856 protein-coding genes, 15 tRNA genes, 3 rRNA genes, 1 other RNA gene, 22 pseudogenes and 4 riboswitches (2 of these 901 running past the window's edge) are annotated in these 922,746 nt (G+C 59.3%); of the genes and pseudogenes, 520 read left to right on the forward strand and 377 right to left on the reverse strand.

Features of this window, described 5'->3' with window-relative positions; genetic code table 11:
• Positions 1-453: the 3' portion of a copper homeostasis protein CutC gene (locus CPA42_RS02560; RefSeq protein WP_002516642.1), read on the forward strand. The gene continues 234 nt to the left of window position 1, outside the view; the window shows 453 of its 687 coding nt (coding positions 235-687); the start codon falls outside the window, past its left edge; the stop codon is at positions 451-453.
• 13 nt (positions 454-466) lie between these two features.
• Here CPA42_RS02560 and CPA42_RS02565 read toward each other — a convergent pair whose 3' ends face one another.
• Complete coding sequence (locus CPA42_RS02565; RefSeq protein ID WP_002518777.1) at positions 467-1,300, reverse strand: serine hydrolase; 834 nt, start codon at positions 1,298-1,300, stop codon at positions 467-469.
• Between the two features lie 214 nt (positions 1,301-1,514).
• Positions 1,515-3,173, reverse strand: a complete 1,659-nt coding sequence (locus CPA42_RS02570; RefSeq protein ID WP_002518778.1) for a DNA repair helicase XPB — start codon at positions 3,171-3,173, stop codon at positions 1,515-1,517.
• A 424-nt stretch (positions 3,174-3,597) separates the two neighbouring features.
• On the opposite strand from CPA42_RS02570, the gene CPA42_RS02575 reads away from it, so the two are divergent.
• The gene (locus CPA42_RS02575; RefSeq protein WP_002516720.1) at positions 3,598-3,753 is read left to right on the forward strand and encodes a hypothetical protein; all 156 of its coding nucleotides are present in this window, start codon (positions 3,598-3,600) and stop codon (positions 3,751-3,753) included.
• Positions 3,754-3,804: 51 nt separating this feature from the next.
• Here CPA42_RS02575 and CPA42_RS02580 read toward each other — a convergent pair whose 3' ends face one another.
• Both CPA42_RS02580 and CPA42_RS13670 read right to left on the reverse strand, forming a co-directional pair.
• A complete protein-coding gene (locus tag CPA42_RS02580; RefSeq protein WP_002516710.1) occupies positions 3,805-5,934 on the reverse strand; it encodes a helicase-associated domain-containing protein in 2,130 nt (709 codons plus the stop codon).
• Positions 5,931-6,686 carry a hypothetical protein gene (locus tag CPA42_RS13670; protein WP_002516679.1) on the reverse strand — a complete coding sequence of 252 codons (756 nt, stop codon included), beginning with the start codon at positions 6,684-6,686 and terminating at the stop codon, positions 5,931-5,933. The genes CPA42_RS02580 and CPA42_RS13670 overlap by 4 nt, the downstream gene beginning before the upstream one ends.
• Positions 6,687-6,859: 173 nt before the next feature.
• Between CPA42_RS13670 and nagB the strand changes: the two genes are divergently transcribed.
• The 3 genes from nagB to CPA42_RS02605 all read left to right on the forward strand — a co-directional run bounded on the left by nagB (position 6,860) and on the right by CPA42_RS02605 (position 8,975).
• Positions 6,860-7,645, forward strand: coding sequence for a glucosamine-6-phosphate deaminase (gene nagB / locus CPA42_RS02595; protein ID WP_002513215.1), 786 nt, complete (start codon positions 6,860-6,862; stop codon positions 7,643-7,645).
• Between the two features lie 146 nt (positions 7,646-7,791).
• Entirely contained in the window at positions 7,792-8,175 is a 384-nt protein-coding gene (locus CPA42_RS02600; RefSeq protein WP_002516674.1) for a cold-shock protein, read from the forward strand.
• A complete protein-coding gene (locus CPA42_RS02605) occupies positions 8,175-8,975 on the forward strand; it encodes a DUF3027 domain-containing protein (RefSeq protein WP_002516686.1) in 801 nt (266 codons plus the stop codon). Before CPA42_RS02600 ends, CPA42_RS02605 begins: the two co-directional genes overlap by 1 nt.
• Positions 8,976-9,012: 37 nt before the next feature.
• On the opposite strand, the gene CPA42_RS02610 is transcribed toward CPA42_RS02605, so the two are convergent.
• On the reverse strand, positions 9,013-9,285 hold the full coding sequence (locus CPA42_RS02610; protein ID WP_002516640.1) for a DUF2530 domain-containing protein: 273 nt from the start codon (positions 9,283-9,285) through the stop codon (positions 9,013-9,015).
• 15 nt (positions 9,286-9,300) lie between these two features.
• Between CPA42_RS02610 and CPA42_RS02615 the strand changes: the two genes are divergently transcribed.
• On the forward strand, positions 9,301-10,812 hold the full coding sequence (locus CPA42_RS02615) for an NCS2 family permease (protein WP_002516671.1): 1,512 nt from the start codon (positions 9,301-9,303) through the stop codon (positions 10,810-10,812).
• Here the strand turns inward: CPA42_RS02615 and CPA42_RS02620 are convergent.
• Complete coding sequence (locus CPA42_RS02620; RefSeq protein ID WP_002516678.1) at positions 10,787-11,497, reverse strand: hypothetical protein; 711 nt, start codon at positions 11,495-11,497, stop codon at positions 10,787-10,789. The genes CPA42_RS02615 and CPA42_RS02620 overlap by 26 nt on opposite strands.
• Positions 11,498-11,807: 310 nt before the next feature.
• On the opposite strand from CPA42_RS02620, the gene CPA42_RS02630 reads away from it, so the two are divergent.
• Positions 11,808-12,644 carry a hypothetical protein gene (locus tag CPA42_RS02630; protein WP_002518784.1) on the forward strand — a complete coding sequence of 279 codons (837 nt, stop codon included), beginning with the start codon at positions 11,808-11,810 and terminating at the stop codon, positions 12,642-12,644.
• Here the strand turns inward: CPA42_RS02630 and serC are convergent.
• Positions 12,641-13,804, reverse strand: coding sequence for a phosphoserine transaminase (serC, locus tag CPA42_RS02635; RefSeq protein WP_002518785.1), 1,164 nt, complete (start codon positions 13,802-13,804; stop codon positions 12,641-12,643). The two genes, CPA42_RS02630 and serC, sit on opposite strands and share 4 nt — an antisense overlap.
• A 47-nt stretch (positions 13,805-13,851) precedes the next feature.
• Here serC and CPA42_RS02640 point away from each other — a divergent pair, with 47 nt between their 5' ends.
• The 5 genes from CPA42_RS02640 to CPA42_RS02660 all read left to right on the forward strand — a co-directional run bounded on the left by CPA42_RS02640 (position 13,852) and on the right by CPA42_RS02660 (position 19,209).
• Positions 13,852-14,982 carry an N-acetylglucosamine-6-phosphate deacetylase gene (locus tag CPA42_RS02640; protein ID WP_002516723.1) on the forward strand — a complete coding sequence of 377 codons (1,131 nt, stop codon included), beginning with the start codon at positions 13,852-13,854 and terminating at the stop codon, positions 14,980-14,982.
• Positions 14,983-15,111: 129 nt separating this feature from the next.
• Positions 15,112-15,834, forward strand: coding sequence for a metal-dependent transcriptional regulator (locus tag CPA42_RS02645; RefSeq protein WP_002518786.1), 723 nt, complete (start codon positions 15,112-15,114; stop codon positions 15,832-15,834).
• Positions 15,835-15,854: 20 nt separating this feature from the next.
• Positions 15,855-16,934: a hypothetical protein gene (locus CPA42_RS02650; RefSeq protein ID WP_002518787.1), complete on the forward strand. Its 1,080-nt coding sequence runs from the start codon at positions 15,855-15,857 to the stop codon at positions 16,932-16,934.
• A 49-nt stretch (positions 16,935-16,983) separates the two neighbouring features.
• A complete protein-coding gene (trxA, locus tag CPA42_RS02655; protein WP_002518788.1) occupies positions 16,984-17,421 on the forward strand; it encodes a thioredoxin in 438 nt (145 codons plus the stop codon).
• Between the two features lie 171 nt (positions 17,422-17,592).
• Positions 17,593-19,209: an MFS transporter gene (locus CPA42_RS02660; RefSeq protein ID WP_002516632.1), complete on the forward strand. Its 1,617-nt coding sequence runs from the start codon at positions 17,593-17,595 to the stop codon at positions 19,207-19,209.
• A 79-nt stretch (positions 19,210-19,288) separates the two neighbouring features.
• Here CPA42_RS02660 and CPA42_RS02665 read toward each other — a convergent pair.
• Positions 19,289-19,361 (reverse strand) — tRNA-Arg (locus tag CPA42_RS02665).
• Between the two features lie 341 nt (positions 19,362-19,702).
• Between CPA42_RS02665 and CPA42_RS02670 the strand changes: the two genes are divergently transcribed.
• Positions 19,703-21,100: a UTP--glucose-1-phosphate uridylyltransferase gene (locus CPA42_RS02670; RefSeq protein ID WP_002516708.1), complete on the forward strand. Its 1,398-nt coding sequence runs from the start codon at positions 19,703-19,705 to the stop codon at positions 21,098-21,100.
• Positions 21,097-21,468 (forward strand): hypothetical protein, encoded by a 372-nt coding sequence (locus tag CPA42_RS02675; protein WP_002518790.1) that lies wholly within the window; start codon positions 21,097-21,099, stop codon positions 21,466-21,468. Before CPA42_RS02670 ends, CPA42_RS02675 begins: the two co-directional genes overlap by 4 nt.
• A gap of 22 nt (positions 21,469-21,490) precedes the next feature.
• On the opposite strand, the gene mscL is transcribed toward CPA42_RS02675, so the two are convergent.
• From mscL to CPA42_RS02695, 4 genes are all read right to left on the reverse strand, one after another.
• Positions 21,491-21,859, reverse strand: a complete 369-nt coding sequence (gene mscL, locus CPA42_RS02680) for a large conductance mechanosensitive channel protein MscL (RefSeq protein ID WP_002516650.1) — start codon at positions 21,857-21,859, stop codon at positions 21,491-21,493.
• A 100-nt stretch (positions 21,860-21,959) separates the two neighbouring features.
• On the reverse strand, positions 21,960-22,535 hold the full coding sequence (locus CPA42_RS02685) for an SAF domain-containing protein (protein ID WP_008599056.1): 576 nt from the start codon (positions 22,533-22,535) through the stop codon (positions 21,960-21,962).
• A gap of 160 nt (positions 22,536-22,695) precedes the next feature.
• Positions 22,696-22,998, reverse strand: a complete 303-nt coding sequence (locus CPA42_RS02690) for an FmdB family zinc ribbon protein (RefSeq protein ID WP_002522255.1) — start codon at positions 22,996-22,998, stop codon at positions 22,696-22,698.
• Positions 22,999-23,075: 77 nt separating this feature from the next.
• Positions 23,076-23,663 (reverse strand): 5-formyltetrahydrofolate cyclo-ligase, encoded by a 588-nt coding sequence (locus CPA42_RS02695; protein WP_002516638.1) that lies wholly within the window; start codon positions 23,661-23,663, stop codon positions 23,076-23,078.
• A gap of 109 nt (positions 23,664-23,772) precedes the next feature.
• Between CPA42_RS02695 and CPA42_RS02700 the strand changes: the two genes are divergently transcribed.
• From CPA42_RS02700 to CPA42_RS02715, 4 genes are all read left to right on the forward strand, one after another.
• Positions 23,773-25,080 (forward strand): MoeA family protein, encoded by a 1,308-nt coding sequence (locus CPA42_RS02700; RefSeq protein ID WP_002516639.1) that lies wholly within the window; start codon positions 23,773-23,775, stop codon positions 25,078-25,080.
• 67 nt (positions 25,081-25,147) lie between these two features.
• On the forward strand, positions 25,148-25,792 hold the full coding sequence (locus tag CPA42_RS02705) for a GNAT family N-acetyltransferase (protein WP_002525190.1): 645 nt from the start codon (positions 25,148-25,150) through the stop codon (positions 25,790-25,792).
• Positions 25,793-25,873: 81 nt separating this feature from the next.
• Complete coding sequence (locus CPA42_RS02710) at positions 25,874-26,668, forward strand: hypothetical protein (RefSeq protein ID WP_002516709.1); 795 nt, start codon at positions 25,874-25,876, stop codon at positions 26,666-26,668.
• Between the two features lie 215 nt (positions 26,669-26,883).
• A tRNA-Ala gene (locus CPA42_RS02715) sits at positions 26,884-26,956 on the forward strand.
• Between the two features lie 450 nt (positions 26,957-27,406).
• Here the strand turns inward: CPA42_RS02715 and CPA42_RS02720 are convergent.
• The 6 genes from CPA42_RS02720 to moaA are packed head-to-tail and all read right to left on the reverse strand — an operon-like array spanning position 27,407 to position 31,607.
• A complete protein-coding gene (locus CPA42_RS02720) occupies positions 27,407-28,084 on the reverse strand; it encodes a TorD/DmsD family molecular chaperone (protein ID WP_002516721.1) in 678 nt (225 codons plus the stop codon).
• Positions 28,081-28,518, reverse strand: coding sequence for a cyclic pyranopterin monophosphate synthase MoaC (gene moaC / locus CPA42_RS02725; protein WP_002518796.1), 438 nt, complete (start codon positions 28,516-28,518; stop codon positions 28,081-28,083). Before moaC ends, CPA42_RS02720 begins: the two co-directional genes overlap by 4 nt.
• 13 nt (positions 28,519-28,531) lie before the next feature.
• Positions 28,532-29,893: a molybdopterin molybdotransferase MoeA gene (locus CPA42_RS02730; RefSeq protein WP_002518797.1), complete on the reverse strand. Its 1,362-nt coding sequence runs from the start codon at positions 29,891-29,893 to the stop codon at positions 28,532-28,534.
• A complete protein-coding gene (locus CPA42_RS02735) occupies positions 29,863-30,285 on the reverse strand; it encodes a molybdenum cofactor biosynthesis protein MoaE (protein WP_002516732.1) in 423 nt (140 codons plus the stop codon). Before CPA42_RS02735 ends, CPA42_RS02730 begins: the two co-directional genes overlap by 31 nt.
• Complete coding sequence (locus CPA42_RS02740) at positions 30,286-30,525, reverse strand: MoaD/ThiS family protein (RefSeq protein WP_002516690.1); 240 nt, start codon at positions 30,523-30,525, stop codon at positions 30,286-30,288.
• Between the two features lie 2 nt (positions 30,526-30,527).
• Complete coding sequence (gene moaA / locus CPA42_RS02745; RefSeq protein WP_002516682.1) at positions 30,528-31,607, reverse strand: GTP 3',8-cyclase MoaA; 1,080 nt, start codon at positions 31,605-31,607, stop codon at positions 30,528-30,530.
• 203 nt (positions 31,608-31,810) lie between these two features.
• Here moaA and CPA42_RS02750 point away from each other — a divergent pair, with 203 nt between their 5' ends.
• The 3 genes from CPA42_RS02750 to CPA42_RS02760 all read left to right on the forward strand — a co-directional run bounded on the left by CPA42_RS02750 (position 31,811) and on the right by CPA42_RS02760 (position 34,953).
• Positions 31,811-32,239, forward strand: coding sequence for a TOBE domain-containing protein (locus CPA42_RS02750; protein WP_002518798.1), 429 nt, complete (start codon positions 31,811-31,813; stop codon positions 32,237-32,239).
• A complete protein-coding gene (gene modA, locus CPA42_RS02755; RefSeq protein WP_002516669.1) occupies positions 32,236-33,015 on the forward strand; it encodes a molybdate ABC transporter substrate-binding protein in 780 nt (259 codons plus the stop codon). The genes CPA42_RS02750 and modA overlap by 4 nt, the downstream gene beginning before the upstream one ends.
• A 159-nt stretch (positions 33,016-33,174) precedes the next feature.
• The gene (locus tag CPA42_RS02760) at positions 33,175-34,953 is read left to right on the forward strand and encodes an ABC transporter permease (RefSeq protein WP_002516717.1); all 1,779 of its coding nucleotides are present in this window, start codon (positions 33,175-33,177) and stop codon (positions 34,951-34,953) included.
• On the opposite strand, the gene CPA42_RS02765 is transcribed toward CPA42_RS02760, so the two are convergent.
• The 6 genes from CPA42_RS02765 to CPA42_RS02790 all read right to left on the reverse strand — a co-directional run bounded on the left by CPA42_RS02765 (position 34,887) and on the right by CPA42_RS02790 (position 43,679).
• Positions 34,887-35,507, reverse strand: a complete 621-nt coding sequence (locus tag CPA42_RS02765; RefSeq protein ID WP_002518799.1) for a helix-turn-helix transcriptional regulator — start codon at positions 35,505-35,507, stop codon at positions 34,887-34,889. The genes CPA42_RS02760 and CPA42_RS02765 overlap by 67 nt on opposite strands.
• 100 nt (positions 35,508-35,607) lie before the next feature.
• Positions 35,608-36,321 (reverse strand): respiratory nitrate reductase subunit gamma, encoded by a 714-nt coding sequence (narI, locus tag CPA42_RS02770; RefSeq protein ID WP_002516742.1) that lies wholly within the window; start codon positions 36,319-36,321, stop codon positions 35,608-35,610.
• Positions 36,318-36,908 (reverse strand): nitrate reductase molybdenum cofactor assembly chaperone, encoded by a 591-nt coding sequence (gene narJ, locus CPA42_RS02775; protein ID WP_002518800.1) that lies wholly within the window; start codon positions 36,906-36,908, stop codon positions 36,318-36,320. The genes narI and narJ overlap by 4 nt, the downstream gene beginning before the upstream one ends.
• An 82-nt stretch (positions 36,909-36,990) precedes the next feature.
• The gene (narH, locus tag CPA42_RS02780; protein WP_002516689.1) at positions 36,991-38,514 is read right to left on the reverse strand and encodes a nitrate reductase subunit beta; all 1,524 of its coding nucleotides are present in this window, start codon (positions 38,512-38,514) and stop codon (positions 36,991-36,993) included.
• Positions 38,514-42,251 carry a nitrate reductase subunit alpha gene (locus tag CPA42_RS02785; RefSeq protein WP_024513542.1) on the reverse strand — a complete coding sequence of 1,246 codons (3,738 nt, stop codon included), beginning with the start codon at positions 42,249-42,251 and terminating at the stop codon, positions 38,514-38,516. Before CPA42_RS02785 ends, narH begins: the two co-directional genes overlap by 1 nt.
• A gap of 57 nt (positions 42,252-42,308) precedes the next feature.
• Positions 42,309-43,679 carry a nitrate/nitrite transporter gene (locus CPA42_RS02790; protein WP_002518801.1) on the reverse strand — a complete coding sequence of 457 codons (1,371 nt, stop codon included), beginning with the start codon at positions 43,677-43,679 and terminating at the stop codon, positions 42,309-42,311.
• A gap of 168 nt (positions 43,680-43,847) precedes the next feature.
• Between CPA42_RS02790 and CPA42_RS02800 the strand changes: the two genes are divergently transcribed.
• The 3 genes from CPA42_RS02800 (at position 43,848) to CPA42_RS02810 (ending at position 45,728) form a co-directional block, all read left to right on the forward strand.
• Complete coding sequence (locus CPA42_RS02800; RefSeq protein ID WP_002518802.1) at positions 43,848-44,486, forward strand: molybdenum cofactor guanylyltransferase; 639 nt, start codon at positions 43,848-43,850, stop codon at positions 44,484-44,486.
• Between the two features lie 296 nt (positions 44,487-44,782).
• Complete coding sequence (locus tag CPA42_RS02805; RefSeq protein ID WP_002516695.1) at positions 44,783-45,283, forward strand: MogA/MoaB family molybdenum cofactor biosynthesis protein; 501 nt, start codon at positions 44,783-44,785, stop codon at positions 45,281-45,283.
• A gap of 139 nt (positions 45,284-45,422) precedes the next feature.
• Positions 45,423-45,728 (forward strand): DUF6457 domain-containing protein, encoded by a 306-nt coding sequence (locus CPA42_RS02810; protein WP_002518803.1) that lies wholly within the window; start codon positions 45,423-45,425, stop codon positions 45,726-45,728.
• Between the two features lie 63 nt (positions 45,729-45,791).
• Here the strand turns inward: CPA42_RS02810 and CPA42_RS02815 are convergent, their stop codons facing one another.
• The 8 genes from CPA42_RS02815 to CPA42_RS02850 form a co-directional block, all read right to left on the reverse strand.
• Positions 45,792-46,802, reverse strand: a complete 1,011-nt coding sequence (locus CPA42_RS02815) for a dimethyl sulfoxide reductase anchor subunit family protein (RefSeq protein WP_002516647.1) — start codon at positions 46,800-46,802, stop codon at positions 45,792-45,794.
• Positions 46,802-47,443, reverse strand: coding sequence for a DMSO/selenate family reductase complex B subunit (locus tag CPA42_RS02820; RefSeq protein ID WP_002516727.1), 642 nt, complete (start codon positions 47,441-47,443; stop codon positions 46,802-46,804). Before CPA42_RS02820 ends, CPA42_RS02815 begins: the two co-directional genes overlap by 1 nt.
• Positions 47,444-47,609: 166 nt before the next feature.
• Positions 47,610-50,189, reverse strand: coding sequence for a DMSO/selenate family reductase complex A subunit (locus CPA42_RS02825; RefSeq protein WP_002516743.1), 2,580 nt, complete (start codon positions 50,187-50,189; stop codon positions 47,610-47,612).
• A 435-nt stretch (positions 50,190-50,624) separates the two neighbouring features.
• Complete coding sequence (locus tag CPA42_RS02830; RefSeq protein ID WP_002516699.1) at positions 50,625-51,452, reverse strand: HesA/MoeB/ThiF family protein; 828 nt, start codon at positions 51,450-51,452, stop codon at positions 50,625-50,627.
• Positions 51,453-51,466: 14 nt separating this feature from the next.
• Positions 51,467-52,345, reverse strand: a complete 879-nt coding sequence (locus CPA42_RS02835) for a thiazole synthase (protein ID WP_002518806.1) — start codon at positions 52,343-52,345, stop codon at positions 51,467-51,469.
• Positions 52,342-52,611: a sulfur carrier protein ThiS gene (gene thiS, locus CPA42_RS02840; protein ID WP_002516628.1), complete on the reverse strand. Its 270-nt coding sequence runs from the start codon at positions 52,609-52,611 to the stop codon at positions 52,342-52,344. The genes CPA42_RS02835 and thiS overlap by 4 nt, the downstream gene beginning before the upstream one ends.
• Before the next feature lie 6 nt (positions 52,612-52,617).
• The gene (gene thiO / locus CPA42_RS02845; RefSeq protein ID WP_002518807.1) at positions 52,618-53,898 is read right to left on the reverse strand and encodes a glycine oxidase ThiO; all 1,281 of its coding nucleotides are present in this window, start codon (positions 53,896-53,898) and stop codon (positions 52,618-52,620) included.
• Positions 53,858-53,969: riboswitch (TPP riboswitch) on the reverse strand. (Overlaps the previous gene by 41 nt.)
• A gap of 277 nt (positions 53,970-54,246) precedes the next feature.
• Entirely contained in the window at positions 54,247-54,561 is a 315-nt protein-coding gene (locus CPA42_RS02850; protein WP_002516654.1) for a CorA family divalent cation transporter, read from the reverse strand.
• Between the two features lie 70 nt (positions 54,562-54,631).
• Here CPA42_RS02850 and CPA42_RS02855 point away from each other — a divergent pair, with 70 nt between their 5' ends.
• Entirely contained in the window at positions 54,632-54,814 is a 183-nt protein-coding gene (locus tag CPA42_RS02855; protein ID WP_002522259.1) for a hypothetical protein, read from the forward strand.
• A gap of 6 nt (positions 54,815-54,820) precedes the next feature.
• Here the strand turns inward: CPA42_RS02855 and CPA42_RS02860 are convergent, their stop codons facing one another.
• A complete protein-coding gene (locus CPA42_RS02860; RefSeq protein WP_002516688.1) occupies positions 54,821-56,266 on the reverse strand; it encodes a uracil-xanthine permease family protein in 1,446 nt (481 codons plus the stop codon).
• 82 nt (positions 56,267-56,348) lie between these two features.
• Complete coding sequence (locus CPA42_RS02865) at positions 56,349-57,878, reverse strand: dolichyl-phosphate-mannose--protein mannosyltransferase (protein WP_002518809.1); 1,530 nt, start codon at positions 57,876-57,878, stop codon at positions 56,349-56,351.
• 114 nt (positions 57,879-57,992) lie between these two features.
• On the opposite strand from CPA42_RS02865, the gene rsmI reads away from it, so the two are divergent.
• Genes rsmI through CPA42_RS02890 form a run of 5 tightly spaced genes read left to right on the forward strand, consistent with a single transcriptional unit; the run spans position 57,993 to position 62,182 of the window.
• Positions 57,993-58,853: a 16S rRNA (cytidine(1402)-2'-O)-methyltransferase gene (gene rsmI / locus CPA42_RS02870; RefSeq protein ID WP_002516667.1), complete on the forward strand. Its 861-nt coding sequence runs from the start codon at positions 57,993-57,995 to the stop codon at positions 58,851-58,853.
• Positions 58,850-59,758 (forward strand): TatD family hydrolase, encoded by a 909-nt coding sequence (locus CPA42_RS02875; RefSeq protein ID WP_002516665.1) that lies wholly within the window; start codon positions 58,850-58,852, stop codon positions 59,756-59,758. Before rsmI ends, CPA42_RS02875 begins: the two co-directional genes overlap by 4 nt.
• The gene (gene rsmA / locus CPA42_RS02880; RefSeq protein ID WP_002516707.1) at positions 59,755-60,651 is read left to right on the forward strand and encodes a 16S rRNA (adenine(1518)-N(6)/adenine(1519)-N(6))-dimethyltransferase RsmA; all 897 of its coding nucleotides are present in this window, start codon (positions 59,755-59,757) and stop codon (positions 60,649-60,651) included. The genes CPA42_RS02875 and rsmA overlap by 4 nt, the downstream gene beginning before the upstream one ends.
• A 23-nt stretch (positions 60,652-60,674) precedes the next feature.
• A complete protein-coding gene (locus CPA42_RS02885) occupies positions 60,675-61,646 on the forward strand; it encodes a 4-(cytidine 5'-diphospho)-2-C-methyl-D-erythritol kinase (RefSeq protein WP_002516739.1) in 972 nt (323 codons plus the stop codon).
• Positions 61,643-62,182: a MarR family winged helix-turn-helix transcriptional regulator gene (locus CPA42_RS02890; RefSeq protein ID WP_002516637.1), complete on the forward strand. Its 540-nt coding sequence runs from the start codon at positions 61,643-61,645 to the stop codon at positions 62,180-62,182. Before CPA42_RS02885 ends, CPA42_RS02890 begins: the two co-directional genes overlap by 4 nt.
• On the opposite strand, the gene CPA42_RS02895 is transcribed toward CPA42_RS02890, so the two are convergent.
• Positions 62,164-62,796: a TetR/AcrR family transcriptional regulator gene (locus CPA42_RS02895; RefSeq protein WP_002517279.1), complete on the reverse strand. Its 633-nt coding sequence runs from the start codon at positions 62,794-62,796 to the stop codon at positions 62,164-62,166. The genes CPA42_RS02890 and CPA42_RS02895 overlap by 19 nt on opposite strands.
• 133 nt (positions 62,797-62,929) lie before the next feature.
• Between CPA42_RS02895 and CPA42_RS02900 the strand changes: the two genes are divergently transcribed.
• From CPA42_RS02900 to pth, 8 genes are all read left to right on the forward strand, one after another.
• A tRNA-Gln gene (locus tag CPA42_RS02900) sits at positions 62,930-63,008 on the forward strand.
• Positions 63,009-63,096: 88 nt separating this feature from the next.
• The gene (gene glmU / locus CPA42_RS02905) at positions 63,097-64,395 is read left to right on the forward strand and encodes a bifunctional UDP-N-acetylglucosamine diphosphorylase/glucosamine-1-phosphate N-acetyltransferase GlmU (RefSeq protein WP_002516661.1); all 1,299 of its coding nucleotides are present in this window, start codon (positions 63,097-63,099) and stop codon (positions 64,393-64,395) included.
• Positions 64,392-65,360: a ribose-phosphate diphosphokinase gene (locus CPA42_RS02910; RefSeq protein ID WP_002513271.1), complete on the forward strand. Its 969-nt coding sequence runs from the start codon at positions 64,392-64,394 to the stop codon at positions 65,358-65,360. Before glmU ends, CPA42_RS02910 begins: the two co-directional genes overlap by 4 nt.
• Before the next feature lie 148 nt (positions 65,361-65,508).
• A complete protein-coding gene (locus CPA42_RS02915; RefSeq protein WP_002517376.1) occupies positions 65,509-66,786 on the forward strand; it encodes a hypothetical protein in 1,278 nt (425 codons plus the stop codon).
• A 35-nt stretch (positions 66,787-66,821) separates the two neighbouring features.
• Positions 66,822-67,391 carry a hypothetical protein gene (locus CPA42_RS02920; protein WP_002516701.1) on the forward strand — a complete coding sequence of 190 codons (570 nt, stop codon included), beginning with the start codon at positions 66,822-66,824 and terminating at the stop codon, positions 67,389-67,391.
• Between the two features lies 1 nt (position 67,392).
• Complete coding sequence (locus CPA42_RS02925) at positions 67,393-68,007, forward strand: hypothetical protein (protein WP_002518812.1); 615 nt, start codon at positions 67,393-67,395, stop codon at positions 68,005-68,007.
• Positions 68,008-68,185: 178 nt separating this feature from the next.
• Positions 68,186-68,803 carry a 50S ribosomal protein L25/general stress protein Ctc gene (locus CPA42_RS02930; protein WP_002516656.1) on the forward strand — a complete coding sequence of 206 codons (618 nt, stop codon included), beginning with the start codon at positions 68,186-68,188 and terminating at the stop codon, positions 68,801-68,803.
• Positions 68,800-69,402, forward strand: a complete 603-nt coding sequence (gene pth, locus CPA42_RS02935) for an aminoacyl-tRNA hydrolase (protein ID WP_002516655.1) — start codon at positions 68,800-68,802, stop codon at positions 69,400-69,402. The genes CPA42_RS02930 and pth overlap by 4 nt, the downstream gene beginning before the upstream one ends.
• 39 nt (positions 69,403-69,441) lie before the next feature.
• Here the strand turns inward: pth and CPA42_RS13060 are convergent.
• The 4 genes and pseudogenes from CPA42_RS13060 to CPA42_RS02965 form a co-directional block, all read right to left on the reverse strand.
• A pseudogene (locus CPA42_RS13060) lies at positions 69,442-69,933 on the reverse strand (NAD(P)-dependent oxidoreductase).
• Between the two features lie 24 nt (positions 69,934-69,957).
• Entirely contained in the window at positions 69,958-70,089 is a 132-nt protein-coding gene (locus CPA42_RS02950) for a hypothetical protein (protein ID WP_002518815.1), read from the reverse strand.
• Positions 70,090-70,438: 349 nt separating this feature from the next.
• On the reverse strand, positions 70,439-71,494 hold the full coding sequence (locus tag CPA42_RS02960; RefSeq protein ID WP_002516672.1) for a zinc-dependent alcohol dehydrogenase family protein: 1,056 nt from the start codon (positions 71,492-71,494) through the stop codon (positions 70,439-70,441).
• 374 nt (positions 71,495-71,868) lie between these two features.
• Positions 71,869-73,008 (reverse strand): PrsW family intramembrane metalloprotease, encoded by a 1,140-nt coding sequence (locus tag CPA42_RS02965; RefSeq protein ID WP_002516643.1) that lies wholly within the window; start codon positions 73,006-73,008, stop codon positions 71,869-71,871.
• A gap of 63 nt (positions 73,009-73,071) precedes the next feature.
• Between CPA42_RS02965 and mfd the strand changes: the two genes are divergently transcribed.
• The 10 genes from mfd to CPA42_RS03015 all read left to right on the forward strand — a co-directional run bounded on the left by mfd (position 73,072) and on the right by CPA42_RS03015 (position 83,220).
• Positions 73,072-76,698, forward strand: coding sequence for a transcription-repair coupling factor (mfd, locus tag CPA42_RS02970; RefSeq protein WP_002518816.1), 3,627 nt, complete (start codon positions 73,072-73,074; stop codon positions 76,696-76,698).
• Between the two features lie 61 nt (positions 76,699-76,759).
• The gene (locus tag CPA42_RS02975; RefSeq protein ID WP_002516660.1) at positions 76,760-77,275 is read left to right on the forward strand and encodes a hypothetical protein; all 516 of its coding nucleotides are present in this window, start codon (positions 76,760-76,762) and stop codon (positions 77,273-77,275) included.
• 8 nt (positions 77,276-77,283) lie between these two features.
• The gene (locus tag CPA42_RS02980; RefSeq protein ID WP_002516694.1) at positions 77,284-77,922 is read left to right on the forward strand and encodes a nucleoside triphosphate pyrophosphohydrolase; all 639 of its coding nucleotides are present in this window, start codon (positions 77,284-77,286) and stop codon (positions 77,920-77,922) included.
• A gap of 115 nt (positions 77,923-78,037) precedes the next feature.
• Positions 78,038-78,568 carry a hypothetical protein gene (locus CPA42_RS02985; protein ID WP_002516683.1) on the forward strand — a complete coding sequence of 177 codons (531 nt, stop codon included), beginning with the start codon at positions 78,038-78,040 and terminating at the stop codon, positions 78,566-78,568.
• A gap of 87 nt (positions 78,569-78,655) precedes the next feature.
• A complete protein-coding gene (gene eno / locus CPA42_RS02990; protein ID WP_002516702.1) occupies positions 78,656-79,936 on the forward strand; it encodes a phosphopyruvate hydratase in 1,281 nt (426 codons plus the stop codon).
• Positions 79,937-80,235: 299 nt separating this feature from the next.
• Entirely contained in the window at positions 80,236-80,676 is a 441-nt protein-coding gene (locus tag CPA42_RS02995) for an FtsB family cell division protein (protein WP_002518817.1), read from the forward strand.
• 7 nt (positions 80,677-80,683) lie between these two features.
• The gene (locus tag CPA42_RS03000; protein WP_002516630.1) at positions 80,684-81,226 is read left to right on the forward strand and encodes a DUF501 domain-containing protein; all 543 of its coding nucleotides are present in this window, start codon (positions 80,684-80,686) and stop codon (positions 81,224-81,226) included.
• A complete protein-coding gene (locus CPA42_RS03005) occupies positions 81,223-82,155 on the forward strand; it encodes a Ppx/GppA phosphatase family protein (RefSeq protein WP_002516725.1) in 933 nt (310 codons plus the stop codon). Before CPA42_RS03000 ends, CPA42_RS03005 begins: the two co-directional genes overlap by 4 nt.
• A gap of 10 nt (positions 82,156-82,165) precedes the next feature.
• Positions 82,166-82,239 (forward strand) — tRNA-Leu (locus tag CPA42_RS03010).
• 147 nt (positions 82,240-82,386) lie between these two features.
• Entirely contained in the window at positions 82,387-83,220 is an 834-nt protein-coding gene (locus tag CPA42_RS03015; protein ID WP_002517278.1) for a Bax inhibitor-1/YccA family protein, read from the forward strand.
• A gap of 71 nt (positions 83,221-83,291) precedes the next feature.
• Here the strand turns inward: CPA42_RS03015 and CPA42_RS03020 are convergent, their stop codons facing one another.
• Positions 83,292-83,921 carry an NUDIX hydrolase gene (locus tag CPA42_RS03020; RefSeq protein ID WP_002518819.1) on the reverse strand — a complete coding sequence of 210 codons (630 nt, stop codon included), beginning with the start codon at positions 83,919-83,921 and terminating at the stop codon, positions 83,292-83,294.
• A 142-nt stretch (positions 83,922-84,063) separates the two neighbouring features.
• On the reverse strand, positions 84,064-84,903 hold the full coding sequence (locus CPA42_RS03025) for a hypothetical protein (protein ID WP_002516731.1): 840 nt from the start codon (positions 84,901-84,903) through the stop codon (positions 84,064-84,066).
• Between the two features lie 199 nt (positions 84,904-85,102).
• Here CPA42_RS03025 and CPA42_RS12670 point away from each other — a divergent pair, with 199 nt between their 5' ends.
• From CPA42_RS12670 to rrf, 4 genes are all read left to right on the forward strand, one after another.
• Positions 85,103-85,351 (forward strand): hypothetical protein, encoded by a 249-nt coding sequence (locus tag CPA42_RS12670; RefSeq protein WP_007401027.1) that lies wholly within the window; start codon positions 85,103-85,105, stop codon positions 85,349-85,351.
• A 283-nt stretch (positions 85,352-85,634) separates the two neighbouring features.
• Positions 85,635-87,159: ribosomal RNA gene (locus CPA42_RS03030) — 16S ribosomal RNA — on the forward strand.
• Positions 87,160-87,374: 215 nt separating this feature from the next.
• Positions 87,375-90,457: ribosomal RNA gene (locus tag CPA42_RS03035) — 23S ribosomal RNA — on the forward strand.
• A 108-nt stretch (positions 90,458-90,565) separates the two neighbouring features.
• Positions 90,566-90,682, forward strand: a 5S ribosomal RNA gene (rrf, locus tag CPA42_RS03040).
• Together the 16S, 23S and 5S rRNA genes form the textbook arrangement of a ribosomal RNA operon.
• Positions 90,683-91,042: 360 nt before the next feature.
• On the opposite strand, the gene CPA42_RS03045 is transcribed toward rrf, so the two are convergent.
• Positions 91,043-91,540 carry a GNAT family N-acetyltransferase gene (locus CPA42_RS03045; protein ID WP_014598442.1) on the reverse strand — a complete coding sequence of 166 codons (498 nt, stop codon included), beginning with the start codon at positions 91,538-91,540 and terminating at the stop codon, positions 91,043-91,045.
• A 135-nt stretch (positions 91,541-91,675) separates the two neighbouring features.
• On the opposite strand from CPA42_RS03045, the gene CPA42_RS03050 reads away from it, so the two are divergent.
• Positions 91,676-92,107 carry a GtrA family protein gene (locus tag CPA42_RS03050; RefSeq protein WP_002518136.1) on the forward strand — a complete coding sequence of 144 codons (432 nt, stop codon included), beginning with the start codon at positions 91,676-91,678 and terminating at the stop codon, positions 92,105-92,107.
• A 134-nt stretch (positions 92,108-92,241) separates the two neighbouring features.
• On the forward strand, positions 92,242-94,170 hold the full coding sequence (locus tag CPA42_RS03055) for an OPT family oligopeptide transporter (protein ID WP_002519228.1): 1,929 nt from the start codon (positions 92,242-92,244) through the stop codon (positions 94,168-94,170).
• A 42-nt stretch (positions 94,171-94,212) separates the two neighbouring features.
• Here CPA42_RS03055 and CPA42_RS03060 read toward each other — a convergent pair whose 3' ends face one another.
• The gene (locus CPA42_RS03060; RefSeq protein ID WP_002515128.1) at positions 94,213-95,076 is read right to left on the reverse strand and encodes an aldo/keto reductase; all 864 of its coding nucleotides are present in this window, start codon (positions 95,074-95,076) and stop codon (positions 94,213-94,215) included.
• Positions 95,077-95,191: 115 nt separating this feature from the next.
• Complete coding sequence (msrA, locus tag CPA42_RS03065) at positions 95,192-95,824, reverse strand: peptide-methionine (S)-S-oxide reductase MsrA (protein WP_002515122.1); 633 nt, start codon at positions 95,822-95,824, stop codon at positions 95,192-95,194.
• 156 nt (positions 95,825-95,980) lie between these two features.
• On the opposite strand from msrA, the gene CPA42_RS03070 reads away from it, so the two are divergent.
• Together CPA42_RS03070 and CPA42_RS03075 are read left to right on the forward strand one after the other, a co-directional pair.
• The gene (locus CPA42_RS03070) at positions 95,981-97,600 is read left to right on the forward strand and encodes a sodium-dependent transporter (protein ID WP_002515113.1); all 1,620 of its coding nucleotides are present in this window, start codon (positions 95,981-95,983) and stop codon (positions 97,598-97,600) included.
• Positions 97,597-97,701, forward strand: coding sequence for a methionine/alanine import family NSS transporter small subunit (locus CPA42_RS03075; RefSeq protein ID WP_002551003.1), 105 nt, complete (start codon positions 97,597-97,599; stop codon positions 97,699-97,701). Before CPA42_RS03070 ends, CPA42_RS03075 begins: the two co-directional genes overlap by 4 nt.
• Before the next feature lie 27 nt (positions 97,702-97,728).
• Here CPA42_RS03075 and CPA42_RS03080 read toward each other — a convergent pair whose 3' ends face one another.
• Positions 97,729-98,445, reverse strand: coding sequence for a uracil-DNA glycosylase (locus CPA42_RS03080; RefSeq protein ID WP_002519227.1), 717 nt, complete (start codon positions 98,443-98,445; stop codon positions 97,729-97,731).
• Between the two features lie 134 nt (positions 98,446-98,579).
• Between CPA42_RS03080 and CPA42_RS03085 the strand changes: the two genes are divergently transcribed.
• Positions 98,580-99,740, forward strand: coding sequence for an AI-2E family transporter (locus tag CPA42_RS03085; RefSeq protein ID WP_024513543.1), 1,161 nt, complete (start codon positions 98,580-98,582; stop codon positions 99,738-99,740).
• 3 nt (positions 99,741-99,743) lie between these two features.
• Here the strand turns inward: CPA42_RS03085 and CPA42_RS12835 are convergent, their stop codons facing one another.
• The gene (locus CPA42_RS12835) at positions 99,744-100,133 is read right to left on the reverse strand and encodes a hypothetical protein (protein WP_002525109.1); all 390 of its coding nucleotides are present in this window, start codon (positions 100,131-100,133) and stop codon (positions 99,744-99,746) included.
• Between CPA42_RS12835 and CPA42_RS12840 the strand changes: the two genes are divergently transcribed.
• Positions 100,132-100,761 carry a DUF4097 family beta strand repeat-containing protein gene (locus CPA42_RS12840; protein WP_172037275.1) on the forward strand — a complete coding sequence of 210 codons (630 nt, stop codon included), beginning with the start codon at positions 100,132-100,134 and terminating at the stop codon, positions 100,759-100,761. The genes CPA42_RS12835 and CPA42_RS12840 overlap by 2 nt on opposite strands.
• A gap of 104 nt (positions 100,762-100,865) precedes the next feature.
• Here the strand turns inward: CPA42_RS12840 and greA are convergent, their stop codons facing one another.
• Complete coding sequence (gene greA, locus CPA42_RS03095) at positions 100,866-101,372, reverse strand: transcription elongation factor GreA (RefSeq protein ID WP_002515205.1); 507 nt, start codon at positions 101,370-101,372, stop codon at positions 100,866-100,868.
• Positions 101,373-101,393: 21 nt separating this feature from the next.
• Complete coding sequence (locus CPA42_RS03100; protein ID WP_002515144.1) at positions 101,394-101,819, reverse strand: DUF4307 domain-containing protein; 426 nt, start codon at positions 101,817-101,819, stop codon at positions 101,394-101,396.
• A gap of 26 nt (positions 101,820-101,845) precedes the next feature.
• Between CPA42_RS03100 and CPA42_RS03105 the strand changes: the two genes are divergently transcribed.
• Both CPA42_RS03105 and CPA42_RS03110 read left to right on the forward strand, forming a co-directional pair.
• Complete coding sequence (locus CPA42_RS03105; protein ID WP_002518097.1) at positions 101,846-102,037, forward strand: hypothetical protein; 192 nt, start codon at positions 101,846-101,848, stop codon at positions 102,035-102,037.
• A gap of 77 nt (positions 102,038-102,114) precedes the next feature.
• A complete protein-coding gene (locus CPA42_RS03110) occupies positions 102,115-104,130 on the forward strand; it encodes a thioredoxin domain-containing protein (protein WP_002519224.1) in 2,016 nt (671 codons plus the stop codon).
• 21 nt (positions 104,131-104,151) lie between these two features.
• Here the strand turns inward: CPA42_RS03110 and uppS are convergent, their stop codons facing one another.
• A complete protein-coding gene (gene uppS / locus CPA42_RS03115) occupies positions 104,152-104,973 on the reverse strand; it encodes a polyprenyl diphosphate synthase (RefSeq protein WP_002515120.1) in 822 nt (273 codons plus the stop codon).
• Between the two features lie 144 nt (positions 104,974-105,117).
• On the opposite strand from uppS, the gene trhA reads away from it, so the two are divergent.
• From trhA to CPA42_RS03130, 3 genes are all read left to right on the forward strand, one after another.
• The gene (trhA, locus tag CPA42_RS03120) at positions 105,118-105,789 is read left to right on the forward strand and encodes a PAQR family membrane homeostasis protein TrhA (RefSeq protein ID WP_002515115.1); all 672 of its coding nucleotides are present in this window, start codon (positions 105,118-105,120) and stop codon (positions 105,787-105,789) included.
• A 116-nt stretch (positions 105,790-105,905) separates the two neighbouring features.
• A complete protein-coding gene (locus CPA42_RS03125) occupies positions 105,906-107,285 on the forward strand; it encodes a PhoH family protein (protein WP_002519222.1) in 1,380 nt (459 codons plus the stop codon).
• Positions 107,286-107,364: 79 nt separating this feature from the next.
• Complete coding sequence (locus CPA42_RS03130; protein WP_002519221.1) at positions 107,365-107,880, forward strand: DUF4245 domain-containing protein; 516 nt, start codon at positions 107,365-107,367, stop codon at positions 107,878-107,880.
• Positions 107,881-107,906: 26 nt separating this feature from the next.
• Here the strand turns inward: CPA42_RS03130 and CPA42_RS03135 are convergent, their stop codons facing one another.
• The 3 genes from CPA42_RS03135 to CPA42_RS03145 all read right to left on the reverse strand — a co-directional run bounded on the left by CPA42_RS03135 (position 107,907) and on the right by CPA42_RS03145 (position 112,245).
• A complete protein-coding gene (locus CPA42_RS03135) occupies positions 107,907-108,143 on the reverse strand; it encodes an exodeoxyribonuclease VII small subunit (protein ID WP_002514130.1) in 237 nt (78 codons plus the stop codon).
• Positions 108,140-109,387 carry an exodeoxyribonuclease VII large subunit gene (gene xseA / locus CPA42_RS03140; RefSeq protein ID WP_002515196.1) on the reverse strand — a complete coding sequence of 416 codons (1,248 nt, stop codon included), beginning with the start codon at positions 109,385-109,387 and terminating at the stop codon, positions 108,140-108,142. Before xseA ends, CPA42_RS03135 begins: the two co-directional genes overlap by 4 nt.
• A gap of 80 nt (positions 109,388-109,467) precedes the next feature.
• Positions 109,468-112,245 (reverse strand): alkaline phosphatase family protein, encoded by a 2,778-nt coding sequence (locus CPA42_RS03145; RefSeq protein ID WP_272868361.1) that lies wholly within the window; start codon positions 112,243-112,245, stop codon positions 109,468-109,470.
• A 149-nt stretch (positions 112,246-112,394) separates the two neighbouring features.
• On the opposite strand from CPA42_RS03145, the gene CPA42_RS03150 reads away from it, so the two are divergent.
• The gene (locus CPA42_RS03150; RefSeq protein ID WP_002515204.1) at positions 112,395-113,366 is read left to right on the forward strand and encodes a 4-hydroxy-3-methylbut-2-enyl diphosphate reductase; all 972 of its coding nucleotides are present in this window, start codon (positions 112,395-112,397) and stop codon (positions 113,364-113,366) included.
• Positions 113,367-113,369: 3 nt separating this feature from the next.
• On the opposite strand, the gene CPA42_RS03155 is transcribed toward CPA42_RS03150, so the two are convergent.
• Positions 113,370-114,590, reverse strand: coding sequence for a DNA recombination protein RmuC (locus CPA42_RS03155; RefSeq protein ID WP_002518096.1), 1,221 nt, complete (start codon positions 114,588-114,590; stop codon positions 113,370-113,372).
• A 78-nt stretch (positions 114,591-114,668) separates the two neighbouring features.
• Between CPA42_RS03155 and CPA42_RS03160 the strand changes: the two genes are divergently transcribed.
• The 3 genes from CPA42_RS03160 (at position 114,669) to CPA42_RS03170 (ending at position 118,045) form a co-directional block, all read left to right on the forward strand.
• A complete protein-coding gene (locus CPA42_RS03160) occupies positions 114,669-115,955 on the forward strand; it encodes a M18 family aminopeptidase (protein ID WP_002515150.1) in 1,287 nt (428 codons plus the stop codon).
• 148 nt (positions 115,956-116,103) lie between these two features.
• A complete protein-coding gene (gene ychF, locus CPA42_RS03165; protein WP_002515199.1) occupies positions 116,104-117,177 on the forward strand; it encodes a redox-regulated ATPase YchF in 1,074 nt (357 codons plus the stop codon).
• A gap of 106 nt (positions 117,178-117,283) precedes the next feature.
• Positions 117,284-118,045: an HTH domain-containing protein gene (locus CPA42_RS03170; RefSeq protein WP_002515206.1), complete on the forward strand. Its 762-nt coding sequence runs from the start codon at positions 117,284-117,286 to the stop codon at positions 118,043-118,045.
• 77 nt (positions 118,046-118,122) lie between these two features.
• On the opposite strand, the gene CPA42_RS03175 is transcribed toward CPA42_RS03170, so the two are convergent.
• The 3 genes from CPA42_RS03175 to CPA42_RS03185 all read right to left on the reverse strand — a co-directional run bounded on the left by CPA42_RS03175 (position 118,123) and on the right by CPA42_RS03185 (position 120,377).
• A complete protein-coding gene (locus CPA42_RS03175; protein WP_002515161.1) occupies positions 118,123-118,590 on the reverse strand; it encodes a hypothetical protein in 468 nt (155 codons plus the stop codon).
• Positions 118,591-118,652: 62 nt separating this feature from the next.
• Positions 118,653-119,828, reverse strand: a complete 1,176-nt coding sequence (locus CPA42_RS03180; RefSeq protein ID WP_002520317.1) for an MFS transporter — start codon at positions 119,826-119,828, stop codon at positions 118,653-118,655.
• A 117-nt stretch (positions 119,829-119,945) separates the two neighbouring features.
• On the reverse strand, positions 119,946-120,377 hold the full coding sequence (locus CPA42_RS03185; RefSeq protein ID WP_002519217.1) for a MarR family winged helix-turn-helix transcriptional regulator: 432 nt from the start codon (positions 120,375-120,377) through the stop codon (positions 119,946-119,948).
• A gap of 120 nt (positions 120,378-120,497) precedes the next feature.
• Between CPA42_RS03185 and CPA42_RS03190 the strand changes: the two genes are divergently transcribed.
• From CPA42_RS03190 to CPA42_RS03255, 13 genes are all read left to right on the forward strand, one after another.
• Entirely contained in the window at positions 120,498-120,926 is a 429-nt protein-coding gene (locus CPA42_RS03190; RefSeq protein WP_002518125.1) for an organic hydroperoxide resistance protein, read from the forward strand.
• 119 nt (positions 120,927-121,045) lie between these two features.
• Positions 121,046-121,735 (forward strand): type 1 glutamine amidotransferase domain-containing protein, encoded by a 690-nt coding sequence (locus CPA42_RS03195; RefSeq protein ID WP_002515117.1) that lies wholly within the window; start codon positions 121,046-121,048, stop codon positions 121,733-121,735.
• A gap of 715 nt (positions 121,736-122,450) precedes the next feature.
• Complete coding sequence (locus CPA42_RS03205) at positions 122,451-124,007, forward strand: basic amino acid/polyamine antiporter (RefSeq protein WP_002515133.1); 1,557 nt, start codon at positions 122,451-122,453, stop codon at positions 124,005-124,007.
• Between the two features lie 130 nt (positions 124,008-124,137).
• Positions 124,138-125,382 carry an arginine deiminase gene (locus tag CPA42_RS03210; RefSeq protein WP_002515158.1) on the forward strand — a complete coding sequence of 415 codons (1,245 nt, stop codon included), beginning with the start codon at positions 124,138-124,140 and terminating at the stop codon, positions 125,380-125,382.
• Positions 125,383-125,455: 73 nt separating this feature from the next.
• Entirely contained in the window at positions 125,456-126,460 is a 1,005-nt protein-coding gene (locus CPA42_RS03215; protein WP_002515187.1) for an ornithine carbamoyltransferase, read from the forward strand.
• 20 nt (positions 126,461-126,480) lie between these two features.
• Entirely contained in the window at positions 126,481-127,386 is a 906-nt protein-coding gene (arcC, locus tag CPA42_RS03220) for a carbamate kinase (RefSeq protein WP_002515151.1), read from the forward strand.
• A gap of 134 nt (positions 127,387-127,520) precedes the next feature.
• Positions 127,521-128,066, forward strand: coding sequence for an arginine repressor (locus CPA42_RS03225; protein ID WP_002519213.1), 546 nt, complete (start codon positions 127,521-127,523; stop codon positions 128,064-128,066).
• A gap of 181 nt (positions 128,067-128,247) precedes the next feature.
• On the forward strand, positions 128,248-128,910 hold the full coding sequence (locus CPA42_RS03230; RefSeq protein ID WP_002519212.1) for a peptidyl-tRNA hydrolase: 663 nt from the start codon (positions 128,248-128,250) through the stop codon (positions 128,908-128,910).
• 23 nt (positions 128,911-128,933) lie between these two features.
• Positions 128,934-129,461: a glycine cleavage system transcriptional repressor gene (locus CPA42_RS03235; RefSeq protein ID WP_002515169.1), complete on the forward strand. Its 528-nt coding sequence runs from the start codon at positions 128,934-128,936 to the stop codon at positions 129,459-129,461.
• A gap of 25 nt (positions 129,462-129,486) precedes the next feature.
• Complete coding sequence (locus tag CPA42_RS03240; protein WP_002515124.1) at positions 129,487-130,455, forward strand: aldo/keto reductase; 969 nt, start codon at positions 129,487-129,489, stop codon at positions 130,453-130,455.
• A 52-nt stretch (positions 130,456-130,507) separates the two neighbouring features.
• Positions 130,508-131,011, forward strand: a complete 504-nt coding sequence (gene tpx, locus CPA42_RS03245; RefSeq protein ID WP_002515184.1) for a thiol peroxidase — start codon at positions 130,508-130,510, stop codon at positions 131,009-131,011.
• A gap of 79 nt (positions 131,012-131,090) precedes the next feature.
• The gene (locus tag CPA42_RS03250; RefSeq protein WP_002519211.1) at positions 131,091-132,596 is read left to right on the forward strand and encodes an amino acid permease; all 1,506 of its coding nucleotides are present in this window, start codon (positions 131,091-131,093) and stop codon (positions 132,594-132,596) included.
• Between the two features lie 44 nt (positions 132,597-132,640).
• Entirely contained in the window at positions 132,641-133,876 is a 1,236-nt protein-coding gene (locus tag CPA42_RS03255; protein ID WP_002515175.1) for an alpha-amylase family protein, read from the forward strand.
• 24 nt (positions 133,877-133,900) lie between these two features.
• Here CPA42_RS03255 and CPA42_RS03260 read toward each other — a convergent pair whose 3' ends face one another.
• From CPA42_RS03260 to CPA42_RS13365, 3 genes are all read right to left on the reverse strand, one after another.
• On the reverse strand, positions 133,901-135,067 hold the full coding sequence (locus tag CPA42_RS03260) for a nucleotide sugar dehydrogenase (protein WP_032504870.1): 1,167 nt from the start codon (positions 135,065-135,067) through the stop codon (positions 133,901-133,903).
• Between the two features lie 143 nt (positions 135,068-135,210).
• Positions 135,211-135,825 carry a serine aminopeptidase domain-containing protein gene (locus CPA42_RS13065; RefSeq protein ID WP_002515183.1) on the reverse strand — a complete coding sequence of 205 codons (615 nt, stop codon included), beginning with the start codon at positions 135,823-135,825 and terminating at the stop codon, positions 135,211-135,213.
• Entirely contained in the window at positions 135,795-136,136 is a 342-nt protein-coding gene (locus CPA42_RS13365) for an alpha/beta hydrolase (RefSeq protein WP_002515192.1), read from the reverse strand. The genes CPA42_RS13065 and CPA42_RS13365 overlap by 31 nt, the downstream gene beginning before the upstream one ends.
• Before the next feature lie 213 nt (positions 136,137-136,349).
• A riboswitch (cobalamin riboswitch) is annotated at positions 136,350-136,601 on the forward strand.
• 80 nt (positions 136,602-136,681) lie between these two features.
• Between CPA42_RS13365 and mutA the strand changes: the two genes are divergently transcribed.
• The 4 genes from mutA to CPA42_RS03290 all read left to right on the forward strand — a co-directional run bounded on the left by mutA (position 136,682) and on the right by CPA42_RS03290 (position 143,672).
• Positions 136,682-138,592, forward strand: a complete 1,911-nt coding sequence (gene mutA, locus CPA42_RS03275) for a methylmalonyl-CoA mutase small subunit (protein ID WP_002515197.1) — start codon at positions 136,682-136,684, stop codon at positions 138,590-138,592.
• Entirely contained in the window at positions 138,589-140,778 is a 2,190-nt protein-coding gene (gene scpA, locus CPA42_RS03280; RefSeq protein WP_002515157.1) for a methylmalonyl-CoA mutase, read from the forward strand. Before mutA ends, scpA begins: the two co-directional genes overlap by 4 nt.
• A 153-nt stretch (positions 140,779-140,931) precedes the next feature.
• Positions 140,932-141,978: a methylmalonyl Co-A mutase-associated GTPase MeaB gene (meaB, locus tag CPA42_RS03285; protein WP_002519207.1), complete on the forward strand. Its 1,047-nt coding sequence runs from the start codon at positions 140,932-140,934 to the stop codon at positions 141,976-141,978.
• A 221-nt stretch (positions 141,979-142,199) separates the two neighbouring features.
• Entirely contained in the window at positions 142,200-143,672 is a 1,473-nt protein-coding gene (locus CPA42_RS03290; protein ID WP_002515193.1) for a S8 family serine peptidase, read from the forward strand.
• A 79-nt stretch (positions 143,673-143,751) separates the two neighbouring features.
• On the opposite strand, the gene CPA42_RS03295 is transcribed toward CPA42_RS03290, so the two are convergent.
• From CPA42_RS03295 to CPA42_RS03315, 5 genes are read right to left on the reverse strand one after another with little or no spacing between them, the layout of a single operon-like run.
• A complete protein-coding gene (locus CPA42_RS03295) occupies positions 143,752-143,967 on the reverse strand; it encodes an RNA-binding S4 domain-containing protein (protein WP_002519206.1) in 216 nt (71 codons plus the stop codon).
• Positions 143,968-144,012: 45 nt separating this feature from the next.
• A complete protein-coding gene (locus CPA42_RS03300) occupies positions 144,013-144,774 on the reverse strand; it encodes an amino acid ABC transporter ATP-binding protein (RefSeq protein WP_002519205.1) in 762 nt (253 codons plus the stop codon).
• A gap of 35 nt (positions 144,775-144,809) precedes the next feature.
• A complete protein-coding gene (locus tag CPA42_RS03305; protein ID WP_002515178.1) occupies positions 144,810-145,358 on the reverse strand; it encodes an amino acid ABC transporter permease in 549 nt (182 codons plus the stop codon).
• 45 nt (positions 145,359-145,403) lie between these two features.
• The gene (locus CPA42_RS03310) at positions 145,404-145,736 is read right to left on the reverse strand and encodes a hypothetical protein (RefSeq protein WP_002515165.1); all 333 of its coding nucleotides are present in this window, start codon (positions 145,734-145,736) and stop codon (positions 145,404-145,406) included.
• 48 nt (positions 145,737-145,784) lie between these two features.
• The gene (locus CPA42_RS03315; RefSeq protein WP_002515112.1) at positions 145,785-146,783 is read right to left on the reverse strand and encodes a LacI family DNA-binding transcriptional regulator; all 999 of its coding nucleotides are present in this window, start codon (positions 146,781-146,783) and stop codon (positions 145,785-145,787) included.
• Positions 146,784-146,999: 216 nt separating this feature from the next.
• Here CPA42_RS03315 and CPA42_RS03320 point away from each other — a divergent pair, with 216 nt between their 5' ends.
• The 7 genes and pseudogenes from CPA42_RS03320 (at position 147,000) to CPA42_RS03360 (ending at position 153,590) form a co-directional block, all read left to right on the forward strand.
• A complete protein-coding gene (locus CPA42_RS03320; protein ID WP_002515186.1) occupies positions 147,000-148,220 on the forward strand; it encodes an ABC transporter substrate-binding protein in 1,221 nt (406 codons plus the stop codon).
• Positions 148,221-148,307: 87 nt separating this feature from the next.
• Entirely contained in the window at positions 148,308-148,631 is a 324-nt protein-coding gene (locus CPA42_RS03325) for a sugar ABC transporter permease (RefSeq protein ID WP_002519201.1), read from the forward strand.
• Between the two features lie 35 nt (positions 148,632-148,666).
• Positions 148,667-149,152 carry a carbohydrate ABC transporter permease gene (locus tag CPA42_RS03330; protein WP_002515127.1) on the forward strand — a complete coding sequence of 162 codons (486 nt, stop codon included), beginning with the start codon at positions 148,667-148,669 and terminating at the stop codon, positions 149,150-149,152.
• Between the two features lie 69 nt (positions 149,153-149,221).
• A complete protein-coding gene (locus CPA42_RS03335) occupies positions 149,222-150,070 on the forward strand; it encodes a carbohydrate ABC transporter permease (RefSeq protein WP_002519200.1) in 849 nt (282 codons plus the stop codon).
• 84 nt (positions 150,071-150,154) lie between these two features.
• Positions 150,155-151,525 (forward strand): alpha-L-fucosidase, encoded by a 1,371-nt coding sequence (locus CPA42_RS03340; protein ID WP_002515131.1) that lies wholly within the window; start codon positions 150,155-150,157, stop codon positions 151,523-151,525.
• 182 nt (positions 151,526-151,707) lie between these two features.
• A pseudogene (locus CPA42_RS13675) lies at positions 151,708-153,183 on the forward strand (hypothetical protein); the annotation flags it as partial.
• A pseudogene (locus CPA42_RS03360) lies at positions 153,183-153,590 on the forward strand (class II aldolase/adducin family protein). The pseudogenes CPA42_RS13675 and CPA42_RS03360, both read left to right, overlap by 1 nt.
• On the opposite strand, the gene CPA42_RS03365 reads toward CPA42_RS03360, so the two are convergent.
• Entirely contained in the window at positions 153,553-153,975 is a 423-nt protein-coding gene (locus CPA42_RS03365; RefSeq protein ID WP_002519198.1) for a hypothetical protein, read from the reverse strand. The pseudogene CPA42_RS03360 and the gene CPA42_RS03365 sit on opposite strands and share 38 nt — an antisense overlap.
• 81 nt (positions 153,976-154,056) lie before the next feature.
• Here CPA42_RS03365 and CPA42_RS03370 point away from each other — a divergent pair, with 81 nt between their 5' ends.
• The 3 genes from CPA42_RS03370 to CPA42_RS03380 all read left to right on the forward strand — a co-directional run bounded on the left by CPA42_RS03370 (position 154,057) and on the right by CPA42_RS03380 (position 157,211).
• Entirely contained in the window at positions 154,057-154,740 is a 684-nt protein-coding gene (locus CPA42_RS03370) for an ABC transporter ATP-binding protein (RefSeq protein WP_024513546.1), read from the forward strand.
• 68 nt (positions 154,741-154,808) lie between these two features.
• Positions 154,809-156,911, forward strand: coding sequence for an ABC transporter permease family protein (locus tag CPA42_RS03375; RefSeq protein WP_002519196.1), 2,103 nt, complete (start codon positions 154,809-154,811; stop codon positions 156,909-156,911).
• 21 nt (positions 156,912-156,932) lie between these two features.
• The gene (locus tag CPA42_RS03380) at positions 156,933-157,211 is read left to right on the forward strand and encodes a hypothetical protein (protein ID WP_002519195.1); all 279 of its coding nucleotides are present in this window, start codon (positions 156,933-156,935) and stop codon (positions 157,209-157,211) included.
• 57 nt (positions 157,212-157,268) lie between these two features.
• On the opposite strand, the gene CPA42_RS03385 is transcribed toward CPA42_RS03380, so the two are convergent.
• From CPA42_RS03385 to CPA42_RS03405, 5 genes are all read right to left on the reverse strand, one after another.
• On the reverse strand, positions 157,269-158,123 hold the full coding sequence (locus CPA42_RS03385; RefSeq protein ID WP_002515209.1) for a metal ABC transporter permease: 855 nt from the start codon (positions 158,121-158,123) through the stop codon (positions 157,269-157,271).
• A gap of 14 nt (positions 158,124-158,137) precedes the next feature.
• Positions 158,138-158,941 (reverse strand): metal ABC transporter ATP-binding protein, encoded by an 804-nt coding sequence (locus CPA42_RS03390; RefSeq protein ID WP_002519194.1) that lies wholly within the window; start codon positions 158,939-158,941, stop codon positions 158,138-158,140.
• Positions 158,942-158,982: 41 nt separating this feature from the next.
• Entirely contained in the window at positions 158,983-159,900 is a 918-nt protein-coding gene (locus tag CPA42_RS03395) for a metal ABC transporter solute-binding protein, Zn/Mn family (protein ID WP_002515119.1), read from the reverse strand.
• A 118-nt stretch (positions 159,901-160,018) separates the two neighbouring features.
• Positions 160,019-160,570, reverse strand: coding sequence for a cysteine hydrolase family protein (locus CPA42_RS03400; protein ID WP_002515200.1), 552 nt, complete (start codon positions 160,568-160,570; stop codon positions 160,019-160,021).
• The gene (locus CPA42_RS03405; RefSeq protein ID WP_002519192.1) at positions 160,567-162,030 is read right to left on the reverse strand and encodes a purine-cytosine permease family protein; all 1,464 of its coding nucleotides are present in this window, start codon (positions 162,028-162,030) and stop codon (positions 160,567-160,569) included. Before CPA42_RS03405 ends, CPA42_RS03400 begins: the two co-directional genes overlap by 4 nt.
• 89 nt (positions 162,031-162,119) lie before the next feature.
• Between CPA42_RS03405 and CPA42_RS03410 the strand changes: the two genes are divergently transcribed.
• Positions 162,120-165,578 carry a bifunctional proline dehydrogenase/L-glutamate gamma-semialdehyde dehydrogenase gene (locus tag CPA42_RS03410; RefSeq protein ID WP_002515153.1) on the forward strand — a complete coding sequence of 1,153 codons (3,459 nt, stop codon included), beginning with the start codon at positions 162,120-162,122 and terminating at the stop codon, positions 165,576-165,578.
• Positions 165,579-165,608: 30 nt separating this feature from the next.
• Here the strand turns inward: CPA42_RS03410 and CPA42_RS03415 are convergent, their stop codons facing one another.
• The gene (locus CPA42_RS03415) at positions 165,609-166,658 is read right to left on the reverse strand and encodes a zinc-dependent dehydrogenase (protein WP_002515123.1); all 1,050 of its coding nucleotides are present in this window, start codon (positions 166,656-166,658) and stop codon (positions 165,609-165,611) included.
• A gap of 119 nt (positions 166,659-166,777) precedes the next feature.
• Between CPA42_RS03415 and CPA42_RS03420 the strand changes: the two genes are divergently transcribed.
• Positions 166,778-168,508: a dihydroxyacetone kinase family protein gene (locus CPA42_RS03420; RefSeq protein ID WP_002515142.1), complete on the forward strand. Its 1,731-nt coding sequence runs from the start codon at positions 166,778-166,780 to the stop codon at positions 168,506-168,508.
• On the opposite strand, the gene CPA42_RS03425 is transcribed toward CPA42_RS03420, so the two are convergent.
• On the reverse strand, positions 168,499-169,002 hold the full coding sequence (locus CPA42_RS03425; protein WP_002515194.1) for a phosphoribosyltransferase: 504 nt from the start codon (positions 169,000-169,002) through the stop codon (positions 168,499-168,501). The two genes, CPA42_RS03420 and CPA42_RS03425, sit on opposite strands and share 10 nt — an antisense overlap.
• Before the next feature lie 89 nt (positions 169,003-169,091).
• Complete coding sequence (locus CPA42_RS03430; RefSeq protein ID WP_002515156.1) at positions 169,092-169,592, reverse strand: GNAT family N-acetyltransferase; 501 nt, start codon at positions 169,590-169,592, stop codon at positions 169,092-169,094.
• Positions 169,593-169,955: 363 nt separating this feature from the next.
• Here CPA42_RS03430 and CPA42_RS03435 point away from each other — a divergent pair, with 363 nt between their 5' ends.
• The 4 genes from CPA42_RS03435 (at position 169,956) to dapC (ending at position 174,494) form a co-directional block, all read left to right on the forward strand.
• Positions 169,956-171,503 carry a Re/Si-specific NAD(P)(+) transhydrogenase subunit alpha gene (locus CPA42_RS03435; protein ID WP_002515208.1) on the forward strand — a complete coding sequence of 516 codons (1,548 nt, stop codon included), beginning with the start codon at positions 169,956-169,958 and terminating at the stop codon, positions 171,501-171,503.
• A gap of 3 nt (positions 171,504-171,506) precedes the next feature.
• Positions 171,507-172,928: an NAD(P)(+) transhydrogenase (Re/Si-specific) subunit beta gene (locus CPA42_RS03440; protein WP_002515155.1), complete on the forward strand. Its 1,422-nt coding sequence runs from the start codon at positions 171,507-171,509 to the stop codon at positions 172,926-172,928.
• Between the two features lie 145 nt (positions 172,929-173,073).
• Positions 173,074-173,394: a ferredoxin gene (gene fdxA, locus CPA42_RS03445; protein ID WP_002515134.1), complete on the forward strand. Its 321-nt coding sequence runs from the start codon at positions 173,074-173,076 to the stop codon at positions 173,392-173,394.
• Positions 173,391-174,494: a succinyldiaminopimelate transaminase gene (gene dapC, locus CPA42_RS03450; RefSeq protein WP_002515121.1), complete on the forward strand. Its 1,104-nt coding sequence runs from the start codon at positions 173,391-173,393 to the stop codon at positions 174,492-174,494. Before fdxA ends, dapC begins: the two co-directional genes overlap by 4 nt.
• Here dapC and CPA42_RS03455 read toward each other — a convergent pair whose 3' ends face one another.
• The 3 genes from CPA42_RS03455 to CPA42_RS03465 form a co-directional block, all read right to left on the reverse strand.
• Positions 174,495-175,433 (reverse strand): hypothetical protein, encoded by a 939-nt coding sequence (locus tag CPA42_RS03455; protein ID WP_002515118.1) that lies wholly within the window; start codon positions 175,431-175,433, stop codon positions 174,495-174,497.
• A gap of 1 nt (position 175,434) precedes the next feature.
• The gene (gene dapD, locus CPA42_RS03460) at positions 175,435-176,397 is read right to left on the reverse strand and encodes a 2,3,4,5-tetrahydropyridine-2,6-dicarboxylate N-succinyltransferase (RefSeq protein WP_002515195.1); all 963 of its coding nucleotides are present in this window, start codon (positions 176,395-176,397) and stop codon (positions 175,435-175,437) included.
• Positions 176,398-176,491: 94 nt separating this feature from the next.
• Positions 176,492-176,788 (reverse strand): hypothetical protein, encoded by a 297-nt coding sequence (locus CPA42_RS03465; RefSeq protein WP_002519188.1) that lies wholly within the window; start codon positions 176,786-176,788, stop codon positions 176,492-176,494.
• Here CPA42_RS03465 and CPA42_RS03470 point away from each other — a divergent pair.
• From CPA42_RS03470 to CPA42_RS03480, 3 genes are all read left to right on the forward strand, one after another.
• Entirely contained in the window at positions 176,778-177,908 is a 1,131-nt protein-coding gene (locus tag CPA42_RS03470) for a serine/threonine protein kinase (protein WP_002515213.1), read from the forward strand. The genes CPA42_RS03465 and CPA42_RS03470 overlap by 11 nt on opposite strands.
• A gap of 123 nt (positions 177,909-178,031) precedes the next feature.
• On the forward strand, positions 178,032-179,093 hold the full coding sequence (locus CPA42_RS03475; RefSeq protein ID WP_002518131.1) for a DMT family transporter: 1,062 nt from the start codon (positions 178,032-178,034) through the stop codon (positions 179,091-179,093).
• Between the two features lie 15 nt (positions 179,094-179,108).
• On the forward strand, positions 179,109-180,404 hold the full coding sequence (locus tag CPA42_RS03480; protein WP_002519187.1) for an MFS transporter: 1,296 nt from the start codon (positions 179,109-179,111) through the stop codon (positions 180,402-180,404).
• A gap of 12 nt (positions 180,405-180,416) precedes the next feature.
• Here the strand turns inward: CPA42_RS03480 and CPA42_RS03485 are convergent, their stop codons facing one another.
• Entirely contained in the window at positions 180,417-181,025 is a 609-nt protein-coding gene (locus CPA42_RS03485; protein WP_002515116.1) for a TetR/AcrR family transcriptional regulator, read from the reverse strand.
• Positions 181,026-181,148: 123 nt separating this feature from the next.
• Between CPA42_RS03485 and dapE the strand changes: the two genes are divergently transcribed.
• From dapE to CPA42_RS03500, 3 genes are read left to right on the forward strand one after another with little or no spacing between them, the layout of a single operon-like run.
• Complete coding sequence (dapE, locus tag CPA42_RS03490) at positions 181,149-182,228, forward strand: succinyl-diaminopimelate desuccinylase (protein WP_002515125.1); 1,080 nt, start codon at positions 181,149-181,151, stop codon at positions 182,226-182,228.
• Positions 182,229-182,272: 44 nt separating this feature from the next.
• On the forward strand, positions 182,273-182,578 hold the full coding sequence (locus CPA42_RS03495) for a DivIVA domain-containing protein (protein ID WP_002515185.1): 306 nt from the start codon (positions 182,273-182,275) through the stop codon (positions 182,576-182,578).
• A 40-nt stretch (positions 182,579-182,618) separates the two neighbouring features.
• On the forward strand, positions 182,619-182,786 hold the full coding sequence (locus CPA42_RS03500; RefSeq protein ID WP_002514062.1) for a DUF3117 domain-containing protein: 168 nt from the start codon (positions 182,619-182,621) through the stop codon (positions 182,784-182,786).
• A gap of 63 nt (positions 182,787-182,849) precedes the next feature.
• Here CPA42_RS03500 and glgA read toward each other — a convergent pair whose 3' ends face one another.
• The gene (glgA, locus tag CPA42_RS03505) at positions 182,850-184,034 is read right to left on the reverse strand and encodes a glycogen synthase (RefSeq protein ID WP_002515130.1); all 1,185 of its coding nucleotides are present in this window, start codon (positions 184,032-184,034) and stop codon (positions 182,850-182,852) included.
• Between the two features lie 143 nt (positions 184,035-184,177).
• Here glgA and glgC point away from each other — a divergent pair, with 143 nt between their 5' ends.
• The gene (gene glgC / locus CPA42_RS03510) at positions 184,178-185,404 is read left to right on the forward strand and encodes a glucose-1-phosphate adenylyltransferase (RefSeq protein ID WP_002515129.1); all 1,227 of its coding nucleotides are present in this window, start codon (positions 184,178-184,180) and stop codon (positions 185,402-185,404) included.
• A gap of 82 nt (positions 185,405-185,486) precedes the next feature.
• Here glgC and CPA42_RS03515 read toward each other — a convergent pair whose 3' ends face one another.
• The gene (locus tag CPA42_RS03515; protein WP_002514059.1) at positions 185,487-186,140 is read right to left on the reverse strand and encodes an O-methyltransferase; all 654 of its coding nucleotides are present in this window, start codon (positions 186,138-186,140) and stop codon (positions 185,487-185,489) included.
• A gap of 69 nt (positions 186,141-186,209) precedes the next feature.
• Between CPA42_RS03515 and dapA the strand changes: the two genes are divergently transcribed.
• Both dapA and CPA42_RS03525 read left to right on the forward strand, forming a co-directional pair.
• A complete protein-coding gene (dapA, locus tag CPA42_RS03520; RefSeq protein WP_002514058.1) occupies positions 186,210-187,091 on the forward strand; it encodes a 4-hydroxy-tetrahydrodipicolinate synthase in 882 nt (293 codons plus the stop codon).
• A 50-nt stretch (positions 187,092-187,141) separates the two neighbouring features.
• Positions 187,142-187,555: a sec-independent translocase gene (locus CPA42_RS03525; RefSeq protein WP_002515145.1), complete on the forward strand. Its 414-nt coding sequence runs from the start codon at positions 187,142-187,144 to the stop codon at positions 187,553-187,555.
• Positions 187,556-187,707: 152 nt separating this feature from the next.
• On the opposite strand, the gene CPA42_RS03530 is transcribed toward CPA42_RS03525, so the two are convergent.
• From CPA42_RS03530 to CPA42_RS03545, 4 genes are all read right to left on the reverse strand, one after another.
• On the reverse strand, positions 187,708-189,189 hold the full coding sequence (locus CPA42_RS03530; RefSeq protein WP_002519184.1) for a glycoside hydrolase family 5 protein: 1,482 nt from the start codon (positions 189,187-189,189) through the stop codon (positions 187,708-187,710).
• Between the two features lie 149 nt (positions 189,190-189,338).
• Positions 189,339-190,499, reverse strand: a complete 1,161-nt coding sequence (locus CPA42_RS03535; protein ID WP_002518252.1) for an Mrp/NBP35 family ATP-binding protein — start codon at positions 190,497-190,499, stop codon at positions 189,339-189,341.
• Positions 190,500-190,560: 61 nt separating this feature from the next.
• Positions 190,561-191,076, reverse strand: a complete 516-nt coding sequence (locus CPA42_RS03540) for a DUF1003 domain-containing protein (RefSeq protein WP_002514054.1) — start codon at positions 191,074-191,076, stop codon at positions 190,561-190,563.
• Entirely contained in the window at positions 191,069-192,334 is a 1,266-nt protein-coding gene (locus CPA42_RS03545) for a magnesium transporter MgtE N-terminal domain-containing protein (protein ID WP_002515179.1), read from the reverse strand. The genes CPA42_RS03540 and CPA42_RS03545 overlap by 8 nt, the downstream gene beginning before the upstream one ends.
• Positions 192,335-192,439: 105 nt before the next feature.
• Here CPA42_RS03545 and CPA42_RS03550 point away from each other — a divergent pair, with 105 nt between their 5' ends.
• Complete coding sequence (locus CPA42_RS03550) at positions 192,440-192,949, forward strand: YflT domain-containing protein (protein ID WP_002515149.1); 510 nt, start codon at positions 192,440-192,442, stop codon at positions 192,947-192,949.
• 113 nt (positions 192,950-193,062) lie between these two features.
• Positions 193,063-193,935 (forward strand): COX15/CtaA family protein, encoded by an 873-nt coding sequence (locus CPA42_RS03555; protein ID WP_002518285.1) that lies wholly within the window; start codon positions 193,063-193,065, stop codon positions 193,933-193,935.
• 30 nt (positions 193,936-193,965) lie between these two features.
• Here the strand turns inward: CPA42_RS03555 and CPA42_RS03560 are convergent, their stop codons facing one another.
• The gene (locus CPA42_RS03560) at positions 193,966-195,462 is read right to left on the reverse strand and encodes an aminopeptidase P family protein (protein ID WP_002515159.1); all 1,497 of its coding nucleotides are present in this window, start codon (positions 195,460-195,462) and stop codon (positions 193,966-193,968) included.
• A gap of 625 nt (positions 195,463-196,087) precedes the next feature.
• Here CPA42_RS03560 and CPA42_RS03565 point away from each other — a divergent pair.
• The 9 genes from CPA42_RS03565 (at position 196,088) to CPA42_RS03605 (ending at position 203,351) form a co-directional block, all read left to right on the forward strand.
• Complete coding sequence (locus CPA42_RS03565) at positions 196,088-196,444, forward strand: hypothetical protein (protein ID WP_002519182.1); 357 nt, start codon at positions 196,088-196,090, stop codon at positions 196,442-196,444.
• 544 nt (positions 196,445-196,988) lie between these two features.
• Positions 196,989-197,726: a zinc ribbon domain-containing protein gene (locus CPA42_RS03570; RefSeq protein ID WP_002515174.1), complete on the forward strand. Its 738-nt coding sequence runs from the start codon at positions 196,989-196,991 to the stop codon at positions 197,724-197,726.
• Positions 197,727-197,784: 58 nt separating this feature from the next.
• Positions 197,785-198,165: RNase P RNA component class A (gene rnpB, locus CPA42_RS03575), an RNA gene on the forward strand.
• 674 nt (positions 198,166-198,839) lie between these two features.
• On the forward strand, positions 198,840-199,034 hold the full coding sequence (locus CPA42_RS03580; RefSeq protein ID WP_002515140.1) for a type II toxin-antitoxin system HicA family toxin: 195 nt from the start codon (positions 198,840-198,842) through the stop codon (positions 199,032-199,034).
• The gene (locus tag CPA42_RS03585; RefSeq protein ID WP_002515176.1) at positions 199,031-199,402 is read left to right on the forward strand and encodes a hypothetical protein; all 372 of its coding nucleotides are present in this window, start codon (positions 199,031-199,033) and stop codon (positions 199,400-199,402) included. The genes CPA42_RS03580 and CPA42_RS03585 overlap by 4 nt, the downstream gene beginning before the upstream one ends.
• A gap of 266 nt (positions 199,403-199,668) precedes the next feature.
• Positions 199,669-199,854: riboswitch (cobalamin riboswitch) on the forward strand.
• 41 nt (positions 199,855-199,895) lie between these two features.
• A complete protein-coding gene (locus CPA42_RS03590; protein WP_002515265.1) occupies positions 199,896-200,909 on the forward strand; it encodes an ABC transporter substrate-binding protein in 1,014 nt (337 codons plus the stop codon).
• Positions 200,906-201,940: a FecCD family ABC transporter permease gene (locus tag CPA42_RS03595; RefSeq protein ID WP_002515301.1), complete on the forward strand. Its 1,035-nt coding sequence runs from the start codon at positions 200,906-200,908 to the stop codon at positions 201,938-201,940. The genes CPA42_RS03590 and CPA42_RS03595 overlap by 4 nt, the downstream gene beginning before the upstream one ends.
• Positions 201,937-202,734, forward strand: coding sequence for an ABC transporter ATP-binding protein (locus tag CPA42_RS03600; RefSeq protein ID WP_002515247.1), 798 nt, complete (start codon positions 201,937-201,939; stop codon positions 202,732-202,734). The genes CPA42_RS03595 and CPA42_RS03600 overlap by 4 nt, the downstream gene beginning before the upstream one ends.
• Positions 202,731-203,351 carry a (2Fe-2S) ferredoxin domain-containing protein gene (locus CPA42_RS03605; RefSeq protein ID WP_002515333.1) on the forward strand — a complete coding sequence of 207 codons (621 nt, stop codon included), beginning with the start codon at positions 202,731-202,733 and terminating at the stop codon, positions 203,349-203,351. The genes CPA42_RS03600 and CPA42_RS03605 overlap by 4 nt, the downstream gene beginning before the upstream one ends.
• A gap of 34 nt (positions 203,352-203,385) precedes the next feature.
• On the opposite strand, the gene CPA42_RS03610 is transcribed toward CPA42_RS03605, so the two are convergent.
• On the reverse strand, positions 203,386-203,601 hold the full coding sequence (locus CPA42_RS03610) for a CstA-like transporter-associated (seleno)protein (protein ID WP_002515300.1): 216 nt from the start codon (positions 203,599-203,601) through the stop codon (positions 203,386-203,388).
• A pseudogene (locus tag CPA42_RS13520) lies at positions 203,598-205,883 on the reverse strand (carbon starvation CstA family protein). The gene CPA42_RS03610 and the pseudogene CPA42_RS13520 overlap by 4 nt, the downstream one beginning before the upstream one ends.
• A gap of 202 nt (positions 205,884-206,085) precedes the next feature.
• Here CPA42_RS13520 and CPA42_RS03620 point away from each other — a divergent pair.
• Complete coding sequence (locus CPA42_RS03620) at positions 206,086-206,259, forward strand: hypothetical protein (RefSeq protein ID WP_002515310.1); 174 nt, start codon at positions 206,086-206,088, stop codon at positions 206,257-206,259.
• Positions 206,260-206,265: 6 nt separating this feature from the next.
• On the opposite strand, the gene map is transcribed toward CPA42_RS03620, so the two are convergent.
• From map to CPA42_RS13680, 4 genes and pseudogenes are all read right to left on the reverse strand, one after another.
• A complete protein-coding gene (gene map, locus CPA42_RS03625; RefSeq protein WP_002519177.1) occupies positions 206,266-206,979 on the reverse strand; it encodes a type I methionyl aminopeptidase in 714 nt (237 codons plus the stop codon).
• 152 nt (positions 206,980-207,131) lie between these two features.
• Positions 207,132-207,362, reverse strand: a complete 231-nt coding sequence (locus CPA42_RS03630) for a hypothetical protein (RefSeq protein WP_002519176.1) — start codon at positions 207,360-207,362, stop codon at positions 207,132-207,134.
• Positions 207,363-207,523: 161 nt separating this feature from the next.
• Positions 207,524-207,925 (reverse strand): hypothetical protein, encoded by a 402-nt coding sequence (locus tag CPA42_RS13080; RefSeq protein ID WP_002519175.1) that lies wholly within the window; start codon positions 207,923-207,925, stop codon positions 207,524-207,526.
• 396 nt (positions 207,926-208,321) lie between these two features.
• A pseudogene (locus tag CPA42_RS13680) lies at positions 208,322-208,393 on the reverse strand (hypothetical protein); the annotation flags it as partial.
• Between the two features lie 103 nt (positions 208,394-208,496).
• On the opposite strand from CPA42_RS13680, the gene CPA42_RS03640 reads away from it, so the two are divergent.
• Positions 208,497-209,798, forward strand: a complete 1,302-nt coding sequence (locus CPA42_RS03640) for a glutamine synthetase family protein (protein WP_002519174.1) — start codon at positions 208,497-208,499, stop codon at positions 209,796-209,798.
• A gap of 18 nt (positions 209,799-209,816) precedes the next feature.
• On the opposite strand, the gene CPA42_RS03645 is transcribed toward CPA42_RS03640, so the two are convergent.
• Positions 209,817-210,620: a sterol carrier family protein gene (locus tag CPA42_RS03645; RefSeq protein WP_002519173.1), complete on the reverse strand. Its 804-nt coding sequence runs from the start codon at positions 210,618-210,620 to the stop codon at positions 209,817-209,819.
• Between the two features lie 129 nt (positions 210,621-210,749).
• Here CPA42_RS03645 and CPA42_RS03650 point away from each other — a divergent pair.
• A pseudogene (locus CPA42_RS03650) lies at positions 210,750-213,695 on the forward strand (bifunctional [glutamine synthetase] adenylyltransferase/[glutamine synthetase]-adenylyl-L-tyrosine phosphorylase); the annotation flags it as partial.
• Here the strand turns inward: CPA42_RS03650 and CPA42_RS03655 are convergent.
• The gene (locus CPA42_RS03655) at positions 213,592-215,019 is read right to left on the reverse strand and encodes a threonine/serine exporter family protein (protein ID WP_002519170.1); all 1,428 of its coding nucleotides are present in this window, start codon (positions 215,017-215,019) and stop codon (positions 213,592-213,594) included. The pseudogene CPA42_RS03650 and the gene CPA42_RS03655 overlap by 104 nt on opposite strands.
• Before the next feature lie 6 nt (positions 215,020-215,025).
• The gene (locus CPA42_RS03660) at positions 215,026-216,207 is read right to left on the reverse strand and encodes a Nif3-like dinuclear metal center hexameric protein (RefSeq protein WP_002515326.1); all 1,182 of its coding nucleotides are present in this window, start codon (positions 216,205-216,207) and stop codon (positions 215,026-215,028) included.
• 200 nt (positions 216,208-216,407) lie between these two features.
• On the opposite strand from CPA42_RS03660, the gene CPA42_RS03665 reads away from it, so the two are divergent.
• Both CPA42_RS03665 and CPA42_RS03675 read left to right on the forward strand, forming a co-directional pair.
• Positions 216,408-217,457 carry a YdcF family protein gene (locus tag CPA42_RS03665; protein WP_002515261.1) on the forward strand — a complete coding sequence of 350 codons (1,050 nt, stop codon included), beginning with the start codon at positions 216,408-216,410 and terminating at the stop codon, positions 217,455-217,457.
• Positions 217,458-217,699: 242 nt separating this feature from the next.
• Positions 217,700-218,107, forward strand: coding sequence for a hypothetical protein (locus CPA42_RS03675; protein ID WP_002515320.1), 408 nt, complete (start codon positions 217,700-217,702; stop codon positions 218,105-218,107).
• An 81-nt stretch (positions 218,108-218,188) separates the two neighbouring features.
• Here CPA42_RS03675 and glnA read toward each other — a convergent pair whose 3' ends face one another.
• Positions 218,189-219,610 (reverse strand): type I glutamate--ammonia ligase, encoded by a 1,422-nt coding sequence (glnA, locus tag CPA42_RS03680; protein WP_002519168.1) that lies wholly within the window; start codon positions 219,608-219,610, stop codon positions 218,189-218,191.
• Between the two features lie 113 nt (positions 219,611-219,723).
• Here glnA and CPA42_RS03685 point away from each other — a divergent pair, with 113 nt between their 5' ends.
• From CPA42_RS03685 to CPA42_RS03695, 3 genes are read left to right on the forward strand one after another with little or no spacing between them, the layout of a single operon-like run.
• Positions 219,724-220,146: an RDD family protein gene (locus CPA42_RS03685; RefSeq protein WP_002515290.1), complete on the forward strand. Its 423-nt coding sequence runs from the start codon at positions 219,724-219,726 to the stop codon at positions 220,144-220,146.
• Between the two features lie 5 nt (positions 220,147-220,151).
• Positions 220,152-221,264: a glycosyltransferase gene (locus CPA42_RS03690; RefSeq protein ID WP_002515253.1), complete on the forward strand. Its 1,113-nt coding sequence runs from the start codon at positions 220,152-220,154 to the stop codon at positions 221,262-221,264.
• Between the two features lie 23 nt (positions 221,265-221,287).
• Complete coding sequence (locus tag CPA42_RS03695; RefSeq protein WP_002515218.1) at positions 221,288-221,896, forward strand: DedA family protein; 609 nt, start codon at positions 221,288-221,290, stop codon at positions 221,894-221,896.
• Between the two features lie 76 nt (positions 221,897-221,972).
• On the opposite strand, the gene CPA42_RS03700 is transcribed toward CPA42_RS03695, so the two are convergent.
• Positions 221,973-223,361, reverse strand: coding sequence for a PTS transporter subunit EIIC (locus CPA42_RS03700; RefSeq protein ID WP_002515258.1), 1,389 nt, complete (start codon positions 223,359-223,361; stop codon positions 221,973-221,975).
• Positions 223,362-223,536: 175 nt separating this feature from the next.
• Between CPA42_RS03700 and CPA42_RS03705 the strand changes: the two genes are divergently transcribed.
• The 5 genes from CPA42_RS03705 (at position 223,537) to CPA42_RS03725 (ending at position 225,896) form a co-directional block, all read left to right on the forward strand.
• Positions 223,537-224,262, forward strand: coding sequence for a GntR family transcriptional regulator (locus CPA42_RS03705; protein ID WP_002518313.1), 726 nt, complete (start codon positions 223,537-223,539; stop codon positions 224,260-224,262).
• Positions 224,259-224,507 (forward strand): glucose PTS transporter subunit EIIB, encoded by a 249-nt coding sequence (locus tag CPA42_RS03710; RefSeq protein ID WP_002515308.1) that lies wholly within the window; start codon positions 224,259-224,261, stop codon positions 224,505-224,507. Before CPA42_RS03705 ends, CPA42_RS03710 begins: the two co-directional genes overlap by 4 nt.
• A gap of 129 nt (positions 224,508-224,636) precedes the next feature.
• A complete protein-coding gene (locus CPA42_RS03715) occupies positions 224,637-224,867 on the forward strand; it encodes a PTS transporter subunit EIIB (RefSeq protein ID WP_002515246.1) in 231 nt (76 codons plus the stop codon).
• Entirely contained in the window at positions 224,867-225,361 is a 495-nt protein-coding gene (locus CPA42_RS03720) for a PTS sugar transporter subunit IIA (RefSeq protein ID WP_002515317.1), read from the forward strand. Before CPA42_RS03715 ends, CPA42_RS03720 begins: the two co-directional genes overlap by 1 nt.
• Positions 225,339-225,896 (forward strand): YagU family protein, encoded by a 558-nt coding sequence (locus CPA42_RS03725; protein ID WP_002519166.1) that lies wholly within the window; start codon positions 225,339-225,341, stop codon positions 225,894-225,896. The genes CPA42_RS03720 and CPA42_RS03725 overlap by 23 nt, the downstream gene beginning before the upstream one ends.
• Here CPA42_RS03725 and CPA42_RS03730 read toward each other — a convergent pair.
• From CPA42_RS03730 to CPA42_RS03755, 6 genes are all read right to left on the reverse strand, one after another.
• A complete protein-coding gene (locus CPA42_RS03730; RefSeq protein WP_002525340.1) occupies positions 225,844-226,908 on the reverse strand; it encodes a glycosyltransferase 87 family protein in 1,065 nt (354 codons plus the stop codon). The two genes, CPA42_RS03725 and CPA42_RS03730, sit on opposite strands and share 53 nt — an antisense overlap.
• Positions 226,909-227,009: 101 nt before the next feature.
• On the reverse strand, positions 227,010-228,815 hold the full coding sequence (locus CPA42_RS03735; protein WP_002515239.1) for an ABC-F family ATP-binding cassette domain-containing protein: 1,806 nt from the start codon (positions 228,813-228,815) through the stop codon (positions 227,010-227,012).
• Between the two features lie 7 nt (positions 228,816-228,822).
• Positions 228,823-229,593 (reverse strand): DUF4191 domain-containing protein, encoded by a 771-nt coding sequence (locus tag CPA42_RS03740; RefSeq protein ID WP_002515262.1) that lies wholly within the window; start codon positions 229,591-229,593, stop codon positions 228,823-228,825.
• 201 nt (positions 229,594-229,794) lie between these two features.
• Positions 229,795-231,312, reverse strand: a complete 1,518-nt coding sequence (locus CPA42_RS03745; protein WP_002519164.1) for an exo-alpha-sialidase — start codon at positions 231,310-231,312, stop codon at positions 229,795-229,797.
• Between the two features lie 248 nt (positions 231,313-231,560).
• Entirely contained in the window at positions 231,561-233,876 is a 2,316-nt protein-coding gene (locus CPA42_RS03750) for a sialidase family protein (RefSeq protein WP_002515306.1), read from the reverse strand.
• Positions 233,877-233,948: 72 nt separating this feature from the next.
• On the reverse strand, positions 233,949-235,481 hold the full coding sequence (locus CPA42_RS03755) for an MFS transporter (protein WP_002515257.1): 1,533 nt from the start codon (positions 235,479-235,481) through the stop codon (positions 233,949-233,951).
• Between the two features lie 210 nt (positions 235,482-235,691).
• On the opposite strand from CPA42_RS03755, the gene CPA42_RS03760 reads away from it, so the two are divergent.
• Positions 235,692-236,093, forward strand: coding sequence for a hypothetical protein (locus CPA42_RS03760; RefSeq protein ID WP_002519163.1), 402 nt, complete (start codon positions 235,692-235,694; stop codon positions 236,091-236,093).
• Positions 236,094-236,189: 96 nt separating this feature from the next.
• On the opposite strand, the gene camp2 is transcribed toward CPA42_RS03760, so the two are convergent.
• Positions 236,190-236,993: a CAMP factor pore-forming toxin 2 gene (camp2, locus tag CPA42_RS03765; protein ID WP_002515256.1), complete on the reverse strand. Its 804-nt coding sequence runs from the start codon at positions 236,991-236,993 to the stop codon at positions 236,190-236,192.
• Between the two features lie 564 nt (positions 236,994-237,557).
• Between camp2 and CPA42_RS03780 the strand changes: the two genes are divergently transcribed.
• Positions 237,558-237,866, forward strand: coding sequence for a hypothetical protein (locus CPA42_RS03780; protein WP_002519161.1), 309 nt, complete (start codon positions 237,558-237,560; stop codon positions 237,864-237,866).
• 519 nt (positions 237,867-238,385) lie between these two features.
• Here CPA42_RS03780 and lipA read toward each other — a convergent pair.
• The 6 genes from lipA to CPA42_RS03810 form a co-directional block, all read right to left on the reverse strand.
• Entirely contained in the window at positions 238,386-239,378 is a 993-nt protein-coding gene (gene lipA, locus CPA42_RS03785; protein ID WP_002515263.1) for a lipoyl synthase, read from the reverse strand.
• A 10-nt stretch (positions 239,379-239,388) separates the two neighbouring features.
• Positions 239,389-241,632, reverse strand: a complete 2,244-nt coding sequence (locus CPA42_RS03790) for a heavy metal translocating P-type ATPase (RefSeq protein ID WP_002519158.1) — start codon at positions 241,630-241,632, stop codon at positions 239,389-239,391.
• Complete coding sequence (locus CPA42_RS03795; RefSeq protein WP_002519157.1) at positions 241,629-243,572, reverse strand: cytochrome c oxidase assembly protein; 1,944 nt, start codon at positions 243,570-243,572, stop codon at positions 241,629-241,631. Before CPA42_RS03795 ends, CPA42_RS03790 begins: the two co-directional genes overlap by 4 nt.
• A gap of 49 nt (positions 243,573-243,621) precedes the next feature.
• Positions 243,622-244,440 carry a lipoyl(octanoyl) transferase LipB gene (lipB, locus tag CPA42_RS03800; protein WP_002515302.1) on the reverse strand — a complete coding sequence of 273 codons (819 nt, stop codon included), beginning with the start codon at positions 244,438-244,440 and terminating at the stop codon, positions 243,622-243,624.
• Positions 244,441-244,613: 173 nt separating this feature from the next.
• Positions 244,614-246,347, reverse strand: coding sequence for a 2-oxoglutarate dehydrogenase, E2 component, dihydrolipoamide succinyltransferase (gene sucB, locus CPA42_RS03805; RefSeq protein WP_002515282.1), 1,734 nt, complete (start codon positions 246,345-246,347; stop codon positions 244,614-244,616).
• Positions 246,348-246,507: 160 nt separating this feature from the next.
• On the reverse strand, positions 246,508-248,034 hold the full coding sequence (locus CPA42_RS03810) for a leucyl aminopeptidase (protein ID WP_002519154.1): 1,527 nt from the start codon (positions 248,032-248,034) through the stop codon (positions 246,508-246,510).
• Between the two features lie 34 nt (positions 248,035-248,068).
• On the opposite strand from CPA42_RS03810, the gene CPA42_RS03815 reads away from it, so the two are divergent.
• Positions 248,069-248,548, forward strand: coding sequence for a hypothetical protein (locus CPA42_RS03815; protein WP_002519153.1), 480 nt, complete (start codon positions 248,069-248,071; stop codon positions 248,546-248,548).
• On the opposite strand, the gene CPA42_RS03820 is transcribed toward CPA42_RS03815, so the two are convergent.
• Both CPA42_RS03820 and CPA42_RS03825 read right to left on the reverse strand, forming a co-directional pair.
• Positions 248,518-248,736, reverse strand: a complete 219-nt coding sequence (locus tag CPA42_RS03820; RefSeq protein WP_002515303.1) for a hypothetical protein — start codon at positions 248,734-248,736, stop codon at positions 248,518-248,520. The two genes, CPA42_RS03815 and CPA42_RS03820, sit on opposite strands and share 31 nt — an antisense overlap.
• Positions 248,737-248,779: 43 nt before the next feature.
• Positions 248,780-249,535, reverse strand: a complete 756-nt coding sequence (locus CPA42_RS03825) for a DUF3043 domain-containing protein (protein ID WP_002515295.1) — start codon at positions 249,533-249,535, stop codon at positions 248,780-248,782.
• Positions 249,536-249,733: 198 nt separating this feature from the next.
• Here CPA42_RS03825 and CPA42_RS03830 point away from each other — a divergent pair, with 198 nt between their 5' ends.
• The 6 genes from CPA42_RS03830 to CPA42_RS03855 all read left to right on the forward strand — a co-directional run bounded on the left by CPA42_RS03830 (position 249,734) and on the right by CPA42_RS03855 (position 254,547).
• Positions 249,734-250,537 (forward strand): PspA/IM30 family protein, encoded by an 804-nt coding sequence (locus tag CPA42_RS03830; protein ID WP_002515315.1) that lies wholly within the window; start codon positions 249,734-249,736, stop codon positions 250,535-250,537.
• Positions 250,534-250,824: a PspA-associated protein PspAA gene (gene pspAA, locus CPA42_RS03835; protein WP_002515291.1), complete on the forward strand. Its 291-nt coding sequence runs from the start codon at positions 250,534-250,536 to the stop codon at positions 250,822-250,824. Before CPA42_RS03830 ends, pspAA begins: the two co-directional genes overlap by 4 nt.
• A 170-nt stretch (positions 250,825-250,994) precedes the next feature.
• Positions 250,995-251,348: an iron-sulfur cluster insertion protein ErpA gene (gene erpA, locus CPA42_RS03840; protein ID WP_002515279.1), complete on the forward strand. Its 354-nt coding sequence runs from the start codon at positions 250,995-250,997 to the stop codon at positions 251,346-251,348.
• Positions 251,349-251,528: 180 nt separating this feature from the next.
• Positions 251,529-252,437: an aa3-type cytochrome oxidase subunit II gene (gene ctaC / locus CPA42_RS03845; protein ID WP_002515286.1), complete on the forward strand. Its 909-nt coding sequence runs from the start codon at positions 251,529-251,531 to the stop codon at positions 252,435-252,437.
• Positions 252,434-254,152, forward strand: coding sequence for an aa3-type cytochrome oxidase subunit I (ctaD, locus tag CPA42_RS03850; protein WP_002515260.1), 1,719 nt, complete (start codon positions 252,434-252,436; stop codon positions 254,150-254,152). The genes ctaC and ctaD overlap by 4 nt, the downstream gene beginning before the upstream one ends.
• On the forward strand, positions 254,152-254,547 hold the full coding sequence (locus CPA42_RS03855) for a cytochrome c oxidase subunit 4 (RefSeq protein ID WP_002515229.1): 396 nt from the start codon (positions 254,152-254,154) through the stop codon (positions 254,545-254,547). Before ctaD ends, CPA42_RS03855 begins: the two co-directional genes overlap by 1 nt.
• Positions 254,548-254,602: 55 nt before the next feature.
• On the opposite strand, the gene CPA42_RS03860 is transcribed toward CPA42_RS03855, so the two are convergent.
• The 5 genes from CPA42_RS03860 to CPA42_RS03880 form a co-directional block, all read right to left on the reverse strand.
• On the reverse strand, positions 254,603-257,041 hold the full coding sequence (locus CPA42_RS03860) for an ABC transporter permease family protein (RefSeq protein ID WP_002515224.1): 2,439 nt from the start codon (positions 257,039-257,041) through the stop codon (positions 254,603-254,605).
• A complete protein-coding gene (locus CPA42_RS03865) occupies positions 257,038-257,712 on the reverse strand; it encodes an ABC transporter ATP-binding protein (RefSeq protein WP_014604515.1) in 675 nt (224 codons plus the stop codon). The genes CPA42_RS03860 and CPA42_RS03865 overlap by 4 nt, the downstream gene beginning before the upstream one ends.
• 73 nt (positions 257,713-257,785) lie before the next feature.
• Complete coding sequence (locus tag CPA42_RS03870; protein WP_226987789.1) at positions 257,786-258,109, reverse strand: peptidase inhibitor family I36 protein; 324 nt, start codon at positions 258,107-258,109, stop codon at positions 257,786-257,788.
• 956 nt (positions 258,110-259,065) lie between these two features.
• Positions 259,066-259,722, reverse strand: a complete 657-nt coding sequence (locus CPA42_RS03875; RefSeq protein WP_002519149.1) for an SDR family oxidoreductase — start codon at positions 259,720-259,722, stop codon at positions 259,066-259,068.
• 64 nt (positions 259,723-259,786) lie between these two features.
• A complete protein-coding gene (locus tag CPA42_RS03880) occupies positions 259,787-261,268 on the reverse strand; it encodes a GuaB1 family IMP dehydrogenase-related protein (protein ID WP_002519148.1) in 1,482 nt (493 codons plus the stop codon).
• A 38-nt stretch (positions 261,269-261,306) separates the two neighbouring features.
• On the opposite strand from CPA42_RS03880, the gene CPA42_RS03885 reads away from it, so the two are divergent.
• Positions 261,307-261,624, forward strand: a complete 318-nt coding sequence (locus tag CPA42_RS03885) for an MGMT family protein (RefSeq protein ID WP_002515298.1) — start codon at positions 261,307-261,309, stop codon at positions 261,622-261,624.
• A gap of 49 nt (positions 261,625-261,673) precedes the next feature.
• On the opposite strand, the gene qcrB is transcribed toward CPA42_RS03885, so the two are convergent.
• Genes qcrB through ctaE form a run of 4 tightly spaced genes read right to left on the reverse strand, consistent with a single transcriptional unit; the run spans position 261,674 to position 265,932 of the window.
• On the reverse strand, positions 261,674-263,353 hold the full coding sequence (gene qcrB / locus CPA42_RS03890) for a cytochrome bc1 complex cytochrome b subunit (protein WP_002515252.1): 1,680 nt from the start codon (positions 263,351-263,353) through the stop codon (positions 261,674-261,676).
• Positions 263,353-264,435, reverse strand: coding sequence for a cytochrome bc1 complex Rieske iron-sulfur subunit (qcrA, locus tag CPA42_RS03895; RefSeq protein WP_002519145.1), 1,083 nt, complete (start codon positions 264,433-264,435; stop codon positions 263,353-263,355). Before qcrA ends, qcrB begins: the two co-directional genes overlap by 1 nt.
• The gene (qcrC, locus tag CPA42_RS03900; RefSeq protein WP_002519144.1) at positions 264,402-265,205 is read right to left on the reverse strand and encodes a cytochrome bc1 complex diheme cytochrome c subunit; all 804 of its coding nucleotides are present in this window, start codon (positions 265,203-265,205) and stop codon (positions 264,402-264,404) included. Before qcrC ends, qcrA begins: the two co-directional genes overlap by 34 nt.
• Positions 265,206-265,236: 31 nt before the next feature.
• Positions 265,237-265,932 (reverse strand): aa3-type cytochrome oxidase subunit III, encoded by a 696-nt coding sequence (ctaE, locus tag CPA42_RS03905; RefSeq protein WP_014598467.1) that lies wholly within the window; start codon positions 265,930-265,932, stop codon positions 265,237-265,239.
• 184 nt (positions 265,933-266,116) lie between these two features.
• On the opposite strand from ctaE, the gene CPA42_RS03910 reads away from it, so the two are divergent.
• Together CPA42_RS03910 and CPA42_RS03915 are read left to right on the forward strand one after the other, a co-directional pair.
• On the forward strand, positions 266,117-266,608 hold the full coding sequence (locus CPA42_RS03910) for a response regulator transcription factor (protein WP_002519143.1): 492 nt from the start codon (positions 266,117-266,119) through the stop codon (positions 266,606-266,608).
• A 129-nt stretch (positions 266,609-266,737) separates the two neighbouring features.
• Positions 266,738-266,905 carry a DUF1421 domain-containing protein gene (locus CPA42_RS03915; RefSeq protein ID WP_002519142.1) on the forward strand — a complete coding sequence of 56 codons (168 nt, stop codon included), beginning with the start codon at positions 266,738-266,740 and terminating at the stop codon, positions 266,903-266,905.
• Here the strand turns inward: CPA42_RS03915 and CPA42_RS03920 are convergent.
• From CPA42_RS03920 to CPA42_RS03930, 3 genes are all read right to left on the reverse strand, one after another.
• Complete coding sequence (locus tag CPA42_RS03920; protein WP_002515217.1) at positions 266,892-267,602, reverse strand: A24 family peptidase; 711 nt, start codon at positions 267,600-267,602, stop codon at positions 266,892-266,894. The genes CPA42_RS03915 and CPA42_RS03920 overlap by 14 nt on opposite strands.
• 9 nt (positions 267,603-267,611) lie before the next feature.
• On the reverse strand, positions 267,612-268,091 hold the full coding sequence (locus CPA42_RS03925; protein ID WP_002515220.1) for a hypothetical protein: 480 nt from the start codon (positions 268,089-268,091) through the stop codon (positions 267,612-267,614).
• A gap of 293 nt (positions 268,092-268,384) precedes the next feature.
• Positions 268,385-269,500 (reverse strand): sunset domain-containing protein, encoded by a 1,116-nt coding sequence (locus CPA42_RS03930; RefSeq protein ID WP_024513549.1) that lies wholly within the window; start codon positions 269,498-269,500, stop codon positions 268,385-268,387.
• A gap of 183 nt (positions 269,501-269,683) precedes the next feature.
• Between CPA42_RS03930 and CPA42_RS03935 the strand changes: the two genes are divergently transcribed.
• Both CPA42_RS03935 and CPA42_RS03940 read left to right on the forward strand, forming a co-directional pair.
• Positions 269,684-270,196 carry a peptidylprolyl isomerase gene (locus CPA42_RS03935; RefSeq protein WP_002515318.1) on the forward strand — a complete coding sequence of 171 codons (513 nt, stop codon included), beginning with the start codon at positions 269,684-269,686 and terminating at the stop codon, positions 270,194-270,196.
• A gap of 183 nt (positions 270,197-270,379) precedes the next feature.
• Positions 270,380-270,958, forward strand: a complete 579-nt coding sequence (locus CPA42_RS03940) for a rhomboid family intramembrane serine protease (protein WP_002519141.1) — start codon at positions 270,380-270,382, stop codon at positions 270,956-270,958.
• Here the strand turns inward: CPA42_RS03940 and CPA42_RS03945 are convergent.
• Together CPA42_RS03945 and CPA42_RS03950 are read right to left on the reverse strand one after the other, a co-directional pair.
• Positions 270,878-272,641: a DEDD exonuclease domain-containing protein gene (locus CPA42_RS03945; protein WP_002520378.1), complete on the reverse strand. Its 1,764-nt coding sequence runs from the start codon at positions 272,639-272,641 to the stop codon at positions 270,878-270,880. The two genes, CPA42_RS03940 and CPA42_RS03945, sit on opposite strands and share 81 nt — an antisense overlap.
• Positions 272,638-272,778 (reverse strand): hypothetical protein, encoded by a 141-nt coding sequence (locus CPA42_RS03950; RefSeq protein WP_002519139.1) that lies wholly within the window; start codon positions 272,776-272,778, stop codon positions 272,638-272,640. Before CPA42_RS03950 ends, CPA42_RS03945 begins: the two co-directional genes overlap by 4 nt.
• 177 nt (positions 272,779-272,955) lie before the next feature.
• Here CPA42_RS03950 and CPA42_RS03960 point away from each other — a divergent pair, with 177 nt between their 5' ends.
• Entirely contained in the window at positions 272,956-274,086 is a 1,131-nt protein-coding gene (locus CPA42_RS03960; RefSeq protein ID WP_002515294.1) for a C40 family peptidase, read from the forward strand.
• A gap of 6 nt (positions 274,087-274,092) precedes the next feature.
• Positions 274,093-275,163 (forward strand): ROK family glucokinase, encoded by a 1,071-nt coding sequence (locus CPA42_RS03965; RefSeq protein ID WP_002515305.1) that lies wholly within the window; start codon positions 274,093-274,095, stop codon positions 275,161-275,163.
• Positions 275,164-275,167: 4 nt separating this feature from the next.
• Here the strand turns inward: CPA42_RS03965 and CPA42_RS03970 are convergent, their stop codons facing one another.
• Entirely contained in the window at positions 275,168-275,575 is a 408-nt protein-coding gene (locus CPA42_RS03970; RefSeq protein ID WP_002515273.1) for a hypothetical protein, read from the reverse strand.
• 59 nt (positions 275,576-275,634) lie between these two features.
• Here CPA42_RS03970 and CPA42_RS03975 point away from each other — a divergent pair, with 59 nt between their 5' ends.
• The 4 genes from CPA42_RS03975 (at position 275,635) to CPA42_RS03990 (ending at position 279,357) form a co-directional block, all read left to right on the forward strand.
• Positions 275,635-276,390: a lysophospholipid acyltransferase family protein gene (locus tag CPA42_RS03975; protein WP_002515236.1), complete on the forward strand. Its 756-nt coding sequence runs from the start codon at positions 275,635-275,637 to the stop codon at positions 276,388-276,390.
• A gap of 166 nt (positions 276,391-276,556) precedes the next feature.
• Entirely contained in the window at positions 276,557-277,114 is a 558-nt protein-coding gene (locus CPA42_RS03980; RefSeq protein ID WP_002519137.1) for a lysophospholipid acyltransferase family protein, read from the forward strand.
• 73 nt (positions 277,115-277,187) lie between these two features.
• Positions 277,188-278,606 (forward strand): class II 3-deoxy-7-phosphoheptulonate synthase, encoded by a 1,419-nt coding sequence (locus CPA42_RS03985; protein WP_002519136.1) that lies wholly within the window; start codon positions 277,188-277,190, stop codon positions 278,604-278,606.
• Between the two features lie 103 nt (positions 278,607-278,709).
• Positions 278,710-279,357, forward strand: a complete 648-nt coding sequence (locus CPA42_RS03990; protein WP_002515285.1) for an MBL fold metallo-hydrolase — start codon at positions 278,710-278,712, stop codon at positions 279,355-279,357.
• Positions 279,358-279,372: 15 nt separating this feature from the next.
• Here CPA42_RS03990 and CPA42_RS03995 read toward each other — a convergent pair whose 3' ends face one another.
• Together CPA42_RS03995 and CPA42_RS04000 are read right to left on the reverse strand one after the other, a co-directional pair.
• Positions 279,373-280,329, reverse strand: coding sequence for a DMT family transporter (locus tag CPA42_RS03995; protein WP_002515216.1), 957 nt, complete (start codon positions 280,327-280,329; stop codon positions 279,373-279,375).
• 49 nt (positions 280,330-280,378) lie between these two features.
• The gene (locus tag CPA42_RS04000) at positions 280,379-281,797 is read right to left on the reverse strand and encodes a protein kinase domain-containing protein (protein WP_002525463.1); all 1,419 of its coding nucleotides are present in this window, start codon (positions 281,795-281,797) and stop codon (positions 280,379-280,381) included.
• Positions 281,798-281,917: 120 nt separating this feature from the next.
• Here CPA42_RS04000 and CPA42_RS04005 point away from each other — a divergent pair, with 120 nt between their 5' ends.
• The gene (locus CPA42_RS04005; RefSeq protein WP_002515268.1) at positions 281,918-282,361 is read left to right on the forward strand and encodes a guanyl-specific ribonuclease; all 444 of its coding nucleotides are present in this window, start codon (positions 281,918-281,920) and stop codon (positions 282,359-282,361) included.
• On the forward strand, positions 282,358-282,756 hold the full coding sequence (locus tag CPA42_RS04010; RefSeq protein ID WP_002515255.1) for a barstar family protein: 399 nt from the start codon (positions 282,358-282,360) through the stop codon (positions 282,754-282,756). Before CPA42_RS04005 ends, CPA42_RS04010 begins: the two co-directional genes overlap by 4 nt.
• Positions 282,757-282,780: 24 nt before the next feature.
• Here the strand turns inward: CPA42_RS04010 and CPA42_RS04015 are convergent, their stop codons facing one another.
• Positions 282,781-283,878, reverse strand: coding sequence for a polyprenyl synthetase family protein (locus tag CPA42_RS04015; RefSeq protein WP_002515272.1), 1,098 nt, complete (start codon positions 283,876-283,878; stop codon positions 282,781-282,783).
• Between the two features lie 217 nt (positions 283,879-284,095).
• Here CPA42_RS04015 and CPA42_RS12845 point away from each other — a divergent pair, with 217 nt between their 5' ends.
• Entirely contained in the window at positions 284,096-284,425 is a 330-nt protein-coding gene (locus tag CPA42_RS12845; protein ID WP_002515233.1) for a methylenetetrahydrofolate reductase, read from the forward strand.
• A gap of 53 nt (positions 284,426-284,478) precedes the next feature.
• Here the strand turns inward: CPA42_RS12845 and CPA42_RS04025 are convergent, their stop codons facing one another.
• Together CPA42_RS04025 and CPA42_RS04030 are read right to left on the reverse strand one after the other, a co-directional pair.
• Positions 284,479-286,701: a HelD family protein gene (locus tag CPA42_RS04025; RefSeq protein ID WP_002519131.1), complete on the reverse strand. Its 2,223-nt coding sequence runs from the start codon at positions 286,699-286,701 to the stop codon at positions 284,479-284,481.
• A gap of 85 nt (positions 286,702-286,786) precedes the next feature.
• The gene (locus CPA42_RS04030) at positions 286,787-287,953 is read right to left on the reverse strand and encodes a hypothetical protein (protein WP_002515325.1); all 1,167 of its coding nucleotides are present in this window, start codon (positions 287,951-287,953) and stop codon (positions 286,787-286,789) included.
• On the opposite strand from CPA42_RS04030, the gene CPA42_RS04035 reads away from it, so the two are divergent.
• A complete protein-coding gene (locus CPA42_RS04035) occupies positions 287,939-288,733 on the forward strand; it encodes an alpha/beta fold hydrolase (RefSeq protein WP_002515316.1) in 795 nt (264 codons plus the stop codon). The two genes, CPA42_RS04030 and CPA42_RS04035, sit on opposite strands and share 15 nt — an antisense overlap.
• Before the next feature lie 120 nt (positions 288,734-288,853).
• Entirely contained in the window at positions 288,854-289,312 is a 459-nt protein-coding gene (locus CPA42_RS04040; protein ID WP_002515319.1) for an Hsp20/alpha crystallin family protein, read from the forward strand.
• A gap of 72 nt (positions 289,313-289,384) precedes the next feature.
• Here CPA42_RS04040 and CPA42_RS04045 read toward each other — a convergent pair.
• Positions 289,385-290,257 (reverse strand): annotated as a pseudogene (locus CPA42_RS04045) (GntT/GntP/DsdX family permease); the annotation flags it as partial.
• Between CPA42_RS04045 and CPA42_RS04050 the strand changes: the two are divergent.
• Complete coding sequence (locus tag CPA42_RS04050) at positions 290,239-290,499, forward strand: FCD domain-containing protein (RefSeq protein ID WP_002518246.1); 261 nt, start codon at positions 290,239-290,241, stop codon at positions 290,497-290,499. The pseudogene CPA42_RS04045 and the gene CPA42_RS04050 overlap by 19 nt on opposite strands.
• A 170-nt stretch (positions 290,500-290,669) precedes the next feature.
• Positions 290,670-291,389, forward strand: a complete 720-nt coding sequence (locus tag CPA42_RS04055) for a FadR/GntR family transcriptional regulator (protein WP_002515309.1) — start codon at positions 290,670-290,672, stop codon at positions 291,387-291,389.
• Between the two features lie 64 nt (positions 291,390-291,453).
• Here CPA42_RS04055 and gcvP read toward each other — a convergent pair whose 3' ends face one another.
• From gcvP to gcvT, 3 genes are read right to left on the reverse strand one after another with little or no spacing between them, the layout of a single operon-like run.
• Entirely contained in the window at positions 291,454-294,444 is a 2,991-nt protein-coding gene (gcvP, locus tag CPA42_RS04060; RefSeq protein WP_002515323.1) for an aminomethyl-transferring glycine dehydrogenase, read from the reverse strand.
• Complete coding sequence (gene gcvH / locus CPA42_RS04065; protein WP_002515331.1) at positions 294,444-294,815, reverse strand: glycine cleavage system protein GcvH; 372 nt, start codon at positions 294,813-294,815, stop codon at positions 294,444-294,446. The genes gcvP and gcvH overlap by 1 nt, the downstream gene beginning before the upstream one ends.
• Before the next feature lie 40 nt (positions 294,816-294,855).
• Complete coding sequence (gene gcvT / locus CPA42_RS04070) at positions 294,856-295,971, reverse strand: glycine cleavage system aminomethyltransferase GcvT (RefSeq protein ID WP_002515245.1); 1,116 nt, start codon at positions 295,969-295,971, stop codon at positions 294,856-294,858.
• A 126-nt stretch (positions 295,972-296,097) separates the two neighbouring features.
• Here gcvT and CPA42_RS04075 point away from each other — a divergent pair, with 126 nt between their 5' ends.
• Positions 296,098-296,526 (forward strand): DUF3040 domain-containing protein, encoded by a 429-nt coding sequence (locus CPA42_RS04075; RefSeq protein ID WP_002515269.1) that lies wholly within the window; start codon positions 296,098-296,100, stop codon positions 296,524-296,526.
• 26 nt (positions 296,527-296,552) lie between these two features.
• Here CPA42_RS04075 and CPA42_RS04080 read toward each other — a convergent pair whose 3' ends face one another.
• From CPA42_RS04080 to CPA42_RS04090, 3 genes are read right to left on the reverse strand one after another with little or no spacing between them, the layout of a single operon-like run.
• Positions 296,553-298,766, reverse strand: coding sequence for a transglutaminase TgpA family protein (locus tag CPA42_RS04080; protein ID WP_002519128.1), 2,214 nt, complete (start codon positions 298,764-298,766; stop codon positions 296,553-296,555).
• Positions 298,763-299,989, reverse strand: coding sequence for a DUF58 domain-containing protein (locus tag CPA42_RS04085; protein WP_002515248.1), 1,227 nt, complete (start codon positions 299,987-299,989; stop codon positions 298,763-298,765). The genes CPA42_RS04080 and CPA42_RS04085 overlap by 4 nt, the downstream gene beginning before the upstream one ends.
• On the reverse strand, positions 299,986-301,029 hold the full coding sequence (locus CPA42_RS04090) for an AAA family ATPase (RefSeq protein WP_002515251.1): 1,044 nt from the start codon (positions 301,027-301,029) through the stop codon (positions 299,986-299,988). Before CPA42_RS04090 ends, CPA42_RS04085 begins: the two co-directional genes overlap by 4 nt.
• 275 nt (positions 301,030-301,304) lie before the next feature.
• On the opposite strand from CPA42_RS04090, the gene mraZ reads away from it, so the two are divergent.
• From mraZ to CPA42_RS04215, 23 genes are all read left to right on the forward strand, one after another.
• Positions 301,305-301,733: a division/cell wall cluster transcriptional repressor MraZ gene (mraZ, locus tag CPA42_RS04095; protein WP_002513933.1), complete on the forward strand. Its 429-nt coding sequence runs from the start codon at positions 301,305-301,307 to the stop codon at positions 301,731-301,733.
• Between the two features lie 142 nt (positions 301,734-301,875).
• The gene (gene rsmH / locus CPA42_RS04100; protein WP_002519126.1) at positions 301,876-302,889 is read left to right on the forward strand and encodes a 16S rRNA (cytosine(1402)-N(4))-methyltransferase RsmH; all 1,014 of its coding nucleotides are present in this window, start codon (positions 301,876-301,878) and stop codon (positions 302,887-302,889) included.
• Positions 302,890-302,996: 107 nt separating this feature from the next.
• Positions 302,997-303,350, forward strand: coding sequence for a septum formation initiator family protein (locus tag CPA42_RS04105; RefSeq protein WP_002519125.1), 354 nt, complete (start codon positions 302,997-302,999; stop codon positions 303,348-303,350).
• Positions 303,351-303,484: 134 nt separating this feature from the next.
• Complete coding sequence (locus CPA42_RS04110) at positions 303,485-305,272, forward strand: peptidoglycan D,D-transpeptidase FtsI family protein (RefSeq protein WP_002519124.1); 1,788 nt, start codon at positions 303,485-303,487, stop codon at positions 305,270-305,272.
• Positions 305,269-306,858, forward strand: a complete 1,590-nt coding sequence (locus CPA42_RS04115; RefSeq protein ID WP_002547800.1) for a UDP-N-acetylmuramoyl-L-alanyl-D-glutamate--2,6-diaminopimelate ligase — start codon at positions 305,269-305,271, stop codon at positions 306,856-306,858. Before CPA42_RS04110 ends, CPA42_RS04115 begins: the two co-directional genes overlap by 4 nt.
• Complete coding sequence (locus tag CPA42_RS04120) at positions 306,855-308,312, forward strand: UDP-N-acetylmuramoyl-tripeptide--D-alanyl-D-alanine ligase (RefSeq protein WP_002515270.1); 1,458 nt, start codon at positions 306,855-306,857, stop codon at positions 308,310-308,312. The genes CPA42_RS04115 and CPA42_RS04120 overlap by 4 nt, the downstream gene beginning before the upstream one ends.
• Positions 308,309-309,379: a phospho-N-acetylmuramoyl-pentapeptide-transferase gene (gene mraY / locus CPA42_RS04125; RefSeq protein WP_002513927.1), complete on the forward strand. Its 1,071-nt coding sequence runs from the start codon at positions 308,309-308,311 to the stop codon at positions 309,377-309,379. The genes CPA42_RS04120 and mraY overlap by 4 nt, the downstream gene beginning before the upstream one ends.
• Positions 309,361-310,857: a UDP-N-acetylmuramoyl-L-alanine--D-glutamate ligase gene (gene murD / locus CPA42_RS04130; protein ID WP_002515281.1), complete on the forward strand. Its 1,497-nt coding sequence runs from the start codon at positions 309,361-309,363 to the stop codon at positions 310,855-310,857. The genes mraY and murD overlap by 19 nt, the downstream gene beginning before the upstream one ends.
• A gap of 106 nt (positions 310,858-310,963) precedes the next feature.
• Positions 310,964-312,139 (forward strand): putative lipid II flippase FtsW, encoded by a 1,176-nt coding sequence (gene ftsW, locus CPA42_RS04135; RefSeq protein WP_002519122.1) that lies wholly within the window; start codon positions 310,964-310,966, stop codon positions 312,137-312,139.
• A gap of 42 nt (positions 312,140-312,181) precedes the next feature.
• A complete protein-coding gene (gene murG, locus CPA42_RS04140; protein WP_002515244.1) occupies positions 312,182-313,300 on the forward strand; it encodes an undecaprenyldiphospho-muramoylpentapeptide beta-N-acetylglucosaminyltransferase in 1,119 nt (372 codons plus the stop codon).
• A gap of 11 nt (positions 313,301-313,311) precedes the next feature.
• Positions 313,312-314,727 carry a UDP-N-acetylmuramate--L-alanine ligase gene (gene murC, locus CPA42_RS04145; RefSeq protein ID WP_002515297.1) on the forward strand — a complete coding sequence of 472 codons (1,416 nt, stop codon included), beginning with the start codon at positions 313,312-313,314 and terminating at the stop codon, positions 314,725-314,727.
• Positions 314,727-315,440 carry a cell division protein FtsQ/DivIB gene (locus tag CPA42_RS04150; protein ID WP_002515293.1) on the forward strand — a complete coding sequence of 238 codons (714 nt, stop codon included), beginning with the start codon at positions 314,727-314,729 and terminating at the stop codon, positions 315,438-315,440. Before murC ends, CPA42_RS04150 begins: the two co-directional genes overlap by 1 nt.
• 122 nt (positions 315,441-315,562) lie before the next feature.
• Positions 315,563-316,816, forward strand: a complete 1,254-nt coding sequence (gene ftsZ, locus CPA42_RS04155) for a cell division protein FtsZ (RefSeq protein ID WP_002515334.1) — start codon at positions 315,563-315,565, stop codon at positions 316,814-316,816.
• 1 nt (position 316,817) lies between these two features.
• Positions 316,818-317,603 (forward strand): peptidoglycan editing factor PgeF, encoded by a 786-nt coding sequence (pgeF, locus tag CPA42_RS04160; protein ID WP_002515222.1) that lies wholly within the window; start codon positions 316,818-316,820, stop codon positions 317,601-317,603.
• A 126-nt stretch (positions 317,604-317,729) separates the two neighbouring features.
• Positions 317,730-318,248 carry a cell division protein SepF gene (locus tag CPA42_RS04165; protein ID WP_002515332.1) on the forward strand — a complete coding sequence of 173 codons (519 nt, stop codon included), beginning with the start codon at positions 317,730-317,732 and terminating at the stop codon, positions 318,246-318,248.
• A gap of 10 nt (positions 318,249-318,258) precedes the next feature.
• Positions 318,259-318,549, forward strand: a complete 291-nt coding sequence (locus CPA42_RS04170; protein WP_002515277.1) for a YggT family protein — start codon at positions 318,259-318,261, stop codon at positions 318,547-318,549.
• 152 nt (positions 318,550-318,701) lie between these two features.
• Positions 318,702-319,787, forward strand: a complete 1,086-nt coding sequence (locus CPA42_RS04175; RefSeq protein WP_002515284.1) for a DivIVA domain-containing protein — start codon at positions 318,702-318,704, stop codon at positions 319,785-319,787.
• A gap of 163 nt (positions 319,788-319,950) precedes the next feature.
• Entirely contained in the window at positions 319,951-320,430 is a 480-nt protein-coding gene (locus CPA42_RS04180; protein ID WP_002519118.1) for a TraR/DksA family transcriptional regulator, read from the forward strand.
• Positions 320,427-320,942 carry a signal peptidase II gene (locus CPA42_RS04185; RefSeq protein ID WP_002519117.1) on the forward strand — a complete coding sequence of 172 codons (516 nt, stop codon included), beginning with the start codon at positions 320,427-320,429 and terminating at the stop codon, positions 320,940-320,942. Before CPA42_RS04180 ends, CPA42_RS04185 begins: the two co-directional genes overlap by 4 nt.
• Before the next feature lie 41 nt (positions 320,943-320,983).
• A complete protein-coding gene (locus CPA42_RS04190; RefSeq protein ID WP_002515250.1) occupies positions 320,984-321,904 on the forward strand; it encodes an RluA family pseudouridine synthase in 921 nt (306 codons plus the stop codon).
• Between the two features lie 117 nt (positions 321,905-322,021).
• A complete protein-coding gene (pyk, locus tag CPA42_RS04195; RefSeq protein ID WP_002515304.1) occupies positions 322,022-323,455 on the forward strand; it encodes a pyruvate kinase in 1,434 nt (477 codons plus the stop codon).
• Positions 323,456-323,661: 206 nt separating this feature from the next.
• Positions 323,662-324,168: a fluoride efflux transporter FluC gene (locus CPA42_RS04210; protein WP_002515243.1), complete on the forward strand. Its 507-nt coding sequence runs from the start codon at positions 323,662-323,664 to the stop codon at positions 324,166-324,168.
• Entirely contained in the window at positions 324,165-324,536 is a 372-nt protein-coding gene (locus tag CPA42_RS04215; protein ID WP_002515225.1) for a fluoride efflux transporter FluC, read from the forward strand. The genes CPA42_RS04210 and CPA42_RS04215 overlap by 4 nt, the downstream gene beginning before the upstream one ends.
• An 8-nt stretch (positions 324,537-324,544) precedes the next feature.
• On the opposite strand, the gene CPA42_RS04220 is transcribed toward CPA42_RS04215, so the two are convergent.
• A tRNA-Leu gene (locus CPA42_RS04220) sits at positions 324,545-324,627 on the reverse strand.
• Between the two features lie 163 nt (positions 324,628-324,790).
• On the opposite strand from CPA42_RS04220, the gene CPA42_RS04225 reads away from it, so the two are divergent.
• Positions 324,791-325,438, forward strand: coding sequence for an ANTAR domain-containing response regulator (locus CPA42_RS04225; RefSeq protein WP_024513550.1), 648 nt, complete (start codon positions 324,791-324,793; stop codon positions 325,436-325,438).
• Between the two features lie 19 nt (positions 325,439-325,457).
• On the opposite strand, the gene CPA42_RS04230 is transcribed toward CPA42_RS04225, so the two are convergent.
• A complete protein-coding gene (locus CPA42_RS04230) occupies positions 325,458-325,871 on the reverse strand; it encodes a PaaI family thioesterase (RefSeq protein WP_002515267.1) in 414 nt (137 codons plus the stop codon).
• A 71-nt stretch (positions 325,872-325,942) separates the two neighbouring features.
• Between CPA42_RS04230 and polA the strand changes: the two genes are divergently transcribed.
• The gene (gene polA / locus CPA42_RS04235) at positions 325,943-328,621 is read left to right on the forward strand and encodes a DNA polymerase I (protein WP_002519115.1); all 2,679 of its coding nucleotides are present in this window, start codon (positions 325,943-325,945) and stop codon (positions 328,619-328,621) included.
• A gap of 162 nt (positions 328,622-328,783) precedes the next feature.
• On the opposite strand, the gene CPA42_RS04240 is transcribed toward polA, so the two are convergent.
• The 3 genes and pseudogenes from CPA42_RS04240 to CPA42_RS04250 all read right to left on the reverse strand — a co-directional run bounded on the left by CPA42_RS04240 (position 328,784) and on the right by CPA42_RS04250 (position 332,360).
• Positions 328,784-329,470 carry a heterodisulfide reductase-related iron-sulfur binding cluster gene (locus tag CPA42_RS04240; protein WP_002515219.1) on the reverse strand — a complete coding sequence of 229 codons (687 nt, stop codon included), beginning with the start codon at positions 329,468-329,470 and terminating at the stop codon, positions 328,784-328,786.
• Entirely contained in the window at positions 329,422-331,626 is a 2,205-nt protein-coding gene (locus tag CPA42_RS04245; RefSeq protein ID WP_002520397.1) for an FAD-binding and (Fe-S)-binding domain-containing protein, read from the reverse strand. Before CPA42_RS04245 ends, CPA42_RS04240 begins: the two co-directional genes overlap by 49 nt.
• 79 nt (positions 331,627-331,705) lie before the next feature.
• Positions 331,706-332,360, reverse strand: a pseudogene (locus CPA42_RS04250) (class F sortase).
• Positions 332,361-332,807: 447 nt separating this feature from the next.
• On the opposite strand from CPA42_RS04250, the gene rpsA reads away from it, so the two are divergent.
• The 9 genes from rpsA (at position 332,808) to CPA42_RS04295 (ending at position 345,213) form a co-directional block, all read left to right on the forward strand.
• A complete protein-coding gene (rpsA, locus tag CPA42_RS04255) occupies positions 332,808-334,304 on the forward strand; it encodes a 30S ribosomal protein S1 (protein WP_002516168.1) in 1,497 nt (498 codons plus the stop codon).
• Positions 334,305-334,524: 220 nt separating this feature from the next.
• The gene (locus CPA42_RS04260) at positions 334,525-335,928 is read left to right on the forward strand and encodes an HtaA domain-containing protein (RefSeq protein WP_024513551.1); all 1,404 of its coding nucleotides are present in this window, start codon (positions 334,525-334,527) and stop codon (positions 335,926-335,928) included.
• Between the two features lie 382 nt (positions 335,929-336,310).
• The gene (locus CPA42_RS04265; RefSeq protein WP_002519111.1) at positions 336,311-337,153 is read left to right on the forward strand and encodes a heme/hemin ABC transporter substrate-binding protein; all 843 of its coding nucleotides are present in this window, start codon (positions 336,311-336,313) and stop codon (positions 337,151-337,153) included.
• Positions 337,150-338,211 carry a FecCD family ABC transporter permease gene (locus CPA42_RS04270; protein WP_002516169.1) on the forward strand — a complete coding sequence of 354 codons (1,062 nt, stop codon included), beginning with the start codon at positions 337,150-337,152 and terminating at the stop codon, positions 338,209-338,211. Before CPA42_RS04265 ends, CPA42_RS04270 begins: the two co-directional genes overlap by 4 nt.
• Complete coding sequence (locus tag CPA42_RS04275; RefSeq protein WP_002516170.1) at positions 338,208-338,987, forward strand: heme ABC transporter ATP-binding protein; 780 nt, start codon at positions 338,208-338,210, stop codon at positions 338,985-338,987. Before CPA42_RS04270 ends, CPA42_RS04275 begins: the two co-directional genes overlap by 4 nt.
• Before the next feature lie 2 nt (positions 338,988-338,989).
• Positions 338,990-340,720, forward strand: a complete 1,731-nt coding sequence (locus tag CPA42_RS04280) for an ABC transporter ATP-binding protein/permease (protein ID WP_002516163.1) — start codon at positions 338,990-338,992, stop codon at positions 340,718-340,720.
• 23 nt (positions 340,721-340,743) lie between these two features.
• On the forward strand, positions 340,744-342,387 hold the full coding sequence (locus CPA42_RS04285) for an amino acid ABC transporter ATP-binding/permease protein (protein ID WP_002519109.1): 1,644 nt from the start codon (positions 340,744-340,746) through the stop codon (positions 342,385-342,387).
• Between the two features lie 28 nt (positions 342,388-342,415).
• Positions 342,416-343,123 carry a dephospho-CoA kinase gene (coaE, locus tag CPA42_RS04290; protein ID WP_002519108.1) on the forward strand — a complete coding sequence of 236 codons (708 nt, stop codon included), beginning with the start codon at positions 342,416-342,418 and terminating at the stop codon, positions 343,121-343,123.
• A gap of 665 nt (positions 343,124-343,788) precedes the next feature.
• The gene (locus tag CPA42_RS04295; RefSeq protein ID WP_073842169.1) at positions 343,789-345,213 is read left to right on the forward strand and encodes an HtaA domain-containing protein; all 1,425 of its coding nucleotides are present in this window, start codon (positions 343,789-343,791) and stop codon (positions 345,211-345,213) included.
• A 460-nt stretch (positions 345,214-345,673) separates the two neighbouring features.
• Here the strand turns inward: CPA42_RS04295 and CPA42_RS04300 are convergent, their stop codons facing one another.
• The 7 genes from CPA42_RS04300 to CPA42_RS04330 form a co-directional block, all read right to left on the reverse strand.
• On the reverse strand, positions 345,674-346,654 hold the full coding sequence (locus CPA42_RS04300) for an ATP-binding protein (RefSeq protein WP_002515047.1): 981 nt from the start codon (positions 346,652-346,654) through the stop codon (positions 345,674-345,676).
• 1 nt (position 346,655) lies between these two features.
• Positions 346,656-348,458, reverse strand: a complete 1,803-nt coding sequence (locus CPA42_RS04305; protein WP_002515044.1) for a VWA domain-containing protein — start codon at positions 348,456-348,458, stop codon at positions 346,656-346,658.
• The gene (locus CPA42_RS04310; RefSeq protein ID WP_002515041.1) at positions 348,458-348,871 is read right to left on the reverse strand and encodes a hypothetical protein; all 414 of its coding nucleotides are present in this window, start codon (positions 348,869-348,871) and stop codon (positions 348,458-348,460) included. Before CPA42_RS04310 ends, CPA42_RS04305 begins: the two co-directional genes overlap by 1 nt.
• Positions 348,872-349,026: 155 nt before the next feature.
• Positions 349,027-352,860 (reverse strand): cobaltochelatase subunit CobN, encoded by a 3,834-nt coding sequence (locus CPA42_RS04315; protein ID WP_002515046.1) that lies wholly within the window; start codon positions 352,858-352,860, stop codon positions 349,027-349,029.
• On the reverse strand, positions 352,857-353,666 hold the full coding sequence (locus CPA42_RS04320) for an ABC transporter ATP-binding protein (RefSeq protein WP_002519105.1): 810 nt from the start codon (positions 353,664-353,666) through the stop codon (positions 352,857-352,859). Before CPA42_RS04320 ends, CPA42_RS04315 begins: the two co-directional genes overlap by 4 nt.
• 1 nt (position 353,667) lies before the next feature.
• On the reverse strand, positions 353,668-354,711 hold the full coding sequence (locus CPA42_RS04325; protein ID WP_002515582.1) for a FecCD family ABC transporter permease: 1,044 nt from the start codon (positions 354,709-354,711) through the stop codon (positions 353,668-353,670).
• Complete coding sequence (locus CPA42_RS04330; RefSeq protein ID WP_002515600.1) at positions 354,708-355,721, reverse strand: ABC transporter substrate-binding protein; 1,014 nt, start codon at positions 355,719-355,721, stop codon at positions 354,708-354,710. The genes CPA42_RS04325 and CPA42_RS04330 overlap by 4 nt, the downstream gene beginning before the upstream one ends.
• On the opposite strand from CPA42_RS04330, the gene CPA42_RS04335 reads away from it, so the two are divergent.
• The gene (locus CPA42_RS04335) at positions 355,639-355,878 is read left to right on the forward strand and encodes a hypothetical protein (RefSeq protein ID WP_002525455.1); all 240 of its coding nucleotides are present in this window, start codon (positions 355,639-355,641) and stop codon (positions 355,876-355,878) included. The two genes, CPA42_RS04330 and CPA42_RS04335, sit on opposite strands and share 83 nt — an antisense overlap.
• Positions 355,879-356,447: 569 nt before the next feature.
• On the opposite strand, the pseudogene CPA42_RS13090 reads toward CPA42_RS04335, so the two are convergent.
• The 5 genes and pseudogenes from CPA42_RS13090 to CPA42_RS04365 form a co-directional block, all read right to left on the reverse strand.
• Positions 356,448-357,158, reverse strand: a pseudogene (locus CPA42_RS13090) (ATP-binding cassette domain-containing protein).
• Complete coding sequence (locus CPA42_RS04350; RefSeq protein ID WP_002515633.1) at positions 357,136-357,405, reverse strand: hypothetical protein; 270 nt, start codon at positions 357,403-357,405, stop codon at positions 357,136-357,138. Before CPA42_RS04350 ends, CPA42_RS13090 begins: the two are co-directional and overlap by 23 nt.
• A gap of 262 nt (positions 357,406-357,667) precedes the next feature.
• Positions 357,668-358,606 (reverse strand): hypothetical protein, encoded by a 939-nt coding sequence (locus CPA42_RS04355; protein ID WP_002519099.1) that lies wholly within the window; start codon positions 358,604-358,606, stop codon positions 357,668-357,670.
• A gap of 56 nt (positions 358,607-358,662) precedes the next feature.
• Positions 358,663-359,166, reverse strand: coding sequence for a hypothetical protein (locus CPA42_RS13525; protein WP_002525047.1), 504 nt, complete (start codon positions 359,164-359,166; stop codon positions 358,663-358,665).
• Positions 359,167-359,250: 84 nt separating this feature from the next.
• Entirely contained in the window at positions 359,251-359,532 is a 282-nt protein-coding gene (locus CPA42_RS04365) for a lactococcin 972 family bacteriocin (protein ID WP_002515540.1), read from the reverse strand.
• Positions 359,533-359,706: 174 nt separating this feature from the next.
• Between CPA42_RS04365 and uvrB the strand changes: the two genes are divergently transcribed.
• A complete protein-coding gene (uvrB, locus tag CPA42_RS04370) occupies positions 359,707-361,812 on the forward strand; it encodes an excinuclease ABC subunit UvrB (RefSeq protein WP_002515506.1) in 2,106 nt (701 codons plus the stop codon).
• Between the two features lie 193 nt (positions 361,813-362,005).
• On the forward strand, positions 362,006-362,995 hold the full coding sequence (locus CPA42_RS04380; protein WP_002515659.1) for a TerC family protein: 990 nt from the start codon (positions 362,006-362,008) through the stop codon (positions 362,993-362,995).
• A gap of 8 nt (positions 362,996-363,003) precedes the next feature.
• On the opposite strand, the gene CPA42_RS04385 is transcribed toward CPA42_RS04380, so the two are convergent.
• Both CPA42_RS04385 and CPA42_RS04390 read right to left on the reverse strand, forming a co-directional pair.
• Positions 363,004-363,660: an MBL fold metallo-hydrolase gene (locus CPA42_RS04385; protein ID WP_002515583.1), complete on the reverse strand. Its 657-nt coding sequence runs from the start codon at positions 363,658-363,660 to the stop codon at positions 363,004-363,006.
• A 45-nt stretch (positions 363,661-363,705) separates the two neighbouring features.
• The gene (locus tag CPA42_RS04390; RefSeq protein WP_002550711.1) at positions 363,706-364,449 is read right to left on the reverse strand and encodes a maleylpyruvate isomerase family mycothiol-dependent enzyme; all 744 of its coding nucleotides are present in this window, start codon (positions 364,447-364,449) and stop codon (positions 363,706-363,708) included.
• Between the two features lie 141 nt (positions 364,450-364,590).
• Here CPA42_RS04390 and uvrA point away from each other — a divergent pair, with 141 nt between their 5' ends.
• Positions 364,591-367,560: an excinuclease ABC subunit UvrA gene (uvrA, locus tag CPA42_RS04395; RefSeq protein WP_002519095.1), complete on the forward strand. Its 2,970-nt coding sequence runs from the start codon at positions 364,591-364,593 to the stop codon at positions 367,558-367,560.
• 14 nt (positions 367,561-367,574) lie between these two features.
• On the opposite strand, the gene CPA42_RS04400 is transcribed toward uvrA, so the two are convergent.
• Complete coding sequence (locus CPA42_RS04400) at positions 367,575-367,982, reverse strand: Rieske (2Fe-2S) protein (RefSeq protein ID WP_002515646.1); 408 nt, start codon at positions 367,980-367,982, stop codon at positions 367,575-367,577.
• A 15-nt stretch (positions 367,983-367,997) separates the two neighbouring features.
• Positions 367,998-368,744, reverse strand: coding sequence for a histidine phosphatase family protein (locus tag CPA42_RS04405; RefSeq protein ID WP_002515635.1), 747 nt, complete (start codon positions 368,742-368,744; stop codon positions 367,998-368,000).
• 176 nt (positions 368,745-368,920) lie between these two features.
• Here CPA42_RS04405 and CPA42_RS04410 point away from each other — a divergent pair, with 176 nt between their 5' ends.
• From CPA42_RS04410 to CPA42_RS04545, 29 genes are all read left to right on the forward strand, one after another.
• Entirely contained in the window at positions 368,921-370,570 is a 1,650-nt protein-coding gene (locus tag CPA42_RS04410) for a hypothetical protein (protein ID WP_002515568.1), read from the forward strand.
• A 192-nt stretch (positions 370,571-370,762) separates the two neighbouring features.
• Positions 370,763-372,781 carry an excinuclease ABC subunit UvrC gene (uvrC, locus tag CPA42_RS04415; RefSeq protein ID WP_002515478.1) on the forward strand — a complete coding sequence of 673 codons (2,019 nt, stop codon included), beginning with the start codon at positions 370,763-370,765 and terminating at the stop codon, positions 372,779-372,781.
• A gap of 18 nt (positions 372,782-372,799) precedes the next feature.
• Positions 372,800-373,675, forward strand: coding sequence for an RNase adapter RapZ (gene rapZ / locus CPA42_RS04420; RefSeq protein ID WP_002515678.1), 876 nt, complete (start codon positions 372,800-372,802; stop codon positions 373,673-373,675).
• A complete protein-coding gene (locus CPA42_RS04425) occupies positions 373,672-374,640 on the forward strand; it encodes a gluconeogenesis factor YvcK family protein (RefSeq protein ID WP_002519094.1) in 969 nt (322 codons plus the stop codon). Before rapZ ends, CPA42_RS04425 begins: the two co-directional genes overlap by 4 nt.
• Before the next feature lie 56 nt (positions 374,641-374,696).
• Positions 374,697-375,686, forward strand: a complete 990-nt coding sequence (whiA, locus tag CPA42_RS04430) for a DNA-binding protein WhiA (protein ID WP_002515546.1) — start codon at positions 374,697-374,699, stop codon at positions 375,684-375,686.
• 233 nt (positions 375,687-375,919) lie between these two features.
• A complete protein-coding gene (gene gap, locus CPA42_RS04435; protein WP_002515621.1) occupies positions 375,920-376,927 on the forward strand; it encodes a type I glyceraldehyde-3-phosphate dehydrogenase in 1,008 nt (335 codons plus the stop codon).
• 122 nt (positions 376,928-377,049) lie between these two features.
• Positions 377,050-378,258 (forward strand): phosphoglycerate kinase, encoded by a 1,209-nt coding sequence (locus tag CPA42_RS04440; RefSeq protein ID WP_002515585.1) that lies wholly within the window; start codon positions 377,050-377,052, stop codon positions 378,256-378,258.
• Positions 378,258-379,037, forward strand: a complete 780-nt coding sequence (gene tpiA / locus CPA42_RS04445) for a triose-phosphate isomerase (RefSeq protein WP_002515576.1) — start codon at positions 378,258-378,260, stop codon at positions 379,035-379,037. The genes CPA42_RS04440 and tpiA overlap by 1 nt, the downstream gene beginning before the upstream one ends.
• Before the next feature lie 178 nt (positions 379,038-379,215).
• Complete coding sequence (secG, locus tag CPA42_RS04450) at positions 379,216-379,437, forward strand: preprotein translocase subunit SecG (protein ID WP_007400818.1); 222 nt, start codon at positions 379,216-379,218, stop codon at positions 379,435-379,437.
• A 117-nt stretch (positions 379,438-379,554) separates the two neighbouring features.
• Entirely contained in the window at positions 379,555-379,911 is a 357-nt protein-coding gene (locus CPA42_RS04455) for an RNA polymerase-binding protein RbpA (RefSeq protein WP_002513867.1), read from the forward strand.
• Positions 379,908-381,353 carry a bifunctional folylpolyglutamate synthase/dihydrofolate synthase gene (locus tag CPA42_RS04460; protein ID WP_002515677.1) on the forward strand — a complete coding sequence of 482 codons (1,446 nt, stop codon included), beginning with the start codon at positions 379,908-379,910 and terminating at the stop codon, positions 381,351-381,353. Before CPA42_RS04455 ends, CPA42_RS04460 begins: the two co-directional genes overlap by 4 nt.
• Positions 381,350-381,736, forward strand: a complete 387-nt coding sequence (locus CPA42_RS04465) for a DUF4233 domain-containing protein (RefSeq protein ID WP_002518350.1) — start codon at positions 381,350-381,352, stop codon at positions 381,734-381,736. Before CPA42_RS04460 ends, CPA42_RS04465 begins: the two co-directional genes overlap by 4 nt.
• Before the next feature lie 33 nt (positions 381,737-381,769).
• Positions 381,770-382,186, forward strand: coding sequence for a nucleoside-diphosphate kinase (gene ndk, locus CPA42_RS04470; protein WP_002515614.1), 417 nt, complete (start codon positions 381,770-381,772; stop codon positions 382,184-382,186).
• A gap of 45 nt (positions 382,187-382,231) precedes the next feature.
• Positions 382,232-384,184, forward strand: coding sequence for a TIGR03960 family B12-binding radical SAM protein (locus CPA42_RS04475; RefSeq protein WP_002515684.1), 1,953 nt, complete (start codon positions 382,232-382,234; stop codon positions 384,182-384,184).
• Between the two features lie 2 nt (positions 384,185-384,186).
• Positions 384,187-384,921, forward strand: coding sequence for a TIGR03936 family radical SAM-associated protein (locus CPA42_RS04480; RefSeq protein WP_002515476.1), 735 nt, complete (start codon positions 384,187-384,189; stop codon positions 384,919-384,921).
• 272 nt (positions 384,922-385,193) lie between these two features.
• Positions 385,194-387,818, forward strand: coding sequence for an Rne/Rng family ribonuclease (locus tag CPA42_RS04485; RefSeq protein WP_002515555.1), 2,625 nt, complete (start codon positions 385,194-385,196; stop codon positions 387,816-387,818).
• A gap of 160 nt (positions 387,819-387,978) precedes the next feature.
• The gene (rplU, locus tag CPA42_RS04490; RefSeq protein ID WP_002515641.1) at positions 387,979-388,287 is read left to right on the forward strand and encodes a 50S ribosomal protein L21; all 309 of its coding nucleotides are present in this window, start codon (positions 387,979-387,981) and stop codon (positions 388,285-388,287) included.
• An 11-nt stretch (positions 388,288-388,298) separates the two neighbouring features.
• Positions 388,299-388,568 carry a 50S ribosomal protein L27 gene (gene rpmA / locus CPA42_RS04495; protein ID WP_002513859.1) on the forward strand — a complete coding sequence of 90 codons (270 nt, stop codon included), beginning with the start codon at positions 388,299-388,301 and terminating at the stop codon, positions 388,566-388,568.
• 169 nt (positions 388,569-388,737) lie between these two features.
• On the forward strand, positions 388,738-389,418 hold the full coding sequence (locus CPA42_RS04500; protein WP_002515660.1) for a hypothetical protein: 681 nt from the start codon (positions 388,738-388,740) through the stop codon (positions 389,416-389,418).
• Between the two features lie 100 nt (positions 389,419-389,518).
• Positions 389,519-390,127: a TetR/AcrR family transcriptional regulator gene (locus CPA42_RS04505; protein WP_002515460.1), complete on the forward strand. Its 609-nt coding sequence runs from the start codon at positions 389,519-389,521 to the stop codon at positions 390,125-390,127.
• 94 nt (positions 390,128-390,221) lie between these two features.
• Entirely contained in the window at positions 390,222-391,985 is a 1,764-nt protein-coding gene (locus tag CPA42_RS04510) for an MDR family MFS transporter (RefSeq protein ID WP_002515501.1), read from the forward strand.
• A gap of 102 nt (positions 391,986-392,087) precedes the next feature.
• Entirely contained in the window at positions 392,088-393,605 is a 1,518-nt protein-coding gene (gene obgE / locus CPA42_RS04515) for a GTPase ObgE (protein WP_002519089.1), read from the forward strand.
• Entirely contained in the window at positions 393,598-394,773 is a 1,176-nt protein-coding gene (proB, locus tag CPA42_RS04520; protein ID WP_002515594.1) for a glutamate 5-kinase, read from the forward strand. Before obgE ends, proB begins: the two co-directional genes overlap by 8 nt.
• Before the next feature lie 48 nt (positions 394,774-394,821).
• Positions 394,822-396,069, forward strand: coding sequence for a glutamate-5-semialdehyde dehydrogenase (locus CPA42_RS04525; protein WP_002515526.1), 1,248 nt, complete (start codon positions 394,822-394,824; stop codon positions 396,067-396,069).
• A 47-nt stretch (positions 396,070-396,116) separates the two neighbouring features.
• Positions 396,117-396,239 (forward strand): hypothetical protein, encoded by a 123-nt coding sequence (locus CPA42_RS13370; RefSeq protein ID WP_002515513.1) that lies wholly within the window; start codon positions 396,117-396,119, stop codon positions 396,237-396,239.
• Positions 396,239-396,907, forward strand: a complete 669-nt coding sequence (gene nadD / locus CPA42_RS04530) for a nicotinate-nucleotide adenylyltransferase (protein WP_002515455.1) — start codon at positions 396,239-396,241, stop codon at positions 396,905-396,907. Before CPA42_RS13370 ends, nadD begins: the two co-directional genes overlap by 1 nt.
• On the forward strand, positions 396,904-397,308 hold the full coding sequence (gene rsfS, locus CPA42_RS04535) for a ribosome silencing factor (RefSeq protein ID WP_002515554.1): 405 nt from the start codon (positions 396,904-396,906) through the stop codon (positions 397,306-397,308). Before nadD ends, rsfS begins: the two co-directional genes overlap by 4 nt.
• Entirely contained in the window at positions 397,305-397,976 is a 672-nt protein-coding gene (locus tag CPA42_RS04540) for a histidine phosphatase family protein (protein ID WP_002515504.1), read from the forward strand. Before rsfS ends, CPA42_RS04540 begins: the two co-directional genes overlap by 4 nt.
• Before the next feature lie 68 nt (positions 397,977-398,044).
• Positions 398,045-398,117, forward strand: a tRNA-Ala gene (locus CPA42_RS04545).
• A 37-nt stretch (positions 398,118-398,154) separates the two neighbouring features.
• Here CPA42_RS04545 and CPA42_RS04550 read toward each other — a convergent pair.
• Entirely contained in the window at positions 398,155-399,624 is a 1,470-nt protein-coding gene (locus tag CPA42_RS04550) for a peptidoglycan recognition protein family protein (RefSeq protein ID WP_002520416.1), read from the reverse strand.
• A 413-nt stretch (positions 399,625-400,037) separates the two neighbouring features.
• Here CPA42_RS04550 and CPA42_RS04560 point away from each other — a divergent pair, with 413 nt between their 5' ends.
• The 4 genes from CPA42_RS04560 (at position 400,038) to CPA42_RS04575 (ending at position 401,576) form a co-directional block, all read left to right on the forward strand.
• Positions 400,038-400,346 (forward strand): hypothetical protein, encoded by a 309-nt coding sequence (locus CPA42_RS04560; protein WP_002515687.1) that lies wholly within the window; start codon positions 400,038-400,040, stop codon positions 400,344-400,346.
• Positions 400,316-400,663, forward strand: a complete 348-nt coding sequence (locus tag CPA42_RS04565; protein ID WP_024513552.1) for a hypothetical protein — start codon at positions 400,316-400,318, stop codon at positions 400,661-400,663. The genes CPA42_RS04560 and CPA42_RS04565 overlap by 31 nt, the downstream gene beginning before the upstream one ends.
• Positions 400,664-400,777: 114 nt before the next feature.
• On the forward strand, positions 400,778-401,014 hold the full coding sequence (locus tag CPA42_RS04570) for a hypothetical protein (protein WP_002515510.1): 237 nt from the start codon (positions 400,778-400,780) through the stop codon (positions 401,012-401,014).
• Positions 401,015-401,255: 241 nt separating this feature from the next.
• Positions 401,256-401,576, forward strand: a complete 321-nt coding sequence (locus CPA42_RS04575) for a hypothetical protein (protein ID WP_002519085.1) — start codon at positions 401,256-401,258, stop codon at positions 401,574-401,576.
• Here CPA42_RS04575 and CPA42_RS12855 read toward each other — a convergent pair.
• From CPA42_RS12855 to CPA42_RS04595, 5 genes are all read right to left on the reverse strand, one after another.
• Positions 401,492-401,887 carry a P-loop NTPase family protein gene (locus CPA42_RS12855; RefSeq protein ID WP_002519084.1) on the reverse strand — a complete coding sequence of 132 codons (396 nt, stop codon included), beginning with the start codon at positions 401,885-401,887 and terminating at the stop codon, positions 401,492-401,494. The genes CPA42_RS04575 and CPA42_RS12855 overlap by 85 nt on opposite strands.
• Positions 401,884-402,261: a hypothetical protein gene (locus CPA42_RS12860; RefSeq protein ID WP_002515528.1), complete on the reverse strand. Its 378-nt coding sequence runs from the start codon at positions 402,259-402,261 to the stop codon at positions 401,884-401,886. The genes CPA42_RS12855 and CPA42_RS12860 overlap by 4 nt, the downstream gene beginning before the upstream one ends.
• Complete coding sequence (locus CPA42_RS12865; protein ID WP_002515505.1) at positions 402,212-402,745, reverse strand: ATP-binding cassette domain-containing protein; 534 nt, start codon at positions 402,743-402,745, stop codon at positions 402,212-402,214. The genes CPA42_RS12860 and CPA42_RS12865 overlap by 50 nt, the downstream gene beginning before the upstream one ends.
• 204 nt (positions 402,746-402,949) lie before the next feature.
• Positions 402,950-403,174: a hypothetical protein gene (locus CPA42_RS12585; protein ID WP_002529929.1), complete on the reverse strand. Its 225-nt coding sequence runs from the start codon at positions 403,172-403,174 to the stop codon at positions 402,950-402,952.
• A 45-nt stretch (positions 403,175-403,219) separates the two neighbouring features.
• On the reverse strand, positions 403,220-403,780 hold the full coding sequence (locus CPA42_RS04595) for a flavin reductase family protein (protein ID WP_002519083.1): 561 nt from the start codon (positions 403,778-403,780) through the stop codon (positions 403,220-403,222).
• A 183-nt stretch (positions 403,781-403,963) separates the two neighbouring features.
• On the opposite strand from CPA42_RS04595, the gene CPA42_RS04600 reads away from it, so the two are divergent.
• Genes CPA42_RS04600 through CPA42_RS04610 form a run of 3 tightly spaced genes read left to right on the forward strand, consistent with a single transcriptional unit; the run spans position 403,964 to position 404,982 of the window.
• On the forward strand, positions 403,964-404,251 hold the full coding sequence (locus CPA42_RS04600) for a hypothetical protein (protein WP_002515682.1): 288 nt from the start codon (positions 403,964-403,966) through the stop codon (positions 404,249-404,251).
• Positions 404,252-404,254: 3 nt separating this feature from the next.
• The gene (locus tag CPA42_RS04605; protein WP_002525040.1) at positions 404,255-404,473 is read left to right on the forward strand and encodes a hypothetical protein; all 219 of its coding nucleotides are present in this window, start codon (positions 404,255-404,257) and stop codon (positions 404,471-404,473) included.
• Between the two features lie 2 nt (positions 404,474-404,475).
• Positions 404,476-404,982, forward strand: coding sequence for a TetR/AcrR family transcriptional regulator (locus CPA42_RS04610; protein ID WP_002525451.1), 507 nt, complete (start codon positions 404,476-404,478; stop codon positions 404,980-404,982).
• Positions 404,983-405,069: 87 nt separating this feature from the next.
• Here the strand turns inward: CPA42_RS04610 and CPA42_RS13095 are convergent.
• The 3 genes and pseudogenes from CPA42_RS13095 to CPA42_RS04635 all read right to left on the reverse strand — a co-directional run.
• Positions 405,070-405,546, reverse strand: a pseudogene (locus CPA42_RS13095) (transposase); the annotation flags it as partial.
• A 729-nt stretch (positions 405,547-406,275) separates the two neighbouring features.
• Positions 406,276-408,141 carry an FtsX-like permease family protein gene (locus CPA42_RS04630; protein ID WP_002515670.1) on the reverse strand — a complete coding sequence of 622 codons (1,866 nt, stop codon included), beginning with the start codon at positions 408,139-408,141 and terminating at the stop codon, positions 406,276-406,278.
• Positions 408,129-408,881 carry an ABC transporter ATP-binding protein gene (locus tag CPA42_RS04635; RefSeq protein WP_002519080.1) on the reverse strand — a complete coding sequence of 251 codons (753 nt, stop codon included), beginning with the start codon at positions 408,879-408,881 and terminating at the stop codon, positions 408,129-408,131. Before CPA42_RS04635 ends, CPA42_RS04630 begins: the two co-directional genes overlap by 13 nt.
• Before the next feature lie 188 nt (positions 408,882-409,069).
• On the opposite strand from CPA42_RS04635, the gene CPA42_RS04640 reads away from it, so the two are divergent.
• Positions 409,070-410,194: a sensor histidine kinase gene (locus tag CPA42_RS04640; RefSeq protein WP_002519079.1), complete on the forward strand. Its 1,125-nt coding sequence runs from the start codon at positions 409,070-409,072 to the stop codon at positions 410,192-410,194.
• Positions 410,191-410,892 (forward strand): response regulator transcription factor, encoded by a 702-nt coding sequence (locus tag CPA42_RS04645; RefSeq protein WP_002519078.1) that lies wholly within the window; start codon positions 410,191-410,193, stop codon positions 410,890-410,892. Before CPA42_RS04640 ends, CPA42_RS04645 begins: the two co-directional genes overlap by 4 nt.
• Positions 410,893-411,185: 293 nt before the next feature.
• Here CPA42_RS04645 and CPA42_RS04655 read toward each other — a convergent pair whose 3' ends face one another.
• The 4 genes from CPA42_RS04655 to CPA42_RS04670 all read right to left on the reverse strand — a co-directional run bounded on the left by CPA42_RS04655 (position 411,186) and on the right by CPA42_RS04670 (position 413,386).
• A complete protein-coding gene (locus CPA42_RS04655; RefSeq protein WP_002515479.1) occupies positions 411,186-411,548 on the reverse strand; it encodes a hypothetical protein in 363 nt (120 codons plus the stop codon).
• Positions 411,545-412,660, reverse strand: coding sequence for a hypothetical protein (locus CPA42_RS04660; RefSeq protein ID WP_002519076.1), 1,116 nt, complete (start codon positions 412,658-412,660; stop codon positions 411,545-411,547). The genes CPA42_RS04655 and CPA42_RS04660 overlap by 4 nt, the downstream gene beginning before the upstream one ends.
• Before the next feature lie 192 nt (positions 412,661-412,852).
• Positions 412,853-413,188 (reverse strand): Tm-1-like ATP-binding domain-containing protein, encoded by a 336-nt coding sequence (locus CPA42_RS04665; protein ID WP_226807276.1) that lies wholly within the window; start codon positions 413,186-413,188, stop codon positions 412,853-412,855.
• Between the two features lie 3 nt (positions 413,189-413,191).
• On the reverse strand, positions 413,192-413,386 hold the full coding sequence (locus tag CPA42_RS04670) for a hypothetical protein (protein ID WP_002519074.1): 195 nt from the start codon (positions 413,384-413,386) through the stop codon (positions 413,192-413,194).
• Here CPA42_RS04670 and CPA42_RS04675 point away from each other — a divergent pair.
• The 3 genes and pseudogenes from CPA42_RS04675 to CPA42_RS13100 form a co-directional block, all read left to right on the forward strand.
• Positions 413,385-413,624: a hypothetical protein gene (locus tag CPA42_RS04675; protein ID WP_002519073.1), complete on the forward strand. Its 240-nt coding sequence runs from the start codon at positions 413,385-413,387 to the stop codon at positions 413,622-413,624. The genes CPA42_RS04670 and CPA42_RS04675 overlap by 2 nt on opposite strands.
• Before the next feature lie 211 nt (positions 413,625-413,835).
• Positions 413,836-414,357, forward strand: a complete 522-nt coding sequence (locus tag CPA42_RS04685) for an aminotransferase-like domain-containing protein (protein WP_002525450.1) — start codon at positions 413,836-413,838, stop codon at positions 414,355-414,357.
• Positions 414,358-414,503: 146 nt separating this feature from the next.
• Positions 414,504-415,252, forward strand: a pseudogene (locus CPA42_RS13100) (transposase); the annotation flags it as partial.
• A 122-nt stretch (positions 415,253-415,374) separates the two neighbouring features.
• Here the strand turns inward: CPA42_RS13100 and CPA42_RS04705 are convergent.
• From CPA42_RS04705 to CPA42_RS04715, 3 genes are all read right to left on the reverse strand, one after another.
• Complete coding sequence (locus tag CPA42_RS04705) at positions 415,375-417,279, reverse strand: excinuclease ABC subunit UvrA (protein ID WP_002519071.1); 1,905 nt, start codon at positions 417,277-417,279, stop codon at positions 415,375-415,377.
• Between the two features lie 427 nt (positions 417,280-417,706).
• Positions 417,707-418,135 carry a MarR family winged helix-turn-helix transcriptional regulator gene (locus CPA42_RS04710; protein ID WP_002519070.1) on the reverse strand — a complete coding sequence of 143 codons (429 nt, stop codon included), beginning with the start codon at positions 418,133-418,135 and terminating at the stop codon, positions 417,707-417,709.
• Positions 418,136-418,561: 426 nt separating this feature from the next.
• Positions 418,562-419,506 carry a sugar-binding transcriptional regulator gene (locus CPA42_RS04715; protein WP_002515447.1) on the reverse strand — a complete coding sequence of 315 codons (945 nt, stop codon included), beginning with the start codon at positions 419,504-419,506 and terminating at the stop codon, positions 418,562-418,564.
• A gap of 179 nt (positions 419,507-419,685) precedes the next feature.
• Between CPA42_RS04715 and CPA42_RS04720 the strand changes: the two genes are divergently transcribed.
• From CPA42_RS04720 to CPA42_RS04745, 6 genes are all read left to right on the forward strand, one after another.
• Complete coding sequence (locus CPA42_RS04720) at positions 419,686-420,678, forward strand: phosphotriesterase family protein (RefSeq protein WP_002517918.1); 993 nt, start codon at positions 419,686-419,688, stop codon at positions 420,676-420,678.
• Between the two features lie 5 nt (positions 420,679-420,683).
• Positions 420,684-421,337, forward strand: coding sequence for a 3-dehydro-L-gulonate-6-phosphate decarboxylase (locus tag CPA42_RS04725; protein WP_024513553.1), 654 nt, complete (start codon positions 420,684-420,686; stop codon positions 421,335-421,337).
• Complete coding sequence (locus CPA42_RS04730; protein ID WP_002515514.1) at positions 421,334-422,221, forward strand: L-ribulose-5-phosphate 3-epimerase; 888 nt, start codon at positions 421,334-421,336, stop codon at positions 422,219-422,221. The genes CPA42_RS04725 and CPA42_RS04730 overlap by 4 nt, the downstream gene beginning before the upstream one ends.
• An 87-nt stretch (positions 422,222-422,308) precedes the next feature.
• Positions 422,309-422,977: an L-ribulose-5-phosphate 4-epimerase gene (locus CPA42_RS04735; protein WP_002515488.1), complete on the forward strand. Its 669-nt coding sequence runs from the start codon at positions 422,309-422,311 to the stop codon at positions 422,975-422,977.
• On the forward strand, positions 422,974-423,924 hold the full coding sequence (locus tag CPA42_RS04740; RefSeq protein WP_002513840.1) for a sugar kinase: 951 nt from the start codon (positions 422,974-422,976) through the stop codon (positions 423,922-423,924). The genes CPA42_RS04735 and CPA42_RS04740 overlap by 4 nt, the downstream gene beginning before the upstream one ends.
• 34 nt (positions 423,925-423,958) lie before the next feature.
• Positions 423,959-425,317: an MFS transporter gene (locus CPA42_RS04745; RefSeq protein ID WP_002515446.1), complete on the forward strand. Its 1,359-nt coding sequence runs from the start codon at positions 423,959-423,961 to the stop codon at positions 425,315-425,317.
• Positions 425,318-425,593: 276 nt separating this feature from the next.
• On the opposite strand, the gene CPA42_RS04750 is transcribed toward CPA42_RS04745, so the two are convergent.
• Complete coding sequence (locus CPA42_RS04750; RefSeq protein ID WP_002529932.1) at positions 425,594-425,773, reverse strand: hypothetical protein; 180 nt, start codon at positions 425,771-425,773, stop codon at positions 425,594-425,596.
• 56 nt (positions 425,774-425,829) lie between these two features.
• A riboswitch (TPP riboswitch) is annotated at positions 425,830-425,943 on the forward strand.
• Between CPA42_RS04750 and thiM the strand changes: the two genes are divergently transcribed.
• The 4 genes from thiM (at position 425,912) to CPA42_RS04770 (ending at position 430,212) form a co-directional block, all read left to right on the forward strand.
• Complete coding sequence (gene thiM, locus CPA42_RS04755) at positions 425,912-426,745, forward strand: hydroxyethylthiazole kinase (protein WP_002515615.1); 834 nt, start codon at positions 425,912-425,914, stop codon at positions 426,743-426,745. Its footprint overlaps the riboswitch before it by 32 nt.
• Positions 426,732-427,382: a thiamine phosphate synthase gene (thiE, locus tag CPA42_RS04760; RefSeq protein ID WP_002515453.1), complete on the forward strand. Its 651-nt coding sequence runs from the start codon at positions 426,732-426,734 to the stop codon at positions 427,380-427,382. The genes thiM and thiE overlap by 14 nt, the downstream gene beginning before the upstream one ends.
• A 112-nt stretch (positions 427,383-427,494) precedes the next feature.
• Entirely contained in the window at positions 427,495-428,463 is a 969-nt protein-coding gene (locus CPA42_RS04765) for an L-lactate dehydrogenase (RefSeq protein WP_002515491.1), read from the forward strand.
• A gap of 42 nt (positions 428,464-428,505) precedes the next feature.
• Entirely contained in the window at positions 428,506-430,212 is a 1,707-nt protein-coding gene (locus CPA42_RS04770; RefSeq protein WP_002515689.1) for an NAD-dependent malic enzyme, read from the forward strand.
• A gap of 68 nt (positions 430,213-430,280) precedes the next feature.
• Here CPA42_RS04770 and CPA42_RS04775 read toward each other — a convergent pair whose 3' ends face one another.
• Positions 430,281-430,523: a hypothetical protein gene (locus tag CPA42_RS04775; RefSeq protein WP_002525446.1), complete on the reverse strand. Its 243-nt coding sequence runs from the start codon at positions 430,521-430,523 to the stop codon at positions 430,281-430,283.
• Between CPA42_RS04775 and CPA42_RS04780 the strand changes: the two genes are divergently transcribed.
• Positions 430,516-430,869: a hypothetical protein gene (locus CPA42_RS04780; RefSeq protein WP_002519065.1), complete on the forward strand. Its 354-nt coding sequence runs from the start codon at positions 430,516-430,518 to the stop codon at positions 430,867-430,869. The two genes, CPA42_RS04775 and CPA42_RS04780, sit on opposite strands and share 8 nt — an antisense overlap.
• 105 nt (positions 430,870-430,974) lie before the next feature.
• Positions 430,975-431,997: a DUF4192 domain-containing protein gene (locus CPA42_RS04785; RefSeq protein WP_002519064.1), complete on the forward strand. Its 1,023-nt coding sequence runs from the start codon at positions 430,975-430,977 to the stop codon at positions 431,995-431,997.
• Between the two features lie 9 nt (positions 431,998-432,006).
• On the opposite strand, the gene CPA42_RS04790 is transcribed toward CPA42_RS04785, so the two are convergent.
• A complete protein-coding gene (locus CPA42_RS04790; RefSeq protein WP_002519063.1) occupies positions 432,007-432,936 on the reverse strand; it encodes a VIT1/CCC1 transporter family protein in 930 nt (309 codons plus the stop codon).
• Between the two features lie 48 nt (positions 432,937-432,984).
• Here CPA42_RS04790 and leuS point away from each other — a divergent pair, with 48 nt between their 5' ends.
• The 5 genes from leuS (at position 432,985) to holA (ending at position 442,033) form a co-directional block, all read left to right on the forward strand.
• On the forward strand, positions 432,985-435,465 hold the full coding sequence (gene leuS / locus CPA42_RS04795; RefSeq protein WP_002519062.1) for a leucine--tRNA ligase: 2,481 nt from the start codon (positions 432,985-432,987) through the stop codon (positions 435,463-435,465).
• Positions 435,466-435,588: 123 nt separating this feature from the next.
• Positions 435,589-436,440, forward strand: a complete 852-nt coding sequence (locus tag CPA42_RS04800) for a helix-hairpin-helix domain-containing protein (RefSeq protein WP_002515589.1) — start codon at positions 435,589-435,591, stop codon at positions 436,438-436,440.
• Positions 436,441-436,492: 52 nt separating this feature from the next.
• Complete coding sequence (locus tag CPA42_RS04805) at positions 436,493-438,781, forward strand: ComEC/Rec2 family competence protein (RefSeq protein WP_002515482.1); 2,289 nt, start codon at positions 436,493-436,495, stop codon at positions 438,779-438,781.
• Between the two features lie 129 nt (positions 438,782-438,910).
• The gene (locus CPA42_RS04810) at positions 438,911-440,620 is read left to right on the forward strand and encodes a DEAD/DEAH box helicase (RefSeq protein ID WP_002519061.1); all 1,710 of its coding nucleotides are present in this window, start codon (positions 438,911-438,913) and stop codon (positions 440,618-440,620) included.
• Between the two features lie 390 nt (positions 440,621-441,010).
• The gene (gene holA, locus CPA42_RS04815) at positions 441,011-442,033 is read left to right on the forward strand and encodes a DNA polymerase III subunit delta (RefSeq protein ID WP_002515598.1); all 1,023 of its coding nucleotides are present in this window, start codon (positions 441,011-441,013) and stop codon (positions 442,031-442,033) included.
• A 121-nt stretch (positions 442,034-442,154) separates the two neighbouring features.
• Here the strand turns inward: holA and rpsT are convergent, their stop codons facing one another.
• Together rpsT and CPA42_RS04825 are read right to left on the reverse strand one after the other, a co-directional pair.
• Positions 442,155-442,421, reverse strand: a complete 267-nt coding sequence (gene rpsT / locus CPA42_RS04820) for a 30S ribosomal protein S20 (RefSeq protein ID WP_002515457.1) — start codon at positions 442,419-442,421, stop codon at positions 442,155-442,157.
• A gap of 120 nt (positions 442,422-442,541) precedes the next feature.
• Complete coding sequence (locus tag CPA42_RS04825; protein ID WP_002519060.1) at positions 442,542-444,455, reverse strand: alpha-amylase family protein; 1,914 nt, start codon at positions 444,453-444,455, stop codon at positions 442,542-442,544.
• 115 nt (positions 444,456-444,570) lie between these two features.
• On the opposite strand from CPA42_RS04825, the gene lepA reads away from it, so the two are divergent.
• From lepA to menD, 3 genes are read left to right on the forward strand one after another with little or no spacing between them, the layout of a single operon-like run.
• Positions 444,571-446,418 (forward strand): translation elongation factor 4, encoded by a 1,848-nt coding sequence (gene lepA, locus CPA42_RS04830; RefSeq protein ID WP_002519059.1) that lies wholly within the window; start codon positions 444,571-444,573, stop codon positions 446,416-446,418.
• A complete protein-coding gene (locus CPA42_RS04835) occupies positions 446,415-447,422 on the forward strand; it encodes an o-succinylbenzoate synthase (RefSeq protein WP_002515608.1) in 1,008 nt (335 codons plus the stop codon). The genes lepA and CPA42_RS04835 overlap by 4 nt, the downstream gene beginning before the upstream one ends.
• A gap of 1 nt (position 447,423) precedes the next feature.
• Positions 447,424-448,950 (forward strand): 2-succinyl-5-enolpyruvyl-6-hydroxy-3-cyclohexene-1-carboxylic-acid synthase, encoded by a 1,527-nt coding sequence (gene menD, locus CPA42_RS04840; RefSeq protein WP_002515465.1) that lies wholly within the window; start codon positions 447,424-447,426, stop codon positions 448,948-448,950.
• Here the strand turns inward: menD and CPA42_RS04845 are convergent.
• The 5 genes from CPA42_RS04845 to CPA42_RS04865 all read right to left on the reverse strand — a co-directional run bounded on the left by CPA42_RS04845 (position 448,923) and on the right by CPA42_RS04865 (position 453,469).
• Complete coding sequence (locus tag CPA42_RS04845; protein ID WP_002515532.1) at positions 448,923-450,128, reverse strand: isochorismate synthase; 1,206 nt, start codon at positions 450,126-450,128, stop codon at positions 448,923-448,925. The two genes, menD and CPA42_RS04845, sit on opposite strands and share 28 nt — an antisense overlap.
• A 200-nt stretch (positions 450,129-450,328) precedes the next feature.
• Positions 450,329-450,520 (reverse strand): hypothetical protein, encoded by a 192-nt coding sequence (locus tag CPA42_RS04850; RefSeq protein ID WP_002515669.1) that lies wholly within the window; start codon positions 450,518-450,520, stop codon positions 450,329-450,331.
• Positions 450,521-450,741: 221 nt separating this feature from the next.
• The gene (locus CPA42_RS04855; protein ID WP_002515630.1) at positions 450,742-451,926 is read right to left on the reverse strand and encodes an AMP-binding protein; all 1,185 of its coding nucleotides are present in this window, start codon (positions 451,924-451,926) and stop codon (positions 450,742-450,744) included.
• 7 nt (positions 451,927-451,933) lie between these two features.
• Positions 451,934-452,923 (reverse strand): 1,4-dihydroxy-2-naphthoyl-CoA synthase, encoded by a 990-nt coding sequence (locus CPA42_RS04860; RefSeq protein ID WP_002515597.1) that lies wholly within the window; start codon positions 452,921-452,923, stop codon positions 451,934-451,936.
• Between the two features lie 24 nt (positions 452,924-452,947).
• Positions 452,948-453,469 carry a rhomboid family intramembrane serine protease gene (locus CPA42_RS04865; RefSeq protein ID WP_002515517.1) on the reverse strand — a complete coding sequence of 174 codons (522 nt, stop codon included), beginning with the start codon at positions 453,467-453,469 and terminating at the stop codon, positions 452,948-452,950.
• A 454-nt stretch (positions 453,470-453,923) separates the two neighbouring features.
• Between CPA42_RS04865 and CPA42_RS12875 the strand changes: the two genes are divergently transcribed.
• The 3 genes and pseudogenes from CPA42_RS12875 (at position 453,924) to CPA42_RS13530 (ending at position 455,577) form a co-directional block, all read left to right on the forward strand.
• Positions 453,924-454,301, forward strand: coding sequence for an AMP-binding protein (locus CPA42_RS12875; protein ID WP_002515529.1), 378 nt, complete (start codon positions 453,924-453,926; stop codon positions 454,299-454,301).
• A gap of 59 nt (positions 454,302-454,360) precedes the next feature.
• Positions 454,361-455,043, forward strand: a pseudogene (locus tag CPA42_RS13110) (AMP-binding protein); the annotation flags it as partial.
• Between the two features lie 54 nt (positions 455,044-455,097).
• A complete protein-coding gene (locus CPA42_RS13530; protein ID WP_328587357.1) occupies positions 455,098-455,577 on the forward strand; it encodes an AMP-binding enzyme in 480 nt (159 codons plus the stop codon).
• A 256-nt stretch (positions 455,578-455,833) separates the two neighbouring features.
• Here CPA42_RS13530 and CPA42_RS13685 read toward each other — a convergent pair whose 3' ends face one another.
• Together CPA42_RS13685 and CPA42_RS04895 are read right to left on the reverse strand one after the other, a co-directional pair.
• Positions 455,834-456,004: a twin-arginine translocation signal domain-containing protein gene (locus tag CPA42_RS13685; RefSeq protein WP_226807274.1), complete on the reverse strand. Its 171-nt coding sequence runs from the start codon at positions 456,002-456,004 to the stop codon at positions 455,834-455,836.
• A gap of 111 nt (positions 456,005-456,115) precedes the next feature.
• Positions 456,116-456,253 (reverse strand): hypothetical protein, encoded by a 138-nt coding sequence (locus CPA42_RS04895; RefSeq protein ID WP_002519055.1) that lies wholly within the window; start codon positions 456,251-456,253, stop codon positions 456,116-456,118.
• Here CPA42_RS04895 and hemW point away from each other — a divergent pair.
• The 3 genes from hemW (at position 456,240) to CPA42_RS04910 (ending at position 459,142) form a co-directional block, all read left to right on the forward strand.
• Positions 456,240-457,433 carry a radical SAM family heme chaperone HemW gene (gene hemW, locus CPA42_RS04900; protein ID WP_002519054.1) on the forward strand — a complete coding sequence of 398 codons (1,194 nt, stop codon included), beginning with the start codon at positions 456,240-456,242 and terminating at the stop codon, positions 457,431-457,433. The genes CPA42_RS04895 and hemW overlap by 14 nt on opposite strands.
• Positions 457,434-457,505: 72 nt before the next feature.
• Positions 457,506-458,384 (forward strand): DUF3097 domain-containing protein, encoded by an 879-nt coding sequence (locus tag CPA42_RS04905; RefSeq protein ID WP_002515472.1) that lies wholly within the window; start codon positions 457,506-457,508, stop codon positions 458,382-458,384.
• A complete protein-coding gene (locus tag CPA42_RS04910) occupies positions 458,381-459,142 on the forward strand; it encodes an inositol monophosphatase family protein (RefSeq protein WP_002515619.1) in 762 nt (253 codons plus the stop codon). Before CPA42_RS04905 ends, CPA42_RS04910 begins: the two co-directional genes overlap by 4 nt.
• Positions 459,143-459,160: 18 nt before the next feature.
• Here the strand turns inward: CPA42_RS04910 and CPA42_RS04915 are convergent, their stop codons facing one another.
• Positions 459,161-459,832 carry an MBL fold metallo-hydrolase gene (locus CPA42_RS04915; RefSeq protein ID WP_002519053.1) on the reverse strand — a complete coding sequence of 224 codons (672 nt, stop codon included), beginning with the start codon at positions 459,830-459,832 and terminating at the stop codon, positions 459,161-459,163.
• A gap of 144 nt (positions 459,833-459,976) precedes the next feature.
• Between CPA42_RS04915 and hrcA the strand changes: the two genes are divergently transcribed.
• From hrcA to CPA42_RS04930, 3 genes are read left to right on the forward strand one after another with little or no spacing between them, the layout of a single operon-like run.
• The gene (gene hrcA / locus CPA42_RS04920) at positions 459,977-460,996 is read left to right on the forward strand and encodes a heat-inducible transcriptional repressor HrcA (protein WP_002515448.1); all 1,020 of its coding nucleotides are present in this window, start codon (positions 459,977-459,979) and stop codon (positions 460,994-460,996) included.
• Positions 460,997-460,999: 3 nt separating this feature from the next.
• Positions 461,000-462,178, forward strand: coding sequence for a molecular chaperone DnaJ (gene dnaJ / locus CPA42_RS04925; RefSeq protein WP_002515494.1), 1,179 nt, complete (start codon positions 461,000-461,002; stop codon positions 462,176-462,178).
• Entirely contained in the window at positions 462,175-462,915 is a 741-nt protein-coding gene (locus CPA42_RS04930) for a 16S rRNA (uracil(1498)-N(3))-methyltransferase (RefSeq protein WP_002515551.1), read from the forward strand. Before dnaJ ends, CPA42_RS04930 begins: the two co-directional genes overlap by 4 nt.
• A 16-nt stretch (positions 462,916-462,931) precedes the next feature.
• Here the strand turns inward: CPA42_RS04930 and CPA42_RS04935 are convergent, their stop codons facing one another.
• The 6 genes from CPA42_RS04935 to CPA42_RS04965 all read right to left on the reverse strand — a co-directional run bounded on the left by CPA42_RS04935 (position 462,932) and on the right by CPA42_RS04965 (position 471,012).
• Complete coding sequence (locus tag CPA42_RS04935) at positions 462,932-463,978, reverse strand: zinc-dependent dehydrogenase (protein WP_002515577.1); 1,047 nt, start codon at positions 463,976-463,978, stop codon at positions 462,932-462,934.
• A gap of 28 nt (positions 463,979-464,006) precedes the next feature.
• Positions 464,007-465,914 carry a PTS mannitol transporter subunit IICBA gene (locus CPA42_RS04940; protein ID WP_002515640.1) on the reverse strand — a complete coding sequence of 636 codons (1,908 nt, stop codon included), beginning with the start codon at positions 465,912-465,914 and terminating at the stop codon, positions 464,007-464,009.
• 190 nt (positions 465,915-466,104) lie between these two features.
• The gene (locus CPA42_RS04950; RefSeq protein ID WP_002515656.1) at positions 466,105-466,506 is read right to left on the reverse strand and encodes a DoxX family protein; all 402 of its coding nucleotides are present in this window, start codon (positions 466,504-466,506) and stop codon (positions 466,105-466,107) included.
• 161 nt (positions 466,507-466,667) lie between these two features.
• Positions 466,668-468,839, reverse strand: a complete 2,172-nt coding sequence (locus tag CPA42_RS04955) for a RecQ family ATP-dependent DNA helicase (RefSeq protein ID WP_002519051.1) — start codon at positions 468,837-468,839, stop codon at positions 466,668-466,670.
• A 61-nt stretch (positions 468,840-468,900) separates the two neighbouring features.
• Entirely contained in the window at positions 468,901-470,118 is a 1,218-nt protein-coding gene (locus CPA42_RS04960) for a hypothetical protein (protein ID WP_002515570.1), read from the reverse strand.
• A gap of 42 nt (positions 470,119-470,160) precedes the next feature.
• A complete protein-coding gene (locus CPA42_RS04965; RefSeq protein WP_002519050.1) occupies positions 470,161-471,012 on the reverse strand; it encodes an EamA family transporter in 852 nt (283 codons plus the stop codon).
• Between the two features lie 86 nt (positions 471,013-471,098).
• Here CPA42_RS04965 and tgt point away from each other — a divergent pair, with 86 nt between their 5' ends.
• From tgt to CPA42_RS04990, 5 genes are all read left to right on the forward strand, one after another.
• Positions 471,099-472,340: a tRNA guanosine(34) transglycosylase Tgt gene (tgt, locus tag CPA42_RS04970; protein WP_002515674.1), complete on the forward strand. Its 1,242-nt coding sequence runs from the start codon at positions 471,099-471,101 to the stop codon at positions 472,338-472,340.
• 47 nt (positions 472,341-472,387) lie between these two features.
• Positions 472,388-473,737 (forward strand): sensor histidine kinase, encoded by a 1,350-nt coding sequence (locus CPA42_RS04975; protein WP_002525435.1) that lies wholly within the window; start codon positions 472,388-472,390, stop codon positions 473,735-473,737.
• Positions 473,737-474,393, forward strand: a complete 657-nt coding sequence (locus CPA42_RS04980) for a response regulator (protein ID WP_002519049.1) — start codon at positions 473,737-473,739, stop codon at positions 474,391-474,393. The genes CPA42_RS04975 and CPA42_RS04980 overlap by 1 nt, the downstream gene beginning before the upstream one ends.
• A gap of 84 nt (positions 474,394-474,477) precedes the next feature.
• Positions 474,478-475,410: an ABC transporter ATP-binding protein gene (locus CPA42_RS04985; RefSeq protein ID WP_002515665.1), complete on the forward strand. Its 933-nt coding sequence runs from the start codon at positions 474,478-474,480 to the stop codon at positions 475,408-475,410.
• Positions 475,407-476,618 (forward strand): ABC transporter permease, encoded by a 1,212-nt coding sequence (locus CPA42_RS04990; RefSeq protein WP_002515651.1) that lies wholly within the window; start codon positions 475,407-475,409, stop codon positions 476,616-476,618. Before CPA42_RS04985 ends, CPA42_RS04990 begins: the two co-directional genes overlap by 4 nt.
• Before the next feature lie 181 nt (positions 476,619-476,799).
• On the opposite strand, the gene CPA42_RS04995 is transcribed toward CPA42_RS04990, so the two are convergent.
• Complete coding sequence (locus tag CPA42_RS04995) at positions 476,800-477,552, reverse strand: queuosine precursor transporter (RefSeq protein WP_002515537.1); 753 nt, start codon at positions 477,550-477,552, stop codon at positions 476,800-476,802.
• A 37-nt stretch (positions 477,553-477,589) separates the two neighbouring features.
• Here CPA42_RS04995 and pip point away from each other — a divergent pair, with 37 nt between their 5' ends.
• The gene (gene pip, locus CPA42_RS05000) at positions 477,590-478,597 is read left to right on the forward strand and encodes a prolyl aminopeptidase (RefSeq protein WP_002515519.1); all 1,008 of its coding nucleotides are present in this window, start codon (positions 477,590-477,592) and stop codon (positions 478,595-478,597) included.
• A 133-nt stretch (positions 478,598-478,730) separates the two neighbouring features.
• Here pip and CPA42_RS05005 read toward each other — a convergent pair whose 3' ends face one another.
• Both CPA42_RS05005 and CPA42_RS05010 read right to left on the reverse strand, forming a co-directional pair.
• Entirely contained in the window at positions 478,731-479,144 is a 414-nt protein-coding gene (locus tag CPA42_RS05005) for a hypothetical protein (protein WP_002515444.1), read from the reverse strand.
• Positions 479,145-479,163: 19 nt separating this feature from the next.
• Positions 479,164-480,354, reverse strand: a complete 1,191-nt coding sequence (locus CPA42_RS05010) for a phosphotransferase (protein ID WP_002519047.1) — start codon at positions 480,352-480,354, stop codon at positions 479,164-479,166.
• Between the two features lie 36 nt (positions 480,355-480,390).
• Between CPA42_RS05010 and CPA42_RS05015 the strand changes: the two genes are divergently transcribed.
• Genes CPA42_RS05015 through era form a run of 4 tightly spaced genes read left to right on the forward strand, consistent with a single transcriptional unit; the run spans position 480,391 to position 484,184 of the window.
• Complete coding sequence (locus CPA42_RS05015) at positions 480,391-481,410, forward strand: PhoH family protein (RefSeq protein WP_002515542.1); 1,020 nt, start codon at positions 480,391-480,393, stop codon at positions 481,408-481,410.
• Entirely contained in the window at positions 481,407-481,874 is a 468-nt protein-coding gene (ybeY, locus tag CPA42_RS05020; protein ID WP_002515592.1) for an rRNA maturation RNase YbeY, read from the forward strand. The genes CPA42_RS05015 and ybeY overlap by 4 nt, the downstream gene beginning before the upstream one ends.
• A complete protein-coding gene (locus CPA42_RS05025) occupies positions 481,871-483,169 on the forward strand; it encodes a hemolysin family protein (RefSeq protein WP_002515624.1) in 1,299 nt (432 codons plus the stop codon). Before ybeY ends, CPA42_RS05025 begins: the two co-directional genes overlap by 4 nt.
• A complete protein-coding gene (era, locus tag CPA42_RS05030) occupies positions 483,156-484,184 on the forward strand; it encodes a GTPase Era (RefSeq protein WP_002519046.1) in 1,029 nt (342 codons plus the stop codon). Before CPA42_RS05025 ends, era begins: the two co-directional genes overlap by 14 nt.
• 28 nt (positions 484,185-484,212) lie before the next feature.
• Here era and CPA42_RS05035 read toward each other — a convergent pair whose 3' ends face one another.
• Positions 484,213-485,703 carry an amidohydrolase gene (locus CPA42_RS05035; RefSeq protein WP_002515627.1) on the reverse strand — a complete coding sequence of 497 codons (1,491 nt, stop codon included), beginning with the start codon at positions 485,701-485,703 and terminating at the stop codon, positions 484,213-484,215.
• A gap of 201 nt (positions 485,704-485,904) precedes the next feature.
• Here CPA42_RS05035 and leuA point away from each other — a divergent pair, with 201 nt between their 5' ends.
• Positions 485,905-487,650: a 2-isopropylmalate synthase gene (leuA, locus tag CPA42_RS05040; protein WP_002515536.1), complete on the forward strand. Its 1,746-nt coding sequence runs from the start codon at positions 485,905-485,907 to the stop codon at positions 487,648-487,650.
• An 8-nt stretch (positions 487,651-487,658) separates the two neighbouring features.
• On the opposite strand, the gene CPA42_RS05045 is transcribed toward leuA, so the two are convergent.
• Both CPA42_RS05045 and CPA42_RS05050 read right to left on the reverse strand, forming a co-directional pair.
• Positions 487,659-488,354: an isoprenyl transferase gene (locus CPA42_RS05045; RefSeq protein WP_002519045.1), complete on the reverse strand. Its 696-nt coding sequence runs from the start codon at positions 488,352-488,354 to the stop codon at positions 487,659-487,661.
• A gap of 212 nt (positions 488,355-488,566) precedes the next feature.
• Positions 488,567-489,232: a membrane protein gene (locus CPA42_RS05050; protein WP_002513779.1), complete on the reverse strand. Its 666-nt coding sequence runs from the start codon at positions 489,230-489,232 to the stop codon at positions 488,567-488,569.
• Between the two features lie 123 nt (positions 489,233-489,355).
• On the opposite strand from CPA42_RS05050, the gene recO reads away from it, so the two are divergent.
• Positions 489,356-490,096: a DNA repair protein RecO gene (gene recO, locus CPA42_RS05055; protein ID WP_002513778.1), complete on the forward strand. Its 741-nt coding sequence runs from the start codon at positions 489,356-489,358 to the stop codon at positions 490,094-490,096.
• Between the two features lie 97 nt (positions 490,097-490,193).
• On the opposite strand, the gene CPA42_RS05060 is transcribed toward recO, so the two are convergent.
• Both CPA42_RS05060 and CPA42_RS05065 read right to left on the reverse strand, forming a co-directional pair.
• Complete coding sequence (locus CPA42_RS05060) at positions 490,194-491,357, reverse strand: sensor histidine kinase (RefSeq protein ID WP_002515486.1); 1,164 nt, start codon at positions 491,355-491,357, stop codon at positions 490,194-490,196.
• A gap of 53 nt (positions 491,358-491,410) precedes the next feature.
• Positions 491,411-491,596 (reverse strand): hypothetical protein, encoded by a 186-nt coding sequence (locus CPA42_RS05065; RefSeq protein WP_002519044.1) that lies wholly within the window; start codon positions 491,594-491,596, stop codon positions 491,411-491,413.
• A 343-nt stretch (positions 491,597-491,939) separates the two neighbouring features.
• Here CPA42_RS05065 and CPA42_RS05070 point away from each other — a divergent pair.
• Positions 491,940-492,610: pseudogene (locus tag CPA42_RS05070) on the forward strand (response regulator).
• Here CPA42_RS05070 and CPA42_RS05075 read toward each other — a convergent pair.
• Complete coding sequence (locus CPA42_RS05075; RefSeq protein ID WP_002519043.1) at positions 492,611-493,027, reverse strand: Fur family transcriptional regulator; 417 nt, start codon at positions 493,025-493,027, stop codon at positions 492,611-492,613.
• Between the two features lie 194 nt (positions 493,028-493,221).
• Here CPA42_RS05075 and CPA42_RS05080 point away from each other — a divergent pair, with 194 nt between their 5' ends.
• The 4 genes from CPA42_RS05080 to CPA42_RS05095 all read left to right on the forward strand — a co-directional run bounded on the left by CPA42_RS05080 (position 493,222) and on the right by CPA42_RS05095 (position 498,434).
• Positions 493,222-494,640: a glycine--tRNA ligase gene (locus tag CPA42_RS05080; RefSeq protein ID WP_120362962.1), complete on the forward strand. Its 1,419-nt coding sequence runs from the start codon at positions 493,222-493,224 to the stop codon at positions 494,638-494,640.
• A 145-nt stretch (positions 494,641-494,785) separates the two neighbouring features.
• Entirely contained in the window at positions 494,786-495,550 is a 765-nt protein-coding gene (locus CPA42_RS05085) for a succinate dehydrogenase cytochrome b subunit (protein WP_256267182.1), read from the forward strand.
• On the forward strand, positions 495,547-497,679 hold the full coding sequence (locus CPA42_RS05090; RefSeq protein WP_002515579.1) for a fumarate reductase/succinate dehydrogenase flavoprotein subunit: 2,133 nt from the start codon (positions 495,547-495,549) through the stop codon (positions 497,677-497,679). Before CPA42_RS05085 ends, CPA42_RS05090 begins: the two co-directional genes overlap by 4 nt.
• Positions 497,676-498,434, forward strand: a complete 759-nt coding sequence (locus tag CPA42_RS05095; protein ID WP_002515518.1) for a succinate dehydrogenase/fumarate reductase iron-sulfur subunit — start codon at positions 497,676-497,678, stop codon at positions 498,432-498,434. The genes CPA42_RS05090 and CPA42_RS05095 overlap by 4 nt, the downstream gene beginning before the upstream one ends.
• Before the next feature lie 198 nt (positions 498,435-498,632).
• Here the strand turns inward: CPA42_RS05095 and bluB are convergent, their stop codons facing one another.
• Positions 498,633-500,399: a 5,6-dimethylbenzimidazole synthase gene (gene bluB, locus CPA42_RS05100; protein ID WP_002515596.1), complete on the reverse strand. Its 1,767-nt coding sequence runs from the start codon at positions 500,397-500,399 to the stop codon at positions 498,633-498,635.
• Between the two features lie 53 nt (positions 500,400-500,452).
• On the opposite strand from bluB, the gene dusB reads away from it, so the two are divergent.
• Together dusB and CPA42_RS05110 are read left to right on the forward strand one after the other, a co-directional pair.
• Positions 500,453-501,682, forward strand: coding sequence for a tRNA dihydrouridine synthase DusB (gene dusB / locus CPA42_RS05105; RefSeq protein WP_002515525.1), 1,230 nt, complete (start codon positions 500,453-500,455; stop codon positions 501,680-501,682).
• Positions 501,683-501,730: 48 nt separating this feature from the next.
• Entirely contained in the window at positions 501,731-502,849 is a 1,119-nt protein-coding gene (locus tag CPA42_RS05110) for an HD domain-containing protein (protein ID WP_024513555.1), read from the forward strand.
• A gap of 19 nt (positions 502,850-502,868) precedes the next feature.
• Here CPA42_RS05110 and CPA42_RS05115 read toward each other — a convergent pair whose 3' ends face one another.
• Positions 502,869-503,627 carry an ABC transporter permease gene (locus CPA42_RS05115; RefSeq protein WP_370530968.1) on the reverse strand — a complete coding sequence of 253 codons (759 nt, stop codon included), beginning with the start codon at positions 503,625-503,627 and terminating at the stop codon, positions 502,869-502,871.
• A gap of 39 nt (positions 503,628-503,666) precedes the next feature.
• On the opposite strand from CPA42_RS05115, the gene dnaG reads away from it, so the two are divergent.
• The 4 genes from dnaG (at position 503,667) to CPA42_RS05135 (ending at position 507,126) form a co-directional block, all read left to right on the forward strand.
• Positions 503,667-505,538 carry a DNA primase gene (gene dnaG / locus CPA42_RS05120; RefSeq protein WP_002519037.1) on the forward strand — a complete coding sequence of 624 codons (1,872 nt, stop codon included), beginning with the start codon at positions 503,667-503,669 and terminating at the stop codon, positions 505,536-505,538.
• Between the two features lie 86 nt (positions 505,539-505,624).
• A complete protein-coding gene (locus CPA42_RS05125; RefSeq protein WP_002515538.1) occupies positions 505,625-506,437 on the forward strand; it encodes a sigma-70 family RNA polymerase sigma factor in 813 nt (270 codons plus the stop codon).
• A gap of 4 nt (positions 506,438-506,441) precedes the next feature.
• Positions 506,442-506,957: a hypothetical protein gene (locus tag CPA42_RS05130; RefSeq protein WP_002519036.1), complete on the forward strand. Its 516-nt coding sequence runs from the start codon at positions 506,442-506,444 to the stop codon at positions 506,955-506,957.
• 96 nt (positions 506,958-507,053) lie between these two features.
• A tRNA-Asn gene (locus CPA42_RS05135) sits at positions 507,054-507,126 on the forward strand.
• Between the two features lie 144 nt (positions 507,127-507,270).
• Here the strand turns inward: CPA42_RS05135 and CPA42_RS05140 are convergent.
• Together CPA42_RS05140 and CPA42_RS05145 are read right to left on the reverse strand one after the other, a co-directional pair.
• Positions 507,271-508,236, reverse strand: coding sequence for an MsnO8 family LLM class oxidoreductase (locus CPA42_RS05140; protein WP_002515679.1), 966 nt, complete (start codon positions 508,234-508,236; stop codon positions 507,271-507,273).
• 56 nt (positions 508,237-508,292) lie between these two features.
• Positions 508,293-509,696, reverse strand: coding sequence for an alpha,alpha-trehalose-phosphate synthase (UDP-forming) (locus CPA42_RS05145; protein ID WP_002515541.1), 1,404 nt, complete (start codon positions 509,694-509,696; stop codon positions 508,293-508,295).
• Between the two features lie 124 nt (positions 509,697-509,820).
• On the opposite strand from CPA42_RS05145, the gene otsB reads away from it, so the two are divergent.
• Positions 509,821-510,714, forward strand: a complete 894-nt coding sequence (gene otsB / locus CPA42_RS05150) for a trehalose-phosphatase (RefSeq protein WP_024513556.1) — start codon at positions 509,821-509,823, stop codon at positions 510,712-510,714.
• 46 nt (positions 510,715-510,760) lie between these two features.
• Here the strand turns inward: otsB and CPA42_RS05155 are convergent, their stop codons facing one another.
• Positions 510,761-510,997: a hypothetical protein gene (locus CPA42_RS05155; RefSeq protein ID WP_002519033.1), complete on the reverse strand. Its 237-nt coding sequence runs from the start codon at positions 510,995-510,997 to the stop codon at positions 510,761-510,763.
• 262 nt (positions 510,998-511,259) lie between these two features.
• Between CPA42_RS05155 and cysK the strand changes: the two genes are divergently transcribed.
• Entirely contained in the window at positions 511,260-512,195 is a 936-nt protein-coding gene (cysK, locus tag CPA42_RS05160) for a cysteine synthase A (protein ID WP_002515499.1), read from the forward strand.
• A 61-nt stretch (positions 512,196-512,256) separates the two neighbouring features.
• On the opposite strand, the gene pdxR is transcribed toward cysK, so the two are convergent.
• Positions 512,257-513,669, reverse strand: coding sequence for a MocR-like pyridoxine biosynthesis transcription factor PdxR (pdxR, locus tag CPA42_RS05165; protein WP_002515681.1), 1,413 nt, complete (start codon positions 513,667-513,669; stop codon positions 512,257-512,259).
• A 149-nt stretch (positions 513,670-513,818) separates the two neighbouring features.
• Between pdxR and pdxS the strand changes: the two genes are divergently transcribed.
• The 5 genes from pdxS to CPA42_RS05190 all read left to right on the forward strand — a co-directional run bounded on the left by pdxS (position 513,819) and on the right by CPA42_RS05190 (position 518,747).
• Positions 513,819-514,658: a pyridoxal 5'-phosphate synthase lyase subunit PdxS gene (gene pdxS, locus CPA42_RS05170; protein ID WP_002519030.1), complete on the forward strand. Its 840-nt coding sequence runs from the start codon at positions 513,819-513,821 to the stop codon at positions 514,656-514,658.
• Positions 514,618-515,265, forward strand: a complete 648-nt coding sequence (pdxT, locus tag CPA42_RS05175; protein ID WP_002519029.1) for a pyridoxal 5'-phosphate synthase glutaminase subunit PdxT — start codon at positions 514,618-514,620, stop codon at positions 515,263-515,265. The genes pdxS and pdxT overlap by 41 nt, the downstream gene beginning before the upstream one ends.
• Before the next feature lie 70 nt (positions 515,266-515,335).
• Positions 515,336-516,688 (forward strand): adenosylmethionine--8-amino-7-oxononanoate transaminase, encoded by a 1,353-nt coding sequence (gene bioA / locus CPA42_RS05180; protein WP_002515473.1) that lies wholly within the window; start codon positions 515,336-515,338, stop codon positions 516,686-516,688.
• Positions 516,685-517,389, forward strand: a complete 705-nt coding sequence (gene bioD, locus CPA42_RS05185; RefSeq protein WP_002515672.1) for a dethiobiotin synthase — start codon at positions 516,685-516,687, stop codon at positions 517,387-517,389. Before bioA ends, bioD begins: the two co-directional genes overlap by 4 nt.
• Entirely contained in the window at positions 517,386-518,747 is a 1,362-nt protein-coding gene (locus CPA42_RS05190; RefSeq protein ID WP_002515487.1) for an APC family permease, read from the forward strand. Before bioD ends, CPA42_RS05190 begins: the two co-directional genes overlap by 4 nt.
• Positions 518,748-518,771: 24 nt before the next feature.
• On the opposite strand, the gene CPA42_RS05195 is transcribed toward CPA42_RS05190, so the two are convergent.
• Positions 518,772-518,963 (reverse strand): hypothetical protein, encoded by a 192-nt coding sequence (locus CPA42_RS05195; RefSeq protein WP_002515668.1) that lies wholly within the window; start codon positions 518,961-518,963, stop codon positions 518,772-518,774.
• Positions 518,964-519,194: 231 nt separating this feature from the next.
• Positions 519,195-519,338 carry a hypothetical protein gene (locus CPA42_RS05200; RefSeq protein WP_002524242.1) on the reverse strand — a complete coding sequence of 48 codons (144 nt, stop codon included), beginning with the start codon at positions 519,336-519,338 and terminating at the stop codon, positions 519,195-519,197.
• 218 nt (positions 519,339-519,556) lie between these two features.
• On the opposite strand from CPA42_RS05200, the gene CPA42_RS05210 reads away from it, so the two are divergent.
• Positions 519,557-519,630: transfer RNA gene (locus tag CPA42_RS05210), tRNA-Ile, on the forward strand.
• A gap of 291 nt (positions 519,631-519,921) precedes the next feature.
• Here CPA42_RS05210 and CPA42_RS12595 read toward each other — a convergent pair.
• A complete protein-coding gene (locus tag CPA42_RS12595; RefSeq protein ID WP_008599484.1) occupies positions 519,922-520,167 on the reverse strand; it encodes a hypothetical protein in 246 nt (81 codons plus the stop codon).
• 281 nt (positions 520,168-520,448) lie between these two features.
• Between CPA42_RS12595 and CPA42_RS05215 the strand changes: the two genes are divergently transcribed.
• Complete coding sequence (locus tag CPA42_RS05215) at positions 520,449-520,634, forward strand: hypothetical protein (RefSeq protein ID WP_002519025.1); 186 nt, start codon at positions 520,449-520,451, stop codon at positions 520,632-520,634.
• A gap of 78 nt (positions 520,635-520,712) precedes the next feature.
• On the opposite strand, the gene CPA42_RS05220 is transcribed toward CPA42_RS05215, so the two are convergent.
• Positions 520,713-521,510 carry an HAD hydrolase family protein gene (locus CPA42_RS05220; protein WP_002515449.1) on the reverse strand — a complete coding sequence of 266 codons (798 nt, stop codon included), beginning with the start codon at positions 521,508-521,510 and terminating at the stop codon, positions 520,713-520,715.
• Positions 521,510-522,442: a hypothetical protein gene (locus CPA42_RS05225; protein ID WP_002519024.1), complete on the reverse strand. Its 933-nt coding sequence runs from the start codon at positions 522,440-522,442 to the stop codon at positions 521,510-521,512. The genes CPA42_RS05220 and CPA42_RS05225 overlap by 1 nt, the downstream gene beginning before the upstream one ends.
• Before the next feature lie 82 nt (positions 522,443-522,524).
• Between CPA42_RS05225 and CPA42_RS05235 the strand changes: the two genes are divergently transcribed.
• The 6 genes from CPA42_RS05235 to CPA42_RS05260 all read left to right on the forward strand — a co-directional run bounded on the left by CPA42_RS05235 (position 522,525) and on the right by CPA42_RS05260 (position 528,024).
• Positions 522,525-523,712, forward strand: a complete 1,188-nt coding sequence (locus tag CPA42_RS05235) for an AAA family ATPase (protein ID WP_002519023.1) — start codon at positions 522,525-522,527, stop codon at positions 523,710-523,712.
• Positions 523,713-523,761: 49 nt separating this feature from the next.
• Entirely contained in the window at positions 523,762-524,766 is a 1,005-nt protein-coding gene (locus CPA42_RS05240; RefSeq protein WP_002519022.1) for a DUF58 domain-containing protein, read from the forward strand.
• Positions 524,763-525,731, forward strand: coding sequence for a VWA domain-containing protein (locus CPA42_RS05245; protein ID WP_002515503.1), 969 nt, complete (start codon positions 524,763-524,765; stop codon positions 525,729-525,731). Before CPA42_RS05240 ends, CPA42_RS05245 begins: the two co-directional genes overlap by 4 nt.
• Complete coding sequence (locus CPA42_RS05250; RefSeq protein ID WP_002517699.1) at positions 525,722-526,684, forward strand: VWA domain-containing protein; 963 nt, start codon at positions 525,722-525,724, stop codon at positions 526,682-526,684. The genes CPA42_RS05245 and CPA42_RS05250 overlap by 10 nt, the downstream gene beginning before the upstream one ends.
• 48 nt (positions 526,685-526,732) lie before the next feature.
• The gene (locus CPA42_RS05255) at positions 526,733-527,449 is read left to right on the forward strand and encodes a YggS family pyridoxal phosphate-dependent enzyme (protein ID WP_002515636.1); all 717 of its coding nucleotides are present in this window, start codon (positions 526,733-526,735) and stop codon (positions 527,447-527,449) included.
• 77 nt (positions 527,450-527,526) lie between these two features.
• Positions 527,527-528,024 carry a DUF3145 family protein gene (locus tag CPA42_RS05260; protein WP_002515458.1) on the forward strand — a complete coding sequence of 166 codons (498 nt, stop codon included), beginning with the start codon at positions 527,527-527,529 and terminating at the stop codon, positions 528,022-528,024.
• A gap of 85 nt (positions 528,025-528,109) precedes the next feature.
• Here CPA42_RS05260 and CPA42_RS05265 read toward each other — a convergent pair whose 3' ends face one another.
• The 6 genes from CPA42_RS05265 to CPA42_RS05290 form a co-directional block, all read right to left on the reverse strand.
• The gene (locus CPA42_RS05265) at positions 528,110-529,381 is read right to left on the reverse strand and encodes a beta-ketoacyl-[acyl-carrier-protein] synthase family protein (RefSeq protein ID WP_002515524.1); all 1,272 of its coding nucleotides are present in this window, start codon (positions 529,379-529,381) and stop codon (positions 528,110-528,112) included.
• Positions 529,382-529,454: 73 nt separating this feature from the next.
• Positions 529,455-529,700, reverse strand: coding sequence for an acyl carrier protein (locus CPA42_RS05270; protein WP_002515593.1), 246 nt, complete (start codon positions 529,698-529,700; stop codon positions 529,455-529,457).
• Positions 529,701-529,782: 82 nt separating this feature from the next.
• On the reverse strand, positions 529,783-530,781 hold the full coding sequence (locus CPA42_RS05275) for a beta-ketoacyl-ACP synthase III (protein ID WP_002515642.1): 999 nt from the start codon (positions 530,779-530,781) through the stop codon (positions 529,783-529,785).
• Positions 530,778-531,650, reverse strand: a complete 873-nt coding sequence (locus tag CPA42_RS05280; protein WP_002519019.1) for an ACP S-malonyltransferase — start codon at positions 531,648-531,650, stop codon at positions 530,778-530,780. The genes CPA42_RS05275 and CPA42_RS05280 overlap by 4 nt, the downstream gene beginning before the upstream one ends.
• Positions 531,651-531,838: 188 nt before the next feature.
• On the reverse strand, positions 531,839-532,753 hold the full coding sequence (locus CPA42_RS05285; protein WP_002515445.1) for a 2-dehydropantoate 2-reductase: 915 nt from the start codon (positions 532,751-532,753) through the stop codon (positions 531,839-531,841).
• Positions 532,750-533,115: a NifB/NifX family molybdenum-iron cluster-binding protein gene (locus CPA42_RS05290; protein WP_002515655.1), complete on the reverse strand. Its 366-nt coding sequence runs from the start codon at positions 533,113-533,115 to the stop codon at positions 532,750-532,752. Before CPA42_RS05290 ends, CPA42_RS05285 begins: the two co-directional genes overlap by 4 nt.
• A 162-nt stretch (positions 533,116-533,277) precedes the next feature.
• Here CPA42_RS05290 and CPA42_RS05295 point away from each other — a divergent pair, with 162 nt between their 5' ends.
• Positions 533,278-534,723 carry a sugar porter family MFS transporter gene (locus CPA42_RS05295; protein WP_002515601.1) on the forward strand — a complete coding sequence of 482 codons (1,446 nt, stop codon included), beginning with the start codon at positions 533,278-533,280 and terminating at the stop codon, positions 534,721-534,723.
• 28 nt (positions 534,724-534,751) lie between these two features.
• Here CPA42_RS05295 and CPA42_RS05300 read toward each other — a convergent pair whose 3' ends face one another.
• Positions 534,752-535,873 carry a PucR family transcriptional regulator gene (locus tag CPA42_RS05300; RefSeq protein ID WP_002520465.1) on the reverse strand — a complete coding sequence of 374 codons (1,122 nt, stop codon included), beginning with the start codon at positions 535,871-535,873 and terminating at the stop codon, positions 534,752-534,754.
• A gap of 328 nt (positions 535,874-536,201) precedes the next feature.
• On the opposite strand from CPA42_RS05300, the gene aceE reads away from it, so the two are divergent.
• The 3 genes from aceE (at position 536,202) to CPA42_RS05315 (ending at position 540,578) form a co-directional block, all read left to right on the forward strand.
• A complete protein-coding gene (aceE, locus tag CPA42_RS05305; RefSeq protein ID WP_002519017.1) occupies positions 536,202-538,988 on the forward strand; it encodes a pyruvate dehydrogenase (acetyl-transferring), homodimeric type in 2,787 nt (928 codons plus the stop codon).
• A gap of 292 nt (positions 538,989-539,280) precedes the next feature.
• On the forward strand, positions 539,281-540,057 hold the full coding sequence (locus tag CPA42_RS05310) for an endo-beta-N-acetylglucosaminidase H (protein WP_002519016.1): 777 nt from the start codon (positions 539,281-539,283) through the stop codon (positions 540,055-540,057).
• 65 nt (positions 540,058-540,122) lie between these two features.
• Entirely contained in the window at positions 540,123-540,578 is a 456-nt protein-coding gene (locus CPA42_RS05315) for a DUF3052 domain-containing protein (RefSeq protein WP_002519015.1), read from the forward strand.
• 22 nt (positions 540,579-540,600) lie between these two features.
• Here the strand turns inward: CPA42_RS05315 and CPA42_RS05320 are convergent, their stop codons facing one another.
• On the reverse strand, positions 540,601-541,002 hold the full coding sequence (locus CPA42_RS05320; RefSeq protein ID WP_002515566.1) for a fibronectin type III-like domain-contianing protein: 402 nt from the start codon (positions 541,000-541,002) through the stop codon (positions 540,601-540,603).
• A 107-nt stretch (positions 541,003-541,109) separates the two neighbouring features.
• Entirely contained in the window at positions 541,110-541,691 is a 582-nt protein-coding gene (locus CPA42_RS05325; RefSeq protein WP_002515543.1) for an isochorismatase family protein, read from the reverse strand.
• A gap of 44 nt (positions 541,692-541,735) precedes the next feature.
• On the opposite strand from CPA42_RS05325, the pseudogene mgrA reads away from it, so the two are divergent.
• From mgrA to pyrE, 10 genes and pseudogenes are all read left to right on the forward strand, one after another.
• Positions 541,736-542,747 (forward strand): annotated as a pseudogene (gene mgrA, locus CPA42_RS05335) (L-glyceraldehyde 3-phosphate reductase).
• A 151-nt stretch (positions 542,748-542,898) separates the two neighbouring features.
• Complete coding sequence (gene pyrR, locus CPA42_RS05340) at positions 542,899-543,474, forward strand: bifunctional pyr operon transcriptional regulator/uracil phosphoribosyltransferase PyrR (RefSeq protein ID WP_002515498.1); 576 nt, start codon at positions 542,899-542,901, stop codon at positions 543,472-543,474.
• Entirely contained in the window at positions 543,471-544,415 is a 945-nt protein-coding gene (locus CPA42_RS05345) for an aspartate carbamoyltransferase catalytic subunit (protein ID WP_002515648.1), read from the forward strand. Before pyrR ends, CPA42_RS05345 begins: the two co-directional genes overlap by 4 nt.
• Positions 544,412-545,749 (forward strand): dihydroorotase, encoded by a 1,338-nt coding sequence (locus CPA42_RS05350; RefSeq protein ID WP_024513557.1) that lies wholly within the window; start codon positions 544,412-544,414, stop codon positions 545,747-545,749. Before CPA42_RS05345 ends, CPA42_RS05350 begins: the two co-directional genes overlap by 4 nt.
• Positions 545,746-546,834 (forward strand): carbamoyl phosphate synthase small subunit, encoded by a 1,089-nt coding sequence (locus CPA42_RS05355; protein ID WP_002515461.1) that lies wholly within the window; start codon positions 545,746-545,748, stop codon positions 546,832-546,834. Before CPA42_RS05350 ends, CPA42_RS05355 begins: the two co-directional genes overlap by 4 nt.
• Entirely contained in the window at positions 546,834-550,040 is a 3,207-nt protein-coding gene (carB, locus tag CPA42_RS05360) for a carbamoyl-phosphate synthase large subunit (protein WP_002515490.1), read from the forward strand. Before CPA42_RS05355 ends, carB begins: the two co-directional genes overlap by 1 nt.
• Entirely contained in the window at positions 550,040-550,834 is a 795-nt protein-coding gene (locus CPA42_RS05365; RefSeq protein WP_002515545.1) for a dihydroorotate dehydrogenase electron transfer subunit, read from the forward strand. The genes carB and CPA42_RS05365 overlap by 1 nt, the downstream gene beginning before the upstream one ends.
• Complete coding sequence (locus CPA42_RS05370) at positions 550,831-551,754, forward strand: dihydroorotate dehydrogenase (protein ID WP_002515603.1); 924 nt, start codon at positions 550,831-550,833, stop codon at positions 551,752-551,754. Before CPA42_RS05365 ends, CPA42_RS05370 begins: the two co-directional genes overlap by 4 nt.
• A gap of 25 nt (positions 551,755-551,779) precedes the next feature.
• A complete protein-coding gene (pyrF, locus tag CPA42_RS05375) occupies positions 551,780-552,490 on the forward strand; it encodes an orotidine-5'-phosphate decarboxylase (protein ID WP_002515649.1) in 711 nt (236 codons plus the stop codon).
• Between the two features lie 27 nt (positions 552,491-552,517).
• Complete coding sequence (pyrE, locus tag CPA42_RS05380; protein WP_002515497.1) at positions 552,518-553,168, forward strand: orotate phosphoribosyltransferase; 651 nt, start codon at positions 552,518-552,520, stop codon at positions 553,166-553,168.
• A 380-nt stretch (positions 553,169-553,548) separates the two neighbouring features.
• On the opposite strand, the gene CPA42_RS05385 is transcribed toward pyrE, so the two are convergent.
• On the reverse strand, positions 553,549-554,355 hold the full coding sequence (locus CPA42_RS05385; protein WP_002515547.1) for a fructosamine kinase family protein: 807 nt from the start codon (positions 554,353-554,355) through the stop codon (positions 553,549-553,551).
• Positions 554,356-554,386: 31 nt separating this feature from the next.
• Here CPA42_RS05385 and rimO point away from each other — a divergent pair, with 31 nt between their 5' ends.
• The 4 genes from rimO (at position 554,387) to CPA42_RS05405 (ending at position 557,393) form a co-directional block, all read left to right on the forward strand.
• Entirely contained in the window at positions 554,387-555,811 is a 1,425-nt protein-coding gene (rimO, locus tag CPA42_RS05390; protein WP_002519012.1) for a 30S ribosomal protein S12 methylthiotransferase RimO, read from the forward strand.
• Positions 555,812-555,919: 108 nt separating this feature from the next.
• Positions 555,920-556,534, forward strand: a complete 615-nt coding sequence (gene pgsA / locus CPA42_RS05395) for a CDP-diacylglycerol--glycerol-3-phosphate 3-phosphatidyltransferase (protein WP_002515483.1) — start codon at positions 555,920-555,922, stop codon at positions 556,532-556,534.
• Positions 556,531-557,016 (forward strand): CinA family protein, encoded by a 486-nt coding sequence (locus CPA42_RS05400; RefSeq protein ID WP_002515563.1) that lies wholly within the window; start codon positions 556,531-556,533, stop codon positions 557,014-557,016. Before pgsA (CPA42_RS05395) ends, CPA42_RS05400 begins: the two co-directional genes overlap by 4 nt.
• Positions 557,017-557,117: 101 nt before the next feature.
• Positions 557,118-557,393: a helix-turn-helix domain-containing protein gene (locus CPA42_RS05405; RefSeq protein ID WP_002513709.1), complete on the forward strand. Its 276-nt coding sequence runs from the start codon at positions 557,118-557,120 to the stop codon at positions 557,391-557,393.
• Between the two features lie 101 nt (positions 557,394-557,494).
• Here the strand turns inward: CPA42_RS05405 and CPA42_RS05410 are convergent, their stop codons facing one another.
• Positions 557,495-558,253 carry a DeoR/GlpR family DNA-binding transcription regulator gene (locus CPA42_RS05410; RefSeq protein WP_002517774.1) on the reverse strand — a complete coding sequence of 253 codons (759 nt, stop codon included), beginning with the start codon at positions 558,251-558,253 and terminating at the stop codon, positions 557,495-557,497.
• A gap of 395 nt (positions 558,254-558,648) precedes the next feature.
• Between CPA42_RS05410 and CPA42_RS05415 the strand changes: the two genes are divergently transcribed.
• A complete protein-coding gene (locus tag CPA42_RS05415) occupies positions 558,649-558,843 on the forward strand; it encodes a DUF3046 domain-containing protein (RefSeq protein WP_002515520.1) in 195 nt (64 codons plus the stop codon).
• Here the strand turns inward: CPA42_RS05415 and CPA42_RS05420 are convergent.
• Complete coding sequence (locus CPA42_RS05420; protein ID WP_002523923.1) at positions 558,817-559,002, reverse strand: hypothetical protein; 186 nt, start codon at positions 559,000-559,002, stop codon at positions 558,817-558,819. The two genes, CPA42_RS05415 and CPA42_RS05420, sit on opposite strands and share 27 nt — an antisense overlap.
• 151 nt (positions 559,003-559,153) lie before the next feature.
• Here CPA42_RS05420 and recA point away from each other — a divergent pair, with 151 nt between their 5' ends.
• Genes recA through rny form a run of 3 tightly spaced genes read left to right on the forward strand, consistent with a single transcriptional unit; the run spans position 559,154 to position 562,477 of the window.
• A complete protein-coding gene (gene recA / locus CPA42_RS05425; RefSeq protein WP_002515492.1) occupies positions 559,154-560,200 on the forward strand; it encodes a recombinase RecA in 1,047 nt (348 codons plus the stop codon).
• On the forward strand, positions 560,197-560,745 hold the full coding sequence (gene recX, locus CPA42_RS05430) for a recombination regulator RecX (RefSeq protein WP_073842161.1): 549 nt from the start codon (positions 560,197-560,199) through the stop codon (positions 560,743-560,745). Before recA ends, recX begins: the two co-directional genes overlap by 4 nt.
• A 25-nt stretch (positions 560,746-560,770) precedes the next feature.
• A complete protein-coding gene (gene rny, locus CPA42_RS05435) occupies positions 560,771-562,477 on the forward strand; it encodes a ribonuclease Y (RefSeq protein ID WP_002520473.1) in 1,707 nt (568 codons plus the stop codon).
• 40 nt (positions 562,478-562,517) lie between these two features.
• Here the strand turns inward: rny and CPA42_RS05440 are convergent, their stop codons facing one another.
• Positions 562,518-563,417, reverse strand: coding sequence for an aldose 1-epimerase family protein (locus tag CPA42_RS05440; RefSeq protein ID WP_002515534.1), 900 nt, complete (start codon positions 563,415-563,417; stop codon positions 562,518-562,520).
• Positions 563,418-563,580: 163 nt separating this feature from the next.
• Here CPA42_RS05440 and CPA42_RS05445 point away from each other — a divergent pair, with 163 nt between their 5' ends.
• Both CPA42_RS05445 and miaB read left to right on the forward strand, forming a co-directional pair.
• Positions 563,581-565,122: a YfcC family protein gene (locus CPA42_RS05445; protein ID WP_002515612.1), complete on the forward strand. Its 1,542-nt coding sequence runs from the start codon at positions 563,581-563,583 to the stop codon at positions 565,120-565,122.
• Positions 565,123-565,182: 60 nt separating this feature from the next.
• Positions 565,183-566,667 carry a tRNA (N6-isopentenyl adenosine(37)-C2)-methylthiotransferase MiaB gene (gene miaB / locus CPA42_RS05450; RefSeq protein ID WP_002519009.1) on the forward strand — a complete coding sequence of 495 codons (1,485 nt, stop codon included), beginning with the start codon at positions 565,183-565,185 and terminating at the stop codon, positions 566,665-566,667.
• 150 nt (positions 566,668-566,817) lie between these two features.
• On the opposite strand, the gene CPA42_RS05455 is transcribed toward miaB, so the two are convergent.
• A complete protein-coding gene (locus CPA42_RS05455) occupies positions 566,818-567,018 on the reverse strand; it encodes an antitoxin (RefSeq protein ID WP_002515468.1) in 201 nt (66 codons plus the stop codon).
• A 202-nt stretch (positions 567,019-567,220) separates the two neighbouring features.
• On the opposite strand from CPA42_RS05455, the gene miaA reads away from it, so the two are divergent.
• The 4 genes from miaA (at position 567,221) to CPA42_RS05475 (ending at position 572,496) form a co-directional block, all read left to right on the forward strand.
• Positions 567,221-568,096, forward strand: coding sequence for a tRNA (adenosine(37)-N6)-dimethylallyltransferase MiaA (miaA, locus tag CPA42_RS05460; protein ID WP_230606558.1), 876 nt, complete (start codon positions 567,221-567,223; stop codon positions 568,094-568,096).
• Between the two features lie 4 nt (positions 568,097-568,100).
• Entirely contained in the window at positions 568,101-568,922 is an 822-nt protein-coding gene (gene dapF, locus CPA42_RS05465) for a diaminopimelate epimerase (protein ID WP_002515604.1), read from the forward strand.
• 84 nt (positions 568,923-569,006) lie between these two features.
• Positions 569,007-570,458 (forward strand): GTPase HflX, encoded by a 1,452-nt coding sequence (gene hflX / locus CPA42_RS05470; RefSeq protein WP_002515657.1) that lies wholly within the window; start codon positions 569,007-569,009, stop codon positions 570,456-570,458.
• Positions 570,448-572,496 carry an ATP-dependent DNA helicase gene (locus CPA42_RS05475; protein ID WP_002515533.1) on the forward strand — a complete coding sequence of 683 codons (2,049 nt, stop codon included), beginning with the start codon at positions 570,448-570,450 and terminating at the stop codon, positions 572,494-572,496. The genes hflX and CPA42_RS05475 overlap by 11 nt, the downstream gene beginning before the upstream one ends.
• Positions 572,497-572,605: 109 nt before the next feature.
• Here CPA42_RS05475 and CPA42_RS05480 read toward each other — a convergent pair whose 3' ends face one another.
• A complete protein-coding gene (locus tag CPA42_RS05480) occupies positions 572,606-573,280 on the reverse strand; it encodes a LexA family protein (RefSeq protein WP_002519005.1) in 675 nt (224 codons plus the stop codon).
• A 267-nt stretch (positions 573,281-573,547) separates the two neighbouring features.
• Between CPA42_RS05480 and CPA42_RS05485 the strand changes: the two genes are divergently transcribed.
• The 5 genes and pseudogenes from CPA42_RS05485 to CPA42_RS05505 all read left to right on the forward strand — a co-directional run bounded on the left by CPA42_RS05485 (position 573,548) and on the right by CPA42_RS05505 (position 579,593).
• A complete protein-coding gene (locus CPA42_RS05485) occupies positions 573,548-573,898 on the forward strand; it encodes a hypothetical protein (RefSeq protein ID WP_002515671.1) in 351 nt (116 codons plus the stop codon).
• A 224-nt stretch (positions 573,899-574,122) separates the two neighbouring features.
• Positions 574,123-574,629 carry a transcriptional regulator NrdR gene (nrdR, locus tag CPA42_RS05490; RefSeq protein WP_002517883.1) on the forward strand — a complete coding sequence of 169 codons (507 nt, stop codon included), beginning with the start codon at positions 574,123-574,125 and terminating at the stop codon, positions 574,627-574,629.
• 81 nt (positions 574,630-574,710) lie between these two features.
• Positions 574,711-577,563: a vitamin B12-dependent ribonucleotide reductase gene (locus tag CPA42_RS05495; RefSeq protein ID WP_002515591.1), complete on the forward strand. Its 2,853-nt coding sequence runs from the start codon at positions 574,711-574,713 to the stop codon at positions 577,561-577,563.
• 160 nt (positions 577,564-577,723) lie between these two features.
• Positions 577,724-578,655 (forward strand): annotated as a pseudogene (locus tag CPA42_RS05500) (T3SS (YopN, CesT) and YbjN peptide-binding chaperone 1).
• 83 nt (positions 578,656-578,738) lie between these two features.
• Positions 578,739-579,593: a universal stress protein gene (locus tag CPA42_RS05505; protein ID WP_002515626.1), complete on the forward strand. Its 855-nt coding sequence runs from the start codon at positions 578,739-578,741 to the stop codon at positions 579,591-579,593.
• A gap of 63 nt (positions 579,594-579,656) precedes the next feature.
• Here the strand turns inward: CPA42_RS05505 and CPA42_RS13130 are convergent, their stop codons facing one another.
• Positions 579,657-579,950, reverse strand: coding sequence for a hypothetical protein (locus CPA42_RS13130; RefSeq protein ID WP_002524243.1), 294 nt, complete (start codon positions 579,948-579,950; stop codon positions 579,657-579,659).
• Between the two features lie 77 nt (positions 579,951-580,027).
• Here CPA42_RS13130 and hrpA point away from each other — a divergent pair, with 77 nt between their 5' ends.
• Together hrpA and CPA42_RS05520 are read left to right on the forward strand one after the other, a co-directional pair.
• A complete protein-coding gene (gene hrpA, locus CPA42_RS05515; protein WP_002515567.1) occupies positions 580,028-584,113 on the forward strand; it encodes an ATP-dependent RNA helicase HrpA in 4,086 nt (1,361 codons plus the stop codon).
• A gap of 163 nt (positions 584,114-584,276) precedes the next feature.
• Positions 584,277-585,173 carry an acyl-CoA thioesterase gene (locus CPA42_RS05520; RefSeq protein WP_002515462.1) on the forward strand — a complete coding sequence of 299 codons (897 nt, stop codon included), beginning with the start codon at positions 584,277-584,279 and terminating at the stop codon, positions 585,171-585,173.
• A 56-nt stretch (positions 585,174-585,229) separates the two neighbouring features.
• Here CPA42_RS05520 and CPA42_RS05525 read toward each other — a convergent pair whose 3' ends face one another.
• A complete protein-coding gene (locus CPA42_RS05525; RefSeq protein ID WP_002515632.1) occupies positions 585,230-586,168 on the reverse strand; it encodes a sigma-70 family RNA polymerase sigma factor in 939 nt (312 codons plus the stop codon).
• Positions 586,169-586,499: 331 nt separating this feature from the next.
• On the opposite strand from CPA42_RS05525, the gene CPA42_RS05530 reads away from it, so the two are divergent.
• Positions 586,500-588,035, forward strand: coding sequence for an RNA polymerase sigma factor (locus CPA42_RS05530; protein WP_002519002.1), 1,536 nt, complete (start codon positions 586,500-586,502; stop codon positions 588,033-588,035).
• Between the two features lie 72 nt (positions 588,036-588,107).
• Here the strand turns inward: CPA42_RS05530 and CPA42_RS05535 are convergent, their stop codons facing one another.
• Positions 588,108-590,681, reverse strand: a complete 2,574-nt coding sequence (locus CPA42_RS05535; RefSeq protein WP_002515559.1) for a glycoside hydrolase family 2 protein — start codon at positions 590,679-590,681, stop codon at positions 588,108-588,110.
• Between the two features lie 105 nt (positions 590,682-590,786).
• Between CPA42_RS05535 and CPA42_RS05540 the strand changes: the two genes are divergently transcribed.
• Entirely contained in the window at positions 590,787-591,395 is a 609-nt protein-coding gene (locus CPA42_RS05540) for a TetR/AcrR family transcriptional regulator (RefSeq protein ID WP_002519001.1), read from the forward strand.
• On the opposite strand, the gene CPA42_RS05545 is transcribed toward CPA42_RS05540, so the two are convergent.
• Positions 591,339-592,502 (reverse strand): alpha/beta hydrolase, encoded by a 1,164-nt coding sequence (locus tag CPA42_RS05545; RefSeq protein ID WP_002515456.1) that lies wholly within the window; start codon positions 592,500-592,502, stop codon positions 591,339-591,341. The two genes, CPA42_RS05540 and CPA42_RS05545, sit on opposite strands and share 57 nt — an antisense overlap.
• Before the next feature lie 169 nt (positions 592,503-592,671).
• Here CPA42_RS05545 and CPA42_RS05550 point away from each other — a divergent pair.
• The 5 genes and pseudogenes from CPA42_RS05550 to CPA42_RS05570 all read left to right on the forward strand — a co-directional run.
• A pseudogene (locus CPA42_RS05550) lies at positions 592,672-592,926 on the forward strand (GNAT family N-acetyltransferase); the annotation flags it as partial.
• A 139-nt stretch (positions 592,927-593,065) separates the two neighbouring features.
• Positions 593,066-593,848, forward strand: a complete 783-nt coding sequence (locus CPA42_RS05555) for a hypothetical protein (RefSeq protein ID WP_002515451.1) — start codon at positions 593,066-593,068, stop codon at positions 593,846-593,848.
• Positions 593,826-594,119, forward strand: a complete 294-nt coding sequence (locus tag CPA42_RS05560; RefSeq protein ID WP_002515516.1) for a hypothetical protein — start codon at positions 593,826-593,828, stop codon at positions 594,117-594,119. The genes CPA42_RS05555 and CPA42_RS05560 overlap by 23 nt, the downstream gene beginning before the upstream one ends.
• Before the next feature lie 77 nt (positions 594,120-594,196).
• Complete coding sequence (locus CPA42_RS05565) at positions 594,197-595,471, forward strand: FAD-dependent oxidoreductase (RefSeq protein ID WP_002515564.1); 1,275 nt, start codon at positions 594,197-594,199, stop codon at positions 595,469-595,471.
• Positions 595,472-595,590: 119 nt separating this feature from the next.
• Positions 595,591-596,172 carry a GNAT family N-acetyltransferase gene (locus tag CPA42_RS05570; RefSeq protein WP_002515622.1) on the forward strand — a complete coding sequence of 194 codons (582 nt, stop codon included), beginning with the start codon at positions 595,591-595,593 and terminating at the stop codon, positions 596,170-596,172.
• A 76-nt stretch (positions 596,173-596,248) separates the two neighbouring features.
• Here the strand turns inward: CPA42_RS05570 and CPA42_RS05575 are convergent, their stop codons facing one another.
• Positions 596,249-596,479: a DUF7455 domain-containing protein gene (locus CPA42_RS05575; protein ID WP_002515496.1), complete on the reverse strand. Its 231-nt coding sequence runs from the start codon at positions 596,477-596,479 to the stop codon at positions 596,249-596,251.
• A gap of 129 nt (positions 596,480-596,608) precedes the next feature.
• Here CPA42_RS05575 and CPA42_RS05580 point away from each other — a divergent pair, with 129 nt between their 5' ends.
• The 3 genes from CPA42_RS05580 to CPA42_RS05590 all read left to right on the forward strand — a co-directional run bounded on the left by CPA42_RS05580 (position 596,609) and on the right by CPA42_RS05590 (position 601,829).
• Positions 596,609-598,768 (forward strand): DNA gyrase/topoisomerase IV subunit B, encoded by a 2,160-nt coding sequence (locus CPA42_RS05580; protein ID WP_002518999.1) that lies wholly within the window; start codon positions 596,609-596,611, stop codon positions 598,766-598,768.
• 345 nt (positions 598,769-599,113) lie between these two features.
• Positions 599,114-600,433, forward strand: a complete 1,320-nt coding sequence (locus tag CPA42_RS05585; RefSeq protein WP_002513675.1) for an anaerobic C4-dicarboxylate transporter family protein — start codon at positions 599,114-599,116, stop codon at positions 600,431-600,433.
• A 52-nt stretch (positions 600,434-600,485) separates the two neighbouring features.
• Positions 600,486-601,829 carry an MFS transporter gene (locus tag CPA42_RS05590; RefSeq protein WP_002515437.1) on the forward strand — a complete coding sequence of 448 codons (1,344 nt, stop codon included), beginning with the start codon at positions 600,486-600,488 and terminating at the stop codon, positions 601,827-601,829.
• On the opposite strand, the gene CPA42_RS13380 is transcribed toward CPA42_RS05590, so the two are convergent.
• The 3 genes from CPA42_RS13380 to CPA42_RS05600 form a co-directional block, all read right to left on the reverse strand.
• Positions 601,826-601,960 (reverse strand): hypothetical protein, encoded by a 135-nt coding sequence (locus CPA42_RS13380; RefSeq protein ID WP_002515441.1) that lies wholly within the window; start codon positions 601,958-601,960, stop codon positions 601,826-601,828. The genes CPA42_RS05590 and CPA42_RS13380 overlap by 4 nt on opposite strands.
• Before the next feature lie 47 nt (positions 601,961-602,007).
• Complete coding sequence (locus CPA42_RS05595; protein WP_002515470.1) at positions 602,008-604,542, reverse strand: DNA gyrase/topoisomerase IV subunit A; 2,535 nt, start codon at positions 604,540-604,542, stop codon at positions 602,008-602,010.
• A gap of 63 nt (positions 604,543-604,605) precedes the next feature.
• A complete protein-coding gene (locus tag CPA42_RS05600; RefSeq protein WP_002515502.1) occupies positions 604,606-605,700 on the reverse strand; it encodes an App1 family protein in 1,095 nt (364 codons plus the stop codon).
• Between CPA42_RS05600 and CPA42_RS05605 the strand changes: the two genes are divergently transcribed.
• Genes CPA42_RS05605 through CPA42_RS05615 form a run of 3 tightly spaced genes read left to right on the forward strand, consistent with a single transcriptional unit; the run spans position 605,681 to position 608,120 of the window.
• Positions 605,681-606,343, forward strand: coding sequence for a DUF5998 family protein (locus CPA42_RS05605; RefSeq protein WP_002518997.1), 663 nt, complete (start codon positions 605,681-605,683; stop codon positions 606,341-606,343). The two genes, CPA42_RS05600 and CPA42_RS05605, sit on opposite strands and share 20 nt — an antisense overlap.
• Entirely contained in the window at positions 606,340-607,467 is a 1,128-nt protein-coding gene (locus CPA42_RS05610) for an alkaline phosphatase family protein (RefSeq protein ID WP_002515631.1), read from the forward strand. Before CPA42_RS05605 ends, CPA42_RS05610 begins: the two co-directional genes overlap by 4 nt.
• Positions 607,464-608,120, forward strand: coding sequence for a thymidine kinase (locus CPA42_RS05615; RefSeq protein ID WP_002518996.1), 657 nt, complete (start codon positions 607,464-607,466; stop codon positions 608,118-608,120). Before CPA42_RS05610 ends, CPA42_RS05615 begins: the two co-directional genes overlap by 4 nt.
• A 57-nt stretch (positions 608,121-608,177) precedes the next feature.
• Here the strand turns inward: CPA42_RS05615 and sepH are convergent, their stop codons facing one another.
• Complete coding sequence (gene sepH, locus CPA42_RS05620; protein ID WP_002515686.1) at positions 608,178-609,257, reverse strand: septation protein SepH; 1,080 nt, start codon at positions 609,255-609,257, stop codon at positions 608,178-608,180.
• A 208-nt stretch (positions 609,258-609,465) separates the two neighbouring features.
• On the opposite strand from sepH, the gene CPA42_RS05625 reads away from it, so the two are divergent.
• Positions 609,466-609,762: a DUF4193 domain-containing protein gene (locus tag CPA42_RS05625; protein WP_002515578.1), complete on the forward strand. Its 297-nt coding sequence runs from the start codon at positions 609,466-609,468 to the stop codon at positions 609,760-609,762.
• A gap of 69 nt (positions 609,763-609,831) precedes the next feature.
• On the opposite strand, the gene CPA42_RS05630 is transcribed toward CPA42_RS05625, so the two are convergent.
• Complete coding sequence (locus CPA42_RS05630) at positions 609,832-610,131, reverse strand: DUF4235 domain-containing protein (protein ID WP_002515515.1); 300 nt, start codon at positions 610,129-610,131, stop codon at positions 609,832-609,834.
• Between the two features lie 41 nt (positions 610,132-610,172).
• Here CPA42_RS05630 and CPA42_RS05635 point away from each other — a divergent pair, with 41 nt between their 5' ends.
• The 4 genes from CPA42_RS05635 to CPA42_RS05650 are packed head-to-tail and all read left to right on the forward strand — an operon-like array spanning position 610,173 to position 612,327.
• On the forward strand, positions 610,173-610,703 hold the full coding sequence (locus tag CPA42_RS05635) for a DUF3093 domain-containing protein (protein ID WP_002518995.1): 531 nt from the start codon (positions 610,173-610,175) through the stop codon (positions 610,701-610,703).
• Positions 610,696-611,154, forward strand: a complete 459-nt coding sequence (gene dut, locus CPA42_RS05640; protein ID WP_002515489.1) for a dUTP diphosphatase — start codon at positions 610,696-610,698, stop codon at positions 611,152-611,154. Before CPA42_RS05635 ends, dut begins: the two co-directional genes overlap by 8 nt.
• Before the next feature lie 43 nt (positions 611,155-611,197).
• Positions 611,198-611,932 carry a DUF3710 domain-containing protein gene (locus tag CPA42_RS05645; protein ID WP_002515495.1) on the forward strand — a complete coding sequence of 245 codons (735 nt, stop codon included), beginning with the start codon at positions 611,198-611,200 and terminating at the stop codon, positions 611,930-611,932.
• A gap of 2 nt (positions 611,933-611,934) precedes the next feature.
• Positions 611,935-612,327 (forward strand): OB-fold nucleic acid binding domain-containing protein, encoded by a 393-nt coding sequence (locus CPA42_RS05650; protein ID WP_002515558.1) that lies wholly within the window; start codon positions 611,935-611,937, stop codon positions 612,325-612,327.
• Positions 612,328-612,407: 80 nt separating this feature from the next.
• On the opposite strand, the gene CPA42_RS05655 is transcribed toward CPA42_RS05650, so the two are convergent.
• Entirely contained in the window at positions 612,408-613,067 is a 660-nt protein-coding gene (locus tag CPA42_RS05655; RefSeq protein ID WP_002515588.1) for a potassium channel family protein, read from the reverse strand.
• A 40-nt stretch (positions 613,068-613,107) separates the two neighbouring features.
• Positions 613,108-613,785 carry a potassium channel family protein gene (locus CPA42_RS05660; RefSeq protein ID WP_002518994.1) on the reverse strand — a complete coding sequence of 226 codons (678 nt, stop codon included), beginning with the start codon at positions 613,783-613,785 and terminating at the stop codon, positions 613,108-613,110.
• Positions 613,786-613,953: 168 nt separating this feature from the next.
• Between CPA42_RS05660 and CPA42_RS05665 the strand changes: the two genes are divergently transcribed.
• From CPA42_RS05665 to dxs, 5 genes are all read left to right on the forward strand, one after another.
• Positions 613,954-615,978: an APC family permease gene (locus tag CPA42_RS05665; protein ID WP_002515643.1), complete on the forward strand. Its 2,025-nt coding sequence runs from the start codon at positions 613,954-613,956 to the stop codon at positions 615,976-615,978.
• Positions 615,979-616,008: 30 nt separating this feature from the next.
• On the forward strand, positions 616,009-617,190 hold the full coding sequence (locus CPA42_RS05670) for a class I SAM-dependent RNA methyltransferase (RefSeq protein WP_002515454.1): 1,182 nt from the start codon (positions 616,009-616,011) through the stop codon (positions 617,188-617,190).
• Between the two features lies 1 nt (position 617,191).
• Positions 617,192-617,443, forward strand: a complete 252-nt coding sequence (locus CPA42_RS13535) for a DUF6767 domain-containing protein (RefSeq protein WP_073842160.1) — start codon at positions 617,192-617,194, stop codon at positions 617,441-617,443.
• Between the two features lie 141 nt (positions 617,444-617,584).
• A complete protein-coding gene (gene acnA / locus CPA42_RS05680; RefSeq protein ID WP_002515680.1) occupies positions 617,585-620,251 on the forward strand; it encodes an aconitate hydratase AcnA in 2,667 nt (888 codons plus the stop codon).
• Between the two features lie 330 nt (positions 620,252-620,581).
• A complete protein-coding gene (gene dxs, locus CPA42_RS05685) occupies positions 620,582-622,456 on the forward strand; it encodes a 1-deoxy-D-xylulose-5-phosphate synthase (protein WP_024513558.1) in 1,875 nt (624 codons plus the stop codon).
• Between the two features lie 15 nt (positions 622,457-622,471).
• Here the strand turns inward: dxs and CPA42_RS05690 are convergent.
• The 5 genes and pseudogenes from CPA42_RS05690 to CPA42_RS05710 all read right to left on the reverse strand — a co-directional run bounded on the left by CPA42_RS05690 (position 622,472) and on the right by CPA42_RS05710 (position 626,736).
• Positions 622,472-623,709, reverse strand: a pseudogene (locus tag CPA42_RS05690) (ribonuclease D).
• The gene (locus CPA42_RS05695) at positions 623,706-624,275 is read right to left on the reverse strand and encodes a DUF3000 domain-containing protein (RefSeq protein WP_002515032.1); all 570 of its coding nucleotides are present in this window, start codon (positions 624,273-624,275) and stop codon (positions 623,706-623,708) included. Before CPA42_RS05695 ends, CPA42_RS05690 begins: the two are co-directional and overlap by 4 nt.
• Positions 624,276-624,393: 118 nt before the next feature.
• A complete protein-coding gene (msrB, locus tag CPA42_RS05700; protein ID WP_002517829.1) occupies positions 624,394-624,840 on the reverse strand; it encodes a peptide-methionine (R)-S-oxide reductase MsrB in 447 nt (148 codons plus the stop codon).
• A gap of 190 nt (positions 624,841-625,030) precedes the next feature.
• Positions 625,031-625,804, reverse strand: coding sequence for a sirohydrochlorin chelatase (locus CPA42_RS05705; protein ID WP_002515028.1), 774 nt, complete (start codon positions 625,802-625,804; stop codon positions 625,031-625,033).
• A gap of 263 nt (positions 625,805-626,067) precedes the next feature.
• Positions 626,068-626,736 carry a helix-turn-helix transcriptional regulator gene (locus CPA42_RS05710; protein WP_002518989.1) on the reverse strand — a complete coding sequence of 223 codons (669 nt, stop codon included), beginning with the start codon at positions 626,734-626,736 and terminating at the stop codon, positions 626,068-626,070.
• A gap of 220 nt (positions 626,737-626,956) precedes the next feature.
• On the opposite strand from CPA42_RS05710, the gene CPA42_RS05715 reads away from it, so the two are divergent.
• The 3 genes from CPA42_RS05715 to CPA42_RS05725 all read left to right on the forward strand — a co-directional run bounded on the left by CPA42_RS05715 (position 626,957) and on the right by CPA42_RS05725 (position 631,044).
• On the forward strand, positions 626,957-628,333 hold the full coding sequence (locus CPA42_RS05715) for a tryptophanase (protein ID WP_002515009.1): 1,377 nt from the start codon (positions 626,957-626,959) through the stop codon (positions 628,331-628,333).
• Between the two features lie 4 nt (positions 628,334-628,337).
• Positions 628,338-629,792, forward strand: coding sequence for an amino acid permease (locus CPA42_RS05720; RefSeq protein WP_002517916.1), 1,455 nt, complete (start codon positions 628,338-628,340; stop codon positions 629,790-629,792).
• Between the two features lie 397 nt (positions 629,793-630,189).
• On the forward strand, positions 630,190-631,044 hold the full coding sequence (locus tag CPA42_RS05725; protein ID WP_002515034.1) for a PPK2 family polyphosphate kinase: 855 nt from the start codon (positions 630,190-630,192) through the stop codon (positions 631,042-631,044).
• A gap of 109 nt (positions 631,045-631,153) precedes the next feature.
• Here the strand turns inward: CPA42_RS05725 and CPA42_RS05730 are convergent.
• The 3 genes from CPA42_RS05730 to CPA42_RS05740 all read right to left on the reverse strand — a co-directional run bounded on the left by CPA42_RS05730 (position 631,154) and on the right by CPA42_RS05740 (position 631,398).
• Positions 631,154-631,225, reverse strand: a tRNA-Val gene (locus tag CPA42_RS05730).
• Between the two features lies 1 nt (position 631,226).
• Positions 631,227-631,297: transfer RNA gene (locus CPA42_RS05735), tRNA-Cys, on the reverse strand.
• Positions 631,298-631,325: 28 nt separating this feature from the next.
• A tRNA-Gly gene (locus CPA42_RS05740) sits at positions 631,326-631,398 on the reverse strand.
• A 378-nt stretch (positions 631,399-631,776) separates the two neighbouring features.
• Between CPA42_RS05740 and CPA42_RS05750 the strand changes: the two genes are divergently transcribed.
• The 18 genes from CPA42_RS05750 (at position 631,777) to CPA42_RS05835 (ending at position 646,882) form a co-directional block, all read left to right on the forward strand.
• A tRNA-Val gene (locus tag CPA42_RS05750) sits at positions 631,777-631,848 on the forward strand.
• A gap of 177 nt (positions 631,849-632,025) precedes the next feature.
• Entirely contained in the window at positions 632,026-633,087 is a 1,062-nt protein-coding gene (locus CPA42_RS05755) for an NAD(P)-dependent alcohol dehydrogenase (RefSeq protein ID WP_002515013.1), read from the forward strand.
• A 268-nt stretch (positions 633,088-633,355) separates the two neighbouring features.
• Entirely contained in the window at positions 633,356-634,576 is a 1,221-nt protein-coding gene (locus CPA42_RS05760) for a sensor histidine kinase (protein WP_002515007.1), read from the forward strand.
• Complete coding sequence (locus tag CPA42_RS05765) at positions 634,573-635,205, forward strand: response regulator (RefSeq protein ID WP_002515016.1); 633 nt, start codon at positions 634,573-634,575, stop codon at positions 635,203-635,205. Before CPA42_RS05760 ends, CPA42_RS05765 begins: the two co-directional genes overlap by 4 nt.
• 73 nt (positions 635,206-635,278) lie before the next feature.
• On the forward strand, positions 635,279-637,348 hold the full coding sequence (gene thrS / locus CPA42_RS05770; protein ID WP_002520495.1) for a threonine--tRNA ligase: 2,070 nt from the start codon (positions 635,279-635,281) through the stop codon (positions 637,346-637,348).
• Positions 637,341-637,901: an HIT family protein gene (locus CPA42_RS05775; RefSeq protein ID WP_002515011.1), complete on the forward strand. Its 561-nt coding sequence runs from the start codon at positions 637,341-637,343 to the stop codon at positions 637,899-637,901. Before thrS ends, CPA42_RS05775 begins: the two co-directional genes overlap by 8 nt.
• Complete coding sequence (pgsA, locus tag CPA42_RS05780; protein WP_002513638.1) at positions 637,894-638,517, forward strand: phosphatidylinositol phosphate synthase; 624 nt, start codon at positions 637,894-637,896, stop codon at positions 638,515-638,517. Before CPA42_RS05775 ends, pgsA (CPA42_RS05780) begins: the two co-directional genes overlap by 8 nt.
• Positions 638,518-638,556: 39 nt before the next feature.
• The gene (locus CPA42_RS05785; protein WP_002518986.1) at positions 638,557-639,216 is read left to right on the forward strand and encodes a CDP-alcohol phosphatidyltransferase family protein; all 660 of its coding nucleotides are present in this window, start codon (positions 638,557-638,559) and stop codon (positions 639,214-639,216) included.
• A 20-nt stretch (positions 639,217-639,236) separates the two neighbouring features.
• A complete protein-coding gene (locus CPA42_RS05790) occupies positions 639,237-639,980 on the forward strand; it encodes a DUF881 domain-containing protein (protein WP_002518985.1) in 744 nt (247 codons plus the stop codon).
• Positions 639,981-640,022: 42 nt separating this feature from the next.
• Positions 640,023-640,355, forward strand: a complete 333-nt coding sequence (locus CPA42_RS05795) for a small basic family protein (RefSeq protein WP_002513635.1) — start codon at positions 640,023-640,025, stop codon at positions 640,353-640,355.
• Positions 640,348-641,100 carry a DUF881 domain-containing protein gene (locus tag CPA42_RS05800; protein ID WP_002515023.1) on the forward strand — a complete coding sequence of 251 codons (753 nt, stop codon included), beginning with the start codon at positions 640,348-640,350 and terminating at the stop codon, positions 641,098-641,100. The genes CPA42_RS05795 and CPA42_RS05800 overlap by 8 nt, the downstream gene beginning before the upstream one ends.
• 64 nt (positions 641,101-641,164) lie before the next feature.
• A complete protein-coding gene (locus tag CPA42_RS05805; protein ID WP_002518984.1) occupies positions 641,165-641,569 on the forward strand; it encodes a glycine cleavage system protein H in 405 nt (134 codons plus the stop codon).
• Positions 641,566-642,144 carry an FHA domain-containing protein gene (locus CPA42_RS05810; protein WP_002515030.1) on the forward strand — a complete coding sequence of 193 codons (579 nt, stop codon included), beginning with the start codon at positions 641,566-641,568 and terminating at the stop codon, positions 642,142-642,144. Before CPA42_RS05805 ends, CPA42_RS05810 begins: the two co-directional genes overlap by 4 nt.
• Positions 642,144-642,857 (forward strand): transcriptional regulator FtsR, encoded by a 714-nt coding sequence (gene ftsR, locus CPA42_RS05815; RefSeq protein WP_002513631.1) that lies wholly within the window; start codon positions 642,144-642,146, stop codon positions 642,855-642,857. Before CPA42_RS05810 ends, ftsR begins: the two co-directional genes overlap by 1 nt.
• A 30-nt stretch (positions 642,858-642,887) precedes the next feature.
• Positions 642,888-643,367 (forward strand): bifunctional nuclease family protein, encoded by a 480-nt coding sequence (locus CPA42_RS05820; RefSeq protein WP_002515026.1) that lies wholly within the window; start codon positions 642,888-642,890, stop codon positions 643,365-643,367.
• A 181-nt stretch (positions 643,368-643,548) separates the two neighbouring features.
• On the forward strand, positions 643,549-644,136 hold the full coding sequence (locus CPA42_RS05825) for a MerR family transcriptional regulator (protein ID WP_002518983.1): 588 nt from the start codon (positions 643,549-643,551) through the stop codon (positions 644,134-644,136).
• 53 nt (positions 644,137-644,189) lie between these two features.
• Positions 644,190-645,500: a YhjD/YihY/BrkB family envelope integrity protein gene (locus CPA42_RS05830; protein ID WP_002518982.1), complete on the forward strand. Its 1,311-nt coding sequence runs from the start codon at positions 644,190-644,192 to the stop codon at positions 645,498-645,500.
• A 230-nt stretch (positions 645,501-645,730) separates the two neighbouring features.
• On the forward strand, positions 645,731-646,882 hold the full coding sequence (locus CPA42_RS05835; RefSeq protein WP_002515017.1) for an MFS transporter: 1,152 nt from the start codon (positions 645,731-645,733) through the stop codon (positions 646,880-646,882).
• An 80-nt stretch (positions 646,883-646,962) separates the two neighbouring features.
• Here CPA42_RS05835 and CPA42_RS05840 read toward each other — a convergent pair whose 3' ends face one another.
• Entirely contained in the window at positions 646,963-648,162 is a 1,200-nt protein-coding gene (locus tag CPA42_RS05840) for a pyrophosphate--fructose-6-phosphate 1-phosphotransferase (protein WP_002515012.1), read from the reverse strand.
• A gap of 277 nt (positions 648,163-648,439) precedes the next feature.
• Here CPA42_RS05840 and CPA42_RS05845 point away from each other — a divergent pair, with 277 nt between their 5' ends.
• From CPA42_RS05845 to CPA42_RS05855, 3 genes are read left to right on the forward strand one after another with little or no spacing between them, the layout of a single operon-like run.
• Entirely contained in the window at positions 648,440-648,760 is a 321-nt protein-coding gene (locus CPA42_RS05845) for a hypothetical protein (RefSeq protein WP_002515031.1), read from the forward strand.
• 26 nt (positions 648,761-648,786) lie between these two features.
• Positions 648,787-649,407: an L-threonylcarbamoyladenylate synthase gene (locus CPA42_RS05850; RefSeq protein WP_002551083.1), complete on the forward strand. Its 621-nt coding sequence runs from the start codon at positions 648,787-648,789 to the stop codon at positions 649,405-649,407.
• Positions 649,408-649,454: 47 nt separating this feature from the next.
• Entirely contained in the window at positions 649,455-650,156 is a 702-nt protein-coding gene (locus CPA42_RS05855) for a 5'-methylthioadenosine/adenosylhomocysteine nucleosidase (RefSeq protein ID WP_002515018.1), read from the forward strand.
• Between the two features lie 8 nt (positions 650,157-650,164).
• Here the strand turns inward: CPA42_RS05855 and CPA42_RS05860 are convergent, their stop codons facing one another.
• From CPA42_RS05860 to CPA42_RS05885, 6 genes are all read right to left on the reverse strand, one after another.
• The gene (locus tag CPA42_RS05860) at positions 650,165-651,094 is read right to left on the reverse strand and encodes a diacylglycerol/lipid kinase family protein (protein WP_002515033.1); all 930 of its coding nucleotides are present in this window, start codon (positions 651,092-651,094) and stop codon (positions 650,165-650,167) included.
• A 26-nt stretch (positions 651,095-651,120) separates the two neighbouring features.
• Positions 651,121-651,771: an IMPACT family protein gene (locus CPA42_RS05865; RefSeq protein ID WP_002517856.1), complete on the reverse strand. Its 651-nt coding sequence runs from the start codon at positions 651,769-651,771 to the stop codon at positions 651,121-651,123.
• The gene (locus tag CPA42_RS05870) at positions 651,768-653,522 is read right to left on the reverse strand and encodes an FUSC family protein (protein WP_002514998.1); all 1,755 of its coding nucleotides are present in this window, start codon (positions 653,520-653,522) and stop codon (positions 651,768-651,770) included. The genes CPA42_RS05865 and CPA42_RS05870 overlap by 4 nt, the downstream gene beginning before the upstream one ends.
• Before the next feature lie 88 nt (positions 653,523-653,610).
• Complete coding sequence (locus CPA42_RS05875; protein WP_002525417.1) at positions 653,611-654,336, reverse strand: Hsp70 family protein; 726 nt, start codon at positions 654,334-654,336, stop codon at positions 653,611-653,613.
• Between the two features lie 35 nt (positions 654,337-654,371).
• Positions 654,372-655,388, reverse strand: a complete 1,017-nt coding sequence (locus tag CPA42_RS05880) for a PAC2 family protein (protein ID WP_002514993.1) — start codon at positions 655,386-655,388, stop codon at positions 654,372-654,374.
• Positions 655,389-655,498: 110 nt separating this feature from the next.
• A complete protein-coding gene (locus CPA42_RS05885) occupies positions 655,499-655,705 on the reverse strand; it encodes a hypothetical protein (RefSeq protein WP_002518976.1) in 207 nt (68 codons plus the stop codon).
• Between the two features lie 70 nt (positions 655,706-655,775).
• Here CPA42_RS05885 and CPA42_RS05890 point away from each other — a divergent pair, with 70 nt between their 5' ends.
• Complete coding sequence (locus CPA42_RS05890; protein ID WP_002518975.1) at positions 655,776-656,279, forward strand: peptidylprolyl isomerase; 504 nt, start codon at positions 655,776-655,778, stop codon at positions 656,277-656,279.
• Positions 656,280-656,282: 3 nt separating this feature from the next.
• Here the strand turns inward: CPA42_RS05890 and CPA42_RS05895 are convergent, their stop codons facing one another.
• Positions 656,283-657,101: an alpha/beta fold hydrolase gene (locus tag CPA42_RS05895; protein ID WP_002514999.1), complete on the reverse strand. Its 819-nt coding sequence runs from the start codon at positions 657,099-657,101 to the stop codon at positions 656,283-656,285.
• 340 nt (positions 657,102-657,441) lie between these two features.
• Between CPA42_RS05895 and nucS the strand changes: the two genes are divergently transcribed.
• On the forward strand, positions 657,442-658,185 hold the full coding sequence (gene nucS, locus CPA42_RS05900; RefSeq protein WP_002518973.1) for an endonuclease NucS: 744 nt from the start codon (positions 657,442-657,444) through the stop codon (positions 658,183-658,185).
• 62 nt (positions 658,186-658,247) lie between these two features.
• Here the strand turns inward: nucS and CPA42_RS05905 are convergent, their stop codons facing one another.
• Together CPA42_RS05905 and CPA42_RS05910 are read right to left on the reverse strand one after the other, a co-directional pair.
• The gene (locus CPA42_RS05905; RefSeq protein ID WP_002514995.1) at positions 658,248-659,585 is read right to left on the reverse strand and encodes a DivIVA domain-containing protein; all 1,338 of its coding nucleotides are present in this window, start codon (positions 659,583-659,585) and stop codon (positions 658,248-658,250) included.
• Between the two features lie 133 nt (positions 659,586-659,718).
• On the reverse strand, positions 659,719-660,177 hold the full coding sequence (locus tag CPA42_RS05910) for a VOC family protein (protein ID WP_002513611.1): 459 nt from the start codon (positions 660,175-660,177) through the stop codon (positions 659,719-659,721).
• 365 nt (positions 660,178-660,542) lie between these two features.
• Between CPA42_RS05910 and CPA42_RS13545 the strand changes: the two genes are divergently transcribed.
• Positions 660,543-660,821, forward strand: a complete 279-nt coding sequence (locus tag CPA42_RS13545) for a hypothetical protein (RefSeq protein ID WP_002520502.1) — start codon at positions 660,543-660,545, stop codon at positions 660,819-660,821.
• Here the strand turns inward: CPA42_RS13545 and pgm are convergent.
• A complete protein-coding gene (pgm, locus tag CPA42_RS05925) occupies positions 660,811-662,442 on the reverse strand; it encodes a phosphoglucomutase (alpha-D-glucose-1,6-bisphosphate-dependent) (protein ID WP_002514990.1) in 1,632 nt (543 codons plus the stop codon). The genes CPA42_RS13545 and pgm overlap by 11 nt on opposite strands.
• 123 nt (positions 662,443-662,565) lie before the next feature.
• Between pgm and CPA42_RS05930 the strand changes: the two genes are divergently transcribed.
• From CPA42_RS05930 to CPA42_RS05940, 3 genes are all read left to right on the forward strand, one after another.
• Positions 662,566-663,507, forward strand: coding sequence for a tetratricopeptide repeat protein (locus CPA42_RS05930; protein WP_002515004.1), 942 nt, complete (start codon positions 662,566-662,568; stop codon positions 663,505-663,507).
• Positions 663,508-663,675: 168 nt separating this feature from the next.
• On the forward strand, positions 663,676-664,446 hold the full coding sequence (locus tag CPA42_RS05935; protein ID WP_002514989.1) for an HAD family hydrolase: 771 nt from the start codon (positions 663,676-663,678) through the stop codon (positions 664,444-664,446).
• On the forward strand, positions 664,443-666,950 hold the full coding sequence (locus CPA42_RS05940; RefSeq protein ID WP_002515005.1) for a glycoside hydrolase family 65 protein: 2,508 nt from the start codon (positions 664,443-664,445) through the stop codon (positions 666,948-666,950). Before CPA42_RS05935 ends, CPA42_RS05940 begins: the two co-directional genes overlap by 4 nt.
• 99 nt (positions 666,951-667,049) lie before the next feature.
• Here CPA42_RS05940 and CPA42_RS05945 read toward each other — a convergent pair whose 3' ends face one another.
• The 7 genes from CPA42_RS05945 to glgX form a co-directional block, all read right to left on the reverse strand.
• Complete coding sequence (locus CPA42_RS05945) at positions 667,050-669,095, reverse strand: glucose PTS transporter subunit IIA (RefSeq protein ID WP_002514994.1); 2,046 nt, start codon at positions 669,093-669,095, stop codon at positions 667,050-667,052.
• Positions 669,096-669,364: 269 nt separating this feature from the next.
• Positions 669,365-670,159, reverse strand: a complete 795-nt coding sequence (locus CPA42_RS05950) for an NUDIX hydrolase (protein ID WP_002514996.1) — start codon at positions 670,157-670,159, stop codon at positions 669,365-669,367.
• Positions 670,160-670,182: 23 nt separating this feature from the next.
• The gene (glgB, locus tag CPA42_RS05955; protein ID WP_002515006.1) at positions 670,183-672,117 is read right to left on the reverse strand and encodes a 1,4-alpha-glucan branching protein GlgB; all 1,935 of its coding nucleotides are present in this window, start codon (positions 672,115-672,117) and stop codon (positions 670,183-670,185) included.
• A gap of 78 nt (positions 672,118-672,195) precedes the next feature.
• A complete protein-coding gene (locus CPA42_RS05960; RefSeq protein WP_002515002.1) occupies positions 672,196-673,494 on the reverse strand; it encodes a phosphotransferase in 1,299 nt (432 codons plus the stop codon).
• Positions 673,491-675,263, reverse strand: coding sequence for a maltose alpha-D-glucosyltransferase (treS, locus tag CPA42_RS05965; protein WP_002515000.1), 1,773 nt, complete (start codon positions 675,261-675,263; stop codon positions 673,491-673,493). The genes CPA42_RS05960 and treS overlap by 4 nt, the downstream gene beginning before the upstream one ends.
• Positions 675,260-677,386, reverse strand: a complete 2,127-nt coding sequence (locus CPA42_RS05970) for an alpha-1,4-glucan--maltose-1-phosphate maltosyltransferase (protein WP_014598517.1) — start codon at positions 677,384-677,386, stop codon at positions 675,260-675,262. Before CPA42_RS05970 ends, treS begins: the two co-directional genes overlap by 4 nt.
• 251 nt (positions 677,387-677,637) lie before the next feature.
• The gene (glgX, locus tag CPA42_RS05975; RefSeq protein ID WP_002518969.1) at positions 677,638-679,758 is read right to left on the reverse strand and encodes a glycogen debranching protein GlgX; all 2,121 of its coding nucleotides are present in this window, start codon (positions 679,756-679,758) and stop codon (positions 677,638-677,640) included.
• 90 nt (positions 679,759-679,848) lie between these two features.
• Between glgX and CPA42_RS05980 the strand changes: the two genes are divergently transcribed.
• From CPA42_RS05980 to CPA42_RS05995, 4 genes are all read left to right on the forward strand, one after another.
• Positions 679,849-681,054, forward strand: a complete 1,206-nt coding sequence (locus CPA42_RS05980; RefSeq protein ID WP_002518968.1) for a cysteine desulfurase family protein — start codon at positions 679,849-679,851, stop codon at positions 681,052-681,054.
• An 89-nt stretch (positions 681,055-681,143) separates the two neighbouring features.
• On the forward strand, positions 681,144-682,244 hold the full coding sequence (gene mnmA, locus CPA42_RS05985; protein WP_002516625.1) for a tRNA 2-thiouridine(34) synthase MnmA: 1,101 nt from the start codon (positions 681,144-681,146) through the stop codon (positions 682,242-682,244).
• A complete protein-coding gene (locus CPA42_RS05990) occupies positions 682,241-683,227 on the forward strand; it encodes a methionine synthase (protein ID WP_002516605.1) in 987 nt (328 codons plus the stop codon). Before mnmA ends, CPA42_RS05990 begins: the two co-directional genes overlap by 4 nt.
• Before the next feature lie 10 nt (positions 683,228-683,237).
• Positions 683,238-683,450: a hypothetical protein gene (locus CPA42_RS05995; RefSeq protein ID WP_002516608.1), complete on the forward strand. Its 213-nt coding sequence runs from the start codon at positions 683,238-683,240 to the stop codon at positions 683,448-683,450.
• A 25-nt stretch (positions 683,451-683,475) separates the two neighbouring features.
• Here CPA42_RS05995 and CPA42_RS06000 read toward each other — a convergent pair whose 3' ends face one another.
• Together CPA42_RS06000 and CPA42_RS06005 are read right to left on the reverse strand one after the other, a co-directional pair.
• The gene (locus CPA42_RS06000; protein ID WP_002516602.1) at positions 683,476-683,988 is read right to left on the reverse strand and encodes a hypothetical protein; all 513 of its coding nucleotides are present in this window, start codon (positions 683,986-683,988) and stop codon (positions 683,476-683,478) included.
• Between the two features lie 6 nt (positions 683,989-683,994).
• Entirely contained in the window at positions 683,995-684,606 is a 612-nt protein-coding gene (locus CPA42_RS06005) for an ACT domain-containing protein (protein WP_002516610.1), read from the reverse strand.
• Positions 684,607-684,747: 141 nt separating this feature from the next.
• Here CPA42_RS06005 and gatC point away from each other — a divergent pair, with 141 nt between their 5' ends.
• Genes gatC through gatB form a run of 3 tightly spaced genes read left to right on the forward strand, consistent with a single transcriptional unit; the run spans position 684,748 to position 688,063 of the window.
• The gene (gatC, locus tag CPA42_RS06010; RefSeq protein ID WP_002520513.1) at positions 684,748-685,071 is read left to right on the forward strand and encodes an Asp-tRNA(Asn)/Glu-tRNA(Gln) amidotransferase subunit GatC; all 324 of its coding nucleotides are present in this window, start codon (positions 684,748-684,750) and stop codon (positions 685,069-685,071) included.
• A complete protein-coding gene (gene gatA, locus CPA42_RS06015) occupies positions 685,068-686,573 on the forward strand; it encodes an Asp-tRNA(Asn)/Glu-tRNA(Gln) amidotransferase subunit GatA (RefSeq protein WP_002516620.1) in 1,506 nt (501 codons plus the stop codon). Before gatC ends, gatA begins: the two co-directional genes overlap by 4 nt.
• Positions 686,570-688,063 carry an Asp-tRNA(Asn)/Glu-tRNA(Gln) amidotransferase subunit GatB gene (gene gatB, locus CPA42_RS06020; RefSeq protein ID WP_002516598.1) on the forward strand — a complete coding sequence of 498 codons (1,494 nt, stop codon included), beginning with the start codon at positions 686,570-686,572 and terminating at the stop codon, positions 688,061-688,063. The genes gatA and gatB overlap by 4 nt, the downstream gene beginning before the upstream one ends.
• A gap of 22 nt (positions 688,064-688,085) precedes the next feature.
• Here gatB and CPA42_RS06025 read toward each other — a convergent pair whose 3' ends face one another.
• Positions 688,086-688,721 (reverse strand): TIGR03085 family metal-binding protein, encoded by a 636-nt coding sequence (locus CPA42_RS06025; RefSeq protein WP_002516615.1) that lies wholly within the window; start codon positions 688,719-688,721, stop codon positions 688,086-688,088.
• A gap of 88 nt (positions 688,722-688,809) precedes the next feature.
• Here CPA42_RS06025 and hisI point away from each other — a divergent pair, with 88 nt between their 5' ends.
• The 12 genes from hisI to pbp4b all read left to right on the forward strand — a co-directional run bounded on the left by hisI (position 688,810) and on the right by pbp4b (position 702,600).
• Positions 688,810-689,187 (forward strand): phosphoribosyl-AMP cyclohydrolase, encoded by a 378-nt coding sequence (gene hisI, locus CPA42_RS06030; RefSeq protein ID WP_002520514.1) that lies wholly within the window; start codon positions 688,810-688,812, stop codon positions 689,185-689,187.
• On the forward strand, positions 689,184-689,501 hold the full coding sequence (locus CPA42_RS06035) for a hypothetical protein (RefSeq protein WP_002516611.1): 318 nt from the start codon (positions 689,184-689,186) through the stop codon (positions 689,499-689,501). The genes hisI and CPA42_RS06035 overlap by 4 nt, the downstream gene beginning before the upstream one ends.
• Positions 689,502-689,548: 47 nt before the next feature.
• On the forward strand, positions 689,549-690,187 hold the full coding sequence (locus CPA42_RS06040; protein WP_002518963.1) for a Trp biosynthesis-associated membrane protein: 639 nt from the start codon (positions 689,549-689,551) through the stop codon (positions 690,185-690,187).
• Between the two features lie 113 nt (positions 690,188-690,300).
• Positions 690,301-690,516, forward strand: a complete 216-nt coding sequence (locus CPA42_RS06045; RefSeq protein ID WP_002516587.1) for an HGxxPAAW family protein — start codon at positions 690,301-690,303, stop codon at positions 690,514-690,516.
• Positions 690,517-691,317 carry an indole-3-glycerol phosphate synthase TrpC gene (gene trpC, locus CPA42_RS06050; RefSeq protein ID WP_002516614.1) on the forward strand — a complete coding sequence of 267 codons (801 nt, stop codon included), beginning with the start codon at positions 690,517-690,519 and terminating at the stop codon, positions 691,315-691,317.
• 12 nt (positions 691,318-691,329) lie between these two features.
• On the forward strand, positions 691,330-692,601 hold the full coding sequence (gene trpB / locus CPA42_RS06055; protein WP_024513559.1) for a tryptophan synthase subunit beta: 1,272 nt from the start codon (positions 691,330-691,332) through the stop codon (positions 692,599-692,601).
• Positions 692,598-693,095, forward strand: coding sequence for a tryptophan synthase subunit alpha (locus CPA42_RS06060; protein ID WP_002516612.1), 498 nt, complete (start codon positions 692,598-692,600; stop codon positions 693,093-693,095). Before trpB ends, CPA42_RS06060 begins: the two co-directional genes overlap by 4 nt.
• Positions 693,092-693,931 carry a prolipoprotein diacylglyceryl transferase gene (gene lgt / locus CPA42_RS06065; protein ID WP_002516596.1) on the forward strand — a complete coding sequence of 280 codons (840 nt, stop codon included), beginning with the start codon at positions 693,092-693,094 and terminating at the stop codon, positions 693,929-693,931. The genes CPA42_RS06060 and lgt overlap by 4 nt, the downstream gene beginning before the upstream one ends.
• 121 nt (positions 693,932-694,052) lie before the next feature.
• Positions 694,053-698,570 carry a glutamate synthase large subunit gene (gene gltB / locus CPA42_RS06070; protein WP_002516603.1) on the forward strand — a complete coding sequence of 1,506 codons (4,518 nt, stop codon included), beginning with the start codon at positions 694,053-694,055 and terminating at the stop codon, positions 698,568-698,570.
• Positions 698,563-700,035: a glutamate synthase subunit beta gene (locus tag CPA42_RS06075; RefSeq protein ID WP_002516576.1), complete on the forward strand. Its 1,473-nt coding sequence runs from the start codon at positions 698,563-698,565 to the stop codon at positions 700,033-700,035. Before gltB ends, CPA42_RS06075 begins: the two co-directional genes overlap by 8 nt.
• 36 nt (positions 700,036-700,071) lie before the next feature.
• The gene (locus CPA42_RS06080; RefSeq protein WP_002516580.1) at positions 700,072-700,401 is read left to right on the forward strand and encodes a hypothetical protein; all 330 of its coding nucleotides are present in this window, start codon (positions 700,072-700,074) and stop codon (positions 700,399-700,401) included.
• A gap of 9 nt (positions 700,402-700,410) precedes the next feature.
• Entirely contained in the window at positions 700,411-702,600 is a 2,190-nt protein-coding gene (gene pbp4b / locus CPA42_RS06085) for a penicillin binding protein PBP4B (RefSeq protein ID WP_023031329.1), read from the forward strand.
• Between the two features lie 98 nt (positions 702,601-702,698).
• Here pbp4b and CPA42_RS06090 read toward each other — a convergent pair whose 3' ends face one another.
• Positions 702,699-703,346: an HdeD family acid-resistance protein gene (locus CPA42_RS06090; protein WP_002516601.1), complete on the reverse strand. Its 648-nt coding sequence runs from the start codon at positions 703,344-703,346 to the stop codon at positions 702,699-702,701.
• A gap of 9 nt (positions 703,347-703,355) precedes the next feature.
• The gene (locus CPA42_RS06095; protein WP_002518961.1) at positions 703,356-704,237 is read right to left on the reverse strand and encodes a MurR/RpiR family transcriptional regulator; all 882 of its coding nucleotides are present in this window, start codon (positions 704,235-704,237) and stop codon (positions 703,356-703,358) included.
• Positions 704,238-704,353: 116 nt separating this feature from the next.
• On the opposite strand from CPA42_RS06095, the gene murQ reads away from it, so the two are divergent.
• From murQ to CPA42_RS06230, 27 genes are all read left to right on the forward strand, one after another.
• On the forward strand, positions 704,354-705,268 hold the full coding sequence (gene murQ / locus CPA42_RS06100; RefSeq protein ID WP_002516618.1) for an N-acetylmuramic acid 6-phosphate etherase: 915 nt from the start codon (positions 704,354-704,356) through the stop codon (positions 705,266-705,268).
• Positions 705,246-706,805 carry a PTS transporter subunit EIIC gene (locus CPA42_RS06105; protein ID WP_002518960.1) on the forward strand — a complete coding sequence of 520 codons (1,560 nt, stop codon included), beginning with the start codon at positions 705,246-705,248 and terminating at the stop codon, positions 706,803-706,805. Before murQ ends, CPA42_RS06105 begins: the two co-directional genes overlap by 23 nt.
• Positions 706,806-706,808: 3 nt before the next feature.
• On the forward strand, positions 706,809-707,255 hold the full coding sequence (locus tag CPA42_RS06110; protein ID WP_002518959.1) for a hypothetical protein: 447 nt from the start codon (positions 706,809-706,811) through the stop codon (positions 707,253-707,255).
• Positions 707,215-708,180 carry an N-acetylglucosamine kinase gene (locus tag CPA42_RS06115; protein ID WP_002520522.1) on the forward strand — a complete coding sequence of 322 codons (966 nt, stop codon included), beginning with the start codon at positions 707,215-707,217 and terminating at the stop codon, positions 708,178-708,180. The genes CPA42_RS06110 and CPA42_RS06115 overlap by 41 nt, the downstream gene beginning before the upstream one ends.
• The gene (locus CPA42_RS06120; protein ID WP_002518957.1) at positions 708,177-709,187 is read left to right on the forward strand and encodes a hypothetical protein; all 1,011 of its coding nucleotides are present in this window, start codon (positions 708,177-708,179) and stop codon (positions 709,185-709,187) included. The genes CPA42_RS06115 and CPA42_RS06120 overlap by 4 nt, the downstream gene beginning before the upstream one ends.
• On the forward strand, positions 709,184-710,614 hold the full coding sequence (locus tag CPA42_RS06125; RefSeq protein ID WP_024513560.1) for a glycoside hydrolase family 1 protein: 1,431 nt from the start codon (positions 709,184-709,186) through the stop codon (positions 710,612-710,614). The genes CPA42_RS06120 and CPA42_RS06125 overlap by 4 nt, the downstream gene beginning before the upstream one ends.
• Before the next feature lie 27 nt (positions 710,615-710,641).
• The gene (locus tag CPA42_RS06130) at positions 710,642-710,953 is read left to right on the forward strand and encodes a PTS sugar transporter subunit IIB (protein ID WP_002516586.1); all 312 of its coding nucleotides are present in this window, start codon (positions 710,642-710,644) and stop codon (positions 710,951-710,953) included.
• Positions 710,950-712,227, forward strand: a complete 1,278-nt coding sequence (locus tag CPA42_RS06135; RefSeq protein WP_002518954.1) for a PTS sugar transporter subunit IIC — start codon at positions 710,950-710,952, stop codon at positions 712,225-712,227. Before CPA42_RS06130 ends, CPA42_RS06135 begins: the two co-directional genes overlap by 4 nt.
• Positions 712,224-712,589, forward strand: a complete 366-nt coding sequence (locus CPA42_RS06140; protein WP_002518953.1) for a PTS lactose/cellobiose transporter subunit IIA — start codon at positions 712,224-712,226, stop codon at positions 712,587-712,589. The genes CPA42_RS06135 and CPA42_RS06140 overlap by 4 nt, the downstream gene beginning before the upstream one ends.
• A gap of 699 nt (positions 712,590-713,288) precedes the next feature.
• A complete protein-coding gene (locus CPA42_RS06145; RefSeq protein ID WP_002516581.1) occupies positions 713,289-713,492 on the forward strand; it encodes a hypothetical protein in 204 nt (67 codons plus the stop codon).
• 61 nt (positions 713,493-713,553) lie between these two features.
• Entirely contained in the window at positions 713,554-717,126 is a 3,573-nt protein-coding gene (gene dnaE / locus CPA42_RS06150) for a DNA polymerase III subunit alpha (RefSeq protein WP_002516578.1), read from the forward strand.
• A 20-nt stretch (positions 717,127-717,146) separates the two neighbouring features.
• On the forward strand, positions 717,147-717,677 hold the full coding sequence (locus tag CPA42_RS06155) for a hypothetical protein (protein ID WP_002518952.1): 531 nt from the start codon (positions 717,147-717,149) through the stop codon (positions 717,675-717,677).
• Between the two features lie 4 nt (positions 717,678-717,681).
• A complete protein-coding gene (gene hisD / locus CPA42_RS06160; protein WP_002517847.1) occupies positions 717,682-719,001 on the forward strand; it encodes a histidinol dehydrogenase in 1,320 nt (439 codons plus the stop codon).
• 32 nt (positions 719,002-719,033) lie between these two features.
• Positions 719,034-720,164 (forward strand): histidinol-phosphate transaminase, encoded by a 1,131-nt coding sequence (locus CPA42_RS06165; protein ID WP_002518951.1) that lies wholly within the window; start codon positions 719,034-719,036, stop codon positions 720,162-720,164.
• Complete coding sequence (gene hisB / locus CPA42_RS06170) at positions 720,161-720,781, forward strand: imidazoleglycerol-phosphate dehydratase HisB (protein ID WP_002516582.1); 621 nt, start codon at positions 720,161-720,163, stop codon at positions 720,779-720,781. Before CPA42_RS06165 ends, hisB begins: the two co-directional genes overlap by 4 nt.
• Positions 720,774-721,391, forward strand: coding sequence for an imidazole glycerol phosphate synthase subunit HisH (gene hisH, locus CPA42_RS06175; RefSeq protein ID WP_002516575.1), 618 nt, complete (start codon positions 720,774-720,776; stop codon positions 721,389-721,391). Before hisB ends, hisH begins: the two co-directional genes overlap by 8 nt.
• A gap of 12 nt (positions 721,392-721,403) precedes the next feature.
• Positions 721,404-722,171: a bifunctional 1-(5-phosphoribosyl)-5-((5-phosphoribosylamino)methylideneamino)imidazole-4-carboxamide isomerase/phosphoribosylanthranilate isomerase PriA gene (priA, locus tag CPA42_RS06180; protein WP_002516577.1), complete on the forward strand. Its 768-nt coding sequence runs from the start codon at positions 721,404-721,406 to the stop codon at positions 722,169-722,171.
• Positions 722,172-722,320: 149 nt separating this feature from the next.
• Positions 722,321-723,115 carry a YebC/PmpR family DNA-binding transcriptional regulator gene (locus CPA42_RS06185; protein ID WP_002516621.1) on the forward strand — a complete coding sequence of 265 codons (795 nt, stop codon included), beginning with the start codon at positions 722,321-722,323 and terminating at the stop codon, positions 723,113-723,115.
• Between the two features lie 41 nt (positions 723,116-723,156).
• Entirely contained in the window at positions 723,157-723,702 is a 546-nt protein-coding gene (gene ruvC, locus CPA42_RS06190; protein ID WP_002516591.1) for a crossover junction endodeoxyribonuclease RuvC, read from the forward strand.
• A complete protein-coding gene (ruvA, locus tag CPA42_RS06195) occupies positions 723,699-724,304 on the forward strand; it encodes a Holliday junction branch migration protein RuvA (protein WP_002516588.1) in 606 nt (201 codons plus the stop codon). The genes ruvC and ruvA overlap by 4 nt, the downstream gene beginning before the upstream one ends.
• Positions 724,305-724,351: 47 nt before the next feature.
• Entirely contained in the window at positions 724,352-725,380 is a 1,029-nt protein-coding gene (ruvB, locus tag CPA42_RS06200) for a Holliday junction branch migration DNA helicase RuvB (RefSeq protein ID WP_002518948.1), read from the forward strand.
• Positions 725,381-725,404: 24 nt separating this feature from the next.
• Positions 725,405-725,872, forward strand: a complete 468-nt coding sequence (yajC, locus tag CPA42_RS06205; RefSeq protein WP_002518947.1) for a preprotein translocase subunit YajC — start codon at positions 725,405-725,407, stop codon at positions 725,870-725,872.
• A 72-nt stretch (positions 725,873-725,944) separates the two neighbouring features.
• Positions 725,945-727,603 (forward strand): protein translocase subunit SecD, encoded by a 1,659-nt coding sequence (secD, locus tag CPA42_RS06210; RefSeq protein WP_002516599.1) that lies wholly within the window; start codon positions 725,945-725,947, stop codon positions 727,601-727,603.
• Position 727,604: 1 nt separating this feature from the next.
• Positions 727,605-728,780 carry a protein translocase subunit SecF gene (gene secF, locus CPA42_RS06215; RefSeq protein ID WP_002516609.1) on the forward strand — a complete coding sequence of 392 codons (1,176 nt, stop codon included), beginning with the start codon at positions 727,605-727,607 and terminating at the stop codon, positions 728,778-728,780.
• On the forward strand, positions 728,777-729,310 hold the full coding sequence (locus tag CPA42_RS06220; protein WP_002516613.1) for an adenine phosphoribosyltransferase: 534 nt from the start codon (positions 728,777-728,779) through the stop codon (positions 729,308-729,310). The genes secF and CPA42_RS06220 overlap by 4 nt, the downstream gene beginning before the upstream one ends.
• A gap of 2 nt (positions 729,311-729,312) precedes the next feature.
• On the forward strand, positions 729,313-730,407 hold the full coding sequence (locus tag CPA42_RS06225) for a potassium channel family protein (protein WP_002517701.1): 1,095 nt from the start codon (positions 729,313-729,315) through the stop codon (positions 730,405-730,407).
• A 129-nt stretch (positions 730,408-730,536) separates the two neighbouring features.
• Positions 730,537-732,861 carry a RelA/SpoT family protein gene (locus CPA42_RS06230; protein WP_002515690.1) on the forward strand — a complete coding sequence of 775 codons (2,325 nt, stop codon included), beginning with the start codon at positions 730,537-730,539 and terminating at the stop codon, positions 732,859-732,861.
• A gap of 64 nt (positions 732,862-732,925) precedes the next feature.
• Here CPA42_RS06230 and CPA42_RS06235 read toward each other — a convergent pair whose 3' ends face one another.
• The gene (locus tag CPA42_RS06235) at positions 732,926-734,224 is read right to left on the reverse strand and encodes a DUF349 domain-containing protein (RefSeq protein ID WP_002518946.1); all 1,299 of its coding nucleotides are present in this window, start codon (positions 734,222-734,224) and stop codon (positions 732,926-732,928) included.
• Here CPA42_RS06235 and CPA42_RS06240 point away from each other — a divergent pair.
• Positions 734,202-734,873 carry an MBL fold metallo-hydrolase gene (locus tag CPA42_RS06240; protein WP_002551096.1) on the forward strand — a complete coding sequence of 224 codons (672 nt, stop codon included), beginning with the start codon at positions 734,202-734,204 and terminating at the stop codon, positions 734,871-734,873. The two genes, CPA42_RS06235 and CPA42_RS06240, sit on opposite strands and share 23 nt — an antisense overlap.
• A gap of 99 nt (positions 734,874-734,972) precedes the next feature.
• Positions 734,973-736,337 (forward strand): histidine--tRNA ligase, encoded by a 1,365-nt coding sequence (gene hisS, locus CPA42_RS06245; protein WP_002518943.1) that lies wholly within the window; start codon positions 734,973-734,975, stop codon positions 736,335-736,337.
• Between the two features lie 56 nt (positions 736,338-736,393).
• Here the strand turns inward: hisS and CPA42_RS06250 are convergent, their stop codons facing one another.
• Genes CPA42_RS06250 through CPA42_RS06260 form a run of 3 tightly spaced genes read right to left on the reverse strand, consistent with a single transcriptional unit; the run spans position 736,394 to position 742,109 of the window.
• Positions 736,394-737,086 (reverse strand): DUF998 domain-containing protein, encoded by a 693-nt coding sequence (locus tag CPA42_RS06250; protein WP_002516426.1) that lies wholly within the window; start codon positions 737,084-737,086, stop codon positions 736,394-736,396.
• Positions 737,079-737,642, reverse strand: coding sequence for a GNAT family N-acetyltransferase (locus tag CPA42_RS06255; RefSeq protein WP_002518942.1), 564 nt, complete (start codon positions 737,640-737,642; stop codon positions 737,079-737,081). Before CPA42_RS06255 ends, CPA42_RS06250 begins: the two co-directional genes overlap by 8 nt.
• Before the next feature lie 33 nt (positions 737,643-737,675).
• Positions 737,676-742,109, reverse strand: a complete 4,434-nt coding sequence (locus CPA42_RS06260; protein WP_002529970.1) for an acyl-CoA dehydratase activase-related protein — start codon at positions 742,107-742,109, stop codon at positions 737,676-737,678.
• An 83-nt stretch (positions 742,110-742,192) separates the two neighbouring features.
• On the opposite strand from CPA42_RS06260, the gene CPA42_RS06265 reads away from it, so the two are divergent.
• The 12 genes from CPA42_RS06265 (at position 742,193) to CPA42_RS06325 (ending at position 756,021) form a co-directional block, all read left to right on the forward strand.
• On the forward strand, positions 742,193-742,837 hold the full coding sequence (locus CPA42_RS06265) for a TetR/AcrR family transcriptional regulator (RefSeq protein WP_002516424.1): 645 nt from the start codon (positions 742,193-742,195) through the stop codon (positions 742,835-742,837).
• Positions 742,838-742,956: 119 nt separating this feature from the next.
• A complete protein-coding gene (locus tag CPA42_RS06270; protein WP_002516429.1) occupies positions 742,957-744,027 on the forward strand; it encodes a hypothetical protein in 1,071 nt (356 codons plus the stop codon).
• 180 nt (positions 744,028-744,207) lie between these two features.
• Positions 744,208-746,028: an aspartate--tRNA ligase gene (aspS, locus tag CPA42_RS06280; protein WP_002518939.1), complete on the forward strand. Its 1,821-nt coding sequence runs from the start codon at positions 744,208-744,210 to the stop codon at positions 746,026-746,028.
• Positions 746,029-746,129: 101 nt separating this feature from the next.
• Positions 746,130-747,518: a replication-associated recombination protein A gene (locus tag CPA42_RS06285; protein ID WP_002516867.1), complete on the forward strand. Its 1,389-nt coding sequence runs from the start codon at positions 746,130-746,132 to the stop codon at positions 747,516-747,518.
• Complete coding sequence (locus CPA42_RS06290) at positions 747,515-747,976, forward strand: DUF948 domain-containing protein (protein WP_002516862.1); 462 nt, start codon at positions 747,515-747,517, stop codon at positions 747,974-747,976. The genes CPA42_RS06285 and CPA42_RS06290 overlap by 4 nt, the downstream gene beginning before the upstream one ends.
• A 145-nt stretch (positions 747,977-748,121) precedes the next feature.
• Positions 748,122-750,800, forward strand: a complete 2,679-nt coding sequence (alaS, locus tag CPA42_RS06295) for an alanine--tRNA ligase (protein ID WP_002516801.1) — start codon at positions 748,122-748,124, stop codon at positions 750,798-750,800.
• Positions 750,801-750,835: 35 nt separating this feature from the next.
• Positions 750,836-751,279: a Holliday junction resolvase RuvX gene (gene ruvX / locus CPA42_RS06300; RefSeq protein WP_002518938.1), complete on the forward strand. Its 444-nt coding sequence runs from the start codon at positions 750,836-750,838 to the stop codon at positions 751,277-751,279.
• On the forward strand, positions 751,276-752,385 hold the full coding sequence (gene mltG / locus CPA42_RS06305) for an endolytic transglycosylase MltG (protein WP_002517973.1): 1,110 nt from the start codon (positions 751,276-751,278) through the stop codon (positions 752,383-752,385). Before ruvX ends, mltG begins: the two co-directional genes overlap by 4 nt.
• A gap of 31 nt (positions 752,386-752,416) precedes the next feature.
• Entirely contained in the window at positions 752,417-753,223 is an 807-nt protein-coding gene (locus CPA42_RS06310; RefSeq protein WP_002516773.1) for a shikimate dehydrogenase, read from the forward strand.
• A 13-nt stretch (positions 753,224-753,236) separates the two neighbouring features.
• A complete protein-coding gene (gene aroC / locus CPA42_RS06315; protein WP_002516763.1) occupies positions 753,237-754,433 on the forward strand; it encodes a chorismate synthase in 1,197 nt (398 codons plus the stop codon).
• Positions 754,430-754,933, forward strand: a complete 504-nt coding sequence (locus CPA42_RS06320; RefSeq protein WP_002516811.1) for a shikimate kinase — start codon at positions 754,430-754,432, stop codon at positions 754,931-754,933. The genes aroC and CPA42_RS06320 overlap by 4 nt, the downstream gene beginning before the upstream one ends.
• Before the next feature lie 2 nt (positions 754,934-754,935).
• Entirely contained in the window at positions 754,936-756,021 is a 1,086-nt protein-coding gene (locus CPA42_RS06325; RefSeq protein ID WP_002516868.1) for a 3-dehydroquinate synthase family protein, read from the forward strand.
• A 42-nt stretch (positions 756,022-756,063) separates the two neighbouring features.
• Here the strand turns inward: CPA42_RS06325 and CPA42_RS06330 are convergent, their stop codons facing one another.
• Positions 756,064-757,083, reverse strand: a complete 1,020-nt coding sequence (locus CPA42_RS06330) for a CapA family protein (RefSeq protein WP_002516806.1) — start codon at positions 757,081-757,083, stop codon at positions 756,064-756,066.
• Between the two features lie 7 nt (positions 757,084-757,090).
• Here CPA42_RS06330 and CPA42_RS06335 point away from each other — a divergent pair, with 7 nt between their 5' ends.
• A complete protein-coding gene (locus tag CPA42_RS06335; protein ID WP_002516823.1) occupies positions 757,091-757,309 on the forward strand; it encodes a hypothetical protein in 219 nt (72 codons plus the stop codon).
• Here CPA42_RS06335 and ppk2 read toward each other — a convergent pair.
• A complete protein-coding gene (gene ppk2, locus CPA42_RS06340) occupies positions 757,306-758,256 on the reverse strand; it encodes a polyphosphate kinase 2 (RefSeq protein WP_002513526.1) in 951 nt (316 codons plus the stop codon). The genes CPA42_RS06335 and ppk2 overlap by 4 nt on opposite strands.
• Before the next feature lie 276 nt (positions 758,257-758,532).
• On the opposite strand from ppk2, the gene efp reads away from it, so the two are divergent.
• From efp to rpe, 13 genes are all read left to right on the forward strand, one after another.
• Positions 758,533-759,102 carry an elongation factor P gene (efp, locus tag CPA42_RS06345; RefSeq protein ID WP_002516794.1) on the forward strand — a complete coding sequence of 190 codons (570 nt, stop codon included), beginning with the start codon at positions 758,533-758,535 and terminating at the stop codon, positions 759,100-759,102.
• On the forward strand, positions 759,099-759,884 hold the full coding sequence (nusB, locus tag CPA42_RS06350) for a transcription antitermination factor NusB (RefSeq protein WP_002516819.1): 786 nt from the start codon (positions 759,099-759,101) through the stop codon (positions 759,882-759,884). The genes efp and nusB overlap by 4 nt, the downstream gene beginning before the upstream one ends.
• 83 nt (positions 759,885-759,967) lie before the next feature.
• Positions 759,968-760,300 (forward strand): integration host factor, actinobacterial type, encoded by a 333-nt coding sequence (mihF, locus tag CPA42_RS06355; protein ID WP_002518937.1) that lies wholly within the window; start codon positions 759,968-759,970, stop codon positions 760,298-760,300.
• A gap of 54 nt (positions 760,301-760,354) precedes the next feature.
• The gene (gene gmk / locus CPA42_RS06360; RefSeq protein ID WP_002516820.1) at positions 760,355-760,954 is read left to right on the forward strand and encodes a guanylate kinase; all 600 of its coding nucleotides are present in this window, start codon (positions 760,355-760,357) and stop codon (positions 760,952-760,954) included.
• 20 nt (positions 760,955-760,974) lie between these two features.
• Positions 760,975-761,322, forward strand: a complete 348-nt coding sequence (gene rpoZ, locus CPA42_RS06365; protein WP_002516821.1) for a DNA-directed RNA polymerase subunit omega — start codon at positions 760,975-760,977, stop codon at positions 761,320-761,322.
• Between the two features lie 12 nt (positions 761,323-761,334).
• Complete coding sequence (gene coaBC, locus CPA42_RS06370) at positions 761,335-762,567, forward strand: bifunctional phosphopantothenoylcysteine decarboxylase/phosphopantothenate--cysteine ligase CoaBC (RefSeq protein WP_002516851.1); 1,233 nt, start codon at positions 761,335-761,337, stop codon at positions 762,565-762,567.
• Between the two features lie 39 nt (positions 762,568-762,606).
• On the forward strand, positions 762,607-763,800 hold the full coding sequence (gene metK / locus CPA42_RS06375; RefSeq protein WP_002516822.1) for a methionine adenosyltransferase: 1,194 nt from the start codon (positions 762,607-762,609) through the stop codon (positions 763,798-763,800).
• Between the two features lie 47 nt (positions 763,801-763,847).
• Positions 763,848-765,857, forward strand: a complete 2,010-nt coding sequence (locus tag CPA42_RS06380; protein WP_459538854.1) for a primosomal protein N' — start codon at positions 763,848-763,850, stop codon at positions 765,855-765,857.
• 18 nt (positions 765,858-765,875) lie between these two features.
• Positions 765,876-766,823: a methionyl-tRNA formyltransferase gene (gene fmt / locus CPA42_RS06385; protein ID WP_002516783.1), complete on the forward strand. Its 948-nt coding sequence runs from the start codon at positions 765,876-765,878 to the stop codon at positions 766,821-766,823.
• Positions 766,820-768,196 (forward strand): RsmB/NOP family class I SAM-dependent RNA methyltransferase, encoded by a 1,377-nt coding sequence (locus CPA42_RS06390; protein ID WP_002516859.1) that lies wholly within the window; start codon positions 766,820-766,822, stop codon positions 768,194-768,196. The genes fmt and CPA42_RS06390 overlap by 4 nt, the downstream gene beginning before the upstream one ends.
• Before the next feature lie 140 nt (positions 768,197-768,336).
• Positions 768,337-769,107, forward strand: coding sequence for a hypothetical protein (locus CPA42_RS06395; RefSeq protein WP_002516761.1), 771 nt, complete (start codon positions 768,337-768,339; stop codon positions 769,105-769,107).
• A 282-nt stretch (positions 769,108-769,389) separates the two neighbouring features.
• Complete coding sequence (locus CPA42_RS06400) at positions 769,390-770,235, forward strand: CAMP factor family pore-forming toxin (protein ID WP_002516788.1); 846 nt, start codon at positions 769,390-769,392, stop codon at positions 770,233-770,235.
• Positions 770,236-770,413: 178 nt separating this feature from the next.
• Entirely contained in the window at positions 770,414-771,085 is a 672-nt protein-coding gene (gene rpe / locus CPA42_RS06405) for a ribulose-phosphate 3-epimerase (protein WP_002516775.1), read from the forward strand.
• A 16-nt stretch (positions 771,086-771,101) separates the two neighbouring features.
• Here the strand turns inward: rpe and CPA42_RS06410 are convergent, their stop codons facing one another.
• The gene (locus CPA42_RS06410) at positions 771,102-771,995 is read right to left on the reverse strand and encodes a proteasome assembly chaperone family protein (protein ID WP_002518933.1); all 894 of its coding nucleotides are present in this window, start codon (positions 771,993-771,995) and stop codon (positions 771,102-771,104) included.
• Between the two features lie 396 nt (positions 771,996-772,391).
• Here CPA42_RS06410 and CPA42_RS06420 point away from each other — a divergent pair, with 396 nt between their 5' ends.
• Positions 772,392-774,029, forward strand: a complete 1,638-nt coding sequence (locus CPA42_RS06420; protein ID WP_002516795.1) for an HAD-IA family hydrolase — start codon at positions 772,392-772,394, stop codon at positions 774,027-774,029.
• Positions 774,030-774,103: 74 nt separating this feature from the next.
• Here the strand turns inward: CPA42_RS06420 and CPA42_RS06425 are convergent, their stop codons facing one another.
• From CPA42_RS06425 to CPA42_RS06440, 4 genes are read right to left on the reverse strand one after another with little or no spacing between them, the layout of a single operon-like run.
• On the reverse strand, positions 774,104-774,493 hold the full coding sequence (locus CPA42_RS06425) for a DUF3054 domain-containing protein (protein WP_002516797.1): 390 nt from the start codon (positions 774,491-774,493) through the stop codon (positions 774,104-774,106).
• Entirely contained in the window at positions 774,490-776,676 is a 2,187-nt protein-coding gene (locus CPA42_RS06430) for a YhgE/Pip family protein (protein ID WP_002516869.1), read from the reverse strand. The genes CPA42_RS06425 and CPA42_RS06430 overlap by 4 nt, the downstream gene beginning before the upstream one ends.
• Positions 776,677-776,679: 3 nt before the next feature.
• Entirely contained in the window at positions 776,680-777,585 is a 906-nt protein-coding gene (locus CPA42_RS06435; RefSeq protein WP_002516860.1) for an ATP-binding cassette domain-containing protein, read from the reverse strand.
• Positions 777,585-778,205, reverse strand: a complete 621-nt coding sequence (locus tag CPA42_RS06440; protein WP_002518931.1) for a TetR/AcrR family transcriptional regulator — start codon at positions 778,203-778,205, stop codon at positions 777,585-777,587. Before CPA42_RS06440 ends, CPA42_RS06435 begins: the two co-directional genes overlap by 1 nt.
• Before the next feature lie 146 nt (positions 778,206-778,351).
• On the opposite strand from CPA42_RS06440, the gene prcB reads away from it, so the two are divergent.
• The 6 genes and pseudogenes from prcB to CPA42_RS06470 all read left to right on the forward strand — a co-directional run bounded on the left by prcB (position 778,352) and on the right by CPA42_RS06470 (position 783,255).
• Positions 778,352-779,188 carry a proteasome subunit beta gene (prcB, locus tag CPA42_RS06445; protein WP_002516776.1) on the forward strand — a complete coding sequence of 279 codons (837 nt, stop codon included), beginning with the start codon at positions 778,352-778,354 and terminating at the stop codon, positions 779,186-779,188.
• Positions 779,188-779,775 (forward strand): annotated as a pseudogene (prcA, locus tag CPA42_RS13135) (proteasome subunit alpha); the annotation flags it as partial. The gene prcB and the pseudogene prcA, both read left to right, overlap by 1 nt.
• Complete coding sequence (locus CPA42_RS06455; protein WP_073842136.1) at positions 779,678-780,949, forward strand: prephenate dehydrogenase; 1,272 nt, start codon at positions 779,678-779,680, stop codon at positions 780,947-780,949. The pseudogene prcA and the gene CPA42_RS06455, both read left to right, overlap by 98 nt.
• A gap of 62 nt (positions 780,950-781,011) precedes the next feature.
• The gene (gene cmk, locus CPA42_RS06460; RefSeq protein WP_002516760.1) at positions 781,012-781,683 is read left to right on the forward strand and encodes a (d)CMP kinase; all 672 of its coding nucleotides are present in this window, start codon (positions 781,012-781,014) and stop codon (positions 781,681-781,683) included.
• A gap of 64 nt (positions 781,684-781,747) precedes the next feature.
• Positions 781,748-783,118 carry a ribosome biogenesis GTPase Der gene (der, locus tag CPA42_RS06465; protein WP_002516772.1) on the forward strand — a complete coding sequence of 457 codons (1,371 nt, stop codon included), beginning with the start codon at positions 781,748-781,750 and terminating at the stop codon, positions 783,116-783,118.
• 63 nt (positions 783,119-783,181) lie between these two features.
• Positions 783,182-783,255: transfer RNA gene (locus CPA42_RS06470), tRNA-Pro, on the forward strand.
• 489 nt (positions 783,256-783,744) lie between these two features.
• Here CPA42_RS06470 and rbsK read toward each other — a convergent pair.
• The 5 genes from rbsK to CPA42_RS06495 form a co-directional block, all read right to left on the reverse strand.
• On the reverse strand, positions 783,745-784,659 hold the full coding sequence (gene rbsK, locus CPA42_RS06475; protein ID WP_002516803.1) for a ribokinase: 915 nt from the start codon (positions 784,657-784,659) through the stop codon (positions 783,745-783,747).
• 1 nt (position 784,660) lies between these two features.
• Positions 784,661-785,734, reverse strand: a complete 1,074-nt coding sequence (locus CPA42_RS06480; protein ID WP_002516774.1) for an aldose 1-epimerase family protein — start codon at positions 785,732-785,734, stop codon at positions 784,661-784,663.
• A complete protein-coding gene (fucP, locus tag CPA42_RS06485; RefSeq protein WP_002516790.1) occupies positions 785,721-787,154 on the reverse strand; it encodes an L-fucose:H+ symporter permease in 1,434 nt (477 codons plus the stop codon). The genes CPA42_RS06480 and fucP overlap by 14 nt, the downstream gene beginning before the upstream one ends.
• The gene (gene deoC / locus CPA42_RS06490) at positions 787,151-787,804 is read right to left on the reverse strand and encodes a deoxyribose-phosphate aldolase (RefSeq protein WP_002516781.1); all 654 of its coding nucleotides are present in this window, start codon (positions 787,802-787,804) and stop codon (positions 787,151-787,153) included. Before deoC ends, fucP begins: the two co-directional genes overlap by 4 nt.
• A 101-nt stretch (positions 787,805-787,905) precedes the next feature.
• The gene (locus tag CPA42_RS06495; protein ID WP_002525408.1) at positions 787,906-788,817 is read right to left on the reverse strand and encodes a sugar-binding transcriptional regulator; all 912 of its coding nucleotides are present in this window, start codon (positions 788,815-788,817) and stop codon (positions 787,906-787,908) included.
• 215 nt (positions 788,818-789,032) lie between these two features.
• Between CPA42_RS06495 and CPA42_RS06500 the strand changes: the two genes are divergently transcribed.
• Positions 789,033-789,881: a Cof-type HAD-IIB family hydrolase gene (locus CPA42_RS06500; protein ID WP_002516778.1), complete on the forward strand. Its 849-nt coding sequence runs from the start codon at positions 789,033-789,035 to the stop codon at positions 789,879-789,881.
• A 10-nt stretch (positions 789,882-789,891) separates the two neighbouring features.
• Here the strand turns inward: CPA42_RS06500 and CPA42_RS06505 are convergent, their stop codons facing one another.
• Positions 789,892-791,109 carry an acetyl-CoA hydrolase/transferase family protein gene (locus CPA42_RS06505; protein ID WP_024513562.1) on the reverse strand — a complete coding sequence of 406 codons (1,218 nt, stop codon included), beginning with the start codon at positions 791,107-791,109 and terminating at the stop codon, positions 789,892-789,894.
• A gap of 106 nt (positions 791,110-791,215) precedes the next feature.
• Positions 791,216-791,488, reverse strand: coding sequence for a hypothetical protein (locus CPA42_RS06510; RefSeq protein ID WP_002518926.1), 273 nt, complete (start codon positions 791,486-791,488; stop codon positions 791,216-791,218).
• 279 nt (positions 791,489-791,767) lie between these two features.
• On the opposite strand from CPA42_RS06510, the gene CPA42_RS06515 reads away from it, so the two are divergent.
• Genes CPA42_RS06515 through CPA42_RS06530 form a run of 4 tightly spaced genes read left to right on the forward strand, consistent with a single transcriptional unit; the run spans position 791,768 to position 795,285 of the window.
• Complete coding sequence (locus CPA42_RS06515; RefSeq protein WP_002518925.1) at positions 791,768-792,412, forward strand: methionine biosynthesis protein MetW; 645 nt, start codon at positions 791,768-791,770, stop codon at positions 792,410-792,412.
• Positions 792,409-792,900 carry an Lrp/AsnC family transcriptional regulator gene (locus tag CPA42_RS06520; RefSeq protein ID WP_002513489.1) on the forward strand — a complete coding sequence of 164 codons (492 nt, stop codon included), beginning with the start codon at positions 792,409-792,411 and terminating at the stop codon, positions 792,898-792,900. Before CPA42_RS06515 ends, CPA42_RS06520 begins: the two co-directional genes overlap by 4 nt.
• Positions 792,897-794,486: an apolipoprotein N-acyltransferase gene (gene lnt, locus CPA42_RS06525; RefSeq protein ID WP_002516830.1), complete on the forward strand. Its 1,590-nt coding sequence runs from the start codon at positions 792,897-792,899 to the stop codon at positions 794,484-794,486. The genes CPA42_RS06520 and lnt overlap by 4 nt, the downstream gene beginning before the upstream one ends.
• Positions 794,467-795,285, forward strand: coding sequence for a polyprenol monophosphomannose synthase (locus tag CPA42_RS06530; protein WP_002516800.1), 819 nt, complete (start codon positions 794,467-794,469; stop codon positions 795,283-795,285). The genes lnt and CPA42_RS06530 overlap by 20 nt, the downstream gene beginning before the upstream one ends.
• A gap of 54 nt (positions 795,286-795,339) precedes the next feature.
• Here CPA42_RS06530 and CPA42_RS06535 read toward each other — a convergent pair whose 3' ends face one another.
• Both CPA42_RS06535 and CPA42_RS06540 read right to left on the reverse strand, forming a co-directional pair.
• Positions 795,340-795,672 (reverse strand): RNA polymerase-binding protein RbpA, encoded by a 333-nt coding sequence (locus tag CPA42_RS06535; protein ID WP_002513486.1) that lies wholly within the window; start codon positions 795,670-795,672, stop codon positions 795,340-795,342.
• Positions 795,673-795,833: 161 nt separating this feature from the next.
• Positions 795,834-796,635, reverse strand: a pseudogene (locus CPA42_RS06540) (glycerophosphodiester phosphodiesterase).
• Between the two features lie 54 nt (positions 796,636-796,689).
• On the opposite strand from CPA42_RS06540, the gene pdxY reads away from it, so the two are divergent.
• Positions 796,690-797,568, forward strand: a complete 879-nt coding sequence (pdxY, locus tag CPA42_RS06545; protein WP_002524933.1) for a pyridoxal kinase — start codon at positions 796,690-796,692, stop codon at positions 797,566-797,568.
• Here pdxY and CPA42_RS06550 read toward each other — a convergent pair.
• Entirely contained in the window at positions 797,505-799,031 is a 1,527-nt protein-coding gene (locus tag CPA42_RS06550; RefSeq protein ID WP_032504876.1) for a helix-turn-helix domain-containing protein, read from the reverse strand. The genes pdxY and CPA42_RS06550 overlap by 64 nt on opposite strands.
• A 149-nt stretch (positions 799,032-799,180) precedes the next feature.
• On the opposite strand from CPA42_RS06550, the gene lpdA reads away from it, so the two are divergent.
• Complete coding sequence (gene lpdA, locus CPA42_RS06555) at positions 799,181-800,584, forward strand: dihydrolipoyl dehydrogenase (protein WP_002516802.1); 1,404 nt, start codon at positions 799,181-799,183, stop codon at positions 800,582-800,584.
• A 93-nt stretch (positions 800,585-800,677) separates the two neighbouring features.
• Here the strand turns inward: lpdA and CPA42_RS06560 are convergent, their stop codons facing one another.
• A complete protein-coding gene (locus CPA42_RS06560) occupies positions 800,678-801,589 on the reverse strand; it encodes a cation diffusion facilitator family transporter (protein ID WP_002516825.1) in 912 nt (303 codons plus the stop codon).
• The gene (locus tag CPA42_RS13550; RefSeq protein WP_225070455.1) at positions 801,586-801,951 is read right to left on the reverse strand and encodes an ArsR/SmtB family transcription factor; all 366 of its coding nucleotides are present in this window, start codon (positions 801,949-801,951) and stop codon (positions 801,586-801,588) included. The genes CPA42_RS06560 and CPA42_RS13550 overlap by 4 nt, the downstream gene beginning before the upstream one ends.
• On the opposite strand from CPA42_RS13550, the gene CPA42_RS13155 reads away from it, so the two are divergent.
• A complete protein-coding gene (locus tag CPA42_RS13155; RefSeq protein WP_002525407.1) occupies positions 801,853-802,065 on the forward strand; it encodes a hypothetical protein in 213 nt (70 codons plus the stop codon). The genes CPA42_RS13550 and CPA42_RS13155 overlap by 99 nt on opposite strands.
• A gap of 154 nt (positions 802,066-802,219) precedes the next feature.
• On the opposite strand, the gene CPA42_RS06570 is transcribed toward CPA42_RS13155, so the two are convergent.
• From CPA42_RS06570 to CPA42_RS06590, 5 genes are all read right to left on the reverse strand, one after another.
• Positions 802,220-802,954 carry a hypothetical protein gene (locus CPA42_RS06570; protein ID WP_002516816.1) on the reverse strand — a complete coding sequence of 245 codons (735 nt, stop codon included), beginning with the start codon at positions 802,952-802,954 and terminating at the stop codon, positions 802,220-802,222.
• Between the two features lie 167 nt (positions 802,955-803,121).
• Positions 803,122-803,925, reverse strand: coding sequence for a CAMP factor pore-forming toxin 4 (gene camp4, locus CPA42_RS06575; protein ID WP_002516857.1), 804 nt, complete (start codon positions 803,923-803,925; stop codon positions 803,122-803,124).
• 381 nt (positions 803,926-804,306) lie between these two features.
• Entirely contained in the window at positions 804,307-804,735 is a 429-nt protein-coding gene (gene arfB / locus CPA42_RS06580; RefSeq protein WP_002534223.1) for an alternative ribosome rescue aminoacyl-tRNA hydrolase ArfB, read from the reverse strand.
• A 177-nt stretch (positions 804,736-804,912) separates the two neighbouring features.
• Positions 804,913-806,109, reverse strand: a complete 1,197-nt coding sequence (locus CPA42_RS06585; RefSeq protein ID WP_002516856.1) for an MFS transporter — start codon at positions 806,107-806,109, stop codon at positions 804,913-804,915.
• A gap of 2 nt (positions 806,110-806,111) precedes the next feature.
• Positions 806,112-806,456 (reverse strand): MarR family winged helix-turn-helix transcriptional regulator, encoded by a 345-nt coding sequence (locus CPA42_RS06590; RefSeq protein ID WP_002518917.1) that lies wholly within the window; start codon positions 806,454-806,456, stop codon positions 806,112-806,114.
• A gap of 208 nt (positions 806,457-806,664) precedes the next feature.
• Between CPA42_RS06590 and CPA42_RS06595 the strand changes: the two genes are divergently transcribed.
• The 3 genes from CPA42_RS06595 to CPA42_RS06605 all read left to right on the forward strand — a co-directional run bounded on the left by CPA42_RS06595 (position 806,665) and on the right by CPA42_RS06605 (position 808,604).
• A complete protein-coding gene (locus CPA42_RS06595; RefSeq protein ID WP_002516808.1) occupies positions 806,665-806,937 on the forward strand; it encodes a hypothetical protein in 273 nt (90 codons plus the stop codon).
• 2 nt (positions 806,938-806,939) lie between these two features.
• Positions 806,940-807,776: a uracil-DNA glycosylase gene (locus CPA42_RS13385; RefSeq protein ID WP_002516826.1), complete on the forward strand. Its 837-nt coding sequence runs from the start codon at positions 806,940-806,942 to the stop codon at positions 807,774-807,776.
• A 162-nt stretch (positions 807,777-807,938) separates the two neighbouring features.
• Positions 807,939-808,604 (forward strand): cob(I)yrinic acid a,c-diamide adenosyltransferase, encoded by a 666-nt coding sequence (locus CPA42_RS06605; RefSeq protein WP_002516791.1) that lies wholly within the window; start codon positions 807,939-807,941, stop codon positions 808,602-808,604.
• Here CPA42_RS06605 and CPA42_RS06610 read toward each other — a convergent pair whose 3' ends face one another.
• From CPA42_RS06610 to lysA, 21 genes are all read right to left on the reverse strand, one after another.
• Positions 808,605-809,117, reverse strand: coding sequence for a DUF2550 domain-containing protein (locus CPA42_RS06610; protein WP_002518915.1), 513 nt, complete (start codon positions 809,115-809,117; stop codon positions 808,605-808,607). It abuts the gene before it with no gap.
• Positions 809,118-809,230: 113 nt separating this feature from the next.
• The gene (locus CPA42_RS06615) at positions 809,231-809,671 is read right to left on the reverse strand and encodes a F0F1 ATP synthase subunit epsilon (protein ID WP_002516827.1); all 441 of its coding nucleotides are present in this window, start codon (positions 809,669-809,671) and stop codon (positions 809,231-809,233) included.
• 5 nt (positions 809,672-809,676) lie between these two features.
• Positions 809,677-811,131: a F0F1 ATP synthase subunit beta gene (atpD, locus tag CPA42_RS06620; protein ID WP_002516818.1), complete on the reverse strand. Its 1,455-nt coding sequence runs from the start codon at positions 811,129-811,131 to the stop codon at positions 809,677-809,679.
• 11 nt (positions 811,132-811,142) lie between these two features.
• A complete protein-coding gene (locus CPA42_RS06625; RefSeq protein WP_002516850.1) occupies positions 811,143-812,087 on the reverse strand; it encodes a F0F1 ATP synthase subunit gamma in 945 nt (314 codons plus the stop codon).
• Between the two features lie 3 nt (positions 812,088-812,090).
• Positions 812,091-813,728 carry a F0F1 ATP synthase subunit alpha gene (gene atpA / locus CPA42_RS06630; RefSeq protein ID WP_024513564.1) on the reverse strand — a complete coding sequence of 546 codons (1,638 nt, stop codon included), beginning with the start codon at positions 813,726-813,728 and terminating at the stop codon, positions 812,091-812,093.
• 53 nt (positions 813,729-813,781) lie between these two features.
• Positions 813,782-814,573, reverse strand: coding sequence for a F0F1 ATP synthase subunit delta (locus tag CPA42_RS06635; RefSeq protein ID WP_002516765.1), 792 nt, complete (start codon positions 814,571-814,573; stop codon positions 813,782-813,784).
• Positions 814,570-815,124 (reverse strand): F0F1 ATP synthase subunit B, encoded by a 555-nt coding sequence (locus CPA42_RS06640; RefSeq protein ID WP_107127874.1) that lies wholly within the window; start codon positions 815,122-815,124, stop codon positions 814,570-814,572. Before CPA42_RS06640 ends, CPA42_RS06635 begins: the two co-directional genes overlap by 4 nt.
• Positions 815,125-815,134: 10 nt before the next feature.
• Positions 815,135-815,356, reverse strand: a complete 222-nt coding sequence (gene atpE, locus CPA42_RS06645) for an ATP synthase F0 subunit C (protein ID WP_002516779.1) — start codon at positions 815,354-815,356, stop codon at positions 815,135-815,137.
• A gap of 90 nt (positions 815,357-815,446) precedes the next feature.
• Positions 815,447-816,223, reverse strand: coding sequence for a F0F1 ATP synthase subunit A (gene atpB, locus CPA42_RS06650; protein ID WP_002516815.1), 777 nt, complete (start codon positions 816,221-816,223; stop codon positions 815,447-815,449).
• A complete protein-coding gene (locus CPA42_RS06655; RefSeq protein WP_002518912.1) occupies positions 816,220-816,498 on the reverse strand; it encodes an AtpZ/AtpI family protein in 279 nt (92 codons plus the stop codon). The genes atpB and CPA42_RS06655 overlap by 4 nt, the downstream gene beginning before the upstream one ends.
• A gap of 14 nt (positions 816,499-816,512) precedes the next feature.
• A complete protein-coding gene (locus CPA42_RS06660; protein ID WP_002522381.1) occupies positions 816,513-817,007 on the reverse strand; it encodes a hypothetical protein in 495 nt (164 codons plus the stop codon).
• Between the two features lie 156 nt (positions 817,008-817,163).
• Positions 817,164-818,267 carry an MraY family glycosyltransferase gene (locus tag CPA42_RS06665; protein ID WP_002516839.1) on the reverse strand — a complete coding sequence of 368 codons (1,104 nt, stop codon included), beginning with the start codon at positions 818,265-818,267 and terminating at the stop codon, positions 817,164-817,166.
• Positions 818,268-818,275: 8 nt separating this feature from the next.
• Positions 818,276-819,148 carry an L-threonylcarbamoyladenylate synthase gene (locus tag CPA42_RS06670; RefSeq protein ID WP_002520554.1) on the reverse strand — a complete coding sequence of 291 codons (873 nt, stop codon included), beginning with the start codon at positions 819,146-819,148 and terminating at the stop codon, positions 818,276-818,278.
• Positions 819,132-820,007 (reverse strand): peptide chain release factor N(5)-glutamine methyltransferase, encoded by an 876-nt coding sequence (gene prmC, locus CPA42_RS06675; RefSeq protein WP_002516849.1) that lies wholly within the window; start codon positions 820,005-820,007, stop codon positions 819,132-819,134. Before prmC ends, CPA42_RS06670 begins: the two co-directional genes overlap by 17 nt.
• Positions 820,007-821,092: a peptide chain release factor 1 gene (gene prfA, locus CPA42_RS06680; protein ID WP_002516858.1), complete on the reverse strand. Its 1,086-nt coding sequence runs from the start codon at positions 821,090-821,092 to the stop codon at positions 820,007-820,009. The genes prmC and prfA overlap by 1 nt, the downstream gene beginning before the upstream one ends.
• A 121-nt stretch (positions 821,093-821,213) precedes the next feature.
• Entirely contained in the window at positions 821,214-821,423 is a 210-nt protein-coding gene (rpmE, locus tag CPA42_RS06685) for a 50S ribosomal protein L31 (RefSeq protein ID WP_002513455.1), read from the reverse strand.
• 115 nt (positions 821,424-821,538) lie between these two features.
• Positions 821,539-823,440, reverse strand: coding sequence for a transcription termination factor Rho (gene rho / locus CPA42_RS06690; RefSeq protein ID WP_002516782.1), 1,902 nt, complete (start codon positions 823,438-823,440; stop codon positions 821,539-821,541).
• Positions 823,441-823,738: 298 nt separating this feature from the next.
• The gene (gene thrB, locus CPA42_RS06700) at positions 823,739-824,629 is read right to left on the reverse strand and encodes a homoserine kinase (protein WP_002516845.1); all 891 of its coding nucleotides are present in this window, start codon (positions 824,627-824,629) and stop codon (positions 823,739-823,741) included.
• A gap of 10 nt (positions 824,630-824,639) precedes the next feature.
• On the reverse strand, positions 824,640-825,716 hold the full coding sequence (gene thrC, locus CPA42_RS06705; protein ID WP_024513565.1) for a threonine synthase: 1,077 nt from the start codon (positions 825,714-825,716) through the stop codon (positions 824,640-824,642).
• On the reverse strand, positions 825,713-827,038 hold the full coding sequence (locus tag CPA42_RS06710) for a homoserine dehydrogenase (RefSeq protein WP_002516813.1): 1,326 nt from the start codon (positions 827,036-827,038) through the stop codon (positions 825,713-825,715). Before CPA42_RS06710 ends, thrC begins: the two co-directional genes overlap by 4 nt.
• Positions 827,039-827,108: 70 nt before the next feature.
• Complete coding sequence (gene lysA, locus CPA42_RS06715) at positions 827,109-828,539, reverse strand: diaminopimelate decarboxylase (RefSeq protein WP_002516817.1); 1,431 nt, start codon at positions 828,537-828,539, stop codon at positions 827,109-827,111.
• A 121-nt stretch (positions 828,540-828,660) separates the two neighbouring features.
• Between lysA and CPA42_RS06720 the strand changes: the two genes are divergently transcribed.
• From CPA42_RS06720 to CPA42_RS12705, 4 genes are all read left to right on the forward strand, one after another.
• Positions 828,661-828,732: transfer RNA gene (locus CPA42_RS06720), tRNA-Arg, on the forward strand.
• Positions 828,733-828,885: 153 nt separating this feature from the next.
• Positions 828,886-830,103, forward strand: a complete 1,218-nt coding sequence (locus tag CPA42_RS06725) for a glycosyltransferase family 87 protein (protein WP_002525403.1) — start codon at positions 828,886-828,888, stop codon at positions 830,101-830,103.
• 186 nt (positions 830,104-830,289) lie between these two features.
• Positions 830,290-834,000 carry a multifunctional oxoglutarate decarboxylase/oxoglutarate dehydrogenase thiamine pyrophosphate-binding subunit/dihydrolipoyllysine-residue succinyltransferase subunit gene (locus tag CPA42_RS06730; RefSeq protein ID WP_002516810.1) on the forward strand — a complete coding sequence of 1,237 codons (3,711 nt, stop codon included), beginning with the start codon at positions 830,290-830,292 and terminating at the stop codon, positions 833,998-834,000.
• A gap of 66 nt (positions 834,001-834,066) precedes the next feature.
• A complete protein-coding gene (locus CPA42_RS12705) occupies positions 834,067-834,243 on the forward strand; it encodes a DUF6104 family protein (RefSeq protein WP_002518904.1) in 177 nt (58 codons plus the stop codon).
• Positions 834,244-834,297: 54 nt separating this feature from the next.
• On the opposite strand, the gene CPA42_RS06740 is transcribed toward CPA42_RS12705, so the two are convergent.
• On the reverse strand, positions 834,298-834,696 hold the full coding sequence (locus tag CPA42_RS06740) for a hypothetical protein (protein WP_002518903.1): 399 nt from the start codon (positions 834,694-834,696) through the stop codon (positions 834,298-834,300).
• A 281-nt stretch (positions 834,697-834,977) separates the two neighbouring features.
• On the opposite strand from CPA42_RS06740, the gene CPA42_RS06750 reads away from it, so the two are divergent.
• The gene (locus tag CPA42_RS06750; RefSeq protein ID WP_002513444.1) at positions 834,978-835,229 is read left to right on the forward strand and encodes a WhiB family transcriptional regulator; all 252 of its coding nucleotides are present in this window, start codon (positions 834,978-834,980) and stop codon (positions 835,227-835,229) included.
• Positions 835,230-835,258: 29 nt separating this feature from the next.
• Here CPA42_RS06750 and CPA42_RS06755 read toward each other — a convergent pair whose 3' ends face one another.
• On the reverse strand, positions 835,259-836,734 hold the full coding sequence (locus CPA42_RS06755; protein ID WP_002516828.1) for a sensor histidine kinase: 1,476 nt from the start codon (positions 836,732-836,734) through the stop codon (positions 835,259-835,261).
• Between the two features lie 181 nt (positions 836,735-836,915).
• Here CPA42_RS06755 and CPA42_RS13690 point away from each other — a divergent pair, with 181 nt between their 5' ends.
• Positions 836,916-836,990: a 50S ribosomal protein bL37 gene (locus tag CPA42_RS13690; RefSeq protein ID WP_369797015.1), complete on the forward strand. Its 75-nt coding sequence runs from the start codon at positions 836,916-836,918 to the stop codon at positions 836,988-836,990.
• 86 nt (positions 836,991-837,076) lie between these two features.
• On the opposite strand, the gene CPA42_RS06760 is transcribed toward CPA42_RS13690, so the two are convergent.
• Both CPA42_RS06760 and CPA42_RS06765 read right to left on the reverse strand, forming a co-directional pair.
• Positions 837,077-837,343, reverse strand: coding sequence for an anti-sigma factor RsrA (locus CPA42_RS06760; RefSeq protein WP_002516789.1), 267 nt, complete (start codon positions 837,341-837,343; stop codon positions 837,077-837,079).
• Complete coding sequence (locus CPA42_RS06765; protein WP_002518902.1) at positions 837,340-838,044, reverse strand: sigma-70 family RNA polymerase sigma factor; 705 nt, start codon at positions 838,042-838,044, stop codon at positions 837,340-837,342. Before CPA42_RS06765 ends, CPA42_RS06760 begins: the two co-directional genes overlap by 4 nt.
• A gap of 190 nt (positions 838,045-838,234) precedes the next feature.
• Between CPA42_RS06765 and CPA42_RS06775 the strand changes: the two genes are divergently transcribed.
• Genes CPA42_RS06775 through rsgA form a run of 3 tightly spaced genes read left to right on the forward strand, consistent with a single transcriptional unit; the run spans position 838,235 to position 841,149 of the window.
• On the forward strand, positions 838,235-838,867 hold the full coding sequence (locus tag CPA42_RS06775) for a DoxX family membrane protein (protein ID WP_002518901.1): 633 nt from the start codon (positions 838,235-838,237) through the stop codon (positions 838,865-838,867).
• Positions 838,857-840,146 (forward strand): 3-phosphoshikimate 1-carboxyvinyltransferase, encoded by a 1,290-nt coding sequence (gene aroA, locus CPA42_RS06780; RefSeq protein ID WP_002516846.1) that lies wholly within the window; start codon positions 838,857-838,859, stop codon positions 840,144-840,146. Before CPA42_RS06775 ends, aroA begins: the two co-directional genes overlap by 11 nt.
• Before the next feature lies 1 nt (position 840,147).
• On the forward strand, positions 840,148-841,149 hold the full coding sequence (gene rsgA, locus CPA42_RS06785; RefSeq protein WP_002516770.1) for a ribosome small subunit-dependent GTPase A: 1,002 nt from the start codon (positions 840,148-840,150) through the stop codon (positions 841,147-841,149).
• Positions 841,150-841,567: 418 nt separating this feature from the next.
• On the opposite strand, the gene CPA42_RS06790 is transcribed toward rsgA, so the two are convergent.
• Complete coding sequence (locus CPA42_RS06790) at positions 841,568-842,380, reverse strand: hypothetical protein (protein WP_002516866.1); 813 nt, start codon at positions 842,378-842,380, stop codon at positions 841,568-841,570.
• Between the two features lie 206 nt (positions 842,381-842,586).
• Here CPA42_RS06790 and CPA42_RS06795 point away from each other — a divergent pair, with 206 nt between their 5' ends.
• Positions 842,587-843,375, forward strand: a complete 789-nt coding sequence (locus tag CPA42_RS06795; protein WP_002518899.1) for an inositol monophosphatase family protein — start codon at positions 842,587-842,589, stop codon at positions 843,373-843,375.
• Positions 843,376-843,418: 43 nt separating this feature from the next.
• Here the strand turns inward: CPA42_RS06795 and serA are convergent, their stop codons facing one another.
• The 6 genes from serA to CPA42_RS06825 are packed head-to-tail and all read right to left on the reverse strand — an operon-like array spanning position 843,419 to position 849,520.
• Positions 843,419-844,609, reverse strand: coding sequence for a phosphoglycerate dehydrogenase (serA, locus tag CPA42_RS06800; RefSeq protein WP_002516786.1), 1,191 nt, complete (start codon positions 844,607-844,609; stop codon positions 843,419-843,421).
• 46 nt (positions 844,610-844,655) lie between these two features.
• Positions 844,656-845,441 (reverse strand): ABC transporter ATP-binding protein, encoded by a 786-nt coding sequence (locus tag CPA42_RS06805; RefSeq protein ID WP_002516865.1) that lies wholly within the window; start codon positions 845,439-845,441, stop codon positions 844,656-844,658.
• Positions 845,441-846,250, reverse strand: coding sequence for an ATP-binding cassette domain-containing protein (locus CPA42_RS06810; RefSeq protein WP_002516854.1), 810 nt, complete (start codon positions 846,248-846,250; stop codon positions 845,441-845,443). The genes CPA42_RS06805 and CPA42_RS06810 overlap by 1 nt, the downstream gene beginning before the upstream one ends.
• On the reverse strand, positions 846,250-847,062 hold the full coding sequence (locus CPA42_RS06815; protein WP_002516777.1) for an ABC transporter permease: 813 nt from the start codon (positions 847,060-847,062) through the stop codon (positions 846,250-846,252). Before CPA42_RS06815 ends, CPA42_RS06810 begins: the two co-directional genes overlap by 1 nt.
• A complete protein-coding gene (locus CPA42_RS06820; RefSeq protein WP_002513431.1) occupies positions 847,059-848,036 on the reverse strand; it encodes an ABC transporter permease in 978 nt (325 codons plus the stop codon). The genes CPA42_RS06815 and CPA42_RS06820 overlap by 4 nt, the downstream gene beginning before the upstream one ends.
• The gene (locus tag CPA42_RS06825) at positions 848,033-849,520 is read right to left on the reverse strand and encodes an ABC transporter substrate-binding protein (RefSeq protein ID WP_002516792.1); all 1,488 of its coding nucleotides are present in this window, start codon (positions 849,518-849,520) and stop codon (positions 848,033-848,035) included. The genes CPA42_RS06820 and CPA42_RS06825 overlap by 4 nt, the downstream gene beginning before the upstream one ends.
• A 195-nt stretch (positions 849,521-849,715) precedes the next feature.
• Here CPA42_RS06825 and CPA42_RS06830 point away from each other — a divergent pair.
• Positions 849,716-849,792: transfer RNA gene (locus CPA42_RS06830), tRNA-Met, on the forward strand.
• Here the strand turns inward: CPA42_RS06830 and CPA42_RS06835 are convergent.
• The gene (locus tag CPA42_RS06835; RefSeq protein ID WP_014167252.1) at positions 849,749-849,997 is read right to left on the reverse strand and encodes a helix-turn-helix domain-containing protein; all 249 of its coding nucleotides are present in this window, start codon (positions 849,995-849,997) and stop codon (positions 849,749-849,751) included. The two genes, CPA42_RS06830 and CPA42_RS06835, sit on opposite strands and share 44 nt — an antisense overlap.
• Before the next feature lie 63 nt (positions 849,998-850,060).
• Between CPA42_RS06835 and CPA42_RS06840 the strand changes: the two genes are divergently transcribed.
• The 3 genes from CPA42_RS06840 to CPA42_RS06850 all read left to right on the forward strand — a co-directional run bounded on the left by CPA42_RS06840 (position 850,061) and on the right by CPA42_RS06850 (position 851,801).
• Positions 850,061-850,216, forward strand: coding sequence for a helix-turn-helix domain-containing protein (locus CPA42_RS06840; RefSeq protein WP_002516837.1), 156 nt, complete (start codon positions 850,061-850,063; stop codon positions 850,214-850,216).
• Positions 850,213-850,767: a hypothetical protein gene (locus CPA42_RS06845; RefSeq protein WP_002518897.1), complete on the forward strand. Its 555-nt coding sequence runs from the start codon at positions 850,213-850,215 to the stop codon at positions 850,765-850,767. Before CPA42_RS06840 ends, CPA42_RS06845 begins: the two co-directional genes overlap by 4 nt.
• A 638-nt stretch (positions 850,768-851,405) precedes the next feature.
• Positions 851,406-851,801 (forward strand): hypothetical protein, encoded by a 396-nt coding sequence (locus CPA42_RS06850; RefSeq protein ID WP_002518896.1) that lies wholly within the window; start codon positions 851,406-851,408, stop codon positions 851,799-851,801.
• 145 nt (positions 851,802-851,946) lie between these two features.
• Here CPA42_RS06850 and CPA42_RS13390 read toward each other — a convergent pair whose 3' ends face one another.
• From CPA42_RS13390 to CPA42_RS13170, 15 genes and pseudogenes are all read right to left on the reverse strand, one after another.
• Complete coding sequence (locus tag CPA42_RS13390) at positions 851,947-852,072, reverse strand: hypothetical protein (protein ID WP_002518895.1); 126 nt, start codon at positions 852,070-852,072, stop codon at positions 851,947-851,949.
• 74 nt (positions 852,073-852,146) lie between these two features.
• A complete protein-coding gene (locus CPA42_RS06855) occupies positions 852,147-852,560 on the reverse strand; it encodes a hypothetical protein (protein WP_002516809.1) in 414 nt (137 codons plus the stop codon).
• A 200-nt stretch (positions 852,561-852,760) separates the two neighbouring features.
• On the reverse strand, positions 852,761-853,018 hold the full coding sequence (locus CPA42_RS06865; protein ID WP_002513427.1) for a hypothetical protein: 258 nt from the start codon (positions 853,016-853,018) through the stop codon (positions 852,761-852,763).
• The gene (locus CPA42_RS06870; protein ID WP_002516805.1) at positions 853,015-853,599 is read right to left on the reverse strand and encodes a ParA family protein; all 585 of its coding nucleotides are present in this window, start codon (positions 853,597-853,599) and stop codon (positions 853,015-853,017) included. The genes CPA42_RS06865 and CPA42_RS06870 overlap by 4 nt, the downstream gene beginning before the upstream one ends.
• Before the next feature lie 373 nt (positions 853,600-853,972).
• Positions 853,973-854,794: a DUF929 family protein gene (locus CPA42_RS06875; protein ID WP_002516852.1), complete on the reverse strand. Its 822-nt coding sequence runs from the start codon at positions 854,792-854,794 to the stop codon at positions 853,973-853,975.
• 9 nt (positions 854,795-854,803) lie between these two features.
• Positions 854,804-855,181, reverse strand: coding sequence for a hypothetical protein (locus CPA42_RS06880; protein WP_024513566.1), 378 nt, complete (start codon positions 855,179-855,181; stop codon positions 854,804-854,806).
• Between the two features lie 80 nt (positions 855,182-855,261).
• The gene (locus CPA42_RS06885; protein ID WP_002516836.1) at positions 855,262-855,474 is read right to left on the reverse strand and encodes a hypothetical protein; all 213 of its coding nucleotides are present in this window, start codon (positions 855,472-855,474) and stop codon (positions 855,262-855,264) included.
• 40 nt (positions 855,475-855,514) lie between these two features.
• Positions 855,515-855,754, reverse strand: a complete 240-nt coding sequence (locus tag CPA42_RS06890) for a hypothetical protein (protein WP_002518893.1) — start codon at positions 855,752-855,754, stop codon at positions 855,515-855,517.
• Positions 855,755-855,812: 58 nt separating this feature from the next.
• Positions 855,813-855,938 (reverse strand): hypothetical protein, encoded by a 126-nt coding sequence (locus tag CPA42_RS06895; protein WP_002516831.1) that lies wholly within the window; start codon positions 855,936-855,938, stop codon positions 855,813-855,815.
• Positions 855,939-856,401: 463 nt separating this feature from the next.
• On the reverse strand, positions 856,402-857,553 hold the full coding sequence (locus tag CPA42_RS06900) for an MFS transporter (protein ID WP_008599815.1): 1,152 nt from the start codon (positions 857,551-857,553) through the stop codon (positions 856,402-856,404).
• A gap of 657 nt (positions 857,554-858,210) precedes the next feature.
• Positions 858,211-859,518 carry an ATP-grasp domain-containing protein gene (locus CPA42_RS06905; protein WP_073868080.1) on the reverse strand — a complete coding sequence of 436 codons (1,308 nt, stop codon included), beginning with the start codon at positions 859,516-859,518 and terminating at the stop codon, positions 858,211-858,213.
• Positions 859,505-860,218, reverse strand: coding sequence for a thioesterase II family protein (locus tag CPA42_RS06910; protein WP_002525396.1), 714 nt, complete (start codon positions 860,216-860,218; stop codon positions 859,505-859,507). The genes CPA42_RS06905 and CPA42_RS06910 overlap by 14 nt, the downstream gene beginning before the upstream one ends.
• Positions 860,215-861,666 carry a non-ribosomal peptide synthetase gene (locus CPA42_RS06915; protein WP_002518888.1) on the reverse strand — a complete coding sequence of 484 codons (1,452 nt, stop codon included), beginning with the start codon at positions 861,664-861,666 and terminating at the stop codon, positions 860,215-860,217. Before CPA42_RS06915 ends, CPA42_RS06910 begins: the two co-directional genes overlap by 4 nt.
• A gap of 310 nt (positions 861,667-861,976) precedes the next feature.
• Positions 861,977-863,305, reverse strand: coding sequence for a condensation domain-containing protein (locus CPA42_RS13165; RefSeq protein WP_075261162.1), 1,329 nt, complete (start codon positions 863,303-863,305; stop codon positions 861,977-861,979).
• Positions 863,306-863,461: 156 nt separating this feature from the next.
• Positions 863,462-863,881, reverse strand: a pseudogene (locus tag CPA42_RS13170) (phosphopantetheine-binding protein); the annotation flags it as partial.
• Here CPA42_RS13170 and CPA42_RS13175 point away from each other — a divergent pair.
• Positions 863,843-864,148, forward strand: a complete 306-nt coding sequence (locus CPA42_RS13175; RefSeq protein ID WP_002518886.1) for a hypothetical protein — start codon at positions 863,843-863,845, stop codon at positions 864,146-864,148. The pseudogene CPA42_RS13170 and the gene CPA42_RS13175 overlap by 39 nt on opposite strands.
• A gap of 51 nt (positions 864,149-864,199) precedes the next feature.
• Here CPA42_RS13175 and CPA42_RS13180 read toward each other — a convergent pair.
• From CPA42_RS13180 to sbnA, 3 genes and pseudogenes are all read right to left on the reverse strand, one after another.
• A pseudogene (locus tag CPA42_RS13180) lies at positions 864,200-865,273 on the reverse strand (AMP-binding protein); the annotation flags it as partial.
• A gap of 7 nt (positions 865,274-865,280) precedes the next feature.
• On the reverse strand, positions 865,281-866,270 hold the full coding sequence (gene sbnB / locus CPA42_RS06925; protein WP_002516564.1) for a 2,3-diaminopropionate biosynthesis protein SbnB: 990 nt from the start codon (positions 866,268-866,270) through the stop codon (positions 865,281-865,283).
• A complete protein-coding gene (sbnA, locus tag CPA42_RS06930; protein ID WP_002513414.1) occupies positions 866,271-867,272 on the reverse strand; it encodes a 2,3-diaminopropionate biosynthesis protein SbnA in 1,002 nt (333 codons plus the stop codon).
• Between the two features lie 190 nt (positions 867,273-867,462).
• Between sbnA and CPA42_RS06935 the strand changes: the two genes are divergently transcribed.
• Positions 867,463-868,287 carry a 4'-phosphopantetheinyl transferase family protein gene (locus tag CPA42_RS06935; RefSeq protein WP_002516566.1) on the forward strand — a complete coding sequence of 275 codons (825 nt, stop codon included), beginning with the start codon at positions 867,463-867,465 and terminating at the stop codon, positions 868,285-868,287.
• Between the two features lie 95 nt (positions 868,288-868,382).
• Here CPA42_RS06935 and CPA42_RS13555 read toward each other — a convergent pair whose 3' ends face one another.
• The 6 genes from CPA42_RS13555 to CPA42_RS06970 all read right to left on the reverse strand — a co-directional run bounded on the left by CPA42_RS13555 (position 868,383) and on the right by CPA42_RS06970 (position 874,255).
• Positions 868,383-869,075 carry a ParB N-terminal domain-containing protein gene (locus CPA42_RS13555; protein ID WP_002522300.1) on the reverse strand — a complete coding sequence of 231 codons (693 nt, stop codon included), beginning with the start codon at positions 869,073-869,075 and terminating at the stop codon, positions 868,383-868,385.
• A gap of 924 nt (positions 869,076-869,999) precedes the next feature.
• Positions 870,000-870,797: a helix-turn-helix domain-containing protein gene (locus tag CPA42_RS06950; RefSeq protein WP_002516565.1), complete on the reverse strand. Its 798-nt coding sequence runs from the start codon at positions 870,795-870,797 to the stop codon at positions 870,000-870,002.
• Entirely contained in the window at positions 870,790-872,496 is a 1,707-nt protein-coding gene (locus CPA42_RS06955; protein ID WP_002519377.1) for a hypothetical protein, read from the reverse strand. The genes CPA42_RS06950 and CPA42_RS06955 overlap by 8 nt, the downstream gene beginning before the upstream one ends.
• Positions 872,493-873,014 carry a hypothetical protein gene (locus tag CPA42_RS06960; protein WP_002513409.1) on the reverse strand — a complete coding sequence of 174 codons (522 nt, stop codon included), beginning with the start codon at positions 873,012-873,014 and terminating at the stop codon, positions 872,493-872,495. Before CPA42_RS06960 ends, CPA42_RS06955 begins: the two co-directional genes overlap by 4 nt.
• A gap of 69 nt (positions 873,015-873,083) precedes the next feature.
• Positions 873,084-873,644 (reverse strand): GNAT family N-acetyltransferase, encoded by a 561-nt coding sequence (locus CPA42_RS06965; protein WP_002516567.1) that lies wholly within the window; start codon positions 873,642-873,644, stop codon positions 873,084-873,086.
• Entirely contained in the window at positions 873,641-874,255 is a 615-nt protein-coding gene (locus tag CPA42_RS06970; protein WP_002519659.1) for a hypothetical protein, read from the reverse strand. Before CPA42_RS06970 ends, CPA42_RS06965 begins: the two co-directional genes overlap by 4 nt.
• A gap of 28 nt (positions 874,256-874,283) precedes the next feature.
• Here CPA42_RS06970 and CPA42_RS06975 point away from each other — a divergent pair, with 28 nt between their 5' ends.
• From CPA42_RS06975 to CPA42_RS06985, 3 genes are read left to right on the forward strand one after another with little or no spacing between them, the layout of a single operon-like run.
• On the forward strand, positions 874,284-874,532 hold the full coding sequence (locus CPA42_RS06975) for a hypothetical protein (protein ID WP_002513405.1): 249 nt from the start codon (positions 874,284-874,286) through the stop codon (positions 874,530-874,532).
• A gap of 16 nt (positions 874,533-874,548) precedes the next feature.
• Positions 874,549-875,130, forward strand: coding sequence for a hypothetical protein (locus CPA42_RS06980; RefSeq protein ID WP_002513404.1), 582 nt, complete (start codon positions 874,549-874,551; stop codon positions 875,128-875,130).
• Positions 875,131-875,144: 14 nt separating this feature from the next.
• Entirely contained in the window at positions 875,145-875,690 is a 546-nt protein-coding gene (locus CPA42_RS06985) for a hypothetical protein (RefSeq protein WP_002519448.1), read from the forward strand.
• Positions 875,691-875,797: 107 nt separating this feature from the next.
• Here CPA42_RS06985 and CPA42_RS13185 read toward each other — a convergent pair whose 3' ends face one another.
• The 3 genes from CPA42_RS13185 to CPA42_RS13565 form a co-directional block, all read right to left on the reverse strand.
• Positions 875,798-876,103 (reverse strand): hypothetical protein, encoded by a 306-nt coding sequence (locus CPA42_RS13185; protein ID WP_002516396.1) that lies wholly within the window; start codon positions 876,101-876,103, stop codon positions 875,798-875,800.
• The gene (locus tag CPA42_RS13560; RefSeq protein ID WP_002513401.1) at positions 876,100-876,417 is read right to left on the reverse strand and encodes an IolC protein; all 318 of its coding nucleotides are present in this window, start codon (positions 876,415-876,417) and stop codon (positions 876,100-876,102) included. The genes CPA42_RS13185 and CPA42_RS13560 overlap by 4 nt, the downstream gene beginning before the upstream one ends.
• Positions 876,418-876,518: 101 nt before the next feature.
• A complete protein-coding gene (locus CPA42_RS13565; protein ID WP_002519446.1) occupies positions 876,519-876,722 on the reverse strand; it encodes a hypothetical protein in 204 nt (67 codons plus the stop codon).
• Positions 876,723-877,391: 669 nt separating this feature from the next.
• On the opposite strand from CPA42_RS13565, the gene CPA42_RS07010 reads away from it, so the two are divergent.
• Both CPA42_RS07010 and CPA42_RS07015 read left to right on the forward strand, forming a co-directional pair.
• Complete coding sequence (locus tag CPA42_RS07010) at positions 877,392-877,550, forward strand: hypothetical protein (protein WP_002516405.1); 159 nt, start codon at positions 877,392-877,394, stop codon at positions 877,548-877,550.
• 140 nt (positions 877,551-877,690) lie between these two features.
• Positions 877,691-878,053 carry a ribbon-helix-helix domain-containing protein gene (locus CPA42_RS07015; RefSeq protein ID WP_002516397.1) on the forward strand — a complete coding sequence of 121 codons (363 nt, stop codon included), beginning with the start codon at positions 877,691-877,693 and terminating at the stop codon, positions 878,051-878,053.
• 107 nt (positions 878,054-878,160) lie between these two features.
• Here the strand turns inward: CPA42_RS07015 and CPA42_RS07020 are convergent, their stop codons facing one another.
• A complete protein-coding gene (locus CPA42_RS07020) occupies positions 878,161-878,376 on the reverse strand; it encodes a hypothetical protein (RefSeq protein WP_002519445.1) in 216 nt (71 codons plus the stop codon).
• Positions 878,377-878,390: 14 nt separating this feature from the next.
• On the opposite strand from CPA42_RS07020, the gene CPA42_RS07025 reads away from it, so the two are divergent.
• On the forward strand, positions 878,391-878,843 hold the full coding sequence (locus tag CPA42_RS07025) for a hypothetical protein (RefSeq protein ID WP_002519444.1): 453 nt from the start codon (positions 878,391-878,393) through the stop codon (positions 878,841-878,843).
• A gap of 389 nt (positions 878,844-879,232) precedes the next feature.
• Here CPA42_RS07025 and CPA42_RS07030 read toward each other — a convergent pair whose 3' ends face one another.
• The 3 genes from CPA42_RS07030 to CPA42_RS07040 all read right to left on the reverse strand — a co-directional run bounded on the left by CPA42_RS07030 (position 879,233) and on the right by CPA42_RS07040 (position 881,602).
• The gene (locus CPA42_RS07030) at positions 879,233-879,718 is read right to left on the reverse strand and encodes a universal stress protein (protein WP_002519443.1); all 486 of its coding nucleotides are present in this window, start codon (positions 879,716-879,718) and stop codon (positions 879,233-879,235) included.
• A gap of 175 nt (positions 879,719-879,893) precedes the next feature.
• Positions 879,894-880,457: a PPA1309 family protein gene (locus CPA42_RS07035; protein ID WP_002513396.1), complete on the reverse strand. Its 564-nt coding sequence runs from the start codon at positions 880,455-880,457 to the stop codon at positions 879,894-879,896.
• Positions 880,454-881,602 (reverse strand): YlbL family protein, encoded by a 1,149-nt coding sequence (locus CPA42_RS07040; RefSeq protein ID WP_002519441.1) that lies wholly within the window; start codon positions 881,600-881,602, stop codon positions 880,454-880,456. The genes CPA42_RS07035 and CPA42_RS07040 overlap by 4 nt, the downstream gene beginning before the upstream one ends.
• Positions 881,603-881,688: 86 nt before the next feature.
• On the opposite strand from CPA42_RS07040, the gene CPA42_RS07045 reads away from it, so the two are divergent.
• Positions 881,689-883,050, forward strand: coding sequence for a zinc-dependent metalloprotease (locus tag CPA42_RS07045; RefSeq protein ID WP_002516387.1), 1,362 nt, complete (start codon positions 881,689-881,691; stop codon positions 883,048-883,050).
• Here CPA42_RS07045 and CPA42_RS07050 read toward each other — a convergent pair.
• Positions 883,038-883,664, reverse strand: coding sequence for a M48 metallopeptidase family protein (locus CPA42_RS07050; RefSeq protein WP_002519440.1), 627 nt, complete (start codon positions 883,662-883,664; stop codon positions 883,038-883,040). The two genes, CPA42_RS07045 and CPA42_RS07050, sit on opposite strands and share 13 nt — an antisense overlap.
• A 128-nt stretch (positions 883,665-883,792) precedes the next feature.
• On the opposite strand from CPA42_RS07050, the gene CPA42_RS07055 reads away from it, so the two are divergent.
• A complete protein-coding gene (locus CPA42_RS07055) occupies positions 883,793-884,749 on the forward strand; it encodes a hypothetical protein (protein ID WP_002519439.1) in 957 nt (318 codons plus the stop codon).
• Here CPA42_RS07055 and CPA42_RS07060 read toward each other — a convergent pair.
• Positions 884,695-886,815: an ATP-dependent DNA helicase UvrD2 gene (locus CPA42_RS07060; RefSeq protein ID WP_002516423.1), complete on the reverse strand. Its 2,121-nt coding sequence runs from the start codon at positions 886,813-886,815 to the stop codon at positions 884,695-884,697. The two genes, CPA42_RS07055 and CPA42_RS07060, sit on opposite strands and share 55 nt — an antisense overlap.
• 124 nt (positions 886,816-886,939) lie before the next feature.
• On the opposite strand from CPA42_RS07060, the gene CPA42_RS07065 reads away from it, so the two are divergent.
• The 3 genes from CPA42_RS07065 to recD are packed head-to-tail and all read left to right on the forward strand — an operon-like array spanning position 886,940 to position 895,201.
• Positions 886,940-890,089, forward strand: a complete 3,150-nt coding sequence (locus CPA42_RS07065; RefSeq protein WP_002516399.1) for an exodeoxyribonuclease V subunit gamma — start codon at positions 886,940-886,942, stop codon at positions 890,087-890,089.
• Complete coding sequence (locus tag CPA42_RS07070) at positions 890,086-893,322, forward strand: UvrD-helicase domain-containing protein (protein WP_002516406.1); 3,237 nt, start codon at positions 890,086-890,088, stop codon at positions 893,320-893,322. Before CPA42_RS07065 ends, CPA42_RS07070 begins: the two co-directional genes overlap by 4 nt.
• Entirely contained in the window at positions 893,315-895,201 is a 1,887-nt protein-coding gene (recD, locus tag CPA42_RS07075; RefSeq protein ID WP_002516385.1) for an exodeoxyribonuclease V subunit alpha, read from the forward strand. The genes CPA42_RS07070 and recD overlap by 8 nt, the downstream gene beginning before the upstream one ends.
• Before the next feature lie 30 nt (positions 895,202-895,231).
• On the opposite strand, the gene nudC is transcribed toward recD, so the two are convergent.
• From nudC to CPA42_RS07090, 3 genes are read right to left on the reverse strand one after another with little or no spacing between them, the layout of a single operon-like run.
• Entirely contained in the window at positions 895,232-896,134 is a 903-nt protein-coding gene (gene nudC, locus CPA42_RS07080; RefSeq protein WP_024513569.1) for an NAD(+) diphosphatase, read from the reverse strand.
• Positions 896,135-896,170: 36 nt separating this feature from the next.
• Positions 896,171-899,389, reverse strand: a complete 3,219-nt coding sequence (locus CPA42_RS07085) for an ATP-dependent DNA helicase (RefSeq protein WP_002516422.1) — start codon at positions 899,387-899,389, stop codon at positions 896,171-896,173.
• Positions 899,386-902,571 (reverse strand): ATP-dependent helicase, encoded by a 3,186-nt coding sequence (locus CPA42_RS07090; protein ID WP_002519435.1) that lies wholly within the window; start codon positions 902,569-902,571, stop codon positions 899,386-899,388. Before CPA42_RS07090 ends, CPA42_RS07085 begins: the two co-directional genes overlap by 4 nt.
• A 267-nt stretch (positions 902,572-902,838) precedes the next feature.
• Here CPA42_RS07090 and CPA42_RS07095 point away from each other — a divergent pair, with 267 nt between their 5' ends.
• Together CPA42_RS07095 and CPA42_RS07100 are read left to right on the forward strand one after the other, a co-directional pair.
• Positions 902,839-903,696 carry a PP2C family protein-serine/threonine phosphatase gene (locus CPA42_RS07095; protein WP_002516413.1) on the forward strand — a complete coding sequence of 286 codons (858 nt, stop codon included), beginning with the start codon at positions 902,839-902,841 and terminating at the stop codon, positions 903,694-903,696.
• A 21-nt stretch (positions 903,697-903,717) separates the two neighbouring features.
• Positions 903,718-903,945, forward strand: coding sequence for a DUF3107 domain-containing protein (locus tag CPA42_RS07100; protein ID WP_002516412.1), 228 nt, complete (start codon positions 903,718-903,720; stop codon positions 903,943-903,945).
• A gap of 40 nt (positions 903,946-903,985) precedes the next feature.
• On the opposite strand, the gene CPA42_RS07105 is transcribed toward CPA42_RS07100, so the two are convergent.
• A complete protein-coding gene (locus tag CPA42_RS07105) occupies positions 903,986-904,552 on the reverse strand; it encodes a hypothetical protein (RefSeq protein ID WP_002519434.1) in 567 nt (188 codons plus the stop codon).
• Between the two features lie 130 nt (positions 904,553-904,682).
• On the opposite strand from CPA42_RS07105, the gene CPA42_RS07110 reads away from it, so the two are divergent.
• Positions 904,683-906,377: a DEAD/DEAH box helicase gene (locus CPA42_RS07110; RefSeq protein WP_002525465.1), complete on the forward strand. Its 1,695-nt coding sequence runs from the start codon at positions 904,683-904,685 to the stop codon at positions 906,375-906,377.
• A gap of 138 nt (positions 906,378-906,515) precedes the next feature.
• Positions 906,516-908,027, forward strand: coding sequence for an amino acid permease (locus CPA42_RS07115; protein WP_002516416.1), 1,512 nt, complete (start codon positions 906,516-906,518; stop codon positions 908,025-908,027).
• A gap of 63 nt (positions 908,028-908,090) precedes the next feature.
• On the opposite strand, the gene trpS is transcribed toward CPA42_RS07115, so the two are convergent.
• The 3 genes and pseudogenes from trpS to CPA42_RS07130 all read right to left on the reverse strand — a co-directional run bounded on the left by trpS (position 908,091) and on the right by CPA42_RS07130 (position 914,857).
• Complete coding sequence (gene trpS, locus CPA42_RS07120) at positions 908,091-909,245, reverse strand: tryptophan--tRNA ligase (protein ID WP_002519433.1); 1,155 nt, start codon at positions 909,243-909,245, stop codon at positions 908,091-908,093.
• 83 nt (positions 909,246-909,328) lie between these two features.
• The gene (locus CPA42_RS07125) at positions 909,329-910,183 is read right to left on the reverse strand and encodes a PHP domain-containing protein (protein ID WP_073842158.1); all 855 of its coding nucleotides are present in this window, start codon (positions 910,181-910,183) and stop codon (positions 909,329-909,331) included.
• A 2-nt stretch (positions 910,184-910,185) separates the two neighbouring features.
• A pseudogene (locus tag CPA42_RS07130) lies at positions 910,186-914,857 on the reverse strand (NAD-glutamate dehydrogenase).
• Between the two features lie 91 nt (positions 914,858-914,948).
• Here CPA42_RS07130 and CPA42_RS07135 point away from each other — a divergent pair.
• Positions 914,949-915,422 (forward strand): DUF2505 domain-containing protein, encoded by a 474-nt coding sequence (locus tag CPA42_RS07135; protein ID WP_002516408.1) that lies wholly within the window; start codon positions 914,949-914,951, stop codon positions 915,420-915,422.
• A gap of 32 nt (positions 915,423-915,454) precedes the next feature.
• Here the strand turns inward: CPA42_RS07135 and CPA42_RS07140 are convergent, their stop codons facing one another.
• Complete coding sequence (locus CPA42_RS07140) at positions 915,455-915,952, reverse strand: DUF6912 family protein (protein WP_002516400.1); 498 nt, start codon at positions 915,950-915,952, stop codon at positions 915,455-915,457.
• Positions 915,953-916,024: 72 nt separating this feature from the next.
• Here CPA42_RS07140 and CPA42_RS07145 point away from each other — a divergent pair, with 72 nt between their 5' ends.
• On the forward strand, positions 916,025-916,636 hold the full coding sequence (locus tag CPA42_RS07145; RefSeq protein ID WP_002534380.1) for a hypothetical protein: 612 nt from the start codon (positions 916,025-916,027) through the stop codon (positions 916,634-916,636).
• A gap of 61 nt (positions 916,637-916,697) precedes the next feature.
• Here the strand turns inward: CPA42_RS07145 and secA are convergent, their stop codons facing one another.
• From secA to CPA42_RS07165, 4 genes are all read right to left on the reverse strand, one after another.
• The gene (gene secA, locus CPA42_RS07150) at positions 916,698-919,403 is read right to left on the reverse strand and encodes a preprotein translocase subunit SecA (protein WP_002516414.1); all 2,706 of its coding nucleotides are present in this window, start codon (positions 919,401-919,403) and stop codon (positions 916,698-916,700) included.
• A gap of 255 nt (positions 919,404-919,658) precedes the next feature.
• Positions 919,659-920,270 (reverse strand): ribosome hibernation-promoting factor, HPF/YfiA family, encoded by a 612-nt coding sequence (hpf, locus tag CPA42_RS07155; protein WP_002516401.1) that lies wholly within the window; start codon positions 920,268-920,270, stop codon positions 919,659-919,661.
• A 218-nt stretch (positions 920,271-920,488) separates the two neighbouring features.
• Positions 920,489-920,983, reverse strand: a complete 495-nt coding sequence (locus CPA42_RS07160) for a ComF family protein (protein WP_002519427.1) — start codon at positions 920,981-920,983, stop codon at positions 920,489-920,491.
• Between the two features lie 194 nt (positions 920,984-921,177).
• Positions 921,178-922,746, reverse strand: partial view of an LpqB family beta-propeller domain-containing protein gene (locus tag CPA42_RS07165; RefSeq protein ID WP_002516409.1) — the 3' portion only. 207 nt of this gene lie beyond the right edge of the window; only the last 1,569 of its 1,776 coding nucleotides appear in the window; its start codon lies off the right edge, out of view — the gene reads right to left on this strand; its stop codon occupies positions 921,178-921,180.

Raw genomic sequence — 922,746 nt, forward strand, 5'->3', positions numbered from 1 at the left:
AGTGCGTACCGCGATCTGGGAGCTGACGGTCCGGTGCTGGGGTTTCTTGACGAAGCCACCGGAGTCGACGTCGAGACTGTCATCGAGTTGACGGAGGGGTGTCAGCGTTGGACTTTCCACCGCGCTATTGATAACTGCCTGGAGCCGGACAAAGCATGGGCGCAATTGCTTGGCTTGCATGGGCTTGACCAGGTGCTGACAGCGGGATCGCCGCGAGGAGTTGAGCACGGCCTGGACGATCTCATTGCCCGAGCTTCAGCGGATCTTCGGGTAGCCGACCTCATTATGGCTGGTGGCGGGTTGCGCGCTGAACACGTCCCGTGGCTGTATCGGGCCGGCGTCCGGGCCTTCCACATCGGTAGCCCTGCACGGCCCCAAGGGTCATGGAAAGCGTGGGTGGATGCTGACTTGGTGAGGTCCTGGCGAGATCTCCTCGACCGCTTGGCCGGATGAGGTCAGGATCGCGTCAGAACGCTTGGATCCAGATATCCCGGGTGCCCGGTGCTCGAAAGGAAACGTGCCCGTGATCATCTTCGACGCCCTGAGGCTTCGGGGCGGTGGTCTGGGTCGGCGCCGTTGATGAGGAAGGAGTTGTGACGCTACGAGGCTGATGGCGGGCAATGATCCGCGCCATTCCCTCGATGGTTTCTACGAGATCGTCCATGGACGCTGTAGCGGAATGGGTCAGACCGACGACGGTATATCCCGCAGTCCCGGTGGAGGCCACTGAATTCACGTGCCAACCATCGTCGAGCGACAGCCAACCGTTCTTGACGAAAGGGGATTTCATGCCCGCCGTCATGCCCCAGTTTTGGTCGTCTTCGACGTTGGACATGAGTTCACGGGCGTACGCACGCATGGACTCGGGAATAATGGTGTTGGGGCAGAAAATGTGGTCAGCAAGTGCGACCTGATCGGCGGCAGTCGTCGATGTCAGACCCCAACGGCCCTCAGGATCGAAGGTAGTGTGGGTGGCTCCCATACGACGCATCGCCGTGCGGACCCCATCAGCTTTGCCAACCTTTTTCCACAGCGCAGTCGCAGCGTCGTTACTCGAATTCTCGATCATGGGAACTAGAAGGTTCTTCTCGCCCTCGGTGAGCTGACGCTTCTCGCCAACAGCCTGGATCATCACGGTTTCCATAATCGCCAGCTTGATGATGGAGGCGGTGATGTAGGTGGTCGCACCGTGATTGAAAACCTGGATTTCGCGCTGACCGTGCACCCGCATCGCCACGGACTGCTCCCCGTCACGGGTATTGAGGTATGTGCTCAGCTCATCCTGGTAGGGAAAGGGCACGTATGGGCCGGGAGCCGCAGGGCTCGTCACTGTGGTCGGGACAGGTTTGCGCGGCGCCTTCTTCTGTGGCCTGTTGGTGGCCCGCACTACTGGCACACCAATAGCAGCTCCGGTAGCGACGAGCAAGCCCCCTAACGCTGTACGTCTGGCGATTAGCGCCTTCCCAGACAAGCATGTCCTCCTGTTCGTGGACCCGGTGCGTTCACGTCCATTCTCACGCCGTTCGGTCCAATGCGTCCAGATCGTCTGCATCAATGATGCGGTACGAGTATCCCTGCTCGGCCAGGAATCGCTGACGATGGCTGGCAAAGTCTGTATCAACGGTATCGCGCGAGACGACCGCATAGAAACGGGCCACCAGGCCCTCTTTGGGACGCAGTAGACGGCCCAAACGCTGGGCCTCTTCTTGACGCGATCCAAATGCTCCCGAGACCTGGATGGCGACCTCCGCGCTTGGTAGGTCAATGGAGAAGTTGGCGACCTTAGAGACTACGAGCAGGTCGATCTGCCCCTCCCGGAAGTCCTGGTAGATCTCCTGACGGCGAGTCGGCGTCGTTGAACCGGTGATAATCGGGCACTTCAATTCCGCGGCCAGCTCCTCCAACTGGTCAACGTATTGGCCGATGACAAGGGTGGGCTGTCCACGATGACGCTCGACCAGGTCTCTCACGACCTTGTTTTTAATGGGGAGGGTTGCGGCCATCCGGTAGCGGACGTCAGGCTCGGCCATCGCGCAGGCCATCCGGTCAGACTCCGACAAGCTCACCCGCACCTCGACGCAATCAGCAGGTGCGATCCATCCTTGGGCTTCGATTTCCTTCCACGGAGCGTCGTAGCGTTTCGGGCCGATGAGGGTGAAGACATCGTCCTCGTGTCCGTCCTCACGCACTAGGGTGGCTGTCAGGCCGAGACGACGACGCGCTTGCAGGTCAGCCGTCATTCGGAAGACCGGGGCCGGCAGCAGGTGTACCTCGTCATATATCACTAGGCCCCAGTCGCGGGCTTCGAAGAGTTCTAGGTGTGGGTGCACTCCGTGACGTTTGGTGGTGATGACCTGATAGGTGGCGATTGTTACCGGGCGCACTTGTTTGCGCGACCCGGAGTATTCACCGATGTCGTCGGGGGCGAGGGAGGTGCGACGAACGAGTTCCTCTTTCCACTGCCGTGCTGAAACGGTGTTGGTAACGAGGATCAGAGTGGTGCAGCGGGCGAGGCTCATAGCGGTGGCCCCGACGACCGTTTTGCCAGCGCCGCAGGGCAGTACAACGACTCCAGATCCGCCGTCCCAGAAAGACTGCGCCGCTACTTTCTGGTAGGGGCGCAGGCTCCAACCATCCTCGTCAAGGTCGATGTCGTGGTGCTCGCCGTCGACGTAACCGGCGAGGTCTTCAGCCGGCCACCCCAGCTTGAGCAGCGCCTGTTTGAGGGTGCCGCGCTGCGAAGGATGGACCACAGCCGTCTCATCATCGATTTGATTACCGACAAGACCGCGCACTGACTTGGAACGCAACACCTCGGTGAGTATGGCTCGTTCAGTCGACACCAATACCAGCCCATGGGTGGGGTGCTTCTCAATGCGCAACCTGCCATACCTTGACATCGTCTCGGTGACATCGATGAGCAGGCCGGAGGCTACCGGGTAGCGCGAATACCTCATGAGGATGTCGACGACTTGCTCTGCGTCGTGGCCGGCAGCCATGGCATTCCACAGTCCCAGCGGGGTGATCCGGTAGGTGTGGATGTGTTCAGGGGCGCGTTCTAGTTCCGCGAATGGGGCTATAGCGTGGCGACACTCGTCTGCCTGGGGGTGGTCTACCTCCAGCAGGAGAGTGTGGTCGGACTGGACAATGAGTGGGCCGGGTACAGAAGTCATCACTCCAAGTATCGCCCCACAGCGTGCGTTTGTTCCCGGCGAGGTTCGGGTTGAGTGCGTCGGTGTCGCAGCCCGCGGGCGGTTGTGGCAATGATGCGCGGCGAGGATCCTGTTGCCACCGCAGATGGCAGAGGGAACGCTTGCGAGCCGCATAGCCACAGCTAGGCGGGGGAACCAGCAGCTCCACGTCAGCCGCGTTCCGAGATGCGATGGTCTGGCTGCGCTGGGGCCATGATGACAGCGCAGAAAGCCCTCTCGCGCCGCAGGGAGATCGCCGCAGTGTGCGTGGACGGGTTGTGTGCTCAGTAGCCGGTCGGGTGATTGGTTGTTGAGCGCATACTGTCTGAGCTTGTGGGTATGGCCGTGGGCATGCGCACTATCATGAATACGTGGACGTCGACCCGCGAAAGGTGGATGCGGGAGCATGAGTGCTCATGCATACTGGGAATATATCCAATTTCAAGGACGTCCCGTAACCGTGTTCACCACGGTGACCGGCGCGGCCTCTTCGGGAAGCGTCGCCACTATCGTGAGGGTTGATCTGGCGTCTCATGACATTGGCTGGGTTCACCGACGCTGACAATTGGCGGTGGGTGGGGGACGGGGACGTTCCTGGCCCTGGCAACCCGCCTCAGACAGGCTGGCAGGACGTGATTCGCGAGACCGGCACGATGGTCACCCCGCCACCGCCCCGGATGACACAGCGCACCGCACCGGCGGTCGCGGCCATAATCCGCACTGTTTGACGCACTGACGTGCCGTCATCAACGACCCGTTCGATGTACATCCAGGTGCCATCTTGCTGAGCTTGGTGGAGCTGGGCGATCAGTTGCCGCCGATCGGAAAATCCGCGTCCCCTCTTGTCCAACAATGAAGCAGCCAGCTCCTCGGGGTCGGCCTGGGGGGCGGATGATGCCGGTACGTCCACCTTGGCTCGCGGGGGCGGGGGCGCAGAGAACACGTCACCGTGGGCGTCGCGAGCTACCGGGGACATTCCCAACTGACGCAGACCTGCCAGCACTTGGTCGGGTTCGGCTTGGGCAACCAACACTTGGGGTCCGACGCGGCGCAGTCCAACATCGGTGGTTAGTGAGCTACGCAGAATCGCCTCGACGGTGGCTGGATCGTCGACTTCTAGGAGCGCTCCAGCGGCCGCTACCGACACCCGACCGTGGTCACGCACGACGTCATTGAGGAGTACTAGGAGGCTTTGCGGAACATCCCCGAGGGAGTGTTCGGCCCACCATTGGCGCACTCGCTCACCGGTCCACCCGGCATCGAGGGCACGACGCAGGCTAGAGCGGTTGAATCGCCTGACACCGGCGATCCCGGTGGACTCACGGTCGGCAAGTAGGGCGAGGTCGGCAGCGGTGTCGGGGGTAAGTGGGCCGGGAGCGACCGCGGTGAGGTCAGATTGCAGAATCACCTCGTCGGTGCGTTCCGGCATGTCGGCACAGGTGCGTGCATCGACGAGGTCAGTGCGCGCGTCTAGTGCGACCATCCCGAGCACTCTGCACTCATCCAGGACAGCCTCCACCAAAGAGTCGTCGACGGTGGTGCCCGGCTGACGCCACCGGATCCGATTCGCGATGACTTTGGTCTCGATCGGAGTGCCCGGCTCGGCACTGTGTAGTTCCCGGTGTATCAGGCGACGCCATGCTTGAGCGGTTGCGGGTGCTGAGGCGCCGAGAGCGTTGCCGAGGTTACCGGGCAACTGCGGAATGTGTCGCCACGCTTCTCTCAGGCTCACCCATTGCCCCCACAGCGAGTCGGTACGCCATCGGTCGGCCAGGGGAGTAGGGAGCCAGCTGCGTCCGTCAGCCCCGATGAGACCGCCTGCGGCAGCCAGGGCGAGGTAAACCCATCCGTCGTCTCCGGGTGCCACCCGAGACAGCACGATGCGTGCATCCCGCTTGGCAATGCCACCGCTGGCCAGCAAAGCGCAGTTGTGACGCTCCATTGCCTCCAACAAAGCAGACATTGCGCTGACGGCTTCGAGGGCAGTTCCGAGTCCGGCCCGGTTCACCAAGTTGGTCTGATGTGGTTCGGACCATGGCGGTGGGGTAGGGCTGGGCTGTTCGGCGAAGAGGCGGTTCCCGCGCAGCATGAGAGACACCTCTCGGGGCAAGATGACGGTGTCGTCGCTAAGGGGACGCAATAGCCGATGGGCTAGAGCGGTCTCGACGGGGGTGGTGGCTGTGGCGGGAGTAACGGCGCGACGAGCATTGGGGACGTGCCCAGTGGGGGACCACACCAGACGTTCGAGTACGGATCGAGCTTTGGAGCCAGCCGCCGCCAACTTTTCGGCGACCTCGTTGGGATTCATGGGCAGGACGGACGCTGGTGCAAGTCCGGCGGGATATCCGGACAGATGAGCGGTGACGATCTGGATGACGTGCAGCTGTCCGGAATCTTCCAGGACTAGGGCCATATTAAGTAGGTCAGAGATGCCGTCGGCGACGTCGGCCTGGATGGCTTCAGGTTTAATCGGCCACCCCTGACACAACGCCTCAGCAAGCTCGGTGAAGCGGAGATCCCCTAGGGCAGCTAGTGCGGTCAGAAGACTCAACCGCCAACGATCGAGGCTGGAGATCGCCGCAATGATGGATGCGTGGGTGCTCGCGCGCGAAGACACCTCAGTCAAATCCCTCGGGGTGGGATTGGCTAAGTCGGGACGCAGGGTTAACAGCCGCGACAGACTCTGCGCATCGAGATTTCGGATAGTGGAGGCAAGGGTTGTTGGCTCCTCGGACGGGCTCATCGGGAGGACCCCGGGTCATCGGGAGTGAGCTGACGGTCAATGAGGATGAACCCCAAACCCAGCATGATGACGCAACCGAGACGAGACATCCATGCGAACTGTGCCAATACGGTGCGTACCGGCGACTCGATGGCCCCGCCAATAATGACGGCGACCGTCACCGCAGTAAGAGCCTTAGTGAGGCGTCCAGCAGCAAAAGGGTGACGCCATGCCAGCCACCATGTGATGAAGAGGGCTGGAATAGACAATGGAGACCACGCGCATCCCAGGACGAGAACGACGATCCACGGCCATCCTAACCCCTGGCACAGGTCGAGGAAGGACCGGCTGCCAGCTTTGGAAGGGGTACGCGGATCGAGACGCGAAGGCATGCGAACCGATTTGATGCGAGGTGGCGGTGTTGTCGATACCGGCGCTTCTGTCGGTGCCGACCACGTGGAATAACCGCTAGTGAGCCGGCTGGTGCGGATCGGTTCATGCGGATCGTGGTGCTCGATACGTGGCCCTGTGAGCCCAGCCTGGGTGGAGAACGGTTCCAGGGGCTGACGGCTACTGCGTCGACGGGGGATCAGCTCGGTGAGCGGGCGGTGATCGCCTCCTTGGTAGTGGTGTGGGGCGCTACAAGGCTTTCCAGCAGCAGGATTGACGGGTTGGGTCGGGGTTTCCAGCGGATCGGCCCGAGGTGCTTGGAAGGCGCGCGGAGCAGGCCGGGAGTCGACGACGTCGACGGGTGCGGTGATGCTGCGTGCCATATCTCCATGGTACGGGGTAAGACCGACGATCCGGCACGCTCACCTGTGCCGGATCAACGCTCATAGGCGATGAGTGTGATCGCTCAAGAACGCTTACATGGCCCTAGTCTCACTTCAGGCACGTCCCAGCTAGGACGTGGCGCACGCTGTGATCGCGTCAAGGAAGGTTCGACATGGAGGTCATCATCTGCTCGGATGAGCAGGCCGTCGGGCGGATCGCCGCCGACCGGATTGCAAAGGTTTTGGGCCGGGCCAAGGCTCCGGTGTTGGGAGTCGCGACTGGATCGACCCCGCTGACGACCTACTCTTCCCTGGCTGCTCTGGCAGCCGAGGGTAAGGCTGACTTTACTGATCTGCGCGCCTTTGCCCTTGACGAATACATTGGGCTTCCTGCAGACGATGAGCGCTCCTACGCAGCTACCATCCGCCACACCGTCACCGAACAGCTGGGACTCGATCCGGCCAACGTCCACACCCCCGACGGCATGGCCGATGACCTCGATGCTGCCTGCGCCGCATACGAGACAGCCATCCAGGAGGCTGATGGCGTCGATGTTCAGATCCTTGGCATTGGGGCAAATGGACATATTGGTTTCAATGAGCCCACCAGTTCGCTGTCTTCGCGCACTCGCGTCAAGACCCTTGCGGAGCGCACAAAGGCTGACAATGCCCGCTTCTTTGAGGAGGGGGAGAAGGTCCCGAGTCACTGCGTCACCCAGGGGCTCGGTACCATCATGGACGCTCGCAATGTTGTGCTGTTGGCCATCGGAGCCAACAAGGCTGACGCGCTGGCAGGGGCTGTCGAGGGGCCTGTTTCGGCGATGTGCCCGGCGTCGGTGCTGCAGTTCCACCCCCATGTTTTGGTGATTGCGGACGATGCTGCAGCCTCGAAGCTCACCATGGCTGAGTACTTCCGATGGACAGATTCCCAGCGAGGTGACCTCTCCGGAGCGATGTGAGATTTCGGTGATACTCCTGGCCTGGTAGGTGTCTTCGCGCCGGGCTATCGAAGTATCGGATAATGGTGAGTGGTGGACCGTCGTCAAGGCTTGTAGCCTGGTATGGCGGTCCATCGACCGTCATGACCAGAAGGAGTGAGCCAGAGATGCCAACCGGAAAGGTGCGTTTCTACGACGCCACCAAGGGGTTCGGTTTCCTGACGAAGGACGGCGGCGGCGACGTGTACGTCAACGCTTCTGCCCTGCCCGCAGGGGTGAATACCCTGAAGCCCGGTCAGAAGGTTGATTTCGGGATTGTTGAGGGACGTCGAGGAGAGCAGGCCTTGTCCCTGCAGATCATCGAGACCCCTGCCTCGTTGTCCAAGGCGAGTCGCAAGAAGCCGCAGGACATGGCGGTGATCTGTGAGGACCTCATTAAGATGCTCGACAAGATGGGCAATGGTTACCGGCACGGGCGTCACTCTGATTCGCGCACTGCCGGCGCCGTGGCCAAGATGCTTCGTGCAGTCGCTGACGAGTTGGAGCTGTGATGACACAGGTGACGTCGAAGCCGCGCACTGCGACCCGAACTATCAAAGCCGATGCGACCATTGCGAAGGCTGTTGATCAGGCCCGGGAAGCTGCCGAGTACCGAGCTGGTGATTTCGGTGTGGGCGAGCACGTCGGGACTATCGCTGAAGGTGAGCGAGTCCTGACCCATCTCTTCGAGTGCCCGCATCCCGGTTACCGAGGATGGCGTTGGGCCGTGACAATGTCGCGTGCTCTACGTGGCCGTAACGTCACTGTCAATGAGGTTGTCCTCGTCCCTGGCGAGGATTCCTTACTCGCCTCCCCATGGGTGCCGTGGCGTGATCGGGTGCGTGCTGGTGACATCGCCGCAGGCACTCTCATGCCGACTGCTGACAACGACCCGCGTTTGGAACCTGGTTACACCGGCGGTGAACTGGCCGCAGATGAGGATCCGGCTGAATGGGCTGCTACTCGCGCTGTTGCTTCTGAGTTGGGTTTGGGACGGGAGCGACTGCTGTCGCGGGAGGGCCGTGACTCCACCGCCGAGCGCTGGCTCGCTGGTGAGGGCGGCCCGGACAACGCGACGAGCCATCATGCGCCAGCCAGCTGCGTGACCTGCGGGTATTTCGTGCGCCTACAGCATTCTCTGGGACGGGTTTTTGGGGTGTGCTCGAACGAGTACTCTCCCTCCGACGGTTCGGTGGTCCACGTCGACCATGGTTGCGGAGGCCACTCCGACGTCGTTGAGAAGCGTCGGGGGATTGAGCTCCCAGAGCCCGTTTTCGACACCATCTCGGTTGACGAGTCGTTGTTCGACTGAGTCGTCTTCTTCGCAGAAGCCCCGGTCTGCGATGAACTCAATGACGGGAACGCTGCCAGCAATATGCGGTGCCGACAACACCTAGGCCGGTACCCGTCAGGCAGATCCACAGCCAGTCGCGGTAACCAGTCTCGGTGAGACGGTCGAGCATGATCCAGCAGATGAGGGATGCCACTGCGAAGGCGATAGTTCCCACGATGCCGACCGTCACCCCGTTTTCGTCAACGGGTGCGACGTTCGCCTGGGTAAGCAGGTGATGGTTGGACACCGCTCCATCGTAATGCCCTGCAACATTGTTGTGACACGTCATCCCTAGAATGCCTCCGTGCCTAGCAACACCGCATCAGCAAGATTTGATCAGTGGTTCCATCTGACAGAACGTGGTTCGACGACGTCGCGCGAAGTTCGCGGCGGCATCGTCACCTTCTTCACGATGGCATACATCCTGGCTCTCAATCCTCTCATCATCGGTACCGCAGCGGATAAGAATGGCAAACTCCTCAATGGAGCTCCGAAATTCCTCGACGCTGCTGGCACCAGCCTTAATACTGCTGGCATTGATGACAACAAAATCATGGTGATGGCAGTGACTGCCTTCGTGGCTGCCATCATGACGATTGCTATGGGTGTCTGGGGACGATTCCCGATGGGTATCGCAACAGGCCTGGGCATTAACTCCCTGCTTGCCTACGTCGTCGCCCCGACGATGACGTGGTCTCAGGCGATGGGTTTGGTTGTCTGGGAGGGCATCTTCATTCTGGTGTTCGTCCTTACTGGTGTCCGGGAAATGATTTTCCGGGCTGTCCCTAATTCCTTGCGGTCGGCGATCAGTGTTGGAATTGGCCTGTTCATCGCTTTTGTGGGATTTGTGGATTCTGGCGTGATTCGCCCTGGCTCGGGTACCCCTGTCACCCTCGGAGTTGGTGGCAGCTTGGAGGGGTGGCCAATCTTGCTGTGCCTGTTCGGTTTCCTGTTGCTGGTGGTGTTGCATCAGCGTCACATCAAAGGGTCTATGCTCATCGCGATCATTGGCACCTCACTGGTGGGTGTGGCCATCGAGGCCGTGGGGAACATCGGTGCGCAAAGTGACAAGAACCCCACTGGCTGGGCCCTCAACGTGCCCCGTCTGCCCGGCGCCTCGGATTTCCGCTGGCCCGATCTGGGCTTGCTCGGTCATGTTGACCTCTTTGGTGGGTTCCTTGCCAACGGGCACTTTCGTATTGGTGTCTTCTTGGGCACCCTGCTGGTGGTGTTCTCCCTGATGCTTGCCGACTTCTTCGACACCATGGGGACGGTTGTTGCGATCGGTGACCACGCCGGGCTTCTTGACGAGACCGGCAATCCTGAGCACCTCAAGGGAATCCTGGTCGTTGACGCCTTGGCCGCGGTGGCTGGCGGTCTTGGCTCGGCGTCGTCGGCAACGGGTTACGTCGAGTCGGCTGCTGGCGTGGGAGAGGGAGCCCGCACAGGTATCGCCTCCATCGTCACCGGTCTGGGATTCCTGCTGGCGATGTTCCTGTCGCCAATCGTTTCGATCATCCCGTCCGAAGCAGCCGCACCGGTGCTTGTTTTCGTCGGGTTCCTCATGATGGCTCAGGTCACGCGCATTGACTGGAAGCACGTTGAGGAAGGCCTACCGGCCTTCCTAGGCATGGTGCTTATGCCGTTCGCCTACTCGATCACTACAGGTATCGGAGCTGGACTCATCATGTTCTGCATCACGAAGGTCATCGCTGGTAAAGCTCGCAGCGTGCATCCTCTGCTGTGGGTCGTTGCCCTCCTCTTTGTGGTGTATTTCAGCCAGACCCTCCTCATGAAGCTGTTCGGCCAGCTCTGAGACCAGTGGGGTGGGCGTCTTCGACGGTGTCCGGCTGCCAGACCACTAAGAGGCCTGGCGCCGGGCGGCCCAGATCGACTGCGAGATGATTCCACCCCGGATATGAGCTGAGGAACTTCAGCACGGCGTTAACCTCACCTCGTCGTGCAATCGGCACTGTGCCGATGACCTCGGACAGCTCAACCCAGGTGGCCAGTATCTGCCTGGTGCCGGCATAGCCGATCTTCATGCCAGGTGCTGGTCGCAGTGGAATCTGTGGGTCCTCGTCCATAAGCCGTTTGAGCGAGTAGGTGCTAGGTAGTCCAGCGGCTGCCAGATCGCGATCGAGCTCCTCGAAACGTGCCACCGACATGGGGATCTCGGTCCACCCCCATGACAGGTGGGTGAGCCATTCATTGACAAGCCGCCAGCACCGTGCCGACCGATCGGATTCGATGTAGCGTCCGCAGACGAGGTCTTCGACGTCATGAGGGGTCGGCCATCCGGTTGGCAGCATCGAACATTCAACATTGGGCTTGTAGAGCGGGTGGAACGGGCTGCGCCACCTCGGTCGACGATGATGATGAACGGGCACGCTGAAACGAGCCTCAGCCCACCTACGCAGTTTCATGGCGAGACCCTCGTCGGCCCCGAATATGTCGCGAACTTCGTCGATCGCGATGGCGTTGAATCTCAACCCACCCATAGTGACAGGTTATAGGATAGCGGGGTTGACATAAGGTGTCGTCCATGAATCCACGCTCCAGGCAGCACATCATCAGCGGGGTTCTCATCGTCCTCTTACTCCTCGTCGTGCTGGGATCCCTGCTGTGATAGGTCGGTCCGGCATGGCAGGATGTAACATTGTGACCCAACGATCCCGCACCCGACGTCGCGCCTCCCGAGCCGCAAGCGCGTTGCTGGCGCTCGGATGCGCTTGGGGGTTGTCGGTTAGTCCTGCCGCAGCTGCCGACTTCACCGTCAGAACGGATAAAAAGCTCGGCAAACCTGTCGGTATGGCTGCTGACCTTCATCATGACTGGTACTGGATCACCGACGGTTCTTCGTCGACAGTCCACTCTCTGCTTGCTGTCGACAAGACGGGCAAAGAGGTTCACCGGGTGGTATGGGAGCCAGCCTTCCATGATGTCGAGGCGATGTCGTGGGCTCGTGGGGTACTGTACGTCGCTGACATCGGTGACAAGAAAGCTCAGCGTCGTGGGATTCGGGTGATGTCTCCCACCTCAACGGCAGCCAAGCAGTCCACCTATTACGAGTGGATGTTCACTTATCCGGACGGCGCTCACGACGCCAAAGCCTTGACCGTCAGCCCCAAGGGGAGTTTTTACATCATCACCGACGGTCCACATCCTGCGATTTATCGGGGCGGCCCCCAGGTGAGCCGCACCGAATCGAACCCACTAGAAAAGGTGGCAGATGCCCCTGCTGGGGTCAAAGACGCCACATTCCTGCCAGATGGGTCACGAATGGCCCTCCTCACTGATCATGAGGTGCGCATCGTTGACGCCTACTCCTGGAAGACAGTCGCCAATGCGGCCTTCTCCGGCGGTCAGGCCATCGCGACCGACACCACTCAAAAAACTCTGGAGATTGCGACCTCAGGTAACAAAGTGAGGGGGATCAAATTCCCGACAACCTTGACCTCGATTACGCCGACCCCGTCACACTCTCCGAAAGCCAAGGTGGTTACCCCGGCCAATGGCAAACCGACGTCCAAGGCGCGATCAGGAACTTTTATCGCGGTGATGGGGGCGGTCGTAGTGGCGCTGTGCGCTGGCGTCGTTACGTTCTTCTACGGCCGCTCCCGGGACACCACCTGGCGGCATCGTTAGTCGCGGTTCTCTAGTAGCCAGTCCAGGCATGCCGTCAGAGCCTCGACGTCGCTCGGCTCAATTGAGCTGAAGGTTGCGATTCGGATCTGATTGCGCCCTAGCTTGCGGTAAGGCTCGATGTCGAGGATGCCGTTGTCGCGGGCGCGGGCACACAGTCGTGCGGCGTCGACGGACTCGTCGATGTCGATCGTCACGACAACTGGGCTGCGCAGCGCCGGGTCAGCGACGAACGGGGTCGTTAGGGGGTTGTCCTCGGCCCAGCGGTAGAGGATTCCTGACGTTGACGCTGTGCGTGATGCAGCCCACGCCATACCGCCCTGATCGAGTAGCCAACGGCATTGCGCCTCGAGCATGACGAGGGTGGCCAGAGCCGGGGTATTCAGGGTCTGATCAGCTCGCGAGTTCGTCACGGCGAGACTCAGATCGAGCATCTGGGGTACCCAGCGGGCCGAGGAGGTCACTCTGTTCGAGCGTTCGATCGCTGCAGGTGACAGGATCGCAAGCCACAATCCACCATCTGAAGACAGATTTTTCTGCGGTGAAAAGTAGTAGGCGTCAATGGTTGACATATCCGCCGCGACGCCGCCGGCGGCCGAGGTGGCGTCAACGAGAACGAGGGAGTTGTCGTCAATGTCGTTAGGTCGTCGGACTGGGGCAACGACGCCGGTGGAGGTCTCGTTATGGGCCCATGCGTAGGTGTCAACGTCGCTGACGGCCTTCGGGAGGGCGAGCTTGCCGGGTTCGGCTTGAAATACTGCGGGGTCAGCAAGGAAGGGGGCACGCTGCAGAGCTGAGGAGAACTTTCGCGTGAATTCCCCGTAGACGCCGGTGGCGGCTCGTTTTTCCACGAGGGAGACGGTTGCCATATCCCAGAAAAGGGTGGCTCCACCGTTGCCGAGTGCCACCTCATAATCGGTCGGCAGGTTATACAGTTCAGTCAACTCTTCACGGATTGCCGCGACTACGTGACGGACCGGTGGCTGGCGATGGGACGTACCCATCACGGATCCCGGTTCGGACAGACTGGCCACCACCTCCCGTCGGATCCGAGATGGGCCACACCCGAATCGGGGGTCGGAGGGCAAAAGGTCACGAGGAATCATTGGCTGAGCCATAATCCGATCCTTGCAGATCATGTCGTCTATAACGGCGGAGTTCATGCTGTGATCGTGTGGCAAGATGAGGGAAACCCGGTTAGGAGGCATCGATGATCACCCGCATTGCTTCTCACCACGTCGTCGATCGCGATGGTAGTGATTCACCAGCGACGATCACCGTCGAGGCTGGACGCATTAGTGACGTCAGCGAGGGTATTGATCCCAAGGCCGAACTCGTTGATGAGTGGATTTTGCCCGGATATGTCGACACTCACTGTCACGGTGGCGCCGGTGCTGACTTCACCGACCCTGACCGCGAGGCCGCTTTGCGCGCCGTCCATTACCACCGCAGCCAGGGGTCGACGACTCTTTTCGCATCGACGGTGACCGCAGCGATTGACGACGTCGTCGCGCAGATTGGGCGACTCCGCCAGCTTGTCGACCTTGACGAGATCGCCGGCATCCATTTAGAGGGGCCGTTCTTGGCTGAATCGCGGAAGGGGGCCCACGCCGTCGAGCTGCTGTGTGACCCAGATCCGGTGTCCGTGGGTCGTCTCATCGAAGCTGGCGGTTCGGCTCTCAAGATGGTGACTATTGCGCCAGAACGTGCGCACGGCTTGGAAGCGGTGACCACCTTCACCACAGCCGGAGTGCACGCTGCTATCGGCCATACTGAGTGTGACAACACCACGGCTAGTGCCGCAGTCGACGCGGGAGCAGACGTCATCACCCATCTGTTCAACGCGATGCCGTCGATCCATCATCGAAAGCCCGGTCCGGTGCCGCCAATGCTCACTGATTCGCGAGTGGTCTGCGAACTCATTTGCGACGGCGTCCACTTGGCCCCGGACGTCATTCGGATGGCGATGTCGAGCGCCGGCCCGAAGCGCATCGCCCTGGTGACCGATGCCATGAGCGCGACCGGTCAGCCTGACGGCGACTACATTCTGGGCAGCCTGCCAGTGAAAGTTGTGGATGGAAGAGCCCGTTTGTTGGCCGCTGACGGTTCGCTGGGAGCGATAGCAGGATCGACTCTGACGATGGGTCGAGCGGTCGAATTCGTCACGTCCGTTGTGGGTATCCCGCTGGGACAGGTCGCCGTCATGGCGGCCACAACACCGGCCAAGCTCCATGGTTTGAACGAGGTTGGCGTCATCGAAGAGGGCCACTGGGCTGACTTGTGTCTTACTGACGCGAAGGGTCATCTGGTGCGCGTCATTCACCGGGGTGAGGCCGTCTGACGGCCACAGCGGGTGATTGGGCACTAAACTTTTCATGGAGAGGGTCGCTCGGGCGTAAGCAATGGCGCCCGAAAGATTGTTGACAGTTAGCTTGTCCAGTGGGCAAGCGGCTAGCGTCGTCCCTCGGCTGTGAGGGCGGGGAAGAGGTGCACCGTGAGTAGTGAACTCGTTGACACGACGGAGATGTATCTGCGGACTTTCTACGAGCTACTCGAGGAGGGTGTCGAACTGCGTCGAGCCCGTATCGTTGAGCGGCTGCACCAGTCTGGCCCGACCGTCTCCCAGACCGTGGCTCGTATGGAGCGTGACGGCCTTGTGGTCGTCGAGTCTGATCGCTCGATCTCGCTGACCCAGGAAGGCCACGACGTGGCTCAGACTGTTATGCGCAAGCATCGCCTGGCCGAGTGCCTGCTTACCCAAATCATTGGTCTTCGTCCCGACTTGGTGCACGATGAAGCCTGCCGCTGGGAGCACGTCATTTCCGGCGAAGTTGAGAAGCGCCTCACGGGGCTCCTCGAGAACCCTGATGTTTCTCCATACGGGTGCCCACTGCCGCCTGAGCAGGCAGGGTGTCGTCCGGATGGTTCCGCCCGCTTTCGTGACGACTCCAAGCCCCTAGATGAGGTTATCGCCGAGACTGGCTGCCCGGTCAGCGTGACCGTCACCCGGTTGTCGGAGTTCTTCCAAGCTACCGAGGGTAATCTCGCGGACGTCTACGCTGCCGGCTTATTGCCGGGTAAGAGCGTCGAGGTCGATGATGACGCCGATGGTATTCGTTTGACGGGCCCCAGTGGTTCTATCGTCGTCGATCCGGAGATTCTCTCGGGTCTGTTCGTCGCTCAGAATTCGTGAGTTGCGCTGACTACGCCGTGATGGGTGTGCCTCAAGTCGTGTGTCCCAGCCAGTTGCCGGACCTGGACCAGATTGCCGCCCTCTGCGAGTCAGGCTGGTACGACACCGCCGATTCCATGTTGAGGATGGCGCACGCATCTGAGTCTGCCAATCCTCATGTGGTGCAGGCTGCTGGCGTGATGGCGGTGGCCCGCCGAGTCTTGGCTCTAGATGCCGAGGATTTTGAGGACATCGGTGAGGCCTTGCCCGCGGATCTGCGATCTCGCCTTGTCGACTCTGGTTTTCCACACCACCCGCGTGCCGCAGAGAGGGGAGCTCTTGGGGATCTCATCCCCTTGTATGAGCTCATGCTCGAGGTCCTCGACATCCGGATGCGTCGTGAGGAGCCCCAACAAGTCGTTGTGACCTGCCACATCCTGGGGGAGTACTTGGCGCAGTTGGCCTGGCAACCAGTCTTAGGCGATGGTGGGGATCCGCTCACCTTGCCTGGCAAGGTTGGCCAGAAATGGGGCGGTGATGGTCAAGGCTGTGCCCACACCTCCGCGATGAATGCCACCGCGCGACGCAGCATGCATGCTGCCCAGGGAGACGAGGAGGGGTATACCTCGTACCTCGACAAGTTCCACTCCCGGTTGGGGGAGGCCCTCGGAGTGTGCGCGATGAATCATGCCACTATTGATGCCGGTGAGCGTCCCGACGTTGGTATCACTTGCCCTGACCCATGTCGGTGGGTCTTAGCCGGAACCTGGGAGGAGCGCAGAGCCCTTGACGCGCGGGTGCGCCTGGCACGGATTTTTCAAGAGTCCGGTCTAGTGGCTCTGCGCCATCACGCTCCGGTAGGCCATTTTTTCGGGGTGCCATCGGGCAGCGAGATCGGAAATGCTTGGGTGATGACGTGGAATAAGCTCAACGAACAGTGGGCTGATGGTTCCAACCCGATGCTAGACCCGTCGGCCCCCGGGTATGACGTTGACGCCTCTGATGGGGCCCTGCCTGGCCTTGCCCGGATGGTGTCGGTCATCGCTGCGCGGCCGATTCGAGCTGGCCATTTGCTGCGGGATCTGGGAGTCACCGCGATTGCCGAATTGAAGGCGGTTTGACGTTGCCCGCGTGTTGGTGCATCGGGAATAGCCTGGCGCCTGATGCTGTTTGACGACATACGGGCCGAGGCGCCACGGCGTTGCGGTCGACCGAACCCAAGCAATTACCGGGAGGTACAACGTGGCTACCGTCGCATTGACTAAAGACAACTTCTCCTCGACCATCGATTCCAATGATGTCGTTCTCATTGACTTCTGGGCCTCCTGGTGTGGACCATGCCAGCGGTTTTCACCAATCTATGAGGACGCCAGTGGACGTCACTCTGACGTGACCTTCGCCAAGGTCGACACCGAGGACCAGCAGGAACTGTCTGCCGGTCTGGAGATCACCTCCATCCCGACGATCATGGCCTTCCGTGCCGGATACCTTGTTTTCCGCCAGTCAGGCCTGCTGCAAGGTCGCCAGCTTGATGAGCTTATTGAGAAGGTCAAGGAGATCGACGTCGAGGATCTCAAGAAGCAGGCCGCGGCCCAAAACCAGGGCTGACACCGGGCTTTCCATACCCAGCTGAAACGCGGAGCTCAGGGCCGGCGGCAGGTGGTAGCGTCCTGCTGTCGGCCTGTGCTTCGTCATATCTCATGAGACGACGATAGGGCGGGTCGTGGTGCCCGAGCGCTGTGGTGTGCAGGTCGACCAGGCCGTTCCTAGGAGTTGTCCGTGACATCGAGAATCGAGGTGGCCGAGCTCGTTGAGACAACGCAGCCGGCTGGCCCGAAGCGCCGTATGGGTGTAGTGGCCGCAGTCGCTACCCTGGGTTCACTTCTTTTCGGCTACGACACCGGAGTCATTTCTGGCGCCTTGCCGTTCATGTATCTGCCTCATGGCGCTGGCGGTCTGGCCCTGACGGTGGGACATGAAGGTGCCATCGGTGGCACCTTAACCCTTGGCGCTGCTTTCGGCGGCCTTATAGGCGGGATGATGAGCGACCGCTGGGGTCGGCGTCATAACCTCCTGATTTTGGCTGTCCTCTTTGTTGTGGGAGCTTTGGGAACTGCCGGTGCCCCCAGCGTGTGGGTGATGTACCCCTTCCGAGTGGTGCTCGGATTCGCCGTGGGAGCGGCCTCAGCAACAGTGCCAGTCTACTTGTCGGAGACCTCACCCAAACGGATGCGTGGGCGGATCGTGGCGCTTGACCAATTTATGATCGTCTTTGGTCAGCTGCTGGCTTTCTCCGTCAATGCCGCCATCTCAGCGGCTCATGGGGGACCCAGTTTGATGGTGACTGCGGATCCGACGGGACGACTGTCTCCGGGAACTTATTCCTGGGACACTTTGCAGGCCATGACGACCTCCCACGGGGGAGCGATGACCGACCAGGCTTTTCATGCCTTCCTTACTCAGCTGTCGGTATCAGCCGGGTCCGGTGGAGCATGGCGCTGGATGCTCGTGGTATGCACTCTGCCCGCCATCGCGCTGTGGATCGGTATGAGGAAGATGCCCGAGTCGGCTCGTTGGCATCTAAGCCATGGTCAGCTTCGGGAGACCGTCGCATGCCTCAAACAGGTGCGCGTCGAAGGGGTTGATGAACCCATCGTCGATGAGGTCACTGAGATGGTTGAACTCAACGGCGAGGGCGGCAGGCTCAGTCACCGTCAGCAGTGGGCGGTCGTCATGGAGTCTCGCTGGACGCGTCGCCTCCTGCTGGTCGGGATTTTCCTTGCTGTAGTTAACCAAACCACCGGCGTCAATACCGTCATGTATTACGCGCCCAAGGTGTTGGAGTTCGCAGGAATGAGCACCCAGGCGTCGATTATTTCTCAGGTGGCTAATGGAGTCATGTCTGTTATTGGTGCCGCTGCAGGCTTGTGGCTCATCGAACGGTTTGATCGTCGTCACCTGCTTATCTTCGATGTCACGGCGGTCGGTGTGTGTCTCCTTGGTATTGCGGCTACTTTCGGGCTGGCAATTGCTCCTCATGTGGGTCAAGGGGTACCGAAGTGGGCGCCTATTCTCGTGCTCGTCCTGATGAGTATCTTCATGCTTATCGTGCAGTCCACTAACGGCACAGTGGTGTGGACCATGCTTGGTGAGATGTTCCCGACCCGGATGCGCGGGGCGATGAACGGTGCTGCGGTGTTTTGTGGGTGGCTGGCTAATGCGACGATCACCTGGACCTTCCCGGCCATGCTGGCGGGGCTCGGCGGTGCGGGAACCTACCTGACCTATGGCCTGGTAAACCTCATGATCGCGTTGGTCCTCGTCAAGGTCATGCCGGAGACCAAGGGACGCTCACTGGAGGAGATCGAGGTCGAGATGAAGCAGCGCTACGCCTAAGGGGCGGTCCAATACAACTCGATCCGCCCCGGAAACCGCGATTGAGGAGGGTTGCCCCTGTCGGAAGCGGTTTGTACTGCGGCCCCGATAGGATTCGAACCTACGACACATGGTTTAGGAAACCACTGCTCTATCCCCTGAGCTACGGGGCCCTGCCCATAAAGGGCCTTACTAGAGTAGTCCGGCAGGGCCGCCTGGACCAACCTCAGACCCCATAGTGTCGTAAAACCAGGTTGTCGACGGTCCCGTCGTACCTGCCGCCAACTCAGCTGATTCGCCGCAATCTATCGAGCAAAGCATGGCGGGTTATCCGGAGTAGCCCGTCTTGACCCGCGTCGGGCTGGGCAGGTTATCTCGATCAGCCGACGAGCTCGTGGTCCTGGCAACCTGGCGCACCGACGACGTAGTGGCGTGCTCTGGCCTGTCAGTGGGCTCTTCTCGGTACATCTTCTCGGTACAATGACGGCGTTCGTTAACACGCAAGGGGGCCAGGATGAGTGAAGAAGGACTTGCGGCTGCACGCCAGAAGATGACCGAGGCAGGTGTCGATCCTGTCGCCATCGAGGTCTTCACTTCCTACTACCACCAGCTCGAGACCGGCGATACCGGACTCATCCGCGAGGACACCATCTCACCGCTCACGAATCCGCCAATGCTCGACGACGTTGAGGTCAGCGAGGAGCAGGCTGCTGAGGCCCTCGACAAGACCGTCATCATCAAGCTCAATGGCGGGCTCGGAACCTCGATGGGCCTCGACCGAGCTAAGTCGCTGCTCGAGGTTCGTGACGGCAAGTCCTTCCTCGACATCATCGCTACCCAGGTGCTCTCGGCTCGCAAGACTTTCGGCGCTCGATTGCCGCTGATGTTCATGAATTCCTTCAATACCCGCGAGGACACCCTCAAGGCCCTCGAGAAATATCCAGAGTTGGCTGTCGACGGCCTAGAGCTCGACTTCCTGCAGGATCAGGAGCCTAAGCTCGACGCTGAGACCCTCGCCCCGGTTGAGTGGCCGAAGGACTCCTCCCTCGAGTGGTGTCCTCCGGGTCACGGCGACCTCTACACCGCTCTGCTTGGATCCGGCGTCCTCGACCATCTGCTCGAGGCTGGATACCAATACGCCTCGGTATCCAACGGTGACAATCTTGGTGCCGTTCCGGACGGTCGTCTCGCCGGCTGGTTTGCGGCGTCGGGTGCTCCCTACGCTGCCGAGTTGTGCCGCCGCACTATTAACGACAAGAAGGGTGGCCACCTGGCCATTCGTAAGTCTGATGATCAGCTCATCCTGCGCGATACGGCACAGACAGCAGAAGAGGAAATGGATTACTTCACCGACGAGCATCGTCACCCCTTCTTCCACACCAACAATCTGTGGTTTGACCTTGAAGCCCTCAAGAAGGTGCTGGACGAGCGACACGGCGTGATGGGCCTGCAAATTATTCGCAACGAGAAGACGGTCGACCCGAAGGATTCCTCGTCGACTCCTGTCATCCAGATTGAGTCCGCTATGGGGGGCGCTATCGAGGTCTTTGAAGGCGCTACCTGTATCTGTGTTCATCGGTCCCGGTTCTTGCCGGTCAAAACGACCAACGAGCTGCTGCTGCTTCGGTCTGATGTTTATGACCTCGACGATTCGGACCACCTCGTCAAGACCACCGACATGACCTGCGCAGTCGATCTTGACAAGGATTTTTATAAAAAGATTGGTGATTTCGACGATCGCATCCCTGAACCGCCATCGCTGCGCCGCGCCACCTCGCTGAAGGTCAAAGGAGACTGGACCTTTGGTTCGGAGGTTGTCGTTGCGGGGGATGTTTCGCTGGATACTGAGAAGCCTCAGACGATTCCGGACGGGACCGTGCTCACTGGCGAAGTCCTTGGCGCGAAAAAGTGACACCGGATCGACAATGCTGGGAGGCGGTGGCCGCGGTCTTGACCGGACAGCGACTTACCGCTCCTGACAACCCAGGATGGCAGGCCGTCGACGTCGTGGAGTGGCTGGCCGAGGAAGGGTGGCCGGCGAACCGGCTGGCGAACAGGCGCGCCGAATTCCAGCAAGCCGGGCGATCTTGGCCCGGCCCGATTCCCGACGATTTGTCCCCAGGCCTGGAGTTCGCTCGCTACGGAGCGGTACTAGCCCAGGCGCGTCGGATCGCTGGGCTAGATGGCTTAACTGCTACGGTCCACCGGGGCGCGGTGGTCATTGGGCCAGACGAAGCTCGTCTGTTAGCCGAGCGTCCACCGCACAGCTTATTGCACTGAGTCTGGCAGCTCTGGCGTGTCCTCACTTGACCGGACGGGAACGCAGTTCGTCGCGAATCTCGATGAGTAGGTCGGCGGTGGTGGGGGCAGCCACTGGTTCGTCTTTGGTGCGCTTGAGCTTCTCCGTAGCCAGCTCGATGGGCTTAATGAGCCCGAAATAAATGACGAAGGACATGACGAAGAAGGAGATGACGTCGGTGATGAAGGCACCGACGTGGACCCCGCCTGGAACCCAGCCAGAGAAGTTCGGGGTGCCGCCCAGCTTGCCGATCAAGTCCATGATGATTGTCGTAAACGATTTGACGACGGTGGAAAATGCGCCGCCAAGGATGAATGCGACGGCTAGTTCAATGAGATTACCGCGCATCAGAAAATCTTTGAATCCCTTCATAGGGCTCCCTTCGGGTTGGTGTGCTGCCCGCAAACTAAAACCGTAACGGTACTGGGAAGGCGTCGCTAATACTCTTCGCTGTGTCTGGTGAGCTGCACATTCACTCCACCACCAATCCTAAAGGCTGTCCCTGGCCAGCTACCGCGATTGCTGCGGCATCGGCCGACCCGGTGGACACAACGACGAGCTCCGTTGACGGAGAGCCTTGGATGAGTCCGCCCCCGCTGGTAGGCAGGCTCCGAATGATGGCGCCGCGCGTCAGGACGTGCGGAGTTCCGTCCTCGCTAGGAGAGACAACGGATACCCGCTGGCCTACCTGCAACATTCCGACCATTGATGAGTCGGCCAAGTGAATGCCGACGAGTGCTTTTCCAGACCCTACGGCGGACCCGGAGAGGACCGCTGAGGACGTCAAAATCGTTCCCTCGGTGATCCGTATCGATGCTTGGCGGCCTTCCACTTGCGCAAGAGTGGCCGTTTCGTGGGGGAGAACACCAGGATCGATCCGGACGGTGTGAAGGTCAGAGCGTTGGATGACGCGACCGCCCTCAATGGCGTGCGCGGCGACGATGACCTCACGTCCAGATGACGAGGCTGCCATTCCTGGGGATGCTACTAGAAGCACTGCGAGGGCCGCGAGAAGCGCGGCTAACCCGCGTCGGTGACGGGCCACCATGACGTGCACACGTCGCCGCGCAGGTTTATGGGTACGGCTTAGGCGTCGGGGATCCTGGGAGTACTTCGCTGTCAGTCTCACACCCACAGTTATCGGCAGGGGAGAGCAGATTTTTCAGTTATCCACAGGGCAATTTTGACGTGTTTGAGCCAAGCTCATGTCAGGATGCGCTCTCGGAGGCTTTCGCCGTCGAGGAAGATGAGGACGAGGCCGGTTCAGACTTCGTCGAGGGCTCTGAGGCCGTTGGCGAAGAGCTATCCCCGGTGGCTGCCTTTGATGCGCCCTTGGTGTGATTGTCGGTGGAGTAGAACCCTGAACCTTTGAAAACCACCCCGACCGCGCTGAAGACCTTGCGCAGATCACCCTCGCAGGACGGGCAGATAGTCAACGACGGGTCGCTGAACCTTTGCACAACCTCGAGGTCACGGCCGCAGTCATTGCATTGGTATTGGTAGGTGGGCATGGTCTCCTCGTTCTGGCGGTATCGGGCGCCTGTCGAATGATAGGCGTGTTACGGGGTACCAGGAAATCTCGGACCACTTACTGGCCCAGCATGTGCAGTCCACTGGGGGTAAGAGCCGCCGTGACAGACTCGTCCCATGGGTCGTGGGGTACCTCGTCAAGGATCTCGTCGTCATTGACGACCGCCCACACTGGAACGTCATCGGCCCGGTGGGCAAGGACGCGGTCGTACCAGCCACCGCCCACTCCGACGCGGTATCCGGATCGATCGACGAAGAGTGCCGAGCACAGCACCACCTCGACCTGGTCGATCGCCGAGGCAGGGAGAATAGGGGCTATCGGCTCGGGGATCTGCCACAGACCAGTCCGTACGTTCTTGCTGTCGTACCACGCCCACGCCGGTTCATGGAGGGAGCGACCATGACCGTCAGTCAGAACGGGTGCCAGTACCTTCTTGCCCATCATGATGAGAGTGTCGGCGAGATCCACGGTGTCGGGTTCATCACTACGAGAGAGGTAAAGGGCGACCTTGTGAGCCCATAGCAACCGGCTCATAGCATGTTCGGTGCGCCGATCGTCGCGGCTCATCCGCGTTCGGTGATCCAATGCGGCACGATGAGCCAGGCAGCGACGTCGTAACTCCTCCTTGCCGCTTCGAGGATCCACTCCGGCGGGTCTCCTATCTGACGGAACATGGTCTGTCGTCACTGACTCATGCTACGCCCTAGCCGAGTCGCTGCCAGGCAGACGGCAGAACGCCCTCTAGGGTGATGCTATGGCGTTGTTCCACAGGAAGAAGCAGGTCGAGGCCCCCGAACCCGAAGCGGAGCCCCTCGGCCTGCCAGGAGCGCCGGAGACAGATATGTCAGGTCGTCGGTCTGTCGACGATCATCGTGACTACCTATGCAGCTTGGTGCAGGCCGTCCCACCAGTAGCCGTGGAGGTGCCGAGAGCTGTCGGTCTGGCTGTTTGTGAGGACGTTCATGCGCCCCATGACGTTCCAGTCGTGACGACGGCGGTCATTGATGGCTACGCCCTCGACTCGGCGTCGACTCGAATGGCCGGACGTCCCGATGCCGTTGAGATCCAGGTGGATCGACGCCCACCTAGCCCGGTAATCCCTGGTACTGCTGTGCGGGTCATGGCTGGATCGCTGCTTCCTGAGGGGACCGACTGCGTCTTACCACCGGATCTGCTCAATGTCGACGGCGACATTGTGTTGTTTTCTCCGGTGAAGAGATGGGCCGGTGCCCGACTCGCGGGCTCGGATTACGGCCGCGGCGAGGTTCTGGTACGTAACGGGACGATCCTGCACCCAGGTATCATCTCGGTGCTCGCTTCGGCCGGAATCGACGAGGTGTTCGTCCGTCCGCGCCCCAAGGTCGTCATTGTTGCGGTGCGCGCTGATGAGGACCAACGTGCGGAGATTGAGCGGAAGGCGCGGGCCAATGGTGCCGAGGACATTGCCTCTCTTGATGCCACTGCTGCTGCCATCGAGTCTGCTACCCGAGCACTCGATGTGAATGTCACTGTCGTCTCCACCAACACCTCCAGTGACAGTGAGTTGACGCGATTGCTGGCGAATGCTGGACGTGGGGCTGACCTCGTGATCGCCACGAGCGACCGGATAGTTGTGGGTCAGCAGGACCCCGTGCCATCGGTGTTGCCACCGATGGGAGGTACTGACTTCGCCAGGGTGGCGATGGAGCCGGGCGCAAATCAAGTGTTCGCCCTGATAGATCCCGGTTTGGTCCCTCTCATCGTCTTGCCGGTCGGGCCTGGGCCAGCTCTGGTCTCCTTCATGGCCTTTGTGCAGCCTCTGCTGCGCAAATTGTCCGGGCTTCCGCCGGTCGAGGAGCTCAAGGCTGAGACAGATCGACCGATTGCGCGGCATCCGGAATCCACCACGTTCGTTCCAGTACGTCTAGCACGGGTGGGTGGCCGCCCGGTGCTATCGCGAGCAGGAATGGGCGACGTCACCCACGTTGTCGATTTGTCGATGGCCGATGCCATCGCTGTTGTCGGGGCGGGGGATGAGCCAGTTCCTACCGGCATGCCGCTGACCTGTTGGCGATTGGGGTGATGTCGTGGCCTCGCCTCGTATGCCGTGGGGAGTGTCGATGCCGCGGCATCACCACTGGCCAGTGACTATGCAGGCTGGCGGGGTTGTGCTGCGCCCGATGCGGCGTGCTGACGAGGCGAGGTGGACGACGACACGGGAGCTCGATTGGGACTGGCTAGGCCCGTGGGAGGCCACCAAGCCTCCTGGCTCTCATGAGCGGGTTGGCGGCTACCGCATGATGATTACCCGAAATCGCCGGCGTGCCAAAGAAGGCACATTTTTGCCGTGGGCGATTGGGTGGGATGATGGTTGGCCCGATCGTCCTGCCCTGAACCGAGACACTACGCCCCTTATCGGGCAATTGACGGTGTCGTCGATTTCGTTGGGATCTGCGATGTCGTGCTCAATGGGCTATTGGGTGGCTTCCGCCTACGCCGGTAGGGGGGTTGCACCGACCGCGGTGGCGTTGGCGTGCGATTACGTCTTTCAGGTTATGGGATTGCACCGCGTCGAGATCTGCGTGCGGCCAGAGAACACGAAGAGTTTGCGCGTCGTTGAAAAACTTGGCCTGGCAGAGGAGGGGATGCGGCCGGCATACTTGCATATCGATGGTCAGTGGCGCGACCATCGTGTGTTCCGCTTATTAACTGACGATTATCCCGGCGGAGTGCTGCGCAACTACCTGGTCAACCACCTTCTTCCCGGGTTTGCGCTGGAGGAGGACGAGGGCTGAACCACATCGTTGTGATTCGTTTCCCGACACTCCGGTTGTGGTCCCCGCGACACACCGAAGCATCCCCGTAGCGTGTCATTTGTGCAAGCCCTCCAAGCTGTCCTCATCGCTATCGTTCTCGTAGGATGGATCGCCTACCTTGTCCCTATGGTTGTCAATCGACGACGGTCTCAAGAGGTTACTGACGACAAGCACGAGGACTTTCCGGACACTATGAGCGTGGTGTCTCGGGGCTCTTGCACAGTCACTCCTAACGACACCGACGAGAATCCTCGGGTGGAGCTGTCCACCCCATACACAAGGTCTTATGCACGTTGGGATCTGAGGCGTTCATGGGCGGTAGCTGCCCGACGGCGGATGACGACAATGTTGGTGTTATTGGGGCTGACGGCGCTGGCGATGGTGCTTGCTATTACTGACGTGACGCCGTGGTGGCTGGTCGCCATCTTCGTACTGTTGTTGGTGGGCTTCTTTGCCCTTGCCCGCTGGTCTGTGGTGGCCATGGCCAAGCGTTTCGATCGCAGGTACGCGCTCATCGATAAGGGATGGGACGAGGACACGGTGGAATTGGAGGTGGGTACGGAACCCTTTCGCGCCGAGGACGAGCCCACCTCCTGGACGATCGACCTCGACCGCCCAGTGACAGCTCCGGAAGGTTCACTGTGGGACGACGTCGTCGTCACTGCTCCGACCTATGTTTCGACGCCGCTGGGTGCTCGGACGGTCCGCACTATTGACCTGTCCGCGCCCGGACCAGTTCCCGGTCAGGTCGACACTCCTGTCGTTGCCGAGAAGCCGGTCGAGCGGTCCGACGGTGAGCATGTTGCGGAGGCTCACGAAGGTCCCTCGGGGATCGTCGGAGTTGCGTCGGCCTGAACCGAGTTCTGGCGACATGGGATTGACACAATGACACTTGTGTTGCCCATGTCGTCCTGGGCAGAGCCCGTGCGGTGCCCAGGTGGTGGCCGGCGGGGTTATCGGCACTGTTGTGTGGAGGCTGATCGTCAGGGCTTCGAAGTTAACGTGGCCTACGCCGAATGATTCGTAGCATGGCGCGGGTTGCCCAGGTGTGGTAGCGTAGCCGCGTTGTTGGGGCATTGGCGCAGTTGGTAGCGCGTCTCGTTCGCAATGAGAAGGTCAGGGGTTCGAATCCCCTATGCTCCACTGTTCGGTGGTGAAACGCCGCTGACAAGCGTAAACAGTCGGGCGTGGTAGCCGGAAGTGGTAGAAATAGCCGCTACAAGGTCGGTAGGGGTATAGCTTTCCAGCGTGGTCGTCGCGTGGCGTGCGAAGTATAAGGGTTCTTGTTATCAGACGAGGACACCTAGCGGCGAGGCGAATGAGTATATGAGTCATCGTGGCGTATTTGTGGGCAACGGCGGTTGGTCAGAGGTGGTGTTACTCGGCAGCAGGCGCGAAGTCGTCACAGCGCTAATTTGACAAGGCTTTTGCTGTGGGGAGCTAGCACGCAGTAGTACTCGGGGGTGGACGCTGGGGATCACCAACTGCGCTACGTAGCGTGGCCCGGCTTAAGGCAGGCAGGCGTGTTGTGCGTCTAAGAACAGCCAGTCTCCGACCCCGTCAATACCTCGGTGTCGATCTGCTATTGATGAGCTACGTCACACTGTCTAAACATCGGTCGAACTCGTCAAGTGTAGCGATAGTGAGTAGGGCGACCCCTTTCATGAAGGAGGTTTGGGCTTGCTCACTGACACGTGACAGGAACGATGGTGCCCAGGCGAGCACGTGGGTGCGTAAGAAATTGGCGACTATCGCGAGCGTCTGGTGACTCTCGTCAGCGTGACCGTCTTCTCGGGCATCCAAAACGCGTAAACATCCCTGGGCCAAGAACTCCAATTCCAGACCGATGTGATCGTCAGGTTCGCGGTGGAGATGAGGTGCGGCAAGCCCGAGACGGGCGTAGGCGGCACGCACTTGCAGGGTGTGTTCGTCGAAGACCAGCCCCTCCCGGTTGCGATGCGCTGACTCGTAAGGTGGCACCAGGGCGACTGCGGAGTCACCGTAGAGGTGGTCGTGGTCGGCGACCACGACCTGTCGAGACTCTGCCTCTTCGCGTGAAAGCCGCCACATCTGCAGGCCTTCTTCCATCCGGCTGGGTGACCGGGGGCGGCTCAGTGGCCACTCGTCGATCATCTGCAGCAACTCATGGAGGTGATCAGCGTCAGGGACTTGATAGTGCAAAGAACCTAGGATGGTGAACACTGCCGCGAACTGGTCCAGCTCGTCGTCGAGAGAACCGGTGACGGGTTCTGTCACCTGCTCGGGGCTCATTGGTCGTCGCTCCTGGTCCACTCGCCGCTGCGTCCACCGGCTTTGTGAGTGATCACCGCGTGCTCGATGGCGAAGCCGCGATCGACTCCCTTGACCATGTCGGCGACGGTGAGGGCAGCCACCGTCACAGCGGTGAGCGCTTCCATCTCCACTCCGGTGAGATCGGTGGTACGGGTTGTGGCACGGATCCTTACCCGGTCAGGCTCCAGCCACAGGTCCACTTCTGCCCCGTGCACACCGATGCGGTGCGCCAGGGGGATGAGGTCTGGAGTGTGCTTGGTGGCCTGGATACCTGCGATGCGGGCCACGGCGAGGACGTCCCCTTTGGGGACCGATTCGTCGCGCAGGGCAGTCATGATCGGCTCGGAGCACACCACGCAGCATTCCGCCGTCGCCACGCGCACCGTGGGTGTCTTTGTCGTGACGTCGACCATGTGAGCCGATCCGTTACCACGCAGGTGGGTGAATGGGTTTGAGGTCATGTGTAACTCCTCCCGTCAGTAGGATGCTCAACTCGTCGCCGGAGTCCACGTGATCGATTCCGGGACCCGCCACCGCCAGGCCCTCTACCAGAGGCAGACTTGTCACTAAGTGGGATTTTGACCCCAGCGCGTGCACCGGCTCGACATTCTCGCCGTTCCAACACACTGGCATGAACTGAGTCTTGGCTGCTGGGGAGCGCCACGGAGCACCGGCTCGGGCACGTACCAGGCGACGTCCCAGCAGCGGGTCTATGGGTGCTGTCACTCCGGCGGGTGTCGCGTCAATGAGATCGGGTGACAGGCCGCGTAACCGTGCCAGCAGTGGGGCGACGTATACGTGGAAACTCACGTAGGCCCCGACCGGGTTGCCCGGTAGGGCGAGCACGGGCGTCTCGGCCACCATTCCAGCCCCTTGGGGGCCTCCGGGTTGCTGGGCCACATGGTGGAAGGTGAGTTCGGGCAGCCCCTGCCGCACGACCTCGTAGGCCCCCATGGAGATGCCTCCAGCTGTGACAATCAGGTCCACCCGCCAGGAGCGGACGAGTTCGCGCAGGCGTTCCGGGTCGTCGGGTACGCGGGTTTGCTCGACGACTCCTCCGTGTGTGCGCACCAGACCACCCAACATGATGCCGTTGGAATCGGGGATTTTGCCACGATGTAGCGGTTCACCAGCCCCGCCAAGCTCCGAACCTGTCGCAAGGACACCGACCCGAGGGGCCGGGTGAACTCGCAGACTGCCATGACCTACTGCGGCTGCAGCGGCCAGTGCCTCGGGGGTCAGTCTTCTCCCGGCAGGCAGCACCGTGGCGCCGGTGGCCAGAGCCTCACCACGGCGTCGCACATTGGCACCGGTTGAGGGGGTGCGAAAAATCGTCACCGTCGCGGGGGCGTCGACAGTTCCGGGAGCATGATCGGTGTCCTCCACCTTGATGACGGTGTCGGCGTTCTCGGGCATGCGGGCACCGGTCATGATGCGCTGGGCGGTTCCGGGGTCGAGAGGCCGGTGGGCGGGAGATCCGGCGGGTACGTCATTGGTGACCGGGAGCGTGACAGGGGTGTGCACAGTGGCCTCGGACACGTCGGCGTGACGCACCGCGAACCCGTCCATCGCAGAGTTGGTGAACGGCGGTACCGTCAGTCGGGCGGTAACTGGTTCGGCGCTGACTAGCCCCAGACACTCGGCCAGCGGTAGTTCGACTGTCTTGGGTGCGGTAGCCAGTGAGGAGACCAGTTGCAGGTGCCGTGCGATGCTCACTGGCTTTGGCGTCGTGGCGGGCACGCTGGAACGAGAGCTGCTCACGGCTCCTCCCCGGGCAGCCCGGCCCATTCGTGGGAGCCGTCAGTGAGCCATTGGCACTTCCACACCGGCAGGCTTTCCTTAACGGCGTCGACGAATTCACAGGCCGCCTCAAATGCTTGCCCGCGGTGGTCTGCCGACACGGCCACGACCATCGCTGTCCCGCCGACCTCCACGTGGCCGATTCGGTGCTCGGCAGCTACGCCGTGGACGCCATCGCGCGTGGCGCACTGTTCGACTAGGTCTGCCAAGATCTGCGTGGCATGGGGGTGGGCACTATAGTCGATGGCTGTAATGGACTGGCCGCCATCGTGGTTGCGAACCACTCCGGTGAAAGTCACGACAGCGCCACTGCGGTCGTCACTCACCAAGCTGACGACCTTGGCGACGTTCAGCGGCTCGTCACTGATCTTGGCGTGCATTCACCCTCCTGCAAATGGTGGAAGGACCTCAACCTGGGCTCTCGCGGGCACGATCTGTTCACCGCGGACAGCAGATCCGTCGACGAACAGGGTGCACACTCCCAGCAGTCGTCCCAAGCCCGGGTGCAGGTTACGAAGGTGGTCGAGTAACTGATTGACGGACAGGCCGGTTGGCGTCTCCACCGTCTCCTCACTGGTTCCGGCAGCCTCAGCTGTGCCGCCGTAGTAGTGCACTTGCATATTCACCCTCCAATGGCAGACATGCGACGCCGGGAGTTGGCAAAACTCCCGTTGTCAACCCCGTGGTGGGCGCTTTTGCACCACATTTCACCTTGCCATACGGCGATGATCTCGTCATCGCTGGCTCCTGAGCGTAGCAGGGAACGCAGATCGGCCTCTTGGTCAGCGAACAAGCAGTTGCGGATCTGGCCGTCGGCGGTGAGCCGGGTGCGCGAGCAGTTTGCGCAGAACGGTCGAGTCACTGAGGCGATGATCCCCAGCCATCCGGGGCGTGTGTGCCGCGAGCTCACCGACCAGCGTTGCGCGGGTGAGGAGCCGCGCGCAGCCTGGTCAGCGGTGATGCTGAAACCTGCATCTCGGACCACGGTGAGGATGTCGTCGGCACTGACGGTTGCCTCCCGTTTCCAGCCATTCGCCCCGATCGGCATGAACTCGATGAATCGTAGTTCTAGACCGCGGTCCAGGCAGAAAACGAGCAACTCGGGAATGTCACGGCGGTAGGAGTCGATCTGGGGGACGGCATTGATCTTGACTAATAGTCGTGCGGCGAGGGCTGCGTCGATCCCTGTCACGACGTCTGCGAGCCGGTCTCGTCGGGAGATGGTGGCAAACCGTTCGCGGTCCACGGTGTCCAGGGAGATGTTGACCCGATCTAGGCCGGCCTCGACGAGACCGTCGACACGCCGGTCCAGGCCGATCCCGTTGGTCGTTAGCGCGGTGATCGGTGGGGTACCGTTCGTGCGGCGCAGCGTCGACGTTGCGGCCACCAGGTTTTCCAGACTAGGGCGCAACAGGGGCTCCCCGCCGGTGAATCTCACCTTGGTGATGCCGAGTCGCTCGATCCCGATGCCAATGACACGGATGATCTCGTCGTCGGTGAGCAGGTCACGGTTGGCCAACCAGTCCATGCCTTCGGCGGGCATGCAATAGGTGCACCTCAGGTTGCAATGGTCGGTTACCGAGACCCGCAGGTCGGTAGCCAGCCGTCCGAAACGGTCCGGCAGACCATGGTGGGCGGCACTCTGGCCCGTCGCGGCGCTCATGACCTCACCGTCCTCCCGGTCTGCCTGTGGTGTGGTCATGTCATCGCTAACGTGGCCGAACTTCTGTCGACTCGAGGATATACGTCGGCACTGTACAGATGAAGTGAGCCAGAGCTCGTGAGCCCGACGCTAAGAGATTTTGCGGGTAAATGAGATAACCTATGTTCCAGATATTCGGATGAAGGCATCAAATTCTTCCGCGAATACGGAAATTATGGGCCACTTTTACGGAGTTTACCGATATGAGCATAATGAGTCCGCATCCTCCCTCCCATCGGGTTTCCGACGTGGCGGCCCTGCTAGGGGTCTCTGACGACACAGTGCGTCGCTGGATCGATCAGAGGCACGTTCGCGCCGCTAAAGACACCACAGGTCGACTTCGTGTGGACGGTGCCAGTCTTGCTGCGTTCCTCGTCACCCAGCAGCAGGAGCGTCAAGACCTCGCTGATGGCGCGCAGACCCAGTCGATGCGCAACCACATCCGGGGTATCGTTGCCAAGGTTATCAGCGACAAAGTGATGAGCCAGGTCGAACTGGTCACCGGCAACCTGAGCATTGTTTCACTGGTCTCCACCGAGGCCGTGCGTGAGCTCGGTCTGCAGGTCGGCTCGATCGCTGTAGCTCAGGTCAAGGCGACCAATGTGTCCCTTCAGCTACCCGTTACCAGGTGATCGAGATGTCAAGAGTCTCGCTGCGGACCTGCGCCATTGCAGCAGTAGCAGCGGTGTTGCTTGCGGCGTGCGGCAGTGGGCCGTCTTCTACCCAGCCCTCGGCAGCCCCGACGAGGTTGACCGTCTTTGCCGCTGCGTCCCTCACAAGGTCCTACGAGCAGATCGGCGAGCAATTTGAGCGCAAGTATCCCCGGGTCGACGTGCAGTTTTCCTTTGAAGGGTCCCAGAACCTGGTCGCCCAGATGGCCCAGGGGGCCCCGGCTGATGTCCTGGCCACCGCTGATCAAAGGAGCATGAACAAAGCGGTTGAGCAGAACTTAGTGAATGTCCCACGTCAGTTCGCCAGCAACGTGCTCACCCTTGTTACCCCTGCACATAATCCGGCGAGGGTGACCGGATTGAACTCTTCGCTGCGTGGCGCCAAGCTTGTCATATGCGCCCCAGAGGTGCCCTGCGGCAACGCGACGAGGAAACTCGCCAACAAGCTGGGCGTCACGTTGAAGCCGGTGAGCGAGGAACAGAAGGTCACTGATGTTCGGGGCAAAGTTGAGTCTGGGGAAGCCGATGTGGGGATCGTCTATCGCACGGACGCGCTCGCGGCTGGCAACAAAGTGGACGTGATACCGATCGGTCGAGCCAATGAGGTCGTCAATCATTACCCGATAGCGACCGCGGTCGGCGCCACCCACCAGGGCCTGGCTAAAAGGTTCGTCGAGTACGTGATGTCGGCTGATGCCCAGAAGATCCTCTCGGATGATGGGTTTTCCGGGCCGTGATAGGTGTGAAGCGACAGCCCGGTACCGGTTCCAATCGCCCTGCGAAGCGGACATGGGCGGTTACCGGGGAGACATCGCGGTGCGATGAACGAGTGTAGTGGTGCTGTGCATGGGACCATCAGTGTGAAAACCCGGCGCCGACTGTTCGATCCAGCCCCAATGCCGATGTGGATCGTTATCCTCGCCGTGGTGGGCATTTGCGTGCTCGTCCTGCCTTTGGTGGGGATGGGTAATGAAGTGCCTTGGGCTCGGATTCCGGCAATCATGGCCTCACCGGAGGCTCAGGATGCGCTGTGGTTGAGCGTGCGCACCTGTGTGATTGCCACGGTCATCGACGTGTTTCTGGGAGTACCTATTGCCCTGTTACTGGCCCGTGACTGGAACGGTGTAGCAGCGGTACGAGTACTTGTGCTGTTGCCGCTGTCGCTACCGCCGGTGGTCGCCGGTTTGGCCTTATTGGCGACATTTGGTAGACGCGGCATGATAGGGGCGTCGTTACACGCTGCAGGCATCTCCATCGCGTTCTCCACGGCGGCCGTCGTCATGGCACAGGTCTACGTCTCGTTACCCTTCCTTGTCACCGCACTTGAGTCGTCTATCCGAACCCGGTCGTGGAAGTTAGAGCAGACAGCCGCAGCCTTGGGAGCGGGGCCGTGGCGGGTACTCAGGACTATCACTATGCCCACTGTGGCCTCGGCTCTGGGACGTGGGACGGCGCTGGCTGCGGCTCGATGTTTGGGCGAGTTTGGGGCGACGATCACTTTCGCGGGATCGCTGCAGAGCGTCACCCGGACAATGCCGCTTCAAGTGTATTTGGCTCGTGAGACCGATTCGGATACTGCCATGGCGTTAGGGCTCGTCTTGGTGGTAGTCGGAGCGATAGTTGCGGGGCTCACCCAGTGGCAACCGAGTCAGCGATCGTGGCGACGAAACGAGCCACCGCTTGTGGAGGAAGGCCTGACGGGACAAGGAAATTATGAGCTGGCTGGCACTAGGGGGACTCCGTATGAGCAGCATGTCTGCGAGCAGAGTGATCCTGGGAAGGACCTGCCTGAACAATCGTCGATCACTACTAACTTGGGTACGAGTGCGGTGACTGTCTGGTCTCCCCAGGCTCATGACGATTCAGTGTCTCGAGTCAGGGGTGCGTCGGCCGGACATGAGCCGATCGGTTCAGCCGCAGCCGCGATCCACGTCGACGGGCAGGTGAGCGCTCGTTCATGGGACGTGAGGCTGGATGTCGAGCCCGGCGAGGTTGTCGCCGTCATGGGGCCTAACGGGGCGGGGAAGTCGACCCTTGCGAGTGTCGTGACTGGACTGCTTGCCTTGGATCGTGGTCGGGTGTGCATCGGCCGGCAGCTTGTTGACGCCGGGGATGGTCGCATCGTACTGCCTGGACGCCGCGGAGTTGGTTTGCTCACCCAGGACGCGCTCATCTTCGAGCACATGTCGGTGCTCGACAACGTCGCCTACGGTCCACGCTGTCATGGCTTAAGTCGAGCACAGGCGCAGAAGGTGGCCTATGCCCAACTCGCTGCGGTGGGATGCGCTCACCTTGCTGCACGTCGCGGTGGAGAACTCTCAGGTGGCCAGGCGGCGCTAGTAGGTCTGGCTCGGGCATTCGCCGTAGAACCGGCCGTTCTGGTACTCGACGAGCCCACTGCCGCACTTGACATTGACGCTCAGATACGAGTGCGCGACTTGCTGAAGTCTCAGTTGGATCGCACCAATATGACGGCTCTGATCATCACCCATGATGTCGCCGACACGATGACGGTGGCCGGACGATTGGTTGTTCTGGAGCACGGCCGGATCATCGAGGATGGCGTTGTGTCCCAGCTACTTGAGAACCCGAAAAAGGCTTTTACGGCTCAGCTCGCTGCGTTAGTGAAGTTCGGGGTCAGGACTAACTCACAGGGCGCGGAGTCTTCCTCGTGATGGAGCGTGACGTGCACGGAGTTACCCCCGGTGCGCTCGATCACCCGGTACAGCATGCCTTGCTGGATTGCCATGGCAACTGGATCGGTGTCATTGGGATCGACGAATGGACAAGCTCGAAGTATCAAAGCGGTTGGATTCGTCGGATGGGGCTCGGCGGAGAAACCGAAAGCCGTGAGGAACACGCGGATTTTCGTCATATGATCGGCCAGGCTGAATTTGTCACTGGGGGAGTGCTCCGTGTGATCCGGGACGTTGGCCATCGCTAAAGCGTCGTCGCCCAGGTGCTCTCCCAGGCTTCTCGCGGCGGCGACGGGATCGTCGCTGGTGTCGCGAATCCACCGGATTGTCGACCGGCTCAGGTGCCGTAACAGATCGGCCGGTGAATTTGGTCCGGACAAGGTCCGGCTCGTGTATCCCCAGTATGGACGGCCCCGGCCTGCTGCTGGGAGTTTCTCGCGTTCCACCAACCCCAAGGACACCAGTACGTTGAGGGGCTCCCGAATCGTGTTGACGTGTAACTTGGATTCTCTGGCTAAGTCGGTAATCGTCACTGGTCCCGCGTGGAGCGATACTTTTTTGAGGACTGACTGCTGGGCAGGGGTGAGCGATGCAATGGTGGTGAGAATTTCGCCTATTCCTTGCCCGCTCATATCACCATCCGTAGTGTCGCGATGAAGATCCCAGATGGCCGTTCTTGGACCTGTATATGACGTATGGCCTTGTCGGGTAGCTTACTGGTGCAGAAACGACGTGCACCAGCCGAGTGAATGGCCATACGCTGAACAGGACCATCCCAGCCATAACATGTAGCTTATAATCTAATGGTACCGTGGCCATTAGTTCTGGTCGAGGCTGAAACAGCGCGATGGAGCGGAACCATGGACCGATAGTATCGCGGTAATTGTAGCCGCCGACAATCATCTGCTGGTGTACGGTGGCCCAGCACCCCAGCGTGACTGTCAGAGTGAGCAGCACATAGGTGACGATGTCCATGGTGGTTGTCGTGAGGCGCACCGACTTTGTCATGAACCTGCGGTACAACAGCCCGAGGAGTCCGACGAGGGCCGCCAGCCCGGCTGCACTCCCCAGAACGGTCGCCATGACGTGATACGTGTCCTCGGTGATTCCGATGGTGGAAGTCCATGACTGGGGGATGACAAGTCCCAAGACGTGTCCCAGAAAGACGAAGAGGATCCCGAAGTGGAACAGTGGTGACGACCAGCGCAGGATGGACGGCTCGTTCCACTGGCTTGATCGGCTCGTCCATCCGAACTGATCAGTGCGGTACCGCCAGATCATCCCTCCGATGAGGAGGATGATCGACAGATAAGGCAGTACCAGCCATACCAATAGATTTGTGTTCACAACTGCCTCCCGAGGGTTGATACGGGATCCGTGGCGGCGAGACCTACCATCTCAACGGGCGGCCCCTGGCTGATGAGTTTCTGATAGCGGGCGAGGGTCTTCTTATCTAGAGGTGACAGGATGAGACACAAACCCTCTAGAAGGTGTGCGTAGGGACTAGACGCCGTGACCAGTGCTGATCTAATAACTTCCAACGCCTCTCGATTGGCGCGCAACAACGTGTCGCCCTCGCTGGCGCGTGCCGAGAACTCCAATACGACGGGCAGATAATCGGGCAACTCGTTGGCATGGTCCAACTCGAACCCGGCACTGCGCATGACTTCCCGGAATCCCAGGATTGCAGCCCCCCGTTCTCTGGTGTCGCCGGCTGAGTAATAGCTGAGGTACAGCGCACAACGTCGATGCTGGTCGAAGGTCTCGACGTAGTGCTCCTGTAGGGCACGCAGCCCCCAGCTCTCTGCCACACCGCAGAAGGCGGTAATTTCATCGGCTACCACGGCGGGCATGAGGTCGCGATCGTGGCGCACCGCCGTAATGATTTGGGTGAGTTGCTCGTCCGGGTAATCCAGTAGCAGACTCGTCGCCATGTGAACCACGCGGCGCTGGGCAAGAGAGGCATCCACGTGGGTCGACACTGGTATGCGTGGTGCGCCTAAGAAGACACCCACCTCAGATCACCTCCAGCGGCAAGGTGGGTGTGCCCTCTGGGGCGCTGACCGGGGAGGAGATGCTGTGGAAGGCTTCGAGGCTTCCACTCACGGGGCAGCGACCCAGGTCGGCGATTCCGTCGGGTAGGCCGCTGCAGGTGGTGGGAATGACGTAGCGGTCGTCGTACTTGGCGATGGACAGCAGTCGGTACATACTCTGTATGTCCTCGCCGGTCATGTCCACTGCCTCGGGGATCGTTTCGTCTGCTTCATTCCCCAAAAAGATGTCTCGCATGTAGGAGCGCATTGCAGCCAGACGACGAAGTGAGAGCTCAACTGGAGCCGTGGCTCCAGCAGTGAATAGGCCGGCGAGATACTCAAGCGGAATGCGCATCTGGGAAATCGCGGCCAACAGCACTCTGTGATCTTCCCCGTCGTTGCCCGAAGCGCTGACAGCGTCGACGACTGGTGACAGAGGTGGTACGTACCAGACCATCGGCAGTGTTCGGTACTCAGGGTGCAGGGGTAGGGCAATCTGATAGCGGCTGATGAGCTGCCATACCGGTGACGCCTGGGCTGCTTTGATCCAAGAGTGTGGGACGCCGTTGGCCTTGGCTTGTGTGATGATTTCGGGGTCGTTGGGGTTGAGGAGGATGTCTCTCTGGGCGGCGTACAGGGTACGTGGGTCGGGCTGAGATGCGGCCCAGGTGACGTGGTCGGCGTCGTAGAGGAGCACCCCCAGGTAGCGCAGTCGTCCAACGCAAGTTTCCGAGCACACTGTTGGCTGTCCGACTTCCAGCCGTGGATAGCACAGTGTGCATTTCTCGGCTTTGCCGCTGTGATGGTTGAAGAACACCTTCTTATACGGGCAGCCGGACACACACATGCGCCAGCCGCGACAATGGTCCTGGTCGACAAGGACGATTCCATCCTCGGCACGCTTGTAGATCGCCCCAGATGGGCAGGCAGAAACACATGTCGGGTTGAGGCAGTGTTCGCAGATGCGCGGCAGATAGAACATGAATGAATCCTCAATGGACTTGCGTACCGTGAGGTTCATTTGGTGTAGGACTGGGTCCTGATCGAGGGTTTCCATGGAGCCACCAAGATCGTCATCCCAGTTGGGGCCCCAGTCGATGGTGTCCTTGTGCTCACCCGTGAGGGCTGATTTTGCTCGGGCAGTGGGAATGTGCTGAGTCGATGGGGACGCCAGTAGTTGGTCGTATTCGTAAGTCCACGGCTCGTAGTAGTCCTTCTTGGCGGGCAGGTTCGGATTGGCGAAAATCTTGCCTAAGGTGGCCAAACGCCCTCCCTGATAGGGGACCAGTTTCCCGGAACGGGTGCGCTTCCAGCCTCCCCTCCAGCGTTCCTGATCTTCCCAGCCGCGCGGGTAGCCAACGCCGGGCCGAGTCTCGACGTTGTTAAACCACATGTATTCCGTGCCCTCACGGTTTGTCCAGGCCTGTTTGCATGTCACTGAGCAGGTGTGGCAGCCGATGCACTTGTCAAGGTTCATCACCATCGCGATCTGTGCCATGACTTTCATCAGAACGTCACCTCCTGGCCGCGACGCCTAATGAGCGTCACTTCGTCACGTTGGTTGCCGGTGGGGCCGTAGTAGTTGAAGGCGTAACTGAGCTGGGCGTATCCGCCGATGAAATGGCTGGGTTTCAGCAAGATACGAGTCAGGGAATTGTGGGTGCCGCCACGCTTTCCTGAACGTTCGGTCAGCGGGGTGTTCACAGTGCGTTCCTGGCCGTGGTACATGAACACCGTCCCTTCCGGGATCCGATGACTGACGATGGCCCGGGCGTCAACCGTGCCGTTGCGGTTGTACGCCTCCACCCAGTCGTTGTCGGACACCCCGATCTTCGCGGCGTCGGCGGGAGACATCCAGATCGTCTGGCCTCCTCGGGCCAGCGTGAGCATGTGCAAGTTGTCGTAGTACTGCGAGTGGATGCCCCACTTGTTGTGTGGGGTCATGTACCGCACCGATACGACTGCCGCGCCATCGGCATCAGTGCCTGTGTATCCGGCAGGTGGCTCATCGTAGATATGTGCGACGTCGAGTGGAGGGCGGAAGATTGGAAGGCTCTCACCCATGTCACGCATCCAGTCGTGATCCAAGTAATAGTGCATTCGTCCGGTGAGGGTATGCCACGGCTTGTGCCGCTCCATGTTAATGACGAAGGCTGAGTAGCGACGCCCCCCATGCTCCGAACCCGACCACTCGGGTGAGGTGATGACGGGTTGAGGCTGAATGACCGTGTCGGTGAATGTCACTCTGCGATCCTGTGACCCCACCGATAGGTCGGTCAGCTTCGTACCTGTGCGGGCTTCTAATTGTTCAAATCCGGCAGTGGCTAGGCGGCCGTTGGTGGTACCCGAGGTGGCCAAAATTGTGTCGCAAGCTTTGATCGCGGTGTCGAGGAGCGGGCGCCCTGCACCAGGGCCAGAAGTGGCGACGCCGTGGCGTTGTGCTAGGTCGGCGACTTCCGGATCAGGATGGAACGGCACCCCCTTAGTCACCATGCCGAGGCTTTCGGTGAGTGGACCGAGGGTGTCGAACTTCGCGCCGATTTGGGTGTAATCACGCTCCACGGTGACAAGCTTTGGCATCGTCACTCCGGGTATCCAGGCTTCTTGCTCACGGCTGACGGAACCGGCGGGCGTCGTCATTTCGTCGGGGGTGTCGTGCATCAACGGTGCGGCGACGATGTCGGTGCGGGTCCCCAGATGTTTTACGGCCATCTGGGAGACGGAATATGCCAAGGTCCGGAACACCTCAAAGTCGGTACGTGCCTCCCATGGTGGATCCACAGCCGGGTTGAAGGAATGAACGTAGGGATGCATGTCGGTGCTCGACAAGTCGTGTTTTTCATACCATGTCGCGGCTGGCAGGACGACGTCCGAATGCAGTGTGGTGGACGTGTTGCGGAAATCCGCGGTCCACATGAGGTCGAGTTTGCCGGGAGGGGTGTCGTCGCGCCAACGGATGTCGGTAGGACGCTTGCCCTCAGTTAGCTCGGTGGCGTTGACGTCATTCTCGCAGCCAAGCATGTGCTTCATGAAGAACTCGGTGCCTTTGGCACTGGAGCCCAGCAGGTTGGTGCGCCAGTTGGCCAGCAGTCGTGGATAGTTTTGGGTGGCGTCGGGGTCTTCGCAGGCGAAGCCCAAGGAACCGTCAGTCAGTTTCTGGGCGATGTACTCGGCTGGTTCCATCCCGGCAGCGGCGGCCTCGTCGGCAAGATCTAGCGGGTTGCGGGTGAAGGTCGGGTAGCTCGGCGTCCATCCGCGGCGGGCCGAGTACACCATGCAGTCTGCAGTGGTTCGGCCGGCGAACGAGCCGCTGCCCAGGGGGGAAGCTATGCTCTCGGCACGGGCACCGTCATAACGCCACTGGTCGGTGGTGAGGTAGTACCAGGCAGTAGCGATCATTTGACGTGCCGGACGTGCCCAGTCCAGCGCGAACGAGTAGTTGGCCCAGCCAGTGAACGGGCGCACCTTCTCCTGGCCGACATAGTGGGCCCATCCGCCACCGTTGACGCCCTGGGTAGCACACATGTTCGTCAATGCCAGGAATGTCCGGTAGATCTCGTCGGCATGGTAGAAGTGGTTGACCCCTGCTCCCATAACGATCATGGACCGTCCACCGGTCTCCAGCGAGTTCAGCGCGAACGCGCGACCGATGCGTTCGGCTGCAGCTGCTGGCACGCCGGTGAGCTCGGCCTGCCAGGCGGGAGTGCCCGGCACCGTGGGATCGTCGTAACCGCTAGGCCATTGGCCGGGCAGACCTTCACGGCTAACGGCGTATTGGGCAAGCAGGAGGTCGTAGACTGTGGTGACTAGCCGGTCACCGATGCGACGGGCTGGTACTCCGCGGTGCACGATGCCGGCACCTAGGCTCGTCTGGTCCGGGCTGGAGGGCAGGTCGAAGCGGGGCAGGACGATCTCTACGGCTTCCCAGGAATTGACGTCCATCATGCTCATGACGGGGTTGACGCCATCGAGATCAAGATTCCAGTGTCCGACGCCCGACTCGGAGAATCGATCGGCCAAGGTTCCACCGGGATCCTTAAGCGACCCGTCAGCCTCCATCACCAGGGGACGGAACTCGGGGTGATCCGGGCGCGTCTGGAGATTGACCTTGTCGGCGGTGAGAAACTTTCCGGGTACATATGCCGCGCCGTCGGCCTGTGGGCGGTCGAAACGGTCTAGTTCGACGAGGAAGGGAGAGTCGGTGTAGCGACGCATGTAGTCAAGGAACATTGGTTCGCGACGTGTGACATGGAATTCCGAGAGGATGACATGACCCATGGCCATGGCAAGAGCTCCGTCGGTTCCCGAAGCGACGCGCAGCCATTCGTCGGCGAACTTCGTGTTGTCGGCATAATCCGGGCTCACGACGACGACCTTCTGGCCGTGGTAGCGCGCCTCGGTCATGAAGTGCGCGTCTGGGGTACGTGTCACGGGGACGTTGGATCCCCACATGATGAGGTATTGGGAGTTGAACCAGTCACCGGCCTCTGGCACGTCGGTTTGGTCGCCGAATACCTGAGGGCTGGCTGGGGGAAGATCGGCATACCAGTCGTAGAAGCTCAACATAGTGCCACCGAGTAGTTCAGTGAACCGGGAGCCGGCTCCGTAGGACACCATTGACATGGCCGGGATGACAGAGAACCCGGCGATGCGGTCGGGACCGTAGGCCTTGATGGTGTGCACGTAGGCTGCCGCGATGATCTGGGTGGCTTCCTCCCATGAGACACGCACCATGCCTCCGTGCCCGCGGGCGCACTTGTATGCCTGGGAGAGCTCTGGGTCGTTGGTGATGGATGCCCAAGCGTCCACTGGATCGCCGAATTCGGCGAGTTTGTCTCGCCACGCGTCAAGCAGGACTGAGCGCACATAGGGGTGACGTATTCGTGTGGGGGAGTACTCGTACCAGCTGAATGACGCGCCACGCGGGCATCCTCGCGGCTCGTAGTCGGGCATGTCCGGGCCGGTGGAGGGGTAGTCAGTCTGCTGGGACTCCCAGGTGATGATCCCTTCCTTGACGTAGATCTTCCATGAGCACGAGCCGGTGCAGTTCACTCCGTGGGTGGAGCGCACGACCTTGTCATGGGACCAACACTTGCGGTAGAAGACGTCGGCGTCGCGTCCGCCCTCCAGAAATAGCTGGCGTGTGTCGGGCGACGTCGTACCGCGGCGTAGCCACGTCCCCATTTTCAGCAGGGCTGAGCCGCTGGGGGACTCGGCGTCAGATGTTTCGTCGTACTCCGTCATCGGGTCTCCTTTGTAAAAACCGAACCAGGTGGAGTGTGTCGAAACTGGGGTCGCTGGTCAGCCAGGGCATGGAGCACCTGGGCGGGCATAACGGATCCAGCAGATGATCGAGCACACAATGCAGAAGACGGTGCAGATCCAGAACCAGGCAACGGCTGACATCGATGACAGGGCGACACCGACGACGAATGGGCCGAAACAGCCGATGGCGGCGGTGAACCCGATGGCTCCACCGGCTTGTCTGGCAGGCATGATCATGGGCATCTGCTTGAACGTCCCGGCGTTGCCGATACCGGAGAAGAAGAACATGGTGAGCATTCCCCACAGGAAGTAGCCGAACTGGCTTGGACTTGTGGGGTTGAGGAAGAAGACGCAGAACCCGAACGTCAGTGCCATCCCGATTCCTGAGACAAGGGTCCAGATCGCCCCACCGAATCGGTCGCAGAGCGGCCCCCAGACGACACGCACCAACGAGCCGATCAGTGGGCCGAGGAAGGCGTAGGAGGCGCCGGCGGGCAAGTTAGAAAATCCGTGGGCCAAGTTGCTCGAGTTGCCATACGTATTCTCGATGAGTAGCCCGAACTGGGCGCTGAAGCCGCTGAACAGGCCGAACGTCATGACGTACATGAGCGTCATGATCCAAGTGTCGGGGTTGGTGAAGATGTCGATCTGCCGACGGAAGTTCGCCTTTACCGGAACGTCTTTGAGCATGGTAAATGCCAAAATCGTGGCCAGGATGGTCCACGGGACGAAGACGATGGCGATATTGTGCACCCACAAGGGGCTCCCGGCGGTGTGCTGCGGGGCGATCCACGTGAGGCCGAGGAGCCCGAAGCCCATGAGCCATGGGCCGAGCAACTGAACGATGGACATCCCCAGGTTGCCGATGCCAGCCTGTACTCCCAAAGCGGTGCCCTGCTTGCTTTTAGGGAAGAAGTAGCCCGTTGATGGCATGTAACCGGAGAAAGAACCGCCCCCAACGCCGCATAGGAAGGCGAGGAGGAGAAGGGTGCCGTACCCGGTCGACGTGTTCTGGACGGCGAAAAACCAGCCCAGCATAGGGATGAGGTAGAGCAGGGAGCTGTATCCCACGAGCCTGCGAGTGCCGATCACCGGCGGTAGGAACATGTAGACCAGGCGGATGAATCCTCCCGAGAGCCCTGGCATGGCGGTGAGCCAGTACAGCTGTGACTTCGTCAGGTGGAATCCGATGGCGTTGAGTTTGGGTGCGATCGCACTCACCAAGAACCATACGCAAAATGCGATGATCATGGAGAACGTCGAAATGGTCAAAGTTCGCCATGCGATACCGGAATCCCAGTTTTCCTCGGGATCCCAGTTCTCGATGAGATGGTGGGAAGGGCTTGTGCTCACAATGTCTCCGCGTGGGATCGTGCAATTAACACGGATATTATCAGAAAAAATCATCGGCGTGAAGGCCGCCCCGCCCTGTGCCCCAACGCCGGCGTGGCGACATCGCGTGGTTTGCTGTTTCTGGCGGGGCGTATCGTCGGCACGCTTCGAAGATGTGTTGGATGGTCATATTGGTCGGAAACTTTGGTGAAGTCTGTGGCGGGTGGCTTGTTACGGATCGGTATGCGGCATGATCATGACATGACCAATCGTCGTTTGGACGCTGTCATCCTCGCTGGTGGATGTGCTCATCGATTGGGTGGGGTGGCGAAGGCGAATCTGCGTGTGGGGACACGTCGTCTACTTGATGTCGTGTTGGACGCGGTGGATGGTGCCCGCGAAGGGCTGGAAGGTAGCAACGTGGTCGTTGCTCGCGAATCAGTGGAGGTGCCATGGTCAGTGATACGTACAATGGAGGACCCGCCTGGGTCTGGGCCGTTGGCTGGAATCAGAGCCGGGCTGCAGGCTTTGCCTCCCGCTCAACCGGATGATTTGGTGCTCGTTTGCGCGGTGGACTCTCCGGGGATTGGCAGGTCAATTCGTCAGTTGCGCGAAGCGCTAGAGGATGATCCGTTGAACCATTTCGCTGGGGCCGTCACATTTGGGGGAGTACCGAAGCCTCATCGTCAGCTCCTGCAAGGGTTGTATCGGCGAGTACCCTTAGAAGCCTCGATTGCCGCTGCTGACACGGTCGTGAACCGCTCGGTACACAGCGTGCTCGGTGGCTTATGCTTGCTCGACCTTCCAGTGGAGCCAGAGGCTTGTCGTGATCTTGACACTCCGGGCGATGTGGAGTGGTGGTTGCGTCACATCGGCGATTGATTCTCCGAAGCGTACGTGTTTTTCGGAAACCCTGCGCCCATGATGAGACATCCTCTCCACGCAGTTACCGTGGTCATTACTATGACAGCGAGACACTCCGTGTCGCAGGAGCACAGAGTTAGTCGAGGCGCTGCTTTAATAAAGCGCGTTGAGGAGCATGTGTGGTCCCGCATCGCTCGGTTTCCGTAAGTCTTGCGAGGGGGCGGACTCCTGCCCCTCTAGAGGCGCACTCTTAGTGGCTTATGCCGAGCACGGGTCGGCGAGAGCGCTGATCGGATCTCGATAAGATCGATTGTGTGGATGAGATCAGGGCACGCGTCATCACTGTCTCAGATCGTTGTGCCGCTGGCGCGGCCCTGGACCGGTCTGGGCCCTTGGCTGCTTCATTGCTTGCTGAGCTGGGATGCAGCTGGCTCAAGGTCGATCCGGTGACTGTCGTACCTGACGGGATCGACTCGGTGGGCGGCGCTTTGAGGGATGCACTAGAGAATGGATGCCGGCTTGTCGTCACTACCGGTGGAACGGGGATCTCGCCGCGTGACCTTACCCCGGAAGCCACCGAGCCGTTGTTAGTGGCCCGTCTAGATGGGCTGGCCGAGCAGGTCCGAGCCCTCGGTGCGCATGGCTCCGCCCTGGCAGGACTATCGCGTGGTCTCGTAGGTGTGACCTCACGGGGTGACCAAGCGGCTCTCATCATCAATGCGCCCGGCTCCACTGGCGGAGTGCGCGACACCCTCACTGTGATCGGGCCGATGCTCGAACACATCTTCAGGCAGCTTGCCGGAGGAGGTCACTGACGTTCATGACTAGCGAGTTAGCACACACTGCATTTACTGAGTGCGGCGGACCGCACGTGCAGGCGTCCCTTCGGTTCGCTGGATCGTAGGGTGTTTTTAAACGTGGGTGTTGTGACGACCAACAGGTGGTCAGCAGCCTATGACAACCCTGAGAAGCGAGGAGGTAGCCATGTCGCATCATGACGACAACCCTGAGAAGATGGCCCGGATGCGTGATTGGTTGGAGATCGCCGCAAGAGAGGTGGACGTCGATCCATCCGTTCTGACCGATGTTGAGCAGCCTTTGCTTGACATGGTCTCAGTTATCTCGCACGGACCGTCCCGTCCGGGAGCCCCGCTGACGGCATTCCTGGTCGGTATTGCCACGGCACAGGGTGGCGATACCCTGCAGTTGGTAAAGAAATTGATGCAGGCCGCCGAGCAGCGGGGCCAAACACGGGACTAAACCTTCATGGGGAAGCGGAGCTGCTTGCAATCATTTGTAGCAGTGGCCTTAGTTGATTGGCGTTCATATGCCGATTCGCACCAGACTCCAGTAGTGCAGCGCTCGTCCGACGATCTCGCCCGCGAAAGTAATAATCAGCGTGGTGATAAGTAACCAGCCAAGGCTATGAGGGTGCTCGCGCGGTGTGTGTAAAGCTCCGCGGTAGACGAAACTTCCGAGCATGAGCGCGATGGCACCAAGCAGAATGAGTCGGGTAGCGTAGATACCTCCGGAGAACGTGTTACTGGCCTGGTGGGCGACAGGCCCGCCGGAGGCCAGCTGGGATGTGTAGAGCGGATAACCCACCATGAGGGCAACCGAGACCACGGCGGCGCCGATGGAGCACCATTTGGTTACCGTCAACGACAGGTCCCATTCCTGATCATCGGTTGGAGCGTTGATGGCACGGATCTCCTCGGTGACGTGCCGGGACCACCAGCCCGTGGTTTTCGGATGCTTTTCCCTGGCTGAGGGGACAGCTGTTTCGTGACGATGACGCACCATCGCGGTGATCATGAGTGCACAGGCCACTGAGAGAGTTCCCAAGATGATGGTCGTCGCTGTAAAGGAGAAAGGCACCCACCAGCTGTGCCAAGCCGGGACCGTCACCAAGGAGTAATAGATCATCGACTCGCACACCAACAGTCCGATGCCAACGATAGCGGTGACAACCGCGAGAACCCGCTGAATAGCGAAAGCAGGTCGCTTAAACCAACTCAGCATGGCAAAGACAAAGCCAAGTAGGGCGAAGCCGGAGCCAAACATGATTTCACGCGATAGCCAGGAAGTCTGCGGGTGACGCAAGACGTTGAGGGTATGAGCCGGGTAACCCATATGAAACATGGAGACGAAGAGGCCGAATACCATGGCCGGGCCGATGGCATAGAGCACTGGGCGACTGGTCCGTTCCACGACGCTGTTTTCGCGTCCCCTGATGGCTGCCCCCACGTGGGCGGTCCCAAGGACCAAAAAGGCACCAACGCACATCTGTGTGACGACGGTGAACAGGATCATCGGAACGTCGTGGGTGTTCATCAGATCTCCTTGGTATTAGCGATCTCGCCGGTGCCCTCGTCCCACCTCTGGGCGTCACGATGCGCAGTGATCACTAGGTGCGGTTTGGTTACCGAAGGATCAGGCAGTGGAGCGATGGCGTCCTCATTGCCGTATGTGCTGCGCAGCTCATCGATAGGTCCCCAATCCAGAGCTCGCGACGGGCAAGCGGCTACACAGGCTGGCTCTTTACCCTTACTGCGATAGTCGTAGCACAGATCGCATTTGCTCATTCGGCCAGTGTCCTTGCGGTACTGCGGTGCGCTATACGGGCACGCCCACTCACAGTATCGACATCCCACGCACTTGTCTTGGTCGACGTAGACGGTGCCGTCATCGCGGCGGGACATTGCCGTGGTAGGGCAGACTTTCATGCAGATCGGGTCCTCGCAGTGGTTGCATGAGACTGACGTGTAGTAGGTGAAGACTGAGGGGTTGAAAGTGTCCCCCGAGATCTGCCAAGTTCCTCCGCTGTACTCGACGACTCGGCGCCACCGCACCCCCGTGGGCAGGTCGTGTTTGTCGATGCAGGCGATTTGGCAGGCTTTGCACCCGGTGCACAGTGTCTGGTCAAAGAAGAAGCCGTACTTGGCTCCTTTTGCCGTATAGTTCTTCTCTCCCATCCTCTGACTCCTTAGATTTTCCGGATGTTCATCAGGTCGGTGTAAACCCGATTTGCGATTTTGCCTATGGTTGCCGATGCTAGTTCGTCATATGCTGATGTATTCTTCTGCCTCAATGTTGGCGCGTTTATGCGCGGTTGACTGGTTTCCCGTGGGGGCGGGGTATTCATGCTTTCTCCACATTGGCGATCGTTGTGTGCACCGCATTACCCTTCGCTAGCGGCGAGGGGTGCAGCGAGGTGAGAGTATTCATGGCTCCATTGATGTCGACCGGTTGCTTGGGATTGGCCTTGCTTGGCGGGGCGACCTTTGTGTTGCTCAAGGGGCGGTACCAAGCGCCCTGCGGCACTGAGAGAACGCCGGGTGCAATACGATCGGTGACACGGGCCGGTAGCCGGATGGTACCGCGATCGTTGTAAACAAAGACTTGATCGCCATTGGTGATACCTTTAGCTCGGGCATCTCGAGTGTTGATCCAGACAGTCTGGGGATGAGCGTCCAGTAGCCAGTCAACATTGCCATAGCTGGAGTGGGTTCGTCCTTTGAAATGGTGTCCTATCACCTGGAACGGATATTTCTTGGAGGCTTTGGCCTCCTCGGGGCCTTCCCAGGTGACGACGTATTCCGGCAGTGCAGTGAGTTTGTCACCAGCCAGCTTCTTGCGGAAGGTGCCGAACGTCCACGCTTCGGACATCGCAGCTAGCCGCTCAGAATAAATCTCGATCTTGCCTGAGGGGGTCTCTAGTGGATTGGCAACCGGGTCTTTACGGAATTCATCAAGTTCTACATAGGGGCCCATGTCTTTGCGGAAGATACCTATTTTCTTCCACTCGCGGTAGGTGGGCAGGCCGGGGTCTTTCTTTCGAGTCTCTTCGATCGTGCGTTCCAGCCATTGGCTACGGGTCAATCCGCCGGTAAATTCCTTCTCGGTGCCTAGGCGCTTGGCTAGTCCGGCGCAGATGTCGAAGATGTTGCGGCACTCGTACAAAGGCTTGATTGCCTGAGATGAAACGATTCCATAGGCCATCGGCCCCCCGTTCTCGCCTGGATGGATGTCTTCTTCCTCGGCGGTGGAGGTGCCAGGCAGGACGTAGTCGGCGTAGCGGGCCGAGGTCGTGTACTGGATGTCACAAACGACGATGAGCTCGCATTTGGAATCGTCACGCAGGATCTCCACTGAGCGGTTGTTGTTGCCGGTCTGTCCCACTAGCGAGTTGCCCGCGTACTGCCACACCATCTTGATGGGGGCGCTGAGCTTGACATTCGTCGGCTTGCCGTGCTCGTCGATGGGAACCTTGTTGGCACGTACTCCGGGGGCTGGCTTTTCACACACCCCAGAGTTGAAGGTGTCCATCTGCTCACCATGGTCGATGGCGTCCAGCCAAGAGAACACTGGGATGATCTTGTTGGATTTGGTATTGGTGATCTCAGTGTTGAAGGGCAAGGTGAACTGGAAGGCTTGGGCGCCTTCGCGAGCACCGGTTCCGCCGCCGGGGATGCCAATGTTGCCGGTGACGGCTGCGAGCAGGAAGATCGCCCGAGCACTATTTTCTCCGTTGGCATGACGTTGGGGCCCCCAGCCTTGGGTGATGGCGCAGGGATTGGCTGCTGCGATCTCACGTGCTAAGCGGCGGATCCGCTCTGCCGGGACTCCGGTGATGTGGGAGGCCCATTGGGCGTTCTTGATGGTATGGTCGGGTCCCTTCCCCTCCAGATAGGCTCGGTAAGATGAACCGGCTGATGTTCCTTCGGGTAGATGTTTGTCATCGAAACCGACGCAGTAGCGATCAAGGAAAGCTTGGTTGTGCAGGTCCTCGGTGATCATGGTATGGATGAGACCTGCGACCAAGGCGGCATCGGTGCCGGGCCGAATCGGAATCCATTCGTCAGCCATAGTAATGGCCGTTTCAGAGTAGCGCGGGTCGATGACTATCGTGCGTACACCCGAGGCCTTGCGTGTCTGCTGGGAAACGAACACTTGGCCGCCGCCTGACATGCGTGTTTCCGCAGGGTTGTTGCCAAACATGACCTGAAGTTTGGAGTTTTTCACGTCATCAAATGAGTTGCTTCCGACCCATGATCCGTAGAAATACGGGTAGGCCTGAGTTATCTCGGTGGTCGAGTAGTCACTGTAATGGTCGAGGTAACCTCCCCACGTGTTCATGAGCCGGGCGAAGGCGCTCTGATCCGGCGGCCATGACTTGGCCATCACTGAGCCTAAAGTGCCAGTGCCGTAGTTAATGTAAAAGGCTTCGTTGCCGTACCTGGCTTTGATCTTTTTCATTTTTTCGGCGATCTCGTCGAGGGCTTGATCCCAACTGATCGTTACCCATTGTTCATCTCCCCGCTTGGTGCCGGGCTTGCGTTTCATTGGCTTCTTTAATCGGTCGGGATTGTAAATGCGGTGGCGAATCGAACGTCCTCGCACGCAGGCACGTACTTGTTGGGAGCCCACTTTGTTGTTTGCGGTATCGTCGGGTAGCACGCGTACGATGGTGCCGTCCTTGACTTCCAGGCGCAGCGGACAGCGTGAGCCGCAATTGACGGTGCAAGCAGACCACACGAAGGTCGAAGCGTCGTTGGTTGGCTTGTTGGCTAGTGCATCTTTCGTCTCGTGTAATACTGGGGCGAGGGCGGCAGTCCCGCCGACCACGGCGGACCATTTCATGAATTCACGGCGACTTGCCTTGGTCTTTAGCCCAGGTATATTCGTCGAATAGGATTCCACGTTGAGACCTCCCGACATACGATACGTCATTCACAACTTACCGTATCGTGTGAAAAGTCGTAGCGATTTTCAGCCTATGCTTATTGCAGCTTACGGGACACTGTGCACTGGCGCTGAGACCCCTCACCGACCGGTAGTCCTAAACCCTGTAGAGGGTCCTCTCCCATGATGTGCATGCCAAGGTCGACGTGACGTGGGCGGTGTATTAATAGATCGTCGCTACTGACCGCTGCTCACGATGGCCAGCAGACAAACAGAATCCTGTACCAAGATCACCCTGCTCGCTAGCAGCATCCTGGCCATCTTGATGAAGCTGAAACGACCTCAATAGGCACGACAGCTACTTCCTAACGGCCCCACCGAGGTCACCAACAGACGCCTCAAACCTCTCCGAGGCGACGCCCTCGGATTCAAAAAATCAATCAGCTACATCACCCGAGAATTCCTCCACCTTCACTCAGCTTCGGGCAGCTGCGTCACTGAAGCACGGTCCGGGTCTGCGGCGAAGCTGAGGGTGCGGGCACCGACGCCGAGAGCGTCGACGACGACAAGTTTTCCCACGGCCGGCGTCCCGATCCCAGTAAGCACCTTCACGGCTTCGGTGGCCATCATCGATCCCACCTGACCGACGACCGGGCCGAATGTGCCTCCAACAACGGCCGACGGCACTGAATCAGCGGCGGGAACCTCGGGGAACAGATCGCGTAGCATGGGCCCGCGATCGGGCCAGAAAACTGATAGCTGACCTTGGTACTGCAGAATCGTTCCCCAAACCAGCGGGGTTCCGGTGATCTCGGCAGCGTCGGAGGCTAAGTAACGGGTGGTGAAGTTGTCCGTGCAGTCGAGGATGAGGTCATGATCCTTGACTAGGTCGAGCGCATTGTCAGTTCCCAGCCGGGCGACGACGGCCTCTGCCACCAGATGCGGATTGAGTCGCTGCACCGCATCTTTGGCGCTGAGGGCCTTGGGCCGTCCCACGTCGGCCTGACGGTGGATCACTTGCCGCTGCAAGTTGGACTCGTCAACGACGTCGTCATCAAGGATCGTGAGGTAGCCAACCCCGGCGGCGGACAGGTATAGCAGTACCGGGGAGCCGAGGCCCCCAGCCCCGACGACAAGCACCCGACTATCTCGTAGTCGGCGTTGAGCCTCCTGACCGAATCCGGGCAAGACGATGTGGCGGGCGTATCGGATCAGGTCACGGTTGATTAGCGACGTCGTGGAACCCATGTCTTCTACGGCATCGTGGCCGTTGGTAGCACGAGATACCGCGTCGTCCATCGGGTTTAGAGCGCTCACAGACTGTCGTTCTCCCTCGGACCACGGACTCGCCCAGTGATGATCCCGTCGAACGGCGAGCTGGCTCGCGCCAGACGTCGACGCGGGATGCGTCCCGATGTACGAGCCATCCGTCCAGCCACCACAGCCATCTTCATCGCCTGGGCCATGCCCACCGGATTGTGAGCGCGGGTCACGGCGGACGCCAGGAGTACCGCGTCGCACCCCAGTTCCATGGCCAAGGTGGCCTCCGAGGCCGTGCCGATCCCGGCGTCCAGGATGACGGGGACGTTCGCCCGGTCGACAATCAACTCGATATTGTGCGGGTTAAGGATTCCTAGCCCGGTACCGATCGGGGCTCCGGCCGGCATCACCGCAGCGCAACCAAGATCTTCCAGACGCTTAGCTATTGCTGGATCGTCATTGGTATAGGCCAACACGACGAAATCATTGGCCACGAGTTGTTCGGCGGCGTTCACGAGCTCAACGGGGTCGGGCAGCAGGGTGTCCTCATCAGCGATGACCTCGAGTTTGACGAGGTTGGTATCCAGGGCTTCCCTGGCCAGATTCGCGGTGAGAATAGCGTCTCGTGCCGTGTAGCAGCCGGCCGTGTTCGGTAGGGCGGTGATCCGGTGCCGTTGCAGGATCTCGAACACCGATTGACGAGGCCCGGCGGCGAATCGACGCATAGCCACGGTCGTAAGTTGAGTCCCCGAGGCAACCAGTGCTCGCTCGAGGGTGTCCATGCTCGTGCTACCACCGGTGCCCATGATGAGTCGTGATGTGAGCCTTAGACCACCTATGCGCAGCGGTTCGTCGGAAGACGTCGCCGCCTTTTCGTCACAGCTCACTATCGTCTCCTTCACGTTCGCCACGTCTGTTTCTTCCGTCATCATCCGCCTTGTACCGCCGTCACGACGTCGATGACTCCTCGCACCGGGGTTGCCGCCCACTGTGCGCGACGTATCACGGCCCCATTTATGGCCACCGCAATCCCCAGGGGCGAGCCATCGACGGTTCTCCCGTCGGCTCTCAACGTCTTGCCGATACGGGCACTAACGAGGTCGAGAATCGTCTCATTACCGCTGGGATCGTACGGCTCCCCGTTGACCGTCGTCGTGGGGTAGTGGCCAGTCGTCTCACCATTGTTCGCTGTCATCATGGCTTTTTACCGGTTGCCGAATCGGAATGGATTGACGGCCGCTAGCAATGCCGGATTGTTGTCCTTTTCGGTGCCGCAGACGATATCTGCGCCAATCCTCGAGCCGATCGCAGCCAGGAGAATGCCGTGCCGGAAGTACCCCATTGAGACAGTGAGCCCATCGCCTACCCGTCCAACCATGGGTACGTCGTCGGGGGAACCGGGACGGGCCTTGGCAGTCATCTCGTAGATTTCGCAGTCGAGGATTCCGGGTACCAAACGGTGGGCGTCGCGCAGCAACTGGTGAACACCCTCCGCACGCACTCCGACCATGTCGTCTTCTCGAGTTGTTGCGCCTAGGACGATGGTGCCGTCGGCGCGCGGGACGATGTAAACGGCATTTCCCTGAACGACGCCGCGGATGGTTCTTGTTACCAATGGCCGCAGGGCTTCGGGGACGCGGAGTCGCAACACCTCACCTCGTACCGGGCGCAGTAGATCAGTGAGGGCCTGCGGAATGCCGGTGATCGCACCGGTGTCCACCCCAGCGGCGAGTACGACGTGATCGGCACGGTAGCTTTTGCCGTTGGCACCACGCAGGCCGATCGCGCGATGATCCTCATTGAAGAGAACCTCACTGGCTCGGGTGGGTACGACTCGGTCGCCAAGGAATTCGAGAATGGCGCCGCACAGCCGTCGGGGATCAACTTGATGGTCGCCGGGGATGTCGACGACCCCGACGCATCCTGGGCCCAGCGCGGGTTCCGCCGCCCGTGCCTGGGACACACTGATTCGGTTGACTGTCATGCCCATCCGGTGCTGCAGTTCGAGCAGTTCATTGAGGGTCTGGCGGTCGGCGGAATCTCCAGCGCAGACGAAGGTGGAGCTTTCCAGATACCCGATGTCGTGGCCAACGTCGTGGGCTATGGCGGCAGCGAAGTCGCGATAGATCCGGCCCGATTCCACCATGAGGGGGTAGAGGGTCGGCTGATCCCAGATGACCTCGGAGACCGGGGCGAGCATCCCGGCAGCAGCGAAACTGGCCCCGGAAACTGGGGCGTCATCCAAGACGGTGACCTCTATCCCGCGACGACGCAGTCGCCAGGCCGTCGTCAGACCGATAATTCCGGCTCCGGCGATGACGACAGAGGAGGGACGACCACGCTCCGACGGTGGAATAGTCGAAGTCTCGGCGGCGTGATTGTGGCTCTTCGTATCGACGTGACCCACGACAGTGGATCCAGCGAACTCTCGTCGTGTGGCAGCAGTGCCCACAGCATGTCCTCCCTCCGGCGGCATGACCCGCATCAGGTGAAAGCGGTCGGCGAATATGCCCTCTCAGCCGCATCCTGTTCTGTGCGGCTCCCGCGGAAACCTTTCCCATCATAGGTCGTTGTCGTAGAGGCTGGGCTGGTGACTCCGACATCCAGCCCTGCGGCCTGTGTTTTGCCGAACCCGGTGAAGAAAACGCGACATTTCCTGATGGCTGGGTGGTCTTAGCGTATTCCGTGTCAGGGTATGCCATTCTTCCGAGAACAGGACGATACCGTGAACCGGTACCGGAGCGTGTTATAACCAATTGTTTTTGCGGAATATGACGTAGAGAATCCCGCTGCTGGCCACCATAGAAAGTATGCAGTAGAGGTAGCCGAACCTTCAGTGTAGCTCTGGCATGTTGTCGAAGTTCATGCTATAAATCGACCCTATGAGGGTGGGGACGACGCAATTGCGCTGCTTAATGACTTCGGCCTCAACAAAGGCGACGTCCTCGATCGAATCGATGTAGAACGGCGGATGTAGCACCAGGAACAGGGCCTCGCCATGGCGCTCCAGCTTGGGTCGTTGATGGCCTTCGGCGAGGTCTTCAGCCAGCAGCGGGTCGAGGTTCATCGGATCAACTAACCGCTTGATCTGGGTGCGGTTGGGGCTCTGTTCGACGATGATTCCTAGACGTTCCGGATGGCCGTCCAATCATGTTAAAGTGGTTTCGATGTCAGGTCGATGTTCCGGATTAGCTGGGACCCCCTGCTCGAACCACTTAATGTCGATAAGGCCTGGTCTGGTGTCGGCGATCGGTCCGGTCGCTACTGGTGAAGTTCCGCCATGGGTTCTCGCGCTCGTTGACGCGGTGTTTTTGGGCTGGAATGTTCCTGACATTGATCGCCTCCTCCGAACACTTGCGCGGCAAGCCTACTGCGTATGGCATCGGTCGCCCCCGTCGTGATCGCGATTACTGGGGGGTGTCGTCATCGACATACATTCCTGGGGCGTCAAGAATGATGTTGGTGCCACCCGCCGCGTCAGATAGTTCATGTGGGGCTAGCCACCTAGCTAGATGATAGACACCGACGGTGACGATGGTGCCTAGAGCGATGCCACCCAAAGTGAAGGACTTGCTGAATTTCAGTGACACATCGCCGACACCGATGATGATCCCAGCGGCCACCGGGACGAGGTTCACCGGGTTGCCGAAATCGACTTCATTCTCCTTCCAAATCTTCGCCCCGAGCAGACCGATCATCCCGTAGAGGACCACGGTGATGCCACCCAGGACTCCGCCGGGGGTCGCCGAGATAACGGCGCCAAACTTAGGGGAGAAACCGAACAGGATCGCCACGACTGCGGCTACCACATAGGCAGCCGTCGAGTACACCCTCGTGGCGGCCATGACGCCGATGTTCTCCGAGTAGGTGGTCGTCGGGCCGGCACCCAGGAAGGTCGCCAGCATTGAGGTCGCACCATCGGCAGCCACCGCCCGTCCGACCTGGTGGTCAAGGTTCTTACCGGTCATTTCAGCGACCGCTTTGACGTGGCCGGTGTTCTCAGCGATGAGGGCGATAACCACCGGCAAAGCTAGCAAGATGAAGGCCAAGTGGAAGGCCGGCAGGTGAAATCCGACGACATTGGTTGATGCGTAGTGGGATCCGTTGTGAACCTGGGGCAGGTATTGCCAGTTGTTTAGGTTCGTCGCCGGAGGTAGGCCGATCCACGCGGAGTTGTGTACCGCCGACCAGTCCACTCGCGGGGCGGTGCTGCCATCGGAGTGGTGCAGCGGGCCAAATACGAGATCTTCGGTCCACGACAGCAGATAGCCGATAACCAGAGCCAGGAAGATAGCGATCCGGGACACGAAGCCACGCGGTCCTACCGACAACGCAATGACGAGCAACATGACGATGAGCGCCGTCCACTGATCGGTAGGCCAGTACGTTTTGGCGACGACCGGGGCGAGGTTGAACCCGATGAGCATAACGACCGCGCCGGTCACCGTCGGTGGCAAAACCTTATGGACTACCCGAGATCCGGCGGCCTGGATGATGATGCCGCAAATAAGTAGGGTCAGGCCGACACACAGTAGGGCGCCTGAGACGTCATTGGGTTTACCGCCCGAGGCGTAGATCGCGGTCGCTACTCCAGGAAACGCGGCCGACGAGCCGAGATAAGACGGCACTTCATGTTGAGTGACGAAGATAAACACCAGGGTTGCCACACCCGACATCATGACCGCTAACTGCGGGTTGAGACCCATGAGAACGGGGAAGACGAAAGTCGCCCCAAACATGGCTACCACGTGCTGGGCTCCTAGCCCAATGGTGCGGCCCCACCCGAGTCTCTCGTCGGGAGCCACCACCTCACCCGGTTCTAGTACACCGCGATTGTGCAGTTTCCAAATCATGCGTGTCCTTCCGGGGTTGGCTCCCTTCCGGAGTCTCAGCGTATCGGTCGGGCGGGCACGTCCGCCCAGGCCCCGACGGAGCTTAGATCCAGGAGTGGAACCACATTCTTGCCAGCCATGCCTTTCGGGTCATGAGACCGTCGGTGAGGATCGGATAGATGAAAGCAAAGTCGGCGGCGACCAGAGCCATAACCGTCCCGACGACGATCGCACCGATGCGTCGTCGGCTGCTGGCTTTAGCGGGTCCGAGGATCTGACCGAGCCAGATAGCCAGGATCGTCACGGTGAACGGGATGATGCAGATCGCGTAGAAGAAGAACAACGGGCGGTCGTCGTAACGGAACCACGGGATCCACGTCGACATCATGGCGACAATGGGCAAGGTGAATCGCCAGTCACGGGCGAAGATCCACCAGATCACCGCAGCCACCAGGGCGATGGCCGCGAACCACCACAGTACCGGGGTCCCGGTGGCAGAGATGACGCGCAAGCAAGTATCGCCGACGGCCTTGCAACCTTGCTGGCCGGGCTTGATGCCGTTGACGGCGTCGACGCCCAGTGGACGCTGGATCACCAGCCATCCCGACGGATTCGAGGCATAGACGTGAGTTTGCGTCATCATGTACGAACCGGTGTGAAAGTCGTAAATCTGTCGGTGGTACTCCCACAGCGCGGCCAATGGTTTCCCAACTACCTTCGACAGGCCTGGGCTGGGGGCGGGGCCAGCCCACGACTTACCGAAAACCATGTGCGGGTAGGTGACCAACCACTTCGCCCAGGTGGCGAGGTATGTCAACAGCGCAACGACGACGAGGTACACAAAAGCCGGCACCCCGTCGCGAAGGAAGGACCACCACGCTTTCGTCCCGGCGCCGGCTAGACGACGCGCCGACCAGTCCCAGATGACAGAGACGATACCCATGGTTGCTAGCACGAACATGGAGTTCCACTTCGTGCCACAAGCCAGCCCGAACATGATGCCTGCGACCAGACGCCAGGGTCGCCACCCCAGAGCGGGGCCGAAATCCCCATTGAGATGTGGGTTACCTATGGTGCGCAAATGATCAGCTAGTCGGTGACGGAACCAGTCTCGGTCGGCCGCTACCGCGGATACACCTGCCACCAAGAAGAAGGCCTGGAAAATGTCGAGCAGTCCAATCCGACTCATGACGAAGGCCAAGCCGTCGAGCGTGAGCAAGATACCGGCAATGGCGCCCACCATGGTTGAACGGGAGAGACGTCGAGCCAGCCGGATCGTCATGAGGACGAGGAGTGATCCAAAGACCACCGAGCTGAACCGCCATCCAAAGGAGTTAAATCCGAACAACTGCTCCCCGGTCGCGATGAGCCATTTGCCGACTGGTGGATGGACGACGAACTCGGCGTCTGGAGTCCAGGTATTCGTGATCCCACGGACGATATCGGCATTGGCCTTGGCGGCGTCGGGCCAAGTGGCCTCGTACCCTTGATGGAGCATCGTCCAGGCGTCCTTGGGGTAGTAGGTCTCATCGAAGACGAGACTGTTGGGGAATCCGACGTTCCATACGCGCAGCACGAATGCCACGGTGGTGATAAGGGCCGTGATGATCCAGCTCGTGTACTCGTCGGTCATCCGACCGTCGTCGAGGCGTTCGATGGTCGACAAGGATCTTCTCGTTGCTGGCACAGTGCCATAGTAAAGGGTTGGTCCGACGTCATCGTCGGTTCGGCGTGGGACGATAGCTCGGTGAGTAAGACACAGCCGGGACGAGTTATCCTGGCGGGCACCCCGATTGGCGACCGTCGTAGCGCCTCGCCCGCCCTTATCGAGACCTTGCGGGATGCCCGCGTCATTGCCGCTGAGGATACCCGTCGGCTGCGTGACCTGCTGCGCCGCCTCGGCGTCGAGAGCTCCGCCCGCGTTGTGTCTTACTTTGAAGGCAACGAGTCTGCCCGCACACCCGAACTCATCAACTGCCTCCGTGATGGCGACGACGTCGTGGTGGTTACTGATGCCGGGATGCCTTCGGTTTCAGACCCGGGGTACCGACTTGTCACCGCGGCCATTGAGCACGGCATTGTCGTCACCTCAGTGCCTGGGCCCACCGCCGTCACGACGGCCCTAGCCATCTCCGGGCTACCCACTGACCGGTTCTGCTTCGAGGGATTTCTGCCGCGCAAACCGGGAGAGAGGCGTCGTCGTCTGGCCGAACTGGCTCAGGAGCCACGCACCACCGTCCTGTATGAGGCCCCCCACCGACTCGCTGATCTTCTTGATGACGCCGCTGATGCCCTCGGCACCGACCGACGGGCCGCGGTGTGCCGGGAGCTGACGAAGACCTACGAGGAGGTTCGCCGCGGCGGTTTGGGCGAGTTGGCCGAGTGGGCCCGCGAGCACGCCCGTGGGGAGATCACGATTGTCATCGAGGGGGCCCCGGGCACCGTCGTCGGCATTGACGAGGCCGCTGAGATGGTTGCAGAGCTCACCGCCGACGGCATCAAGCGCTCTAAAGCTGTCGCCCAGGTGGCCCGCGCCACCGGAGTCGACCGCCACGATCTCTACGACGCCGCGCAGAACGCCTTGACCACTGACAAGGAGGAATCGTGAACGAAGCCATTCGTGAGGTGCTGGGCGAGGCCGGAGCACCACCCCTGCCCGAGCCGCTGGCGGGCTCCATTGTGGACTCTCACACTCACTTGGACACCGTGCAGGACGTTGTCGGCATCGAACCCGCTATTAGTTTGGCGGCCGCCCGTGAGGTCGGGGTGACCCGCATCGCTCAAATTGGGTGTGACGTCGCGGGGTCCGAGTTCGCCGAGGAGTTGGCGCGGACGCACAAGAACGTCATCGCTGCGGTCGCCATCCATCCCAACGACGCTGCCCGTCTCGGCAGGGAAAAGATTGGTGATGCCTTGAAACGGATTGACGAGCTCGCCAGCGTCGGCAACCACGTCCGTGCTATCGGTGAGACCGGTATTGACCATTTCGGCACTACCGATGCCGACGGACAGGCTTTGCAGCGCGAGGTCTTTGCCGCCCATATCGCTATGGCCCACGCCCATGATCTCACCTTGGCAATCCACATGCGCGACGCCCGTAATGGCGGTGAGGGTGACGAGCCGCCCTCTGGTCGTCAGGCTCACGATGACGTTGTTGACGTCCTTAACTCAGAAGGTTGGCCCGATCGGATTATCATGCACTGCTACTCCGGTGATGCTGACCTGGCCCGGATCTGCTTGGACCATGGGGCCTACCTGTCGTTTTCAGGGACCATCACCTTCAACTCAGCCGGTCCGCAACGCGACGCACTGGCGATCGCGCCAGACAATCGCATCCTCGTAGAGACTGACGCGCCCTTCCTAACTCCCGCCCCGCGCCGGGGCAAGCGCAACGGGCCATACTTGTTGCCTCACACTGCACGCTTCATCGCGAAACAGCGGGGGTGGGATGAACTCCGTGTCTGTCAACAACTAACCGAGAACGCCTTTGCCGCGTATGGAGGTGCCTGGTGAGTGAAACCGGCCTGCTCAACCCGGCGTCGATCCGGCGCATTGCTGACCAGATCGGTCTGCGACCGACAAAGACTCGCGGGCAAAATTTCGTCCACGACGCTAACACGGTGCGCCGGATAGTTTCCCTGGCGCAGGTGGGCGCCGCAGACCGAGTTATCGAAGTCGGCCCCGGGCTGGGTTCGCTCACCTTGGGGCTGTTGGAGACCGGCGCGGAGGTCGTTGCCATCGAGATTGACGAGGTGTTGGCCAACCAGCTTCCCGGTACCGTCGCTGAACGAATGCCGGGTGCTGCCGAGAGGTTGGAAGTCGTCCTGTCCGACGCCCTTGACGTCAAGGTCATCCCCGGTGCGGAACCCACCGCCTTGGTGGCGAACTTGCCGTATAATGTTGCGGTTCCGGTGCTGTTGCACATGCTGGCAATATGTCCGCAGTGGAGCACCGGCGTCGTCATGGTGCAGTCGGAGGTGGCCGACCGACTGGTAGCCGCTCCCGGCTCTAAGATCTATGGGGTTCCAAGCGCCAAACTGGCATGGTATGCCGAGGCGATTCGGGTCGGTAACGTTCCCCCGACGGTCTTCTGGCCAGTGCCCAATGTGGATTCCGGGTTGGTCCGGATTACGAGACGGCGTCCTCCCCACGTCGACGGGCGGGACCCGCGCGTCACCCGTTCCCAAGTCTTCCGCGTTGTCGACGCCGCTTTCGCCTCTCGCCGCAAAATGCTGCGCTCGGCCCTGGCCGGGTTATGCGGTGGTTCAATGGCGGCTTCCGAGCTCATTACCGCTGCTGGAATTGACCCGACGGCGCGTGGCGAAGCCCTCGATATTGGCGATCTGGCCCGCGTTGTAGAGGCCCTAGCCCAAGCTGGTGCTCTCAGCGATTCGGGTCAGGTGTGAACTTCTGCCGGTACGGTTAGCACATGGTGATGATGGACGATCCGTTTGACTTGCTCCGGCCGATGACCGTGACGGTGCGGGTCAGCGCCAAGGTCAATCTGGCGCTCGGGGTTGGTGGCCTTGCGCCCGACGGCTTTCACCCGTTGGCGACTGTCTTCGAAGCTATCTGCATTTACGATGAGGTGGCGGTGACTCGTCGCGACGATTCGCGCATCACCCTCACCGTCTCAGGAGAGGACGCCGATCAGGTCCCTACCGACGAGACGAATTTGGCCTGGCGAGCTGTAGAACTCGTTCGCGAGGAATTCGCTTCAGAATGGGGGAAACGTGGCCATGGCGCCGACATTCACATCGATAAATCGATCCCGGTCGCTGGTGGGATGGCTGGAGGATCAGCTGACGCAGCGGGCGCCCTCATGGCAGCGGCCGCGCTGTGTCGGCTCCCTTACTCCCCCGAGGAATTACAACCGTTGGCTGCTCAGCTTGGCTCCGACGTGCCCTTCTGTCTCACCGGTGGAGTGGCGTTAGGGCGAGGTCGAGGAGACCGTCTTGCGCCAGTGATCTGCCGAGGACGTCATCGCTGGGTGTTCGCGACATCGAATCAGGGACTGTCCACCCCGGCTGTCTACCGACGTTTCGACGAGTTGGGCGGCACCCCTGGGGGAGAAACGGTGCCCAATGACCTCATCTCGGCCTTGACCCGCGGCGATCTTGATGCTGTCGCTGCCAGTTTGAGCAATGACTTACAGGCCGCTGCCATCGACCTTCGGCCCGAACTCGAAGAGGTGTTGACGGTTGGGCGAGAGGTGGGTGCGTTGACCGCTTTGGTTTCTGGATCGGGGCCGACCTGCGCCTTCCTCGTCCGGGACACCGCTGGCGCCAAAAAGGTGAGCGCTGCTGTGTCCAATCTGCCTCAGGTTCATCGCACCCGAACTGCCCGCGGTCCAGCTGCGGGAGCGCAGCTCCTGCCTGGCCCGGTGGGGAGCTTTGCATGACGAGGCCGCTACATCAGAACGCTGTGCACCAGAATTCGCCACGGAAGGACGCGGTCGACGGCATCATTGCGGCGTGGGCTAGGGAGCGTCCTGACTTGCCCGTCGAGGTAATGGAGGTGTGGTCGCGCGTCACGAGGCTCGCCCGCCGCTTGGATCGTGACCGCGCCAAAGCGTTCTCCCAATGGGACCTTGAGGGCTGGGAATTCGACGTGCTAGCAGCGCTACGACGCTCTGGTGAGCCCTATCAACTCAGCCCGGGTCAGCTCCTTAACGAGCTCGAGGTGGCATCGGGGACGATGACTAACCGCATTACAAGGCTGTCAAATCGCGGTCTGGTGCGTCGTCTTCCCCATCCCAAGGACGGGCGCGGGGTCATCGTCGAACTTACCGATGAGGGGCGCGATCGGGTCGATGGAGCCCTGGCAGCCCTGTTGGAGTCCGAGGGACGTTTGTTCGACTCGATGGATGCCCAGGTCGTCGAACAGGTGGGTCAAGGTTTACGTGCCGTGCTGGCCCGTCAAGAGGAACTGGACTGAAGGCTTTCTCTTTCGGCGTGACGGCTGAGATGTGGGCTGCCCGACAGATGAGCAAGCCCGTTGAAAGTCAGATCAACCAGATGGGCGGCAACGACCTCTTTGGCCGGTTCACGGGTGTCGAGCCAGGCCTGCCCGGTCATGCCAACCATGCCGGTGAGGGCCTGGGCGTACAGGTAGGAGTACGAGACATCGAACCCGTGACGGTCAAAGTTGGCGGCGAGAATCCCCTCAGCCCACGACGCGACGTCGGAGAGAATTGACGCGTACGAACCGGTGGCTGAACCGACCGAGGAGTCTCGCGAGATGATCCGAAAACCGTCTGGACGGTCGTCGATGTAGTCCAGCAGGGCCAGTACCGCTGACTCCAGGGTGCGTTTCGGGCCTTGCTTTGGGCGGGTCATGGCGGCGTTGAGGGAATCTTGTAGGTGGCGTACCTCGCGGTCTACGACGACGGCGTACAGCCCATCCTTGGACCCGAAATGCTCGTAGATGACGGGTTTGGAGACTCCCGCGGTAGCGGCGATCTCCTCGACGGAGGTCCCTGCCATGCCATTGTCTGCGAAGAGGCGACGGGCCACGCTGATGAGCTGTTCACGGCGCTGGCCGCTGGTCATCCGCGCCCGGCGCTGCGGGGGTGACGGCTGGGATGAGAAATCCGACATCATGATATTGAGCTTACTGAGCGTCGCTGCGTGGCCGAATTGCGATGCATGCTCTAAGGTTATGGGGACTCGGTTCGCCGAGCGTTCCCCGGTTGGTCTGTCGGCAGGGCCCGCCTGACTTTGAATCAGGATGAGCGACGCAGGTTCGACTCCTGCCCGGGGAGCTCGTTGATCCCGCTCCCGCAGTGCGGTGTAACCGAGTGGCGGCTAGAGTAAACCTTGCATGCCACATCCGAACCTGGGGGGAGCACCGTGACGCCGAGCCCGTCCACTGACCGAGCCGAGATCGACGGAGTGGCTGCCGTCATCGTGTTAGCCGCCGGCGGCGGGACTCGCATGAAGTCGACGAAGTCTAAGCTGCTGCACGAGGTTGCTGGTCGGCCAATGTTGTCGTGGGCGATCGGAGCGGCTCGCGGACTTAACCCGGAACATCTCGTCGTGGTCGTGGGTCACCGTCGCGAGCAGGTAGAGGCCCATCTCGCTGAGGACGCCCCCGACGTCACCACCGCGGTCCAGGCAGAGCAAAAAGGCACTGGGCACGCCGTCGCATGCGGGCTCGAGGGATTGGACGAGCTTCACGGTGAGGTCGTCGTCACCTACGGCGACGTCCCTATGCTTACCGGTGAGACCCTTCAGCGGATGGTTGAGGTGCACCGCGAGCGCCGCAATCTTGTTACCGTTCTTACGGCCGAGGTAGAGGACCCCACGGGTTACGGACGAATCCTGCGAGGGGGAGAGGCTGTTGTAGGAATCGTCGAGCATAAAGACGCCGATGAGGCCCAGCGAGCCGTTCGCGAGATCAATTCCGGTATTTATGTTTTCGATGCCGAAGCTTTGCGCGAGGGCGTCTCCAAGCTTTCTAACGACAACGTTCAGGGTGAGTATTACCTCACCGACGTCGTCACCATGGCTGCTGACGGCACTGTCGAGGTTCCTGGCCGCGGTCGCGTGGGCGCCTTCCGTATCGACGACGTGTGGCAAACCGAGGGGGTTAACGACCGGGTCCAGCTGGCCCGCATGAACGCCGAGGTTAATCGCCGTATCGTCACTGGATGGATGCGTGCTGGGGTTACCATCATTGATCCCACTTCGACATGGATCCAGCCGGATGTTGACCTCGCTAATGACGTCACTTTATATCCCGGGGTATTCCTCAACGGGGCTACCACCATTGGAGCTGGGGCCACGGTTGGCCCGGACGTTACTGTCACCGACTCCGAGATTCGTGAGGAAGCCACCGTCACCCGTTCCGAGGTCACCCTCGCGGTCGTCGGTGAGGGGGTGCGGGTTGGCCCGTTCTCCAACATCCGTCCTGGTTCCGTACTCGACCGTGACGCCAAAGTCGGAGCCTTTGTTGAAACCAAGAACACCCACATCGGAACCGAAGCGGCCATCCCCCACATGGCCTACGTTGGCGATTCCGAGGTGACTGCAGGATCCTCCATTGTTGCCGGATCCGTCCTTTCCCGGGAGTGCGCCGCTCCCGCCACCGTCTCGGACATCACGTCCGACAGCCAAGACGACACCCTGAACCCGGAGGCTGACCAGTGAGTGGAACCACCCGTCCGAACAACAAGCACCTCATGATTTGCTCAGGACGGGCCTATCCCGAACTTGCTGAGCAGATCGCTGCCGAACTCGGCGTCGAGCTTGTCCCGTCGCGTCAAGTTACGTACGCGAACTCGGAGATCTACGTGCAGTTCCAGGAGTCTGTGCGCGGCTGCGACGCTTTCGTTATCCAATCCCACAGTGCGCCGGTAAACGAGGCCATGATGGAGCAGCTCATCATGATCGACGCGCTCAAGAGGGCTTCGGCTAAGCGCATCACCGTGGTTTCTCCGTTCTATCCCTACGCTCGTCAGGACAAGAAGCATCTGGGTCGCGAGCCCATTTCCGCCCGCCTTATGGCCGATCTTTATCAGGCTGCTGGAGCCGACCGCATCATGTCAGTCGATCTGCACGCCGCCCAGATCCAAGGATTCTTCGACGGCCCTGTCGACCACTTGTGGGCCCTTCCGGTGCTCGCCGACTACGTCACCTCCAAATATGACAATTCTGACATGGTTGTCGTCTCCCCGGACGCCGGCCGGGTGCGCCTGGCTGACATGTGGACCGACAAGATTGGCTGCCAGCTGGCGATCATTCATAAGCGTCGTGATCCGAACAAGGCCAACGAGACAACCACCCATGAGGTTGTCGGTGAGGTTGAGGGTAAGACTTGTTTGCTTGTCGACGACATGGTCGACACTGCGGGCACGATGTGCCAGGCTGCCCTAGCTCTTAAAAAGCATGGCGCCAAGCGGGTTATTGCCGCTGCCACTCACCCGATCCTGTCGGACCCGGCCGCTGAACGGATCAATAACTCGCCCATCGAAGAACTCATCGTCACCAACACTCTCAAGATTCGCGACGATATTGACATTCCTGCCATGACGCTTCTGTCCATCGCCCCGCTTATTGCTAAGGCGATCCAGGAGGTTTTCGAGGACGGGTCTGTGACGAGTCTGTTCCGCTGACGTTGTTTGGGGGTACAGCGTTGTGCCCCTTCGTGCCGGTCCGAATGGCCCTCTCGGTTGATACCGTCTATCTGTCAAGGTCAGATCTTGGCCGGGAGCGTGCCCTTGCTGTCGGGTGCACCTCCGACCTGCCTCGATTGGAGGGAATATGTGGCCCATCAGGACGGTGCGGGCCTATTGCGCGGGGACCGTGGCGACGGCCGTCGCCCTAGCTGCTTTTGTTACGAGCGGGGCCCACGCCGCAGGGGCTAGGGAAACGAGCAAGCCGCAGGCATATCCAGTTCCTGGTCTTTTCCATCCGTGCGGTGGTTCCGTGACTCCTGACTGGCACTACGGCGAGACAAGCCGCCACTACCAGTCCGACGGAACTCTGCAGTTCACGAACCAAACCGACCATGCTGTCGACTACACCGCCAGTGTAAAGACATCGACAAACCACAAGATCGATTCCAACTCGGCATCCAAGCTTCCCCCGAACTGGAACACCACCCTCAAGACGGAATTAGGGATCGTTGCCTCCAACGGGTGGCAGGATAAGGAGACTTTCGGTCCCGTCAAACTTGGCCCTGGAGAGTCTTTCCGGGTTGAGTACGGTGTCACCGTCAAGAACTTCGTGGGCATGTTCTTGGGGTGCCGGGACGGATATTTAGAGCCCAGCGGTGGCGCTAACGTCATCCAGGGCACCGCGCCAGCCGAGCGTTACGCCTACGCTCTCGTCATCCACAAGGATGGTTCCATCTCGGATCGAGCCCTGGCCATCCCCTCGCGAGGGTCAGGCAAGAACAGCCGGATCGTTGATGACCACGACATTGTCATGGCCGGACCTAATCTGGAGAAACTTGCCGATCCCAGCAAGGATGTCCCGGTCGAACCGACTAGCCCATTGCAGCGCGATCCCTCCTGGCCTAAGCAGGGGGAGCGATGCCCGGCGAGGGGTTGGTACCCGTTGGACATCTCCGGTATTGATCCGCTCATCCGTCAACCCGGGTATTCTCAGGACTTCCTCAATTGGTCCAAGGGCCAGTACCACTTCACTCCTGTCACTGACACCGTCGTGGGAGCTCAATTCGCTGGATACGTGAACTGGAATCCCGCCGCCGACGGGCCACCACGCGGATGGCTGGAGTCCGTTGGGGCGATTTACCGCGCCTACCTACCCGTCAGGACCGAGCTTAAGGGCGTTGATCTCGCACCTGGGGAGAAGGTTCACGTCGAATATGGCACCCTGCTACGCCGAGTGAACTACCGCGAGGTCGGTTGCAAAAACGGTGTCGCATCTATCGTGTCGCATTACGGACTGGCTTCCGCGCCTGCCGGGTTCTGGGCTGAGGCCACTATTACCGGCACTGATGGGACCAAACGCACCGTCGACGTAACGCCTGACGCGTGGAAGCATCTTCCCGTACCCACCCAGACGACCCGCTGATACCCATTCCCATTCGCGTCTTGGAAGGAACCACAATGATTCGCTCACTCGTTGCTACTCTCGCTGTCGGGGCAATCGTCACCGCTGGTGCCCAGATGCCCGCCCAGGCCCTGCCGGTACAGCACCAAAACCCCGCGAACCCAACCACCATCGGCGCTCCCTGCTCGAATCCGGGTGACACCGGACAGACCGTTCATGTGGTGCGCAGCTACTTCGATGGCTCTGCTGGGACGTGGACGATCTCCAACTACAACGACACTCCGCTGCCGGTCACGCGATCCATCACAGAAACTAAGACGAAGAACTGGTCGGTTTCGGCAGGCATTGACTTCCCACTGCTCGATGTGATCCACATCTCTATTTCCAGCAGCTATAGCACTTCTTCTACCTATGAGGTTGGAGAAACCGTCGGACCCTACAACGTTGCCCCGGGCAAGACCGCAGTCTTGCAGGCCGGTTGGATTGTCTCCGACTTCGAGGGGCAGCATACGGTCTGCGGTCCCGACAAGAAGTGGCAGGGCCGTGGTGATCACTTCACCGCCACCCTCCCGCGGGAGCATCACGTGAGGATCAGCACCCGCGACAATGTGCAGTACGACGTCTGAGATGCCAAGGGGGATCAGTGTGTTGCGTCGCGCAGTAGTGGGTGCGGTAACTGCGGCAGTAACGTCGACCACCGTGCTCTCAGTAGTTCCGGCTGGTGCTGTTCAGGAATCGCCGAACAACGGGATCAATTTCGAACTGCCCCAGCGGTGGAACGACAACTACAAGCCCGGCACTCGTTGTACGCCGCAGGGGACGCGGGGCGTGTACGTCACGGCCTCTCGTCGGTGGTTCAAGCAGACTGACGGGGCCAGCGTCGAGAACACTACCGATACCGCCATGCCCGTGACCCATACCGTCACGGTCAAACGCAGTGAGACTACCGAAGTCAAGGGTGAGATTAAGGCTGATGGCACGTTGACCACATACCTCAATCAGTCCTATGGCTTCGACTACATCAACACGGTGTCGTGGGAGTTGTCGCAGAAGGTGGGACCTTACGACCTTGCTCCGCACACCCAGGGTCGTCTGGTCTGGGGATTCATCATGCTGGATGTTGACGCCCAGAATGTTAGCTGCGGAGCTGATCTCACCTGGCACGCGGTCGGGAAGCCGTTCTCTGGAACTAACCCTGAGTCCCGGTACGCCGAGTTGAGATCTGAGGGTTCGATCGGCTGAGTAGCCTGAATGTGTTCGGCGGGGGCCACGACCTGAGCTTGCCAGGTTGTGGCCCCCGCATCGCACGAGTAGACTGCCTTGAGCTTGGCGAGGGACCGCAAGGTCCGTGATCGACTGGCCGCCTACTTGGGCTTCCGCTCGTCGAGCCGTTCTACGTCAACGAGAAGGAGACGCCGCCATGGCAGACATCATTCACCTCAAGGCAGAGCAGCGTACCGAGTTCGGTAAGGGCGCCGCGCGTCGTATCCGGCGTGATGACAAGGTTCCCGCCGTGATGTACGGCCACGATCACGATCCGATCCACGTGACCCTTGACGGCCACGCCACGTTGCTGGCTCTGCGTACCGAGAATCCGCTGCTCTCGATTGAGATCGAGGGCCAGAAACCTATGCTCGCTCTGCCGAAGGACGTTCAGCGCGACGTCCTTAAGGGATTTGTCCGCCACGTCGACCTGCTGACTGTGCGTCGTGGCGAGAAGGTTGACGTGAATGTCGCCCTGCGCATCACCGGTGAGTCTGCCCCCGGCACCATCGCTATGACCGAGTTCAATGAGATCGAGGTCCAGGCTGACCTCCTCAATATCCCCGAGGTTATTGAGATCGACGTCACCGGTCTTGAGGCCGGCACGACTATTTACCTTGGCGACCTCAAGCTCCCCGAGGGCACTAGCCTGCTAGGCGATGCAGAGGATGTTGCTGCCACTGTCGCCTTCCCGGAGACTGAGCCCGTTGAAGATGAAGAGTCCGCGGGGGAGGACGCTCAGGGCGAGTCCGAGGAGAAGGCTGCGAAAGAGTGAGCCCATCGTGGCTCGTGATTGGGCTCGGCAATCCGGGCCCACGTTATGACGGCACCCGACACAATGTCGGGGCAGACGTCATAGCCGAGTTATGCCGTCGGGCTGGCGAGAAGCTCTCGCCGGCCCGCGGCCAACGGGCGGAACTCGTTCGCACCCGCTTGAGTTCGGCCGGTCTGGGCGTACCGGCTGTGGATGCCCAGACCGTTATCCTGATGCGCAGCCGCACGTATATGAACGAGTCGGGGATCGCCGTCAGCAAGGTCGCGAGCTTTGCCGGAATCACCCCTGATCATCTCATCGTCGTTCATGACGAAATTGATCTTGATCCGGGTCGGCTACGCCTCAAAAAGGGAGGCGGAGATAATGGCCATAATGGACTGAAATCCATTCGAGCCCACTTACGCACCGGTGATTTCATTCGGGTGAGATTAGGCGTTGGGCGTCCCCCAGGTCATCAAGATCCGGCTGACTGGGTGCTGGCCCGGGTGCCTGCCAGGCAGCGCGCTGAGATGGGTGTTCAGGTGGCCTTGGCCGCCGACGCCGTCGAGTCGATCATTATCCAAGGGCTGGCTGCGGCCCAGAACCGTTTCAATTCCTGACTGTTTTCCCGGCTGCGTGCAACGGGTGGTAGGCAAGGATCAGTCAGGATGTACTTCCATTAGGGGCTCACCGGTCTGTGAAAAATCACGCAGGTATTCCATCGCACAATGCACCATTTCCGCTGTGACGGTGTCTGAGTAGAAGGCGATGTGCGGGGTAACGACGACGTTCGGGAAGGAACGTAGCAACGTAAGGTCGTGGTTATTCAGAACGTCAAGACGGTGATCTTGGTGAAAATACCTGTGGTCGTTCTCGATGACGTCAATAGTTTCCGGATTCATGGCATCTATCAGTGCTCGGGTGTTTATGAGTTCACCACGGACGCAGTTGACGAGAAAAACGCCCTAGCGCATCATGGCGAATTGCTCTGCGTCGATCGTGTGGTGGTTCATCGGCATAGCGGGCACATGCAGGATGATGGCGTCGCTGTTGTGGAGCAGTGTCTCCAAGTCGACGAACTCGACGATGTCGTTTTGTTGTGGGTTCGGCAGGAGGTCGCAGGCTAGGACATTGCAGCCAAGGGGTTGCAATAGACGTGCGACCGTCGAGCCAATTCAGCCTGCACCAATGATGCCAACGGTCATTTCTGAGAGCTGTCGGCCATCGGATCCTTCTAATGAATAATCCTGTATCTCGCCACGGTCGAGGATAAGTTTCATGCGCCTTACTACCATCAGAAGCATCATGAGGGCGTCCCCGCGGCACTCGTCCAGGTTATAAAGTGTCAGTGATTCTTCGTGAAGACCGATGCTGACGGAAAGGTCGCGTTGGAAGGCCTCAAAAATGTGTCACTTCATCGGATCGAACATCGAATGCTTCAATCCGGGTCATGAGGCTTTCCTTTCGTTGAAAAGTTGCGAGATGTGGTCAACCCAAAGTCCAGGGAATGTGGTTGCATGTCGTAATACTCTAGGACTGGGTGATATGGCGCATTAGCATTAGCCGTGCAACAGTCATACGCCGTCCCATTCCACGCTGTGTAGCGACACAAACGTGGTTGGGCGCGCAGTTTGCACCCAACCACGAAGGTCTGCCTCAGCGTGTGAAGTCGGTAATGACGGTGGTTCCCACCGTGTTGTAGGTGGACATGGCGGTGAGAGCGTCGTTCACCTCACTCAGTGCGATGGTTTTGGTGACGAGCTGGCCTGGTTTTATCTTGCTCGCAGCAACCTGATTGAGCAGGTAACGGAACTCGACGGCAGGCATTCCGAAGGACCCCCGGAAATCAATCTCCTTGGCAATGAGGTCGTTGATCGTCAACGCCACGTCGCCGACTGGCCCCTCTGCAGTCATGCCGATCTGAATATGGGTTCCTCGGGAACGCAATGAGTTGACCGCGTTGTGCAGAGTTTCGGAAATGCCCAGGGCGTCGACGCTCTTGTCCGCGCCTCCGTCGGTCAGCTCACGAACTGCCTCCACTGGGTCGGTTTCGCGCGAATTGATGGTCGCGATAGCCCCGACCTTGCGAGCCAAGGCAAGTTTGTCATCTGCGATGTCGACGGCAATGACGTTTGCCCCTGCGCTGGTAGCGACGAGGGTGGCCGACAGACCCACGCCGCCTGCACCATAGACGACAAGCCAGTCACCGGGGTGGATCTGTCCCACCTCGACGATGCCGTGGTAGGCGGTCATGAGGCGGCAGCCCATACCCGCAGCATCGGTGAAATCGACGGCGTCGGGGAGCTTCACGAGGTTGGCATCTGCGTCGGGGACGGTGACATATTGCGCGAATCCGCCGTCATAGCTGAAACCGGGCATGGACACGGTAGGGCAGACGTTTGAATGACCGCTCCGGCAGTACTCGCAGTGACCGCAACCCAATGTGAAGGGGACAATCACCCGGTCTCCCACGCGGTATCGGCTCACGTTGTTGCCGATGTCACTGACCAGCCCGACGAACTCGTGTCCGAAGATGTGAGGCAAGGAGCCGCCGGTAAATCCTGGCCACTCGCCCTGCCAGCCGTGCCAGTCGCTTCGACAGACGCCGCAGGCTTTCACCTCGACGACCACACCGTCCGAATCATGAGCTGGCTCAGGAATATCCCTGATGGCTAATGGTTCGTGGTACTGCTCAACTAGTGCTGCCTTCATTGCTAGTGCCGCTTTTTGTTGATCCCGTTATGGTCTACGTCACAACCGGTGCGCCGTAGAAATTCGATACACCCGGGCTGTCCGACGCCCTGCTGGCACTGCCCTGGGTGAATCTTCCTTATGAGGATAAAGCGGCACGGGTTCGTTTCTGCTGGGTCACGGACACCTTAGTTGTGTGAATTATTACGCATATCTAGGGCGGCTCTTTATGCGGCAGGGTAGCTGTGTGAGCGCCATATTCGCGGCGTCGAGTGATCCTGTACAGGATTGGGCCTAGGGGTTGACTGTCGAGATTATTCATTATCAGAAAACGGAATCGCGGCGCTACAAGGATTATCACTGTAAGGATCGTCGGAGCCCACTACCGTCGGGGCTTACCATGTTGCCGGTGGTTGTATCGGCGGGAATTGCGGCATCAACGGTAGTTGTCCTAGCTTGTCGGGTCGCGATCGCAGCCATTCAGAAAGCTGGTCGCGACGCTTGACGAGCTCAGGACCGCCTTCTCCAGCGGCAATACGGTGTTGTGCCAGCGCAGCCTCAGTCGCGGCAGTAATCGTGCGTTTCTGGTTCCGTTTCGCGACTCGACCATACTTACCCGAATCAGCGAGGATGGCGCGCCGCTTACGCGGATCTGCAATCATGTCAGCCTCAGCCGGAGTCACCAGGCCAGCTTCTACCATGAGGGGTAGCTGGGATCGCACTGCCTCGTATTCGTTGCGTCGATTGCGAGTCGTCATGATGATGGTTCCAATGAACACTGGTACGAAGAGCACAATGTAGACCAGGATCATCGCAGCTAACTGGCCGGTGTCGTCAAGGCCAAGGCTGCCCGCCAACAATGTGGGGCCGCCATTCCACAGACCATGAAGCAGGCATGCAGCGATGTAGCCAACAGCGGCTTTCCAGAGACCACCTTTAGTGCGCCACGCCCAGATACCGACTGCGGTCGCCGTGGTGTAAAGCGGGTGTCCGAAGACCCCAAAACCTGTGCGCACAAGTGCCATGACGACAAATTCCCCGGCACTCGACGAGAGAGCGAAATAACCCAGGTTCTCCACGAACGCGAAGCCTAGGGCGCAGATCCCGGCATAGAAGATGTGATCGGTTAGCGAGGTGAGCTCAAGCTTGCGGGCTCCAGTGGCAACGAGAATAAATACTGAGGCTTTGGCTAACTCCTCAGCAAGCGGTGCGACGATGGCCATCGTCACGAACTCACTGGCGGGAATCGCCATCTCGACAAGGAACGAGAAGATGACGCCTGCTGACCCTCCCCAGATCAGCGCCATCACTGTGAGACGGGTAGGTTCGGGCTCCCATCTGTCGAGCCAGCGGTAGCACAGCAGACACACGATAAGGGCCGCGGTCGATGGGATTGCACCGACGATGAAGGTAACGGGTGAGCCTGCGCTGATGAGCGCGACGATGAGGAGGATGGCGATCGCTCCCAATACGGTGATGACTATCGGCAGGGCTCCGCTGCGTCGAACCGGTTTGGGAGTGAGTGGGTACTGCATAGGTGTGGTGCTCACCTCGACATGCTATGGGGAGGGGAGTCCTCGAGAACAACTTCACGAGTGATGGTGAGTGTCGGTACCACCACGTACCCTATGTTGGTGACTTTTGGCGGACTGACCTCCCTTCTTTCCCGCGAACCGGTGCTCTCCCATGTTGTGGAGGACGCCCTTACCCGGCGCACTCCCACCCTTGACCTTCAGGTGGCAGCTTCGGCCCGCCCGGCGGTGGCAGCCGTACTGGGCCGGTCTCTCGACGGTTCCGGACGTCTGCCAGTATTACTCGTGACGAGCACGTTCCGAGAGGCCGAGGAATCAGTTGCTACCTTGAAGACGTGGCTCGGCGCCGACGCTGTCTGTTACTACCCATCGTGGGAGACCTTGCCTCATGAGCGTCTGAGCCCGCGTACGGACACCGTCGGTCGACGCATGGAGGTGCTGCGTCGGCTGTGTGGTACCGAGGGTGAGGTACCACAGGTGGTGGTCGCCCCGGTGCGCTCCTTGCTGCAGCCTCAGGTTGCCGGTCTGGGACGCGTCGCCCCGGTGCGCCTGGCAGTGGGAGAAGAGCATGACCTTACCGAGCTCGCGACTGAACTCGTCAACGCCGCCTATAGCCGGGTTGACATGGTGGAACGCCGTGGCGAATTCGCAGTACGTGGCGGCATCGTCGACGTCTTCCCACCGGTGCTAGAACACCCGGTCCGTATCGATTTTTTTGGTGACGAGATCGAGGAAATGACCTCCTTCGCGGTAGCCGACCAGCGATCCACCGACGAGACTCACCAAGAACTGATCTGCGCTCCTTGCCGTGAGCTCATCCTCACCGACGAGGTACGTTCCCGAGCCAAGGCTTTGCTGACCGACCATCCCGAATTAGCTGACATGTTGGAGCGGATCGGCAACGGTCAAGCTGTCGAGGGGATGGAGGCTCTTATGCCGGCCCTCGTTGATGAGATGGAACTACTCGTCGACGTCTTGCCTGAGCATGCCATGGTCGTCCTGTCAGATCCAGAGATGGTGCGCTCTCGTGCTGCGGATCTGGTTCGCACCTCCGAAGAGTTCCTCGGTGCTGGATGGGCAGCTGCCGCCGGCGGCGGACAAGCTCCTATTGACCTGGCTGCTTCGGGTTATCGCAGCTTGGCCCAGGTAAGATCGCACTGTCTAGAGCGCGGCATGGCCTGGTGGTCGATGTCCTCTTTTTCTCTGGATTCTTCGGCAACTGATGTCCTCGTCGACGACGACATCACCAGTGCTCCGCAAACGGTTAATCCCCAGCTCGTGGCCGTTGAGCCGTGGCATGGCGACGTCGAGGCAGCTGTTAAGGATCTGACGGCTCGCCTTGACGACGGCTGGACGGTCCTGTTGTGCGCCGAGGGTGAGGGCATGGCCAAACGCATGTCCGAGCTGTTGGGGGAGCACAACGTCGCGGCCAGACTGGTTGACGATGTCGACCCGGATGCCACCGAGCCATGCGTTCAGGTCATCCGACTTCACCAGCGTCATGGGTTCGCGGCCGAGTCTGTCAAACTGCTCGTTGCTTCCACCGGTGACCTCGCCGAGTCCCAGGATCCCGGTGGCACTGGCGAACGTCGCATGCCTCGACGACGTCGAAATCAGATCCAACCCCTGGAGCTCAAGCCGGGCGATCTCATCGTCCACGAGCAGCACGGTGTGGGGCGGTACGTGGAGATGGTGCAGCGCACTGTCGGCGGCGCTACCCGCGAGTACCTCGTTATCGAGTACGCGCCCTCCAAAAAAGGTCAGCCTGGTGATCGCCTCTTCGTGCCGGTGAACTCGCTGGATCAGGTGACCCGATATGTCGGTGGGGATGCCCCCAGCCTCGACCGTATGGGTGGGGGAGACTGGCGCAAGCGCAAGGCGCGTGCCCGCAAGGCGGTCCGTGAAATCGCCGCCGAGCTCATCAAGCTCTATGCTGCTCGCCAGGCCACTAAGGGGCATGCTTTCGGCCCTGACACTGCGTGGCAGCGGGAGTTGGAGGGCGCCTTCGCTTACGTCGAGACACCTGACCAGCTCACCACCATTGCCGACGTTAAGCGTGACATGGAGCAGGTCGTTCCGATGGACCGGCTGGTCTGTGGTGATGTCGGCTACGGTAAAACCGAGATCGCGGTACGTGCTGCGTTTAAGGCGGTTCAGGACGGCAAGCAGGTGGCGGTGCTGGTGCCCACTACTTTGCTGGTGCAGCAGCATTTCCAGACCTTCACTGAGCGTTACGCAGGTTTCCCCGTCAAGGTGGCGGCCCTGTCTCGTTTCCAGACTGACACCGAAGCCCGCGAAACCCTCGAGGGACTTCAACGCGGTACCGTCGACGTCGTCGTCGGTACCCATCGCTTGCTGGCCAAGGAGGTTGAGTTCAAGGATCTCGGCTTGGTCATCGTCGACGAGGAACAGCGTTTTGGCGTCGAGCACAAAGAAGCGCTTAAACGCATGAGGGTCAACGTCGATGTGCTTGCTATGAGCGCTACGCCGATCCCGCGCACCTTGGAGATGGCGGTGACAGGCATCCGCGAGATGAGTACGATCGCCACCCCACCAGAGGAGCGTCACCCGGTGCTCACTTTCGCCGGACCCTATGACGAGGGGCAGGTTGTTGCGGCGATCCGGCGTGAACTTGCTCGTGAAGGTCAGGTCTTTTACATCCACAACCGCGTGCAGTCCATTGAAAAGACAGCTGCCAAGCTGCGTGAACTTGTTCCAGAAGCGCGGATTGTCACTGCGCACGGCCAGATGAACGAGAAACAGCTGGAACAGATCATGGTGGACTTCTGGGAGCGTCGTGCCGACGTCCTGGTATGCACGACGATCGTTGAGTCGGGTATCGACATTTCTACCGCCAATACTCTGCTCATCGATCGAGCTGACCTTATGGGGCTGTCTCAACTGCACCAGTTGCGTGGTCGTGTGGGGCGGTCTCGGGAGCGTGGCTATGCCTACTTCTTGTACCCGGCGGACAAGCCACTCTCCCAAACGGCTCACGACCGCTTGGCGACGATGGCCGCTCACACCGACCTGGGTTCTGGCATGGCCATCGCCATGAAGGATCTGGAGATTCGCGGCGCCGGGAATCTGCTTGGTGGTGAGCAGTCCGGGCACATTGCTGACGTTGGCTTCGATCTTTACATTCGTCTGGTAGGTGACGCCGTCGCTGAGTTCCGTGGGGACAGCACCACTGCCGATGAACCGGAGATGCGTATTGAGCTGCCCGTTGACGCCAACCTTCCGGTTGAGTACGTCGAAACTGAACGCTTACGCCTTGAGATGTACAAGCGATTGGCTGAAGTGCGCAGTGACGAGGAGGTTGACGCCATCGGGGCCGAGTTGGTCGACCGTTATGGACCGATGCCCGAGCCCGTCCAAGCTCTGCTTGGGGTGGCGCGATTCCGCCTGCTATGTCGACAGGCGGGAATTCATGAGGTCGTTCCGGCTGGACGCAACATCAGGTTTTCGCCGGTGAATCTGCCGGAATCCCGGGTGATGCGCCTCAAGAGGTTGTATCCCGGATCGGTGGTCAAGCAAACAGCGGGTTTGGTGCTGGTGCCTAAACCCATGACTGCAACGATTGGGGGCCAGCCATTGGGCGGTGCCGACTTGTTGAAGTGGAGTGCCGACCTCGTGACGAACGTCCTGGCTGTTGACACCCCGATCGGCGCGGGCCGGCCCACTGAGCCATAGAATTGTGCCGTTGGCGGCATAAGATGACCAGCTGTACCCTTTTTTCGTGGCAGGAGATGTGATGACGATGCGACGACGACTCGGTGCCGCTGCGGTGGCTGTTGCTCTGGTGAGTGTGGCTTCCGGGTGTGCGAGTTCCCCGAGCAACGCGGCCACGGTGGGAAATACGACGGTGACCATGAAGTCCGTTGACGATGCCGTCGAGCATTGCTCGAAGTTCATCAACCCGTCCTCGGAACTCACCCCGCGCCAGATCATCGCCTCGACGGTTATTCGTGGAGCCGTTGCGCAAGAGGTCCTGGACAAACGCGGAGCGAAGCTCTCTGACGCCGAACGTGACCAGATTGTCGCTCGAAATGGTATGGCTGCCTTAGATTCCGATCAGGTCTGTCACACGATGGTTCGTAGCTTCGCGGGTGTGTTCCATCTTTTCGACCTCGAGGGTGACAGGAAGGCGAAGGCTGACCTGTCCGCCGTCGATGTGAAGGCCAACCCACGCCTAGGGTCCTGGGACGCTAACAACCTGGTCGTTCAGGGCAGCTCGTCGCTGTCCCAGCCCTTCACTAAGACTTCCTGATCCCGTTGATGGCGGCTGAGTACGCACGACCCAGGGCCGAATTCAGCGAGCTCGTCGAGGTGATGGCAAGGTTGCGCGACGAGTGTCCGTGGGATCGCAGTCAGACCCATCGATCCCTGGTGACCTATCTAGTCGAGGAGACTGGCGAGGTCATTGACGCGATTGAGGCCGGTACCGATGACGATCTCGTTGAGGAGCTGGGGGATCTGCTACTCCAAGTCGTCTTCCATTCCCGGATCGGTGAGCAGGGGGGACGTTTCGACATCAACGAGGTCGTCGGTGGAATCGTCGCCAAGCTTGTGGCCCGTCACCCCTATGTGTTCTCCGATGAGGAGGTTCCTGAGGACCTCGACGCCGCATGGGAGGCTCGTAAGGCAGCGGCCAAAGGACGTACGTCCAGCCTGGACGGGATCGCCTACTCCCTTTCCAGCGTGGCCCGCAGCGCTAAGGTCATCTCACGGGCACGCACTCGTGGGGTGGGCGTCAAGCTGGCCGACGAGCCGATCACCGCGGCGGAGACTGGTGACCAGCTTGTGACTCTCATTGCTCGCGCCCAGGCAAGCGGTGTTGACGCGGATCAGGCGCTACGAGACCGTTTGCGCGATCTCGAAGACGAGATCAGGAAGGCTGAGTGCCGAACTGACTGACCGATGCGGTTTAACACCGCTTATTACTGCGGCATCCCTTGTTGTTGAGGCGGTGGTCTGGCCGACTAGGCGACAAAGACCAGTACGGTAGTCGGAGGCACGGAGGAGGTGTGTGATGCGACGAGCCCTGGCAGCGCTGTTTGCCGCCGTCGTCGCCTTGGGGGCGCTGTCTGGCTGCAAGGGCAGCGCGAACGACCCGGCTGGCGTCACTGAGGTTTCGGATGCGCCTACAGCTTCCGTGCCGTCGGTGAGTCAATCCTCCGGACCTAAACCGACCCCGCAGGATGTGAATCCGAACACCAAGTTGACGGCAACCCCGCAGCGAGGTGGGCTGAAGGACTTTCTTCCCGGCGTCACTGGGATAATTAGTGATCGTGTCGTCACGGGCTCCACGTCCCAGACCGTCGTCGTCAAGGCTGGCACCGTCACCGACTACTACTTTCTGTGTGATACCACCGATGCGCTGATGAGCGTCACCGAAAATGACGAGTCGACGGCATCGACCCCGTGCCATGAGGGATTCGCCCATCTGAGCGTTGGTAAGCGGGCACAGAGCGGGCAGATCGAGCTACATATCGACGCACCTGAGAACGTCACGTACGAATTCGTCATCACTGAAAACCCAGCGGAGGATCAACGGCAGTGAGTGACGGTCAGCCCTGAGATACCTCTAGTTGGACGGCTCCGATACGCTTTGGGGTGGACGCAAAGATCCTCTTTGAAAGGTTGGTCCATGGCAACCATCGAATTCATCGAAGCCCGTGAGATCCTCGATTCCCGCGGCAACCCGACCGTTGAGGTCGAGATGATCCTCGACGACGGCACCCAGGCCCGCGCTGCGGTTCCTTCGGGCGCTTCGACCGGTCAGTTCGAGGCCGTTGAGCTGCGTGACGGCGATAAGAAGCGTTACTCCGGTAAGGGTGTTCTCAAGGCTGTTGAGAACGTCAACGAGAAGATCGCCGAGGAGGTGCTCGGCTGTGACGCGAGTGAGCAGCGCATTATCGACCAGATCATGATCGAGCTCGACGGATCCGACAACAAGGGCAAGTTGGGTGCTAACGCCATCCTTGGTGTCTCCCTGGCTGCTGCTCATGCTGCTGCTGACTGTGCGGAGCTCCCGCTGTACCAGTACCTCGGCGGACCGAACTCCCACGTGCTGCCCGTTCCAATGATGAACATCCTCAACGGTGGTGCCCACGCCGATTCCGACGTTGACATCCAGGAGTTCATGATTGCCCCGATCGGCGCGGAATCCTTTAAGCAGGCCTACGAGTGGGGCGCTGCCGTTTACCACTCCCTCAAGAAGGTTCTCAAGGACAAGGGCTTGGCTACCGGTCTGGGTGACGAGGGCGGTTTCGCCCCCAACCTTCCCAGCAACGCCGCCGCTTTGGACCTCATCCTTGACGCCATCAAGGCCGCCGGCTTCGAGCCGGGTAAGGACGTCGCCCTCGCCCTTGATGTCGCTGCTTCCGAATTCTTCGAGGACGGCAAGTACACGTTCGAGGGCCAGGCTAAGACCTCGGCTGAGATGATCGCGTACTACGAAGGCCTCATCGCCAAGTATCCGCTGGTCTCTATTGAGGATCCGTTGGACGAGGAGGATTGGGACGGTTGGGCCGAGTTCACGAAGAAGCTTGGTGAGAAGATCCAGATCGTTGGCGACGACTTGTTCGTCACTAACCCGAAGCGCCTTGCCAAGGGAATCGAGACCAAGGCTGCCAACGCCCTGCTCGTCAAGGTGAACCAGATTGGCTCCCTCTCGGAGACTATCGACGCCGTCGAGCTGGCCCATCGCAACGGCTACCGCTGCATGATGTCGCACCGTTCTGGTGAGACCGAGGACACCACTATCGCCGATCTCGCCGTCGCGCTATCGACTGGTCAGATTAAATCCGGTGCCCCGGCCCGCGGCGAGCGCATCGCCAAGTACAACCAGTTGCTGCGTATTGAGGAGGAACTGGGCGACTCGGCCGAGTACGCCGGTGCTTCCGCTTTCCCGCGCTTCCAGGCCTGACTGACGCTATGAGGTGCTGACCGCAGCACCTGACATGACACGACCGTCCCGGTACTGCCGGGGCGGTCGTGTCATGATGGACCACGATGGCCACTACACCAAGCAATCGACACCGTCCGTCCGGAAGGTCCCAGCGACCGGCCGGGGGACGGACACACGCGTCCTCGCCGAACCGCTCAGGTCCGAGGAACCGCGGAAATTACCAGCGCACTACGCGCACAGAGCCTCCTCGTAATCGAGCTACTCAGGAGGAGGGGGGTCAGCCTCGCCGGTTCGGGCTCACCCTCAGAGCAGTCGTTATGGGTGCGGCTGTTCTGCTGGTACTTGTCATGATTACGCCTAGTTTGGGTATCTACTTCTCTCAGCGTTCCCAGATCTCCCGGACCCAAGACGACGAGGCTCGGACACGCGCTTCTATCTCGACCCTTCAAGACGAGGTCAAGAGGTGGCACGATCCCGACTACGTCCGTGCTCAGGCGCGCTCCCAGCTCGGCTGGGTGATGCCGGGCGAAACTGGGTATCAGGTCATTGGAGAAAACGGTAAGGTCATTGGATCGACGACTTCTTTGGACGAAAAAGATCCGGCGAATGAAGCCAGCGCTGACGCTCGCTGGTGGCGAAAGGCTGCGGGATCAGTCCAGGACGCTGACCATCCCGCCCCGCCCCACCCCTCCCCGGGGGCGATGATCACGCCTACACCTTCAGCGAAGTTGTCTTCGCCCAGCCCTTCTCGTCGATGAGGTGACCATGCTAGAAGAATTTACTGAGAACGACCGTCAGGACGTCCGGGACCAGCTTGGCCGCGAACCACGAGGAGTCGCCGGTGTGGCCTGGCGCTGTGGTTGCGGTAAACCAGGTGTCATTGCTACCGAGCCTCGGCTGCCGAACGGCACCCCGTTTCCGACGACTTATTACCTTACCTGTCCGCGTGCTGCATCCCTCATTGGGACCCTGGAGTCTTCGGGGCTGATGGCTCGGATGACCGAACGACTCGGTGAGGATGAGGAGCTTGCCGACCAGTACCGGCGCGCCCATGAGTCCTATATTGCTGATCGCGTTCAGATCGGCGAGGACGCCGGTCTTGACCCGGTTCCTGAGATCGATGGGATTTCCGCTGGCGGTATGCCGACGCGCGTGAAATGTCTGCATGCTCTGGCAGGGCACGCCTTAGCTGTCGGGCCTGGGGTCAACCCGTTTGGGGATGAGGTCGTTGCAGAGCTGGGAGAGTTCTGGTGCGACCCATGCGCCCCTGAGCATCGCGAGCCCGAGTCGGACAGGAGGATTGTATGAGCGGCAGCCACACCGTTGCAGCTATCGACTGCGGGACGAATTCGATTCGCCTCCTCATCGCATCAGCCGATTCGGACGGGCGTTTGGTCGAGCAGGCACGAGAACTGGAAATGGTGAGGCTCGGTCAGGGGGTTGACGCCACCGGTTCCTTCCGTCCCGACGCCCTTGAGCGCACTTTCTCAGCCTGTCGCACCTTCGCCCAGGCTATCGCGGACCACCACTGCGACCGGGTGCGTTTTGTTGCCACCTCGGCTGCTCGTGACGTCTCCAACCGCGATGCCTTTTTCGCGGGAGTCCGTCAAGCTCTGGGGGTGGACGCGGAGGTCATAGACGGCATGGAAGAGGCGAGTTTGTCTTTTGCTGGAGCGATTTCTGGGATCCAGGTAATCGATGAGCCGGTTCTTGTTATTGATTGTGGAGGTGGCTCGACGGAGCTGGTGCTGGGCCGTGGGTCTAGCATCGACTCTCGGGTGAGCCTCAATATTGGCTCGGTACGGCTGCGTGAGCGTTTCCTCCATGACGACCCGCCCACCGTCGAGCAGATCGACGACGCTCGCAAGTACGTTCGTGAAGCCTTGGATTCCTGCCCGGTTGACGTTGCCGCCGCCCGTACCGTCATCGGCGTTGCGGGTACGGTCACGAGCTTGTCCGCAATTGGCCAGAATCTCACAGATTATGACCGCGCCAAGGTGCATCGTTCGGTACTGACGGTCGGCCAGATTTCCGACCTGGCGGGCAAGTTGCTCTCGTCTACTGTTGATGAAGTCGAGCAGATGGGACCGCTGAAGCGACGCCGTGCAGAAGTGTTGTGTGGAGGTGCCGTTATTATTGACGAGGTATGCCGTCGTGCGACGGCAGGTAAACTTGTCGTCTCGGAGACCGATATCCTTGACGGCATGGCGCTGGCAATGCTGGCGCAGGGGAGCTGAAGTGCTCCTGGCCCCCGTAGCCCAACCGGCAGAGGCAGACGGCTTAAACCCGTCCCAGTGCGGGTTCGAATCCCGTCGGGGGTACACAGCTTCACCAGGAGCAGCTACGCAGTGTGTACGACCTCAGTCGTCGCTAGTGTGAAAAGCTCGTTCCGCGGTACGGGGAAGGTTTCGTGTCGTCGCTGCGTTGTTTAGAGTAGACGTCACCACACGTCTTCACAGGAGGATCACATGGCTAACCCGGTCTTTAGCCGAGCCGAGGCCTTCCAGCCGCGCGGTAACCCGTACGGGCAGCCGGCGTACGCAGGTCAGGGGTATCGGGCGCAGTACGGCGTATCAGGGCAGCCTGGCGGCGAGTCGGGCTCTCTATTAGACGGCCCGCAAGGACAGAGTGCCGAGCGCGCGATGACTTTTGATGACGTCCTCGGCCGTACTGGCCTGGTTCTGCTCATCATTGCTGCCATTGGTGCTGTGAGCTTCGCGCTGATTGGGCCGAACGTGGTGGCAAGTGGCCCTGCCTTGGTGGTCGGATCGATTGCAGCATTCATTACTGCGATGGTCGTCAGCACTCGCCGTACGGTGCCGGTCGGTGGCGTCATCTTCTACTGCATCTGCGAAGGGCTGGTCCTTGGCTCTATGTCAGCCATGTTTGAGACCGCTTACCCCGGTATCGTGGTGCAGGCCGTCTTGGGTACTTTCGCCGCTGCCGGCGTGACCTTGGCGGCATACAAGTTCTTTAATATCCGGGTGACGCCGCGATTTCGTCAGATCGTCATCATTTCCACCTTCGGCTTTGCCCTTGCGATGCTCGTCAACCTCGTGTTGATGCTATTCAGGATCAACATTGGCGTTGCTAGTTTTGGCCCTATCGGCATCTTGTGCTCAGCGCTGGGTGTGGTGCTGGCCGCCATGAACCTTGTCGTAGATTTTGACTACGCCGAGCAGGGTGTGCGCAACCAAGCCCCAGCATCTGAGTCTTGGCGTGCGGCCTTCGGCATCGCTGTGACGATGGTGTGGCTCTACACAGAGATCTTGCGGATTCTCAGTTACTTCCGGGCTGATTGACATTGACGCCAGAGGGGGCTTGGTCATCGTGACCAAGCCCCCTTCGTCATGCCTGTGGTAACTGTGGCTGATCAGGTGCTGGGGACGTCGCGCAGATGGGTCTCAAGACACATGCGTGTCGCGGCTCCCCAGGACAGCCGACGCCAACGCCACAGCGGTATCCACTGGGCTGACTGGGTGGTGCCACCGACGTCGATGACGTAGGGGTCGGTGGGGTTTTCGCTGGTGGCTGAGTAGATGATCCGCAGGGCATGGAAGTCCTCTAGCACCCCGGTGGGGGAACGGCCGATCCAATGATCGGACTGCAGATCGATGATGCGGTTAAGGCGGACACGCTGTCCGGACTCTTCCATGACCTCACGGGTGACCGCTTGCGCGGGGGATTCACCGGGTTCTAAACCACCTCCAGGTAGCGCCCACAGGCCAGGGACTGCGGTGCGTGGCGAGCACTCGGTACCCAGTAATCCCCGCCGTGACCGTACAACGGCGTAGGCCGCAATGCGTTGGTACGGACGAACTGGTTCGTCGGCTTGTCTGTCCTCGGAGAGATCCGGCACGCTCTTTCGGGTGCGGGGAGGCTGAGAGCTAGACGTTCGAGGCGCGACGTGGGCGGTGACGACGATCTCGTCGTCGACCCGATCGGCAGATAAGTACTCTCTGACGACGAGCCCGTGACGCCACAATTCGACGTGTGGATTCATCCCATGGCGGACGCGGAAGGCATGGGTCTGCCCACTGCCTGGCGTTCCGACTGCGGTGATGAGCACACTTTCATTCAACCACCTTGATCCGAGGCTAGCGGTCTAGCTCCTTGATGGGCTGAATTATTCGAGGACCTGGAAGCTACTTGATCTTGTCGGTGACGTCGGTGCCGTCGGTATTAAAAGCCCTAGTCAGGCCGTTAATGTCAACGCGAAGGACGGGCGTGTCAAGCTTCGTGTCCTGAGAAATGGTCCATTCCATGTCGGATGGCTTCTGGTGGGCTTGCGCAGCCGCGAGATTCATGATGCGGACGATGACGTGTGGATTCAGGAGGCCAGGCGAGAAGGTTGCGGACGCGTCGCTCCTGCGTTGTACCGCCCATGCGGGCATATCGGCAGACCGGGTCCGCCTCATGACGATGCCAGGTGTCGTTGTCGGCGTATCGACGATGATGGCCTTACCGGGCTGGTAGCTGATCTGGTCGACTTGCTTAGCGCTCGCGACAGCATCACTTAATGCCTCAGTCATGCCAGAAGTCGATGCGAAGTCAATGTGGTTGATGGCAGATCCATTGGGTCGGAAGAAGACGGTCTGGGTTTCTGGCTTGGTCGAGACTGTCATGAGGACAGTACCTTGGTTGTACTCGACGATCTGCAAGTTCTGGTTCATATGGGATCCGGAGATATCGGCGGCCCTGCTTAATATCACGGGCAACTTCTCTACGGCGAAGTCGCCAGGATTGAAGGGGCGTGACGCTGTTTGAGTGCTCTGAGTTGCTGACGAGTCGATCTTGCCGTTCTGCCAGGTCCAGATTGTTGGGGAGTTACCGATCTGAACGGTGATGCTGAGCGCACCCTTAGTGATGTCTACCTTGGTGATAGGTCCATTGCCCGACGCTGCAACAAGTTCATTGATGATCGCGCGGGTATGGATGCCATCGAGCGGGGATACCGAGGCCGTGACCTTGGACGACGGGACCAAAGCAGTTCGGCTCGGCTCGTCTGAAGGCGTCGTGGGAGTTGTTGAAGTACATGACGCACACACGCATAGCGCGGCCGCACTGAGGATCACGCTTGCGGTTTGACGGAACCTTATTCGATACGTCATGGGGTGAGTCTATGAGGAGTTCAGCGACTGGATAGGTCTCGAGAGGGGCAACGACGGGGTAGGTAGGCCCGGGGTGAAGATGCGGCTGTTTTGTGGGTTTGTGTTGGTGGTGGGGGTGTGTGTAGTGTGTGTTGGGCCGTTGGGGGCTGCGTGTGTGGTTCTTGGTGGTGGCTGTGTTTGGGATGTTTTCTTGTCGGGTTTGACGGCGGGGGAGGGTTCCGGTATGGTTTTCCGGGCTGCTGCTTTGGTGGTGGTGTGGTTGGCTGGTTCTGCTGGCTGGTTCTGGGATCGTGGTTTTGTGGTTTCGGGGTTGGTGTGGTAGGGTTGGTCGGGTCGCCTTGTGATGGTTTCTGCATGGTTTGTGTGGGGATTGTTGTGGTGGGTGTGATGTTTGAGAACTCAACAGTGTGTCTTTGATAGTCAATAGTTTTTGATGCATCTGTTTGTTGTGGATGTGTCGGATTTGTTTATGATTCCTTTGTGATTCTGGACATGTGACTGAATATTTTTTGGTTAGTGTTTGGGGTTAGTGTATTGGATTCTTCGTGGTGTCACTGTTGCCTGTGTGCGTGCTGTGTGTGCGTGTGTGGGTGGGTGATATTTTTTCATTGGAGAGTTTGATCCTGGCTCAGGACGAACGCTGGCGGCGTGCTTAACACATGCAAGTCGAACGGAAAGGCCCTGCTTTTGTGGGGTGCTCGAGTGGCGAACGGGTGAGTAACACGTGAGTAACCTGCCCTTGACTTTGGGATAACTTCAGGAAACTGGGGCTAATACCGGATAGGAGCTCCTGCTGCATGGTGGGGGTTGGAAAGTTTCGGCGGTTGGGGATGGACTCGCGGCTTATCAGCTTGTTGGTGGGGTAGTGGCTTACCAAGGCTTTGACGGGTAGCCGGCCTGAGAGGGTGACCGGCCACATTGGGACTGAGATACGGCCCAGACTCCTACGGGAGGCAGCAGTGGGGAATATTGCACAATGGGCGGAAGCCTGATGCAGCAACGCCGCGTGCGGGATGACGGCCTTCGGGTTGTAAACCGCTTTCGCCTGTGACGAAGCGTGAGTGACGGTAATGGGTAAAGAAGCACCGGCTAACTACGTGCCAGCAGCCGCGGTGATACGTAGGGTGCGAGCGTTGTCCGGATTTATTGGGCGTAAAGGGCTCGTAGGTGGTTGATCGCGTCGGAAGTGTAATCTTGGGGCTTAACCCTGAGCGTGCTTTCGATACGGGTTGACTTGAGGAAGGTAGGGGAGAATGGAATTCCTGGTGGAGCGGTGGAATGCGCAGATATCAGGAGGAACACCAGTGGCGAAGGCGGTTCTCTGGGCCTTTCCTGACGCTGAGGAGCGAAAGCGTGGGGAGCGAACAGGCTTAGATACCCTGGTAGTCCACGCTGTAAACGGTGGGTACTAGGTGTGGGGTCCATTCCACGGGTTCCGTGCCGTAGCTAACGCTTTAAGTACCCCGCCTGGGGAGTACGGCCGCAAGGCTAAAACTCAAAGGAATTGACGGGGCCCCGCACAAGCGGCGGAGCATGCGGATTAATTCGATGCAACGCGTAGAACCTTACCTGGGTTTGACATGGATCGGGAGTGCTCAGAGATGGGTGTGCCTCTTTTGGGGTCGGTTCACAGGTGGTGCATGGCTGTCGTCAGCTCGTGTCGTGAGATGTTGGGTTAAGTCCCGCAACGAGCGCAACCCTTGTTCACTGTTGCCAGCACGTTATGGTGGGGACTCAGTGGAGACCGCCGGGGTCAACTCGGAGGAAGGTGGGGATGACGTCAAGTCATCATGCCCCTTATGTCCAGGGCTTCACGCATGCTACAATGGCTGGTACAGAGAGTGGCGAGCCTGTGAGGGTGAGCGAATCTCGGAAAGCCGGTCTCAGTTCGGATTGGGGTCTGCAACTCGACCTCATGAAGTCGGAGTCGCTAGTAATCGCAGATCAGCAACGCTGCGGTGAATACGTTCCCGGGGCTTGTACACACCGCCCGTCAAGTCATGAAAGTTGGTAACACCCGAAGCCGGTGGCCTAACCGTTGTGGGGGAGCCGTCGAAGGTGGGACTGGTGATTAGGACTAAGTCGTAACAAGGTAGCCGTACCGGAAGGTGCGGCTGGATCACCTCCTTTCTAAGGAGTTTTTGTGAGTGGAATGTTGGCGTCCTGCCTGTGATGGGTGGGGTTGAGGGCATGCTGTTGGGTTGTGGGGTATCACATGTGTGGTGGCCTGTGCGGTGCTGTGTTGCGTGCGTGTGTGCGTGGTGTGGTGTTCGTGTGGTGGTTGAGAACTGTATAGTGGATGCGAGTATCTTTATTGTTGTATGTGTTTGTGCGACGTGGTGTTGTGCAAAGTTGTGTAGTGCGATCGGTGGATGCCTTGGCACCAAGAGCCGATGAAGGACGTTGTGACCTGCGATAAGCCCTGGGGAGTTGGTGAGCGAGCTGTGATCCGGGGGTGTCCGAATGGGGAAACCTGGAATGTCCGGAGTAGTGTCCGGTGGCCCTGCCCTGAATGTATAGGGGTGTGGGTGGTAACGCGGGGAAGTGAAACATCTTAGTACCCGTAGGAAGAGAAAACAAGTGTGATTCCGTGAGTAGTGGCGAGCGAAAGCGGAGGAGGCTAAACCGTGTGTGTGTTCAAGCCGGCAGGTGTTGCATGTGCGGGGTTGTGGGGGCCTTGTGGTTCTGCTGCCGCAGGATTGGCCAGTGAGAAATGTTGCGTGAAGGTGAAGCGTCTGGGAAGGCGTACCGGAGTGGGTGAGAGTCCTGTAACTGTAAGCGTGGCACTGGTGTGGGGTTGCCCCGAGTAGCGTGGGACTCGTGGAATTTCGCGTGAATCTGGCGGGACCACCCGTCAAGCCTAAATACTCCTTGGTGACCGATAGTGGATGAGTACCGTGAGGGAAGGGTGAAAAGTACCCCGGGAGGGGAGTGAAAGAGTTCCTGAAACCGGTCGCATGCAAGCCGTCAGAGCCTGTGTGGTGATGGCGTGCCTTTTGAAGAATGAGCCTGCGAGTTAGTGATGCGTGGCGAGGTTAACCCGTGGTGGGGGAGTCGTAGCGAAAGCGAGTCCGATAAGGGCGTGAGTCGCGTGTTCTAGACCCGAAGCGGTGTGATCTATCCATGGCCAGGATGAAGCGTCGGTAAGACGTCGTGGAGGTCCGAACCCACTTCAGTTGAAAATGGAGGGGATGAGTTGTGGATAGGGGTGAAAGGCCAATCAAACACCGTGATAGCTGGTTCTCCCCGAAATGCATTTAGGTGCAGCGTTGCGTGGTTCTTGTTGGAGGTAGAGCACTGGATGGTCTAGGGGGCTTATCGGCTTACCGAAATCAGCCAAACTCCGAATGCTGGCAAGTGTAGCGTGGCAGTGAGACGGCGGGGGATAAGCTTCGTCGTCGAGAGGGAAACAGCCCAGATCATCAGCTAAGGCCCCTAAGTGGTGACTCAGTGGGAAAGGATGTGGAGTTGCGTAGACAACCAGGAGGTTGGCTTGGAAGCAGCCATCCTTGAAAGAGTGCGTAATAGCTCACTGGTCAAGTGATTCCGCGCCGATAATGTAGCGGGGCTTAAGTTATCCGCCGAAGCTGTGGCAACCTGTGTGGTTGGGTAGGGGAGCGTCGTGTCAGTGGTGAAGCTGCCGGGTGACTGTGTGGTGGAGTTGATGCGAGTGAGAATGCAGGCATGAGTAGCGTGTGACGGGTGGGAATCCCGTCCGCCGATTATCCAAGGGTTCCAGGGTCAAGTTTGTCTGCCCTGGGTGAGTCGGGTCCTAAGGCGAGGCCGACAGGCGTAGTCGATGGGTAACCAGTTGATATTCTGGTACCGGCTTGTCACCGTCCGTGTCGAGGTGTGTGATGCTAAGCATGTGAGCTTGTCTTGGGAGTGTTTTTGATGCTTCTGGGGTGGGTGAGTGTGTGAACCGATCATGTAGTAGGCAAGCTGCGGAGGGACGCAGTGAGGTAGCTCATCCCCGGTGATGGTTGTCCGGGGCTAAGTGTGTGGACTGTCTGGTAGGTAAATCCGCTGGGCGTGAAGGTTGAGGCATGATGGGGAGCCCATGGTTGTGGGTGAGTGAGTGATCCTGTACTGTCGAGAAAAGCTTCGTGAGCGAGGTGGCGGGTCCGCCCGTACCCTAAACCGACACTGGTGGATAGGTAGAGTATACCGAGGCGATCGAGTGAATCGTGGTGAAGGAACTCGGCAAAATGCCCCCGTAACTTTGGGATAAGGGGGACCTGAGCTGTCGTGCACCCGTGCGGTGTGGTGGCGGTGAGGGGCGCAGAGTCCAGGGGGAAACGACTGTTTACCAAAAACACAGGTCCGTGCGAAGTCGTAAGACGATGTATACGGACTGACTCCTGCCCGGTGCTGGAAGGTTAAGGGGAACTGTGAGTGTATGCGTAGCGGTGAACTTAAGCCCCAGTAAACGGCGGTGGTAACTATAACCATCCTAAGGTAGCGAAATTCCTTGTCGGGTAAGTTCCGACCTGCACGAATGGAGTAACGATTTCCCTACTGTCTCCACCATGAACTCGGTGAAATTGCATTACGAGTAAAGATGCTCGTTACGCGCAGCAGGACGGAAAGACCCCGGGACCTTTACTATAGTTTGGTATTGGTGATTGGGACGGTTTGTGTAGGATAGGTGGGAGACGTTGATGCGGCCACGCTAGTGGTGGTGGAGTCGTTGGTGAAATACCACTCTGATTGTTCTGGTTATCTCACTGTGGACCGTGATCCGGTTCAAGGACAGTGCCTGATGGGTAGTTTGACTGGGGCGGTCGCCTCCTAAAGGGTAACGGAGGCGCCCAAAGGTTCCCTCAGCCTGGTTGGTAATCAGGTGGTGAGTGTAAGTGCACAAGGGGGCTTGACTGTGAGACTGACAGGTCGAGCAGGGACGAAAGTCGGGACTAGTGATCTGACGGTGGCTTGTGGATGCGCCGTCACTCAACGGATAAAAGGTACCCCGGGGATAACAGGCTGATCTTGCCCGAGCGCTCATAGCGACGGCATGGTTTGGCACCTCGATGTCGGCTCGTCGCATCCTGGGGCTGGAGTCGGTCCCAAGGGTTGGGCTGTTCGCCCATTAAAGCGGCACGCGAGCTGGGTTCAGAACGTCGTGAGACAGTTCGGTCCCTATCCGCTGCGCGCGGAGGAATCTTGAGAAGGGCTGTCTTTAGTACGAGAGGACCGAGACGGACTGACCTCTGGTGTGCCAGTTGTTCTGCCAAGAGCATGGCTGGTTGGCTACGTCGGGTTGTGATAACCGCTGAAAGCATCTAAGCGGGAAGCACGCTTCAAGATAAGGGTTCCCACAGGAGTGTTCCTGGTAAGGTCCCCGAGAGATGATCGGGTTGATAGGCCAGACGTGGACGCATCGTAAGGTGTGGAGCTGACTGGTACTAATAGACCGAGGACTTTCATTAACACCATACGCGTGTGTGCGCGTGACTCGTATCCACTATACGGCTCCCAGCCCCTTCACGGGTTGCGCCGTTTAATGTATGTGTTCTACTGTATGGTTTTCAGGTTTTCCGGTGGCCATAGTGGAAGGGAAACACCCGGTCCCATTCCGAACCCGGTCGTTAAGCCTTCCAACGCTGATGGTACTGCACGAGGGATCGTGTGGGAGAGTAAGACGCTGCCGGAATACTTATACTGTTCCTTCCCCCAGGGGGGAAGGAGTATGCGTGTGTGGGTGTATCACCCCTCCAGCCAGTCTGGCTGGAGGGGTGATACACCCACACACGCATACCCACACGCCCAGGCCCCAGCCAGACTATAGGTCGCATTATTGCTAGACATAACCAGGCCCGGGTGTAGGGGAATACGAGTGTGGCCTGACACCACACCACCAGATTATGTAACCATGCCACGTGGGAGGCATGGCTAGCGTGTCCTAACACTCACTGAAACCACCACACCAACACTAACTGCTCGGCGCGCTAGCACTACGACCAGAAACCATCACAATCAAAGTATGTGGACCAACCATGCACACCAGGGCCGGCTAGCCACAACAACCTAGAGTCTGGTCGACACGCAACATAACCACACGCCTACCACGATACGACACCACCACAAACCCCACCCGACGACACACCCGCACCAACCACCCAACACCAACACCAACACTGAGACTTACAGACTTAATTCCGTTCGCACTGCACGTGTCGAGGAGGCTTTCCAGAAGGTATCCGCCGAGCCCCTGCTCACGGTGGTGAGGGGAGATTGCGATGACCAGTTCTGGGATTCCGGGGGCAACAAATCCATAACCTGGGTCCGAGGCAGGCAAATTGCGGACCCATGCGGCGCCGACGGCGGTGTCGTCAACAAGACAGATAAGCCCTACTTGGTCGGGCGTCCAGCCATCGATGTAATGTGCGATAGCTGGATTTGTGCGGCACTCTTCGACGTCGAGCGGCCCGGATGTACCGCCTGCCGCATGTCTCAGGACGTGGACCATGAAAGGTAGGTCTGCGGGGGTTGCCCGTCTCGTCGTAGCCATGACGTCAGGTTACCGATCGGTGACAACGATCCTTGATAGGGCTGCAAGAATAGGTTTGTGGTAACAAGTGCGAGGCGCATCCGGGCTAGAAAGGTTCCCCGGCGTTCTGTTCCCCGCGCGTTCGCGAGAGGATGCTTGACGGTTCACTCCGTCCTGCCGTTTCCCTTGTCTGGCCTGCCCGTTACCTTCATCGGTTACTGCATTATCAACGGGTTGGGGTTCCTTATCGATATGAGCCTATTGGCCGTTTTCTTCCGAGGGGTAGGTTTGCCGTATCCGGTGTCGGTGTCCCTGGGATACGGGCTGTCGGCTGTCTACTCATTCGTTGTGAATCGATGGCTGAACTTCCACTCTCACGGTAACCTCGGTCGTCAGAGCGGACGCTACGTGGTGACGATGGTGACGAATTACGTGTGCCTAACCCTGGGATTGTCGTCCTTGCTGGAATCCTTGGGCGTTCATTTTGAGCTCGCTAGGTTCACCGCCGCTTGCGTTGAGGGCCTTTACGTCTATTTGATGTTGAGTATTTGGGTGTTCCCGAAGTCCGGGAGACGACAATTGGCGTGAAGGACGTTGCTTTCCATACCTTGGGGCTCTGATGGTGGCATAGTGGTCAAGCCATCTTATGGAAGAAGGGGAACATGTCTGACCTATCGAGCTCGTCAGCGCCGGCCCGACGGCCGGGAACCTCAGTACGTGAATTGACCTTCCGAGGCATCGTCCTCGGTGGCCTCATGACGTTGATTTTCACCGCGGCGAATGTTTACCTCGGGCTCAAGGTCGGTTTGACCTTCGCCACGTCTATTCCTGCTGCCGTCATCTCGATGGCCGTGCTGCGTCACTTCAAGGGACACTCGGTCGAAGAGAACAACATTGTCCAGACGATCGCGTCGGCGGCCGGCACCCTCTCCGCGATTATTTTCGTGCTGCCCGGACTTATCATGGTCGGCTGGTGGTCAGGTTTCCCGTACTGGACCACCCTAGCTATCTGTCTAGTTGGCGGCATCCTCGGCGTTATGTATTCGATTCCGCTGCGTCGGGCCCTCGTGACAGGCTCGGATCTTCCCTACCCGGAGGGCGTCGCAGGAGCTGAGGTGCTCAAAGTAGGCGATTCCGCTGGTGCCGCCGAGGCTAACAAGGTGGGTCTGCGAGTCATCATCGTCGGTTCTGTGGTCTCTGCAGCGTACGCCCTGTTGTCGGATCTTAAGCTTGTGAAGTCGGCGCTGACCAAGCCTTTCAAGACGGGCGACAGTAGCGGCTCGATGGTTGGCGTGAGCATGTCGATGGCGCTCATTGGCGTCGGTCACTTGGTTGGTATTGCCGTGGCCGCGGCCATCCTCGTCGGTCTCTTTATTTCGTACGGTGCGATCCTGCCGTGGCGGGTATCCGGCAAAGTTGGTAGCGACCTTACGGTGATTCAGGACGTCTTCACTAGCGATGTCCGCTTCGTCGGTGCTGGCACCATCGGTGTTGCGGCTATCTGGACTCTTGTCAAGGTCATTGGCCCCATCGTCAAGGGCATCAGCGATTCCATAAGTTCCTCCAAGACACGTCACGAGGGCGGCGAAGTCCCACTGACCGAGCGTGACCTACCGGTTTCTGTTGTCCTCACCGTGGTGTTGATCTCGATGATCCCGATCGGTTTCATGCTGTGGGGATTTGCTCGCGACATGGTTGTATCGCGGTCCATGACCGGCGTCATCATCGTCAGCTTGGCGTTCATCCTGCTCGTCGGTCTGGCTGTTGCTTCTGTGTGCGGTTACATGGCTGGTCTCATCGGTGCATCCAATAGCCCGATTTCCGGCGTTGGCATCCTGGTCGTCCTGGTGGCTGCTCTCCTCATCAAACTCACCTATGGTGCTGTTGGTGGTGGTGAGACGGTTAAGCTGGTGGCCTATACCCTGTTTACCGCATCCATCGTCTTTGGTATCGCGACGATCTCGAATGACAACCTGCAGGACCTCAAGACTGGTCAGTTGGTTGGTTCGACGCCGTGGAAACAGCAGATTGCGCTGATCATCGGAGTTATTTTTGGTTCGGCGATCATCCCGCCCGTCATGCAGCTCATGCAGAGCGCCTTTGGTTTCCAGGGTGCCCCCGGTGCTGGTCCGAACGCTTTGCAAGCCCCACAAGCTACCCTTATTTCCTCGCTGGCGACTGGCGTCTTCGGCGGGTCTCTTGACTGGGGACTCATGGGGATTGGTGCCCTGGTGGGTATCGGCGTTATCGTCGTCGACGAGATCCTCACTCACACCACCAAGAAGTTCTCCCTTCCGCCCCTAGCCGTCGGGATGGGCATGTACTTGCCGATGACCCTGTCTTTGACGATTCCGATTGGCGCCGCGCTTGGCTGGCTGTTCGACAAGTGGGCGGCCCACACCGCCGGTGATGTCGAAGGTAAAAAGCGGACCGGAATCTTGCTGGCCACGGGCCTCATCGTCGGTGAGTCAATCTTCGGTGTCATCTATGCTGCCATGATCGCGGCCGCGGGATCCGAGGACGCCATTGCCATCGCGCCTGAGTCATGGGACAGCGGCGCTGGGATCGTTGGCGTGATCACCTTCGCCGCTGCAATCGCGTTCCTGTACCGGTGGACCAAGCGCCAGGCGAAAGAGCGCGTCGAAGCGTGAGAGGAGCGATCACCGAGTGCACTCGGCCACCTCGAGGAGCTATCACGGAAGCTGGGCAAGCTCCTCGTCGTTCAGCGTGACGTCGACGGACCTGAGGGAATCAAGAATCGTCTGGGAACGGTGGGACCCGGGAATCGGGATGACGTGCGGGCCCTTGCTCAGCTCCCAAGCAAGGATGACCTGTGCCCGGCTGATGCCACGGGCGTCGGCGATGCGCTGGAAGGCCGCGAATGCGTCCTCGTCGAGGGGACGACGATACCCGCCCAGCGGGCTCCACGCGACGAAGGCTAGGCCGAGTTCGCCGCATAGCTCCAGTTCCGGACGCGAGGATAGAAATCCTGGGGAGAACTGGTTCTGCACCGCCACGAGACGATCACCGAGGATGCTGTGGGCCAGTCGAATCTGGTCGGGATTGGCATTAGAGATGCCTGCGGTACGCGCCAAACCGTCGTCGAGGATTCCGGCCAGAGTCCGCACCATGCCTTCGTATTCGACCTTGGGGTCAGGGCGATGCAAATACAATAGATCGATCTGGTCGGTACGCAATGCCTCAGCCGAGAGCTTCGCGTCGCGACGCAGTCGTTCCGGTGACCCATCAACATCCCAGACGGGTTGCCCGGCGTCGTTGAAACAGCGAAAGTGCCCGACTTTAGTGGCCACCGAGATTGTCGAATGGTCACCATCCCATGACGCCAAGGCATCGGTGACGAGCCTTTCGCCGTACTGCTCCACGCCTCCTGACTCGTAATAGGCCCAAGCGGTGTCAATGTGGGTGCATCCCGCGTCGAGGACGTCATGGAGGATGTTGATCGCGGTCTCGCGGTCGGGACGGCCCTCAATAGACAGCGGCATCGAGCCGTAGGCAATTGCTGACGTACGGAATGGTCCGATCTGGCGGTACTTCATACATCTCCTTTAGTAGTGGTCGTATCCATGATGCTCCGGTGGTGTGGCAACTACATCGTGCCCTGAGTCGCGACCAAGTGCATTGATCGTAGGACGTGGGAGAGATCTACTTCGCTCACGAGCCGGCGAGGCATACCCCGGTGGCGTGAACGGGGCAGTAACCGAAGGGGTTGTCTTCGAGATACTGCTGGTGCTCGGCCTCCGCCAGGTAAAACTCGACGCCGTTGGCCATGGAGATCGCGGTCGTGATGGCTCCATAGCCCGCGTTGAGTAGGTTGGCTTGGTAAGAGCCCTTGACAGTGGTGGCCGTCATGAACTGTTCGGTGGTGGTGCACCAGATCTCCGAACGGTACTGTGTGCCCACGTCGTTGCCCTGGCGCATTCCCTGAGTAGGGTCATGGTTTTCCAGGAAGATAGTGAGGATCGCCTCGGTCGAGACCTGAGTGGGGTCGTAGGTTACTCGAACGGTTTCGGCGTGTCCGGTGCATCCCGTGTACACCTCGCGGTAGGTGGGGTTAGGGGTGAGACCGCCCATGTACCCGACGGCGGTCTGCAGTACTCCGTCAGTGTTCCAAAACAGCTTTTCGGCTCCCCAAAAACAGCCCATGGCTAGGTAGATCGTCTCTGAGCTTGGGAAGGGACGATCGAGCCGGTCTCCGGTCACTCGGTGGAAGAACGGCATCGCCAGCACTGGGGTATGACCCCCTGGTAGTGCGTTCTCCGATGAGACCATCTCGGTTTTATTCATGTGCTGTCTCCTCGCAGGCCAGCTCTCTCGTTACGGGTTCAACGAATCACGTCAGCGATCCATTCCTGCCTATCTCAGTGGATGGTCCATGATCCGGTCTCCTCCCTTCAGTATGTGAGACTTTGTCACCAAAGTTCACTGCACGAAAGGATCAACATGTCTGACCCTGCGCAGTCCGGCGCAACCGTCGCAGGTGGGGGGAGAGCCACTCGAAAGCCCCAGCGGCGTGAGAGTTTCGCCGGCCGAGGCGCCTTTCTCATCGCTGCGATCGGTTCTGCGGTCGGCTTGGGCAATATCTGGAGGTTCCCTTATGTCGCCTATAGCAATGGTGGTGGAGCCTTCATCGTGCCTTATCTGGTAGCGCTGCTCACCGCTGGTATTCCGTTGCTCTTCCTCGACTACGCCGTCGGGCATAAGTTCCGGGGCTCTCCGCCGATGGCTCTACGCCGTCTCCACAGGCGCATGGAGGCCATCGGGTGGTGGCAGACCCTCATCTGTTGGGTGATCGTCATCTACTATGCGGTCATCATTGCCTGGGCCATTCGCTATGTCGGGTTCTCTGTGACGAAAACGTGGGGACACGACCCGGAGGGGTTCCTTACGGGCAGCTTCCTGCACGTGGCTAGCAACGTTGACGTCGAGTTCCACTTCGTGTCTGGAGTGTTCTGGCCATTGTTGTTGCTATGGCTTTTTGTGCTTGCCATCATGGCTACCGGCGTCGAGAAGGGCATTACCCGGGCATCGTGGATCTTTATGCCGCTGCTCGCGGTGATGTTCATTACTCTGGTTATCGTCGCTCTTACCCTTGACGGGGCCTCGGTTGGACTTAATGCATTGTTCACCCCGTCGTGGGGTGCGCTGGGCAACTATCGGGTGTGGATGGCGGCTTACGGTCAGATCTTTTTCTCGCTATCGGTGGGGTTCGGGATCATGGTGACCTACGCCTCCTACCTCAAGCCGAAGTCTGACCTGACAGGATCTGGCCTGGTCGTCGGATTCGCGAACTCTTCGTTCGAAATCCTCGCGGGCCTCGGCGTCTTCGCTGCTCTGGGATTTATGGCGACCGCTTCCGGTAAGCCGGTGAGTGAGGTCGCCGGCTCGGGTATTGGCCTGGCCTTCATCGCTTTCCCACAGATCATCAGCCAGGCCGGTGCTGTCGGACCAATTCTGGGAGTGCTGTTCTTCGTCTCCCTGGTCTTCGCCGGCATCACCTCAATGATCAGCTTGCTCGAGGTCGTCATCGCTGCTTTCCGAGAAAAGACGGGTATCTCACGTAAAGCTGCGACCTGGATTATTGGCGGTGTGACGGCGATTGCGTCGATCGTGTTGTTTCCGACGACGACTGGTCTCAATCTGCTCGACGTTACCGACCACTTCATCAACAACATCGGCATCGTTGGGGTTGCCCTGCTCGCATGCCTCGTCATTTCCTGGGCGCTGCGGAAGCTGCCGGTGTTGCGCGATCACCTCAACGAGTACTCCTCGTTCCAGGTCAACAAGGTGTGGATGGCCCTGGTCAGTGTTGTCGCCCCGCTGGTCTTGCTGAGCCTGTGGATCACGGAGATCATCACTGTCGCGAGTAAGGGATATGGCGAAATGCCCAGAAACTTCGTTGGGATCTTCGGCTGGGGAATGTCCATCCTCGTCGTCGTTCTGGCGATAGTGCTGTCACTCATCCCGTGGCCACATCGCTCGGCGATTCATCATGAGCTTACCCACGAGGAGGAGCTGGCCTGCGAAAACTTCCAAGAAACCGAGGAAGGAGCCCTGTCATGAGCACTTCAGCGATCATCATGATGATCAGTGCGATGGTCACGGTGTGGGGCGGACTAGCTGCGTCGGCCATCTCGCTCTTCCGACATCCTGAACAGGACTGACGTGAAAGATGCCATGAGCCGAGTCGATTAGTGGGACGACAAATCCCAGTTGATGGGGTCTGCCCCTTGCTGTACGAGCAATTCATTCGTGCGACTAAACGGTCGAGATCCGAAAAAACCGTACCGGGCTGACATGGGGGAGGGGTGCGAGGACTTTACAATAGGAACTTTGCCCAGCATGGGCTCTAGGGACTGCGCATCGCGTCCCCACAGGATCGCCACCAGCGGACCGCCGCGCGCCACCAAAGCTTCGATCGCCGTCTGGGTGACCTCCTCCCATCCCTTGCCTCGATGGGATGCTGGCCGCCCCGGCTGGACTGTTAGACACCTGTTGAGAAGCAGTACGCCCTGTTCAAACCAGCCGGTGAGATCACCGTGCTCACATGGGGCAATACCGAGATCTGACTGCAACTCGGTGTAGATGTTTTGCAAGGACCGCGGCAGCGGTCGGACATCCCGCTCCACTGAAAAACTCAAACCCACCGGATGCCCGGGCGTCGGGTAGGGGTCCTGACCGACGATAAGTACGCGAACATCAGCCATCGGACGGGAGAAAGCACGTAGAATACGGTCACCATGAGGTAAAAAGCCTCTCCCGGCAGCTGTCTCCGCTCGTAGGAAGTCGCCCATCTCGTGGATCCGGGGTTCCACTCCTGTTAATGCCTCTGCCCAGTCGGGGGTGACGAGTTCAGCAACGGGATGAGCAACCACGGTGGCCTCCAAGAGAATACATACGGATGACATGCATGACGCTACCCTGTGATCGCGCCTTTTGAGACCGCAGCCCCACCACGCTATTCTGGAAGGAACCCATGAAGCTCTTTAGCTCGGGTAGGAAGACCCCCACGTCGTCACCGGCATCTTCGCACGCCGGGGCTATGGATGAGACGGTTGGCGTCACCTCCACGTCCGAGGCCGCTAACGTTGCTACTCAGCCCGTCCCTACTCCCGTCGAAGACGTCCCTAATGGTGTGCGCACCGCTGCCGGATGGTGTTGGCGGATGATCGTTATTGCGGCCTTCATCTATGGCCTCTACCAAGTGCTCCACGCGGCTTCTGAGGTGTCCGTGCCAGTCGCGGTGGCTCTTATGCTTACTGCTGCCATGTGGCCACTACCCAACTGGTTGTCGCGACATCACATCCATCGCGGTATCGCGTCGGGAATCTGCTTATTGCTCCTTGTCATCCTTGTTGGTGGGGTGTTCACTCTCGTCGGAGCCCAGATCGCTCTGCAGTGGCGTCAGTTGGGTGACCAAAGTGTCGCTAGCTTCAAACAGGCTCTGCAGTGGCTGGCCAAGAGCCCCTTGCACACCAATGAGGCTCAACTTACCCACCTCATGCAGAAGGCCGAGGCAGCCATGGCCGGCTCTCAAGGGCGCATCGCCTCGACTGCTGCTGCTGCCGGTTCCCAGATCGGACGGTTCGGCGCCGGTCTTGTAATGGCGCTGTTTGCAACGTTCTTTTTCGTCTACGAGGGCGACAAATTGGCCGAGAAATCGGCGGTTTTGATCCCGCGCGAGCATCGTGCCGCAATCCTCGACGCCGCGAAGCGCGGCTGGGTTGCGCTGGTCGCCTATGTGCGCGCTGCGGTCATCGTCGCATTTGTCGATGGTCTGGGCGCCGGGATCGGAGCCGCTATTATCGGGTCGTCAATGTCAGTGGCGATTGGCGCTCTGACATTCATCTTGGCCTTCGTTCCCATTGTCGGTGCGCTGACGGCTGGTGTCGTCGCCGTCGGCGTGGTGTTGGTGACGCTTGGATTCTTCAAGGCCTTCATCATGCTTATCGTTTTCGTGGCCGTCATGCAGATTGAGGGACACGTCCTGCAGCCCTTCCTGTTGGGCAAGGCCGTCTCCATTCATCCGCTCATCGTGCTGCTCGGTATTGCTGTCGGTGCCATCATCTCCGGCATCGTGGGCGCTCTGTTCGCCATTCCGATCGTTGCCTTTGGGGTAGCCTTCATCAAGGCTTTGAACCCCGAGACCCCGGCGAACGAAGTCCCGCCAAACCACGATGACCTGGCTGCTGAGCACACGTGAACATTAACCTGTTGGGCTCCCCCGTAAAGTTGATGTCATGAGCGCTGACATCACCGCTATCCTCGAAGACCTTGCTGCCGGGAGGATAGACACCGCCGAGGCGAGCCGCCGTATCGCTGCCGCTGGACAAGACCAGCCCACGTCTGGGGTCACGAGTGGCCCCGATTGCGGCCCGGGCCCCCGGCACGGGGCTTCTGAGGATGACGCTCCGGGGGCTGATAGCAGTTCGCTAGGTGGGTTTACCATTCCCTCCGAGGCGAAGGAAGGACTTCGGTCTGCATGGCGAGTCGTGTCCGGAATGGCTGAGAGCGTCGGAGAAACCGTCGCCTCAACGGTGTCGTCCGGGTCGCGCCGAGCCAGCGGAGGCAACGATTCGGAGAGAAGTGTCGACATGACGACGGATCTGGACCGGGTACGCATCAACTGCAGCGGACGTCGAATTCGGCTTATCGGGGACCGATCGATTCCAGGTGTGCAGATTGGGGGCAAACACACCCGGCGACGCATTGGACGGGTTGTTGAAATCGGGATCGATGGACATCTGGCTCCGGACCTCGGCGTCCTCAAGAGATTCCGCTTCCCGACCGGTATGGACGGGGTCAAGGACTTGAGCTTCGGCCGTGAGGTGACGGTTCGGGTGCATCCTGATCTTCCTGTTGACATCGAGCTGTCCGGTGGCTCGCTGCGGGCCAGCGGAGTCGAGAGGTTCGGGCGTGTGCGTGTTACTGCTGGTGTTACCGAGATCGACGGAGTGCACCAGATTGAGGATGGGCTCTTCCAAGCGGGAAGTGGCAGCATCACCGGGCGCATCGATACTGGTCGCTCCCAGATTCGCGTCGAGTCGGGCAATCTCAACATCAAGCTGGCGGGCGGTTCCAACGTGTCAGTGCGGGGCAAGGCGCAGACCGGCATGATCTCCTGGCCCGAAGGTGGAGAGGTTGACGAATACGTCATGGGCGACGGATCTGCCCGTCTCGACCTTACGTGCCTGGTCGGGCGGATTGCCGTTCGCGCGCTGTGAGGTAGCGATATCAGGCAGAACACGATGAGGGCAGGGTGCATGGCGCCCTGCCCTCATAGCGATTAGCGATGTTGTACGACAATGCGTGTGACGATTGGTGAGTGTCACTCCTCGAACGGCTCGACGTTAAGGATCGTCACCTTGATCGTCTTGCCATTGGGAGCCTGGTATTCGGTCGACTCGCCCTTCGAATGGCCCAAAATGGCGCCGCCAAGGGGAGATTGCGGCGAATAGACGGAGACGTTGACGGAATCGTCAAGGCCCATCACCTGACGCGATCCCAGCAGGAAAGTGTCGGTGTCGGACTCGTCGTCAAAGTAGCAGACCGTCACCTTGGAACCTGGCACGACCTCGTCGGGAGAGGACGGGGCCTCGCCCACCTCAGCGTTACGCAGCATCTGCTCGAGTTGACGGATGCGGGCCTCGGCCTGCCCCTGCTCCTCACGGGCGGCATGGTAGCCGCCGTTCTCAGAAAGGTCGCCTTCCGAACGGGCGTCGGCAATCTTGTTGGCAATGGCGGTGCGGCCTTCGCCTTTGAGGTACTCCAGCTCCTGGGTGAGCTTATCGAAGGCCTCTTGGGTCAGCCACACAGTGTCTTCAGACTCAGGCATCTATTCAGTCTACCGCGAGTGTCACCTGATCGGTCCACACTTCTCCAGATCGGCGGTGACAGCCCGCGAGAAGGTCTTAACGCTGGCGCGGATTGTTTCATCCTGCGATGAGCTTGCTGGGAACGTCACCGTCGTCTCCCCAACGCGTACATGGTCAGCCCCGGTTGCGACCAATGTGCAGGAGCCTGCGACGGATGGGTCGGGACGGTGCAGCTTGATGGTGACGTCGACGCGCGAATCGGACACCGCCTGGTAACCGTGCAAGCTGGCTCGGATCGGCTGATCGGCGTGATAGAGCCCCGTCCATACTGTCCATCCGATGAGGATGACCGCCAGCACGATGATGAGGACGACCCACGGTGCGCGGCGAGGGCTGGGGTAGCGATTCGCGATGCGCTCGCGGGCCTCGTCAGTGAGAGAATGGTCAGGGGTTGGCACGTGGCCCATTGTGCCCTAGGGCGTAGGCTGTCAGCATGACAGTTCTTGCAGCCCAACTTGTGAGTACCGGCCTCGCTAACTTTCTGTGCTGCCTCGTTTTGGCTGTCTTCGGCGTCGTCGCGTGGATCAGTATTCGTCACAACATCCGCGGTATCGACTTTGACGAGGTTCCTTGCGGCCCGGCCCTCAAGGAGAGTCACAGAGAAGACGCGAATCGCGGCATCTGAGCCTCAATCGACGGGACTCCACCCAGACCAGGCTGACCAGTGGTCGAGAATGGGGTTGTCCTCGTAGGCTGACTGCTATGCCTAATTACCTTGGCGAGTCCACCAGCCCGTACCTTATCCAGCACGCCGCGAATCCTGTCGACTGGTTCCCCTGGGGAGAAGAAGCGTTCGACGAGGCCCGTAGTCGGGACGTGCCTGTCATGGTTTCAGTGGGCTACTCGAGCTGCCACTGGTGCCACGTTATGGCGCTGGAGTCTTTCAGCGACCCGGAGGTGGCTGAGGTCGTCAACGCCAATGTCGTCCCCGTTAAGGTCGATCGAGAGGAGCGCCCCGAGGTCGACGCGGCGCTGATGCAGGTGACCTTGGCGATGACCGGCCAGGGTGGGTGGCCTAATACCGTGTTCCTCACTCCTGAGGGCAAGCCATTCTTTGCCGGAACCTACTTTCCGCCGGTGCGCCGTGGCAGGTTGCCGGGGTTCGTCGAGCTCGTGGAAGCTCTCGGTGGGGCGTGGCGTGAGCGTCGTGACGAAGTGGTGTCTTCCGCGGAGGCAATCGTCGAGCACCTGCGCCCTGTTGAGAAGGACCCCGAGGTTGCCCGTCCGATCGCTGGGGAGCTCATTGACGCTGTCGGAGCCGACTACGACATCGTCCACGGCGGTTTCGGAAGTCCGACGAAGTTCCCGATGCCCACCCTGCTCGACGCCTTGCTCGTCAAGGGCGACCCGACCAGCCTCGACATGGCCCAGAACACGTGTGAGCATTTGGTTCGCGGTGGCATTTTCGACCAGGTCGGTGGCGGATTCCACCGTTACTCCACCGACTCACAATGGGTGGTGCCGCACTTTGAGAAAATGCTCTATGACAATGCCCTGTTACTGGCAACGATGGCCCGTTGTTGGCGTCGCACTGCCGACCACGACTCCGATCGCCGTGATCTGTACTCCCACGCCGCTCGTCGCACCGTAGCATGGCTCAATCGAGAGATGCGGCTGCCCAACGGTCTGTATGCCGCCGGTCTGGACGCCGATTCCGACGATGCCGCTGGACACACTCACGAGGGCATCTACTACCTATGGAATCAAGATCTGATTACGGACGCATTAGGAACCGACGAGGCCGAGTGGCTGCGCCCCCTCGTGCATCTCGAGCCTTGTAACGACAACGGTTTGGGCACTCTACAGCTGCGCGGGCGCGTCGAGTGGGAGCGCATTAACGCCGACATGGACACTTTGCTCGAGGCCCGGGGGCGTCGCAGTGCCCCTGCTCGTGACGAAAAGGCGATCACAGCGTGGAACGCCATGCTCATTGACGGTCTCGTCGAGGCCGGCATGATCCTGCGCGAATGGTCATGGGTGGAGCAGGCCCGCGAGCTCGCCGACTCGTTGTGGACCGCGCATTGGGATCACGGCATGGCACTGCGCACTTCTTTCCAGGATCGTCCGGGAGTTCCGGCGGTGTGTGAGGATTACGCTTGGGTCGCGCTGTCCTTTGCTGGCTTGGCCGGGGCAACGGGGGAGTCGGTGTGGCTAGATCATGCCGTCGAGGTGCTTGGCGAGGCGGTTGCTCGATTCAGCGCTGTCGATGGCAGTTTTCTTGACGCCGAGGATTCATTCCTGCTGACGGTGACCGCTCACACGCTGACTGACGACGCCTGCCCCAGCCCGACCGCGGCCATGGTCATGGCCCTGCGCAGAGTGGGGCTCATGGCCGAGCGTGCCGATTTCATCGAGCGTGCCAACAAGGCCTCCGTGGCCCTACTTCCAGTGGTGTCAGCAACGCCGCGATTCGCCGGTTGGGCCGTGGCAGACTTCCTCATTACTGACGAGGCCCGTCGTGGTCTCAAGCCGGCAGGAGTCGTTATCGCGGATACGACCGACGAGCCTAGTGACCTGGCCGCTGCGGCGTGGCGAATGGCCCCAGCAGGGTCAGCGATCATGCGTCGACTTAACGAGGACTCTGGGTTTGGCACTTGGTTCAACGAGCGCGTCCCGCGTGATGGTCAACCGACCTGTTGGGTATGCCGCGGCGCGGTGTGCTTTGAGCCGGTAACCGACTACCTGGACCTCAAAGAACCGCTCTGGCGGCGAGCCTGAGGTCGTCGCCCCAGCAGCGGATTAGCGACCATAGCGCCGCTCCCGCTGGGTGAAGGAGCGCAGCGCCCGCAGGAAGTCAACCTTGCGAAAATCGGGCCACAACGCCTCGCAGAAGTAGAACTCTGAATGGGCGCTTTGCCACATGAGGAATCCGGAAAGACGCTGCTCTCCTGAGGTGCGGATAATGAGGTCAGGGTCAGGCTGGCCCCGCGTGTACAGGTGGTCCTCGATCTGGTCGATTTCCAGGGTTCGGGCTAAGTCAGCCAGGCTGGTGCCTTTCTCCGCCTCTTCGGCCAGGAGGGAACGGAAGGCGTCACGCAGTTCATGACGGCCTCCGTAAGCTACCGCGACGTTGATATGCATACCGACATGCCCGATGGAGGTGCGACCGGCCCGACACAGCGATTCGGCCATGTCGTCTGGGAGAAGATCAAGGTCGCCAACGGCCTGGACCCGCCACCGTGAATTATCTGCTAACGAGTCGACGAGGGACTCGATGACCTTGAGTAGTGGTCCGAGCTCGCCGGTTTCGGCTCGTTGTAGGTTGTCAGTCGACAGCACCCACAAGGTGATGATTGGGATGCCAACAGCGTCGCACCATGTGCAAAACTCTCTAAGGCGATCTGCCCCCGCCTCGTAGCCAGCCACCAAGGGTTCTCCCGGAGCGTTGAGGCGGGCCCAGCGACGGTTGCCGTCAGCCAGGACTGCGACGTGCTGGGGTAGACGGCTGCGGTCGAGTTGGTCGAGGAGACGAGCCTCGTAGGTGGTGTACAGCAGACCGGACGGGTGCATGCGGTCGAGGGTCTCACTGACCTTCGACAGGCGGTGGTCCAGGCTGCTCATAGGTCCAGATTAGTCAGTGCCTGGCACAAGCGGTTGCTAGCTCGCGTTATGAGGCGAGATCGCGTCGTGGGTATAGGGCAAGGTAGGCTGGAAAAAGAAACCTACCGAACCGTAGGTTTGCAGTAGGTGAGGGGAGGACGACGCATGGCGACCGGGTGCAGCAGCAAGACCAAGAATCGTAGTTCGGTGCTTCCTAAACCGCGGCTGCGTGGTTGGGTTCACACCGTGATGGCCCCGCTGATCTTGCTCGCCGGAGTTGGCCTCATGATTGCTACGCCGACTTGGGGAAACCGATTTGCCGTCGGGGTGTGGATGCTTACCGGCCTAGAGCTGTTCGGGAATTCAGCGGTCTATCACCGAGTGCCATGGGGTGCGAAAGTCAAGGATGTTTTGCGACGCATCGATCACGCCAACATCGCCGTGTTTATTGCTGGAACGTATACCCCGTTGGCTGTCTCCCTGGCGACCGGCGCATCTCGGGTGATCTTATTGGCGATTATTTGGGCCTGCGCGCTGCTCGGGGTCGCGTTCCGATTCGTATGGAACGGCGTGCCCCGATGGGCCTCAACGATCCTCTACGTCGTCATGGGATGGACAGCGCTGTGGTGGCTCCCTCAATTCTGGCGCACATGCGGGCCGGCAGTCGTCATTCTTATCCTCATTGGCGGGGTGTTTTACACCGTCGGAGCAATCTCCTATGCCCGTCAGAAACCCAATCCTTCACCTACCTGGTTTGGGTTCCACGAGGTTTTCCACAGTTGCACGGCGGTGGCAGCGATCTGTCACGCCGTTGCTATTGGGCTTGCCGTCATCTGACCAGCTGGTGAACTCTGAGCGAATGGGAGAACCACCCGCTCCGATGCCACCACGCTGGTTCTACATTTGATGCTAGAGGGGCCGCTTTCGACGCCTCGATGACGTTTCCTTCCTCGATGCGACCTCTCACGTCACGGGAGGTTTTCGTGTCCGTCCGTCCAGAAGGCTCCGAGCGAGCCCACAGCCTGATCCCGGAGGCACCTGAGGGGAGGCGAACCTACGTCCTCGACACCTCGGTCTTGCTGTCTGACCCCCGCGCTTTGCTCAATTTCGCCGAGCATGAGGTGGTCGTGCCGATCGTCGTCATCACTGAATTAGAGGGTAAGCGTCATCACCCCGAACTGGGACACTTTGCCCGCGCAGCGCTGCGCATCCTCGACCGGCTGAGGCTTGAGAATGGCGGCCTCGTAGGACCAGTGCCGGTCAATAACGAGGGAGGTGTGCTGCTCGTCGAGCTCAATCATTCCGACCCACTGTGTCTACCTGACGGTTTCCGGCTGGGGGACAACGACACTCGCATCCTGGCGGTCGCGCAAAGCTACCGACTGGCCGGGCACTCGGTCGTCTTGGTGACGAAGGACTTGCCCCTGCGTGTCAAAGCTTCGGCGATTGGCTTGGAAGCTGAGGAATACCGTCACGAGCTCGTCCCCAGCAGCGGTTGGACCGGCATGGTGAACCTCGAGGTTCCGGACGAGATGATCTCGACCCTTTACGAGGAGGGGAGCGTCGTCGATTCGATTTTCGACGAGATTCCGGTGCACGCCGGACTGGTGTTGGAGGGGCCGAACGGAACAGCTTTGGCTCGGCGGATGTCGGACGCCTCTGCCCGTCTTGTCCCGAATGATCAGGAAGCTTTCGGGATTCGCGGCCGCTCCGCAGAACAGCGAATAGCACTCGATATATTGCTTGATCCCCAGGTTGGAATCGTCTCGATGGGAGGACGGGCCGGAACAGGGAAGTCAGCTCTCGCTCTATGCGCAGGTCTTGAGGCGGTCATGGAACGCCAACTCCACAAGAAGGTCATGGTGTTCCGGCCGCTCTATGCTGTGGGGGGCCAGGATCTGGGCTACTTGCCCGGTGACGAGGGAGACAAGATGGCCCCGTGGGGGCAGGCAGTCCTCGACACCCTCACTAGCGTGACGAATAACTACGTCATCGAAGAGGTGATGTCGCGCGGAATGCTCGAGATCCTGCCGCTGACACACATTCGAGGTCGGTCCTTGCACGACGCCTTCGTTATCGTCGATGAGGCTCAGTCCCTGGAGCGCAACGTGTTGTTGACGGTGCTCTCGCGTATTGGCCAGAATTCGCGGGTGGTGCTCACCCACGACGTCGCCCAACGGGATAATCTCCGCGTTGGTCGCTACGACGGAGTGGCAGCGGTTGTGGAGAGGCTGCGGGGCCACGACCTGTTCGGGCATGTCACCTTGACTCGCTCGGAGCGCTCCCCGATTGCTGCTCTGGTGACATCGATGATGGAGGATATGGTCGGCTGAAGTGAACTGAGGCGACGGTGTGGGTGGCATCTGCAACAATCAACAAGTGCCACGCAATCCCAGAGCCGGTGTCAAGGACATGCTTCTGTCCCTGGCGATCATCCTCGTCCCGGTGATGCTCATCGTGTGGTTCTTCACCAGAACCCCTGATGAGCCAAATATCCAGCAGGTCGACTGGAAGCCAGTGGTGGCGTCGGCGCGATCCCGTGCGGGATACCCGGTGCTGGCTCCCAAGGAGGTTCCGGAGGTTTGGCGGCCGACCAAGGCCCGCTATGCCAACAAGGGGGATCGCTGGGTAGGCAACACCATCTCCGCAGGGGACCGGTGGGAGTTGGGATTTCTGACAAGCAAGAACGTCTACCTGGCGGTGGATCAGTCCGATGAACCTGGCAGGGCATTCGTCGCCTCCGTGACAAGGTCGGCCACTGAAGACGGCAAGGTCTCGGTGGGCCGATATATCTGGACGAAGATGGTCAGCCCAGACGATCGCACCCACGCCTTGGTGACAAAGATTGGCTCCGCGACGGCGGTGGTCGTTGCGGACACTGATTATCGAGTTCTCACCGACTTTGCGGGGATGCTGACGACGTCTTGACCTTTCGGCATGTGGGCCGCTCGGCGTCAGGGCTGCGCGGTTTCGGCGTCAGATCGTGCCGCTTCGATGCGGGCCCGCGCCCCGTTGAGCCATGACTGGCAGATGTCAGCTAGTTTCTCGCCGCGCTCCCACAAAGTCATGGTTTCGGCTAGGGAGATCCCACCGGATTCGAGCCGGGTGACGATTTCGACTAGTTCGTCGCGTGCAGCCTCGTAGGTGATTTCCGGTTCCTCGGGAGCTGAGTTCGGGGTAGTGTCGGTCATGAGTCCTCCTGGAAGGTGGGACGGTTTGGGGTGCGGCGGTCGAGAGAATCGACGGTGACGCTGAGGGTACCGTCAGACAGGTAGACCAATAGGTTCGCGCGTGCGTTGGTGTCATTGACTGAGGTGATGGAGTCGCCCTCCGTGTCGGCGAGGATGGCGTAGCCGCGATCCAAGGTGGCCTTGGGCGACATTGCTCGCACGCGCTCAAGCATGTGGTTGACGTCGCGGCTCTCGGCGTCCAGGACGCGGTGAGTAGCAAGACGTAGACGTTGCAGTGTGGAGTCGAGCCTTTCTACCGCGATATCGAGAGTGGCTGCTGGATTGACCATTACTGGGCGGGAGCGGATCTGAGAGAGGTGTCCGCTTTCGACGTCGATGAACCTCGTAACGGCCTGGCGAAGTTGAGCTCTGGCTGTCTCGATAGCTTGGGACTGCTCAGCAGCATCCGGGACGATGAGCTTGCCCGCGTCAGTGGGCGTCGACGCGCGTAGGTCAGCGACGAGATCGAGAATCGGATTGTCACGGTCATGACCGATGGCCGAAACGACGGGAGTCCGGGTGGCGTAAACCGCTCTCACCAGAGCTTCGTCGCTGAAGGGGAGGAGGTCTTCCAAGGGGCCACCACCGCGGGCAATGACGATGACATCGACGGTGGGGTCGGCGTCAAGGTCAGCGAGGGCGGCGATGATCTGTTGGGCCGCCATGGGGCCCTGTACCCGGGTGTTGTGGACGACGAATCGGGCGGCAGGCCAGCGCAATGTGGCATGACGCTGGACGTCACGTTCAGCATCGGAGCCAGCTCCGGTGATGAGACCGATGCCGCGGGGCAAAACGGGAATCGGCCTATGGAGGGTGACATCGAAGAGCCCTTCAGCCTCGAGAAGTCGTTTGCGTCTCTCTAGTTGGGCGAGGAGCTGGCCCTCACCGGTGGGGGTGATCTCGGAGATTTCGAAGGAGAGCCTCCCAGTGCGCGACCACACTGTCGGTCGGATGAGGGCGGTAACCGTCATGCCCGTCTCGATTGGTCCGGCGGCGTCGAGGACCCTGCGATGGCAGGTGGCGCTGGCCGAAATCTCCTCGATGGGGTCGCGCAGGGTGAGGAACTGTGTCGGACTGGAGCGCCTGGTGATCTCGATTACCTGGGCTTGCACCCAGATGGCTCCGCAGCGCTCTACCCACCCCTTGACGGCGTTGACGACCCACGCCAGGGAGCGCGGATTGTCGGCGGCGTTCGGCTCGACCATGGGCACTACGCTAGCCAACAATGACGACAGAAGCGTCGGGCCGTCACCATAACAGGCAGCGGCCCGAACTCCTCAAACGATCACACTCCAGTGCGCGGAAGGCCTGGGTGACGGCCCTCACCTCTGTGGGTGCTGTTGCTGGGCATGACGGCGGTGGGAACGGTTGGCGTCAGCGTTGGACCCGGTTTGGGAGAGCAGGGATCGATGCCTTGCGCAGGATCGAACCGCTTGTCGTCAGGAGTCCACACCGGGAACCCTTTGGCATCCTTGGAGTAGCTGCCTAGTTCATCCAGGTCGACATCTCCAGGCTTGAGTTTTTCGCCCTCGTCGTCATCATCGTCATAGGTCAACACGGGGCCGGACTGGATCACCGAGTGCTTCGGTTCGGGCATCGTGGATCTGGCGCCTTTGACGGCTTTCCAGATGGCCTTGTTGAACACTTGCTCGTCAATGTCATCCTCCTTTGTGGTGTCCTGCTCGCCGGACTCCTTGGCCATCGGGGCTTTGGGGGTGTTGAGCGTCTTCATGTCATAGGACGGACTGGCCGCCTGGTAGGGGGTCAGGTCGGGCTTATCGGTGAAGGCGGCGGACATCGGGGTAGAAAAGGCGTCGAATTGGGTCAGCGGACCTATACCGAGAATGCCCTCCATTGTGTGCAGCATCGATACTGTCGAGTAAAAGGTGGAATCGACCCCACCAGTGCGGGTATATGGGCTGATGACCTCGCCGATGGTGCGGTGCGCGTCGACGTGGTCGGGACCGTTCTGGGCATCGTCCTCAGTGAGGAAGATCGCGGTGTCCTTCCAGATGGGGGAATGGGATACGGTCTCGACGAGTTGGCCGATGGCCTGATCGTTGTCTGCGACGTAGGCCTGGGGAGTCGGGACCCCGACTTTGGTGGCCTGGGTGTGGTCGTTGCCGAAACGAACCAACTGGACCGTCGGAACGCTTCCCTTAGCGAGCTGTTTATTGAAGTCGGACTTCCACTCGTCAACACGAGATTTCGGCCCGCAGTTTTTGGCCATCGGTGCGAAGGACCTAGCCGAATCCGGGCAGTCCAAGCTCCAGCCGATGAAGTCGTGATCGGTGTTCGGATCGAGGATCTTCTTGTCGACTCCGTGAGCCTTGCCCTTCTTGTCGAGCGTGGTGTAAAAGCCGTAATTGCGGAAGCTGATGTTGTTTTTCGACAAGTGTTCCCAGAAGTATGAATCGTGCTCCTTCGCGCGGGAGTCCGGGTCGTTGCTTTCGGCCGGGTATGGCGCGCCACGACCGGAGTAATTTGACGGCCACATCTCCTCTGACCACGGATTCGAGTTTGCCTGAGAGACCCAGTTCCATCCATTGGCCGAGACTTCGGCGTCGGCGTAGAAGTTGTCGAAGGTCGTGAATTGACGAGCCAGGGCACGGGTGTTGGGAGCCGACTCCTCACCGAAGAGGTTGAGCGACGGATCGGCATTACCGCGGCCGTTGGAACCCAGTTCTTGATCGAAGGTGCGGTTTTCCCGCACGATGTAGATGACGTGCTTGATCTTGCTCGACGTAGTGCCGATCTGGTTGGGGACCGCGCTACTGCGGGCAGGATCGTTAGCGGTGTTGTTCTTTTCCACGGTAGCTGTCAGCTTGGCCAGGGTCGCTGCGTCAGGCTCGCTGACGGTGGAGAGCAGGCCTTTGATCATGGAACCGGAGTACTGGTTCTCGGCGGTATCGCGCGGGTCGGTGGGATTGGGGTGGCCCGGGCCGTTGTTCGGCCCGGCTCCCAGCCCTTTGGCCGAAGTGATGCTCAGCTTGCCGTCATGGGCGAGGACCTGCGTCGGGTACCAGCCAGTCGGAATGTCCCCGATAACCTTGCGAGTTGCGGCGTTGATGACGGCAACCTCATTGTGTCCCGAGTTGGTGACGTAGAGACGCTTGCCGTCTTGGGAGAGAGCCAGACCGGTCGGATTGGCACCTACCAGTTTGGAACCGTTGCGGTTGACCGGGATGGTGGCGGTCTGGCGATGAGATGCGACGTCGACCACTGAGATGGTGTCGGCGTCACCATTAGCGACGTAGAGGGACTTGCCATCGGGGGTCAGCACGGACTTGTTGGGATGGAAGCCTACGTTGATTTTGTGGGTCGCCAGTGGCTGGGATTTGGTGATGTCAACCTCGGCGACGTCGGCCCCGCCTTGGGAAGAGACGAACGCTTTGGTGGAGTCCTTGGAGAGGGTCACCCAGACCGGGCGGTGCCCGATGTGGGTCGTCTGAATCTTGTTGGTGGCCAAGTCGATGACGGAGACGGCATCAGCGAGCTGATCTGCCACGACGAGGCGTTTGCTGTCATTCGTGACGGCGAGCCCAGCCGGGTACAGGTTGACCTTTGTGAGCTTCGGGCTGACGACCGGCATCTGGATAGCGCTGGTTTCCACGAGTTTGCCACAGTCGAAGTGGTACGTGCGGATCTTGTGGTTGCCAGCAGCGCTGGCGAACAGGTGCGTGCCGTCAGGGCTGAAGGCCAGCCCCATGTACAGGCTTTCGGGAGACTTATAGGGGATGGTCTGGACGACCTTGCCAGTGGCAGTTTTGATGACCTGCAGGGACTGGGTTCCCTGACCGTTATTGCTGACGATGAGGTACCTGCCATCGGGGGATAAAGCCTCATTGAGCGGGAGGTCACCAAGGGTGGTGAGCTGACCGGCTGGAGTCAGCAGCTGACCGACGGTAGTGCGGCCAGTAGAACCCGACATCGGCCCGGCCTTGTTGGGAGACGGAGCCGCATGAGCTGGGGAGAAGGCTGCTATTGCGGTAACAACGGCACACGCCGAGGCGAGACCTCGGCGCAGTCGTCTGGATACGTGTGTGTCATGAGGAGCGCTCATAACCCAGAACTTAGGAAATAAAAATGGCACCTGAGGGACACCACGGATGCACCTTCAGGGAATTTTAGGTAAACGGACTTTCTGCGGGTCCTCGGCAGGCGAACTTGAACGGGTTCGTCAGATGCCGACGTACCCGTAGACTCAGGATCATGGCTGTTACGGGGGCGTGCACGAATAAGAAGCTGTACTTAGCTGCTCCGCGTGGATACTGCGCAGGCGTTGATCGTGCGGTGGTGACCGTTGAGAAGGCGCTAGAGGTGTATGGCGCTCCGGTGTACGTGCGCAAGCAGATCGTCCACAACCGCCACGTCGTGGAGACCTTGGAGGGGCGCGGAGCGATCTTCGTTGATGAGCTCGACGAAGTGCCCGACGATGCCCTCGTGGTGTTCTCGGCTCACGGCGTGTCCCCGCAAGTTAAGAAAGAGGCCACCGATCGTGGTCTTCGTACTATTGACGCAACGTGCCCACTGGTGACGAAGGTGCATCACGAGGCCAAAAGGTTCGCTAACCAAGACACCCAGATCCTCCTTATTGGTCATGCCGGTCACGAGGAGGTCGAGGGGACGACTGGCGAGGCTCCCGAGAACATCACCCTGGTGCAGACTCCCGCGGATGTTGATGGGTTGGCGTTAGACCGCGACCGTCCCGTGGCGTGGCTGTCCCAGACAACGCTGAGTGTCGACGAGACGGTGGAGACCGTCGATCGGATTCGCGACCTACATCCTCAGCTCATCGATCCGCCTTCCGACGACATCTGCTACGCCACCCAGAACCGGCAGCACGCCGTCAAGCAGATGGCTCCTCAATGTGACCTTGTCATCGTGGTGGGATCGAAGAACTCGTCCAACACTGGCCGTTTGGTGGAGGTCGCCCTCGAATCGGGGGCCAAAGCCTCCTATCGGGTGGATAACGCAGGAGAGATCGAGGAGACCTGGCTCGACGGTGTGTCCACCATCGGCGTGACCTCGGGGGCATCGGTGCCGGAGGCCCTCGTCCAGGGGGTGATCGATCTGCTCATCTCGAAGGGTTGGCCGCCGGCTGAGGAAGAGACCCTCATTGAGGAGTCGTTGTCCTTCGCCTTGCCGCCTCAACTGCGAAAACGTCGCACGACGGCCAAGTGAGGTTCATTCCGGAAGGCCCACCTCAGTCTGGTTCTCGGTCAGTTCCGGCGAGGTGAGGGGGCGTACCGCCTCTTCGATGGGGGCCGGGGACGCGATGTCGTCGGCGGTTACCCCGAGATGTTCGAAACGTCTGGCTTGGACGAGGACCCTTGTCTCGAGGCTACCCAGGGCCGAATTGTAGGCTCGCACCGTCGAGGTCAGGGATCGTCCCATTTTGTCGAGGTTGCCGGCCAGGGTTCCTAGACGCTTGTGAAGGTCGCGTCCTAGTGCTGCGACTTCTGTCGCAGATCTCGCGACGGCCTCCTGCCGCCAGGCTAGGGCGACCGTGCGTAGCATCGGAATGAGTACTGATGGGCTGGCCAGCACGATCCCGCGTCGGTTAGCGTACTCGTGGAGGTCGGGTATCTCCTGCAGTGCAGCCTGAAGTAAGGCATCGGAAGGCAGGAAGCACACGACGAACTCGGGGGAGTCGAGGTCGGTGCGCCAGTAACCCTTGGCCGAGAGCTGGTCGATGTGGGTGCGAACATGGCGTGCGAAACGGGCCATCTGGGCGTCGTATTCCTCAGCATCGTCGCACTGCGCGGCCTCAAGAAATGCGGCCAGCGGCGTCTTGGCGTCGACATGGATACACCGTCGACCTGAGAGCTTCACCGTCATATCGGGGCGTTGCGGGGCGCCTTGGGCTGTGGTCGTCTGCTGGGTTTGGAAGTCACAGTGTTCGAGCATTCCGGCGACCTCTGCAGTGCGCTGCAGTTGCATCTCGCCCCACGCTCCCCGGATCTGAGGTTTGCGCAATGCGGCGACGAGACTGGCGGTCTCTTTGCGCAGGCTCTCTCCGGCCGTGCTCACCCCGGCGACTTGTTCGCGCAAGCTTGCCGTCATGTCGGTACGCTCTTGCTCGACTTCAGCTAGGCGCCGGTCAAGTCGTTCGAGGGCGAGGGACACGGGTGCCAGCAGGCGCTGGGCGTCGCTCATTGTCCGCTGTGCCGACTGGGTAGCGCGTTCGTTCTGGTCAGCCATGCTCTGGGCGGATAAAGCCTTGAACTGAGTGGCCAAGGCGTCACGATCGGTGGCGATCTTCTCTGCTGCTTCCAGCCGCTCGGTAGCCACACGTGCCGCCGAGGTGGCTTCGGCAATGCGCTGGGACGTGCGCAATTGCGCGATGAGCCACCCCAAGGCCACACCGATAGCTAGTCCGATAAGCCCGACCACGATGTTCGTCATGCCACGAGGGTCCCAGTAGGGTCTGACACATTCAGCCAGGGTCGTGTTTCGTCGTGAAGAACAGCGGGTGATGGTTGAATGGTCGTCATGGCTGACAAGAGCGTCCCGACTTCGGATCACATCCGCGACATCATCTCTTTCGTGGAAGCATCTCCCACCTCGTATCACGCTGTGGCGGAGCTGACGCGGCGGCTGGAGCAGGCCGGATTTCAGCGTCTAGAGGAGACCGAGTCGTGGCCATCCGTCGAAGGGCGCCGGTACGTGGTGCGGGATGGAGCTGTCATCGCCTGGATCACTCCAGAGAAAGTGACTCCGCAGCTGGGGGCGAGGATCGTCGGTTCCCATACCGACTCCCCGTCCTTCAAGCTTAAGCCGAACGCCACCGTTACTAACCAGGGTTGGCAGCAGGTCGGTATGGAGGTCTACGGCGGTGGCCTACTGAATTCCTGGCTCGATCGTGATCTTGGGCTGTCCGGGCGCCTCGTCACTTGCGACGGTCAGGCTCATTTAGTGCGAACCGGGCCGATTTTGCGCATCAGCCAGCTTGCGCCGCATCTGGATCGCACCGTAAACGACGACCTCAAGCTGGACCGCCAGCGTCACCTCATGCCGATTCTGTCGGTCGGGAAGCCCGACCTTGACGTTGAGGACCTGCTGTGTGAGGCGGCTGGGATCAAGCGCGACGAACTGGCCTTCCACGACGTTTTCGCCCATTTGACCCAGTCCCCGGCCGTCATCGGACCCTATGGGGAATTTCTAGCCAGCCAGCGTATGGACAATCTGTCTTCGGTTCACTCCTCGGTCGCGGCATTCGTTGACGTCAAGCCGACCAGCGACGTGGCAGTCATGGCCTGCTTCGACCATGAAGAGGTCGGTTCGGCGACAAGGTCGGGTGCCTGCGGGCCGTTCCTCGAGGACGTCTTGGTGCGCATCGCTGAGGGGTTCGGGATGACGGGTGCGGCCTACCGGGCAATGATTGCCAAGTCCTCATGTGTGTCTTCAGATGCCGGGCACGGTGTGCATCCCAACTACGTTGAGAAGTTCGATCCGGCGAATCACCCGCTGCTCAATGAGGGGCCATTACTCAAGATTAACGCTCATCAGCGTTATGCCACTGATGGCGTGGGTGGGGCTCTGTGGCAGCGGGCGTGCGCTGCTGCTGGGGTGCCGACCCAGAACTTCGTGTCGAATAACTCGGTCCCGTGCGGCTCGACGATCGGGCCGCTGACGGCGACGAGGCTTGGCATGCTGACGGTTGACGTCGGAGTGCCGCTGATGTCGATGCATTCCACTCGTGAACTTGCCGGTACGGCCGACCTGACGTACCTGTCCAAGGCGCTGGGGGCCTACTGGGCTGGAGCCTGAGCCGATTGGTTCCAAGTCCAGTCAATGTGCCGACAGTACTCGGCCACATTGACTGAGCCTCAAGCATATGACCCGACGTTCCCGTGTGGAGCGCTGATGGGAGGTGGTTAGTGGGTTGGGTGCCGGCTGAACGGTAGAGTGGCCGAACGTGGCACTTACGATTGGAATCGTCGGTCTTCCCAACGCCGGCAAGTCGACTCTGTTCAACGCGCTGACCAAGAATGACGTCTTGGCGGCGAACTACCCCTTCGCGACCATTGAGCCGAATGTTGGCGTGGTCGGGGTGCCGGACAAGCGCCTCGATGTGCTGACGGAGATGTTTCATTCCGCTAAGACCATTCCTGCGACGGTGTCCTTCGTCGACATCGCCGGAATCGTCAAAGGCGCTAGCAAAGGTGAGGGGATGGGCAACGAGTTCCTCTCTAACATTCGTGAAGCCGACGCCATCTGCCAGGTGACAAGGTGTTTCGCAGACGACGATGTCACCCACGTCAACGGTCACGTCGATCCCTCCGACGACATCGAGACCATTACTACAGAGCTCGTGCTCGCTGATCTGCAGACGATGGAGAAGCAACTGCCCAAGTTGCAAAAAGAAGCCGCGATCAAGAAGGAGTCTCGTCCCAAAGTCGAGGCGTGGGAGCAGGCTAAGGCGGTGCTCGAAGAGGGCAAGACGATCTTCTCAGCCGGGCTCGATCCCGAGCCGTTGCATGACCTCTTCCTGCTGACGACAAAGCCCTTCATCTACGTCTTTAACTGTGACCAGGATCAGCTCGCTGACGCCGATTTCCAGGCCAAGATGGAGAAGTTGGTGGCTCCTGCTGAGGCGATCTTCTTGGATGCTGAGTTTGAGGCTGAACTGGCCGAGATGGAGCCCGAGGACGCTGCTGAGTTCCTTGCGGATGCGGGTATCGAGGAACCCGGTCTAGACAAGCTCGCGCGGGTGGGCTTCGACACTCTTGGTCTACAGACCTTCCTAACTGCGGGGGAGAAGGAGTCCCGCGCATGGACGATTCACAAGGGCGACACCGCCCCTGAGGCTGCTGGCGTCATCCATACCGACTTCCAGAAGGGGTTCATCAAGGCCCAGGTGGTGTCCTTCGGCGACCTTGTTGAATTTGGCGGCGAAAAGGAGGCCCAGGCTGCTGGGAAGTTGCGGTTGGAGGGCAAGGAGTACGTTATGCAGGACGGTGACGTAGTGGAATTCCGATTTAACGTGTAGCTCTGGTTTGATACTTACTTGGCTTAACCGCATCTGAGATCCGTCATATCTTTGGCGTAGCCTTATTGGTATGAATAACATGCCGTAGCCAAAGGCCATCCTCAAGGTGCTGTCGGAAGCCAAGGAGCCCTTGCACTACTCCGAGATCGCTCAGCGCATCTTGGACAGCGGTCTCCGTCAACAAACTGGCGCTACCCCCGCTGCGACGGTGGCTGCCACGATCTCCACGACCTTGCGGAAGAATGTCGTCCGCGTAGATCGAGGTGTGTACAGCTTAAGGACGCCACAGTCGGTGCCTCCCGAGGAGTCGGAGACTGAGTTGCCGGATTCCCGCGGGGTGATCCCGCCGACTGCACTTGAGGCGGGTGAGGAAAACAACGGATTTCTTAACGCTTTCGGCATGTTTTGGAGACGTGACGAAGTGGATTGGGACAAGCGCGGACAGACCCTCTTAGGGGCCCAGTTGAAGGTTGCTAAACCCGTTAACTTTTCTGGTCAGGTCGGCGTCTACATTCTTTACTCCGGTGAGAGAGTGATCTGCGTAGGCCGTATTACTGAGCCACGTTTGGGGCCCCGCCTGTGGGATCACACGCGCGATCGCCTTGCAGGTCGCTGGGACCGGTTCTCTTGGTTTGGTGTGCTAATCGCGAAAGATGACGGGACGCTCGGTGATGTGCCGTGTGGAAATTTTGCCGTCGATATGCTCGTTTCCACCATGGAAGCCCTTCTTATTGAGGGCCTAGAACCGCCACAGAATCGCCGTCGAGGTGATGGCTTCAACGCTACGGAGTTCATTCAGGCGACGGATCCTGAGGTAGAGCGCCGCCGCGCTAAGCAGCTCCTATTCAAGCTCACCGACTCGAAGTAATCGAACGTTCGGGCCCTTCGGAGCACTGATTTCTCGTCGCTTCATAAGCCTGGTGTGGCTAGCCCGGTACGTAGGCGTCAGTACGGGTAGTCACCCTTGATGACGAAGTAGCTACCGCGGATGGTTCCGGCGAGTTTTGAGCGTTGCCGGGCGAACTTGAACGCGGACAACTCAGCTGGTTGGTCCATGCCGTCACACAGCTTGAACCCTACTGCCCGTTTTCCGGAATTCGCCACCGTCCACAGCACGTTGATCGCCAGGCCCGACGCGTAAAACACATGCACCCAGTGGATTCCCTCAACGTCATTGATGCTGATCTCCAGGGCTGGGGAGGCAATGGTGATGTCACGTTCTTCGGCCAGAATCTGGGTTACCCATGCGAGTGCGTAGGGCTCCTCACTGGCAGGCGACACCTCAAACGTGTGCTTGAACTTGTTGTGGAAATACCGTGCTTCGTTGGCGCGTAAACCTGCCAAGGCCTCGGGGTGCTCGGAGGTTTCCAGCCCCTGGGCCGAGACGGTAGTGAAGTCAACCGGAACGGCCATGGGAGCCTCCAGATAGATATGTCGGATCGACGCGAACCGGCTCGACGACGAACGTGTCGAGACTACCCGTCTTGTGCTCTGGCGCGCTCGCGTCGTGTAACATGCTCGGACATTACCAGGCCGAAGATGACGAGGACGATCAGGTACAGAGGTAGTGTCCATAATCCGGTGTTGGCTGATATCGCCCCGAACAGTGGGGGAGCGAGCGTCGTCCCGACGTATGCTGCGGCCATCTGGATGCCGATGATCGCTTGTGAGTTGTGCGCGCCAAAGGTGGTTGGGGTGGAGTGGATGATCGCAGGGTAGATCGGTGCGGACCCAAGCCCTGCGATGACCAGACCTGCCAGGGCGACCCATGACGGCACACCGGGTAGCCCGACGAGGACGACGCCAACTCCTACCGTGATGAACCCGCCACGCACGAGCATCCGGTCACCGATGCGTTCGGCTACGAACCCGGCCAAGAACCGGCCGGCGGTGATCCCCAGGACGAAGAGAGACGCGAACGCTGCGGCGGTCGCGCCGTCCGTCCCTCGCACCGACACCAGGTACGATGCCGCCCATAGCATCGAGGTGCTCTCGACAGCACAGTACGAGAAGAAGGCCCCTAGAACGGCAGGAACTCCCGGGGTCGCCAAGGCCGCGCGTGTCGGCACGTGGTCGAACAGCTTTGCGGAGCCACCGCCGTTGATCTTCCGCGTCTTGTTCCACAACGGAAGACTGACGGTGACGATCGCTGTCAGTATGGCCTGCAGAGTTCCGACCGTGCGATAGGCCGACGGCCATCCGTGACCGCTACTTAACGCCTGGCTCATGATGAACGGGCTGATCGATGCTCCGAGTCCCCAACAGCCGTGCAGCCAGTTCATGTGCCGAGCGGTGTAATGCAGGGCTGCATAGTTGTTGAGTGCGGCGTCGACCGTTCCAGCTCCTAGTCCATACGGCATCGCCCACAGGCACAGCACCCAAAACTGAGTCGAGAAGGAAAAGCCGAACAGTGCCGCGGCTGTCAGCGCGACACTTGCCGCAGTCACTCGTCCTGGGCCGAAACGCGTTGTAAGCCGGTCGGACATCAGGCTCGAGATGATGGTCCCGGTGGCGATGATGAAGGTTATGAACCCTGCACATGACAGCGGTACGCCGAGGCTTTCATGCATGGCTGGCCATCCTGCGCCGACCAGGGAGTCGGGCAGACCCAGGCTGATGAAAGCCAAGTAGATGATCGCCAGTAGGAGCATATGCACGATGAAAGGGGACCTTTCGTCATACCGCAATTGGGGTTCGGGCACCGAGAGTGGCTCGTGAATCCCATGCTGACAATGTCGTCTAATCGTCTCGCATGGGGCATTGAGTCATCACTCAAGCTGGGTGGCCAGGTCGTCGAGAAATGCCTTTACCTGGGCCAGCTCCTGTGGCGGGGTGGGATACGGCGCTAGCATCCGCTCAGGTAAACCGGCGGCCTGGTGACGTAACGAGCGCCCTCCCTCTGTGAGACTGATGATGCGCCGCCGTTCGTCGTCGTTGCTCCAGGCTCTGGTGATGAAGCCGGCGTCTTCCAGGCGGCGCAATAGGGGAGTCAGGGTGCCGCTATCGAGGTGTAATCGCGTTCCGATGTCATTGACGCCTACCGGACCCTCAGCGTGCCACAACACCAGCATGGCTAGGTACTGGGGGTAGGTGAGACCGATGCCTTCGAGCAGCGGTCGGTAGGCGCGCGTGACCGCCCTGCTAGCTCGGTAGAGGGAGAAACAGAATTGGTCGTCGAGGTCGAGCGTTTGATCGTGCACAACGGGGAGGATATTAGATGCACAACAAGATTGGACACAACTTAGTTGCGCGCTATGTTTCTTATAACGCTGCACGACAGAAACGTCAGCGCACATTCGTCCAGCGAGTAAGGAGACACCATGATCGAGATCGAGCCCGTCTACACCACCGAGGCTATTGCTACCGGTGCCGGCCGCAATGGTCACGTCCAAAGTCCCGACGGTCGCGTGTCTGAGGATCTGGCTGTTCCCGTCGAGATGGGTGGTAGCGGTAAGGGCACGAACCCGGAGCAGCTGTTTGCGGCTGGCTATGCCGCATGCTTCCACTCCGCCCTGCAGATGGTGGCCCGCCAGGCAAAAAAGGACCTTGGCGACTCCTCGGTGGGCGCACGGGTTTCAATCGGTCAGGCCGGGGAGGGGTTTGGCCTTGCCGTCGCCCTGGAGGTCGTTATCCCGGCTCTGCCGCACGACGAGGCCCAGCGGCTTGCCGATAAGGCCCACCAGGTGTGTCCCTACTCGAACGCCACTCGGGGCAATATCCGCGTTGACGTCACCGTCGTCGACGACTGACGTCAGGTGCTCCTGGGGACGCTTCTAGGTCAGCCCTCGGGGGCATCGAGCGCTCCGGCGCCACGCGACGGATATTGCGAAAAGCGCCACCGCACGACACAGCGAAAGGAACACCCTCCATGTCTCGAATCCTCATGATTCTCACGTCCCACAACCAGCTGGGTGATACCGGCCGCAAGACGGGTTTCTGGCTAGAGGAGTTCGCCGCCCCCTATTACGTGTTCTGTGACGCCGGACACGACGTCACCCTAGCCTCGCCGCGGGGTGGGCAACCGCCGATCGACCCGACGAGTTCGCTGCCGCAGATGCAGACCGATGCCACTCGCCGTTTCGATGTTGACGAGCAGGCCAAACGTGCCTTGGCGACTACCACCCCGTTGTCGGAGGTCGATATCGCCACGTTCGACGCGGTGTTCTACCCGGGTGGCCACGGTCCGCTGTGGGATCTGGCGGACGATCCCACCTCGCAGCAGATCATCTTGGATAGCGACGCCGTGGGGCGGCCGCTGGGTCTGGTATGTCATGCCCCCGGTGTGTTGCACACCGTCAAAAAACACGATGGAACGCTGTTTGTTACCGATCGTTCGGTGACCGGTTTCACCGACGGTGAGGAGGAGGCCGCCGGCCTGACTGGCGTCGTTCCCTTCCTCGTAGAGGACTCCCTGAAGCAGGCAGGCGCTCGGTACAGCAAGGGTCCTGACGGTGATAGTTACGTCGTTACGGACAAGACGCTGGTCACTGGTCAAAATCCGGCCTCGTCCGCTGCCACAGCCCAGCGGTTGCTCGACCTATTATGTGTTCGAGTCTAGATATGTGAGTGAAAGGCCCGGAATCATTTCAGCATGGGATGAAGCGTGCGCGTAGCTTCGGGCTTGCGGAACATACAATGGTTTGTGAGAATTAGTTACTCGGCCGTGCATGGCAAGACTTGCGAGTTTCGTTATGTCATCGTGAGCTCGGAGCAGCCAAAAAATGAATTGATGACGAAGGTGGTGGGCCGTTGAGCGCGCTTGCCAAGGGCCACGTTATTTCGATGAACATGCCTAAGATACGGTGGGCGTCACTGCCGTGGTTATGGATGATTCTGAGTCGGACGTCAGCTTGTCTGACTGGTTGCTGCTGATCTGTCTTTGCAGAAACTATGCGTATACCAGTGGACTGGCCGGCTCGTATCATGTTTCATAGGATGGGTTCGACGTTGAGCTGTCTAGAGCCGTTGTGATCGGTATCCATGGTTGGATGGGGTTCATCTCGATGGAGGAGTGTGTCCTGAGGGGTGGCAGTGACCTGGTAGGGGTGCCTGCGGCGTCGCGGCTTGCGATCGCTGGTTCTCGGGGATGACTCTCGGATGAATATAGATCTGCTAAGACGTCATTAGATTCGCTTGGCGCTTGGTTGGGAACGGGTGTGAAGCAGCCTTCTGATGGATGTATTTTTGCGTTGTTGAATAAGGTTTCAATATTAATTGAATATGGCGCTAGATGCTGGTTTAGGATCAGTTGACGTCCGCTGTAGATCCTCCCTATGGTCATTCTGGGGCCAGGCGCTTCGCCAGCTGGCCATCGCAACAATGGTGTGGCGAAGGGTTATGAGGTGAGTATGGCTGAGCAAGTCGTTGGACAGGCGTCTACAGAAGTATCCATGGGTGAAGACGTCAATGTTGGGAAGCTGTCATTCCCCGCAATGCTTTCTCTTGTCGTCGGTTCCATGATCGGCGGCGGTATTTTTTCGCTTCCGCAGAATATTGCTGCTGCCGCTAGTCCAGGTCCTATGGTGATTGGTTGGACGATCACCGGGATCGGAATGATCTGTTTGGCGATGGTCTATCAGAAGTTGGCTATCCGTCGTCCTGATCTGGATAACGGCATCTATGCCTATGCCAAGGCGGGATTTGGTGATTTCATCGGGTTCAACTCGGCGTGGGGCTATTGGCTCTCTGCCCTCATTGGCAACGTCGGGTATTTGGTGCTGCTTTTCTCGACCGTTGGCAAGTTTGTTCCTGCTTTCGCGGGTGGTAACACCGTGTGGGCGGTGCTTGCGGCGTCAGTTCTGCTGTGGTTGACCCACGCTCTCGTTCTGGCTGGGGTTTGTACTGCTGCTTTTGTCAACACGATCGCGACAATTGCCAAGATTGTGCCGTTGATAACATTCATTGCCATTTGTGCTGTTGCGTTCGATGTTGGTGTGTTTACCGAGGACTTCTGGGGGAGCCACGCGGGCTTGGGCAGTGTCTTTGCCCAGACCAAGAGCATGATGCTCGTCACCGTGTGGGTGTTTATTGGGATCGAGGGTGCGTCGATCTACTCGAAGCGTGCTCGCAAACGTTCTGATGTGGGCAAGGCGACTGTTGGTGGTTTTCTCTTCGTCCTGGTTCTCCTCATCGGTGTCAACCTCCTGAGCATGGGGATCATGCATCGGGCCAAGCTGGCCGGCTTGCCCGACGCGTCTATGGGTGATGTTCTGTCCTCTGTCGTCGGGCCGTGGGGCTCGGTGCTTGTCAGTGCTGGTGTCATCATTTCCCTGCTTGGGGCTCTACTGGCCTGGATCCTACTGTGCGGTGAGACGATGCAGGTGCCGGGTGAGGACGGCACCATGCCGAAACTGTTCGGACGGATCAACAAACATGAGGCTCCAGCTCCCGCTTTGTGGATCACCAACATCGTCTCCCAGATATGCCTTGTCATGACGGTGTTGTGGGACGGTGCTTACTTGGCGATGGCGACCCTGGCTGCCGCCCTCATCCTGGTGCCGTACCTGCTGTCAGCCGCATTCGCCCTGAAGATGGTGATCAAGGGCGAAACCTATGAGAACGGTCCCCGATCACAGCGAGTGCGTGATGCCGTGGTCGCAACTGTCGCAACCTTGTACGGCATCTGGCTCGTCGTTGCCGCAGGCGCGGATGCTCTCATGCTTGCGGCCCTGCTCTACTTGCCTGGTGCTGCAGTGTTCGTCTGGGCCAAGCGTGAGCAGCGGGCCAAACGGATTTTCAAACCCTACGAGATCGGCGTTCTTGTCCTGCTGGCGTTGATTTCCGTGGTATCCATCATTTCCATAGTTACCGGGAGGCTTTCCTTGACGTGATTGCTCTACCCACCCTTAATGTGGAAACTCATAAATATATACACAATCAGTGATGTAAGAGGGCAATCCTACGGTGCTGCGGTGATTGCCATGGCAGGGAACTTGTTTCCCCACGATGAAAGGTTAAGAAATGACTACTCCCATTGGTGCATGGTCGGAAGTTGGCAAGCTTCGTGAGGTGATGGTGTGCGAGCCGCGTCTGGCGCATCGTCGGCTCACTCCAAGCAATTGTAGAGAATTGCTCTTCGATGACGTCCTGTGGGTCGAAAAAGCACAGGAAGATCATCGAGATTTCGTGGCCAAGATGCGGGAACGTGGAATTGTCGTTCATGAAATGCATCAACTGTTGTCCGAGGTTCTTGATATCTCTGAGGGTCGTTCCTGGGTACTTGACCGGAAGTTGTCCCCCAACGCGGTTGGGCTGGGTGTTGACGAGGATGTTCGGGACTGGCTCAATGACATGCCTTCGGACACCTTGGCCGAGTATCTCATTGGTGGCGTAGCTTACGGCGAAGTGCCTGCGGACAGACGCAAGCACGTTCTTGGTGCGCTTATCAAGGCGCACAGTGAAAATGAATTTCTCATTCCGCCGCTGCCCAATACTCAGTTCACTCGAGATACCACGGCATGGATTTTCGGCGGTGTTACCTTCAACCCAATGCGTTGGCCGGCTCGTCAGCAGGAAACCGTCCTGGCTAGCGCCATTTACACTCATCACCCCATCTTCGCCGAGCGTGACTTCAAGATCTGGTACGGCTGCGCCGAGGCTGATCATGGCATGTCCACCCTCGAGGGTGGCGACATCATGCCGGTTGGCAACGGCACGGTACTTATCGGAATGGGTGAGCGATCCTCGTGGCAGGCCATCACCCAGGTGGCGCGTTCCCTGTTTGCCCAGAATGCAGCACGCAGGATGGTGGTCGCGGCCATGGCGCCGGACCGGGCCTCCATGCATCTCGACACGGTGTTTAGTTTCTGCGACGTCGATCTCGTGACTCTTTACAAGCCAGTGGTCGATACCATCACCCCGCTAGTGCTCGAGCCCAGCAGCGAGGCGGCGGGCTTCTCGGTGCGCGTCGACGACCGTCATTTCACCGATGTCGTCGCCAGCTCCTTGGGACTGGATGGTCTGCGTACCGTCGAGACGGGTGGCGACTGCTGGGAAGCCCAACGCGAGCAGTGGGATGACGGCAATAATGTGGTAGCTCTTGAGCCCGGTGTCGTCGTTGGATACGACCGCAACACCGCGACCAATGCTTTGCTCGCGAAGGCCGGGGTGGAGGTTGTCGAAATCAAGGCCGCCGAGCTGGGACGCGGTCGAGGGGGCGGCCACTGCATGACCTGCCCGATCACTCGTGATCCGGTGGATTACTGATAAGTCCCAAAGCGAAACAGGTAATATGCGTCCGCCGCACGAAGCGGACATATCAAGGAAGGAATATCAGATCATGGCTTTTAATCTGAAGAATCGTCATTTGTTGTCGTTGGCGCATCATAGTACTGAGGAAATCAAGTTCCTTGTCGGCTTGGCTGCAGATCTCAAAGAAGCCAAGTACTGCGGGACGGAGCAGCCGCTCCTCAAGGGGAAGAACATTGCCCTCATTTTCGAGAAGGCGTCGACTCGTACCCGTTGTGCCTTCGAGGTGGCGGCTCACGACCAGGGTGCTCACGTGACCTACTTGGGGCCCAGCGGATCTCACATTGGCCACAAGGAGTCCATGAAGGACACGGCCCGCGTCCTGGGGCGTATGTATGACGGCATCGAGTACCGCGGGTTCCACCAGTCGGTGGTGGAAGAGCTGGCTGAATACGCAGGTGTCCCGGTTTTCAATGGCCTGACCGACGAGTTCCACCCGACCCAGATGCTCGCTGACGCTCTCACCATGCGTGAGCATGCTGAGAAACCGTTCCACGAGATCAAGTTCGCTTACGTCGGCGACGGGCGCAACAACATGGGCCGTTCGCTCCTGCTGCTGGGTGCCAAGCTCGGCATGGATGTGTGTATCGGTGCTCCCGAGGGGCTGCAGCCTGAGGCCGAATTGGTGGAACGTTGCCGCGAGTGGGCCGAGCAGTCCGGTGGCAAGGTGCTGGTGACCGCTTCTGCGGAGGAGGCCGTGCGCGATGTCGACTTCATCCACACCGACGTGTGGGTGTCCATGGGCGAGCCTGTGGAGAGCTGGAGCGAGCGGGTCGGCACCTTGCTGCCGTTCCAGATCAATGATGCGTTGGTCAAGGCTGCTGGTAACCCGCGCGTCAAGGTGATGCACTGCCTGCCGGCATTCCACAACAGTGAGACGGCGGTTGGTGCTGAGGTTGCCAAGACCTACCCGGAGCTGGCCAATGGCATTGAGGTGACGGAGTCCGTGTTCGAGTCGCCTGCCTGCATCGCGTTTGACCAAGCGGAAAATCGCATGCACACCATCAAGGCCGTCCTGGTGTCCTCCCTGGCCTGACGAGTGATCTGAGGAAGAATATGAGGATTTTGGTTGCACTTGGTGGTAACGCGTTGCTGCGGCGTGGCGAGACCATGACGGCGGAGAATCAGCGTGCCAATGTGCGCATCGCCGCAAACCACATCAAGGAGGTTGCGGTCGATCACGAGGTCGTTGTAGCCCATGGTAATGGCCCCCAGGTAGGTCTGTTGGCTCTGCAATCGACAGCCTACGAGGAAGTCGGTATCTATCCGCTGGATGTCCTGGGCGCAGAGTCACAGGCCATGATCGGCTACATGATCGAGCAGGAACTCGGCAATGTGATGCCTCAGGATCAGCAGATCGTCACCATGATCACGATGACAGTCGTCGACGCAGATGATCCTGCTTTCAAGCATCCCACGAAACCGATCGGCCCGGTCTACGACGAGGCAACTGCCAGGCGCCTGGCGGCTGAGAAGGGCTGGACGATAGCCCCGGACGGAGAGTACTACCGGCGTGTGGTCGCGTCCCCGCAGCCCAGGAACATCATCGAGCAGAAGGCGATCCGCCAGTTGGTGGATTCCGGCGTCATGGTGGTGTGTGCCGGAGGCGGCGGCGTCCCCTGCGTCTACGACGAGGACGGTATTCTGCACGGGGCTGAGGCAGTCATTGACAAGGATCTTGCGTCAGCCGAACTCGCCGTGCGTGTCGACGCGGACCTGCTGGTCATCGCTACCGATGTGGCCGGTGTGTTCCGCAACTGGGGAGAGCCTGATCAGGAGCGCATCGAGCAGATGCACGCATCGGATGCCCTCAACACGGAGTTTGCCGCTGGCTCGATGGGTCCGAAGGTTAAGGCCGCCTGCAACTTTGCGTTGGCTACCGGGAAACGTGCTGTGATCGGGTCGTTGGAAGACATCCAAGGTCTGGTCGCGGGCACGCACGGGACTGCCATCATCCCCTGACAGCGATGAACTGAAGCCCCGCCGGGATAGTAGCATGCCGTGTACAAAGTACACGACGACGCTAGAGAGTCCCGGCGGGGTTGCCATGGGTTAAGGCTCTAGGGTATTCGTGACGGGTGTGTGCGAAAGGGGCGATGTCGTTGTCGAACGATGATCACAGACCGGTTCTCATATCTAGGGCGGCAAGGCTGTCGCGCATTAGCGCTTTAATTCGATCTGAGCAGATATCTTCCCAAGCTGAATTGGCGCGTAGGCTAGCTGCCGAGGGAATAGTCGTGAGCCAGGGCACTCTTTCCCGAGACCTCAAGGATGTAGGGGCGGCGCGCGGTCGAGATCAGTTGGGGAATTTTCAATACAGCATTCCTGAGGGTGAGCATCCTTCCCAAATGACGACGGGGCTGCCTGCTCGGAACCATTTGGCTCGTATGTGTCACTCACTGTGCATCGCTGTCAATTACAATAACGGTGCGGTGGTAATTAAGACTCCTCCGGGCGCAGCACAATATTTGGGTTCAGCTATTGACACCTCGGGTGTCCATACAGTGCTTGGCACCATCGCGGGTGACGACACTGTCCTCGTTGTTTGTAAGGTCGGAGTTGAAGGAGAAGATCTTGCAAGGTTGTTCCGCGAAATGGCTGAGACAGGGTTGCCAGCCAAGGGACTGGTTGCAGTGAATTGATGGAGCGCCATGGCGAGATTGGCGCTTTGTCACGGGCGAGCGCTCACAAAGGCCAGTGCGCGGCACAGCGCTGAGGAGAGTTTTCACAATGACACAGTGATGTGTCGTCTGTTCCGTTGTCGGTCTGACCGGTATCGTGCCACGGGTGACTACACCCGACCACGAACCCGACCCCTGGGCAATGCAACTGGTGCTACTTCGTGATAAACATCACCCGGCACGTCAGGTAGACGCTTGCGAGGCGGCAGCGCGAGCCGTCGTCTTTCTTCTCGATGATCCTCGTACCCAACCGGGAGGCCCATGGCATGACGCCGTGCGGCAGTGGTCTGACAAGCGCATCCGCAAGATCGTCCGCCGCGCCTCTGGAAAGAGATGGGACGACGTCCAGGTTCTCGACGGCGTCACCATCAGCCAGGATCCACCCCCGTATGCCAGTCCCGAAACTGGTCCAGCCAGGGTACGGGCCTTCGTTCCAGCCCCGGTGCACCCGCAGCCCAAGCAGATCGACAAACTTCAGGTCGCCGGCACCAACTTGCCTGCCGACGGCGATTCCGCCACTACCGAACCCGTTGTCACGATAGAAATTAACCCTCGCATTGAGATGACTACCGGCAAGGCTTGCGCTCAGTGTGGCCATGCCGCCCAGCTCGCCCACGAGGCTATGAGCTTCGGTAACGACGATGACCGCCACACTCTGGAAACCTGGCGCCACGACGGATTTCGAGTTCGCGTTGTTACACCCACGGTTGAGCATTGGGACTCTGATGTTGCTCGGGTGAGAGTCGTTGATGCCGGTTTCACGGAGTTTGATGGCCCCACTGCGACTACCAGGGCGCGGTGGTGACCGGGGCCGCGTAGACTCGTGTCATGACTCAGCTCCTTCTCACCGTGGTCGGCGCCGACCGCTCCGGGCTCGTCTCCGACTTGTCTGAAATTGTTGCCCATTACGACGGAAATTGGCTTGATAGCCGTATGGCACGGCTCGCTGGTGCCTTCGCGGGGATTGTCCTCGTTGACATCAAAAGTTCTAAGGTCGAGCCTCTTAAGGCTGACCTAGCCGGTCTTGAGGTCAAGGGCTTGCGGGTCACTGTTACTGATACTATCCCGACTACCCCGCAGCAGGATGAGGGCGAGGCTGCCTTGGTGGTTCACCTCGTCGGCCACGACCATCCGGGCATCATCCATAAAGTAACGGCTACCATGGCTCGCCTCGGGGTCACCATCGACGATCTTTCGACTGGGTTGCGTGAGGCCCCGATGGGGGACGGCATCCTCTTTGAGGCGCAGGTGCAGTGCCGGATTACAAACGCGACGACCCTCGACGATCTACGCTCGGAACTAGAAGCCATTGCCACCGAGATCATGGTTGACATCGATCTGGTTGACCGGTCCTGATCCCGGGCATCGTCTAGGAGGTCTCATGACTCGTATCCCTGGCACAGATCTGGACATCAGACCATTGGTTTTGGGGGCCAATACCTTCGGCTGGACGGCTGATGAACACGACTCCCATGCCATCCTCGACGCTTTCCTTGGTGCCGGGGGATCGCTGGTCGACACCGCTGACGGCTATTCCCATTGGGCCGACGGCAATAACGGGGGCGAGTCCGAGCGAATCATTGGTTCTTGGTTGGAACAAGGCGGGCGACGTGACGACATCGTTATTGCCACGAAAGTTGCTACCCACCCAGAGTTCAAGGGCTTGGCGCCGGAGAACATCTCTGCCGCAGTTGACGCTTCCCTGGCCCGGCTCCATACCGACCACATTGATCTCTACTACGCCCACTTCGACGACGACACCCAGCAGATCGAGGACATGGCAGCGGCTTTTGACAAGCTTGTCAAGGCTGGCAAGGTGCGCTGGGTTGGCTTGTCGAATTTCTCGGTGGCCCGCGAGCAGAAGTGGCTTGAGGTGGCCGAGCATGAAGGACTAGCCAGCCCGGTGGCATTGCAGCCCCAGTACAACTTGTTGCATCGCGCAGACGTTGAGGATCCGCAGGGCTATGGTCAGCTCGCCAGTGAGTACAGTCTGGCCCTCTTCCCGTACTTTTCGCTGGCGTCGGGGTTCCTCACAGGCAAGTACGCCACGCGGAACGACCTGCACGGTGTCACCCGAGAATCCATGATGGCGGCGTACTTGCCAGACGCCGAGCACGAGAAGGCGGCCTTCGCTGTCCTCGATCAATTGCGTCAGATTGCTGGGGACCATCGCGTCGAGGTGACCTCGGTCTCATTGGCGTGGCTACTGGCTAAAGGGGTTACCGCACCTATTGCTTCGGCGCGCACTATCGACCAGCTTGATGCTTTGCTAGCCGCTCCCGACCTCGTCTTGTCCAGCGACGAAGTTTGCGCTCTGGACGAGGTGTCGGCTGTGTTCGCCCATGAGTGAATCATCTGCCGAATACTCGTGGTCGATGGTCTGGCCTGCATAGGGTACCGACATGGCTACTACCGCTTTGATGGGAAAACCCCTTAACACCGTCGGGGACCTTCCTCAGGTCGGTTCCTTGTTGCCGTCGTTCGCTCTCGTCAAGAGTGACTTGTCGGAGCTGAGAAGCGATGAGTTGAAGGGCAAGAAGCTCGTCCTCAACATTTTCCCGAGTGTGGACACCGGAGTGTGTGCAACGAGTGTGCGCACCTTCAACGAGAAAGCCGCTGGACTCGACGACACCATCGTCTTATGTGTTTCTCGTGACCTTCCATTCGCCCAGGCTCGCTTCTGCGGTGCGGAGGGCATCAAGAACGTCGTTGTCGCCTCGGCCTTCCGCTCCCATTTTGGTAAGGACCTTGGCGTTACCCTCGCCGATGGCCCGATGCAGCATCTGCTCGCGCGCGCCATCATCGTCGTGAACGCTGAGGGAAAGGTTACCTACACCCAGCTCGTCGATGAGATCACTACCGAGCCGGATTACGACGCTGCCCTCGAGGCTGCGTCCAAGGCCTGATTCACGTCGGTTTTGAGGGGCGTTTTGGCATAAAGTCGGGGCGCCCCTGATTTTGTGCCGCGTATCGACATACGGAGTATTGAGTAAGGAGGTGGGGGAGGGCGGTACAGTGGCCGACGCTTCGTTCAGCAGGGCGGGGCGCTCCTATCTGAGGACCACCATGGACGGCGAATTGAAGCGCGGGCTCTCCTCGCGGCACATGAACATGATCGCAATCGGCGGGGCCATTGGTACTGGCCTGTTCGTGGCATCTGGTGCCACCATCTCCCAAGCTGGGCCGGGTGGAGCTCTGGTTGCCTACTTCGCTATGGGGCTTATGGTCTTCTTGCTTATGCAGTCTCTCGGCGAGATGAGCTCCTATCTCCCGGTGCCAGGCGCATTCGAAACCTATGCCACCAGATTCGTCTCGCCTTCCTTTGGCTTCGCATTGGGGTGGAATTACTGGTTCAACTGGGCCATCACGGTCGCTGCTGAATTAGCTGCTGCCTCCATCGTTATGGCCTACTGGTGGCCCGGTGTACCGGCCTGGATGTGGTCGGTCGGATTCCTGGCGTTGCTCTTCCTCCTGAACGTCTTGTCTGCCCGCGCGTATGGTGAGAGCGAGTTCTGGTTCGCCATCATCAAGGTGACGGCAGTTATCGTCTTCCTGGTGCTTGGGATCCTCATGATCGCCGGCGTGATGGGGACATCTCCTGGTCTATCTCATTGGCGTCGCGGTGACGCGCCCTTCGTTCACGGGTTCGGTGGCATCCTGACTGTCTTTCTTATTGCTGGATTCTCCTTCCAGGGCACCGAGCTCATCGGCATTGCTGCAGGAGAATCGAAAGACCCCCGAATGACGATCCCCAAGGCCACTCGTCAGATTTTCTGGCGGATCATGATCTTCTACATCGGTGCCATCGCCGTTATCGGTTTGTTGCTGCCTTATACTGACCCGCACCTGCTTGCGGGCGAGGTCACCGATGTTGCTGTCAGCCCGTTTACGTTGGTCCTAAAGCGGGCCGGTGTTGCTGCTGCGGCGGCTGTCATGAATGCGGTCATCCTTACCTCGGTGCTTTCGGCTGGTAACTCTGGTCTTTATGCGTCCACCCGAATGCTTTACGCCCTAGCGCGTGAGGGCAAAGCTCCTCGCATCCTTGGCCGTACTAGTCGACGAGGTGTCCCGGTGCCGGCTCTTATCGTCACTACTCTTGTCGGCGCGGCCTGTTTTGCTACATCTCTGGTGGGGTCAGGCCAGGCATACACCTGGTTGGTCAATATCTCTGGTCTGTGTGGATTCATCGCATGGATCGGTATTGCGATATGCCATATCCAGTTCCGGCGCGCCTTTCAGGCTCAGGGGCACGACCTGTCCGAGTTGCCGTATCGGGCGCGCTGGTATCCTGCCGGTCCTATCGTCGCCGGGGTGTTGTGCGTCATCGTTACTCTCGGCCAGGGACGTGACGCAGTTCTCAGCGGTGATGTCACCGACATGATCGTCGCTTACATCAGCATTCCGGTATTCCTGGCGTTGTGGGTCGGTCACAAGATTGTCACCAAGGCGCCTCATGCCGACCTTTCAACGGCCGATCTTCATCACGACTGACATGATGGTGGTAATTGATCGGCCGTGACAAACGGGGAGGCATCATGGCTTATCGGCCCGGATGGGTTGACCACCTCATTGGGTGGCACGTCTATCCCCTGGGGTTCGTCGGAGCTCCGGCACGACTGGAATCTCAGGAGGTGAGTCATCGTCTCGCTCATCTGGGAGCCTGGCTTGACCATGCCGTGGCACTGGGCTGTTCAAGTCTGGCCTTAGGGCCGGTCTTTTCCTCGGCTAGCCACGGCTACGACACCTTGGACTACTTCACTATCGACCCTCGGCTAGGCGACGACGATGACTTCGATCACCTGCTTCAGGCCGCCCATGCTCGTGGTCTGTCAGTACTGCTCGACGGGGTGTTCAACCACGTCTCGCGTCGCAACCGCATCGTGCAGGATGCGCAGAGTGCTGGGCCAGATTCAGACGCCGGCCGCATGGTTCGCTGGTGTGCGGGGCGCCTCGACGTTTTCGAGGGTCATAGTGACCTGGTCGCACTCAACCACGACAACCCCGCAGTGCGGGAACATGTCACCCGGATCATGAACTATTGGTGCGGTCGCGGTGTTGACGGCTGGCGGCTGGACGCCGCCTATTCCGTCAATCCTGAGTTCTGGGCTGCGGTGCTGCCCTCGGTGCGAGAGAAGTACCCTGACGTGTGGATCTTCGGTGAAGTTATTCACGGCGACTATGCGAGTATCGTTCGAGCCTCGGGGATGGATCCGGTGACCCAGTACGAGTTATGGAAAGGGATCTGGTCCTCTATCGAGTCTCGTAACTTTTTCGAGCTAGATCATGCTTTGGGCCGCCATAACGAGTTCAGCGATGCCTTCACCCCGATGACCTTCGTCGGCAACCATGACGTCACCCGTATCGCCTCGAGGGTGGGACAGGACGGCGCAGTTCTCGCAACCGCGATACTCGCCACCATTGGAGGTATCCCGCTCATCTATTACGGGGACGAGCTAGCTTATCGTGGAGTCAAAGAAGAGAGGTTCGGAGGCGACGACGATATTCGCCCGGTATTCCCCGCCAGCCCGGCGGATTTGTCGAACCTCGGCGCCGACACCCTGCGCGCTCATCAAAGCCTGCTTGGCTTGCGGCGCCGACATCCGTGGTTGGTGGACGCTCGCACCGAGTCCCTGGATCTCACGAACGAACGCTATGTCTATCGCACCGGCGTGCCGGGGGTCGAACCTCTTATCGTCGAACTTGATGTGCGCGATGGCTGCTCGGTTCTCATCCGGGAAGCCGGTCAGGTCGTTTGGTCTAGCGGAGCCTGATCCTTGTGACCGGCATCGCCCGGGTCAGTCCCCACCGAAGAGATCCCGGGTGTAGACCTTGTCAGCGACATCGGATAAATCCGGTGACATCCGGTTGGCAATGATGACGTCGCAGTTAGCTTTGAAGAAGGCAAGGTTCTTGGTGACCTCCGAGTGGAAAAACTCGTCGCCGTCAAAGGTCGGCTCGTAGACGACCACCTCGATGCCCTTCGCCATGATGCGCTTCATGACGCCTTGGATCGAGGAGGAACGGAAGTTGTCCGAACCTGCCTTCATGACCAGACGGAAGATCCCCACCCGTTTCGGGTCCCTGGCAATGATGTCAGAGGCGATAAAGTCTTTGCGCACGGTGTTGGAGTCGACGATGGCCTGGATGAGGGTCTGTGGCACGTCCTGGTAATTGGCTAATAGTTGACGGGTGTCTTTAGGCAGGCAGTAACCGCCGTACCCGAAGGACGGGTTGTTGTAGTGGTTGCCAATGCGAGGATCGAGGCAGACCCCGTCAATGACTTGACGGGTAGACAGCCCGCGCTGGGAGGCATAGGTGTCGAGCTCGTTGAAGAAGGACACCCGCATCGCCAGGTAGGTGTTGGCGAAGAGCTTGATGGCCTCGGCCTCGGTGGCACCGACGAAGAGCACCGGGACATTGGTGTCAACGGCCCCGGCAGCCATGAGGTCGGCGAAGAGGTGGGCTTTGGGGGAGTCCGCCCCGACGACGATCCGCGAGGGGTGAAGGTTATCGAACAGAGCCTTACCTTCTCGCAGGAACTCGGGGGAGAAGATGACGTCAAGCCCGGAGCGCTCCTTGCGAACGCCCTCGACGAAGCCCACCGGGATTGTTGATTTAATGACGGTCGTCGTGTGAGGGGCGAGTTCCTGGACCAGATCAAGGACCTCGTCGACGCTTGAGGTGTCGAAGTAGTTTTGGCCAGGGTCATAGTTGGTCGGGGTGGCGATGACGACGAAGTCTGCTCCCCGGTACGCTTCCTGCGGGTCGGTGGTGGCGCGCAGGTCCAGGTTGTGATGGGCCAAGTACTCCGCTATGAGGGGATCAACGATGGTGGTATGCCGGTTGTTGACCATATCGACCCGCTCAGCGTCGATATCGATAGCGACGACGCTGTTATGCTGGGCCAGCAACACGGCATTGGCCATTCCGACGTAGCCCAATCCTGCAACGGCAATCTTCACGGGAGGTCCTTTCGGGGGTCCCCATGAGTTTAAGGCAGCGATGTGGCGTACGACACCAGTCACCTTTTTCCGGCCTCCGGCAACACCTCGTTGCAGGGCTCGCCGTCCAGGGTGAGCCCTGCAACGATCACTATCGCGACCGCCTAATTCCTCTTGGCCACTCGATCTACGAAGGTGACGAGGCTCGATTCCACGTCGGCACGCGACTCGGGCTCGTTGTGCACCTCGTGGCGCAGGCCGTCGTATAGGTGTAGCTCGACGTCGTGCCCGTCCCTTCGCAGGCGTTGCGCGACAGCCTGCACGCCGGTGCCGAAGTTGCCCGCAGGATCCTCGCTGCCCGCAAACAAGGCGATGGGGATCTTCGGCATCGCCGCATAGAAGCCCTCCCCGTTAGCCATGTCGTAGATGTCGGCGAAACCCTGCAGGAAGCGCGTGCTCATTTGGGCACCGAAATTATTGAACTTATCTTTGCCGTAGTCGGCAACCACGTCCCTGTTACGAGCCACCCAGCCGGTGGGGCCGTCGCCTTCGCTCAAGCGGTCAGTACATCCGTCAAACATTTGGGCGACGAGGGACTCGGGGGCGGGACCGGCCGGGTTGGTCGCCATGGCCTTCGCGAGCGCCTCGTGGTCAAGGGTGGTCTCGAGGCCGCGTAGCTGCGCCACGACGCCGCCTAGTGCTAAGCCGTCGAGGCGGGCGTTGGGGCGGGTAGCCATCGCACGGGCAATCAGGGAACCCCAACTGTGACCGAAGACCACCCAGGGTGGCCTGTCAACTGCTGCTGCAGTGTGAGCTCGTCGGAAATGACAACCTCGGCGGAGTTGTCGCCCGCGTCAGCCCACTGGCCCGACTGCATGGCGGTGCGACCGTGGCCGGCATGGTCGTCAGCGACGACGATAAAGCTCGCATCTAGCAGAGCTGAAATCATGTGCAGGTAGCGGCGTGAGTGCTCACCCAGACCGTGGATGATCTGGACGACGGCCGCCGGCGTTCCCACTGGTTCGTAAGCCCATGCCTGGATGGCGTCGCGTCTGTTGCGTGAAGTGAATTCGATTTCCTGCAATGCCATGATTGACCTCCTTGTCAGCGGCTCAGCTGTCAATAGCGGCGAGGCTAACACCTCGTGGGCCGCTGGTGAATGGCTGGTGAGTACGGGTGTCATGTCCAAAGCGGCTAACTGAGCCCAGTACCGCAGGCTCTAGCAGTTACTGCGCGGCCGTTCATCCTGCATGTGCACAATCGTGCACTTGTGACCCCGCTGCACGGAGGTGGTTGTGCGCGGCCTAGTATCGTACCTGCTGGTGCCAAGGAATCCTTCGTGGGATTTTGAGGCGGTAAGAGGGAATCCGGTGAGACTCCGGAACTGCCCCGCAGCGGTGAGTGGGAACGACATCACCATCGTCGCTTATCCGGTTCTCGAATCGGTTTGGCAGCGATCAAGCACTGGGCTTCGGTCTGGGAAGCGGTGACGTAGGACTCGTCGGCAGACGAGGTGCCCACGAGTCCGAATACCTGCCAGAGCGTGTGGTGCACTACGCGTGTACCACAGCGTCCGAGGTCTCGAGGGCCGACCGAGGTCGTCCAACCATCCACAGCGGAGCAGGAGTCTAACGAATGACTGATCCTGACAACCTCGCATCCAAGTCCGTCGAGGACAGGATGCCTGAGGAGTTGAGCCTGGCCGGGGACTTCCCGAAGGTCACCCACGAGCAGTGGGAGGAGGCGGTCCTTAAGGTTCTGAACCGGGGTCGTCCCGAGGGCAAGGAACTCAACATCGAGCAGGGAATGAAGCGCCTCGAGCCGACTACGGTCGACGGCATCCAGATCGAGCCGATGTACCGGCGTCAGGATGCCCCCGAGAAGCTCGGTGTTCCGGGCGTGCCGCCGTTCACTCGTGGTACCACGATCCGTGAAGGCGGCATGGATGCATGGGATGTCCGGGCCCTTCATGAGGATCCCGATGTCGCGTTCACTAAAAAGGCCGTTATCGCCGACCTTGAGCGTGGCGTGACGTCCCTGTGGCTGCGGGTCGGGGCTGACGCCATTAAGCCCGAGGACATTGCGGGTGACCTCAAGGATGTGTTGCTCGACCTGGCCAAGGTTGAGGTCTCTAGCCGTGATGACCAGGAGGCCGCTGCTCAGGCTCTCCTTGATGTTTACATTGAGTCCAAGATCGATGCTGACAAGCTGTCGTTTAACCTCGGTCTGGACCCCATCGGTTTTGCGGCCCTTAATGGCGGTAACCCAGACTTGTCCGGGATGGCCGAGTGGGTCAAGAAGACCGAGAATTACAAGAACTCCCGCCCCTTCGTCGTTGACGCCACGATCTACCACAACGCCGGTGCTGGCGACGTGCACGAACTCGCGTGGGCTGTCGCGACCGGCGTTGAGTACGTCCGAGCTTTCATTGAGCAGGGGCTGACAGCTGAGCAGGCCTTCGATTCCATCAACTTCCGCGTCACGGCCACCCACGACGAGTTCCTCACTATTTCCCGTCTGCGTGCCCTACGTACCTTGTGGAACCGTGTTGGCGAGGTCTTCGAGGTACCGGCTGCTAAGCGTGGTGCCCGTCAAGAAGCGGTCACCAGCTGGCGCGAGCTCACTCGCGACGATCCTTACGTCAATATCCTTCGTGGCACGATCGCAACCTTCGGTGCTGCTGTCGGTGGCGCTGAGGCGGTCACGACCTTGCCTTTCGACGCCGCTATTGGTTTACCGAAGAGTGACTTCTCTCGTCGTATCGCTCGCAACACCGGCATCATTCTCGCTGAAGAGTCGAATATTGGTCGCGCTAATGATCCAGCTGGTGGCTCCTTCTATGTCGAGGCACTCACCAAGAAGTTGGAGGATGCCGGTTGGGCCGAGTTCCAGGCCGTCGAGGCTGCTGGTGGCATGGCTGCCGCCCTCACCGGCGACCATGTCCGCACCGAGCTCGACAAGCTCAACACCGAGCGTGCCAAGCGTCTTGCCACTCGCAAGCAGCCGATTACGGCCGTCAGTGAGTTCCCGCTGCTCGATGCCAAGTCCGTCGAGACCAAACCGTATCCAGCAGCCCCGGCCCGTGAGGGTCTGGAATGGCACCGTGACGCCGAGGTCTTCGAGGCCCTCGTTGATCGCTCTGCCACTTGCCCTGAGCGTCCAAAAGTGTTCCTGGCCTGCCTGGGAACCCGCCGTGACTTTGGCCCGCGCGAGGGATTCTCCGCCCCGGTATGGCACATCGCCGGCATGGAAACCCCCGAGTGTGAGGGGGGCACCACCGAGGAGGTCGTGAAGGCCTTTAAGGAGTCTGGTGCTGATATCGCCGACCTGTGCTCGAACGCCAAGACCTACGCGGCTCAAGGTCTCGAGGTCGCCAAGGCCCTCAAGGAGGCTGGCGCCAAGCTGGTTTACCTGTCAGGTGCCTTCAAGGAATTCGGTGATGATGCCGCCGAGGCCGAGAAGGTCATCGACGGGCGCATCTACCTCGGGATGGACGTCGTGGACGTCCTGACCGCCACTCTGGACACGTTGGGAGTTGCCAAGTGACCACCCTGCCTCGTTTCGATTCCATTAACCTCGGGGATTCTTCGGTTCCCGCAGATGCGCAGGAGCAGTTCGCCAGATTGGCTGCGGCCGCCGGTGAGCAGGAGCCCTGGACCACTCCGGAGCAAATTCCGGTTGGTCACCTCTACTCCGAGGACGTCTACGGTGACATGGACTGGCTAGACACCTACGCCGGTCTGCCACCATTCACACATGGCCCGTACGCCACCATGTATGCCTTCCGGCCGTGGACGATTCGCCAGTACGCCGGATTCTCCACCGCTAAAGAGTCCAACGCGTTCTACCGTCGTAACCTGGCCGCCGGTCAGAAGGGCCTGTCGGTCGCCTTCGACCTGCCGACCCATCGCGGCTACGACTCTGACAACCCGCGTGTTCCCGGCGATGTCGGTATGGCAGGCGTGGCCGTGGACTCCATCCTGGACATGCGTGAGCTCTTTGCGGGCATCCCGCTGGACCGCATGTCGGTGTCCATGACGATGAACGGCGCAGTGCTGCCGATTCTTGCCCTGTACGTTGTTACCGCTGAGGAGCAAGGCGCCAAGCCCGAGCAGCTCGCCGGAACGATCCAGAACGACATCCTCAAGGAGTTCATGGTTCGTAACACGTACATCTATCCGCCGCTGCCTTCGATGCGGATTATCTCCGACATCTTCGCGTACACCAGCGCGAACATGCCGAAGTGGAACTCCATCTCGATCTCCGGCTACCACATGCAAGAAGCTGGCGCTACCGCCGATATCGAGATGGCCTACACTCTGGCCGACGGCGTTGATTACATTCGCGCCGGTGAGTCGGTGGGCCTACAGGTCGACCAGTTTGCGCCGCGTCTTTCCTTCTTCTGGGCCATTGGCACCAACTTCTTCATGGAGGTCGCCAAGATGCGTGCGGCCCGCATGCTGTGGGCCAAGCTGGTGCACCAGTTCAACCCGAAGAATCCGAAGTCGATGAGCTTACGCACTCACTCGCAGACCTCTGGCTGGTCGTTGACAGCCCAGGACGTTTACAACAACGTGATTCGTACTTGTGTGGAGGCCATGGGAGCCACTCAGGGACACACTCAGTCCCTGCACACGAACTCCCTCGACGAGGCCATCGCTCTGCCGACCGACTTCTCCGCCCGTATTGCTCGAAACACCCAGCTGTTCATCCAGCAGGAGTCGGGCACCTGCCGCGTTATCGATCCTTGGAGCGGCTCGGCCTACGTCGAGAAGCTTACCCTCGAGCTGGCTCGCAAGGCCTGGGCTCACATCCAGGAGGTCGAGAAGGCCGGTGGTATGGCCAAGGCCATTGAGAAGGGCATCCCGAAGATGCGCATCGAGGAAGCTGCTGCTCGTACCCAGGCTCGTATCGACTCGGGTCGTCAGCCCCTCATCGGCGTCAACAAGTACCGTCTCGACGAGGAGGAGCCCCTCGAGGTCCTCAAGGTCGACAACACTCAGGTACTCAAGGAACAGAAGGCCAAACTCGAGCAGCTGCGCGCCAACCGCGACGAGGAGGCGTGCCAGGCCGCTCTGGAGAAGATCACCTGGGCAGCTGCCAACCCGGATCCGAGTGATCCTGACCGTAACCTGCTCAAGCTGTGCATTGACGCTGGCCGCGCAGATGCGTCTGTCGGTGAGATGTCTGACGCAATGGAGAAGGTCTTCGGGCGTTACACTGCCCAGATCCGTACCATTGAAGGCGTGTACAGCAAGGCAGCCGGCAATTCTGAGTCCACTAAGAAGGTCCACGAGCTCATCAAGCAGTTTGAGGAGAAGGAAGGCCGTCGTCCGCGTATCATGATCGCGAAGATGGGCCAGGATGGTCACGACCGTGGCCAGAAGGTCGTCGCGACCGCTTATGCTGACCTTGGTATGGACGTTGATGTCGGCCCGCTGTTCCAGACCCCGGAGGAGACTGCTCGACAGGCTGTTGAGGGTGACGTCCACGTTGTCGGTGTCTCCTCACTGGCCGCCGGGCACCTTACGCTAGTGCCGGCCCTGCGTAAGGAACTGGACAAGCTTGGTCGCTCCGACATCATGATTGTCGTCGGTGGCGTCATTCCGACCCAGGACTTCGACGAGCTGCGCAAGGATGGCGCGGCGGCCATCTATCCGCCTGGCACCGTTATCCCGGACGCTGCCGTTGAGTTGATGGAGAAGCTGCTCGCCGCGCACAACGACGACTGAGCCCGATAGGTTGCTAACCTGAACGAGGCCTTCGGAGCCTAGGTTTCGAAGGCCTCGTGAGCTCCCGATGTTGGGATACTACGGAAAACCACGCGGGATGGGGCTGCAACCGTAAACGTCGTCTTCGGGCGGTACGGTAGAAGTACCCACCTGATGAAAGAAATGGTGATCATGCCGATCGACGTCCCCGAACTGGTTGAGCAAGTTCTGGCCGGGAGCCGCCAGCACATTGCCAGGGCGCTGACTCTGGTGGAGTCGAGCAAGCCGGCTCATCGTGAGATGGCGCGCGAGATGCTGCGTCAGCTAGCGCCGCGCACCGGTGATGCCATTCGAGTTGGTATCTCTGGCGTTCCGGGTGCCGGTAAATCCACCTTTATTAACGCCGTGGGCGGCAGACTCATCGATGAGTTTGGCTACAAGGTCGCGGTTTTGGCCGTCGATCCCTCTTCGACGCGAACCGGTGGTTCGATTCTTGGTGACCGCACCCGGATGGGCGATCTGGCTAATCGTGACGAGGCGTTTGTGCGTCCCTCACCCTCGGGGGGCCACCTTGGTGGCGTTGCCCGTGCGACTCGCGAGTCCATGATCGTCATGGAGGCGGCTGGCTACAACGTCGTCCTCGTTGAGACCGTGGGCGTTGGCCAGTCTGAAGTGGCGGTGGCTGGAATGGTCGATACCTTCCTTATGCTCTCGGTTGCTGGAACTGGTGACCAGCTTCAGGGCATTAAGAAAGGGATTCTGGAGCTGGCTGATGTCGTCGCGGTTAACAAGGCTGACGGCGACAATGCGGGTAATGCGCGAGTCTCCGCCCGAGATCTCTCAATTGCTATGAAGCTTGTCTCCTCTGACGCGGACAAGCGTCGTGTTCCGGTGCTCACCTGCTCTTCGTACACCAAGGAGGGCCTTGACGATGTCTGGCAGGCGATTGTTGACCACCGCGCGTATCTAGAGAAGGATGGTTCCCTCCAAATTCGTCGTACTGAGCAGCAGCGGGAATGGCTGTGGAATATGGTCCGCAACGAGATCTTGGAGTCACTTGATACCGACCCCAGCGTTCAGCAGACGGCAGAGCGCATTGAGGCCGGTCTGGGTATCGAGGCTACTAGCGCTCTGGAGGGGGCCGAGGAGATTCTGCGTGCCTTTGCTCGTGCCGTGCCGAGCCTTCCGTGGGCTCAGGGAGAGTTAACGAGCGGGTCCTGAGCTGATGGGCCAGCCAGCAGAAGTAACTGGGGACGTTTAGTGCCCCCGACTTCGTCATGCCGGACGCACACTCGCTATCCAGGCGAGCTCGGTCGTATTTCAGGGAGATTTCTCGATTGTCGTGCGAGACATTTATAGGCTGTGTCAGGCTATGTCTAAATAAATGACCCACTGTCATCCTAGGTTCGTTTCACCTTCAGCAAACTGAGAGGAATGGACATATGGCACTACGCCGTACGTTGACCTTGATGCTCTGTGCGATCACCGGCGCATCACTTGTCGCGACCGCAGTCCCCAGCAGCGCCGCTCCTGGCTTCACTATCTCACCGCTGCGCACTTCCGATTCTATACAGTCCACCAGCGGATTCGTCGTTCATCTTAAGGACCGTTCGGCCTCTGCCCAGCGCGTTAGGACCGCTCATGCCGCCTCCGCGATGCAGGCAACCAGCACGTCTCTGCGAGGGTTAGTGGATCGTGCTGCGAAGGTGCGAGGTGCCCACGTCACTGAGTCATTGGCGCGTGCCAACAACTCCATGTCGGTTCAGGTTTCTCAAGGGCTCAATGCTACGGCGGCTAAGGCTTTTGCATCTGAGATCGAACGCAACCCGGAGGTGGAATCCGTCGAGCCCGTCTTGCATATGACGATTAATGAGAACACCGGTGTCCATCCTGCTGCAGTGTCGTCGGCCCCGAACGACCAGTATTGGAACCGTCAATGGGGCCTGAATTCTGAGAACGGGATTGACGCTCCCGGCGCATGGGCAACCAACACAGGATCCGGAGTGACCGTGGCCGTCATCGACTCCGGCATCACCAAGCACCCGGATCTGGATGGCAAGGTCCTACCTGGCTACGACTTCATCTCTGATCGTTATGCCGCCGGCGATGGTAACGGTCGCGATTCGGATCCCTCCGATGAGGGCGATTGGACTCGTGCGGGGGCCTGCACCCGGCGTGACGTGCCGTCGTCGTGGCATGGGACCCACGTGGCGGGCATTATTGGCGCTGCGACCAACAATGCTAGGGGTGTCGCAGGAGCCGCCCCTGGCGCCAAGATCCTGCCGGTTCGAGCGCTAGGTCATTGCGGTGGGACCGACGTCGATATTGCCGACGGTATTACGTGGGCCTCTGGTGGCGAGGTTCCGGGTGTTCCCACTAACCACAACCCCGCTAAGGTCATTAATCTGAGCCTCGGCGGTCCGTCTAACTACTGCCCGATCACGTATCAGCGAGCCATTGATGCGGCCGTCTCTCGCGGATCCACCGTCGTTGTGGCAGCCGGTAACGAGGCGATGGACGTCCGTAAGTCGACACCCGGCAACTGCCGCAATGTGGTCGTTGTCGGAGCTACCGGTGAGACTGGTGCCCAGTCGTACTTCTCGAATTACGGTTCGACCGTTGACGTGTCCGCTCCTGGCGGTGACGACCGCACCGGTGACATGATCCTATCCACCCTGAATAACGGCGAAACGACTCCTGCGGCCCCGACCTACGGCTACATGGAGGGCACCTCCCAGGCTGCCCCGCACGTCTCCGCCGTTGTTGCTCTCATGATCGCGGCCAACCCGAACCTCACCCCCGCGAGGATCAAGGAAATCCTCAAACAGTCGGTGAACCCGGCTAAATGCAAGACCGGTTGCGGTACGGGCATTGTTGATGCCCGCAAGGCGGTCAAGGCTGCAAAATCGGCCTGATTGCTAGGATTCTGTCAATGATGAGTGACCTGGGCCATATGGTTCAGGCCACTCGTCACGTTGATAGGTATGCGCGGTATCACCAGGGGACGTCAGGCTCGGTGAGATCGACAGTCGCTGTGACGGTCTGCCCGCCGTTCGTGACCGTCACCTCGTCACCGGGGTGGAGCTGACGTCCCCGCCGGGTCTCCACCTCGCCATTGACGCTGACCATCCCCGATGCGATAAGTTCGCGGGCTTGCCCGCCAGTCTCGGCAAGGTTGGCGAACTTGAGATATTGGCCGAGCCTGATCATCTGGTCGTCATGCACACCGTCACTGTGTCATGACGACACGACATTTCATAGCACAGAATCGATAAACCCGCGTAGGCGGTTAGATTTCGGGTTACCAATGACCTGACTGGCGGAGCCAGTTTCGACGACGACTCCGTCATCCATAAACACGACGTGGTCGGCGACTTCGCGGGCAAATCCCATCTCGTGGGTAACAACGATCATCGTCATACCTTCGCCGGCAAGGTCCTTGAGGACGTTCAGCACTTCGCCGACGAGTTCGGGGTCAAGGGCCGAGGTAGGTTCGTCGAAGAGCATGAGTTCGGGCTTCATGGCCATAGCGCGAGCAATGGCGACCCGCTGTTGCTGGCCACCGGACAGCTCAGTGGGGTAGTGGTTAGCCCGATCAGCCATGCCGACACGGTCTAACAAAGACATGGCCAGCGGCTTCGCCTCTTCCTTGGTAAGTCCCGACACCTTGATGGGGGCCTCCATGACGTTGCCCAAGGCGGTCATATGAGGGAAGAGATTAAAACGTTGGAAGACCATGCCGACGCGAGCGCGCTGGGCGGCAATGCCTTTGTCAGAAAGCCTCTTGAGCCGGCCGTCGGGGAGCGGGTCGTGTTCGTAGCCCACACGTTGACCACCGACCCAGATTTCCCCGACTTCGAAGGTTTCCAGCTGATTGATGCACCGCAACAAGGTAGATTTTCCGGAGCCTGACGGGCCGATCAGGACGCAGACCTCACCAGGGGCGACGTCGAGGTCGATTCCTTTGAGGATGTGCAGGGGTCCAAACTCCTTGTGCAGCCCTGTGATGTGCACCATCGGTTCGGCGCTTGCAAATGCTTCGGCGGATGTGCTCACTGCTCGACCTCCAGGGCAATGTTCTTATACGTAGTTCCAGCCGCCTGGATGGCGGCCTGGCGGCGCAGCCGCTTCGACGAAGACCTCCCGTTGAATCCGCGACCGAAGTACTGCTCGAGGAAATGTTGCCCGATCATGAGGACACTCGTCATAACGAGGTACCAGCAGGCAGCGACGACGAGGAGGGGAATTGGAGCGTAGGTGCAGTTCGCGATGGCGCTGGTGGCATATTGCAGATCGAGAGTGAAGGGCAAAGCAAGAACTAGCGAGGTCGTCTTGAGCATGCCGATGGTCTCGTTGCCCGGCGGAGGGATGATGACTCGCATCGCCTGAGGAATAATAGTGCGTCGCATGATGAGGGACGGTTTCATGCCCAAGGCTTTGGCTGCTTCAGTCTGGCCGACGTCGACGGATTCCAAACCTGAGCGGGTGATTTCGGCCAGGTAGGCGCCCTCGTTGAGGCCCAGACCGATGATGGCGGCTGCTAGCGCTGTGACGGCCTTTTCTGTCTCGACGCTGGCGAATTGTAGATCTCCGAAGGGCACCCCAATGGAGAATGTGGGACTGCCTCATGATGGCCATGAGAAGTGCTACGGCGGTTCCGAGGGGCATTGCCGCGTCAGCAGGATGGTGTAACTGATACCAGTAATGATTTTGACCTCACGCAAGTACAGCCACACTACTGACCACTGATAGTTGGGTTCGTCACAAGACCCCGGACGAAGACCAGCGCTGTCGTAGCTGATGATGGTGGATCCGTCGGTGTCGATGACTGTGCGGGTGTGTAGTTGGCTGTGGCGCCGTTGTGGAGGGTGCCGGATTTTGATGTCGTTGGGAACTATCGTGGCGATGGTGGGGTCGTTGTTGAGCGACTTGATGATATTGGCATTGAGGGAGGGCTCGGTGTCGGAGTGACACCGCAAAATGCATCATTATACATAGCAGGATATAACTTCATATTGGAACGTCCTTTAGTGCCGGCGTGACGAGTGCCTCACCGCCAAAGTGGGGGAGAGCTGGCACGACTCCGGAGCCTCTCCAGCGATGAGGGCTTCCGCGGCCTCGACTGCTTGGCGTCCGAGTGCTTCGAAGTCCTGGACGACCGTGGTGAGGGATGGGGTCATCCAGCGAGCTTGAGGGATGTCGTCGAATCCCACAATGCCGATGTCGTCGGGGATCCTCACGCCATGAGTGAGGAATGTGTGACACATGCCAATGGCGATGTCATCGTTGCCAGCGAGAACCGCGTCGGGGAGATGTCCGGCGATAAGTTCTTCAGCCACGGCTGCCCCGGCTTCGGCTCCCCAGGAATTGGCTGGCATCCATGCAGGGTCGATGCCGACCTCTTTGCAGACGGCGATGTAGGAGGAAAGCCGTTCTGACGCGTCCTGCCATTCCAGGTCGCCAGGGACATGGAGAAGATTCCGGTAGCCCTGTTCGATGAGGTGTTTAGTGGCTAGACGGGCTCCCAGTGCTTGGTCGATCGCGACAATTGGTGACTCGGGGGAGTCGGGGTGCCCTGCGATGACAGAGACCAGCTTGTCGCCGTGGCGTTGCTGGGATGCGATGGCAACGGATTTGGCTCGTTGTGCCAGCAAGATGGTTGCCTGGACGCTGTAGCCGCGGAGTCGAGCCAGAGCGGCGCGTAGGGATTCCTCGTCATTCTCGATCGCGGTGTCGAGGACGAATGGGCGACTATGCTCCCGCAGTGTGCCTACCAGTGCGGTGAAGGTTGTGGACATGCCGTGAGTCAGACGGGTCGTCAGCAAGATTCCAACCGCCCGTGATCCGCCAGCTGCGAGGGCGCGGGCGGCGAGGTTTGGTTCATATCCGACGGTCTCGACGGCGGTCATGACCTTGGCTCTGGTCTCAGGTCGGACGAGTGGACTGTCGTTGAGCGCCCGGGAGACGGTTTGCGAGGAGACGCCGCATGCTTTGGCGACGTCGCTGAGGGTTGCTCTTGATGACATGGCGATTCACCTGGAGGTTGGGCGGGGCTGCTGAGCGACGTCGATCGGGTCGATCGACGATGATGCTCATTATTGCAAAAAGCACGGTTGAATGGTTCATGGAATTTTTTGCGCGCCTGTTTGTTTGCGCTCGCATTTGGTGCTACGCTCCCATTAACTCGACGATAGAAGTCGACGTCTACGCGCGTGGGCCACGTGTCCGTGGGTGGAAGACCAATGGAGGTCCTCATGTCAGATTCGTTGCCAATTTCGCGGCGCCGTGACCTCGGTCTGGGCGCTACGCTGGCTGCAGGTGTCGGACTGTCCGCGTGTGGGGAAGGTGGCGACAAGGGCGGCTCTGCTACGGCGAAGGCGTCGCAACTCAACCTGGACACGTTGTCGGGCGAGATCACCTTCCAGGCTCAGGGTCTGAAGGGAACCTTTGACGGGTTCTTCAACGACCTCATCAAGAAGTTCGAGAAAGAGCATTCCGGATGCACGATCAAGTGGACGGATCTGCCGGGCACTGACGACTTCGACACCACGATGGTGACTCAGGCGTCCAATGGCACGATGGCTGACGTCGTCAATATGCCGTCCTCGACCATCATGGCTCTGTCGAGGGCTGATTACCTGCTCGATATCGAGACTTCGGTGCCCGGTATCGGCGACAAGTTCGTCCCGGACGTCTGGGGCAAACTCAAACTCGGCAAGGACAACGAGCACACCGCTCTGCCCTGGTACTTCGGCCCGTTCGTCGTGACGTACAACAAGGACATTTTCAAGGATGTTGGCCTCGATCCCGAAATCCCGCCGAAGACGATGACCGAGTACCTCGACTTCGCCAAGAAAATCACCGCTGCCGGCAAGCAGGCGGTCTATGGCAACACGTCGTGGTACATGCTCGCGGAATGGCGTGCCCTCGGCGTCAAGGTCATGAATGACGACTTCACCAAGTTCACTTTTGCCTCGGAATCCAACGCGTTACTCTGGCTGACGACGATGGCCGACATGTATGCCAAGGGGGAATTTCGAAGGACTCGATTGCCGGGGGCCTCCATCGGTCCAAGGTCTACGGTGAAGGATCCCTGGCTTTCGGCACGCCGAATGCGTCCTTTCTTCGCAACATCCAAAAGAATGCCGCCCAGGCATATGCCCGTACCGGTGTTGGCCCAGAGCCTCTCAATGACGGCATCAAGCCGCTGTTTTCCGGGCAATACATCGCGATCTCGAAGAAGACCAAGAACGCTTCGCTCGCGGCCGCTTTCGCAGAGTGGATCACCGGTGTGGAGCAGGGCAAGGATGCCTTCGCTCAGGCTCGCGCCATCTGCGCCAAGGAAGCGACCAAGGCTGAGGCCTACATGCCTGACTTCTATGTCACGCATGGCGTCAGCGCCGCGTTGGCTGACAATGTCAACCTTGCCATTATGGGTGATTCCAAGCCGCAGGATGCCCTGAACACTGCTCAGGACAAGATGAACAAGATGCTGGCGAAGCTCCCTTGGTGACGTCATCCTTGGTGGGAGGGGGCACGGTCGCCCCTCCGTGTCCGGACCAGGAATTCACCCCCGCTCACATACGAAAAGGTTCTTCATGTCTCGTCCTCGAGGTTCACGGCGTTCGGGTGGTCACCGCCATGGACGCATACAGGCTGTGAATGGATCAGCACGATTCCGAAAACCATGGGTGCCGTATCTGTGGGTCGGGGTCCCGCTACTTCTCGTTATCTACTTCTACGTGTATCCGTTCTTCAATACGCTCAGGCTTTCCTTTACTGATACGACTCCGTTGGGAGAGGGGGAAACTGGGTCGGTTTTGGAAATTACGGAAAAATCTTCGCAGACGACGCATTATGGAATGCTGTTCTGAACTCAATCGTCTACGCGATTATCGTCGTCCCGTTAATGACAATGCTTCCCCTGATCCTCGGTGTTTTTGTCAAAGAGCATGTCCCCGGTATTGGCATTTTTCGTACTCTCTTCTACCTGTCGGCCATCTCATCTCTGGTGGTCATCGCATTGGCGTGGAGTGCGATCCTCAAGGACAACGGTCTGGTCAACAACTTCCTCGTTGGCTCCGGCGTGATCAACTCCCCGGTGCCGTTCCTCACTGGGCGCTGGTGGTTGATCATCTCGTCGTGCCTCATAACCCTGTGGTCTGGAGTTCCCTACTACATGCTGATGTATCTGACAGCGCTGGCGAATATCGACAAGCTCCTCTACGAGGCCGCAGTCATCGATGGTGCAGGCGCTGTGAAGTCCTTCTTTACGGTCACCGTCCCCGGCATGAAGATTATGATGGCCCTTGTCTCAATCCTCTCGATGATCGGCTGCCGCCGTCTTCCTCTTCGTCATGACCGTTGGTTTCATCATTATCGGTCAGGTTTTTAACCGTCGCTCTGGTGAGAAGTGATACCGGTGACCACATCCACTGTTTTTCCTGCGAGTTCGGCACTGTGCGTGCGCAAACGCTCCATCAACAAGTCCAAATTCCATGGTTGGGGTCTCTTCAGACACTACATCGCCCTACTCGTGGTCTTTGTCGTCCTCGTGAGCCCGGTGTTTCTCCCACTGCTGGGAGCCTTCAAGAGCTCCGGAGATCCGATCTACGGAAAGGGAGCCACGGCATTCCCGCAGCACTGGTCCCTCAACGCGTTCGGTGAGCTGTTCCGTACTACTGACATCGTGAGGTACATCGCCAACTTGTTCGCGGTGTGCGGCCTCAACATCGTCTCTGCCCTGGTCTTCTCCTCGGTCTGTGGCTACATGCTCTCCCGCAAGGGATGGCCGGGTCGAGGCGTGGTGACGGCCGTTGCCCTGTCAGCTCTGATCTTCCCCTTTGAATCGATCATGCTGTCGTTGTACTCGCAGGTCCGTTCCTTCGGGTTCTACGACACCATCATCGGTATCTGGCCTCCAGGCATGATCGGACCCTTCCATGTGCTCCTCATGCGGGCCGCATTCCTCGGTATCCCGGATGAGATCGAGGACGCCGCCTATATCGACGGTGCGGGTGAAGTGCGAAGGTTCTTCACCATCTTCCTGCCACAGGTCAAGGGATCCCTCGTCGTCGGCCTGACAGCCTTCATCTTCGCGTGGCAGGACTATCTGTGGCCGCTGCTCATCACTCAGTCCTCCTCGAACTACACGATGATGATCGGTATCGCGCAGCTGCAGTCCTCATTCGGAACGGACTACCGAATCGTGCTCGCTGGCGCCATTACTGCCGTGATCCCCATCTTCTTGGTGTTCTTAGCCTCCCAGCGCTACTTCTTCCGTGGCATCGAGGAAGGCGGACTGAAATTCTGAGCTGTGCCACCCTCACCCATCCACACAACGCACTTATGACATTTGGGACTCCCATGCCTTTCCCCCGACACAAGGAAGTGAACCATGACCGACAATGCTGATCTCGATCCCGCAGAGCTGGAGGCAGCCGGCGCTCTCGGAGGGTCTGAGGACCCCGGATACCAATGGCCGACCGACCCCCTGGTCGTCAAGAACCTCAAGCACTGGCAGGACCTCACCTTCGGCGTTATCGTCCACTGGGGTATCTACTCCGCCATTGGTCAGGGAGGGTCATGGTCCCTGCATCGCGACGACCTGGGTTGGTTTACCGACAAGGCGCCCCAATTCCCGGGTGACCCGAACGATGACGCCGGTTACCAGGACTGGTATTACGATCAGGCCAAGACCTTTCGGGGCGAGGACTTTGACGCTTCCGAATGGGCCCATGCCTGTGCTGACGCCGGAATGACGTACTGCGTTTTCACGTCGAAGCACCACGATGGGTTCTGCATGTACGACTCGGGGTACACCAACCTCAAGGCGACGTCAGAGTCGTCCGGTCTGCGTCGGGACATCCTGCGCGAGGTCGTCGATGCCTTCCGGGGCGCAGGACTGGAAACTGGTGCATATTTCTCCAAAGCCGATTGGTCGCATGCCTGCTACTGGGACCGTTCCAAGCGGATCCATGATCGTTTTCACAATTACGACCTTGAAGCCCAGCCCGAGCGCTGGCAGCGGTTCGTTGATTTCACCATGGACCAGATCACCGAGATCCTTTCCAATTACGGTCCGATGAACGTGTTGTGGCTTGATGCCGGTTGGGTTAGTACGCCTGAGGAACCTATTGGTATCGATGACATTGCCACTCGTGCGCGCGAAATACAGCCGGGAATCATCGTCGTCGATCGAGCGGTGCATGGCCCCCACGAGAATTATCGGACTCCGGAACAAGAGATTCCGGAGGATATCCTTGACTATCCGTGGGAAGCCTGCCTGACGCTGACGAAGGAATGGTGCTCCCTGTCGCCGGACGATCCGGCCAAGCCGACGAGCTTGATCATTGCGAACCTCATCAAGATCGTCTCGCGAGGCGGGAATTACCTGCTCGGTATTGGCCCTGACGCCACGGGCCACATGCCCGATTCGGTCCGTCGAGGACTCCGGGAGATCGGCGGGTGGATGGACGTCTGTGGGGAGGGGATCATGGCTGCTCGTCCTGCTGATCCCGAAATTTCCGCTCAGGGCGACAACCTCGAGTGGTATCTCACGGCGAAGGATTCCCACCTGTTCGCCTGGGGCGTCGCCAATGAGGATGTCGTCGGTGCGGATCGCCTCGTCGTTGAAGGCGAGTACCGCCAGGCCCGTGTTCTTGGCGGACCTGTCCTCGAAACCCAGACCCGTGACGGTCGCACCGTCATCGAGGTTCCCGCTTCTCCTACCCAGTACGCAATCGGACTGGAGCTCATCGAGCACTGAGCAGTGCGATCTCGTCCTCATCACATATCTGGAAGGTTTTCCATGCTTTGACGCCCCTGACATCGACGTCAAGACCCGCTCTCTGAACTCTGCCATCGGAATGCGACTTCTCATCGACGGACGCCGTCGTGGTGTGCGCTCGAGGCTATGGGTGTCTGTGCGGATCTCACCGTCACCGCCTCGTGGGACTGCATCGCCGAAATCCTCGTCCTGACTCCGGACATTCCGCACGCGAGGGGGTTCAACGCCACTGAACGTTCTGGAGCCGTCACCGTGGCTGCGGCCATGGCGGCCTACACACAGCTGGGTATTCTGGCCTTCGCCATCTACGGTCATGATGTTCAGAATGCCGACGACGCCCTCACTGACGACGTCTCGGCCCGGATTCTCAGCTTCGGACGAGCCGCCCTGGCAGTCGGGCTCATGAGAGTCCGGAGCTACTTGGCGATGGGCACCGTGTCGATGGGCATTGCCGGATGTCATGTCCCTGAGCAGGCCCTTCAGGATTACTTGGGCATGCGCAGCCAGTACATCGACATGGTGGAACTCGGCCGCAGGATCACCGCGGGTATCTATGACCACGTTGAGTGGAAGTGGGCGATGGCATGGGTCTCAGCATCGGTGAGGACCGAAATCCGGCTGACAAGCAGCACAGCGATGCTGACAAGCGTGAACAGCTGGAGTATTCGGTCAAGATGGTGCTGGTTGCCCGAGACCTCATGAACGGCAATTTGCGTCTGGCCGACATGGGATTCAAGGAAGAGGCCGGTGGTTACGACGCCATCGCCGCCGGCTTCCAGGGCAAGCGTCAGTGGACTGATGGCAAGCTGAACGGCGACGTCATGGAAACCCTGCTCAACACCAGCTTCGACTCGGATGGACTGCGTCAGCCCCAGGTCTTTGCCACCGAGGGAGATGCCCTCAACGGGATAGCGATGCTGCTCGGCAGCCTCCTCACTCAGCGTCCTCAGTTCTTTAGCGATGTCCGTACCTATTGGAGCCCGGAGGCCGTTCGCCGCGTCACCGGTCATGAGCTGACCGGTCGTGCCGCTGGTGGTTTCGTCGATTTCAGGAATTCCGGCGCGAGCACTCTCAACGCGACAGAATGCGAGGCCGAGGCGGACGGCACTCCCGTCATCAAGCACTGGTGGGATCTCACCGAGGACGACATCCAGGCCGATCTCGCTGCGACGACCTTCCACTCGGCGACCCAGGAGTACTTCCCGGGCGGCGGATTCTCGACCCACTTCACGACGGTGGGGGACACGACGGTGACAGCGGTTCGTATGAACATGGTCGCTGGAGTTGGACCGACCCTGCAGATTGTCGAGGGACGGACGCTCCCGGACGAGGGGACAGACACCATCGTTGAGCGGGCGGACCCGACGTGGCCGACAACGTTCTTCGTGTCGCGCATTCCCTCGAGCGGAGCCTTCAGTAGCGTTTATGACTGGATGGATAAGTGGGGAGCTAACCACACCTCGACGGGGTACAGCCATATCGGCGCTGACGTTCTCACCCTGGCAGCCATGCTGCGCATCCCGGTCTCGATGCACAACATTGAGACCAAGGACATCTTCCGTCCGCGTACCTGGTCCTCGTCGGAACCGTCGTCGAACCGCCGTGCGAGGGATACCGACCGACGAGTGAGGCCCTCATGAACTTGGCCCAGTATCGGGCCAATCCCAGCATTAGCGGAGCAGTTCACGCTCACCCTGTGTACGCCATGGTGATGGCTATTCGAGAGTGAGCTCTAACCGAACAGCTCATGCCGGAATCCTCGATTGTCATGCCCGAGGTGCCGCTGGCTGATTACGCCACCCCGTCGACACCGGGTGTTGTTGAAGCGACGTCGAAGTACGCAAAGACTCACACCGTCTGCCTCATGGAATACCACGGAGCGTTCACCTGGGGACCTGACGTCTGGGCCGCGTACATGGCCATGGAGCGTCTCGAGTACACGGCGCAGATCACCTACCTACTCGAGCGTCGCGACGGACTGCGGGAACTGCCCGATGACGAGATCGTCAAACTGGTGTCGATGCGACCGCAATACGGGTTGTGATCAGACGCCGGTGTGCGGCGGACCGCAACCGTTGTCGTCGATCGAGGCCGAGGTGCCCGGAGCAGCAGTCGTCGGAGCCGGGGCCTCGGGAGCAGTGGTGGCCGGGGCCGTCGGAGTCGTTCGACAGCGTGACGGTGGCCCCCACCGAGGTTATTGCGATCCTCTCGGAGGTGTTGCCGGACGGATCAGCGGTCCATGCCAGCTTGGTGACGTCGAGGTACAGCTCACCGATTGCGGGCTTGACGCCATTCGGCTCGGTGGCCAACACCGGAGCGACCCCGGTGTACACCTCGACGACATAGCGCGCCAGTTCACCGGGCCCAGGTGACACGACATAACGTATAAGTATGCATAACATGGCATAAATCCAAGTTGGGGCGCGCATGTGGGAGCATTGGGATGGCGGTCATGGTTTAGCGAATTACCACCTGATGATTGCTTTGAACCTCGACGGATTGGCTACCCCATGCTCAACCGGCACTCCTTGATATGTCACAACGTGGTCATGCAGTTCCCCCACGCGGGCCGACCCGCATTGGACGGTGTCTCGCTGGTCATGCCTGCGGGATCAGTGAACGTGGTCGTCGGTGCTTCTGGTTCGGGTAAGTCAACATTGTTGATGTGCCTTGCCGGTTTGGAGGCGCCGACGAGAGGGCGGGTCGCACATGGCGATGTGGATGTATACGGGCTAGATGACAGGCGGCGTGCGGCGTGGCGGTTGCAAACGATCGGCCTGGTGTTTCAGAACTCTGAACTGGTTCCCGAGCTCACATTGCGTGACAACATTGCCCTGCCTCTTGAGCTTCTTGGCACTGGGCGCCGGGACGCACTGAAGCGCGCCGACCACCTTGCCGAGATCCTTGACCTGAGCGAGAGCAACAAGCGGAGGCCCAGCGAGGTGTCGGGAGGCCAGGCACAGCGTGCTGCCGTGGGTCGTGCCCTGGCACACCGTCCGGCGGTCGTTCTGGCCGACGAACCTACTGGCGCTTTGGACACCACGAACCGCCATGCCGTAATCGACTTGCTAGACGAACTGGTTCGCGCCGAGGGTTCCACTTTGGTGATGGTTACCCATGATGAACACACGTTGCCGGGAAATGCTCGGATCATTCGTTTGGCCGATGGGCGGATCGTGGGGGACGCGTCGTGAAAGGTGTGCGTCTGGCGTTGCGATTGAGCCGTGGGGCGGGTCGTCATGAGCGGGTGCGATCGTTGGTCATGATTGTCGGTGTGGCCTTGGCCACACTCGGGTTAGCGGTGGGTGTCACCCTGCCTCGCGTCACCGCTCAGCAGCAGGAAGTGCGTGACGCGCGTACCCCCATCCTTGCTCCGGATGAGCCTGCTGACGGGCATACCGGTTTCAAGGTGCAGGAATTACAGGTCGACGGTACGCCCTGGACGAGTTTCGTGGTGAACCACCCTGCTGACCGCCTACCCCCAGGACTAAAGCACTGGCCCCAACCTGGTCACACCATCGTGTCCCCGCGTCTGAAGTCGTTGATGGACGCCGGGGTCGTGAACATCTCTAGCTTAGGCACAATCGATCCGGTGGTGGTGGATCGGGCTGCTTTGGCTTCACCCGATGAACTGTTCTCGATTACGACCACCTCCGATCAGGCTGGTTGCCGCGAGCTGAAGGCCTTCGGCTTGACCAGAATCGGTGATTCTGGGGTGTCGTCGCGTACCGTGTGGATCGAGGTGATCGGACTGGTGGCGCTGCCGGCAGCCGTGTTGTTGTGGACGTCACTGAGCCTATCGGCTGCCTCGCGCCGCGACAGGTTCATGACGTTGGTGCGCATGGGATGCGACCCCGACTGGTGTGGCCAGGTCTTCGCCGTCGAGGTTTCTGGGACCGCTGGCCTAGGCGCTCTGCTCGGGTTGGCACTGTTCATTCCCGTTCAAAACGCCCATGGATCGAGTGGGACGCTCGGGTTAACGTGGTGGCCCTGGCAGGCGAGGCTGAGATGGCCTGAGTGGCTCATCATCGTCGTCATCATGGTGATCGCGAGTGGCTGGTTGGCCCGTCGCGCCCTGCGAAGGCTGCTGGCTTCACGCCGCCCCCCGCGCCGCCGTGCCCGGCTTGGGACAGTGCGTCATCTGCTCGGGATCGTTGGTCTTCTCCTCGTGGTGGCTGCGATCGGTCTGGAGGGCTGGATCTGCCTGACGATGGCACTCGCCCACGACGGCCAGCGCCTGGGGGACCACGCCGCTGGATACATCATGGGCGCAGCGGTGTTTGGAACTCTCGGTGCCGTCATGTCAGCCCACCTCATCATCGTATGGTGTGCCGGCCGTGAACAGCTGAGACTGCCCACCCGTCTTGGGTTGACCCTGGCTCGGGCTCACTATCTAGATTCCGCTGCGATGGTGATCGCATTGACGATTATGGTCGGTCTAGCTGGATTTGGATCGGGATTCCTCGTTTCTGGCACCCACGATACTGCGGGGGACCCCCACCACGTCCTCGTCCAGGTCCCCTTCACCGACCGGACCGCCACCGAACAGCAAGCCCTCTGGCGCGTCACCCGGCCCCGACGTATGATCTACACGGCTACCGACGGTCGTACCCTCGTCGCGGCCTCCTGCGCTGACTTGGCCGCCTTCGATCCCTATCCGCGATCCTGTCCCAGGACGCCGGCAACGAGGCGAGACGCGTCATCGACATGGACCTTTGGCCACGATAAACACACCACGGTTCGTACCATCAAGCCCGTCAGCCGCCTACCCGTCACCTATGACGATGACGCCCTCCTCGCTCGCAACGATCCGAGACTGGCAGGTCTCACACCAGACATCCTGGAGTTCACCGCAGACTCCACAACTGGCGACCTCGATCGGCTTGTGGATCAACTCCACGGAGCTGCGCCGTCCTATGCGGCCTACGCCGGGGCCGAAAATCCCGACACTCTACAGGCGTTTATCCAACAGCAGGGAATCGTGCGTAGCGGCCTGGCGGCCGGATTCCTGCTGATCCTAGTAGCATGTACTGCAGCTTTTGTCGAATTGCGCTGGGGAATGCGGCGTACCATTGCCGTTCAACAAGCCGTGGGTACTCCCGCCCGTATCCTGCGAAGATCCTTCTTGATGCAGATGATCGTCACGATTCTGCCAGCCCAGACGATGTCACTGGTGGTTGGAGTTCTGGCTGGCTGGGCGATCAATGCCGCGATCGGATCGACCGACGCGAATCAATCCTTCGACCCCACCATTGCGGCGCTACCCGTCACTATGTGGGCGGTCAGTGTGCTTGCCATTATGGTCACTGCGTTTGCGACTGGTGCGCCTCGTTTTCAGCTATCGGCTGTGAGGGATACCACGTAGACAAGGAGCGATAGCCATGCGGTGCTCAAACTCCAGTACGGGGCAATTGCTGGTTGCCTGACGGAAGCGAAGGCGTCACGGTGTGAGAAGTGCCGGATGGCTTCGGGTGTGAAGCAGGGGGAGCCGTCAGCTGGCAACACCGTTCATCGGGGTGCCGTCCCTAATGACCTGATTAGTGCCGCCATTGTTGCGGCGGACTTTGACGATCTCGAACTTTACCGGCTTGATATAGCAATGCATGAATCATCTTCTCGACGGAATACCGTGCCAGCTCACTGCGTTCAGGTGACGACATCGTGACGCCGAGATGGCAACATCCTGTCGGCAAGTGGTGTCGACGGGACTGTTGTAGGGATATCAGACGATTCGGCGGCTCCAGCCACGGCGCTGACGAATAGCTCCCAACCCTAGACACACGAGGTAAATGAGGAAGCTTACCGTCGTTACGTAGGGGCTAATAGGCAAGCCTGGCCCCAACGACAGCATGATTCCTCCGACGGCAGAGACCGTTGCAAACACGATAGATAGCAACGACATCGCCAATGGATGGGCCGTTACTTTGGCAGCAGCGGCCGTCGGAGTGATGAGCAGACTCAGTACCAGCAGGGCACCGACAAGCTGTACTGCCATAGCTGTAGTGAGGCCGAGCAGCAGCATGAAAACAATCGATAGGAACCGCATTGGGACCCCGCGCGCCTTGGCGGCTTCAGGATCCACTGAGGCGAAGAATAATGGTCTCCAGATAATACCCAGACACACTGCTACGAAGATCGCTACGACGACGAGGGTGCTCAATTCCGTGGTATCCACTGCGACGATCTGTCCTGTAAGTAGGCCGAATTTATTGGACGACCTGCCTTTGTACAGGCTCAAGAAGAGCACACCAATTCCCATGCCGAAAGGCAGCATGATGCCGATAGAGGCATTGCGTTCTGCTGCTTTGACACCCAGTAGTCCCAGGATGAGGGCAGCTACGAGGGATCCGACGACGGCGCCTTTGGTCACCGATGCTCCGAAGAACAGGGCCACCGCAGCACCTGCGAAGGAAAGCTCCGACGTGCCGTGGATAGCGAAGGCTAGATCTCGAGCATGGATCATCGGGCCGATAAGGCCTGCAAGCACACCGAGGATGATCCCGGCAATGATCGATCCGCGGACTAGCGGCACCAATTGGCTGAAGCTGTCGAAATTGATAATTGTGGAGAAAACCATGTCAGCCCATTTCCTCAGATTCGTCGGCCCGGGGCATGCAGGTGGGTCGAGCGCTCTTCGTCAGCAAGGACAATGATGCGATTACCGCGATGGAACACCTCGACGTGGGACCCATACATTTCGCTGAGAACGTCCGATCGCAGCACCTCGTCGGGAGTGCCAACGCGAACCTTGCCGCCCGCGACGTAGACCACCCGGTCGACGTAGGGCAGCACGGGGTTGATCTCGTGGGTGACGAAGAGCACCCCGAGGTTGCGGGTCCGGCGCGCATTGTCGATGAGTCGGGTGACCTCTTGCTGGTGGCGCAGGTCGAGGCTGGACAGCGGTTCGTCACACAGCAACAACTGAGGATTAGTAACGAGCGCCTGGGCGATACGCAATCTCTGCTGCTCACCACCCGACATCATCGTCAGCGGCGCATTAGCGAAGGCTGTGGCGCCGACTGAGGCGATGGCTTCGTCAATACGGCGCCGCCGCGACCGGCTAAACCAGCCGAACCCCCACTTGTGCCCGTCAATTCCCATCCCGACGAGGTCGCGCCCACGGATGGGAGCAGTCGTCTCGAGGGATCGTTGCTGAGGGACGTAGCCGATATGGGTCGAACCGCGGCGCACCGGACGGCCAGCGACCATAGCGGTCCCGGCCGTTAGCGGAATCTGCCCTAACAGGACTCGTAACAGGGTGGTCTTACCCACCCCGTTGGGGCCCAGAACGGCGATAAATTCGCCGGGTTCGACAATGAGATTGAGTCCCGACCACAGCACCCGGTTCCCGAAGGCGACCTTGGCGTCGGTGAGCCTGGCAGGCTCGATCCTCATCGTCGTCCCGGCGGTGTCAGAATGATGTGATGTCACGAGTGTCAAGCTAAGCCCTTGTCGATGGAGTCGATGGCCTTGCCAATGAAGTCTGGGTAGTTGTCGACGCCCTCCGGGAAGGTCTCCCAGACGCCGACCTCGTGGACGTTTGCTTTACTGGCAGCCTTCTGGAGGGCCTTGGTGACGTCGTCGCTGGTTTGGCCGTTGACGAGAAGGATGGAAGCTTTCTTCTGGGTCAGCAGGTCGGTGGTCTCGTGAACGACCTTGGTGGATGGACCGGCCTCAGTTTCAGACTGTTCGACGAACTCGTCAGGGGTGATGTTCTTGATCTTCATGTCCTCAAGTAAGTAGCCGGCTACCGGCTCGGTGGCGATAGCGGTGCTATGTGGATGCTTTTTACCGACCTTGGTGGCACGGGCCTTGAGGTCGGTGAGCTTGGACTCGAAGTCCTTGAGGTTGGTTTCGAAGGTGGACTTGTTATCCGGCGAGGTCTTGACCAAATCAGACTCAACGACCTTGGCCACCTTGCGAACGCTATCGATCGAGTAGAAGACATGTTCGTTGAATTCCTTGTCGCCGGGTTTCTTGAGGCCAGAGGTCTCGACAGCGTCAATGAAGTCCGCCTGGGGACTGGTGCTCTTCACGAGTTTGGTAGCCCAGTCGTCATAGCCGCCGCCGTTAGTAATGGCGATCTTGGCTTTCGAGAAGGCGAGCTTGTCCTTGGCGGTGGCTTCGTAGTCGTGCGGGTCCTGATCGGGGCTGTCGATGATGGAGTGCACATTGACCTTGTCCCCGCCGATCGCCTGGGCGACCGAGCCCCAGACGTTAGTCGAAGCGACGACGTCAACCTTGTCAGAACTGGCGGACGGGCCGGATCCCGAGTCCGGCCCGGAGTTGGAGCAGCCTGCCATTGCCAGAGCACAGGCGCTGAGAGTGGCAATGGCCAGAAGATGTCGATGCATGTGTGATGGTCCCTTTCCAGTACGCAAGTGATAACCATTGTCGTATTCATGAAGCGCATCGGCAAGTCAGGGCGTCCAAAGAAGCCAGGATGACCAAGAAAATCGGTTATCTACAGCCTTAGGCGAGGGTCGCAAGGACTTGCGAACTGGTCACGACGTCGATCTGAGGGGAATACAGATCCATGACGGTCAAGGCCGCCTCGTGGTTATCCGGTGCGGATCCGGCGCAGGCGTCAGACACAACTTTTACCCAAGCCCCAGCATCGGCGGCGGCCAAGGCTGTCGTGATGACGCAACAGTCGGTCGAAACGCCGGCTAGCAGGAGGTGGGGGTGTTCACCGGTCACGGCTGACAGCTGAGATCCCCACTTGCCGAAGGTGGCGACATCGATCGTCGGTCGTTCTGCCCATGGCTGAGCTTCATCGACAAGGTCGAATATCGGGTCATTTGCGGGACGGTCTGCAAAGGTCCAGCGGTCGAAGTAGTCACACCAAGATCCACAGCGAGTAGCCGTGGGAATCCAGCGCGTCACGATGGTTCGGCCATGGAAGGCAGCGACCATGCGATCTATCGGGTCGATGATAGTGGGGAAGGCAGGAGAGCCCCACGGGGACGTGGGGGACGCGAAGATTGTCTGGGGGTCAATGACAATTAGCCACGTCTGGCTCATCGTGACTCCTGACGACGCACGGTGCCGCGCCGGGCGATGAGGGTAACAACATAGCCGAGGACGAGGGCCCCGAATACTCCAAGGTTGGCGTGGGCCCAATCACCTTCACGCCCACCCAATCCAATGGGCCCAAGCAGAAATCCCTGCCAGTCGTTCCAATTGACGCCCTCGTAGGTGTTGACGACCAATCCCCACCCGATGACGGTCACGATGACGAAGGTGATGATTGAGATGGGGTCGAAATGACCGTAGCGCCCAGAGCCATTGAAGAGATCGGCCTCGTCGTAGGGACGGCGGCGCAGGGTGATATCGACCATCATGATGCCGGTCCATCCTGAGAGCGGCACACCCAGCGTCACCAAGAAGGACTGGAAGGGGGAGATAAAGTTCGGAGCCACGAAGACGACGTACAGGGTCCCGATGGTGAGAATCGTCCCGTCAATGAGAGAAGCTGCTGGGCGTGGGACTCGGATTCCCAGGGTGAGCAAGGTGAGTCCAGACGAATAGATGCCGTTGATGGCACCGGCCAACAGGGAGAGGATCGCAGCCAACAAGAACGGGATGAGGAACCACGTCGGCAGGATGGTTGCTAGCGCGCCAATGGGATCGGCCCCAATGGCGTCGGATAGATTTTTTGAGGATGCAGCTAAGAGCAATCCACCGGTAATGAGGATGACGAGCGGCAAAGAGGCCCCAAAGACATTCCAGAAGGCGATGGCGAACCCGGGAGATGTGCGCGACTGGTAACGTGACCAGTCGGCAGCGATATTCGTCCAGCCCAGCCCGGTGCCAGTCATGATGAGGGTGAGCGTGCCGACGAAGGCTGGGAAGGATGCCGCAGGCAAAGATGTTGCGGCGTGCCAGTCGATATGGCTGACCGCCATCACTAGATAAATCACGGTAAGGATACCGGTAATCCAGGTCAAAACGGCCTGCAACTTCATGATGATGTGATAACCAGCCACAGCACCGCCGACAATGAGAAAGGCCACGATGATAGTGGCGCAGATCTTGACCGAGTTCCCGGAGCTCCAGCCCAGTCGGCGGAAGATCGTCGTCGTCGCTAAGACGGCTGTAATAGCGAGAGATGTTTCCCAACCAATCGAGGTCATCCAGGAGATGACCCCAAGGATCTTGTTGCCCTGGGTACCAAAGGCTGCCCGAGACAGCACCATCGTTGGTGCGGAGCCGCGTTTACCGGCGATCGCGATAATGCCGCAGAACCCGAAAGAGACGATGACGCCGACGAGGGTGGCGGCTATCGCCTGCCAGAAGGACACCCCGAATCCCAACATGAAGGCTCCATAGCTCATGCCAAAGACCGAGACATTTGAGGCGAACCAGGGAAGGAAAAGGTCCTGGGGCCGTGCGGTGCGCTGTGATTCTTTGACGATCTCGATTCCGGTTGTCTCGATGCCCTTGTGCGTCGTCGCATTCGTTTTGGTGGCGGTCTGCGTCATGAGCTGTCCTCTCGAGGTATTCGCAGCGATATTCTTACATCGTTGGGCTGTGTACGTGCGTTGTTGTCTGCTCGGGCTACAGTCATGTCATGAGCATCGACGCTGATACTTGGGGCTCCCCATCCCCACGCCCTGCTGACCTGGCTGACGAGGCGGTTGACCAAGTCCACACCTGGTTACGAGATGCCAACGGTGCATCGAAGCGACGGACAGATCGTGCACAGATCGCTGCGGGATTGCTCTCCGACGTGCTGTCCCACCCGGCTGGTCTGCCTTTCACTCTGGCCTTTATAGATCGGGTTGTCCGCCCTGAGGACGCTCGCACCGCAGCGGCGAATCTTGCGGAACTGGCAAAGGTGGATTGTTCTTTTCTGCCTGCTGCACTGCAGGTGGCGGTGCGGGCAGGCGGACGAATGGCCCCCGTAGCTCCTAACGTCGTCGTCCCAGCTGCACGCCATGCCTTGCGGCAGCTGGTGGGCCATCTCGTCGTTGATGCGCGACCGGCACAGTTGACTCGCACCCTCAAAGCACTGCGGAGTGCGGGTGTCAGGCTTAACCTCAACCTCCTGGGCGAAGCTGTGTTGGGCGATCGCGAGGCGGCATCCCGCCTCGAAGGGACGATGGCTCTACTGGCCCGCGAGGATGTTGACTACGTCTCGATCAAGATTTCGGCTGTCGTCAACCAGCTCGACTTATGGGCTCACAAGGCGACGGTCGACGAGGTCGTTGAGCAGCTGCTGCCGCTGTACCACTTGGCTGAGAACTCCCCGAAGCCGAAGTTCATCAACCTCGACATGGAGGAATATCACGACCTTGATCTGACAATGGAAGTCTTCCAGAAGCTCCTTGACCGCCCCGAATTGCGTCATGTGGAGGCTGGCATTGTCCTTCAGGCCTACCTGCCCGACTCGCTGTCCGCTCTGCAAGGTCTTGTTGAGTGGGCTGACCGTCGTACCGCTGCCGGTGGGGCGGGGATCAAAGTGCGGTTGGTCAAGGGCGCCAATCTCGCGATGGAGAAGGTAGATGCCGAGATTCACGGGTGGCAGCAGACCCCGTGGCCTTCCAAACTTGCCACTGACACCAACTACAAACGAATTCTGGACTGGGCGCTGACTCCCGAACGTACCCATTCGGTGCGGTATGGCGTCGCTGGCCACAATCTCTTTGACATTGCACTGACGAAGCTGCTTTGTGAGCATCGTGGGGTTCGCGACCGGGTCGAATTCGAGATGCTGCTCGGCATGGCTCCTGACCAGGTTGAACGCATCGGAGCTGATGTTGGTGGGCTGCTGCTCTACACGCCGGTTGTCGATCCTGCCCACTTTGATGTGGCGATCAGCTATCTGGTACGTCGGCTAGAAGAGAATGCTGCTAGTGAAAACTTCATGTCGGCTATTTTTCAGCTCGGCCACGATTCCCAACTTTTCGCTCGCGAAGAGGCGAGGCTCCGCACTGCAGTGGCTGGGATTACTCGAGAAGTGCCGAAGCCTCGTCGTGAGCAAGAGCCTGATCGGGCGCCGGATCTTTCCAATGGGTTTGTCCAGTCCACTGACTCTGATCCCTCTCTGCCCAATATCCGCGTCTGGGCCGGTGAGGTTGCCGAGAAGATGAAGGGCTGTGAGCTGGGGGAGTCCACCCTGGCAAACAACCACCTCGACACCATTGCCGAGGTTAATGCCGTCATTGCCACCGCCCTTGAGGCTCAACACTCCTGGGCTGGGCGTGGCGGGAACGCACGTGCCGAAATACTGCGCACGGTGACGCACGCTTTCGCTACTCGCCGGGGCGACCTTTTGGCAGTGGCCGGTGCTGAGACCGGCAAGATCCTGGCCGAAGGTGACGTCGAGGTTTCTGAGGCTATCGACTTTGCTGCTTGGTATGTCGACCGAGCCGAGGAGCTCGAGGGCGTCGACGGTGCCCAGTTTGTGCCGCCACGAGTGACCGTCGTCACCCCGCCGTGGAACTTCGCCCTGTCTATTACCGCCGGATCCACCCTTGCCGCTCTGGCCGCCGGATCGTCAGTACTACTCAAGCCCGCTCCACAGGCCCGCCACTGTGCTGCCGTCATCTCTGAATGCCTGTGGGAGGCTGGGATCCCGCGGGACGTTCTGCAGCTCGTCGATGTTGAGGAAAATGAGGCTGGTAAACACCTGGTGAGCCACCCCGAGGTCGATCGGGTCATCCTCACGGGAGCTTGGGAAACGGCCAAGCTGTTCCGGTCGTGGCGTCATGACCTGCCAGTGCTGGCCGAGACTAGTGGCAAGAACTCCATTATCGTCACAGAGAACGCTGACTACGACTTGGCCGCAGCCGACATCATCAAGTCGGCTTTCGGCAATGCCGGACAGAAGTGCTCGGCAGCATCGCTCATTATCCTGGTGGGTCAGGCCTATCGGTCTCAGCGATTGCGCCACCAGATCCTTGACGCCGCCTCCTCAATTCGGGTGGGATCGCCGTCGGACCTGCGCTCCCAGATGGGTCCGCTTGCCGAGCCCGCCAGCGGCAAATTGCTCGATGGTTTGACGAAGCTTGACCCGGGCCAGGAATGGGCCCTGGAACCGGTGCGCATCGACGAGGAAGGCCGGTACTGGTCTCCCGGCGTGCGCAGTGGCATCAAACCGGGGGATCCGTACCACCTCACTGAGTACTTCGGCCCGATTACCGGAATTATGTACGCTCCTGACTTAGCCACCGCTATCGCGTATCAGAACGGCACCGCTTTCGGTTTGACGGCCGGCCTGCACTCTCTGGACCCCGCCGAGATCGAGTTCTGGGCCGAGAGGGCCAATGCTGGAAACCTCTACGTCAACCGGAGCATCACGGGAGCCATCGTCGGTCGCCAACCCTTCGGTGGTTGGAAGCGTTCAGCGGTCGGTCCAGGTGCCAAGGCCGGTGGCTACCACTATTTACAGGTGTTGGGGACTTGGCGTCGAGCTGAGGTGTCGGCCCCGACTCCGGCAGACCGTCCCTGTGCTCTGGTCGAGCAGTTCGTCGGCCACATCGAGGGGTTGGTTACTCGTGACGAGCGTGCCTGGCTTCTTGACGCGGTCGCCCGCGATGCTCGCGAGTGGGATGAGTGGTTTGGACGTTCTATCGACGTTGGCGGGCTGGAAAAAGAGCGCAACATCTTGAGGTATCGCCCGGCCTCGACACAGGTAAGAGGCTGTGCTGACGCCAAACTGGTTGATGTCGCTCGCGTTGTTGCTGCGGGACTCCTGGCTGCCGGCGACAATATCTCGGTGTGCCTGGACCCGAGTCTTGGCGAAGGGTTGGGCCGGGCGTTGCGTTCGGTCGGTGTGGCCGTCACCACTGCTAGCGACGAGGACTGGTACGCCAGCCTAGGGGCTAGCCGAGTACGGCTCGTCGGTGGTAATCCCTCCCGCGCTGCCGATGAGGCTGACGGTGATCCCGATTTAGCCTTGTGGGCCAACGAGGTCACCAGTGCCCCACAGGTTGAACTTCTACCTTTCCTGCGAGAGCAGTCGGTCTCGATGACAGCGCACCGATTCGGCAACCCGGATGCTGGGGTCCTCTCGGTGAGATTGTGAGGCGGCAGTCGCTGCGTGACGGGGTGCGACTTAACGGCGGGGATCGATAGCGATCTTGACACCGACGTGACCGCGCACGGCGTCAACAGCTTCGGTCCACTGGGACAGGCCAAAAGTGTGAGTGACAATGGGGGTTTCGTCGATATTTCCCCGTCCGAGCATGTCGACCGCCCGGTGAACGTCTGCTCGACTGGCATTCGATCCTCCGGAGATCGTCAGCTCTTGGTAATGCACCGTATTGGGGGTGATGGTCGTCGTTGATCCTTTGGGGAAACCAGCAAACCAGCTCACGCGTCCGCCCGGGGCCGCGAGGTTAAGGGATTCCTCGGTCAATTCGTTACGACCGATAGCGACGATGACAAGCTCGGCCCCGTATCCGCCGGTGTGCTCGGTGACAACCTCGGAAAGGTGTTCCGGACAGGTCGTCACCGCTCCCATGGCTGCGGCGCGGTCGCGTCGATCCGCGTGCTTCTCACACAGGATGACTCGCCCAGCCCCGCATGCCAGGTTGAGCGCGGTATGAAGCAGGCCGATAGCCCCGCCGCCGATGATGACAACAGTCTCCCCAGGGTTCACCCCGCCATGACGGCGATGTCCGTTAAGAACACAGGAGAGAGGTTCCGCCAGGGCCAGCCGCGTAGCTGGTATCTCCGTAGCTACCGGGATGATGTTGCCGCGAGAGACCGCTTGGGCTGGCACACACAACCACGGCGCGAGGCCACCATCAAGGCCGTAACCGACGAGCTCGCAGTGGCTACATAAGTGCTCCCGTCCTGCGAGGCAAGCCCGGCAGGTGCCGCAGGAGACGACGATGGAGATAGTTGCCTGTTGCCCGACAACCAGTCCTTCCACCCCCTCGCCGAGGGAGGCGATCCTTCCGGCGATCTCGTGACCGAGGGTGACCCCGGGGCGCACCCCGGCGGTTTTCTCACCGGAAATGATGCGTAGGTCGGTGCCGCAGATTGTCGTCGCCTCGACGGCCAGCACGACCTCTCCGGGACCAGGCGTGGGTATGGGTTTTTCGGCTACCTGGACGTCTCCGGGGCCATTGAGAACTAGAGCTGGCATGGTGTGCGTCATGTGATCTCCTTCGTCAGTTCTAGTGTCGCATTTCTGTTACGTCGGGCAGGCTGCGCAGGCGCCAATTACCATGTGACATGGGGAAAACACCATCGACGATGATGACAGGAGACCCAGATATGACCCGACTTGTGAATAATCCCGATAATTTCCCATCTCAGGCGGTCGCGGGGCTTGTCAGCGCTTTCCCGAACCATCTGAGGCCGGTATTCGGGGGAGTTGTTCGCGCCGCCCGTACCGATCGCAAGGTTGCCCTCGTCGTCGGTGGGGGATCGGGACATTACCCGGCCTTTGCAGGTTGGGTCGGTCCTGGCTTCGCTGATGGTGCTGTGTGCGGGAACATCTTCTCCTCTCCCTCGGCCTCCCAGGCTTATGCAGTGTGCAAAGCCGCTGATCGTGGCGCCGGGCTCCTCATTGGATTCGGCAACTACGCCGGGGACGTCCTGCACTTTGGGCAAGCAGCAGAGCGGCTTCGTAGCGAGGGGATCGACGCGCGTTGCCTGCTCGTTACTGACGACATTGCTTCGGCGCCGGACCATCTCAAGCGTCGGGGAATTGCTGGCGACCTGCCGGTCTTCAAGGTCACAGCGGCGGCCTGTGAGGAGGGCCGGGACATTGACGAGGTCGTCGCGATATTTGACCGGGTTAACGATCGCACTCGGTCCCTCGGAGTGGCCTTTGCAGGCTGCACTTTGCCGGGAGCCGACGAGCCTCTATTCCGAGTCGAGGCAGGCCAGATGGGCGTGGGCATGGGGATCCACGGTGAGCCCGGCATTCACGATGAGACCTTGGGCACCGCAGACGAGGTGGCTGCCATGCTCGTTAACAGATTGCTGGCTGACCGGCCCGAGAATCCTGGGACTCGAGTGGTGCCGATCGTTAACGGGCTGGGCAGTACTAAATACGAGGAGCTCTTCGTACTGTGGAATGACATCAGCCGTCATCTTGAGAAAGCTGGCCTGGCAATTGTCGATCCGCAGGTGGGAGAATTTGTCACCAGCCTCGACATGGCCGGAGTCTCCCTGACTCTGGTGTGGCTCGACGACGTCATCGAGCCGTTGTGGTTGGCAGCATGCGACACTCCCGCGTACCGACGCGGAACTGTCGGTCAGGTGGATTTTGATACCACGCCGCTGCCCCAGGAGGTTGAGCGGGTCATGGTTGCTAACCCGGGATCTCGAGCTTCCCGGAGTCTTGCGGGCGTTATCGTCGAAGCTCTGGAAGTGGTGGCGACGAGGTTGTCGGAACGCAGTAGCGAGTTGGGCCGTCTCGATTCTGTGGCTGGCGACGGTGACCACGGTATTGGCATGGCACGTGGGTCCCGGGCTGCCCTTGCCGAGGCACGACGGGTGAGCGGGGACGGTGCCGGTGCGGCAACGACTCTCAATGCGGCCGGCTCAGCATGGTCTGAGCATGCTGGAGGGACCTCAGATGCGTTATGGGGAGCAGTGCTGACCGCCATCGGAGCGGTACTTGGTGACGAGGACCCGGCAGGCGAGGACACCATCCCTCGGGCGGCTCGAGCAGCCCTCGACGCTGTTATCCGGCTGGGAGGGGCTAGCGTCGGCGATAAAACGATGGTTGATGCCATGGACCCCTTCGTCACGACCCTCGAGTCCTCGTCTGATCCGCTGCCGCAGGCTTGGGAATCAGCCTGTCATGCTGCCGACATGGCAGCTCAGGCGACCTCCGAGGTGACAGCCACGGTCGGTCGGGCGCGCCCGCTGGGGGACAAGTCGCTGGGAACGCCTGATCCGGGAGCAGTGTCCTTCCACGAGGTGGTCGTCGCAGTCGGATCCGTGCTGTCGAAGTCAGCGTTGAGCAACGGGAGGTTTCGCGCTCAACGTTGACCGACCGGAGGTTTCGCGCTCCAGGGAAACACGATCCACTTGTCCGTGGCTTTCCACACGAAGTCCGGGTTGATGACGGTCGTGGGCTTGGCATAGAGCACCGCCGAGCGGACGTCGGCTTCGAAGCCGCGCAGCAACTCGAGTACCAGGGCCAGGGTGCGACCGGAATCAACAACGTCGTCGACGATCAGAATTCGCTTGTTCCTGATGGATTCGGTGTCAAGCATCGGGGCCAACAGAACGGGATCGGGGAGGGTTTCCTGGACGTCGGTGTAGAACTCGACATTGATGGCGTCGGTGAGTTTGACCCCGAGGGAATACGTGAGGGCTCCGCCAGGGATCATGCCGCCGCGTGCCACGGCGATGAGGATCTCGGGATCGAACCCCGAATGATGAATCCGGGCAGCTAATTCTTCGGCGGCGTCACCGAAGGTCTCCCAGGTGAGGATCTCTTTGCCTTCGAGGTCACTGGCGTCAGCATGGTACGCGGTCATAGAGCAACCTTAGCGATGCCGCAGCCGACATCGCCATGCGGTGTGGGACCGGTGGCGGGCCTGGTCGGTGGCGACGTGACCGACAACGATCAATCAAGAGTTAATTGCATGAGCACTGCAGTACGCCAGTTGCCTAGTTTGTACGCGATGTGCGGCAGTCGCCCGACTTCGACGAAGCCCATCGCCGAGTGGAAACTGATGCTGCGCTCATTGTCCGAATCGATCACCGACAGGAGGTTGCGCAGGCGATCATCTGCACGGGCGCGGCGGATGAGCTCGGTCATGAGTTTGCGTCCCACCCCTTGTCCTCGCGCCTGGGGATCGAGCCAGATCGTCACCTCCGCTGTGACGTCGTACCCGCCACCCTCGCGGAAACGGTGGTAATTGGCGTATCCCGCCATTGTTCCGTCGACCTCTGCTACCAGGAGTGGTCTGCTATCGGCTATCAGTTCGCGCCACCAGGACAGACGGTCCTCGACGTTGGTGTTGACCACTGTGTAAGAGTAGGTGGTTGCTACGGCGCTCTGGTTGTAGATGCGGCTTGCGGCAGGAAGATCGCGCTCCTCCATGGTGCGGATGTTGACGTCCATGGACGGTAACGATAGTGACCAAGTAGGGGACTACGGCGGGTATCTGCCTAGTGGAACACTCGCCTCGGGCGGTCACCGCTGTGGCCTGCTCACTGTAGGGGCGATGTCTGATACCACTGGTTATGGATAACCCGGATTCCCAGAACCGTCTCAGGACCAGTGGGGTCAGCCCCTTGCCCAGCCGCAGCCTTGGACCCGGCTTCTGACCTCAAGGGGCCTCATCCGAGCAGCTGATTTCCTTCGAAGATGCGGTGGGTTACTGCAAGTGGGGTGCGCCATTTTTCACTCCACATAGCCCCCAATCTGGGGAAACGTGCAACCCCGGTGTCGTGGGTAAGGACGTTTGGCCGTAAAGTCACCATCATGATCATCGGAATCCCACGGGAGTTACTCCCAGGTGAGAATCGGGTCGCCGCGACTCCGACGACTGTTCCCGCCCTACTCAAACTCGGCTACGAGGTGGTCGTCGAGGCCGGAGCTGGCGAGCATGCTGCTCAGCCTGACCGCGCGTATGAAGAGGCCGGAGCAAGGATTGTCGAACCGGGGGAGGCGTGGAAGGCTGACCTCGTACTGGCCGTCAACGAACCCACCGACGACCAGATCTCCCTCATGCGCGCAGGAGCCGTCCTCGTCACCTTTCTCCATCCCCGCCAGGACCTCGCCCTTACCGAGAAGCTGGCCGCAGCTGGCGTCACCGGTCTCAGCATGGATATGGTCCCGCGCATTTCGCGCGCCCAGTCGATGGACGCACTGTCTTCGATGGCCAATATCTCCGGTTACCGCGCCGTCGTCGAGGCGGCATTCGCCTACGGACGCACCTTCGGTGGCCAGGTCACTGCGGCAGGCAAGGTTCCGCCGGCCAAAGTCTTCGTCATCGGTACTGGCGTCGCCGGTTTGGCTGCACTGGGCGCCGCCAATTCGATGGGTGCCGAGGTTTACGCCACCGATGTCCGCCCCGAGACCGCTGAGCAGGTGCAGTCGATGGGCGCCACCTTCCTACACGTGCGAACCGGAGATTCTGACCAAGGCGTCAGTTCTGACGGCTACGCCAAAGAGACGAGCGACGACTACAACGCCCGCGCCGCCGAGTTGTACATGGAACAGGCTGGCAAGGACGATGTCATCATCACCACGGCTGCTATCCCTGGCAAGCCGTCCCCCAAACTCATCACTGCCGAGATGGTCTACGCGATGAAGCCTGGCAGCGTCATCGTTGACCTTGCTGCCCTAGGGGGTGGCAACTGCGAGTTGACTCGCCCCGGTGAGTCCTATGTCACCGATAACGGTGTGACGATTATTGGTTACACTGATCTGCCGTCTCGCCTGCCTGGTCAGGCCAGCCAGCTTTACGGCACCAACCTCGTCAATTTGCTTAAACTGGCCACCCCGGAAAAGAACGGCGAGCTCGTCCTTAACTTTGACGACGAGGTCATCCGCACTATGACGGTGTGCCACGAAGGTCAGGTGGCTTTCCCTCCACCTCCGGTACAGGTCGCTGCCGCGCCCAAGCCTGTCGCCAAAGCCGAGATTGCCAGTGCTCCGGCCACCCCGGAGAAAAAGCCGCGCCCGTGGCCGCAGACCTTCGGCATCGTCGCAGTGCTGTCGATCGCGCTGATTGCCCTGTTGACCTTCTCCCCGATGGAATTCGTAGCCTTGTTTGGCACCTTCGCCATCGCGGTCGTCGTTGGCTACTACGTGGTGTGGAACGTCACCCACGCACTCCACACCCCGCTTATGAGTGTCACGAACGCTATCAGCGGCATCATCATCGTTGGTGCGATCACCCAACTCGGCAGTGAATCGTGGGGTATCCGGATTGTCGCCGCGTTGACTGTGCTTATTGCCAGTATCAACATCTTTGGCGGCTTCACGGTCACCCAGCGCATGCTCAAGATGTTCAGGAAGGCCTGATCCATGACGTCAACACTTCTTATTGCCCCGTTGGCCGGGTCGTTGGTGAATTTCGTCAACGCATCCTTCATCGTCGCAGGCCTACTGTTCATCTTTGCCCTGGCCGGTCTGTCTAAATTTGAGACTTCTAAGAAGGGTAATGCCTATGGCATTCTCGGCATGGTCATCGCGATTGTCGCGACGATCGTCGCTCTGGTGAAGTTGCCGGGATACTCGCCGGTATCCATCGTTTTGCTCTTCATCCCGATGCTTATTGGCGGCGCTTTCGGCGTGTGGAAGGCCGTTAAGGTCGAGATGACCGGAATGCCTGAGCTCATCGCTCAGCTGCACTCCTTCGTCGGTCTGGCCGCTGTACTTATCGGGTTCAACGCGTTCGCTGAGGAGGGAACCGGTGCCAGCACCTTCCAGCTTTCCGAGATCTGGATTGGCATCTTCATTGGCGCTCTTACCTTCACGGGATCGCTGGTGGCCTGGGGCAAGCTCTCGGGCAAAGTCGCTTCAAAGCCACTGACCCTGCCAGGTCGTAATTGGATCAACCTTGGTCTGCTGGTCGTTATCATCGCCTGCGGTATCTGGTTCTCCAATGTTTCTGGTGGTATTGCGTGGCTGCCGCTGGCGCTACTGACTCTGGCCTCGCTGTTCCTCGGCTTCCACCTCGTCGCCGCTATCGGTGGCGCGGATATGCCAGTCGTCATTTCGATGCTGAACAGCTACTCCGGTTGGGCAGCTGCCTTCTCCGGATTTAGTTTGCACATCCCGGTGCTTATCGTCACCGGTGCCCTCGTCGGCTTCTCCGGCGCCATCCTGTCCTACATCATGTGCAAGGCTATGAACCGCTCTTTCGTGTCGGTCATCCTCGGTGGTTTTGGCGATGCCCCGGCGGTTGAGGGTGAGGGTCCTGCGGGGGAGATCACTGAGATCAAGGCTGACGAGTTGGCTTCCCAGCTGTCTGAAGCGTCCTCGGTCATTATTGCTCCCGGATACGGCATGGCCGTGGCTCAGGCCCAGTACCCAGTCGCCGAATTGGCTAAGAAGCTGCGCGACAATGGTGTGGACGTTAAGTTCGCGATCCATCCGGTAGCCGGCCGTCTGCCCGGTCACATGAATGTGTTGCTCGCCGAAGCCCACGTCCCCTACGACATCGTCATGGAGATGGACGAGATCAATGACGACTTCGCCGACGCTGACGTTGTCCTGGTCATTGGCGCCAACGACACCGTTAACCCTGCCGCTATGGATCCTGGTACCCCGATTTCGGGTATGCCAGTGCTCCACGTCTGGGAAGGCCATGAGGTGGTTGTTTTCAAGCGCTCCATGAAGCCCGGATATGCCGGTGTGGAGAACCCGTTGTTCTTCGCCGATAACACCCGGATGCTCTTCGGTGATGCGAAGGCAAGCGTTGACGCTCTGGTAGCTGCTCTTTGACGGCGCCGCAACCTGTTTTCGATGCCCGCGACTGACTGACGGTCGTGGGCATCGTTGCATGCTGGGGGTGAGTGTCGCGAGGCGGCACTATGATAACCGTGAATGTCTATCAGGCCCCTTGTTAGGGCCGGAACAAGGAGAAGACGTGACCTACGTCATCGGTCTGCCCTGCGTGGACGTCAAGGATCGTGCTTGCGTCGAAGAGTGCCCTGTCGACTGCATTTACGAGGGTGAGCGTAGCCTTTATATTCACCCTGAGGAGTGCGTTGATTGCGGTGCCTGTGAGCCCGTGTGCCCCGTCGAGGCTATCTACTACGAGGATGACCTGCCCGGCGACCAGGAGAAGTTCCTTGACATCAACGCCGAGTTCTTTAACGAGCTGGGATCCCCGGGCGGTGCTGCGCGGCTTGGCCCGACCCACAAGGACCACCCGGCCGTCGAAACCCTGCCCCCACAGGGCGAATGAGTCGCCGTAACGTCTCTGCCAGCCTGCCTACCTTTCCTTGGGATACCATCGCCGAGGCCAGGCGTAAGGCTCAGTCCCATCCCGACGGCATCGTCGATTTGTCGATGGGTACGCCGGTCGATCCCGCCCCGGGCGTTGCCATCGCGGCGCTTACGGCGGCTGGTGACGCTCACGGTTACCCGCAGGTGTGGGGGACTCCTGCCCTGCGAGCCGGAATCCTGGATCACATGAAACAGGTCTGGGGTGCGCCCGCCAGCCTTGAGGAGACTAGCGTTCTGCCAGTTATCGGGACCAAAGAGTTGGTGGCCTCCCTGCCTGGCCAGCTTGGACTGGGGCCGGATTCGACCATCGTCATACCAGCGTGCGCCTATCCGACCTACCGGGTTGGTGCTCAGCTTGCTGGGGCCAAGATTGTTGCCGTTAATGAGCCTGACGAGGTCGATGTCGCACCTGACCTTATCTGGATTAATTCCCCGGCCAACCCGTCAGGTCGCGTCCTCGACCTTGACGAGATGAAAGCATGGGTGGATCTGGCGCGCAGCACGGGGGCTGTGCTGGCCTCCGACGAGTGCTATGGCGAGTTTGTCTGGGAAGGGGAGTCGGTTTCGGTCCTAGACGAGAGAGTCAACAGCGGTGACGTCACCGGCTTACTGGCCTGCCTGTCGATGTCCAAGCGATCGAATATGGCCGGCTACCGCGCGGGGTTTGCCGTTGGGGATGCTGAGTTGACCAGTGAGCTACTCACCGTGCGTAAGCACTCGGGACTCATGATTCCAGCCCCGGTGGTAGCTGCTATGCAGGCTGCCCTGGCAGATCGCTCCCATGTGCTTGAGCAAGTGAAGCGGTACCGGCTACGTCGCAATGTCCTGAAGCCAGCTTTGGAGAAGGCCGGCTTCCGTATCGACCTTTCCGAAGGGTCGCTGTACCTGTGGGCGACTCACGACGAGGACTGCCGGGTTACTCTGGATCGACTAGCCGATCTGGGAATTCTCTGTTCTCCCGGTGATTTTTACGTTGCCGGTGGTTCCGACCATGTCCGTATCGGACTGACGGCTACCGACGAGAGGATTAATGCCGCCGCCCAGCGGATACAGCCTTGACTAGCTCCGAGCGGTGACGGTGCCGGAGACCCAGCCCGTCCCGCTGGCAGCTGGGCTCGCTGAGGGACCGGCGGCCGCGCCCCATGAGGCGTAATGCTCGGAGTCTGCTCTCCAGCTCGTCGTTGCGACCGTCGCGCGGTCGATTGGCCCCAGGCTCGTGCTTGCCATCGTCAACGCCACTGCCGCGCGCACAAGTACCGGGTCAGTAGCGGTAAATGTCACCGTTGGGCCAGTTACTTGGGTGGCGACCTTCGGTGCAAGTGCCCTACGTGCCGTGCGGGCGAGTTCCTGAACGGTTGTCGTCTTGGAGGATCTATTGATGCAGGTCAATGCTGAGGGAGAATGACCCGTGAGTGCTGAAGCCCATGCCTTCGCTAGCGGCTCATGTTTGCGGTAGGCCTCGGGATATCCGGATCGCTGTACTTGCTGGGCGGCGTCATTGATACTGACGGTCTTCCAGTTGCTGAACTTCACCAGTTCCCCGTAGAACTTTCCCGACGAATACCACGGATCCATGATCTGCTTGGCGGTTCCCCACCCCTGGGAGGGACGCTGTTGGAATAACCCGAGGGAGTCGCGATCCCCGTAGTCAATATTGCGTAGCTTTGATTCCTGCATAGCCGTTGTCAGAGCGATGGCGGCCGCACGGGTCGGAAGGCCACGGCGGATTGACTCGGCAGTGATGATGGCGGCGTTCTGGGATTGCTCTAAATCGAGGTCGTAGGACTGGCCTAAGACCACCACTCGGCAACCCTCAGGCTCCGTCGTGGCGAAGGGGTCGACGGCCTTCCATACTTTGTAGCCTCCCCAGCCCAGCCCGGCCAGGATCGTCAGTACCACCATGAGGGCGGCAATCGACCTCACAGGGTTGGCAGACCGACGTTTACGTCGTTGTCGCGTAGCCGCAGGGCGGGTCCGGCGGGGAGAGGGCTTCGTCATGTCAGTTCTGATGCAAATCCGAGTTGAGTTCGATCTTGTGGTTACCGCGGCCGCGCGCCTTGACGATCCCCGTCGTTGAATCACGAATGTAGAGGATGTCGCTGGCGCCGGAGAGCTCAGAGGCCTTGACAACCTTGCCGTTAGGCAGAGTTACTTTGGTGCCTGCAGTGACGTAGAGGCCAGCCTCGACGACGCAGTTGTCACCCAGGGAAATGCCGATTCCGGCCTCAGCACCAAGCAGGCAGCCGCGACCAATTGTCACCCGCTCTTTGCCGCCACCTGAGAGGGTCCCCATGATGGAGGCTCCGCCGCCGATATCGGTGCCGTCGCCCACAATGACACCCTGGCTGATGCGTCCTTCGACCATCGAGTGGCCTAGCGTACCGGCGTTGAAGTTGACGAACCCTTCGTGCATGACGGTGGTTCCCACGGCTAGGTGAGCCCCCAGGCGGACTCGGTCGGCGTCACCAATGCGCACACCAGTGGGGACGACAAAGTCAACCATGCGCGGGAATTTGTCGATCAGAAGAACGGTGAAGGGGGCATGGGCAATGCGTGCCTCCATGCGGGCCTTTTCGAGATCGGCCATGCGGATCGGGCCGATCGTCGTCCAGGCATTGTTTGGGAGTACGCCGAAGATGCCATCGAGGTTGATGGTGCGGGGAATAGCTAAGCGGGACGACAGAAGGTGCAGGCGCAAATATGCGTCGGAAACGTCGACCGGCGCGGCGTCGAGATCGATGACAGTGTGCACCACCTCAGTGTGCACATTGCGGATAGCGTCACGACCAGCTTCGGTTACTCGGTGCAGATCAGCAGGGGCGGAAGAGTCGTCGGGGCAGCCCAGCTGAGGCTCAGGGTACCAGGTATCCAGCACGCCCCCGTCCTCATGGACGGTGGCCAAGCCCCATCCCCAGGCTCGGCGGTCGGCCGAGGCGGTCTGCGAAGTCGTCGTCTGCGTCATGCACTGAGTCTAACCAGCAGCGCCGACAAGACGGTGAGGAGAAACGGAACTAAGAAAGCTGTGTGAAGGTCTTGTACACATGTATTACTTTGCGCTATTGTTGAAAACGTCGTGATGGTTCCTCAACGGTGAGGCAGGGGAGATCGATGAACACGCAGCAGTCCGCAGTTTCTGATTGTGGCTGGTCGGTGCGTGCCCGATTTACTGAAGTGTCCCCGGCGGCGACGAGCGCAGACGCCGGCGACCCTGCTGTTTCATCGGTGAGTGGCCCATGTGGTCTCGATGAGTTTTGCGGGATGCACAAGTGACTCGACAAGGATAGCGGTGCGTGCGCCTTCGAGATGGTGGCACCGGCCAATGGGAAAACAAGGAAAGGATCAATGATGACCAAGATTGTTAATTCATGGAACGACTGGGATCCGCTGAAACGAGTTATCGTCGGACGTGCGGATAACTCCGTCATTCCGCCAGAGGAGCCGGCGACTTCCGAGAAGGTTCCGGTGGATTCTGCCATGCGAGGGATGTGGGGGCCGCGTCCGCTCGAGACGGTTGAGAAGGCGAATGCACAGCTCGACAATCTTGTCGATGTTCTCGAGAAGCACGGAGTCCAGGTCGATCGTCCGACTCCGCTCCAGTGGAATCAGGCCATTGGCACCCCCGATTTCCGTAACGACTCGATGATGACGTGCATGCCTCCTCGGGACATCCTGCTTACTATTGGCAGCGAAATCATGGCCTCAGCTAATTCGTTCCGCTGTCGGTATTTCGAATACTTGGCCTACTGGCCTCTCATGAACTCCTATTTTGAGGATGATCCGGAATTCAAGTGGACACAGGCTCCACGCCCGCGTCTCACCGATAAGAGCTACAAGCACAACTACTATGACGAGCGGGTTTCGCTCGAAGAGCGTCTTGAGCGCACTGCGGCCAAGGATTTCGTCACGACGGAGGTCGAGCCCATGTGGGATGCGGCCGATGTCATGCGGATGGGTAAGGATCTCTTCATCCAGCACGGTCTGACGACGAACCGGAAGTCAATGGAGTGGTTTAAGCGTTACTACCCCGATTTCCGCGTTCACGCGGTGAATTTCCCTGGGGATCCGTACCCGATCCATATCGACGCGACCTTTGTGCCGCTTCGTCCGGGGCTCATCATCAACAACCCGAATCGTCCACTGCCGCAGGAGCAGAGGAAGATCTTCGAGGCCAATGACTGGCAGATCGTTGATGCTGCTCAGCCGGCGCACGACACGCCTCCAGAATTGTGCTACTCGTCTGTGTGGCTATCAATGAACTGCTTGGTACTTGATCCGAAGACGGTCATCTGCGAGGCTTCGGAAGTTCATCAGATGGAGCAGATGGACAAGCTGGGTATGAACGTCATCCCGGTCGCCTTCCGTGACGCGTACCCATTCGGTGGAGGTCTCCACTGCGCCACGGCTGATGTATATCGCGAAGGTACCTGTGAGGACTATTTCCCGAATCAGGTCGACGACCCGACCTTGGTGTGAGAAAACCCCGTGGTCATGTCATGACTGACGGATCTCGGTGGCTCGGTACGGAACTTGCGTTGTCCGTTACCGGGCCGCCGGGCCTGATATGGCAGTATCACGCCTAGCAAAAAGGAGCATGTCATGGACATGGAGCCGGGCATCATCAACGTCAAACAGGAAGTTCCAGGCGTCGGTACGATGAACCAGAAAGTGGGATTCGTGTCCATGCTTCTTTCTGCAACGGGTATGGGGCTGGTGGGTACTTTCGGGCGTCTCAGCACTCCTGTGGATCCCACGACGGGCAGTAAGTACATCATCGGTGATTTTTTGGCCACTGGTAGGATGATGGTCGGGGTCCTGGGATTTCTGCTTATCATCGTCATACTTGGAAAATGGTCTGAGCTTCGCCGTATCCGGATCTCACCGGCCATCGTCGGAGGCGGACTAGCGATAGGCACATCGTTGGCCTTGTATGTTTCAGCCACCCTCATGACGACGATCGCTAACGCGGTATTCCTCATTTATACCGGTCCGCTCTTCGCGACGATTCTCGCAAGGATCTTTCTGAAGGAGAGAGTGGGTCTTCGGAACGGTATTTTCTTCATGCTGGTGTTCACGGGCATGCTTCTTACGGTCGGTTTGGTGCAGCTGGGCGGTGGCTCTGTGGTATCTTTCGGGCTGCAATTCGGCGCTGTAGAAGGTCTTCCTCGAAAACCGCTTGGAGATTTGTTTGGATTGGGTTCGGGTGTTTTTTATGGCCTGGCACTATTTTTCTATCGCTACAGAGGTGACGTTCCCTCAGAAATACGAGGATTCTGGAATTTCGTTTTCGGTACAGTAGGTGCATCGGTGGTGTTGGCACTGAGGATTGTGTTCTTAGACCAAACTAATCCAGTTGCTGTTATGACCGGAAGAAATTGGTTGTGGGCGATTGTCTTATTCGCGGTATGTGGCCTGGGGGCTATTGGTTTGTTGGTCGTGGCGGGAAAGAACTTGAAAGCCGTGGAGCTCTCCACGACCGCGTACTGGGAGTGTGTCATCGCACTCCTGCTAGGGTGGCTTGTGTGGGGCGAGTCGCTTACCTTAACCAGCTCGATTGGTGGGGCCCTGATCGTGCTAGGAGGAGCGGGTCCTGTTGTCTTTGAGCTGTTCGGTCGTGATCACCTGCCGAAGGACGAGCGAAGTGTCCCTGACTGCGGTTGAAATGGGGCTGTGTTGATGTCGGAGGACCGCTCGAGGGTCGTCAGGAAGGTCATTGTTGCCTCGTTTCTCGGGAACTTCGTGGAGTGGTTCGACTATGCCACGTATTCATATTTGGCAGTGATAATCTCCAGAGTGTTCTTCCCCCAAGGAACAAGTAGGGACGCTCTTGTTCAGACATTCGCCATATTCGCCCTGTCCTTCCTACTCCGCCCGATTGGAGCGGTGCTCTGGGGGTGCTGGGGGGACAAATACGGTCGCAGATGGTCCCTTTCAGTCTCCATCCTCATGATGGCCGTCGCATCCTTCCTTATCGGTTGTTTGCCTTCTTTTGCCGTGGCAGGGGCGTTCGCGCCCATCGGCCTGCTCGTGTGTCGGATGGTTCAAGGTTTCTCTGCATCCGGGGAGTATGCAGGGGCGGCCACGTTCTTGGCCGAATATGCACCCGCCTGCCGCCGCGGATGCTACGTGTCCATCGTCCCAGCTTCGACGGCGGCGGGTCTGCTCATGGGATCCCTGAGCGCTGCGATGATCGCAGGCTGTTTGCCGCAGGGGGCGGTGGGAACGTGGGGATGGCGGTTGCCTTTTCTGGCGGCCGGACCACTGGGTCTGTTGGCTCGCCACGTGTGGCTCGAGCTCGAGGATTCCCCGGTGTACCAGGAGCTCAGCGAGAGCGAAACGGGAGCCGCCGTGGGGCTTGGGCCATTGAAGACACTTTTGCGTGAGCACCAGCGATCTTTATTGGTGAGCATCGGAGTCGCATCGCTTAATGCGGTGGGGTTCTATCTCGTCCTCACTTACCTGCCGACATATCTGTCGAATGAACTAGGTTTCAGTTCTCGAGCGTCCTTCCTTTCGGTGAATATCAGCCTCTTGTTCTACCTGCTGGCAATCTTCGTGATGGGTTGGCTCTCTGATCATGTAGGGCGAAAGCGCATGCTGGTTGTGGCCAGTGTGGGCTTCGTCCTTTTTTCGGTTCCTCTGTTCATCGTCATGGGAACTGGACAGCTGTGGAAGGCATGCCTTGCAGAGGGAGTGTTGTGCCTTTTCCTCACTGCCAATGATGGCACGATGGCGAGTTACTTGGCCGAGTCGTTCCCGACGGAATTTCGATACACCGGTTTCGCGGTGAGTCAGAATCTGGCGAATGCCGTGTTTGGAGGTACGGCGTCTGCCGTTTGTACTTGGGTTATCGGGGTGACTGGTTCACGTTTGGCACCCGCGTGGTACCTGACAGCAGTCTCGCTCCTGTCCCTGTGCGCCATGGTCGCTTCGCATGAGCACACGGGGCGTGACCTCAGTGAGGTCGTCTAGGGGGACTCCGTCTCAGTCCGTTGTGGGCGGGGCTTGTGACATCGGGGCTTTGTGTGTCGGCAGGCTGATCAGCTGGCGAAGAAGGACTTCGACGGTTGCATGGGGATCGCGTCCCTCAGACAGCGCTGTGACGATTCCGCCGTCAATGACGGCGATCACGAGCTCTGCTGGGTAGGGGAGGTTAGCGACGGCGAGAATGCGTGATATGGCATTGTTCAGCCGGCCGCGTCCGGCGTGGTAGGCGTTGGAGATGGTTTCGTTGTCTCCTGCTGAGATGAGCTCGAGGTAATGTCCGAGAAGAGGAGCTGGGCGTGTGATCATTGCTCGAATCAGGTATTCGATCACGTCATCCACCCCGGTTTTGAGGCGATGGTTTTCAGCCTCGTCCGCAATCGTTTCAGCGATGTGAGCCCACGCTCGAATATTGAGTTTGGCGGCTTCAGCCAGGAGTTCTTCGTGGTCATCAAAGTAATACACGGTAGAGGAGGGTGAGAGATCTGCCATGCGTGCTGCAGCTCTCATGGTGACGGCGCTAGGGCCACCACTGTTCAACAATGATGCTGCTGATCGGATGAGTTTTTGACGTCGGTGATGGCCTTTTGCCGTCATTCGTTGAACCAATTTTGTCACCTCGCTATGCCGCAATGCGTAATGTGTCAAGTGCGTTCACCATAGCAATCTCAGGGTCGTCTTTCGCACGTTTTCCTCGGACTGGTCCGTGGCAACACTGGTAGGGTGTCCGGCATGGACTTGAAGCCGGCGGGCGACCTGCACGAGCTCTTTCGTCGACTCGTCGACATCGAGTCGGTGTCCATGCACGAGGCGCCTATTGCCGATGCTGTGGAGGAGACGTTGGCACCACATCGGCATCTTGAGGTGACGAGACTCGGTAACTCTGTCGTTGCCCGTACTCACCTTGGGCGTTCGGAACGGGTCGTCATTGCTGGTCACCTCGACACCGTTCCGGTCGTCGAGAACTTGCCGTCCTATATTGAGCAGCGGTCGGACGGGGATTACCTCGTGGGTAGGGGCACGTGCGACATGAAGGGCGGTATCGCCGTCGCGCTCGCCTTGGCTGTGAGCCTTGAGAATCCGGTGAGGGATGTCACTTGGGCGTTCTATGAGTGTGAGGAGATCGCGGCCGAGCACAACGGCCTGGAGAAGATTGCCTCTTGGCGCCCTGACCTCATCGACGGTGACTTCGCCATCCTCATGGAACCCACCGATGGCCGGGTGGAGGGTGGTTGTCAGGGAACCATGCGTTTCACCCTTGAGGTGCCGGGGCGGGCGGCCCATTCAGCTCGTTCGTGGGTCGGGCACAATGCGATCCATGATCTGTCCGCCGTTTTGGAGCGTCTCAACCGCTGGCAAGAACGGGACCCGTTTGTTGAGGTTGACGGGCTGACCTTCCGTGAGGGCCTCAATGCGACGATGCTCGACGCCGGTGTGGCCGGTAACGTTATTCCCCCCACCGCTACTATTCAGATTAATTATCGGTTCGCCCCCGACAAGACGACCGAACAGGCTCGGCAGTACATGGAGGATCTCTTCCATGAGTGGCCGATGAACGTTCTTGACCTGTCGGCTCCCGCCAGACCAGGGCTCGATCGTCCGTTGGCGAAGTCTTTCGTTGCTGCGGTGGGCGGGGAACCGGGTCCTAAGTACGGGTGGACCGACGTTGCCCGTTTCGGGCAACTCGGAATACCGGCTGTTAACTTCGGGCCGGGGAATGCGCTGTGCGCTCATCAGGTGGATGAGTGTTGTCGTCTTGGCTCACTGGATGAGTGCTACCGGGCGCTGCACACGTGGTTAGCGTCGCGATGACCTAACCGAGGTTGTCGTCCAATTCTTTCGTTGAGAGGTCTGACATGGCATGGTTACTTGTTGTTGTCGTCATCATCGTCATCGGGCTCGCCGTCATGGCGGGGTCTGGGAAGTTTGGACAGGTCCCGCCAATCGTAGATGACCGTCCGGCCCCGGATCTTCCCGAGGGCGATTTGAGTGCTGAGAGCCTGCGCTCAGTTCGCTTCGCAGTGGTGCCACGGGGCTACTCAATGAGTCAGGTGGATCAGCTCCTCGACCGTCTGGCTTCCCAGATGGAGACCGGCCAAGGACCCGATCTCACGAATACGGGTAGGCCCATCCCTGACGCCACGGGCCCGGATACGGAATAATGGAAGATGCACCACTGCCCAGTGATTGAGGAAGAGTGACATGGCAGCTATGAAGCCCCGTACCGGTGACGGTCCCATGGAGGTCACGAAGGAGGGCCGTGGCATCATCATGCGCGTTCCAGTCGAAGGTGGCGGTCGGCTGGTTGTTGAACTCAACGCAGACGAAGCCCAGGAACTGCTCGCGTGTTTCAAGGACGTCGTCGGCTGACGCAGATGACTAACGATCGTGCCCGGCTCGAAGAAGCCGGGCACGATCGTACAAAGCGAACCGTCAGCCGTGACGCTTGATTGCCGTCTGGTAGACCTCGACGGTTTGCGCAGCGATTCGAGGCCAGGAGAATTCGTCAATGCAACGCTGACGACCAGCGGTTCCGAAAGCTTTGGCGCGTTCCATGTTTCGAGTGAGGTCGTTGATAGCGGCTGCGAAGGCGGACTCGAAGGTCGCGACATCTTCTGGGGTTGACAAGTCGGTTGGGACCCCGTCGACGAGATGCCCGGTCGATCCGTCGACGACAACCTCCGGTATACCGCCAACTCGAGATGCCACTACCGGCGTAGCGCAGGCCATAGCCTCCAGGTTGACAATGCCCAGTGGCTCATAGACCGAAGGGCAGGCAAAGACTGTAGCGGCAGAGAACACCTGGCGTACCGACGAGCGGGGGAGCATCTCCGGCACCCAGATAACCGGCGCTCGGCGGCTGGAACGAACCTCCTCGAAGGCGGCTTTGAACTCCTCTCCAATCTGTGGGGTATCCGGGGCGCCGGCCAGCAAAACGAGCTGGGTCTCAGGATCAAGCTCAGTAGCGGCATGCACCAAGTGGACCAATCCTTTCTGTCGTGTAATGCGCCCGACGAAGACCACCGAAGGTCGGTCAGGGTCCATCCCGATGTCACGGCACACATCGGTCTCGGTGACGGGATGGAACTCGTCCGTGTTGACCCCATTGCGCACCACATGCACCTTGTCAGGATCTAATTCGGGATAGGCCCGCAGTACGTCGGCCCTCATGCCTTCAGAGACCGCGATTACGGCGTCTGCGGCGTCGTAGGCGGTCTTTTCTGCCCAGGATGACAGTCTGTAACCGCCACCGAGCTGCTCTGCCTTCCAGGGACGGTCGGGCTCCAATGAGTGAGCGCTGATGACGTGCGGGACGTCGTGGAAAACACCGGCGAGCAAACCAGCGAGATTGGTATACCACGTGTGGGAATGGACGAGGTCGACCTCGTCAGGGATGGCATCGACCATGGACAGGTCTGCGCCGAAGGCCCGCAGCGCGCCGTTGGCACCTTCCGGATAGTTCTCAGCGTGGGCGGTGGCTCCTTCACGCGGCTGTCCCATGCACTGCACATCGACGTCGATGAGGGTGCGAAGCTGGGGGACGAGTTGCGCGACGTGGACGCCGGCGCCGCCATAGATGGTAGGAGGATATTCGCGGGTCAGGACGGACACGTACATGGCTTGATCGTCCCACAAAGACGGCCTCGGTGGGGTAGTAGCGTTGCGGTGCGGTCAACAGACTGAAAACTCTCGTCGACATTGTGCAGCCGACCTTGTGATGATTGCCTGCATGGGTGTTCGGTGACGGTAGATTGAGGACCATGGCAAAGACGCGTCCCAAGGTTCTATCCATCGTCCTCGCTGGCGGCGAAGGCAAACGCCTTATGCCTCTCACGATGGACCGGGCCAAACCAGCCGTTCCCTTTGGTGGTACCTACCGTCTTATCGACTTTGTGCTGTCCAATCTGGCGAATTCAGGGCTCACTCAGATCGCTGTGCTGACCCAGTACAAGTCTCACTCACTTGACCGTCACATCTCCATCACCTGGCGGATGTCGACCATGCTGGGCTCCTATGTGACCCCGGTCCCGGCCCAGCAGCGTCTTGGGCCGCGGTGGTACCAGGGAAGTGCTGACGCCATCTACCAGTCCCTCAACCTCATCAATGACCAGAGTCCCGACTACGTTGTGGTCTTTGGCGCCGACAACATTTATCGGATGGATGTCGACGCCATGTTGCAGTATCACATCGACTCCGGGCTGGGATGCACCGTCGCCGGTATCCGAGTGCCTCGCAAAGACGCTTCTGCCTTCGGAATTATTGATGCTGACCAGAACCATAAGATCACCGAGTTCCTCGAAAAACCGGCTGATCCGCCTGGTCTGCCGGACGCTTCGGACGAGTCTTTCGCCTCGATGGGTAACTACATCTTCAGCCGCGAGGCCCTGGTCCAGGCCCTCCACGACGACGCCCACAGCGCCGACTCGCGGCACGACATGGGTGGCGATGTTATTCCGAGATTCGTCAACGCCGCTGACGCGCAGGTGTACGACTTTCGTGACAACGAGGTTCCTGGCAACACTGAGAAGGATGCCGACTACTGGCGGGACGTGGGCACCATTGATGCTTACCACGACGCGCACATGGATCTGGTCTCGGTCGAGCCGGAGTTCAACCTGTACAACCCGGACTGGCCCATCTGGACCATGCAGGAACAGGCCCCCGGTGCCAAGTTCGTGATGCGCGGGTCCTGCGACGACACCCTGGTCTCTGCCGGGTGCATCATTTCCGGCACCGACATCTATCGCACGGTGTTAGGCCCGCGGGCTCGCATCGAACGGTGGGCTCGAGTCGATGAGTCAATCGTCATGAACAATGTGGCGATTGGTTCCAATGCGACGGTCCACCGTGCGATCCTCGACAAGAATGTCATTGTTCCTGACGGTGCCCAAGTGGGTGTCGACCACGACCACGACCGTGCTCGTGGATTCACCGTCTCCCCAGGCGGTGTGACGGTGGTCGGTAAAGGAATCACGGTTCCCTATTGATTGAGCGATCTTCAGGACGCACGAATCGGCTCCCCATTTTTCGGGGAGCCGATTCGTTTTGTCTTGCGTCAGACGCGCAAGCTCAACTTTTCGTGGCCAACAGCAAACCTTCACCAACGGGTAGCAGCACCGGGGTGAATTCTTCGGTCTCTAGCACCGAGTCGAGGGTTTCGCGGATGATGAGGGTGTCATCGTCCTCATTATCCGGATCAGCGATGTGGTTGTTGGCCAGCGCGTCGTTAACGACAACAACGCCTCCGGGGCGGAGTAAGCGTAGGGCCTGGGAGACGTATTCCACGTATTCAAGTCGGTCGCCATTGATGAGCACTATGTCGTAGGCGCCATCACGCAGTTTAGGTAGCACATCCAGCGGAGTCCCGGTGATGAGGCGCACCTGATTAGAGCGGATACGGGCCAGGCTCAGAACCTTACGGGCAGCAGCCTGACGCTCAGCGTCGGGGTCGATGCTGGTCAAGACACCATGATCGGTCATGCCCTCCAAGAGGGCCAGCCCTGAGACTCCGGCGTCAGTGCCGATGGTGACGACGCTCCCGGCCTGCATGGTGCGCGCCAAGAAGGTCAGCAAGGCGGTGGTGCCGTTGCCGAGCACTTCCCACTGATCAGCGCGGGCTGCTTCGCGGGCCTCCTGTAGAGCCGGGGAGGGTGCGACGAAGCCGTCGGCGTACTCCCACGACCGGGCGTCGGGGACTTGATGTCTGGGCTGTGCTGGACTCACACTAACAGCCTATCCCGCTGAGGCCATCTCGTGGCTACCATGGGCACCAGCTATACAAGGAGGTTTTGCATGTCCGCTCCCGTTTTTGGCCGTCTGCTTACGGCCATGGTGACTCCGATGACGTTCGACGGGGCGGTGGACCTGCGTCGGACTGGCGAGTTGGCGCACAAGCTCGTTGAGGAACAAAACAATGACGGCATTGTCGTCAACGGCACGACGGGGGAATCGCCGACCACGACTGATTCTGAGAAGGCTGAGATCGTTAAGGCTGTCGTCGAGGCTGTCGGATCGGATGCTGCGGTTGTAGCCGGAGTCGGAACCAATGACACCGCTCACACCATCGAACTGGCTCACCAGGCTGCCGAGGCTGGAGCTGACGGTCTACTTGTCGTCACCCCCTACTACTCCAAGCCCTCACAGGCTGGGATCATTGAGCACTTCACCGCTGTTGCCGATGCCACCGACCTGCCGATCATGCTTTATGACATTCCGGGACGTACCGGTACTCCGATTGAGACGAAGACCCTCATTGAACTGGCCGACCATGCACGGATTGTGGCCGTCAAGGACGCCAAGGGGCTTGTGGTTGAGTCAGCGACGGTGATGGCCAGCACCACTCTGGCCTACTACTCCGGTGACGATGCCATCACTCCGGCATTGCTGTCAGTGGGTGGAGTTGGCCTCGTCGGCACGTCAACCCATTTCACCGGTCGACGCATGCACGAGGTCATCGACGCATATGTTGACGGCCGAATTGACGAGGCATTGTCGACCTACCGGGAGATCCTGCCAGTGCTTACCGGTGTCTTTGCAGCTCAGGGGGCCACCATGGTTAAGGCGGGACTGGCTCACCAGGGGTTTACCGTCGGTAGGGTGCGTCCCCCTCAGACGATGCCGACTCCTGAGCAGGCTGAGACTTTCTTCGGTGTGTTGGATCGCACTCAGCTGTGACAACCTCGCCATGACATTGGGAGCTCGAAGCCAGGGGTAAGGTAAAGGCCATGTCCACAGCAGGTCCAGCGGAAATCGCGGTACTCATCGTCATTGCTGTGCTCATGTTTGGGCCGGACAAGCTGCCCGAGATGGCCCGCAAAGCGGCGCGCATTTACCATTACCTCAAGGACATCGCGAACAACACGCGCGATCAGCTTCGCAGCGAGCTGGGTCCGCAGTTCGCCGATCTGGACTACCAGGACCTCAAGCCGCAGAATTTTGTGCGCAAGTACGTCCTGGATAGCTTGCAGGACGACATTGACGAAATTAAGGCTGATTTGTCCGACGTCCGCTCCGACCTCGACTTGGGCTTGGCTGACATTCGTAACTCCGAGGGCCTTCCGGAAACTCCCGTTTCGGCACCCTCCTCAGTCGTTCATGACGAGGCCGTTCCCGTCCCCTTTGACCTCGAGGCCACCTAATGTGATTCCTTACATGATGACCTATCTGTGATGTGGTGGGCCACCTGGTATTGGGTGGCCCACCACATCACGTTCGAGCCCCTTGTGCCACGAGTGCTGCATGCCATCTTGTCAAGGGGCGTCTGGCATAGGTTGTTCGTGCCACAAGTGGCTTAGGCCTGACCGGCAGGGGTGATGGTGACGCTTACCGGGCCTTCTCCGGTGGAGCTGACCTGCAGGCGTGTGTCTCCGGCTTTGGAAATGACCTTGGCGCCCTTCACCTCGACCTTGTAACCATTGGGGTAGTGGATAGCCGGGACGGCGATCTCGGAGACGGATCCTGCCGCGAAGTCACCGTCACCGGCGACACGTTTAGCCGTCCACGTGGCCTGGTACGTCCGGGTGGACTGGTCCCAGGTCGTCGAGGTCGGGGTGCCCGCAGCGGCGCGCAGGTGCGGTACCGCCAGAATGGCGAGCTTGGTGTGGTCCACTTGTTCGTCGGTGACAGGTCCCGGACGGTTGATATGACGGACGAGCTCCTCGTCTGCAGCATTCTGGGTTGTCGGGTCGGAGTTTCCGTTGTACGTCCAGTACAGCCAGCCGACCAGATGGGCGCGAGCCTTGGATGTGACCCCCATGAGAGTGCCGGGGTCTTTGGTGGCCCCGAATTCACTGAGCAAGGAGGCTGAGTTGTTGAACTGGGCTGCCTGGTCGGCGTTGTGGAAGGTGCGAGTGTCGGGGAGATTGCACCCGACGTAGGAGCCGAAGATTGCGTTCATGGGGCAGTAGACGTGCCAAGAAATGGCAGCCTTCGGTGAGGATGGGCGGGCTGGGCGGCTGTCCAGCCCCATGTTCCACGTTGAGTAGGGCTCGTAGGTGACGATGCCGTCGGGGTCGACCGAGGTGATGGCTCTGCCGACTTTCTCGTACAAGGTGTCCAAGGACACCATCGCTCGGCCGCACCAGCCGAAGGCAACGTAGCAGATGGGGTAGTGATGTCCCGGCCAAGGCTCGTTGATAATGTCGTATCCCATGACGCCGGGTTCCTGCCCGACGACCTGTGCGACGTGCTTCCACATGGCCGCGTAACGATCCTGCAAGCCCACTCCGCCCGGGCCCTTGGCATTGTCCAGGAAACTGTCGTAAGCCTTGATGAGTCCGAGGTTGAAGACCTGGTTGGCGGGGAAGCCAACCTTGAGCAGATTCGGTGCTCCCTTGTCGAGAACGGCCCAGTCGGGGGCTCCCTCACCCTCGAACTTCTCGTTATACATGTCCTGGTGAGCGTCCAAGAGGGTCATTATGCCGTGAGCGCGAAGTGTTCTTACTGTGCGGGTGATGCTGGCCAGGTAGGCGTCGTCGTACTCTCCGGGCTTGGGCTCGACCCCCTTCCATATGACTCCCAGGCGCACCGAATCGAAGCCGTTCTTCTGTAACCAGGCAGCGTCGGCGTCATCGAATCCATCGGCTTCGGGACTGTATGGGTGACGTTTAGAGACCATGTTGACACCGGCGGTGAGGATAGCGCGACCCTGACCGTCGGTGTACCAACGGCCGGACTGCCCGATGGGGCCGGCGTCGGTGATGGTCTTTGACGTTGCGATGTGGGGAGCGGCGTCGCTGGTATGGGGCGAGGCCTGTGCAGGCATCTGTGCCATGCAGGCGGCAGTAAGGGCAGCAATGAAGGTGGTCGCCCACCGGGTGACGCCTCGGCGTCGTGCATCCGGGGAATGCCATGAATGGTGATACATGGCCTTAAAGATACAGCACACGAGGATCGCCCCAGCGGGCCCGTGAGTACGTTCAATCAGTGACTGACGGGTTGAACCCCCAGATTTATGCCGACCAGACCACGCGGGCGCGCGTCAATGGTCTTGGCGAGTTCGGTGATGGCCTCGGCTGCGGGCGAGTCCGGGTGGGTGATGACGATCGGGTCGCCGTCGTCACCGCCGCTGCGCAGTTCGACGTCGAGTGGGATCTGGCCGAGCAACGGGATCGTGGTGCCCAGACGTTCTGACAGTGCGTCGGCAGCCTTTTGACCGCCACCGGTGCCGAACAGTTCGACGCGGAAGGTCTCGCGGGACTTTGGCGCGGTCACTTCCAGCCATGACATGTTCTCCACGACGCCTAACACCCGTTGCTGCATGATTCCAGCCATCGTGCCGGCACGCTCAGCCACCTCGGATGCGGCCTGCTGCGGGGTGGTGACGACAAGTACCTCAGCGTTGGGCAGCTTCTGTCCCAGACTCATGGCGATGTCGCCGGTGCCAGGCGGAAGATCGATGAGGAGGTAGTCAAGATCGCCCCAGTGAACGTCGGCCAGCAGCTGAGTGAGTGCCCGGTCGAGGATCGGTCCGCGCCAAGCGATGACGTCGGACTTGTTGGGCTTCATCATGCCGATGCTGATCGACTTAATGCCAAGTCCAGGAACCGGAAGCAGCATGTCATCAAGAGGAGTGGGGTGGGCATCCCCTAGGCCGAGCATGTCAGGCACCGAGTGGCCGTAGATGTCGGCGTCCAGTAGACCAACCTCGCGGCCGAGCTGAGCCAGGGCCAGGGCCAGGTTGACGGTGACAGAGGATTTGCCGACGCCACCTTTACCCGAGGAAACCGCGATGACTTTGGTGGTGTTCCCCGGTTGGGCAAAGGGAATGACGCGTTCGGGGACGTCGCCGCGCAGCTGAACTTTGAGAGCATCGCGCTGTTCGTCGGTCATGGTGCCGAGTTCGACGGAAACACTGGTCACCCCGTCAACGCTGCGCACAGCCTCGGTGGCCTGCTCACGTAGCTCGGTCTTGAGGGGACACCCGGCGACGGTCAGCAGGATGCGGACGAAAGCGCGTCCCTGCTCGTCGACGGTAATCTCATCAATCATGTTGAGATCGGTAATGGGGCGTTTGATCTCGGGGTCATTGACGTGCGACAACGCATCGGCAATGGCCTTAACCACTGGGTTCTCGGTGCTCATGCTGACTTGTCTACACACCGTTGGCCCGATGCGACAACTCGCTCGTCGCGAACCGGGTCAGTTAGTGGGAGGCCGGTGAGGCCTCGATCTCCTCGAGCAGGGAGCGCAACTCGTCGCGTAGCTCCGAGCGCAAATAATCGCGCGTGGCCAACTCGCCCATCTGCATCCGAATGGATGCGACCTCCCGGGCCAGGAACTCCATGTCGGCACGAGACTGGGCGGCGACCCGACGATCCTCAGCCATCGACACCCGATCCCGGTCCTCCTGGCGATTCTGCGCCAGCAGGATGAGGGGAGCGGAGTAAGAAGCTTGGGTAGAGAAGAACAGATTGAGCAGGATGAACGGGTACGGGTCGAAGCGCAACTTATAGATTGCTACGAGATTCCAGATGACCCAGCTGCATACGATCACCGTCATGTAGACGAGGAACTTTGCCGTGCCCATAAACCGCGCGGTGGCCTCCGCGAACTGCCCGAACTTCTCGGAGTCCAGCTGTACTCGAGGGCGTTTGACCTTGCGTGGTCCCGGGATGTCGAGGCGGTCAGCGTCATGCAGCCACTGATCGTTATCAGCCATGGTTCACCTCCACGAATTCGCCGTCCATCTGGTCGCCGCGCCAGTCGGCGGGTAGCAGATGGTCAAGAAGGTCGTCAACGGCTACCGCCCCAACCAGCTGGTTCGCATCGTTGACGACGGGAACGACGACGAGGTTATAGGTAGCGAAGTAGCGGCTCACCGCGCCTACCGGGGCATCGGTGTGCATGGGCTCAAGGTCGGAGTCGATGATCGCTGAGACCATCGTCGAAGGAGGTTCGCGCAGGAGCCGTTGCACGTGTACCGCTCCCAGGTAACGGCCGGTAGGGGTTTCGGTGGGAGGACGGCACACGAAGACCATGGATGCCTCGGCTGGTGTGATGTCTTCGTTACGTACCAAAGCCAAGGCGTCAGCGACAGTCGCGTCGGCGGCAACGATGACGGGCTCAGGGGTCATCATGGCTCCCGCAGTGAACTCGTCGTAGGCCATCAGGGAGCGGACGTCGTCGGCGTCGTCGGGCTCCATGCGCGCCAGCAACTGGTGGGCGGTGGTATCGGGGAGCTCTTTGATTAGGTCGGCGGCGTCGTCGGGGTCCATCTCTTCGAGGATGTCGGCGGCGCGGTCGGGGTCGAGGACGGTGATGAGGGAAACCTGCTCGTCCTCGGGAAGTTCCTCGATGGCGTTGGCAAGCTGGTCGTCGTCCAGGGCCATGGCGACTTCTGCACGGCGATGCGGGTTCATGTCGTGAAGTTCCCGGGCCATGTCCGCTGGCTTCATCTCATGCATCTCGGCGATGGTTCTCTCAGTGGACTGGCGCGAGGCGAGCACGAGGGAGGGGACTTCGCGCCAATCGACGATGGTCGGGTTACTGGGAGCCTTGCGGATGAATCGACTGCGCCCAGATTCGGCGAGGGCCACCTCATTAATCTCCCACTCGCGGCTGCGCACGGGAGCCATTGAAACGTCCATGACCCATACTGGCGTGCCATTGCGGCGGAAAGTGCGGTCGAAGAGGTCTTCGATGACGAGGGTCTCGGAGACTCGGCGAGAGAACACTCGGGTGTTGACGGTTCCCGAGATCATGATCTGAACCGCGTCAATGGCGTGCACTCGGACCATCGGGACGAAGATTCGTCGACGGGCGAATAGCTCGACGACGAGCCCGCGCACCAGCGGGGCGCGCCCCGGCGTACGCATCTGGACGACGACATCCCTGACCTTACCGACCTGGTCGCCACTGGCATCCATGACAGGAAGGCCACGAATCCGAGAGATGAATACCGATTGGGACCTGTTCACCCCGCAAAATATACCCAGGCGGCAAACATTAACGCTGCGAGACGAGAGCAAGAAGCTGTCGGTGCTTACCCGTAAACTGATGCTTACCTCAAGGAGGAAGCCGTGATGTTAAGTGTGGTCCCGGGCAGAGCGAGTGCCATATTCAATCTGGAGTACCCGCAGTCGGTCGTCGTGGTTGATGACTACGCGACCGCCCAGAAGATTGTCGACCAGCTGTCCGATAAGGAATTTCCGGTCGAAAATCTCTGCATCGTCGGGACAGACCTCAAAACGGTGGAGCGCGTTACCGGACGTCGCACGTGGGGCTCGGTGCTCGGCCAAGGGGCGGTGTCAGGACTCGGGATGGGCCTTCTCGTCGGCCTCATGATGATGTTCTTCACCCCAGGCGGGGCCGTTCTCTCCCTGCTGCTGACCGGACTCATCGTTGGTGTGGTTATCGGCATGATTACCGCCGCTATTACGTACTCGATGAGTGGTGGAGAGAGGGACTTTAACTCTGTCCAGCAAGTCGTGGCTACCCACTATGAGGTGCTCGCTGAACACAAGGTGGCTGCACAGGCCCGTGAGATGGTGTCTGATATGCCATTCATGAGGGCGAAGGCTTTCGAAGGCTGATTTGTTTTTGGGGGCCTGCCGACGGGCGTGCCCGGCGGTGGTGGCAGTATCAGACAGTCCGCGCCTTCGGCACCTGTGCCGACAAACGGCAATCAGCACCATCGAGGAATGTTATGGCCAACACCGTCACAACTAGGAACGCCGTGCCGAGAGGGGTCGTGGTTCTTTTCGCCGTCACTGCTGTCGCCATCACTGTCACGTTGGCGCTGGGATCGACGGTGTGTGCCACTGATGCCTCGGCCTCGTGCCCGAACTGGCCCGGTTGTTATGTCGGTCGTCTCACCCCGTTGGACGCTACCCAGCCGTGGGTCGAGTTCATCCATCGCGTCATTTCGGCCTCGGTGGGTCTGTTCGCGCTCGCCAGCGTCATCGTCGGCATGGTGTATCGACATGCTGACAAGCTGCTGGCTGCCCTCCCGATCGTAGCTCTGTTGGGGGCGTTGACGTCCGGCGTGTTCGGTATGATGACCATCAAGTGGGGGATTAACTCGGTTGAGGCCTCTTTCGACCTGCTTGCCGCGATTATCTCGATGGGAGCTATGTGGCGGGCTTACTTTGTTGCGCGTAAGCCACGGTCGTCGTGGAGATGGAATGGGCGGACCAAGCTTGGGATTGGAGCTGTCGCCTTCCTCGTTATCGGCCACTTCTTCGCTGTGCAGGTGGCCGGTTGCGGGTCGCTGACCCGTTGTATGGGCTGGGCGATGTTCGTACGTGGTGCCGGGGACGGACCTTTCGCTGGCTGGATTGCTCAGCAGGCCATCATGGGAATCGGAATGCTGCTCGCGATCGTTTCCCTCGTGGCTCGCTGGGGGCGTCGCAATGGCTGGGACATTCTCTGCGCTGTGTTCATCGTCATTGAGCTCGTCGTCGGGGTGCTCATCGCCGTTAACGGATCCAGCCACGGTCTGGGAACCTTGCACGCGATCCCCGCCGTGCTCATCCTGTGCCTGACCATGACGGCGACGATGCGCAGTGCCAGAGGCTGAGAAGTCTGGACACCGCGCATCGACACTGGATCAGTGGCAAGCGCGTCCCCAGATCTCTTGCATCCAGGCCTCGATCTCGTCGACCTGACGCGGGCAATCCTTGGATAGCCACTCAGGCTCACCGTCAGTGATGCACAGGTCGTCCTCAATGCGTACACCGATACCGCGGAACTCCTCGGGGACCAGTAGGTCGGTTTGTTTGAAGTAGATACCCGGCTCGTCGGAGACGCACATACCCTTCTTGAGCGGTCCGGAGTAATCCTGACGACGTGCCTGGTTACAGTCGTGGACATCTAGACCGAGGTGGTGCGACGTGCCGTGAACCATCCACCGGCGGTGCTGCCCGCCTTCGGGGGACAGCGACTCCTCGACGCTGACTGGAAGGATGCCCCACTCGTGCAGATACTCGCAGATGACGCGAATGGCGGCCTGATGGATCTCGGCATGGTCGTGGCCAACTTTCGCGACGGCAGCTGCCGCGTCCTGAGCCTCAAGGACGGCCTGGTAGACGCGACGCTGGGCGGGAGAGAAGGTTCCCGAGATCGGTAGGGTGCGGGTGATGTCGGCGGTGTAAAGGGAGTCGACCTCGATCCCAGCGTCGATAAGGATAAGTTCGCCGGGGCGCAGGTCGCCGTCGTTGCGTACCCAGTGCAGCGTGTTGGCGTGGTCGCCGGCTGCGCAGATCGAGCCGTAGCCCACCTCATTGCCAAGATGACGAGCGACACGTCCGAAGGTGCCTTCCATCCAACGCTCGCCTCGCCCCTTGCGGACGGCTTCCGGGATCTCAGCGATCATGGATTCAAAACCCACCTTGGATTTGCGGCAGGCATCCCGCAGTTGCTCGACCTCCCAATCGTCTTTGCAGAAGCGGGCGGCTGAGGAAAACTCGTAGAACTCGTCGTCGGCGTCTTCAGAGCCCCGAGGACGCAATGAGTCGACGGTGGCGGTGACAGTCTCGTCGGCGTCGCGAATAACGCGCACTGTGGCGTCTCCGGTCGACAGGGCGTCGTCGAGTTGGGAGATGTCACGGCAGACGAGTCCCGTCATGGCCGCCATTTCCTCAAGGGACTCTCGCTGGCCAACCCACATCTCACCGTAGGTTGGATCAGCATAGAACTCGCGGTCGGTGCGGGGCGCACGCGGCTTGAAGTACAGCACATCGCGAGTTTCCGCGGTCGTATCGACGACTAGGACCGCGTTGGGCTCCCTGTCGGTGCCTAAGCCCGAGTAGTAGGCGAAGGCGGTGTTGGGGCGGAAAGGGTAATCGCAGTCGTTGTTGCGACGCATGAGATGGCCAGCGGGGATGACGAGGCGATCGCTATCGAAGCGGGCGGCTAAGGCATCACGGTGTGCGGTAGCCGAAGGCGCCGAGCTGAGCGGTTCGGGCAGCTCGTCGGGATAGGGGGCCCAGTCGGTAGGGATGAACTCGACGAAGGCTTTTGAGAACGGGGTCTGACGCTTGGGGATCCTTTGTTTTTCGGCTTGCCGCAGTTGTTCGTTGAGCTCTGTGGACCTCGTCTCGGTCATATTCGGACCTCCGCTGATTGTTGAGTATCCCCTCTAGTGTAGGTCTCGGTGACACGGAAGTCTTGGGGTCCAGAGGGCTTTTATGGGGCCGCACAGACGCAATGCCGGTCCTCTGTCCAGGTCAGTCTAGTCCCCCTACACCCGGGTTAGTTAGGTACCCGTCGCCTATCGAACCAACGTGACCTCCACAGGGCAGGTATCGAATTACGGCTTCGCCGTGGTGGTTGCGGACAAACAGGCCGGTCAGTGAGGGCGTCGCGTTGCGTGATGGTTAGAATTCAGAAGGATTTTTTCTACTCAGAGCAATCGACTGTATAGTTAAATCTATGACTAGAAATTGACTTTCTTATGGAGGGGGATATTTTCGTTGTTGGTATCACTGAAACCTGAATTTTGTGAGATGTTTCAACGGATGTTTCATCTGCACAGGCAGCTAGGATGGTCCATTGATCCGAAGACTGCTGAGATGCGTTATATGAAGGTTTCATCCCGACGATCGGAGAAGCGTCTTGTACGTAGAGAGAAGTATCCTTCCTGATCCTTGCTCCGACGTCACTTATCGGCCTTCCGGGAAGATCAGATATCGCTAAGGAAGTATTTTCAGGAGATGACTTATGGGGCGTCTTTGTACAGGCGCTGGCGGTCGCAGAAAGTATTGCAGCCAGCGTCAATGCAGCGAGTTTCAAGACTTTCATCTGAGTCCGCAAGAGATTCTGGTCTGCGAGGGGTCAAATGCCTTCAGGAGATCGCTAGTTCCGCCGTCGTAATCCATTCCATCGGATCTCCTTTCGTGAACACGCTTGTTGATTCGATACTGCCACAAGTTTCCCGTAGGCCAAGCCGTCCATACTTTTCCTGCCGCCATTGCAGGAGAAGTGCATCCTACCGTAACGCTTTGTGTAGTAGCAGAAGAGAGGGACAGTTGGGCGCTGATATTGTCCCTGCTGGCTCCGAGGGCCAGCTGGACGGTCCTGGTTGCTGACATTCCAGAGCTGATTGTGCAGGTGCCACCCTTGGTCTCGATGGTGCAATCACCAATCCGCTGGCTCTTGTTGACATAGTTGCTATTGGCAAGCTTCTTATCGCGGACAGTAAGTAGGTGTAGCTCCTCCCGCCTAATCCTGTGGTGGTTGCGCCGTCATCCCGCCTACCCACCAAGTTTTCTTGGGCAGATGCCGCAGTGGTCGTCACTGCTAGTAAAGAAAGCGCGACTGCTGCTATGGCAATGCTAGGGCGAAGGGGTGCCATTACTGATCAGTTTTTCTTAGAGGTGCGGAGGTATGCGATAAAAAGAGCATAGACATGCTGATGCCCATGTCCATAAGGAGTTGCGGCAGGATTGTCCGAAAGTTAGTTGCCGTATAGACGGCATCAGGGGGGATAGTTACCGCCAGAAGCTCACACTGGGTGTGAGGGGGCCTGAACTCGCGCTAGGGCAGGTCATCGCACATATGCTCAGCGCTATACCGACTGGAGGTAGGCTGAGCCTCACATGTCAACAGGGCCACGGAACGCAGGAGGCAAGCGTGAAAGCTGCGGCACAGGATCAGTGGAAGCTTCTGGACCTTGCTCAGACTGATCGGCGGATCGCTCAAGCAGAGCATCGTCGTCGGACTCTGCCCGAGTTGGCCGAACTCAAGGACCTTGCAGTGCAGCGGCGAACGCTTGCGGAGGAGGTCGTCGCTAAGTCCACCGCTCTATCGGACGCCAAAATGGAGCAGGAACGTATCGAGGGCGACCTCGAACCAGCTCGCGCCCGAATGGAGCGTAACCAGAAAACCGTGGACGCGGGCACCATCACCGACCATAAAGCGTTGCGCGGCCTGACCGAGGAAATCGAGCACCTAGGGCGGCGCATCTCTCGACTGGAGGACGCCGAGCTTGAGGCTATGCAGGCCGTCGAGGATGCCGAGAGGGCCCACGCCGACGCTGATCGACGCCGCATCGAGCTCGACGGGCACATCCGCACCGTGCTGGTTTCTCGCGACGCTGGTCTCAAAGAGATCGACGAGGGATTGAGTGAACTGCGACGGGTTCGTCAGACTCAGGCTGGTGGTGTTCCGGCTGACCTCTTGAAGCTGTACGAACTGCTGCGCGAGCGTACTGGCATGGGATGCGCAAAGCTCGTGCACGGAGTCTGTGAAGGATGCGGCATCGCCGCCACTGCCGCTGACCTGCGCAGTTATGCGGCGGCTGGCGACGATGAAGTGGTGCGATGCGAGGAATGCGATCGCATCTTAGTGCGTACCGGGGAGTCCATCTGAGGCTTCTGTGGCACCGTGTGGCGGTAGTACCGAGATATCCGTAGAATTGGCGCCCGGACGAGCCATCCGGGTGATCGCGGCAGCGCTAAGTTGCCGAGGAAAGTCCGGGCTCCATAGAGCAGGGTGGTGGGTAACGCCCACCCGGGGTGACCCGCGGGAAAGTGCCACAGAGAACAGACTGCCGGTTTCGAGCCGGTGAGGGTGAAACGGCGGGGTAAGAGCCCACCGCGTCATCGGTGACGGTGACGGCATGGCAAACCCCACCTGGAGCAAGGCCAAGAAGACCGTGAGGTCGCGGACGTGTTTGAGGGCTGCTCGCTCGAGCGTTCGGGTAGGCTGCGCAGCCGAAAGGCTGGAGGACACCAGCAATGGTGTTCACAGATGGATGATCACCGGCCCGGCGGGGCTACAGAACCCGGCTTATAGGATGGCTCGTCCCTAAAATATGGATCTGACTAGGTTAAACGATGTGGCTTTGGTCAGTTATGGGGCGGCGTGTCGTTCGTATAAATTCCTCGTGGAATTGTGTCCTGAGCGGCAAGAGCTGGTATCCCATGCGCAACGTACATGGGCATGAGTTCACTCATGCCGCTGCGTCCTGTGGCGCAATGAGGGAACCAAACTTGCTCCGTGCCGACCCCGCCTTGTGTGGGGAGTCGGCTTTCGTTGTGTGATGGGTGGTGCGGAGCGGGCGCGTTGCACAGGTCCGCCGGGACGAATCACGGATCACCGTCGATAGTGACGACACGAACAGACTGATTCTGCTAGGTGAAAGAGCTAAGCTGAGCGATGAGCATAGCTCCCCTTTCAGTTATTGCTCTGGCCGTCCCCGCCGCTGCGGGGGCGGCCTTCTTTCTTCTGAGGTGTGGCTGCTGGTCATGCTGCAACGGCTCGCGAGATAGTAAAGGTTGCGGGCATCACGATTGCTTCAGTCGGGCGGCCAAGTGCCGTGAGCGATGGCCTGGCTGTGGCGGGAGCACGCCCCGGATCATCCAGCTCACCGCCCATGAGCGTGACCATATGAGATGCCGCATAACAGTGGAGTAACAGCAGAATCACGATATATTTACCCCGGCTTTACATTGCGTGTATAGGTGGGCTAACTTATGACTCATGGTCAAGCCGATGAAGTACCGCAAACTCGTCGGGCTGCTGCGTGAGGCTGGCTTTACCCCAACTCAAGGCAAGGGCGACCACGAGAAGTGGCGCAACGGCACCACGTGGACCATCATCACCCAGACCACCGAATGCTCGCCGAAGGTCGTCAAGGACGCCCTCGACGCAATCGAGAGGAGCAAGCAGCAATGAACAGCCTCATTGTCACCGCTACCCGCTGGTCGGGCGGCTGGGAACTTGAAATTGGCGAGCAACAGCACACCCAGGTTCGCAACCTGTGTAATGCCCGTCAGCAGGTTGTCGACTATCTCGACACCATGGATGAGAGCGTCGATCATGCCGACGTCGACATCACCATCATTCCCGAGATCGGAGCACTTGCCGACGAGGTTGCACAGGCGCGCGAGGCTACCCGTGCCGCAGCTGAGGCCACCGAAATGGCGGCACGCCAGTCGCGTGCCGCAGCTCAACATCTGCGTGCAGCTGGCTACTCTGTATCCGACTCTGCTGTGATCATGGGCGTCTCTCGCGGACGGGTGAGCCAGCTCGTGAACTTGTGACACGGCTCACGTCGCCAACCCCGAACCCGGCAAACGCGTGGTGAGGTTGCGGGAAGCGCTGGCAGGCTGCGCAGAGCGGCATGCGTCAGGCGAACTGAGGGGCCTCGCTCGGGGCCGTATCGGCGGCTCGCGTATTTAGGGATCGTCAGTGCATCAATATGGTCTGATCCCCATGTGGAAGCTGCCGAAAACGCCGCGCTCGGTGAACGCGATCGTCATCGGTGCCGCTGTCGTGGAGGCCCTGGATAGCGGTATGCGAAGGGGGTGCTAAAATCCTCGCGTCAGGTTGCTGGTGACCACACCAGCGCTGGAATCCGGTGAAAAGCCGGAGCTGACGCGCAGCGGTATGACTGATCCGCCCCGACTTGAACCACTGGCGCCATGCGCACTGGGAAGGCGCCGGGAACGGAGACGAAGTCGAGCCCGAAGACCACCTGACGACGCCCTGTTGTTGCCCGGCCGCGCACGCCGATCACAGAAAGCTAGTTTCGCCATGCCTGCCACCCCGAAATTCCTTCGCCGAGCTGTCGCGGTCTCGATGCTCCCCGTCATCATGCTTGCCGGATGTGCTGGCGCCCCCAAGGACTCGTCAGCTTCTTCTTCAGCGTCGGCGTCCCAGTCCAACGCTGGACCTATCACCATCACCAACTGTGGCCAGAAGGTTACCCTCGACAAGCCGGCGACCCGGGCCGTGACTCTTAATCAAGGGGCCACCGAGGATGTGCTGGCTATCGGTGGTGAGTCCAAGCTCGCGGGGACCGCGTATCTTGACAGTGGGATTCCGAAGAAATGGAAGAAGGCTTACGACTCGGTCAAGGTGCTCGCCAAAGAGTACCCGTCTAAGGAGACCTTCCTATCTGCCAAACCCGATCTGGCGGTGTCCTCGTATTCGAGTGCTTTCACCGACAAGGCGGTGGGAACACGTGAGGAATTGAAGAAGCAGGGAATCGCCACATATATCAGCCCCTTTGGATGCCCTAAAGGCACCCCGTCAGCTGAGGCCACGTGGGAGAATGTGTGGAAGGAGATGCGAGAGGTTGGAACCCTTATCGGGCAGAAAGATGCCGCCGACAAGGTCATCGCTGAACAGCGCATGTCCCTCAAAGAGGTCTCCGGTAACAAACACGGCAACGGGACCTCGATAGTGTGGTTCGACTCGGGTGACAAGGTTCCGTTCATCGGCGCTGGCCATGGCGGCCCACAGCTGCTCATGGACGCTGTTGGGGCCAAGAATCTGTTTGCGAACCTCGATGGGGGCTGGGCTGACGGTTCGTGGGAGAAGATCGTTGGTTCCAACCCCGATGTCATCGTCGTTGCAGACGCCGACTGGTCGACAGCTAAGGACAAGATCGCCTATCTGAAGAAGGACCCCGTTCTCAGCCAGATGAAGGCGGTTAAAGACAACAAATTCGTCACCGTGCCATTTTCCCAGACTACCCCTGGCGCCGAGCTGGTTGACGGAGCAAAGACTCTCAACGACGGCCTGGCCAGGGTTACCGGGAAGTGAGCCGCTGGCGCAGTTGGCTCCTGCTCGGCATTGTCGTTGCTGCCCTGATCGGCAGTGCCCTCGTAGTCCTGGGGATCGGGGCAGTTCGGGTTCCGGTTTCCGATGTGGCGCGGGTGGTGGCGCGACGCTTTCGGCTCATTGAAGGAGCCGACGTGACGGTCCTCAACGACCAGATCGTATGGCAAATGAGGGCCCCGCGTGTCATCGGATCGATGGCCGTCGGTGCTTTGTTGGCGATGTGCGGCGCGGTGTTGCAGACCTTGACCGGCAACGATCTGGCTGATCCGTACCTACTAGGTATCTCCAGCGGGGCGTCGGTCGGGGCGGTCTTCGTCCTGATCGTCGGGATTTCCAGCACCCTCGGGCAGTCGGTCCTTATGACCCTGGCCTCCTTCATTGGAGCCGTCGTAGCCTTGGTCATGGTGCTGACGATGGCCACGGGCAGATCAGGGGAATTGCCTGCCGGCCGAACAATCTTGGCCGGTGTGGCCGTGGGCCAGTTGTGCGGAGCAGCGGTGTCGGTGATGATCATGATCTTCGGGGAGTCGAATGCGGCCCGTTCAGCTCTGTCATGGACCCTTGGGTCCTTCGCCGGGCTGAGGTGGGGATCGACGATCACGCTGGTTGTTGCCACCGTGCCGGCGCTGGTCGTCGGGATGGCTTTGTGCCACATCCTTGACGCCTTCGCATTTGGAGACATCAGTGCGATGTCGTTGGGTGTTCCGGTGAACACTGTCCGCTGGGCAATCATGGTCAGCACGGCTCTGCTGACGGCCCTCAGCGTGGCGTTCGCTGGACCCATCGGCTTCGTCGGGCTCACGGTTCCCCATATCGTGAGATTCTGGACTGGGTCGCGTCACGCTCGTCTTCTGCCGATATCTGCCCTGGCCGGAGCGCTGCTCATGGTGTGGTCAGACACCGCTGCACGATGTTTACGTCCCGATACCGAAATCCCCGTGGGCGTCATCACCGCGATCGTCGGGGCCCCGGTGCTAGTCGTGCTTTTGCGTCGACAGGCCTCGAGATCATGACAACGGTGACAACGTCAGCAGTGCTGAGGGCCGAGGCTCTTGGTTGGAGCGTGGATGGAAAGACGATCCTGTCAGGGGTCAGTGTGGACGTTCGGCCTCAGATGATGACGATGATTATCGGCCTCAACGGATCCGGCAAGACGACCCTGCTCCACTTGCTCGCGGGGCTTCGCAAGCCAGGCATGGGACGAGTGTGGCTGGGCAAGCGTGACCTCGCCCGGATCGGCGCCAAGGAGCGCTCCAGGATGATGGCGCTTTTGGAGCAGAATCCGTCGGCCCATGTCGAACTGACGGTGCGCGATGTCGTCCAGCTTGGCCGCATCCCGCATCTGGGCCGATGGCGAATGGGCAATCTCAGTCGCAGACAGGGACATGACGATGACGTTGTCGAGAAGGCCATGGCGACGACCGGGGTCTCCGAGCTTACTGATAGGGCATGGTCTTCCCTGTCAGGAGGAGAGAGGCAACGGGTACAGCTGGCTCGTGCCTTGGCACAGGAGCCCGAGATCTTATTCCTTGACGAGCCGACAAATCACCTTGACTTGCCACACCAGATCGACCTCCTGGAGCGGGTCCGAGGACTCGGCCTGACGACGGTCACTGTCATTCATGACCTCGACTTGGCTGCCGCCTACGCCGACGACCTCATCGTGCTCGACTCGGGTCGCATGGTTGCTGGCGGACCGGCGAGCACAGTGCTGACGCCTGACCTTGTCCGTGACCACTTTGGTGTCGACGGTGAGGTTTGGTCCTCCTCGAGGCGCGGCTTCACCTGGAACGGACTGCAGACATGACGACGCGTATCGCAGTATCCCTCCGATGGGACGACGCCATCGACTTGGACCGAGCGATGACCCAGCAGGTGGCAGCCGACTGTACTGCTCACCTACAGGGCCCCGGTCCGACGCTCATTGATGTTCTTGACTCGATCGATGACACCCGAATCGAACTCGTCGGTTGGAGTAGCGAGGATGGGCCTGTGCCGCTGTCCTGGTTGCGCCGGGTAGCAGGGCAGTGGGTTCGTGACCATGCGGACGGGCCAAACGTTGTCGTCCATGCTGGGGCGGTGCGGCCTGGGCAGACGATATCGAATGAGTGGCGAGCCGTTACCGGGTCCGAAGCCCCACTGCGTAGCCCGGCCTGGCAGGAGTTCCCACCCTTCAGACACCACCTGCTGGCATGCCGCGGGCCGCGCTGCAATGCAGCCGGAGCAGCCGACCTGCACGCCCGACTGAAGGACAAGCTAGCCCATGCCCTTGACACTGAGATCCTCGTTACGGTGACCGGGTGCATGTTCCCTTGCAACCACGCCCCGCTCATTGTCGTGTGGCCAGACGGCAGGTGCATCCAGCTGACTGCTGACAATCTTGATCGTATCGTCGAGGACCTCATCGGCCCCTCCCGTCAGTGATGAGTCCGATGGGCAAGGTGTCAGTAAGCGGGGGTCAGCAACACCGTGCTTGTGGATTGCGATCCTGACGATCACACTGGTCACGCCAGAATGCCTTCTCCGACATCGGCTCGTGACGAGTGCGACGACACCACTCAAGATAATTGTCGTAGGCGTCGGCGCCGGTGACGCCGCGTACCCACCATCTCAGAGACGACCAGCATCGTCGCCACAATGGGTCGGTTGGTTGATGTTGGGGTGCGGCGGTCACGCGTGCTCCTTGTCCTTGTGGACACTTTCCAGCTCAAGCTCAGGGTGCTCCTCGTAGAAGGCGTCCCACTCAACCTGCAGATCCCTCTCAGCCTTGGTGGGCATGAGACCACTGGGAGCGAAGATTTTGGACGGCTTGGCTGGGTCTTCGGTGTCGATGATGTTGCGACCACGCAGCGCCTGAACAGTGCGGATACAGGCCACGATCATGACGATGAGGGCGCAGACGACGAAGATGATCGACATCGTTCCTTGAATGGCGGTGTTGCCGACGACGGTGTGCATTTCGTCAATGTTCTTGGCTTGCCCCAGCGAGGTCTTGCCGTCAGCGATGGCCCGCTTGTAGGTCATGTGATTGGCCCAGTAACCGAGCTTCGGGTCGGGGGAGAAGATCTTCAACCAGGACCCGTAAACCGTGATAATGGCGGTGAAGAGCATCGGTACGAAGATGATGAGCAGCCGCCACGTGTGACCAGCCCGGGCGAAGATCACCAAGCAGATCGACAGGGCGACAGCTGCCAGCAGCTGGTTGGCAATGCCGAAGAGCGGGAAGAGAGTGTTGATGCCCCCCAACGGGTCGGTGACGCCCATGAGCAGAATCGAGCCCCAGCCAGCCACCATGATCGCGGTAGTCAGCCAGGAGCCAACCTTCCACGAGTGGTCCTTGAGGCGCGGCCAGAAGTTACCCAGCGCATCGGAGAGCATGAACCGGGCGACGCGGGTGCCAGCGTCGACCGAGGTGAGGATGAACAGGGCCTCGAACATGATCGCGAAGTGGTACCAGAAGCTCATCATGGCCTCGCCACCAAAGATCTTGTGCATGATCGTCGCTAGACCAACAGCCAGGGTGGGGGCGCCACCGGTTCGACTGACGATCGATGTTTCGCCGACGAGCTTGGCTGTCGTCGTGAGAGTGTTAGCGTTGGCGTGCACACCCGACAAGCCCAAAGAATTGACGTAAGCGATGGCGGACTTGACGGTATTGCCCGTCGCACCGGCTGGGGAATTCATAGCGAAGTAAATGCCCCGGTCCACCGACAGGGCGGCCACCAGAGCCATGATTGCTACGAAGGACTCCATGAGCATGCCGCCGTAGCCGATGAGACGTGCCTGGGATTCCTTTTCGATGAGCTTTGGGGTGGTTCCAGAGGAGATCGTGGCGTGGAATCCCGATAGCGCTCCACACGCGATAGTTACGAAGAGGAAGGGGAAGAGTTTTCCGGAGAACACGGGGCCCGCACCGTTGGTGGCATAGACCGTCATTGCTGGCACGTTGATGACCGGGCGGACGATGACGATCGAGATCGCCAACATCGCGATCACGCCGACCTTCATGAAGGTAGACAAGTAGTCACGGGGAGCCAGCAGCATCCATACGGGGAGTACTGCGGCGATGAATCCGTAAATGATGATGGCCCAGGCCAAAAACGGCTTGCTCAAGTGGAGAGCACTGGCAACGGCAGTGTTCTCGATCCAGGCCCCCGAGGCAATGGCCAGCACGAGCAGGACGATGCCGATGATCGAGACCTCAAATACTTTGCCAGGGCGCAGATAACGCAGGTAGAAGCCCATGAGCAGGGCGATGGGGATAGTCAGTCCGACGCTCCACACACCCCATGAGGAGGCGGCCAGGGAGTTGACGACGACCATAGCCAGGATGGCCACGATGATGAGCATGATCGTGAGAGTGGCGATGAGCGCCGCGATGCCTCCGAAGCGCCCCAATTCCTCTCTGGCCATCTGTCCGAGGGACCGTCCACCGCGTCTCATCGAGATGACGAGAACAAGGTAATCCTGGACGGCTCCTGCCAAGATGACGCCGACGATGATCTAGATCGTGCTTGGGAGATAGCCCATCTGAGCTGAGAGTACCGGGCCGACGAGGGGGCCGGCACCAGCGATGGCGGCGAAGTGGTGGCCGTAGAGGATGCGGCGATCCGTGGGGACGAAATCTCGTCCATTGTAGTCATACTCGGCGGGGGTAGCCCGGCTGTCGTCGGGATGGACGAGCTTGTCCTGAATGTACTTGGCGTAGAACCGGTAGCCGATGAAATACGAACCGATGGCCGCGAAGACGAACCAGATGCCGTTGACCGTTTCGCCGCGTCGTACGGCGAGCATCCACCAGCCCAGCCCGGCGATAGCGGAGATGAGGATCCAGATCGTCACGCGCAGCGGTGTCCATCGTTGCTGACGGGCTCGCTCCTCGTCCGACAGGCTGACGGCGGGCAGACCTTCGGGGAAGTTTGAGTTGTTGTACGTACGGGGTGGGACAGTGTCCACAGTGACCTCCAGTGGTGCCGTTCATTCCAACCGCGTCGTGGGAATCGGGATGGCGCGTCCCATCCCTTCGTCCGACAAATCCGATAGAAAAGACTACGCCGTCGGGATTCTTCCGGTGCCGCTGGATCACCTTCCGCGACCCGCTGGCTGACGAAAATGATCGGGGTCCCGTAACGATATGACGTGAGTAACGATCTTCACCGTGTTGGTGCACGTCAAGGTGCTCAGTCGAGACCGCATCGTCGGGGAGGGGCCAACTACCGATGTGCTCTCGCATCCGCGTGGGGAATGTACCCGCGCCGTGGCGGGTGCCGTTACCATTCCAGACCTGGCGATACAGCGAGCTCGCCGGACCCAGGCAGCCGTCAAACCTTGAAGATCGTCACTCCAGGGTGGTGAGGATTCGCGCTCCATCCTTCTCGACGACGAGGGTCTGCTCGAACTGAGCGCACCGCGAACCGTCATTGGTGAGGACTGTCCAGCCGTCGTCCCACTGATGGTTGGATTGGTCTCCCAGGGTGAGCATCGGCTCGATGGTTAGCGTCATGCCCTCCTCGAGGGTGACGTCATAGCGCGGTTCGTCGTAGTGGAAGACGACGAGACCGGAGTGGAAGGCGCTGTGAACACCGTGGCCGGTGTAGTCACGCACCACGCCATGGCCGAAACGCTTGGCGTAGTTCTCGATGATCCGGCCGATGATGGAAATCGAGCGGCCGGGTTTAACGGCCTTGATGGCGCGGTTCATTGCCTGCTGAGTATGGTCGATGAGGTCCAGAGATGCTTGGTCAACGTTGCCGCAACCGAAGGTGTAGCAGTTGTCGCCGTGCACGCCGTTTTTGTAAGCGGTGACGTCGATCTTGACGATGTCGCCGTCCTCGAGCGGGCGCGAGTCAGGGATGCCGTGACAGATAACTTCGTTGACGCTGGTGCAACACGATTTGGGGTAGTTACGGTAATCGAGGGTCGATGGGTAGGCGCCGTGGTCGCACATGTATTCGTGAGCGATGCGGTCGAGTTCGTCGGTGGTGACCCCGGGCTCGACGGCTTTTCCGGCCTCGTACATGGCACCACAGGCGATCCGTCCAGCCTCTTCCATGGCAGCGATCGTCTCGGCTGACTGTACGTGGGAGCCATCATAGGTTTCCGGGACGTCGCCCAGGCCGACGTAGGGGGGACGGGCAATGTTTCCGGGGACATGACGACGAGGACTCTGGGGATACGGCTTGATGGCACTCACGTCGGTCCAGTCTAGGTCGTGTGAGCGTGCCGTGGTTCGTGTCTCTCTTCTTCGTCTATAAATGCCAAGTATGTATCAGGAGCGGTGCAGGGCAATGAGGGTCGCCATGACGACGCGCTCTTGGTCACGGAGTTGGCGGCAATCTTGAGGGTTATACGGGCTACATCAGGGCGCCGCCGTCGAACCCACATGAAGCGGGTCTCATGGCCGAGCAGGGTGAGTATCTCTGGTGTTTCAGACACCACACTGTCGAGGGGTTAGTTGAATGCAAGGCAGTGAATCATCTTGGCTCCTACCAACCTCCAGACCGAGGTGCTAGACACAGTGGCAGCGCGAAACGATGTTAACGATGTTTAGGAGAACGATCCGCGCTTGAGCGACGACGAGGATGACGACTGAACCGTCAATCCACTTTGAGGGACTGCCGGGCGTGATCTACCAGGGTCTGACGGGTTGAGTCACCGATCGTGGCGGAATTGAAGTACATCCCGAGGAAGTCGGTTTGGCCCGTATTCACGACCACGACGTCAACAACATCGCCGCGCACCTGAGGCAGGCTGGGCAGCGAGACGTAGACCTCACTGCGCTTCCACCACGCCGGATGACCGTCGATGGTGAGGGCCTCCGAGCGGATTTCCTTCTCTCCGGTGTACCCCGCGTAATAGTCGGAACTGGCGAAGCAATCCATCATCATTGTTGCGGCCGTCTGAGGATCAGAGAACCCCTCGGCAACCGGCAAGCCACCAACTCCGGACACGCTCATCCACCCGGGATAGACGTCGTCGATCTGTGCTGACTGCCCCATGACCCATGGCAGGGTGAGGTTTTCATGACGCCAGTTTGGTATGGACTCCACCGAGACGCCACCGCCATGCAAACGGCCGTCGTTGGAATCCTGATTTCCAGGGTGTTGGCCTCGCGGGCAGGTGACGGCAGAGGAACTGGCAGACGGGGTGGTCGACTTCTCATTCCAGGCCGAGACCGTCGGGGACGACGAGTTGAGATCAGGCTCGGCGTTGTGATCTGAAGATGTGCTGCGATGTAAAGCGAACGCAACAACGACAGCGACGACGAGGATGACGATGATAATTGCCCAGAGCCAACTAGAGCTGCGACCGTTGTCATGTTCCCGGTGGCCTTTTCCGCTGTGCTGCGGGGCAGGATCGGGGGAGGTGGTAGTGCGGTCGGTCCACCGCTCGCCGTCAAACCAGCGATAGCGATCCGGCGTGCCGTCAGGGTCTCGATACCACCCCGCTTGAGGACCCGAAGCCATGTCAGCAGTCTACCGAAGCCATGACCAACCTTGTTACCAGCTCGAAACACATAACGGGCACACTGGAAAGGTGAGCAGGCAGACTGAATTCGTCCTGCGTTCTATGGAGGAACGCAACATCCGTTTCGTAAGGCTGTGGTTCACGGACGTGCTGGGATCCCTGAAATCTGTTGCCATCGCCCCGGCTGAAGTTGAGGGAGCTTTCGTTGAAGGCGTGGGCTTCGACGGCTCAGCTATCGAGGGGTATGCCCGCGTCTACGAGGCAGATATGGTGGCCCACCCCGATCCGGCCACCTTCCAAGTTCTGCCATGGCGTTCTGGCACCAGCACGGCCAGGATGTTCTGCGATATCACCAATCCTGACGGAACCTCCTCTGCAGCTGATCCTCGTCACGTCCTCAAGAGGACGATGGGTCGTGCCGCAGAAATGGGTTTTACCTTCTATGTTCACCCAGAGATTGAGTTCTACCTGCTTAACGATGAGCATCATCCTGGGGAATCCCCGGTGGCGCTGGACAACGGTGGCTACTTCGACCACACCACCTTGGGAGCGGGCACCGACTTCCGTCGCGACGCCATCAACGTCCTGGAACAGATGGGTATTTCGGTAGAGTTCAGCCACCACGAGGCCGCTCCTGGACAGCACGAAATTGACCTTCGTTACGCCGATGCGCTGACGATGGCCGACAACATCATGACCTTCCGGGTAGTCATTCGGGAGATCGCTTCCCTCAAGGGGATCAAGGCCACCTTCATGCCTAAGCCTTTTACCGATCACGCCGGGTCAGGTATGCATTCTCACGTCTCCCTCTTTGAGGGGGACACCAATGCCTTCTATGACGCGGCTGACGAGGCTCGCATGTCGCCGGTTGCGAAGTATTTCGTCGCCGGTCTTTTGCACCATGCTCCGGAGATCATCGCCGTGACGAACCAGTGGGTTAACTCCTACCGTCGGCTTTCCGGTGGGGGAGAGGCGCCTAACTACATTTGCTGGGGTCGCAATAATCGTTCAGCACTGGTTCGTATTCCGATGTATAAGCCCGACAAGGCTTCCTCGGCTCGGGTGGAGTTGCGTTCTATCGATTCTGCTGCCAACCCATATCTGGCGTATTCCTTGGTACTTGCTGCTGGTTTGGACGGCATCGAGAAGGAGCTACCGCTTCCAGAGGAGGCATCCGACGACGTGTGGCAGTTGTCAGCTCGCGAGCGTCACGCACTGGGGATCAAGCAGCTGCCGCAAAGTCTGGGTGCTGCGATCCGCTGCATGGAGGAGTCCGAGCTCGTGGCTGAGACCCTCGGCGAACACGTCTACGATTATTTCTTACGCAATAAGAGGGCGGAATTTGAGGAGTACAACCGGCAGGTCAGCCAGTTCGAGCTTGATCGCTACCTGCCACACCTCTAAACAGGTTGGAGCTGGCGTCTAGTCGTCGGCAAAAATGTCGCGGAAAACTCCGGCCATATCAACGACTGGGAACACGCCAGCAACGTCGTCGACGTGGGACCCAGACGCCTGAACTCGTCCTGCTGAGCGCATTTCTGGCCAGTGTGAGAAGCCAGTTGCCAACTGCAGGAAGGTGACAGGAGCGGTCTCGGCCACATTGGGTGGAGTGCCCCGGTGGTGGTTGGGGCCCGACTCAATAGCCGCCAGTTGAACCGCGCACGCAGGTGGTACCCGAAGCTCGATCGTGCGACCACCGTGGGTTTCATCGAGAACGGCTGATAAGGTACGGCAGCTTTCAATAATCGCCCCAGACGGAATATCGATGCCGTCGTGCAACCCCATAGCAGCCATGGCGAGCAGGGTGGCTCGCAGTTGGTCCGTCACGCGCACTGGTCCCACAAGAGAATCCACTGTCGCAGGCGGCCCGGGGGTGGCGAGCAATACCGACTCTACGTTATCCAGAAGACGTTGGGCCTGACTGGCAAGACGGCTAGCGGTGTCGTCGGCAATCACTTCATGGCCGATGGCTGCCAGGGTATTGGTGGCTTTGCGACGTTCGTCGATCACCCGTGCCAAGGTCATCGGTCTGATGGTCGTCGGCGTCGTCACCGTTTGCAGGGTGTCGGTGAAAATCACCATGAGATGGGCAATGTGGTGGCGACCCCACAGCTGAGCTTCACCGGGGTCAAGAGGGTCAGTGTTGGGCTGAGGCAGCAAACAGCGGGCGGTCGCTACCCATGTGGTTGCCAACCGCTTCACGCTGCGCTCTGCGCGTGCTGCCATGATCGTCACCTCAACAAGACTAGGGGCATCGGGTTGCACGGACCGTACACCCACTCGACGCTGACGTGACGACTGGGCAACACGTCGGTGCCCCTCGTCGGCTAATGTGCCACCGAGGAGGTGGTCGCGGTGGATCGCAAGTCGAGTGTCACGATAGACCTACTGCGTCTGGGAGTGATGGACACTGATGCGGCCTCAGCCAACCATCACCGAATCGCGGAGAACATAGGGGCCGACCCCAATCGACTGGCGGATTGGGAGCATCACCTTGAGACGTGCTGTGACCCGGACCTAGCCCTCAACGTCCTTGCTGAACTTGCACAGGACTCCGCGCAGTGCCTCGGCGAAGTGCTCGATCATGACGCTTCCGCCTGCCGGTTGGTTCGTCTCTTGGGCGCATCCAGTGAATTGGGCCGCCACCTTATTGCCCACCCTGACGACCTCGCGGAGGTCATCCGCGATCCGGTTCGCCTTGGTCACGACGAGATCTGTGACGATCTGCTTGAGGTCGTAGGTGCGCATAAAGAAGGTGAGTTTACGGTTGCCGGGACGCCGACTGGCCCGGCATCAGATCGGCTGAGATTGGCGAACCGGCGCCATTTAGTGCGGATTGCGTCGCGAGATGTCAGCGCTGACGACCCAACCGAGATTATTGAGGATGTCGCAGCTGAACTAGCCGATCTGGCTGACGGTATTGTCACTGCGGCCCTGGCCTTAGCCCGAGCCGACTGCCCTGATCATGCCGATGCTCGGCTAGCCATTATCGCGATGGGAAAGTGCGGGGCTCAGGAACTTAACTACATTTCTGACGTCGACGTCATGTATGTCGCTGAACCGGCCAATGACGATGTTTCAGGCGCCAGCGCGGTGACTATCGCGACCAAACTGGCAGCCTCAGTGGCGAGAATGTGCTCGGCCCACTCGGGGGCTGGGTCAATCTGGCAGGTAGACGCTGCTCTGCGTCCAGAGGGCAATGCCGGGCCGTTGGTGCGCACCATGGATTCAATGCGCACGTATTACGAGAAATGGGCGAAGAACTGGGAGTTCCAAGCCTTGCTCAAGGCCCGTCCGATGGCCGGCGATCTGGACTTGGGTCAGCGATTTGTTGAGATGGTCTCCCCGATGGTGTGGCAGGTGGGAGAGGCCGAAGGATTCGTACCAGAAACTCGCGCAATGCGCACCAGAGTGGTCTCTCTTATTGCTGCTAAGAACAAAGGCCGCGAAATCAAGCTTGGTGCCGGGGGGCTGAGGGACGTCGAATTCACCGCACAACTGTTGCAGTTGGTACACGGGCGTCAGGACGAGTCGCTGAGGGTACGCGCCACCTTGCCGGCCCTGCGTGCCCTTGCTGCGGGCGGGTATATCTCGCGAGGCGCGGCTGAACGCCTTAAGGAGGCATACCGGTTAGAGCGCGTTATGGAGCATCGCGTGCAGATGTTCCGGCTGCGACGTACCCATCTTCTCCCAGACGATGAGGACGGGTTGCGTCGTCTAGCACGTGCCGTCGGCCTGCGTACCGCAGACGAAGTCCGCAGGGTCTGGACAGCGACGTCGAAGGCGGTGCTGCGGGCCCATGGCCAGGTTTTCTACTCGCCGGTAGTCGAGGCAGTAGCGCGCATTCCCACCCAGGATCTGCGGATGAGTGCGGAGGCTGCGAAGGTGCGTCTAAGTGCGCTGGGATTTCACGACGAGGACGCCGGACTTCGTCATATCGAAGCGCTCACCAGCGGCACCAGCCGAGCGGTACGTATTCAGACCGCGCTCATGCCGGCGATGCTCGCGTGGCTGGCTGACGGCCCCAGTCCCGACCATGGGTTGCTTGCTTTCCGTCAAGTATCTGAGGCGCTGGGGGAGTCCCCGTGGTACCTCAGAGCCCTGCGTGACGAAGGGGCGATGGCTCAGCGATTAGCGGTGGTGTTGTCGACGTCCCGGTATGCCGTCGACGTGCTGACCCGTGCGCCGGAGACCGTCCAGGTGCTCGTCGATGACGACCTCACTCCGTTAAGCCGGGAGGATCTCGCCCGACAAATGAACGCTGTGGCGCGACGTCACCATGACGTCGAGGAAGCGGTTGGGGCGATCCGGGCAGTACGACGTCGCGAGCTTTTCCGGATCCTTGTCGCCGATATCCTCAACGTCACTGGCATTCGGCGTATCGGCCAAGCTTTGACCGATCTCACCGGGGCGACTATCGATGCTGCCTTGACCGCGGTGTCGCGGGAGGTCGAGGACGCCCCGCCGATCGGAATCGTCGCGATGGGCCGTTGGGGTGGTCAGGAGCTGTCATACGCGTCCGACGCTGATTGCCTGTTCGTCGTCGGTGACGGGCCGGGAGTCGGGGAGAAGGCGCTGAAAATCGTCACTAAGCTACGCAACCTGCTCGGCAAACACGGGGCGGACCCCGCTGTGGTTTTGGATGCCGATCTGCGCCCGGAAGGCCGATCCGGTCCGATGGTACGGAGCCTGGAGAGCTATCGGAAATACTACGGAAAGTGGTCAAGCACGTGGGAATCCCAGGCCCTGCTGCGGGCTAGTCACGGTGCCGGCGACCGGGAGTTGACGAATGAGCTGTTGGAATACGTCGATCAGGTGCGCTACCCCGCTGACGGTCTGACGGGAAGTCAGCTGGCTGAAATTCGCAAGCTTAAGGCGCGAATGGAATCGGAGCGGATTCCTCGTGGAGTGGACCCGAGGCGGCACCTCAAGCTAGGGCCTGGAGGACTATCCGATATTGAGTGGACAGCCCAGATCATTCAATTGCAGCATGCCGGCCATGACCCAGCTCTACGCACCACCTCGACGATTGACGCCCTCAACGCCGCCTTGGCGGCTGGTTACATTGACGAGGGTCAGCACGCCAAACTGTGCGACTCATGGTTGGCGGCGAGCCGATTGCGTAACGCGATCATGGTGGTGAGGGGCCGTCCGAGTGACGTTATTCCGTCGGACTCAACGGATCTCGACGTCATCGCTAAGGCCTCGGGAATGGGTCAAGGAGCATCTGAGCACCTCGTCGAGGATCATTTGCGGCATTGTCGACGCGCATCACGGGTCGTCGACGCGGTGTTTTGGAATCACAGTGATTGTCCTCGGAGAATTTGAAGGCGTGGGGGCTGGGGACCGGTAGGTTTCGGGCCCACGCAGGATCTGTGCACATACGAGCTACCGCCAATCCGCATGCGATGAGAATGACGGTGAGGACGGCGTCGACGCCGAAGGTCAGTGCCTTCGTCATATCCTGTCCGTTGAGCCAGTAAACAGTGCGGTACATCGATGCGCCGGGGACCATGATGACGCAGGCCGGAACTGTCAATGTAATGCGTGGCAGCTTGGTTCGGACCGATAGCGGGCTTGCGAGGAAACCAATAACTATACCACCAACTCCAGCCGCCAACTGGGCCGGAAGATTGACGCCGACAAGGGCAAGGCGGCAGAGGTTCCCACAAGCTCCTAGAGCTGCAGCCCATGCCACCGTGCACGGTGAGGAATTGAAGAGGATGGCGAATCCGGCGACTCCGCATGCTGTCGCTACCGCATAGGCAAACCACGCCCAGGGGTACGGAAAAACCGTCTGAGCAGGCAGCGGTTGCAGGCCAGTAGCCGCTGAGAATACCCAGGCAGACATAGTCGCGGCAAGTATGAGACCGACGGAATAAGTTGCCCGACTTAAACCCGCCGTGAAGTCCATACGAACCATGTCAAGGATCGAAGTGATCATGGGGAAGCCTGGTACGAGGAACAGTAGAGAGGCGACGTAACCTGGGCCGTGGATGGTATGCAGGCCAGTATTAGTCAGCAAATCTGCCAACATGAGGTAGATCAAACAGGCTGCGGCCGAGGCCAGAGCTGCGACTCCGAATTGATTGAGCCAGCGACGGTTAAGTCGGCCGCGCACGAACTGGCCGACTGACGCCGCCGCGAGAACTACGAGAGAGTCAGCAAGAGAGAACTTATTGAGGATGGCGAATCCAGCGCACGCGACGCCACCAGCGAGAACCGTTTGCCATTCTGCCCACTTGGGACGCACCGTACGTGAAATGTAATCCAATCGTGATTCCAGCTCGCGCCCGGTCGTGCCAGCCGGCAGATTGTGGGCAAGATCCTCAAGGGCGGCGATACGCGAGGAGTCGACGCGCACCCGGTAGACCTCGCGTGCGACAGTGCGGAAGTTGTCCCCGCGGTGGGCAGTTGCGGTGATCTCGGTAAGGCTGACGCTGGCATCAAGTCGGTCAATACCCAGGGCAAGCCCGGCATCGCACATGGCTCTCTTCACTCGATAGGAGCCGGTGCCAGAAGACAGCAACATTGATCCCAACCGAATGACCGCTTCGGTGTCATTAACGAATTCGCGGTCATGACGAATGTCGTCTCGGTAGTCGTGGGGATCAGTGCTTGTCACGTCCCTCTATTGTGCCACTGTCGTTCCAATGGTCCACGGGTCAGTTCGGATACCTAGATCCTGGCAGGGGAGCCCTAGTTCGTCATGGAGGCGGCGTGCAACGTCGGCGCACCAGGGAGACTCAGATGCCCAGTGGGCGGTGTCGATGAGGGCAGGGCCGTTGGCGCGAAGATGCTCGTCAGCCGGGTGGTGACGCAGGTCGCTAGTGAGGTAGACGTCAGCACCGCTGGCTGCCGCGGCGTCGAGGAGAGAGTCTCCGGCGCCAGAACATAGAGCGACTGTGGTGATGAGCTGATCCGGGTTACCTGCGGTTCGCACCCCCCACACAGTGTGGGGGAGCCGTTCGGATACGCGCTGGGTAAAACTGCGGAGGGTCATTGGCTCGTCGAGGTGCCCGATGCGCCCGATTCCTGGCGTGGCAGGTCCAGGACGGGATCCAGAGTCGATGGTTTTCACATCGTAGGCGGGTACCTCATAGGGGTGAGCATCAACAAGGGCCTTGCGTATCGTGGAGCGCATCATGGCCGGCGCGACGACGTGGATGCGTACTTCCTCGACGGTTTCAACCTGGTTGGTGGTGCCGAGGGCCGGATGAGACCCGCTTAGGGGGCGGAACTGGCCACGCCCCACAGACTCGAAACTGCACAGGTCGTAGCCGTCAAATTGCCCCGCCCCCGCCCCGAAGAGGGCATTGCGCAGTGCCTCAGCGGCATCGACTGGTACTTGGACTCCCCACAGGTCGACTGGCTGCGCTGCCGGTTCCAGGGGGCACTCGACGGTCACCCCCAACAACCGAGCGAGCACGTCATTGACTCCGCCGACTGCGGCGTCGGCGTTGGTATGGGCACTCATGAGGGCAATGCGGTGGCGAATAAGTCGGTGAACGATGCGTCCTTTTGGGGTATCCGCTGCCACCGACGTGGCGCCTCGCATCAGAAGAGGATGGTGAACGACGAGCATATCGGCGTGGGCCTCGATGGCGGCATCAACGACGGTGTCAGTGGCCTCCAGGGCGCAAACGATCCGCTTGACGGTGTCGTCGGGATCCCCGCACACCAGACCGGGGGCATCCCACGATTCTGCCAGGGACGGCGGATACCACTGATCCAGAGTGGCGCGCACCTGGCTGACAGTGATCTGGTCGCTGCAGGATTGCGGGATAGAGGTGCGAGAGGAATTGTCTGCCATAGCTTCACGGTAGCGTGAGGCTATGGCCGTTCACCGAACGATGGTGGTGTGCATGACTGTTGCAAGAAGGTTCCCAATCGTGTCCGATATAGCCAGGCAACCAGATGTCACCTCGGTTGCTAGCTCGGTTCCTTCGCAGTCGGTGCGTGGCAGGATCTCGGGATGATAGGCGAGTTGTTAACGCGGTGGGGCGGGGCGAGATGATGATTGGACTTGCCCTGTGCGTGGTTCCTCTCGCATTCTATGCCTGGTTGGTCGATCGACGCCCCGGCGCGTGGAGCAACGGTATTGTTCTGGCCGTCGGTCTTGGCATGGCCGGTCTGACAGCAGCCGGGATCATCGTAAGGACCGTTCCGGTGATCGGGTCCCTCATCGTCGGTACGCTGGTGGTCGTTGCTGCCCTAGGGACCGCCGTCCTGCCTTTTCTCCTCATCGTTAATGGCGTCGAGATGTGGCGTAAGGAGGGGCGTTCGCTGTCGAACGTTTTATCCGGGGCGCTTGGCGTGGGGCTGTTGGTCCTGATGGCGTGGTGTTTGCGATCGGTGTTTTCCCCGTTCGAGCCATGGGCTGTGGCAGGTATTTCGGCGACGATGGCCCTGGGATGGCTGTCTTTCGGATTTCTCGGCTACCTGGCGTCTGTGTTTGTCATCCACCGCGCCAAGCCATTGCCGGGAAATCACCAGATCGTCGTGCTCGGATCAGCTCTCGTTAAAGGTAAGGTGCCGAAGCTGTTGGCAAGTCGCTTAGACCGTGGCATCGGCCAGTGGCGTACCGATCGCGACGCTGGATTTCACTCTGTGATCATCCCTTCGGGCGGTAAAGGTGACGACGAGCCACGCGCCGAGGGGGAAGCGATGGCTGAATATCTGGTCGAGCACGGAATTCCTCGCGAGTGTGTCGTTGTGGAGAACCAGGCTGCGAATACCGACGAGAACATCTCTTTGAGCCGGCAGGTCATGCCCACACAGGTGAGGTCGGTACCGTCACGGCGTGCCGAGGCGGCTCGTCAACGTCAGAACCCACAAGTGGTGGTGGCGACGAGTTCTTACCACGCAGTGCGGGCCGCTGAATTGTGTCGCCGCCAGGGGCTGCGAGTCCGAGTTCTTGGCGCGCCGACGGCGACTTACTTCCTGCCTAGCGCGATGCTGCGAGAATACATCGCCCTGCTAGCGTCGCGGCCATGGATCAACGGCATCATGCTGGTTCTTGTATTGGCTTTCTGGCCTATCGTGACTATGGCGCTGCGATGAAAATTGGGCGTGTAGTGGCGGTTGTCGCAGCCGTAGCAGCCATCGTCGGGTGCTCCAGAACTACCCCTGCGGTGCCTGAGGCCGTCGTGCCTACCTCATCAGTGACTTCGACGCCGAGGTATTCACCGCTTTCACAGGCCAGCGCTACGCCGCAACGGATGACCAGTGCCACGTCGCAACGAGTGACCAACGTCGGTGGAGCGCAAGGGGCATTGACGTGTCGCCGAGGTGAGAAGGCCGCTATGGCGTTCAGTGATGTCGATGCGGCTCTGGGCGCACGGATCACGGTGTTGACGATTCGTAATTGCGGGTCTTCGGTGATGATCCTGCCCGTCATGCCACAGCTTCGCCAGATCACCGAGGCTGGAGCTCGAGTGCCAGTGGCGTGGCAACCTTATGACCCCAAGGCCAGGTCAAAGCGATTGGCTCCCGGGAAGGTCACGAGTTGGGAGCTGTCCTGGCATTCCAATGGCGACTGTGAGCACCGCGGGGCATGGCGGCTGGAAGCCAAAGTGGGGACGACAACGGCGATGCTGGTGGGATGCCTAGACCTAGGGAGCTCCTACGCTTTAACCGGCGAATCTTCGACAGGACCCGGTGGCTCCGACGCCGTTCCAGTGCCTGAAGCCGCAGTGAGATGGTCGGACTGAGTTGGGGGTGTGTAGTTCGAGGCTTGTTTTATACGCCGCCAGGGGAGCAACCGTAGTTGCGCCCCCGGCGAGTAGAACGACTCAGATGTCGTAGTACAGGTCGAACTCGTAGGGGTGCGGACGTTGCTGCAGGGCAGCCAGGTCGCCACGCTTGAGTTCGACCCAGGTCTCGATGAGATCCGGGGTGAACACGTCACCGGCAAGGAGAAACTCGTGGTCGGCCTCGAGATTGTCGAGGACCGCACCCAGGTTGCCCGGCACGTGATCCATGGCGGCATGCTCCTCAGGAGGGAGCTCGTAGATGTCCTTGTCGACCGGCGCGGGCGGCTCGATCTTGTTCTGGATGCCGTCCAGGCCGGCCAGTAGCAGGGCGGCAAAGGCCATGTAAGGGTTGGCAGACGGATCTGGGCAACGGAATTCGACGCGCTTGGCCTTCGGATTTGGGCCGGTGATCGGGATACGCATGCAGGCGGAGCGGTTGCGCTGTGAATACACCAGATTGACTGGGGCCTCGAAGCCCGGCACCAGACGGTGGTACGAGTTGGCCGAGGGGTTAGTGAAGGCCAGCAGCGACGGTGCGTGCTTGAGGATGCCGCCGATGTAGTAGCGGGCCATGTCAGAGAGTTGGGCGTATCCGGACTCGTCAAAGAACAGAGGTTCGCCGCCCTTCCAGATCGAAGAGTGAACATGCATGCCCGAGCCGTTGTCTCCGAAGATCGGCTTCGGCATGAAAGTGGCCGTCTTGCCGTGCTGCCAGGCGACGTTCTTGACGATGTACTTAAACTTCATGACATCGTCAGCGCTGCGCGACAGGGTGTCGAAACGCCAATTGATCTCGGCTTGACCTGCTGTGCCCACCTCATGGTGGGCGCGCTCGACCTTCATGCCAAGGCGCTCCATGATGGTGACGATTTCGTCACGCAGATCACCAAAATGGTCGGTCGGGGCGACCGGAAAATATCCGCCCTTGTATTTCACCTTGTATCCGCGGTTGCCGCCATCCTCGGTACGTCCAGTGTTCCACGCTCCAGCCTCGGAGTCGATGGAGTAGTACGAGGTGTTCTGACGGGTGTCGAAGCGAATGTCGTCGAAGACGTAAAACTCAGCTTCAGGAGCGAAGAAGGCAGTATCGCCGATCCCAGTAGATGCGAGGTAAGCCTCGGCCTTACGCGCGATGTTGCGCGGATCGCGGCTGTAGGCCTCCTTCGTAATGGGGTCATGGACGTTGAAATTCACGATAAGGGTTTTGCGCTCGCGGAAGGGGTCGATCCAGGCGGTCGTCGGATCGGGTAGTAGGGCCATGTCCGACTCGTTAATCTTCTGGAAACCCCGAATAGAGGATCCGTCGAAGGCCAGACCGTTCTCGTACTGGTCCTTGTCGAACTCTCGGGCGGGAACGGTGAAGTGCTGCATGATACCGATAAGGTCACAGAAGCGGACATCGATCATCTCGATGCCCTCCTTCTTGACATAGGCAAGCAGGTCGTCGGGACCTTCGAACATCTTTCCTCCATCAACATGACTGGTGATGTGCTTTACGGTAGTTCGTATGAGTTGCTCGACCGTCACTGTTGTGTTTCGAGCGTGTAACAGGTCGTGCCGGTAGGATTCACCGGGTGAGTGGAACCGAGGCAGCCCCAGGAGTCTCGATCGGGCTGCCCGCTGAGGGGCGCGGTTCACTGGCTAGTTGGTGCAAACGCATCGGTGCCCTCATCATCGACTGGGGTGCCTCTATGGTATTGGCCAGCGCCATCTTTGGCCCAGCAGTCATCCGGGGCGGAGGCTGGCCTATGTGGATGCCGATGGCGGTGTTCTTCGTCGAGTCCGTCCTATTTACCGCCATGACAGGCGGTTCCTTCGGCCAGATCGTGGCCCGTGTGGCGGTCGTCCGCCTCGACGATCTCAGCCCGGTAGGGTGGTGGCGAGCAGTCGCTCGGACCGCCATGAAATGCCTCGTCATTCCCGCTGTTGTTATTGGTGCCGAACGTCGCGGACTGGACGATCTCGTGCTCGGTACTGTTGTCGTCAATCGCAAGTGAGATATATGCGCGTCATGGTTTTGTCTCGGGGGATTCCGAGCCCCGAGGCTCCGTTGCGGGGGATCTTCGAGTACGACCAGGCCGTAGCTCTACATCAGCAAGGTCACGAGGTCATCCTGGCCGTTCTTGATGCCCGTTCGGTTCGCCACTGGCGGAAGTTTGGGACACGGGTAGAGCATGCCGTAGATCGCAATGATGGTATGACGGTGGTGAGGCTGGACGTGCCCTTGGGAGCGGCCTCGGCGCGCATAGATCACCGAGTCCATGCCATTGCGGCCCGGCACCTGCATCGCATCGTGACTTCGCAATGGGGCATCCCTGACGTCAGCCATGCCCACTTCGCCAGATTCGCTGCTGCTGCCGCCCGGGCTGGCTTTCCGGAACCGCTGGTGTGGACCGAGCACGATTCTCACCTAGCTCACCCGGATCAGCGTCTCAACGAAGACATCATTATCGCGGGTGACCGGGCAGACGCAGTGATCAGCGTATCCCAGGGGCTCTGCGACAGGCTGGCTGGACATGGCGTGACCTCAACGGTGGTTCCCAACATCGTTGACGTCGAGCTGTTTGACCGTCCTGATCGACGACATGAGGGGACGATCGTCGTCAGCGTCGCCACCCTCAACCCGGGAAAAGGCATGATTGAATTAGCTCAGGCTGTTGAGCGTCTTCCCGAGGTTCAGTTGAGAATCATCGGAGATGGACCGCAGCGGCACCAACTGGAGGCCATTGCCGCCGGTAATCCACGCATTGTCCTACTGGGTCCCCAATCGCGGGACCGTATCGCTGAGGAGCTCGCCGGGGCTGACGCCTTTGCTTTGGCTTCCCATGCTGAGACCTTCGGTGTCGCGTGCGCCGAGGCACTGGCAGCCGGCTTGCCTGTTCTGACGACGGCTTGCGGCGGACCTCAAGAGTTCATTGATGATTCCAACGGCGTGGTGGTCCCAATCGGTGACGTTGACGCTCTGACGGAAGGGCTGTGCCAGGTATTGGCTAGGTCATGGGATCACGAACAGATCGCTGGGTACGTCCGCTCCCGATTCGCGGCCGCTCCGGTCGTTGATCAGTTGGAGACGGTCTACCGAAAGGCGGTTGCCGACCACGGTATGGCTGGTTGAGTCCGGATGGAAGACTGGCAGACATGAATCTGACCGCATGGATGGCGAGTATCAACGGCGTCATTGCGGCCAATGCCCCACATCCTTGGGTTATTGGGGCGTTGTGGGGGCTATGCGTCATCGATGGGTTTTTCCCGCCGGTTCCTAGCGAATCTCTCGTCGTCGCCTTGGCAGCAATTGGACATCCTTCGCGGTGGCTCATCATCCCGGTAGCTGCTGCGGGCGCGATCTGCGGAGACAATATTGCATATTGGGTGGGACGCCAGATTGGCCATACTAAGCTCTTTACCGGTGGGCCGAAGCGGCAGAAGACGGTTGCATGGGCGACCCATCAATTGAGGGTCCGAGGCCCGCTGTGCATCTTGGTAGCCCGATACATCCCTGGGGGCCGCGTCGTCGTCAATGCGATGGCTGGGGCCACTCGTTTTTCATATCGGGTTTTCCTACCTATCGACGCCCTAGCCGGAGTATTGTGGGCCTGCTATGCCACCGCTATTGGTGCTGGGGCAGCCAGTTTCTTGGGCAACAATCACATTCTTGCTGCCACCGTGGGGATTATTGGAGCGATTATCATCGGCGTCATCCTCGATCAAATATTGCGGCGATTAATGCCAGCGCCGCAGAGTGACTGAGTTGTTTGTGACGCATTATGATGATGCCCTCAGTATTCAACCAGGGGCGCCATCATGAGAGTAGGAGACTCGAAGATCAGATTCGTCCCTCTTTTTGGGCGTCTGCCTTACCGGTGGACTCGCTGGCAGCTAGTTGGGCCTCATCGAAGACACTGGCGCCACCGGTGGTGTCGTTACCCTCGTCTTCGCGACCGGGAGTGCGCAGGTTCCACTTGGTGATGGCGAAGCGGAAGACGACGTAGTAGATGACGGCGTAGACCAAACCGATGAGGATGAGCAGGAGCACCTTGCCGGGGCCACCAGAAAGCTCCGAGGCCCGTCCGAAGTTGATGATGTAGTCAGTCAGACCTGCCGAGAAACCGAATCCGTCCTTGATGCCCAAGGCGTTGCACAGCGCTAGGGAGGACCCGGTGAGTAGCGCGTGCACCAGGTACAGCGGGAAGGCGACGTAGGCGAAGGCATACTCGAGGGGCTCGGTGATACCGGTGAGGAAGGCCGTCAGCGCTACTGAGATCATGACGCCACCGGTGAGCTTCTTACGCTCTGGCTTGGCCGTGTGGTAGATCGCTAGGGCGGCTCCGGGCAAGGCGAACATCATGATGGGGAAGAAGCCAGTCATGAAAGAACCGGTCCAGGCATTCGTGCCGGACGCACCACTGAAGAAGCAGGTGATGTCACCGTGCAGAGTCTCGCCGGCGGCGTTGGTGCAATTGCCGAGCTGGAACCACGGCAGCGAATTGAGCAGGTGGTGCAGGCCGAAGGGGATGAGGAGACGGTTGATGGTGCCGAATACGAATCCGGTTCCTGGGTTGGACCCGTGGGCCATGATGAAACCGCCGACCTGCTTATTGAACAGCCAGTCGAAGGCCGGGTAAATGATAGCCATGATGACGCCGGCGACGACGGAAGCGGCGGCGGTGACAATTGGCACGAGGCGGCGGCCGCCAAAGAAGGCTAGGTACGTTGGCAGCTTGGTACGGCGGTATTTCTCGTACATTTTGGCCGCGATAAGACCGATGACGATGCCGCCGAGGACGCCGTAATTGATGACTCCGGTCTTCTGCGAGAAATACGGAGCGAGGGCGTGCAGCACGCCTCCTTGGGTCTTGTCCGAGGTACCTGCACCGGTGAAGGTGAGATAGCCGACGAGGGCTGCCAGGGCGGTCGATCCATCGGCCTTCTTGGCGTACCCGACGGCCACACCCAGCGCAAAGATGAGAGGTAGGTTGTCGAAGATTGCGCCGCCTGCACCGGCTAATACGTCAGCGACCGGCTGCATCCATGATGCGTGCTTGGCGAGTCCGTCCGCTCCGAGAACGTCAGCAGACCCGAACCGCATAAGCAGCGCGGCAACCGGCAGGGACGCGATCGGGAGCATGAGGGAGCGCCCGATGCGCTGCATCTGGGAGAACCCGGGTATCTGCCGTTTTTTCTTGGTGCTGGTGGCAACAGCGTCTTTCGCCATAGGAGTTCCTCCACAGTGAGTGCTCATGTTCAAGGGGTGGTATGGACCACTCGCCGAAGTACAGACCACTGAGGCGGCCATGTCAAGACAACGTGCAGAGTTTGTGAACGTCACCATGGTGGGGCTTTCGCGGTGATCGGTGCTGGTGGCACTGCGCCCGAGGCATAATTCACCCATGAAGTACGTGACCGTGCGGGATTACCTTGTCGAGCTCATCGACACCCGCTTATCGGTCGGGGATGTCGTGCCTAGTGAGCGGGAGCTTGCTGAGCGGTTCGGTATCTCGCGCATGACGGTCCGCCAGGCGGTTGATTCGCTGGTGAGTAGCGGAATGCTGGAGCGTCGTCGCGGCAGCGGTACCTATGTCAGAGCTCCCAAAGTGCATGTGCAGTCGCGCATCTCGTCTTTTAGTGAGGAGATGCGTCAGCGCGGCATGATCCCAGACACCCGAGTGCTGCGCGATGAGGAGATCTCCGCCGCTCCTGACGTGGCTGTGTGGCTAGGGATTGAGCCGGGGGAGCCAGTCCATTACATCTACCGCGTGCGGCTAGCTGACGGTGTTCCGATGGCCGTCGAAAGGACCTGGATCGCTGCCCGAGTGATGCCAGATCTGTTGACCGATGGCGTTCCGGCGAGTATTTATGGGGCGATGGCGGCAGCTGGGCTAGTTCCTACGTGGGGCGAGGATGCGATCGAGGCTGTCAGCGGTGACGCGCTGGTCTGCGAGCACCTGCAGATCCCCGTCGGGTCGGCTGTATTGGCTATCAACCGTCGTACCTACGCCGACGATACCGCGATCTCTTATTCCCGATCTTGGTACCGAGGGGATCGTTACAAACTATGGGTTCCGATCTCTGGTCCACACAGAACCCTGTATCCACCTCGAGGAGGTTCACGATGAAGCGTGTCGAGCACATCTTGGCGGCCTTGGGTGGAGTCGACAATGTCGTGTCGATCGAGCCATGCGTAACCCGGCTACGGTGTCAGGTTCGTCGTTGCGAGCAGGTCGATGAGCAAGCTTTGCGCCGGGCTGGAGCGCACGGGGTCACCGTGCAAGGACATAGCGTTCAGGTTATCGTCGGCCCGGACGCTGACCTGCTGGCTTCAGATCTGGAGGACTTATGGGAAGAAGATCGCGAATCCTGACCGAATCTTGACGTTCGGACGTCTGATGGAGTTCAGTGTTAGTTGTCTGGACCACTTAGGAGATGGGCCAGTATTCGTTCGAAGATCCTCCATGGCGGAGTTCATCTCGAACCAGAACAAGGAGACATCATGAGCAAGGCAGAACAGATCCTGGCAGCCCTTGGCGGCGACGACAACATCGACGACCTCGAGGCTTGCATCACCCGACTGCGCGTCGAGGTCGACGATCCGAGCCTCGTTGATGAGCCTGCGCTCAAGGCTGCTGGTGCCTTCGGCGTTGTCCAGCAGGGTACGTCCGTTCAGGTCGTTGTTGGCCCCGAGGCCGACACTCTGGCCGAGGACATTGAGGATCTGCGCTGATGACCGCTATCGCATCTCCTCTCGACGGCACCCTGATGCCGTTGTCCGAGGTTCCTGATCCGGTCTTTGCGCAGGGTCTCGTGGGGCCCGGTGTTGCCCTCGAACCCACGGGTGAGGGCGACGTCACTGTAGTGGCTCCGGTGGCAGGACGCATTGTCAAGCTGCACCCGCACGCTTTCGTCATCCAGGCAGAGGGGTTCGGGGTACTCGTACACCTTGGCATTGACACCGTCCAGCTCGATGGGGAGGGGTTCACCCTTCATGCTGAGGAGGGTCACGAGGTCGTCGTGGGAGACCCACTCATCACCTGGAATCCGGCCGGGGTCGTTGCGGGTGGCCGCAGTGCGGTCTGCCCGATCGTCGTCCTCGACGCTTCCAGCGGAAGGATCGGTGACGCCGCTGTTACCGGGGAGCGGATTGCCTGCGGCGATCAATTGTTCCAGTGGTTGGACGTTCCTGAGCAGGATGCCAATGTCTGTGCCCAGCACGACTGATCGGGCCCGTCGTCACCCTGAGGTAGCGGCTCTGGTAGGGGTTGTCGCCGGAATTTTCTCGGCGATCGTCAAGTTTGGGTGGGAAGTGCCTTTCCCACCGCGCACCCCTGAGCGAAACGCAACGAATCCGCCCCAGCAATTGTTGGAGCAGCTGGGATTCAGCGATCACTTTGCCCACACGCTGGTGTATTTCAACGGCAATGGCTTGCCGGTTATGAGCTTCATCATTCACTTCGGATTTGCCATCTTCTTCGGCGTCGCGTATTGCGTTGGCGCTGAACGGTTCCCGAAAATCACACTATGGCAGGGCGTTGCGTTTGGTGTCGTCGTCTACGTCGTCTTTCACGTCATCGTGATGCCGGGATTGGGTACCGTTCCGGCGCCGTGGCACCAGCCGTGGCAGGAACATCTCAGTGAGTTGTTGGGTCACATCGTCTGGATGTGGAGCATCGAGGTCGTGCGCCGTGACCTGCGTAGCCGCATCACTGGCGAGCCCGATCCGTGGGTTGAGCCATCGATGACAGCAGGACGATAAGGGTAGCGACGCCGACGAATTCGTAGGCGTCGGTCAGGATCTTCTGCCACCATGCTGCGGTGAGTTCTCGGTTACGACCGGCAGGAAACCACCAGACCATCCATGTCAGTGTGGCTAAAGCCCAAATGAGGGCTAGAACCTGCTGGCAACGACGACGGTCGGCTAGTCCGGCGACGATGATTAAGGACCCCCATACCCAGTGGTGCGACCATGACACGGGACTCACCAAGCATCCGCACAGCCCGGCGCATAACAGGGACCACACCTGGTCAGCCCCACTTTCTTGCCACAACCGCCGAGATGCAATACCGGCAAGTGCGCAGCACAGCGCGACTAGAACTAGCCACACGAGTGTGAGGTTGCCATGGCCTAGGCGCAGCAACATGCCCGAAAGTGATTGATTGCCCGCCCAGGTGAGCCCACCCAGACGGTTCGGCGTGAGCATGTAGTGGGTCCAGTACTCCCAAGATGCTGTGGGCATCACCGCGAGCCCGATGGCGATCGTGACTAGACCAGCCGCGGCGGCTCGAAGCGCTGCCTTGAATTGACCCGTGACGAGATACCAGAGGGCGAAGATGCCCGGAGTGAGCTTGAATCCGGTGGCCACTCCGACCCCCACCCCGCGCCACCTCCGAGGCAGCAGGAATACGTCAATAACGACGAGGGCGGCTAATTGCAGGTTAACCTGTCCATAAACAAAAGTTTTCCCAATGGGTTCGCTAAAGTTCAAGACTGCGACGAAGATGGCCGTCAGCAATGGCTGAGGCTTGTGCCCGCAACGGCGCCAGATGAGATCAATCATGATGGCAAGAGCGATTGCACTGACACCATAGTGGAGGATCGTTACCGGCAGAGACGGAATCAGAGCTAATGGGGTGAGGGCGATCGCCGCGAAGGGTGGGTAGGTAAACCCCAGACCACTGACCGATGACGCAGTGTATAGCGCTTTCGGATCATTCAACATAGCGCGTACGCAGTCGCGGTATATCTTTAGGTCGGTTGGGCGCGGCATGGCCAACGTCCACGTCACCGTCGTCATGATGACCGCGATTGCTGGCCAGAAGAGGGATGAGGCCGGTCGCTTCCCGGAGATGGGGCTATCGTCTTGAAGGGTCACTGATCCTCCACAATGTCGGCGGTCTCGAGCCACTGTTCCTCAAGGGAAGTCATCGGCGCGTCGAGTTCGTTGGCCTTCGTCTGGAGATGTACCAAGGCTTGGTAGTCGTCGGCTTTGGTGGCCATTTCCTCATGCAGGGCAGCCAGCTCATCGCGGACCTTTCCCATCTGACGATCGAGCCTGTCCATGTCCTTGCGGGCCTGGCGTAGCTCGGCGGCGCTTATCTTTGGCTCGTCGGCCCGGGACGTACTGCCTACCCGGCTTGATTTCGAGGGGCCGGTTTTACGGTCGCGGCGGTGCTCTAGATATTGGGAAATCCCCCCGGGCAGGAGCGCTACCGTGCCATCTCCCATGAGAGCCCAAACTACGTCGCAGACCCGTTCCAGGAACCATCTGTCATGGGAAACGACGATCAGTGTGCCGGGCCAGGAATCGAGGTAGTCCTCGAGTAGGCGCAGGGTGTCAATGTCGAGGTCGTTGGTCGGCTCGTCGAGGAGGAGCACATTGGGTTCGTCCATGAGGAGGCGCAGCAGTTGAAGACGACGCCGCTCGCCACCTGAAAGATCGCCGATACGGGTAACGAGTTTCTGCCCGGTAAACCCGAATCCTTCGAGGAGATCAGTGGCGGAGGCATCACGGCCGGTGGCTAGTTTCGTTCTCGCTTTGACGTCGTTGACGGATTCTAGGACGGTCATTGTTGAGTCGAGGTCATCAACTTCCTGACGCAGGTGGGCCAGTCGCAGGGTCTTTCCCTGTTTGACCCGGCCTGAGTCGGGCTTACGAGAGCCGTCAAAGAGGTTGAGCAAGGTGGTCTTACCAGCTCCATTGACGCCGACCAGGCCGATCCGGTCGCCCGGGCCGATCGAGCAGGTCACTTTGTCAAGCAGGGTGCGCTCGCCAAGCTCGTCGGAGGACACGGTGACGGTGACATCGTTGAGGTCCAGCACATCTTTACCCAGCCGTGTCGCGGAAAAGCGTGCTAGCTGTAGCTTGTCGCGGGGCTCGGGGACATCGGCGATGAGGGCGTTGGCCGCCTCGACTCGGTAACGCGGTTTGGAGCTACGGGCAGGGGCTCCCCGTCGCAACCACGCCAATTCTTTACGCGCCAGATTTTGACGCTTGGCCTCGTTGCTGGCGGCGATGCGCGCTCGTTCTACCCGGGCTAAGGTGTAGGCCGAGTATCCGCCCTGATAAGCCTCGACGGTGGCGTCGTGGACCTCCCAGATGTCAGTGCAGATCTCGTCAAGAAACCAACGGTCGTGTGAGACGACGAGCATTGCCACGCCGCGCTCCTGTAGGTGGCGCAGGTGGCCGGCCAACCAGGCCACCGCCTCGACGTCGAGGTGGTTGGTGGGCTCGTCAAGAACAAGTAAGTCGTGGTCTCCGAGCATGATTGAAACCAGCGCAGCCCGCCGTCGTTCCCCACCGGAAAGATCGGCCATAGCGCGGTCGAGGTCAATATCGGAAAGCATGTCCTCGACGATGGGACGAGCCTCGCGGTTAGCTGCCCAAACGTGGTCGGGTTGGCCTCCGACGACGAGGTCGCGGACGGTCTGATCCCTGCGGGTTTCAGCTTGGGCGAGCACTCCTATGGAAATGCCATTAGTACGCGTCACTGTCCCGGAGTCGGGTTCTAGGGAACCAGTGAGGAGGGCTAAGAGGGTAGATTTGCCGTCCCCGTTGCGGCCCACGACGCCGATGACGTCCCCGGTTGATAGCCCCAGAGACACCTCTGAGAGGACCGTTCGGGTGCCCCAGGACTTTGAGATGCGATCGGCGTTGACGATATTTGTGCCGGCCAACGGAGGCTCAGCGTCCTCGCATGGCGGCGCGAGCGCCCTTCATAGAACTTGGCATTGGGCCCTTAGGAAGCGGCACTTTGGGGCGCATGGCGTCAAGGGCCTTGAGACGATTGACGACCTCGTCCACCTGACTCGTGCTGAGGGTCTTGGGCAGTTTCTTAATGTGCTTGTCGAGGTCTTCTAGCGGTACCTGGCCTTTGCCGTCGCCCATGATGATCGACGTCACCGGAGTGCCGTAGGCGACCTGCTCGTGGCGCTTGGTTTCGGTGGCCAGCAGGTTACGCAGGCCGTTACCGTGCCCCTCGCCGATGAGGACAATTCCGCCCGGACCGACAGCGCGGTGAACGACATCCTGCTGCCGGGTAAACGCGATCGCGGGGGTGGAGGTCCACTTCTTCTTGTCGAGCAGAGACAGGGCAACCTCGGCTGACCCGGTCTGGCCCTTGAACCGGGCATACATGGAACGCTTAGCGCGCCACTGGAAGACCCACATAGCGGCAGCGGCACCAGCAAAGATGCCAACGATGAGCCATGCCCACCACAGATCGGTGAGGATAAGACCGAGGACGGTGAACACCACGACGCCTGCTACAAAGGAGCCAATGACCCACCAGAGGAGCTGAGGATCAACCTGGCGGGTTAGCTTGAACGTCTCGACAAGCTGCTTTCCGGTGCCCCAGTCCTTGGGGTTGTCGGAGTGCTTGCGGCGCTCCTTCTCAGCCTTCGCCTGGGCTTTCTGCTTCGCGGCGAGTTCCTTGGCTGCCTGGCTCTTGGGCATGGTGCGCGGCTCCTCGGGGTCGATGGACGTGTGCGGGACAAATTCCTGAGGCGCAGGTCGCCCCGTGACTAGTGAATTCTACCGCCGGACCATTCCCGTCGTCTCGTCGCAGGTGAGGCAAGGAAGGACTGGAGTCCAAAAACGACACGGGGCCTTCATGCCGGTAGAGCATGGCCGATGCTGGTGCCCATCGATATGGTGTCAGGACGCCAGTTCCTGCAGGTACATACGTTGGAGCCCGTCCGCCCACGAGTCCGTAGGTGACGATTCGAAGAGCACGAGAACACGTCCGTCAGACAACTGGGCGATCGAGGAATAGGCGAAGAGGGTCTGTGGGCTCGTGATGTCGGCGTGACTCACCCATTCAAGTTCGGAGCGCGGTCCGAACGTTCTCGAGGATCGATGGACAACTGCCACATGGGCAATGCCATGTCGACGCCTGCGATCATCTGCTGAGACGACAATGAGCGCAGGGAGCTGTTCCCCGGTCGTAGGTGATGCGATGGTTTGCTTCAGCATGAGCGCGGAGACTTGGCATGCGACGCCTTGGTCGTCGTCGCCGAACGCGGAAGTCAGCGTACTCCAGGAATGGCCGCCATCCACGCTCTCGGCGGTCAGCACCTTCCCACCGGAAGAAGCGGAATGTCGGTTGAAGCTGCGCAATACGCCGGGTAGAACCTCTGTGATCGCGCTTTCGTGGAGGTCGATAGTGGCTGGCATCGGGGTTCCCCGCTGCCACGTTTCCCCACCATCGTCGGTGTATACAGTGGTGCACGAAATTCCTGCAGGTAGCATCATGTAAGTCGGAACGACGATGCGTCCGGCATGTTCCCCTGCGCGGATTTGAATGGACCGACCTGGTGCGACGAGCGTGTATCGAGAATCTACGGGTCTGAACTGCCGTGTCACCAGTTTTCCCATGTTCCAAGTTCGGCCATCGTCATATGAGTAGATCTCCACGATGTGATTGGTGTTGAAGACCTGAAGGATCGAGTCCTTGTAGAAGACGCGCATCGGAGTGATGCGAGCTGAACCGTGCTGGAACACGTACAGAGGAATTCCTGCTTCGAAGAGGTTGAAACCGTCGTCCAAGGAGTATCTTGATCGTCGTCCTAGAGCGAGATTTGAGTCATCGACTCCGGCGGTGGTGTACGGGCGAGGTATACCGATTAATTCATAAATCTGAATGCGACCGTGCTTGTCGCGGGGGCCGTCGAGGTCAGCTACGAGGTCGAATTGGGAACGGTCGATGTTCAGATTGATATTTCCCCTCAATCCGTCGGCGTCCCCTGTGACGTTGTGCGTCGAGAGCAGGAGCATGTCACGTCCGGCAACGGTGGCGAAGCCATCTCCCAGGGGGAACTTTCGCGGGCGCCCACCGTTGACGGAGCCATCTGGGGAGACGTTGAGGTGTTCGAATACTCCGCCGTTCCAGGCCCAGAGATCAATGACGATCATCAGTCGATGTCGAACTGAATCCTCGATGATGGCGCCGTCGATGACGGAGGATGATGCGGGGGCGTACCCATACTTGTTCGAATAATCTCGCATCTCCAATGGTTTTATCAGTGACGGGGCTTCCCAACCGTCGGAGATTGAGTAACGGGATGCATTGGGTTTTCTGCGAATCAGGGCATCGATATTGTCGGCGGAGTCGCCTGTTGTCGCGCGATTTGCATCGCAGCCTATGACCAATGTGTCATTGGCCGTAGACACCATGAACGGTATGCGGAAAAAATGTGATGGCGAATTCTCTCTGTTGAACACCTCGAGTACGTCTGCCTCTTGTGTCGCAAGTGCAGGAGAGTGTTCAGAGAACTGCCCTGTCACACTCAAGAATAAGGCTGCCCCGCCAGAGATTAATGCGGATCGGCGTGAAATCCGTTGGTGCATGCTGAATCCCTAAACGTTAAGTCTTCCGTAGCGTGATTACATTGAATGGGCGATATCTGGTGTTGCTGTGTGAATCACTCCAGCGTGCTGCGCGAAGTGGTAAGCCATGACAACGGGACCTCTGTCAGGAACAAGCCTTGCCACTCCCGTTCCCACAATACGAGCAGGGTCTGTTCGTCTTGCTGAGTCATGCATTGGTACACATGATGGCGAGGGTTGAGCACGCGGTTGTGCGGCCAGGTCTTGCCTCCGTCGAAACTTTGACGCAGCACACCACAACCCCGGAACGGGAGCATCATCGACGCATTGGCAAAGACCACCGATTCGGTTCCAAGCTCATCCCGGACAGAAATGGCATTGGGCTGGGAGAAGATTTCGGTCAGTTGCTCGACGAACGTCACCTCGCCCCATGTTTCGCCGCCGTCGACGCTGGCCGCGTGCGCCACCCGTCCGGAGGGATGTTGGTTGCGCATGAAGGAGTGCACGACCCCGTCAGGGGTTTCTACTAACGCTGACTCATGGGTCGAGCCGCGATCATCGTTGAGATTTCGAGAACTGACGATCTTTCCGAAAAGTTCGCGCTCGTCATTCGGTGACTTACCGAGGTTCCATGTCTGGCCCCCGTCATCGCTGTACACCGCGGCACATGAAAAGGTTTTTCCCTCCTCGTGGTTGTAGTAGACCGGTGCCAGGAGTCGGCCTCGGTGCGTCCCGTGTTCCAACTGAATTCCGTTGCCCGGTGACGTACCGAGGAACCGCATCCAAGGCTGCTTGAGAGCCGGGTTCAGGTTGATAGGTCGTGACCATGTCCGTCCGTCGTCATCACTGTGGATGAGGATGAGGTTGCAGGTCCGTAGGGTCAGCAGGGACTCGTGGGGGTCCACTCCGGTGGCCAAGTGGATATTGCCGGCGGGGGCACCGGCTGCGAAGACGTTTCCGGTTTCGTCAACGGTGTAGTCCGTGGGTTCCCCCGACTCGGTTGTTACGATGCCTTCTGCATCGATGACGTAGGCGGTTGCATCGCGATCGAACAGAAGCTGCCGACCTTGCTCATCGAAGCCCGACCCTGGTTCGGCGTTAGGCTGCCCCACGCCACCCGGGAACTGGTCGATCAAGCAGAACACGCGCCCCGAGTTGTGGTCTTGGAACAGAACTGAGTCGATAACCGATGCTCCGAGGGCGCCCTCGCCGGGATACTCGAGGACTATCTGGGCCTCGTCCCACCGACGACCGTCTTCGCTGCGACGGATGACGAAATTGATGTCGTTGGGGCTGTCGTTGGCAATGCTGACACGTTGGTCTGCCCCGGCGATGAAGCTTCCGGAATCAAGTCTGATGAGCGATGGGATCCGGTAACTTTTCGAGCCCAGATATCCCGTGTCGAAGAGAGCTTGGGTACGTAGAGGAGCCACGTTGGCTAGGCGTTTGACTTGGGCGTCGGTTAGCGCACTGCTGAAGATGGACGCCGTCTGCGCTTCCCCGAATAGCCGTGCTCCTTCGAGGTCCTTCCCGACGGTCACCCTTTCCACCTTGCCAAGATCGGCAAAGAATGCCTCACCAGGCTCGTGAGCCACGAGGAAACCGTCAACATAGAGATCAATGGCACCCCGGCCACTGATTGCTACCAGGTCATGCCAGTTTCCGTCGTCCCACTTGCCTGGAGCGCGCACGTGGGCGATGGGTTCATCGTCCACTTCCACGTGCAGGAGCAGGTCGCCGTTGACGATCTCGAAGGACAGTTCACCGGCGCTCCCTTGGGCTGCGAGGACGGTTCCACCCTGGCCTTTGCCACGAAGGCGGGTCCTTGCTCGGAGCGCGCCATGAGCGAGTTCTCCGATACGGCGTGCGTCGCGGGCCGACAGCTCAGAACCAGCGAACTCGACGAACGGTGTTGCCGTCGGCGCCTTGGCCGCCATAGCTTGCAAGGACAGGGCTGAGTTCCACATCTTGAATCGCCGTACGTCGAGGACGCCCGACGGATTGATGACAATATTGGTTGCTCCCAGATCCTGGCACCATACCCGCAATGTGGCGGAGAATGTTTCGTAACCGTCTGCAAACAAATGCGTCCCAGTTTCATCGGCGGTGAGTCCGACGGAGTGAATCGTGCCATCTGCCATGCCCAGCGCATCCTCGGCGTCGAGACTGCGAGATTCTCCGTTCAGATCTATACGGCCAAGCAAGCGGTCTTCATCCACATCGACTGATAACCGTCCGTTCTTTCCGACAAGCTCGAACAGGCATCCGGAGGACGTCGCGCTGAATTCCACGAGAAGTGAGCCGTCCTCGCCGTCGATTCGTTGCACGTCCATGCCCTTTCGGGCCGGCAGCAAGGCGCTCCCAGTAAGGTCAATCGCCAATTCCTCGGTATAAGTATCAGTAATAGTCATGATTGACGTCTCCTCGTGGCTTCCCTGACTCGTTCTGGCTGGAGAATATGAATATGTGTTCTGGCTGCCGATTTAGCACTCGCTGGATGCAAACTCGCTCGAAAGGTCGACGCTGTTGATGTACCGGTCATCTCCGTCCTCGGGCCGGACGGCCTCTGGGTTGACGAGAGCCTGTAGCTTGCGTGGCAGATTCAGCCTAACGCCAAGGACAACAATCAGGCCGAAGCCCACGGACAACACCCCTAGAGCCGATCCCAGACCGTGGCTCTTAGCCAGCGAGGCGCCCACAAATGGTCCAATTGCACCGCCGAGAGCTCCGACATTGTAGATGAACCCCACTCCGGCAGCTCGCTGCTCGACGGGGAAATAGCTCGACACCCACCGAGGGGCTAGCCCTGAAACACCTTGGCCGAACAACTGGTTGAAGAACAGTAGAAGCCCAATGAGCCATGCCGACTTAATTCCCGCAAAGAATAGCGGAAACACGATGATCTGCGCTATGAGAATGCTCGTGAAGTACCACTTTCGCATTCCTATCCAGTCTCCCATGAAGCCTGTGACAAAGTAACCAATCATGTTGCCGAATTGTGCGATCGTTAGCAGATTGGCGACGGTGGAAGCTGCATATCCTGCACCCGTGAGGTATGTAGGCAAGAGTCCAAGGATGGGCCATCCATACATGAAGGCAGAAAGGATAACGATCATGATTCCGATGCCGATGACCCAGCGTCGAGGATCAAATTGCACGATGAGACACACGAAGATGGCGCCACAGGCTATGGCCACGGCGAGGACGCCCCAGAAAGGCAGGATGTTGAGGGCGAAGATGGCTAGTAGACCTGCCATTGCCGCGATGACGAGTGTGATGTTTAGTGACATGCGCCTTCCGCTGAACAGCACCTGGAAAGCGTCACGTGATTCGGACGATTTTTCCCGCTCGCGTGACTTTGCCGTTTCCCAGTCGCTAGCTTCGGGGAGGCGACGTCGCATGTACAGTGCCACTGCGATGGGCACGATTCCGGTGATGAACAGGGCTCTCCAACCCCATCCGGCATGCCAACTGTCGGCCCATGGGACTAAGTACTTGTCGACCTGGACGGCCAGGATGGCGCCTATCGCATAGCCTGACAACAGAAATGACGATGCCTTGCCGCGGATTCGGGGGTGCCACGATTCGATGACATATGTTGCCGATGACCCGTACTCTCCCGCCATCGCGAAGCCGACGACCATGCGCATAATGAACAGGAACATGAAGTTCGGCGAAAATCCCATGAGGAGCGAGCCGATCGCGAACAATACGGTTGCGATGATCATGGCTGGCTTGCGTCCGAACCTGTCGCCAACACCGCCCAGGATTAGTCCGCCCAGCCACCGTGTGATGAAGGCTGCTGACACCAACGCTGCGCTTTGTACCAGGGTGAGGCCAAAGGCCGCCTTGATCTCTGGCAGTGCCAAGGTGATGAGCACGAAGTCGTAGCCGTCAAGGGTGACACCAATAAGGGCTGCAATGAAGAGCTTCCACTTGGTGGCGTCTAAGTACTGCCACCATCGTCTCTTGTCACCCATCTCCTTGATGGTGATGATGTCGTCTGAGCTGGCCATGAGCCCCCAATCGTCGTTGATCCAGGAAGTACGTTAGACGTCCAACATTTTGAAGATAAGTGGTTGCCGATATGCTGGCAAGCCGATGTTCCCGGTCGCTCACGCTAAATGATCGGTGGCGGTGATCCGTGATTGTTGGTGCGATTTCTGCGGGGTGGGTTTTGCGACCCAGTTGAGATCGTGCTGAATACATGGCTGTAGGAGGCTACGATGCCGCGTACATACGTCCTTGACATGATGACTCATGGTTGGCGGATCCGTATACTCCGCTGTGCAGGTGAATTACGTCGATTAACGCGCGCCTGGCGCCTGGTACAAGGCGCTGGCCTGCTTACGGCGGTGGTAGCTGATCATGCCGCGATCTCGCGTGAGACGATGAACTGTCTGGACGACGGCTACGTACACGTGGATCTCGACATGGTGTTGAACGTCGTTGTGACCCCGGGTATCAAGGTGCATCGTCACGGTTGTCGCCCCCTAATGAATGGACATTGCCGAAGCTGTGCGGCGACGCTACCGGAAACGCTCGGTAAGTTTTCCCGAGGGATGAGGGTGGCGATAGTGGTGCGCACCGCCTCGGAGAGAAGATGTGTGTTACGGCGCCTCGCGTAAAGACAATTTTCTTCTGCACAGCGCACTCGGTGCCTTGCCCGCACGCAGGCGGGCAAGGCACCGAGTGTTGATGTCAATTAGCGAGTGCGTTCTGACTCAGGCAGCCTTCTTGACATCGGGGGAGTTGAATGCGGTCTGATAGGCCGCAAGGAGCTCGGTGCGTGCAGCCTGGATATTCCCTACGGTCGTCTTTGGGTTCAGTCGAACGCCGACGGCCTTGGTGATCGCGTGATTGAGCGTCTTGTACACTGCGGCGCTCTTGTGACCAAGGATGTACCGGTCACGGTTGGCGCGCACCTGCCAGATCGTCTTACTGAAGTTGGTGCGTACGTACACAGTGGCAACGTCATTCGGGGTGAGGTCGGGGTACTGCGAGACCTTTTCCAGGCGAGCCTTGAGGGCGGCGCCCTCGGCGTCGAGTTCCTTGGCGGTGGACGCTGGGTTAGCGGTCAGCAGGACGGCCTTGGTGACTTCGAGACCGAGTTCGACGTGGGCGGGGCTGACCTTGTTTTGGAGAGTGGTGGTAGCAGTGTGAATGGTGTCAATAGTGGTGGCGACCAACTTGATCCTCGGCATGATCGTCGAAGGGTCGTAGAACGGGATCCCCCCATGGGCAAGGGTCTCGATGAGGCCACGCAGGTCGAAGGCAGCCTTGAGAAGATCTCGGATCTGGTCAGAGTAGTCAGAACCGGGGACGGATTTCTGTACTGACTGAAGGGTCGCAATATGTGCGTTCAGAAGCTGGATGCTATTGCGAGCGTCACTGGCCGAGAGCTCGTGGGTGCTGGTCGCCGAGATGGTCGTCGTCGGCTCGACAGCATGAGCACTGGGAGCTGACAGCGCCGCTGGTACGAGCATTGCGCCGACAAGGAGGGGAGCTACAAGATGGGTCTTCTTCATAAAGGTTCTCCGTTTATTGGTTGCGGATGCCCCGGTCGAGGCAAGCGAAGTGTATCGGATATTTTGGATGGGGGTCGGTGTGGTGAACGGCGTGTACGCCGCCAACATTTGTTGGAGCTGTGATCAGGCGTGCGTCATTCCGACAGGGGCCCGTGTGGTGTATGGCTACGACGGTGCATAGACCCGTCTAGGCTTGTTGCAGGCGTGACCAGATGGTATGCCCAATACACCGAATATGAAGTTAATGCGCGGGCAATTCGAGATCTTCCGTTCTGTAATCTTGGAGGTCAAGAACTGGTGAAAGTGCCTTTCTGGGGATCTGCTCTGAGGTGCCCACGATATGGTTGAGTTCATCCCAGTGTGGAGCATTTGGTCTTCAGGAATAATACCCCCTGATCGGGTGTCGGATGCGTGTCCAGGTTAGCTTCATCATCACGTGTTTGCATGGCACTGAATCGGTCAAGTTGAGTCAATGAAACAGTTCATACGGCTATCGCTGATTGAGTCAATGTGGTTGATTGACGTTGGTTGGGATTTCAGTACGCATCTTCAATGTGAGGGCGTATGGGTTTGCTGGTTTGCATGGTGGTCATGCTGCTCCTGATGGAGAGTGGTTCGATCAAAGTGTTTGCTGCGGGTGCGCTTCTAGGCCTATGGCTGGGGTGTATGCGGATGGTGGAGTCGGAGTCCGTTAAGGAGCGGAAAGCCGGGGCCCGTGTTCGGTTGTGGGTAAAAAGAGGGAATGATTGGGTCGGGGTTGGGTATCAGGATGTGCATGTATTCCAAGGTGGTGGGCGTGGAAAAGGGCAGGTGTGTCAGTATAATGCTATGGAAATAAGAAAACTATTTTTCGTGGCCAAGTTGATGTTTTAAAGGAATGATTGACACTCTCGAGCGGGTCAATTCACCTGATGAGCCGCTGCCGTGCTCTCCGTGGTGATGGTATATGCAGGCCTACGACGGAATCAGTAAGGAGGTTTATGGGAGAATTCATAGCTGTCGTCGTCACTGTTCATCTCCACTCTGATGATGTTGGTTGCGTCGATGATATCGACGAATTGAGAATACTTCTCAATTCCACTGAGGCTCATGGGTGCCTTCCTTGATGTGGCTGTCCTGGTCAAGAGGGAACGTTGGATGTCCGGGATCGTTGACAGTGATGTATCTGTGTCGGATACGGTCGTCCTGCGGCTCGACTCACATCGACAACCGCACACCCGAGCGGGACCTGCGTAGTAGACGATGTCCGCCGTGACCGGAAGAGTTCTGCGATGACGTGTTCCCGGCGATATTGAAGCGTTGGCTATTCGATGTTGTGTCTTTTTGATGCAGGGGCGGCCCCACCTCATGCGAGCCGTTCGACGTGCGTCCCAGCTCTAGGAGGTCGCACCGTCACTCCTTGGCCGCGAATGGTGCAGGTTTCGCACCGTCGCGGTACCCGGTGACGATCGTCACCGGACGCTCGCCGCGAGCTTCCATAGCCTGCCGATAGAGGCGGCCAGCCCGGTAGGAGGATCGCACAAGCGGTCCGCTCATCACACCGACAAATCCAATCTCGCGGGCCTCTTCGGCTAACTCATCGAACTCCTGAGGCGTCACCCAACGGTCGATGGGGTGTAGGTAGGAGTTCGGGCGCAGGTACTGGGTGATCGTCAGCAGGTCGGTGTTGGCGTCATGGAGTGCCCGCATGGCCTGTGAGATTTCTTCACGGGTTTCGCCCATGCCAAGAATGAGATTTGACTTGGTGATCAGACCGGCCTCATGTGCAGAGTCCAGGACGGCCAAAGAACGGTCGTAGCGGAATCCGGGTCGAATGCGCTTGAAGATGCGGGGGACTGTCTCAAGGTTGTGACCGAAGACCTCCGGGCGCGCTTCGAAGACGATGTCGAGCAGGTCCTGTTTGCCGGAAAAATCTTGGGCCAACATCTCGACGCCGACGCCGGGAGTTACCTGGTGGATTTGACGAATCGTCTCGGCGCATAACCAGGCACCCTCGTCCTCGAGGTCGTCTCGGCATACCGACGTCACGGTAGCGTAGCGCAGCCCCATCTGCTTGACGGACTCTGCGACGCGACGCGGCTCGTCTTTGTCGTAGCCTTCCGGCTTGGCCGACTCGATCTGACAGAAGTCACAACGGCGGGTGCAGTGGTCGCCGCCGATGAGGAAAGTGGCCTCGCGATCCTCCCAACACTCGAAAATATTGGGGCAGCCAGCCTCTTGACACACGGTGTGCAGATCTCCGTCGATCATCCGGCGACGCATGTCGCGGTACTCCGGACCCATTGTGGCCCGAGTCTTGATCCAGTGGGGTTTGTTCTCGATGGGCGTCTGAGAATTCTTGACCTCGACTCGGAGGAGCTTCCTACCGTCTGCTTCGACACTCACGCCGGCCAGTTTAACTGCGCGTGCCGAAGTTGCGAAGTCTCAGGGAATGGGTGACGACGAAGAGGCTCGAAAGGCTCATGGCAAGCCCAGATATCAGCGGGTTCAGGAAACCGGCGGCCGCGATCGGGATCGCTGCAATGTTGTAGATGAAAGCCCATGCAAGGTTGCCGCGGATGGTCCTTAGAGTGCGTCTCGACAACCCAATGGCGTCCGGGACGACCCCGAGATGGTGGCGTACGCAGATGATGTCGGCGCTGCGCATCGCGATATCAGTGCCGGTGACCAGCGCCATGCCAAGATCGGAGCTTGCCAAGGCAGCGGCGTCGTTGATGCCGTCGCCTACCATGGCTACCACGCGGCTTTCAGAGCGAAGTCTCTCAACGACCCCGGCTTTGTCGGTGGGTAGGACCTCGGCCAGGACCTCGTCGGTGCCAAGTTGTGTTCCGACGGCTTCTGCGGCGGCTTTCGAATCACCAGTGAGGAGAACTGTTCGTAGCCCCATATCTTTGAGCTGGGCGATGACTTCCGAGGCCTCGGGTTTGACGGTGTCGGCGACGACAAGGGCAGCTGCGGCCTGACCGTCGATCGCTACCAGAACGGCGGAACGGCCTGTTTCGGCTGCTTTCTCAACGGTGTGGCTCAGCTCGGCGGGAATCTTGATCTCTGCCTCCGTGAGAAAGGCAGGGTTGCCAACCATGACACGATGCCCCTCAACCTCGCCACTGGCGCCTCGTCCAGCGAGGGTGCGCGGGCTGGGGCACGCTGGAATGGTGCCTTTGACAGCTGCTACCACAGCTTTGGCCACCGGGTGGGTGGAGTGTTGGTCCAGGGCGGCGGCGTAACGGTGGGCGCGATCGACGTCCTGCCCGTTGGCAGGGAGCGTCGCGACGAGAGTCATCTCCCCGCTGGTGGCAGTACCAGTTTTATCAAAGACCACGGTATCAATGCGACCGGACGCCTCCAGAGCTTCTGGCCCCTTAATGAGGATGCCCAGCTGACCACCTCGGCCAACCCCAACCATGAGGGCAGTCGGCGTCGCTAAACCCAGGGCGCACGGGCAGGCTATGACAAGCACCGAGAGGCCTGCCGAGAGGGCATGCCGGGTTCCTGCCCCGGCGATCCACCAACCGAAGAAGGTCAAGACGACGATGGCAAGAACAGCTGGCACAAAGATCTCGACGACCTTGTCCACCAGACGCTGGACGTTGGCTTTGCGAGCTTGGGCCTCCTCGGCTAACACCGCCATGCGGGCGAGCTGACTGTGGTCACCGACTCCGGTAGCTCTGGCCACGATCCGCCCGGTAAGGTTCATCGTTCCGCCGAGCACCGCTGACCCTACAGTTACGTCGGCGGGCATCGGTTCGCCGGTCATCATCGACGTATCGATACTGGAAGACCCCTCGATAACCTCCCCATCGGCGGCCAAAGTCTCTCCGGCCAAGGTAATGAAGAGGTCACTCTGGTGTAGCTGCTCAACGGGAACGACGGTCTCGATTCCGTTACGCAACACCCGCGCATTCTTGGCAGCCAGCTGCCTCAAAGCTGTTAGCACAGACCGTGCCGACCTCTTGGCGCGGGCTTCAAAGTAGCGTCCGGCTAGCAGAAAACAGGTCACCCCGGCGGCGACGTCAAGGTAAAGGGTGTCAGCCCCCGCCGGGGTGATGCCGTAGCCCAGCCAATACCTCTCGTGGTCCTGAGCTCCAATGAGGATGGAGATGAACGACCATCCGAAAGAGGATAAAACCCCTAGTGAAACTAGGGTATCCATGGAGGTCACACCGTGGCGCAAATTCGTCCATGTTGCCTTGTGGAATGGCCACGCTGACCAGAAAACCACCGGCAGGGAGAGGGAGACGAGTAGCCAGTCCCACGCGGGGAAACGTAATTGTGGTTCCAAAGCTAAGACCAGGCCGATGTCCATGAGGGGCAAGGTCAGGAGCACGGCCACAATGAGGCGGCGCCTTAACATGGTGATGCGGCGCTCTGCCTCGGCTGCTAGATCGATGTCGGAGAGCAGGGCTGCGGTGTAGCCGGCATCCTTGACAGCGGCTATCGCATCCTTGACGCCCATGCCAGTTACCGTCGCCCGCTCAGAGGCGAAATTGACACTCGCGTGCACCCCGTCAATGCGGGACAGCCTTTTCTCGATCGTTGTGGCGCACGCAGCGCAGGTCATCCCGCTGATTTGCAACTGCACCGGCGGATGTAGGACGGTTTGCTCCTCGTCAGGGGGACTCATTGCGGCCGTGCTCATGACTTGGTCCCTGGATCGTGCGGCTTGATCTCCTGACCAGCCATTCGGGCGAGCATGTCGTTGTAGGCGGCCAGGGACTCATCAAGGCCGGCGTCCTCAGAAGCATCGACCCGCCGCTGGTCGCGACAGTCCGAGATGAACCACTGCACGCACAGCGCGATGAGGACCAGCGCCATCGGGATCTCGCCGGTGGCCCAGGTGATCTGGCCACCGAGGTTCTGGTCGTCATGCAGATTGGGAACCCACGGAATAGATAGTGCCTCGTAAAAATCCTTGCCGATGATCTGGTGGGCATTCATCGTGATGACGGCGAAGAACGAGTGGAAAGGCATTGCAGTAATAACGAACCCCAATCGGCCGATGTGGGGCAGTGACACTGGTAGATCGTCCAAGCCAATGACGTATTCAAACAGCATGAACCCGGCCATGAGGAAATGCAGCAGCATCCACTGGTGTCCCCAATGGTAGCGCATGAGGTAGTCGAATATCGGGGTGAAATAGACGACGTAGAAGCTGGCAATAAAGACGATCCATGCGGCGAAGGGGCCGAATAGGATCTTTGTGGGACGCCATTCCAGCGTCGCCATGAGGCAGTCATGGGGTCCGTTGAAACCATCGTTGATCTGGTCTCCGGAACGCAATACCCGTCTTAGGAGGGTGATTGGCGCTCCCAGCACCAGTAGGGCCGGAACCAGCATGTTGAAGGTCATATGAACGAGCATGTGCCAGCTGAACTGCATTGAGGAGTATTCCCACAGCCCGGTGCTGGCAAGATATATCACCACGACCCAAGCCCCGATCCATGAGCCTATACGTGCCCCAGACCAGGCTTCGCCACGACGCTTGAGGGTCCTAACAGCGACGTAATAGCCAACAATTCCGAGGACTGACAGAGTCCAGAAACCGATGTTGGGACGGCCGGGAGCCAGCAGGATGGCGGCTGTGGGTGCCGGTGGTAGTTCATAACCGAGGTAATTGACAGCCGGGGTTTGACCAATGAGGTAGCGCGGTGGTATGAGCTGATTTGATGCTCCCGTCACAATCAGCACGATCGCCACCATCGTCACCCCGAGCCAGCTCAGCATCCTGGTACGTGGCAGCCAGGTGATGACGACCCAGATAGCTGTAGCGACGAGCACGATGATGCGGGCCACGCCCCATCGGTCAGAGCCCCAGGAACGCTCAGCCTGACCTTGCCAGGTGACAATAATGCCTCCAGCAAGGGCTACGGCGGCGCCGATGCGTTGCTTCCAGATAAGACGGTTGGTGAGGGCAGGGCGCGGGCCGTCAAGGACCTCGACCAGAACGCAAGCAGCGGCGACTGTCATGCCGATGGTGGCCAGAGCTCCGGAGTCGGTGGCGAAATCGTGGTTAAGGCCCACCGAAATTGCCCCGGTGACGGGAACCGGCAATGCGGCCAGGACCGTCATTAAGCTTGCCACTACGAGGCCGCCGAGATGGGTGCTCAGTAGAGCAAGCAGGCCGACCAGCAGCCCCAAGACTGCGACGACGAGCCAAGCCGCTACAGATGGGGTTGAGGTGATGTAGGTCGGGAGATCGAGGAACGCCTGCTCGACGGTCAAACCGGCGGAATCAGCGGATTCCAGGGGGATCATGAGCAGGGCCAGTGCAACCCACATCTGTGCGGCTAACCATGCCCGGCGTCCGCGGGTGCGGGTGGAATCGACGACATCCCGATGCGGCGAGCACAAGGTGGCGCGAACAAGCTCTGTTAGCGTCCACACCAGGGCTGTCCAAAACAGGGTTTCGACGACGGCATGCAGGACGCTAGTGAGGGTGTCTGGATTCTCCCTGCCCAGCAGACGAGGTTCCAGGGGACGGAGTCGTCCAATCACCGCGGCGACGATGGCCATGGCGACACCTGTGGCCGCTAACAGCGGTCCAGTGGTGCGGGCGTGGCTGGGATACGTCACCGACATCTCCTTTGGGGCAGGGTAGAGGGAACTGTAGCCGAGGGAACGGACAGGATCATGACATGGGATGCAGGAACGCCGGGTGCTCCCGACGCGGAATGTCTGGGCTCATCTCATACGGCTGAAACGACATCATCTCAGTGAGGATGGGCTCGAGGTTGCCAGCCACCTCTAGCAGAGAGGGGACCTCGGCGTCGGGGCCGTACAGACGTCTTAGTTCGCGTGCCATGCTGGTCACGTCGGCGTCGGAGATGCCGCACGGAATAATGTTGTCGAAGCCAGCAGTGTCGGGGTCGATGTTGAGGGCGAAACCGTGCATCGCTGTCTGTCGAGACACGCGGATGCCGATGGCGCACACTTTTCGCTCGGGTCCCATTCCATCGGACGGGAACCACACTCCGGTTCGTCCAGGGACGCGCCCGGCACGCAATCCGTATTGGGAAACGAGCCGGATAACGGCTTCCTCTACTCGGCGCACATAATCGACAACGCCGATACCGCGCTGCAAGAAGACAATCGGGTAGCCGACAAGCTGACCAGGGCCATGCCAGGTGATTTCACCGCCCCGGTCCACCGGAACGACCGGGGTGCCGTCGAAAGGATAAGCCTCCTTGCGGGTGCGTCGTCCGGCTGTGTAGACGGGATCATGTTCGACGTAAATGACTGTGTTGGGGCGCTGGTGGGCGGACACCTCAGCGTGCACCTCGCGCTGATGCGCCCAGCACTCGTTGTATTCAGTGCGGGTGGGACGGCTATCTGCAATCCCCAGGTACTCGAAGTGTAGTCCGGCGGGATGATCAACCCAGCCGCGGGGCTTCACCCCGTCAACTATCTGTGGAGTGTGGGGCTGAGATGTGGGAGGGTCCTGTTGCATCACATCTTGCGATCATAGTGTCGGCCATGCAATGAGGTGACGTAGCGGCCGAGTCCGAGCAGCATTCGCAAGGGGCGGGCATAAATGGCGAGGCGGTGGGATCGATCCCACCGCCTCGGGCTTGCCCTGGGTATTCAGTTTCCCGGGCTCGCGTTCTTCTTAGTCTCCAAAGGTCAGAACTCTCCGGCGAAGTCGCCCTCCTCCAGACGAGCCTTGATGCCCGATAGGAAGCGAGCCGCCACAGCGCCGTCAATGAGCCGGTGATCGTAGGACAGCGAGAGGTACATCATGTCGCGGACTGCGATGGTATCCTCGCCGAACTCGTTGGTGACGACGACCGGGCGCTTAACCAGAGCACCGGTGCCGAGGATGGCGACCTCGGGCTGGTTGACGATCGGGGTGTCGAAGAGGGCTCCAGCCGAGCCATAGTTGGTGATGGTGAAGGTGCCGCCGGACAGCTCGTCAGGGGTCACCTTGTTGTCGCGGGTGCGGGCAGCGAGATCGCCAATCTGGTGGGCCAGCCCAGCGATATTGAGATCACCAGCGTTCTTGATGACCGGAACCAGCAGCCCGCGCGGGGTATCAACGGCGATGCCGATGTTCTCAGAAGAACCGTAGGTAATCGTCCCCGCCTCGGTGTCGATATTTGCGTTGAAGGTCGGATTGGCCTTGAGGGCTTCAACGACGGCCTTGGTAATGAAAGGCAAGTAGGACAGACCGACTCCCTCGCGGGCCTTGAAAGCAGCCTTCTCAGCGTTGCGGATGCGGGAGATAGCGGTCATGTCCACCTCGACGGTGGCCGTCAACTGAGCCGAGATCTGCAGGGACTCAACCATCCGCGAGGCGATGACCTTGCGTAGACGGCTCATCTTCTCGGTGGTGCCGCGCAGAGCGGCAGCTTCCGGAGAGACTTCCTGGGAGGCTTTACGGGCTGAACCAGCCGGTTTCGGAGCAGCCGGGGCAGGGGCGGCAGCCGGTGCCTGAGGAGCTGAGGGAGCTTCTCCAGACTTACCGGCTGCAGCTAGTACGTCTTGCTTGCGAATACGACCCCCGACACCAGTTCCGGTGATCGTCGACAGGTCGACGTTGTTCTCCCGGGCGAGCTTGCGGACTAGCGGGGTGACGTAGACGTCCGACGACGGATTGGTGGCGCGTGGGGCGACCTCATTGGTCCCGGCGGGTTTGGGAGCCTCGGCGGGCTTCGGCGCGGCCGGCGCCGGTGCCTCCTCGGCCTCGCTCTTCACCGGCTCAGGTTTGGCCTTTTCCGCGGGCTCAGCCGTCGGCTTAGCAGGCGCAGGGGCCGACTCGACAGCAGAGGGGTCGCCGATGATGGCTAGGACGGCGCCGACCTCGGCGTCTTCGTCTTCGGGGACCTTGATCTCAAGTAGGGTGCCGGAGGCGGGGGAGGGGACTTCGGTATCGACCTTGTCGGTGGACACCTCAAGTAAGGGTTCGTCGGCCTCGACGGTGTCTCCGACAGCCTTGAGCCAGCGGGACACGGTGCCTTCGGTGACGGACTCGCCCAGAGCCGGCAGGGTGACCTCAACTCCCTGAGCGGAACCACCGGAAGGAGCCGGCTTCCGCTCGGCAGCCGGCTCAGGTTCGGGCTGCGGTTCGGCAGCTTCATTATTGCCACTGGGGGCCTCAGCAGGCGCAGAGCCCGACTCGGAGGGGTCGCCGATGATGGCTAGGACGGCGCCGACTTCGGCGTCTTCGTCTTCGGGGACCTTGATCTCAAGTAGGGTGCCGGAGGCGGGGGAGGGGACTTCGGTATCGACCTTGTCGGTGGACACCTCAAGTAAGGGTTCGTCGGCCTCGACGGTGTCTCCGACAGCCTTGAGCCAGCGGGACACGGTGCCTTCGGTGACGGACTCGCCCAGTGCAGGAAGAGTGACTTCGGTCGACATGTGTTGGAGCTCCTTTGCAAGCCGCGACGGATTCGTGGCAAGCCTAGCTTGACTGTGGCCAAATGTGCAGTTGGTCCCATTTTTGGATTCAGAAAATGTCATCCGAATACGGCAAGGGGCAAGGGTCTATAACCCCTGCCCCCAGTGGTGATATTTATGATCAGCCAGCCATATGTGCGGCGAGCTGGACCAGAGTGCGCACTCCGAACCCGGTTCCTTGAATCGGGGTGTAGTCATGGGCCGAGGCCTCGTTGTACGCCGGGCCGGCGATGTCGAGATGGGCCCAGTCGATGCCTGGGGTCACGAAACGTTGCAGAAAAGCTGCAGCGAGCATCGCGCCGCCTTCGCGAGCGCCGGAGGACTTGACGTCGGCAATGTCAGAATGCAGGCCTTCGCGAACCTCGTCGGTAATCGGAAGCTCCCAGAAGTCCTCGCCGGCAGCCTCGGAAGCGTCCAGCAAGGTGTCTGCTGCCTGGGCCCCCGAGGTCATGACACCTGCGGTGTGGTTACCGAGAGCGACCATGCAGGCGCCGGTCAGGGTGGAAATGTCGACGATGAAGTCAGGGTTGTCCTCACACGCGCGGGCCAGGCCGTCGGCCATCACGATGCGTCCCTCGGCGTCGGAGTTGCCATTCTCGACTGTTGTCCCGTCGTACATAGTGACGACGTCAGAGGGGCGCCACCCTGATCCAGACGGCATATTCTCTGCCAAACACCCGTAAGCAACCACGCGAACGTTGAGCCCGAGGCGGGCAATCGCGCCGATAGCGGCGAGTACCGCAGCAGCACCGCCCATATCGCACTTCATGGTGTACATATTGGCAGCAGTCTTGATATTGAGGCCGCCAGAGTCGAAGGTAATGCCCTTGCCCACTAGAGCCAGCGTGGTGGTGGATCCTTCCGGGGCGTATTCCACGCGGACCAGACGTGGGGAGTGAGCTGAGCCTCCACCTACCGCGAGGATGCCGCCGAAGCCACCACGCCCCAGGGCTTTCTCGTCGAGCACGTCGACGGTGACGTCCGAGAGGTTGTTGCACCAGGATTGCACCGAGGCGGCGAAAGTCTTCGGGTAGAGCAAGTTGGCTGGAGCGTCCACCCAGTCGCGGGCGGTGTAGACGGCATCAGCAAGGATACGGGCTTTGTTGAGCTCGGGCTTAGCGCCACGGGCATTGGACACTATCGTGACGGTCGAGATCTCGGGCTCATTCGAGGTTGCGGTAATGGTCGGCACCTTGTAGCAGCCGAGTAAGGCCCCCTCGGCGGCGATTCGAACCTGCTCGGCCGAGACTGTCCCCATGTCAACGGCTACTTTGAGGCTGCTGCCGTGTGATAAGTCAGCGGCGGCACGAGCGCCCGAACCGGCAGCCTTGCGCAGGGACTCACCATCGAATCCCTCAGCTCCGCAGCCAACCAGAACGAGGCTGTTTCCAAACCATGGCAGCACCACGGTGGAACCAATTTTGGTAGATCCGCCGGCCCGAATGGCCACTTCGACGAGCGGGGCGCCGAAGGTCTCTTCAGCTTCTTTGACAGCGCGCGGTGCCAGCCCCTGGACGGTGGGGCCTTGGGAACCCTCGACCAGACCGGCAATCACGACGTCGGCGCCGTTGGCATTTCGCGACACCTTGAGGTCGGGACGCGGGCGGATGGGCAGCTGGGTGCTGTTGGCCACGAGGATTCCTCTCATTCGGTGGAAGGTTCCATTCGGTAGATAATTCGGGATGGGCCCGGTCATTCCCCGGGGCGACACCTCGTCGATCAGCCTAGTCGAGGGATGTCAAGTGCGTGGCGGCGCGGTCGTAATGAGTCGCCAGTATGGTGAGTTTGTGGGCTCTACAACGTCGGCACAGCACAGCGCACCGTTAGGCCGTGCGAGTCATCCCAAGCTTCGGTTGGTTCTCGACGTCGTTGTTGCTGCGGCCGGGGTTGCCTTGCTGGTGTGGGGAATTATGGTGATGGCCTCGCCCACAGTCTCTTGTCGAGGTGTCGAGATGCATCCGGGAGACACCTGTCACAAGGCCACGTACACGGCAACTCATACCGACACCGTGCAGACGTACGAGCAACGGCGTCGTTCTATAGCCCAGTCCCGTCCGACTGTTATTGGGCTGGGGATCGCCTTGACAGCTTTTGGCGCGGTGATGACTTGGCAGACCGTGAGGGTCCGCGATCACCCTTCCGACAGTTCCATCGGGCCGTAGACGACATCGTCGTCTTCCATAAGGGTGACTTCGTCGATTCCAGCATCTTGTAGCTCGGGCCAAGTTTCAGAGAGCCATGCTTCGGCCTCCTCCTGGGACTCGAACTGTTGCCCGGCTCCGAGCTCACCGAGGTGTTCGGAGCCTTTGACGGTGATGCGGGACTGTTTAAAAAGCCACGAGTAACTCATACCTATAAGACAATCATGTCTGCCACGTCTGCGTCCCACAAAGTTATGAGTCAATTCTTTCGCCACGCTCGACGCGCGGTGCCGGGTTGCGCCAGCGACGCACCGTCATAGCGCGATTGTTGAGGTAGGACCACAGTCCACGCAGGGGAGCGCTGGGGTAACGGGCTCGGATCCCCTTCTTCGCCCCGTGCCACAGGCGCCAGGAATCAATGAGCCACAAGATCATCACGATCAGCATGCCCAGGGACATGGCATTGATGGCGCCCACGGCGGTTGGAGCGATGAAGAGCATGGCCAACCAGATCACCATGACGGCCAGGAAGATCGGCATAATGAATTCGCTGAAAGTCCAACGCGAGTCAATGTAATCGCGCAGGTAGCCCCGCTCTGGGCGTCGCTCGGCCGCTTCCATAGCCGCGGCCTGGCGCTCACGCTTGGCCAGGCGCTCGCGCTTGCGGGCCTCCTTCTTGCTCAGCGTCGGATTGAGACGGTGACGACGTGCAGCCTCGGCTTCGGCGCGGGTTGGCGTCGGCCCCTTCTTTGCGGTGTGCCGGGATACGGTCTTCGGCTGTGCAACAGGCGCCTTATGGTCAGCCGTTTGGGGCTTCTTAGTGGCGTGATCCCCCTTACTAGCCCGTTGTTTTCTGCCGGTTGACGAGGTCTTCGGAGCGCGTCTGGGAGCTGTGGTAGCCGAGGAAGAGGAGGACTCAGTACTGGATCCCGGCCCTGCCTCGACGGTCTCCTCCGTCGGTCCGGTCTTCTTGCTGGTTCCCTGCTCGTAGGGGCGGAACAGTCCCACGATCCATCCTTTTATGTGTCGTCCTCGCGCGCCCGGTGGCTTGTTCCAGCTGGCGCAACCCTGTCTGGGCTGAGAAGATTGTACGGGTATTGCTGTTGCCGATGTTGCGCAGTCCCGTACCCTAATGATCAGGCAACCGCAACGCTGACGACTTCCCGGAGTCCTCAAGCACCGAAGGGGAAGGATTCGACTCCACCTATGGCTGGTATATTTGCACGACTTTCGACGGTTTTCCGCTCTAAGGCGAACAAGGCCCTCGACAAGGTCGAGGATCCGCGCGAGACCCTCGACTATTCCTACCAGCGTCAGCTCGATATGCTGCAGAAGGTGCGCAGAGGCGTCGCCGACGTCGCCACGAGCCGTAAGCGCGTCGAGCTGCAGATGAATCAATTACAGACCGATGTCGACAAGATGCAGAACGCTGCCAGTCGGGCACTCGAGCAGGGTCGTGAGGATCTCGCCCGTGAGGCGTTGACCCGTAAGGCAACTCTGCAGGCCCAGCTCAATGATCTGCAGACCCAGCATGCCACCCTGCAGGCTGAGGAAGAGAAACTCATCCGCGGGTCGCAGCGCCTCCAGGCTCGAGTGGATGCCTTCCGCACCAAGAAAGAGACCATCAAAGCTACCTACTCCGCAGCTGAAGCCCAGACCCGCATCAACGAGGCCTTCACAGGTCTTAATGAGGAGATGGGCGACATCGGCATGGCGATCACCCGCGCCGAGGACAAGACGATGGAACTGCAGGCTCGTGCTGGAGCCATGGACGAACTCATTGCCAGTGGTGCTATTGAGGATCCCACTCGCAGCTACGGCGACGACATCACCCGGGAGCTCGACAGTCTGGCCAACGACCATGCCATCGATGCTGAGCTGTCGGCTTTGAAGGCTCAGCTGGGGACAGGGCGTGATGGTTCCGCCCCGGAGCTCGAGTCCGGCGCCGAAAACGGAACGGACCCGCATACGGGATCGCGATCTGTGCGACGTCAGGAGGATCAGTCATGATCATTCGCATTGTTGGTGAAGGCCAGTGGCAGGTGCCCGACACCGAAATGGGTCATCTCAATCGCATCGATGCCCGCGTCGAGCACGCTATCGGGACAACCTCGCAAAATGAGCTCACCGAAGCCTTAACTGAGCTGGTGACGACGGTGCGGACTGTTGGTACTCCGATTGCTGACGACAACATCATCGACTCGGACCTTATCGTTCCTGACGTTTCTGCGACGATCGAGGAAGTCTCAGTCTGGCTGTCGGAGAACCCGGCCGGCGACGGTCTTATACCCGGTTGATCCCCTGGATGCCCTTGTTCCGCTGCGCGCTGAACCGGTACCGTTCGGTGTGGACGGCGTGCTGCGGATACAGTGGATATTGCGACGGGACGACACACCCGCCCGATCCATCAAGATCGACCACCCGGGTCATCTCCCGGGATCGTCCATCACACGTTCTTGGAGCCCATATGACCGACGCCCTTACCCCTCCCGCCACTGACGGAATCATCCTTACCGACGCGGCTGCCGCGAAGGTGAAGTCGCTGCTCGATCAAGAGGGTCGTGACGACCTCGCGTTGCGTCTGGCTGTGCAGCCTGGCGGTTGCTCGGGGCTGCGGTATCAGCTGTTCTTCGACGAGCGTCACCTCGAGGGCGACGTTGTAAAGACCTACGGCGGGGTCGATGTGGTCACTGACCGTATGAGCGCTCCATACCTAGCTGGCGCCACGATTGACTTCATGGACACCATCGAAAAGCAGGGGTTCACTATCGACAACCCTAACGCGACTAGCACCTGCGCTTGTGGGGACTCTTTCCACTGAGCTGGTTCTGAGGATCGGGAACTCTTCCCGAGCAGGCTCGTTGGAGTCATTAAGGCGTTTCGTCAGTCCTACTGGGCGGACGAAGCGCCTTATTTTCGCTATTGTTCAATGTGACGGACACAACAGTTACCTGTTCCCATCGTCGGGTCGGGGGCGGGCTTGCAATGGGGAGGGTGAACCGTGGGACGCAGAGTCAGCTGGCGACACGACCTTGACCGGAACGTGCCCCGAAGTGGCAGGCGTGCTGCCGGAAAAGTCGGCGGCGTCTGTGCCGCAGCGATAGCGGTGGTGCCCCTCAGCGGCTGCGGCAGTACTGGCCCCGGGCGCGCAGCTCGTCTCGGTCTTGTCGATCCGGCGTCCGATCGCGCCGTGCACATGGGCAATATGTGGATTGGCGCCTGGGTTGCGGCGCTTGTCATCGGCGTATTCGTATGGGGGCTCATCGGATTTGCCGCTTTCAAGTTCCGTCGTAAGGACGGTGACCCGGCGATTCCGCGCCAGTCTCGGTATCACCTTCCGCTTGAAGTGCTCTACACCATCGTTCCTTTCCTTGTGATCGGCGTGCTGTTCTTCTATACCGTTCGTACCGAGAACAAGGTGCTCGACAAGAACCCTGACCCTCAACATGTCGTTAATGTTGTCGGCCAGAAGTGGTCGTGGACTTTTAACTATATGGAGGCCAACAATCCTGACGCCGGTGGTGTTGTCACCCATGAGGTTGGCACTATCGAGAAGATTCCGAATCTGTACCTTCCGGTGAGCCAGTCAGTGCGCTTCCGCCTCAAGTCCGCTGATGTTATCCACTCGTTCTGGGTGCCGGCCTTCTACTTCAAGATGGACGTCATTCCGGGCCATCCTAACCAGTTTGACCTCACTCCGACGAGGATCGGTGTTTACGACGGTAAGTGCGCCGAGCTGTGTGGTACCTATCACGCAAATATGATCTTCAAGGTGCACGTGGTGTCGGTCGAGGACTACAACAAGCACCTTCAGCAGCTCAAAGCTCAGGGCGACACCGGTGAGATCAAGCCTGCGAACTCGGTTGCTGCCCTCACCACCACCGAATCAAATGAGGGGGAGAAGAAGTGACCAGCGCATCCATTGCTCAGCGGACCGCACCTCCTGCCATTACTCGCCAGGAGCGTCGCAAGGCCAGCTTTGGTGCCCTCGTTTGGGATTACATGACGACCACCGACCATAAGAAAATCGGCCGGCTGTACTTTGGTACGTCGCTGTTTTTCTTCGTCTTTGGCGGCATCCTTGCCCTGCTTATTCGCGCCGAGTTGGCATATCCAGGTATGCAGTTTATGCACCAGGAGACCTTCAACCAGCTCTTCACGATGCACGGCACGATCATGCTGCTGATGTTTGCCACCCCGCTGTTTTCCGGGTTCGCGAACTTCTTCATGCCGCTTCAGATCGGTGCCCCGGATGTCGCGTTCCCGCGTATTAACCAGTTTGCGTACTGGCTGTACCTTTTCGGCTCCCTGATGGCCTGTAGCGGCTTCCTCACCCCTGGTGGTGCTGCCAGCTTTGGTTGGTTCGCCTACGCGCCGCTATCGGACGCCATCAACTCACCGGGAGTCGGCGGGGACCTGTGGGTGATGGGCCTGTACCTCCTTGGCTTGTCGTCCATCCTCGGTGCTGTCAACTTTGTGACGACGATCATTCTCATGCGTACCCCCGGCATGACGATGTTCCGGATGCCGATTTTCTCCTGGAATATCCTCATCACCTCGATCATGGTGCTGGTCGTCTTCCCAGTCCTGTCGGCTGGTCTGCTCGTTCTCGAGGCTGATCGGGCTCTGGGAGCCCATATCTTCGACGCTGCGAATGGTGGCCCGATCCTGTGGCAGCACCTCTTCTGGTTCTTCGGGCACCCGGAGGTGTACGTCATCGCCTTGCCGTTCTTTGGCATCATCACTGAGGTGCTGCCAGTGTTCAGTCGCAAGCCGGTGTTTGGCTATGTCGGCCTGGTATTCGCGACCCTGGCTATCGGTGGTCTGTCGGTGTCTGTGTGGGCCCACCACATGTTCGTGACTGGCGCGGTCTCCCTGCCGTTCTTCTCCTTCATGACCTTCACGATCGCTGTTCCGACTGGTGTGAAGTTTTTCAACTGGATTGGCACCATGTGGGGTGGCTCGTTGAGCTTTGACACGCCGATGCTCTTTGCTATCGGCTTCTTGACGACCTTCCTGTTCGGCGGTCTCACTGGTGTCATGCTCGCTAGCCCGCCGATGGACTTCAACGTGTCTGACACCTACTTCGTGGTAGCCCATTTCCACTATGTGCTGTTCGGCACAGTGGTCTTCGCGATGTTCGCCGGGTTCTACTATTGGTGGCCGAAGATCACTGGGCACATGCTTAACGAGACCTGGGGCAAGATCCATTTCTGGACTTTGTTCGTCGGTTTCCACACCACCTTCCTTGTCCAGCACTGGCTTGGTGTCGAGGGTATGCAGCGTCGTATTGCCGATTACGGTGCCTGGGAAGGCTTTACCTTGCTCAACCAGGTGTCGACCTTTGGCGCCTTCTTGCTGGCCATCTCGATGCTGCCGTTTGCGTGGAACGTCTGGATTACCCGTCACGATCCGAACATCGAAGTCGATGACCCGTGGGGCTGGGGCCGTACTCTTGAGTGGGCTACTTCGTGCCCGCCTCCTACCCATAACTTCACGAAGATGATCCGCGTGCGCTCCACCTCACCGGCCTTCGACATCAATCATCCGGAGGCTGCTTTGGCTCCCGAGGCCGGGGAAGCTAATCCGCGTGAACTCGTGCACTCCGGTAAGGAGGATGCCTGATGAAACCGGAACGTTGGGTCTTCGGCGGGCTCGGCCTGTTCTATTGCGTCATGACCCCGGTGTACTGGTTCTCGGCCCATGAAGTGGCCGGCACCTGGGTACTCGGGCTGTCAGCGGCGATGGCTCTGATGGTGTTTTTCTACGTCCAGGTCATTGCGAAGAAGATCAATCCCCGTCCCTCCGACGAGAAGGACGCCGAGGTTGTCGATGGTGCCGGACCGGTCGGCTTCTTCCCACCACAGAGTATCTGGCCGTTCTGGTGTGCGCTTGTTGTCGCCATCATGTGCCTCGGCCCGATCTTCGGTTGGTGGATCTCTCTGCTCGGGCTGGGCATTGGGATTTGGGCTGCCTCGGGTTGGGCTTTTGAGTACTACCGCGGGGATTACGCTCACTGACGTATCGACCATCGCCGCCACGGATCAGACCGCGGCGGCGATGTCCGTGGTTGGGCTAGATCAGGGCATCGGCGGTACGCTCTCGTGCCCTGATCGCGCGGAGTCCTGCTAAAGGGGACAACACAATCAGTAGTCCAAGCCCGGCACACCACAGGATGACCCAATCTTTCGGCACCCATAATGTGAAGGACTCAGACAGGCTTTGCCCGACCACGACCGGAACGATGGCCAGGACGCTCGCGATGACGGAGCACAATCCGACCAGAAGCATGCTCTCGAGGATAGGGATCATTGCCCCCAGTCGTTTCGGGAGTCCTATGGCGAGTAGCTGCCGGCTCTGATTTCGTGCAATGTGTCCCAATGACGCGGAAACGCTGGCGGTGATACCCGCTGCGATGATGACGAGGGTGAGGCACACCGTCCACCAAGAGAACGGCATCTGAGGAGGTTCCGGTTCCACGTGGTAGGTGAGTAGCTGTGGATCGAGGCCTTGGCGGTGGACATAGTTGACGGCTTGAGTGATGTCGCTTTTCTGGACCCCCGTATATACCCACTGGTGTGGTATCGATTGGGCACGGATTCGTTCTAGGGTCGCTTTCACAATGACGCCGCCATAGATGTATGCCCATGTCGGGTTGACCTCGACCCGGCTGGATGGGATTGCGGCCTGGCGGCCATCGTCTAGGGCGAGGATTGTCTTTGCTGGGCCATCTGAAAATGACAGCATGAAACTGTTATTGAGATGTGCTCGCTCCTCGGCCGTGAGCTTCATATTCAATACTCGTTCGGCGTCTTCCGGGGATGATACGACCATGACGGCCCGCGCGGTTCCGGAGTGATGGTTCGACGTGATCTCGCCACTGAGCATGTCGACCTTGACGGCACGCTTCATGCCGGTCGCAGCCTGCACGCTTCGGGGAAGGTCCTTTGGTACAGGGTTGCTATCTGGCGATTGCAGGATCAAGGTGTTCGGTGGGGCCATGCTCAGCGCCGCCGTTGACTGCTGGTATGAGGTCATGATGACGTTGACACTGGCAGGGATCACCAGGCATAGACACAACGCTGACCCCATGATCCGAATTCGTGCATCGTTGAAGTGCAGCGTCTTGACGGCCAGCAGACCAGCGGGTGTTGGAAGCTTGACGACCGAGATGATTCCGGAAATGAGATCGGGCATGAGGAGGACGGCTCCGGATGAGACGAAGATGGCACCACGCATGACGTCGTCGAGTTGGGTCCGGTTTTGGAGTGCGAGTAGTCCGCCGATAATGAGAAGGACACCAGCCACTCGCCTGACCCACCGTAGCGTTGTTGCCGCCCGGGCATGGTGCGGTGTTGTCCTGTTTCGCCCACCAGCCCGCGGGCCGGTCAGTGGAATGGCCGCGATACTCATGGCGACAGTGAGTGCCAGGAGTGTCATGGCTAATGGGGCGATCGACACCGGTGGGCTGATGGGTTGTGTGAGTAGGTGAGGCACCAGGAATCTGCGAAGGGCCATTCCGAGTATCCAACCTCCACATACACCTACCGACCATGCCGCCAGACAGATGGCGAGGACCGAGCCGAGTGCGGACGCGAGCGTTGCCGATAGCGGGATCCCCAGTTTCAGCATTGATTGCCGCTGTGCGCGGATGGATGTGGCGATCCTAGCCATCACGGTGAGTTGGACGGCACCTGTGAGCAAAAGGCAAGGGCTCATCACGAGATAAGGGCTTCGAGAGGCCAACGATGCCTGGGGGCTTGCGGAGATCTTTGCTCCATCACGGCTGGATGTGACAAGTGAGTCAGTCGGAGTCCCGTACAGCGTGCTGAATAAGGGTATGGCGGTGCTGAGCGGCAGACCATCCCAGACGTATTCCACGATGGGCGACAGTGACGGGTATCCTTTGGATGCTGCGGCAGACATGGATTTCCAACCGCTCGCGGCGCCGATGGCCACCAAAGCGTCTGTGGCGTAGGCATCGTGAAATGTCCCCACGACCCGCAATCGTGAGGTGTCGGAGAAGACGTGGATGCGACTGGGGTCGTGGAGACGTGCGGCCAAAGGCTCGGACAGGGCAACTTCTCCCGGACTGGAGGGCCAATGGCCAGCGGTCAGGTGATATCGCGATGCGGGTGAGCCCGAGGCCCATTCCATGTATTGAATTCGATCGTGGAAACCTGTCGACAATCCGGTGGTACGAAGGCCGTCAATTTGGAAGCTGGAACCAGTGGTGATGACGGATATGTTCCGTGCCCCTGATTTTCTCAGTCGATCGATTACCGTGCCCTGGGCAGGGTGCAGAGTTGTTTGTGCCTGGCTGATGGTGATGGATGCGTCATGACCATCCAGGTAACTAATTCTTTTCTGTGAACCAGTGAGGGCGAAGGATGACAGCGTCAGGTACAGGGCGATGAAGCAAGCAATCACCACTGCGAATGGACATGACAAATTGATGCGGTGCTTGTTTCGCGTCCAGATGTGGAATGTCTGGGCCGTTAGTCTTCTGTTCATGCGACGATTTGCCCGTCCAGGAGGGTGGTGACGGAGTCGCAGTGCTTCATGGCGAGTGGATCGTGTGTGGCCACGATGACGCACATCTGGTTGTCGTGTGCGAGGTCTCCCAGCAGCTCGAAGAGCCCTTCGGACGTCGTGGAGTCGAGCGCCCCAGTTGGCTCGTCGGCAAGGAGGATGTGTTGCCCGCTGGCCAGTGCCCGCGCAACCCCGACGCGTTGCCGTTGGCCACCCGAGACCTCGCCGGGGTGGCGTCTGCCCAATGACTCGATTCCTAGTTTTCGCATGGCTTCGTGGGCGATTTCAGTGGCATCGGACTTCGATGTGCCCTGCGCCCACAGGGGTAGCGCAATATTCTCGGTATTGGTCAACTCAGCGATGAGGTTGTCGTCCTGGAAGATGACGGCGATGTGGCGTAATCGAAATTGGGCTCTGCTCGCCTCGCTCTGATCAGATACGGTGACGCCTTCTGCGTAGACGGACCCCGAATCTGGGGTATCCAGACCAGCTAGGAGATTGATGAGGGTGCTTTTTCCTGATCCGCTTTCTCCCATGAGAAGGTGCACTCCAGAATGGGTGAAAGATACGCTGACGTTGTTGATCGCATGGACTCGGGTACTGCCTGATATGAACGTTTTGGACAGCGATTCCCCGCTGACTGTGGGATTCATATGATTCTTGCCTTTGTGTGATGAGGCGGGACGGCGCGCGTGCTGGTAGCTACGCACGCCGCCCCTCTTGCTATTAGCAGGATCCGTTCGTTGCCCACGAGGTCAGTTCATCATCATCCCAAGTGTTGATGTCGTTGTCCGACCGGTAGGCGAGCATGGTTACGCAACGACCCTTGCCGTCGGCATCATGGTACCAACGCGCATTGGTACCTGACTTGTTTTCATATGACGACATAATGTCATTATTTTTGCCACTGACATTCATAATGCCGAGGCCAGCGCGTCGGTATCCCATGAGGCCAACGAAATTATTGTCCTCGTAGATACAAACCTGTTTGGAGGGGCAAAGGTTACTCCCTGCGTTCGCTTGGCTTGCCAAGCTCACGGGGATCACCACGGTCAATCCCGCGACAATAGTCGCGACCTTCTTGAATTTCATTATTTTTCCCTATCTGTGGAATAGGATGGGCCTATCGTCCGACTGGTTGGGCGGCAACGTCCAACGCTGAGATAAACAGTATCAGATGGAACCGTGGCTGGTAAAGAAGGGTGATGACACTCAGATAAATTCACGGAAGCGAGGAGTCATATTACATATATTTTTATCACGAACCCTTCGTACGGCCACCGTGGGGTGTGCGTAATAACACGAGGCTGTCAGGGCGTGCCAGGCATTCTGTGTAAATGGATCGGGCTTTTTAGCGATTGGGGAATCGATCAGGGTAGTTGAGCGCGAACCTCTATAAGGTTGCGGACCGGCCTTGGATTGTCTCTTCTTCCGGTGGCACGTTCGATGAGTTTGCTCGAAGATCTGCATCGGCCTCGCCATTGATGGATTCCCGTGCAGCTAGACTTTCTCCCAGTCATCCTCGACCACCTACACAGACTGTGTGACACGACCGGCTGGACCGATCCAGTTGCCAAGCGATCTGAGGTACCTCCAGTGTTCGCTTCGTCACTTGTCGATGTGGTCGTCCTCATTCGACGCCATCTGCCGAAATCGCGCAGTTAAGGACGTGCAATCCCTTTCGTGTCTGGCCTGAACGTCGACACGGTAAGGGTTGCACGTCCGTTGAGAACCTAGGAATGCTATGAACGTGTTCGTTTCCTAAGCCCATGGTGCGTTAGACAAGTATGCAGTTAGCATCTGTAGATGCTTTGGGTCTTGGGTATTGGCTGACCCCGACAAACACGTGACGTTCTGATGACACAGCGCGCTACGGGCCCTGCATAAGCTCAGGCTGGACGTCTCAGATCAGCCGGTATTGCGGAATCGTGGGAATGCCGAAGCCCCGATGGTTAACGATGCCGAGACCTGCCGCCTACCGAACGACAATGATGTCGTGGGGGAGACTAGAACGCCTCGGCAATGGGCGTTGGCCCGTCACAGAACCGAATGAACTTGCCCGCTGTGGCGTCGTCGTCAAGGCATGCTAGAGCGGCCTGTGCGACCGTTTCACGCGAGACCGTGGTGCCAGCGTATTCCTCGCCCTCGGTGAGGATCCGCACGCCCGAGGCCGGATCATGACTCAGCGTCACCGGCCCAAGGATGGTCCACCGAATCGATGAGTCCATGGTGTGACGGTCAGCAGCTGCTTTGGCGTCGGCGTAGGGGAAGAAAGAGTTGTCGGAAGGCACGCCATGGTCCGGGCTACCGCACCAGGACACAAGCACAAAACGCGGACCGTGAGGGGACCGTCCGATAGCGTCAACGAGCGCGGTACACGCGTCGCGGTCAACAGCGTAGGTGTCTTCTGGCGCACCCTTACCACCGGCTCCCGCTGACCACACCACAGCGTCATGGCTATTGATGAGGTCGTCCCACTGTGAAGGGCGCAACGTCGTTACGTCGGCCACCACCGGGTTACCTCCCCACGACGTGACGTCGTGTGCCTGGTCGTTGCGTCGGATGACCGAGTCGACCTGACGTCCCTGCGAGGTGGCGAGTTGGGTGAAGTGCTTGGCCACGTGTCCGTGGCCTCCAATCACGAGAATCCGATGTGCTGTCATAGAGGCCACACTAGGACCGGATGGTTCGGGCGGAAGGTCACATATAGACACGTTCGCCAAGGGCTCACGTCCAGCTGCGTTGCAGCGGGCGGCCCTCCTCGTACCCAGAGGGCGACTGCACACCAATCACGGCCTTCTCGCGAAACTCGGTGAGGTTGGCGGCCCCGGCATAGGTGCACGAGGAGCGCACCCCGGAGGTGATGAAATCGACAAGGTCCTCGACCCCGGGACGTTGTGGGTCCAGGTACATCTTGGACTGGGAAATACCCTCCTCAAAGAGGGCAGCACGGGCTCGCTCGAAGGCGCTACGTTGCCGAGTGCGGTGGCGCACAGCACGAGCCGAGGCCATGCCGAAGGACTCCTTGTACATCCGGCCGTCGTGATCGATGAGCATGGCTCCGGTCGATTCGTGGGTGCCCGCGAACCACGAGCCAATCATGACCGATCCGGCCCCCGCAGCAAGGGCAAGAGCAACATCACGGGGGTGGCGCACCCCACCGTCAGCCCAGATTGCGCCATCAACCTCAGCAGCAGCCTCAGCGCACTCCAACACTGCCGAGAACTGCGGACGCCCCACACCGGTCTGCATCCGAGTGGTGCACATGGCGCCTGGTCCGACGCCGACCTTGATGATGTCCGCACCAGCCTCCAGCAGGTCTAGAGTGCCGCGTCGGGTAACGATGTTGCCGGCGACGATAGAAACCCGTCGGCCAGTTTTCGTCTCAAAAGCTGCGCGGACCTCGTCTGCGACCCCGATAGCGCGGATCATCTGGTCCTGGTGACCATGGGCGGTGTCCATGACGAGCACGTCCGAACCGGATTCCAGGGCATTGCGGGCACGTTCGGCGACGTTGCCGTTAATGCCAATCGCAGTGCCGATCATAAGGTGGCCCTCAGGATCAACAGCAGGACGATAGATTTCGGTGCGTAGGGCACCCCGTGACGTCATGATGCCGACGAGAACCCCGTCCTCGTCAACAGCTACCGCGACCTTCTGGTGACGTTCGGCCAGGGCTTGGAAAACGTCGTCTGGACTTGCCTGCGGACCTACCAGGGTGAGATCGGTTGTCATGACCTCATGGCATTGAGCGAATCGGTCCACGCCCTCAGCCTCAGCGGGGGAGACTAAGCCGACGGGATGATGATCCTCAACGACGAGGACGACCCCGTGGGCGCGCTTATTGAGCAGGCTCATGGCCTCCCCGACGGTTGTCGTAGGGTCAACCGTCACTGGAGTGTCGAAACGGGTGTGTGCATTCTTCACCCTGCGGATTGATCGGGCGACGAAGTCTGCCGGGATGTCCTGGGGAAGGATAGCGATGCCGCCACGACGGGCGATCGTCTCAGCCATCCGTCGGCCGGAGATCGCGGTCATGTTGGCCACCACGAGTGGTAGAGGGGTGTGCAAGCCATCGGTCGACGTCAGGTCGACGTTCATCCGGGACCCTACCGAGGAGCGGTTTGGTGCCATGAAGACGTCGTTATATGTCAGGTCGTAGTTTGGCTGCTCGTTGAGAAAACGCACGTGGCTATTGTCCCACGTCACTATTGTCGGGTCATGCCGTGATACGGCAAACTGCAGCCATGACCTCGACGGTGGACGACGTCCTTGCGGCGGTAGAAGCCTTGCCCGCCGGTGCCGTGGTGTCCTACTCCGATGTTGCCGAGCTAGTGGGCACGTCGCCGCGTCGGGTCGGCACGATCATGGCGCGTGAAGGCCAGGAAGTGGACTGGTGGCGGGTGACGACTGTCCGAGGGACTCTCCCCGAACACCTCATGGCTGACGCTCGTCAGCATTGGGAGCAGGAAGATCTTGGCGGGGGAGCGACGATGCTTCGCGACCATGCGCCGGACCTTGTCGAGTGGGAGCACAACTGGCAACAGTTACGTGTCCGCACATGACGGCGGCCCCTCTCAGTGAGAGGGGCCGCCGCGCTCGGTGAACCCGGGATCAGTCGGTGATCTCTGCCTGGGTGGCGGAGCGACTAGAGCCGATTTCGGCGTGGTGGCGAGCTGCGTCCAGCTCTTCACGGGTTACTTTAGGAACGTTGTCACCAAGGAACCACTTCATCCAGCGGGCACGCTTCTTGCTGACCTTGCGACCACGATCGTCGATAGAGCCGGCAGCGAGGACGGGGTAAGTCTTCTGCTGGGTGAGTGTCCAGGCCTCATCGTCGCTGATCGGTACGTGGGCCTCGTGGAATGCGCCATTAGGCTCGCGAATGATTTCGCCGGAGGGTGACCCGTGGAGTAGCCGCTGACGGTCAGCCCGCTGTAGAGCTACACAGATGCGCTTGGTGATCTGGTAGGCGATGATCGGGACGACGAAGATTGCACCACGCATGAAGTACGTGATCGAATTCAGCGACAGATGGAAGTGGGTAGCGATGATGTCGTTGGCCCCTGAGAGCCAGAACATGGCGTAGCAACTCATGGCGGCGACGCCGAGCGCGGTACGAGTCGGGACGTTGCGTGGACGGTCGAGCAGGTGGTGCTCAGACTCGTCACCCGTGATCCACCTCTCAACGAAGGGCCACGCCACCAGCAAGGTGAACAATACGCCCATGAGGCACACGCCGGGAAGGAAGATGTTCCAGCTCCAGGTGGTGTGACCGATGTGCCACTCCCAGTTCGGGGTGATACGCACAGCGCCCTCAAGCCAGCCCATGTACCAGTCAGGTTGGGATCCGGCCGTTACCTCACCCGGGTTATAGGGGCCGAACTTCCAGACCGGGTTGATCTGAAGGAACGTGCCCATGAGAGTCAACACGCCGAAGACCACGAAGAAGAAACCACCGGCCTTGGCCGCGTATACCGGAAACAGCGGGTAACCGACGACATTTTTCTCGGTGCGTCCGGGCCCCGGGTACTGGGTGTGCTTGTGGTAGACGACCAGCGCGAGGTGAGCGGCCACTAGCCCTAGGAGCAGGGCTGGGATGAGCAGGATGTGGACCATGTACAGGCGGGGGACAATTGCGGTGCCCGGGAACTCGCCGTTAAAGACGAAGAACTCAACCCAAGTGCCTACCAGTGGAATGGCACGCATCAGGCCGTCGGCAAACCGGAGACCGGTGCCGGACAGCAGGTCATCGGGCAGCGAGTAGCCGGCGAAGCCCTCGACCATGGCCAGCATGAACAAGCCCAGGCCGATCAACCAGTTGATCTCACGAGGCTTACGGAAAGCGCCTGTGAAGAAGATGCGCAGCATGTGCACGGTGGCCGCTGCTACGAAGAGAATGGCGGCCCAGTGATGGATCTGACGAATTAACAGGCCGCCACGCACCTCGAAGGAGAGGTCCAAAGTGGAGGCGAAGGCCTCCGACATGGGTGTTCCTTTGAGTAGCTGGTATGGGCCGGTGTAGTCGACCTCGGCCATTGATGGCTTGAACCAGATGGTCAGGAATACACCCGTGAGCAGCAGAACAACGAAGGAGTACAAGGCGATCTCGCCCAGGAGGAAGGACCAGTGGTCAGGGAAGACCTTGCGCAGGTTCTCCTTGCCTATCTTGGCCAGACCTAGACGGTCGTCGTGCCAGTTGACGATCCGCATCCCGCGACCCGGTGGTTTGTTTCCAGCCGTTGCGGTGCGCAGGGCGGGTGATTCCTCGGCGATTCCAGTTGGCCGGGCCATCAGTTGTCACCCTTCTTGTAATCGTGACGAGAATCTCGTTCGAAATAGGACGGGCCCACCGCAACGGTGAAGTCGCTTCGAGCGACCAGATACCCTTTGTCGTCAACGGCGATGGGTAGCTGCGGTAGTGAGCGTCCGGCAGGGCCGAAGACGACAACACCGGAGTCGCCTAGGTCGAAGGTTGACTGGTGACAGGGGCACAGCAGATGGTGGGTCTGCTGCTCCCAGAGGTTGACGGGGCAACCGACATGGGTGCAGATCTTGGAATACGACAGGATGCCTCCGACCTGCCAGTCTTTACGGGACTCAGGGATCTTGATGGAGTCAGGATCCATCCGGACGATGAGGATGGCAGCCTTAGCTTTTGCGCGCTGGAACTCAGCCCCCTCAAGATCCTTGAGGTTCTCGGGCTCAGCGTTGACGAGCTGACCGATTTCTAGATCGGAGACTTTGATGGGCTGGAAGGTGATGTCGTTGACTAGCCGTACGCCCTCGGCCCAGATAGTCCGTTCAATCGTTGCGCGACGGGTTCCCGGTCCAGGCTTGGGACCTAGGTCAGCGAGGGTGACGATAGCCGGTACGGCCATGATCCCGATGGCGCCACCAAGAGCTCCACCGATGAGCTTGCGCCGGGAAAGTCTGGACTGCTCCGCGCCGATACGCCACTGCTTGGCGAATTCCTCACGATCAGCGGCATCAGAATTGACCGGATGCCGCTCCTGGATGATCTCTTCGTCACCCATAATCTGTTTGGCCCAGTGGATGCACGCGATGCCGATGAATAGCACAGCGAGCCCTGCGCACAGCCCCAGTGCGAAGGTAGAAGCGTTCATGTACAACGGCCCGATTTCGACGGTCGCGTCGCGAGGTACCGCGAAGTACATGACGACGAAGGTGATGGCGAGAATTGGGACCAGGCCGAGGAGAGTTAATATCTGCCGGTAAGTGCGGTTTCCGGCCTTCGGATCAGCGTCGGTGTAGCGCTCAATGTGGGGGTCGACTCCCGGGTTCTCGACCGGTAAGTCGTTGCGTTCGGTGTATTTGTTGCTCACTTCGCGCGAGCCCCCTTCCGTGCCAGCCACCCAGCGATCAGAACTAGGCTGCCGATGCCGATGATCCAACCGAACAGGCCTTCGGTGACCGGGCCGATACCGCCAAGGGCAAAGCCACCATTATTGGGGTCGGCATGAGTGGTCTGTAGGTAGCCGATGATTTCACGGGCATCCTGGTCGGTTATGACGGATTTGGAGAACACCGGCATCTGTTGCGGGCCAGTGCGCATAGCCTCGTAAATGTGCTTGTCGGAGGTCTTCATGAGAGAGGGGGCATAAGCACCCTCGGGGAGAGCGCCACCGCGACCCTCGATGTTGTGGCAGGCCGAGCAGTTAGTCTTGAACAGCTCAGCACCGCGGGCTAGCTCCTCAGCCTTCAAGTTTGAGGTATTGAGGTTCTGCGAGGAGGGAACCTTCGGTCCGGGAGCGAGGGACGCGACGTATGCGCCAACCGAAGCAATCTCCTCGCCAGTGAACTTCGTCTTCTTTGACGGGGCTTGAGCCTCGGGGCGAGCCATCGGCATACGGCCGGTACCCATTTGGAAGTCAACTGCCGCCGCGCCGACGCCGGCCAAAGACGGACCTTGAGTTGTGCCCTCGCCGTTTAAGCCGTGGCAAGAGGAACAGTTCTGCTGGAAGATTTCCTTGCCCTGGGCCACCTGGGTCGAGGCATTCGTATCCGCCTGGCCGGAGGCAGAAGGGCTAACGAAGGCGTACACGCACCCCACTAGAACCAAGGCCAGCAGCAACAACACGGGTTTGGCTGCCCGGCTGTGCCGTTTCGTGGAGAGGAATCTCATCACCACAGTCACCTTTCTCGGACTAAGGGCCTCAGCGAACGATGTAGATCACCGAGAACAGGATGATCCACACAACGTCAACGAAGTGCCAGTAATAGGAAACGACCATTGCCGTGACTGCTTGCTCGTGGGTGAACCGCCGAGCCATATAGGTGCGGGCAAGGGTGAACAAGAACAGAACCAGGCCGCCGGTTACGTGCAAGCCATGGAAACCAGTAGCGAGGAAAAACGCCGAGAAGTAGACGCTCGAGGAGATGGTGTGGCCCTCGCCGATGAGGGTGATGTATTCCGCGATCTGTCCAGCGATGAATACCGCACCCATGATGAAGGTGAGGGTGTACCACTCGCGCATGCCCCATGATGTGATCGCTCCCAGGCCTTTGGTGCGCTTGACTTGGCCGTGTTCAGCGGCATGAACGCCCATCTGACACGTGACCGAAGACAACACGAGGATCAGGGTGTTGATGGCAGCCGCCCCCACTGCGAGGTGAGAGGATTCGCTGTGCCACAGGGTTTGCTGGCCCGCTGTGGCCATGTCGCTGGTTGTTTGGCGAATCATGAAGTACGCCGCGAACAGTGCAGCGAAGAACATGAGCTCGCTTGCGAGCCACACCCAGACGCCCATAGGTAGGGCATCAGGACGACCGGCCGGCGCGTTAAGCCGCGTCGGCGCGATCGGATGTATGGCGCCCGTCGGTCGTTGTGAAGTCTGCGCTGAAGTGGCCACGGCCTCATTATGGCTGGAAATGTGTCATTGGTCATGCTGTTTCGCTGTTCCAGTGTGATTCGAAGTTGACTGAAAGGGTTTAGATGGCACACTGTGGTAACTTGCCTACTTTCGTGATACCGCTTGTCTCAGTAGGCAGGACGGTGCTGGGCGCAGAGATAGCCCTCAGGCTGTAGCATCTGCCATGTTGCATCCGGTCGTGACCGAGATGTCAGTCCCACGCCTTCGAGGGAAAGGACCGCTCATGGGCGACAAACACGGGGAGCTGTCGGGCGCTCTCAAGGTTCTCGTCTATTCTGACGATCACGCTGTCCGCGAGCAGGTGAAGGTCGCTTTGACCGGGATGATCGCTCCGGACCTTCCGCATGCCGAGGTCGTTGAGACAGCTACTCAGGCCTCGGTGGTTGACGCCGTGAGTAGTGGTCATTATGACGTTCTGATCGCTGATGGCGAATCTGCTCCTTACGGTGGGATGGGTGTGTGTCATCAGCTCAAGGACGAGGTTGACAATTGCCCGCCGGTCGTCTTGCTGGTGGCTCGCGTCGCGGACGCCTGGTTGGCGTCCTGGTCCCATGCAGACGCCATCGCGACCCACCCTGTTGATCCGGTGGCGTTGCCTCAGACGGTGGCTTCAGTGATTCGTGGCATTCGTGGCGATGCCGCTGAGACGCCGTGAGACTGCCGGGCACCACTGAGTCCCCTGAGGTGACAAGCCCCCGCTGAACAAACCACGTGGCTCGAAAGAGGTCCATGTTCGAGGTTCCGTGTCGATGAATTCACCTGGGCTGACCTACTAGCCGATCTCGTGCCCAGGCGTGACGTCGTGCTACTCAACACTGCTGCAGACGGCCTGCAGGTTGATGACGGCGTCGTTCCACAGCTCGCCCAGAGGTTGGAGCGTGCCGCTCAATCGATTGATTCGGGAGCGGCACACGACCATCTCAACCGTTGGATATCTGTTACCCAAGGCTGATTGCTAATGCCATCCAGGGGCCCGCCCATAGGGCTGGGCCATAGGCAAATGCCGACCCCCATGGTGAGGGGCGATGTTTGCGAACAAGGGTGACGATGACGGCCACAACGGCTCCGAGGATGGTGGAGGAGAGCAAAGTCATCATCCCGGCGCGGACGAAATCTGGGTACGGGGAGAGTACGGCCGTCGTCGCTCCCAGGAAGCCGGTGCCCGCCGCAAGCCTGACGTCGCCGTATCCGAGGGATGAATTAAGTCGCCACATGGGCCAGAAGAATCCTGTTGACACTCCCGCGATCAAAACACACGCAATGAGCCACCGTGCACGTGGCGGCCGCGTCAGGACGATTCCGCTCAGGAGCGCTACCCCAGCCTCGGCTACGCAGCGACGCCATAACTTCAGTGGTAAGAAGGTCGTCGCATAATCGACGATGACCAGAGTAGTCACCGATCCCGACCAGATCCACCACACGCCCCATGCCCATGGTGGCGCGCAGACCGATGCGGCCCCGCATACGGCTGCTGTCACGGCGACGACGAAGGTACGCGTCGGGGTGGTGAGGGAGGCGTATGTGGGTTTGATTGCCAGGACCGCGTCCCCCACTTCTTCGACGGTTGGCTCGACGAGATTCGGGACCGTGACGCGTAGATGCCACAGCGCCAGGACACACGCCACCGCGGAGCCGAGGATGATCCACATGGGCTCGACTCACATGGACGCCATGGATTCGGCAGTGGAGAGCAGGCCGCGAGCTTCGCACGCGGCCCGACTGCGTAGTCGCGTCATCTCAGTGCACATCTGTTCTTCCCCGCTCATGAGGTTCGCGGCGTAGGACATCGTTACGTCCAGCATGGTGGCGATCTCAGCAATGTCACAGCCGGCCTTGTGGAGGGCGAGGAGCCGAGCGCGCGTGCTTCCTGCTGGCACGATGCGTTCACGTGCTGCGTTGATGTCGTCGATACTGATATGCAGGATGCGCACGGCGTCGATGACGCGGATGCGGTGAATTGGACGGTCCCCCTGGCCAGCGAGTCGTTGGACGATTCGACTGGGGACATGCGCGAGCAGGGCGACGACACGCCACGGAACGCGGCATTCATGGACGAGGGAACGGACATGGAGCGAGAAAAAGCGGGCGTCGACCCATGCAGTCGACGTCTTCGAGGACTCGAGATCCATAGTGATCATGTGACAGGCCTTTCTGTCGTGGCTTGTGTCCGCACGATGTGGGCAGAACACTCTTCTAACCGGCATAAGTGCTGCCGCGGGCACTTATCGTGACATCGATAGCGTGTTGTTATAAAACTGTTACGTATCGTGTCACTTATAGTGATACATATCACAATTAACGCTAGGGTTTGTTCGGGCTGTTTCGGAATCTGAACGTTGTCATTCCGCCCCTGACGCGCTGGCACGAAAATATGCGACGACGGGGCTCGCCACCATGGTGGCGAGCCCCGTCGAGATGGCGGGAATGGCTCTCAGCGCTGGGCCTTGGTGAACCCGGCAGCCTGGGCAGCCTCCTCGGTGGCAAACCACACATCAGCAATGGTGCGGTCGTAACCACCCGAGCCCGGGACGTGGTACTTCATCGAGCGGTCGTTGCCCTTAATCACGTAGCCCTCGGGCGGGTTATCCCCGACGTATGAGGTGGCCTTATTGCCCTCATCCTTCGTGCCCTGTTCAGGAGCCTTGACCGCACCATCCTTGGTCGTGGTCTCGGAGCGGGCACCCTCGTCAACGAAAGCAGTGGTCTCGGCGGTAGTCTCCGGTGCAGCAGCAGCCGGGCCACCCTCATCGGCCATGGCGGCGACCGGGTCAGCCGGAACCGACTTGTCCTCCTTCGGCTCGGGCTTATCTGCCGGTTTGGCAACGGGCTTCGAACCGCGGCTGGTCTCGGGTTTGGGGGATGGCGTGTCCTTGAGTTTCTCGTCAGTGTTCGGGGCGGGGCTGTCGGTGTTGTCCTTATCGCCAGGGGTCCAAGAGTAGGTGACCTTGGGCTCGTGGGCTGTCCAACCGTCGTCGGAAGAGCTCAGGAAGCGGCGGCTGGCCACAACTACCGCAGCAGAAATGCCGCCGAGGACGGCGAGAGTGCCGAACACCTTGCCAAACTTGCTGCGGTGCTTGGCCTTCTTGACCGATTTCGTCTCGATGCCGGCTTTGGCCGCCAGTTCGGTCGACTCGCCCTTGAGGGCTGAGAAGGCAGCCTGTCCACGGCGGGTGGCTTCCTCAACGGCTGGGTGAGAGATGACCTTCTCGGCACGCTCCTCAAGGTCAGGCAAGACATCCTTCTGGAAGGTGTCATAAGCCTGATTAAGGGCTGGAACGACCTTCTCCTGGGTGTACTCCTTCGAGGCGTCAAGGGCCTTTTTGCTAGCCTCAACAGCCTGATCAGAGAGGGGACCAAGCTTGTCCGAGATCTGATCCGTCAAGGGACCGAGCTTGTCGTTGACTTGCGCGGCCAGCGGAGCAGCCTTGTCCTGGGCGGCGGCGAGGTATGCGGCGGCGGTCTCCAGCGCCTGGGCACGCTGCTCCTTGAGCGTGCTGGGGCTGCTTGCGGCGGCGGTCTTGCGGGAAGCTTTCTTCTTGCAGGACACGGTTCCTCCAATTCGTATGGGATATGGCTCGTGATCGAGCACCTTCCACGGTATCGACCAAATGGTCCATAGACCAGAGATTCGTGGTCCCAAACGGCGGCTGGCGGAACAATTCCGATCGGTTTGACGCAACAGTCAGTATTCTAGAAGGGACCACATCGTTTCTCACAGGAAGGCAGGCAGGTGGCCTCTACCGCGACTCTGCGCACCAATCATGGCGACATCGTCCTTAACCTCTTTGCCGATCAGGCTCCCAAGACTGTCGACAATTTCGTCGGTCTGGCCGGCGGCACGAAGGAGTACGTCGATCCGCACACCGGTCAGCCGACCACTGGTAAGTTCTACGACGGCTTGACCTTCCACCGCGTCATTGACGGGTTCATGATTCAGGGCGGCTGCCCGCTCGGCACCGGTACCGGCGGTCCCGGGTACCGATTCGCCGACGAGTTTCACCCAGAGCTCACTTTCTCGAAGCCCTACTTGCTGGCTATGGCCAATGCCGGTCCGGGTACCAATGGGTCCCAGTTCTTCATCACTGTGGCCCCGACGCCGCACCTCAACCGTCGTCATACCATCTTTGGTGAAGTCGCTGACGAAGAGTCCCGAAAGGTCGTCGACGAGATCGCCCAGGTCCGCACTGGCCGCATGGACCGTCCGGTCGAGCCGGTCGTTATTGAAAGCGTCGAGCTGGCCTGAGTAGTCAGCCTGGTAGGAATGGATACTGCCTCGAGGTGACCGCACCTCGAGGCCCCTCCAAGTATTCTGAATATTCTGATTTCCCTGTGATTGACGGTCATGAGCCAGAGGAGATTCATGCTCGACCGCTGGAGTGAACATCCCGTCCGTCCGGTTCCTTTGAGGTGTCCGGCGTCGGTAGCTATGGCCGTCGTGACCCTGCTCATCGCGATCGCGGCGCGATTGACGCCGCTGTCGTCGCTGTTGGCGTCAGGGTCTGCCAGGGCTTTTGACTTCCAGGTCTGGCGGCCACTCGTCTTCTCCTTGACGACCTCCTCGGTTATCAGTGCAGTCCTCACCGGCCTGCTCCTTGTTCTCATCGGGTACCAGATTGAGCCCATGATCGGCTCAGTACAGTTTGCGTTCCTGTACCTGTTATGTGGCGTGGGTGGGTCAGCGGCCATCAGCCTGGCTGGGGTGCTGTACTCCTTTGAGGGGTCGATGTGCGGTCTGTTTGGGTTGATGGCGGCATCGGCTGTCGTCAAATACGTTCAAAAGCAGGACATTCGTGCCGACATCGTGTTATTAACGATGTTCATCATCTGGGCAATTGTCGTCGGTTCCAATACATGGGTTGCTGACATCGGGGCGGTCGTTGTGGGAGCCGTTTCTGGTTGGGCATGGTTGCAGACTCGGTGGTCGTCATACCGGCGTCAGCTGGGGGCGGGCCTGGCGGTCTTGGCTGTCTGTCTCGTCGCTCTCGTTGTGACCTGGGTGATGTAAGGCGGCTACCCGGGCAGCGAGATCATCGGTGTCCATCCAGCAATGGGCGGGCCAGGACCATTCTCCGATGACGTCAACTAGCCGCACCCCAGGTTCTTCAAACCAGGAAGCCACTAGCTCGGCCTCCTCAATAGTGCAGGCTGGTAGCCCGGCCGGCGGAGCAGAAACGGTTTCTGCGGTGGCACACACTGCGTCAATAATGGGCATTGGATCAATACCCAGACGGCATCGTCCAGCTCCCGCTAAGCGGCCATGTCGAATGACGTGGATCTCCCAGGAGGCGCCATCGCGCCGCGCCGCGACAATTTCAGGGCAGGATGCCAGAGAGACCAGTCGGGAACGACGTCGGGTGGCACGCAGCACCTCTTGGGCGTCTTCGGTGAACTCTGCGGCCTCTTCGAAACGTTCTGCCGCGGACAGCCGTGCGATGCGTTGAGCAAGCCGATCAGTGAGGTCGCGAACGTCGCCAGTCATGGCGAGACGAGCAAAGCCGACGATGGTGGAGTAGTCGACGTAGGGGTTCAAACATGGGGCTGAGCAACGGCCCATCTCTGCGAGAGGACAGCCATCAGGGTGCCGTGACATAGCTCCACTGCACTGTCGCAGGCCAAAAGCTTCAGCCAGTATGATCGCCGCGCGAGTCGCTGCTTGACGGCTAATGAAAGGGCCCCACGGCGGTTGGGAATCGCGGTGAGCTCGCTGCACGACGGCGAGTCTCGGGTGAGCCTCATGAGTGAGGGTAACCCACCACACCGATCCTTGCCGACGAGAGCGATGGTTGTAGCGCGGTTGGTGAGCGTCAATGAGGCGTAGTTCGCGTACCCCCGCTTCTAGCTGAGTAGAGCACTCGCGAGCTTTGACGCCGGTAGCTATTCGCACCATCTCGTCCATGCGGCGTCGTGTTTCCGATGCTGTGAAGTATTGGGATACTCGGCGTCGGATGTTGACCGACTTACCGACATAAAGGACCTCCGGATGTGCTGGTGCAGGTTTATCCAGGCAAAACCAATAGACTCCGGGCCCTTCGGTAAGGTCCTTAGCCCACACCCGTCGGCGACGCCGAGCCTGCGGTACCCGATGGGTCATTTCTAAGAGGTCTTCAAGGGTCGTCACGCCGAGATTGCCGACTCTGTCGATGAGTCCGTGAAGGACGTCGACGGTGGCCCTCGCATCGGCAAGGGCGCGGTGTGAGGGCGTCGTCGTGGTGTGGAATAGCCGAGATAAGGTGCTGAGCTTGTAATTTCGGACCTCTCCGCGGGCAAGCACTGACCGAGCTAACGCGAGGGTGTCGACGACGGCTGGGTCGCCCCAGGGATAATCATGTTGAGCGTAGGCGCGTTGAAGGAAACCAATATCAAAACGAGCATTGTGTGCTACAAGTGCCGTGCTGCGACTAAACTCTAACCAGCTAGGTAGTACAGCGCTCAATGATGGAGCCGAGCGCACCATGGCGTGCGTGATGCCGGTGAGGACCTGTACCGAAGCTGGGATAGGCCCGGTTGGGCAGACGAGGGTTTGAAACTCGCCTTCGACGCGGCCTCCACACACTTTCACGGCTCCGATCTCGGTGATCTGGGAGCCCTCGCTAGTACCGGTAGTCTCAAGGTCGACGACGCAGAAGGTGACTTCGGACAGGGAAGTTCCCAGGTCGTCGAAAGACGGTTGAAGGGGCACGGCGCTCATAATCGGCACGGTAGGTAGGCGTGGCGACAAAAACGCCGCGAATACAAGCAGAGTACGGAGAACAACCTAGTCAGCGCGGTATTCCATGTGGATGGAGGTGGCGAGCGAGCGTCATGGTGAGCGGTTTTTGGTAACAAGTTGCCCCGCTCCTGAGGACCGCATAAGATTCTCTCAGTCGGCAGGGACGGTCCTGGTCCGATCGACCAAATCACAGGTGGACGGATGACTTGGCTCGCACCGCGTGATGACGCGGCGAGGGGCGGTCAGGTGATGGTGAAGGGTAGACAGTGGAGCACAGGTATGGAGCTTCTCAGGTGAGCGGTGGCGCACCTCGACGTGGACGCGGCGTCGCATTTGCTGCCATTACGGGGGCAATCCTTCTCGGCACAGTGGCATCGGTTGATCCGGGGGCTCAGGCCGCTCCTGATCCTATTGATCAGGCGAAGGTTCGCTTGGCTCAGCTCGATGAGCAGACCTCGAAAGTACAGGAGGACTACACCGAGGCCCAGGCTGCCCTCGACAAAGCTCAGAAGGATCTCGATCGTTCGCAAAGAGACCTTAAGGCCCAGTCAGACAAGGTTGCCACCATGCGCAAGGCTCTCGGTCGCGTCGCGCTGAGTGACTACCAGAGCGGCGGCGGTGTCTCAATGGCTACTCAGCTTGTGGCAAGTGGCGACTCTGGGCAGTTCCTGTCCAAATTGGCGACCATTCAAAACGTCACGGAGCGCACCAGCGTGCAGTTCCAGGATTTCCAGGCTGAGCAGGCCAGACTGAAATCCATGAAGTCCCAGGCTGAGGCTGATCGCGCGACAATTGAGAGTCAGCGTAATCAACAGGCCAAGCTGTTGGCCGACGCGAAGAAGAAGGAGCAGGAGGCCAAGCAGGTTGTTGACCGTCTGACTGCCCAGCAGCGCGCTGAACTTGAGCGTCAACAAACTGCTGAGGCCCAGGCCGCTGCTGCACATGCGGTGTCCCGGTCTACCGGACGTCCCACCGATCAGCAGAGCGCCCTGGGACAGCCGTCCAGCAGTTCTACCCAGGCTTCCCAAGCTGGTAGTCAAGTGCCGATTCCTGACCCCTCTCATGGGGTTTCATCGCGCGCTCAGAGCGCCCTCAGTTTCGCGCTGGCTCAACTCGGTAAGCCCTACATCTGGGGCGGCACTGGCCCGACCGGCTACGATTGCTCTGGCCTCATGATGGCTTCCTGGGGCAAGGCTGGGGTTAGCCTTCCCCGCACCGCGGCTGCTCAGTACGCAGCCGGCACCCCCGTATCGACCTCCGATTTGCAGCCTGGCGACTTGGTCTTCTTCTACCCGGGCATTACCCATGTCGGTATGTACATCGGTGATGGCAAGTTTATTCACGCCTCCAGTCCGCGAACTGGCATCAAAGTCTCCGTTCTAGCGCAACAGTCCTCATACCAGGGCGCGCGTCGTTTCGGCTGATTTTCATTGCTTAGCGTTGGCATAGATATTGGCGGCACGAAGGTTGCCGCTGGTGTCGTAGATGAAAGTGGCCAGATTGTTCGGCGTATTCAGCGCCTGACACCCTCGCGCAGCCCCGAGGCTGTTGAGGACGCTATCGTTGAGTCGGTCCGTGAATTGGCTCGTAACCTCCCTATCTGTGCTGTAGGCATCGGGGCAGCCGGCTGGATAGACACTGAACAGGCGCTCGTGCGGTTTTCCCCGCATTTAGCATGGCGTAATGAGCCGCTGCGCGATCGTCTGTCTGAGCGCATCACTGTGCCTGTTCTCGTCGATAATGACGCCAATGCGGCCGCGTGGGCTGAGTTCCGGTTCGGAGCCGGACAAGGATCACGGGTCATGGTGTGCCTGACGTTGGGAACGGGTATCGGGGGTGCACTCGTTATCAATGGGCGGATGTTCCGCGGCCGATACGGCATGGCCGGAGAATTCGGACATATGACGGTGGTTCCCGATGGCCACTGGTGCCCATGTGGCAACCGTGGTTGCTGGGAGCAATACGCTTCCGGAAATTCCCTCGTGAGGGATGCTCGAGCGTTGCTTGCCGAGGGAGCTCCCGGTGCTCAGGATCTGTTGGGTTATGTAGCTGACCGCAATCCGGGCAACCTCATTGGTCCTGATGTCACACGCGCAGCGGTCGATGGCGATCGTCTTGCCATTGAGCTCATTGCAGACATTGGCATCTGGCTGGGCCGTGGAATGGCGAACTTGGCAGCAGCCTTAGATCCAGATCTCTTTGTCATTGGTGGGGGAGTGAGCGCCGCCGGAGACCTCTTGCTTGAACCTGCGCGCACTGTATATGCCCGCACGCTGACGGGCCGGGGGTTCCGCCCGATGGCCGATATTCAGAAGGCACATTTCGGTAACGATGCTGGGCTTATCGGCGCCGCAGACTTGGCTCGCCACTCCATCAACGAACCGCCGGGCATGGCTCGCGGGTTCTGGCCACGTCGTCGTACTGCTGTCCGCAAGCCACGCCGTACTTTGCGTCAGAGCCTGAGTGAAACTCTCGCCGGTCCGGTTGTTCGGGACAAGTGACTCGCTACAAACGTGAGTGGTTTCCCCAGGGGCCTTCATCATCGCGGTCTGCCCGAGTGATGGCCCGCCAGATGAGCAGGCTAATCCCTGCTCCTCCGGATGCGATGGCTAGTATCAGCGTGGTTTGGGGCACATTGACTCCGCTCATGTCCAGCAGGACGGCAACGATGCATATCGCCACCAGAACCAATCCCACCTTCGTCGTTGGACTGGGAGGTGCTGCCGGTTCCATGGGCAGCGGCTCATCCATCTCGTCGGCGTCACGGGGTGGCTCTTGCGGAATATGGGCCGGCGCCCGTTGGGCCGGTAAACCATTCGGGCGAGGACGACCTGGGGCGGTGACGACCTCCCCAAATTCGCGAGCGATGAGCGCTTCAAAGGCGGCATCGACATCGTTGCCGTCGTGTTCCATATCCCTCCACCCATTAGGGAACTCGAGGTGCCGCTAGGCTTGGTCGCCGAGGAGGCCCCATGTGGTACGAGTTCTTCAAGTATGCGCTCTTTGGACCAGGAGTGCGAGCCTTGTGGCACCCCCGCGTCGTCGGTAAGGAGAACATTCCCACCGAAGGAGGGGTGATCCTGGCGTGCAACCACATTGCGGCCCTGGATCCCATCATCGTCGCGTCCATGATTGACAGAAAACTCACCTATCCGGCGAAGAAAGAGCTTTTTGCTGGCGACCGAGGCTTATGGTCGAAGGTCGTCGCGTGGTTCTTGCGCGCAGTCGAGCAGGTGCCGCTGGATCGCTCGGGTGGCCGTACTAGCGTCAATGCCATGGGTTCAGTAGAACGCCGACTTGCCGAGGGGGGCCTCGTCGGAATTTTCCCGGAGGGAACCCGCTCATCAGATGGTCGCTTATACAAGGGTAAGACCGGCGTCGCCCGGATGACTCTGGGGTCTGGAGCCCCTGTGGTCCCAGTAGGTATCAGCGGAACGACAGTGAGACGCAAGGTGTTGGGTATCCCGCTGCTCGACCATCCGACCCTCATCTTCGGTAAACCGATGCACTTCGACGTGCTGGCAGACCGCACTGAGGAAACGGCCGTCCTACGGTGGGTTACTGATGAGGTCATGGGTGCTATCAGCGATCTCACCGGACAGAGCTACGTTGATGTTTATGGTTTCCGGGTCAAGCATGGCAACCTCAAGGGCAAAGATGTCTCGAAATTTGTGAAACCAAGGCCCGGCGGCAAGCCCCTGCCCCCGCCTCGTGTGACGAAGGCCTGATGTCATGAAGTGGTTGCGTCGATCCCATGGTGAGATGACGGGTCATCCTCTTCCTGCCCAACCAACCATCGTCGCTATCCATCTGCATCGGCCCGGTGATCTTGCTGCGGCCGAACATTGCCTGTCGGGACGCGTCAGCAAGGTGTATGTCATGTCCGGTCGTCGGATGGAGAGAACTCAGGCCCACGCTGAGGCTCTACGCCACTTATGCGAGGGCTCTGTAGTCCTTATGGCTCCCGAGGGGATACGCAGTTGGGCTAGTCAGGTTCATCGTCTAGACGTTGAGGTAGCGCGGCTGGCTCTCGATGCTGAAGCCCTCGTCGTGCCGGCTCAGGTTGTTGCGGGACAGCTCAGCCTGGGAACATCGGTTGATATGTCGCGTCACGCGGCGACACCCCATTCTCACGCTGTCTTGCGGGCTGCAGCTGACGATGTCGCGCTCGCCTTATGCAAGCTCACAGGCTTGCCGTACCAGGACTATCCAGCAGTGCGGGCAGATCAACGGCCTCACCCGATCATCTGGCTGTTTCAGATGCGAAAGTTGCGTCGTGACCGTAGGAGGCATCGTCGCGATGCTGAGGAGCGATCGCGAGAGGAGAGCGCTCGCGATGCCGAGGAACTGGCCCGGGAGGAGGAGAACGCCCGTCTCGCCGCTCAGCTTCAAGCTCGACAAGCTTCCTTGGCCGATCGGCTTGCTGAGCGCGATATTCATCCAGGTAGGTGAAAATCCCAGGGCTGGTGTTTCGGATGCGGTGGCTTAGCCTCGTCAGAGGGGTGGAACGGAACTGAAGAAGGTCATGGTGGGAAGTAGAATCCCCGCCATGTCTCAGAGCGTTCCCAGTCTTGAGGCCCTCAATGCCCTGCCACGGGTGCAACAGCCGTCGTACCCCGATCCTCAGGCAACCGCTGAGGTCGTCAACCAGCTACGTAGTTTGCCTCCGTTGGTCTTTGCCGGAGAATGCGATGACCTTCGTGCCTATCTTGCGGCAGTGGCTAACCGCAAGGCATTTTTGCTGCAAGGCGGCGATTGTGCTGAGACTTTTGCAGGGGTAAACGCCGACAACATTAAGAGTAAGCTGCGAGTACTACTGTCAATGGCGGTCGTCATGACCTACGCAGGTCAGCTTCCGGTGGTCAAGGTGGGTCGCATTGCTGGGCAGTACGCCAAGCCGAGATCTAAGGACACCGAGACCCGTCGCGGCCTCACTCTGCCCAGTTACCGAGGTGACGCCGTAAACGGATTCGAGTTCACACCGGAAGCTCGGGAGCATGATCCTAAGCGTTTGATTGGGGTGTACAACGCTTCGGCAGCTACTCTCAACTTGGTACGAGCTTTCGCTACCGGCGGTTTTGCGGATCTTCGCGGCATTCACGCATGGAACGCTGACTTTGTGCGTAACTCCAATGTGGAAGCTCGTTACGAGGCGCTGGCCGCGGAGATCGAACGGGCGTTGGTGTTCATGATGGCGTGCGGAGTCGAGGGCGATCAGCTCTCCACCGTTGACTTTTACGCTAGCCATGAAGCCCTGCTCATCGACTACGAGCACGCTATGACGCGGATCGACTCGCGCTCCCAGCTACCCTACGATTGCTCTGGCCATTTGCTGTGGATTGGTGAGCGGACCCGTCAGATTGATGGTGCTCACGTGGAGTTCCTGCGCCACGTGCGTAATCCGCTGGGGGTCAAGCTTGGCCCGACGACGACTGGGGAGGACGCCGTTGCTATCGCTGATGCCCTTGACCCCGACCATGAGCCTGGCCGTCTGACCTTCATCACCCGAATGGGAAGCAAGGCTGTGCGTACTAACCTGCCGAGAGTCATCGAGGCAGTGGAAGCCACTGGACGCAAGGTGGTGTGGAGCTGCGACCCCATGCACGGCAACACCTTCGAAACGAATAACGGCTACAAGACGCGGTCGTTTGCTGACATGTGCGACGAGGTTAACGGGTTCTTCGACGTCCATGAGGAGTTAGGTACCTGGCCTGGCGGTGTGCACATCGAGTTGACTGGGGACGACGTCACGGAGTGCTTGGGCGGCGTCGACAAGCTAGCAGAGTCCGATCTGACAAACCGCTACGAGACCGCCTGTGACCCACGTCTGAACCGGAACCAGTCCTTGGAACTGGCCTTCATCATCGCTGAGAGATTGGCTGACGGCCGTATCAAGCGCGATGCCGTCAGTCCGCTGGCAAGGTTCCGCAGCATCGACCTATGATCGATCCGGAGCTCCCCTCAAGGCCCCTATCGGTGGGATTGTTCCGGTCGCGAATGTGACTGAACTGGTTGCCGCCGCGTGATGCTGGCGGAACACTGAGGGTATGAGAATTACGCATCTGGGACACTCCTGCATCCTCGTTGAAGCAGCTGGGCAGCGAATCCTCGTCGACCCCGGTAACCTCAGTAAGTCCTGGCGTGGACTTACTGATCTCGATGCCATCCTTGTCACCCATCGCCATCCCGATCACGTCGACCCAGAGCACATCGGTGCCTTAGTCGACGCGAACTCAGGTGCGGTGGTGCGTGCTGAAGAAGGGGCCTGCCATGAGATTCCGGCTCTTGACGCTGACCCTGTTGCCCCAGGCGACGTGTTGCAGATCGGTGAGGTGAGAATTGAGGCGGTAGGAGGCCACCATGCCGTCATTCATCGTGATCTGGAACCGATCGGCAATGTCGGATACCTCATCGGTGAGGGGCTTGGGACGATCCTGTACCACCCTGGTGACGAACTAGATGAGACCCCGCGTGGTGTTGACGTGTTGGCTTGCCCGGCTCATGCCCCGTGGGCTGCGATGAAAGAAACTGTCGACTTCGCGAGGTCGGTGGGGGCTCGGCACGGTTTTCTCATCCATGAGGGGCTACTTAATGAGCGGGGCTGGCAACTGTCCTTTGATCGGCATCAGGAGATGGTGTCGACCACCTTCCACGATCTACGCGACGGCCAGCCGTGGGAGGTGCCGCAAGGCTGACCCCGGGGCCGGGGATCAAAGCATGCGGTCCGTGCCGAACCTCGTAGCCCAGGCCGGATCGACCTGGACTACCGGGGGCTCGGTGTGATGCTGCGGTGCGCCGCGGCGACGACGAGGCGGACGGACGACTAAGGCCATGGCGGCCAGGATGGCGATACCGCCGATAGTAATGCGCCCGGTGAGTGGCTCGCCGCCGAGACCAATAGCGAAGACGGCGCCCCACAGCGGCTCAGTGCACATGATGACGGCGGCCCGGGTCGATTCCACCCGGGCTTGACCCCAGCTCTGCATGAAAGTTGTCAAAGTGCCGCAGATGATGGCCAAGTAGGCCAGGGCAAGCCAATCCTCCATGTGGGTGGGGGCGCTCAGACCTCCAGGCAGGGCTGCAATGGTGCAGACGATGGCGACGGTGATCGTTTGGTACAGCCCGAGGGATGTGACGTTGGACGGGTTGGCGAAGCGTCCAGTTGCCACGATGTGGCCGGCGTAGGCCACGGCGGAAGCCAGAGTCAGTAGCTGACCGATACCGAATCCGCTACCGAGGGTAGAGGGATCAAGAGCCAGCACTCCCATGCCGACAGTCGCCAGTGCCACAGCTCCCCAGATGGCGGTGGAGACCTTTTTGCGAAAGATCACAGCGGCCAATAGCGGTGTGAAGACCACATAGAGACTGGTGATGAACCCGTTCATGGCAGCCTGAGTGGTCCCGAGTCCAATGGCCTGAAGTAGCTGACCGGCAGCAAAGAGCACGCCGAGGGTAACCCCCTTGGCTATGGTGCGCATATTGGCGCGCCAGGCCTTCGGGAAGAGGATTCCGAATGCGGCGGCCGCCATGGCGAAACGACACGCTAGCAGGTTCTCGGGGCTCATGTGGGCATAGATACCCTTCATGACGACGAGGGTCGAACCCCACAGAGCAGCCATGAGAAGGAGAGCGGGCACAGCAAGGCGCGAAGAACGAAAACCAACCACGAATCACATGATACGCGGGAGAATCTTCGCCCCGCAACCAAGATTGGCGTCAAATATTTTGTGAGACGGTGTGCATGCAGGATGATTCCCCGTGAACGCACGTCCGTGCGACTGAATTTGTACTGTGCAGCTCGCTCGCCGAGTACCGGGAAGAGGTGAAGTGAAAGACGAGGTAGGCGCACAACACTGCCACCAGGACAATGAAGACAGCCGCGATGACGCCGCGGCGGCGACGATGAACAGCGTCCTGAGCCAGCCTGGAACGGGATGCCGGTTGGGTAGCACGCCGGTGTATCGGCCGCGGACGCGGCTGAGAGTGGTTGGCTGGTTGCGTCGGTATGCGCCCCGGAGGGCAGTCTATAGGAGACAGTGGAGAATCCGGAATTGAGACCGGTGTAGGTGGCGATACCGGAGTACCAGTGCGAGACCATGGCGGAACTGACGCCGTGCCAGGTCGTACCGGTTCGTTCCGTCTGCGGGCGGATCGATCTGTTGAACCTCCGGGTGCATGAGCTACCGGATTGGCGATGACAGCATTCGGCTGGGGCACTGTGTTCTGGAGGGCGGCCAGGGCCGGATCGTCCGTGCGGCCGGTCGTCAGTGCGTGACGTACACGACGAAGAAGGTCGAGTAGGGCCCTCCCATTCGCAGGGCGCTTCCCGGGATCGCGCGAGGTGCAGGCACGTACCAAGCCGTCCAGGTATCCCGGAACGAGCCATGCGATATCGTGCTCAGCTTTGGTGCCATTGGCCAGGTACTGTGAGGGCGCGGGAACATCCTTATTGACGTGGGCCCATGCCACCTGAATGGGGGAATCGCCAGTATGGGGCTTGTGCCCAGTGAGCATCTCAAAAAGTACAATGCCGGCTGAGTAAATGTCCGAACGCTCATCGGAGCTACCGCGTGTTACCCGCTCAGGTGGAATGTAGGACACCGTTCCAATGAGCTGCCCAGATGTTGCTGACATCGTGTGGTTGCCTACAGCTCGGGCCAGACCAAAGTCAGCCACCTTGATCTGACCACGATCAGAGATGAGGACGTTTTCGGGTTTGACGTCACGATGCACTAGGCCATCCTCGTGGGCGCTGGCAAGGGCCGAGACAACTGGCTCGAGGAGATCCAAAGCGCGCACCGGGGTGAGCGGCGCTTCCTGGGTGATGATGTGGCGTAGGGTGCATCCGGGCACGTACTCCATGACGATGAAGGGACGATCTCCGTCCATTCCTTGGTCGAAAACTGATACCACATGGGGATTGACGAGCCGGGCCGCGGCCTTCGCTTCGGAATCGAATCGCTCAGCGAGTTCTGCATCGAGCCCCTCATGCATCACCTTGACTGCGACGATGCGGGGAAGACATAGATCTTGAGCTCGATAGACGGTCGCCATCCCGCCCCGAGCGATTTTGGACACGATCTCGTAGCGACCCTCGAGGGTATGACCCACTAGGGGGTCAGTGCTCATGGTCATGCTCACGATTACGCCTCACGCACGGTCGGGGAAGAAGGGGTGTGCGGCCCACTCCAAAGTGTATGCGTAGTCTCTCGGAGGGCATCGGAAGATGAACCGGCGAGTCCATAGGCTGATCCCATGACTGTTGCAACCTGGTTTCGGTCTCACCGGTGGTCCGTCTGGATTGTGACCTTGCTAGCAGCTGTCGTCGTAGGCTGTTCAGCGCCCGGTAATGTAGCTGCGGCAGGCTCGAACGCGACCACGGCCCCCATGACCGTCATGGCCACCACACAGTCGTCTGTTGGGCTGGTCACCATCCAGGAAAACGAGCTGCCTACCCAGGCTCGGCAGACTCTCAAGCTCATTGACTCCGGCGGGCCTTTTCCGTTCAGCCGGGACGGAATTGTCTATCACAACAACAGTGGCGCACTACCTCATCACAAGGACGGCTGGTACCACGAGTACACCGTCGCCACTCCTGGAGCGCAGGGTCGAGGACCGCGTCGCATCGTGTGCGGTTCAGACTCCACCTGTTTTTGGACGCCGGACCATTACTCAACGTTTAAGAGGATCATCCGATGACAGTCGACGTTCAGTCAGGTTCAGGTCCTGAAGCTGGTGGCCCCATTGGTTCAGGGATCCTTCTTGTTGATCCGGCGCATAGTTGTGACCCCATCAAGGTGGCAACGGCGTGGCGCGAGGCTGGGTGGCGCGTCATGCACATGAGCGGAGGCGCTGATTTAGGGTCTGTTCTTGCCGGTTTTGGACACGCGCTGTCATTTCCTAGCTGGTACGGACACAACCTTGACGCACTGCGTGACTGCCTAGCTGACCTGGGAGGAGACACGGCAGTGTTATGGACCGGATGGCAGCCCTTTGAGCGCGACAATCCCCAGGATTGGGGTCGGCTAGTTAAGGCCATTGGTCAGCGTCTCGATGAGGACGAGGTCAACGGTTTCGCTCTCCTCCTGGTGTGAAACTCAGGCTGCGGGATCGTGGTATCAGAAATGACGCTCGACGCATTGGCGGGCTAATTCCCGCAGGGCAATTCGGCCGGCATCGGTCATCTCGGCGTCGTCGAGAACTGCGACGGCATGGTCGTGGCACTGCACAATTGTTGACTCGACAGCCTCCCGGGCTCCACTTGTCTCGATGATACGACGGGCGGTGGCGACGTCGTCATCGTCGAGGTCGGGGCGACCCAGCAACGACTTCAAGCGAGCAGCGTCGTGGGAGTCGGCCCGATCGAGCGCATGGGCGACGAGCACAGTCCGCTTGCCTTCTCTCAGATCGTCGCCAGCGGGCTTGCCAGTCAGCTCGGCGTCGCCGAAGACGCCAAGAAGATCGTCGCGGTACTGGAAGGCCCGTCCGATGGGGGAGCCGAAGTCGGCCATCGTCTGTTGTAGACGGTCAGAGCCTCCAGCCAAGGCCACACCAATCTGACATGGACGAACGACCGTGTAAGAGGCGCACTTGTACTCCACAACCCGGCCAACCAGGTCGAGAGCAGATTCGGAGTCGGACCCCGCCATCCCCGACTGTGAGGTGACGTCGAGGACCTGGCCGCAGGTGACCTCGGTGCGCATGGCGTCAAGCAGTGGGGTGGCTGCTGCCAGCCTGTCAGCTTTGACTGGGGCGGACGTGAACATCTGTGACGACCACATGAGTAGCAGGTCGCCGAGCAAGATCGCGATGTCACATCCGAATTGCTCAGCGGGTCCGTCTCCGTGGGCAATGCCATGGGCCGCCTCGAAACGACGGTGCACCGAAGGCAATCCACGTCGGGTGTCGGAGTGGTCCATGAGGTCGTCGTGGACCAAGGCGGACACGTGCAGAAACTCGAGGCTCGCCGCTGCCTGTAACAGGCCAGTGGGTTCAATGGGTTGGTCCGCCGCAGCTGCATGACCCCAATAGCAGAAGGCCGGGCGCAATCGTTTGCCGCCTGCGGTGTAATCACGAGCGGCGTCGAGAACGGGGGACAGCTCGGCGCCGATCGCGTCAATGACCCGCTTTTCGTCGTCGAGGAAGGAGAGGATCCTTGCGCTCACGGAGTCGCGGAAGTCAGCGCTGACTGGAGAGGACGGATCAAAGGGGTACATAGCGCCAGCATAGAGGCGTCGAATGGTCGGAAACGAGTCCGTACGCTGGACGTCTGGCCCACCTGGTGGGAGCGCCGCCTAGCCTCGCACCTATGTAGTCCCAGAAGCCGACCACTGCTGACCTGTTGGCCTTGGGGGAGCGCCCTGTGCACTCTTTCGGGTTTATGACCCTCACAGCGAGCGCTCGGCTGTGGAGTGCCACTGATGCTCTCGTGGGATGGCACCGGACTTCATTTCAGTGGCCTATGGAGCGAATGGGTCGCGGTGTGACCGCGCTTTGCGGTGCACCCAGCACATGGTGTCGACCGGTCTGCGTACCGTCGGTCATCTCACCTGCGTCGCCCAATCGGTAGCTGATGTGGAGCAGATGGTCGCTGATTACGCCGAGTCCAGGATCGACCACATCCTGGCTATTCGCGGTGACATGCTGGGTGGGGCGGGACAGCCTTGGGTGGCCCATCCCTGGGGGTTACCTAACGCTACTGAGCTTGTCCGCCTCGTCAAGTGGGTTCACCCAGAGGCATGCATCGGTAGAGAGGGTGCGTGACATGGGCTGTGAGCTCTTTAATGTTGGCGCTCTCGGCCTCCACCACTACACCCTCAACAGGTCTCGTGCGACCACAGAGCTTCGGACCATGCTGGCGTGGCGGCGCCTCGAACGGGCTGGTTCGCCTCGGAACGATGAGGCGATTTTTGCTTCCTGAGCCCGACTACCGCTAACCGTTGGGTAGGGCGGGTCAAAGCGACGTAGAGCAACCGGACACCACCGGCAGGATTACCGGTCTCGGAGACGATGCGCTCGGGATCGACGACTACTGCACCATCGTACTCAAGACCCTTGGCCTGCATGGTCGTCACCGTGATGATGCGCGGATCGTCGACAAGTCGGCGCGCCTGCTCGACGAGGCCAGCCGGGCACACCAGACCGATCGTCCCGTCCACCGATGTGAGCATCTCGTCCAGCTGCAAGCGCACCTGTGCCCATAGGTCGTCAGTGCGTACCACTGTGGGACGGACACCAACCCAGCGCACCGCCTGTGGAAGATCAGCGTCGGGCTGGACGGTGACAACCACGTCGGCGGCGAGATCGAAAACCTCGGCCGGGGAACGGTAGTTCTTGGTCAGGGTGAAGGTGCGTGACGGGGAATTACCAACCAATTCGTCCAAGGCCGCTCTGGTCTGGTTGGGATGGGGGAAGGCAGACTGGGCGGGATCCCCGACGATCGTCCAGGAAGCCTGGCGGCCTCGACGTCCGATCATCCGCCACTGCATGGGGGAGATGTCTTGGGCCTCGTCGACGAGAACGTGAGCGAAGGTATCGCGAGGCTCGTCCTCGTCAATGTGGCGGGACTCATGGAGACGATCGCCGAGGGTGACGAGCTCCTCGGCGTCACCTCCCTCGATAAAGACCGGGTCGTCAGCATCGGGCTCGGGGGGAACTGGGCCGAGCAGAGCGGCCAACTCGTCGAGCAGGGCCATATCGGCTATTGACCAGTTGCGTCGTCCACGTCGATCCGCTTCGGTCGGGATAGAGCTGACGAGAAGCTGACGGGTTTCCTCGTTCCAGTAGGGGGTCACTGCTTCGGCGACTGCGGGATCGGCCAACCGAGCGAGGGCGTCGGAGGCCGACAGGGCGGGCCACCAGGCGTTGAGGAGCATCCGCCAGGATGCCTGGGAGGACACTAACTCGTCGAAATCGTCCCTTGTGAGGTCATGGGCGGCGAGGACATCGGCCGGGACTCGTGCCCACAGCTGGTCGCGCAGCGAGACCTCGACGGCCTCCCTGCCGTCGTTGTAGCGATTACGCTTGAGGATGCGTTGACGAGTCGTCGCGAGGATGGAGGCATCGAGGGTAAGAACCTCGCCTTTGACCGTTACTCGCAGCTGCAAGGAATCGGGATCCGCCGACATGGGCAAATTGACCAGTCGGGTGAGGACGTCAACCATCTCAAGGCTGCCCTTGATATTGGCAGTACGGGGCTCATCGAGGCGGTCAGAGGAGAAGTGCAGGATATCCGACGGTACCTGGCCTATTGAGCGCAGTGTTACGGAGTCTTCCCCGAGGCTGGGTAGTACCCGCTCGATGTAGCTCATGAAAACCGATGACGGCCCGATGACGAGCACCCCGCCATTCTCCAGCCGAGTGCGATGAGAATAAAGCAGGAATGCTGCGCGGTGCAGAGCGACGACCGTCTTGCCGGTGCCGGGTCCGCCCATAATCGTCGTTACGCCTTGGTAAGGGGCGCGAATGGCCTCATCCTGTTCGGCCTGGATCGTCGAGACGATTGAATGCATTCGAGTGTCGCGGGCCCGAGAGAGAGATGCCATGAGGGCTCCCTCGCCGATAATCGGCAGATTCGCCTGCGAGGTGGAATCCAGCAGGTCATCTTCGATGCCGAGGACCTTGTCGTCGCGACAGCGCAAGACGCGGCGACGAACAACACCCATCGGATCAGACGGGGTGGCTCGGTAAAAGGGCTCGGCAGCGCGGGCACGCCAGTCGATGACGAGAGGCTCATAGTCAGCGTCCCGTACCCCGATTCTCCCGATGTGACGCACCTCGTCGTCAGTCAGATCAAGTCGGCCGAAGACCAGACCTTCATGCTCAGCGTCAAGGACCGCTAATCTCTTTGCCGCGTTATAAGAGAAGGCGTCGCGTTCAAACATCGCCGTGCCGTCCTCTTCACGAACCCAACTGGTGCGGTCCGAGCGGTACATGTCTTGGCCGGCCTTGGCTAGCATGCGGGCTTTGTTCTCGGCGATCTCCAATTGGGCGCGGACGCGGTCGACGTGGGCCTGTTCCTTGGCGATCTCAGATTCCACAACGCGGGGGTCGGTGGTCGAACTATCGTGTGCGGTCAAAGTCGTCCTTCACGAGATGTTTGCCTCCAGGCGCGGTGCCGTGGGGCTAACGGTCAAGTCTACGCGTCGAGACCCTGTCAGTGGAACTGTGACTTCTTCTGGGGCGCCCGGCTGCACCGATAGCCTTATTGCTTGGCCGGATATCTTCCCCGGTGAGTCTTTCGTGGGTCAGGTACGCAGCCAATGCTCCAGTGAGCAGCCGGGCCCAAGGTTCTGGGCCGCCATGTGATGCGGGGGAGGCCGCTAGTACCGGGATTGGTCCTTCTTGGCGCCAGACCATGGGAGGACGGTCTCGCCAAGCCGACCACGCAGTACCCAGTTCCGGATTCGGGATGGGACGGGTGTAGTCGTGACAGATCCGGCGGGCTTGTGCGCCATCCCACCAGGACCACGTTTCGACGAGCCCTTCGGCCTTCCAGTCCAGCCGGTGGGCCATGCCATGATTCGAGGGCATCTCGCCTGAGGTGCTGACAGTGATGATGGGAGAACTCCATGGACGAGCCGGGCGATGCCACCGGGAGCGTCGGGGAGCTGGTGCCGTCGTGTCGATGATCGCGTTTGGGGAGTCATTCGGTGAAGGATCAACGATGACACCGCGTCGGGTCAGCCGCTTGTTCAGTAAGGTCAACAGGGGTTGCAGATCAGTTGGGCCATCACGGCCGACGAGATTCCAGCAGCCAAAGATCCGGGTGATGGCGAGCCTTGTTTCGTCAGCTGACAGCTCGGCCAGCGGGGAGGGAAGGTCGACGTGGAGCGGCTCGGGGAGCGGCTCGGGTCGGGAGGTCACCGCATGCTCGACCCCGTACTGGCGCCGAGCTTGCCAGATGGTGTCGGCGTGATCGAGAACATCACGCCACTTATGAGCGATGCGGTGTCCGTACCTGTCACGGACCGTGTGGATCTGTGCACCTCTGTCCGTCGGGAGGGAGATATCCGCCATACTTGAGCTGATCTGAGTATCGGGCTCTGTAACGAGATTGAGCCCTATACCTACCAATTCAGCTTCCATTGCCCGGCCTGACTTGGCGAACAGGTCTCGCCATGCGGAGGGGATTTGGAGGGTAGCGCCGAGTTCAGGGGCAAGAGGACGCTCAGCGCTCTCGAGCCAACGCGGGGAGGAGGAGATAATGGTGACCTTATGCCTCATCTGGGCTAGCCGTAAGGCGGCGGCCAGAGCGACGAGTTCGTCTCCGACGATATGGACCGTTCCCATCGTATCTGTGCCTCCTGCAACGATCCGATTGAACCAACGACTGACGGTATCGTGCCAGAGGTGAACACGGATCTTCCTGTTGTCGCCATCCATGGAATCACCAGCTCGCCAACGACCTGGGGCGGGCTCGTACTGGCGTTCAATATTGAAGGTGTCATCGTCCATCAGCTCTCTTTACTCGGACACGGCCCAATTGGCATCCGTCGGGGGGCGGGGACCGACTATCCCCTTGAGGCTTTTGCGACTGATGTCATCGAGCAGATGGATGCTTTGAAGGTCGACAAGTGCGCCTTAGTAGGCCATTCCCTTGGGGCTCTGGTCTCGTCCATGGTTGCACAACGTCAGCCGGATCGCGTCGACCGTGTCTTGCTAGAGGAGATGCCCGTACCGCGTCGAGTTCGTCAGGATCCACCTCCGATGCGGACGTACGTCGACGCCATCTTCATGGAGGTTGCGGCGTTTGCTGGACGCAAGAGGTTCGACCCAAAAATGGTGTGGAAGGTCAGCCGTGAGCTACTGAAACCCCACCCCCAGTGGTGGGATGGATTATCTCGGATGATCATGCCAGTCCTTGTCGTCGGGGGTGGCAAGGCGTCGTACCTACGTCAGGACCGGCTGAGTGACGTGGCACGTGCCCTTCCTGACGCTCGGATCATGACCATTGACGGCGGACACCGCACCCACATCACCAAGGGTGACGAGTTCTGTGACATCGCCGTGCCATTCCTGACGAATGGAAAATACGCCAATCGTCGGCATAACGGGATCCAGGACGTGTGAGCCTTGAGCGAACTGCGCTCAACCTGGTTATTGAGTCGGGAGTGCTCATGGTTAAAATTGAGTCATAACGACTCAAACCGAGTCGAGGCAGAAATCTACTGAAGCCGTAGGAGTGTTGACATGGCTCGTACTTTTGACCCCATCCGTGAAATGGACCGGCTGCTCTCCGACGTCACCAGGACGCCGGCGACTGTCGCCGTTCCCATGGATCTCTACCGTGAAGGAGATGACTACACCGTCGCCGTGGACCTTCCAGGAGTTGATCCAGCGTCCATTGATATCGACGTCGACGATCGCACGTTGACGATTCGCGCCGAGCGTGCCGCCAAGGTGGCTAAGGAGGCGCAGTGGCTGTCCCGGGAGCGGGCTATGGGCACCTTCGCCCGTCAACTCACCCTCGGTCATGGCCTGGCTACCGATCGCATCACCGCCGAGTACACCGACGGCGTGCTGACTTTGACGATCCCCGTAGCTGAGACTGCTAAGCCGCGCAAGGTAGAGGTCCGACACGGCTCGACCACCATCGACGCCATGACCGACCAGGCTCAGGTCGGTTCAGGTGAGCACCAGGAGCAGTGAAGTTCTCAGATTGACGTGTCGGCCGGTTCCTTCATTCGGGGACCGGCCGTCGCGCGTCAGGTATCGGTGAAGTCAGACGATGACGGAGACCAGCAGCACCAGGAGCACTCCGCAGACTGACAGCGCCGTCTCCATGAGCGACCAACTCTTAATGGTTTGTCCCACTGAGATACCGAAGTATTCCTTGATGAGCCAGAAACCGGCGTCATTGACGTGTGAGAAGAAAACCGAACCGCAGCCGATCGCCAGAACCAGCAGTGCCGCGTGGGCGGACGGCAAGCTGGCTGCCACCGGTTCCAGGATGCCGGCTGCGGTGACGGTTGCCACCGTCGCTGAGCCGGTCGCCAACCGGATGACGACAGCGACGAGCCAGGCCATCAGTAGCGGGGAGATCGAGGACTGGGTAATGCCGTTGCCTAGTAGCTTGGCAATACCAGTGTCGACGAGGATCTGCTTAAACCCACCGCCGGCGGCGACGGTGAGTAAGATGCCAGCGATCGGGGGCAGCGCCGCCCCCACACTGTCGCTCATAGCGTCCCGGTTCATGCCGGAAACCTTGCCCAGGGTAAAGATCGCCAGCAGGGTTGTCAGCAGCAAGGCAAACATCGGCTCGCCAAGGAAATCCAAGATACTGCGGACGGCGGTGCCTTTGAGAGCGAAGATATCGGCGAGGGCCTTGCCCATCATGAGGACGACAGGTAGCAGGACGGTCATCAAGGTGACGGAGAACCTTGGGCGACCAGGGACAATACCGCAACGGCCATTCTCGTCAGAATTAAGGAAGAGGTCAGGCGCATCAACGGGCACCCATCGAGCTGCGAGCCGCGAGAACAGCGGGCCAGCAACAACAACCGTCGGTATGGCAATAAGGACACCGAGCCCGAGGGTGATGCCGAGGTCTGCTTTGAGCAGCCCAATGGCGGCCAATGGGCCCGGATGAGGTGGTCATGCTCCAGGCCTCTCATAACCCGTTGGTGGCATCCCCTGTCAGGATCGTCGCTGCTGTGCTAGAGGGGCGTGTCCGTCTCATGCCCTTTGAGCCCAAACAGGAAGCCATCGGATTCCATCGCAGCATGGCTGATGCCGTAGCTGCCCATGACGCCAAAGCCGCTGCCGCAGCGATGAGGCAAATCGTCACTGAGGCACATCAGGCTATGAGTTCCTCGATGTTTGCAGCATCGAAATAATGGGGGAACGAGGCGAGTCGAGTCAGTACAGAAGAAATCATACGTTTGTATCCTGTGAATAGGATATTAGTGTTGCTAAGGTGCTGTTACACGGTCCCAAAGATGCACTTTAGTGAGGCCTCCCAGAGGCATCGGGCCTTGTCGGCTTGGCATGCGTTATCGTTCCTGTCATGTCTCAGGAATTCCTCGCTTCATCGGTGGCCAGTCGTCTAGGTGCTCGCATTGTCGACGGTGACTTGCAAGCCGGTGACGTACTGCGGTTGGGGGACATTGAGCAGGAATCAGCAGCGTCCCGTTCCGTTTGTCGTGAAGCAGTCAAGATCCTCGAATCCCTAAACCTGGTGCGTTCCCGGCGTCACGTCGGCGTGACGGTACTGCCTTCCAACCAATGGGACGTGTTGTCACCCAAGGTGGTGCACTGGCACATGTCTGGCAACAAGCGTGAGCAGGAGATGAGCTGGACGAACGAATTGCGGATAGCCCTGGAACCCACGGCTGCTCGACTTGCAGCTGAGCGTGCTGACGGCACAGATCTCAAGGGATTACAGGACGCTGTCTCCGGTATGACTGAGGCGATCCGAAATGATGACTCGACTAGTTTCGCCAAACATGAGCACGCTTTTCACCGAAGCCTTTTGGCTGCTACTCGCAATCCGCTGTACATCGCCCATGTTCCGATGCTGCTTGGCTACTTTGCTGAACAATACGATGACCGCAACCTTACAAGTGAAGACGGGGCCGATCTCGTGCAGCACCGCGACATTCTTGACGCTATCACGATGAGTGATCCGGACGCGGCTGAGCAGTCTACCCGGGCCCTCGTCCTGGGGCTCGGACGAGTATTGCCTCAGCCCACGGTGGTGAGCGGTCCGGCCGGTGTCGCACACTAAACCGGGTAATACATCAAGCTGGCCGGGTCCGATCTGGACCGGACCCGGCCAGCTGTGCGTCAGGTCAGTCTTCGAATGCCTCCGGAGGCGGGCAAGAACACACCAGGTGGCGGTCACCGTAGGTGTTGTCGACACGACCCACCGGCGGCCAGTACTTGGCTTGGATGCGGGTGACGGTGTTGACGTCCAGGCCACGTTCTTGGTCACGCTGGATCCCCAAACGCATACCGGGGTAGCAGCCTAACTCGCGGGAGTAAGGGTGGTTCCACTCGTCGGCTACCAGACGAGCCGCTGGATGCGGAGCATTAATCAACGGGTTGTCGTCAGCCGGCCAGTGGCCCGACTGCACCATTCGGGCTTCTTCGACGATCGCCAGCATGGCGTCGCAGAAGCGGTCCAGCTCGGCGAGGTCCTCCGATTCGGTGGGCTCGACCATGAGGGTCCCAGCTACCGGGAAGCTCATCGTCGGGGCGTGGAATCCGTAGTCGATGAGGCGCTTGGCGACGTCGTCGACGGTGATCCCTGTCTCGGCAGTCAATGGACGTAGATCAAGAATGCATTCGTGAGCCACGTAGCCATTCTGTCCGGTGTAGAGGATCGGGATTTTGTCGTGGAGTCGGTGGGCGATGTAGTTGGCATTGAGAACCGCCACCTCAGTCGCGAATTGCAATCCTTTTAGGCCCATGAGCCGCAGGTACGCCCAGGAAATAGGAAGTACGGACACCGACCCAAACGGCGCAGCAGATACGGCATGTCCGTTGTGGGTAACCGTCCCGCCGCCATTGAGCGGATGCTCGTTGCGCGGGTTGAGGGGATGGCCGGGCAGGAAAGGAGCTAGGTGAGCCTTCGCTGCAACCGGTCCAACACCAGGACCGCCGCCTCCATGCGGGATGGCGAAGGTCTTGTGCAGGTTGAGGTGGCTCACGTCACCGCCGATGCGGGCGAACTGTCCCCATCCGACGAGGGCATTAAAGTTTGCTCCGTCGATGTAGACCTGTCCGCCTGCCTCGTGGACCATGTCGCAGACCTGTCGCACGCCGTCTTCATAGACGCCGTGAGTTGACGGGTAGGTGATCATGATCGCGGCGATGCGCCCCTCGTTAGCAGCTATCTTGGCAGCCAGATCATCACGGTCGATAGTGCCGTCGTCATGCGACTTGACGACGACAACCCTGAGGCCTGCCGAAGCGGCCGAGGCGGCATTAGTGCCATGCGCGGAGGCCGGAACCAGGCACACATTACGCTCAGTATCACCGCGAGAGACGTGATAGCCACGGATGGCTGCCAGACCGGTGTACTCGCCCTGGGAACCTGCATTGGGCTGCAGGGAGACAGTGTCATAGCCGGTGAGCTCGGCCAACCAGATCTCGAGGTCACGGATGAGGCGCAGGCTACCGGCTTGGTCCTCGACCGGGGCGAAGGGGTGCATCTGTGAGAAAGCCGGCCAAGTCATAGCCTCCATCTCGGCAGCGGCATTGAGTTTCATCGTGCACGAACCGAGCGGGATCATGCCGCGGTCCAGACCATAATCGCGATCCGCCAAACGCTTGAGATAGCGCATCATGGTGGTCTCGGTGTGGTAGCTGGAAAAGACCGGATGCGTCATGAAGGAGGAAGTGCGGCGCAGATCCTCCGGCCACGCCCCGTCGGCCGGGCCACGAATCTCGTCAGTATTGCCACCCAGGAGCTGGGTGAGTTCCCGAAGCTCGTCGTCGGTGACGGTCTCGTCAACCGATATCTGGAGGATGTCCCCGTCAACGAGATCGAGGGTGTACCCACCTTCGCGGGCTCGGTTCCACAGCTCCTTCGCTCCGCCCTTCGTGCGTATGCGGATGGTGTCGAAAAACTGCTGATCGGCGACGTCAAGACCCGCTGCGCGCAAGGCGCTAGCAAGCTGATGGGCTCGATCTGTGACTTGTCTGGCGATACGTGTTAGTCCCGTCGGCCCGTGCCACACGGCATAGGCAGCGGCGACTACAGCGAGGAGCACCTGAGCGGTACAGATATTGCTCGTGGCCTTGTCACGGCGGATGTGCTGTTCACGGGTCTGCAAGGCCAGCCGGTAAGCGGGGTTCCCGTCAGCATCAGTTGACACACCGACGAGTCGTCCTGGGATCTGACGCTCCAGACCAGAACGAACCGACATGTAAGCCGCGTGCGGTCCGCCATCACCCATCGGGACGCCGAAGCGTTGCGACGAGCCGACGGCGACGTCAGCACCTAGCTCACCCGGCGGAGCCAGCAGAGTTAGCGAGAGCAAGTCACACTCGGCGATGGTGATACCGCCAACTTTGTGAACAGCGTCGAATACTTCAGAAGGGTTCCACAGTGCGCCAGTGCTGTCGGGATAAGGGGCGAGGACGCCGAAGCAGCCAGCCTCAACCTCGGGGCGCCACGACTGTGGGTCACGAAGGTCAGCCTCAACAACCTCAATTCCAGTTGCTTCAGCGTGGCCCAGGACGACGTCTCGCACCTGGTCAAAGAGGTGAGTATGCACCAAGAAGCGGTTGAACTTTACCTTGCGAGCGGCGCGACGGGCTAGCAGCATCCCCTCGGAAGCAGCGGTTGCCTCATCGAGGAGGGAAGAGCTTGCCAGGGCGAGCCTAGTAAGGTCGGTGATGAGCTGCTGGTAGATCGTTAGCATCTCGAGTCGGCCCTGGGAGATCTCGGGCTGGTACGGGGTATAGGCGGTGTACCAGGAGGGATTCTCCAGGATGTTGCGGCGAATCACCGACGGGGTAAGCGTGCCGTAGTAGCCACGCCCAATGAGGGCACGAGTAACGCGGTTTCCTGAGGCGATCTCGACGAGTTCAGCGCGAGCGGTCGTTTCGGCGGCGGCAGGGGGAAAGCTCGGGGTGCGAACGGAGGACTCCCCCTCATTGGAGTCGAGCACAGAGGCTGGGATGGCGTCGCGAATGATCTGCTCGGGACTCGTCACCCCGATGGTCTCGGCGATGTATCGCAGGTCGTCTTCGACGGATCCAACGTGGCGGCTCGAGAAAGGGTGCGGCCCTTCGAGGCCGCACCGATTCTCAGCGTGGTCAGTCATGATCATCACTCGGCGGTGAGCTTGAGGTAGGCGTTACGGTCCATGAGGTCGTCACCCAGCTGACCACCGGAAACCTTGAACAACCATCCCTGTCCGAACGGATCGGAGTTGACAAGCTCGGGAGACTCGGTGATGGCCTCATTAACTTCCGAGACGGTGCCCGTCACGGGGCTAAAGAGGTCGGAGACCGATTTAGTCGATTCGACCTCGCCAATGGCGGATCCGGCAGAAACATCGCTGCCGACCTCGGGGACGTCGACAAAGACGACGTCACCCAGGGCCTCTGCGGCGTAGTCGGTGATGCCTACGGTCACGGTGTCACCATCAACGGCGACCCACTCGTGCTCGGCGGAGTACTTGAGTTCGGACAGTTCCATGTCTGCTCCTAAGTATTTTGTGTGGGGATTGTGGTTGGGGTCAGGACCGCTTGTAGAACGGTAATTCGACGACGGTAGTGTTGAGGGCTTTGCCCCGCACATCAACGCTAAGCGAGGTGCCGGTCTTAGCGACGTCAGGATCAACGAAAGCCATTGCGATGGGATGACCCAGAGTGGGGGAGAGGATGCCGGAGGTGATGGCTCCGACCGTTTTGCCCTCGTTCACGACAGCATATCCAGCACGCCCAGCTCGGCGCCCTTCCCCGGCCAGCCCGACTAACATACGATCGGTAGTGGTATCGCGGTTCTCGAGGGCGCAGCGACCGACGAAGTCGCCCTCCTTCTTGAAATTGACGACTCGCCCAAGCCCGGCTTGAGAGGGATGGATGTCGGTGCCCAATTCGTGTCCGTAGAGAGGCATCCCGGCTTCCAGGCGCAGAGTGTCACGGCAGGCGAGACCGCACGGTGTGAGATCCTCGCCGCCAGCGTCCATGAGGAGCTGCCACAGATGCTCGGCGGCTTCGGCCGGAACGTACAGCTCGTAGCCGTCCTCCCCGGTGTAACCGGTGCGAGCGACGAGCACGGGGAAACCATCCAGTTCTCCGGTGAGGCAACGGTAGTACTTGACGTCGCGGACCTCGTCGGAGTCGAGGGTGGTATTAGCCTTCTGGAGGGCCGCCAGCACGATCGTCACAGCTTTGGGGCCTTGCACGGCGACGAGGGCGGTCTGGGCTGACTCGTCTGTGACGGTGACGTCGAACCGTGCACAGCGCTTGGTGAACTCTGCGAGATCAGTTTCGGCATTGGCAGCATTGGCAACGACGAGGTAGTCACCGTCAGGCAGGTGGTAGGTCACGAGGTCATCAACGACACCCCCCTCGTCTGTGAGTAGGAGGGAATACTTCGCGCGGCCTTCCGCCACAGCGGAGAGCTTGCCGGCCAAGGCGTAATCGAGGGCAGCTCCAGAATCAGGGCCAGAGATCCTGATTTCTCCCATGTGGGATAGGTCGAAGATGCCGGCATTCTTGCGGACGGCGTGGTGTTCGGCCAGGTCGGAGGAGTACCGCACGGGCATGTTCCAGCCCGCGAAATCGGTGAAGGATGCTCCGAGGCTCTCGTGTACGGCCGCCAGTGGTGTACGTCGAAGCGTAGTCATGCTTCGAAGTATGGCATGACGAGGGACCGTGTGCTTGCTCGTAGGGAGAACTGAGGAAGTAGACTGAGCGGCGTACGACGGAGTCCATTCCAGCGAACTCCGCGGCAGGTCAGGTAGGAGTTCGAGATGCCCTTGTCAGCAGAGGAGCAGCGGCGGCTCGCCGAGCTTGAGGAAGCGCTGTCCACTGACGATCTTGACTTTGCTCGGTCTTTCTCTCGGCGTGCTTCCGCGACTTGTCCTCACCCCAGTCGCAATGCTTTAGAGCAGCGACGTATGCAGCATCGTCGGGCTCGACGCCGTCAGATTCTTCTCGGGTCTGTCATGGTGCTGCTGGGTTTAGCGGGCGTTGTCGGTGGGGTGGTCCTCACCAGTGGAGTTCTTGCTGTTGTCGGTTTCGCCATTATGGCCCTCGCCGTCGGAGTACTGCTGTCGACCGGTGGAGGTGTGATGCCACGGAGCAGCGGAGTTAGACCACGTGGTGGGCAACGCGAGCCCCATTCCGAATCCTTCACCGCTCGAATGGAAGAGCGCTGGCGTCGACGTCAGTCGAGGTAACACTCCGTCGTCAGTCGCGGTGACTTTCACTTTTTGACAAGGGATGTCGGTAACCAGGTCGCCAGCCAGTGTGGCCTGGGGGTGGGGGTTCGTGCTAACCAGGCCTTGACAGCCCCGAGATCGTCGGGAAGAGAGTTGTCATGACCATCCTTGCTAGACCAGCGGTCCATCTCCTCTGCCAGGGCCAGCTTCTTGACCGCAGCGGAGGTGTCCGGATCCATGTCGGTGACTAAGGCCGCGGCTTGACGACGCGGGGTACCGTCAGGCCAGGCCAAACCGTGATCGATCCACAGGTCGCGGATTTCCCGCCAAATGCCGGCTATCGAACCACGGGTAATCCTGCGGCGTGAGATGAGCATGCGAATGAGCATTGGCAGCGCGAGTATGACGAGAATGACGAGGACTGCACTGAGAGGTGCCCAATTGAAGCCTTCATGGTCGGCGGTACTGATAGGTGCGGGGCTGCTGGTGGGTGTCGAAGTATGTGCAGCTGCCGGGGATGGCTCAGGCGATGGGGTGGAGGTCTGTGTCGAAGGAGTCGGGGATGACGATGGGGTGGAGGAGGGGGAAGGAATAGTGGTTTCCTTGTCGGTCCAGGTGGGAGCTGGTGCCACCGCTGCGGTCGGCTCGAACCTAACCCATCCGTAGTCCTGGAAGTACAACTCGGGCCAAGCGTGCATCTGGTTGGCGCGTATCTTCCAGGTGTCTCTTGCATGATCGCCGGGAAGGAACCCCACGGATACGCGTGACGGAATACCTTCAAGTCGTGCCATAAGTGCCATTGACGCCGCGAAATGGATGCAATAACCACGGTGGGTGCGCAGCAAGAAGTTTTCCAGTACTTGATAGCCGTCACCTTCGGGTGCGTTGATGTCGTAATGGAATCGAGCGCTGTCACGAAGCCAGTTTTGAATCGCGATGGCCTTGGTTACGGGGGTAGATTTCCCCTTGATAATTCGGCTAGTTAAGTCCCTTATGCTGGATGGAACGTTAGCAGGGACTTCGGTGTACACCGAGTTATTTGGGGTGCCGGCCTTCGCGTTATCGAAGGTTACTGGATCGGGGTCGGGCTCCTGCGCCGAAATGCTGTACTGCATATCGGAGGTTGCATGGTCGTGATCAGCAGAGGTTGAGACAATCGTCAGATCCTGTGGGTCCCACGCCCAGGTCTGATCGACGTCCGCAGCAATTGGTCCATAGGGGGCGGGTAAATACTGTGAAGAAAACCCAGTGATATTGATATCGACCGTACGAGTTCGTGACGGGCCAAACAATCCCGGTACAGATTCAGGGGCAGAGTGTTCTAGATCAACTGGGATGAGGCCCCACCCTCGATCAGTCACCTTCGATAGGGAGGTCATGCGCAGGTATTCACCGTCAGGGCTATTAGTGGTGTAGGTGATGACTGATGCCGTCGATGTGTTATGGAGATTGCGACGCAGTTCGATGGTCGGATCACTCATCCGTACCGGACTCGACGGGGCCGCTGCTGGGCGAGAGAAGTCAAGATGTCCCCAGACGGGTGCGATCGCGGCGAACACTGTAGCGATCGTGATGGCGATAATACTGAATATAGCCGCGGCCAACCAGGTCAGAGGGCCACCTCCTCGAAGCGCATGATCGACGGTGAGGATGATGAGCCAGCTCGCCGCGACCAAGGCGAAACTCCACCAGGGCGTGTCGTGTCTGACGATGAGAACCGCCGCAAGATGGATAACTAGCAGCGGAGCGAGAGACCACCCAGGGCTTTCGAGAGTAATGGTTAGCAGGTCTGCCAGAACAGTCAGAACCGCCACCACGGTCGTTGTCAACCAGATAACCCCGATTGACGGGGGAAGATGTCCATCGGTCGTCTGGATCAGAGTGAGGGTGTCGCGATACAGATGAAGGGCATTAACCGGGAATGAGCCGGAGGAACCAACCGCCGATGCACTGATGCCTCCCATCATCACGACGATGACGACGACGAGAATGGCTTGCACGCCTTGTACCTCGGCGTGGTCCCAGTGGTGGTGTCGGCACAGCAGGCCGACGACTTCGAGGAAGACGATGACGGCAGTCGGACCGATCCAAAAAGACGGATCGGTAGTGAGCCCTATCAGCGAAAAGGTGGCCAACATCATGGCCAGGGCTACCGCGAGGTGAATAGCCAGAAGGCCGGGGTACTCAGATGCCTTGGTCAGATCGAGATGTTCGGACAGCTGGGTGACAGGCTGAGCGGCACGACGTGGGTTTGTCATAAAGCTGCCGTCCTTGCGGTCTGCAGCAAGTTCTGCCATGCCGAATCGATAGAGGTGCGAGAATCGACGGGAACGACTGCCCACCCAGCATCATCCAACTCTGCGACGGCACGCTCGTGCTCCTCGGCCTGCTCAAGGGGGCTGCGGAATCGTCGAGCGGTGAAGGTATCGGAATCTAGGACAAGGGCAAGGCCAGCGACCCGGTCCCGTCTCAAGTCCACGAGAGGATCAATATCGGTCGTCTCCAACCGGCCGAGGATGGCGATCGCCGGGCCGTCAATTCCCTGGCATGACTCGATAGCCTTGGTCAGGGCGGTGTCGGGACGCAGCGGTTCGTCGACGAGGGCGTCGAGAATATCGCCCTTGAGCGTGCCGGATGAGTCACACACGTGAGTGACGTATCCGTCGGAAGCCAGACGCGTCGAGATGGATGCCACCGCGTTGACGGCCCATTCAAAGGATGCGTCGGGGCCAGTTCCAACGTGACGCCGAGCCCGAGAATCCAACACGATGACGACGGATGGGTTCCAGGCCTGCTCCTCGCATCGGACCATGAGGTCCCCGCGGTGAGCGGTGGAGCGCCAGTGAATGCGTCGCACCGAGTCTCCGGTGTGCCAATCGCGCACCATGGCATCGTCGGGACCACGTCGTCCGGCATGGATCGCTGAGGACCTTGTGTCGAATCCCTGACCCCCGAGCTCCCCGGAGGCGCCCAAATCGACGATCCTTGGCGTGACAATGACTTCGGCAACCTGACCGAGATCGGTGTGATGGCGGGCCATGCCAAACGGGTCGACGGTGCGCATCATGACGGGGCCGATCACGAATCGACCACGTGTAGTAGGTATGACTGGGGTCTGGATGGTGGCCGTCGACCATCGTGACTGGCCTAGCGGCGCGGGGATGGTATCGGTGAATCGGGCTGCTCCAAGTGGTAGTCCGCCACGACGCTCTACCGTGACGGTTTCGCAGGCTTGGGAGCCTAACGCTATCCGCATTGGAGCGAGACTCCGCGCGGTCTGCACGCGCGGTCGAAACCATGCGACGACACTAATGGCTATCAGCGGCAGCAGGATAAGGAGAAACCCAATTCTCGCCAGGCCACGCTGGTCAATGCTGAGGCCGATGATCGTGAGCACGATCCCCACGATCCCGACCGTGCGTCCTCGTAGTGTGAGCAGTCCCTGACGGCGAGGGGCGCTGGACGTTGAGGCGGCGCTCATCGGTCTTGATGCGCCCGCTCAGGCAGGGGAACCTGACGCAGAATTGACCCAATGACTGACTCGGCTGCCCGGGCAGACTCATGGCTGGCGATTCCACTGCGTCCAGAAAAGACCAATCGGTGAGCCAAGATCGGCGCAGCGAGAGCCTGAACGTCGTCGGGGATGACGTAGTCGCGTCCACTCATGGCCGCGCGAGCTCGGCACGCGCGGACCAAGTGGAGGGCTGCGCGGGGAGATGCTCCCAACCGAATGCTCTCGTGTGAGCGGGTGGCGCCGATGATGTCGAGGACGTACTCGTGAATGTCAACGGCTACGTGCACTCCAAGTACGGTCGAAATGAGCCTTCGGATCGTCTGAGTGTCGGTAACTGGTCTGACCTCATCAAGAGGAGAGGTCGCGCCATGATGCTCGAGCATGGCAAGCTCTGCTGATCGCGTTGGATAACCCATAGTGATACGAGCCATAAATCGGTCACGTTGGGCCTCTGGTAGGCGGTACGTGCCCTCCATCTCAATGGGGTTTTGGGTGGCCATCACCATGAACGGGGCTTCGAGGGGATGAGTCAGGCCATCTGCTGAGACTTGACGTTCTCCCATGGCCTCGAGCAGAGCTGACTGGGTCTTGGGAGAGGCGCGGTTGATTTCGTCACCCACCACGATGTTGGCGAAAATCCCGCCAGGTTTAAAGACGAATTCCCGCTTCTCTTGGTCATAGACGCTGACGCCGGTGATGTCTGACGGGAGTAGGTCAGGAGTGAACTGAATGCGGTGAACGGTGCAGTCAATGGCGCGCCCTAGTGCTCGAGCGAGTGTCGTCTTACCCACACCGGGGACGTCCTCCACCAGCAGATGCCCTTGGGCAAGGAGGACGACAAGCGCGGTATCGATGCGTTCGCTCTTTCCCTCAATCGCCCCTGCGACGGCCGACCGGACCGCGTTAGTGATGGCCACCACACCATCAATTGATGCGGCACGCGGATCAACGGTCTCAAGAGGCTGGGCGTGTGCCGGAATGACCGGCTGTGATTCTCGGTGGTTCAACGGGATCCTCCTGGCGTGCGCGGCAGTGACCGAAGCCCATGTTATCTGGCGGCGGTGACGCTATTTCCATCGCGATGGGAGCCGTGGAACAGGTTCGAGCGACTTGCTCAAGTTCATGTCGACATTCTTCGTTGCCATGCGACGGCTGTATGACGCGATGCAAGTGGGGAGAAGCGGAGAAAAGGGTGTAAGGGAGGTGACGGGGTGGAGCGTCGTGGAGTATGGTGGAGGCAGGTGGAGGAAATTGCCTCGATCGTGGAGCAAGGAGGTGCCCGGTGTTTCTGGGTACGCATACTCCCAAGCTCGACGAGAAGGGCCGCTTCTTTCTACCGGCGAAGTTCCGCGACGAGTTGGACGATGGGTTGGTCATCACCAGAGGCCAGGACAGGTGTCTGGCGATCTACCCGACCGAAACTTTCGTGGAGATGACCCGGGAAATCGCCAAGGGATCGGTGAGCGTCAAGAAGGTTCGTGACTATCAGCGCATGCTGGCAGCCGGGGCTAGCGACACCGCTCCTGACAAGCAGGGGCGGGTCATGATTCCGCCGATGCTGAGGCGCTACGCCGCTCTTAATAAAGAGATCGTCGTGGTGGGAGCGATTACTCGAGTTGAGGTGTGGGACGCCACCGAGTGGGAGAAGTACTCCGAAGCTCAGGAGGAGGCCTTCGCCGATATGAACGAGGAGGTCTTCGCCGAACAGTGATCTCGCGGTCCGCGGGTCCGGGCCGACCGGGCCCCCTGACACAACTTCCCCTGTGCCAGGTGGTTCAGCCGGAACGGAACCTCGGATCACGGGTCGTCGACACCGGTCGAAGACGTTGCTGGCATATCATGCCGGGGAAGGGATGCTCATGGCGACCGATGCCATTGGTAGCGATGCTGTCCATATCCCCGTCATGCGTGCCCGTATCCTCGACCTTCTTGCTGTCGTTCTCAAGAGTGGTCGACGTGTCCATGTTGATGGCACCCTCGGTATGGGAGGTCATGCTGAGGCTGTTCTGAGGCGATTCCCTGACGTTGAGTTGGTCGGTATCGATCGCGATCAGCAGGCCCTGACAATGGCCGAGGCGCGGCTTGAGCCTTTTGCAGACCGCGTTCATCTCGTCCACGCTGTTCATGACGAACTTCCTGAGGTGCTTGACGATCTCGGCCTGGACTATGTCGACTCCGTACTGCTTGACCTTGGGCTGTCCTCTTTCCAAATTGACGAGGTTGAGCGCGGGTTCTCGTACTCGGTTGATTCCCCGCTGGACATGCGGATGGACCAGTCCAGTGGTCGTACTGCTGCCCAGATCCTCAATGAGTCTGATCCTGGTGCCTTGGTGCGTATGCTTCGCGAGTACGGTGAGGAAAAGTTCGCTGACCGCATTGTTCGCGCCATCGTTACCGAACGTGACCGCCAACCCATCGAGACTTCGGGGCGGCTCGTCGAGATTATTACCGAAGCTATTCCTGCCACAGTGCGTCGCAAGCGCCACAGCCATCCCGCCAAGCGTACCTTCCAGGCCCTGCGGATTGCCGTTAACCGTGAGATGGAGACCTTGCCCGCGGTGCTCCCGCGAGCTCTCGATCGTCTTGATGTCGGCGGCCGGATCGCTGTGTTGTCCTATCACTCCCTGGAGGACCGCCCCGTCAAGGAGGCCTTCCGCGACGCATGCGCGGATACAGCCCCAGCCGGATTGCCGATGGTCCCCGAGTCAATGGCAGCAAAGTTCAACCCTGTTACTCGGGGGGCGGAACGTCCCGACGCCGATGAGGTGGCCACCAATCCACGATCCGCCTCGGCACGGTTGCGGGTCATTGAGCGGGTTCGATCTGGGCCCGTTAACCGTCAGCATGCGACCAAGGAGAGCCGATGAGCGCTGAACTAGCACCGCGTCCACAGCAGGCCAGGACTGCTGCTGCACGGCCTACCTCGTTGCGTCCAGTATTGCGTGCACTGCCGCAACGGGTGCGTCAGCAGCAGATGGGGCGACTGGGCTTTGCCATTCTCATTGTTGTCATGTTAGCTGCTGGATTGGCCGGGCTGTTGGTGCTCAACACCACCATCCAGGCGCAGTCCATGCAGATTGCCCAGGAGACGCGCAATCTCAACGTCTTGCAACACCAGCAGGCTGTTCTGGCTGCTGAGGTCGATCACCTTCGTGGTCCGCAGAATCTCCAGGAACAGGCCAAGAAGCTCGGCATGAGGCCGAATCCTTACGGCTCCTATATTGACCTGCGTACTGGCAAGGTCATCGGAACCCAGACCAAGGTCGACGGCAAGGAGGTACCAGGAGTCATCGGGGAGACGGCTAAGCCTGAGGTGGGCCAGCCGTGAGTTCCCGGCATCCTACGGGCCCGAACTCACGGCCCGGGTCCGCCAGGCGGCCCGCGTCCAACCGTGGTCCCGGGCGAGCGCGACCTGGGTCTCGCTTGGAGGGTCGGGAGCCGCATAGTAGGCCCGTGCTCGAAATGGCTTCCCAACGGGGTCGTTTGACGATCGTTATGGCGGTATTTCTCGTGCTTGCGGTGAGCTTAGCTAGCCGTGCTTTGCAACTGCAGGCGATCGAGGCGCCTGCGTATGCGGCGTCGGCGGCGGCGAGGATGAAGTACACCTACGCTCTTCAGCCCAACCGAGGCGAGCTCACCGATCGCAATGGCATTGTGATGGCGCAAACCCAGCCTGCGGTATTGGTTTTTGTGGACCCTCGGATGATCTCCCGCAACGGCGTTGACGAGCGGGTGACGATGACTCGTGAACAACAGGAGAAGGCAGCCGCTGCGCCTAAGGCCGTCGCGAAGATCCTTGCTACGCGATTGGGCGGGCAGCCGGAGGATTACCGCAAGGCGGTAACGGCCACTGATGCTAAGGGAAAGCTGAGCCGCTACTCGGTAGTACGCCACCACGTTGACAGCTACACCTTCGACCTCATCAAGAAGGACATGAAGCAAGGTGGCTGGTACGGAGTATTTAGTTCAAATGACCCGATCCGTACCTATCCGTCGGGGCAGGTTGCCTCCAACGTCGTGGGCTTCGTGAATGCCGAGGGCAAAGGAGCTGGCGGTTTCGAATACTCCCATAACAAACAGCTTGCTGGTGTGCCGGGTAAAGAGTCGTATGAGGCCTCGACCTGGGGCCGTATTCCGCTGGGTTCTAATACTCTGGTGCCTGCGGTCGACGGCACAAGTTACACTCTGACTCTCGACGCTCAGCTACAGCTGATGGCTCAGCAGGCCCTCGGTACAGCGATTAAGAATGCCAAGGCAAAGAGCGGCGAGATCGTCATGATGGACGTGACTAATGGTGAGGTCCTGGCGATGGCGTCAATGCCCACTTTTGACTCAAATAAGCCCGGCAAAGCTAAAGAGAACCAGACCCGCAATCGGGTCATCCAGGATGCGTACGAGCCAGGATCGGTGCAAAAAGTCCTGACTATGGCTGCGCTGACCGATCAGGGGATCATCACTCCCGATAGCCACATCGTCGTTCCGCGTGCTTTGTCGTCTGGTGGCGGCAAGATCACTGATGCTGAGCCTCACGGCACCGAGTACCTCACCGCCCGTGGGGTGCTAGTGCATTCGTCAAATATTGGGACGGCATTGTTTGCCCGAAAGTTAGACAAGGCGACCATGGTGTCTTATCTCAAGGCATTCGGGCTAGGGGCTCCTACCCGAATCGGTCTGCCAGGTGAGGCGAGTGGTCAGATACCGAAGCCCACTATGCCTGACTACACCCGGGACCAGGTTGCGTTCGGCCAGGGGCTGTCAGTGACGGCTCTTCAGGAGGCCGCTGCCGTTGCCGGAATCGTCAATGGCGGGGTCTACCACTCGCCGACGATTATCAAGTCTGCCGTTGACGGCCACGGCGAGCCTTCCGAGATTCCTAAGACGACTACCCGCAGAGTGATCTCGCAACGAGCCTCTGAGGAGGTTCGCGACATGATGGAGAACGTGGTATCTACCGCCAAGGGCCGACCTATTCCGGACTACCGGATGGGTGCCAAGACGGGTACTGCCCAGCGGATTGACCCTGAGTGTCACTGCTACCACGGGTACATCTCGTCGTTTATTGCCGTCGCTCCTATCGAGAAGCCGCGTATTCTCACGTACGTTGTCATCAATCAGCCCACCAACGGGCATACTGGCACGGCGGTGGCACAGCCAGCGGCGCGGCAACTCATGTCTGTTGCCCTGCCGCGATACGGTGTGCAACCGTCCACCGACAAAGCGCGCAAGGAACCCTTGGAGTACCAGCCGTGAGCCCTGAATCTACTGTCACCCCCACTCCACCTGCTGGTGCTGCCCTCCGACCATCCCAGGGTGATCCTGTCGGGTGGACCGATCTAGTGGCCTCCTTCGACAGCTGCCGAGCTAATGACAACGGTCCTGCGATCACCGGGATCACATTGGACTCCCGCCAGGTTCGCCCGGGCGATCTCTACGTCGGTCTGCACGGCCTGCATGCTCACGGGGCGAGTTTCGCTGCCTCTGCTGTTGAGTCGGGTGCAGTGGCAGTGCTCACCGACGAGGACGGTGCCACACTGGCGGCGGAGGCGGGTGTGCCGATCATCGTCGTCGACGATCCGCGCGCTGCCATGGCTGTTGCGGCCGCTAAGATCTTTGGACGCCCCTCGGATGCCATGACGATGTTTGGTATTACGGGGACTAACGGTAAAACCACAACGGCCTTCCTCGTGGAGGCCGGATTGCGTGCGGCTGGCCACCATGTTGGGACTATCGGGACAATTGGATTCCGGCTCGACGGTGAGGAGTTGCCTAGTGCTCGCACCACCGTCACGACGCCGGAGTCCCCAGATCTGCAAGGGCTATTCGCGGCGATGGCTGAGCGAGGTGCTTCTGACGTCGTGATGGAGGTGTCGTCGCACGCTCTGGCCTTGCAGCGGGTGGATGGAACCTGTTTCGATGTCGTGGCTTTCACCAACCTGGGCCGTGACCATCTGGATTTCCATAACACCCTTGATAATTATTTCAACGCTAAAGCCCGTTTGTTCACCCCCGATCTGGCTCGGGTTGGCGTTATCAATGTCGATGACCCGCGTGGTCGTCAGCTAGTTGAGCGTATGCAAGCCAACGGGGTTAAGGCCGTGACAACGTCAATCCATCAGCCCTCTGACTATCAGGTGACGTCATGGCAGGCCGCGCGTGCCGGGGCAATTTTCGACGTGAGCACTCCGTCGGGGGAGCGCACCCTCGAGCTGTCCTTGCCCGGCGAATTCAATGTCCGCAACGCAGCTATGGCTCTGGCCATGCTCGAGGCTGCCGGGCTCGCTTTTGACGATGTTGCAGATGGTTTGTGTTCCGCGCAGGTGCCTGGCCGTATGGAGCGGGTCGATCTCGCAGATGACGCCCCGACGGCCCTCGTGGACTTTGCGCACACTCCGCAAGCGATTGCATCAGCTCTTGATGCCGCTCGGTCGTCAGTCGATGGCGGCCGTCTTATCGCCGTGCTCGGTGCTGGGGGAGACCGTGACGTGGCCAAGCGTGGTCCAATGGGCCAGATTGCCGCTGAGCGTGCCGATATCGTCATCGTTACTGATGACAACCCACGTACCGAAGATCCTGCGGTGATCCGTGCAGCCGTGCTGGAGGGGGCCCATGAAGCTGCTGGTGACGGGGTCATTGTGATCGACGGGGGACGTCGTCGTGAGGCGATTAACGAGGCCCTGCGGATGGCGGAGGCTGGCGACGTTATCTGCGTGCTCGGCAAGGGACATGAGACCGGGCAGAACATTGGCAGTGAGGTGCTGCCGTTCGACGATCGTGAGGTTATCCGGGCCGAATGGAAGATCATGGCCCGGCAGAGCGAGGAGGATCAGGCACGATGAGAGTTCTCGACGTTGCCACCCTCGCGCAGTGGGTCGAAGCAGCACCGGTAAATGATTCTGCCCAGGTGGGCCCGGACGTCGTCATTGATACCCGGAAGGTAACTCCGGGCGCTCTGTTTATCGCTCTTCCCGGCACCCGGGTAGACGGTCATGACTTCACTCAGGCGGCTCAGGACACGGGCGCTGCCGCTGTCCTGGTCACTCGGCGCACCGACGCACAGTTGCCCCATCTCGTTGTTGACGATGGTCAAGCCGGCCTATCTCGACTGGCGCGTCATGTCGTGGCGACTGAACGAGAACGTGGCATGCGTACCATCGCTTTGACTGGTTCCAGCGGTAAGACAAGCACCAAGGACATGCTGGCCCAGATCCTTGAGACTTTTGGCCCAACGGTGGCTCCGGTGGGATCGTTCAACAATGAAATCGGAGTTCCTCTGACGGCGTGCCGCAGTAACGAGAACACCTCTTTCTTGGTGTCGGAAATGGGGACTCGCGGTCTGGGTCATATCTCCTGGCTCACCTCCATCGTTACTCCCGACGTAGCCATGGTCCTCAACGTCGGGAATGCCCACCTGGGCGAGTTTGGTTCGCGAGAGGTCATTGCCCAGGCTAAGGGTGAGATCGTTGAGGCCCTCAGCGTTGACGGTTGGGCTGTGCTCAACGCCGCCGATACCCTTGTCGCCGGGATGGCACCGCGCACCCGTGGACATATTGCATGGTTCAGCCCTGATGCTGACCATCGTCGCCCAGATGCCGACATCGAGGTGTGGGCCGAATCAACCCATGCCGACGACCTGGATCGTCACTCCTTTACCCTTGCCGCCCGCCGGGGTGAGTCCACCTGGCGTAGCCCTGTCCGGCTGATGACGATGGGTGCTCATCAGGTCGCAAATGCCGTGGCTGCTACTGCTGCTGCGCTGGCAGCCTTGGCTATGAATGACGACATCGATGACCAAACTGTCACTCGGATCGCCGAGGCGCTCAGCAACGCCGTGTCCAGGTCAGCTATGAGAATGCAGTTGCGTGAACGCGCCGATGGCCTGGTGCTGGTCGAGGACTGCTACAACGCCAACCCTGACTCGATGGCCGCTTCGTTGACAGCGATGGGGCATGTCTTGGCGACGCGCCGAGTTCGGGACCCTCAGACTAGGGGCGTCGCCGTCTTGGGCGACATGCTCGAGCTTGGACAGGACTCTGCTCGTCTCAATGCCGAGTCCGGTCGGCTAGCAGCCCACGCTGGATTCGACGTCATTATCGCTGTTGGCGATGAGGCCGAGAACATTGCCGAAGGTGCCCGGGCCGAAGGCGCACGTGTGATTGTTTCCACCGTGGAAGGTGCTTCTGGGTCACTAGGTTGGACCTCACACGATGTCGTTTTACTCAAAGCTTCCAGAGGTCTGGCCTTGGAGCGAGTAGGACGCGAAGTGTTCGAGGAAAGGGAGGCCCAGGCGTGAAGAACATCCTGCTCGCCGGTGCGGTGTCAATGATCGGCACCCTCGTCGGCACGCGGTGGTTCATCCATTGGCTCGCCGCGAAGGGCTATGGCCAGTTCATTCGCGACGACGGCCCGACAACCCATAAGACGAAAAAGGGCACCCCGACCATGGGCGGCGCTGTCATTATTGTCTCCGTACTGCTGGCGTACCTCGTAGCACACCTGGTGACATGGACCCATCCCTCCATCTCGGCGCTGCTGGTGTTGTGGCTGTTTTCGGGATTGGGTTTCATCGGTTTTCTTGACGACTGGACAAAGATTTCTAAGCAGCGTTCCTTGGGTCTTAAACCCAAAGGAAAGCTCCTCGGCCAGGCTTTTGTCGCTATCACTTTCGCTATCGGGGTGATGTATTTCCCTGATGTCCACGGTGTGACGCCAGGGTCGCCAGCTATCTCTTTCCTGCGTGATATTTCGTGGCTGTACCTACCCGTCTGGCTGGGCATCGTCTGGGTGATCCTGCTTATTGCAGGAAGTTCCAACGCTGTCAACCTCACCGACGGTCTTGACGGCTTAGCTACCGGTGCGTCCACGATGGTTTTCGGCGCCTATACCGTGCTGAGCATCTGGCAGTTCAATCAGTGGTGCTCTCGCCCGACCACCGCAGGAAACCACTGTTATGCAGTGCGTGACCCTCACGATATTGCAGTGGTTGCCATCGCTATCGCCGGAGCGTGTTTTGGGTTTCTGTGGTGGAATGCTAAGCCCGCCCAGATCTTTCTTGGCGACACAGGATCATTGGCTCTTGGTGGCGCTGTTGCCGGTATGGCCGTCGTCAGTCGCACTGAGCTGCTCCTGGTCATTATTGGTGCTCTCTTCGTCATCGAAACGGTCTCGGTTATGTTGCAGGTCAGTGTGTTTAAGATCACTGGCGGAAAACGTGTCTTTAAAATGGCCCCGTTGCACCATCACTTTGAGCTGAAGGGGTGGGCTGAGGTGACGGTAGTCATCAGGTTCTGGATTATTTGCGGCCTTGCTGTTTCGGCTGGCCTAGGAATCTTCTATGCAGAATGGGTGGCAGGGCAGTGACGTTCTCCGGAAAGGTTGATCTCAGCGCGGCTGACCGGCTCTTCGACTGGTCTGGTGTGCATGTTGTCATCGCTGGTTTAGGCACGTCCGGCTATGCCGCCGCTGACGCGTTACTTGAGCTTGACGCCACGGTCCTCGTCCTTGACGACTCCGATGACGACTCCCACCGTGACAAAGGTGGTCTGCTGGAGGTCCTCGGGGCCGAAGTGCGTTTGGGCCCCGGATCAGCATCCGACTTGCCGGAGGAAACGGACCTCGTCGTCGTCTCTCCTAGCTGGCGTCCTACCCAACCGCTGGTAGCTCGTGCCCTTACGCGAGGGATCCCCGTTTGGGGTGAGCCTGAACTGGCCTGGCGCCTCATGCATCCCGACCGTGTTATTCCGTGGCTGGCGATTACCGGCACCAATGGCAAGACGACGACTACCCAGATGACCGAGTCGATTCTTCATGCGGCAGGTCTGAAGGCATGTGCTGTCGGTAACATTGGCCGACCCATCCTTGAGGCCATGGCTGACGAGATCAACTACGACGTTTTTGCAGTGGAGCTGTCCAGCTTCCAGCTGCACTGGTCAAACTCACTATCTCTCCATTCCGCGGCAGTGCTCAACCTTCATCAAGACCACCTGGAGTGGTACGCCCACGAATCGGATCCGCTCGGTTCGTACGCCGCCGATAAGGCTCGGATCTACCACCAGGTGACCAACTCCTGCGTCTACAACGTTGCCGATCCCGCCACCGAACACATGGTGGAGGATGCCGACGTCGTTGAGGGGGCTCGCGCTATCGGGTTCACGACCGGGACCCCGGGGCCGTCCATGATCGGAATTGTGGACGGCCTCATCGTCGATCGTGCCTTCGTTGAGCAGCGCGCGACCTCGGCGATGAAGCTGGCTCGCCTTGAGGACGTGCACCCTTTCGCTCCGCACAATGTCGAAAACGCGTTGGCTGCTGCGGCACTGACCCGCTCCTTTGGTGTTCCTGCGCCTGCCGTCGGACAGGGTTTGCGTGACTTGCATCTTGGTGGACACCGCATCGAGACGGTGCACCAGGCCGGTGGCATTACCTGGGTCGATGATTCCAAGGCGACGAACCCCCATGCTGCAAACTCCTCGATGCGGGCCTTTGAACACATCGTGTGGATCGCTGGTGGGCAGGCCAAGGGCACGCATTTTGACAACCTCGTGACCACTCATGCTGGCAAGCTGCGTGGCGTCGTAGTGCTGGGAACTGACCGCGGCATCATCGCGAGATCTTTGGCCGAGCATGCTCCACAGGTTCCGGTCGTCGTCATTGACGACATGTCCCGCGAGGCGATGGCTCGTGCGGTCCACGAGGCTGCCAAGATGGCTCGTCCTGGGGATACCGTCTTGATGGCACCTGGCTGTGCCAGCTTGGATATCTGGCCCGGCTATGCCGCACGCGGTGAGGACTTTGCCAATGCTGCTCAACACGTTGACGGGCCAGATGCCGATGGCTGAGAAATCGGTAGATTCACGGGTCCGCCGTACCACCCGACGCCGGACTCCCGGCAGCTGGTTGAGGCATTTACTGCGACTTGACGGTGGTGACGGTTCCTCACGCCGATTGCTGGCTCAGCCGTTTCTGGATTACTACGTCATCCTGGCTACTACCGTGCTGCTGTGCGGTATTGGCGCGCTGATGGGATTGTCATCCTCGTCGGTGTACTCCCAGTCCCTGGGTCACGGGCCTTATCACTTTGCGATTCGTCAGATCCTGTTCCTGGTAGTGGGCGCTATCGCGGCAGCCGTGGTGTCGCGGCTCTCGGAGACACATCTGAGGCAACTTGGTGGGTTCGCCTATGCCGTCGTGTGTCTCATGCTCGTTTTGGTGCTGACCTTTTTGGGTTCAGACGCTGGAAAGGGAAACCAGTCATGGCTGTCTCTCGGACCGGTTAGTTTGCAGCCCTCAGAGTTCGCAAAATTCGCCCTGGTGCTCCTTGGGGCGAGTTACATGTCTTCACGACGTGGCGAGATGGCGACTCCGAAGGGCGTGGGGGGTTACCTTGGTCTATATGGGGTCGTCGGTCTGCTTGTTGTAGCTCAGGGAGACCTCGGCACAACGATGATTATTGGCCTTATCATGTTGGCCCAGATGTGGAACTTTGGAGTGCCCAAGCGTTATTTGGGTGCCCTCATTGGCCTCGGTCTCTTGGCGGTGCTGCTGCTCACTGCCATCACCCCCTATCGCGCCGAGCGCGTGTTGTCGTTCCTGCACCCAGACAATGGCGCCAGCACCTCCCAGCAGCCTCTTTCGGCGATTTATGCGCTGGCGACCGGTGGCTGGTGGGGTGTTGGTATCGGTGCCTCCCGACAGAAATGGGGCGGCCTTTATGATGGCGCTCAGAACGACTTCGTCTTTGCCGTTCTTGGTGAGGAAATGGGCCTGCTGGGTACCCTGGGTGTCATCCTGCTGTTTACCTTGCTGATATGGGCTGGCGTGCGCACAGCGATGCGGCAGGATTCGTTGTTTCGTCGTTCAGCCGCGTCGACGGCCACCGCGTGGATTGCAGCTCAGGCCCTCATCAACATGTCTGTATCGCTGAACCTCTTGCCGGTCGTGGGCGTCCCGCTTCCGTTCATTTCTATCGGTGGTTCTGCACTAGTGTCGGCGCTGTTAGCAGTGGGGCTTTTGTTGGCATGTGCCCGCACCGAGCCTGATGCCCGGCGAAGTACTGCTGCCTCGCAACGCACTGAGCCGGCCCGAGTAACGAGCGTCGTCGATGGTGGCAACCGTGGCTGATCTGAGCCTCATTTGCCGTCTTTCTTCCCCAGAGGAGTACTCATGGTAAACGTTGTCTTGGCTGGCGGAGGAACGGCTGGCCATACATCGCCGTTGATCGCGACCGCGATGGCGCTGCAGGAACGTGGGGCGACGGTCTCGTGTATTGGTACGCCAAGGGGACTCGAGGGACGAGTTATCCCGGAAGCGGGGCTGCAACTTGACATGATTCCGCCGGTGCCGTTGCCCCGTACCGTTAATGCTGACCTATTCAAGGTTCCTGCTCGGCTAGCCGGGGCGGTGCGTAAGGCTGGCGAGGTGCTTCAGCGTCGCCAGACCGACGTCGTCGTCGGGTTTGGTGGCTACGTGTCGTTGCCTGCGTATTTAGCGGCCAGGCGAGCCAAGATCCCGGTCGTCATCCACGAGCAGAATGCTGTGCCGGGGTTGGCAAACAAGATTGCCGCACGCTTTGCCGTCTTCGTCGGTACGGCTTTCCCCGACACGCCCTTGCCCAAAGCGCGGTTTGTTGGCATGCCGTTGCGTTCACAGATCACCGATTTGGCTGACGCTAGTGGGCAAGCCCGAGCTGAGCGTTGTGCCCGTGCTCGTGCTGACCTTGGTCTTGACATCAACCGTCCAACTTTGTTGGTGTCGGGGGGCTCTCAGGGGGCGGTGGCCATTAATGAGGCGGTTGTTGCTGCGCGGACACGTCTACTTGCAGACGGTGTGCAGATTCTTCACGTGCTCGGGCCGAAGAACATCCGGGGGGCTACGAGGATTACCGACGAGTTGACCGGAGCGTCATGGTTGCCCATGGGATACGTTGACGACATGGCGAGTGCTTATGCGGCTGCCGACCTCATGGTGGCCCGTTCTGGCGCTGGAACAGTGGTGGAAACAGCGACCGTCGGTTTGCCGACTATCTATGTGCCGTTGCCGCACGGTAATGGCGAGCAGGCGCGCAATGCCACCTCGGCGGTCGACGCCGGAGCTGGCGTTGTCGTCGCTAATGCTGATCTGGACGTTGAGCGCCTCCTTGCGGAGACTGCCCGCATCCATGATGCTGATGTTCTTGCCCAGATGTCAGCGGCAGGACGGGGACTCATGCCCGCTCACGCTGCTGAGGAGATGGCGGTCCGGGTGATCTCGGCGGCGACGTCGATAGACCCTACGATTGGTTGAGGAGATATCTCATGTCACTGCGGGAACCTGTCGAGCTACTTGATCCCAGCGCCGTAGGGCCGGTCTACTTCATCGCCATCGGCGGAGCCGGAATGAGCGGTGTGGCACGGATTTACCACGACTTGGGAGTTGAGGTGCGCGGCTCCGACCAGGTCGACTCGGCTAATTTGCGTGACCTTGCAAGTCTCGGCGTTCAGACCTGGGTAGGTCATGATCCGTCCCACCTGGCGGGGGCTCGTACCGTGGTCGTCTCCTCGGCTATTCGTCCTGACAACCCCGAGCTGGTCGAGGCACACCGGCTGGGTTTGCGGATCTGGCATCGCTCGGCCGCTTTGGCGGCACTCATGCTCGGCCGGGAAGGCGTCTCAATCGCTGGTACGCACGGCAAGACAACGACAACCGGCATGGTTGCCACCATGCTCGATTGTGCCGGAGCTGACCCGTCCTATGTCATTGGCTCTCCACTGGCTGCCACGGGCATGTCCTCCCATCTTGGTGGGGGAGAAGCATTCGTGGTGGAGGCTGATGAATCCGATGGGTCTTTCCTGCAGTACCCAAGCCAGATCGTCGTCGTCACCAATGTGGAAGCCGATCACCTAGACAATTGGGGTACCCCGCAGGCGTACTTCGACGGCTTCGTGTCGATGGCAACCCGTCCCGAGGTGCGCTACGTCGTGACTAATGCCGACGATCCGGGGGCAGCCGAATTGGCCTGCCGACTGGAAAGCACCGGCACAGTGCGAGTCGTTACTTACGGAGAATCTGAGCAAGCTGAGGTCAGGCTCGTTGACCTTGACTTAAATGGGACGACGGCTTCGGCGACTCTCGTTCATGGCCCTACCCAGGGACGCCTGGAGCTCCAGGTGCCTGGTCGCTACAACCTCTCTAATGCGGCAGCCGCCTACTGCGTCGGTTCCCTGCTGGGAATTAGTCACCAGGATCTGTTGACCGGGATCGCATCCTTCACGGGGACGTTGCGACGCTTCCAACTGGTGGGTCGGGTTGCTGACGTCTCAGTCTTTGACGATTACGCCCATCACCCGACCGAATTGCGCGCCACCCTTGGCGCGGCACGTCGTGTCGTGACGGGGCAGGGGAGGGTCATCGCCTGCTTCCAGCCTCATCTGTTTTCCCGTACCAGAGATTTCGCCGGGGAGTTCGGATCGGCGCTTACCCTTGCAGACCGGGTCATCGTTTCCGACATATATCCGGCCCGTGAGGATCCGATTCCCGGTGTGACCGGCGAGTTGGTGCACGACGCCGTTATCGCCGCAGGCGGGGATTCCCGGTATGTGCCCGATAAGCAGGACCTTCCGGAGGCCCTCGCTGAAGAGGTACGTCCTGGGGACCTCGTCATCACCCTTGGCGCAGGAGATGTCACTTTAGTTGGCCCGGTTCTGGTGGGCCTACTGGAGGGCAAGGCTTGATGCCGGTTTCCGACATCAGCGTCGCGATGGAGCTACGACGTCGACGCCGTAGGAAGCGTAACCGGATCATTGCGGGTGTTGTCGCCGCTGTGGTGGTGCTCGTCCTTGTGGCGATGTGGATCGTCCGCAGCTCGTCGTTGTTGTGCGTCAACACCATCGAGGTACACGGCACTCGCCTTGTGACGGCGTCCCAAGTCGAGCAAGTCGCCAAGATCCCGAAGGGTCAGCCGCTGGCCAGGGTGAACACCGACGACGTAGCTGCGCGCGTAACGCGCATGGATATCGTCCAACAGGCTGAGGTGTACCGGAAGTGGCCGCACACTGTCGTCATTGACATCACCGAGTTGAAGATCTCGTATCAGGTGAAGACTCTTGGGGGCTACCTCTGGATCGATCCCTCCGGGAGAATCTTTAACCGAACCGCGAAACCCACTCCGAACGTGGTGTGGGCGACGACCTCATCTGGAAATCGTGGCTTATTGCGAGACGTCGCAACCGTCGCTGATTCCTTTCCCACCGAGCTTAGACGCCATGTTGACCATATCGAGGCCACATCTCGCGATGCCATTGTCGTGGTGCTGTCGGGCAAGCGAACGGTGGTGTGGGGATCGGCGGATCAATCTGTTCTCAAGGCCAAGGTCACCACAGCGATGCTCCACGTCAAGGCGACTCGTTATGACGTCTCGTCCCCTGAGCATCCGACCTCTCGCTGAGTAGTCTCAAGCTACGGTTGAGGGTCAAGGTCAAGGTTGGCTGCAGCGTTGGACACCCTTTTGACGTGCTCATAGCCTTGCCCCTAGACCGGTCCGTCAGACAAGAGTGAGGCAGAACTCCAGTGGCTATTCCATCCCAGAACTACCTCGCCGTGATCAAGGTCGTGGGGGTAGGCGGTGGCGGTTGCAATGCCGTGAACCGCATGATCGAGGCGGGGCTCAAGGGAGTCGAGTTCCTCGCCGTCAACACCGATGCCCAGGCCCTCCTCACGAGCGACGCCGACGTTAAGCTTGACATCGGCAGGGACCTCACTCGAGGTTTGGGAGCCGGCGCTGACCCGGATAAGGGACGCCAGGCTGCCGAGGACCATGCTGACGAGATCGAGGAGTCCCTCAAAGGTGCCGACATGGTTTTCGTCACCGCTGGTGAGGGCGGCGGAACCGGCACTGGTGCTGCTCCCGTCGTCGCTAAGATCGCTCGATCCCTCGGCGCTTTGACGATTGGTGTTGTCACCCGCCCGTTCTCCTTTGAGGGCCACCGTCGGTCCTCCCAGGCCGAGCAGGGCATTGACAATCTGCGCGACGAGGTCGATACCCTCATCGTCATCCCGAACGACAAGTTGCTGGACATGACCGACCAGCAGATCGCCATTCTTGACGCTTTCAAGCAGGCTGATCAGGTGCTAATGCAAGGTGTTTCGGGTATTACTGACCTCATCACCACCCCCGGCCAGATCAACTTGGATTTCGCCGATGTCAAATCGGTCATGTCGAATGCTGGATCCGCCCTCATGGGTATTGGTCGTGCATCTGGAGAGGACCGTGCACGGGCAGCCGCAGAGATGGCTATCTCGTCTCCGCTGCTCGAAGTGTCCATCGACGGCGCTCGCGGCGTCTTGCTGTCTATCGCTGGTGGTTCCGACCTTGGCCTGTTTGAAGTTGCCAGCGCGGCCAATCTCATTGAGGCTGCTGCCCATGACGAGGCCAACATCATCTTCGGCACGATCATCGACGACGCCCTCGGTGACGAGGTGCGCGTTACGGTTATCGCGGCTGGATTCGAGAACGGCCAGCTCACCAGCACCAAGCAGCCTGGAATCAGTCAGCGTCCTGCTTCCCGTCCTGCCATGACCAACCGGTCTTCAGCGGGAGTTTTTGGCGCTGGAACGGGATCTGCTGCATCAACCTCGGCTGGGTCGAGTTCGTCTGCGAGCCGTCAGCCCGCTGATAACCAGCGGCCGACGCCGATCCGTCCGCAGACTCAAGGCAGCCCGTTCGGAAAGGCCCAGTCACAGCAGCAGAGTCATCCTGTGGAGCCTGTTAATCCGCCTGAGGAGCCGGATGACGACCTTGATGTCCCTGACTTCCTGAAGTGACGTGCTGAGATTCGTTATCGACCCCGGTGCCAATCATGGCGTCGGGGTCGCCTTCACTGATCGTGTCGACGCTTCCGGACAAGGACGCGGGGGTGCTGGTTTTGAAGGATTTAACCTCGGCCGCGCTGATGAAGACCCCACTGTCCTCGAGCATGTTGACTCTCTTCGTTCTCGGCTTGGCTTGGGTCCGGTGATGGTTTGCCATCAAGTACATGGCAACGAAGTGTGGCGGGTCCGCCCAGACGACGTCGAGGGATGGATTCCCCAGAGGTATCTTGGGAATCGCGTTGAGGGCCAGCCGAAGCTTCCCATTGCCGACGCGATGGTCACCGATCTGCCCGGAGTTGCGCTGGCTATTCGAGTGGCCGACTGTATGCCGATTATGCTGGCAGACCCAAAGGCTGGAGTGGTTGGTGCCGCTCACGCCGGGCGAGTGGGATTCTTAGCAGGTGTGTTGCCCGCGACCGTCAAGATCATGTGTGACATGGGGGCCACGGAGTTGCTTGCGTGGTTGGGTCCCCATATCTGTGGTAGGTGTTACGAGGTCCCCGCAGAGATGGCCGAGCAAGTCTGGGCCAAGTATCCAGCTACTCGTGCGGTCACTCGGCAGGGCGCTCCGGCCCTTGATCTAGGTGCAGGAGCGTTAGCTCAGCTCGAGTCACTGGGTGTGGCCGCTGTGGGGCTGGATCCTTGCACGTTTGAAGGGGATGACTTTTTTTCCCATCGTCGAGATCATGGCGCTGGTCGGCTAGCTGGCCTAGTGTGGAATGCTCACGACGCCCATTGACGACAGATGTACTCAGTCCATGATGTCTTAGACGTTCGCGTGTCCCACCAAACCGTGGCAATATCAGTGGCAGGCTTGAATGGTGAGAACCCCGCCCGGGGATAAGCCCACGAGAAGGAGCTCCAGATGGCAGGAATCGGCAGGAAGATTGCCTCGTACGTCGGGATCGTTGACGATCGTCGGTACGACGAGGAGGATCTTCCCGACGAGGAGCTCACCACGGAGGTCTACTCCGACGACGGGTATGAGCCATCTTCGGAGGTGACCCAGTTGCATCATCACGATTCCAATGAGCAGCACGGTCGGGGGCACAAGGCGGTTCAACACCGTCGCCGTTCGGAACTTGAGGAGCCGAGCATCGCTGACATTAACCGCATCCTGACCGTCCACCCGCGCAACTACAACGAGGCGCGGACCATCGGTGAGCAGTTCCGCGAAGGTATTCCGGTCATCATGAACCTCACTGAGATGGACGATGCAGACGCTAAACGTCTCGTCGATTTCGCTGCTGGCCTCATCTTTGGCCTGCGCGGAACCATCGAGAGGGTGACCAGCAAGGTTTTCCTGCTGTGCCCGCGCAACGTCAATGTCACTCCGGAGGACAAGGCCCGCATCGCTAGCGGCGGATTCTTCAATCAGTCTTGACGAGGAAGCCATGATCCTGACTGGCACCATCCTCACCTGGATCATTGAGATCTACACGGTGTTACTCATCGTGCGGATGTTGATGTCCTGGGTACCGCTTCTGATACGGGGTTTCGAGCCGCGCGGTGTCCTTGCTGTAGTGTTTGAGGCGGTCTACACCGTGACTGATCCGCCAATCAAGTTCTTTGATCGTCTGGTGCCGCCGGTGGGATTCGGCAACGTCGGGTTCTCGGTGGGGTTCATCATCGTTTTTGTGCTATTGGCGATACTCCAGCGAGTTGTTATCGTCATCTTCTGGTGATGAGACCGATCCATACTCCGAAGGTGAGGTTGAGCCTCCTAAGTGACGCGAGCGCCTTGGTGGAGTAGCCTTAAAGTCATCTCGTGTCCACCCCGGGCCATCATAGGTCCGCCTCACGGGTCCTGACTGTTCCCGACATCTTGGAGTGCACAATGACGCTGACCCTCGAAGAGGTGCGTAAGGTTCGTTTCCCGATGGTCAAACGCCCCGGGGAGGGCTACCGCGCCATTGAAGTTGACGACTTCGTCGACAAGGTTGAAGCGGCGTTTATGACCCTCACCGATGAGAATGAGCGTCTTAAAGCCCAGGTCGAGGCTCTCAGGTCGGGTGAGCCGGGGGAACAGAGGCCGGATCAGGATCTCCTTAACGAGAACGAGCACCTGCGTGCTCAGGTTGAGGAACTCCGCTCCCAGCAGAATGGGCGCTCGGTCAATTCCGGCGAGGTTGACCGTGCCAAAGCTGCTCAGCAGGACGCCGAGAAACGTGCCCGCCAGTTGGAGCAGGAGAGGGTCTCCCTGCAGTCCCAGATCGAGGAGCTGCGTCAGGCTGCACGGCGTCCTGGCCAGGATATTGACCCGGCTGAGGTCGCCCGCCTGCGCAGCGAAAATGAGCGTCTTGGCGCACAGCTTCGTGATGCCCAGTCCCTTGCCGCCCGTAGCCGGACGTCCTCCGTCGCGCAGCAGCCTGCGACGACCGACGACGGGGTCAGGAAGCTCGTTGTCACCACCAGTGCTGAGGCCTCTCCGGCTGTCGTCCGGATGGTTGAGCTTGCTCTTGCGGATGCCGAGCGCGTCGTCCATGAGGCTGAGAGTGAGGCTGGCCGCAAGGTTCAGGCCGCTGAAACCAAGGCCCATGAGCTTACCGTTGATGCCCAGACCCGCGCTGAGCGTATCGAATCTAGTGCCCGTGTCAATGCTGAAAAGTTGACTTCTGACGCTAAGAGCAACGCCGACAGGGTTAATGCTGACGCTCAGACTCGCCGCACGGAGCTCTTCCGTGAGCTTGAGGCTGAGCGCGACAACCTTGCAGGGAGGGTTGATCACTTGCGTTCCTTCGAGGCTAGCTACCGCGAGGCCCTCACTTCCCACCTGCGTGCCCAGGCCGACAACCTTGACCAGGGCGTTTTTGAGCCCGCAGAGTTGCCTGAGCTTCTCAAGTCTGAGAACCGTGTTGCTCCCGGTGGCTCCTCTACCCCGCGTTTGGATGCCCTCATCGGACGCGGCCAGCAGCAAAACTGACAAGCGCACACGTCGTAAAGCTCCGTGCTCTCGGTCGAAGGATCGGGGGCATGGAGTTGTTGTCATACAGTGTTTGGGTAGAGAAGACCCACGAGGATGACGAGTGAGTGCCATGGGTGTAATGTCGGCCCACAGTTCATGACACCCCCATGTAGGTGATGATATGAACGGCACACACCACGGAGCCGGGGACAATCCCCGCATGACGACGGAGAGTTCCATGTCAGACCACGATGTCGAGGCGATTGCTGCATCCCTGCCGGTGCGTGACGGCGATGAGCCGTGGACGGCCGATGAGATTAGCGAAATCGTCGGCACTCTTGAATCCGATGTTCAGAGGATGGGCACGGCCCTTGCCAAAGCCGAGAATGATCTTGCTGACCTCATGAAGCAGGGGAATGACGGTGCTGGAATGGATACCATCGACGTCGGTTCCTCTCAGTTCGAGCGCGATCAGGAGATCTCCGTCACCCGTAACGCTCGCGCTGTGTACGACCAGTCGAAGCTGGCTCTTCAACTTCTCGACGGGGGCACCTGGGGAACCTGCGAATCCTGCGGCGAGCCGATTGGAAAAGCTCGGCTGCAGGCGTTCCCGCGGGCCACCATGTGCGTCAAGTGCAAGCAGCGCCAAGAGCGTCGGTGAGCTCTAACCCGACCGTGTTGGTAGGTGGGCAGCTGAAGCGCTGGCGCGTCGTCATGGTCGCCATAGGTGTGCTCGGCTACGGACTTGATCAATGGACGAAAGCTGAGGCAGTTGCCCGTCTCGATCCTTACGACCCGCCGAGCTGGTTCGGTGGTTTCCTCACCCTGCGCCTGATCCGCAATCCCGGGGCGGCTTTTTCGATGGGCTCGACAGCCACTGTGTTGATTAGCCTTTTTGCGATCGCCATGCTTATTGCCGTATGCGTGTGGGGGGTGCCTCGCGCTCGTCATCGTTGGTCTCTTATTGCCTGCGGCATGCTCATTGCCGGGGTCTGCGGCAATCTGACCGATCGGATTTTCCGAGCCCCTGGTCCACTGCGTGGCCATGTTGTCGACTTCATGAGCCTGCCGCATTTCGCGGTATTCAACGTTGCCGACATATTCATCACGAGCACCGCCATACTCGTCGTAGTGGTGGCTGTGTTCGGGCACCACGAGGACGATGCAGGTTGAGATAGATGACCATTCATGAGATGTGATGAGTAGGAGGGGATGTGAGCGTCCTGTTAGTACCCGACGGTCTTGACGGGGAACGGGTCGATGTCGCTGCTGCTCGCATGAGTGGGGTATCCCGATCCCGGATCAGCAGCCTTATTGAAGACGGCGGGGTCTTTCTGGACGGCCAGCAGGTCTCTCGGGCGTCGGTCCGGGTAGCCACCGGTCAGATGCTTGACGTCGATCTCTGTGATCCTGTCGCGACGCCGTCCATTACCCCCCAGATCGTTGAGGGGATGCGGATCATCCACGACGACTCGGACATTGTCGTCGTTGACAAGCCTGCCGGGGTTGCTGCCCACCCGTCCTTGGGATGGGAGGGGCCAAGTGTCGTCGAGCATCTCGCGGCAGCTGGATTCGCAATTTCCACAAGTGGTGCACCGGAGCGTCAAGGGATCGTTCAGCGTCTTGACGTCGGTACATCCGGACTCATGGTGGTGGCCAAAAGCGAGCACGCTTATACCTTGTTGAAGCAGGCTTTTCGGGACCGCACCGTTGACAAGGTCTATCTCGCCCTGGTGCAGGGCCACCCTGATCCCTTCACAGGTACTATCGACGCTCCGATCGGCCGCGATCACCGTCATGATTGGAAGATGGCCATTGTCGATGGGGGTCGTCACTCGGTGACCCACTATGAGACGGTGGAGGCGTTCCGGCATGCGACCTTGCTCAAAGTACACCTTGAAACCGGTCGGACTCACCAGATTCGCGTGCACATGGCGGCGATCAAGCACCCCTGCTGTGGGGACCCGCTCTACGGTTGCGACCCCGCGCTTGCGAAGGAATTGGGTTTGGAGAGGCAATGGTTGCACGCTGGTGAGCTGTCTTTCACCCATCCGGGCAGTGGCGAGTGGGTAACGTTTCATGCTGATCTTCCGGCGGATCTCCAGAATGCTCTCGATGTGGTGAGGCAAGCCTGAGCAGTCGCTCGGTATGTGGTGGTCATTTGTGCACTATAGGTGAACGTCTAGTGTACATCCGACGGTGACTGGCATTCCGGCTCGGGCCCGCGTTGCCTTGAGCGGTATCGTGTAGGCGTGCGTAGAGCTAAGATTGTGAATACCCTTGGGCCCGCTGTGACCAGCCATGACGCCATGAAGGAGCTCATGGAGGCTGGCATGAATATTGCCCGTCTCAACATGAGCCACGGCGACTACTCCGAGCACCAGGAGCGTCTTGACCTGGTTCGCTCGGTCTCGAAAGAGCTTGGTCTCAACGTGGCAGCCTTGGCCGACCTCCAAGGCCCGAAGATCCGTACCGGCCTGTTCGAGAAGGCCGAAGGAGAGTCGAACGGCAAGATCGACCTCAAGATTGGTGGCAAGTTCACTATCACCACTGACGACATTGTGGGCAATCAGGAGCGCGTCTCCACCACTTTCAAGGGTCTGCCCCAGGACTGCAAGCCCGGCGACGTCATCCTCATCGACGACGGCAAGACCGTCCTCCAGGTTGACTCTGTGAGCGGCAACGACGTCAATTGTCACTGCACTGTCGCTGGCCCGGTTGGCGACCACAAGGGCATCAACCTCCCCGGTGTTGCCGTGTCTATTCCCGCCCTCACCAAAAAGGACGAGGAGAACCTGCGCTGGGCTCTCAAAGCTGGCATCGACCTTGTTGCTCTGTCCTTCGTCCGACACGGCTCTGACATCGACCGTGTCCACGAGATTATGGACGAGGAGGGACGTACCGTCCCCGTTATAGCCAAGCTCGAGAAGCCGCAGGCTATCGAGAACCTGGACGAGATTATTGACGTCTTTGACGCCGTCATGGTTGCTCGTGGCGATATGGCCGTCGAGTGCCCGCTCGAGGAGGTTCCGCTGATCCAAAAGCAGATCATCGAGAAGGCTCGGTTACAGGCTAAGCCCGTCATCGTGGCCACCCAGATGCTCGAGTCGATGATCCACGCTCCCCGCCCGACCCGCGCTGAGGCCGCCGACGTCGCCAACGCCATCCTTGACGGCGCCGACGGCGTCATGACGTCCGCTGAGACCAGCGTTGGTGACTTCCCAGGTGAGACTGTCCGCACCATGGCCAAGATCGTTGAGTCTACTGAGGCCCGTGGCTTGGACAAGATCGCCAAGATCGACTGGGATCCGCACACCACCAGTGGCATCATGTCGAAGGCAGCTGCTGAGATCGCTGAGCGCGCCGAGGCCAAGTTCATCGTGGCCTTTACCAAGTCCGGTGACACCGCCCGTCGTATCGCTCGTCTGCGTCCGAGCACCCCGCTCATCGTTTTCACCTCTGATGAGACCACGACCAAGACCCTCGCCTGGGTCTGGGGCGCTCACGCCGTCGTTACCCCGGTGTTTAAGAATGCGGAGGAGCTGTACCGCTGGGTTAACGCGTACCTGCGCGACAAGGGTTTCGTGCCGATCGGTGACCGCGTCGTCGTGTTGTCCGGTTCCCCGATGGATATTCCGGGTAAGACCAACAATCTGCGCATCCTTCGTATCAAGGAAGATGACTGATCGCGGGTATGCCTCGATCGTTACGACGTCCCTCATTCCGTGAGGGACGTCGTCGCTTTCCTGGACGGCCCATCCCGAAGCGGCCTAGCGTTTCCGAGGAGCCCCGGCTGGACCTAGTGATAGAGCAGATACGTGGCTCATAGGGAGATCGGGCATGAATGATCTCGTAGTACCTCAATCGTGCCCCTCCCAGATGGTCGACTTCGATGGGCATCCCATCATCAGCATCGTCTGGTACTCCTGGTGCTGACCGCTATCGTCGACTGGAAGGATTCCTCACCATGGCAATGAGATCGGGATTCCTCGATCGTCGTCCTGTGCTGGTGGGGTTGGTATTTCTGGGGGGATGCCTAGGTACTCTCATACGCTCCGTAATTGCCCATGCGTGGCCGTCCCGGGCAGACGGTGTGCCGTGGGGGACGTTGGCTATCAATCTTGTCGGAGCTTTCGTACTGGCGACTTTGCTCGAGCTGCTCGTCCACGCTGGCCCTGACCGAGGGGTTCGTCGAGCGGTGCGGCTATGCATCGGTACCGGATTGTTAGGTGGATTTACGACTTATTCCGCCCTCACGGTGGAAGCCGGCCAACGTGTGATGTCAGGGCAGTGGTTATGGGGTATTGCCTATCTTTTGACGAGTGTCGCGGCAGGTGCATTGTTGGCATGGGTCGTGATCGCCGCGGTGCGTTGTGTCATGGGTAAAAGATCGTCATGACGATGTTGTGGGTATGCCTGGCTGGTGGTCTTGGGGCGGTAGCGCGTTTCCTGCTTGACTCGCGCATTAACTCGCGGTTCTCGGTTCCAGTTCCGCTAGGAACCCTAGTTATCAATGTGATGGGATCGCTGTTGTTGGGGCTCATTACTGCGGCAGCTCTCAACCATCTGGGATTTTCACAGAATCTCAAAGAGCCATTGGGAACGGGCTTTTGTGGTGGGTTTACGACCTTCAGCACAGCCTCTGTCGAAACAGCGCGTGCTGCATACGGGTGCGGGAGGCGCGTGGGAGCGCTGCACTGTATGGGAATGGCGATTGCGGGAGTACTGGCAGCGATCCTGGGACTAGCCCTGGGATCACGGGTATAAGCCGACGGTGCCCGAGAGGGGAGTCGAACCCCTACGCCCGCAAGGACAGCGCATTTTGAGTGCGCCGCGTCTACCATTCCGCCACTCGGGCCGGCTTGCCTATTGTGCCACAGTTGCGCCCGGATGCCGATTCGCCGCTCACGAGGGTCGATTGGGCGGGCACTCTAGACGAGGAGATCCGCTAGTCGGGGGCATGTGCATGTGCGGTAAGACCTCATAACCACTAAGATTAAACCGAGTTGTCAACGTTCGACATGCAAGGAATCACCGTGAGCAAGCCACAGGACCTCACTCGGTCAACCTCTGACTCGGGGGCGGAGGCGGAACATCCACGTGTCGTAGTCGCCGAGGACGAGGCTCTTATCCGTCTCGATCTCGTCGAGCTGCTCGAGGAGCATGGTTACGAGATTGTCGGCCAAGCTAGCGACGGCGAGGAGGCTGTCCGTCTTGCCAACGAGCTCGAGCCCGACCTGATCGTCATGGACGTCAAGATGCCCAAGATGGACGGCATCACTGCGGCCGACAAGATTGCCGAAGACCGTATCTGTGCTGTCGTCATGCTGACCGCTTTCTCACAGCGTGACCTCATCAAACGTGCCAAAGAAGCGGGTGCGATGGCCTACGTCGTCAAGCCTTTCGATGCTTCGGATGTCATTCCGGCTATCGAGATTGCTATGGCCCGTTTTGCCGAGATCCGCGGCGTTGAGGACGAGGTCATGGACCTGGAGGAGCGCCTCGAGTCGCGCAAGATTGTCGACCAGGCCAAGGGTATTTTGCAGACCAGCCTTGACCTTACTGAGCCAGAGGCCTTCCGGTGGATCCAGAAGACCGCCATGGATCTGCGTAAGTCAATGCCAGAGGTCGCTCAAGGAGTTATCGATCACGCCGAGAGCGAGAAGTGATCTCGGGCTGCTGGTCCTTTTAGATGACCTGACAGGTCATCCTTCCAATAGCACAGATGCGGCCCTCATCGTCGACGATTTCGACGATGTGGGTTGTTGTGCGTTTACCGAGATGCACGGCTGTCGCGGTAGCGATGACCTGATGACCGTGGGGCGGGCGCAGGTGCGAGACTGACAGTTCGGTTCCCACGGCTGAATGCTCGAGCGTCCGTGCGTGGGCCATGGCTGCCAGCGACCCGGCGGTCTCCACCAGGACTCCCGAGCCGCCCCCGTGCCACAGGCCCATAGGTTGGGTATTGCCGTCGAGCGGCGCGGTGACGACGCAGCGGTGAGGTGAGATCTCTCGGACTTTGACGCCGAGCTTGTCGTCAAGAGGACTGACGAGTTGTGCCAGCCAGTCGGGAAGCGGATGTTCAGGAACGGAATACGTCACAGGTGAAGCATGCCACCGTGTGCCACCTTGATCGCATCCCGTTGTCCGTGGCGTCCTCTAAAGTCAACGATATGAGCGAGACGACGCAGCCCATCCTCATGGTCCTTGACGGGCATTCGATGGCCTTCCGGGCTTTTTACGCCCTGCCGGTCGAGAACTTCACCACCTCGACGGGGCAGCACACTAATGCAGTGCATGGCTTCGTCGCGATGCTTATCAACCTGCTGCGTAACGAGAAGCCCACCCACGTCGCGGTGGCATGGGATCTTGCCGGAGGCACTTTCCGCACCACCGAATACTCCGAGTACAAAGCCGGTCGTGCCGCTATTCCGCCAGAGTTCCCCGGTCAGATTGACCTCATCAAAGAGGTCCTCGATGCTCTTCGCATCGTTCACTTGTCTAAGGAGAACTACGAGGCCGACGACATCCTTGCCACTTTGTCGACCCGGGCGACTACAGAGGGATTCAAAACGCTGCTGGTTTCTGGGGACCGTGACGCCATGCAGCTGGTTAACGATCAGGTGACGGTGCTTTACCCACGCAAGGGCGTTTCAGACCTTGCTCGCATGACGCCGGAGGCCGTTGAGGAGAAATACCTGGTGCCTCCGGCACGGTACCCGGAGCTGGCAGCTTTGGTGGGGGAGAGCGCCGACCATCTGCTCGGGGTTCCCGGTGTTGGCCCTAAGACAGCGGTGAAGTGGCTAACGGCTTATGACGGTCTGGAAAACCTCATCCGTCAGGCCGACACCGTTAAGGGGAAGGCGGGACAGTCCTTCCGCGATCACCTCGACGACGTCATCCGTAACCGCAAGCTCAATGCCTTGGTCCGTGACCTTGACCTTGACCTCACCCTGGCCGAGCTTGCCCGTCATCCCTGGGACCCGAAGGCTACTCGCGCGGTCTTTGACACCCTGGAATTTCGCACCCTGTGGGACCGCGTTCGTGCCCTGGCCACCGAATCTGATGCCGATGGGGTCGATGAAGTCGACGACACCCTCGAGATCTCAGGGACGGTCCTGGAACCACGGACATTGAATGATTGGCTGTCCACAACTGCAGGTCGCATAGGCGTCGACGTCACTGGTAGCTGGGGAAGTGGATCTGGAGATGTGGAAGCTGTCGCGCTGGGAGGCGTCGACGGTAATGCAGTGTGGTTCGACGCCGCCGAGTTGAGCCCTGAAGACGAGGACGTCTTTGCCGCCTGGCTGGCCGACAAAGACCGTCCTAAGGTCATGCATTCAGCCAAGGGTCCGGTAGAGGCCCTCGCCGAGCGCGGCTGGGAGGTCGCGGGCCTGACCTGTGATACCGAGCTTGCCTCGTACTTGCTGCATCCAGATCGCCGTGCCCACAAGTTTGACGATGCGGTACGTACCCACCTCAACGTCGCCCTGGGTGAGGCAGAGGAAAACTCTGACCAGGCCATGCTCGATTTTGGGGAAGACCATTTTGCTGAGTCGATGGAGAGAGCAGTGGCTGTCACCAGGCTGGCTGACGTCATGGAGAAAGAGGTCGAGGCGCGCGGCGGGGCCGAGCTGCTGCATGATGTCGAGATGGGGGTACAGAGGTGCCTTATCTCAATGGAGCGTGCCGGTATCGCCGTCGATACGGACATCTTTGAAGGGTTGCGCTCCGAGTTCGACGAGCGGGTAACACGAGCCCAGGAGGCTGCGTGGGAAGCAGCTGGGGAGAAGATCAATCTGTCCTCGCCTAAACAGTTGCAGGGAGTGCTGTTCGACAAGCTCGATATGCCTAAGACCCGGCGTACTAAGTCCGGGTACACGACTGACGCGGACGCTCTGGCTGGGTTGTACGAGACGACCGAGCATCCTTTCCTTGCCCATCTTCTCGAGCACCGAGACGCCATCAAGTTGCGTCAGACCGTTGATGGGTTGCTCAAGGAGATCCGTGATGACGGTCGAGTCCACACCACGTATATGCAGACGGTTGCCGTGACTGGAAGATTGTCGAGCAAGGACCCGAACCTTCAAAACATTCCGATGCGTACCGAAGAGGGACGACGCATCCGCGAAGGGTTTGTTGTCGGTGAGGGGTACGAATCCCTCCTGAGCGCTGACTACTCGCAGATCGAGATGCGGATTATGGCGCACGTATCTGGGGACCAATCTCTCATTGACGCCTTCCAGTCGGGTCAGGACTTTCACACCGTGACGGCATCACACGTATTCGGCGTTGCTCCCGAGGATGTCAGCGTGGCGCAACGTTCCAAGATCAAGGCCATGAATTACGGACTGGCCTATGGATTGAGTGCCTATGGGTTATCTAACCAGCTCAAGGTCAGCGTGGGTGAGGCTAAAGAACTCATGGCCGACTACTTCAGCCGGTTCGGAAAGGTACATGAGTATCTCGAAGAAGTCGTTGACCAGGCGCGTCGTCAGGGATACACCGAGACTCTCCTGGGACGTCGTCGTTACCTTCCTGACCTCACCTCAACAAACCGTCAGCGCCGAGACATGGCCGAGCGTGCCGCCCTCAACGCTCCCATTCAGGGATCGGCAGCGGACCTCATCAAACTGGCCATGCTCGCCACCGACCAGAAACTTGCTGAGGCAGCTTTGACAAGCCGGGTGTTGCTGCAGGTTCATGATGAACTCATCCTTGAGGTTGCCAAGGGTGAAGAGGAGAAGGTTCGCGAGATCGTTACCAACGCTATGGGACACGCCATGGACCTATCGGTCCCGTTGACGGTGTCAATTGGGGTCGGACGGTCCTGGTTCGATGCTGCGCACTGATACCACTCCCAACCAGCCGGATTCGGAATGGGGGCACCTGAGACGCCCCTCATACCTCGACCGCCATTCCCCGTCGAGCTACGCGGGATTGAAGTGGCCATTGTGAACCCGGTGGATAACGGTGCCGACGTGCAGCGTTGGAAGAAGCTCTCATGCGTGGGGTCATGCTGGGGCATACTCCACCATGCGCTCGGCGAGTACCGAGAGGGCGTGACGCCAGGGCTTGCCCGTAGCTCGTTCCATGCCGAGTTCGCAGGTGCGGTTGGCGGACAGATAGAGGTCGAATTCTCGTTCTGCTAGCTCCGTTGCCTCGCGGCGAGTGGCTGACTTGGTGAGCTCTGGATGTAGCATGCCGCGGTCCCCAGCGAACCCGCAGCAGCCCCAGGCGTCGGCGACGACGACTTCGTCTGCCACCGCTTCGGCACAGCGCTGCAACGAGGCGTTCCAGTCTATCCGGGTCGACGAGCATGTTGGGTGGAGTGCCGCCGACGCGACCTTGGGTAGCCCCGGCATGATAGGCAGAACCTCGTCGGCGACGTACTGGACAGCATCGACTACTCGAATGTCCTTGACACCTTCATACTCGAGCTCGTGGACGAAGCCTTCCGAGCAACTCACCGCGTCGGAGATCACCGTCAGTTCGCCGTCTCGGGTAGATTGGCGCATGATGTCAACCACACGACGACGCATCGTCGCGTACCCCTGTGTCATCCCCTTGGATTTCCACGGGGTGCCGCAGCACAGCGAATTGATCCCCTCAGGAACAGTCACCCCGATCCCAGCCGCGGTAAGCAGAGAAATTATCGCAAACTCGGTTGTCTTCTCGCCCGGCATGACGCCACCGAACATGGTGTTGACACAGGCCGCAGGTACACCACCTCGGGGCGTCCATGCGGGGCGCTGCGGTGACCGGAGCTGCGTCGTTTACCACCACCAGGCAACTCATCGGAAACTTGCGGAATACGGTCGGCTCCCAAGACGGCGCGGGCAGCTCCGGTGAGGACATTGGTTGCTGCTGCGGGAACAGGTTTGATCGCTGACATCCCGGCGCTTGCTGCCGTGACGAAGGGCCCCCACCCCTTAGCCGCTAGATCCCAGGTGGCCTGCCAGGCTGCTGGGTTATGTTCGGCTCGGAGCCGCCGTACCAGATCGCCGGTATTGATGTGTACAGGACAGTTGGTTTGGCACATGCCGTCAACGGCACAGGTCTGCACTACCGGGTAGGTCGCACGCTCTTCAAGGTCGGTCGCGAGCACTTCATCCCCGTCAGCTCGTGCTTGAGCGATGGCGCGTTGCATGACGATCCGCTGGCGAGGCGTCAATGTGAGATCCCGTGACGGGCAGACTGGTTCGCAGTACCCACATTCGACACACCGATCGACCTCATCTTGGACAGTTGGGGTGAGCTTGACCTCCTTGAGGTGCAATTTCGGGTCGTCGGTGATGATGGTGCCGCGGTTGAGCACTCCTGCCGGGTCCACTGATTTTTTGACCTGACGCATGATTCGGTAAAGGTCAGGCCCGTATTGGCGTGCGACGAAGGGCGCCATGATGCGTCCGGTGCCATGCTCGGCCTTGAGGGTGCCGTGGGTATTGAGGACAAGGGTCACCATGTCCTCGGTGAATTTTTCGTAACGATCCAAGCCCGCTTTGTTGCGGAAGTCTTCGATGACGAGGAAGTGAATGTTCCCGTCCTTGGCATGGCCGAAGATGATCGACTCTGGGTAATTGTGTTCGCTGAAAAGTTGCTGCAGGTCTTCGCACACCGCGGCGAGGTTTTCGACGGGAACGGCGATGTCCTCCAGCAGGGCTGTCTGGCCCGACTGCCGTGTGCCGGCGACCTTGGCATAAAGGCCACTGCGCAGGGTCCAGATTGGGCCACGCACAGCGGGGTCGTCGGTGAACGTGGGCTTATTGACCAGATCCAGTTCGGAGGTGACGGAGTTGCCAGCTGCGACAGCCTCATTTCGTGATTTTCGATCTGGGCAGTGGTACTCGACGAGAAGAGCGGCATCTCCGCTCCCGGGAGCTGGCGGGATGATGTGACCGTTGACCGGGTCATCGCGACACAACTGGAGGGACGAGGAATCCATCAGCTCAGTGACGGTCACCCCGGATTTCACTAAAGCTGGTAGTGCCTTGGTGGCAGCGTCAAGAGTGGGGAAGTGGAGCAAGGCAGTGGCCAGGTTTGGCATGATCTTCACGGTGTTCATAACGGCCGAGGAGATGAATCCAAGGGTCCCCTCCGAACCGATCATGAGGTGGGAGAGGATCTGCGCTGGAGTGTCGTAGTCGAGGAAGGCGTTGAGCCCATAACCCATCGTGTTCTTGCGCGAGAATTGGAAAGTGATTTCGTCGGCACGGGCCTGCTCTCGGCATTGGTCTCGTAGTGCCATGAGTGTCTCGACGAGTTCGGGCTCGTCATGGGCCAGTTTGTCCTCACATTGTGGGTCAGCGGTGTCAATGACGGTGCCTGATGCCAACACGAAGATCATGGAGTCGAGGGTGCGGTAAGAATTGGCGACGGTGCCGCAACTCATACCCGAGGAGTTGTCGGCCAGCACTCCGCCGAGGGTGCATGCCACTGACGACGCCGGGTCGGGGCCGAGTTTGCGTCCGTACCTGGCAAGGACGGAATTGACGGCGACGATCGTCGCCCCAGGCTGGACGCGAACCTTGCGGCCGCCGTCGAGCACCTCAATGCCGCGGAAGGACCGTCGGGCGTCGACCATGACACCGTTCGTCAAGCCCTGCCCGGACAGACTCGTTCCGCCGGAGCGGAAATTGACAGCCACCTTGTGGCGTTTGGCGGCCGCCATGGCTGCAGCGACGTCGGAGGTGGATCCGGCGCGGACGAGGACGCTAGGAGTGAGCAGGTAGTGGGATGCATCAGGAGCTACTGCGGCGAGGTCGAGCGGATCTTGGCTGACCTTGCTTTCTCCAAGGGCCTCTAAAAGATCTGTGAGGAGCGAGGATGGAAAGGGCGAGCGCGCACTACGGTTCATAAGCCTCAGAATAGAAGTGGCTGAATGTGCGCGCTCGCCTCAGGGTGGCCTTAGATGAAATTATGGAGCCTGATAAAAATCATGCGACTGGATATGCGTAGAAGATGACGCGAGAGTCAAATTCTCCAGTTTTCTTGACGTAATCCCAGCAGATCACAATGGCGGCCTGGGCCGGACCATTGTTGTCGTAAAGGATATTTGAATTAGGGTTGTAGTCCTTGACCATGACCTTGGTGTCGTGATCGTAGCGATAACACACGGTCTGCCCCGTCTTGTCAGTCAGGCGGATAATGTCGCCCTTCTTAATGCCGTTGTTTTTGTCGTAGAGGCGGTTACCAAGAGCCCCACCCTTGTGGTAAGTTATGCGCGGTCAACACAGTGTTCCCCTTGTCGGAACCGATCTTCGGGCCTTGGTTAAACCAAGCCATTGACGAGGGGTCATTCTTTGGCGGTGCCCCAGCGGCCCCAGTCTCATCTACGCCTCGGGATAGTACCTTCGCGGACGCCTTCATCCCGTCGATGGAATATTTCACCGGCACGATCGGCTTGGGGGTTTTCATGCAGCCGGCTGGAACCGGGCCTTTTTTCGCGGCCGAAGCGGCGGGAATGCCCGACGTGCTAGATGTCGTGGTCGCGGTGGTTGATGATGCTGCTCCAGCAGCAGAGTCGCTGTCATTGTTGCGCTGAATGAAGATAACGGCGATAGCGGCGATGATGAGAGCAATGACCACCACGAGCGCAACGATTCGCCACTTCGGGCCGCCCGGCTGTGCGCTGTCGCCGGCATGGGTAGTCGAACTGTTCGACGGGGTTGACCTGGTGGAAGGTTCTTGGCGTCGGGGAGACCGATCGGTCATAACTGTGATGTCCTCCAGGGCTTGCGAGGGTTCAGACTCGGGATGGATTTCCCGAATGCGGACGGGGTCCGAGGGAACGGATCCAGATGTAGGCTACCTTCTTGTAGGATAGACCTCCTATTGTGCTCAACTTTCGTGTTGACGGTGAGCACGGCAAGAACCGTTAATGAAAAGAAGGTTGGTTGACCCTTCGTGGTTTCGGGTATTACGCTGGCTACTGCGTTGTGGTCTGTGCGATCTCGGACGGGAGTAGATCGTGCTCGACCCCACGGTCGGGGCTGCGGCGTGTTTCAAGCCATATAACATCAATCGGAGTCCTACTACATGACCTCCTCCACTGAGGCCTCCACCTCGAACCCGGTCGACACTGACCAGCAGAATGTCGCCAACACCGCCGATGGATCCGTGGCGGTTGACGACCTTGGTAGCCCGGAGGCCTTTCTGGCCGCTGTGGACGCCACCATCAAGTACTTCAATGACGGCGACATCGTCTCTGGGACCGTCGTCAAGGTGGACCGCGACGAGGTCCTCCTTGACATCGGTTACAAGACCGAAGGTGTCATCCCGTCCAAAGAGTTGTCGATCAAGCACGACGTGGACCCCTTTGAGGTAGTCAACGTCGGTGATGAGATCGAGGCCCTCGTTCAGCAGAAGGAGGACAAGGAAGGTCGTCTGATCCTGTCCAAGAAGCGTGCCCAGTATGAGCGCGCCTGGGGCACGATTGAGCAGATCAAGGAAGAAGACGGCGTCGTCACCGGTACCGTCATCGAGGTCGTCAAGGGTGGACTTATTGTCGACATCGGCCTGCGTGGCTTCCTTCCCGCCTCTCTTGTTGAGATGCGCCGAGTCCGTGACCTCCAGCCCTACGTGGGTCAGGAGATCGAGGCCAAGATCATCGAGCTCGACAAGAACCGCAACAACGTTGTGCTGTCGCGTCGTGCGTGGCTCGAGCAGACTCAGTCTGAGGTTCGTCAGAACTTCCTGCATCAGCTGCAGAAGGGTCAGATCCGCAAGGGCGTCGTCTCCTCGATCGTCAACTTCGGTGCCTTTGTTGACCTGGGCGGTGTGGACGGCTTAGTCCACGTCTCCGAGCTGTCCTGGAAGCATATCGACCACCCGAGCGAGGTCGTCGAGGTTGGTCAGCCTGTCACTGTCGAGGTGCTGGACGTCGACATGGATCGTGAGCGCGTCTCGCTGTCTCTCAAGGCGACCCAGGAGGATCCGTGGCAGGCGTTCGCCCGTCTGCACCAGATTGGTCAGATTGTTCCTGGCAAGGTCACCAAGCTCGTTCCGTTCGGCGCTTTCGTCCGCGTCGAGGACGGCATTGAGGGTCTGGTCCACGTGTCCGAGCTGGCCGAGCGCCACGTCGAAATCCCTGAGCAGGTCGTTAGCGTCAACGACGATGTCATGGTCAAGATCATCGACATCGACCTCGACCGTCGCCGCATCTCGCTGTCCCTTAAGCAGGCCAACGAGGGTATCGACGTGGAGTCTGACGAGTTCGATCCGTCGCTGTACGGGATGGCTGCCTCCTATGATGAGGACGGTAACTACATCTACCCCGAGGGCTTTGATCCGGAGACCAATGAGTGGAAGCCGGGTTACGACGAGCAGCGCATCGCTTGGGAGCAGCAGTACGCCGAGGCTCAGGCTCGCTGGGAGGCTCACCGCAAGCAGGTCATCGAGGCCGAGCAGGCCGATCAGGAAGCCGCTCTTACCGATGGTGGCGCCCAGTCGTCCTACACCAGTGGCCCGGCTGAGGGTTCGCTGGCGTCCGACGAGGCTCTGCAGGCTCTTCGTGACAAGTTGACCCATAACTGATTCTACTTTTCGTCGAAACTTTGAGGGGCTCCGCCATAATGGCGGAGCCCCTCGTTTGTGTTTGTTGGGCTGCTTGGGGGGCGAACGGTCCTTCCTTTGCCAGCTTGATGTAGGAGTCCGATTATGGGGCGCGGTTTCATGCTTGCGCGCACGAATTAGGCAAGGCTAACCTTATAGGTGGCCCAAGGTGGGCCGTATTCACAACCGAAGGGGACGTCTCATGACCACATCGGCCATGCGCAAAATCGTCGCCAGTGTGCTCGGGGCCATCTTGGCCCTTACCGGAGTGTTGATCACTCCGGCGGCATGGGCAGCTGGTCCGACGGTAACCGTGATACCAGTAGGTCGGGAGGGAGGTGATATCACCATCAGTGGGAAGGGATTCTCGACTACCGGCTTCGGTGTCTACGTTGCTGTGGCACCGGCCTCGGTGCCCGAGTTCTATGGCAATTCGGACAAGTTCTACGGCTATGACCCGAGCAAGGACACGACGGAGTCCCCATCGACAATCTGGGTCTATACCCCGAGTCAAAAAGCTATTGGCTCCCGGTTCGCTCAAGGTAGGCCGATGAATAACGATGGGTCTTTTACCATCACGATGAAAGCCCCTCCCTTTGAACAAGGCAAGGATTTCGTCGTCCTCACCACGAAGGCTCATGGAGTTGGTAAGACAGATCACTCTGACGATACCCGTACTCCGGTGACCTATCGGGAAGCTACACCGGCTCCTACAGGGCCGAAGACCCCAATTGCCCCGTCGAAGCAGCCGAGTAAGCAAGCTGCCCCGTCGAAGCAGGTTAAGCCCAGTAAGCAGGCCGGCCCGAACAAGCAGAGCACGACACCACAGCAGAAGACGGCAGAACACAGGTCCCAGACTCCGGCCGCCCATCGCACCATGACCAAACAGGTCTGCACAATCGGTGCGTCCAAGGTGACCTCGGGTTCGCTGACCTGGGGTATCCGAACATCCTTCACCAGTTACCTGCGTGGTCCTATTGCCAATGGCTCGTGGAAGCTTTCGGGCGGCGCCAACTGGAACGGTTCGGCCTTCACTTTCCCTCTCACCAGCGGCTCATTCGATCCTGCTACCAAATCTGGATCTTTTAAGTACTCCGGCTCGGTTCACATGACTGGCCATCACGGCATTCTGGACATGACGCTGGCTGAGCCTTCCCTACAGATCAAGGGCTCGACTGGGCACCTCTATCTTGACGTCAAGTCCTCTTCGATGGATGGAAAGAAAACCAACTATGGTCGCGTTGATTTTGCCACTTTCGGGGTATCGGTCTCCGGTAACGCCGCCATTAAAGGTTCGCCGGTCAAGCTGACCGCGACTGGGGCCAAGGCTTTTGCCGGTTTTTACAGGGCTGGTGAGCCGATGAACCCGTTGTCGACGAACCTCACCTTGTCAGCGGAGAAGGTCTGCCACAACGTCACTGTTGACGCTGTCACCGGAAAGGTCATCGGTGACGACTCCGGTAAGGGTGCGGGACGGGGACTGCCCGTTACCGGTGCTGAGGGCCCATCCAGTGACGAAATCGATCTCGGCATCGTCGGAGGGCTCGCCCTCACCGCCGTGGTCTCGACGGTGGTCGTCTGCCGTCGTTACGCTGCCCGGATCTGATCCGTTCGTCGAACGCCGTCATTTCGCACGCAGACAAAGTGCCGGCAGGGATGGGGGCACTCGTCCCCATCCCTGCTACATTCCCGAAAACGAGTTTCGAAAGTTGAGAACCATGATCCGGATGTACCGTCGAGTTGCCGGAGTCGGCTTGGCTCTGACCATGTTGGTGGCCGGCTGTGGTCATTCCTCCTCGACCTCCCAAGGTCCTGCCACATCCTCCACGCCGGTACCGTCCGTCGCGACATCGTCGACGAGGGCGGCATCAGCCACTTCACAGGCAGCGCGGGATTTGCCTGACCCGCACACCCTTCGCGGTCTCACGGAAGTGCCAGAACTACCTGATCCGAAGCCAGTCGAGGGGTCGTCTGCCCAAAAACTTCCAGTGACCGTCACTGACGTCGAGGGGAACAAGGTGACGATCAAAAGCACCTCGAGAATTCTCGCTCTTGACCTCTACGGCACCTTGTCACGCACCCTCATTGGACTTGGATTGGGCGACAAGATCGTCGGGCGCACTGTTTCCTCCACTGAAAAGCAGTTGCATGACCGCCCCGTGGTGACAGAAAACGGACACGTTCTTAACGTCGAGGCCGTCGCAGGTCTGAAACCGTCGGTCATCATCGCCGACCGCAGCGTGGGTCCGAAGGAGGCCCTCGATCAGCTCCGTAAATCCGGGATTCCGGTGGTGCTCGTAGATCCCCACCGCAGTGTCGGCTCCACTCCTCAGCTTATTCGCACTATTGCCGATGCCGTCGGAAAGCCTGATGCAGGCGAAGCCCTGGTGAAACGTACCCAAGAGCAGATCGACCAGGCCAAAAAGCAGATAGCAGCATGGAAACCTGCCAAGCCGATGCGAGTCGCTTTCCTCTACGTTCGCGGAAATGCTGGCGTTTTCTTCATTCTTGGTTCTGAGAACGGGGCCAGCGAGCTTATCCAGGGGGTGGGTGCCGATGACGTCGCCTCCGACAAAGGCATAACGACCCTCGTACCTGCCAACGCCGAATCCCTGGTCTCCATCAACCCGGATGCGATCTTCGTCATGAGGGATGGGCTTGCTTCCACCGGGGGGATGAAGGGACTGCTGGCTAGAGCTGGCGTCGCTAACACCACCGCAGGGCGCAAGCAACGGGTTATTTCCATTCCTGATGGAATCTCGCTGTCTTTCGGGCCCCAAACCGGGGAGGTCCTGACCGCTGTGGCCAAGGCTTTGTACGGAGTCAAATGAGCGCCCTGTCACAGCCGGTTGTCCAGCGTTCTGGGATTGAGCGACGGACTCGGGTTCGCGTTATCTCCACCATCTGCCTCGTCATCATCGTATGTGGTTTAGTGCTGTTGTCAGCGATGGTTGGTCAGTACCGCGTCGAGGCCGCCGACGTCATCAAAATCGTTTTCGGGAGGTCGGCCACTGACGCCATGGCCGAGTCGGTGCTGTGGCAGATCCGCTTTCCGCGCATTGTTCTTGGCCTGCTAGTGGGGGCTAGTCTTGCTGTGGCCGGAGCCGTCATGCAGGCGCTGTTTTCCAATCCGCTCGCTGAACCCGGTGTCATTGGCGTGTCATCGGGGGCGGCTGTGGGGGCATCGATCATGATTGTGGTCGCCCCCAATTTTTTGTCCGGGTTCGGGGTGCCGGCAGCGGCATTTGTGTCCGGACTGCTTGCGGCCAGTTCGGTCTACATTATGGCGCGGTCCGGACGACGAGCTGAGTCGACGACCCTAGTTCTGACTGGCATCGCGGTGACGGCCGTGTGTTCGGCTATCACCTCAATATCCACTTATGTTGCGCCGACTACCGCCCGGGACCAAATTGTCTTCTGGCAGATGGGATCCCTGAGCGGGACAACCTGGAGTCACGTGGCAACGGTCGGGACGGTAGCCAGTGTCGGGATTGTCTGGGCCATCCTTATTGCTGGCAAGCTCGACACTCTGGCCTTGGGTGAGAGGGCTGCAGGGCACTTGGGAGTCAACGTCAATCGGTTACGGTTGTCATCGATAGCTTTGACAGCACTGCTAACTTCGGCGGCGGTGGCTTATGCCGGAGTTATCACATTTGTGGGGCTCATAGTGCCGCATGTTTTGAGGCTGCTCATCGGGCCAGCCAACAAATGGCTCATCCCGTCTGCCTTGTTGGGAGGTTGTCTGTTGGTCACACTGTCCGACATCGCTGCTCGAACTGTGGTGCCCTACGCCGATCTGCCCATTGGCATCTTTACTGCCATCGTTGGCGGTCCTACTTTCTTCATATTGTTGAGACGAGGCATGGGTGGTGAGAAGGCCCTGGGATGATCCGTGCGCGGGACGTGACCTTTTGTTACGGGGAGCGAAGGATCCTCGACGGGATCAACCTCGACGTCCAAGCAGGTGAATTCGTCGGTTTGCTGGGGCCGAACGGCGCGGGTAAATCCACCCTACTGAGCGTGCTCTGTGGTGACCTTGAGGGTTGGCAGGGAACGGTTGAACTCGACGGAGCGCCTCTTCAAAAGCTCTCTCGTCCCCAGCTGGCGCTGCGTCGCTCAGTGATGCCCCAGTTCAGCGAGTTCCCTTTCTCCTATCTCGTTCACGACATTGTCATGATGGGACGATCCCCACATCCACGCGGCCCTGACGACGCCGTCATCGTCGATAGGGCGATGGAACGTACCGAGGTCACTGACCTTGTCGATCGAGAGGTGACGCGTCTGTCAGGTGGCGAACGCGCCCGGGTGACGTTGGCCAGGGTGCTTGCCCAGCAGGCACCCTGTGTTTTCCTTGATGAGCCGACTGCTGCCCTCGATATCTGTCATCAGGAACGCACTATGGCGATCTGTCACGAATTGGCCGATGCGGGGTGCGCGGTCGTTGCCGTCATGCACGACGTGGCGTTGGCGGCAGCGTGCTGCGACCGGATCGCTTTGTTGTCCGGAGGAAAAATACTGGCCGTGGGGCCAGCTGTGGAGGTGCTCACCGAGGATAATCTCACCACGGTGTATCGATGGCCCATCGAGGTCGTCGCCTTGCCGGGAGGGGAGCTCGTCATCCTGCCGAGACGCGCTCGAACCGCCAGCCACGATGAGCGAAGGTAGCCATGTCGGGTTCAGTATCGGTGATGTCGCCACAGTCGGGTTCGCGAGCCCGACGTGTGGCTGCCGTTCATATTGTGGAGGTCGTCGCTACTTGCCTTTTCCTCGTCGCAGTAGGCCAAATTATCGGTGGTCGTTTCGAGGATTTCGCCCCGGCTCCTGGCTGGTACTGGGCGATGGGCATCGGTGGGGTGGTGGCGGCTGTTGCGGCTGGGGCTGCGGTGTCGATGTCGGGCCGTCACGCCCGTGCTGAGGAGGCAGCTCTGCACGCCAAGGTTCTCGATGTTCTTTACCGTCGATCCCTCACTGGCCCGCCTGCCGCAGACGAGGGGGAACGAGTCATTACCTTAGCTACCGATAATGTTGAGCGGGTCAGTGAGTATCGTCAAGTTTTTCTCCCTGACATCCTTGCGGCCCTGGCCACTCCGGTGTTGGTGTGTCTGGTCATCCTCGTCGGTTTGGACTGGTTCACCGGCCTGGTCGTGTTACTAGCCTGCCCCCTCATTCCGACGCTGATTGGTGGATTCGTCAAGCTGTTTCGCAAGCGATCGTCAGATTCTCGTCGTGAGCGTGCCCGCCTTACTGCTCGCTACTTGGATGCTCTGTCAAATCTCGTCCTCATCCGAATGCTGGGTGCGGGACAGCGAGTGGAGGACGATCTGCGTCGACGAGGTGAGACTAACCGCGGGACCATCATGAAGCTATTGGCTGGCAATCAGATCGTCATTGTTGTCGTTGATGGTCTGTTCTCCCTGCTCTTCATCGCTATGGCTGCGGGTTTGGCCACGACGAGGTGGCAGGGTGGCGATATTTCGGCGACTTCGGCGATTACCATCGTGCTGCTGTCGGTGCTGCTGCTGGAACCGCTGCACCAGGTCGCTGCTTTCTTCTACATCGGTATGGGGGGTATCGCCTCTCAGAAGGCACTGAGAAAGTGGTTCGACGCGGCTCCGTCAGCGCTAATGACTTCGGATTCCGCATCCTCGACGCCGACACCGCAGCGGTCAGCTCATGTCCCTGTGCCAGAGGACGGAACTATTTGGCTGCGTAACGTCAGCGTCGGATACGGTGAAACCGAGGTCCTGCACGGGGTCAGCCTCGATATTACCCACGGTGGTCGTACCGCCATCATTGGCCGTTCTGGGGCTGGCAAGTCGACGTTGCTTTCTGTCCTTAGCGGAACTCTGCCTCCTAAGAGCGGGGAGGTCTATGTCAGTGGTCTCGACGCCTTAACAGCTGCACCGGGGGCAATCAGGAGTATTAGTGCTTCGGTGAACCAGCGCACCTGGCTCTTTGCGGGCACCGTGGCAGACAACCTTGCGATCGCGAACCCGAACGCCACACGTGAGCAGATGTGGGATGCATTACGACGAGCTGGCGTGGCCGACGAAGTTGAGGCGATGCCGAAGGGTCTGGACTCCGATGTGGGGGAGCAAGGAAGATTGATGTCGGGTGGGCAGGCTCAACGGATCTCGTTAGCCAGGGCTTTCCTGTCAGGACGTAACATCCTGCTGCTTGATGAGCCGACGTCTCACGTCGATGTTGATTCCGAGCGCCGCATTATCGACGCTATCTCGCAGATTAGTGACAACACCACCGTCGTGATGGTGACACATCGTCGCCGGTTGTTGAGACTGGCCCACGACGTCCAGCGGGTCAGCGCAGGCACGCTCTTACCGGCTGACGATGTCGATTCCATCGAGGATGACCGAACTGAGACGGAGGACTGGGCATGACTGAACCATCGACCTGCCAAGTCATGAGGTGGCTCACCAGTATCACCCGTCCGGTGCACCCACCGCTGTACTTTTCGGCCCTCATGAGGGTTGTTCACCTGCTAGCCGACATCGGTCTGTTCGCGATGGCCGCCGGGGGAATGGTCGCTGTTGTTACCGCCGGCTGGTCAGCGTGGGCGTGGTTGGGATGGGTTGTCGGGCTGGCAGCTGTACAGGCCCTCGCCTACTATCTGGAGCAGTTCAGCGGGCACTATGTGGCTTTCAAAGCCCTGGAGATATTGCGCACCTACGCTTTCTCCCAGCTGTGGCCCAAGGCTCCGGCAGTTGTTTCGCACTCGCGTACTGGCGATGTGCTGGCCAGTCTTACTCGCGATGTCGAGCGCATCGAGGTGGTCTATACTCACACCTTCGCTCCCGTGGTGGCAGCCATCGTGGCCCCGCTTGTCGCTGTGGTTACGGGGGGAGTCCTATACGGATGGTTTGTGGTAGCCATTCCAGCCGTTATCCTCGTCGTCCTCATCGTGGCCCTGCTGGTCATCGGGACACGTGCCAGTCTGGATGCCACCCACGAGATGCTTGGGGTGAGACGCGAACTGGCTGCTCACTTCACGGACTCGGTCTTCGGTGCCGCGGAGATCGTCGGGTATGGCCGTCAGTCCGACCGGATTATGCAAATGGCTCGTCTCGATGCGGACATTGCTACTGGGTCCGCCAAAGCCCGCCGTTATGCCGCCATGCGTCGGGCCTCCTGTGTGGCCGCCACGATGGGGATCGTCGCTTGGGTGTCTGTTGTGGGTGTGAGTGGTGGTGTGGATGGTATCGGGGTGTGTGTTTTGGTGGTTGCGGGTTTAAGGGTTGTTGAGGGGTTGCGGGGTGTGGAGGATGCTGTCGGGTATCTTGATCATTCGTTGGCAGCTGCGAGGCGTCTGTGGTGTCTGAGTTATTCACCGGTGGAAGTTGTTGATGGGCCGGAGGAATTGTGTTTGGATCATGCTCCGGCGCTGGAGTGGCGGGGTGTGAGTTTTTGTTATCGTGACGCGGATGGTGTGCCGGTGCCTGCGGTGCTTGAGGATGTCACTTTGGGTGTTCCGGCTGGGGGTCATGTCGTTGTGACGGGGGCGTCGGGTTCGGGTAAGACGACGTTGGTGAATTTGTTGTTGCGTCATCATGATCCGGATGTTGGGCAGGTTCTGGTGGATGGTGAGCCGGTGTCGTCGTTCACTCTTGATTCGTTGCGTAGGTGTGTTGGGGTGGTTTCGCAGCGGGTGGAGTTGTTGAATGCTTCTATTGCTGACAATTTGAGGTTGGTAGTGCCTGCTGCTGGTGATGGTGAGTTGTGGCGTGTTCTTGGTGAGGTTGGTTTAGCTGATGAGGTGCGTGGTATGGAGGCTGGATTGCGTACCGTTGTTGGGCCGGCTGGTACGAGGCTTTCGGGGGGTCAGGCTCAGCGGTTAACAGTGGCCAGGGTGATTCTGCAGCGGCCGAGGGTCCTTATTCTTGATGAGTTTACTGCGTCTGTGGATCCTGATTTGGCAGCTGAGATTCGTGTGAATTTGGCGCGATGTTTGCCTGGGGTCACTGTGGTGGAGATTAGTCATGAATGCGATTGTGGTGGTGAGACTGTTGTGTTGGATCGTGGCAGGGTTGTGAAGCATCTGCGTCGGTAATTGGCAGGGTGCCCGGGGGAGACGGGATATGAGGCGCACGGTGGTAGGTGATGAGACGACGGCGCGGGATGTTGCGCGAGCTGGTTGGGTCGCCGGGGCCGATGGTGTTGTTCGGGTGGGTCTGACTGGTGGTATTGCCAGTGGTAAGTCGACGGTGTCGCAGATGCTGGGTGAGCGTGGAGCTGTCATTATCGATTATGACCGGCTCTCCCGGGATGTCGTCGCGGTGGGGACGCAAGGGCTTGCTCGGGTCGTTGAGGCCTTTGGGCGTGAGGTTCTTGTTGCTGATGGTTCTCTTAATCGGTCGGCTCTGGGGTCGATCGTGTTTGCTGATTTGCAGGCGCGTCGCCGTCTTGAAGCCATTATTCATCCGCTGGTAGAAGAAGCTGCCCATCGGGTCGACGAGGAAGCCCGGGCCGCCGATGGACTCGTGGTCGTTGTCCATGACATCCCGCTGCTCGTCGAAACTGGGCGTGCCGACGAGTTCGATGTCGTGATGGTGACCGACGTCGATCCGGCTGAGCAGGTACGTCGGGTTGTCGAGAGGGATGGGTGCAGTCAGGCCGATGCATGGGCGAGGATTCGCGCTCAGGCTTCTCGTGAGGAACGTCTGGCAGTTGCCGATGTCGTTATCGATACCAGCGTTCCGCTGGAGGATCTGCCCGCGCAGATCGATCGGGTGTGGTCACAGATTGGGGGAGCTCTCCGCTTTGATCGGCGACGAGGAAAAATGTGACTATTGTTTGTCGGGTGACTTTTACGAAGGTTGTGCGGTAGCGAAGGCGGACAAAGAACATCTATATGTTCCATGAACATGTGCGATAACTGCTACATGAGAACAAGAGCCCTGGAATATGGGAGATGGAAAATATTTGCATGCACTAACGTTCATCAATCGACCTATCTTGATGCAAAAATATCTCCTATGAGTACCCGGGAAGAGTATGCGATCCAGAGGACGCTTCTTTGCTTAACGCTTTGGCTGAGAGGAAATCGTCAGTGGTTCAGGGGGGTCGATGTGATGAATATATGCCATGTTACAGTTACGCCATCAGCTGATGCTGAGAGCTTATCCTCGTGGGGAAGCCGGTGAGTATTCCGGCGCTGTCCCGCAACCGTGACCTGGATGTGTTAATTCATCTGGAAGCCGGAACGCCAGGAGGATGAGTGGAAAGGAACATCCGTCGTGGGTTGCGGAGGATCCTTGGGGAATATAGGTTTCCCACCCCCGCTCCTCAGAAGGGAGTAGACGCGATGGTGAGTATTGTTAGCCGTGCTACTCGTGTAGTTCGGCTTGCGGCTGTGGCTGCGGTGGCTGCCAGTGTAGGTATGAGTACCGGGCCAGCTTGGGCTGATCAACCTGATGCAGACCAGAGTCAACGGCAGGTTGCATTGGGTGCAATGCAATGGACCATAAATTCTCATTTTTTGAATGCTCTAAAAATGATGATGCATGGATCGTGGTCCACGAGTAGCGGCGCAAGTTGGAATGGCAAAGCATTTTCATTCCCGGTGAGCAAAGGCAGCTTGAGTTCCACTGCGCAGAAGGCAGATGTGAAGTACTCCGGTTCTGTTCATTTTACCGGTGTTGGCGGAAGAATGGATCTTACTCTCGCCGACCCTGAGATTGTCGTTAACAATGGCGATGATCATGTGATTATGTCCGTGAAGTCCAAGACTATGGTCGGGCAGTCGGTTGATTATGGCCGTATAACTTTCGTTGATATGACCGGCTCTATTACGCAGGGTCAAAACGATGCAGCTCAGGTTGTGGGAACCAATGTCAAGCTGAATAGCCAAGCTGTCGATGCATTCGCTGGTTTCTATCAAGCTGGAAAGCCCATGGATGACATCGATTCGTCCTTGAAGCTTGGGCCTCAATCCTCTCGCCCGGAACCGACGGTGACTCCCAAGCCGAGTGTTACCCCTAAGCCGAGTGTTAAGCCAAAGCCGACGGTGGCTCCCAAGCCGAGTGTTAAACCAAAGCCGAGAGTGTCTCCTAAGCCCAGTGCTAAGCCGAAGCCGACGGTGGCTCCCAAACCTGACCAAAGCACAATTATGGCGCCACAGTCGGATGCTGCGACGGAGGCTGCTGCTGGTGAGGCTCCGTCCGCGGGTGCTCACAAGATTATCCGCAAGCAGGTGTGCACGGTCGTCCCTGGAGCGTCGAGGGCTACGTCACCTACCTCTACGCCAGCCAAGGTTGGCAAGGGCAGCATGAACTGGGGGGTTTCGACCTCATTCGTCAATGCTCTCAAGGGCCCGATGCAAGGCAAGTGGACGATGTCGGGGGGAGCCTCCGCTGATGGGACTCGGTTCAACTTCCCGTTCAGTGGGGGTAACTACGATAGGGCCACGAAGACGGGAAATCTCAATTTTTCTGGCGGTGTTCACTTTACGGGGGTGCATGGGCTCCTTGATCTATCGCTGAGTGATCCGTCCCTTTCTTTGAAGAATGGGAAAGGCGTTATGAAGCTTACCTTGAATGCTGGAGGAATGGCACCCTTTAAAGGTAGGGTTGACTTTGCGAATGTTTCCGTTGTTCCATCCGGGTCTGGTTTTACTGCGACGTCTGTTGTTTTGACTGGGAACGGCGTACAGGTGTGGAATGGTTTCTATAAGAAGGGCCATTCAATGGATAACTTCTCTGTTTCGTTGGGGGACAAATCGGATTCCGCGTCCGCTGCGAAGCAAAATTCTGCTTCTCTGGTGAAAAAGAGCGCTGCGTCTCCGACGAAGCGGGAATGTCACGATGTCCTGGTTGATGCTAAGACGGGTCAGATCATATCCGGTAGCAATGGATCACTGCCTAATACTGGTGTGTGATGATTATTTGTTGATCAGCATGTGCTGACGACGGTGATAGGTGGGGGTCATTTGGCTCCCACCTATTTGTTGTTGCGTATGTGGTTAGTGCCGCGTAGTAGTTCTGGTAGCTGACGGCGTTTTCGACTCGCAGTGTCACATGTGGCTAGAATCGAGCATTAAGCACTGACCAGGTCACATGCCGTGGCCGCCTCGACAGGAATCGTGACTGCCGTTATAGACCTCCAGTCGCAGCAAGATCACTGAGTGTTCGGCTGTGATCGCGTTGGGCTCCACTCCATTAGCCCGTAGGGCGTTGTTGAGGGGGCTATCACGTATGCTGGAAAAGCCAGGCAGGACCGATATCGTTAGGGACCCAAGCCCCGACTCACCAGACCCCCAAGAAACCGGAGCCTTCCGTGCCGTCTAGTTGTATCTCCGAGGTCTTTGTGTTTGATGGGGTCCTGTTACTTGATCTTGTCTATCCGCGTGGAGCCCGCGCGACGCCCGACGCATATTGTAACCGATGATTGAGGACCAGGGGGGCGACTTTTTCGAGATCGTCCTGAATAATTCGGTCTCGTCCCGCCCACGCTGCTAAGGCTCTTGCGGCGTGAATGATGGTGATGTCGCCTCGATGGCCGTCGATGTTGGAATCCAGACAGATCTGTACCGCTGTGGAAAGAATATTTTTCGGAATCTCGACGGATTGGACTAGGGTCATGGCATTTTCGATGCGTTCGGCTAATCGTCTGCTATGCGAGGACCATTCTGTAATAAATCCATCCGGATCGTCTTCGAATGATAGTCGACGTTGTACGATCTCCATCCGTACCTCGGGATCGGTCTCTCCCTGGACCGTAACGCACAGTCCGAACCGATCCAGCAATTGTGGACGTAGCTGGCCTTCTTCGGGATTCATCGTTCCTACCAAGCTGAAACGGGATGGATGGATCACGCTCATGCCTTCCCGTTCAACGGTATTCACTCCCATAGCTGCAGAATCCAGCAAGATGTCGACGATGTGATCGTCAAGAAGATTGACCTCATCGACGTACAGTATTCCTCGGTGTGCCGACGCTAGCAGGCCTGGCTGGAACCTTTGCTGCCCCCGGACTAAGGCTGTTTCTACGTCAAGTGTCCCGGCAACCCTGTCTTCGGTGACCCCAACCGGTAGCTCCACTACTGGAACTTGCCGAAGCTGTAGATTCGTGCAGCTTGGAACCCCTAAAGGATCTCCGTAGATATGTTGCTCATCAGCGCTTAGATGATAAACGTCGTCAACCTGAGAAATGGTAGGCATTATTTGCGCCATTCCTCTGACGGCTGTTGATTTTGCTGTTCCCTTGTCTCCTTGGATGAGCACTCCTGATAAGCGTGGGTATATAGCGCACAGGATAAGACTAAGCTTCATCTCCTCCTGACCAACGATCGCTGCGAAAGGATAGATAGGTTTTTCCATGTCAATCTCTCTGAGAATAAGAAAGGGCTCGACTCGTGGATCGAATGAAAGGGATGAAGACTCCGGATTGCAGATCGTCGATGGTCATGCGAGGCGCATGAAGAATTCCTGACAGTGCTTCGCAGTCCCTTTGATGGACTCGGTTGACGGAGGTATCTACGATGATCCACGAGGTTCTTGTGTCGTCGGACAAAGTTTGTGCGACATCGAATGCCTGATTGGTGGCAGTTCGGTCCACCCGACCGTCAAGTCCAACGTTACCGCCACCATCGGTCACCACGATGGCGACGGGGCGAAGGGTAGAATCCCGTCGCAACTCTGTCTCGATGAGTCTTCCAGCGCATGAGAGCCCTGATGCCAGCGGCGTCTGTCCGCCGACTGCCATCGTCGTCAGAAGCCGCTGTGCACGCTCGATACTCGATGTCGCAGGCACGATCACTCGAGCGTTATTGCCAGAGAACGTGATCACGGCGACACGATCACGTTTTACGTAGGCATCTTGGAGCAGGCCGATGACTGCTGCCTTGCTGGCTGCCATTCGGCCCCGGGCACCCATGGATCCACTTGCGTCGACGATGAATACGACGAGAGTCGACGTCCGACTCTCGCGCACCTTGCGTCTCCAGTCAGAGCGTTTGACGACTACGGACAACCCATCAAGTCCCTCTCCTGATGCACGCCGCGCTCTTTGGTGAGGGGCAGCTGCTCGTAGGGTAGCCGGCAGTGACAGATCGACCGGTTGCCTAGTCGGTTGTGAGCTGATCACATGGCCCCGAAGATCTGCTGATCGGGTGACCATTCGGCGTCCCCGGGCCCGACGTTGAGTTCGGTCATATGCTGCGGGGGTGGATGTGAGTACGTTAAAGGTTTCCTCAGGGGCGATGACCCTCGGGGAAGCTGCCGTGCTGTCGTCGTGGCCTTTTTCATCCAGTTGCTCGTTTCCGTCGTGCGGCGATGAGGGGCCACTGTGGGAGTGAGCATCATTGAGATCCGGTGAGGGGGCCTGAGACGAAGACAAGTTTCGCCGGCGGTGTCTCAGGACGAGTTCGGCCACCGCAGTGACGTCTTCGACGACGACATTATTGTCTCCCCGCCACGCCGCGTAAGCAGTCGCCGATCGAGCCAAACCAAGATCGGCGCGCTGTCCGGGAGCATGCGCTTGTGTCAAGAGCTCTGTGAACTTGTTTCGTGCAGCGTCGGTCCATTCCAGGTCAGGAAGTTTGTTTCGAGCAGCACAAATACGGTTCACGACCTCATTGGTGGCATCTGTGCATGTAGTAATGAAGGAGTCTGGGCCATCGTCGAACGTAAGGCGATGATTGACAATGAGCTCCCGGTCCTTTGGGTTACGACAGGGAACAGTCACGGCGCACAGACCAAAGCGGTCGAGGAGCTGGGGATGGACGGTGTCCGCCCCTACGGCCATTGTTGCTATGAGGGGTAGGTCTTCGGGCCGACCAATGAGGGCAGCTGTTACGGCGTCGTCAAAGAGGTTAACATCGTCGGCGCACAGAGCCTGGGCTTCGGTGAGGAGGCCGACATGATCACGGCGCCGTCCGCTGGCTAATGCAGCCTCGAGATCCATGCTGCCGATCAATCGGTCCACGGTAGTGCCTGCCGTGACGTCACGGACGACGATCCCTGGAACGAGGTCAACGAAGGACCTCGCACAGGTTGATTTGGCCGTGCCGAGAGGGCCTGTGATGAGGACCCCACCGATCATTGGATCGATGGCTAGCAGCGTGAGGGCCAATCTGGGTTCAGACTGGCCCACGATCGCTACAAAGGGAAAATGACGAGGCATCAAGCGGAAGCAGCCTGCTTGATGGTCATTCCGTAACGATTCTTGAAGTATTTTTCGAGACGCTTTTCGGCATCGCTCGTTGAGTCTTGAGCTGGTTTCCAGAATCCCATCTGTTTTACTTGGGGGGTGATGTCGTTATGGTGGAAATCTTTGATCTTGGTCATCTTGTGCGTGGTTAAGGAGAATGTGTAGTCAAAGGCTTGACCCATAGCGGATACCCACTTGTGCCAAGAAAGCGTTTGCGCTTTCTCGTTGAACATGTACCAATCCTTCATTGGTTTCTTGGTCTTGGGATCGACAGTCTGGAAAGTTACCTGCTGCTTGCCCTTGTCTACGGTGATAGCTAGTCCTGCCCCCTTGATGACCTTGGTCTTTACATCGAGATCTTTGGATACGTTTCCACTCGGTGTCATGGTGGCATCCGGGGCTGCGCTGGGAGTAACACGAGACAATCCCTGAGAGCTCTGTGAACAGCCCGTAAGGAGAAGCCCGAGTGCGCAGGTAAATGCTAAGTATGGAAGTGTTTTTGTCATCAGTACTCCTTTCTCGGTTTTATGAGACTGCCTCTTCATGGGTAGTCGATTTCTTGCGTTCCAGCTTCCAAACTGGAATCAAGCTTGAAAGTGAGGTCGTGAAGCTTGTCCAGGTGCTCGGCGCTAGCGTTCCACAGTGACCTGTCGTGTGCTTCGACCATGCGTTGGGCCATGCTGGCAAGGGAATGCGGATTTAATGTCGATAGCCTTTGCACCATCTCAGGATCATCGATGTAGGTGTCGCAGACCTCGTCGAACATCCAATCGTCGATCTGGTCTGTCGTAGCAGCTAGACCGACGAGATTGGTGACTCGTTTCTCGATTTCAGTGACCCCACGGTGCCCGTGGGCAAGCATGGCTTCCATCCAGTCCTTGTTGAGGAGGCGAGTACGCAGCCCCTTGGCAGCTGCCCTTCCAACGGAAGTCGTGTACACCTCATCTTGGGTGGTATCGGTCACAAGGATCGGGATTGATGTACCTTTGGCGGCGCGAACTGAATTACCCAATCCCCCTAAGTATTCGAAATAGTGGTCGAGATCGGTAATCTCGTACTCGTTGGACGATCGAGTCTGCGACACGAGGTCGACATCTTTGAGCCGGGAGTCATAGAGACCGTCTGTATGGGAGCCGTGATCATAACGGGTGTAGACGTGGCCTGAAGCAGCTGTGAAGGCCGTGGCAAGGTCTTCGGGACTTTGCCATTGTCCAGAATCGACGATGTCGGTCAGCCCCGAACCGTATTGGCCTGGAGGTGGCCCGAAAATTCGCGCGTGTGCCAGAGCTTCGATTCGTTCTTCGGGTTCGCCGGATTGACGCATGGCTTGTGCCTGTTGACGCGTTCGGGCAGCGAGGGGATTGATGTCAGCTGGTTCGTCCAGGGCCGCCACCGCATGAAGAATGTCGTCTAACTCATCGATGAGATTGCTGAAGAGGTCGCGGAAAAACCCGCAGATCGTGACGACGACATCCACCCTTGGGCGTTCAAGTTCATTGCTTGGAATGATTTCCCAGTGCGGAGAGTTCGGACGTCGTGGTGTCAAAGACCGCACTCCTAAAAGGCTCAGGATTTGGGCGTAAGTTTCACCTTGGGTACGGGTGGTCTCCAATCCCCACAGCACGACGGCGATCGTGGTGGGATCAGCGCCGTCATGGCTGGCGCGGTAGGCAGAACAAACGTGGTTGGCGATGTCACGCCCTCGTCGCACTGCGATGGGGGTGGGTACTCGCCGTGAGTCGAACTGGTACAGCGAATGCCCCGAGGGCAAGACTTCTGGATTACGTATGGGATCGCCACCTAAGCGTGCATCAACGTGACGTCCTTCGAGGGCGTGGAATAAACCTTCTATCTCGTCATTGTGTTGTAGCCGCGCGTACAGATTTCGTGCCCAAGACGCCAGGTACCCGACTCCCTGAGTGAGCGCCTCGTCTTCGGGGTTTTTGGGTTCCACAGATTTTTCGGGTAAAGATGTTTCGTTGGATGAGTCTGAAACCTCTCCCAGCACCTTGCCGACGACCTTGGCCTGCTCGCTAGGGGAGAGTGCGGGGGCTAGTTCACCGTCAAATGAACCGTGCTCGGCCATTCCGCGCACCATGAGTCGAGCCTCCTGCGGGGTATAAGCCTGTCCCCAGACGTGTAGACCCATGGGGACAAGCGAACGCTTGGTCCGTGCTAGCTCTACCTCGAGTTCATCGAGATCGGTCGGAAGATGTAGAGCTGTGGCGCGTCCGTGCACCTGTTCCAACAACTCGGCGCTGGTTTGGGGCATGAGGGTGACACTGCGTCGGTATTCGGAGATGAGATCGTCTAGTTCTGCCAACTCACCGTCGAGTCTTGTGGGTTGCATCACGGGAGGTTGATAACTCACGAGAACCGCGTGTGCGCGACGACGCGCAATCAGCCCCTCTGCAGCGTTTCCACAGTAATAGATGTACACGTGGGGGATATCACCGATGAGCATGTCGGGGAAGCATTCCGCGCTGACCGCGTTCTCTTTACCTTGGAGGAATTCCAAGGTGCCGTGTGTTCCGACATGGATGATGACGTCTGGTTTCCAGATTTGGCTCAGCCATGTGTAGAAACCGGCGTACTGCGGGTGTGGGGGACGAGTGGTGTCGTGGGTGTCAGTGGTAGCCATCTTGACTGAGCCACGACCTGGTTGGATACCGACCAAGACGTTCCCGTAGTCGACTGCGGGGATGATGAAATCGCCCTCAGGAGTCGTCATAGGGCAGTCGCTTGGGCTTGGGTGTGTTTCATACATACTTTGCCACGCACGGGGGTGCGGCAGATCTTGTTCGGCATCGGCGCGTAGGTAAGTTTTCGGCCGTACAGTCTGCGAATATTCAGGGGAGTTTACGGCTTGGGCCAGTAAGTCATTGAGAAGTTGTTGCCCACTAGGGGTCTTGGTCTGATAGCCGCGGTGCGACAGTTCGCGCATGATTGCCGCCATAGATTCGCTGACGTCCAGAAAGGCTCCGTTGAGGAGGTTCCCCTCTCCTGCAGGATAATCGTAGCCAATGAGTGCGATTCGTTTCTGAGGAGCCGGAGTTGTCGATAGTCTCAATTGGCCACGAACTCGTCGTGCAAATCTTTCAATTTGCTTTGGGATTGGCACGAGTACCGATGTGACGACTCCCGTGGTCGTGTTTTGAGCTGGCTCAGTCATCGCCGCTATCGGTATCTCGGCCAGACAACCGTCCATTTCGGGTAACATGAGCATGACCATGGCTTCACTCTGACCGAGGCCGTGTCGTGACTCGTTCCATTGTTTCTCGGTGTATCGGGAGAGTATGAGGGGATGCATAATCGGGGCATTGATCGATTTGAGCATGGCCGTGCTGGAATCAACATCACCCCCCATCGGCCCCCCGCCAATGCGGAAGCCCTGCATGCTGATAATAAGTTTTGGTGCGGCTTCGCTCAGAAGTGTGCGCAGAGCCTCCAAGGATTCGCCACCGGCGGCCACGATGCTGATGGGCACAACCCAGCAGTCCTTACGTAACGAATCCATTAAGGCGCGTACGACATCGTTACTGTCGTAGGGATATGTGAGGCCGCTGTAAAGAAGGACGACAGTGGGTCTTCCGTGTGGAGCGTCACATTCCTGGCGGTATTTTTCGACGGTGGAGAAGTGTCTACTAGGCCACGGTGCACCGACGCTCGCAGGGGCTAGAGCCTCGGGTGGTGTGGGCACAACGACCTCTGGGTGACCGCCGTCGAAATGAAGCAGATGGCGAAGGAAAAAATCTGCTTGCGGTTCTCGCATCGAGTGGAAGGCTTTACCCAGCGCGGAAAATCTCTTCGCGTCGGCCATAAATTTTGGTGCGGTTCGCATCCCTTTCACTGTGGCATGTACACGATTTATCCCAGAGATTTCACCTCCAGAGTCTGTGGATGACCCCATTTCTGTGATGATAGGAATCATTTTTTTGGCACTATTCAGTATGCCCTTAATGCTCTTTTGGGCTCCCGTGTTTCCGAGCATCGACTTCATGTCTGGCGGCATGTGTTTCATGTCAGCGTGGCTGTCAGTTTTTTCTATGGCATTGCGGGCTGTCGCCATGGAGAACGATCCTAATCTCACCTTGTCGATAAACTCGGCTCCCCAAGAAAGGACTGCCCCATCAAAGTCGTCCAAAGTTAATCGTGTAGCCCGAATCCACTGGGGGTCACCACCCATGGCGTCAAGGACGACGATATCGCTGTCGTGAATAGCTCTTGTCAGTGCCTCAAGTTCTTCTGGAGTGGGCCTCGTGGTAGAGTTAAAGAAATGCAGTTCGAGAAGATCGTGGCTTGGATCAATGGTCTTGGCTGCTTCGGAAACATGTTTCACGAGATCGGGGAACACAGTCAAGAACGTAATTTTCATCGTGCTTCCTTCAAGGGGCGACGTGGTTGGATGACTGGGAGCTTGCCTTGGGGATCCGTCGTAATCCACGCTTCGATGTCGAAGTTCTCTTCGATGGGCCCGGAGGATAGCGCGTCAGGTGGTCCTTCGAGTGTCAGCTGGCCATTTTTAAGAATGGCGCATCTGTCGCAATAGCGGGCGGCTTGAGTGAGGTCATGCATGACGGCTATGACGGTGATTCCCCGTTCCTGGTTCAGCGATCGAACAAGATCGAGGACTCGCAGTTGATGGGTGACATCTAGATAGGTTGTGGGCTCATCGAGGATAAGGACAGTGGGTTCCTGTGCCAGGGCCGCCGCCAGCCACACTTTCTGTCGCTCTCCGCCTGAAAGAGTGGTGACGCGTCGATCGGCGAAGCACGTGACATCGGCCAGCTCCATTGCTTGTTCCACATGGTTGTCGGCGCTGGTGTCCCTTATCTGCCACCACGGTGTGTGGGCATATCTCCCGTAGCCAACGAGGTGACGTACGGTGAGGTCAGAGGGAGCGGTCGCGCTCTGCCAGACGATCGCAATACGACGCGCGATACAGGATGCGGACATCGTGGATAGATCCGTTCCATCGAATTTGACGCTCCCTGACTCGGGGGAGAGGGCTCCGCATAACGTGCGTACCAGGGTGGTCTTCCCAGAACCGTTGGGGCCAAGTATGGCGTGCATAACTCCCGCCTGGAATGATACGGAGACGTCATTGAGAATCTTGTGATTGCCCAAGGTGACGTTCAAGTGGGAGCCGGAAAGTATAGGTGTTTCCATGATATTTCCCATCTCACAATGTCTTTCTGAGGAGGAAAAGAAAGAAGGGAACCCCCAGTGCTGTGAGCATGATGCCAACCGGTATCTCGAAAGGATCGAAGATGACCCGACTGCATGTGTCGCTCAGCATAACTAATGCAGCTCCGGCGAGCACACACGCTGGAACCAGGATGACGTGGCGATTTCCGACGATCAGCCGCATGATGTGCGGCACGATGAGACCGACGAACCCGAGCAACCCGATGGCGCTGACTGTGCTGGCGGCTAGGAGGGCCGCCACGGCAGTGAGGACAAGGCGATTCGCTTGAACGTTCATTCCCATGCCTTGTGCAACTTGATCACCCAGAGTGATGATGTCGAGTCTGCGGGACAGCACAACGGCGGCAATGATCCCTACCACGGTATATGGCCAGATGAGGGACACCTCGGCCCAACTGCGCATGGCGAGGCTGCCATTCATGAACATGAGAGCGCCTTGCACATTGTCGGCCATAAGTACCATGACAGCGGAGATCCCTGCGCCGCACAGCGCTGAGACGGCAACCCCGGAAAGGATGATTCGCAGTGGTTGAACGCCACCCCTCCATGCGAGTGCATAGATTGCCATGGCTGCCAACATCGCACCGATGAACGCCATTACAGGTACAAGGTTTGCTCGTTCTGGGAAAATAAGCAGCGTGCCTATTCCTAGAAGCCCTGCGCCCGAGGAGACCCCGATGATGCTCGGATCGGCAAGGGGATTGCTCATCACGGCTTGAAGAATCACACCCGACGTTGCAAGGTTCATGCCGACCAGGGCAGCAAGGACGACCCTGGGGAATCTCACTCCCCATACCACCCTATGCCATTGGAAATCGGACGGACCGAACAATCCTTTGACTACGTCAGAGGGTGACAACTGTATCGAACCGAACCCGATCCCTGTTATGACGCTGACGATCATGATCGCAACAAGGATGACGAATACGATTGCCGTGAGGTGGTGCCTTCGGTGGCTGTTACTTGACGTTGTCTCCGTTGTCGATGTGAGTGTTTTTGTTTTGGCGGGTATTGTCATGGTTCAATGGGTTTTCCAAAGATTTCCGGATGCACAGAAGCTGCCATGTAAGCCACGGAATCTGGGTAGTTGGGGCCACCGTTGAACAGGAAGTATTGTTGAGGCAGGTAAATGATTTTCTTTTTTCGTACGGCATCCACTGCCTGCCAGGCTGGGTTGCTGGTCAATTCTCTGTTCACTATTTGCCGGGCTAGTGCGTTGTTCTGTACCATTGAGGTGACCATGATGATATCGGGCTGTTGCTGAGTTATTTTCTCGACACTGAGCGTGGCAGTTTCGGCATTTGGGTCATCTGGAATTGCCGACGAAGCGATGTTCTTCAACTTGAGAAGTTTGGCCATTGATCCGGCGATGCTGTTGTTTAACTTTAGTGATATTGACGTGGCTGTTGCGAACAGAATAGCGACCCGTTTGCCGTCTGCTGGCATCTTGTTAACGGTGGACTTGACCTGTGCGGAAATTTGAGAGGAACGCTTTTTGGCTTCTTTGGTGTGGCTGAGTACTTTACCGAGGGTTTGATAAGTTTGGAGAACCTCATCCAGTGACCTCGTTTTGATGTTCAACACAGGAATTCCTTGAGAAGAAAGTTTGTCTGTTACGTTCTGGCTTACGGCTCCAGGTGCGATGACGAGGTCTGGGTTTGTAGCAAGTATTCGTTCTAAATTGACAGCATATATCATGCCGACCTTGGGGACCTTCTTTATGGCTGCAGCATGGGCTGGTTGAAGTTTTTCATTTCCAGTTAAGGATGGCGTGCATGCCGCCGTGCCGCCCAAGTCATACCAAATGCTGAGTAGTGTCGCAGACAACAGGCATACTCGCTGTGGTCTTGTCTTAAAATCGACTTTATGGCCGAAGCTGTCGGTTACACTGAAGGACGTCTTTGCTTCTTCTGCTCTGGATTCTCCTCCCTTTGAAGGATCTGAAGTGCCGCAGCCGACCATTGTCATGGCCAGTATTACAGCTATAGCTGCACTAATGCGCTTCCAGGCTGTTTTCTGTGTGTGCAACTGTTCAACTCCTGTTATTATGTGTGCGGTTTCTCTCTTCTGGCTTCTAGGGCCGGTAGAGGGTGTCAGGGTGAAGGGCTACCGTAGAAAGAACTCTCCACATCCGGACTTGTTCGACGGTCCAGTTGTCGATGGGATGAATGATATCCCTCCCTAATTTGCCTGTTTATTGGGGGTGGGTGTTTAGGATGTCCGGTGGCGCTTCTGTTGGGTGGGTATGTGTCCTATCCTCAATGCCTGTGAGTTGCATAAACGTGCTGTAATGATAGTTGCGGGCTTGTGGTGGAGTGACTGATCGCACGGGATGGATTTGGTGTTAGGTTGCGGGAAGAAAACTTATGTTGACCTCTAGTTGTTGGCGGTCATGACGTTGTACTTCCCGGAACTGCAGCATGAAAGAGCAGGCTCTGATCGGTGCGAGAGGTTTGGTTTCGCCCAGCCTATGCATACCCGTGCTGCAGTCGGTCAGCTGCTACAGGGGGGCGGCGGTGATGCCTTTCTCGCGTCGGTTGTGGCGTGTTCTTGGTGAGGTTGGTTTAGCTGATGAGGTGGGTGGTATGGAGGCTGGATTGCGTACCGTTGTTGGGTCGGGTGGTACGAGGCTTTCCGGGGGGTCAGGCCCAGCGGTTAACAGTGGCTAGGAACCTGCCCACCGGAGTCGGTCGCACGTGGTCGAGGATACTGAGAGCGAGTCTTCCTGTCCCTTGGCGTGAGGCGGTTGGGCAGTTAATGGTGGTGCAGTGACAGCACCCGCGAACAACGACTCGCGACTCGGCCGCTGTGAGTGGCGAGAAGTATCACTTTGCCTTCATTGGCGAGATCTTGTAGAAGATTTAGGACCAGGTCCTCGTTGTCCCGGTCAAGTGACGCCGTGGGTTCGTCGGTCAGGATGATCCGGCTCGGCTTGAGGAGCAATCGAGCCAAGGCGACACGCTGCTGTTCGCCTCCGCTAAGGGTGTGTACGGGAGTTTGTTCCTGCCCGGGCAGTCCAACGCGTTCCAAGGCGGATGCGAAGGAGGGCTTGGGTAGTAAGGGTCTTGGGCGCGCCGCGATGTCTAGGTTTTCGCGTACCGTAGCGCTCTCGAGCAGAGCCTAATCCTGAAAGAGGTAGCCGATGGTCTCACGGCGGACGCGTTTGTGCCGTCGACGCGGGATGGTAAGGATGTCCGTGCCGTCGATCACGATGTGGCCGCTGTCGGGCCGAATGAGGAGACCGATTGTCGACAATAGGATCGATTTTCCGCAACCGCTAGGGCCACGTAGGGCGATTATCTCGCCGCCGGATGCCTGGAAGTCATGGCCCTTCCAGAGGGTTCTGGAACCGAAGGTCTTGGAGAGGTTCTCCACCCGTAACACGGGGCTATTCTCGTTCATGGTTGCCGTCCCATTCATTGTCGTCATGCTTCGCGCGTCCTCAATGTTCGATAGAACCTGCATAGGAGAGAATGCTCAGAGTCGCGATTCCCACGCCTGCCGTGCCTGCCCAAGCCCACGGTGCGGTGTAAGCCCAGGACAGCAGGTCATGGGGTCGCCTTCCCTCCGCGATGGATTCGGTTCGTCCAGCCTGCCATGAGGTCACCGATCGCCATGCAATAACTATGGCCAGGGTGCCCCACAAACCGGTTTCCCATGCGACAACTTGTCGGAACATGTAGAGCCCCGACCACCCATGGAGTTTGCGCACCAAGCTTCGTTGCCGGTGCACAGTGCTGTACATTCCGGTGATGCTCACCGACGTTGCCACGACAGTGAGTAAGCTGGCGAGCGCGCCGAGGCTCGCGATCAGCAACTGTTGGCGTTGTTGGGAAGCTTTCTGGGCTGTGGATGCCCCTGCAGGTGAGATGCTGGCAACTGCCCTGGCAAGCGAGGGACTGGACGTGACACGTCGGGACTCGGAATTGGGATCGAGTAGGAGAATTCCACCGGTAGTCAACGCTGTCGTGAGGTCATCGCCTGACAATAGTCCTGAGGGGGACGCGGATCATCACGGGATCGGTCATCGTTGCCGACAGACCCTGTTCGGGGGACTGCGGTCCGTAGGTGAAATAGTCGTGAGAGCCCTCTTGCCGCGACCACTTGATTGTTGCCTTGCCGGCCTTTGCTGGTGCGGAGAGTTGTTGGGCAATAGCATGGCGGATGCGGGGTTCCACTGAGGACAGTGATACAGGTACGGTTCCCGTGACGGTGGATACATTTGGGGAGGAAGCGCATGCCGGTACCGGATGACGTTGGCAGTATTCGTCATTGATGATGAACAACTGAATCGGTGCAGGAAGACCAACGTCAACCGGACTGAGGTTTGCGACGATGAGACGGTGGTGTTCGTCCACGTCGCTCAGCCATGCGCCGACTGCGTCAACCATACGCTTCTCGCTGGCGGCGTCGATGACAGCCGAGCCGATGCCACGGAGTGCGACCCGCCCCACGTGACGATCGACCGTGGCCCATTGGGCTTGTTGGTCTTCATAGCGCCACAGTTCCCGTGTGGCAGAGGTGACTGAAACTATCAGCAGTATCGCCAACATGGCCACCGGAAAGCGAAGCAGATACGAGGCGGAGAAGACCGGGAGACTGGTCATTCGACCCTTGACCTGAGCCAGGATTTCTGCGCTTGACCATGCGATGGCCAACGTCACGATCTCGACTGTGAGGAGTACTGCGACGGATAGTATCCATATCTGGACTGACCAGCGAAACCATCGCATCCATTGAGCTAAACCGTTGTAAAAGCCGAGGATCGGCACACTGATCAAAGCCGTTGCTCCTATGCCTATGGCTGCGACGGACACCGCATGAAGAGTTTCTCGGCTGGCATGATGCAGCCACGAGTGACCGTGCAAACGGAGAATACCGTAACGCCGAGTCCGGGCGAACACCGCCGCCATGACCAGGGCGACTAATGCCCCCCATCATCCCGCCGTACGCCTTGATGATGTCAGGATTATGGCTGGCAACGAGTCCCAGGTTCACCTGGCCTTGTACCGAGGAGCGAAACCCCAATGCACTCATTCCGGAGGCGAATGTGGTGGCATCGGCGGCGTTGCCGTAGACGAGGTACTCGCCGCTGCGATCGGTGGACTGATCTTGATCCATGTGGGCGATATGGGTGATCATTTGCGATGACAGATTCGGGTAACCCTTTAGGAAAGGGATTGAGAGTGCCGCCGGCTGCGGAAACCAAATAGAGCCCCCGAGAGGACTCCGGATTGTTCAAATCGGCCTGCCAACGCCCGACCGCCACATGTTGTCGTTGCGAATACGTGGACATCCACGAGTCGACCGCCGAGACGTTTCGGTCTGGTGTTCCCTCGACGAGAACGATGACGGGGTGCCCAGCTGAGGGGAGCACCGTTTCTGCCGCGCCCAACAGGAATGATGCCATAAGAACGGCGACAACTGCCGTCAGAAAGTAGGGGAGGGATACCGGTGAGGGCCGTCTCATCATTGTGGCGGCTTCCTTCTGATCGGACCGTGGAGGGGTATCAGGCGGCACGTCCCACCGTAGGGCGTGCCGCCTGTGATGGGGTTGTCAGCAGGTGCGATACCAAGCCTTGTTCCCGAACCGTGCTGCATCGGTGCGAGCATAGGACCAACTGCCGGCCTTGACGCATGGCGAGCGCACAAAGTTGACCCCTTGAACTGAACTGCCATGTTTCTTCGAGCCGTGAAAATAGTCCGAGTATCCACGTCCGTATCGCCAAACTCCGCCCTCGGGCGGGTTGACGGTGTCGGCCATAGCAATAGTGGCTGTACTAGCGAGTAGCAGGCCCGTGATAGGGACTGCTGCGAAGTGACGCCAAACGGTGGACACGATTTCCTCCTTATAACTTCTCCTACTGAAACGCTTCATTGCCAGCAGGAGGGAGAGGGTCATCCAGCGAGGCTCATCGGGACCGGAGATGCAGGCTTTCAGATCTGACGTCCCGAACCCGGTCGCATGCTTTTAGCTAATCCTATCGCGGGTGGCTTGAACTAGGGTGGAGCTATGCGCCCTGTCACTGACATCACTCGCCGCGTAGCCCCTTTTCACGTCGTCAGTGAGTTTCAGCCTTCTGGTGACCAGCCGCAGGCCATTGCGGAGTTGGAGAAGAGGGTTAACAGTGGTGAACAGGACGTTGTTCTGCTCGGCGCCACCGGTACTGGCAAGACGGCCACGGTGGCGTGGCTGGCGGAGAGGCTGCAGCGCCCGATGCTCGTCATGCAGCCCAACAAGACGTTGGCCGCCCAGTTTGCCCAGGAACTACGTACCTTCTTCCCTGACAATGCCGTCGAGTACTTCGTCTCTTACTACGATTACTACCAACCTGAGGCGTACATCCCACAGACGGATACCTACATCGAGAAAGATTCCAGCCTCAACAAGGAAGTTGAAAGGTTGCGCCACTCCGCGACGAACTCCCTGCTCACCCGTCGCGACGTCATCGTGGTGTCAACCGTTTCAGCTATCTATGGCCTGGGCACGCCACAGGAATACGTAGACCGGATGATTCCACTGGAGGTCGGCCAGGAGTGGGATCGCGATGAGTTGCTGCGCGACCTCGTCACCAACCAGTACGTCCGTAACGACATATCGGGGGAGCGCGGCACCTTCCGGGTGCGCGGGGACACCCTCGAGATTTTCCCGGTTTATGAGGAGAATGCGCTGCGTGTCGAGTTTTTCGGCGACGAAATTGAGGCCCTCACGACGATGCACCCACTCACCGGGGAGATCATCAGCGAGGACGAGCAGGTCTACGTGTTCCCGGCTACCCACTATGTCGCCGGCCCGGAACGTATGGAGCGGGCCATAGCGTCCATCCAGCAGGAGCTCGAGGAGCGCCTGGCCGTTCTAGAGCGTGATGGGAAACTGTTGGAGGCCCAACGGTTACGTATGCGTACTACCTACGATATCGAGATGATGCAGCAGGTCGGTGCCTGTGCTGGCATCGAAAACTATTCGCGGCACATCGACGGACGCGCTCCCGGCTCAGCCCCGAACTGTCTGCTTGACTACTTTCCGGAAGATTTTGTGCTCGTCATTGATGAATCCCACGTGACCGTCCCGCAGATTGGCGGGATGTATGAGGGGGACATGAGCCGCAAGCGGACATTGGTAGAACATGGTTTCCGACTGCCCAGCGCGATGGACAACCGTCCTCTCAAATTCGACGAGTTCACCCAGCGGATCGGCCAGACTGTCTACCTGTCCGCCACGCCCGGTTCGTACGAGACCGAACGAGCTCACGGCGTCGTCGAACAAATCATTCGTCCGACAGGTCTGGTGGATCCGGAGATTATCGTCAAGCCTACGCGTGGCCAGATTGACGACCTTATGGGTGAAATTCGTACCCGAGTGGACCGTGGCGACCGTGTCTTGGTGACGACTCTGACGAAGAAGATGGCCGAAGACCTCACCGACTACCTCATGGAGCACGGGATTCGCACCCGTTACCTGCACTCGGAGATCGACACACTCAAACGCATCGAGCTGCTCAAGGAGTTGCGCATGGGCGAGTTCGATGTGCTTGTCGGTATCAACCTGCTACGAGAGGGACTTGACCTCCCGGAGGTTTCCTTGGTGGCGATCCTCGACGCCGACAAGGAAGGCTTTTTGCGTTCTGAACGGTCCCTTATCCAGACCGTCGGCCGCGCTGCTCGTAACGTCAACGGTCAGGTCATCATGTACGCCGACCAGATCACTGATTCCATGCAGGTCGCCATCGACGAGACAAATCGTCGTCGCGATATCCAGATGGCGTACAACAAGGAACACGGGATCGATCCACAGCCGTTGCGCAAGAAGATCGGCGACATCACTGAGATGCTGGCTCGCGAAGGTGCCGATACTGACGAGCTCGTCGAGAAGTTCAACTATGGGAAAGGCCACCGCGGCTACAATTCGATGATCACTGACGAGCAGCGAGCCGCCCAAGGCAGGAGACTCGACGTCTCGAAGATGGCCGAAGAGGATCTAGGCAAGCTCATCGTCGACCTCACCACCGAAATGCGTTCTGCGGCTGGCGAACTCAAGTTTGAAGTCGCTGCCCGGCTACGTGACGAAATCGCCGATCTTAAGAAAGAGTTGCGCCAGATGGTGGAGGCCAACCGGTAGACAGGGGCGGGAGTCGCGGTCGAGGCCCTGGTGTGCGAGTATGGAACTCCTTGGAGGGGAGTACTCCTGAGAAAAGTGTGGTCGTCATCACGATCGTGCCATCACGGTCCGGCTACACAGCCCCGGTCAGGCGATGATATGTGGCGTACCGGCGCGGACGAGACCTCCGGACTATCCCTTTGGAGGCCCGGATTTGCACGTTCATGCTTACGTCTGGATCATCACCATCCTCGTGATGGGGGCTCTGCTCTTCTTCGACGTTCTCGTCCTGGGGCGAAACCCCCATATCCCCTCCGCCAAGGAGTGTGCCACCTTCGTCGGCGTCTTCGTCGGCTTGGCGGTACTCTTCGGCTTAGGCGTCTGGATCCTACAGGGCCATGCCGCAGGGGGACAGTTCTTCGCAGTGTGGTTGACCGAGTACAGCTTGTCGATCGACAACCTGTTTATCTTCCTCATCCTCATGGAAAAGTTCAACGTCCCACGGAAATTGCAGCAATTCGCCCTGCTGGTAGGTATCATCGTCGCCCTCGTTTTCCGGGGTGTTTTTATTGCTCTGGGACAGGCCATTCTTGAGGCCTGGGCGTGGGTGTTCTTCATCTTTGGTGCTTTCCTGCTGTATTCGGCAATTGACCAGGTGCGTGAGTATCGGCACCGTGACGATGACGACGATGAGGATCCTGGTGAGGATGGCCGCTTCATGGCGTGGTTCAGGCGCACGGTTCCGGCTACTGGTGACTACCGTGGCACGAAGTTTTTCGTTCGCGAGAACGGTAAAACTCTCGCAACCTCGATGTTCATGGTTTGTGTCGCCCTGGGCGCCACGGACTTGCTTTTCGCCCTCGACTCGATTCCGGCGTCCTATGGTCTCACCAGCGAGGGGTATCTCATCCTTACCGCTAACGTCTTTGCTCTCATGGGTCTGCGCCAGTTGTATTTCCTTATCGGAAGCCTGTTGGAACGTTTGGTGTACTTGTCGCTGGGACTGGCCGTGATTTTGGGCTTTATCGCCCTCAAGCTCATTGGCCACGCGATGCACCACTACGGACTGGACCAGGCCTGGTTCGGCTTTAGCAGTGAGGTTTCGATCGGGGTTTCGCTGGGCGTTATCGCCGTGACCCTGGCTCTCACCACCGTCGCGAGTCTCATTAAAAGTCGTAAAGACGATGCCACAGCCGACGTCTGATCTGACGTTTACCAGCCGCGGGCACGCCACAGTGGAAGGTTGGGACGTTCCTCTCCGACGGTTGTGGCGTCGCCATGCCCGGGATGGATAACTGTTGTATCTGACGCGGGTGCGAAGATCTTCATGCAGACGTCGGTGTAGAGACTTTCGAATTCTCGGCTTCCGCTAGTTTTGCCGAGCCTACCCGGGAACAGAGAATCGCCAGTGAGAACGTGATCGCTGGGGTTACCGTGCAAACGTAAGGCGATGGATCCGCGGGTATGGCCTACCAGTCCAATGACGTCGAGTTCTACGTCTCCGAGACGGAACAGATCACCGTCCCACATGGTGCGGCAGGTTACTCCTGTGGTGGCCTCAATAGCCTCGGCGTCGGGTTCTCCACACCACGGCTGGGCTCCCGTCATAGTAACGATCTCCGCGAGGGCCCCGGTATGGTCCTGATGACGATGGGTCGTAATAACGGCTCCGACTTCATCGTCACCGATGAGGGCTTTGAGTCGACCGGGTTCGGCAGCTGCGTCCACGAGGATGGCGGGCCCCGCTCCGGGATGGATGAGGTAGGCATTATTGTCCATGGTGCCTACCGAGATTTTGATGAGGTCAACGTCATCGTTAACCTTGATGAGGGCGGCTTCTGAGCCCGGATCGACGTGGTAGAGCGGCATGACGATTCCTTCCTGGGACGAGCGGATAATCCGCCAGCTGTCCTGTCAGATGAGCATTGGGACGGCGAGCTGGTCAGCTCCGGCGAGACGCTCAGTTCCCCCTCGGCCCGATAGCCATCCTGCCAGTGCGCCGTCAGGTCCATGGACCGTGGTCGCGAATCCGACCCCGCCAATGCGGTCCGTCAGGCCGGAATCAGAGACGATACGCATAGCGGGCACCTCAGGACGGTCTCGCAGGCGGAAGCAGACCCATTCCAGGAGAGTACGCGCGGAAACGTCGGGGAGGTCATCGACGGTCATCCCGAGATCGAGGTCGACGTGGTGAAGAGCGATCTCTGCGAGTCGTAGTGCTGGCAGATCAGTGACATCGACGCGGATGTCGTTGGTTAGCCACACTGCAGTGCCAGGTTCCATGTCGTCGAGCGCGTCGAAGGTGGTGTTGAGGGAGCCTGCGGTGGTATCGAGGTCGATTTGCAGCTGCAGCCCGGCGCGTTCCGAACCGCGTTCGATATCGCGGTCGCGCAGTTCGTCGGAGGGGTAGAGGTGGGGGACTTTCTGATTGGTAATGACCGCTTTCGTGACGGCCTCGAAGGCTTCGGCGTTACGGGCTATGTGGGTGGCGATGTGGGCACGGGTCCATCCGGCCAGGCGACTCGGCGCCTGCCACTCGTCGTCGGATAGTCCCATGGTTGCGCCAAGAAGACGTTGCGTGGCTTCACGTTTGGCAGCCCGGATCACGTGCAAGGGAGCGCTGGGACACAGACCGGGTGGTCGTTGGGCAGCGCTCATGTCATCCAACCTAATGCCACGGGATGGAACATGCCAGATGAACGAAAGGATGGAGCCAATTTTATAGTGATGTGAAAAGGCTATCGTGTTCCGTTCTGCCAGCCGCGCAGAACTGCGGGACTGTCTTGCGCGGCCTCTACGATGACACCTGTGAGTGACCACATCATCGTCCGAGGCGCCCGGGAACACAACCTGCGCAATGTCAATCTGGACCTTCCCAGGGACGCCATGATTGTGTTCACCGGTCTGTCGGGATCGGGCAAGTCCTCCCTTGCTTTCGACACTATCTTCGCCGAGGGACAGCGTCGATATGTGGAGTCGCTTTCCTCCTATGCCCGCCAGTTTCTGGGTCAGATGGATAAGCCCGATGTCGACTTTATCGAGGGCCTCAGCCCGGCAGTTTCCATCGATCAGAAGTCCACGTCCCGCAACCCTCGCTCGACCGTTGGCACCATCACAGAGATTCATGATTATCTGCGCCTGCTCTGGGCCCGCGTCGGTAAGCCCCACTGCCCGGTGTGCGGCGAGCTCATCAGCCGTCAGACCCCGCAGCAGATTGTCGACCGCCTCATGGCGCTCGACGAGGGTACTAAGTTTCAAGTCCTCGCCCCGGTGATTCGTGGACGCAAAGGTGAGTACGTCGAGCTGTTCCGACAGTTGACGACCGATGGCTTCACCCGAGTACGGGTGGATGGAGACGTTCATCGGCTTGGACAGGTGCCACCGCTGGATAAGAAGCGCAAGCACGACATCGACGTCGTCGTTGATCGGATTGCAGTCAAGCCGTCGGCTAAGCAGCGCCTCACCGAGTCGGTGGAGACGGCGTTGGGGCTGGCCCACGGCATCGTCGGCGTCGATTTCGTCGACCGCGATCTGTCTGATCCGCACCGGGAGCGTCGGTTCTCCGAGACGATGGCTTGCCCAAATCAGCATGACATCGACATCGAGGAGCTAGAGCCGCGTCAGTTCTCCTTCAATGGGCCCTGGGGTGCTTGCCCGACATGTTCTGGTCTGGGCGCGACACTCGAGGTCGACCCGGAATTGGTCGTCCCCGATTCCGGTCTGAGCTTGCTTGAGGGAGCCATTGCGCCCTGGTCTGGGCCACGGGTGGCGAACCATTACCAGCACGTCTTTGCTGGGCTGGCGGAGAACCACGGGTTTGACGCGACTCTTCCGTGGTCCGAGTTGCCAGTAAAGGCTCGCAAGCTGGTCCTGCACGGTGATGGCGACCCGGTCATGATCTCGTACCGCAACCGATTCGGGCGGGTGCGCACCTACTCGCAGAATTACGAGGGAGTGCTGCATTATGTGCGTCGACGCTACGACGAGGCCGAGACGGACTCTGCACGCTCCCGGTGGGGCCAGTATCTGCGTGAGGTCCCGTGCCGAGATTGCCATGGCAAGCGTCTCAAGCCGACGAGCCTGGCCGTAACGGTCGGTGGGCGAAACATCGCCGAGGTCTCAGATATGTCTATTGGGGAGGCTTCTGAATTCCTCAATGCGTTGACGTTGACCGAGCGGGAAGCCACCATCGCGGGGCGAGTTATCAAGGAGGTTCGCGCCCGGCTGCGATTCCTTGTCGATGTCGGTCTCGACTACCTCACCTTGTCACGGTCGGCGGGGTCCCTGTCAGGTGGTGAGGCTCAGCGTATTCGACTCGCTACCCAGATTGGTTCGGGTTTGGTTGGGGTTCTCTACGTCCTTGATGAGCCCTCCATCGGCTTGCACCAGCGTGACAACCGACGCCTCATCGACACCCTTGTGAGATTGCGAGATCTCGGTAACACCCTCATCGTCGTCGAGCATGATGAGGACACCATTCGGATGGCGGACTGGGTTGTCGACGTCGGCCCAGGGGCCGGTGAGCACGGTGGTGAGGTCGTCGTGTCAGGAACCGTTGACGAACTGCTGGCCAGTGAGAGGTCCGTGACCGGTGCGTACTTGTCGGGCAAGAGGTCGATCCCATTGCCGGCGACCCGACGCCCCTGCACGGGACGTGAGCTCGTCGTCAGGGGAGCCCGTGAGAACAACCTCAAGGGAATGAATGTCACCTTCCCGCTAGGGCAACTCGTCGTCGTCACCGGGGTGAGCGGCTCGGGCAAGTCCACTTTGGTCAACCAAATCCTCTACACATCGCTAGCGCATCGTATCCATGGCGCCAGGACGGTACCGGGTAAGCATGAGACGATCACCGGTGTCGAGGAAATCGACAAGGTGATTCACGTCGACCAATCGCCGATCGGACGCACACCAAGATCGAATCCGGCCACCTATACCGGTGTCTTCGACAAGATCCGTGCTCTCTTTGCCCAGACCCCCGAAGCTAAGATGCGCGGCTATCAGCCGGGTCGGTTCTCCTTCAACATTAAGGGTGGACGCTGCGAGAACTGTCAGGGTGACGGCACCATCAAAATCGAGATGAACTTCCTACCTGACGTCTATGTGCCCTGTGAGGTGTGCCACGGTGCTCGGTACAACCGTGAGACTTTGGAGGTCCATTACAAAGGCAAAACGATCGCTGAGGTTTTGGATATGCCTATCGAGGAGGCTTGCACCTTCTTCGAACCGATTTCGTCGATCCATCGTCACTTCCAGACCCTCGTCGAGGTTGGTTTGGGATACGTCAGGCTCGGCCAGCCCGCGACGACCCTATCTGGTGGGGAGGCCCAGCGCATCAAGCTGGCCTCCGAGTTGCAGAAACGTTCCACGGGTAGGACCCTGTATGTCCTTGACGAGCCCACCACCGGCCTGCACTTCGAGGACATCCGCAAGCTGCTGCTGGTGTTGCAACGTCTTGTCGATCAAGGCAACTCGGTCTTCGTCATTGAGCACAATCTGGATGTCATCAAAACCGCCGATTGGATCATCGACATGGGGCCCGAGGGAGGAAATGGTGGCGGAACCGTTGTCGCCGAGGGCACTCCAGAGCAGGTTGCCGCCGTCGAGGGGTCCTACACCGGCCAGTATCTTTCGGAGATCCTGGCTGGGCACGAGGTAGCAGTCGGGGACGAACCGGCGCTCGTCGAAGCGCCAGCGGACGCCGGGAAAAGGAAAACCACCGCCAGGAGGAAGGCAAAAAAGACCACGAGCCCACGCAAGAAGTCGCGTTGAGAAAAGGTCAGGCGTTAGGAACCGCTGATAGTGAGAGTTTCGCCCTTCTGCGTGACCGTGGCCTTACCCAGACCGGAGGTAGCCGGGCCCTGGGTGACGTGACCGTCGGTTATAGCGAACTTCGATCCGTGGCAAGGGCACAGGATCGCCCCGTCATGGACCTCGTCGACCTGACAGCCAGCGTGCGGACACACCCGCACAAATCCCTTAAAGGTTCCCTTGGTGGGTTGGGTGACGACGAAGTTGGTGCCATCGATGACGACGCCTCCACCGACCGGGACATCAGCTGCTTTGACGGTAGCTGGACCGGTGTGAACGTCATTGGAGTTCTGGAAGGTGTTGCATCCGGCGACTGCGCTGGTAGCGGCTAAGGCAGTGACACTTCCAACGGTGCGCAGGACCTCGCGTCGGGTGGGGGACATTTCTCTCCTTCGTGCTCAGCGGGTACCGGGGTTGCCGGTGGATGCGGCGACGGCGCCGTGAACCATACCGGCTTCGATAAGGTGATCCACGCGATTGATCCAATGAACTTCGTACCCGTCCGGGTGCAACTCGATCATCGAGGTGGCGGTGTTCTGAAGCCCGATCCAGTGCGGTTCGCTGCCGATGGAGTGGTTTCGCAGACCAGCGGCAAGTTGTGGGGCGATGAGATGCAGCAACATCATGGATCCGATCGCGCCGTGAGCGACGATCGCGATGCACTCGTCATCATTGTGGGTATCGCGGATCCACTTGGCGATTCTGCCGGCGCGGTCAGCAGCCTCGGCGGCGGTCTCGATGCGAGCTTCGCGCCACCCTTCCTCGGTGATGGACTCGGGGAAAACAGCACGGTCTGTGATGGCCGACAAAGCTGATCGCGGCGATCCTGGATGACCGGTTTCGACGCCGTCAACGATCTGAACTGGACCTGGACGCTCGAAGATGAGGTCATTGATGATGATAGGAAGATCAAGGGCCTCAGCGACCGGGTCAGCCGTCTGGATGGTACGCATCATGGGGGAGGCATACAGCTTCGTTGGCCGAGGAGAGACCGATCCGATCCACTTCCCTAGGGCCTGAGCTTGACGTCGTCCAAGCTCGGTGAGCTCCGGGTCAGGCTTGCGACCCTGCTGGTAAGTCTCGACAGACTGCGCAGCGAAGGCATTGTTCTCGGACTGGCCGTGGCGGATGAGGAGAAGATGCACAGTTCCAGCCTACCGGCGAGTCCCGCTGAAAGGCGGCATCCCGGCATCGGCGTTGCCTCGGATGTCGGGGTTGGCTGTAGGCGACCCTTTCCCACTACCCTAACCGCGTTAGCTGAGAAGGCACCTCGTCGTGGCTAGGAGTGACGAGAATTGGTGAGCGTTGGAGGTTGTATTCGATGACGATCGAGGTAGTCGATGATTCGGCAAGGAATGTCTCAAAAACGTGGCGGAAAGTGACTTTCTCTGTCGTCGTTCCCTATCGGCCGGAATGGGTCACCGAGCCCATTGAGAATATGGCATCGAAGACTGTCGGGCCGGCGGAGGTTCTCGATTCTCTCGTTTCGAGCAGTGAAGATATACTGCAATCTTCCCGAGACCAAGCATATGAACCTCACAAATACTATTTTTCGAGGAGGATTCGGGACGCGGTTAGGATGTATCGTCACGCCGTTTATGATGCAACGAGGGAAGATGCTATTCGCGCGAAGGTTGCGGAAAGGCGGAAATCGCATAAAGGGTCTATTCTTAACATTCCCGAAGGTCTGAGTTACCTGGGTGCTGAGCGTCGGGAATACGAGGATAGTCTCGGGGCTGTCGCGGGTGGTGAAGCATTCCACTACGCCGTTCTGCATTTTCGGCTTGATGACGTCACAGACGCCGCGGTCGAAACGGCTGCCGCATGGCTGAAGCGCCCCGGAGGAGACGGTGCGAGGTATTTATCTGGTCTTCTGAGCGACATAGGTCTAGGAAGATGTTTGTACTCATGGGGAGGCTTCTCCCAAGGCAACGCTGGGTGCGGCCGCGGGAAGGCCAGTTCGCGTGATCGTGGTTGTGGTGCTGGCGGGGCGCCCTTTCTTAATTGCAACCGAATCTTCGTCATGACCTTCGCAGAAGTGGATCCTCAGGACTTGCGGCACCCGTCCTATTTCGGACACCACAAGGCATGGACTCCGGCGCAGGCCTGGCTGTATCACCTAGCAACTGGTGGGATCGGAATTTACCGAGGAGTTCCACCTAGTGACACGAGTGATGCTGCGAACGACGGGATGTTCTGCCTTGATGCGACGTGGGTAAGGATCGAGGAAGCCGGCATGGCAGTCATGACCCAGCCGGTGCTGCTCGAAGAGAGTAACCGCAAGCATGCTGGAGCCCTGTGCCTGCTGTGTCACAGTAGAATGCTCGACATCGTGATTCTGTGCCTACGGCAACGCACCTACCTTGATCGCAATGCCGAAAGTGAGGCGCGCGTCTTGGTGGGGAAGGGCCATTGGGGCGATGAGGAGTTAGACAGGCTACTCGATCGTGAGCGTTCGGTGGCCGCTTTTCTTAATGGGCTGTGGTTCACCGAGGTTTCCGGGCGTCGTGAGGCAACCCTCGTCTTGAACGAGTTTCAGAAAGTTCTTGGCACTCCCGTCTTGCTTACGGAATTGCGGGACGAACAGGAATCCTTGGTGCGAGTTGTCGAGGTGCACCGACGTATCGACAATGTTGCGATGGACAAGGCCAGAAAGGAGCAGGAGCGCCGCCGAGAGCAGCTGGAGAAGGCAGCCGAAAAGCGCCTGGAGATCATCGTCCTCGTTCTGACCGTTATATCGACGATGCTGGCGCTTCTGGCCCTTGTATCTGATCCAAATCTTGGCCTTTTCGCAGTCGGTTTCATACTCACAGGGATCGTCGCGCTCATCGGTGGTATCCGCGTCAAACGTTTATTGAGGGTGGATTGCGAAGGACAAGAAAGACAACCGTGCAGGTTTGTGACGCGACGACATCACCGAGAGACGAATGTATCGCCCTGCTCCCTGGCACGTGAACAGTGGCCCGGGTGAGCGCTTTGGTATGGTCGTGGGTCGCGAGGGCGTCAAGCAACGTTTGCCGGCTCCGCCCCGCTCGGTCGGCTTTGTGCCTGTGATCGTCGGCGGGACGGTTGAGCGGCATCAACGGCAGTGCCGCTCCCTAAAGTCACGTCCGTGGTGTGAGTGGGAAGTGATATTTCGCTACTTGCGCATAGAGTTCACCCCATGGCCGATCCGTCCAGCTACCGTCCCGCTCCGGGCACGATTCCTACCCAGCCAGGTGTCTATCGATTCAGTGATGCGCATGGCCAGGTCATCTATGTCGGCAAGGCTAAGAACCTGCGCAACCGATTGAATTCCTATTTCCAGGACATCTCGGCTCTCCACCCGCGCACCCAGCGGATGGTGACGACGGCAGCGCACGTGCAGTGGACGGTAGTTCAGAACGAAGTCGAGTCCCTACAGCTCGAATACACCTGGATCAAAGAATTCGACCCGCGGTTCAATGTTATGTACCGCGACGACAAGTCTTATCCGTGGCTGTGTTTTACCTGGACCGATGAGTATCCACGCGTCTTCGTCGGGCGCGGTGCGCACCACAAGGGGTGGCGTTATTACGGACCTTTTGGCCAGGCCTGGGCGATTCGCGACACCGTCGAGACCCTGTTGCGTGTATTCCCGATGCGCTCTTGCTCGACGGGAGTTTTCAACCGCGCGAAGAACCAGGGACGTCCCTGCCTACTCGGATATATCGGTAAGTGTTCGGCTCCCTGCGTTGAACGGATCACATCCCAGGCTCATCGCGAGATCGCTGACGAGTTCTGTGATTTCATGGCCGGGCGGACGACGAAAATTGTCAAGCGGCTTGAATCCCAGATGGCGGAGGCCTCTGAGAACCTTGAATTTGAACGCGCTGCGGTGATCCGGGATTCCTTGGGCGCTTTATCCAAAACTTTGGAGCGCAACGCTGTCGTACTTGGTGATGGTACTGACGCGGACGTCATCTCCATGGCGCTCGATCCGCTCGAGGTCGGCGTCAAGATTTTCCATGTCCGAGGTGGCCGCATCCGTGGTGAACGCGGTTGGGTCGCTGATCGTGCTGACGATGCCGACGAGGCCGAGCTCATGGAAACCTTCCTGACTCAGTTGTACGGCGTCAATGCCAGTGACGGTCAGGTCCGCGACGATGGGCACGGCAATGCTGTTCCGCCACTGGTGATCGTCTCCGCCGAGCCTACGAACCCCGACGTCATGTCGACGATTCTCAGCTCCGAACGCGGCTCCCACGTCGAGATTCGTGTCCCGCGCCGTGGTGACAAAGCGACTCTCATGGACACCGTCACTCGCAATGCCCAGGAAACTCTTGCCCAGCACAAGCTCAAGCGGGCCTCTGACCTTGCTACCCGTACTCGCGCTCTGGAAGAAATTCAGGAGTCACTCGGCTTGGACCGCGCCCCGCTACGGATAGAGTCCTACGACATTTCCCATATCCAGGGCACCAATGTCGTCGGGTCGATGGTGGTCTTCGAAGACGGTATGCCCCGCAAGTCTGAGTACCGTCGTTTCAGCATCAAGGGATTTGAGGGGTCCGACGACTTCGCCGCTATGCACGAGGTGCTTTCTCGTCGACTGCGTCGCCTCATCGAGGACCGTGATGCCATGGCCGCTGCTCAAACTCCTGACGGCGACGTTGGCTCCCTTATCGATCCGACTACCGGATCCCCTCGGAAATTCGCCTACGCCCCGCACCTCATCGTCGTCGATGGTGGTGCGCCTCAGGTGCATGCCGCCCAGCAGGTGCTTGAAGAGTTCGGCCTGGAGGACGAAATCGCGTTGTGTGGCCTGGCCAAGCGCCTGGAGGAGGTGTGGCTTCCTGACGAGGAATGGCCGGTCATTTTGCCGCGAACTTCCGAAGGACTCTACCTGCTTCAGCGTCTGCGTGATGAGGCTCACCGTTTCGCTATTACCTTTCACCGGTCTAAGCGTTCCAAGGCCATGGTGGAGTCCGTTCTCGACGGTGTGTCGGGGCTGGGAGAGACCCGGCGCAAAGCGCTCGTCTCCCACTTTGGATCGGTACGGTCGCTACGCAAGGCCACCGTTGACGACATTGTCGAGGTGCCAGGCTTTGGCCCGAAACTCGCTGGCGAAGTTGTCGCAGCTTTGTCCCAGGACAAACCAGCCGAGGCCATCAACACCGCTACTGGCGAGGTTGTTGACGCCAACGGCCCAGACGCAGGGAGATAACGGCACTACCCTTGAGCTGTGAGCACCGAGCAGACGACGAAGACCCCACGAGTTGTCATTATCACCGGCATTTCTGGTGCTGGGCGTCGTACCGCAGCTCACGCTGTGGAGGACCTTGGCTGGTACGTCGTCGATAATCTTCCGCCCGCTATGTTGGGGGCCCTCGTTGACGAAATTGCCGCCAATAACATTGATCGCCTAGCGGTGGTTCTCGATGTGCGTAGCCGCATCATGTTTGACGCCCTAGGGGTGGCCGTCAATGCGCTCGACGAGCGCGGCATCGACCCTGCCATCGTCTTCTTGGAAGCGTCCGATGAGACAATTGTGCGCCGCCAGGAGTCCAGCCGTCGTCCGCTGCCGCTGCAACAAGGTGGTCATCTGCTCGACGCCGTTGCCCTTGAGCGGCGGATGCTGTCCGACCTGCGAGCCGAGGCTGATCTCGTCATCGACACCACGTCGATCACTGCCCGCCAGCTAGCCCAACGCATCGACCATGCCTTTGCTGAGGGGATTGACGAAGGGCTGGCATTCCAGGTGATGTCCTTCGGGTTTAAGCGTGGGGTCCCGATCGACGCTGACCTCGTCTTTGACGTCCGCTTCTTGCCAAACCCTTATTGGGTCCCTGAGCTGCGTCCCAAGACCGGTCTGTCTTCTGACGTTGCCTCCTATGTGATGGCCCAAGCTGGTGCCACAGAGTTCATTGACCGTGTTGAACAACTCCTGGGTGGCATGGCTCCGGGGTATCTTCGGGAGGGCAAGAAGCAGGTCACGGTGGCCGTTGGTTGCACAGGCGGAAAGCATCGCAGTACCGCCATCTCCGAGGAGCTGTCCACTCGGTTAGCAGCTCGGGGGCACCGTACCGCCGTCCTGCACCGAGACCTCGGGAAGGAATGACGATGGTGTCAACCCCCTCCAAGCTGCCGGTCGTTACGGCCTTTGGCGGCGGACATGGGCTGGCTGTGTCCCTGCGAGCACTGCGCCGTCTTACTGACCAGCTGACCGCCGTTGTCACCGTTGCTGATAACGGTGGGTCCTCAGGTCGGTTGCGCGACGAGTTCGACATTCTGCCCCCCGGCGATCTCCGCCGCGCCTTGGCCGCTCTATGTGCCGATGACCGCTTAGGACGTACTTGGGCTGAGGTTCTGCAAGCTCGATTTAATGGAACTGGCGAACTCGCCGGTCACGCCATTGGCAACCTCCTGATCGCCGGACTATGGCAAGAACTTGGCGACCCGGTTTCCGGGCTCGACATGGTGGGTCAGCTTCTTGACGTTCGCGGACGCGTCCTGCCGATGTCCCTCACCCCACTGGACATCAGTGCTCAAGTCGTTGGTCTTGACCCCAATCGGCCTGATGAGGAGTACACCCTCACTGGGCAAGCTACCATCGCGAAGACTCGGGCAGAGGTCCTTAAGGTGGGGCTAGAACCTTCCGAGCCAGATGCGTGTCCCCAGGTGCTGGAGGCGATTCACGCGTCTGACAACCTTGTGCTCGGTCCCGGGTCGTGGTTCACATCCGTCATGCCCCACCTGCTAGTGCCGCAGATCGTCGACGCGATTCTGGAGTCGAAGGCGCGAAAAATCCTCACGCTTAATGTCTCCGGTGCTGACGAAACTGATGGGTTTAGCCCAGCGCGGCATTTGGAGGTTATCGCCGAGCATGAGCCACGGATGCGCTTTGACGTCGTTCTCGTTGATCGCGGGTTTGCCGGCCAGGACCCTCATCTGGAATCGTTTGCTCGCAATCTCGGTGCTGAAATCGTCGTTGACGATCTGGCTATGCGTGACGGCTCGGCCCGGCACGATCCACTGAGACTAGCGTCGGCCTATGCCAACATCATGGGGGTTCAGCCCCGTTGACCGTCGCCTAAGATCACCTTGTTATTCCCGTTACCCCTTCCGGAGGCTAGACCCACATGGCGCTCACCCTGCAGGTGAAAAACGAGCTTGCGACAGTGCCGGTGCAGAAACTGTGCTGCCGCCGATCCGAGATCGCGGCCACCCTACGATTCGCTGGCGGCATCCATCTGGTGCAGCATCGCCATCTTACGATCGAGGCAGAAGTCGACACGGGGGGAGCTGCGCGACGACTGCGTCAGTCCATTCAGGAAGTCTTCGGTTTTGACACTGATCTCGTGGTCGTCAATGGCGCTGGGCTCCACAGCAACACTCGCTACCTCATAAGAATGGTGCGCGGAGGTGCTGATTTGGCTCGTCTGACCGGACTGCTTGATCGTCGTGGGCGTCCAGTGCGGGGCCTTCCGGTTCCTATTGTGGGTGGCGGACGATGCTGCCAGGCCGCTGCGTGGCGCGGAGCTTTCCTGGCCCGCGGATCGCTTACCGAGCCGGGGCGCTCCATGGCGATGGAAATTACCGCTCCCGGTGAGGAGGCCGCCATGGCCCTCGTCGGGGCTGCTCGGCGTCTGGACATCACCGCGAAGCAACGTGAGTCTCGTCACGTCGATCGGGTGACGATACGCGATGGTGACGCTATCTCGGCGATGCTCACCCGCATGGGAGCACACGAATCTGTGCTGGCTTGGGAAGATCGTCGGTTGCGTCGGGAGGTGCGAGCATCTGCCAATCGGTTGGCTAATTTCGACGACGCTAACTTGCGTCGCTCTGCGCGAGCCGCTGTTACCGCTAGTGCCCGGGTGGAACGAGCCCTAGAAATTCTCGGAGATTCCGTTCCGGACCATCTGAGAGCAGCTGGCCGACTTCGACTCGAGCATCGAAATGCCAGCTTGGAGGAATTGGGCAAGGTGCACGAGCCTCCGTTGACGAAGGATGCTATTGCTGGTCGGATTCGTCGCCTGTTGGCTCTAGCGGACAAGACGGCCCGAAGCAACGGCGAGCCCACCACGTTGGAGAGCCTTCCTGTCGAGATGCGTGATGATCGTGGCTGACGGCCATTACAGCGCGGTTACAGGGTAAACGTAAGCCTGGCTCCATTCCCACGTGGGAAGGTATTCGTGCAACCTTGTGATCATTCGTGCGATGACCTGATCGGTGCTGGTGATCGTTCGCCCGTGGCATTGGCTTAGTAATGGGCCCTAGGGTTTGTCCATTGCCCTTAGTCGCTATGCTTAGAGATGTCCGAGTGCTGAACGCACAAACCTCATTTGGAGGAGATCCCTTAATGACCGTCAAGGTTGGTATCAACGGTTTTGGCCGCATTGGCCGTAACTTCTTCCGCGCCCTTGCTGAGCAGGGCGCCGACCTCGAGGTGGTCGCTGTCAACGACCTCACCGACACCAAGACGCTGGCCCACCTCCTGAAGTACGACTCGATCATGGGTCGTTTCTCCGGTGAGGTCAGCTACGACGATGACTCCATCACCGTTGACGGCAAGACCATCAAGGTTCTCGCCGAGCGCAACCCCGCTGACCTGCCCTGGAAGGAGCTCGGCGCCGAAATCGTCGTCGAGTCCACTGGACTCTTCACTGATGGCGAGAAGGCCAAGGCCCACTTTGAGGCCGGCGCCAAGAAGGTCATCATCTCCGCTCCCGGCAAGAACGTCGACGGCACCTTCGTCATGGGCGTCAACGATGGCGACTACGACAACGCGAAGCACAACATCATCTCGAACGCTTCTTGCACCACCAACTGCCTCGCTCCGCTTGCCAAAGTCCTCAATGACGCCTTCGGTATCGAGCGCGGCATCATGACTACCGTCCACGCCTACACCGGTGATCAGCGTCTGCAGGATGCTCCTCACAAGGATCTGCGTCGTGCCCGCGCCGCTGCCCTCAACATGATCCCCACCAAGACCGGTGCCGCTCAGGCTGTGGCCCTGGTCCTCCCGGAGCTCAAGGGCAAGTTCGACGGCCTTGCCGTCCGCGTTCCGACCCCGACCGGCTCTCTGACTGACCTGACCTTCCAGACCTCTAAGGAGACCACCGTTGAGGAGGTTCAGGCCGCCGTTAAGAAGGCTGCCGAGGGTCCGCTCAAGGGCATCCTGGCCTACACCGAGGACCCGATCGTGTCGAAGGACATCGAGGGCGACCCGCACTCCTCGATCTTCGATGCTACCGAGACCAAGGCCATCGGAAACCTTGTTAAGGTCCTCTCCTGGTACGACAACGAGTGGGGCTACTCCAACCGTCTGGTTGACCTCACCAAGCTCGTCGCCAGCAAGCTTGCCTGATCTCACCATCGTGAGCTGATGACGGCCCCGTGCCCATGCGGGCGCGGGGCCGTCATCTATACCCGGGCCGCGACGCTCGCGAAACATCGTTCACGACTACCACTTCAAGAAAGGGCTTCCACATGAAATCTGTTGAGGATCTCGGAGACTTGCGCGGTAAGCGCGTCGTCATTCGCTGCGACTTCAATGTCCCGCTCGACGGGGACAAGATCACCGACGACGGCCGTATTAAGGCTGCCCTGCCTACTTTGACCCAGCTGCATGAGGCTGGCGCTCGCACCACCGTGCTCGCGCACCTCGGTCGTCCCAAGGGTGCCGTCGATCCCAAGTACTCGCTGGCGCCAGTTGCCAAGCGCCTCGGTGAGCTTATGAACCTTGACGTCAAGCTTGCTGGGGACGTCGTTGGTCCCTCCGCCACTAAAACCTCTGAGTCGCTGGCTGATGGCGAGATCGCCTTGGTCGAAAACGTCCGCTTCGAGAAGGGCGAGACCAGTAAGGACGAGGCCGAGCGCGCTGAGCTCGCTCAGAAATACGCCTCGTTTGGTGAGTTTTACGTCTCCAACGGCTTCGGCGTTGTGCACCGCAAGCAGGCTTCCGTCTACGACGTTGCCAAGCTGCTGCCGAGCGCTGCTGGCTCCCTCGTTGCCAAGGAGGTAGAGGTCCTCGAAGGCCTGACCGCCGATCCGAAGCGGCCGTTCGTCGTCGTCCTCGGTGGTGCCAAGGTCGCCGACAAGCTTGCCGTCATCGATAACCTGCTCAAGGCCGCTGACACTCTCGTTATTGGTGGCGGTATGGCGTACACCTTCCTCAAGGCGAAGGGTCTCGAGGTCGGTGACTCCCTACTTGACGAAGATTCGATCGACGCGTGCACGAAGTATCTCGAACAGGCCAAGGCTGCAGGCAAGCAGATCCTGCTTCCCGTAGACGTGCGAGTGGTCTCCGACATCGATTTCGAGGCCCGCACTGTCGGTCAGATCGACGTCGTGCCCGCTGACGAGATTCCTTCCGACAAGATGGCAGTAGACATCGGTCCGGAGACCGAGAAGGCTTACGCCAACGCGATCAAGGGTGCCAAGTCAGTGTTCTGGAACGGACCAATGGGCGTTTTCGAGATCAAGGGCCTCGAGCTCGGCACCAAGGCCGTCGCCCAGGCTCTTACCGAGGTTGACGGCCTTTCGGTGGTCGGCGGGGGAGACTCCGCCTCCGCCGTGCGTACCCTCGGTTTCGCCGACGATCAGTTCGGTCATATTTCTACCGGTGGTGGCGCCTCCCTCGAGCTTATGGAGGGCAAGAAGCTACCCGGAATCGCAGTACTCAAGGAGAACAACTGATGTCCCGTACCCCGATCATGGCCGGCAACTGGAAGATGAACCTCGACCACGTTGCTGCTACCTCCCTCGTCCAGGATCTCGGTGAGGCCCTCAAGGCCGCGGGATACGACTCCTCCAAGTCGGAGGCCGTCGTCATCCCGCCGTTCACCGATATCCGTCCTGTTGCCATCATCATTGATGGCGACAAGTTGCCGATCGCCTACGGTGCCCAGGATATTTCGGCTCACGACGATGGCGCTTACACCGGCGAGGTGTCCGGCGCCATGCTGTCGAAGCTGGGTTGCCGCTATGTCGTCGTTGGCCACTCCGAGCGTCGCGAGTACCACAACGAGTCCGACGAACTGGTCAATGCCAAGGCTAAGAAGGTCATCGAAAATGGAATGACCCCAATCATCTGCTGTGGCGAGGCCCTCGAGGTTCGCAAGGCTGGCAAGCACGTCGAACATACCGTTGGCCAGATCAAAGCCGACCTTGACGGCATTTCTGCCGAGCAGGTCGCCAAGCTTGTCATTGCCTACGAGCCCATCTGGGCCATCGGCACTGGCGAGACTGCCACCGCTGACGATGCCCAGGAGGTCTGCCAGGCCATCCGCGAGGCCGTCAAGGAGCTTTACGACGCCCCGACCGCCGAGGCGGTGCGCATTCAGTACGGTGGTTCAGTTAAACCGGCCAACGTCGCTGAGATCATGGCCAAGCCAGACGTTGACGGCGCTCTCGTTGGCGGAGCCTCGCTCAAAGCTGGCGATTTCTCCAAGATTGTAACTTTCTACGAGGCCTGATCAGTCAGTTTCAAGACGGTCCCCGCACCTGATGGTGCGGGGACCGTTCCCGTCCAGCCTCTGATTTACGAGCGCGATTCACGCATATTTCGAGGATCCAATGTGGGGAAGTGGCGGTACGTGGGTTACCCTGTACGACGTGATTTCGGCTCCCCTTACGACCTGGCCCGTACTGACGATGTCCATCATCCTGTGTGTGCTCAGCGTCATCCTTACCCTCTTCGTCCTCCTCCATAAGAGCAAGGGCGGCGGCCTGTCAGACCTCTTCGGTGGAGGCGTGTCGACCTCCATGGGCGGAACTTCTATGGCTGAACGAAATCTGGACCGCCTGACGATTGTTATGGGCCTGCTGTGGCTGGCTTCCATTATCGTCCTACTGGTGCTCTACAGCCATTCCTGAGCCGGAATTAGGCGGCCGTCTGCCGCGCCGGAGCGCAAGGGGAAGGCGGGTACCTTCCCAACCCCTAAAAAGTGCTGCCCTTAGGCAGCTTTGTGACCCCTCGAGGAGAGTGAACGAATGTCCGGTGGAAGTGCCATCCGTGGAAGTCGTGTCGGTGCCGGCCCCATGGGAGAGGCAGAGCGCGGCGAGGCCGCTCCTCGCGAGTACGTTTCGTACTTTTGCGCCAACCACCACGTGATCCGTCCGGCCTTTGCCGCCGAGGCCGAGATCCCCGACACCTGGGAATGCCCTAGGTGCGGTCTGCCGGCTAACCGCGACCAGGCGAATCCGCCCGCCCCGCCCAAGATCGTGCCTTACAAGACCCATCTGGCCTACGTGAAAGAGCGTCGCAGCGAGGCCGAGGCCGCTGCGATTCTTGCAGAAGCATTGGAGAACCTGCGTCAACGTCGCCGTGATGGTGAGGTCATCTATTGAGCAGCCATAATCAGCTTGTCGCTGAGTTGACGGCTCGCTGGCCTGAGCATCGCATCGGCCCCGGTTTGGATCGGGAGCGAGCCGTCCTCGACCTGCTCGGTAACCCACAGCAGGCCTGTCCCGTCATCCAGATTGCCGGTACTAACGGCAAGGGATCGACGGCGATCATGGTTGATTCTTTGCTGCGGTCGGCTGGTCTGCGGGTAGGTCGATACTGCTCCCCGCACCTGGTGGACGTCACTGAGCGCATCTGCATCGATGGTCGTCCCGTCAGCCACGATCTCTTTGACGAGACGTGGCGTCAAGTTGAGCCCATGGTGGGCCTGGTTGACGCCCAGCACATCGACGGCATCGAGATGACTTTCTTTGAGGTGATGACAGCGATGGCCTTCGCCGCCTTCGCCGATGCGCCGGTGGACGTCGCCGTCGTTGAGGTGGGCTTAGGGGGACGCTGGGACGCGACCAATGTCGCTGATGCGAACATCGCTGTTGTTACCCCCGTCGCCATGGACCATATGCATATTCTCGGCGATAGTCTCGACAAGATCGCTGCCGAGAAGGCCGGGATTATTAAGCCTGGGTGCACTCCCGTCATTGCTGGTCAGGAGGCGGAAGCTGCTCCGGTGTTGTTGGCTCAGTGTGCCGATGCCGGCGTCAAGCCTTTGTTGGAGGGTCCAGACTGGGGTTTATTGGATCGACGTAGCGCCATCGGAGGTCAGGTCCTTCGCATCCAGACGGCATCTGGGCCTCTAGGAGAGTTGTTCTTGCCGGTTTTTGGCGAGCATATGGCCCACAATGCTGCTCAGGCGGTGGCAGCTGTGGAAGCTCTCACTGGGCCGCTTAAGCCCGCAATTATTGAGCAGGGGCTGGCAGCTGTGCAGGCTCCGGCTCGCCTTGAAGTAGTGCGACGTTCTCCGCTAGTTATCCTCGATACCTTCCACAATCCGCACGGCGCCGCCTCCGCTATAGCGGGAGTGCGCGAGTCGTTCGAGGTTGAGCCCTTAATCGCCGTTGTGGCAGCGATGGCTGACAAAGACGTCGACGGTGTGCTGGCGGTGCTTTCGGATACGGTGAGCTACCTCGTCGTCACCTCAATGCCAGATCTTCCGCGCGCTCTGAGCGTTGACGAGCTAGCTGACAAGGCGTCAGCCCATTGGGATTATGATCATCTCACCCGCGTTACTGACGTCCCCGAAGCGCTCGAGGAGGCTTTCCGCATCGCGGATTCCTGTGGTCCTGGGGCTGGGGTTCTTATTGCCGGATCGGTGGTTTTGGCGGGTCGGGCTCGAGCCATCCTTCGCCCGGATGGCACCATGCTGGATGCTCCGCAGACCGCCATCGTTGAGACCCCGGATCTATCTGAGGATCAGGTCAAAGCCATGGAGGGGCATCAGCTCGAGCCGTTGCCTGACGATGATATGAGCGACGACGGGGGCTGGTGACGTTGGTCGCGCATCCCGGGGCGGGGAAGGGTGGAATCCTCACTCTTCCTGCCGGTAACCCGATGACGAAGGTTGTGGTGGGCTTCCTGGCCTTTGAGGTTATTGTCTTCGGACTGGCCATCCCGGGAATGATCCTCGTGTCTGGGGTCAGCGTGGTCATGTCGATCATCCTGGGGTGTGTCGGCATGGTTGTCTCGATTGTGTGCGCCATTGGTGTGCCACGCACGTGGGGGTACCTGTTGTCCTGGACTCTCCAAATCTTTGGCATTCTGCTCGGATTGGCCACCCCGATGATGTACGTCGTCGGGATCATCTTCGCGGCCATCTGGGTATCAATTATGGTGCTAGGAAAGCGTATCGATGGAAGCCCCGAGGTGCGGTGAGGTGTCGATCCTGGCTGCGATAGGTTGGGGCTCATGAATGACGAGGAACGCACCTTGGTCCTGTTAAAGCCGGATGCCGTGAAGCGCCGTCTTATGGGTGAGATCATCGGTAGGTATGAGGCCAAAGGTTTGACCGTGCGGGCGATGGAGCTGAGTACGATCGACGCTAAGACTGCCCGTAAGCACTATGCCGAGCATGTCGGTCGGGACTACTACGCGGCGTTGGAGGAGTTCATCACCTCGGGGCCGCTCGTCGCCATGGTGCTTGAGGGGCGCAGAGTTATCTCGGTTGTCCGTGCCATGAACGGGGCAACGGACTGCGCTGAGGCTCTGCCTGGAACGATCCGTGGCGATTTCGGCACGGAGAAGAACCATAACCTTGTTCATGCTTCCGATTGTCTCGAGTCCGCTGAGCGCGAGATTGGCCTCTGGTTCCCCCACCTGGTGTGATGTGTGATTCCATAATCTGGCTCGGACCACCTAGCATGGCCGTTCGTGAATACCCAGGATCTCCTTGGCCGGATTGAACCGCTGCTGTCCCGAGTTAATAAGCCCATCCAGTATGTGGGCGGGGAGCACAACAGCATCGTCAAGGAATGGCAGGACGTTGATGTTCGCTGGGTCTTGATGTATCCCGACGCGTATGAGGTTGGCCAGCCTAACCAGGGCGTGGCCATTCTCTACGAGGTGCTCAATGAGCGTGATTGGATCTTGGCTGAGCGCACCTATTCGGTGTGGCCGGATATGGAAAAGCAAATGAGGGCGGCCGGGATCCCCCAGTTTACTCTCGACGGTCACCGGCCAGTTCGCGATTTCGACATCATGTCGGTCTCCCTGTCTACGGAGTTGGGCTACACCAACATGCTCAACGCTATTGACCTGGCCGGTATCCCTGTTCGTCAAGCTGACCGCACCGACACTGACCCCATCGTCCTTATTGGCGGTCACGCTGCGTTCAACCCCGAGCCGGTAGCTGATTTCATCGATGCTGCTGTCCTCGGTGACGGTGAAGAGGCTTGTCTGGAGATTTCCGAGATCATCCGAGACTGGAAGAAAGAGGGTTGCCCTGGGGGTCGTGAAGGCCTGCTTGTGAGGCTTGCCGCAACAGGTGGGATCTACGTGCCGTGCTTTTATGACGTCGAGTACCTCGACGACGGGACTATTGGCAAGGTCGCCCCAAATCGTCTAGAGGCTCCTTATACTGTTTCCAAGCACACCGTCATGGATCTCGACGAGTGGCAGTATCCGAAACGTCCCATCGTGCCGGTGGCTGAAACTGTCCATGAGCGTTACTCGGTGGAAATCTTCCGGGGTTGTACTCGTGGTTGTCGGTTCTGTCAGGCGGGTATGATCACCCGTCCGGTGCGAGAGCGGTCGATCGATGCCATCGCCCAGATGGTCGATGGCGGACTGCAGGCTACCGGCCTGGAAGAAGTCGGGCTGTTGAGTCTGTCTAGCGCCGACCACTCGGAGATTTCCGACATTACCAAGGGGTTAGCTGATCGGTATGAGGGTACGAACGTTTCCCTGTCCCTGCCAAGCACCCGTGTCGATACTTTCAATATCGACCTAGCAAACGAGTTGAGCCGTAACGGTCGTCGTTCCGGTCTGACCTTCGCTCCTGAAGGCGGATCCGAGCGAATGCGTCGGGTTATCAATAAGAAGGTGACCGAGGAAGATCTCATTCGTACAGTTGCTACGGCCTTCGGAAACGGGTGGCGTCAGATCAAGCTGTATTTCATGTGCGGTCTGCCCACGGAGACTGACGAGGACGTGTTGGGGATTCACGACATGGCGTCCCACGTCGTTGCGGCTGGTCGAGCCGCTGCTGGGCGCAAAGATATTCGCTGCACGATCTCCATTGGTGGGTTCGTACCCAAGCCTCACACTCCGTTCCAGTGGGCTGCTCAAGCCTCTGCTGACGAGGTTGATCATCGTCTGTCGGTGCTGCGCGATTCCATCCGCGCCGATCGTCAGTTTGGTCGGTCGATAGGCATGCGCTACCACGACGGACGCCCAGGAATCATTGAGGGGTTGCTTTCGCGCGGTGACCGCCGTGTTGGCAACGTCATTGAGGCTGTGTGGCGCGACGGGGGAGTTTTTGACGGCTGGAATGAGTACTTCTCTTACGATCGCTGGGTTGCCTGCTGCGAGCGGGAACTTGAGCCGCTGGGCGTCTCACTGGATTGGTTTACTACCCGTGAGCGCGACTACGAGGAGGTACTGCCCTGGGACCACTTGGATTCTGGGCTCGATCGTGACTGGCTATGGGACGACTGGCAGGATGCTCTGGACGGCGAGGCCGTCAACGACTGTCGCTGGAATCCCTGCTATGACTGCGGGGTGTGCCCGCAGATGGGCACCGAGATTCAGGTAGGACCGTCGGGACATCCGCTGATCCCGCTGACGCCGGTGGTGCCTGATCTCGCACCGTCGAAGGAGGCGTGACGATGTCGAAGCGCGCGCAGCAACAGCCAGAGCAGCAGGCCCCGCCGCAGCAGCGGCTCAGGATCCGGTACGCCAAACGGGGTACTGCCAGATTTACCTCTCACCGTGACTTCGCTCGTGCCTTTGAGCGGGCCCTCAACCGGGCCCATATCCCGATGGCGTATTCGTCAGGATTTAGCCCACACCCGCGTATTTCCTATGCCAACGCGGCAGCTACCGGAGCAGCTTCTGAGGCAGAGTACCTCGAAGTGGCGCTGGCCGAGGTGTGCGATCCGCAGAAAGTTCTGACGGTCTTGGGTCGCGAGATGCCACCGGGAATGGAGGTGTTGGAGGTCGCTGAGACCGACCGCACTCCTTTCGCCGAGTTGTTGACAGCGTCTGCTTGGCTGATTGAACCTACTGGCGACGTGCCGGGGCTAGCGGAGGCGGTGGAGGCTGTTATGACGGCCGAAACCGTCGACGTGCAACGGATGACGAAGTCAGGTGTGCGTACTTTCGATGTCCGTGCCGCGCTTATCGGTCTGGACGTCGCCAACGGATGTGTGCGCCTTATGCTGCGCCACGTCACGCCGTTAGTTCGGCCTGATGATGTGCTGCGAGCCTTAGCCAAAAGGTGCCCGGCAGTCGATGCGGCGCGAGTGACGCGGCTGGCCCAAGGGGCTTGTAACGAGGACGCCAGCGGGGTGTCGACCGCACTGGCAGATCCGTTCACTGGTGCTGCCGTGACAGTGTGGTGAGTAGCCAGCGAGTGTGTGAAATCTGGCATCGCGGCGGGGGACGTGACATACTGGGGCTTAGGTGAACGGGGTGCCACCCCACTCGACGGTTCGTACCGCGACGCCGAGAGGCGACCGCGGGGGACTCGAGGGCTCACCGCAAGCTTTTGCCCCATGCCGGGGAACGACGCCGTCAGTACAGCGCGAGGCGTGTGTATACGTCCGTGGGAGAACTCCTGCAGGGCCGTGACCCGGGTGGGCACTGACCGTGCCGAAAGGCCAAGGAGAGCACAGTGCTCGACGAGACTGACAACACCACACTGAACTCTGGCGGGAATTCCACTAGTGGAATTCCCGCTCCTCGACGTCGTCGGGCCGCGTCGCGCCCCGCTGGGGCTCCGGCCCCCGTCGAGACGATGGGCACGCCCGTGGCGATTGCTGCCGCAGGATCAGGTGGTTCGATTGTTACTTCCGATGTGGAGGTTTCTGATCTGCCGCGTCCTCCGATGGGGCGACGTCGCAAGGCGACGAGCACTCCGCGCGACGTTAAGACTGATGTTCCGAAGGTCGTCGCCCTAGAGCCGACGCCGGAGGAGCCCGAGTCCGCGGACACAAGGACCGAGGAGAAGCCGCGTCGTACCCGTCGTGGTGCTTCTGAAACCGCGCCGTCCACCGAGGCAGAGCGGGGTACCTCCCAGCGTCGTCGCGCCACTCGCCGTCGCTCCTCTCGAACCGCAGAAAAGGTCGAGGAAACGACTGAGGCGACGACCGCGACCAATAAGGGCGATGGTGCTGACGACGATCCCATCAATGTCGCACTGACTGAAGCCAAGGCCCGGGCTCGTAACCACAAGGTTGAGGGTGCCCTAGCTAACCCCTTTGGATTTAAAGAAGGCGAAGAGCGCTCAGCGAGCGACATCCTCGACTCTCTGGCCGTTGAGATCGGTGGGGGAGAGGCTGCTATGCCGAAGCGCCGTCGCCGTCGTGCCACTCGACCTTCCGAGGCTGGTAGTCACTCTGCGGAGACCTCCGGGAGTACTGACAAGGTGGCCCCGGTTGAGGAGGATAAGGGCGAGGTCAAGGACCGCCACAGTTCCGATAAGAAGAGCGAGAAGTCTGATTACGACACCACGGATGCGGTGGAGGAGACTGCCGCTGACACCGAGGAGGACGGCCAGAACCGTCGTCGCCGTCGTCGCGGTGGACGTCGCCGTCGTCGCAGTGAAGATACCGAGGACAGCGCATCCGAGGACGAGTCGAGCGATAGTGACGACTCACAGACCAGCTCTGACAATGATTCTGAGTCCAGTAGCTCGGACGCCACCCACCGTCGTCGTCGCCGCCGTCGTCGTCGTGGCGAAGACATCAGCGGTTCTGACGATGATCCCAGCGACGTCGTCATCAAGGTGCGCGAGCCGAGGTCGCGTCAGTCGGTGGCTGATGAGGTCACTGGCATCGAGGGTTCGACCCGTGTCGAGGCTAAGAAGCAGCGTCGTCGGGAAGGACGTGCCGCCGGACGTCGCCGCAGTGCCGTCATCACCGACGCGGAGTTCCTGGCCCGTCGCGAGTCGGTCGACCGCAAGATGATTGTGCGTCAGTCTGATGACTACTCTCAGCTGGCGGTGCTGGAAGATGGGGTGCTCGTTGAGCATTACGTTGATCGCGCTTCTGCCACCTCCTCGATCGGCAATATCTACCTGGGCAAAGTGCAGAACGTCCTGCCGTCGATGGAGGCCGCCTTCATTGACATTGGTCGTGGTCGCAACGCTGTGCTCTACGCCGGAGAGGTTGATTGGGCCAAGTATGGCAAGGAGGGCGAGGATAAGCGCATCGAGCACGTGCTAAAGTCCGGTGACCAGGTTCTGGTACAGGTCACCAAGGATCCGGTGGGTGCCAAGGGTGCCCGTTTGACCAGCCATATTTCGGTACCCGGACGCTTTGTCGTCTATTCGCCTGGCGGCCACCTTTCGGGGATTTCTCGCAAGCTGGCTGATTCGGAGCGCAAACGCCTTAAGAAAATCGTTGAGAACAACATCCCGTCGGATGCTTCCGTCATCGTGCGCACTGCCGCGGAAGGAGCCACCGAGGAAGACCTGGTCCGTGACATTAACCGTCTTAAGGTTCAGTGGGAGGTCATTGAGCGCAAGGTCAGCAACAGCAAAGCTCCGCTGATGCTATACACCGAGCCTGATTTAACGGTGCGTATCATCCGCGACTTGTTCACTGCGGACTTCTCCGAGCTTGTCATCGCCGGCAACGGTGGCCCCGATGACGCCTACGACACCATTAAGGCCTACGTTGATCACGTGGCTCCGGAGATGACGTCGCGGCTAATCCATTGGGAGCACACCGACAAGGACCCCTTTGCCGAGTACCGCATTGACGAGCAGGTCGCGAAGGCTTTGGAGCGCAAGGTTTACCTCCCGTCGGGAGGGTCCCTTGTCATTGACCGCACCGAGGCTATGACGGTGATCGACGTCAATACCGGAAAGTTCACCGGGTCAGCGGGTAACCTTGAGGCCACTGTCACCGCTAACAACTTGGAGGCGGCTGAGGAGATCGTGCGTCAGCTACGACTGCGCGATATTGGCGGAATCATCGTCATTGACTTCATCGACATGGTGCTGCCGACCAACCGTGAACTTCTTGTGCGTCGTCTCACCGAATGCCTGGGCCGGGATCGTACCCGACACCAGGTCGCTGAGGTGACATCGCTGGGCTTAGTTCAAATGACTCGCAAGAAGATCGGTACCGGGCTGGCTGAGGCTTTCACTGAGCAGTGCGAGGCCTGTGGCGGTCGCGGCTACCGCCGCTTCGATAAGCCGGTCGATTCCCAGGCTCCGGCCGACGGTGGCGAGCGCTCGAAGGGTCGTGGTCGCGGTCATAAAGGCTCGTCGGGCAAGTCCCACTCCAAGTGAGGTTTAGGCCCACAGGGTGTTGGTAGATGGTCGTTTTGACCGTCCACCGCACGAAATGTAAAATGAGCAGCCGGTCCGACGTGTATCGTCGGTCAGGTTTGTCCGGGGCCACTGGTTCCGGTCTCCGGAAATGTACGACAAGAACGAGAGTAGGTCAGGCGTGTACGCGATCGTGCGTAGTGGCGGCCGCCAGCACAAGGTGGCAGTGGGTGACGTCGTCGAGATTGACAAGGTCGCCGACGAAGCGGGCAGCAGCATCGAGCTGACCCCGCTCCTCGTGGTTGATGGCGAGTCCGTCACCTCCGACAAGGACGCGCTCGGGAAGGTCAAGGTCACCGCTGAGGTTCTCGGCGAGACCAAGGGCCCGAAGATCCGCATCCTCAAGTACAAGAACAAGACCGGCTACAAGAAGCGCCAGGGGCACCGTCAGAAGTACACCCAGGTCAAGGTCACCGGAATCGAAGGCTGAGGTAGACAGACATGGCACATAAGAAAGGCGCGTCTTCCTCGCGCAACGGTCGTGACTCCAACGCCCAGCGTCTCGGCGTGAAGCGTTTCGGCGGTCAGCTTGTCAACGCTGGCGAGATTATTGTTCGTCAGCGCGGCACCCACTTCCACCCTGGTGACGGGGTCGGCCGTGGTGGCGACGATACCCTGTTCGCCCTGCGCGACGGCAACGTCGAGTTTGGTACCCGTCGCGGTCGTAGGGTTGTCAACGTGACCCCTGTGGAGGCTCCAGTCGAGGCCTGATCCCCACGACATAGATGTGATTGGCCCCCGCCATGAGGCGGGGGCCAATCTGTGTCTGAGACACGTTGAGCACATGTGTGTTAATCGATTCGTCTCTATCTGAGAGTTCCGCCGGTGATTGCGACTATCGTCGGACCCTCGGCACGACTGTGGTCGTCACTAGGACGACATGACTGGAAGTGACGGAATATCGACCTACTCTCAGGACTTGGTGGTTATCAACGCCATGATGAGGGGAGATCAGAGAATCGTGGGCAACCGGGAACTCAGCGAGGACGAACGGTGGCTGTATCGTATCGGGCCGGGATCTGATGCGCCTAGGCCTACCGGATCGCTGCCCAGGACCACCGCACCGCTGCCACCGATTCGCCCCAGCCGGTCAGTTACCTCGCAGGCTCGCGACCCTCAAGATCGTGGTGTGGTCGCTGCGCCGCAGCCCCAGGCTCGTCATCGGTGGCCACGCCCGTATGAGGTAGCCGCTGGTGCCTGTGCTTCTGCGGCTGCTACTGGGGTCGTTGGAGGCCTCGGAATCGGTGGGACGATGATCGGGGCTGCTGTCACGAGCCTGGTAATTGCCCTAGGTGGTGCGTTGTTTACGCGGTGGTTTTCCCGGACTGACCGCAGCGTTTCCGGAGCTCACCAGCGTCGCGGGATGTGGGCCCGCATGGTCGCAGTGGCGCTTGTCGTGAGCGTGCTGACCGTTGTCGTCGGGGTGGTGTGGTTGGCGCCGTCGGCCGGTCGAGAAGCTGGGTGGTGGGTGCACCGAGCTACTGGCTCACTTGAGCAATGGAGGGAGTCCGCTCAGCGAGCTTGGCCATATTTACGGAAGGCGTGGAACGCTTTCCGATGACGCCGGTGCCACCCTCGTTCACCGAGAGAGTGACAATATATGCACTGAGTGCACCTTATGTACTTGATGCAAAACCTGCACTCGGTGCATAATTATTGCTGTGGCTTCACCGACAGCAATTCGCACTCAAGGCGTCATTCGTCGTGCTGCCATTGAGCTAGCGATCGAAAAGCCGGTCGACGACGTCACCGTCGATGACATTGCGGAGCGTGCCGGGGTCTCTCGGCGCACCGTCTTCAACCATTTCCCATCCAAATATGACGTCTACTTGCCGCCTCTCGTTACCTATCCGCAAGAGGTCTTGGATGCCTTTGCCACGGATGTCGAGACTCCTCTCGCCACGCTCATTCGTGATCTGCTGGAGGCTCGCTGGCGCGCGACGAACGTCGACTTCGATGATCTTTGCATCCTCATGAAAATCGGACGGGAGAGCTCGGAACTCCGAATGGCCTTCAAGGAGGCCGTCGAAGGACAGCGGGCGGCATTGGTGGCTGCTTCCGCTCGGCGCACGGGCAAGTCTGAAGACTCGTTAGAGGTGCTGGCCCTGGTCGGTACTGTCCAGGCAATGGAACGCTGCGCCGTCCAGTCAGTCGTGGCTCGTCCTGGGGGAAGCTCGGCCGAGGTGGCCGACACCTTCGACCGCGTCGTCGACGTCTGGGCCAGGCTGTCCGCCGAGCTTAGCGCGGACATGTCGTCGACCAAGCCATGAGCCGAGCCCTGGCCATCTAGACCTGACGGCCCTCATCGTGCGCGCGTTCGAACGCGCCATTCCATCTGTCTCAGATCGTTACGAAAGTTGTTACATGACCGCAACTGCTGCTGCCGCTGTCAAGTTCAGACCGGACCGTCGGTTCTGGGTTGTCTACTTCTGTCTCATGATGGTGATGTTCCTGTCCTCCTTGGACCAGACGATCGTCGCCACGGCTCTTCCGACCATCGTCGGTGACCTGTCCGGCGTCGAGCACATGGCATGGGTCATCACCGCTTATACGCTTGCTATCACGGTAGGCATGCCGCTATACGGCCGGTTGTCCGACCTTATTGGCCGCAAGACGCTTTATCTCATCGCCATTGGTCTATTTCTGTTGGGGTCTGCCCTCTGTGGTACCGCCGGCGCCATGATCACGTTCATTTTCTACCGCTTCATTCAGGGCCTGGGTGGTGGTGGCCTCATGATCTTGTCCCAGGCGATCACCGGAGACCTCATTCCGCCGCGCGTCCGCGCTGCTTACATGGCGCCGATGGGTGCGATGTTCGGCGTCTCCTCGGTGCTTGGGCCGCTTCTGGGCGGCTGGCTCACCGACTCGATCTCCTGGCGCTGGGTGTTCTGGATCAACCTGCCACTTGGCGTGGTGGCCTGGATCGCCTGCCTCTTTGTTCTTAAACTCCCCAAGCACGAACTGGCGGCCAAGATCGACTGGCTTGGACTGACTCTCATGGACGCCGGTGCCGTGGCGATCGTGCTGCTCGCCACCTGGGGCGGTTCCCAGTACGACTGGTTGTCGTGGCAAATCATCGGTCTGGGCGTCATCACGGTCGTAGCATGGGGTCTGCTGCCCTTTGTGGAGCGTCGCATCGAGGATCCGGTGTTGCCGCTCGAGCTCTTCCGCAATCGCACTTTCGTCGTCTCGACGATTATCGGCATGCTGGCCATGGGTGCGATGTTCGGTGTGCTTGCTTACCTGCCGACCTATATGCAGATGACCTATGGCTACTCGGCTACCGTGTCTGGCCTGCTGCTCATCCCCATGACGATCGGGATTCTGCTGGCCTCGACGGTGACTGGTCTGCTTACCTCTCGCATCGGTCGGTACCGTATCTTCATCATCATTGGCCCGATTGTCGCGGCGGGTGGCATGGTGCTGATGTCCACCCTCAACGAGAACTCGCCAGTGTGGCGCATTATGGGCGATACCTTCGTCCTCGGTTTGGGCATGGGTATGTTCTTCCAGCTGCTCGTCATGGCGGTGCAGAACGACGTCCGCCCAACCTTGCTTGGAACCGCTACCAGCCACAACAACTTCTTCCGCCAAATTGGTGTGTGCCTGGGTGCCTCTCTTATTGGTGTGGCTTTCACCACCCGCCTGACCAACCGCGTCACCGATCTGTTCACGTCCTTGGCCGCGAGCAAGAACCCCGCGGTCCTCAAGGCGCTGGGGGCCATGAGCTCGCACCATGCTGCGGCCTCGCTGACTCCGGGGGCCGTCAATCAGATGCCCGATTTCATTCGTAACGGCATTATCGAGGCATACGTCAACTCTTTAACCCCGCTGTTTTTGTGGATGGCGCCGATGGTTGCAGCTGCGGGTTTGTTGGCCTTCTTGCTCAAGGATGTGCCGCTGTCCCACCACACCGGTTTGCAGATGCGTGCCGCGTCCGAGGCTGAGATGGAAGGTGCCCAGGAAGTTCCGGCAGTCGAGGGTCGCGAAAACCTGTCAGAAAACGGGCACGGTGACTTTTCTGACGACCTGGCCGGGTCGTCGGCTCGTCGCGCGACAGATGTTACGAAGGCCAAACCCACCCCGCCGAGGCACTCCGCCGGATCGAACCAACCGGGACAGGCCTGAGAGCTCGAGACGTATCACGGGGGCCGGGTGACGCGTCCTAGCGTCTAAACTGGTTATCTGTCCTGGGTCGGAAGGCCCGATTCCATTTTCTGAGGAGAGAACATGGCCATCCCGTCCTTCGTGGACCGCGCGACGCTGACCGCCGTGGCGGGCAAGGGAGGACATGGCTGCGCCTCTGTCAAGCGTGAGAAGTTCAAGCCGTTGGGGGGCCCCGACGGTGGCAACGGCGGCCATGGCGGGTCTGTAATCTTGCGCGTTGATCCTCAAGTGACGACTCTTGTGGACTATCACTGGCAGTCCACCCGTAAGGCGACGAATGGCGAGTCCGGACGCGGTGATAACCAGGCTGGGGCCAATGGATCCGACATGATCTTGGCCGTCCCAGAGGGCACGGTCGTCTCTGACGCTGACACGGGCGAGCTGCTAGGAGACCTCGTTGGGGTGGGGGCTGAACTCGTCGTTGCGGCTGGTGGTCGCGGTGGCCTCGGTAACGCAGCTCTTGCGAACTCGGCTCGCAAGGCTCCCGGTTTTGCCCTGCTCGGTGAGGCCGGGGAGGAACGCAAGATCCTGCTCGAGCTCAAGGTGGTCGCCGACATCGGCTTGGTGGGATTTCCTTCGGCGGGAAAGTCCAGCCTCATCGCGGCGATCTCGCGGGCTAAGCCGAAGATTGCTGACTACCCATTCACCACCCTGGTGCCGAACTTAGGTGTGGTCGTCGCGGGGGAGACAACATATACCGTTGCCGACGTGCCCGGCCTCATTCCAGGGGCGTCTGTGGGAAAGGGGCTGGGATTCGATTTTTTGCGCCACATTGAGCGGTGCCGAGCCATCGTCCACGTCATTGACTGCGCCACCTACGAGCCTGGCCGCGACCCGGTCAGTGATCTCGACGTTATTGAAGGGGAGCTTATTGCCCACGGTGGGCTTGAGGATCGTCCGCGCCTGGTGGTGCTCAACAAGGTTGACGTTCCTGATGCCGCTGATCTAGCCGATATCATCTTCGATGACGTCGCCGAGCGTGGCTGGCCGGTATTTCGAGTCTCGACGAAATCGGGGGAAGGGCTTAATTCGCTCAAATTCGCGATGGCCGAGTTGGTCGAGAAGGCCCGCGACAACGAGCCTGAGCCCGAGCCGGAGCGCATCGTCATTCGACCCGAGCCCAAGAATGAGCGCCAGGCTTTCTCCATCAAACGTCAGGGTGACGGCGAAGGCGGGTTCCTGTGGCGCGTGACTGGCGACAAACCGACTCGCTGGGTTGCCCAGACTGACTTCAACAATCCAGAGGCCGTCGGATACTTGTCGGATCGCCTGAATCGTTTGGGTGTCGAGGAGGAATTGTTGGCTGTGGGCGCCATCGCTGGTGACGCTGTCGCTGTCGGTGGTGAGGACGCCGTCATTTTCGACTTTGCCCCGCAGATTGAGTCGGGCGCTGAGCTGCTGTCTCGCCGTGGCGAGGACCAGCGCTTGAAGTCCGAGCGTCCTTCGGCTACTCGTCGTCGGGAGATGGACCGCGAATATCATCGTGCCCGAGAGGAGTATGGTCAGGTCGGTCGTGACCTGCGTGGAGAGTCGTGGCGCGCCCGTGTTGCCGAAGAGGAGTGGTTCGAGGGCCGTGACTGATCAGCGTGGAGCCATATGCGGGGCCGCCACCCTGGTGGTCAAGGTCGGATCTTCCTCTTTGACTCTTCCTGGTGGCGGGATTGACGTTCGTCGTGTTGACGACCTGGTTGATGCGCTGAGTGAGGTCATCGCGGTCGGCCGGCGTGTCGTCCTGGTGAGTTCCGGGGCGATTGCCACCGGATTTCCCGCCATGGGGATAACTCATCGTCCGCGCACTTTGGCTGGCAAGCAAGCGGCCGCGTCGGTGGGACAAGGTATTTTACTGGCTCACTACGCGTCGAGGTTTGCCAGTCACGGGTTGCGGGTGGGGCAGGTACTACTCACCGTCAATGACCTGGTGCGGCCCACCTCGTACCGCAATGCCTGGTCAACCCTCGACACTTTGCTGGGGTTGGGCGTCGTGCCGATCGTCAACGAGAACGACACGGTCGCCACCGGAGAAATTCGGTTTGGCGATAATGATCGGCTTGCTGCCCTGGTAGCCGAGCTGGTGGGCGCTCAAGCCCTCATCCTGCTCTCTGACGTTGACGCCTTGTACACCGCCCATCCGGATTCACCGGATGCTCGTCGCGTGGAGGTTGTGGAGGACATCGACACATTGGATGTCGATACCCATAAAGCTGGTTCGGGGGTGGGAACCGGCGGCATGACCACGAAACTTGAAGCCGCCCGAATGGCCACCTGTGCCGGGGTACCGGTGGTACTCGCAGCGGCGGTGGATGCCCCGGACGTTCTGGCTGGTGCCCCCGTGGGTACCTACTTCCGCCCGCTGGCGACGCGACGGCCCCGACGGTTGCTGTGGTTGGCCGACGCTGCCACCCCGCAGGGACAGATCGTCATCGACGACGGAGCTGTCGAAGCTTTGACACAGCGTCATTCCTCGTTGTTGGCGGTGGGTGTGACTCGGGTACACGGGGATTTCCAAGCAGGCGACCCAGTGACGATCCTGGCCTCCGACGGTCGAGTTGTTGGTCGCGGTATCGCCCAGTTCTCCCATGATGAGGTGCGCGTCATGAGGGGACGTTCGAGTGCCTGGCTGGCCGCAGAAATGGGCCCGGCGGCCTCTCGCGAGATCATCCACCGCGATGCCATGGTGCTGAGTCGTCGTCGTAAAGCTGAGCCGTCGTCGAGGAACCAGAAAAGTAGCGGGTCAAGGGTGACGTCCTGACTCACGGTCTGGTTATCAGGTGAGTGATGCTCAGCTGACGAATACCATATGGCCATGAGCTCGCGAGTCATCGAACAGGCCATAGCTGCCCGATCTGCCGCCACGGTGTTGCGTCGACTGCGTCGCATCGACAAAGACGACCTTTTGGCGGCAATGGGTATCGGGTTACGCAAAGGCGTCGACGAGATCCTTGCTGCCAACGGTGCTGACGTCGATCGCGGTCGCGATGCTGGGATGGACGAAGCTCTCCTCGACCGTTTGACCCTTACCCCGGAGCGGATCGAAGGGATGGCTGTCGGTTTGGAGGGGGTTGCTCATCTCGACGATCCCGTCGGCGAGGTGGTGCGCGGCTGGCACACTCCGCTGGGGGTCAAGGTAGAACAAGTCCGGGTGCCGATCGGTGTCATCGGGATCATTTACGAGGCTCGCCCCAATGTCACCTCTGATGCGGCCGGTATTTGCTTGAAGTCTGGAAATGCGTGTCTGTTGCGAGGATCTTCGTCGGCCCTAGAGTCCAACCGGGCAGTGATTGCGGCGATGCGATCCCGGCTGCCTGAGGAGATTCGTGAGGCGGTGCAACTCGTCGAGGGCGGCCACGAGGTCACCGATGAACTCATGACTGCCCGAGGATACGTCGACTTGCTCATTCCGCGCGGCGGTGCCGGGCTCATCAACGCCGTCGTGACCGGAGCCAAGGTTCCCGTCATCCAGACCGGGACCGGCAACTGCCACCTCGTCATTGACGTTAGCGCCGATGTGGAGATGGCGGTCAATATTGCCGTCAATGCTAAAACCCAGCGTCCCAGCGTGTGCAATGCCATCGAGACGGTTTTGGTGCATCGAGGAATTGCGGATTCGGCAGTGCGCCCATTGGTCGACGCCATGAGCGAACGCGGAGTCACGGTACACGGTGATGAAGAGAGCATCCGACTGGATCCGAGGATCGTTCCTGCCGCCCCTGATGAATATGACAACGAGTACTTGTCCCTGGACCTCGCGCTGCGCATTGTGGACGATCTGGAAGAAGCGGTCGATCACATCGCCAAGCATGGTTCAGGACATTCGGAAACCATCGTCACTAAGTCGATGTCTTCGCAGGAGTTTTTCGCTTCAAGCGTTGATGCTGCGGCGGTGCTGGTGAATTGCTCCAGCCGATTCGTTGACGGTGGCGAGTTCGGATTCGGTGCCGAGATCGGCATTTCTACCCAGAAGCTCCATGCGCGCGGGCCGATGGGCCTGCGGGAAATGACGACGACAACCTATGTCCTGCGCGGGGACGGTCAGACCCGTCCGTGACCGTTTAACGGTTGTCGTGGGGCGGTTGTGGGATAGGCTGAGACGTCATGAGTATCGTTCCTCTCCTGATGGAGTCGTCGGCCCTCGTCGTCGGCATCTTGACGCTGCTGGTTCTGCTGATCGCGTTGGCTATCGTCCGTGGTATCGGCAAGGGTCGGCCGCATTCCTGATGCCAAGTGTTGAGCTGGGGCTGGCGCGGGTCCACAACGGACGCCGCTACCGGCTCGGGGTGATGGGTGGCACCTTCGACCCCATTCATCATGGCCACCTCGTCGCAGCCTCGGAGGTTGCGGCCAGATTCGACCTCGACGAGGTCGTTTTCGTTCCCACCGGCGTGCCTTGGCAAAAGAAGGGACGCAGGGTTTCGCAGGCCGAGGATCGCTACCTCATGACCGTCATCGCGACGGCGTCGAATCCGTCTTTTTCGGTGTCGCGGGTCGATATCGATCGTCCGGGGGACACGTACACCGTCGACACCCTCAAGGATCTGCGCCGGGAGCGTGGCAGTGATGTGGACCTGTTCTTCATCACTGGCGCTGATGCTCTGAGTCAGATCCTTACCTGGCGTGGGGCCGACGAATTGTTTGACCTGGCGCATTTTATCGGGGTGTCGCGGCCCGGGGTGCCGCTGGGAACTAAGGACATTTCTCACTTGCCAGCAGAGAAGGTCACTCTTCTCGAGGTGCCTGCGATGGCCATCTCATCAACTGATTGCCGTCAGCGAGTCAGCGAGGACATGCCAATCTGGTATCTCGTGCCGGACGGCATCGTGCAGTACATCAACAAGCGCGGTCTTTACCGCGACAACAACGACAAGACCACTCCGGAGGATCATTGAGCGCCACTGAATATGCCATCGAGCTTGCCCGCGTAGTGGCATACGCTGCCCTTGACAAGAAGGGCTTCGATATCGTTGCCCTCGATGTCTCGGAGCATCTTGCCATTACCGATATCTTCGTTGTCATCTCGGCGGCCAACGAACGTCAGGTCTCGGCGGTCGTAGATGCTGTCGACAAAGCCATGCACGAGCACAAGGCCCATCGTGCACGTCGCGAGGGAGAACGAGAGAACCGCTGGGTACTACTCGACTACATCGACATCGTGGTGCACGTGCAGCATCAGGAGGAGCGCGAGTTGTACTCCCTGGAGAGACTGTGGAAGGACTGCCCGTCGGTCGATCTCCGACTTCCTGAAGATGAGATGTCTGTCCCCACGGACGTAGGGACAGACGCGCAGTGAGCGATCGAACGCGTCTCGTGTTCGTGCGGCACGGCAGGACGGCGTTCAATGTAGAGGGTCGGCTCCAGGGCCGTCTCGACATGCCGTTGGATGAGGTGGGGCGCCGTCAGGCATTTACGGTGGCTCAAGTCATTGCCGCGATGGAACCTGACGCGATCATCGCTTCTCCGCTACAACGTGCGCGCGACACAGCTCAGGCAATCGGCGCTTGTGCTGGATTGGGCGTGCAGTTGGATGATCGACTCATCGAGATCGATGTCGGACGTTGGTCGGGACAACGGGCTGCGGACCTGCGTCGCAACGACCCTGAGTACGCAGCAGGTGTGGTCAGCCCTATCGATTACCGGCGCGCCGATGGGGAGACGGCGAGCGAGGTCGCGGATCGAATCGTTGCCGTGTGTCAGGACGTTGTCGCGCAGTACGCCGGAGGAACGATCATCCTCGTGGCCCACGGGTTTGCGCTGCGGACCGGAATCTGCTGGCTGCTCGGCGGCGACTATGGCGCCTCACGATGCTTGGGCGGTCTTGATAACTGTTCATGGTCGATTGTTGACCACCTGCCGGAGGACGTCGTCGAGGCTAGAGGGTTCCTTTCACCATGGCGTCTCATGGCCTATAACTGTGGTGTCCCGGTGCCCGTGGACGTCGATTTTGCAAAGGGGGCATGATCCGCTAAAGTTCTACGAGTCGCCCGGGGACGGGAGATACTTGAGACTCGCTCTACGAGCGGGTTTCTGGGGCATTGGCGCAGTTGGTAGCGCGCTTCCATGGCATGGAAGAGGTCAGGGGTTCGAATCCCCTATGCTCCACTCGTCGTGAGGACCGGCTGACTGGTAAAACACCTAGTCAGCTGGTCTTTTTCTTACCCTCGGGCGATGGAGTAGGGCGGTTCTGGGGGTAGTCGGGTGGAGAGTCCGGTGATCGTAACTGGGTACGGCGCTGACTAGGGATTTCTTGTTGAGATCTAGATGAGATCGTACCGGGTACGATTACCCCAACCGGGCTCGGCAAGTGCCTGGGCATGACGAAAGCGCCCCCTCCCGGCAGCCAGCCAAGAAGGGGGCCACGCTCAGGCGACCGTGCGGGGCACCGCAGTCGAACCTGCACTCTCGCCGGCCCGCCGCGGCGGGCCGTCAGGAACATCCACCGACACCGGCGGTTCCCTGCCACCCTCGACACTGACCGCCGCCTCCGACACCTCACGCACCCTCGACGAGGTGTGCCGGCGACCGTGAGCCTGCGCATGGGGATGGCATACCTGTGGCAGATCTGCCGGGTGAGGTGGGCGGCCTTCTCCACCGCCAGCCACACCTGTGGGGACAGCCACTGCTTAGGCGAGTAGGCGTGGCTGGGGTTGTTGAAGGAGGCCCGTGAGCCCCCGTCGGCGCAGATTTCGATGCCGATCGAGTGGCCGTTGGGCGGGGCAAGCCAGCCGATGACGTCCTCGCCCAGGTACTGGACCGTCTCGGTGGCGTCGCACACATAGTGGGCGGATCCGCTCGCCGAGATGGAGGCTAAGTAGCCGGCGGTGCCCACCGCCCGGCCCGCCCGGGAGGCGGAGGGGAATCCGACGTCAGGGCAGGTGGCGTGGATGACGACGCGTGTTGGTGGAAGGTTAGGGTCGGCCGAATGGTGCGCGGCCTGAATGAATTGCATGTCGTTCTCCTCAACGTGGTGTGGGTTCAGGGTTCGGTGCAGGCTGGGGTGTAGGGGCGGGCTGGCAGACCGTCGCCCCCGCCACCGCCGCCTGCGGCACCCACACCGTGAAGAGCCGGATCGGCCCACGCCAGGCCTGCATGATGCCGTGGACCACCTTGTTCCCCCGTCGTGGAACTCCCTACAGTGGTGGTAGGCGTAGATGAGGGCCGCCACGAGGCCGGCGATAGCGGCGGCGACCGCGCCGACGGCGAGCACCACCTGGCCGACCGGGGTGGCCACCAGCCCGAGGATCGACGTGGTGAGCGAGGTCGCTATGTTGACTAGCTTGATCGCCGAGAACACCCCGGCCAGCGCTAGGGCCACCTTGAGGATCTTGGGCGCCAGGTCGGCGATCTGCCTGTGGTGATTCTTCAACCAGTCGCCGGTGCGCTTGAGCATGGGAACCAGCCGCGTGGTGGCCCATATCACCAGCTGGGTCATCAGCGGAAGCAGCTGGGCGCCGATCGTGACCTGCAGGCCCACCACCAGCCGCTCCTGGCCTACCGTCTTCGGCTCATCCGAGGCCGGCGCCACCCAGCCGAACACCTGCCGGCCGCCGGTCGGGTTGCCGTGGACGCCACGGGCCTGCCCGCCCGACCACACCGAGTGGGCCACCACATGCCGGGGCTTCACAGCCCGGCCTCCTGCGCCTCGCGCAGCAGCTCCTCTCCGGGAGGCGCGCTCGCCCACTCCTGCTATCCGTACTCCGCTACGCGCCGGACCGGTCGGCGATGACGGTACGGAACAGGCCGTCCTCGGTGCGGAGAGGCGGTACACGGTTCCATGGCCGACGCCGCCCCTCGCGGAGCTCTCGCTGATCGGAGCTCATGGACCTGCCTTCCCGGACGCCTCAAGCCCACTGCGCACGAAAACGAAGTGCGCACTCCAGATAAGGGGTCGGTCTGCGGTCCGTCTCACATGACGGGCGACCGCAGCGATCAACCACCGACTGATAGACATATGCTCATCTGGCGTCTAAAATTGCGCTTGTCGAGTGTGATGGCCGAGCTCGTCGCCGGAGGGGGCAGGTCATGGGAAGTGTGAGCGGGCGGCGGAAAGCTGCGTTGCTCTGGATCATGTTGACGGCGCTGATCGTCCTCGAGGCAGCGGACGTAGCGATGATGGCGATGCACGGCCAGATCCCCGGGGCGGTCATGCACGTCGTGCTGGCGATCCTCTTCGCGGTGATCATCGGCCCCGCCATCCTCCGGTTCGGCACCGATGCGGCGCTCTGGCTGATGGCGGCGAACCTGGCGCTGCTCATCATCATCGCCGTCCACGACTTCGATCACATGCGCCAGGCGATGGCATGGGGTACACGTTCACGATCCCCCTGCTGATCGTGAACTTCATCGTCTACGTGCCCGGGGCCCTCGCTTTCGTGCTGGCCTCCCGCCGCCCCGTCGCGGGAGCGATGGCCACGACGGTCGCGGGGCCGTTGATCGCCATCGCCTTCCTCAAGCTCCATTTGCTGGGTGCGTGGGTCCCTGTCTGGGGGCCGTGGAACGAGCCCTTCACGGTGCTGGGCGTAGATACCCTAAGCTGGGCGATCCTCTGGATCACCGCGGTGGTCGGCATCGTCGTCGGTCTCGTCGGCGCCTACCTGCTCGGGCGTTCGGGCGCGGAGCGCGCGGGCGCCGGAACGGCGTCGTCGTGACGGTCCACACGGCTTCGGAGGCGCCGAGCGACATCGAGCACCGCGAACCGCGCTTCGGTCGACATCAGGGCGGAGAGGACCCGTCGGTCGATCCTCGAGGCCGTCGAGTGGATCGTGCAATCGGCCGGAATCAACCGAGGTGCGCTCTACACCCACTACTCCTCGCTCGGTGAGCTGGCCTTCGCCCTGCTCGCCGACGGCTATCGTGAGATCGCTGACGTCCACCTCGCGGCTCGGGCCGGGCGAGCGGTCGACCCGGCCACCGTGGTCGCGGAGCCCCAGCGCAGGATCGTCGACCTCTATGTCGCCCATCGGGCGCTCTTCGCCGCCGCAGAGTCCCTATCGCCCTAGTCCGCGCGTGCGCGGCGCAGGCGGTGGCTGACCTGATGGAGGAGCTGTACCGGATCGCCCCGCCCGAGGGGGTATCGACGTCCCTCGGAGCGCGGTACACGGCGGAGGCCACGACAGGGCTCCTGCACGCTTGGGTCACAGGCGGGGTCGATGCGGAAACCTGAGCATCTCACGAACGATCTGCTGGCACTCATGCCGTGCGGTTCCCGCGCGCCCCCGCGCTTGTCGCGGAGAGCCGATTATGGCGGCCGCCGAGGCCGCAGGGGATTACTGCGACGCCCGATGCGTGCAGGTCCGGATCCCGATCTCTCCGGGCGTGCACATCGAGGGGGTGCTGCGACTCCCGGCTTCGGATCCGGTCGCCTCACTCGTGGTCCACGGGGCGACGGGCACGTCTTCCCACTTCTACAGGGGCTTCGCCCAGGACTTCGGTGCGGTCACGGCCGATCCGACGCGTCGGGTGCGCCTGCCGAGGCCTCAGCAGCGGGCTGGGGTGTTCCCGACGGCGGCGCAGCTGAAGCGCCTGACAGAGAACTCGCGGAAGCCGACGGGCCGATGGTGATGCTGCTGGGGACCACGGGGCCCGGATCGGTGAGCGCTGTGCGCTGACGGTGGCTGATGTGAATGTGGCGCGGTCTCGTCTGACGGTGCGCCGGTCGAAGTCGGGGCGCCCGCGTGCGGCACGGGTTCGATCCCCGCGTCGCTCACAGGCTCCTGGCCCGGTTCGGGGTCAGTGCCTCCGGCCGCGAGCAGGCGCAGGAAGTGCGATTTGCTCGACCCGTTCGAGCCGAGTACTGCGACCCGATCACCGAAAAACGCGTCGAAATCGAATGCACGCATCAGACCCGTCACCTCCAGCGCCTCGCAGGTCACAACGCGCTACCCGGTCCGCCCACTGTGCAGCCGCATCTGAAGGCACTGCTCGCGAGGTTGCCCCAGCGGCGGCGCAGCTCGTCCAACCGCTCGAACCGCTGCTCCCGCGCACGGTGGTACGTGTCGAACCCGCCCGGATGCGTCCACGCAGTGTTGCCCGCAACGCCGAGTTCCAGTGTAATGATCGAGGTCGCCGTCTGGGCCAGCAGCTCACGGTCGTGACTCACGTATAGCACGCCCTTGTCCGTCGCGCGCAACTGCTCTTCCAACCAGCGCTTGCCTGGCACGTCCAGGGAGTTGTCCGGCTCATCCAACAGCAGCAGATCATCTGGGCCACGCAGCAGCGCCTCCAGCGCGAGCCCGCTTTTGCTCACCACTCGACAACGTCGACAACGACCGGTGGCGACACCGCTCGAAGGGCACCCCGAGAGCGGCGACCGTGCAGACGTCCCACAACACCTCGACGTCATAGCCGCCCACCTCGCCCCATTCAGAGATTGCTGAGGCGTAGACCAGCTGTGACTGGGTGGTGCCCTTCTTGTTCATCATGGCTTCAGAGCGTGCGAGCTGTGCGGCTGCGACGCAGATCTCCGGTGGCGAGACTGACAGTAGCAGTTCCTTGACTGTCCGGCCCGTGATGAACTGACCCATCACGCCAAAGTTACCGTCGCAAGTCACTATGCCCGAGTCCGGTGACAGTTGACCCATGACGATCCGCAGCAACGTGCTCTTGCCAGCGCCGTTCGCGCCAACGACGGCTACCTGCTCACCCGTTCCGAGGCTGAACGCGACGTTACGCAGCAATGGTCGGCCGTCAGGCAGCGTGTATGACACCGTAGCAACATCAAGATGACCCATGATTCAAAATCATCACACGTGTGATAAACGCGGGTTGGCCTGCCTGTCACCTCCATCGCCTTCATTGCGGCATGAAGGCCACTCGTGCTCTCAGCAGCCGCCCTCTCGCTTGGATCTGAGCTGGCCTGCCGCGCATCTTGCGGATCGAGGCGTAGGAGGCTGTGCGGGTTTCGCGGCGCGCGATGGCGGGGTTTGATTCCGCGTTCAGTGTGCCGAAGTCGGCGTCGTGTGCAGCAGCGTGATGACGGTGTCAAGCGGGAGGGTGCGGATGCGGTCGGGTGGCAGGTTCGGCACTACAGCAGTAACAAGATCAATCACGACAAGTTCCTCATGAGCAGAAGTCCTGCCGTCAGAAGCCCCGGACTGGCAGGGCATCAGGAAGGTCTGCCAAGTGGGTGCGCCTTGGCCTCCGCTTGTGGTGCGGGGCATGTTTAACTGCTGAATTACCGCGCTTTTCGTTGTCGAGAGAGGTGGTCAGTCCTCTAGAGCCAAAGTTCCCGTAACTCCGGGTTCCAGGAAAAATCCGGGAGCCAGACGGGAGTACATCTCGCCCGGTCCTAGTCCGATTACATCGGTGTGCACGGCTAAACAACGGATCTGGCCGAGGATCAGCACCTCATCGCCCTCGAGCGCGACTTCGCGGTACAGCTCGCATTCGCAGTAAGCCGGGCATTCGCGCAGATGCGGGATTCCGGCTGTGGAGGACGGCACTGGCGTGAGACCACTCGCCGCGACCCGTTCGGCACGTGGAGTCCGTGCGATTGCCCCAGCGCAGCGCGTCTGCTCGACCGTGGGGAAGCTCACCGTGTAGTGGCCCGTGGTCATGATGTTGTTGTGTGTCCAATGGTGCTTGGAGCATCCCAAGCTCAGTAACGGCCCGTTGAAGCCTGCCATCTGAACCCAGCTTTTGGGTGCAAGGTCGAGTTCACCCGATGCGGAGCTTGTGAGCACGTAGACGATCTGTCCGGCAAGGGGTGAGGGATGCCACTTCCACTTGTCGAGCGGCAGGATGGCGAACGGATCAGTTTGCACCAAATCAGGTTATCCCGCCGCGCAGTGACGTACCGCCCCGCGCCGGCGTACGGCTGCAGCCTCGCAGACGCAACCTGCCTGACCTTTTACTTGCCATCGCTCTTTGCCGCTCCACACGCCGGCGTGCGCGTTGACGTGATTAGATCTGGTCGTCGAGGGTGCTGATGTCGGGAAAGATGTTCATGGTTGGTTGCCTTGCTTGACGGTGATGTGGGCGTAGCCGTAGTGGCCGCCGGGGGAGTAGCCGGCGGAGTCGACGTTGCCGATGCGTTGTCCGGCGGTGACGATGCCGTCGTCGGCGGCAAGGATGGGGGTGCGGTCGGGGCGTCGTCGTCAGCGCTGGGGTGGAGTTTGGTTACTCCGGTGATGGGGTGGACGCGCATCCCGAATGCTGAGGTGGCGACCCGGGTTCCTTGGGGTAGTGGGAACACGACCCGCCCGGACGCCGGAACCGGGGGCGGCACCAAGTCCTAACGCATGAGTCTCTTGGTACTGGGTGAAAATCAGAATCGTGTTCGAGAACGACCGAGTTCAATCCTTACCCGATACCAACTGCTCGACTGCACCAATTTGCCGGTCATGCAGCTCATCAAGCTTCACTTCCCGAGCCGCCCTGGCATCCTCTACGCTCCTCGTCTTTTCGTCGCGATCGCAAGAAACTCGCCACTCGTCGCGCTATTAGAGAAGCAGCCCTGACGTTGTTTGCCCGGGACGGTTTTGACAGCGTGACCGTGGAACAGATTACCGAGGCCGCTGACGTCTCCGCCATGACTTTCTACCGACACTTCGGCAGCAAGGAAGCCGTCGTCACCAGCGTCGCCACTACTGACCAAATGGATCATGCCATTGGTGCGCTAGATCGAATTCGTATCCCAGGCGAAATCCCAGATGTTCTCGATGATTTCTTCGCAGACGCAGCATCTTGGGAAGCGGAACTGGCCGAGCGCGTTGCCTTAGTTCGAGCTAACCAGACTTTAGTGAATGCCCTATGGCAGCGTTCCACTTCCTGGACCGATGCCATCAGCGAGGTGCTAGGGCCTGGATTGGACTCGCGAATCTACGCCCGGGTCCTGGTGGGGGCCATCACTGAGACGGTGCTCGCCTGGCCAGACTCACCAGAGTTCCCATCAAGCTTTGCGCTGCGGGAACTCATCGAAAAGACCCTGTCCAGCTTCGTGAACTACCATCAGCACCGCGGTATCTGACCCAATCACGTCCCCGATATGAGTGCCTCGTGTGTTACCCGGATCACTGAGCCAGCTTGAGTACGGGGCCCGGAACTGTGCGGTGTCCTTGAGGTTCAATGATCTCACGGCCAGGTACAAGGCCTTCAGCGCGTCGGGAAATGACCCTGCGCCCGCATGACCGTGCGGAAGCGGGTGTTCAACGACTTGATCGCGTTCGTCGAGCAGAGGATCTTGCGGATCTCGACGTCGTAATCCAGGAACGGGACGAACTCGGTCCAGGCGTTGCGCCGAAGCCGGATCATCGCCGGATAGGACCTGTCTGTCATAGACCAAGATCGGTGATCGTATCAATGGAGGTAGCTGCGTAGACCTTCTCTAGCAGGCGGGTTATCCACGTGTTCACCTCGTCGATGACCCGCTAGTGATCTAACTGATCGTGTCCTTCGACACCGACGTGCCATGCACCTCGGCAAAGTGCGCGGCGATCTCTCCAGTGGTCAGGCCCTTCACGAACAAGCTGAGGATCAGGTCCATGTCTGACAAGCGGCGTTGACGTTTCTTGACCAGCTGTGGCTCGAAGGTGCTGTTGTGGGAATTGCCCGAGCCACGGCCGACGAGGTCGTCCATCTGGTCGGATCGACACCCGCTGTCGTGTGATGGTTCGACGCATGGTCTGCGCGTCCACCTCGAACTGGCGGCCCAGTTGCACGGGCGTGCAACCGACTTGGTAGCCCCGGACGGCCTCCTTTGTTTTGTACAGAGCCCAGACTTCGCTGGCGCACGGGAACGCCGCGGCGTGCGAGATGGGCTGTCGCGGTCAGGCGGTGGATGTGGAACTGTTTGCCCAGCCTGCGTAGCGTCTCGCCGGCCTCGTAGGCAGCGACCAGCTCGACGATTTCGGCGGCGGTCAGAAAAGTTTGAGCCATCTCAGGTAAGCGAGCAGACTGACCCCGAGAGTCCACAACACAGGATTCCGGCGGCCACTTCGATGTCCGGTACACCTCTCGCGACCAGCGCACACACGGTTCGCGCGGCCGAGCCAGAGTCGTCACACTCTCTGCGTAGGTCTACCGATCGATGGCGAAGCGCCGCTGATAAGCGCAAACAGCTAGCCGCGGTAGCCGAAACTAGTAAAAATAGCCGCTATCGCAAGCTATCCGGTCGGGAAGTCTCAAGGCGTAATAGGCGGGGTCTTGTAGTAGACAAACCCTCTCTTATATATCCCGACATGGGAATCATGCGATCGGAGACAAAACTTCAGCGAACAGCCTCATCAAACGTCGATCCGACACATGCGCTACTCGGGCCAGTTCAATTGCTGCTGTAACGCAGTGACACTTGACTCCCGATAAGCTGCGCGACCACGGTGAGGACGGCTATGAGGCAGAACGCGCCAGCGGTCGTAGGCAGTGCAGCTGACACGGCAGCCCAGGCCGAGGTTCCGTTGTTGGAGGCAAACCTGAAACCCAGGGCCAAGATGACAGAAAACACCAAGATGCCGGTGACAACTTGCAGAATCGCTGCCTCGACGCCGACGGTGGCCAGGATGCCGAGGCGGCTGACTCCAAGCGAGCGCAGTACTTGGAATTCTTTGCGGCGTGACAGTCCGTTGCTGATGGTGGTCTGGATGACTCCGATGAGGCACATCAGGTAGACGGTGGCGAAGAGGCCAACATTGGAGCGATAGGTGTTGGCTCTGCGGAGATCTGACATGTACTGAACGAAGCCGGTCTTGTCGAAAACGGTTCCGCTGATGCCTTCAGACTGCAGCACGGAGCGGACTTCTCCCGTCGACAGGCCCTTAGTGAAGATGGTGGCGGTTGTGTTCTTTGGCCCGAGGGCGCTGATCTGGCCCCAGTCAAAGATGAGCCCTTCATACACTTCGTCGGTGAAGACCGCCACAACAGTCAAGGTCACAGGATGTCCAGTGTTGTCCACTACGGCTATGCGATCGCCCACTGAGTTACCAATCCCGCTTGCAATGTTGGTGCCCGTAACTCGGGACATGTCTCCCGCCGTGATGTGCAGGTTGGTCAGCTTGGCGAACGCCGGCGCGTCTGTGAAGTGCCACATACGTCGGGTGCCTCCGGCAACTCGGTATCGGGAGGCAAGCCGCGACTGCTGGCGGGTTTTGTGGCCCAGGGCCTTGGCGATCGGAGTAGCGTCATCAAGATTGGTGGTAATCACGGTGTCGGCGGCTACCTGTGCAGTGAGTGCTTGCGTGCGCATCTGCTCATCGGGTGCGTTAGCGACCAGGAACCCTCCCAGAATGCCGCATGAGATGATCGCCGGAGTGACGAGGCGCGCATAGCGCATACGATCCTTCGCGGCGCGTCGGGCAGCCAACTTGCCAGGTCCTGGCGCGAACAATCCGACGATCCGCCCGACGACCCATGCCCCGATAGGCATCGCCAGAGGAGCTGCCGCAAGAAGCGGCACCACGGCCAATATCGGCAATATCAGAATGATGTTGGTTCCCATACCCTGCGGGTCCAAAACAACCAAACTGACGACACCCGTCAGTATTAGAACGAACCGCCAAGCGATCTGCCACCAGGACATGCGGCGAGCCATGGGTGCAATGGACGCCAGCAGGTCACCTCTAATGCTGATGCGAGTAGCGACACAACCCGCAGTCGCGGCGACAGTGGCGATGAGCCCAGTCACCGCGAACATGCTGCCTACCGGGAACCTGAAGTCGATCGTCATGGTACGACCAAAGAAGCCGACTGCTTGCATGCCCCGAAACAAGGGATAGGTTAGTGCGGCGCCAATCAAGGCGCCGGGCAGGCCTGCGAGCAAGCCGAGGATGAAAGACTCGCTGGCAATCATCCGCGCCAGTAGTCCACGGCTGGCGCCCGTGAGGCGCATCATCGCCAATTCCTCTTGTCGGGATGCGATGACTTGCCTGATGGCTGTAATCATGAGGACACCGCTGATGGCGATTGCCAGCCCTGCCAACAAGGTCAGAATGCTTCGGATGCCGGGTAACTGTGTGGCAACTTCTTCGGTTGAGAAACCCGCAACGTGCACCCTGGTGATGTCAGAGAACCCATGAACCAGTCCGGCTTCGGCCGATGTCAGCGCTGCCGTAGCTACGATCGTCGCCAGACAGCCCAGATACAGGGTCAGGTGTTGACGAACCAGACGCACAGACAGAACAGTCAGCTCCCGCACGCCTGTGCCTCCAAAGCAGCGATGCGACTGGAGATTGCCACGGCGTCCATGCCGGTGCTGTCGTCGGCGATCTGGCCGTCGAAGAGAAACAACACACGAGAAGCCGAAGCGGCGACGACGGGGTCGTGAGTCACGATGATCACAGTTGATCCAGCCTGGGAAAGAGCCTCCAGATGAGTCATTACCTCGCGGCGAGACTCACTGTCGAGTGCTCCGGTGGGTTCGTCGGCGAAGACGACCTCCCGGGTCGAAGCAATGGCACGCGCGATGGCGACACGCTGTCGTTGCCCGCCTGATAGCTGATCTGGATATCGGTGAGCGAATCCAGCCATTCCCACGCGTCCGAGCGCAGCTTCGACGGTTGCATTGTCCATGCGTTTGCGGTCGAACAAGGCCGGTAGCTTGACGTTATCGGCAGATGTCAAGGCGTCAACGAGGTTGTAGGACTGGAAAATGAACCCCCACGATCTGCGGTGTAGCTTGTCCAGGTCGCTCTGGCTGAACCCTGTCAGATCTGCGCCGTTGTAGAGAACTTTGCCTGTTTTGGGTCTGACCAGTCCCGATATGCAGTTCAGAAGGGTTGACTTGCCCGAGCCCGAGGGTCCCATGATTGCTGTCATCGTTCCCGACTGGAACGTGACGCTGACACCCCGGAGCACTTCGGGACCCTTTTCGAATCGATGGTGTAGTTCTTTGACCTCTAGAGTCGGCACTGGTGGTTCCTCTCTAAGCCGGGTCATCCCTTGTCCTTCACTCCATCGAAAACTCCTTTGCCAAGGAATGGACATGAGTACCGAGTTGTAGTGGACCTGGCTCCACTGCTTTACGCCAGAGCCTGCGGTAGCCTCACAGAATGCATTCCGTTGAGCCTTCCTCGGTCACGAGACGGGTATGGCCCAACGGATGGTCTTGGAACCCGATTAGGTTTGTGTTCTCGACAGCGAACCTCAAGTCTCTTGCCCACGCGTTCGTTCTCGCCGTGTTGTGTGGTCCGATGGCCCTGCTGTCTTTGCTAGGACTGGTCCTCATTGGTGGAGTCGGTTCCGCGAGCGACGATATGTGGCGAGGAATGGCATTCTGGCGGGGATGTCGTGTTCCGCGTCCGCGCACGCCCGGTGTCGACTGGCGTACCTGGCTGTGCGCCCTGGTGCAGATGCTCCTGGGCGCGGCAGCCTTTGGTGTGCTCTCCATGGGATCGGTTTTGGCCGGTGCGTTCGCCTGGGCGGCGATCACGACTCAGCATGGGTGGGACCTCTTCGGGTGGTACCCGGGCGATGGGCTTGCCCGCCCCGTCATGGCGTCGCTGTCGCTGATCACTCTGATGCTCGAGATCGTCTCCTGTTGGGTCCTCTCTGGGTTGTCCGTGGCGGTGTGGGCGCTCCTCACCATGACGCGCACGACCGTTGACGATCTTCAGCGATCTCGTAAGGTGCTGACGGACTCATTCTCGAGTGAACGGAGACGCATTGAGCGAGAGCTTCACGATGGTGTGCAGCAGTACCTCACTGCAACACAACTAGCGCTGGCGACAGCGCAGCTCGCGTCAACTGACAACCCGGAGGCCCTTGCAGCCATCGCGATTGCACAGGAGAACACTGGACGAGCTGTTGCTGCGCTCCGCACGACCATCCGAGGGATCCACCCTCGAGTGCTCGACGAGGCCGGTCTGACTGAGGCTGTCCGTGAGCTGGTCGGCCTTTCCGGGTTACGTGGCTCGGTGCAGGTCCAGGAGAATGGACACGACCAGCAGGTCAGTTCTTCGGGAGCAGTGCTGCTGTACCACGCCGTTGCCGAGGCCATGACGAATGCTGTTCGACATGGAGGAGCCTCAGCTGTCGCGGTCACTGTCACCTGGCATGCGGAGTCAGTCGAGGTGACGGTCGTCGATGATGGCACCGGTCCCCAGGACGGAGCAGTGTCCCCGGACAGTTCTGGACTGGCTGGCCTGACGCAACAAGCTGAGATGCTTGGCGGCAGCCTCTGGTTCGGACAAGATAAGGCCACAGGCGGTGGGCGATTGCGTGTACAAATCCCTCGCAAGACCGCTGTATGAGGAAGGAGGCCGAGATGAAAGTACTACTGGCTGAGGATTCGGCTCTGTTACGAGCTGGGCTTTGCCAACTGTTGCGAGCCATGGGGCACCACGTCGTCGAGGTGGGCGACGCCGACACTCTGTTGCAGGCGGGACGATTCAGCGACATCGAGGCGATTGTTACAGATGTCCGCATGCCCCCGCGGATGGCCGATGACGGTTTGGCAGTCGTTCACGAGCTACGCCGTGAACGACTTGCTGAGGGGCGCCCGGTTTTGCCTGTCATCGTACTGTCCCAGTATGTTGCGGCAGCCTATCTGGACCGACTCCTGGACTACGGGGCATTCGGCTATCTACTCAAGGAGCGCGTTTCGGATGTTGCCGAGTTCTCGCGGGCTCTCGTCGACGTGGTAGCCGGGGGAACTGTCGTGGACCCCGAAGTCACCCGCGCACTCGTCGGCGCTGCTAGTGACGGTTTGGCCATGTTGACTGATCGGGAACGGGACGTCCTAGAACTCATGGCCCAAGGACTCTCCAATTCTCAGATTGGTGAGCGATTGTTTTTGAGCCGTAGCGGCGTCAGCAAGCACGTGGCCAACGTCTTCATCAAGCTCGGCTTTGATCCCACCGACGACAACCGCCGTGTTCGAGCCGTACTTGTGTGGTTGAGACGAGAGGGTATTCACCGGGCTCCTTCGAAGCTGCTGGAACCTCGATAACTCATATAGTCAGGTCCGGGGAGGCTGAGCGGGTCGCAACTGCTGGGCGGGTGCGATCAGTGAAAATGCTGGGTCCTGGATTGGGCTCGCGAATCTCGGCTTGGACCCTGGTGGGAGCCACCATTGAGATCGCACTCATCTGGCACGACTCGCCGATGTTCCCGTGGAGCAGTGCCCTACGGGTGCCCATGGAGAAGACCTTATGCGAGCTCGCAGAAAACTACCGGATTGGCAATACTTGAGCGGCCCACTGTTCAGCGCAGGGCGCCGTTGACGAAGGCGGACGAGGTTAGTTAGCCTTCGGTACGCACCTCCCAAGTATCCCCGACTAGCTCACCAGTCGAAATGACGTGGTCGCGTAGAGAGTGCTTACAAATAGGCATATCCGTCTCAATAATTTCGGCAAGCTTGAGCACCCAATGTCGGTCACAGTACCGCTCAATTTCCGGATCTATTCCTTCCTGGACGGGTACCCGGACAATGAAGCGCGTGACGGAGTCAACGCAAAGCGATTCGGTCCAAGCGCACGCCGCGCCGCCTTCACCCGGGATGTCGAAGTCATCGGGGCCTCCATCATCGAATTCCGTCGAGCGGCCGCGATGAGCTCTCGGCTCATCCTTGGTTGGAAGGACAGTTCGTACCTGTTTCTCAGTCATGCCGTTCGGCCTCCGTATTCCTTGTCAAGAATCGACTCCATGTGGGTGACAGCGTCCTGGATCTCGCGATTGTCGAGGACGATGGATGAGTCGAGCCACCGTCCCCATTTACGTTTGAAGCGGTCGTCGAGTCGGTTGACTAGTTCACACTCGTCGGTGGGGGAGAACCGGATGAACGCTTCGGTGCCATCCCGGTCCATATGGACCTTGACGTTTGTGTCGAGTTGTCGTTCGGCGGAAGGACGGGGAAGGACCAGACAGACGTCCAACTGGTCGACGAGTATGCCCCACCAAGCCGCGTCATTTTCGTGAACGACGCGGACGTTCATTTCGGGGAGGTATGTTTTCGGCACGAATCCAATTGCATGCATCCATGTGGGCTGGGTGCCATCGTCGTAGCATGCCTTGACCATGGAAACCGTTCTACCCATGGTACGGCCATCTTCTAGGAGGATTTCATTGCCGCCAAAGTTGGCGGAAGTAAGTCTCAGGCCACAATCTTTTTCACCAGCAGTTGCAAGTTTGAGCTCGCTCACCGCATCTGGACCCTCGATCGCGTCGAGGAGGTCGAAGGCGTAGCTGAAGGGTTTTCGCGCTTGCTCAGGGTCTGTCAAGAGGCCGACCACCTCGGCTCGCATGGGAGTTTCCTGGAGCACGCTGCTGTCGAGCCACTCCTGAAACTCCGACAGAGTCGAGAAATTGCTGACACAGCACTTGGTTGAACTGTAGGTAACGAGGTTGTGTTCTGCGCAGAATAGTTTGGCTGCTACGGTTTGCCCACCGTAAATGTCGCTATCAAGATAACGGTGCCCTGCAGCGTCCTGGGATGCGATCCAGTCGAACCAATCAAGGATCGGGGCTTCCGCCCCGGTATCTCGATGTGAGTACGGATTCTCGTAAGATGCTGCTTCCCCGTCGATAGTGCACTTGGCGAGATTGCCATTGACGGCGATTTCATAATGGGCCGGGTTGCCGTGGGAGTCGAGGGCGTCGACGATGTATGTGTTGTCCATGGTCTTCGTGAATGAGGACGGCGACAACTCAGTACCATACGGAAGTAAATAATCGTCCGGGAGAGCGAGTGGGAGAGAACGTTCGTGCTCTTTCTTCATGGTGGTTACACTACCACGTCTACATAGCTATGCGGGTAGTTTCCTTTTGCCGAGACTGCCGCCTGTGAACTATTTCATCTCATGGAGGAGTCCGACCGAGTACATGGAAAAATTCTTGAGGAATCATCTGGATAGCCTTCTAATCTGGATCTCCTAGTCACATATTCCCGTGAGTAGTCCAGACGATGCGAGCTATTCCATCGATTTCTCACCGGAATCAGTTGTGTGGAAGACGAGGACTTCGTACCCAAGTCTTGCGGCTTCGTCAGCGGCGGGCGTTGTCAATCCGGACATCGTCAGGCCAGCGACCGGTTTGTTGTGAGCTGTGTTGCTGACGATTCCAGCTTCTTCGTACTCTTTGACCATGGCTGCGATAGCGGCGGATGCATTCGCGAAGACCATGCGCGATACGTGATTGATGTCGGCCACGTTAACGACGGAGTACATAAGTGTGACGTCGGCCTGTCCCACGTAGGCTCTGGCATCTCCGGAAGACATCGTGGAAACCAGGAGCTTGGGGAATCCAATCGGCTATGCGGCTGTTGGAGAATGAGCCAACATCGATGATGACTCTACCTTGCTGCCGTTGGTAAGAATGCGGTGACGAAGCCAGTCGAGCTCGTCTCCCTCGGTATCCAAGGTTCCGAACACAGCAATTGCGGCCATGAAACACTCCTTCGTGATCATGTCATCATGACCGTAGTTCGGTGATTCTGCCTGCACCATGCTGCTTGAGACGAATTGGCCTATATGGTTGTACCGCTGGTTGCGAAGAAGGGCAATACTCCAGGTGTGGTTGTCGAAGTTGGCCCTGCAAGTATCTCGGCAAACCGTGGCGGAGGCTTTTGGGATTGTTGAACCGGCTGGACTACCCATATTGCGTGCGGCTATCGCGGAACCGTTCGCTCGTGATGGAGTTCCCACGGTCCCGCAGCGGATCGCTGTTAACACCGGCGTATGCTGACTGTCGCAGGTCTGGCTCTTGATCTCGTTGACCGCGATTTGCGACGTGCGCCAGCGATGTTCTATTACCAGACGAACATCCATATCCGACTGGTCTGACGATGGCTCCCAGCCATCGCAAAGCCCTTGCTGCCTTGCTTGATCACTATAGTGTTCCCGTTGTCGAGGATTGCTGCTCGTATGACCTCACTGCATCGGGATTACCCGCTCCCATGTTGGCAGGAGAGATGAGCGATGATCTGGTACTCACGATCGGAACACTGTCGAAACTGTTTTGGGGTGGTCTGAGAATCGGATGGTTGAGAGCCAGTTCGACGCGCATTCGGCAACTGATCGAGCGTCGCAAGGCGGAGGATCTTGCCAGCCCCATATCAACCCAGGTGGTTGCCACCAACCTGATGACGCATGTGGGGGAAGCGCGTCGAGAGCGACGAGCGCTCTTCAAGCCGGCCGGGGGGCAACATGTGAGGTTGTTAGCGACGTGTTTCCGGCGTGGGTGTGGACCGCATCACAAAGTGGTACTGGTTTGTGGGCCGATACTCACAATGACTCCTCAGCTTTGGCTGAAGCTGCGAAACGAGTGGGGGTTCGACTGGCTCCGGGGCCGGGATATTCGGCTTATGACGGGCAGCGGACAATGTTGCGGCTTCCTGTCTGGCATGAACCGGAGTCGCTCGAGAAAGCATTGGGAATGCTGCGCCGAGCCGTCTCTGATAGGTGATGACGCCGATTGATTCGGGTGCGCCCGCACGGTGCTGCGGCGGCTGGAGGGGTTGCGGGGTTGGTTGTTCGCATGAGTGGAACGTGAGTGCGATCAAAACTGGCGGTCGTTGGGAATACACTCACTCACGTTCGAAACGTATGAAGGGCGCGTGGGCGCAGGAGGCTGGCGATGGTCGAAGAGCGTTTGAAACAGGTCTTCAAGACCTGGCTGCCGGCCCAATCCCGGACTTGGCGTGACGGCATCTGAATCGTCGCGATGGACGGTTTCGCCGGCTTCAAGACGGCTGCGGCTGAAGAAATCCCCAAGGCCACGACGGTCGTGGACCGCATCTACGTCATCCGCCTCGCAGGTGACGCGCTCGACTTGTGTCGGTGCCGGGTCCAAATCGAGCTGTACAGCACCCGGGACCGCAGGCACCACCTGCTTACCAGAATCAGCGAACCCTCCCCACCGGCGCAGATCATCTACCCACTGACAAGCAACAGCAGCGCGTGAATGAGCTGTTCGCCGCTGATCGGCACGTCGAAGTCGAGGCCACATAGGGGTCTATTAGCGCATGTTCGCCGTCTACCGCGCCAGCACGCGAGCAGAGGGCAAGAAGACCATGACCCGTTTGATTAACTCAATTGCCTCAGCCGCCCCCACCAGCCTTGCCGCGGTCTGCAAGCTTGGCCGGGTCCTGACCAAGCGCGGCGAGGATATCCTCGCGTTCTTACCACCATGACTCCAGCAACGGCCCCACCGAAGCGATCAATGGATGTCTCGAACACCTCCACGGCACCGCCCGTAGCTTTCAGACCCTCCTTACCCACGGCACCACCAGATCCCTCTTGGAAACCGGCAGATCCAGACCCCAACAACACTCCCGAACCGTGAAAAGCCCGAAAACCTCTAGAGGGAAATAACTGTCCTTTTCTCCGTCAATCACCACGGTGGCGGAATTTCCTTTATCCTAAAGCGGCGAAAAACGCTGGCTACTCGGCAAGCAGATCTCCTGCTGTTTTCATCTGTCAACACAAGAAAATACTCATGGGGCTGGTTCAACGCCGGCGGGTGAGCAGACCAATTTGTGAAGCCATTTTCCTGTCGTGGACGCCGGACAGTTAGCCAGTCCCCATGCTGTTCCGGTGAAGACTACCGTGCCGCCTTGAGTCCCCGCGCCTGGGCCGATATCGATGTTGTAATCGGCCTGAGAGATGAGCCCTGGGTTATGGTCGATCGCGATGGCGGTTGCACCCCTCTCGGACAATCGGCGTAAAAATTGGATCAATTGCTCTACATCTTTGGGATGTAATCCGGTCGTAATCTCATCTAATACGAGCACGCTTTCCTGTTCCTCCCGATGTTCCTTGAGGAACTGGACGAGCTTTATCCGCTGGAGCTCACCGCCAGAGAGCGTGTTTAGTGTCCGTCCCAAGGTGAGATAGCCGAGGCCAACCTGCTGGAGCAAGGATATGACGGTGAGCACGTCATCCTGGGTGGCGTATAGTTCGCTGACCTGATTCAAACCGCTGTCAAGAACATCCGCGATCGTGGGGTTAAGCGAGCCCATTGGGAGTCGGACTGCCATCGTGGTTTCGTTGAACTTCCTGCCGCCGCAGCGCTCACACGGTGTTTGGACGTCATCCATGAAGGCCATGTCTACGTGTGTCGTGCCGCGTCCCTTGCACAAGGGGCACGCGCCTTTCCCATTCGCGCTGAACCAGCTGGTAGTCAAACCTGAGATTTTGGAAAAGGCTTCACGGATTGGGGATTCAAGACCCAGAGCAGTCAATATGGAGGAGCGGCTGGATGCTGCTAGTGGCAATTGATCGATGATGGTGACTTCCGGGTGCTGCTGGGCCAAAGCAGATGCCAGCGAACTCTTTCCGGAACCCGCCACCCCAGATACGACCGTGAGTGCCCCGACCGGAAAGCTCACAGACACATCACCCAGGTTGTTGCAGCGGGCGTGAGTGACCTCTATGACGTCGGTTGCGGGGCGAGAACGTCGATTCAGTTGGATTCCTGCACGCAGTGCTTTTCCCGTTGGGGTGTCGCTACGGGTCAAACTCCGAGGGCTGCCCTCAAATAGAACCCGTCCGCCATCATCTCCCGCGCCCGGCCCGAGCTCAACGACATGATCGCAGGCGGCCAGGACCTGCAGATTGTGCTCGACGATGATCACAGTGTTCCCAGAGTCCCGCAGTTTCCTTAGCGACCGTAGCAGGCGTTCGATATCGGCAGGGTGCAGTCCACTTGAGGGTTCATCCATCACGAAAGTTGCGTCGGTGATGGGTGCGTCCAAGAGGCTAACGAGGCGTAGCCGTTGAGCTTCACCGCCGGAAAGGGTGTCCGTCGGACGGTCGAGGCTGAGATACCCCAGGCCGATGTCGCGCATGTTGTTCAGCCTTGCTAAAACCGCTTGGCGGGGTGCCTCAGTTATCTCGTCGGTTATGGTTTTGATAAAGGCAATGCATTCATCGATACTCAAATGGGATGCTTCAGCAATGTTGAGCCCCTCGATTCGACTGGCGCGGGCTGCCTCGTTAATGCGCTGACCGTGGCAATGAGGACATACGACCCGCTTTACGATCCTACGCAGTGCGGCATCTTCCTTCTCGGTTGTTTTCGCGTTGGCTTTTTCCAAATATGACGCTTTAAGGCGAGGAATGATCCCATCGAAGATGCCATGTTTGGGATAGCCGGTGAGGGGACGCTCCAAACGGACTCCCTGGCCGTGAAGGAGCAGCTTGCGTGATGCCTCGGGCAGTTCTTTCCACGGCACATCGGGGTCGAAGAGTCCAGAACACACTAGACGTTTCCATCGATAAGTTCCAGGTTCGAACGAGGGGAAGCGGACAGCTCCTTCATTCAAGCTCCTGTCGGGGGCGATAAGCTCTTGCAGGTCGATACCGTCCACATAGCCCAAGCCGGAGCAGTCCATGCACATGCCGCGCGGATCATTCGGTGAGTACGAAGGAGAATAACCTGCAGAGGGAGACCCTGACCGGGAGAACAGCAGGCGCAGGTATGGCGCGATACCGCTGGCCGTGCTCACTGATGAGCGCGCATTTCCACTGAATTTCTTTTGCCCGACGATCGCGGTGAAGGTCAGACCTTGCAAGCCATCGACCAGGCCAGGTTCCAAGGTATTCAACCTAGCTTGCACAAAAGCCGGAAAAAGCGAGGACACGGCTTGTTGTGCCCCGGCTGCCAGAGTAGATACCAAGGAAGTTTTTCCAGAACCAGAAACCCCGGCGACGCCGACAAGCGCATGCTTGGGGATGCAAACTGTGACGTCTCGCAGATTATGTGTCTTGGCACCGTGGATTTGGATCGAGCCCACGGAGCTGCGCGAAACGATATCCTTCCTGAGGTTACGCATGGCTCGCAATCCGTTGCTGCTTGAGGGAAGAAGACAGCTTTTCAGACAAGCGAGCAAATACCTCCAGCTCATCCTTCGTCATCGACCTAATCGCCGTTTCGTACAGGGAGGTGTGCTGAAGCGAAATATCCTCGAGCAAGCGTCTGCCGCTTTCAGTTATGGACGTGCGCAGCTCTCTGCCGTCTGACTTGCTTGGGGTCTGGCGAACGTAGCCCATAACTTTCAAGCTCTTTAACGCCTTAGACAGTTTCGTGCGTGAGATCCCCATGACGAGACTGAGCTCAGATGGCAGCATCTCGTGTTCTCTGTCCAGCTGGAGGAGAACATCGTATTGCAGCCAGGAAATGTCGAGCGGATTCACTAGGGAACGCTCTGCGACCAGCTCACACTGAAGATGCATCAGGATGCTTCGGAGGTCCATTCTAGTTTCCCCTCAAATATAGTTGCCGTATGGAAACTATATCACAGTTGGGGGTCTGGTCGTGGAAGGTCGTGAAAATCCGGGTAGGGACGCGAGATTGTCGGAAGGCCAGAGCTTCACTGCTAAGTCATCCATATCGCGGCAACCGACGGGTGTGTTTCGACTGGCACTAACGCTGAAACATGTATCCGCCAACGCGAGCCAATAATCAGAGCCCTTGAGCGTAAACCTGCCAACGCAAGACCACGCGTATCAAATCCGATGTCTTACTAGACCCGGCAGTGGGATCGCTCCTCAAAGAAGCTCGCCCAACTACTGGGACGCGAAACCGTGAACCTGCCATACTGGTCCGTGTGGCGTCAGCGTTCACGGAAATCGTCCCCCGGCCAGGATGCTGTTCCTAACAGCCGGCGAGCCACTGGAATCTCAGTCAAGATGGCCTAGCACCGCCCTCGCCGTCGCTATGTCGGTTACCAGATCCGTCACCCATTTACCTCGCAGAATTGCCGTTAGGGCCGGCACCTTTTCGGATCCAAAGGCGCTGACGATGACGTGGGTGATTGATGGAATCCGGTCCAGCGGAACTGCCATCAACCCTTGACAAAAGTCTGCGTCAATGTGACGACCCCGGGTATCGACGTGATGCCCGCAGATGTGTCCTACGGCCCCGCGTGACAACAACTCTGTGTGTGCGCGCTCCGACATCACGTGGTCGAAGATCGGCGCCACCGAATGCATTCCGACTGTTCCTACGCCGGTCACCAAGATGTCTGCGTGAGAGGCCATCGCGATCGTCATACCCACTGACTCCTCGGCCTTCAACGCGGCCGCTGCCTGAGGATTCGACACCAGCACCGGAGCCGGCATCACCCGGTATGCACACCCGATTCGTTCTGCTAGCTGACGGCACAACTCGGGAGAGTCCAACAACAAATTTCCCTTGGCTGTCCCACCAATAGCCTGCACCACCGTGGCCCCCGGACGGCGTATCGGCGTCATCGCATGCACCACTGACGCCACCCCGCGCCCGTTCGACAACGCGATTACCGAATCGGGATGCATGTACGTCGTCACCAGGTCGGCTGCCATCCGCGCCACCTCGTCGGCCGTGGCATTGTCGTTGGACATCGCGACTCGGGCGCAGGTCAGCCCGAAGGTGCGTGTCAGAGCGTCCTCTAACTCGATGGCTCGCTCCAAAGGATGCTGCACTGTGAACGTGATGATCCCGCGACGCCTCGCCTCGTCAAGAAGCCTGGACACCATCGAGCGGGAGTAGCCGATCTCGGCGGCGATTTCGGCTTGAGTGGCCTGCTCTAACCAGTACCGCCGCGCGACCGTCAGCAAGGTTTGGATGTGTTCGCGATCAGTCATGAGTGTCTCACAGATGTGAATCTTTGTGGTAGGTCCACCGTTAAAACGGGAAGTAAAGCCACCATACTAGCCTTTCTGCTTAGGATGAATTCACATGTGTGAACTCATGGCCTTGCGGGGTTGCTGTGGCGGCGGCTCAATGGTTCCCGTCACACAGTCGTGAGAGAGGAATCACTCCAATGGCCGTCGTTCGTACCATCAATGGCGACGTTTCGCCCGACACCCTCGGCGTCGTCAATGCCCACGATCACCTCATCCGCGTCGGAGCCGGGGAGGTCTACATCGACCCTGACCACTTGCTTGACGACGTCGACAAGGCAGCCCAGGAGGCTACATATTTCGTCGAGGCCTCTAAGAGCTGGGCCGCTGGGGGAACCATCATCGACATGTGCCCGGCCTCCTCAGGCCGCGGCGTGCTCAAAACCCTCCAGGTCGTCGAGAAGGTTCCGGGGCTGCAGGTCGTCCAAGCCACCGGATTCCACCAGCAGAAGGTCTACCTCGAGTGGCGTCAGAGCTGGGTCAACCAGTACACCGTCACTCAGATCGCCGATCTACTCATCGCCGACATCGTTGAGGGCATCGACCGTTTCGACTATATGGGCCCCATTGTCGAGCGCACCAACGTCAAGGCGGGCGTCATCAAGTGGGCCACCGCCTACGGCAAGATCACCGAGTGGGAAAAGAAGTCCGGCCAAGCCGTCGCCATCGCATCTAAGGAGACCGGCTGTCCCATTAACACCCACGTGACGGCCGGAACTTGTGGCCCTGAGCAGGCAAGATTCCTTGTTGACCAGGGTGTTGATCCGGCCAAAATCGCTATCGGCCATATGCAGCGCAACTGGGATCCCTGGGTTCACGAGCAGATCTGCAAGCTCGGCTGCTACGTCGAGCTGGACGGCACTAACCGCATCAAGTACGTCCCGGATAACACCCGCGTCAACCTCGTGAAGACCCTCGGTGAGAAGGGCTACGGCAAGCAGATTCTGTTGGGCACCGACTCCGGTAAGGCCTCTTACCAAAAGGTTTACGGTTCGGTCTCAGGCATCGATTACGATCCGGCCGTCTTCTGTCCACGTCTCGTCGAAGACGAAGGCGTCGACCGCGACTACGTTAACGACCTCCTCATCAACAACGCGGCCACCTTCTTCGGCTTCGAGCCGCTGGCCGGGTGACGACGATGCCACGACTTCAGATCGCTCTTGACACCTATGATCTGCCGTCGGCCCTGGCTCCGTTGGCCACCGCCGTCGACCAGATCGACATCATCGAGTGCGGTACCATCCTCGTCCTTGCTGAGGGAATGGATGCGGTGCGGGCTATCCGGGCTGCCTACCCTGACAAGACAATTCTTGCTGACGTTCGCATTGCCGAAGCCGGGGCCAAGATCGCCCGAATGTGCTTTGAAGCAGGCGCCGACCTCGTCTCCTGTGTCGCCGGAGCATCCCTGACAACCATCGACCAAGTATGCAAAGTGGCCGGGGAGTTCGGCGGTGAAGTGCAAGTCGAGCTCGCCGACGAGTGGTACGACGCCGAGCGTGCCCGCAGATGGCGCACACTCGGCGTCCAACACGTCATCGTCAAGCGTTCCCGTGACCGCGAGGCCGCCGGAGACCTCTCCTGGAAACCAGAAGACCTCGGGCGGGTCGACGAGCTGGCAGGAATGGGATTCACCGTCACCGTCACCGGAGGAATCACCCCCGAAGACCTTCCGGTTTTCGCTGGGCATCCGGCCGGCATCGTAATTGCCGGTCGCTCAATTGTCGCTGCTGATGATCCCAAAGCTGCCGCGAAACGACTGCGCTCCACCTTGGATGAGGTGTGGCCGCAATGACCGAATCGCTGACCGACGGGGTGACCCTCGGCATCTATGAGAAAGCCCTCGTCGGCAACCCCTTGGCTACCGACGACGACTGGCGACGCTTCCTAAACCAGGTACCCGAGGCAGGATTCAGCTTCGTCGACCTGTCCGTCGATGAGTCTGAAGAGAGGATGGCACGGCTCGGATGGGACCAGCGCCGGCGTCGCATGGTGCGCCATTGCGTTGAGGCCACAGAAACCGCTATTGGTGGTGTCTGCTTGTCGGTACATCGGCGTATTGGCCCTGGTAGTGCCGACCCAGCCGTGCGCCAGCGAGCTCGGGAGGTGATGGGCGAAGGATTGCAGCTGTGCCACGACCTTGGCGCTCCTGTGCTTCAGGTCGCGGGGTATTACTGCTACTACGAGCAGATGAACGACCATGCCGAGCAGTGGTACACCGACCTCCTGCTCGATGCCGTCCCGATGGCTGCACGGCTGGGGGTCGTCATGGGCATCGAGAATGTTGACGGCACCGACGTCACCTCTATCCGGAAGGCGATGGAGTTTGTCAAGCTTGCCGACTCGCCCTACCTGCAGGTGTACCCAGACCTTGGCAACATTGCCGAGCAACAGCTTGACGTCGTGACCGAACTCGAGGCCGGGCGGGGCCACATGGTCGCGATCCACGTCAAGGATGTTAGGCCGGGCGAGCCTCGTCGGGTACCAATGGGGGAGGGCACCGTCGACTGGGACGAGTCCTTCGCTGTCCTTGCTGAGCAGGGTTGGCGCGGCCGAATGATGATCGAGATGTGGAACGACGACGCTCCCGATTCCAACACGCGCAGTGCGTCAGCACGCCAGTTCATAGAGGAGCATCTTAGGACCGCTGGAATCCCGGTTCGCCGCGCCCTCTTTTGACCCTGGGCTGGGGGCTCGGCATGAATTCCGGGCCGCCCAGTTCTGCGCCTCTACAAATTTTCATTATTGTTCAAAGGAGAACCCTTCATGCTTGAAAAGCTCAAGACAGACGTCTGTCGAGGCAACCTCGGACTGCCCCGTCATGGACTTGTGACGTGGACCTCGGGCAACCTGTCCGCTCGGGACCCTGAGACCGGCCTTGTCGTCATCAAGCCGTCCGGGATGCTGTATGACGCTATGACCCCGGACGATATGGTTGTTGTCGACCTTGACGGCAAGGTCGTGGAGGGGCATCGAGGAGCGTCCTCCGATACCGCCTCACACTTGTATGTCTACCGACGTCGCGACGACATTCGGAGCATTATCCACACCCATTCCACCTTCGCCACCGCGTGGGCGGCCACTGGCCAGGACATCCCCTGTGCAGTGACGGCCATCGCTGATGAGTTTGGGGGGCCAGTGCCGTGCGGCGACTACGCCCAGATTGGCACTGAACAGATTGGTGAGCAGATCATGAGGTTCATTGACCAGTCGCCAGCGGTGCTACTCAAAAAGCATGGTGTCTTCACTGTCGGCACCTCGATCGAGAAGGCCATCAAAGCAGCTGTCATGGTTGAGGACGTCGCCAAGACCCTCACCTACGCCAAACTCATCGGCGAGATCTCCCCACTTCCACAGTCGGAGATCGACTCCAACCACGATCGATACACCAACCGTTACGGCACTGCGGCAGCATCCACGGGGGTGACGGCATGACCTACGACATCTCGACCATCGGCGAGGGGCAGATCCGGCTCACCTGCTATAAGGGTGAACGTCTCATTAATGCCCAGCAGTTGCGTGCCACCGCAGCCTGCTCCGAGGCCAATGTGTCCGGCTTGTTGTCTCAACTTGGGCGCAGTACCTGTTGGGCCTCTGTCATGCCGAAGGGCGATCTTACTGATCGGGTCGTCAACGAGTTCCGCAGTGTTGGGGTCGACGTTTCCCACATCTGTATGAAGCCCGAAGGGCGCGTCGCGTTGTATTTCATGGAGCCCGGTGAGTATCCGATGCCTGCCCGCGTGCTCTACGACCGGGAGCACACCCCGTTCCGCGACGTCACCGTCGAGGACCTCGACTGGGAGGCCTTGCTCGATACCCGTCTGGTCTTTGTCACTGGCATCACCGCTGCCTTAACCGAGAATACTGCGGCTGTGGTGCGTCACTTCGTTGACGAGGCTCACCGCCGTGGCATTGCCGTCGCCCTCGACGTCAACTACCGGTCCCTGCTGTGGGGTCCGGAGCACGCTCGTGAGGTGTTGGAACCAATTGCAAGGATGTCGAATATTGTCTTCTGCTCGGTGCGTGATGGCAAGGCCGTCTTCGGCATCGAATCTGATGGGGAGCAGGCATGCCGCGAATTGCGTGAACTGTTTGGGGTCCCGACGGTCGTGTCTACCGATCAAATCAATGGTGTGTACTTCTCGGACGCCGAGCGCGGCGACTGCACGTTCCCCGTGGTTCAGGTGCCCGTCATCGACCGCCCGGGCGCGGGAGACTCCTTTGTCGCGGGAACCCTTCACGGGTATCTCGGAGGTGACGTGGTGCAGGGAATCCATTATGGACAGCGGACCTCCGCCTACGCTCTAACCCATTACGGTGATCTGACTCGTGTGAGCCCTAGCGAACTCAATATTCCCCCGAATACCGACATTCTGCGCTGAACCTGATCACAGCGCAGACAGGAGACACACTCACATGTCCACCTCAACAACACCCAAACAATCAGCTCTAGACCTCATCGATTCGCGTCCCTTAACGCGCAATCAGAAGAATCTTGTTGCCCTAGCCGTCGTCGGAAATATCTCCGAGTTCTTTGATATCTTCCTCATTGGTTTCGTCGTATCCGTCCTGACTAAGCCATGGAATCTGACTGGCACTGAGGCGGGCGTCATTCTCGCCTGTTCCGGTCTGGGGACGGTCATTGGCGCCATCATGTGGGGACGTCTTGCCGACAAGATCGGACGCCGCTCCTCTTTCTTCTGGTGCGTGCTCCTGTTCGTCGTGTTCACTGTAGTATCAGTGTTCACCCCAGATCGTGGCTGGATTATGCTCGCCATTTTGCGTATTGGCGTGGGGATCGGAGTCGGCGGACTTAATATCACCTCGATTCCCTACGTCCAGGAGTTCGTGCCTGCTAAGCAGCGCGGTCTTCTTGCCGGCCTGGCGTCGGTATTCATCCCCCTCGGTCTGTTCTTGGGGTCGTTAGCACAAAATGCACTGGGCGATAATTGGCGTGCCCTCATCGCTTTGGGCGCCATTCCTGTTTTCCTGCTGGTGTGGATCCGTTTCGTGCCCGAATCACCACGGTTCCTACAGAGTCATGGGCGTGATAAGGAAGCACGCGAGGCCCTAGCCTGGGCACTCGATATACCCGCTGACGACATTGGAGATTTGCCTGCCGTTGAACACGTCCAAGACGCTTCCTACTCACTTGTCTTTGGTAAATACCGCAAGAGTCTTCTCATCGTCAGTCTGGGATCATTCTGCTTCATTCTGGGCTCTTTTACGATTCAGTCGTGGGGCCAGACCCTGCTCAAGACCGGCTTTGGCAAGTCTCCCGAGCAAGTCGGGACCCTGTTCATGTTCGTTTCCCTGGCCGATCTCATCGGGCGCTTCCTATCAGCATGGCTGGCAGACCGCATTGGTCGGAGAGCCACCATGTTGTCGTTTGGCCTCATCGGTGCTGGCGGGACTCTCATCATCGCCCTTTCGGCCCGCCTGGGTTGGGGCTGGCAGATCTTCTTCGTCGGTGTCCTCATTGCGATGGCCTTCGCCGACGGCGCCTTCGGCATCCTCAATGCTTTCGGCGCCGAGCAATTCCCCAACGAAGCTCGCTCGACTGGTCTGGGACTGGGCTACGGCATCGGCGCCACCGCCAAGATCATCGGTCCGGCGCTTATGGGACTCATGGTGGGCGGATCTGCCGTCAAGCAGAATGTCACCCTGGACGCGGTATTTCCGGCATTCATCCTGTTCGCTGTGCTGCTAGTCATTGGCGGTATGACGTACATGTTTGCCCGCGAAACTCGTGGCACCTCGCTCGACACGATCTGACCAATTAGATGATCCTGATGTCGAGGGCCTGTACCTGCCTCAAAGGATTGACCGAGGCCGTGACTTGACGGGGTGGTTTAGGGGTCCTCGACACGCCAGATCGAGCGGTGCGGAGTGATTTACGACGTTGACAGTGAGATCTGGAGGTTCTTTGGTGGCCTTAACGGCGTCCACGATGGATAGACGGCATTACAGGCCTTGCTGTCCTTTACAGTGATAGATGTTGTGCTCGTCACTGGTGGCTGCTGCAGTTGCGGAATCCAACGTGTCAAGTCGTCATAGGCCGTTGCACAGCATCTCTTTGTCCCCGACAGCTCTCCATGACAACGAGGTTTCGGTCTCGGCAACCTCTGACGTAGCAGCGTCGAGAACCTCAACGTCAGGGTCAAGGTGGGGGCTATGCCGGCATGGTGTCACCCGGATCTTTGCCTGGTTGGAGCTGGTTTGAGACGGCATTTCCCGATTAGTAGGGCGAGGACCGTCGTGAGCGCACGGCACGGCGGTAGGTTAGAAGGCAACGACGCGGGAGCCCACTGATCGCTGTGGGCTGAGAGGGCGCCACGAAGGTGCCGACCGCCGGAACCTGTCCGGATCATGCCGGCGAAGGGAGTGGTTGACATGACTGAATTGTCGAATTTGGTGGCGGAATCTGTAGAGCGATTACGCCGAGACAAGCCGCTGGTGCAGTGCCTGACGAACATCGTCGTGGCTAATTTCACCGCTAACGTGTTGCTGTCTGCAGGGGCGGTTCCTGCCATGGTCGACAATCCCGAGGAATCCGAGGGATTCGCCTCCATTGCCGACGGTGTACTCGTCAACACCGGAACTCCCTACCGGGAGACCGCTGAGGCCATGATTGCTGCTGCGCGCGGTGCCGCAAGCAGCAACACACCATGGGTACTTGACCCGGTGGGGGTAGGCATGCCATGGCGCACTCGGGTGGCCCTGGATACCTTGGACGTCGCCGCTCCAGCCGTCATCCGGGCGAACGCCTCTGAGGTGTTGGCATTGGCCGGTACTGGTGCCTCCGCTCGAGGTCCGGAGGCAGGAGATGCTGTTGAGGATGCCTTGGCGTCCGCGACTCAGCTCGTCCGCCGTTACGGCTGCGTAGTGGCCATTAGCGGCCCCGTCGATCACATCCTCGATGCGGACCGGCATGTGATCGTGTCATCGGGGCATGAGTGGATGACGCGGGTTACTGGAGTTGGGTGCTCACTGGGAGCTCTCACGGCAGCCTTTGCGGGAATCCAGAATGACCACCTCATCGCGGCCGTGTCCGCGACCGCCATGTTGTGTGTCGCCGCCGAACGGGCAGCTGAGCGCAGTGCTGGTCCGGGGGCTTTCGCGCAAGCTCTTGTTGACGAATTATTCCTGGTATCACCCGACGAGGTTGGTGAGCGGGGAGGGCTCCGCGATGTCACGGCCTGAATTTGATCTGTCGGTTTACCTCGTCACCGACACCGCCCAGTGTGGCGGACCTGACGAGGTTGTTGAGACCGTGCGCCACGCTATCGCCGGCGGGGTGACTCTGGTCCAATTCCGCGACCACGACTTGTCCGATGACGAGTTCGTCGCTTTGGGGCGACGCGTCAGAGAGATCTGTGTGTCGGGAGGGGTGCCCCTCATCATTGATGACCGCGTACATCTCGTTGCCGAAATTGGGGCCGATGGTGTCCATGTTGGGCAGTCTGACATGCCGGTCGACCAGGCCCGTGCGATTCTGGGCGACGATCTACTCATCGGCTTGTCCGCTCAGACTCCCGCCCATGTGGAGGCCGCCCTGTCCCAGGGGCGTGACATCGTCGACTATCTGGGAGTTGGGGCCCTGCATGGTACTGGAACCAAACCTGAGGCTGGGGAGCTCGGCCTGGCTGAGATTCGTGATGTCGTCAACGCCAGCCCGTGGCCGGTGTGCGTCATCGGTGGGGTGAGCGCATCCGATGCTCAAGACGTAGCCCGGGTGGGATGTGACGGCCTGAGCGTCGTCTCGGCGATTTGCCGGAGTACCGACCCCAAGTCCAGTGCACGGGAACTTGCGGAGGCGTGGCGTACGGCGAAGGAATGATGACCATGGCCTGGTGTGGAGACGTGCACAAATGGCCATAGATGCTGGCATCTTGTTCAGATGAGCGGACCTGGTGCGCAGCGTTCTGAATCAGGCGCGAAGGCACCTTAAGATGACCGTCATGAGCACTTTTGACGCCACTCGTCGCGCCTCCAAAATTTCCGTTGTCGGTGCTGGTTCAGTCGGTTCTTCACTGGCCTACGCCTGCCTCATCCGTGGATCGGCCGGCCTGGTATCCCTCTACGACATCGCCAAGGACAAGGTCGAGGCCGAGGTGGCGGATCTCGCCCACGGCACTCAGTTCACCCCTGCTTCGGTCATGGGCGGTGCTGACGTCCACGACACTGCTGACTCTGACGTCGTCTTCATTACTGCTGGGGCCAGACAAAAGCCGGGCCAGACTCGCCTAGACCTCGCCGGCGTCAACGCCAATATTTTGCGTTCCCTCATGCCACAGCTCGTTGAGCAATCCCCGAACGCCCTGTTCGTGCTAGTGACCAACCCGTGTGACGTCCTCACCGTCGTTGCCCAGGAGGCCACCGGATTGCCCGCCAACCGTGTTTTTTCCACCGGTACGATGCTCGACACCTCGCGGCTGCGTTGGCTCATCCGTCAGTGGGCCAACGTCGAGCAGCGTCATGTCCATGCCACCATTGTGGGCGAGCACGGCGACTCGGAGTTTCCGCTGTGGTCGACAGCCAATATCTCCGGTGTACCGATCCGCGACTGGGCAGTTGACGGTAACCGGGTGTTTACCGAGGATGTACTGGCTGACCTAGCCCACGAGGCGGCTTACGCGGCTTACAAGATTATTGAGGGCAAGGGCGCTACGAACTACGCCATTGGCTTGACGGGCGCTCGTCTAGCCGAGGCTTTGCTCCGTCCAGGCCGCTCCGTTCTGCCATTGTCGAGCGTCATGACGGACATGCACGGAATATCGGGGGTGGCCCTATCGATGCCCTGCATTGTCTCCCGTGACGGCATTGAGGGGGTCGTCCCCGTTGCTATGGATACCGAAGAAATCGCTTCTCTCAAGGCTTCAGCGGAACGGCTGCGTGACACTTTGTCATCGATCGCTTGACCCGATGAACATCTGTGCTGCTGACCGCATAAGCTAGGGGATATGTCAGTTCCCTTTCAGTATGCGCATGATGACGACGGAGGCCTTCTAAGGATTGCGGCCCGTGGCCAGGAGGTGTTGACGAACCCTCTGGCCAATCGGGGCACTGCCTTCACTATCGAGCAGCGAAAGGCGCTTGGTCTCACCGGCCTGTTGCCGTCGGGTGTCATGACAATCACTGATCAGCTCAAGCGGGTCTACGCACAGTATTCGGCGCAGCCTGATGACCTAGCCAAGTACCTGTACCTCAACCACATGCATGACCGCAATGAGGTGCTGTATTTCCGCCTCCTTGCCGAGCATATTGAGGAGATGCTTCCAATCGTTTACACGCCGACCATCGGCAAAGCGATTGAGGAGTACAGCCACTGGTACGACCGTCCGCGCGGCATCTACCTGTCCATCGATGATCCGGAAGACATGGAGCAGGCTCTCGCACAGTTGGGTCATGGCCCTGACGGCGTCGACCTCATCGTGGCCACCGATGCGGAGGGCATCCTGGGCATCGGCGACCAAGGTGTCGGTGGCGTCGCGATCACGGTAGGAAAGCTAGCCGTATACACCGCAGCTGCAGGGATTCACCCTCACCGCGTGCTCCCGGTCATTCTCGACGTCGGTACCGACAATATGGAACGTCTTAACGACGATGGCTACCTTGGGGTACGTCACCCCCGCGTGCGCGGCGAGCGTTACGACGAGTTCGTCCAGCAATATGTCGAGACCGCTCACCGGATGTTCCCCCACGCCCTACTGCACTGGGAGGATTTTGCGGCCGGCAACGCCACCCGGATTCTCAACAAATACCGCGACGACTACTGCACGTTTAATGACGACATCCAGGGCACCGCGGCTGTCGTCGTCGCGGCAGTGCTGAGCGCCGTTAAGTCGTCGGGGATCCCGCTGAATGATCACCGCATTGTCATCCATGGGGCGGGCTCGGCTGGTACCGGAATTGCCAACCTGCTGGTGCAGCTTATGGTGAGCCAGGGCGCTGACGAAAAGACGGCTCGCTCCCATTTCTGGGGGCTTGGATCCCATGGCTTGTTGCGCGAAGGTTTACGTCTGCGCGACTTTCAGCAACCCTTCGCCCGCAGTAAAGAGGAGTTCGAAGGCTGGACCCTCGATAGCCCAGACCAGTACACGCTCGGTGACGTGGTACGAAACGTCCACCCGACGATCCTTATCGGCTGCTCCGCCCAGCCCGGTGCCTTCACCGAGGACATCGTCAAGACGATGGCTGCCCAGTGTGAGCGTCCGGTCATCATGCCACTGTCGAACCCGACCCGTAAGGCTGAAGCCCTGCCGTCCGACGTACTCACGTGGACTGACGGACGTGCTTTGGTCGCGACCGGTTCGCCGTTCAAGCCAGTCATGGTCAATGGTGTGACCTATCAGATCGCGCAGGCGAATAACGCTCTGGTGTTCCCAGGAATTGGTTTGGGAACTATCGCTGTTCGGGCGTCCCGGGTCACTAGCGGCATGATCGCGGCCGCTGCCGAGGCGGTGGCGATGCATATCGATAACCGCGTTGTGGGAGCTTCGCTGTTGCCGTCAATCAAGAGCCTAAGGCCATTGTCGGCATCTGTGGCCATTGCTGTTGCCCAGCAGGCGATGGAGGAGGGCGTGGCAACCGAGGTCACGGACAATCCAGTTGAGAAGGTGTTCTCGGCGATGTGGCAGCCGCGTTACCCGCGCATCGCGGTTGTCTGATGCGCTGACTGAGAGGTCGGCTGATGCCAGGCTCGCGCTTCATGCGCATGCTTTGTATGAGGCGCGAGCTACGCTCTGATCATTAATGCCGAAATGGGGGAGGACATCCCTGACCCGTGGGTAAGCATGACGGTGGCATCGGTTCGTGGACAATCGATCGTGATCGTGCCGTGAACCTTGTGGCCTTGGGATACACCAGTGCCGAGTGAGCCTGTAGGGGGCTGGCTCGCCTGATGGATATCGGTTGACTGGTTCTCCATGATGAAGAAGATGTAGTCGGTCAAAGAACCCTTGGTGACCGCGATGGTCATCGTCAGGGTGACGGTGTTAGGTCCCCATTCCACGTGGTCGATTGACCACCTCCCCTCGGTGTCATCATCCTTCGAGGAGAAGGGTAAAGAGGAGGCGACCGCAGTAGCCGATGCCGGAATGGGCGTCGGAGTCGAGGACGCGGATGTCGCAATGGGGGACGGCGTCGGCGTGACGGGGTTCGCCGGCTCGGTCGTGACCCGGCGTGCAACGATGACCAGCGCGACGACGAGCGCTGTCACGATGATGACGGCGATCCAGCCGCCGTGGCGTTTCGGCGGCCGGTACTGGTTGATGTCAGGCGGTTGGTTCATGGTGGCTCTACTGTACGTTGTTGCGCGCGGCTGATGTTGTCCACAGCATGGCGTCAAGACAAGGTGGCGCAGATGGGAGTTGTCCACAGATTCGAAATTGCTTGGCGAATGTGGCGGGGTCGAGACGACAACTGGAGGTATGACAGCACTACATTCCTCCACCGCTGATAACCGTGATCCGCTGACCGTCAGAACCGTCGAAGAAGCGGTGACCTTGGCGCCGTACCTCTTGGGATTTCAGCCTACTGAGAGCCTGCTCATGATTGTCGCCGACGACGGTGCCGCGTGTCAGGGTTTCGTTGCCCGAGCTGATCTCGATGGCCTCGAATCCGCCCCGGCTATGAATGCCTTCGCTGCGCGGGTCGGTCCCTTGGCAGGGCAGGGTCGAACGGTCGTCTTAGCGTTCAGCAAAGATCAAGATCGCGGTATGGTGACTCTGGCATCGGCCGTCGAGGCGATGAAGGGCATGAATATTGGTGACGCCGCGTGGACTGACGGTGAGTATTGGCGCAGTATCTTCTGCGATGAACAGGGTTGTGGCGAAAACCACCGCTTTGTTCCGGATCCGACCATTGCAGCCGAAGCGGTCTATCGCGGGCTAACCGTCCTGCCCAGTCGCACCAGCCTCGTCGATAAACTCTCGGGCCCTGGGCGCACCTGTGATCCAGATACCCGCAGACTCCTGGCCAATTCCCGGCGGCGGCTTTCCCGCAAAGATGACAACACCGTGGAGGTCAGGTGTCAAGCCCTCTTTGAGTCTGGCGATGAGATCAACGATGCGGTTGTGACGGAGCTAGCGGTTGCCGTCCAGCGTTCCGACGTAGCGCGCAGACTGTGGATGTCAATGGAACGGGCCGACGCGTCACGGTGGCTCAGAATATGGAGTCGAGCAGTCGAGATCATTCCTGATCGGATGGCGCCAGCACCGCTGTCTCTGTGCGGACTGGCAGGATGGTTGAGCGGTGAAGGAGCAGTGGCGGCGGTGTGCGCTCGGCGATGCGAATTCATGGTGGGAACAGCCGACCTGCCAGCTGCGCTGACAGTCATCGTTGACGCTTTTGTACCGCCCAAGCTGTGGGACGTGATGGACCATGACCCGGCAGTGATTGCCCACCCATTTTTAGAAGAGCAGGTAGACGAGGAGATCAACTTATCGGCGTAGCGGCGGAAGTTACACCCGCGTACCGACGAGGTGACCGGTGAGATAGGTGATCGTCATGGAACACATACCGACGATGATATTGCGGGCGACTGGACGGGTCTTTCCGCTGCCACTGGCAAGAGCCGAGCCCAAACCGGTGAGGAACAGGCCGACGATCGTTGCGGTGATGGTGATGTAGACCCGGGTCGCCGTCGGGGAACATACCATGGCCAGCAGTGGCACTAGGGCGCCGACGGTGAACGCCGCCATCGAGGCGAAGGCGGCATGCCACGGGTTGGTGTATTCGTCGGGGTCAAGGCCTAGCTCGGCCTCGGCATGGGCACGCAGCGGGTCGTGGGCGGTGAGTTCCAGAGCCACCTGACGAGCAGTGCCACGGGACAACCCCTTTTCCGTGTAGATCCCCGTGAGCTCCTCAAGCTCCTCGTCAGGGAAGTCGCGTAGCTCAGCGGTTTCCTTAGCCATGACGGTCTTTTCAATGTCGCGCTGGGAGCTCACGGAGACATACTCGCCGCCAGCCATCGACAAAGCGCCGGCGGCCAGACCAGCCAGACCAGCAATAAGGAGGGAGGAACGGTCGACGGTGGCGCCAGCGACGCCCATCACGATGCCGGCTGTCGAAATGATGCCGTCGTTGGCGCCCAGCACTGCGGCACGTAACCAATTGAGTTTCGAATTGAGGCTACCCGTGCCCTTGTCAGGTTCGTGAGGCTGACGGCTGGGCGTCGAAGAGCGAGTTGATTCGGTCGAAGAAGCGTCGTGCGCGAGGGCCAAGGCAGACATGTTCGGGATAGAGGACATCTCCGTCTCCTCCCTAGGCGTGTTCACGCCGTGCGCCGTGATGCTCACTCCGTTACTGTGCCCTTGTCCGAGACTGCCTACAAGGAAGGACAGGGAACCCTGACGCTTGGTGTGGGGAGGTTTCGCTAGACTCAAACCCATATGTGTCGCGGGTCTGGTTAGACCCGTAGTGGATCCGAGAGGTGTGACGTGAGCGACCAGGTGCGCGAGACAACGGGCTACGACGCAGTCGCAGCCCAAGAGAAGTGGTCCAAGTATTGGGAGGAGCACCGCACCTTCGCCTCCCTTGATGACGGCTCCAGGGAGCGTCGCTACGTGCTTGACATGTTCGCCTACCCCTCCGGTGACCTTCACATGGGACATGCTGAGGCGTTCGCCATTGGCGATGTGCTGGCCCGTTACTGGCGTCTGCGTGGATTCGACGTGTTGCACCCGGTGGGCTGGGACTCCTTCGGTCTGCCGGCTGAGAACGCCGCGATCAAGCACGGGACCCATCCTGCGGAATGGACCTACCGCAATATCGACACTCAGGCGGCCTCTTTTAAGCGGTACGCGGTTTCCTTCGACTGGTCGATGAGGCTGCACACCTCCGATGAGGAGTACTACCGCTGGACCCAGTGGCTGTTTAACCGTTTCTTCGAAAAGGGACTGGCCTACCGTAAGGACTCCTGGGCTAACTGGTGCCCCAACGACCAGACGGTGCTCGCCAACGAGCAGGTCAAGGATGGGTGTTGCGAGCGTTGTGGTGCTGTCGTCACCAAGCGTCAGCTCAACCAGTGGTATTTCCGCATCACTGACTACGCTCAGCGTCTGCTCGACGATATGGACCAGATCGAGGGTAAATGGCCCGAGCGTGTGCTGTCGATGCAGCGCAACTGGATCGGTCGTTCCGAAGGCGCCTACGTTGATTTCACGATTGATGGTCGCAAGGAGCCAGTGAGGGTTTTCACCACCCGTCCGGACACCCTGTACGGAGCTACCTTCATGGTGGTGGCTCCTGACTCGGCCCTGGCCCAGGAGATCGTCTCCGATGAGGCCCGGCCAGCCTTTGAAACCTACCTCGATGAGGTCAAGAAGAAGTCCGAAATTGAGCGGCAAGCCACCGATCACGAGAAGACCGGGGTGCCCCTCGGGGTCGAGGCGACTAACCCTGTCAATGGTGCCAAGGTTCCGGTGTGGGCTGGTGACTATGTGCTGGCGGACTACGGGACGGGTGCCATCATGGCTGTGCCCGCCCATGACCAGCGTGACCTCGACTTCGCCCGCACATATGGCATTGACGTCATCCCGGTCATCGACACTGGCGAGGCTGATCCTCGCGAGTCTGGGGTCGCTACGACGGGTGATGGCGCTTACCAAAACTCCGGATTCCTCGATGGCATCGCCACTAAGACTGAGGCCATCGCGACAATGTGTGAGTTCCTTGGCAAGAAGGGGATCGGTGAGCCGACAATCACCTATCGGCTGCGCGACTGGCTGCTAAGCCGTCAGCGTTTCTGGGGATGCCCCATCCCGATCATCCATTGTGAGTCCTGCGGCGACGTCCCGGTCCCTGACGATCAGCTGCCAGTCAAGCTGCCCGATCTCCGCGGCGCCGAGCTTGCCCCTAAGGGTACGTCACCGCTGGCTGGTGAAGAGGCCAGCGAATGGCGTTCGGTGGCCTGCCCGTCGTGTGGGGGAGCTGCCCAGCGTGACACCGACACCATGGACACCTTCGTGGACTCGTCGTGGTATTTCATGCGCTATTGCTGTCCGCACTATGACAAGGGCCCGTTTGACGTGGAGGCAGTTCGTCGTTGGATGCCGGTAGCCCAGTACATCGGTGGCGTTGAGCATGCCACTATGCACTTGCTGTACTCCCGATTCTTCACCAAGGTGCTGCATGACCTCGGCATGGTCGACTTCACTGAACCGTTCCAGCGGCTCATGAACCAGGGTCAGGTCATCAATGAAGGCCGGGCAATGTCGAAGTCGCTGGGCAATGGCGTGGACCTCGGCAAGCAGATCGACGAGTTCGGTGTCGACGCAGTACGTACCACCGTTATCTTCGCCGGTCCGCCAGATGAGGACATTGATTGGGCCGACGTCTCACCGGCCTCGACTCTAAAGTTTTTGCAGCGTGCCTGGCGCGTGGCCTCTGAGGTCACGAGCGATCCTGACGCTGACCTGACACAAGGCGACTCCACCCTGCGTCGGGTTACCCATCGCAGCATCGCCGACATCACCGAGTTGCTGGAGGGCGGGCGTTACAACGTCGTTGTGGCGCGGATCATGGAACTGGTCAATGCCACCCGTAAGGCCATTGATTCGGGGTGCGGCCCGGCTGATCCTGCAGTGCGCGAGGCTGTCACCTTTACTGCCCAGGCGCTATCTTTAGTGGCCCCGTACTTGGCTGAGGAGATGTGGGAGATGCTCGGCTTGGAGCCCTCCGTTGCCAACTCTCATTGGCCCACTGCTGACGAGAAGCTGCTGGTAGCCGACAAGGTGACCATGGTCGTCCAGGTGACGGGCAAGGTACGCGCTAAGCTCACAGTGAGCCCCGATATCACCGAGGCCGAGGCCCGCGAGGTGGCTTTAGCCGACGTTAATGTGCAGCGGTTTACTGAAGGCAAGGAGATCGTCAAGATCATTGCCAAGCTGCCGAAGATGATATCAATCGTCGCGAAATAACGACTTAACCCGTTCCGGCACGAGGCGGCGGGCCTGTGGATAGCAGGCTGGCCGCCGCATCGTGTTATCCACAGGTTTGAAATTGCCTGGCGAAATTCGGTTGTCCCGACGACAACTGAAGGTATGAATGACGACTACCGAGACCGTCTTGAAGACCTCATCGCGCGGCTGCCTGCCCGAAACCTGGGGCCCCGGCGCTCGGCGACCCCAGCGGAGGAGGAACCGGCCCAGGAGGAGACTCCAACTCCTCGACGAACAGTGAGCCGAGTCCATGCCTCAGCAGTGGGGGTATTGCTCGTTGTGGTGTTGTCCGTCATCGCTGTCTGGCTGATGCGCTCGAAACCTACCGAAGTGCCAGCGGGCGCTGTCATGGTGTCAACGGTGCCCGAGGGCACGACTATGCCCGGCAGGGAGACAACCGAGTCAGAAGCGTCGTCCGAAAGCACCACGCCCGCCGCGCTCCCGGTCGCAACGACGACGCCCGCAGTGGGCGCACCCATCCAGGTTCACGTGGCCGGACGAGTGAAGCATCCCGGTGTGTACACGGTTAATCCCAACGCCCGTGTCGCTGATGCCATTGAAGCCGCGGGCGGGATGACGGCGGGCGCCCACCCCGGTCGTCTCAATCTTGCTGCCCCGGTCTGTGACGGGTGTCAGGTATGGATCCCCGTGGGTGGAGACGGAGCGGTGACACCACCCGACCAAAGCGCTGGCGGTCCGGCGGGGGCTGTTGGAGGGTCGGGACGTAGTTCTGGAGTAGCAGCGGCTTCGGGTAGCGATAAAGCTCCAGTTAATCTCAACACTGCAAATCAAAGCGAATTTGAGACGATTGACGGGGTCGGTCCAGTAATGGCGGGCAAGATCATGGCTTGGCGTCAGGAACACGGACAGTTCGCCTCGGTCGACCAATTACGGGAGATTTCTGGTATCGGGGCAAAGACGTTCGAGAAGATCAAGCCGCATGTCACCATCTAAATCTCACCGTGATGACTATCAACGCCAGGTTGTTTCGACCCCCGATGTGCGCATGGTCCCGGTGGCCATCACGGCATGTGGGATGGCTGCTGTCGGTATCGGCGGTCATCGCTGGATGATTCTTAGTGCCGGAATTGGATGCCTTGCCGCAGGCATGATCGCGGTAAAGCGTAAGGCGTGGTTGGTTGTGGTATCCGCCGCGGTGGGGTTGACCGTCCTCATGAGCGCCGGAATGCGCGACCTCGTTGTCCACCACACCGGTGTTGCTGAGCTTGCCCAGGAAGGAGCCGCAGTGACGGTGACAGGTCGCGTCGCCGCCGACCCACGGATCTTCGAGGTGAATGGTTCGGGTGGGAGCACCGTCATGATCACTCTGGTAGCCCACCGCATCGTCGCAGAAGCCCAGGCTATTGATCAATCGGTAAGGATAGTCGCCATGGCGTCGGGATCCACATCGGGCCCAGCGACGACGGTGGTCGTCGGGCAACAGGTTCAGGTGCGGGGACTGCTGACTCCGCCGCGGGAAGGCCGGGCTGAAGCAGCGGTACTGAAACTACGGGCCCCGCCGAGGGTCGTCGCACCTCCCGGGCCTCTTGACCGTGGGGTCAATCGTTTTCGCGCCGGTCTGGTTAGTGCTGTCGCCGGATGTCCAGAGGGTCAACGGGCTATCGTTCCATCGCTTGTTGTGGGGGACACCGCTGCGGTCTCGGAAGAGATGTCCGAGGAGTTCCGAGTGACGGCGTTAACCCATCTCATGGCCGTGTCTGGAGCCAATCTTGCCTCCACGACGGCCCTGTTGTGGTGGATAGGTGCGTGGTGCGGCCTGAAGCGGCGAGGGCTAAGGGCGACGTCGGTAGCTGGCGTCGTCGTGTTTGTGGTGGCGTGTCGGGCCGAAGCCTCGGTGGTGAGGGCGGCCGCGATGGGAGTGGTCGCCATGGCTGCGACGGGGGTCGCATTCGACCGACGCGGTGGAATCCGAACCTTAGCTGTCGCGGTGACTGGGCTGATGCTTATCGATCCATGGTTAGTGGGATCGGTGGGTTTCTGGCTGTCAGTTTGCGCCACGGCTGGCATCTTGTGGTGGGCTCAACCGTGGTCGGTCGCGATGGAATGGGCACCAGCCTGGCTAGCGGTAGGCGTCACAGTGCCATGGGCAGCCCAGGTGACGACTCAGCCCGTCATCACCTGGATGGCTGGCACCGTATCGACTACCGGCCTCGTCGCCAACCTCGCGGCCGCCCCCTTTGTACCACCAGCCTCGACACTAGGGATGGTGACCGGGCTTCTCGCCTTCATCTGGCTGCCTCTGGGGATGCCGTTCGGGCGGCTTGCCGGGTGGTGTGTCCAACCGATTATCTGGATAGCTCACTTTGGTGCCAAGGCGCCATCTGGTCTGATCAGGTGGCCAGCAGGCGGATGGGCTCTTGGGGTGCTGGCCGGGCTATGTATGGGATTGGCCTTGATTACTCCAACGGTCTTGGCGAAGCCTTGGTTGACTGCGCTTGCAGGACTAGCAGTCATAGCAGCGATGGTCGTGCGTCCTCCCCTCCCAGGCTGGCCGGGACAGTGGCAGGTGGCGATCTGTGACGTCGGTCAGGGCAGCGCGGCTCTGGTGCGTGCTGGCCCACATGAGGCTGTCGTCGTCGATACTGGGCCAGATCCGCACAGACTGAGTCGTTGTCTGGATGACCTCGACGTTGCCCAGGTGCCGATGGTCATCCTCAGCCACTTCCACGCCGATCATGTCGACGGCCTGAACGCCGTTCATGACCATGGCCTGACGAGGGCCATCGTCGTGTCCCAACTGTCCTCTCCTCCTTGGTCAGCGAAGCGGGTGGCGCAAACGGCTGCGCAGCTGGGCGCCAGGGTTGTCGTGGCTAACCCGGGCCGTGTGATGACGGCCGGAACGGCAAAACTTGAACTATGGGGAGGAACCCAGCTTTCCGATACCGGTAAAGATGAATCAGGGGAGGAGCCTGCTGTCGAGAACAACTCGTCGGTTGTGATCAAAGCGACGGTTGACGAGTTGAGAGTTGTGCTTCCCGGAGACGCCGAGCCTGAAGAACAGCACCATATTCTGACCGGAGGCACGGACTTGTCGAGTGATGTCCTTGTGCTGCCTCATCACGGATCGGCCCGTCAAGATGAGGGTTTCTGGGCGGCGACCGGGGCAAGTGTGGCGGTGGCATCTGCTGGCCAGGGAAATCCCTTCGGACATCCCTCGTACAAGGCATTATCTCTGGCTAAACGGATGGGGATGCAGCTGCATCGCACTGATCTTGAGGGGACGGTGCTATTGGCCCGCAATGGTGGGTCCGTATTGGTCCAAACACGGTCGTGACGTTCTGCGTTGTCGGGAACGTCGTCGATAGCTGTCGGACGGCCGCGCTAACCTGATCGGTCGGTTCACAGTGAGCTGTTGCGGAAAGGAGAACAGGTGGCGTCACGGTTCACGGCTCAAGGGCCTCGTATGCCGATGCGTTTGCGCACCTGGCAGCGAGAAGCGCTGGATTCATACCTGGCTACTAGCCCTCGTGACTGGCTGGTTTGTGCTACCCCGGGAGCCGGTAAGACGACGTTCACTCTGGCCGTTGCTGCACATCTGTGGCAGGACCACGTCATCAACCGCGTCATCGTGGTGTGCCCGACCGATCACCTGCGCTCTCAGTGGATTGCTGCGGCCCGTGGACTTGGGCTGGACTTGCGCGATACAACCAATGCTGAGGCGCTCCCACCCGATTGCCACGGATGCGTTGTCACCTATGTCCAAGTCGCCCAAAAACCGGCCCTACACGCAGCCCGCGCCACCAATATGCGCACCCTGGTCATCTTCGACGAGATACACCACGCCGGCGATGTCATGAGCTGGGGATCGGGCGTCATTGAGGCCTTCTCAGGGGCCGTGCGGCGACTTGGCGTGACAGGAACTCCCTTCCGGTCTGACGAGGCCAGGATTGCCCACGTTCGATATGAGGAAGTTAGTGATGGAGCCTTCGAGTCGGTAGCCGACTACACCTATGGATACGGCGATGCCCTGCGTGACGGCGTGGTGCGTCCCGTTACCTTCGCTACGTACACCGGGCGCTCCACCTGGACTGACGCTGTGGGTGAAACCCACACGGCCATCCTCGGTGATTCCGAACTCACCAAGGCTCATGAGGAGATGGCCTGGCGCACCGCCTTGGACTCTGACGGCGAGTGGATTGCCCATGTCATGGCGGCAGCGTGGGCACGAGTGAGCCAGCTACGCGAATCGGGCACGATCCCGCATGCCAAGGTGCTTATCCCAGCCTCTAATCAGAAGATTGCTAAGGAATATGCCGAAGTCTGGCGAGACGTTACCGGCAATGAACCGTCCGTGATCCTCTCGGAGGACGCGGCCTCGGCTAAGAAACTTGCCGCCTACCGCGATAATCCAGACAAGACTTGCGCGGTGTGTGTGCGTCTTATCACTGAGGGTGTTGACGTCCCGGACGCAGCCGTTCTCATCTACTCGACGACGGCGTCTACCCCGCTATTCTTCGCCCAGATGGTGGGACGTGTGGTTCGAGCCCGGAACCGTCGTGAACGGGCCACGGTCTTTCTGCCCGCGGTGGGACGACTCCTCGATCTCGCGTCCCAGATGGAGGAGGTGCGCGACCACGTTATCGGTCCGCCCGCCGAGCCCGACCTCATTGAGGAATTCGACACTCGTGAGCGCTCTGAGCCGGACCCTAACGCCGGTACCTGGCAGGCCGTCGCTTCCGACGCTATCCTCGGCGAGGTCATCGACACGTATGCTCCCTCGGACGGTGGTCTCTTCGCCCTTGACGGTCTGCTCAGCCCTGAGCAGGAGCGGGCTTTGCTAGCCCGCGACGAGAAGATTCGCGCCGAACAGGCCCGTCGCATCGCCTCGGCCCGCCGCGCGTCCAAAGCCTCGAGGGAGGCCGAGGAGAGGCAGGCACGACGAGATGAGGCGGTTGCTTTACAGCGTCGCGGTGGATCCACTATTGACACCATCAGCGACCCGCGTGAGATGCGACGCGAAATACATCGTGCCTTGCTCGATTATTCCCGCCACCATGACCTAACTCCGCAGGCCGGTTGGGGCCAGCTATACCGAGAAGTTCCTGGGCCGAAAAATGAATCGGCCCCGATGGACTTGCTGCGTACTCGGTTGGAGTGGCTGCATTCTCACTGAACCAATCAGACCGATTCTGGGAACATGCGATATTTTAAGTCAGCGCATTCTAGCCTTGGTATGTGCCATGTTGCCTACGTTTGCCTTGGCTGCTGATGTTTGAGAGATGGATCATGCATCGGTAACTCATGGTGCGATTACAGTGATGCCTTTCAGATATCAGAAAATCCTTTGATCTCTGGCTCTTTCGTGGCAGCGTGGCTTTTAATTAGGAAGGGGTGTTGTGTGAAGTTCGTTTTGAAACCTCGGGATCTATGGTGAATTTCTCAACAGTGCGATGTGGCGATAGTGGAAGTCTGGCCCTAGCGGATTCGGGGATTTACCGTCGATCCCTCCGGGGCGAAACGAGAGATATTTGGGTAGACCTACGGTGAAAAGTGAGTATGGTCCATGCAGACTTCACTCGCTCACTGGCGCGGCTACCGATCCTGCGGCATCCTTGGACAGGTGAACTCGGTCTATGGCACGGCTTTGTTGGTCCAGGGTGCAGAGGCCCTGTTGTCAGACAGGGCCGTTGACGCCCGTATCAAGGCCGCCCGCCGGGAGTTTCCGGATGCCGAACTCGTCGAGTTGGAAGGTCGGGAAGTCGACGCTGGGCGATTCGTTGAGGCCACCGGAGGGTCACTGTTTAGTCAAGCGACGATCGTCGTCGTCAATGCTGTGTCTGATCTCGACAAGGATCTGTTTGACCTTGTTGCCACCACTGCAGCTAATCCTCCTGACACCCTGTGTCTCATCTTGGTCCATCCAGGCGGGGTCAAAGGTAAAGGGTTGCTGACCAAACTCACGAAAGCCAAGGTGGAGATCGTCAAGGCCGATGTCCCTAAACCATGGGCAATCCCGGACTTCATCGTAAATGAGGCACGTCGAGGCCACCTCGACATGGACCACGACGCCGTTAATGCTCTGCACCAGGCTCTCGGCAACGATTTGCGCACTCTGGCAGCAGCTGTCGGTCAGCTCGCGAGCGATTCCCCGAATGGGCGAGTTGGAGCTGAGGAGGTCACGACCTATTTCGGTGGGAGGGCGGAGATCTCGTCTTTTAATGTTTCCGACGCCAGCTTAGAAGGACGGCTCCCTGATGCGTTGGAGACCTTACGCTGGGCCTTGTCGATCGGGGTGCAACCGGCTGCGGTGACCGCTGCGATGGCACGCGGACTGCGGTCGGTGGGTCTCTACCTGGATCTGCGAAGCCAGCGGATGGGGGATAAGCAACTCGCCCAAACTATTGGCGTATCGCCATGGAAACTCAAGTCCCTCAACAAGCAGGCTCGGTCGTGGAGCAAAGCTGGCGTTGCAAGAGCTATCCGGCTCGTCAACACGTGCGATGCTGCCGTCAAAGGGGCTGCTGTTGACCCCGATTATGCCTTGGAATCGATGCTTATCGCTATCGACGAGGCTCGCCAAGCCTGATCGGGGCTCGGTTGGGTAGGCTTAGTGCTTCTCCCATCGGGAACACACATCAAGCGCCCCAACCACCCAGTGGGTCGAGGCGCTGTGTGTATTCTCCTGGAACTCACCAGGAGAGGAAGACTCAGGCGGCCAGCGAGTTGAGCTTTTTGGAAATGGCCGACTTGCGGTTGGCGGCCTGGTTCTTGTGAATAACGCCCTTCGATGCGGCCTTATCGAGCTGACGGTTAGCGACCCTGGCGGCCTTAGTAGCGGCCTCGACGTCGCCGGCCTCAGCCGCGCGACGGAAGTTGCGCACGTAGGTGCGCAGGGCGGACTTGACAGCCTTGTTGCGCTGGCGCGACTTCTCATTGGTCTTCACGCGCTTGATCTGCGACTTAATGTTCGGCACTGGGCAGCCTCTGATTCCTTGGTCGATGTACGTGGAGTGCGCCAGAAAGGCGCGACAGGACACGCTACCAAATCAATGCAGCTGGACCCAAATCAGTCGACCTCTGTGAGTTGCGCATGGTCAGGCCTGAGAGCGGTCGCTTAGCCAAAGGCACTCATAGGGAGCGAGGCGCAGGTTCATGGGAGTCAAGTCGTAATCGAACCCTCTTAGCAACTCGGTGACGACGTCGTCAAGCTCAGAGCGCAAGGTTTCCATGGGGAACCACACTTCGTGCTCACTGATGTTGTATAGCTCAATCATGCGGCCTTCCGGATGTGGACGTCCCCACATAATGACCTTACGGTGAGGCGAAGGCAGGACTACTGTGTCGACGGAGGCATGGAACTCGGGGCTGCGGTGTCGGGCATTGATGGCCCGGCGCACCCCGTTCCATATTCGACCAGGAACGCTGTGCGGCTCGGCGTGGGCCTGCTTGACCATCGACCAGTTCATCATAGGTCGATGGACCCAGCGGTTGTCGTCGGCATGACCGGGATCACGTTGCCAGTCGTCGTTGAGCATCCCGACCTCGTCTCCCATCCAGATTAGTGGTACTCCGCCGTACCCGAGGATCGCGGTGTGCAGCATAACGATCCGGGCGATGGCAGCGTCAACACCAGCTGGGTCGTCGGACTCCAGGGCAGATTCCAGCCCCGCCAGGCTTGCTAAGGAGCCACTAATTCGACGGTCGCCGGTAACCGGGTTGTCTTGGAAGACCAGACCACGGGCGAAGGATCCGGGGAATGTCCCGGAATAGAAGTCGGAGAGGAACTGCCGGTGGGCGACGGGGTCAAGGCCAGTTTTACGGGCGTCGGCATCATCGACGGTCCATCCGATGTCGTCGTGGCATCGAGCGTAGGTGGCCCAGGTTGTTGTCGAGGGTTTGTCGGGCGTCCGACTCAACGCTGTTTCCATGAGGCTGACGTCGCGGGTAGCTAGGGCGCTCCACAGCTGCACCATGAGGCTGTTGTGATAGATCATGTCGCAGACTTTTCCCCAGTGGCGCCCGCGTCCGAAATATCCCGTGAGATCGTCGGGGCCAACGATGGCATCGGCCATGAAAGCGACGGCGGGCGCGACGATCCGTATTGCCTGACGCAATGACTGAGTGATGTCGTGAATTTCCGGAAGGTTCTGACAGTTGGTGCCGAGTTTCTTCCAGATGAAGGCGATGGCGTCGAGGCGGAACACCTCGACCCCGCGATTGGCCAGCACACGCATCAGGTCGAGGAATTCGCAGAAAACGTCAGGGTTAGCCCAGTTGAGATCCCACTGGAATTCGTTGAAGGTCGCCCATACCCACCCCTGGCAGTCGTCGTCCCAGGTGAAATTGCCATGCGCGAAGTCCGGAAAAACGTCCGGAAGGTTCTTCTCCCAGGCGTCAACCTCATCTTGAGTCGACAGAATATGGAAATAGTCGCGGTACTTCTGTTGACCAGCCCGAGCTCTTCGAGCCCATTCATGCTCGGCCGCTACGTGGTTAACGATGAGGTCCATGACGAGGGATATGCCGTGGGCACGCAGGGTAGCCGTGAGGTCAGCTAGGTCATCCATAGTACCCAGATCCGTGCGGATAGTGCGATGGTCCGCAACGGCATAGCCACCATCGTCAGTACCTTGGCGAGGTTGCAGCAGGGGCATGAGATGCAGATAGCGCACACCCATGTCGCAGAGGTGATCGAGGTGATCGCTTATACCTTTGAGGGTGCCGGAGAAATGGTCGGTATAGGTTGCATAACCGATCATCGTCGGTTGTTGAAGCCAGTCGGGCTCCAGGAGGCGGGCTTCGTCGAGGCGCTTGAGATCATCAGGACGTTCGGCACACCGTTTTAGCAGGATGGCGCGGATTCTCTGCAGGGTTTCATCGGCGCGGTCTCCGTAGACCCTGCTCAGCCCGATCCATAGATCAGGTAGGTAGTGCTCCCAGCGGAGGTCGAAAGACTGCTGGGTGGAAGGATCAAGGCTCACATGTCCGGGGCTGTCGTCGGCGACCATAGTTTGAGCCTAGCTGGGTTGTGTGCGACGGTGTGATCGTAACTGAAAGCACAGTGTCACTGGCGCGTGAGAGACTACATGTTGAGCCGGGCATCCCCGGCACCATCATCGATATATGAGGGAGCAGATGTCCGCGCCTCAGCCTGGCAGTACAGATCCGGCCGTCATCCGGAACTTCTGTATCATTGCGCACATTGACCACGGCAAGTCGACTCTAGCTGATCGGATGTTGCAAATCACTGGTGTCCTTGACGAGCGCAGTGCTCGCGCCCAGTACTTAGACCGCATGGATATTGAGCGGGAACGCGGAATCACCATCAAGTCCCAGGCAGTGCGGATGCCGTGGGAGGTTGACGGTGTCACTCACCTTCTCAACATGATCGACACTCCTGGGCACGTCGACTTCTCCTACGAGGTATCCAGATCTCTGCAGGCCTGTGAAGGAGCGATTTTGCTCGTCGACGCGGCTCAGGGCATCGAAGCCCAGACGTTAGCCAACCTGTATCTGGCTTTGGAAGCTGATCTGGAGATCATTCCGGTGCTCAACAAGATCGACTTGCCTGGTGCTGAGTCGGATCGTCATGCCGCCGAGATTGCCGGAATCATTGGTTGCGACGAGTCTGAGGTGCTGCGAGTTTCGGCAAAGACTGGTGAGGGCGTCAGCGATCTGCTTGATACCATCGTCGCTAAGGTGCCAGCCCCCGAGGGAGTGGCCGACGCGCCTGCTCGGGCCCTCATTTTTGACTCGGTCTATGACACGTATCGTGGTGTTGTCACGTATGTCCGCGTCGTTGACGGTGCTCTGCGCCACCGTGAGAAAATCCTTATGATGAGTACCGGCGCAGCACACGAGGTGCTTGAGATTGGCGTCATATCCCCAGAAATGGTGCCGGCTCAGGGGCTGTCGGTGGGGGAGGTCGGGTACCTCATCACCGGCGTCAAGGATGTCCGTCAATCCCGAGTCGGCGACACTGTCACCAATGCCTCCAAGCCCTCTGAGAAAGATCTTGGCGGCTATCAGCACCCCAAACCAATGGTGTATTCGGGACTCTTCCCGATTGATGCCAAGGATTTCCCTGACTTGCGTGATGCTCTCGACAAGTTGCAGCTCAACGACGCTGCCCTGGTCTACGAGCCTGAAACCTCGACGGCCCTGGGCTTTGGCTTTCGGGTCGGGTTCCTCGGGCTGCTGCACATGGAGATCGTGCGCGAGCGTCTAGAGCGCGAGTTCGACCTTGACCTCATCTCCACAGCTCCCTCAGTGGTTCACCACGTCCTCATGGAAGACGGATCGACTGTCGCCGTGACAAACCCGTCGGAGTACCCGACTAGCGGGCGGATCGCTGAGGTGCGTGAACCCATCGTTGACGCCACCATTCTCAGTCCTGCCGAGTACATCGGCACCATCCTTGAGTTGTGTCAGCAGCGTCGTGGTGTTCAGCAAGGCTTGGATTATTTGTCGTCTGATCGAGTGGAAATCCGGTACCGTCTGCCGCTTTCGGAGATCGTTTTCGACTTCTTTGACCAGCTCAAGTCGCGAACCAAAGGGTATGCCTCGCTGGACTACCACGAAGCCGGTGAGCAGGCTGCCGACCTCGTTAAAGTCGACATTTTGCTCAACGGAGATCCGGTGGACGCTTTAAGCTCGATCGTCCACCGCGACAAGTCTTATTCCTACGGCGTCGCGATGGCCGCCAAGCTTAAGGAACTCATCCCGCGCCAGCAGTTCGAGGTGCCGGTCCAGGCCGCCATTGGCGCGCGGGTTATCGCTCGTGAGACCATTCGCGCCGTTCGTAAGGACGTGCTGGCCAAATGCTATGGCGGTGACATTTCCCGTAAGCGCAAGCTGCTTGAGAAGCAGAAGGCTGGTAAGAAGCGCATGAAGGTCGTCGGCTCGGTGGAAGTGCCTCAGGAGGCCTTTGTAGCTGCCTTGCGTACCGGAGAGTCCACGGAGAAAAAGTGAAGGGTCTGAAGGCGTACCGATTAGACGTTCCGCCCATGCTGGCCGATCGTGGTATTGATCGGATGCTCGCATTCGCCGTGCCTCTGACAGTGAGGTTCCGTGGCATTAAGGTGCGGGAGGGAACTCTGCTCCACGGTCCAGAAGGTTGGGGAGAGTGGTCGCCGTTTTGGGACTACGACCCGGTTGAGTCAGCGTCGTGGTTGCGCGCGGGAATCGAGGGTGCTACCCGGCGCCTACCCGTGGCGCGACGAGATCGGGTGCCGATAAATGTCACGATTCCCGTCGTCGACGCGGATCGTGCCGGGAGGATGGCTGCCGAGTCGGCCTGCCTGACGGCCAAGGTCAAGGTTGCTGACCCTCGTAGCGATCTGCGCGAGGATTGCCGACGGGTCGCCGCAGTGCGCGAAGCCATGCCAGACGGACACATTCGGGTGGACGCCAACACTGCCTGGGATGTTGATGCAGCGGTCCGTGCGATTACCGAGCTTGACGCCGCAGCCGAAGGGCTGGAATATGTCGAGCAGCCCTGCGCAAGCGTGGCGGAGCTGGCCCAGGTCAGACGCAAGGTCAACGTGCCGGTGGCAGCTGACGAGTCAGTACGTAGAGCTGAGGATCCACTCGCGGTGGCACGTGCCGGTGCTGCCGATCTCCTCATCGTTAAGGCACAACCGTTGGGTGGAGTTGCCCGAGCCCTTGAGGTCATCGATGCTACCGGGTTACCAGCCGTCGTCTCCTCGGCCCTGGACACCAGTATCGGGATCGGGTTGGCTACTTATCTAGCGGCGGCCCTGCCCAGCCTTGACCACGCCTGCGGGCTGGGGACAATTCGTCTTTTTCAGGGTGATGTCAGCGCCTCGCCACTCCTTCCGGTTGACGGTTACCTGAGACCGCGGCGCGGGGAGGTTGACGTCGAGGTTGAGGAGTCGGATACGGATCTGTGTCCGAGGTGGTCACAGCGTTTGGCTCTCACCGTGGCCGCCCTTGTTGAGCGAGAACGGAGTTGAGGTGAACCCCTCTACAGCAGTCGCCCGACGTCTGGTGAATGCTCTCGTTGAGGCCGGGGTCGAACACGTCGTGTATTGCCCCGGATCCCGGGATGCCCCTATTGGGTATGCGTTGGCTGATGCTGAAACTGCTGGATGGCTGCGGGTTTACGTGCGTCTGGACGAGAGGTCAGCTGGTTTCGTCGCCCTAGGGCTGGGCCGGGCTGGCTGCCCGGCTGCGTTAGTCACGACCTCGGGCACCGCGGTGGCCAACATTCACCCGGCCGTTCTCGAGGCCGACGCTGCCGGGGTGCCGCTTATCGTCCTCTCGGCCGACCGTCCCGCCGAGATGTGGCACACGGGGGCTAACCAGACGACTGTCCAAACCGGGATCTTCGGGTCCGCGCCACGTCTCAGCACTGATGTGCCGGCCGGATTCCCCGCCGACGAACGCCTCGACGCTCTTGTTCTACGGGCTGTGACAGCCGCGACCGGGGCGCTGAGCGCCGACCCGGGCCCGGTGCACCTCAACGTGAGCTTTCGTGACTCGCTCGTGCCTGACGGGCCGTGGCAGCCGCAGGCATTGGTGCCCCGTCGGGTGAGTTCCTTCCCGACTGCACCGACGCCGCTGGTGATGCCTGCCCGGACGGTCGTCGTGGCCGGGGACGGTGCCGGATCGCTCGCCCGCGAGTTGGCACAGCAGGGCGGATGGCCTCTGCTGGCCGAACCCACCTCGGGCTCCCGGGTCGGGGACAACGCTCTCACCGACTACCAGACGGTCCTGGGTAGCGAGCTGGTCGACGATGTCGAGGCTGTCCTCGTCCTGGGCCACCCCACTTTGTCGCGCCCGGTGTCGCGGCTGTTAGCGCGTCCCGACGTTACCGTCGTAACTGATCGCAGTCGGTGGACTGACGTCGCCGGGGTAGCCCGGGTCGTCACGGGACCGGTGGAACTGGCCGAGATCGATACCGACCCGGCGTGGCTCGGCCGCTGGAAGGACGCAGACCGGCCCGTCGTACCGACCGCCAAGCAGCGCCTGTGCCGCGACATCTGGTGGGCCTGTACGACCCCGAACGCCCCCGTGCTTGTCATTGGCGCCTCCGAAGTCATCCGCTGTTTCGATCGATTTGCTGTGCCCGGCGACATCGCTCCAACGGCGCTGGCCAACCGGGGGCTGGCAGGCATCGACGGCACCATCGCTACGGCGATCGGTGTGGGGTTGGGCACCGGTCGGCCGGTGCGTGTTGTCGTCGGCGATCTCACCTTCGCCCACGACGCCATGTCCCTGCTGTTGGGAGAGACCGAACCTGAACCTGACGTGCAGGTTGTCGTCCTGGACGACCGTGGTGGGGCGATTTTTAGCGGCCTTGAGCACGCCGCCGCCCCCGCGCCTGTGCTGCGACGGATGTTTTTGACCCCTCAGCGTCTCGATTCCGCCGCCCTCGCGCACGCCCTCGGAGCGAGTCACCGGAGGGTCTCTCCAGACGACCTCCAGTTCCTCGACGAACCGGTTGTGGGTCGTCAGGTCGTTTCGGTACCACTCACCTGACCGTTGGGCAGGGCGTCGCCGAAGGCTTCCATCTTGGCGCCAACCTCGATCCACTCCTTAGCAGGGTCAGAGGTTGGCAAGATTCCGGCTCCAGCGAACATTCTCACCTGGCGCGAGTCCTCACTGAATTGTCCACAGCGCAGCGCTAGGGCCCACTGTCCCGACCCGTCCGAGCTCATCCAGCCCACCGGCCCGGCGAACCGTCCCCGGTCCAAGTGCTCTATCTGCGCGATGAGCTTGTAAGAGGCCTCGCGGGGGGTGCCGCACACGGCGGCGGTCGGGTGCATTGCATCGACGATGCGCGCCGCGTTGGAGCCGTTCACCCTAGCGGTGACATCGGTCGCCAAGTGGACGACATTGGGGAGCTCCAAACGGAAAGGACCGCGGATGACAGGATCAGTCAGCCCGGCCTGGGCCAGTCGCCCGGTGACCGAGGCCACCGCCAGCTCGTGTTCGTGGCGTTCCTTGGGGTTGTCGAGCAGCTCGTGGGCCCAGGCCGGTTTGCGGGTGCCGGCCAGCACCCGACAGCGGAAGAGCCCGTCGCGGCAGTCGACGAGCAGCTCGGGGGTTGCCCCCACCAGCCCGTCGTGGCTGTACGTCCAGCAGCCGGGGAACCGTGCGGCCAGTCGTGAGGCGACCTGACTGCGGTCGATGGGCACCTCAGAGGTGATGTCGACCGCCCCGGCCAATACCACCTTCTCGAGCTGCCCGTCGTGGTCTAGCTGCTGGGTCACCGCGGTAACCGACGCTGTCCATGTGGCTTCGTCGATGGCCGGTCTACGGGTCAGGTGTTTCTTCGGCTCGGGCCCCCACGTTCGTCGGGTGAGCCGCTGGTGATTCGTCACCTCGGTCGGCCCCCCGAGGTGACGACGTCGGATGAGCACCTGCGGGACCACGAGGAACCCTTCCTGGGTGCGCGAGAAGGGAAACGAGCCGAAGGCGAAGAGGTCCTGCCCTTCGGACGCCATCCGGCGCCAGGCGGACTCGACCGCTCCGTGACCGGATGCGGTGAAGCGTCGAGTGACGCCCCAGCCGACCATGGCGGGGGCGTCGTCGGAGTCAGGGGCCAACCAGATCCACGGGTCGACGCCCTCGGGCACCCAGTGGAGCACTTCATCAAGCCAGGCCGTTCCCGGCAGGGCCGAGACGGTGTCAGAGCAGGGCAGCAGGTTTAGCACGGGCTCGACCTTACTTGCTGAAGCCCACACAATGCTTTGCGGGAGACCCGGACTACGGGTGCGACCACGACGTTGCACGCAAACAATGTGGTCGCACCCAACGCCCAAGAAGTGATGCGTCAAATTCGACCGACCGCGACAAGAAGTCAAGATTTTCGAGAAGTTCACCCACGGCGACCAGACGCAGAAAATCGTCAAAGTCAATGGGGAGACGCGATCATGAAATTCGGCATAGTAACTGCGGACGAAAAGACCGCGATCCACGTCGTGGAGTCGATATATCCGAAGGCCAGAAAACGTCCAGAGTTGACGAAGAATGGAGCGACATGGGCTTGGATGAGGTCAACGAACTGGCCGAGCGATTCGACGTGTGGGAAACCCCGGTGGTCCACTATGCGCTCGATCTCAGTGCGCCGTGAGGACTCTACATTCTCCGATTGTCATGGCTGTTCACAGACGTGTTCAGACGACGAGTGGACACATTGTGTCATCACAGGGCCTCCTGTCATGTGTGAATCAGACAGGAGGCTCTCAAGCGCAGCATGATCGGCGCGGCGCGGACCAAGGATTTCGCAGGTGACGTCTTGTGCGTGATGTCCCCGAAAACCAGCGGTCACACCCGCCAGGCTGCTCCGGACTCTAGCGTCGCCGTCGTTATTCGGCGTACCTCTACTCGGTCGATCTTGCCCGACGCCAGCATCGGCAGCTCGTCGACCTCAACGATGACCCGCGGAGCATGGGTGCGTCCCAGACGTCGTCCGACGAGGTCGCGCAGCGCCTCGGGACCTCGCCACCCCCGCCCCGGGACGACGACGGCGGTGACAACCTGGCCCCAGGTGGCGTCCGCCAAGCCAAGGACGAGGCCGTCGCGGACCATGCCGGTGGCCCGGATCTGGTCGAGCACCTGACCGGCGGCGATCTTGAGCCCGCCGGAGTTGATGACGTCGTCGATGCGCCCGTCGATGACCAGGCGCCCACTCTGCCAATGCCCGAGATCCTGGGTGGCCAGCCACGGCCCGACCGGACCTTCGTCGAGATAGCCGCTCATGATCATCGGCCCGGCGATGCGCACCCGGCTGTCGTCGGTCAGGTCGACCCGTACCCCTTCGAGTGGCACCCCGTCGTAGACGCACCCGCCGCAGGTCTCGCTCATGCCGTAGGTCACCCGTACCGGGACGCCAGCCTTCCGGGCCCGCGACAGCAACGACGTTGACGCGGCGGCCCCGCCGACGAGCACCGCGGCACACCGGGTCAGGGCCTCCGTCCCAACCGGGTCGTCGAGGAGCCGCGACAACTGGGTAGGCACCACCGATATCGCCACCCGGCCATCGTCATGACGGTTTACCGCCTCGTCGACGGCTGCCGCCACAGCCGGAGCGTCGAGGCGCCCCTCGACCACCACGACCTCGCGACCGTCGCCGACGGCTCGGGCGACGACCTGCAGCCCAGCGATGTGATGGGGAGGCAGGGCCAGCACCCACGTGCATGGCCATCCCAAGCGCTCCCGGGTGGCCGTACCCGAGGCTCGCAACTGCGTTGCCGACAGTCCGACGAGACGCCCGGTCCCGGAGGTCGACCCCGAGGTGCGCATGACGAGGGCGACCTCGTCTGGCAGCCACACCGTGCGGTCCTCGACATCTTGGAACACCGCCGGAGGCAACTCGTTGCCACCGGCCGGCACGAGCACCGACCGGGCCCCGTCGAACACTTCGGTCAGACGCCCAGCCAGCCAGTCGACGTCTTCGCGCGTGCGCTCGACGCGTACCACCCGCACCCGCGATGTCAGCTCGGATCCCACGACGGCCTCAGAAGTAATAGGGGTAGTCGGACCAGTCCGGGGAGCGGTGCTCGAGGAAGGCGTCACGTCCCTCCTGAGCTTCCTCGGTCATATATGCCATCCGGGTCGCCTCGCCAGCGAATGCCTGCTGACCAGCGATGCCGTCGTCAACCATATTAAAGGCATACTTGAGCATCCGGATCGCCTGCGGGGATTTGCCAGCGATCGTCAGTCCCCACTCAATGGCGGTGTTCTCCAATTCAGCGTGGCCAACGGCCCGGTTGATGACGCCCCACTTTTCGGCCTGCTCGGCGTCATATGTTTCGGCGAGGAAGAAGATCTCGCGGGCTCGCTTGTCACCGATCTGGCGTGCCAGTAGGGCCGAGCCATACCCGGCATCAAATGAACCGACGTTGGCATCGACCTGCTTAAACCTGGCGTACTCGCGGCTGGCCACGGCCATATCGGCTACCACCATGAGGGAGTGGCCGCCGCCGGTTGTCCATCCAGGGATGGCGGCGATGATCGGTTTGGGGGTGGCACGCATGAGGCGTTGCACCTCAAGGATGTGGAGACGTCCCAGCCGTCCCTTCTCGACGCGTTCGCGTCGGGCGTCGGTGGCCAGGTCCTCGTCGCCGGAGGTTTCCTGCGACTCGTACTGGTATCCGGCGGCCCCACGGATCCGTTGGTCGCCGCCTGAGCAGAAGGCGTACCCACCGTCGCGCGGGGAAGGGCCATTGCCGGTGAGGATGAGTGCCGCAACATCTGGGGTGCAACGAGCGGCGTCGATACAGCGGTACAACTCGTCAACCGTGTGGGGGCGGAAGGCGTTGCGGATGGCCGGGCGGTCGAAGGCAATGCGTACCACCGGCAGATCCTCCCCAGCCGGGGCGTGGTCAGACTCGCCCCGAGACACGAGGCGATGGAAGGTCATGTCGGTCAGCGGATCTCCGGGAAGGTCAACATCGCGCCAGCGGGCTGCATCAAAAGTGTCAGAAACGAAAGGAAGGGTGCTCACCCGGTGGAAGTTACCACTGCCTGCCTACCTGGAATGACGAGCTAGCCGCGACGCCGAGATGACGCCACCGACCGCCCCGCCGAGGTGAGCCTGCCAGGAGACACCTGCCGCGCCCGGCAGCACTCCCCACAGCACTGATCCGTAAATGAGGAATACGATGATCGCTATCAGGATGTCGTGCAGTCTCTTGGTGAACAGGCCGCGGACCAGCAGATAGGCCAACCAACCGAAAACGATCCCGGACGCCCCCAGAGTGATCGTTCCGGGAGCGCTGAAACACCACGCGAAAAGTCCCGAGCACACCATGATCGTCAGCCCTGAGACGATCCAGGTTCGTGTCGACTCCAGGTACACGAGCATTCCGAGGACAAACAGCGGCACTGAATTGCCGGCCAGATGTGCCCAACCGTAGTGCAGCCATGGGGCAGTGAAGATTTCCCACAGCCCCTGCCCGGTCCAGGAATGGATGCCGAAGTGGTCAAGAGTGTTGCCAAGCATGGTGTCGATGACCTCGAGGATCCACATGATCGCGACGACGACGGCCATCACACCTGCGCTGTTCGCAATGGAATTGGTGCGGATCGGCGGTGGGGCCTGACGCCGGCGGACAGGAGCGGACGACGGGGGCAGATAGGAAGTCATGTACCCAGTGTGGCAAAGAAGAATCAAAGAACTTATGTGATTTTCTTCACATAAGACGCATTGTGTGGTTCCAGTGTTCCCAACATGTCGGATGCCGCAACAGCGGCGGAAGGTCGAGGAGGACCGTATGACGAACCAACAGGACGTCTTCGAACCTGATCAGAACATCGTCGACAACGCCTGGGTCTCAGGCTAGAAGACGCTTGAGGGCAAGGCAAAGGCCGACCTAATCGCGTACTGGGACGAGCAGGCCCAAGAGCTGGGATGGTCAAAGCCGTGGGATAAGGTCCTTGACGACTCGAACAAGCCTTTCTTTCAATGGTTCACTGGCGCTAAGACCAATATTGTCACCAACGCGGTGGATCGGCATCTCAGTACCGCCCGCCGCAATAAGCTAGCCCTTATCTGGGTCGGTGAGAACACTGATGAGGTGCGTACCTTTTCCTATTTCGCCCTCAACCGAGAAGTCGAGCAGATGGCCAATGTTCTTAAGGCGATGGGCGTGCGCAAGGGCGATGTCGTCACTATTTATCTGCCTCGCATCCCGGAGATCTTTTTCGCGATGTTGGCCTGCGCCAAGATTGGTGCGGTGCATTCGGTGGTTTTTGCAGGCTATTCGTCGGAGGCTCTTAACGCGCGTATTGATGGCTCGGAGTCGAAGGTCGTTATCACCGTCGACGGTTCGTGGATTAACGGCAAGGTCTTTCCCATGAAGCAGATTGTCGATGAGCCGTGAAGTTCTCCCTGGCCGTCGAGAACGTCATTGTGGTGCGCAATACGAAGACCGAGGTTTCGATGGACTTGACTTGTGACCACTGGTACGACGAGTTGTGCAAGCTGCCGATCGCTAAAGGCAAGTGCGAGACCGTCCAGGTGGTCTCAGAAGACCCACTGTTCATTCTGTACACCTCTGGGTCCACCGGCAAGCCGAAGGCCATCGTTCATACCCATGGTGGCTACCAGGTTGGCACCTACATCACCCTCAAGCAGTGCTTCGACATTAAGGAAGAGGACCGCTGGTGGTGTACTGCTGATCCGGGCTGGATTACGGACACTCCTACCTCGTCTACGGCCCGCTGCTCAACGGTGCCACCGTCTTCATGCATGAGGGCGGTCCGACGTATCCATACCCCGACGGCTGGTGGCAGCTCATTGAGCACTACGGCATCACTAGCTTCTACACCGCTCTAACCGCTATTCGCACTTTCATGTGCTTTGGCGACGCCTGGGTGCGCAAACACGATCTGTCCAGTTTGCGCGTACTCGGTTCGGTTGGCGAGTCCATCAACCCGGAGGCTTGGCGCTGGTTCCACGACGTGGTCGGTGACGGCACGTGTCCGATCACCGATACCTGGTGGCAGACCGAAACTGGCATGTTCCAGATCACCACTGTGCCGTCGATGCCGCTCAAACCAGGTGCCGTTGGGCGTCCGGTCTTTGGCCAGGAGGCTGCTGTTGTCGACGAGGAGGGCCATGAGCTCCCTGCGGGCAAAGAGGGCTTCCTCGTCCTCAAAAACCCGTGGCCGGCCATGATGCGCACCCTGTATAAGGATCCGGATCGATACCTCGAGGCGTACTGGACGAAGTACCCGGGTGTCTATCTCACCGGTGATTCCGCACGAATCGATGATGACGGCTACATATGGATCATCGGACGTGCTGACGACGTCATCAAGGTATCCGGTCACCGCATCGGTACTGCTGAGGTGGAGTCCGCTCTGATCTTTCACCCCGCCGTCGCCGAGGCTGCGGCCATAGGGCTGCCTCACGAAGTGAAGCGCAACGCGATCCATATGGTCGTTGTACTCAATCATAGTTTCGAGCCGACGAAGAATCTCGTCTCTGATATCCGCGGACACGTCGCCGAAACCCTCTCGCCGATTGCCAAGCCTGACACCATCGAGTTCGTCGACAAGTTGCCGAAGACCCGCTCCGGCAAGATCGTGCGTCGCGTCCTCAAAGCTCGTGTCCTGGGTGGAGACGAGGGAGACCTGTCAACCCTAGAGGACTGAGGCCATTACCGGGAGGGGCGGGGTATGCCATGTCCTCGTCCCTCGTGCTTGTCGACCATGTCAGCGGTGTCCTTGCCAGGCCCGCATTGACTGTGAGTACGTGTCGGCGAGATCAGGCTGCGACAGAATATGCGTGCCGTAGGAGTTGGCAAAATTGACCTGTTTATCTGTTCGGTGTGATCTACAGCCATTGGGCAAAATTCTTTGCAGCCTCAACTTCGTTGCTAGATCCTTTGGCGTAGTGATTGTAGGCCTGTCAGACGCCCCTCCCGTCATATTCGTGGTACCACTGGACGATCTTTCCTGAGCCACCAGGCATGGCGCTAGAATTTGAATCGGGTGAGAAACTATGGGTGTTTGATCCGCATCCGGTTAGGGCGGCAGTGGCAAGACCTGCGGATGCGTGAAGGAAGTGCCGGCGAGAGATTTTTCATGACAGTTAAATCCTCAAGCTGTTGAGTATTCATTACATTGAGCCAGGTATTTGCTATGTGGATACCTATGAGGTGTTTATAAAGTTGTCTGAATCGTCGTCACGCTATCGTGCCGTGATGATGTGCGGGATGAATTGACGAGCTATGCTGCGTGGCAGATATCTTTGACAACTGCCGCGGAAGGCGTCAGGTGACATCATGCAAAAGTGTACCCCGTACCCCCGCATAATGAGGAGGACCATGACGCACGCCGACAATAGCCTGCCAGAACTTCATCCAGCTGACGGGCCGTGGAGCATCTACCTCCACGTTCCCTTCTGCGCATCGCGGTGCGGGTACTGCGACTTCAACACTTACGTGCTGTCAGCGATGGGAGATGACGCGGTTGCGGGGTATCTCGACGCCGCCCACCAGGAACTCGAGCTGGCTGCTGACGCGCTGGGGGATGCACAGCCTCCGGTTTCGACGATCTTCTTTGGGGGCGGCACTCCGACGATGCTCTCCCCAGTGCAGCTGGGGGAGCTCATCGATCACATTCGTACCCTATGGGGGATTGACCCTGACGCCGAGGTCACCACTGAGGCCAATCCCGAAACCCTCAGCGTAGAAGTCTTAGCCGGCCTACTGAAAGCCGGGATTAACCGGTTATCGATGGGAATGCAGTCCGCCGACGAGTATGTCTTGACGGTCTTAGATCGTCGCCATCGGCCAGGACGCGCCGTCGAGATGGCACAGCTGGCGCGCCAGGTCGGATTCGACGACGTCAGCTTGGATCTCATCTTCGGCGCCCCCGGGGAGAACTTTGACTCGTGGCGACACAGCCTCGACGTCACGTTGACGGCTGAGCCAGACCACATTTCCGCATACTCCCTCATCGTTGAAGAGGGAACTCGGCTGGCGGGCAGAATCCGTCGGGGAGAACTACCTATGACTGACGAGGACGATCTCGCTGACAAATACCTGCTTACCGAAAAGATTCTCACCGAGGCTGGGTACGTCAACTACGAGGTCTCGAACTGGGCTCGTCCTCGCAGCGGCCGGGATCACCGATGTCGACACAACATGGCGTACTGGTTGGGGTACGACTGGTGGGGAATTGGCCCGGGGGCTCATTCTCACGTTGCTGGCACGCGGTGGTGGAATGTCAAACACCCTGCCACCTACCGGAACGTGCTGGGTGACAGAGTGCTGCCCGTTGACGACTATGAGGTTCTTGGTGATGTGCAGCGTCATGAGGAGACGGTGCTTCTTCGGTTGCGTTTGGCTGATGGGTTGCCGATGGCGGATCTGTCCGAGGTCGAATGTATGCGGGCTACTGAGGTTGTCGAGCAGGGGCTCGGGACAATGGAGGAGGGGCGGCTGGTACTCAACTTGTCAGGTCGAATGGTGGCTGACCGAATCATTACCGATCTCCTGGTCTAGCCGTCTTCATCCACCAGGTCGTCAGGTCGGCCGCTAGCGCGGCTTGTCGTCATTGTCACACGTGGCAATACAGTGGCTATCGTGATCGACCGGTACTCTCACGACGTCCTTGCAAGCGGCTGGCGCACCTCTCACATGAAGAAGAGCGCTGACATGCCACTGGAACTTGGCATGGTCATTGAGGATCCTTCCAGCGGATTCGTGGGGGCTGTCGTCGGGTGGCAAAACGGCCTGGTTGTGCTTGAGGACCGCAAGGGTAAACGCAAATCCTTCCCCGTTGGACCGGGGTTCTGGGTGGACGGGCGACCCGTCAACCTGTGTATTCCCCCGCGTCAAGGAAGCGCGAGTATCAAACACACGGCGTCTGGGTCCATCGCCGGTGGTGCTGAACCGGCCCGAGTTGCCCTTCCTAGCCGGATATACGTCGAGGGACGTCATGACGCTGAACTCGTCGAAAAGATATGGGGCGACGACCTGCGCCACGTCGGGGTCGTTGTGGAATACATGGGTGGCATGGACGACCTCGTCGGGATCGTCGCCGAGTTTAAGCCTGGTCCGGGGCATCGCCTTGGCGTGTTGGTTGACCACCTCGTTGCCGACACCAAAGAGTCACGGGTAGCGGACGAAGTACGTCGTGGTGGGTATAGCGAGTATGTCATGATTACCGGTCATCGCTTTATTGACATCTGGCAGGCCATCAAACCTCAACGAATTGGCCGTCAAGAATGGCCTGAGGTCCCGATGGACGAAGACTTCAAACTCGGCACCCTGAAGCGTCTGGGCCTGCCTCACTCGACCCAAGCTGACGTCGGTAAGGCCTGGCAGGCCATGCTGGCACGAGTGCGCGACTGGCACGATTTAGACCCCCGCTTTAACACGGAGATGGAGAAACTTATCGATTTCGTCACGCGTGACCATGTCGACGAGCTGGACAATGGGGAGATGGCATGAGTATTGACGTCGACACGGTGTCTGACCTCATCCGGGATGTGAGTGCCAGGGTTATCGATCCCCGGTTCCGGACCCTCCACGATCATCAAATCCACCAGAAAAAGCCCGGGGACTTCGTTACTGATGCCGATCGTCAGGCCGAGTGCGAGCTGGGTGCCGCTGTGACCAAGTATGCCGGCGGTATTGTCGTGGGGGAGGAATCAGCCTTCGCCGACCCAACCATCCTTGATGCCGTTTCCGATGCTGACCTGGCCTGGGTCATCGACCCCATTGATGGCACCAAGAACTTCGTGCACGGGTCTGTTGATCACGGCGTCATGCTTGCTCAGCTCAGCCGTGGTGAAACAGTCAGAGGATGGATATGGCAGCCGCAGTACGGGCACATGTGGTTCGCTGAGCATGGCGCCGGAGTGACGTGCGACGGTGATGAGGTGACGCGAGGAGATTCCCACTCTCCGGTTCGTGCTGCCACCACCCATGAGGCCTACAAGATTCCCTCGCCTGTGGTGGAATGGCGAATGGCGAAATGGTGCTGCGCGGTGGATTATCCGTTGGTGTGCCAGGACGAGAACGATGTCACCGTCTATCAACACTCTTACCCGTGGGATCACCTTCCTGGCGCGCTCATGGTACGAGAAGTCGGTGGAGTAGTGCGTACTGTCGATGGGGCGGAATATGGTTCGCGAGAAACCTCCGGAAAGCTCATTGTCGCCGCCGATGAAGAGGCTTATGAGACGGTAGCCAAACTGCTGCGCTGAATCTCCTCGCTGTGGCTTTCAGGGGAGAGGGAGATGTCGGTCGGTGAGCGGGATATTCGTGGGAATTCGCTCGGCGAGCTGGGCACGCTGATTCATAACGCCGGTGGCATCTATGGGCTGGCCGTGTCCAGGAACATAGATGCCGGCTCCGTCGGTGCCCGTGATGACCGAATCGATCGCCCGTGGCCAACCACGGACGTCAGTCGTCTCGTCAGATTGTGGTTCTCCTGCGGTCTCTACGAGGTCTCCGACGAAGGTGATCTTTTCGTCGCGCACAATGACAATGAGGTCGCCGTCGGTGTGAGCCGGGCCGGGATGGATAACCTCGGCACCCAATCCTCCCAAATTCACATACGCCATAAGAGATACGGGGTGGTCGACATGGAGGTCGGGACAGTGAGCTAGCGCAGCCTCGTGCATCCACACTTCAGCATCGGTGATGCCGGGTAGGCCACCGCTGTGGTCGTAGTGGTGATGGGTGACGACGATTCGATCGACGGGGCGGCCTAGCATGCGGGCTGCTGACATCGCCAAGGTATGCCCCTGCTCGGGAGTCGATCCGGTATCGATGAGGAGGACGTGGTCCTCGCCAGCTACCAGTCCGCAAGTGACACTCCCTGGTTCAACAGAGGTTGTCCACACCCGAGGTGTGAGGGCGAACCATTGGGGAGTCTCGGGATTCGTCGACATGGCCACCAGTCTGGCACGTTTGGGGGGAATGTGCTGCCAGCGAGAGAGGCAGGAGGACCGAGTGTGAACGCGATAAGGTGGCACTCGGCACCCGAGAGTGCCAAAGTGGGATGTGCATTTGGCCGGATCGCGTGAGGAGGGGTTGTGCTCGACGACCGCAAGCTCGACGTGCTCAAAGCCATCGTCACCGATTACGTCTCCAGCAAGGAGCCGGTAGGTTCAAAGGCGCTGGTGGAACGCCACGGGTTGCGCGTTTCCCCGGCTACCGTCCGTAACGACATGGCCGTACTAGAGGAGGAGGGGTACATTACCCACCCCCACACCAGCGCCGGGCGCATCCCTACGGACAAGGGGTACCGCCTCTTCGTCGACCGCATCGCTACTCTCAAGCCGCTCTCGGCGCCTGAGCAACGAGCCATTCAGGCATTCATGACTGGGGCGGCGGACCTTGACGACATCGTGCGCCGTACTGTGCGCCTGCTTGCTCAAATCACCCACCAGGTAGCGATTATGCAGTACCCGGTGGCGACGACGGGGACGATTCGTCACCTCGAATTGGTGAGTTTGTCGACCGATCGTATCCTTATCGTGCTCATCATGTCGTCGGGATCGGTAGAGCAGCAGATCGTTGAGCTTCCGGGCCACGACGAGCAGAGTCTTGCTGCACTTCGCACCCGGCTAAATGAGACTCTCGTCGGATTGACAGTCGCTGAAGCGGCCGACTCGCTCAACCGCTTTCTTGACGACCTGGGACCGGCCGAAGGGCCTCGGGCAGCGTCGGTGATTGCTACCGTTCTCGAGATCCTTGCCGTCGACCCATCTGCTCGGGTTGTGGTCGCCGGGGTTCCCAATCTCACCGCATTCGGTGCACAGTGGGAGACAGCGGTACGTCCCGTCCTTGAGGCCCTTGAAGAGCAGGTCGTCCTTATGCGACTGCTCGGCGAGGCAACCGCGGGGGAGGCTGGCGAGGTTACGGTCCGCATCGGCGCCGAGAACACCGATGTACCTTTCCAATCGACCTCGTTAGTGGCGAGCACCTACGGTCCCGAGGATGCCTTGTCGAGTCTTGGCGTCGTCGGGCCGACCCGAATGGACTACCCCTCAACCATGGCAGCTGTGCGAGCCGTGGCCCGTTATGTGGGCCGGTTCCTGGCAGAAGGATGATTCTTGAGTAACGACTACTACGAGATTCTTGGCGTTTCCCATGATGCGAGTGCCGACGAGATCAAGAAGGCGTATCGCCGTAAGGCTATGAAACTCCACCCCGATGTTGCCGGGCCCGGATCAGAGGAGGAGTTCAAAAAGGTCCAAGAGGCTTATGAAGTCCTCCAGGATCCGCAAAAGCGCGCCGTTTTTGATCGTGGCGGTGATCCCAATGCCCGGATGGGCGGGTTCGGCGAAGGCGGATTTAGCAGTGCTGGATTCGATTTCACCAATCTTGTTGACGCCATGTTTGGTGGCAGCTCTCCCTTTGGTTCTGGTGGTGGCCGCGGCCCGCGCTCGCGTACCCGCCGTGGCCAGGACGCTCTGGTCCGAATGCGTCTTAGCCTCGCCGAGGCAGTTTTTGGCGTTACCAAGTCGTTAGAAGTCGACACCGCAGTGGTGTGCCCGAAATGCCAGGGTAAGGGCGCACAGTCCGGTTCCGAGCCTGTGACCTGCGATACCTGTCAGGGGCGCGGTGAGGTCATTACCGTGCAGCGCTCCTTCCTTGGTGATATCCGCACCAGCCAACCCTGCCCGACCTGCCATGGTTACGGTACGGTCATTCCTGATCCCTGCCAGGAGTGTTCCGGTGAGGGGAGGGTACGCACCACTCGCACGATCAACGTCAAGATTCCCGCCGGAGTGGCTGACGGCAACCGCATCCATCTCGATTCCCAGGGAGAAGTCGGTCCCGGAGGTGGTCCGGCCGGTGACCTGTATATCGAGATGACGGTCAGTCCCCATGATGTCTTTACCCGTCACGGTGACGACCTCGAGATGGTTGTCACCATCCCGATGACGGCCGCAGCGCTGGGGGCGAAGGTCCTCATGCACACGTTGGAAGCCGATCGCGAGGACTTCGCCGAGGATACTAAGACCGTCACTGTCGAGGTGCCGGCCGGCACCCAGTCCGGAACCCGGATCGTCGTTTCCGAACGAGGCGTGCCGAGGCTTCGTCGCAACGGGCGTGGTGATCTTGGTGTCACGTTCATCGTCCAGACACCGACGAAACTTGACTCCCACCAGAAGGATTTGCTGCGTCAGCTAGCTGAGGCTCGGGAAGAAACCAATGCTTCGGCGTCGGTAGAGAAATCAGGCGGTCGCGGCATGTTTTCCCGCATCAAGGAAGCTTTTGGCGGATGAGTGACCCCTGCTTTCTTGGCGAGGTCGCCGCAGCTGTGCCCGGATCGGTGGTAGAAATCACCGATGCAGAGGGCCACCATGCTGGCTCGGTTCGACGCATTCGGGTAGGTGAGACTGTTCTCGTCACCGACGGGCAGGGTCATGCCGTTCGCGGCCCTGCCATTGAGGTGACGAAGGGGTCAGTTAGCGTCGAGACCGTTGAGATCCTCCATACTCCCGCGACCACGCATCGATGGGTCGCCGTCCAAGCATTGCCGAAGTCCGATAGAGCTGAGCTGGCGGTGGCGACCCTCACCGAGATGGGAGTTCACGAAATCCTCGCCTGGCAGGCTGATCGGAGCATCGTGCGATGGAAGGGCGACAAGCAAGCCAAGGGCGTCGCGAGGTGGCAAGCGGCTGCCCGTGAGGCCACCAAACAGTCTCGACGTTTTCTTGTGCCGCAGGTAGAACTAGCGCAGACCCGTGAAGTTGTTAAGCGGATTTGCAATGCCCAGGCCGCCTACGTTTTGCACGAGTCGGCCAGTGAACCGCTGGTGCATCAGGAGCTGCCGGCATCCGGTGAGGTCATCTTCATCGTCGGGCCAGAGGGTGGCATCACCAGCCAGGAAGTGGAGGCCTTCGTCGCGGCCGGTGCACGCCCTGTGACGGTGTCGGACGGGGTATTGAGAACCTCGACCGCCGGTGTGGTCGGCTTAGCCCAGTTGCGGGCTATGGCTAACCTCACCGTTTGCGATTGAGAACTTGGCGTTGGGTTCAGGGCTCGACGGTCACTTTGATGGCTTCGCCCTTGGCGACGATATCAAAGACCGTCATGACGTCGTCGAGTTTGACGTGACGGGTGATGAGATCCTTAACCGGAACCTGTCCCGAGGCGATGTACTGCAAGGCACGTTTGTTGTGCTCGGGGGCCGAGCCATTGGCGCCGTGGATGTGGAGTTGACGGTAATGGATCAGGTTCGAGTCGCAGGTGATCGTTGGGTTCGTCTTGGGCAGGCCGCCGAAGAAAGAAATACGGCCATTGCGGGCAGCCATGGACAAGGCCTGTTCCTGGGTGATGTTGGCCGGGGTCGCGGTGATGATGACGTCGGCACCGCGACCGTTGGTAAGTTCCATGACCTTGGCGACGACATCCTCCTGTGAACCGTCGATGGTGATGTCGGGCTTGACGGCAGCGGCTGACATTGCGAGGCGTTCGGCGTTGATGTCAATCATGACGATAGTGCCGACCTTGTGCACGCCACGCGCGATACGGGTGTGCATGCACCCGATCGGGCCGGCGCCAAAGATGACGAGGAAGTCACCTTTTTCGATGCCGAGTTGTTCCTGGGCGTTGATGGCGCAGGCGAAAGGTTCGGCGGCGCTGGCCTCGTCGAAATCGACGTCGTCGGGGATGCGATTGAGGCCGTCTACCTTGAGTACTTGCGGCGGGACGATCATATATTCCGCAAAACCACCGTCGTACTGATAACCGACGCTGGTCTGGTTTTGGCAGACCTGCATCCACCCTTTGCGGCACTCGTGGCACTGCCCGCACGGGACAGCGGCGATCGACTGGACCCAATCGCCGACCTTCCAGTCGCCAGCCACCTCGGAGCCGATTTCGACGATCTCGCCAGCAACTTCGTGGCCCATTGTCGTGACTCCGGTGATGTTCTGGTGGCCGTTGTGAAGGATCTTGACGTCGGTGCCACAGGTGGAGCAGTTGCGAACCTTAATCTTGATCTCGTCGGGCTTGCATTCCGGTTCGGGGACGTCTTCGAGACGAACATCCTCGGGTGCGTGGAACCTCAATGCCTTCATGATGTGTGCCTTTCTATAGATCCGCTGATTATGCCTGCTGGGAACCGAGGAGGTTGAGGACCTCGTCGGTGCATGTCGCCTCACGAAGTTGCCGGGCGGTTTCGGGATTAGACAAGATTCTTGCGAGGGCTGCCATAATCTCGAGGTGCTCGTCGCTGGACGACGCGATAGGAATGACGACAGTGCAGATGTTCCCGTCCCATTCAACGCCCTCGGGGAATTGGAGGAAGCCTAGGGTGGCCTTGTCGATGTGGTCGCGGACCTCATCGACACCGTGGGGGATCGCGACCCCCTCGCCCATATAGGTTGAGATCTGCTTTTCCCTGGCGAGCATGCCTTTGACGTAGACATCGTCTGCGGCGCCCTCATCAATGAGCACCTGGCCAGCCATGGTGATGGCCTCCTCCTTGCTCGTGGCGCGCTGTCCCAGACGGATGGCGTCGCGGGGCAGCACGCTGATGGCGACGTGGGTATGGCTGTTCGCATCGGACGCCCGGGAGAGTCCTCCGTTATCAGTAGGCGCGGTGGCGGCGTCATCATGTGCTGCGCGAACCTCGGTCTCGACGCGGTCGAAAGCAGGATCATTCATATAGTTCGTAAAGGGAACGATACGGGCGCTCGGGGCGCGCCTGCGGGCGCGGTCGACGAGGCCTTCTTGAGTGAGGATGAGGGGTGTATCCGAGGGAATCTGGTCGACGGCCGTGTGAGCGACCTCGACCCCGTACCGGGACAGTCTGTTCTTCATGGTGGAGGCGACCATCACCGAGGAACCCATGCCTGCGTCGCAAGCGATGACGACTTTGGAGATGTTGGTAAGCGGGGCTTGAGCCCCGATTGTGGTGGGGACAGTGGGGTTCTGGCCCTCACCCGCTACGTCATCCTGGGTACTATTCTTGCGGATGAGCAGCATTGCCACCACAAAGGAAACGGCAGTTGCGACGAGGAAGTCGGCAACCATGGCCAGGTAGTGCCCGGGCTGGCACATGAGGAACCATGCGATGATCGAGCCTGGGGAGGCAGGGGCAACGAGACCGGCATGAAATGCGACCCCGATCGCCAGACCGCTCATGCCCCCGGCAATGGTGGCGAGAATGGTCTTGGGCTTCATAAGTACGTATGGGAAGAAGATTTCGTGGATGCCGCCAAAGAGGTGGATGATGATGGCGCCCGGAGTCGACTGACGTATCTGACGGGAACCGAAGAACTGGTAGGCAAGTAGTAGGCCAAGGCCGGGGCCGGGATTCGACTCAACCATGAAGAGAATTGATCGTCCGGTGATATGGGCCTCTTGGATGCCCAGCGGAGTGAAGATGCCATGGTTAACGGCGTTGTTAAGGAATAAGACCTTCGCCGGTTCGACGAGGAGAGATGCGAGTGGCAGCAGACCGTGATGCACGAGAAATCCCACCCCGGCCGCCAGCCAGCCCATGAGAGTCGAGACGAGTGGTTCGACGCCCAGGTGCCCGATGACGGCCAGGGCCATGCCGAGAATGCCGATCTCGAAATTGTCTACGAGCATCTCGAACCCGGAATGGATCCGGCCGTCGAGGAGCTTGTCGACCTGTTTGAGGAGCCACGCTGCGAAGGGACCTATTACCATCGCGCCAAGGAACATTGTGATGTCGGCGCCGACGACGACGCCCATCGTGGCGATCGCGCCGATGACGCCACCACGTGTCCCGTTGACGATCTTTCCACCGGTGTAGCCGATGAGGACGGGAAGCAGATAGGTCAGGATCGGGTTAACGAGCTTGGCGAGGGTTGCATTGGGTGCCCATCCCGTTTCGATGAAAAGAGCCGTTAACAGGCCCCAAGCGATGAAGGCTCCGATATTCGGCATGATCATGCCGGCCAGGAATCCTCCGAGCCGTTGGACGGAGGCACGTGCGCCGTGTCCCTGCAGGTTCTTGTGGATCGTCGCGTCAGGTAGTGACATCGGAACTCCAGTGTGTTCAGCTGCCGATCATTGGCAGGATCCCCATCGATCTGTGAACAAGTCTGGATCTGTCTGTTTATGTTGTCAAGGAGTTGTGTTGTGTTGGTTTTATAGCTGACATAAACAACGGGGTCGGACAGATGGCATCCGTCCGACCCTGTTGTTATGCGTCGCCGCTGAGGGCGAGACGTTACTTGGCGCCATCGAGGGCTACGGTGAGCAGGCTGCCGATCAGGCCGAGGTTTTTGCAGAACTGGATCTGGTCGCCCTGCTTCTCTGCGCCTTCCTTCTCCCAGAAGGCATGTCCAGCAGCGGTTACTGGCACGAGCTGGGCGGCCAAGACGGTGGCGGCCAGGCGCGGCTTGATGCCAAGGGCCAGCAGGGAGCCGGCGGCCAGCATGGTGGCTCCGTTGACCTTGACCAGCAAGGTTGAATCGACATCGGGGATCTGGGAACAGGACGATTTCGGGAGTTTCGAGAGGAGCCCGTCGACAGCTTCGGAAAGCTGATCGGCTTTCTTAATCTCGTCCAGACCTCCGGTGATGAAGATGGCCGACAGCAGGGAACGCGCGGTGAACTTGGCAAGGGACATAAAATCCTCCTGGCTGGTTTGATGCTACTTCTATCGTGCCTCATGATGGCTCGTCCCGCTCCGTCATTGGCTCGTCGACGTGGCAACGTTCGCGTTTAGGTGATGAATCTACGTCTGTTTATCGAGCCTGGCGCCTAGCTGCGGCCTCGACCCGGCGTGGGTCAGGCTGTGAGGGCGAGGGCTAGTGGAAGAACGGGCCCGGATCCGGCTCGTCTCAACGACCGTGCAGCGACCGTCATCGTCCAGCGGCTAGAGATGACGTCATCGATAAGCAGAACCGATGCCCCGCCAAGATGGGATAACCGAGACATCAGCCCCGGTCCGACGCTGAACCGATCATGGACATCACGGAGCCGGTAAGCCGAGTTCGTGGATGACTGTAGTCGTGCGGACCCATCCGCCAGGTCCAACCACCCAAGGTCTTGCAGGTGGCCAACCCGTGCAATTCCCGAGGCCAGGGAATCAATGAGGTGTGGGCGAGTGATCGACGGGATCCGTACTATCGCGGCTGGACGCTGCTCCCAGTCCCACTCGGCCAACACTCGCAAGCACGCCTTGGCCAACGCCGGGGTGATCTCAGCGTCGATAGGGACACCATTGGTGTCGGAGCGAAGTAGGTCGCGCAGCGCCCCTCCCCAACCCAGATCGGAGAGTCTCGCGATGACGCGGCCCTCTGCAGCGATCTCCTCGGCACTGATGCGACCCTTGAGCGCAACCTGGAGGGCATCCATCCCCACGGGCCAGGCGGTGCGTGGTTCCACCGGAACTCCCACCCGGTTGAGGGATTGGACGGCTCTCACAGCGGCTGACTGATCGACCTCGACTGAGTACCACGGGCCAGCACAGACGTCGCAGCGTCCGCAAGGAGTCGTGGAGGGGTCGTCCAGCTGCCCGGTGAGCAAGGTCATGCGACAGGTTCTTGAGCGCTCGTAGCCGAGCATGGCCTGCTGTTCCTCGCGACGTGCCTGGGAGATGCGTTCGTACCGTTCGGTGTCGTGCACCCACGGCTTGCCGGTGGCTTGCCACCCATCTCGGACCTTCACGACCGAGCCATCAACGGCCATCACTTTAAGCAATAGCTCTAACTGGCTACGCCTGATGTCGACCCGCGTCTCCAGAGCTGAGATAGAGAGCGCCTGACCACCTGCGAGTGCTCTGAGCACGGCATCGGCTCGTTCTTGGGTGGGCATAGAGGAGGTAGCGAAGTAAGTCCAAATGTCAGGATCCTCCGGGCCCGGAAGCAACAGGATATCGGCATTGTCGGTGGCGCGACCGGCACGGCCTACCTGCTGGTAGTACGCGATCGGAGAGCTCGGCGCACCCAAGTGCACGACGAAACCGAGGTCCGGTTTGTCGAAACCCATGCCCAGGGCACTGGTCGCCACTAAGGCCTTGACCTGGTTATTGCGCAGGGCTTTCTCGAGTTCGGTCCTTGCTTCGGCATCGGTGCGTCCGGTGTAAGCCCGCACATTGTGACCGGCCGTGGTTAGAGCACGCGCGGTGTCCTCGGCCGTCGAAACAGTCAGGCAGTAGATAATTCCCGACTTGGGAAGTTCACTGAGGTGCTGGACGAGCCAACCGAGCCGTTCGGAAGGGTTGGGCAGATTGAGTACGCCGAGTCGCAGAGATTTCCGGGCTAACGGCCCACGAAGGATGAACACATCATCGGCGCTGGGGGCAATCTGCTCGGCCACATCTTGGACCACACGTGAGTTTGCGGTCGCCGTTGTCGCAAGTACTGGGATCGTAACCGGTAGGGCAGAGACGAGGTTACGGATGCGTCGGTAATCGGGGCGAAAATCGTGCCCCCAGTCAGAGATGCAGTGGGCTTCGTCGATGACCAACATGCCCATTCGCTTTATGAGCTCGGGCAGCTGCCTACTGGCGAATGTGGGATTGACCAGGCGTTCGGGGGAGACTAATAGAACGTCGAGTTCGTCGGCGTCGAGGCGTTGGGCGATTTCGGACCACTCGGTGGCATTGGCCGATGAGATGGCCGCTGCGCGCACGCCAGCTCGCTTTGCGGCAGCGACCTGGTCGCGCATGAGGGCGATAAGTGGAGAGACGATGAGGGTCGGGCCTGAGCCGATGGCACGCTGTAACAAGGTAGCGACAAAGTAAACCGCTGACTTTCCCCAACCGGTGCGCTGGACTACGAGCGCTCGACGGTGGTGGGCAACCAGAGCCTCTATGGCCTCCCACTGTCCAGGGTGGAAATCGGCATTGTTGCGACCGACGAGACGACGAAGGATTGCCACCCCTTGGGTGCGTAGGTCATCTACTTTCGGTATTGCGTCGGTAGTTGTCGTCATGGCTCCTCCTTGCGCCGTCATTTTTTCCGGAGCTAGTGACAGTTTCGTGGCGAGATTCCGGCACGGAGGAAGAACACCGTAGTCAGAACGGCAATGGCAACTGGTCAACGACCTCCTGCGCCCGGTCCTGCTGGGCAGTGACGATTGTTCCCAGCCATTCGACGACCTGATTCCGGGCTGCTTCGTCGAAGGACTGGATAACGTCGAGGTAGTTGGCCCCAGAATTGGCGGCCGCACCGCATAGACGCACTATCTCGGCAGGTGCGGGGGAATCAGCCGTCTCGAGGGAGGAGAGGAAGGCGTCACGGTTGTCGATCAATTGAGCGCGCCCAGCGTCGGTCGGCTGGACTTTGCCGATGAGAGATTTAAGCCTCTTGACTCGCTCTTTCCGCGCTGAGACGAGGTTGTCGAGAGCACCTTGCCAGACCAATCCGGAGAGGCGATCACGGGACATGAAGAGACGACGAATCTGTCGGTACCAGGCCTCAAGAGCAGATAAATTGCCCAGATACGAGACGTTATGGGCGATGATGCGGTTGAGCTTGGAGTAGCTGTTCGGGGCGACAGGACGCTGACGTGTCGCAGGGGGAGCGGGCAGCACGAGCTGATCATCCTCGGGAACGTCGTCACGCAGGATTGAGCCTGCCCCGACCACGGTGCCGAATCCGGTGGCTACCGGCCCGACAGCACCGCCCTGACCACCAAGGAAGATCGGATGACGGTCGAGCAGCACCCCGCGCGGCACATCGCCGAAAAGGGAGGCTGTCGTCTTATCCCCGTCGGGAGTGAAGTTGAAATGAATGTAGGAAGAACCGACCTCAGAATGGTTTGTCCTCGAGGTGCCGCCGGCCAAGAGGACATCACAGAAGTTGATGAGGCTCCCCAAGGTGACAAAGGGCATGAGGATGGTTTGCTTGAGGCCGACGGTATGGGCCCCATTGGCCTCCTCCTCGAGGATAGTGCCCCCGCGGACGTGGGCACCTGAGCCCATGCTCGCCCCGTCAAGGAAAACAGCGTCCTGGGCGAACCCGCCCTTGAGCTTGACCCCGGTGCCAAGTTGGCAGTCCTGGATTGTCATGGGGGCCTCATCCCCGAGTATGCACCCGGCTGAGATGACAGTCCGACGGCCACGGATTCGGCATCCAGGCCCGATGACTACTCCATCACTACTGATGTTGTCGATGTCGACTGCCTCATCAATGTCGACGGTCAACGGATTCGGGATGCGCACCCCTCTATCGATGAGCTTGGCCACCTTCTCCAGGCCGCGCGGTTCAAGCACACGGGAGTTGACGTCCATCGATGGTCCTTTCGAGGTCGTGATCCGTTACTGCCAGCCTAGTCACTCCCGTTGTCGGCCGCCGGCCATGACGAGCCAGGCCGCAGTGACGACGAATGCCATCCCGAGCATTTGTGACCCAGTGAGGTTCTGGCCGAGGATGAAGAATCCTGCGGCTGCTGCGACGGCCGGCTCGACACCGGTCAAGATGCCGTAGACCGTGGTGTCGATGTGGCGTAGCGCGTACATTTCCAGGCTGTAGGGAAGGGCCGACGACATCACGGCTACAACCGCTCCGGTGAGGAGATGGTACGGCTCGACGAGGCGCGTCCCCGCAGTGGCGAAGCCAAACGGTACCAGCACGACCGAACTGAGCAGGATGGCCCACCACAGCCCCTCCAGTTTCGACCAGCTCATCCCAACTAACTGTGCCGATTTGGCATAGAGGGCCCAGAAAACACCTGCGACAAGGGCGAGTACCAGACCGAGGAGATCGAGGTGGGCCCAGTCGGCGGTAAGCGCACCTGAGACTGCCACCACTCCGCACAGAGCCAGCAAGATGGCGAGCCAGTCACGTAGGGATCGGCTTCCGAGGGCTGCCATGCCCAATGGCCCCAGAAATTCGGCGGTGACCGCAACACCGAGGGGCAGGCGTTCCAACGAGAAATAGAACACGGTATTCATGCCAGCCAAGGCGATGGTCAGGGCCAGCACCCTCGTCCAGTCAACGCGGTTATGGCCTTTCACATGGGGCCGAACGATCGGCGCCAGGACGAGGGCCGCCAAAGACATCCGCAGCGCCACGGTGCCTAAGGCTCCGACATGGGGGATGAGGGTTGCGGCGAAGGCACCTCCGAACTGCACTGAGAGGATGGCCATGAACACCAAGATCGCTCCGCGCACGAACGCCACCATAACGCCGTGGTTGCTAAACCCTCACTCGGGCAGGCCTGCGAACCTGCGTGGTCGGTGGGTTCCGGACATCCTGCAAGAATAACTCCATGACATTTGGCTTCGAGGTCACCTCTCGTCTGGACAATGCTTGCGGACGTACCGGCCTCATACACACCCCGCACGGTGCCATCCAGACGCCGGCCTTCGTCGTCGTCGGCACCAAGGCGACGGTTAAGGCCCTGTTACCCGAGTCAGTGGTTCAACTGGGAGCTCAGGCGGTGCTCGCCAACGCCTACCACCTTTTCCTGCAGCCCGGTCCGGAGTTGATCGACGAGGCGGGCGGCCTGGGCCAATTCATGAACTGGACGGGCCCCACCTTCACTGATTCCGGTGGCTTCCAGGTGCTCAGTCTCGGTGCGGGTTTCAAGAAGACCCTAGCCATGGACGTTTCCCAGCTCACCGAGGCTGACGTCATTGCCGCTGATGCCGATCGTAAGGCGATGGTCGACGACGACGGTGTGACTTTTCGCAGTCCCCTCAATGGAGATCTACATCGTTTCACTCCCGAGGTGTCGATGGGCATCCAGCACCACCTCGGCGCCGACATCATGTTCTCCTTCGACGAGCTGACCACCCTCATGAACACCCGCGCTTATCAGGAAGAAGCCTTGGAGCGCACCCGACGGTGGGCTGAGCGCTGCCTGGCCGAACATCGTCGTCTCACCGAGGTGCGCAGCGGCAAGCCGTACCAAGCCCTTTTTGGTGTCATCCAGGGAGCCCAGTACCAAGATTTGCGTCGTAGGGCTTGCCGGGATTTGGCAGGCATGGAGATCGACGGTCAGTGCTTCGACGGGTTCGGCATTGGCGGCGCCATCGAGAAAGCCAATCTGGGACGAATCGTGACGTGGTGTGCTGAGGAGCTTCCCGAGGACCGTCCCCGTCACTTGTTGGGCATCTCCGAGCCCGACGACCTCTTCGCGGCCTGTCGGGCGGGGGCCGACACCTTCGATTGTGTTAACCCCTCCCGGGTGGCCCGTAACGCTGCCATCTACACCGTTGACGGGCGTTACAACGTTGATACCGCGCGGTTCCGGCGAGACTTCGGCCCGTTGGAGGACGACTGCGACTGCTACACATGCACCCACTATTCCCGCGCCTATATCCACCACCTGTTCAAGGCTAAGGAGCTTCTCGCGAACACTTTGGCGACGATCCACAACGAGCGTTGGACGGTAAGACTGGTCGACCAGATTCGGGGCGCCATGTGTAGCGGGGACCTCGATGCTTTCGAGACCGAGTTCATGGGGCGGTGGAATGCCAACGGCGGGAGGCTGGCCAAGGTTAACTGACAGGGCTGTTCTCCGGAAACTCATCCTTACGACGGAGGAGACTGACAGTGCCACTCGTTACGCTCGGGGGCGTGCGAGAGTCGATCGTGTCCTTCATGGCGATGGACGACCTATGGCGTCGCCGAGTGCCGGAGCATAAGGGCTGGCAGATCCCGGTCGTGTGGTTCCTGCCCGCTGTTGACGTGCTCGTCGGAGCGCTCGTGGCCCTGGCCGTGGGTGCCGGCGGGCTGTTGCTGGCGGCTCTTCAGGACCACCTTGACACCCTCGGACCAGGTGATGTCATCGTTGTCATCGTCCTTGCCGTAGCTCTTTCCTTCCGACGGGTGATGCCAATCACCTCGGCCGCCGTCATGACTCTCGTCTGGATTAACGGAACCTATGCGACGCCGTACATGGCGACGAACTGGGTGTCGACCTTGGCCTTTTTCTTCTCCTACTACTCCCTCATGGTGTGGGTACGGACACGTCGAATCGCGTGGGGATCGATGTTGGCGGTCTTCGTCGTCATCATGGGCTGGGTCGCCATGATGATGGCCTTCGGGAGGTCGCTCACCGAGCAGCTTAAGATCATTAATCCCGACAGCAATGGGGAGGGGGTCATCTACCTCGTCCTCACCTATGTGATCGTCAATGTCACCTTCGTCGTCGGAGCCGCATTGGTGGGACAGGTGTCCTGGCTGTGGGCACGAGACCTAGCCGAGGTTCGCCGTCAGGCCGCTACAATCGAACGGCAGCGTACCCAGCTTGCTGAGCAAGCAATTCTTGACGAAAGCTTGCGGATCGCCCGGGAGATGCACGATTCGATGGCCCATCACGTGTCGGTCGTGGGGATCCATGCCGCAGGTGCTCGTCGAGCCTTTGACGTCGATCCGGATCTGGCTCGGGAGGCCTTGGCAACCGTGGAAGTGGAGTCCCGGGAAGCTGTCACCGAGATGCGATCCCTGCTGGGATCCTTGCGGGCCGGTGACGAGCCACGTGCCCGCCTCAGCCTGGCTGACCTTGACCGACTGTGCAACGAACCCCGGCGCGCGTCGGTGCGGTTGCTGCGAGTGGGAGATGATTCCCTGGTTGGTCCACAGCTGGGTCACACCTGTTACCGAATCGTCCAGGAATCCCTTAACAATGTGGAGGCCCATTCCAGCGCCTCCGAGGTGACGGTGTCGGTGCGCTGCAGAGATGACGAGGTCGAGGTGGAGGTCACCGACAACGGCCGCCCGATTCGATCGGCACCCTCGACCGAGGTGGGAATCGTCGGGATGTCAGAGCGGGTCAAGGCCCTGGGCGGCACCATTGAGGTGGGTCCACGCAAGATCGGTGGATGGCGAGTTCGTGCCGTCATACCGATGCGTCGGGGTGAGAATGTGAGGGACGAGGACATGAAGGAGGGGGAGGACTGATGCGCGTCGTGCTGGTCGACGACCAGAAACTAGTTCGTCAAGGGTTCCGCCTCATCCTCGCGGTGGAGCCCGACATCACGGTTGTTGGGGAGGCCACCAACGGGGCTGAGGGCGTGGACGTAGTGAAGGAAACCGCTCCCGACGTCGTCCTCATGGACGTCCAGATGCCCGTCATGGATGGTGTCGCGGCCACCGCGAAGATCCGCGAGTTCAGCGACGTCAAGGTCGTCATCCTCACCACCTTCGACCGGGACGACTACCTCTTCGATGCTCTCGACGCCGGGGCCAGCGGATTCATGCTCAAGAATGCTGACGCAGAGTCGCTCGTCGCCGGTCTGCGTCAGGTCGCTGACGGGCATGCCCTGCTGGCTCCCGAGGTGACCCGGCGAGTTATCGCCCGGTCGGTGCACCAGGGGGGCACGGTGACCGGCAGCAAGGCCGAACAGCTCACCGCCCGCGAGATCGAGGTGGCCAAATTGGTGGCTCGGGGCCTGTCCAATGCTGAGATCGCCGAGGAACTTGTCGTCTCCGCAGCCACCGTCAAGACCCATGTTTCCAATTGCCTCATGAAGTGTGACCTGCGTGATCGGGTTCAACTCGTCGCCCTGGCTTACGAGTCGGGACTCATCCGTGTGGGGGAGCCTTCCCGAGACTGAAATCCGTCTTGCCGCCGATGTGCAATGACCAGAAATTGGGTGTGATGGTCATGTGATCGCAAATCGAGGACGCAGGAGGTAGCCATGATCGACACGGACATGTGCCACCGAGAACCGGTGTCGGTACGGGTCGAGGAACTCATCCGGGCCTTCGAGGACCTAGTGGCGGTCGACCATCTGAACTTCGACATCCCGGCGGGTCGGATGACGGGCTTTGTCGGAGCCAATGGCGCTGGCAAGACGACGACGATGCGGATGATCGTCGGAGTGCTTAAGCCCACCTCCGGCCAGGTGTTGTGGTCAGGAAGGCCGATCACGGCTGAGGACCGCCGCACCATCGGTTACATGCCTGAGGAGAGAGGTCTCTATCCCAAGCAGCCGGTCATCGATCAGCTCGTCTACCTCGCCCGAATCAAGGGGGCATCCACACAGACGGCTCGCACCGAGGCCATGGAATACCTAGACAGGTTCGGGCTTGCTGATCATGCCCGCGAGCAGGTGCAGAAGTTGTCCTTGGGTAACCAGCAGCGGATCCAGGTAACGGCATCGCTGCTTGCTGATCCGGCAGTCCTCATCCTCGATGAGCCCTTCTCTGGACTTGATCCGGTGGCCGTGGACGCGATGGCCGATGTATTGCGAGAGAAGACCGCCCAAGGAGTCCCGGTCCTCTTCAGCTCCCATCAGCTCGATCTCATTGACCGGCTGTGTGACCGCATGGTCATCCTGCACAAGGGCCGCATGGTTGCCAATGGCACGACAGAGGAATTGCGCGAAGTCGGTCCCCGGCGTTACCGGGTGGAAGCCCGTGGCGATCTTGGCTGGTTGCGCTCGCTGCCCGGCCTGACGGTTGTCGACGTCGACGGCACCACTGCCGTCATCGAATTCCCCGATCCCAACCAGATTGACCGTCTCCTCGACGTCATCGTCACCGAGTCGATGAACCGTGGCGGACTGGTCGAGTTGACCCATATTCGCCCGAGCCTGGGCGAGATCTACCGAGAGGCGGCCCAGTCATGACGAACACATCATCGGCCTGGCGTCTCGTCGCTTCCCGCGAGGTCGACGTCAAGCTGCGCGACAAAGGATTCATTATCTCGATGATCATCACGGTGCTTCTCATCGTGGCTATCTCCGTGGTGTTGTCCATCATCTCCTCCAAGCACGACCATGACAGCGTGGTCGTGACCGACGACAAGGCCGCTGCTATCGTCAAGGTCGCTCAGCAGGACTTGGCTGCCAGGGGATCGACGGACAAGACCGAGGTGGTTCGGGCTGCTGATGAGGCCGAGGCCCATCGCGAGCTCCAGAATGACGACAACATGGTTTATCTTCACCAGAAGGATGGCCAATGGCATCTCGACGGGTACGACAAGACGCCCTCGGCTGACGGGTCGTCCACCGGGGCCATGGAGAGAGCCGTGGCTGTTGCAGCGGTGGCTGACAATACCAAGGCTGCTGGGGTCGATGCGTCGACTATGACCAAGGGGATGTCTCTTCAGACAGGACAGGTGAAGCCCTCAGACGGCACATCGGAGGCTGTCAGATACATGCTGGCCATCGTCTTCAGTGTCCTGTTCATGATGTCGGCGATCTATTACGGCGTGATGATCGCCAACTCAGTAGTCGAGGAAAACCAGTCCAGGATCGTGGAGATCCTGTTGACGGGGGTGCCTGCCCGTCAGTTGCTCATCGGCAAAATCGTAGGCAACACGGTATTGGCGGTTGGACAGCTCATCATCATTTGCGGGTTGAGCATGCTCGCCGTGTCCTTCTCGCAATGGTCGAACATCATCACGTTCGCGATGTCGTGGTCGGTTATGTGGTTCCTGCTGTTCTTCCTCGTCGGGTTCGTGGCGCTGGCAAGCCTGTACGCGGCTGCGGGGTCAATGGCCTCGCGCAGTGAGGACGTTCAGAACACCACCTCTCCGCTGATGTATCTCATCATGATCATCTACTTCTGGGTGGTGTTCTCGATGTCGAACCCTGATGGCATGAGCGCCAAGATCGGCAGCTACGTCCCGATCGCGTCGGTAGTCTTTATGCCGCTGCGCATGCTCGGTCATCGCGCGCAGTGGTGGGAACCAATCGTGTCGATCTTTGTGACCCTCGGTTTCACCGTGTTTGCGGTATTGGCCGGCGAGAGGATCTATCGACGCTCGATCCTGCAGACCAACGGTCGGGTCAGCTTCAAGAACGCCTGGAAGCAGAACGAATCGGTGGCGTGACGTCCGACGTCATGGCATCTGACGGGGCAGGCCCCGATGGAACTCGCACCGTTTTGCTTCGTCGCGACGGTCGAGCGGTAATGTCATCTATACCTGCCAAGAAGTGGTCTGAAAACCGGGCGGCAACGTCACCATTGACATTTCTTGGCAGGAATGGAGACAATGATTCAGAGGTATCGCGTCAGTTCCGGGCCACTGCCAGCCTCTCCTGATAGCTTGGCTCGTGTTTTTTGATCCAGGCGATGATCCGAGTCGTGATGGGGATGCAGGCGTACTCGACAAGGGTTTTCCACAAGAACCCGAAGAAGGCGTAGTTGCACCATTGGCCGAAGCTGGTGATTCCGACGACAGGTGCCGCGATCGCGCAGAAGATGATGGTGTCAACGGCCTCGCCAGCACCGGTGGATCCCATCAGTCGGCCGACCAGACCGCGCTCTAACCACTTGGCCTTGAGTCGAACCATGATGACCGAGTTTGTAAACTGTCCGGCCAGAAATCCGCATGCTCCGGCGAGCACCATCTGCCATAGCGGACCGAGGGCCATTTTTAGGGCGGTGTCATGGGCTACCGAGTAGGTATCGGTGAATCCAGGAAGGGCGATGATAGCCCAGAAGCACAGCACAGAGAGGATCGCGCAGATAAACCCCATGACGATCGCGCGGCGTGCTGCCTTGATCCCGTAGATTTCGGTGGTGATATCTCCCATGACATAGGCCAGCGGGAACAAGAAAAAGCCGCTATCGGTGGTGATGGGGCCGAGCTGCACCCCTTTTGAACCGCCGATATTCGACAGGATGACGACAACGCACATGAGGGTGAGCAGGATGTCGTAGTGCCCCGACCCTCGATCGGCATACGCAGGGCGGGATGCCGCGGATGATTTGAGGCTGGTGGAGTGTGACGTCACGGCGAAATGGTAACCGTGTTGGCGCATATCATCGAGATGACGATCATGACCACAGGAGGTTTCCGTGACTCTTGCTACTTCCGAGCTGGACATCACCCCGCACCGGGATCTCTATCCGCCGATTGAGCCCTATAACACCCAGATGGTTGACGTGGGTGACGGTCAGCAGCTCTACGTCGAACAGTGCGGCAACCCTGAGGGCAAGCCGGTGGTTTTCCTGCATGGTGGCCCTGGTGGTGGCGGTGGTACCGAGCGGCGTCGCTTCTTCAACCCCGATGCCTACCGCATCATCATCTTGGATCAGCGGGGCTGCGGTCTGTCTACCCCGCACATTGCCCAGGCTCACACTCCACGTGAGATGGCCACCAATACGACGTGGAAACTTGTTGAGGATCTTGAGAAGATCCGGGAGTTGCTTGGCATTGAGCGCTGGGAGGTCTTTGGCGGATCGTGGGGATCCTGCTTGTCGCTGGCTTACGCCGAGACCCATCCCGAGCGGGTGACCGAACTCGTGCTGCGTGGCATCTTTACCATGCGTGAGCAGGAGTTGGACTGGTACTACAACTTCGGTGCCTCCGAGGTTTTCCCGGAGCTGTGGAACAAGTTCTGCGAGCCGCTGCGCCGCGTCGGGCATGACTTTTCTCGTGACAACATTGCCGCCTACTACGACCTGCTGTGGGACGACGACCCCGACGTCCACGGTCCTGCCGCGGTGGCCTGGACGACATGGGAGGGCGCGACGACCTCGTTGTCCTTCGACCCGTCCCACATCGAGGAGTTCTCGGATCCAAACTTCGCGCTGGCCTTCGCCCGCATCGAGAACCACTACTTTGTCAATCATGGGTTCATGGTTGAGGGGCAGTTGCTGCGTGATGCCCACAAGCTGGCCGACATCCCGACTGTTATCGTTCAGGGACGCTACGACATGTGCTGCCCCGACGTCACGGCCGTCGATTTGTCGCGAGCCTTGCCGAGTGCCGATCTGCGAATCGTGATGGCAGGTCACTCTGCATTTGAGCCATTAATTGCCTCCGAACTAGTGAAGGTGTGTGACGAATTCGCCGAGCGATGAATTGTCGCCCAGGCGTGTCGAGGCCCAAGTCCAGTCGATTTGATCGAGTACTCACGGTCAAATCGACTGGACTTCGACATGGTGGTGGGGATAGCGCGCCGCCAGTTGAATAAAGACGGGTGGGTTTGCCCGACTATGTTAAGATGAAAGAGTAGTATCCCTCTTCATTCTTGTCTAGTGGTGGCTCGGGGATCTCTTCAAACATGATCGCTGACAAGGGCCGGCTGAGGGTGCGAATGACAGCTCTGGGGACGTCGTCCGGTCCGCTTCCCCAGTACTTTCCTAAATTAATCATGACCACTAAGTTGTCGAGATTTCTGCCAACGGTAAAGACCGAGACATCCATGACGAGCATCTCGCTGTCCGTATTTTTGACAGGAGCGCTCGTGTCCTGGTCTATGAAGTACAGCTTCTCGGGTCGGGTCGCAGCTTCGTTGATGACCATTTGAATGGTCTTCGGGATGACCGGGTAAAATCGATTATCCCGAATGAAATCTGGATGGACGATGAAGGTGATAACGCCACCAAATTCCTTGCGTGCAGACATAATCTTGATTAAATTGAGTTCATCTCTGATTCCTGAGTTTCTCGTGTGAAAAACAGTTTGCAACGGTCAGATGTTTGGACCATCCCCAATCCTGAACTGCGCGATGCGCCATTCGCCCGCACAGATCCGCGATGATCGGTGTCAGCACGCCATGTGTTGCGGCCCATGTCCAGCGGTGCACCATTGCACGCCTAGCCATGTCGCCTCGTTGATTCGGATGGTGTCGACGAAGAGAATCTAAAGATAGCTCGGTCAACTGAAGTGTTGCAGCTGTCCCCGCCAGACCGATCATCGGTTCATCGGCCAACCAAGAACCTGCGTAACGGGAACCATCTAGGAAACCTTCGCGGACGGCGTCGAGAAACTCTGCGGGGACTCCCACGAGCCCGTCACAACTGCTCCACGGCATCACCAGATTGACGACGTCGACCGCCGGGTGGTGAATGGAGGTGGCCTCGTAGTCGACGAATCTGGCGTGATCTTCGGTGACGAGCACATTGCCTGGACACGGGTCTGCTTGGGTGACGACCTCGGTTCCTTCGGCTCCTCGTAGCGACTCAAATAAGTCGAGCTCCGCATCATCGGGTACTTCAGTCTCTAGCGCAGCGCACATTTTTTCCAGGCCTCGCCCTGGCAGACGAGGCGAGGCTGGACCACCCGCTGAGCGCGTCTGTGGGTCAAGACGACGGATGGTGTCCTGGAATGCGGGGATGACCTCGTCGCGTGCCGCTCGATCAGACATTTCCCGCATCGATGCCGCCATAACGGTCGCCGTTGCTCGCCCCCACATCTGTGCGGCGATGAGAGCGGCTGAGGGGTCGTTGCCGGTCAAGATCGATTCCAAGGTCATCCCTGACACGTCGCCCATAACCACTACGCCCAGGCTTAGGTCAGCTGCATACAGCCGCGGTGCCTCCGGAAGACACCCCAAACCGGCAATCTCGCGGACAATCCCCAGCCCGCCGGAATTATGTGACATCGATGTTGATCGGAAACATTTCGCTATGACCGTTCGCGCGCCCGCAGTTGCTGTCGTCGAACCATCTACCCAGCACCGGGCTACGCTAGTGCGCACCCCCTCGTGAAGTACCTTGTTCAGTGACAGCTCGGTGCCTAAGGCGAACGCGGCATCATCGAGCCAGCCCAGTCCCATCCCTACCTCCTGGTACGCCGCACCGTCGTCGGCTACGTCTACAGTGGGAGAGTACACATTCCCGTCACACCGGAGAGAACCCTGACCACGACCTTGCACATCCACAACACCGATACCGGCAAAGAGGGCGCAGCGCGCCGCGTCGTCGCGGTCCCCACGTCGATTCCCATGGTGACTTTGGTCGGGCCCAATGACGAATTCCTCAAACGACTTGAGGACGCCCTTGACGCCGACATCTTGGTACGCGGTAACGAGATTCACCTCGCTGGGCATCCCGCAGATTTGGCCGATGCTGGCGACATCCTGTCGGAGATGATCACGATCATACGCACCGGCCAGGGCCTGTCCGCCGACGACGTCGATCGGGTCGTTGCCATGACTCGCAACGGAGAAGGCCCGGCCGAGATCATGACGGCTGACATCCTCAGTAATCGCGGCAGGACAGTTCGACCCAAGACCCTGAACCAAAAACGGTATGTTGACGCGATTGACGCCAACACCGTCACCTTTGGTATCGGCCCAGCTGGCACGGGCAAGACGTATCTGGCGATGGCCAAGGCGGTGCAGGCCCTTCAGACCAAGCAGGTGAGCCGGATTATCCTTACCCGCCCGGCCGTCGAGGCGGGAGAGAAAATCGGTTACCTACCCGGCACATTGTCGGAGAAAATCGACCCCTATTTGCGTCCTCTCTACGACGCCCTACGCGACATGGTCGACCCCGATACCGTGCCACGTCTTGTCGGTGCCGGAACTGTTGAAGTGGCACCGTTGGCCTATATGCGAGGCCGCACTCTCAACGACGCCTTCGTTATCTTGGACGAGGCCCAGAACACATCACCGCAGCAGATGAAGATGTTCCTCACTCGTCTCGGCTTCGGCTCAAAGATCGTCGTTACCGGCGATATCACTCAGGTCGACCTGCCCGGTGGTATGAAGTCTGGTTTACGAGTGGTGCAGGGCATCCTCGACGGTATCGACGACATTGCCTTCTGTAACCTCACCAGCCGTGATGTCGTCCGTCACCGTCTGGTGGGCAAGATTGTTGCTGCTTACGACGTTGCCTGCGAGTCCCGTGGCGCCAAAAATTCGCGCAAGAATAGGAAGACCCGATGATCGACATCACTAATGAGTCTGGTTCTCCGTCTAATGAGGAGGGGCTTGTCGGCCTGGCGACATTTGCCCTCGACTGGTTGCGTATCCACCCCTCTTCGGAGTTGTCGATCATTCTCGTCGACGAGGAAACGATGGAGGCTTACCACGAGAAATTCATGGGTCTTCCTGGTCCGACCGACGTCCTGAGCTTCCCGATGGATGAGATGCGTGCCCCCGGCGACGACGAGGATCCGCCTTCTGGGCTACTCGGTGACATCGTGCTGTGCCCGACCGTCACAGCTCGCCAAGCTGCTGAGAATGGTCGCACTCCCGACGGGGAGGCGGAATACCTCCTCATCCACGGGTTGTTGCACCTGCTCGGCCACGACCATGCTGAACCCGGAGAGAAGCGCGTCATGTTCAGACTTAACGATGAGATCATCGCGGCATGGGATGACCATCGAGAACAGACAGGTCAGCGGTGACACGGCAAGAATGGATCGTTCTGGCGATCGCCTTCATCTTCACAGTGTTGGCAAGCCTCAATGTGGCCATGGAGACGGCCCTTCAACACATGTCTCACTCCAAGGCCGAGGAGCTTGCTGCCGACGGTAAAGCTGCGCACCAACGAGTACTTGACATGGTCGCCGATCCTGCCCCGTTCATCAACACCGCGATGCTAGTGAGGGTTATTTCCGAGGTGACAGCGACAGCACTTGTCGCGCTCCTTATTTTCGGCCACTTCGACCTGCCCTGGCAGCAGGTGCTCGTCGTCGTGGCCATCATGGTGCTTGTTGACTTCCTGACATGGGGAGTGGCTGCGCGCACTTTGGGGCGCCAACATGACACCGCCATCTGCACCTTCTGGTCTCGTCCTTGGGGAGTACTTGCCCACGTCCTTGGCCCCATCGCGGCCTTGCTTATCCTCATCGGCAACGCTCTGACCCCCGGAAAGGGATATGCCGAAGGTCCCTTTACCTCTGAGGCTGAACTACGCGAGATGGTCGACTACGCCGAGGCTTCCGACCTCATTGAGGCCGGCGAGCGGGAGATGATCCACTCAGTCTTCGAGCTAGGTGACACCCTTACGAAGGAGGTCATGGTCCCGCGTACCGACGTGGTCTATATTCCTCGGACCAAGAATCTGCGTCAGGCGATGTCTTTGGCTCTGCGATCTGGGTTTTCCCGAGTTCCGGTCGTTGGCGAAGGCTTTGACGACATCCGTGGCATCGTCTACCTCAAGGATCTCTCCCAGCGGGTACTCGACAATCCTGACGGTTACGCCACCGAAAGCGTCGAATCGATCATGCGGCCTGCCGCGCTCTGCCCAGACTCTAAGCCCGTCGACCAGGTGCTGCGCGAAATGCAGCGAGACCGTAACCATCTCGTCATCGTCGTGGACGAGTTTGGCGGCACGGCTGGCCTAGTGACGATCGAGGACATCGTCGAGGAGATCGTTGGCGAGATTGTTGACGAGTATGACGCCGAGCCCACCCTCACTGAAGAGATCGAAGACGGCGTCTTTCGAATATCCTCGCGTTTGCCGGTCGATGATCTGGGCGAACTGTTCGATCTTAAGGTCGACGATGACGACGTCGAGACGGTTGGTGGCCTCATGGCCAAGGAACTGTCTGTAGTACCCATCCCGGGATCTGTCATCATCTGGGAGGGGTTAGAGATCACCGCCGAGAAGGCGACCGGTCGCCGTCACCAGGTGGACACCTGCCTGGTAAAGCGGGCCCCCGAAGAAACCCCCGATCAGGAGTATGACGATGAGTGACGACGAGATGCCTTCGTTGGCCGATCTCATGGATGGCGATGACGAGGATATTTCCGACGTTGACTATGTGACCGCCAGGGTAGCTGAATCTACCCGAGCCGGATTCCACTCCGGGTTCGTCTGCTTCGTCGGGCGCCCAAATGCCGGCAAATCGACCCTCACCAACGCCCTGGTTGGTTCCAAGATCGCCATTGCCTCCTCGAAGCCTCAGACCACCCGTCACGTCATCCGTGGCGTAGTCACTGACGAGAAATCTCAGATCGTCGTCATCGACACCCCGGGACTCCATAAGCCACGCACCCTACTGGGTCAGCGGCTCAACGACCTCGTTTTCGACACTTGGACCCAGGTCGACGTTATCGGGGTGTGTTTGCCTTCCAACCAGCGAATTGGGCCAGGTGACACCTATCTTGTATCGCAAATCGCCGAACTTCCTCGTCGCCCCACGCTTATCGCCCTGGCAACGAAGTCCGACCTCGTGTCCAAGGCGCGGATGGCTGAGCATCTGGCCGCCATTGACAAGCTGCAAGGAGAGGTCGGCATCGAGTTCGTTGAAGTCGTCCCGTGCTCTGCAGTCTCCGGCGAGCAGATCGACGAGGTCCGCGACGTCATTGCTTCCCTGCTGCCTGAAGGGCCGGCCTACTACCCAGATGGTGAGGTGACTGACGAACCGACCGAAACCCTTGTCGCCGAGCTGATCCGCGAGGCGGCGCTTGAAGGTGTGCGCGAGGAGCTTCCCCACTCTCTGGCTGTGGAGATTGTGGAGATGGGGCCTCGAGAAGGTCAGCCGGAGGATCGTCCCCTACTGGACGTCTACGCATCCCTCATAGTGGAACGTGATTCCCAGAAGGGCATCATGATCGGTCATCATGGTTCCCATATCAAGCAGGTTCGTACCCACGCCAGGCGACAGATCGCGGCTCTGTTGGGAACGCCAATCCACTTAGACCTTCAGGTCAAGGTGTTGCCGAACTGGCAGTCCGACCCGAAATACCTCAATCGATTGGGGTTTTGAAATATTGGGTCGGTGGGAAGTGATGGTCTCACAGTGCTGCGGCCGTCACCTCTCCACCGACGACTGTTAAGTCGCTGGTGAGGCCTGCCAATGCATCACCGGACAGGTCGAAGGGATTGTGGGCCACAGCGATGACGTCTCCTGGTCCGCCCGTGACCACCTGTGTTACGTGACGGGCGCTGGCTGTGATGGCCTGGGACAGAGTAAGAGCCTGCTCAGGGTGCCAGCTTGGGCGCCGGTCACCGGTTCTCTCGACGGCCACGCGGATCGCGCCCCACGGATCGACGGGGGAGACTGGGGCGTCTGATCCCAGTGCTAACTCGGTCCCGGCTCTCACCATGTCGGCGAACCGGAAGCAGCGATCAGCGCGGTCTGACCACATGACGTCGGTGGCGTCCCGGTCGTCGACGAGGTGTAGAGGTTGGACGCTTGCTCGCACCCCGAGAGCTGCAAATCGTCGAACGTCTGCGTCAGTGAGCACTTGAGCGTGTTCGATCGACCCAGAAATCCCGGTCACCTCGAAAGCATTGAGGACCTCTTTGGCCGCTCGGTCTCCTATGGCGTGAGCCGCGCATTGCAGGTTGCCAGTTTTGGCTCGATTTATGAGGTCGACCAAATCCTCTGGCGTCACCGAGTCAATTCCGGCCCCATCAGGACCGGCTCCCGCCGGATAGGAATCCATGCACCAGGCAGTGCGCGTCGACATCGACCCGTCGACGATGACCTTAAGTGGGCCCATAGCTACTCGGCTTGGACCAGGCTTATCAGTGACGGGGGCTTGGCCAGTCGCCAGCCCCTGCGCAATTGCCTCGTCCAGGCGTTCGGGGTACACACTCACCTCGACTCGTAGCGGGCACCGGCCATCAGCTTCGCGCTGTAGCCACGTCTCGACGTCAGTGCTGAACTCCATATCGCGGATGCCGGTGATTCCCAGGCGCGCCGCCGCGGTGCTGCAGCTTCCCACCCAACCATCCAACACGTGAGGGTTGACCTGTGAGAGCTGGGTTTGGACGTCGAAACTGGTCTGTTCGCGCAGAAATCTGTCTCCCTCGATACCGAGTTTGCGCATAGCAGCGGTATTGCACCACGAGGAATGTAGGTCGGCGGAGACGAGGATAACGGCACGATCACCGGTGACGGCGTCAAGCTGACGGGCGTTGGGATTTGAGCCCCATAGCGAGGGACGGAACCCGAATCCCTGCAGAATCGGCTCGTCGCTGCCTTCGCTTCGTTTGACATGGGTGGCAACTTCCTCGAGCACCGTCTCGCAACTCGCGGTTTGGCTAACAAGGAATCTCCGGGACGCCAACGCCCACTGCCCGACGTGGACGTGCTCGTCCCACAGACCAGGCATGAGGAGGCGACCGCCAAGGTCAATACTTCGCACCCGCGCACTGTGGGCCTGCTGCTGCGCTTCGGGACCGAGGGCAAGGACGCGATCCGATAGCAGTACATCGGTGGGCTTGCCCGTCGACCCGTCGGTGAGGTCGAGGATTCTGGCATTGTGAAGCAACAACATTCCCAGATATTCCCACTGACAGCGGGTGATGTCACACGTGAGACGATTTTGAGAAATATCCCATGCTGGGGCGATCGCGGTGTACTGTGACCCGCATGTCGTGCGCGCTTCCCCGGGTGTGCCGCAGCGAGGCCCGTTGAAGGGGCGGCCTCCTTGCTGCGGGTGATTGGGCTGCCCTACACATCACATACGGGAGATACCATGACGCACATTCAGCCCCGTCCCTGCCAGCTGACCAGCCCGATGCCCAGCGGGCGTTATAAACCTTTCGTTCCGCACAAGTTGCCGGACCGTACCTGGCCAGACAAGACCTTGGGCGATGCTCCGCGGTGGCTGTCCACTGATTTGCGTGATGGCAACCAGGCCCTTGTTGACCCCATGACTCCAGCCCGCAAGATGCGGATGTTCGAACTTCTTGTTGGGATGGGGTACAAGGAGATTGAAATTGGCTTCCCCTCAGCTTCTCAAACGGATTTCGATTTCGTTCGGCAGGTTATTGAGTCCGGCATTGTCCCTGACGACGTCACCATCTCGGTGCTGACTCAGGCCCGTGAGGATCTCATCGAGCGCACCATGCAGAGCTTAGTCGGCGCTCACCGTGCCACTATCCACATGTATAACGCAGTTGCCGAACTCTTCCGACGCGTTGTCTTCAACATCGACGAAAAGCAGTGCATTGACCTGGCGCACCGTGGTACTGAGTGGGTCGTCAGGTACGCCGACAAGTACCTCGGCGACGTTGAGTTCGGCTACGAGTACTCTCCGGAGATCTTTAGCCAGACCCGCACGGACTTCGCTATCGAGGTCTGTCACTCCGTGATGGACGTGTGGCAGCCGGGGCCAGGCCGTGAGATCATCCTTAATCTGCCGGCTACCGTCGAGATGGGCACTCCGAACACCTACGCCGACCAAATCGAGTACTTCTGCCGCAATATCCGTGATCGTGAGCACGTGTGCGTCTCTTTGCACCCGCACAATGATCGTGGCACGGCGATTGCGGCCGCCGAGTTCGCGCAGATGGCGGGCGCCGATCGCGTCGAGGGCTGTCTCTTTGGCCACGGCGAGCGCACCGGCAACGTTGATCTCGTCACCTTAGGTATGAATCTTGTCAGCCAGGGAGTTGACGCGGGTATCGACTTCTCTGACATGCCAAAAATCCGCCGCACCGTCGAGTACTGCACTGGACTACCGGTGCCGGCACGCCAGCCCTACGCCGGCGACCTCGTCTTCACAGCCTTTTCGGGCTCGCACCAAGACGCTATCAAGAAAGGTCTGGAGGACCTCGAACGCCAGGCCCAGGAGCAGGGCATCGGTATCCACGAGGTTGACTGGCAGGCCCCCTACCTGACCATCGACCCACACGACGTCGGGCGCACCTACGAGGCTGTCATTCGTGTCAACAGTCAGTCCGGTAAGGGCGGCATGGCCTACCTCCTGAAGACCGAGCACCAAGTCGACCTGCCGCGTCGTCTGCAGATCGAATTCTCCGGTGCAGTGCAGAATTACACCGACGATCAAGCCCGCGAGATCAGCCATGACGAGATCTGGGATCTGTTTAACCGCGAGTACCTGCAGGTGCCCGGCATCAAGTTGGTGAGCCGCATGACGTCCACCGAGACCGGTACCCATCAGCTCACCGCCAACCTTCGGATTGATGGCGAGGACGTTCAGATCCGGGGCGAAGGCAACGGTGCGGTGTCGGCGTTTATCGACGCTCTGGCTTCCCTCGACATCGTCGTGCAAGTGCTCGACTATTCTGAGCACGCCATGACCGCAGGCGGTACTGCCAAGGCCGCCGCATACGTCGAATGTGAAATTGGGGATGGCGAGACCTCGCAGATTCTATGGGGAGTCGGCATTGACCCTGATATCGCGCAGGCCTCCCTCAACGCGGTCGTCAACGCGGTAAACCGCTCCCGTCGGCAAACCTTGGATAGGGAGTCATGATGCCGTGATCATGGGGTGGGGTTGACTTCATTGGGGACGGCCCCACCAAACCTCCGGTCCCGCTTGGCGTATTCCACCACTGCGGCCCAGAGGTCGCGGCGGTCAACGTCGGGCCATAAGACGTCGGAAAATACCATTTCGGCGTAGGCCGATTGCCACAGGAGGAAATTCGATGTGCGCTGCTCCCCGGAGGAGCGCCAAAATAGGTCGACGTCGGGGACCTCGGGCTCGTCAAGGTGAGTACGGAAGGTTTTCTCCGTGATGTGGTCGGGATCGATCTTGCCCTCAGCGGCTAGCCGGGCAATATCACGCACCGCGTCAACGATCTCTGCCCGACCGCCGTAATTGACGCAGAACTGGAGGGTGAGGACGGTGTTATCAGTTGACTGTTTCTCGGCTGATTCCAATTCCTTGATGACTGACTTCCACAGCTTGGGACGACGTCCAGCCCAACGGATGCGTACTCCCATGGCGTCGAGTTGATCGCGACGACGGTGGATGACGTCACGATTGAAGCCCATAAGCCACCGAACTTCGTCGGGCGAGCGCTTCCAGTTTTCGGTGGAAAACGCATAGGCGCTCAAATAGGGGATACCCATCTCGATGGCGCCCTCGATAACATCGAAGAGAGCATCCTCGCCACGTGCGTGACCCTCAGTGCGCCTAAGACCGCGTTGCCTGGCCCAACGTCCGTTGCCGTCCATGACGATGGCGACGTGTTGGGGGATGAGTTCCGGTGGCAGCTCGGGTGGACGAGCTCCAGACGGATGCGGCAGCGGGCCGCGCTTCGGGGGTCGCGGTGTGATTCGGGCCATGGGTCACAGCGTAGTGGCGTCGAGGACGGTAGTGGGGCCGGACTGGTGCCCTCGTGACGGTGACAACGGTAAGTTATCCGAGGTTCAAGGCCTCGATGATGTCACAGGGTCGTCCACACGATGATAATTCCGGAGCCGAGACAGGCGATGATCGAGGCAACGCTCGTCCAATGACTGATACGTTCCCGAGTGCGCCCAGAAATACCGGAGGAATTGGGTCGCAGCCGATCAATGACGACTGGAAGCCATGCCGGAATGAGGACGATCCACCATGAGATAATGAGCGTCAGGATTCTGACGACGAGTGGCAGATCGGCAGTCCCGATGCGCTGACTCGACGAGATGAATAGCGGAATGGTAGTGAAATTCGTAGCCATTCCGAGAGCCCCCCAGGTGAACATGCCGTGGGCACCAGCGGACCGCGGCCCAGAAGTTTTCTTGACTCGAGATTTTTGGACGCGGTGGGATACCCATTTCGTCCGCGCCAGATAGCAGCCGAATAAGAAGAGTAAAACGCCCAGTACACGGTCGACGGTACGTGAGGCCAGCTGACGAGAGGCGAAGTCGGTGGCAGCGCTTCCCAGCAGGCCGAAACTCGTGACGCCGATGGCGCCAAGCACCAGACCTGCCCCAGAGACAAAAGCCCAACCGTGGTTCTGCTTTTGACCGTGAACTGCCGCGTTTGCGTTGAGGATCATGACGGGACTGATAGCAGCAACGAGCACCAGGTACCAGACGCTGCCGAGCAGCGCGACAAAGGAATCCATGGGCGTCTCCTGGGGGGGGGTTCCAACAGTAGTCGACCTGCGATGAACACCTCCTACCCTCTCACAGCGATTCTGTGCAGAGCATGTTTCGGCTGCACGCCATACGGGGAGACAATAGGTGTCATGCCCACCTACCGTGACCAAGCCGTCGTTCTGCGCACGCACAAGCTAGGTGAGGCTGATCGGATCGTGTCGATGTTGTCGCGTGAGCACGGCAAGATTCGGGCGGTGGCACGAGGGATTCGACGCACCTCCAGCAAATTTGGTGCCCGTCTGGATCCGTTCAATCTGGTTGACCTGCAGTTGGTTCAGGGACGCAATCTCGACGTCGTCGCCCAGGTGGAGTGTTTGCATCCTTACTCGGCGCCGCTGCGTCAGGACTATTCTCTGTTCACCGCGGCTGAGGTCATGGTGGAGGCTGCCGACCATCTGGTGCCGGTGGACCGTGAACCGGCCCCGGCACAATACCGATTGTTGGCAGGAGCTCTGCGGGTGCTCGGCCAGGGGACGACGGACGGTCCACGGCCACCCGAGATGGTGCTGGACTCTTACCTGTTGCGCTCTCTTTCAGCATCCGGATATGCCCCGGATCTGGTCGACTGTGTCCGGTGTGGGACACCTGGGCCGCACCAGGGTTTTTCGCCCAGTTTGGGGGGCGTGGTGTGTATTAATTGTCAGCCGCCCGGAACTCCTCATCCGCACGAGGAGACGATTTCGTACCTGCGGGCTTTGCTGGTGGGGGACTGGACTGCGACGCGTGATGTTGCGTGGTCGAGGGTTCGGGAGGGGTCCGGACTGGTGGCAGCATTTGTGTCTTGGCATATGGATCGTGGTTTGCGGTCAATGCCCCTTCTGGAGCGTTGATCGCAAATCAGTTGCACTACGAGCGGCCTTCGGCATACGGAGCTCAGCCCTGATTCGTCTTTTCGGTTGGCGTGGCGCGTCAATTGTCGTTCCCGGGTCAGGTCTCACGAACTGGCTTTGCGCGTGGAATACGGGCATTAACCACCCACCAACCATTGCGCAGACCGATAGAGATCTTGCCACGAAGAAGAGAGACGCGCTCCTTGAGACGAGCAATACCCATTCCAGTCGATCGAACGGGTTCTATCTCCGGGTCGGTGGTGGGGTTGGAGACGGTTACTACGACGTCGTCCCCTTCATCCATGACGGTGATCCTGGCGGTAGCGGGACCGTTGTGCTTGATGACATTGGCAGTGGATTCGTCAAGTATTCGGTTGATGGCATCGGAGACGCTCACCGGCATTGGAGCGCACGCAACCGACGACTCGACATGCCAGCCGAGCGTTTCCAGCCGCGTGACCATAGCGGCCACCGTAGCCTCGACGGAGTCCTCGTGGGTGGGAGAGGAGATGAATGGAAGGTTACGGTTACGCAGCACTAAGAGTAGACGCTGAAGATCGTCTAGGGCAGCTCTAGACGTGTTTTCGATCGATTTGGAGGCCGTGATGACGTCCTCATTGGCGGTGTTGAGGCGTAAGGAACCTGCCAGCATGGTGATGACGGTGAGGTCCTTGGCAACGACGTCGTGGAGCTCGGCCGCAAGCTGTTGACGTTCTTCTTCGCGGGCATGCGCTGCCTGCTGAAGAGCGTCGGCAGCTTGTTCCTCGGCCTGTTCGCGGCGGTTATCGAGCCAGCGGAAAGCGGAGCCGAATCCGATGCCGATTGCGCAAGCAAGGCATGCCACCAAAAAAATGGATACCCAGCGTTCCGTATAAACGGCCGCCATAGCAGCGATGACCGTGGCGCCGATAATCAGCGGAATACAATGGCGCTTCAGGCCATGCTGGCTAGCTAAGAAGGCGAGCACAACCAACAGCGGAATGCTAAACGCTATGTCTCCGGCGATGGCGCTGCTGACCAGGCCAATGAGAAGCAACAATTCCTGTACCAGGGGATGCTTCCAACATAAGAGCGCGGCCACACTAAAGACGTATACGACAACCATCCAGACTGTCGCACTGTCGCTCCGGTGAGTTACGACAGCTACACGTAGATCGTCCAGCCCGGACAGCACCAATACGGCGATGGTAACAGCCGTAACGACAGTGGTTCGACTGCTCTTTTTGAAGATGAAGCTACGGCCAGGCGAACCACTATTCATTAGATGCGTTCTCCGCGTGTTAGACAGCCCATGCATTGGGCATAGGCGCGGGATCAGTTAAAACACCAGTCGGGGTAGAGGGTGCAAAGGCCGTCTATGATTCCCTTAACATGGGCCTTGGGTTGCGTATTCACAGCGTTCTGAGTGGGGGCGGAGTCAGTGGTGGCCTGAGCGGGGACGGCGACCGAGAAGGAGCTGATTGCTAAGACAGCCACGATGCCGGTGATGATCTTCTTCATGGGCACAATGTATCTCCTTTGAGGGGCCCTCCACAACGGTCAGGCAAAAGTGATGCGAGGAGGCTAGCACGTGCAGAGAGTAAGCCGCAGGATGCGCCGGTTGGCTGATCATCTGGCCAGATGGTCGGCCTGACCATAGACATTTGGTTACCGGTAGTCACGTTGCTAACCCGCTGCTGCTATACAGACTGCTGCGGCATGCGAGGATGGGAAGTAATGTGAGGTTGACAAGATACTTCGCGTCGCAGGCGTTATATGTCTGATCGTTGGCGCCGCGCGATCACCGTGGGTGAGGAGGTTCACTTGGGCTCAGCAGCGCCCAACGTGAGTGTAAGGAGGAGTGATGTCAGTTCGACTCGTGGTTACTGACGATCATCCGATCATGAGGCAGGCTCTTGCCGGCTATTTCTCTCGTGTTGAGGAGATGGAGGTTGTCGGCCAGGCCACTAATGGTCGTGAAGCCGTTGAGCTTGTTGATCAGCTATTGCCCGACGTTGTCCTTATGGACCTCAAGATGCCTGAAATGGACGGTCTCACAGCTACCCGAATGATCGTCTCGCGCCATCCTTCGGTCCGTGTTGTTGCCCTGACGACTTTTGCTCGTCGGGATATCGTCGTTGAGGCCATCCTTGCTGGTGCTGCCGGATACCTTCTGAAGGAATCTGAGCCGGAGGCCGTTATCGCAGGGGTTCGCGCTGTCATGGCAGGTCAAGTGACAGTGTCTCCGGAGATTGCCCGAGGTGTTGTTGAGGTCTTTTCAGCTCGGCCCTGTGGTGGGGGTCTCATCAGATTGATTTGACTCCGGTGAAATTGTCTGATGCTGATGACGACGTTCTGAAGCTTCTCGCCGAAGGGTTGTCGAACGCTGCCATCGCAGATGAACTATGTCTCAGCGAGTCCGCGGTTAAGCAGCGTCTTGGTCATCTAGCAAAGAAACTGGGAGTGCGTAGTCGTCTTGAGGTTCTCGTGAGAGCATGCGAGCTGGGCTTAGTCATCCCCCGGCTGCGTCGCTGATTACGACACTGACCTGGTGTGCACTGCGGAGCACTCCGAACAGATTCCGAACAATTCCAGTTCGTGGCCGGTCTCGCTGAACTCATATTTCGCGGCGATATCGCGAGTCCAATCCTCCAGGATTTTCTCAGGCCCAATTTCGACAGCCTTGCCGCAATTGCGGCATACCAAGTGATGGTGGTGCGCTGAGGAACAACGGCGATAGGTCATTTCGCCGTCTTCAGCGCGAATGGCATCGAGCTCTCCGTCCTCAGCCATCGTCTGCAAGTTCCGATAGACGGTTGCCAGACCAACCTGATCTCCGCGGTTGCGTAGCTGATCATGGACCTGCTGGGCGGTGAGGAAGAACGGCTCGTCGTCAAACAGAGCACGAATGGCAAGGCGCTGTTTGGTCGTGCGCCGCCGATTCTCCACCATGATCACCTCACTGCCGGGGGTCGAACTAGGCCAAATGTACTCCAGTAGCTTGTCGATTTCCCAGTGGTTGTCTGCTGGCTGACGAGGTAGTCATGCGTAGTGTAGTTACCGTTAAGCTAGTTAACGGCCTCGCCGCCCAGATATGTTCCGTAGGCGGCGCTGCCCGCGTGGGCGCCATCCGGGTGTCCACTCCAATGAGGACTTGGAAGAAAGGGACGGCTGTGGCCTCCACTAGCACACTCGACAATGTCATCAACCTCTGTAAGCGACGCGGATTCGTTTTCCCGTGTGGGGAGATCTATGGCGGCACCCGTGCTGCGTGGGATTACGGCCCATTCGGCGTCGAGCTTAAGGAGAACATTAAGAGGCAGTGGTGGCGTGCCATGGTCACCCGTCGCGATGACGTCGTTGGTCTTGACTCCTCGGTCATCCTGCCTCGTGAGGTGTGGGTGGCCTCGGGACACGTCGGAGTGTTCAACGACCCTCTGACCGAGTGCCTGTCGTGTCACAAGCGGATGCGCGCTGATCATCTACAGGAGGGCCACGCCGCCAAGCACGGGATCGCCGACCCTGATTCCATCTCGCTCGAGGAGGTCAACTGTCCCAACTGCGGCAACAAGGGGCAGTGGACCGAACCCCGAGACTTCAACATGATGCTTAAGACCTACCTCGGCCCCGTCGAGGATAAGTCGGGTCTGCACTACCTGCGTCCCGAGACCGCCCAGGGCATTTTCGTCAATTTCCAGAACGTGCTCACCAGTGCCCGCAAGAAGCCGCCATTCGGCATCGCGCAGACAGGTAAGTCGTTCCGCAACGAGATCACGCCTGGGAACTTCATCTTCCGTACCCGTGAGTTCGAGCAGATGGAGATGGAGTTCTTCGTCGAACCCGGAACCGACGAGGAGTGGCATCAGTACTGGATCGACGTTCGCACCGCGTGGTACACCGATCTCGGCATCAACCCGGATAACCTGCGCCACTACGAGCATCCTAAAGAAAAGCTCTCCCACTACTCGAAGCGCACTGTCGACGTTGAGTACAAGTTTGGGTTTTCCGGGTCTGACTGGGGTGAGCTTGAAGGTATTGCTAACCGTACTGATTTCGATTTGGGTAACCATTCCAGGCACTCTGGTAAGGATCTGTCGTACTACGACCAGGCCAACAACAAGCGCTACTTGCCTTATGTTATTGAGCCGGCGGCAGGATTGACTCGATCGCTCATGGCCTTCATGGTGGATGCTTACACCGAGGATGAGGCACCCAACGCCAAGGGTGGGGTTGACAAGCGCACCGTGCTTAAGCTGGATCCGCGTCTTTCTCCGGTCAAGGCTGCGGTGCTGCCACTGAGCCGTAATTCTGACTTGTCGCCGAAGGCCCGCGATCTTGCTGCTCGTTTACGTGAGCATTGGAATGTTGACTTCGACGATGCCCAGGCTATTGGCAAGCGCTACCGCCGTCAGGACGAGATTGGTACCCCGTTCTGCATCACCGTCGACTTCGATTCCCTTGAGGATGACGCCGTGACGATTCGTGAGCGTGACACCATGGCTCAGCAGCGTGTCAGCATTGACAAGGTTGAGGAATACCTCGGCGGTAAACTTCTCGGCTGCTGATCTGCTATACCTTTTATGCACGAAAGCATCTCGGCACACCGGGGTCGGGGCACTCACGACGGTTATCCTGACCCCGGTGTCGTTGGAGAAAACATCATCGTTTAGGCTGGTCGCGTAGCAGCGAAAGGGTGATGACTCCATGAGTGTGCCTGACGTTCGAGACCGTCGTGACCTTGAACGCGGGGGAGATGCCGTAGCGGTTCATACGCATAGCGCGGCACGTCCTTCCAACGTCACATTAAAATTGATCATGGCCATTACGGGGACGATATTCGCGTTATTCGTCTTCGTCCATATGGTCGGAAACCTGAAGGCCTTTATGGGGCCAGGAGATTACAACGCCTACGCCGAGTTTCTCCGAACCGTGTTGTACCCGCTATTTCCCGTCGGTGGGGTTTTGTGGTGCTTCCGGATTGTTTTGCTTGTGTGCCTGGTCTTGCATGTGTGGGCCGGTCTGACGATCTGGGTGAGGGGGCGACGAGCACGCGGCCGATTTTCCCGGCATAACATGAAGGCCCTGGGTTGGGGAGCCCGCACGATGGTGCTGTCAGGAATTGTCATCTTGGCTTTCGTCGTGGTGCATATCCTCGATCTGACCTTGGGCATGGGCGTACAGTCCTCATCCTTCCGGGCGCCAGTTAATGAGGGAACTCCTGACATCCACATCACCGCATACCAGAACCTCGTCGCCAGCCTGTCGCGTCCGTGGATGGCGATCTTTTACACCGTCGTCATGATCATCATTGGGCTGCACATCGCCCAGGGCGTACGTAACACCATCAATGATTTTGGCGGTACAGGACGCCGACTGCGCGCTATTTGGACGGTGATTGGTCTCCTCATCGCGCTGGCCATTGTGGTGTGCAACGGCGCACTTCCCATGCTCATTCTTGCCGGGGTGATCTCATGAATAACTGGATTGAGGCCGTCAAGAAGCCTCTCGAGATGATTACTGGGCGTCATGCGGGCGCTAGACCCGAGGAGCCTGGCGCTGAACTAGTGAAACCCGAGCAGCTCCAGCCCAGACGGGCTGAGTCGTCGTCGGTGGCGAGACGGGCTGCCAAGGGTCCCAAGGCTCGTGACATTCTCGGCCCGGCGCAGAAGAAGGCCGGCTACCTTGTTGGTGACGAATTGGACGGCAAGGCTCCCGAGGGGGATCCACTCACCGCGTGGACCCGTCGTCAAAGCGAGTACAAGCTCGTCAATCCGGCGAACCGTCGCAAGATGAACGTCATCGTGGTGGGAACCGGCCTCTCTGGTTCCGGGGTTGCCGCAACCCTCGGCCAGCTCGGCTACCACGTCGACGTTTTTTGCTTCCACGATTCCCCGCGTCGAGCCCACTCAGTTGCTGCCCAGGGAGGTATCAACGCTGCACGTGCCCGCAAGGTTGACGGCGATTCCCTTAAGAGGTTCGTCAAGGACACCGTCAAGGGTGGTGACTACCGGGGCCGAGAGGCCGATGTTGTTCGACTCGGCACCGAATCGGTACGGGTTATTGACCATATGTACGCCATCGGCGCGCCGTTCGCCCGAGAATATGGCGGTCAGTTGGCTACTCGATCTTTCGGAGGCGTGCAGGTTTCGCGCACCTACTACACCCGCGGGGAGACCGGTCAGCAGCTCGAAGTAGCCTGCTCCCAGGCCCTCCAGGCACAAATTGATGCCGGTTCGGTGACGATGCACAACCGCACCGAGATGCTTGACCTCATCGTTGCTGACGGTAAGGCTCAGGGCATCGTCACCCGTGACCTTCTCACCGGCGAGATCAAGGCATGGACGGCCCACGTCGTCATCCTATGCACCGGCGGATATGGATCGGTGTACCACTGGTCCACCTTGGCCAAAGGGTCCAACGCCACCGCGACGTGGCGTGCTCACCGTCAAGGTGCATACTTCGCCAGCCCCTGCTTCGTGCAGTTCCACCCGACCGCGCTGCCCGTCAGTTCGCACTGGCAGTCCAAGACCACGCTCATGAGCGAGTCGTTGCGCAACGACGGCCGGATCTGGGTGCCCGAGAAAGCCGGCGATGATCGTCCAGCCAATGACATCCCGGAAGAGGAGCGCGACTACTATTTGGAGCGCAAGTACCCGGCCTTCGGAAACCTAACGCCGCGCGACGTCGCCTCCCGCAATGCTCGGACTCAGATCGAGAGCGGCCACGGAGTGGGCCCGCTTAAGAACTCGGTGTACCTGGATTTCCGTGATGCCATTGAGCGTCTAGGAAAGAAGACGATTGCCGAGCGCTATGGCAACTTGTTCGACATGTATCTCGACGCCACGGGGGAGAATCCCTACGAGGTGCCCATGCGCATCGCCCCAGGAGCCCATTTTACGATGGGCGGTCTGTGGGTTGACTACGACCAGATGAGTACCATCCCGGGTCTGTTCGTCGGTGGTGAGGCGTCAAACAACTACCACGGCGCGAACCGATTGGGGGCTAACTCCTTGCTGTCGGCCAGTGTCGACGGGTGGTTCACCCTGCCACTGACGGTGCCGAACTATTTGGCTGGGTTCGTCGGAAAGCCCGTGTTACCCCTGGACGCCCCCGAGGTCAGCGCAGCCATTGAGAGGGTGCAGAAGCGCACTGATGCCTTGCTCAACTGCGGCGGAACACACCGCCCGGAATGGTTCCACCGCAAGCTCGGCGACATCCTCTATGAGGGGTGCGGGGTCGCCCGCGACGAGGCCGGGCTGCTCGACGCCCTTACAAAGGTGCGCGAGCTGCGTGAGGAGTTCTGGCGCGACGTCAAGGTGGTCGGAACGGGAAACCGACTCAACCAGGAACTCGAGAAGGCCGGTCGAGTGGCCGACTTCATCGAGCTCGGCGAGGTCATGATTCTTGACGCCCTGGACCGCCGGGAATCGGCAGGTGCACACTTCCGTAACGAGTACGCCACCGAAGCCGGTGAAGCCAAACGTAATGACGGTGACTGGTGTGCGGTTTCGGCATGGGAGACACGTCCTGATGGCACCAAGGTGCGGCATAGCGAACCGTTGTCGTTCTCGTTGATCGATCTGCAGGTGAGGGATTACCGATGAGGGTGGAACTGGATATCTGGCGTCAGAACGGCCCTGACGCCAAAGGACATTTTGAGCACCACGTTGTCGAAGATGCCGAGCCGGAGTGGAGCCTGCTGGAATTGCTCGACCGGCTCAACGATCAGATCGTCGAAAATGACGGTGATCCGATTGTTTTCGAGTCTGATTGTCGTGAGGGAGTGTGCGGGTGCTGTGGGTTCATGGTCAACGGCAAGCCCCATGGTCCGCTGCCGAATACCCCGGCGTGTCGTCAGCATTTGAGGGCATTCCCCCATATCACCCATTTCAAAATTGAGCCATTCCGCTCGGCAGCCTTTCCGGTCATCCGTGACCTAGCCATCGACCGTACGAGCATGGATCACCTGATACAGGCCGGTGGAACGGTCGACGTTATGACGGGCACGGCCCCTGATGCAGATTCGGTGCCGCAGCCGCATGCCGAGGCCGAGCAAGCTCTCGACTTCGCATCGTGTATTGGATGCGGAGCGTGCGTGGCGGCTTGTCCAAATGGCGCGGCGATGCTTTTCGCCGGCGCGAAGCTGTCGCACTTGGCGATGATGCCGCAGGGGCGTCAGGAGCGTTCGAAGCGTGCGCGACGCATGATCAACGCCCTTGATGAGGAGTTCGGTCCGTGTTCCCTGTATGGCGAGTGCGTTGAGGCCTGCCCGGTGAGCATTCCGTTGGTAGCCGTCGCCCGGGTCAACCGGGAGCGTTGGCGTGCCGGATTCCGGGGAGCAGGCAGTAAGGACAACTGAGCGTTTGGTCGCGTAGTGAAGGGCTGGTACCCGGAGGTTCCGGGTACCAGCCCTCGGCATGCAGTTGCGGGCGCAGTCGAAGTCCAGGCCAATGTTGAGAATCGGGGCGAAGTGGGTGATGGTGCCGACACGGCGGTCCTTCCTCGGTGACGACGTCGATGATGTGGAGAGAAGGTTAAAGAAAACAAGTTCACGAGCTCAGCAGGTTCGCGCGGCGGTACGGCGAACCTGCAGACCGGTGAGAATCATCTGGGCCCCAAAACATGCTCCGACGCCTTCGCCAGCGCGCATCCGCAACTCCATGAGGGCTTCCAGGCCTAACTCAGCCAGCACAATGTGATGAACCTGTTCTCGTGATGCCTGCGAAGCGACGAGCCAGCCGTGGAGACCCGGCGAGAACTTGGTCGCGATGAGGGCTGCGACGCTGGTAGCCAGACCGTCAAGGACCACCGGGGAGCCGGCCTCGGCGGCACCCAGGCACACCCCTGCCAGAACAGCGAACTCAGGGCCTCCCAAGGCGGCAAGAAGGCGCTCGGGGTCGTTGGGGTCGGTGTGAGTACGGGTCAGAGCAGCCTTGATGATCTCGGCCTTACGTTCCACCATGGCGGTATCGCTTCCAGCTCCCAAACCGACGGCCTCGTCGGGGCCCAACCCGGTCATAGCGCAGGCTAGGGCTGTGGCGATGGTGGTGTTACCGACCCCGACTTCGCCGAGACATACCAGTCCATCATGGGATGCTTCTGCCCCCAGGGCCTGCCCGTCGCGCAGCAGAGCTTCTACCTGGACAGGGGTCATGGCGTCAGCGTGGCGGAGGTCGCCACGCTCTCCGCGGATGCGGACGGACCTGGCACCCTGTACCGGCTGAGCAACCCCGGCGTCGACGACAAGGTGGGACAGCCCGGCGGCAGTTGCGGTGGAAACGCCCAGCCCGGTTCCGGCGACAGAGGCTGCCATGACGTCGTGGGTCACCGAGGCCTCGAACGCCGTGACGTCGAGGTGAGCGACGGGGTGGTCCGCTCCGACTAAGACAAGGGTGCCGCCGGTGATCTCGGTTCCACCCGCAGCCTCGACTCGGTCGAGGGTCTGGTCGAGCAGGCCGAGAGACCCGGGCGGGGTGAGGAGCTGGTCAGCGTCGTCGTGAGCGGCGACAACCTGGTAACGATTGGGGGAGTGCAGGGTCTGACGCAAGGCCGAAACGGGTGCCTCAGGCTGAGCACTATCGGGCCAGCGGTCCGCCAAGGTGACGTCGCTGAGCGGCACACGACGCGACCAACCGCGCCTCTCAAGGCCAGGAGCCGGAGGACGTTCGTCGGGCCATCCTAGGCATAGCCAACCCAGGGTCTCAACGTCGTTCGGAAGGTGAAGTAGTTCGGCCAGTTCTTCGGGCTGGAAGAGGGTCACCCACCCCATCCCCAGGCCGTGAGCTCGGGCAGTGAGCCACATATTCTCGACGGCACAGGCGCAACTCCACATGTCGGCGTCGGTGAACGTGTTGCGTCCCAGTACCCCTGAGGCCGGTGCTCGACGGTCACATGCGACGACGATGCCGACGGGGGCCTCGCGGATCCCCTCGAGCTGGAGGTCGAGGAGGTGGGCACGCCGATCGGGGGTGAGGAGTTCAGCCTGACGCAGTCGCTCTCGGTCGGCCATCACGGCAGCGCGATCACGAATGTCGGCGTCGCGCACCACGATGAACCGCCACGGCTGGCTATGGCCAACGCTCGGAGCGCGATGGCCGGCCCACAACACGGTGTTGACGAGTTCTTTGGGGACGTCGTCGTGGCGGTAACGGCGGATGTCACGTCGAGTATCGATAGCGGTGTCCAGCCCCTGTTGTACCTGGTCGCCCAGGGACCATCCGGTGGGAGCTGCGGCTCGGGTGGCAGAAGAAGTGGTGTCTCCGATTCGGGGAATAGGGCGGTCCCAGCGCCGGCTGGTAGATGGGTTCTCGTCAGGGATGATCACAGCATGAGGGTAGTGCTCGGCCCGCAGCGGCCTGTGGCCGGGATGGTGTGGCAATGCGGGTCGTGATTTCTCGTTGTGCCACTGGCGCTGGCACGACGGTTTCTGCTCAACCGGATTGCCACGCTTACCATGGGCTGGTGTTTTCCGATCCCCTGACCTTGATCGCGCCCTCTGGTGGCACCGTTTCGGTAGATACCCCGGTGGTGCTGGCCCCCATGGCCGGCGTTACCAATGCCGCATTCCGCCAGCTTTGTGCCGAACAAGGTGCGGGCCTGTATGTCTGCGAAATGATCACGTCGCGTGGCCTGGTTTACGGGGACCACAAGACCCACGGCATGCTTGCCTTTGCCGAGTGTGAAGATGTCCGGTCCGTTCAGCTCTATGGCGTCGACCCGGGAATGGTGGGCGAGGCGACATCGATCCTGTGCGAGAAGTACGGAGTCAATCACGTCGACCTTAATTTCGGCTGTCCAGTGCCCAAGGTCACCCGCAAGGGTGGTGGGGGAGTCCTGCCGTGGAAGCTCGACCGGTTTGCGGCCGTGGTTTCTGCGGCTGTCCAGGCCGGTGACGCCCATGGGGTCCCGGTCACCGTCAAGACTCGGATCGGCATTGACCCCGAGCACATCACCTACATTGATTCAGCCCGGGCTGCGGTCGATTCCGGCGCCGCTGCGGTGTGTTTGCACGCTCGCACTGTCGCCGAGGCCTACGCTGGGCACTCCCACTGGGATGCCATTGGCGAGCTTGTCAAGACCGTCGATGTCCCCGTCATTGGAAACGGTGACATCTGGGAGGCCAGCGACGCAATGGCCATGGTCGGGCAAACGGGTTGTGCCGGCGTCGAGGTTGGTCGTGGTTGTCTCGGTCGTCCGTGGCTGTTCCGTGACTTGGCCGATGCCTTCGCCGGTCGTGACACCACCACCTTGCCGACCTTGGGTGAAGTGTGCGCCATGATCCGTCGCCATGCCGAACTGTTGGTGAAATATCAGGGAATGCATGGTCTGGTGGACATGCGCAAACATATGGCTTGGTACCTTAAGGGATTCCCCGTAGGTGGGGAAACCCGTCATGTTCTCGGCCAGATTTCCAGTTTCGACGAACTCGATTCCTTGTTGGCCACCCTTGACCACGACGCCCCTTTCCCAGTTAAGGAGCTTGGCAAGGCCCGTGGTCGTCAGGGCGCCCCGCGGCGAAAGGTCGTCATGCCGCACGGATGGCTGGACACTCACACCCTTGACGACGATGATCTGTCCGCTGCTGAGATCGACGCTTCCGGGGGATGATCTCGCCTCGGGCTGGTCCCGCGACTCTGGTTAAGACAGTATAGGGACATGTCCGAAGTGGGAGAACGCGCTCGAGCCTGGGCTCTGACAATGGCTGGCCACCGTGGCTTTGACGACATTGTTCACGCCCATCCATCGAGTACCGCGCGGATCGACATCGGCGAGGTCGTTGGACGTGAAGCCCGCGAGGAGCGCGAGAACCTGCTACTGCTTCCAGGAGCTACTCGAGCTAGGGGTGCCGGCAATCGTGCCGTTGCCGAGGATCCAGATCCGGAGCGTACCTGTTTCGAGCGTGATCGGGATCGTATCGTCCATTCCACATCGTTCCGACGGCTGGCTGGCAAAACCCAGGTCGTCGTCCACCCCACTGATCACCAGCGCACTCGCCTCACCCATGCCCTCGAAGTGGCTCAGGTCGCACGGTCGATCGCGGCGGGGATCGGGGCGAATATCACCCTGGCCGACGCTATGGCCCTAGGCCACGACTGCGGTCACGGGCCGGGAGGGCACGCCTCCGAGCAGGCCTTTGATGCCTTTATCCCGGAAGGATTTGACCACGGTCCATGGGGAGCTGACGTCAGCTTGGCCAGCCTGAATTTGTGTGCTGAAACTCTCGATGGCATTCGTAACCATTCCTGGTCGCGTCCGGCGCCAGGCACGGTGGAGGGAGAGATAGTTTCTTTTGCCGACCGGATTGCCTACTGTGCTCACGACCTTGAAGATGCCATCAAAGCAGGGATCGTTACCGTTAAAGAATTGCCGCAGGTTGTTACCGAGGTGGCTGGAACAGATCGACGCACCCAGCTGTCGGTTTTCATCCGCTGTGTCATTGACACTACCTGCGCTACTGGTCGAGTCGGGATGTCCGCAGACGTCGCTGAAGCCCTGGCAGCGCTGAGAGCTTTTAACTATGAGCGGATTTATACCCGCCCTGAGTCACTCGGGCAGGCAGAGGCTGTCGTCGAGGTCTTGCATGGGCTGGTGGCTTATTACCAAGGCCATATAGACCAGGTGCCTACAGAGTTTCTGGAGACTGACGCTGACCGGATTCACCAGGTCGTCGCGTATGTGGGGGGAATGACGGATCAATTCGCTTTTTCCCATGCCGCCGAGCTGTTGGGATGGGACCGACGCCGTCTGCCTAGAGGTATGGGTAGGGGCTTTTGACAAGACGGCATGAATTTACTCACGGGTGAAGCTTGCTTGTGAGATCTTCAGGTAGCAGCTTGGCCCCTTTAATGAGTTCGTGAGCGACGATGACGGTTACCGCCTGGCCAGCCAGAATGCCGATGAGAACGAGGGCTTGTGCAGCACCTGCTTGCAGGGCTGAGCCTCCGCCTAAGAGCACGCCGACGAAGGCGCCCGGCAAGGTCACCAGACCGACGGTCGCGGTGCGGTCGACAGTCGGCAGTACCGATTCGGTGACGCTGGGTTCGGTAACCAGCGCAATGGCGTCACGACGTGGAAAACCGACAGCTAGGCCCGCCTCGAAGATGCCGATTCCCTCGCGCAAATCGGCGAAAAAACGACGGCAGGCCAAGGTGTGACCACTCATAATGTTGCCGATGATGATGCCAGCCACTGGGATCAGGGACGCCGGACTCAACGGGGCACAGCCAGTCGCAAAGATGATAAGAAGCACCGGAAGGACGCCGGCGATCATGGCTATTGCCGCCCACATCCATGCTGCAGAAACCCCGGAACGATTCGCAGTCGTATGCACAGCGATGGCGAACATGAGCACCGTGAATAGACATGCCGCCCACATATGGGCCAGAGCATAGGCAAGGATGACGGAGACGATTCCGAGCTGCACCACTGCCCGCACAGAGGCGATAACGGAAGCCTTGGCGACACCCAGACGTCCAAGAAGGGAAGCGATGACGGCCAGTGCGACGAGCAGCACCATTGCTAACCCGAGCTGCCAAGTAGGGTTTACGGTCACGGCGGACAGTTTTGCACCATTCGGGTGCTCCGGCCACACATGGGTAGGATCGTAGGTATGGCTGGCCGGATCAACGAGGAGGACATCGCCCTGGTTCGGGAACGGGCCCGGATCGACGAAGTCGTTGGTGAGTACGTCACCTTGCGCCATGCCGGCGGCGACTCTCTGAAAGGCCTATGTCCCTTTCACGACGAGAAGACCCCCAGCTTCCAAGTGACACCCTCGCGCGGCCTGTTCTACTGTTTCGGCTGCGGTGAGGGTGGCGACACGATCTCCTTCGTTCAGAAGATCGACAACCTCACCTTCGTCGAGGCTGTTCAGCGTCTTGCCGACAAAGTTGGCGTCCAGCTACGCATCATCGACGATGGTCGTCCTGGCCTTGAGCCAGGCCTGCGGATGCAGATCCTCGCCGCCAATGAGGCAGCAGCGGAGTTCTTCCAGTCCCAGATGTCGACCGATGAGGGTCGTATCGCTCGGGAATTTGTCGCTGGACGAGGTTTTTCTCCCGATGCTGCCGTGCAGTTCGGGATGGGTTACGCACCGCGCGATGGCCACGTGCTGCGCGACCACCTGATGGCGAAGGGCTTTGCTCCCAAGGTCCTCATTGAGTCAGGTCTGGTGCGCTCCCAAGGATGGGACTTTTTCCAGGGACGAGTGTTGTGGCCGATCAAAGACTCGGGCAAGTCCGTGCTCGGCTTCGGTGCTAGACGGGTCTACGACGATGACCGTCTGCCCGCCAAGTACGTCAATACCCCCGAAACTCCGGTCTACAAAAAATCACATGTCCTGTACGGACTGGACCTGGCCCGGGCCAACATCGGCAAGAAGAGCCAGGCCGTCATCGTCGAGGGGTACACCGACGTCATGGCGGCGCACCTGTCCGGCATAGATACCGCCGTCGCGGCCTGTGGCACTGCTTTTGGCGATGACCATGCTCGGCTCATTCAGCGCCTCATGGGCAACAGCGGATCTCTCAACGGAGAGGTCATCTTCACTTTTGACGGTGACGCTGCCGGCCAGAAGGCAGCCCTCAAGGTGTTTCGTGGCGATAACCAGTTCTCCTCTCAGACCTACGTCGCCGTCGAGCCCACTGGGCTAGATCCGTGCGACCTACTCATGCAACGCGGACCAGAAGCCGTTCGAGAGCTCGTAGCACGTCGAATCCCGCTGTACCGCTATGTCATGGAGAACACAGTTAGCCAGTTCGACCTTGATCGTGCGGATGGCCGTGTTGCTGCCATTAGGGCAGCAGCCCCTCTAGTTACCAGCATTCGCGACCAGTCCTTAGTGGACGGCTATCTGCGTGAGCTCTCCCAAGTGGTAGGTACTGACGTTGACCTGGTACGTCGAGAGGTCTCGCATACCCGAAGGCAGCATCGTTCTGAGCCGCAGTTGACCATCGTTCCCCCTCCTGAACCGCAGCAAGGTTCGGGGATCCCGTGGCCAGATCCGGCTGATGTTTCCTTGTCAGCTGAACGAGGATTCCTCAAACTTGCTCTGCAACATCCCGACCTCTTTAACGAAGAATGGGACCAGGTCGAGGTCGAGGATTTGCGCCATCCGGCCTATCAGGCCGTGTTCGAGGCTGTGCTGGCTGTGCCGCGTGGCCAGGACAGATGGACGGAGAAAGTTAGTGAGGCGACCCCGGATCCGCAAGTGAAGCAACTTGAAGTGGCCTTGTTGGTGGAGCCGGTGCTGCGCGAAGAGCCTGACCGGGATTACGCAGAGGCGTACGCGGCTCGGGTGCGGCTATTGTCAATTACCGACGACATCGCCAACCTGAAATCGCGCCTGCAACGCACGAACCCGAACCAGGACCGCAAGCTCTACAACGCCATGTTCTCTGATCTGGTAACCCTTGAGGCGCTACGCAAGAGTCTTATTGTGGCGGGCGGAGCTGCCTCAGCCTAACGTGGCATCTGTGGACAACTTTTTCTGTGTCCACAGATTGTCTATGAGAGGTTCCATCATGGTCCAATACGCGTCATTGTCGGACCATGAGATACACGGATTTCATCGACGGCGTCGGAATCTTGGATCCTGCGGAGGAGCACGATCTGTTTCGCAGGCTCGATGCTGGTGCCATTGCTGATGCTATTCTCGCTGGGCACTTCCTGGCAGCAGTCCCGGTCAGTGAGGCAGAGCTGCGCAGGATCTCCGACGACGGAGTGGGCGCCAGACAAACGCTGTGGCGTCAAATGTTGGCGATCGTCTTGACCCAGGCTCGTCAGGCGGCTGTGTCCTACCGGTGCAGCGTCGAGGACCTTATCCAAGCTGGCTGCATCGGATTGGGAGAGGCTATCGAGAGGTACGACGTGCGTCGCGGAGCACGGTTTTCTACCGTTGCCTGGACGTGGATTCGTCGTCGCATCGGTGAAGAGGTTGTTCGATTAAGCGGGGCCAGATCGCGGTCAGTGATGCGAGAGGCGGCGGAGGTTGCTCGTATCGAAGAGGAGCTGACGGCACGCTGGCAAAGTGTGCCCAGTAGTGATGCGATCGCGGCACGGATGGGCAAGGACGTTATGTGGGTGGAGAAGAGGAGGGTCGAATGTTGGGAGGTAGAAACCAGTTTTTTCGAGCAGGTGGCTGTTGTTCAGAAAAGTTGCGACGATCCCGAGTCTGGGCTCATTGGCCTGCTGACGGGTCAGGAGAGACGCATCGTGGAGCTGAGGCACGGTTTTGAAGGTGAGCCTATGACGATCACTGCAGTTGCCCATGAGTTAGGACTATCGGCGTCGAACGTCAGACGCATCGAGCAGCGAGCTCTCGGACGGCTGAGGCGTCATCTGCAGCAGGTCGTGGCTGCATGACAGGATGGAGGGCATGTGGTGGACGAAGGGACCAAGTGCTGACGAGATGGCCCGTCTGCGAGCTGTTCTCGGGTTTAACGACGTGAAGGTGCTCGCTCATGGGCGGGGCGACGGGGCTATTGTTATCGCCGTGACCGAGGGATTGGTCGTGCTCACCGACGAGGTTGACTCGGCGGTGGCGTGGCACGAGATCGTTCGCGGCAGGTGGAATGGTGAAGCGTCGACTCTCAGCTGGGAGTTCCTGGATGGGTCCAGCGCTTCAGTGGTATTGAGCAAACCGGGCAAGATCCCCGAAGTATTCCGAGCCAAGATTACCGAGTCCATTGCAGCGACGAGAACAGTGCCTGTGCACGGTGGGAATGTCCTCATTGCGGGCCGTATTCCGGCTGGACGCCTGGCCGATGCCGATGGAGCCATTGCCTGGACGGCGGTGGCAAGAGACTCGGCTGACCTCAACGATCCTGAGACGCGTCAGGCAGTTATGGAGGCAACTGATTCCCTGAAGAACGAGTGGGGATGACGTGATGCGGTGCAGTGGTATGAGGGCGTGCACATGGCGTGATTTGTTTTCGCACGAGCGATGCTGCTAATGTTTCATCTTGCGCTAGGGCGCTGATCCCCTGTAGCTCAATTGGCAGAGCATCTGACTGTTAATCAGAGGGTTACTGGTTCGAGTCCAGTCGGGGGAGCTTTTTGAAGTGACTTCCTACTGGAGATTAAGTCGGGCCGTGGCCTGAGAGCTAATACTCGATACCGCGTGTCGGCCAGATAGGGCTAAACACTCCTCAATGCAACTACGGTCGATGGACCGCACCCCCCTGACACTCCCACGGTCAGATCAGCCGCTTTGCGAGCTGACGGTACCGCTCCACTTTGGTCTGCACGTTGTCGATGTAACTGATGAGCATCAACTCGTCGACGTGGTGAGCATCCTGGAAGGCGGTGAGTTTGTCGGCCACCTCGTCGTAATCCCCAACGAAAATCGTGTCCTCGTTCGATAGGACGTAGCTCGTCAGCAGCGAACGGGTCTCTGCGTCCATTTGAGAGGCCGTGACAAAGGTTACCGGCCGCCCCGTCCCCAGACTCACCCGGAAGTTCGCCGCCATGAGCGACTGCTCCAAGGCCTCCTGTCGTGTCGGAGCAGCCGATACACACACTGCCGAGAGGGTCCTGCCGGGGAAGCCGTCGGACAGGTGCGCGCGGTAGTGATCCATGATCCCGGTGTCCTGGCGCCCGGTGAAAAACTGGGCGTAGGCGCAGTCCATACCCTGCTCACCAGCCCACGCCGCTGACTGGCCCGACGATCCCAGCAGCCACGTCTGTGGCTGGATCTGACCTGCCGGGGTCACGACGACCTTTGCGTACGGATGCTTCGGCGGCAGCGTTTCGCGCACGAACCCTACCGTTTCGGCGATGAGGGAATTAATGGCCTCAGGGCGGATGACCTGCCCCTGATTGAGGGCATGGGCGGAGAGCATGTCACCGCCGGGAGCTCGGCCCAGCCCCATGTCGATACGATCACCGAAGAACGCTGTGAGGGTCGAAAACCGTTCCGCCATTTGCAGGGACCCGTAGTGCATGGCCATCACTCCGCCAGACCCAAGCCGGATCGACTGCGTCGCCGTCGCGATGCGCGCCATGAGCAGATCTGGCGCACTCGACAGGAAGTGGTCGGTGTTGTGGTGCTCGGCCAACCAGAACCGGTGGAAACCGATCTCCTCAAGTTTTTGTGCCAAGGTGACGGTCTCGTCAAGGGTTTGGGTGACGTCATGTCCGACAAACAGCGGAATCTGCTCCAAGGCGCTCAGTTTCGACGGTCTCGTCCTTTCTCATCTGGTGGTCCAGCCATGTGCCCTCACTGGCCTTCTAGCTCGGTGAGGAAGTTGTCTGCCCAGACATCGATCGTCTTGTCGAAGACTTGACGACGCATGGAACGCATCTTGCGGGCCTTGATCTTGGGGGAGTCCGTAAGCGCTTTCATGATGGTGGCCTTCATACCGTCAATGTCATACGGGTTCACCATGTAGGCCTGCTTGAGCTCACGGGCCGCACCAGCGAACTCGGAAAGTACCAGCGCGGAGTCGTCGTTCGAGCGGCAGGCAATGTACTCTTTGGCGACCAGGTTCATGCCGTCACGTACCGGGGTGACGAGCATAAGATCAGCCATCTGGTACATCGCTGCTAGCACTTCACGCGGAACTGACTCATTGCGGTAGACCAGCGCGCGGTTGGCGATCGACCCGACCTTCGAATTGATCTGGCCGACGAGCAGGTTGATGTCGTCGCGCAGGATCTTGTATTCCTCGACGCGTTCCCGCGACGGGGTGGCTAGCTGTAGGAAGACGACCTCGTGGGGATCGAGCTTGCCCTCTTTGAACAGCTCTCCGACGGCACGGATACGTTGGCGAAGACCCTTGGTGTAGTCGAGACGGTCGACGCCGAAGATGATCGTTCCTGGGTGACCTAGGTCCTCGCGAAGCTTGGCAGCCTCAGCCTTGACTTTCTCTGAGGTGGCCAGTTCATGGAAACCACGTGAGTCAATCGAGATCGGGAAGTCACGGATGACGACGGTGCGGCCATCCGGGGTATGAGCGCGACCACGAGCGGCAGTGACCCCCGGGCGGTGCCTTGCCAAGCGCTGGAAATTGGCAGCAGCTCCGGGAGTCTGGAACCCGATGAGGTCAGCTCCCAGCAAGCCCTCGACGAGCTCTTCGCGCCACGGCAGACGGCTGTAAAGCTCAATCGGCGGGAACGGAATGTGAAGGAAGAATCCAATGCGCAGATCTGGTCGCATCTCACGCAGGTACTTCGGTACGAGGTTGAGCTGGTAATCCTGCACCCACACGGTGGCGCCCTCTGCGGCCTGTTCAGCAGCTTGCTCGGCAAACCTCTTGTTGACCTTCTGGAATGCGTCCCACCACTCACGGTGGAAGACTGGCTCGACAATGCAGTCGTGGTACAGCGGCCACAGGGTCGCGTTAGAGAACCCCTCGTAGTACTCCTCGACCTCCTGGGCGCTCAGTGGCACCGGGTGGATGTCATAACCGTCATGGTGGAAGGGTTTGACGACTTCGTCAGGCGCGCCATGCCATCCGATCCATGCGCCGCCCTTGCGTTGCATGACAGGCTCCAAAGCGGTGACGAGGCCGCCGGGGGAGGACTTCCAACTAACGCTGCCGTCGTCGTCGACCTTGCGGTCTACGGGTAAGCGGTTTGCAATGACAAGGAAGTCGACCTTGTCCTGGACGGTCTCCGACATCTTTGATCACACCTCTCATGGCGGTCATGCTGTGCAGCAAGGCCACTTTCACGCTACCAACCGTTGGTTCCCATTCGAGGTTATTCTTTGCTATTTGGCGGCTCGGACCCACCATGAGTCTGGTATGTGTGACGATTGCCTCATGACGGACCGTCCTGTACCAGCCGATAAGTCGTGGACCGCTTTGACCGATGCCGGAAGGGGGATCCTGGACGCTGTGGCGACTGCTCCGGCCACCGTTGTGCTCGCATTAGACTTTGATGGGACCTTGGCTCCCATCGTTGACGATCCTGCTGCCTCGACGATGGCACAGGAGTCCCGGGAAGCGATGTCCCGCATGGACGGCAAGTTAGCCGCGATGGCCATCGTCACCGGACGAGAGGTTGCAGCAGTGCGACGTATGACGGCCGTCGACCAGCAAGCAGGCTTAGAGCACTTGGTGGTGCTTGGACAGTACGGAGTGGAGCGATACGACGCTGCCTCTGGTGTCCTGCGAGATCCGGAAGTTCCTGAAGCGGTGCGCCTCGCCAAGGGGCGTCTTGAAGAGCTTGCGGAGGAGCTCGGCCGGGAGGATCCGCGAGATAAGGGTTGTTGGATCGAGGACAAAGGGCGCGCCGTCGCACTGCACACCCGGCGAGCCTCCGACCCGACTCATGCCCTGGCTACCGCCGTGCCGAGGGTGCGTGAGATCGCCACCGACCTGGACCTGCACGGTGAAGATGGGCGCAATATCATCGAGGTGAAATCGGCCGTCACGACGAAGGCTCAGGCCTTACGCGAGCTCATTGACGAGGTCGAGCCGCAGATTCTTATCATGTGCGGTGATGATTTGGGTGATGTCCCTGCTCTCGAAGTGGTAGCCGAGTGGATCAATGCGGGGCACCCTGGTGCCCGCGTGGTCAGTTTCTCCGGGGAGCAGCCATTAATGGCTGACTACGCCGATGTCATCTGTGATCAGACCGAGGGGATCTCAGCCTTTCTGAGAGACCTCGCAGATCGCGTCTGTGTCGAAATGTGATATGTAATCTCGTAATATAAGATAAATTCGGCATTTTCTTGAAAGGTCAGGGCAGCTGTGCTTGCATGCTTTCTGACGCCATTGATGACTGACGCCGCACGGAGTAGCTCGAAAACCGGTAAATGTTGCGGTTCGGTCGGTGGTCGTGGCTAATTGGCGGAAAGGTGGAATGGTGAGCACACGCCGTGTCTGGAGTAATCGTGCCGGTCAATCGGTTATGACCTCCGCCATGATGGTGTGTATATGTCGGTGTTGTTGCTGATTTAGCCAGCACGCCGAGCATGAGCGGCTCCGTGGATGCATATCGCTCTCGTGTCTGAAGAGGTGCGCATCATGATCCATGACATTCGGTGATCGTAGTCAAGGTGACTTCTGTATTGGAGTCGTCGAAACGTCGTGAATGGAATTCGCCATGACCCGTACCGGCCATCTTGTTGGAAAGAGGTGATGCCGGTCGGAAGATTACCGCCGAAAAGACATGACCCCACACTTACGCATATCAGCAATTGCAATCACCGGATAGTCAATCGAAAGGACTTATCACCATGGCGAAGATCGCTAACGACGTTACCGAGCTCATCGGCAATACCCCGCTGGTCAAGATCAATAAACTGTTCCCGGACTCCCAGGCCACCGTATTGGCCAAGCTCGAGTTCTATAACCCGGCCTCGAGCGTCAAGGACCGTATCGCTACGTCGATCGTTGACGCGGCTGAGGCTTCCGGCCAGCTCAATCCGGGAGGCACGATTGTTGAAGCCACGTCCGGTAATACAGGTGTCGGTCTGGCTCTGGTTGGTGCGGCTCGCGGTTACAAGGTCATCATCACTATGCCTGAGACAATGTCGAAGGAGCGCCGCGCCATCATTCGTCTGCTGGGTGCCGAGCTGGTGCTCACCCCAGGCGCTGACGGCGTGCCAGGAGCCAACAGCAAGGCTGCCGAGATCGTCGAGAATACCCCCGGTGCCATCCTGGCCAGCCAGTTCGATAACCCCGCTAATCCTGCGATCCATCATGATTGCACTGGTGAGGAGATCTGGAACGATACCGAGGGCGAGGTCGACGCCATCGTCGCCGGTATCGGTACCGGTGGCACCATCTCTGGCGCTGGCAAGTACCTCAAGGAGAAGGATCCCGAGATCAAGATCTTCGGTGCCGAGCCCGCCGAGTCCCCCGTCATTACTAAAGGTGACAAGGCTCCGCACAAGATCCAGGGCTGGGGCCCGGGCTTTGTCCCGGATAACCTCGACAAGTCCGTCGTTGACGGGATCCTGCTGGTTCCCGGTGATGAGGCCATCGCCTTCGCCCGTCGCGCTGCCGCAGAAGAGGGCATTATCACGGGTATCTCCGGTGGCGGGGCCCTGCAAGCTGCCGGTCAGGTAGTCGCTCGTCCAGAGTTTGCGGGAAAGACGATCGTCGTCGTTATCGCTGACACTGGTGAGCGCTACCTGTCGACCGCTCTCTTCGAAGGCCTCCTCGATTGAGGACATATTCGTGAGGTATATGACCGGCATCGTTTGGGGTGCTGGCCATGGCATGACCCTGTTACGACGATAAGCGGCCATGCGTGGTTACGACACCGGCGATGATCTTCAGCGCGGAAGCAAGGGTCGCGTCGTCGTGGCTGCCGAAACCTAGGACGATCCCTGCCACTCCGGCGTCGCTAGATCCCCAGTATGCTGACAATGGTGTGACGCCGACTCCCTCCTGCCGACATCGCTGGACGACGTCATCCTCGGACCCATCAAATACCAGGACAGCGTGCAGCCCGCCGTCGATCGGTTGCAGGGTTGTCCCCGGTAACGATCCCAAGGTGTCGATGACGGTGCGGCGTCGACGTCGGTAGACCTGACGCATTCGTTGGGTGCGCCGGCGCAGCGCTCCAGTGGAGAGGTAATCCGCCACGGCTTCTTGGACGATGGCTGGAACGGGTTGGCCGGTAGCTCGACGCTGCCGAGCGAAGGAATGGACGAGATCAGGAGGTACGACAAGATAGCCACACCCGAGCGCTGGGGTGAGCACGGAGGAGAAGGTTCCTAACAGGATGGTGTGCTCTTCGTCTAGGGAGGCCAGGGCGGGCAGAGGCGCGCCTACATGACGCAGTTCAGAATCGAAGTCGTCTTCGACAATCCAGCATGAGGCCATCTCCGCCCACTCGATGACGGCTGCTCGGCGGCTTGCTGACAGTGACCCGCCCCACGGGTACTGGTGGCTCGGGGTGATGAGCACAGCGTCTAGGCGCTTCCTATCACGTCCGGTGGGGAGGCTGGCAGGGTCCAGACCTTGGTCGTCGGTCGGCAGCCCGACGATCCGATGCCCGAGGGCCGTCGGTACCCTCCTCAGGCTGGGGTATCCCGGGCTTTCCACACCGATCGTCAGGCGGCGGGACCCATCACACAGCACCTGGATGAGCTCTGCCAGCCCTGCTCGGGCGCCTCCAGTGACGACGACCTGACGCGGATCGGCCAGTAGGCTGCGCATCTGACGCAGATGTTCGGCAATTTCGTGGCGCAGGTGCGGTGAGCCCAGCGGGTCGGTGATACGGGACGGGTTGACGCAACTTCGATGCCAAGCCGAGCGCCATGCCGAGTTCGCCAGTCCAGCGGTGTCCGGGACTCCAGGGGTGAGGTCGATTCCCCGATGGCGTTGAGGTCGGGGGACCGATGCCGTGGTGGCAGAGCGACGGTGAAGGCCACGCAGGTCGGGATTGATCTGGGTCCCTGAGCCGGCGGCGGCCACGAGATAGCCCTCCGCTTCAAGCTGTTCGTAAGAGGCGACGACGGTTCCCCGTGACACCCTGAGTTGTGCTGACAGGACTCGGGTGCTTGGTAGGTGATCCCCGGGAGCGAGTACGCCGTCCATAATGAGTCCACGCACTTCTTCGCAGATCCGGACCGGTAACGGTCGCGGATCGTCAGGCAGGTGTAGCGGCAGGTCGACGACGAGGTCTGGTCTCATGACGGTGGACCGAAAAGTGGTCTAACGAAAGTGGTCATATATGGATCTTGTCATGAACCACAATCGTGGATTTCATGGGGTCCATGAGTGAACACATCCCTGCAACGAATAGCACTGGAACGACACGAGTCAAGCGTGGACTGGCCGACATGCTCAAGGGTGGCGTCATCATGGACGTCGTCACCCCCGAGCAGGCGAAGATCGCCGAGGATGCCGGAGCTTGTGCCGTTATGGCCCTGGAAAGAGTCCCTGCCGATATCCGAGCTCAGGGTGGCGTGGCAAGGATGAGCGACCCCGACCTTATCGAGGGCATCATCGAGGCTGTCTCCATCCCTGTGATGGCCAAGGCCAGGATCGGCCACTTCGTCGAGGCTCAAGTGCTCGAGTCCCTCAGGGTGGACTTTATCGATGAGTCGGAAGTGCTTAGCCCGGCTGACTACGCCAATCACATCGATAAGTGGGCCTTTGGCGTCCCCTTCGTGTGTGGGGCGACGAACCTGGGTGAGGCTCTGCGCCGCATCACCGAGGGCGCTGCGATGATCCGATCTAAGGGAGAGGCGGGCACCGGAGATGTTTCCGAGGCCGTCCGTCACCTGCGTACCATCCGTGCTGAAATGGCGCGGTTGAGCAGCATGTCTCCCGACGAGCTCTATGTTGCGGCCAAAGAGCTGCAGGCTCCTTACGACCTCGTTGCCGAGGTAGCTCGCACGGGAGAGCTGCCGGTGGTGCTTTTTGTCGCTGGGGGAGTGGCCACTCCCGCCGATGCCGCCCTGGTTATGCAGATGGGGGCCCAGGGCGTCTTCGTGGGTTCGGGCATCTTCAAGTCCGGTAACCCGGCCGCTCGGGCCGCGGCTATCGTCAAGGCAACGACCGCCTACGATGATCCCGACACAATTGCCGAGGTTTCTCGTGGTTTGGGCGAGGCCATGGTCGGCATCAATGTCGCTGATGTACCAGCCCCGCACCGTCTGGCTGAGCGAGGTTGGTGAGATGGCCCCGCTTGTCGGGGTGGTGGCCCTGCAGGGCGGGTTCGCCGAGCACATTGAGGTTCTCGAGTCGCTGGGGGCCAATACTCGTCGGGTTCGTCGGAGCGCTGATCTTCAGGGTCTCGACGGGATTGTCTTACCAGGCGGAGAGTCGACCGTTATTGACAAGCTCATGAGGTCGTTCAGCTTGGCGGAACCGCTTAAAGATGCCGTGCGCAGAGGCCTTCCGGTGCTGGCCACCTGTGCTGGGCTCGTCGTGCTAGCTACTGATCTGGAGGACGCGGCAAAAGGCCAACACACCCTCAGCTTGCTCGACGTTACTGTGCGTCGCAACGCCTTCGGGTCCCAGTTGGATTCCTTTGAGGGGACCCTCGACATCGACGGGGTTGGGGATGGGGTCTCGGCTACCTTCATCCGGGCTCCCGTCATTACCCGGGTGGGACCCGGTGTCGAGGTCATTGCTCAGCTGCCTGACGAGGCAGGCAACGTAAGCGGGGCCATCGTCGGCGTGAGGCAGAGGAACGTCCTCGCCCTGTCATTCCACCCTGAAGAGACTGACGACGACCGGGTACACCGCACCTGGTTGCGCCAGGTGTCTGAGGAAGTCTGACAGTTACCGCAAGGGCTCATGACGACCCCTCCTGAACACTGTTCAAGGACGGCGGCTAGCATTCCTCGCTGTGAGTCCTGAACAGCAGCTTCTCGAATATGACCGACGTCATGTCTGGCACCCCTACGCACCGACGATCGGGGCAGACCCAATGCTTGCAGTGACGGCTGCCAACGGAGTCCGGCTGCAGCTGCATGATGGGGAACACCACCACGAGGTCATCGATGCGATGGCCTCGTGGTGGTGCCAGATTCACGGTTACCGAAACCCGGTCCTCGACGAGGCCCTCAACCGTCAAAGCTCCCAGTTCAGTCATGTCATGTTTGGCGGACTCACCCATAAGGCCGCGGTTGACGCCGTCATGTCCCTAGTGCGCCTGGCCCCGGGGCCCCTCGACCGGATCTTCCTGGCTGATTCCGGGTCTGTCGGCGTCGAGGTGAGTCTCAAATTGGCTCGTCAGGTGCAAATCGCTCGCACCGCAGCGCGCGGCGGCACTTTGACGAGGACACGCGTTGCCGCTCTGCGAGGCGCCTATCACGGTGACACTCTCGGTGCTATGAGCGTGTGCGACCCTATCGGTGGCATGCACGCCATGTTCAGCGACTCTATTCCCCAGCAGATCTTCCTGCCGCGCCCTCCTTCTTTCGCCGCCGACGAGGCCGACGTGGAGACGTGGTGCAGCGAGGCCGATGAAATCCTGGACACCCACCGCGACGACCTGGCCGGGATCATTGTCGAGCCCATCTTGCAAGGAGCCGGAGGCATGTGGCCGTGGTCTCCGTCCTGTCTGAAGCACCTGCGCCGTCGTGCTGATGAACTTGACCTAGTTCTTATCGCCGACGAGGTCGCTACTGGATTTGGGCGGACTGGCAAACTTTTCGCATGCGAGTGGGCCGATATCGTTCCTGACATCATGGTGGTTGGGAAATCCATGACTGGCGGATACCTGACCCAGTCGGCCGTGCTGTGTTCCGACGAGCTGGCCAGTGAGGTCAGCCGAGGCCCAGGCGGATCCCTTATGCACGGCCCCACTTTCATGGGAAACCCTTTGGCCAGTGCCGTCGCTGCAGCGAGCCTAGCGATCATCTCCCAGGGACAGTGGAACGACGACGTCACCCGCATCGCCGATGTGATGTCCAGGGAGCTAGCGTCACTGCGCAATGTGCCCGGGGTCATCGACGTCCGCGTCTTCGGAGCTATCGCCGCGGTCCAGGTCGACACCCCGATTGTCATGCGACGGGCGACTCGCACTGCCGTCGAGAACGGGGTGTGGCTTCGACCCTTCCGTGATCTCGTCTACGCCATGCCGCCCTATATCTGTACCAACGATGATCTGGAGGCCATGGCCGCTGGGATGCGTGCCGTTGTCATAGATCAACTTGATGCTGCTCAGGACAATACCGATTATCGGAAAGAATCATGAACATTACCGATCTCAACGGAATTGTCATCGTTACGGGAACTGACACCGACGTCGGCAAGACAGTCACTACTGCGGTCATCGCCTCAGCACTCAAGCAATCTGGCAAAGATGTCACCATCATCAAGCCGTACCAGACCGGTCTGGATCACGATGAGCCTGGCGACGTTCACGACGCTGGACGGCTCGCCAGCATTGACGCCGACAACGTGCTGGAGTATGTGCGCTGCCCCGAACCGCTGGCCCCGACCACGTCGGCTGCCCGAGCTGGTATGACCATTCCCTCGATCGAGGAAGTCGCAACCCGCATCCTCGTCGACTCCGACGGCCATGACGCCACCCTCGTCGAAGGAGCAGGCGGCATCCTCGTTGGTTTGGACAATGACGGGTCTGGAGTCCTTGACCTTATGGATGCTCTTACCCGGCGTGGGCACGAGCCCCACGTCATCGTCGTCACTCGCTCAGTGCTCGGTACCCTCAACCACACTGGTTTGACTTGTAATGCCATCCGCGATCGGGGGCATCAGGTCGACGCTATCGTCATCGGCTCGTGGCCGGACCGGCCCGACCTTGCCGAGAGGTGCAACCTCGAAGAAATCGAGGATGCCGCCGGAGCTCCGTTGGTCGGAGTCATTCCCGCTGGCATAGGTAAAGACCCCGAAGCCGTCCAGCAGACGGCCCGGAACCTTGGAGAGACTCAGTGAGCACAACCCTCGCCCCTGACTCCCAGTTGAAGGACCTGGGCTACCAGCCCAGCCTCAACCGTCAGCTACCCTTTGGCTCGTTATTGGTCTATGGGCTGCTCTTCTTCGTCCCGATGGCCCCGGTGGCCGTCTTTGGGCTGGTGGTTAACCGTTCCGGAGGCGTGCCGGTGTTGGTATATCTGGTAGCAGCAGCCGTTATGGGGCTATCAGCTATCAGCTACCGCGAAATGGCATTGCGCTTTCCGGTAGCGGGATCGGTTTACGGGTACACCCGTTTCTCTTTGGGACGTACCCCAGGATTCATAGCCGGATGGCTCATCCTGCTCGACTACATCCTTATGCCCGCACTGCTCACGGTGCTCTCGGCGGTCGCACTGGCCCACATTTGGCCCAGCGTCCCCATGGGGATTTTCTCCCTTGTCTTTGTGTTCGCTTCTATGGCACTCAATTTGCAGGGCATGACTGTCACGACACGGGTGGGCATCGTGCTGTTGACCATCCAGCTCGCAACGATCGCCTTCTTCCTGGTGTGCGTCGGACTTGGGTTGGCTGGCGGAGGCGTTGTCTGGAGCTGGCACGCGTTGTGGCGTTCGGGAACATCATGGACTTCGGTAGCTTCCGCCGTCTCTATTGCGGCGCTGAGTTACCTGGGGTTTGACGCCGTTGCCACCCTGAACGAGGAAGCCCGTGGTGGGGGCCGTGCCGTCGGCATAGCCACCCTGTCCCTTGTTGGTCTGCTCGCCGTCTTGTTCGGGATTCAGGTGATGGCTGCCGGATTGGTTTCCGATGCCACTCATTTCGCCCCCGGTGGGGCGACTGACCGGGCCTTCTATCACGCCGTTGACACCGTCTGCCCAGCATGGTTTATTCCGGTCTTCACTGTCGTCAACGCCTTTGTCGCTATCTTTGCCTGTCTTGTGGTCGCGCATTCCTCGACGGCCCGGCTGATCTTCGCAATGGCTCGTGACAAGGTCATGCCTCCGGCGCTCTCGCGTACCAACTCCAAAGGCGTCCCGTGGGTGGCCATCATCGTCGTAGCGACCGTTACCGCGATCCTGGCTATCACCTTTGACTCTCACGTTGAAACTATGACGACTCTGGTGACGTTCGGGGCCCTGTCTAGTTATGTCTTGTTGCATGCTGACGTCATCGTCCAGTGCATCGTCAAGGAAAGATCACACAACTGGGTGCGTCACCTCATTGTCCCGATTCTTGGTGCGCTTACTCTCCTGGTTGCTCTGGCAAAGACTGAGGAGATGACCCGCATTGTGGGTTTGGGTTGGCTGGCGGCGGGAATCATCGGTGCAGTTATTGCCCGGGTGCGTCATTCGCATCACGTGGGCACCGGGGCATCTTGACGATACCTCAGATTAACCGCAGTCTCAGTCCGAAACCCGCTCATTGCTCATATCGTGCATACCGAGATGAGGATGTTTGCGTGGACCGTGAGTACGCCGAGGCGAGTAAACCTGCCGGGCCGGCCGGTGATGTGCTTCGATGATGCGACGCCATAACAAAGTCGCTAATAATCCAGCACAGCTGAGGTTCGGCCCGATATTGACTCCGATAAGCATGGTCAAAACTGCCACCCAACCCGGAGGGAAAACGATGGGGATCAGTACCAATACTGCGGGTAGACTGTTGATTGACAGCAGTCAGGGTATAGCCATGATGGCAGTGAAATCGTTCGAAGGTGAGTTTTGGTCACCGCCGCTACCGTCAGCAACTTGGTGAGATTGGAGACTGGCAGTAACAGGGAGGCAGTATTGGCCAGGTGGGCGATGGCGTAAAGGTGGGGTCGGAGCTCACCGGCATTGGAACACCCCTTTCATCTTGCCAGCTCTGGCAGGGCTAGCACAGCCGCGGGAAAGATAGCGGTTGGCTCCATAGTCGCGATCTGATGGCCAACTTCCGTCCAGCTGATAGCTCCGATCAGGCATACCGGTCACTGCAGTGGTGGCTTCTGGCAGGCCACGTGGGGCGAACAAAGGCAAACATCATCACGATAACGAGGATGGCCATGCTTGAGGCTTCCAGCCACCACGACGTCACCCAGAAGTGCTACCGCGAGGCTGTCAACCACCGGGGCCGTTCGGTGGTCAGACGTCAGGGTCAGCAACGCAAGGTGCTCGCGGACGTTTTACCCGGTAAGGTAGCTACTTGTCTCGGGGCGTTAGCTCAGCCGGTCAGAGCAGGGGACTCATAATCCCTGGGTCGCGGGTTCGAGCCCCGCACGCCCCACTTCATACGATCCTGCAATTTACCCGGGTAGTCCTTGGCTAGCGCCCGCCACTGCGGTTATGGGTTCCGTGGCGTCGAAGTGTGAAATCGTCCGTCGAGCCCGGAATGAATGTGCTGTAGGTGGTCATTCATTCACATGATGAAAAGAATCATTCAGTCGGATGCTCAAGTATCAGGTAAATGACGTATATGGGCCTGTCGTCAAGCGAGAAACTGTGCGTTGAGATGCTGCAGGGGCTGCACCATTATCCCAGTAGCGTGATTGTTACCTTGGCATAGGGGCCAGGTTATTTATCGATAAGGAGTGGCATTCCTGAGATCTACCAAGCTACGCAGGTCGGTCCTCGCTGTCGTCGCGGCCGCCGCGACTGCGCTACCGATGACCATGATGGCCAGTACCTCGCGGGCTACTCGGGAATCACTCCCGATCACCCCGGCGACGTAGCCGCTCCGCATAGTCCCGATGGCGTGCCATTTAATGGCACAGGACCACAGTTCTACACCTGGCTCGTGGCCTCGCAGTACTCGCATTCGCATGCGGGGGCCAATCTTAAAGGCATTAACGACGTTACGTGTAGGCCTGTCCTAGGTGCTTGCCCTGTTACTCTCATCGGCACCTTACGCGCCCCAGCTTAAATTGGCTGGCCTGTTCCTATTCACCCTTAATTACAACATTCTAGACCTACCTCGAGAATGGGTCGACATCGCCAGTGATATTCGTTCTAGTGCCGCATTTCTGGCTTGTTATGTCAATAAATATTGGCCTCGTCCCGTCGAACACACACGAGTGTCTTACGGTCTAGCCACGTTGGCTGGTCTTGACCGTCCCGGCCGCCGAAGCTCGCTGTGCAGACAGGCACAACGTCGAGTCGTTGCCACAGCAGCTTGCAGGATCTACCTTCCGCGGTGAGCCCAGTGATGGCGGGGATGACCGCCTCGGGTTTACCTACGATCCGGTTGCCTTCCAGGTCGTCTTCAATACCCTGCCCTCCAGACAAAGTTAAGGCGACCGCTAGCCTCGTCGGTGGGGGGTAATGACGACCGGGGAGGACGGTGAGGCGGGTCTGGGGTTGACGCGCGACTCAATCCAGTAAAGCCCGTACCTTCCGTCCCACCGCCGACTCGTCGTGGTTGCCGATTATGGCGAATCCACGGTCGCGCAGTACCGGGTGAGCACCTGACACGATGTAGGGGTGTCCGACCGTTTCCAGCATCGTGAGGTCGTTTGGCATGTCGCCGAAGGCGGCAGCGTCGGCCGGATCGATGCCTAGATCATCGCAGACCTGCTTCAACGCTGAACCTTTGGAGACCCCCCGTCCGGCGATCTCTACCAGACCATCCGTCATTGTTGCGGAAAGAGATACTGTGCCACGGTCCCCGACGATAGGTTTGACGATCTGGAACAACTCGTCGCTGGGAAAGCCAAAGGTTCGCACTAGCAGCTTGACGATGCGGTGATCATCTCCCAAGAAACTCTCGATCTGGCCCTCACCGTCCGGCGGGCCGCTGATCTGCCAGCGGTCGAACCCTTCTTCGGAGAACCACTGGGTGGCCTCCTCGGTACAAAACAGGGCGTGCGGGAGTGCTTGGCGGACGTCACAGACAATGCCGGCGACCGTCTGCGGGGTCATGTATAGGTCGTGCAGAACCTTTCCGGTAGCGGCATTGACGCTCACCGCTCCGTTGGAAGCCAACAGTGTTGGGTGGATCGGGCGGAATGGGTCGAGGACCGTCAGCCAGCGGTAGGGACGTCCGGTGGCGAAGACGACGTGTACGCCGGCATCTGCAGCAGCGAACATGGCCTCGGTGTTTTCGGCACTGGGCAGCTTGTCGGCGCCCAGGAAAGTGCCGTCCAAATCAGTGGCAATGAGCGCAATCATTACAGCCTTCCTCGTCCAGTCGGGGTACCTGACGAGGTGCCGGTGCCTGCACCTGGTGACTGCATTGATGGGGTGCGCGATGGTGACGTCGACGGATTATTCGACGGCGTAGGAGACCCACTACGACCTGTCGAGGGGGACGTACTAGTCGGTGAGGGGGTCTGCCCCTTTGAGGGACTCGGCGATTTGCTGCTGTGAGACGGCGATGCGCTCTGTCCCGAACTCCGACTCGGGGTGGGACTTGAGGAGCTATGTGCCGAACGATTCGACGATGCAGACGTCGGAACCGGGGGAGGCGGGGGAGATGGCGGCACATTTTGGAATAGCAGCACTGCGATGAGCAGACCTGTCAAGGCGATGAAGAGGGTCAGTAACCAGGCGATCACGGTGGTTGACCAACCAGCCTTATCGCGACGACCTGGCCACGGCAACGGCCACGTATGAACCCGGCCCGCGGCGGTGTCGTCGATCCAGTGCAAACGGAAACTTGGGCCAGCTACCGGGGTTCCCGACAGAGCCGACATGTCGACGGCGTCGAGGATCCGGCGTGCCTCTGCCACTGCAGCACGTGAGCCATCATTGACCAGGGCGACCCACGGGGCCAACGACGGACCACCGTTTTCGGGACCAGTGCCGGGGCGGTACAGCCCACTGAGGCGACCTGTGCTCTGTCCGGCGCCACCGCGGGCAATAACAGTGTCGGAATGGAGATGGTTGACCTCCCCTGCAAGCCGGTCCCATGAGGCGGGATCACTGGCAGCGCCATGAGATAACACAATAACGAGGACACCCTGACCGTCGTCATCATGGGCGGAAAACACTGTGCCTGATGGCATCGTTAGGAGACGGGCGTCGAGCCAAAACTCGTCGACCCGCGGCGGGTCAGACGGTTGCAGGGGTAGTGCCTCAGGAGGCCATGGATTACTCGACATCGTCTATCATCTCACCACATTTGGGCCACGACCCGCGAACGACGGGTGCTTACTGGCACTGGTTCTTCGTCGTTCTTGGGCTGTGGCACTGTCACGGTATCGTGAGTGCGGGCCCGTCGCGGGTCTTGCGCAAGCCAGGCAGGAGACGTCAGTGAGCACCCAGCACTACTCGGATGGTCAGGACATCGGTAAGGGGAACCAGGATGCCCCGATGTCGAACGACGAGGCAGCTCGTCTCATCGGTCAAGCCATCGGGCAAGTACAACGGGTCATCGTTGGCCAGGAGCGCATGGTCGAGCAGCTCATGGTCGGGGTGCTTGCCAAGGGCCACATCCTTCTTGAGGGTGTTCCAGGCGTCGCTAAGACCCTTGCCGTACGCTCCTTTGCGACCGTTTTGGGCGGCAGCTTCGCACGCGTCCAGTTCACCCCGGACCTCGTTCCTTCCGACATCGTCGGCACCCGCATCTACTCGGCATCGAAGGAAACCTTCGATATCGAGCTCGGTCCAGTCTTCGTGAACTTCGTGCTGGCCGATGAAATTAACCGAGCTCCCGCAAAGGTGCAGTCGGCCATGCTCGAACTCATGGCTGAAAGGCAGGTATCGATCGCCGGGCAGACTTTCCCCGCACCTCACCCATTTAGCGTCATCGCTACCCAGAACCCGGTGGAGTCTGAGGGTGTCTACCCGCTTCCCGAGGCTCAGCGCGACCGCTTCTTGCTCAAGATCGACGTTCCATACCCACGTGGAAATGAGGAATTTGAGATTTTACGCCGGATGAGCGTCAAGGCTCCCCAGCCTCAGCAAGTGTTGACACCTGAGGCTGTCGTCGCCCTGCAGGATATGGCCTCCGACGTCTTCGTACACAACCTGGTCGCCGAGTACGTCGTGCGTCTGGTCCTGGCTACCCGTAATCCTGGTGATTTCGGGATGTCTGACCTCGCCAACGTCATTCAAATTGGTTGCTCCCCTCGAGCTACCCTCGGTCTAGTCGCAGCGGCTCGAGCCTTGGCACTGGTCCACGGTCGCGATTACGTCCTTCCGACCGACGTCCAGGCTGTGGCTGTTGATGTTATGGCTCACCGCTTGGTGCTCAGCTTTGACGCTATTGCTGACAATGTGTCCGCTTCCGACGTTATTGAGAGGGTTGTCGCCATGGTGCCGCCGCCAACCCCGGTGTGGAACGAGGAGCAGCGTCAGACTGCTCAGCACAATTACCCTAACGATCTGGGCCAATACCCTGCTCCGACGACCCCGCCCGCCCAGCTCTGAGGCGTCCGTTATGGCGCGACCAACATTTCGCGATCCGCAGGCACCGTCAGTGGCGCAGACGCTGGTGAGTCCACCTACTGGGGCGACTCTGCCGCTTAACCAGCTTGCCCCCGAGGCCGCGCTGCGTCGCTTGGAACTCACGATCGTGCGCCGATTGGAGGGATTCCTCCACGGTGACCACTTGGGTCTGCTGCCCGGGACTGGAGCCGACGTTAACGACGCCCGTCCCTACGAACCCGGTCAAGACGATGTGCGCATGATGGATTGGGCCGTTACAGCCCGTACCACCGTCCCCCACGTACGTGAGACCATTGCCGACCGTGAACTCGAGGTATGGGCACTTCTCGACGTGACCGGTTCCATGAACTGGGGCACGGTGTCCATGACGAAACGTGACTTGGGTATCGCCGCTATTGCGACCATCGGTTTTCTCTCCCAGCGAATGGGGGACCGGTTTGGCGGGGTCATTATGCGCCCCGATTCGGTGCGTCGTTTGCCGGCCCGGTCCGGGCGAACAGCCCTTTATGGACTGCTGCGCTCGATGCTGACTGAGCCGATCGTCGCCGACAACGCTCCCGGACAGGTGACTCTGGCCAAAGGCATCGAAAATCTCGCTGCCTCGGGGAGGCGTCGCGGTATGAAGGTCGTCGTTTCTGACTTCCTTTCTCCCGGTGACGATGTTCTGAATCCCAATGATCGCCCGGAGTGGGAACGGTCCCTACGTCGGTTGTCGGTGCGAAACCAGGTGCTGTGCATCGAAGTTGTTGACGCTGCTGAGCTGGACTTTCCCGACGTGGGTGACGTCATGGTCCGAGACCCAGAAACGTCTTTCGCCCACTATGTCAATACCGCTGACAAGGCCACCCGCGAGCGGATGAACGCTGCCTCCCGCGCCCAGCGCGAGCGTATCTCGGCGGCTATCCGACGTGCGGGGGCAGGACACCTACAGCTGCGCACCGACTCCGACTGGGTTACCGATATCGCACGCTTCGTCCTCGGATACCGGCGCACTGCTGCAATCTTGCATCAGCCGCCTCAGGGGGTGACCAAGTGACGCCGCTCTTTCTCGGCCTACCTGAGGTCAAGTCGCCGTGGGTGCCCTGGCTGTTGCTGCTCGTCCCGGTGCTGCTGGTCTTCTACATCTGGGCGTCGCATCGCAGCCGATCTACGGCGATGAGATTTACCAATACCGCCATCCTTGGCGCGGTGATGAGTAAGCAGCCGCAGTGGAAGAGGCACATCGCCGTTGCTGCTGCTTTGCTATGCGTGGCAACTACCACTGTTGCATGGGCTCGGCCGATGGGTATCGAACAGGTGCCGCGCAACCGCGCCACTATCGTTGTTGCCATCGACTCATCTTTGTCGATGAAAGCTGACGACGTTTCCCCCACTCGTCTCGCCGCGGCCAAGGCCAAGGCCAAGGATTTCATCAATAGTCTTCCGACCGGATTCAATGTCGCAGTGGTGAGCATTTCCGAGCATCCGGAGATTCGGATGCCACCGTCGACCGACCGGCCTACCGTGTTACGTGCTGTTGACGGGATCGAGCTGCAGGATGGCACTGCGCTGGGTGGCGCCATCGATAAGTCTCTTGAAGCCGTCAAGATGGCTCCCGGGGGGTCTAAAAATCCGGCTCCGGCCGCCATTGTCATGCTCAGTGATGGGGATAATACCCAAGGCGGTTCTCCCCTGGTGGCGGCCAACCGAGCTGCCGCGGCCAAAGTCCCGGTGTACACCATCGCCTTTGGTACCGAGACCGGGTATGTCGACCTTAACGGGCAGCGAGAGAGAGTTGCACCCGATACCAAACTCTTATCTACTGTCGCCGACCGTACTCACGCTAAATCGTGGACCGCCGACTCGGCGGACAAGCTCCAGGAGGTTTATCAGCAGGTGCACTCGTCGGTGGGTTACGAGCCGGTAAGAAAGGAAGTGACGGCAACGTGGGCTTTCTACGCCTTCTGCTTTGCCGTCGTCTCTGGGCTGGCCACCTTGTCAGTGGCGGTGAGATGGCCATGATGACCCTGATTGCTTTTGGACGCCCTGGACGACTGTGGTGGCTCGTGGTGCCGGTAGTCTTCCTCGCTGTTTACCTTGTAGTGGTGATGTGGCGTCGCCAGCCGCACCAGGGTCGGAATGAGTTGAAGCGGTTGTTGCCTAGCTCGCGGCCGTGGAAGCAGCATCTGGCGATGGGGTTGTCAGTACTCTCGATGGCCATCATAGTGTTGGCATTCGCCCAGCCAAAGGCCTACCACGAGGTACCGAGAGATCGAGCGACTGTCGTTGTTGCTATTGACGTGTCGCGCTCAATGGTGGCGACGGACGTTGAACCCTCTCGACTTTCCGCTGCTAAGACTGCTGCGAAGGATTTCCTGGGGGATTTGCCGCCACGGTTCAATGTCTCCTTGGTGAAGTTCGCAGCATCTGCTCAGGTCGTGGTACCCCCCACGACCGATCGTGCCGCCGTATCGACTGCGATCACGAACCTCCAGGTGCTGCCATCTACCGCGATCGGCGAGGGGATTTATTCCTCCCTCAACGCTCTCAAACTGGTTCCGGACGATCCGAAACATCCCGGACAGAAGCCACCAGCGGCGATCGTGCTCCTTTCTGACGGTGCAACGAATGTTGGCCGTCCTTCTCTTGAAGCAGCCAAGGAAGCCGGACGTCAGCATGTGCCGGTGTACACCATCGCTTACGGCACCGCGGGCGGGTATGTCGTCGAAGGTGGCCAGCGTCAGCCTGTTCCTGTTAACCACTATGAGTTGGCGGCGATAGCGAAGGCCTCCGGAGGCGAGAAGTTCTCCGCAGAGTCCTTAGGTCAGTTGTCAGACGTCTATAAGTCCATCGCCCAATCGGTGGGATATGAGAAGGTTTTCGGGGAAGTGACTGACAAGTACGTTGGCGTCGCCTTAGCTCTCGTGGTGCTGACGGCGGCCTCCGTCATCAGTTTATGCGCCCGTTGGCCCTAATCCCTTGCCTCCAGAGTAGATTCGTTGGCGTCTTGTAAGGAGTTTCCCATGAGTATGGCTGACAACCTAGCGGCGGTGCGTACCCGCATTGATGATGCCTGCCGAGCTTGTGATCGAAATCCCGGCGAGGTGTCGTTGCTACCAGTCTCCAAAACCAAGCCTCCCAGCATGGTCGATGAGGCGTATCGGGCTGGCTACCGGCTTTTCGGCGAAAACAAGGTGCAAGATGCACTCGCGAAATCTGAACTCATGGATGCCAATCACCCCGGGCTGGAATGGTCCATCATCGGCGGCTTGCAGACCAACAAGGCCAAATACGTGGCCCGCTTCGCCACCGAGTTTCAAGCCCTCGATTCGCTCAAGATTGCCCATGAACTCGACAAGAGGTTACAAAAGGAAGGACGTCAACTACGGGTATTGGTCCAGGTGAATTCCTCGGCTGAGCCTCAAAAATCTGGGATCGCTCCCGAGGAAGCTGTCGACTTCGCCCGTGAACTGGCCGCCTTTGATTCTCTCGATGTGCGCGGGCTCATGACGGTGGCGCTCAATAGTTCTGACCAGCGGGCCGTGGCCGACTGTTTTGACCTCGTTGTCGCAACTCAAGAGAAGCTGCGCCAGGAGGCGGGCGATACTAGCGACTGGTCCGAATTGTCCATGGGAATGTCAGGGGATCTGGAGATCGCCATTGCTCATGGTTCCACCCAGGTACGTATCGGCACTGACATCTTCGGCGCTCGCGATCCGGCACGGACATGGCGTCCGTAAGTTCAGTCGTCTATCGTTATCGATAAGTCCGTACCGCACCACTGCAGGGGAAGGCACGTGGTACCGGGAGGACGACCGTGGAAACGACACAGCTGGCCAGTGGAACTCTCTTTATTCACTCGGCTTCGACGGCATTGCGCAGCCATATTGAATGGGCAGCCGATGCCGCGTTTGTCATGCCCGCGCCGCTGCGGTGGACCAGCCAACCAGTAGAACCGGGTACTTGGAGAGCAGAATCGGCGTGGTGTGGTGACGTCGTTGATGCCCGCACGTTCATTTCCACGCTTGCCGCCTGGCAGCGGGTGCGGGTCGAGCTGACCGTCGAAACAGGGGCTGCCCCGCATCGCTGGAGCGTCACTCCCGATCTGGGTATTTTTTCCGCGCCCATCGATGAGGCCGGCTCGGTTCTCGTTGATGAGATGAGGTTACGTTCGGCGATTACCGCTGCACGTCGCACTGGGCTACGTCTCGACGATGAGATTTGCGACTTGCTGGGCGAGCCGTGGGACGTTGAGCTGGAACCATATCGAGCCTGTGACCCGTCGCTGCAGGTGCCGTGGCTGTCTGCCGGGTAACAGGGGCTGCTCGGTCGGGAGTCCAAGGACGAGGAACCATGAGAGGGGGCTGATCACGATGACCAGCCCCCTCATCCCATGGATGTCAGCGAGTGGCGTTGGTGTTAGTGAACGCCAAGGTGACGTTGTGCCCTCCGAACCCGAAAGAGTTATTAAGAGCAGCCAGATCACCGTCGGGTAGGTCGGTCGTCTCGGTGACGACGTTGATTTCCAAGCCCTCTTCGAGGTGTTCGACGTTGATGGTGCCAGGCACCTGACGCTTCAGTAGGGCCATCACCGCTGCGAAGGATTCCAAAGCCCCAGCTCCACCTAACAGGTGTCCCGTCATCGACTTGGTGCCGTTGACAAGCACCTGGTCAGTGGCTTTCTCTAGGACCGCGGCGATGGAGTGGGCCTCCGCAGTGTCACCGAGTGGGGTCGAGGTGGCGTGGGCGTTGACGTGGTTGACGTCGGAGGGGGATAGCCCGGCGGATGCAAGAGCCTTGTGCATCGCGGATGCCTGGCCGGAACCAGTGGGATCTGGCTGAACGATATCGTGCGAATCAGCCGAAATACCGGATCCGGCAAGAGTGCCGTAGATCTTTGCCCCGCGGGCTTGAGCATGCTCGAGTGTCTCAATGACCATGATCGCCGCTCCCTCGCCGATGACGAAGCCGTCACGATCAACGTCCCATGGACGTGAAGCGTGCTCAGGATCGTCGTTGCGAGTCGACAAGGCTTTCATTTGGGCGAAAGCGGCCACCGGCAACGGATGGATGATAGCCTCGGCGCCGCCGACGACGGCAATATCGGCTCGCCCCAGATGAAGCTGATCCAGGCCGAGCGAGATTGCTTCGGAAGATGAAGCGCAAGCCGAAACGGGGGTATGGACGCCGGCCTTGGCATGCACCATCAAGCCAATATTGGCCGCCGGTGCATTGGCCATTAGCATCGGGACGGTAAAGGGACTAACCCGTTTGAAGCCCTTGTCTTTCTGAATGTCCCACTGGCCGAGCAAAGAGTGCAGGCCACCAATACCGGTAGCGCAGCACACCACCAAGCGTTCGGGGTCGATGCCGTTGGAACCGGAGTTGTCGTCGGCTTCGGGAAGCTCCAGGCCGGCGTCGGCCCAGGCCTCCTTGGCAGCGACAAGGGCCAGCTGGCTTGAGCGGTCTAGACGGCGAGCCTGTGGACGGGGCAGGTGGTTGGCCGGATCATCGACCGCCGGTGCGGCGAATTTGACGGGAACGTCGTCAATCCAGTCGAAGTCGAGGGTGTGTACCCCGTTTCGCCCTTCCAGCAGCCCCTGCCAGGTGCTAGGGGCGTCGGGTCCCAACGGTGTGGTGGTCCCGAAACCAGTGATGACGACGTCGCTCATGAGTTCTCCAGTATCGGTGGATGGGTTATGTGGGCCGCAGTCCGGGGCCGGCGAGCCCCGGACGCCGTGGAAGTCAGCTCTGGTGCTCGATGATGTAGTTGACGGCGTCGCCAACGATCTTGATGTTCTTGGACTCTTCGTCAGGGATCTCAACGCCGAACTTCTCGTCGCAGGCGTAGATGATCTCGACCATGGACAGCGAGTCGACGTCGAGGTCGTCAACGAAGGACTTCTCAAAGGTGACCTCGGACTGGTCGACACCAGTGATGTCATTGACGATGTCAGCCATGTCGGCAAGGATCTGGTCTTTGTCAGCCATGATGATTGTTCCTCTTCTTGTCGTTATCCTCGGGCTGTGCGCCCGAAGTCTGTGGGTGTTTTTCTCGTGATGAACGTGGGGTTCAGGGGAGGCGGATGACTTGGCCGGCGTAGACCAGCCCGGCTCCGAATCCGATGATGAGGGCGAGGTCCCCGCTGTGGGCCTGTCCACGCTGAAGCATACGGTCAATAGCGATCGGCACGGATGCGGCGGAGGTGTTTCCCATATCCGCGATGTCGTGACACACCGTCACTGACTCAGGCAGCTTGAGGTGGCGGGACACGACGTCGGTAATCCGGTCGTTAGCCTGATGGGGGATGAAGACATCGAGGTCGGCGGGGGTGATTCCGGCCTCGGCGATGGCCTCGGCGGCGCGCTTGGCGACGTCAGTCATAGCCCACTTGAAGACCGCGCGACCTTCCATGCGAATGAGGGGGTGAATCTTGTTGGGATCAGCGCTAGCCGTCGGCCAGTCCTCGAGCTCGATAGTTTTGAGCTGATCAGAGCGAGATCCCCACACCACCGGGCCGATCCCCGGCTCATCGCTGGCACCGATGATTGCGGCACCAGCCCCGTCAGAGAAGAGGAAGGCGGTGGAGCGGTCGTCAAGATTCGTCATTTCCGAGAGCTTCTCGACGCCGATAACGAGGACGTAATTCGCCGATCCGGTGCGGATCATTGAGTCAGCCAGAGCGGTTGAGTAGCAAAACCCAGCACATGCGCCGTTGAGGTCAAACGCAGCAGCGTCACCCAAGCCGAGCTCCCGGGCGATGTAAGCCGCCAAGCTGGGGGAAGGACGATGATGTGACACGGTCGCCACGATGATGGCATCGATCTGGGATGCCTCCAGCCCGGATCGCTCTAGGGCGGTACGCGCGGCTGTGGTGCCCATGGACGCCACAGTCTCAGAGTTGGTGGCCCAGCGCCGCTCGGTAATGCCGGTACGCTGTTCGATCCACTCTGGGGTGGAGTCGATGAGCGTGCACATCTCCTTGTTGGTGACTACTCGCGATCCGCGAGCTGATCCGGTGGACAGGAATTTCGAGTAGCCGTGGACGGGACGGGTCTTGATGGCCGTCATGCATTCTCCTTGCTGGAGTGAGTCGTGATGAACTCGCGGGCAGCCGGGATCTGATCGGGGGTGTTGAGGTTGAACAACTCCACTCCCTTCAAGTTGCGCTTGGCGATGCCTGTCAGTGTTCCGGCGGGCGTGAGTTCGAGCAGTCCGGTGATATTGCGCTGAGCCATGGTGTCCATGCACAGGTCCCATCGCACCGGATGGGCCACCTGCTGGACCAGACGATCAGCGAATTCGCGACCATCTGCGACGACGGCTCCGTCAAGGTTGGACAGCAGGGCCACCGTCGGGATCGTGGTCGGCATGGCAGCGGCTACTTCGCGCAGGTGATCGACCGCCGGTTCCATATGAGCCGTGTGGAAGGCCCCCGCGACCGACAACGGGAAGAGTCGGGTACGAGACGGCGGCTCGGCTGCGAAAGCTTCGAGCTGTTCGACGGTGCCTGCGGCTACGATCTGGCCTTTGCCATTGTGGTTGGCTGGGGTGAGCCCAGCGGCTTTAATGGCGGTCAGCACCTCGTCGGCATCGCCCCCGATGACAGCAGTCATGGAGGTGGCAGTGCGTGACGCGGCCTCGGCCATGGCCCGACCGCGCTCGCGCACAAGAACCATGGCGGCTTCGGCAGAGAAAGCCCCAGCAGCAGCGCCAGCGGCAATCTCCCCGACAGAGTGGCCGGCGAGCAGGTCGGCCTGAGAGAAAATCTTGGGATCAACTGACCAGGCTGTGGCCAGCGCGGCGGCGACCAGCAGTGGCTGGGCAACCGCAGTGTCCTTGATGGTTGCCTCGTCGGAAGTCGTGCCATGGGTCACCAGATCGATATCTGCCACTGCTGAGAGCCACGCAAGGTGGTCAGAGAAAGTGGCGTCTGACATCCAATCCGACAGGAATCCTGGTTTCTGGGCCCCTTGGCCCGGAGCAACAATTGCAAGCACATCCCCACTGTGCCCCCTTGAAGGGCCGGACGCGAGACAGGGAACCGACGAAGTACCCACGGTGGTCATTGTGGGATCCCCACAAAATGACAGGGGGGATCCTCCAAAGACCGGATGTGTGGGTCGTATCAGGCGCGATTCTGAGCTTCCCGTCGTCCTAGGACGGCAGCAATGACGTCATTGATCGGAGTATCGACGCCGACCTCGTCACCCAATCGGGGGACAGCTCCTACCTGAGCAGCGTATTCGCTGGGGCGTCCAGCAAGGATGTCGCGCTGGAAGGAGGTTGTTGACGCGGGATCCTGCCCAGCAAGGAATGTGAGGTTCTTCTCGACGAAGTCGTCGGCGATCCTGGCGCTGTGAGCGCGAGCCACCTGAACAGTTTCGTCGATACACCGAGCGAAGACATCGCGGTAGGGACCAAGGAGGTCGCCCAAGGAGACGTCGAGTACTGCACCACAGGCTCCTTGGGGGACGACGGAACACATCTTGACCCACAAAGTGGTGGTGATGTTCTCCACGTCGGGAGAGGTGAGACCGCCCTTCCGGCAAGCCTCTCGCAACTCATTGACGAGGGTATTGGGGGAATCGTCAATGGTCGAGACCTCGAACATTCGAGGGCCGCCCAGGTCCATAATCAGACCTGGCTCCACGATCTTGACCCACTGTCGGCATACCCCTGGTGCGACGTGCTCAGGGCCAATAATCGCCGAAAGCTCGTGCGGCGCGATGACGCCATTTTGGGTGGTTACGACCAGGGTGTGGGGGCCCATAAGCGCGGGCAGGTATGTGCGTGCGGCCTCTGCAACTTGAAAAGTCTTGGTACATAGCAAGACGACGTCAACCTGGCCGATCTCGGCTGCGTCGTCAGTGACGGGTACATCAAGGGTCAACTCCGTATTGCCGACCAGGCGCAGGCCGTGCTCGCGGATGGCGATGAGGGTTTTGCCACGGGCGATGAAGGAGACGTCCATCCCGGCATCTGCGAGGGCCGCCCCGTAGAAACCGCCGATGGCCCCGGCTCCGATGATTGCTGCTTTCATGATTCCTCCGTGCCCTTGGTGTCCGCATATGCCGAAATCATGGCGTGCTCCACTGATTCCCTAGCACGAGGCAACGTGGCCGGCAGTAACGGGACCTTCATCGCTGCCAGGGTGCGCTGCATTCCCATCCCAGCGTGGGTGGCGACGCATGCTACGACGTCGTGCTCACGCAGGAAGCGAACGATGCGGGCGTGGTGACGACGTTCAGTGCCCTCATTATGGAGGCGGTCCCACTCAACCTTAAAGGTGTGCCAGTCGGTGACGTGACCGTCGTTGTCAACCTGTGCGACGGCTACCATAGGCGCCTTACCGAATCGTGGCTCCACTGAGCCGTCCGGACGAACGGGGATCATGACGTTCATAATGAGAGCCTAGCTCCCACGATGGCGAGTTCGGTGGCGGAAACGACCTGATGCGGTGTGCTGAGAGGCGCAGTGACGGCCGTGAGCTGTAGCGTTAGTGTCTTGACCGAGCAATAGGCGCTCGGTTGAGGTTTGCAATTCAGTTTTAGAGAAAGCGGTTTTATGGCGTCGAATGGTCATGCGCGCGTAGAGATGAAGCCTGGTGATTCCGGGTCAGCTGGTGCGACGAGAAATAGTCAGACGAGCTGGGCCGTCTTCATTGCGGTGACGGCAGCAGCCCTGGGAATCACTTATGGTTATGATATTTCTAATACCGCGGCCGCTTTGCAATTTGTACAGCGAGACTTTGGTATCTATAGCGCCATCAACACGGCCTCCGTGGTAGGTCAAATAGCAGGTGCCATTCTTGGCGGCCCTATGGCGAATGCCATCGGACGTAAGAAGTCAATGCTGGTTATCGCGGCTGGATATACTATTTTCGCTATCCTGACAGCAATCTCCCCGTCCGCTGGACTGTTCCTTGCTATGCGGGTTCTGTTGGGTATCACTATCGGGCTTTCCATTACCGTCGTGCCGGTGTTTATCGCCGAATCCGCTCCGGCGTCGCGGCGGGGCGGGCTGGCAACCGCGTATCAAGTGACGTGCGTCGTCGGAATCATCTTGGGGTACCTCGTCGGTTATTCCCTGCTGCCTACGGACACGTGGCGTTGGATTCTCGGTGTCGCAGCCGTCCCAGCATTTATTGTGCTCCTGATGCTTGTTCGCACCCAGGAAACCCCCTCCTGGTACATGCTCAAGGGGCGTGAAGATGAGGCTCGTCGTGCCATGGAGCGCATCGAGGTTGCTGAATTGGTTGAGCCGAGCCTCGATGAGATCCGCAACTCGTTGTCTTCTCGGCCCTCTGGATCTGTATGGGGGCGGTTGCGTGAGATGTTCCATGGGGGCATGGCTCGTGCCACGATCTTTGCTATCGTTCTGGGATTTTCAATCCAGATCACTGGAATTAATGCAACAATCTATTATGCGCCTGGAATCTATTCGCGAATGGGATTTACTGACACTGCGACAACCTATCTGGTGCCATCCTTGGTGCAGTTCCTATCATTGATAAGTGTTGTCATCTCGATGCTCGTTATTGATAAGGTAGGGCGTCGATTCGTTCTTATCACGGGAATATCTACGATGATTGTAGCGACTATCGTGCTCATCGTGACATATTTGGCGAGTGGTTTTGAAGGTGCTGTTGCCGGTATTATTGGCCTCGTTGGGATGTCCCTTTTTACTATGGGGTTTACTTTCGGTTTCGGTTCCATCGTATGGGTTTACGCGGGTGAGATTTTCCCGGCTCGCTACCGCTCACTCGGTGCATCTCTGGTGCTTACGGCAGACTTGATCGCGAATGCGATCACTGCCCAATTGGGAGCTGCGATGCTCGACGGTATCGGGCTGGCAGGAACATTCGGGGTCTACGGTGGGCTCCTCGTCGTTGCGCTGCTATTCCTGCTGAGGTACGCCCCGGAAACGTCCGGTCGCTCGCTTGAGGAGATCCAGGACTATTGGAACAACGGTGCTCGGTGGCCCAAGGCTGACTCGCCTTCGATGGGGTGAGTGCGAGATGCGAGATGGGTTCACGGCGTCAGTTCCTCAGCCGCCCCAAAGTGATTGCTAGGCGCAGCACATAGGCTTCTCGAGGATCCGACGGGGAGTAGCCAGTGACGTCTTGGATTCGTTTAAGTCGGTAGCGCACGGTGTTGGGGTGAATGAACATCGCCCGACTCGTGCCTTCCACTGAGCAGCCGTGATCGAGGAAGGAGACAGTTGTGTCCATGAGGTCTCCACTGGCTGTCGCGAGGGGGCTGTAGACCTCGTTGACGAGCCACGCAATGGCATCTGTATCACCGGAGAGGACTTGCTCGGGCAATAAGTCGACGGCTGCCATGACTTGCGGACCTTCCGGCCAAGCTCGTGCCGCACGTATTCCGGAGAGGGCGGCACGAGCGGATGCCGGGGCCAGCGTGAGGTCGGCCACGACGGGTCCGACGACGATTGGTCCTGGCGCGAAGTGGTTTGCGAGAGCTTCGCTTGCGGCTACGGCTGCTGGATCGTCAACCAGTTTCTCACCGGCCAAAATGACAACTAACCGGTCGGACTGTACGGCGGCTAGCACCGTCATCTGCATGCGTTCGCCATCACGTCGCAGCACGTGGAGTTCATGCTCGGTCGTCGGGGCCCGTCCGACGACGACGCAGAGATTGATGCCCGGGCGCCAGCCGAGAGTGGAAGCTCGCGAGATGAGCTGTTCATCGGCGTCGGCGCGCACGACCGCATCAACGACGAGGGATTCCAGACGTTCATCCCAGGTACCGCGACGTTCGGCGGCTCGCGCGTAAACCTCGGCGGCGGCGAAGGCCACCTCGCGGGAGTAGTGGACGATGGCAGTGCGCAGCACTTGGCGATCGCCGCGCGGCATTTCGGTCTCAATTTGTGCCTCAACGACGTCGATCGTGGTGCGGACGAGCTCGACTGTCTGGTGCAAGGAGATCTTGCGGGTCATGGACCGGGGCGCCACGTCGAAGACGTCGGTGGGGGAGTAGGGCTCGGCGTCATCGTCAGCAAACCACTGGACGAAGCCGTCAATACCTGAGCGAGCCACGATCGAGATCCACGATCTTTCTTCGGCTGACAGATCACGGAACCAGGAGTGTCGACGACCCATTTCCTCTAGAGTGGCCGTCGTCATAGCTGAGGTGCGGGCCATCAATCTTTTAGCGATAGCTCTGCGTGTGCGGTCAGAAGACACCACCGTACGGCCGGTACTCGACGTACGTCCGCTGCCTATTCGACGCGTAGACGTCGTCCCGATGTCATTCCTGGCCACCTAAGCCTCCCTCGGCGAGGCTTCGGTCAGTCTAGTGGGGTGATGCCTTAAGCGCAGGGGCGACAGCAGATGGCGAACAGATTCGGGGGATGAGGCGCTGGGGTGATTTACGGTACTTCCGAGTGACTTTTCTTCCATAAGACGACACAATAAGTTCACGGCGGGCCCTCGGGCTGCCACCTTGAACCGTCACCGGTGATGTCGCCGGTTGTGCGTCGCTGTCGATGAGAAAGGACCCGGCGTGATCCCACGCGAAGAACGCGGACCAGTCCTCAACGGACTTCCGACAACCCTGCCTGACGTCGATCCCGAGGAGACTCAGGAGTGGATCGAGTCCCTCGACAAGATGGTCGAGACTGATGGTCCGAATCGTGCCCGGATCGTGCTGCTCAAGATGTTGGAGCGGGCTCGTAGCCACAGTCGTCTCGGGCTGTCAGCGCTCACCTCCACCGACTACATCAACACCATTGCAGCCGAGGACGAGGAAGAATACCCCGGCGACGCCGAGATCGAGCGGAACATCCGTCGTTTGCTGCGCTGGAATTCCGCCATTACCGTGCATCGCGCGCAGCGTCCCGGTATTGGCGTCGGCGGTCATATCTCCACCTATGCCTCTGCCGTGACCCTCTACGAGGTCGGTCAGAACCACTTCTGGCGCGGGCAGGACGCCCCCGGCGGCGGTGACCAAGTTTTCTTCCAGGGGCACGCCGCGCCCGGTATGTACGCTCGCGCGTTCTTGGAGGGGCGTCTCAGCGAGGACGATCTCGATGGGTTCCGTCAGGAGAAGTCGAAGGCCGGGCATGGTCTACCCTCTTACCCGCACCCTCGCATGTTGCCCGACTTCTGGCAGTTCCCGACGGTGTCGATGGGTCTGGGCCCGATGGATTCCATTTACCAGGCGTCTATGAATAAGTACCTCACCAATCGCGGTGTCAAGGACTGCGCAGATCAGCACGTGTGGGCTTTCCTTGGCGACGGTGAGATGGACGAGCCGGAGTCGCGCGGATTCCTGCAGGTCGCTGCCAACGAGGAGCTCGACAACCTCACCTTCGTCATCAACTGCAACCTGCAGCGTCTAGACGGGCCGGTGCGTGGCAACGGCAAGATTGTCCAGGAACTTGAGGCTGTCTTCCGTGGTGCTGGCTGGAACGTCATCAAGGTCATTTGGGGATCCGGCTGGGACCCGTTGCTGCAGGCAGACCGTGACGGTGCCCTCGTTGATATCATGAACAACACCCGTGATGGCGACTACCAAACCTTTAAGGCCAACGACGGCGCCTATGTCCGCGAGCACTTCTTTGGCCGCGACCCGCGCACTGCCAAGATGGTCGACAAGTGGACTGACGAACAGATTTGGGCGTTACGCCGTGGCGGTCACGACTACCGCAAGATTTACAACGCCTACAAGGCGGCTACGCAGTTCAAGGGAGCGCCGACCGTGGTGCTTGCCTGCACTATTAAAGGTTACGATCTTGGTACTCACTTTGCGGGCCGCAACGCTACCCACCAGATGAAGAAGCTGGCCCTTGACGACCTCAAGCAGTTCCGCGATCGTCTCGAAATTCCGATTTCGGACAAGGTGCTGGAGGCCGACCCCTACCGTGCTCCCTACTTCCATCCCGGAGCCGATGACGAGCGCATCCAGTACCTCATGGAGCGTCGTCGTGCTCTCGGCGGTTTCGTGCCGGAGCGCCGTACGAGGCACACGCCACTACCCATCCCGGCGCAGAAGGCCTTCGATGGTGTCAAGCGTGGGTCGGGCAAACAGGAGGTCGCCACCACGATGGCCTTCGTGCGTCTGCTCAAGGACCTTATGCGCGACAAGAATTTCGCTCCGCACGTCGTCCCGATCATTCCTGACGAGGCCCGTACCTTTGGCATGGACTCGTTCTTCCCGACGATCAAGATCTACAATCCTCACGGCCAGAACTACACCCCTGTCGACCACAAGCTCATGCTCAGCTACCGCGAGGCCAAGAACGGGCAGATCATTCACACTGGCATCAATGAGGCTGGTTCGGCGGCTGCTTTCATTGCCGCAGGCTCGGCATACTCCACTCAGGGCGTGCCGATGGTGCCGATCTACCTGTTCTACTCGATGTTCGGGTTCCAGCGTACCGGTGATTCTTTCTGGGCAGCTGGTGATCAGATGACGAGGGGATTCATTATTGGCGCCACTGCCGGACGCACCACGCTGACCGGTGAGGGCACCCAGCACATGGATGGCCATTCGCCGGTTCTGGCTGCGACGAACCCAGCTGTCATCTCCTACGATCCGGCTTATTCTTACGAGATCTCCCACATTGTTCAGGCAGGTCTGGAGCACATGTACGGCGAGAACGCCGAAGACGTCATGTACTACCTGACGGTGTACAACGAGCCGATCGTCCAGCCGGCTGAGCCAGAGGGCGTTGACGCCGAGGGCATCGTCAAGGGCATGTACCTGCTCTCGAAGGGCTCCTTTGAGGGCGTCGGCGAGGATGCCCGCCGCGTTCAGCTGCTGGCCTCCGGCGTCGCCGTGCCGTGGGCCATTGAGGCTCAGCAGCTCCTTAAGGGTGACTTTGGCGTTGTTGCCGACGTGTGGTCGGTGACGTCGTGGAACAACCTACGTCGTGACGCTATGGAGGCCGAGGAACAGACTTTCCTACACCCCGAACAGGGCAGGCGCACCCCGTATATCACCCAATGCCTGGCCGACGCCCCTGGTCCAGTCGTTGCGACCACCGATTACACGCGTCAGGTGCCCGATCAGATCGCCCAGTGGGTGCCGGGGGATTATGCCTCCTTAGGTGCTGACGGATTCGGGTTCTCCGACACCCGTGCGGCAGCGCGCCGATTCTTCCACATCGATGGACCGTCCATGACAGTGCGTGCCCTCCAGATGCTCGTCGAGCGTGGTGAGGTTCCCGAGGACTGGCCTGCCAAGGCTGCCGAGAAGTACGACCTCCTCAACGTCAACGCGGGGGCGTCCGGTAACGCTGGTGGCGACGCCTGATCGATAGACCGTCGAATAACCGGGGCATTCCATGATGTGGGCTGCCCCGGTTTTCGTTGAAGTCCGTTGCCTCCGCCATACTCCTGCTAGCGCTTTTTAGCGTCTAAACTAAACCGAATTAGCTCTCGTGGTAACGGCGCTGCGAGGGGTGGAGATCAAAGGAGCAGGGCACATGAGGTTGAGTCGTCGTCACGTGCTCGCTAGTACTGTTGGGGTAGTTTCGACGGCGTTGATCACGGCACAGACGCCCGCAGGTATCGCGTTTGCAAGGCCTCGTAGGGCTTCTAGGGCAGTGACCACTGCGGTCTACATCGAGGTCAATCACGAGGATCTCGCGACTGTCGTGGCCTTCGTCCGAGAAGGGGTTCACCGCCCGGTCTTCGATCTGGCTATGATTTTTGCGGCGAATATCAACTATGACGGGTGCACGGCTTACCTGCACCTGAATGAGCGAGTTATGGAAACGCTCAGAGCTGCTGAAACTCAGATTCGTCCGTTGCAGCGTCGTGGGACGAAGGTACTCTTGTCGCTCCTTGGCAATCATGGGGGCGCCGGATTCGCCAACTTTCCAACCCGGCATGACGCTGACCGGTTCGCGGCTCAGGTAGCAAGTGTTGTTCATAGGTATCACCTTGATGGCGTCGACCTAGATGATGAATATTCCGAATATGGCAAAAATGCTACCGGTCAGCCCCATGAAGACTCGTTTGTTTGGTTTGTTCGTGCGCTGCGACGCCACCTAGGGCCTCATAAACTCCTCACCTTGTACTCGATTGGGCCATCGGTTAATCGAACTGTTTCGTCCGCGGGCAATGCATCAGATGACCTCGATTATGCGTGGAACCCGTGGTATGGCACCTATCAGGAACCATCGGTGCTGGGTATGCCTCGAAGTCATGTGGGGGCGGCGGCAGTTGACTGGGGACATACGTCGATCGAAATGATCCAGACGATGGCTTCTCAAACTATCCGTGACGGTTATGGCGTCTTCATGACGTACGACTTGCGGGTGTCGACGAACCCGTCCCTCGTGCAGGCCATGACAACAGCCTTGGAAGGAAGGCGGTGACTTCGACAGTGACCGTCGAAGAAAAGGCCCCACGGTGGTCGTCGGCGGGATGTTCTGGCACACTGATGAAGGTGAGAACTTCCTGTCACGCAGAGCAAGGGAAAGCGAAGGGTTTCGTGGGAAGCGGCAGCGATTTGGACAAGCTCGGTTTCGAGGCCGGGCAGGTCGTCCAGGAGCTCGGTTGGGACGATGACGTTGACGAGGACCTCCGTCAAGAGGTTATGGACATCATCGACGGTGACATGATTGAAGATTCGATCGACGCCGTTGACATCGTCTGGTTGTGGTTGCGTGCCGATGACGGTGATGTAGCCGACGGCTTGGTTGATGCTATGCGTGATTTGTCTGACGACGGGTTCATCGTCCTCGTCACCCCGAAGGTGGGACGCCCGGGCACTATCGATCCGGCTGATCTGTCTGACGGCACAGACACCGCTGGAATGGTGCTGACCACCAGCTACGACGTTAGTAAGGACTGGCAAGCTCACAAAATTGTGCGCCCGCGCGGCGGGCGGCGCTGACCTGTCTTCTTTCATATGCTGCCTACGGCATAGCTCCGTAGGGGGGGTGCGGCAGGATGTCCCAGTAGGACAGGTCGCGCCGGGTCAGCGCGACGGTGACCGTCTGCCTCTGGCCGGGCTCTAGTTCCACACGACGGAAGGCTTTGAGCTCGCGCACGCAGCGGTCAATGGTGGTGTCGGGGAAACCCGGGTAGACCTGAGGCACAGCAGCGCCGGCGCGGTCTCCGGTGTTGGAGACGGTGAAGGTGACGGTTAGCACTGGTTTGTCTTGCCCGGTGGACTCGGTGACAGGGCAGATGGCTAGATCAAAGCCGGGGTAGGCGAAGTTGGTGTAGCTCAGGCCGTGACCGAAGGGGTAGGCGACCGGACAATTCGTGGTGTCGAGACCTCGATAACCGATGTATTTGTCCTTCCCGTAGTGCACGTGCTGGAATTCTCCAGGGACGTTGAGTTGAGCAGGGATGTCGGACAGTTTGACGGCGATGGTCTCGGATGGTTACCAGACGGATGACGAAGGTTCGTCAGTGACGCTCAGAGCTGTGAACTAGTGGTGACCGTTACTCCGGCATCTTCCATGACCGCCACGGCTGCGTTGCCCATCTCTGGGCTGACCGGCTCGCTGAGGTCGGTCAGGCATGTCGTGACGAACCCGAGACGCTGAGCGTCCAGAGCCGTGTCTTTGACGCAGTGGGACAGAGCCAAGCCGACGATGTCGACAGCCTCGATTCCGCGATCACGCAATACCGTCTCGAGAATTGACCCGTCCTCGGTAGTCCCTTCGAAACCGGAATAGGCTGCAGCGTATTGGCCTTTCTTAACCCGTGCGTCGACAGGAATCTTAGCGATCGCCGGATGAATCTCAGCTTCGTCGGTGCCAACAACCCCATGTGGCGGCCAGGAGTCCACAAAGTCGGGGTTGTTGGAGAAATGGTTACCGGGATCAATATGCCAATCCTGAGTGGTGACGACCATGTCGTAACAATTGTAGTGGGTTGGGATATACGTCGCGATCCGCTCGGCGCAGGCATTGCCACCCGTGACAGCCAGAGCGCCTCCCTCGCAGAAGGTCGGCTGGACGTCCACGACGAGAAGGGCACGGTGTGACGAAGTCATGGACACATCCTTTCACCACGTCTGGTTGTAGGTACGCTGACGCCATGGCAGTGAGCACCTATGAGGCAGCCCAGGATCGCTACGACACCATGGAGTATCGACGTTGCGGAACGAGCGGCTTATTACTCCCCGCTGTCTCCCTAGGGTTGTGGCACAATTTTTGGAGATTTTCACCCCGGATCTACGCAGCGTGCCGTGCTGCGTCGCGCTTTCGATCGCGGTATCACCCACTTCGACCTCGCTAATAATTACGGTCCGCCCTATGGACAGGCCGAGATCAATTTCGGTCGCATCATGGCGACTGATTTCAAGCCCTACCGGGACGAACTCATTATTAGTTCCAAGGCTGGCTACGATATGTGGCCAGGCCCTTATGGGCAGGGTGGGTCTCGCAAGTACCTCATCGCCTCCTGCGACCAGTCTCTTAAACGGATGGGGCTGGACTACGTCGACATCTTTTATTCTCACCGGTTCGATCCGGAAACTCCGCTCGAGGAGACAATGGGAGCTCTCGACCGGATCGTGCGATCAGGTCGTGCCTTGTATGCAGGTATTTCCTCATACGATCCCAAGGAGACAGAACGTGCTGCCACCATTGCGCGTGACCTTGGCACCCCGTTACTCATCCACCAGCCGCGTTACAACATGTTTGATCGATGGATTGAGGATGGTCTCGTCGATACCTGTGAGCAGGAGGGGATGGGCATCATCTGTTTCTCTCCGTTGGCTCAGGGAATCCTCACCGACAAATACCTGAGGGGTGTTCCCGCCCAGTCGCGTGCTGGCATGGGAGCGGTCTCGCTGCGACCCGATCAGATCGACGACGTCACCCGCGCTGCAATTGCTGCCCTCAACGAGGTTGCCAAAGACCGTGACCAGACGTTGGCCCAGATGGCCCTCTCGTGGATCCTGCGTGAGCCCCGCATTACCAGCGTGCTTGTGGGGGCTTCCTCGGTACCACAACTGGATTCGGATATCGATGCGCTTAGAACTACCCCGTTCACCGACGATGAGAGAGTGCGTATTGAGTCGGTGCTGGCCGACCACGTCCTCTGATCTGTCTCGAGTCGTGCTACTCTCCTAGAGACGCCCTTTAATGGCGATCCCGTGAGGTCGCGAAGGTCGTGCCAGTAGGCGATTGCGTATATGCGCGTCGTCTGGCGTGCTCTACCCTCGCACCTGCGGTGTCCAGAGGTAGGAGCCTGCTATGCAACTCACCCAGTCATCTGGTCCAGTGACCGTTCTCGATTCCAAGGCTTTGGAGCGGGCACTGACGAGAATTTGTTACGAAATCGTCGAGCGCAACGAGGGGCTCGACCAGTTGGTCATCGTCGGAATTCGCACCCGTGGTGCGTATCTTGCACGGCGCATGGCTACCAAGCTGTCTTCCCTCGGCGAGGTCGACGTTCCTGTCAGCGAGCTCGATATCACCTTGTATCGAGACGACCTCGACCCCAATGAGCACCGCGAGCGCCCGAAAACCCCGGTGCTCTCGGGCAATAACGTTCCTTCAAACTTGGCTGGTAAGACCGTCGTGCTTGTTGACGACGTGCTGTTCACCGGTCGTACCGTCCGGGCGGCCCTTGACGCCCTGGTCGATACCGGACGTCCCGACCGTATTCTGCTGGCGGTCATGGTTGATCGCGGCCACCGAGAGCTTCCGGTCCGCGCTGATTTCGTTGGTAAAAACATCCCCACTTCGTTGGGTGAGGCCGTGGACGTCCACGTCACCGAAGTTGATGGCGAAGACTCCGTCACGATTCGAAAGGTGGCTTCCCGATGAGCACTGAGGTTGTTAAAGAGTTCGACGCCGACTACACCGGACGTCACTTTTTGTCGGTCGAAGACATGTCCAGTGATGACGTCATGCGGATCATCGAGCGTGGTCGGCAATTCAAGGCCGGTGACGCTCCGCGCGTGGAGCCGGGTCACGTCGCTATCAACATGTTCTTCGAGAACTCCACCCGAACGATGACCAGCTTTCAGATGGCTGAGCACCGTCTCGGCATGAAGATCCTCGACTTCGATCCGGGCCACTCCAGCGTCACCAAGGGGGAGAGCCTCTACGACTCGGTGCGCACCGTCGACGCCATTGGCGCCGAGGTTGCCGTCATACGTCACTCCACCAACCACTACTACGATTACCTGCTCGCAACCGGGATGCTCGGCTTGTCGGTCGTCAATGGTGGGGATGGATCTGGTCAACACCCTAGTCAGTGCATGCTGGACCTCATGACTATCGCTGAGGAGTTTGGCCATGTCGACGGTCTAACGGTTGCGATCAGCGGCGATATCGTGCACTCGCGAGTAGCTCGTTCTGATGCTCAAATCCTTACCAGGCTTGGGGCCAACGTTGTCTTTACTGGACCGCGTGAGTGGATGGACCATGACGTCACCCGACTTGGCACGATGGCGACTCTCGACGAGGTCATTGCTGATGTCGACGTCGCGATGATGCTACGCGTCCAGCACGAGAGATTCGATGCTGGCCCAGACTTCTCTGCAACTGATTACTTACATACGTTTGGGCTCACAGACGAGCGCGCAGAGCGAATGAAGCCTCATGCGATCATCATGCACCCGGCTCCTGTAAACCGAGGATGTGAAATTTCCGGTCACCTCGTAGAGGCTCCCTCGTCTCGTATTTTTGAGCAGATGGGGAACGGAGTTATGGTGCGAATGGCTATTTTGGAACAGGTGTTGCACGGCAGGGAGACAAAATGAGCCGCCGGGTCCTCCTCACCGGGCTGACCATGCTGGTGGGAGCCACCCCGGTTCCCTCCCAGCTCCTCATCCGTGATGAGCGGATCGAGGCTATTTCACGAGGGCGGTCCAACGCCCTCGACGGGGCCGATGCTGAGGTCGTCGATCTTGGTGGGGCTCTGGTGACTCCCGGGATGGTGGACCTGCACGTTCATCTGCGCGAGCCGGGTCAGGAACATAAGGATACTATCGCCTCAGGCACTGCGGCGGCCGCCCGAGGCGGCTGGACGACGATTTGTGCGATGCCCAATACTGTTCCTGACCCCCATAGCCCCGAGCTCATGGCCGACCTCAACCGGAGGGTTGAGGAATCGGCCGTGGTGCGGGTGTTGCCCATCGCCCCCATCACTGTTGGACTGACGGGCAATGACCTTGTTGACGTTGAGGCCTTGACACGGGCCGGGGCAGTGGCCTTCTCCAATGACGGCAAGGGAGTGCAGCTGGCCGGAGTCATGTACGACGCGATGCGGTCAGCCGCCGCGGTCGACCGTCCGATCGCTGCTCACGCCGAGGACGAGTCCCTGGTGCGGGGCGGGGTGATCAACGACGGACGTCGGGCTAGGGAACTCGGCCTACCTCCCATGACTCGTCTTACCGAGACTGTGCAGGTGGCCCGCGACGTCATGATCGCCGAGGAGACTGGTGCCCACTACCATCTGTGCCACGCCTCGACCCGGCAGTCGATTCGTACTCTGCGTCGGGGCCGTGAGGACGGCGCGAATGTCACCGGTGAGGCGGCTCCGCACCATCTGCTGCTGGCCGACGACGACATCCCCGACGATGATGGGTTCTACAAGATGAATCCGCCGCTGCGCACCCGTGACGACCTCAACGCTATGGTCGAGGGTCTGTGTGACGGGACCTTGACCTGTATCGCCACCGATAACGCCCCGCACGCGGCTGAAGAAAAGGCATGTTCCTTCCGCGATGCCGCTTTTGGGGTCATCACTAACGAGCACACCTTTGCCCTGCTGTACACCAACTTTGTGCTTGACCGGCGGTTCCGACTCGACCAGCTTGTCGACTGGCTCACCATCGGGCCGGCCGAGACCTTCGGGATACCGGAGGCCGGTCGGCTGCGAGTGGGAGGACCGGCCGACCTGGCCGCTTTCGACTTGCGCACCGAGATGATGATTATTCCCGGGGACGGAGCCGGGATGGGGCGTAACACCCCCTTCGCTGGTCGTTCCGTCCGCGGTGACTGCGTGCTGACGATGGTCGGTGGCCAGACGGTTTACCGTCGCGGCCAGCCGATAGGGAAGACTGACGACCACGAGATGGGAGACCCGCAGTGAGCAGACGCACCCTGTTATTGGCCGACGGGACAAGCTACCAGGGCGAGGCTTTCGGGGCCGATCGTGAGGTGAGTGCCGAGGTCGTCTTCACTACCGGCATGACCGGCTACCAGGAAACTTTGACCGACCAGTCCTATAACGGACAAATCGTCACCTTCACCTACCCCCTTATTGGCAATTGCGGAATCAACCGTGATGATATGGAGTCGCTATTCCCGACGACCGCCGGGGTCATCTGCCGCGAGGTGCCGCGACTGGCTAGCAACTGGCGCAATCGGCGTAGCCTTGGCGAATTTCTCACCACCCACGGCATCCCTGGTCTGGCTGGGATTGATACTCGTGCTTTGGTGCGTCGGTTGCGCACCGCGGGAGTCATGAAGGGTGTGTTGCTGGCCCCTGACGCTGATCTCGACGCTGAGCTGGGGAAGTTGCGAAACATCCACTTGCCTACCGACCAGATCGCCCAGGTGTCCACCCGCACCGCCTACCCGTCACCCTTGGGCGGGCGCAGTGTGGTGCTCTTCGACTTCGGTCTTAAGCACTCCATCTTGCGGGAGCTGAGCAGGCGAGGTTGTGCCGTGACCGTTGTGCCGTGGAACATCTCAGCCGATCGGGTGCGGGCCCTGGCGCCCGACGGCATCATGCTTTCTAACGGCCCCGGGGACCCGAAATCCATCCCGGGGGTACAGGATGTGGTGCGAGAACTGCAGGAGGAGTACCCGGTCTTCGGTATTTGCATGGGCCATCAGATCTTTGCTCTGGCTAACGGTGCCGATACCTATAAGCTGCGTTTCGGCCATCGCGGCTTCAACCACCCCGTCCGCGAGCTGTCGACCGGTCGGATCGACTTCACCAGCCAGAACCACGGCTACGTCGTTGATCCGGAATCGGTGTCCGGCACCGAGTTGGAGGTGACCCACATCGAGATTAATGATGAGACCGTCATGGGTGTGCGTCATACCCGACTCGGTTCTTTTTCGGTGCAGTACCACCCCGACGCCGCCGCTGGACCTCACGATGCCGCTCACGTCTTCGACGACTTTGTCGCTCTCATGGACGCCAATCACACTGGAGGCCAGAACTGATGCCCCGCCGTACCGACCTGCACCGCATTCTCGTCATCGGGTCCGGGCCGATCCTCATCGGTCAGGCTGCCGAGTTCGACTACGCCGGTACTCAGGCCTGTTTGGCACTCAAGGAGGAGGGGTACGAGGTCATCCTCGTCAACTCCAATCCCGCTACGATCATGACTGACCGTGACGTCGCCGACAAGGTCTACATCGAGCCGATCACCCTCGAGTTCGTCTCTTCAATTTTGCGTCGGGAGCGCCCCGACGCCATCGTCCCCACCCTTGGGGGCCAAACTGGCCTCAATATGGCCACTGAGCTGGCTAAATCCGGTATACTTGACGAACTTGGTATCGAGTTGCTCGGCACCAAGCCCTCGGCCATCGAGAAAGCCGAAGATCGTGATCTTTTCAAGCAGCTCATGGATGAGCTGGGTCAGCCGGTTCCGGCCTCCGAGGTCGTTCACACCGTTGATGAGGCGGTCAAGGTTGGGAACACCATTGGGTACCCGCTCATCGTCCGTCCCGCATACACCCTCGGTGGCACTGGCGGTGGTATGTGCTGCGATGAGGCCGAACTCGTACGTATCGTCGGGAAGGGGCTAGAGCTGTCCCCGGTCACCGAGTGCCTGATCGAGCAGTCGATCGCTGGGTTCAAGGAGATTGAGTACGAGATGATGCGCGATGGCGCTGACAACACCATGGTGGTCTGCACCATGGAGAACTTTGACCCTGTCGGGGTTCACACCGGCGACTCCATCGTTTTTGCTCCTACCCAAACCCTCACCGACGTCGAACACGAGATGCTGCGCGATGCCTCGATTGAGATCGTTCGGACGCTTGGGATCGAGGGCGGCTGCAACGTCCAGCTCGCTCTCGATCCGAATTCCTTCCAGTATTACGTCATCGAGGTCAACCCACGAGTTTCGCGCTCCTCAGCCCTGGCCTCAAAGGCCACTGGCTACCCGATCGCCAAGATCGCCGCCAAGATCGCCGTCGGATTGACCCTTGACGAGATCCGTAACCCCGTCACCGGGACGACGTGGTCGATGTTCGAGCCCATGCTTGACTACGTCGTCGCCAAGATCCCACGCTGGCCCTTCGACAAGTTCGCTCGGGCTGATCGTCGTCTAGGCACCCAGATGAAGGCGACTGGTGAGGTCATGGCCTTGGGACGCACCATCGAGGAGTCCCTGCTCAAGGCGGTGCGTTCTCTGGAGATCGGCGTCGACCACTTAGCTCTGCGTGAGGTCGCTGATCTACCTGACGACATCCTTGAGGAGCGGTTGCTGCATGCTCGCGACGACCGTCTGTTTTGCCTGACTGAGGCGATCCGACGCGGACGCACGGTGCAAGAGCTGCACGAACAGACCAGGATCGACGTGTTCTTCCTCGACAAGGTTGCCCACATCCTCGAAATTGAGGAAAGGCTACGAGCCTGCCCCGATGACTCTGAGGCGCTATGGATTGCCAAGCGCAATGGCTTCTCCGACCCGGCCATCGCACGAATCTGGGGCGAGACCCCTGATGACGTGCGGGTTCGTCGGGTCGACAACGGGATTGTGCCAGTGTACAAGATGGTCGATACCTGTGCCGGAGAGTTCGAATCCTCAACCCCATACTTCTACTCGACCTACGAAATGGAGAACGAGTCGAAAAAGTCGCAGCGCCCTAGCGTTCTCGTCTTGGGTTCCGGGCCGATCCGCATTGGCCAGGGGATCGAGTTCGACTACGCTACCGTTCACTCCGTCAAGGCCATCCAGGCTGCCGGGTACGAGGCCATCATCATGAACTCGAATCCGGAAACGGTGTCTACCGATTTCTCCATCTCCGACAAGCTGTATTTCGAGCCGTTGACCTTTGAGGACGTCATGAACGTCGTCGACCTCGAGCAGCCCGACGGTGTCATCGTCCAGTTCGGTGGTCAGACGGCGATTAACTTGGCCGGACCGCTCTCGGCGGCCGGAGTGCCGATCTTGGGAACCCAGGTGGCCGATCTTGACCGTGCTGAGGACCGGGAAGGATTCGAGTCTCTGCTCGCCGAATTGGGTATTCCGCAAGCCCCAGGTGGCACAGCACGGTCTTCCGAGGAGGCATTTGCAGTCGCTGAGGAGCTCGGTTACCCGGTACTGGTGCGCCCCTCATACGTCATCGGTGGGCGTGCTATGGCCATCGTCACGAGTGCTGAGGAACTTAAGCGGTACATGCGCGATGCTGTGCATGCCAGCCCTGACAAGCCGGTGTTGGTGGATCGCTACCTCAATGGTCTGGAGTGTGAGGTCGACGCGATCTGTGACGGCACTGACGTCCTGATCCCCGGCATCATGGAGCACATCGAGCGCGCAGGTGTGCACTCCGGTGACTCGATGGCCGTCTACCCGCCGCAGCGGATGAGCCAGCATGTTGCCGACCGGATTATTGAGGTGACGACGAAGCTGGCTCGAGGCCTTAAGACCAAGGGGATCCTCAACATCCAGTTTGTCGTTGCCAATGATCCGGCGACCGGTGAGGAGACGGTCTACGTCATTGAGGCTAACCCGAGAGCCTCGCGTACCGTGCCCTTCCTATCGAAGGTAACTGGGGTGTCGATGGCTGAGGTAGCCACCCGAATCATCCTCGGCGAGACCCTCGCTGACCTGGGATTGCGTCCTGGCCTATTGCCGTTCTCGAAGCGCATCCACGTCAAGTCCCCGGTATTCAGTTTCTCGAAACTCGATCTCGTTGACTCCCACCTTGGCCCGGAGATGAAGTCGACCGGTGAGGTCATGGGATCCGACGACACCGTCGAAAAGGCGCTGTACAAGGTGTTCGAGGCAGCGAACCTACATGTTCCCGAATATGGCAAGATCCTCATCACAGTGAGCGATGACGCCAAGCCAGAGGCACTTCAGCTGGCTCGTCGCTTCGATCGGATTGGGTTCCAGCTCGTGGGAACGATGGGTACTGCTCGCTTCTTTGACGAGGGCGGTTTGCGCATCGATGTTGCTGAGAAGATTGGGTCAGGGGAGGCTGGATCGACGGAATCCGTCCTCGACCTCATTAGCCGCAACGGCTGCGACGCCGTCATCAATGTCATGGGCAACGGCCAGGACACCATCATCGACGGTAAACAGATTCGCCGCGAAGCCATCGCTCGTGGCATCCCACTTTTCACCTCGCTGGATACCGCTGCGGCGATTTGCCGGGTCATGGAATCGCGGGTCTTCTCGACGGAGTCGATCTGATGACAAAGACGACTGGGTTTCGTCGTGGCCCACAGATGATGCGACTTGCCGACCGTCACGAGATTGCCACCGGAATATATTCGGTGCGACTCATCCCTCATGAACCTGTGCCACACGTTGTACCAGGGACTTTTCTTGATCTGTTGCTCGGTGGTGGACACGTGCTGCGCCGGCCATTGTCTATTGCGGACGCCGATGACGAGGGATACACCCTTGTCTTTCGGGTGGTAGGGAAGGGAACCGACACGCTCTCGGTAAAGCCGATCGGGGCAGAGGTAGACGTCTTGGGTCCGCTCGGTCATGGGTTCGACGTTGACGCGGTTCAGCCCGAGGGGCGGGCCCTGCTTATTGGTGGAGGAGTTGGGATCCCGCCGCTGTACTTGTTGGGACGGCGACTTGTTGAACGTGGCGTCGAGGTGCAGTTCCGGCTGGGATTCCGCGATCGAAACGATATCTTTTGGGCTGAGCGCTTCGGCCAGCTCGGTGAGGTTCTCGTCTCCACTGACGACGGGTCGGTCGGGACGAAGGGGACTGTCGCTCAGATTGCCGAGACTGACGAGGCTCGTCGTTTTGTCCCCGATCTCGTGCAGGCCTGCGGGCCTCTCCCCATGCTGAGATGGGTGAAGTCTGCACTAGCGCCGACCGTGCGTACCCAGCTATCTCTGGAGGAGAGAATGGCTTGCGGTGTAGGCGCGTGCTACGCCTGCGTCGTCGGTGATGCCCGAAACCCCGATCACCAGTTTCGGGTGTGCTTCGACGGTCCCGTGCTCGCGGCCGAGGAGGTTCTGCTATGACTAGATTGACCGTGTCCCTTCCGGGCCTGAACCTTAAGAACCCGATCATGCCCGCCAGCGGGTGTTTTGGTTTTGGCGCCGAGTATGCGGAGTACTACGACCTGTCGGTGCTTGGGTCGATCATGGTCAAGGCGACCACCCTCGAGCCTCGCCGTGGCAATCCGGTTATTCGGGTGGCCGAAACCCCAGGAGGCATGCTCAACGCCATCGGCCTGCAAAATCCTGGCCTCGACGTCGTCATGGCCGAGAAGCTGCCGTGGTTGGCTGAGCACTTTCCGGACCTGCCCATCATCGCAAACGTCGCCGGTTACACCACCGAGGACTACGTCAGGGTCTGCGAGGTCATCTCGACGGCCCCCAATGTGGCCGCTGTGGAGATTAACATCTCTTGTCCCAACGTCAAGCGCGGTGGAATTACTTTCGGCACTAATGTGACCGCAGCCCATGACCTGACGCAGGCCGTCGTCGCAGCCGCTAGTGTGCCTGTCTACGTCAAGTTGTCGCCCAATGTCACCGACATTACCGAGATCGCGCGTGCGACCGCCGATGCCGGTGCCGACGGTCTAACCCTCATCAACACTCTCACCGGGATGAGGATCAACCTGGCACGGCGTACGCCTGTTATTGCTAACGCCACCGGTGGTCTGTCTGGACCAGCCGTTCTGCCTATCGCGGTGAGGATGATTGACGCCGTTACCCGGGTCGTCGACATCCCCGTCATCGGTATGGGCGGCGTGATGACAAGTGCTGACGCCCTCGAACTCATGATGGCTGGGGCTTCGGCAGTTGGCGTCGGGACCGCTAATTTCACCGATCCGTTGGCCTGCCCCAAGATCATTAACGGTCTTGAGCCTCTCATGGACGACTTAAGCATTGCCAGCCTTGAGGACCTTCGGACTCAGGTTAGGCAGTCTCGTTGATCCGACCACCACTCAAGGAGTTCATATGGACATCACCCGCCCGATTATCGCTCTCGATCTTCCTAGCGCCGAGGCAGCTCTTGACTTCGTAGGTCGATTCGACGGGGAGAATCTTTTCGTCAAAGTCGGCATGGAGTTGTTTTACGCAGCGGGGCCTAGTGTGGTGACCAGCCTCAAGGAGGCCGGGCACGACGTCTTCTGTGACCTCAAGCTTCACGACATTCCCAATACCGTCAAGGGTGCCGCTTCTAGCCTCTCCAGGCTGGGCGCGGACCTACTCACCGTCCATGCAGCCGGTGGTAGGAGCATGATGGAGGCTTCGCTTGAGGGTCTGGGAGATGCCGCCGAGACCACTCGTGTCATCGCCATTACTCAACTCACCTCGACCTCCCCGGAGGCGTTGAAAACTGAGCAGCTAGTGGATGTGCCGCTTGTCGAGTCGGTGCGCAACTACGCCAAGCTCGCCCAGGCTGCTGGACTGGCCGGAGTCGTCTGTTCGGCTCACGAGGCCGCCGATATCGCCTCGGTAACCGGTCCAAACTTCCTGCGCGTCACGCCGGGAATTCGTCCGACAGGGTCCGCAGTAGGGGATCAGTCCAGGGTCGCCACTCCGGGCAACGCCGCCTCGATGGGGTCTTCGGCGATCGTGGTCGGGCGGCCCATTACCAAAGCTGACGACCCGGTAGCCGCTTATCACGCTATTCGCGATGACTGGAATGCCGGGCGTAAGGCCTGACGACAACACGACCTGGAGGAAATCGCAATGACCGTGACCAATAACGAGATCGCCCGCGAGTTTGCTGAGCGCCTGCTAGCCATCGAGGCCGTGTCGCTGTCTCCGGATGCCCCGTTCACTTGGGCATCCGGGCTACACTCGCCCATCTACTGCGACAATCGGGTGACCCTCTCGGATCCGCAGACTCGTGATCTCATTGCTGATGGGCTGGCTTCACTTGTTCGCACCAATTTCCATCAGGTCGACGTCGTGGCCGGCACTGCTACTGCCGGCATTGCCCATGCTGCTCTTGCCGCCGATCGGCTTGGCGCACCCATGGCCTATGTGCGCTCTGCTCCAAAGGACCATGGGCGGGGCAACCAGATTGAAGGGCGTATTCCAGCTCATTCGAAGGTCATCATGGTCGAGGACCTCATCTCCACAGGTGGCTCGGTGCTCAAAGCCGCCCAGGCGGTAGAGCGTGAGGGATCGACGGTAGTCGGCGTCCTCGCTCTCTTCTCCTACGAGCTGGAGAAGGGACACCGCGCCTTTGAGAAGGCGGGAGTGCCGCTGTATACCCTGTCGAATTATCCGATCCTGATCGAGGTGGCTGCTGAGTCTGGGCGGATCACATCTGAGCAGCAGGCGACGTTGGCGACGTGGTCGTCGGATCCACAAGCCTGGTCGGACGCGCACTGATGAGCCCGCTGGCGTTCTTGACCCGCTGACTGAGTCTCGTCTCCGGGTGGCAAACCCTCGCGATCTCGTTGGCAAATCCGCGTGGGTTCCTGGAGCAGGTGCCGGGCGAGGCCCTTGCCATCGACGACGTGCGGCGTGTTCCGGCCCCGGCCCTGAAAGCCGCCACTAATGCTGATCACAGAGACGGTTCGCGGTTATCGGGTCGGCCGAACTGCTCGGGTGTCAGGGTTGTCAGCCACGCTGGCTGGTTGGGTGGCAGTGGCGTTTTCGCCCTGCACGTCGAGCAGTTGTGGTCATGCGCCGACCGCATGGAACCTTGGTGGTGGCCCGGTCCGTTTGCTATGGGACCACGGGGCGAGGTACGTGACCGCGAAACGGGATCACACCCATCGCCGGGCGATCGCGACGGTCTGGTCGACGTATCCGCCGCCGAAGAGCCAGCAATGCACGATGAGCATATGGAGTTGGTGCAACCCGATTCGGTCCTCCCAGCCGTCAGCCAGTGGCGATTCCTCGTTGTAGGCGGCCCGGATTCGCTCGGCGAATGGGGCACCGAATACCGACAAGGCCGCGAGATCTTCTTCGGCGTGGCCACCCTGAGCGGCAGGGTCAATGAGGACGACACCGTCGGGGGTCCACATGAGGTTGCCAGCCCACATGTCCCCGTGGGTGCGAGCTGCAGGGCAGGTGACTAACGCCGGCTCATCGTGATCAAGCGCCCCGCTTGCCAGGCGGTCGACGAGCTTGGACATGATCGCGCGAGCGTCAGCGTCGAGACTGTCCATATATGGTTCGATGCGGTACTGAGCGTAAAACTCTCCCCAGGAGGAGATTGGTTCGGACGGCAGTGGCAGGGGAGCACGGCCGATATACCCATCGTCGGGAACAAACCCGTCAGGTGCAGCCCCCAGGTGTGAGGCCCCGGCTGCGTGGGTGTGAGCCAGTCGGCGGCCAAAGTCCTCGGCTGCCTCGCGGGTGGGATGCCCAGTGGACAATTCGGGTTCGGTGAGCCATCCCTTGCCGTGGTCGAGCACCTCGACGATGCCGGCCCCATCTGGCCGGGCAGCAGCGAGCCACATTAGTCCGGCGACCTCGTAGTCAATGGCGTTCTTGTGGTGGTCGGTCTTGCGGAAGGTCATGGATCCTACGGTAGACGCGTAGGATGCAGTCGAAACCACCTCGTCCATCAGGAGTCTCGTGTCTGCCGCTGATCACCTCATGACAGTCCATCTAGTGTCGATGGGCTGCGCCCGCAACGACGTCGACTCCGAGGAGCTTGCGGCCCGAATGGAGGCTGGTGGGTTCCGCCTCGTCGACGACCCTGCTGAGGCGGAGACCGTTGTCGTCAATACTTGTGGCTTCATCGAGCAGGCCAAGAAGGATTCCGTCGATACCTTGCTGGCTGCCGCCGATCTCAAGGGGAATGGCATCACGACCTCAGTCGTTGCGGTTGGGTGCATGGCCGAGCGTTACGGGCGTGAGCTCGCGGAGTCTTTGCCTGAGGCTGACGCGGTGCTGGGTTTTGACGATTACGGCGACATCGCGGGTCGGTTGCGAACCATCTTGGACGACGGATCGCTTGAGACCCATGTTCCCCGTGACCGACGTACCCTGTTGCCGATTAGTCCGGTCGATCGACCAACCGCACGCGCTGAGGTTTCTGTTCCCGGTCACGGCACGGCCCCCGACCTTTCAGCCTCCGTGACTCCGGATTCCGGCCCCCGAGCCACTCGGCGACGGCTCGGGACAGGGCCCAGTGCACCGCTGAAGATGGCCTCGGGCTGTGACCGTCGTTGTGCGTTCTGTGCCATCCCGCGTTTTCGCGGCTCTTACCTTTCTCGCCCGATCGCAGAAATCGTCGAAGAGGCTCGTTGGTTGGTGGACCACGGCGTCAAGGAAGTATTCCTCGTCAGCGAGAATTCCAGTTCCTATGGTAAAGATTTAGGAGATCTCAGGCTGTTGGAGAAGTTGCTCGTCAACCTTGATCAGGTTGATGGTCTGGAATGGATCCGAGTGTCTTATTTGCAGCCAGCAGAGCTGCGACCGGGGCTTATTGACACGATATTGGCCACCGACAAGGTCGTGCCCTATTTCGATCTGTCCTTCCAACACGCGTCGGGACCGTTACTGCGTCGCATGCGTCGATTCGGTGACGCCGAGTCGTTTCTGAATATCATCGATTCCATTCGCTCCCGCTGCCCGGAGGCCGGTTTGAGGTCGAACTTCATTACCGGCTTCCCTGGTGAGACCGATGCGGACGTCGCAGTTTTGGCTGACTTTTTACAGCGCGCCCGCCTCGATGTTGCAGGCGTCTTCGCCTACTCCGACGAGGAGGGCACCGAGGCCGCCGGACTTGATGGACACGTAGACGAGGACGTCGTCACTGCTCGTCGCGAAGACCTCGCTGATCTGACCGACGAACTCGTTTCCCAGCGTGCTGAGGACCGGATTGGAACCCGGGGGCGGGTGATGGTCGAGGAGATCGATGAGGCTGTTATCGGCAGGGCCGAACATCAGGGGCCGGAAGTCGATGGCTGCGTCACCCTGGTCGACGCAGCCGCAGTGAGCGTGGGGGATATCGTCGACGTCGAGTTCGTCGGTTCTGACGGTGTTGATCTCGTCGCGCGGCCTGCGAATGCCTAAGCCTCGCGACTAGCCGTCGATCTCAGCGCGCTGCCAAAAAGTGATCAATCCGAGTCGCTTCCAGGGCGGTGAGTCGCATGAGGCATCGTCACGCGACATACTGAGCCTATGGCCACGAAGAAGGACCGTCCCAGCAGCATCAACGTTCCCAATGCGCTGACCCTGCTGAGGGTCGTTGCGCTTCCCATCTTCGGATGGATGCTATTAGCCCATGCTCATGAAGGTGGCTGGCGGACGGCAACGACGATCGTTTTCATGGTGGCGATCCTCACCGACTTCGTCGATGGCAAGGTTGCTCGTAAATACAACCTCGTCACCAACTTCGGCAAGATCGGTGATTCGATTGCTGACAAAGCACTGACCGGCATGGCCTTTATCGGCCTCTCGATTATCGGCGAACTCCCGTGGTGGATGACGATTATCATCCTGTTGCGTGAATGGGGCATCACCGTCATGCGAATGAAGATGCTCAAGTACAAGGTGATGGCGGCTAACAAGGGCGGCAAACTGAAAACGGCCATGCAGTCGCTGGCGATTACGCTGTTCTGCCTGGGCTTGTGGCGCATGCCTACTTTTATCTACGTCATCGCCTGGGCGGTCATGATCATTGCCTTCGTCCTCACAGTGATTACCGGCCTGGTGTACATCCGCGACGCCATTCTCATTCGTAACCGCGCAAAGATGACCGAGTCCAGGCCGGCCCGGAAGCGCACGCTCAAATGACTGGCGATGAAGGAGCCCGTCGGCTCATTGCGGTGCTGTCTGAGCATGGACTGACGGCCGCAACCTGCGAATCTCTAACGGCTGGTCTTGTCGCCGCGACGATTACCACCGTTCCGGGGGCATCAACAGTGTTTCGTGGCGGCCTGGTCACCTATGCCAGCGAGCTTAAATCGACCCTGGCAAGGGTCGACGCACAGTGGATAGCGGAGAACGGCGTGATCAACTCCATTACTGCCGCCCAGATGGCCATGGGGTGTCGCAAGGTTTGCGACGCTGATCTCGGGATGGCATGTACCGGAGTTGCTGGGCCTGATCCCCAGGACGGCGAACAGGCTGGGACCGTGTTTATAGCGGTGGTCTACCGCGGGGCCCCGGTCGTTAAACGTCTCCAACTTGAGGGTTCGCGCGAGGAGATTCGGTGCGGCACAGTGGAGCGTCTCCTCGATTTGGGATGTGAGGTTGTTCTCGGTTCGGAAGGCTGAGGACGCGCATCTCAAGCAAGAAGTGAAAAATTCCGCGGTGTGGGGAATGTTTCATGAAGGCGATGCGTTGTCATGGATGAACCACCTGGGAGGAGATACCCATGAAATCAACTCTGTTGCGTGAAATGCTCGGCGAGTCTCTGCGGGAGCAGAGGTTCGCACAGGGGCGAACCTTGCGTGAGGTGTCTTCTGCCGCACGCGTGTCCCTTGGATACCTGTCGGAGGTGGAGCGAGGCCAGAAAGAAGCTTCTAGCGAGCTTATCTCGGCCATCTGCACTGCTCTGGATCTTCCCCAGTCCGATCTCATGCGCATTGTCAGTGACAAGATGCTCAAGAACGAAGACGCCCCGGAACACCGCATCACTGTTGCGGCTTGAACGTACCAAGCTTGTCAGGTTCCCGGTCCCGGGACCGGGAACGTCTACATTTAGGACGAGACAGCGGATAGTTAGCGCGCTAGCGGGTGGCCGAGGGACCGTCAGTCGATGGGCGCGTGGACGATTCGAATCGCGATACCCAGTGCGCGCAGCCGGGCTAGTTCTTCGGGGTCAGCAGAGTCGTCTGTAATGAGGAGGTCGACGTCCTTGGCCTCAGCCAGTTTGGCGAGGGTTACTCGACCGATTTTCGACCCATCGACAGCCGCAATAATGTGTGCTGCCCGTTTGATCATGGTGTGGTTAGTAGCTGCCTCGATACCGTCATGAGTCGTCAGACCACCCTCGGCGCTCATGCCGTCGCAGCCGACGATGGCTGTTCCGACATTGACCTGTTTGAAGGTGGATTCGGCCAAGGAACCGACGAGCTCGAGGGAAGATGGTCGCAGAACCCCACCAGTAATCAGGACCCTCTGCTGGCCCTGACTAGCAGCTTCGAGGGCAATGCTGACGGAGTTTGTAATGAGGGTCAGGTCGTGGCGATGATGCAGGGCCCGGACGATTTCGGTTGTCGTGGTTCCGCCGGTCAGACCAATAGCGTGACGTCCGATCGGCAGCTCGGAAGCTACGGCGTGGGCAATGGCTTCTTTGGCACGACGACGGCGACCGTCCCGTAGATTGACGGGTAGTTCGGCGCCAGTTCCGGCGCGACGCGCAGTTCCGTGTGAACGAATAAGCAAGCCTTGCTCGGCCAAGGAGACGACATCACGCCGGATCGTGGCCGCACTGGCCCCCAAGGCTGATGCCATGTCGCGGAGGGGAACCTCGTCGCGATCCCGTAGCATAGCCAAAATGGCGACCATACGATCATTGCGGCGAGAAGACGTCGAATGGGCGTCCGATGGCATTGTCCCCTCCCAGTTCGCCTGACGGGCTTGCGTGACATTGTGAGCGTTTCTGTGCTGATCCTACCGTGCTGGTAGCAGTGATGGGAGCAAGGGTGCAGCATAGTTGACATCGTTTGTGGCCCCCCATCACGTGATGCTCGACAATGGAAGCGTGATACGACAGGTATGCCGTGTCGTAGTCTGTTGCGCCGATTCCCCGGTGTCTCGATCAGGTAGGGCCACACCGGTGAGCACAGTAACGGCGTTTCTTGACGATCACTATTGCCCCTTAGTTGCTCGTGACGGCTCTGGGAGTACATGCGGTTGGGATGGGCAGGGCTCGGTTGTGCGGGAGCGCATAGGCTTGGACTATGACAGAGACCCAATTGTGGACGCGGTTAGCCGAGGCGCTTGGCGACGACTACTGCCGCATCTGGGCTGCGCAGCAGGCGGTTCCGGGTCTTGACTCGCGGACCGTACAGGAAGCGTTGGCCGATGGAGTCGACGCTAAGATGATCTGGCGGGCGTGTTGGAAAACCTTAGAGCTGTCCGATTCCTTGCGGTGATCTGGAGGTGTAGCGGTCAGCGACGGTGACATGGTTGCGGAGCCGAACAGCAGCGGAACAAAACCGGAACATGGCGTGCTCGATAGTCGTCGGTGGTATTTGGCAGGGTTGTCCACAGCTGAGCGGACGGGCACGTTGGCAAGTTATCCACAGGTACAAAATTGCCTGACGAATTGTCCGACTCCGCTCCTACAGTTTGGGTGATGGCTCAGGGAGCTCGGTGGGGTTCTCTCATCGCCACATATGATCAACGTCGCGGCGGTGCCGCGCGTCAAATGGGGCGGGAGACCGCCTTCGAGGAAGGAACGACATGGCAGCGACCGCTGACCGCGAAAAGGCCCTTGCCACGGCCTTGCAGCAGATCGAGAAGCAGCACGGCAAGGGCTCTATCATGCGCCTTGGCGAGCAGGAGACCGTTAAGATCGCCGCTATCCCCACGGGCTCGGTGGCCCTCGACGTCGCGTTGGGTGTCGGAGGCCTCCCACGTGGCAGAATCGTGGAGATCTATGGTCCCGAATCCTCCGGCAAGACGACGGTGGCTTTGCACGCAATCGCTAATGCCCAGGCTGAAGGCGGCATCTGTGCCTTTATTGACGCCGAGCACGCTCTCGACCCGGAATACGCACGCAAACTCGGGGTCGATACAGATTCCCTGCTGGTGAGCCAGCCTGACAATGGTGAGCAGGCTCTCGAGATTGCTGACACCCTCGTCCGCTCGGGTGCCTTGGAGCTCATCGTTGTTGACTCGGTGGCCGCTCTGACCCCGAAGGCTGAGATCGAGGGCGAGATGGGTGATTCCCATGTTGGTTTGCAGGCCCGCCTTATGAGCCAGGCCCTGCGCAAGATGACCGGTGCGTTGAATGCGGCCGGTACCACTGCCATCTTCATTAATCAGCTGCGCGAGAAGATCGGTGTCATGTTTGGCTCCCCGGAGACAACGACAGGTGGTCGCGCCCTCAAGTTCTACTCGTCCGTGCGCCTCGACGTGCGGCGTGTCGAAACTCTTAAAGACGGATCAGAGATGGTCGGTAACCGCACTCGTGTCAAGGTTGCCAAGAACAAGGTCGCCCCACCTTTTAAGCAGGCAGAGTTTGACATCCTTTACGGACAGGGCATTTCTCGCGAGGGAAGCCTCATCGACATGGGCGTAGATTGCGGCATCATCACCAAATCCGGTTCGTGGTTCAGCTACAACAATGAGCAGTTGGGTCAGGGTAAGGAGAACGTCCGAAAGTTCCTCAGAGGTAACCCGGATGTTGCCAATGAGATTGAGGACAAGATCCTGACTCACCTTGGCCTGCGCGAAGCCGAGGTCCCTGAAGGTGTCGATCCCCGAACTGGCGAGGTGGAATTCTGAGTCGCCGACGCCAGGATCTGCAGCCAGAATTGACTGATGACCAGTGGTATGAGGAAGCTCGGGAGATCTGCCTCAAGCGACTGGATCGTCGGGCTAATACCCGCGGTGAGCTCGCGGATATCCTCGATTCCAAAGGGGTGCCCGAACCTGTGCGTGAGGCGGTCCTCGATCGCCTCACTGAGGTGGGGCTTATTGACGACGCTGACTTTGCGAACCGCTGGACGGCATCTCGACATGGGATGAGAGGATTATCACGTAGAGCCGTGGCTGCCGAGCTGTCTCGTAAGGGGGTCGACTCTCACATCATCGAGGATGCGACGTCTCAGATCACCGACGCTGACGAACTCGATGCCGCCACGGAACTGGCGATAACCAAACTGCGTGCAGGACGCGGAATTGAAGAAGCTCGGCTGACTCGACGAGTCCTTGGGACGCTGGCCCGTAAAGGGTACGGTCCCCATATTGCGTGGGCTGCCATTTGTGCGGCACGTGATGAGCTCGGTGAGGAGCCCCCCGAGGTTCCGACGACTGGGCTGTTCGACTAAAGTCATATCGTTTACCGCTTGCCTCGTGTCTGACGGTCCTCGTACCGGGCACGATGAGGGCGACGATGCAGATCCGAGTCAGGATGTGAGAGAGGACAGGGCCATGCTCATCGCACTCATCGCAGTATCGGTGCTCGCAGTAGCAGCTATTATCGGCTCGCTGGCAGACCGTCGAGCCATTGGCAGGAGGGCGGAGCGAGCGGAGTCAGAGCGCGACGTCAAGGCCTTGGAACTCTCCCGAAGTCAAGAACGGTTGTCCCGGGCAAGTCAAGATCTCGCCGATAGCCGCAAGGATGTCGCTAAGGCTCGAGCGGAGCTTGAGTCCAGCCGCACCCGGGCCTCCGATGAAGCTCGCCGTGCCGACAATGCTGATCAAGCCCGGCGTAGCGCCGAGGCTCTCTTAGAGATTAATCGTCGCTCCGTTGAAGAACTGACCGAACGCGATCACCGGCTGCAAGAAGCTCGCCGCCATCTCGAAGAGGGGCTCGACAAGATCGAGCAGGACCGGTTGGAGCTAGCCGAACGTAGTTCACAACTTGATGAGCGTGATGCCGAGCTTGATCGACGTCATGGTCAGATCGTTACCGAATTGGAACGGGTCGCCGGGATGTCCCTCGATGAGGCCCGCGATGAGCTCGTTGAGCATCTGGGACGGGAGGCTCGCGTCTTCGCCGAAAACAGTGCCCGTGCCATCGTCACCGAGGCGACGGCGTCGGCTGAGGCTAAGGCTCGCCATATCGTGGCGGAGGTTATCCAGCGGTGTTCCTCCGAGATGGTTGCTGACACCGTCGTCAGTGTCGTGCCGTTGCCTAGCAACGAGATGAAAGGCCGAGTCATTGGTCGAGAGGGTCGCAATATTCGCACCTTTGAGCAAGTCACTGGTGTGACCGTCATCATTGATGACACCCCGGAGATCGTGCTATTGAGTTGCTTCGATCCAATGCGCCGTGAGGTGGCTCGGCAGGCTCTCACCGATTTGGTCGAGGACGGGCGAATTCACCCCATCAGTATCGAAAGAGCCCATCAACGAGCGGTCGACCGCATCGAGGACATGTGCCTGGATGCTGCCGCTGACGCTCTGTCGAGGGCGGGAATTGACGATATTGACGACCGTCTGCTGCCGATCCTCGGCTCATTGAGATTCCGAACCTCCTATGGTCAGCAGGTGCTAGATCACTGCGTTGAGTGCGCTCGGCTGGCAGCCAACCTGGCTGCCGAAATTGGGGCTGATATCGAGATCTGTCGTCGGGCTGCGTTTTTACACGACCTCGGCAAATCCCTCACTCCAGGTGTCGAGGGAAGTAGTCATGCTGCTATTGGTGCCGAGCTAGCACGTCGTTATGGTGAATCGGAGGAGGTTATTCACGCTATCGCCGCTCATCACGACGAGATTGATCCGGTGAGTGTCACTGACTTCATCGTCAAGGCCGCGGATGCTATCTCTGCTGCTCGGCCTGGGGCTCGACGTGAGTCCCTCGAAGCCCACGTTCGGCGGATGGACACCATCGAAGAGATAGCTACCAGCTTTCCCGGGGTCGTGCGCGCGTTTGCGCTGCAAGCAGGGCGTGAGATGCAGATTCTTGTCGACCCGGGCGCCGTCGACGATCACCAAGCCTCGCGCCTTGCCCGCCAGATCGCCCTTGCAATAGGGGAGCAGGTCACTGTTCCCGGACGGACCCGGGTTACTGTGATCCGTTCGTTCCAGGCAATAGAGACCGTCGGGGACGCGTGAATCCTGCCCTCCCGTCCTTGTCCTTTCGAGCTTCCGCGGGTCAGGCGATGCCCCAGTGCAGTGTGACGTCATTACCGGGCTCTAGTCGAATGACGTCACCGTGGGTCGGGCCCTCATTAAATGCGTCTGGGCCGCAGGTCATTGGTTCGACGGCCAGACTGTGGCGGTCGTCTGGAGTGTAGATTTGCACCCAGCTCATCGCGGCGTCGCCCCACAATTCGTGGCTCGTTTCACCGTTGGAGACCCGGATACGCCATGCGGGCGATCCGACGGTTCCGTCGCCTTTCACGGTGTAAGCGGTATCGAAGGTGCGCTGTCCGACCGTGAGACCGTTCAGCGTGTGGATGCTATCCATCTCGCGCATCTGCATTGGTAGCAGCCGATCATCGACCTGTAACCACGAGGTAAACGGGGCGTCGACTGTCCAGTCGTCGATGGTGCCACCCAGGCAGAGATAGGGGTGTGCTGCGTATCCAAACGGCACCGCTGTCGTACCGACATTGCGCGCGGTGACTTCAACAGCTAGGCCGGCGTCGCTTAAGCGGTGGGTAAGGCGCACGCTGATGGTTCCAGGCCAACCGGGACGAGCCATGATTCGGATCGTTTGAGTCACCGATGTGTCGGTATGTTCCACTAAAGACCAGCGAGACCATGCCACTAGACCGTGAATAGCGTTGTGGCGATCGACCTCGCTCACGGCCAGCTGCTGCTCCATACCGTCGAAGGTGTAGTGACCGTCACGGATGCGGTTGGGCCAAGGAAGGAGCTGTTGGCCCTGAGATGAGGTCGGCGACTGATCAGCATCGAAGGATTTGATGACGTCTGTTCCCTCATAGTGAAGGCTGCGAAGGGTGGCGCCCTGCTCCGTGACGATGGCCTGCCAAGGGCCATGGGAGATCTCATACTGGGTGCCGGTGGGGAGTATGGCGTCATTGATCATGGCGAAAGACTAGCGCCGTGCGCTTTGCGGGCACGAGTCTTTAAACCCCGGTGTCTACGAATTTCCGGTGGTGACGCTATTGTTCATGGCGTAACGGTGCCCAGTGAAGGGTCCGTCAGCGTCATCGGTCGCTTCGCTGTAGCGAGGAGAAAGTAGGTGCACCTTGTCTAGTAACGATGCTATCGAGGCCCGCCATCGTCTACGGGTTCCCTCGGCTTTTACCATCCTTTTTGTACTGACGGTGCTAGCTGTTGTCTGTACCTGGTTTATTCCGGCGGGGAGTTACTCAAAGATGAGTTACGCCGCTGGCTCTAACCAGTTGGTCATTGTGGACCCGAATGGAGCAACGACGAAGCATACCGCAACTCAGGCGACTCTCGACAAGTACGGTGTCGCAATGAAGATCTCGGAATTTACATCGGGATCAATAACGGGATCAGTGTCAGTGCCAGGCACCTATGAGCGGGTCGCTTCTCACCCCGCAGGCATTGGGGATATCACTAACGGGATGGTGACCGGCACGATTGAGGCCGTCGACATTATTGTCTTCATTCTCGTTTTGGGCGGACTCATTGGGGTAGTGAAGGCGAGCGGCGCATTCGAAGCTGGCCTTGGTCGACTTACTGCGAGATCGAAGGGCAAGGAGTTTTTGCTTGTCCTCTTCGTATCTCTCTTCATGATCGTAGGTGGCACGACCTGTGGACTCGAAGAAGAAGCAGTTGCTTTCTATCCAATCTTAGCACCGGTATTTATAGTAATGGGATATGATGCTCTCGTTGTTGTGGGCTCAATTTTCCTTGCTGGATCGATTGGTACCTGCTTCTCGACTATCAATCCGTTCTCCTCTGCAATTGGTGCGAACGCCGCTGGTATCCGGCTTACTGAAGGGATGACCTGGCGCGTCATTGGACTTGTCGGAGGTGCTATTGCCGTGGTGCTCTATTTGGCGTGGTACTCAAAGAAGGTCAAGGCCAATCCTGGATTCTCCTATGCGTGGGAAGACCGAGAAGCTTTCGCAGCCCAGTGGTCGCTAGGTAATGACGGTGCTGAGATCGGTTTCGACTGGCGGCGTAAGGTTATCCTGTTCCTCTTTGCCGCAGCTTTCCCGATTATGGTCTGGGGAGTCATGGCTCGAGGCTGGTGGTTCCCAGCTATGGCTTCGTCCTTTCTTGCTATTACGATTATTATCATGCTTATTGCCGCTACGGGGACGAACAAGCTCAGTGAGAAAGAATTGGTCGACTCCTTTAGTGCAGGGTCATCTAGCCTTGTTGCTGTCTCTCTCATTATTGGCTTGGCGCGTGGGATTAACCACATTCTCAATGAAGGATTGATTTCTGACACGTTGCTGTATGAGTCGGCAAAGGTCGTCTCTCATGTCAGCGGTCCGGTCTTTGTACTGTCCTTGCTGATCGTATTCTTTTTGCTCGGCTTCATCGTGCCGTCATCGTCAGGACTGGCAGTCTTGGCCTTGCCGATCATGGCGCCGCTAGGAGACACCGCAGGAGTCTCGCGGGCTACTGTGCTGTGTGCGTATCAGTGGGGTCAGTACGCGATGCTCTTCTTGGCGCCTACTGGCCTGGTAATGGCAACCCTGCAGATGCTGGACATTAAGTACTCACACTGGCTGAAGTTCGTGTGGCCGTTGGTGGTGTTTGTCCTCGTCTATGGCGGGATACTGCTCGTGCTTCAGACGGTGGTGTGATCGACACGTTCGTCAGCGAGTACACGTTGCGACGGGTATATGACGTAGAGTGTGTGCGCCATGCCCAATAACACCTTGCAGCACACCGAGGCTCCGACTTATCGGGTCGTGACCTACGGGTGTCAGATGAATGTCCATGACTCCGAGCGCATCGCCGGGCTTCTCGAGGAGGCCGGCTACGTTCCCGATCCTAGAACTGACACCTTGGCGCCAGCTGATGTCGTCGTCTTCAACACCTGCGCGGTGCGAGAGAACGCTGATAATCGTCTTTACGGCACCCTCGGCCACATGGCTGCAGTAAAGTCGGCCCATCCTGGGATGCAGCTAGCTGTCGGCGGCTGCATGGCTCAGAAGGACAAGGACACCGTGGTTGCGCGAGCTCCGTGGGTTGACGTCGTTTTTGGTACCCACAACGTTGGTTCGTTGCCGGTTCTACTTAAGAGAGCTCGCCACAATGCAACAGCTCAGGTGGAGATTGAGGAGTCTCTGGTCACCTTTCCATCGAATTTGCCTGCCAGGCGCGATTCCGCCTACTCAGCGTGGGTGTCCATCTCGGTGGGTTGCAATAATACGTGTACTTTTTGCATCGTCCCGCAGTTGCGTGGCAAAGAAACTGACCGCCGTCCCGGCGAGATCCTGTCTGAGATCCGTGCCCTCGTTAACGAGGGAGTCCAGGAGATTACGCTACTAGGTCAAAACGTCAATTCCTATGGAGTTCAATTCGGCGATCGTGGCGCTTTTGCTAAGCTGCTTCGCGCCTGCGGAAACATCGACGGCCTAGAGAGGGTGAGGTTCACCTCGCCGCATCCGGCCGCTTTTACCGACGACGTTATCGAGGCTATGGCTGAGACTCCTAACGTCATGCCAAGCTTGCACATGCCGCTGCAGTCCGGTTCTGACGAGGTGCTGCGTCGGATGCGCCGTTCGTATCGATCCACGAAGTTCCTGGGCATCCTCGACCGGGTGCGCGAGGCCATCCCTCACGCTGCTATTACTACTGATATCATTGTCGGTTTTCCGGGTGAAACCGACAAAGATTTCGCCGAGACGATGCGAATCGTCGAGGAGTCGAGATTCTCTGCGGCTTTCACGTTCCAATATTCCATCCGTCCTAACACTCCGGCTGGCGTCATGAAGGATCAGGTTCCAAAACCGGTCGTCCAGGAGCGCTACGAGCAACTTGTCGAGCTCGTTGACGACATTGCTTGGCAAGAGAACAAGGCCCAGGTTGGACGGGCTGTCGAGGTCATGTTTGCGCAAGGGGAGGGTCGCAAGGACGAAGCTACCCATCGCGTTACGGGCCGTGCCCGTGACAACCGCTTGGTTCACGTCAGTCTTAACCCCGGTGATGATGTGCCGCGTCCCGGTGATATCGGTGAGGTTGTTATTACGTCTGGTCACCCGCATCACTTGGTCGCTGATGGTGGCTTGGTGAATTTACGTCGTACTCGCGGGGGAGACGCGTGGCACGCCCGTCAGGGGCAGGTGCCCCAGGATACTCCTACGGTGCTCGGGCTTCCCACCGTGGGAGTGCCGAGACACTGATCGATGGGTCTTACAGGTATGGCATTTTACGGACAGTGAGGAAGATAGACGAGGGATGGCGCTCAATGGAGCACCACCCCTCGTGTTGCAGCACTTCCGCTCCCATCCGGAGCGGGTCCCTGGGACAGACTGCGTTATGTTGTGGACGACTCAGAGGTCGCCAAGCTTGTCTTTGAGGGCGTCCTGGCCCTTGTCGATCTGATCGGAGAACTTGCCGCCGGTCTTGTCGTCGACAGTGTTGCCAGCCTTGTCGATGCCCTGCTCGACCTGATCGCTGTGCTGGCTGGCCTGATTCTTGATGTCGTCCTGGCGGTCGCTGATGGCGTCCTTGGCCTTATCGAAGAGTCCCATGTGATCTCCTTTCGGGAGTTTTCCCCCTCTCGGGGATGACTCTTGCAAGGCTACACATGGGATAGTCCACCCTTGCGAGGTTTTTCGCTCTACGCGTTGTTGTAAGGATGTCGCGACGGTGCGCAAAAATGAATATGTGAATTTGCCGGTCATCTGCCTCGTCGGGCCCACTGCTAGCGGAAAATCAGGGCTAGCGGTGCGAGTGTGCCGCCGCTTGTATGTCGATGAGCACCCCGCCGAAATTATTAATACTGACTCGATGGTGGTGTATCGCGGGATGGACATTGGCACTGCCACCCCTACACTGCGCGAGCAGCGCACGGTAGTGCATCACCTGGTGTCGATTCTTGATGTGACTGTGCCCTCCTCGCTAGTACTGATGCAGACGCTGGCCCGTGATGCCGTCGAGGATTGTCTGTCGCGTGGTGTCATCCCTGTCTTGGTGGGAGGGTCTGCGCTGTACACCAAGGCCATCATTGACGAAATGTCCATCCCGCCAACTGATCCGGAAGTGAGGGCTCGGTGGCAGGAGAAGCTAGATGCCGAGGGGCCGCGAGTTCTGCATGACGAGCTTGCCCGTCGCGATCCCAAGGCGGCTGAGTCAATCTTGCCCGGCAACGGCAGGCGAATCGTTCGTGCCCTCGAAGTTATTGACCTGACAGGGTCCTTTACTGCCACGATCCCCGACGGGACCCTCCACTGGCCTAAGACGGTGCAAATGGGCTTAGAACTGTCGCGCAAAGACATAGACCAGCGTATTGCCGATCGGGTTGACCAGATGTGGGCATACGGTTTCGTCGACGAAGTGCGTTCCCTAGCTAACGTCGGTCTCCGCGAAGGGCTGACGGCGAGCCGTGCGTTGGGGTACCGCCAGGTGCTGGAATATCTGAATGGGGACTACGACGAGGATGAGGCCCGTCGTAGGACCATCATTGGCACTCGTCGCTTCGCCCGTAAACAGCTCATGTGGTACCGCCGTGACGATCGCATTGAGTGGTTCAATGCCCTCGCCCCAGACCTTGATGACCGGGTTGTGGCGAGGGTGTTGACCGCCCTGACGACCGACGAGGAGGATTGACGCTATGACGACCTTCTGGAAAGGACACGGCACCGGCAATGACTTCGTCATCGTCGACCAGCAGGACCCGCTGACTTCCGCGCAGGTGCGTTGGCTGTGCCATCGCCGATTCGGGATCGGGGCCGACGGTACTCTGCAAGCTCTGCGGTCCGGTGATGTTGAGGACTGGAATGGCGATCCTGACCTGTGGTTCATGGATTATCGCAACGCTGACGGCACCATCGCTGAAATGTGTGGCAACGGTTTGCGTGTCTTCGCACGCTATCTCGTCCAGACCGGGCGCATGACGACTACTGAAGCTGACGTCGCGACGCGCGCTGGGGTGCGCCACGTTAGACTGCATGACGACGGTGATGTGTCCGTGACCATGGGAACAGTCAGGGTTGAGTCCGACGAGGTGACCATCGAGCATCAAGATATGTGGTGGCCGGCGTGCAAGGTTGACGTGGGCAACCCGCATGCTGTTGTTGTGACCGACCACACCACAGTCTGTGATATTAACCTTAATGACTCACCGACTTGGCGGCCACGATCTGCATTTCCTGATGGCGTCAACGTCGAATTTGTCGAGCAGATAGACCAGCACACCGTGGCGATGCGAGTCTACGAGAGGGGCTCGGGGGAGACGATGTCTTGCGGTACGGGGACGGTGGCAGTTGCTGCAACCATGGCCACTCGCACCGGACATCGAGGACCGTGGACCGTCCAAGTTCCGGGTGGGCGAGTCGTCGTCACGCTGAGCCCTTTCGATGACGGCTACCGGGCTATCCTCACCGGTCCTGCCGTGATCCTGGCCGCTGGCAAGGTGAATCTGCCGAATGGATGAGAGGGCGAACACGCTCTTGTCAACCTGTCGGAACGTCCTCCTACACTTAGCGCGATGGCATTGGGGCGTGAGGATGGGTACCGGGTGAGCGAGATCGAACAAATCGATAACGAGCGCGAAGACGCGCTGAAGAACAACAACGGTTTTAGCGAGGATCAGAGTGACTACGACGGTGACCAATTTGATCTGGATGCACGCCTATCGCTGACACGCGTGCCAGGTATGTCAACTGATCTGTCGGATATTTCCGAGGTTGAGTACCGTCAACTGAGGCTGGAACGAGTGGTGCTGTGTTCGGTGTGGACTCAGGGAACTGCCGCAGACGCCGAGAACACTATGGCGGAGCTGAAAGCCCTTGCTGAAACGGCGGGATCTCAGGTACTCGAAGCTGTCATGCAACATCGGACTACCCCGGATCCGGCGACGTACATTGGTTCGGGCAAGGTGGCAGAGCTTGCCGAGGTGGTGCGGGCGACTGGCGCCGATACTGTCATTTGTGATGGTGAACTTGACGCCGCTCAGTTGCGCAACCTCGAGGATCGGGTCAAGGTCAAAGTTGTGGACCGGACGGCCCTGATTCTCGACATATTCGCTCAACATGCGCGCAGCGTTGAGGGTCGTACTCAGGTGGAGCTGGCCCAGCTTAATTATCTCAAGCAGAGATTGCGTGGTTGGGGCGGCAATCTCTCGCGTCAGACTGGTGGACGAGCCGCCGGAGGTGCTGGTATCGGTGGTCGTGGTCCCGGTGAGACCCGTATCGAGACTGACCGTCGACGTATTAGCCATCGGATTGCGGTGTTGCGTCGTCGTCTCACGCACATCGAGTCCACCCGTGCCTCCAAACGGGCCGATCGCATCCGAAACAAGGTGCCATCAGTGGCCATCGTCGGGTACACCAACGCTGGTAAGTCTTCCTTGCTCAACAGGCTTACCCGCGCCGGGGTACTCGTCGAGAATGCTCTGTTTGCAACCCTTGACCCCACGACTCGACGCGCCACCACCTCCGACGGTCGGGTCTACACCCTCACTGACACGGTGGGATTTGTTCGACACTTGCCGCACGACCTCGTCGAGGCCTTTGCATCTACTCTGGAGGAAACGGCGATGGCCGATGTGCTCCTCCACGTTGTGGATGCAGATGATCCAGATCCACTCGGCCAGGTCGACGCAGTACGCGGGGTGCTGTCGGGGATTGGGGCCAGTAATATTCCTGAGATTCTCGTCCTTAACAAGATTGATCGTCTTAGCGATGAAACCATCTTGACCTTGCGCTCTACCTTCCCGGGGGCTTACTTAGTCTCTGCTCATACAGGTGAAGGAATCGATAAGCTTGTCGAGGCCATCGAGGCCGGACTTCCCATACCTTCCCAGCGCGTCGACGTCGTTATTCCTTATGCGCGTGGGGATCTTATGGACAAGATTCACCACAACGGAACTATCGGATTCATTGATCACACTGCTGATGGCATTCATGTCGTCGCTCACCTTCACCCTGCTCTAGCGGCCGAGGTCGAAGAGGCTTGTGATGGGGTCTGAGCCGGCAGACGTCAGTCAGATGTGTCGTGACCTGCTCAGCACTGCCGTCTCTGAGATGGGTGGTCAAGAGAGGCCGGGCCAAGTCGCGATGGCTAAAGCTGTCGACCAAGCTATGCGCGACAAGCTGCACTTGTTGGTCCAGGCCGGCACAGGAACGGGAAAGTCCCTCGGGTACTTGGCTCCGGCCCTGGTCTATTGCGTCGAAAAAGGGGCACAAGTCATCGTCGCTACCGCTACGCTTGCCTTGCAGGCTCAGCTTGCCCACAAGGATATTCCGACCATCCTTGACGCATCTGAGAAGGTTTTGTCTCGTAGGCCGAGGGTGGCAGTCCTCAAAGGACGGAACAACCATATTTGCCTGCACAAGGTGCGGGGTGGTTCAACCCGCACCAAGGGACAGGATGCCCTCGTCCCCGGCGCAGATCTCGTTGTCGCCGCCGACGACGGTCGGGAGGTCGAAGCAGCTCCGGAATCTACGCTGGGCGCCGAGGTTGTCATGTTGCGGGAATGGGCCGAAAAACAGGTTGAGGAATCTGGACTGGGTGATCGCGACGATGCTCCTGCCCATACTCCGCTCGCATGGACTCAGGTGAGCGTGCCAGCCAATGAGTGTCTTGGGGTTCAGCGGTGCCCATTTGGCAGTGAGTGCCTCTCGGAGGCTGCGCGGGAGCAGGCCCGAAATGCTGACCTGGTGGTCACCAATCACGCGATGCTCGCGATCGATGCTCTCAATGGCGGACGCGTCCTACCGGAGCATGACACGGTCATTATCGACGAAGCCCATGAGTTGGTAAACCGGTTTACCAGGGCCGCTTCGAAGGACCTCTCTCCAGCTATCGTGACGACGACGGCGAAGCGGGCTATGACGTGGCTCGATGACGACGTGGGCGCCGACCTGTTGAATCAGGCTGATTCCATGGACCATGCCCTGGAGGCCACCGTCCCAGGTCGGGTCACCACGCCGGACGCCCAAGTCATCCAGACCTGTGCCGTGTTGCGTGACCCTGCTCGCGTGGCAGTCAGCCAGCTGGGCCGAAATGACGAGGACTCTAGGGAACCAGTCGATGCGGAGAGAGTACAGGCTCAAGCCGCGATGCGGGAGGTTTTCGAGACCGCCGAACGCATGGTGAGGCTGGCCGCCGCCGACGTGGTGTGGGTCTCTGAGTCTGAGAAGGGATACCGCAGCATTCACGTCGCTCCGCTGAGTGTTGGCGGCTTGCTACGAGAGAATTTCTTTGCTCAGTCCACGACGATATTAACCTCGGCGACCTTATGCATCGGTGGTAATTTTCTCGCGATAGCGCGCGATGTCGGACTGTCCCCGCTCGAGCAAATTGAGGGAGACGCTCCGGAAATCCTCGAGACTCAGATGGGATGGCGGGGAGTTGATGTTGGTTCACCTTTCGACTACTCAAAGCAAGGAATTCTTTATGTCGGTAGGTCGTTGCCCCGCCCGGGGCGCGACGGTATTGCACCTGAGGTTCTTGATGATCTTGCTGAGCTCGTGTGGGCAGCCGGTGGGAGGACTTTAGGACTGTTTTCTTCCCAGCGCAATGCTATAGCTGCTGCTGAGCACATGCGCAGTGCTATGCCTGATATTCCGGTCCTGTGCCAGGGAGAAGGGCACCTGGCTGATCTCACTCGGCGATTCGCGGCTGATCCGCGTACTTGTCTATTTGGAACTGTGTCGCTGTGGCAGGGGGTCGATATTCCTGGCGACACTTGCCGTCTGGTTGTTATTGATCGGATTCCGTTTCCACGTCCTGATGACCCGCTCATGGCAGCCCGGAGTAAGGCTGTTGAGGACGCTGGTGGCAATGGATTTATGACGGTGTCGGCTGGCCATGCCGCGCTCTTGTTGGCCCAGGGGGCTGGTCGTCTCATCCGTCGTGCTGACGATCGCGGGGTGGTCGCCGTTCTCGACCCACGGCTGGTGACTGCTAGGTACGGCAATTTTCTGCGGGCGTCGATGCCGCCCTTTTGGACTACGACCGATCGAGAGATGGCTGTTGGGGCGTTGCGAAGACTGGGGGAATAATGATGAAGTTCTTGACCCGGACCCGGTATTTTCGTCGTGATCGATTTCGGCCGAGGCACACCAAGGATAGGGGAGAGAGCCCTGCGGCTAAGTGGTTTATTGGGCCGCTTTAGAGTCGTCTCAGCAAGGACACAGCCTGACCCAGCAGAGAAGCATCATCGAGATTGATTGGTGAGTGGGTAGGGTTGGATGCCAACAGCCATCGCCGTCCCGAGACGTTGGATAAAGTGCGAACGACGGTCGTTCCGCCCGCTGTGGCTGCTACGAGGTATGTCTCAGGTGGATCGTCGGGCAGATCGCTTACCGATATACGTCGCACCACTACAAGATCTCCGGAGTGGATATCGGGAGACATTCCGTCGTCGCGGACGATGATCACTGCGTGCTCGCCGTGACTTAGAAGCTGAGGTGGCACCGCGATGACGGTTTCATCGTGTTCTTCGTTACTCGGATTGAGGAGTTTGACTTGAAAGGCTTGCGGTCCGTGCGGATCGCTGGACTCGACGGTTTCTTCGACCACCTCGAGGGTGCCATTGGTTCGACGTAGCAGCCCTAGATCGATGAGGGACGAAATACGCCGCTGGACTGTTGATGTGCTCGCAGCTCCTGTCATCTCAGCAAGGGCGCGAACTGTTGGGGCTTTGCCGTCGCGACGCAGCCCTTCCTTGACGGCTGCCAAGACTTCGCGTTCCTTGGCAGAGGGCTCACGGGTATTCGTGAACGGAACAGCCGACGAGACGGCGGCCGGGTCCGAGGTATCGGTTCCGGGCGTATCGGTGATCATGGCAGTCACGGTATAGGGCAGCTACGACAGTTTCCCCATCAGTGGCGTTTTGGCTCCGTGCGAGGAGTGTGGGGGCAAAAACTGGGCACCTAATCCGCTCTGACTAGGTTGTTCTCCTCGTGTTCCATGGTTATGACGGCGAACTTGTCGGTTCGGGGGAATGTCATTGATGACACCGGCGGACCTTTGGCCGCCGGACCCTCCCCGGGATATCTCCCGGGGCCGCTGACGGGAGCGGATGGCTCTCGTCGACAGAGAGGTGATCCGATGAGTGCTCAGACGTACGAGTGGTATATCGAGACGACGTCCAGTCGCCGAGGTGACCTGGTCGTCGGACCGTGGCAGGATGAGTTGGCCGAACCGGTGGTCGTTATCGATCGACGGGAATTGATGGCGGGACGCCCTAGCGCTACTGCGCGCCGTAAGTCCCTTCACAACCGGTTCTGGGATGCTGCTGTGCTGGCAACTATCGCTGTCATGATCGTCGGGGTGATTCTCGCCCTAGGGCGCATCGGCCAGATGTGGCAAGGGGATCCTGCCAGTGGGCATGAGGATCATATGGGCGTTGTCCAGGTTGACGCGCATCAACCTGGGGCACCCTCCGATGCCAGATCCTGACGAGGGGCCGGTCGCAGGGGCGTTCGTCTTCGGCGTGTCGCGCGTGGCGACTTGACGCACGGTCCAGCATCGTCCTCGAAAAATCATCCTTGAATACCAGATGTTGTGGCAGGTAGTTTCATGATCCCTATAAGTTGTGTTTTTGGCCCCAGTTAGGAGTAGTCTTCCAGAGCGACGGTAAGCCAGCTGTTCGGAACCTCGTGAGGTTGGGGAAGGAGGCGATGATGCGCTGCCCGTTCTGTCAGCATGATGACTCTCGAGTCCTGGATTCGCGGGTATGCGAAGACGGTACTGCGATCCGTCGGAGGCGGCAGTGCCCGATGTGTGAACGACGGTTTACGACCATCGAACGCATGCAGATGACAGTTCACAAGCGCAACGGCATCGAGGAGCCCTTCTCCCGTGACAAGGTGATCCGTGGTGTGCGCAACGCATGCAAGGGACGCCCGGTCACAGATGCCGATCTAGCTTTGCTGGGACAACGCGTCGAGGACGGTCTACGGGCCCGAGGAGTCGCGGAGATACCCAGCGAGGAAATCGGGTTGGCGATCTTGGGGCCACTGCGTGAACTTGATTCCATCGCTTACCTGAGGTTTGCCAGCGTTTACTTGAACTACAACACCATCGAGGACTTCGCTACTGAGATTGATCGGTTGCGCGACGAATCCTCCGATAAAACGAAGTCCTCGAGTCGTAAACGGCTTTCAAAGCAGGACGAGCCACTGTTCTGACGAGCTGTGTGCCGAGCGTGCCACAGTTCGCACTAAGTACCGACACCAACCACCCGTATCACTGAAAATTCAGAGGGAGCCATGACTGAGACCAAGTCCGCACCACGCAGGACGAGCCGCTCTAAGGGGCTGCACGTTGAGCGCATCTTCAGCACTGAAGGTGTTCATCCTTATGACGAGGTGACCTGGGAACGCCGTGATGTCGTGCAAACGAACTGGCGTACCGGCGATGTGGTCTTTGAGCAGCGCGGGGTCGAGTTCCCCGACTTCTGGAGCGTTAACGCCTCGACCATCGTTACCAATAAGTATTTCCGTGGTGCTCTAGGTACCCCGGCCCGCGAGGATAGCCTCAAGACCCTCATCGACCGAGTCGTCAATACCTATGTGACCACTGGGCGTAAGAACGGTTATTTCGCGTCTGATGACGACGCCAAGGTCTTTGGCGAGGAACTGACCTGGTTATTGGTGCACCAGTACTTCAGCTTCAACTCCCCGGTGTGGTTCAACGTCGGTACCACGAGTCCCCAACAGGTTAGCGCTTGCTTCATTCTTTCGGTGGATGACTCGATGGAGTCGATCCTCAATTGGTACCGAGAAGAAGGATTCATCTTTAAAGGTGGTTCTGGTGCTGGTCTCAATATTTCTCGTATCCGTTCCTCGAAGGAACTACTGAGCTCCGGTGGTACGGCTTCTGGTCCAGTCTCCTTTATGCGTGGTGCTGATGCTTCAGCGGGAACCATCAAATCAGGCGGCGCCACTCGTCGTGCTGCCAAGATGGTCGTCCTTGACATCGATCACCCCGATATCGAAGAGTTCATCGAGACCAAGGCGCGCGAGGAGGACAAGATTCGTGCTCTGCGCGATGCCGGGTTCGACATGGACCTGGGCGGGCGCGACATCGTCAGCGTTCAGTATCAGAACGCCAACAACTCGGTGCGTGTCTCCGACGCCTTCATGGCCGCTGTTGAGCACGGTAAGCCCTTCGGTCTGATGTCCCGCACCGAGCCTGACAAGGTGCTTGACACCGTTGACGCCAAGGAACTTTTTGGCAAGATTGCTCAGGCTGCTTGGGAGTGCGCCGATCCCGGCTTGCAATATGACGACACCATCAATGCCTGGCATACCACCCCGAATTCCGGACGGATCAACGCGTCCAACCCGTGCTCGGAGTACATGAGCCTAGACAATTCCTCATGTAACTTGGCTAGCCTTAACCTGCTGAAGTTCCTCGACGAAAATGACCATTTCGACGTCGAGAAATTCACCAGAGCTGTTGAACTCGTCATCACCGCAATGGATATCTCCATTTGCTTTGCTGACTTCCCGACTGAGGCCATTAGTAAGACGACACGTAACTTCCGTCAGCTCGGTATCGGATATGCCAACCTGGGCGCCCTTCTCATGGCGCTGGGCCTGGGTTACGACTCGGATGGTGGACGTGCCCTCGCAGCTGCCATCACGTCCCTCATGACTGGCGTCTCCTACCGGCGTTCCGCTGAACTGGCTGCCATCGTCGGTCCCTATGGCGGATACTCCGAAAACGCTGAGCCACATCAGGCAGTCATGGCTAGGCATCGTGATGCCAACCGTCAGGTTCACCCTTTGCACAACAATGACACCGCTGTCTTGACCGCCGCCAAGGCAGAGTGGGACAAGGTCGTCAAGCTCGGGCATACCAATGGTTTCCGCAATGCCCAAGCGTCCGTTCTTGCCCCGACTGGCACCATTGGCTTCATGATGGACTGCGATACCACCGGTATCGAACCAGACTTCTCGCTGGTCAAGTTCAAGAAGATGGTCGGCGGCGGCTCGATGCAGATCGTCAACCAGACGGTGCCGCGTGCCCTCAAGAACCTCGGCTACACCCCCGAGCAGGCTGAGAAGATCGTCGCCTACATCGCCGACAACGGTTCGGTCGTTGGTGCTCCTGATCTCGATGAGGCCCACTACGAGGTTTTCGATTGCGCTATGGGTACCCGGTTCATCGCCCCGATGGGTCACGTACGGATGATGGCTGCCGTTCAGCCCTTCCTGTCCGGTGCTATCTCTAAGACTGTCAACCTGCCGGAGTCTTCTACGGTTGAGGATATCGCCGGGGTTTACATGGAGGGTTGGAAGCTTGGCCTCAAGGCTCTGGCTGTCTACCGCGACAACTGTAAGGTCGGTCAGCCTCTCTCTGAGGCCAAGAAAAAGGAAGAGGAAGAGAAGGCCGAGCCGGAAGTTCGCATCGAGTACCGCCCGCGTCGTCAGCGTCTACCGAAGTCGCGCATGGGCCGCACCACCAGCTTCCAGGTCGCAGGAGCCGGCGGTTACCTCACTACTGGCGCTTACGACTCCGGGCGCTTGGGCGAGATCTTCCTCAAGCTTGGTAAGCAGGGATCCACCCTTGCCGGTGTTATGGACGCTTTTTCTATCGCGGTGTCTATCGGCTTGCAATATGGCGTGCCGCTGGAATCCTTCGTTCAAAAGTTCTCCAACCTCAAGTTTGAGCCAGCTGGCATGACCGACGACCCCGATATTCGGATCTCCTCGTCGATCATTGACTATGTCTTCCGTCGTCTGGCCCTCGACTACCTTGACTTTGATGAGCGTGCCGAGCTGGGTATTTACACCGCTGCCGAGCGTGCTCGCTATGTCCAGACGGGTTCTTACCTGTCTGATGAGGAGGATGAGCTTATCGACTCTGAGACCCTCAAGGACACGCCGGCCGACCGCGTCCGGGTGCATGAAGACGGAGCTAACCAGCCCGGTCTTTTCGCAACTCAGGAGGCGGTCGAGCAGATTGGTGAGGCACACACCAGTGCTGAGCTTCTCGAAGAGCAGATCGGTCGTGAAGTTGACGCCCCCCTGTGCTTGACTTGCGGGACGAAGATGCGTCCCTCGGGATCGTGCTACGTCTGCGAGGGGTGCGGTTCAACTAGCGGCTGTAGCTGATGACGCTATGAGCGGGGGCGGGGCGGGTGCTACGCCCCCGCTGTTGTGTCCCACGCCACGTGTGGTCCATAACGGCTGCCAGAGGCTGATAGCTATGCGTTGGATGGCAGGATCGTGAGAGGCAGCTGCAGATAGCGGCGCGACCTACTAGGTTGGAACCATGGACGAGCCACCAGACTTTGCGTTCGATCTGGATCGCAGCACAGCGCAGGCGTGGGACCAGTTCGCCGAGCGTCTGGCGGAGGTCGTCTCTGTTATTGACGACGACGGCGAACTAACGATCTCAACCCTGTCCGCGCGCACCGACACGGCTCCCTTTATACGCTTCGTGCAAGATGATCCTGGTTGCAGCGACGATACCGCGATGATTCTTGCCGAAGCATCCAGCAATAACTGTTTACCGGAGAGTGCATGCCTTACGTCGGGCCAGCTTGACGGCCTGAGATCCCTAGGATGGCAGGCCCCTGGAACCTGCAAGGTCCACCAAACCGATAACTACTGGGTGTACCGCAGTCAGGACGATTCTGAGCAACTTGCCGAATTGACAGTAACGACTTTGCGTGACATTTTCGGTGTTCCCCATCCAGTGTTTCTGGCCCCCGACCAGCTTGCGGAGATTTTGCAGCCTGAGCTTCCGTTGTCGCCTACAGAGGCGGCTAGCGTCCCCGCCATCATGCCAGTAGACAAAGATCACCTCGACCGTCTCGTTGCTGATGAGTTGTCCCACATGTTTGGCCATCCGGCCATCCGCGATAGCGAGGGCGACTTTGCTATCCGAGTAGGGACGTGCATGGTCTTCGTACGTACCACCCCCGATGCCTCGGAATTGTTGCTTTTTGCTGCTCTCGTCCATGACGTTGAGGGGCGTTCTCGTGCCGTTGAGGTACTCAATGACCTCAATGTGCAATCCCGCTACGGGCGTTTCGCCCTTCATCAAGATCGAGTGTTCGTGACGATGTCGGTGATGGCCCGCCCTTTCGTCGCCGCGCATCTTCACCAGGCCGTCTCCATCATGTCCCGACTGGCCGATGGGCTGGACAACGAATTGGCCCGCAAATGCGGGGGAGAACCACTTTTGAAGAGGGCTCCTGACCGGACTCCCTTTGTCTCAGGGCAAATGGTGGGACAATGTGACAAGGGCCAACGCCTTTGATGTCTCACTGAGGAGGACCACCATGACTGACGACCGAACCTCATCGAAGGCTCAACGCACTGTCATCATCGTCGGAGTCGATGGCTCCGAGGACGGCCTACGTGCCGCCCGTTACGCCGCAGGATCAGCGATCAAGAGAGATGCTGATCTTATTGTCCTTCACGCCGTTGATGACGCTGCCGTTGCGGGCGCCTGGGGAGTCGTCTATGACCCGACCGCTCTGCAGGATGCCGGTCAGGTCGTTGTTGATGACGCCATCCATGTTGCGACTGAGCGGGGGATGGACCCCGATCGGATCTCTGGAGAGGTCGTCTTGGGTAACCCGGCGGCCATTCTGGCCGATCGCAGCGCCGATGCCCAGCTCGTTGTGCTCGGCCGTCGCGCTACCTCGGGTCTGGAGCGTATGTTCGTCGGGTCGACATCTGTGGCTGTGGCGGGCATGTCGGCAGCGCCCGTCGTGGTCATCTCCCGCGCTTCGACCCCGGATCCGACTGGTGGCAAGAAATGTGTTGCGGTCGCGGTCGGCCCCCAGAGCGTAGGAACTGCAGCTGTCGGATTCGGATTCGCTGAAGCTGACCACCGTGGCTGCAAGCTGCTCGCAGTGACGGTTCCTGGTAACGACTCCGAAGAGGTGCACGACGAGGCCCTCAAACGACTCAACGAGGTCGTCAAGCCGCTCGCTAATAAGCATCCCCATGTCGAGGTCGAGACCCGCGTGCTGTCCGGAGAACCCGTCGACGCCTTAGTCGACCTCTCGGGCAACGTTGACCTCCTCGTGATTGGTATGAAGAAGCACCCGATTTTGGGCTGGACCGCAGGTGGTGTCAGTCGCGCCATCATGGCGCACGCTCAGTCGCCGCTGGCTATCTGCCACTGATATCGAGCTGCTGGCCTGCTGTTCTCGTCGCGTCGGCGGCTTCAGGACGCGTTCGCCTGCGTTTCACCGTCGTCTACAACACCATGTACTGACGTTGAGGAAACAGTCGTCTGGCGTGTCTGCGGATCTCTCGCTGTCGGCCATGGTCGTCATAGTGCAGCCAGGTTCGAGACAGCCGGATATGCCGCGCGTGGTGACACTAAGATCACGCCGAACACCGGGATCGACGAAGGCACCGTCCCTGAACCCCTGTGGAGACCTGATCGGTGAAGTATCCCCGCCTACGAGCCGAATTGCGAAAGCTACCGGCGGTTGGCCAGGTGCGTAGGCATTGGCAAGATTGCCAACCGAATCCACACAGACGGAGATCTTCTCGGCTTGATAACGGCTAGTGGTCGCCGAGTGTTGGAAGCCCCGCATAGACTAAACCGGTCATGCCTAATTCACGACTGGAAGGTGAGCTGCCTGGTGGGGGAGTCGTCACCTTCGACACTGACCTTCCGATAGCGGCACACGCCGACGAGATTGCCGACCTCATCAAGCACCACCAAGTCGTGGTGGTGGCAGGCGAGACCGGTTCGGGAAAGACGACCCAGCTGCCCAAGATCTGCCTGGCCTTGGGACGTCGTCAGATTGCCCATACCCAGCCCCGACGGATCGCCGCGCGCAGCGTCGCAGAACGAGTTGCCGAGGAAATGGGGGTCGAGCTGGGGGAACAGGTCGGCTATCAAGTGCGCTTCACCCGGCGCGCTTCCTCCGACACCGCACTGACTGTCATGACTGACGGAGTACTGCTTGCTGAGATTTCCCATGATCGCGACTTGTGCGCCCATGACACCATCATTATTGACGAGGCTCACGAGCGCAGCCTCAATATCGACTTCTTGCTGGGTTACCTGAAACAGTTGCTGCCACGACGTCCAGACCTCAAAGTCATCATCACCTCGGCCACTATCGACACCACCAGGTTTTCCGCCCACTTCGACGACGCGCCAGTTATTGAGGTCTCGGGGCGCACGTACCCCGTTGAGGTGCGTTATCGCCCGCTGGATCCCTCTGAGCAAATCCGCCCCGATGACGAAGATGACATTGACGACGAAGATGAGCTCCTCCATCGTCCATCAGCCCCGTCCCTGACGAGCCCGGATGACGAGGTTGTCGACCAAGTCACCGGTATCTGCCGGGCGGTCCAGGAACTTTGCCGCGAGGAGAGCGGTGACATCCTGGTATTCCTAGCTGGTGAGCAGGAGATCCGCGAGACCGCCGAGGCGCTGGCGGACCTCAATCTGTCTAACACCGAAGTCCTGCCACTCTTTGCCCGCCTGTCGGCCGCAGAACAGCATCGGGTTTTCACTCCGCATACCGGACGACGGATCGTGCTGGCCACCAACGTCGCCGAGACCTCCCTGACCGTGCCTGGAATCCGCTACGTCATTGATCCGGGAACTGCCCGTATCTCGCGGTACTCGGTGCGCACCAAGGTCCAGCGCCTGCCTATCGAGCCGGTCTCCCAGGCCAGCGCCAACCAGCGCGCCGGACGATGTGGCCGCGTGGCACCGGGCATCTGCATCCGGCTGTATTCCCAGACCAGTTTCGAGTCTCGTCCCGAATTCACCGAGCCGGAGATCCTGCGCACCAATTTAGCCGCGGTCATCCTCCAGATGGCCCAGGCCAGGCTCGGAGCCATCACCGACTTTCCTTTCGTCGAAGCCCCGGACCGCTCCCGGATCAATGACGGAATCCGGCTCCTCGACGAACTAGGAGCTCTCAAACCGGGACACCGTGACGCTCCGCGCCTAACAAAGATCGGACACCAGCTGGCCCGGGTGCCATTGGACCCACGGCTGGGACGTATGCTCCTTGAAGGAGCGAGGCAAGGTAGCCTGGCCGAGGTCTTGGTCATCGTCGCGGCTCTATCGATTCGCGACGTCCGGGAGCGTCCCGCAGACAAGCGCGAGGAGGCCGACGCTTTTCATCGCCGTTTTGCCACCGAAGCCAACCTACTGCAGACCCTCCAAGCGGCCGACAACACCGATAACAACCAGGTGGGGGATTGGTCTCAGGTCCGCCGCCAGCATATTCACCAGGAGGCCGCCAACACTGCTAAACCAGGACCTCCGGCACGTCATACCCCGCACACCAGGGGGAAGATCTCCCCACGCCCCCAGGCGGGCGGCATTGACGAGGGTGGCGACATCATGGCCATCCACCGGCTATGGCGTTACCTGCGCCACCAGCGTCGTCAAATGGGGTCCTCAGCCTTCCGCCGAATGTGTCGGGCCGAGTACATCAACTATCTGCGGGTGCGTGAGTGGGACGATTTGCACGGCCAACTCCGCCAGATCGCCAAGGAACTGCACCTGGAGGTCAACCGCACCTCAGCCCCAACCGACCGGGTTCTTGTTGCCCTACTCTCGGGACTGTTGTCTCACATCGGGCTGGTCCAGCTCCGGCAGCCGGCCAAACGGCACGGCCAGCGCCCCGGGCCTCAGGAATACCTCGGTGCTCGCGGCACGAAGTTCGCCATTAATCCCGGATCGCTGCTGGCGCGTAAGTCGCCCGAACTTGTCGTGGCTGTTGAGCTCGTGGAGACCTCTCGGCTGTGGGCCAGGACAGTTGCCGCCGTCCAGCCCGAGTGGGTGGAGGAGGTTGCGGGCCCTCTCATCAGGCGTTCCTGGGCGGTTCCGCATTGGGCAGCATCAACAGCGTCAGTGGTCGCTACTGAGCGTGGCACCCTCTTTGGGGTGCCGTTATGGGCTGACCGTCGCGTCACCTATGGCCGCATCGATCCGGTGGCGTCCCGACAGATTTTTATCCGTTCGGCTCTCGTAGAGCGGAACTGGCGATCCGATCATGGATTCCTCAAACACAACGATCGAGTTCGCGACGAGGCCGCAGATCTTGAGGAGCGCAGTCGTCAGCGCGACCTGGTAGCCGACGACGACGCCATCTTCGCTTTTTACGACCGTCGGATTCCTGACGGGATCGTCTCTGGTTCCCATTTCGACGCTTGGTGGCGTCGGGTGCAAGACCGTCACCAGCTTGACTTGTCGATCGACGATCTCGTCGACTCCGGCTCCGTAGACGCCGACGCTTTCCCTGACCACTGGAAAGTCGGAAACCTCGAACTTCCAGTGCGCTACGTTTTTGAGCCGGGATCCGGGCACGACGGCGTCACCGTCACTATCCCGCTAGCACTGCTCAACCAGGTGCCCACAGCACCGTTCAGCTGGCAGGTGCCAGGCTTGCGCACCGAGTTGGCGACGGAACTCATTCGCGCCCTTCCTAAGCGCATTCGCACTCAACTGGTACCTGCCCCCGACCGTGCCCGAGCGGCGCTAACCTGGCTGGAAGACCACGATGCTGACCGCCACGCCCCCTTCACCAATGAACTCGGACGAGCCCTGAGAACTCTCACCGGGGTCATCATCAACCCTGATGACTGGAATATTGCCGCTATCCCGGCCCATTTGCGGATTGGTTTCGACATTACTGACGCCGAGGGAAGACCTGTCGGTAAGAAATCCAAAAAGAATGGTAAGGACAAACTCAAGGGATCTCAGCCCGCACCCATTGCCCGCTCCGAGGATCTCGACGCCCTGCAGACTGATTTGGCTCCCAAGGTGTCCCAATCTTTGACTAAGGCCGCGGGCCAACCCCAGATCCACGGTGCGAAGGAGTGGACCTTCGACCCAATTCCGAAACGGGTTGATCTGTCGCGCAAGGGCCCTGACGCCGTCGGCTACCCATGCCTGGTCGATGAAGGTGACTCCGTCGGCACCACCGTCCTCGACACTCCTCGTGCCCAGCGCACCAGCCATGCTTCCGGCGTCGTGAAGTTGCTTGTCCTCAACCTTCCTGACCCGACGAAGTGGGTTGTTACGCATATGGATAACGCCACCAAGCTGGCCCTGGCAACGTCTCCGTACCCCAGCGTCCCAGCCTTACTGGCCGATGCCCGTCATAAGGCGGTGGCTTCGGTGGCTCAGGAGAAGGCGGGTGATCTGTCAGGGATTCGCGACAAGAAGACATTCGACGACCTCGCTCTAGTCGTTCGTCAAGACCAGGCCGACCGGATGGCTCGAGTGGTGCGTACTGCTGGCAGGATCCTCAGTCGTGTCGTCGCTGCTCGTCAGGCTCTGGCAACTGTCTCGGATCCGGCGATCCATGCTGACATCGTTGCTCAGATTGATGACCTCGTCTTCGAGAATTTCATTTCGGCCACCCCGGACCCTTGGTATGACGACATGCCGCGCTGGATTCAGGGGGTGAGCGTGCGGATCGAGTCCCTGATGACCAACCCTTCACGCGATCCCCGCCAGATGGCCGAGCTGGAGCCTCTCCTGGCCGACTATGACGCCCTGTGCGAGGAGCAACCGGCTGGAAAACTACCCGCCGAGGTCGAGGAGATTGGGTTCATGCTGGAGGAGTTGCGCGTCCAGTACTTCGCTCAAAAACTCGGTACTCGTGTCAGTGTGTCACCCAAGCGAATTCGTATGGCGATAGCCAAGCTGTCCTAACGTCGTGCACTGGCTATGTGCGCGAGATCCGAGCCTACGCTCGGTCTTTCGCCCTCCCAGTTCTTCCAGGCGCGGATCGATTTCTTCAACCGTTGTTGCTAGTGAGTGCGCCGCCTTGGCGAGAGCTGCCATGACACGTTGCCTGATCTGGCACAGTGGTTAGGTGCCATCGACGACTGCTGAACTGCTTGACCTGCTCGATCTTGAAGACCTCGATCTCGATCTGTTTCGAGGCCGGCAACCACACACGACGTGGCAGCGGACCTTCGGGGGCCAGGTACTGGCTCAGGCTCTGGTTGCTGGTGCCCGCACTATTCCTGAGCGGACCGCCCATTCCATGCACGCGCTGTTCCTACATGCTGGACGCACCGATCTGCCGATGATCTTTGATGTCGAGAGAATTCGTGACGGTCGCACCTTCAGCACTCGCCGTGTCAACGCTCGCCAACACGGTCGGACGATCTTCACCGCGGAACTGTCCTTCAAGAACCGCGAGGACGGCCCGGAGCACTCCGATCCGATGCCGGACTGTCTTCCGGACCCGGATCGCTGTCCGACCCTAGCCCAGGCCCTCGAACAGATGTTCGGGCGACCTATGCCCACCGTCAAGGAGTGGGATGCGCTCGACGTGCGGTTGGCCGGTGACGGATCGCAGCTCGTCGATCCCAACCACGTCACCCACTTGAGTTTGTGGGTACGCACCACCGCGAGCCTTCCTGACGACCGCGTTGTGCAGCGTGCGATCCTCGCCTACATTTCCGATATCAGTCTCATGGCTGGTGCTGTTATGCCACACCTGGGATCGGTGCCATCGGGTATGGTCGTCAATCCGGCATCGCTGGATCACGCCATGTGGTTCCACCGGACTGCCGAGGCCGACTGCTGGATGCTCTACGACCAGGTTTCTCCGAGCGCATCAGGCCTGCTCGGTTTCTCCATGGGCCGACTGATGCAGGATGGCAAACTCATCGCGTCCTGCTGCCAGGAGGGGGTCATGAGGCTGGTAGATGTGAACGACCTCGACGCCTCAGTAACGTTTCCGCTTGGCCGTGGCACGTGATGTCCTCTGAACGCGACGGTGGCCCCGGAAGGGTCCGGAGCCACCGTGTGCAGATGTCAGGCCGCCATCGTGGCGAGGTTACGTTGACGCATGCTGGCTAGGGCAGCACGTTCGATCTGACGCACACGTTCGGCGGTGATTCCCCACACCTTGCCGATGTCGGCAAGCTTGGCTTGGCGTCCATCGACGAGTCCGTAGCGGCGACGCACCACGTCGGCAGAGCGCTCGTCGAGATCGTCAAGGAGCCCTTCAAGTCGACTGCGGTCCTCGGCGTCGAGCACAATGTCGTCAGGACCAGGAGAGGTCTCGCGGGCGATGAGGTCGCCCAGGCTAGTGTCGCCGTCGTCCTCAACCGGAGCGTCGAGAGAGACGTGGTCACGTCCAAAGCGGATGAGCTCGATGACACGCTCCTCGGTGATCTCCAACTCGTCGGCGATTTCGAAGGTTTCGGGCTCGCGACCCAGCTGACGCTCGAGGTTGCGGCGGGCAGCCGACACCTGATTCACCTGTTCAGCGACGTGCACCGGAAGGCGGACGATGCGACCCTGCTGCGCGATGCCTCGGCTGATAGCCTGACGGACCCACCAGGTGGCGTAGGTCGAGAACTTGAATCCCTTGGCGTAGTCGAACTTCTCGACGGCGCGTATGAGCCCGGTATTGCCTTCCTGCACGAGGTCAAGTAACGGCATCTGAGACCGACCGTATTTGCGGGCCACCGACACGACCAGACGCAGGTTAGCGCGCACGAAGTGGGCCAGGGCTTCGTCTCCGTCGGCTGCAATCTGGTGTAGTTCCTTAGTGGTGGTATCCGATGTGGTTTCCGCGTGGCCTTCGAGAATGGCGCGTGCAAACACGCCCGCTTCGATCCGGCGGGCTAACGCAACCTCCTCTGCGGCGTTGAGTAGGGGCGTGCGGGCGATCCCGTCTAGGTAGAGGCCGACTGCGTCCTTACCATCAATGCCATCGGTGGTACGAACCCGGGACTTGGTGTCCATATGCTTCGCCTTTCTCCGTCGGACTGGTTGACACCTATATCAACGTCATAGAGGGTCGAATGTCATCCCTGAGTGGCCGATGAGTGTCTGCGGTCGTGGGTAACATCAGAGGATCAGACTGTGGTCGTACATGGCTGCTCGACGCAGCCATTCCGTGGCAGTAGAAGGGAACTGGTGAGAGCCAGTTTGTGTTAACGCGCGGATGATGCCACAATAAATGCAGGGTCTTGACGCCTCCTGGGCGTCGTATGCCCTTGGGTCTCATGGGGCGGTGATCGTCGATCTTTATGGGCCCATTTGGAGGGGACAGCACTGAAGGACTGGTCAGTCCTTGGAGAGGATACCCGTGTCGACCACCACGTCCAGCACTGCAAACACCGCTGCAGACGAGGAGGCGAAGATAGCCACCGCGAGGAAGAGTACACGTTCCACCTCTGCTAAGACCGGTACGACCGGTCGGGCGAAGAAGACCACTGCGACGAAGGCAAGCCAGTCGTCGGCTCACAAGTCCGCTGGTGGGGCCAAGACTCCCACGGCTAAGTCATCTGGGGCCAAAACCACGACGAAGCCCACCAGCACTAAGACGGCCGCGAAGTCCACCAAGACAGCGGCGAGTAAGACGACGAAGTCTTCGGGTACGAAGACTGTTGGAAACGCGTCGTCCGGTGGTGCCAAAAAGTCGACAACTAAGAGGCGGACCACTAAGGCGAAGAAGGAAACGACCGTCGCCGAAGCCGCATCCGGTGAGGTCGATGTGACCGTGGAGCGCGACGGTGACGACGTTGTGCTGACTATTGGCGGCAAGAAGCGCTCCCTCGACGATGTTGACGAGCGTGACTACGACCCGGCCGAGGCTGCTAAGGACGAGCAGCAGATCAACAAGGAGACCGAGGCGTTCTCCTTGTCTGATAACGATGACGCTGACGAGCCCGAGCAGACCGTCATGGTCGCCGGCGCTACCGCAGATCCCGTTAAGGATTACCTTAAGCAGATCGGCAAAGTAGCTCTGCTCAATGCCGTCGAAGAGGTTGATCTCGCCAAGCGCATTGAGGCCGGTCTGTTTGCCGGCGAGCAGCTAGCCGACCCGGATGCCAAGATCCGGGAGAAGGACCGCGAGGATTACGAGTGGATCGCCGAGGACGGCAAGGTGGCGAAGAACCACCTATTGGAGGCCAACCTCCGTCTGGTCGTCTCCTTGGCTAAGCGTTACACCGGTCGCGGCATGCTCTTCCTTGACCTCATTCAGGAGGGCAACCTCGGTCTCATTCGTGCCGTCGAGAAATTCGACTACACCAAGGGCTACAAATTCTCTACGTACGCGACGTGGTGGATCAAGCAGGCCATTACCCGCGCCATGGCCGACCAGGCTCGTACTATTCGTATCCCTGTGCATATGGTCGAGGTCATCAACAAGCTGGCTCGCGTCCAGCGTCAGATGCTCCAGGACCTAGGTCGTGAGCCCACCCCGGAAGAGCTTGCCAGCGAACTCGATATGACCGCAGAGAAGGTCATTGAGGTGCAGAAATACGGTCGCGAGCCGATCTCGCTGCATACCCCACTGGGTGAGGATGGCGATTCTGAGTTTGGTGACCTTATTGAGGATTCTGAGGCCATCGTGCCAGCAGACGCCGTCAACTTCACCCTGTTGCAGGAGCAGCTGCATGATGTCCTCGATACCTTGTCCGAGCGAGAGGCCGGTGTTGTGTCGATGCGATTCGGCTTGACCGACGGACAGCCCAAGACCCTGGATGAGATCGGCAAGGTCTACGGTGTTACTCGGGAGCGCATCCGCCAGATCGAGTCCAAGACCATGTCGAAACTGCGTCATCCGAGTCGCTCTCAGGTACTGCGCGACTACCTCGACTGAGGATTTAGCAGATGAACGGGGGGTGCCCACTGGGGCGCCCCCCGTCATGTTGAGCCGGTCAGTCCGACGACGTCATCGGTCAACGTCGTCGAGGAAGTGGCGAACTGTGATCTCATCGGGGTCGAACCCTTCGGGAAGACCAGTCACAGTGACGACGGCCTTCGTTCCGGGACGTAGATCAAGGGCTGAGATGTCGGGTCGCGCACCCGGCCACGGCGTCAGAACTCGCACAAAGTAGGCGAACGTCGTCGTTGCCACCGTCACTGTGGCCGTAGTTGGTTCCGTCACGTCTACCTTGACGTCGAGGTGCGCCTCGGGCAAGTTGAGGTCGCCGATGCGTGTCAGGAAGAGTCGGTTAGCAGGCAGAACCGATCCTTCGACCCATATGTAGTGGCTGCCGTTGACGGGGATCTGGGCGCGCGGTACTGACCACACCATCTGGGAGGTGGACGCAGGAACGGATACTTTGACTCGATGTGTCTGGTCGATGCTTCCGTCAAATCCTTCGATTGTGACTGTCACGGTATCGGTGACTCGGGTGGGACGCGCATTGCTGACCCATACCTCCAGTGAATCGTCAGTCAGGCGCAGGATGGACAGCGCCGGGGCGAAGGCTCGAGCTGTAGCGTAGTAGCCCGGCTTGGCCCCGAGGTCGTGGTCGAGCAGGGACCACGTCATTCCAGGCCAAGGTTCATTGAGCTGCCACACTAGGGCGCCAGCGCAGTGAGGCCAACGGCGCCGGTAATGCTCGATGCCGAATTTGAGTCCCTCGGCCTGCACCACCTGGCTGTAGGTGACGTAGGACTGAACCGATGTCGGTTTGCCTACTTCGTAATCAATGAGGGCCATCCCTTTGGCCTTCGGGGTGTCCTTATTACGCGCGAGAAGAATGGGGTCGTCGAGGTTGAGGTGATCATTCCCTAACCACCTGCCGAGGGCGGGTAGGTCAGCACTGGCGTGGATGCCAAACTCGCTAATGAACCGCCCGGTGTCATAGCTATAGCGGTGATAGTGCATGGCTTCGGCAGGGCTGGAATAATCCTCGTGCGTCCCTGCTCCCACGTCCGCGCCATGCCACACTTCCCATGCGTGACGATCACCGGCCCTGGTGCCATTAACGCGAGGGTCGGTGTCAACATCAGTGGCCGGGCTGTTGGCCCAATAGTTCACGGTGGGGCTGTTGCGACGAACCGCCTCAGGCAAGACCTCGTCGAAGATCTCGGATCCCCATGGGCCCGGGTTAAGATTATTCCAGACCGCCTGGTGCATGGCCTGCACCTCATTGCCTCCAGCCCACAGCGCCAGACTCGGATGATTAGCGAGACGGCGGGTTTGATAGTCAGCCTCGGTACGGACCTCGGACATGAACTCTTCATCGTCGCCGGGATAGTCAATGCAGGCGAACATAAAGTCGTGCCACACGAGGATGCCGTATTCGTCACAGGCAGTCATGAAGGCGTCGGAAGCGTAGACACCGCCGCCCCAGACGCGCACCATCGTCATATTGGCATCGCGGCAGGCTCGGACAAGGTCGTGATCCTGCTGGGGAGTCACCGATCCCGGCAGCATCGACTGCGGGACCAGATTGGCGCCACGGGCAAAGACTGGCACGCCATTGATAATGAACGTGAAGTGACGGGCAGGCCCGTCGATTTCGGGATCGTCTGTGTCGGGGGAGCAGTCCACCTCGATGGTGCGGATACCTGCCATGCCGGAATCAGTAGCGATCGTGTTGGCGTCCTTATCGCAGATCTTGATGTCGACCTGGTAGAGGGAAGGCTTGCCCAGGTCATGGGTCCACCACAGTTGCGGGTTATCCAGCTGGAGATCCACGGTGGCTGAACCATGTTTGAATTGGGCGTGTCCACTGACGCGATCACCATCTGGCGAAGTGAGGGTGACATCAACGGTACAGGGTGCAGGGCCGTCGTGGTGGACAGTGGACACCACGACGTTGACGTCTGCACTGTCGCCGTCACCGATGGCCATCGTGTCGACGTGATGGCTCACCTCGATCGGTGAACGACGGGTCAACTCCACGGGACCCGTCAGGCCGATCGAGGGGATACGGGGAGCAAAATCCCATCCCCACGAGAACATGCCTTTACGGCGTCGAGTCGCGGCCAGATCGAGGGTGAGAATCCCCGAGCCAGGCTCGGCGTCCAGGTTCTGAGGGGCCGCGGCATTAAGGAAGTCACTGACGGCGTTGACCATAGCTCTCGTGGCTGGCGGCTCGGCCAGGCCATCTAATGGCGGTGCGAAGCGGATGAGTACTTTGGCTTTGTTGGCGTCGATGGGCGGAAGCGTAACCTGGAAGGGTCGGTACTGGTTGGCATGACGACCGACGTGGTGTCCGTTGACCCAGATGTCTGCAACGGTATCGACGCCGGTCAGGGTCAATACGAGCGGATCGTCTCCCGCCGGGATCGGCACCGTTCCGCGATACCACCAGGCGCGATCCTCCACCCAACGACAGTCTTTTTCGTGATCCTCTACATATGGATGAGCGATGATCCCAGCCGCTATCAGGGTTTCGTGCACTCCTCCTGGCACCACCGCCTCGATCCACTCGTGGGTATCTGCGGCTAATCCGACAGGATCGATGACATTCGGATCGCTAGAGGTCAGCTGGAATGGTGCACTCATGAGGATTCCTTTGGTGGCTCAAAGTACACCTAAAACCTAGCACGACTTGGTATTCGCTGATGGTTGGGGAGGATAACTCTGGGATTTCCTCCTAAGGTTGGGTCCATGGCAGTGACGACGAAGAGCCTCACCCGACGTGGACCATACGCTAAGGGGGTTGCTCGTAGGGCTGAGATTCTTGACGTCGCTCTGCGGCTCTATGGCGCAAGTTCGGGGGAGCGGCCCACACTGGCCGCCATCGCTGCCGAAGTTGGGCTCACGGAGGCAGGCGTTCTGCACTACTTCGGATCGATGGACGAATTATTCGTGGCGATTCTTGAAGCTCGTGACGCTCACGCGGTCGATGCTGGTGGCCTCACCGACCCTGACCATGTGTGGGCATACTTGGCTCAGACGACCCGCACTCCGGGGCTGACCAAGCTCTTTGTCGACATGAGTGTGGCCGCCGCCGATCCCTATCACCCGGCCCATACTTTCATGGAGCGACACCGTCAGCGAGTTCACGACGTCGTCAGAATGGCCCTCGGGATCGACGATGAGCAGGCCATCCGACTGGTAGTTGCCGCGGCTGAGGGCTTGCAGATGCGGTGGATACAGAACCAGGCAACTGATATCGCGGGCGATCTTGAGGCGTTAGCTCGAGTACTGACTACTCGCTCAGTGGTCAGTAAGGAAACGTTGCCCAAGGCTCGTGACGACCTGGAATCCCAGTGAGTTGCGCGCCTGGGAATCGAAAGCGTGATTGAGCATCGGTAACTGTACGTGATCGACCCGGACTCCAGCCTGGCGGGCACGATTGACGAATTTCCGCACACTGGATGGCGGAACAAAGGTGTCGTGATTTCCCTGGATCACCATTGTTGGTGGTGCCTGAGGAGTGATCCAGGTGGAACTGTTGACAGCGCGATAACGGTCGGGGAATTGCTTGGGGGTGCCACCGATATACATTTTGGCGGCATTGCCCGCGCTCAGTGTGGTGACCGACTCGACGGTACCGACATCCACCGTTGGATAGAGGGCGAGGACTGACTTCGGGGCCCGTATTGAGCCGCAGGAACTCTTCAACTTTCCACTGGCGGCGCCGTAGGCGAGATTAATGGCCATTCCACCACCAGCGGAATCACCCATGATCGATACCTGTGAAGGGTCGCCACCGAGTTCTTTCACGTGGGACAGGCTCCAGGCCCAGGCACATGCGACCTGTTTTGGGGCGGTATTCCAGGTGGGGTGGCCCTGGGTGGCCAGGGTGTACGAGGGGCGAATGACTAACCAGCCATGATCGGAAAACCATCTCAACGTGGCGGGCATGGTGGCGTCGGTGCTCCATCCTCCACCATGAATGTCGACAAGTACCGGGGCATTGTGGTTATGGGCACGGTAGATCTGGGCCGTCTCGTCAGGGCCGGATCCATACCGGACCGTTTCGTCAGGGTGGTCGGACATCGACGACACCGCAGCTGCCGAGACGACGTTGATACGTCCACCGGCGCGGTCCGTGATCCACGCCGTCGTCGCCGTTGCCGCCACTGGCACGATGAGGGCCATCACCGAGAAGACAACGGCCACCACTCGCAGACCACCTCGTCCCAGAAGAGCGAGGACGAAGGCGATGACGGCGATGACCAGAGCCGGTACAGCCAACGATCCCACCAGAACGGAGGAGATGAAGGTGAGGGCATTGTGTGAGGGGAGGATCGCGGCCACTGACCACGCCAGTACCGGCAGGGTCAGGATCAGCCCGACGAGACCGGAAGTGATGCGTAGCCAGGAATGACGGGAGGTTTTCGTGTCAGCCACGCGTCCACCGTACTCACGGGACATGGTCGATAGGATCTTCGCGCAGGAGGGACCCATGGCTATCAGGATCAGACAGGTTGCTACCGGAGACAGGCCGGCCGTCGCGCGGATGTCCCACGGCGAGTATGTTTGGCTGGCTGTCGACACCGAGTCAGTCGTTGATGGCCTTCTCTAGGTCTTCGGATTCGCCTGGGCCGGGGTGCACCTTGACGAACCTACTCCGCTGGAACTGGAAAGTCTCTACGTCCGTTCTCGTCTGTACGGCACCGGGCTCGGCCAGGCCCTCATGAATACCGTCATCGGCGATTCCCGGGCCTATGTCATGGTCTATCCCGACAACACCCAGGCCAAGGCATTCTACCGCCGTAACGGATTCTCTCCCGATGGTCATCTCGACGATTACCGCGACGAGGATCCGGCCTACGTCCTGGAGTGCTGGATTCGCTGAATCCCCTTGGTTCTTGCTCGCGACAAGCTAGGATAAATTAAATTTATTTATTTCTTGTGTCGATGCGCCACGACGACGTAGTGGGACCGGCTCAGGGGATGACGACCCGGTCCCGGGCCGTGAGTCACGAAGGAGTGCCATGTCCATAACACCACGAAAGTGCAAGGCTGCCGCCCTTGCCACAGCGCCGGTGGCCGCTGCCCTCGGTGCTTACGGATTTCTTAAAGGGGCGACGAAGTTCTATTCCAGCCAGGTTAACGGAACTCCCGAGCAGTACAAGATGACCCTTCCTGGTGACGACCTCGTCCCGGAAGGTTCGCCGCGCTTCAAGCGCCTCACCCATGTGGAGGATCTCGACGCCCCCTGCGACGAGGTCTGGAAGCACGTCTACCAGCTCAACACCACGACCGCCGGCTTCTACTCCTTCACCTTCTTCGAGAAGATGTTCGGACTGTCGGTCGACAACACCTTCATGGTGGAACAGGCTTGGCAGGCCCCGGACTACTACAAGCCCGGTGACATGTTCTGTTGGAGTTACGCCGGTTTCGGTGCCGAGGTCGCCGACATGGTCCCCGGCAAGTATCTGGTGTGGTTCGCTGACACCCGTGACGGCACCAGGACACCGGGCGCAAGTTTCCTGCTACCGCCTGGAATGCCGTGGAACCGCTGGAGTTGGGTCATCGCCCTGGAACCCCTCGACAGTGGCAACCGGACGCGCATCTACTCCCGGTGGAACATCTCGGCCTCCGAGGAGTCCAGTCCGATCTCGGTCTTCCTCATGGATCTGGTCATGATGGACGGCGGCGGCATGGTGAACCGTCGGATGTTCCAAGGGCTGGAGAAGGCTGCCGTCGGAACTGCTCGCAAGAACATCGTTCCTGCGCGCCTATCAGCGGTTCATGGGCAAGTCCTACGGCACTGACGACGACCTGCAGTACCGCGTTCCGTACCCGGAGATCCGCTGGTCCCGCGACTTCCCTCGAGTGGCCAGCGAACGGGCCTCCTTCACCGAGGATCCCAACTGGCCGCCTGCCCCGGGGGAGGAGTACCACGCCGACATCGAAGGCAACAATGCCCGTAACGGGTGGACCGAGGACACCCCGGCCGCCAATGATGCCGAGGCCGAGCGGCGTGCCAAGGAGCTGGCAGCACATCTCGATGAGATGGCACGTGGTCGGCGAACTGCCCGCTGAGATGTTTCGCGACCTAGACCATTACCGACCCCATTCATCGCCGAACTTATTCACCACTACATCGACAAGGAAGAACGATGTCCATCTCGAAGGATTCACGTATCGCCATCATCGGCGCTGGCCCGGCCGGGCTGGCTGCCGGAATGTACCTCGAACAGGCCGGATTTCACGACTACACGATCCTGGAACGCACCGACCACGTCGGAGGCAAGTGCCACTCACCGAACTACCACGGCCGTCGTTATGAGATGGGGGCCATCATGGGCGTCCCCAGTTACGACACCATCCAGGAGATCATGGATCGCACTGGCGACAAGGTCGACGGGCCGAAACTGCGTCGCGAGTTCCTGCACGAGGACGGCGAGATCTACGTCCCGGAAAAGGATCCAGTGCGTGGTCCGCAGGTCATGGCAGCAGTGCAGAAGCTGGGCCAGTTGCTCGCGACGAAGTACCAGGGATATGACGCCAACGGCCACTACAACAAGGTTCACGAGGACCTCATGCTGCCCTTCGACGAGTTCCTCGCCCTCAACGGGTGCGAGGCCGCCCGAGACCTGTGGATCAACCCCTTCACGGCCTTCGGCTACGGGCACTTCGACAACGTCCCGGCCGCCTACGTGCTGAAGTACCTCGACTTCGTCACCATGATGTCCTTTGCCAAGGGAGATCTGTGGACGTGGGCCGACGGCACCCAGGCGATGTTCGAGCACCTCAACGCCACCCTGGAGCACCCGGCCGAACGCAACGTTGACATCACTCGCATCACCCGCGAGGACGGCAAGGTCCACATCCACACCACGGACTGGGATCGCGAGTCCGACGTCCTCGTCCTCACCGTCCCGCTGGAAAAGTTCCTCGACTACTCCGACGCGGACGATGACGAGCGGGAGTACTTCTCGAAGATCATCCACCAGCAGTACATGGTGGATGCCTGCCTGGTGAAGGAGTACCCGACCATCTCCGGGTACGTCCCCGACAACATGAGGCCCGAACGTCTCGGGCACGTCATGGTTTACTACCACCGCTGGGCTGATGATCCGCACCAGATCATCACGACCTACCTGCTACGTAACCATCCGGACTACGCGGACAAGACTCAGGAGGAGTGCCGCCAGATGGTCCTCGACGACATGGAGACCTTCGGTCATCCGGTCGAGAAGATCATCGAGGAGCAGACCTGGTACTACTTCCCGCACGTTAGCTCGGAGGACTACAAGGCCGGGTGGTACGAGAAGGTCGAGGGAATGCAGGGTCGTCGCAACACCTTCTACGCCGGAGAAATTATGAGTTTCGGTAATTTCGACGAGGTGTGCCACTACTCGAAGGACCTGGTGACGCGGTTCTTCGTGTGAGGTGTATTCCCGCATTGCTGCGGGGATGAGAATGGGGGGTGGTACCGGGTTCGGTACCACCCCCCATCGACCGTCGCGAACCGGGCCTCTGTGAGGCTTCGGGCCGGTAGGATCAGGTTATGGATACTTCAGTCAATGTCGACACGTCGTCAAGACCGGCGCACGAACCGGCCACCGCTCCCGGTCGTTTCGTCGTCAGAGATGCCTGTCACGAGGACCTGCCTGAAGCCGCGGCTGTTCAGGCCGTGTGCGTCCGAGAGATCGGCCAGGGGGTGATCCCTAATGACGTCCTTACCGAGGTCACTGGCCCCGGTATCGTCCACACCACCATTGAGCAGTGGAACCACTTTATGGATGATGGTGCGATCTTCAAGATCCTTGTTGATCGCCTCGATATGAGGACTGTCGGGGTTGCCATGGCCCGGGTCTCTACAAGTTCTGATGCTCCCACACCGTGGGAGATCGCGACCCTCCATGTACTGCCAGAGGCGCGAAACTGCGGAGCGTCAGACAACCTCCTCGATGCTTGTATCGGGAACCGGTCGGCCTATGTGTGGGTCTTTGCCGATAATGCTCGCGCCATTTCGTTCTACCAACGCCATGGGTTCCACGTCGACGCGGCCGACGGTGCCGTTGACGATTCCCTCGGCGGGGTAGAGCTGCAGCGGCTGATCCGCGAGGACATCATCGAGTCGCAGTGATGATGGATGGGTAGCTCCCGTGGCTCGTCGGCATGCCAGCACATAGGTCTAGCGCTGCCTCAGCCGACGATGGTCCTCACACATGGGACGAGAGCTTGGTGGTGTCATCCTGAATATGCAGGGCGACTTGCTTGAGCTTGTCTTCGTGGGCTCGGGCATGGTGCGCGCAGAAAAGGAGCTCGCCACCGTTGCGCAGCGTGATGCGCACATAGGCTTGTGCGCCGCAACGATCACAACGGTCCGCAGTGGTGAGGGCTTGGTGTTCGATCATCGTGGTGCTCATGACAACCTCCTCCATCTGAATCATCGGATCACCTACTAGACAACCTACGCTATCGTCGGAATGTTCTCATACGTATCGAAAGATGGATGGCTGGGGGCGAACACGGTGCCGGGATTCCGTGTCGTCGGCTGTCGATAAGCTGCCACCGTGACCATGGACAACATCTCGACCTCATCAGCCAACAGCTCGGAAACGCCACGTGGTAAGGGCGATACCGTGCGCACGGCGTCGACTAGCCGGGAGTACGGCGCCAAGAATTTATTGGTGTTGGAGGGGCTCGAGGCGGTACGCAAGCGTCCGGCCATGTACATCGGGTCGACGGATACCCGCGGTCTCATGCACTGTCTATGGGAAATCTTCGACAACGGTGTTGATGAGGCGCTTGCTGGGTATGGACGCCGCATCACCGTCACTTTGGAGAAGGCCGGGTCGATCCTCGTTACTGACGAGGGTCGTGGCATCCCGGTTGACGTCGAGCCGCGCACCGGACTCAGCGGCCTCGAAGTGGTTTACACCAAACTGCATGCGGGCGGGAAATTCGGCGGTGGGGCTTATAACGTCTCAGGTGGGCTGCATGGCGTCGGTGCTTCGGTCGTCAATGCCGTCTCAGTGCGCTTGGATGTGGAGGTGGATCGCAAGTCCACGGTGTGGGGGATGAGCTTTCGCCGTGGCGTTCCTGGGGTCTTTGAGGGGGAGGGCCCCGATGCCCCCTTTACTCCTGGATCGGGGGTGCGCAAAGTAGGCAAGGCCAAGCGTGGTGTGACCGGTACTCGCGTTCGGTACTGGCCCGATCGTCAGATCTTCCTTCCTGATGCCAAGCTGTCATGGTCCAAACTTGCTGACCGTGCTCGTCAGACGGCTTTCCTCGTCCCCGGCTTGGAGATCGTCATTACTGACGAGAGGGGTATTCAGACTGATCCTGAGACTGGCGATGTGCTGGAGACGGTCTCAGAAACGATGCGTTTCGATGGCGGCATCTCTGAGTTCGCTGAGTATCTCGCCACTGACCAGCCTGTCAACAATGTCATGAGATTGCAGGGGGAGACTTCCTTCACCGAGACCGTCCCCATGCTTGACGAGAACGGTGGTATGACGCCTACCGACGTCGATCGGGACCTCGGGGTCGACATCGCCCTGCGATGGGGGACCGGTTACGACACTACGGTGCGTTCCTTCGTCAACATCATCGCTACTCCTAAGGGGGGCACCCACGTTCAGGGGTTCGAACAGGGTCTGTTACGAGCCTTCAGTGCCGGTCTAGAGGGGACACGCATCCTCAAGTCCTCAGAAGAGATCGTTAAGGATGACGTCCTTGAGGGGATGACGGCCGTGGTGACGGTGAGCCTGGCAGAGCCCCAGTTTGAGGGTCAGACCAAGGAGGTGCTGGGTACTCCGCCGGTTCGACGCCTTGTGGCGCGCATTGTTGAGGACAAGATGACTGCCTTCCTCACTTCGGCCAAGGCGGCTGACAAACCAGTAGCACGCGCCCTTATGGAGAAGGTCGTTAATGCTTCGCGGACCCGTGTGGCTGCCCGGGCACACAAGGAGAACCAGCGTCGTAAGAATGCTCTGGAATCCTCTCACCTGCCGCCCAAGCTCAAGGACTGTCGATCTTCCGATCCGGACGTTACCGAGCTGTTCATCGTCGAGGGTGATTCCGCCCTCGGAACGGCCAACGTGGCTCGTAACTCCGAGCACCAGGCTTTGCTTCCGATACGCGGCAAGATTCTCAATGTGCAGAAGGCTGATCTCGGTGCCATGCTCAAGAACGCCGAGTGCGCCTCGATCATCCAGGTCGTTGGTGCCGGGTCGGGCAAGACCTTCGACCTCGACCAGGCCCGTTATGGCAAGGTCATCTTCATGGCCGACGCCGACTCCGATGGTGCCCATATTCGTTGCTTGCTGGCCACCCTGTTCTTCCGTTATATGCGCCCAATGGTGGAGGCTGGCCGGGTGTTCTCGGCGGTACCACCGTTGCACCGATTCGAACTCATCAACCCTAAACGGGGGATGGACAAGTACCTATACACCTATACCGATGCCGAGTACCAGCGCACCGCCGCCCAACTGGCGAAGAAAGGGGTGCGGTTCAAGGAACCGCAGCGGTACAAAGGTCTCGGTGAGATGGACGCTTCCCAACTCAAGGAGACGACGATGGACCCGCGCCATCGCACTCTGCGTCGCATCACCGTCGACGACGCCGCGGAGGCCGAGGGCACCTTTGAGATCCTTATGGGCAATGAGGTAGCCCCGCGTAAACAGTTCATCGTCGAGGGGGCTTACCGTCTCGATGCTGAACAGATCGACGCTTAAGAGGGCTCGTTCGCGTCCCTGCGCGTCAGTGGCCTCGCGGGGACGCGAGGTCTAGCGAGGCGCATGCTCCTCGCTGTCTAAGTGTTGGCCTAGGGGCGACGGGTTCGTTATATGCACAATCGTTCTCGCTGTGAGGTGTGTATGACAAGTTACAGCAGGCCGTCTTAGTGACGGAATGTGTTCCGCTAAGGTTCTTTCGAGGTCCATGACGAGTGATGTTGTGGCCCTAAATAGATAGATATGGAACAGGGGAGCTGGCATGGTGGGTCGAATACGACGATCCGGTGACGGACGCAACGACACGTGCAACGTTAACGGGGGATCGTCGGCAAGGGGGCTGCAACGGTGATCTGGTTCCACCTGGCCGTGGCCATCATCTTTATCATCATCGGCTCGCGCCTCGGTGGGGTGGGCGTCGGACTCGCGGGAGGGGCGGGATGTATCGTCCTTGTGGCCACTGGTCTTCACACGAAGGTGGCTGAGGACATCCCTTGGACGGTTATCGGCATTATCATGACCGTCATCTGCGCCATCGCTGCCCTCCAGCTCGCGGGCGGGATGGACTATCTTGTGCATCTGGCTGAGGTCATGCTGCGCAAGCATCCCAACCAGATCAACTACCTCGCGCCGCTGACGACCTTCCTGCTTTCCTTGCTGTGTGGTACTGGACATACCGCCTATTCAGTGCTGCCCGTTATCGTGGAGGTGGCTAAGGAACATAAGATCCGGCCGTCGAGGCCGCTTTCCATAGCCGTTGTGGCATCCCAAGTCGCGGTCGCATCCTCGCCGATCTCAGCGGCGACCTTGGCCTTGGTTGGAGTTCTAGAGCCGTTGGGAGTGGGTTACCTTGAGATCCTCGCGGTGACGATCCCTACCACCTTCATCGGATGTGCCGTCGGTGCCGTCGTGGCATCGCGTCAGGGCAAGGATCTCATCGATGATCCGATCTATCAGGAACGCGAGGCTAAGGGACTGGTGAGCCACAACGCTGCTGTCGCCGACACTGGGTGGAGGCCAAAACGGACTGCCATTCCCAGCCTTGTTGCCTTCCTCGTCGCTCTTGTTGTGGTCGTTGGTTACGCCACTGTCTCATCGGAAGAGGTCGGTGTGCTCACCAAACCGCCTATGACGTCATCGGCGGCGATCATGCTCATTATGCTGACGACGGCGATGATCATCTGCATGATGTCACGTGAGGACGTCAAGCAGCTCACCACCCAGACGACGTTCCGGGCCGGAATGTCTGCCGCGATCTGCATTCTGGGACTGGCGTGGCTGGGAAATATGTTCGTCAATAACTATATGGATGTCCTGACCCACGCGGGGGCCTCGATCCTGCATTCGGCCCCGTGGTTCCTTTCGGTGATCCTGTACTTGGCTGCACCACTGATGTTCTCCCACGCTGCGACGACCGTCGCCTTCATGCCGGTGGTGGCCAAGATCGGTCTGTCTCCGATGGTGATGCTGGCTTGCTACCCGGCTGTGGCCAACTACTACCTGCTGCCGAACTACCCCACGACGGTTGCAGCTATGGAGATGGACGACACCGGATCGACGCGAGTCGGACGTATCGTCCTTAACCACCCCTTCGTCCTTCCTGGTACCGTCTCGATTGCGGTGACGGTCCTACTGGGAGCTTTCTGGGCCCCCATTGTGCTGGGATGAGGTTCGACGAGGCGCGATCGTGGTTCGTTAGGCACCGGTAGACTCAACAGCCATGAGCCACACCGACGTGCCGGCCGATCAACGCAAACGCGTCTTCGCCTGGGCCATGTGGGATCCAGGAACCCAGCCCTTCGCTTCGGTCATCACCACCTTCGTCTTTGCCGTCTATCTTGTCGGCGACGCCTTCGGGTCCAAAGACCGCACTGTCACTGCGCTGTCATGGACCATGACTTTGGCGGGCCTGACCATTGCCTTGCTGGCACCTGTCGTGGGGCAATGGGCAGGTCGACGAGGCCGGCAGGTGACTGCCCTGAAATGGCTTACCTGGACTCTCGCGGTGATGTCGGGATTGCTCTTTTTCGTCAAGCCTCATCCGTCCTATCTCGTCTTCGGATTGGTGCTGTTGGGCATTGGGACGGTCATCTCGGACGTCGGGAGCTCCCTATACAACGGCATGCTTGATGACGTTGCAGAGTCTGGCAAAGTCGGACGGATTTCCGGTCTCGGATGGGGTATGGGCTATCTGGGTGGGATTATTGCCTTACTCGTCATCTACATCGCCTGGATCAAACCAAAAGTGGGTTGGTTTGGAGTAACCAACCACGAAGGCATGAACATCCGCGTGGCGATGCTGTTTTGTGCGGTATGGATCCTGGCGCTGACCTTACCCACCTTTTGTGTCCTGCGCGATAATCCACGGCCGATCGAATCGTCTGAACCCCGGCCGCATGGTCTGCGGGCCCTCGGGCATTCCTACGCCGAGCTGTGGCGCAGCGTGGTGAGGATTTGGCACGTCAGCCGTAACACGATCATTTTCCTTATCGCTTCCGCCTTGTTCCGCGACGGGCTCAACGGCGTTTTCCAATTCGGTGGGCCACTCGCTCGTCAAACCTTTGGATTCAGTGCGTCAGGTGTACTCATCTTCGGTATTGTGGCCAACCTTATCGCCGGAATTTCCACAATCTTGCTGGGGCGCCTGGATGATCGCATCGGTCCGAAGCGACTCATCATTTTTTCACTGATCGTGTTGTCAGCGTGCGGTATGGGTGTTTTCATCGGCCACGCTGGTTCTGCCATGGTGTTTTGGGTGCTCGGCCTCATCATGTGTGGTTTCGTCGGACCGGCTCAGTCCGCGTCGCGGAGCCTCCTCACTCAGATCTGCCCGCCCGGGTACCAGGGAGAGGTCTTCGGTCTCTACGCGACCACTGGCAAAGCCGTCTCGTTCCTGGCACCGGCACTATTTGGCCTCTTTGTCACGGTGGGCCATGCCATCACCGGTGGTGACAACAACCAGTACTGGGGAATCATGGGCATCGTCCTCGTGCTATTGGCGGGGTTGGCGGCCACGATTCCGGTCAGCACTGCTGAGATCCGCGGCAAGACTCATACGAATTAGCCCTCAGCAACCCGATTGACGTGCGTAGTGACGTTATATTTCGACGACGACCCGGTTGATGCCGAACAGATGGGATCAGACTCCTCTAGCAGCCAGTCCGGGCGGGTCTGCTGGGTCAAAGGATTCGGCATAGCGAGCATTGCCTAAGCCAAGCGGGCCAGAACCCGCTCGCTATCGGTCAGCTGAACAGTTCGGGTTGGGAATCGATCTGCTTCTCATTAGTCGATAACGGGTCACCGGAATCCAATGCATCGTTCGATCCGTCGGATACCGGATTACCCTTGTTAGACCCGTGACGACGACTCCCGACGGCCAGAATCGGTTGACGTCCCTGATCACCGGAGCCGTCTCGACGCATATTAGGTGCTGGCAGTTCGATGGGCACCCCGGACGCGGCACAGGCCACGGCCGGATCGGGGCCGATCCAAGCGAACACCAGGGCCGTCTCTCCCTTGAGGAATCGCTGACACCTCATACCACCGGTGGCTCGTCCCTTGGGCGGGTACTGGTCGAAGGGGGTGAGTTTGATCGAGCCGGGTTCCTTACCTGCGGCGGCGGGGGAAGATGCGGCCACCGTTACCACCGAGGATCCGCGTCGGGGGGCAGCGCCAAAGAAAATCACTGGATCCTTGGCCTTGATACCGGCCACACCGCCACCTGAGCGTCCCTGCGGGCGCACTGCGGATGCAGGGAAGTGAAGCAGGGCGGCGCCCTGGGTGACGAAGCACAGTTCGAGGTCCTCGTCGCCCATTTCGACGGCACCGACGACCTCGTCACCGTTCTTAAGACCGATAACCTCCCAAGACTCCTTGCCGAGTAGTTCCGGGTTGACCCTCTTGACGATGCCGTTTCGGGTACCAAGAGCCAAGGAAGGGCCCGCTCCTGACAGGCTTGTCACGGCTAGAGCTCGCTCGCCCTTCTCCAAACCGACAAGGTCGGCTAGCGGGGTGCCACCGGCTACTGACGGCGCAGTTGCGGTTATCGGCAGGCTTGCGAGTTCGACAGCATGGACACGCACGAGACGACCGGCACTAGTAATGATGCCGAAATCACCACGGGCGGTGGTGCGAGCGCTAGAGATGATGACATCGTGAGTGGCCCTGTCCCCGTCACTGGGAAGGCCGTCGGCGGTATCGATACGGGCCAGCAAGCCAGTTGCCGACAGCAGTACCCAACACGGGTCGTCTGGCACCTCGAGGGGGGCTGATGCTGCTGCGACCGATGGCGCGGCTCCTAACAGCACAGTGCGACGCGGAGTGCCGTATTTGGACGACACTTCGACCAATTCTCCGGACACCACGCGACGCAACTCGGCCTTATCATTGACGATGAGCGTTAGCCCTTCGATGCGTTCGCGCAGTTCGTCACGCTCAGATTCCAGTTCGATAGTGGAGAACTTGGTCAGGCGGCGCAGCTGCATGTCCAGGATGTAGTTGGCCTGCACCTCGTCGAGGTCGAAGGTTCCCATGAGGCGGGTACGGGCTGCTGCGGCGTCTTCGGAGGAGCGGATGATCGCGATGACGTCGTCGATGTCGACGATGGCCAATAGCAGACCCTCGACGAGGTGCAGCCTGTCCTGGGCCTTGTTGAGTTGGAACTTCGTGCGTCGCAGGGTGACGTCGAGACGGTGGTCGAGGTAGACCTGCAACATTTCTAGCAGGCCTAAGGTGCGGGGTTGTCCCTCCACCAGACTTACCGCATTGATGGCGAAGGAATCCTCCAGCTTGGTAAGTTTGTAGAGCCGCTCCAGCAGGGCTTCAGGGTTGATGCCGTTCTTGACCTCAATGACCAGACGGGTGCCGTTGGTCAGGTCGGTGAGGTCCTTGACGTCGGCGATACCGGTGATCTTTTTGGACTGTACCAGGGTCTTAATTTGGTCGATGATTCGCTCTGGTCCGACCATGTACGGCAGCTCGGTGACGACGATGCCGCGGCGTCGTGGAGAAACCTTCTCGATGCGGGCGGTAGCACGGATCTTGAAGGAGCCACGGCCGGTGCAGTAGGCGTCGGCGATGCCATCAAGACCGATGATTCGTCCACCGGTCGGCAGATCCGGTCCGGGCACGAACCTCATGATCTCGTCAAGGTCGGCGTTTGGATGATCGAGCATATGACGGAGAGCTGCCACAACCTCGACGAGGTTATGTGGTGGGATGTTGGTTGCCATACCCACTGCGATACCCGAAGCCCCGTTGACGAGCAGGTTCGGGAAGGCGGCCGGCAACACTGAGGGCTCGGTCTCTTTGCCGTCGTAGTTAGGTTCGAAGTCAACGGTGTCTTCGTCGAGCCCATCGATCATGGTAAGAGCTGGCGGTGCCATCCGACACTCGGTGTAACGCATGGCAGCGGGGCCGGCGTCAAGGGATCCGAAGTTACCGTGACCGTCGACGAGGGGGAGCCTCATCGCCCATGGCTGAGCGGTGCGTACCAGGGCGTCGTAGATGGCAGCGTCGCCGTGGGGGTGCAGCTGACCCATGACCTGTCCGACGACTCGCGCTGACTTCACATGGGGACGGTCAGGGCGAACTCCCATGTCTCCCATGGTGTAAAGGATGCGGCGCTGTACGGGCTTGAGGCCGTCCCGGGCGTCAGGCAGGGCGCGGGAGTAGATGACGGAGTATGCGTACTCCAGGAAGCTGTTCTCCATCTCGCGGGAGACGTCGACGTCGATAATGTTCTCGGTGAAGTCGTCATCCACCGTCTTTTTAGTCATCGTTACCTCCCAAGCAGCACGCGCTAACGACCTATTTTGGTTGATTGGCGCGAAATCTGCATATCAGGGCTGAGGGGGATCCTCGTGGTTGAGCACCTTGTCAAGGAGCGGGGCGAGCTGATCACCGTCGGGAGCGCGCACCAGCGGCGCAGATTCAGGGGTCCACTGCACTCGATGACGATCCTCCAGCACGGTCGTTGTGCCATGGGCAAGCACCTGCTGGGTCGTCGAGAGTTCACGGATGGCGATGGCTCGGGTATGGCCCGGCTGAAGCTCGTCAAACTCGGAGTAAATCCGGATGTCGTGCTGTCCGTCATCACCGACGAGGACCCATTCAATGTCAGGGAAGTCACGAGCCAACTCGCGCAGAGCAGTGCGCTTGTGGTCTACCCCAGAACGGAACCATCCGGTGTTCGTCGGGCCCCAGTCGGTCAGCAACAAAGGCCCTTGCGGATACCCGTGGCGGGCCAGAAACCTTACCAAAAATGGGTAGGTATTCCACGCGCCAGTCGACACATAGACCACCGGGGCGTCGGGATGTCGTTCCAGGAGTTTCTGGTACATCCGTGCCATGCCGGGAATGGATTTGCGGGCCTGCTCGGTGAGCACGAAGGAGTTCCAAGCCGCGATGAGAGACCGGGGTAGGGAAGTAGAGATGACAGTATCGTCAATGTCAGAGATGATTCCGAATCGAGTGTTCCGGGACACCACGAGAACCTTTGCCGTCGTGGTATCACCGCTGGTTGACAAGGTGACTTCATGCCAGCCTGGTTGTAAACCGTGATTTTTGATGCGCACGTCGACGTATCCGGCACGGTCTGCTCGTACTGTGATTTTCTCACCGTTGACGTCGACGACGACCTCTGCGCCTGGGGCAGGCAGGCCGAGGAAGTTGCGCCAACCACGTTGGGACAATAACTCGATGGACAACAGATTTCGTCGAGTTAGCGGAGACCGATCTGGCTGACGTTTCTGCTCCGGGTTCCGCCCGGGCGGACTGGTCAGGATGACTCGTCCGAGTACACGCAGATGGGTGGCCGATCCATAACTGCGGTAACCGATGACGCACGGCACCCAGCCTCGTCTGCGCAGTGTCGTGTTGAGGCGCTTATGGACGGCATCCTCGACTCGGGCTCCGATGAACGGCCGGTTCGACATGTCTTGGAGATTACTGGATCAGGCTTCATCGTGGGACGATGGGCCGGTGAGTCAGTCTGCCGATCAAGCCCGAGTCCCTCTGCCGGCTGCATTAGCAGCCGAGATCCAATCTTGCGGATTTTTCCCAGAGCTGGTTATTGACCTCGCTGAGACCTCTTTGGCGGGGGACGAAGTTCTCGACCATCTGCTGCACCTAGAGGCGACCTTCGACAACGACGAGGTTCATCGTCATCTCACCCTGATCCTGCGTACTGCTACCCGTATGCTGATTGGCCACACCGACGAGCGCGCAGAGGGAGGCCAGTTGCAAGCCGTCACCTCGAGCGAGTCCATCCCGCTATCTCACGTGAGTTCGGTGGTATTGACACGGGTCGTGCAGCACCCTGACCGATTCGGTACAGATCCTGCGTCGACCACGGTTGAAGCCTGGCTCCAGATGACGTGGGGGGCAGTCTCACGACTTGAACTCGAGCCAGCCACGTGCGGGGACCCGATGTGCACCGCAAACCATGGTTATACCGGTACATTCAGTGGAGATGACATCGTCATCAGGATGAGTCCGGCTGCCGACGGTGCCGATCAAGTCGAGCGTCTCATGGGATTCGCGACGCGGATGCAGGCCGTCACTGGAGCAGCCCGATGAGTTCCCTGCTTGCTGCTGATCTCATGCCGCCCGGTCCCGGGACCCTTTCTGATTTGGTGCCCGCGATGGGTCAGGCGTTAACGGGCGGGGGACCGGCCGGCCTGGGGCTGCCTGATGCGACACGGTACGTATTCCTGCTGGTTGATGGAATGGGCCAGGAGAACCTCGAGCATTTTCGCCATCTTGCCCCAACTCTGTCGGAGATGAAGAACTGCCACGACCTGACTTGTTATGTGCCCTCGACGACGGCTACTTCGCTGAGCTGTATCGGTACCGGCGCGGTCCCCGGATGCCATGGCGTTGTTGGTTACACCTTCCGCGCACCCTCTGGTCGCGTCATGAACGCCTTGAGCTGGGTCAATGGGGATGATCCCGAGGTCATCCAACCGCACCCTACGGCGTTTGAGTCACTAGTTGCTGCTGGGGTGACGGTGAGCAGCATCGGCCCAGCACGCTTCCAGCGATCGGGGTTGACGCGCGCGAGTCTACGTGGGCCGCGATTCATTCCCATCCGCGACGAAGACGATGTCGATGAGCGTGTGTACAAAACCCTTAAAGCCTCGCGTTCGGGTGACGCTTCACTGACGTACGTGTACGAGCGTTCGCTTGACCACGTTGGGCATGGTGAAGGATGGCAGTCGGCAGCATGGAGATCGCGCCTCATGTGGGTTGACGAGCTCGTTGGTGCTCTTCTCGATGAGCTCGATCCTGGAACCGCCCTGGTCGTCACTGCTGATCACGGCATGGTTGACATCCCCGACGACCACCGCGTCATGGTGGAGGACGAGGGTGGACTGCTCGCTGACGTTGCCTTGTTGGCTGGTGAGCCTCGGTTCCGCCACATTTACACTCGTCGTCCCGATGAGGTCGCGCAACGATGGCGACGCGTACTCGGGGATCGTGCTCAGGTTGTCATTGGCGACGATGCTGTTGCGGCTGACCTGTTTGGACCAGTTGACGTGTCTACCCGTTCCCGTTTCGGTGACGTACTAGCGATTACTCGTGGTGATTGGGCCATCATGAGCCGCGCTACCCCCAAGGAACTCACCCTCGTGGGCATGCACGGATCGCTCACTCCGTGTGAAATGCGGATCCCATTGCTGGCCCAGATCTGTGAAGGATGAGGATGGCTGAGCTTGTTTTCCACACCGGTCCGATGGACTCTGGCAAGTCCACCCTCGCACTGCAGATGGACCATGCGCAGTCCGCTCACGACCGCCAAGGGGTGCGATACGCGATGCACGACCGCTCTGGTGGAGCTCGGATCACCTCGCGGATTGGTTTGAGTGTCGAAGCTGTCGAGGTCACTGACTCCCTGGACCTCTACCAGGACATCGTCTCGCGGCTGAGTCGCGGAGGACGAATTGATTACCTCATTTGCGACGAGGCCCAGTTCTACCGAACTAAGCAGATCGACCAGCTGGCTCGAGTCGTCGATGACCTCGACATCGACGTCTACTGCTTCGGAATCCTGGCCGATTTTCGGACAGAGCTATTTCCCGGATCAAAACGTCTCGTTGAGTTGGCCGACCGCGTCGTTGAGCCCCCGGTCTCGCCGTTGTGCTGGTGCGGCCGTCCTGCCACCCATAATGCCCGCATCGTGGATGGGAAGTTGGTGCGTGAGGGTGACCAGGTCGGCGTCGGAGACATCGGTGGTGGATCAGAGATCCATTATGAGGTGCTATGCCGCCGTCACCACCGTCAAGGGATTACCGGGGAAATTTCCAGGGCGACCTTGTCGGAGCAGACCCTACCTTTTGATGGCTCCAGGTCCTGACGAGCGTGGCCCCAGGGTTCGCGTGCGGTCAAGGATTTTCCCGCGGTGGGTGGTATATCAGGTATGCGGGGTGGGGCCGCCGAACATGATCTCATCCCAAGAAGGGATCGACGCCCGCTTCGATTTACGCGGTTTGCGCTTCTTGCGGGGGCGGCTACCCTCCTCGACGAGGGCGTCCTGCTGGGGAGTCTCATCGGCAGCTTGAGCTGACGCTTGTGAGCGAGAAGTCGAAGTCGAGGTCTTCTTCGTCGATGTGCGTAGCTTCGACGCCGCAGTATCCTGCGCGGAGGTGTCGTCATGGGGTGGCTGGGCCTCGCTTTTCCCCCCAGCCTGATCTGGTTGGGATGTCTCGATGGCATGCGGAGCCCCGGCTGGCTGGGGAGCCTGGGGCGTAGCTGGCTCAGGATCCTGATTCACCTCCGGATGAGACGCAGCGTCAAGGACTGGGGTGGCGAGACCTTCATAGATGTTGACCGAGTCCTCTTGAAACCCGGCAAGCATCTCGTAGAGCATGTCGGTGTCAGCTGGGGATGAGGTGTCGAAGTCGTAGACCCCGTCGTGCTTCGTCATTCCGGCGACCGCCTCAGGATCAGCGGTCTGGCTTTGACGGTTACTGACGGCCCGCACGATCGCCAGCTCGTCGTTGAGATCGAGGGTTGGTTCCTGGTCAGGGTCTGAAGCCCCTTCAGGTAAGGGTTCGGCAGGCGCGGGGGAGCGATCGTTGACGAGCCACCGCGCACCGGCATCCTCGGGGGAGGTGTGGCGTCCTTTGAGATCGAACCGGAAGGTCGCAGAGTGGGGAGCGCCCTCCGTGGAGGCAGGCCATCGCGCCTCAAGGGCCCAGGTACGGTCCTCATGGCGCCAGGATCGCCAGGAGATTGTCGCCTCAGGGATCGAGTTGGCCTTGGCGACTCGCGAGATCACGGTACCTAACGTGCGGTGCGATCCAGGTGCGCCGGCGCGGCGAACCGGGCACGTCATGGCAACCTCGATGATGTGGTCCAACTCAGCAAGGACCGGCACCGCGAATGGTTCCACCTGATCGACGCCGACGCCCGCCTCAACGGCCACTTCCTCGACAGTGGCCCCAGAACGGATCCGCGATTGAATCTCGCGGGGGCTCAGAGCGCTGTCCATCGTCCACCTTCCCTCCCGACCTTGATGGCCGGGGTTTGGCTGTGTGAGTCACCAACTTACTGCCTTCGGGCGTGATGCTACCGCTCAGATGTCATTGCGCGCTGTCTGCTGACTTGACAGGTGTGATACACAAGGGGGCGAATGTTGTGCGGTCGCAGCTCGCAGCAAGCGAGTTGTCGACGTCTCGAGTCCTTACTGGAAGGTGACCATGGCTACCGATTATGACGCTCCGCGTAAGACTGATGAGGAGGTCAGTGAGGACTCCATCGAGGAGCTCAAGAACCAGCGCAACGATAAGAACTCTGGAAAGGTCGACGAGGACGAGGTCGAGGCCGCTGAGACTTTCGAGCTGCCCGGTGCTGACCTTTCCCATGAGGAGTTGACGGTTCGTGTCCTTCCTCGTCAGTCCGGCGAATTTACCTGTGCGTCGTGCTTTCTCGTCAAGGGACGTTCTCAGCTAGCTGAGGAGCGCGACGGCCAGTTTTACTGCGTCGACTGCGTTTGATCTCCTAGGAGAACGAACGGACCCCCGCCCAGAGTGGCGGGGGTCCGTTGCTGTTGTCACGGGAGACGATCAGTCGTCGTCTTCGGCATTGAGATTCTTGCCTGTGATGGGGTTGACAGCGCTGAACTTCATCCAACGTTTATTGACGAAGCGGTGCATGAGCAGTTGAGATCCGGCAATGCCGATGCCGCTAGCGAGCGCCCACGAAAGTGCCTTCGTCGTCGAGATCTCGGGGTCGTCGGGTTGAGGGGTCTCCTCGTCGCCAGTGACATATTTCCACACGCCTTCGACGACCTTCTGACTCACAATGGTGGTGACCGCGCCAAGGGCGCCGGCGTAAACCTTCCATAGGATCTTTTCTGGGATCATGTTGTCATCATATGGCGTGACGGTCCGTCGATTAGGCTGTGATGGTGAATTTCCCTTCAGGATCAGTGGTCTACTCCGAGAGGCTCTGGGCGCCGTTGTCGTGGTGGCTTATTGGGGCTGCGGTGGCGCTTTCGCTCATCGTCGCAATTGGAGCATGGACGAGCCTGGCTACCGGGGGCATCGTGGCTGTCATCGTTGTGGTGGTAGTCGTCGCGGCTTTCATCAAGGCTGGAAGCGTGCGGATTGTGGTCACTGAAGAAGGATTTGGCGTTGGGCGTTCCTGGATTGAGTGGCATTGGGTCGATCGGGTGCGGGGTATGGATGCCCAGACCATGAACTCGGTGATGCGGTCCAGCCATCAGGTGGGGTCGTTTTTGGTGACTCGGCCGTGGATTAGATCTGGGCTCGTTTTGAGGCTTGCCGACCCTGCTGATCCTCATCAGGCGTGGATCGTGAGTACACGTCGTCCTGGCAAGCTGGCGGCCATTGTCGGTGAGTACATTGTGGTGCCGGGATCCCCGTCCAGCTCCGAGAACTTGTCTGGGAACTCTATGGAGGACAACCATGGCTGATGTCGTTGTGCCCACTGTGGCGGTTCCCGAGGCGATGCCTCGATATGCCATGCCTGGCGATGCCGGGGCCGACCTCACCTGCCGCCACGATGTCGATCTAGCCCCTGGGGAACGGGCGATGGTTGAGACGGGAGTGCGTGTCGCCCTGCCTGACGGTTATGTCGGGCTCGTCAATCCCCGGTCGGGCTTAGCCGCGCGTCACGGACTATCGATCGTCAATGCGCCTGGAACGATCGATTCCGGGTACCGCGGGCAGATTAATGTGCTGCTCGTCAATACCGATCCGCGGGAGCCAGTACATCTTGATGCTGGTTCCAGGATCGCCCAACTCGTCGTCGTCCCGGTAGCGGAGGCGATCTTTGAGCCGGTCGAGGATCTCGACGATACTGAGCGCGGGCAAGGAGGCTACGGTTCCACCGGCGTTTCTGCTATGCCTCCGGTTGACGGATAGACTGCATTCGTTGACACCACAGTGTCGGTCGAGGAAGGACACAATGTTCGGTCGCAAGAAGCGTAACGACGACGTCGAGACGGATGAAGTCATCGACGAGGATTTCGAAACTACTGAGGAGGCTCCGGACGACCTCGACGCCAAGGAGGCCCCCGAAGAGGATGAGTCCAGTGAGGAGGAAGACACCTCCGCCTACCGAATCAACCTCGATCGCGAAGACGGCCCCTTCGATATTGACGAGGTTGATCTCGACGCTGACGACGTTGAGCGGATCGACTTCGGCTCCCTCATCGTTACCCCATTTGAGAATATGCAGATGCAGATCCAGCTGGATCAGACCTCGGGTGCTGTGCAGAGCCTGCTCGTCGTCCAGGGCAATTCGGCTATTGAGATTGCTCTGTTTGCCGCTCCCGCTTCAACCCTCATGATCGATGAGGTCCATGAGGAGATGGTGCGAGGAACCGAAGCCCAGGGGGGTGAGGCCAACGTCGGTCCTGGCCCGATGGGTGCTGAGCTGCGCCGTATCGTTCCGATGAAGGGCCCTGATGGTGAGGACGGCTACCACGTCTCCCGCACCTGGTTGGCCCAAGGGCCGCGCTGGTTGCTGCGTGGTGTCCTTATGGGCGAGTCGGCATTGGGCGAGAAGCTCGATGCTACCGGGCAATTGCTGCTGGAGTTCTTCTGCAACCTTGTGGTGCATCGTGACGACAGCCCGCGCGTCCCTGGCGACGTTATCCCCTTGAGGGTGCCTGAGGGGTTGCGTCCAGAGGAGTCCTGATCATGGTTCGAGGCACCGATGCTCGTGCTCATCGTGAGTCGAAGCTTCGTCGAGTGCTGCACCGTGTGACGGCGTCCAATGAGGCCCTAGCTGATGACGATCTGCAGCGTTCTAGTCTTGATGCTGGGGCTTCGACGATTGCCGAGGCTAAATTGCGTACTCGCGCATCCCTCCAAGGCCGCATCGAGGTGCTGACCCTGAACCCACGTGGGAGTAATCGGTGGTTGGAAGCGGAGCTCAGGGATGGCACCGGTGCGGTGACTCTCATTTGGATGGGGCGCAGGCGCATTCCCGGTCTGCGGGCTGGTCGGCACGTGAACGTTGAGGGGATGATCACCGAGGCTGATGGACATCGGGTTATATACAACCCCAGGTACACAATTCTTCCCGACTGAGAAGTAGCTTCGGCGGGCCTTGCGATTTCCGTTCGCCTCACGGCCTAGTCAACTCCCACTGGGCGTGAGGTTTGTCATGGTTAGCGTGGCGCTAGCAGGTCAACCAGATCGGGCTCGTAATTGGGCGAGATCATAAAGAGCAGCTCATCGCCAGCTTCCAACGCGGCCTCACGCTCGGGCGCTCGGCCTTGCCCATCGCGGATAATGGCGACTAGAACTGCGTCTCCTGGCATCGAGATGTCTCGAATACGATCACCGACTCGGGGTGAATTGTCAGGCAGGGTGAGCTCCACAAGGTTCGCGCGTCCCTTCTGGAAGGTAAACAGGCGCACCAATTCACCGACGGTAACGGCTTCCTCGACTAAAGCAGCCATTAGCCGAGGGGTTGAAACGGCAACATCGACGCCCCACACCTGGTCGAACATCCACTCGTTCCCGGGGTGATTGACACGGGCAACTGTCCTTGGTACCCCAAACTCAGTCTTCGCGAGCAGGGAGTGTACTAGATTGACCTTGTCATCGCCCGTGGCTGAAATAGCGATATCACAGTTGTCAATGCGGGCCTCTTCCAAGGTAGCCAGCTCACATGCGTCCGCGCACAGCCACTCCGCCTCGGGAACGGTGTCGGGCTTCATAGCTTTCGGGTTCTTGTCGATAAGCAGGATTTGGTGTCCATGAGCGGTGAGCTCACGGGCAATGGATCGGCCGACATTGCCGGCTCCAACGATGACGATTCTCACGATTCTCCTTGCCTCGGGTGAACGGCGTTGTCCGTGACGATCAACGTTTGACCGGCGGCTTGGCCAATAGGCCCTCGATTTCGGTGATGCGCTCGACCTCGACTGCGGCATAGACTACGTCGCCATCCTGCAGCAAGGTGGCTCCGTCGGGGACCATGCCTTGACCGAATCTCAATAAAAATGGCAGCGGGGTGTGGATGCGCTCCTGAATAGCGGAGATTTTCATCCCGACCCAGTCGGTATGGGTGTTGACACGGATCAAACGGACCTGGCCGGATGGGTCGCGCCACGCCGGCTCAGATCCCTCCGGCATGAGACTGCGCAACACTTGGTCGGCAGCCCACCGCACGGTAGCTACCGTGGGGATCCCAAGACGCTCATAGACTTCAGCCCGGCCCTGGTCGTAGATGCGGGCGACGACGTTGTCGATGCCGAATTCCTCGCGAACCACTCTGGCAGACAGGACGTTGGAATTGTCGCCACTGGAAACAGCGGCGAATCCATCAGCTTCTCGAATTCCAGCTTTTTCGAGTACAGAACGGTCGAATCCGACGCCTTTGACTGTGCGCCCTTTAAAGTCAGGTCCTAAGCGGCGAAACGAGTTATCGTCAATGTCAATCACTGACACGTCGTGCCCGCGCTTTTCCAAGAGGATGGCTAAGCTTGATCCAACTCGGCCGCACCCCATAATGATGATGTGCACGTGACCCCTCCTCATGGGTGGCACTGGCACCCATCTGTGTCGTAGTTGTCGGTGCTATTGTGCCGCGTTCTGGTCTAGCTGTCTCGTTTGCGGGCGTTTGTCGACCTGACGATGATGAGGTTGCCGGATGGGATGGTGGTGGCGACATGCCGATGATGTCGTACGCAAGTAGAGTGGCCCGCCGTGAAGGTTTTCCAAGCCGTCAAAAGGGTGCTCATCGGGCGCAAACTCGAGAGCAGTGCGCTGGGCGAGACTCTCCTTCCGAAGCGGATCGCGCTGCCCGTGTTCGCCTCCGACGCGCTCTCGAGCGTGGCATACGCTCCCGACGAGATCCTTATTACCTTGTCTTTGGCTGGTACTGCTGGGTTCGCGTTCTCGTGGAAAATTGGTATTGCCGTCGCCTTGGTCATGCTCATCGTGGTAATGAGCTACCGCCAGACAGTGCACGCTTACCCCTCAGGCGGTGGCGATTATGAGGTTGCGACAGCCAACCTGAGTCCACGTTTTGGGCTCGTGGTGGCCAGCGCGCTTCTCGTCGATTATGTGCTGACAGTGGCCGTTTCGGTGTCGTCGGGTGTCCAGAACGCCGAGGCGATGATCCCCGGACTCGCTGGTCATGAAGGTGTTGCAGCGGCCGTCGTTATAGCCATTCTCACCGCCATGAATTTACGAGGCGTGAGGGAATCAGGAACATTCTTTGCTGTCCCCACCTATGCCTTCATGATCTCGGTGATCTGCATGGTGGTGTGGGGCCTCACGAGGATCTTCGTCCTAGGAGACAATCTTCGCGCCCCAACCGCAGATTTCACCGTCGTCGGTGCACCGAAGTACACCGGCTTGGTCGGTGTTGCTTTCGTCGTTCTTATGGCGCGTACTTTCTCGTCAGGCTGTGCCGCATTGACAGGGGTCGAGGCGATCTCCAACGGCGTGCCGTCTTTTCGTGAACCGAAGTCAAAGAACGCCGCCACGACGTTGGCGATGCTTGGCGGGATTGCTGTCTCGATGCTTATGGGCATTCTCGTCTTGGCCAGTGTCACCGGTGTCAAGATGTTCGATGAGACGGGGGAGTCACATCTCGTCGATACGCATGGACACGCTGTTAAAGAGCAAGTGACGGTTGTTGGTCAGTTGGCGCGCACCGTCTTCTATGACTCGTTCAAACCGGGCTTCTACATCATGATCGTCTGTACGATGATCATCTTGTTCTTGGCTGCCAACACCGCCTTCAACGGTTTCCCGGTGCTGGGCTCGATCCTCGCCCGTGACGGCTTCCTGCCGCGTCGTCTCCATGCCCGCGGTGACCGTCTCGCCTACTCCAACGGCATCTTGACCCTTGCCACCGGTGCCATCATTTTAGTGCTGGTCTTTAACGCCTCCGTGACAGCGCTTATCCAGCTTTACGTAGTTGGAGTTTTTATCTCCTTCACGGTGAGCCAGACCGGCATGATGCGCCACTGGACGCGCCTGTTGCGTACCGATACTTCGGCCGGGACCAAGGAACGTCGCCGCTGGCAGCACTCAAGGATCATTAACGGCATTGGCTTGGTCGGGACCGGTATCGTTCTGATCATCATCTTGGCGTCGAAGTTCATTCATGGCGCTTATCTGGCGCTTATTGCGATGGCCGTGGTGTACGTGCTCATGACGTCGATTAAGAAGCATTACGACTCGGTGGCCCGCGAGTTGGAGCTCAATAGCCCGTCTGATCGCGCCTTGCCCTCGCGCGTACATGCGGTGATCATGATTTCTGACCTCAACAAGCCGACGATGAGGGCTATACAGTTCGCGAAGGCTACTGTCCCAACTTTCTTGGAGGCTGTCATCGTCGACGTTGACTCCGACGCTACGGAGCGCCTGCTGGAGCGCTGGGACGAGGAGGACATCGACATCCCCCTCAGGATCATTGCTTCCCCATATCGCGAGATCACCAACCCGTTAATCGATCACATTCGCCGTATCCGCAGCGAAAATCCGCGAGACATGGTCGAGGTCTTTATTCCGGAGTACGTCGTTGGCCACTGGTGGGAACATCTGCTGCACAACCAGACGGCGCTCGTCGCGCGTGCCCGGCTACACTTTATGCCGGGTGTGCTTATCTCCTCAGTTCCTTACCAGTTGCGTAGCTCGGCGATTCTCGAAAAGCGTTGGAAGCGTAACGATCCTCGTTCTTGGCGTGATCCTGGTGCCACCATCACTCCCCGGCGTTGAGATGCCACCGAGGGCCTTAGACTTAGATAAATGCATGAGTCTGTTGGTGCGTCCCAGGGCGATGAATTCGACCTTGGCATGGGCAATATCGCTCACGGTGGTTATTGCGTGGCGCGTCTCGATGGCAGGGTAGTCTTCGTCCGCGGCGCGTTGCCGGGGGAGGAGGTCCGGGTTCGGCTGACCGACATATCGAAGGCTTCGCACTGGTTTGGACAGGCTGTCGACGTCATCTCGGCCGATTCGCATCGCGTTGTTCCGCCATGCCCAGTGGCGGGAGAGTGTGGGGGTTGCGACTTCCAACACGTCGATGTTGAGTTTCAGCGCGAGCTTAAGCGGCGTGTCGTCGCTGAGCAACTCAGTCGCCTCGCTGGGATTAAGTGGGCGGGGACTGTGGAGGCTGTTACCGGTTCCTCCGATGGTCTGGGCTGGCGTACGCGCATGCAGTATCGCAGCCTCAACCAGCGTCCAGCGCTGCGTCGTCATCGTAGTCATGATTTAGTACAAGTTCCCGAAGGCGGTTGCCCGATCGCGCACCCTGCGGGCCGCCCTGCTGCTGAAGCTGCCTGTAATACGGCTGAGCACGCGATTGTCATGGTGACTAGTTGTCTAAGCGAGGATCCGGAAGTGAGCGTCATCGCAGATGGGCAGCTTGTTGCTGGCGGTGAGACAATGACAGCTCGTGTTGGCCAGCGTCGGTGGAAGGTCGGCGCTGGTGGGTTTTGGCAGGTGCATCCGGGGGCTGCTGAAGCCTTGGCGGATGCAGTTATCGGTAGCCTGGAACCCCAGCAGGGTGACGAAGCTCTTGATCTGTATTGCGGTGTTGGACTCTTCGCAGGACTCTTGGCCGATCGTGGAGTTCGAGTCCGTGGTGTTGAGGTATCGCGTCAGGCAGTTGCGTTGGCGCGACGCAATGTGCCGGGCGGCCGTTTCACCGCTGGCCGCGTGGAGCGAGTGCTACCTCGGATGGCGCCTAAAGCGAACATTGTGGTGCTGGATCCGCCACGCAAGGGTGCTGGGAAAACTGTCGTCCAGGCTGTGGCTCGGACTTCGCCTCGGGCGATCGCTCATGTCGCCTGTGACCCGGCCGCCTTGGCTCGCGATCTGCACTTGTTCGACGTCAACGGGTATCTGCCTCGATCAATCCGTGCTTTTGACGTCTTCCCGATGACTCATCACGTCGAAGCCGTGGCGATTCTGGAACCGAAGATCTGAGATGACAGGTCCAGTTCCGAAATGTCCGCTACGTCCCGGGGATCCATGCAGTCTGTGTCAGCTGTACGTGACGGGTCCGCAAGATTGCGGGTTGGTGTACCTCGTTATGGGCGACGATGCTCTGCGAGATGAGCTCGTGAAGTCGAGAAAAGCAGCATGCAGAAAGGCAAACAAGCTACCGGAGGTCAGCCCTCTTGATACGACGGACGATGATGAGTTAGGTACAGATCCCCGACTCGAAGGACTCGACTGAGTATACATTCCCAACTAAGCCTTCCCTTAGTTGGAGGTGGCTTCTCGACAAGGTATCTTGACGTCAAGATACCTTGTTCCGCCACGAGGGCGGGACTCGACGCGAGATGATGAGAACCGCATCGACCAGTCAGGAGTCCACATGAGTGTCAACAGCTTCAACGCGAGGCGAATCCTCGACGTCGACGGCCAGTCTTACGAGATCTACGACATCACCAAGGTTGATGGTTCCGACAACCTTCCGTATAGCCTCAAGGTTCTGCTTGAGAACCTGTTACGCACCGAGGATGGCGCCAACATCACGGCCGAGCAGATCACTGAACTAGGTCATTGGGACGCCGACGCCCAGCCGTCCAAGGAGATCCAGTTCACTCCGGCCCGCGTTATTATGCAGGACTTCACCGGCGTGCCTTGTATCGTCGACTTGGCCACCATGCGCGAGGCTGTTGCCGACCTCGGTGGTGATCCCCGCAAGGTCAACCCACTGTCACCAGCAGAGATGGTCATTGACCACTCCGTCATCGTTGAGCGCTTTGGCACTCCGGAAGCCTTCGAGCAGAACAAGGACATCGAGTACCAGCGCAACCGTGAGCGTTACCAGTTCCTACGTTGGGGCCAGAGCGCGTTCGAGAACTTCCGCGTCGTTCCGCCGGGCACTGGCATCGTTCACCAGGTCAACATCGAACACCTTGCCCGGGTGACCTTCATCCGTGACGACGACGGCACCAAAGTCGCCTACCCAGATACCTGTGTGGGCACCGACTCCCACACCACCATGGTCAACGGGCTAGGCGTCGTTGGCTGGGGTGTTGGCGGCATCGAGGCCGAGGCCGCCATGCTCGGTCAGCCAGTCTCCATGTTGGTTCCGCGCGTCGTTGGCTTCAAGCTCTCCGGTGAGCTGTCCGATGGCGTCACCGCCACCGACCTCGTCTTGACGATCACCCAGATGCTGCGTGAGCATAAGGTCGTCGGTAAATTCGTCGAGTTTTACGGTCCTGGCGTTGCTGCTGTGCCGCTAGCTAACCGCGCTACGTTGGGCAATATGAGCCCCGAATACGGGTCGACTATTGCTGTCTTTCCGATCGACGATGTCACCCTGGACTACCTGCGTCTTACCGGTCGCGACGAGTCCCAGGTCAAGCTCGTCGAGGCCTATGCTAAGGCCCAGGGTATGTGGCACGATCCGCAGCATGAGGCCCGCTATTCCGAATACATAGAGCTCGACCTCTCAACGGTCAAGCCCTCCATCGCTGGCCCGAAGCGCCCGCAGGATCGCATCCTTATCTCTGAGGCCAAGGAATCTTTCGAAAAGACTGTTGGTGACTACACCACCAACCCTGGTGCGGCCGTTCCCGTTACCCTCGCTGACGGTCGCTCCTTCGAGCTACGCAACGGTGCCGTGACGGTCGCCGCTATCACCTCGTGTACCAATACTTCGAACCCGAGCGTCATGATCGCTGCCGGTCTCGTTGCCAAGAAGGCCCACGAGTTGGGCTTGGCTCCGAAGCCGTGGGTCAAGACGTCGCTGGCTCCGGGCTCCCAAGTCGTCACTGACTACTTTGAGCGTGCGGGGCTTTCTGAACATCTTGCTGCGATGGGTTTTGACCTCGTTGGCTATGGCTGCACTACCTGTATTGGCAACACCGGCCCGCTTATTCCTGAAGTCTCGGCTGCCATCAATGAGAACGATCTGGCCGTCACGGCCGTCCTGTCTGGCAACCGCAACTTCGAGGGTCGCATCAGCCCCGACGTCACGATGAACTACCTAGCCAGCCCTCCGCTGGTTGTCATCTACTCGATTGCCGGCACTATGGACATCGACCTCAACAATGACGTTCTCGCCACCACCCCGGATGGTCGTGAGGTTCGTTTGGTTGATCTGTGGCCCTCTACCGAGGAGATTGAGGAGATCGTCGGGTCGTCTATCTCCGCCGAGATGTACTCAGAGCGTTACGCTGACGTCTTCGATGGCGGTCCGCGCTGGAAGGAGCTCGATACCCCCGAGGGTGAGACCTTCGCTTGGGACCCGGCTTCTACTTATGTACGCAAGCTACCGATCTTTGACGGTATGAAGGCTGAGCCGGAGCCGGTTGGTGACATCACTGGCGCTCGCGTGCTGCTCAAGCTGGGTGACTCGGTAACCACTGACCACATTTCCCCGGCGGGCAACATTAAGTCTGATTCTCCGGCCGGCCAGTGGTTGGCCGGCAATGGCGTCGAGTGCCGCGACTTCAACTCCTATGGTTCCCGGCGTGGGAATCACGAGGTCATGATGCGTGGTACCTTCGCTAATATCCGGCTGCGCAATCAGCTTGCCTCAGGAACTGAGGGTGGCTTCACCCGTGATTTCACCAAGGCTGACGGGCCTGTCACGACGGTGTACGACGCCTCGGTGAATTACCGCGAGCAAGGCATCCCGTTGGTCGTCTTGGGTGGTAAGGAGTACGGTTCTGGTTCCTCGCGCGACTGGGCTGCCAAAGGCACCCAGCTGCTCGGTGTCAAGGCGGTTATCGCTGAGAGTTACGAGCGCATCCACCGCTCCAACCTCATCGGAATGGGCGTCCTGCCGCTGCAGTTCCCGGAGGGCCAATCAGCCGCTTCCCTCGGTCTGACTGGCGAGGAAACCTTCGAGATTACCGGTGTTGACAAGATTAACGAGATGATCCCGGAGGCGGTCCACGTCAAGGCCGTCAACGATGAGGTCGTCGAGTTTGACGCGGTCGTGCGCATTGACACCCCTGGAGAACGGCTGTACTACCTCAACGGTGGCATCTTGCAGTATGTGCTGAGGAACATGGCACGTACTTGATGTACTGGGGCGGGAATCGGGTGGTTCCCGCCCCATATTGTGTTCGAGATTGTGTTCGACCCTCAGATATCCTTCAGTAATAAGACCCGCCTCTTGTCCTCAAGGCAGTGCGGGGTTGGCCCTTCCCTCGTGATCGGCCGGCCAGCCCCAGTTTCTGCGGGTAGCGGTGAGGAACTTGGCCCGGCTCACTCTCAGCTATGCGCGGCGGTCTTTGGCCCCATCCGCGCGGGCCCACTCCATCTCTGAGAAGGAGACGAGATAGTGAGCGTGAGGCGAAATGGAGCGCTAAGGAGGCACAGTGTGACAGCGGTAGGTCCTAAGATGCCACGTATGGCTCTTCTCGACGACATCGGCTGTCCCGACGACGTGAGGAAACTCACCACTAAGCAGGCCGAGGATCTCGCCGAGGAAATTCGTGCCTTCCTTATCGACAAAGTATCGCGTACCGGTGGTCACCTCGGGCCGAATCTCGGCGTCGTTGAGTTGACGATCGCCTTGCACCGGGTGTTCGACTCACCCCACGACCCCATCATCTTTGACACCGGTCACCAGAGCTACGTCCATAAGATCCTTACCGGGCGCGCGAACGGTTTTGAGAAGCTGCGCCAGCGTGGGGGACTTTCCGGGTATCCCAGTCGCGCGGAATCTGTCCATGATTGGGTGGAAAACTCCCACGCTTCGGCCTCGTTGTCTTGGGCCGAGGGCATGGCCAAGGGATTTCTTTCTCAGGGCGAGGATCGCACCGTCGTCGCCGTCATTGGTGACGGAGCGTTGACGGGTGGAATGGCATGGGAGGCGCTGAACTCCATCGCCGACCAGCAGGGCCTTCGTCTAGTCATTGTCGTTAACGACAATGGCCGTTCCTACACCCCGACAGTGGGGGGTTTGGCGAACCAACTTGCCATTATCCGCACTGATCCTCACTACGAGGAAGCTCTCGACCGGATGAAGCGGCATGTCACCGACAAGCCACTCGGCAAGCAGGTTTTCGGTCTCATGCATGCCGCTAAGGCCGGTGTTAAAGACGCCCTCATCGGCAATGGGATTTTCTCCGATTTGGGTATCAAGTACCTCGGCCCGGTTGATGGCCACGATGTCCTCTCTGTCGAACGAGCCCTCGAGCTTGCTAAGCGCTATGGGCATCCCGTCATCGTCCATGTCATGACGACCAAGGGCAAGGGATTTGCTGCTGCTGAGGCTAATGAGGAGGATCATTTTCACGCTGTCGGAAGGATTGACCCAGTCACTGGTGCATCTCTTAAGGCTTCCGGTGGTGCTTCGTGGACCCAGGCTTTTGCTGGCGCCATGGTTGAGTTGGGGGAGAGGCGCCCCGATATTGTCGGGGTGACCGCCGCCATGCTTCACCCCGTCGGTCTCGCACCGTTCGCAGCCCGACACCCGGATCGGGTTCTCGATGTCGGTATCGCCGAGCAGCATGCGGTGACATCTGCTGCTGGCATGGCCGCCGCAGGGTTACACCCCGTTGTGGCTCTCTACTCGACCTTCCTTAATCGTGCTTTTGACCAGCTCCTTATGGATGCCGGGTTGCACCATGCGGGTGTGACTATCGTGCTGGATCGGGCTGGTATCACAGGTACTGACGGCGCATCTCACAACGGTATGTGGGATATGGCTATGTGCGGGATTGTTCCTGGTCTGATGCTGTCGGCCCCACGTGACCGTCAGCACCTCGTGTCCGTGCTCAATGAAGCCGTCGACATTGACGACCGTCCTACAGTCATCCGGTATTCCAAGGACCCCATACCTGACGACATCCGCATTGTGACCTCCCATGACGGTCTCGACGTGTTGTGTGATGGTCCTGAGGATGGGATTCTTCTCGTCGCCCACGGTCAGCTTTGTGCAGAGGCTCTCGCTGCAGTAGATCAACTCGACTCCCCGGTTCGCGTCGTCAGCCCCAGGTGGTCTCTCCCCGTGTGTGGCGGGCTTATTGAGGAAGCTGCAAGAGCTCGCGCAGTCGTTAGTGTTGAAGACGGGCTAGTCGTTTCCGGGCTCGGATCTCATTTGGCTGATGCGTTGTCGCAGCAGGGTATGTGGCGACCGATACGTAGCCTCGGCATTCCGCAGCGCTACCTCGATCACGACTCGCGTTCGGCAATCATGGCTGAGCTTGGTTTAGATTCTCGAGGTATCGCTGATGCCGTCAGCCAACTGGTTGCCCAACTTGATGGTGAGTACTCGTGAAGGGGATGCCGGGATTCACAGCGTGGCCATAACCGCGCTTAGCGGCCCCGAGAGAATCTCCCGTTGCCACGGCCGTGCGCCGAGCCCCTCCAGGAAAACGTCAACCCCCTCGACTGAACAATCCTCAGGCGGTTGCCATGCAAAATGCCTCAGCCATGTTGGGGTGCAGAGGTTTTCGGGTGGGACGTCATGGTCGGCGGCCACGTCGTTGACGGCTGGTCTTACGGCTGCCCACCGTGCGGCTTCCTCCGGATGATGGCGCTCCCACGACCGGGGGTGGGGGATGCCTGAGGATGGCTCCCGCAACGGCGGATACTTCGTCGGTGACACGCTTCGTGCGTGGTTGATGGCCTCGGCCCAGGTTGGCGGTACTTTTTCGCCCGTCCTCGATGAAATCCCCTGATGGCAAGAACTGTTTCGACGTCAACGTTGCCAGTGCGGTCGCAGTGACGAGCCGCGGCGACCAAGGCTTCGTCACGGAGCAGACGTCCGGGCATAATATCGAGGTCATGGGCGAGGTTCTCTCGTGCTAGCCACAGATCGTGCGCTAATTGCAGTCCAGCCCGACTGTGAATATCACCGATATGGCTAAGCTTGCGCCAGCGCTTCGGATCGATTCCTGGTTCCTCGCTCGGCAAGTCCGCTGCTACCTCGACAAGATGGGCAAATTCCTGACGAGCCCATTCTTCTTTTCCAGCTTCATGAAGATCGCTAAGGATCTTTTCCCTGAGGTCGTTGAGGAGTTCGACGTCAAGGGCCGCGTACACCTGCCAATCGCGGGGGAGGGGTCGACGCGACCAATCAGAGGCGGAGTGCTCCTTAAGTAGGGTCACTCCGCAGTAACGCTCGACCATCGGGCCCAGGCTGACCCTCGGCAGGTTGAGAAGACGACCTGCCAGTTCAGTGTCGAAGAGGTCATCAGGACGCAGGCCGTCCATGGCAAGGCAGGGCATGTCCTGCGTGGCGGCGTGAAGAATCCACTGGGTTCCAGCCAGCGCCTTGGCGAGAGGCTTGAGGCCGACGGCTCCACCGAGAGCGAGGGGATCGACGAGGTGTGTGCCCGATCCGTCTCGGCGTAGCTGGATGAGGCAAGCCCGGGGGCTATAGCGAAACCCGTGGGCTCGTTCAGTGTCGATCGCAATCGGACCATGCCCGTTACTGAGGGCCCGACAGGTGTGCGTGAGACTGTCGGGAGTGTTGACGACCGGCGGCACTCCCTCGCGAGGTTCAGCAAGGATAGGGAGGTCGCTCACGCGAATTCGGCCCGTCGGGGAGAGATGGCGGCAATGTCGTCGGGAATGGGAGAGACCCCGCAGGAGAGCAGGCAGAGGTCACTCCATGATCCCAAATGGGAATCGACGTCTTCGGCGGTTGAGAAAGTTGGTGTCCACGAGGCACGCAGCTCGATGTGGTTGGACTCAGGGTCTGCAGCGAGCTGTCCGAAGGGCCGGCTCACAACTGAGGTGACGGTACCGGCTTCGGCATGGTAGACGGCGTGGTGAGATTCCAAAGAATCCGTAAGCCATGACCACGCGACGCGGCCCACTAGTGGGTCAGAAGCCATTGACGGATCAACATCGGCTCGGATCATGGCGACGAAACGGCTGGTGCCTTGCCAGGCTTCAGAACCGGAAGGATCGTGCAACAGGATGAGACGCCCGCTGCCGAGTTCGTCTTCCCTGATCGCGACCGAACCTTCAATTGCTACCGAGAACGGCGAGATGCGGGTAGGAGCGGGGATCTCATGGACCTCGAGCTTGTCAGACCACGAATAGCCGAGGATCCGGGAACGCAACTCGTCAAAAACCACGGGATACATCTGCCGAATCACCCTTTCAGGCTATGGGGGCTGACACCTGCGACGCCCTCTCGACGCGCCGCGTGCTGCGGATCTATGCGGTTGAGGTTGAGGGTTTCGGTCTGCAACCGCGGTACCATCACGTGGTCTCGTCGGTTGGTACCAGGTCCAAACAGATGGAGTTAATGCAATACCTCAAGTCAGTGGGGGTGTCGAAACCTTCGCCTGCAAACACGTGGCCGAGGTGGGAATCACACTGGGCACACCTCACTTCGGTGCGTGGGCGACCAGGAAGAGACTCATCGTTGAGGTACCGCACCCGGTCCTCAGCCAGCGGCGCATAGAAAGATGGCCAACCACAGCTGGAGTGAAACTTCTGGGTAGAGCGGAACAACTCGGCTCCACATGCACGGCAGCGATACACGCCCTCGGTGGTGGTATCGGTGTATTCGCCGACAAAGGGAGCCTCGGTCCCCGCTTCGCGCAACACGTAGTATTCCTCGTCGCTTAGACGCTCGTGCCACTGTTCAGGGGTGAGCACGAGGTGAGGCTGTAGGTCGTATGTCGCGGTGTGTTCGTGGTCCATATTCCCTCCGATGGCATGTGCCGCGTGTTCCGTGTTCAGTGAAACGGCGAGGGACTTGTCGGCATTCCTGAGTTACCGGATTGCGGCGAGACCGGGAAGTAGTAATCGAGAAAGGATGAGACTCATGACCGACGGCCTTCCCCAGCTGTCCGACGTGCTACGGCGCTTGGGCCAGGAGCTCACCAGGCGGTCAGTTGGAGTGGAGCTCAGGTGGGTGGGGTGGGCTGTCGGTGGGTTGTGGGACCAGCCCCATTGCTGCCGAGCAGTAGCGTTCGAAGGCGAGTGAGGCAAGTACTGGGTCGTCTCCCAACGGCGCGGCAACAACCTCGGCGCCGGCGTGCAAAGCCCGGCGAGTATGAATGCGGAAATTCTCGTCGTCGCAAATCCACAGGCTTCCCACTGCGATATGACGGCGCCCTTCCTGTCGCAGGCGGGCGACGACCTCCTCGACCGCAGTAGCCCCACCACGATTGGTGGCGATGCGGACCGGAAGGTGATGATGCTGGGACCACAGCCGGGTCAGCTTGGACAGCATTGCCGCGCCACGTAAATCGCCGCCATCAGGGGAAGACAATACGAGTGAGTCCAGCTCCTGGGCATGGACGCGATGAGCTGCCAGACGCAATCGCGCATCGACGAGGTTGAGCAGCACCGGTGCTGGTCCGGTGGGGCGGGCCACCTTGATGGCAAGGTCCGGGTGGCTGCGATGCAATTCTGCGGCGTGTTGGACAACTTGTGGGGGATTGGAGTGCAGGTGGGTGGCATTGACGGGCACCAGGACCAGTTCACGCCAGGAAAGCTTGATCCGAGGTGCCTTGTACTGCCCGGCAGCTGGGACGAAGCTCACCGTAGACTCGATGTGGGGATGGAGGTGTGACATCCGCTGGCGTAACCTCTGGCCGATGAGATTGGCGGAGGTTTCGGATAAGGCCGGGAGGACGAGATCGAGTACTGGCGCTGCCATCGGACTGCTCCCTTCCTTCCGGTCCTTGAGGGTGACAAATCCTCCATTTTGCATTCAGCCTATCGAAGTGACGCTTTCAATTTGCCTGAAGTATCGCTGTGAACCGGTGTGCACGTCTTCGACGGCTGTTGAGGACGGATGGGAGGATCTCCAGTTGCCACGCTGGTCGGGTCGGGGGTGACAAATGATAGATCGCCTTGTTGCTGATCAATGTGGGCGACGTCAGGTTTGAACCTGCGACCTCTGTCGTCTACCTCGGCTCGTCAGGCGGATTTACCGCTGTCGTCGGTATCAGCGTCACCGCGTTCCTCAAGCTCGTTGAGGTAATTATAGACGGTGAACCGCGAGACCTTCAGTCTGTTCGCAGTCGCCTCGATGCTGTCTTTGAGCAGAAAGAAGCCGCGACGGCGCAGTTCGTCGACTACGCGGAGCTTGTGATCTTTACGCATGAGGCTGACCGGCACGCCAACCTGATCAATTGCTTCGCGCATCAACCCGGTTGCTACCTGTTTGATGTCACGTGGTGGGTCTTGGTGGTGGGGAATCTGGGGGGCCGGGGTCTCCCCAGGCCAAGGCCCGCCGTGCAGGATCGCGGCGGTCATGTCATGGACTCCCTGCCAGACAGAGACATCGGTGTTTGTGCATAAGGCGGCGAACGGGCCGTCAGCGTCCTCGATGAGGATGGTGGAAGAGCGCAGGGCCCGCCCTTCGGGGGACGTGCTTTCGTAACCGATCCGGGTCTGCATAGTTCCTTCGCGCCATGCGCGCAGTAGCGCTTCGGTTGCGGGGTCGCCGATGTTACGACTGGTGAGGTGACCAGAGATGGCCACGATGCTGTTGGGCATTTTCGACAGGTCGTGCAGTACGACTTCGCTGCTGCCGATGAGGGATCGTTTGAGAGGATCGACGAGACCGGCTAGTGCGGTGATCATCGCTTCCCGAGAAGCTCTTGACATGTGATTCATAGGGTCTCCGAGGTGAGGATGGGCAGCCGGGGATGTGGCGCGGTGGTACTCGGATGCGTGATCAAGTTCAACAAACCGTTGACACGTATGATGCGAGGTGAGAGGATTGCAAAATCCGTTGAGGGAATCAACGGAAATTGGTCAACATCCGTTCAGCAGGTATTACAGACCCACGAAGGAGTGTGCAATGAAGTACATCCCCGAACCGTTTAAGATCAAGATGGTCGAACCGATTGCGATGACCTCCCGGGAGGAGCGCGCCAACATCCTCGCACGGGCACGTTACAACATGTTCGGCCTACCCGCCGAGTCCGTCTACATCGACCTGCTCACCGATTCCGGTACCGGCGCGATGAGTGATGCCCAGTGGGCGGCCGTGATGCGCGGTGACGAGGCGTACTCCGGTGGGCGCAGTTATATGCACCTCATGGACGTTGCCGGCAGTATCTTTGGTTACAGCTACATTCAGCCGGTGCATCAAGGCCGTGCTGCGGAAAAAGTGCTCATGCCGCTATTGGTCTCTCGTCCCGGCCAGCTCGTGGTGGCGAACACCTTCTTCGACACCACACGTGCCCACGTCGGCCTTGCCGGTGGGCGTCCGGTCGACAATGTCTGCTCGGAGGGTTTGGATTCGGCCAAAGTAGCCCCGTTCAAGGGCAACATGGATGTCGCGGGCCTGGAGAAACTCATTGCTGAGCACGGGGACGACATTGCTGCGATCGTCATGACCGTGACCAACAACTCGGTCGGCGGTCAGCCGGTTTCTCTGCAGAACATGCGAGAGACCTACGAGGTGGCTCACAAGTACGCAATTCCAGTCTGTCTTGACGCTGCTCGCTATGCCGAGAACGCCTATTTCATCCATGAGCGCGAGGAGGGATGTCAGGACCGTTCGTTACGCGATATCGTCGCGGAGATGTTCCGCTACGGCGACATGTTCGTGATGAGCGCGAAGAAGGACGCCATCGTCAACATGGGTGGTTTGCTCGGCGTCCGCGAAGATGGCGAACTAGCTGAGAAGGTCAAGAGCAACGTCATCTCCTTTGAGGGCTACCTTACCTACGGGGGATTGGCAGGTCGCGACTTGGAAGCGTTGGCCGTTGGCCTCGAGGAGGGACTCGACATGGACTGGCAGCGGTACCGTGTCGGCCAAATCCAATACCTTGGCGACCAGCTCGAGGAGGCTGGCGTGCCTTTCCAGAGCCCTGTTGGCGGTCATGCAGTATTCATCGACGCCGGTCGCATGCTGCCGCATTTGGAGTGGAAACAGTACCCAGGGCACGCGCTCGCTACCCAACTGTACTTGGATGCAGGAATTCGATCCTGCGACATCGGTTCTTACCTTATGGACCGGGACCCCGTTACCCAGGAGGAGCAACAGGCGCCCTTCGAGTTCACTCGGCTAGCAGTGCCGCGACGGGTCTACACCCAGTCTCACATGGACGTCGTCGCCGAGGCCGTTACCAAGATTGCCCGGGAGCCTGAAAAAGTACCCGGATACCGCATTACATGGGAGCCTCCGGTCTTGCGCCATTTCACAAGTCGACTCGAACCAATTCGGTGATGAGATGTCCACCCGGCTGGGAGGCTCTTCCCCGGCCGCTGGGTGCCCCGCCGTACCGTCACGCTTCGGTGCGGCGGGATCCGGAGCGCCGAGTGGAACAGAGCAGGAGCAAGGACTTCAACGGGGGCTGAAGAACCGGCACATCCAGTTTATCGCCCTGGGCGGGGCGATCGGAACGGGCTTGTTCTATGGCGCAGCTGAGTCTATCGAGCAGGCGGGGCCCGCCATCATGGTGTGCTATCTGATCGGCGGAGCTGTGATCTTTCTCATCATGCGAGCCTTGGGAGAGATGAGCGTTGAGCACCCAACTTCAGGGGCTTTCAGCTATTACGCCTACCGCAACTGGAGCCCACGCGCTGGATTCGTCTCTGGTTACAACTACTGGTTTAACTACATCGCCGTCTCCATGGCTGAGCTTACGGTGGTGGGAAAATACGTCAACTTCTGGTTCCCACAGATACCTGAGTGGTTGTCCGCAGGGGCCTTTCTCGTGCTCATTACTATTATCAACCTCACGGCAGTGAGAGCCTACGGAGAATTCGAGTTCTGGTTCGCTGTCATCAAAGTCGTCGCGATTCTTGCGATGATCGTGCTGGGTGTCCTTATCATTGCAACTGGCCTGGGTGGTGGCCCTCCGACCGGGATAGGTAACCTGTGGCGACACGGAGGATTCTTTCCAACCGGCATCAGCGGGATGCTGTGCGGTTTTGTCGTGGTGATGTTCAGCTTTGGAGGGGTCGAGCTCATCGGGATTACGGCAGGGGAGGCTGACGATCCGCGTCGGTCTATTCCGCGAGCGATCAATCAAGTCGTGTATCGGATCCTCATTTTCTACATCGGTGCAATTTCGGTCATGTTGTGTCTTTTTCCATGGAACCAGATCGGCAAGGCAGGCAGCCCCTTCGTGACGATCTTCGACAAAATCGGAGTCGCAGGTGCGGCGAATATCCTCAATGTTGTGGTGCTTACCGCTTCCATGTCGGCCTACAACTCGGGCCTATACTCCAACGGGCGGATGCTTTACAGCTTGGCCGCTCAGCACAACGCTCCCGGGATCTTCTGGAAGACGAATCGGCTGGGGGCGCCGTGGGTGGGAGTGCTCGCCTCCTCGGTGGTGACGGCAACGGCGGTGCTGCTGACGTACTTGATTCCTGGAAAGGTGTTTTTGTACATCATCTCGATCGCCTTGATCTCTGGGGTCATCAATTGGACGATGATCATCATCACCAACCTAAAGTTTCGGCGAAGGATCGGTCCTGAAGGTGTCGCAGCGTTGGAATTTCGGATGCCGGGTAATCCCGTCACCAGTTACGTGGTGTTGGTTTTTCTGGCGCTCGTGGTGGTCATCATGGCGATGATGCCGAGCTACCGAGTGGCACTCGTTGTTGGTCCCGTCTGGTTGGCGTTGCTGTGGGTGGGTTATGACGTGTCCTGCCTGGTGCGACGCCGTCATGCCTGAGGGGACGAGCGTACTGCCCCGGTAGCGGGGAGAACAGAGCCTAGAGCGCGTGCGGGCCCGGCGCGATTCCCCATGTGGGTTATTGATCCGGGCTGTGCACGCAGGTTTTGTCCGTGCGCCCTGGACATGGTTCATCGCAACGGGACGGTCCAGCTCAGTGGTGCTCCATGTTGGTTAAACGTTCGTGCCACTGGTTGGCCGTTAGTACCGGTCGTGGTTGTACGTCGAGTGCTGTGATGTGTTTGCGGTTCAACTCTCTCCCCCCCCGGTGGCGTGTGTCGCGCGTTCTGTGTTCAGTGAAATGTCAAGAAATGGTGATCGTCTTGTCGGTGTCTCCGGGCTTGCTGGTCCGCGATAGCGGCAGGATGGGGACAGTAATCGAGGAAGGATGAGATCGATGGCCGACAACTTCCCCCAGTTGTCCGACGTGTTGCGCTGCCCACAAGCTCCCGTTGACGTCAACAGCATTAATACCGACGCCACTCCGCAAGCTCCTGGAGGCAAAAGGGAGACGCTCGAGCAGTTCCAGCCGATGGCTGAGGAGTTGTCGGAGCTTCAAGAGAGACTTTTCGCCCGCGGACGCAACAACCCTGACCACGCCCGTCGGGTACTGATCGTGTTACAGGGGCTGGACACTGCCGGCAAAGGCGGAGTGGTACGACATGTTGTCGCGATGGTCGACCCGCAAGGCATCAACCATCACAGCTTCAAAGCCCCGACGCAGGAGGAACTCAGACATGACTTCCTTTGGCGCGTCAAGAAGGCTCTGCCGGAACCCGGAATGCTTGGTGTGTTTGATCGCTCCCATTACGAGGATGTCCTGGTCCCTCGCGTCGAGAATCTCGTCGAGGAGGAGGTCTGGAAAAAGCGTTACGACCTCATCAACGATTTCGAGATGAACCTGGCTGCTCGAGGCACCAACATCATCAAATGCTTCCTGCATATATCACCGGGCGTTCAGAAGGAACGGCTGGCGGCCCGCCTCAATGACCCTGCTAAGTACTGGAAGTATGATCCGGGCGATCTTGATACCCGGTCGAAATGGGCGGAATACATTGAGGCGTACAACGAATTACTGAGCCGCTGTAACCCCGACGTCGCACCCTGGTACATCATCCCGTCGGATCATAAGTGGTATCGCAACTGGGCAATGGGACGGATACTGCTGGAGACAATGCGGTCGATGAAGCTCACTTGGCCACCCGCCAATTTCGATGTCGAGGCTGAAAAGAGGCGTCTTGAGCAGGCTTGAATGGGTGGGGTCTGAATTGGGGTTCGGCAGGTGGCCGGTTGGAGTGGTATTCAAGTGGGTGGGGATGACAAAAGGGTTGGCCAACTTGTCGTCGGCCAACCCTGCTCTGTGGGCGATGCCAGGTTTGAACTGGCGACCTCTTCCGTGTCAGGGAAGCGCGCTACCACTGCGCCAACCGCCCGAGGTGGAGACGGGATTTGAACCCGTGTACACGGATTTGCAGTCCGTTGCCTCGCCTCTCGGCCACTCCACCACGTGGATAGGTCCGAAAGACCTCTCCGAGCGGACGACGGGACTCGAACCCGCGACCCTCACCTTGGCAAGGTGATGCTCTACCAACTGAGCCACGTCCGCATGCTAGCCAGCGGGCCTTTGAGGAGCTTTCGCACCTTGTCGTTCCTGCTGGGCGACGAGAAAGTACTCTAGGGGATGTTTCGCAGGCAATGCAAATCGACGTGGGCGTCTCGCCTTGAAACCTGGCGTTTCTCCTAGTCAGGTTAAATTTCATCACTGTTGCCTGCCGGCGTGTTGCGGGTTCCTGATCGATGAGCTCAACCGACGGGGGACGGGCGGAGAATGGGCCGAGGATCATCCTCGCTGTCGCCACATGCTGCGATGTTGAAGTTGGTCTGGCGATCACCCCTACTTGATCGCAAAACGCTTCCACCCAGTAACGATGTTGTGGCCGGCTTGGACAAGCAGTGCTGGTTCTGGCATAGTTTCACCAGCAACGGGCGGTTGGCGCAGTGGTAGCGCACTTCGTTCACACCGAAGGGGTCGCGGGTTCGAACCCCGCATCGCCCACCGACATTGGTGGCTGGGCAGAGTATTCTCAGCCAATGTTGCCTCTTGTGTGTGATCCCCGGGGAGAACGGCTCGGAGGACTGATTCCATAGTTAGCCCCGTGTCATAGGCAAATCCGCAATATTGTGGCTACGTCAGTGCCGGGAGATAGACATTAGGGATCAAGGAGGCTCATTCATGCCCATCATCGTCAAGGCGCTTCAGAAGGATGGACCGGACCGGCCTTTCAAAGTTGTCGAGATTGAACGACGAGACCCGCGTCCCGACGACGTCGTCATCGACATTAAAGCTGCTGGAATCTGTCATTCTGACATTCACACCATTCGCAACGAGTGGGGCCAGGCGCACTTCCCGCTGACCGTCGGTCATGAGATTGCCGGAATCGTTGAGGCTGTTGGTTCCGAGGTCACGAAGTACAAACCTGGAGACCGAGTAGGCGTCGGATGTCTGGTCAACTCGTGCGGACACTGTGAGCAGTGCGAGGCCGGGGAGGAGCAGGCGTGTCTCAACGGGCCGGTCGGTACTTACAACGCCCATGATGTCGACGGAAGTATCACCCAGGGCGGCTACTCTCAGAAAATCGTCGTCAACGAGAGGTTTGTTTGCCGCATCCCCGATTCCCTGGACTTCGTAGAGGCAGCTCCGCTGCTGTGCGCCGGCATCACCACCTATTCGCCGATCGCCCAGTGGAACGTCGGACCTGGCCAGAAGGTAGCCGTGCTGGGGCTCGGCGGACTGGGCCATATGGGGGTCCAGATTGCCGCTGCTAAAGGAGCGGATGTTACGGTGCTCTCACGTAGCCTGCGCAAGGAGAGATTCGCCGAAAAGCTCGGGGCCACGCGGACCCTTGCTACCAGCGACGACAACTTCTTCCGTGATCACCGGGGAGAGTTCGATTTCATACTCAACACCATTAGTGCTCTGATTGACGTGTCGGCTTACCTTAAGCTACTCAAGCCGCGTGGCGTCATGGCTTGTGTCGGTCTGCCACCTGAGGAACTTGGACTGCAGGTTGGTTCTCTCATCAACGGTTCCAAGGTGCTTGCCGGTTCAAATATCGGTGGCATCCCCCAGACCCAGGATATGCTCGATTTCTGCGCCGAGCATCGCCTCGGGGCATGGGTGGAAAAGATCGGGGTTGACGAGGTCGACGCGGCATATGACCGGGTGGTTGCGGGCGATGTGAGATTCCGCTTCGTTATTGACACTGCAACTTTCAGAGCAGTCGGAGCTGGATGAGCGATGAGCCGATGCCACCGCGAATTGGCGTGAAATTGATACCGACGGGTTGGCTGTCGTCCACTCCATCTTCCCGAGACACCTTGGCATCGGTGTACGACTTGGTCATGCGTCGGTTCTGGCCAGAGGCGTCTCTCGATTCTTTGGATTGTGCGACGTGCGGATCCGAGTTACAGGGGCCTCGGCGCTACACCTACGTCAGGACCTACACTCGGGGCCGATGAGGACAACCACATTAGCCCGGGATGGGCTGTACCGTTGGCGTGGCATGGACGCCGGTCACCGGGGACGTGCGGTGGCTATCGAGGTGGGGATGCAGGTTGGCATCCAGGTGCTGTTCGCTGGCCTTGTCATCTTTACCCTAGTTATGGCCCTGGTGTTGTCTCCGCCGCGTTTGGGGCGAATCCTCGGATGGGCGGCCTTACTCATCGTTGTGTATACCGCCCTTATGGGGACCCACGTGATGAGCCGTTCCCGCCGCGAAATGTGGCGCCCGTTGTTGGTGACAGTCATGGTCGTTGTGTCGATCCTGCTGGCTATTGATTTCCCTTATGCCGCCTATCTGACGATCCCGCTGTCCTTCGTGTACTTGGATCATCTGCCGCCACTGCAGGCATGTGTTGCGGTCGTCGTCGGAGCGGTGGCTATCCTGCTTGGGGTCGGGTTGACCGGTGGCTGGAGTGTGGGGGGAATCGTCGGCCCAGTCGCGGGTGCCGCTGTGGCAGTCGTCGTCGGTCTGTCTCTCAAGGCCATGCAGGCTCAGGCGGCCGAGTTGGAACGTCTCAATGTGGACTTGCTGGCGGTACAAAAGAGGTTGGCTGACTCCCAGCGTCAGGCCGGTGTACTGGAGGAGAGAGCCAGATTAGCCCGTGAGATCCATGACACCGTCGCTCAATCTCTGTCAAGCATTGGACTGTTGCTTTCTGCGGTGGAGCGTACTGCCCCTGACCACCCCGCCATCGAACAGATTCGACTCGCCCATCTCGCCTCCTCAGACGCCCTTTCAGAGACCCGTGGTCTCATTGCTGAGTTGGCTCCGCCCACGGTCGTCCATCAGGGACTGTCCGCGGTACTCGAACGGCTTGGGGCCACGACATGGTCAATCGGTGGGTTGCACGTCGACGTGGACTGCCCGGATACGTCCGATTTACCCATGGAGATCCAGACGGCATTGCTGAGACTATGCCAGGCAGCGATGTCGAATGTGGTGCGTCACGCCCACGCCCATCATGCGTCGATCCGGATTGTGCGTCCCAACCCCGGGCATGTGCTCTTGAGAGTTAGTGACGATGGGGTCGGCATGGATCTGGACGCGCCTGTTCGTGACGGGGCATTTGGGTTGCAAGCTATTCGGCAACGGGTTGAGGCCGCGTCGGGCGAGGTTTCTTTAACCTCTAAACCAGGGGAGGGCACCCGCGTTGAAGTCGATCTTCCCTGCCGTGCAGCATCACCGCATATTGATCGCCACAGCCAAGGAGAATCGTCATGACGGTGCGCGTCCTCATCGCAGATGACCATCCGGTGGTCCGAGCCGGGGTTACGGCATTGCTAGACACCGATCCCGACATTGAGATTGTTGCGACCGCAGCCACCCCTTCCGAGGCTCTTGCTGCTACAGCTACCGTTGACCTCGATCTCGTCCTGCTGGATTTGCAGTTCAGTAGCGACGCCGACGCGCCTTCTGGGGTTGATGTGACGCGAAAGATTCGGTCTCAACCTAATGCGCCTGAAGTCCTCATCCTTACCAATTACGACACGGATGCGGATATTTTGGCCGCGGTAGAGGCCGGAGCTACGGGTTATCTCCTCAAGGACGCCCCCGCTGAGGACCTGCTGTCGGCTATCCACCGGTCTGCACGAGGCGAAGGAGCCCTGGCCCCAGCCGTCGCTACCCGCCTCATGGCTCGTATGCGCTCGCCACGAACGTCGCTGACGGCCCGCGAGCTTGATGTCTTGGAGGCTTCTGCGCAGGGACTATCGAATGCACAGATTGCGGAGTTTCTCGTGGTGTCAGAAGCGACCGTCAAGACGCATCTGTCGCATATCTACACCAAACTTGGCGTTACCTCTCGAAGTGCAGCTGTCGCCAAAGCTCGAGACATTGGTTTCATTCGTTGACCCGGGGGTCGAATCAACCTCACCGGGTACGGCATGATTAGACAGTGTCCGGCACCAGTCGGACTGTAATCGAGTGAGGAAGTCAATCGTGTCCATCAGCATCACCCTGCACCGTTCCGGTACCTCCAGGACCCAGCAGGTGGACACTACGACCACCGGACTGGATCTCTTCGGCTCCGACCGTGCCGTCGTTGCCATGCGGGTCGACGGCAACCTCGTCGATCTGCAGCGTGAACTCCATGATGGCGCCGAGGTGGAGCCGGTTGAGGCCACCAGCGAGGACGGGCTCAACATCATCCGGCACTCGGCTACCCACGTCATGGCTCAGGCCGTCCAGCAGCTGTACCCCGAGGTGAACTTGGGTATTGGTCCGTTCATTACCGACGGGTTCTACTATGACTTCGGCAATATTGAGCCCGTCACCCCCGAGGTTCTTTCTGAGCTTGAGAAGCGGATGAAGCGGATCGTCAAAGAGAATCAGCGCTTCGTGCGTCGGGTCACCACTGAGGAGTCCGCCCGCGAGGAGCTGGCCGACCAGCCTTACAAGTTGGAGCTCATTGGCACCAAGGGTAAGGGTGCTGAGGGTGCCTCAGTCGAAGTCGGCGGTGGCGAGCTGACGATCTACGACAATGTGCGTCGCAATGGCGAGGTGGCATGGAAGGATCTGTGCCGCGGCCCCCATGTGCCCTCGACCAAGTACTTGGCCAATACCTTCGCCCTGACAAAGTTCTCGGCCGCGTACTGGAAGGGTGACCAAGCCAACGACCAGTTGCAGCGCATCTACGGAACAGCCTGGGCCAGCCGTGAGGGCTTGGCGGCCTACCAACAGCGGATCAAAGAGGCCGAGCGGCGCGATCACCGCAAGCTGGGAGCCGAGCTCGATCTGTTCTCCTTCCCTGAGGAAATCGGCCCGGGCCTGGTGGTGTTCCACCCTAAGGGCGCGATGCTGCGTCATCTCATCGAGGAACACGTCATCGCTCGTCACATGGAGGCTGGGTTCAACTTTGTCCACACTCCGGAGATCACTAAGGGAGGTCTGTTCCACACCTCGGGTCACTTGCCCTACTACGCCGACACTATGTTCCCGCCGATGCTTGTCGACGAGGAGCGAGATGAGGAGGGCAACGTCACTCGAGCCGGTCAGGAGTATTACCTCAAGGCTATGAATTGCCCGATGCATAACCTCATATTCCGGTCACGGGGTCGGTCGTACCGTGAGTTGCCGTTGCGGTTTTTCGAGATGGGCCACGATTATCGCTACGAGAAGTCGGGCGTCGTGCATGGACTGACTCGTATGCGGGGTTTTGCCCAGGACGACTCCCATACCTACTGCACCCGTGAGCAAGCCCCCGGCGAAATCAAGAAGCAGATCGAGTTTTTCCTGTCGATCCTGGCCGATTTTGGCCTCAATGACTTTTACCTCGAGCTGTCTACTCGTGAGAGCGACAGCGCGAAAAAGGAGAAATTCATCGGTTCCGATGAGGACTGGCAGGTCGCCACCGACACCCTCGACCAGGTGTGCCGTAGCACTGGTTTGCAGCTGGTCCCTGATCCGGGTGGTGCGGCTTTCTATGGCCCGAAGGTCTCGGTGCAGGTTAGGGATGCCATCGGGCGTACCTGGCAGATGTCGACGATTCAGTATGACTTTAACCAGCCTGAGCGGTTCGACTTGGAATACGCGGCTGCTGACGGCACCCATCAGCGTCCGATCATGCTGCACTCAGCCAAGTTGGGTAGTGTCGAGAGGTTTATTGGTGTGCTTACCGAGCATTACGCCGGTGCTTTCCCGGTATGGCTCTCTCCGGTCCAGGTGCGCTTGGTGCCGGTGGCTGAGGCCTTTAACGACTACGTCACCGGGTTCGCAGAGGTGTTGGGTTCCCGCGGGATTCGGGTCGAGACGGACCTGTCCTCGGACCGGTTTGGCAAGAAGATCCGCAACGCCTCTAAGGACAAGGTGCCTTTCATCCTCATCGCGGGCGGTGAGGATGCCGAGGCTGGTGCCGTATCCTTCCGGCTGCGTGATGGCTCTCAGGTCAATGGCGTCGTCCTGGACGAGGCAGTGCGTATCATTGCAGCTTGGGACAGTCGGCACCGCAACGACGATCCGACTGCCGAGACGCTGCGCGGAGTCGTTGATGACTGAGGATTACCGTCTCGAGTTCGCCGAGGAACTGGTCGGGGTTCCGGATCCCTTCAGGAGGTTCTGGACCCCGTATCGGATGGCGTATATCTCTGGTGAAAATAAGCCTCGAGGTAACCGGCCGGAGGATGGTTGTCCCTTCTGTAGAGCCCCGCAGCGTAGCGACGAGGACGCCCTTATCGTCCACCGTGGCGAGCACTGCTACGTCATTATGAACCTTTATCCCTACGGACCTGGGCACATGCTGGTATGCCCTTACCGCCACGTTGCTGGGTACGTCGATGCAACCCAAGACGAAGTCGTCGAGATGGCCGAGCTCACCCAGGATGCCATCCGGACCCTCCAGGAGGTGTCCCGTCCACAAGGGTTCAACGTAGGCATCAATCAGGGGGCATCCGGTGGTGCCGGGGTTGCCGCGCACCTGCATCAACACGTCATCCCGCGGTGGACCGGCGATACCAACTTTCTGCCCATCGTTGCCGGGGTCCGTGCTGTACCGCAATTGCTCGGCGATGGGCGCCAGATGCTTGCCGATGCGTGGGTGGGTCATGCTTGAGCACTTCCGTGCTGGCTGGGCCAAGGTCATGAATCCCATTGCCGACGCCTTGCTGAGAGCCCATGTCACCCCTGACGTGGTCACCTGGATCGGAACCATTGGCGCCGTGCTGATGGCGCTTATCTGCTTCCCGCAGGGCTGGCTGTGGCAGGGACCATGGTTGGTTACTCTGTTTATCTTCTCCGATTCGCTTGACGGCAACATGGCTCGCAAACTGGGTCGTCACTCCCAATGGGGATCCTTCCTGGACTCTACCCTGGACCGCTTCGGTGACGCCGCGATCTTTACTGGAGTGGCCTTGTACTTCGCAGGACCAGGGAACAGCGTGCTCTGGACAGCGATGGCTTGCGCGGCGTTGGTCTTCGGTATGGCGACCTCTTATGTGCGTGCCAAAGCTGAGTCTCTCGCCCTGGAGGCTAAGGTGGGCATCGCGACTCGTGCGGACCGTCTACTGGTGAGCCTGGTGGCCATCGAGATCACCGGGCTTGCCAGAGTAGGAGCCTTCCCACACTGGTGTGTGGTAGCGCTGCCAATTGCGTTGTGCTACCTGACGCTGGCAGGAGCAATCACCGTCGTCCAACGGATGGTGGCGGTGCGTCGGGCGTGTGAGTCGTGAGAAAGGACTTCACAGGGTGGCCGGGCTCCCGGATGAGGGATGCCGATGACTAGGGTGGATGTCGTGACGCGCACCTTGCCGCCTAATGAAGTTTCCGAGGCCAACCCGTGGGATACCGACCGGTTCTGGACGGTTCCTAATGTCCTGTCGGTCATCCGACTCATCGGTGTACCCATTTTCCTGTGGTTGGCTTTAGGGCCGCGCGCAGACGGTTGGGCAGTCGCAGTGCTTGCCGTGGCAGGCCTGACGGATTGGCTTGACGGTCGGATAGCCCGCCGCTGGCACCAAGTGTCCCGCATTGGGCAGATGCTCGATCCGGTTGCCGACCGTCTCTACATCTTTGCAACCGTTATTGCCCTGACTCTACGTGACGTAATTCCGTTATGGCTGGTGATTGTCCTTATCGCTCGCGACGTGTGTATGGCCTGTCTCATGCCAGCTCTGCGTACACGTGGATTTACATCTCTGCCGGTGCACTTCGTCGGAAAAGCAGCGACCTTTTGCCTGCTGTACTCCTTCCCGCTGGTGTTACTTGGGCGCTTCGGTACCGGTGGATGGACGGCGTGTAGGGTGCTGGGATGGGCCTTCGCGGTATGGGGGACAGGTCTCTACTGGTGGGCTTTCTTCCTCTACCTAGTTCAGACCATCCGCATCGTTCGGACGCTGCCACGCATCAGTTCGCGGGGTGAGTATTCGTGAAGCAGCGTCCAGATGCGTCAATGGACTTGCTGAGGGAGGTTCGCGGGCAGGCCTTGGACCAGGGCTACCAGGAACACCACGATCGGAACCCTGGCGCCACCTCTCGCCGCCCAGTCGGGGTAATAGCGGTGGCGTTGCTTCTGGTGACGGGCGTGCTCATTGGTATCGCGTGGCGGTCGACCGTTGCACGGGCCCCCTTAGACGCGCGGGAACGCAAAAATCTTGTCGCCCACGTGCAATCAGCTCAGGCCCACGAGTCGGCCCAGCACGCCGAATTGGCGAAGCTTCGTGCGTCTGTTAATGTCATGAAGGCTGCGGAGGCTACGCCACGCAACGATGAGGCCGGTCAAGACTCCGCGATGATTCCGATGGCGGGTCCAGGGGTGCGTATCATCCTTGATGACGCGAATGCTGCTCCTGCCGATGAACTTGGCGATAAGGATATGCGGAAGCTAGTCAATGCGGTGTGGCAGTCCGGGGCGGAAGCGGTAGCCATCAACGGACACCGTATTGGACCTCGCACTGCGATTCGCTCTGCTGGATCGGCGATCACGGTGGACTACGTTTCGCTGTCTCGCCCGTACGTTGTCGAAGCTATTGGCTCACCGCAGAAGCTGCCGGCCGAGTTGGCAGATACACCTGGCGGCCGTTGGATGACCTATCTCAGGGACAATTCGTCAATCACCTACCAAGTAACGACGAAGGATCGGGTCTCAGTTCCAGGATCGAAGGCATCGGTGAGTCACGCGAGCCCTCATCGTTGACAATGAGACGATGAACGGCAATGGCACATAGGAAGGACACCCATGATTGCGCTCATCGGCCTGGTGGTCGGGATCATTATCGGTATCGTGGTTAACCCGACTCTACCTCCCGGTTTGCAGCCGTATCTGCCGATCATGATCGTCGCTGCTCTGGACGCCATCTTTGGTGCGGTGCGTGCCTATTTAGCCCATACCTTCTCGGATCGTGTCTTTGTCGTCTCATTCTTGTCCAACGTTGCCATTGCGGCTCTCATCGTTTGGGTGGGAGACCAGATTGGCGTGGGATCGCAACTGTCGACCGCTGTCGTCGTCGTTTTAGGCATCCGCATCTTTACTAATGCTGCCGCCATCCGGCGTGAGGTGCTTCATGCCTGATCATCACGATCGACGGGAGTGGGCCGAGAATCATTGGCGCAAGATCGGCAAGGATCTGGCCTCGGTGTCTACTGGCCAGATCCTCGTCGCCATCATGTTGTGTTTGTGCTCATTCATGGTCGTCACTCAAGTACGATCCCGGCACGATCAGGACGCCTACTCGACGATGAGTCGGGCCGACCTGGTGACGATGTTGGATTCGTTATCGGATTCGTCACGCCAGCTTGATTCTGAGATCGCTGACCTACGCGCTACGACAAGGGACCTCCAGTCGGGTGCTGATTCGCGCAAGGTGGCTCGGCAAGAAGCTGAAGAACGGCTCACTCGGATGAAAATCTTGGCTGGCACGATCCCCGTCCACGGACCCGGTATCAAGATCACCATTGATGATCCTGAGGACAAGGTTACTTCAGATATGGTGCTTGATGCCGTTGAAGAGATGCGTGATGCCGGGGCCGAAGCCATGGTTCTCAATAACAAGGTGCGTATCGTTGCTGATACATGGTTTGCGGCAAGCCCAGACGGCCTGCAAGTCAGCGGTACGACCGTCACCCGCCCGTACACGTTGACGATTATTGGCCAACCACACGCTCTCAAAGAGGGAGCGAAGTTCCGTGGTGGTTTGGTTTCCCAGATGGAATCGGACAAGGTAGGTGCCAGTGTCGAGGTCACGACCTCGCGCGATCTCACTATTACGGCGGTGGCCCGTCCACAACCGATGACCCACGCCACACCGGTGAGATGAGGCAGGCATCAATGCTCTCGGCGCGGTACTCTGCGAGTATAAAGATTTTTACGTCGCCCGTGTCATGGAGGTGGTGATGACCGAGATTCCCGATCATGTATTGTGCACCTCGGATCACCTGTGGATTAGGCCCGGCAACGGTAGCCGGGTGCGACTCGGAGTCACGTCAGTCCTCCTGGACCATTTTGGACCGGTGGAATCAGTGTCTCTTCCCGATGACGGTGAGGAGGTCGTTTCCGGGGATTCCTGTGGAGACGTGGAGTTTTCCGTGCGTACCTGGGAGATTATTTCGCCAGTAGCCGGAGAGGTTGTTGCGGTGAACCCGTCGATTGACGCTGACCAGGTTGAGGCGGACCCGTGGGGGGACGGATGGCTCTTCGACGTGAGACTGTCAGACCCCGAGCAGTTGGACGAGTTGCTTGACCCTGACGAATACCTCGCGAGCGTGGGGGAGGTACCCCTAAAATGACTACTCCGGAGACCCCCGAGAGCGAGGACGCGAACATGAATAAGTGCCCCATGTGCGGCCACGTCAGTGAGGATGGCGCAAACTTCTGCTCCCGATGTGGGACCCGTCTTGGGGTGCCCATTGACACACCGGGGGACAACACTGGCGTGATCCCGACCATTACCGAACCAACGGTGGCTGAAGAAACCTCTCCCAATGTGGATCTTCCAGCCGGCGTCTTGCAGGACATCGCCGATCTTCCTGCTGAGAACGCCATGCTGATTGTGCGACGTGGCCCGAATCTCGGCGCCCAATTTCTGCTGGATCAGGACGAGACGACGGCAGGGCGTTCTACGCATTCCGATATCTTCCTTGACGACATCACGGTGTCTCGTCACCATGTGAAGTTCATTCGTCAAGATGGCCGAATGGTCGTTGAGGACCAAGGCAGCCTCAATGGTACTTACGTCAATCGCACTCTTGTCGATGGGTCGGCGGTCCTACGCGATGGCGACGAGGTGCAGATCGGAAAGTTCCGGATGACCTACCACACCGGTGGTACGGCATCGGGGACGAGTGGGGCCGGTCGCGTCTGATGCCAAGGTCTGTCCGCACTATCGGACAGGTCATGAAGACTCTCAAACCGGATTTTCCCGATCTGAGCATTTCCAAGATCCGATTTCTAGAGTCCGAGGGCCTGTTGTCCCCTGAGAGGGCACCATCGGGATACCGCAAGTACTCCGATTCTGACGTCGAGAGATTGCGGTATATCCTGACCTGCCAGCGTGACCACTTCCAACCATTGCGGGTCATCAGGGACCACTTGGAAATGATGGACCGAGGCGAGGAGCCCCCGGTTTCCGAGGCACCTCCTTTGCCCACTGAGAACGAGGGGACTCCTGATCCTCAGCCTCAGCCGACAGGTCAAGGAATTGTCCGGACCCGTGGCCCTATCCGGATGAACCGACGTGAACTCATCCGTGCCTCTGGCATTACCGAGGCCATGCTCATGGAGCTTGAGCGTCACCAGCTGGTACGGCCCAAGCGGGGAGCCTCGTACTTCGGTCAAGAGGCCCTCGTTATCTGTGTCGCAGCACGTCGATTGGCGGCTTACGGCATGGATACTCGTCACATGCGTGCCATCAGGCAGGCTGCGGAGCATGAAGCCGGACTTATAGAACAGGCCCTTATCCCACACGCGCGGCATCCTGAGCAGGCTTCAAAGATTGCTGCTGAGACGACCAAGGTAATGATGCACGCTCATACCGCCATGGTCTACGACATGTTGGAACATTGGTCGGGTAACTGATCGACATGGGGTCCGCGCTAGGCTGATCGCATGGTCTTGCTCGAGGTTGCCGAGATTCGGACCGAGCCTGTCTCCGGAGCGGCGGTGCTGCTGCTCCGTGAAGCTGATGGTCGACGCCATCTTGCCTTATGGATCGCGGATCCTGAAAAAACAGCTATTGCGGATGCCATCAACGAAACGGAGCCTGTGCGTCCCCTCACCCACGACCTACTGGCGCGTGCCATCGCAGTCCTGTGTGAGGAAGAGCCGCAGTGCATCATTACCAAGGTTGAGGACGGCATTTGGTTCGGTGAACTGGTGCTAGGCGATATGCGTATCGACGCTCGACCCTCCGATCTGGTGGCCCTTGCCCTACGTCTTCCAGTACCGATCTGGTGCACCGAGGAAGTCATCTCCACGGCCGGGATTCTCCTCGATGCTGGCCCTGAGGACGCTCTCGAAGAGTTCCGGCACTTCCTTGATGACGTTAGCCCTGACGACTTTGGGCCGGGACCCTCGACCTCTGGTTGACCTTAAGGCTACAGTAAAACACCTAGTGAAATGCATGTTTGAGGTAGGAGAGTGCAAACGATGTGAGGCAGGCGGCGTGGCTTCGACGCTGCTGGAGGCTTGCGCCGTAGCGTCAAGGACGTCGGCGAGGCGCCACGCTTCGTCAATGAGACCATGAGTAGAACTGGTGAAGGGTGACGATATGGCAACGACCGGTGAGCAGCCGAGTGTTGAGATTCCCCTCGACGGCCACGCGCGTCGCGGTCAGGACGCTCTTTTCGAGGGAGACTTTGCCCCGCTGCCTGAGGACATCGGATTCCGAGGCCCGGTCGCATCCGGTGCTGCTGGCATTAGCTATCGTCAGCTCGATTACTGGGCGCGAACCGGCTTGGTTCGTCCGGAGATTCGCGCAGCTCGTGGCTCGGGAAGTCAGCGCCTGTACTCTTTCCGCGACATCCTCATGCTCAAGGTTGTTAAGCGTCTCCTTGACGCTGGGGTATCTCTTCAACAGATCCGGGTGGCTATTGACCATCTACGCAGCAACGGGGCTGAGGACCTCTCTCGCGTCACTCTCATGAGCGACGGGGTCTCGGTGTACGAGTGCACTAATGACAACGAAGTCATTGACCTGCTGCATGGCGGGCAGGGGATGTTCGCTATTGCGCTAGGAGGGGTGTGGCGCGACGTTCAGGGAAGTCTTGCCGAACTGCCTAGCGAGCGTCTCAATCCGGTCGTGGACACTGAGCTCGACGAGTTCACTGCACGCAGAATCGCCAAGCACGCCTCCTGATTACGTGGTCATCGAGGGGGAGATGATCTCGCTCGGTTTCCTCCTTACGATCGGTGAGCGTGCATCAAGAGCTTCCTCCATGCGATGATCTCAACGAGGAGGCTCCCGTGAAGGACACCATCACCGGCATCATGAAGCGGCCCAGCATCGCCCATCTGCTGCGAGCCCACACCCGGTTTAACCGACGTCTTGGCAATCATTTCGCCGCGTCCATTACTTATTTCACGGTGCTGGCGATCATCCCGGTCGTTGCATTTGCCTTTGCGGTGTTGGGATTGGTGTTAAGCCGTTTGAGCCCCTACTTGCTTAACCAGGTCGTGGATTCAGTCGTAGGCCTGGCTACCGAATCCAGCGATAAGCAACAGATTCGCGCCATCATTGAGAATGCCATGAAAGTCGGTGGATCTGTCTGGGCGTTCGTTGTCTCTATCCTGACTGCGTTGTGGGCCGGAATTGGGTGGGTCGGAAACATCCGCAAGGGAATTCAAGCGGAGTGGGCTCCCGACTTTGACATGGTTGGTGATGACCGTGGTTTCATGCGAGCCAAACTCTCCGATATGCTCACATTCCTCGGTTTGTTACTGGTGACCTTATTGACGATCATCACCTCCCAGGTTGGCTCCTCCATGACCGGCATGCTGGCCCGGTGGACCGGCCTCGATTCGGTTCCTGGATACGGCTTGTTGCTAACGCTGGCAGGCCTAGTGGCGACGACGATTGCGGGTTGGCTCCTCTTCATTTTCTTATACACCGTTATGCCGCGAGTCAAGACGAGTTGGCCGCCAATTCTCAAAGGGTCCCTGGCGGCTGGATTCGCCCTTGCGCTGGTGCAGGTGGGTGCCGGATACCTCGTACGGGCCTTCAACTCTAACAAAGCTGTTCAAGCCTTCGGGTCGATCATCATTGTCATGCTGGTCTTTGATCTCGTCGCTCGATTGATCCTCTTTATTGCGTCGTGGATTGCGACTGCGAACCAGCCGGCTATCGATAAGGAATGGAACGATTGCGACGAGCCGTTGCTTGGACGCGAGGATTGTATGACGGCTGAAGGGCACTGGGAAGCAGCCTTAGCGGACCGCACCGCTAAGCAGGCGACGAAGGACGACGAGGATGATAAGGAGGTCGTTCCCCCGGGGTACACGGTCGTTGATGGCGTTGCTCGAGAAAACAGCAATGGGGGAGACCAATGGCGTTATAAGACGGAAGACGCGGTAAGCCTCGACAACGCACCCGCGAGTTCTGGCACGGTTGCCTCGTCGTACACCAAGCCTCACCGTTGGCCAATCATTGGTGCGAGTATTGTCGGTGCTATCGGGGGCATGGCAGTTAGCGCCATACTCGGTCGACGCCGCGAGGAACGTTGAACCACTGATTGCGTGTTGTGTGATGTCTGGTCCGCTCACGGCGAGGCGACTTCAACTAAGCTGCCCAGCTGTGGCCTTGGTGGCGCTCGTCCAAGGTGTGATAAGTCCCCACGTCGTCGGGTCCTCTCGGACCCAGAAAGGGAATTGCGACTTTGCAAGGGTCTTCGTCACGGAGAGCCAATTGCGCCTTAGCAGCCAGTCTTCTGGGTACGTTGTTTCCCGGAGTCGTCATGTTCACGTTGCCTCCCCTGTTTACCGCATGGTGGGGGGCCGTCACGAAGGCCTCGGACGCATCATTGGGTTGGGTGACGACGTGCGCGGTCCTTGCGTCGGGGATGCTGACTTATGTCGCTGGGATCGTCCGGCAGCAGGTGGGTACCCGCTGGATGTATGTTGTGGCGACGGTTCTTATGCTTGTGTCTCTAGCAGTCGTGCTGGTTAACCCACGGTCGCTACCCATCGCTTATGTTTGGGCGCTGTTGTCCGGGGCATCCTCGGCTTTCACCTATTCTCCCTCATTGACCGCAGTCCAGGAATGGTTCCCGCGACGGTTGGGACTGGTCACCGGATTGGTCAACGCTAGTTTTGCGCTTCCGGCTGCTGCGGCGGCCCCTATCGTGGCGGGCATGCTGAGAAATTGGGGATTCACAGCCACGGTTTTGACGCTCATGGTTGCCGTCGCCCTGACACAGATGATGGTGATTTTTCTTTCCACCCCATATTGGCTTGAGAAAAAACATGCGGAAGAGTTGGCAGTCGCGCGGAGAGAGATTTCTGGGCCGGCGGTGACAACTGCTCAAGCTGTGCGGACTCCCGCATTCTGGCAGGTGTGGGCGATGTGGTTCGCTGGCGGTGGGGCTGCCATTACGATGATGACTTTTGCTGCCACTTACTCCGCACATCTTAACGATATTGGGGTGCAAGTAAGTGCGGTGGCTGCCGTCACAGCTTTCGTTTCCGGAAATGGACTGATACGGGTGGTTAACGCGATGCTGCTCGACCATATTGGCCCGACGGTGATCGGGGGTGTTACATCCGTGACCCTCGCCTTTGGCTACATGCTGTTGGGGTTCGTCGCCAGTGGCTGGGCACTCATCGTCGTGGCTTTTCTGGCTGGCGTCGCTTTGGGGACTATCTTCACGATCTCCCCTGTGCTATTGACGCCCCTTTTCGGTATCAAGCACTTTGGTCCGATCTTCGGCCTGGCTTTCAGCGCCTACGGCATTTTTGGGGCTTTTGCCGGACCGATGTTCAGTTCTTATCTGGCTCAACGGCTGGGATATGGCTTGGTATTCATCTACCTCGCGCTGCTGATGTTCTGGGCGTTCCTTTCCGTGCTCGCGGTCGGCCGCTCCCAGCAGCGAATGGCAACTTGGGCTTAGCGCAAGGTGGCCCTTCCGTTGTCAACCAGTCCCGACGGGGACCACGTTCATTCGGAAGGGCCACTGTTGGGCCATAGCTGTCAGGCCTGCCCGATCTCGCTGAGCATGGCGGTGAACCACGGCTGAGTGGTGTCGAAAGGCTTGCCGCCCTTGATCCGATCGAAGGCGATGTTCGTCAACGTGTCGCCGTTCTCCTCGTCCTGGCCGATAACGCCAGTCTTACCGGCCAGGGCGCAATCGACAGCGAGGTCAGTGCAGCGGCCGATGAGCTCCAGGTCAGCTTCGTTCGAGGCTGCCGAACGGGAGAAGTAGCCGGACTTCTGGACCATGACCTTTTCGGCACCGAGCTTGTCGGCGAACTGTTTGCCGAACCAAGCACCCGGGTTCACCTTGTCGAGCTTGACGTGACCAAAGGGATCGCGCGGGACTTCCTGACCGTCTTTTTCCATCTCCTCAATAATGGCGTCCAGGCCAGCCCCCTCGGACAGGAAGATAGTGACGTTGCCAACTTCGTCCATGACCTTGTTGAGGCGTGCGGCTTCGGCCTCAAGGTCGATGTGAGCCTCGGGGACATATACGGCGTGGACATCCCAGGCCTTCTTGGACAGCCCGATCTCAGGTAGCCACTGTTGAGTATCGAGCCATTCGCGGTATTTGGCGGCGGTAGCGGCGGTGAGCCAGCCGCAGTTACGGCCCATGACTTCGTGGACGATGAGCATGCGTGATCCGGAGTTGTGCTCGCCAACGATGTTCTGAGCAAAGCGGGAACCTTGTTCCGCAGCCGTCCAAGCACCTAGCGATTGACGAATCGGCACGACGTCGTTATCGATGGTCTTCGGCAGGCCAACGACGGTGAGGCCGTAGTTATTCTCAGCCAGATAGGCGGCCAGATCGGCGGCGGTGGTATTAGTGTCGTCACCACCGATGGTGTGCAAAATGTCAACCCCGTCGGCAACCAGACGATCGGCGGCAACCTTGAGCGGGTCGTCGCCTTCGGCGACCAGACCACGCTTTACGAGGTCGGCGGCGTTGGTCAGCTTGACCCGCGAGTTGCCAATCGGGGATCCACCAAAACGCTTGAGGATCTCGGCATTCTTGCGAACGGTGTCGGTGACCTCGAGGAAGTCTCCCTTGAGCAGGCCCTCGTAGCCGTGCTTGTAGGCGATGATCTCGACCTCAGGTGCTACCTCGGTGTAGCGCTGGATCAATCCACTGATCGCGGTGGATAGGCACGGCGCAAATCCGCCCGCGGTGAGGAGTGCGACCTTCTTGACGGCCATAGGGAAACCTTTCATTTGTCGTGTGGGGTAACGCTAGCAAGCCTATGGTATGTGTCGAACCGGCACACAGGGGAGTAAAAGTCAACCCTTGCCGGACCGATGGTTGTCGTGCTGTTCTGCTGGCATGACGATGCATCCCTCGTGCGATCGACACTCGACCCCACCGCTCTCGCGATGGCGTTTCCCTGTCTCCCCACAGCGACGTCGTGACGATCGCGGCGTGAGTATGTCTGTTCTTGTCACCGTGTTACTGCCAATCCTTCTGATATCCGCGGGGGTGGCAGTCGATGGTGCAGAGCGATCTCGGGCAGTACGCGTCGCCCACACTGTTGCCGCCGAGGCGGCTCGAGCCGGGTGTGAGGAAGGATCCGCGGCACAGCTCGTCGGTCAAGATGGGTCTAGTGCTGCTCGTATGGCGGCGGAGGCATCCGCGCGAAGGGCTAAAGCGGATGGACTAAGCCAGCTTGTCATCGATGTCAATGGAGACGCCGTCAGCGTCGCGACGGAAATCACCCGGCCTACTCGTCTATTAGCCCTTATTGGACTAACCGAAGTACACGGTCGGGCGAGCGAAATGTGTACTTTGCTGGCTCGCTGAGGCCGTTGCAGCGATACAATGATGAGGTGTCTAAGTATTTTCCGGTCCACCCGGAGAACCCGCAGCAGCGTTCTCTCAATCAGATCGTCGACATCCTGCACCATGGCGGTCTTATCGCCTACCCGACAGACACGGGTTATGCCTTCGGTGCCCGGCTAGGGAATAAGGATGCCGTGGACCGGATTCGCAAACTTCGCCAGTTATCTGACAAGCATCACTTCACCCTGGTCATGAGCCAGTTTGCGCAGGTTGGCCAGTATGTCCAGATGGATAACTGGGTGTTTCGTGCCGTCAGTGCCGCTGTGCCAGGGCGATATACCTTCATTCTCAATGCCACTCGTGATGTTCCGAAGGTCATGCTGCACCCGCGAAAGAAAACCGTTGGGGTGCGCGTTCCCGAGCATGTGACAGCCCTGGCCCTGCTGGAAGCATTAAATGAGCCCATTGTCTCCTCCACCCTCATCCTGCCCGGTCAGGACACACCTATGGTCGACGGTTGGCAGGTTCAAGACGAGATCGGTGACCAACTCGATGCTGTCCTCGACTCAGGGGACTGTGGCGTCGAACCGACTACGGTGGTTGACTTCACCTCCGGTGAGGCGGTCGTCACCCGTCGGGGTGCCGGGGACCCCTCACTTTTCGAATGAGGCCATAAGCCTATGGACATGGTTTGCTGACGGAGGGTTGTAAGAGAGTGCTTGGTCTGATGGGGGCGATGGAGGATGAGGTGCGCCTCATCCGAGCTGACCTCGACGACGTCGAAGAGCTTGATGGTCCGTGCGAATTACTGCGCGGACGGTTAGACGGTACCCCAGTAGTGCTGGCTAAATGCGGTATCGGCAAGGTGAATGCTGCGTTAGCTGCTTCAGCAATGGTTCAGGCTGGCGCAACACGCATCGTCTTCACCGGAGTCGCTGGGGCTGTCGCGCCCGGATTAGGAATCGGTGACGTCGTTGTCGGCAATAGGTTCCAGCAGCATGATGCTGACGACACCGCATTTGGTAACCCGATCGGTACTGTTCCTGGGGAACCACCGTACTGGGAACCGGATCCCGTCCTTTTCGCCCTAGTGCTAGACGTATTGCGCGCGCTGGAGGAGCCTCGTGGCCATCAAGTGGTGGCGGGGCCAATAGTCAGTGGAGACCAGTTCATCGCTCAGGCCGAGAAGGTCGCCTGGCTACGCGCCACATTTGGGGCTAGCGCCGTCGAAATGGAAGGTGCGGCTCTAGCACAGGCAGCCAATCGTCTCGGTGTGCCTTTCGCTGTGGTGCGGATTCTGTCCGACTCTGCCGACGGTGATGCGGTAGCGGATTTTCCAGCATTCCTTAACAACGCGGCCCATCGTGGCCGCGACCTCGCTCACGCCTTAGCTCGGCAGCACAGGCTCACGGCTTGACGAGGCTGTCAGGCTCGTACGAGCAGGGCCCCTGGGGCTACACGGGTCCTCATTGTCGTCACTGTGCCGATGGGGTCTCCATCAACTTCCGCCAGGATCGGGCCGGAACCAGACATGACGAGGGCTGTTCGCGACGTCGCGTGGCGCACGAGGCGATGGCCGTGCCGATGTCGGGTGACAAAGTGGTTGAGGACGGCGATCCATCCGACAATGCCATGGGGAGACAGCGTGAGGACGTCAAGGGCCCCATCGTCAATGCGACCGTCGGCGACGAGAACGACGCCGCCGGGAAGTACTGAGCAATTGCAGACCAACATCGTTCGCGCCCGAGTGATGACGGGGCGGCGTCCGTCGACGCTTGCTCTGACTTGGAATCCCGGCTGCACCAGGGTCAGGGCACCCGAGGCGACATAGGCTAGCCAGCCGACCTTGTCCTTGAGTCGGTCTCGGGTACCGGCCATTGTCTGGGCGTCCATTCCCATCCCAATGATGACGGTAAAGCAGATTTCCTCGGACTCATCGAATCGGACATAGCCCAGATCAATTGCCCTAACCGGGCGGGTTAGCGCGGCATCGAGGGATGCGGCGAGATCGGTATGCGGCAACTCGAGGTTACGGGCCAAGAGGTTCCCAGTGCCCATCCCAAGTATTCCCATGGGGACCCCAGTGTTGGCTAGGCCTGCACTGACTTGACGGACGGTGCCGTCACCCCCAAGGGCGAGGACCATCTCGGCCCCCTCATCGACGGCCTTACAGGCTAGACCCTGGCCGTGGTCGTCGGCTGTCGTGGGGAAGAAAACAGGGGTGACGCCGCAGTGCTCACGGCACTTCTTTTCGATGAGGTCGTGCCAGTGAGGGTTGTTCTGCGTCTTGACAGAGTTGTGGACTACTGCCACCTTGCGGGGCTGAAATGTCTGCACGCCGCTAGCGTAGGGCATCTTACCGCAGCCCCTCGTGTGTCTCTTCACGCTTCGATGTCGACCCAACACTGGCCCGCCGGCGTAAGTCTGACCTCGCGACCCAGCAGCTTGGCCAGATCGATAGCCATCTGACTCCCACGGTCGGCGCGGCACGCCAACGTCACGATGGACCCCTTAGCGGTGTATTCCACGTTGGTGACGTCATGCCCGGCGGCACGGATAACGCCCTCCTCGTGACCAGCTCGACGCAGGCCGATGGTAGTCGTAAAGGTGTCCATCATGACCCGTCGGTGGAAGGCAGCCACTGTTAGAGCGTTGCTAACGGCGTTCCCATAGGCCCGGGTGAGACCTCCGGTCCCCAACTTGATGCCGCCGAACCACCGACTGGTGACGGCGACGACATCGGACAGATCCGGATTTCCTCTCGGATCCGCCGCTGTGAGGGCCGCCAAGGTGGGCATTCCCGCTGTGCCGGCAGGTTCGCCGTCGTCATTGCACCGCTGAACCCCACGATCTGCTCCCAGTACGAAGGCGGAGACATGGTGGCGGGCGTTGTGGCCGTCGTGCCGAGCCTGGGCGATAACCTCCCGAGCCTCGTCCTCACAGGTCACGCGCACCAGCCGGGTGAGGAAGACTGATCGCTTGATCTCAAGTTCTGTCTCAACTGGGCCTGCTAGAACGCTGTACTCGATCACTTGACCCCCGGTAGAGAGGTCACCATATCCATCCGAATCTTCTCCATCTCTTCGGCGACGCTGTGGGCGTCAAGGTTCTGGCTCGAGATCGGCGGAAGACCTGTAATGAAGATGGCGATATCGGCCAGCAGCCGCCGAGCCCAAGGCACCGGTCCGTTACCAGTGTGCCAACAGACCGAAAGCAGGTCGTAGCCGGTTTCGGTGACAGTGCGGTCTACCTTGGACCAGTCTTGTAAAGCCTGCGGAGCATCAGGACGGGTGGCCGACAGCAAGGCCGAACCTTGAATGAGTTCGTGGACCATCTGATTGCGCTCGATCTGAGCTTGCGGGGTTTTGGTGCGTCCCTGAGATAGGGATCTCAGTACTGGCATCATGGAACGAAGGGTTCGGCGATATTGACTTCGCACCAGCAGTACTGGGGCGCGTCGACCGACGATGTGGATGGTGACGATGCCGATTGTCAAACCCACAATAGTTTCGACGATGCGGTCCTGGGCGAGCTGGTACATCTGACCGGGCTTTGTTAGTGGCGTCATGAATAGTGCGAAACAGGTGATAAAGATGCAGGCGAGACCGTAATTGCGCGTCACCAGGGCTTGCATGGTCCACAGGAAAACGATGATGAGACCGATCTTGACCCAGCCTGAGGGGCCGAATGCGGCGATCGCCAGGTACAGGCCGAGGCCGACGACGGTACCGAGCACCCGGTGAATGGCGCGGATCGTCATGTCCGAGCGAGTTGCGTCCATGTGAATCATGATGAGGACGCTCAGTACCGCCCAGTATGGATGGCCGAACGGTAACAGGATCATAAGCAGAGAGGCGAAGAAGACACCTGTTGCCGCGCGCAGTGCCACCATCGTCGGTCGCGATCCCCGTTCCAGCGCAGTTCGCAGCAGGTAGCTGGCTTTGGGGCGACCAAGCGGAGTCCAGTCGACATGGTCCGGCAGGGAAACATCGGCCGAGGGGAAGGCTTCCAGTCGCAGCTCGTGCTCGAGTCGCATGTGGGCGGTGATGAGGCGGGCTCGCAAATCCGACAGCTCGGACATCTCGGACGGGTTGTCCACGCCGGAGGAGTGACCGTCATTGTAGGCCCACCACGCTAGGTGAATGGCCGCGTGGGCCGCTGAACGTAGTCGTGCAACTTCGTGGCTGTCGGCATCGTCATCAGGTTCGCAGTAGGCGTTGACTGCGTTTTCAGCCTTTTTAACTGCGGCACGGACCGGGCGGTGCGGAGAGGCGAGGATGATGATCATCGATACGATAGCGGCGATGAGGAAGGACGGCACGGTGGAAGTGAATACCGTGCTGACCGTCCAGCCGCGACTGGCCATATAGGTGCCGAATGCGGCTGCGAAGAGAATATTAAGTGGGCCCGGCGGGCCCAGCTGCAGGGCGTGCCATACCCAGATGACGATCAGGCTCCAGCTAGCGAGGATGATGGGCAGAAGCCATTCGATCTGCACCGACATCAGGCCTAGGCATTGAGAAAAGATCGTCGCAGTACCAACTCCAAAAAGGATTCGGGCTCGTGACAAGGGAGCATTGTTGTTGCCGGCTAGGGCGCCCATTGCTCCTATCATGCCCATAGCCGCATGCGTCGGGCTGACGATCAGGCCCATAGTCACGAGGGACACAGCTATCGGGATGACGGAGATGACCGCCTGGCGGCTGCGCCCAGGGGCAGAATGAATTGTGATGAGTTTGCGTATCAGCTGCCGAGGCTTCGACGGCTGGTTGGGTTTGCTCATGCGCGACCCGTACCGGTGCTCGTCGTAGGCCGGCCCTTAGTGGCAGTAATAGACCAGCCAGTGTCCACGTCGGTAATTGTCGCGGTGATCATGCCAGTTTCAAGAATAGTGTAAGTCTCCTCAATGACGTGGCCGTTATTGGTTTCCTGCACCTCGACCTGGTCAGCATCGAATTCAGCGCTGGAGTGTTGCAGGGTTTCGTCAAGGGGGGGAAACGACGGTAGCGAGGGGGAATGAGGTCGCCTACCGGCTCGCCGATGGCGTCGGTTCGCGAGAACTCCACAAAGCGGAATACGCCAATGTTGTGGCGGCAGCGGTACTTTCTCGTGATGATGGTCGTCCCCGCTATCCGAGTAGTTTGGTCGGTAAGGACGTCGAACTCAATCCCACCTCCGAATTCTGTCTCACGGAAAACACCGAAGCCACGCGATAGACGATCACCGATGCCGAGGGTGCCAGCGTCGGCTGCGACAGCCAGGCCGATGGCGGTTGCAGGCGTCGGATGAGGGGAGCGGTGCACCTTTCGGCCACATAACTCACGTAGACGGCGCGGGACGATGGGCAAAGATGTCGTCCCGCCCACAAGGTGGATGCCTGCGATGTCAGAATTAGCACCGTTGAGCAGAGAGGATAGTGGCTCCATCGTCTCAATAGTGCGATCTATGAGAGGCTTGCACGCTCGTGCCACCTCGGCCATCGGAATATGTAGGATCGTTGAATCCAGATCGACGAGAAGGTTGCGTTCCCGACGCAGAGTAAATTCCATAGCAGCCACCGCACTGTAGGTGGTTCCTAGGTCGACTCCCAGATCCATGGTGGGCAGTCTAGGCTCGGGTACCGACACCGCCGTCAGTTGTCCAGGTCGCCCCCGCGGCGGGGGTGATAATCAGGCTTGTCGTCGTCGGAAGTATCATCGCTACTGCGTCGGGGACCAGAGCCTTGAGTGTCGGGATCGTCGTTGCTGGGTCCATCATCCTCGTCGATCGAGCGCAGGAAGTCTTCGACTTCAGCACCGATGTCCTCGGCATCTGGGACGGCAACTTGCGTTGTGCCGAGCTCTCGCTGGGCAACCCGGGAGTCATACTGCTCCTCTAGAGCATGGAGCATAGCTTTGAGCTCTTCAGAATTATTGACCTGGGTATCGATCTCGGCGCGGACTGTGTTGGCAGCTACAGCCAAGGAGTTGATGGGTAGTGCCAGGCCGGTTGCTCCTCGTAATGCCTCCACGAGGGCGCGAGCCGATTCAGGATAATCCAGATCGGCTAAGTAATGGGGTACATGGGAGGCAAGCCCGATGACAGCGTGGTTCGTTTCCCCCAACCGCTGACCGAGTACGACGGGGAATGAGGCCGGTACCTGAAGGCGGCCGAAGGGAGACGTCGAGCCCAAAATGAGTTCAGGTCGTGATGCCCAGCGTGTGACTATGGCAGGACGGGTGTGAGGGGTCGGTATCGGGATCGAATCGGTAATGACGGTCAGTCGGATCCCCATAGAGTCGACAAGACTCGTTAGAGACGACACCAACGATTCCCAGCCGAGAGCCGGCTCTGGGCCTTCCAATACAAGGAACGCTTGGCCAAGTTGATCGGTGACTTCGTGCAGCACGAGGCGGGGGCGCTCGTACCCCTCGAAGTGGTCGGTGTCGAAGATGATGGGCTGACGGGAATCGCGATGGTCCAGCAACAGATCAATGTCGAATTCCCCGAGCTCGTGGTGGGGAAGCTGGGATAAGATGGCGTCGCGCACCCGTGCCTGTACCAGACCGGTGTCACTAAAAGACTGCACCAGAGTGATGAGAGCGGACACCTCCTGATCAGGACCCACGATTCCGGGATGCCAGCTGAAGCGATTGCTCTGCCGATCCATGGGCGTCCTCCTTTCCGTCGGGGCAGGTTGGTATAACCCCGTGAGTCTTCACTCTATTCCGTTGTGCTGATAGGTAGCCTGACCGCGTCGCCAATCGACCGAAGGACGGATTACATGAGGATGACGCGCCGAGCAACAACCGCAGTCGCCGTGGCAGGGCTGTCCTTGCTTGCCGGGTGCTCACAGACCAACGGAACAGTGCCCGGGGTCAGCGACTCCCCTGATGCGTGGTGGACGAGCTTACCGTCTGCGACGAGTGGGTCTGCCAGCTCCAGGGCGGCTACGCACGCTGCCGGTACGGCATCAGCGACGACCACTCCAGCGCCCGCAGCGGCCAGCGGTCCGTGCGGTTATGCCGTCGCGGGCAAGGCTGCTCGCCCAGTTGATATGCCGCCTTCTGACAATATCGAAAAGACTGGTTCCACCACCGTCACTCTTACGATTAATGACGCTCCCGTGGTGCTTACTGTTGATCGGGCGATGGCCCCCTGTGCCGCCAACGCGTTTATCTCGTTGGCCGAGCAGGGCTATTACAACGACACCTCATGTCACAAATTATCTACGGGAGATGCCAAGTACCTCCAGTGCGGTGACCCTTCCGGAACCGGGAATGGTGGTCCAGGATACTCCTATCCCGTTGAGAAGGAAGCCAAGGCCGGAGGATCAGTTGGCTCCGGCACTCTTGCCTTGGTCGCCGATTCCCAGCATCGGCTGGGCTCGCAATTCGCCCTGGTTTATGGTGACTCCAAGCTGTCGGATTCCTTCCTCGTCATTGGAAGTATCGATAAGGACGGTGCTGGGAGCATCTCTGACATCGCTCATAAGGGGCTCGCTGACGATGGCCTTACTCCAAAGGTCGACACCAAGATTGGCTCGGTTGTGATGGGCTGAGCCTTAGCGAGGGGTGAGAGGCCCCTGGCACCGTGATAGGAAGGCCGCTAGCACTTGCACGAAGACTCCCGGCTGGTCTGAATGCACCCAGTGGCCGGAATTCTTAATACGGATTCGGCGCACTTGGGGGAAAAGTTCGTGCATGGCTTGGGAATGGTCGGGGCCGACATAGTCCGATTGCTCGGCGGTGATCCAGAGCGCTGGCCCTTCCCAGATCGAGGTAACCGGCGGCCAGGAACCGATATCGGACAGTCCATTGCCCAATAGATCGAGATTCATTTGCCAATACCAGCGTTCATGATTGCTGGTTTCATGGCGCAAGTTTTGCAAGAGGAACTGCCGGATGTTCGGGTCAGGCACCCCGTCGGACATGTGCTCTTCGGCTTGTCGGCGGGTGGTCAAGGCTGTCAGATTCACCGACTTCATGGCGTCGACGAGAGGTGCCAGGCGTGTGAGACGCGAATCCACCGGGGCCATGTCGACGACGGTGAGGCTACGGGCTAAGTCAGGGTTGTCGAGGACCGTCCGCATGACAACTTTGCCACCCATCGAGTGACCCAGCAGGTGGGCTGGACGGTTCCCACTGGTGGCTTTGACGGTGGCTGCCAAGGAGTCGGCCATGTCGCGATAAGAAAAAGTTTGGGTCCAGGGAGATCGGCCGTGGTTCGGCAGATCGACGAGGATACAGCGATAGGCGTCGGGGTCGGTAGCAAGGAGATCCTTCGCCACGCGGGTGAAGTTCTTTCCTTGCCCAAATACCCCGTGACACCAATACACGTCCTGCTGGCCGTTCCCGAGGGTGGTCAGATGAAGCTTATTCATGGGCGAGATCTCCAACACCCGGTGTGCCAGTGACGACGTTCCTCGACCGGGGACCTGGAGAACATCGATGGTTCATGTGGCCAGGCAACGACATGTGGGGTTCCTGGCTGGATTGGATGCAGACACCCCGGACAGGTATAAACCTTGAGCGCTCGGCCGGCGGGCACCGTGCGCACGACGTGCTGACCATCTCTCTTGTGCTCAGGGCGCGGGTGACTAGCCGTATTGAGGGGTCGGGGCGGGCGCTGCCATTTGCGCGAACCATGATGACGACCCATGGGTCCCATTGTGCCCCACGTGGTGGCCGAGAGAACAATGCCGAGAGACGGACCTTGTGTCAATGAGTTCGAGGGGCGACGAGGTAGAGTTCCACACCGTGCGTCTCGTCATTGCCCAGTGCCAGGTCGACTATACCGGCCGTCTTACTGCCCATTTGCCGTGGGCTAAGCGGCTCATCGTCGTCAAATCAGATAATTCGGTAAGCGTTCACGCAGACGACCGGGCGTATAAGCCCCTGAATTGGATGAGTTCCCCGTGCACATTGACGATTCGTCCTTGCCTGCCCGATGAACCGGCGGCCACCGCCGCTGTCGACGCCGAAGAGGTTTGGGAAGTTGACGCCCCGACCGGCGACCATCTCCAAATCCTGCTGGGACCGAAGGTGCTCGATGTCACCGAGGAATTGGGTATTGACCCGGGCCTGCAGAAGGATGGGGTAGAGGCTCATCTCCAGGAATTACTGGCTGAGAATCCTAACACTTTCGGCGATGGCTGGTCGCTGGTCCGTCGTGAGTACATGACGCCTATCGGTCCGGTTGACCTGCTTTGTCGCGATGCCGACGGGGTCTATGTCGCTGTCGAAGTCAAGAGGCGCGGTGAGATGGATGGGGTGGAGCAACTCACCCGGTATCTTGAACTGCTCAATAGAGATCACTTGTTAGGTGATCGCGTGCGCGGGGTTTTCGCCGCCCAAAAGATCAAGCCGCAGGCGCGTACCCTAGCCGTTGATCGCGGGATCGAGTGCGTCACTATCGATTACGACGCTCTGCGTGGCATGGACCATCCGGAGGACCGTCTCTTCTGACGTGCACACGGCTGCGGGGCTTATGACCTCCTGACCAGGGTCCCGCCGCCGTGTTATCAACGTCACTTCCCAGGCCTAATGCCTTGAGGAAGGACCTGTGTTTTCTCATTGTCAGCCTCGTCGGCAGCAGTTGCACCGCTGGGTTGGGCGGACTCACCATCCTTGACTGCCGGAATAACCTGCGTGCGCTGACTGGCCAGGTCGTTGAGAGGAGCAGTCTCCTTATCGTCGGCCATCGACTGATCGGCCTGAGTATTCTGGCTGGCGGCTGGTTTCTGCTGGGCCTGTGAACTCTTCGGACTAATGACGATGGTGGCGTCATCGGCGGTCGCCCCCTCTGCTTCTTCAGCGAAGGGATCAGTGTCGGGGTAATCGCTTTCGGCTTCTCCGGCCAGGGCCTTGAGATTATTGAGCTGCGCGATGACAGCCTTCTTGCGTTGGAGCAGAGCGGCAGTTTCGCGCTCAAGCTGTTCCTTACGCCAGGCGTACTGCTCTTCGAGACGTTCCTTCATCATGGCGGCCTGACGGTGGGCAGTCGCGATACGATTCTCGGCGTCACGAGCAGCCTGGTTGCGTGTGGTCTCGGCCTCTTCCAGAGCGCTCTGACGAATAGCGTCGGCCTCCTGGGTGCGCTTGGTGACATTGTCGCTGCTGGCCTGCTGATGGACGGTCGCCTGTTCGAGCAGCTGCTTGATTTTGGCTGTGGCCTCATCGTGGCTGGTGCGGGCCTCGTTAGTAATGTTCTCGGCTTCTTGCCGCGCCTTGGTCGTGATAGTTGCGGCCTCCGAACGAGCCTGATCGAGGATCTGGGCAACCTGGGCGCGAGTATTCTGATCGATGGTGGCGGCCTTCGTGCGAGCCTCGGTAACAATCGCCTCGGCATGAGTGCCGGCCTGCTCAACGATAGTGCGGGCCTGTAGGCGGGCCTGCTCGATTGCGGTTCGTGAATCCTTGGCCGCCTGATCGCGCAGCTCGCGCTGGTTGGCTAGCCCTGCGACCCGGATATCGTCGGACTCAGTCTGGGCCGCGGCTCGCATATCGGCAGCAACCCGGCGTCCCTCCTCTTTGATGCGCTCGGCTTCGCGACCGGCCATGGCGACGATGTCTTTAGCCTGGGCTTCGGCGGCGGTTAGGATTTCGGTCGCGTGCACCCCCAGACGCTTGAAATCACTCTGAGTAGCCTCGGCCTGGGCCTGAGATACCTGCCCACGCAGGTGCCGGGTGAGTTGTTTCAGGGTCGATACCTGTTGCTCAATCTCTCGGACGTAGTTATCGACGCTGGTGCGGTCGTAACCCCACATTGAATGGGTGAAACTACCGGCTGCGCTGGCGGTGTCGTCGAAGAGGTTGAGTCCGGTCTCTTCGTCGAACTGGCCGTCAGAAACGTCTTTTGTGCTCACCGATGGTCCCCTTCCAGTAGGTGAATCCAACGGTACCAATCAAGACCGAATGACAACTGTGCAACTCACCGGAACGAAACAGACCCCGGGGCCAAGATAAACCGGTCCCGGGGTCAACCTCAGTGACGTGACGTTAGTCCTTGTAAGGCATGCCGCCGGCCGGGGGCTCGGTGATCTCGATGAGGAGACCGCCGGTGTACTTGGGGTGAAGGAAGATGACACGGGAGCCAGCGGTTCCGATGGAGGGCTCGCCGGTGAAGACGGCGCCACGCTCCTTGAGGGTGGCGATCGTCTTGTCCAGGTTGTAGGTGCGGTAGCACACCTGCTGGATCATATTCTTATTCTTGGAAATGTACTTTCCAATGGTGCTGTCTTCGCTGAGCGGGGCGAGCAACTGAACGACGGTCGACTCCTCGCCGCGCTTGCCGGTACCGAGCATGGCCTCCTCGACGCCATGTCCCTCGTTCTTCTCACGGAAGAGCACCCGGAAGCCCAGCACGTCGCAGTGGTACTTGATGGCCTCGTCCATGTCCTTGACGGCAAAACCGACGTGATCAATACACGCAAAAGGATCGTTGTTGAAGTTCTCCATGGCCCAATCGTTGCACTGTCCACCAGGGTCCAACCAGGCGGGGTAGGTATTCCGGGAGCCTTATGCACAGGTGTGCTGCAGGCGATGGAACGCTGTGGCCTCTGTGCTCAGTGGTTCGCACAGCTCGCCGCCGGACAAATAATGCCGACGCGGTGAGCAGGCCATTCTTGCGTCAAGAGTGGTGATAGAGCGCCCTTGTGTCCGGCTGCGTGTCGAGCAAGGAGTCTTGTGGTGAGACGCCCCCTTTCTCATGGCAGTGATAGCAGCCGCGTGGGGAGCGCCTCGCTTTCATCTCGGTCACATGGGCCGTTTGGTCACTACCGCTATGCGCGAGTGCATGGGATTTCCGATCAGCAGCTGGCGCGATGCTCAGACGTGCATCTTTGATATTTCTGTTCTACCACCGTTCCTGGGGCGGTGTTCGGCTACGGCCATGTCGCCTTCGAGTCTGGAGGGATGAGGGTCTACCTGAGATTAGCTATGTCGACGAGTCAGAGGAGTGCGATCTGACGATCCAGTGGGTGATTGAGATGGTTGGCCTGCGGACCAATGTGGCCTATCCACAACCACCATACGCAACGCAATATCGCCCCGACCACTTCGAGGGGTCGGGGCGATATTGCGTTGGGTCCTTCAGCCTTTGAGAGCTTGATCGACGATGTGGCGGGCCTCTTCCTGGACGGCGGCCAAATGGTCAGCATCACGCAGGGACTCAGCGTAGATCTTGTACTTGTCTTCGGTGCCCGAAGGGCGAGCTGCGAACCAGGCATTTTCGGTCATGACCTTGATACCACCAATCGCTGCGCCATTGCCTGGGGCTTTGGTGAGGATCTTCTCGATTTTCTCGCCAGCGATAGTGTTAGCGGAGACGTCGTCAGGGGAGAGAGCCTTGAGGCGGGCCTTCTGCTCGCGGTTGGCATCGGCGTCGATACGGGCATAGTAAGACTTGCCGAAGCGGTCCTCTAGATCGGCGTAATGCTCGGACGGGGAGCGGCCAGTAACAGCTTTAATCTCACTAGCGAGCAGGGCCAGCAGGATGCCGTCCTTATCCGTGGTCCACGTCTGGCCGTCGAGATCAAGGAACGACGCTCCGGCTGATTCCTCGCCACCAAAACCGATATCCCCGCGCATGAGGCCAGGAACGAACCACTTGAAACCCACTGGTACTTCAATGAGACGACGTCCCAGGTCAGCCGCCACTTTATCGATGAGGGAGGAGCTCACGAGAGTCTTGCCGATACCGGCGTCAGGGCGCCACCCTGGACGATGAGCAAAGAGGTAACCAATCGCCACAGCTAGGTAGGCGTTCGGATTCATAAGGCCGGCGTCTGGCGTGACGATGCCGTGGCGGTCAGAGTCGGCGTCGTTTCCAGTCGCGATGTCGTAAGCATCCTTGTTCGCGATGAGAGAGGCCATCGCTGAAGGGGACGAGCAGTCCATCCGGATCTTGCCGTCAGAGTCAAGGGTCATGAATCGCCAAGTTGGATCAACCGTGGGGTTAACGACCGTCAGGTCAATACCGAGGTGGTCTGCGATGTACTCCCAGTACTGAACCGAGGCCCCACCGAGCGGATCGGCGCCGATGTGGACGCCGGCCTCGTCAATAGCGTCGAGGTCTATGGCATTGCGCAGATCGTCGCAATATGCGCTGCGGTAGTCGTAACGGGAGACCTCGTTGCGCACCTGTTCATAAGGTTTACGACGGATACCAGATGGATCGGCGAGCAACTCGTTGGCGCGGTCAGCAATCCAACCGGTGGCGTCCGTATCGGCCGGGCCACCGTGCGGTGGGTTGTATTTGAATCCGCCATCGCGTGGCGGGTTGTGTGAGGGGGTGACGACAATGCCGTCAGCCTGGCGTCCTTCGCTTAAACGGTTGTGAACAATGATGGCCCGTGAGACGGCAGGGGTTGGAGTCCACTCATCGTCATGCTCGGCGATGACCTCGACGTCGTTGGCGCACAGTACCTCAATGGCGGTCGTCCATGCTGGCATGGATAAAGCATGGGTGTCCTTGCCAATGAAGAGCGGGCCATCGATTCCCTGACAGGTGCGGTATTCCACAATTGCCTGGGTGGTAGCGGCGATGTGAGCGTCATTGAAAGCGCCGTCGAGAGAGGAGCCGCGGTGACCCGACGTGCCGAAGACGACCATCTGATCAGGGTTCGAAGGATCGGGGGAGATGTCGTGGTAGGCCGACAACACGGCATCGACATCGATGAGGTCGGATTCCTGGGCAGGTTTCCCAGCACGTTCATGAGCCATGCGGCCATTCTCTCACCGACTGGTGCGCCACAACAGATTACTGCCGGGAACAACCTCGTTAACGTGGTTCTCGGTCATGATCGTCAGCCATCTCGGCGAGGCTCGGTCGGTGCATCTGGTTGAATGGATGACATGTCTTCTGACTCGATTCATCGTCACGATGCCGTCGATCTGTCGGGGCTGGCGGCCGCAGCCAGTTCCGCTGACTCTCCTGTTGGACCGGCTGCCCACGTCGGTTCGGCAACTGCCAGGACCTGGGTGGTCGAGGGCACCGAAGAAAACTTCAACTCGCTACTCCAAAAGTCGGTGCAACATCCAGTGCTGGTGGAATTCACCACGCCTCAGGCCCACGGCGCCAAAGAGATGGAGTCGCTCCTGCGCCGGGTTACCGATGAGGCCGCGGGTAAGTGGTTGTTGGTCCGCGTCGATATCGACGCCCAGCCCCGACTGGCTCAGAGTCTGGGGGTTAAAGCCGTTCCCATGCTCGTTGCCGTCATTGGTGGTCAACTCGCCCCGCTGGCTCAGGGCACCATCGACGAGCAGCAGTTCCGTCAGCTCACTGAGCAGGTCATCCAGGCAGCTACGTCAGCGGGCATGGTGGGGCGCGCGGAACCGGTGATGGTCGAGGTGAGCAGTGAGGAACCGGTCGGCCCGGATCCTCGTACCGTGGAAGCTGAGAAGCTCATGGATGCCGGAAAGTTCGACGAGGCTGTCGCGGCCTACGATGCATTACTGGCCTCGGAGCCTAACGATCCGGTCCTTATCGCTGGCCGTAACGGAGCAGCACTGCTTGGACGGTTGGATGGTAAAGATCCTGCTGCCTTGTTGACCGCTGCCCAACAGCGTCCTGATGATGTTGACGCCCAGCTGGCTGCCGCGGATGTCGAGCTTATGGGGGGACGTCCCGCTGACGCCTTCAACCGGATCATCCAGGTGGTGCGTTCCACCCATGACGAGGAGCGCGAGACTGCTCGTACCCGGTTGCTTGACCTTTTTGAGATGGTCGGACAATCTGCCCCCGAGGTTGCCGCAGCTCGCCGTTCGTTGGCGGCCGTGCTGTTCTGAGGTTCGCTTGGTTTGGTGTGCGCGTGAGCTGGAGGACAGGGAAGTCATCTGATCAATTCATATGACTCGCTTCAGAAATCCACGGATTTCAGCCCACAAGGAAGCTGAATCGTGTCCGCCGTTCGATGTAGGCGAGATCGCAAGCAACCTCCTGGAGATCGAATCGAGATGACCCTTCCCCACATGGTGAATAGCATGAGGATTATGGACTCGCCCTCCCTCGATGAGAAGTTCCATGCTGTGCTGTTCGACCTCGATGGCGTTCTGACTCCCACCGCGCTCATTCATATGCGTGCTTGGCAGGAGATGCTCAACGAGGAGTTATCGCGGCACCAAGACCAGAACCCCTATACCGACGAGGATTATTTCGCCTACGTCGATGGCAAACCCCGATATAATGGGGTACGCGATTTTTTTGCCAGCCGCGGCATCACTCTTCCAGAGGGTGACCCGTCTGACGGCCCTGCCGCCCAGACGATTTGTGGGCTAGGCAACCGCAAGAACGACCTGTTCAATACAGTGCTGGCCCGGGACGGCATCCAGCCTTACCCGGGGTCGCGACGTTGGGTGGATAGGCTGCACGAGAGTGGTATGGCGATGGCGGTGGTCTCATCGTCACGCAATGCCGCAGCAGTGCTCAAGGCGGCGGGGATGGTCGAGGATTTTTCAGTGCTGGTGGACGGCAACCGGTCGAAGACTGAAAGATTACCCGGCAAGCCGGCCCCCGATACGTACCTGAGAGGAGCGGAGCTACTCGGTGTGCCTGCTGAACAGTGCGTCGTCGTCGAGGACGCGGTGTCGGGAGTACGCGCGGGAGCTGCCGGAGGATTTGGAATGGTGCTTGGCGTCAACCGTGGTGTCGGGGCCGACCGGCTGCGTGAGGCCGGCGCCGACCGGGTGGTGGATGACTTAGATGAGATGGTTGAGGAGATGGCATGACGCGGACGGGCACTGACCCGATGGATCGATGGCGCTTTCCCGACGATCCGTGGGCGATTGTTGAGACTGCCCCCAGCACAGATGATCTAGGAACTACTGAGACGCTGTTTTCAATTGGTAATGGCTATCTCGGTATGCGTGGTAATCCGTCGGAGGGCCGCGACTCTTTCAGTCACGGCACCTACATCAACGGGTTCCATGAAATTTGGGACATCCATCACGCTGAGAATGCCTACGGTTTCGCGCGTACCGGTCAGACGATTGTCAACGTTCCGGACGCCAAGCTTATGAAGCTCTACGTGGATGACGAACCGCTCCTGCTCAGCATCAACGAGATCCAGTCGTATAAACGGTGGATCGACTTCCGAGAGGGTGTCCTGCGTCGGGAGCTGGTATGGCGCACTCCGGCGGGCAAGTTGCTGCGGGTGGCAACCTCGCGGATGGTCTCCTTCACTCACCGGCACATGGCTCTGATTAGCATCGAGGTGACGATGCTCGAGGGCGACGCCCCGATCGTCATTAGCTCGCAAATCCTTAACCGTCAGGACGGCATGGACGAGTACCACGCTCGACCTGACGACATCGAGAAGACTGCCGACCCTCGCCAAGCTCGTAAATTTGCCGACAAGGTACTCATTCCTGAAAAAGATTGGCACTCTGACAGGCGCATGATTTTGGGATTCCGCACCGCACGTTCGGGGATGACCCTGGCTGTAGGCGCCGATCACGAGATCATCACGGAAAATGAGTACGCGGCCCTTATCGATACCGAGCCCGGGATGGGAAAACGGGTGTATCGTGTTGAGGCCACCCAAGGCCGACCAATTCGCATCGATAAGGCGGTTGCTTATCACACTTCTCGCGGCGTGCCGGTACATGAACTGTTTGACCGAGTGCGCCGCAGCTTAGATCGAGTGCGTGAACAGGGGCACAACGTCTACTACGACGAACAACGTGCATGGCTTGATGATTACTGGGCAACGGCTGATGTCGAGGTCGAAGGTGCCCCGACCGGTATTCAGCAGGCTGTCAGGTGGAACCTTTTCCAGATTGCTCAGGCATCAGCCCGTGCAGATCAACTTGGCATTCCGGCAAAGGGTGTAACCGGGTCAGGCTATGAAGGTCACTACTTTTGGGACACTGAGGTTTATGTCATCCCGATGCTGACCTACACTCATCCAAGAATCGCTGAGAATGCGCTGAGATTTCGGGTGAATACCCTTCCGCAAGCTCGACGTCGGGCTAAGGAGTTGTCTGAACGAGGTGCCCTTTTCCCGTGGCGAACAATCACCGGTGAGGAGGCGTCAGCTTATTACGCGGCGGGTACTGCTCAATACCACATCAATGCCGATATTGTCCATGCGATTATGAACCACGCCCGGGCGACCGAAGATAAGACCTTCCTCTTCCGGGACGCGGCACCGGTCCTCGTCGAGACCGCACGAATGTGGGCTGATCTTGGGTTCTGGCGTATCAACGGTGGTCGAGAGTTCCACATCCACGGGGTTACCGGGCCCGACGAGTACACCACTGTCGTTAATAATAACCTCTACACCAACGTTATGGCGAGGGCCAACCTCATCGATGCCGCCGGTGTTATTAGGCGTATGCGTGACGAGGACCCACTGTGGTACGAGCACCTGTGTTCAGAGTTGGACCTCACCGAAGATGAAGTTGGTGGCTGGGAGGAGTGTGCGGCGGGGATGGTGATCCCGTTCGACGACACCTTCGGTATCCATCCGCAGGATGACCAATTCCTTTCACGTGAGCTTTGGGACCTCAAGAACACCCCTGATAACAAGCGGCCGCTGTTGCTGCATTATCACCCGCTGGTGATCTACCGATTCCAGGTGCTCAAGCAGGCAGACGTTGTGCTGGCTTTGTTCCTGCAGGGAGATCAATTCACCCAGGCTGTCAAGCTTGCTGACTTTGAGTATTACGACCCCATCACCACCGGTGATTCGAGTCTGTCGGCGGTAGTCCAGTCGGTGATGGCGGCAGAAGTTGGCCATCAGGAGATGGCGATGGGCTATTTTCTCGACGCGCTCTTCTGCGACCTGGCTGATACCCATCACAACGCTTCGGACGGAGTTCACGTTGCCTCGACCGGTGGAGTGTGGGGATGCCTCGTGCACGGTTTCGTTGGCATGCGCAATGACCGGGAGAACTTGCGTTTTGATCCGAGACTTCCAGCCCAATGGACGTCGATCAAACACCACATGCTCATTGGCGACTCTCACATGCTCGTTTTCCTGGAACGTGACGCCATTACGTTCCAGATTCTGTCGGGCCATGACCGCGACGTGACAGTGCGCGGTGAGCTCTACCACATTGGGGTTGAGCCGGTGAGGGTGCCGTTGTCCGATCAGGGGCCGTTGCGTCCTAGCCTGCGGGTTACCCATCCGATCTCGGGTTTGCGTCGAGCTGACGGTTCTCTTATCACTGCAGAAGTTCCCGGCAGCATTGCTGAGACGATTGTTTCTTCTCCGATCTCGACGTCGTGAGACTGATAACGACGGGAGGAGGCCGGCACCATTCGCGGTGTCGGCCTCCTCCATATCGTGGAGGTACGGTGCGGTCCGGTTACCCGGTTTGCCTCGAACTCACTTCACAACAGTGATCACCGGGGTACCTGTAGTGACGTCGTCAGCAGGAATGCCGGTCACGTTGGAGTAGTCGAACCCGTTGGTCACTAACACCGGGGTGATCTTGGAGTATCCGGCTTCGTCAATGACGGTGGGATCAAAAACGACCAGGGGCTGTCCAGCACTGACGTGATCGCCAGCCTTGACCTTGACGTCAAACCCTTTGCCACCGAGCTCGACGGTATCGATGCCGACATGGATGAGTAGCTCGACACCCGAATCCAGTTTGAGCCCGAAAGCGTGGCCGGAATCCGGGGCGGTGACAACGGTGGCGTCGGCTGGGCAGACAACAGTGTTGCTGGTGGGCTCGATGGCGATGCCATCACCGACGACACCAGTGGAGAAAACCGGATCGGGGATTTCAGAGATTGGCACGGCACGTCCCTCAAGAGGAGAGGTGACGGTGACGGCCTCGGCGGCAACTTCGGCTGCAGTCGGGGCCTCGGCCCCCTCGACTGTTGCGGTCTCGGTTATGGATTCGGTGGCGGCAGCTGGGGCAGCGGCGGTTGGTTCTGCCTCGTGAGCGCTGGCCTGACGGCGACGGGCCTTGGCTGCAGCCTTCTCGTCGTTATCACGATAGTCGCGCACGATAACCAGAGCCATCGCGGTGAAGAACGAAGCTGCGATCGCTACCGAGTACAGCCCGATCTTGTCGAAGGCCGGGATGGTCAGCAGGGAAGTGAAGACAAAGGCCGGGGTGTGCAGACCGCCGCCCGCACCGATGATGACACCACCGACGAGACAGCCGACCAACATGGATGGGTAAATCTTTTTGTAACGCAGGTGGATGCCGTAGAGGCTGGGCTCGGAGATACCACCGAGCAGACCGGCGGCTAGGGCGCCAATCGCGGTCTGGCGCATTGTCACGTCCTTGTCACGCACAGACAGGAAGAGAACGCCAGCGGTAGCACCGAAACAGGCAAAGTTCCACGCACCCATCGGGCCCTGGATGTAGTCGTAACCCAGAGTCTGGATGTTGAGCAGCATGACAGCGTTGAGCGGCCAGTGTAGGCCCAACGGAACCATGAATGGGTACAGCAGGGGGATGAGGACCGCGAAGATGAAAGGGCTGACGTCGTTGACCGCCTTGAGCCCGTTGGCCAGCCCAGCACCGGCGTAGACACCGATCGGGCCGATGAGGAAGGCCGTCAGCGGGATCATGATGAGCATGGTGAGGAAGGGTACGAAGATCATCTGGACATTGGGGGAGATGATCTTCTTGAGCCATTTGTACAGCGGGGCCAGGATTGCAGCCATGATGAGCGGCGGGAACACCTGGGAGCCGTAATTAAAGATCGTCAGCGGTAGGCCGAAAACGTCGACCACGTTGACTTTGAATCCGCCGAGGGTCAGTGGATGGGCAGTCTTGCCGAGCTCGGTGAACGCAGGCAGCATGACGACAGCCATGACGGAGAACCCAACCCACGGGTCGGCATTCAGACGCTTAGTGGCGTTGTAGGCGACCAACAGTGGCAGGAAGTAGAAGACACACTGCCAAGCCAAGTTGACGAATTGCCAGCTCGGGGGCAGGGTGACGCGCGAGTCGGCCCAGTTTCCGATGACGCCCAGAGAACCCATGAGGGCCATGAACGTGATGAACAGGGAGGCGCCGAGCAGGGCACCCATGATCGGCCGGAAAGAGTCGGACAGGTACTCGAAGAGGTTGTCGAGCCACGAGAACTTGCCTCGGGGACCCTTGGAGCGATGCTCGGCCTTGACGTCCGCGTCCGACTGATTGCCGCTGCTGGAAGAAAGCCCTTTCATGGCGGGTAGGTCCATGATGTCGTTGTAGACGCCAGCAACGGCGCCTCCGATGACGATTTGGTAGCGATTGCCCGACTGAGGAACGGCTCCCATGACGCCGGGGATCGCCTCGACCTCAGCCTTGTCGATAGGCGAGGAATCGCGAAGTTGGAACCTCAGACGAGTGGCGCAGTGAGTGAGACCGACGATGTTGTCGGGGCCGCCCACCGCATCCACGATCTTGGACGCGGGTGATGACATGTATGTGGTCCTCCTGTAATATTGCCGCCCAGGGCGGCGAGGCAGGATTCTAATCGTTCCAGGATGCTGTTACCACACCGGGGTAGGTCCCGGCTTGATCCACCGATTTGGTGCTGCGGTCGCGAATCTCCTGGGAGTTGTGAGATAGCGTAATGTATACGTCGCAAACATTATCGAGCGCGTCGCTGTGCTGAGACTGCCGCGCGGATTCTCGGGGGGCACAGTCGAGGCTCCCCGGGGCAGGAGGGTCGAACCTTCTAACGCGGGCCTCACACAGGGAATCCGTTTTCTGTGGCGCGAGGCATGCAATCGGACAAGATGGCCTCGATGCGTCGGGCCGACAGTGCGGTCACGTGATCGGGTATCAGCTGCGGCTCGACCCAATGCAGGCGACTGATTTCCGAGTCGGCTGGGTGCATGACCTTGACGAGGCTTGGCTCGGCTACACCAGCGTCATAGATGAACTCGATAGCGTCAGACCATCCCAACGCCGGAGGCATCCAGTCGATGAGACTCGGCGTGCCCGGAATGTCAAGGGGGGTTCCTAACTCCTCCCGGCATTCCCGGACGGCTCCGGCATGCGGGGATTCTATAGGTTCGACGACGCCCCCGGGCAGTTCCCAATCCGGCTTATATGTCGTCTCGCACATGAGCACCCGCCCGGCATCATCACGGAGGAGGACGTGGGAGATGACCCGTTTGGTGGGTAGAACAGAATCGAGCATCCCGGTGTGGCCGGTGCGGGTATAGATCTCGTCGGTTGCCAGTCGGGAATAGATGTATTCGTCGATCCAGCCGTTTTCACGCACGCGCGCCTGGCGCAGCCGACCCTCGCGACGATACCCAGCATGGTGCAAGGCGTGGATGACCTCATCGTCATCGACGGCCACCCGTGCCTCGAGACGACGCACGTCGTGCCCGATGATGGCGTCGTCGGACGCCAGCGAGATAGCGCGTGTCAAACCCTCCGGATATGGCGGATCATCAAGGAGTAGCCGACCGGAGTCATCTACCACCTCGACCTGGATTCTGAAATCCTCGGAACCGGATTCGTCATCGACCACGAATTATTCCTCCTGTGGCACGGTCATTGCACGCCCGGATCGCCGGGCAGGGCAGCGGTTGCTGACGGATTGTGACGTAGCCACACCGATCCCATCGGCGGAACGCACACTGTGGCAACCGCACGGAGACGATCGGGAGCTGGCAGTGGGGCGGCTACGATTTGGCCGAGATTGCCGAACTCGCCGGTGCCGTCGTACTCCAGGGAATCGGTGTTGAGGATCTCGGTCCACACCCCTTCCATCGGTAGGTCGATACGATAGTCGGTCTGCGGATTGGGAGAGAAGTTCGTGAAGCAGGCAATCGTCGATCCATCATCGGAACGGCGTAACCAGGAGAACAGGTTGTTACCGGCATCGTCGGCGTTGATCCACTCGAATCCGCGCGGATCGCTGTCGAGCTGCCACAATGCGGGGTTTTCTTTGTAAATCTTGTTAAGGTCGCGGAAGAGGCGTTTGAGACCGCCGTGTCCCCACAGGTCGGCGACAAACCACTCAAGGCTTACCGACTCGTCGAACTCGTGGCGCTGACCAAATTCCTGACCCATGAACACCAGCTGTTTGCCGGGAAAAGACCACATGTAGGAGTAGAAGGCTCGCAGGGACGCGAACTGTTGCCAGTCGTCACCGGGAATCTTGGTGATCATGGATCCCTTGCCATGCACGACCTCGTCGTGGCTAATCGGCAAGATGAAGTTCTCTGAGTATTGGTAGACCATGGCAAAGGTCATCTCGCCATGGTGGTACTGGCGGTGGAATGGGTTGAGCTCCAGATATCGCAGCGAGTCGTTCATCCAGCCCATATTCCACTTGAACCCGAACCCCAGCCCACCGTCGTCGACCGGCTTGGTGACGCCGGGGAAACTAGTGGACTCCTCAGCGATCATGAGGATGCCGGGGTGGCGCGAATACAAGTGAGAGTTGACATAGCGCAAGAAGTCAATGGCCTCTAGGTTCTCCCGGCCGCCATACTTGTTGGGCACCCACTGGCCCTCTTCGCGAGAGTAGTCCAAGTAGAGCATCGAGGCGACGGCGTCAACGCGCAGTCCGTCGGCGTGGAATTCGCTAATCCAGTACAGCGCGCTTGAGACGAGGAAAGATTTCACCTCGTTACGACCGTAGTTGAAGATGTAGGTTCCCCAGTCCTTGTGTTCGCCCTGGCGTGGATCGGCGTGTTCGTAAAGCGCGGTGCCGTCGAAGCGCCCCAGGGCCCAGTCGTCCTTGGGAAAGTGGCCGGGAACCCAATCCATGATGACTCCGATGCCGGCCTGATGTAGCTTATCGATGAGGTAACGCAGGTCGTCGGGAGATCCGTAGCGGCTGGTGGGAGAGAAGTACCCGGTGACCTGGTATCCCCAGGAGGGAGCGAATGGGTGTTCAGCCAATGGCATGAACTCCACATGGGTATAGCCCTGCCAAGTGACATAGCTCACCAGCTGGTCAGCCAACTCTCGGTAGCTCAGCCCGTGACGCCATCCGCCCAAATGGACCTCGTAGACGCTCATCGGTTCGGCGTGAGCGCGGGAGGCCTCGCGGCGGGCGATCCACTCATCGTCATTCCATTCGTAGTGGGTTTCGGTGACGATGGAAGCATTCTGAGGAGCTTGCTCTGAATAACGGGCCATTGGGTCAACCTTTTCGTGCCAGGTACCCCACTGGTCCTGAATGCGGAACTTATAGAGGGTTCCCTCGTCGACTCCTTCGACGAAGGTGCCCCAGACTCCGGACCCCGGGATGAGGCGCATACGGTCACCAGTCCACCAGTTGAAGTCAGAGATGACCTCAACCGCCTGGGCATTTGGGGCCCACACAGCGAAGCGGGTGCCGGTGATGGGACCGCGCTCATCGTCGTCGATAGTGACGACATGGGACCCGAGCCTCTTCCACACCTCCGTGTCCCCACCAGAGTGGAACCCCTCGAGGTCCCAACCGGTGAGTCCTCCGAACTCATCGTGAGCCATGTCGTCCTCCTGGCATGTCGTTGGTGTGGCCGTCAGTTCGATAATCCAACGGGAATCCGTGGGTGAGTTTGAGCATCGTCAATCCTGCCCCATTGCTCGAATAGCCGACAGTGGAATGTCTACCCATGTCGGTCGGTTAAGGGTTTCATAGACGATTTCGTAACTAGCTTTGTCAGCCTCGTAGGCGGCCAGCACGTCCTGTTCAGCGGTATTCGGCCAGCCATAGCCCGTCAGGAATGCCTCGCTGGCACGGCGCGCCCAGGTAAGAGTCTGCGGCGCCGTCGGCCTGGCATGAGCTGAGGTGGCGTAGGACAACGACCTCATCATCCCGGCAACATCGCGCCAGCGGGAGTCTGGTAGCCGTCGCTCGGCGAGGGGTTTGAGGGGTTCCCCCTCGAAGTCGATGATCCGCCAGCCGCCAGGTGTCAGTAGAGTTTGGCCGAGGTGAAAGTCCCCGTGGATTCGCTGGGCGGCGAGGTGGCGTCCGCGCAGCTTCTCAAACCGGGCAGTCAGCGTGCCCCGGTAGCGAGCCAGCGCTGGCGCTGTGACAACAGCAGCGTCAAGGCGGCGCACCATATCGTCGGCGACGCGCGACCCGTCGATTTCGACAGTGCTAAAAGTATGCCGCAGTGCCTCGTGAATGGTGCGTAAGCACTGTCCCAGACCGGCTAAGAGGTCGGTGACGTCGACGAGATCGACTGCCTTGGCAGTGATGAGTTCCCAGCCATCCCGGGGCTGCGGCAACCTCTCAATGATCATAGCTAGATCGACCGGGATGTGTTCCTCAGCGGGGATCTGTCCGGACATAAAACCGTACAATGTGGCCACCGATGAGATCCCGGCATCGTTGAGGGCGTTATGCACGGTAATGTCAAGGTTGTCGCCGGGCTCCAGGCGGCGGAACATTTTGATGATGATGGCGTCGCCCACCATGAACGAGGTGTTCGATTGCTCACCACCGAAGCGCTTAACGAACCGAACCGGCTCAGGGGCCGCTCGACGGCGATGCAGCTGCCACGATCCATCCATGGCGATAGGAGTTCCCTCAAGGAGGATACGAGCCCAAGCAGTGAGAGCTAGTTCATCCTCAGTGGCGTCAGTGACGGTAAAAGGTTGACCGTTGGCGACGATCTCCGCCAGGCCAGCAACGCGTCCTGGGCGTAATGCTAAAAGCAACTGGTAATACTCGTCGGCCGCCTGCGGATAACCGACATGTGCGATGACAGGGAGCACTTGCAGATCTTGCTCGTTGACGACGGGAGCCAACGGCAGCAGCCTAGTCAGGGAACCACACCGGCCCTTACCTGAGAACCATCGGGCTCCACTGATGTGGTCCCAGACGCGTTCCCGTACGGTGGCGTCGTCCCAAACGGTCATGACCTCTCCTCGCGGGACACTTGCAGCCATCGATAGCCATATGGCCACAACGGTACGGACAGTGTTCCGTCAGCTTTTACTGGTTGCGCGTCCTGACCATGGATGAGAGAAGAGCCCGTCATGCCCGCGAATTGTGGAAGGTGAAGGGCAACCATCCGCTCAGTATCGGAGAAGTTAGCCAGGCACAGGACCGTTTCGTGCTCGTTGTGACGCAGGAAGGACATCACCGCCATGTCCGGCCCGCCTAGATCGGTGAACTCGCCGGTCCCAAAGACGGGGTGGTGGCGGCGGATACCGAGCATGGCACGCGTCCACACCAGCAAGGAGGACGGGTCGTCCATCTGGCGGGCGACATTGACGTGCTCTGGATCGTGGCCAAAGGTGCGGATGAGAGGTAGATGAAAGTCCTCTGGAAGGGCAGTGGAAAAGCCAGCCGTCTCCGAGTCATCCCACTGCATCGGGGTACGCACCCCATCACGGTCAGGCAGCCAGGGATCGTCCCCCATGCCAATCTCGTCGTCGTAATACAGCACCGGAGAGCCGGGTAGGGACAGCAACATGGCGTTAAGTAGCCGGATCTTCGCATCGTCGTTATCGACAAGAGGGCTCAAGCGGCGACGAATGCCCAAGTTGCACCGCCACCGGGATTCAGGAGCATATTCCTCCCACATGTAGTGACGATCTTCTTCGGTCACCATTTCGAGGGTGAGTTCGTCGTGGTTGCGCAGGAAGGTCCCCCACTGGCAGCCGTCCGGGATGTGTGGAGTGTGAGCCAGGATCTCGCTAATGCATTCCCGTGAACCGCGACGCAGTCCCATGTACAGGCGTGGCATGACCGGAAAATGGAAGGCCATCTGGCATTCGTCACCGTTGCCAAAATACTCGACGACGTCGTCAGGCCACTGGTTAGCTTCACACAGCAGGATGCGGCCTGGGTATTCTTCATCGACCATGGCGCGCAGCTGCTTGAGGATCTTGTGAGTTCCTGGCAAGTTCTCGCAGTTCGTGCCCTCGGCCTCAATGAGGTACGGGACGGCGTCGAGTCGGAATCCGTCAATACCCAAGTCCATCCAGAAGCGGACGGCGTCGAGCATTTCCTCCATAACTCGAGGCTCTTCAAAGTTGAGATCGGGTTGGTGATGGAAGAATCGGTGCCAGTAGAACTGCTTACGCTGGGAATCCCAGGACCAATTCGAGTCCTCGGTATCGCAGAAGATGATACGAGCATCGGAGTAGGCCTCGTCAGTGTCCGACCATACGTAGTAGTTACCGTAAGGACCATCCGGATCGGCGCGTGAGGACTGGAACCACGGATGGGAATCCGAGGTGTGGTTCATGACGAAGTCGATGATGACGCGAAGGCCACGGTCATGGGCTGCGTCAAGGAAAACCTTAAAGTCCTCAATGGTGCCCAGCTCCTCACGGATCCAGCGATAGTCACGAATGTCGTAACCTCCGTCATGGAGAGGAGAGTCATAGAAGGGTGGTAACCATAGGCAATCCACCCCGAGCCATTGTAGGTAATCGAGTTTTCCCGTCAGCCCTTTAAAGTCGCCAATTCCGTCACCATTGGAGTCCTTAAAGGATCGCACCAGAACCTCATAGAAGACAGCGGTGCGGAACCATTCAGTCTCGGTGCGATCGATAGAACCGACCGGGTGGATCTCATCGAGTCTGGCCTGCAACTGGGCCGAGGTCAGCCCGAGAGCCCCGGTAGGAGCCAGGGTCTCAGGGATCTCCGCGGCGGGGGTGCAGGGGACATGGGTCATGAGGTGGTCTTTCGCACATGCAGGATATGGGCGGGCTGAGCGGGGTAGAGCCTGACGAAGGCTTGCTGGCCCCACGTGAAATCGGCTCCAGTGAGCTCATCGTGGACGGTGAACGTGTCGTCATTACCGAAGCCGAGGGCAGCCATATCGAGCATGATCTGAGACTCAATACCCCATACCGGATCCAAGGAGGTAACAACGATCACAACGTCATTTCCCGCTTTCTTGGAGAACACGAAGACGTTGTCGTGTGGGGCGTGATGGATCGTAGTGTCACGCAGTTGCTGCAACGCCGGGTGAGCCCGACGGATCTCGTTGAGGCGAGTGACGAGCAGCGTGATGTTCGGCTCGGAATCGTAATCGCGGGGCCGGTACTCGTACTTCTCGGAGTGGGCGTACTCCTCGCGTCCGGGCAGCGGCTCGTGCTCGCAAATCTCAAATCCGGAGTACATGCCCCACGACGGGCTCATCGTCGCGGCTAGGATCGCGCGGATAGCGAAGCCGGCCGGATTGCCGTCATTGAGATAGATAGGGTTGATGTCTGGGGTATTGACGAAAAAGTTTGGACGGTAGAAGTGCGAGGTCTGGTGGGAGACCTCGTCGAGGTACGCTTCGAGCTCCCACTTGGTGGTGCGCCAGGTGAAATAGGAGTAACCCTGTTGGAAACCCACCTTGCCGAGGGCAGCCATCATCTCGGGACGGGTGAAGGCCTCTGCCAGGAAGATGACCTCGGGGTGACGACGATGAACCTGTTCCATGAGCCAGGCCCAGAAATTCAGGGGCTTGGTATGTGGATTATCGACGCGGAAAATCGTCACGCCGTGGGAGATCCATAACTCCAGCAGCCGCAAGCATTCCTGGTAGATACCGTCAGGGTCATTGTCGAAGTTGATCGGGTAGATGTCCTGATACTTTTTGGGTGGATTTTCTGCATAGGCGATGGTGCCATCAACGCGGGTCGTGAACCACTCCGGGTGCTGGTGTACCCACGGGTGGTCTGGGGAGGCCTGCAAGGCAAAATCTAGGGCCACCTCCATGCCTAGGTCATGAGCGTGGGCCACGAAACGGTCGAGGTCGTCGAAGGTGCCTAGGTCGGGGTGAATGGTGTCATGGCCGCCATCAGACGATCCGATGGCCCACGGCGATCCCGGATCGTCCGGACCTGGGGTCAGGGTGTTGTCCTTGCCCTTGCGGAAGGCTGTGCCAATGGGATGGATCGGCGGCAGGTAGACGACGTCGAATCCCATCGCAGCGGCGGCGTCCAGGCGCTCCCAGGAGGTGTCGAAAGTACCTGAAACCCAGTGACCGTCCGCATCGACATAAGCACCCTGAGAGCGCGGGAAAAACTCGTACCAGGACCCGTAGAGGGCCCGACGTCTCTCCACCCGCAGCGGGGCCGGGAGTGTGGGCGAGGTCAACAGCCGCGGGGCATGGACTCGCATGGCCTCGCAGAACGCGTAGGTGTTGATGACCTGTTGTAGCGAGTCGGGGGCACGGTCAAGGGTTAGGTTGGCATCGGTCTCGCGCAGAGCCGTGATCGCGTCAGTATCCCCGGATTGCTCGGCGTGCCGGACCGCCTCGTTTATGAGGGCATGGCCTTCGGCGCACACCAGTTCGACGTCGATGGCAGCGGCGAGCTTGGCATTGGCATTGTGATGCCACGTGCCCCAGGTGTCTGACCAGCCTTCAACGTGCATAGTCCAGTCGCCTTCGATGTCAGCGGAGACTCGGGCTTTCCAGATGTCTAGTCCCCAGGGCTCGACCTGGTGCATGTCAGTGAGGTGACGGTTGCCCTCGGGATCGGTGAGAACGACACTAGCCCCGACGGCGTCGTGGCCTTCGCGGAACACATTCGCGGTGACCTCGAATTCCTCATTGACGACCGAGTAGATCGGCAGGTGGCCACTTTCGACCTCGGGACGGACGTTGTGTACAGGGATACGTCCAAATCCGCGTAGCGGGGGATATCCAGGAGAATCAATGGCGCTCGTGGCAGTGAAAAGAGCATTATTGCCAAAGGCATGCTCGGCAGCACGACGCGGTGCTGGAAATTCCGGCGGTACGGGTGATGGTTCAGGAGCAGGGGCTGACTTAGGGGAGTCGGCGGGGGAGGCAGGAGCCATCGGTTTGGGTGACGGTTCTGGGGCCGAAGGAGTGACCTGCACCTCCTCGTCGTCGGAGCCATTCTCGTCGTGACGGCGGTCTCGCCTATTGATCCTCCACACAAGTCACAGGCTACCGTGGCCCGTTTCGACGCGTCATGATTCAAGCCAGCGTCAATCTTGGATTGATCCGACTCTTCACAGGAGGAAGAAGTGCCTCTGACCATTGGATGAGGGACCCACAGCGGCGAGATCGGCGGGTGAAGGCGCGCTCACCCGCCAAGTGTGCGCTTGGCGCGTAACGGTGCAGTCAGGCCGAAAGGGGAGGCTTGCATGACGACGACGCATCTGCTCGGCAGAGTAACCGATAGTCCTGCTGGTACGGCTTCGTCGGGAATCTCCCCAGGCAGAGCTGTTGAGGCCACAACGTGCCACGATTCGCCCCATCGAACGCTCGGCAAGATGATCTCGATCGGGCGGTCACCGGCGTGAAACCAGATGAGGAAGGCCTCATTGTCGTCACTGGTGTACATACCGAGGGTGCGTCGGCTTTCGTCATGCCAGTCGTTGTTTACCATTTCCCCGCCGTGGCCGGAGAACCACGCTAGATCAGCACGGCGCGGGTACGAATCGTTCGCGTCCCCGACCGGATCGTGATGACGATACCTTGATGGACGAAGAGCGGGGTGCTCGCGACGCAGTGCCGTAATTATCTTGACGAGGTCGGTCACATCGGACCATGCTTCGGCATCCTCCCAATCTATCCACGAGATAGGGGAATCCTGGCAGTATGCATTGTTATTGCCCTGCTGGGTGCGTCCCATTTCGTCACCGGCGGTGATCATTGGTACACCGGTAGCTAATAGCAAAGTAGCGACCAGGTTGCGCACCTGACGATGCCGCAACATGACGATGGACTGATCGGTAGTCTCGCCCTCCCAACCACAGTTCCAGGCCCGGTTGTCATTAGACCCGTCGTGGTTATCCTCGCCGTTGCCTTGGTTATGCTTCATGTTGTAGGTGACCAGGTCACGCATCGTGAAGCCGTCGTGAGCGGTAATGAAGTTGACGCTGGAGGTCGGCTGACCATACAGGTCCGGTGACCCACAGAGCCTGGTTGCCAGCTCCTCGACTCCGCGAACGGCCCCACGCCAAAAGTCACGGACATAATTGCGGAAACGGTCGTTCCACTCGCTCCAATGTGGCCCCCAGGCACCTACCTGATAGCCATATGGGCCGAGGTCCCAGGGCTCAGCAATGTGCTTGACCTTGTTGAGAATCGGATCTTCGACCAGAGCTTGTTTAAATAGGTGGTTCTGATCGACCCCATGGGACTTATCGCGGATGAGGGTGGTGGCAAGGTCGTAACGGAACCCGTCAACACCCATCTCGGTGACCCAGTAGCGCAAAGAGTCGAGGACCATGGCGAGGACCTCCGGATGAGAGGTGTCCACAGAATTGCCACAGCCGGTAACGTCATAGTCATTGCGGTGATCGTTGGTGAGGCGGTAATAAGACTCGTGATCGATGCCGCGGAAAGACAGAGTCGGTCCTTCATGGCCGCCCTCACCAGTGTGGTTGTAGACGACATCGAGGAAAACCTCGATGCCGGCCTCGTGGAAAGACGTCACCATGTCCTTGAACTCGCGCACCTGGGTTCCCATCGAGCCGACGGAGCAGTAGGCAGCATGCGGCGCAAAGAAACCCAGGGTGTTGTAACCCCAGTAATTGGATAAGCCGCGCCCAACGATGAATGGCTCGGAGACGAACTGCTGGACGGGTAGTAGTTCGATGGCTGTTACTCCGATTGACTTGAGGTGTTCGATAACAGCCGGATAGGCAAGCCCGGCATAGGTGCCGCGCAGGTGTTCAGGAACGAGGGGGTGCAGGCGGGTGTAGCCCTTGACATGGGTCTCATAGATGACCGATTCGCTGATGTCGTGGCGGCGCGCAATAGGCGTAGGCGGGCCGGGATCGTCAATGACGACGGCGAGCGGGACCGACGTCGCATCGTCGGTCAGGTCAGGCTCGTAGTTGGATTCCGGCGTGTGGTCCATAATCGGGCCGTGATAATCGACTCCTGCCGTGATGGCCCTGGCATAAGGGTCGAGCAATAGCTTGGCAGGGTTGAACCTCATGCCGCGGTCAGGATCCCACGGCCCGTGGACTCGGTACCCATAGCGCTGACCGGCCTGGACGTCGGAGACCTCAACAGTCCAGACACCGTGCTCGTCCCTGGTCATGTCGTGGTTAACCTGTGACCCGTCATCCGCCACGAGGGCCAACTCGACACGCTCCGCGCGAGGCGCCCACAACCCAAAGCGGCAGCCGCCGTCAATGAGGGTCGAGCCCAAGGCGCTGGTGTCGAATGACGCCGTGTTGGTGTCGGTCACAATAGGGGCCTTTCGTCGGGGATAATGGCCGGAACATTAACGGGCTGACGTCACAGTTTAATCTGGTTGGTCGTAGCGTCCGTAAGGGCGATGATGCGCGCCTTCCACGTCTTGCTGTTGGGCAGTAGCGTCGAGGAGTCGCCAGGAAGGACAGGTATGTCGCAGCTGAAGCCCGGATCAGTACACCACGACCGCGCCTACTTCGACCATGCGGCAACATCCCCACTACGCCGCGAGGCACGTGAGGCAATGGCATGTACGGTACCGGGCAACCCTGGCGCCATTCACGGTTCAGGCCGTGCAGCGCGGGCACTTCTAGAGGATGCCCGCGAGGAGATCGCCAGCCTGCTAGGGGTCGGTCCGCTTGAGATTGTGTTCACCAGTGGAGGAACCGAGTCGGACATGCTTGCGGTGATGGGAGCTGTTCGCGACGGCCACGCGCTGGTGTCAGCAGTTGAACATCCAGCCGTCGGCGGTCTGGTCTCCCCGTGGCTTCTTGGCAAGCGATGTGAATTGCTACCGGTGAACCATGCCGGGCTTGTCGACCCGGATGAGGTGGGCGGACACTCCAGCAATCTTGACGTCGTTTCCGTCATGGCTGTCAACAACGAGACCGGAGCTTGCCAGCCCGTCTCGCGGGTCGCTGAGGCGGCCCACCAGGCTGGGGCGCTCATGCATACCGACGCCGTCCAGGCCCTTGGCCACATCCCTGTTGACCTCGACGGATGGGGGGTAGACCTCGCTTCCTTCTCCGCTCACAAGATTGGTGGGCCGGTTGGGATTGGAGCACTCTGGGTGAAACGGGGAGTCGAACTGCGCCCCGTTTCCCCAGGGGGAGGTCAGCAGTACGGCATGCGCTCGGGAACCCAGCCGGTGGCATTGGCCTGCGGCTTCGCCGCAGCTTTACGCGCCTGTGTCGATGAGTTCGACACCATGACGGCCCGGTGGCAGTCGTGGCGGCGGCGCGTCATCGCGTGGTGTCGTCAACAGCCTGAAGTAACTGTTGACGATGCGCCCATGACTAGCCCGTCGATCATTCACCTTAGTGTTGCTGGAGCCCGCGGGACTGATCTTGTCATGCTCGCTGACCGCGATGGCATTGACCTCTCCGCCGGTTCGGCCTGCCACGCTGGGGTATCGCGCCCCTCCCCAACAATGCTTGCCATGGGGAGAGACGACGATGCTGCGTCCTCGGGATTAAGAATTTCGATGGGATATACCACCACCGATGTCGATATCGATCGCTTGCTCGTCACCTTACCCGCAACGATACGCAAGGCAAGCGGAGCCCGGTAAGTGGGCGTCAACGCTTATCATTGAGGTTCCCCCTATGCGGGGGTCAGATCAAGCCGCCACAACACTACGTCACTGTGAGAGGACACACTGTGAAGGTTCTCGCCGCTATGTCGGGAGGAGTCGACTCCGCTGTCGCAGCAGCCCGTCTCGTCGAGGCTGGGCATGACGTCACTGGGGTTCACCTGGCCTTGTCACGCAACCCGCGCTCTCATCGTGAGGGATCGCGAGGGTGCTGCTCGCTGGAAGATTCCTTCGACGCGCGGCGCGCTGCGGACCGACTGGGAATCCCCTTTTATGTATGGGATTTTTCGGACCGTTTCGTTGCGGAAGTCATTGACCCCTTCATCGCCGAATACCGGGCCGGTCGCACCCCAAATCCCTGCCTGCGCTGCAACGAGAGGATCAAGTTCGCGGCCCTGCTAGAGCGTGGGCTGGACCTCGGATACGACGCTGTGGCGACCGGCCATTACGCCCGGACGAAGGTCGTTGACGGTGTGACGAAGCTCTATCGATCAGTTGATCCGGGGAAAGACCAGTCCTACGTATTGGCGGTCCTCAACCAGGACCAGCTGTCTCACTCGCTATTCCCCCTCGGGAATTCCCTTAAAATGAATGTACGTCAGGAAGCTACGGCGCTTGGATTATCTGTGGCTGATAAGCCTGATTCCAATGACATTTGCTTTATCCCTGATGGAGATACTCCCGGTTGGCTGTCAGAGAAAATCGGCTCGGCAGATGGTGAGATCCGTGACGAGTCCGGTGCCCTCGTCGGTCACCACAATGGCTATCACCATTTCACTATCGGCCAGCGGCGTGGTCTGCGATTGGGAGTTCCGGCTCCCGACGGCAAGCCGCGCTACGTCTTGGATATCGAGCCGGTTAACAACACCGTGGTCGTCGGAGGAGCGGAGGGGCTAACCGTGCATCATATTGAGGCCATCCGGCCGGTATGGTGTTCTAGCGAGCCTGTCGAGACCTGGCACGGTCAGGCCCAGGTCCGTGCCCACGGAGACCCGGTACCGGCCATAATTTCCGCAGTTCCCGGCGGGGTAGCCGTTGAATTAGAGGATTCTCTGCGTGGAGTCGCTCCCGGCCAGGCAGCCGTCTTTTACGACGGTGACCTTGTCGTCGGATCGGCCACCATCTGCGGTACCGACCGCGCTGGCGTAAAGGCGGAGCAAGCAGCGTGATTGCGACCGGAATTGGTTCCCTGCCAGGCACCGACATGCGCGGAAGTCTGGCGGCGATGGCGGAGACATTTGACCAGCTCATACCCTTGCCCGAGCTACCAGCACGTGGGGTAGGCGCCCACATGATTGGACGAGCAACGGCTGTGCTCGTCGACCTTCCAGTCGACCACGGTCCAGGGGGATGGCGGCTGGCTGATTCCACTGACCACGCTGCTCGATCGGCACGGTCCTGGTTGCGCAGCGACCTCGACGATCTCGAGGAAGTCCTGGCCGACAAGGAAGCCAGTGTCAAGCTCTCGTTCGCTGGGCCCCTCACCTTGGCGACCGGTCTGCACCTGAGAGCAGGGGAGTCAATCTTGGCCGACGGATCGGCGCTAGCAGACGTCACCACGAGCCTGGCTGAGGGAGTTAGTCAGCTTATAGCGGAACTGCGACGGCGGATGCCGAGGGTCACCTGGAGACTGCAGATTGACGAACCTTCAGCTCCCGCAGTCCTTTCCGGCGCGGTTCCCACCCAGTCTGGCTTGTATCGCTACCCAGCTATGGCAGGTTCGACAGCGGTTCAGCTGTGGCAGACCGTCGTGTCAGGCTGCGGAGAAGCTGAGGTGGGTATGCACTGTTGCGGAGCGCCGATACCGTGGGTATTGGCGAGGAAAGCGGGATTCTCGACGATGTGGTGCGAGGTGGCCTCGCTGCTCAACCTGGATCGGGTTGCTGGGTGGGTGGAATCTGGTGCGCGCCTTGGAATGGGGGTTGTCGACACCATGCAGGTAGATAAAGTACCTCTTGTTGATCGTCTTATTGACAGGGTGCTGTGGCTGGTCAGGCGTCTCGAGATTGATCCGGCTGTGTTGAAGTCTGGCATCCTGAGCCCAGCCTGCGGTCTGGCCGGCTGGTCGCGTCATGACGCTGCCGAGGTGTGCCGCACTGTCAAGCGAGCTGGCGACCTCGTTGACGAGCAGCTAGACCAGGCGAGCAGGTAGGGTTTCGACTGTGGGCTTCTTCACCAATCTCAATTTGGATGGCCAGACTCCGGTACGTACCCGGCCGCGCGTGGGTGAGGAGCAGTGGGCCCCGGCGGCAGTGCCTACGACGAAACGCAAAAAGGCCCAAAGGGTTCTCGCCCCCATTGCCTTTAGCGTCGCCCTTGCCGTATTAGTGGGAGTGGGGTATTACTTCTTCCGTATCATTGTCGTTGGTGGTTGACGTATCTTGTCAGACCCCTATTTATTCAGATAATGAAGTGGAACCCATACTGGGTTGCTAGGGCTAGCAAATAGCATCGTATAAAGAATCCAAGCGTCACCCACAAAGAAAACCACCAAAAATTCATCTTGGTCGTCGCGGCGTAAATGACAACGAGATACACTGGCGGGATCCCAGTGATGGCAGAAAAGAATAGCAGGGGCATTCCCCATCGTGGGGTCTCGACGATGTGCGCAGCCTGATCATTCCATCGTCGCAGCCGCCATCGCCAGGACCCCACCGCGACTGGCTTGGGTTCTTTGTGCTTGATCCACCGTGAGTTTGACCCTTTGCGGATGCCGACGAACATGACCTGCTTGCCAACCCCGTGGCCAAGAGCCAGGCCCAATGCCACCTCAAGGGGGCCTAATAATCGCGATCCCAGGGCTCCGACAATAAACAACTCGGAATTGAGAACCGGGACGAGACTTGACGCGACGCCAAAGGCGAAGGCCGAGAGGACCTGGTACCAAAACTGCCAGGTGAGATAGACCTCCATACGTCCTCAGTTGGCTAATGCGGCCATGTGCTGGAGTCGGTTGAGCTCGGAGGCCAGGAACCCCGGTCCACCTTGACGACCGACAACCAGGCAACGCCCTTGCGACAACGGAACAACAGCAATGATGGTATCTCCCCATCCAGGCATCCAGTCGGCTTCTAGCTCCGCAGTGTGGGTGCGGTCCATGGGGGCCAATCGCGCAATTCCCTCGGCAGTGAACTCGGGGGCGAGCGCGGTCGAAATAATGACCTGCTCGTCAACATCAAAAAGGGCCGCCCATTGGGTGTGGAAGACGACCGGAACAGCACCGCACAAGATCTCCGCGGAATGCTCGGGGTCCTCCGACATCCTATTAAGGGCTGCGATATCGGACTCAATGCTCCAATTCTCTGGATACCGGCTAAGCCATAGGACGTGCACTTCGTCAAGCATGCCGCAGGCCGACACCAGGGTGTCAGGCATCGTGGTGGGTGGTAAGGTCAAGATGAAGTCATCGATGACGTAGTCGGGGCCTTTTTCAACGATCTCGATAGCAGAGATGTCAGCATTGGCAGTGCCCATAGCGGTAGCCACCGAGCCCAGGGAACCCGGCGTGTCTGGCAGCTGAATACGAATCATGAGCACTCCCTCATTGTTGCGGGTTGGTCCGACGATCCCCAAACCGCAGCAATGTTTGGGCGGGTCACGGCCCGCATAGGAGTCGTTCTCGTGGCCACGTGCGCTCGTGGCTCTAGGATAGCTAAAGGGAATTCCCACCCCATGCCGTCAACCAGGAGATTCATCGTGGCCCTTACGCCGGATGACGTCGTCCGTTTGGCCGGCCTGGCACGCATCGATCTCACTGACGACGAGACCGCGTATCTTGCTCCGCAGCTGGACGCGATCCTCGACGCAGTAGCTGCAGTGTCAGGCGTCGCCACCGACGACGTGCCACCTACTTCGCACGCTTTGCTGCTGTCTAACGTCTTCCGCGAGGACGTCATCAAGGAGTCAATGTCCTCCCATGACGCTCTGGCCATGGCCCCGCGCAGTGAGAACCAACGTTTTCGCGTGCCTCGCATCCTGGACGAGGAGGCACAGTGAACGAGCTTCTGACGTTGACCGCCGCCGAGTTAGGCGAGCGGATTGCGGCCCGACAGATCTCTAGCGAAGAGGTCACCCAGGCGCATTTGGATCGCATTAGCGAGGTTGACGGCGACATCCATGCCTTCCTGCTCGTTGACCACGCTGGGGCTCTCGACGCTGCTCGTCGCATTGATGCCCGCATTGCAGATGGCGAGCATCTCGGTCCGCTGGCGGGGGTGCCGCTGGCTGTTAAGGATCTTTTCTGCACGAAAGGGATCGCCACTACAGCGTCCTCCCAGATGCTCGAAGGGTGGATCCCCCCGTACGACTCCACTATCGTCACCCGCTGTAAGGATGCCGGAATGGTGATCCTCGGCAAGACGAACCTTGATGAATTCGCTATGGGGTCGTCAACGGAAACTTCGGCCTTCGGGCCTACCCATAATCCCTGGGACCTTGAACGGGTACCGGGTGGTTCCGGTGGTGGTTCGGCGGCTAGCTTGGCTTCCTTCCAGGCCCCGTTGGCTTTGGGCACTGATACCGGTGGCTCGATCCGCCAGCCTGGAGCGGTGACCGGCACCGTCGGGATCAAGCCGACCTACGGTTCCACCTCCCGATACGGCGTCATCGCTATGGCTTCATCTTTGGATACTCCTGGGCCCTGCGCCCGTACCGTCCTTGACGCCGCGTTGCTCCATCAGGCCATTGCCGGTCACGACGCTATGGACCAGACCACGATTAATCAGCCCACCCCGGCGGTCGTTGAGGCTGCGCGGCAAACAGACGTTTCCGGCGTGCGCATTGGCGTCGTCACGGAGTTGAGCGGGCAGGGTTACGACCCCCAGGTCGAGGCCCGGTTCCACGAGGCTGTCGAGATGCTAATAGAGGCGGGGGCTGAGGTCGTTGAGGTCTCTTGCCCGAACTTTGACCTCGCCTTACCTGCTTATTACCTTATTCAGCCTGCCGAGGTGTCTAGCAACCTGGCTCGTTACGACGCCATGCGTTACGGCTTACGCGTCAATGACGACGGCGAGCATTCTGCCGAGCAGGTGATGCGAGCCACCCGCGGTGCTGGACTTGGGGCCGAGGCCAAGCGTCGCATCATCTTGGGTACCTATGCCTTGTCGGCTGGGTACTATGACGCCTACTACGGCTCGGCTCAGAAAGTCCGTACCCTCATCCAACGCGACTTCGAGAAAGCATGGCAGATGTGCGATGTGCTCGTGTCACCGGCCACGCCAACGACTGCTTTCCGGCTGGGTGAGCGTACTGCTGACCCGATGGCGATGTACCGCTCCGATCTATGCACGGTCCCGGCCAATATGGCCGGAAGTCCCGCAGGATCTTTCCCGATCGGTCTATCAGAGACCGACGGCATGCCCGTCGGCATGCAGGTGATGGCGCCAATCATGGCGGACGATCGAATCTACCGAGTTGGGGCCGCTCTAGAACGATTACTACATGAGAAGTGGGGCGCCCCGCTGCTAGCGAAGGCTCCCGAAGTGAGGGGAGAGCGATGACCGACGAGCTGTTGCCCTACGACGAAGTGATGGCCAATTATGAGCCGGTCGTCGGGCTGGAGGTACATGTCGAGCTGTCCACCGCGACCAAGATGTTCTGCGGATGCTCAACCGATACTGACAAGGATCCCAATACCAATGTTTGCCCGGTTTGCCTGGGTTTGCCCGGATCCATGCCGGCCATCAACGGTCATGCCGTCGAATCGGCCATTCGGATTGGTCTGGCTCTCAACTGTCACATTGCCCAATGGTGCCGCATGGCCCGGAAGAACTACTTCTACCCGGACATGACGAAGAATTATCAGACCTCCCAATACGACGAACCAATTTGCTATGACGGCTGGCTCGACGTCGAGGCCGATGGCGAGACCTTTCGCGTCGAGATCGAGCGTGCTCACATGGAGGAAGACGCTGGAAAATCCCTCCATGTCGGAGGTTCCGACGGGCGTATTTCCGGTGCTAGTCACTCCCTCATGGACTACAACCGGGCCGGTGTTCCCCTCATCGAGATCGTCACTAAACCGATCCGTGGGCTGGGAGCCAAAGCACCTCAAGTTGCGCGTGCCTATATGGCTCAGTTACGGGACATCATGATCGCTCTTGGGGTTTCCGAGGCCAGAATGGAGCGCGGCAACCTACGTTGCGACGCCAATGTCTCCCTCATGCCGCGTGGCAGCGAGACGTTAGGCACCCGTACCGAGACGAAGAACGTCAACTCGTTGCGCTCTGTGGAAGGAGCGCTGAGGTACGAAATTCAGCGTCAGGGATACCTGCTGTCTGAGGGACGCAAGGTCCGTCAGCAGACCCGAATGTGGCAAGAGGCCGGCGAATACACCATCGCCGGACGCGACAAGTCTGACGCCGAGGACTACCGCTATTTCCCCGAGCCAGATCTGGTGCCGATTGCACCGTCGCGGGAGTGGGTTGAGCAGCTGCGTGCCGAGTTGCCAGAGCTGCCAGCCGCCAAAAAGGCGCGTCTGTCGTCCCAATGGCAGTTCTCCGAAGCGGACATGACCTCGGCCGTCAACGCAGGTGCCCTTGACCTCCTCGAGGCGACAGTCGATGCCGGCTGCCAGCCCGCTGCGGCCCGTAAATGGTGGCTGACTGAGCTGTCGCGTCGCGCCAACGAGGCTGGTGTGGACTTGGCCGAGGTTGGTATGACGCCTTGTCAGGTCGCTCAGCTGCAAAAGCTCGTCGATGACGGCACGTTGACCGACAAACTAGCTCGTCAGGTGATTGACGGAGTGATTGCTGGTGAGGGGGACCCCCAGCAGGTTGTCGACGGTCGTGGCTTGGCTGTCGTCTCTGACGACGCGGCCTTGGGCTCCGCCGTTGACGATGTCATCGCCGCTAACCCGCAGATCGCGGAGAAGATCCGTGGTGGGAAGGTGCAGGCCGCTGGTGCCCTCATCGGTCAGATTATGAAGGTCATGAAGGGCCAGGCCGACGCCAAGCGGGTCAGGGAGCTCATCTTAGAGAAGCTGTCCTGACTCGTAATGCGCTCCGGCTAACTCACAGTGAGCGGTCGGAGCGCATGAACGCCGCGATCGTTGGGGGCTCGCCAAGCACATCCACCTGGGCCACCGATGTGCGTCCGGTGAGAAGCAGAATGACTTCCGAGGGCTTTCCGACCAGGGTGACGATGCGATCGCCGGGGTGGAGCGTGACAGGATCTGTTTGTCCAGTCATCTCGACGCGTACACCGACGGGAGAGCGGCGGGCGAGGGCCCGCCCGTATTTGCGAATGATGTCAGCCAACCGTAATTCGGTCCGATGACCGAGCTCTCGAGGACGCCAGTCGGGTTGGGCTCGCAGCAGATCCTCATGGCGGATGAAGTACTCCATGGAGTTAGCCGCGGAGTCGAGACCGGGGATGCGGAAGACCGAGAAGCGACCTGGACCGTGGGCGAACCGGGCCACGAGATTCTCGAAAGATCCTGAGGCTTCTAATCTGTCGGCGCGCGCCTGAGTGACGGCGTCAAAGACGTTGACGGCCATCCCGGGGACGGCAAGCGGGTCGTTCTCCCTTAACAGGAGGTGGGTCAGCAGATCTCGGGCCGTCCATCCCTTGCACAGTGTCGGGGCGTCGGGGCCGAGTCGTGACAGATCTGCGGCCAAGCCAGCTCGTTCGTCTTGGGCAATGGACATCCGGGTCCTCCTTCGGGCTATGGGTCCATCTTGCCAGTACCGGTCCGAAACGCGGCGTCGGTCCAAGGTGTCGGTGGTCCGGTGTTCAATGAGGCGCGTGCAGACTGAAGAACCAACCCTGGCCCCCGCAATCGCGGCAAGGTTGCGCCGTAATGACGCTGGGCTGGTGCCCGCCGTGGTGCAAGACGCTGCGACCGGGGACGTCCTCATGATGGCGTGGATGGATGACGTTGCTTTGGCCCGCACCTTAGCAACCCGACGGGCCACTTATTGGTCCCGTTCTCGTCAGGAGTACTGGGTCAAGGGGGAAACCTCTGGTCACACTCAGCATGTGTGTTCGGTGAGACTCGACTGTGACGGAGATACGCTCCTGCTGCGCGTCGACCAGGTCGATGGTGCCTGCCACACTGGTGATCACACCTGTTTTGATGCTGATGTTTTGCTAGCCGAGGAGGTCGAGTCATGATCGACGTCGCCTCTTCGCGTGAAGAGTTCGTGGCTCGTGCTGTCAATCACACGGTCGTGCCGGTGCGAACCGCGCTGGTGAGTGATGATGACACTCCTGTTGGGGCAATGACCTATTCCGTCGCCAGAATTCGACTGCGTGGTCGCACCGTGGCGCTTAAGGATCGGGTGAGGCATGTTCAGGCTGGTGCCGGAAGTGTGCTGGGTTTGGTTGGATCGCGCGACAACGCCGAATGCGAGAGCAAAGCTGTTGCGGTTATCCAGGTGGTTCAGAGCTCCGGATCGCTGTCCGCGCTGCGGGAGGATGAGCGGTGACGCCTCCGATCCCAAGTGGCTGGCGGGTCGTGCTCGGTGCTGTCCCAATGATGACGGCGGTCCTTGTCAGCGTGTCCTCGCGTCGTATCTGGCTCGAACGAGCCGGAATCGGTTTGACGGGGGCCGACGTTACGGGTGGACTGATGACGGCCACGGCGTTGATGCTCATCGTGACTGTGGCTTTTTTGTTTGTGGTGAGGACAATTGGTCGTCGCGTCACCGGTGTCCTGCAAGCTCTCGTAGGGATAGGGATCGTGGCCATCGTGGTTACCCATCGCACTGCCACAGCGCATCAATGGGCTGCTCAGGGCGTCGATGCAGGAGCTCCTCAGGTTCATGTCAGCGCATGGCCTTGGGTATGCCTCGTCGCTGGGGCATTGACGATACTGAGCGGAATTGGGCTAGCAGTGTTAGCAGACCGTTGGCCTAGTCGATCCGCTCGGCGCACAGGCGAGCTGACCGGTGACCCTCGGTCGGTCTGGGATGCCTTAGACAGGGGGGAGGATCCGACAGTCGGTGATGTTGTAGAGGTGCCAGCCGAGAAGGTCGAGTCAGCCCTCCCGCTGTCCCACAATGAGGCGTCATGTCCAGGATCATCGGAATCGACCGTTGACAAGTCGGTCCATAGCGACAGCAGCGGCTCACACAATGGTCAGCAAACCCGTATTGATGGTACATCAGGGTAGGATTTGTACTGGATTCACCGAGTTGCGGACGTCCATCCTCGACCAACTCGCGGGTGCACTCCGCATCTTTGACCAGCTGCGTGGAAAATCCGCGCCTGACCACCGGAGGGAACATGAGTGCTGATCGCGCCACCCGTCACTACCAGTACGGCGGGAGCCCCGCAAACTGGGCAGGTTCGATCGTCGCCCTCATCGGCTTCATCGTGGCTACCGTCGGTGCAATGGCCGGGCCAAGTTGGACTACCTGCATCATGGGTGCCGCCTTAGTTGTGCTGGGTGGAGTCGTCACCCTGGTGATGCGCGCTATGGGCTACGGCGGGGCTCGCTGAATGCCGCCCACTGTTACCGGAACGGTCCTTGACGGAATCATTTCCGGTGTTCTCGAAGATCTTCATGAGCGCCAACTCATGGTTACCTCGGACAATCTTCGTGAGGCCACTGAGCTCGTGGCCCCTGCTATCGATCCGATCCCGAGGCTGACAGCGCCTGGCCTGTCGGTTATCTCAGAAATCAAGCGGTCGAGCCCGTCAAACGGCCAGCTGGCTGCTATTCATGACCCTGCCGCACTGGCTGATCAGTACCGCTCCGGTGGAGCCGCTGCTATCAGCGTTCTGACTGAGGAGCGCCGATTTCAAGGATCCCTGGCCGACCTTGACGCGGTGCGTGCGAAAGTTGAGATCCCAGTACTCCGCAAGGATTTCGTTGTCGCGGAATACCAGGTGCTCGAAGCCCGTGCACACGGGGCAGACCTTATCCTCCTCATCGTTGCCGCGTTATCTGACGACGACTTGCAACGCCTATATGACCTTGCCATCGAGCTGGGCATGACCCCGCTAGTTGAAGTTCATACCCCTGAAGAGGTAAGTCGAGCTACAGCCCTTGGTGCCCGTGTGGTGGGTGTGAATGCGCGCAACCTCAAGACCCTCGAAGTCGATAAGACCATTTTCAGGGAACTCCTTGGTGAGCTGCCTGAAAACGTCGTTAAGGTGGCGGAATCCGGAATTCTTTGCGTGGACGAGGCCGTCGAGGTATATGACCTTGGTGCTGACGCGGTGTTGGTGGGGGAGATGCTGGTCCGCCACGGTGAACCAGCACAAGTATTGCGCAAGATCCACCGTGCCACCGTGTGACCCTGACATTCAATGGAAAGGACGATCATGTCCGCACGAGACTTGCCCGACGCTCGGGGACACTTCGACCGTTTCGGTGGCCGATTCGTTCCAGAAGCTCTCCAAGCTGCTCTTAGCCAGCTTACGGGGACCTTCGAGGCCGCGGTAACCGATCCTGACTTTCTCACTGAGCTGGAGGATCTGCGCCGGGAGTACGCCGGACGCCCCTCTCCGCTTACAGAGGCACCGCGATTTTCTCAATACATCTTTCAACAGACCGGTCATCGGGTGCGAGTCCTTCTGAAGCGCGAGGACCTGAACCACACCGGTTCTCACAAGATCAACAATGTGTTGGGCCAAGCCCTGCTGACTCGAAAGATGGGCAAGCGCCGTCTCATTGCGGAGACGGGAGCTGGACAGCATGGCGTGGCGACGGCAACCGTGGCCGCGATGATGGGCATGGAGTGCCGGATCTATATGGGCCAGATCGACACTGAGCGTCAGGCCCTCAATGTGGCTCGCATGCAGCTGTTGGGCGCCGAGGTCATTGCAGTGGAAGCCGGCTCGCGCACGTTGAAGGACGCCATGAACGAGGCCATGCGAGATTGGGTGGCCCATGTTGAGGACACCCACTACCTCATCGGTACCGCTTCTGGGCCACACCCGTTCCCTAAACTGGTGCGAGAGTTTCAGCGGGTCATTTCTGCGGAGGCCCGTCAGCAGTGCCTTGATCGGGTTGGACGCCTTCCCGACGCCATTTGTGCGTGTGTCGGTGGTGGGTCGAATGCCATCGGATCGTTCGCCGAGTTCATCGACGACCCCGAGGTTCGTCTCTACGGTTTCGAGGCGGGCGGTGACGGTGTCGAGACCGGTCGCCATGCAGCATCGATCACCAGGGGTTCCGTTGGTGTACTGCACGGCACTCGTACCTACATTCTGCAAGATCCGGACGGCCAGACGATGGAATCTCACTCCATATCGGCCGGCCTGGACTATCCCGGAGTTGGCCCCGAACATTCTTGGTTAGCGGCCCGGAAGCGTGCTACTTACCTCCCGGTCAACGACCGCGAGGCCATGGAGGCTCTACGTACCCTCACCCGCACCGAAGGCATCATGCCGGCCATTGAGTCGGCCCACGCTGTCGCCGGCGTTCTTAAGATCGCGAAAGACCTGCCTGCTCACGACGGCGAGCCGTCAGTGGTCATCGTCACGGTGTCGGGTCGCGGGGATAAAGATGTTGACACTGCCCTGAAGTGGTTTGCCATGGACGGCAGCGTCGACGCCACTACGGGAGGTATGGAATGACCGGTAGCGCCAGTGTCTACCTCAGGGCCCACCAAGAGAACCGCCCGGCCCTCGTCGGTTACTTCCCGGTGGGACACCCGTCAGTTCCTCACTCGATCGATGCTATGAAGGCACTGACTACGGGCACTACTGGGACCGGTGTCGACCTCGTCGTGATCGGAATGCCTTACTCCGACCCGATGATGGACGGCACCGTCATTCAGCACGTCACTACCGGGGCTCTAGAGCGCGGGGTACGCACTCGCGACACCCTATTGGCCACAGAGGCCGTGGCCGGGACCGGAACTCCGTGCGTGATTATGACCTATTGGAACCTTGTCGAGCACTACGGTGTCGACGCTTATGCTCGCGATCTGGCATCCGCGGGTGGCTCAGGGCTCACCACCCCCGATGAGGCTGAGGATCGGGGGGACTCAGTGACGGTAGGAATTGACCGGATGTGCGCCATCGTCGACGACCTGGCGGCCGGAGTACGGCGGGCGGAACGCCAGTGAGTCAGCTATCGATCCCTAGCCCATCAATCGAAGCGTTTCATCTTGGACCGCTAACCATCCACATCTACGCCCTATGCATCCTCGCGGGCATCGTCGTCGCCTATATCAGTGGTGGGCGTCGCTATCAGGCTCGTGGCGGTAAGCAGGAACAATTTGAAGAATTGTGCGCCCTGGCTGTCATTGCCGGAATTATTGGTGGACGGCTTTACCACGTCATTACCGACCATCAGCTGTACTTTGGCCCGGGTCGGACGTGGTACCACTGCTTCTTCATCTGGCAGGGTGGCCTAGGCATCTGGGGGGCCATTTCTCTAGGTGGTCTAGCGATCTGGCTATATTGCCGCCGCAAGGGCATTCGCTTCGCGTCCGTGGCAGATTCCCTTGCCCCGGGCATTCTGGCGGCCCAGGCGATCGGACGGTTGGGAAACTGGTTTAACCAGGAGCTTTTTGGCCGCCCGACGAGCCTGCCATGGGGTCTTGAGATCGACCTGAGTCATCGCCCAGCGGGATATCTTCAGTACGCGACCTTTCATCCCACCTTCCTCTATGAGCTGGTATGGAGCTTGGTTGGTGCTGTCTTTCTATTGTGGGTCGATCGGCGTTGGACGCTCGATCACGGTCGTCTGTTCACGCTGTACGTGGCGATCTACACTTTTGGTCGTTTTTGGGTGGAGCGGCTGCGCATCGATCCGGCCCATCACGTGGGACAATGGCGGCTCAATGACGTTACCGCTCTCGTCGTTTTTACGGGTGCGGTCGTCATACTGATCGTGCTGCAGCGCCGATACGGCAAGGGTGACGAGCACAGCTCTTGCCCAGCCCATAAAACTCGGTGATCTCGTCGTGATGAGTCCACGAATTGGACGTATGTATCAAGGCGCGGTCATTGTGTGACAATCTGTCTTCCGGTGCGTCTGCGTACCGTGGCCCACCCAGCCTCCGTCGAAAGGACCACCGATGATCTTCGGCCACCACCCCCGACAGGGCCTTTATGATCCCCAATTCGAGCACGATGCTTGCGGGGTGGCCTTCGTGGCCACCATGACTGGGGTGGCTAGCCATAAGATCGTGGAGCAGGGTCTTGAGGCACTGCGTAACTTGGATCACCGTGGTGCCACTGGAGCCGACCCAGCCGCGGGGGATGGCGCCGGCATCCTCGTCCAGGTCCCTGACGCCTTCCTGCGGAGGACCACCGGAATCCGGCTGCCTGAGCCCGGATCCTATGCCGTCGGTCTAGCCTTCATGCCTGTTGACGAGGCTCAGCGTGCTCGCGCCAGGGCTGCCATTGAACTCATCGCTGCTGATGAGGGCATCAAGGTGTTGGGTTGGCGTGAAGTTCCTGTGCATACCCATACTCTCTCCGAAATCTCGCTGGGTACTATGCCCCATTTTGAACACCTACTGATACGCGCTCGCGATGGTCGTGTTGGCATGGACCTGGAACATTTAGCGTTCGTGCTGCGGCGGCGTGCCCAGCATGAAGCTGGGGTGTACTTTGCTTCGCTCTCTTCGCGCACGCTCGTCTACAAGGGCATGCTGACGACTCATCAACTCGAGGAGGTCTTCCCCGAACTCCATGACACAGATCTATCTAGCGCTGTCGCGCTGGTCCATTCGCGGTTCTCGACCAACACCTTCCCTTCATGGGAGCTGGCCCATCCGTACCGCCTTATTGCTCACAACGGCGAAATCAACACAGTGCGCGGTAACCGTAGCTGGATGCAGGCTCGCGAAGCTCTGCTTCAGTCCGACCTCATTCCGGGCGATCTAGCCCGTCTCTACCCGATCTGCACCCCGTCTGGTTCGGACTCCGCCTCCTTTGACGAAGTTCTAGAGCTACTTCACCTGGGTGGACGCTCCTTGCCCCACGCCGTTCTTATGATGATCCCGGAGGCATGGCAAGAGAACACCGAGATGTCTCAGGAACTGCGCGACTTCTACGAGTTCCACTCTTTCCTCATGGAACCATGGGATGGTCCGGCTTGTGTCATTTTTACTGACGGTAACCAGATTGGTGCGGTGCTGGACCGCAACGGTCTGCGCCCGGCGCGCTACTGGGTGACCGACGACGGCCTTGTTGTCTTTGCCTCCGAGTCGGGGGTGCTTGACTTGCCGGACGCCCATGTCGTCGAGAAAGGACGACTTAAGCCAGGGCGGATGTTCCTGGTCGACCTGACAGAGCATCGGGTTGTTGACGATCTTGAGATTAAGGCTCGACTGGCCTCTGCTAAGCCTTATGGGGAATGGCTTGACCAGGGCCGCATCGACCTCGACGACCTGCCAGAGCGAACTCACATCATTCACTCTCACGCGTCGGTGACGCGGCGTCAACAGCTTTTCGGATATACCTCTGAGGAGCTCAAGATGCTTGTCGCCCCCATGGCAAACCAGGGGATCGAGGCTACTGGAGCGATGGGAACCGACACCCCGCTGGCCGTGCTATCTAACCGTCCGCGGATGCTCTGGGACTATTTCAGTCAGCTTTTCGCTCAGGTAACCAATCCGCCCTTGGACGCTATTCGCGAGGAGCTTGTCACCTCCCTGACGGGCACCATCGGCCCGGAAGCGAACCTGCTTGAGCCTGGCCCGGAATCATGTCGGCAGGTGGTCGTCAACTACCCGATCGTCGATTCCGACCAGCTTGCCAAGATCATTCACATCGACGCTGACGGGGAGCATCCGGATCGCAAAACCCACGTGGTGAGGGGCCTCTTTGTTGTCGAAGAGGGTGGCGAGGGCTTGCGTCGGCGTATCGAGGAGATTCGTGCCGAAGTTTCTGAGGCCATTGCTGAGGGGACTACCATCATTGTGCTCTCGGACCGCCACGCCACTCGCGAGCTGGCGCCGATCCCGTCCCTGCTCCTCACCTCAGCTATCCACCACCACCTGGTGAGGGAGAAGACCCGTACCCGGGCCGGACTCGTCGTCGAGGCTGGTGACGTTCGCGAAGTGCACCACGTCGCCCTCCTCATGGGTTATGGTGCCTCGGCTGTTAACCCGTATTTGCTCTTCGAGTCAGCCGAGGACATGGCCCGGCGCGAGGTGTGGGTGTCTACTGACCCTGAAACTGCTATCCATAACGTTTACAAGGCTCTTGGCAAGGGCGTCCTTAAGACGATGAGCAAGATGGGTGTATCCACTATCTCGTCGTATACCGGAGCCCAGATCTTCGAGGCTACCGGGTTATCGCAGGAACTCATTGATGAGTACTTCACCGGAACGACGAGTCGCATCGCGGGGGTCGGCCTGACCGAGATCGCTCAAGAGATTCTGGCTCGTCACCTCAGCGCGTATCCGGAGACAGGGGTGCGTCTGGCCCACCGTACCCTCAAACCTGGCGGCCACTACCAGTGGCGTCGGGAGGGGGAGCAGCATCTCGTCGATCCCGAGTCGATATTCCGGCTGCAGTTGGCTGCGCGTACCAATGACTACGAGCAATTCCGTCGCTACACCGACCATATCAACGACAACTCAACCAGGCTTATGACCCTGCGGTCCCTGTTAGAGTTCCGTCACGATCGTCCAGCAGTGCCGCTCGCGGAAGTCGAGCCAGCCAACGAGATCGTCAAGAGATTTTCCACAGGTGCGATGAGCTACGGCTCGATTTCCATAGAGGCGCACCAAACCTTGGCCATCGCGATGAACCGGATTGGAGGCAAATCGAATACCGGAGAGGGTGGCGAGGATCCTGAGCGTCTCTACGATCCAGAACGTCGTTCGGCTATCAAGCAAGTGGCATCGGGACGATTCGGCGTAACCAGCGAGTACCTGGTCAACGCCGACGACATCCAGATCAAAATGGCTCAGGGAGCCAAACCGGGCGAGGGTGGTCAGCTCCCCGGCTCGAAGGTCTATCCGTGGGTAGCTAAAACTCGTCACTCGACCCCAGGCGTCGGACTCATCTCTCCGCCCCCGCACCACGACATCTACTCCATCGAGGACCTCAAGCAGCTCATTCATGACCTCAAGTGCGTTAACCCTCGGGCTCGGATCCACGTCAAACTAGTGGCCGAGACCGGTGTTGGCACTGTTGCTGCCGGCGTTTCGAAGGCTAAGGCCGACGTTGTACTTATCTCGGGCCATGACGGTGGAACCGGTGCGGCTCCGCTAACCTCGATCAAGCATGCTGGTGGGCCCTGGGAACTAGGCCTGGCCGAGGCTCAACAGACCTTGCTGCTTAATGGTCTTCGTGACCGCATCGTGGTGCAGTGTGACGGTCAGCTCAAGACCGGACGCGACGTCGTCGTAGCTGCCTTGCTTGGCGCCGAAGAGTTTGGGTTCGCAACTACCGCGCTCATTGTCGAGGGATGCGTCATAATGCGTAAGTGCCATACCGACACCTGCCCGGTAGGTGTGGCTACTCAGAATCCGGAATTGCGTGAGAAATTCGCCGGTGATCCCGACCACGTCGTCAACTTCATGATGATGATGGCTGAGCAGACTCGCGAAATTCTCGCTGAGCTCGGATTCCGCTCCATTGACGAGGCTGTTGGCCATGTTGAGGCACTGGATACCCGCAAGGCCATCACGCACTGGAAGGCTAGGGGTCTTGACCTGTCGCCGATTTTGCATCAGGTGGACCTTCCCCACGGCTCCCCGCTGCGTCACGTTCGCGATCAGGATCATGACCTCGAGACAAGTCTCGATATGAAGCTCATCGACATGTGTACTGAGGCTTTGACTAATGGCACCCCCGTCCGTCAGGAGGTCAGCATTCGCAATGTCGACCGCACCGTGGGAACTATGTTGGGTAGCCGTGTGACGGTTGCCACCCAAGGCAAGGGTCTTCCTGATAACACCATCGACCTCACCTTCACCGGTACTGCTGGACAGAGTTTCGGCGCCTTCGTGCCACGGGGCATGACGATGAGGCTCATCGGTGACGCCAACGATTATGTCGGTAAGGGGCTCTCCGGCGGTCGGGTGATCGTCGCTCCACCGCTCAAAACGCCGTTTCAACCACGTGACCAGATCGTTGCTGGAAACGTCGTCGGTTACGGTGCCACCTCCGGTGAAATCCTGTTGTGTGGTCAAGCGGGCGAAAGATTCTGTGTGCGAAACTCGGGAGTCACTGCCGTTGTGGAGGGAGTTGGCGATCACGGTTGTGAATACATGACCGGGGGAGAAGTGCTGGTGCTTGGCGCTATCGGGCGGAACTTTGCTGCTGGCATGTCTGGCGGGATGGCTTGGGTGCGCAACCTCGACGTCAGCCGCCTCAATGCAGATATGGTCGACGCCCTCCCGATGGAACAAGCCGATGTTGATCGGGTTACCGAGCTGCTGGAGCTGCACCAGACCGAGACTGGGTCCACCCTCGCCGGGGAGATTCTGGCACAAGGGGCTGGCGGAATTCGTGAGTCCTTTATGAAAGTGCTGCCGCGCGACTACGCCACGATGATGAAGGCCATGGTCGACGCTGAGGAGCACGGCCTGGACGAGAACGAGACGACGTTCATGGAGGTGTCTCATGGCTGATCTGCACGGCTTTATGAATGTGACTCGACAGGAGGCGGAGCGTCGTCCAGTCGAAGAGCGCGTCCAGGACTGGAAAGAGGTCTACCCAGGCGGACCTGGTCACGCTCTGCTGCCCATCATTACAGACCAAGCGAGCCGGTGCATGGACTGTGGTGTGCCCTTCTGCCATACCGGCTGTCCGTTGGGTAATCTCATCCCTGACTGGAACGACCTCATCTGGCGAGACGAATGGCGCGAGGCTCTCAGCTGTTTGCAGACCACCAACAACTTTCCAGAGTTCACCGGTCGATTGTGCCCCGCTCCATGCGAGACGGCGTGTGTCGAAGGGCTTAACCGCGTCCCGGTAACGATTAAGAACGTTGAGGTTGCCATCATTGATAAGGCCTGGGAAGACCGCCGCGTCATTCCAGTGGTGCCTGAGTGGCATTCACTCAAGACGGCTGCAGTGGTCGGATCTGGCCCCGCAGGACTGGCAACCGCCCAGCAGCTCACCCGTGCTGGGCATACGGTCGTCGTCTACGAGCGTGACGACGCCATCGGCGGGTTGCTGCGTTATGGCATTCCGGATTTTAAGATGGAAAAGTCGGTTCTCGACCGTCGGATTAAGCAGATGGCGTTGGAGGGTACCGTCTTCAAGACGAATACTGAGATCGGCGTCGATATCACTGGCGAGCAGCTACGCGAGCGGTTTGACGCCGTCGTCTTGGCTACTGGTGCCACCGTTCCACGCATGCTGGATGCTCCAGGTATTGGGCTCGACGGGGTCTGTTATGCCATGGAGTATCTCACTCAGCAAAACCGCGTCGTGGCGGGGGCAGAGGTGCTTGATCAGATCCGCGCCGACGGTAAGCACGTCGTCATCATCGGTGGCGGAGACACTGCCAACGACTGTGTAGGCACCGCAGTGCGTCAGGGCGCGGCCTCAATTACCCAGCTGCAGTACAACCCGGAGCCGCCCAAGGACCGATCGGCTAACTATCCCTGGCCCACTTATCCGCTCATTTTACGGGTCTCCAGCTCCAATGAAGAGGGCGGACAGCGGGTGTACTCGACCAACACCGTCGAGATCGTCAGTAATGACCGGGGCCACGTCAAGGCAGTTCGGGTGGTCTCAGGCCATCGCGATGAGAACCGGGTGTTTATTGCGGACGAGGGCAGCGAACATGATCTGCCGGCCGACCTAGTGATCTTTGCGATGGGATTCGCTCATCCGGAGTATGACGGTGTTGTTGCCGAGCTGGGGCTGGAACTTGACGGACGGGGCAATATTATCAGAAATGATGCGTATGAGACTAATGTGCCGGGGGTTTTCGCCTGTGGTGACGCTGGCCGCGGGCAGTCCCTCGTGGTGTGGGCCATCGCGGAGGGACGCGCAGCTGCTCACGGTGTTGATGCGTATCTCAAAGGATCACCGTCGGTGCTACCGAAGCCGGTAAAACCGTCGGATCGTCAGATGACGGTGTAGTCCCGAGGTGATCTCTTAGGCTCGACAGGAGGCGCCGTGCAGGAGGAAACTGCTGGGGTGAACGGTAACGAGGAGGAGCTCGACTCGATGATTCGCCACGCCAAAGCGCTGACGTGGGTGTGCGTGGCACTGTTTGTGGTACTCGATGTCATCGGTCTTACGGCACCTAGCCAGAGTGATCCACGATTCGTCCTGGGCGCCTTTGGTGGGGCCGCGTCCTTCTTGGGCATCATTGGTGCGGGTGTCTGGTGGGCCTCCTTGGCCTCCCAGCGGAGGGCTCGTGTCTTGGATGACCGTCTCGATTGTGAACTCGACATCGAAGACGATGCCAGGGGCAATGACCGGCGTGAGCCGCCGGCTGTCTAGTCTGTCGCCATGATCGACGATATCCGACGCAGAACCGTACTGGGTGCTTCAATGACAGCGATTGTCACTGCACCGCTGGCAGACCGGACATTACGAGCGTTCGGATCTGACACTCGGGGCCTGACGATTCACCTCGTAGGTGCCCCGACAACGAGCCGGGTGGAAGTGCGAGGTCTCGACGGTCGCATCCGTCGATTCTCTACCCGTCCGGAGGCCTTGTCGCGGGTTGCTATCGTGAGCGTCCCGTCACGCAGGTTCGCGGTGCGCATGGATTCAGGACGCTGGCGGTGGCTAGTCAGAGGTGATGCTGACCAAGTGTGGATCATGCGTGACGGCGACCATGAGGATCCCGCCACCTATCGCACTGCCCTCCCGGTCCCGTCCGAAGGCGTGCGAGTGATGTCCGGGCGGTGTTGGATCAGCGTCGACTGGTTGGCGAGGGCCGCCGGTTGGCCTCTGTCGAGGGGGGCAGTTCCATTCGATGGACTGTCTAGTGTTCCGTCTGACCTGCTGACGGTGCGACGCGGTGGCGACGTCGAGACCTTCGACACTCGCCGCAATCTTCATGCCCGCAACTTCGAGGAGAAGTTCTTCCACGACGAGCCCAACCTCATGATCCAGCCAGTCGATGGGATGGTCGTTGGTGGACAGTACTGGCTTACCGCCGGTGTCGTGCGGCGGCTGTGGGATGTCAGGTTGGTTAGGGTCGGCCGTCAACTTATCGCCTTGGAACGGATGCATGTTGGATTTGATGTGCTTGGCACCAGCCGCGACGTCGGCGCTCTGGGATTTGATCAGTCTAAGTTGGCCAGAGTCGGCTCTTGGATCGACGATCAGGTCAAGGCCGGGTTTTCCGGAACGAGTGTGCTGGTCTGCCGTCATGGCCAGATTGCCTGGCGTCATCATGCCGGTCAGGCCCTCAAGTACTCCACCGAGGTCATTGACCACACGGTGCACAAGGCGCGACTGCTACCCCCTGCCAAACAGGTTCCCGTGACGGCTACGACTCGTTTCGATATCGCCTCGAATACCAAAATGTATGCGGTCAACCTGGCTTTGCAGATGCTTGTGGGGCAGGGGCGGATCGACCTGTCGCGTCAGGTGTGTACCTTTCCCGGCTGGGAGGCTTTCCGGGACGAGTCGACGGTCTACACCGGCTCGTGGACGGTCGGGGGCCCCGGCGGTATCAAAAGCCCATTCACTGGCAAGAAGACCATCCGACTGGTCGACCTCATGCATCATCGAGGTGGGCTCGTTCCGGATCCGCAATATCCCAACGCGACAGTGGCAGGCGAGTTATACCTGCAGAACCTCGACGACATCTCGAACCGTACTGACGTGATCGACCGGATCTGCCGTACACCTCTCATGTATGCACCGCACACCGAGAGGGCGTACAGCGACGTCGACTACATGATCCTTGGCCTGATCGTCGAGCAGGTCGTCGGTAAACGCCTCGACGAATACCTCCAAGAGGGCGTTTACCGTCGCCTGGGGCTCGAGCGGACTGGATTCCGGCCACTTGACATCAGGACACCCCCCGACCTCATTGCTGCGACCGAGCTGAACGGTAACACCCGGGACGGTAATGTCGGCTTCGGCACTCGTCCTGACGGCAGCCCGGTGTTCATCCGTACCCAGACTATTCGTGGGCAGGTTCAGGACGAGAAAGCCTTCTACACCATGTCTGGGGTGTCGGGGCATGCGGGGCTTTTCTCCACCGCTGACGATCTGGGGGTGCTGCTGCAGTTGATGTCCAACGAGGGCATGTACCAGGGCCGAGAGTACTTCCCCGCCGATGTGCAGCGTCGGTTTCTCACCCCTGATGGTGATAGCGCGACTTACGGGTTGGGTTGGAGAACGAACGGCTACTACTACTTCCATGGCGGGCCAAGTAAGGCAGCCTTCGGGCATACCGGCTGGACCGGGACAATCACAATGGTCGATCCGATACGTGACATCCAGATCGTGCTGTTGACTAATATGCGTCACAGCCCGGTCGTTGAGCCACCGAACGAGTTTGCTGCTGGGGCCTTCCCGCTTGCGCATTATGTGGGGCTCATCTCTCGAGTGTATTCGGCATTGGCTGAGGACGGGAGAGTGACCGACGTTGATGCACCGTTACTCGAACGTGCCGCTTCTTCACCAACCAGCTCACATCGGTTTCGTGTTGTTCCCCGTCGTCGCAGTAGTCGATAGACCATCTTCTTGGATACGGGAGCATGACTCCGGACGTGACTGCAGCCCCTAGCAATGAGGCCGGAGCAACAGTGGTGCAATTACTGTGTATCAGATCATCACTTCAGCTCGGGATGGGCTGAAGTGTCAGGGCTGTCAACCACGTCGCCTTCAATGATGGTGTTGTGGGGGTTGCGACGCATCGCCAGCGAGATAGAGCTTGTGATCTTGCGGATTCCTACGGCAATGGCAAGGTTAGCAACGCCATAGAGCAGTACCCCGAGCGCTAGCAGCCAGCTCATGGCCACTACGCCGAATCCAGGATGAACGAGGATGACGATGCCCAGGACGAATAGACTGATGCCACCCCCAAACATCCAGCCCCAGGCTTTCTGCGTGACGAGTCTCAAGGGCAGGGCGAAACTGGTAGCAAACACGCCCAGGAGCACCAGCCACACTCCCATGAAGATGGCAATGACGTGCAAGGAGAATCCAGGATGAAGGATGAGGATCACGCCGATGATGATGCCGATGATGCCCCAGCCCTTCATGAATCCGGTGCCGGCCATGCCATGGAGGGCCTGGGCATTGACAAGGGTCATGACGGAGTCGATGATGGCGTAGATACCGACGATGATCACAAGAGCAGTCATCGTCTGGCGGGACCAGAGCAGGGCCACCACTGCGGCAACGATTGCGAGGATCCCCTTGGTGAACGGAATCCACCAGATCGACTTCCAGGTCTTGCTGAGGGTCTGTGACGACATGCGTTAAGTCTACGTGAGGGACTTTCTGTGCGTGCTTACCGCGGTTCGCGTACTACTCAGGAGGGTCTCGAGGTCATCCATGCACAGCTGGGCGACGCGCGCGAAAAGAAAGTCCACAACGGCTAGCTGTGCCATCCGACTGGACATCGCACCTGCGCGAACCTGCGTTTCGCGTGCTGAAGTGACGAGGACGTGGTCGGCAAGCCGTCCGACGGGAGAGTCGGGTAGGCCTGTCATAGCGACAGTAGTAGCGCCGTGCTTTTGCGCCACGGTGAGAGCCTCAACGACTTCTTGGGTGTTACCGCTAAAAGAGATTCCTAAGGCTACGCAGGGACGTTTACACAATGCGGCATGAACAAGCTGCATATGGGTGTCTTGATGATGCTGGCAGACAAGGCCAATGCGTTCCAGTTTCTCAGATAGGTCGCTTGCGACAAGACCGCTGGATCCGACCCCGAAAAGCGCAGTCCGCGGGGCGATCGAGATAGCGCTGGCGACAGCCTCAAGCTCGTCGGCGTCAACGGTCCGCGCAGTATTCTCAATCGTGCGAGCCTCATGGAACGCGATCTTCGTGATCATTTGGGTTAGAGAGTCGTCGAGAGTAATAGTGCCTTCAGCCACTGAGGACCTCTCTAGCTCGAGGGTGCGTCGAGATAAGTCGCGCGCAAGCTCGGTGCGAAGCTCCCGATAACCACTCATCCCAAGGGCTCGGCAAAAGCGCACGACAGTCGCGGGGGATACGCCGGCAGCCTCAGCAAGTTGGCTCGTTGAAGCAGCGAGTGTCCAGTCGGGCTTGGCCAGTATGACGGCGGCAACCTGGGCCTCTGCAGGACGCATGGTCGTTCTGGCCATATCGATCCGAGGCAGCAGGCTGTCATCCATGTGAAACATCCTTCCATTAAAGTTGGATTTTGTGTACAATCATTTCACGCCGTGGGGACGGCGCGTTTCGTGGTGTGTCATCGCAGACATGGAACCACAAAGTCTCGATTCGGGGAGGAGATTCCATGGACAGCCTGACGAATCTTGCAACGACTGAGGGAAGGAACCCGGCCAGCGAAGAACTCGACCAGTTGCCGACCCTCGACGTGCTCCGCCTCATGAATGACGAGGATCACCGCGTTCCGGATGCTATCGCTTCTCAACTTTCAGCCATCGCTGCCGTCGTGGAGGCTGCAGTAAAGGGTCTGTCGGCCGGAGGCCGTTTGATCTATGCCGGTGCCGGAACGAGTGGGCGTCTAGGGGTCCTCGATGCGGCGGAATGCCCACCGACGTTTAGCACCAACCCCACGATGGTCGTCGGCCTCATCGCAGGTGGACAGCAGGCGATGTTTCAGGCCGTGGAGGGAGCTGAAGACGATGCGGATCGTGGCGCTGAGGAGTTGAACATGCTTCAGCCTGGGCCCCACGACGTCGTCGTCGGTCTGGCAGCCTCAGGACGAACTCCTTGGGTTCTAGGTGTGGTGCGCGCTGCGAAGCGAGCTGGGGCAGTGACGGCTTCAGTATGTTGCAACCATCGTGCGGTCATCAGCAGCGAAGTAGACCTTCCGGTGGAAATCGACGCTGGCCCTGAGGTTCTCACGGGATCGACCCGCCTTAAAGCAGGGACCGCGCAGAAGCTGGTCCTCAACATGATCTCCACGGCAACCATGGTCGGCCTAGGTAAAACATATGGCAACCTTATGGTTGACGTCTCTCCGAGCAACGAGAAGCTACGGCAGCGGGCCATGTCCATTGTCATGGCTGCCACGGGATGCTCCTGTGATGATGCCATCACGGCGTTGCACGAGGCTGGCGGACATGCCAAGACGGCCATTGTCATGGTGCTGTTGGGGATGACTGCGACTCAAGCTCGAGCCCGACTGGCTGAAGCGGGCGGCGTAGTCCGGGTAGCCGTCGATGAGAACCACCTTCGCCTGTGAATCTTCCAGGGAGGAAGTCATGGACTATCACTTACTTGCACGAGAAATACTCGATCTTGTTGGAGGGCCCGACAATATCGCGTCTTTTACCAATTGCATGACGCGGCTGCGTCTCAACCTCATCCGGCCCGAGACTGCTGATGCTGAGGCCATCAATGGGCTGGCCGGGGTCCTTGGAGTCGTCGAGGGTAAGGAGCTGCAAGTCGTCGTTGGGCCTGGTCACGCGGAAAGATTACGGTCAGCATTCGGTGAGGTCATGGGGTCGGTGGATTATACTCCTGCCACCGACACAGACGCGACGACTCAAGTCACGCCGCCTGGCACCGCAAAGCGAGGTGTGGACTCTGCAGTGGTCGAAACAGAGCCGAGTTCAGTCCTGGAAGGTGATACAGATATAGCCGTTCGCACCAAGAAGATGGTCCGAGGCACGCAAACATCTCGGGTTCAAGCGATGTTCCGTCACATCGGGAACATTTTCGTCCCGATCATCCCAGGGTTCATTGCCTGTGGGCTAGTGACCGCCATCTGCGGGATTTGGAAGACAATTGACCCCACGGTTGCCGATGACGGGTGGTTCCTGGTTTTAGTTGGTCTGGGAGGGATCGTTATTGCCTCGCTCAACTTCATCGTCGGCCACAACACAGCTCAAGAATGTGGTGGCAGCCCGGTGCTAGGCCTCATCGCGGGCGGGGTTCCATATATGCCCGCTCTGGCGGGTACGGCAGCAACCGACAAGACGGCAGCTATCCCGCTGACGATCCCAATATTCGGGAAGCTTCAACCCGGACTGGGAGGTGTCATCGGCGTCATGATCACCGCCTGGCTGTTCACCGTCATCGAAAGGCGGTTGAGAAAGGTCGTCCCGGCGGCTATCGAACTTTTTCTTGTGCCGGCTGTAACTTTGCTCCTCGGCGCCGCAGCGTCAATCTTTGTGATCATGCCGTTGTCATCTTTGCTGATGAAGGGCCTCACATGGCTGCTCGTCGACTTCGCCCTTGCTAAAGGTGGAATCATCGGCGGATTTATCCTCGCAACCTTCTTCTTGCCTATGGTGATGTTGGGCATTCATCAGGGACTCACGCCAATTCATGCTCAACTCATCGCTAATCATGGTTTTACCGAACTATTACCCATTCTTGCGATGGCTGGCGCGGCTCAGGTGGGAATGGCTATTGCCGTTCTTATGAAAACCAGGAATCCGAAACTGCGATCTGTGATTAAGAGCGCGCTACCAATTGGCATCCTTGGTGTGGGCGAACCCCTCATTTACGGGGTCTCGTTACCGTTACTGTACCCCTTCCTCACCGCGTGTCTTGGTGGCGGTTTCGGAGGTGCCTTTATAGCGTGGGGGACGCAGAACTGCGGAACGTTTGGCTCCCAGGCCTTTGGCCTGTCGGGCTTACTCATGGCACCGGTGATTTCGGCCGGCAAGTGGGGCTGGTATCTCGGTGGCTGGCTCATTTCAGTAATCATGGGAGCTGTGCTCACTTACCTGTTCGGTTTCAAGGATTCCATGGCCGAACGCATTATGGACTGATCGATGATGCGGTCCGTATATCTGACCAACGAGAGTTGTGGGCTGGTTGCTCGCCAGGCTGCTTCGCACAGCAAGGTCATATTCGCCTCGCTACAGGTGCCTGAAACCGAGTACGCGAAATCCTTCACTCTGGTCGCTCTGAAGCGCGTCGGATGTCGTACTTCCTGCCCGCGTCCTGGCGCTGAAATCACCAGTAGGTGGCGTGTGGAACGACCGCGATTGTTCACAGATCGCGGTCTTCTGGTGGCTTTTATTCTCGCAGAGATGGGACTGCGAGCTCCGCTACGTCGTGGCTTACCGAATTTAGAGTACGAGCGGTATGGCAACGCGTGGATCATCGTATTGCACCGTACGGGAGCGGCGGTGACTTTGACGGAAGAAGAGCTGCCCAATGAGACCCGTTCCTGTGATGACGAGAAAGAGCAGGATTATGTGTTTCTTGGGAGTTGACATTGGCGGAACGAGTGTGAGATCCCTCGTTACCGATGCGGGCGGGAAAATACTGGGTTATCAGCGTATTGCACGCGTCAGTCACGAATCTTTGTGGCAGGCTATCAATGACTGTCTAGGCACGGTGTTGGCTCAATCTTCGGTTGTGCATGTGGAAGCCGCTGTCGTCGGAGCCGCAGGCGCGGGTCCGACTGGGAATCACGACGTCTGTCAGAGTGTCGAGAAGGCATTTCGCGCCGTCGGCCTAGATGTCACCCCTCAGGTGGTGACCGACATTGAGATTGCCTACTGGTCTGCCGCAGTTTTGGGGGATGGTTCGATTCTCGTGGCAGGTACTGGTGCGATAGCCGGTCGCTTCTCGGAATGGCGCTGTGTCGATCGCCGAGATGGAGCTGGGTGGTTGCTGGGGGATCATGGCTCCGGCTATTGGATTGGGAGAAAAGCCTTGCGAGCTGCGGCGGCGGACCTTGATCGTCGTGGCCCGAGCACCACTATCACGCGTGGGGTTGTTGAGGCTCTTGGATTGCCTCGTGGATGTACCGTTCAGGGTCTCATTGGCAAGACGAAGGAGCTTCGACCGGCAGACGTCGCAAGCTTTGCTCAAATCGTATTGTCCGCTCAAGACGACAAGATCGCGTCGATCATCCTGGCTGATGCGGCATCGGAGCTGGTGACGACCGTGAAGAGTGTTGGTGCTGAGCACGTCATCCTGGCAGGAGGCTTGCTTGCGCCGAACACAAGCCACAATCACCAACGACCTAACACGTTGCGGGCAATGATGGAGGACTCGCTGGGTGAGTGCCCATATGCGAGCCACCCGGTCGTCGGGGCATGCTGGGCGGCCGGGCGCTTACGAGGTGTCGAGCTGCACAAAGTCGATCTGATGAATGCATTAGAGGTTCGTTCGGATTCCAGGAGACGATGACAATGAATACTGACAGGTTAATCACTCGCAGGACCGTAATGTCGGCAACGTGCGTCGCGACGGTGGCCGCGATGATGAGTCCTGCTCCCACAGCAGAGGCTAAGACCGACCTAGGAAGGCCGAGGGTCATGTGGCAGCAGTGTGTTGAGCGCGCGTTACAGTGCTTTCCTACTGGCGGCGGCTACCACACCGGCAGAAATATTCCGCCTGGCTTTCGACAAACCGCGTGGACAGGATTGGACCGTGCGGTTCGGGTCACGGCGACTGGCGTTTGCGTGGACCCTTACCTTGCGACACCGTCGTTTTGCTCCTCAGCCACCTATCTTTTGCTGCTCAAGAGCCTTGAACTATACGAGAAAACCTGCGGCGTCATGCCGCCCAGGAAGGAGTGGGAATACCTGAAGCCTTACACGGTGGACCACAGGCCCTACCCGATCCAGAACGATGGCGTCGGAGCGTGGGGGCGTGCAAATGCCAACGGACCGGGCATGGCTGAACTGGCCCATGAATTGAAAATTGGTACCAACCTGTACATCGGTACTACGGGCGAATATGCGAACCTCGCGGATCGCAACGAGATGTTCGCGAGTATCCGCAGGTACGACTTCATGAAAATATTTTGGAATGACGAAATCGGAAAGGATGAACGTGGCCACATGGTGGTTGTCTTAGGGCGGTCGAGTCACAGTAACCGTTCCAGGCATAGGGTGGGAACTGTGCGCTATTGGTCATCCAATGGATCGCACACCGACATCAATGGTGGTTATGGAATTAAGTGTGTCTCCGAAGACAAGATTCATCGCGCTGTCGTAACGCGAGTCGACCGACCTTGGAACGTGTGGAACACCGAGGTGATGGGCCCCACCGACGTCTGTGCGCCGTTGGCAGAAATTGCTGCCGACAGGAATATGACTCCGGACGAGTTGAAGCAGTTGGTCGAGGCTAAGAGTTGTTGGCCTAGACGGTTTAGCGGATCGCAAGGCGCTCATGGGAGGTACGTGAGATGAAGCGCATTCTGTGGGGTGGGGCTACCGCGGCCAGTCAATATGAAGGCGGGTTCTACGACGGAAAGGGAATGGACACCCAAGACTGTCGTCGATGGATTCCGCGGCTATCGAATGATACGATACAAACTCGTCTCCTCACCGAGGCTGATATTCGAAACGCAAAGAATTCTCGTTCTGACGACTGCCGGTTCCCGTTCCGTATGGGATCGCGGGGTTACGAATACTGGGAATCAGACTTACACTACATTACCAGTCTTGGCCTAGATGTATATCGTCTTTCGATTAGCTGGGTCCGTCTATTTCCCACTGGTTTCGAGGACCAGCCCAATCCGGAAGGGGTGATGTACTATGACCGGATTATTCGCACCCTTGCACATGCTGGAATTAAAGTCTTCATCACGATCAATCACTATGCGATGCCGATTGCGATCGTTGACAAGTACGGAGGTTGGCGACATCGTGACGTCATCGATCTGTATCTTAAGATGGCGAAATTTGTCGTCGATCGCTGGCAAGAAAATGTAGACTATTGGCTTCCTGTAAACGAGATTAATTCCGGGTATTTCAGTCCTTATAATGGACTCGGAATAATAGGAACCATCGATTACTCCTATGATTATCGGTCAATCTTTAATGGTCTTCATTACCAAATGATAGCAAGCGCCCTCATAACAAAATACGGTCGCGATATCGGAGCACGAGGAAAGTTCGTGTGCATGGTGAGCTGTTTCGATTACTATGCGCTCCATCCCACACCTGAGGACAACATGAAGCTCGTTCACGACGAGCAGATCAATCAGTGGTGGTGTGCAGATGTACTAGCAACAGGTGAATACGGGTATTACACAGAGAAGTTCTTGGCCGACCATGGGGTAGTACTCGACATCACGGACAAGGACCGTGGCATACTCAGGTCGAATACCTGTGACATCGTGTCATTTTCGTACTATTCATCGTCGATTTGTAGTGTAGACGAAAAACGTGAACAAGTCCCTGGAAACCTGGTACCAACATTGAGAAACGCTAGTTTGGAAGCTACCGAGTGGGGATGGCAGATAGACCCCATGGGTTTGAGGATTACGGCTCACAAGGTTTACGACCGGTACCGGAAGCCCATAATGGTTGCTGAGAATGGATTGGGTGCGCGGGATAATGTCGACTCTGATGGGCGTATCCACGATAATTATAGAATATCATATCTCGAGCGCCATATGGAACAGGCTGAGCTTGCCGTGCGGGAGGGTGTAGATATAGAAGCATATTTCGTTTGGGGCATCATTGACATCCTCAGTGCCGGTAGTTGCGAAATGGAGAAAAGGTACGGTGTCGTCTATGTCGACGCAGACAACGAAGGGCGGGGAACTTATAAACGGTTGCCGAAAGATAGTTTCTATTGGTATCGCGACTTCATCGCCTCTCATAGGTGATTGATACACAATCAAGGAGGATTGGTCATGTCTAATGTTTTACTGGTTTGCTCTGGTGGTATGTCGAGTGCGATCGTTCTCAAGGATTTGGAGAAGGAATTCCAGAAGCTGGGTGAGCCGCTCCGGGCTAAGGCTGTCGGGTCAGGGCAGGCGCAGGACGAAATATCGGCAGGGGAATGGGATCTCGTTTTGGTCGCTCCCCAGGTGCGAAATAGATTGAAGACTTTTCAACAGTACGCCGATCGACATGGGATCCCGATTTGCGCGATTCCTCCGATTGCCTACGGTCCGCTTGGCGGTTCAGAACTGGTAAAGACTGTCAAAGAACATCTCGGGTGATCGCCATGGAGAAGTTCTTTAACTTCTTGGATAGGAGAGTGGCTGGCCCGATGTCGATGATATCGGAGCAGCGACATATCCGGGCTATTCGCGACGGTGTAATTTCCGCTATCCCCTTCATCATCGCTGGCAGCTTAATTCTTATTATAGCAGCTCCGCCGGTCCCTGAAACGTCGGGATTTGCCATGTGGGCGAAGGACCATGCGGAACAGATTCTCATTCCATATCGTATGACGTTCGGCATCATGTCCCTATATGTATGCTTCGGAGTCGGTTCAAGTCTTGCTCGTAGTTATGATCTTAGTGGCCTTGCTGGTGGCCAACTTGGTGTCGCTGCATTTCTACTTAGCCTGACCCCAAAGACACTTGGAGGTGGAATCTATGTGGCGCTTGAAAGTCTAGGCTCAAAAGGGCTATTCCCTGCGATGATCTTAGCGCTGCTGGCCGTTGAAGTGATGCGCATCTGTTATAAGCATAACCTGACATTCAGGATGCCCGAACAGGTTCCTGAGTCCGTCAGCCGATCTTTTGGCGCGGTCGTTCCGGCCTTCATTATCATGGGTGTTATGACCCTTATATCTGTGGTTTTTAAGATCGACGTCGTCGATGTTGTTCAGCAGGGTCTGTCACCTCTAGTTAAAGCTGGCGATTCGTTACCGGGAGTATTAGTACCGGCTTTCTTAGTCGTATTTTTATGGTTCTTCGGGATCAGCGGAGATTCGGTAGTTGGATCGGTTGCCCGGCCGGTGTGGTTACAGTATCTGAGCGACAACGCTGACGCCGTGGCTTCCGGTGTCCCGGCTCCTCACATCGCACCGGAAACGTTCTTTCAGTGGTTCGTCTCCATTGGTGGCTCTGGGGCGACTATTGGTCTAGTTATTGCCGGGTTTTTAGTTGGGAGAGCAAGGTATACCAAGTCAATCATGCGAGCGGTCGCGGTTCCTGCGCTATTCAATATTAGTGAGCCGATCATGTTCGGTCTCCCGGTCATGATGAATCCGTTTTTTATTATACCCTTCCTCCTCGCGCCGTTGGTGCTATGCGTGGTAACTTGGTTTGCGTTCAGTTGGGGTTTTGTCACGTACATGGCTGTTCAGCCGCCGTGGACGTTGCCCGCTCCAATAGGCGCATTCTTGACGACAGGTGGCGACTGGCGTGCTATCGTTCTGTGCCTTGTAAATATATTAATCTCTACTGTCATCTATTATCCATTCATGAGGATGTATGACAGGGATCAACTCAAAAAAGAACGATGCGAAGAAGGTGGAGCATGACTTCACAGTGTGGGAGTGACAGCCCGGATGGTGGGGCGGTGATGTCAGAGATCGAAACTGCCATTTTTACCATCATCACGAGTGCTGGTGAGGCGCGTGCGTCGCTGTATCAGGCTCTTGACAAAGCTCGGGCTGGTGAGATGGCTGAGAGTGAACAATGCATGATTGAGGCGGACACACAGTTGAAGAAGGCCCATGATGTGCAGACCGAGCTCATCACGCGTGATCTCAACGGCTCGCTGCCGATGTCGCTTTTGCTCGTCCATGCCCAAGATCAGTTGATGACGACGATGTCAGAACAGTCTCTCATTGAACACATGATTGGGCTAATTCGAGACATAGGTATGAACGGAGGGAAGTGACTGCTCGATTATCATGAGTTTGGAAGGTGCGCTACTCGAGTGTTTTCGCGTGGTGCCCGGTATGCGGCAGGGTACAGATTGCTGTGGCGCGGTCCCATGAGGTGGGTGCGTCGATGTGAGGAGGGGCTACCGGGCGACGCGGCGCGCACTATGACTGCCTTCGTTTCGCCGTCCCGAGAGTCCCCGGGCCTTAGTAGCTTGCCTCAGTCCTTCATCCCGCGCGGGCCCCGATGTTCGCGTCCGGCCTGGTGACAGAACGATGTATCGGAAGCGGTGATCAACCGTGACGCGTGACGATTATCATCCGTCGGTCAAGGAACCGCAGCGCCCCGTCGGCCAGTCTCAGGTCGATGTCGCGATACTGCTACGAGCTGATAACACGGCTTTTCAGGTGTTTGCCCAACCTAAGGTTCGGCCTGCCCATCTCAGGTAGGTCAGAGTTAGTGTCAAAGTCGCCAGTTCGCCCATTCGGCTCCACGTCAAGAGCACGGCGCTGCTAATACCCGGACGCAATTCCGGTGATTAGCGGGTTGACGACCTCCCATAGGGTTAATCGCGCAATACGGGTCTCGCTGTCGGCTGCACGCGCTCGCTGGTTGGCCCCGAGTGCCGTGACTGCAATCACCCCAGACGCATGAAGGTGCTCAGTAGTCTGATAAGCGGCGACGAAGCCACGACACTGACTTTAGCTGCGACGTCGTGGGACAGTCTGTCGACCACTTGGCGCAGGTTTCCAACGACAAGTCACAACACCACGGCAACGGTGGTGCCAAGAAAGAATTGGCCTCGTCACGTTGCCCACGCGACAGCTTCACACATCGTCTCACCCACGTCGTACGTCAATACTTGGCGTTCGCACCAGGGGTGATTCGAGATGTCCTTGGTGCCGACTACTCTGTCTAGGTCAGCACGATCGCAAGGCACGATCCCAAGGGCTTGGGGTCGGAATGTGAAAGGAGGGCCTGTGGCCCGTTCCGACTTCGTCCACCTCCACACCCACACCGAATACTCGATGCTGGACGGCGCTGCCAGCAACGAGAAACTTTTCGCCGAGGTGGCACGTCAAGGGATGCCTGCGGTCGCGATGACCGACCACGGAAATATGTTCGGTGCCTACGAGTTCTTCCAGATTTCCAAGAAGTACGACGGGGACCAGAATCCTCTCATCAAGCCGATCATTGGTATCGAGGCGTACGTCGCTCCGAGCACCCGCAAGTCACGAGTACAGGAATTCTGGGGGACCTCTCGTGATGCAGGAGATCCGGATGCCGAGGGCGGCAAAGACGTCTCTGGCGGCGGTCGGTACACCCATATGACGATGTGGGCGAAGGATTCCGAAGGCCTGCACAACCTTTTCCGACTCTCGTCCTTGGCGTCCTATGAGGGCTACTACATGAAACCGCGTATGGATCGCGAGCTCATGGGCCAGTACTCCGGTGGCATCATCGCCTCGACCGGTTGCCCATCGGGTGAGGTGCAGACCCGGCTGCGCCTCGGCCAGTTTGAGGAAGCTTGCCAAGCTGCATCCGATTATCGGGACATCTTTGGCCGTGAAAACTACTTTTGTGAGTTGATGGACCACGGCGTCCCGATCGAAAAGCAGGTGAGGTCCGACCTGCTGAAGCTGGCCAAAAAACTAGACATTCCGTTGCTGGTCACCAACGACTCCCACTACGTCACTGAGGATCAGGCCGACGCCCACGACTCTTTGCTGTGTGTCGGTGTGGGCCGAAACAAAGACGATCCGAACCGGTTCCGGTTCAACGGTTCCGGCTACTACATCAAATCCTCGGAGCAGATGCGGGCGCTGTTCCCCGACCATCCGGAGGCCTGTGACAACACCTTGCTGCTGACCGAGATGATTGGCTCCTACGACGAGGTGTTTAAGTACGTCGACCGGATGCCGCAGTTCGATGTTCCTGAGGGGGAGACTCAGGAGTCCTGGCTGCGTAAGAAACTCCAGGAAGGACTCGACGAGAAATTCGGTCCGAACCCGCCCAAAGAGGTCCTAGAGCGTCTCGAGACCGAGCTGTCGGTCATCGAACCGCTGGGATTCTCCTCGTACTTCCTCGTTGTCTCCGATATTTGCAACGCGGCACGTTCGATGGGGGTACCGGTAGGGCCCGGACGTGGTTCAGCGGCTGGTTCCCTGGTCGCCTACCTGACCGGCATTATCGCGATCAACCCGCTAGAACACGGTCTACTGTTCGAGAGGTTCCTCAACCCGGAGCGCGTCAATCCACCCGATATCGACCTTGACTTCGACGATCGTCAGCGTGACAAGGTCATTGATTACGTCACGCACAAGTACGGGGCTGAGTACACCAGCCAGGTCAACACCTTCGGCAAGATTAAGGCGAAGGCCGCTGTCAAAGACGCTAACCGTATTCTCGGCTATCCCTTCGCCCTCGGCGACAAGATCACCAAGGCAATGCCCCCGGACGTGATGGGCAAGGGCGTTCCACTGGACAAGATCTTCGACTCCTCCCACGAGAGGTATGGCGAAGGCCAGGAGTTCCGTCAGCTGGTGGCAGATAACCCTGACGTAGCCAAGGTTGTTGAGACTGCCAAAGGCCTCGAGGGGCTGATTCGAGGCACCGGCGTGCACGCCTGCGCGTTCATCCTGTCGAGTACCCCACTGCTTGACCTCGTGCCGATGCACAAGCGCGATAAGGATGGCATGATCATTGCCGGCTTCGCGTACCCCCAGCTCGAGGAGATGGGGCTCATGAAGATGGACTTCCTGGGCCTGCGCAACCTCGGTATCATGGATCATTGCATCAAGATCATCAAGGCCAACCGGGGGATTGATGTCGATCTCAAAAGCATCGCCCTTGATGACAAGACAACCTACGAGATGCTGGCGCGCGGCGACACCCTAGGCGTCTTCCAGCTTGATGGCACGGCCATGAGGTCGTTGCTGCGGCTCATGGGTCCGACATGCTTCGACGACATTGTTGCCGTGCTAGCCCTGTATCGCCCGGGCCCTATGGGCGCTAATGCGCATATCTCTTATGCTCAGCGTAAGAACAACCGGGAACCGATCATTCCGATCCATCCCGAACTCAAGGAAGACCTCGACGAGATCCTTGCTCCCACGTACCACCTCATTGTGTACCAGGAGCAGATCATGTCGATCGCCCGAAAACTTGCCGGGTACACCCTGGGTGGCGCCGACCTGTTGCGCCGAGCGATGGGTAAGAAAAAGAAGCACATCCTGGAGGAAAACTTCATCCCCTTCCAGGCGGGTATGCGTGAACACGGTTACTCCGACGATGCCATCCAGACTTTGTGGGACGTCATGGTCCCCTTCGCTGGATACGCCTTTAACAAATCCCACGCTGCTGGCTATGGACTTGTCTCGTATTGGACGGCTTACCTCAAGGCCAACTACCCGGCTGAATACGGCGCTGCTCTGCTGACGAGCGTCGGTGACGATAAAGACAAGATGGCAATGTACCTAGCCGACATGCGCGCCCAGCACATCAACGTCCTTCCTCCCGACGTCAACGCATCCTCCCTTGAGTTCACCGCTGTCGGTGAGGACATTCGGTTCGGCCTGGGGGCCATCCGAAATGTCGGGGCCAATGCCGTAGCTGAGATTATTCGCGCCCGGGAGGAGAACGGTCCAGCCCCCGATTTCTTCACCTTCCTCGATCAGGTCAGCTTGACAGTATGCAATAAGAGACTCATCGAGTCCCTCATTAAGGCTGGCGCTTTCGACTCTATGGGTCACTCTCGACGTGGGCTCATGGCTGTCTACGGGCAGGCCGTCGACGCCGTCATCGACATCAAGCGCAACCAAGCCAACGGTCAAGACGATCTATTCGGCATGGGGGATGATTCCCAGCCCACTCAGATGGGGGTCGAGAGGGTCGTTCCCGACGACGATTGGGATCGCAGTACCAAACTCGCCTTCGAGCGCGAGATGCTCGGTCTCTATGTGTCGGACCACCCGCTGCGTGGGCTCGAGGCTGCTCTGGAGGCTGAATCAGATATTTCGGTGGCGGAACTCGTTAATCCTGAGGGCCATCACGAGGGCCGGTACACCGTGGTCGGCATGGTCACCCAGATCGTGCGGCGTACGACTAAGAACGGTGACATTTGGGCCTCAGTGACCCTGGAGGACCTTGATGCGTCCATCACCATCGCCTGTTTCCCAAAGGTTTATCAACGAGTGGAACCCTTGCTAGCGGTGGACAGCATCCTGAAGGTACGCGGCTTCGTCCGGGAACGCGATGAGACGGTTGAAATGTCGGCCAACGACATCTGGTTGCTTGATCTCACTGACGCTAGCAAGGCACCAATGACGATCGATATGCGTCGCGGACGCTGCACCCGTGGCACGCTCGAAGAGCTGCGCGGGGTGCTGCGCAACCATCCGGGTAGTTCCGAGGTGAGGTTGCGGCTCATTGACGGCAAAGTGACAACAACATTCCGGCTTGCCGACGAACTTAAGGTCACCCAAGGTCAGCCGCTCATGGCAGACCTCAAGGCTTTGCTTGGCCCGTCGTGCGTCCCGAGGAGGCAGCAGTGAACGAGATGACTCGTGCCCGTATGATTGCGATCTTGCGGCTGAGCCTGCTCGTGATCGCGATGGGGATCGTCCTTGGAGGACTGGCTGCTCCGCTATGGCACTCAATGGTGACCCTGCCGACGTACACCGTCGGCTCTGACGGTGCAGCTACGACGACGGAGAAGGGTCTCACCCAGGTCTTCTCAACTGACGCTACGTACTGTCTCATCGGTCTGGTCGTGGGACTCATCATCGGCTGTCTGAGCTGGGTTCTCATGCGGCGGCGGGGAGCCTGGGGTGTTTTAGCCGCTGGGATCTCGGCATGTCTGTCGGCTCTAGCGTGTTGGTGGGTGGGTGTTCTTATCGGCCCGGACTCTTTTGCCGAACGGATCGCTTCAGCTAAGTCTGGGGAGGTTATCCCCATCGATTTCGCTCTCCATACCTGGGTGGCAGTCCTGGTATGGCTGCTCGCTGCCATGGTGCCCATGCTCATCGCGTCCCTGCTGGCGGCCAGACGTGGCGCTTCGCGGACCGGACGCGCAAAGACGTCGACCGGGGCTTCATTAGACTAGCAATGTGCTGAGAATCGTCGATGTGACCAGTGAGACCACTGACGACCTGCGTTGCGCCGTGCCTCGCGCGGACTTCGATGTCGATGCCGCCATGGCGGCCGTCATCCCCGTCTGCTCTGCGGTGAGGGATCGTGGCGTTGAGGCGCTACGTGAGTACAGCGAGAAATTCGACCATGTGGTTCCCGAGCATCTGCGCGTTCCGGTCGAGGCTCTCGCCACGGCAGCTGCGAACCTCGACGGCACCTTGCGTCGGGCTTTCAGCGAATCTATTCGACGTCGTCGTCACGTATGTCAGGAAGCTGAGGTGGAGGCCTCTTCCCAACCGGTTGAGGTGGCAGGCGGCGCGCGGGTGAGCCAGCGCATCGTCCCGGTCGGGCGTGTAGGCCTTTACGTTCCGGGTGGGTTCGCTCCGCTGGCATCGTCGGTCATCATGAACGTCGTTCCTGCGCAGGAGGCCGGTGTTTCGTCTATCGCTGTAGCATCTCCGCCCCAGGCGGAGTTTGGTGGGTTGCCGCACCCGAGCATCTTGGCGCTGTGTCATCTACTGGGTGTCAATGAGGTCTACGCCGTCGGCGGTGCCCAGGCGATCGCCATGTTCGCTTACGGCGTTGAGGGCTCCGACGAGGCAGATTCCTGTCCGCGCGTCGACATGGTTACGGGTCCAGGCAACATCTACGTAGTCGCGGCAAAGCGCTGCCTGCGTGGCACCGTCGGCATCGATTCGGAGGCTGGGCCCACCGAAATCGCCATCCTGGCCGATAAGACTGCCGACCCGCGTCACATTGCTGCTGATCTTATGAGCCAGGCTGAGCATGACACGCTGGCTGCCGCAGTGCTTGTCACAGACTCGACCACACTGGCCGAAGCTGTGCAACGAGAACTTGCCCCGATGGTCAGTGCCACGTTACATTCCGAGCGCATTCGCACCTCGCTGACATCCAAGCAGTCGGCCATCGTCATGGTACGTGATATTGATCAGGGCCTCGAAGTGGTCAATGCGTATGCCGCCGAGCATCTCGAGATCCAGACGGCTGATGCTGCCGCAGTCGCTGCTCGGGTCCGGAACGCTGGCGCCATTTTCGTCGGCCCGTGGGCGCCTGTCTCTCTTGGGGACTACTCAGCCGGATCCACTCACGTCCTTCCCACGGCAGGAGCAGCCTGCCACTCGTCTGGTCTGTCGGTGCGTTCCTTCATGCGCGCCGTCCACGTCATCGATTACACCGAGGATGCCCTACTTGAGCTGGCCGATTCCGTTGAGGCTTTTGCCTTGGCGGAGAACTTGCCCGGCCATGCCAATGCCATCACTGTGAGGAGGTCACGTTGACTCAGCATCGACAGACCAGCCAGCCCCGTCCGGTGGCTAAGCCGGAGCCTAACTCTATCCAGTTGGCGGATCTTCCGCTGCGTTCGGAACTTGTCGGGGCACAACCATACGGGGCTCCGCAGCTTGACGTCCCGGTACGCCTGAACGTCAACGAAAATCCGTATCCGCCATCGGAGGCGGTGCGCAAGGACATGGCCAAGGCTGTTGCCAAGGCCGCCAAGAGTCTTAACCGCTACCCCGACCGGGAAGCCACCGGCCTTCGCGAGGATCTGGCCCGATATATTGGCTTCGGTATTAGCAGCTCCCAGATATGGCCTGCTAATGGCTCCAACGAGGTTATGACCCATGTTTTGCAGGCGTTTGGTGGTCCAGGACGCTCTGTGCTGACCTTCACACCGACCTACTCGATGTATCCCGAGTATGCCCGCAATACTCACACGAATTACGTCACTCGTCCTCGCAACGCCTCCTGGGGACTGACAACTGACGAGATACTGTCGGCAATCGAGGAGGTCAAGCCGGATGTCGTCTTACTGACGACGCCAAATAACCCCACCGGAACCACTATCCCGGTCGCCGTCATTGACGAGGTGTGTGCTGGCACCGACACCATTGTCGTCGTTGACGAGGCATATCAGGAGTTCACAGACGCTCCGGAGGACTCCTCGATTGCTTTGCTTCCGAAGTACGGTCGGCTCATTGTGGTGCGCACCCTATCCAAGGCCTTCGCCCTGGCAGGTGGCCGACTGGGGTACGCGGTGGCCGCACCGGCCGTCGTTGACGCGCTGCGGATGGTGCGGCTGCCCTATCATCTCTCCGACGTGTCACAGGTGGTGGCGAGAGTTTCCCTTGCTCATGCCCCTGAGATGCTTGCGCGGGTCGACGAGTTGCGTGAGACCCGCGTAAACCTGGAGGACTGGCTGCAACTGCACGGGTTGGACGTCGTTTCCTCACAGTCGAACTTCGTCCTCTTCGGCAGGTTCGCTGATCGTCACGCGGTATTCCAGGCGCTGCTTGATCGCGGCGTGCTCATCCGAGAGGTCGGACCAACTGGTTACTTGCGCGTATGCGCCGGAACTCCACGCCAGACCGACGCTTTCCGTACCGCTTTGCTTGACGTCCTTCCCACCGCTCCGCGTCTCGTCCTCGAGGAGGATCAATGACCCATCGTCGCGCTCGCGTTTACCGCGAGACCTCGGAATCCACTGTCGACGTCGCAATTGATCTCGATGGGGCGGGGGAGTCCACCATTTCTACTGGGGTTGGATTTTACGACCATATGCTGACGGCATTGTCGAAGCACTCAGGTATCGATATGACGATCACTACTTCCGGTGACGTCGAGATCGATGGTCACCACAGTATTGAAGACACGGCTATTGCTTTAGGCCAGGCTCTTGCCCAGGCCTTGGGGGATAAATGCGGTATCACGCGTTTTGGTGACGCCGTGGTTCCCCTCGACGAGGCGCTTGCCCAATGCGTTGTCGACGTTGCCGGACGACCGTGGGTGGTGTGTTCGGGTGAACCTGAGGGGCAGGCGTACGCTCGTATTGGTGGTTCTGGCGTGCCCTACCCGGGTGCGATGACCTACCACGTTGTGCAGTCCTTAGCTTTCAACGCCGGTCTGTGCGTCCACCTGCGTCTGCTGGCAGGACGCGACCCCCACCACATCTGCGAGGCCGAGTTCAAAGCGCTGGCCCGAGCGCTGAGAATTGCGATAGCACCGGATCCCCGTAATGCCGGTCGCGTCCCCAGCACTAAAGGCGCTCTCAATGTCTGATCCGGTGCGAGTCGGCATTATCGACCATGGATCAGGAAACCTTCACTCCGCTAGACGTGCATTGCGTCAGGTAGGTGCCGAAGTGATCGTTTCCAACGACCCGAGTGCCTTACTCGATACCGACGCTCTCGTCCTCCCCGGAGTGGGAGCGTTAGCGGCGTGTATGACAGGGTTGCGGGCTATGGGCGGGGCGCGTCTTGTCCGTCAATGGGTTGACGAGGGACGACCTCTGCTGGGTATCTGCGTGGGCCATCAGATGCTTTTCGAGCGAGGACGTGAACGCGACGTTGACGTCAAGTGCCTTGGTGTTCTTCCTGGTGTCGTTGAGGAGCTGCCGGCAGAGCGACTGCCCCATATAGGGTGGAACACGGTGATACCGGCCGCCGACTCAGCCTTATTTCAGGGCGTGCAAGAGAGGTTCTACTTCGTCCATTCCTATGGTGTGGTCGTTACCGGACCTCACGACCACTTCACCACTGCGACCCATCAGGGAGCCACCTTTGTCGCAGCCGCAGAGTATGGTTCGGTGACGTCCACGCAGTTCCATCCTGAAAAGTCGGGGACAGCAGGTCTCGCTCTGCTCACACGCTGGCTGAATCAGCTGAGTTGATAGCCTGATTCTGTGACCGGAGAACTCACGCTGTTTCCAGCCGTTGATGTCCAGGGCGGTCGTGCCGTCCAGCTGCAACAGGGGGTGGCCAGTTCTGAACGGGCATTTGGCGACCCTCTCGATGTCGCTCAGAAGTGGCAAGGCCTGGGAGCCCAATGGATTCACCTGGTTGACCTTGATGCTGCCTTCGGACATGGATCCAATACGAAGATCATCAGCAGCGTCGTTGAGCAGTTGGACATTAACGTTGAGGTTTCGGGTGGTATCCGAGATCAAAGGAGTCTCGAGTCCGCGTTGTCCGCTGGCGCGACCCGGGTCAATATCGGTACCGCTGCCCTCGAGGACCCTCAATGGTGTGACGAAGTCGTCGGGCGTTATGGCGAACAAGTAGCAATCGGCTTAGACGTGCGTGGCGATCAGCTGACGGCTCGTGGATGGACGCGCGAGGGCGGAAAGGTTCTCGACGTTCTGGCGCGCTTGGAGGACGCCGGGTGTAGGCGATACGTCGTTACCGACGTCGCCAGTGATGGCATGCTAACCGGCCCTAATTACGAGCTTCTGGGGCGGATTTGCGCTCGTACCCAAGGCAAAGTTGTCGCTTCAGGTGGTATTGCCACGCTGGAGGATTTGCGACGCCTGCGCGGTTTAGTCCCGATCGGTGTTGAGGGCGCGATCGTCGGGACGGCTCTGTACGTCGGCAATTTCACCTTGCCTGCGGCCTTGGATGTGTGCCGGGCCCCCATCCCGGCTGATTCATCCCCGATGCCTCCTACCGACTGAGCATCGATTTATCGTGGTTTTTCTTCCTCTGATTCGTTCTCAGACGGGGAGTGTAGACTGTCCTATTGTGTGCGTAGGCTCGTCCTGCGCCGGATGCTTAGCCCCGCTGGGCCAATAACTGCGACATTCGAGGAAGGGAGACACCGTTCATGAGCGGTCACTCCAAGTGGGCCACCACCAAGCACAAGAAGGCGGCCATTGACGCCAAGCGCGGCAAGCTTTTCGCTCGCCTGATTAAGAATATTGAGGTGGCCGCCCGCCTCGGGGGTGGAGACCCGTCGGGCAACCCGACCCTCTACGACGCCATCCAGAAGGCGAAAAAGAGCTCGGTTCCTAACGACAACATCACCCGTGCTGTGAAGCGTGGGTCTGGTGAGGGCGCTGACGCCGTCAATTACGAGACGATTATGTACGAGGCCTATGGCCCCGCTGGCGTTGCCATCCTTATCGAGTGCCTGACTGACAATCGCAATCGCGCCGTTTCTGACGTCCGCGTGGCCGTTACCCGCAACGGCGGAACCATGGCTGACGGCGGTTCTGTGCAGCGTCTGTTCCAGCGCAAGGGTGTTGTCTCGGTCTCGAAGACCTACGAGGTTGAGGAGGGCCGCAAGACAGAGACCCGTGAGGTGGATGAGGACCAGCTCATGGAGGCAACCATCGACGCTGAGCCTGAGGACATCGTTGATGAGGGCGAGGTCTTTGAGATTATTTCGGATCCGAGCGCTGTTGTTGATGTCCGTAAAGCCGTCCAGGATGCCGGTATTGATTACGACTCCGCTGAGGTGTCGTTCAAGCCAGACTTCACCCAGCGTGTCGAGCTTGAGGACGCCCGCAAGCTTTACAGGATCCTTGATGCTCTCGAAGATCTCGATGACGTCCAGAACGTGTTCTCCAACGTTGATATCCCCGCCGAGGTTGCAGCAGCTCTTGACGAGGAGGAGTGAGCATTCCAAAGTCGACCCCCGACCCGCGTGTTACAAGGGTCATGGGGGTCGACCCTGGTTTAACCCGATGCGGGGTTGGCGTCGTTGAAGGTGGGTTAGGATCGCCTCTGAAGCTCATTGCCGTGGGCGTCATTCGTACTCCTGCCGACCTCGATCATGCACACCGACTACTGCGCATCCACGACGGGCTGGAGGAATGGCGTGACCACACCCGCCCGGATGCCGTCGCTGTCGAGAAAGTGTTTGCCCAACACAACCGCAATACAGTAACTGGTACCGCTCAGGCAGCCGGAATGGCGATGATGATTGCCGCCCGGCATGGTCTTCCGGTCGCTCTTCACACTCCAAGTGAGGTTAAAGCGGCAATCTCGGGTTCAGGACGAGCCGATAAAGCCCAGGTGGGCTTCATGGTGGCACGGGTGTTGCGGCTATCGGCGCCTCCCAAGCCTGCTGATGCTGCCGACGCTGTCGCTTTGGCGATCTGCCACCTGTGGCGTGGCGGGGCGGCTCGTCGCATTGAAGCCGCTGTGGCTACGCAACGACGCGGTCGGCGTGTACCCCGTTCTTGGAAGGACCTAGCCCGGTGATTTCCCATTTTTCCGGCATGGTTAGTGCCGCTGGCCCGACGTGGGTCGTCCTTGACAATCATGGGGTTGGTATCAAGGTGCTGTGCCCTCCTGCCACAGCTGCGAGTGCTCGCATCAACCAAGATATGTCCCTGCACACCTCCCTGGTTGTGAGAGAGGAGTCCCTGACTCTTTACGGGTTCGTCGAAGCTGATGATCGCGATGCTTTTGAGCTGGTGCAAACCGCGTCGGGAGTCGGTCCCAAATTAGCTGCAGCGATTATGAGTGTCCTTGATGCTGCTCAGCTAGCCACGGCGATAACCGAAGAAGATGACGCAACTCTATGCCGCGTTCCCGGAATTGGTCGCAAGGGTGCGGCGAAAATGATCCTGGAGCTCAAGGACAAGGTCGCAGCCCTTACCCCACGTGGAGCTTCGGTGAGCGGAGCGACCCATGTGGTCGCACCGTGGCGGGAACAGGTGGCGGAAGGGCTGGTCGGCTTGGGCTGGTCGGCTAAAGACGCGGAGAAGGCCGTCGACAAGGTGGCTGCTCTCAAGGAAGCCGATCCAGCTATGACCATCGGCAACCTCATGCGAGCGGCATTGCGTAGTTTGGCGCGGTGACATGTCGGATGCCTCTGGCAGACTGATAAGAGTCGTCAGGAAGGAGAATGTCGGTGGAACGCTCGCCCGTCGATCCGTCGGCCGAACCCCCTGAAAAGGCTGAAGAAGCAGCTCTACGTCCTGGCGCGCTGGCAGAGTTCGGAGGACAACAGCGAGTCGCCGATCAACTAGGTCTGGTCCTTGCCGCGTCGAAGTCCCGTGGTACGACCCCCGACCATGTTCTGCTGTCGGGGCCGCCAGGTCTTGGGAAGACGACCTTGGCCATGATTATTGCCTCCGAAATGTCGGCACCAATCCGTATTTCCTCGGGTCCTGCCATTCAGCACGCTGGGGATCTGGCTGCGATCTTGTCCTCGTTAGTACCCGGCGAAGTGTTCTTTCTTGACGAGATCCACCGGATGTCCAAGCCTGCCGAAGAAATGCTTTACCTGGCTATGGAGGATTTCCGGGTCGACGTTGTTGTGGGTAAAGGGCCGGGAGCTACCGCGATTCCGATTGAGATCCCACCGTTCACCCTGGTGGGGGCAACAACGCGAGCTGGGCTGCTTCCGGGGCCGTTGCGTGACCGCTTCGGCTTTACTGCCCAGCTTGACTACTACGAGGTAGCTGATCTCGAACGGATCGTGACGCGATCGGCCGGGGTCATCGGAGTTGAGCTTGCTGAAGGTGCGGCACACACGATTGCGTCGCGGTCTCGCGGTACGCCCCGTATCGCGAACCGCTTGCTGCGACGGGTCCGTGACTGGGCAGACGTTCATCATGAGTCTCCTGTGACGCCGCAAGGAGCCGAGACCGCCCTTGACCTCTACGAGGTTGATCCGTTGGGTCTGGACCGCCTCGACAGGGCGGTTCTCCATGCGGTGTGTCTAAAGTTCGGGGGCGGGCCGGTAGGCTTGTCAACCCTTGCTATTAGCGTGGGGGAGGAGCCACAGACGGTTGAGGAAGTTGCTGAACCTTTCCTGGTACGACTTGGTTTTCTCATGCGCACCCCGAGGGGCCGCGTCGCTACTGATCGAGCTTGGCGACATCTCGGCCTTGAACCACCTCCCGACAGTTCCGGTGAGGGGCTGTTCTGACCACATTGACCGAGTCGGGGTAGCATGACCCCGGTCACACCCGAAGACAAGGAACGTTTTATGCCTCTTCTCGCTAGCCCGCTGGGCGGATTCATGCCCCTGCTGATCATTTTTATCGTGCTCATTGGTTTCACGTTGTGGCAGGGTAAGCGGCAGGTCAAAAAACAGCAGGAGGAGCGCGTTCAACTCGAGTCACGTCTTGAGGTTGGTACTCGCGTCGTGCTGAGCAGCGGCCTGTTCGTAACCATTACCCATATCGGGGACAAACAGGCCGTGGTTGAGCTCGCCCCGGGCGTTGAGGTGAGCGTTCTCAAGCAGGCGATTGTTCGGCCCGCTGGTGACGAGGAGGAGTTCGCGTTCGCTGACGACGTCCCGACCGAGAACTCCACGGTTCATGACGATGTCGCTACCGAATCGGCGAATGATGTGCTGACCTCTCCCGAGGCGTCGGCTGTAAATGCTCATACCTCTGACGAGCAGCCGCAGGCCTGATATCCACCAAGATCAAGGAATTTATTCGACGTGGCAACGAAAAAGCGAACACACCATCCGGGTAGAACCCTGGTGATCTTCCTGGTAATCATCATTGTCATGTACGTGCTCATGGGAGTTATGCGTACTTGGTCACCCAAGCTCGGCTTGGACCTCAGGGGAGGCACCTCCGTTACTCTGACAGCCAAGACCGAAGACGGCAAAGCTCCGTCAGCGACGAGTCTCGAGCAGGCCCGTCTCATCATCGGGCAGCGAGTGAACGCGCTCGGAGTGGGCGAGTCGTCGGTCAAGACGATGGGTGATCGCAACATCGTCGTGTCGGCCCCGAACGTCGAGAGCTCCAAGCTTGTGGAGATGGTCGGTCAGACCGCTCAACTTGGATTCCGTATGGTTTATGCAGAGGAACCAGTGAGCCAGAAGAGCCCGACCCCCGGAAAGGCAAAGCCATCTGCACCATCTGCCCTTCCTACTGTTGAGCCCAGTGCCAGCGCCTCGGCTGCCCCAGATGCGTCTGCTAGTTCCAAGGGTGGTACCACATCCAGTGCTTCGCAGTACAACGAGAAGGATCCTCAGTCGGCTGCCAAGATGGTAAAGGCTGCCGAGGAGTGGAAGCCCACGCCCGAAGATCAGAAGGCCTTCGAGGACTATAAGTGTGCGAAGTCGGTTGATTCGCCAGGTGATAAGCCACTCGTGACCTGTGATCGTGAACGCACCATGAAATATTTGTTGTCCCCGGTCGCCATTACCGGCACCCAGGTCGTCAGTGCTGATTCAGGCATCCCGCAGGGGCAGTTGTCCTACGTGGTTAACTTGAAATTCAATTCCATTGGCACCACCTCGTTCAGTGACGCTACGACATACCTGTGTTCTAAGATGAGCCCACAGAATCAGTTTGCGGTCGTCCTCGATGGTAAAGTTATCTCTTCCCCGCAGCTCAACGGCAATACCGGCACGTCCTGCCCGATTAACGGTGGCGAGGCTCAGATCTCTGGTCACTTCACCCAAAACAGCGCGGCTGATCTCGCCAACGTCTTGAAATACGGTGCTCTTCCTCTGTCGTTCGATATTTCCAGCGTCGACAACATTTCGCCCACCCTTGGGGGTGAGCAGCTTCGAGCTGGCATTATCGCTGGCATCATTGGCCTTATTCTGGTCGGCGGCTACTGCTTGCTGTACTACCGGGGCCTGGGATTGGTGACCCTCGGCTCCCTCGTCATTGCCGGTATCACTACCTACGCAGCCATGGTGTTGCTCGGCGAGGCCGTCGGATTCACCCTTTCGCTGGCTGGTATCGCCGGCGCGATCGTGGCCATCGGCGTGACAGCAGACTCCTTTATCGTTTACTTTGAACGCATCCGAGACGAGATCCGCGAGGGTCGTACACTACGTACGGCTCTTCAGACTGGTTGGGCAAAGGCCCGGGGCACGATCCTCATGGCTGACGGCGTGTCCCTATTGTCTGCCATCGTCTTGTTCGTGCTGTCTGTAGATCAGGTGAAGGGATTTGCCTTCACTCTCGGTCTGACCACAGTGATCGACCTCATTATTTGTTTCTTCTTCACCCATCCCATCGTGACCGTGTTGGGACGCACAAGGTTCTGGGGACAAGGTCGACGCGGTTCTGGCCTCGAGGCGGAGCATATGGGCGTGACTGAGAGCCAGCTGCTTGGTCGGAGAAGCAGACGATCTGCTTCAAGAGCAAAGCGCACCATCGAGTCGGAGGAGGCCTGAGATGACTGACGACATGAACGCCCAGACGTCGTCTGTTGCCACAAAGCGTCCTAGTGATGGCGCGACCGGCAAGAAGCGCAAGCGTAGCTTCACTCATGCCCTGTACACCGGTGAGATCTCCTACGGGTTTATCCAGCGCCGCAAGGTCTGGTACACCATCACTGCAGTCGTCATCATCATCTCGTTTATCGGCCTGCTAGTACGCGGTCTGAACCTCGGTATTGAGTTCAAGGGTGGCGTGCAGTTCCGAGCTCCGGCCCACGTTGCTACCTCTACTATTGACGACGTCCGAAAGTCGGTGCTGTCCTCGGGTGCTCCCGATATGGACGCAACCGAGGTCGTCAGCCTCGGCTCCGATGCTGTCCAGGTGCAGACTCGGGCTCTTAACAATGACGAAACTACGAAGGTTCAGGAGGCCATTGCTAAGGCCACCGGGACGAAGATGAGCTCGGTCACCTACTCTAAGGTCGGCAGTCAGTGGGGTGAGCAGATCACCGGCAAGGCCATTAAGGCGTTGGTCGTATTCCTGGTCTTGGTGATGCTGCAGATTTGGGCCTATTTCCGGCATTGGAAGATGTCTATTGCTGCTTTGGTGGCCCTTTTACACGATCTCATCGTCACCATCGGTATCTATGCGTTGGTTGGATTCACGGTTTCACCGTCAACAGTCATTGGTGTGCTAACGATTCTGGGCTATTCGTTGTACGACACCGTCGTGGTCTTCGACAAGGTGCGCGAGAACGTCCAGGACATCGACAAGCGTGATTACACCTTTGCTGAGGGCGCTAACCGAGCCGTCAACCAGGTGCTGGTGCGGTCTATTAACACCACCATCGTGGGCGTGCTACCTGTCGCCGCGCTGCTCTTCGCTGGTGCCTTTGTGCTGGGGTCCGGGCCGCTCGAAGACCTTGGTCTGGCCCTGTTCGTCGGAATGATCGTTGGTGCCTACTCTTCGATCTTCATTGCAACCCCGGTGTTTACCCAATTGCGTGAGCACGAGCCAGCCATGAAAGAGCACACCGCGCGTGTTTTGCGTCGTCGTGAGCGGGCCGCTCAGAAGGCACCACGGGTAACCGGTGAGACCGTTGCCGCGGAAGGTCCACGCGACGTTACGACTATCACCGGGAGCGATCGTCACCAGCCACGTCGTTCTACCCGTGCCGAGAGGAAGAAATGACCTACTGTAAGGACCTCATTGCCAGCCTGATCCGGGATGTCCCGGACTTTCCGGAGCCCGGGGTCACTTTTAAGGACATCACTCCGCTACTGGCAAATCCCAATGGCTATGCGGCTGCGATCTCTGAACTCGTAGACACTGCTTCTCGTGACGTGGACGTCGTCCTCGGTATGGAGGCACGTGGATTCATGTTCGCCGGGCCGGTAGCTCTCTCCCTCGGAGCCGGATTTGTTCCTGTCCGCAAACCCGGGAAACTTCCTGGTGACGTCTACTCTCAGTCATTCGTGCTGGAGTACGGCTCTGCGACCCTGACAGTCCATCAGGATGCGGTGCAGCCCGGTTCCAAGGTGCTCATCGTCGATGACGTCCTCGCGACAGCCGGCACAGTTCGCGCTACGGCCTCCCTCGTGGAGCAGTTGGGCGCAGAACTGGTTGGTGTATCGGTACTCATAGAGCTGTCGGCGCTGGGCGGTCGCGAGAAACTCGATCGCGCCGGAATCGGTCCTGTCAACGCAGTTCTCACAATCTGATCATGGTCTCGGAATCACCCGAATCCTCGGGGCGCCATAGCGTCTTCGAACAGACCGCTCTGGTCAAGCTTCCATTCAAAGCGACTGAACCTTTTTGGGAGCTGGTTAAGCGGTTGGCCTGGTCGGCGGTATTGCTGCTGATCAGTACGTTGATTGTGTGGGTCGATCGAGACTCGTATGTTGATTCCACCGCTGGAGACGGCGTCTCGCTCATTGACGCCTTTTACTATTCAACGGTCACCGTCACCACCACGGGTTACGGTGACATCACCCCAGTCGCGCCGCATGCGCGGCTCATTAACGCCCTCATCATCACGCCGCTACGCATCACTTTCCTGGTGCTGTTAGTTGGTACCACCCTTGAGATGCTGGCCAATGAGGGGCGACGCGGCCTGCTCGATAGTGCTTGGAGGAAGCGTATGAGGAATCACACCGTCGTCATTGGGTATGGCACGAAAGGTCGAAGCGCGGTCAATACGTTGCGTAACCACGATGTCCCCGTCGAGAAGATCGTCGTCATTGATTCCCGCCCCTCTGCTGTAGCTGAGGCCAACCGGTCTGGGCTGGCCGCCTTCGAGGGAGACGCCACTCGCCGTGATCTCTTGAGGCGAGCTGAGATTAGTAAGGCGCGGGAGGTCGTCATTACCCTCAACCGAGACGACTCGGCGATTCTGACGACGCTGACGGTGCGCCAGCTCAACCCGCGTTGTCACATCGTTGTTTCCGGTCGAGAGGACGAGAACCTCCCGTTGCTGCGCGAATCTGGTGCCGACGCTGTCGTCACATCTGCTGACGCGGTGGGACGATTGCTTGGGCTGTCGTCGGTTAACCCGTACGTTGGCACCGTCGTAGACGATTTGTTATCCAGTTCCAAGGGCATGGAAGTCGTTCAGCGAATGGTCTCCGAGAGCGAGGTGGGCGCACGTCCAGCCGATATTCAAAACGAACGGGTGCTAGCCGTCATTCGAAACGACGTGCTGCGCAACTTCTACGATCCTTCGGTGGGTCAGCTGCAGGCCGGTGACGTCATCGTGGTCGTGCGCAAAGCGGTTCCACGTCGCCATGAATCACAAACTGAAAGCGACCTGGTGCGCTGAGAACAGCGCTAGAGGACTGACTTTGCTGTCAGCGCTGGTTGCACCTAGCCCTCGGGCAGCACACTCAACCGACACTGAGACGCGGCATACCACTAGAATGAGAGGTCTAGCTTGCCAGGAGGTGACGCGATGACCGACGATAGCGTCTATGGCCCGTACGGTTCGGGCAAGGGAACCCTGGGCAAGCCGAAGCCCGGCCAACAGCGTCCCCAGCCCCGTATGCGGATGCGCGAGCGCATTGTCCGGTGGGGGACGCCGAAACCACCAGCACCGACGCAAAGCGTCACGGATCCCTTAATTTCGGTAGTGCTGGCCAACCACCCCAAGGCCGACACCGCTATCATCGAGCGGGCATATCGCACTGCTGAGCATTACCACCGCGGACAGTCTCGTAAGTCTGGTGACCCCTACATCACACATCCACTTGCAGTGACGATGATCCTCGCTGAGCTTGGCATGGACGAGCGGACTCTATGCGCCGGCCTCCTGCACGACACCGTCGAAGACACGTCCTACACCAACGAACAGCTCACTGCTGATTTCGGTGAAGAAATCGCCCTTCTCGTCGATGGGGTCACTAAGCTCGACAAAGTCCAATATGGGGATTCTGCGAAAGCTGAGACCATTCGCAAGATGGTCATCGCGATGAGCCGAGATATTCGGGTTCTCGTCATCAAGCTGGCAGATCGGCTGCATAATATGCGCACGTTAGGGTTTCTACGTCCCGATAAGCAAAACCGTATTGCCAAGGAAACCCTCGAGATTTTCGCCCCGCTAGCTCACCGCCTTGGGATGAATGCCATCAAGTGGGAGCTGGAAGACCTGTGCTTCTCCACCCTTAACCCGAAGCTCTACGACGAGATCGTCCATATGGTTGCGGAGCGGGCTCCGCAACGGGAAGCCCAACTCAAAGATGTCATCACAATCGTTCGTCAGGACCTTGACGAAGCAGGCATCAAGGCCATCGTCTACGGACGACCGAAGCATTACTACTCGATCTATCAAAAGATGGTGGTACGGGGCCGGGATTTCTCTGACATCTACGACCTCACCGGTCTGCGCATCCTTGTCGACACTCCACGCGATTGTTACGCAGCCCTCGGTGTCATGCACGTGCGATGGAACCCTCTTCCGGGTCGGTTTAAGGACTACATCGCGATGCCCAAGTACAACATGTACCAGTCTTTGCACACCACGGTGTTGGGGCCGGGCGGCCAGCCGGTCGAGTTGCAGATCCGCACTCACGAGATGCACCGGCGTGCTGAGTATGGTGTAGCAGCCCACTGGAAGTATAAGGAAAACCCCAATGCTGTCGGTCGGGGGATTCAGCCTGACGGCACAGATCTTTCGTGGGTGCAGTCTCTCAACCAGTGGTCCAAGGAGGAATCTGATCCCAGCGAGTTCCTGGACTCGCTGCGCTTCGAGATTAACTCTCGCGAGGTGTATGTCTTTACCCCCAAGGGCGATGTTATGAGCCTTCCTCAGGGCGCCACTCCGGTTGACTTCGCCTATGCCGTCCATACCGAGGTTGGTCACCGCTGTATTGGCGCCAGGGTGAACGGCAAACTTGTCACCCTCGATACCAAACTTAACAACGGCGACGTCATCGATATCCTCACGTCGAACGCGCCTGATGCGAGTCCCAGTCGTGACTGGCTGGGGTTCATCGCTTCTCCCCGTGCTCGTTCCAAGATTAAGTCTTACTTCACTAAGGAGCGCCGCGAGGAGTCCATTGAAGCCGGCAAGGACGCTATCGCAAAGCAGCTACGTCAAGCCGGTGTGCCGTTACAGTCGTTGCTAACTGTCGAATACCTCACCGCGGTGGCCGACGACCTCCGGGTGCCCGGCATCAACGCCTTGTATGCGGCGGTAGGAGAGCACAACGCCAGCGCCCAGTCCGTCGTCGAGAAGCTCATCGCGTTGGGTGGCGGCCCGGAAGAGGCTACCGCTGACGTCGAGGAAGAACTGGCGGTTGGCGTCAAGGCGCCGCGTCGTCGTCGCAGTAGCGAAACTGGGGTTATGGTCGACGGCGACCCGGATATGCTCGTCAAGCTGGCTCGGTGCTGTACCCCGCTGCCCGGCGATCCCATCATGGGGTTCGTGACGCGCTATGACGGGGTTTCAGTACATCGAACGGATTGCTCCAATGCCAAGAATCTTCTTGAGCACCCGGAGCGCATCGTTTCGGTGTCGTGGTCTGATGATCGGCAAGAGAGCTATCAGGTCACTATCCAGGTGGAAGGCCTTGATCGTGCCGGTTTGTTGGTCGATACCTTTCGGGTTTTCGCCGAGCAGGGGGTAAGCGTCATTTCAGCCAATATGAGTACCTCAAAGTCTCATCTCGCTCGATTGCGGCTTACCTTCGAAGCCCCCGATCCGACTCACCTCAAGCACCTTACTGAGTCGATTCGTCGAATCTCGGGAGTTTACGACGTCTTCCGTGTAAAGTCTTGAAGGTTGCCCAGAACACCAACGGCCCCGGATCTGGGAAGTGTTCCGAGGCCGTCAGCGGTGACCATCAGGCGCTAAACTCGTCGAGTGCCTTCTGAGCCTCGTCGAGCCAGGTCTGGTAGGTCTTGATCGATTCGCGAGCCTTGTCGGCATCCTTAGTACGACCAGCGGCCTCAGCTTTCTCGACCTGGGCGTTCAGCTTGTCGATGTGGGCGCTGAACATATCGACGGTGGCGCGAGCACGTTCGCGAGCCTGCGGATCGGTGCGTTTCCATTCGGCTTCCTCAGCGGAGTGGACCTGACGCTCCAAGTCACGGACGCGGGCGTCAATACGTTTCATGGCGTCGCGAGGAACTCGACCAACCTCATTGAATTTTTCGAGGAATGCGCGGAGCTTGACCTTGGCCTCTTCAATGTCCTTGACGGGCAGAATATCCTTTTCTGCTTCGTCAAGGAGCTGCTCTTTGACCTCCTGGTTACCGCGGTATTCTTCGTCCTGCTGGCTTTGAGCCGCGGTGCGGGCATCGAAGAACGTGTCCTGGATAGCGCGGAACTCCTTCCAGAGCTTGTCATCGACATCGCGGGGAGCAGGTCCGGCGGCCTTCCATCGGTTCATGAGGTCGCGGAACTGGCGAGAGGTCTCGCCCCAGGCGGTCGACTCGGCCAGCGGACGAGCCTCCTCAATGATGTGCTCCTTGACGACGCGGGCGCGCTCGCGCAGGTGGTTCTGCTCAGCCATGTGCTGCTTGCGACGACGGGTAAATGCGGTGCGAGCACCGGAAAAACGGTGCCACAACTCGTCGTCAGTCGTCTTGTCGATACGGGGGAGAAGGCGCCACTGGTCAAGTAGATCGCGAAACTTTCCAATGCCACCACGCCAGTCACTGCCAGCAGCAATAGCCTCTGCCTGGGCTACCATTTCCTCCTTAGCTTGCTTGGCGCGGGCCTTAGCTTCAGCGCGCTCCTCACGGCGGGTCTCCGCCTTGGCGTCAATAGTGGGGGTCAATGCCTCCACTCGGGCTGCGAGAGATTCCAGATCGCCAACGGCATTGGCCTCACGGATAGATGTGACGAGTTTACTGGCGGCCGACCGTGCCTCCTCCGGCGAGGCGGTGCCCGAGCTCACTCGTGATTCCAGCAGCGACACCTCGGTCTCGAGGGCGCGATAGCGGCGCACGAAGAATTCAAGGGCTTCCTCGCTAGTGGAGTCCGGCACCTGGCCGACAGACCTCTCCCCGTCACTAGTTCGGACGTAAACGGTGCCGTCATCATCGACGCGGCCGAAGGACTGCGGAGCTTGTGCGTGACTCATACGCCCCATCTTGCCCGATAAACTGCCAAACGTGTTCATCGCGTCCTTTATCACAGGTCCTTTTCAGACCAATTGCTATCTGTTAGCGCGCGAACAGGGGTCTGAGTGCGTCATCGTCGATCCCGGTATGGGCGCTGAAGAGTTCCTTGGTGATGCCCTGAGAACCCATCATCTCGTTCCAGTGGCGATCGCTGTGACCCACGGCCACATCGACCATATTGGTTCTGCTCGACAGGTCGGGGACGAGTACGGCATCCCGGTGCTGTGCCCTCGTGACGACCGTCACCTGCTCAGCGACCCGATGGCCGGGCTCTCCGACTTCGCCCGCCCGCTTATCGAACAGTGGTATGGGTCGACGACCCTGCGTGAGCCAGAACAAGTCGTCGACGTCGAGCCCTTCTCCCATCACCAGTTCGCCAACCTCGACCTGGAGTTCTTGCATGCACCGGGCCACACCCCGGGTTGTTCCATGATTCGTACGATCGACGCCGAGTTCGGTCCCATCGTCATGTCAGGAGACGTCGTTTTTGCCGGATCTATCGGACGTACTGACATGCCAGGCGGCGACCCTGCCCAGATGTCACACAGCCTCTCCGACGTCGTGTGGTCCCTGGATGATTCCACTTATGTGCTGCCCGGACACGGCGGACCAACGACGATGGCCAATGAACGTCTGACCAATCCGTTCTTGGGGCGCCGCTAGGCCTCACCGCATGCGAATGCACCCGATCGCCCTCAGACTGGCACAATAAAGGCTGCGGGGTGACCCGCTGTTGTACTCAACTTTTCGAAGGATTTCCTCATGGCCCGTCTCAAGCCCCTGTCCGGTTTTCCCGAGTTCCTGCCCTCAGGACAGATGGTAGAGAACCATGTGACCCGGATTCTTGAGGAGACCTTCGAGCTTCATGGCTTCGCACCGATTCGTACTCGCGCCGTCGAGCCGATGGAACAGCTCACTCGCAAGGGAGAGATCGACAAAGAAGTCTACGTCGTCGACCGGCTGCACGCCGACTCGCACGACACGCGTTCCGGGAAGGATCGCCTTGGCCTGCACTTCGACCTGACCGTCCCGTTTGCACGTTACGTACTGGAGAATGCTGGACATCTGTATTTCCCGTTTCGCCGGTACCAGATTCAGAAAGTGTGGCGTGGCGAGCGTCCGCAGGAGGGTCGCTACCGCGAGTTCACCCAGGCCGATATCGACATTGTTGGCGACCAGACCCTTGCGGAGCACCACGATGTCGAAACCCCGCTAGTGATGCTGTCAGCCCTTGAACGACTGCACACTGAGCTGGGATTTCCGACCGTTACGATGCACGTCAACAACCGCAAGCTCTCCGAAGGGTTCTATCGCGGGCTCGGCATCGCCGATCCGATGGCGGTGCTACAGCGGGTCGACAAGTACGACAAGATTGGCCCGGACGCCGTCCGCAAACTGCTTGTCGACGAGTTGAACCTTTCTGATGACGCCGCGGCTAAGTGCGTCGCTCTGGCCTCGATTCAGTCGGTGGACGACTCCTTTATTGCCAAGGTACGCGAGTTGGGGGTGGCCAATGACATGCTCGAAGAGGGCCTGGACTCCCTCAACCGGGTAGTTGCTGCCGTTAATAAGGCGGTTCCCGGACGCATGGTTGCCAACCTCAAAATCGCGCGCGGGCTCGACTACTACACCGGAACCGTCTACGAAACTGAGCTCACCGGTCACGAGTCGATGGGTTCAGTCTGCTCGGGAGGTCGTTATGAGTCCCTTGCCTCCGATGGTAAACATGTCTACCCGGGTGTGGGCATCTCTCTGGGCCTCACCCGTTTGCTGGCGCCGATCCTTTCCCGCGGCGAGCTGTCTTCCTCACGTTCGGTTCCTTCGGCGGTTCTCGTTGCCGTTAATACTGAGGAGGATCGCGCTACTTCGGAGGTCATCGCTTCCGCATTGCGTTCCCGCGGCATCCCATGCGAGGTAGCTCCGAAGGCTGACAAGTTCGGGAAGCAGATCAAGCATGCTGATCGTCGCGGCATACCATTTGTGTGGTTCCCAGGCGTCAAACACGCCGACTACCGTGACGCCGACACCGTCAAGGACATTCGGTCGGGCGATCAGGTTGAGGCTGATGCTGGGGCGTGGAACCCGCCTACCGAAGACCTTCATCCCGGTGTGATCGGTACCTGGTGACCTCAGGCCAGGATGGCTCCCAGTAAACCTGGGACCTTACGACCGCGTGAGGGAACTCAGCAGGAGCGCGCGCGATCTTGAACACGCGCCGTGACGATGTCATCAGCAGCGAGAATGAGCCACCACAGCGTTCCCAGTCCCAAGCTGAATCGCTGCCAGATTCCCGTGTAGTCCATCGGTGTGCCGACAAACCAACCTACGGCACCGATGCCGTTGAGGAGGGTAAAAACCACCCAAGCCCACGTCACCACAAGGCCGAATCCGCGGAATCTCGTCATGGTCGAGTTGAGCAGCAGGATCGGTAGCGCGAATCCGACGACGACAATCGTCGAGGTCCCGACGTGGACTATGTGGTTCACACTGACGTGTCCGGCCTCTTCAGCAGCCATGCACGCTTGGGAACGAGTGGGAGAGCAGTCCATCGTAACCAGGGCATCGAGGACACTGAAGAACCCTCCTGCAACGAAGCCGACTCCCGACCATCCCTGACGTCCGAGGGGGCGGTGTCGGGCCCACACGAGAGTTGCCAGACCTGCCAGACACAGCAATGTCCCCATGATGACATCGGTGGTCTGGAAGAGGTAACGCCACGGCTGATCACGCGCCGAATACTCCGAAACGAATGCGTGCAGCTGGCTCATGGCCGGGTTGAGCACTCCCGCGAAGGCCCAGGTAAGCGAGGCAAGCGAGGCGAGGACGAGGAAGGTAGCGCGCCAGCGTCGGCAGGTCACCTCACGACGATCAGTCATCAGCCTGCTGGCCTCTCCATTCGCTGCGCAGCAGGCCATGGTACTGGGAGTCTCGTGGGCCGCACGAACCGATCACGCAGGCTCGCCGCAACCCTTCGGTGACCATTCCCGCCTTCTCCATTACTCTCCCGGAGGCAATGTTCGCCGGATCGTGGCGAGCCTCAACCTTGTTGACCTTGGCGATGTCGAACAAGTAAGACATCACCGCTTTGACCGTTTCGGTCGCGTAGCCATGATTCCACCAGCGTCTGCCAAAGCAGTAGCCCAGCTCGGCGAGGTTGACTCTCCTATCAACGTTGACCACAGCAATCTGGCCGATGATGACCTCGTCCAGCCACACTGCCCAATTGAAGGTGGCGGGGTCGTCGTAGCCGCGTACCCAACCGGTCAGCAGCAACCGGGTCGCGTCGACGTTGGGATGCGGCGGCCAGGTCACAAACCGGGTGGCCTCGGTGTCACTAGCCAAGTTGTCGTACATCTGTTGGGCGTCGTCAACTGACCATCGGCGGAGCACCAGCCGATCAGTGTGGATCGGACGTGTGCCAACCAGTTTCATGACGGTGACAATAGCACCGGGTCCCAAGGACCCTCACAGATGCACAGACAGCTCCATAACCGGTTTCCCGTTGAGATCTGGGCGTGAAGCTGTCGGCGGTGAGGTTGGGATCTCCTCGTCAGGTTCCGGGCGCACTGCCTGTCCGGCGTCACGTTCCTCGCTGACGTTGCGATCTCGAGCGGTAGCGGCCATCAATTTGATGCGGTTGAGCTGGTTTACTTGAGAAGCCCCCGGATCATAATCGACAGACACCACGTTGGCCTGCGGGAACTGACGGCGGATCTCGCGGAAGATACCACGCCCGGTGACGTGGTTCGGTAGGCACGCGAAGGGCTGCACAACAGCGATATTCGGTACGCCCTCACGGATCATGTCGACCATCTCACCGACGAGGTACCAGCCCTCACCGGCCTGGTTACCGAGCTGAACAATGCGTTGGGCATCCGCCATGAGTTCGGTGATTGGGGTCGGGACTTCAAACCGAGTCGACTTGCGTAATGCTGTGGTGACCGGCTTCTGGTACTGCATGAGCAGGGCTCGGAAAGCTTTCTTGACGTGACGGCTCCACTTGTCGGTGCCGAAGGTCTTGTAGTTGTAGTCACCAGCAGACAAGCAGTTGTAGACGAACCACATCAGGCCCGGCAAGACAGCCTCACAACCCTCGGATTCGATGGTCTCGACGATGTGGTTATTGGCGTCAGGATGGAACTGCACCAAAATCTCGCCAAGCACACCGACCCGCGGTTTACGCGGTCCATCGGCCAATTCGAGATGTTCGAAATCGTCAACGATGCTGTTGATCATGGTCTTGTAAGACGTCCGGCGTCCCCACGTCGTGGAATGTCCACCGTTCAGGAAATGCTCGCGCGCTATGGTCGTCCAGCGGCGCATGAGGCCATCAGCCGATCCTGGAACTGCTTCGTAAGGACGGGTACGAAGGTGCACGTTCTGCAGCAGGTCGCCAAGGGTAATAGCCTGCACCATGCGGTGGATGAGGGGAGCAGTCAGGGAGAAGCCCGGGTTGTCCTCGACTCCTTGCAGGGAAGCTGCGATGACCGGGATATTGCCAAACCCGGCATCCTTGAGAGCTTTGCGCAGCAGACCGATGTAATTGGTGGCACGGCACATGCCGCCGGTCTGAGTAAGGAAAAGGGTGGTGTGATCAAGGTCGTACTTGCCGGATTTCAGTGCCGACACGAGTTGCCCAATAACGACAATAGCCGGGAAACAAGCATCATTGTTGACTACCGACAGGCCATAATCAATGTTCTCCCGGGAAGCTTGCTTCAGTACTTCGACCTGGTAGCCAGAGGCCCGCAAGGCAGCCTCGGCGATGGAGGTCTGGTAGGGGGCGAACTGTGGCACCAAAATAGTGTGAGTAGCTTTCATCTCTTTGGTGAAGGGCACCCGGTCATCCGATAACGGATGAGTCACAAGCTTGCGGTTATGGCTGGCTCGTTCCTTCGATGCAGCCTGCAGCGAGCGCATTCGGATGCGAGCCGCTCCCAGATTGGATACCTCGTCGATCTTAAGGGTGGTGTAGATACGGTCGCGCGCGGCCAGGATCTCACGCACCTGATCGGTGGTGATGGCATCAAGGCCACAGCCGAATGAATTCAGCTGAACCAACTCAAGGTCGGGACGGGATCCGACGAAGGCGGCGGCCTGGTAGAGGCGGGAGTGGAACATCCACTGGTCGCGCACGCGTAATGGACGTTCCAGTAAGTCGGCTCCCAGATGGGCCACCGAGTCCTCGGTTAGTACCGCCATTCCCAAGGAGTTCACCATCTCGGGAATTCCGTGGTGGATCTCCGGATCGACATGGTACGGACGGCCTGCCAGTACGATTCCCGGGACGTTGTGCTCGGCCATATAGGCCAAGGCATCCTCGCCCATCTTCCGGATTTCGTCATGGAAAGCCTTATCTTCCTCCAAACCTTTGGCAATGGCGCGGCGAGCTTCATCGACGGTGACATCATCATCGGCGAAAACCTCAGCCAACCGCTCAGCAAGCTTGTCAGGATCGGCCAGCGAGAGGAAGGGCGAGATAAGCTCGACGTCCTTGTCTCGTAGACTTTCGACGTTAGCCCTGATGACCTCGGGGTACGAGGCAACCACCGGGCAGTTGAAGTGCGCGTCCGCGTCGGCCACGCTGACCTGCTCATAGCGGATACAGGGATCAAAAATCCGTTTCACCCCACGCTGCACAAGGTCCTCAACGTGACCGTTGTTGAGCTTAGCGGGATAACAAATATTCTCGCTGGCAATCGATTCCATGCCTTTTTCGAATAGGGCATGGGAGGAGCGTCCCGAGATCATGACACGGTATCCGAGTGCCGATAAAGTCGTGAACCAGAATGGGTAGTTTTCGTACATGTTGAGAGCGCGAGGCAGGCCTAAATCACCGCGAAAGGCCTTCTTAGCCGTCAAACGCCGATAGCTAAAGAGCCTCTTGTACTTGTCCTCGAACACATTGGGCAGCTCAGACTTCGGAAGCTTGGCCATCTTGCGGTTATTGACCTCGGCGCCACGGTCGCAACGGTTACCCGAGACGAACACGCGACCATCGGAGAAGGTGGCGATGGTGCGTTGGCAGTGATTTTGACACAACGCGCAGTCGTCGCGATGAGTCTCAACAGCGAAACCATCGAGTTCAGCGCGCTCCCGTAAACCTTCAGAGGTGGTGGGCTCTCCGGCATGAAACCGGGCGTGAGCGGTCAGGGCAGCTCCATAGGCTCCCATGAGGCCAGCCTCAGCGGGACGAACGACCTCGCGACCGGTGAGCTTTTCGAAGGCACGTAGGACGGCATTGTTGAGGAAGGTTCCACCTTGGACGACAACCTTGTTCCCTAGTTGTGCCGGATCAGTAAGCTTAATGACCTTGTACAAGGCATTGCGAACCACTGAGTAGGACAGTCCGGCAGCAATATCAGCGGGAGAGGCCCCCTCCTTTTGTGCCTGCTTGACTGAGGAGTTCATAAAGACGGTGCAGCGACTACCTAGATCTACCGGATGCTGAGCCAGCAGGCTCATGGAGGAGAATGATTCGATATCGGTATCCATGCCGGCAGCAAAGGTTTGCAAGAAGGACCCGCATCCCGACGAACACGCCTCGTTGACAGAGATAGAGTCGATGACTTGATCGACGACGCGCAAATACTTCATGTCCTGGCCACCAATGTCAATGATTGCGGTCACCCCGGGAAGCAGATGATCGGCGGCTCGGTAATGGGCCATAGTTTCGACTTCGCCGTCTTCGGCCTCTAGCGCAGCCTTAACGAGCCCCTCACCGTACCCAGTGGTGCAGGTACGGGCGATCGTGGCCTCCGCTGGCATGGCGTCGTACAGGTCGGCGAGGATTTGCACCGCGGCGCTTACCGGGTCACCCTCATTAGAGGCGTAGTGAGAGGCGACAATGTTGAGGGACTCATCAATGAGGACCGACTTGATAGTCGTTGATCCGGCGTCGATGCCCAGGAAGAGGCTACCGCGAGCGTCATGTAAAGGTAGGCGTGGCAGCTTGGCGTGAGAATGCCGCCGATTGAATTCGTCCAATTCCTCCTCGCTACGAAATAGCGGTGGCATGGATTGGGAAATCCCGTTTTGAGTACGAGCGTGTCGTGAACGTTTCGCAGTTTCCGCGAGATCTACCGGTTCAGACGTTGACGTCAGGGCTGCTCCCATAGCCACGTATAGCTGAGCGCGGTCTGGGGTAATGTACGCGTCAACCTTACCGTCGAGGACGCGCGAGAAAGCGTCTCGCAAACTTGGCATAAAGTGAAGCGGACCGCCAAGGAAGATGACCTTACCTCGAATCGGGCGACCACATGCCAGGCCAGCAATGCACTGAGTGGCGACAGCCTGCAGGACCGAAGCAGCCAGATCTTCGTGGCGGGCTCCCTCGTTAATGAGGGGCTGAAGGTCGGACTTGGCAAAAACACCACAGCGCGAGGCGATCGGATGGATGGTCTTGGCTCGGGATGCGAGGTCATTGAGGCCGGGAGTGTCGGTGTGCAGCAGGGTAGCCATCTGGTCGATGAAGGCACCGGTGCCACCAGCACACGAACCATTCATGCGCTGTTCGGGGACCGGCTTGAGGTAGGTGATCTTGGCATCCTCACCACCGAGTTCGAGAAGCACGTCGGCGTCGGGATTCCAACGTTGGACGGCGGCCGTCTCAGCCATGACCTCCTGAATGAAAGTAAGGCCCAATGCCTCTGCGGTTCCCAATCCCGCCGATCCGGTAACGGTCGCGCGCACCTTTGTGCCGGGAAGAGCATCGGCGGCGTCGCCGAGCAGAGAGGCCATAGCGCCGGTGATATCGGCGTGGTGGCGTCTGTAGTCCTCGAAAAGGATGTTCTCGTCGGGATCGAGGATGACGGCCTTGATCGTCGTTGATCCGACGTCAAGACCCATCCGAAGGTCCTGCGCGTCCGGTGGAATCGCATTGCCGATGTGTGCGTCCATGTCTCCATTTCATCACCGTGGAAATCACTTCGCAGCAGTAGGGGGTCTTTTTCAGCCAAGTCATTGAGGAGTACGGTCATGGCATGTCTCAGACACAGTGCGCACGATCGTCTCGTCGTGGTCCACGTGGTGAGGTTGGGGCTGCGAGAGCCGCTATTTTGGCCGCAGCCCGCTCCCTTTTTCTGGCCGGTGACTTCCAGTCAGTGAGCCTAAGAGCTATAGCCCGCGAAGCTGAGGTGGACACCTCGTTGGTGAGCTACTACTTCGGATCTAAGCAATCCCTCTACAACGAGGCGATGTCCCTTCCCAATGGTCCGCACCGGATTATTGCTGAGGTGTGTTCGCGAACTGACCCTGATCATCTGGGGGAGGCCCTGGTCAAGGCGTTCATCGATGCTTGGGATGGTCACCTTGGCCTGGGAGGACCGGATCCGCAAATGCAAGGTGTGGTGCAGGCACTTCTCACCCAGCCTGACGCCTTCGACATGATGCGTCAGTTTTACACCGAGGAAATTTTGGCCCCAGTTGTCAATTTGCTCATTCCCCGATTCGGTGCAGAAGAGGCGGGGATACGGGCCTCTCTTGGACTCTCGCAATTGCTGGGGATTTTCACGGCTCGCTACGTCATTGGGTTGCAGTCCCTAGCAAATCTTCCGGCGGCAGAACTCATCGGCCGGGAGGGGCCTGCCCTACAGAGCACCCTCACTGGACCGACCATCAACGGTTAACACTTTTTGCCGCAGGAGAGGTCGGTTCACTTACCGTAGTGCCACGGCTAGCGATAGAGTCGCAGTCAAAGCTTGGCGCATGGCCGCGCCTGACGCCCACAGATAACGGGAGATGACCAATGACCATCGCAATCAAGATGGGTTTTCTCGATGACAGTCCGATCGTCGACGACCAGGGTCGACTTGTTAGTCGAGGGGGCGGAACCGCTCTCGTTGAGCGGCTTCTCGACATGTACCCGGGGGCCGTCGTCGTGAACTACGAAGATCGTCAGTGCGATGGATTCGAGGCCAGGAAGCTGACCAGCCTTGAACCGCTTGAAACCCTTGTCATCAACCTCGACGTCATCGATTCGGTTGGCGTCTTCCAAACCATGCACCGCGAGGGTGCCGAGCCCAGGATCCTTAACCTTCAGTGGTTGCCCCCATCCCACTACCACCACAAAGTGAACTTTGCGGCTATGGGCCTCGCGTACGCCCTCTTCCCGACACTGTGCTCTGGCGAGCGCACTGCTGGTGAGGTGACCGAGCTCGTTCGCCGCTGGACGATCTCCCCGCTGGCTCACCAGGCCCGAGTCGCTTGGATCCAGCCTGGCATTCGTGATGACCTCGCTCGCGAGCACGTTGATCCCGAAATTCCGACGGTTCTCTACCCAGCGATTCACCTCACAGAAACCAAACGCCCGAAGATATTTCTCGACGTTATGAACCGCGTCGCTGCAGACATGGACGTGAGAATGGAAGCCCGTCTAAGTCAGCGCGATCTCGCTAGCGTCATGGCGATGAAGATGTCGTCGCCAAAGTGGGCTTCGGTTGGCCCCCTCTTCGGTCAGCGCGAGGAGTACTGGGAGTCCCTAGCCCGCATGACGGCCTTCCTAGCCACCGCCAAGAACGAGGCCTATGGCTTCGAGTACCTCGAGGCTCTCGTCGCCGGTGCCATCGGTGTCTTCCCAGATACCACCTGGGCACGTAAGACGGTCCCTGAGGATTATCCGTATTTCTACCGCACTAGCGACGAAGCGGTCTCAATGCTTAAAGAAGTACTCAACGACCCACAGACTGCGCGTAATGCTATTAATGAACTCGCCGGAGGGTCGATCCGCGACTGGATCCTCGAGCACAATCAGCGTTCTGGCGGAAATGAAGCTATGCGTAAGCAGATCGAAGAGTGGTTCCCTGAGATCCAGGTGTGATCCGATTTGAGGGACGGACGCCGTGGCGGTTGTGATCGCCACGGCGTCCGTAGTTTCGGATGCTATGGCTGGGCAGCTCATGGGCATCTGGGTGCGGATGGCGACAGTCATGGCCCGTCGGTATGCTGTTTTACGGCCCGTACCGTCTATGCGTGGCCTGCGACAACGGAAGGATGAAACGTGCTGCGAACCCATGACGCAGGAACCCTACGAGCCAGCGACATCGGCAAGGAAGTGACTCTCGCCGGATGGGTTGGGCATCGTCGCGACCACGGTGGCGTCGCCTTCATCGATCTTCGCGACGCCTCAGGCCTGGCCCAGGTCGTCATCCGCGATGAGATTTTGGAGTCCTCAGGCGCTCATGACCTGCGCAACGAGTACTGCATCAGGGTGACCGGAGTCGTTGAGGCACGTCCAGAGGGTAATGCCAACCCGAACCTACCCACCGGCGAGATTGAGGTTGCCATCACCGAGCTCGAGGTGCTCAATCCTTCAGCGCCGCTACCCTTCCAGATCGACGAGCACGTCAGTGTCGGCGAGGACGCCCGTCTGAAGTACCGCTACCTCGACCTGCGCCGCCCGCATCAGCATGAAGCCCTGGTGCTGCGTTCTCACGTGACCCACGCCATTCGTGAGGTGCTGGATCGTCACAATTTTTATGACATCGAGACTCCGACTCTGACCCGGTCTACCCCTGAGGGCGCTCGCGACTTTCTGGTTCCGGCTCGTCTGGCCCCGGGCTGTTGGTACGCCCTGCCGCAGAGCCCTCAGTTGTTCAAACAGCTGCTCATGGTCTCGGGTATGGAACGCTATTACCAGATCGCTCGTTGCTACCGTGACGAGGACTTCCGTGCCGATCGTCAGCCTGAGTTCACCCAGCTTGATGTCGAGATGAGCTTCGTTGACCAGGACGATGTCATCGCGCTGGCTGAAGAGACCATGGCGGCTTGTTGGAAGATCATTGGCGTCGACATGCCGACGCCGTTACCTCGCATCACCTGGCACGAGGCGATGGATCGCTACGGCTCTGACAAGCCGGATCTGCGCTTTGGCAACGAGATCACCGAGGTCACCGATTTCTTTGCCAACACTGCGTTCCGGGTCTTTCAGGCTCCCTACGTCGGTGCCGTGGTGATGCCCGGCGGAGCCTCCCTGCCACGCCGTCAGTTCGACGCCTGGCAGGAGTGGGCGCGCACCCGCGGAGCCAAGGGTCTGGCCTACATCACGATCTCTGACGAGGGCGTGCCAGAAGGTCCAGTTGCCAAAAACATTTCCGAGGAGGAGAAGGCTGGCATCGCCGAGAAGGTCGGTGCCAAGCCTGGTGATGCCATCTTCTTTGCTGCTGGCTCGAAGACCTCCTCCCAAGAGCTACTCGGCGCCGCCCGTCTGGAAATCGGCCGCCGTTGCGAACTCTTTGATCCATCTGACTGGGCTTTCTGCTGGGTGGTTGACGCCCCGTTGTTCAAGCCCACCAAGGAAGCAGAGGCTTCCGGCGACGTCGCCGTTGGCACGGGCGCCTGGACCGCCGTCCACCACGCCTTCACCAGCCCGACCCCCGACTGCCTGGATACCTTCGACACCGATCCGGGTTCAGCTTTGGCTTACGCTTACGACTTCGTCGTCAACGGCAACGAGGTAGGCGGCGGGTCGATCCGTATCCATCGCCGTGACGTTCAGGAACGGGTCTTCAACGTCATGGGTATTGGCCCCGAAGAGGCCCAAGAGAAATTCGGTTTCCTACTGGATGCCTTCAAATTTGGCGCGCCGCCGCACGGTGGCATCGCCTTCGGTTTGGATCGTCTAGTTATGCTGCTTGGCGGCTTCGAGACTATCCGTGACGTTATTGCCTTCCCGAAGACTGGTAACGGCTATGACCCGCTGACGGCTGCTCCTGCACCAATTACCCCTGCCCAGCGGCGCGAAGCCGGCGTCGATGCCAAGCCGAAGAAGCCTTCCGGCGGTCAAACCTCGAATGCGGAGGCAGATAAGTCCACGACGTGACGACCGGTGACGACGGGCGGCGGCGATATCAGTCGCTGCCCGAGCGTTACTGCGCGAACATACGTGAGCGGCTCGCTGTCGCAACGCGGCGATATAGTGCCATGGTGAGTGAGGATCTCTTCGGCAACGTCACGTCGGCTCAATCCGACGCGACCAGTGGTGGGTCCCTGGATACTCCCAACCCTGACGCGCCACTAGCAGTTCGGCTTCGCCCGCGCACCATTGATGAGATCGTCGGGCAGCAGCATTTGCTGACCCCCGGTTCACCCCTGCGCCGCCTGGCCGAGGGGACCGGGGCCATGAGCGTGTTCTTGTGGGGCCCTCCCGGGGTTGGTAAGACGACGATTGCCTCGGTCGTCTCCCACGCCACGAACCGACGCTTCGTGGAGATCTCGGCTGTAACGGCCGGAGTCAAAGACATCCGTCGGGAACTTGACACTGCCCGACGTCAGTTAGCCTTGGGACAGCCGACCGTTCTCTTCGTCGACGAGGTGCACCGCTTCTCTAAGGCCCAGCAGGACGTCCTGCTCCCGGCAGTGGAGAACCGCACCGTGACCCTCATCGCGGCGACCACCGAAAACCCGTCTTTTTCGGTCATCTCCCCGCTGTTGTCGCGCTCCTTATTGTTGACCCTCAAGCCACTCACCGAGGCTGACGTTTCATCGTTACTCGATCGAGCCCTGAGCGATCCACGCGGCCTGCGAACTGAGTCCGACAGGCGTTACGTCCTGGAGGACGATGCTCGCGCTGACCTACTGCAACTGGCTGCGGGAGACGCACGACGCGCCCTCACCTATCTTGAAGAGGCCGCTGCCGGGGCGAGTGCGGCAGGTACTGACACGATCACGAGTCAGATCGTCTCCACTGCGGTTGATCGTGCCGCAGTGCGCTACGACCGTGACGGCGACCAGCACTACGATGTCATCAGCGCTTTCATCAAATCCGTGCGCGGCTCAGACGTTGACGCCGCACTGCACTACCTGGCCCGGATGATTGAGGCAGGGGAGGATCCCCGATTTATTGCACGGCGCCTTATCATTCTCGCCAGTGAAGACATCGGGATGGCCGCCCCAAGTGTGCTCCAGACCTGTGTCGCGGCAGCCCAGGCCGTCCAACTGATCGGGATGCCCGAGGCTCGTCTCAACCTAGCCCAGGCCACCATTGCCGCAGCCACCGCCCCGAAATCCAACGCCGTCATCACCGCTATCGATGGGGCCCTGGCCGATGTACGCGCTGGAAAGGGGGGCGAAGTTCCCGCCCACTTGCGTGACGCCCACTACTCATCAGCCCACGATCTGGGCCACGGCGTCGGATATCGTTACGCCCACAATTTCCCGCATGGGGTTGCCAAGCAGCAGTATCTGCCCGACGATATCGCCTCGACCCGGTATTACGACCCGACCGATCATGGCAATGAGGCTGCTATTGCACAACGTCTGAGCCAGATACGGGCGCTGCTTGGGCGAGATATTGAGGAGGAGAAGTCATGACCTTGGGTCAGATAGCCGGACTCATCGCAGCACTCGCGGCGGTAGTGCTGGTCGCGCTATGCGCGGTTCCATTGCTCAAACTTGGCGGCGTCCTCGACGAGGTACGCAAAGCTGTTTGTGACGTCGACGAGTCCACTGTGCCGATCCTCGAGGAGGTTAAAAGCACTGTCGTCATAACCAATGGCGAGATTTCCAAACTCGATCAGGTGATCGAGGACATCCACACCATTTCTGGGCATGGCACCATCGTTACTGGCCAGGCCGCCGAGCTGGCCCAAACCTTTACCCAGACCGTCGGGACGCCGATGGTCAAGGCTGCGGCCTTTGGTGAAGGAGTGCGCCGAACAATTCATCGTCCGAAGCGTCGGATGCGTCAGTCCCAGGTTGAGAATACGGTCAGTCCTACCGAGGTAAGCTACAGCGCCACTGCGGCCGAAGGCGGCGGCGAACAAGACTGATCTGGTAGAACGCCGAGTACGCACCCCCTCTGTGGCGCGGTGAGATGTCGCCGGCCGCACGTGCGGGTAGGGTTGGACTGCGGTGTCCCGATACGGGACGGCCCTTACGGGCCACAAAAAGCGACCACGTCAAGAAGGGCTAGGCATGAGAACAGCGGAGATCGGACAGCGCTTCGTCGACTTCTTTGAAAGTAAGGGTCATACCGTAGTGCCGAGCGCCTCACTGCTCTACAACGATCCCACCTTGCTGTTCGTTAACGCCGGCATGGTGCCGTTCAAGCCTTACCTTATGGGCACTGAGCCCTCCCCGTGGAAGCGGGCCACCAGTATTCAGAAGTGCGTGCGCACCTTAGACATTGATGAGGTTGGCAAGACCACTCGTCACGGCACTTTCTTCCAGATGTTGGGGAATTTCTCCTTCGGTGACTACTTCAAGAACGAGGCCATTCAGTACGCATGGGAGCTCGTCACTAAGCCGGCAGAACAGGGCGGATTGGGTTTCGATCCTGCCAGCATCTGGGTGACGGTCCTTGGACCTGGGTTTCACCCTGACTATCCGGAGGGCGACATTGAGGCGCGCGAGGCGTGGCGTGCTGCGGGTATCCCTGACGAGCAGATTCAGGGTCGCTCCCTTAAGGACAACTACTGGCATATGGGGGTTCCCGGCCCCGGCGGCCCGTGCTCGGAAATCTACATCGATCGTGGCCCAGCCTATGGTCCCGACGGTGGTCCAGAAGCAGATGAGGACCGTTACCTTGAGATCTGGAACCTCGTATTCGAGACCGAGGATCTCTCAGCGGTGCGCGCTAAAGATGACTTCGACATCGCAGGCCCATTGCGCAGCCTTAACATCGACACTGGTGCCGGTCTCGAACGTATTGCCTATCTGCTCCAGGGCGTCGACAATATGTACGAGACTGACCAGGTATTCCCTGTCATTGAGAAAGCTTCCGAGATGTCGGGCAAGCGGTACGGTGCTCGCCACGACGACGACGTCCGACTACGCGTAGTTGCTGACCACGTCCGTTCCGGTCTCATGCTCATGACCGACGGAGTTACCCCTGGTAATGAGGCCCGCGGTTATGTGTTGCGTCGTCTGCTGCGTCGCGTCGTTCGCGCCATGCGTCTGCTCGGTGTGGCGGATCCAGTATTACCCGAGTTGCTCTCGGTATCTCGTGATCTTATGGCTGATTCCTTCCCTGATGTCCTCACCCAGTGGGATCGCGTCATCGGTGCCGCCACAGCGGAAGAGGACACCTTCCGACGCACTCTAAGCTCGGGTACCGCGATGCTCGATGCAGCCGTGGTCGAAACTAAGGCCTCCGGGTCAAAGACCCTCTCGGGGGAGAAAGCCTTCCAGCTTCACGACACTTACGGGTTCCCAATCGACCTCACTCTCGAAATGGCGGCCGAGCAAGGGTTAGAGGTTGATCGCAACAAGTTCACCGCCCTCATGGCTGAGCAGCGTGCCCGCGCTAAAGCTGACTCTCAGGCGAAGAAGGGCCTACTCACGGATCGGGAGGCTTACTCCCAAGTTCGTGCCCTCGGTGAAACCCCATTCCTCGGCTACACCGATTTGACGGTCGATACCACCGTTACTGGCATCATCGCTAACGGTACTTCCGTGACGGCTGCTGAGCCGGGGGCCGTCGTCGAGATCGTGTTGGCCGAGACCCCGTTCTATGCCGAGATGGGTGGCCAAGATTCTGATTCTGGCATCATTCGCGCCAACGGGATCGACTTTGAGGTTCTTGACGTGCAGCGTCCGGTACCAGGCCTGATCGTCCACAAGGTACATCTCGACGGTGATCTCGCCGTTGGCGATCGGGTGACAGCCCTGGTCAACCCGGCCACTCGTTTTGGAGCCTGCCAGGCCCATACCGCCACCCATGTCATCCATGCCGCTTTACGCGAGCTCGTAGGGCCATCGGCCACCCAGGCCGGCTCCTACAACAAGCCCGGCTATCTGCGCTTTGATTTCTCCGCTACCAAGGGTCTGTCAGACTCTCTGAAAGACGAAATCGAAGAGCGTTGCAACGTTGCCATTCATGACGACTTCGAGGTTACTGATACCCAGATGCCGCTGGAGGATGCCAAAGCCATGGGAGCGATGGCCATGTTCGGCGAAAAGTACCCGCCGATCGTGCGTGTCGTCGAGCTGGCTGGCCCGTGGTCGCGCGAGTTGTGCGGTGGCACTCACGTTGCCTCCACCGGTCGTATTGGCATGCTAAGTCTGCTAGGGGAGCAGTCGGTCGGTTCGGGTACCCGGCGCGTCGAGGCCCTCGTTTCCACTGATGCTTTCCGTCACATGGCGGCTGAGCGGGCGCTCGTCAACGAGTTGACCGGAATCCTCAAGGTGCAGCCGGATCAGCTCGCCGACCGTGTCTCGAAGCTCGCGGCCGATCTCAAGGAGGCCGAGCGTAAGCTCGGCGCTGCTCGAACCCGTGAGCTCTTGGGTCAGGTTGATGACATCGTTGCCGGGACTACTCCAGCCGGGTCCTTCGACCTCGTCGCTGCCAAGGTTCCAGGTGTCGCGGGTAGCGACTTGCGTACCCTCGCCGCTGAGATCCGAGCCCGCGTCAAGGATCGTCCCGCCGTTGTCACCCTAATCGGCGGCACTCATGACAAGCCGGCCATGATCGTCGCCACCACTGAGTCAGCACGCGCTGCTGGTGCCAAAGCAGGTGCTCTTATCAAGGTCGGCGTTGCTCCGATTGGTGGCCGCGGTGGCGGTAAGGACGACATGGCCCAGGGGGCTGGCAGCGACCCCACCGGTATCGACGCCGCTCTGCGTGCTGTTAACACTGAACTGACCGCGCTGTGAACCCTGCCGAACGTCCGGACACGTCTCTGTGCGGTGTGAGACTTGCCATCGACTGGGGAAAAGCACGGATTGGCGTGGCCGCGAGCGACCGCGACGCGATTCTGGCCTTCCCTGTTGAGACGGTGCATACCGCCGACCGCCCCGTGCAGCGCTTGGCCGAAATCGTTGCCGAGTACGAACCAGTTGAGGTCATCATGGGGCTTCCGGTTGCCCTTAATGGGACCGAGCAGTTGGCCGCGCAAGACGTTCGGGATGCCGGACGCCAGTTGGCCGAGGCTATTAACCCGATCCCAGTGCGCTGGGTCGATGAGAGAATGACCACGCGTACGGCGGCTCGAGCACTTCACGAGGCGGGGCGCAACGCACGTAAACAGCGTGGCGTGATTGATCAGGCCGCTGCTGTGGCCATACTGGAACACGTGTTGGAGCAAGTCCGATTAGGCCAATCGGAGACGGCGACGGGAGGGGCGGATTCGTGAGCGGACCGTTCAACGAGCACGATGACCCGAAGGCGGAATTTTGGTACAAACTTCGCAGCGCGGTCGCCGTCATCCTTTCCCTGACCGTGCTCGTCGGCGGGTGCGTCTTCGTCGGTGTGAAGGTCTACGACGGCTACATCTCGTACAAGTCTGCTGACGACTACCTCGGAGATGGCGAGAAGGACGTCTTAGTTCGGGTACCTGCTGGCGCATCGGTAAGCGAAGTTGGCTCGATCCTGCTCGATAACGACGTCGTCAAGTCAACGAAGGCATATAACAAGGCCCTTCGCGATTCGGAATCTGACGTTACTATTCAGGCTGGTCAGTACAAGCTCAAGACGCATATGAACGCCGCAAAGGCCGTGTCCATTCTGGACAATCCGGACAATATCCAGCGCACCCGTGTCACCCTGCCCGAGGGCTTAACCACAGAGCAACAGTTCGGGATCATGGCCAAGGGAACCACGATGCCAGTTGGCAGCTTCCAGAATGCGTATAAGCAAACTGCGAAGCTAGGCCTGCCGGTCTGGGCCAAGGGGCGCCCAGAGGGCTTCCTCTTTCCCGACACCTATGAGGTGGGGTCAAATCCAACTCCGCTAGAAATCCTGCAGATGCAAACGAATCAGTTCGCCAAGCAGGTTAACACGATGAATTTCATTGGCCAGGCTCAGACTATTAAACGTAGCCCCTACGATGCCCTCATCGTCGCCTCCATCTTGGAAAGAGAGGCCAAAAAGCCAAAAGATATGCAGATGATCGCCGGGATCATCTACAACCGCCTCCAACAAGGAATGAAGTTGGAGTCGGATGCTACGGTGCTCTACGCCAACCACGTCGAAGGCAAGCTGACAACGAACGACGAACAGCGTGCCAAGGATTCGCCGTACAACACCTATTTGTATAACGGCTTGCCGCCTACCCCTATCGACAACCCCGGTGCGACATCTATGGAGGCAGCTGTGACACCGATTAAGAGTGACTACCTTTATTGGGTTGTTACAGATCCTGACAAGGGCACTACGGCGTATTCCAAGACGCTGGCTGAGCACGAGAAAAATGTCAAGAAATTCCAAGCTTGGTGTCAGGACCACAAGGGGAAGTGCTAGGACAATACGTGCTGATCTAGGAGGACTGGCGATGCGCTGTGCGGTGATTGGCCATCCAGTGGCTCACTCCTTGTCCCCGGCAATTCACCGCGCCGCATACCAGGTCCTCGGCCTGGAGTGGTCCTACCAGGCCATCGACGTCGAGCCTGGTGGTTTGCGTGCTTTTATTGAGGGGCTCGACGGTTCCTGGCGAGGGCTATCAGTGACGATGCCTCACAAGGCCGATCTCGTCGAGTTGGGGGAGACCGACGCGACGGTTGACATGTTGGGAGCGGCGAATACCTGGGTTTGTCGTGACGGCACGACCATCGTCCGCAATACCGACGTCACGGGGGCAGAGGCTGCGCTTCGTGCCAGGGGAGTGACTGATGTCGAGAAGGTTGTCATGCTGGGGGCGGGCGCAACAGCCCGGTCTGTTCTTGCGGCTGCCATTGGGATGGGAGCGGGCGAAGCCGTCGTGATGTCGCGCTCGCGCGAACGGTCCACGAAGATCCTTAAACTTGCTGATGGCCTCGGCATTCGTGTTGCCTGGTTGCCTTTCGAATCGGAGCCTCCGCGGTGCAACCTCATAGTCTCGACGGTTCCAGCCGGTTCCTTGATAAGGCGTGCTGAAGATCTCGCTGCTCGAGCTAATGCGGTCTTTGACGTCGTCTATGATCCCTGGCCAACCCCTTTGGCCGTGGCTGGGAAGATCGCTGGTGCAACCGTCATTGACGGCTTGGACCTGCTCGCTGGGCAGGCGGTCGGTCAGGTGCAACTCATGACTGGCTACCCGGTGCCGATGGACGTTTTGAGGTCCACAGCGCAGAACGGCCTGGCTGAGCACGCCCGCCTTTGAAAGACTGAATGTTATGCTGCGTTATCTCACTGCCGGGGAGTCTCATGGCCCTGCTCTCGTCGCGACGATGGAGGGCATTCCGGCTCACGTCCAGGTCGGGGCTGTAGAGATTTCCGAGGAGTTGCGACGTCGCCGTCTCGGGGCGGGACGAGGAGCCCGCATGTCTTTCGAAGCTGACGAGTTGGAGTTGCTTGCCGGATTCCGACACGGGGAGACGTTAGGCGATCCCCTTGCGATCCGGATCGGCAATTCGGAATGGGAGAAGTGGCGCACCGTCATGGCTCCTGGTCCGGTAGCTCCCGAGGATCTGGCCGGGCATGCCCGTGCAGCTGCGCTCACGCGACCCCGCCCAGGCCATGCTGACCTTGCTGGCATGCAGAAATACGACTTTGATGAGGCCCGGCCAATCCTAGAGCGCGCCTCTGCCCGCGAGACAGCCGCCCGCGTCGCATTGGGAGCGATTGCGAAGGCTTTCCTTAAGCAGTCTCTCGGCATCGAGCTGCTTTCCCACGTGGTGTCCTTGGGCCCTGTCTCAGCTCCAAATGGTCCACGTCCGGATCCAAGCGATCTGACCCGTATCGATGCGGATCCAGTGCGGTGCGCCGATTCAGTCACGAGCAAGCGCATGGTTGCGGAAATCGAGGCCTGCCGCAAGGAAGGCGACACCCTGGGAGGTGTCGTGGAAGTACTGGCCTACGGTCTACCGGCCGGGTTGGGATCGCATAGTCAGGGGGACCGACGGCTCGACGCCCGTCTTGCCGGAGCCTTGATGGGCATTCAAGCTATTAAGGGGGTCGAGTTTGGCGACGGTTTCGACCTGACCCGTCGCCGAGGGTCGCAGGCTCACGACTGGATGGAGCCGACTGAGGGCGGTATCCATCGAGTGAGTGATCGTGCCGGTGGCACTGAGGGTGGCATGTCGACTGGTCAGATACTACGGGTGCGTGCGGCGATGAAACCGATTGCCACCGTACCGCGAGCATTGCCGACCGTAGACGTGACCACCGGTGAAGCTGCCAATGCCCACCACCAGCGTTCCGACGTGTGTGCGGTTCCTGCCGCCGGTGTGGTTGCTGAGGCCATGGCCGCATTGGTGTTGGCTGAGTGCGCGTTGGAGAAATTTGGCGGGGATTCAGTAACTGAGACCCGTCGCAATGCGCAGGCCTACCTGGATCGTCTTGCCGCGCGCGGTCTGGCGGTGGCCCCATGATAGCTCTCATCGGTGCTCCTGGATCAGGCAAGTCGACCGTCGGGCCGTTGCTGGCCCAGCGCCTTGGAGAAGAGTTCGTCGACGTCGATGCCGTGATTGAGCAGGCCGAGGGTCGTGATATTCCGGAGATTTTTCTCATTGACGGAGAGTCGTATTTTCGCAAGGTCGAGAGACGAGAGACGCTTGCCGCCATCGAGCGCGGCGGGGTGGTGTCTCTCGGCGGGGGGGCTCCGGCCGACGTCGAGGTCGGGAACGCGCTGGACCGAATGTGCGTTGTCTGGCTGGACGTCTCGGCTCGTACTGCTGCCGATCGCGTCGGGCTCAAAGACACTGGTCGCCCCTTGCTGGGAGGCCAGGTGCATTCGCAGTTAGTGCGCCTCATGAAGGAGAGGCGGGCGGTTTACCAGCGCCCCGCAACGATCCGGGTGGCCACCGACACGCTGACACCGGAGCAAGTCGTCGACGTCATCGTGTCTGAACTGGCCGACTTAAAGGAGTAGCCGTGAACCTTGTTGAGGTCGCCACGACCAAGCCTTACCGGGTGAGGATCGGTTCAGGAGCGGTCCACGAGTTGGCTGGTTTGGTGGCAGGACGCCGTGCAGCTGTGGTCTGCCCACAGACTCTGGTGCATCTGGTACCTCGCTTTGGTATTGACGATCTTGTGGTCATCGAGGTTCCCGACGCTGAGGCCGCCAAAACGCCTGAAGTTCTCGTTAATGGCTGGCGCCGGCTAGCCGAGGCCAACATGACCCGTGGAGATATCATTGTCGGGTTTGGCGGAGGAGCTACCACCGATGTTGCAGGGTTTCTAGCCGCAACATGGATGCGAGGGATTGACGTCATCCACGTTCCGACGACTGTGCTGGCTATGGCCGACGCTGCGATTGGCGGCAAAACTGGTGTCAACATTCCTGCCGGGAAAAACCTTGTTGGAGCCTTCCATGAGCCCATCGGCGTCTTGTGTGACACGGAACTGCTGACGACCCTGCCAGCGCGAGAGGTGCGTTCTGGCCTGGCTGAGATCGTCAAATGCGGGTTTATTAAAGACCCGGTGATTCTCGACGTCATCTCCAACCATCCGCGGTTGGCCCTCGACGTCACTTCCCAGACCTTCGTTGAGGTGCTGACGCGTGCGATTACCGTCAAGGCTGGTGTGGTGAGCGCTGATCTGCACGAGCGGACGTCTTCGAGAGAAGAGGTCGGACGCGAGAGGCTCAACTATGGTCACACCTTGGCCCACGCTATTGAGGCCCACAAGCATTTCACGTGGCGTCATGGCGAGGCTGACGCGGTGGGCATGGTGTTTGCGGCCGAACTGTCGCACCGGTACCTGGGACTGTCCGATGAGGTCGTTGCGCGCACCCGCACTATCCTGTCTGAGATCGGATTGCCTGTTACCTGTGACGAGATTAAGTGGGCAGATCTGCGCAAGACGATGAACGTGGACAAGAAAACCAGGGTAGACCCGCAGACCGGGCGTCAAGTGTTGCGGTTTGTCGGTATTCACAAACCCGGTCAGGTCGCCATGATCGTCGACCCTGACGAGGCCGCTTTAGCCGAGTGCTACGACCGGTGTTCCGCACGGTAAAAACGTTCGGAAATGAACATGTGGCTGCGGGTCAGTCGGCATTCAGGCCTCCGTGACGCCGTCGACCCCAAGTGATGTGACGATTCGGGAAATATCTTGTTGGGCACTCTTGAGCCTCGCCTGATTCCCCATACCCGACTTAAGTTCAGTATCGACGGCATGAATCCGGATCGGACCGTCGTTCTTAGAACCGATGAGGATCGGGATGTACTCAGCCTTCGTCGTCGAAACCTTCCCAGATCGCACCGTGAAGGTGACCCGACCGACGACTCCTTCGTCGGTACCGGGCATGTTAGACGACTGCTGGGCAACGAGATTCCCCAGCCCATACATGACGATCTTGCCGTTCATCCGCGTCCATGGCTCAACGACATGGCTGTGGTGGCAGTAAACCATGTCGACGGCAGGAGATGCAGTAAGGCGCTGCGCTAGCCGAATCTGTTCCCCGGTCGGCTCATGGTGATATTCGAGGCCAGAGTGAGCCGCGACGATAACGATATCTGCGCCAGCCTTCTTTGCCGCTTCTGCTCTCTTAATGAGGTGGTCTGCCTCAATGTCACTCCACGCCCATGATTTGCCCTTGGGAGGAGTCGATCCGTTGAGGCCGTAAGCTCCCGAGACCAGACCCAACTTGAGGCCGTGACTCACGATGACGGGGGTGTCAGCCTCTTCTTTAGTTCGGGCTGTGCCGGAATGCTTAACATGTGCGGCGTCCAGAGCGTCAAGGGTAGCCTTCACACCTGGCAAGCCACGGTCGAAGGAGTGGTTCGAGGCGGTACTGCAGGCGTCGAATCCAACAGCAGCGATCCCCTTGGCGATCTCAGCGGGCACTGCGAACTCTGGATAGCCGGAGTACTGAGAACCTTTGGGAGCGACAGGTACCTCCTCGTGACAGATCGACACGTCGGCGTTGCGAAGGATGGGAGCAACGGTTCCGAAGATCGGCGCGAAATCGTTCTTTCCGTGGCCATCCTCCCGCGCCGTGCCCCACGTGGAAGGGTGCCAGAGCAGGTCCCCGGAGACAGTGACAGTTAGTGATCCGTTGGTATTGCGATGGATCAATGGCTGGGTGGTGGCTATCTTCGTGGGCGTAGCGGACGTCGCCCTTGCAGGCGTGGGTTCAACGGTCGATCGTGATGGCATGGAGGAGGCCTTCGACGCGCTTGATGAGGCCGCAGGGAGGGGTACTCCGGTGTCGTCAGGTGGCGGCGTGGTTGCGCATCCGCTGGCCATAATCCCGGTAATCAAGGCAACTATCGCCCATCCTCGTCGAGGCAGCACCATTTAGTCTCCAACCATGTCTCGAGCTCGACGCACTAACCTCGGATCAGGCTGTCCGACGACATCCACATCTTTGCCTTCGTAATCATATTGCGACAAGAAGTACCTCATCGCATTAAGACGCGCGCGTTTTTTGTCATTAGACTTGATACATATCCACGGCGCGGCATCAGTGTCAGTTGCGGCAAACATCTCCTCTTTAGCACGGGTGTAATCGTCCCAGCGCCCCAGCGACTCCAAGTCCATCGGGGAGAGCTTCCAGCGACGAACTGGATCGAGCTGACGAATTGCGAACCGGGTGCGTTGCTCCTGCCGGGTGACCGAGAACCAGAACTTCGTAACATGAATGCCCGATTCGATCATCATCTCTTCGAGGATTGGAGCCTGCCGAAGGAAGATTCGATGCTCTTCATCGGTGCAAAACCCCATGACCCGTTCGACGCCGCCACGATTATACCACGAGCGGTCAAAGAGCACGATTTCGCCGGCCGTAGGAAGGTGTTGAATGTAACGCTGGAAATTCCATTGGCCCAGTTCGCGGTCTGATGGCTTATCGAGGGCTACGACGCGGCAACGACGCGGATTGAGGTGTTCGCTAAACCTCTTAATGGCCCCACCTTTGCCTGCGGCGTCGCGACCTTCAAAGATGATGACGTGACGCTCACCGGTATCGTCGATCGAGTACTGGAGTTTCAGTAGTTCAATCTGCAGCAGTCTCTTTTGGGTTTCGTATTCACGACGATCCATGAGGTTGGGGTACGGATAATCTTCGTGCCAGGTTTCCACGGCAGAGCCGTCAGGGGCGATGAGTTCGGGGTCGTCACCATGCTCATCGGAGTCGACGACATATCCAGCATCAGCGACCAGGTCAATGAACTCGCGCAGCGAGTGCTGGTCGGAGTCCGTAGCGGGGTCGAAACTAGTCGGCAGCTGGCTGGAACCGAGGTCGTACATGGCCTCACGTTATCGTGATCATGGGGTGCGCGGGGCAGCCTCACAGTGAACGGACGGTGACTCTGCAATGTTCAACAGGTCTCCACCTGCCCAGCACGAGGGCCCCATTTTGTGACTAATATCTCACCAGGCGAGACTGTACGGTGCCTAAGGCAACGCCTTCCTGAGCAACGGGCCGCACTGGGATTCCGCTACACTTATCGAGGGTGGGCTAGAGCGACTAGCTGTCCCTACCCGTCCATCTCCCCATCCGACGACTCCGAAAGGGCCCGACCTGTGGTTATCTCCACCAATGACATCAAGAACGGCACCGTTCTCAACCTTGACGGCCAGCTGTGGACGGTCATCTGGTTCCAACACCATAAGCCGGGTAAGGGCAACACTGTCGTGCGCACCAAGCTCAAGCACGTGCTGAGCGGGAAAGTCGTTGATCGCACCTTCAACTCCGACGTCAAGATTGAATCGGCTGAGGTCGATCGTCGCGATATGCAGTACCTCTATCAGGATGGCGACACCTACATCTTCATGGATGAGTCAACCTACGAGCAGCTGCCGATTCCAACCGAGGTCGTCGGCGATGCCAAGGACTTCATGCTCGAGAACCAGACCGCAACTGTGGCTCTGCACGAGGGTAACCCGCTCTACATTGATCTGCCGGCCTCGGTTGAGCTGGAGATCACCTACACCGAACCTGGCCTGCAGGGCGACCGCTCCACTGGTGGCACTAAGCCTGCGACCCTCGAGACTGGTCGTGAGATCCAGGTGCCGCTGTTCATCACTACGGGTGAAAAGGTCAAGGTCGACACCCGTTCCGGCGATTACCTCGGCCGCATCTCCGAGAAGTGAGTACGAATACCGTTCCCACCCCTGACGACGAGGGCCCCACCGAGTGGATCGGCGACCTCGAGGTCAGGCGCGTCAGTGGGGACATCCAAGAACACGCAGACCTCTCGACACGGTCCAAAGCCCGTAAACAGGCTCTCGACATTCTGTTCGAGGCAGACCTCATAGGTACTGATCCGCTCGAAGTCCTCGCAGCGCGTCCAGGTGTCTTCACCAACCCAGTGAGGCCGTTCGCGGCTGATTTGGTCCGTGGTGTGGCAGCCACCCAAGTCGGCCTTGACTCGGTCCTGACTGATTGCCTTTCTGAAGGCTGGACACTGGCCCGGATGCCGCGGGTGGACCGTATTCTCGCCCGCCTCGGTGCGTTTGAGATCTTGCATACGGATACACCGAATCCGGCGGTGATTTCGGAGGCGATCGAGTTGAGCGAAGAGTTCTCGACCGACGACTCGGCGCCTTTCCTCAATGGGCTTCTCGGTGCGGTCATCACTCATGGGCCCGCCCGCGTCGAGGATCAGCCGTCCGACGACGCAGCCTCTTTAACTTGCCCCGCGCCGGACGGGGGTAGTGAGCAGCCGCCCATCACAGTTGACGATGTCGGATCCATGGCTAGCAGTTCAGACTCGTTCCCTGCAGAGGTGGGCAATGTGGACACGACTAGCGGAAATGCCAGCGATCCTGAAAATTCTGCTGATGATTTTGAGCTGACCGGCGGAGAACACCCAACTTCCAAAGATCATGAATTGGCTACAGATCTCCACAAAAAGGACACAACCGACGACTAAGCGGACTAATGTGCCGATCGTCTCCATCGGGTCCCCGGTGGAGACGATCATCCGCTGTCGCGCGGAGGCGCTGCACACTTGAATTGGAGGGGCTCGTGTCCATACCCACTCTTTCGCCTGAACAGCTTTCGGCTGCTCGTGAAGCAGCGACACGGGCAAGGAGAGTCCGTGCTGATTTCAAAGCCAAGGTTCGCTCTGGGAATATAACGCTGTCTGAGGCTCTCGATAAGGCCGCCAACGACGAGGTACTCGCTCACGTCAAAGTCGTCGACTTGCTCAAGGCTTTACCACGGGTCGGGGACAAGCGCGCAGCCGAAATCATGGAGCGTCTTGAGATTGCCCCTAACCGGCGTATCCGGGGCCTAGGACACCATCAGATTGCCGGGCTACGCGCTGAGTTTGACCAACGCTCTTAAAGATGACGCGCGCCTCGGCGCAACTGTGTCGCTATGGACCATTAAGGTGTTCCTATGAGTAGCGTCCCCGTCATCCCTCAGGCCCGAGGGCTTCGTCACACCGGCCCGGTCACCGTGGCTGTCGTCTCCGGACCTACCGCAGTTGGTAAAGGGACCGTGGTAGGGGCGCTGCTGCGTAGCCATCCGGAGATCGTCGTTTCCAGGTCGGTGACTACCCGTCCGCCGCGCCCCACTGAACGCGATGGGATCGATTACGACTTCATCACCCCTGAGCAGTTCGACAAGCTCGTTGACGGCGAGGGTCTCCTTGAGTGGGCAACCGTCCATAACAGCCACCGGTACGGCACACCGCGCGGTCCTGTTGAACGGGCAGTTGCTGACAATCGCACGGTCGTGCTGGAAATCGATCTGCAGGGAGCTCGCCAAGTTCGCGAAACCTATCCTCAGGCGACCCAGATCTTCCTCGCGCCACCCTCATGGGAGGAGCTAGTCCACCGTCTGATCGGTCGCGGCACGGAAACACCAGAGCAACAGAAGCAGCGTCTGGAGACTGCAAAGGTTGAGCTGGCCAACGCGGATGAATTTGACGCCGTTGTCGTCAACGACACCGTAGATCACGCAGTTGCGCATCTGGTAGAATTACTAAGTCTGTGACCATATCTGGAGGACATTCCTTGACTGAGACCACCCCTGAAGGCATCGTCAACCCGCCCATTGACCAGCTCCTCGAGCACGTCGACTCGAAGTACCGCCTCGTCCTCTTCGCGGCGAAGCGCGCCCGTCAGATCAATGCGTACTACTCGCAGCTGGCGGAAGGCCTACTGGAGAATGTCGGCCCACTGGTGGAAACCACCAACCAGGAGAAGCCACTATCTATCGCCATGCGTGAGATCCAGGCCGGCGTCGTCGAAGCCCACGAGATGGATGCCGAGGAGATCGCCGCCCAGGCCGCTGCGGCCCAAGAGGCCCCGGCTATTGAGCTGGATGACCCCTTCGCTGACCTCGCTGATCCGAACGCCTGATCTGAGACCGGCGTGAGTGTCGTCGTTCTTGGTGTCGGGGGAGGGATCGCCGCCTACAAGGCATGCCTGCTCGCGCGGCTCCTCTCTGAGGTCGGCCACGAGGTCCACGTTGTCCCCACTAGGGCTGCCCTTGAATTCGTCGGACGCCCGACGTGGGAGGCGCTGAGTGGGCATCCGGTCCACACCGAGGTTTTTGACGACGTTCCCGATGTGGAGCATATCCGCTTGGCTGAGCGCGCCGACGCCATCGTGGTGGCTCCAGCAACTGCCGATCTCTTGGCGCGCCTTGCGGGAGGCCATGCCGACGACCTCCTGACGACGACGGTTCTCGCCACGTCAGCGCCGGTGCTGCTCGCACCTGCTATGCACACCGGAATGTGGCAAAACGCAGCAACCGTCGATAATGTCGCGACCCTACGTCGCCATGGCCTTGTCGTTAAGGCCCCAGCTACTGGGCGCCTTACTGGTCGTGACTCAGGCCCGGGGCGTCTACCTGATCCCGACGAGATTGCAGAATTCGTTGATCTTCTCATCACTGTGCCTGAGTGCGCCGCCGCGATGGCCCAGCAGGACCTTGCTGGAAAACGCGTCGTCATCTCCCTGGGTGGAACCCGGGAAGCCATCGACCCTGTGCGTTACCTCGGTAACTCGTCGTCAGGTCGAATGGGCAGGGCTATCGCTCAAGTCGCCGCTGCTCGCGGGGCCGATGTCCACGTTGTCGCTGCCCACGTTGACGTCGCTATACCGTCAGACGTGCAGATTACCCGCATTGATAGCACCGAAGACCTTGCTGAGGCCATGGACGACCTAGCCAAGCAAGCCGATATTGTCATCCAAGCCGTTGCGGCAGCTGACTTTGCGCCAGTCGCTGTTGACACCAAGATTAAAAAACACGAGGGCGACGACGCCACAGGTGCAACGATGGCCCTCCAACTTCACCAGACTCCCGACGTCCTGGCCCGCATCTGTTCTCAATCGGTACAGAACAGGATTGTCGTCGGATTTGCCGCCGAAACGGCACCAGACCGTGACCAGTTCTTGAAGCTGGCCCAGGCCAAGCTCGCACGCAAGGGTTGCGACCTTATGGTCGTGAACGATGTGAGCGGCGGAAAGGTGTTCGGCAAGGTCGGCACCGACGTAACCATGGTTCACCAGCAGGGGCCGGGTCGTCGTATCACCGGATCGAAGTCGCAGGCGGCTGTCGCCATCCTTGACGAGGTCCGCGCGCTGCTGGCTACTCAGTAACACGATGCGCGGCTTGTGGCCGCGCGGACAGGAAACGTCATGCCTACTCGTCTGTTCACATCGGAATCAGTAACGGAAGGCCACCCGGACAAGATTGCCGACGCCATTTCCGACGCTGTCCTTGATGCTATGTTGACCGAGGACTCCCATTCTCACGCTGCCGTGGAAACCGTCGTGACGACCGGGCAGGTAATGGTGTGTGGCGAGGTCACCACCGAGGCCTATGTCGACATCGCCGACATCGCCCGCTCCCGCATTCTTGACATCGGTTACGACTCGTCTTCCAAGGGTTTTGACGGAGCTTCGTGTGGCGTTTCGGTCGCAATCGATGCTCAGAGCCCTGACATTGCCCAAGGGGTGACCGCGGCCTACGAAACTCGTCATGGTTCCACCGATCTTATTGACTCCCAAGGTGCTGGAGACCAGGGCTTGATGTTCGGATATGCGTGCACCGAGACCCGTTCTCTCATGCCGTTACCTATTGACATGGCCCATGCGCTGTCCTTGCAGCTGACAAAGGTCCGCAAAGAAGGTGCACTGGACTATCTGTGCCCTGACGGCAAGACCCAGGTGACAATTCGTTACAACGAGGACGATAAACCCGTGGCGGTGGACACCGTCATCGTGTCGAGCCAGCATCGTGCGGGAATCGACCTGGACGCGACGATGACCCCCGATCTCCGTCGCCTTGTAATTGACCCGGTGTTGGAGCGTTACGACCTCGATCATAAGGACATGCGGGTGCTCGTTAACCCGACCGGCAAGTTCGTTATCGGCGGCCCTATGGGTGACGCCGGGCTGACCGGCCGCAAGATCATCGTCGACACTTATGGCGGTATGGCACGTCATGGGGGAGGTGCCTTCTCCGGCAAAGATCCGTCCAAGGTCGACCGTTCCGGTGCCTATGCGATGCGCTGGGTAGCCAAGAACGTCGTCGCAGCTGGACTAGCCGATCGTTGCGAGTGCCAAGTGGCTTACGCCATCGGTGCTGCCCGCCCGGTGGGATTCCGTATTGACACCTTTGGTACCAACCACGTGCCCGAGACTGTCATCGAGCGCGCTGTCGGTGAGGTCTTTGATCTACGACCCGGTGCGATCATCGCGGACCTCGACCTGCTGCGACCGATCTATTCCCAGCTCGTTGCTGGTGGCCACTTCGGTCGTGAGCTTCCCGGGGTCACCTGGGAGCTGACGGACCGCGCCGAGGCCTTGGCAGCAACCGCCCGTCTCTGAGAGAACACACCGCGACGCCGTCGGTGGTGGGCCGTAACATGTGCCCCATGACCGCACCGCTATTGGAGACGACGTCATGGATCGCCCATGTCGCCGTCTCTTCCGGTTTGGCCCACCTTGACCGTCCTTTCGACTATTTGATTCCTGACGACCTCGTCGATCGAGTCCAGGTTGGGGTACGAGTGCGGGTCAAACTCGCCGGTCGGCTGTGTGACGGCGTCGTGGTGGCCGTCGATCATGAGCAACAGCCTGGGGTCACGTTGGCCCCGGTTGAAAAACTGGTGTCCGACCAGGTAGTTGCTACACCAGATCAGCTCAACTTTGCCCGTCATGTGGCTGACCACTGGGCAGGCACCCTGGACGAGGTGCTCAGATGGGCTATCCCTACCCGGCACGCCACGACAGAGGCAGCCAATCCTCCACCGTGGCCAACGCCGATGACGACGATGCCGTCTGGAACCTTGACGGCCTTAGACCGGGGGCGCCGCTTCCTTGCACTGCTTAAGGCCGGAGAACGCCCTCGCGCCCACTGGCGGGTCAGTCCAGTTTGTGGTCCGGGGGATGATGATCACCTCGGAGATTGGGGCAACGGTTTACTGCAAGCAGTCTGCGCCACGTTGACGTCAGGACGCAGTGCGGTGGTGTGTTGCCCAACGGTTGACGACGTCATCACCCTACATGAGAGATTCCAAGCTGTTTTAGGAGCTGGAACCGTCGCGGTGCTCCACGCTGATCAACCAGCGTCAACGCGCTGGCGCCACTACCTGGCAGTCATTCGTGGCACAGCGAAAGTTGTGGTAGGAACTCGCTCGGCCGTCATGGCGCCAATGACGGACCTGGGATTGATCGCTATCTGGGATGAAGGATCCGACCTCCATGACGAACCACGAGCTCCATACCCGAATACCCGCGATGTCGCTGCCCTGCGAGCCCAGATTGACCACTGTGCGTTGTTATTGGCGAGCTATTCCTGTTCGGTGCGCAGCGCCTCGTGGCTAGGGTCAGGTTGGCTCGTCGGAATCGGCGCGGACCGTCCAACGATGAGAGCAGTCTGTGCACCGGTTCGCATTCCCGGTGACTCCGATATCGCTATGGAACGTGACCCGTTGGCGCGATCAGTTCGGCTTCCCGATCTTGCTATGACGACCATCCGTGATGGATTGTTGCATGGCCCCGTTCTGGTTTCCGTTCCGCGAGTTGGCGATCTCGTCACCCCATCGTGTGCACGCTGCCGAACTCCAGTGCGATGTTCTTCGTGCGGTGGACCGGTTACCGGGCGGCGTACTGAATCTGGAGTCAACCTCCATTGCACCTGGTGTGGCAGTCACTTACCACCGTGGCGCTGTCCCGAATGCGGCTCCACTGAAGTGAGGTCAGGCATTGTGGGAGCGACGACGACGGCCGCAGAATTGGGCCGGGCATTTCCAGATGTTCCCGTGGTTGATTCGTCCGGCAATCACGTTCGGGAGAGGGTCGATTCAACTCCCCGATTAATCGTTGCCACCCCAGGGGCCGAACCCACACCAGAATCGGGCTATGCCTGTGCTGTCATCCTGGATGCGGTGTCCTCCTTGTCGAGGCCTGGCCTGGCGGCGGTGGAGCAGACCGTCGATCGGTGGATGGCAATCCTGGCCTTGGTCCGATCAGTGCGGGATGGGGGCCGGGCAGTTATCGTCGGGCCTTCGGAGGACGCCGCCTTGCAGGCCATGGTTCGAAATGATCCAGTCGGGTGGGCGACACGTGAACTCGCCGATCGTCGGGAGGCACATTTCCCGCCCGCGGTGCCGTGCGGAATTGTCGACGGTGACCCGAAAGCGGTGGCTACAGCGGCACAGCGACTACGCGAGTGGTTCGGAACCGACCTTGAGATGCTTGGCCCAGCTCCACAACCACGCCGTGCCAGCGAATCGGAACGGGATCGAATTATCGTGCGTCCTCGTGGCACGATGCCTCTCGCCGAGCTTTCCCAAGGTCTATTTCGGCTACGTTCCAAGCACACTATGAGCCGCGAGCCAGGAAGCTTACGCGTGGTCATCGACCCGGCCAACCTGTTGTGAGGTCGGTAGGCTTGCGGTGTGAGACTTCTTTTTGCTGGTACCCCGGACGTGGCCGTCCCAACGCTTACCGCCTTGGTAGCCGATCCCCGTCACGAGGTAGCTGCCATCCTGACGCGTCCGGATGCAGCAGTAGGACGGCACCGTACTCCACGTCCATGCCCGGTCGCCAAGGCTGCCGAGGAACTCGGTATCCCCGCCATTAAGGCGACCAGCGTGAAGTCCGGCGAGGGTCACGATGCCGTCACTTCCCTCGATGCCGACGTAGCCGTCGTCGTGGCCTACGGAGGTCTCATTCCCGCCGATCTGCTGGCAGTACCACGACACGGCTGGATTAACTTACACTTTTCTCTCCTACCGCGATGGCGCGGCGCTGCTCCCATACAACGGGCCATCATGGCGGGGGATGAGGAGGCGGGCGCTTGTGTCTTTCAGCTAGTTGAAAGCCTCGATGCCGGGCCGGTATACCGCACCATGACGGTTCCTATAGGCCCGATGACAACAGCCGGTGAGCTTCTTGACGAGCTGGCTCATACCGCAACGCCTCTCGTCATTGAGGCCTTGGAGGACATTGAGGCGGGAGTCGAGCCAACGCCACAATCTGTTGAAGGAGTGACAATCGCTCCACAAATCCATCCCGATGACGTCCGAGTTACCGTCACCGCTGCTGCCCAGGAGATCGACAACCTCGTCCGAGGGGTGTCCCCAACTCCTGGGGCGTGGGCTGAATTAGACGGCAAACGTTTCAAGATCCTGCGGACCCGCTGTCTTGAAGCCGGAGATGGCGTCCCGAGCACCGTGGCGACAGCCCAACCTGGTCAACTCGTCGCAACCCGAAAGCAGCTGTTTCTCGGTACTGGCTCGCAGCCCCTCGAGCTGCTGCAGGTGCAAGCTTTCGGTAAGAGAGCTATGAGTGGGGCTGACTGGGCCCGAGGGGCCGACATCGACGCTGGAACTAGGCTGAGATGACTCAGCGTGTGCATCAGAAACGTCGTAAGGCTGACCCAGCGCGACGACTGGCCTATTCCGCTCTCTTAGCGGTGGAGACCCACGGCGCCTATGCCAACCTAGCCCTGGCAGATCACTTGCGTGCTGCCAAGTTGACTGGGCGCGATGCGGCATTTGCCACTGAACTGGTGGATGGAACTTCCCGTGGGACGGGCACTTGGGATCGCATTATTGAGGCCGCCTCCTGCCGGGCTCCCGCCAAACTCCAGCCGGGAGTCCGGGTGGTGTTGCGCATGGCGGCACATCAGATCCTGGCTATGAGGGTGCCGACGAGGGCAGCCGTGGCGTCATCGGTTGATCTTGCTGGTCAGGTCATTGGGGAGCGCGTCACTGGCCTTGTCAACGCGATATCGCGTCGTATCAGTACCCACAGCCTTGAGGAGTGGGCTACCGAGATCGGCGGACGCGATGCCGTTGACGTCATGGCGTTGCGTACCCTTCATCCCACCTGGATCGTTAAAGCCTTTCAGGACCGTCTGGGTGCAGACGAGGTGGAAGACGCCTTGCTAGCCGATAACGAGCCGCCGGTCCCCACCTTGGTTGTTCGTCCCGGGCTCGCTCAGCGCGACGAACTTGGGTCCGGGACCCCGACTCGATATTCCCCGTGGGGAGTTGTGCGTCCCGGAAACCCCTCTGATGTCGCTGCGGTGCGTGAAGGCCGAGCTGGCATACAAGACGAGGGTTCCCAACTCGTCATCCTGGCCTTGGTACGCGCGGCCAAGGCAAACAGCTGCTTTGGCCAGTGGCTCGACCTGTGTGCCGGCCCTGGCGGCAAATCCGCACTGCTAGCTGGACTCGCGAACCAGCACGACACCAGCTTGACCGCAGTGGAACTGCACGAGCATCGTGCTGATCTCGTTTCGAAAGCCCTCAGGACCATCCCGGGCGACCATCGCGTTATGACTGCCGACGGCACGCACCCGCCACTACCGAAACAGTCTTTTGCCGCCGTTCTTGCTGACGTTCCGTGCTCCGGTCTGGGGTCGCTACGCCGACGCCCAGAAGCTCGGTGGCGTCGTACCCCAACTGACGTCGAAGAGTTAACCCAGCTCCAGCGTCGACTTCTTATCTCAGCGGTCAATCTCACCCGACCAGGTGGGGTCATTGGGTACGTCACGTGTTCACCGCATCGAGCCGAAACCATCGATATCATCAATTCTGCATGCGCGACCCTACCTGTCGATGTCCTCGACGCTCCTGCCATGCTCCCTAACATTCCTAATATTGCTGCGTCTGGAAACACCAACACCATCCAGCTGTGGCCACACCGTCACGGCACCGATGCCATGTTCTGTGCACTGTTACGCAAACGCGACGAGTCAGGTACATATTGAGCAATGAGAGTTCGCACCTCATCTGGCGTCCATGATCGCCATCCGTGGTAAAATTACCCTGACTGGGAGCGCGGGCGCTCAAGCTACCCGTTGCGAATATCCGAGTTCATACCGCACATCTGTACTAGGAGACCTCGAGGATGACCACAACGCTGATGAAGACTTGTCTGCTCGGCATGGCTGGTGCAATGACCTTCAGTCTTGTCGCATGTGGGAATAATTCATCATCCACCGGTACGCCCGCTAGCACCACTGTCGCACGTTCCTCGACGTCGGTCACGGCGTCCCCGACACCCGTCGAGCACGAGCAGACTAAGGCACCCAAGCATCTCAGCCAGGATGACTTCACCAAGGCCATCTCGAGTAAGAAGATCAATAACCAAACGTTCACCATCGTGGACAATTCTCAGATCGCCGCCCAGATGAACCAGGTCACCAAGGTCATGAGTCAGGCCAAAATTTCCCCTGCGGAATGCGGAAAGATCCTCAAACAGAGTATCTCCAGCGTCACTGGCGGGGAGCTCAATAACATCATTTCCGCAATTGGTAGCGACCAGTCGGCACCAACTACTGTCACCTTCAATACGACCATGTCGAGTCGCCAGAAGAAGTCGTTCGAAACCGAGGACAAGCAATTTTCTAAGTGCGGTCATGTGGCCATGGACTTGCAGGGTCATAAGACGACGATGACCATGAAGCTAACCCCAATCAAGGGCTACCAAGACATCTCTAAAAAGGCATCCCTTTACACAACCGTGAGCTCAAGCGGAAACGGTCCTAAGACATCCTCTTATCAGGCATATGTGTGGCTCAATGATGATCAGATGATCCAAGTAACTGCGCAAGATGCCCAAACAGCTCAATCCACGCTGAAGTCAGCTCTCAACGCACTGGGTATCGTCGCGAAGTGAGACCGGTCTGGCGTGGTTGCCCGAAGCTCGAGGCAACCACGCCATGAGCTAAGGACAGTAGCTGGCAGCCTTGTAGAGTGCATAGAGCCACCGTCTGGGGCAATTTAAGTCACGGCACGGTGTACGAAAGTTTAGTGGACATCGTTTCGTGGAGCTCCTTGGTATATACGACGACGTCTTTCGGAGCAACAACAGGCTTTCGCATTCTCGAAGTTGAGCCTCATACGAGATGATAGACGGGTCCGAAGTCGCGGACAATTCGTCGAAAAAGAGGAGAACTCTATGAAGATCAAATTCATAGCGGCCCCGTTGGTTGCCGGTGCCCTGATGGTTCCAGCTACTCTTTCCACCCCCGCGGCTCAGGCTGCCGTTCCGACTATTCCCGCCGTGTCAAGTAACACTGCAGACGCACACAAGTTGCTCGAGGGTGTCAACGGTCGTATCACGTCGCTCAACGACGATCTGAAGGTCGCTAAGGCTTCCCTGTCTCCCATGGAAGTCATCGACACCATCGCTGATCTTTTGAAACAGGCCAAACAGCTCAAGGCTCAACTCGAGAAGATCGTCAAGGGTGTCGTTACCTTCGCCAAATCGATTCCGGCTCGCGTTGAGCTGTTCCTAGCTATGTGTGATACCACGCACACCGCCACCCTCACCTTTCAGGACAAGGTGCAGAACGCGCACTCCACCGTCTTCCTTGCGATCGCTCACGCTATCAATGTGCTGATCACCATTAATTCCACCCCCGCCCAGCTGACCGACGAGGTAGCGGCCCTGAAGAAGGCCATTGCTGCGGCTCAGGCCATGCCCGACCTCAAGCCGACTGACGTTGCTACAAAGTACGTACGCGCCAAGCTGGGCCGCCTGATGGTGCAGGTCCGCTTCGACCGCAACACCTGTGTCATCAACTACAAGGATAGGGACGCTGTCCGTCTGCTCAACCGTGCCATTATCAGGGCTGGGCAGGTCCGTAGCAATGCGTGGGTGCGAGTCGCCGATGTCGACCAAGCTATCAAAGAGCTGAAAGCCGCCTACCAGGATGCTCTCAAGGCCCCCAACAAAAAGAGCGCCCCGGCTTCACCGTCCTCCTGTATGCCGGCCGCTGACGCTCCCGTAGCTGTTGCCTGATACATCTCATTCCCAGACGCGATCCTCGAGACTGCTTGTGGTGGTCTTGAGGATCGCGTGCGCAATGTTTGCCGCGGTCTAGTTCAGTCTTAGCCAACACATTCCGAGGCTCCCCTCCAAACTTTTCAGCATGTCAGCGGCATCCATCCGAGTCTGCCCGATCCCTTAGGCTGGCACCATGGTAGTTCGCATCACACCGTCAATCCTCAACGCCAACCTCGCCAATCTCGCCAGTGAGGTAGGACGCATCCCCTCAGCTGACGGTTTACACATCGACGTCATGGATGGCCATTTCGTGCCGAATCTCGTCATGGGGGCGCCCTTCGTGGAATCGTTGCGACCAGCCACTAACCTCATGTTTGACGTTCACCTCATGATCGAAAATCCCGATCGGTGGGCACGGCAGTACGTCGAGGCGGGAGCGCAATCGGTCACCTTCCACCTGGAAGCTGCTACCGCGCCAATCAAACTCGCTCGTGAGCTTCGGTCGATGGGAGCACGGGCGTCGGTAGCTCTGCGCCCGGCAACCCCAGTCGAACAGCTCGCCGACATCCTGACTGAATTTGACCAAATCCTCCTCATGACAGTCGAGCCTGGTTTTGGTGGCCAGAAATTCCTCGACCCAGTGCTTGCCAAGATCCGCAAGGCTCGCAAGCTCATTGACGCGACACGTAAGGATATCTGGTTGCAAATTGACGGCGGCGTCTCAGCTGACACCATCGAACGCGCTGCCGAAGCAGGAGCCGACACATTCGTGGCAGGATCCGCCGTGTACCGTTCCGACAACCCCGACCACGTCGTCGCTTCACTGCGCAACCGGGCTTTGGCTGCGCAGGTATGTGCCCACTGACAGTCCGCGCACAGTGTTAATGACCGCGATGGCGTAGATAGGACTGGAACTCTACCGCGAGGACATCTCCTGTCAGTCCCTCCGAGAGCGCAGCATCCTGCTCGGTCTCCAACGCTGCGATGTATTCGGCCAGCTCGGGGTGATCGACTAAGGCCTCATCGATTGCGGCAACCCAATCCCGTTTATCCTCTTCGAGTCCAGCTTGTGGGATCGCGATCCCAGTGAGTTCCTCGATCCGCACCAAGAGGGCCTGCACCGCGGGCGGACAAAGCGACTCACAAGCATACTGTGGCACTCCCACCCATAGACCGATGGCATTCATTCCGTGACGACGTGCCTCGGTAACGAAGACAAAGGGGATACCAGTAGGCCCGTCATATTCGAGTTTCTCTGCCCCCAGCTCGCTGATGAGATTGGGATCGGTGGCAGACACCATGACTGGAAGCTGTCGTGTGTGGGCCACGTCGGTGGCCATCGCGCCCAGAACAACAAGGCCAGCTGGATTGAGTTTACGCAGCCGCCGTAGCAGCCGGAAGCAGTAAGTCCGCCAGCGCAAACTCGGCTCAGGCCCATCGACGACCACGATGGGTTGGCCCTGCCATCTCCCGACCCTGATGGCGGTACTCGGCCAACTGACGATTTCGAGGTCGTTCATGACGGTGATGGCGGGGCGGGTTTGACGAAAGTCGTGAAACACCTCGCCGTCAATCGTGCGCCATATTTTCGCGTCGGAATACTCAGCGATGAGACTCGCCGCCTGGGTAGCGGCCGTTCCGGCGTCATTCCAGCCGCCGAAGGCCACTACGACCCATGGCCGGTCCATGTGTCGAAATCGCATGGTGCCAAGGTTAGCCCCCGCCTTCGTCTGCGACTCACGGCCCTTCGCACCGCTGTGTCCCAGCACGTTCATGTTATCGATAGGGCAATGGGCACGATGCTGCAGAGCAGCGACGTGACGGTGGACGATTTTCAAGGACTCGAAGGTTGCAACGAAATCCTCAACATCACTGTCCCGACGTTATGTCCAGACTCCACGACGCTTACTGGGACCATGCTCATGGGGTCGGAAACCGGTGTCACGTTGACGGTGAATCCCTTGGCGTCGACGCCATCGATCACCACCCCTATGGTGGCGCCGGTACAGTTTCGGTTACACCGCCTGCCCGAACCTCGAAGATCGCGCCAAGGTGGTGAAACTATTCGATCCGACGGGGATTCGGTGTACAACTGTCAGAGGAGTTCCAACTTCATCCTGAACAGTGCACCGACGCCTTCGTCATCCATCACCCGGAGGCAAACTATTTCAATGCCAAGTGAGACGCACACCGCGACCGCCGACCGTTTTTTCGCCGCTGTCTTGTGGGATTTCGACGGTACTCTCGTCGACACTGAGTCCCGGTGGGTCGAGGCCGAATTGGCAATCCTCGCCTCACACGGGATCGTCTGGGAACCTGAACAAGCCAATGAGTTCACCGGGGGACCGCTGACTGATGTTTGTGAGGCGATGGCTGCCGACTTGGGCGGTTCAGTTACCGTCGACGACGTCCGGTGTGAGCTCATCACCATGGTGTCGCAGTTCAATCGGGAACGTGATGTGCCTTGGCGCCCCGGCGTCTTGGACCTCCTCACCGAGATCCGCGAGGCCGGTATCCCGATGGGGATCGTCACCGGGTCTGCTCATGCTGTTGTCGAGCCGGTATTGGAGGCCATGGCTGAGAGGATCGGTAACCCTTTCGACACTGTCGTAACCTTCGATGATGTCATCCCGGAGACGGCTAAACCTGCCCCGGACCCTTATCTTCTTGCCGCTGAGCGCCTCGGTGTCAGTATTACTGATTGCCTGGCCATCGAGGACTCCCCGAAGGGAGCAACCTCGGCCACCTCGGCCGGCGCTGCGGTGCTGACCGTCACCGGACTGGCGAAGGTCGGCCCAGGTCCACGGCGGGTTCATCGTCCCGACCTGTCAGGTTTGTCGTTGGCTGACGTGGTCAGTCTCTGGCATCTCGCTGACGAACCAGCGGCCCCGGTAGCTAACGGCGGTGGGGGAGTCCTACGCGCTGGCGAAAGAATCACCCTCACCGACCCAAAGGGCCGTAAGCACTCGATCGTTCTGCAACCCGGCGGCATCTTCCACACCACGAAGGGGGCGGTACGTCATGACGACCTTATCGGAGGGCCTCAGGGAGTGGTCGTCACCTCTGTCGGTGGTTTGGACTTTTTGGCTATGCGCCCGATCCTGAGTGAGTTCACAGTATCGATGCCGCGCGAAGCCGCCATTATTTATCCCAAAGAAGCAGCCCAGATCACCATGTGGGCCGATATCTTCCCCGGGGCACGAGTACTAGAAGCTGGCGTTGGATCCGGGGGACTGTCGATCCCACTGTTGCGTGCCATCGGTACGAAGGGGTGCCTACATTCCTACGAAAGGCGTCAGGAATTCGCTGATGTCGCTCGCAAGAATGTCGAATCCTTTTACGGAGAGATTCCATCTACGTGGGATCTCAAAGTGTCTGACCTGGTCTCTGGTATCAGCTCAGAACCAATTGACCGGGCTATCCTTGACATGCTCGCCCCATGGGAGTGCGTCGAGACGGTGGGCAAGGTTTTGGTCCCTGGCGGTGTGCTGTGCTGTTATGTCGCAACAACGACTCAGATGGGGCGAGTCATGGATACTCTCCGCGCTCATGGCGGATGGACTGAGCCATCGGCTACCGAGACGACGACGCGTGACTGGCATGCTGAAGGGCTGGCGATTCGTCCGGCGCACGGAACGACGGGCCATACCGGATTCCTTGTCATTTCACGTCGTCTTGCGCCAGGGGTGGCGGCACCGATGCGTAAACGTCGCCCCGCTCCGGGAGCCTACGGCCCTGATTATCACGGCCCGCGTCCGCGCAATATCACCGAGCACGACCAGTGGCGGCTGCCCAAAGAGGAGAAGTGACGACCGTCACTGACAATTATTATCTCACGTTGTACGAGGGCCGGCGGGTCATTCTGCCGGCCCTCCTTCTTTTGTCACGGGTGTTCTTTGCGTCGCATTGCTCGGATGGCTGCTGCTATGGCTCGCCAACCGACGAGGGTAAGAGCCAAGAAGCTTGCCGCGACGGTGACAAAAATCACCGCTACGCCTTGACCTGTGAAGTAGCGCACCACCATCCCGACGATGAGGGTGGATACCCACAGCACCACCCCAGCTAGCCACCGCAGAGCCGCGACACGCGCCGTTACAACGATGACCCATCCGACGACGAGACCCAGCACAAAGGGGGTGCCGGTTCGAAGCAAACCTCCCGGTGACAGTACCTCACCGTGGCTGGCCCTCCCCATCGTCGCGAAGAGAATCACGCAGACAACGTCAGCGACCAGCGCACGTCGTACCGATGGAGATGCCAATTCGTCATTCATCGCGGTCTGACCGAGAACGCGAAGTCTGCTGTAGAAGTCGAAGTGATCATCGGCGGGTGCAAGTCACGCATGCGGAACAGCTTGTGGCGGTGAACAAGAACCAAAGTGATGATCATCGAGATGACGAGGATACCGCCCTCAACAGCGAATCCAAGTGCCAGTGTCGACATCGGGCCACCTGAGATGAGCACACGGAAAGCATCAACGGAGTACTTCATCGGCATAACAACCGCCAGTTTCTGGTAGACGGGCGGCAGCATCGTCACGGGGAAGGTTCCGCCACAGGTGGGCAATTGGAGCACCAGAAGGATAAGGAAGATTGCCGTCTGGGGCGATCCAAAGATAAGCCTCATCCAGAACGCCAGCATCATCCACGACAGAGATGCCAATGTCACAAATCCAATGAAATACCAGGGATGAACAGGATCTAAGCCCAAGATAAGCCATACACCAAAGGCCATGATGTATGCACCGGCCAAGGCGATGACGGCTAGTGGACCGAAGCCAACCAGGGCAATCGACAGACTGTTCGCCCTACCAGTCATGGCGCGCCCGGAGAAGGTACGCACGACGAGGAAGGTCGAGATGCAGGCAATCCACATGGCGATCGAGAAGAACATCGGCGCCAGCCCACGACCGTAATACTTCGCGGAGTGAAGGATGGTCTGCTCAATGTCGACTGGGGAGCTCATGATATTGGCCAGGTTCGAACGCTTATCGTCCGACAGGCCGGGGATTTGCTTGGCACCAGAGTCGAGACCTCGATGGAGCTGAGTCGCGCCCTTGGACAGATTGTCCGAACCGGTCTTGAGCTGTCCCAGTCCATTGCTCAGCTGCATGACGCCGGATACGATCTGAGGAGCTTTCGCAGTAAAGGATCGACCAGCGTCAGTGGCATCATTGACGGCCTTATTAAGGTCCTTAGCGACTGAATCAGCGGTGTCCATGGCGCCGTTAATCGTTTCCAACCCGTTGTTGACTTGCTGCGCATCTTTGTTGAGCCGCCCCAGCGCCGCAGTGGCATTATTCGCTAGAGTGTCCGCATTCTGTTGGTTGAGGCTGAGGTTAAGGCCAGCCGACACATTCGCCACTGCTGCAATGTTGGACGACACGGTTGTGGTAGAACTCGCGGCGCCATTGATCTGTTTTACCAAGGCAATGTAATCAGGATCGCCGGCGAGTTCAGGGTGTTTCGCAGCAAGGGCAGTCGCCTTATTAACGACACCTGTGACGTCGTGTTGAATCTTAATGACAGAATCACCGTTGGGGTTCTGCAGGGTACCGGTCACTGACACGAGATTCCTGGCCTGTTTTTGCAAGGTAGGAAGATTCTTTGTCACGTTATTAATAAGCGGAACCATGGCTGAGTTGACAGCTTGGGAATCAGCCATGACATTTTGAGCAGCGCCGGTAATCGCCTGGGCACCCACGCGCGTCTGAGTAACGGCGCTCGACGTCTTTGCTGCCGCTGAGTCGGCATTCGCTAACGCAGAATTCACCTGGTTGACGGTAGTGGTGGAATCACCGACAGCCTTCGTTGCCCCCAACACCTTGTTGTTCATCTCGGTGACTCCAGCGTCAAGAGTCTTTAATCCATTATCGATCTGCGCAGATCCATCTGACGCTTTCGATAGCGATTGTTTGATGACACCCAGGTTGACGAAGAGCGCGTTGAAATACGTTTCAGAGACACTCTGGTCCAAGGCCTGTTCCAAGGCAGTCTGCACCTGAGAGGTCAACAGACCGATAATGAATCCGTTCGCGTCATCACGGTGAAGTTGGAGGGTCGCTCGCGCAGGCCTGAAGTCCCCCGCTGACACGATATTTGTCGAGAAATCCTCTGGTACCTCAATAATCATAAAGTACTCAGCGTCACGGAGCCCCTGATAGGCCTTATTTTCGTCAGTGCCCAAGAACTGCCAATCGAAACGCGGGTTTTTCTTCAGGGAGTTCTGAAACTCTTGACCGCCATTAACTGTACGTCCACCGAATGTAGCCGGCTTGTCATGGTTAACAACAGCGATCTTGACCTTGTTGGTGTTGGAGTACAGATCCCAGTTAGCGTGAAGATAAATACCACCATAGAGTAGCGGAATGATAAGGATAAAGATTAAACCGAGTTTGGAGCGTCCTTTAAAGCGCCGAAACTCGAACTGTACGAGCCTTATAAATCGAGTCAGCATGCGTTATCTCCGAGGGGAGTCATCGGGACAGTCATTTTCTGTCGAGGAGTTGTTGTCGGATATGTCATCGAGCGCGCCATAGATCTCTCGAGGGACGTCGGGCCGGATATTGTCTTTGCTCTCGAGGGGAATCCGTGTCACCTCGGGAGCTTCAGGGTCCTGGGAGTTGCCATCAGCATCCTTGTTAGTGTGGATATCCCTGACAGCATGGACACGGTTGTGAGCCGGCAGTTCCACATCCAGGGATCCCGGTGGTGCCATGTCGTCATCGACGGTGGCCGCAATAATCGTCGAGTCGTCGAGCTCAGTGAGTCTCGAAAATATCTCGAACAGCAATTTCTGCTGGTTATGCGGCACCATGACGTCCGCGTCGTCAATGACGATCACCTTGGTCTGTCTGAGCATGGCCAGGGCCACGGATGCGACGGCACGTTCAATGGCTTCAAGCTGCTCGAATTCGCAAGAGCGATCGATACGAAACCCGACAATCTCTTCGATCTGACGCACCCTGCTTTCAGCCTTCTTGAGGTTAACGGCATCAAGGTGACATCGCTCAGCGACAGATTCATTGAGAGTCAGACGATCTTCAGGCACAACGTAGTCACCGATTCGAGCTACAGAGGTTCGTTGGATAGCTCGGTAGGGCTCTGCCATGGCGTCGATACCGTCGATAATGAGGGTTCCCCTCGTTCGACGGAACCGTCCGCACAGTGCTAGCAGAAGCGCTGACTTGCCGGCCCCAGCAGGGCCGTGAATGACGGCCAGTTGTCGCGGCGCCAGGTCCATATCAAGGGGGCCAAAGATCATTCCCTTACGCCCTTGAGCATTCAGGTCGCGGGCGTAGAGCACCGCTCCCGAGGCGTCCTCGACGGCCTGGGCGTCGACCGAAGGACGTTTCGAGAAACGCATCACTGAAGAAACCCCCTGATTGCACGTTCGATGACATCGGTAATGACCTGGCGGTCAATAACTGCACTTGCCACAGAAAACTCCAAGGCAAGCACATTGACCAAACTGAGGACAACCACCGCGAGACTGCGTGGGTTGGCAGCGTCAGCGGACTCGATGTGGTCAAGGACACCGTACTGGGTCATCAACTCGGCCAGTTGGGCGATCCGCTGTGATTGGAGTTTCGAATAGGCTTTAGCGATCTCCGCGTCGCGACGAGCAAGGGCGCGGAACTCCGCGAGGATCACCTGCCACGGGGCATCCTCCAGAAGAATTTCCGTGAGCTTCTCACTAATATTACGCATGAGGTCGTCAGGACGTTCGCAACTGGACAGGATGGGGGACAGAGCGTCAACAAGATCCCTCTCCCCGTTAGTAAGGCGGGCAGCGCACACCTGACCAAACAGATCGGGCTTCGATCCGAAGTTGGAGTACACCGCCCCCTTGGTGAATCCGGCATCCGTGGCAATGCGTCGCAGACTGGCGCCGACATAGCCGTCCCGTTCAAAGTTGTGGGCGGCTACGGCAAGTATTCTGCTTCTCACCTCATCGCGGTGAGGTCGTTCTACTGCGGCAGGCATCACAAGTTGTCGTCTTTCGAGGAATCCAGAACTAGATCGGTGGCGGTACCACCGGTATCGGATACCAATGGTATCCGTCTCTAGGGTCCAGCCCAAATCGGTCGGCTAGGGTAGAAAACCCGAGTGTCGTCGTGACGAGGAGGGTCATGCCATTGTCGTTATCCGATCTCGATGGGGATTACCTCATGTCGAGTACGACCACCGATTCCTTCGCCGTGCTTCTACGGCGAGTCGCTCCTGAACTCTTACCCCCGACGACCGTCGACACCAGCGTTCCCGAACTGTTGAGGCACGGCAGAACTGTGCTGGCGATTCGCTACAACGGGGGAGTCGTCGTTGCCGCTGATCTGGGCTCCGCATTGGCAAGACGCCTCGGTCAGACCGACGTCGACCGTATTCTCGGCACCGACGACCGGTGCGTTATTGGCGTCGCCGGGGCAGCCGGCCTGGCAGGGGAGATGATTCGCCTGTTCCAAGCTGAGGTCGACCACCTCGAGAAGATTCAAGGACAGCGGATCAGCATGGATGGCTGCGCCGTCAGGCTGTCAAGTCTGGTGCGTTCTCATGGAACGATGATGGCTCAGGGGCTCGCCGTCACACCATTACTGGCAGGCTGGGATGAGTTGGCCCATCGCGGCCGGATCTTTTCCTACGACGGTACTGGCGGGCAAACTGAAGAACATTCCCATGCCTGTGTGGGGTCGGGAGCTCTGTTTGCAAGCGACGTTCTCAACGAAGACTACCGAACAGGGATGGATCGGGATGAATCCGTGGCGCTGGCTATCCGCGCCCTTGACACAGCTATCAGCGATGACAGCCCGTCGTCTCTGTCGGGACCTGATCTGTCGCGCGGCCTGTACCCGACAGTGGCATGTGTAGATTCCCATGGCGTGACCCGAATGCCCACCGAGGAGGTGGCGGTACTGACGAAACGGCTAGTCGACCAGGTCACCGCCGAATCTGATCGTGAGGAGGCCCAATGATGACGGTTCCAGCCTATGTTCCACCGAGTGAGTGGGTAACTGATCGTTCCACGTTTGTCTCAGATTCCATTCGCAATGGCGGCGACGGTATCGTCGTCGCTCGATGCGCCAACGGGATCGCGTTGTTAGCGCGTCAGTGCGGAGCCGACCTTCCTAAGGGCATGCGATCGGTCTCTGAAATCCACGATCGTCTAGCCTTCGCAGCCGTCGGTCTGTTTCACGAGGCAGACGAACTCCGAGTGGCCGGTATCCGCTTTGCCGACCTGCGCGCCTACGCCTACGGCCGCCTCGACGTCACCGGACGCAGCCTGGCCAGTATGTATGCGCGAATTATTGGCAAGACGTTTGCCCGCATCGACGTTAAGCCTTATCAAGTCCAGGTCACGGTCGCCGAGCTTGGCTTGGTCCCCTCGGAGGATCGCTTTTACACGATTGATTTCGACGGTTCTGTACGTGCCGGCACAGGCCCCATCCTGATGGGTGCAACCGGTGAGAACTCCCTCGACCTGCCCAATAACGCGCCGGTATCCGAGGTCGTGCGAGCTGCGGCACATGTCCTTGACGTTGAGCCCGCGAACCTTGAGGTGGGTTTGCTTAACCGCCACGCCTCGACGCGTCGTCACTTCCGACGTCTCGACGCCGCGACCGTGTTGGAGGCCGACGGTGACGGATCCTAATCGCGTCGAGCCGACGTTAACCGGACCGGTCCTTATCGTTGGTGTCGGCCTTATTGGGGCATCCATCGGTAAGGCCCTGATGCGGGAGGGAACCGATGTTCATCTGTGGGACATCGATCGCGATAATTCCCTCATTGCAGCCGGGCACGGAGCGGGCAGACTCGGTAACCTGGCTGACGATGCGTACCGGATGATCGTGATCGCGACCCCACCGGCCGTTGTCGCGCAGACGGTCGTTGAGCGGCTGACGCGACATCCCCAAGCCGTGGTCACCGACACCGCGTCAGTGAAGGGGGCTGTGTTGGCCGAGTTGACCACGCTGGCTACCGAGCACGAAATCGCCATTTCCCGCTATGTGGGTTCCCACCCCATGGCCGGAACCCAGTGCACCGGCCCTCTGACAGCCTCCACCGAACTCTTCGTCGACCGCACCTGGGTGGTAGCCCCTCGCACCGACAACCGTTACGATGACGTTCAACAAGTCGTCGCTCTGGCCCGGGCCTGCGGTGCTCGGGTGGTGAGCATGGATGCCCACGAGCACGATCGAGCGGTCGCGGAGGTGTCTCACCTACCCCATCTCATGAGCATCCTCACTGCGGCAAATTTGCGCCGTGCTCGTCCTGAGCACCTGAGCCTCGCAGGGCCCGGCATTCGCGACGTCACCCGGATCGCTCGTTCCCAGACGACAATGTGGCGTCAGATCCTCAGTTCCAACTGTGTTGAGGTCCGCAGCCAGTTGGAAGCTATTCGTGACGACCTCGATGACTTGCTGTCTCGTCTTAACGATTCGGAACGCTTAGAAGAGTTCCTCAGCGTTGGTCAGGCCGGCGCCCGCAAGGTAGCAGGTAAGCATGGGCATCAGATGGTGGAGACGACTGCCGTCGTCGTCGAGATTCCGGACACCCCTGGTGCTTTGGCACGATTATTTGCTGACGTCGAAGCTGCTGGAATCAATATCGAAGACTTGTCGGTGGAACATAATCCAGCCCGTGAGACTGGTTTCTTGTCGATTGACGTTGCCCCGAGTCGTGCCGAACAGTTGACCGCGTCGATGCGCAATCACGGCTGGTCGGTACGATCCTGACACGTGTCGGTCGATGCCGATAGTCTCGCCCCGTCAGATCGCCATCGTAAAGCAGGCAGAACGTGTCAACCTCACCTCTCGTCATTGCCATCGACGGGCCCAGCGGGTCCGGCAAGTCGTCGACCTCTCGCGGGGTCGCGAACCGGCTCGGGCTAGCTCGCCTCGACACCGGATCGATGTACCGCGCGGTAGCTTGCCGCGTTGCTCATCTAGGTATTGATCCGACCACGAATCCACGTGATGCCATCAAGGTGGCTCAAAGCTGTCACCTAGAGATTGATACCTCAGCTATCGATGACCGCGTCGTAATCGATGGGGAAGATGTCACCAAGGAGATCCGAGACCCGCAAACCAGTGCGAAAGTGTCTGCGGTAGCAACGATTCAGCCGGTTCGTGATGCTCTAACTGCTCGCATGCGTCAAGTCGCAGCTGACCGCGGTCGTATCGTGATGGAAGGACGCGACATCACGACTGTGGTATGCCCCGACGCACAGGTTAGAGTGCTTCTCGTGGCTGACCCGGCCATTCGCGTTGCACGGCGTCAGGCTGAGTTGGGGGAAAAAGTCGATATGGCCCAGGTCATTGATTCGATCGTGCGTCGTGACCGGGACGATTCGACTGTGTCGACCTTTGAGGAGCCGGCTGAGGGGGTCACTGTGGTCGACTCCACCCACCTCAATTTGGATCAAGTCATCGACGCTGTCATTGATCTGGTGCCCGTCACGCTGCGCTGAGCAGTATTTTTCCTAGCGCCACACCGTGTACCGTGGTTTAGTCCCCTAGCAGGAGCGTGCCTTCATGTCTGACTCGCCCGAGTTTCGCAACGACCCCAGCGACGACATCGAGGAGGCTCTTCCCAAGCCTGTTGTTGCCGTCGTCGGTCGGCCCAATGTCGGTAAATCCACCCTCGTCAATCGCATCCTTGGCCGCAGAGCAGCTGTCGTACAGGATGTCCCGGGAGTGACCCGTGACCGAGTGTCTTATGACGCGGAGTGGTCTGGTCGCCAGTTCGTCCTCGTCGATACCGGCGGTTGGGCCTCCGATGCCTCTGGCATGGCGGCCATGATCGCCGAGCAAGCCGAATTGGCTATCTCAACTGCTGACGCCGTTCTCTTCGTCGTTGACGCGAACGTGGGCACCACCGACGAAGATGAGGCCGTCGTCCAGGTACTGAGGCAGTCTCGTAAGCCCGTCGTGGTAGCTGCCAACAAGGTCGACAATGCACGCGGCGAGTCTGAAGCAGCGACAATGTGGAACCTAGGACTGGGGGAGCCCCACCCCGTTTCCGCCATGCACGGACGCGGTTCAGGTGACCTTCTTGATGCGCTCATTGCGGTACTGCCGAAGGAGCAGGCTAGCTACGAGTCATCGGACGGACCGCGTCGGGTCGCCATTGTGGGCAAGCCGAATGTCGGCAAGTCGTCTCTTCTGAACCGTATAGCGCGTCAGAACCGCGTAGTCGTCTCGGATATTTCCGGGACGACGGTTGATCCCGTTGATGAGTTAGTCACCGTTGGTGGCACCGTCTATCAGTTCATTGACACCGCTGGTTTGCGCAAGAGGGTCAAGGAGGCCTCCGGGCACGAGTACTACGCTTCACTGCGCACCCAGGCTGCCATCGAGCGTGCCGAGGTCTGCGTGGTCGTCATTGATGCCTCGGAGTCGATCAGCGACCAGGACCTTCGCATCCTCACGATGGTCGAGAATGCGGGTCGGGCGATGGTCATCGCCTACAACAAGTGGGATTTGACCGATGAAGAGCGACGCCGCTATTTAGAGCGCGAGATCGAGCGCGACGTTCAGGCCTATTCGTGGGCGCCGCGGGTCAACATCTCTGCGCTCAACGGCCGGAATGTCGACAAGCTCGAGAAGGCTATTGAGACGGCCGCAGAAGGCTGGGAGACGCGCATTTCGACCGGCAAGCTCAACGCATTCCTTGGACGTCTTGCAGCTGCCCACCCACACCCGGTGCGGGGAGGGAAACAACCGAGGATCCTCTTCGGGACCCAAGCCCACAACTGTCCGCCGACGTTCGCCCTGTTCACATCGGGGGTATTCGACCAAGGATATGTGCGGTTCATCATCAGGCGGCTGCGTGAAGACTTCGGCTTCGCCGGTTCACCCGTCCATGTGGAGATCCGACCTCGGGCGAAGCGGCAGAGGAAGTGAACAGTTTTGTCGGCGGAACGGAAGTACGCTAATGTACTTCTTCGGGTCACCGAGTGATCCAAACGGGCTGTGGCGCAGTTTGGTAGCGCACTTGACTGGGGGTCAAGGGGTCGCAGGTTCAAATCCTGTCAGCCCGACGTTTTGAGGTTCCCACGAGTCTACGCCTCCGGGCTGATGCCTAGGCCTATCGGGCTTAACAGCCGATGTGAGCGCAGATCGGATCTATCTTAGAGCGGTTGCCCGGGATGCTTTGCGACGTAATCTGCGCTCATTCTAACCTGCAGCACAGCCCGTTTCGTCGTCACCAGTTCAGCCCCCTATGGTGCTGCCCTCCGGAGCTATCGTCCAGACGGATTCCGACTCCGCCGGATCCGGATGTGCAACTGTTTCGTGTCGTGCCCTCCTCACCGCGAGGAATGCCTCGTCGAGGAGGCCCTGCCGCTATCAAATCGCGTCGTAGTCTTCTCGCCAGGCCCAGCGGATTCATTGCAGACTTCCCGGTGGAGCTCGATCGGCCGGATCGATACCTAGTTTCGTAAGCTACGTCACAAGCTCCTCGGGCTCCTGTTCTAGGTACTACAGGGATCGTCGGATGGTGGGGCCGGGTTCCCAATGTCCCAGACCCACTATGATCTCAGCCACTCCGGGAGACTTCCATCGGCCAAGGCATACGAGCTCTGAGTTCCGTGGCGTGTGACCGAGTCAGCCGCATACCTGTTTCCTGCACGAATCGCAGCTATCACGTCGCCGTGATCTACCCATTCTTTAGCAAAGCAGCCTATGAAGGCATCGCCAGCACCTGTCGTGTCCACGGCTTGAACAACCGGGGCCTTGATGATTTTGCGTCCTTCTGCGTGGGCCCACATCGCACCACGCGAGCCCAAAGTTACGATGATATTCGTGATGCCCGCTCCCAGCAGCACATCAGTAGCCTTGCCGATATCATCGAGGGTGTCTACTGGCATCCCCGTTATGAGTTCAAGCTCGGACTCGTTCGGCATGAAGAACTCAATTCCGCGGATTCGCTCAAGATCCAGTTCTGGTGCGACCGGAGCCGGATTGAGGAGTATTGGGATCCCCAGTACGTCCCCTAACTCAATCGTGGCGTAGACCGTCTCCAACGGAATCTCCAGCTGCAGCATGATGAGTTTGCACGTGGCAATGTCTTGTCGGGCACCCTCGACATCAGCAGGACTCAGCTGAGCGTTAGCTCCCTTGATGATGAGGATGGAGTTACGCGATTCTGGATCGACGAAGATCGGTGCCACCCCGGAGCTCGCATCGGTACGCAACACATGGGTAGTATCGATACCGTTTTTGCGAAAGTTGTCCAACGTGGTGTCGGCGAACACATCGTTGCCCACTCGGGTGACCATCACGACCTCTGCACCGAGACGTGACGCAGCTACTGCCTGATTCGCACCTTTGCCGCCGCATCCCATTCGGAATTCGGGAGCCTCGACGGTTTCACCGTCTGATGGCATGCGATGAATGTACGAGATGAGGTCCACCATATTGGACCCAACAACGGCGATATCCATGTCACTGCGCCTTTCGGTCAAAGGCCTCGCCTTGAGCAAGAAGCCCGGTAGTTACAGAGAACGTGCGGGTCGCACCAGCATCCAGATGAATGAGGGTTCCCGCAGCTTCGGCAGCCAGTCGCCCCTCCGGCCTGCTGGTACCTGGCAGCACGTATGCGGCCACCCTTTGATCTGCGTTGTGAAGTATCCACCGGGTGGCGACAGGGAACTGGTCTGTACGGAAGCGGGTCACGAAGTTGTGATGAGCACGGGCCTGCATTCTGAACTCGGCAGTCTTGCCATATTGCGGTAAGTCGTCTGCGACATACACGATCTCGGGATCGAATGCCTCGGCACCGACCAACGAGTCAGCATCGATCTTTCCAGCGAGAATGTCCTCATTAATCCGGAGCCACTGGCGTGTTGGCGCCACGTGGTTCGGTACGCTGCGACGCAGTTGGAAGGCTCCGTCGGGCAAGGACTGGCTCATCCGGGCCTCCGGAATAAACGCATAGTTCATGTGGCATATGTACTGCAATGGCATCGATTGATACTTTGACAAATTGGTGACCTCAAGGCCGATGTCAAACATGGCTGAGCCGGCTCGCAGAGTTACAGTGGGTCGCGCAAAATAATGATGCCCGAAACCTATGCGGTACTCATATTCACTGGACAATGTGACGGCAGTAACGCCACAGGGTTCGTGCCTTGTAACAAGACTTGCCGAGCGCATTGGTGCACAGGGAAACTCTCCATGTAGTGGGTGATCGTCCTCTGGGGACGGGCATCCCGCCGCCAGCAGACCGGAGTGGAAGGCGAAGCACCCATACGTCTCGACGATCTGCCTGGCCGGCACTGGCATATCGAACATATTGTCCATTCGTAGAGATTGACCGTCAAACACGGCATCCCACAAAATCTGACCCGTAAAGGGAAGAGCCTCGATATACCCACGGGAATTGCTGATCCGCAAAGCCGCAATCCCGGTGGAGTACCGCCACGCAGTTACGATCCATTCACCCGTTCGGAGAACGTCACGTCGCCTTTCGTCAAACAGTTCTGGGTACAGGATGATCTCGAGGTCAGTGGTTGGCATGAGGGGCCTCCTTCAGAGCAGCAGGTGCGATGTCACAGATTTGTTTCTGATCGCGACGATCGACGACTAAGAAGAACACGAAGATCGCGGTGAAGCAGAAGGCGTTTACGATAAAACTGAGTCTCATGGATCCTGTGGTGTCGGACAGGAAGCCCTGCACTACTGGAATGGCAGCACCACCGATGATCGACATAATGATGATCGCACCGCCAGTCTCGGTGTAGCGCTTGTCCTCGATGAGGTCAAGGTTTCGTGCGAAGATCGTCGCCCATCCCGGCCCCAACAGCGCCGAGGCGATCACCGCTGCATAGACGGTTGTGAAGCTTGGCACCACGACGATGTAAGTGATACATAACACTCCGAGCAACGAATACGCCATGAGAATGCCGTTCTCGCTCATTCGGGTCATGAGCAGGTTGGCGATGGTTTTTCCAAGGAAGAAAGAAATGAATGCAGCAATCAAATAGTTCGCGGCAGTACGCTCATTTAATGCCGGATCAAGATTCAAAGCCAGCCGGATGGTGAAGGTCCATAATGACGTCTGCAAGCCCACATAGAGGAACTGTGTAAAAATTCCAGCACGGAACAAACGGTTCTTCGCTAGGTATGCAAGAGTTTCACCGATGGGGGCTTTGGCTTCTTCCGCGTCGTTGCGCAACGGCTTGGAGTGCGGGTACTGGGTGATGGCGATGAGCACCACGAGCACTATCAACATAATGATGATAATCCTGTAGGGATCGAGCGTACGCCCCAACGCTTCGGCGGTGATAGCCTCGCGCTCAGCCACCGTGTGGGCGCGGGCTACGCGCTCGTGCAGCGCAGCGCCGTCGGTGAACACGAGGAATTTTCCCATGAGGGCCCCACCCAAGAATCCCAACGACGTGAATGTCTGAGAAATATTAAGGCGCAGAGTTGCATGTTTCCGATCACCGATCATCGACGAATATGTGTTCGCTGAAGTCTCCAAGAAAGACAAGCCAACGGCGATGGAAAACAGGGCAGCTAAGAATACCGTATACGTAGCCACACGCGAAGCCGGGAAAAACAACAGGCATCCGAGAATGTACACACTCAAACCAATGAGCAGGCCCGTCTTGTAGCTGGTGCGACGAATTACTCGGCTCGCAGGTATGGCGATAAGGAAAAAGCCGCCGTAAAAGGCTGACTGCACGAATGCACTAGCAAGATCCGAAAGAGCAAACACAGCCTTAAATTGGGTGATGAGGATGTCGTTCATGCTCGCCGCCATTCCCCACATCGGGAAACATATCGACAGCAGAATGAATTGGAAGAATGGGGTGCGATTCAGGTATCCGTCACGCAACTGCAAGGTGTGGTCCTTGATGAGGCCCCACGACGCGTTGGGGATGCCACGATCCACGTCCGTGTCGTTGACGACAGTGGTGTCTTTGGTGATCACAGTGCCTCCTCGTCAACAAGGAGGGCGACCCCGGCGGAGGCACCGATGCGGGTGGCACCAGCCCTTAGCATCGTCGCCACGTCGTTGTGGGTACGAATGCCGCCGGATGCTTTGACCCCTAGCCGATCGCCCACAGTACGGCGCATAAGTGAGACAGCCTCGGCGGTAGCACCGTGTCGAGAGTATCCCGTAGATGTCTTGACGAAATCGGCTCCACACCGTTCGGCGGCCTGGCAGGCACGGGTAATCTCCTCGTCGGTGAGCTCGCTGACTTCAAGGATAACCTTGACTATGGCCATACCGGCGGCGTCGACGACGGCGGATATGTCAGACTCGACGGTGTCCCAGTCATCATCTTTGACGGCTCCTACGTTGATGACCATGTCGATCTCATCAGCGCCATCATTGACGGCAGCCTTGGTTTCAGCGGCCCTAATCTCGCTCAGGTGTGCGCCAGAGGGGAAACCGATGACCGAACACACACGTGGGGCGTGTCCGGCTAGCTCGTCTGCTGCCAGCCTCACCCGGGTTGGGCTGACACAAACAGTGGCGAAACTATGATCGACGGCCTCGCGGCACAGGGTCCTGATGTGCTGCGCCGTGACATCGGGGGCTAACAGCGTGTGATCGATGAGAGCGGCAATGCTCATGTGAACTCCTTTGCTCAGAGCGATCACTGTAGGGCCGCCGTCATCCTTTCGGGTGGCACATTCGTGCCAATGCGAGGCCACGACATGACGCGGGGCCGTCGTCAGGCGTACTTGAGAAGCAGCTCAGCGGTAGACACGTCCGTGACGATGTGGTCCACATAACCTCTTAATGTCGCAGCGCGGACAAACTCGACTTGATGTGCTCCGTGAGTGATGAGCACGGTGCGTCGACTCCGACGCAGCTGAGCCAGGGTGGGGCTCGAGGTGCGTTGACCCAAGGTCGGGGCCACCACTCGTCCATCAGCATCGATGAATCGCCCACAAAGGTGTCCCACCGCATTTCTACGGATCTGTTCGCGTTCCTGCGAAGTCACCAGATCACTACGACAGATAAGGTCCATATCCTGTCGAGAGGAGCCAAGTATGAGTACGGCACTGCTAGCACGTCGACTCTCGTGTTGCCGCGCTTCTGGTGATTCTTCGGCTGTCAATCGCGCCGTGACACTGGGATGTAGCAATGGCACTGGGCAGGGGTGGACTTCCACATCCGTGCGTTCCATAAACGTTCTCATCGAGAGGTGAATGTCGTGGCCCGGAGCCGTGCCTGCACATTGATACAAAGCCCGCGGCCGCAGCGGCGCACAGGCCATTTCCAGCGCGCAAGCTTGCACCGTCCGTGACCACCAGAACGAAGCATCTTCCTCACCGGGGAGAACGAGGTTGCTCGTCAAGTGGGCAGCACCGGCAGCCAGAGCGTGTAGCAGGTCTCCGGTCGTCGGACCGGAGGGACTGACGAGGAGTAGTCCGGCGATTCGAAAATGCTGAGTCAGGGTCTGCACGAGTTCCCGATCGGATTCGCGTGGATCAACAACATGGGTACGGATGTATCCCAACTCACGCGCGGTTGCCAATAGTTTCGAGACCTGGGGACGTGACACGTGCAGGACCTGTGCTACAGCAGCCTGATCTAGCCCTCGTAGGTGGTACAGCCGAGCAGCGTCCAGAGCCATCATCTGGCGAGAACTGAGGGCTCTTCGGCCGTTAGTGCGACCATGAGACGATGAAGGCACGCTGGTGAGCCTAATCCGTAGGCATACCGAGCGCCACCACGAAACTGGTATAGGGAGCCGATCGTCCCGTTGCATTGCAGACGTCGCCCACACATAGTCAGTGCAGTATTTATACCGATCACGCAGCAAGACGATTTCGCTATCCTGACCAGGTGGACATGCCAAATCCAACCCCGTTCCCTGCCCCCGCAGACGACCTTCGCCTGGTGGTCTCCGACATGGATGGCACCCTCCTTGACGGCGACGGGAACATTCCCTCGCAGCTATGGCCCCTACTGGAGACGATGAGGGATCGTGCCATCGCCTTCGTACCGGCCTCGGGCCGCCAATGCACTACACTATCTACGATGTTCGGCTCTCACTTGCAGGGCATGCCAATCATCGCGGAAAACGGAACCTACGTCGTCCGTGACGGTGTCGATATCTCGTCGTCGACCATCGATCCTAACCTCACCCGTGAGGTCATTACAGGGGTTCGGCAACTTCGCAACGACGGCCATGACGTTGGCTTGGTCGTCGCCACCAAATCCATCGCTTACCTTGAGCGCGGAGACGACCCCTTCGTTTCCCATGTAGCGACTTACTACCACAGCCACAGAATCGTCAAGGATCTCAGCGAACACACCGACGACGTCATCAAGCTCTCCATCTACGACTTCAGGGAAGCCTCAGAGGCCACCTACCCGACGATGCAGCGCACCGCCCCCGAGCACCAAGTAATCCTCGCCACCCCTAACTGGGTCGACATCATGAACCCAGGCGTCAACAAGGGCAGTGCCGTCGAGGCTGTCCAGCGCGACCTTGGCGTCACTGCTGATCAAACAGCCATCTTTGGCGACTTTCTCAACGACCTCGAGATGATGCCCATGGCGAAGTGGTCCTTTGCCATGGCCAACGGCCATCCCAACATTGTCAAAGCATCGAATTACGTGGCACCACCGAACACCGAAAACGGCGTCATTACGGTCCTTGCCGCGTTGCTAGGTACCCGCGTCCCGATCACGTGACGGCCACAGGTCAGACCAGGGATAGCTCTTTGGCCTCGCGCCAGAGTTTTTCTCGGGCATTAGGATGAGCGGCATTGTCGATGAGTTGTCGCGCCTGCTCCTCTTGGGATTTCCCGAAAAGATCTGCGATGCCCTGTTCGGTGATGACCACCGAGGGCTGGGTCGCTGACGCAGGGGAGCCCAACAGTCCGACAATCGTCGAGCAGTCAGCTTTTGGATGCCAACTCAGCATGGCAATAAGCGCCTGTCCGCCAGGGGAATGCATTGACCCGACCAGGAAATCAGTTGACCCACCGATCCCAGAATGGATTTTTCCGCGCAGCCGGGTGGCGTTGACTTGGCCGAACAGGTCGACTTGCAGGGCCGCATTAATGCTAGCCATTTTCGGCTGAGTTGCAATAAAACTCGGATTATTCGTTTTCTCGCAGCGCAACAACTGTACTCGCGGGTTTTCATCTAACCATTCATAAAGGGCAGGCGTTCCCATGGCGAAAGTCCCGGTGAGGAGACGGTCGTCAAGGCTGTGAGCCTCCTCGAGCAGCCGGATCGAGTCAGTAAGTAGTTCAGTCCACACGCCGAAGGCCCTATCATCAGGCAGCATCGCCACCACAGCGTCAGGAACAGCGCCGATACCGACTTGGAGGGTTGCTCCGTCGGGTACCCGGGAGGCTACGAGCTCGCCAATCCTCCACGCAGTCGGGCCAGGCGACGGCATAGCGGCCGTCGGCAACGGGGTGTCGACAATGACTCCGATATCGATGTCGTCAACATCGACAATTCCGTCCCCGAAAACATAGGGCATGCTGGGATTAACCTGAGCGATAACGAGGGCTCCTCGGCGTTTCGCTGATTCCAGCGCAGCGGGGAGAACCTGCACCTCAATGCCCATGCTCACCGCGCCGTTGTGAGGCGTGCTGGTGTGGAGGAGGAGAATGTCCGGGGCGAAACGGTCTTCGTAGAGTCGTGGGGCAAGGCTCAACCGGCACGGGACATATTCGAGATTCTCAGCGTGACGGGATCCGGGACCAATAAAGACCGTCTGGTGAATGACTCCTTTGCGCGTCGGCACGCCAACCGGGGCGTTGACACACGCAAATCGCCACGTCTCTAAGCATCGGTCAACGGCGTCGAGGAGGGGCAGGGGAGTGGCACCGGAACCAGTACACACCACCCGAGGTCGGCCTGTCACACCTTTTAGAACGCGTTCGAGGTCGGCTAAATTTATCATGCGCACGACAAAGAGAGTAGTGGCTCACAACCGGGTCACATGCATGATGACAAAAACTGGCAGAATAGAGTTGATGTCATCCCGTCTACCAGCTCCTAGAACCAGCTCAGAGAGTCCCGGTGTCGGTACCGTCGAGACTCAGTACACAACTGTCGCGATACCGGACGACCCTCTTCATCTGGTTGCAGATGGGCGTCTCAATCACATCACTGTCGCTTACGAAACCTACGGGAAGCTCAATACGTCCAGCGACAATGCGGTCTATACCTGTCATGCGCTTACTGGTGATGCCCATGTAGCCGGATTTCACCCCGGTGTAGTCCGTCCAGAGTGGTGGAATATCACTATCGGGCCGGGTCACATCATTGACACTAGCCATTTCTTTGTCATGTCATCAAACCTTTGGGGGGTTGTTCTGGCACCACGGGACCAGCTTCGATTAGGATCCGGACTTTGCCAAAGGCGACTACCACGACGCGCATCCCAACACCGAATTGTCGATCGCCCGGATACTCGCCCACATCACGTACTGATCGGAGGATGCTTTTGCCGAAAAGTTCGGGCGATCCCGTCAGCCCGAATCAGTCGAGCGCGAGTTCGGCATCAACCCGGTCAGCTTTGCAACGATTGCGTCTTCCTGGGGCCACACCGGCCACCTGTGTACGAAGGAGACGGCGCTGTGATACTTCGTCCCGGCATAGTTGCCTCGCTGGTACCGTCCTACTCCCGGGTTCTCGACCTGGGCTGCGATGACGGTTTACTCCTTCGTCACTTCATCACCACCAGGGACTGCCTAGGCACTGGGATCGAACTCGACCATCCGTCGTTGGTCACAGCGATGTCGGCCAGAGTGCTCGCACTGGGGTTGGACCTCAACGAGGATCTGGGAGAGTTTCACGACGATTCCTATGACGTTGTCATCTTGTCCCAGATCTTGCAGGCGGTTGTCTGCCCTGATGTGGTGCGTGCCGAAATGGCACGTATCGGGACTGTGCTTATCCTTCTGGTGCTGAACGTCGTGTACTGGCGTAGCCGCCTTAAGATTATAGGTGAGAAGATACCGATTCCCCACGATCTGCCGTATCCCTGGCATGACACCCTTAGCCAGTCCTATGCAGGGGTCGCCGACTTCGAGGAGTGGTTCGCAAGCTTTAACCTCAAGGTCGTGAACAGGGTGTGCCTGGACGGCAGGGGACGTCCATCGCGGGTAGCATCTGCCGCACCAAACTTGCTCGCCGGATCAACCATTCGTGTGCTGAAATCCCATTGGGTCGAGCCGGGGACAGGGAGGAACCATTCATGACCAAACACCACGACGAAGAGGATGAGGATCGGTCGCCGATCCTCGAAGCCACCGATCGTCACATCCTCGCCCTGCTTGAAAAAGACGGTCGGATGTCGTGGACCGAGCTCGGCCACCAGACCGGCCTATCGACCTCAGCCGCCCAACAACGTGTCAAACGTCTTGAAGCCAAGGGGATCATCACTGGATATCACGCCACGCTGAACCTTGAGGCGATCGGTGCGGGTATCACCGCATTTATCTTCCTCAACCCCATCGATCCCGAAGAAGACGAAACGATACCCGGTATTCTACGTACCTTCCCCGAAGTACGAGGCTGTCACTCCATCGCTGGGGCAGCGTCCTATCTGGCACGAGTCCAAGCGCCCAGCGCCGGCCACCTCGATCAGTTGCTCACGCGTATTCGCAAAGAATGTCTTTGCGGCACAGAGACAGTCGTCGTCCTCGACACCATGTTCGACGACCTCGGCATGTTGGGAACCCGGTGATTTCTCGCCTGCGGCGCACCTCGTGGCTGCGTGGTACAGCTGCTGTTGCCGCCGGGGCCGCGACCGGTACCGGGTTCCAACCACTGAACTGGTGGATCCTCGTCATTCCCGGTCTCGCTGCGCTCATCCTGCTGGTGCGCAACGCCAGTGGTCGGGCCGCGGCAGGACTGGGGTATCTCTTCGGCATCGGTCTGTTTACCACCACCATTTCCTGGGTAGGCGTCATGGGCCCGCCGGTGGCGATACTTCTCATCGCTGTCATGGCGTTGTGGTGTCTGCTGGCCGGGTGGACGATTCGGTGTGTCAGCGTCTTGCCAGGGACACCGGTATGGCAGGCGATGGTGTGGACGGCCACTGAGATCGGGGCTGCCACCATTCCGCTGGGCGGATTCGGTTGGGTACGACTGGCATGGACAGTCGTCGACACACCGTGGGTCGGTGTCCTCAGATGGGCGGGCAGTATCGGTACGAGCTTCCTCGTCGCCCTGGCGTCCGGCCTATTAGTCTATGTCGTCTCAGCCCGGGGAGGCAGTCAGCGTCGCGCCAGCATCGTTTTCGTCGCGGAGCTTCTCGTCGTCGCCTTGGCGGGGACCATGTGTGTCACTGTCGTAAGCCGCGATATCTCACACCAACGCTCCGTGCGGACCCTGGTAGTGCAGGGAGGAGTGGACGGAACCGCCGGCCCATACGCGATGGGATATGCACGCTCGGTCACCGACAATCATCTCTCCCAGACAATCATGGCCCTCGCGGAGCAGAGGACGTCGGGCGGACCGGCTCCCGACATGGTGTTGTGGCCGGAGAACTCCACCGATATCGATCCGGTTCTCGATTTCGAAAGTCACCAGATCGTTATAGGCGCGCTGACTCTCTCGAATCGACCGACCTTAGTTGGTGCTGTGACTGACGGTCCCGGCCATAATGAGCGCCAGACAACATCTATGTGGTGGCCACCATCGTCACCACAACCAACGTCGACATATCACAAACGCAACCTGGTTCCTTTCGGCGAATGGATCCCCGCGCGGTCCTTCTTCCTTCCGCTCATTCCTATCTTGGGAAAGATTGGACGGCAATCCGTCCCAGGGACGACTCCAGGCGTTGTTGATGCCACCATTGCTGGTCGGAGAGTCCCGGTTGGCGTGGTGGTCTGTTTCGAGGTGGCCTACGACAGCACGGTCGCCGACACAGTGCGTCACGGGGCGAAAATCCTGGCTGTCCAGTCCAACAATTCATCTTTTATCGACACTGCCCAGACACCGCAACAGTGGCAGATCACCAGGGCAAGGGCAGTTGAGACTGGACGACATATCGTCGTCTCAACCACGAATTCTTTCTCGGGGCTGGTGAACCCTGACGGATCCGTGGCACTGCGCACTGAGGAGGGAGTCCATACACATTTCACGGTGACTATACCTCTCGAATCCGGCCTCACCATCGGAGTACAGATTGCACCATGGTTGCGGATCATCGTCCTCGTTATGACAGCAGGGGCTATCGCGATGTCGTTGCTGCAACGCCGTCGCGCTATGCTCGCACAAGCGAATCACAACAGATCGGAGAGGAATGTCCGCCACCGACACTGAAGTCCGGCTTGACAAGGTCCTTGTCATCATTCCGACCTACAATGAGGTCGAGAATGTCGAGACCATCGTTGCGCGGACCCGCCGCGCCAACCCAAACGTCGACGTTCTGGTCGCCGATGATAATTCGCCGGACGGTACTGGAGAGATTGCCGACCGCATTGCGTCTGCCGACGACCACGTCCACGTTATGCACCGCAAAGGTAAGGAAGGCCTGGGAGCCGCATATCTGGCCGGATTCCACTGGGGCCTTGACCATGGCTATGACGCCCTAGTCGAAATGGACGCCGACGGCTCCCACCAGCCTGAGCAACTGCCGCTGCTGCTGAAAGCCCTTAAGCAGGCCGACATGGTCAAAGGGTCCCGCTACGTCAAGGGTGGATCGGTGGTCAACTGGCCAAAGTACCGCGAACTCATCTCCCGAGGTGGCGGTCTGTGGACGCGGATGTGCCTGGGGATCGGCGTCAAAGATCCCACCGGCGGATTCAACGCCTTCCGTGCTAACACCCTGCGCGCCATCGGACTCGACGACGTCGCCTCGGCTGGTTACTGTTTCCAGCTCGACCTCACCTGGCGCACCCTCAAGAAGGGCATGACCGTCGCTGAGGTCCCGATCGAGTTCATCGAACGAGAGTACGGCAGCTCCAAAATGAGCAAGAACATCGTCGTCGAAGCATTGTTGCGCACGACCATGTGGGGGTTCGATTACCGTTCCCACCAGCTCAAGGATCTTAGCCACGTGGCCTTGGACCGAGCTGAAAAGATCGCCGGAGACATCAAAGAGCGTCGTTCTCGCCACTGACCAGACGTGCGCCCCATGGATCACATCGCGTCCGCGGGGCGCACCTCGGCGGGATTAATTCTCCTTACGGATTTCATCCAGCCTTTCGGCAAGTAATTCTTCAAGTTCGGGTATCGAGCGGCGTTCAGTAAGCATGTCCCAGTGGGTGCGCTGCGGCTTCTGCTTCTTCCGCTGAGGATCAGTACCGTCGCTACGCAACGCTTCTGCACCGCAACGCGGGCACTCCCACAAGCTCGGCAGTTCTGCCTCGGTGGAGAAAGTGAGCTCGAAGTGGTGGCCGTTTTGACAGTCAAAGCCAATTTGCTGGCGTTCGGCCATCTCAACGCCTTCTTCATCCTCAAAACTCTTGGATCCTAACCCCATGCCTCGTAGCGCACGGTCGGCCATGATGCTCCTTCCTGCTTGTAGGCATCAGGCCCTGGTTGGGCCTCAATAACCCCAGCATCCCACAAGTCACAAATCTCGGGGAGCAGAACGGATGGCCACTACCGTACGTTCACTTCGTGGACGTACGGTAGTGGCCGATAATGTCAGCCATCACAGTGGGATCACCGCGGGATGAGAGTTGGCGCTTCTTTCGGTTGATGAACGCGGGCAAACTCGCACATGAGGTCTGGGCGATCTGTGACGATGCCGTCGACCCCCATATCCATCAGTTCTCGAGCCTCTGAGATCTCATTAACCGTCCAGACGTGAACAGCTCGCCCCTGACGATGGGCAGCTTTAATAAAGGTCGGTGTCACAAGGGGCACCCCATACCGGGTCAAGCGATGCGGCACCTGGTACGCATTCCCATGGGACTGTGCCATCTGCATGCTATGAGGGCCGATGACAGCCCAGCCGACTCCCACCGGCCCCACCGCAGTCGCAGTGCGTCCCTGAACCAGGCGACGGAAGGTCTGGATGCGTTTACTGCTGAACGACCCGACGCAAACCCGACTCCAAGCCCGGTGACGGGAAAGAACGTCGATGAGCGGCATGGTGGCGCCATCATGCTTGATGTCGATATTGATGAACGCCTCGGGAAAGGCGTCGAAAATCTCATCTAAGGTGGGGATCGGTTCGCCACCAACCTTGGCTTGTTTGACCTTGTGCCACGGCATGGCGGCGATGACTCCGCCTGATTCAGGATTCAGTGACGCGATCGAGTATCGGATCGTGGAAGGCCACTAGCACCCCGTCGCTGGTCGCGTGAACGTCAGTTTCAAGGTAGGTGCATCCCACCTCGACCGCGTGGCCGAAGGCAGCAAGGGTGTTCTCAATTCCCTTGTTGACGGCCATGCCAGCACCACCACGATGAGCTAAGACGGTGAACGGACTCTGGCAATAGGGATAGTCAGTGGCTCTCACAGCAGTCCATTGTGCTCCGGAGAAGTATCAGATGAGTGACTACCATGGCCTAGTGTGAGCGTTACTGTCTTATCGCTGCAGTCCCACGTCGTCCAGGGAACCGTCGGCAACAGCATCGCTGTTCCCGTGATGCGGGCTATGGGCGTGCGCGCCTGGGGGATGCCTACAGCACTGTTGTCAAACCACAATGGACGCTCCAGCGTCGCAGGTATCCCTATCGATTCTGAGCAGATCGACGCCATGGTTAACGCCCTTGACTCCAATGGTGAGCTCAAACATGTTGATGCGGTGCTGTCCGGGTACCTCACCCCGCGCACCGGGCCAGCAGTGCTCCGAACCGTGGAGCGGTGCCGTGCCCTCCACCCCGACACGATATGGGTCTGCGACCCCGTCATGGGGGACATGACCCCAGACGGCGAGCTCAGGGCATACGTCCCTGACGAAACCGTGTCATTGATGACGGATGCCGTTCAACACGCCGACGTCGTGGTGCCAAACCTCGCCGAGCTGGGCATCCTGACGGGAACCGAGCCTCGCACTCTTGACGACATCGTCAGAGCGGCTCGAAGTCTCACCGGACCGCACCTTGTCATCGTCACCTCGGTGCCGTACCACGACGACGGTGGCGACGGCATCGCGATGGTCGGGGTGACGGGGGAGGGAGCTGTTTTGACCCACGGCCCTCTCTTCGACCGTTACTTCAACGGCGCAGGCGACCTCACCAGTGCCGTTCTCACCGCAGGGTTGGTGAAAGGGGAGCCACTGGATGCCACGCTCGGTAAAGCAGCCGGTGTCGTACATACTGTCCTCGAGCGCACCGTGGCGCATCCTGGTGACGAGTTGGACTGGTGGCCCGAGGACGCCGCGGCTCAGCCATGGAAGACGGTGATCTTGGCTCCCAACGCCCCAAGCCGGGTCGGGAGATCTTCGTAACCGCGGTTGATCATGTAGACGTCGCGCAGGGTCGTTTCTCCCGAAGCGGCCAGAGCGGCCAATAGCAGACAGACGGCAGGACGCAAGGCCGGCGGGCAGATGAGTTCGCGACCACGCCAACGGGTCGGGCCCCGCACGATGAGACGGTGCGGATCGAGCAGCTGAACGTCAGCGCCAAGTTTGCCCAAGTCGAGCAAGTGGATCGCACGATTCTCGTAGCACCAGTCATGGATGAGGGTCTGGCCTTCTGCCTCCGCAGCAATAACCGCAAAGAACGGTAGGTTGTCGATGTTGAGGCCCGGGAAGGGCATCGGGTGGATTTTGTCAGCTACCGCTCGCAACTTGCTGGGGCGCACCGTGACATCAACGAGACGGGTGAACCCGTTGCGAGAGACGTACTCGGGGGAGAGGTCGAAATCCAGACCCATCTCAGACAGGATCGCCAGCTCAATTTCAAGGAATTCGATCGGGCAGCGTGTGATCGTCAGCTCCGACTTGGTGACGACCGCCGCCGTGAGGAGGCTCATAGCCTCAATCGGATCTTCAGACGGGGCGTACTCGACATCAACGTCGATCTCTTCAACGCCGCGGATTCGCAAGGTCGTCGTTCCGATGCCCTCAATCTGCACACCGAGCTGGCATAGGAACACGCACAAGTCCTGAACCATATAGTTCGAGCTGGCATTACGCAGCACAGTCACGCCGGGGGTCTGGGCGGCAGCCAGCAGAGCATTCTCGGTAACAGTGTCGCCACGCTCAGTCAGGACGATGTGACGCTCCTTGACGGTGCGATCGGTGACGTGGCACTGGTAAAAGCCCTCGGTGGCAACAACGTCAAGGCCGAAAGCACGTAGCACCTGCAGGTGAGGTTCGACAGTTCGAGCGCCGAGGTTGCAGCCGCCGGCGTAGGGGAGTTTGAAGGTGTCGTAGAACCGCATCAACGGTCCGAGGAACATGATGACGCTTCGGGTACGTCGGGCAGCCTCGATGTCCATATCGTCAAGGTTGAGCTCAGCCGGACGAATCAGGGTGAGATCATGCTCGTCGTCAGACCACTCGTAGGTGACGCCGATGGAGGTCAGCACCTCAAGAATGCGGTTAACCTCCTCGATGTGGGCGATACCGCGTAGCACGGTACGGCCCCTGTTGATGAGACAGGCGCATAGCAGCGCGACGGCCGCGTTTTTGGAGGACCGCACCTCGATAGAGCCCGAAAGTTGATGACCTCCTTCGATGCGGTAATTCATGGTACCGCTTCCCGGCTGGGTGATGATGGGAGACCCTAACGCCTCCGCGATGCGGTTGATGTACTCCAGAGAGAGGTTCTGCGTGCCTGATTCCACCCGGTGGATAGCGCTCTGGGAGGTCTTCAGGATCTCCGCCAATTGGTTCTGCGTCATTCCATGCTGCTTGCGTGCGTCGCGGATAAGACGACCGACCGAAGCTGGGGTGATGTTGTCCACAGCAGATCCTTTCGACGACAACTCATTTCCTGACCAGGATATATCAGATCTGAGTTCCTCCCCTCGGGAAGAACGGGTCGAGCAAGCCAGTCGAGATCTCTTCAGTGAGATCTTCGTCACAGACCGATGTTCCCACTAGAGTGTTACCTATGAGCTCACATTTTGACGTCGTTGTCCTTGGAGCCGGCCCCGGTGGCTATGTTGCCGCCATTCGTGCCGCCCAGCTCGGTAAGAAGACCGCCATCATCGAGAAGGAGTATTGGGGTGGTGTTTGCCTCAATGTTGGTTGCATCCCCACCAAGTCACTTTTGCGCAACGCAGAACTAGCCCACATCGTCACCAAGGAGGCCAAGACCTTCGGTATTGGCGGGGACATCACCGTCGACTTCGGCAAAGCCTTCAGTCGTTCCCGCGAAGTGTCTGCCCGCATGGTCAAGGGCATCCACTTCCTCATGAAGAAGAACAAAATCACCGAGTTCAACGGCTGGGGGGAGTTCACCGGCCCCAAGGCCATCTCTGTTAAAGACTCTGACGGCAAGGTGACCGACGAGATCACTTTCGACAACGCGATCATCGCAGTCGGTTCGGTCGTCAAGACTCTGCCAGGCACCCAGCTCTCCGGTCGGGTCGTCACCTACAAGGAACAGATCCTTTCCGACACCGTCCCTGGATCCATCGTCATCGCCGGTTCTGGAGCCATCGGTACTGAGTTCGCCTATGTGCTGGCTAATTACGGCTGTGACGTGACCATCGTTGAATTTCTCGATCGTATGGTCCCGAACGAGGACAAGGAGGTCTCGGCCGAGCTGGCTAAGGCCTACAAGAAACTCGGCATTAAGGTGCTGACTTCCACTAAGGTCGATTCCATCGACGACTCCGGTGACAAGGTCAAGGTCACCATCTCGCCGTCGAAGGGTGGGGAGTCCAAGGTCATTGAAGCCGACCGCGTTTTGCAAGCCGTCGGATTCGCTCCGCGGGTTGAGGGCTACGGCCTGGAGAAGACCGGCGTGAAGCTCACCGAGCGTGGCGCCATCGAGATCGACGACTTTATGCGCACCAACGTTGACGGCATCTACGCCATTGGCGACTGTACCGCCAAGCTCATGCTGGCCCATACCGCCGAGACTCAAGGCGTCGTCGCCGCCGAGACAATTGCTGGGGCACAGACCATGCCCATCAACTACGACATGATTCCGCGCGCTACCTACTGTCAGCCGCAGGTTGGTTCTTTCGGTTACTCGGAGGACCAGGCCCGGGAAAAGGGCTACGACGTCAAGGTGTCCAAATTCCCGTTCGCCGCCAATGGCAAGGCGTGGGGTCTGGGCGATGGCACCGGCTTCGTGAAGATCGTCGCCGACGCCCGTCACGGCGAGCTTCTCGGTGCCTCGCTAGTCGGCCATGACGTCTCCGAGTTGCTCCCCGAACTAACCTTGGCACAGCTGTGGGACATCACCGCTGAGGAGATCGGCCGCAACATCCACGCGCACCCGTCGCTGTCGGAAGCTCTCAAGGATGCTGCGGAAGGCGTCGAGGGACACATGATCAACTTCTGATCTTTCCGTGACATGATTTCTGTGACATGTGTTGAAGCTCAGTAATCATGCAAGATCATGGGGTCCTAGCCTCCGAGCTGGGACCCCTTCGCATCACATCGTTTGATTTTCGGTGCCGGCGTGCCGGGGTGGTTCTAGCTGTAGCGTCGAATGGTCGAGGTCGAAGTGGCCCGACAAGCACTGCTGGATCTGTGCCAAGAGGATGGGGGCATGACCATCGGCGAAGCAGGAGTCCTCGACGACGATATGGGCGCTGAGCGCTGGTAGATCGCTCGACACCGTCCACGCGTGGAGATCATGAACCGATCTCACATGGTCAAGGTCCATAAGATGGTGTCGCACCTCATCAAGGTCGAGGGAGGCGGGCGCAACCTCCATCAGTATCCGCCCCGTCTGGCTAAGGAGGGACCACGCAGCGCGGAGCATAAGACCACAGATAATAAGGGAGGCAATGGCATCCGCACGGGTCCATCCGGTCGTCACAATGACCAGGCCCGCCACCAAGGTGCCGATGAACCCGAATAGGTCAGTGAGAATATGTTGGTAGGCACCTTCGACGTTGAGACTACGGCGATTGGCTCGTGCCACCAGCCAAGCAACCGCGACGTTGACGACAACGCCTACAGCGGCGATGACCATAACCAGCCCTCCGCCAACGGCAGGGGGAGTGACGAGGCGTCGAACAGCCTCGATTCCGACGAGGATGGCGACCACGAGCAGCGTGACGCCATTGACCGCAGCCGACATGATCTCGGCTCGTTTCCAACCCCACGTCCACGATCCCTGCGGACGGCGCCGAGTGAGTCTCGCAGCCCACAGGGCAATGGCGATGGCACCAATGTCCGACAGCATGTGGCCAGCGTCGGAGAGCAGCGCCAGCGACCCGGAGATGACAGCTGTGATGATCTCCGTGATCATGAACGCCGCCAGGAGTGTAAGCGCAGCAACGAGGTATCGGGAGTCCGCGTCCGAGGGTAGAGAATGATCATGCCTGTGATTGCTCAATATTCTTCCCTCACTGCGTCGTCATTGCCGCCGATGTGGTCATCGCTGGGTTCTCCACGGTACTCAACATCGAGCATGCCGCATAGCTCAGCGCACTCCCCGCCGTCTCTTATCAGAATGTCAGCCAACAGCATCAAACGACGAATTTGTTGTGGGTGCGCCAACGTGTAATACATCGCCCGGCCATGAGCGTGACTTGCCAACAGGCCGGCGTCTCGCAGCGTGGCGACGTGGGAAGAAACCGTCGACTGAGCCAGCCCTAGATGAGCGACCAGATCAGTGACGCGGTGTTCACCACGGAACAGGTGCTGGACGATGACGAGCCGGTGAGGGTCCCCGAGACTTTTGAAGACGGCCGCCAGACGGGTGAGGTCACCGAGTTCGGCATCGGGTTCATCGACAGTATCAATTGCCATATGGCGATGATATCGCTAAATGGCGATATCAACATACCCGCGTGCCGGCTTCTACCGTAACTATCGATCCCGGTCATGACTTCGCCTCATCACACGGCTCTGCGTCACGCAGAGGAGGGACCACAACGAGCCCCGGGGAGACCTACACCCGCGCCCTTCGCTCGCAGAGGCTCTCAAGGACGCTGTAGAAGGCGTCGAGAAACAAGATCATCCCTCATATAGACTCGCGCTGTGCCACGGGCGGTCGGGCGCGGACTGGTAGAGCCAGGAATTCCTTCGGATGGCGCGCGCGCCAAGCTTTCACAATGAGCAACATGAACGGAGCGCCGAGATTCGTCTCGATGAGAGAATCGATAACAAGCGGGTGCCATGTCAACGGCCTGATACCCGAGATCATCAGCACTGCCTCCCAGGTGAACTGGATGCCGATGCCGATTATCAAGGCCGAGCGAATCGAATAGCGCTCATCAGGGTGACGCAAGTTGTGCATCGCAAGCCATCCGTACCCAACGAGCGCGAAAGCGACCATGATGCCGTGGTAACTGCTGACATGACGCGCAATCTGCACACTATGGAACATTCCACCGAACCCCTGACTGACCAAAGCGCTGGTCAGCCACCCAGCGGGGAAAAGGATCGACCACTCCCAACGGTTTCCGGGCTCGTCGAACCATAGCCACATCCACGCCATATTCGTAATGCCGTAGCTGAATGACAGCCAAATTTCCAGTGGCAGGACGCTCATGCCAACGACGGTACGCGTTCCAAGTAGAGCGTAGAAGAAGCCGTAATCGACGACGAGGTAGGCGACGCCACCGAGCAATCCGACGACGAAGGCAGCACGGCGCCGTGTTCGCGCCAGTATGCAGAGGAAAGCCAGTAGCAAGATTGCGTCAATCCAGATGTACAGAACGTTGAAAGATCGCCTGACCAAGTAGTCATTCACCACGCATCACCGACCCTCGAATGCCAAGTTGCACCTCACTAATGTATCCCGATCACCACTGAAGACGTTCGCCCCCACCACAGGCACGGATTGAGGGTGAACAAGGCCGGCCACAGGAGGAATCCTCCCGTGGCCGGCCTCTGCGAAAATGTCCGGAAGTTACGAGTCGATCACTTCTTCGCCTTGTCGGGGGCGTTGAGAGCGGTCTGGTAAGCGGCACGAAGCTGATCGACGGCAGTGTCAACCTGAGCCACCGTGGACTTCGCGTTGGCACGGACTTTGTCAGCCTTGCTGATTTCCTTGTTCAGAGTGTCAACGACAGCCTGATCCTTTTTGCCAACGATGTTCTTGTTGCGCCCGACGCGGACCTCGTGGATCGTCTTGCGCAGCGTCTGCTTGTAGGCGATAGTCGCAGTGTCATCCTTGCTGAGATCAGGGTAGGCGGAAACCTTGTCGATACGAGCTTTGAGAGCTTTGATCTCGTCTTGAACCTGGGCGACGGAGCTCGCCGGATTAATAGCGACGATCGACGCCTTGGCAATCTCAAGACCAAGCTCAACGTGAGCCTTCTTGACCTTGTGCTGCAATGTGGTGTTGCCGGTCTTGATCGCATCAGCAGCGTCGATGGCGAGGTGGATGCGGGGCACGATGGTGGCCGGGTCATAGGCTGGAACGCCACCGTGAGCGATCGTGTCGATGGCGCCACTGAGATCCAGAGCGGTCTTAATAAGATCCTCAATCTGGTCAGCGTACTGCGACCCTGGAATGGCTTTCTGGGTCTCTTGGAGCATGTTGATGCGCGAGTTAAGCGCAGAACGCTCAGCCTTGATCTGATCGGTGGTCAGCGCCGTCTTGTTCACGGTCGAAACGGCAGCGGGGGCAGGAGCACTAGCCTGTGCAGCCGTGGCGGGCAGTGCCGCGGGCAAAATCAGTGCGCCAGCAACGAGCGGGGTTACGAAGTATGACTTCTTCACGATGAATCTACAATCGCAGGGTAAAAGCTCGGTACTCGAGGCGGTTAATAGTCTAACAGAAACCTGTGCGAACTCAGGTAACTAAGGATGATATCCTCGCATCTTTCAATTAAAGCAGCCTAAAGCGTTGGTCGATCTGCTTGTGAGCGTCACTCTGCATGATCGATCGTCGAACGACCAGGGACAATAAACCCAGTTCTTGCGCCTGCCACGACCCAGGCTAATGACAAGGCTGGCGGGAAGTCTCCCCAGCTAACCTAGTTGACCGATAAGAGAAATTATGTCATTTTGCAGAAGGAGACACCGCACGATGGTGCCTGGAACTTTCCCCTCACACTGCCCCTCCACAACGAGCATTGCACTGCGGGAGACAAATCCTCGTCACCACGTCGGACGTTGACGATTCCTCTTGAGCTCACCACGCCGTTTCTTAGCATCCAAGCGGCGACGCTGGGATCCACGAGTACGCCGGGTGGCGCGACGTCGCCGCGGCTGAGTGCACGCCGTTTGCAACAGTCCGACGAGACGAGCGCGAGCTAGCTTGCGATTCGCAAGCTGAGACCGCTCATCATGAACCGTTACCGTCAACACACCGTCTACGAGTCGATTTTTCAATACCGCCATGATTACCGGGCGTAGACGGTCCGGGACGGCACCGGAACGAGCGACGTCAAACATCAGTTCCACTCTGGAATCGGTCGTGTTGACCCCTTGCCCGCCAGGACCAGAACTGTGTGAAAATCTCTCCCGCAAATCTGTCTCAGCGATAATGAAACCAGGAACAACCTCAATGTCACCTACCTTCACCATGTCTCCCCCTCTGATCCAGGCCTGGCATTCAACTATTCAACATGAGAGGTGTCACGGACTTCCAGTCCACTGATCCGATCAGTCACCATCGAATAGTACGAAAGTTCCGGGGCACCTTTTGCGCATCGCGCCTGGGCTGTGTTCGTCTACCAGACCCGATCCAGGTCGTTGAGGAGATCACCCCAAAGCAACGCTGTGTGCGGTCATTTGCATGCGACGTTGACGGTCAATCCACAGCAGGATGATCGTCAAGACGAGGGCGACGGCTCCAATGTAATACGGGCCTCCGATCCCCCACATCGAGCTCAAGGCACCAGCCAAGGTTGGAGCACACGCGCCACCGAGGAACCGAACACCAGAATAGGCCGAAGAGGCCACCTCGCGCTGGATGTCACTGGCCGACATCACGATCTCGGTCATGGCAGTGTTAATGATCCCGATTAACAGGCCACCAAGAACGACCCCGATCACTTGTGGGATCGGGGAGATCCAGGTGGCAAGGACAATCTCGTCGATGGTGAACAGGATCAAGGTCACCGCAACCGTTCGACGAATCCCCACATGCTCACAACCGCGGGGACCAAGCCATACCGATCCGAGCGCCACCATCAAGCCCCAACCAAAGAACACTAGGCCGAGATCCAAGGGCGTGAACTGACCACCGGCCCGAATGGAGGCTTCAGCTACTGGAAAGGGCGCGTACGCCAGCAGGGTGAAGTAGCCATAGTTGTAGACCAATGCCGCCAACATGAGGATCGACACCCGCGAATCGACGAGGGCACGGAATGGTTCGATTGCCGAGCGGCGTGCAGATCGTTCGATCGGTGTAGGCGGGACGAACAGAACAATGGCGATCAGTCCGACAGCCATGAGAACGGCTGTGCCGAGGAAAGGGCCACGCCACGAGATCGATCCGAGGGCTCCGCCGACGAGCGGACCGAGAGCCATACCAGCTCCCAAGGCACCCTCGTAGAGCATGATCGCTCGCCTGGGTTCGGCGGATGCTCCTAACACCGTGGCCAAAGCGGTTGAGACGAACAGGGCGTTGCCCACCCCCCAACCGCCGCGGAATCCAATGATGAGATCGACATGCCCAGATAATGCGCACGCCGCCGCGAAGGTCACGATGATAGCCAAGCCGACGAGCAGGGTCTTCTTGCGCCCAATGCGAGTGGCGACCCAGGAAGCAAAAAACATCAACGCTGCAGACACGAAGAGATAGGTACTGAACAGTAGCTCGGTCTGACCTGGGCTGGCCTTCAGGGCCGAAGAGATCTCGGGAAGAATCGGGTCGACCACCCCAACCCCCATGTAGGAGAACGCCACCGCAATGGTGACCGCCCACACAGCCGGTCTGACAGGCTCTTTACTCATCGTCAATTCCTCGTCGTCCTCTCATCATTCTCGGACAGCACTTCGACAGCCCGGCGCAAGGCGGGCAAAACTCTCATCAGCAGATCTCGGTCCCTATCGCTCAACATGTTTAGCGCCGGCACGACGGACTCCCCCACCGACAGTTCGCAGTTGCGGCAGTACTCACGCCCGGCATCCGTAATCTCAACGAGACGACTGCGGGCATCATGGGGATCACGTTGTCGCGCTACTAACCCATCCCGTTCAAGCCTCTCAACGATGTCTGTCGTCGTCGTGGGTCTAGTTCCCTCGACGCGGCTCAAGGTTCCGGTGCTGATCGTGCCCATCACCTCGAGAGTGTGCAGCACCCGCCACGTCACGGAAGAAGGCGGTATACCAGCACGCCGCTTCGCTAACCGCTGGATTCGTCCACAGGTAAGGACGAGATCCGCCGCCAGCTCGGCCTCAAGCGGACCAGATTGCTGGGGAATGGGGTGTTCTGAGCTCACGGACAGGGAGGATACTCCGGTTTCCGTAATAATTCACCCGCCGACACGACCGCCAGATTCCAACAGCATGAATGCGCACAAACATGACGCCTACAGCATCAGCATCGAGGGCCTACGAGCGAGCCAATTACCAGAGTCCACCAGCATGGAGGAACAGACGACCACCATCACTACCATTGAGCTAGCCCTTGACCTCGTCTTCGTCGCCACCAACGCTCATCTCCGTCACCAACGCCTTAGTGATGGCAATCCTCGTCGTCACAGCTGTGATGAGCCGACACCACCACATGAAACATTTCGTCCAAGAGCCACTCAACACGACCGCATCATCAAGAAGTAGCTATGACACCACTCCCCCATCCACGTATCGCCACCCTGTTCGAGTCACCGGTAGCCCCTGGCAGCGGATGGCCAGGAGATCCGGCATCACCGGACACCCCCGTCGCCAAATGCGCCGAGGATGCAGCGAGAATCGCTGCACACTGCAGCGAATTTGAGGATCTCGACGCTACTATTTCGGTATTCCGCGCGTGCCCGCGCCTCGTCAAGTGGCGCGAGGACATAGCGGTCACTAAGCGCGCTCAATGGCGTGATGAACCTTATTGGGGGCGACCCGTACCGTCATTCGGCGATCCATCCGCTCGCATGGTTATCATCGGCCTGGCTCCCGCCGCACACGGAGCTAACCGCACAGGACGAATGTTCACCGGTGACCAGTCCGGGGACTGGCTTTACCGCGCTTTATATGACGCCGACATTGCCTCACAAGCACAGAGCATTGACGCTGCGGATGGTCTCACCCTTCACGACTGTCGCATCATCGCCCCGGTACACTGCGCACCACCAGACAACTGGCCTCGACCCGACGAGAAGCGCACTTGCGCTATCTGGTTTGATGATGAGCTAGCGCGTTTAACCGCCCTGCGTGCAGTGATGTGCCTAGGGCAGATTGCCTGGACCTCAACCCTGGCAGCCGCCCGTCGTCTTGGATGGCAGGTCCCGCGCCCTGCACCCCGCTTTGGTCACGGCACACGCACTCAACTCGTCCGGCCCGACGGGTCCATCATCGTCGTACTGGGGTGTTACCACGTCAGTCGTCAGAACACGAACACCGCACGGCTCACTCGCAGCATGCTTGACGACGCCGTCAACACGCTCCGGGATCTGGCCACTACCTGAGGAATACCTCCATGAGTGCAGGCGCAACACCGTCACCAGATTCGGCAGCTTAATCGATACTCAGGAAAACTGTATCCATCTCGGCAAGGATGGCGAGACAGTGCAAACAATCCCGCCCGCCGTTCGTCTTCCGAGCATTGGCAACGACCGTAGGCTGGGATCATGGTCATTCTTTCCAAGATCTACACCCGTACCGGCGATCATGGCTCTACGCGCTTGGTCGATAATTCTGTGACAGCAAAATCAGATCTCCGCGTTGAGGCTTACGGCCTCATCGATCAGGCCAACGCCAGCATCGGCCTAGCAATTGCTCTCGACACCACGACGAAGGTTCTCTCGAGAGAGGTTCGAGAAGCTCTCGGCATCATCCAGAACGAGCTGTTCGACGTCGGAGCAGATCTAGCCAATCCACTTGTTGCTAACCCAAAATGGGAACCACTGCGAACTGTCCAGGAGAGTGTCGATCGGCTAGAGCGCTGGTGCGATGAATTCGGCGATCAGTTGCCAACTCTCAGGTCTTTCATTCTTCCTGGTGGCAACCCCGTGGGTGCTCAACTTCATGTCTGCCGTACTGCTATCCGCACGGCTGAGCGCGCTGCGTGGCGAGCTGCCGAGATCTACGGAACCGAGACATCGAATGATCCAGAAACCACACCTGGCGGGGTTAATGAGCTCGCAATCACCTACCTTAATCGCCTTTCCGATTTGCTATTTATCCTGTCTCGAGCCGCAAATAAAGCTGGCGAAGACTCCTCCGATGAGGTGGTGTGGGTTCCCGGCGGGGAACGCAACCCGAGCACGCAGATGACCAACGACGGCCAGGAATAATCACACGAGATGCCCTTCGGTGGCGTACTCCACGCCACCAGGGGGTGCGGCCTCCAGCCACGACATCAGCCCAGTAACAACCCGAGGGTCGACAACGATCTGGCACACCGAGGATCGGCCTCTATGCCCAGTTTCAAGAGTAACAATTTCGTAGGCGTTAGAGGCTAAAGCCAAGGCGTCCTCCACGACCGGTGGGTGGTGCTCCCTCATGGCCAGACCGCCCCGCCTCAAGACGATCGTTGGGACGTGGCGAGGGTCGATAGCTCGGTACCATTCGAAGGCCCCATCAGCGTAACGAGCGCTCCCAATCATCCAGCCGCCCGGCTTGGGGCCACCCATCACGCGAAGACCGCATAAAAAAGCACCGCGTCTACGCATGAGAACGCGGTGCCTAATAAGAAGCCACATCATGTAGAGAACGGCACAACACACAATGAGACCAACAATGACAGCATCCATCGCCAAGGTCGACAGCATCTGGGTAGACCCGAGTTGAGCGATGGACACGTGCATGTTCCAACGCTATTCGGCGCACTTCTGGCAGTCTACGAAGGCTAGCCTAACTTCTCGCTGACAGGAGCGTGGGTCGTTGCAGCGGCCACTACAACGACCCACGGCTAGTTGTCTCAGGAGCGTTGCTTTCCGGCTAGTCGAGCGGCAGCGATCTGGGCCTGGGCCAGATGTAGACGATGAGTAAGGTCCTGGACGACCTCTGGGTCTTGCTCGGAACGCTCATGCTCGTTCAGCTTCTTTCGCAGGCTATCGCGATCACGCCGCGCCTGGTCAACCGAGATCTCCTCAGACCGGGTGGCGTACTGGGTGATGATCGAGACTTGTCCGTCATTATCCAGAGCCACGAAGCCACCGTCGCAAGCGATGACCTCACGGTTACCGTCCGTAGTGATGATCTGGGCCGCGCACGGCGCGAGGGCCGCAAGAAAGGCCTCATGACCGGGGAGCAGACCGATATCACCCTCGGTAGTCCGAACAATGATATTGACCGACTCCCCCTTCCACACCTCACGATCGGCGCTGACGACTTTGACTTGAAGCGGCGGGTGGTCCATAGGACTCAGCCCTCCTTCTTCATCTTGTCCCAGTTCTCCATCACCATGTCCATGCTGCCAACGTTGAAGAAGGCCTGCTCGGGAATGTGGTCAACGTCGCCACGGCAGATCATCTGGAATCCCTCAATTGTGTCGGCAATCGGAACCGTCGATCCAGCGACGCCAGTGAATTTCTCGGCAGTGTACGTGTTCTGGGACAGGAACTGCTGGATGCGGCGGGCCCTCGCCACAGTGACCTTGTCCTCTTCGCTCAGCTCATCCACACCGAGAATAGCGATGATGTCCTGAAGCTCCTTGTTGCGCTGCAGAATCTGTTTGACCTGAGTAGCGGTGTCGTAATGCTCCTGGCCTACGTACAGCGGGTCGAGGATACGAGAGGTCGACGTCAGTGGGTCCACAGCCGGGTACAGGCCACGAGAGGCAATCTCACGAGAAAGCTCCGTGGTGGCATCCAGATGGGCGAAGGTCGTCGCCGGAGCCGGGTCGGTGTAATCGTCAGCGGGGACGTAGACGGCCTGCATCGAGGTGATGGAGTGGCCACGGGTCGAGGTGATTCGCTCCTGCAATTGGCCCATCTCGTCGGCCAAGTTGGGCTGGTAGCCCACCGCCGAGGGCATACGACCTAGCAGGGTTGAAACCTCAGAACCAGCCTGGGAGAACCGGAAGATGTTGTCGATGAACAACAGCACGTCCTGGTTCTGAACATCGCGGAAGTACTCAGCCATCGTCAAACCGGTCAAAGCGATGCGCAAACGCGTGCCCGGGGGCTCGTCCATCTGGCCGAATACCAGAGCGGTGTCCTTGAGCACACCGGCCTCGTCCATCTCGTTGATGAGGTCGTTACCCTCACGGGTACGTTCACCGACACCGGCGAAAACCGAGGTACCGCCGAAGTTGTGGGCGATACGGTAAATCATCTCCTGAATGAGCACCGTCTTACCCACACCAGCGCCGCCAAAGAGGCCAATCTTGCCGCCCTTGACGTAAGGAGTCAGCAAGTCAAGGACCTTAATACCGGTCTCCAGCATCTCGGTCTCGGGCTCAAGGTCATCGAAGGCCGGGGGATCCCGGTGGATCGGCCAACGCTCAGTCACCTCGATTGTGGAGGGATCGGCGTTAAGAACGTCACCTGTCACATTCCAGACGTGACCCTTAGTGACGTCACCCACTGGCACGCTAATCGGGGCACCGGTGTCGCGCACCTCAGTGCCGCGGCGCATACCGTCAGTCGGTTTGAGGGAGATGGCTCGCACGACATTCTCGCCAATGTGCAAGGCCACCTCGAGGGTGATGGTATGAGTCTCTCCCATCACCTCAGCATCGACGTGCAGGGCGTTGAGAATCTCCGGCAGCTGACCGGCCGGAAACTCGACGTCGACGACGGGGCCGATAACGCGGACGACTCGCCCAACGCCGACCACCTCGTCCTTCGTCTCGGGGGTAATTGTTGTCGCAGTCATGGTGTTCTCTCTCACTCCTGTGGGGCAGACTCTGCAAGGGCAGCGGCGCCACCCACGATCTCGGTGATTTCCTGGGTAATGGCGGCCTGACGAGCCTGGTTGGCCTGCCGGGTCAATGTCTGGATGAGCTGCTCGGCATTGTCGGTAGCAGCCTTCATAGCACGCTGACGGCTAGCCAATTCCGAGGCAGCCGATTGCAGCAAGGCGTAGTGGACGCGGTTGGCGACGTACAGCGGTAGCAACTCATCAAGCACACTCACTGGATTAGGCTCAAAGCGGTACTCGTGAAAGATCTCCTCAGCGTTAGCTCCAACGCCAGGATCGCCTTCAGCAAGTTGACCTTCTGGAGTGTCCTGCGGGTCAACGACGGCCAACGGCAGCAGACGAATCACCTTCGGGGTCTGGGTCAGCATCGATTCAAACTCGGTATAAACCATATGGATCTCATCGACACCGCCCTCCTCAGTCGGTCGCAAAAAATCCTCAATGAGATGGTCTGCGATATCCTTAGCATCCCGGTAGCTCGGCGAATCAGAAAAGCCGCTCCACAAATGGTCGACCTTGCGTCCTCGGAATTCAAAGTACTGCACTGCCTTGCGCCCACACAGGTACGTCGCGATCTCCTGTTTCGGCTGGAGGGCGGTCGTTAACTCCTCAGCGGTCCGGATCACATTCGACGAGTAGGCGCCAGCCAGGCCACGATCCGAGGTAATAACCAGCACGGCAGATCGCTTTGGGTCTGGATTCATCGAAGTCAGCGGATGTTCCTCGTGAGTATGGGCGGCTACTGCCGAAAGCGCACGAGTCAGCTCCAGCGAGTACGGGCCCGCTGCTTTAACGGTGTTTTGCGCTTTGATAATTCGCGATGAGGCAATCAACTCCATCGCGCGAGTAATCTTCTTCGTCGTTGCGACGGAGTTCCGCCTCTCCCGCAGTTCACGCAGGTTCGACGCCACGGCTCAGCCCTTCTTCGCGCGAACGATCTTGGCCTGGTCGATGTCCTCATCAGCCATCGGCGAGAACTCTTCATGACCAGCCAGCATCTTTCCATCAGAGGTCTTGAATCCCTTCTTGACCTCTTCAAAGGCAGCAGCCGCCGCATCTTTCGCCTCATCGTCGAACTTGCCGGTTTCCCGGATCGTCGTGAGCACGTTGCTGTGACTACGCAAGTACTCAAGAACGTCACCCTCGAACCGCAATACATCGCCGACCGGAACATCGTCGAACTTGCCGGTGGTGCCACCCCACACGCTAATGACCTGCTCCTCTACCGGGTAGGGCGAGAATTGGCCCTGCTTGAGTAGCTCCATAAGGCGAGCGCCACGATCCAGCTGGCGACGGGACGTGTCATCCAAATCGGAGGCAAACATCGCAAAGGCCTGCATATCGCGGTACTGAGCCAAAGAGATCTTCAAGGTGCCAGCGACCGACTTCATTGCCTTAATCTGGGCAGCACCACCGACTCGCGAAACCGAGATACCGACGTCGACGGCCGGACGCTGGCTGGCGTTGAACAGATCCGACTGGAGGAAGATCTGACCATCGGTAATAGAGATGACGTTCGTCGGAATGAAGGCCGAGACGTCGTTGGCCTTGGTCTCGATGATCGGCAAACCGGTCATCGAACCGCCACCCAAGTCGTCGGACAGCTTCGCGCAACGCTCCAGCAGGCGGGAGTGTAGGTAAAAGACATCACCGGGATAAGCTTCACGGCCCGGAGGACGACGCAGCAGCAGCGACATAGCTCGGTAGGCCTCGGCCTGCTTGGTCAGGTCATCGAAGATGATCAGGACGTGCTTACCCTGGTACATCCAGTGCTGACCAATGGCCGAACCGGCGTAGGGAGCGATGTACTTAAAGCCAGCAGGATCGGAGGCAGGGGCATGGACGATGGTGGTGTACTCCATCGCACCAGCCTTCTCCAGAGCACCCTTCACCTCCGCAACAGTCGAGCCCTTCTGTCCAATGGCGACGTAGATGCAGCGAACCTGCTTCTGAGGATCGCCAGATTCCCAGTTGCCCTTCTGGTTGATGATGGTGTCGATCGCAATGGCGGTCTTACCAGTCTTGCGGTCACCGATGATGAGCTGACGCTGACCACGACCAATCGGGATCATCGAGTCGATGGCTTTAAGACCAGTCTGCAACGGCTCACGAACTTCCTGACGGTCCATAACGCCGGCAGCCTGGATCTCGAGGGCACGACGTCCCTCAACACCTTTGATCTCGCCGAGACCATCAACTGGGTTACCCATCGCGTCCACGACGCGACCGAGATATCCCTCGCCAACCGGCACAGACAGCACTTCCCCAGTGCCACGAACAGTCGATCCCTCATCAATACCGTCGGAATCGCCGAGCACGACCACACCGATTTGCCGCTCTTCTAAGTTAAGGGCAATGCCCATCGTTCCATTCTCGAAGCGCAGCAACTCGTTGGCCATGGCCGAGGGAAGCCCCTCGACGTGGGCGATACCGTCGCCAGATGTGACGACGGTGCCGACCTCCTCACGGACCGCCGTCTCCGGCTCGTAATTCTGGACGAAGTTGTCCAGGGCGTCGCGGATCTCCTCCGGACGTATCGTCAGTTCCGCCATTGCGTCTCCTTGTAAGCTCCCCCATCCCGCACCCGAGGTGAGGGTCACGTATGTCAGCCCAGTTCTCGTCGGGCTTGGTCCAAACGGTGGGCCACCGTCGAATCAATGACCTCGTCACCGAGGTTGATGAGCGCACCCCCGAGCACCGTCGGGTCAACAACTTCAGACAACTCGATCGGGCTGCCGGTGATCCGTTCTAGTTGCTTCACCATTTCCGCGCGCTGGGCGTCGGTCAGTGCCTTGGCGGTCGTCACGATCGCACGCCTGCGATCAGCCATCTCGGCGGCAACATGCAAGTACCCGTCGATCACCTGCTCGAAGGTGCTGTCGGAAGCCACCACAGCTCGGCGAGCCAATACGAGGGTTTCCTCGCTCACATGGCCTCCCACCAACTTCATGAGCAACTCCTGGCGATCCGCCACCGAACGGTTGGGATCACCCAGTGCCACCTGCAGCGCAGCCTGCCCGCGCACGAGTCGGCTCACGTGGAACAACTCGTCGGCAACTGCCTCGAAGCGGTCAGCTTGCCGGGCTCCACGCAGCACAGCACGAACCCCTTGCCGCTCCAGAGCGCGAGTCAGCGCCGCCGGAGATCGCCACTTACAGGTGGTTGTCGCGTCCAGGAGTTCCTTGCAATCGGGCGAGACCTTCGACGTGAAAACCGCGTCGATAAGCCCTTGACGAGCCTTGGTCTCAGAACCTGTGTCGGATACTGCCCGTCGTAAGCCAGATTCACGATTCAGGACGTCAACGACCGCGAAAATCTCATTAGCGAACTCGGTACCTGTACCACGTCGGTCGCCGACCTCGTCTAGCTGCTGTGATGCGCCCACCGCCGTCGTCATGCCCGATTCACCGTCCGCGAATTAGACGCCGAGGGCTCGTCGGCGAGCGATGAGAGGAAGCGGTCGACGGTCGCCTGGACGCGCTGGTCGTCTTGTAGGGACTCCCCCACGATCCGACTGGCCAGGGTGGTCGCAAGGCCGCCGATCTCGGCACGCACCTCGCGCACCGCCTGATCGCGCTCGGCCCGGATTTGAGCGTTGGCACGCTCGGTGATCCGATCGGCCTCTTCCTGGGCGTTGGCACGCATCTCCGCAATAATCTGTGCTCCCTGACTCTTCGCGTCATCACGTATCTGGGCAGCCTCATCGCGCGCGCTGGCCAGCTGAGCCTGGTACTTCTCAAGAGCCGCTTTAGCCTCAGCCTGAGCCCTCTCAGCCCTCTCAATTCCACCTTGAATCGTCTCGGTGCGCTCCTCGTAAAGCTTCTCGAAACGGGGAACAACCGCCTTGGCGATGAGCCACGTGAGGAGCAACACAAGGATGACTCCGACGATAATCTCGATGGGATGCTCAGGAGCAAGCGGCCCAAGATCCATCTCGAGGATGTTCATACGTCCGGGCTCACTTAACGATGAAGGCGAGGATAAAACCGAACAGCGCGAGAGCCTCGACCACAGCGAAGCCAATGAATGCCGTCGTCATCATGGCCGGACGAGCCTCAGGCTGACGAGCGGTGCCATTAATGACGGCTGCGAAGATCCACGCCACGCCAAGAGCCGGGCCGAGGGCGGCCAGGCCATAGCCGAGCACGTTGAGCGAGCCACCGATGAGCATGGGTACCATGGTGTTTCCTTCCGGATTTTGTGCCCCGTCCGGGGGCGTTGTCTTCGTCGCCGGTCGGTTTGACGACGAGGTCCTAGAGGTGGTGTGTCGTCAGTGTTCCTCGGACATCGAGGATGCTACATACTGAGCCGACAGCACGGTAAATACGTAAGCCTGCAAAAAGCCCACAAACAACTCCAGCGCAAAGAGCGCGAAGCTGAGGATCAGGGAGAGACCGCCAGCAACGTTGTAAATAATGCTGGACGGGTAAGTGAGAAGGAATCCGCCACCAACGACGAAGATCATGATGATCAAGTGGCCAGCGACCATGTTGGCAAACAGTCGCAACGACAGCGTTAGTGGACGGGTGACGAAGTTTGACAAGAACTCCAGCGGGATGATGAGCCACCGTAGGTACCAGGGCACGCCGGGCGGCAGTACCGAGTCCTTAAGGTAGCGAATTCCCTTGGTCTTAAACCCAGCGATGACGTAGACGAACCAGGACACTATAGCTAAGCCGTAAACGTATCCGACATGGGAAAAAGTTGGGAACATGAAGACGAATAGTTCACCGAACCAGTTGTTGATGAGGATAAAGCTGAAGAGGGCAACCAGATATGGCAACCACGGTTCAAATCCGTGGCCGATGGTGTCTCGCGCCAGAGAATTACGGATGAAGTTGTAACAATACTCGCCAAAGACCTGACGCTTGCCTGGTACAACTTTAAGGCCGCGACTCATCCACACCCAGAAGACGATGACAACAAGGAATGCAATGATCACTTGCCAGAACGGCTTGTCCATCCAAGCCACCCCGAAGGTCCCGCCGAACTTGAAGTCCTCGAGCCCTGGAGTGTGAAACTCCAAAGGAGACACGATCCCGCTCACTGACCCTCCCGGTCGTTGTTCTGGTTGGGCACGACCCCGTAGCGCTTAACAATGAGATAAACGCTCGCCGCAAAGCCGACGATCATGCCGACGACAAAAATCCACACTTGATGGAAGTGGCTTGACAGCAGCCAGCCGATGCCACCATAGAACAGCATGCCCGCTAGGACATAGCTCAAAACACCCCAAGCGTCGCCGTCACTGGACGGCGCGGAGCTGGTACTCGTTCGTCTCATTGAGTTCGTGCTCATGTCTATGCTAACTTTAGCAGCCATAACCCCACTAGTACTCATCGAAGACCGCCATCGGCCTGACGACACTCGGCATTGGCTGGATCGTGATCTTCAGGATCTTCATAGATTCGCTGCGGCTGCCAACCAGCTAGGACCACGCCGACAGTCCAGGCCAGCAAGGACCCGATCATTGCTGATGTGCATGGAAGCGGAATAAGCCCAGTGCGGTACTCAGATACCAGAGCCCCAAGGCCGCCCAGAACACTAACTTGGATGACGAAGAGCCCAACGGCCAGAAGCCAGGAGCCGCTCCGGTTGAGCAGATGAACGCCACGGCCGCACGCCAAAAACGCCACCGCCACGACGGTGCCAGCTAGACCACTGAAGGCTGACGGTACGCGGGGTCGAACGATGACGGTCATCACTAAGGTCACAAGCAGGCCGACTATTGTAGCCCATAGCAGCCCACTTCGGTAAACACGGGACACGACACGAGATGTCACCGGCGCACGGCGGTCAACGCGGGCATGACTCATGGCGAGACGTGCCATCTCATCATCCCCCCGTGATCACGGCCGCAGATTCCCGTGGTGAATACGCAGGGCATCTGGACTCGGCAACGCGACGCTATGAATCGAGTGGCGGTATGCCTGCTGAGGACATCCTCGATGAAAAGGTAACACATGACGCGTGACGATGTCGTCATCTCAGGCCTGGGCGGCTGGGTGATGTGAATTCGCCATAGTGAGGAGTACGCACATTCCGAGTCCCGTTACCACGATTACGATCGCCCACCATGTTTGTTCCAGGCCAATAAACACCGTCCCAAAGGTGAGCACGGTGGTCCATAGATACATCAGCAAGACAGCCCGCATGTGAGAGTGGCCTCGTTGCAATAAGCGGTGATGAAGGTGTTGCTTGTCCGCAACGAAGAACCACGTCCCTCGCCATGTCCTCCGGACATAGCCCATGACAAGGTCCAGAAAAGGGATGGCCAGCACCATCAGTGGCACGACGATTGGCAAGTAAGCGGGGACCAATCCGCCGCCCCGTGCTGTCAGAGCCGTCGAATCGATCTGTCCGGTCAACGAGATCGTCGAGGTAGCTAGCAATAAGCCAAGTAGCAGAGCTCCGGAATCACCCATGAACATCCTCGCCGGATGCCAGTTGTGGGGCAAAAAACCGAGACAGGCGCCCGCCGTCGCAGCCGTAATGAGACTGGTAGTCGTCGCAACAACAAAGTCCTGTTCGTGAGCCAGCAGGTAGGTGTATGAGAAGAAAGCCAAGGACCCGATGGCCACCACACCGGATGCCAGGCCGTCAAGTCCATCAATGAAATTCACCGCATTGGCGCACAACACAATGAAGAACACCGTCACCAAGATCGAAGTAGGCGTCCCCAAAGCAATGATGGAGTTCGGCAGCGGGATCCAAAACATTCGCACTCCGCCCGTGACGACGATGCCGGCCGCTAATACCTGGCCAGCTGCCTTGGCCAAGGCAGGAAGGTCGAGCAGGTCATCGACGACACCCACAGCGCAGATCACTACACCAGCCAGACAGATCGTCAACGCGTCGTCAGCAACCAGAAGATGGCGGCCCAGGAAAGGCATATTGCGGGCCAGCAGACACGCCAAGGCCACTCCCCCCAGCATGGCCACCCCGCCAAAGTAAGGAATAGGGACGGTATGGACATCCCGTGAACGCACTTTGGCGACAGCTCCCCACCTGAGGGCAGCCTGCCGACACAAGCCAGACAGCAGATAAGTTGTCAAACCCGATGTCAGCATCACCAAGAGGTATTCACGCATGACGAGTGTCAGCCCTCGATCTCTGACTGCGTCGATGTGGCCTCGGTCGGGGCAACATCAGAACCATGATTTTCGGACGAATCTTGGTCGATAGCCGGCGGTTCCATCCCAATAACGTCAGGGGCAACCTCGTGGATAGCCTCCAGTGATAGGGCGCCCTGACGCACCACTTTTCCGTCCGTCGTCGAAACAAAATCAATAATCGTCGAAGACTCCCCCACCCGGCTTGGACCGGCATCAAGGTAGACAGCCACCTCAACGCCCAACTGATCGGCAGCTTCCTGCGCAGTCAAGGCCGCTGGATGGCCAGACTTATTCGCACTAGAGACGGCAAGCGGCCCAGTCATGCGCAGCAACTCGCGAGTCTGGTCCTGGTCAGGCACGCGAACAGCAAGAGTGCCGTTAGTCTCACCCAAATCCATGCCAAGAGACTCCTGAGCACGCAAAACAAGAGTGAGACCCCCAGGCCAGTACTTCTCGGCAAGAGCCTTTGCCCCCGCCGGTATGTGCTGGCATAGGGCTGGCAACGCGACCGAATCGCTGACGAGAACTGGCGGCGGCATATCGCGGCCCCGCTCCTTAGCGTTGAGCAGACGCTGTACTGCTAAAGCGTTGAGGGCGTCAGCACCAATACCGTATACGGTGTCGGTCGGTAGCACGATGCACTCACCATCGGCAATAGCGTCCGCAGCCTGTTCTAGGGCGTCTTCACAGGAATCAGGATTAGCAACGTCAAGGATGAACGGGGAAATCCCGGAATCTTCAGCCGCTGCGTCTCCTCTTGGCTCGATACCGCTGACTGTCGACTTCTCTTCTGCGACCGGCCCGGCCAGCTCGTCGGTATTGACCATCGTCTGGTCAGTCTCATCCATGGCATCCATCCTTGCACCGTCGGCGAGCCGTGACGAACCTCGGCCTACCTGCCAGATCATCATGGTCCTCGATCTGCTCCCACATATCGGAAGTCGCCATCGCAGCGACGAGCTCCTCACGTTGGGTCTCGTCGTGTTCCATGACGAACAGGCCGCCCGGCGTAAGCAGTTCGGCAGCTCGCCCGATGAGGAGCAGCGGTAGGTCGAGCCCGTCGTCACCAGAGAATAAGGCAAGGTCAGGCTCGTGTTCGGTGACTTCCCCAGGGATAGACGAAACATCACTACGACGCAAGTACGGCGGATTTGTGACGACGACGTCAAACCGTCGGCCATCGTCAGGTACCCGCAAAGCGTCGCCCGCGAGAACCTCAACTCCGGAGTCGCACAGGTTGCGTCGGGTCCACGTCAGAGCAGCGTCATCCACTTCGACGGCGCTGACCCGGGAACCCGGGACTTCACTAGCCACCGCAAGAGCAATAGCTCCCGTACCGGTGCACAAATCGATCACACTAGGGCAAGCGCCAGACATCACCAATCGTCGAGCCTCCTGGATGGACTGTTCGGCCACCAACTCGGTCTCCAAGCGGGGTATAAACACTCCTGGCCCGACCTCCAGCCGAAGGCCACGGAACCAGGCATGACCGATGATGTACTGCGCTGGTTCCCCGCTTCGCCGCCGATCCACCATCTGATTGAAACGATCCTCATCATCAGCATTAACGCTCGCCACACGAATGAGTTGTGACGGTTGGATTCTCAGTGCTTCACATAGCAACATGCGTGCATCTGCTGCCGGGGTCTCAATCCCCGCGGTGGTCAGTTGTCGAGTGGCTCGTGCCAGGAGGAGAGATGGGCTGGGATCTGCCATTAGGATTCTTGACCTTCGGGCCGTTGTGCCATCCGACGCCTCACCTCATCGGCATGGAGCGCGTCTAGAACATCACCTAGGTCGCCAGCCAGAATCTGGTCAAGTTTCCTGGACTTGTACCCAATACGATGATCTGTCAGGCGATTCTCGGGAAAGTTATAGGTACGCACTCGAGCCGATCTATCGACAGTACGCACCTGGTCTCGACGCATTCGATCATTTTCATCAGCAGCCTGTTGCGCCGCTAAGGCCGCGACTTTTGCCCGCAACATCCGCATCGCTTCCGCTTTGTTCTGCAACTGGCTGCGCTCATTTTGGCAGCTGGCGACGATGCCGGTACGCAAGTGGGTAAGACGAACAGCCGAATCGGTGGTATTGACTCCTTGGCCGCCTGGCCCCGAAGACCGGTACACGTCAACGCGAACCTCAGCTGGGTCAATATCGACCTCAGTCTCGTCGACATCCGGCATGACAAGGACTCCGACTGCTGAGGTATGAATACGCCCCGACGACTCCGTCACTGGCACCCGCTGCACGCGGTGGACGCCACCTTCATGCTTGAGGTAGCCATAGGCTGGGCGCGATGGAACCCCCGCAACGGCAATCACGACCGTGCGATATCCTCCCAGATCTGTCGGTTCGCTGGTGAGCTCGCGAACGCTCCACCCCACCCGTTCGGCATACCGGGTATACATCCGTAAGAGATCAGCAGCAAAGAGGGCAGATTCTTCTCCACCCTCGCCGGAGTGGATTTCGACTAAAGCATCTTCCTGATCCAGGGGGTCAGAAGGAGCAAGTAACTCGGTGAGCTCTGTACTGGCGAGGTCCAATTGGCCACGCAGCCTCTCAGCTTCCAGCCCAAAAGCGGGATCCTCCTCAGTGAGATCCTCGGCTGCCTCAACGTCGGCCCTTAGCTGGTCGACGCGGTCGGCGACTGACACCACATGGCGAAGGCGTGCATGGCGCTTACCGAGCCTTCCCATAGCAGAGGGGTCTGATAGCACCGCAGAATCGGCCAACTGGGTCTCGATCTCCCGCAGACGACGACGAACTTCATCAATCGCCTGTTGCGCAGATTCGCTCATGCCCCCTCCTGACCAGCGTTGCCTGGGTCGGGTGTTGTACCCCCGAAACGAGCCATGACGCCGAGCCGCAGCCCGGCGTCATGGTCATCGGTATAGACGACGTCAGTACGTGTAGACGACGTCAGTTCTTTTTGCCATAGCGGCGCTCGAACCGGGCAACGCGGCCACCAGCGTCAAGAATCTTCTGCTTGCCGGTATAAAACGGGTGGCACTTCGAGCAGACGTCAGCATTAAGGGTGCCAGACTGCGAAGTGCTGCGGGTAGTGAAGGTGTTCCCACAGGTGCACACCACGGTCGTCTCGCGGTAATCGGGATGGATTCCCTGCTTCATGTTGTGATCTCCTTATCAAACGCGCTCCGGGTCGCCCGACTGGTACGAACGGGCGTGAACCGGAACCGGCGCGTCAGTTTACCCCTGACGGCCAGCCACGGTCCACTTGACGACATCAATCCTGGTTCGGGGTCGTCTTCGAAATGGTGTACAAGAACTCCACGTTCGTCTGGGTCTTACGCAGCCGCGAAAGCATCATTTCGAGAGCCTGGGAGCCTTCCAGACCAGACAGCACTCTGCGCAGCTTCCACATAATCGCTGTCTCCTCGCGCGACAGCAGCAATTCCTCGCGACGGGTACCGGATGCGTCAACGTCGATAGCAGGGAACAGCCTCTTATTGGCAAATTCGCGACGGAGCCGCAACTCCATATTGCCAGTGCCTTTGAACTCCTCGAAGATCACCTCGTCCATCTTCGACCCGGTCTCAACCAGAGCGGTGGCGAGGATCGTCAGGGACCCACCGTGTTCGATATTACGAGCAGCGCCAAAGAACTTCTTCGGCGGGTACAGGGCAGCTGAGTCGACACCACCGGAAAGGATCCGACCGGAAGCAGGGGCGGCCAAGTTGTACGCACGTCCCAGACGAGTGATGCCGTCCAGCAAGATGACGACGTCGTGACCAAGCTCTACGAGACGTTTGGCACGCTCGATGGCCAGCTCGGACAGCTGAGTATGGTCGTCAGCAGGGCGGTCGAAGGTCGATGCGACGACCTCGCCGCTGACAGTGCGCTGGAAGTCAGTGACCTCCTCGGGGCGCTCGTCGACCAACACCACCATGAGGTGAACTTCGGGGTTATTGCGAGTGATCGAGTTTGCGATCGATTGCATGATCATCGTCTTGCCAGCCTTTGGAGGCGAAACGATGAGACCGCGCTGGCCTTTACCAATCGGACTGACGAGATCGATGATCCGCCCAGTCATGTTTTTGGGGTCGTCCTCGAGACGCAGACGTTCCTGCGGATACAGCGGAGTGAGCTTAGAAAACTCCGGACGCTGCTTCATCTGCTCGGGATCAACACCATTAACCTGCTCGATTTTGACCAGCGGCGCGAACTTTTCACGCCTCTCCCCTTCGCGATGAGCACGCATCTGACCGACGATGACGTCGCCTTTGCGCAGGCGGTGCCGACGCACTATAGCCATCGAGACATAGGCATCATTGGCGCCAGGAAGATATCCCGAAGTGCGCACAAAGGCATACTGGTCACGAATGTCGAGGATGCCCGAGCACGGGACAAGGACGTCGTCCTCACGCACATTCGGTTCTGAATCGGAGTAGCGGTCGTTAGAACGCTTGCGACGGTTTTGACGGTCACGCTGGCGACGGCGGCGAGAACGTCGCCCGCCATTGCCGTATTCCGAGAACCGACCGTACTCGTCGTCGGAATCGACAGAAGAGTCGTTGTTGTGATCATGTTGAGGGCCACGATCGGACTGGTTGCGTTCACCGCGTTGACCGCGAGACAGCGCTTCAAGCCGGGCACCAACCTCGTCGTTGATGTTGCTGTCGCCAGAATTGCTGTTGAAATTTTCTCGTGAGGTATTGCGGGCTCGTCGTCGAGGTGAATCGCCTCGACGACTGCGGTCACCGCGCTCACGGCCCGGGCGATCAGCTCCGCCATCCTGCTGACCCGGATCTTGGTCGTCAGGTTTCTTGGCTGTTTCCGCTTGTTTCTGAGCCTCGGCGGCGTCGAGTAGGTCGCCTACCGACGGAGTTTTCTTCCCCCCTGCAGATTTATTGAATTCGGAGTCCTCAGAAGCCTCCGCGCGACGGCGTCGCTGGGTGCGCTGTTGCCGGCCCTCATCACTAGAAGTACCGGATTCCTGACCGCGATTCTGACGCTCAGCTGGCCTCCCGACTCCCGGATATCCCCCTTCAGAGATAGCCGCGATGAGGTCAGCCTTGCGCATACCACGAGCTCCCTTAATTCCCATCTGAGTAGCGATAGAACGAAGCTCGGGGAGCAACTTAGTGGACAGATCCAAGGATCCATCCGGCTGTGAGGTTTGAGTCACGTAAGTCCCTTCGAACTGCCCCGGCCGGTATAACGTCCGGTGGGCGCGGTTTCATCGGGCCTGCCGTCGGAATCGACTATAGGTCGGGCGGCTGACACCACGGGAACCGAACGGTTTGCGGAGCAGGGACCTCCGGCCGTGGTGTGGCGTTCGAGGCCCTCGAACGCCGAAGACATGGTCCCCAGGGACAAGACTGTGACGCCGGGATCACGAGACGATCGTCAGTGGGGATTTGCGCACGTCCAGCGCGCTACATCACTACTATAACGCACATACCGGATCGTGTTCATACCGAGGATCAGAAGAAATGGACCCCTTCACCAAGAACTAGGTCATGTGCCACGAACCCGGCAGTATCGACGTCAGACACCTTCTCGAGTTGGTCACGGCTCCCCAGGGCCAGAACGGTAGGCCCAGCGCCAGAAATGACAGTGGCGACGCCACGTCCGCGCAATCTATCCGTGAGCGCTGCCGATTCCGGCATAAGAGCGCGCCGGTATGGTTGGTGGATCCAGTCCTGAGTTGCCGCCAAGAGATGTTCAGGTGAGGTTGTCAGGGCAGTGACAAGCAGTGACGCCGCCAGGACCTGATGGACCGCGTCAACGCGGTCGACCTGTTCGGGAAGCACCTGACGGGCCAAGGCCGTTGGTACGAGGCGATCGGGAACATATACCCGAAACACAATGGACGGGTTGACAGTCAAGCCGATGTGGTTGACGGCCTCGCCATCGAGCCACGCCAACTGCGCACCCCCGAGGATCGCGGGAGCGGCATTGTCCGGATGACCCTCGATAGCGGCAGCCATCGTCAGAAGCGCACTGCGATCCAGCGGGAACCCAGGGCGGGCCAGCCCCCAAGCCAATGCCAACCCGGACACGACGGCCGCAGCCGACGATCCCAGACCTCGGCTTTGCGGAATGGAGTTGATAGCGGTCAGATGCAACCCAGCATCAGGGTGGGGATAGCCCAGCTCCACCAAACCCTGGCGTAACGTCGCCATCACGAGGTGGGATTCGTCATGGGGAACCGTGTCAGCCCCTTTCCCTGTCACGTCGATCATCACCCCGGGACGATCGAGTACCCCGACACTAACCTCATCCCATAGATCCAGAGCTAAGCCGATACAGTCATAACCGGGACCGAGGTTCGCAGAAGTAGCGGGAACACGCACCCGCACGCTGTTGTCCATCGTCAATTCCTCAGGAACAGAAGTCCAACAAAGCGGCAACCTGGTCAGTCGAAGCTTCCACAGCCTCGGTTGACAAGGTAGTGCGACTCAATGCAGTGTCAATGTCCTTCAGACCGTTTCCAGTTACCGTGACGACGATGCGCAGTCCAGGATCCAGGCGTCCCTCGGACTTCAACTTGAACAAACCTGCCACTCCGACTGCTGATGCCGGCTCAACAAAAATGCCCTCTCGAGCAGCTAGGAAAGTCTGGGCGTCAAGAATTTGCTCGTCCGTGACAGCGTCGATGAGCCCCTCCGACTCGTCTCGAGCGGCCAACGCCAGCTTGCCGGAGGCCGGACGACCGATACGAATAGCGGTGGCTACCGTTTCCGGGTCATTAACGTCGTGGCCCAGCACCAGGGGGGCTGCGCCAGCGGCTTGGAATCCGAACATCCGCGGCGTGTGGCTGGCAGGACCGTCCGCTACGTACTCGCGGTAACCCTTCCAATAGGCGGTGATATTGCCTGCGTTGCCCACCGGAAGAGCGTGGATATCAGGAGCGTCACCAAGAACGTCAACGACCTCAAAGGCAGCAGTTTTCTGTCCCTCGATGCGGTACGGATTGATCGAGTTCACCAGGGAGACCGGGAAATTCTCGGCCAGCTCGCGGGCAATACGCAGGCAATCGTCGAAGTTGCCGAGAATCTGGATGATTCGACCGCCATGGACAACAGCCTGGGCGAGTTTGCCAGCTGCAATCTTGCCCTGGGGAAGGAGCACGACCGGAGTCATGCCGGCTCGGGAGGCGTAAGCCGATGCCGAGGCAGAGGTATTACCGGTAGAGGCACACACCACGGCTTTCGAGCCGTCGGCAAGGGCTTTCGTCATGGCCATCGTCATGCCACGATCCTTGAACGATCCGGTCGGATTGGCCCCTTCAACTTTAACCCATACCGTCGCGTCAAGCTCGACGCCCAATCGTGGGGCAGGCACCAACGGGGTCGCCCCCTCCCCCAACGTCACGATCTGGTCAATTCCGTCCATAGGGAGACGGTCTCGATAGGTCTCAATCACGCCGAAGAGACGATTCTGCTGGCTCATGATCACATTCCCTCCACTCGGATAACACGAGGATCGGAGTTGACGTAGTGATGGCCGGTGAGTTCGTTGACGCACTCGTCGACGTCACATTCTCGGGCTTCGTGAGTGAGGACCTTGAGGGTAGCTGACCATCCATCAGCGCGGTCAGTACCCTCCACTGCAGACTGTTGCACAGTCTGCAAGGACACCCTGTGGCTGGCGAAGATCTTTGCGACTTCGGCGAGCACACCGGGCTCGTCACGAACTTGCAACCGTAGGTGAAACCGGGTGTGGACCTCGGACATGGGCAAGATCGGGAACTCCCCGTAGACGTCCTGAGACGGACCAGCAACCCCTCGCACGAGGTTACGTGCCACAGTGACGAGGTCTCCCATAACGGCTGATGCCGTGGGAGAGCCTCCGGCTCCAGGGCCAAGGAACATGAGGCGTCCGGCTTCACGAGCTTCGATGAACACCGCGTTGAAGGCTCCTGAGACACTCCCCAAAGGATGGGTTGCAGGAACGAGGGCCGGATGGACGCGAGCCGAAATACCGTCGGGGCCGGCCTGGCACACAGCTAAGAGCTTGACGACGCAATCCATATCATGTGCAGCGAGGATGTCATCTGGGGTGATCTCGGTAATCCCTTCTCGATACACCTGGTCGCCGCGCAACTGAGTATGGAACGCAAGCGACGACAGCAGCGCAGCCTTAGCCGCAGCGTCATAACCCTCCACGTCAGCCGTCGGATCGGCCTCGGCATACCCTTGAGCTTTCGCCTGGGCAAGGGCTTCATCGAACCGGGCACCCGTAGTCGTCATTTGGTCAAGGATGTAGTTGGTCGTGCCATTGACGATGCCCATAACACGAGTGATTTGATCTCCGACAAGAGACTCGCGCAGCGGGCGGACGATCGGAATTGCCCCGGCTACCGCAGCTTCGTAGTACAGATCGACGCCGTTGCTCTCGGCCACAGCGTGTAACTCAGTCCCGTGAGCTGCCAACAGGGCCTTATTCGCCGTCACAACGGAGTGCCCCTTGCCGAGGGCAGCTGTCAGGAGCTGACGGGCAGGGTCGATGCCACCGATGAGCTCGATGACGATATCCACATCGTCCCGGTTAACGAGCACTGTGGGATCATCGGTAAAAAGACGCGAGTCAAGGCCCTGGCGCGGGCGATCAGGATGGGCGACAGCAATACCAGCGAGCTCGACCTGCCGCCCCACTCGAGCGGCGATATCCTCCGTCCTCGATTCAATCATCCGGGCCACCTGGGACCCCACAACCCCGCACCCCAGCAAGGCCACGCGTATCGGCTGGGCTGACGCGGAATCGGTGGTATTCGTCATCTCTTCCTCACCTCGTTGTTGTCAGCTGATGAAAGTTCACAGATAGTGCGTAATAGGACTTTTCGATGCGTTACGGGCATGGCACCTCGGCACGGATCGGCCCTGGATCGAGAGCAAGGAGGTCGTCGATGTTCTCCCGGCGCAACAGCACCAACACACCCCGGTCCTCATTCACGCTCACGACCGCCGGACGCGGTACATGGTTGTAGTTGGAAGCCATCGACCTTGAGTAGGCCCCGGCTCCGGGCACCGCTATGACATCCCCTGGGGAAACGTCACCGGGCAGGTAGACGTCGCGCACCAAGATGTCTCCGGCCTCACAGTGCTTGCCCACAATGCGGCACAGCACCGGCGCCACTTCCGAAGTCCGGTTGGCAATAACAGCCGAGTACTCTGCAGCGTACAGGGCAGGGCGAATATTATCGCTCATCCCGCCATCGACGGAGACGTACATTCGCTGGGCACCAGTATCCAGGTCGACTGGCTTCACGGTGCCGACGGTGTATAGAGCCATCGTCGTCGGCCCTACAATGGCACGGCCGGGCTCCAGAGAAATATGGGGAACCTCCATACCCCTTCCCCGGGCTTCAAGGGTGACGATCTCGCGAAGGGCCCCAGCTAAGCTTTCGACGGTGGCCGGAGAATCTTGACTGGTGTAGGCAATACCGAACCCACCGCCAAGGTCGAGTTCGGGGAGGGCGCTCCCGGTGGCCTGATGGAACTGCTCGAGAAGCTTCATAGTGCGACGAGCCGCCACCTCGAAACCAGCGGTATCGAAGATCTGAGAACCGATGTGGGAGTGGACGCCTAACAGGTCGATGGCGTCACTGGTGTGGCACCTCACCATGGCAACCATCGCGGCGCCATTGGTAATTGAGAAACCAAATTTTTGATCCTCGTGGGCGGTGGCAATGTATTCATGAGTATGCGCTTCGACACCTGCAGTTACTCGTACCATGACGCGGGCATGCCAGCCGTTTTCCCGACACAATTGCTCGATGCGCATGATTTCATCTAGGGAGTCGACGATGATCCGCCCCACTCCGACGCTAAGAGCCAATTTAAGCTCGTCAATTGACTTGTTATTCCCGTGCAACCCGATCCGGGCAGGATCCATCCCACCTTGCAGGGCTGTTATGAGCTCGCCGCCGGTGCAGGTATCTAGGAACAGACCCTCCTGGTCAATCCATGAGGCGATCGTGCGGGTCAAAAAAGCTTTCCCGGCGTAGTAGACGTCCCACTCGGAAAAAGCGTCACGGAAGGCCCGTGCCCGCTGCCGGAGGTCGGACTCGTCAAGCACGTAAAGAGGCGATCCGTATTGCGACAACAGCTCGGTGACGGTCACCCCGGCCACCTCAACGATTCCATCGTCATCACGATCAGTCGATGCTGACCAGAGCGCAGGGTCCAATGCGTTAACGTCATCAGGCAAGGTCAGCCACTGCGGACCGGCAGCTGCGACGTCGGCGTGGACCGAGCCGGCAACGTGCATGTGCGTCATGGTTACACCTTGCCAGAGGCCACCGACACGATCGCAGAGTGTCCATGCTCGCGATCTTGAATGGCGAGCAGCCCACCGGTGCGCTAAACTCCACAGGTGGTCGGGGCCTTCGGGCCTGTCGGCTCCCGTAGCTCAGGGGATAGAGCACCGCCCTCCGGAGGCGGGAGCGAGGGTTCGAATCCCTCCGGGAGCGCTCGAACTATGTCCTTAGCGGCGTATCTGGATTTATCAGGTAGGGTGTCAGTTCGTGCCATTTCGTGACGCCAAAACCGCTCGCCAAGGATCCCGAGCTGCGCTGTTTTCTGCGGCAGGTGCCATCGTGCTGTGGACAGTGGGTCGACTCGTCATGCTTCACGTCTTTATCCAGCCGTCATCGAACTACATCACGGGTGACCTCCGGTACTACCTGTGGTGGATGTCGAGCGGACAACCAGATTCGTCCGTCCTGCCGGAATACCCGCTGCCTGTTGTGTGGTTCATGCGAACCCTCTATTGGGCCGGAGGCGACACCTACTTCCCTATGGCCTTTTCAATGACGATGCTGCTACTCGACGCCATCCTCGCAGTGGCGATGTGGCATGACGGCCATCGCGCGGGGGCACTGTGGTGGATCGTCCTGGTGCCCTTCCTTGGGCCGATCATGTGGAATCGCTTCGACATGGTTCCTGCAGTCTGCATGGGACTGGCAGCCTTGTGGTACCGACGCCATCCGGCAGCCTGCGGCGCCATGATCGCATTAGGTGCCGCGACAAAATTATGGCCTGCCCTCCTCATCTTGTCCGTGATCTCCCGACATAGAGCTGCCGTGCGGCGTCTCATCGCCTTCACTATCACTGGTTTTGGGCTCGCCCTGGCATCACTTCTCGCGGGCGGCTGGGAACGTCTCGTCTCACCGCTGACGTGGCAGTCCGGCCGCGGCCTGCAGATCGAATCGGTGCCCGCCACTATTCCGATGCTCCACTATTTCCGCAACCCTCACGGCGACCACACCGTCAGGATGTCGAGCTATAACGCATACGAGATCTTCGGCCCAAGCGTGGCTAGCTGGAAGTCCGTCTCCACCGGCCTCATGGTGCTCGCGGTCGCCCTAGCCATCGGTTTGGCCGTTGTCTCGTGGCACCGAAACGGCCTTGATCACCGGACCGCTGTCATGGCGGACCTCGTCATCATTGGCGCCCTCATCGTGGCTAACAAGACCCTGTCTCCACAGTATTTCATTTGGTGGGCCGCTCCGACTGCAATGATCCTGGATCGTGTCTCGGCCGAGGCCAAGGACCCTGGTGATTCCGACGCCCTATCCTGGGCACGCACGTCGTGCTGGATCGTCGCCGTGCTGATGGCCGTCACCACCTTCATGACCCAGCAGGTGTACCCACTGCACTACCAAAAGATCCTCGGGGGTTCATCAAGTACCGGCTGGTTGCTCGTCAGTCGCAACATGCTGGTCGTCATGACCTTTGCGGCGTGCATCGCAACGTTGGTGGCAAGCCTTCGTATGCACGTGCCCGCACAGCCGACCGTAACGCCAGCGAGACCGCGTCACGCCGCACTTAATGAACGGTGATTTATATCACATTTTGGGGATTGGCGCCAGTTGTTCCCCGATATGTCTAAATTGTTGGGATGACACGGCTAATCCGGCTACCATCATCACGTCTGGGTCGATAAACACAGACAGAGCAGCGCAGCTCGAAGGGCCTGTCTAAAGGTTCCGCGAGCGCTCGAGACGACGGTTTGACGGAAGAAGGCAGTGGTGAGTCCCGCCCCACACGACAAGTCCAACAACTCTCCTGATTTTGGAGCCAACGACTGGCTCATCGAAGAGATGCGTGACCAGTATCAGAGTGATCCGAATTCGGTCGATCCGGCCTGGGCTACGTTCTTTCGCAAGGAGGCAGTCGAGTCCACCGACTCGGTGACTAAATCTGCCGCTAAGGATGTCCCAGGCGCGTCGGCCCCCAAGCCTGCGACGAAGCCGCAGCCTGTTCCTGCTGCGAAACCCGCGCCCATCACAGCCCCGAAGCCCCAAAAGCAGCCTCCGCGTCCTCCAATGTCCGCAGACGCACCGCGACATAGCGCCAAGCTCGAGACTGTTGAGCCGACGGTAACGAAAATGAAGGGTGCGCCGATGCGCACCGCCAAGAATATGGATCAGTCGCTAACCATGCCGACGGCCACGACGGTACGTGACGTACCGATGCAATTGGTCATCGAACAGCGCACCATGATCAACTCCTTCCTTAAGAAGGCCAAAGGCGGCAAGGTTTCCTTCACCCATATCCTGGCTTATGCCATGGTCCAGGCCCTCAAAACGGTGCCCGCCATGAACAATGCATATGCCGAGATTGACGGTAAACCGCACCTCATCGAAAACCATCAGATCAACCTCGGCATGGCCATCGACGTCGTTGCCTCGGATGGATCGCGCAAGCTGGTTGTGCCTGCTATCAAGGGCGCCGAGCAGATGGACTTCCTTGATTTCTGGCGAGCTTATGAGGAGATCGTCCGGAAGGGGCGCACTAATGAGCTGACCGTCGACGATTTCAAGGGGGTTACCGCCTCCCTGACGAACCCGGGTGGCTTTGGCACCAATCACTCCATCGCTCGCCTCATGCCTGGCCAGGGCATGATCCTCGGGGTTGGATCGATTGACTATCCCGCCGCCTATCAGGGCAACTCCCCTACTCGAATAGCGGAGTTGGGTATCTCCAAGGTGACGACGCTCACCTCGACCTATGATCATCGCATCATCCAGGGTGCTCAGTCCGGAGAATTCCTGCGCCGCATGCATCAGTTGTTGCTGGGAGCTGACCGCTTCTATGAGGACATCTTCGAGTCACTGCGCATCCCCTACGCCCCGGTTCAGTGGGCAAGTGACCGTCTTGCTAATCGCGCTGATCAGGTAGGAAAGCAAGCTCGCGTCATCGAACTCATCGATGCGTGGCGTCGTTTCGGACACCTATCGGCTGATCTCGATCCCATCGAGTACCGGCCGCGGTTCCACCGCGACCTCATGCTCAACAGCCACGGGCTGACGCTGTGGGACTTCGACCGTACCTTCCCGATCGCGAACTTCGCTGGTCAGCGCCGCGCCACGATGTCCTTGCGCGAGATTCTCACGATCTTGCGTGACTCGTACGCCTCGAAGATGGGCATCGAGTACATGCACATCGCCGACTATGAGCAGCGCAAGTGGTTCCAGGACCGTTTCGAGAAGGAGCATCAGCCGCTCTCTCGGAAGATGCATTTGCAGATCCTCGACCAACTCAACGAGGCCGAGATCTTTGAGACCTTCTTGCAGACCAAGTTCGTCGGTCAGAAGCGTTTCAGCCTGGAAGGCGGCGAGTCCGCCATCGTCTTGCTGGCAGCCCTATGCAATCGCGCAGCTGACGATGGTCTCAACGAAGTCTGCATCGGCATGCCGCACCGTGGCCGTCTCAATGTGCTAGCCAACATCATCGGGAAATCCTACGGACAGATCTTCCGTGAATTCGAGGGCAATGCCGAGCCGGTGAATTCTCAGGGGTCCGGTGACGTCAAGTACCACCTCGGTGATGAAGGCCAGTTCACCGCAGCCTCGGGTAACACCATCAAGGCATCTGTCGCCGCTAATCCCAGCCACCTCGAGGCAGTCGATCCGGTTCTCGAAGGTATCTGCCGTGCCAAGCTTGACGCCCTCGGCAACCCCGAAGGTTTCCCGGTACTGCCCATTCTCATGCACGGTGACGCTGCGTTCGCGGGTCAGGGTGTCGTCTACGAAACCCTGCAGATGAGCCAGCTTGGGGGCTACCGCACTGGCGGCACCATTCACGTCATCGTCAACAATCAGGTTGGCTTTACCACTTCCCCGCGCGACGGTCGTTCCTCAACCTACTGCACCGATGTCGCTAAGGCTGTTGGCGCACCGGTCCTCCACGTCAACGGAGATGACCCGGCATCGGTGGTCCACGCGGCTCGTATCGCCTACGAGTATCGCCAGACCTTCCATCGCGATGTCGTCGTTGACGTGGTGTGCTATCGCCGGCGCGGCCATAACGAGGGTGACGATCCGAGCTTCACACAACCGCACATGTACGGCCTCATCGCTGAAAAGCGCTCGACCCGCAAGCTCTACACCGAGAGCCTCATCGGTCGTGGCGATATCACTACCGAGGACGCCGAGGCTGTGATGACAAAGTTCCGCTCTCGTCTGGAGACAGTGTTCAAGGAGGTTCGCGAAGCCACCTCGACGCCTGAGCCCTACAGCGGTGTGCCAGACTACCCGGTCAAGCACAGTGGCCTGCACCAGACCAAGGTCGAGCCTGACACAATGGAGGCCGTCGCCAGGGCTCATGAGAATCTGCCAGAAAGCTTCAATGCTCACCCCAAGGTCGCCCCACAGATGACACGGCGCGCCAAGCATATCCGTGAGGGCGGTATTGACTGGGCCACCGGAGAGATGATCGCATTGGGCTCCCTTCTGCGTGATGGCGTACACGTCCGTCTAGCCGGTCAGGACAGCCGCCGCGGCACCTTCTCCCAGCGTTTTGCGGCGCTGGTAGATCACGAAACCGGTGAGTTCTACGTCCCGGTTAACCACCTCGGAGGCGAACAGGCGCACCTCGACGTCTTCGATTCTCCGCTTAACGAGTACGCAGCGATGGGATTTGAGTACGGCTACTCTGTCGCCCGTCCGGATTCTCTGGTGCTGTGGGAAGCCCAATTCGGCGATTTCACCAACGGTGCTCAGACGATCATTGATGAGTTCATCGCCTCGGCTGGCTCCAAGTGGGGTCAGAAGTCGGGAGTCGTGCTGCTGCTGCCGCACGGTTACGAAGGTCAGGGGCCTGATCACTCATCGGCCCGTCTGGAGCGCTTCCTCAATCTATGCAGTGAAGACGCTTTGGCCGTCTGCCAGCCCTCGACCCCGGCAAGCTACAGCCATTTATTGCGTCAGCACGCGTACGTCAATATGCATCGTCCAGTCGTTATCGCAACGCCGAAATCGATGCTGCGCAACAAGATGGCGACCTCGGATCCCGAAGACTTCACCACCGGTAGGTGGCGTCCTGTTCTACCCGACCCATCGATCACCGACCCGACGGCCGTTACGAGGATTATCTTGTGCTCTGGCAAGGCGCGGTGGGAGCTAGTCAAGCAACGTAAGGCCGCCAGTCTTGACGGACAGCTCGCCATCATCCCGATGGAGCGTCTCTACCCGCTACCAGTCGACGAGTTGGCTGAGGTTCTTGCGCCTTACACCAACGTCACGGATGTCCGCTGGGTCCAAGAAGAGCCAGAGAACCAGGGCGCCTGGTACTACATGCTGACCCACCTGCCCCAGGCCATGTCGGAGAAGTTGCCAGGATTCTTTGATGGGTTAGTCGGCATCACCCGCCCACCGTCCTCAGCTCCGTCGGTGGGACAGCACAGCGTCCACATCCGTGAAGAGCAGGAGTTACTCGAGAAGGCTATGGCCTGAGCGACCTGACGACGTGCACCACGGCGCCATCTCTCACCAGGTGACGCCGTGGTGCATGATGGGGCCATGTATTTCACCGACAGAGGTATCGAGGAACTAGAAGACCGTCGTGGAGACGAGGAGATCACCTTCACCTGGCTCGCCGATGAGTTGCGTCACTTCGTCGACCTCAACCCTGAATTTGAGGTTCCCGTGGAACGCCTTGCTACCTTCCTCGCCAGGCTCGACGACGAGGACGAGTAGGCGGCATACACCAACCCGCAGCAATCGGGTCAGTCTTGGCCAGGGAGCCGAGTGTCAGCCTCTAAGCCAGGTCCGAGATCGTGGCACCAAAGAAGCGACGATGACTGTTGCAGGGATGATGGCCAAGCCCCAGAACCACGCTGGTCCACCGGAACGCTGCGTCGACACCAACACCACGAGGTGCAACATGCCGCTTGCCACGAGCAATCCCTGGGCCGGAGACCGACCCTTGATGGCTAGCCATCCGACCAGGGCTACGAGACTCGCATAAATTATGAGCATCGCCCCGACCCCAGCACCGAAGATGTCACGGCCCGACACCATTACTCTGATGGCCACAATGAGTAAAACCACCGTGCTGATCCAGGTCCCAGCTACGGCAACCAACACGGCCGCGGGGACCCTGCCATGACTCACAGACGATCGCACATCGTGTTCACTTGACGGAATCATGGCTTTACTCCTGCGCGGGTAGACCAAGGACGTATCATAATCGAACTGGCTGCGGACTCCTCATAGCGTGCTCGCCTGGACCAACGTGCATCGCGTCCGAGCGATTCATGCGAGGATGTTCGTCCTACGGCGGATGCTCTTGCCAAAGTATTCGCCGGTTGCCAGACTTTCATGGCTACCTGCCGCATAGTCACTTCGTCGGCCATGCGGCACGATGGGTTATCCGCCCGCACTTATCACACGTGCCCTGGGTTGCGCCGGGGAGAAGGAGTCGAAGAGGCATGGACTGGCGCCACAGGGCTGCCTGCCTGAGTGAGGATCCCGAGCTGTTCTTCCCGATTGGAAACACTGGCCCGGCCCTTGCCCAGATCGAGGAGGCGAAGAAGGTCTGTGCCCGGTGCGAGGTTCGCGCCGAGTGCTTGGCCTGGGCTCTGGAAGCCGGCCAGGACCACGGTGTGTGGGGCGGCATGAGCGAGGACGAGAGGCGCGCTATCAAACGTCGTCAGTCCCGCTCCCGCGTGCGTCGTTCCTGACCTGCTCACAGTTCTCCACTCGTCGGTGGTCACAGCCGCTGGAGCGGGATAACGAGCCTGGCACAGGTTCCGACCCGGTCGGAGTTGTCCTCGAGGGTGAACGTGCCACCGAGGTCCTGCATCAAGGTCGTCACGATTGACAATCCCAGCGAGCTGCGGTGGTTATCTAGCGAGAACCCTTCTGGCAGCGGTTTACCGTCGCTGACAATGTCGACAACAAGGGCGTCATCGGTGCGGTGCGGCCGCACGATGACATTCCCAGAGGATGAATCCAGGCTATGCTCGATGGCGTTTTGACATAACTCTGTCGTCGCCAGCGACAACGCGGTAGCAGTCTCAGCAGGGACCTCGCCAAAGCTGCCTTCCCGTCGAGCCACCACCGACCCGGATGAAGCCGCCACATCACCGACCATGTGGAGGATACGGTCAGCAACCTCGTCAAAGGCCACCTGTTCCTCGAAGTTCTGCGAGAGAATCTCGTGGACGACAGCAATGGCCGATACCCTTCCCATGGCCTGTTTCAGGGCATCCTTCGCGTCCGAGTTACTCATACGTCGTGACTGCAGCCGCAACAGTGCCGCAACTGTTTGTAAGTTGTTCTTCACCCGGTGATGGATTTCCCTAATCGTGGCATCTTTAGTTACGAGCTGGCGATCTCTGTCCCGCAACTCGGTGAGATCACGAATAAGGATCAACGTGCCAGCCGAAACCTCAACATCGTCAAGCCAGGTCTGCAGCGGAATGACGCGAGCCCGCACAGTGGCATCAGAGTTTTCGATATCAGTCTCGGTGAGCCAGCGCCCTTCTAAGTCCAGGGTCAGCGATTGACCGACTTCACGCAGCCTCGGACACAGCTCTCGCACCGTCGGAATGAGGTATTCCCCATCCAAATCACCGGCAAGGCCTAGACGACGAAATGCCGATAGCGCGTTCGGGCTGGCAAACGTGATCATGCCCGTGGCAGCCACGCGGATCACGCCGTCAGTGACCTTCGGAGCAAGCGCTCGGTCAGAGCCCGGAAACTGCGGGAACCTACCATGATGGAGCATTTCGGAGAGGATATCGGCGATTTCAAGGTAGTTGTCCTCGGTGTTACCCGGCGCCCTCACCCCCATCTGATTGGTGTGCCTTTCGACGACGGCGATGACTTCCCCACGACGAACGACCGGAATTGCCCAGATATCAACCGGGATGCCTGCAGACAATTTGTTATCGCTGGTTTCACACATCTCGGCGCTCATAAAGGCCTCGGTGACCAGACTCTCGTCGTCATAAGCGACAGACTCACCGACGACGTCGTCTTCCAGAGCAGTCGGGCCAGTATCTGGACGCACCTGGGCAACGGCCCAGAACACGTTCGGGTCCCTATCGGGAACCCACAAGATGAGGTCGGAGAACGACGTATCGGCAAGCATCTGCCAGTCGTCGACGAGGTCCTCGAGCCAGGTGATATCGGCGTCGTCGAGACGAGTCCGGTCGGCGACGATGCGGTTAAGGGCAGGCATGCCGTCACTCTAGTGACAGAAATCAACCCAGCTCCAGCTGGTAGCGAGATCAGCAAAAATGAGTGATTCGATTTGGGTCAAGACCTCCCGATACGGCAGAATTGACCGTCGTTGCCGCGCATCCGCGCGGACCCTCCTTCATCAGTAGGGAGGTTTATGACCCCTCAGGAAGGAGAGCGCCATGGGCAAAACTGGTCGTAAGCGTCGTGCGCGTCGTAAGAAGGGCGCCAACCACGGCAAGCGTCCCAACGCTTGAGGTTTGGGATAGTAAGGCCCCGTCCCCTAGGGACGGGGCCTTACTCGTCGTGCTGACTCCCCCATGCTCAGGGACTCACACCGAGCTCAGGCTTCCCAGCGATACGTGACGTGCATTTGCACGAGACGACTCCGCAACTGCATAGGAGCTGCCACGGTGCGGTTGCACCGTTTGAGAGCTCGAGAGACGGCAGCTTCCATGTCGGCTTCATCCATGCAATTTTCGCACGCCGCGATGTGACGGCGGAAGGCATCAGCATCGTGCTCACTCATTTCTCCATGGAGGAATTCCTGGAGGTGGTCAATGACCCAATAACAGGATTCCTCGTTACCAGCGGACTGGGTCATCGTCATCCCTCCCTTCCTGCTCTACGGGCCATCGCAGAACGACCAAGATCCTCTTCATCTACTTGCCCGGCGCGAGGACCGATCCCTCGAGCACCTGCGACGTCGACCAACTGCTTACGCAGCTGCTTGCGAGCACGATTCAGCCGACTCATCACGGTCCCCATTGGGGTGCCCATGATTTCAGCGATTTCCTTGTAAGCGAAACCCTCGACATCAGCCAGCAAAACGACCTGACGGAACTCATCCGACAACCCGTCCAGAGCGTCTAGAATCTGCTGGTCAGGCAGCCCATCTAGGGCCTCCAACTCGGCAGACCGCAAACCGTTGCTGTCATGGGACGCAGCCTTAGCGATCTGCCAATCCTCGACGTCCTGGTCATCTGATGTCTGGGGGCGACGCTGAGCCTTGCGGTACGAGTTGATGTAGGTATTCGTCAGAATGCGATACAGCCAAGCCTTGAGGTTCGTACCAGGTCGGAACTGGTGGAACGAAGAAAAAGCTTTGGCATAGGCCTCTTGGACAACATCTTCGGCGTCAGCCGGGTTGCGGGTCATGCGCAGCGCGGCGCCGTAGAGCTGGTCAAGGTATTCGAGGGCGTCACGCTCGAAACGTTGCGCCCTCTGGGTTTTCGTCTCTTCAGCGACGTCCACGGTGCCCGACGCATCCACGCGACGATCCATCCTGTCCTCGGATTCACGTGTGATCATCGTGTGCCAGCTTAGTGCACAGCGTTGGCCCTCGAAAGAGCGAGGCCTCCGCAACGTACGGGGCGCGATAAGCGCAGCGGTCATGGTGCGTCAACACACATGCCAGGCTACTGTATTCCCGCAACTAGTCATCATCTGGCGAAAATTATGCCCAGTTAGCTACCGCAGAAGCCTTCGGCGCGGTAGACATATGTCCATGAGTATCATTCGAGGCTTGGGCCGGACCATGTTCGCCAGTTACTTCATCGTTAAGGGGACGAATTCCGCGATGAAGCCCGATTCCTTCGTGGAGGATGCCGCGCCGGTCGTTGACCGTCTCCTCCCTGTGGTGCAGCACGCGCTGCCGGCGTCTATCAGTGCCTACATTCCTGAGGACACCAAGACCCTGGTCCGTGCCACCGGTGCTGCCCAGGCCTTCGGCGGCCTTGGAATGGCAACCGGCCTTGCTCGTCGCGCTGGCGCCGGCGTCGTTGCTGCAACGATGGTCCCGCATGTGCTCGCCTCTATTCCCGACAAGACCTCACCGAAGGATGAGCGCACTGCCGCCCGTTCCGTCTTGCTGCGCAACGTCGCGTTGCTCGGTGGGGCGATGATGGCTTCCCGCGACACCGCAGGCCACCCCAGCCTGGCCTGGCGCGCCGCCGACACCCAGCGCCGCGTTTCCTCGGCAGCAAGCGGCCAGCGCAAAGCCATTACCTCGTCGGTTGATGGCTTGTCGAAATCGGCCCGTAAGAAGCTAGAGAAGGCCCAGAAGAAAGCCGCTAAGACTCAGAAGAAGGCTCAGAAAAAGGCCAAGAAAGCTCAGAAGAAGATTGCTGACTGACCAGCATCTGTGGAACGCCCCGCGAGCCGAGCGCCTTCTCGCGGGGCGTGTCACGGTCCCGGGGTCAAAGTCCCAGACGAACCGTGCCCTTGTCCTCGCAGCTCTCAGTGACGGGCCTAGCGTCCTTGAGGGCGTTTTGGCATCCCGAGATTCCTATCTCATGTCAGCCGGGCTGCAGCTCCTCGGAGCAGACATCCAGCCCATCGGCCCCGGCTCCGTTCAAGTCATGCCAGGTCTGGCTCATCCGACCGGCCCGATCGAGTGTGGAATGGCCGGTACCGTGATGAGGTTCCTTCCGGTCGTGGCCGCGCTGGTGCCTGGACAGACCCGATTCGTGGGAGACGAGCAAGCCTCTCGACGCCCTATCGCGCCAGTTCTCAATGGGTTGCGCCAGCTCGGCGTCGAGGTCGATTCTGACCGACTGCCGTTTTCCCTGAACGCCCCGGACCGCATGTGCGGCCCAAAGGTCACGATCGATTCGGCGACATCCAGCCAGTTCATCTCGGCCTTGTTGCTAGCCTCAGCTCGTTTCCCGCAGGGAATTGACCTTCGTCATAATGGGGCGTCGGTGCCGTCGATCCCTCACATCGCCATGACCTGTACCATGTTGGCGGACCGAGGTGTCACCGTAGTCTCAGACGAGCCGTGCCACTGGGTGGTGCGACCTGGACCAATACATGCCCTCGATGACGTCATCGAACCCGACCTCACCAATGCCGCGGTATTCCTCGCAGCTGCCTTAATTGTCGGCGGGTCTGTGACAGTGCCTGGTTGGCCGACAGACAGCACCCAGCCTGGCGCACAGTTCATGGGGATCGCCGAAAAGATGGGGGCGATGGTATCCCGTGTTGACGGCTCAATGACTATCGCCGCCCAAGGCTGGCAAGAGTTGCGGCCTCTTGACGTCGACCTCCATGAGGCCAGTGAACTTACACCAGTCGTTGCAGCTGTGGCCTCTCTTGCTCGGGGCCGCTCGCGTATCCGTGGTGTGGCGCATATTCGCGGCCACGAAACAGACCGCCTTGCCGCTCTCGAGCACGAACTGGCTAAGTTGGGCGTTGAGGTCCAGCAAACCGACAACGGCCTAGACATCACTGGTCGAGGTGCTGACAAGCTGCACGGTGGAAAATTTGGATGTTACGCCGATCATCGAATGGCTCATGCCGGGGCTCTTCTTGGACTTGTCATCGACGGGGTTGAGCTCGACGACATCACTTGCACGTCGAAGACCATGCCGCAGTTCCCGCAGATGTGGGCCAACCTCGTCGAGGAGGTTTGACGTGTCTCCTCGACGTTTAGCCTCCTCTGGGATCGACATGCGTGACTGGTCCTCCTATGACCGTCCCAAGCGCCGCACCAAGCCGCGAACCAAGCAGCGTCCTGACTACTCGTCGTTGCCGATTGGGACCGTTATCACCATTGATCGTGGCCGCTATCGCTGTCGTCTTGATGACGGTGTGGAAGTGACCGCCGCCAAGGCCCGGCAGCTTGGTCGGAAGTCAGTCATTGTTGGCGATAAAGTGCGGCTTGACGGCGACGTGTCGGGAGCCGAGGGATCCCTCGCTAGAATCGTACGCACCGAAGAACGCGTCACTGTGCTCAGGCGCACCGCAGACGACACTGACCCCCATGAGCGCCCTATCGTCGCTAATGCCGATCAGGTGGTCGTCGTTACGGCTCTTGCTGACCCCCCACCGCGTCCAGGCATGATCGATCGCATCCTTGTGGCAGCCCATGCTGCGGGAGTCTCCCCCATCCTCTGTCTCACTAAAGCTGACCTCGCCTCCGGCGACGACTTCGTCGCAATGTATTCGCAGCTGGGAATACCCGTCACCACAAGCCAGCCCGGAGCAGACCTTGCCGAGTTGCACCAACTTCTCGCAGGCAAGGTGAGCGTTCTCGTCGGCCACTCGGGTGTTGGTAAGTCAACCCTCATCAATGCTCTGGTTCCTGGTGTCGACCGGGTCACTGGCCACGTCAATGACGTCACTGGGCGAGGACGTCATACCTCTACTAGCGCTGAAGCGATCCCGTTGTCCGAGGGCGGTTGGATCATCGATACCCCAGGGGTGCGCTCCTTCGGATTGTCCCACGTCCCCGCTGGGGACATCCTGGCCGGATTCGAAGAGCTCGATGCCGTGTCCGTCGACTGCCCTCGCGGATGCCAGCACACCAATAGCAGCCCAGAGTGTGCACTCGACGACGCCGTGTCCGATGGACGGGTGCAGCAATCTCGGGTGGACTCGCTGCGTCGGCTGTTGAGCACCACCGCTCCCCGCTGATCAGCGGACGGGGAGCACGCTCAATTCTTGTTGCCAAGCTCGTCCTGGCTATCGATTTTGGAGCACCCTGAGACGTCCGGATGAATGTAGCGATACCGTCCGCTTCTTCCTCCCGGCATCCCACGTAAGGCATGTGCCCGGTGTCGAAGAAAGCCTCTTCGATGCGATCAAGCGCGCGATCGTCCAACTTGAGATAGTTGATGGTGTCTCGAGCCGCTAAGTACGGGGTTGCCAGGTCGTAGTGGGCGTACTCGACACGCACACGCAGCCCCTTCTAGGCCCGCAGAATGCGTTCCAGCTTGTCTGTGACGTTGACCGGACACCCCTGGAACTCTTTATAGTCCCAATTCTTATACAACAGCAGACCGAGGTTGTACTGCGACTCCGTGGTGACGCCAAGCTCGCTACGCAGGGAGTGCTAGAAGCCGTGTACGAAAATGGCGACAGTATCGTCCCCGCTAGGATCGGTATCGGCGACCTCGTAAGTCCGCCTCGGCAGAGCACCCGTATAACGTCCGTCGATGCGACCAACGGCTTTACCTTTGCTGCGCAGCAGCTCAGTGCAGAACCTCACATGCTCAATACGAAGATCAGCGCGCTCAATGTAATTGACGTCCAGACCTGTGAGCCGCGAAACAGTGGCGACAACCTGGGCCCTGTCAGCCGGATCGAGGCGGTGGCCCGCAGCTAGCGCCTTGCGATAGGGGCCGTCTGCAAACCCCTCGGCCTCGTCAAGGACATCTTCGAGAGTGCGATCGGCATTGTGGCCGTGGTAATGGGCGTTTGCCGCGTAGGTGGGAAGAAAACCGATGCACGCCCGATCCCAGGTGAGGTCCTCGAAATCTTGAGTACCAAAGTCGAGAACCGACGACACCAGGATGATGCCGTTGAGGTACATCGAGAAGGTGTCCTGCAACCGTTGCGCAACACTGACGGCTCGGACGGTTCCATACGACTCGCCAAGAAGATAAAGCGGACTCCCCCAGCGCCCGTAGCGGGTAACCCACAACCGGATGAGTTCGCTGACCAGTTCGACGTCTTTACTCCAGCCGTGCCACTCGTTGGGATCGTGTCCGTCAACGACGCGGGAGTACCCCGTCGACATGGCGTCCATAATGACGAGGTCTGTCTCGCTCAGCAGAGTGTGCTCGTTGTCGATGAGGTGGAAGGGCGGGGTAGCAGGTTGCTCGGGAGTACCGAGGTCGACGACACGAGGCCCATATGCAACCACACTGACGAGGACCCAGGCACGCCATTATAGACAAACGTCAACGGCCTCGCAAGTGGGTTATCACCAGATCGTCGGTTGGGACTGGTTCCGCTGGAGCCTTGGTGGGAGTTTCGTGTGCCGTCATAACTTCAGCCTACGGCCGCCAGTCGCAAGGCACCGTGAGGCTTCATCTCCTCGATCTGCCGGTATCCCAGTATGGTGTGGATATGGCCGACCACACCGATGACCTCCGCCTGGCACATATCCTCGCTGACGACGCTGATTCTTTGACGATGTCTCGTTTTGGCGCCCGAGATCTGACGGTCTCGACTAAGCCTGACCATTCCGAAGTCACCGACGCGGACCTTGCCGTCGAAGATTCGGTGCGCAGAACCCTGTCTCGGATGCGCTCCCGGGACGCCGTCCACGGCGAGGAACGTGCCGATACCGGGGATGGACCCCGCCGGTGGATCATTGATCCGATCGACGGCACTGCGAATTTTCTGCGTGGGGTCCCAGTGTGGGCCACCCTCATTGCCCTCAGCGTCGAGGACCAGATTGTCGCATCTGTGGTCTCTGCTCCTGCCCTCAAGCGACGCTGGTGGGCAGCCCGTGGCTCAGGAGCATGGTCGGGCAAATCCCTGGCCTCAGCGACACCGATCCACGTCTCGAATGTGCGCAATCTTGCCGACGCGTTCTTGTCCTATTCTTCGCTGCACGGATGGGTCGAGAGCGGACGAGGGCACGGGTTCGGTGAACTCATGCGGTCGGTGTGGCGGACCCGAGCCTTCGGCGATTTCTGGTCTTACATGATGGTGGCAGAAGGTGTCGTCGATGTGGCATGCGAGCCGGAACTCAGCCTGCACGACATGGCCGCCCTCGACGCTATCGTCACCGAGGCGGGCGGTAAGTTCACCGGTCTCGATGGCAAAGACGGCCCGTGGTCTGGGAATGCTCTGGCGTCGAATGGTTTCCTTCATGACCAGGCCCTAGCCATGGTCCAGCCCCAGGAGTGAGCACCGGTCGCCGGACGCCCCTGTCCCCGCTGCGCATCGCCAGTTAGAGGATACGAGCCCGAATTGTCCCCTCAAGAACGGTGACATTGGCGAGCAGCCCACTGTCAGTCTCCGCAATGTCGAGAATGCAGTAACCGAGCTCGCCCTTCGTCGCCAGAGCCTGGTAAGTGACGTTTCCCCCCTGATCAGCAACGAGTCGGTTCAGGGTCGCCATGACACCTGGGACATTGCGATGTAGATAGCCGATGCGAGCACCCGTGCGAGGCGATGGGGTGATCTCAGGAATGTTAACACTCATTCCGGTCGCGCCGTTATCTACATAGTCGATAAGTTTCCCGGCGACGTAACGACCGATATTAACTTGAGCCTCTTGGGTGGACCCGCCGATATGCGGGGTCAGAATAACATTGTCCATCTCGCGCAACGGAGAGATAAAGGGCTCTTTTCCGGAGGCCGGCTCTTCGGGATACACGTCCACTCCTGCGCCAGCGATGTGTCCAGTACGTAGGTTGTCCACCAGAGCATTGATGTCGACGACCTTGCCTCGCGACAAGTTTAGAAAGAGGGACCTCGGTCGCATCATGGCGAATTCGCGATCCCCGATAAGATCGGTGTTGCTGGGGCGTCCATCGATATGAAGAGACACCGTCTCGACGCTACCAAGCAGCTCTTCCATGGAATCACACTTGTGAGCGTTGCCCATAGGTAAAACATCAGCGATGTCATAGAAAAACACCTGCATGCCCATGGCCTCTGCCACGACCGACAGCTGCTGGCCAATATTGCCGTAGCCGATAATGCCTAGTCGACGTCCACGAATCTCGTGCGACCCAATTGCGGACTTACGCCACACACCGTTGTGCATTTGAGTATTGCGATCGCCTAAACGACGAGCTAGAGCGATGATCTCTGCCATGACAAGCTCAACGACTGAACGGGTATTGGAATAAGGAGCATTAAAAGCAGGAACGCCAGCCTCGGCTAACGCATCAAGATCCATCTGATTAGTGCCAATACAAAAAGCGCCAACCGCATGGAGCTTGTCGCCGCAGGCCTCAACGACCCGACGAGTAACGCGGGTACGTGATCTGATGCCCAACAGGTCAACTCCGTCAAGGGCGCTGATGAGGTCATCCTCGTCAAGGGCCTCACTTACCCGCTCGACCTCGTATCCGGCCTTTTTCAGTGTTCGGACCGCTTCGTCATGGATGTTTTCGAGTAGCAGCGCCTTCATAACCGCCAGTTTATGGAGGGGGCAAGCGCGACCCGTTGCGGGCGTCTCAATGGGTGGAATCATCGACGCGAATGCGTGGAATCGCTCTTAGTAGCTCCTGAGTAACCACGTGCTGCGGGTCACGGTACACGTCCGCGAGCTTACCCCGCTCGACGATCCGCCCGACGCTCATGACAGCTACCGTGTCACATAAATGTCGCACGACGCCTAGGTCATGGGAAACGAAGATCATCGTCAGACCGCGTTCCCTCACTAGATCATTGAGTAGGTTAAGGACCTGGGCCCGCACCGACACATCCAGCGCCGACACGGGTTCGTCAGCAACCAGGACATCGGGTTCAGTCACCAAGGCCCTCGCAATGGCGATACGTTGTCGTTGCCCGCCTGAGAACTCGTGTGGGAAGCGACTAGCAGATTCGGGATCCAGGCCAACGTCAACCATGACCTTCGCCAGCCTGTCCTTGCGCTGCTGACGAGTCGTTCGTCGTGCAACCGGCGACCGCAACGGCTCAGTGATCGCCCTTCCAATACTCATACGAGGGTCGAGGGAGGACCGTGGATCCTGGAACACCATCGCAGCGGATCGCCGAAGCTCCCGGATAGCGTTGGCATCTGTGAGGGATGTCCCCCTAAAACGAACAGTCCCCGAATCTGGCTGTCGTAGCGCCATCATCGCCTTGAGCAGGGTGGATTTTCCAGCGCCAGACCCGCCGACTAGACCTAGCCGCTGTCCTTCGTTAACGTGCAGCGAAACTCCATCAAGAGCATTGGTGCCTCCACTGCTTGATCCCAGGTGCAGGTGCAAATCCTCGACCTCGATCTGAGCCGTCATCAATCCTCCAACGCGATTGTCGTCCCAGGCTCGACAAGGTCGAGTCGGGCAGCCCGCAGTAAGCGACGAGTGTAAGGATGATCAGGGTGAGATAACACATCACGCGCTGATCCGGCTTCAACGACCTTGCCCGACGTCATGACGATAAGCTCCCGGCAGATGTGCGAGACAACCGCCAAATCGTGGGTAATAAATAGGCATGCGGCACCAACCGAGTCAAGCACCTCATCGATAGTCGCCAGTACCTGAGACTGCACCGTGACGTCCAAGGCGGTCGTCGGCTCGTCACAAATGAGCAGATCCGGCGAGTTCACCAACGCCATGGCAAGCAGAACCCGTTGACGCTGGCCACCGGACAGTTGATGCGGATAGGAATCCATCACCCTGGCTGGATCCTCAATACCGACCTGCTCAAGCATCTCAAGGACGCGTCCACGAGCATGGCCGCGAGTGACGGTGCGATGCAGGAGCGGTACCTCCCCTACTTGCCGACCGACCTTCATAGTTGGGTCCAGAGCGGTCATAGGTTCCTGGAAAACCATTCCAATACTGCCGCCCCGAAGGGCCGACATGGCATGGTCCGAGGCACCTAGTAGCTCCTTACCGCGCCAGCGCACCGAGCCAGACACGTGCGCGTTGCCAGGCAGCAGGCCCATGATCGCCAGGGCTGTGACGGATTTGCCCGACCCAGACTCGCCGATGAGTCCGAGTCGCTCACCGGCTTCCAGAGACCAGCTCACGTGGTCAACAGCGACCCGCCGATGCCGTCCGAAGTCGACAACCAAGTCATTAACCTCTAGCAAAGGCATCAACGAACCTCCCTCAAACGCGGGTCAAGGAAGTCTCGTAATCCGTCACCAAGAAGGGTGAATCCCATCACGGCTCCCGCGATAGCCACGGCTGGCGCCACGGTCAACCAGGGTGAATCAAAAAGGTACACCTGCGAGTCCCGCAGCATACGCCCCCAGGTCGGGACGGTCGCCGGTGTCGCTAAACCGAGGTAGCTCAGCGCAGCCTCGGCCAAGATCGCCGTGCCATAGGAGACAGAGGCCTGCACCCCAATCAGTGGAGCGATATTGGGAAGAACATGGTTAAAAGCCACAGACCTCCATGCCATCCCGGAGCTGCGCGCGGCAACCACATAGTCCTGCGCGAGGATCTGGCGGCTGGCAGTTCGGGTAATGCGTGCGAACACTGGCACCGTCGATACCCCGATCGCAATCATCCCTGTCAGCGTCGATCCGCCTACGGCAGCCGCCAGGATGATGGCAAGCAACAGGGCCGGGAAAGCGTAGAGAAGGTCTGCGGCTCGACCAACGACTGTTGACCACGGACGAGGCAGCATTGCCGAGGTAACCCCCCAAGGCACCCCGATACCAGCTGCTATGAGCACTGAGACCACGCCAACGAGCAGACAAGTACGAGCACCCACAAACATTCGCGAGGCAATATCGGAACCGAATCCGTCAGTGCCTAGCCAGTACTGCCCATTAGGCCCCATCAGCCGTTCAGCTGGGACAACAAGATTGGGATCGTGCGGAGTCCACACTGCGGAAGTCGCCCCCGCGATGACGACGATTCCAACCAGCACACATCCAATGACCAGACCTGCCCGTTTCATGAATGCTCCTCCTGAGCAGCGCGGATCGTTGTTCGTAGGCGCGGATCGAGGACGACGACGATGAGGTCCGTGAGATAAGAGATGGCCATCACAATCGCCACGATGACCATGACGACGTCGCTCACGACAAGCAAGTCACGGGTGCTGACTGCGTCGAGAAGATACGACCCGAGTCCAGGAATGACGAACACTTCTTCCACGACGATGGCGCCAACAAGCATCGCGCTGGCCTGAAGTCCAAGCACGGTGGCCAGACTGATCGAGGCATTGCGCAACCCATGACGATGCAGGGCCGGCCACAGCCGCCACCCGACCGCCCGCGCCGTCTGCATGTGATCGTCAGTTAGCACATCGATGAAGGCGCTGCGCACATACCGCGTCATGACGGCTGCCTGAACGATCGAGAGAGACAACACAGGCAAGATGAGGTGGGCTGCCCATGCACCGGCATCCTCATGCAGGGGAACGTAGCCGCCAGCCGGTAACCAACCGAGAGTCACGGAGAACAGCAAGATGAGTAGGATGCCAGCTAAGAAGGCAGGAATGCTCATCAAAACCTGGGACAGTGCTGAGGCCACAAAGCCGCGACTTTTCCGACGATGTACAGCTGCATACGCTCCTACCGGTAAGCAGACCAGCAGAGCGAGCACGAGGGACAACCCAACCAACCAGCCGGTCACCGCAAGACGAGAAGCAATCTGCGGGCCGATGGGTTCGGCGGAAACCATTGAGGTGCCAAGGTCACCCCGAACTAGGGAACTAATCCAGTCCCAGTAACGCTGGGGCCAGGGAAGATCGAGTCCAAGCCGAGAGCGCACAGTAGCAGCAGCTTTGGGGTCGGCATTGGCGCCAAGAATAACCTGAGCGACATCCCCGGGTAGCAAGCTGAGTAGCGCAAAAACGACAAAGGAAGCGACGATTAGCCACACCAGCAGCTCCCCTAAGGGAATTAAGACACGTTTGAGGACGGTCACTTCGACCTCCTCACCTTGGTCAGATCGAAACTCATTGACGTTGAGTTGCGTTGCAGACCGGTGATGCCAGACTTGCTGATGGTGATCTTCGGCATAAGGAAGAGAAACCCACCCGCGGCGTCGGTAGCCAGGATCCGGCTGGCCTGCATCATCGTCTCGTTGGTGCGATCGGCCGGACCAGTGCGCGCCGACTCGATAAGACGATTAAATTCCTTATTGTGGTAACGCCAGTAGTAATCCGGGTTCGCCCAGTTGACAATGTCGCGAGCCTCGACATGGGCGACGATCGTGAGGTCGTAGTCCGCATGGGTGTAAACGACATCGAGCCAACGGGCGGGAAATTCCAGCTCGTCGGTGACGACGTTGATGCCAACCTGGGCAAGCTCAGAGGCCACCACCCTGGACGCTGCAGTCGCGTAGGGCAATGCGGCTGTACGGAGCCTGAGAGTAAGGCCGTTGCCATACCCGGCGTCAGCAAGCAATTTTCGTGCCCGGACCGGATCATGTGGCCAGGTATGAGACAGGTCGGTATACCAGGGGTCAGTGGGAGGAACCATCGACCCGATGAGAGTTCCCTGCCCGTTCCAGACGACGTCAAGCAGACCCTTCCGGTCAATCGCCATAAGGATGGCCTGACGCACCCGCCGGTCTGAGAGAGCCTTCGACGTATTGTTCATTCCGAGGACCACCTCGCCGTTGGTGGTCCCACGTAACACCCGATAGTTCGGGTTACCGGTAAACCGGGATAACGCTTGCGGAGTCGTCATGTCGGAGACCACGTCGAGATCCCCCGACAGCAGGGCTGCCGTCTGAGATGTCGGGTCGGAATAGTAAGCAAAGCGGACGGTAGGGCGATTCCCCTCGTGCCAAGGTCGCGGAGACGGAGACAAGGTCACCGAATGTCCTGGGGTGAACTCAGTGACGACATAGGGTCCGGACCCTTGAGGTCGGGTAGCCAGGTCCTTCGTCGCCGGATCGATGACAACTCCCGACGTGCTGGCCAGGTTAAACAATAGGAAGTTGTCGCGATTCGACAGATCGAGGATGACGGTGGAGTCATCCGGGGTATGAATAGCCTTGATCGCAGCCAGGTTTGCCTGATTCACCGGGCTTGCCGACGCACCCCTCATAAGCTCTAGGGAAGCCTTGACGGCAGCCGAAGTCACCCGGGCGCCAGACGCGAACCGGGCGTTGGGGTCAAGGCGAAAAGTGAGTCTCAGACCGTCATCAGAAAGCTTCCACGACTTCGCCAGCAACCCGACGAGCTTGCCCGAATCATTAACCCGAACGAGAGTCTCATAAACGTTATAGAGCAGGACCTGCGGAATCGCCGCGGCCGCGTTGGACACTAAGTCGAGGGTTGGAGGGGCTGCTGTTGCCCCGATGGTGAGTACGTTGTCGTCAGTCGACTGGCAACCGGCGATTCCTGTGGCCGACAAAGCTACCGCAACGGCTAGCCCTGCAGCTTTGAGCTGGTCTCGCATCGTCTAGTCATGCTCCCTTCGGGCTCGGCGCCCTGCCGGCGAGCATAGACCCCCTGTGCGCCCTACGCGAACCCCTCGAGATCAGTGTGGTAGGGCGCCCGAGAATGAGTACCCACCACCATTGGCTTTTCGGTCGGGCTTTCCCACATCTGATTTGTACTGCAACAGTGTGATCTGTATAGTGAAGCGAGCCGACGCGGGGTGGAGCAGTTCGGTAGCTCGCCGGGCTCATAACCCGGAGGTCACAGGTTCAAATCCTGTCCCCGCTACCAGTTCCCCGTCAGCTTCAGGGTTGGCGGGGATTTTTCTACCCCGCGCGGGCAGCAGAGTACTGACCTCTACACCAAGAAATTCGGCAACATGGAATAGGTCGCCGATAGACCACCCAATCTCCCCGCGCAGCTTTCGCCCAGCGGCCGCTGGGGTAACCCCCAAAGCTCGCCCCAGCTCCACCCGAGTGAGCCTTTTTCTGAACATGAGTGAGTTGACAGTGATCCCCACAGCTTCGTCTGCCGTATAGCCCGAAAGTACGCCTCGCTTGTGAATCCGACTCACAAGTTGGTGTTGGCCGCATTGGCGAATTTTGCTGATGATGATCTGGCGTGGCCGAGGGTGGATACGTTGTCGCAGTTGACGTCGTCGTCGCGGCGGACGGTGTTTCGGGCTGTGGATGTTAGTAGGCGCAGGCTTGATTGAGCGTCTTCGTGGGTGTGAGCGAGCGGAACAGGGTGGGCTGCATCGGGCGCAATCGGTGTGGCGTTTACGGGTGCCCGATAGCGTCTCGCGGCGTCATAGTGGCCGTGACCGTCGTCCTGGAATGGTTCGTGAATCCCCTAGTCAAATCCACTGTGACACTGGTGACACACTCCTCCACACCCCCCTTATTTGGTAGAGGTCTGCAGCCTGGTAGTCCTCTAAGCGCCATAACAGTCGTGTGTTCATCGGCTTCTTCCAAGGTTTGTGTTAGCGCGATGTTGCGTAATAGCCTATTCCTACGAAAACGGAGTGGGAGTCTGAGGACATCCCACCCAACCCCCGGTGGGATGTCCAGCACGACGCGGACCGAAGCCGGGGGCTTCTTTGTGTCTGGAGTCACAATCTCACTGTTACGATGTGGGGCCGCCACGCTAGTTCTTTTCTTGCCATCGTCAATCGTGTCTCCTATTCGGGTAAAGGCGTTGGGTTATGGTCAGGTGCCGGTGTGGTGGGGTGGCCAGTGCGGTGGTGTTAGTGGGCAGGGCTGTTGATGCTTGGTTAGGTGCGGGCAGGATGATGTTGGGGTGGTTCATCCAGTGAAGTCGCGGTAGGCGTTGATGCGCCGAGCGACGTGTTCCCAACGTGCACGCAGTTCAGGGCTGGTGATCGCGTCGGGTACGAGTCCGAGGGCGTTGATCCAGGCTGGGCGGTCGGAGTGGTGACGCGAGCAGGAGTTCGAGGGCTACCGTTAAACGATGTGCGTTGCGTGAGGCGGCACGTCAGCATCGTGGGATAAGTGAAGCGATGGCCTCAGGGGTGTCACTATTAGACTGGTACCAACAACCGTTATGGTGAAGGCCCGCGCGGTGAGCACAGGCCTAGTTGTAGTGGTCATGGCGAGGCAATGTTAGCTGCGGCTTTCTGGACCGATTCTGCATGCCGGTTGACGAACTCTGTTGCAGTAGTTTGAGCTGAGCTGTTTCAGGGCTCAAGCGGCCGGTAGCAGTGTCATGGGGGAATCCCAAGAAGGGAAAGTGGGGTCTTCTTCCACTGCGACCTCTGAGCCGCCCAGTTACCCGCAATCAGAGTGGAACCGGCGCTAGGGACGTGTGTCCGGTATGGGCTGGCCTGACATGAGCGGCACCGTTATGGTGTATGTATAAGTGGGTCTTTGCGCTGGCAGGATGTGTTGAACGTGGCAACGATGAGCAAGAGACATCCGGGACGGTTTGGGCACATTGTGGCTGAAATTATCCAAGACATCGTTGGTGTAGGTGTCGTGGCGATCAATAGTACCGTCCTAGTGATCATGGCGGCTGTTCTTGCTGAGTATGTTCCTTATAAACACTTCTACCACGTGGTAGGTAATGTGGTTGTGTACGCCTGTCTTGCTGCGGCGATTGCGGTGCCGTTTTTTGTACATCATTGGCGTAAGCGACGTCCGGGTTCACATCCCGCTACTGATTATGTGGGGCGTAGTGTGCGACGTGCTGGGCTACTAACGTTGATTGGCACGATGTTTATCGGGAAGCTAGTTTCACCCGCAACGCGTGGTATGTCACGTAGCTCACGGCGACGATGGTGAGCCGATCGCTGTGAGGTCAGGTGAATCGGCAGCCAACGACCTGACTGAGGTCTGGTTCGGGTTGCGCATGTAAGGGGCAAGAGGTGTCTGCCCCCTCACTCTTGTCAGTGTCGGTCTCCCGGTCGCCACTGTGATGATCAATCGGTCAGACTCGCCGCGCCGCCGCGTACAGTTCGGTTCCCGAAATATCGTCGCTGATCCGGTAGCGGCTAGTCCGGTTTGTCGCCAGCCCCAGCGGAAGAGCCTCGTGACCGTGGGAGGACGGTCTCATCGACAGGATCTGCCATTCTGAGCCACGTTCGAAAACGGTGGTTTTCGAGCAGCTGGTAAGTATTCAGAGGGGCATCAGCGGGTGAGTTGGTAAACCCTTTGGCGGGTCACCCCAAGCACGCGGGCGGTGTCGTTGGCGCTGTATTTCTTCTCGACCCTCAGCAGAGTGACGGCCTCACGCTTGCGTGTGGCCGCGTGATCAAGCACCTTCCGGGCTTGGTGCTCTTCCTCCTCACCTTCTTCCCACATGCGGCGGGCGTCGGCCTCACCATCCAAGCGAACGTGAACCTTAAACGCCTTCTCATCGGGTCCATCCTCATCCCAGGCGGTAATGATTCCGCGGGCCTCGTCTGCGACCTGACCCAACTTCACTGCTTGCCCAACCGCCCCGAGGGCCGGAATCTCGAATACCCAGAAATTCGCCTCAGGTGAGACCTCACGATGGGCGATCACGTCATAGACCGTCCCAACTTCTGCTGTCATGCTCATTACTTTCACTCCTTCGGACTCGTCACGCCTGCTCGCTCCAGCTGCGCCAGGACACCAGCGGACATGAGCGGGTGACCTGTTGGTATCGATACACGCCCGGCCCCGTTAGACCTCCCCCAGATTTCACGACTTCGTTATCACCAACGAGACCGGCGACGCACCTAGTACGTCGCCAGCCTCGTACCCTATGTCTCGTCCCCTTACTGGTAGGGGTCGTAAGGGAAGCCGTAAGTGTGTTCCAGGGCCTTGCGCAAAAGGTCGTTCATAGTCGTGTGCTCCTCGACGGCCCTCATCTTCAGCGCCGTGTGGGTAGCGGTGGGTAGCTTGACGTTGAACGCGGTGATCGGAGTCTTGGCTGACTGAAACGTTTCAGAGACACTAGCTCCCTGACTTGCCGCCATCCGACCGGTGTAACGGCTGGCCTTGTCTGCGGCGGTGGGCTTGCGGTTCTTACTCACTTCAGCATCTCCTGGATCTGGGCAGCAACCTGGGCGAACTCTCCTAGATCTGTTGGCCGGGTCCCGATGGCTTGCCGATAGGCGACCCGCCGATGAACTTCCGCGTCGAGAACGTCTAGGCCCTCGACAGCGGCGGCCCCCTCATAGGCGTCACGGTATTGCCTGGTCCAATCGGCCTTGTTGAAGAGCAAGGCCCGGCGCGTGCCGTGGGCCACCTGGTAGGTCATCAACGCTCGATCCATATCCAGGTCCCCCGACTCAGTCGGGATAATAACCACATCAGCAACCTCGAGGGCTGCGGTAACCGTCTGAGAGTCACCAGGAGGAGTGTCAATAAAGACCAAGTCAGCATCGATGTCACGGCAACGCCTGACAATGGGGGCATTAGCCGGGCGGACCTCAAAATTCAGCCGGTCACCGGTCTCAAAAGCATCAGTAGCCCAAGACGTCGCCGATCCTTGCGGATCGGCATCCAACAAGACGACCCGATCCTGGCAAGACAGGGCCGTAGCCAGGTAGACCGCCGTGGTCGTCTTCCCAACCCCACCCTTGGTGTTAACAACAGAAATAACCCGTGACATATCTGCATCATTACACACATGTATCAGTGCATCAATACATCTATGTATCGGCGTGGTGTGAGAAGAAAACCCAGCCCACATACAACGATCCCCCAGCCGACACCAACTCCGAGATCTTATGAAGAGACAACTCCCACAGGAGCTGCACCCCTCACAGGAGCCCACCAGATCCGCGTCAAGACCCCACACCCCTTACCAGCGCACCCTTCGTGACCAGCTCGAGACTCGACCCGATCAAGACACCGCGTAAGCGATGAGGTCACGGCCTGAACCACACCCTCAGCCTCAAGCCTGCACTCACAGAAACCCCTCCTGAACTGGACTTGCTCAGGAGGGGTTTTGTCTTGCCATGCGCCTAGACCAAGGCTGCGGGTCACCTCAGTTTTTTAGCTGCTGCCTTCACGCCAGGCGACGTGCAGACGTTCGCAGGTTTGTTACCAGTCCTGGAGCAAATTTCGGCAGTGAAGAGATTCGCCCCTCCTACGATCGCCTGCGCTTCTTTTGAATTTGGATTAGAAAGAGCTTTTACCACGTTTTTCGGATCTTCCCTCGCCATCCAAGGCATGTAGCTGGGATTCGATGTGGTGATGTCGCCCCAGTAGGAGAAAGGGATGCCTCGTTCTGGGTTGTACTTGCTAAATATATCTTGCTTAGATTCCGGCAAGTTTGCTATTTGTCGACCTTCCCTATCGGCTAACTCATAGGCGTCCAAATCAACATACTTGCTGCTGTACTTGTAGTTCCTAAAAGTAATCGTAGGAATGTTGGAAAGTTCCTTTTCTGCTGGGCTTGACAGGGTGTCTTTTAGCCCGCTGAAGGTTCCGAATCGAGACAAAGCTGCCGCGAGAGGGAGTCTTTCCATCGCGCAGAAGGGGCAGAACTCGGACCCCACATAAAAGAGCTTTACCTTGCCGTCCTTGTCAGGTTTATTCCCAGTCTTGGTGACCTGGAGCTCTGAAGAACCGGGGCCAACCTTGTCATAAACGCTTTTAGGAATGGAGACAATCGCCTTGGAGATCGCACCTCGGGAAGTCTCTACAGCAGGACCCTGGTGGGACTTATTAATAGCAAGTATCGTACCAACGATGATAAGAGAGAGGGCCAGTAGACCCACGGCGACATAGGTGATCTTACGGCGCTTCATCTTGAGTGATTCGCGCTCTTGTTCCCTGCGGAGAATTTCTCGTTTGCTCATATTAATTTATCAGTAGAGAGAAATTGAGCTAATGTTCAACGGAGGATTAATGAATGCACAGAGGTTAGATTGGATGACGTACTTCTTCCACCCGTTTGAAGTACGAGATACCCACATGTAACCCTTCTTGCCGCGGGTGATGTATCCATCAGCTCCCTTAAGATTGACAGAGATGCTACCGCTTCCCTTGAAGCAATAGTTACTCCAACGGTTCTTCTTGGGGTCAACCATGATGCGAATATCATGGGCTTTTTTACAATTAACCTGAACAAGTTTGCTAGCAGCTTCCGCCTGAGGGGAAGCTGCTGCAATTCCGCTAAAAGCAAACGCGGTAGCGGCTGCGACGGAAGTCACAGACTTGAAGGCTTTAGGTGAAATGAGATTCATTGTTTTTCTTTCTGTCGATTTAATCGAAAGGCAGTAAGATATTACCACATGAAGGGGCAACGGGTCGCCGGCTCAGGGTGCTATGTCCAGAAATCGTGTCGCAACTGTGCCCGGTAAGCCCGGTTCTGGTCGATAAGTCGGGCACGTCCGAGGTCGGACTTGGCGAGTTTTCCCTCTGCGGTCTGAGCACGAGCCAGTGCGCATCTCGATACTTTCGCACCTCGGCCAGCAGGCCTCACATCTGGTCTGCCGTTTTCGAGCACCTGGCCCACGTCAGCCTCGACGGAAACCACGGCCCCACAACGACTCCACGCGCCCCTGGCTCTTGGACCCTCAGCTGGCTTTGAGGGTCTGGGTGACCTCACGGGTGAGCGCTTGACAAGTCCACGCAGACACGGTCATGCCCTGCCGGGACGCATCCCGTTCGATCAGCCTCCACACGCTGGCACTCACTCGGATCGTGCAAGGTTCCAGGGGTTCAGTCTCCACTTCCTCCCAAGCTCGACCCCCGAACGACTCGACCTGCAACCCCTCAAAACCTGACTCAGCTTCACCAGCCCACCGACTGACCATCTCATCGCTAATAAAACACCATTGTCGGCAACAAACTCACTCATCTCGCCCTCCTCATCTAAGCCAGAAACCCTTTCGTCAACCAATTCGCGTGAATCACCAATACGGACCCGTCAGCGCCACGAACAAACACCACCTCGATTACCCGCCCCGCACCATCAAATCCGATCGTGGCCCACCGCACCGGCTCAACATCCTCATCACCCCGACGCACCCGAGCCGGCCAAGGCGAAAACGGCCGACATCAGTTAAGACACCTCAAATAATCGGTCTCGATATATTCGGCCCATTCAACTTCAACACAGCCCACACCAACACCAAAACGCTTCACACTGCCATTAAGCAGCATATTCAGACCACCCTCGAAACAGCACCGTGCCACTGACACTAACAACCCCTTGAGGACACTCTTCAAAGGAAACCATAGCCATTAATAGCACCTCCTTAACCACACCTTTATAAAAACGGGCGCGGTAAACCGAGGAAAGTTCTAAGAGCTACCCCTGTTCGACAAAGCATTCCGAAACAACCGTACGATTATGGTCCAATCTGGTGGAAGGACTCGCGGTAGCTTCTTCCAAGCATAATTTCCAGAAAGCCGCCCGGTACAGGATCTGTCTGGGAACCATCAAACGGACTGTCCATCATCATTTGCAACGCAGCGACAGAGCAGCCAGGGCTGTCAAAGCAATCCAGTACATGAGGCCAAGATGGGCATGCTCCAACTGGCTGTAGACGGACAGTCCTATCCAAACACCGACCGTCTCACCTACAGCAGAGGTGAGCTGCCTCATGTTCATCGATTCCACGACAGGTCGGCCCTCGGTGAGGTTAGCAAAAGCAACATTAAGAATTGGCGTGAATACCGTCTCCCCCAACGAAAAGATAAACACCCCACAGAATACAAGGACTACGCCAAGCAACCCCCTTGAAGCATTAAAGAATAGCATCGATATGCCAAGAGTACACACTCCTGACATCATGATCTTCTGGACTTTCACTCCAATTTTTAGCTGGCGTTCCACAAGCAAAGATATCGGAATTTGAATCAACACGACAAGCACTCCATTAGTTGTATAGAACAGCGACCTCATCATAGAACTTGTCGCTATTGCAGAAAAGACTAGGGAAAAGCTTGAAAAGAATTGCCCTATCAGGATACTGCCTATCAGCGCTATAATCGTTATTTTTCTCGCATCAGCCGTCCTGAATAATTCACGAAAAATTTTGATCCCCATCGGCGGCCTCAGGGAACCTTCGCTCATCATCACGCCTTTCGGGGCAGCCATTGGCGCTAATATCGCAGCGATAAAGAGCGCTACACTGACTCCTAATAGAAACTGCTCATAAATATTTCTATCAAGTATCATATTACCGAGTATAGGACCTACCGCCGCAGTGCAATTCGCGACAACTTGAATGACAGCGAAACCGCGGTTTTGGGAAGCTCTATCAGGAGTTGCTAGCGCTATAAAGCTTCGCACACCAGTACCATTAACACTGAACCCTAGGCCCGCAGCGCCCAGAGCAGCAATTATCGCATAGGGGTTTGCCGTAAGCGCCACAACAGCGTAAGAAACCGAGATCAGAGTAAGAGCAATTCTTACGCAACTTCGCACTGATAAACGGTGAAGTGGCGAAGCAAGAAATAGAGCACCACCACGAGTCATCAGTGTAAGCACGCTTACCGACCCCGCGATGAGCCGTTCCTGCGTACTTCCAAATTTCAATGTAAGCAATAGAGGGAGGACCGGTAGCAACGCAAAGTAAGATGATTGGCTGAGAACTTGGTCTGCCATAATGAGGTTGAATACACGCCCAGGAAGCCGCGATTTTGACGGTTTACTTCGTGTCCCTATTGTCTTCACTGGCACCCCTAGACTTGAGTCCAATCAACGACGCTAACAGCTTCTTTAATCGCTTCATCACAAACTTTATCTTCCCGCACGAATCTTCGAGTTTAATGCTCATATTGGTATGACATATTCGATGCATAAAGCTTTCTCTAGTGAATATTAGACATTATATCTATGCTCTTGGTTCATGCGAAGATTATCGGTCGTTCCAGAGGTTGGCGAAGGGTGCGAATAGTGGTGCTGTCTTCACTGGTTCCGATCATTCACATAGCTGATGGCCTGTCGGTCTATGACGCCAGAACACACCTCGACCGAGAGCTCAACCACGAGCCGCTGTGGGAATAGTGAACACGGAACTCATATTAGCAGCGACCCAATCACGCATCTCAACATGTTTGTGCGTAGAGAAATTATTCATAATTAGGTGCAATCCTTCCTAGAGGAGACAGAAAACCCTTGATGGCGATATTGGACGTTGACAACTCCAGCCAGGCGACTGACGACGATGTTTAAAGCTGCGAACAAGGTTATCGTAGCGTGCCGCATAATATAGTCATGGTGTGTGTTTCACTGCTCGCCGTAAAATCTACTGCCACGCAACTAATCTCTGCTTACAGGAGCGACACGCACTGCGCAAGCATTAGCAGCGCGATCCAATAACTGAGTCACTGTATGCTCGTCATTTCCACGGGCAACAATAGCAGCTACCCTTGCATGCGAACCATTTACTGCATGTGCTACTTCTCCTGGGAAGCATTCCCAATACAAATCGATTTCTTCAGGGACACTGTCATAGAGCGAAACCTCTGATACCACTCCAGGCGAGGCTTCGATAAACTTTGAAGCAGCACACTGGGTTATCTCAGGCAAAGGATGGAGAGGAAGTCCACACAAAGAATCAATCAGATTTCCATAGTAGTCGATCCCTGGTCGCACAGCTGACACAAGATCCGGCGCAATAAAATCTCCGCCTTGACGCACGTGAAATTCTCCCCATACAATTTTTTTCTCAGGCGTGACCCAAAATTCAACATGCAGATTTCCACACTCAATTCTAAGCGCATTTACACAGCTTTGAAGCTGTTCTTCAAATTCAAGTTTGCTGGATATACTGTTCAGATCAGCTGGCTGGATATGACCAATTTCAACGAAATCTTCGTTGGTTGTTTTTGCTGTGGTTGTGTAGATGCATACCCGTCCATCTATAGCAATACCCTCAACCGAGTACTCAATACCCGTGATAAACTCTTCTAAGCAGTAATTCCCCTCGAAAACGACAGCATCAAGTCCAGAAGTATCTTCAACATTTAAGATGTGTCTAACGCCAACACTGCCCATTCCTATGGATGGCTTAACAATCCAGCCTCTTGGGCTATCGGTTGGTTTTTCAACGAAAGCGCCTGATGCATCACTAAATTGTAGGCACCCATCAGAAGTCACTCCAACAATACGCAAGCTTTGTGGCTGATAGATACCAGCTTTTCGAAGCGCATCGCGGCACGCTGGTTTATCTTGGATACGTTCAATACAATCAGCAGTATTTCTAGCAACACCAATAGCTTCAGCTAAAAGACTATTCTGCAACTGATAATTTTCGCGCAGTGCCGTTGAAAGAGCTACCCTTCCAGGGCATCGGGTTTCAATTTCTGTCGCTATTTTAGCGATCTCATCAGCATCTAAGCTTCTCCTGTAGGGTCCGGATATTCTAATTAAACAATCGACAGAAATCGGCGGAATTTTGTTCTTTAGTTCTTCCTCGAAATCTACGCCACATATCATTATGTGGCGCTTCTGGCACGCTTCATAGAAGCTTTTAAACCAATGCGTTGAGGCATGAGATCCAGATGTGGTGACACCTACCAAAACCGCCCATTTTCTTTCAGCCACCACGCTGTCACGAGAAAACATTTAACCATTCCCTTCTTCCAAAACCTTCATGTGCATAATGCCCTCCGGTCACTTCGATCAATCTGTACGTCTCACTCGTAGCTTCACGCCATTGGACGGCCTCTTCGGAAGAAACAATCTTATCATCAATAGCGGAAACACAGGTTATAGGGACATGAATCTGCTTAAGTTGGTTACCACAACACGATTCCGCCAGTAAGAGATCATCGAGCGTAGGGCGAACAAACAGATCATCGGATTCATCGGAGTTCAGAATACTTTTAGGAGTCAATCCGTAGCTACGCATACGCTGCCGTGCACGTTCCAAGTTCCATCCCTCTCGCTCCCCCCTGTAACTCTTAGGACTTTGCCCACATAAGGCAACCAAACGAGTCGCGAAGATTCCGTCATTTTCTAAAATATTAGCAGCTACGAACGACAACATCGCGCCAAAGCTAACCCCGGCGAGTATCAACGGCCCAGTCGGAATTTCGAACGATGATCGAAAGTTGCTGACGAACTCTCCGATGGTTCTGATGCCGGGTTCAAGTAATCGTTGACCCCTGCCAGGCGGGCAGTAACCCCAAACTGTAGTATCCCCCTCTAAGACAGACATCGATTGAAAGGCAGGAGCTCCGGCACCCGTAGGAGGGAATATCAGGACTGTGGAGCAACAAGAGGTAGTTGCTGAACTAATACGCTGCCAAACTTCCGGATTCAATGCTCACGCTCCTCAACAGGCATCAGCAAGCTGACCAAGCAGGAAATCGTTGGATTGGAATAGAAGTTCCGCAAGGGGACACGAACACCAAACTGTTTACCGATGGCGGTCAAAAGCTGAACAGCGCGCAACGAATTTCCACCTGCGGAGAAAAAATCACGATCTTCACCGTGGCTCTTCTTTCCAAGAACCATATCCCAGATATTTTGCACTTGATCGTGAACACTGTTACGCTGCATTTGTCCTTGGGATATTCTGTCGTGATCGTAGAGTTCGCTCTGTGCTACCAACTTCAGACACTCGCACCGATCTATTTTTCCCGTTCTTGATCTAGGAACATTCTGCGTAGTTACGATCTTGAGAGGAATCATATAGGAAGGTAGAAATTCGGCAAGACGAGAAGTCGTGACCTGAGACTCCCATTCGCGTGGAATCACGAGCGCCAAAACTCCACCACTGCCTTGGTGATAGACTGCACCACATTGTTTCGTGGAGTTAGCAACTCGAGCTGCAGCTCTTTCAACCTCTTCCAAGTGGATCTTGTGTCCAGCGATATTTACCGCATTATCGAGCCTGCCAACCAGTGAAAGGACACCATCCTTGATGATTCCCAGATCACCAGTCCGTATTTCACGTTGTCCACTTCCAAGTGTAAAGAACGCATCGTCCCCTAGACTGAGTTGACCATTAACGATATATCCATCGGCCACTGGGGCACCCTGTACGCATATCTGTCCCTCTTCCCCAGATAACTTTTCGTTACCTTTCATGTCCCGAATTACAATTTTCGTAGCACAGATCGGCTTACCAAGGGGGATAGGGTCCGGAATGCTACCTGACCGAGAAACCTCGAAACTTGTCGTGTTAGCCGACGTCTCAGTAGCTCCGTAAAGATTCACTACTCGCGCACGGGGCGCGATCTCGAAGAATTGACGGACAACGCTTGCCATCAGCTGGTCTGCACTGCTGCACACTAGACGGAGCTGAGGAAGAGTGCTCCCTTGCTCTGTGGCAATGTCACACAAGCTGGCTAGTGCTGGAGGTGTCGTAAAAAGGTGGGTAGCACCACTAGACGCAAGTCGATCGAACATCACGTCAGGTCTGCTACGCTCGATATTAGTAATCAAAACACCAGTAACACCTGCCAGCAGAGTCCCCAACACTTCCCAAAATGAAGCAACAAATGAGAGTGGCTTCTGGACGACCACAAGATCGCTTGACTCGTAAGGGTAGGCGTTCCACATCCACGTGATACGGTTCCGCACCGCATCCATTCCTACTTGGACGGCTTTCGGAACTCCTTCTGATCCAGATGTGAAATATAAGAATTTTGATTTATCGCTCCAGGTCAAGGACCTGACATCACTTATCCAGTTCCCTGCAAAAATTGCTTCTTCCGCTGTTGAGTCGTCGATCAGAACCGTTTTAGACCCAAGATTAATAATCATGTCCCGCTCTCGTGAAGCCGGACTATTCAACGGAATCCAAGCAATCTTGACAGGCAACGTCACAGCTGCTATTACAAGGGCAACAGATTTAGCAGATAAATCAAGTCGAGCAGCAAAAGTAACGCCCTCACTTTGCTCTCGGTTGAACCACCTTCTCCACGCAAGGATATTTTTAACTAGCTGTTCCCATGAGCATTGCTCGCCGGCGGGACCGGTCAGACAGACATCACCTGGTTTCTGAATGACTATATTACGAAACCGCTCCAGCAAATCATGTGACGGTTGCATCTTTATCTCCCTTCATACTACATCAATAGCTTTTGAGCATTGTTATCTGAGATGTATCACAATCATTAAGGGCAGTTTTTATGGCATTAGCGACAGTCGTCTTCCCTGAGAGCCAATCAGAGGTAAGGAACCACGCTGTAAGAGCCAGTACTTTATTAGCGCGTTCTGGTGTCACATACGCCACTTTATAAGCAAGTTGCAGGGTATAATCTTCGCCGTGTCGCTGGATATAAAGAGACGCATCATATTTCGTAAACCCAGTATTCAATTCAGTTAAGTGAAGGCTTCGATCACCATCCCAAAACTCCAGAGACGGGTAAGTAAGCATATTCACCATCGTGCTAAACAATGGATCCTCGTTCGTGTGATCAGCGAACTCAGAAACAACCTTGCTAAATACGCTGTCACCGAATGAGACAGCTTCAGTCACATTAGATATCATCGAACGTACTGTGTCACTAATTTTCTTTTCGACATCTATACGAGTTCGTATTGCAATCATGTTAAGCATCAGAGTTGGGACGCCAATTTCATACTCATCGTTTCGCCCTGCTACTGGTGCACCGACAACAAAATCATGTTGGTCAGAGACCGCTGCCAACGCTAACGAATAAGCAGCCACGAATACTGCAAATGGGCTTGTACTCAATGCATGCGCAGTGGAACGGATCTCAGCAGTCGCTTCGTCATCTAGAGAGACCTCTATAACAGAAGCAGCGTAGGGATCACACGAATTATTTAATGTATCGCGCAATGGGAAACATGATTTCACTCCATCGAGTGATTTTGACCAAAATTTTCGTGCTTCAGCGGATATCTCTTTAGGTTTCGACAGATGTTGGAAATATTCTAAAACTGAAGTCATAGCTGTCTTGACTTCGATTTCCTGATCGTCCATGTTACGACACTTAAAAAGAGAAATTAACTGTTCCATGAACTTCATTGCTCCCCAGCCATCGATAAGGATCTCGTTCATGGTCAAAACGAACCAGGTAGAATATCCATTTATACGGATCTCGTCCACGGCGATAGCGGGACCTTCCTCCAGGTTAAAAGGGACTGCTGCTTTCATCCAACAGATCTCACGAGCCTCTTGCGCAGAGGCCACTTCGTGTATTGAGATTTCATCCATATCGATAGCAGAGATAGGAAACGTCTGTGTAAATCTCCCAGTTGAATCCACTCCAAACTTCGCCATTAGCTGTGGATTCGCCCGTAATGCCTGGCCAAGAGCACGACGGATTCTATCGGTGTTCGGCCCAGCGCATTCTAACAATATCTGATAATTATAGTAAGGGCTTTCAGGCTCCAGTAGCCATTGAAAATAAATTCCTTGCTGAGCCGGATTCATATCACACGTCAAAGGAATTTTGACGTCATCGAAGCGGGAAGGAGATCTTTTTGCAGAGGTCGATTTCTTCGGAGATATCTGTTGTGCTTGATATTCTTTTGCTAGAGAGCCTAACGTATATGAAGAAAGCAAATCTCGTACTCTTACGTAAGATCCTCGTGAGCGGACAATATTGGCTAGCTGAATGGCTCGAAGAGAATCGCCTCCGGATTCGATGAATGTTAGTTCTGGATTCACAGGAGTGCCAAGCACGTCCTGAACGAGAAGAATGAAAGAGTCCTGATTCTGTTCAACTCTACCGGGAATGGATCCCTCTCTTGACTCTTGAATATCATTCAGTAACAGTTCCCCAGCACGGCGCTCTAATAACTTAATATCTACCTTGCCATTTGAAGTAGTGGGAATATCAGTAACCTTTATCCAACGGGATGGACACATCACTCTCGGGAGACTGCTTTTCGCGCGATTATTAAGCATTTTGGGAGTAACTAAACAATCGGCGCGAGGAAGATAGAATGCGGCCAAGCTAGCGTCTCCTTGGCGAAGAAACTGGTGCGTTGTTTCTCGGAGCACCATTGCGCGACTTTCACGGACACGAGGGTGGAATTTAACCACTACAACGTCTTCAAGCTCTGGGATTTCTCGAAGGATACGATTTTCGATTTCACCGGGCTCAATCCGTACTCCACTAATTTTTATCTGTCGATCAGCGCGGCCATCGTAAACCAGTTGACCATCCGCTCGCTGATGAACGAGATCTCCGGTGCGGTATATTCGGAATGGGTATCCGTCAATCCTGGCAAATGCTTGAGCGGTTTTATCTGGGCTTCCGATATAACCTAAACCCACACAAAGACCAGCAACAAAAAGCTCACCTTGCGCTCCAGGAGGAACTGGACGCCAAGTACCTTCTGCATACTCTAGGACGTATAAAGACGTATTAGGTATTGGAATTCCGATGGGAACTTCACCTGAGTTAAGCGATTCGCCATCCACGATCGCATGCGTTACATCGTCAGAACATTCTGTAGGACCATACGCATTAATTAACGGGACAGACGGGAATTTTTCTGCCCAGTCTTTAGCCAACCGAAGGGGTAATTCTTCGCCAGTCACCAGAACATACTCAAGCCCAGAGAAAGACACGCTTGGCCCAATTTCGTGAATAAGTTCACGAAATACTGTCGGAACTAGTTCAATGTGTGTTATATGTTTCTCTTTCAGTAAAGAAAAAAGCTCATGTGGATCCTGTGAAATACCGTTGGGGACGATACGTACTGCACCGCCTACCAGTAAGGCCGAGCAAAATTGCCAAATGGATACATCAAAGGTGGTGGGTGCCGTCTGGGCCACAACTGAGTCAGCACCAAGATGAAGGAGATGGGCTTTGCTATGCAAGTGATTCATCATGCCCATATGCGCGATTAGCGCACCTTTCGGTTCACCTGTGCTACCCGAGGTGAAAAAGCAGTAGCTTGGAGCGTTGAAAGGATCATCCACACGCTCCAGAAATGTGACTCCTAATGGTGCCTTTGCTTCCGTTACGTGCGAGGTATTTTCAGTGAAAATGGCGGCCGCGTTCGTGATCGTCTTAATATGTTTACGACGAGCCTCTGGCCACTGAGGATCAATGGGTATATAGATGGCACCTACGGCACTACAAGCTAGGATATCGACAAGACATTCGATACCGCGCGAGTGCTCTGAAATGACTACTCTCCCAAAGGCATGTTTCTTTTCCAAGAGATAGGCTCGATTGTTAACTCGATTCAATAACATTTCGTAGGTGATTTCTTCACCATGAATATCTATTACGGCAACGTGATGTGAAGTGATCTGGGCCCATTCAACTAAATACGAGTAGAGTGTGCGTTCTAAAGGCCAGTCGACGTTTTCCCCGACCAGTGCACTCCGGGTAGCGAGCAAGCTCAACCCATTTTTTTCCAAACTTTTGGTAAGGTTTATCACTCTATATTCACCGTTTCATGTCTCCGTGAAAGTCTGGAACACGTAATCCATCGCCGGATATTTGAACGTGCTCGTACAAGCTTTGAGCAACAGCAAGGTCCAAAATTCCTAAACCAAAAGGAGAGAATACGGTTGGATGATCAGGGTCAAGCTGCTTCTCAGAGCATATGAATTCCGCCAGTGTGCCTGTGATGAAATTTCGATTTCCGTTCAATTTTTCGAGGAGGTGGGGTGTAGTGTTTGCCTTCAGGCAATGTTCAACATCATCAAACACGTTATTAGCCGTTCGAATGGTCTCAGGGTGTAAATCACGAAGCGAGATATTGAGAACGAGCTGGTTCGGTTGGAAACGTACACTCATCGGCACATAAGGAGTTCCGGCGCTGGTGGCTAATAGCACGAGATCACAGCCAAGAGCTTCTTCTAAACTGGCTACCGAACACTCGGGGCCGTGGCGAGTGACTATACGTGCGACTAATTCACTATTTAAGTCGTGAATTTTCACTGGAACCGCTGTCGTGTATAGCGACTTAATAAAATGTAAAGTTGTCTGTGCGATAGGGCCACTGCCTACTACACCGATACTCGTAGGAGCACCGTGAAGAACTCGAACTGCAAGCGCAGCCGAGGCAGCTGTACGAGCCGCACTAATGCGGCTGGCCTCGATGAACGCATAAGCATAGCCGTTATCTGTGTTATTTAGCACGATGACTGCTGAAGCTCTTTGTAGCCCATGATCAACATTCTCAGGAAAGCTAGAAATCCATTTAATTCCCGACACACAGGTTTGATCATTGATATAAGATGGCAACGCTATGATACGATCTCGTGGAGTATCTGGAAACCGAAGAAAATAACTATCGGGACATACTGTATTTCCAGCGTGATGTGCTCGATAAACACGTTCAACAAGATCGATGAGAAACGACTCTCTGCCTTTTAAAAATGTTTCGACAAGCTTGGCGTCTATAATTAGCATTTCACCATATTTCGTCATTTAAATACCTTCCGTTTCTTTCACTTCGTGCGCAACAGGACGAATGGCATAATTAAATGCTGATTCCCCAAAGTTTTCCATAACCCAATCGTCGTTATATACTCCATCCAGATACCTTTCACCAAGATCCGGCGCAATAATGACAACGCGGCTTCCCTCGGGAATTTTATCTCGAAGAGCATCAAAAGCTGCTAGCACAGTGCCAGTCGATCCGCCCGGTAAAAATCCTTCTACCTGCGCAATGCGTCGGCACTGTCTCACGGTATCGATTTCATCAATATAATACCGTTTTAGAGGAAATTTTTCGTCAAAGATTGGTGGCTTTACACTAGCGCCTAGACCAGGGATATATCGCCGCGAAGGAGCTCCTCCGAAAGTCACTGAACCAGTGCTATCAATAGCACAAACTTTGGTGCATGAACCACGCTTCATGACAGCCCTAGATACACCCATAAGCGTGCCAGTGGTACCAGCACCTACAAATAGGTAATCAGGATCTCCTAACTCTTCGACGATCGCTCTATATGTCTTCTTGGAATGAACCTCAGGATTGGCTACATTTTCGTACTGGTTTGTCCATAAAGGCCCTCCTGGCATCTCTACTAATTCGCGAACTCTAGCAAGTCGCGTCCCAAGAAATCCGCCCGCTGCATCCAATGATTGAACAACTTCCACTTCCGCGCCCAGTGCACGCATATGCGAAATCGACCTTGAATTTGCATTCACATCTGTAACAATTGTTAATTTGTATCCTCGGCGCGCACATACACCGGAAAGTGCTATGCCTAAACTCCCAGAAGAAGACTCTACGACCCAACCTCCTGGCTGAAGACCATGAAGCTTTTCTAAGCTATCGACGAGTGCAATAGCCGTCTTGAGTTTTACGGAACCAGCAGTGTTTAAACCTTCTAATTTTGCGTAAACATCATGTTTAGGAAATGAATTTTTCAAGCGGACAAATTGAGAGTTTTCATCTAGTTCTTCAATAGATCCTGCAATCATTTATGTGCTCCTACTGCGCATGACATGCCATCGGAAGTTTTCATAACATACAAGCAAATTATAATGAGGAGTCTTGTACAGGCTATGGGCGTTATTAGAAGAGGTTTAGGCAAGAAGTTACGGATCTTGATCATGTTGATCCTGCCTACGAATGGCGTTGATAGAATGACAGAGACAACAACACATATGCGTGACCTCCCTAGTGATACACGCTGAAGTAACTTGTCACCTACTTCATGAGCTAGTCTATCTCCTTATAGGACCACATAAAAGAGAGGACCAAAAATTGATCTACATCTCTCGTGTGTCACTCGATACATTCCCCAAGAGTGCCTTGCCACAGCTGATGGAAAGAGCTAGTCCTGAACGACGAGATAGAGCACGAAGATACGTGCGAATCGATGACTGCTTGCGCTGCCTCATAGCTGACGAACTCCGGGCCTATTCATTGAAGCTTGATTACAAGGTGCCAGTACAGTCAGAGGTATCGAAGAACGCTTTCGGGAAGCCGCTACTAGCAAACTGCGATGGTCCTAAGTTCAACTTGTCGCACGATGGGAAGTGGATTGTCTGTGCCACAAGCCCACATCCTGTAGGCGTAGACGTCGAGGCAGTCGCTGAGCCAGGTTTAGCGGTAGTCTCGAACGATTTTTCAGTGGAAGAAGTGGAGGCCTTGCGGACAACCGCTACGGCTCCCCTCTCCATCGCTCGAGCGATGATCTGGACACGGAAGGAGGCATACCTCAAATATCTGGGGTTGGGTCTCACTGTTCAGTTAGATTCTTTTTCAGTAATAGATCAAACCTTGCTGTCGCCAGCTGAAGGGATGACAGACGGTATTCAGTTTTATAGTTGGTGCGATGCCGATAACTCGCATGTGATCTCTGTCTGTGGCCACGGCGAGGAAGTCGTCATCTCTTGCGTCAGCGGGCAAGAATTACTAGATGGACTGCCACCATCTCACTGTTCAGAAGAACCTCAAGAGCAACTTCGTTGGTTGCCCAATCTTAGTTAAGATCATTTTGTAATTATCAAAATTCCAAGTCGCCTCGAGAAAAGCATTAACAGAGATCATATCTCACCAGGAGAGATGCGGCTTAAATATCTCTTTCAATCCTTCATGACAGCTAGGCTCTTCACCTCGTCACGATCAAGTACTGGATCACTCATGATAGATTTTTCGCGCTCAGCAATGCATCGTGGGCACTTTTTGAAAAAAACTGATCCGAAACGAGTTATACCTGCTGGTAGTGGCCCGTAATTAGTAGCTATCTTGGCTATAGCCCCCCATGAAGGAAGAACCCATTCCACAGACTGTCCTTGAGCAGGTACATCCGCTGAACGTCGATAATAAAATCCACCCAAGAGCTCCGCAAGATCCCAATAAGCATAAAATAGATCCGAGGCCAAATCGCTCTTCGAATGGACTTCTTGTCGCAAGTCACCATCGTGTAAAATAGCGATAGTGGATCCCCGATCCTCCCCATGCACCAATGGTGGCATGAAAGAAAATTTCCGAGTATTATAGACATGTACCCAACCAGATACGGATTGCTCTGGAGCCATCGGGACAACATGTGCTGGTATGGAATCGAATCCTAAATAAAAAGCTGCTCGACACCTGTGGGCTCCATCAAGGATGATGTAAGGTTCCCCTTGGGCTACGTGGATGCTTTCTCGTAATGCTTCATGTTCTAGCAATTTTGTAAGACGCTTGAGACGCAAAGTCTCACATTCCTCATGCCATACGAGTTGGTTTAGCGGAAGATACGATGATAACTCACAGCTACTACTAATTTTCATCAATTTCATCAACTCTCAATGCACTATTAATGGCAACCTGGTCTTGAGATATCCGATCTATGACTCGGACCACTTTTTCATTGAGTAAGACAGTTTCTAGTATGTTTACTACGAATAAGGAAAACTTTCTTCAATTTTACCTTAGGGAAAGATATCTCATAGTTCCGCATCACGACTATTGAAATTTGCAGATCGACCGACTTCTATAACCGATAAATTATGGGCGACTACAGCGATGTCTGTCGAGGCACCAACGATGACTCTCGACAGCCCTGGACCTGCACTATCTCTTTTTTGGGGGGCGCGGGATGGAACCCATCGCATTGGCAATGCCTGACAGATCATGCTCTTCCGATCCTTGTCCATACTTAACTGATGACCGCAGAAGCACAGATGCGGTAGGCATGGGCGGTGTCCGGATCATCCCCCCTTGGGAGCCAAGAGACCGTCGTTGATCACTACGTCGAACAAGGCCTGCAGGATAGGTTTACAAAACCGATCCGCCGCTACCACCAGTTCCGACACAAGCTTACGTACCATTGTTGATGCCATATCGCTCCTTCACAGAAGCGTTCCGGGGGGCTCGCAGACGGCATTGGCACCTTGGCACCGATGTCCGTGAATCCACAACGGAACCTGAAACTGCCCCACACGGTCTGATGCTCCGACTTTCGTCAGCTTCCCCAGATCATCCGGGGCATCAATCCATTACCAGATTGACACTTAGCACTGTACCCTCACCAAGACCACACCAGCATCGAGGACGGCGGGAGAGAGGCGAACCCGCCACCACACGATGCACAAATACAAAAATACATAGGCATCATGATGCTCTTGGGCATCTCGCATACCCCCGTACGGTGCCCAAACTCAATCCCTACGCAAAGCTCGCAGGCCTAAGTCTGCCCATCAAAATCATGGCTTTCACCAAACATCGATTTCTACACCGACTAGCCGACCCCTATCGGCGACATTGCCATACTGCTGACCCGCCTGGTCCTCTAGCCACGACAACGCATCCCGGAACATCCGCACGTCTTCCAAAGCGAAACCGCAGTCGTAGCCGCCCTTATCCCCCAACCGCACCATCTGGAGCTCCCGACGGCCACCTTCATCGACTTCGATCCATAGTTTCGCGTGCATCCGCTGGCCGCGGCCTTCTGACAGGATCTCGGTGAGCAGATCGGAGGCTTGTCCTCGCGCATCCTCGTTGTCGCGAGGGAATTGGAGTGTGTGGGAAGAACGGTGGTGGGGCAAGTTTGTGACCTCGTGACGCAGCAGGTTGCGCTTGCGCATCTGCCGTTCGAGGCGCTCGGGCTGACTCGTTGACGGGGTTGTGCCGTGGCGGCGTTTCCTCGGCAGGGTTTCAATGTGTTCCTCGCCCAGCACCTCCTCGTCGGACTGTTGTGGTGCGCGGCTTCGTCTCGGGTGCAGGAGTTCGGCATCCGGTTCGGTGGGACGGTGAGATGGTTTTCCGCGCTTACCGCGTACCTTCGCGGTCCGGCCTTTGCGATCATGCCGACGCCGCGGCGGGGTAACCTCCTCGCCCCGCTCCAACTGTGTTAACGCCTCGACCAGGTTGGTGCCAGGCTTAAGCCCTTTTAGCACGAACCGCACCAGGCGGGGGTCTCGGCCGATTCGTCGGGCAATCTCGGCTTGGCTCCACCCTTCGGCTAACAGGGTGCGCACCAGGTCCTGAGCCCGATTGTCACGCTCAGTCACTGGTCGCCTCCTCGGGGAGTCCTACTTGCTCGGCCTGCTCTGATAGAGCAGCCCGCTCCGATCCGGTCTGAGGCGCTTCCAAAGGGCCCGGCAAGACACCTTTGACACGCAGCCGCCCGTCCTTGCCGTCATCGCCGCCCCCCTGGGCCACAGGGAGCGCCCAGGGGGGCACGTTGCTGGTGTAGATGGCGTCGCCGTGGATAGCCAGCACGGTGCGGGAGTTCATGCGTAGTGCTCCTCCCTTGGTTGTGGCGTTTTTTCCGGTGGTGGGGTCGGCGATGGGTGTGTTGAGGGTGCGTACGCGGGACAGGGCCCAGATGCGGGCGGCGATTTCGGGGTGCCAGGTGTCGGGGTCGGGGCGGCGGCGGGCGGTTTGGTATTGGTAGGCGATGGTGTCACCGGTTTTGTTGCGGATGACGTCGAAGCCTTCGATGTCGGAGGGGATGTCGTCGGCGTCGTAGACGACGGTGGTGGTGACGGGGTTGGAGGCCGACATTTGGCCGATGGTCACGCGCAGCATGTTTTTCAACGCGGAGGTGAGGATTGTCGTGGCGGTGGGGTTTTTGTCTGCCCAGCGTTTCTCGGCGATGTCGATCATGTCTTGGATGGTTTTGACCCATCCTCGGATGGGATCGACTTTGGTCAGTTTGATCCCTTCGAGGAACTCGATGGGCTGGGTGATGGGCCCATCTGGTCCGGCTTCGGTGTCCCAGCCTTCGTCGATGGCTAGTTTCAGTTCGGCGGTATCGACCCATGTTTCGTGGGTGGTGCCGGGCACGTTGGGCCAAAACCATCCTGCTCGTCCTTTGGTGCGTTTGACCGGTAGTAGGCCGATGTCGTCCCACCAGGATGGCACGGTGAAGCGGATGTGGTAGCGGGCCGGGTGCCAGGGGTTGTTGGTGAACAGGTCGCGGGCTTCGGTGGCGCTGAGCAGAGTGGCGGGTGCGGCACCGATCTCTCCGGTCACTGATCCGGCATACATGAATCGGCCGTCGATGTACACGAAGTTAGGGATAGGGCCGGCAGGCACGGTGGGGCGCCAGCCCTTTTCGCGGTCCTCGGGGTTGCCGTCGTCGACGCATAGTTCGTAGCGGTGCTGAGGGGAGGTGTGTTGGATGAGTGCGCCCAGTTCGGGGTCCATCGGCTCCATGCGATAGGACTCGGGGGTCCGTAGCTTCCAGAGGTTGATTCCTTCTGCTCCGGGGCGGTCCATGAGGGCCCAGTCGCGGTCGATTCTGGTGGCGATGATGTGGGTTAATTCGCGCCATGCCCAGCGGGCCTGGATTGGGGTGAGGGTCTGGCCAGGGAACCATTCATCAGCGACCAGAATGTCGAGGTTGCGGTCGGTTTCTTTGTGGGTGAACCGGCCTCGGGCGGGCCGCCCGGACAGCATGAACAGGCCCCGCACGTGCCAGTCCTGGTTGAACTCGCGGGTGTGAGCGGGGGTGTCAGGCAGCAGCCAGGATTGAGGCTGGTCGGGGATGTTACCGCAGACGATCAGGCGTCGGGCGTTGTGGTGTAGCGCGGTTGTTAGCAGGTCTGACAGGGTCGCGTGCTTGGTGCGTCGTCCCCCCAGCACTGGCAGGATCTCGTTTCCGGCCGCGTCGACTCCCCGGGCGGTGTCGATGTCTAGCCACACTGTTTCGGGGTCGGGGGGCCGATGTGGGGCGGGACGGCGCTGCTCCTGGTCGTCTCTCATGGTTTCCTCCTTTGGGCCAGGGAGCGGCCGGCGTCGAGGGCGTTCATGCGCTCGCGTTGTTCTTCGCGTAGTTGGTAGACCCGGCCTCGTGACACTCCTGCTGCCTCGGCGATGGTGGTGGCCGGCAGGTGGCCGATGGCGGCAGCGTCGGCAAGGACGTCACGCCAGGCCAGGTCAATGGTTCCCAGCTGGGCTAGAGCTTCGTCGCGGCGGCGGGTGGCATCAGCCACTACGGAGGCCCACCCTGTGGGGTGGATGGTCTTGACGACGATTCGGTTGTGGCGGATGGGGCCCCATGCATCAGCGGGGACTTGCCAGCCGTGATTGGCGGCGGACTCGGTGATCTTGAGGCGTCGCTCAGGTGCGCGGGTGCGGGCAGTGACGTCGGTGTTCCAGGTCTGGACTGGTACCCACGTCCCCTCTCGGATGCGTTCGATGACGCACGTGGTGACCTCGTCGGTGACTGTGATGACCAGACGATAATCTTTCCCGTCTGGGGTGGTTCGGTAGCTGGGCATGTCACCCTCCCCTATCTGTCAAATGAGCTAGACACAGTGTCTATTTAATTTGACGCAAAGTCAAGTGTGCTAGACGCCTTTGTGTGGATCCGCCCGCCCAGACAGGCACTCACGTCTCATGACCCGCCGCGACGTCTTAACGAAACCAAACCGCTTATAGAACCGCTCCGCAGCGGGCCCGGAGGGCTTCAGTTCGAGGGTGAGACCGTGCTCGTCGGCCCATTGGCAGACTTGTGTGAGGATCTGTGAGCCGTGGCCTTGAGTGTGGGGGACGGCGTGGACGCACATGAGCATGGGGCCGTGGCGGCGCGCTGGCGGGGCCACGTAGGCTCCGCCATGCCAGTCCGGTGTGGTCTGCCAGCTTCGCCATGTCGCGGTACGCCAGTGGTGGGCTTCGAGGGCCACCATGATCACCGCGACGACGACGAGCGTTGCGGCCCCGATCATGGCCAGCTCACCCTGACCAGGCCAGTTCCCGCAGATGATCCAGTCTCTTAACGCCCAGATGATCGCGGCTTCCACGCCTGCTGCGATCGGGATGAGCAAGGCAGAACGAAGGTGTCCTGCCATGATCTCGGTGATCTCGCTGCGATGCCATGACAAGGAGAATTCCCACGACTCTTGAATCATGCTGATGTGTGAACGGCTTCTTCGGCTTCGCCCTGCCATAGTTTCTCCAAACGACGCTCAGCCAGCTCGTCGGGACACGGCGACAGCCTGCCGCACTCGGAGCAGACCCCGAAGTGGCGCGAGAGAGTGATGACCGGCTCGTCGGGAGCATGAACCGACTCGATGCCCGGGTGCTGCTCATCGGTGAGTCCCGAAGCGTGGCTGATCTCGATCAGACGGAGGTGGACCATGCCGTCGTAGCTGTCGGCTCTCTCGACATGGAACGGGTAGGAGCCGTCCGCGGTGTGGCCTGCAACCAGGTCCCCGATCTTCAACTGGCTGGCGGTCATGGTTCGCACCGGCGGCAGCGGGGTCCGGGTCGCGTTGATCCTCATGGTCTCTCCTTGCTTCTGCGCCTTCATAGATGAAGGTGCCACAGCCGGGGTTGATGTGCGGAACCACAGCCACTTTTTCAATAAATCCATCACCACGGTCTCACCCCTTCCCAAATGTGTAAACCATGATTTACACATTTGGGGCATGATCGAACCCACAACCATCTCCACCACGCCCCGCGTGGCCATCATCTCCCCCAGCGGGCCAGCACGGTTCTGGGGCGAGCCTCCCAGCATCGCACTGCGCCGACACGGCCGGTCCCCCATGAGGTCCCTTCCTTCCGGGGCCCTGCTGCTGGTGTGGGACGTCACCGTTTTGACCGGGCCCACTCTCGGCCACCGCGTGCGTCCTCTCAGTAAGGACGCCGAGCTGACTGCCCGGCGCTGGCTCGACCAGGTCGCCGACAACCCCGGCTTCCTCGACACCCTTATCGAGGCCGCCCGCATCACCGATGGATGGCATCACGCGACGCCTCCGCACATTCAGGCCCCTTACCGGACCCTTCATCAGTGAACGGAGGTACAACGACATGACCAGCGACATTGACATTGACCGGACCCACAAACCCGACGACCGCGCCGAGGCTCCTCTTTACCGGTCCTGGGCCAGGAGACTCGTGCACGTCTCCGGGATGCCCTGGCGTATCGTCGCCGCCTTGGCCGGGGTCTCCCCCACCTCCATGCACCGGCTTCTATTCGGCCGCAACGGTCGACCCGTGGAATGGATCGGCATCAATGATGCTCGCGCCCTGATGGATATCGGCATCGATGATCTCGCCTCAGCGTCCACCGACCGTATCCCGGCCCGCGAATCCCGCGAGCTGTTGGTAGCCCTGCACACCCTCGGCTGGACCGATGAGCATCTAAGCCGCTGGCTGACCAGTTCCGACCTCGACCTGGCCACCACCCCCAAGGCCCTCTACGTCACCCGGCTATCCGCCGCCCGCATCCAGGCCACCTACGACATGCTCATCAGCCAGCCCGTCCGCCGCTGCGGCCACCCCCGCACCCCGCCTATCTCGTCCCAGACTCCGGTTACCTCGCCCCAGCCCGGGCCCGAGGATGCCGAAACGTTCCAGCCCGCCCTGTTCGAGCTAGCCGACTGCGCATGAGACCCCACACAAACATGGTTGAATCGAAGGGCTCAGCCAGCAGCCAGTTACCAGGAGTCCCCGTGCGTCTATACCGCGCTGTTCTTACCCACACCGACATCCAGATCACCGTCCGCATCTGGAGCACCACCGACCACGACTGGACCTGGACTCCCCTCGACACCTGGACCCCCGACCCGACCCCGACCACACCAGCCCAACTGGCCGACGAACTCCACCGACACGGATGGACCACCCCCGAGGACCCCACCACCCTCACCAAGGTGACTGTGATCCCCGAGAACTGGCAGGCCCTCGTCGACCACGCCCTCGCTGCCCGAAACCACCAAGCCAACCAGCTGCGCGTCGCCGAGAACATCCTCACCGACATCCTCGGCGACGCCGCCGACGCTGGCCTTTCCGTGACCTTCCTCGCCCAGGCTGCCGGATTGTCCCGAGCTGCCTTCTACAAACGCAGCGCTAAGACCATCAACTCTATGAGGCACGCCGACCAGCCGCGCGAAGACCCCTCCCAGCTCACCCGAGCCGAGAAAACAGCACTCAGCCTGGGCGACGAGTGATCCTCACACCTCCTGCGACAGCCCGGCCGTGGAGCCTTCCCACACGTGTCTAGCCAGCACTGACCGGGAAAACCTATTCGCGGCACCACACCGGGCCCACTCACCAGTCACCTACACCCCCGACTGCCCCTCGCGAAGACCCAACCAGCGAACCAAGTCCCCAATGCGCCCACCACGATCAGCACACCCACGGCGACCACCAGGTGGGAAGCACTAACCGACCCCAACAACCCAAGATCAAACAGGCCCTGCCCGGGAACGCCGAGCAGCCCGTGATCGCGAAGCCATGCTCCGAGATGACCGATGATTTTAGGGGCCATCTTCTTCAGCAGGGCTATCCCTCCGATACCAACAACGATGAAGGCGAGGATTTCTTCGCATCCGTTGTTTCCTTCTCCGGTGGGGCCGTTCATGCTGCCTTCTCGGGGTGGACGGCCAGCCAGCCGATGAGGTTGTCGGCGACCTGTCCTGAGGTTTCGATCAGTTCGACCTGTCCGGCCTGCCATGCGCGCGATGCGCCGGCCAGCAGTGATGCCGGGGCCCCTGCTGCGCGGCTGAGAGAAGCGACTTCAGTCAAGGCGGTGCGTAGCTCCTCGATGGCGCTTTCGATGTACCAGCCGCTGTCGGTACTGGTCTCGGTGGCGTCGGTGGCGGTGATAAGGGCGTCGGTGAGGTTGTTGACGGCATGGTCGAGATCAGCGATGCTCGGTAAAGCTACGGGAGTCACGGTGTGTTTTCCTTCCAGGGATGCCTTCACTGGTAAAGGTTCCCTGGGTCCGGCCGATGTGCGGTGATTTAAGAAAGATGCTCCGCATCAAGTCGTTTGAGTCAGGAAAATTCGGCTAGAACGGCACCAAGGTTCGCTCCCACTCGTCCAAACCTGTGGCGGGGCTGCCCCTGTCTGAACGCACATGCGTGTGCACTGTCTGCGGGATGATCCTGGACCGCGGCATCAACGCCGCGGTCAGCCCCGCTCGCTAGCCACGATGGGCACAGGAGAGCGGCCGAGACCGGGCGCAGCCCCTCCGACATCATGCGCACCGCCCTCATCGACTACCTCGATGCCGCAAGCTAACATCACCTCACATGCACGCGCTACAAGGAAGTCATGCAGGCGACAGCATGAATCACGATCTCACCCCAAGATAATGATCTTGGGATTCTGAGCCGGGTCAATCCATCGCAGCGTGTTAGTCAGCTTTGACAGTGAGTCCATACTCACACACCCAGCAGTGTAACGCGTCGCATAATGCAAAAAGATCGCTGCCCCCGACTCAGCACCATGACGCGCCGGCGAGCCATAGTTGAAATCCAGTACGGCTGCTTGCCGGTACTGACGGCCCACGTAGCTCGTTGTCCGACTTCGACAACGCGCGACAGTCCTGACGCCACCGGTTGTAATCAGGGGCAGTGGGATCACCGATCCACCACGAGCACGAATTGATCCGCCGATACGGCAACTTCGTCCCCGGATCACCAGCACCGAAAGCAAAGACGACCCCGTAGACACCTGATGGGGCGTCATATCACCCTGAATACACTGAGATCCTGACGTGACACCGCGCAGCCCAAAATGAGCTCCCACACCCGACGCCGAGACTCTTATCCAACCGCGCGACAACCCGCACGGCAGAGCGGTCGACCTCACTACACGCCACCCCTCGACGCGCCCGAAAACGGTCGTTTTCGAACGCTCGGCTTATGACCCCACAGCGTCGTACAATATTTACTGCGCGCATTATCCTTAAGCGGAGCGCTAAAAAACACCGTTTTACCGAGGCTGACGTGCTCTACGAGATGCGCAATGCCCTGACTGTTGAAGAGGATTTCGAGGCGTCAAGAATTCCCAAGACATGGTGATCCGAGCCTGCATATTAGGCCTGCCTTGTCCGGGGTGGCCATTGAGGTCATGGGGTACACGCGGTCAGATCACACACTCGTAATTTTCCATGACATGAAGTGTCGAAAGAAAACCTTTGAATTAATGAGGAGGAAGAACAATGACTGACGAACTTGACGCGGAGTTGGCTGCATGGGCTGAGTCGGATGCACCCGTGACCGTGCCGGGCCGGATACTTCGTGGCGCAGCTGCTCGTGCTGCTGGGCGCCGCGCGTTGGCGTGGGCTGGATATCCCAATGTCGAAGCTGGCCGGACCACTCGTGCCGGGACCGGGCGCAGTCAAACAGGCAACTTGCGGCACCGCCAAGTACGCCTCGATGTTGTGACAGATGCGCGGCTCGATGATCTCGCGACTAAGACTGGACGCAAGCCCGCTGACATTATGCGCTCGGCTATTAGCGCCTACCTTGACGCCGCCGGGGATACAACGGTTTATCTTCGCGATAAAAGTAGGGAGAGATGACGAGAACCCAGAGTGGGTTTGGCCTTGGAGTCTGAGCTGGTCTTCAAGCATTCCGCTGTCCCTTACTCGCTGAGGCGGTGGCGCGGCAGCCGGCCGCGCCACCGCCTTCACCGTTGGTTCTTACGTCTCTGTTTCGCGGCCATCTGCTCGATCGAGTCGCGGATCAGATCGTCGGCGCTAACCGGGGAGAAGTAATGTACATTCCGGGCTACCGACGCCTCTGTTATAGACATATATAACCCGTTGATGTCAATAGAAATGGGAACTCTCAGCTTTTTGGTGAGTTTATGTATTCGAGGCCAGGATGTGGCGTGGCTATTCATGGCCCCGACGCTCCATGCATCATTCCTCGGCTGAGATTGACTTAGACAGCTCGGTGTTAGTGCCGAAGGTGGCGAGTTTTGAGGACGAGGGCGGGGATAAGTTCGTTGAGCTGATTGACGTCGAGGGTTCCGTTCATTCCGGCGGCGAGTTAGGCGGTTATGGTGTGGTCGACGTTGGTGATCGTGCCAGTGATACTGAAGGCAAAGGTATGCAGATGAACTTCAGTACTTGGCTGCACGTGCGTCTTGGAACACTGGAGATCCAAACAATGGATTTACATCGGAGATTTTCACGCTTTTCGACCACATCCAACCCAACATATCCTCCCAAATTATTTAGACAATCCTGCCACGCATGCGGGCGCACTCACGGTGCACATAGTTTTCCACTCCCCATAGGATGCAAACGGTGTCGAGCAGAACACTCAGAACAAGGACTTCAGGATGAGTCAATTCGTAGACATTGAACCCTCATACGCAATAACACCACTCCAGCAAGAAAATTTCTAGAGATACCCCCAAAAGGTAGGTGCTCCCCCACCGCTTTCTCCTTGGGTATCGTCTCCAATATGTAAGATAGCACAGTTTATTCAGAAAATAACGAGATTGAGCGGCCACGTCGACCAGAGTTTCTCAGATCGTCCGGATCACATGTGATTCGTCGCAGACTCTACAAAACTGGCCAGAACTCGCCTCAAACCGGATGTTCGAAGGGAGGATTCATGCCCCACAGCACGCCTGACGTGCAAGAACATGCGCGAGGCGCAGCCGTCACGTCAGTCCGGCAGCAAGCCCGTTGGAGATAAGGAACGTCCGATGAGATGGCGACGAACAGCGGCCCACGATCCTGCTGCCATCACGAGCAGAGTGGGTGTTTCCAATCCTCGCCTCGAAGCGGCACGATGATGACCGGCCGCAGCTGACGGCGTCCCAACTGCACGGCAACCGAGCCGTCCAACCACTCCTGAACGCCAGCGCGGAACCCGGGCCTACGGGTACCAAGGACGAAACATCCAGCGTTGATGGTGTGAGCTAGATGCGCCAACTGCTGATCCGGCAAACCAGACAGATATACCAGCTCCCAATCCGCTTCCGGATAGTCAGACATGAAAGCGTCGAGAGCGCTATAAATGGCTGACTTGGCAGTTTCCATTGAGATCCGCTGCGCTGTCGGGTCAAGCGGATGGCTGGTGTCGGGGTTCGACGGACTAGAGACTCGGTCCGTCGCCACGTGCGCGAACACAATTTTGCTGCCCATGGCCTTCGCGTATTCGACACCCGTCTCCAACACCGGCTTCGGGATGCCCGGCATGATCGCGACGATCACAGGACGGCACTTCATCGTTCCGCGAGGTGAACGCTGATATCTTCCGGGCGTGCGACGTGGCCCGTGGTCGGTCTGGTCCTGGACACGGACCTGTTCATGGACTGGTTGATGATCCGTCATGATCGTCTCCTAGATGTGGCGGCACCACCGCGCACATTACCGACCAGAAGGCAGTTTTCGCGCCAAGTCGTCAGCGCAGGGTCTCCAGCACGGCTGATTCCAGCGCAGGCACCAGATCAATCGAGCCAAGAAGCTCGTCGGGGTGCTCGACGAGACGGGCGACACCGTAGTGGCTTCCATCGCGAAGCGCCCCGGCCACCACTCGTACCTCTTGACGTTTCGGATGAGCAGCTACAAACGCCGCAGCTTTTTCCGGATCGTGAGGTATCTCATCGGCGCAGTCATCGGGTAAGAATATCCTCTCGACGCAGATAGCGGCCCCATCCACAGCATCACCCCACGTCGTGGTGGCAAGGGCCTGAGCAAGGTCTTCACCGGGACGAAAGTCGTCCTGCTCGATACTGGACAAGCTGTCATGGCTACCGATGGCAAGCTGACCAGCCAGCGCTGGCTCAGCTTTCACAAGATCGACGGTACGCACCAGCGCGAATAGACGAGGCGGACCGCCCCAGCTCGACGAAGCAACAAACCTCTCGATCTCAGTCAAGCACGCAATCAAGGCATCATCAGCCGACTCTGATACTCCCTGTGCGACCTGGGGATCCTGCGTCATCTCCACGTCCTCATCATTCAACAATGCGGTATTCCCGTTCCCCCGGCACGGATTTTCTGGATAGCAGCGATGGCGTCCTTAAGACTCGATACTTTGACCAGTCTCATGGAAGTCTCGACTCCACTTATATCGCGGCAGTTGCCGGCTGGAACGAGGAAGATCTTCGCACCGTCGCGCTCAGCTCCCGCGATCTTCTCTTGAATTCCGCCAATAGCAACAACGTTACCGTCTGGGGAAATGCCGCCAGTTCCCGCGATCCGCAGTGAACCGATGAGGTCGTTCGGGGCCACCATTTGGTAAATCGACAATGCCATCGCAAGCCCAGCAGATGGACCGACGATATCCCCCGGAATGTTATAGGTGATCGTTGGGGTATATCGGTAGCCCGTATCGATAGTGACACCTACTGCCGGGGCGCGTCGATCACTTACTGACGAAACTGTCGTCACCGCAATGGTTTTCACAGACGAATTGCGCAGAACCACAAACACGACGGTGTCCCCCACCGTATGTTTCCGGACGGCCTTGCCGACGTCGAGAACGGAGGCCATTGGTTTCCCATCCACCTTCTCAATGAGATCCCCGGGCGCGAGTTTTCCATGCGCCGGACCTGCGGCACTGACAGCACTGACCATGGGCATCTCAGTGACAGGTTGACCGGCAGCTCGTAAAGCGGCCACGGCGGCGTCACGCTCTGATGTGTCCATCATGTACGACTCATCAGCATCGACCTGCTGAGGAGACCGTCCCGGCGGGTAAATGGCCTCCCGCTGAAGTACGTCATGGTCCGCGCGCAGATGAGCGACTAACGCCTCGGCCATGCTGAGACGTGAATCAGCACGGGTGATAGAGACGGTCGTCATCCGCATCTCGCCCTCACCGTGCCGAGTGGTCAAGCCGTCGACCTGAATCATTGGCTTGCCCCGTTCGTTCGTCGAGAGCAGATTCACGGTCTGGCCGGGAGACCGCGCCACGAACGGGATCGGGACGAGAATTAAGGCCAAGACGCATAGCAACACGACGAGGGCAGACGAGATCGCTGTCCAGCGAGTAGGAAAGCGCGCCGTTTGCCGGATTTCGGTCTCGACCGTTGCTATTACGTTGGCGGACGCGCCAGAGTCATGCGCCTGCGACGTGGGCGTGGTTGGCTCGGACATGATGGTCATGTTAGCCGCTGCGAACGATGACTTTTCCACGACTGCCACAGCCCTAGACTTGGTTAAGACCGCACGACGAGCGAACGGAGACGGGAATGAACGACGGACCCCAGAATCCTGGGCAACCCGACCCCGAGGAGATGGCTGAGCAATTGCGTCGCATGATGCAGCAGTTAGGCCTACCCGTCAGCGGTGATCTCACCTCATTTATGACACAGTTGTCACAGATGTTCGGATCCGGTAGTTCGGTAGGGTTTGGCATGCCCGGGACAAACCCGAGTGATGGACCAGTCGACTGGTCTCACATCAAAGACATGGCTAGGCACATCACCGCTTCCCATGGCCCTGACCCGGCGCCAGGTCAGCAGGAACGCACAGTTTTACTCGATGCGTCCCGTCTTGCAGAGAGCTGGCTCGACCGCGAATGCGAGTTCGCTCAGGTGAACGTCCAGCCAGCGTGCTGGAGTCGTGCAGAGTGGATTGAACATACCTTCTCCTCCTGGCAGTCTGTCGTCGAGCCAGTGCTGTTCTCCCTCACGGAAGCCATGACCGGGCTGATGTCCCCGGGCGGCCCCAACGATCCGATGGCCGCACTTACCCAGATGATGGGCCCGGTACTGCGCAGGATGTCAGCGATGCTGTACGGGGCCCAGCTGGCCCAGGGGCTCGCAGAATTGTCGACCTCAACAGTCACCGGCAGCGAGATTGGCCTACAGGTGCTATCTGTACCCCAAGTCGTCATCCTCCCCACCAATATCGCCGCCGCGTGGAACGACCTAGACCTCGATCCGAGGGACGTTGAGCTCTACCTCGTACTGCGTGAATCCGCTCGCCAACGCCTATTCAACGCGGTGAGCTGGCTCGGCCCGCAACTGCTAGCCCTGGTCGAGCATTATGCTCGCGAGATCCGCATCGATTCCTCGGCTATTGAAGATGCCATCGACATTGACGACCTCTCCCAGCTGACGCCAGAAAAAGCCCAGGAAATGTCGGAGCGTTTACGGGGACGCCTCTTCGAGCCAACCCGCACACCAGAGCAGGATGGCGTGCTTCAGCGTCTAGAGACCCTGTTGGCACTTATTGAGGGATGGGTTGACGAGGTAACCTTCCAGGTTGCTCGCACCTGGCTTCCTAGTCACGATCAGCTTGCCGAGGCGGTACGACGTCGCCGTGCCACATCCGGCCCTGCAGAGGTCTTCTTCCAGTCCTTGCTCGGTCTCGAGTTACGTCCCCGCCGGGTGCGCGATGCCGTAAATCTGTGGGCAGCGCTGCGCGAGGCCCGAGGAACAGTCGGGCGGGACCATGTGTGGAACCACCCCGACCTCGTCCCCACTGCCGCCGACCTCGACGATCCACTGGGCTATGTCTCGGGAGATCGCCAAGATCCCTCGGAGGGCGGCGACGACCTCGACGCTGAGTTAGAGAAGCTGCTGCGAGATCACGGTCACGACGACTGATCCGCTGGGTTATCGTCAGGATCGTTCCTGGTGTTATCAGCTTCCCCGGAAACAGCCCACTGAAAACCAGTCAGAAAACCCTCCGCCCGTTCGGCGTTAGGGAACCCGGCGAGCAATTCGTGAAATCGTCGATTGTGATGGCCCTCCACGAGGTGGCAAAGCTCGTGGGCTAAGACATGGTCAACGACCCAGTCGGGGAATCCGATCATGCGGTCAGACAGCCTAATCTGACCGGTCGACGGCGTGCATGAACCCCAGCGGCTGTTCTGATTGGACACCCACCGCACCGACGCCGGCTCGACCGTGTCGTTGACACGCGGATCGAGATACTTCTGGCACAACCGAAGGGCGCGCCGAGTCAGTTCGTCATTGCTGTCATGGTGTCGCCGACGAGCATCGGACTTCGTCACCTTGTCCACCAGTTCCATCACTTGACGATCCTGGTCAGCCTTTCGCATACCCATGGGCACCATGACGAGGACGGAACTCCCCTCCATCCTGGCGCTCAAGGTGCGACGTCTACGAGCGCTACGTCGAATGATGATCTCAGGTCTACCATCTCGTGCCTCGATGATCTCGTCCGGAACAGCCATGTCAGCCATAACGCCCATCATGCCGGGTGAGAAGGACACTTTTGACACCACTGACTTCGGCAAAAGGACGTACGAAGTTGACGAGAACTAGAGCCTGTCCTAGATTGACGTTAGCCTCCGGATCTCAGATGTGCAGGGGAAGGCACATCGTGATGGTCCGGGGGTTTTATGTATCTGTATCGTTCCCAGTCAGCTTCGGTAGCGTCCTGACGACGTGTTGTCCCAACGGCATGAGATGTTGTCCGAATGGTTCAAGTTGTTGCCCATTTTCCTCATGGTGTTGCCCGTTTCTTCGCCGGGACTTACGTAAGCTCCCAGGTCCTGGGAAAACTCAGGTCATGCACGTTGAACTTGATTGTCCTTGGGTCTCGGTTTCAGGCGGGTTACGCCTCCTCGCTCCGGATGGCCGGTCTTTCCGACTGCGCGGCGCGACGGCAAGCGCCGATGGACATGTCGAAGTCCCGGCAAAAGTTGCGCATCACTTATATGAAGCGGGCGTAGCCACCGAGCCCTGCGATCTTCGAGTGGCGGTCGTCAGTGATCATGGCTGTTCCGACGATCTGGTGCGGGGTCTCACAGCGCGTCGCATCGACATCACAACGTGGGTAAGAACGCCTGAGCCCGGAAACACCCGCGATCTTCGTCGCATCAGTGGGCATGCCAATCTTGACGTTCATGTCGTTGTTATTTGCCCCCGCACCCTCCTCGGAGGCCGCGATGTGGCCGAGCAATGTCATCGCGCGGGGATCCCGTCGGTCGTCGCATGGGGACGCCATCATTGGGCCGTGCTTGGCCCTATCAGCGATGGCAGCCCCGGATGCCAACACTGTGCTGACATGGCGATGGCAGCCCGCGACCCTGACTGGGTGACGATGGCTCGCAGTATGAAGGAGGGGGAGTACGATCCCGCAGTCACCGAGTGGCTTGTCAATCGAATTGAACGTGCCGCACTATCTATCCGCGACTCGACGGTCTCCCGTCGACCGAAAACCTTCCACGTGCGTACCATTGCCGGCGAACGCAGTATTGAGGTGCCAGCCCAGCCTGGATGTCACTGTTGGTTATCCGAGGAACCGTGCAGCACCTTGATGAGATCAGCCGCGTAAAGATCGGCCTTGCGCCTACCAATTCCGGGGACCTGCAATAAACTTTCCATAGAGTTAGGTCGTTTCTCCGCCACGCCCAGCAAGGTAGCGTCCGTGAGAATGACGAAAGCTGGCACTCGATCGGCTTCCGCGCGTTCGCTGCGCCACTGCCGCAACCTCTCGACGAGAACTGGGTCGACCCCCACCTCGCAGGCAAGGTGATGGCCGAGTTTTCGGTCTCTGGCCGCCGTAAGGGCTTTGCCGCACACCGAGCAGACTGTGATCGTGGCACGACGTTTCCGGCGATGTCGCGGGGGTTTGTCGGTCGTTTCCCCCGTCCCAGGGAGGCCGCGCAAAAATCGCGAGATCCCCTGCCGGTCCCGGTTCCCTCCAGACCACGAGTACGAGACCCACAGGTCTCGTCGTGCTCGAGTTACGCCAACATGCAACAACCGGCGTTCCGAAGCCACCTCAGCCGGAGCTTCAGCCATGATGAAGGGCACCATCGTGTCATTTATGCCATAGAGGGCCACGACATCCCATTCGAGCCCCTTAGATGCATGCAAGGTTGCCAAGGTAACGCCGTCGCCGACCGGCGCCTCCTGAGTGGCCGCCCGACGGGAGAACACGGCTGCCAGTTCTTCCAGCGTCCTCGTCCCGTCGTCTACAACCGAGACCGTCAGGTCGTGCAAAGCTTGCAACGATTCCCACCGTTGCCGGACATCACCTTCTCCGTCGGGCGCAATAGCCGACCAACCTTGAGCTGCGAGTATCCGATCAAAAGCCCGTAGCGGATCCGCACCTGGTTCATCAGCAGCAAGCCGAGCCAAAGCGTCAAGGCTGCGTCGCACCTCGCCCCTGTCATAGAAGCGCTCAGACCCCTTCACAAGATATGGGATGGACCTCTCGGCCAGCGCGGTCTCAAGCTGGGCTGCCTGAGAATTAATCCGGTACAAGACGGCAATCTCAGACCATGGGATTCCCGCAGCATGGCGCGATTCAATCCACATTGCTACAGCTGAAGCTTCGGAGGCATCGTCCCCGAGAGCTTGATAGATGGGCTCGGGACCGGATCGACCCCGCGAAACCAATGTGACTCCCCTGCCATGTTCCAAAGCCTCCTCTGGAGTCATACGGTTGACAAGAACTTCATTGGCCAACTGAACGATCTCGGGAGTGGAGCGGTAGTTGCGAACCAAATCGATGCGTTTAGCGCCAGGATGATCGGCAACGAAGTCGAGGAGGTAGTCAGCTCGTGCGCCTGCATAAGAGTGAATGGCCTGGTGCGGATCTCCCACGACGCATACATCATTTCGATCGCCAAACCACAGTTCAAGCAACCTATGCTGCAGCGGAGAAACGTCCTGGTATTCGTCGACAACGAAATGTCGGTACCGAGCCCGAATCTCCTCAGTGATGTCACGGTGCTGAACCAACAATCCCACCGCGCACAACAAAATATCGTCCAGATCAATGACGCAGCGTTCCCTCTTCACAGCCTCATATCCAGCGAGGACGCGTCCTACGTCAGTTGCCGAAACTCCCGCCACCACCCGGCCTTCCGCCCTAGCCAGGGATGCGTATTGATCAGTCGGCACATTTGAGACCTTCGCCCACGAGATCTCGGCGGACAAGTCGCGCAGCAGCGCCTTGTCATTGCCCAGACCAATGCGATGGGTCGTCTCCGCCACCATCGAGAAACGAGAATCACTCACCGGTGGCAACTCACAGTTATATGCACGAGGCCAGAAAAACTTGATCTGCCGCAACGCCGCAGAATGAATAGTGCGAGCCTGCACACCAACAACCCCCAGATCGGCGAGTCGACCTCTCATCGTGCCAGCTGCCTTAGTCGTAAAAGTGACCGCGAGGGTACGACGCGGATCAAGCTTGCCTGTCACTGCGCCGTAGGCAATGCGATGAGTGACAGCACGAGTTTTACCTGTCCCGGCACCAGCTATGACGCACACTGGAACATCGAAGGTCTTCGCAACCTTAACCTGTTCAGGATCCAGTGCCGCCAGAATCGCATCTGCCGTTCGGGTTCTCACAGCGATCACCATAAGGGTCGTGACCGACAGCAACATGCCGCCGTGGCATTGTGAGTGTTCCGCACGTGTACCACAGCTGACTCGTCAACTTGTCATGACTCGCCACTAAACTGATTAATCAGTTCGGCAGAAGGCCGAGCTATCACGAGGAGGTGCGTCGATGGCCGGTGTGGTGAAGGTCTTCCATTCCTGGCGCTGCGTCAGTGACGCCGTCGTAGCAGCTTTGTCGGAGCCCACCACCGATCCATTCGTCCGGCCGATTCTGGTTGCTCCTGGCAATGCTCAGTCTCGATCTTTGCTGCAATCCCTTGCCCGCCGTCATGGAATCGCCGCCGGTATCGATACAACAACGCCGCTGGGCCTACGAGAACGACTCGAGGAAGATCTCCTGGGAGTCAAGCGGGAAAACGATCCGTGGCAGCCCGGGTCCCTGGCCCTGCGTATATGCCGCGTCATTGAGAACAATTCCCCCGGTTTTGAGGTTGTTTCAGCCCATCTGGAAGCCAGCCGTCGGCAAGGAGTGCCGCGTGCAACATGGACAACTGCACGACAAGCTGCAGACGCGATCTGCGCGCTAGCTCGCGACTCTCACGACGTCTTGAATGCCTGGGCCGACGGTGCCACCCCCACAACTCACCAGGGTGATACTGACCTTGCGGGTGACCCCCTGGATCCCGCCCGCGCGTGGTGGGCCCCGCTGTGGCGTACCCTTCTTGCCGAACCATGCCATGTTCCGGACCCCGTGAGCCGACACCAGCTCCTCGTCGACGCGATACTCACTCAGTCACGATCTGAACCGCCGATCGTGTGGTTTTCATCGACGACCACGGCTCAGCACGACGTCAGCTTGGCGGAAGCGTTGTCGGCCTCACACGACGTCACCATCGTCCATCTCGATCATGGCATTAGTGGTGCGGATCCGTGGCGGACCTTTGACCGGGCGCGCTCTGCCACGACCGCGCGATGGACATCGTCATCGATCTGTACAGCGCAAAGCGCGGTTACCCACCGCAAAGAGCTGCCAACAGTCGAAATACACCAATGCCACGGAGTTGATCGTCAGGCCGAAGTAGTGCGTGATGTTGTATGCGCAGCTCTCGCCGACTACCCAACCTTGGAACCCAGGGACATCGTCGTCATATGTTGCGGGCGCCAGGACACCGCCCACCTTCTTTCCGCTGGGACTTTGGCAGATATCGATCACCCTGCACATCAGTTGCGGTTCACGACCCCTCCGCAACGCGAGCATGTTAATCCCGTCACTGAAGCGGTAACGACCATCTTGGGCCTGGCCTCCTCACGTGCCACGGGACAAGACTTACTCAGTCTGTGCGCCATGCCTGCGGTGCAGACTCGATTCGGATTCTCCGATGACGACCAGGAGGCGATTGAACGGCTGGTGAGCCAGGCCGATATCCGGTGGGGAGTTGACCCTGCCGCAAGGGACAAGGCAGGGCTGGGCCGGATCAAACAATCGACCTGGCTGGCTGGCATCGAAAGGATGATTCTCGCCATCGCGATGTCGTCTACACCACCAACTTATCTGGGGACAGTGACGCCGATTACTGACGTCGGATCGACAACAATCCCCCTCGTCGGGAAACTCGCTGAACTCGTATCCCGAATGCGCAAGGCGTTCCTCGACACTGAAACACCTGCACCGATTGCCACCTGGAAACGCCGGGTCAGCCAGATCGTTGACAACCTTGCTGCCGCTCCCGCAGACGCTCCTCGATCGGCGCTACAGACTCTTGCCCTGCTGACAGGTCTGGAAGGGGTCGCAGAAGACAGAGAGTTTGATCGCCAGGAGATCATTGACCTCCTCAACTGGCTCTCAGGCATCCATCGTGGGCGGCACAGCTGGTTCGATGGATCAATTCAGGTGTGCCGTCCGGGTGAGCTTACCCCCGTCGACCACGAAGTCGTGATTGTCGTCGACCCCGACCAAGAAGCTGTTCATGCCGATCTCCTTCAAGGCTTGCGAGATGAAAACCTCGATCCGGCTGCTAAAGCACGACAAGACCTTCTCGACGTCGCTCTGTCAGCCAGAACCCTCCTGGTCGTCGTGAGGCAGGCGCGCAGCCCTGTGAGCAACCTCACCGTGCTGCCGGGCCCCTTTACGAGAACCCTCTCTCAAGCTCTCAAGGCGCAGTCCGCAACACCGCGTTGCGTTAAACACGGTTTGCAACCATTCTCTGCCGATGAATTCTCTCATCACAGTGATACCGCTTGGAGTGGATTCGACAACACCGCGGCCGCAGCGGCAGGGTGTCATCCTGGATCACAGCCTCGACCCCATCGTGTCGTATTGCCCCCGGTAGCCAAGTTGCCTGAATCCCGGATGTCCCTTATCGACCTCACTCTCGCCCTGTCTCACCCGGCACGGACGCTCTTGCGAGCCCGTGCTGGTGCACCAGCTAATGAAAGATCTACTGACCTTCCGGTCGACCTGCCACTGGCACCAAGCTCATTAGACAAATACTGGATACGTTCCCGGATCCTGGCTGACCTGGAACACGGTTTTCTGCTAGACGACGCCATCAATGCTGAACGGCTCCGCGGCTCTACTCCTCCAGGGCACCTGGGCCAGCACATCGTCACCAAATTGGCTGAGGACGCGATGCAGATTTGTCAGAGGGCCAATCGGCTCCGTGGCGACCAAGACGAGCAGTTCATCGAAATTGACTTCGATCTCGATGAGGGTAACAGCCCCCCATTGCTATGGCCTGACGAACTCATTGTCGATCCCATGCACCCAGTTCACCTGCATGGTCGAGTCGGTGTGAGGAACCATCAGATTGTCCACGCTGTCGCATCCCGGGCGAATGCTAGACCGCTCCTCGACCTGTGGGTCGATCTGCTCGCTGTGACCGTCGCCACTGACGAACCCGGATGGTTTGGAGTCCTGGTCCCGAACGGCGACGTCCTGCGGATGGCTTCCCCAGCGCCGGATCATGCTCGCGACATCCTGGCTGGGCTCGCCCGAGTCGCCTGGTGGAGCAACCAGCAACTCATCCCGTTGCCTGTGAAATTGGCACACGCGCTCGTCGAGTTGTCCCCCATGGCGCATAACGACTATCGCACCGGAGCCAGCGCCCTCCAAGTGCAGTGGTCGCGAGAATGGGATCCAAACTGGGCGGCATTTTTGGGAACCGATGTGGGTGAGCTCATCGCCTGCTGCCATGAGTTAGGTACCACCTTGACGGAACTTTCCGAATGGCTTTTCGATCCGATTAAGCAGGCGTTGAGAGGGGCTGGGTCTTCACCATCGACGATGGCACAGTTTTCGAATTCGGGGAGGAGGGCATGACCACCAACACCTCCTTTGACATCACTCAACCACTGCCACAAGGAACCGTCCTGCTGGCAGCAAGTGCCGGGACTGGAAAGACATGGACCATCTCGGCGGTGTGCGCGAAAGCTATCGCGACTGGTCTGGTTCACATGGAGAACCTTCTCCTGGTGACCTTCAACCGATCAGCTGCCCGCGAGCTGCGCGGACGAGTCTACGAACGCCTTGTCAACACCCGTTTGCTACTAGCAGGCGCCCGGGAACCCTCTGACCCCTGCGATTGGTCGCTTATCCGATGTGGCCAGGCAGGACTCACACGAGTGGAGTCTGCTCTCGATAACTTCGACAGGGCGGTTATCACCACCACCCATGAGTTCGCGTCCCGAATGCTTGTGGAGTTGGGAGTGTTATCAGACCATGACCCGTCCTCAGTGCTGATGACTGATCTTGCCCCCCTAGCAACCGAGGTATCCGATGACCACTACCTGGCACAGTATCTCGACTGTGACCGACCGCCCTCAGTGCGCGACAAACGCGAGCTATCTCGAGATGTCGCGGTGAAATACGGCGAGGTTCCGATCTTCTCCAAGGACGATGCAGACACGCCTGTGCAAGACGTGCTGTGGGCCTTATCAGTACGAGAAGACGTCCGGAGACGCTCCAAATCGCGGTCGGTTCATACTTTTGACGACCTTATTGGCGATCTTGTCAAGGCTCTTCGTGACCCATACCGTGGCCCGTTAGCTTGCGCAACGCTTGCTCATCGGTTTGGACTCGTCATGGTTGACGAGTTCCAAGACACTGATCCCCTGCAATGGGAGATACTGCGGCGAGCCTTCCACGGCCACAGCAACCTTTGGCTGATCGGCGACCCAAAACAGTCGATCTACGCCTTCCGAGGGGCTGACATCCACGCTTATCAAGACGCGGCCCAATCTGCCAGCCATGTCCTTCATCTTGACGTCAACTACCGAACTGATAAGCCCATTGTCGAGGCCGTTAATACCCTCTTTAGCAACGCTCAGTTGGGCCACGATATCTCAATGGAGTTAGTGACGGCCCATCATCAGGAATCTCGAATTAAGACAGCGGCCACCGATGGACCGCGCTACCACTGGTCTCAACCCTTCCAGATCCGCTGCCTCCAAGCTCCTGCCGGCGCGCAGCTCAACACAGCCACCTCCGATCAGTTCGTCACTGAAGACCTCGTTAATCAGGTAATCATGATGCTCGAGGGCGGAACGGTCGTTCAAGATGGCGACGGGTTAAGGCCACTTCGCCCCACCGACATCGCGATCCTGGTGCGAACACGTCGCAGGGGTGCCGAACTTGCGACAGCGCTATCACAGGCCCATCAGCCTGCAGTGTTCTCTGGTGCTTCACCGGTGTGGTCGTCTCAGGCGGCTGAAGATCTTATAACCTTGCTCGAGGCTCTCGAGAATACCGATGAAAGGCTGCGGACCAGATTGTGCCTGTCTGACCTCATCGGTGCAACGCCAGCCGATTTGGCAGCATCCGATTCGCGGGTGCGCTCTGACCTGGCTATTGACCTGGCTCGCTGGTCGAGTACCTGGACGATGACGGGGGTATGGGGAACGGTTGAGGCTGCCCTTCATCGCCCCGGTGTGCTGGTGCGTCTGGTAAGCATGGCAGGTGGTGAGCGATACGTCACCGATCTACGTCAGGTGGCGCAAAAGGCGCATATTGCGGCCTGTGAAGGAAGGTTGACGGCGACGGCAACCGCAGCGTGGATCCGCGAGCAACAGCAACTGGCAGGCGACGACGAACCCCGTCGCCTTGATAGTGACCAACAGGCTGTCATCATCATGACCATCCATGAGGCAAAGGGTCTGGGATTCCCCGTCGTGTTATTGCCTGACATCACCAATGGATGGGCGCCGAAGCAGAGCATCAATGGTCCGATCGTGTGGCACGACGGGCAACGGCGCGTGTTGGACATCAGTTCGCAGGGAACCGATCGTTCCATAGCAATCGAGAGCCACGAAGAGGACGAGCGGGGCGAGAACCTTCGCTTGCTGTACGTCGCCCTCACCCGCGCCCGATCTGCTGTACGACTATGGTGGTCCCCTTGTCCTCTGCGTCATCGATGGTCCGCCTTCCAACGCCTTGTCGAGATGGACCGCACGACGGGCGAGCTCGGCTCAGGCGTTGCCGGGACCGACCCCGGAACTCTCCCCTGGCTCAACTCCGGACCGATTGCGACAGTAATAGCGCCTGCTAACCAGAAACTCCTTACCCGGTCGGTCAGCGCCCAGCCTCGTGCCTGCGTTGTCCCTAGGACGCTGACGCGACCACTCGACACCGCGTTTGCCCGAACCTCATATTCAGGACTGACGGCCAACCTCCACGCAGCCGTGTCAGAACCTATGACTGACGGCCTCATCGATGAACCCGTTGACGACGAGACCGTCGATGACACAGCCCCCGGTCTGTGTGGGTTACCCGGAGGAACCTCCTTCGGCACCCTGGTTCACACGGTCCTTGAGTACATCGACACCGCGGCCATCGACCTCTCCAGCGAGGTACTCTCAATCACCCGCAGAGCCCTTCGAATGTCGCCCTTACCAGACGTCCCGCCATCCGAACTCGCCACCAGTTTGGAGCAGGTTCTTCACAGTGATCTCGGACCCTTGGCCCCGGGCATGACCTTGGCAGATTTTTCCCCGGCGGATCGACTGGCTGAGATGAATTTCGAACTTGCCATGGCCCAGTCCGGACGATCGACCACCATGACAGACCTAGCGTCCCTCCTCTGCGATCCGAGTCTGGTGCCACCCGACGATCCCATCAGCGGCTACGGCGAAATATTGGCCCATATCCCCAATGGCGACCAGGCGCTACGCGGCTTTCTCACCGGTTCGATCGATGCGGTCTTAAGGCGACCCGATGGTCGTCATCTAGTTGTCGATTACAAGACGAACCGAATTCCTGGAGTCCACAAGCTCAGTCCTCATATGTATGACGCACACACGATGAGGACCATGATGTTCAGTTCTCACTACCCGCTGCAAGGATTGTTGTATTCGGCAGCCTTGCATCGATTCCTGGCATCAAGTCTGCCTGGATACGACCCCGCAACCCATCTCGGCCCCATCGGCTACCTTTTTGTTCGAGGTATGGCTGATCGTCCAGTACCCGACGGTGACATGCCTGACGGAGTTTTTACCTGGCATCCGAGGCCTGAACTCATTGAGGCGATCAGCGAGCGATTGGGAGGTCTCCATGACTGACCTCGTCCCGGTAGCAGCAGGAAGTCGGCTCGAGCCCTTCGCCCGAGCCGGAGTCCTCGAGGCCAGCGACATCCATTTAGCCAATCTAGTGTGCCGCATCGGTGGCGAGAGCAACTGCGATGTCAGCCTCGCCATCGCTTTATCATGCCGTGAGCTTCGGCGCGGGTCCGTGTTCTGGGACCCACATGAAATCGCAAACGTCGTCCGCCAGCAAATCCTTGATCCGGCAATTCCAGACATCGAAACCAGCGACCAGGCAGCCCTATTCGCGGAATTGGAATGGCCACCTCCAGGCGAGTGGCTGTCCACGCTAGAGGCCAGTCCCGTCATTGCTGGCCGTGATGATCCGCTCAACCGGTTGCCGGCTCGGCTTGATGATGGCCTGGTCTACCTAGAGAAATATTGGCAAGCTGAGCATGATGTCGCCCGCGATCTCGCTACCCTCGCTGCGGATCCGCCAAGCCAAGGCCCAGTGTCGGCCGACGATGTTGTTTCCAGCATCAGTAATGCCTTAGCAGCATCCGGAATTATGTTGGATCCAGCTCAAGCTGATGCTGCCATCGCCGCAATTATGCACCGAGTTAGTGTGCTTGCAGGTGGCCCCGGAACCGGCAAGACAACTACGGTATGCGCCCTCCTAGCTGCCTTGCAACAGGCTGACCCTCATCTTGGAGCCGTGGCCCTTGCGGCTCCCAGCGGCAAAGCAGCGGCACGCTTGCGTGACTCAGTTTCGCAAGTTTCAGAGCGAATGCCCGATGACCTGAAACCGATTGTTGCTGACGCAACTACCGTCCACTCACTGCTGAAATGGCAGGGGCCGGGAACCTCATTCGGATATGACGAGCAACACAAGCTTCCGTTCGGAGTCGTCGTCGTTGACGAAGCATCAATGCTTTCTCTGCCTCTGGCCGCTAGCCTCCTCTCTGCAATCGGGCCTCAAACTCGTCTAATTCTCGTCGGGGACCCAGGGCAGCTTGTCTCGGTGGACGCCGGTAGTGTCCTGGCCGACATCGTTTCGTCGGCTGATGCCCTCCAAGCGCAGCTTCCTGTCACGATCCTCACCTGTAACCACCGCTCGAGAGGAGATATCGCACGGCTGTCGGAGGCGGTACGCGAGGGAGACAAGAGCACTGCGTTGGACGTATTGGCGACAGCTGCTGGCGTGACACATGACTCTCCTTCCCCCGATAGCATCGCGACGATCAGTGGTCGTCGCAGTATTACGTGGATCGACGCTGACCCGGCGAGTATCACCATGGCCGACCTTCCGGCGGTCGCGGAGGTGATCGCACGCACCGGGGCAAGAATGCTTGAGCTTGCTCAGGCTAGTGCCGACGCTGCTGCTCTCAAACTCGTCGATGCCCACCGGTTGTTGTGCGCTCACCGAGAGGGGCCATACGGGGTAGACGAGTGGTCTCAGCGCATGGTTACTGTACTTTCAGATGTGTTGCCTGGTGTTGGCCAAGGCCGGTGGGTTCTCGGCGAAACTGCAATAGTAACGCATAACCTCGCACAATTGGGAGTCAATAACGGCGATTGCGGGGTCATCGTTGAAACAAGGCCCGTCCCCACGATAGCTCTACCGGGACCCGGTGGAGTCCCCAGACGGTTGCCCTGTTCCCTCATCCCATCGCTGCAACCCTTACAGGCGATGACGATTCACAAAGCGCAGGGCAGCCAATTCACGGACGTAACGGTGGTCCTGCCACCACCCGACTCGCCCCTCCTCTCTCGTGAGTTGCTCTATACCGCCATCACGCGTGCACGTGAACACCTCACTGTGGTGGGCACAAGGGAGTCTGTGGAGAGGGCGATTGACCGGGCTAATGATCGACGTTCTGGGATTCAGCGCCGGTGGGAAGAAAGTCGCACTTCCTGATGAGACCGGAGTCTCAAGGTCGATGGGCTATCACCTCAGTGGGGCCGATAAGTCAAACCCGCTCTCTGGCTCCGGAAGTCGGTGTTCTAACCACGCGTCAATAAGGGCTCTTGCTATGGACAGAGTCGGTGGCAACTGGAGACGCCCAGCATTAACTTGGCCGGATACTTCTTGACGGCTGAGAAAACTAGCCTCCGCTAGCTCGTCGTGGCCGACATCGATGGTTCCGGTCGCCCGAGCTACGTAGCCGAACATGAGCGATCGGGGGAACGGCCATGCCTGCGACCCTATATAGCAGGCCGAGGTGATCGTCAGAGTTGTTTCCTCGGCAACCTCACGTACCACAGCATGCTCTGCTGGTTCGCCAGTTTCGACGAATCCCGCCAATACCGACCTACGATGCGGTTCCCAGGAACGTTGACGGGCAAGCACGATGCGGTCCTCGTCGTCAAGTACTGCGGTAATGATGGCCGGGTCTGTACGCGGGAATACGTAATGGCCCTGGGGACAGACTCGGGCCGGCCCACCGCTCGTAACGCGGGTGGACTGCCCACATCGTGGGCATAACGGGTTGCTCTCATGCCAAGCCAGCGCTGCCACCGCCGACATGACGAGTTCCCGATCAACCGGGACAAGATCAACCGCGCGCACACTCCGAGCCTCCGGACGTGGCTCATTGGTACGACGGGTAAACCAAGGCACCCCGTCGACGACACCAAGCAGTAGGTCGTGCTGATCGTCGCGCTCACCCTCAGTGGGAACCGCGACCACCCTGTCATGAGCCATGACAACCTTGTCGTAGGGATCAATGAGCAACAACGGGGCAGCCGGATCATCCCACCTAGCCCGATTTGCCTTATCATCGTTCCGATCAGCATGGCAGCGGTCTAATAAAGGCCGCCCGAAGATGCGGGAATCACTGATCCTATTCACGCGGCCACTTTATACCCGTTATGAACCATCCGATTATCACGCGTCAGACGCATTCTTCGTCGGCCTGTTCCCGGAAGACGATGCCGTCAAAATAGCTGCTACCTGGTCCGCATCTAAGAGAGGTTCGGCGCTAATAGTCTCATTTGCGCCAACATGATGGAACACCGCCCGCACCCTCGACGGATCAATCCCCCTCGCCTGCGCCCACGCCAACCGGTAGATGGATAGCTGGAGCGGGTCTGCTGAGCGTGGTGGTGAGGTCTTCCAATCAATGACGAGCTCATCTCCGGGGTGATCCGGATCAGCGACAACGGCGTCAAGACGACCACGCACGACCGTCTGACCGATCGTCATAACAAAGGATTTCTCTACTGCCAGTACAGTGGCGCCCGCCCAGCGACTCTCTTCAAAGGCTTGGCAAAGGCTCCGCAGCGCACGGTTCTCGGCACCACTAGGCTCAACTGCGACAGCCTCCTGTGTAATGCTCTCCTCGTCAAGCTCCGCAATTTCCTCGGCATCAAACAGCGGGATCGGTTCTGCAGGCGCGAGCCGTTGGCTCACCCACTCATGGAATGCTGTACCAATTCCAGCTCCTCTGTCAGCTGGTCGAGGCATTGGGCGGCGCAAATCGTCCCGGAACGCCTGCGGATTGGCGTGGAGCCTCACGATCTGCGAGGTAGTCAGGCGCGGTGGAAGCGCCACCTCATCCTGCAGATCGATGTGTCGTCTCGCATCTTTGAGCAGAGTATCAGCGTCAGTCCGCCACGCCTTCACCCGATCAGCCTGTCCAGGATCATCAACGGACCGGGATGTGTTGTCGATGAGGCCGTGACCCACATCCTTAGCGAACACAGGCCAGGGCGTGCCAGCCTGGATATCGTCGTCAGGACGCTCACCAAAGTCCGGCCACACCGTTCCAAGCATGTCGGCGAGAAGGTCTGCATATCGACCTGGCCCTAAACTACCCTTGCGGCGTGGGCGCCATTGATGCCACGACACCACCAATCGTTCTTTGGCACGGGTAAGGGCCACATAGGCGAGTCGAGCCTCCGCCCACTGTGAATCCTCCTTGAGCGCCGCTACGTACGCTTTAGTATCGACGACACTTCCCGATAGTGGATGGCTAATGTCGCTGGCATCTCCTCTAGCGAAGGAAGGCAGGACAGCAGCCTCCGAGGTGAAGTTGTCTGGAGTCGACGTTGACGGAAATACACCTTGAGCCATGTCGGGGATGATGACTAACGGCCATTCCAGGCCTTTGGCTCCATGAACTGTCGACACCGTTACAGCGTCGCGATCGTCGGTAGCGGCTCGGGGAAGCCCGTCGCCAACATCTTCTTCAGCCGCCAACCAAGTGACGATTCCTGCGATCGTCATAGTGGGATCGCTGCGACGAGCCTCACGTATCGCATTCCACAGCGCATCCAGGTGACCTCGCCGTGCTGCACTCCGGTGCGGGTCGTCAGCAGCCATATCGTCGACGAGTCCTGTAATGGCCTCAATGCGCAGAACCAAGTCATCGGGGCTATCCGCCCGGTGCGCGTCAACCTCGACGATCTCGGCACATACCCGTTTCAGGGCACACTGCAGTCGTTCATGACCACCGGGTCGTCCTTCCATCACAGCGTCAGAGAGGTGGATCTCGACATCATCGAGGTCTAGCCCATCGTCCTTGGCCCGAGCTTTCGCCAGAGCGCGGGCGCGCCGATACACCATCGCCAGATCATCCGTACTGAGTCCAAGACGTGGTGCGGCAAGTAGAGTCGCCATCGCCGCATCATCCTGACGATCCACCAACACCCGAAGATGAGCGACCACCATGGCAATGTCCGGGAGTCGAAGCAATCCAGACAAGTTCGCAAATCGCACCGGGACATCACGAGCAGTAAGGGAGTCGTAGAGGTCGGCCACGTCTGAATTACGTCGAACAAGGATTGCGGCATCAGACCAGCGTGCGATGGTGCCACGTTCCTTGGCTTCCACCAAGATATCGGCGCACGCCTGACATTCCTTAACCCAGTCAGGATATGCGGCCACCGTGACCTCGCCACGTCGATTCCCCTCGGGCGCGACAAGCGGCTGCCCAACTGCCACCTCAGCCCGATCGTCAGCAGGGTCATGATCGCCAGACTCCACCGCTGACGACAGCGTTTGTCGCAACTCTTCTGACGCTACGTTCGCCGCATTGATAATCTGATCGGCGCATCTGCGGTTGGTTGCGAGAGAGAGCACCTGGGCTGGCGTCCCTTCCTTATTCGGAAAGCGCCGGTGAAATTCTAAGATGTTACTGGCGGCCGCGCCACGCCATTCGTAAATGGCCTGAAGCGGATCGCCGACAGCCATCACTGGGTGGCCCATGCCATGAGCTGAGTCCGGACCCGAAAATAGGGCAGCAAGCACATCAGCCTGGGCCGACGATGTATCTTGATACTCGTCGAGGAGAACAACACGGTATCTGGCTCTCAGTTCCTCCCCCACTCGCGGGTGATGAGTTACTAGGTGGAGGGCTTGAACCATACGGTCGCCAAACTCGACCAATCCGCGTTCTTTCTTGAGATTCTGATAGGCGGCAACAAGATCAAGGAGTTCTTCGCGTTCATCGACTCGCGAGAGCCATTTATCGATATCAGCGTATCTATCCCCTCCCCTTTTTGTCGGAGCGGCAAGGAGCATCTGGCGCCACCGGGCATCAGCTCTCCTGACCTTGCCCGGACTCGCATCGTGTGAGGCCATGGCTCCAGCCAGTTTCACTACAGCTTGGGCTATGAACGTTGGCCCCATATGGGTAGCGGCCAGCGGAGCCTTGTCAAGTCCCATGACGACCTCCGCCGCGAGCTGGTAAGCCCTGGCACCAGTTATGAGATGTGCCCCCGTGCTAATACCGTCCCAGGCTCCGTAATCGTTTACCAGTGTCCCCGCAAAACTGTCATAGGTCGCCACTGTCGGACGGGGCTGCTCTGACGTCAACAGGCCCACCCGAGTGAGGTTGGATTCAATGCGCTCGGATAATTCCGCAGTCGCCTTGTTGGTAAATGTCAACCCGAGGATTTCCTCCGGGCTTACCAGTCTGCTGGCAACCAACCACACCACGCGAGCGGCCATCACCGTCGTCTTACCCGTGCCTGCTCCAGCTATCACCGCACAGGGTTTGAGTGGCGCCTGAACTGCTCGCTCCTGCTCGGCGGAAATGGGGATGCCTAGCAGCGCTGCCACGTCGACGCCATCAACCGGGGCGTTACCAATCAAGCTCGTCATGGGACATTCCTTCGTCGGTCAGAACCGACAGTCGCCGGATCCATCGGTACCAGCGCGGGGCATCCTGCTCGAGCGGGACAGTGACCGCAGCCCCTATTCGCAATTGCGGGATACTCGCCCGATGTAACAATTCTCAATGCCTTATCGACGCTGGCTTCGACCCAGTTACAACAGCCGTCAACAGGCTCGGCTTCGTCAGGCCAAGGCACATCAACAAGACCACTCTGATAATCGACTTTCGGATTTGCTTGGCCTATACCTGCGCCAATCCGAAGATGTACTAATTCCGCGCCGCTCACCGACGCCGGACCTATGGCTTCGACTCCCCCAGATGCAACGACAGCTTGGTACACACCAATTTGTAGTCGGTGAGATTGTTTTATCTCATCGCTCTGGCTGGTCCCCGTTTTGAGATCCACCACGTAATACGCACCTTCTGCGTCGCGCTCGAGCCGATCGATGCTGCCCCGCACTCGTGCTGTTCCGGAAGGCACCGTGATCGTGCCGTCGACCCGCACCTCAGTTCCGATGAGCTGACGGTTACGTAACTGCAACCACCCGTCAAAGCGCTGCACAGCTGCTTTCGCATCCGCAAGTTCCGCGCTGCGCTGCCATTCTGCCGACAACTCGATTTCAGGCCATGCGGCTTCCAATTCGGCCAGGGCCTCAGGTAGTGACCACTGGTCCATGTTTCCCGCACAGATCCGGTGTACAAGAGAGCCAATACTTGCCCGAAGCGCTGATCCGCTGCTGGCACCGGCACGGCGGGTCATAAACCATCGTCTCGGGCAAGTGAGCAATTCCCCGATATGGGACGCGCTGAGCTCTATCTCCCCGGCCATGTCGGCCTGGCGAGGTACCCCTTGGCGCCACCAGGTCGCCGGGTCAGCTTGTGGCACCAATCGCCGTCCGTGATGCTCCTCGTTGCGCAAATCATCAAGTAGTGCTTGAGCCTCGGCTCGAACTCCCGGCGATTCAGACTCATCAGCAATGACTCGACGCAGCTCGCCGACGAGTTCAGTGAGGCTAGTAAAACTGAGCGAATCCGCATTGTCCTCGATGTGGGAAAGTCCGGCGACCAGCCCCGATGGGCGTTTCCCCTCCTCAGCAGAGTCGACCGAACACAACAGCAGCTGGTGACGCGCCCGTGAACATGCCACGAGTAATAGCCTCGTTTCAGCCCGAAGGTTTTCTGACCATCCAGGCGCCGCTACGAGGCCGTCGGGAGACCAGCGGTCTGCGCGAACAAGGGACCCTGTGTGGTTACCAGCAGGCCAATTACCTTCTTCGAGACCACACACGGTAACGACGTCGAATTCGCGACCTTTAATGCGGTGGGCCGTCACAACGTTCACCCCATCACGGTCCTCATCGGATTCACGTGCTCGGTCAGCTGGGATCTGTTCCTGCCGCACTACTTCGATGAGACGCTGGCCTCCTGCAATTCCCGCCATCGTTTGAGCACTCTCGGCCATGTCAAAAAGAGAGCACAAACCATCCAGATCACGGTTAGCAGTCGAATCTCCTGCCACGGCTCGACTACGCAATGACGCCGCCCACGAACTACCCTGCCATAAAGCCCACAACGCTTCATGACACGTAGCACCAGAGCGCAAGAGATCCGCAGCACGTTGCACCCGCTGAGTCATCACGGCTAGCGGCTGAGCGAGAGCCCGTAAGCCTGGAGGCACTGAGTACACTTCGCATACGGTGTCGAGTTCTGCCGTACTGGCATCCTCGGATCGACTAGCGTCGTCAGTTCGCTCGGACTTCCCAGCTGCCGTGATCGTCGGATCAGCACCGAGCTCCTTTAGCAGCGCCCAGTCGACATCGACGCCGCGCACCAGCCGACACCAGGTTTCTAACCGATGAATAACACTGCGATCGATCCCAGCTAGCGGATTCGACAGCAGTGTTGCAACGTCTCGAGCACTGGGCTGTGCCCCCGATGCCAGAGCCACTGCCATCTCCAACGCATTCAAGATATGCGTAACGGCGTAGATATCCGACAGCGCGTATTCATCACGCGACCTCAGAACCGGAATACCCTCGGCGGCAAGTATCGTCGCAATCACGTCCAGCTCACCGCCGTGGCGTGTGACCACTGCCATACTCCGCCACGCCACACCATCAGCGACGCGGGCATGACGAAGTGTGCCGGCAATCTTTCTCACCAATCGCGTGATACTAGGGGCTCGCAGCGCGGCCACCGTTCCTGCCTCAGTGGAGGTGCTGTGATTAGCACGGCGACGTAACCGACTCGATGAGGGCATCACAGGCATCCCCGTTCGCAAGCTCTCGACAACCTCAGCGATGTGCTGACTGTTGCGATAATTCGTTGTCAGGTGGTGGACCGACACGTCAGGGAACTCGTCGATAACCTCGTCAAGCCTTTCCGCCACTGCGCCGCGGAACCCATAGATCGTCTGGTCGGGATCCGCAGTCAATACACAGGGGACGTGGCATCGCGCGATCTGAGCAAGGAGACGAACTTGGGACGGGTCGCATTCCGTCAGGTCGTCACAGATCAGAAGTTTGATCCGTGATCGCACCTCGACATCAGCTCCCGGCCGAGTTAACGCAATCCGAGCCCGATGAACAGCCTCGGCATAATCGAGTGACCCCTCCAAATCGAGAACATCCAAATAGTCGGCCAGGAAGGGCCCCAACACGCGCCATTCGGGCACCCCCGATGCGGTTCCTGCCTCAGTCAAATCCTGCGGATCACATCCTTCCTGCCGCAGACGCGACGCCATCACCCGGACATCAGAGGCAAACTGAGCCGTACCAGCACAAGTACGTAACTCCTCCGGCCAGTCAGACATGTCTCGCGCCGCGAGCAGTTCCCTCATCCGAAACTCCTGTTCCGGTGCCGTGAGCAACCGCTTCGACGGGGAGGCGACGATACGACGAGCGAGAGCGTGGACCGTCATAACCTGAGGGTCTAGGTGAGCACCTCCGAGTCGACGAACAAGCGCTGTACGTAACGCCTGGGCCGACGGTCTGGTCTGTGCCAACACCAAGACTTCAGACAACCGCCCCCCAAAGGCAACGTGCCGCGCCGCAATTTCGAGGCATACGCTCGTCCGCCCCGTGCCCGGCCCGCCCATGACGAGAACCGTACCGGCGTCATCGACAAGCACTCGAGTCTGGAGGCCATCCCAACCATGCATGACACACATGCCACCACATGCCTCCGACAGGGGGTAGCGAAGCCCGATGCTGATGACACAGAACAGCGTCGTCAGGAGTCATTTCCTAGCCGCAGCTGCCTGCGATATGAAAAAGTGGAGTTGTTGCCTCATACGGATGAGGCACATCCGCGCGCCGAATAGCTCACTATGGACGTGCCGGTAGATGTCCATCCACCACTGGCACACGACCAAAGTGAGCACGATTCGTGACCCCAGGGTCCACGCGGAAAACACCCGCTCAGCCTGAGGACTTTCATGAACAAGTCGGACCAGTCCTACACCGTGACACCCGGTACCGCCGCCACCTTACGAGTGGACCTCACTGACGCAGCTGCAGCGCGTGGAGATGTCGCGTGTGCGTCACATATTGGGCTGCGTCACGAGACCAATCAGGATGCCGCAGCGCTCGGTATCGACGGGTCAGGACATCACATTGTCCTTGTCGTCGCTGATGGCGTGTCCTCGACTGAGGGAGCCGAGGAATGCGCCAGGGTCGCCTCCCACACTGCGCGTGACTACCTCGCGGCAACAATGGACCAGGGCCTGCCGATCAACGATGACGACACCGTCACCTTGTTCGAACGCACCTTTCAGAAAGCCCATGAGGCGGTAGTCAGTGGATCGGGTCCGATCGGTGCGTGCACACTCGCTGCAGCAGTTGCTACCCACGATCGCATTGTCGTCGGCAATATTGGCGACACTCGTACATACTGGTTCCCTGATGACGGCGACCCCATTCGCCTCTCGATTGATGATTCGATGGCCCAGGCCCAAATGGACCTGGGATTGTCTCGGGAAGAGGCCGAGAGGGGGATAGGTGCTCATGCCATCACAAAATGGATCGGCGCATCGGCTACCGACGTTGCGCCTCGTGTCATGGCCTATAAACCTCAGCAATCTGGATGGCTATTGGTGTGCAGCGACGGATTATGGAACCACGTACCGGATGCCGGCGATTTCGCCCGGCTTATGGCCGACCCCGTCAGTAAAGCGCACACTGATGACCACGGCCACGCTTCTCCGGCAGGCGTGGCCGACGGACTTATCGCCTACGCCAATAATTGCGGCGGTCATGACAATATTACGGTGGCTCTGTGGCGCCGGGATTCTTGATCCGACGGTAGGTTGGTACTCATGGAGATTAAGATCGGTATCGTCAACGCCGCGCGCGAAGTCAGCATCGATGCTCAGGAGAGCGCCGAGACCATCGAGCAGCAACTCAGGGAGAGTCTGGCTCAGCCGAACGCCGTCCTCACTCTGACTGATGCCAAAGGCCGCAAGGTCCTCATTCCGGCTCATGGAATTGCCTACCTCGATTTGGGCCAGCCCAATAGCCGTCAAGTGGGGTTCGGAACCCTCTGACCTAAGTCACGACGAAGCTGTGGGAGCTTTCGGAGCGTCCTTAGGGCTCCAAGCCAAGTTCAATCATGCGCTGATCGTGGGCGCCAAGTACGCCGGCCATCACTTCATTGATGATATCAAGATCATCGAATTCACCGCCGCCAGCCTGAGTCAGTGCAGAGGTGAGGCTCTGATGTCGAGCAAAGAGTCGTTGGGCCACTGACAACACCTCACCTACAAGCCGCCGAGCAAAAAGAGAGTCACCAGACTTGTCTTGATGCGCTGCGAGGACCTGGCGCATCGCGGCGTCCCACCTCACCCGGTTTCCAGTACTTCGTCCCAACCACGGGCCAAAGGACCCACCTCTAGGACGAAGCTGGAGCTCAAGATTTGGCTCAACTCGATCCAGGAAGTCGGAAATAAGGCTTACCACGATGTGGTCGCGCAACAGGACCTGCGACCAGTCCTGGGCGGGAACGTATTCCTCCACCGAGCCGATGAGAGGCTCGACCTCAGCGAGGGTTTCGCGGTCTGCGAGCCGCGTCCTAACCTCCGCCAGAATGCGCTGGATTTCGGCGCTGCGATCAACGATGAGGAACCGTTCCGCAAGCCCGGGAGCTAACGCCATGCCGGAAACTATCGCCGAGAATCCATGCAGGGCGCAAGATGCCGAGACAGACCAAAAAATCGTCGCAACGGCGGTGTGGCTGGGGTTCGTGTCGTCGACGCTCACCCCATCAGGTTAGAGGGTTGATGGCATGAGAGGTAAAATGATTGATGGTGTGTCGAACGCGTATCTTCGCTGGTCCACACCAGACGTGGCATTAAACGACGTCACAAGAACGACACCGGGCCTTGACGGGCCCACGCACGAAGAGGCCAAGACACTGACCGAGACTACTGTTTCCGTTCCCACCTCCTTCGCCGACCTCGGCGTCCGAGAAGATATCTGCCAGGCGCTGGAAGGGGTGGGAATTGTCTCCCCGTTTCCGATCCAGGCCATGTCGATCCCGATTGCCGTCGAGGGCACGGATCTTATTGGGCAGGCGCGTACTGGCACTGGCAAAACACTCGCCTTCGGCATCACCATCTTGCAGCGCATCACCCTGCCCGGTGACGAAGGTTGGGAAGAACTCACCACCAAAGGCAAGCCCCAAGCACTCGTGATGTGCCCTACCCGGGAGCTAGCTCTCCAAGTGTCTAAAGACATCTCCACTGCCGCTTCTGTCCGCGGCACACGCGTCCTTACCGTCTACGGTGGGGTTGGTTATGAGTCGCAGATTGACGCACTTAAAGCGGGGGTCGATGTTGTCGTCGGTACTCCTGGACGCCTTCTTGACCTATCCCAGCGCAAGGACCTCGATCTGTCCCATGAGCGCATCGTCGTCCTTGACGAGGCCGACGAGATGCTCGATCTCGGCTTCCTGCCTGACGTCGAGAATCTCATCGGACGCACTCCAGCCTCTCGCCAGACGATGCTGTTTTCGGCCACTATGCCGGCCCCGATTATGGCCCTAGCCCGGTCCCAACTGCGTCGTCCGGTGCACGTCCGCGCCGAAGGAGCCGACACCCAGACCACGGTGCCCGACACCCAGCAGTTTGTATACCAGGCCCATCCCCTCGACAAGATTGAGATCATTGGACGCATTCTGCAGGCCAACGACGTCGAAAAGGTCATTATCTTCTGCCGCACCAAGCGTGCATGCCAGCGGCTTTCTGACGACCTCGACGACCGCGGTTTCAAAACCCGCGCCATCCACGGTGATCTCACGCAGGTCGCGCGTGAAAAGGCGCTCAAGAAATTCCGTCATGGCGAGGCGACCATCCTGGTGGCGACCGATGTCGCTGCCCGTGGCATTGACGTCACCGGGGTGTCCCACGTCATCAACCATGAATGTCCCGAAGACGAGAAAACATACGTCCACCGCATTGGTCGCACCGGCCGCGCGGGTGCCAAAGGCCTCGCCGTCACCCTCGTAGATTGGGCTGACGTCACCCGCTGGAAGCTCATCAACAAGGCCCTCAACCTCGAGCTGTCCGAGCCAGTCGAAACTTATTCCACCTCCCCCCACCTCTACACCGATCTCGACATACCCGAGGACGCTCAGGGACAGATCATCGATCCTGAGAAGGCCGCTACCGAGAAGAAACGGCGACAGCATCGCCACGGCCACGATGGCTCCCACCACGAGAAGGCCACACGGCGGCACTCCCGTGATGCTTCCAAGGATGGAGATAAAGCGCGGCGAAAGCGCATTCGCCGCCGCAACGGCAAAGTAGTCAGGGGCTCCTCACCCAACCCCGTGGCCCAGCCACCTCACCAGAAAGCAAACCAAAACCGACACGCAGCAAACAGCAACCATCACGATATAGTCGCCGGCCCGCGCGAGGCGCGGCCGAGACACCGACGCGCCCGGAATGCCCTGCACAACCGACCATCAAACAGGCTGTAACGATCACGTCTGATCCACAATTTGTGCGGGCAGATGCCCACGGAGTGACCGCATCACCCCCTACACTGAACAAAATGCGCGGCGTTTCCGGTTCACCGGAACACCACGTGCAGCCTAATCAGTCGTACTGGAAGGTCGATGATGACCCATACAACCCAGCGATCACACGAGGGCAATCCGCAAGGCCCCAAGGTCACCGCGACCCGTGACGATCCCCGAGCCGCCACAATTGAAGAGATCCAACCGATCGTCGATCGCGGCGACCAAGGTTATGCCGAGACCCTGACCAATCGCCAGGTCCAGATGATGGCGATTGGCGGGGCGATCGGGGTCGGTCTCTTTCTTGGAGCAGGGAGCCGCCTGCGCAGTGCCGGACCAGCGGTCCTCATCTCCTACGCGTTCTGCGCGGTCATCGCCTTCCTCGTCATGCGAGCGCTCGGCGAGTTGGTCATTCACCGCCCCTCTAGTGGTTCTTTTGTGTCCTATGCCCGGGAACTTCTTGGCGATCGCTGGGCCTATGCCGTTGGCTGGATGTACATGCTGAACTGGATGACATCGGGCATCGCTGAGTTGACCGCCATCGGTACCTATCTGCAATTCTGGTGGCCCAGCCTGTTGATGTGGGTACCCTCACTTGTCGCCTTGATGATCCTCGTGTCGGTCAATCTCATCAGTGTTAAGGCATTCGGAGAATTCGAGTTCTGGGCGGCGTTGCTCAAGGTTGTGGCTTTGACAGCGTTTATCATCGTGGCCATCGGCCTAGTGGCCTCCCATGTCAACGTCGGTGGGCACCGAGCGGCGGTGTCGAACCTATGGAGATTCGACGGCGGATTCGCCCCACAGGGGGTTCTGCCCCTCATCCTGGTCATCCAAGGCGTCATCTTCGCCTATGCCACCATCGAGTTAGTGGGCACCGCCTCCGGGGAGACGCAGAATCCCCGCAAAGTTATCCCCAAAGCCGTCCATGCGGTTGTCTTCCGGCTCGTTGTGTTCTACCTAGGGTCCTTGGCCTTGCTGGCCATGTTGCTACCGTATAAGGAATACTCCGCCGATGAATCGCCCTTCGTTACGGCATTCTCGGCCATGGGAGTGGGATGGATAGGCGACGCCATGAATATCGTCGTCATCACCGCTGCGTTCTCCTCAGTGAACTCCGGGCTGTATGCGACGGGTCGAGTCCTCAAATCGCTGGCGGCCGCGGGAGAAGCTCCAAAATTCGCGGGTACTCTCAACCGATTCAAGACACCCTCCGGTGGCATCCTTATGACCGCCAGCGTTTTCCTACTGGGGGTGGGACTCGAGTACGTCGTTCCCGAGCGTGCCTTCGAGATATCCATTAACACGGCTGCGGTCGGTGTCATCTGGACGTGGGCGACGATCTTCTGGTGCCAGTTGGTGTTGCGCCGACAAGTGAATGAGGGTCGGATCACAGATTCGGGTTTCCATATGCCGGGTTACCCAATTACGGGTATCTTCGGAATCGTCAGCTTGGCCGGGGTGACGGCCCTCATGGTGCTCGATCCCCAGAACCGAATTGTACTGGCTGCATCCCTGGTGTACATCGCCGTTATGCTCGTCGCCTGGCCAGCCGTTAAACGCAACAAGGCGCGCCATCCCGAGCTCAACGCCCAGGAAGACATCACTTTTTGACGAGGTCCCACACCATGAGGCTGCTGGCACACTGGTGCGCGATAAGACTACGAAACAACTCCCTTAGTACACCATTTTCATAGCTTCGCGCACCTCCGCCAACGTCTGGTCAGCTACCGCAGCGGCCTTCGCATTACCATCACGAAGAACCTCACGAAGGTGACCCTCATCAGCTGCCAGTTCGGCACGACGCTCTCGAATGGGGGCGAAATAGTCGTTGAGGGAAGCGGTGAGACGTTTCTTGAGAGTGCCAGAGCCACCATCACCAATTTCCTCAGCGATGGTAGCCGGATCATCGTGTTCGCACAGGGCGGTGAGCAGCAGCAGGTTGGAGACCTCCGGGCGGTTCTCCGGATCCCACGTGATGTGACGATCAGCGTCGGTCTTGGCCTTCTTGATAAGCTTTGCGGTCTGATCTGCGGTCATACCGAGCTCGATGGCATTACCCTTCGACTTGCTCATCTTGGTGCCGTCCAAGCCGAGAACGTGCGGGGTCGCCGACAACAATGCTTCAGGCTCGGGAAAGACGGGCTTGGAGGCCTCGGCGCGCCCGTACCGCTCGTCGAAACGACGCGCGATGACACGGGTCTGCTCGATGTGGGGAAGCTGATCACGCCCGACGGGAACAAGGTTCGCCTTACAGAAGAGGATGTCAGCGGCCTGATGTACAGGGAAGGTGAGCATGAGACCGGACATCGGACGCTCTGACGTAGCCAACTCGTCCTTGACAGTCGGATTGCGACGCAGCTCAGCGTCAGTCACCAAGGACAAAAAGGGCAACAGCAGCTGGTTGAGAGCTGGCAGCGCTGAGTGGGTGAAAATCGTGGTAAGCGCTGGGTCAATGCCGATTGCCAGGTAATCGGCGACATTCGACATAACATTGGCCTGCAGGTCACCGACCCCGTCGCGGTCATAGATAACCTGGTAGTCAGCGACGACAAGGAAAGACTCAATGCCCTTGCTCTGCAGGCGTACCCGATTCGCCAGCGACCCGAAGTAGTGACCGATATGCAGGCTGCCAGTAGGACGGTCCCCGGTAAGAATGCGCCACTTGTCGGGATGGACCGCCAAATCAGCCTCGACCTTGTCACTGCGAGCCTGGGAACGCGCCAAAGTGGCCGCGTTCGAGCCAATCCCGGGGACGTCGCTAGTCATCGTTAATCCTTCCTCGCCGCTCGCTCCCGGCGACGAGGAGACGCCGCCAGGCAAGGCGGCCATCACAATGTCAGTGCCGCACGCAGCGACGCCACCACGAGGTGGCAATCGCAGGTGCACTCGTCATAGTGGTCACTGTAGCAGTCTCACCGGACGCGAAGGACTCCACCGCGCAGCTGAATCCTCGTCACCAGCTCTCGATACGCAGTCTCACGGGTCACATTGCACCCCAACTGGTGATCCTTTTTGCCGGACCCGTGATAATCACTTGCGCCAGTCCGGACCAATCCGAGCCTTCCGCCTAAGTCGAAAAGCATCCGACGAGCGACCTGGTCATGATCTTGATGCTCGACTTCAATCCCGTCCAGCTGGTGGTACGCCGACAGGGACGCGATCACCTGCGGGGTGAGATCCTGCTGCGCTCCTCTTCCCCACGGATGGGCGAGCACAGCAACACCACCGGCATTGTGGATGAGGTCAATGCCTTCCTCTAGTGCCACGCTGCGCCTTGGCACATAGGCCGGTTTTCCGTCTGACAACCAGTCGCGGAAGGCTTCATCACGGTCCTCGACATATCCCTTAGCCACCATTGCATCCGCGACATGAGGGCGACCCAGGCTGGAAGCAGACCCGGAGGTCCGGTGCACATCGTCAATTGTTACCGTCATCCCGGCGTCAGACAGCCGTTGACAGATAGCGTCTAGACGTCCTGCTCGCGATGCTCGGGTGGCCTGCAGTTCCCTACCTAATACCGGATCGTCGGGACGGGCCCCGTAACCGAGCAGATGCACGTCTCGGCCGCCGATATGACATGTCATCTCGAAGCCGGGCAGCAGCCGGACACCAAAACGCTGTCCGGCAGCCTGGGCCTCCTCCAGCCCATCAAAGGTGTCGTGATCGGTCAGGGCGACAACGTCTAAACCACTCCCGGCAGCTTTCATCATGAGGCGGGTCGGTGAGTCTGTCCCGTCTGAGATCGTGGAGTGGGTGTGAAGATCAATTCTCACAATGTGACCTCCTGGCCCACGGCGGACCGTAGATCACTGACCATCACGACGCAGTGCGCTAGATCCGGATTTGCCGCTATCGACTTCACAATACGACCACCGTCTGCCAGAACATTGTCTGTTCCAATCACAACGGCGCGTCGGGTCGCGTCCGACATCACTCGCAACAAATCTTCTCGCAAACTCGCCCGCACTCTGGCATCCGTCGGACGATCCTGCGGAAGCTGCTCGACGAGCCTGGTGAGGCGAATCATGTCGACGCGGCGGGCCAGCGTCAGATAAGCATCCGCAACCTCGTCAAGAGGGTGGCCCTCTTCCGAAATCTCTACGATGCTGAGGAGTACTGGGCTCCAGTCATAAGCGGCAACAACTGCGGCGTCAGAACGATCAAGCCCAAGCTCGGTGACCTCGTCGACCTTCTCCTGCCAGGCATCCGCACTGTCGCCAAGCAGCCGCTCAGACAACTTCTCAACAAGCGTAGCTACACCAGGCCGGTAGGTCTCGATAGTGCCAGCGATGTCGTCGGCGCCACCATGGTTGAGGAACCACCGGGTGGCATGCATGGCAAGATCTGTCAATGCGAGTCGAATCTTGGCGGTACGGACAGCATCCAACCCGAGGTGGGTGAGATCCGTTTCGACTCGCCCTAGTCCGAACACCGAGCGTGCTGCTAGCTGGCATCGGATGACCTGGGCAATGTCTGCCCCCGTCTGTAGGTGCAACCGGTAGTAGGCCGTAATACCCTGCGAATCTACGAAACGGTTCACGGCCTCGGTCGTGATGATCTCACGGTGCAGCCGATGTGTCGGCATCCGCTCAGTGAACCTCTCCCTCAAAAGTGGCGGGAAGTAGCCCACCAAGCGGTCCGCAACGAAAGGATCCTCCGGCAAGTCTGTCGCCAGCACGGCATCACACAGGGCGATCTTCGTCCAAGCCAGCAGAGTGCACAGCTCCGGACTAGCGAGTCTCTCCCCTGCGGCCATTCTCCGGTTCATTTCAGTGGTCGACGGCATGGTATCGACAGCGCGATCAAGATGACCCGACTCTTCCAACTCGCACATCCACGCTTCTAACACTCCCGCAGTCGGGCCATCTGAGCTCAATGCGTTAGCTAAGGCCAAGTTTTGTGAATGGTTGTGGCGCAACACTAGGGAAGCAACATCATCCGCCATGGCCGGCAGCAATTCATCGCGTTCTTGTTCGCTGATTCGGCCTGCCGCAACCTCAGCGTCCAGGAGGATCTTGATGTTGACTTCGTGGTCCGAGGTATCTACTCCTGCCGAGTTGTCGATGAAGTCGGTGTTAATGCGGCCACCATTGCGGGCATACTCGATACGGCCAGCCTGAGTCCAACCTAGGTTTCCACCTTCACCGGCAGCCTTCGCACGAACGTCCTTGGCGGTGACACGCACCGGATCGTTAGCACGATCGCCTACCTGAGCATCAGTTTCACTGGTAGCGCGCACATAGGTGCCAATGCCGCCATTCCACAACAGATCGACGGGGGCTCGCAGGATCGCGGAGATGAGGTCATCGGGCGTCATCCGGTTCACCGAAGCGTCAATTCCTAAAGCCTCGTGCATATGCGGGCTCACTGGGATCGACTTCAAGGTGCGATCCCAGACGCCACCACCCTCAGAGATAAGGGAAGAGTCGTAGTCGCCCCAACTTGAGCGAGGAAGGTTAAAGAGACGGCGACGCTCTTGCCACGACGCCTCAGGATCTGGGTTCGGATCGACGAAAACATGGCGGTGGTTGAAAGCAGCAACCAATTTGATGTGCCTGCTCAACAGCATGCCATTACCGAAGACATCGCCCGACATATCGCCGATGCCAACGCACGTGAAATCCTCGGTAGCCTGGTCAATCCCTAGATCTGCCAGGTGCCTAGTGACTGATTCCCACGCGCCACGGGCCGTGATACCCATCGCCTTGTGGTCGTAGCCATGCGAACCGCCAGAGGCGAAGGCGTCACCAAGCCAGAAGTGGTGTTCGGCAGCGATGGCATTTGCGGTATCAGAGAAGGTGGCTGTGCCTTTGTCGGCCGCAACAACAAGGTACGGGTCATCACCGTCGTGACGAACCACGTCCTCAGGTGCGACGACCTTGCCCTCAACAACGTTATCTGTCAGCGACAGCAACGAAGACACGAAAATGCGGTAGCATTCCTTGCCTTCCGCAGCCCATTCCGCGCGATTGGTCGTTGAATCAGGTAGATGAGCAGGCACAAATCCGCCCTTGGCACCGGCCGGGACGATAACCGAATTCTTGACCATCTGCGCCTTGACCAAGCCGAGTACTTCGGTGCGAAAATCCTCGGGGCGATCGGACCACCGCAGGCCACCTCGCGCGACGGCGCCAAACCTCAGGTGGGTTCCGGACACTCGTGGCGAGTTGACGAAAATCTCAAACTTGGGCCGCGGGGCCGGGGCAAAGCCGAGATCGGTAGGACGGACCTTGAAGGCCAACGCCCGTCGACCGCTCTGCCACCAGTTCGTACGGATCATAGCTCTGATGACGGCATGCATCATGCGTAAAATGCGGTCGTGGTCAAGCGAAGCCACTTCCTCAAGGTCAGTGAGGAAGGACTCGGACAGTTCCTCGACCTTAGCCAAACGCTGCGGACCGGCGTCAACTCCATCATCAAAAGCAGTGGGATCGAACTTCGCCTCAACGATCCCCACTAGGTCCCTTGCCAGGTTCGGATTAGCCCGCAAAGCCCGCGCCATGTACGTCTGTGAGAAAGGGCTACCGAGCTGTCGTAGGTACCGAGCGATACAGCGCAGCATCGCTACTTGGGACCACGACAGTCCAGCTTCAGTCACCAATCCGGAGAAGGTGTCAGACTCGCACTCCCCCTTCCACGACGCTGCAAACGCCTCGGTGAAACGACGTCGTCCAGCGACCTTCCATAGCTCACCAGGAGTTTGCAGACCAAGGTCGAACAGCCACACTTCTCGCCCGCGCAATATGATGCGATGGGGATGTTCATCAATAATCTGAACACCCAGGCTCGACAGGTGTGGCATCACCTGAGAAAGTGTCATCGGAGCCCGTTGGTTGAAGATCTTTAGTCGCAAATCAGACGGATCAGCTGGGTCATCGGGGCGATACATCACTAGTCCCAGATCATCCTCAGCCAGGCCGTTGAGGAGCTCCAGATCCAAAATGCCCTGCTTGGCGGTGAACTCTTGCTTGTACTCGGGGCCGAAATCGACTCCTCGTCGGTTGCTAGGAATGCCACTGGCCAAGGTGATGAACTCGTCATCCCAGTTCGAGGTGGCATCTGCAAGTTCAGCCTGCAATTTCTCGTCGTCGATCGGTGGTAGCACCTGTCCATCAGCAACCTTGGCTGTCACTGTGATCCGTACCAGCGAGGACTCCCCCATCATGGTGGTCGAGTCAACTTCCACCGCGCCAGTGCGTTTAGCCACAATTCCCTCAACGACGCCGACAGTGCTGGCGTCGAAACGATCTGCCGGAACAAAGACAAGAAGGTGGAAAAAACGACCCCATGGGCCCCGACGCACCAGGGCACGCAAGCGCTGCTTCTCACGCAGATCGACAACGGCCATAATAAGCGGCACGAGTTCCTCGGCAGACGCCTCAAAGAAGTCATCACGCGGGAACTCAGCAATCGTGCGAACAACCGCCTTTCCGCTATGAGAGTTAGCGCGGTAGCCAGACAGCGCGAGGATACGAGACGCCTTAGCCCTCAAGACCGGAATATGGGCCACAGACTCCGTGTACGCCGCGGACCCCAGCAGGCCAAGGAACCGGTGCTCAGCAACGACGGCGCCGTGCTCGTCACGAATCCTTACCCCGATGTAATCGCGGTAACCATTGCGTTGTACTGCCGAGCGCACCGAATCCTTGGTGACGATAACGGTCGCCTTATCGTCATTATGCGGAACGGCGTCAAATCGCTGCCCCTCCTCAGCGATGCCAAGATGAGTACCTGCGACCGGAGTCATCGTCTCGCCATCAACCGTGAATTCCTGGTAGGAAAGGTACATGAAGTGATCATCAGCCAGCCACTCAAGTAACTCACGACTCGAATCGCGATCATCGGCTGGTCCTGGAGGAAGCGCTGACGAGCTCAGCAGTGCGCAGCATTGCTTCATGCATTGCCCCCCAGTCATCGGTGGCACAAACAACCTGATCAAGGCACGCACACAAATCGTCACGAAGTTGCTCGGCTGCCTGTCCGATATCGGTACCAAGCGGGGCCGTCGCATCAATGTGGATCCACGACTCCGAGGCACAACCTCCCCGACCGGGCATTCCGACCGCCTCAATCGTGCCGCGGTCGCGTTTCACACCGATGATCGGATGCCGGACGTCCTCGACCCTCCACCCGTGCCTCAGCAAGCAGGACGCCACAGTGTCGACAAGGAAAGGACGGTCACCCGTCACGACCTGAACAGAATTTATCTGCCCGTCTGACCACGGCGGATCGACGATGACGTCAACGCGAACCGGCCCAGGTCGCAGCGCAAGCTGCGCCTGGTGTTCCATCGCTTGACGAATCGCATCGTCACGGTAATGATCTCCGGTGGCATGCTGCTCTTGCACAGCTGCCACGAGAGCCGGGATGACTTCATCCATCTCTGACACGATCAGGTCACCTTCGTCATGGTCACGGGGCCACCTCCACGTGGTCCTCATCGAGAACTCTACAAGGGTCAATGCCTTGGCGTGAACCACCACGCACAGGCATAGTGTGAGATGTGCCGTAACCGTCCGGCATCATGGTGGCATGGACATCAATTCACGGGCCCATTTCGACGCAACCCCCGACCAAGTCGTCGCTATGATGACTGATCCGGCATGGTGGCAAGACGTCCACCGTCGTGGCGGTGGCACGACCAGCAACGCCGTCGTTACAGGGGATTCACTGAGTTTGGACGTAGCTATGCCAGCCCCCAGCCAGATCACCACGTTCGTCGGTTCGACTCTGACCGCCAAGCAGACGCTGTCGTGGCAACCGGCCGGCCCCAACGGATCACGCGAGGGTACCCTCCAGATCGTCCCTCAAGGCATGCCTGCGAAAGCGGATGGACACGCATCAGTGCGCCCCGACGCCACCGGAACTGAGGTTATCTATACCGGAACCTTCACAGTGTCGGTGCCTTTAGTTGGTAAGAAACTCGAAAAAGCCGCAGCTCCTCACATCACTCAGGCATTTAACATGCAACAGGATGCTGGCAACGACTGGTTGGCCTCTCACTGAACACCACACCGGACCACGCGAGGCGGTCAGCATCACTCAAGACCGCGGAAACCCTCCGGGTCGGTGCTGACCGCAGGAAGCTCCTCGGTGACGTCATGCCATGACAACTCGTGCTCACCGATAAGGGTTTGGATAGTGACGTCGTTCCACGCGTCATCAATAGTCATGCCCTTGACTGCCTCCGCCGCCTCCCGTGAGTGAGCGTCGTCATCATCAGCGAACCACGCGGTGATCTGAGAAGGCTCGAGATGTGTCAGAGTCACTCCGCCGTTGTCGACCTCCTCATGGTCGGTGATCTGCTCAGGCGGGACGTGAGCTACGAGTACCAAGCGTCGACCAGTGTGGGTCAATCCCCACACAGAACCGATAACCATGGCGGCATGCTCGGTTTCCTCCGGATCGGTGACATCAAGGATGGATTGCAACTCCTCAGTAACCGTGAAAGCCGTTACCTGTTTCCCCGGTGCAGCAACGAGTTGATGAGCCCGCTCCGCACTGGTCGGGATGAAGACGATGGTGGATGTCGACAATTGAACCCTCCTTGGTCGGCGTGGCCTCAGATCCATGATCCACGCTACTCAAGTGCGAGCAAGAACCATATATTGGTTCGCGACATCCCAGATGATGGAACGATTCGCTCACCAGAGTTGTCCACAGATTTCCCGAACAACCCTTCCGCTTACGGTATCTCATGCGTTGTCCTTGGGTACATGACGACGACATCCTCGCCTATACCCCTCAACTCGGCACTGGTAGACCATTCCGGGATCTTCTTGGAACTTGATCGGGATTGGTGGCCTGACGAACTATGTATCGTCTCATCGGCACCGACACTGAGCCGCAACGGAGATGACTCACAAGCTCGTTACGAGGCGGTAAGGCTCACCCGCGCAGCCCACATCATCATCGTGGAGACGATGGCTGGACGACGACCTATGAGCCAGCTCGTCAAGGCCAGTAGCACTCGTGCAGTTGGGACGATGAGACGTTGGCCTCGCGGCCCGGGCTGGAGCCGTATGCTCCTCGTTGGTGAGCCACGCGTAAGTTACGACGACAACCGGGTCGACGGTGTGGGTCTGCTTGACCTCAGGGGCAGACGGTTACCACTGGCCACCAGCCTGATACTTGAGACGTGCCTGGCGTCTCGACGCCGTCGAACTGGTCCTCAACCCCAAAGTGGCCACGTTATTGACGTTGAAGAAAATCACCTGTGAGACCGTCGGGCTGGGATAATAACGACGGCGCCAGCCACGTAGAACTGGCGCCGTCGACCACTCACCGACGCTTCTTATTGCGGCGATTCTTTGGCTTCTTCGACGCCGCGGATCTTCTGGCGGCGCGGTTCCCCTCGCCGCGGGGCTTCTGTCCGCCTTCTGAGGTTGTCTCTGCCTCGCCTTGCTCATCCGGCGCCGAATAGGTCAAGGCCCGTCGTGGACGATTCCCTTTGGGGAGCACTGAGTCAGCCGTGACCGGGTTGCCCCCATCGTCGGTGACCAGGCCGACCTGCGGGCCGGTTTCAATCTCGAGGTTGAACAGGAACCCGACGACCTCCTCCTTGAAAGAATCCATCATCGAGTTGAACATGTCGCCACCTTCGCGCTGGTACTCGACCAACGGATCACGCTGCGCCATAGCTCGCAGACCGATGCCTTCGCGTAAGTAGTCCATCTCGTAGAGGTGCTCGCGCCATTTGCGATCCAATACCGTCAGCAGGACTTCACGCTCAAGCTGCCGCATAGTTGCCTCGCCGAGTTCGGACTCGCGGCGATCGTAGGCCTCCTGGGCGTCGGCCTTAAAGTCCTCAATAAGTTCCTCAACGTCCTGGCAATCGGCATACTCGTCAAGGTCCAAACCAACCGGATATACAGTCCCAATCTCGTTCCACATTGCGTCAAGGTCCCAGTCCTCCGAGTAACCCTCGGCGTACTTGCGGACGCCCGCCTCAACAACGCGGTCGGTAGTCGCACGCAACTCAGCCTCAACGTCAGCCCCCTCCAAGACTTTGCGACGGTCGCCATAGATGACGTGACGCTGACGGTTCATGACATCGTCGTACTTAAGGACGTTCTTTCGCATCTCGAAGTTCTGCGCTTCGACCTGCTTCTGGGCACTCTCAATCTGTCGCGACACCCACTTCGATTCGATGGGCATGTCCTCGGGCATTTTGAGGGTCACCATGGCACGGTCAATGACCTCGGGCTTGAATAGCCGCATGAGCTCGTCCTGCAGCGACAGATAGAACCGCGACTCACCGGGGTCGCCCTGTCGACCGGAACGTCCTCGCAACTGATTGTCGATACGGCGAGACTCGTGACGTTCCGAGCCAATGACATAAAGGCCGCCAAGCCCCTCGACCTCATTGTGTTCAGCCTGGGACTGCTCCTCATACTTGGCCAGGGTGTTGTTCCACGCAGTCTGGTACGCGTCCTGGTCCTCGAGGGGGTCCAAGCCCTTTTCCCGTAGGTCAAGCTCAGTGAGGAACTCGGGGTTGCCGCCGAGGATAATGTCGGTACCACGGCCAGCCATATTCGTCGACACCGTCACGGCCCCCTTACGGCCAGCTAAGGCGACAATCGCGGCTTCAGACTCATGGTGCTTGGCGTTCAGCACCTTGTGCGGAACACCGGCACGCTTGAGCTTCTCGGAAAGCAGCTCCGACTTGGCCACCGACGCAGTGCCGATAAGGATCGGCTGGCCCGCCTCGTGACGCTCAACAACATCGGCGATGATGGCGTCGAACTTGGCATCCTCGGTGCGGTAAATGAGGTCCTTCTGATCTTTGCGGATCATCGGACGGTTCGTCGGGATCGGGATGACTCCCAGACCGTAAATTTTCTGGAACTCGCTTTCCTCGGTCTTAGCGGTACCCGTCATGCCGGCGAGCTTGTCGTACATGCGGAAGTAGTTCTGCAGGGTGATCGTGGCGAGAGTCTGATACTCGTCCTTGATCTCGACGTGTTCTTTGGCCTCAAGGGCTTGGTGGAGGCCTTCGTTGTAACGACGGCCAGCAAGGGTCCGGCCGGTGTGCTCGTCAACGATGAGGACTTCACCACCGACGACGACGTAGTCCTTATCGCGGTGAAAAAGCTCCTTGGCCTTGATGGCGTTGTTGAGGTACCCGATAAGCGGAGTGTTCGCTGACTCATAAAGGTTCTCGATACCGAGCCTCTCCTCAACGACGGTGATTCCGTGCCCAAGTACAGAGACGGTGCGTTTCTTCTCGTCTACCTCGTAGTCGACGTCGCGTTCGAGCCGCGAGACGATCTTGGCGAATTCCGGGTACCACTGCTTGTTCTCCTCGGCAGGTCCAGAGATGATCAGCGGGGTACGAGCTTCGTCAACGAGAATGGAGTCAACCTCGTCAACAATCGCGTAATGGTGACCGCGCTGCACGCACTCGCTGAGCGAACTGGCCATATTGTCACGCAGGTAGTCGAAGCCAAACTCGTTGTTCGTGCCATAGGTGACATCGGCCTTATAGGCCTCCTTGCGGGCCATCGGCGGCATGTCCGACAGGATCGCCGAGATCGACAAACCTAGGAACCGATGCACACGGCCCATCTGCTCTGACTGCACCCGAGCCAAGTAGTCATTGACGGTGACGATATGTACACCCTCGCCGAGCAGGCCCTCGAGGTAGGCAGGAAGCAAACCGACCAGCGTCTTGCCTTCACCGGTCTTCATCTCGGCAATGTTGCATTGGTGGAGGGCTGCACCACCCATGATCTGAACATCGAAGTGTCGCTTACCCAGCACGCGCTTTGAGGCTTCACGTACCGTCGCGAAGGCTTCTGGGAGGAGACGATCCAGACTCTCGCCATTGTCAAGACGTTGACGGAAGTCGGCGGTCTGACCGGCCAACTCGTCGTCGTCCATGGCGACGTAGTCCTCCTCAATGCTGTTGACCTGGCCGACAATGCGGTTGAGTCGGCGGATGATCTTGCCTTCACCGGCGTGCAGCACGCGATCCATGAGGTTCACGGGGCGGGTCCTTCAAGGAGTAGACGTCGTAACCGTCCGAGCATATGCCCGACGAGTGGCATAGGGAAGCCACCGCCCCCATCCTAGGGGGTCCTCGGCCGAACCAAGAACGCGCAGCTCGATCTACCCCATGAACACGCGGTGCCGGCATCTCTGCCATGCCGGCACCGGAAGCTGCGGAAAGTCGATTACCCCCATGACAAGCGGCGATGCGGGAAGACCCGCATCGCCGCGACCTCAAAACCTCAGTAAGTGTTACTCGTGGTCAAGGTCGAGATGGATGACGCCGTAGTTGTATCCCTTCTTACGCCGGTAGACGACGCTAGGCCGCTTGGAATCCTGATCAAGGTAGAGGAAGAAATCGTGACCGACTAGTTCCATCTCGTCGAGAGCCTGGGCCAGGGTTAGAGGAACAGCCTGGAAAATCTTCTCCTTAACGTAGATAGGGCTATCCCCAGTGACTTCCACGTCACCTGCGATCGTCCTTGTGGTGAGGATATCGGGTGCATCGTCAGTGCTCTCCTCAGGTAAAACGTCTAGGACCTGGGAAACACGCAGCCCGCGGCGGCTGCGACGACGATCCGCAGCCTTGACTAACTGGGTGCGAAGCCGATCGGCGGCCATGTCAAAGGCAACCATCTTGTCCTCCGCCTGTCCGACGGCTCGCACTACCGGCCCCTTAGCGCGCAGCGTGATCTCACACGTCATGGCCTGGTCTTTGGGTCCCTTAGTGCCTTGGGCGGTGAAAACCACCTCGGCGCGCTGGACCCGGTCCTTCAACTTTTCGACCCCGGAGAGCCTGTCCTCGACTTGGGCGCGCACGTCGTCACTGACGTGGCAATGCCGTCCCGAAACGATGACCTCCATGACAACCTCCTGTGCTGGGGTTTGCATCGGTCTTTCCGACGCTGACACAAAAGGCACGACCGTGTTCCACCCTCTGATGAGAGATCCGGGTGCCGTTCGGTCGTGCCATGCATCTACGCTAGCCCAAACGGGGCGCTCCCAACAGATGTTTGGCAAGCTTCAACGCGCTCAGTGACGATGCGACCAGCCTCGTGATCATACCGAGGATCTCATTGTGATCACGGCCATCGCGTCGCGGTCGCGGCGTCAGCCAGGACGACGATGGCCAGCACCTGTCGTCCCGACCGGGTCAAGGCGCGGCAGGCCTCCTCCACCGTCGCTCCGGACGTGCGTACATCATCAACAATAATGACGTCTCCGCTCCCAGAATCGGCCCTCATAGACCCTCGTTGATTGACACCACGCTGCTCATCGCCGACCTCGAGCTGATCGGCCACCTGACGGGTTCGATGCAACAGCTGGTTCACGGTTGCGCCAGGTACCTTAAGCCATTCCAAGGCCGAACGAGTCATGTCGGCAGCGTGGTCAGCTCCTCGTTTCCTGACTGCCCGCCTCGATGACGGCACTGGGACAACGTCAACGTGCCCAGGAGCGGCCGCCACGGCCGGTGCTAGTCCACAGGCCAGCCATTGGCCGAGTTGATCAGTGAGCCACGTAGCACCGCGGTCCTTGTGGGCGGTGACGATCCCCGGAATCGGACCGTGGTAGCCCATGCAGGCGATGATCGGGGGCGGTCCGTCAAGGATGACCCGTGGCGCCGGATTCACGGCTTCCAGGCACGCCTGACAGATTCCGATTCCAGGCGCTGTACAACCGGGACAACATGCCCCCAGAAACAGATCCGCCAGCGATTCGAGTGTGTTCACGATCCATTAGTTTCGTGGCTCTGCCTGCTTCGGCGGAAGGGTCAAGTAGTGACCGCAACGGCGTTAACACCTTGAAGGATCTGACGCCAGCGGAAACTCTCCTCGTGGAGCAGCAACGTCCCGTCCTCGCACAGCACGACCGCCTCGGTGCCCATTTCCGTCGGCAACGCGACGACGGCCGCCATGCTAGTGGCGGTGAGCTGACCCATTGACGTCGCGCCAGATCCGTCGACGACGATCTCGTAAGGGGTCGTGACACCAGCATCGATGGCACGACCCAGCACGCACAACCGAGTCTGAGATAGCCATGCAACGTCGGTAATGATCGACAGATTCACGTCTGAGGAGGACAGCGGGATGTCGGTTATGTGACTGAGGTGGACCGCGCCTTCCTGGCGGGACAGCAGCCCAATCCCCAGCGCACGTGTCTTCCCCCGTTCAAGGACGAGGGCGACCCGGACCGCATCAGGGGCCACGCTGAACGACGTCACCCTGCACCCACCGAGATCGACGACGGTCGACATTCGGGCGCCATCTGATCCGACGACGATCAGCGTCGGATCCGTGTCCGAAAAGGTCATGATGCTGTGGTCGCGAAGCACTTGAGGCCGCCGTAAGTTCACGCCGGTGGCCAGCACCTGGATATCCTCGCTACCTTCCTGCCAGGTGAGCAATGAACGTCGATCTGCTGAGACCGCATGCCAGATCGCACCTGGGCTGCGCGGGGAGATCATTGGCATCGTAAACTGAGTAGATGCGACCTCCGCCACACTGTTGTTCGTGGTCGCCCCTCGCCCCAGTGCTCCGGGCATGATCCGGAAGTTGTGTCCTGAGGCCGCGACACGCCCCATCTGCCCCTTGATGACGGCGACCACGGTCGGTGAGTGGGTAGCGGGAAAGGGGATGAACTCGGCGTAAAGATCTGCGGACACGCTTTGATCTTCGGCCGCCTCCGGAAGCGAAAGCAGAGAGCCACCGGCAGTAAACCGGATGCGCGATATCGCTGCGAAACCATTCAGGGTCCATGTCACCTGGCTGGCTAACAGACGCCGCTGGGATGGCGACAGTTGGGCCGCCGAAGCACTCAACGGAACGGTGACCACACCGACGGCATCCACCGACGTCGTCCCCGTGACCGTCACCCCGTCCGGCAAGGCCGTTCGCAGCACCGCGTCGAGAGGCTCGGGAACCCCGGCTGTCATCGCCCGAAGAGCGGCATCTGGGTCGGCGGCGGCGCTGGGAAGATGAATGATGTCGGGCACGAGGCGGTCCGCCGCCTCTGTCAAAAAGTAGATGGGAATCGTCGACCAGCTCCGTTGAAAGGTGTACTGGGAAATGAGCACCCCTTCTGGAGGCCGGGAGATACGCCACTGACCCGATTCCTGCGCCATTCCGAAGTCATGATTGAGAGTTTGAGAACTAGTCGGATGATAGTGGCCTCTGGAATCGATCTGCCCCACCACGGGGGCCTGAAGCGCTGCGGTAGCGACGGTGCTGGCCGGCTTATGGTTCGTGGCGTCATAGATGGTGACTTTCGCATGGGGATCCCATCGATCCGCAATGTCGCTAGTGAGGTAAGACCTCGCGACCCGGTAGTCGTCACGCACGCT

The organism is Cutibacterium acnes (assembly GCF_003030305.1).
In the GTDB taxonomy this organism is placed as follows: Bacteria; Actinomycetota; Actinomycetes; order Propionibacteriales; family Propionibacteriaceae; genus Cutibacterium; species Cutibacterium acnes.

What these genes read in the sequence shown, in the direction of transcription:
- thiE (WP_002515453.1), top strand. Translation starts at nt 426,732, where the DNA reads ATGTCACGGCCTGAATTTGATCTGTCGGTTTACCTCGTCACCGACACC.
- CPA42_RS07030 (WP_002519443.1), bottom strand. Translation starts at nt 879,718, where the DNA reads ATGAAGTGCCGTCCTGTGATCGTCGCGATCATGCCGGGCATCCCGAAG.
- CPA42_RS03190 (WP_002518125.1), top strand. Translation starts at nt 120,498, where the DNA reads ATGATCGAGATCGAGCCCGTCTACACCACCGAGGCTATTGCTACCGGT.
- CPA42_RS06635 (WP_002516765.1), bottom strand. Translation starts at nt 814,573, where the DNA reads ATGACGACGGCGGTGGGCGCATCACAGCAGCTAGACGAGGTCGGCGAC.
- CPA42_RS05880 (WP_002514993.1), bottom strand. Translation starts at nt 655,388, where the DNA reads ATGGATCGGCAGAGCAATCGCTTCAGCTGGCATCCCGGAATCGTGGGT.
- CPA42_RS02605 (WP_002516686.1), top strand. Translation starts at nt 8,175, where the DNA reads ATGACACAGGTGACGTCGAAGCCGCGCACTGCGACCCGAACTATCAAA.
- CPA42_RS03130 (WP_002519221.1), top strand. Translation starts at nt 107,365, where the DNA reads ATGCTTCTGTCCCTGGCGATCATCCTCGTCCCGGTGATGCTCATCGTG.
- CPA42_RS03475 (WP_002518131.1), top strand. Translation starts at nt 178,032, where the DNA reads ATGGACATGGAGCCGGGCATCATCAACGTCAAACAGGAAGTTCCAGGC.
- CPA42_RS06380 (WP_459538854.1), top strand. Translation starts at nt 763,848, where the DNA reads ATGACCGCACCGCTATTGGAGACGACGTCATGGATCGCCCATGTCGCC.
- CPA42_RS03755 (WP_002515257.1), bottom strand. Translation starts at nt 235,481, where the DNA reads ATGGCCAGCTCAGACGACATCATCACCATCAAGGAGATGGGTGACAAG.
- dapA (WP_002514058.1), top strand. Translation starts at nt 186,210, where the DNA reads ATGTCCGCTCCCGTTTTTGGCCGTCTGCTTACGGCCATGGTGACTCCG.
- thiM (WP_002515615.1), top strand. Translation starts at nt 425,912, where the DNA reads ATGCCGGCGAAGGGAGTGGTTGACATGACTGAATTGTCGAATTTGGTG.
- CPA42_RS06185 (WP_002516621.1), top strand. Translation starts at nt 722,321, where the DNA reads ATGAGCGGTCACTCCAAGTGGGCCACCACCAAGCACAAGAAGGCGGCC.
- CPA42_RS07110 (WP_002525465.1), top strand. Translation starts at nt 904,683, where the DNA reads ATGAGAGGTAAAATGATTGATGGTGTGTCGAACGCGTATCTTCGCTGG.
- CPA42_RS05810 (WP_002515030.1), top strand. Translation starts at nt 641,566, where the DNA reads ATGACTACTCCGGAGACCCCCGAGAGCGAGGACGCGAACATGAATAAG.
- CPA42_RS06835 (WP_014167252.1), bottom strand. Translation starts at nt 849,997, where the DNA reads ATGTTCAGAAAAAGGCTCACTCGGGTGGAGCTGGGGCGAGCTTTGGGG.
- CPA42_RS06595 (WP_002516808.1), top strand. Translation starts at nt 806,665, where the DNA reads ATGAATGCGCACAAACATGACGCCTACAGCATCAGCATCGAGGGCCTA.
- hemW (WP_002519054.1), top strand. Translation starts at nt 456,240, where the DNA reads ATGAGGAGGACCATGACGCACGCCGACAATAGCCTGCCAGAACTTCAT.
- CPA42_RS07045 (WP_002516387.1), top strand. Translation starts at nt 881,689, where the DNA reads ATGAACGACGGACCCCAGAATCCTGGGCAACCCGACCCCGAGGAGATG.
- CPA42_RS05405 (WP_002513709.1), top strand. Translation starts at nt 557,118, where the DNA reads ATGAAATCAACTCTGTTGCGTGAAATGCTCGGCGAGTCTCTGCGGGAG.
- CPA42_RS05960 (WP_002515002.1), bottom strand. Translation starts at nt 673,494, where the DNA reads ATGACCGTTTGGGACGACGCCACCGTACGGGAACGCGTCTGGGACCAC.
- CPA42_RS13565 (WP_002519446.1), bottom strand. Translation starts at nt 876,722, where the DNA reads ATGTCGGAGGGGCTGCGCCCGGTCTCGGCCGCTCTCCTGTGCCCATCG.
- atpE (WP_002516779.1), bottom strand. Translation starts at nt 815,356, where the DNA reads ATGGTACCCATGCTCATCGGTGGCTCGCTCAACGTGCTCGGCTATGGC.
- CPA42_RS07085 (WP_002516422.1), bottom strand. Translation starts at nt 899,389, where the DNA reads ATGACGAGCTTGATTGGTAACGCCCCGGTTGATGGCGTCGACGTGGCA.
- CPA42_RS04170 (WP_002515277.1), top strand. Translation starts at nt 318,259, where the DNA reads ATGATCCTGACTGGCACCATCCTCACCTGGATCATTGAGATCTACACG.
- ybeY (WP_002515592.1), top strand. Translation starts at nt 481,407, where the DNA reads ATGATCGACATCACTAATGAGTCTGGTTCTCCGTCTAATGAGGAGGGG.
- CPA42_RS13165 (WP_075261162.1), bottom strand. Translation starts at nt 863,305, where the DNA reads ATGAATCCGGCTCAGCAAGGAATTTATTTTCAATGGCTACTGGAGCCT.
- CPA42_RS13080 (WP_002519175.1), bottom strand. Translation starts at nt 207,925, where the DNA reads ATGGGGCAGTCAGCACAGATCGACGACGTCTATCCCGGGTGGATGAGC.
- CPA42_RS05755 (WP_002515013.1), top strand. Translation starts at nt 632,026, where the DNA reads ATGCCCATCATCGTCAAGGCGCTTCAGAAGGATGGACCGGACCGGCCT.
- CPA42_RS05080 (WP_120362962.1), top strand. Translation starts at nt 493,222, where the DNA reads ATGAGGACTTGGAAGAAAGGGACGGCTGTGGCCTCCACTAGCACACTC.
- CPA42_RS07115 (WP_002516416.1), top strand. Translation starts at nt 906,516, where the DNA reads ATGATGACCCATACAACCCAGCGATCACACGAGGGCAATCCGCAAGGC.
- ruvC (WP_002516591.1), top strand. Translation starts at nt 723,157, where the DNA reads ATGGGGGTCGACCCTGGTTTAACCCGATGCGGGGTTGGCGTCGTTGAA.
- CPA42_RS05045 (WP_002519045.1), bottom strand. Translation starts at nt 488,354, where the DNA reads ATGGACGGCAACGGACGTTGGGCCAGGCAACGCGGTCTTAGGCGCACT.
- CPA42_RS04105 (WP_002519125.1), top strand. Translation starts at nt 302,997, where the DNA reads ATGGGGCGACTGGGCTTTGCCATTCTCATTGTTGTCATGTTAGCTGCT.
- CPA42_RS05595 (WP_002515470.1), bottom strand. Translation starts at nt 604,542, where the DNA reads ATGACTAAAAAGACGGTGGATGACGACTTCACCGAGAACATTATCGAC.
- acnA (WP_002515680.1), top strand. Translation starts at nt 617,585, where the DNA reads ATGAGTGTCAACAGCTTCAACGCGAGGCGAATCCTCGACGTCGACGGC.
- CPA42_RS04575 (WP_002519085.1), top strand. Translation starts at nt 401,256, where the DNA reads ATGGCGGCCGCCGAGGCCGCAGGGGATTACTGCGACGCCCGATGCGTG.
- uppS (WP_002515120.1), bottom strand. Translation starts at nt 104,973, where the DNA reads ATGAGCAGCCTGGACCACCGCCTGTCGAAGGTCAGTGAGACCCTCGAC.
- aroC (WP_002516763.1), top strand. Translation starts at nt 753,237, where the DNA reads ATGCTGCGTTATCTCACTGCCGGGGAGTCTCATGGCCCTGCTCTCGTC.
- holA (WP_002515598.1), top strand. Translation starts at nt 441,011, where the DNA reads ATGCAGACTTCACTCGCTCACTGGCGCGGCTACCGATCCTGCGGCATC.
- murC (WP_002515297.1), top strand. Translation starts at nt 313,312, where the DNA reads ATGTCACTGCGGGAACCTGTCGAGCTACTTGATCCCAGCGCCGTAGGG.
- xseA (WP_002515196.1), bottom strand. Translation starts at nt 109,387, where the DNA reads ATGGTCGAGCCGAACGCCGCCGACAATCCGCGCTCCCTGGCGTGGGTC.
- CPA42_RS04355 (WP_002519099.1), bottom strand. Translation starts at nt 358,606, where the DNA reads ATGGCGGCGGTGTTCGCCCGGACTCGGCGTTACGGTATTCTCCGTTTG.
- uvrC (WP_002515478.1), top strand. Translation starts at nt 370,763, where the DNA reads ATGGCCGATCCGTCCAGCTACCGTCCCGCTCCGGGCACGATTCCTACC.
- CPA42_RS06115 (WP_002520522.1), top strand. Translation starts at nt 707,215, where the DNA reads ATGACGAGAAAGAGCAGGATTATGTGTTTCTTGGGAGTTGACATTGGC.
- CPA42_RS04985 (WP_002515665.1), top strand. Translation starts at nt 474,478, where the DNA reads ATGATCGACACGGACATGTGCCACCGAGAACCGGTGTCGGTACGGGTC.
- CPA42_RS06035 (WP_002516611.1), top strand. Translation starts at nt 689,184, where the DNA reads ATGATCGACGTCGCCTCTTCGCGTGAAGAGTTCGTGGCTCGTGCTGTC.
- der (WP_002516772.1), top strand. Translation starts at nt 781,748, where the DNA reads ATGTCTGACTCGCCCGAGTTTCGCAACGACCCCAGCGACGACATCGAG.
- CPA42_RS04560 (WP_002515687.1), top strand. Translation starts at nt 400,038, where the DNA reads ATGGGAAGTGTGAGCGGGCGGCGGAAAGCTGCGTTGCTCTGGATCATG.
- CPA42_RS04990 (WP_002515651.1), top strand. Translation starts at nt 475,407, where the DNA reads ATGACGAACACATCATCGGCCTGGCGTCTCGTCGCTTCCCGCGAGGTC.
- CPA42_RS05255 (WP_002515636.1), top strand. Translation starts at nt 526,733, where the DNA reads ATGAGTATGGCTGACAACCTAGCGGCGGTGCGTACCCGCATTGATGAT.
- CPA42_RS03660 (WP_002515326.1), bottom strand. Translation starts at nt 216,207, where the DNA reads ATGGCAGACAATTCCTCTCGCACCTCTATCCCGCAATCCTGCAGCGAC.
- otsB (WP_024513556.1), top strand. Translation starts at nt 509,821, where the DNA reads ATGTGTGACGATTGCCTCATGACGGACCGTCCTGTACCAGCCGATAAG.
- CPA42_RS02690 (WP_002522255.1), bottom strand. Translation starts at nt 22,998, where the DNA reads ATGCCCACCTACCAATACCAATGCAATGACTGCGGCCGTGACCTCGAG.
- CPA42_RS05930 (WP_002515004.1), top strand. Translation starts at nt 662,566, where the DNA reads ATGGATGACATGTCTTCTGACTCGATTCATCGTCACGATGCCGTCGAT.
- CPA42_RS04080 (WP_002519128.1), bottom strand. Translation starts at nt 298,766, where the DNA reads ATGACAAACCCACGTCGTGCCGCTCAGCCTGTCACCCAGCTGTCCGAA.
- CPA42_RS04005 (WP_002515268.1), top strand. Translation starts at nt 281,918, where the DNA reads ATGACTGTTGCAACCTGGTTTCGGTCTCACCGGTGGTCCGTCTGGATT.
- CPA42_RS07010 (WP_002516405.1), top strand. Translation starts at nt 877,392, where the DNA reads ATGACCCCACAGCGTCGTACAATATTTACTGCGCGCATTATCCTTAAG.
- CPA42_RS05910 (WP_002513611.1), bottom strand. Translation starts at nt 660,177, where the DNA reads ATGGAGAACTTCAACAACGATCCTTTTGCGTGTATTGATCACGTCGGT.
- CPA42_RS04030 (WP_002515325.1), bottom strand. Translation starts at nt 287,953, where the DNA reads ATGGGAACGGTCCATATCGTCGGAGACGAACTCGTCGCTCTGGCCGCC.
- CPA42_RS06430 (WP_002516869.1), bottom strand. Translation starts at nt 776,676, where the DNA reads ATGCTGACTCGATTTATAAGGCTCGTACAGTTCGAGTTTCGGCGCTTT.
- CPA42_RS03710 (WP_002515308.1), top strand. Translation starts at nt 224,259, where the DNA reads ATGAAGCGTGTCGAGCACATCTTGGCGGCCTTGGGTGGAGTCGACAAT.
- CPA42_RS06660 (WP_002522381.1), bottom strand. Translation starts at nt 817,007, where the DNA reads ATGGCACGTCTCGCCATGAGTCATGCCCGCGTTGACCGCCGTGCGCCG.
- CPA42_RS03605 (WP_002515333.1), top strand. Translation starts at nt 202,731, where the DNA reads ATGACGACGCGTATCGCAGTATCCCTCCGATGGGACGACGCCATCGAC.
- CPA42_RS03005 (WP_002516725.1), top strand. Translation starts at nt 81,223, where the DNA reads ATGAGCGGCAGCCACACCGTTGCAGCTATCGACTGCGGGACGAATTCG.
- CPA42_RS06890 (WP_002518893.1), bottom strand. Translation starts at nt 855,754, where the DNA reads ATGGTCAGTCGGTGGGCTGGTGAAGCTGAGTCAGGTTTTGAGGGGTTG.
- CPA42_RS03495 (WP_002515185.1), top strand. Translation starts at nt 182,273, where the DNA reads ATGGCATGGTTACTTGTTGTTGTCGTCATCATCGTCATCGGGCTCGCC.
- CPA42_RS06670 (WP_002520554.1), bottom strand. Translation starts at nt 819,148, where the DNA reads ATGGATGCCATGGATGAGACTGACCAGACGATGGTCAATACCGACGAG.
- rpmE (WP_002513455.1), bottom strand. Translation starts at nt 821,423, where the DNA reads ATGAAGCAGGGAATCCATCCCGATTACCGCGAGACGACCGTGGTGTGC.
- CPA42_RS06960 (WP_002513409.1), bottom strand. Translation starts at nt 873,014, where the DNA reads ATGCCCAGCTACCGAACCACCCCAGACGGGAAAGATTATCGTCTGGTC.
- eno (WP_002516702.1), top strand. Translation starts at nt 78,656, where the DNA reads ATGGCAACCATCGAATTCATCGAAGCCCGTGAGATCCTCGATTCCCGC.
- CPA42_RS03990 (WP_002515285.1), top strand. Translation starts at nt 278,710, where the DNA reads ATGAGAATTACGCATCTGGGACACTCCTGCATCCTCGTTGAAGCAGCT.
- CPA42_RS04180 (WP_002519118.1), top strand. Translation starts at nt 319,951, where the DNA reads ATGAACGGCACACACCACGGAGCCGGGGACAATCCCCGCATGACGACG.
- CPA42_RS04390 (WP_002550711.1), bottom strand. Translation starts at nt 364,449, where the DNA reads ATGAGCGCTGCCCAACGACCACCCGGTCTGTGTCCCAGCGCTCCCTTG.
- CPA42_RS03125 (WP_002519222.1), top strand. Translation starts at nt 105,906, where the DNA reads ATGCGACCTCTCACGTCACGGGAGGTTTTCGTGTCCGTCCGTCCAGAA.
- CPA42_RS02800 (WP_002518802.1), top strand. Translation starts at nt 43,848, where the DNA reads ATGCGGCATGATCATGACATGACCAATCGTCGTTTGGACGCTGTCATC.
- CPA42_RS06395 (WP_002516761.1), top strand. Translation starts at nt 768,337, where the DNA reads ATGACCACAACGCTGATGAAGACTTGTCTGCTCGGCATGGCTGGTGCA.
- CPA42_RS05970 (WP_014598517.1), bottom strand. Translation starts at nt 677,386, where the DNA reads ATGGCTCCTGCCTCCCCCGCCGACTCCCCTAAGTCAGCCCCTGCTCCT.
- CPA42_RS04075 (WP_002515269.1), top strand. Translation starts at nt 296,098, where the DNA reads ATGCCCTTGTCAGCAGAGGAGCAGCGGCGGCTCGCCGAGCTTGAGGAA.
- sbnA (WP_002513414.1), bottom strand. Translation starts at nt 867,272, where the DNA reads ATGATTGCAGGATCTATTGAAGAACTAGATGAAAACTCTCAATTTGTC.
- CPA42_RS06440 (WP_002518931.1), bottom strand. Translation starts at nt 778,205, where the DNA reads ATGCCTGCCGCAGTAGAACGACCTCACCGCGATGAGGTGAGAAGCAGA.
- CPA42_RS02885 (WP_002516739.1), top strand. Translation starts at nt 60,675, where the DNA reads ATGGTGATGATGGACGATCCGTTTGACTTGCTCCGGCCGATGACCGTG.
- CPA42_RS03060 (WP_002515128.1), bottom strand. Translation starts at nt 95,076, where the DNA reads ATGAAGTACCGCCAGATCGGACCATTCCGTACGTCAGCAATTGCCTAC.
- CPA42_RS03375 (WP_002519196.1), top strand. Translation starts at nt 154,809, where the DNA reads ATGATTGTCGGTGTGGCCTTGGCCACACTCGGGTTAGCGGTGGGTGTC.
- serC (WP_002518785.1), bottom strand. Translation starts at nt 13,804, where the DNA reads ATGAACTCCGCCGTTATAGACGACATGATCTGCAAGGATCGGATTATG.
- CPA42_RS02700 (WP_002516639.1), top strand. Translation starts at nt 23,773, where the DNA reads ATGGCGTTGTTCCACAGGAAGAAGCAGGTCGAGGCCCCCGAACCCGAA.
- CPA42_RS02760 (WP_002516717.1), top strand. Translation starts at nt 33,175, where the DNA reads ATGCCGATGTGGATCGTTATCCTCGCCGTGGTGGGCATTTGCGTGCTC.
- CPA42_RS03910 (WP_002519143.1), top strand. Translation starts at nt 266,117, where the DNA reads ATGTTGCATCCGGTCGTGACCGAGATGTCAGTCCCACGCCTTCGAGGG.
- gcvP (WP_002515323.1), bottom strand. Translation starts at nt 294,444, where the DNA reads ATGATCATGACTGACCACGCTGAGAATCGGTGCGGCCTCGAAGGGCCG.
- CPA42_RS03210 (WP_002515158.1), top strand. Translation starts at nt 124,138, where the DNA reads ATGACTACTCCCATTGGTGCATGGTCGGAAGTTGGCAAGCTTCGTGAG.
- CPA42_RS05820 (WP_002515026.1), top strand. Translation starts at nt 642,888, where the DNA reads ATGGTCTTGCTCGAGGTTGCCGAGATTCGGACCGAGCCTGTCTCCGGA.
- CPA42_RS03865 (WP_014604515.1), bottom strand. Translation starts at nt 257,712, where the DNA reads ATGAATCCCACAGTCAGCGGGGAATCGCTGTCCAAAACGTTCATATCA.
- CPA42_RS02860 (WP_002516688.1), bottom strand. Translation starts at nt 56,266, where the DNA reads ATGATTTGGAAACTGCACAATCGCGGTGTACTAGAACCGGGTGAGGTG.
- CPA42_RS06060 (WP_002516612.1), top strand. Translation starts at nt 692,598, where the DNA reads ATGACCGGTAGCGCCAGTGTCTACCTCAGGGCCCACCAAGAGAACCGC.
- CPA42_RS03155 (WP_002518096.1), bottom strand. Translation starts at nt 114,590, where the DNA reads ATGACGAACATCGTGGTCGGGCTTATCGGACTAGCTATCGGTGTGGCC.
- CPA42_RS06775 (WP_002518901.1), top strand. Translation starts at nt 838,235, where the DNA reads ATGTCCATGAGTATCATTCGAGGCTTGGGCCGGACCATGTTCGCCAGT.
- coaE (WP_002519108.1), top strand. Translation starts at nt 342,416, where the DNA reads ATGAGGCGCACGGTGGTAGGTGATGAGACGACGGCGCGGGATGTTGCG.
- recD (WP_002516385.1), top strand. Translation starts at nt 893,315, where the DNA reads ATGACTGACCTCGTCCCGGTAGCAGCAGGAAGTCGGCTCGAGCCCTTC.
- CPA42_RS06410 (WP_002518933.1), bottom strand. Translation starts at nt 771,995, where the DNA reads ATGAACGTGCTGGGACACAGCGGTGCGAAGGGCCGTGAGTCGCAGACG.
- CPA42_RS05590 (WP_002515437.1), top strand. Translation starts at nt 600,486, where the DNA reads ATGAGCCACACCGACGTGCCGGCCGATCAACGCAAACGCGTCTTCGCC.
- CPA42_RS05575 (WP_002515496.1), bottom strand. Translation starts at nt 596,479, where the DNA reads ATGATTCAGATGGAGGAGGTTGTCATGAGCACCACGATGATCGAACAC.
- CPA42_RS05805 (WP_002518984.1), top strand. Translation starts at nt 641,165, where the DNA reads ATGGAGGTGGTGATGACCGAGATTCCCGATCATGTATTGTGCACCTCG.
- CPA42_RS04725 (WP_024513553.1), top strand. Translation starts at nt 420,684, where the DNA reads ATGCCACGACTTCAGATCGCTCTTGACACCTATGATCTGCCGTCGGCC.
- CPA42_RS03700 (WP_002515258.1), bottom strand. Translation starts at nt 223,361, where the DNA reads ATGGCGAAAGACGCTGTTGCCACCAGCACCAAGAAAAAACGGCAGATA.
- CPA42_RS05225 (WP_002519024.1), bottom strand. Translation starts at nt 522,442, where the DNA reads ATGTCGAGTAATCCATGGCCTCCTGAGGCACTACCCCTGCAACCGTCT.
- prmC (WP_002516849.1), bottom strand. Translation starts at nt 820,007, where the DNA reads ATGGCAGATCCCAGCCCATCTCTCCTCCTGGCACGAGCCACTCGACAA.
- CPA42_RS05895 (WP_002514999.1), bottom strand. Translation starts at nt 657,101, where the DNA reads ATGAATAAGCTTCATCTGACCACCCTCGGGAACGGCCAGCAGGACGTG.
- CPA42_RS05945 (WP_002514994.1), bottom strand. Translation starts at nt 669,095, where the DNA reads ATGTCATCACCCGCGTCCAAGATCGTGGATGCGGTGGGCGGCCCCGAC.
- CPA42_RS04765 (WP_002515491.1), top strand. Translation starts at nt 427,495, where the DNA reads ATGACCGTCATGAGCACTTTTGACGCCACTCGTCGCGCCTCCAAAATT.
- mfd (WP_002518816.1), top strand. Translation starts at nt 73,072, where the DNA reads ATGGTGAGTGTCGGTACCACCACGTACCCTATGTTGGTGACTTTTGGC.
- CPA42_RS04165 (WP_002515332.1), top strand. Translation starts at nt 317,730, where the DNA reads ATGGCAGGAATCGGCAGGAAGATTGCCTCGTACGTCGGGATCGTTGAC.
- CPA42_RS04960 (WP_002515570.1), bottom strand. Translation starts at nt 470,118, where the DNA reads ATGGACGTCAACTCCCGTGTGCTTGAACCGCGCGGCCTGGAGAAGGTG.
- CPA42_RS03690 (WP_002515253.1), top strand. Translation starts at nt 220,152, where the DNA reads ATGCGCGTCATGGTTTTGTCTCGGGGGATTCCGAGCCCCGAGGCTCCG.
- CPA42_RS05365 (WP_002515545.1), top strand. Translation starts at nt 550,040, where the DNA reads ATGACAAAGACGACTGGGTTTCGTCGTGGCCCACAGATGATGCGACTT.
- CPA42_RS05825 (WP_002518983.1), top strand. Translation starts at nt 643,549, where the DNA reads ATGGCAACGACCGGTGAGCAGCCGAGTGTTGAGATTCCCCTCGACGGC.
- secG (WP_007400818.1), top strand. Translation starts at nt 379,216, where the DNA reads ATGTCCATCATCCTGTGTGTGCTCAGCGTCATCCTTACCCTCTTCGTC.
- CPA42_RS05890 (WP_002518975.1), top strand. Translation starts at nt 655,776, where the DNA reads ATGCCGCCTTCTGACAATATCGAAAAGACTGGTTCCACCACCGTCACT.
- CPA42_RS06870 (WP_002516805.1), bottom strand. Translation starts at nt 853,599, where the DNA reads ATGTCACGGGTTATTTCTGTTGTTAACACCAAGGGTGGGGTTGGGAAG.
- pgm (WP_002514990.1), bottom strand. Translation starts at nt 662,442, where the DNA reads ATGGCTCATGAACGTGCTGGGAAACCTGCCCAGGAATCCGACCTCATC.
- CPA42_RS05275 (WP_002515642.1), bottom strand. Translation starts at nt 530,781, where the DNA reads ATGACGGCCATCAAGACCCGTCCCGTCCACGGCTACTCGAAATTCCTG.
- camp2 (WP_002515256.1), bottom strand. Translation starts at nt 236,993, where the DNA reads ATGAAGAAGACCCATCTTGTAGCTCCCCTCCTTGTCGGCGCAATGCTC.
- CPA42_RS04980 (WP_002519049.1), top strand. Translation starts at nt 473,737, where the DNA reads ATGCGCGTCGTGCTGGTCGACGACCAGAAACTAGTTCGTCAAGGGTTC.
- CPA42_RS04775 (WP_002525446.1), bottom strand. Translation starts at nt 430,523, where the DNA reads ATGACCATCGCGGTCACCAAGGGTTCTTTGACCGACTACATCTTCTTC.
- cysK (WP_002515499.1), top strand. Translation starts at nt 511,260, where the DNA reads ATGGCGAAGATCGCTAACGACGTTACCGAGCTCATCGGCAATACCCCG.
- CPA42_RS03555 (WP_002518285.1), top strand. Translation starts at nt 193,063, where the DNA reads ATGGCCAACACCGTCACAACTAGGAACGCCGTGCCGAGAGGGGTCGTG.
- qcrC (WP_002519144.1), bottom strand. Translation starts at nt 265,205, where the DNA reads ATGAGATTCCTCTCCACGAAACGGCACAGCCGGGCAGCCAAACCCGTG.
- CPA42_RS04655 (WP_002515479.1), bottom strand. Translation starts at nt 411,548, where the DNA reads ATGACTGAGAAACAGGTACGAACTGTCCTTCCAACCAAGGATGAGCCG.
- CPA42_RS03365 (WP_002519198.1), bottom strand. Translation starts at nt 153,975, where the DNA reads ATGCGCGCCCCAACTTGGATTTATGCCATGTTATGCATACTTATACGT.
- murG (WP_002515244.1), top strand. Translation starts at nt 312,182, where the DNA reads ATGGTAAACGTTGTCTTGGCTGGCGGAGGAACGGCTGGCCATACATCG.
- CPA42_RS03810 (WP_002519154.1), bottom strand. Translation starts at nt 248,034, where the DNA reads ATGAGAGGAATCCTCGTGGCCAACAGCACCCAGCTGCCCATCCGCCCG.
- CPA42_RS05800 (WP_002515023.1), top strand. Translation starts at nt 640,348, where the DNA reads ATGCCTGATCATCACGATCGACGGGAGTGGGCCGAGAATCATTGGCGC.
- CPA42_RS03980 (WP_002519137.1), top strand. Translation starts at nt 276,557, where the DNA reads ATGGAGAGAACTCAGGCCCACGCTGAGGCTCTACGCCACTTATGCGAG.
- msrA (WP_002515122.1), bottom strand. Translation starts at nt 95,824, where the DNA reads ATGAATAAAACCGAGATGGTCTCATCGGAGAACGCACTACCAGGGGGT.
- CPA42_RS07070 (WP_002516406.1), top strand. Translation starts at nt 890,086, where the DNA reads ATGACCACCAACACCTCCTTTGACATCACTCAACCACTGCCACAAGGA.
- CPA42_RS06480 (WP_002516774.1), bottom strand. Translation starts at nt 785,734, where the DNA reads ATGCCAACCACTGACCTCGAGATCATCCTGTACCCAGAACTGTTTGAC.
- glgB (WP_002515006.1), bottom strand. Translation starts at nt 672,117, where the DNA reads ATGGCTCACGATGAGTTCGGAGGACTCACCGGTTGGGACCTCGAGGGG.
- CPA42_RS03780 (WP_002519161.1), top strand. Translation starts at nt 237,558, where the DNA reads ATGGGTTTGCTGGTTTGCATGGTGGTCATGCTGCTCCTGATGGAGAGT.
- CPA42_RS13385 (WP_002516826.1), top strand. Translation starts at nt 806,940, where the DNA reads ATGACACCACTCCCCCATCCACGTATCGCCACCCTGTTCGAGTCACCG.
- CPA42_RS07100 (WP_002516412.1), top strand. Translation starts at nt 903,718, where the DNA reads ATGGAGATTAAGATCGGTATCGTCAACGCCGCGCGCGAAGTCAGCATC.
- CPA42_RS03435 (WP_002515208.1), top strand. Translation starts at nt 169,956, where the DNA reads ATGATCATCGGAATCCCACGGGAGTTACTCCCAGGTGAGAATCGGGTC.
- CPA42_RS04510 (WP_002515501.1), top strand. Translation starts at nt 390,222, where the DNA reads ATGACCGCAACTGCTGCTGCCGCTGTCAAGTTCAGACCGGACCGTCGG.
- lysA (WP_002516817.1), bottom strand. Translation starts at nt 828,539, where the DNA reads ATGACGCACATGCACGTTGCCGGCTCGGTCCACGCCGACGTCGCAGCT.
- CPA42_RS04500 (WP_002515660.1), top strand. Translation starts at nt 388,738, where the DNA reads ATGACTGGAAGTGACGGAATATCGACCTACTCTCAGGACTTGGTGGTT.
- CPA42_RS04225 (WP_024513550.1), top strand. Translation starts at nt 324,791, where the DNA reads ATGCAAGGAATCACCGTGAGCAAGCCACAGGACCTCACTCGGTCAACC.
- metK (WP_002516822.1), top strand. Translation starts at nt 762,607, where the DNA reads ATGCCTACTCGTCTGTTCACATCGGAATCAGTAACGGAAGGCCACCCG.
- CPA42_RS04040 (WP_002515319.1), top strand. Translation starts at nt 288,854, where the DNA reads ATGGCTCGTACTTTTGACCCCATCCGTGAAATGGACCGGCTGCTCTCC.
- CPA42_RS06585 (WP_002516856.1), bottom strand. Translation starts at nt 806,109, where the DNA reads ATGAGTAAAGAGCCTGTCAGACCGGCTGTGTGGGCGGTCACCATTGCG.
- CPA42_RS05050 (WP_002513779.1), bottom strand. Translation starts at nt 489,232, where the DNA reads ATGGATTCCTTTGTCGCGCTGCTCGGCAGCGTCTGGTACCTGGTGCTC.
- arcC (WP_002515151.1), top strand. Translation starts at nt 126,481, where the DNA reads ATGAGGATTTTGGTTGCACTTGGTGGTAACGCGTTGCTGCGGCGTGGC.
- CPA42_RS02730 (WP_002518797.1), bottom strand. Translation starts at nt 29,893, where the DNA reads ATGGGCCGGGCTGCCCGGGGAGGAGCCGTGAGCAGCTCTCGTTCCAGC.
- CPA42_RS04270 (WP_002516169.1), top strand. Translation starts at nt 337,150, where the DNA reads ATGAGCGCCCTGTCACAGCCGGTTGTCCAGCGTTCTGGGATTGAGCGA.
- CPA42_RS05635 (WP_002518995.1), top strand. Translation starts at nt 610,173, where the DNA reads ATGGTGAATTTCCCTTCAGGATCAGTGGTCTACTCCGAGAGGCTCTGG.
- CPA42_RS04050 (WP_002518246.1), top strand. Translation starts at nt 290,239, where the DNA reads ATGGGCCCGGATGAGGTGGTCATGCTCCAGGCCTCTCATAACCCGTTG.
- murQ (WP_002516618.1), top strand. Translation starts at nt 704,354, where the DNA reads ATGGACAGCCTGACGAATCTTGCAACGACTGAGGGAAGGAACCCGGCC.
- moaA (WP_002516682.1), bottom strand. Translation starts at nt 31,607, where the DNA reads ATGACCACACCACAGGCAGACCGGGAGGACGGTGAGGTCATGAGCGCC.
- CPA42_RS06510 (WP_002518926.1), bottom strand. Translation starts at nt 791,488, where the DNA reads ATGGCTAGTGTCAATGATGTGACCCGGCCCGATAGTGATATTCCACCA.
- CPA42_RS03085 (WP_024513543.1), top strand. Translation starts at nt 98,580, where the DNA reads ATGGATGAGACGGTTGGCGTCACCTCCACGTCCGAGGCCGCTAACGTT.
- CPA42_RS04730 (WP_002515514.1), top strand. Translation starts at nt 421,334, where the DNA reads ATGACCGAATCGCTGACCGACGGGGTGACCCTCGGCATCTATGAGAAA.
- CPA42_RS06665 (WP_002516839.1), bottom strand. Translation starts at nt 818,267, where the DNA reads ATGCGTGAATACCTCTTGGTGATGCTGACATCGGGTTTGACAACTTAT.
- CPA42_RS02735 (WP_002516732.1), bottom strand. Translation starts at nt 30,285, where the DNA reads ATGCACGCCAAGATCAGTGACGAGCCGCTGAACGTCGCCAAGGTCGTC.
- mscL (WP_002516650.1), bottom strand. Translation starts at nt 21,859, where the DNA reads ATGAAGGGATTCAAAGATTTTCTGATGCGCGGTAATCTCATTGAACTA.
- CPA42_RS06955 (WP_002519377.1), bottom strand. Translation starts at nt 872,496, where the DNA reads ATGAGAGACGACCAGGAGCAGCGCCGTCCCGCCCCACATCGGCCCCCC.
- CPA42_RS06260 (WP_002529970.1), bottom strand. Translation starts at nt 742,109, where the DNA reads ATGGACGCACACATCGGCAATGCGATTCCACCGGACGCGCAGGACCTT.
- nrdR (WP_002517883.1), top strand. Translation starts at nt 574,123, where the DNA reads ATGCGCTGCCCGTTCTGTCAGCATGATGACTCTCGAGTCCTGGATTCG.
- CPA42_RS03500 (WP_002514062.1), top strand. Translation starts at nt 182,619, where the DNA reads ATGGCAGCTATGAAGCCCCGTACCGGTGACGGTCCCATGGAGGTCACG.
- rpe (WP_002516775.1), top strand. Translation starts at nt 770,414, where the DNA reads ATGGTAGTTCGCATCACACCGTCAATCCTCAACGCCAACCTCGCCAAT.
- CPA42_RS05410 (WP_002517774.1), bottom strand. Translation starts at nt 558,253, where the DNA reads ATGGTCGCCATTTTGGCTATGCTACGGGATCGCGACGAGGTTCCCCTC.
- CPA42_RS05505 (WP_002515626.1), top strand. Translation starts at nt 578,739, where the DNA reads ATGACTGACGACCGAACCTCATCGAAGGCTCAACGCACTGTCATCATC.
- CPA42_RS04480 (WP_002515476.1), top strand. Translation starts at nt 384,187, where the DNA reads ATGTCGAAGCGCGCGCAGCAACAGCCAGAGCAGCAGGCCCCGCCGCAG.
- CPA42_RS04010 (WP_002515255.1), top strand. Translation starts at nt 282,358, where the DNA reads ATGACAGTCGACGTTCAGTCAGGTTCAGGTCCTGAAGCTGGTGGCCCC.
- dut (WP_002515489.1), top strand. Translation starts at nt 610,696, where the DNA reads ATGGCTGATGTCGTTGTGCCCACTGTGGCGGTTCCCGAGGCGATGCCT.
- yajC (WP_002518947.1), top strand. Translation starts at nt 725,405, where the DNA reads ATGACCCCGGTCACACCCGAAGACAAGGAACGTTTTATGCCTCTTCTC.
- CPA42_RS03540 (WP_002514054.1), bottom strand. Translation starts at nt 191,076, where the DNA reads ATGGCTGATAACGATCAGTGGCTGCATGACGCTGACCGCCTCGACATC.
- CPA42_RS05485 (WP_002515671.1), top strand. Translation starts at nt 573,548, where the DNA reads ATGAGTGCTCAGACGTACGAGTGGTATATCGAGACGACGTCCAGTCGC.
- CPA42_RS04660 (WP_002519076.1), bottom strand. Translation starts at nt 412,660, where the DNA reads ATGAAGAAAGAGCACGAACGTTCTCTCCCACTCGCTCTCCCGGACGAT.
- tpx (WP_002515184.1), top strand. Translation starts at nt 130,508, where the DNA reads ATGGCTACTACCGCTTTGATGGGAAAACCCCTTAACACCGTCGGGGAC.
- rpmA (WP_002513859.1), top strand. Translation starts at nt 388,299, where the DNA reads ATGGCACATAAGAAAGGCGCGTCTTCCTCGCGCAACGGTCGTGACTCC.
- CPA42_RS03715 (WP_002515246.1), top strand. Translation starts at nt 224,637, where the DNA reads ATGAGCAAGGCAGAACAGATCCTGGCAGCCCTTGGCGGCGACGACAAC.
- CPA42_RS03105 (WP_002518097.1), top strand. Translation starts at nt 101,846, where the DNA reads ATGACAGTTCTTGCAGCCCAACTTGTGAGTACCGGCCTCGCTAACTTT.
- obgE (WP_002519089.1), top strand. Translation starts at nt 392,088, where the DNA reads ATGGCCATCCCGTCCTTCGTGGACCGCGCGACGCTGACCGCCGTGGCG.
- glgA (WP_002515130.1), bottom strand. Translation starts at nt 184,034, where the DNA reads ATGTACGTGTCCGTCCTGACCCGCGAATATCCTCCTACCATCTATGGC.
- tpiA (WP_002515576.1), top strand. Translation starts at nt 378,258, where the DNA reads ATGTCCCGTACCCCGATCATGGCCGGCAACTGGAAGATGAACCTCGAC.
- CPA42_RS03740 (WP_002515262.1), bottom strand. Translation starts at nt 229,593, where the DNA reads ATGCCCAAGAGCCAGGCAGCCAAGGAACTCGCCGCGAAGCAGAAAGCC.
- CPA42_RS03645 (WP_002519173.1), bottom strand. Translation starts at nt 210,620, where the DNA reads ATGGCAGCACGCGCAGAGCGCAGCGTGAAGCGGTTGGCAACCACATGG.
- CPA42_RS02650 (WP_002518787.1), top strand. Translation starts at nt 15,855, where the DNA reads ATGGGTGTGCCTCAAGTCGTGTGTCCCAGCCAGTTGCCGGACCTGGAC.
- moaC (WP_002518796.1), bottom strand. Translation starts at nt 28,518, where the DNA reads ATGGTCGACGTCACGACAAAGACACCCACGGTGCGCGTGGCGACGGCG.
- CPA42_RS03150 (WP_002515204.1), top strand. Translation starts at nt 112,395, where the DNA reads ATGGCTGTTACGGGGGCGTGCACGAATAAGAAGCTGTACTTAGCTGCT.
- CPA42_RS06025 (WP_002516615.1), bottom strand. Translation starts at nt 688,721, where the DNA reads ATGTCCATTGCCCAAGACGAACGAGCTGGCTTGGCCGCAGATCTGTCA.
- CPA42_RS12585 (WP_002529929.1), bottom strand. Translation starts at nt 403,174, where the DNA reads ATGCCCCGCACCACAAGCGGAGGCCAAGGCGCACCCACTTGGCAGACC.
- CPA42_RS02600 (WP_002516674.1), top strand. Translation starts at nt 7,792, where the DNA reads ATGCCAACCGGAAAGGTGCGTTTCTACGACGCCACCAAGGGGTTCGGT.
- CPA42_RS02825 (WP_002516743.1), bottom strand. Translation starts at nt 50,189, where the DNA reads ATGTCGGGAGGTCTCAACGTGGAATCCTATTCGACGAATATACCTGGG.
- CPA42_RS02925 (WP_002518812.1), top strand. Translation starts at nt 67,393, where the DNA reads ATGCCAAGGGGGATCAGTGTGTTGCGTCGCGCAGTAGTGGGTGCGGTA.
- thiO (WP_002518807.1), bottom strand. Translation starts at nt 53,898, where the DNA reads ATGCGGGTCATGCCGCCGGAGGGAGGACATGCTGTGGGCACTGCTGCC.
- CPA42_RS05455 (WP_002515468.1), bottom strand. Translation starts at nt 567,018, where the DNA reads ATGGGACTCTTCGATAAGGCCAAGGACGCCATCAGCGACCGCCAGGAC.
- rpsA (WP_002516168.1), top strand. Translation starts at nt 332,808, where the DNA reads ATGACCTCCTCCACTGAGGCCTCCACCTCGAACCCGGTCGACACTGAC.
- CPA42_RS05035 (WP_002515627.1), bottom strand. Translation starts at nt 485,703, where the DNA reads ATGTTGTTGCTTCACAATGCCAGAATCCTCGACCTCACCGACGGGTCG.
- CPA42_RS03925 (WP_002515220.1), bottom strand. Translation starts at nt 268,091, where the DNA reads ATGATCACTATGGATCTCGAGTCCTCGAAGACGTCGACTGCATGGGTC.
- CPA42_RS05495 (WP_002515591.1), top strand. Translation starts at nt 574,711, where the DNA reads ATGACTGAGACCAAGTCCGCACCACGCAGGACGAGCCGCTCTAAGGGG.
- CPA42_RS05790 (WP_002518985.1), top strand. Translation starts at nt 639,237, where the DNA reads ATGGACTTGCTGAGGGAGGTTCGCGGGCAGGCCTTGGACCAGGGCTAC.
- CPA42_RS06615 (WP_002516827.1), bottom strand. Translation starts at nt 809,671, where the DNA reads ATGGACCACCCGCCGCTTCAAGTCAAAGTCGTCAGCGCCGATCGTGAG.
- carB (WP_002515490.1), top strand. Translation starts at nt 546,834, where the DNA reads ATGCCCCGCCGTACCGACCTGCACCGCATTCTCGTCATCGGGTCCGGG.
- CPA42_RS02890 (WP_002516637.1), top strand. Translation starts at nt 61,643, where the DNA reads ATGACGAGGCCGCTACATCAGAACGCTGTGCACCAGAATTCGCCACGG.
- CPA42_RS07065 (WP_002516399.1), top strand. Translation starts at nt 886,940, where the DNA reads ATGGCCGGTGTGGTGAAGGTCTTCCATTCCTGGCGCTGCGTCAGTGAC.
- CPA42_RS03875 (WP_002519149.1), bottom strand. Translation starts at nt 259,722, where the DNA reads ATGACAGCACATCGGATTCTCGTGATTGGAGGCCACGGACACGTGGCC.
- nucS (WP_002518973.1), top strand. Translation starts at nt 657,442, where the DNA reads ATGAGTTCGAGGGGCGACGAGGTAGAGTTCCACACCGTGCGTCTCGTC.
- CPA42_RS02610 (WP_002516640.1), bottom strand. Translation starts at nt 9,285, where the DNA reads ATGACGTGTCACAACAATGTTGCAGGGCATTACGATGGAGCGGTGTCC.
- CPA42_RS07105 (WP_002519434.1), bottom strand. Translation starts at nt 904,552, where the DNA reads ATGGCGTTAGCTCCCGGGCTTGCGGAACGGTTCCTCATCGTTGATCGC.
- alaS (WP_002516801.1), top strand. Translation starts at nt 748,122, where the DNA reads ATGAGAACAGCGGAGATCGGACAGCGCTTCGTCGACTTCTTTGAAAGT.
- CPA42_RS06750 (WP_002513444.1), top strand. Translation starts at nt 834,978, where the DNA reads ATGGACTGGCGCCACAGGGCTGCCTGCCTGAGTGAGGATCCCGAGCTG.
- CPA42_RS07160 (WP_002519427.1), bottom strand. Translation starts at nt 920,983, where the DNA reads ATGGGCTACCACGGTCCGATTCCGGGGATCGTCACCGCCCACAAGGAC.
- trhA (WP_002515115.1), top strand. Translation starts at nt 105,118, where the DNA reads ATGGCGACCGGGTGCAGCAGCAAGACCAAGAATCGTAGTTCGGTGCTT.
- CPA42_RS03530 (WP_002519184.1), bottom strand. Translation starts at nt 189,189, where the DNA reads ATGGCACAGATGCCTGCACAGGCCTCGCCCCATACCAGCGACGCCGCT.
- CPA42_RS06075 (WP_002516576.1), top strand. Translation starts at nt 698,563, where the DNA reads ATGGCTGATCTGCACGGCTTTATGAATGTGACTCGACAGGAGGCGGAG.
- CPA42_RS03600 (WP_002515247.1), top strand. Translation starts at nt 201,937, where the DNA reads ATGACAACGGTGACAACGTCAGCAGTGCTGAGGGCCGAGGCTCTTGGT.
- CPA42_RS04685 (WP_002525450.1), top strand. Translation starts at nt 413,836, where the DNA reads ATGTTGGCAGGAGAGATGAGCGATGATCTGGTACTCACGATCGGAACA.
- CPA42_RS05615 (WP_002518996.1), top strand. Translation starts at nt 607,464, where the DNA reads ATGAGGATGGCTGAGCTTGTTTTCCACACCGGTCCGATGGACTCTGGC.
- CPA42_RS07020 (WP_002519445.1), bottom strand. Translation starts at nt 878,376, where the DNA reads ATGAATAGCCACGCCACATCCTGGCCTCGAATACATAAACTCACCAAA.
- CPA42_RS03430 (WP_002515156.1), bottom strand. Translation starts at nt 169,592, where the DNA reads ATGGACGTCAACATCCGCACCATGGAGGAGCGCGATCTTCCTGCCGCA.
- gmk (WP_002516820.1), top strand. Translation starts at nt 760,355, where the DNA reads ATGAGTAGCGTCCCCGTCATCCCTCAGGCCCGAGGGCTTCGTCACACC.
- treS (WP_002515000.1), bottom strand. Translation starts at nt 675,263, where the DNA reads ATGACCCATGTCCCCTGCACCCCCGCCGCGGAGATCCCTGAGACCCTG.
- CPA42_RS03015 (WP_002517278.1), top strand. Translation starts at nt 82,387, where the DNA reads ATGGCTAACCCGGTCTTTAGCCGAGCCGAGGCCTTCCAGCCGCGCGGT.
- CPA42_RS06225 (WP_002517701.1), top strand. Translation starts at nt 729,313, where the DNA reads ATGGTCTCGGAATCACCCGAATCCTCGGGGCGCCATAGCGTCTTCGAA.
- CPA42_RS03180 (WP_002520317.1), bottom strand. Translation starts at nt 119,828, where the DNA reads ATGCTCCTACTGGCGATCATCTACTTGGCTTTCATCAGCCTGGGTCTG.
- CPA42_RS04440 (WP_002515585.1), top strand. Translation starts at nt 377,050, where the DNA reads ATGAAATCTGTTGAGGATCTCGGAGACTTGCGCGGTAAGCGCGTCGTC.
- CPA42_RS06535 (WP_002513486.1), bottom strand. Translation starts at nt 795,672, where the DNA reads ATGGCCGACCGTGCGCTACGAGGCATGGGGTTAGGATCCAAGAGTTTT.
- CPA42_RS05600 (WP_002515502.1), bottom strand. Translation starts at nt 605,700, where the DNA reads ATGTCGAACCGGCCGTTCATCGGAGCCCGAGTCGAGGATGCCGTCCAT.
- CPA42_RS03760 (WP_002519163.1), top strand. Translation starts at nt 235,692, where the DNA reads ATGCCGCGTACATACGTCCTTGACATGATGACTCATGGTTGGCGGATC.
- CPA42_RS04175 (WP_002515284.1), top strand. Translation starts at nt 318,702, where the DNA reads ATGACGCTGACCCTCGAAGAGGTGCGTAAGGTTCGTTTCCCGATGGTC.
- pdxT (WP_002519029.1), top strand. Translation starts at nt 514,618, where the DNA reads ATGTACCAGCCCCGCACCGTCTGGCTGAGCGAGGTTGGTGAGATGGCC.
- CPA42_RS05980 (WP_002518968.1), top strand. Translation starts at nt 679,849, where the DNA reads ATGATGCGCGCCTTCCACGTCTTGCTGTTGGGCAGTAGCGTCGAGGAG.
- CPA42_RS02895 (WP_002517279.1), bottom strand. Translation starts at nt 62,796, where the DNA reads ATGACCAGCGGCCAGCGCCGTGAACAGCTCATCAGCGTGGCCCGTCGC.
- CPA42_RS03405 (WP_002519192.1), bottom strand. Translation starts at nt 162,030, where the DNA reads ATGACGCAGACCGCCACCAAAACGAATGCGACGACGCACAAGGGCATC.
- CPA42_RS12705 (WP_002518904.1), top strand. Translation starts at nt 834,067, where the DNA reads ATGTATTTCACCGACAGAGGTATCGAGGAACTAGAAGACCGTCGTGGA.
- CPA42_RS04965 (WP_002519050.1), bottom strand. Translation starts at nt 471,012, where the DNA reads ATGGTGGCGTTCGTGCGCGGAGCGATCTTGGTGTTCATGGCCATCCTC.
- CPA42_RS05370 (WP_002515603.1), top strand. Translation starts at nt 550,831, where the DNA reads ATGACTAGATTGACCGTGTCCCTTCCGGGCCTGAACCTTAAGAACCCG.
- CPA42_RS05860 (WP_002515033.1), bottom strand. Translation starts at nt 651,094, where the DNA reads ATGCCCTACGCTAGCGGCGTGCAGACATTTCAGCCCCGCAAGGTGGCA.
- CPA42_RS03860 (WP_002515224.1), bottom strand. Translation starts at nt 257,041, where the DNA reads ATGAACAGAAGACTAACGGCCCAGACATTCCACATCTGGACGCGAAAC.
- hrpA (WP_002515567.1), top strand. Translation starts at nt 580,028, where the DNA reads ATGCCTAATTCACGACTGGAAGGTGAGCTGCCTGGTGGGGGAGTCGTC.
- secF (WP_002516609.1), top strand. Translation starts at nt 727,605, where the DNA reads ATGACTGACGACATGAACGCCCAGACGTCGTCTGTTGCCACAAAGCGT.
- CPA42_RS06390 (WP_002516859.1), top strand. Translation starts at nt 766,820, where the DNA reads ATGACTCAGCGTGTGCATCAGAAACGTCGTAAGGCTGACCCAGCGCGA.
- CPA42_RS03940 (WP_002519141.1), top strand. Translation starts at nt 270,380, where the DNA reads ATGGCCGTCGTGACCCTGCTCATCGCGATCGCGGCGCGATTGACGCCG.
- CPA42_RS05940 (WP_002515005.1), top strand. Translation starts at nt 664,443, where the DNA reads ATGACGCGGACGGGCACTGACCCGATGGATCGATGGCGCTTTCCCGAC.
- CPA42_RS03920 (WP_002515217.1), bottom strand. Translation starts at nt 267,602, where the DNA reads ATGTGGATCATCCTCGGCTCCGCGGTGGCGTGTGTCCTGGCGCTGTGG.
- CPA42_RS03195 (WP_002515117.1), top strand. Translation starts at nt 121,046, where the DNA reads ATGTCTCGAATCCTCATGATTCTCACGTCCCACAACCAGCTGGGTGAT.
- narH (WP_002516689.1), bottom strand. Translation starts at nt 38,514, where the DNA reads ATGAAAGTCATGGCACAGATCGCGATGGTGATGAACCTTGACAAGTGC.
- CPA42_RS03820 (WP_002515303.1), bottom strand. Translation starts at nt 248,736, where the DNA reads ATGAGTTACTCGTGGCTTTTTAAACAGTCCCGCATCACCGTCAAAGGC.
- CPA42_RS05875 (WP_002525417.1), bottom strand. Translation starts at nt 654,336, where the DNA reads ATGGATCTGGGAGTCGACCTAGGAACCACCTACAGTGCGGTGGCTGCT.
- CPA42_RS05555 (WP_002515451.1), top strand. Translation starts at nt 593,066, where the DNA reads ATGTCCATAACACCACGAAAGTGCAAGGCTGCCGCCCTTGCCACAGCG.
- CPA42_RS04930 (WP_002515551.1), top strand. Translation starts at nt 462,175, where the DNA reads ATGAGTGACCCCTGCTTTCTTGGCGAGGTCGCCGCAGCTGTGCCCGGA.
- CPA42_RS04325 (WP_002515582.1), bottom strand. Translation starts at nt 354,711, where the DNA reads ATGACAATACCCGCCAAAACAAAAACACTCACATCGACAACGGAGACA.
- dapE (WP_002515125.1), top strand. Translation starts at nt 181,149, where the DNA reads ATGGACTTGAAGCCGGCGGGCGACCTGCACGAGCTCTTTCGTCGACTC.
- CPA42_RS02830 (WP_002516699.1), bottom strand. Translation starts at nt 51,452, where the DNA reads ATGGACGACGCGGTATCTCGTGCTACCAACGGCCACGATGCCGTAGAA.
- leuA (WP_002515536.1), top strand. Translation starts at nt 485,905, where the DNA reads ATGACGCACATTCAGCCCCGTCCCTGCCAGCTGACCAGCCCGATGCCC.
- CPA42_RS03175 (WP_002515161.1), bottom strand. Translation starts at nt 118,590, where the DNA reads ATGGCCGTTCCGGTTGACTTCACTACCGTCTCGGCCCAGGGGCTGGAA.
- pyrF (WP_002515649.1), top strand. Translation starts at nt 551,780, where the DNA reads ATGGACATCACCCGCCCGATTATCGCTCTCGATCTTCCTAGCGCCGAG.
- CPA42_RS03975 (WP_002515236.1), top strand. Translation starts at nt 275,635, where the DNA reads ATGTGGTACGAGTTCTTCAAGTATGCGCTCTTTGGACCAGGAGTGCGA.
- ppk2 (WP_002513526.1), bottom strand. Translation starts at nt 758,256, where the DNA reads ATGTACGACCTCGGTTCCAGCCAGCTGCCGACTAGTTTCGACCCCGCT.
- CPA42_RS02575 (WP_002516720.1), top strand. Translation starts at nt 3,598, where the DNA reads ATGAGTGCTCATGCATACTGGGAATATATCCAATTTCAAGGACGTCCC.
- CPA42_RS06980 (WP_002513404.1), top strand. Translation starts at nt 874,549, where the DNA reads ATGACCAGCGACATTGACATTGACCGGACCCACAAACCCGACGACCGC.
- CPA42_RS04260 (WP_024513551.1), top strand. Translation starts at nt 334,525, where the DNA reads ATGACCACATCGGCCATGCGCAAAATCGTCGCCAGTGTGCTCGGGGCC.
- dxs (WP_024513558.1), top strand. Translation starts at nt 620,582, where the DNA reads ATGGCTCTTCTCGACGACATCGGCTGTCCCGACGACGTGAGGAAACTC.
- dapC (WP_002515121.1), top strand. Translation starts at nt 173,391, where the DNA reads ATGAGTCGCCGTAACGTCTCTGCCAGCCTGCCTACCTTTCCTTGGGAT.
- CPA42_RS05625 (WP_002515578.1), top strand. Translation starts at nt 609,466, where the DNA reads ATGGCTACCGATTATGACGCTCCGCGTAAGACTGATGAGGAGGTCAGT.
- gcvH (WP_002515331.1), bottom strand. Translation starts at nt 294,815, where the DNA reads ATGGAACTGTCCGAACTCAAGTACTCCGCCGAGCACGAGTGGGTCGCC.
- CPA42_RS06090 (WP_002516601.1), bottom strand. Translation starts at nt 703,346, where the DNA reads ATGTCGTCACAGACCCTCAGCAAGACCTGGAAGTCGATCTGGTGGATT.
- CPA42_RS06640 (WP_107127874.1), bottom strand. Translation starts at nt 815,124, where the DNA reads ATGAACATCCTCGAGATGGATCTTGGGCCGCTTGCTCCTGAGCATCCC.
- CPA42_RS02815 (WP_002516647.1), bottom strand. Translation starts at nt 46,802, where the DNA reads ATGAACACCCACGACGTTCCGATGATCCTGTTCACCGTCGTCACACAG.
- dusB (WP_002515525.1), top strand. Translation starts at nt 500,453, where the DNA reads ATGCGGGTCGTGATTTCTCGTTGTGCCACTGGCGCTGGCACGACGGTT.
- CPA42_RS06040 (WP_002518963.1), top strand. Translation starts at nt 689,549, where the DNA reads ATGATGACGGCGGTCCTTGTCAGCGTGTCCTCGCGTCGTATCTGGCTC.
- CPA42_RS04015 (WP_002515272.1), bottom strand. Translation starts at nt 283,878, where the DNA reads ATGTACCCCTTTGATCCGTCCTCTCCAGTCAGCGCTGACTTCCGCGAC.
- CPA42_RS06755 (WP_002516828.1), bottom strand. Translation starts at nt 836,734, where the DNA reads ATGCCTGCCCTTAACCGCATCGTCGCCGACCGGACTCGTCTCGACGAC.
- CPA42_RS03145 (WP_272868361.1), bottom strand. Translation starts at nt 112,245, where the DNA reads ATGAGCGCTCCTCATGACACACACGTATCCAGACGACTGCGCCGAGGT.
- CPA42_RS13555 (WP_002522300.1), bottom strand. Translation starts at nt 869,075, where the DNA reads ATGAAAATTAGTAGTAGCTGTGAGTTATCATCGTATCTTCCGCTAAAC.
- CPA42_RS05715 (WP_002515009.1), top strand. Translation starts at nt 626,957, where the DNA reads ATGAAGTACATCCCCGAACCGTTTAAGATCAAGATGGTCGAACCGATT.
- CPA42_RS03720 (WP_002515317.1), top strand. Translation starts at nt 224,867, where the DNA reads ATGACCGCTATCGCATCTCCTCTCGACGGCACCCTGATGCCGTTGTCC.
- CPA42_RS06095 (WP_002518961.1), bottom strand. Translation starts at nt 704,237, where the DNA reads ATGTTTCACATGGATGACAGCCTGCTGCCTCGGATCGATATGGCCAGA.
- CPA42_RS06230 (WP_002515690.1), top strand. Translation starts at nt 730,537, where the DNA reads ATGACCGACGATAGCGTCTATGGCCCGTACGGTTCGGGCAAGGGAACC.
- CPA42_RS04215 (WP_002515225.1), top strand. Translation starts at nt 324,165, where the DNA reads ATGACGATGTTGTGGGTATGCCTGGCTGGTGGTCTTGGGGCGGTAGCG.
- msrB (WP_002517829.1), bottom strand. Translation starts at nt 624,840, where the DNA reads ATGGACCACGAACACACCGCGACATACGACCTACAGCCTCACCTCGTG.
- CPA42_RS06285 (WP_002516867.1), top strand. Translation starts at nt 746,130, where the DNA reads ATGGTGAGTGAGGATCTCTTCGGCAACGTCACGTCGGCTCAATCCGAC.
- CPA42_RS05760 (WP_002515007.1), top strand. Translation starts at nt 633,356, where the DNA reads ATGGACGCCGGTCACCGGGGACGTGCGGTGGCTATCGAGGTGGGGATG.
- sbnB (WP_002516564.1), bottom strand. Translation starts at nt 866,270, where the DNA reads ATGACGAAATATGGTGAAATGCTAATTATAGACGCCAAGCTTGTCGAA.
- glgC (WP_002515129.1), top strand. Translation starts at nt 184,178, where the DNA reads ATGGCAAAGACGCGTCCCAAGGTTCTATCCATCGTCCTCGCTGGCGGC.
- qcrB (WP_002515252.1), bottom strand. Translation starts at nt 263,353, where the DNA reads ATGGCCCGGCCAACTGGAATCGCCGAGGAATCACCCGCCCTGCGCACC.
- CPA42_RS03020 (WP_002518819.1), bottom strand. Translation starts at nt 83,921, where the DNA reads ATGAATCCACACGTCGAATTGTGGCGTCACGGGCTCGTCGTCAGAGAG.
- CPA42_RS03585 (WP_002515176.1), top strand. Translation starts at nt 199,031, where the DNA reads ATGAACAGCCTCATTGTCACCGCTACCCGCTGGTCGGGCGGCTGGGAA.
- CPA42_RS05645 (WP_002515495.1), top strand. Translation starts at nt 611,198, where the DNA reads ATGTTCGGTCGCAAGAAGCGTAACGACGACGTCGAGACGGATGAAGTC.
- CPA42_RS02580 (WP_002516710.1), bottom strand. Translation starts at nt 5,934, where the DNA reads ATGAGCCCGTCCGAGGAGCCAACAACCCTTGCCTCCACTATCCGAAAT.
- CPA42_RS04385 (WP_002515583.1), bottom strand. Translation starts at nt 363,660, where the DNA reads ATGCCGCTCTACCACGTCGATCCGGGCTCAGAAGCCGCCCTCATCAAG.
- CPA42_RS03695 (WP_002515218.1), top strand. Translation starts at nt 221,288, where the DNA reads ATGAATCTGACCGCATGGATGGCGAGTATCAACGGCGTCATTGCGGCC.
- glnA (WP_002519168.1), bottom strand. Translation starts at nt 219,610, where the DNA reads ATGTTCGAAGGTCCCGACGACCTGCTTGCCTATGTCAAGAAGGAGGGC.
- deoC (WP_002516781.1), bottom strand. Translation starts at nt 787,804, where the DNA reads ATGAGCATTGCCGCTCTCATCGATCACACGCTGTTAGCCCCCGATGTC.
- CPA42_RS05350 (WP_024513557.1), top strand. Translation starts at nt 544,412, where the DNA reads ATGAGCCGCCGGGTCCTCCTCACCGGGCTGACCATGCTGGTGGGAGCC.
- mutA (WP_002515197.1), top strand. Translation starts at nt 136,682, where the DNA reads ATGACTGATCCTGACAACCTCGCATCCAAGTCCGTCGAGGACAGGATG.
- CPA42_RS06520 (WP_002513489.1), top strand. Translation starts at nt 792,409, where the DNA reads ATGACCAAACACCACGACGAAGAGGATGAGGATCGGTCGCCGATCCTC.
- CPA42_RS07135 (WP_002516408.1), top strand. Translation starts at nt 914,949, where the DNA reads ATGGACATCAATTCACGGGCCCATTTCGACGCAACCCCCGACCAAGTC.
- CPA42_RS02995 (WP_002518817.1), top strand. Translation starts at nt 80,236, where the DNA reads ATGGGTGCGGCTGTTCTGCTGGTACTTGTCATGATTACGCCTAGTTTG.
- narJ (WP_002518800.1), bottom strand. Translation starts at nt 36,908, where the DNA reads ATGGCGACGAGTCTGCTACTGGATTACCCGGACGAGCAACTCACCCAA.
- ndk (WP_002515614.1), top strand. Translation starts at nt 381,770, where the DNA reads ATGAATGACGAGGAACGCACCTTGGTCCTGTTAAAGCCGGATGCCGTG.
- dnaG (WP_002519037.1), top strand. Translation starts at nt 503,667, where the DNA reads ATGGGTAGGATCGTAGGTATGGCTGGCCGGATCAACGAGGAGGACATC.
- pbp4b (WP_023031329.1), top strand. Translation starts at nt 700,411, where the DNA reads ATGATCGACGATATCCGACGCAGAACCGTACTGGGTGCTTCAATGACA.
- nagB (WP_002513215.1), top strand. Translation starts at nt 6,860, where the DNA reads ATGGAGGTCATCATCTGCTCGGATGAGCAGGCCGTCGGGCGGATCGCC.
- CPA42_RS03665 (WP_002515261.1), top strand. Translation starts at nt 216,408, where the DNA reads ATGATGATTGGACTTGCCCTGTGCGTGGTTCCTCTCGCATTCTATGCC.
- CPA42_RS06255 (WP_002518942.1), bottom strand. Translation starts at nt 737,642, where the DNA reads ATGAAACTGGTTGGCACACGTCCGATCCACACTGATCGGCTGGTGCTC.
- CPA42_RS03290 (WP_002515193.1), top strand. Translation starts at nt 142,200, where the DNA reads ATGGCACTACGCCGTACGTTGACCTTGATGCTCTGTGCGATCACCGGC.
- CPA42_RS03985 (WP_002519136.1), top strand. Translation starts at nt 277,188, where the DNA reads ATGGTGGGAAGTAGAATCCCCGCCATGTCTCAGAGCGTTCCCAGTCTT.
- CPA42_RS05155 (WP_002519033.1), bottom strand. Translation starts at nt 510,997, where the DNA reads ATGCTCGGCGTGCTGGCTAAATCAGCAACAACACCGACATATACACAC.
- CPA42_RS04000 (WP_002525463.1), bottom strand. Translation starts at nt 281,797, where the DNA reads ATGACCATGAGCACTGACCCCCTAGTGGGTCATACCCTCGAGGGTCGC.
- CPA42_RS02820 (WP_002516727.1), bottom strand. Translation starts at nt 47,443, where the DNA reads ATGGGAGAGAAGAACTATACGGCAAAAGGAGCCAAGTACGGCTTCTTC.
- CPA42_RS13535 (WP_073842160.1), top strand. Translation starts at nt 617,192, where the DNA reads ATGACAGGTCCAGTTCCGAAATGTCCGCTACGTCCCGGGGATCCATGC.
- CPA42_RS03560 (WP_002515159.1), bottom strand. Translation starts at nt 195,462, where the DNA reads ATGACCGAGACGAGGTCCACAGAGCTCAACGAACAACTGCGGCAAGCC.
- CPA42_RS03885 (WP_002515298.1), top strand. Translation starts at nt 261,307, where the DNA reads ATGACCTCGACGGTGGACGACGTCCTTGCGGCGGTAGAAGCCTTGCCC.
- CPA42_RS04645 (WP_002519078.1), top strand. Translation starts at nt 410,191, where the DNA reads ATGAGGAAGGAGGCCGAGATGAAAGTACTACTGGCTGAGGATTCGGCT.
- CPA42_RS07095 (WP_002516413.1), top strand. Translation starts at nt 902,839, where the DNA reads ATGAACAAGTCGGACCAGTCCTACACCGTGACACCCGGTACCGCCGCC.
- CPA42_RS03370 (WP_024513546.1), top strand. Translation starts at nt 154,057, where the DNA reads ATGCTCAACCGGCACTCCTTGATATGTCACAACGTGGTCATGCAGTTC.
- uvrB (WP_002515506.1), top strand. Translation starts at nt 359,707, where the DNA reads ATGCGCCCTGTCACTGACATCACTCGCCGCGTAGCCCCTTTTCACGTC.
- miaB (WP_002519009.1), top strand. Translation starts at nt 565,183, where the DNA reads ATGCCCAATAACACCTTGCAGCACACCGAGGCTCCGACTTATCGGGTC.
- CPA42_RS04410 (WP_002515568.1), top strand. Translation starts at nt 368,921, where the DNA reads ATGACGATCGAGGTAGTCGATGATTCGGCAAGGAATGTCTCAAAAACG.
- CPA42_RS03315 (WP_002515112.1), bottom strand. Translation starts at nt 146,783, where the DNA reads ATGTCATCAAGAGCAACCCTCAGCGACGTCGCCAAAGCATGCGGCGTC.
- dapF (WP_002515604.1), top strand. Translation starts at nt 568,101, where the DNA reads ATGACGACCTTCTGGAAAGGACACGGCACCGGCAATGACTTCGTCATC.
- CPA42_RS02670 (WP_002516708.1), top strand. Translation starts at nt 19,703, where the DNA reads ATGAGTGAAGAAGGACTTGCGGCTGCACGCCAGAAGATGACCGAGGCA.
- CPA42_RS05540 (WP_002519001.1), top strand. Translation starts at nt 590,787, where the DNA reads ATGGCAGTGACGACGAAGAGCCTCACCCGACGTGGACCATACGCTAAG.
- CPA42_RS02785 (WP_024513542.1), bottom strand. Translation starts at nt 42,251, where the DNA reads ATGACGGAGTACGACGAAACATCTGACGCCGAGTCCCCCAGCGGCTCA.
- CPA42_RS07050 (WP_002519440.1), bottom strand. Translation starts at nt 883,664, where the DNA reads ATGATGGGCGTTATGGCTGACATGGCTGTTCCGGACGAGATCATCGAG.
- CPA42_RS03255 (WP_002515175.1), top strand. Translation starts at nt 132,641, where the DNA reads ATGGCTTATCGGCCCGGATGGGTTGACCACCTCATTGGGTGGCACGTC.
- CPA42_RS13155 (WP_002525407.1), top strand. Translation starts at nt 801,853, where the DNA reads ATGAGCGACCAGATCAGTGACGCGGTGTTCACCACGGAACAGGTGCTG.
- CPA42_RS03205 (WP_002515133.1), top strand. Translation starts at nt 122,451, where the DNA reads ATGGTCATTCTGGGGCCAGGCGCTTCGCCAGCTGGCCATCGCAACAAT.
- CPA42_RS04780 (WP_002519065.1), top strand. Translation starts at nt 430,516, where the DNA reads ATGGTCATCGTCAGGGTGACGGTGTTAGGTCCCCATTCCACGTGGTCG.
- CPA42_RS06265 (WP_002516424.1), top strand. Translation starts at nt 742,193, where the DNA reads ATGTCTCAGACACAGTGCGCACGATCGTCTCGTCGTGGTCCACGTGGT.
- CPA42_RS04910 (WP_002515619.1), top strand. Translation starts at nt 458,381, where the DNA reads ATGAGTATTGACGTCGACACGGTGTCTGACCTCATCCGGGATGTGAGT.
- CPA42_RS04825 (WP_002519060.1), bottom strand. Translation starts at nt 444,455, where the DNA reads ATGGTCGCCGACGACAGCCCCGGACATGTGAGCCTTGATCCTTCCACC.
- gltB (WP_002516603.1), top strand. Translation starts at nt 694,053, where the DNA reads ATGATCTTCGGCCACCACCCCCGACAGGGCCTTTATGATCCCCAATTC.
- CPA42_RS04400 (WP_002515646.1), bottom strand. Translation starts at nt 367,982, where the DNA reads ATGTCCCCCACCCGACGCGAGGTCCTGCGCACCGTTGGAAGTGTCACT.
- pdxS (WP_002519030.1), top strand. Translation starts at nt 513,819, where the DNA reads ATGCTCAAGGGTGGCGTCATCATGGACGTCGTCACCCCCGAGCAGGCG.
- CPA42_RS03750 (WP_002515306.1), bottom strand. Translation starts at nt 233,876, where the DNA reads ATGACTATTACTGATACTTATACCGAGGAATTGGCGATTGACCTTACT.
- CPA42_RS05130 (WP_002519036.1), top strand. Translation starts at nt 506,442, where the DNA reads ATGGAGGGCATGTGGTGGACGAAGGGACCAAGTGCTGACGAGATGGCC.
- CPA42_RS06000 (WP_002516602.1), bottom strand. Translation starts at nt 683,988, where the DNA reads ATGGAGGTCTATCTCACCTGGCAGTTTTGGTACCAGGTCCTCTCGGCC.
- pyrE (WP_002515497.1), top strand. Translation starts at nt 552,518, where the DNA reads ATGACCGTGACCAATAACGAGATCGCCCGCGAGTTTGCTGAGCGCCTG.
- CPA42_RS03330 (WP_002515127.1), top strand. Translation starts at nt 148,667, where the DNA reads ATGACAATGCTTCCCCTGATCCTCGGTGTTTTTGTCAAAGAGCATGTC.
- CPA42_RS05710 (WP_002518989.1), bottom strand. Translation starts at nt 626,736, where the DNA reads ATGATCACCGCACTAGCCGGTCTCGTCGATCCTCTCAAACGATCCCTC.
- CPA42_RS02975 (WP_002516660.1), top strand. Translation starts at nt 76,760, where the DNA reads ATGACGATGCGACGACGACTCGGTGCCGCTGCGGTGGCTGTTGCTCTG.
- CPA42_RS04785 (WP_002519064.1), top strand. Translation starts at nt 430,975, where the DNA reads ATGACAGCACTACATTCCTCCACCGCTGATAACCGTGATCCGCTGACC.
- CPA42_RS04305 (WP_002515044.1), bottom strand. Translation starts at nt 348,458, where the DNA reads ATGCCTCGTCATTTTCCCTTTGTAGCGATCGTGGGCCAGTCTGAACCC.
- CPA42_RS07025 (WP_002519444.1), top strand. Translation starts at nt 878,391, where the DNA reads ATGCATCATTCCTCGGCTGAGATTGACTTAGACAGCTCGGTGTTAGTG.
- hisI (WP_002520514.1), top strand. Translation starts at nt 688,810, where the DNA reads ATGAGGCGCGTGCAGACTGAAGAACCAACCCTGGCCCCCGCAATCGCG.
- CPA42_RS06815 (WP_002516777.1), bottom strand. Translation starts at nt 847,062, where the DNA reads ATGAAACGGGCAGGTCTGGTCATTGGATGTGTGCTGGTTGGAATCGTC.
- CPA42_RS06105 (WP_002518960.1), top strand. Translation starts at nt 705,246, where the DNA reads ATGAGAACCACCTTCGCCTGTGAATCTTCCAGGGAGGAAGTCATGGAC.
- CPA42_RS07015 (WP_002516397.1), top strand. Translation starts at nt 877,691, where the DNA reads ATGACTGACGAACTTGACGCGGAGTTGGCTGCATGGGCTGAGTCGGAT.
- CPA42_RS05195 (WP_002515668.1), bottom strand. Translation starts at nt 518,963, where the DNA reads ATGCTTATCGGAGTCAATATCGGGCCGAACCTCAGCTGTGCTGGATTA.
- CPA42_RS05840 (WP_002515012.1), bottom strand. Translation starts at nt 648,162, where the DNA reads ATGGCCGTCAAGAAGGTCGCACTCCTCACCGCGGGCGGATTTGCGCCG.
- CPA42_RS04285 (WP_002519109.1), top strand. Translation starts at nt 340,744, where the DNA reads ATGAGGTGGCTCACCAGTATCACCCGTCCGGTGCACCCACCGCTGTAC.
- CPA42_RS03580 (WP_002515140.1), top strand. Translation starts at nt 198,840, where the DNA reads ATGGTCAAGCCGATGAAGTACCGCAAACTCGTCGGGCTGCTGCGTGAG.
- CPA42_RS03070 (WP_002515113.1), top strand. Translation starts at nt 95,981, where the DNA reads ATGTCTGACCCTGCGCAGTCCGGCGCAACCGTCGCAGGTGGGGGGAGA.
- CPA42_RS07060 (WP_002516423.1), bottom strand. Translation starts at nt 886,815, where the DNA reads ATGTTGCTGTCGGTCACGACCCTTATGGTGATCGCTGTGAGAACCCGA.
- CPA42_RS04210 (WP_002515243.1), top strand. Translation starts at nt 323,662, where the DNA reads ATGGGCATCCCATCATCAGCATCGTCTGGTACTCCTGGTGCTGACCGC.
- CPA42_RS03590 (WP_002515265.1), top strand. Translation starts at nt 199,896, where the DNA reads ATGCCTGCCACCCCGAAATTCCTTCGCCGAGCTGTCGCGGTCTCGATG.
- CPA42_RS06985 (WP_002519448.1), top strand. Translation starts at nt 875,145, where the DNA reads ATGGTTGAATCGAAGGGCTCAGCCAGCAGCCAGTTACCAGGAGTCCCC.
- CPA42_RS05795 (WP_002513635.1), top strand. Translation starts at nt 640,023, where the DNA reads ATGATTGCGCTCATCGGCCTGGTGGTCGGGATCATTATCGGTATCGTG.
- hisB (WP_002516582.1), top strand. Translation starts at nt 720,161, where the DNA reads ATGACCCATCGTCGCGCTCGCGTTTACCGCGAGACCTCGGAATCCACT.
- CPA42_RS06975 (WP_002513405.1), top strand. Translation starts at nt 874,284, where the DNA reads ATGAGGTCCCTTCCTTCCGGGGCCCTGCTGCTGGTGTGGGACGTCACC.
- recA (WP_002515492.1), top strand. Translation starts at nt 559,154, where the DNA reads ATGGCAGCGACCGCTGACCGCGAAAAGGCCCTTGCCACGGCCTTGCAG.
- CPA42_RS03400 (WP_002515200.1), bottom strand. Translation starts at nt 160,570, where the DNA reads ATGAGCCAGACGTGGCTAATTGTCATTGACCCCCAGACAATCTTCGCG.
- CPA42_RS05480 (WP_002519005.1), bottom strand. Translation starts at nt 573,280, where the DNA reads ATGATCACCGATACGCCCGGAACCGATACCTCGGACCCGGCCGCCGTC.
- CPA42_RS03640 (WP_002519174.1), top strand. Translation starts at nt 208,497, where the DNA reads ATGGAGGAACGCAACATCCGTTTCGTAAGGCTGTGGTTCACGGACGTG.
- CPA42_RS03480 (WP_002519187.1), top strand. Translation starts at nt 179,109, where the DNA reads ATGTCGGAGGACCGCTCGAGGGTCGTCAGGAAGGTCATTGTTGCCTCG.
- CPA42_RS07090 (WP_002519435.1), bottom strand. Translation starts at nt 902,571, where the DNA reads ATGTGTGTCATGCATGGTTGGGATGGCCTCCAGACTCGAGTGCTTGTC.
- CPA42_RS06320 (WP_002516811.1), top strand. Translation starts at nt 754,430, where the DNA reads ATGATAGCTCTCATCGGTGCTCCTGGATCAGGCAAGTCGACCGTCGGG.
- hpf (WP_002516401.1), bottom strand. Translation starts at nt 920,270, where the DNA reads ATGGAGGTCATCGTTTCGGGACGGCATTGCCACGTCAGTGACGACGTG.
- CPA42_RS04310 (WP_002515041.1), bottom strand. Translation starts at nt 348,871, where the DNA reads ATGACACCGAGTGGAAACGTATCCAAAGATCTCGATGTAAAGACCAAG.
- CPA42_RS13365 (WP_002515192.1), bottom strand. Translation starts at nt 136,136, where the DNA reads ATGGCATTGCAGGAAATCGAATTCACTTCACGCAACAGACGCGACGCC.
- CPA42_RS06810 (WP_002516854.1), bottom strand. Translation starts at nt 846,250, where the DNA reads ATGCCTTTGCTAGAGGTTAATGACTTGGTTGTCGACTTCGGACGGCAT.
- prfA (WP_002516858.1), bottom strand. Translation starts at nt 821,092, where the DNA reads ATGAGCGAATCTGCGCAACAGGCGATTGATGAAGTTCGTCGTCGTCTG.
- meaB (WP_002519207.1), top strand. Translation starts at nt 140,932, where the DNA reads ATGAAAGAAATGGTGATCATGCCGATCGACGTCCCCGAACTGGTTGAG.
- CPA42_RS02790 (WP_002518801.1), bottom strand. Translation starts at nt 43,679, where the DNA reads ATGATTTTTTCTGATAATATCCGTGTTAATTGCACGATCCCACGCGGA.
- CPA42_RS04940 (WP_002515640.1), bottom strand. Translation starts at nt 465,914, where the DNA reads ATGTCACTACCTGACGCGACGATCCACAAGAACCTGCAGGGACACGGC.
- trpB (WP_024513559.1), top strand. Translation starts at nt 691,330, where the DNA reads ATGGAAAGGACGATCATGTCCGCACGAGACTTGCCCGACGCTCGGGGA.
- CPA42_RS05060 (WP_002515486.1), bottom strand. Translation starts at nt 491,357, where the DNA reads ATGAATAGTGGTTCGCCTGGCCGTAGCTTCATCTTCAAAAAGAGCAGT.
- CPA42_RS06605 (WP_002516791.1), top strand. Translation starts at nt 807,939, where the DNA reads ATGGTCATTCTTTCCAAGATCTACACCCGTACCGGCGATCATGGCTCT.
- CPA42_RS04675 (WP_002519073.1), top strand. Translation starts at nt 413,385, where the DNA reads ATGCTGCTTGAGACGAATTGGCCTATATGGTTGTACCGCTGGTTGCGA.
- pdxR (WP_002515681.1), bottom strand. Translation starts at nt 513,669, where the DNA reads ATGAGACCAGACCTCGTCGTCGACCTGCCGCTACACCTGCCTGACGAT.
- CPA42_RS06905 (WP_073868080.1), bottom strand. Translation starts at nt 859,518, where the DNA reads ATGTTTTCTCGTGACAGCGTGGTGGCTGAAAGAAAATGGGCGGTTTTG.
- CPA42_RS04055 (WP_002515309.1), top strand. Translation starts at nt 290,670, where the DNA reads ATGTCTCAGGAATTCCTCGCTTCATCGGTGGCCAGTCGTCTAGGTGCT.
- CPA42_RS06290 (WP_002516862.1), top strand. Translation starts at nt 747,515, where the DNA reads ATGACCTTGGGTCAGATAGCCGGACTCATCGCAGCACTCGCGGCGGTA.
- CPA42_RS03235 (WP_002515169.1), top strand. Translation starts at nt 128,934, where the DNA reads ATGACTCAGCTCCTTCTCACCGTGGTCGGCGCCGACCGCTCCGGGCTC.
- CPA42_RS04525 (WP_002515526.1), top strand. Translation starts at nt 394,822, where the DNA reads ATGGCCATGAGCTCGCGAGTCATCGAACAGGCCATAGCTGCCCGATCT.
- CPA42_RS03790 (WP_002519158.1), bottom strand. Translation starts at nt 241,632, where the DNA reads ATGAGCACGGCCGCAATGAGTCCCCCTGACGAGGAGCAAACCGTCCTA.
- CPA42_RS05580 (WP_002518999.1), top strand. Translation starts at nt 596,609, where the DNA reads ATGGACAACATCTCGACCTCATCAGCCAACAGCTCGGAAACGCCACGT.
- CPA42_RS06435 (WP_002516860.1), bottom strand. Translation starts at nt 777,585, where the DNA reads ATGCGTTTCTCGAAACGTCCTTCGGTCGACGCCCAGGCCGTCGAGGAC.
- CPA42_RS06250 (WP_002516426.1), bottom strand. Translation starts at nt 737,086, where the DNA reads ATGACTGATCGTCGTGAGGTGACCTGCCGACGCTGGCGCGCTACCTTC.
- atpA (WP_024513564.1), bottom strand. Translation starts at nt 813,728, where the DNA reads ATGGCGGAACTGACGATACGTCCGGAGGAGATCCGCGACGCCCTGGAC.
- CPA42_RS05090 (WP_002515579.1), top strand. Translation starts at nt 495,547, where the DNA reads ATGAATAACTGGATTGAGGCCGTCAAGAAGCCTCTCGAGATGATTACT.
- CPA42_RS02750 (WP_002518798.1), top strand. Translation starts at nt 31,811, where the DNA reads ATGAGCATAATGAGTCCGCATCCTCCCTCCCATCGGGTTTCCGACGTG.
- CPA42_RS02705 (WP_002525190.1), top strand. Translation starts at nt 25,148, where the DNA reads ATGCAGGCTGGCGGGGTTGTGCTGCGCCCGATGCGGCGTGCTGACGAG.
- CPA42_RS03000 (WP_002516630.1), top strand. Translation starts at nt 80,684, where the DNA reads ATGCTAGAAGAATTTACTGAGAACGACCGTCAGGACGTCCGGGACCAG.
- CPA42_RS06965 (WP_002516567.1), bottom strand. Translation starts at nt 873,644, where the DNA reads ATGATTCAAGAGTCGTGGGAATTCTCCTTGTCATGGCATCGCAGCGAG.
- CPA42_RS02570 (WP_002518778.1), bottom strand. Translation starts at nt 3,173, where the DNA reads ATGACTTCTGTACCCGGCCCACTCATTGTCCAGTCCGACCACACTCTC.
- CPA42_RS04280 (WP_002516163.1), top strand. Translation starts at nt 338,990, where the DNA reads ATGTCGGGTTCAGTATCGGTGATGTCGCCACAGTCGGGTTCGCGAGCC.
- CPA42_RS04085 (WP_002515248.1), bottom strand. Translation starts at nt 299,989, where the DNA reads ATGAGCGCCGCCTCAACGTCCAGCGCCCCTCGCCGTCAGGGACTGCTC.
- CPA42_RS13390 (WP_002518895.1), bottom strand. Translation starts at nt 852,072, where the DNA reads ATGAGACCGTCCTCCCACGGTCACGAGGCTCTTCCGCTGGGGCTGGCG.
- pgsA (WP_002513638.1), top strand. Translation starts at nt 637,894, where the DNA reads ATGCTTGAGCACTTCCGTGCTGGCTGGGCCAAGGTCATGAATCCCATT.
- CPA42_RS05535 (WP_002515559.1), bottom strand. Translation starts at nt 590,681, where the DNA reads ATGAGTGCACCATTCCAGCTGACCTCTAGCGATCCGAATGTCATCGAT.
- CPA42_RS12595 (WP_008599484.1), bottom strand. Translation starts at nt 520,167, where the DNA reads ATGCGAATGCGAGTACTGCGAGGCCACGAGCCAGGTGTAGAACTGTGG.
- CPA42_RS02640 (WP_002516723.1), top strand. Translation starts at nt 13,852, where the DNA reads ATGATCACCCGCATTGCTTCTCACCACGTCGTCGATCGCGATGGTAGT.
- CPA42_RS03425 (WP_002515194.1), bottom strand. Translation starts at nt 169,002, where the DNA reads ATGACCGCGTACCATGCTGACGCCAGTGACCTCGAAGGCAAAGAGATC.
- CPA42_RS03385 (WP_002515209.1), bottom strand. Translation starts at nt 158,123, where the DNA reads ATGGTTTTCTCCACAATTATCAATTTCGACAGCTTCAGCCAATTGGTG.
- hisS (WP_002518943.1), top strand. Translation starts at nt 734,973, where the DNA reads ATGGCCCGTCTCAAGCCCCTGTCCGGTTTTCCCGAGTTCCTGCCCTCA.
- lipB (WP_002515302.1), bottom strand. Translation starts at nt 244,440, where the DNA reads ATGCAACAGGACCCTCCCACATCTCAGCCCCACACTCCACAGATAGTT.
- CPA42_RS05220 (WP_002515449.1), bottom strand. Translation starts at nt 521,510, where the DNA reads ATGATTGCGCTCATTGCCACTGATTTGGACGGCACTTTCCTGGGCGCC.
- CPA42_RS04240 (WP_002515219.1), bottom strand. Translation starts at nt 329,470, where the DNA reads ATGTTCGGTGGCGTCATGCCGGGCGAGAAGACAACCGAGTTTGCGATA.
- arfB (WP_002534223.1), bottom strand. Translation starts at nt 804,735, where the DNA reads ATGGTGAAGGTAGGTGACATTGAGGTTGTTCCTGGTTTCATTATCGCT.
- lepA (WP_002519059.1), top strand. Translation starts at nt 444,571, where the DNA reads ATGAGGGAGCAGATGTCCGCGCCTCAGCCTGGCAGTACAGATCCGGCC.
- CPA42_RS04300 (WP_002515047.1), bottom strand. Translation starts at nt 346,654, where the DNA reads ATGGAAAAACCTATCTATCCTTTCGCAGCGATCGTTGGTCAGGAGGAG.
- CPA42_RS03390 (WP_002519194.1), bottom strand. Translation starts at nt 158,941, where the DNA reads ATGAGGATCGAGCCTGCCAGGCTCACCGACGCCAAGGTCGCCTTCGGG.
- CPA42_RS05295 (WP_002515601.1), top strand. Translation starts at nt 533,278, where the DNA reads ATGGCGTCGAATGGTCATGCGCGCGTAGAGATGAAGCCTGGTGATTCC.
- CPA42_RS04915 (WP_002519053.1), bottom strand. Translation starts at nt 459,832, where the DNA reads ATGTCGACGAATCCCGAGACTCCCCAATGGTTCGCCCTCACACCTCGG.
- CPA42_RS03300 (WP_002519205.1), bottom strand. Translation starts at nt 144,774, where the DNA reads ATGGTGCACATCACAGGGCTGCACAAGGAGTTTGGACCCCTGCACATC.
- CPA42_RS04800 (WP_002515589.1), top strand. Translation starts at nt 435,589, where the DNA reads ATGAATGACGACTACCGAGACCGTCTTGAAGACCTCATCGCGCGGCTG.
- pgsA (WP_002515483.1), top strand. Translation starts at nt 555,920, where the DNA reads ATGGCCACGAAGAAGGACCGTCCCAGCAGCATCAACGTTCCCAATGCG.
- CPA42_RS05835 (WP_002515017.1), top strand. Translation starts at nt 645,731, where the DNA reads ATGTTCACGTTGCCTCCCCTGTTTACCGCATGGTGGGGGGCCGTCACG.
- CPA42_RS06505 (WP_024513562.1), bottom strand. Translation starts at nt 791,109, where the DNA reads ATGATAAATTTAGCCGACCTCGAACGCGTTCTAAAAGGTGTGACAGGC.
- CPA42_RS02855 (WP_002522259.1), top strand. Translation starts at nt 54,632, where the DNA reads ATGTCGATAAGGCCTGGTCTGGTGTCGGCGATCGGTCCGGTCGCTACT.
- CPA42_RS03240 (WP_002515124.1), top strand. Translation starts at nt 129,487, where the DNA reads ATGACTCGTATCCCTGGCACAGATCTGGACATCAGACCATTGGTTTTG.
- CPA42_RS06825 (WP_002516792.1), bottom strand. Translation starts at nt 849,520, where the DNA reads ATGCGAGACCAGCTCAAAGCTGCAGGGCTAGCCGTTGCGGTAGCTTTG.
- CPA42_RS06765 (WP_002518902.1), bottom strand. Translation starts at nt 838,044, where the DNA reads ATGATCACACGTGAATCCGAGGACAGGATGGATCGTCGCGTGGATGCG.
- CPA42_RS05250 (WP_002517699.1), top strand. Translation starts at nt 525,722, where the DNA reads ATGGCCATGATGACCCTGATTGCTTTTGGACGCCCTGGACGACTGTGG.
- dapD (WP_002515195.1), bottom strand. Translation starts at nt 176,397, where the DNA reads ATGACGCAGACGACGACTTCGCAGACCGCCTCGGCCGACCGCCGAGCC.
- CPA42_RS13670 (WP_002516679.1), bottom strand. Translation starts at nt 6,686, where the DNA reads ATGGCACGCAGCATCACCGCACCCGTCGACGTCGTCGACTCCCGGCCT.
- CPA42_RS06110 (WP_002518959.1), top strand. Translation starts at nt 706,809, where the DNA reads ATGATGCGGTCCGTATATCTGACCAACGAGAGTTGTGGGCTGGTTGCT.
- bioD (WP_002515672.1), top strand. Translation starts at nt 516,685, where the DNA reads ATGAACATTACCGATCTCAACGGAATTGTCATCGTTACGGGAACTGAC.
- CPA42_RS04455 (WP_002513867.1), top strand. Translation starts at nt 379,555, where the DNA reads ATGTCCGGTGGAAGTGCCATCCGTGGAAGTCGTGTCGGTGCCGGCCCC.
- CPA42_RS05785 (WP_002518986.1), top strand. Translation starts at nt 638,557, where the DNA reads ATGCCGATGACTAGGGTGGATGTCGTGACGCGCACCTTGCCGCCTAAT.
- CPA42_RS13545 (WP_002520502.1), top strand. Translation starts at nt 660,543, where the DNA reads ATGCTCAGACGTGCATCTTTGATATTTCTGTTCTACCACCGTTCCTGG.
- CPA42_RS06155 (WP_002518952.1), top strand. Translation starts at nt 717,147, where the DNA reads ATGATTGCGATCTTGCGGCTGAGCCTGCTCGTGATCGCGATGGGGATC.
- uvrA (WP_002519095.1), top strand. Translation starts at nt 364,591, where the DNA reads ATGACACCTGTGAGTGACCACATCATCGTCCGAGGCGCCCGGGAACAC.
- CPA42_RS03795 (WP_002519157.1), bottom strand. Translation starts at nt 243,572, where the DNA reads ATGTCGGTGACGTATCCCAGCCACGCCCGCACCACTGGACCGCTGTTA.
- CPA42_RS06610 (WP_002518915.1), bottom strand. Translation starts at nt 809,117, where the DNA reads ATGCACGTGTCCATCGCTCAACTCGGGTCTACCCAGATGCTGTCGACC.
- CPA42_RS05605 (WP_002518997.1), top strand. Translation starts at nt 605,681, where the DNA reads ATGAACGGCCGGTTCGACATGTCTTGGAGATTACTGGATCAGGCTTCA.
- CPA42_RS05145 (WP_002515541.1), bottom strand. Translation starts at nt 509,696, where the DNA reads ATGTCGGAGACCGTCCAGGACAAGGTCGACTTCCTTGTCATTGCAAAC.
- CPA42_RS05095 (WP_002515518.1), top strand. Translation starts at nt 497,676, where the DNA reads ATGAGGGTGGAACTGGATATCTGGCGTCAGAACGGCCCTGACGCCAAA.
- CPA42_RS12835 (WP_002525109.1), bottom strand. Translation starts at nt 100,133, where the DNA reads ATGTCGACACTTCTCTCCGAATCGTTGCCTCCGCTGGCTCGGCGCGAC.
- CPA42_RS05670 (WP_002515454.1), top strand. Translation starts at nt 616,009, where the DNA reads ATGCATGAGTCTGTTGGTGCGTCCCAGGGCGATGAATTCGACCTTGGC.
- CPA42_RS04245 (WP_002520397.1), bottom strand. Translation starts at nt 331,626, where the DNA reads ATGAACCGTAGTGCGCGCTCGCCCTTTCCATCCTCGCTCCTCACAGAT.
- rbsK (WP_002516803.1), bottom strand. Translation starts at nt 784,659, where the DNA reads ATGGATATCGCCGTTGTTGGGTCCAATATGGTGGACCTCATCTCGTAC.
- CPA42_RS06220 (WP_002516613.1), top strand. Translation starts at nt 728,777, where the DNA reads ATGACCTACTGTAAGGACCTCATTGCCAGCCTGATCCGGGATGTCCCG.
- CPA42_RS02915 (WP_002517376.1), top strand. Translation starts at nt 65,509, where the DNA reads ATGTGGCCCATCAGGACGGTGCGGGCCTATTGCGCGGGGACCGTGGCG.
- CPA42_RS03395 (WP_002515119.1), bottom strand. Translation starts at nt 159,900, where the DNA reads ATGCATCGACATCTTCTGGCCATTGCCACTCTCAGCGCCTGTGCTCTG.
- CPA42_RS06915 (WP_002518888.1), bottom strand. Translation starts at nt 861,666, where the DNA reads ATGATTATTAATCTTGGGTCTAAAACGGTTCTGATCGACGACTCAACA.
- CPA42_RS03855 (WP_002515229.1), top strand. Translation starts at nt 254,152, where the DNA reads ATGAAACCGGAACGTTGGGTCTTCGGCGGGCTCGGCCTGTTCTATTGC.
- CPA42_RS05935 (WP_002514989.1), top strand. Translation starts at nt 663,676, where the DNA reads ATGACCCTTCCCCACATGGTGAATAGCATGAGGATTATGGACTCGCCC.
- CPA42_RS06875 (WP_002516852.1), bottom strand. Translation starts at nt 854,794, where the DNA reads ATGAGCAAACGAGAAATTCTCCGCAGGGAACAAGAGCGCGAATCACTC.
- CPA42_RS05630 (WP_002515515.1), bottom strand. Translation starts at nt 610,131, where the DNA reads ATGATCCCAGAAAAGATCCTATGGAAGGTTTACGCCGGCGCCCTTGGC.
- nadD (WP_002515455.1), top strand. Translation starts at nt 396,239, where the DNA reads ATGCCAAGTGTTGAGCTGGGGCTGGCGCGGGTCCACAACGGACGCCGC.
- CPA42_RS03295 (WP_002519206.1), bottom strand. Translation starts at nt 143,967, where the DNA reads ATGATCAGGCTCGGCCAATATCTCAAGTTCGCCAACCTTGCCGAGACT.
- CPA42_RS03110 (WP_002519224.1), top strand. Translation starts at nt 102,115, where the DNA reads ATGCCTAATTACCTTGGCGAGTCCACCAGCCCGTACCTTATCCAGCAC.
- CPA42_RS03160 (WP_002515150.1), top strand. Translation starts at nt 114,669, where the DNA reads ATGGTCGTCATGGCTGACAAGAGCGTCCCGACTTCGGATCACATCCGC.
- CPA42_RS02960 (WP_002516672.1), bottom strand. Translation starts at nt 71,494, where the DNA reads ATGAAGGCAGCACTAGTTGAGCAGTACCACGAACCATTAGCCATCAGG.
- CPA42_RS04745 (WP_002515446.1), top strand. Translation starts at nt 423,959, where the DNA reads ATGTCCACCTCAACAACACCCAAACAATCAGCTCTAGACCTCATCGAT.
- CPA42_RS06725 (WP_002525403.1), top strand. Translation starts at nt 828,886, where the DNA reads ATGCTTCACGTCTTTATCCAGCCGTCATCGAACTACATCACGGGTGAC.
- map (WP_002519177.1), bottom strand. Translation starts at nt 206,979, where the DNA reads ATGGAAGAGGCTGGACGGATCGCCTGTGGTGCCATGTACGAGGCCGGA.
- CPA42_RS03080 (WP_002519227.1), bottom strand. Translation starts at nt 98,445, where the DNA reads ATGTCATCCGTATGTATTCTCTTGGAGGCCACCGTGGTTGCTCATCCC.
- CPA42_RS03745 (WP_002519164.1), bottom strand. Translation starts at nt 231,312, where the DNA reads ATGGTGTCTACGGCCAATGACACATTGGTCATAGGCTGCGATGCAAAT.
- CPA42_RS04935 (WP_002515577.1), bottom strand. Translation starts at nt 463,978, where the DNA reads ATGAAGGCATTGAGGTTCCACGCACCCGAGGATGTTCGTCTCGAAGAC.
- era (WP_002519046.1), top strand. Translation starts at nt 483,156, where the DNA reads ATGACGATGAGTGACGACGAGATGCCTTCGTTGGCCGATCTCATGGAT.
- CPA42_RS06120 (WP_002518957.1), top strand. Translation starts at nt 708,177, where the DNA reads ATGACAATGAATACTGACAGGTTAATCACTCGCAGGACCGTAATGTCG.
- CPA42_RS05545 (WP_002515456.1), bottom strand. Translation starts at nt 592,502, where the DNA reads ATGTCCCGTGAGTACGGTGGACGCGTGGCTGACACGAAAACCTCCCGT.
- CPA42_RS05065 (WP_002519044.1), bottom strand. Translation starts at nt 491,596, where the DNA reads ATGAAGAAGATCATCACCGGCATCGTGGCTGTCTTAGCAATCAGCTCC.
- CPA42_RS13525 (WP_002525047.1), bottom strand. Translation starts at nt 359,166, where the DNA reads ATGATGAGACGGCCCTCACCGGTATCCCTCCCCTACTTTCTGACGGCA.
- CPA42_RS03830 (WP_002515315.1), top strand. Translation starts at nt 249,734, where the DNA reads ATGGCTGGTATATTTGCACGACTTTCGACGGTTTTCCGCTCTAAGGCG.
- pspAA (WP_002515291.1), top strand. Translation starts at nt 250,534, where the DNA reads ATGATCATTCGCATTGTTGGTGAAGGCCAGTGGCAGGTGCCCGACACC.
- CPA42_RS03815 (WP_002519153.1), top strand. Translation starts at nt 248,069, where the DNA reads ATGGGCCCGGTCATTCCCCGGGGCGACACCTCGTCGATCAGCCTAGTC.
- CPA42_RS05475 (WP_002515533.1), top strand. Translation starts at nt 570,448, where the DNA reads ATGGGGTCTGAGCCGGCAGACGTCAGTCAGATGTGTCGTGACCTGCTC.
- lpdA (WP_002516802.1), top strand. Translation starts at nt 799,181, where the DNA reads ATGAGCTCACATTTTGACGTCGTTGTCCTTGGAGCCGGCCCCGGTGGC.
- CPA42_RS06900 (WP_008599815.1), bottom strand. Translation starts at nt 857,553, where the DNA reads ATGGCAGACCAAGTTCTCAGCCAATCATCTTACTTTGCGTTGCTACCG.
- CPA42_RS05315 (WP_002519015.1), top strand. Translation starts at nt 540,123, where the DNA reads ATGAAGGTGAGAACTTCCTGTCACGCAGAGCAAGGGAAAGCGAAGGGT.
- CPA42_RS03730 (WP_002525340.1), bottom strand. Translation starts at nt 226,908, where the DNA reads ATGCCGCGCCCAACCGACCTAAAGATATACCGCGACTGCGTACGCGCT.
- CPA42_RS02865 (WP_002518809.1), bottom strand. Translation starts at nt 57,878, where the DNA reads ATGACCGACGAGTACACGAGCTGGATCATCACGGCCCTTATCACCACC.
- CPA42_RS12840 (WP_172037275.1), top strand. Translation starts at nt 100,132, where the DNA reads ATGACGACGGATCTGGACCGGGTACGCATCAACTGCAGCGGACGTCGA.
- atpD (WP_002516818.1), bottom strand. Translation starts at nt 811,131, where the DNA reads ATGACTGCGACAACAATTACCCCCGAGACGAAGGACGAGGTGGTCGGC.
- CPA42_RS02920 (WP_002516701.1), top strand. Translation starts at nt 66,822, where the DNA reads ATGATTCGCTCACTCGTTGCTACTCTCGCTGTCGGGGCAATCGTCACC.
- CPA42_RS05695 (WP_002515032.1), bottom strand. Translation starts at nt 624,275, where the DNA reads ATGTATCCCGTGGTTTTTGACGAGTTGCGTTCCCGGATCCTCGGCTAT.
- CPA42_RS05440 (WP_002515534.1), bottom strand. Translation starts at nt 563,417, where the DNA reads ATGATCAATGACGCCATACTCCCCACCGGCACCCAGTATGAGATCTCC.
- recO (WP_002513778.1), top strand. Translation starts at nt 489,356, where the DNA reads ATGCCCACCTACCGTGACCAAGCCGTCGTTCTGCGCACGCACAAGCTA.
- CPA42_RS06530 (WP_002516800.1), top strand. Translation starts at nt 794,467, where the DNA reads ATGTCCGCCACCGACACTGAAGTCCGGCTTGACAAGGTCCTTGTCATC.
- CPA42_RS06005 (WP_002516610.1), bottom strand. Translation starts at nt 684,606, where the DNA reads ATGATTCGTATTCAGCTGCCAGACACGCCGGGTTCCCTGGGCTCGGTG.
- CPA42_RS03045 (WP_014598442.1), bottom strand. Translation starts at nt 91,540, where the DNA reads ATGGCTACGACGAGACGGGCAACCCCCGCAGACCTACCTTTCATGGTC.
- CPA42_RS05270 (WP_002515593.1), bottom strand. Translation starts at nt 529,700, where the DNA reads ATGGCTGACAAAGACCAGATCCTTGCCGACATGGCTGACATCGTCAAT.
- tgt (WP_002515674.1), top strand. Translation starts at nt 471,099, where the DNA reads ATGACATTTGGCTTCGAGGTCACCTCTCGTCTGGACAATGCTTGCGGA.
- CPA42_RS04605 (WP_002525040.1), top strand. Translation starts at nt 404,255, where the DNA reads ATGAGTCTCTTGGTACTGGGTGAAAATCAGAATCGTGTTCGAGAACGA.
- CPA42_RS06500 (WP_002516778.1), top strand. Translation starts at nt 789,033, where the DNA reads ATGCCAAATCCAACCCCGTTCCCTGCCCCCGCAGACGACCTTCGCCTG.
- CPA42_RS03215 (WP_002515187.1), top strand. Translation starts at nt 125,456, where the DNA reads ATGGCTTTTAATCTGAAGAATCGTCATTTGTTGTCGTTGGCGCATCAT.
- CPA42_RS03340 (WP_002515131.1), top strand. Translation starts at nt 150,155, where the DNA reads ATGACCGACAATGCTGATCTCGATCCCGCAGAGCTGGAGGCAGCCGGC.
- CPA42_RS06760 (WP_002516789.1), bottom strand. Translation starts at nt 837,343, where the DNA reads ATGACGATGACCCAGTCCGCTGGTAACGAGGAATCCTGTTATTGGGTC.
- CPA42_RS02835 (WP_002518806.1), bottom strand. Translation starts at nt 52,345, where the DNA reads ATGATGACGGAAGAAACAGACGTGGCGAACGTGAAGGAGACGATAGTG.
- CPA42_RS05650 (WP_002515558.1), top strand. Translation starts at nt 611,935, where the DNA reads ATGGTTCGAGGCACCGATGCTCGTGCTCATCGTGAGTCGAAGCTTCGT.
- rsmH (WP_002519126.1), top strand. Translation starts at nt 301,876, where the DNA reads ATGCTCATGGCGACCGATGCCATTGGTAGCGATGCTGTCCATATCCCC.
- CPA42_RS03535 (WP_002518252.1), bottom strand. Translation starts at nt 190,499, where the DNA reads ATGAGCACCGAGAACCCAGTGGTTAAGGCCATTGCCGATGCGTTGTCG.
- CPA42_RS05075 (WP_002519043.1), bottom strand. Translation starts at nt 493,027, where the DNA reads ATGGTGGAGAATCGGCGGCGCACGACCAAACAGCGCCTTGCCATTCGT.
- CPA42_RS02720 (WP_002516721.1), bottom strand. Translation starts at nt 28,084, where the DNA reads ATGAGCCCCGAGCAGGTGACAGAACCCGTCACCGGTTCTCTCGACGAC.
- CPA42_RS03970 (WP_002515273.1), bottom strand. Translation starts at nt 275,575, where the DNA reads ATGGAACACGACGGCAACGATGTCGATGCCGCCTTTGAAGCGCTCATC.
- CPA42_RS03725 (WP_002519166.1), top strand. Translation starts at nt 225,339, where the DNA reads ATGTCTGTGCCCAGCACGACTGATCGGGCCCGTCGTCACCCTGAGGTA.
- CPA42_RS05385 (WP_002515547.1), bottom strand. Translation starts at nt 554,355, where the DNA reads ATGGACGAGGTGGTTTCGACTGCATCCTACGCGTCTACCGTAGGATCC.
- CPA42_RS05265 (WP_002515524.1), bottom strand. Translation starts at nt 529,381, where the DNA reads ATGAGCGACGTCGTCATCACTGGTTTCGGGACCACCACACCGTTGGGA.
- CPA42_RS05610 (WP_002515631.1), top strand. Translation starts at nt 606,340, where the DNA reads ATGAGTTCCCTGCTTGCTGCTGATCTCATGCCGCCCGGTCCCGGGACC.
- CPA42_RS04120 (WP_002515270.1), top strand. Translation starts at nt 306,855, where the DNA reads ATGAGAGTTCTCGACGTTGCCACCCTCGCGCAGTGGGTCGAAGCAGCA.
- CPA42_RS03550 (WP_002515149.1), top strand. Translation starts at nt 192,440, where the DNA reads ATGTTAAGTGTGGTCCCGGGCAGAGCGAGTGCCATATTCAATCTGGAG.
- CPA42_RS04565 (WP_024513552.1), top strand. Translation starts at nt 400,316, where the DNA reads ATGGGGTACACGTTCACGATCCCCCTGCTGATCGTGAACTTCATCGTC.
- CPA42_RS04295 (WP_073842169.1), top strand. Translation starts at nt 343,789, where the DNA reads ATGCAATGGACCATAAATTCTCATTTTTTGAATGCTCTAAAAATGATG.
- CPA42_RS05415 (WP_002515520.1), top strand. Translation starts at nt 558,649, where the DNA reads ATGACAGAGACCCAATTGTGGACGCGGTTAGCCGAGGCGCTTGGCGAC.
- CPA42_RS05705 (WP_002515028.1), bottom strand. Translation starts at nt 625,804, where the DNA reads ATGGCAGCGCCAGTACTCGATCTCGTCCTCCCGGCCTTATCCGAAACC.
- CPA42_RS05720 (WP_002517916.1), top strand. Translation starts at nt 628,338, where the DNA reads ATGTCCACCCGGCTGGGAGGCTCTTCCCCGGCCGCTGGGTGCCCCGCC.
- CPA42_RS03675 (WP_002515320.1), top strand. Translation starts at nt 217,700, where the DNA reads ATGGCGTTCAGTGATGTCGATGCGGCTCTGGGCGCACGGATCACGGTG.
- CPA42_RS04150 (WP_002515293.1), top strand. Translation starts at nt 314,727, where the DNA reads ATGCCGGTTTCCGACATCAGCGTCGCGATGGAGCTACGACGTCGACGC.
- CPA42_RS13370 (WP_002515513.1), top strand. Translation starts at nt 396,117, where the DNA reads ATGAGTATCGTTCCTCTCCTGATGGAGTCGTCGGCCCTCGTCGTCGGC.
- CPA42_RS04670 (WP_002519074.1), bottom strand. Translation starts at nt 413,386, where the DNA reads ATGGTGCAGGCAGAATCACCGAACTACGGTCATGATGACATGATCACG.
- CPA42_RS07040 (WP_002519441.1), bottom strand. Translation starts at nt 881,602, where the DNA reads ATGACCATCATGTCCGAGCCAACCACGCCCACGTCGCAGGCGCATGAC.
- CPA42_RS05570 (WP_002515622.1), top strand. Translation starts at nt 595,591, where the DNA reads ATGGATACTTCAGTCAATGTCGACACGTCGTCAAGACCGGCGCACGAA.
- CPA42_RS04805 (WP_002515482.1), top strand. Translation starts at nt 436,493, where the DNA reads ATGGTCCCGGTGGCCATCACGGCATGTGGGATGGCTGCTGTCGGTATC.
- CPA42_RS05300 (WP_002520465.1), bottom strand. Translation starts at nt 535,873, where the DNA reads ATGGCCCGCACCTCAGCTATGACGACGGCCACTCTAGAGGAAATGGGT.
- CPA42_RS04710 (WP_002519070.1), bottom strand. Translation starts at nt 418,135, where the DNA reads ATGGACCTCCGAAGCATCCTGATGCATCTTCAGTGTGAGCTGGTCGCA.
- CPA42_RS06855 (WP_002516809.1), bottom strand. Translation starts at nt 852,560, where the DNA reads ATGAGCATGACAGCAGAAGTTGGGACGGTCTATGACGTGATCGCCCAT.
- CPA42_RS05775 (WP_002515011.1), top strand. Translation starts at nt 637,341, where the DNA reads ATGACTGAGGATTACCGTCTCGAGTTCGCCGAGGAACTGGTCGGGGTT.
- CPA42_RS03420 (WP_002515142.1), top strand. Translation starts at nt 166,778, where the DNA reads ATGACCCGACTTGTGAATAATCCCGATAATTTCCCATCTCAGGCGGTC.
- CPA42_RS04275 (WP_002516170.1), top strand. Translation starts at nt 338,208, where the DNA reads ATGATCCGTGCGCGGGACGTGACCTTTTGTTACGGGGAGCGAAGGATC.
- CPA42_RS06970 (WP_002519659.1), bottom strand. Translation starts at nt 874,255, where the DNA reads ATGCTGGGAGGCTCGCCCCAGAACCGTGCTGGCCCGCTGGGGGAGATG.
- CPA42_RS06045 (WP_002516587.1), top strand. Translation starts at nt 690,301, where the DNA reads ATGAGTGCTGATCGCGCCACCCGTCACTACCAGTACGGCGGGAGCCCC.
- thiS (WP_002516628.1), bottom strand. Translation starts at nt 52,611, where the DNA reads ATGATGACAGCGAACAATGGTGAGACGACTGGCCACTACCCCACGACG.
- erpA (WP_002515279.1), top strand. Translation starts at nt 250,995, where the DNA reads ATGACCGACGCCCTTACCCCTCCCGCCACTGACGGAATCATCCTTACC.
- sepH (WP_002515686.1), bottom strand. Translation starts at nt 609,257, where the DNA reads ATGGACAGCGCTCTGAGCCCCCGCGAGATTCAATCGCGGATCCGTTCT.
- CPA42_RS04315 (WP_002515046.1), bottom strand. Translation starts at nt 352,860, where the DNA reads ATGAAAATTACGTTCTTGACTGTGTTCCCCGATCTCGTGAAACATGTT.
- CPA42_RS04790 (WP_002519063.1), bottom strand. Translation starts at nt 432,936, where the DNA reads ATGGGTTTGAGTCTAGCGAAACCTCCCCACACCAAGCGTCAGGGTTCC.
- trpS (WP_002519433.1), bottom strand. Translation starts at nt 909,245, where the DNA reads ATGGCCGCCTTGCCTGGCGGCGTCTCCTCGTCGCCGGGAGCGAGCGGC.
- CPA42_RS03945 (WP_002520378.1), bottom strand. Translation starts at nt 272,641, where the DNA reads ATGAGCGCCGTGCCCCTTCAACCGTCTTTCGACGACCTGGGAACTTCC.
- CPA42_RS03705 (WP_002518313.1), top strand. Translation starts at nt 223,537, where the DNA reads ATGAAGTACGTGACCGTGCGGGATTACCTTGTCGAGCTCATCGACACC.
- CPA42_RS05565 (WP_002515564.1), top strand. Translation starts at nt 594,197, where the DNA reads ATGTCCATCTCGAAGGATTCACGTATCGCCATCATCGGCGCTGGCCCG.
- CPA42_RS06125 (WP_024513560.1), top strand. Translation starts at nt 709,184, where the DNA reads ATGAAGCGCATTCTGTGGGGTGGGGCTACCGCGGCCAGTCAATATGAA.
- CPA42_RS04720 (WP_002517918.1), top strand. Translation starts at nt 419,686, where the DNA reads ATGGCCGTCGTTCGTACCATCAATGGCGACGTTTCGCCCGACACCCTC.
- CPA42_RS05285 (WP_002515445.1), bottom strand. Translation starts at nt 532,753, where the DNA reads ATGAAAGCAGCAATCATCGGAGCCGGGGCCATCGGCGGTTTCTACGGG.
- CPA42_RS06495 (WP_002525408.1), bottom strand. Translation starts at nt 788,817, where the DNA reads ATGATGGCTCTGGACGCTGCTCGGCTGTACCACCTACGAGGGCTAGAT.
- CPA42_RS06710 (WP_002516813.1), bottom strand. Translation starts at nt 827,038, where the DNA reads ATGACGAATACCACCGATTCCGCGTCAGCCCAGCCGATACGCGTGGCC.
- pyrR (WP_002515498.1), top strand. Translation starts at nt 542,899, where the DNA reads ATGCAACTCACCCAGTCATCTGGTCCAGTGACCGTTCTCGATTCCAAG.
- CPA42_RS05345 (WP_002515648.1), top strand. Translation starts at nt 543,471, where the DNA reads ATGAGCACTGAGGTTGTTAAAGAGTTCGACGCCGACTACACCGGACGT.
- CPA42_RS04750 (WP_002529932.1), bottom strand. Translation starts at nt 425,773, where the DNA reads ATGCCGTCTCAAACCAGCTCCAACCAGGCAAAGATCCGGGTGACACCA.
- CPA42_RS04810 (WP_002519061.1), top strand. Translation starts at nt 438,911, where the DNA reads ATGCCGATGCGTTTGCGCACCTGGCAGCGAGAAGCGCTGGATTCATAC.
- CPA42_RS05525 (WP_002515632.1), bottom strand. Translation starts at nt 586,168, where the DNA reads ATGGACACCAAGTCCCGGGTTCGTACCACCGATGGCATTGATGGTAAG.
- CPA42_RS03470 (WP_002515213.1), top strand. Translation starts at nt 176,778, where the DNA reads ATGATGACCAAGATTGTTAATTCATGGAACGACTGGGATCCGCTGAAA.
- CPA42_RS03415 (WP_002515123.1), bottom strand. Translation starts at nt 166,658, where the DNA reads ATGACGCACACCATGCCAGCTCTAGTTCTCAATGGCCCCGGAGACGTC.
- CPA42_RS02950 (WP_002518815.1), bottom strand. Translation starts at nt 70,089, where the DNA reads ATGATGCTTCTGATGGTAGTAAGGCGCATGAAACTTATCCTCGACCGT.
- CPA42_RS12845 (WP_002515233.1), top strand. Translation starts at nt 284,096, where the DNA reads ATGGCACCGGACTTCATTTCAGTGGCCTATGGAGCGAATGGGTCGCGG.
- CPA42_RS06805 (WP_002516865.1), bottom strand. Translation starts at nt 845,441, where the DNA reads ATGACGGCTCAGATCGAGGTCGAGGATTTGCACCTGCACCTGGGATCA.
- CPA42_RS02980 (WP_002516694.1), top strand. Translation starts at nt 77,284, where the DNA reads ATGGCGGCTGAGTACGCACGACCCAGGGCCGAATTCAGCGAGCTCGTC.
- CPA42_RS05110 (WP_024513555.1), top strand. Translation starts at nt 501,731, where the DNA reads ATGTCCGAAGTGGGAGAACGCGCTCGAGCCTGGGCTCTGACAATGGCT.
- CPA42_RS05125 (WP_002515538.1), top strand. Translation starts at nt 505,625, where the DNA reads ATGAGATACACGGATTTCATCGACGGCGTCGGAATCTTGGATCCTGCG.
- serA (WP_002516786.1), bottom strand. Translation starts at nt 844,609, where the DNA reads ATGAAGGCGCTGCTACTCGAAAACATCCATGACGAAGCGGTCCGAACA.
- CPA42_RS04865 (WP_002515517.1), bottom strand. Translation starts at nt 453,469, where the DNA reads ATGGCCGTCGTCGTCGCGATCATGTGGATCCTCGAGGTCATCGACACC.
- gap (WP_002515621.1), top strand. Translation starts at nt 375,920, where the DNA reads ATGACCGTCAAGGTTGGTATCAACGGTTTTGGCCGCATTGGCCGTAAC.
- gcvT (WP_002515245.1), bottom strand. Translation starts at nt 295,971, where the DNA reads ATGACTACGCTTCGACGTACACCACTGGCGGCCGTACACGAGAGCCTC.
- sucB (WP_002515282.1), bottom strand. Translation starts at nt 246,347, where the DNA reads ATGTCGACCGAAGTCACTCTTCCTGCACTGGGCGAGTCCGTCACCGAA.
- CPA42_RS04995 (WP_002515537.1), bottom strand. Translation starts at nt 477,552, where the DNA reads ATGCGCCAACACGGTTACCATTTCGCCGTGACGTCACACTCCACCAGC.
- CPA42_RS04035 (WP_002515316.1), top strand. Translation starts at nt 287,939, where the DNA reads ATGGACCGTTCCCATCGTATCTGTGCCTCCTGCAACGATCCGATTGAA.
- CPA42_RS06795 (WP_002518899.1), top strand. Translation starts at nt 842,587, where the DNA reads ATGGCCGACCACACCGATGACCTCCGCCTGGCACATATCCTCGCTGAC.
- CPA42_RS02630 (WP_002518784.1), top strand. Translation starts at nt 11,808, where the DNA reads ATGGCTGCTGACCTTCATCATGACTGGTACTGGATCACCGACGGTTCT.
- CPA42_RS03320 (WP_002515186.1), top strand. Translation starts at nt 147,000, where the DNA reads ATGGAGGTCCTCATGTCAGATTCGTTGCCAATTTCGCGGCGCCGTGAC.
- murD (WP_002515281.1), top strand. Translation starts at nt 309,361, where the DNA reads ATGGGTGGCAGGGCAGTGACGTTCTCCGGAAAGGTTGATCTCAGCGCG.
- gatC (WP_002520513.1), top strand. Translation starts at nt 684,748, where the DNA reads ATGCCGTCAACCAGGAGATTCATCGTGGCCCTTACGCCGGATGACGTC.
- CPA42_RS03135 (WP_002514130.1), bottom strand. Translation starts at nt 108,143, where the DNA reads ATGACCGACACTACCCCGAACTCAGCTCCCGAGGAACCGGAAATCACC.
- CPA42_RS04740 (WP_002513840.1), top strand. Translation starts at nt 422,974, where the DNA reads ATGACCTACGACATCTCGACCATCGGCGAGGGGCAGATCCGGCTCACC.
- CPA42_RS13380 (WP_002515441.1), bottom strand. Translation starts at nt 601,960, where the DNA reads ATGCCGAATCCTTTGACCCAGCAGACCCGCCCGGACTGGCTGCTAGAG.
- CPA42_RS06310 (WP_002516773.1), top strand. Translation starts at nt 752,417, where the DNA reads ATGCGCTGTGCGGTGATTGGCCATCCAGTGGCTCACTCCTTGTCCCCG.
- CPA42_RS03440 (WP_002515155.1), top strand. Translation starts at nt 171,507, where the DNA reads ATGACGTCAACACTTCTTATTGCCCCGTTGGCCGGGTCGTTGGTGAAT.
- CPA42_RS12865 (WP_002515505.1), bottom strand. Translation starts at nt 402,745, where the DNA reads ATGGGTCATCTTGATGTTGCTACGGTGTCATACACGCTGCCTGACGGC.
- CPA42_RS05400 (WP_002515563.1), top strand. Translation starts at nt 556,531, where the DNA reads ATGACTGGCGATGAAGGAGCCCGTCGGCTCATTGCGGTGCTGTCTGAG.
- CPA42_RS06425 (WP_002516797.1), bottom strand. Translation starts at nt 774,493, where the DNA reads ATGAATGACGAATTGGCATCTCCATCGGTACGACGTGCGCTGGTCGCT.
- CPA42_RS05660 (WP_002518994.1), bottom strand. Translation starts at nt 613,785, where the DNA reads ATGAGGAGGGGTCACGTGCACATCATCATTATGGGGTGCGGCCGAGTT.
- ruvB (WP_002518948.1), top strand. Translation starts at nt 724,352, where the DNA reads ATGTCGGTGGAACGCTCGCCCGTCGATCCGTCGGCCGAACCCCCTGAA.
- whiA (WP_002515546.1), top strand. Translation starts at nt 374,697, where the DNA reads ATGGCGCTCACCCTGCAGGTGAAAAACGAGCTTGCGACAGTGCCGGTG.
- CPA42_RS03230 (WP_002519212.1), top strand. Translation starts at nt 128,248, where the DNA reads ATGCAACTGGTGCTACTTCGTGATAAACATCACCCGGCACGTCAGGTA.
- CPA42_RS04770 (WP_002515689.1), top strand. Translation starts at nt 428,506, where the DNA reads ATGTCAGTTCCCTTTCAGTATGCGCATGATGACGACGGAGGCCTTCTA.
- CPA42_RS02740 (WP_002516690.1), bottom strand. Translation starts at nt 30,525, where the DNA reads ATGCAAGTGCACTACTACGGCGGCACAGCTGAGGCTGCCGGAACCAGT.
- CPA42_RS02685 (WP_008599056.1), bottom strand. Translation starts at nt 22,535, where the DNA reads ATGGTGGCCCGTCACCGACGCGGGTTAGCCGCGCTTCTCGCGGCCCTC.
- CPA42_RS02965 (WP_002516643.1), bottom strand. Translation starts at nt 73,008, where the DNA reads ATGCAGTACCCACTCACTCCCAAACCGGTTCGACGCAGCGGAGCCCTG.
- CPA42_RS03100 (WP_002515144.1), bottom strand. Translation starts at nt 101,819, where the DNA reads ATGGGCCACGTGCCAACCCCTGACCATTCTCTCACTGACGAGGCCCGC.
- CPA42_RS04955 (WP_002519051.1), bottom strand. Translation starts at nt 468,839, where the DNA reads ATGACGGCGCAAGGAGGAGCCATGACGACAACTACCGACGCAATACCG.
- CPA42_RS13530 (WP_328587357.1), top strand. Translation starts at nt 455,098, where the DNA reads ATGCGCACCCTGTATAAGGATCCGGATCGATACCTCGAGGCGTACTGG.
- thrB (WP_002516845.1), bottom strand. Translation starts at nt 824,629, where the DNA reads ATGGACAACAGCGTGCGGGTGCGTGTTCCCGCTACTTCTGCGAACCTC.
- CPA42_RS05005 (WP_002515444.1), bottom strand. Translation starts at nt 479,144, where the DNA reads ATGTCTGCACGCAAGGAATTTGGTGGCGTTATCACCTTCATCGTCCAT.
- CPA42_RS02620 (WP_002516678.1), bottom strand. Translation starts at nt 11,497, where the DNA reads ATGGGTGGGTTGAGATTCAACGCCATCGCGATCGACGAAGTTCGCGAC.
- CPA42_RS05280 (WP_002519019.1), bottom strand. Translation starts at nt 531,650, where the DNA reads ATGTCAGACGCCACTTTCTCTGACCACCTTGCGTGGCTCTCAGCAGTG.
- trpC (WP_002516614.1), top strand. Translation starts at nt 690,517, where the DNA reads ATGCCGCCCACTGTTACCGGAACGGTCCTTGACGGAATCATTTCCGGT.
- CPA42_RS02930 (WP_002516656.1), top strand. Translation starts at nt 68,186, where the DNA reads ATGGCAGACATCATTCACCTCAAGGCAGAGCAGCGTACCGAGTTCGGT.
- CPA42_RS06270 (WP_002516429.1), top strand. Translation starts at nt 742,957, where the DNA reads ATGACCATCGCAATCAAGATGGGTTTTCTCGATGACAGTCCGATCGTC.
- CPA42_RS04715 (WP_002515447.1), bottom strand. Translation starts at nt 419,506, where the DNA reads ATGACTGATCGCGAACACATCCAAACCTTGCTGACGGTCGCGCGGCGG.
- CPA42_RS06740 (WP_002518903.1), bottom strand. Translation starts at nt 834,696, where the DNA reads ATGATTCCGTCAAGTGAACACGATGTGCGATCGTCTGTGAGTCATGGC.
- CPA42_RS06880 (WP_024513566.1), bottom strand. Translation starts at nt 855,181, where the DNA reads ATGAATCTCATTTCACCTAAAGCCTTCAAGTCTGTGACTTCCGTCGCA.
- CPA42_RS03075 (WP_002551003.1), top strand. Translation starts at nt 97,597, where the DNA reads ATGAGCACTTCAGCGATCATCATGATGATCAGTGCGATGGTCACGGTG.
- CPA42_RS03410 (WP_002515153.1), top strand. Translation starts at nt 162,120, where the DNA reads ATGAGCATCGACGCTGATACTTGGGGCTCCCCATCCCCACGCCCTGCT.
- CPA42_RS13185 (WP_002516396.1), bottom strand. Translation starts at nt 876,103, where the DNA reads ATGAACGGCCCCACCGGAGAAGGAAACAACGGATGCGAAGAAATCCTC.
- CPA42_RS05870 (WP_002514998.1), bottom strand. Translation starts at nt 653,522, where the DNA reads ATGAGCAAACCCAACCAGCCGTCGAAGCCTCGGCAGCTGATACGCAAA.
- rimO (WP_002519012.1), top strand. Translation starts at nt 554,387, where the DNA reads ATGACAGTCCATCTAGTGTCGATGGGCTGCGCCCGCAACGACGTCGAC.
- CPA42_RS04320 (WP_002519105.1), bottom strand. Translation starts at nt 353,666, where the DNA reads ATGGGAAATATCATGGAAACACCTATACTTTCCGGCTCCCACTTGAAC.
- CPA42_RS06420 (WP_002516795.1), top strand. Translation starts at nt 772,392, where the DNA reads ATGCCAAGTGAGACGCACACCGCGACCGCCGACCGTTTTTTCGCCGCT.
- CPA42_RS03455 (WP_002515118.1), bottom strand. Translation starts at nt 175,433, where the DNA reads ATGACGAAGCCCTCTCCCCGCCGGACCCGCCCTGCGGCTACGCGACAA.
- CPA42_RS04895 (WP_002519055.1), bottom strand. Translation starts at nt 456,253, where the DNA reads ATGGTCCTCCTCATTATGCGGGGGTACGGGGTACACTTTTGCATGATG.
- CPA42_RS06655 (WP_002518912.1), bottom strand. Translation starts at nt 816,498, where the DNA reads ATGGCTGCTAAAGTTAGCATAGACATGAGCACGAACTCAATGAGACGA.
- CPA42_RS02810 (WP_002518803.1), top strand. Translation starts at nt 45,423, where the DNA reads ATGACAACCCTGAGAAGCGAGGAGGTAGCCATGTCGCATCATGACGAC.
- CPA42_RS04950 (WP_002515656.1), bottom strand. Translation starts at nt 466,506, where the DNA reads ATGTCCCTTGCCAAGTTCACCGCGCGTTCCCTGCTGTCGGCCATCTTC.
- CPA42_RS04735 (WP_002515488.1), top strand. Translation starts at nt 422,309, where the DNA reads ATGCTTGAAAAGCTCAAGACAGACGTCTGTCGAGGCAACCTCGGACTG.
- prcB (WP_002516776.1), top strand. Translation starts at nt 778,352, where the DNA reads ATGCCATTGTCGTTATCCGATCTCGATGGGGATTACCTCATGTCGAGT.
- CPA42_RS04635 (WP_002519080.1), bottom strand. Translation starts at nt 408,881, where the DNA reads ATGACCCGGCTTAGAGAGGAACCACCAGTGCCGACTCTAGAGGTCAAA.
- CPA42_RS04110 (WP_002519124.1), top strand. Translation starts at nt 303,485, where the DNA reads ATGGCTTCCCAACGGGGTCGTTTGACGATCGTTATGGCGGTATTTCTC.
- CPA42_RS06130 (WP_002516586.1), top strand. Translation starts at nt 710,642, where the DNA reads ATGTCTAATGTTTTACTGGTTTGCTCTGGTGGTATGTCGAGTGCGATC.
- CPA42_RS03225 (WP_002519213.1), top strand. Translation starts at nt 127,521, where the DNA reads ATGTCGTTGTCGAACGATGATCACAGACCGGTTCTCATATCTAGGGCG.
- ftsR (WP_002513631.1), top strand. Translation starts at nt 642,144, where the DNA reads ATGCCAAGGTCTGTCCGCACTATCGGACAGGTCATGAAGACTCTCAAA.
- greA (WP_002515205.1), bottom strand. Translation starts at nt 101,372, where the DNA reads ATGCCTGAGTCTGAAGACACTGTGTGGCTGACCCAAGAGGCCTTCGAT.
- hisH (WP_002516575.1), top strand. Translation starts at nt 720,774, where the DNA reads ATGTCTGATCCGGTGCGAGTCGGCATTATCGACCATGGATCAGGAAAC.
- gatB (WP_002516598.1), top strand. Translation starts at nt 686,570, where the DNA reads ATGACCGACGAGCTGTTGCCCTACGACGAAGTGATGGCCAATTATGAG.
- CPA42_RS04425 (WP_002519094.1), top strand. Translation starts at nt 373,672, where the DNA reads ATGACGATGGTGTCAACCCCCTCCAAGCTGCCGGTCGTTACGGCCTTT.
- CPA42_RS06400 (WP_002516788.1), top strand. Translation starts at nt 769,390, where the DNA reads ATGAAGATCAAATTCATAGCGGCCCCGTTGGTTGCCGGTGCCCTGATG.
- CPA42_RS03525 (WP_002515145.1), top strand. Translation starts at nt 187,142, where the DNA reads ATGTCCACAGCAGGTCCAGCGGAAATCGCGGTACTCATCGTCATTGCT.
- CPA42_RS05325 (WP_002515543.1), bottom strand. Translation starts at nt 541,691, where the DNA reads ATGACTTCGTCACACCGTGCCCTTCTCGTCGTGGACGTCCAGCCGACC.
- CPA42_RS05290 (WP_002515655.1), bottom strand. Translation starts at nt 533,115, where the DNA reads ATGAACGTCATGATCCCCGTTCGTCCGGACGGCTCAGTGGAGCCACGA.
- CPA42_RS04705 (WP_002519071.1), bottom strand. Translation starts at nt 417,279, where the DNA reads ATGTGCATGGACTGCTCCGGCTTGGGCTATGTGGACGGTATCGACCTG.
- CPA42_RS02985 (WP_002516683.1), top strand. Translation starts at nt 78,038, where the DNA reads ATGCGACGAGCCCTGGCAGCGCTGTTTGCCGCCGTCGTCGCCTTGGGG.
- CPA42_RS05725 (WP_002515034.1), top strand. Translation starts at nt 630,190, where the DNA reads ATGGCCGACAACTTCCCCCAGTTGTCCGACGTGTTGCGCTGCCCACAA.
- CPA42_RS05560 (WP_002515516.1), top strand. Translation starts at nt 593,826, where the DNA reads ATGGGCAAGTCCTACGGCACTGACGACGACCTGCAGTACCGCGTTCCG.
- polA (WP_002519115.1), top strand. Translation starts at nt 325,943, where the DNA reads ATGAGCGAGACGACGCAGCCCATCCTCATGGTCCTTGACGGGCATTCG.
- CPA42_RS06140 (WP_002518953.1), top strand. Translation starts at nt 712,224, where the DNA reads ATGACTTCACAGTGTGGGAGTGACAGCCCGGATGGTGGGGCGGTGATG.
- CPA42_RS05765 (WP_002515016.1), top strand. Translation starts at nt 634,573, where the DNA reads ATGACGGTGCGCGTCCTCATCGCAGATGACCATCCGGTGGTCCGAGCC.